Below are 922,746 nucleotides of genomic sequence, written 5' to 3' on the forward strand. Positions count from 1 at the left end.
CCGGCCAGGGCCAGGCAGGCGGCGGCCACCAGGAACGCCCCGGCGAACACGGAGAGTCCGGTAGCCCGGTGGATGATCTCGCCCGGCACCCCCAGGTTCGGGCCGAGCACGGAACCGATGGTGCCCACCCACACCACCAGGGCCAGGGAGCGGCCCTTGTGGTGCGGCTCGGCAAGATCGGTAGCAGCGAACCGGGCCTGGAGGCTGACAGCGGACCCGGCGCCGATCAGCAGCAGCCCGATGAACAGCGGCACCACCAGGCTCCACTGGGCCGCCGCGACCAGGAGTGCTGCGCCGGCCGCGGCGGTCCACCACCCGGTGGCCAGGGCGATGCGGCGGCCGCGGCGGGCGGCCAGGTTGCCCAGCGGCAGGCCGAGCAGGGCGGCCCCGAGCGTACTGGCCGTCCGTGCCAACCCCGCCCATGCTTCGCTGTTGGTGACTTCCCCTGCCAGCAGCACGCCGATTGAGGGGGCCACGCCGACGCCGACGGTGCCGATAATCTGCATCACAACAAGCACGCGCATGGTGCGCCGCTGCACCAGGCCCAGCGGGTCCGGTGCGACGGCGGGATACGGCCCGCGCGCGGGCGGCTGGGGGTCTGACACTGGCGTCCTTCGTCGTGAGGGGCTCGAGGCGGTTTGCCGCGCACGGCCGCTGGCTGGCGAACCCCAGCCTATCCGCCCCCGCCGGCACCATGGCAGGCCGGTGCGCCTGCCGGCCAACACTTTTTGTGCACCGGATTCCGCCCAAGTATTGCGCAGGGGGGAGCAAACGGAATCCAATAGCCCAATGACGGAAGAGACCGGCACTGCCACATCAAAATCATCACCCGGGTTGAAGCGGGCCATCGGGGTGCCGCTGCTGTTCGCGTTTATCGTGGGCGACACCCTCGGTGCCGGCATCTACACCCTCGTGGGGACCATGGCCTCCGACGTCGGCGGTGCGATCTGGCTACCCCTGCTGATCGCGCTGGTGGTCGCGCTCCTCACCGCCGCAACCTACGCAGAACTGATCACCAAGTACCCGCACGCCGGCGGAGCCGCCCGCTACGCCGACCGGGCCTTTGGCATCCCCTATGTGTCCTTCCTGGTCGGATTCCTGATGATGGCCTCCGGAATCACCACGGCTGCCGCGCTGGCGAACGCCTTCGCGGGCGACTACCTGACGGCGCTCATCGATGTGCCGGCAGCTCCCGCCGCGGTTGTCTTCATCATCCTGCTGACCCTGATCAACCTTCGCGGCGTCAAGGAGTCCCTCGCCGCGAACCTGATAGCTTCCGTCATCGAGGTATCCGGCTTGGTCATCGTCATTGTGGTCTGTGCCATCGTTTTCACCTCCGGTAACGGGGAACCCTCCCGGCTCCTTGAGTTCGCGCCGGACGTGCCGCCCCTGCAAGGCGCCTTCGCCGCATCGATCGTCGCGTTCTTCTCTTTCCTGGGTTTCGAAGCGGCAGCAAACATGGCCGAGGAAGTACGTAATCCTTCCAAGGCCTACCCCCGCGCACTGTTCGGCGCCATCTGCACCGCCGGGCTGGTGTATCTCCTTATCGCCCTCGGCGCCGTCATCGTGATGGCCCCGACGGAGCTGGCCGAGTCCACCGGCCCACTCCTCGCCGTCGTCGGCGCCAGCGGTGTCGCCATCCCGCCGGGGCTCTTCAGCATCATCGCGCTGATTGCCATTGCCAACGGCGCGCTGCTGTTTATGGTGATGGCCAGCCGTGTCGGTTACGGCCTGGCGGAAGCCGAATTGCTCCCTCGGGCCTTCAGCCGCGTGCTGCCGGGCCGCCGTACCCCGTGGGTTTCCATTGTGGTGGTGGCCGGGCTGACGATTGTCCTGACGCTCACCGGAAATGTCGCCTCGCTGGCCGAAACCACCGTGCTGCTCCTGCTTTTGGTGTTCCTGTCCGCGAACGTCAGCGTCCTTGTCCTCAAAAAGGACAAAGTGGACCATGAACACTTCTCCGCCCCCCGGTTCATGCCGGTCCTGGCGATCATTGCCAGCATTGCGCTCCTCACCCAGCAATCCGCGGCTATCTGGCTCAGTGCCGCCGTCTACGTGGCGATCGGATCCTTGTTGTTCCTCGCTGCACGGGCGCAACGCAAGCACGAGGACCGTGTGAACCCCCGCTGATCCGCAACCGCAGGCTGCTGGTTGCAGGTAGTCGCCCCGGGATTCAAGGGTGTGACGGCCCGGGCGCCTGCGTGGCAGGCTGGGCGCACGAGATAGCCGAATCCATGGGAGGGTGACGTGAGCGCAGGGCGCTGGGGGCTTGCCGGGGCGGGCAAACAATAGGGATATGTAAGGCTCAACGTCCCGATGGATCGGGGCCCACCACCAGGCAGGTGCTTGAGGCGGTAGCGAGGACCCGGCCGGCGGCGTCGCGCAGGTCCGCTTCGACAAAGGCTGCGTTGCGTCCGGTCTTGGTCACCCAGCCGTGGGCCGTGACAGTGCCCGTGTCCGCGGTGGCGGGCCGCAGGAAGGACACCTTGAGCTCGAGGCTGGTGTAGCCGACGCCGGCCGGCAAAGTCGAGTGCACGGCGCAGCCGCAGGCCGAGTCCAGGACGGTGGCGAAAAAGCCGCCATGGACGGAGCCGATGGGGTTGTAGTGCGATTCGTCAGGCTCCGCCGTCATGACGACGTCGCCCTCGCTCACGCTGACGAGCCGCAGGCCGACATGACTGCTGATCGGCGGGCCGGAAACCTCGCCGGCGGCCAGCGCCTGCAGGTGCTCGAGCCCGGTCCGCGAGAAGATGCGCGCGACGTCCCGTTCCGCCGGGGAGTATTCAAGCGTTTTGGAACGCATTTCGGAAGCGGACATCGGGTCTCCTTGAAGGCTTGTGGGTGCTGGGATCCATAGCCACAGTAATGCAGGCCACACACAGGGCGGCGCAGGACTGCTTGCGGAGCAGATGCAAAGAAACGTTTGCAAATAAACCTTTGCACTGGCATGCTGGCTCCATGACCGCAGAACCACTGCCCGAAAAGCAGCCCGCCCGTGACGGTGACCGTGTCCTCGACGGCCCCGTACTCAAAGCCCTGGCCCACCCGCTCCGGGTGCAGCTGCTGGACATCCTGTCCCAGTACGGGCCTCAGACCGCCAGCAGCATGGGCAAACGGGTGGGGGAATCCAGCGGAGCCACCAGCTACCACCTCCGGCAACTGGCACGGCACGGCCTGGTCCGCGAAATCGAGAACCGGGGCTCGGGACGCGAGCGGTGGTGGGAACGCCCGCGGGGCACCCTGGCCGTCAATACCTCTTCGTCCGAACAGGACCCTGCCGTCCGCGAGGCGGCCCGGCAGGTGAACCGGCACTTTGTCCAGGGACGTGCGGAGGCCCTGGCTGCCTTTACGTCAGGCAGCCCGTCCGAACTGCCGGCAGAGTGGGCGGACGCCGCCATGCTCAGTACCCTCAACGCCCAGCTCACCGCAGACCAGCTCCGGAAGTTCACCCGCGAGATGGAAGCGATCCTGCGGGAAAAGCTCGAGGCCTACCGGAGCGAACCCGGAACCCCCGGCGCCCGCCCCGTCCAACTGCACTTCAACGCCTTTCCCCTCATCGATTTCCAGGAGCAGCCATGAGTTCCGCCAGCCTCGGGTACTACCCGCCCGCCACCGTTCATGCAGGATTCACCTCCCGCGCACTGATCCGCCTCGGCACGGCCTTCATCGCCGCCGGCTCCCGGCTCGGCCGGCCCGAAGGGCCCGAAGTTGCCCTGTTCCGGCAGCACCTTGAGCGCCGAACGGACGCACGGGCCATCGCCCACAGCGGTCTTTACCCGCTGCTGTAACGCCGCGGTGCGTCTGGGCGGCGGGGTGCTCACCTCCGTGTTCCAGCTGCAGTAATGTACTGATCCTATTCACTCGGGGGGACACCACATGGCATGCAACGGCTGCAGCACGGCTTCAAAACTCGACTTCGACTTCAGTATGGCGTTCCAGCCGATTTACGACGCCGCTGCCGGCCGGGTGTGGGGCTACGAGGCTTTGGTGCGTGGTGCCTCCGGGGAAGGGGCCTATGAGGTCCTGTCCAAGGTTTCACCGGAGCAGAAGTACCGCTTCGACCAGGACTGCCGGGTCAAGGCCATTGAGCTGGCCTCGCGCCTGTTTCCCGCGGGCGAGGAGCTGATGCTCTCCATCAACTTCATGCCCAAAGCTGTTTATGAACCGGCTGCCTGCCTGCGGGCGACCCTGAATACTGCCCGCCGGTGCAACTTTCCGATGTCCTCGATCATGTTCGAGTTCACCGAAAACGAAGAGGTCTCCGACACCGCGCACCTCACCAACATCATCACCGAGTACCGCAAGCACGGGTTCACCACAGCCGTGGACGATTTCGGTGCCGGCCATGCAGGGCTTGGCCTGCTGGTTGATTTCCAGCCGGACCTGATCAAAATCGATATGAAACTCGTCCGCGGAATCGACACCAGCCCTGCCCGCCAGGCCGTCCTGGCCGGCATCATCGGCATCGCCCGGGAACTCGGCATTACGCTGCTGGCTGAGGGGATCGAAACCGAGGCTGAGTTCCGGGTGCTCAAGGCCGCCGGGATCCGGCTGTTCCAGGGCTACTGGTTTGCCAAGCCTGCCTTCGAGGCGCTTCCGGAAGTGCGGATGGACGCTCTTCCCGATGTCCCCGCAGGGGCCTGACTCCATCTGGACCGAGCTGCTGGCAGGCGGTGCCGGTCCGCGGGTGTTACCGGCCGGCCCTTCCCGCGAGGCGCCGGCTGAACTGATGGGCCTCTTCAAGCAACGCCCGGCCCAGGACCGGGAGCCTTGCGGATCCGAAGCGCTGCTCGATGCCGGTGATGCTTAGGGCGTACGTCGCGTTGCGTGTGGCGTCGAAAACGGCCGCGCCCATTCCCCAGCTGCCCTCCACAATCAGGCCGGGGTTCACCGCGAACCCCTGTTCCCGGGTGCGGAGTATCCGGTCCCGGATCTCTGCTTCGGAATGTCCGGTGCCCCACGGATTTCCCCAGCGACGGAAGTAGGCATCGACTTCCTCGGGCTTGCTGAAGGAGAGGATGGCGAGTCCGGCCGAGGCGACGCCCAGCGGGAAACGCACGCCCTCGTACAGGACGAAAGACCGCACGGGGAAGCTGCCTTCCTCCCGAAGCAGGCAGACCGTCTCGTCACCTCGGCGGATGGAGAGAAACGCGCTTTCACCTGTCACTGCCGCGAGCCGCCGGACATGGGGGATGGCCAGTTCGGTTATATCGTGGCGCGCGCCGGCGACGGTTCCCAGCACGAACAGCTCGGTACCCAATACCCAGCGGGAACGGGTTTCGTCGAAATCGACATATCCCTCGAGTGCGAGGGAACGAAGCAGCCGGTACGTGGTGGGCCGGGTAAGCCCGGTGGTCGAAGCGACCGTCCTCGTGGGCAGCCCGCCCGGGGAGGCGCTGAGTGCGCGCAGGATGGCGGCCACGCGTGCAACAACTTGGCTTCCGGGAAGCGCTTCAGGCATGGTTCACCGATTCAGTATGTGGACAACTTGAAAACCAGAATTCACATAGTGCCGAATTCATTCTGGCCTATTGATTCTGCTTTTCCACCCTGTTTGGCTCGCCTCCATCCGATTGAAGGAGTTCCGATGTCCAAAGTGTGGACAAGCGCCCGCGAAGTCCTCGACGGCGTGCTCAGTGACGGCATGACCCTGGCGGTTGGGGGCTTCGGACTGAGCGGAATTCCGTCGTACCTCATCGAGGCGGTGCGGGACTCCGGGGTCCGGGACCTCACGGTGGTCTCGAACAATATGGGAGTGGATGGAAAAGGCCTCGGCCTTTTGCTCGAGAACGGCCAGGTTTCCCGGGTCATCGCGTCCTACGTGGGAGAAAACAACGGGTTCGCCGCGGCCTATCTCCAAGGGACCCTCGACGTGGAGTTTGTGCCGCAGGGAACGCTCGCCGAACGCCTCCGGGCGGGGGGAGCGGGAATCCCCGGCTTTTACACGGCTACAGGGGTGGGAACCCCCGTAGCCGAAGGCAAGACGACCATGGAGTTCGGGGGAAAGGAATATCTCCTCGAGCGGGCGATCGTTGCAGATGTCGCCCTTGTGCACGCTTACCGCGGTGACCGGGAGGGCAATCTCGTTTACCGCCATACGGCCCGCAACTTTAATCCCCTGGTGGCAGCCGCAGGCCGGCTCGCAGTCGCCGAGGTCGAGGAGCTGGTTGCCCCCGGATACCTGGATCCGGACCACGTAGTAACCCCGGGGGTGTACATCCAACGGCTGGTGACAACGTCCCTGGCCAAGGACATCGAGCAGCGGACAACCCGGCCGCGCACACTGACTGGAGGGAACAGATCATGACTTGGACAAGGGACGAGATGGCGGCGATCGCCGCCGCAGGCCTCCGGGACGGTGACTACGTCAACCTTGGCATCGGCATTCCGACCCTGGTGGCCAACCATATTCCTGCAGGCGTCAACATCATTCTGCAGAGTGAAAACGGGCTGCTCGGTATCGGGCCGTTCCCTTATGAGGGAGAGGAAGACGCCGATCTGATCAATGCCGGCAAGCAAACCGTCACGGCTGTCCCGGGGGCAAGCTTCTTTGACTCGGCCACGTCGTTCGGAATGATCCGGGGCGGGCACATCAACACAGCCGTCCTTGGTGCGCTCCAGGTCTCGGCACGCGGCGACCTCGCCAACTGGATGGTTCCCGGGGCAATGGTCAAGGGCATGGGCGGGGCGATGGATCTGGTCGCGGGCACCCCTCGGGTAATCGTGGTCACCGACCACGTGGCGAAGGACGGCAGCGCCAAGATCGTCAGGGAGTGCACCCTGCCGCTGACAGGCAGGCAATGCGTCGATGAGATCATCACCAACCTCGCAGTTTTCGATGTCACGGAGGACGGCCTGGTGATGACGGCGATAGCACCCGCCGTGAGCGTCGAGGAGGTACGGGCGAGGACCGATGCCCCGTTCACGGTCGCCTGGGTCGCCGGCCGGGAGCCGGTGCCGTCCGCCGGACCCGAAGCGGTCAGGAACTGAATCCGCCGTCCACCGGCAGCACGACTCCGCTGATGTGGCTTGCCCTGTCGCTCAGGAGCCAGCCGGCGGCATCACCGACCTCGGTAGTGGTACCTGCTTTGCGGAGCGGGGTGGCGGCGATGCGCGCCTCGACGCCGCCGGGGATGGCTTCGCGGGTCTTCTGCAGCATGGGCGTTTCGATCGGCCCCGGAGCGATGGCGTTGACCCGGATACCTGCCGGCCCGTTGTCATGGGCGGCGGTGCGGGTGAGGCCAATGACGGCGTGTTTGGTCGCTTGGTAGGCGCCCATGCCCGAGCTGCCCCGGGTGCCGCCGATGCTGCTGACGTTAACGATGGAGCCGCCGCCCCCGCCGGACATGGCCCGGACCTCCTCGCGGATGCAGAGCCAGACTCCCTTGACGTTGACCGCCATGATCCGGTCGAAGTCTTCTTCGCTGACGTCGTGAAGCATCCCGGCGCCGGTGAGCCCGGCGTTGTTGAACGCGCCGTCGAGCCGCCCAAACCGCTCGAGGGCAGTATCGACGAAGCGCCGCACGTCCGCTCCGACGCTCACGTCGCCCGTAACCCAGGCCACCGGTGTTCCTGCGGCCGTGAGTTCGTCGGCGACGGTCCGGAGGCCGGCTTCACTCCGGGCCGCAAGCACCAGGGACGCCCCGTCGCGGGCGAATACCCGTGCGGCATCGGCCCCGATGCCGGTGCTCGCACCGACAATGAGGATGATTTTTCCTTCGAGAAGCCGTGCTGTCATGGTGTTTCCTTTCACCCCGTTAAAGGGAACGTTACGTTGCCGCCGGCATACGCCGTCGGCCTTGGGTCAGCCGTACCGGACGGTGCGTCCTGCGGCAACGGCAGCAGCAGCGGCGGCACCGAGCATACTGGCGTCATTGCCCATCAGCGTGAATGAATAACCGGCGTCGACGGCAGCTTGGACGGAGCCTGCAGTGGGACCGCCCGCATTGCCGATCGGCATGCCCGCTGCAGCTGCGGCGCGGATGGCACCTTCGATGAGCTCGGTCACGTGTGGTGAGGATTCCGTCCCGCCCTCTGAGGTGGACAGATCTGCGGCACCGATCAACAGGCAATCGATTCCCTTGACCGCAGCGATGTCTCCAGCGGCCCGGGCGGCCGCCCCGCTCTCGATCTGGGCGATCAGCACCACCTGCTCCTGGCCGTAGCGCATGTAGTCCTCGCGGGGCATGGCACCCCAGGCCCCCGCACGGCTCGTTGAGCCCACGCCCCGGGTCCCGAGAGGTGGAAACCGCGTGGCTGCGACGGCGGCTTCCGCCTCCTCGACGGTGTCCACGTGCGGCACCATGATCCCCTCCGCGCCCGCATCGAGGAGACGCTGGATCATGCCGCTGTCCAGTGAAGGAACGCGGACAATCGGCGCGACGCCGGCGAACAGGGCGGTGCCGATGTGGCGGTACGCGGTTTCCAGGTTCATGGCGGAATGCTCGAGGTCGATGACCACGAAATCGAAGCCGGCGAGGGCAATAAGCTCCATGCTCTCCATGGCGGGAATCTTTATCCAGGTGCCCAGCGCAGGCGCCCCCGGATTCGCTAACGCCTGCCGAAACAGGCTCGCCGGATAGGGAAGCGTCATTTGGCTGGATAGTCGTCGGCGTTGAGGACCCAGCCGGACGCGGAGAAGTCCTCGCGGGGCGCGGAGAAAATGTCGATGAGTTGTTGGTGCCCGCCGATCCCCTGGGTGGTGTGCACCGTGGGCGGGGGAATGATGCAGATGGACGGAGTAGCGATCCGGCGGCTCTCATCCGGACGCCACTGGGTCGAGTCCGGCCCCCACGGGTAGCGGATGTGGTGGATGAAGCTGCCCTTGACGGCGAGGGAGATCTGTTCGAAGTCATCGTGGAAGTGGGGGGACAGCTTGGTCTTTTCCCGCGGGCCCGGTTCCTCGGCAAGGAAGTTCACCATCAGGTTGGTGGTCCGGAAGATCCGTCCGAACCGGCCGGGAACAACCGGGGTGTCCTTCAACCGGTAAGTCCGCAGGCGGAAGCCTCCTACCGGATCCGGCCACGGCTTCAGCGGGGTGGCCCGAAGATCCGGTTCCCGGTAGGCCTCCGCATTGAGGGCGCCCTCCCGGAGATCGTCCGCCACCGAGGAAAACAAGCGGATAAGGATCCCGTCAGCCGTGGCCGTGACCGAGCTGTCTCCGGGCGGAACAACGACGAGCGCCTCCTCGTCCACACTGGTTGACTCACTGCCGGCCGTGATGTGCAGGGGTGCGCTCTCGGAGTACAGGAGGACGGCGTATTCATCGGGTTGTCCGGTGCGGGGGAAGACGTCGCCGGCTTTGGCCTGGGTGTAGCTGATGACCAGGTTGGCGGCGCGGGCGTTCCACGTGCGGCTGCCGTGCGGGCCTGTTTCGGAGGGCTCATGGGACAGGAATTCAATCCACTGCGAGGGTTTGATCGGGGTCGACGGATCCACGGTCCTGGCCGCCGTCGCCGGCGCAAGGGAGGACCGGATGTCGTCCTTGGCGTATGTGTTCATCAGGATTACCTCATCATTGAGTCGATGGTGACGTTCTGGACGCCTTTGAGGTTGAGCATTTGCCGTGCCTCGTCGGGGCTGGCGATCTGTTTGCCGAGGTCCTCGACCACGGCGCGGATTTTCCGGACCTGCTGTGCGTTGCTGGTGGCAAGTTCGCCTTTGCTGATCCACAGGCTGTCTTCAAGGCCCACGCGGACGTTGCCGCCAAGCCAGGCACTGTGGGTGCCGAACTGCATCTGGTTGCGCCCGGCGGCGAAGGCGGAGAAATAGTAGTCGTTGCCGAAGAGCTTGTCCGCGATGGTGACCATGTGGGTGAGGTTTTCGTGGTCGGCGCCGATTCCGCCGAGGATGCCGAAAACACCTTGGATAAGGAACGGCGGCTCCACCAGGCCCCTGTCGACGAAGTGGGCCAGGGAGTACAGGTGGCCGATGTCGTAGCACTCGAACTCGAAACGCGTGCCGTGGCCGTCCCCGAGGGTCCGGAGGGTGTGCTCGATGCGGTCAAAGGAGTTGATGAAAGGGTGTGAATACGTGTTGAGCACGTACTCCTTTTCCCAGTCGTGCTTCCAACCCGTGACTTTGTCCGCGATCCCGGAGTAAACGAAATTCATTGATCCCATGTTCAGGGAGGCAAGTTCGGGGGAAAACCGGAGCGCTCCGGCCAGGCGCTGGTCCATCGTCATCGCAGACGAGCCGCCGGTGGTGATGTTGATGACGACGTCGGTCTTCTCGAGTATGGCGGGGACAATCTCCTCATAGATTTCGGCCTCCCAGGCGGGCCGCCCGTCGGGGTGCCGCGCATGGAGATGGATGATCGCGGAGCCGGCAGCAGCGGCTTCAAAGGCCGAGGCAACTACCTCTTCGGCCGCGAGGGGGAGGAAGGGGCTCTGCGAAGGGACGTTCACCGACCCGGTCACTGCGGTGGTGATGATGACCTTTTCTGCCTGGCGCATCAGTTTGTTTCTTCCAGGCCCAGCAGGAAGGCGGTGTTCCTGCAGATCATCTGGCGGATGTCCTTCTCGGCCACCCCGTGGTCGAGCAGCTGCTGAATGACGTAGATGTAGCCGTCCACCGGCAACGGATTGGTTTTCTGGCCGAGGTCCGAATCGATGACGGTGTGTTCGGGACCGATCCGGTCGATCCAATCCACCAGGCGGCTTATGGGGAAACCGGGGGCGGGAACGTCCGGGTGGTACATGGACAGCTCATGTTCCACGAACGCGCCCGACTTCAGCATTTCTTCGACGTCGTCATCGGAGGCGTTGACAATGAAATCAGGATGGTGGAGCAGCAGCCGGCGAACACCGTTTTCCTTCGCGGTTGCAAAAAGTGCCTTCATCGACGCCGCATCGAGGTGGCCGCCGGTAAGCATGATGTCTGCCTCCGCAACCAGTTGTGTAACGCGGACGGTGTCTTCGGAGACGTTGCCGCCGGCGTCCCAGATGGACACCTCCTTCTCCTCGAGATTGGCGCCCGCGGTGGGGAACCCGTCGTCGTGGTTATGGGCAGCGATGTGCTGGGCCGCCGACACCGTGGGACCCCATACGGCACGTCCGCCCATCTGGATGGCGACGGCGACGGCCGACGGGTTGATACCCCCTACCTCGGAGTTGAGCGCAACGCCCCCGTAGACAGGGGTTGGCGCGTCCGCCAGCTGGGACCCCATGGCAAGCAGGTCCATGACCGTGTTGTGGTGGTGCGACTTGATGAGCAGCGCCCGCATGCCAATGCGGGCTGCATCATAGGACGCCTCCACATGGTTGAGGCGGCGTGGGAACGGGCTCGGCCCGGAGTGGACATGAAGATCGACCGCTCCTTCCAGGACTTTGAGCAGGGCGGGCGAGGGAACGTCGTTGGAAATGGACATCCGAGAACCTCCTTGTTGTTCGGATTGTGTTGACCGTGTTCAACATACGAAGTCCATGGGTTGCTGTCTAGGGGTTTGCGGCGCAATTTCTGCCAGGCGGTCCGCCGACCGTTCATCAAATGAAAATAATGCTTGCATTATGAACAACCAGTTGTTTTACTGAGCGCCAATGATCCTTCGAGCCTCGACGAGGAGGTGCGGTGTGCCTGATCCGCTTGATGCGCTCGCCGCCGCAGACCGCAGCGCCGCGCTGCCCTATGGTGACCGCGGGGCTATTCAGACCATCGACAGGGCAGCCATGATCCTTGCCCTTTTCGACCAGAACACCCAGGTGCTGAGCCCGACCCTGGTGGCCGACCGCCTCGGACTCAACCGGACTACCGCGCATCGTTACCTGCAGTCCCTGCAGGCGTCCGGGTTCCTCGGCCAGGGCTACGGCCCCGGTCCCCTGATCAACCAATTGGCTTCGCTGGTGTCGGCACGCCAGCAGATCCTTACGGTGGCACCGGCCATCATGCGCACGCTTGCAGACCAGACGGGACTCACCGCGGTGCTGAGTTTCCTGGGACGGTCCGGCGCGGTGGTGAGCCATGTCGAAGAAGCGAACGGGGGGACCATCCTGCTGACCGTGCGGGTTGGCACGGTTCTCGAACTCAAGGCGGCCCAGTCGAGGATGCTCCTCGCTTTCCAATCCGACCCGGAGGTGGCTTCCCGCATGCACGCGTCCCTTGACGGGGCGGAAGCGCGGAAGGAGCAGGCGGAACTCGCGCTTGCACGGCGGAACCGTGTGGCGTGGGCCGACCTGGGCCGGGTTGGCCTGGCATCGGTGGCGGCGCCGGTCTTCGGAAGCCGTGATATACAGGCCGCGGTGGCCGTCCTCGGCACCACCACAATGCTCTCTCCCTCTGACCTCTCCTCCCCTCGTGTAGAGCTGCTTCGGGATGCTGCCGAACGCATCAGCTCAACGGTGACCATCTGATGCCTGCCCCGACCGTCAATGATGTCGAACGGATAACCAGACCATGACCCTGTTACCTCGAACAGCTCGAACAGCTCGAACAGTTCGGGCACCGCGCCCGAACTGGGCACTCCTGATTCCGGCTCTCGCCCTGGTTGCCGGAGTGCTTCTCCTTCCCCTCCTGCAGAGCCTCTTCCGCAGTTTCGGGGGCGTGGACTTCACCCTTGACCACTACAAGTCCCTGTTTACCGACGGCGTCACGCTCACGGTGCTCGGCAGGACGGCCGGAACCGCGGTCATAGTCACCGTGGTCACCTTCCTCATCGGGTATCCCTACGCCTACCTCATGACAAGGGTGGGTCCGCGACTGCGCGGAGTGCTGCTCGTTATTGTCCTCGTCCCCTTCTGGACCTCGGTGATGGCACGCAACTTCGCCTGGATTGTTCTCCTGCAGCGGGGCGGGCCCGTACAGAGCCTCTTTGACGCCCTCGGGGCCGGCGACGTCGTTTTCTACGGCACCGTTGTGGGCGTCACCGTGGCGATGAGCCAGGTCCTGCTTCCGTTCATGGTGCTCCCGCTCTTCAGCACGCTGAGTTCCATTGACCGCAAGCTGCTCCTGGCGGCACGAGGGCTCGGCTCGTCACCGATCGCCGCCTTCTGGAAGGTCTACTGGCCGCTTTCCCGCGGAGGGGTGGTTTCGGGGCTGATCCTCGTGTTCACGCTGAGCCTCGGGTTCTACGTGACGCCGGCGCTGCTTGGTTCACCGCAGCAATCCCTTATTGCCCAGCTGCTCGCCCAGCGCACCACCCAGATCCTGGACTTCGCCGGAGCCAGCGCGTTGGGGATGCTCGTCCTGGTGGTCACCCTCGTACTGGTGGTCTGGGCGAACCGCATCGGCGGCACCATATCCGCGATCGGCGTCGTGGCCACGTCAAAGGCGAAGGACACCCCATGAGCAAACTGACAGACACCGGCAGCCGCAAGGCTGCAGCTCCCCGCAGCCGGCGGCGGCGGGACCGCGGGGTTGATCCGATTCCCGTATGGCTGTGGGTGGTCGGCGGCGCCGTCGCGCTCTATCTGGTCCTCCCCACCCTTGTGGTCATCCCGTCCAGCTTCTCGTCATCCTCGGCGTTCAAGCTGCCGCCGGAGGGATTCACGCTCCGCTGGTACCAGAACTTCTTTACCAACCCCATCTGGCTTACCTCGCTTGCCAATTCCTTCCTTGTGGCCCTGCTCGCGGCTGCAATGGCCACCGTTGTGGGCACCGCAGCGGCGGTGGGCCTGAGCCGGATGACCGGACGGACCGCGTCTTTTGTCCGCACGGTGCTCATGGTGTCCATGGTGACCCCGTCGATCGTGATTGCCGTGGCCGTCTACATCTCGTTCCTGAAATGGCACCTGACCGGTTCGCTCCTGGGGTACGTGCTGGCACATGCCGCGCTGGGAGTCCCCTTTGTGCTGGTGGCCGTGACCAGTGCCCTCGGCGGCTTTGACGCGCAGCTGCTGAGGGCCTCGGCGTCGCTCGGTGCTTCCCCGATCCGTTCCTTTATTACGGTGACGATGCCGCTGATCAGCCGCGGCATCCTCAGCGGTGCGGTCTTCGCTTTCGCCACGTCCTTCGACGAGGTGGTGATTGCGCTGTTCCTCCGCTCGCCGACGTTCCAAACGCTGCCGGTACAGATGTACAACAGCGTCACTTATGAACTCGACCCCACCATCTCGGCGGCATCGAGCCTCATCGTCGTCGCGGTCACCGCCATCTTCCTGGTGCCGCAGCTCATCAGCAACCGCAAGAAGACCGACTAGGAGTATGCCGTGACCCTTTCGAACGAAAAGACCGTTCCCTCCCGGAAGGCGCCCCCGACGCTGGTGCGGCGGGGCACCCAGATCCGGCTGGCGGGCGTTACCAAGGATTACGGACTCGAGGTTCCGGCGGTGGACGATATCTCCCTGACCATCGAACCGGGGGAGTTCATGACCTTCCTCGGACCAAGCGGATCAGGCAAGACCACCACCCTCAACCTCATTGCCGGCTTCGATACCCTCACCAGCGGGACCATCGCCCTGAACGGAACCGACGTCGGAACGCTGCCGCCGCACAAGCGGAACCTCGGGATGCTGTTCCAGAACTATGCCCTGTTCCCGCACATGACGGTTGCCCAGAACGTGGGATATCCGCTGCGTGAGCGGAAAATGTCCAAATCCGACATTGCCCGCCGGGTGTCCGACGTGCTCGACCTGGTGCAACTGCCGGGCCGCGACCGGAATTACCCGACGCAGTTGTCCGGCGGGCAGCAACAGCGCGTCGCCCTTGCCCGGGCAATCGTCTTCCAGCCCGAGGCGCTGCTGCTCGATGAGCCGCTGGGTGCCCTGGACCGAAACCTCCGCGCCACACTGCAGGCAGAGATCCGCCGGATCCACCGCGAAGTGGGATCCACGTTCGTGTTCGTGACCCACGACCAGGAAGAGGCAATGAACCTCTCCGACCGCATTGCCCTCTTCAACAACGGGCACATTGAACAGGTGGGCAGTCCGCAAGAGCTGTACCGCGAACCCGAAACACTTTTCACGGCAAGGTTCCTGGGCGACTCCAATGTCTTTGACCTTGGCGACGCGGGCTTCGGGGAGCACGCCGTCTGGGAGGACCGGACCTGGTCGGTGGATCCCCGCACCGTGGCGGGGCATGCGGGCGTCCGTTCGCGCAGCGCCATAGTTGTCCGTCCTGAAGACCTGTTCATCGCCCTTGATCCAGGCTCCGTTCCGGCCGGGGCAAATACCATCCCGGCCACCATCAAGGACCTGGAATACATGGGGTCCTACCGCACCGCATTGCTGAACCTGGGGAGGGGCAACCTGGGCGGCCGCGCCCGTATCGACGCACTGGGTTCGACGCTGAACATCGGCGATGCCGTCACCGCCTGGTGGCGGCCCGAACGCCAACGGATCGTCGCTGCCTGACCCGCATTTCCTCGCTTTACATCGACGTCTTGAGTGGTACCGTGTCGCCTAACGTTCACCAAGTGAAACTGAAATTCATATTATGAACAACGCCGAGCATCTCGGCCAAACCCCAAAGGAAACGACAATGATGTCCAGATCCAAATCAGTGTTTGTGCCGGCCCTCAGCATCATCGCCCTCGCCGGACTGCTCACCGGCTGCGGAGACTCCGCAGAGGAAGCCACCGGGCCCGATGCACCCGTTGAACTCACTTACGTTGGCTACGGCGGCGACGGGCAGGCTGCACAGATCGAGGCATGGCAGAAGTCCTACACAGGCGACAACCCCAACGTTTCATTCATCAACACCTCCCCGCCCGACGTGGCGCAGGTGAAGGCACAGGTGGAATCCGGTGCGGTGCAGTGGGACGTGATGGCGGTTGCCCCTTATGCCGCGGAACAGAACTGCGGCACCCTCTTCGAGAAACTCGACCTGTCTTCCGTGGACCAGAAGGACCTGGTCCCGGGCACCGTGGGGGAGTGCTACATCGGCAACTGGATCAACGCCACCCCCATGGCCTACCGCACAGACGCCTTCCCTGACGGCAAAGGCCCCAAGACCGTTGCCGACTTCTTCGACACCGACGCGTTCCCGGGCAAGCGGGGAATGGTCACCAACCTGCAGAACGGCATCCTGGAATACGCGCTGACCGCAGACGGCGTGGAGCCGGACAAGATGTATCCGCTCGACGTCGACCGCGCACTCGGCAAGCTCGACAGCATCCGGGACGACACCACCTTTGCCCCGAATGTAGGAGCACTGCAGCAGGCCGTCAGCGCCGACCAGGTTGATATCTTCTTCCTGCCCGACTCGCGGCTTGTGCCTCTCCTCAAGGAGAACGACGACATCACCATCGTCTGGGACGTCACGGTCACATCACTCAATGCCTTCGCCGTTCCGCTTGGTTCCGCGAAGAAGGACGCCGTGGTGGACTTCGTATCAAGTGTTGTGGAACCCGGGCCGGCGGCCAAGATCTCCGAGCTGCTTGGCGTTTCCCCGGTCAATACGGCCGCCGAGCCAAAGCTGGACGAGTACACGTCCCAGGTTGAGGTCAACGGCAAGGTCAATACGGGAGAGACGATCCTCCAGGATGTTGACTGGTATGCCAAGAACTTCAATGAGGCATCCACCAAGGTCACGACGTGGTTGGCCGGATAATACGGGCACCGGCGGAGGCCGGTGCCCGTCCCCTGAAGTGTTCTCCATTTGAACTACGCTTATGTGATGGTGAACACCGAGGGAAACGCCGAGACCTCCGGCTACGACATTCAGGCAGTATCCCGGGCAGCGCAGATTTGCGCACTCTTCGGGCCCAACACGGTCGAAGTGACGCCGGCAGAGGTCGCAGCCAAGCTCAACCTGAACCGTACAACCGCCTACCGGTACTGCGTAGCGCTGGTCGCGGCCGGAATGCTCGAGCGGAGTCCGCGGCGCGGTGCCTTCGTCCTTGGCGGACTCATGCTGCAGCTGGGCATCCATGCGCTCAGCCGGCGTCCGGTGGTGCAGATCGCGCCCCCGTACCTGGCCGAGCTGAGCGGCGCCGTCCGGATGACCGCCGTCCTCAGCCTATGGGCCGTGGACGGTCCGGTGGCGACCCTGGTGGAAGAGGACAGCAACCAAACCATCATTGTGACCGTCCGGCCCGGATCGCTTCTGGAGATCACCGCCGCACAGACGCACGTGTTCCTTGCCTACCTCAAGGACCCCCACGCCGTCGGAACAACGGCGGCAGGCCTGCCTGCTGCCCAGCGGTCAGAACTTGACGCGGCAATCTACAACGCCAGGCGTCACGGCTACAGCATTGCCCACCACTCCGGGGGACTCTTCGGCATCGCCGTTCCGGTCTTCGACGAATACGGCATTGCCGCCACGGTTGCGCTCCTCGGCGCCGACCCGGCTGCAGACCTCAGCCCCGGCTCACCCATCCTCACCCAACTCAGGGGAACCGCGGCCGCGCTCAGCGAAGAACTGGGCGGCGGCCAAAAAGGACAACAGATTGCCGACCTACGATGAGCTCGCCTCCGCCGAGCCCCCGGGGTCGAGCTGGAACGTCTTCGGGAGAGACGACCAGCTCGGCACGATCAACTTCCTAACACCCGAGCGGGTCGCATCCGCGGCCCGGCTGGTCCGTACCGGCCGCCGCTTCGGCCTCGACCACCCCGTCACTGCCTTCGAGCCTTACCCCACTGGAACCCGCCGCCCGCTTGAACACACGGTGTTCTCCAACAACACCTGGCATCGGGACGACTGGGTTGATTCCTTCTATTTGCAGTCCTCCTCCCAGATTGACGCACTCCGCCACATCGGCCACCCCGAGCACGGTTTCTACAACGGCCTTTCGACGGAGGAAAACACATCCGATTCGATCCGGCTCGGCATCCAGAACTGGGCCGGCCCGGGCATCGCGGGCCGGGGCGTCCTGCTGGACGTTCCCCGGTTCTTCGCCCAACAGGGCCTTTCCTACGACTCCTCCTCCACCATTGCCATCGGTACGGACCTGCTCGATGAAATAGCGGAGAGCCAGAATGTGTCCTGGCACGGCGGAGAGATTCTGCTTCTCCGCACCGCATGGGCGGAGGACTACCTCGCGAAAACCCCCGAAAAGCGCCGCTCGGATCCCTGGAAACAATCACCCGGCCTCGCCCAGCGGGAATCAACGCTCCGCTGGCTGTGGGACCACGAGATCTCCCTCGTCGCGGCAGACAACCTCGCCGTCGAGGCCGACCCCGTGATCGACTCCGACTTCCGGAGCCCGGCCGACGCACCCCCGCCGACCGGGGTCGATCACAGCGGCATGCTGCACCGCCCGCTCCTCGCCCTGCTCGGCATGGCGCTCGGGGAACTGTGGAAACTGGACGAGCTCGCCGCGGACTGTGCCGAGGACGGCGTGTACGAGTGTTTCCTCACCTGTAAGCCCCTCAACATTCCCGGCGGCGTCGGCTCTCCGCCGAACGCCATCGCTTTCAAATAGGAGCACCATGAATCCCTCCATCACCGGGACGCTCCGGCTGCCATCGCGCGTTCACTTCGGCTATGGCGCCCGGGCCCAGCTGCCCGAACTGCTCAAACTCCACGGAACGCGTGTCCTCGCCGTCGTGGACCCGTTCCTTCCCCCGACGGAGCACTTCCGCGACCTCCTGGCCGTCCTTCACGGTGCCGGACTGGAAGTCAGCGTGTACAGCGATATAGCTGCCGAGCTGCCCGCCCCCTCACTCGACGCCGCCGGAAGCATGGCCCGGTCCCTGGACCCGGACGTGATCCTCGCGGTGGGAGGAGGCAGCGCACTCGACGCGGCGAAGCTCATCGGGCTGCTCGCCACACACGGCGGACCCCTGTCCCGTTACTACGGGGAGAACGCGGTCCCCGGCCCGACCATCCCCGTTGTCGCGGTCCCGACGACGGCCGGAACGGGATCGGAGGTCACACCTGTGGCCGTGGTGTCCGACCCCGAGCTCACCCTCAAAGTGGGTATTTCGAGCCCATTCCTGATCCCGCAGGCAGCCGTTGTGGACCCCGAATTCACGCTGGGTGCACCCGCCGGCGTCACCGCCTTCGCCGGCATTGACGCCCTGGTACACCTCGTCGAATCCTTCACCGCAGCACCGCTGGACCCGGACTGGTCTTCGACGCTGCCGGTCTTCACGGGCCGCAACATTTTCGCGGAAACCATCGCGCTGCAGGGAATAGCGAAGCTCGGCACCTGGCTGCCCCTCGCTGTCACCGAACCCGGGAACCGGCAGGCACGGGAAGAAGTAGCCCTTGGGGCCCTCCTCGGTGGAATCGGGTTCGGCCCCACAGGAACACACCTCTCCCACGCGTTGCAGTACCCCATCGGTGCGCTGAGTAAGACCCCGCACGGGCTGGGCACGGGTTTGCTCCTGCCATATGTCCTTGATGCCTGCATGGCAGACCCGGGAACGGTTGGACGTATAGCCGCCATCGGTGCCGCCCTGGGCTCTGCATCAACCGTGCCGGAACAACAGGCAAATGATGCCATCACGAGGATCGTCGCCATCAACCAAGCGATCGGGGTTCCCGGATCCCTCGCCGGCATCGGCATCACCAAAGAACAGCTGCCGCATATTGCCGAGATGGGCCTGGCCTCCCGGCGGCTCGTGGCCATTGCTCCCATACCCGTGACGGCTGAACTTCTCCTTAACATCCTAACCCGCGCCTACGACGGCGCCCTCAGCAACGGGAGGCACTCGTGACCTACATCGCCGATCTCTTTATCGACGGCAGCTGGCGGCCGGGATCGTCCGGAGAGCGCTTCGACGTCATCGACCCGTCGGACCTTTCCGTGGCCGCGCGGTTCGCCGTCGCGACGGAGGAGGACTGCATGGCCGCCGTGGACGCGGCCGCCAGGGCCCAGGAGCCATGGGCCGCCACGGCTCCCCGCCTGCGCAGCGAATTGCTCCGCCGCGCCTATGAAATCCTGACGGACGAAGCCGAAGCCTTCGCGGAGATCATGGTGCGCGAAAACGGGAAGTCCTGGGCTGACGCCGTCGCCGAGGCGAATTATGCAAAGGAATTCTTTCGCTGGTTCTCGGAGGAAGCAGTGCGCATACCGGGCGATTACCGCCTGTCCCCGGCGGGAGACAAACGCATCGTCGTGGACCGGCAGCCCATCGGCGTTTCCCTGCTCATCACCCCCTGGAACTTCCCCGCCGCCATGGCAACCCGCAAACTCGCGCCGGCACTCGCGGCCGGATGCACCACCATCCTGAAACCGGCACGGGAAACACCGCTGACGGCCGCCTACATGGTCGAGGTACTGCGCCGGGCGGGATTCCCGCCGGGCGTCGTCAACCTCGTGACGCCAGTTCCCACCGGACCCCTTACCGCGAAGATGATCGCCCGGCCCGAAGTGCGGAAACTGTCCTTCACCGGGTCAACTGAGGTGGGCAGGGTACTGCTGCAGGAATGCGCCGACAGCGTGGTGAGCGCGTCGATGGAGCTCGGCGGCAACGCTCCGGTCATCGTGCTGCCGGGCGCAGACCTCGACATCGCTGTTGAAGGCGCCCTGCAGGCAAAAATGCGCAACGGCGGTTCCGCCTGCACGGCAGCGAACCGCTTCTACGTCCACTCCTCCCTCCACGACGCCTTCGTGGCCAGGTTCGGTGAGGCCCTGGCGGAGTACACCGTTGGCCCCGGGCTGGATCGGGCAAACCGTCTGGGAGCACTCGTGTCGGTTGGGGAACGGGATAAGGTCGCGGACCTGGTTGAATCTGCCGTGTCGGAGGGCGCCACGATCGTGCAGGGAGGGCACAGCCACGCGGTGGGAGCCTTCTACGACCCGACCCTGCTGACGGGCGTCAAGCACGGAATGAAGATCAACTCGTCGGAAATCTTCGGACCGGTGACCGCCGTCGTCAGGTATGACGACGTGGACGAGGCCATCCGGATGGCAAATGACACCGTCTACGGGCTCATGGCCTATGTATTCGGAGAAGAACGCGAAGCCATGGCGGTGGCGCGACGGCTCGAGGCCGGAATGATCGCCATCAACCGCGGAGTAGTCAGCGACCCGGCGGCCCCCTTCGGCGGGGTGAAGCAAAGCGGACTCGGCCGCGAAGGAGGCTCCGAAGGCATTCTCGAGTTCCTAGAAGAAAAGTACATCGCAATGACGGCCTGACCCGGGTTGGCATGGTGGCACCGGTGACGATGCTGATCCCGGATCCGTCGTAAGCCAGGACAGTGGCAGGCGCAATGGAAACCAAAGACACATACGCGGGTGCTCACCCGCCGTTTCGGTACCACTTCCGCCACAGGACAATCCCTACCGCGGAAGTCACTGCCTGGGCGAAGATAATGTGCGGAATCAGGCTGGAATCATGAGCAGGAAGTTGTAAGTTCAGGATGAAGGCCTGTGAAACGCCAACGGTTGGGCGATCGATTTCACCGAGGCGCTGTTGGTGCTCAGCCGTGCAAATCGGAAGTCTTTCTCTCCTGAACCGGTTCACCTGTCCCTTCTGATGGAGGAAGCGGCCGAAACGCTGCTCTCGTTGGCCGAGAAACTGGGGAGCAGCATCTATGCCGGGGACGAAAGCCCCATGTGCTGCTGCAGATGCTGGAACCTCACACGCAACGCCATCGTGCACAACCTGCCGGAAGACGGCACGGTACGACTCAAGGTCGAATCCCGTTCCTGGACCGCGGTGTGCTCACTGTCGAAACAGCGGGGAGAGAGAATCGCCCCGAACTGGTCTCCACATTTTCCGGACCGTTCCAACGCGGGACCGAACGCAACTACAGCGACCTCGCGGGCGTCGGACTGGGCCTGACGATCGTCAATAGAATCATGCACGCACACGACGGAATCCTGACGATCACCCCGCGCAGTGAAGCCGGAATCCGTGTCAGCGCGCAGTTGCCTGCGCCGCCCCGGAGCTTCGCCGGGCATCGAACGACGCCGGGAGAGTGCTGGCCTAGGAACGGACTCGTTTCAGCCAGGGGGCGATAGAGGTCCTGCATTCCCGCTGGCGGTAGAGCGCCCGATTCAGGCATGGACGGTGCCGGCACTACCCGCTGCCCTAATCCGCGCCGCGAAGCCGGCAAGTGAGTCCCTCAACGAGTCGGGACCAAGGACGGTGAACGGAGCATCAAAGCGCAGTGCCCAGGAGAGCAGCCCGGCCTCCGACCAGGAACCGACCCGCACGCGGCAGGCGCTCTCTGAAACTTGCTCCAGCTCGCCGTCACCCAGCCACGGCGCAATCGCGGCGGCGGGAAGTTCAATAAGCAGCTCCCCGTAGCACGGCCAGTCCGTGCCGCCGTCGGAGCCCTTCAGCCGGGCCGCGAGGAACGCGGCAGCGTTCCCGGCAGGGACCGGCCGCGCGGCAAATACCGGCCCGGCCGGGAACCTGGGCGCCACCTTATCCAGCCGGTAGATCCGCCAATCGGCCTTCTCGAGGTCCCAGCCAATCAGGTACCAGCGGCCGTGGCGGGCGACGACGGCGTGCGGCTCCACACGGCGCGGCGGCCTGGACACGTCATCACCGTAGTCGAAGCGAAGCACCCGGCGGTCCCGGGCGGCGGCGCTGGCCGCTTCGAGGACCTGCGGATCCACCCGCACGGCCGCGCCGGCGTCGGTGAACCGGATTCCCTCCACACGGTGCCGCAGCCGGGAGGGCATCACCTGCTTCACCGTGGTCAGCGCCCGGGCCGCGGCGTCGTCCAGATTCACCCCGCTGGACGCGGCACTCTGGAGCGCGACGGCGATGGCCACGGCCTGCTCATCATCAAAAAGCAGCGGCGGCAGTTCCGCACCGGCCGCCAGCCGGTAGCCGCCGTCGGGCCCCTTGACTGCCTCGATGCTGTAGCCGAGCTCGCGCAGCCGGTCCACATCGCGGCGCACCGTTCGCGAGGTCACGTCCAGCCGCTCGGCCAGCACCCGGCCCGGCCAGTCCCGGCGCGACTGCAGCAGGGAGAGCAGGGCGAGCATCCGTGACGAGGTTCCGGGCATGGTTTGAGTATGCCTGAAGTAGAGGACATAACCTGTCCTCTACCAGGTTCAGTCTGTTCTCAGGGCCGCAAAGGGCGGGCCTTTACAGAGGCAAAAGGACAGAACCCATGAGCATCAAAACCACCACCCACCTGAACTTCCCCGGCACCGCGGCGGACGCGCTGGCGTTCTACCAGTCGGTCTTCGGCGGCAGCGTCACCTCCGCCACCTACGGGGACTTCGGTATGCCCAAGGAGGTTCCGGGTGCCGAGAAGATCGTGTTCGGCCAGCTCGAAGCCCCGGACGGCTTCCGCCTGATGGCCTACGACATCCCCGGCCAGGACAGTGCCGACGCCGCCGCAACCGCCGGCACCACCCGCCGTGAAAACGGCACCACCATCACGGACCGGACGTTCTTCCAGTCCCTGCGCGGACAGAGCCTGGCAGAAGTGGACAAGCTCTGGGGCGCCCTGGCTGACGGTGCGCAGATCATCGAACCGCTCGCCGCCTCGGCATGGAGCCCCGGTTTCGGGATGCTCACCGACCGGTTCGGCGTGACCTGGGTGATCGACGTCGAGGCGCCCTACAACGGGTGAACCGCCGTCCCGCTACCGTCCCCGGGTGCCGCGCCGCCCGGGGACCTGGTTCATTGCGGAACCTTGTTCGGCCGGTGACCTTGTTACAGTGGCGCGATGAGAACGCGTCCCTACAGCGAAGTCGATGTCTTCTCGGAGGAGGCCTACCGCGGCAATGCGCTGGCGGTAGTGCACGATGCCGACGGACTGAGCGCCGAGGAGATGCAGCGCTTCGCCGCGTGGACCAACCTCTCGGAAACCACATTCCTTCTGCCGCCGAGCAGCCCCGGGGCCGACTACCGGGTGCGGATCTTCACCGGCAGGGAAGAGCTGCCTTTTGCCGGGCATCCGACACTGGGCTCGGCCAGGGCCTGGCTGGAGGCCGGAGGGAGGCCCAGGGCAAACGGAACGGTGCTGCAGGAATGTGCCGCAGGCCTGATCCCGGTGCGGGTGGAGGGGGATTCACTGGCCTTCGAAGCGCCGCCGTTTACCCGTTACGGGCCCGTTGATGAACCGCTTCTCCGCCGGGTGGCGGAGGTGCTTGGGATCCGTCGGGAGGAGATCCTTGATGCCTCATGGCTGGTGAACGGTCCGCAGTGGATCGGTGTCCGGCTTGCCTCGGCCCGGGAGGTCCTGAACCTGCAGCCCGATCCGGGCAAGGCAGGCGAACTGGAAATCGGTGTGGTGGGACCGTACGACGACGCCGGTGAGGCCGACGTCGAGGTGCGTGCCTTCGTGGGCGGAGACCCCGTGTGGGAAGACCCGGTCACGGGCAGCCTCAACGCCGGCCTGGGGCAGTGGCTCACCGACACGGCTGTGGCGGCACCGCCCTACACGGCGTCGCAAGGATCCGTCCTCGACCGCCACGGTCGGGTTCGTATAACCCGGCGCGAGGGGAAAATCTGGGTTGGCGGCACGGTCACCAGCTGCATCGAGGGGACTGTGCGGCTGTAGTTCAAGGCGCCTGTCGTTCGAGGCGCCTGTAGTTCATGCCGACCAATCTAGCGGGCGGGGCTTTCACTGCTGACCGGTTGCATGCATTACAAGTTACCGGTACCGTGCAGTGCATGACACCTACTGCTGAGTCTGTTCTGACTCAACTCCGTAAAGGCACTGTGGACTACTGTGTCCTCGCCTGTCTGCGCTCCGGACCGGCCTACGGGCTGGAAATAGCTGAACGGCTAGGGGAGGGGAAAGTGCTGTTCGCCAGCGGAGGCACTCTCTATCCGCTGCTGTCGCGGCTGCGGCAGCAGGGATGGGTCACCACCACGCTGGAGCCCTCACCCGTGGGGCCGCCGCGCCGCTACTACCACCTCACGGATGAGGGTACGGACGCGCTGCAGGTTTTTACCAGGACCTGGCACCCGTTCGCTGCAGACGTTACAACCATGGTTAAGGAGAACTCATGACTACCACCGAACCGATGCCGTCACTGTTGGAGGCGTACTTCGCCGATCTGGACCGCGCGCTGATCGGCACGGACCCGCGCGAGCGAGCTGAGACAGTCCAGGCCATGCGGGAGGATGCCGCAGAGATGCTCAACCGGGAGGGAACTTCGGAGCAGAGCGCTAAACGCATCATCGCCGAATTCGGCCCGGTAGAACAGATTGCTGCTGCCGCCACGTCCGCACCCACACCCGGCCCGGCTCCCGCACCGCGTTCCTGGCCCGATATCTGGCTGCTGGTTGGCTCTATCGCGGCCCTCGTGTATTGGATTCTGCCGTTCATTGGTGTTGCGATGATGGTTTGGGCCATCGTTCGGATTCGGCGAAACACCGGAAACCGCACACTGCAGCGGGTAGCTCTGTGGATCTCCATTGCATCGGTGGCGCTCTCCGGCGCGATATTCCTCCTGCGCCTCGGCTGACTGCTTACCTGATCCCGAAGTCGAAGCCGCTCTTGCCGTTGCCGAACCGCTCCCGCAGGAAGTTGCCCGTGTTGGTCAGCTCCGCGGATGTGCGGCGGTGGCGGCTGGCATGCAGGGTGTCCGCCTGGCCGGAGAGAAGCTGCAGCTGCTCCGCGAGTTCCTGGTTGGGGGTCCGTCCGCTGGCCTGCGGGGTCTCGAGCATGCGCGGCGGGATGGCCAGGTAGCTGCGCAGGACGCTGGGCAGGTAGTCCCGCACGGTGGCGGAGAGTTCGTACTCAAACTGCGGGTCACCCAGCGGCTCACGCTCTTCGGCTTTGATCACCGAATCCAACGTCCGGCAGGTTTCCAGCACACTGGCATACGCCTGCTCCGGAAGGCGGTTCCGGTTCCGTTTCGCCAGAGAAGCAGACCACGACAGCGCCTGAGACAGCCCCTGTGTTGCCGCCGATGCCTCCGTCGCGGCCGGGCCGCCTGGCTGTCCTGCATCCGGGGAAGGGGTCATACCGAAGGGCCGCCATCCGCGGGCTCTCGGGTGCAGCCACAGGTCCCGAAGGTGATAGGACCGCATGCCGGAGACGGCAATAATCCCAAGGACCACAAAGGTGCCGAAAAGGAACGAGGTGGCACCAGCGGTGACGGCCAGGATGCAGGCGACGTAGAGGGCGCCTTCGAGGATCACTTTGACGTTTTTCCTGCGGATGCCGATCATCAGGACCAGTAGCGGCAGGAAAGGAAAGAAGAAGACCGCGACGGCCACCTTGAAGATGTTCTCCAGAGTTAGACGAGACATCATGATCCTCTCGTGAGATGACGGCCATCAGGGCAACCGTCTTCTCCCGTGCGCACGAGTGGCGGCCCTGTCTCCAGGCTCAAATCCAGTCTAGCCGCGAGGCTGGATGCATGGGTGGGTACGGACCGTCTGTTCGCTCCCGGCATCTCCCGCCCGGTTCAATGGTGTGCGCTTACGAAGAGGAGACAGCAGCTGCTGCCGGAAAGCGGTGATATTAGAAGGGGGCGGCACCGGACCTGTCGATGAACGTGCCGGTGGGGCCGGAACCGCCGCGGGTGGCCAGCTCCACGATGGCGTCCGTTCCCTCTTGTAACGTCTGGGTGCCCTGCTGCCGGTTGAAATCAGTGGCGGTGTAGCCCGGGTCCGCAGCATTGATGCGGAGCTCCGGGAACGCCTTGGCGTACTGCACGGTCAGCATAGTGACGGCGGACTTGGAGGAGGTGTAGAGCGGCATCACCACGGTGGACTCAACACGCTCCGGGTCGTGCGCAAAGCCGAAGGAGCCCACTCCGCTGGTGACATTCACGACCGTTCCCTCGTCGGACTCCCGCAGGAGCGGCAGGAAAGCATGCATCATGCGGACGATGCCCACCACATTGGTGCCGTACACCGCCTCTGTATCGGCCGCCGTCAGGTCCTCCGCCTGGGCGAAGGGTCCGGGAATGCCCGCGTTGTTGACCAGGACGTCCAGGCCGCCGGCAGCTGCCACGGTTTTGGCGGCGGCCTCCACGGAGGAATCGCTGGTGACATCGAGCTGTACGAACGTGCCGCCGAGTGCTTCGGCCGCTTCCCGCCCACGGATTTCATCGCGCGCCCCCATCCAGACGGTATGCCCCGCTTCGAGGAGACGGCGTGCTGTTTCATAGCCCAGGCCTTTGTTGGCGCCGGTAATCAGTGTTGTTGTCATGGCCCTAGTCTTGACCCGCTGCGGACCGATGTCGTGGCACGGGCCAGCATATGGACTGTCAGTGCCACCCAGAACCGGATTGCGGCTGGCAGACTCTCTCCATGAAGGATTCTGGCTTGGGTGCCCTTCTCCGTTCCTGGCGCGACCGACTGCAGCCGGCGGACGCGGGCCTTCCCGTCTACGGGTTCCGGCGGGCGCCGGGGCTGAAGCGGGAGGAGCTGGCCCAGCTGGCAGGTGTCAGTGTTGACTACCTGGTGCGCCTCGAGCAGGGCCGCGCCCGCCGGCCCTCCGCCCAGGTGGCAGCGGCGCTGGCACGTGCGTTGCAGCTGAGCGACGCCGAACGCTCCCATCTCTTCGAGATTTCCGGGCTGCTTCCGCCCGGGCCCGGAGAAGTGCCGGCGCATATCCCGCCCGGCGTGCAGCGGCTGGTGGCGCGGCTCGGTGAAGTACCGGTGGCCGTATTCACCGCCGCCTGGGACCTGCTCTCCTTCAGCCCGCTGTGGGCGGCCCTTCTCGGGGAGCCCACCCCGTCCGACAAGGGCCGTCCCAATCTCCTGCGCTCGCACTTTGCCGGGAGAACGCTGGGCAGCAGCGGAATCCGGATCATCTGTCCGGAGGGCAGCCTGGAGATTTTTGAAGCCTCCCTCGTGTCGGACCTGCGCCGTGCTCGCGGTCGGTACCCGCATGACCAAAGGGTGCAGGAACTGATTGCTGATCTGACTGCATCCAGTGAACGGTTCCGGGCACTGTGGGACACCGGAACCGTCAGCGAGCACCAGTCCGAAATGAAAGTGGTGCAGAACGCCGTCGTCGGGGATGTGGAGCTGGACTGCGACATTTTCACCGTGGCCGGCACGGACCTGCACATTGTTGCCTACACCGCGGCCGCCGGATCCGAGGCGGCAGGAAAACTCGATTTCCTGCGCGTATCGGCTGTCTCGGCTGTCTCGGCGGCACTTCAACTGGACGGTTGAGGAGACCCGCCGGCGCTGCCTCCACGTCCCTGCTCACCACTCGCCGCGGGTGGGCGTACGGCACTTCCGTGCGTCGTCGGGCATCGGCATTTCGGCGCGCAGGCCCAGCAGTCGGATCGGACGGCCGGGTTCGATGGCGCCGGCCGGGTCCAGCGAGCGGGCCAGGACCTAGCGGTTTTTACCGCGGCGCGAGAACGGCCGCAGCCCGCTCCAGGGCGCCGGGAATGATGGAGTAGTAAGCCCAGACGCCGCGCTTTTCGCGGTGCAGGATGCCGGCGTCGACCAGGATTTTCAAATGATGGGACACAGTGGGCTGGCCCAGGCCCACAGGCTCCGTGAGGTCGCAGACGCAGGCTTCCTTGTTCTCCTGGCTTGCAATGAGCGAGACCAGGCGCAGGCGCGTGGGCTCCGCCACGGCTTTCAGCAGCCGGGCAAACTGCTGGGCATCCTCGAGGCTGAGCGCCTCGGTGGTCAACGGTGTGCAGCAGGCTGCGGTATCGGTAACTGTCTGGACGGGGGTCACCCGTCCATTATGCCCATAAATTGACACCCGTCGATGTCTGGGAGAATACTCGAGATCGAAGAACATCGATATGTTCCTGCCGCCCCGCCATAAAACCTGTCCCGCCCTAGGAGTTCCGTGAGCACCCCCGCCCCACCCGCCGACAATGTCACCGGGCGGCTTTCCACCCTGGACCGGTTCCTGCCCGTATGGATCCTGGCCGCCATGGCAGCGGGCCTGCTGCTGGGCCGGCTGGTTCCCGGCATTGGACCCGCCCTCGACTCGGTGAGCGTGGGCAACGTGTCCCTGCCCATCGCCGTCGGCCTGCTGGTGATGATGTATCCGGTGCTGGCCAAGGTCCGGTACAACGAAACCCGCGCCGTGGTGACGGACCGGAAACTGATGCTCACCTCGCTGGTCCTGAACTGGGTGGCCGCCCCCGCGTTTATGTTCGTGCTGGCCTGGATCTTCCTGCCGGACCTGCCCGAATACCGGACCGGACTGATCATTGTGGGACTCGCCCGCTGCATCGCCATGGTGATGATCTGGAATGACCTGGCCTGCGGGGACCGTGAGGCTGCCGCCGTACTGGTGGCCATCAACTCCGTGTTCCAGGTTCTGGCCTTCGGTGCGCTCGGCTGGTTCTACCTGCAGGTGCTCCCCGGCTGGCTGGGCCTGGAAACCACTAGCATGCAGTTCTCCTTCCTGGCCATCACCACCAGCGTCCTGATCTTCCTGGGCATCCCGCTGCTGGCGGGCTTCCTCACCCGCATCCTGGGTGAAAAAGCCCGCGGCCGGGACTGGTACGAGCAGAGGTTCCTGCCAAAACTCGGCCCCTGGGCGCTCTACGGCCTCCTGTTCACCATCGTTTTGCTGTTCGCGCTGCAGGGGGACAGCATCACCTCCCGCCCGCTGGATGTCGCCCGGATTGCGCTGCCGCTGCTGGTGTACTTCATTGTTGTGTTCGGCGCCGGCATGGTCCTGGGCAGGGTCCTGGACCTGGGGTACCCCCGCACTGCCACGCTCGCCTTTACCGCCGCGGGCAACAACTTCGAACTGGCCATCGCCGTGGCGATCGGCACCTACGGCGTGACCTCCGGGCAGGCACTAGCCGGCGTCGTCGGGCCCCTGATCGAAGTGCCCGTGCTGGTGGCCCTGGTCTACGCCGCCCTGTGGGCGCAGAGGAAATACTGGCCCGCTGCTCCCGTCCCCGCCGTTTCCACAGAAAAGACCAACCGATGAGCGCCAGCCAGAAACCCTCCGTCTTGTTTGTCTGCGTGCACAACGCCGGCCGCTCACAGATGGCCGCCGCCTACCTCCGCAGCCTGGGCGAGGGGCGGATCGAGGTCCGGTCCGCCGGCTCCGCCCCCGCCGGGTCCGTGAATCCCGCCGCCGTGACTGCGATGGCCGAAGACGGCATCGACATGTCCGCGGAGCTGCCCAAGGTGCTGACCACGCAGGCCGTGCAGGAATCCGACGTGGTGATCACCATGGGCTGCGGCGACGCCTGCCCCATCTTCCCCGGGAAACGCTACGAAGACTGGAAACTCGAGGACCCCGCCGGCCAGGGCGTGGAAGCCGTCCGGCCCATCCGGGATGAAATCAAGGCCCGGGTTTCCGCACTCATCACCGACCTGCTGACCGCGACCTAATACCCGCGCTGAAGAGGAACACACCATGAACATTTCCGATCTTCCCGTCGCCGTGATCGGTGCCGGACCGGTAGGGCTGGCCGCCGCTGCCGAGCTGCTGGAACGCGGCCTCACCCCGCTCATTTTCGAAGCCGGGCCAACACCGGCTGCCGCCGTGGCGTCTTGGGGCCACATCCGGCTCTTCTCACCGTGGCAGTACGACGTCGATCCTGCCGCCCGCCGGCTGCTCACCGCTGCCGGGTGGCAGGAACCCGACGCCGACACCCTGCCCACCGGCGCCGAGCTGCAGGAAGGGTACCTGCAGCCGCTGGCTGCGCTCCCAGCGATCGCCGGCGCCCTGCACACCTCCACCCGGGTTGTGGCCGTCAGCCGCGACGGCCTGGATAAAACCCGCACCGGCGGCCGGGAGGGCACGCCGTTCCTGATCCGCACGGAAGACGTCCGGGGTACGGCAGCCGAGTACCGGGCACGCGCCGTCATTGACGCTTCCGGCACCTGGAATACCCCGAACCCGCTGGGACAGGCCGGGCTGCCGGCCCCCGGGGAAGCCGAGGCGCTGGCGGCAGGGCTGATCACCGGTCCGCTGCCTGACGTTCTTGGCAGGGACCGTGCACGCTTTGCCGGTAAGCACGTGCTGGTGGTCGGCGCCGGCCACTCCGCCGCGAACACCCTGCTGGCCCTGACTGAGCTGGCCGAACAGGAACCCGGAACCCGGATCAGCTGGGCCATCCGCAGTGCCTCCGCGGCCGGGGTGTACGGCGGCGGCGACCTGGACGGGCTGCCGGCCCGTGGCGCACTGGGCAGCCGGCTGCGCAACCTGGTGCAGGAGGGCCGGATCGAGCTGCACACCTCCTTCACCATCACCGGGTTCACAACCGACGGCACCCTGGCCGTGGCCGGGAAGACGCCGGCCGGGGAAAAGCTGCTGGAGGTGGACCTGCTGGTGCCCGCCACCGGCTTCCGCCCCGACCTGGGCATGCTGCGCGAAATCCGGCTGGACCTTGACCCTGCCGTGGAGGCGCCGCGGGAACTCGGACCGCTGATTGATCCCGAGTTCCACAGCTGCGGCACAGTGGCACCGCACGGCGCCACAATGCTGTCCCACCCGGAGCAGGACTTCTACATTGTGGGCATGAAGTCCTACGGCCGGGCGCCCACCTTCCTGATGGCCACCGGCTACGAGCAGGTCCGTTCCATTGCTGCCGCATTGGCCGGAGACCGGGAGGCCGCCGATGACGTGCAGCTGGTCCTGCCCGAAACCGGTGTCTGTTCCACGGATCTGGGCGGCAGCTGCGACGCACCGGCGGGCGGCGGAGCAGCTGAAGCCTCCTGCTGCGGAACCGAGCCGGTGGAACCGGAGCCTGCGTCGTCGTCGTGCTGCAGTGCGCCGGAACCGGAGCCTGCGTCGTCGTCGTGCTGCAGTGCGCCGGAACCGCAGTTCCTTGGCATTCCCACCGGACTGGCCCACGGCCGTTCAGCAGCACGAGGGAACTGAATGCCGGCTGCACGGGTCTTTTCAGGTTGCCCAATGTACAGCTAACGGCCCTATCGGCCGGTCAAAAGCCCGTTAGCTGTACACTCGACGGCGTCGCCTGCGGGAGTTCCCACGCTTGGTGACTGGTGGTGCACGTGGGACCTCACCGGAAACATCCGCACCACTGACTGGGAAGTTCTGCGGTGGTCAGGGCGGCAGCAGGAAACAGGCCCCCAAACCAGCAGAAAGCCGGGCCTCCCTGGGGCTGCCCGGCTCCGCTGTGAAGATTGGTGCGCGAACGAGTGCTACTTCTGCTCGTCGTCCTTGTTGCCGCTCATGGCGTCCTTGGCCTTGTCCTTGGCCTGGTCCACCTGCTCGGGGTGATTCTTGGCCGCGTCCTTTGCCTTGTCTGCCATTCCGCCCAGATCTGCCATGGGATTCTGCCTTTCCTCGCTAGGGGCCGAAGCGCCTGCCCACTGCCTCGGTTGGTAGGACCCATCCTGCACCCGGGCGCCACCGAACGTAACCCCTGTCAGGTACGCCGGCGGAGGGCAGGCCCCTTGACTAGGTGTCCTCAGAGAACTAGGCGCTTTCCTCAGAGACGCGGATGAGGATCTTGCCGGTGGTGCCGTTTTCGACGGCGTCGTGTGCCGCAGCGGTTTCCTCCAGCGGGAACCAGGTCAGCGGCAGTCCGGCGGAGCCGCCCACCGGCAGGGCACCGTCGCGGAGGGCTGCGGTGATGTCCTCGGCGGCAGCATGCTGGGCGTCTTCACCCACCGTGTAGATGAGCACACCCTGCCAGCGGACGTTCTTGGCGAAGCTGGCCACGATAGGTGCAGTGAATTCCTCGCCGTTGTTGTTGGCGTAGTAGGCAATGCTGCCGTGGTTGGCGATCACCTCCACGTCGAGGGCGGCGTTCTGCGCGGGGGAGACCTCCACAATCTGGTCCACACCGTTCGGGGCTACCTCGCGGATCCGGTCCGCTTCGGCGTCGTCGGGGTAGCGGACAATGTGGTGGGCGCCGGCGGCAGTAGCCAGCTCAGCCTTCGCATCGCTGCTCACCGTGGCAATCACGGTGGCTCCGGCCCAGACGGCGAACTGGATTGCAGCGTGCCCGACGGCGCCGGCACCGCCCTGGACCAGAACGGTGCGTCCGGCGAGGGCCCCGGGGGCGAGCCGGGCAGGGCCGTGTTCATGCACGGTCAGGGCGCGGTGCGCCGTCATGGCGGGCACGCCGAGGCTGGCGGCGACGTCAAACCCGATGCCTTCAGGCAGCTTCACCGCACGGTCCGCGGGGAGGACAGTGAATTCCTGTGCAGTGCCCGTGGGGCGGCCGTGCGCTGCCAGGTAAATCCACACGCGGTCACCTGGCTGCAGGTGCGTGACCCCGTCGCCGACGGCGTCCACCGTACCGGCACCGTCCTGGTTCGGCACCACCTCGGGGAACGGAGGTTCCCCGGCAGCGCGGGCCTTCCAATCGGTGGGATTCACGCCGGAGATAGCGACGCGGACCCGCACTTCGCCCGGACCGGGCGCGGCGACGTCGCGCTCCGCGAGTGAAAGGACGGATGAAGGACCGGTGGCGGAGTACACGATTGATTTCATGGGCGGTACAAGTGCGGTGACCGGCGATCTATTCCCGCCGGCTGCCTTCCGCGGAGGTACACCCATCGCGGAAAAACCGGTAACGGGTTAGCCTGACCCCTATGTTGACCGGCTCGGACAACCCGCGCGAGGAAACTCTGGCACATCGTGGTGCCGGGGCTCCCCGCCGGGCCGATGTCTGGGAAGTCTTCGACGAACTGCTGGAACGGGAGGCCGACCCGTCAACAGTTCTGCAGAGTGTGGCCAGGGTCCTGGGCCGCGGAGCCGGTTTCCGGGCGCCGGACGGGGCAGGGCTCACCGTTGATGCGGACGGGGCGGTACGGCGCGGCACGGGTCCCCTCCCTAGTGGCGCGCGCCGGATCCCGGGAGGTCTGCAGGTTTGGCTGGACGGACCGCCATGCCCGGAGGAGGATCTGCTCCTGCGGCGCCTCGGGATAACTGTGAAGGTGGCCCTGCGGCAGTCAGCCAGGGATGCCCTACCGGCCGCCGAGGTGGTTTTTGATGCGAACCGCCGTCCGGATGAGCGGCTCACGGCGGCACGGCAGCTGGGGCTTTCCGCGGCTGAACTGCTCACCGTCATCGCGATCAGGGGCCCGGCGGAGGGGGTGCAGGAACTGGTGCGGCGGATCGGGAAAACGGCCTCGGTGCTGTGTACCTACGATGACGGGAAGGCCCTGTTTCTGGCAGCCGCAGGCATAGCGGATGCGCTGCAAAGCCTGGCCGTACCCACCGGAGTGCGGGCGGCGTTCTCACGCGGCGTCAATGTCCTGGACCTGCCGGCAGCACACGCCGAGGCACTCCTGGGGCTGCGCTACGCTCTGCCGGCAACCCATGACAGTGCGCCCTATCCCACGAGTGAAGCGGTACTGGTGGAGACAGCGGCCTTGGGCGGGTATGCCCTGCTGCCGGCGTACCTGACCCGGGAGCAGATAGACACCGTGGAGGACGTCCACGTACTCGATGCCTTGCGGAAGGCACACGGTCCGGAGATGCTGCGGATCCTCGAGGCGGTCGCGGCAACGGATTCCGTCCGGCAGGCAGCGCGCTCGGTGTATCTGCACCACAACTCCGTGGCCTACCGGGTTGAGCGCGCCGAGCTGGCACTGGGCTTCACCATCACGGAACCGTACGGACGGACCCGGCTCTTCATTGCCCTCTGTCTGCGCCGGGTCCGCGACTCCGCGGAGCAGGACACGTCCGGCACCTAAGGCCTGGCCGGGTCCTGAAACCGCCAGATGGCGTGCGCCGGAGGCTTTGTTGAGCCACTTGGCCGAAGACGTGTCCCCGGGTTCGATACAGACTGATGGGCACCAGAAAGCCTGGGCCGGCAATGACGCCGGAAAAGGACGGAGTGTCCCGATGACTGTATCGGACGGGCAAACAACCGACTACGACGCCGTAATTGTGGGCGCAGGGTTCGCAGGCATGTACATGTTGAAACGGCTGCGCGATGACCTGGGGCTCAACGTACGGGTCTTTGAACGGGGAGACGGGGTAGGCGGGACCTGGTACTGGAACCGGTACCCGGGGGCGCGGTGCGACGTTGAGTCACTGTTCTATTCCTATTCCTTCTCGCCGGAGCTCCAGCAGGAATGGCAATGGACCGAGCGCTACCCGACCCAGCCGGAGATCCTGCGGTACGCAAACCACGTAGCTGACCGGTTCGGGCTTCGTCCCGACATTGCCTTCTCCACCTCGATCGACAGTGCCCGGTACGACGAAGCGCAGGATCGCTGGACGGTGTACACGGACGACGGCCTCGTCACCACCGCGCAGTACCTGATTACCGCCGTCGGCTGCCTCTCCGCCTCCCGCGTGCCGGACTTCGAGGGCATGGAGACCTTTAGCGGGCCGACGTACCACACCGGGCGGTGGCCCCATGAGGAGGTCGACTTCACCGGCCGCCGGGTGGCGGTGATCGGCACCGGATCCTCGGGAATCCAGTCCATCCCCGTGATTGCCGCTCAGGCGGCGCATGTCACGGTCTTCCAGCGGACCCCGAACTTCTCGGTGCCGGCGGTGAACGGGCCGTTGAGCGCTGCAGAGATCGAGCAAACCAAGGCGAACTACGAGCAGCTGCGTCAGGCGGCACGGATCTCGCCCACCGGGACGAATCCCGCGGCCCCCATCGGCAGCGCACTTGAACTGCCCGAGGATGTCCGGACCCGGGAAATGAAGGAGCGTTGGGACTACGGCGGTGCGGGCTTCCTGTCCGCGTTCATCGATACGGGGGTAAACGCCGAAGCCAATGAGGTGGTGGCGGAGTTTGTCCGTGACCGGATCCGCGAGGTTGTTGAGCGCCCGGACATCGCCGACCTGCTGGTGCCGCGGGACCATCCGATCGGGACGAAGCGGATCTGCGTGGACACCGACTACTACGCAACCTACAACCGGGACAACGTCACCCTCGTCAGTGTCCGCGAGACGCCGATTGAACGGATCACCGAGCGCGGTGTGGTGGTGGCAGGGGAACTCTACGAAGTGGACGACATTGTCTACGCCACGGGTTTTGATGCGATGACCGGCCCACTGAACGCCATCGACATCCGCGGGACGGACGGCGTGGCACTCCGGGAGAAGTGGGTAGCCGGGCCCCGCACCTACCTGGGCATCGCCAGTGCGGGGTTCCCCAACCTCTTTATGATCACTGCCCCCGGCAGCCCGTCCGTGCTGAGCAACATGATGGTCTCCATAGAACAGCACGTGGACTGGATTACCGACCACATCGCGTACGCCCGGGACCACGGCGTCACCAGGACCGACGCCGACCCGACGGCGGAGGAGAACTGGGGCGACCACGTCAACGAGGTAGCCAACATGACCCTCCATCCCCGGGCGGCGTCCTGGTACATGGGCGCCAATATCCCCGGTAAGCCCCGGGTCTTTATGCCGTACATCGGCGGTGTCGGTGCCTATCGCCAGCTGTGTGACCAGGTGGCAGCGGATGGTTACCGCGGTTTCACCCTCAAAACCTCCAACGATGTACGCCCCTCCCGGCAGTCAGCTTCGCAGGCCCCGGTGCCTGCCGAATCCTGACTCCGTCGAATCACTCCCACCTCCCAACAGAATGAAGGACGCCATGACCCTGAAACCCGCTTCATCCATCAGTTCCCGGCATCTGATTGACCCTGAAATTGTCGATCTGCTCGACGTTTTCCCGGTCCTGAACCTTTCGTCTGAGACGCTTCCGAGTGTCCGCGAAATGATGGGAGCCCCGGTCGAGGATGCCCCGGACCCCCAGGAGCTCTTCCCCGACGTCACGACCACCGAGTACTTCGTCCCCGGCGCCGAGGGCGACCCCGACGTGCGGGTCCTCTACTACGAACCCAAAAACAAAACGACGACGTCCTCTGCCGGCATGGTCTGGATCCACGGCGGGGGATACGTCATTGGGTCCGCCGACGCCGACGAGATTCTGTGCCGCCGGATTGTCGCCGAGACCGGGGCATCCATAGCCTCGGTGGACTATCGGCTCGCCCCCGAGACAGCGGCGCCGGGTCTGGTGGAGGACTGCTATGCCGCGCTTCGGTGGCTGCACGGAAAAGCCGCCGAGTTCGGTATCGATGCTGCCCGTATCGCGGTGGGCGGTGCCAGCGCCGGCGGCGGGCTGGCTGCCTGCCTGGCGATCCTGGCCCGGGACCGCGGCGAGTTCCCCATCGCCTACCAGCTGCTCATCTACCCGATGCTGGATGACCGCACGGCCAGCACCCGGGACCCGCACCCGTACGCCGGTGAGTTCCTGTGGACGCAGTCGGACAACCGCTTCGGCTGGACCTCGATCCTTGGCCACGAACCGGGCATCGACGGCGTATCACCCTATACGGCCGCTGCCCGGGTGGAGAGTGTGGCCGGACTGCCGGCGGCGTTCATCAGCGTGGGTGCCCTGGACCTGTTCCTGGAGGAGGACATCGACTATGCCCGCCGGCTGATTGCCGCAGGCGTGCCCACCGAACTGCATGTTTACCCCGGGGCCTACCACGCCTATGACATGAACCCGCAGGCCCAGGTCACCGGGTCCTATTTCCGGGACTTCCTGGGCGGACTGAGCCGGTCACTCAAGGGTTAGCTGCACTGTTTGAAAGAGCGGCGGTCCGGTACACCCGGGCCGCCGCTTCGGCGTCCACAGCCGCTTTCAGGCCGCGCTCACCGGCCGAAGCGCTCGCGGACCAACCCGATCAGCTGCTTGAGCTCGCTGACCCGCAGCAGCCGCAGCATGCCCAAGTAGACGGCGAGCATCAGCACACCGCCCACGGCCAGCACCACCACGGAGTTGAGCCTGGACTGCCAGAAATAGCCGCCCACCTCGTTGGCGCCGAACACCCCGCACAGGGCTGCGCCGGAAGCGGCGGCGGCAAGCCCGGCGAGGGCAAGCCGGACATACACGTCGAAAACGTGCCCGGCACCGTAGGGCCCGATGGCCCGGGTGAGGAAGAGATGGCTCACGACGACGGCGATCACGTTGCCCAGGGAGTAGGCAGCCGCGAGCGTGGGCACAATAAAACGCGGGTCCAGCATGCCGGCGGTCAGGGCAAGGGCCACCCCCACGGCGGAGAGGATCAGCTGGATTTTCAACGGCGTCCGAACATCCTCGGCGGCATAAAAGACCCGGGTGAGGAAGAAGTTGATGCTCAGGAACGGGGTACCGACGGCGAGGATGGCGATGATGGTGCCGTTGAGCGTGGCCACCTCGGGGGATTCGCTGAAGAGCATGCCGAGCGGGCCGGCCAACGCCAGCAGGGCGGCCGCGCCGAAGACAGTGGCCACGCCGGTGAACCGCAGCCCCCGGGAGAGTACCGCCCGCACTGCGGCAAGATCGCCGTTCGCGGAGGCGGCGGAGAGCTGGTTGAACATGATGGTGGCCAGGGACAGGGCTATGACGGCGTGCGGAAGCTGGTACATCAGGACGCCGGTATCCAGGTTGCTGGAGCCTGCAATCTGAACCGGCGGATCCTGCGCCAAAAGACCTTTCCGTGCGTCGGAGGCGATGGTGGCAATGCGCAGGTTTACGAAGTACAACCCGTTGCCCACCAGCATCGTGATGATGGTGACGGACGCCAGTCTGCCGGTCCGTCCCAGCCCGGTCCCACGCAGGCCGAACCTGGGTTTCAGGCCCAGCTTGAGCCGTTGAAGGGGAATAAGCAGGACCAGGGCCTGCACGGCCACACCGAGTGTCATGCCCCCTGCTACCAGGAGGGTCTGCGCCGAGGTCCAGGTCTCGGGGGTGTGCTCCTGCGTGCCTTCGCTGCCCATCACCACCAGGAAGACCGTCAGAAACGCGATGGACACCACGTTGTTCACCACGGGAGCCCACATATAGGGGCCAAAAGAGCCGTTGGCATTCAGGATCTGGCCCACCACGGCATACATCCCGTAGAAGAAGATCTGCGGCAGGCACCAGTAGGCAAACAGCGTGGCCAGCTGCAGGCGTTCATCGGTGAAACCGGTGGTCAGATCCACGATGAGCGGGGCCGCGAGGGTCGCCAGGACCGTGAGGACCAGCAGTACGGCGGCGGCGAGGGTCAGCAGCCTGCTGACGTAGTCCGCTCCGCGGTCCGGCTGCCTGCTCGCGCGGATGATCTGCGGAACCAGGACGGCGTTAAAGACGCCGCCGGCAACCATCAGGTAAATGAAGTTGGGCAGGCTGTTCGCCGAGTTGAACGGATCCGAGACCCCGCCGGCCGTACCGATGGCGGCGGCAAGCAGCGCCGTCCGGATGAGGCCGAGGATCCGGGAGGCCACGGTGCCGGCCGCCATGACGGCGCCGGCGCGGACGGTTGCTTCCGCCCCCGGCCCCGCCTCTGCGGGGCCGTCAACGGCCGCGGGCGCCGCGTTCGGCTGCGGACCGGAGGGTGTACTCATATCGGCCATCGTTTCACGGCACACCGGGAGGCAGCCGCCTCCCGGCACGGGCGCGCAGCTACCGGACCGGGTCCTCGCCAGCCCAGGCCTTCGCATAGAAGCGTGGCGACAGGGAATCCAGCAGCAGGGAGTATGCCTCGGGTTCCAGCGCCTGCGCCGAGCTTTCCGGGACCGCCGGGGCGAAGGCGGAGACGCCAAGCCCGGCGGAGTTATCCCGCAGGGTCAGGCCGGCGGCTTCGAGCAGGGTCGGGTACATGTTCAGCTGGTCAATGTCGGAGCGCAGCGGCTGGCTTCCGCCGGGAACCCAGACGCGGTTGAAGATGGTGCGGTTGGGGTGGTGGTCCAGCTGTTCGTGGAACGCGTCGCCGGCACTCATGTGCTTAAGGTGATCGCCCATGATCACCACCGCTGTGTCCTCGAGGTATCCCTGGGCTTCCATGTACTCCACAAAGCCGGCCACCTGGGTGAGGGAGCAGGCGAACACGGACGTGACCGCGCTATCCGTGTCCACATCGCAGTAATCGTAAATGTGGACCGGCTCGTGGGTGTCCAGGGTCAGCACGGAGAGGTTGAATGGCTGCCCGGTGCGTTCTGCCTCGGCGTGCAGCTCGTCCATCTGCTCCTTGGCGTGGGCGAGCAGGCGCTCGTCGCTCAGGCCCCAGTCCTTGCGGAAGTTCTCCTCGGGTTCCCCGGTGGCGCGCCATTCGTTGAGGCCCTTGACCTCGGAGTAGCCGTGGCTGCCCAGGAAGGTGTCCTTCGCGGCGAACGAGGAGTTGGCGCCGCCCAGGAAGACGCTGGTGTAGCCGTGGTCCTCCAGGGCGTCGCCCAGACAGGTGGAGCCGCCCAGATAGGTGTCGACGTCTTCGCCGAGTTCGTTGGTGGCACTGCCGCCGCCCAGGCCCGAGCCCTTCAGGGGAATGCCGCACTGGGTGGAAACCAGGCCGGCCATGGTCCAGCCCCCGCCGTTGTACTGCTGCAGGTTTTCCACGCTCTGCCAGCCTTCTTCGGCCGGGGTGGCTTCCTTGAGGGGAGCGAAGGCGTCCTTTTCGAAGAGCTGGTCATCGGCGAGGGTGGCTTCACCGGATTCGAGGTAAATGGTCACCAGGTTGCGCTTGTTCTCCGCGCCGGTGACGTTCGGCTCCGCGTAGTAGTCCCCGATGTCATAAGGGGAATTCGCGGCCTTGATGTAGTCGCCAACGCCCACAGTGGTGGCGAAGGCCGTGGTGCCGCCGATGACCACCGCGCCCACCAGGACGGTGGAGACGCTGCGCATGACCCAGCGCGAGCGCGGGGAGGAAAGGTGCTGGCCCCGGGCGCGGTGCTTGCGGCGCCGGGAACGCTGCCAATAGGCGATGGCCAGGGTGATGAGCACGGGCAGGACGCCGACGCCGAGGATGCCCATCCAGACGATGGATCCGCCTCCGCCGTCGGTTTCCACCGACACGAGGTTCAGGAGCATCTGCCCTACCGTGATCTCGCCCCAGAACATCCGGATGCCGATAGCTGCGATGAGCAGGGTGAGGCCCAGCCAGATGAGGAGGTAGACAAGAAGATGCCCTACCACGGCGCCGCTCCGTCGGGCCACGTGAAGATTACGGCCGGACATGGCTACACCTCTCGTTCTGGACGCACGTTTCTCCGGGCACCCTTGACATTCACCCGTTCTCGGGTCATAGAAGACTAATACCGTTAGGGTACCCGTTCAACATGATGGTGCGTTTAGTAACCAGTTGCACACCCGTTGCAGCATGCTCACCAGCCGCCGCGCGTGGGGGTATGGCCCTTCCTGGCGTTCTCCGGCATGGCCATTTCCGCCCGCAGGCCAAGCAGCCGGATCGGGCGGCCGGGCTCGATGGCCCGGGCGAGCTCCAGTGCCCGGTCCAGGACTTCGCCCGGGTCGCGGGTTTCCGGGATCTTCCTGGCGTGGGTCTTGGTGGTGAACGGTGCGTAGCGGACCTTCAGGGTCAGCCCGATCACCGGCCGCCCTTCGGCTTCCACGTCTTTCAGGACGTTCGCGGCCAGCTCCCGCACGGCGTCCTCTACCTGTGCCGCCTCGGTGAGGTCCTGCTGGAAGGTGGTTTCCCGGCTGTGTCCGCGGGCCACCCACGGGGTGTCGTCAACGGTACCGGCGCCGTCGCCGCGGCCCAGCTCCGCGTACCAGGGGCCCATCTTCGGCCCGAACTCGGGCACCAGCGACTGCGGATCGGCGGCGGCCAGCTCCGCAACGGTGGTGATGCCCAGCTTCACGAGCCGGGCGGAGATTTTGTTGCCAACGCCCCACAGCTCCTTGGTGGGCCGGGCCCCCATGACCTCCAGCCAGTTCTCCTTGGTGAGGCGGAAAACCCCGGCGGGCTTGCCCAGGTCGGTGGCGTTTTTTGCCCGCACCAGGGTGTCGCCGATGCCCACGCTGCAGTGCAGTTGCGTCTGCTCCAGGACTGCGGACTGCAACTGGCGGGCGTAGGCCTCGGGATCGTCCGTGGACGTGCCGACGAAGGCTTCGTCCCAGCCCAGGACCTGCACGACGGCGCCGGGCCGGGCGCGCAGCGTGGCCATCACCGTCTCCGAGGCAACGAGGTAGGCGTCGGCGTCGACCGGAAGGATCACGGCGTCGGGCACCTTCCGGGCCGCAATCCGCAGCGGCATCCCGGAGCCAACCCCGAAGGCCCGGGCTTCGTAGGAAGCTGTGGAGACCACCGCCCGTTCCGTGGGGTCACCGCGGCCGCCCACGATCACCGGCTTGCCGGCAAGTTCCGGGCGCCTCAGCACCTCGACGGCGGCAATGAACTGGTCGAGGTCAACATGCAGCACCCAGGGGATAGCGTCCACGCGACCAGTGTGCCGCAGGCACCGCTGCGGGACCAGCAAAAATTTCCCGACAGAACCGCGAACAGTGCAGTCCTCAGCCGTTGCCGGCGGCCAGGCGCGCTACCTGCCGGAGGATGCGCGCGGCACGCACGGCGTCGTTGGGGGCGGTGACCACCTGCAGCAGGACCGGATACCGGGCCGTGCGGCTCAGCGCGGCAAACGCGGCGGCTGCGGCGGGATCGGCGTCGAGCGCGGTCTGCAGATCCGTGGGGACGTCGAGCGCGGCCGCCCCGGAGTAGGCGCTGTCCCAGCGGCCGTCCGCCTTGGCACGGGAGATTTCGGCGTAGCCGCGTTCCCGCATCCGGCCCGCAGCAATAAGGCCTGCGGTCAGTTCGATGTTCCGCTTCGACCACAGCGACCGCGCCCGGCGCGGCGTGAAGTGCTGCCGGTAGGTTCCCTGGTCTCCGCTGTTCCGCCGCCCGTCAATCCAGCCGCTGCACAGGGCCTCCTCCAAGGCCTGGGCGTAGCTCAGCGACGTGGGCGACTGAACGCCCTTCTTCGCGAGGACCAGCCGGACACCGTTGCTGCAGGATTCGTTTTCCTCCAGCCACTCCCGCCAGGCGGCGGCGTCAGCCACAGTCAGTTCGGGAACGGCAGGAGATGGGATTGCGGGCATGCTTCGAGTCTGGCGCATCAACAGGACAGATACTGTCCGCTATCCGGTGCGGACCGGCGCCGACCGTCGGCCCGCACCGTTTACACCGCCAGTGCTGCGTGCGGGTAAACGGCCTGACGGCGCTGGAACTGCAGCACGTCCTTGTTCCGGATGACGCCGTCGCTGATTTCGATCGCCTGCCGGATGGTGTCGTTTTCCGCCCAGGCCGCGGGGCCGCCGATGACGGTTTCCAGGAACGGCAGCAGGGCCTCGCTGATTTCCCAACTGGCGGAGTTCCACAGGTAGGACGGACTGTGGTCCACGGCGTAGTAGTTGATGTGCTCACCCACCTCGAACATGGGGACCGCGAAGGTGGTGGTTTTCGCCCACTCGAAGCCCATGCCCTCATCGCAGGACACATCCACAATCAGGCTCCCGGGCCGGAAGGCGGCCAGGTCCTCGGTGCGCAAATAGGTCAGCGGGGCATTGGGATCCTGGAGCGTGCAGTTCACTACGATGTCGCTCTGGGCCAGGAACGGGGCAAGCGGCACCCGGCCGCGTTCGGTGATGACTTCGCTGAGGAACGGCGCAGAGTCATTGTGGTCGAACTGGGCTATCCGCACCGAGTGGATAGGGGAGCCCACTGCCGCGACACCGCGGTTGGTCAGTACCTGGACGTCGTGGATGCCGTGCGCGTTCAGTGCGGTCACGGCCCCGCGGGCGGTGGCACCGAAACCGATAACGACGGCGCTGAGCCGGCGGCCGTAATCGCCCGTGACGCCGGTCAGGGCGAGGGAATGCAGCACGGAGCTGTAACCGGCCAGCTCGTTGTTCTTGTGGAACACGTGCAGGCCGAAGCCGCCGTCGCCGGCCCAGTGGTTCATGGCCTCGAAGGCAATCAGCGTGAGTTTCTTATCGATCGCGAGCTGGGTGATGGCCCGGTCCTGCACACAGTGCGGCCAGCCCCAGAGGGTCTGCCCGTCCCGCAGCTCGGCAAGGTCCTCCGGCTGCGGCTTGGCCAGCAGGACGACGTCGGCCTCCGCCACTACCTGGGCCCGGGGGAGGATTGCGCCCACCAGCGGTTTCAGCACGGTGTCGGACACACCGAAACTCTCGCCGTACCCCGTTTCGAGGATCAGCTGCTGCCGCACCTCCGGCGCGATGCGTTCCAGATGCAGCGGGTGGAGGGGCAGCCGGCGTTCGGCGGGCTTGCGGGTGCTGGCCAGGACACCGAGAGTGAGATGGTGCTCGGGGCCGGTCACTTCTTTTGGTTGCTTGCTGGCTTTGAGCCGGTGGCCTTGTCCATGGAACCGGACGGAGCTGCTGCGGCCTTCTTCTCGGCGCGTTTTTCCTTGATGGATTTGCCGGACTTCTTGGATGCTGCTTGGCGCGGGGACTTGTCTGACATGTTCGCTCCTGTAGCGGAACCGGAGGGGTTCCTGACTCTGAACCATACAGGTCCGGTTCGTCTCCGGGTTACGCATGTTTTTGCGGAGTACCCGGGCTTGCCCCGACCCTGGGTATACCGGTTATGACCGCCGTGCATGATGCAGAAGCCGCCGCGATCTACTTCAGCGATAAGGCCCCGGTGGGTGAGACCTTGTACAGGCCCACGGTGCCGGACCCGCCCTGCTCCGCGAGCGATTTGGACCGGACCTTCACCTCGAAGGATCCGTCCGGCTTCTCAAACACGTCGTACACCAGGTCCGGGCTGTTCTGCAGGGAATCGGCGACGATCTGCTGTGCGGTGTCGGCAGTCAACGGGGCCTGGGCCCCCGGGAGGGCCGGTGCGGACACGGCAGGCGGTTCCGCGGTCGCCTCCGGGACTGACACTTCGCCCGCAGGCGGTGAGGGCTGCCGGGTGATCGGAGCGGGTGCCGCTGACTTCGCAGCCGTCGCGGAAGGTGTCCGGGACGGTGCGGGATCCGCCGCCTCCGGGCTGACGCTGCAGCCGGAGACAGCCGCCGCCGAGAGGACTAAAGCGGACAGCATTAAAACGGTGGTCCTGGTTGAACTGTTTTCCATACGCAAAGCGATTTCCCCCTGAACAACTGTTAGGCAACCTATCTGCGGGAGCCTAGGCGATGGCGGACCGCCGCTCAAACCCTGGAAGAGGCCGCTGTGGTTCCGGACGTTGGCGGATGACCATTTCGTTCGTGTGGCTTTGCCGTCAACGCCGGTGCAGGAAACGCGCGGGCCGCAATCAGTGAATAGGCCAGCAGGAAGGCGAGCGAAAACGGGAGGGCCGCCAGCGGCATATCGGTGGCGTTGGGGTCTGACAGCCCCACCGATCCCAGGGCAAAAACTCCGACATTGTTGATGACATGCAGGGCGATGGCCGCTTCGAGGCCGCCGGTGCGCCAGGCCAGCCAGCCCGTGGCAACAGCGAAGGCGGCAACATCAATCTGCCCCACCAGCCCGTACCCGTGGCCGAGGACAAACAACGGAACCGGCAGCAGGATTGCAAAGGCCGGATGCCGCAGCCAGGAACCTATGCCCTGCATCAGCAGGCCGCGAAAGGCGTATTCCTCTGCGGTGGCCTGCAGCGGCACAACGGCCAGGACCACCAGCAGCAAAAGCCACACGTTGCCGGAGCTTCCGTCCCCGCGGCCCTCACTGGCCTGCACCCAAGCCTCCGGCAGCAGCAGGCTCAGGCCGTTCCACACCACAAACAGCACTGCGGCCAACCCGAGCAGGCGGGGAAAGACGCGCCAGCGCAGCCGGCCGGTGACGGATGAGAGTGTGCCGGCCGGACGCCTGCCTCCCCAGCGGACGCCCAGTGCTGCCGCCGGCCACAGAAGGCAGATTGTGGCAAGCATAAAGAGCAACTGGGCGGGATCGGTGAGGTCCGCGTCCACGGAGACCGCCCGGTCCACGGCGGTGCCAATGGAAGGCACGAAGATGCCCGCCACCACCAGCGCAACCACTGTCAGCAGCATCAGGACTGCGAACACAGCTACGGCAACCAGAAGGGTGGTTAGCGGGTGCCACCACCTGTTGCCGGGGCGGGCGAGGGCCGCCCGGTGATACGGGTAGGGCTCCGCTGGGAGCCGGGGCAGGTTAGGGACCGGCGGCTCCCGGTGCGGGTCGGTGAATGTCATGAAACCAGCCTGACCGCAGCATGCCGGCTCCCGCTTCGGCCATCGGGTCCTAACCGCCTGCCGGATGGAGGAGATAACCTCATGCTTTCGGCCAATTGCGGGCCCGGCACACAGCTCACTAGGATCGGTGGAATGCCGCCTCTGAGACAACGCCACAGCGCCTGGAGAGTGGCCGGTATTACTGCCGGGACCGGGGTGGCCGGGCTGCTGCTTTTCCTGGTGGTCCAAGGCGCCATGATGCCGCCCGAAGGCGAAGAGGTCACGGGCAGGTTCGCCGCCCTGATGTTCCTGGACTTCCTCCTGGGCCTTGCTGCGCTTGGGCTGCTGCCCCTTGCCCTGCGCCGGGCACCGGTGGGTGCCGGGCTGGCCATCATCGCCGTGAGCGGGCTCTCCAGCCTGGCTTTCCCGGCGGCCTGCCTGTGCATTATCCGCATTGCCGCGCTGCGGCGTCCCAGGTACGTGGCCGCGACCGCGGCAGTCTTTACCGCGGGGATGGCCGCCGGCACAGCCGTCAACCCCGGTGATCCGATCGACGGCGAGATCTGGTGGGTGCTCGTGGCCGCAGTGGTCCCGCTGGTGGTCCTGGTGCTTGTCGGCCTGAACCGCGGCGCGCGGCAGCAGTTGATTGTCTCCCTTCACCACGAAGCGGATAGTGCACGCCGGGAACAGGACGCCCGCGCGGACCAGGCGCGGCTGGCCGAACGCACCCGGATCGCCCGGGAAATGCACGACACCCTGGCCCACCGGCTCAGCCTGATCAGCATGCATGCAGGAGCCTTGGAATACCGGACGGATCTGGACGCCGAGACCATCCGTTCCACGGCCGGGATGCTGCGGGAGACCGCGCATAAGGCAGCAACGGAACTGCGCACCGTGCTGACGGTCCTGCGGGAGGACGAGGCGGAGGCTGCGCCCCAGCCGAACATCGCATCCATTCCGGCATTGGTGGATTCCGCGCGTGCGGCCGGCACCGAGATCACCCTGAGTATTGAACCGGCCCTGCTGGCCACCGGGGAGGATGCTCCCGCGGACGCCACCTCCCGCCACCTGTACCGCGTGGCGCAGGAAGGCATTACCAACGCCCAGAAACACGCCCCGGGCCATCCGGTGACCGTGTCCCTGACCGGTGCCCCCGGACACGGGATTACCGTGAAAGTGAGCAATCCGATTTCCGGCTCTCCGCACCGCTCGCCGGATGGGCTGGGCCTGATCGGGCTGGCCGAACGGGCCCGGCTGTCCGGTGGGTCCTTTGAATCGGGGGCCCGCCAGGGCGTTTACATGACCAAAGTGGAGGTGCCGTGGTGAAGGCGGACAAAGTGCGGGTAATGGTGGTGGATGATGAGCCCCTGATCCGGGCGGGGCTGCGGCTCATCCTCGATGGGGCGCCGGACCTTTCCATTGTCGGTGAAGCGGGCGACGGTGAAACCGCCGTCCGGCTCGCCGCCGAGCTGGAGCCCGACGTCGTACTGATGGACATCCGCATGCCCCGCCTGAGCGGGATCGGAGCCACTGAACGCATGACTGTGCTGCCCGTCCCGCCCAAGGTGATTGTCCTGACCTCATTCGAGACGGATGATTTCATTCTGTCCGCGCTGCGGGCCGGGGCCAGCGGTTTCCTGCTGAAGGACACCGCGCCGGCCGACATAGTCTCAGCGGTCCGCGCCGCGGCGGAGGACAAGCTGCGTTTCTCCCCGGGAATCCTTAAACGTATTGTCGCGGCCGCAGCCACGGTCCGGCCGGCGCCCGCGGTACAGCCCAATCCGCTGCTGGAGCTCAGTGAGCGGGAGCGCGCCGTGGCCCGTGCCGTTGCCCGCGGCCTGACCAACACGGAAATAGGCGCCGAACTCTTCGTCAGCGTGGCTACGGTGAAAACCCATATTGCCAGTGCCTTCACCAAACTCGACGTCACCAACCGTGTCCAGTTGGCCGTGACCGTCCTCCAGGCCGACGCACCGGCCGGGTAGCTTCGGGACCGTTGCCGCCCTGCTTCTCCTAAAAGGGGAAGCCGGCAGGCCGCCATCACTGCGGCCTGCCGGTTTCCCGCGCCCGGGGGAAGGTGCGCCCTCCTAGAGCTCCGTGGCAACCTTCCACGAGGAGTGGATAGCGCCGTGGATGTAGTTGACGGCGCCGGCGTCGCCCACAACGTCGACGTCGATGCCCAGGTCCGCCGCCCGCAGCTCGTCCGCCAGTGGTGAGGCCGACGTCGTACCGTCTGCGTAGACCACCATGTCCGCGGGAGCCGTGAAGGTCTCTTCGCCCACGGTCCACTCCACGCTCTTGGGCGTGATGCGGGTGATGGAGGCGTTGCGGTGGATTTTCACCCCGTGCTTCTCGGCATCCTTCACCGCGGTCCAGCGCCGAGGCATGGCCAGCGGCAGGCCGAGCTGCTGCTTTTCGTGCAGCAGCGTCACGCGGCGGCCGCGCTCGGCGAGGAATTCGGCCAGTTCCAGGCCCACCAGCGAACCGCCGATCACCACCACGTCCTTGCCCATCGGCAGCCAGAACTTGGTGAACTGGCGGACAAACTCGGGGCTCTTGGTGACGCCGGAGAGCCGGCCCAGCTTGCCCAGGGTGCTCAGTACCGCACCGGCTTCCTCGGCAGTGGCCGTTCCGAGCATCATGGCGCGCAGCGTGTCACCGGTCTGCACCACGGGCAGGTCACCGCCGGGGAAGTCCGGCTTGGGGCGGACGGCGCCGGTGGCAATGATGACGTGGTCCGGGTGCAGGGCCCGGATGGATTCCACCGTGGCCGGGGTGTTGAGCTTTACCGCAATGTTCAGCCGCCGGATTTCGGACTTGAACCAGCGCAGCAGCCGCTCGTTGTCGGGGGTGGTCATGGTGGAGAACCACATGGTCCCGCCCAGGCGGTCCGACTTGTCCACCACGGTGACGCGGTGGCCGCGTTCGGTCAGCACGCGGGCGCTTTCCAGGCCCGCGGGGCCGGCGCCGACGACGACCACGTGCTTGGTGGCGGAGGCGGGCTTCAGCGGCAGCAGCGCCTCGTTGCCCAGTGCAGGGTTGACGGCGCAGAACGGGGTGTCGTCAAAGAAGTTCTCGGCCACGCAGAGGTAGCAGTTGATGCACGGGCGGACCTGGTCGAACCTGCCGTCGCGGATCTTGTTCGGCAGTTCCGGATCGGCCAGCAGCTGGCGGCCCATGGCTGCGAAGTCGATCTGCCCGGCGGCCAGTGCCTTCTCGGACACCTCCGGCAGCATACGGCCGACGGCGATGACGGGAACGCTGACCTGCTTTTTGATCTCGGCAGCGTTCTCCAGGTAGGCGCCGACCTTGTTGGGCAGCGGGCCGTCGGTGAAGTTATCGAACGGGTTTCGGCCCCAGCCGGTGACGTGGATGGCGTCCGCGCCGGCGGCTTCGAACAGCTTCGAGGCTTCGGTGGCTTCCTCGAGGGTGAGTCCGCCGTCCTGTCCGTATTCCTGTCCGGCGACACGGACGAGGATGGCCAGGCGGTCGCCGACGCGCTCCTTGACGGCGCTGATGACCTCGCAGGCCAGCCGGGCCCGGTTTTCCAGCGAACCGCCGTACTGATCCGTGCGCTTGTTGTCGCGCTGGTTCAGGAATACCCCGAGGATGTACCCGTGGGCTGCGTGGATTTCGATGGCGTCGCAGCCGGCCCTGGCGATGCGCTCGGCGGCATCGGCCCAGGTCCTGACCAGCCACGCGATGTCCTCGGCGGTCATCTCGCGGTATTCGGTCTGCTTGCCGGCCGTGGCGGCACCCATTTTGCCCAGCTCTTCGCGGGTGCTGTCAGCCAGGGCGGACATGTCATAGGTGTAGTCGGGCTGGTTCGGGGCGAGCACGGGGCGGTCATTGGCCACGTCCACGCGGGCGACCTTGCCGTGGTGGGTGGACTGGATGCACAGCTTGCTGCCGGCGGCGTGGACGGCGTCGGCCAGTGCCTTGAGGCCGGGGATGTATTTGTCATCGGAGAGGCCCGGCTCCTTCATGGAGGCCGCGCCGTACGGGAAGGCGATGGCGCAGGCGCCGGTGATGATCAGGCCTGCACCGCCGGCGGCGCGGGCCACATAGTGGTCAATCTCCGGCTGCTCGATCTCACCGTGCTCCGAGACATTCATGTCCATCGCCGGGAGGACGATCCGGTTGTGCGTTTCCATGGGGCCGATACGGCCCGGAGACATCAGGTGGGGGAAGGTTTTAGTACTCACAGTGGTACTTTACCGCTGATGTTTACACCGTAAACACACGCTGTCGGGTGGGCCACGTACAGCCGTTCCTACCCCTCGGCGGGCGCCCGGGCGGGCGTTTTCCCTCCCCCCGGTTGAGTACGCTGGAAGGATGCGCAAGGAAACCCTCTGGGAAGCTAAAAAGAAGCAAAATCCGGGACACTCCGCCTGGTATATCCAGCGGTTCAAGCAGATGCGGGAGCAGGGCGTGGACCTGCACGGCGAGGCCCGGCTGATCGACGCCATGGTGCCGCGCGGCGCTCGGATTCTCGACGCCGGCGCCGGGCCCGGCCGGGTGGGCGGCGAGCTGGCGCGGCGCGGGCACGCCGTCGTCGGCGTGGATGTGGACCCGGAGCTGATCGACGCTGCCCGGAACGACCATCCCCAGGCCACCTGGCTGGTCGGGGACCTGACCGAACTGGACCTGCCCGCCGAGGGCATCCGCGAACCGTTTGACCTGATTGTCTGCGCCGGCAACGTGATGACGTTCCTGGCCCCCGGCACCGCCCGTGAAGTGCTGGCCCGGATGCGTGCGCACCTCGCGCCGGAAGGACGGGTAGTGATCGGTTTCGGTGCCGGGCGCGGTTACGACTTCGGGCAGTTCTTCGCCGACGCCGAGGCAGCCGGGCTGGGCGTGGACCTGAAGCTGTCCACCTGGGACCTGCGCCCGCTGACCCCGGACGCCGGCTTCCTGGTGGCGGTACTCTCGGCCGCACCCGGCGGCGGGGAGTGAGACGTCCCGTCCTGCTGGACTCCGACGCCCCGTCGGCAGCGTGGCTGGACGCGTTAGCCGACCTGGCCCGCCGGGCCGCGGCGGTGGAAGGATCTGTCGACGCCGCCCTGGGCCTGCTGGCACCGGCTGAGACGCTGGCGCCGCTGCCCGGCACCGGCACCACGGTGCGGCTCTGGGAGCTGCTGGCCACCCTGGGTGCGGCAGACCTTACCGCGGCCCGGGTAGTCGAGCCCCACCTCGACGCCCTGGCCATTCTTGCCCAGGCCGGCCTGGACCATCCCGGAAGCGCGGGTTCCGCCGGGGCTTCCTGGGGTGTGTACGCCGCCGAAGGCTCCGGGCTCCGGCTGGATGCCCGGCCGGAAGGCGGCGGCTGGCGCCTGGCCGGCACCAAACCCTGGTGCTCCCTGGCAGCACAGCTGGACCGTGCGGTGGTCACCGCGCATACCGGCCCCGGCACCCGCCGGGCCTTCGCCGTGGACCTCCGCCATGCCGGTGTCCGTCCCGGCCGGGGGACCTGGGCCAGCCGCGGGCTGACCGCCGTGGACAGCACCGCGGTGGAGTTCACCGACGTGCCGGCGGTGCCCGTGGGCGGGGATAACTGGTACCTCCAACGCAGCGGCTTCGCCTGGGGCGGTATCGGCGTTGCCGCGGTCTGGTTTGGGGGTGCCGTGGGGGTTGCCCGCCGGCTGGCCGCCGCCGCCCGAAACCGGGAACCGGACCAGATTGCCCTCATGCTGCTGGGCCAGACGGACACCGCCCTGCACGCGGCCCGCCGCGTCCTGGCCGCCGCGGCGGCTGACGTCGATGCCGCCCGCGCGGACGGGCCCGACGGCGCGCTGCTCGCCGGACAGGTGAGGGCGGTGGTGGCGGACGCCGCCGAGCAGGTCCTCCGGCTGGCCGGGCACGGGCTGGGTCCGGGGCCGCTGACCGGCGAGGAGGAGTACGCCCGGCGGGTGGCGGACCTGCAGGTCTATCTGCGCCAGCACCACGCCGAACGGGACTCGGCAGCCCTTGGCCGCGCCCTGCTCACCGCCGGGGGAGAACCATGGTGAGCTTCACGCACCGGGACCCCACCCCCGGAGAGAACATCTGGCAGCCGGTGCTGGCCGGCCTGCCCGGGCTGGCGGACGTGCTTTCGGAGCCGCCGCGCCGGATGGTGGTCCTGGCCGCGCATCCGGATGATGAGTCCCTCGGCGCCGGCGGGCTGATCGCGACCCTCGCGGCGGCCGGCACCGCCGTCGACGTGGTGGTGGCAACCGCCGGGGAAGCCTCCCACCCCGATTCCCCGACCCACACTCCGCAGACCCTGACCGTGCTGCGGGAAGCGGAGCTGCGCGCCGCCGTCGCGCGGCTCGCTCCGGATGCCAGGGTTCACCTGTTGGGGTTGCCGGACGGGCAGCTGGCCGCCCGATGCGCGGAGCTGGACACCTTCCTGGCCGGGCTGGTCGGCACCGACACGGACGGCCTCTGGCTGGCTGCCCCCTGGCGCCGGGACGGGCATACCGACCACGACGCCGCCGGAGCCGCTGCCGCCCGGCTGGCCGCCAAGGCCCGGGTACCGCTGCTGGAATACCCGATCTGGCTCTGGCACTGGGGCGCCGCGGCGGACCTGCCGCAGGGCATGCACACGCTGGCCCTGCCCCGGGACGCCGCTGCCGCCAAGGCCGCGGCAATGGGGGAGCACCGCAGCCAGGTGGCTCCGCTTTCGGACCGGCCGGGGGACGAGGCGCTCCTGGCGCCGGAGGTCCTGGCGCACTTCGAGCGCCCCTTCGAAACCTTCATCGTGACCGTACCGCGGACCGGCAAGCAGGTTTTCGAGGACCTCTATGCCTCCTCGCCGGACCCCTGGAACTTCGGAGACAGCTTCTACGAACGGCGCAAACGGGAGCTGACCCTGGCCCTGCTGCCCCGGGAACGGTTCGGCCGCGTCTTTGAACCCGGCTGCTCCATCGGCGTGCTCACCGAAGAGCTGGCCCGGCGCGCGGACAGCGTCACCGCCATGGACATTTCCGCGCGCGCCCTGGAACTGGCCCGGCAGCGGATCGGGGCGGACCAGCGGATCCGGTTTAGCCAGGGCTCCATTCCCGAGGACTGGCCGGAGGGCAGCTTCGATCTGGTGGTCCTCTCCGAGATCGGCTATTTCCTCACCCGGGAGCAGCTGCGCGAAACGGTCCAGCGGGCGGCGGCCGCCCTGGACCGAGACGGCGTGCTGCTGCTCTGCCACTGGCGGCATCCGATCCGGGACTGGCCGATGGACGCGGACGAGGTGCACGAGGTGTTCCGCGCCGGCAGCGGCCTGGAACTGCTGGCTGAACACTCTGAAGCCGACTTCCGCATCGACGTGCTGGTACATCCGCCGGCCCGGTCCGTGGCAGAACGCGAAGGGCTGCTGTGACCCGGCCGCACGTCGGCGTCGTCATTCCTGCCCGCGATGAGGAACAGCTGCTGCCCCGCTGCCTGGCTGCAGTGGCCGCCGCCGTGGCGGCACTAAAGGGCCGGGTTGTCCCCGCGGAGGTGAGCGTGGCCGTGGTGCTTGACTCCTGTACCGACGGCTCCGCCCGGGCGGCAGCGCAGGCGGGCCGGCGGCTGGGCCTGGACCTGCACCTGCTGCAGACGGATGCGGGGTCGGTGGGTGCGGCCCGTCATGTTGGCACCGCCGCCATGCTTGGGCTTGGTGCGCAGTGGATTGCCGTCACGGACGCGGACACTGTGGTGCCGGCCAGTTGGCTGGTCATTCAGCTGGGCTTCGCCGACGCCGGCTATGAGCTGGTCCTGGGCACCGTGGAGCCTGACGCCGCTGACCTCAGCGCGGAGCACCTGGCACGCTGGCATGCCGAACACCGGCTGACCGAAGGCCACCCCCACATCCACGGGGCGAACATGGCCTTCTCCGCACGTGCCTACACCGCCGCCGGCGGCTTCGAACCCCTGCACATCCACGAAGACGTCCAGCTGGTCTCACGGATCCGGGCCGCCGGGGCAGGCTGGACCGCCACCGACAGGATGCGGGCGGTCACCTCCGGTCGGCTGGACGGGCGGGTGCCGGCCGGCTTTTCCGGCTACCTGCGCCGGCTCGGGGCCTGAGCTTTCGCACCGGCAGGAAAACGCCGACGGCGCCGCCCGGCGGAGAGGCCGGGCAGCGCCGTCGGCGCGGTGGTCCTGGAAACAGGGCCTACTTGCCCGCCACCAGCTCCGGGTGGTGCAGCTTGGCCACCTGCGGGTGGGCACGCAGCCAGCCCTTAAGCACGTTGGCGCCGTAGGAGGCCAGCATGGGGTTGTCCGGATCATCAGAGATCCCGCGGGACTGACCGGCCAGCGCCGGCGGCAGCTGCACCGGGTCAATGACGGCGTCCAGCCGCGGGGACCAGAAGAACGGAATGGCGTACCGGTCCACGCCCGGTGCCGGTGCCAGCACCCGGTGGATGGTGGCCGAGAGGTAGCCCTGGGTGGCTACCTCCAGCATCTCGCCCAGGTTCACCACCAGGGCGCCGGGGATGGGTTCCACCGGGATCCAGGTGTCGGACTCGTGCGGCTTCACTTCCAGCCCGCCCACCGAATCCTGCAGCAGCAGCGTGACGAAACCGTAGTCGGCGTGCGAGCCAACTCCCTGCGTGCCCGCTTCCTTCACCACGCCGCCCACGTAGTGGATGAGCTTGGCCATCCAGGCCGGGGTGCCCTCAAACGGTTCGGTGAAGTGGTCCTCCGGCAGCTCCAGGGACACGGCGATGGCGGCGAGCAGCTCCGCACCCACCTCGGACATCCGCTCGGCCCAGGCCATGGACGTGCTGCGCAGCTCGGGCAGTACCTCGTCCGGGAACAGGTTCGGGCCCTGTACCAGCCAGTACGGCTGATCGGCCGGGTAGTCCGCGGCGGGCTCGCGTTCCGGTCCGAAGTCCACCTGTTCACGCGAATCCGGGCGGCCGCGGGTGATTTCGGTGCCGAGCCGGGTGTAGCCGCGGAAGTGCGGGGACTTGCGGTTGTCCAGGGCAAGCCGGTCCTCCAGGGGGAGGTCGAAGAACCGCTTGGTCACACTGAACAGGTCCTCCACCATCGCTTCGCCGGCACCGTAGCCAACGAGCTGGAAGAAGCCGATCCGGTGCGTCGCATCGCGCAGCTGGTCAATGAATTCGGGGTTGAAGGAGCCGTCGGCATTGCGGGCCGTGCTCAGGTCAAGAACAGGAATTGACTCGGGAATCGCACTCATTCCGGCAACGTATCACCGGGCCGAGTCAACTCTGAACCGAATGTTACGAAGTGCTATCCGCCACTCTCCCAACCCGCTGCGGATAACCGGAATTGGGTGTCCGGTCCGCTGATGCGATGAAATGGGAGCACGTCAACGGAAAGGCACACCGTGCAGAACAGCACCGAGAACAGCACCCTCTACGGGATTCCCCTGACCCTTCTGGACGGCACCGAAACCACGTTCGGGGACCTGTTCAGCGGCAAGGCCGTGCTGGTGGTCAACGTGGCGTCGCGCTGCGGATACACGCAGCAGTACGAAGGGCTGCAGGCCCTCTACGAGACCTACCAGCACCGGAACTTCGCCGTCCTTGGTGTGCCCAGCAACCAGTTCGCCGGGCAGGAACCGGGCACGGCAGAGGACATCGCCGAGTTCTGCTCGCGCAACTACGGCGTGAGCTTCCCGCTCGCGGCCAAGACCGACGTCAACGGACCCGCCCGGCACCCGCTCTACGCCGAGCTGACGAAGTTCCGCGACGGGGACCTGGGTGAGGAGATCGGCTGGAACTTCGAGAAGTTCCTGGTTACCGATTCCGGTGAGGTGGTGGGCCGCTTCGCCTCCGCCGTCGCTCCCGGCGCCCCGGAAATCCAGGAGTCCGTGGAGGCCGTACTGCGCCTCGAGTAGGCAGGCTCAGAGAACGACGGCGTCGTCCGCAGCCTCGCCCGCGGCCATCGCCACCCAGCGCTCAAAGTAAAGCGCGCCGGCGTCGTCGTGGATCAGGGACCCGGCCGTGAGGACCGGATAGTCCGTCTCCGGCACGCCGTCCGCGGGCCGAACGTCCACGTGTGCCACCTCAAAGCCCAGCCGGGACAGCTCATCCGCCATGGCGTAGTCGGTGCGGGAATCGCCCACGGTGCGCCAGGTGCGCGGCACCTCTGTGCCCTCCGCTTCAAGCATCGCCAGGGCCCGGCGCGCACCCAGGTCCTTGCCCACCCCCACGGCTTCAATGTCGGTGGAGATGATGGTCGGGTCAATCCGGAAGGACACGTTCCCGGCGGCATCGGGAATGGTGCGGTCCAGCCGCTGCCCGCCCAGGCCCGCCAGCCCCAGCTGCTCCAGCGCGTCGGCGTCGAACAGGCCCTGCTCGGAGAGGTAGTCGGCATTGTCCACGTGTACGTGCTGTTCCACGGACAGCATGGCCAGCTTGGTCTCGTCGAAGAACATGGTCCGCGAGTACTTGTCATCCACCAGATTGCGGATTGTTTCGGCGTAATCGCCGGGGACCTTCAGCTCCGGATCCACCTGCGGCTGGTCCGGGCCGGTTCCGTCGAAGGAGAACCAGACCGCGCCCTTCTCGCAGACGGCATGGACCCGGACGCCCTCCGGCAGCCCGGCAGCGATCATGGGCTGCATGACCTGCTGCCGGATGAAGTCATCGGAGCGTCCGGTGTTGAAGATAACGGGCCAGCCGGCCACGGCCAGCGAGACCAGGTCGCGGATGATGGCCGGGCGGACGGTCCTGGAGACAGGGCTGGCAACGGGGCCGTCGACGTCGAGCAGGAGACCAAGGCGGGAAGCGGAGAAGTTCACCACTCCAGTATCGCGTCTTTGGCGGAGTCCGGAGTGCGCGCCGGCACGGGAGCGGAAGGTAAAAGAGTGCCAATCTGGCATTCTGACGGGCCCGCGCCCGAGCGTCGCTGTTTCTTTGGGTGCCGTTGTTCTTTACTCTGTACTAGTGATCTTCAAAGCTGTTGGCGACGTACGCCCCTACCCTGACCATGGATACGTAACACCGAAGGACTGGGCGGCTGTACCTCCCCGGCAGGTTCGGCTGGATGAGTTGGTAACTACGAAGGCCACGCTGGACCTTGGTGCACTGCTGGCCGAGGATTCCACCTTTTTCGGAGACCTGTTCCCGCACGTCGTCCAATGGAAGGGCACCATGTATCTCGAAGACGGACTGCACCGGGCCGTACGGACGGCCCTCCACCAGCGGACTATCCTGCACGCACGCGTGCTGGTCCTCGATGACTAACAAGCCTCCCGACGAAGCTCCCGACGGCACGCCCGTTGAGGATGATTCGAGGGAATGGCACGGTCACCGGATCATTACCGGCGGCGAACTGGACGAGGTGTTTGCGCCCTCCGACGAGCCGGAACTGATCCAGCGGTCAGCACGTCGGCGGCGGCTGCATACCGCGGTGCTGGGGTTCCTGGCTTTCCTGCTGCTGCTGGCGGTGGTGCTGGCGCAGGGACTGGTATCCGGCTGGGTGCGGCTGCCCGCTGCAGAGGCGCCCACTGCCCAGGCAGGCCCGGTGGACGAATGTCCGGCCGGGCCTTTTCCGTATCTGGACCCGGCCACGGTGAGCGTCAATATCTACAACTCGACGGCGGCGCCGGGCCTGGCCGGCAGCGTGGCCACGGATCTGGGGGACCGGGGCTTCCAGATAGGCACCGTGGGCAACTCCAGCGTGAACCGGGCCGGGATGACGGCGCTGGTGCTGTCCGGGACCTCCGGCTTCGCCGCCGCCTACACAGTCCAGCAGCACATTCCCGGCACCCAGTACGTGCACGATGACCGGACGGACGCCTCCGTGGACGTGGTGATTGGCTCCGGGTATGAAAACCTGCAGCCGGCCGAACAGGCAGTGGCCGCCGGTCCCGGGCCGCTCAGCTGCCCCGGCGCGGATACCTCACCTGCCGCGGGGTAACCGGGGCCCACGGCGCGCTGCGGGCCCCCGGCTTCCTGCGGCCCGGTTTCCTGGGCCCCGGCACCTGCTGCGGTCCTAGCTGCAGCCGTCCGGGCCGCAGGTCGGACCGTCGGCGGAGCCGGAGGCGGGCGTGAGGTTAACCAGCGGGTGTGACTCCTGCCAGGCCTGTTCCAGCGCCGAGGAGAACAGGTCCGCGGGCTGGGCCCCGGAGATGCCGTACTTCTCATCCAGGACAAAGAACGGCACCCCGCTGATCCCCAGGGCGCGTGCCTGCGCGATGTCCGCGTTCACGGCGTCGGTGTATTCGTCGGAGGCAAGCATGGCCTGCACCCGCCCGGCGTCGAGTCCCAGACCGGCACCGATCTCCGCGAGGGTTTCCGCCGAACCGATGTCGCGGCCCTTCTCAAAGTGGGCCGAGAGCAGTGCTTCCTTGGCGGCGTCGGCCGCTGCGTTGCCGCCTTCGGCACGGGCAAGGTGGATCAGCCGGTGCGCGGAGAAGCTGTTCGCGACCACCAGGGAGTCATAGTCATAGGACAGGCCCTCGCCGGCGGCCTGGACGGTGACCTGTTCGAGCATGCCGGCAAGCTGTTCGGGATCAATGCCCTTGCGCTCGCTGAGGTACTGGACCTCGGTGCCGTCATAGTGCTCAGGAAGGGTGGGATCAAGCTGGAAACTGTGCCACTGCACTTCCACCTCGTCCCGGTGCGGGAAGGTGGCCAGTGCGGCTTCGAAGCGGCGCTTGCCGATGTAGCACCACGGGCAGGCAATGTCGGACCAGATATCAATCTTCATACCCTCTGCAACGCGGAAAGGACCGGGTGCCATTCCCGCACGGCCTGAGCCTGTGCGGAAACGGTTCCGGTCCTTTCCTGTGCGGATACTGAAGCGGTATCCGCACCCGCCCCCCAGGGGCTACGCCGCGGCCAGTTCCTGCGCTTCGTGCAGGAAACGGGCGTAGGCGGGCACGGTGAGGAAGGTGGGGAAGTGTTCCCCGCAGGCTACTTCCTCAAAGAGCTCGCGGGCGTCGTTGAAACGGTCGCCCTCGAAACGCTGCAGGTTGTCGAACTCCTCATCCAGCAGTTCCTCCACCCAGTGGTGGGTAACAATCTCGCCCTCGTCGGTCACCGCGGAGGTGTGGATCCACTGCCAGATCTGCGAACGGGAGATTTCGGCGGTGGCCGCATCCTCCATCAGGTTGTTGATGGCCGCTGCGCCGTTGCCGCGCAGCCAGGACTCGATGTAGCGGATGCCCACCTCGATGTTGCTGCGGATGCCGGCCTCCGTGATGACGCCGGGCGTGGAGGCAACGTCCAGCAGTGCCTTGTCATTGGGCACTACGTCCTCGCGGGTGCGCTCCAGCTGGTTGGGGCGGTCGCCGAGCACGCCGTCGAACACCTCCATGGCCACCGGCACCAGGTCCGGGTGAGCCACCCAGGAACCGTCGAAACCGTCGCCGGCCTCGCGGGTCTTGTCCGCGCGCACCTTCTCCATGGCGACGTCGTTGGCTGCGGCGTCCTTGCGGTTCGGGATGAAGGCGGCCATGCCGCCGATGGCGTGTGCCCCGCGGCGGTGGCAGGCACGTACCAGCTGCTCGGTGTAGGCACGCATGAACGGCGCGGTCATGGTCACCATGTTGCGGTCCGGCAGGACAAACCGGGGTCCGCGGGTGCGGAAGTTCTTGATCACCGAGAAGATGTAGTCCCAGCGGCCGGCGTTCAGGCCGGCGGCGTGGTCCCGCAGTTCGTAGAGGATTTCCTCCATCTCGAAGGCGGCGGTGATGGTTTCGATCAGTACCGTGGCGCGGATGGTGCCCTGCGGGATGCCCAGCAGGTCCTGGGCCAGGACAAAGATGTCATTCCACAGGCGGGCTTCAAGGTGGTTCTCGATCTTCGGCAGGTAGAAGTAGGGGCCGCGGCCCTGGCTGATCAGCCGCTGGGCGTTGTGGAAGAAGTACAGGCCGAAGTCCACAATGCCGCCGGCAATGGGGGTGTTGTCGATCAGCATGTGCTTTTCCGGCAGGTGCCAGCCGCGCGGGCGGACCACAATGGTGGGCAGGTCGGTGAGAGAGGCGCCCTGCACCCGGTATTCCTTGCCCTCCGGGGAGGTGAAGTCGATGCGGCGGTCCAGGGCATCGCGCAGGTTCAGCTGGCCGTTGACCACGTTGGACCAGGACGGGGTGGAGGAATCCTCCATGTCCGCCAGCCAGACCTTGGCACCGGAGTTCAGGGCGTTGATGGTCATCTTGCGGTCCACCGGGCCGGTGATTTCCACGCGGCGGTCCTCCAGGCCGGGAGCGGTGGGGGCCACGCGCCAGGACTCATCCTCGCGGATGTGCCGGGTCTCGGCCAGGAAAGCGGGATCCGCGCCGTTGGAGATCTGCTGGCGGCGGGCCTGGCGCTGCTGAAGGAGTTCCTGCCGGCGGGTGGCCGTGGCCCGGTGCAGCGCCTTGACGAAGTCCAATGCCTGCGGAGTCAGAATTTCCTCCTGCCGCCGCACTGCGGGAGCGGTGAGGGAAATGCCGTTCAGGGTGATGGGGTCATTCATGGCGTTCTCCTTGGGGTGATTCAAAGCTGTGGGGTGATCCGGCGGGGGCCGGCGGCCGGTGTGGCCGCCAGCCCCCGCCGGCTAAATAGCCGGGGTTAGTGGAACTGGCTGGACTCCGTGGAGCCGGCCAGGGCCAGGGTGCTGCCTTCGGGGTTCAGTGCGGTGGAGATGGCATCGAAGTAGCCGGTGCCGACCTCGCGCTGGTGCTTGGTGGCGGTGTAGCCGCGGGACTCGGAACCGAACTCCTTCTCCTGCAGTTCCACGTAGGCGCTCATGCCGCTGCGTGCGTAGCCGTGGGCCAGATCGAACATGGAGTAGTTCAGAGCATGGAAGCCGGCCAGGGTGATGAACTGGAACTTGAAGCCCATGGCACCGAGTTCGCGCTGGAACTTGGCGATGGTGTCGTCATCCAGGTGCTTCTTCCAGTTGAAGGACGGCGAGCAGTTGTAGGCCAGCATCTGGTCCGGGAACTCGGACCGGACGGCTTCGGCGAACTTGCGGGCCATTTCCAGGTCCGGGGTGCCGGTTTCCATCCAGATCAGGTCCGAATAGGGAGCGTAGGCCTTGGCCCGGGCGATGCAGGGCTCAATGCCGTTGCGGACCTTGTAGAAGCCTTCGGCGGTGCGCTCGCCGGTGATGAATTCCTGATCGCGCTCGTCGACGTCGGAAGTGATCAGCGTGGCGGCCTCGGCGTCGGTGCGGGCGATCACCACGGTGGGGGTACCGGCGACGTCGGCCGCGAGGCGGGCGGCGTTAAGGGTGCGGATGTGCTGGCCGGTGGGGATCAGGACCTTGCCCCCGAGGTGGCCGCACTTCTTCTCCGAAGCGAGCTGGTCTTCCCAGTGCACGCCCGAGGCGCCGGACTGGATCATGGACTTCATGAGCTCGTAGGCGTTCAGCGGGCCGCCGAAGCCGGCCTCGGCATCGGCCACGATCGGCACCAGATAGTCATCCACGCTCTGGATGCCTTCGGCGAATTCGATCTGGTCGGCACGCAGCAGGGCATTGTTGATGCGGCGGACCACGGTGGGCACGGAGTTGGCCGGGTACAGGGACTGGTCCGGGTAGGTGTGGCCGGAGTTGTTCGCATCGGCTGCGACCTGCCACCCGGAGAGGTAGATGGCCTTCAGGCCGGCCTTGACCTGCTGCACTGCCTGGTTGCCGGTGAGGGCGCCCAGTGCGTTGGTGTAGCCTTCGTCGCCGGCGTTGCGGAGCTGATCCCAGAGCTTCTCGGCACCGCGGCGGGCCAGGGTGTGCTCTTCCTGGACGCGGCCGCGCAGCTTGACGACATCTTCGGCGGTGTAGTCGCGCTCAATGCCTTCCCAGCGGGGATCGGTGGCCCATTCCTGGGTGAGCTGTTCTGCCGTGGGGGCGGTGTTCTGGTCCTGGCTCATTACTAAATCTCCTCGAATTCATCTCACTCGTTCCGGTCCGCTTCAAACCGGAATTTCCTGCTGTGAACTAAGCCTGTGCCAACAACAACCCCTCTTCTAGGGTTTTTCTATGGAAAGAAATGCGTTTCTTCGCGTATTGTGAAAAACGTGACGAGTGCAACATGGAACCGGCCCAGTCCCGAGCCCCGCAAGCGCGGATCGGCCGCCGGAAAGCAGTCCGCAGGCGACTCCGACCGCACGCTGGATGTGATCAGCCTGGGCCGCCGGGTGCGGCATCTGCGCAAGGCCAAGGGGATGACCCTCGATGATCTGGGCGCCGCCGTCGGAACCGTCGCCTCCCAGCTGTCCCTGATCGAAAACGGGAAACGCGAACCCAAGCTCGGCATGATGCAGGCGCTGGCAGCCGCCCTGGACGTCAGCATCGATTCCCTGTTGGGCGCCGAGCCGCCCAGCCGGCGGGCGGCACTGGAAATTGAACTGGAGCGGGCGCAGCGCGGCCCCCTCTATGCCTCGCTCGGCCTGCCCAAGGTGCGGATCGGCTCCCGGCTGCCGTTGGACGTGCTGGAATCCTTGGTCGGGCTGCAGGCCGAGCTGGAGCGCCGGCTCAACGAACAGGTGGCCACTCCCGAGGAGGCCCGCCGGGCCAACGGCGAGCTGCGGGCCATGATGCGCGAGCGGAACAACTACTTTCCCGAATACGAGGCCGAGGCGCAGAAGGTACTGGATTCGGTGGGGCACACCTCCGGCCCGCTGTCCCAGCACGTGATCGCGGACATCGCCGCGCACCTGGGGTTCAGCCTGCACCACGTGAATGACCTGCCGCACTCCACCCGCTCCGTGACGGACCTGAAGAACCGGCGCATCTACCTCACCCAGTCCCAGCGCTCGGACCACGATCCGCGCTCGGTGCTGCTGCAGGCACTGGGCCATTACGTGCTGCAGCACCAGACTCCCAGCAGCTATGGCGAATTCCTTAGCCAGCGGGTGGCCACCAACTACTTTGCCGCCGCGCTGCTGTTGCCGGAGAAAGCCACGGTGGAGTTCCTGCAGCGGGCCAAGGCCGCGAAAGAAATAGCCGTGGAGGACATCCGTGATGCTTTTGCCGTGTCCTATGAAACCGCGGCGCACCGCTTTACCAACCTCGCCACCGAGCATCTGGGCATCCCCACCCATTTCCAGAAGGTGCACGAGAGCGGGATTGTCTACAAGGCGTATGAGAACGACGGCGTGACCTTCCCTGCGGACCACACCGGCGCCATTGAGGGCCAGCCGATCTGCCGCTATTGGACCTCGCGGGAGGTCTTCTCCGTGCCGGACCAGTTCAGTGCGTTCAACCAGTACACCGACACCCCGGCCGGCACGTACTGGTGTACGGCCCGGGTGGAACGCGGCTCGGCGGGGAAGTTCTCCGTAAGCATCGGGCTGCCGTACCAGCATGTGAAGTGGTTCCGCGGCCGGGACACCACCGAACGGTCCAAGTCCCGTTGCCCGGATCCGGACTGCTGCCGCACGCCGCCGGGCGAGCTGTCCTCGGAATGGTCCGGCTTCGCCTGGCCCAGCGCCCGGGCGCACTCGCACCTGCTGGCGGCACTGCCGCCCGGCGCCTTCCCGGGAGTGGACGAAACCGAGGTGTATTCCTTCCTGCAGTCCCATTCCGAGCAGTGACGCTGCTCCCGGCCACGGATTAGGGTAGGTGCCATGCCCGAGATGCCCGAAGTGCAGGGACTCGTTGATTTCCTGCGGACCAAGCTGCTGCCCGCCGACGCGCCCCCGGCCGTGGTCTCCGATGTGGAGGTGCTCTCCTTCTCCGTGCTGAAAACGGCCGGGGTTCCGGTGGAGGAACTGCGAGGACAGCCGGTGCAGGGCGTGGAGCGGCAGGGGAAATTCATCATCCTCTCCGCCGGCGGCGTGCACCTGGTGATGCACCTGGCCAAGGCGGGGTGGCTCCGCTGGTCCGATGCCCTTAAACCGGGACGGCTGCGGCCCGGCAAGGGGGCCATGGCGCTGCGGGTGCGGTTCGCCGCCGACGCCGCCGGCAAGGAGCCCGGATTCGATCTCACCGAGGCCGGCACCCGGAAATCCCTGGCGGTCTACCTGGTGCGGAACCTGGAGGAAGTTCCCGGCATCGCGCGGCTGGGACCGGAAGCGCTGGACGTCGGCTTTGATGACTTTGCCGCACTGCTCTCCGGCCACTCCGGGCAGGTCAAGGGGCTGCTGCGTGACCAGTCGGTGATTGCCGGGATCGGCAACGCGTACAGCGACGAGATCCTGCACGCGGCGCGCCTGTCACCGTTCGCCAATGCCGCGAAGCTGGACGCCGACGACGCCGGGCGGCTGTTCGTAGCCATGCGCACCACCCTGGAGGAAGCGATCGCCACGGCCTCCGGACGGCCGGCGTCGGCGCTGAAGGATTCCAAGCGTAAGGCGCTGCGGGTCCATGCCCGGACCGGCGAACCCTGTCCGGTGTGCGGGGATACGGTCCGCGAGGTGTCCTTCGCGGACTCCTCCCTGCAGTACTGTCCCACCTGCCAGACCGGCGGCAGGATCCTCGCGGACCGGCGGATGTCCAAGCTGCAGAAGTAGGCCCTCGCAGGCAACGGCCAAGCACAAAACAAAAAAGCGGCGGGTCCCGGATTTTTCCGGGACCCGCCGCTTTTGCCTAGCCGGAGGCTACCTGCTGCACTCGGCTACCTGCTGCACTTCACAGCGCCGTAGGCGGCCGTGTACTCGGCCTTCTCAGCCTTCCCCTTACCGAGGAACTTGTAGGAAGCCGTTACCTCGCCGGCGGTGACGGAGAGCTGGCGCGTCTTGATGACCGCGGTGCCGGTCTCGCCCGGCTCCAGCTTCATGACCTTGGCCTTGCCGTACGGGCTGTTGAGGTCAACGTCCGCGCGGCGGTCGCCGTTGTTCTGCACGGTCACAGTGATTTCGGCCTTGAAGGCGTTGCACTTGCTGACCGCGCTTACCGGGTTGACCACCTTGGCCGGAACGTTGATCGGCAGGACTTCCGCCCGGCCGCCGTCGCCGTTGGTGCCGCTGAGATCGCCGGTGGCGTTGTGCAGGTGCAGGAACAGTGCCTTGGCGTCGGTGGTGCCGGCGCTGCGGGTCACGTCCAGCTTGCCGCCGTCGACGTCGGCGAACAGGGCATCCGCGGTGGCGCCCTTGAACGTCAGTGCCGGGTTGGCGGCGTCGAAGGGAATGTACTCCGTGGCGTCAACCGGGACGCTGTTGCCCTGGTCATCCACGTTGTAGGGGCTCCACGTGGTGACACGGTACTGCAGCGGTGCGGACGCCGCATTGACGTCCAGGCCCAGCGCCAAGGCGGAAACCGGAAGGGTCACCGCGTTGGTGTCGAACGTGTTGCTGTCCGTGTCGCCGAGGACGCCGTTGGCACCCGTCTGGTCCACCAGTTCGGCACTGCCGTCCGGGTTCAGCCGGTAGGTGGAGATCAGGACCAGGTCCAGGTCATCGGCGCGGGTGGTGAAGGCGACGTAGTCCGGAACGGAGTCCCCGTTGGTGTCAATTTCCACGTCGATTTCATTCGAAGCACCCAGGATCGCCCAGTTGCCCCACGTGCTGACACCGAAGTTCACCACGGCATCCTGCGGGTCTTCACCGGCGGACTTGAGCGTCGGGATGTTGGAGGAAGCACCCACGGACTGCACATCCATGGCGTACATCGAATCCATCTTCACGGTCTCGAGGCGGGGGCTCTCGGCGCCCAGCACCAGAGGCGCCACCATGGAGAGGTAGCGTGAAGCGCCCTCGCCCTGGTTCAGGTCCCGTCCCTGCAGGGTGACGGTGCTGGTGAGGGTATCCGTGTCAGCGAAGGGGATCTCCGTGCCGGCGCTCATGTCCGAGGTCGGCTTGGGAGCCGAGTAGACCGGAACGCGCAGGGTGGGAGTTCCCTTGCCTTCCAGCTGTACGCGGCCGGAAACGTCGGAAAGGAACTGGCGTGACAGGCCGAGTTGCTCGAGGGCGGCAGCGGAGTCAGCCGTCTTGGTCAGTGCCGACGGATCGGAGATGCTCAGCGTGACATCCACGGTCGCCTTGCCATTGGCAGGCACGTTGACCGAGGGGGTGGTGCTGATGTCGACGCCGGGCATGGTCGTTGCGCCCAGGTAGCTCACGGTGTAGTTCTGCGGGCGGTCGGACTTGTTCTCCACGGTGACCTGCTTGGTGAGCACCAGAGCTTCCTTGCCCAGTTCCAGGACACCGAAGTTCACGCTGGTCAGTGCCTGGTCATCCGTGGCGTAGGCCAGCGTCTTGTTGTTCAGGGCGTCCAAAGTGTCCACCCGGCCGGAACCGACGCGGTTGGGGCCCTGTACGGCTCCGTCCGCGGTCAGCAGGTCATGGGTGGCGGTGTTCATGATGGCGGACTTGACCTCGTAAGCGTTCAGATCCGTGGCGGCGTAAACCAGGGCGGCAATGCCGGCCACATGCGGAGTGGCCATGGACGTGCCGCTCTTGACCGATGCACCGTCTCCGGAACCGACTGCCACCGAACCGATGGAGGAACCGGGGGCAGCGACGTCGGGCTTCACAATGCCGTTGGAGCCATGGACTCCGCGGGAGGTGAACGGGCTGACGGTGTCGCCCTCGCCTGAAGGGGCACCTGCGGTGGCCATGTAGGACGGGGACAGCTTCAGCGTCAGGGTTCCGGCCAGGGCGGCCGGCCGCAGGCGGTCCGAGGATTCGGCGTTGAGCTGGATGCCGGGGATGGTGGCGTTTCCGCCGATGCCGGACTCAAAGACCGAACGGGGGGAATCCAGCACAACGCCGGTGGCGCCGGCGTTCTGGGCGTTGTTGAAACGCACGGTTGAGCCGCAGGGGAAGGCACCGTCCTCTTCCCACTGGATCCAGACCCACTTGCCCGCCAGCGAACCGGCGGGGTACGGGTTGCAGCCGAAGGCATTGTTCGCGGGAGCCGGGACCACGTCGCCGGTGAGTTGTTCTTCGGTGACGGCCGGATCGGAGTAGTTGAAGTTGGCGGAGTACTGTCCGGCTACGGGGCCGGCGAGTTCCTCGGGCGCCAGGACATCGGCGCGGTCCAGGGTGACCTGGCTGCCGATGGTGCTGGCAACGGTCAGGGCCGAGCGCGCGTTGCCCGGTGAGCCGCCGATGTCGTACACGTCGCCGGCGTTGCCGGAAGCGACGACGGACAGGATGCCCTGCTGGGTCAGCTTGTCCACAATGTCGTTTTCGGGATCATCCACCGGGGAGTAATCGGAGCCCAGGGACATGTTGACCACCTGGGCGCGGTCCGAGAAGTCGCCGTCGCCGTTGGGGTCCAGGACGTAGTCCAGTGCCTGGCCGACCACCTCGGAGGAACCGGCGCAGCCGAAGACCCGGATGCTGACCAGCTGTGCGCCGGGGGCGGAGCCGGGGCCGATCCGCATGCCGTTGACCTGCTCGGCCGTGAGGGTCGAGTAGTCGCCGCGGAACGTGGTGCCGTCGTCGTTGGTGCCGTAGCCCGCCGCTGTGCCCGCCACATGGCTGCCGTGCCCGCCGCAGTCGAGCGGGTTCAGGTCCGGGCGCGGGACGGGCTGGTACGTGGGGGAGGAGGGGTCGGCGTCGTAGTCGTCGCCCACCAGATCGTATCCGCCAATGAACTTGGCCGGATCCACCAGACCGGTGTCCGCGGCGGGAATGGTGGGGGAAGCCTGGGCGGCCGCGTAGGCCTCCAACGTTCCGGGCCCGCCGAAGTCGCTGTGGGTGTAGTCAATGCCGGTGTCCAGGACAGCGATGGTGATGCCTTCGCCGGTCTGCTTCCGTTCCACCCAGGTGTTCAGTGCGCGGGTGTCAATATCCGCGCCCTTGTTCCCGATGGTCTTCGGGACAATCTTGGTAATCCGGGCGACGTCGTCGCGGGAGGCGAGGGCACGGATGGCCTCGGCATCACCGATAATGGCGGTTCCCGGAAGGGTGTTGGTGGTGGTGTAGAGGGTGCTGGCGTCGGCCTCGGCGGCTACGGATTCAGCCTGGGAGGCGATGTTGCTGCGGATTTCTTCGACCAGCGGTTTGTTGACCACCGGATCGGCCTTGCCCTCCTTGACTTCCTCGGGCTGCGTCTGTTCAAAGGCGCCTTCGCCGGTGAACTGGACATAGACCGAAACCGTGCCGGAGGCGTCCCGCAAACTGGGGGCGACCTTCAGGGCTTCGAACTGCTCAACCGAGATTCCTCCCGTGAGCCCGTTGGCGTCAGTGGTGGTCTCGGTGGCCTGGGCCGGTAGGCCCAGGGCCGCGGTGAGTGCTACCCCGGCGAAGGCGGCAGTGAGCACCGCGCCGGGTTTGTGATGAATGGACAATCTCATTGCGCTCCTTGAACATTCCACCGAGCGCTACCGGGACGTCCAGGGACTGTTTCCGGCTGCTGACACACTGCGGCAGGTTTTCCGTTGTGCCCCCAACCCCCGTCGAGGAGTGTCAGCGTGCACGTGACGGCCCCCAAAAACCAAGCCGTAGGGACACAATAGAGGAGCATTCCAATGCTGCAAAGGTTCGCATTAATAGGCGTGAATTAGTTGCCCTAACCTTGTTTTTGGAGGGACTTGACTGTATTTTCTCCACCGCGCCGGAGGAATCCGCAGATTGTCGGGATTCGGACGCGGGCTGCGGCATTATGGTTTCGACCGTACGAAATACGAGCCGCATTATTGGAAGGCGACATCCTGCTATGAGCACTACCGCTGCGACCGATTACAAGAGTGCGACGATCACCGGAAAGTCCTTTGTCGTCACTTGGCTCCTCTCGCTTTTCCTTGGTGGTCTGGGCATTGACCGCTTTTATCTGGGCAAGATCGGCACCGGCGTCCTGAAACTCCTGACTGGTGGCGGCTTCGGTATCTGGGCGCTTGTTGACCTGATCATCACCCTGACGGGTAACCAGAAGGACAAGCATGGCCGCCCGCTGGAGGGTTACAAGCAGAACAGGAAGACGGCGTGGATTGTTACCGCCATTGTCTGGGTTCTCAACGTGATCCTCTCGGTGGTGATGGTTTTCACCCTGACGACGGTTGTCGTCGCGGCTGTCGAGGAAAACGAGGCGGCAGCCGAAACCAACAACGCGATGCCGACCCCGACCTACTCCGCACCGGCCCAGGCCGCTCCCCCTGCTCCTGCTGCTCCTGCCGTCCCGAAGAGTGATGACAGGGCCCAGGCCCTGAGCAGTGCCCAGTTCTTCAGCGATGACATGCATATGAGCAAGGCCGCCATCTATGACCAGCTTGGCTCGGAATACGGCAAGTACACCCCGGAGGCTGCGCAGTACGCCGTCGACAACATCACCGCCGACTACAAGACCAATGCACTGGAATACGCGAAGATTCTCCAGGAAGAACTGTCCCTGCCCACCGAGGAACTGAGGGAACAGCTGGCGTCCACTTCCCAGTACGGCGCAAAGTTCACCCCCGAGGAAGCCGACTACGCCATTGAGACCCTGAAGTAGCCAGGGCCTGGAACAGGCTGCATACGCAAAAGGGACCTCCCCTGGCCGGGAGGTCCCTTTTGCGTATTTTTGCGGAGGGTAATGACCCGGAACTACAGAGCGGGACCCTGCCCGGCCTTACCCTGCCACAGGGCATCAAACGGCGCATTCGAGGAGACCCGGTTGCGGATACCTTCGGTCACGAAGGCCTTGGCGGTCTTTGCCGCTTCCAGCGGGGTGGCGCCCTTGCCCAGTTCGGCGGTAATGGCGGCAGCGAGGGTGCAACCGGCGCCGCTGACAGCAACATCGCCCACCTTGGGTGCGCGCAGCACCTCCATGGTTTCACCGTCGTAGAACACGTCGACGGCGTCGTCGCCTTCCATCCGCACACCGCCCTTGGCCAGCACCACCGCGCCGCTGGCCTCGTGGATGCGCCGGGCCGCTTCCTTCAGGTCCTCAACGGTCTCGATGGAATCCATGCCGGAAAGGGACATGGATTCGAAGTGGTTGGGGGTCACGAAGGTTGCCAGCGGAAGGATCTGGGCCTTGAGTGCCTGGTCCGTGTCCAGGGCCGCGCCGGGTTCCTGGCCCTTGCAGATGAGAACCGGGTCCAGCACCAGGTTTTTCCAGTCCTGGGCCTGCAGTGCCTTGGCAACGACGTCGATGGTTGCCGGGGTGCCGAGCATGCCGATTTTGACGGTATCCAGGTCATAGGCCGTAGTAATGGCCTCGAGCTGGTCCGCGATGACCTGCGGATCCACCGGCACGAAGCGGTGGTTCCAGGAGTCCTTCGGGTCGAAGGACACGATGCAGGTCAGGGCCGTGATCCCGTAAACGCCCAGTTCCTGGAACGTCTTCAGATCGGCCTGGGCACCGGCACCGCCGGTGGCCTCGGAACCGGCAATGGTCAGCGTGACGGCCGGAGCTGTGGCCGCGGAAGAGTGTGTGTTTGCAGACATGGGTCCATCTTCCACCCAAAACGGGAGAAGCTGCCACCCGTCCGCTATGCGCTGACGGCACGCCGCCGGCGCGTGCCGTGACGGCACACCTGCCGCTGCCGCCGCCGTCGTTCGGTTACGGATCCCGGCGGATGCCGCGCAGCAGCGAGACCACGTCCTCCACGATGTTCCGGACCACGGGAAGCCGGGACAGGATAACGAGTTTGGCGATCAGCGGGGCAAGGTTCGCAGCCAGCCGGTGGGAGCGCCGCTGCCCGGGGGAATGGTCATAGACCCAGAACAGGCTGATGCCCATGTGGACAAGCCAGAGGAGTTCAGGCAGGTCATCGCGGATGGCCAGCGGCGGCTGCGGCCGGGCGCTGGTAACCGCCTGGCGGAAAAGGGCAATGGACTTCCCGCGTCCGACGGCGGCGTCGGCCTGGCGGTTCGGTGCCATGGCATCGCGCAGGAAGTGTGCGCCGAAGGCGTGGTAAGGCTCAAGGGTGGTCAGCCAGGTGCCCAGGATGACCGCGAGGTTCTCGCCGAGGTTCTGTCCCTCGCGGATCAGCGGCAGGGCCAGGGACCGGTGCTCATCCTGCAGTGAGCGGTACAGCTCGTGGATGAGGTCATCCTTGGAACGGAAATAGTAGTAGGCGTTGCCCACGGAGACGCCCGCCTCCAATGCGATGGTGCGCATGGTGGTTTTTTCGTAGCCCTGGCGAGTGAACAGGTGCAGCGCGGTGTCGATGAGGAGCCGGCGCGTCTGTTCGCTCTTGACGGTGACGGCCAATGATGCTCCCTTATGCAGTATTTCCAGCGTTCAGTAGACCACAGTTTTGAACACGTTCAAAAAGCGGTACCGGATGGGGAAATATACGCCGGAGCGGACGGGCGGCCGGACATGGCAGAATGGATGCGGCCCTGCGGGGCTGCCCGGGGCAGCGGGCACAGTGCTAATACAGCCGGCGGACGCCAGGCGAACCACTACCGAAACGGAAATGCCATGACTGCACAGCCACGGGCAGCTGCAAAAACCCCTGCAATCTACGCCTCCCGCGGGAGCTCCCAGTATGACCTGATCCTCACGCTGATGTGCGTGGTGATTGTCATTTCCAACATCGGCGCCAGCAAGGGCGTGCACTTTGACCTGCCGGGCGGTTTGGAGATTGTCACCGACGGCGGGTTTTTCCTGTTCCCGCTGGCATACATCCTCGGCGACGTGGTGTCCGAGGTGTACGGCTTTAAGGCTGCCCGCCGTGCGATCTTCACCGGATTTGGCATGGCGCTGCTCGCCGTCGTCAGTTTCGCGATCATCATTGCGCTGCCCGGTTTCGATGATGCCTACGGGCAGGAAAAGCAGGCCGCGCTGGAGGTGGCGCTGGGCCCGGTCTGGCAGATAGTGCTGGCCAGCCTGCTCGGGTTCCTTGCGGGCCAGCTGCTGAACTCGCTGGTGCTGGTGCGGATGAAGGAACGGTTCCGGGAAAAAGCCCTGGCCGGACGGCTGATGGCCTCCACCGGTGTGGGGGAGTTCGCGGACACCCTGATTTTCTGCGCCGTGGCGGCACCGGTGATCGGGATTACCGACGCCGCCGGGTTCCTGAACTACGTGATCTTCGGATTCCTTTACAAAACCCTGGTCGAGTTCCTGTTTGTGCCCGTCACCGCCGCCGTCATCAAGGTCATCAAGCGGCGTGAACCAACGTACGCCGCCCCTGAGCTGGAGCCCGCGGCCGGGCGCTAGGCTCCGAATACGGCTCTCCCGGGGCCTGCCCTGCCGGGGAGAAATCCGTCCCGTGATGTGCAAGGGTAGGGGAACGCACGCGTTTACCTTCACCGATACGGCGGGAGCAAAAGCATGAGCAACGGCATGAACACTGAAGAACCGGTTTCCAACCCCGGCGCCAAAGCAGCAGATGAAAACCTGGCAGGCACCCGGGATGAATTCAACGACGAGGTCACGAAGGCATTGATCGAGGAATCCCGCGAGGATTCCAGCCCCGGCGATACCGAGCGTGATTCCCAATCCGCCCTCGAAGAGGACGAAGACACCCTGGCAAAGCCGGACAATTCATAACCGCCGGATACCCCGGCTTTTTCGAATAATCCACAGGAGGACACAGTGCCCCAGGACAAAGATTTCGAACACAATGAGACCAAGGCTGAGGAACAGCTGCAGATAGTTGATCCGCCGGTTCCCGGACAGGACGAGGACGCAGAAAGCGGCCAGCAGCAGGCAGGCCACGCGGACGGTTCCCCGACGGGCGGCGCGGAGGATCCAGGCGCTGAACGGCAGAACCCGACGGATGAGCCGGACCAGGACAACGAGCCGCTGCCCCGGGCCTGGAACTAGCCTGCCGGGTAAACCCCGGTGCCAGGTGCTGCAGCGGCAGGGAACCTACGTGCCGCTGTAGTACTTGCCCAGGACCTCGGCCTTGAAGTCGAAGAACGTCCCGTCCTCAATGGACAGCCGGGCATCGTCCACCAGCTTCACGGTGAAGCGCTCATTGTGGATGGAGATCAGCGTGTGGGAGACCATCTCGTTGGCCTTGAACAGGTGCTGGATGTACGCCCGGGTGTAGTGGGTGCAGGTGTAGCAGTCGCAGCCGTCCACCAGCGGACCGAAGTCCTTCTTGTACTTCGCGTTGGAGAGGTTCTTGCGCCCGTACGGGGTGTAGAAGGCAGAGTTGCGGGCCACCCGGGTGGGGGAGACGCAGTCAAAGGTATCGGCGCCGTTCTCGATGGCGGTGAAGATGTCATCCGGCTCGGAGATGCCCAGCAGGTGGCGGGGCTTGTTCTCCGGCAGCTCTTCCGTGCACCAGCGGACAATGGTGCCGAGGTTTTCCTTCTCGAAGGCACCGCCCAGGCCGAAGCCGTCAAAGTCCATGGCACCCAGATCGCGGGCAGCCTTGCGCCGCAGATCCTCATACTGGGCGCCCTGCAGGACCCCGAACAGGGCCTGGTAGGGCTTGCCGACGCGTTCCTCGGTGAGCCGAGCGTGTTCGGCCAGGCACCGCAGCGCCCACAGCCGGGTCCGCTCCAGGGACATTTCCTGGTAGCCGCGCGAGTTCATCAGCGTGGTCAGCTCATCAAAGGCGAACATGATGTCCGCACCGATTTTGTGCTGCACCTGCATCGAAATCTCGGGGCTGAACCGGTGCTTATCCCCGTTCAGGTGCGACTTGAACCAGACGCCGTCGTCGTCAATATGCGCGAGCCGTTCCTTGCCGGGCGCGACGTCGTCGTCCGCGCCGGTGGCATGCGTGGTGCCGTCGGCGTTCATATTGATGACCTTTTTGAACCCGGCGCCCAGGCTCATGACCTGGAAACCGCCCGAATCGGTGAACGTGGGGCCGGACCAGTTCATGAACTTCCCCAGGCCGCCGGCCTCGTCCAGGATGTCCGGGCCGGGCTGCAGGTACAGGTGGTAGGCGTTGGCCAGCACCGCCTGCGCCCCCAGGTCCGCCACGGACTCCGGCAGGACGGCCTTCACCGTGGCTTTGGTACCCACGGCAATAAACGCCGGCGTCTTGATCTCGCCATGCGGGGTGGAGATGGTGCCTGTCCGGCCCTGGAAGCCGCCTCCGTTCGCCTCTACGCGGGCATCTGCCGCTGCGGGAGCGGTTTCGCGCAGGCGCTTACCGAGGGTGAAGGAGAAGGCTGAGGAAGACACCCTTCCATTTTGCCCTACCCCCGGGGTGCCGAGTGCCGCCACCCGGGGCTGGGAGGTTCACCACATTTATTCAGGCCTGCCATAAGGCGGCGATACGTTGGACGGCGGAAGTAAAACTCCACAGAGACCAGGGCCCGTCACGGATAACCCCGACGCCGAACAACAGGAAAGGCAGCAGCTACAGCTTTGACGCACCTGCAGGAGATGTTCAGGATGGGGCCCGCGCACAACGATCACCACGCGGCGGTCCGCTGCGCCGTCGGCATTGGCCTGCCGCTGCTCCTGGTGCTGTTCCTGGGGCGGATAGACTTGGCCATCTTTGCAAGCTTCGGTGCGTTCACCGGGATCTACGGGCGGAACGAACCGCACCGCCAGCGCCTGGGCCATCAGGGCCGGGCCGGCGCCCTGATGCTGGCGGTCATCCTGGCGGCTGCACTGTGCGCGCGCCTGGACCTGGATGCCTGGGGCACCGTGGTGGGCACTACCCTGGTTGCCGGGCTGGGAACCGTGGCCACCGGTTTCTGGCGGCTGCGGCCGGCGGGATCGCTGTTCCATATCTTCGCCTTTGCAGCCATCTCCTCCGTGCCCAACCAGCCGCCGGTCTGGCAGGGCATGCTCACCGCAGTGCTGACCGTGTCCTTTTCCATTCTGATTGGCCAGTCCGGGATGTTCCTGAGGAAGTACCGGACCGCCTGGGACAAACCCGCACGGCCGCGGTTCTCCGCTGCCCAGCGGCGGTTCATCTATCTGGACGGGCTGCAGTATGCCGTGGCCGCCTCGCTGGCCGGCTCCATTGCCACCCTGCTGGGGATCGGCCACAACTACTGGGCCATGGTCGCGGCCACCGTTCCGCTGGTGGGCCAGACCGTACGGCACCGGGTTTACCGGGGCCTGCAGCGCATCCTGGGCACGTTCGGCGGCCTGCTGCTGACCGCACTGATCCTGCTGCCCGGGCTGGAACCGTGGCAGATGGTCCTGGTCATCGCGGCCTGCCAGTTCGGCGCGGAAATGTTCATCGCCCGCCAATACGCCCTGGCCCAAGTGGTGGTGACGCCGCTGGCCCTGGTCAGCACCGAGCTGGCCCACCCGAGCAATCCGATGCACCTGCTGCAGGACCGCGGCATTGAAACACTGATCGGCGCCGCCGTCGGCATGGCCGTTGTGCTGGCCATGCACCTGCGCCGGAAACACCTGCGCAGCGGTGCGCCGGGGCCGCTGAACTAGCCCCGGACGGCGATCAGTTCGGTACGGATCCGGCGCTCAAGTTCGGCGTCGGAAAGGGTCTGCGACCCGCCGTGGGCACGCAGGTACAGCAGCGAGTTCAGGCGCAGGATCCGCCATTCCCGCTCACTGTCCGCATTGCCGGCCTCGGCCGCCCGGTGGATCTCCCTGTCATACAGGTTCGGCTCGTTCAGCTGCCGCTGCAGCAGCTCGGCGGCCAGCTTGGCCTTCAGCGGATCCGTTTCGGAGGCGTCCGCCGCGCGGACCGCCTGGCTGTAGGCGGCGGCACTCTCGTCGTCGCCGGCCTCATGGGTGATGTGCGCAGCGAGCGCCAGGGTGCCCTGGATCCAGTTCCAGCGCCCGAAGTTCCCGTCGAAGGGCAGCCCGGTGATGATGTTGCAGACCTTCAGGGCGTTTTCCGCATCGCCGAGGTCCACAAACAGGAGATGCGCCAGATCACGCACATCCTGCAGGTTGCTGCCGGACTTCACGTTCAGGCCGCGTTCCAGCCGGGAGGTGATCTCCTGTACTGCCGCATTCTCCGGATGGGCCGCCGCGGCAGCGGAGAGGATCTCCGCCGCGTTGTCCTCTTCGGACGGGATCCGGCGGACGGCGTCCGACGGCGAGCCCTCGGGTGCCGGAGCCAGCACCCGGACCGAGGAGGCGTACGCCAGGCGCACGGTTTCCCCGTCCTCAAGCTTCACGATGACCAGCGCCGGAGTGCCGAAGTCATCATCCTCCAGGCTGGTGCCCGCCACTGGAGCCAGCGGTGCGGCGGCGCCGTCGCCCGGGACCAGCTGCTGCCCGGGGGAAAGCAGCTCCGCATTGACCCGGAATGTATACGATTCCGGCTGGCTCTCAGACATGGCGATTCCTTCGTGGTTGGACCTCGGCTCCCCAAAGCCCCCATTATATAAAGCTTTGGTTACGCCGCTCAGCGGCCCCATCCGGCCGAGGCGAGGGCCTGACGGAGCAGGTCGCCGCGGCCGCCGGAGAACTCGGCATAGATTTCCGGACTCAGGGCTTCCTCCGGAGTGAGCCAGGACAGTTCCAGGGCATCCTGGCGCGGACTGCACTCACCGGTCACCGGAATCAGGTAGGCCAGGGCCACGGCATGCTGGCGTTCGTCCGTCAGCCCGCTTTGCGACGGCGACGGGAAGAACTCGGCGACGGCGAACGGCACCAGGGTGGGCGGCAGCTGCGGGAGGGCAAGCGGCCCAAGATCCTTTTCCAGGTGGCGCAGCAGGGCACCCCGGATGGTCTCCCGGTACATCACGCGCCCGGACACGAAGGAACGCACCATCCGGCCTTCGGGTGTGGCCTGCAGCAGCAGCCCGACTTCCGTGACGTAGCCCAGCGGGTCGCAGCGGACCGGCACTGCTTCCACGTAAACCATGGGGAGCCGCTGCCTGGCTTCATAGAGGTCTTCCTCGGAGAGCCAGCCTGGATAGGGATCAGGAGTACGAACGTTCATAGGAGTGTTCTACCCCAAAGCCCCCGCACCCGTCATTCGGCACGCTGGGCTTCGGCCATCGGCTGAACCGGTGCGGAACCGCACCGGACGCTTCCCGCCCCCTCCGCCGGTGCCTAGACTTGGGCCATGACACGGGAGTTTCCCGAGCTCCTCCTGCCGGACGCGGGGGCATGGCGGCAGTGGCTGGAGCACAGCTACGCACAGTCCCAGGGAGTGCGTCTGGTATTGGGCCGCAAGGGCGGCAGCGTCACCAGCCTGACGTACCGCACTGCCTTGGACGAAGCCCTGTGCTTTGGCTGGATTGACGGGCAGGCGAACAAGCGGGACGAGGAAAGCTACCTGCAGCGTTTCCAGCCACGTGGTCCGCGCAGCATCTGGTCGCTGCGCAACGTAGGGCATATTGCCCGGCTCGAAGCGGAAGGCAGGATGCATCCGGCCGGCCGGGATGCGGTGCTCAGTGCCAAGGTGGACGGGCGCTGGGATGCCGCGTATGCCGGGTCCGCGGCGGCTGAAATCCCCGATGACCTGCGCGCGGCCATCGCACAGGTCCCCGAGGCCCAGGCGATGTATGACGTCCTGACCGCGCAGAACCGGTATGCGCTGTACTTTCGGCTGAAAACCCTCAAAACGCAGGCCGCCCGCGAACGCCGGATTGCCGCCTTTGTGCAGATGCTGAGCGAACAGCGTGCCCCCTACCCGCAGAAACGAATGCCCGGGCCCTTGCCATCCGCCGACGGCCCGCGGGACGCTTAGGATCCAACCAGGAGGTCCACGATGTGCCGGCTCTTTGGGATGCACGCAGGGAAAACCCCCGTCCACGCGACCTTCTGGCTGCTGACGGCACCGGACAGCCTGGCCCGGCAAAGCCGCAAGGAAGCCGACGGGTTCGGGATAGGCACCTTTGCCCCGGACGGAACACCGGAAGTCGACAAGGCCCCGGTAGCCGCGTATGAGGACGTGAAATACGCGCAGGAAGCACGGGAGCTGGAAAGCACAACCTTCCTTGCCCACGTCCGCTACGCCAGCACCGGCGGAAACACCGCGGTGAACACCCACCCCTTTGTGCAGGACAACAGGCTGCTGGCGCACAACGGGGTGGTGGAAGACCTGGATGTGCTGGATAACCGGCTGCGCCAGCTCGATGCCTATGACCTGGTGCGGGGCGAAACCGACAGCGAACGCGTGTTTGCCCTCATCACCGCCGAGGCAAGGAACAACGGCGGAAACGTGGGCGCGGCCATCGGCACGGCACTGACCTGGGTGGCCCGGAACCTGCGGCTTTATGCCGTGAACATCATCCTCACCACACCAACCGACGTCTGGGCCGTCCGCTACCCGGACACGCACCCGCTGTATGTCCTGCAGGAGGCGGCGGAAGGCCCCCACAACGAAAAGCACAGCGAGCGGATCTCCCTCCACAGCGAGCAGATGGGCCGGGAGCAGCGGCCCGCGGTTCTGCTGGCGACGGAAAAGATGGATGCCAATCCCAACTGGCGGCTGCTGGATTCCGGGGAGCTGCTGCATGTGGACAGCAACCTGCAGGTGGACAGGAGCTTCCCGTTGCCGGAGCATCCGCAACACCTCATCACCCTGGCGGACCTGGACCCGACGGCCGCCGCGTCGCAGCATCCGCTAAAGGTCAGCTGAACCGCCGGGGATCCCCGGCCGGAACCGGCACGGGTTAGTCCGGGTCCGCGCCCGCCCGGTGCACGCGGGCGGCGGCCTCCAGGATCATCCAGGCCTGCAGCTGGGTGGAGAGCCCGACGGCGGAACCGCCCGGGTAGGCAGCCGCTGCCGGTTCCAGCGGGCGGATGCCGAACACCAGCCAGTCACCGCGTTTGCTCCGCCCGTCCCAGAGTGCCTGCGCGGTGGCATCCACCAGCGCGGCAGCCGTGCGTCGGTCCGATTCCGGCAGTGCGGGGGACACCGCCGCCTGCGCCAGGTACCGCGCCAGGATGCCGGTGAAGAGCCCGCCGTCACCGGTGCCGTGGGTGCGCAAAACCCGCACCCCGCCGTCGTTATCCGTCAGGTGCGCGGCCACGCCGTTCACCAGGTCCGTTGCCCGGGACAGGTTGGCGCTGCCGCCAAGCTCCAGCAGGGCACCGAGGACCGGGCCCTGGTTGTAGCTGAACACCCGGGATTCCAGCTGCGGATGCCCGCCCACCATCTTCACGCCGTCCATGTACAGGCCGGTCTGGGGATCTATCAGCGTGGCGTTGAGCCAGTCCACCAGTTCCTGCGCACGGTCCCGGGAACCGCTTCGGACAAAATGCAGGGCCGCCGGGCCGGTGGCCGGCGTGTTTTTGAACGTCCGGTCCCGGTTCCAGTACAACCCGCCACCCAGTTCCGGCGTGTGCGCGGAGACCAGCGCGGCGTTCAGCGCCTGCAGGATTTTCCGGTAGGGCCGCTGCCGGTCCCGCGATCCGGACAGCAGGTTCAGCCGGCCAACGGCCAGGGCGAGCCAGGCCATGTCGTCGTAGAAACGGTTGGTGTAGCGCATCCGGTTGCGCAGGCCGATGGTCCTGACCAGGGTGGCCGCCAGGTCCGCTGCGGACGGCAGATCGGGACCGCGGAACGGAGTGCCGGTGCGGCGCTCGCGGAGGGCGGCGTCCAGAAGGGCATCCACATAGTGCGCCTGCCACCAGTAGTGCCAGGGCTGACGCAGCTGCTGCAGGCGGGACGCCGGCCGGCTGGTGGCGGCAAGATGGGTTCCCGGCAGCCCCGCGAGCTGGCGGCCAAAGGCGGCGCTCACGGCAGCGCCGGCCGCCTCGGCGCGGGCGTCGGCATCCATGTCCGGATCCTCGAAGAGCATGCGCCCACCCTAGACCAGCAGCCGAGGATGCGGCACCGGCCCGCGCACAGTAGGCTCGACCTGCCGGTGTGATCTGCGCGACAGTTCTCCGGCGGCCGGGGCAGGTACCCCGGTTCGAATTCGGTACTTCAGGAGGAATGCATGGACATCGCAGGTGCGTCGGCAATAGTGACCGGGGGAGCCTCCGGGCTCGGCCGGGCCACGGCACGGAAACTTTACGACGCCGGCGCCTCCGTGGTGGTGGTGGACCTGCCGCAGTCCGGCGGGCTCGCCTACACCGAAGAACTGGGCGACAACGCGCACTTTGTCCCCGGCGACGTCACCGATCCGGACCAGATGCAGGCCGCCGTGGAAGTCGCCATGGCCGCAGGGCCGCTCCGGGTGGCCGTGAACTGCGCCGGTATCGCCACCCCGGGGAAGGTCCTGGGCCGCGACGGTGTGCTGCCGCTGGAGGACTTCGCCCGGGTGGTCAGCGTCAACCTGATCGGCACGTTCAACGTGTCCCGGCTGGCCGCCGCGGCGATGGCCGAAACGGACCCGGTGACGGCCAACGGCACCGAGGAGCGCGGGGTCATCATCAACACCGCCTCCGTGGCGGCCTTTGACGGGCAGATCGGCCAGCCCGCCTACGCCGCGTCCAAGGGCGGCGTTGCCGCAATGACCCTGCCCATGGCCCGCGAACTGGCCCGGCACCTGATCCGGGTGGTCACCATTGCGCCGGGGATCTTCGAGACACCCATGATGGCCGGGCTGCCGCAGGCCGCCCAGGACTCGCTGGCCGCACAGGTTCCGCACCCCTCGCGGCTGGGCCGGGCCACGGAGTACGCCTCCCTGGCCGCGCACATCATCGAGAACCAGATGCTCAACGGTGAAACCATCCGGCTGGACGGCGCCATCCGGATGGGACCGCGCTGACCCTGATGACGCACGCCCCGCAACTGAATCTGCCCGACGCCGACTTTTACGGTTTCGAAGGTCTGCTGAGTGAAACCGAGCAGGAGAAACTGGCGCAACTGCGCCGCTTCCTCGCCGATGAAGTGCTCCCGTACGCCGACACCTGGTGGAACGAGGCCCGCTTCCCGGCGGAGCTGCTGCCGAAACTGGCGGACCTGGGCCTGTCCACACCCGTACAGCAGGGGTACTCGCCGCTGTTCGCGGGACTGGTGATCGCGGAGATTACCCGTGCGGACACCTCCATTGCCACCTTCTTTATGGTCCACCATGACCTGTTTGTGGAGGCCCTGCATGCCTTCGGCTCCGAGGAGCAGAAGGACCGGCTGCTCGAGGACGCACGGGCCCTGCGCATCACCGGCGCCTTCGCACTGACCGAGCCTGAGCATGGTTCCGACGTCGCCGGCGGGATGGCCACCACCGCGGTGCGGGACGGGGACACCTGGATCCTCAACGGCACCAAACGCTGGATTGGCAACGGGACCTTCTGCGACTACATGGTCCTGTGGGCGAAGGAGCCGGGAACCGGCCGGACCCGCGGGTTCCTGCTGAACGCCAACCTGCCCGGCGTCACCCGGACCCGGATCGAAAACAAGACCGCACTGCGCACCGTGCAGAACGCGGACATTGTCCTGACCGATGTCCGCGTGCCCGAAGCGGACCTGCTCGCCGGCGTGGACAGCTTCGATGACACCAAGCAGCTGCTGCGCGGCTCACGGATCATGGTGGGCTGGCAGGCAGTGGGCGCGCAGATGGCCGCGTTCGACGTCGCCCGGGACTACGCCGTCGGGCGCCTGCAGTTCGGCCGCCCGCTCGCCTCCTTCCAGCTCATCCAACAGCAGCTGGTCCAGATGCTGGGCAACACGGTGGCCAGCACCGGAATGCTGGCACGGGTCACGGAACTGGAACACGGCGGCTACGCAGCGCGCAGCGGTTCACCCGGCGAAATGGCCCGGGCTGCACTGGCCAAGTCCTACGCCAGTGCACGGATGCGCGAAAGCGTGGCGATAGGCCGCAGCCTGCTGGGCGGGAACGGGATAGTCACGGATTACCGGATGGCCCGGATCTTCGCCGACGCGGAGGCGATCTACACCTACGAGGGCACCTACGAAATCAACAGCCTGATTGTCGGGCGGGACATTACCGGGGTTTCCGCGCTGCGGTAGTGCTCTGTCCCGTCCCGGCGCCTGCGGGGGCCTGGAACGGCGGCAACGAAATTCCGCGCTCGCAGAGCTCGCGGGAATATTAAAGCCGCCTTCCTCCAGGCCCCCTTCGGCGCCGCATTCGCTGCCGGTATGGGAGAAAGCGACCGGTTTGGGAAACCCCTGCCACTTCGCAGCGGAGGGATTTCCCAAACCGGCAGCAGACAGGGGTGGGCTAGTGCCCGCGCGACGCCGGACGGAACCCGGCCAGCGGGTTGGGGATGCGCCCGGAGAACTGCAGGCCGCCGGACGGATCGCTAAGGTCCAGCATCTGCTGGTTGTTGCGCAGCTGCAGGCGGTTCAGGCAGGAGAGGACGAAATCCTCCGCAAAGAGATCCGATGCCGCAAAATCACCGGCAAATTCGGGATGGGCGTCCTGGTACTGCGCCACGGTCTCGGCCACCTCTGCCCAGAAGTCCTGCTGGTCCAGGATGCCGTCCTCATGCAGGAGGGCGGACAGGAAGCGGAAGAAGCAGTCGAAGACATCAGTGAAGAGGGAGAGGACCTTTTCCTCCGCCGGGATCTGCACGCGGACACGGGATACCTCTTCGGGCAGTTCCACTTTCTCGCCCATCACCACAATCTCTTCGGCAATGTCCTTCATAAAGACCCGCTGCGGCACGCCGTCGCGCAGCACCAGGATCAGGTTTTCTCCGTGCGGCATAAAGGCCAGGTCATAGGCGTAAAAGCAGTGCAGCAGCGGCACCAGATAGGCCTCCAGGTACCGGCGGAGCCACTGCCGGGCGGGCAGACCGGACCGGCTGATGAGCGCCGAGGCAAACGGCGTCCCGGCCGCGTCCGTGTGCAGCAGGGAGGCCATGGTGGCCAGCTGCTCGCCGTTGTCGAGCTGGTCCAGCGGACTTTCCCGCCATAGCGCCGCCAGCATCTTCCGGTACGGGGAGCCCTTGGGCGCCGCGGCGTCGTAGTAGCGGTTGGTGTATCCGATGGCGGCCACCTCGCGCAGGATCCGGAAGTCCGCCGCCTGCAGGGCGGGATCCGCAGAGACCAGGCCGTGCAGCCAGTCATTGATCGCCGGGGTAGCCACCATGTACTCGGGGGAGAGGCCGCGCATAAAGCCCATGTTCACCACGGACAGTGCGGTCTTTACGTAGCAGCGGGAAGGCTTGGACCGGTTGAAGAAGGTACGGATGGACTGCTGGGCCTGATAGGTGTCCTCGCCGGTGCCCAGATGGACAATGTGCCGGTTGGCGACGTCGGCGGCGAAGGTGACGCTGAGCTTGTTCCGCCACTGCCAGGGGTGGACGGGCAGATAGTAGTAGCCGGCCGGGTCCAGGCCGGCGGCGGCGAGGGCCGACTCAAAGGCCGCGAGTGTGGCGGCGCCGAGTTCCTTGTGCAGATGCCGCCGGTAATCCATCCCGGCCACCGCAGTGAACCGGGTCCGGTCCGCCCGTACCGCGATCCACTCCAGCCGGATAGGCGCGCCCGCTTCCGGGGCGTAGGCCAGGTAATCACCGGATCCGAACCCCAGCCGCCCGTTGTTGGCCACAAAGCAGGGATGCCCCTCGGTCATGGAACGCTCCACGGCCTGGAAATCCGCTGCCGGATCCGCGCCGCCGGTAAGACCGGCTGCCAGCAGCCCGGAGTCCGGAGCATCGGGGGCATCCTTGAACGCGGCGGAGGCGAGCGTGGAGGAAATCTCCTCCAGGTACACGGGCAGCATCTGCTCATTGATGCCCAGCGTGCCGGCGAATTCGGTGATGAAATCCAAGGCGTCCAGGGCAGCGCCGGCCCCGTCCAGGGTGCGTTCGATGCTCTCGGCGGCGACATTCCAGTGCTGCAGCGCAAGCACGGTGGCCCGGAACCGGTATACGGCACGGCCGTCATCCGACGTCAGCCGGAACATGCCGTCCCGGCCGGTTTCTTCCAACGGCTGCAGGATGCGCTCGTGGGAGAACTCGGCAATCGCCTTGCGAACCAGATGCCGGTTGGCGCGGTTCCAGCGCTCGGGCGTGAGGTGTGCGGTGGTGCCGGGTGAGGTGGTGCCGGGTGAGGTGGTTTCCGGGCCAGGGGCCGGGGCAGCGGGTGTGGCAGCGGGGGCGGCTGTGCGTGTCACGGGGTAACTCCTTTGAGCGCAGCGGCGAAGCCGGCGCGGGTGCAGAAACTGAGGCTGGCGGTTTTGTCCGGCAGTTCGATGAGCCGGTCCGGGACAAATCCGAAGCGGGCATTCAGGGCGGCGATCTTGGTGTTGCGGACATCCGGCTCCACGACAATCCGGTCCACGGCGGGATCGCCGAAGAGGAACTCCAGCACGGCGCGGAACACAGCGGATGTGAAGCCCGGCTGCGGTGCATCCGGCGGCCCCACCAGCAGATGCATTCCCAGATCGCCCTTCTCCACCGGATAGGTTCCGGCCAGCGGGGAATGCGCCGGGGCGTAGCTTTCCGCCAGGAACGCCGGGGTGCCGTCCTCCCCGCGGCCCAGCCAGGCATGGTGGTGCGGGTTGGCGGCAATGCCGGTGTATTCGCGTTCGACGTCGGTCACAGAGGCATTGAGCATGCCCCAGAACCTTGCGTAGTCCCGGGTCATCCAGCTGTGCAGTAGCGGGGCGTCGGCGGCGGGGTTCACGGGAGTGAAGCTGAAGTTCATGCGCGGGCCTCCGACTGCTCGGCAGGTTCGTCTTGGACCGGCACCGCGGTGTTTTGCGGGGCGCCGAACTCCTGGAAGGTGATGGAGGTTTCCACGGGGTAGACCTCCCGGCCCAGCACGGCGCGGATAATCGCGGAGTTGCGGTAGGCGGCCATCCCCAGGTCCGGGGTGACAAAACCGTGGGTGTGCAGTTCGGCGTTCTGCACGAAAATTTCGGCCGGTTCGGTGCCGATTCCGTACCAGCGGTCGACGTCGAAGCGTCCCGCGGCGTCACGGCGGATCCGCTGTGCGATGCCTGTCAGGAACTCCGGTTCCCGGTAGGTGTAGCCGGTGGCCAGGACCACGGCGTCACTTTGCAGGCTGAACGGGCGGTCCTGCTCGGTGTGGTGCAGCTCCAGCGTGGATGCTCCCGTCGCGGGGTTGACTGTTGCCCCGCGCAGCTCCAGGTGGGTGAGCAGCCGGGTCCGGGGTTCCGCGCGCAGGCTCTTGGCATACAGGGTGTCGTAAATGGTGTTGATCAGATCGGAATCGATGCCCTTGTACAGGTTCTTCTGCTGCGCGATGAGCCGGTCGCGGGACGCCCCGGGCAGGGCATGGAAGTAGTCGACATAGTCCGGCGAAGTCATTTCCAAGGTGAGCTTGGTGTACTCCAGCGGGAAGAACCGGCCGGACCGGGTGACCCAGTTCAGCTCATACCCGTGGCCGTCCATCTCCTCCAGCAGGTCCAGGTACAGCTCGGCGGCGCTTTGGCCGGACCCGACAATGGTGATGGATCGCTTCTGCTGCAGCTCCTGTTTGCGTGCCAGGTAGTCACTGTTGTGCAGCACGGTGGCGCCGGTCTGCCGCAGGGATTGCGCGGCGGGCGGCAGGTAGGGCCGGGTCCCGGTGCCCAGCACCAGCCGCCGGGTCCGGTACCTCCGGATGCCTGCCGCGCTCTGTGCGGTCACCTCGTACACGGATTCGCCGCCGTCGGACAGGTGCACGATGCCGGTGACCCGGTGCCCGAACCGGACGCCGGGGAGCTGATCGGCTACCCAGCGGCAGTACGCGTTGAACTCAGCCCGCAGCGGATAGAAGTTCTCCCGGATGTAGAACCGGTACAGCCGGTTGGTCTGCTTGAGGAAGTTCAGGAAGGAATAGCGCGAGCACGGATCGGCCAGCGTCACCAGATCGGCCATAAACGGCACCTGCAGGTGCGCGGACTCGAGCATCATGCCCGGGTGCCAGTCAAAGCCGCTGCTGCTGTCCAGGAACAGGGTGTTCAGTTCCGGCAGGGGATCAGTGAGTGCGGCCAGACCCAGGTTGAAGGGCCCGACGCCGATGCCCAGCAGGTCATAGAGTGGTTCGGTTGCAGCGGCTTCCGCGGCGCTCATGCTGCGGCTCCGGCGAGGTAGTCGGCTCCGGCACGGCGAATGAGCGCGAGGATCTGGCGCATGTCCTCCAGCGTGGTGTCCGCGTTGAGCAGGGTGAACTTCAGGAAGTGCCGTCCGGCCACAGTGGTGCCGGCCACGAGCGCCTTGCCCGAAGCGGAGAGGGCCCGCCGGATGTGCAGGTTCAGCGCGTCGGACGTCTCCTCATCGACCTTCCGCCCGTCCGGGCCGGCCGGCCGGTACCGGAAGACCAGTGTGCTCAGCTGGACAGGTGCTGCGGTGTCGAAGTCCGGGTCGGCTTCCACCAGCTCCCCGGTGGCGGCTGCCAGATCGATGGCCGCGTCGAGAAGTGCGCCCACGCCGTCGGCCCCCATGATCCGCAGGGTGAGCCAGAGCTTCAGTGCATCAAACCGGCGGGTGGTCTGGATGCTCTTGTCCACCTGGTTGGGGATGGCGTCCCGGGCGGCGCTTTCGGGATTGAGGTAGTCGGCGTAGTAGGTCACGTGCCCGAGCATCGCGGCCTCGCGGACCAGCAGGGCGCTGGAGCTGACCGGCTGGAAAAACGTCTTGTGGTAATCCACCGTGACTGAGTCTGCGGCGCCGATGCCGTCGAGCAGGTGGCGGTGGCGCCGGGAGGTGATCAGCCCGCCGCCGTAGGCTGCGTCCACGTGCAGCCATGCGCCGTGCTCCTCGGCCAGCCGGGCGGTCTGAAGCAGGGGATCGATGCTGCCGAAATCCGTGGTCCCGGCGGTGGCGACCACCGCCATGGCGCGTTCGCCCCGTGCAGCGCTCGCGGACATGGCTGCCTCGAGGGCCTGCATGTCCATGCGGCGGTTGGCGTCGCACGGAACCGGAATGACGGCGTCGTACCCCAGGCCCAGCATCGATGCGGATTTGCGGATGCTGAAGTGGCTGGCTTCCGAGGCGAAGATACGCAGCCCGCCAAGCAGCTCGGGCAGCCGCCGCCCTTTATGGCCGGGGTCCGTGCGCAGCGCTGCCACCGCGCGGTTCCGTGCGATCAGCAGTGCCTGCTGGTTGGAGGCGCTGCCCCCGCTGGTGAACACGCCGTCGGCCTGCGGTCCGAGTCCGAGCCGGTCTGCGGTCCAGCGGATCAGCCGCTGTTCAATCAGGGTTGCGCCGGCGCTCTGGTCCCAGGTGTCCATGGAGGAGTTCACCGCTGAAAGGATCGCCTCGCCCACCAGGGCAGGGATAACCACGGGGCAGTTCAGGTGCGCGGCATATTTGGGGTGGTGGAAGTACACGGCATCGCGCAGGTACACCGATTCCAGCTCGGCGAGGGCCGCGGCGGTGTCCGGCAGCGGGGTGTCCAGATCCACGCCGGCCACGGCCGGGGCCAGATCTGCCGGCGCAATGCCGCTGAACGGGCCGGCAGCGGTTTCGACTTTTGCCGCGACTGCATCGATGGCCAGACGCATACCGGCGGCATAGCGGGCGCTGTTGCCGGCATTGAACAAATGCCCGCCTGCGAAGGCCTCGTCAACGTGGAAACGGATGTCGCCGGACGGGCCGGCGTGATGCAGCAAGGACACTGCGGACTCCCTTGAAAGTGCATTTCGGAAAGGTAACGAAGAAACAGTGGACCACTCGGGCGAATTACGTCAATATTTCATGACGTAATTCAGAAAAGCCCGGGAATCCGGGGTGGAATGGAGGTCATAGTTGTCCCAATCCCGGGTTGCACGGGCATAATGACGCGCGCGGAACCGGCCTGCAGATGCAGTGAACAGCAGGGTGTACCCGGCGGTTCGCATCCCCTGCGGGTGGCACCGGCCCGGATGAATCAGTAGGCTTACTAAATGGGCCGCACGGGTTGCGGTCCGGTTTCCCGGACGTGAAAGGCAAGGTTTATGAGCGAGCAGAGCATTCCTGATCCCGAACTCGGCGACGATCCGGTTCTGGCCGACGACGTCGCAGCGGTTGCCACCCCGGACGAACTGACGGTGGTCTCCGAAGACGAGCTGCTGGAGCAGGACCAGCTGACGGACGCCGAAGACCTCACCTATCCCGGCGCGGCCGAAGACAACCCCGACAACTGGCAGGCAGACCCGCTGATCCGCGGAGAAGCTCCGCTGGATGAGCCCGGCGCCCTCTCCGACCAGGCCCTGCGCGAGGAGACGGCTGAGGAACGCTTCCTCGACGGCGAGAGCCAGATTCCGCCGGAGGAACCCACCATCGGCGAAGCGGCGTCCGACGTTGATTTCGGTGATCCGACCGTGGGTGACGAGGAAGACGCCAGCGACGACCCGGCGCACCTCGGTGGCAACCCCCTGGCCGATTTTGATCCTGAAGACGTGCCGGACCCGGACGCAGAGCGCTAATTCCTGCCCAAGGTCACTCCCGGGGCGGCACTAGGCTGGTTCCATGCCTTCTTTCCGTGTGCAGTTGAACATCCTCGGTCTGAAGCCGGGCAACCCGCCCGAGGCAGTAATGGAAACAGCCGTCGCCGCCCTGGGATCGGCCCACCATGTTGAGGCAAACCAGCTGGACATCGTCTCCGGGGTGCCGCGGATTACGCTGCGGTTCACCGTCCCGGATGACGAATTCTCCGTGGAAAACTCCCGCGCCCGCCGTGCCGCCATCAACATGCGCGCCGCCGTCGAGGAAGTAGCCAACGGCCGGGACCTTCGGGTGCTCCGCCGGATGCGCGGACGCTGGACGGTGCTGTAGGCACCGGAAGGCCCAGAAGAATCAGCCGGGAAAAGCGTCTAGGGAAAGCCGGCTGCGGTACTCCACCGGCTCACGGGTCAGCGGATCCGTAAAGCGCACCGACCGGGCCAGCAGCTGCAGCGGCCTGGCATAGTCATCCGGTGCCTGCGGCAGCAGTTCGGGGTAGAAGGAATCGTTGAGGATCCCGATGCCCTGGGACGCCATATGCACCCTGAGCTGGTGGGTTTTGCCGGTGTGCGGGGACAGCCGGTACCGGCCCAGTCCGTCCCGGCTTTCCATCAGCTCAATCAGGGTTTCCGCATTCGGCTCGCCGTCCACTTCCTGGGCCAGCAGATAGGTGCGGGACTTGATCATGCGGCTGCGGACGGTCAGCGGCAGCGCCAGGTCCTCGCGGACGGGGGCCACGGCCTCGTACTCCTTGCTGATCCGCCGTTTCTCGAACAGGATCTGGTACCTGCCCCGGGTCTCGGGGTTGGTGGAAAACAGCAGCACGCCGGCCGTCATCCGGTCCAGCCGGTGCATCGGAATCAGGTCCGGGATTCCCAGCTGCACCCGGAGCCGCACCAGAGCCGACTCGGCCACATACATCCCGCCCGGCGTCGTCGGCAGGAAATGCGGCTTGTCCACCACCAGCAGGTTCTCGTCATGGTGCAGGATGCCGATGTCCACGGGTATCCGCTCTTCCGGCGGGAGCTCACGGTAGTACCAGATGAAGGTGTGCTCGTTCAGGGGCGTGGCTGCGGTCAGCGGAACACCGCCCAGGCCCACCACCTCGCCGCGCTCAAAACGGTTCACAATCCCGTCCGGATCCACATGGCCAAAACGCTCCAGCACATAGTCCATGGCGGTCTTCCACGGCCCCTCTGGCGGCAGGCGCAGGCGGGTGGCATTGACTCCGTTGCGCACGGGAAGCGGGGATTGCATCACGGTTTCAGGATATCGGGTGCCCGGGCTTAAATTTGGGCTGGGCCTTTCTGCCCGCGAACCCTGCGAAACGGAGCCCGGTGGCCACCAAACCAGTTATTCCTCCTGCTGAGCCGAGCACGACGACGGCGCTGACGCCCGAAGAGCGCCAGTCCGTCCTGCGCACCCTGCGGTCACCAAAACTGCTCAAAACCGAGGTCCTGGCCGGGCTTGTCGTGGCCCTGGCGCTGATCCCCGAGGCGCTGGCATTCTCCGTGATTGCCGGGGTGGATCCGCGCATCGGCCTGTTCTCCGCCTTCACCATGGCCGTGACCATTTCCTTCCTCGGCGGCCGCCCGGCAATGATCTCCGCCGCCACCGGCGCCGTGGCCCTGGTCATCGCACCGCTGGTGGCATCCCACGGCGTGAACTACATGATTGCCGCCGTGCTGCTGGCCGGCGTCGTCCAGGTGCTGCTGGCCGTGCTGGGGGTGGCGAAACTCATGCGCTTCATTCCCCGCCAGGTCATGGTGGGCTTCGTCAACGCGCTGGCCATCCTGATCCTCGTTGCACAGGTGCCCGAGCTGCTGGGCGTCCCCTGGCTGGTCTACCCGCTGGTGGCGCTGGGGCTGCTGATTGTCTTCGGCCTTCCCCGGCTCACCACAGCGGTACCGGCATCCCTGGTGGCCATTGTGGTGCTCACCGCCATTACCGTCGGAGCGTCCCTGACCGTGCCGACCGTCGGGGACAAAGGCGAACTGCCGGAAAGCCTGCCCTCCCTGCTGCTGCCTGACGTCCCGTTTAGCCTGGACACCCTGCAGGTGATTTTCCCCTACGCCCTGGCCGTGGCGTTTGTCGGACTGCTGGAATCCCTCATGACGGCCAAGCTGGTGGATGACGTCACTGACACCCGCTCCAATAAGACCCGGGAAGCCTGGGGCCAGGGAGCGGCCAACATTGTGACCGGATTCTTCGGCGGGATGGGTGGCTGCGCGATGATCGGGCAGACCATGATCAACGTGAAGGCCTCGGGCGCCCGCACCCGGATTTCCACCTTCCTCGCCGGCGTGTTCCTGCTGGTACTGGTGGTGGTGTTCGGCGATGTAGTGGCGGTCATTCCCATGGCCGCCCTGGTGGCCGTGATGATCTTCGTGGCGGTGGCCAGCTTCGACTGGCACAGCATCCGCCCGTCCACACTGAAGATGATGCCGAAGAGCGAGACCGCCGTTATGCTCGCCACCGTCGCCGTCACGGTCTGGAGCCACAACCTGGCCATCGGCGTCGGCGTCGGAGTGCTCGTGGCCATGGTGCTCTTCGCCCGGCGGGTAGCCCACTTCGTCACCGTGGACCGCACGGTTGACGACGACGGCGCCGTGGCCACCTACACGGTCAACGGCGAGTTGTTCTTCGCCTCCTCGAATGATCTCTACTCCCAGTTTGAGTATGTCCGCGATCCCGCCCGTGTGGTCATTGACCTCAGCGGTTCGCATGTCTGGGACGCTTCCACGGTGGCCGCCCTGGATGCGGTCACGGAAAAGTACCGCCGGCGCGGAACCGAAGTGCAGATTGCCGGGCTCAATGACGCCAGCGTGCAGATGCGGAATCGGATGACCGGCCGGCTGGGATAGGCGTGTTCCCCGGGCTAGGCTGCCCGGGAACCGCTGTGGTCCGCTGCCAGGGCAACGAACGCCTGCCGGCACTGGTTCGCCGTCGGCCGGTCTGTCGGTTCCAGGGCGGTCATGGCAGTGAGGAGCTGAATCCAGCCGGCGGGCAGCCCGGCGGAAATCTGGGGACCCCGGACCGTCCGCACCACCATGGATTCAACCTGCGGCAGGTCGAAGGCACGGACACCCGTGATGGACTCCAGCAGGACGAGTCCCAGGGAGTACACGTCGGTGGCGCCGGTCAGGTCTGTTCCGTGGACCTGTTCCGGACTCATATACGGCAGGCTCCCGTAGGACTGCTGCTCCCCGCCGCCCTGGGCGTCCACGGCTGTTCCCAGATCGGCAATCTTCGCGGTCCCCGACCCCGGGTCGAGCAGGATGTTTGAAGGCTTGATGTCCCGGTGGATGTAGCCCGCTGTATGCACTGCCGACAGACCCTCCGCAAGCTGGCGGCCGAGGTCCGCCGCTGCTGAGGGAGAATACGGTCCGAACCGGGCGACAGTCCGCCGAAGGTTCTCGCCGGGGACCAGGTCCATGACAAGGTAGGGCGTCTGCACGCCGGTCTCCGGATGGCTGATGGCGCCGTGGGCAACCAACTGGAGCACATGATCGCTGCTCACTGCCGCCAGGGCTGCTGCCTCCCGGGACGCTTCGTGACCCTCGGGCGAATGGCCGAGTGGTGCAGAAAAAATCTTGACGGCCACTTTGGACAGCGATGCCAGATCAGTCGCCTGCCAGACGTAGGCGGCGGCGCCCCGCCCAATGGGCTCATCCAGGCAGTACCGGCCGTCAAAGAGTACATGGGCACTGAATCCGGAGCTGTCTGTTTGGCCCTTCTCTGCGGGCAGGGACCGGGAAATCGCCGTCGATGCAGCCCCCGCTCCGGCCATGTTGTCCCCCAGTGATTCGTAAACCTTTAGTTAGTTTATCTAGATAATAGCAAAGCGAAAGGTAATCCGGGCGTATGTATGTCCATTGAGGGGGAGTGGCGGTGTCTGGTCTGGCCATCCCGAAGCGGGTGGCATTTCCGGCGGAGCCGGGTGAAGTGGCCTAAGGGGTGGGTGTCGGGGCGGCGTCCGCCGGTGGCTCTTCCAGTGAATCCCGCAGCCGGTTCATAAAGCGGATGACGACGTCGGCCTCGGCGGGGGAGAGTTCGGCGGCGGCCTGCATCATGCGCCGGTGCATGTCCCCAACGGTCTCCCGGACTTCCTCATCGGACGTTTCGGTAGGGACAATCTCCCAGGCTCGCCGGTCATTCGGGCGTGCGCGCCGCTGGACATAGCCACCACGTTCCAGGCGGTCAATCAGCGCCGTGGTGGAGGCAGTGGAAATGCCCAGCAGCCGGCTGAGGTCCTTGGGTCCCAGGCTTCCGCCCGCCTGGCGTGCCTGCATGAGGTAGCGCATGGCAAGCAGGTCATTCTCATTCATGCCCATGGAGTCCTGGGTGCGCCGGCGGATCTGCGTTTCGGTGGCACGGTAGCTCCGCACGGCGTCGAGTACGTCGCGGGCCCGCGGGTGCTCCGGATCCGGGGTGTACCAGTACCCGCCCTGATCGCCGGGCTGCTGGGGGATGTCCATTCGCCCAATCCTAGTCCTCCTGAAGGCTAGCCCGGCTAGGGAACGGTGCGACACAATTCACACTGTAATTAGGACATAAAAATATGAGCTAATGCGTTCGGGTGTGGTCTGATGTTGTTTGTCCGATTTAGGACAGCCTTACTTCAGAGTGATAGGAACACCCTTGCCCGCACCCAGCGTCCCGCCGTCCATGTCCTCCATCGGGCCTTCGCGCCGAACCGTCCTTGGCGGAGCCGGTCTGGGCTTCCTTGCCCTGGCGCTTGGCGCCTGCTCATCCCGGGAGACCGTGGGTGCGGGCAACCCGGCAGCCTCCGCCGGGTCCGGAAGCTTCACCGTGACGGACATGCGCGGCGTGCAGGTGTCCTTTGACGCTCCGGTGCAGCGAATCGCCACCACCGTGATCCCCTCCCCGTCCATGCTGGCTGCCGTGGACGGCGGCTACGGCCGGATTGCGGGCATCAATGAGTCCACCCTGCAGGCCAACCAGCAGGGCCTGTTCGGCGAGATGTTCCCGGAATCAAAAAAGACCACCACCATCTCCCCGTCCAGCTTCACGCCGAACATTGAAACCATCACCGACCTGGAACCCGACGTTGTTTTCCAGTGGGCGGACCAGGGCGACGGCCTCGTGGAGCCGCTCGAAAATGCCGGGTTCAAGACCGTCTGCCTGCTCTACGGCACACAGGAGTACCTGGAAACCTGGGTGTCCCTGTTCTCCACCATCCTCGGCAAGCCAGGGCGCGGCACCGAAATTGTCGATTGGATGCACACCGAAATCTCGCGGCTGCAGGAGGAACTTTCCGGCGTCACAACGCCCGTTCGGGTGGTGCACCTGGGCCAGTCCGGTGACGGCTATTCGGCCTCGAACAAAACCTCCTACATGCACTATTGGATGGAACTGGCCGGCGGGCAGAACATGGCCGCAGACAACATCTCCGCCGAGAACGTGGTGAGTGCCGAACAGCTGATCGAATGGGATCCGGAGGTCATCACACTGGGCGGCTTCGACGCCCGCACTCCTGCAGAGGTCTATGCGGACAAGTCCCTTGCCTCGGTGTCCGCCGTGAAGAACCGCCGGGTCTACAAGGCCCCACTGGGCGGTTACCGCTGGGAGGTGCCCTGCGCGGAGTCGCCGCTGATGTGGCAGTGGGCGGCGGAAATCTACCACCCCGACCGCACGGGCCACACACTGCGTGCCGCCATGAAGGAAAAGATCAGCTACCTCTACGGATACGACGTCTCCGAAGGGCAGATCGACGCCGCCCTGCGGCTGGACATGAACGGTGCCAGTGTTGGCTACGACGTCTTCCGCCGCTGAGATGGGCACGGCACCCGCCGCTGGTCCCGCGCGGAAAGTCCCCGCACCACCGGCCGGAGCACGCCGCGGAACCCCCACAGCTGCACGCCGCCGGCTGATCCTGCTGCTGTGCTTCCTGATCCTCTGCACGGTGGCCCTGGTGTCCATGGCCGCCGGCCGCTACTGGGTTCCCCCGAACGAGATCCTGCGCATCCTCGCCAATGAGGCCACCACCGTCTTTGGCGGGGAGGGAATGCTCCGGCGGACCTGGACTGACCAGGAAGCCACCGTGGTCCTGGACGTGCGGCTTCCGCGCGTGCTGCTGGCCTTCCTGGTGGGCGGGGCACTTTCGCTGGGAGGTGCCTGCCTGCAGGCACTGTTCCGCAACCCGCTGGTCAGCCCGGACATTATCGGCGTCACGGCCGGGGCATCCTTTGGCGGCGTGCTGGTACTGACCCTTGGCCTCTCCGGCGGCTGGATGGTGGGCGGAGCCTTCGGGTTCGGCCTCGCCGCCCTGGCCGGCGTGCTGCTGCTGGGCCGGCTGGGCGGACGGGACAACGCGATGCTGATGATTGTGCTCGGCGGAATTGTGGTGGCAGCCTTCTTCAACGCCCTGGTCTCCTTTATGACCTACATAGCGGACCCGTACTCCGAACTGCCCTCGATTGTGCACTGGCTGCTGGGCTCCATTGCCGCAGCGAGCTATGACAAGGTGCTCACCGCCCTGGTCCCGGTGGCGTTGGGCGCCGCCGTCGTGCTCGCCCTGCGCTGGCGGCTGAACGTGCTCTCGCTGGGCGACGACGACGCCGCCGCGCTGGGCGTGAACCCGCAGCGTTCGCGCGTGCTGCTGTTGTGCGCCGTCGCCCTGATGACCGCCGGGACAGTGGCCGTGGCCGGCGCCGTCGGCTGGGTGGGATTGGTGGTTCCGCATCTGGCCCGGCTCTGGGTGGGGCCGGATCACCGGGTGCTGCTGCCGGCGTCGCTGCTGCTGGGCGGCACGTACCTGATGCTCATTGACACCCTCAGCCGCTCCATCACCAGCAGCGAACTGCCGCTGGGCATCCTCACCGCCATTATCGGCGCGCCCGTTTTCGTGGCGCTGCTGGCCCGATCACAGAAGAAAGGGCAGGTCTCATGACCGTACTTTCCATGCCGCGCCCCGCGTCCGGAAACCAGGGGCAGGACCCGCTGATGCAGGTGGCGGACCTGGGGTTCCGCTACTCACGGCTGCGGCCCTGGCTGTTCCGCAACCTGGGCTTCACACTGCAGCCCGGCGAAATCCTTTCCATCCTGGGGCCCAACGCCCGGGGCAAGACCACGCTGCTCAAATGCCTGGCCGGCCTGCTGGCCCCGCGCGAAGGATCCGTGTCCTGCGCCCCGGGGATCGGCTACGTGCCGCAGGACCACGGCGCAGGGCCTTCCTTCAGCGTCGCCGAAATGGTGCTGATGGGCCGCACCCGGCACCTGCGGGCCTACCAGACTCCGCGGCGCGAGGACCATGACGCCGCCGAGGCCGCCATGGAGCGGGTGGGCGTGGCCGCCTGGGCGGAACGGGACTACTCCGAGCTGTCCGGAGGGCAGCGGCAGCTGGTACTGATTGCCCGGGCGGTGGCCTCCGGCTGCGAGCTGCTGATCCTGGACGAGCCGGCCTCCGCCCTGGACCTGAACAACCAGTCCCGCGTGCTGGCGGTACTGTCCGGCCTGGCCTCCGACGGTATGGGCATCATCATGACCACCCACCACCCGGACCACGCCCTGCACGTGTCCAAAAATGTGCTGCTGTTTGTCGGCAGCCATGACGTCCGCTGGGGTCCCACCGATGAACTGCTTACCGGCCCCGCCCTGTCCGAGGTGTACGGCCTGCCCATCTGTACCCCCACCGTGGGAACCGTCTCGGGCGAACGCGTGATCGCGGTCCCGGACTTCGGCCCGTCCTGCCGCGCCTGCCCGGTGCCCGAAGCCGTTGGGGCACCGTTGATTGACCTTCCCCTGCCTATCCGAAAGGACCTTCCGTGATTATCCGACTGATCGGCGGCACGCCCATGCGCGGTCAGGCCGACCCGTCCTGGCGCGGTGCCATCTCCGACGCCGATGCCTACGACCTGACCAACGACGCCGCGCGGGCCCGGATTCTCTCCGCCAACGGCTTGGTGATCAGCGGCGGTGTGGACCACCTGCTGCTGGGCCGCTACCGGGAGGAACTGACGGCTTTTGTCCGCTCCGGCGGCCGGGTGCTGGTCAACGGCCAGGTGGTCAAGCCGTTCATCGACGGGCTGGCCGTGTGGCGGAAGCTGGAATTCCGCGGTGCGCAGGATGTCCGTCCACACGCCGTCAGCGAGCATCCGGTCTGGAACGGGATCGATGACCGGGACCTGCACTACCGCACCGGCGTGCCCGGTATCCACAGCTATGAGCGGCTGGAGGAGATAGGCGTAGCCGGTTTCTACGGCCGCGGCTACCACCTGGACCTGCCCGAAGGAGCCCAGGTCATCACCGGCATTGGCTCCTACCGGCTGCCGCTGGACTACGCCTACCGCATCGGCGCCGGCGAAGTGCTGGTGCACGGCGGCAATGACCTGGAGAGCTTCAGCGACGACGGCTACAGCACCCGGGTGCTTGGCCCGAACCTGGTGGCATGGCTCGAAGCGGGACGGAACGACGGCGCACGGAACGATGGCGGACGGGACGGCGGGACCAGCGTGCGCAACGGCGCGCAGAACGGCGGCACTGATGCCGCCGTCGTCCGCGTTCTCCCCGCCGCCGCCCCGGCGGATGCCGCCGTCGCCCGCGCAGCCCGCGATGCTAGGGTTTCCCGCGAATCCCGCGAATCCCGCGAATCCCGCGAATCCCGGGCACCGGGTGCTGCGCCGCGGATCGGGCTGCTGCACTGCGGCGCCTTCCAGCCGCTGCGCACCCTTGCTGATCCGGCGCTGGCACCCTACCGGCTGGAATCCGTGTACCTCCCGGACGCTGATCCGGCCGTGCTGGCGGACCTGGACGTGGTGCTGGTCAGCGACCGGCTGCACCAGGGCCAGCTGGAGCGTTTTGTCCCGGCACTGCTTGCGGCGCTGGAGGATCCGGGGAAAACGGTGATCGTACTGGGCGAAAACAAGGTGGAGCAATGGCTGCCCGGTGTTGGCTACACCTTCCGGCCCACAGTGTTCTGGAAATGGCGCACGGGCGAGGACAACGGCACCCGGCTGCGGCTGCCGGAGGACCCGATGTGGGAGTTCTTTACCCCGTGGTCCGTGTCCTGGCACCATCACGGATTGCTGCACCCGCGCCCCGGGGCCCGGTCACTGGTGGTCATGGAAGAGGACGGTGCCGAGGTGGGGACCCTGATGTATGTGGATGAGGTCAACCAGCCCGCCCGTCTGCTGGTGACCACCATGGACCCGGTGTACCACCACGGATCCGGGTTTATGCCCGGGGCCTCACAGCTGCTGTACTCACTGCTGCGCTGGGTGACCGCCACACGTTCGTCCGCGGGGAAACACCCCTGACCTGCGCTTGCGGGGGACGGGGGGACTACAGGGTCAGGGCCATGCCCAGGGAAGTTCGGCGGGATCGATGCCGAGAGGCTGCGGAGCGGGTTATTGGAAGACACGCAGTTTTCCGCCGGACCCGCTCCGCATCCGCTGTGGGTGGTGCCACACTGGGGCCATGAGTCACCGCGCAGGGTGCAGCCGGCAAGCAGCATTCGCCCCGGTCCACACGTCTGGTCGTTCATGAAGCCGGCGGGCAAAGCCGTCGTCGCGCTGATTGCGTGCTGCATCGCGCAGTTCGTCCTGACGGTCAACGGCTCGATCGTGAGCATCGTCCTGCCCGACATCGCGAAGGAGTTCGGCTCCTCGATGACGATGCTGCAGTGGACGGTCGGGGTCTACGTCCTCGCATTCGCCTGCCTCCTGACAGCGGCGGGCAACATGGCGGACCGACTCGGTCGCCGTCGCATCCTGCTTGCCGGACTCGCCGTCATCCTGATCGGCTCCGTCGTCTGCGCGCTGAGTCCCGATGTTGTCGTGCTCATCGTCGGCCGCGTCGTGCAGGCCGTCGGCGCAGCCATGCTCGCCTCGTCGGGGCTCGCCGCCGTCTCTGCCCGGTCGACCGACACCGCTGTGCGGGTCCGCGCGATCGCGTGGTGGGCCGCGATCGGCGGCGTCGCCCTGGCCGCAGGACCCTTCATCGGGGGCGTCGTCAGCGAGTTCTTCGGATGGCGCGGCGTGTTCTGGATGAGCGTCCCGGTAGCCCTCATCGGCCTGGCCCTGGTGCCAATTGCCGTCAAGGAGTCGCGCAACCCCTCGCCGCTCCCGTTCGATGTCGTAGGGCAGCTACTGGTGTCGGGGTTCCTCGCCGCGCTGGCCTTCGCGATGATCGAGGGCACACAGCTGGGCTGGACCTCTGCACCGATCCTGATCTCGCTCGGGGCCGCGGCCGTCCTCCTCATCGTCTGGCTGCTGCGTGCCCGGCGCCGCCCGGATCCCCTGATCCCGCTCCGCCTCTTCGCTGACCGCCCTTTCGTCCGGGCGTCGCTCACCTCGATCATCGGCTTCGCCGCCGCCGCCGGGTTCTTCTACATCGCCCCGCAGTATCTGCGCTCGATCCGCGGGGAGAGCGCGCTGGAAGCGGGCATCTTCCTCCTTCCGCTCGCGATCGCCGCACTGGTCTCTGCCCAGCTGTCCGGGCGGATCGTTGCGGCCGGTCGGGCGGGGCAGGACCTGGTGGCGGGTGGAGGGATCATGGCACTGGGCTCGGTGATGCTGCTGCTGTGGTCGGACGGCTCGCTGTGGGTGGAGGCGGCGTCGTTCGTGGTCTTCGGTTTCGGCTACGGACTGCTCAACGATCCGCTCAGCGTGGAGGAGCTCGCAGCGCTTCCCGACTCGGAGGCGGGTCTGGCCTCGTCGCTCTTCTCGACGTCGAAGCAGACCGGTCAGCTCTTGGGCATCGCGGTGGTTGGCACGATCCTGTCCGCAGCCTCGGCGGACTTTGCGAACGCCTACCGCCACGTGGGCGGGTGGGTCTGGATGGCGCTGCTGGTCTGCAGCATCGCTGTGGCCGCCCTGAACATCCCGTCCCTTGGCACCCGTACGAAGACGGCTCAGGCCCGCACCACCACGGCCCCGGACAACAGGCCTCGCACGTCTTGATTACAGGGTCAGGGCCATGCCCAGGGAGTCCGGCGCGGTTTCGAGGAAACCGTGCCGGGCATACAGGCGCCGTCCGGGCGGATCCGCCATCAGCGTGACCCAGGCGCCGGCCGGGGCTTCGGCCCGAATTTGGGCCAGCAGCTCGGTGAGCACGCGGTCGCCCAGTCCCTGCCGCTGGTGGCCGGGCAGCACGGCCATATCCGCAATATGGAAGTACCAGCCGCCGTCACCGATCACCCGTCCCATGGCCACCGGCGTCCCGGTGGCTGTTTCGACAATGTGGACGGCCGCCCAGCTGCCGGGTAGAGCCGCCCGGGCCTGGTCCGCACGCTTCGGGCTGAGCCCGGACTCCGCGCGCAACCGGAGGTAGGCCTCCACCGGAGGGGCGGTATGCAGCAGGCGGTACGGTTCATCAGTCATGGAGGAAATGCTTCCACGTCCGCCGGCCCGGACGCCGTTTTATTACGGGGCGGCACCGGGCTGCGGCGGTGCCGGACCCTGCCGGGGTTTCCTCAGCCCAGCACCAGCCGCGCGGCCAGGACCAGCATGACAATGCCGATCAGCAGGTCCACCACCTGGCAGGTCCTCGGCCGGTTCAGCACACCGGACAGTGAGCGCGCGCCGTAACCGAGTGCCGTGAACCAGAAAAGGCTGCCGACGGCGGCGCCCGCGGCGAAAGTCCATCGGGCGTCCGGTCCGTACTGGTTCGCCAGGCTCCCCAGCAACACCACCGTATCCAGGTAGACGTGCGGGTTCAGGAAGGTCAGCGCCAGCGTGGTCAGGATGACGGTGCCTTTGCTGCGCGGCGCCTGGGCGGTCAGAGCCGAGGGGCGCAGGGCAGAAACCAGGGAACGGATACCCCACCAGGTGAGGTAGGCCGCGCCGCCCCAGCGGAGGATCTCCAACGCTGCGGGAAAGCGGCTCACCAGCGCGCCGATCCCGGCAGTCCCACCGAAGATCAGCAGTGCGTCGCTGATGATGCACAGGGCCGTGACGGTTCCAATGTGCTCCCGGCGCAGACCCTGGCGCAGCACAAAGGCGTTCTGCGCCCCGATGGCCACAATCAATCCCAGTCCGGTGACCATGCCGGTTGCCGATATGCTCCACATGCTTCCAACGTAGTTCTCCGATGCGAATCAGACCAACGATTCTTTTTCAGGATGCATTAGCTTTGCTTCATGAACTTTGAACATCTGCGTGCCCTGTCCGCCGTCGTCGAGGAGGGAACCTTCGAAGCGGCCGCGGACCGGCTGCACATCAGCCCCTCGGCCGTCAGCCAGCGCATTAAGGCGCTGGAAAACGCTGAGGGGCAGATCATGGTCCGGCGCGGAGCACCGTGTACCCCCACGGAGCCCGGGGCCGTGCTGCTGAGGATGGCCCGGCAGGTGCAGCTGCTGGAATCCGAAGCGCGGCACACACTGGCCGGCGGATCATCCACCCGGGCCACGACGCCGGTGGCCGTGAATGCGGATTCCCTTGCCACCTGGTTCCTGCCGGTCCTCTCGGATGCAGCCGGCTGGACCGACAGCACACTGGACCTGCATGTGGAAGATCAGGACCACAGTGCCCGGCTCCTGCGCAGCGGCGACGTTATTGCCGCCGTCACCGCCGAACCGGCCCCGGTGAACGGATGCCGGGTCCAGCCGCTGGGGGCCATGCGCTACCTCCCGGTGGCCACGCCGGAACTCCGGGAACGCTTTACCGGAGCAGGCGGGATCGACTGGGAAGCGATGCCCGTGGTTCGGTTCAACGCCAAGGATGAGCTGCAGCGCCGGTTCCTGCGGGTCCGCGGTACAACGGGGGATCCGCCCCGGCACACCGTCCCGTCCTCTGAAGCGTTCCTGGCTGCGGTCCGCGCCGGACTGGGCTGGGGCATGCTGCCGGAACTGCAGTTGGGGACAGACCTCGACGACGGAGCGCTGGTGCTGCTGGACGGCCGGGCCCATGAGGATGTCCTGCTGTACTGGCAGGCGTGGAAGCTGGACTCGGAGCGGCTGGAACGTATCGGCGCCTCCGTGCGGCGGGCCGCCCGGCACCTGAGGTAGCGGCGGGCACGAAACCTTCCAACCAGCGGGCCCGGCTGCGTCAGGACTGCGGATTTTCGACCACTTTGCGTCTTTCCGGCGTGTTTAAACCGGTCGGAAACACCCGAACCGGTCGGAAACTCAGGAACCGGGCGGAAACTCAGGAACCGGGTCGGGAAACTAACCCCGCAGGGGCTGGCAGTGCGGGCAGTAATACAGGTCCCGCAGCTCCAGCTCGTTGTCGCCCAGCAGTTCGTGGGCCACCTTGGTACCGCAGCGCAGGCAGCCGCGCTTCTCCCGGCGATAGACCCACAGCTGGTCCCGGCCCGCAGCACCGGTGGTGATCCGGCGGGACCGGTTCTTGTTCGCCTCGAGCAGCCGTTTGGACAGGTCCACCAGCCGGGACAGATCCGGCACCTGGGACACAGGCGTTTTCGGATGCACCCCGGCCAGGAAACACAGCTCGCACCGGTACACGTTGCCCACCCCGGCCATGATCCGCTGGTCCAACAGCGCCAGGCCAATGGGGCGGTCCGGTTCGGCCCGCAGCCGGCGCAGCGCCTCTTCCGCATCCCAGTCCGGACCCAGCAGGTCGGGCCCCAGGTAGCCCACGGCGTCGTCCTCGTCCTTCCGCGCCACCACGCGCAGGAAGCCCAGGTCGAAGCCCACTATTTGGTGCGTGGCGGTTTCCAGCACGGCGCGGGCCTTAAACGCGGGCCGTCGCCACTTCCCGCCGCGGGGGTATACGTGCCAGAGGCCTTCCATTTTCAGGTGCGAGTGCAGGATCCAGCCCTCCGCAGGATCGCCGCCGCGGATCAGCAGATGCTTGCCGCGGGAGACGACGTCCTGCACCGTGTCACCGGTGAAGTCGGTAGTGGCAAACTTGGGGACCCGGAGATCGCACCGGGTAAGCTCCTGGCCGGCCAGTGCGGCGTTGAGATCGCGGGCGGCCCGCCAGACGGTATCGCCTTCAGGCACGCCGTCTCCTTTCCGGATTCCGCAGGGAAGTCTCAGACACGGTACCGCAGCCCCTTGGGAGTGGTGTAGAAACCGGCGGCGGTCAATGCCCGAGCTGCCTCGGTGTCCAAGATATCCGCACCGTTGACCTTCTCGATGGCCATTTTCTCCGCGGCACCGCGCCGGATGATCTGGACCAGGGCGGCGGCGGAGAGCTGCAGCAGCTCCGGATCCTCCGTGAAGGTCAGCAGGGTTTTCCCGCCGCGTTCGGCATAGAGGGCCAGGTTGCCGTCCACCAGAACCACCAGCGCGCCGGCCTTGCGGCCGGGCCGGTGCCCGCCGTCCAGCGACGGCCAGGGCAGGGCGGCGCCGTACGGGTTGGCCGGGTCCGTGGCAGCGAGGGCGACGGCGGCGGGTTCGGGGGCTTTGAGCTGGGCGTCTTCGGAGAAGGACCGCAGCCGGTCCACCGTAGCGGGAATGGCAAACTGGGCCGCACCGAGCTGTTCAATGAAGTAGCCGCGCCGGCACCTGCCCATTTCCTCCAGCCGGGCGAGGACCCGGTAGAGCAGGGCAAAGCCGCCCACGGTTCCCTCGCTGGCCACCGAGCCGCGCGTGACCACACCGTAGCGGTCCAGCATCAGCTCGGCGGTGGCGTGCGCATGCAGGGTGGCGTCGGCCTCCACGGGCGGAAGCAGGCTCCAGCGTCCGGCGACCAGCGGCGGGGCGTTCCGCAGCGCCGCAGCGGCCGTGCCTCCGGCGGCAAGGCGCATTGAACTGCCCGTGAGCGAAGCGCCCGGTGCCCGGCCCAGCCGTCCCATCCGCGCGGTGCGTGCCCGCGGGGTGGCAGCCCGCTGTTTATGCGCTGTTTTCCCGCCCGAGAGCAGGGAACGCACCGGCGTGAACGTGTCATTGCTGATCTGTCCCGCCCAGGTGAGTTCCCACAGGGCGGAGACAATATTGGCATCGGTTTCTGCGGGCCCTACCGCTGCGAGGGTATCGCTGAGCTGGCGGAAGAAGTACGCGCCGCCGTTGCCCAGGATTTCCAGCAGCCGCTGGTGCAGGGCACCCGGCTCGAAGTCCGGAGACGGGTTCAGGGTCAGCGGGGCGTTCTCCGCCAGGTGCAGGGCTATCCAGCCGTCGTTGCCGGGCAGGGACCCGTGGCCGGACCAGAGGACCTCGCCGGTGGCGGTCAGCTCATCCAGCATGGCCGGAGCATAGTCCCGCACCCGGGACCCGAGGATCAGCGGCTCCCAGGCCGATGCCGGAATGGGCACGCCGGAGAGCTGGTCAATTACGGTGGCCACGCCGTCGAGCCCGCGCAGCCCGGTTCCCACGTTCTGCCACACGGGAAGGAACCGGCCGTAGGTGGCGGGGTCCACCGGTTCCACCTCGGAACGCAGTGCCGCCAGCGAGCTGCGCCGCAGCCGCCGCAGCACCTCCACGTCACACCATTCGGTGCCGCCCGGGGTGCCCGGGACGGTGACGGTGGCGGCGGGAGTGGAATCCACGCCGTCGTTGGCGTCCAGCAGCAGGGTTTCCGCCGGCCGGAATTCGCCTTCAGCCACCCGGCCTTCGCCCGCCAGCCGCTGCAGGGTGCCGGTCACCACCGCAACACCCAGGCCCAGCCGCGCCGCAGCCTCGGCCGCGGTGAAGGGGCCATGCGTGCGCGCGTAGCGGCCCACCAGGTCCCCCAGCGGATCCGCCACCGGCTCAATGAAGGCGAGCGGAACACCCATGGGCAGCGGAACACCCAGGGCATCGCGCAGCCGGGCGGCGTCTTCAATGGCGGCGTACCGGGTGGTACCGGCCATGCCGATCTTCAGGGCACGATTGGCGCGGACCAGTGCCTCCAGCAGCTCCTCGGCGTAGTCCTGGGATGCCGGTTCGGGGGTGCTGCCTTCCGGGCCGGGTTCCGCAGGCTGCAGCCGGGCAGCCACCTCGGGAACGGACAGCGGACCGAGCAGGCGCAGCAGGTCGGCCACGCCTTCCAATCCGCGGACCTTGCGGTCCGGAGCCAGGCGCTGCAGCTCCTGCTCGATCCGGTGAATGATCCGTGCGTCCAGCAATTCGCGCAGCTCGGCCCGGCCCAGCAGCTCATTGAGCAGCGTCGGGTCCAGGGACAGGGCGGCGGCCCGGCGTTCGGCCAGCGGGGAGTCACCCTCGTAGAGGAAGGCGCCAACATAGCCGAAGAGCAGGGACCGGGCGAAAGGGGACGGCGAGGGGGTGGTGGTTTCCACCAGCCGGATCTCACGCCGCTCGATCCCGGCCGCAATGTCTTTCAAAGCCGGCAGATCGTAGACGTCCTGCAGGCATTCGCGCACGGTTTCAAGCACGATGGGAAAAGTCGGGTACTTCTTGGCGACATCCAGCAGCTGGGCGGAACGCTGCCGCTGCTGCCAGAGCGGGGTCCGCTTGGACGGGTTCTGCCGCGGCAGCAGCAGGGCGCGCGCCGCGCATTCGCGGAAACGCGAGGCGAACAGGGCGGACCCGCCCACCTCGGCGGTGACAATGGAGTCGAGTTCCTCGGGATCGAAAAGGAACAGCTCGGCGCCGGGCGGTTCATCCTCCATCAGCGGTACCCGCAGCACAATGCCGTCATCGGAGGCCATCGCCGAGCCGTCCAGCCCGTACTTCGCATGCAGCCGGGCCCCCACTGCCAGTGCCCAGGGCGCGTGGACCGGCATGCCGTACGGGCTGTGCAGGACCACCCGCCAGTCGCCGAGTTCATCGTGGAAGCGTTCCACCACCAGGGATTTATCGTTGGGCACCACGTCCGTGGCCTGCTGCTGTTCGCGCAGGTAGGTGATCAGGTTTCCTGCGGCCCACTCGTCCAGCCCGACGGCGGCCAGCCGTTCGCGGGCAGCGGCGTCCTCCGAGCCGGCCATTTCCCGGACAAAGGCGCCCAGGGCACGGCCGAGTTCCACCGGCCGGCCCAGGGAATCCCCGCGCCAGAACGGCAGCTTGCCGGGCTGGCCGAACGCGGGGGAAACCAGCACCCGGTCATGGGTGATGTCCTCTATCCGCCAACTGGTGGCACCGAGTGCGAAAACGTCTCCCACCCGGGACTCATAGACCATCTCCTCATCGAGTTCCCCGACCCGGCGGCTGTTTTTGCCTTCGGAATCACCCACCAGATAGACGCCGAAAAGCCCGCGGTCCGGGATGGTGCCGCCGGAAGTCACCGCCAGCCGCTGGGCGCCGGGCCGGCCGGTGATGGTCCCTTCGGTGCGGTCCCACACAATCCGCGGGCGCAGCTCGGCGAACTCGTCGGAAGGATAGCGCCCGGAGAGCAGATCCAGGGTGGCGTCGAACGCGGAGCGCGGAAGGCCGGCGAACGGAGCGGACCGGCGGACGACGTCGAACCATTCCTCCACCTCAATGGAACCCAGGGCGCAGGCCGCCACGGTCTGCTGCGCCAGGATATCCAGCGGGTTGGCCGGGATGGCCAGCGGCTCGATCTGCCCGGCCAGCATCCGCTCGGCGGTGACGGCGGAATTCAGCAGGTCCCCGCGGTGCTTGGGGAACATCACGCCCTGCGAGATTTCCCCGACCTGGTGTCCGGCCCGGCCCACGCGCTGCAGTCCGCTGGCCACGGACGGCGGGGATTCCACCTGTACCACCAGGTCCACAGCGCCCATATCGATGCCAAGTTCCAGCGAGCTGGTGGCCACCACACAGCGCAGCCGCCCGGATTTCAGGTCATCCTCGATCAGGGCACGCTGGTCCTTGGACACCGAGCCGTGGTGGGCGCGGGCGAGGAGGGGTCCGTCGTCGTCGACCGCCAGGTCCTCGCGGCGCAGGACCGAGACCCCGGCCTGGGCCATGATCTGGGCCGGCGGACGGGAGGTTCCTGTACGCGGAGCGGGCGCGGCGTCGTCGGTCCCGGTGGCCGCGGCGGCTGCCTCCAGCCGGTAGGCGTGGATCTCGTTCAGGCGTGCGGTCAGCCGTTCGGCAAGCCTGCGGGAATTGGCAAACACAATGGTGGAGCGGTTGGCTTCAATGAGGTCGACAATCTTCTCCTCCACATGCGGCCAGATGCTCGCCTGCGGAGCGTAGCCGCCCTCCACGGTGTCCTCGACCGCCGGAGCGCCGCCCAGGTCCGACATATCCTCCACCGGAACCGTGACCGTGAGGTTCCAGTTCTTCTTCGACTCCGGCGCCACGATCCGCACCGGCGCATTGCCGCCCAGGAAGCGGGCCACGGTTTCATGCGGTTCCACGGTGGCGGAGAGCCCGATCCGCTGCACCGGCTTCTCCAGCATCGCGTCCAGCCGGGCCAGAGTCACAGCCAGGTGTGCGCCGCGCTTGGTGCCGGCCACTGCGTGGACCTCATCCACAATGACGGTTTCCACCTCGGCGAGGGTTTCCCTGGCCTGCGAGGTCAGCATCAGGAACAGGGACTCCGGCGTGGTGATCAGGATGTCCGGCGGCCGGGTCAGCAGGGCGCGGCGCTCATTCTGCGGGGTATCGCCGGAGCGTACGCCCACGGTGATGGACGGCGCCGGCAGGCCGAGCCGTTTGGCGGTCTGCGTAATGCCGATCAGCGGGGCCCGCAGGTTGCGCTCCACGTCCACGCCCAGGGCCTTCAGCGGCGAAATGTACAGCACCTTGGTTTTGCGTTTGGGTTCCTTGGCGCGCCGGGACCCGGAGACCTTGGTCTCGGCAGGCAGGGAAATGTCCAGGGTGGGATCTGTGTCCTGCGCCGCGGCGGCAATGAAGCTGTCCAGCGCCCAGAGGAACGCGGCCAGGGTTTTGCCGGATCCGGTAGGGGCAACCACCAGGGCGTTGGCGCCTTCGGACACCGCGTCCCACGCACCCAGCTGCGCCGGTGTGGGCGCGGCGAAGGCACCCTCGAACCACTCCCGGGTGGCTGGGGTGAACTTGCCGAGCACGGTCCGGGCCTGCCGGGACAGGGCCTGCACCGAGGACGCCGATGTCATGCCACCATTCTTCCCCACTGCGCTGACAGTTTCCCCGCCGTCGCGGCGGGTTTGGCTGCAGGCCGAATATCAGCGGGCCTGCAGAACCCCAATGTGCAGCAGCTCAATGTCCTGGTTCAGGCAGCCGGTGGAGGGGTAGGTGATGGTCAGGGACGCGGTGTCCTCCGGCGGGTACACCAGCAGGGAGGCGGTGGGCTGTACCTGGCACTCGCCGTACTTCTGTGCCACGGTTTCCTGCAGTTCCGCGGCGGCGGACTGGCCCGGGGCCAGGGTGACCGGAACCGCCTGGGTGCCTTCTGTCCGGGCAGCGGCTGCGCCCACCTGGGTGCCCGCCGCGTCAAGATAGGAGACGCCGGGGTAGCCGGCCAGCGTGCAGGAGTCATCGGCCGAGGTGTTGGTAAGCACCAGGGCACGGTACACACCGCCGCCGGTCGCACCGCCGGGGACGTCCTCCACCGCGCCGCTAAGTGTGCCCGCCGTGCAGGGGGCCGGTCCGGCGGCCGCGGTTCCGGTGCTGGGTTCAGCCGCCGGGGTGCTTGGTACAGCGGATGTGGAAGGCGCCGCGGACGGGGCGCTGGCGGTAGCGGTGGGGGAGGGGGAACTGGAACTGGACCCGGCGTCGTCGCTCTCCGCGGAACCGCAGCCGGTCAGGGTCGCTCCGGAAAGGGTGAGGAGAGCCAGCAGGGTGAGTGCCTTGCGTGCTGGGGCTGTGGCGGCGCGTGAAACGGCGGTTCGGGTGTTCATGCTCTCACCCTGTCCCGGCGCCGCGGGTGCGTCAATCCGCCCCGCTGGGCGGGGCGGAAAGACGCAAAACCGTTACGGGTTCCCGGGAAGAGGGTGTTAGGCCTTGCTGCGGCCCCGGGTACGGATCAGTGCGGTGACGCCGGCGGCCAGGCCAAGCAGCCCGGCACCCAGTCCGGTGTACCCGGCAATTGCGGCGGCCTCGGTATCGTCGTCCCGCTCCTCCGCATCTTCCCGGTCGGAGCCGGCAGGTGTGCCGTGGTCGTCACCGTGCCCGCCGTTGTGGTCGTCGTCGGCCTCCGTGATGGTTACCACCGGGGCAGGTGAGTCCAGATCGTGCGCGGACTGCCCCTCCGCGGGCACCTGCGCCCAATCGGTTTCGCCCTCGGTGCAGGTCTGCAGGACGGGGAAAGCCAGGGTGGCGCCCTCATCCTCCGGCAGCGTGACGCTGAGCGTAAAGGTGTCCCGCACGCCGTCGGCCAACGGGTCCTGGGCGGTGTACACCACGGCGCTGGTGCGCGTGCTGATCTGTGAGCCGTTGGGCAGGGTCCGGGGTTCGGAGAGTTCCTCGGTGACCTTTTTGACGTCCCAGCCTGCGTGCGCGGTGGGAGTGGCATCCGTCAGCTCATCGGGAAGCGTGAAGGTCAGGGCCGTGGTGGGGGAGCCTTCGCAGCCGTGCGAGAGGTCAAAGGTGAGCAGGGCCGTGTCGCCGGCGCCCGTGGTGTCCGGAGTGACGTGGACGTGGGCAGCGGCAGAGCCGAGGCCCAGGGTCATCAGGGCGGCGGTGCCGCCGGCGGCAAGCAGGGCAGAGGTGCGGGTACGCATGGGTAAGCCTTTCAATGGCGCGCAGGGGCGCCGGGAGCCGCAGATTGCGGCAAGGGATAAGGAAAAGGGTTTAGGCCAAGGCGTACGACGGCGGTCCGCGCACCGGGCGGGCGGGGCAGTGCCGGGAGCGGGCCCGGCCGGGCGTCGGTGCAGGAACGGCCGCGGGGCGAATGATCCGGAAGGTGTGGGGCACCGGAGCGGTGAACAGCGGGCGCAGCCAGGCCGCAGCTGCGTGCAGCGCATCTTCGCCGCGGGCCAGTGCCAGAGTTGTGAGGACCACTGCCGCAAGGTGCGCCAGGAACAGGGCGGGGCCGGCGTCGTGCAGGCCGTGCCCTGCCGCAGCAGGTACGGCCGCCGGCAGGCAGTCCAGCACCGCGCCATGGTGGCCGCCGTGCCCGGGCCCGGGAGTGCAGGAGACGGGATTGGCCGGCGTGAGCAGTGCGAAGGCCTGGTGCAGGCCAAGCTGGGCGGCACCGAGCACCAGGAACAGGCGCCCCGGGCGGAACCTGCGCCCCGCCGTGGCTGTGACGCCGGCGAGCGTAAAAGCGCCGAGGGCGAACAGCAGAACGGGCGCGGGAAGCGTTCCGCCCGCTGCCGTGTGTGCACCCACGGCCAGGGCCAGGATTACTGCGGTGGCGGCTGCGGCACGCAGCAGCCGGAAGGGGTCAGTGCGCTGGGGCATGGCTCCCTTTCCGCTCCTGCCGGCTGCGGCGCAGGGCCAGCCGGACTGCTAAAAAAACTGCCCCCAGTTTACCCCGGTCCGCTGCCCGGTCCGGCCGGATGTGAGGCGTGCCTATTCGTGGTGATAGGGGCGGCCGCCGGCAATTTCCTGCGCCCGGTAAACCTGCTCGGCCAGGATCAGCCGGACCAGCTGGTGCGGGAAAACCAGGGGGGAGAGGGACCAGACAAAGTCCGCCCGGTCATGCACGCTCTGATCCACACCGTATGCTCCGCCGATGATCAGCGTGACGTTGCGGGACGAGTCCAGCGGTTTCTGCAGTGTCTTGGCCAGGGCAGGGGAAGTGATGGCCTTGCCGCGCTCATCCAGCAGGATCACATAGTCGGAGCCCGCCTTGGCCAGCAGCCGCTCGGATTCCTCCTTGCGGGCAGCATCCCCCTCGCGGGCCGAATGCGGAATGGGAACCCAGGTCAGGTCGAAGGGCTTCTTCAGCCGCTTTTCGTACCGCCGAATACCGTCAACCACCCAGTCCTCGTGCTTGCGGCCCACCATCAGAACTCTTAATGCCATAGGTCCATTGAAGCCCGGAACCCCGCTCCGGAGGTAACCGGAGGAACCGACCGCCGGTATGTCCCGCCCGGCGGTGAAGGGGCTTACACTGCCCAACAAGGAAGGGCCGGGGAACTCCGGCCTGTCTTCGACGGCGGAAGCCAAGGAGGAATGACCATGCGTTCAACGCGTGCCGTGGTGCTGGGTGGCGGCGGAGTTGCCGGCATCGCCTGGGAAATAGGACTGCTGGCGGAACTGCTGGATCTGGGGGTGGACCTGAACGAGGCGGATCTGGTGGTGGGAACCTCGGCGGGGTCCGTGGTGGGCACCGCCCTGCGGTTCGGGCAGGTGCCGGCCGCCGTGGCCGCGCAGGAAACCGCTGAGGACGGGGCCGGCGCCGAGGACTACCGGGAGCCCGACTCGTTCGACGGTGAGCGGTTTATGAACATCATGGCCGCCGCCGGGCAGGGCGGCGGCGGGGAAAAGGCCGCCCGTGCACGGCTGGGCCGGTTGGCCTTGAAGGCCGACACCCAGCTGACCGAGGAGGCCTGGGTGAACAGCATCAGGATGCTGGTTCCGTACCCGGCCTGGCCGGAAAAAGCCCTTGGCGTCACCGCCGTTGACGCCGAGGACGGCAGCTTCACGGTGTTCGATTCAGGGTCCGGCGTAGACCTGGGGCTGGCCGTCACCGCCAGCTGTACGGTTCCCACGGTGTGGCCACCGGTGCACATCAACGGCCGGGTCTACATGGATGGCGGCATGCGCTCGGGGACCAATGCGGACGTCGCCGCCGGACACCACAAAGTCCTGGTGATTTCCTGCGGGTTGGAGGCACCGCAGAGCCCGTTTGGCCCCACCCTGCCGCAGGCACTGAAAACCATTAGCAAAGATGGCAAATCATTCCTCATCGAGGCCGATGCCCAGGCGCTGCAGGCTTTCGGCACCAACATGCTCCTGGACTCCACCCGCAAACCGTCCCTGGCTGCCGGCCGGCGGCAGGCGAAAGAGATTGCCGACGACGTCCGGCGCTTCTGGGAAGACTGACGCCCAGGCGGGCTCGCCCCGCCTAGCGGCCGTCGGCGTCGACGTCGGCTTCCAGATCGGAGCCCGGCTCGATGACCACCCCGTCTTCGCGCTGTTCAACGCCGGCACCCTGTGCCTGCTCCCGGTCCGGTCCAGCTGAAGGGGCAGGGGCGCCCGCCGCCTCTGCCTCTTCGCGTTCCTGAATGTGCTTGACCAGGAACTCCAGTTCGTCGCTGTACTGCTGCAGCCGGTCCGTGCGGGTCTCGTTGGCCAGGGCCAGGACCAGCTCCGTCTGGCGGTTGCGCAGCTGGGCAAGGGTGGGCTGTGATCCGTTGTTGTCCATGTGCTTCATCCTACAAAGGCCAGCGGTCGATGCGGAGATGGCCGGATGGGCTTTAGTAAGTTTGCTTAGTACCTATGGGTTGGGCTAGTTTTCTGTCATCGGCCTGCTGGTCGCCACGTCTGGCGTCCTAATCCGATGCGGGCCAGATTTGCGGAGGTGAATAGTGTTCTTCCATAAGCAGGAACTTCAGTTCAAGGCCACACCGGATAAGCCGGATGCCGTCTACGCACGCAAACTCCAGGAAGTGCTCGGCGGCCAGTACGGGGAAATCACCGTAGCCATGCAGTACGGCTTCCAGTCCTGGAATTCACACCTTCCCGGCAAGTACCGGGATCTTCTCTACGGCATTGCCGCTGAAGAAATGGGCCACGTTGAAATGCTGGCCATCATGATCGCCCAGCTGCTCGAAAAGGCACCACTGGGGATTACGGACGACGCCGTCCAGTCCGACCCGACCATCGCAGCCGTGGTGGGCGGCATGGATGTGCAGCACGCCATTGTGGCCGGTGCCGGCGCCCGTCCCGTGGACAGCAACGGCAACCCGTGGACTGCCGGCTACGTGACCGCTTCCGGCAACCTGCTGGCCGACTTCACGGCCAACGCCAACGCCGAGATGCAGGGCCGTCTGGCCGTGGCGCGGCTCTACCACATGACCGATGACAAGGGCGTGCGGGATCTGCTCTCCTTCCTGCTGGCCCGCGACACCATGCACCAGAACCAGTGGACCGCAGCTGCGAAGGAACTGCAGGAAGAGGGCTACGAGCTCCTGCCGGTGCCGAGCAACTTCCCGATCAAGAAGGAAGAGCGTGAAGTGTCCTACCAGTACCTGAACTTCTCCGACGGCAAGCACGCGTCCGAGGGCTCCTGGGCCTCCGGCCCCACCCCGGATGGCAAGGGCGAGTTCAGCTACCACGAGGGCCCGACGACGACGGCGCCCATGCCGGATGTCACCCGCCCCGATGCGCGCTACTACGGCACCACCGATGTTCCCAATGTGGTGGAAAAGGTAGCTGGCACGGTTCAGGACAAACTGCACCGCGAGTAGCTGCGTCGTGAGTTAGCGGGACGGGGCCCGGAGGCCGCAACCTGGCCAGGTGGCGGCCTCCGGGCCCCTTGTGCCTGCGGGCGCACCCCGGCTGGAACGCCATCCGGCCGGCGGAACCTACTCGCCCGAGCTTTCGCGCGAGGTGATGCTGAAGGCGGGGGACTGCAGCTCGGTGAAGTTGCCGACGCTGGCCCGCACCGTGCACTGCGGGGTGATCTGCAGGGCCGTCACCGTGAGTCCGGAACTGTCCACTGCCAGCGCCCCGCCGCATCCGTCGGAGAATCGCAGGCCTTCCTCGCCGCCGGTGACCGCGGTGAGCATCTGGGAGGGCCTGCCGGAGGCAGGGCTGACGTACAGCGGGTTAAGCTCGTCGGCGCCGCCGGCCCATACCGGAAGCAGAGTGATTTTCAGGGGGCTGGGCGTCACCACGCGGGCCGGGGTGCGTACTTCCACGCCCATCAGGCGCTGGGCGGGGTACGCGGTGCCTTTCACATCGGGATCCTGTGCCGCTGCGGCTGTGGCCTCGGCCCCGGCACGCAGCCACTGATCGAATGCCTGCTGGTCAGCCGGTGCCACCGCCACTTCGGCGCTAACCTCCACTGATCCTCCGGCCGGAACCTCCAGATCTGAGAGTTTCCAGCCGCACTCCACGTCCAGGCCGGTAATGGAGGCCTGGTTCCGGCTCACCGCAGCACCCTCCCAGGTGACCACGGGGCACCCGTCAGCTTCGGCCAGTCCCGGAATGACTTCAAGGAAATCACCGGATAAGGGGGCCTTCTGTGCCGCATAGGCGAGCGTAAGCCGGACCTTCCCGCTGGACGGCTCGAAGGATGCACTCCGGGAAATGCTCAGGCCGGTAGGCATGGCGGTTCCTGCCACCTGCGTGGAGAGGCGCTCGGCGGCAACTGCGGTATCGGCTTTCTTTCCGGAAGGCGCGAGGACCACGAACCCAACCACCATTGCAACGAGGAGGAGCACTGCAGTGCCGGCAAGAAGCAGTGCCTTGCGGGTTCGCCAGAACGGCGTCTCCACGGGTTCCGCGGCTGCGGCGGACTCGGAACGGGAGGAGAGCTCGCGGCGCGGCATGGGCCGGGCAATGGTGGCATTGCCTGCTTCCCCGAGTTCGGGCACCACGGTGCTGACGCCCTCCGCCGGAGGTGAGGCCAGGTCCGTGAGGTCCGCGTCCGAAAACGCGCCCCGGACCAGGGTGGCGGGGCGTTCGATCTCGTCGAACTCGGTGGGGGCCTCCCCGCGTGGCAGGGGAGCCTGATCCGCCAGGCGGGGCGCGAGGCGGCGGAGTTTAGCGGCGGCTTCGGGGGCGGTGGGCCTGCCGACCGGGTCCTTGGACAGCAGCCCGTCCAGGACGGCCCAGAGCTCATCATCCACCGGGATCCGCGGCGGCCGGGAGGACACATGGCGGTAGGCGACGCTGAAGTCCGGTCCGGGACCGGCAAACGGCGTGCGGCCGGCAAGGAGCTCGTAGAGGAGAACCCCGGTGGAATACACGTCACCGGCCGGGCCGGACCGCCCACGGCTGATGAGCTCGGGCGGCATGTACTGCGGCGTGCCGATCAGTCCGGTGGTCTCGCGGATCCGTTCACCCACCACATCGGCAATGCCGAAGTCCGAAACCCGGACGTCGCCCGGGGACCACTGGGGCCAGGGCTGGTCCAGCAGGACATTGTCCGGCTTGATGTCACGGTGAGTGATGCCCTTGGAATGGGCGGACGCCAGTGCGTCGAAGACTTCGGCGGCGACGGTAAGTGCGTCCGCGGGCCGGAGCGGACCGACGTCTTTCACTACTTCGCGCAGGGAGCCGCCGGCCACGTAATCCATCACGATGGCCAGGCGCGAGCCCTCCACCACCATGTCACGCACGGTAACAATGTTGGACCCCTGGAGTCCGAGCAGCACCGACCGTTCACGGACAAACCGCTCTACCAGCGAGGGATCATCGGCATGTTCGGGGCGCAGGATCTTGGCAGCAAACGTCCGGCCTTCGGTGGACGTAACCGTCCAGACCTCGCCGGCAGCACCCGAGCCCACGCGCTCGCCGAAGCGGTAGGACGCTCCCAGGGCCTGGCCCGTTTGTGCCAATTGCATGCCTTACTCCCCAACGCTGATGTTCTGTTTCCCCAAGCACCGCCACATTTCCCCGGCCCGCTGCATGAGCGGGCTAGGAGCCGACCCCGGCGCTGATCGACTGGATCAGCGCCATCCTGCCGCCGATTCCGATGTACCCGCGTCCGGTGGTGATGGCCACGGGGGCCTTCCGCGGGAGCATGCCGCCCAGCAGCTCGCCGTCGTAATCTACATCGGGTTGCAGCAGGACACCCAGCCGGGATTTGCGCACTGTCTTGGTCCAATGACTGTACAGCCCGCGCAGATCCGCTGAGCGTCCCGCCGCGATGACACACAGTCCGGCCTGCCCGGAGGCCACCACGCCGCCAATGGACTGATCGGCGTCCTCGAACCGCTCGGCGTCGTCAATGAGCAGGAACACCGGTCCGCGCTCGAGCCGGAGCGAAGCCAGCAGGGCGGGCACTTCGTCCGTGCCGACGGCGACCCGGTCCAGGTCCGCGGAGGCCAGTGGAGAGCGGCGGTCACAGATGCCCCACACCTGCGCCGGCCCCTGCGGCGTGACCGCACCCCGCAGGGCGCCGGCCAGGGCCAGCAGCAGCGTGGACTTTCCGGAGCGGGCCGGACCTGCAATCAGGGCGTGCTCACCCTCATAAATCTCCAGGAAGGCGGGGGAGAAATCAGCTTCCTGCATACCCACCGGGATCAGCCAGGGCTCGCCCTCCAACTGCGGCCGTGCGCCCAGCTCCTCCAGCGTGATGTCTGAGGGCAGGCGCCGGATGGCCGGAGCCTTCGCGGGCACGTCCCCCCAGATCTGCCGGACCCGTTCCACTGCCGCTGCTATTCCGACGGCGGGGGTGGCAACATGCATCTGGAGCGTGTTCCGCGGATCCACGCAGCGTCCGGGAAGGGGAGCGGGAATCGCTTTGCCGCGGATGCCGAGGGAGGAATAGTCGTAGGTGTCCGCGAGGCGGAAAAGCCAGCGCTGCAGCGTCACTTCGTTCATGGCGGTGGGAACCGCCTTGGCGCGGGTGGTGGAGACGGCGAAGGACAGGCCCAGGGCAGGGCCGTCAGCGTACGCCCGGTACAGCAGGTCCAGCAGCTGCTGGCCTTCATAGTCCTGGAACTCATCACGCAAAGACGCCAGGCCGTCCAGCAGCACCACGGTGCGGCTCTTCCTGCTCGGATCCGCGCGGCGGGCCTCCATTTCGGTGTGCAGGTGCCGCAGGAAGCGGGCCTGCTGCTCCTTGGCGCCGGCGCCGGTGCCCACATAGGCCACGGTGTGCGGCAGGTCCTTGAGCACTTCGAGCTCCCGTGAGCCCATGTCCAGGATCATCAGGTCCAGATCCGCCGGGTCCGTGGAGCTGGCCAGGGTCAGTGCAATGGAAGCGAGGGTAGTCGTGGTGCCGGAACCGGCCACGCCCAGGAGCATCAGGTTTCCGGCATTCATGTCCCACCCGGAGGGGGACTGGCGCTGCAGCTCCGGTTCGTCCATCAGGGTGACAAGGACCGAGGAACCCTCGACTCCGCCCACCGCCGGGACGGCGGGGTCTGTGGGGGTGGCCGTCGTCGTTCCATCCGGCGCGACGTCGTCGGACCCTTCGGTTTCACCCCGTTCGGTTGCACCCGGTTCGGTGCCGGCCGGATCGTTACCGGTCTGGGGGAGGAAGCCCGCGAGTTCCACGCGTTCGCCCAGGGCTTCGGGCCAGACCGGCCGCGGCGGGGCGTACCCGGCATCGGCGTTGGCCTCGACAATGGCGTCAATGAGCAGATCCAGATCATTCTCGTCTGCGACGGCGGAGCGCGGCGGTGCGGGCGGCGGGACCGGGACGCCGAACGGGCCGATCTCGCGGACATCCACCGCGGGTCCGCCGCCAATCTGCGCGCGTCCGGTGACCAGTGCGGTCTGCACGGGGGTGATGTCATCCTGGCCCAGTTTCACGTAGGCACGCCCCATCTGGGCCCGGCCGATCGCCGAGGCGTCGGGGACACCGATGACGTTGTTGGAGTCTTCACGGCTCTGCACCCGCAGGGCCACGCGCAGGTTGGTATTGGCCAGGATGTCGTCATTAACGACGCCGGCGGGCCGCTGCGTCGCCAGGATCATGTGCACGCCCAGGGTACGGCCCACGGCGCCCACGCTGACCAGCGCCTGCAGCACGTCCGGGAAGTCCTTGGCCAGCATGGCGAACTCGTCAATCACCAGCAGCAGCCGGGGCATCGGCTCGGCCGGGTTGGTGGCCATGTAGGCGGGAAGGTTGTCGATGCCTTCGCCGGCGGCTGCGAATACCCGCTGCCGGCGTTCCATTTCGGCTTCCAGGGCCTGCAGGGCGCGGTCCGCGAGCTGTTCGTCCAGGTTGGAAATGGTGCCGATGGTGTGCGGCAGGCGTTCACACGCCTTGAACGCTGCACCGCCCTTGAAGTCGATCAGGATGAAGTTCAGCCGGGTGGGGTCATTGCGTGCCGCGAGGCCGGCTACGAATGAGCGCAGGAATTCGGACTTGCCGGATCCGGTGGTGCCGCCGACGAGCCCGTGCGGGCCGTCCTTGACCAGGTCCAGGCTCAGGGCCCCGTCCTCGCCGGTGCCGATGGGAGCGGATATTCCGGTGGGTGCGTCCCAGAGCCGGCGGATGGCCGGGGCGTCGGGCTGGCTGTAGCCCAGCAGGTCGGGCAGCCGGACGAGGGGCGGCAGTGAGGCGCCGGGGACGTTGAGTTCCGGATCGTCGAAGTGCGCCACGCGCATGGCGCAGCGCAGGGCTTCCTCGTGATCGAGCCCGGCCAGGATGACATCTTCAACGCGGGTGAGGTCCTCGGGCTGATCCAGTGTGGCCGCCGAGTCTTCCCCCACCCTGATGATCGAGGTGCAGGAGGCAGGCAGCTGTTCCTCCGACGTCGCAATCACGATCCCGGCGGCCCGGGACGGCCGGTCCTTCGGGTTGACGTGCGCTCCGGGCGCGGAGCGGCCCATACCGAGCAGGGCGCGGGCGGGGGCGTCGCGCCCTTCGGTGAGTACCTCGGAATCCAGCACCACCAGCAGGGCCGGGGTGGGCAGTTCCTCAACGGTGTCCTTGAGCGCCCGCAGCATGGCGACACTGGTTTCCCGGTGGGAGGACATCCACCGCTGGCCATTGCTGCTCCCGGCCTGGCGCGTATGCGGCAGCCAGGAGGCCCATTCCCACTCCTCGGCCCGGCCGGCGTCGCAGAAGACGCCCACGGTCAGGTCCGCCGGACCCACATGCACCGCGGCCTGGACCAGCAGCGACCGCGCGAGGGCGAGTGCACCCTCGCGCGGACCCACAATGCCCACCACGCCGGCGTCGGTCAGGTCCACCAGAACCGGCGCGGCGAGCAGCCGGGCGGCGGCCAGGGATTCCTTGACCTTTTCGTCCAGGCGGGAGGATGCGGCGCGGTCCACCTCGGGTTTCCACGGAACGTCACCCGTGCCGGCATGCAGGGCGAGGAAATCGTCCGCGTCGGCCCGGCGCTGCCACAGGGAGGTGGCAGGCAGTGCGGGGCGGCGCACCACCGTGGCGGGATCCGGGATCATCCGGTGGCGGCGGGCCGTCTCCGCCTCGGCAGCCGTGCGGATCTGCTGCTCGAATTCCTGAATCGCCCCGGTGAAGCGTTCGTCCTCGTCCTTCAAACCGCGGGTGTGCCGGCGCTTTTGCTCGAACCACATGCCCACGGCCATGACGGGGCTCAGCATGGCAAACATGGCGAAGCGCATATCGCCCAGGACCGCCACCATCACGCCCGCCATCACCAGCGGTGCCAGCACCGTAATGTAGCTGAACTTGCTGGCGGGCGGTACGTCCTTGCGGGTCGGCGGCACCAACGCGTCCCCGGCGGGGGCCTGCCCCGGGCGGGGCGGGCGGTTAAACGGTGCCGTTGCTGCCGGAGTGAGGTTGTGCAGGCTGCCGGGCGCCGGGGCGGGGGTTTCGTCCAGCGAGCGTCGCAGGAGAAGAACGGTGCCGCCGGCGGTGACGGTCGCGGTGTCTTCCACCAGGATGCCTTCTTCACCCACGGGCTCGCCGTTGACCAGGGTGCCGTTGGTGGACCCGCTGTCCAGGACCCGCAGCCCGTCCTCTTCCCGCCGCAGGCGGCAGTGGTCCCAGGAGGCGCTTTCGGCCGGAAGGGTCAGGTCCGCGTGCGGCGACCGGCCAATGAGCATTTCCCGGCCCTGCGGGACACTGGTCACGCTGCCGGCGCTCTTGCCGCCGGCCAGGGTCACGCTCCACCCGCGCACCCGCGGTGTGGACGGCCACGGTGTGCGGGCGATGCGGCTGCCTTCGAGCAGCACCAGTTCGGAGACCGGGGTGGAACCGGAGACCTCGGACTCGTTCAGGAACACTGCCTCGTCAGGGGCAAGGCGCGGCCCGCCGGCCGTCTCCACGAGGTCTGCCAGCGTGGTGGACGGGGCGGCGTGCGCCACTTCGCACTCGAAGCGGCGCTCGTCCAGATCGATCAGCAAACGCACCGGGGCGTTCCTTCCATTGAGGAATGGTGCCCCGTCCGGTTAGACGGGCCGGGGCCGGGGGGTCAGGGGGCTGCCGGGGAGGGTACCCAGACGAGCCGGGGAGCGTTCGCGTCCGCCGGGCGCAGGCCCAGATCCTGGGCGGATGCATGGACGGGGACCGGTGTCACGGTCAGCGCCAGCGGGCTGGTGAAGTCCAGAGCCGGTCCGGCCAGGCCCTCGCCCGGGCCCAAGGACATGGTGCGCAGCGCATCGGCGACCTCCGCCGGTTCGTTGCTTTCAGCCTGCGCTGCCGCACGGACCAGCGCGACGACGGCGTCATGGCTGGATGTGTCGGCCGCCCACGCGGACTCCGCCAGCGGAGCATCGCCGGTCAGGTTCCTGACCTTGGTATCCCCGGAGGCCAGGCGCACGGCGGAGAGGAAGGCGGACATGCCGCGGCCCTGGGCATCCTGCTGCAGGGCTGAACCGTCGCCTCCGGGCGGTGCCAGGGTGACCAGCTGACCGGTGGCGGCCCCGTCCAGTGTGGCGAGTTCGGCGGCGAAGGCCGGTGCATCTGCCCCATTGGGCAGGACCAGCGGCACGGAGACATCCCGTGCCTGCAGCGCCTGCACCAGGCGGGCCAGCCGCTGCGGTGTGGCGGCAGAAACAACGACGGCGTCGGCCGGGTTGGTGATCCGGACGGACTCTGCGTCCGCCGGGGCCCCTTCCACCGGCGGAAGCGGCTGGTTGCCGGTCTGGATGGCGGCTTCCTGGGCCAGGGCCGTAACGTCCTCAAAATCCTGGAGATTCAGGGCCTGAGCCGCCTGGACCGTTGAGGGAACAGGCCCGCCGTCGTTGACCACCAATATGCGGGACTTTCCGTCCAGTGCGGCGGCGAGAGCTTCTTCCAGTTCAACGCCGGAGGCCTTGGTGGTCCAGGTGGAGTCCGCGGGATCGGAAGCCTCGGCGTATGGCAGGATGGCGGGCAGCCCCAGCTCCTCCGCGGCCTTGGCTGCTGCCAGTGCCTGCGGGCCGGTACTGGTCACCACAATGCCGGAGACGCCGTCTTCGGCGAGGGCGCGCACCGCTTCGCGGGCGCCTTCTTCCGTCCCCCGGTCATTCATGGGCGAGAGTGTCACCTCGGCGCCACTCTGGCTGAAACGGTGGGCGGCCACCACGGCGCCCTGTGCGGCGCCGTTGTATTCCGAGCCGGGTTCGCCGGAGGACCCGTACGTCAGGACAATTCCCAGCGAGAAGTCCTTCGCCAGGCCGTCAGCGTCCAGCGCCACGGGAACCGTGGCAGCCACCGGGTCGGTCTGCGGAACTTCCTTGGGCCGGTTCAGGGTGACCGTCAATGCGATCACGGCAGCGGCAACAACTGCCACCCCTGCGATGAGCAGGGTCATGAGGCGGGTGCGGGGGCTCATTCGCCGCCGCCGATCCGCAGGGTGTACAGGGTCTGCGACGACGCGCCGGCCGGCACCTCAAGGTGGAACGCCGGCAGTGCGTCCACAGCAGTGAGTGCGGCTTTGAACTGCGCCTGGCGGAGCAACAGCCCGTCCACGTCGCGGGAACGGATATTGGCATACCCTTCCGCGTTCTGTGCGGCCAGGGCCAGCTGGTAATCGGCCGTATCCGCCTTGGCGGCGCTGGTGGTCATGGAGCCGAGCAGGCCGGATCCGTTGACGGTCCGGTCACCCAGGTCCAGCATCACCTTGTTGAGGCTGGAGGAGAGGAGCGCGTCTGCACCCTCCACGTCGCGGGTGGAGCCCGAGGTGCTGGAGGCAATGCGCTCCAGGGATGCCTGGGTGCTCTTGGCCAGCGCGCCGGCCAGGGCACCGCTTTCCTCCTGCAGCTCACCTCGCTGCTTGTCCACGGTGTCGCCCGCGTCGCCCACTACCTGGTCCGACGTGGATTTCAGGCCGGAGATGGAGTTGTTGAAGGCGGTGGTGACGGAATCGGTGCTCTTGTCACCAACGGCGGTGACTTCCCGCACCTGGCCGTCTACAGCTTCCCGCACGGCTTTTGCAGTGTTTTCCTGGACGCCCTCCAGCGATTCTTTGATGTTGTCCCCGAGTTCCCGCTGCTGCTTTTCCAGGGCTTTAAGGTCGGTGCTGACTCCGGTATAGGAGTCGATGGCGATACCGAGCTCCGTTTCCAGCGTTATAAGTCCGGCATCGGTGTCGTCGTAGCGTCCGGTGGCGGCGCCGTCGAGGGCCTTGACTGCCTTGGTGACGGCATCCAGCTTGGCGTTGGTTTCATCGAAGGACTTGTCCAGGGCCGTGAACGCCTGGTTGATTGCTGCGTCAGCATTCTTCGTGTCCACCTGGGCAAGGACGTTGTTCCACGCTGTGGACTGGTCCGTCAAGCGTGTGTCCATGGGCTCAGGGAATCCGATAGGACGTCTGAGTTCCTCCCCTTCAACAGCGCCCCCGCAGGGAATGGACGTCAGGTAGGAGCGTAGCTTCTCTACCTCTTCTGCGGAGAGCTCTCCAAGCTTGGGTTCTTCGGGGTTCCTTTCCATGAGCTCGCATAGCTCTTCGGCGAGTGCCGCGTTCTGGTCAGTCATCGACTGATCCAAAGGAAGACCGTTAATCAACTCACCGTTGGCGCCCCTGGCTGTGGTCCGGATAGTCGTTAGCTGCGCCCGCAGTCCCTCGATGCTCTCCTTCGCTGCCGCGGACGCTTCTCGGGAAGCCTCCACCGATGCCTTGGCTGCGTCGATCGCGTTAGTTACCCCCTGCAGCGCCGCGTTGTAGTCCTCAGCCGGCTTCGCCCGGTCCCGGAGGGCGGCCAGTTTTTCGCTCACCTCTGCCAGTTTTGCGGCGGAAGCACCGTGCTTCTCAATGGCGCCAGTGACCAGATCCGGGTTGAGCTCCTCCACCAGATCGTTGCCGCTCTCCACGAGGCCGATCAATTCCTTGGAGATGGTGTCGTTGGAGTTATACAGGGAGCACGTGATGGAGACTGCGCCCTCTTCGCCGCTCTCAGCCTCGGCCGCACAAACCTCAGCGGTCGGCTTCTCCGGCCCGATGGCAGTCCGCATGTCCGCCACAACCAATTCGCGGCAGTCCGCACTGACCGTTGCGTAGGCGTCCAGCTGCGAGGCCATGGTCAGGATGCTGCCGTACACGGTGCCGGCCTGCTCCGGTTTCGTGACGACGGCGGCACAGCCGTCTTCGCTGATTTCCGCGGGCGGAGGCGTAGCGGAGGTATCGCCGAGCATGGAGTCCACCGCGGCAACGGTCTGCTGCAACTGGGCCATGGTCACCGATTCGGTGCCCTTGGTTGCGGTTTCCAGATCAGCGCCGAGGGAGGTGAGCTGGCTCTTCAGGCCGGACATGGTTCCGGCCAGGGCCTCGGAGTTGTCCCGGAGCTCGCCGGCGGTCTTCACGCCCAGGGTCTGGGAGGTGGTTTCGAGGTTCTTTCGGACTTCGGTGATGGTGGCACCGGCCTTGATCAGCACGGTGTTGACGTCCGATACCAGGGAAATGGTGCGGGTCTGCAGCTCCATTTCGGAACCGGCGCCGGAGGAGAAGGCTCCGGCGAGCACACCTTCTGCGCTCATGTTGGTGCTGATGCCGGGCTGGACGGCCACGTCAATGGCGGGGACCTGGAAGTCCTTGACGTCGGCGACGAGGCGCAGCGTGGTGCTTGCGCCGGAACGCGGCGGTGCCAGCACGGTGGCCCACTGGACGACGGCGGCGCCGTCGTCTGCCCGGCTCAGGACGCCGTTGGTGCCCAGCGTCCCGTCAGCGGAGCCGGGGGTGATGTCATCCACCCGCACGCCGTCGAGCTTGGTGGAGGCGGCAATGGTCAGCGGAGCGCCCACCAAAGCGGTCTCGGAACGGGTCTGGCCCGCGGCGTCGTATTCAATGACCTGGGGCTTGACCGTCAGGTTCTCCACCGTCAGGTTGATCTCCACCGGGCCGGTATGGCCCTGCAGCTCATCGAGGTCGGAACCGGATTTCTCGCCGGCACGGTATTGCAGGCCCACACGGACGGGAAGTTCACCGACCACCTCTTCGGCGGTGTACTCGGTGTCTTCCGCGGAGGACGCGCCGTCGGCGGCCACCGAGATGGTGGTTCCCTCGATGGTCTGTACCCCGGCTGCCGGAGACAGTCCCACGTGCACGCTCTGCAGGAGCTTGACCGGGTTGGATACCGGTTCCGGCTCATCCTCCGGGGTGCACGAAGTTGTGGCGATCAGCGCCGTGGATATAAGGACCACGCCCAGCAGGCGACTCCGTGCGGTTTTACGCTGCGGGTTCGGCAGGTGGGTTTTAGTTTGTCTGGGCATGGTGAATCGTCCCCTCATCCGTTCGCTGTGCCTTGAGCATCATAAGGGCTAGTTGCTAAAAAACAACCATTTTGACTCTGTTTACTTGTTATTCAGTCCACGTCGCCACATCCGAATCGGATTATCAGCTCCTTGTCGGGTTCATGAGTTGTTGGTAGGGTTCCGTCCGTCCGGTCACCGGCGGTTATCTGTCCGGTGTCGAAGCAGTGACTCAATAGGGGGAAATTTTTATGTCACGCGTGTTGTCCACAGAACAGGCCAAGTCCGCCATCACCCAAGTGCAGTCCATCATCAACGGCGGTTTCACCGACCAGATCTCGGCATTGGATGCGCAGGGCAAGATCCTGTCCGATCCGAACACCTGGGACGGCCCGCTGGCCGCCCAGTTCCGGGGATCCACGTGGCCGGAAACCAAGGCCGCCCTGGATAAGGCCCGCCAGGAACTCGAAGAGCTTCGCACACAGCTGCAGAAGATCTCGGAGAACATCTTCTCCGCAGGCGGCGGCGCCTAAGCGCCTGGCAATTCTCATCGTGTACATGCCCGGGTAGCCGGCGCCGCTGCGGCGGTGGCTGGTTGCCCGGGCATTGCACGGTTCACCGGCCCGGTCGAAGAATCCCGGGTCCGTTTCTGATGGTGTCCCTCGCGGACGCCCTTTTCCTGCTGCCTTTCCCGGCGGTTTTCCCGGGCGGCGGCAACTGCATGCGTTGTTCTATTTTCCGTTTTTGTTCAGTGGGGGGCACTGATTATGGATTCTGATGTTGTTGAAATGAAGTTGCTGCCTGAGTCGCCAGCCGGTTACGGCGGCGGGCCATTCAACTTCGCCAAGGCCAGGGAAGTGGCAACAGCGTTCGATAACGAGGCAGTCAGGATATACGGGCAGTCCGGCTCCAGAACCGCACTGGTGGCCGAAGGCAAAACGGACTTTCAGGGTTACTTTTCGAGGCTGTTCGAGACCAACGCGGCCACCGCAGCGAAAAGTGCAGGAGACCTCGCAGGCGCACTGAGTTCGGTGGCAGGGCTGGTCCGCGAGGTGATCTTCTACGCCGAGCAGGAAAACAACCGCCGCAAAGAGAACAATGAGTATGTCCGGGACTACCGCAACCGCAACGGGTGGGAGAAATTCCTGGACTGGTGGAACGGCGGAGTGGATGGTGAGCAGCCGCCAAACACCGAGCCCCTTCCCGGGCCCACTTTCTCCTCCGTGGCACCCGTTGTAGGTATCAGAAACGATCCGACCCCGGGCAGCGGGGGCTATGGCGGTGGAACATCCTCCGCACGTCCCGAAAACCTGTGGAACTTCGCCGCCGGATCACGCAGGCTGGACGATGAGCTGAAGAATGCCCTCACCACACTGGAACGTCTCCTTGAGGAGTTTAAAGAGCAGTGCATGTGGGGAGCTGTTGACGCCTCCGGTGTCATGCGCGCCTATCAAGACTATCTGGGTGCCAATGAGAACGATGCCCGCTGGGCGGACCTCGTCGCCGGTGCCTTCTCGTCCGCCGGCAACAACGGCGGTGTGTCGGTGGTGTCGGATGCCGCACTGGCGGCATCACTCGCCGCTGCCGGCATTGACATAGCGCGGGACGGACTGACCATTGATCCGCCCAAGGCCTATGGCGCGATTCCGACCACCGGGTACGCCAATGACCCGGTCAACACAGCCACGGGCAACTTCATCGAACCGGAAACGGACCTGGCATGTGCCGGTGCCTCCTCGAACCTTGTCCTGTCCCGAATGTATAACTCCCTGGCGCCGCAGGAAGCCCCCGGTGTGTTCGGTCCGGGCTGGTCCTCGGTGCTGGACCAGCACCTGGTGCTCTCGGATGAAGGCGGCCGCTGGATCCTGGCCGACGGCCGAGCCGTGGACTTCCCCCGCGAAGGGGAGGCCTGGGCTCGGGCGGTGGGGGAGAACTACTGGCTGACCCGTGAGCCGGCTGCAGCTGGGCCTTGGTCGGAACTGAGCCTGCCCGAAGGCAACGCAGAGATCCTCCTCGTGAAGAATAATGAGGGTTCCTGGTGGGCCTACACCCAGGCCGGGGTCTGGCTCGGTGCCGGGTCCGGTCCGGGCCGCACCATGTCCGTGCACCGGGAGGATTCATCTGACGACACCGGAGTTCCGGGTCGAGTAACCCGTCTGTCACATGTGCGCGGCCGCTTTATCGACGTGGAGTATGTCAACGGCCGCGCCGCCGTGGTGCGGGCCTCCGACGGGCGGCGGGCGGAGTACGGCTACGACGACGCCGGCCGGCTCATCTCCGTCACCACGGAAACCGGAACCCGGACCTACCGGTGGAACGACGCCGGCCTGATCGACGCCGTCTACTCCGCCGCCGGGGTGCTGGAGGCGGAAAACACCTACGACGAGCAGGGCCGGGTTATCCTGCAGCTGACCCAGCACGGCCGCCGCACCCGCTTCGCGTACCTGCCCGGACGGGTCACGGTTGTCTCGGATGAGGACGGGACCCGGTCCAACTCCTGGATCGCGGACACCAAGGGCCGTCTCGTCGGGGTGCTGGATTCGCACGATCAGCGCCAGTCCATGGCGTATGACCGGCACGGCAATCTCGTGTCCCTCACTGAACGTGACGGGTCCGTCACCGTGCACGCCTATGACGACCGCGGCCGCCGGATCCGCACCGTGACGCCCGAGGGCGCGGACCTGACCTATGGGTGGGACGAGCAGGACCGGATCACTACCGTTGTGACCGAGTCCGGGTCCGTTGTCACTTATGAATACGCCGATGACCTGACCAGGGACCCGGCTGTGATCCTCGATCCGCTCGGCGGGCGTACCGAGCTCACCTGGGAGGGCGGTCTCCTGACCAGGATCACCGATCCGGTTGGAGTCACGGTCGCCTTTGAGCACGACGTGTATGGGGACCTGGTTGCCACGCGCAACGCACTCGGGGAGACCGCAAGGATCCTCCGTGATTCAGCCGGCCGCCCGCTGGAATCCGTCATGCCGTCCGGGGCCGCCACACGGTTCACCTATAACGCTGCCGGGCTGCTGGTCCGGCGCGAAGAAGCCGACGGTGCCGTCTGGACCTTTGAACACGATGCTGCCGGTCGGATCACCGCGTCCATCGCCCCCGACGGGGGCCGGACCGAGCTGCAGTACGCTGCCAACGGCGAACTGGTGCGCACCATCGACCCACTGGGCCGGACCAACGAGCGGGTGTTTGACGAGCTCGGCAACGTGACCGCGGCGATCCTGCCCGACGGGGCCCGCTGGGGCTTTACGCACGATTCCCTGTCCCGCCTGACCGGCGTCACCGACCCCGATGGCCATGACTGGGTGCGCGAGTATGACAGGATCGGGCACCTCACCGCCGTCGTCGACCCGACCGGTGTCCGTGCAGAGGCACGCACGGACCGGAAAGGAGGCAGGTCCAGCGTCTCCAGCGCCTTCGCTACTTCCGGCTACAGCTTTGATGCGTACGGGCGCCCCATCCGGGAGGAAGCCGAAGACGGTTCCGCGAAGCTGGTCACGTACGACGCCGCCGGCAACCCGGTGGAACTGGTGGACGGCGAAGGCGGACTGACCCGCCTGGGCCGTGATGTCTCCGGGAAGATCATCTCCGTGACTTCGCCGTCCGGAGCGGTGACCCGGTACGAATACGACATCTGTGGGCGTCCCTGGAAGACCGTCGACCCCCTGGGCGCGGTCACTGAACTGGTCTACGACGCGGACCAGCGGGTGGCTGCCCGGATCCTGCCCACCGGCGAAGCTGAGACCTTTGAGTACGACCTCTGCGGCAGGCTGGTTCTGCGGCTGACCCCCGGTCAGGGCAATGCCCGCTACGGGTATGACAAGGCGGGACGGCTGAACTTCTCCCAGGATTCCTGGTACGGCACCCGCCGGTTCAGGTACAACGCGGCCGGAGAACTGGTTGAAACGGTTAACGGTGTGGGCGGTCGGACCCGGTTCGAGTACGACCTCCGCGGCCGGCTGGTCCGGGTCACTGACCCGCTGGGCGGAGTGACCACCCGCACCTACACGGAAACCGACAAAGTCGAGTCGGTCAGCGATCCGCTGGGACGTGTCACCACGGCGACCTACGATCCGGCCGGGCGCCAGCTCTCCCAGACCGACCCTGACGGCAACACCACCACCTGGGTATATGACGCTGCCGGGCGGGAAGAGAGCACGTCCTACAACGGAAAACTCCTGGCCAGCGCTCATCATGACGGGTTGAACCGGCGTGTGGTGGTTACCGACTACACCGGCGCGGACGGGCTGACGGTGGAGCATGAACTCGGCTTCAACCGGCGGGGCCAACTGGTCTCACGCACCCGCGGTGGGCAGGGGCTGTCCTGGAACTATGACGCGGATGGTAACCGCACATCGTTCACCGACGCTGCCGGAACCACTACCACCTACCTTCGGGACGCCGTCGGCCGGGTGACAACCGTGCGCAACCCCCGCCTGGGTGAAGCTGTGTTCGCCTATGATCCGGCCGGACGCCTGACCGGGGCCACGGCCGGGGAGCTGGTCCAGGAATGGGAATACCGGAACGGCTACATCGCGGAGCACACCCGCACCGACCGGGCAGAGACCGACAGTCCCTCCGAAACCACACTGATCGGTAGGGACGGGGACGGCAGGATCACCGGACTGACCCGTGCCGGGGCCGTCACCCGATACGGGTATGACAATGCCGGCCAGCTGGTTGCCGCAGCAACCACGGGCAGTTCTGCAACGTCCGTCTTCGAGTGGGAATATGACGCCGGTGGGCGGTTGGTGCGGGAAATGACCCCAGACGGTCCCCGAACCTACAACTACGATGCCGCAGGCCAACTGACAGCTGTCACGAATCAGGACGGCAGTCGGACGGAGTACGTCCATGACGGCCTGGGACGCCGTTCCCGGCTCATCGGTCCGGACGGGTCATGGACCGAGTACGCCTGGGGCCCCACGGGTTACCTGCAGGTCGCGCTGGACCGCACCCCGGACGGTACGGAAACGCGCCGGCATGAGGTGTGGGTGGACGCCTTGGGTGAGCTGTCCTCCGTGGATGGCTGCCCGGTGTGGTGGGACAGTGCCAGCTCAATACCGGCCTTGGCCGGGTTCGGCTCGGAACAGGTCCTGACCCTGCCCGGAGGGGTTACCGGAATGGGGGAAGGGTGGCTGGCGCCGGGGTGGCGTGCTGCCCGAGCCACGGACCAGGCCGATCCGTGGGCTGTTCTGGGCGCCTCGGTTATCCCGGGGCCGGGAATGGTTTCCGGCAGTGGCTCGGGGTTGTCCGGGATGGCAGGCGGACTGCCGGCCGGGATCGGTCTGACAGCCGACGGAGGCTTGGACATCGCGGGGCTCGAGTGGCTGGGCGCCCGGGCATATGACCCGGCTGCCCGCGGTTTCCTGTCCACTGACCCGCTGGCCCCGGTGCTCGGCGCCGGATGGGACGGCAACCCCTATTCCTATGCGGGCAACAACCCGCTGAACGCCAGCGACCCAACGGGTCTGAGCCCGCTGACGGATGCTGAATTGGCGGACTTCCAGAAGTCGCTGGGGAGTCACTGGGAATATGTGGCGGCAGGTGCTGCCGTCGCACTGGGCGTAGCCCTTATGTTTACCGGTGTTGGTGGTCCGGTGGGCGTGGCGCTGATTGGTGCCGCATCCGGTGCATTGATCAGCGGAGGCATGTCGATAGCAACGTCGAAGGCCCAGAACGGGACAGTGGACTGGGCCCAGGCCGGCAAAGACGCTCTGGTCGGCGGCCTTGGCGGCCTCGCCGGTGGTGTGGCAGCAGGGGCTCTGACCAAAGGCGCGGTGGCAGCGGCTCGGACAGCCTCGGCATCGGGGGCAAGTCAGGCGGTGCAAACCGCTATCCGTAAGGCCACCAGCAGTACGGTGCGTGGTGTGCTCTCAGCGGGAGTCTCCGGGGCTACATCCGGCGTTGCTGACTACAGACTCAACACCCCCGATGGGGAGAGAACCGCGGGGGGATATATCCAGGCGGGAGGAGTGGGCTTCGTAGTCAATGCAGGGTTCGGCTACGGCAGCGGCAAGCTCTCTGAAGTGGCCACCGCAAGATTGCCGATTCCGCCCCTGCCGCCAGGGGCCAACGCTCATGTGGCTCCTACTTCACCTTGGGCACCGATAGTGGAGGACGCGGTGGGTCGCGTAGCCGGGGTTACCCAGGCGGTGATTGAGGAGACGATTGATGCAGGGGGCATCCCCAGCTCGGAAGATCTAGTTCCGGCCATTATCAGCGGCGGACTAAACGGCTCCGGTGGGCCCATCGTTCAACACCATGAGTTACCAAATTAGTATCTAGGAGGAACAGATTTAATTGGGTAAAGGAGAGGAGGATGAATTGAACCCACAAGCCGAGGGCAACATCTCAGCGGATCCGCCGAAGAAGCCGTCACGGTCTTGGAAGAGCAATTTGGCCTTTTGGGGAATTTTGCCCACCTTTGCGGTGCTCTTCCTAGCGCTGACGGTTGGACCGTTCGTTATTAACTCCTATGACGACGACCACCGGGTTCGGATGGAATGCACTGTCACGGATGCTGAGGGAGGCACCTACAGTGGTGCCGGTCGTAATGTCGGATCGAGGCCGGAGCTAATCATCAGGACGTCGGACTGCGGGACGTTGACCTTGATTCATACATCTGGCCAGGCGGCCAACGATGAGATGGCTTCCGAGCTGGCGCAGGGAGGTAGGTTCGAGTTCGAACTGGGCCAAGCGACGCGCACCTTGATGGGTTTCTTTGACGTCATAGGTATGAAGCCGGTGGTCTCTTCCTACGAAAAAGTCGACTGACTCAACCGAGGTCTATCCGCCTGCCTCCCCGAGGCAGGCGGATAGGGGAACTGTCTGTTGGTGGACCTTGCCATTACCTGCGGCATTTGGGCATGAGTTAGAGATCGAGAAAAGGCCCCACAGTGTTGCCTGAAATCTCGGACCTGAGCTTCGCGTATTCGGTGTTCCATTGCCGAAGGGTGAGCACAACCGAAAACTATGCGGTGCTGCTATGGGCCTGGCCTCGCTGTGTGCGTTCTTCATGTGGCGCTCTACTCGAAGGCCGGACGCGCACGACAAGGAAAGGGCGGGCGGATGAGTGTCTAGTGGCTCGGTGTCCCTTTTGTTCTGTTGTTCCCGGTTTTTCACTGGGTATTCGCTGAATCGTTGTTCGTGGATGCCGGAGTGCTGCCGAAGAAACCGCGAGTCAGCGGCTTGACGAAGGACGAAACGCTCTGGTGAAGGACGGCGCTAAGCCGGGAGGCGAAAAGCGGTCCGTGGCTGGGGCCGTTTTCCAGATCAGGAAGCGTTGCCCAGAGTGTTGCCTGAAAGCTCAGACCTGAGCTTCGCATTTTCGGCGTTCCACTGACGGAGACCAAGCACAACGCGGTCCAGGAAATCGTCCACTTCGGCCGGCGAAACACCTTGCCGAATTTTCAGTGTCTGGAACTTTCGGTTCACTACCTGATCCGGCGTAATCACCGGGCTGCCCACCAGGACTGGCTGGCTTAGGGGATCGGCTTTTTGCTGCTGGAGGCGTAGGTTCTCGTCGGCCAGCCGCCGCAGTTCAAGCACCGTTTGGTCCAACAGGTCACTGACCTGCTCCACGTCGTACCCACGTTCCCTGAGCCGCGGAGGCCTGAACCTGATGCCCTCGACGTCCTCGGCGGTCAGGGAAGGCCGGAATTTGGCACCGGGTTTCGTGGCGGCTCCGGCCTTGGCTTTCACTGTTTTGGCAAGCACATAAATCAAGACCAAAACCACTACGGCAATCCCCAGCCAGAGCAGCAGAGAAGCGCCGCCGTTTTCCGTTTCGTTCTGCACCACTGCAGACAGTCTTCCGGTGAACATGTAGTGCAACCTTTCGCGAGCTGGCCACCTGTGCATGGTCTATGGCCCGATCAATCTCGGGCCATCGGCCGGTGGATCCTTTTGAGCGTTGTTGCCTCAGTCTACCGAGCCATATAGGAATGCCATCCCTTCCGGTGTGTGATGTGTCCGCGGTACGTGCTGGGTATTTAGGTACACGGAAAGTCGTCTTTCGATGGGCGCAGGGGATCGGCCGAAGCCGCCAAAACTATCCATGGCATTTTGAGGCCGGATGAAGTAAGGGCTCCTACTCTTTGATCCTGTGCCTCCAACGGACGCCCAGGCGAATTTCTCACCAGACTGTATCCAGCGGCATCCGAAGAGACTAGGTTGGCAGCACCATTCCAACACTTTGCCTGTGTTTTTCAGCAGGACGGTTTCGTTCGAAGGAGATGGCATGACTGAATTGACTACTTTGCCCGTTCAAGCCAATGGACTGACCTATGGTTATTTGATCGACATGGTTGAGCGGTATTTCAATTTTGTGGATACATACGATACCGAAGGCGTGCTGAGTTGCTTCACTGAGGACGCGGTGGCCACCGTGCAAAGCGCTCGATCTGTCCACGAAGGGCGCGACACAAACGTTCGGAGGATGTACGAAGAACTGTTTGAAAATTACAGAACACATATGCGGCACATTCACTTCCGACACGTGGTCGACACTGAAAACGGAAGGATCGCCTCACAGTTCGTCGTTGAGCTGACTGACAACGACGGAAACGCTGTACAGCTGACCAACTCCAATTTCTTTTACCTGGAAAATGGAAAGTTCAAGCGTGTGTACGTTTATATGAGTGACGGCGTAAACGTTCTCAACTGAAGCCGAGGTTCATGGAACGGGAGGTCGGCTGAAAATTTCCCGGGATAGCGAGAAGGCCCCGGTTCCCTTGTTTTGCAAGGGAACCGGGGCCTTCTTCACTGGCGGTGACGGTGGGATTTGAACCCACGTTGGCTTTTACACCAAACAACATTTCGAGTGTTGCACCTTCGGCCGCTCGGACACGTCACCAACGCGTCAACCTTACCGGGTTCAGGGCCCAACACCCAAAAGCTGCCCCGCCACCGCCGCTGAAGCCTCGGAACTAGAGGTCGACGACGTCGTTCTTGCCGACGTCGGGCGTTCCGCCGGTCACGGCCGCCTTGCCGATCTTGAACACGCTGGCGATCTTCGGCTCATCCGAGGCCCAGTATTCGGCAGTATGCGAATCCACCTTCAACAGTGCCACCGCCGGGTCCTCGCGGCCGTGCTCAAACCAGGCTTCCACCGAGCTCTTCCACAGTTCCTCGATCTTCTCCTGGTCCTTGGTCACCGTGGCGGTGCCGCTGATGGACAGGAAACCCTTGGAGTCATTGATGGCCACGTTCACGTGCGGATTCGCACGGACCTCGTCGGCCTTGGGGGAGGGGTCGGGAGTGAAGAACCACAGGTTCCCGTCCTTATCTGCCTCCTGCAGCTGCAGCGGCCGGCTGACCAGGTTTCCCTGCAGGTCCACGGTGGTTACCGTGGCGATCTTGGCCTTCTCGAGGATGCTGACAACAATGTCCCGTCCGTCCTGCTCTGATGCCATTGCGGAAACTCCTTTGCTTGTAGCGTTCCGGATTTAGTAAGCCTACGTATAAATGCAGGCAGGTGGAACGGAGGCCTAGGGGTTTCGCTTCGAGCCGAAGAAGTCGCGCAGCAGACGGGCCGACTCTTCCTCGCGTACGCCGGGGAACACTTCCACCCAGTGATTCAGGCGGCGTTCGCGGAGAATGTCGAACACGGAACCGGAGGCGCCCGCCTTCTCATCCCAGGCGCCGAACACCACCTTCGGCACCCGGGCCAGCACAATGGCGCCGGCGCACATGGCGCACGGCTCCAGGGTCACCACCAGGGTGCAGCCGGCGAGCCGCCATTCGCCTACCGCCTCGGCCGCTGCCCGGATCGCCAGCACCTCGGCGTGCGCCGTGGGATCCCCGGTGGCCTCCCGCTCATTGCGCCCGGTGCCCAGTATCCGGCCGTCAGGACCGAGGACGACGGCGCCGATGGGCACGTCTCCGGTGTCCAGGGCCAGCCGGGCCTCGGCGAGGGCAAGGTCCATCCACGCTTCGTGGGTGCGGGAAAGGTGCTGCATGCCACCATCGTCCCGCATCTGCATACCCGCGGGCGAACGCGGATAAGGACGGGCCGGAATGGTAGTTTTGAGGTATGCGCGTACTTGTAGTGGATCACCCCCTCGTTGCCCACAAACTCACCGTTCTCCGCGACAAGGACACACCGTCACCGGTATTCCGTCAGCTGACCGAGGAACTGGTCACCCTCCTGGCCTATGAGGCCACCCGGACTGTCCGTGTAGAGCCGGTCCCCATCGAAACACCTGTGACCTCCGCTGTAGGCACCGGGCTGGTTAAGCCCACGCCGCTGGTGGTTCCCATCCTGCGCGCAGGCCTTGGCATGCTGGAAGGCATGACCCGCCTGGTTCCCACCGCCGAAGTCGGCTTCCTGGGCATGGCCCGGAATGAAGAGACGCTTGAGGCCATCACCTACGCAGAGCGGCTGCCGGATGACCTCACCGGCCGCCAGGTCTTCGTTCTGGATCCCATGCTGGCTACCGGCGGCACCCTGCGTGAAGCCATCAAGTTTATGTTCAAGCGCGGCGCTGCAGAGGTTATCTGCATCTGCCTGCTTGCGGCCCCGGAAGGCCTCTCGGTGCTCCAGGAGGAGCTGCAGGATGCCAATGTCACGGTGGTGCTGGCCTCCATTGACGAGCGCCTGGATGAAAAGGCGTACATTGTGCCCGGGCTCGGCGACGCCGGAGACCGCCTCTACGGCGTGGTCTAAGGCCACCGGCTCCCATCCCTGGGCGGCCCGCTTTGCACCGCGGACCGTCCAGTATGTGGACAACTTTCTTTTCTTGACGGCATCCGCTCCATAAGCCTGCTTATGGTGCGGATGCCTTTTTTGCTGGCAGGCATGCATCGTTCTCGAAACCCCTGACGGGTGCGACGGCGATCTCGTTTAGACCTTATGCATATTTATGCATAGCTATTCAGTATGTCGTTTTGTGAAGTACGTCACAAAACGACCCATTCTGTCCACCATGTGAGACGGAAGCGACATTGTTACTTGCGCGCCCCCCTTTGTTACATGCAATAATCCGAAGCGTGAACACCAACACGACAGCACCAGTCGCAGTCTTCCCCGGTGGCGTCCGCGCCACGCAGGAGACGTGCTGTTGTCGAATGCATATCTCTGGAGCCACCCCCTTCCTTAGATAAGACTCAGGCCCAAGTACGGGCATAACAGGCGCCATCTCGACCGGGCACACCCCCTGCATTCGAGCCGTGATGACGGCGATTCACGATGAGGTTCCACATGTCAGTAGCATCCGGTTACGTCCACATCTCCCTGCGCAATGCGCAGAATCGCGCCGGATCAGGTTCCCCGCGCCAGTCCGCCGGGGGCGGTTTCGACCGTTCCTACGGTGTCCAGCCGTTCGGAAACCAGTCCTACAGCGTCCAGTCCACCCTCGGGGCCCGTCCGCTCCGCACCTTTCCCGGACAGGATGCCAACCCCGTCACCGCGCCCATGCCGGTGGTGACACCCAACGGGATTCCCGGTCCGCAGTCTGTCAGCACTGACACGTCTGCCCGCGGGTTTGTTATTTATGTGGGCCTTGATGAGGACACCGCTGCCGCGCACGGCACGTCCCTCACAAAACTGGCGCAGGAGATCCGGGCCCACGTCCAGACCCTGGTCCCCGGCGCCCAGAGCCACGCCGCGGTTGCCCTTGCTCCGGCCAGCGCCACCGGCACGGACATCGAGGTGGTCCGCCAGGCGCTGGGGGATCCCACGGTGGCCCGCCGCCAGCCTGCGGCCCAGCCTGTACCGGCACCGCAGGTTCCGCCGGCAACGCGCCCGTCCGGCGTCCTGATTGACCTCTCACGGCGGGAAGTCCACCTCGACGGGGACACCCTGAACCTCACGTTCAAGGAATTCGAGCTGCTGAACTACCTGGTGGAGAACGCCAGCAGGACAGTGGGCCGGGAAGAGCTGCTCGCGGGCCTGTGGCGCAATGCCGAGGAAGTGCCGAACGAGCGCACCATCGACGTCCACATCCGGCGCCTGCGGTCCAAGCTGGGCCGCCTGGCCAACACCGTCCGCACGGTCCGCGGGCAGGGCTACCGCTTCTACGAGCACCCCGAGGTTGTTGTCTGGGCTGCACCGGAATACAGCATCTAGACGCAGGAGGCGTGGCCGGTCAGCGGACGGAACGGGGGTTCCGTCCGCAGCTAGACTTGGCAAATGACCGGCCACCATCTCAAAAAACTCCAGCTCCTGCGTCACGCGAAGGCTGACTGGCCGCGCGATGTTGCAGACCACGAGCGCCCGCTCTCCGGCCGGGGACACAGGGATGCACCGCTGGCGGGTGAGTGGATGCGTGAGCACGGCAGCATCCCGGACTTCATCCTCTGTTCCTCGGCACTGCGGGCACGGCAGACCTGCACCTGGGTCTGCAAGGAACTCGGTGACAAGGCGCCCACCGCCAAGCTGGAAGACCGGCTCTACGCAGCCTCCCCCGAACGCATCCTCAGCCTCATCAACCACGTCCCGGAAACCGTGACCAGCCTGCTGGTGATCGCCCACCTGCCCGGCGTGCAGGAACTGGCCATACGCCTTGCCTCCCCTGACTCGGATGAAGAAGCCGTGATGGAGATGGCCACGCGCTATCCGACGTCGGGCCTCACCGTGATGGAACACGCGCTGCCGTGGGCGGAACTGGACGGCCGCGACGCCCGGATTACCGACTTTGTGGTGCGCCGGGGCTGAGCCCCGCGGTTAAGCGCTAAATATCGATTTCCGGCTGCAAAGTCTTGAGCGTCCACAGCCGGTGCCGCTTCGCCGCGGCCAGGGACAGCACCAGCCCCAGGGCGGTGTAGAGCAGCAGCCCCGCTGCAACGGTGCCCACCTGCCCCAGGTCCCCGCCGTAGAGCAGCTGCCGCAGCCCGTTTACCATGTGTCCCATTGGCAGCACGTTGTGTGCCACATGCAGCGGGTCCGGGATGGTCTGCCAGGGGAAGGTGCCGCCGGAGGAAACCAGCTGCAGCACCAGCAGGATGAGCACCACAAACTTGCCCACCGAGCCCAGCAGGGCCACGATGCCCTGGATCAGCGCCGAGAAGGCCATGGCGGCCATCAGCAGCAGCACCCAGGCGAGCACCGGATGGGCCGGATCAAGCCCCAGGCCGAAGCGCACGGCAGCGTACAGAACGGTGGCCTGAACCAGTGAGACGGCCAGGAACGGCAGCCAACCGCCCAGCGCGATCTTCCAGGGCGGAGCATTGGAGGCAAGGGCCCGGCGGCTGATGGGCCGCATGGCCTGCGCCAGCATAAAAATGCCCACCCACATGGCCAGGGTCAGGAAGTAGGGCGCCAGGCCGGCACCGTAGGTTCCGGCCTCAGCCTGGTCCACCGTGCTGACGGTCAGCGGGTCCGCGATCACTGCCGAGGCAGTGGCCTTCTCCTCCTCATTCGGGTTGGGGACACTGCCTGCGCCCTCGGCCAGCCGCCCGGCCAGTTCCCCGAATCCCTCCTTCAATTGGCCGAGTCCGTCCTGCAGGGTCGAGGCACCGGCCGCAGCCGAATCCGCACCGGCGGCCAGCTGCCGGGAACCCTCCAGTGCCTGCTGCTCGCCCGCGGCCAGGGTGCCGGCCCCCTCGGAAAGCTCGCCGGCACCGGCGGAGAGATCCGCAGTGCCGGCGGCAAGCCGGGAGGCACCGTCGTTGGCGGCACCGATGCCCTGCGTCAGTGCGGGCGTGGCGGAGGCCAGGGACTCCGCTCCGGCGGCAACCTCTGCGGCGCCGTCGGCCAGGGCCTGCAGCTGTTCCAGCCCCTCCGTGCCGGTTTGTGCGCCGGCCAGCTCCTGTTGAAGCGCCTCAGCCTGTGCCGGCGTCAGGACGCCGCTGCCCACCAGCCGGGCGACGGCGTCGGTAACGTTCTGCCGGGCAGCCCTGGCGGTCTCGGCAACTGTGGTGTTCAAAGTGGCCGTCCCATCGGCCACCTGCCGTGCGCCGTCGGCCAGGGCCCGGGTCTGCTGCGGCAGTTGCGCGGTGGAGTCGGACAACTGGCCAAGGCCGCCGGAGAGCTCGCCGGCACCGGAGGACAGCTGGTCCGCGCCGGCGGACAGGTCAGCTGACCCCGCAGCGAGGGCATCCGCACCGGACGCCAACTGTTCCTGCCCGGCCACCAGGTCCCCGGCTCCGGAGGCGAGCGAGTCCAGGCCCGTGCCCAGCTCCGCGGCGCCGGAGTCCGCGGAGGCAGCGCCGTCGGCCAGCTGGCGGGCACCATCGGCGGCCTCCTCCAGCTGGGAGTGTACGGTGCTGAAACCGGTCAGCAGCCGGCTGGCCGTTTCTTCGCCCACTTCGGCGGCGACCGTGTCATGGACCGAGGCGGTGAGCTTGTCCACGATGCTGCTGAGCAGGTAATTGTTCGCGTCATTGGTGGTGACGTGCAGGGTGGCCTGTCGGGCGCCGCCGAGGTCTGCGGCTGAGGCGAGGTTCGCGGAGAAATCCGCCGGAATGGCCAGGGCGAATTCGTAGCTGCCGGCACGGACCCCCTCATCGGCAGCACCGGCCCCGTCAACAATCTCCCAGTCGAAGGTGCCGTCCTCCAGCAGGTTCTCCCGCACCGAAGCGCCGACGTCGAGGCGGCCGTCGGCGGTGTCAGCGCCTTTATCGTCAACCACCAGCGCGGCCTTGACGCCGTCGAGGTTCCCGTAAGGGTCCCAGTTGGCGTACAGGTAGATGGCGCCGTACAGCAGGGGCACCAGGGACAGGGCAAGGATGGCCAGCTTGGGCAGGATGCCGGCGGTCATGCGTTTGAGCTCGCTCAGGGCGAGGCGGAAGACGGTCATGCGGAAGCCTTCGCGGTTTGGGCGGTCCCGGCGGTATCCGCCGCGGAACCTGCATTGGTATCTGCCGTGTCGCCGGCAACGGCGGAGGGTCCGGTCCACTCCGCAGGCAGCTGCGCAACCACGGCAACGGCGGTCACCTGCCGCCCGGCCGCGGAAACGGCTTCCGCCAGGAGGGGAAGCCAGGCATCCGGGTCCGGTCCGTGGCGGTCCGGTGAGTCAACCACCAGCAGGTCCACGGCAGCATCCGCCAGCGCCAGGCGGAGCAGCAGGTCCAGCCGTGCCGAGGCGTCCAGTTCCTCAATCCACAGCGGCCCCAGGTCCGCCCGGCCTTCGCCGGACAGCCAGGCGGACGCGCCCGTTCGCGGCCGGCTGCGGCGGGGAATCAGTGCCAGGTCCTCCGCCACCAGGTCCCGGACGCGCAGATGCCGCTCCGGTTCGCTGACCTCGGGCGAATCCAGCAGTGCTGCGTGCCGGCGCAGATGTTCCGGACGGGGATCGCGGCCCCAGGAAACGGAACCGGAGGTGGGGCGCATGCGGCCTGAAAGGGTCAGTGCCAGGGCCGTCCGGACGGACTGGTTGCCGCCGCAGGCAAGGAACAGCTCCCCGGCGCGGACCGTCAGGGACGTTGGCGGCAGAAGCGGGCTGTGGCGCCCCTTCACGAATAGATTGTCCGCACTGAGCATGGTCTTCGCCTTTTTGTCCGTGGATGCTTCGCGCCGGGCATACGGCGGGGCGCATCTGCCAACCTAGGCGAAACTGACTGGTCAGTGCAAATAGTGGTGCGGAGAGTTCGGCCACGTCCCAGCAGGCGGCAGTCCTACAGCCCGTATTTCTCCAGCAGCCTCAGCCATACTTCGCTGATGGTGGGGTAGGCCGGGACGGCGTGCCACAAACGGTCCAGGGGTACTTCGCCAACAATGGCGATGGTGGCCGCATGCAGCAGCTCCGAGACGCCCGGGCCGGCAAAGGTCACCCCGACCAGTACGCGGCGGTCCTCATCCACCACCATCTGCGCCCAGCCGGTGTAATCATCCGCATACAGCGCTGAGCCCGCCACGGCAATGTCCAGCGAGGTTTCGGACACGTTGAGCCCGTCGGCCCGTGCCTGTTCAACGGTGCGCCCCACCATGGCGAGCTCGGGATCGGTAAACACCACCTGCGGTACGGCGTACTTGTCCGCGGTGGCGGTGTAGCGGGTCCAGGCAGCCGAGGCAGGCGCGGGTTTCCCGGCAGCCCGGGCTGCAATGGCATCACCCGCGGTGCGGGCTTCGTATTTCCCCTGGTGGGTAAGCAGTACCTTTCCGGCGGCATCGCCCACGGCATACAGCCAGCCGCCGTCCACACCCGCCACCTGTCCCGAGTCATCGACTTCCAGGGTGCGTGGATCCAGGCCCACCTCGTCCAGGCCGAGGTCCGCCAGTGCCGGGCGGCGGCCGGTGGAAACCAGCAGTTTGTCTGCCGCTACGCTTTCACCGCCCTCGAGCTCAAGGTGGACGCCGCCGTCGTCGGCTCCCCGGACCGAGGCGGGGGAAGTGTTGGTCCGTACGTCCACGCCGGCGTTCTTCAGTCCCTGCTCCACCAGGTTGCGCGCCGGTTCCGGAAAGGATTTCAGGAGGGGGCCGCGGGCGAGCAGCGTGACGGCCGAACCGAGCCGGGCGTAGGCCTGGGCCAGCTCCACGCCGGAAACTCCGCCGCCGATCACCACGAGCCGGCCGGGAATCTCCTGTGCGGAGGTCGCTTCCCGGGTTCCCCAGTAATCAACGGTGTCCAGCCCCGGAAGCGGGGGAGGGGTAGGCGTGGACCCTGTGGCCAGCACGACGGCGTGGCGTGCGGAAATGCGCAGGGTCCGGCTGTCGGTGGTCCGGACGTCCACTTCGCGCGGTGCGCTCAGCCGTGCCCACCCGCGGACCAGCTCGATCCCGGCGTCGGCGACCCAGTCGGCCTGCCCGGCATCATCCCACTGAGAGGTGAAGGAATTCCGGCGGTCCAGTACGGCGCCGGTGTCCAAGGCGCCGGTGACGGCTTCGCGGGAACCGGCCACTGCCCGGGCCTCGGCCAGTGCGGTGCCGGGTCGCAGGAGTGCCTTCGAAGGCATGCAGGCCCAGTACGAGCACTCGCCGCCCACCAGATCCGCTTCAACGAGGATGGCGGAAAGTCCGCCCCGGACAACGCGGTCTGCCGCGTTTTCGCCGACGGCGCCGGCGCCGATAACAATTACGTCGGTCTGCAGAGTCTCAGTCATGGACCGAGCCTTGCACTGCCGCGGTGCCGGGGCAACCTGTGGGCGGGCAACAAAAAACCCGGCCCGATCAGGTTGTCCTGATCGGACCGGGTCCGAGTGGTGCGCGCGAAGGGATTCGAACCCCCAACCTTCTGATCCGTAGTCAGATGCTCTATCCGTTGAGCTACGCACGCATAAGAACTAGTCTATCAAAACCGATTCTCACCGGTTTCTTTCAAGTTCTTCCGTGGCTGTTTGGCCGTAGATAACTATAGCGGGGTTTTGAGGGGAGCGCCAATCGAGAGCGATGACGTCTCCGTCACTAGACCGGTCTATGTGACGTTAGTCACATTCACTTGGGGTTGAGGGCACATAACTCGTGGATTTCAGGGAGTCTTTGAGTCGCAGCCGCTAAAGGTGCGACCTTTCCAGCCGAAGCCGTCCGGAAGGCGCAACTAGCATCAAAACACACCACTGACCCAACGAAGGGAAGAGTCATGGGCGATGACGCGCGTCAGCTAGTTCTCGATGAGAGCGGCGAAAACGCTGCTAGCCAGCCGCTGGACAGCATAGACGGTGGGGCTGATGCCCCGACCACCCACCAGGCCCTCCTTGCGTGGGTGAAGGAAGTTGCCGAGCTGACGCAGCCTGACCGCGTGTATTGGGTCGATGGCTCCGAGGATGAAAACCGGATCCTGACCGATGAACTCGTGGATGCCGGAACCCTGGTCCGGCTGAACCCGGAAACCTTCCCGAACTCCTTCGCTGCGTTCTCCGATCCGAAGGACGTGGCCCGCGTCGAGGAGCAGACCTTCATCTGCTCGGAAAAGCGCGAAGACGCGGGGTTCACCAACAACTGGATGGACCCGGCCGAAATGCGTACCAAGCTGAACGGGCTTTTCGCCGGTTCCATGCGCGGACGCACCATGTACATTGTTCCCTTCGTGATGGGCCACCTCGAGGCCGAAGATCCGAAGTTCGGCGTCGAAATCACCGACAGCGCCTACGTGGTGGCCTCCATGCGCATCATGGCCCGGATCGGCACCGATGTGCTGCGGAAGATGGAAGAGCTGGATGCCTTCTTCGTGCCGGCGCTGCACTCCGTGGGCTACCCGCTGGCCGAGGGTGCCGAGGATGTTGCCTGGCCCTGCAGCGACGAGAAGTGGATTGTGCACTTCCCGGAGGACCGGTCCATCTGGTCCTACGGTTCCGGTTACGGCGGCAATGCCCTGCTGGGCAAGAAATGCTACGCCCTGCGTATTGCCTCCATCATGGCCCGCGACGAGGGCTGGCTGGCTGAGCACATGCTCATCCTCAAGCTCACCAGCCCGGAGCAGAAGGACTACTACGTCTCCGCTGCCTTCCCCTCGGCCTGCGGCAAGACCAACCTGGCTCTCCTCGATCCCACGATCGAGGGCTGGAAGGTCGAAACCCTCGGCGACGACATCACCTGGATGCGGTTCGGCAAGGAAGGGGAACTGCGCGCAGTCAACCCGGAGGCGGGCCTGTTCGGCGTTGCCCCCGGCACCGGCTGGAGCACCAACCCCAACGCCATGCGCGCCATCGCCAAGGGCAACTCCATTTTCACCAACGTGGCTCTGACCGATGACGGCGGAGTCTGGTGGGAGGGCATGACGGACGAAGCGCCGGCGCACCTGACGGACTGGCTCGGCCAGGACTGGACCCCCGAGTCCGGCCGCCCGGCAGCGCACCCGAACTCGCGGTTCTGCACCCCGATTGACCAGATTGACATGCTGGCCGACGAGTACCATTCCCCGAACGGCGTCCCGGTCTCCGCGATCCTCTTCGGCGGCCGCCGCAAGACCACGGTCCCGCTGGTGACCGAGGCCCGTGACTGGGCCAGCGGCATCTTCATGGGTTCCACGCTGTCCTCCGAAACCACCGCGGCCGCTGCCGGCCAGGTGGGCGTGGTCCGCCGCGACCCCATGGCCATGCTGCCCTTTATGGGCTACGACGCCGGGGACTACCTGCGCCACTGGATCGAACTCAGCGGCAAGGCCAACCAGGAGACGCTGCCCAAGATCTTCCTGGTCAACTGGTTCCGCCGGACGGCTGACGGCGGATTTGCGTGGCCGGGCTTCGGCGACAACGCCCGGGTGCTCAAGTGGGTCATTGAACGCCTCGAAGGCAAGGCCGGCGCCGTGGAAACCCCCATCGGCTTTGTGCCGACCGGGGATTCCATTGACCTCACCGGCCTGGACATGACGCCCGAGGACGTGGAGCAGGCAGTGCGGGTTGATCCGCAGGAGTGGGCCACCGAACTGGACGGTATCGACGAGTGGTACGCCCGCTTCGGGTCCACCCTGCCGCAGGAGCTTCAGGACCGGCTGGCTGAGCTGAAGGAACGCTTCGCAGCCTGAGGCTGAACCTCACGGATAGAAGAAGAAAAAGGGTGGTCCCGCCGAATCCGGCGGGACCACCCTTTTTGTTTTACTGCTGATTGTTTTACTGCTGAGGCTTAGGCTTCCTCTGCGGCCCAGACGATCGGTTCGCCGGCCTCCCAGATGGGCTCGTTGAAGGTCCACTCTTCCCCGTTGGAGGAGTAGGTCTGGATGGCGGAAATGCAGACGCCTTCGGAGTGTTCGGTCACCACGTGGATGGCGTCGGTGTTTTCCTCCGGCAGGTGGATGTCGGAGAAGACCGCCACTGCACGGTTCTCGCCCTTCTGCTCGGTAAGCACCGTGTAAATGTCATCGATCATGGCGTCGGCGTCGAGGTCCTCGTCGCTTTCCTCCGGTGCAACAGCGATCATCCGCAGTTCGCCGTCGTTCTGCACCACGAGTGCGGCGGGCAGGAACGCGCCCTGCGCTTCCAGCTGCTCCTGGGCGACGCCCAGGGCCGTGCCGATCAGGGAGTTCAGATCCTCCTGGACCTGGGCGGAGGGTTCGCTGCCGTTCAGTTCTACATCTGTCATGTTTTATTTCCTCACTAGTTCAAGTACGTGGTCGCGGACGCGCTCCATGGTGGGCAGGTCCTCTGCTTCAGCGTTCAGCCGCAGGAAGGGTTCTGTGTTCGAGGCGCGGAGGTTGAACCACCACGCGCCGTCGTCGGAAGTGAACGTCAGGCCGTCGAGCGCGTCAACCGTGACGCCGTCGCGCCCGTATTCGGCGCGGACGCGGTCCAGCGCAGCGGGGACGTCCTCGACCCGGGAGTTCACTTCGCCGGAGGAGAAGTACGGTTCGTATTCACGGGCCAGGTCCGAGAGGATGCGGTTCTGCTCGCCCAGGGCGGCCAGGACGTGCATGGCCGCCAGCATGCCGGTATCCGCGTTGTAGAAATCCCGGAAGTAGTAGTGCGCGGAGTGCTCGCCGCCGAAGACAGCTCCTTCGCTGGCCATGACGGCCTTGATGAAGGAGTGGCCCACCCGCGTGCGGACGGCGCGGCCGCCGTCGTGCTCCACCAGCTCGGGCACGGCACGGGAGGTGATCAGGTTGTGGATGATCACCGGGGTCTGCTCCCCGGCTGCCTTGGCACGGGCAATTTCGCGGCGGGCCACCAGCGCGGTGACGGCGGACGGGCTCACCGGCTCGCCCTTTTCATCAATCACGAAGCAGCGGTCGGCGTCACCGTCGAACGCAAGGCCGATGTCGGCGCCGTGTTCGATGACGGCGGCCTGCAGGTCCCGCAGGTTTTCCGGCTCCAGCGGGTTGGCCGGGTGGTTCGGGAAGGACCCGTCCAGCTCAAAGTAGAGGGGAATGATGTCCAGCGGCAGGCCGGGAAGGATGCTGTCGCCAAGGACCGCCGGGGTGGTCATGCCGGCCATACCGTTGCCGGCGTCCACCACAACCTTCAGCGGGCGGATGCCGGAAAGGTCCACCAGGTTGCGCAGGTAGCCGGCGTAATCGGCGAGCACGTCGCGGACGGAGATCCGGCCGGGCTGAGCCACGGTGTCAAACCCCGCGCCGTTCAGGTACTGCTCGGCGAGGGCCTGGATTTCCCGCAGGCCGGTCTCGGAAGAGATGGGCACGGCTCCGGCCTTGGCCATTTTGATGCCGTTGTACTGTGCCGGGTTGTGGCTGGCCGTGAACGTGACACCGGCAGCGTTGAGCACACCGCAGGCGTAGTACAGCTCGTCTGTGGAGATCAGGTCCAGCAGCAGCACATCGGCGCCGCGGGCGGTGGCCCCGCGGGCAAAGTCCCGGATGAACTCGGGCGAGGACGGACGCATGTCACCGCCTACCAGCACCGTCTGTCCGGCCAGGCCCTGCACGTCAACAAACGCGGCCCCTACGGCCTGGACGATCTGCGGGGTGATTGTCTCGCCCACGACGCCGCGGACGTCATAGGCCTTAAAGGACGCGGAGAGGTCGAATGCATTGTTCACGTGGGCCAGTCTATAGGGCCGCCTGCGGCGCGGAACTTGTGCACACCGGAAATCCGGCGCAGGAAACAGTCAGAGGAGGCTGGGATAGTGGAGGTATGGAACGCACGGATATAGACGCCCCCTCTGACGCCCCTTCTGACGGCGCGGCCCGGAACCCCGCCCTGCATGCTGAAGCCGTGCAGCTGCTGCGGGCCTTGGTGGGCAACGATTCGGCGCAGTTCCACCAGGATCAGTTTGAGGCCATTGAGGCGCTGGTCTCCGGCGGACGGCGTGCCCTGGTGGTCCAGCGCACCGGCTGGGGAAAGTCCGCCGTGTACTTCGTCGCCAGCCTGCTGCTGCGGGCCCGCGGTGCCGGACCCACACTGATTGTCTCCCCGCTGCTGGCCCTGATGCGGGACCAGGTGGCCGCCGCCGGGCGTGCCGGGGTCCGGGCGGAGGCCATCAACTCCGCCAACCAGCTGGAATGGCAGGAGATCTCCGCCAAGCTGGAAGCCGATGAGGTGGATGTGCTGCTGGTCTCCCCGGAGCGGCTGAACAACCCGGGATTCCGGGAACAGCACCTGCCCGAACTGATCCGCCGCTCCGGGCTGCTGGTGATTGATGAAGCGCACTGCATTTCCGACTGGGGCCACGATTTCCGCCCGGATTACCGCCGGATCCGGAACCTGATTGAACAGCTGCCCGCCACCGTGCCGGTACTGGCCACCACGGCAACCGCCAACAGCCGTGTGGTGAAGGACATAGAGGACCAGCTGGCCGCCGGCGGGGAAGACGTCTTCACCATCCGCGGTCCGCTGGCACGGAAGTCACTGCGGCTGGGAGTGCTGCGGCTGCCCAATCCTCGGGACCGGCTGGCCTGGCTGCTGACCCACCTGGAGGAGCTGCCAGGCAGCGGCATCATCTACGCCCTGACCGTATCCGGCGCTGAAGACACGGCCCGGCTGCTGCAGAAGGCCGGGCATCCGGTACTCGCGTACACCGGGCGCACCGATCCGGCGGACCGGGAGGAAGCCGAAGCGGCACTGAAGGAGAACCGGGTCAAGGCACTGGTGGCCACCAGTGCGCTGGGCATGGGTTTCGACAAACCGGACCTGGGCTTCGTGATCCATCTGGGTGCACCCTCCTCCCCGGTGGCGTACTACCAGCAGGTGGGACGCGCCGGCCGCGGCACTCCCAATGCCGACGTCCTGCTGCTGCCCGGTGCCGAGGACCGGGACATCTGGCAGTACTTCGCCACCTCCTCCATGCCCGCCGAAGGCCCGGCCAACGCGGTGCTCGCGGAACTGGCCGACGGTGCGGTGCTGTCCACCGGAGCCCTGGAAACCCGGGTCAACCTCAAGCGCTCGCCGCTGGAACTGCTGCTGAAGGTGCTGTCCGTGGACGGCGCCGTGGAAAAGGTGACCGGCGGCTGGCGGGGCACCGGGAAGCCGTGGCACTACGACCGCGAACGCTACGAGCGGATTGCCGCAGCCCGGGTGAAGGAACAGCAGGCAATGCTGGATTACGAGAGCACCTCCGGCTGCCGGATGCAGTTCCTCTCCCTGCAGCTCGATGATCCCGCTGCGGCGCCGTGCGGACGGTGCGACAACTGTGCCGGACGCTGGTTTGCCTCCGATGTTGCCGAGGAGGCGGCGGACAACGCCGGACAGGCACTGAACAAGGTGGGTGTGGATGTGGACCCGCGGGGTATGTACCCCTCGGGCATGGACCGGCTGGGCGTGCCGGTGAAGGGCAAAATCAAGCCGGCCCAGGCGGTCTCCTCCGGGCGTGCGCTGGCCCGGCTCACCGATCTGGGCTGGGGCGGCCGGCTGCGGGAGATCTTCGCCCCCGGCGCCGGGGACGCTCCGGCGGATGCCGCGCTGATCAACGGCTGCGTCCAGGTGCTGGCGCAGTGGGGCTGGGAGCAGCGCCCGGTGGCGATTGTGTCCGTCCCGTCCCGGTCTCATCCGCAGCTGGTGGATTCGCTGGCACGCGGGCTGTCCGAGTTGGGCCGGATTCCGTATCTGGGCGCCCTGCTGGCCCCGCACGGCGGGCCTACCGGCGGCCCGGGCGGCAACAGCGCCTTCCGGCTCGCGTCGGTCTGGGACCAGTTCGCCGTCCCGCCCGAGGGCGCTGCCTGGTTCGCTGCCAACCCGGGTCCGGTGCTGCTGGTGGACGATTTCGCGGACAGCCGCTGGACCCTGACCGAAGCAGGCCGGGTGCTGCGCGAGGCCGGTGCCGAGTCGGTGCTGCCCTTTGTCCTGGCGCTGAAGGCCTGACCGGCAGCCTCAGCCCTCGGCGAGGAAGCCCAGCAGTGCCTTGTTGACCTCGGTGTGGTGGGTCCACAGCAGTCCATGGGGTGCGCCGTCGATCTCCACATACCCGGCTTCCGGCACCAGTGTGCGGAACCGGCGGGCAGTGGCATCGATGGGCAGGATGTTGTCCGCTGTGCCGTGCAGAATCAATACCGGCTTCCCACTGTCGCGGACCGCCTCCACATCCGCCCGGAAGTCCTCAATCCAGGTGGGAACCACCGCGTAGGCGGCCATCGGCGCGCTGCCCGCGGCGGTATTCCAGCTGGCGGTCACCGCTTCCTGGCTAATCCGCGTGCCCAGGTTCTCCTCCAGGTTGTAAAAGTCGGAGAAGAAGCTGGTGAACCAGGCGAACCGGTCCTCCCGGGCCGCGGCTTCGATCCCGTCGAAGACATCCTGCGGCACACCGTCCGGGTTGTCCTCCCGGGCCACCAGGAAGGGTTCAAGCGAGGCGAGGAAGGCGAGTTTTGAAATGCGCCCGGCACCGTACCGGGAGACGTACCGGGCCAGCTCGCCGGTGCCCATGGAAAAACCGACCAGAACCACGTTGTTCAGGTCCAAGGTCTCCAACAGTGCGTTCAGGTCCTCAGCGAACGTGTCGTAGTCGTATCCGGTCCCTGCCATCGCGGACCGGCCAAACCCGCGGCGGTCGTAGGTGATCACACGGTAGCCGGCCGCCAGCAGCTCACGGGTCTGCCGCTCCCAACTGGAGCCATCCAAGGGATAACCGTGGATCAGCACCACCGGTTGCCCGTCGCCGTGGTCTTCGTAATAGAGGTGGACTGTGGTGCTGTTTTCGGTGCCTGCGGCAATGTATCCCATACTGGTTTCCTCTTCCCGGTCCCTGCGGAACCAATGATCCGCTGCGCAGTACCCGCTCTGCGTCGAAGGTGACACTATTTCCGCAGCGTCGCGCCGTAAACACGTGGCCGGGGAAACGGGCTCGCGGCCCGCCGACGCCGCGGCAGCGGATCCGCGGACGGCGTGCTAGATTTCCCGACACCGGGACCCGACCCACGGACTAGGGCATCCCGGCAGGACGAGGGAACACACGGGGGAGAACCATGGGCACCCAAACGGCAGCGCCCACACCGGGCACGGATGCGGCGCATTCCGCCGACCGCCGGGCGGCCCTGTGGCTGTACGCTGCCACAGGCACGGCGGCAGCGCTCGGGATCGTGTGGCAGCTGGCGGGAGCCGGCGGGCTGCCGTTTGTTCCGCAGAACCAGGCCGGTTCCCTGCTGGTGGCCTTCGGCGCCGGAATCCTGGCGGCGGCCCTGCTGCTGGCCGCCTGGTTCCTCACTGCACGCGCGGAGGAACGTCTGGGAATCCGGCAGCAGCGCGGAGCCCTGGCGGCACTGGCCGGGCTGGGCGTCTTCTGTATTCCGTTTACTCCCGCGCTGGTCTTCAGCCCGGTTCCCGGTCTTGCGCTGATTCTGCTCTCGGTGCGGACCCGGGACCTCCGCACCGCTGCCATGGGTGGAACGGCACTGGCGGCGGCCCTGGTGCTGGCTTTTTTCCCGGCCCTGCCCTTCGCGGCGCCGATCCTGGCTCTGGTTGCCGCAGCCGCGTTCGCCGTCGTTGTGCAGGCAGGCTCCCGCCACGGCCGGGGCGGCGCCGGTTACTCCCCGCGGAAAACCGGCTGACGCCGCTCGGCGAACGCGGCGGTCGCCTCACCGAAGTCGTGGCTGGCCAGGAACGCCGAGTTCCAGACCTGCACATAATCCAGCCCGTCCTGCACGGAGTTCTGCGTCCGCCGGTTCATCACCTGCTTGACGCCCTGCACCACCAGCGGCGGGTTCGCTGCCACCTGGGCGGCCAGCTCACGGCCCCGGGCGACGACGTCGTCAGCCACTTCGGTGACCAGGCCCAGTTCACGGGCGCGGGCGGCGTCGAAGTCTTCGCCTGTCAGGGCCAGCTGCCGGGTGGCACCCTCACCGATGATGGCCGGCAGGCGCTGCAGCGAGCCGAGATCGGCCACGATGGCCACCTTCACTTCGCGGACGCTGAACCGTGTGGCAGGGGAGGAGATACGGATGTCCGCCGCGGCGATCACATCAATGGCCCCGCCGATGCACCAGCCGTCCACGGCGGCAATCACGGGTTTGGCGCAGCGGGCCAGCGAACTGACGGCGTCCTGCAATGCGCGGATCTGCCGGCGGAAACCCTCACGCAACCTGGCGTCCATCCCGCCGGCACCCAGCAGCGGAGCGAAGACGGGAGCCATGGCCGGCAGGTCCAGGCCGTAGCTGAAGTTCCCACCGGACCCGTACAGCAGGACGGACCGGACATCGTCATTGGTGCTCAGGGCATCAAAGACCTCGGGCAGCTCGGTCCAGAAATCCGGGCCCATGGCGTTGCCCTTGGACGGGCCAATCAGCTGGACCTCGGCTACGCCGGCATGAATTTCGACACGGAGGGACCGCAGTCCCGGCAAAGTGGTGGCGCTGGAAGTCATGGCATCTCCGTTGATTGGCCGTGCATGTGTCGAACGTCAATATACCGGCCGTTTTAGGGCCCGGAGAAAGCGAAGCTAGGATCAAGGTATGGAGCTTGCGGTTATCATCCTCTTCGTCCTATCCATCGCTGTTGTGAGCGCGCTCGTGGGCAGGTTCGAGAAGCGCCGCGCCGCCGCGGCCAAGGACCGTCCGGCCTCGGCGCCGCGCTCCACCGAGGGGCAGCCGGCCAGGCCTGCCCGCCCGTCGCGCCCGCGTCCCGCACCCGGGGAGACCGGCACCTCGCCGCAGGCTGCCAAGGACGCGGCCGCCCTGCTTAGCGCGGACCAGCACAGGCAGATCTATGCAGCACTGGGCCAGGGCCAGCCGGTCAAGGCACTGAAGCTTTACGCCATGTTTACCGGCGCCGGTATCCGCGCCTCGGGTGCCGCCATCCAGAACATGGCCGCACACCCGCAGCCGTACGTGCGCCCCATCCCGGACCCCGCACCCGAATCCGGGAGCGATGCCGCCCCCGCAAAGGGTGCTGCGACACCGGACGCCGCCGCGAAGGCAGGCAAGGCCGATCCGGTGGAGGAAGAGGAAATCAGCAAATGGGCGCAGCAGCTGCGGCCCGAGGATTTCCTGAAGCCCTGACGGCTCTACGAACCTGAAACAGCAACGCCGGACCGGCAGCCCGGTCCGGCGTTGCTGTTCTTCGGGGCTCTCCCTGCGTCGGGAGCTTAGCGTCCGGTGCGTCCGCCGCCGAGCAGGCGCTCGCGCTGGTTCAGCCCGTCGGGGCCATAGGGATAGTTCCCTACCTGCGGCATGCTCAGCTCGGTGAGCCTCCCGGTCTCCTCCTGAGTGAGCGTGAGGAACGCTGCGCCCAGATTGTCTGCCAGCTGGTCGGTGGTCCGTGCACCGAGAATCACCGAAGTCACTCCCGGGCGTCCGGCCAGCCAGGCCAGGGCCACCTGTGCCACGGTTGCCCCGTGGGCGTGTGCAACGGTGCGCAGCTCGTCCAGGATCCGCCAGGTCCGTTCGTTGTGGCTGCGCAGGTCCCAGCCCTGGAACTGGCGGGTGGGGTTATCTCCCACGCGGGTGTTTCCCGCAGGCACGGTCTCCCGGTCATACTTGCCGGTGAGCCAGCCGCCGGCCAGCGGGGACCAGGGCAGCAGGCCCAGGCCGGCATCGAGTGCCGCCGGAACAATTTCCGATTCGATTTCACGTTCCAGCAGGTTGTACTGCGGCTGCAGGGTCACCGGCAGCGCCCAGCCGTGTTCGCGGGCCACATACACGGCCTTGGTCAGCTGCCAGCCGGTGAAATTGGAGAGACCGTAGTAGCTGATCTTGCCTGCGGTGATGGCGTCATTGAGGAAGCCCAGGCTTTCCTCCAGCGGAGTGTACGGATCCCAGGAGTGCAGCTGGTACAGGTCCACGTGGTCCACGCCCAGCCGGGTGAGGGAGTCATCCAGGGCGCGGCGCAGGTGCCGGCGGGAGGTGCCCAGGTCATTGGCGCCCGAGCCCATGGGGAAACGGCCTTTGGTGGCCAGCACGACGTCGGCGGCGGCGTCGGGATTGGCGTGCAGCCAGCGGCCGATGATTTCCTCCGATGCACCGGCGGTGTAGACATCCGCGGTGTCGATGAAGTTGCCGCCGGCGGCCACGTAGTCATTGAGCAGGGCGTGCGAGACGCGCTCGTCGGACTCGTTGCCGAAGGTCATGGTGCCGAGGGCATAGTTGCTCACCGCAGTGCCGCTGCGGCCCAGTAGTCGCATTTCCATGGGGGCTTCCTTCACTGTTGGGATGCTGACGGACCGGCTGTCAGCCTATCCGGCTCCGGCTCCGAACGCAGCGGCATACGATCGATGCGCAATGCGGCGAACAGCAGGGAGTCCCGCCGCTGCCCGTTGACGCTCTTATGGCCGCGCAGCCTGCCTTCAAAGCGGAAGCCGTTTTTCTCCAGCACCCGCACCGAGCCGGTGTTGTCCGGGTGGCAGGTGGCTTCCACCCGTTCCAGTCCCATGGTGTCGAAGGCATGGTCCAGCAGCAGCCCGGCGGTTTCGGTGCCGATGCCCTGCCCCCAGGCATCCTTCGCCAGGGTATAGCCCAGTTCCCCGTCCCGGTCCGCGGGGCTGGTGGTCCACACCGCTGCCGTGCCCACTACCTCACCGTCCACCGTGACGGCGAGCGTGAAGCCGGGCCGCTCCGGCGCGGCAGCTTCCGCGACGGCGCCGTCAAGAAAAGAGCGGGTTTCCTCGGGCGTGTTGGGCCCCCACGTGGACCACTGAACCACCGCCGGGTCCGAGGCGAAGGAATGCACGGCGTCGAAATCGGTGGGCATGAGGTCCCGCAGGGCCACGCGTGGTCCGCTGCGCGGGAAGTTGTTAGTCGGCACGGAGCTGAATCTACCGGAGCCGGAGCGCAGTTGCCGGAGCAGGGATGCGCGCCGAAAAGGAGGGGATAAGCCGCCGTCCCGGGGGTGAACGCAAAAAGTCCCCCGGAAAACCGGGGGACTAGTGGCGGAGACGGGGAGATTTGAACTCCCGGTGGGCTTTAGGCCCACACTTCATTAGCAGTGAAGCCCATTCGGCCGCTCTGGCACGTCTCCAACATACTGATTCAGCATGGCTTGCAGCTTCCGCTGCCAGCCTGACAAGACTACCGGCAAGCGGCCGGTTTCGGCAAAACGCCTCAGGCAAGCCCGCCGGTCAGCGCTTCCCAGAGAAATTCGTAGGACATGGCGTACATGCGGGCGCTCTGCCGGTTGTCCGCCGCACCGGCATGGCCGCCCTCCAGGGCCTCATGGAACCAGACCTTGCCGGCGCCCATGGACTTCATGCGGGCGGCCATCTTGCGGGCCTGCACCGGTCCCACCCGGTCATCGCTGGTAGCGGTCCAGATCAGCGCGGGCGGGTAGGACACGCCTTCCCTGATCAGGTGGTAGGGCGAGAAGGTCTGCACAAACTCCCACTGCGCCGGATCATCCGGATCCCCGTATTCGGCAATCCAGGAATAGCCGGCCGAAAGCTTGGTGTAGCGGCGCATGTCCAGCAGCGGCACCCCGCAGGACACGGCACCGAACAGGTGCGGATACGTGGTGAGCATGTTGCCTACCAGCAGTCCGCCGTTGCTGCGGCCGGTGCAGCCAAGATGCTCCCGGGAGGCGACGCCGCGCGCGGCCAGATCCTCTGCCACGGCAGCGAAATCCTCATAGGCCCGGTGCCGGTTCTCCTGCAGTGCGGCCCGGTGCCATGCCGGACCGTATTCCCCGCCGCCGCGGATGTTGGCCAGCACATACACCCCGCGGCGTTCCACACCGTCGGCATCGGTGATGCGGCGTTCCAGCCAGCCGCGGCCCACCATGCCGCTGTAGGCAGGAGTCAGGGAGGCCTCGAATCCGCCGTATCCGTTCAGCAGGGTCGGGTTCCCGCCGTCGAGCACCAGGTCCTTGGGGCCCACTTGGAAATACGGGACCCGGGTGCCGTCGGCGGAAACAGCGAAATGCTGTTCGACGGTAAGCCCGGAGGTGTCGAAGAACGCCGGCGAGGTCTTTACTGGCGTAGCGGTGCTTCCTTCGGACCCGCCCACAGCCAGCGTTCCCCGGGAAACAGTGGACGGGGTCAGGAACCCGGTGCTGATCAGCCAGTAATCGTTGCCGGCTTTCTCATCCTCGTCGTCCACCGCGTAGGCATCCACCGAGTGCAGCGGCGGGCAGGCGTCCAGCAGTTCCGCCCGCCAGCCCTCCTCCGGTGCCAGGACGGTGATTTGGGAGCTGACGTCGCGCAGCAGGTTCAGCAGCAGGCGGTCGCGGGTCCAGCTCCAGGATTGCAGGGAGGTGGACGGTTCCGGGGTGAAGATGCGGTGCACCTTCCGGTTTCCGCCGGTGAAGTCCGCCAGTGATGCCGCCAGCAGTGACCCGGCCGGGTGGATCTCGCCGTCGAGCTCCCAGTCGGTGCGTGGACGCAGCAGCAGCCACTGCCGGTGCACATCCACGTTCACATCCAGCGGTACGTCCAGCTGGACCCATTCGCCGCCCTCCCGCAGGAAGGTGCGGGTGTTGTAGAAGTCGATGATGTCCACGGCGATGTCGCGTTCGAACCCGGGCGTCTGGTCCCGCTGCACCACGGCCATCATGTGGTCTTCCGGGACCTCGAAGTACAGCTCGGCGTCCGCCAGCTCCTGGCCGCGGCGCAGGATCCTGCTGGTGCGGGGGTAGGAGGAGGTGGTCATGGAGCCGGGGCCGAAATCAGTGCCGACGTACAGTGTGTCCTCACCGGCCCAGCTGATCCGGCTTTTCGCCGTGGGGATGTCGAAACCGCCGGGAACAAAGGCGCGGTCCACGACGTCGAACTCGCGGTAGCGGGCGGCGTCCCCGCCGTCGGGGGAAAGGACCAGCAGGGCACGCCGGTAGGAAACGCCGTCCGCGGGACGCAGGAACAGAGATCCGCCCCAGACCCACTCGGTGCCCTCGGCGGCGCTGAGTTCATCGAGGTCCAGCAGCACCTCCCACTCGGTATCCGGTGCCACGTAGCTTTCCCAAGTGGTGCGGCGCCACAGGCCCTTGGGATGTTCAGCGTCGCGCCAGAAGTTGTAATAGTGGTCCCCGCGTTTTCCGGCCATGGGGATGCGGTCGGTGGAATCCAGCACCTCCAGCAGTCGTTCCTCGGTGCGCTCAAAGCCCGTCCGGGACAGCAGCTCCTCCGTCACGGCGTTCTCGCGGCGGACCCAGTCCAGCTGCCTGTCGCCATAAATGTCCTCCAGCCAGAGGAACTCGTCAGTTTCTGCAGGGGCCTGGTCAGGGTTCGCCGAAGTCATGGCCCCATCCTAGTTCCGAACACCGCCCGCGGCCGGGACACCTCTCCTGCGGGTAGGCGCGGGAATCCGGGGCACGGACTGCCGATACCCTAGAGGCATGGGTTCCACGCAAAGTCTCCGGGTAGCTGTCATCGGTGCCGGCCCGCGCGGGCTGTCGGTGCTGGACCGGCTGCTTAGCCACCGCCGCGCGTCGGAGGACCGGCGGCCGCTGACCGTTGAGCTGGTGGATCCCTTCAACCCCGGTCCCGGCCACGTCTGGCGCACCGGCCAGTCCAGGCTTTTCCTGATGAACACTCCGGCGCTGTTTCCCACGGTGGTTCCCGCCGGTGACACGGTCCGGGACCTGCTGCCCTCACCGGAGGGGCTCTCCTTTAATCAGTGGCGCGAGCTGATGTCTGCCCGCGGCCATGCCGCCGAAGGACTCCCGGCCGGGGACCAGGCGGAACTCGCGGCCCTCGGCCCGGCGGACTTCCCCAGCCGTCCGCTGTACGGCCGGTATCTGGAATGGATGTTCGAGCAGCTGAAGAAAACCGCTGCCGAAGACGGCGTGGAGCTGGTGCACCGGCGTACCGAAGCCCTCAGCGTGACGCGGGCACCCGATGGCCGGCTCGTGGTGGAACTGGAGGCACAGCAGGTGCTGGCCGCGGACGCCGTCGTCCTGGCCATCGGCCACCTGCCGGCTCTGCTCTCGCCCGAGCAGGCGCGCCTGCAGGACGCCGCCGAGCGCCATCACCTCACCTACCTGCCGCCGGCGGTACCGGCCGACGTCGACTTCTCCCGCCTTCCCGCGGGAGAGCCGGTCCTGATCCGCGGGCTGGGGCTGAACTTCTTCGATGTCATGGCCGCCGTGACCATTGGCCGCGGCGGACGGTTCGTGGCGACCGGGCAGCCGGCCGGCCGGGCCCTGCGCTACGAACCGTCCGGGCGGGAGCCGCAGCTGATTGCCGCATCCCGCCGCGGCACACCGTACCGGGCCAAGGCCCGGCTGGACTCCTATGTGCCGCGCAGCGTACGGCTGCGCTGGCTCACCCGGGAAGCTGCGCAGGCGTTCAAGGCGGACGGGCTGCAGCCCGGCTTCGACCATGACCTGTGGCCGCTGTTGCACCGCGACGCCGTCTGGGCCTACTACAGCACCCTGGCCCGGGTGGCCGGGGACGAGCTGAACGGAACACCGCAGGAATTCCTGGAACAGCTCGAAGCCGCACTGCACCTGCCCGGACCGGAATGGGACGCGGCGAAGGAAGCGGTGCTGGACCGTTACGTCCCGTCAGCCCGGCGCACCAACCTTGAAGGTCTTGCCCAGCCGCTGGGCCGCCGCCCGTTCTCCGGTCCGCAGGAACTCGATGACGCCGTTCTCGCCTACCTGGAAGACGACGCCGCCGGGTCCGCCGCCGGGGAGGATGATCCGCTGAAGATGCTCATCGGCGCACTGAACGCCGGCCGCAGCCTGCTCAAATCCGTGGTGGCCGACGGCGGCCTGGCCGAGGCATCCTGGCTGGCGGAACTGCGCGGCTGGTTTGAACCATTGGTGGAGGGCCTGGCCAGCGGTCCGCCCCCGGAACGGATTGAGCAGCTGGCCGCGCTGGTCCGTGCCGGCCTGGTTCACTTTGTCGGTCCCGACCCGCGGTTCGACGTGGACGAGGCGCGCGGCGTGTTTACCGCCTCCTCGCCATGGGTCGGCACGGAGTACGCGGCACGGACCCTGATGGAGGCGATGATGCCGCCCAACCGGGTGGACCGCAGTGTGTCCCCGCTGCTGGCCGGCCTGATCCGCGACGGACTGGCCCGGCCCAAGGTGATGATGTCCGCCGACGGTACGCCGGTGGTGACGCCCGGACTGGATGTCACGCTGCCGCCCTACCGGAGCGTGAGCGTGAGCGGTGAACCCGTCCCCAACCTGTACGTCCTGGGGCTGCAGCTCTCCTCGGTCCAGTGGGGCACCGCCATCGCCGCGGAAGCCGGTTCCTCGGCCGCGGAAGGTTCGAGGACGCTCCGCGACGCGGACGACATTGCCGCCGCTGTGCTCACGGGTATCGGATCCGGCACCCGGGAAGACGCCGGTATGCCGGCTGTGCCGGCCGGCACCTAACCGTCCCCGCACCGGGGCCTGTGCGTCGCAGACTACCAGCGGCGTCGGCACTGCTATCTCTGCCACGCCCGGGACTCCGCGTCGCGCGAACCACCGGGGCCGGCAGCTGCCGGAAACTTAAAATTAGGGCAAGGGCATGGTCGAGGTACGTGCTCCGGCAGGCGCCGGCAGGTCCGGTTGCTTGGTCTTCCCGTCCCGAAAGGAAACCGTCCGATGAAAGCTTGGCAGTACATGGGGAACCGTCAGCCGATCCAGCTGAACGAGGTCCCGGAACCCGTCCTAAGCCCCACCCAGGTCCTCATCGATGTGAAGGCCGCCGGCCTCTGTCACTCGGATGTGATGTACATGGAGGTGGGGGACTCCGCCATGCCGTTCCTGCCGATGACGCAGGGCCATGAAAATGCCGGTGTTATTACCGCGCTCGGCTCCGAGGTTACCGGTTTCAAGGTGGGCGATGTGGTGGGGGTGTGCTCCTCCGGCGTTCAGCCGCCCCTGGGCATGTTCACCCCCGGCGGCTTCGCGGACAAGCTGGCGGCCGACTACCGTGACCTCGCCCGGGTCCCGGACGGCTTGGATCTCTCCCTCGCCGCCCTGGCCACCGACGCCGGCATGACCTCCTACCACGCGATGATCAAGGTCGGTGGTGCCGGCAAGGGCATGAAGGTGGGCGTTATCGGCTTCGGCGGGCTGGGACAGATCGGGGCCCGCGCAGCGGTACTCGCCGGCGCCGAAGTGCACGTGGCAGAGATGAAAGAGGAAGCATGGGAGGCGGCCCGGGAAGTGGGAGCCGTTTCCTGTGTCAGGGATGCCGCGGAATGGGTGACGGATCCCCGGCGTGGCGGCGACTTTGACCTCATCGTTGACTACGCAGGCTTCGACACCACGCAGAAGGCCGTGAACGCCGTCCGGCGCGGCGGCAAGGTGGTCCAGGTGGGCTTGGGCAAGCCCACTTTCACCGTGGCGACCAACACCATCCTGGGTAAGTCCATCGAAGGGTCGCTCGGCGGCACCGTAGCCGACATTGAGGAAGTCTTCGATCTGATGCTGCGCGGGGAAATCACCCCTGCGTACGAGGAAATCGGCTTCGACCAGGTGGGTGAGGGCCTGGAACGGCTGAAGAACAACCAGGTCCTGGGCAGGCTCGTGGCCCGCTTCGGGGACTAGCTTCTGTTCCACCCCGTAAACGACGGCGGCCCCGCACCACCAAAGGTGCGGGGCCGCCGTCGTGCTTTATACCCTTGTGCCGCTTAGAACGGGTAGTCGCGCGGAGCGTGCTGGATGCTGATGGTGTGGTCGGTGGTGAACTCATCAATGGCCCACTCGCCGTTGAACCGGCCGAGGCCGGAGTTCTTCTCGCCGCCGAAGGCAATGTGCGCCTCGTCCTGGACCGGGAAGTCATTGACGTGGGTCATGCCTGCCTTGATGCGGCGGGCAAAGGACACACCCTGTTCCAGGTTGGAGGTGAACACGGCGCTGGAGAGGCCAAGATCGGTGTCATTGGCCAGGGCCAGTGCATCCTCGGCGTCCTTGGCGCGCATGATGCCTGCGATCGGGCCGAAGATTTCCTCGCGGGCCAGTTCCATGTCCTTGGTGACGTCGGCAAAGACGGTCGGGGTGAGGACCTGTCCGTTAACTTCGCCTTCAAGCACCAGGCGGGCGCCCTCGGACTTGGCCGTCTCGATCTTGGTCTGCAGACCCTGGAGCTGGTTGGCGTTGATGATCGGGCCCACAATATTCTTCGGGTCCGTGGGATCGCCGGAGTTCAGCGTCTTCACGTGTGCGGTGAACTTCTCCACGAACTCGTCATAGACGGCGTCTTCCACAATGATCCGGTTCACGGCCATGCAGATCTGGCCCTGGTGCAGGAACTTGCCCATCGCTGCGGCGCGGACCGCCTGGTCCACGTCGGCGTCCGCCAGCACCACAAAGGGGCTGTTGCCGCCGAGCTCCAGCGCGGTGTACTTCAGCGTGGCGCCGGTGGCAGCCAGGGCGCCGATGTTCTTGCCCACCGGGGTGGAGCCGGTGAAGGAGATCATGCGGGGTACCGGGTGCTCCACGAACGCGTCACCGATTTCCGAACCGGCGCCGACGACGGCGTTCAGCACGCCCGCGGGCAGGCCGGCCTCTTCGAAGACCTTGGCAATGATCAGGGCGCCTGTGACCGGGGTGTCGCTGGCCGGCTTCAGGACCACTGCGTTGCCCAGGGCCAGGGCCGGAGCCACGGAGCGCTGGGACAGGTGCAGGGGGAAGTTCCACGGGCTGATGACACCCACAACGCCCAGCGGGGCGCGGTAGACACGCAGTTCCTTGTTCGGAGTATCCGATTCCATGATCTTGCCGGAGACCCGGTGCGGGAACGTTGCCGCTTCGCGGGTGATGGAGGCGGCGGAAGCCACCTCAATGTTTGCCTTGAGCATGGTGCTGCCGGACTCGGCGTTCAGCCACGCGATGATCTCATCGCGGCGCTCATCCAGGATCTCAGCTGCCCGGGCAATCACGGCGCGGCGCTCGTTGGGAGTTTTCGCCGCCCATTCCTTCTGGGCTTCCGCAGCTGCAGCGTACGCGTCATCCAGATCCTCCCGGGAGGCCTGCTGCATGGTCAGCAACTGGGACCCGTCGAAAGGATTGGTATCTGTCAGGACCTTTTCCGACCGGCCGTCGCGCCACTCGCCGCCGATGAACTGCTTGGCGGGGATCCAATCCGTGAGGGCGGGGGACGTTGCTTCAACCTGCGTTGTCATGACTTCTCCTTGATGAATCTTGACGTGTGTTGAGGGGTATAACCGGGCCGGGGGCCGAGGAATTCCCGATGTGAAGGCGCCGGGAAAGAGTCAAGACGAATATTAAACTAAGCACCCTTTGTTTTCCCGCCGACTGCGCCTACCGTGTGGCGTACACAGGCATTGCTTCCGGCAGTTCCAACGGCAAAGGACACACCTCATGAGTACAGGGGCGAGCGCTGCGGGTGACCGCGCGCGGGGGCAGGGGATCGGAGCAGGGCGACGGGCCGGTGCTGACCCGACACCGGACGGCCGGCGGTCGGAAGATCTGCGGCCGGACACCACCGATGTGGGGGACAGCAGCAGGCAGCGGGTGGTGGAGCGCGAGAAGGCCAGCTTCGGCGGGGTGAAGATAGGCTCGGCCTTTTTCGGCTGGCTTACCGCCATCGGCACCACGGTTTTGCTCAGTGCCCTGGCCACGGCGCTCGGCGCGGTGCTGGTAGCCAATACCGATGCCGGGTCAGCGGACGCTGCCGCGGTCAGCGTAACCGGGACCATCGTGCTGCTGGTCATCCTGTTTGTGGCCTATTACTGCGGCGGTTACGTTGCCGGGCGGATGGCCCGGTTCAACGGGATGAAACAGGGAATAGCAGTGTGGGTCTGGGCTCTCCTCATTGCCGTTGTTGCCGCCATCGCAGCGGCCATCGCCGGAGACCAGTTCAATATCCTGGTCCAACTCAACGGTTTTCCGCAGATTCCTGCCCTTGGCGGCAATGCAGCCGCTTCGGCTGTCATCGCCGCAGTGATTGCCGCTGCCGTGGCCCTACTGGGTGCCGTATTGGGTGGCCTGGGCGGGATGCGCTTCCACCGGCGTGTGGACAAGGCCGGTCTGGGGGACTGAGCGCTAACAGTTTGGGGGATGCACGATCCAACACAGCACCAGGCGCTGCGGCGCGGATATAGGAGACAATCGTGATCACCACCGAACAAATCGACGCCATCCTGAACCACGGGACAGTCGAAGGCCCCAACGGAGAGAAAATCGGGTCCGCCGGAGAGGTCTACCTGGACGATGAAACAGGGCAGCCGGCCTGGGTTACCACCAAGACCGGCCTCTTCGGGTCTTCCGAGACCTTTGTTCCCCTGGCGGACGCCACCCTGGAAGGTTCAGTAGTCCGGGTGCCGTACTCCAAGAGCATGGTCAAGGATGCACCGCGGGTGGACGAGGACGGGCACATCAGCGAACAGGAGCAGGACGAGCTCTACAGCTACTACTCCGTTGGCACCTCCTCGACCGGCCATCGTACGGATTCGTCCGGCACCTCGGGTTCCGGGGGAATGCAGGCGGATTCGTCCGGCACCTCGGGTTCCGCAGGAACGCACTCCGGTGTGGATGCGTCCGGGCGGTCCAGCGGTCAGCACGCACCCAAGGTGGGCCATGACACCTCCGGTCCCACCACCGATGATGCGATGACCCGGTCAGAGGAACAGTTGCGGGTGGGCAAGCAGAGCCGGGAATCCGGACGGGCGCGCCTGCGGAAATATGTCACCACCGAGAACGTCACCAAGACGGTCCCGGTGAGCCACGAGGAGCCCAGGCTTCGCCGCGAGCCGATTACCGACGCCAACCGTGACGCGGCAATGGATGGGCCTGCCATCAGCGAAGAGGAACACGAGGTTACCCTCCACGCTGAGGAACCGGTGGTACAGAAGGACACCGTTCCGGTGGAACGGGTCCGGCTGGACACCGAAACCGTGACCGAAGAGGCCACCGTCAGCGAGGACGTCAGCAAGGAAGAGATCGAAATGGAAGGCGAGGGCGGCCACGGGACGGAAGGGCGTCACCGCTCGTAGCCGTTCCTAAGCACCTCCATAGACGCAACATGGCAGCGGCGGCCGGAAGGCCCGCCGCTGCCAGACGTCAGCTGGTACTGGTCCTTCTATCCGGATGCGACCGGATCCACCGATCCAGCAGGCGTGCAAACTCGGCACTGTTGTCTTCCGGGAACCAGTGGCCGGCATCCACTGCCACTACTTCAACGTTGGGGAAACGGTCCTTCAGACCGGAGGCCAGCAGGGGAGAGATAAAAGGATCCTCCAGCGGTACGATCACCTGCACGGGACCGGCATACGTGCCCATGGGCGGGGTGGACCCGGATAACATATTGGCCCGGTAAAGCTGCAGTCCGCGGATGGCGTTATCCCCGATGCTCCGCCCTGACCGTTTTTCATAGCGCGGGGTCAGCACGTACTTCCACGCCGCCTCCGGGACGGCCGGCAGTTGAAAGGCCGCCACATAGGAACTGCGGAGCACCTGTTCCAGCGCCTGCGGCCAGCGCAGGGGAGTCCGCACCCGGGACGCCAGCCAGTTCCGAACATGTCCCAGGTCCGGGCCGGAAACGCTGGTGTAGCTGAGGATGCGTTCCTCGGCGCGTGGATCCTGCAGGGCGGCCCAGCCCTGGATTGAACCCCAGTCATGGGCGGCCAGATGAACGCTGCCGGCTCCGGTGGCGTCCAGTACCGCGTACAGATCCTCCACCAGCAGATCCAGCCGGTAGGACGCCGTCTCCCCGGTATCCACGCGTGAGGCCCCGGCATTCCGGGTGTCGTACGTAATCACATGCCGGTCCGCAGCGAGTGCCTCAACTACGGCGTCGAACACATGATGATCATCCGGGTACCCGTGCACCAGTAGGAGCGCCGGGTTCTCCGCAGTGGGCGGGGGCCCGTACTCGAACACCGCCAGATCGGCGCCCCTGCTGCGCACCGTACTCCGCCGTTCCGCCGCCGTCACCGGTTGCCTGCCTCAGTGTGGACACTCATTCCAGCACCCTAGCCGGTAGCAGCTGCCACGCCAGAGTATTTGCCCGATATCGTCAGCCGACTTACAGTTGGGCTCCGGGTCAAGCAACGGCCCGCCGCATCCACCACTGAAGGGCGGAGCTATGCGCACCGTCGGGATTGAAGAGGAATACCTCCTGGTCGACGGCGACACCGGCGTGCCGTTGCCGGTGGGGCCGGTGATCTGCGCGTCGGCCCCGGCGGACGGACAGCTGACGGCGGAGTTCAAGCAGGAACAGATCGAATCGGGTACCCGTGTGCATCTGGCCCTGGATACCCTCGCTGCGGACCTGATTGCCTGCCGGGCGCTCGCCGACTCGGCCGCGTCAGCGGCCGGAGCACGGGCTGCGGCACTTGCTACGTCTCCCTTGCCCTGCCTGCCCACCCTTACGGAAGGCAGCCGTTTCGCCGGTATGGAGCAGCGGTTCGCGCAGATTGCCCGGGAACAGCTCACCTGCGGGTGCCACGTGCACGTGGGGGTGGAATCCGATGAGGAGGGCGTGGCGGTTCTGGACCGGATCCGCTCCTGGCTTCCGCTGCTCGCGGCACTGAGTGCCAATTCCCCGTTCTGGAACGGTATGGATACCGGCTTCGCCAGTTACCGTTCCCAGGTCTGGAGCCGGTGGCCGATGGCCGGACCGTACCCGGTCTTCGGCTCAGCAGGGAATTATCACCGTTTGGTCGGTGACCTGCTGGCCACCCAGGTTCCCATGGACCATGGGCAGATTTACTTTGATGCCCGGCTCAGCCGCAGCCACCCCACCGTTGAGGTGCGGATAGCTGATGTCTGCCTGTACCCGGATGACGCCGTCCTGTTAGCCGCCCTGGTGCGTGCGCTGGTGGAAACAGCTGCCCGGGAATGGCGGAGCGGGGCGCAGCCGCGTGAGGTCCCGGAAAGCCTGCTGCGGCTGGCCGCATGGCGGGCAGGGCGGTTTGGTCTGGACGGGGAACTGGTGGACCCGCTCGGCGCCGCCATTGCGGACAACTCCACCGTGGCGAAAACACTGCTGGAATACGTCCGGCCGGTACTGGAGGAGCAGGGCGAAGTGGCCCTGGTGGAATCCCTGGGCCGGCAGGTGCTGGGCCGCGGGACCGGGTCCCGCCGGCAACGTGCCGTGTTTGCGCGCACCGGCAGCTTGGGGGCGGTGGTGTCCGACGCCGTTCGCCTCAGCAATGTCAGCGCGGCGCCGCTGCTAGAACGCCACCGCACCTGAGCCGGCGTCGGAAACGATCGCACGTCCCGGGCCAACACGTCCCGCAACCACAGGAAGCGCCGCCCCGGATATCCGGAGCGGCGCTTCCTGTGGTGTGTTGTGCTGTCCGCCCTGTCCCATACTCAGGACAGGGCGGGACTCAGCGCAGGGCGGGGTTTACCGCCGTCCGGCCAGGCACAGGACGTACTGCGCCAGCTCGACGGCGTAGCGGACCCAGCCGCGGACATCCCACCAGTTCTTCGGTGCCGTGGGCGCCTTGCAGACCGGTGCCGGCGGGGTGGGTTTCTCCACCGTTACCGGCAGGGTGACCGTGGTGCCGGATCCGGCAGCCGTCAGCACCAGGCTTCCGGTTCCGGAGGCCGACGCCGGTACGGTCACCGTGACGGACGCCGAACCTGCGTTGACCGGCGCGGTGCCCAGCGGAGTTGCGGTGCCGGCGGCGTTCACGAAGCTGACGGCCAGCGAGGTGTTGGCCGGGCTGCCCAGAGATGTCAGGTTCAGCTGGGAAACCGTGAAGGTTGCTGCCGTTCCGGCCTTCACCGTGGCAGGTGCTCCCTTGACCACTACGCCCTGGCGGGCGAAGTCCGGGGAGAGCGGGCTGTTGGCCGAGATGTAACTGATCCAGGCATCCCGGTCCACCAGGCCGGTGTCGCGGGTGTTGGTGCCTTCCTGGAAGACGGTGAAGTTGTCTCCGCCCTGGGCCAGGAAGCTGAAGGTGCCCACCCGGTAGTCCCGGGCCGGATCCAGGGCGGCACCGTTGACGGTCACGCTCTGGATCCGTGAGCCCCGCGGCTGGTCCGGATCGAAGGTGTAGGTGATGTTGTCTGACAGGCCGAGCGCCAGGAAGGCCCGGGAGCTGCCGTCCGGCTGCCACTGCTGCTCCAGCATCGTCTTCAGCTGGGCGCCGGTCAGCGTGGTTGTCCAGAGGTTGTTGACGAAGGGCAGTACGGCGTTGGCCTCGGCGTAGGTGATCACGCCGTCCTCACCGTAGTAGAGCTCGCCGCGCAGGCCGCCCGGGTTGGTGACGCCGATTTCGGCGCCGCCGCGTTCGGGCGAAGAGAGCGTGGACAGCAACGAATCCGCCACCAGCCCGCCGAGCGTGGACTCGGAGCTGCGGTCATCGCGGGCGGTGCCCACGAAGGCCGTAGTGATATCCGCGGTGACGGACCCGATCGGCTGGTTGCCGATTTCGGCCGAGTAGGCCAGAGCGGCGTCGACAATCCGCTTCACCTCGGCAACGGCCGGGTAGGTGGCTACCAGCTCGGCGGGAGCAGTGGTGGTACGTGCCACGTTGGACGCGGTGTAGGAAAGCACCTCGTCGGTTTCGGCGTTGTACTCGAGCTTGATCTGACCGACGAATTCGCCGTAGGAGCCGGTCTGCACCACGGGACGGGTCTTGCCGTCGCCGCCCGGAATGGCAGCGTCCCACGCGTACTGCTTGTGGGTGTGGCCGGTGTAGATGGCGTCCACCAGTTCGGTGGTGTCATTGATGATCGAAGCGAACGCCCCGCCGGCGGCCAGTTCCTGCTCCAGGTCCGCGCCGTCGGGAGTGCCGCTGCCGGCGCCCTCGTGGTACTCGGCGATGATGACGTCGGCCAGGTCCTGTTCCTCGAGCTGCTGCGCCACCCGGTTGACGGCCTCGACCGGATCCCCGAATTCGATGGTGCTGATGCCGCCCGGGGTGACCAGCGTGCCGGTCTCCTCGGTGACAGCGCCGATGATGGCAACCTGCACGCCGTTCACATCGATGATCTCGTACTCCTGCAGGGCGGGAGTGGTGGTGCCCTTGGTGTAGACATTGGCGCCCAGGTACGGGAACTGAGCTGCCGAAGCCGCGCGTCCGGTGAGGTCCTCCAAACCGGCGTCGAACTCGTGGTTGCCGACGGCGGAGGCCCGCAGCCCGAGGGCGTTGAGCACGTCAAGGGTGGGGGCGTCCTGCTGTACCGAGGAGGCAAACAGCGAGGCGCCGATGTTGTCGCCGGCGGAGAGGAACAGCGAGCTGCCTTCCGGCGCGCCGGCCTTCAGCTCTTCGACCGTTCCCGCGAAGGGCACGGTGTTGGCATCAATGCGTCCGTGGAAATCATTGATGTTCAGCAGGTTGAGGGTGGAGGTGTCCGTACCCTCGGCGGTGAGGTCCATCCCCACGAGGATCGGGTCATGGTCCGAGGCCCGGTAGGGATCCGCGGCGTAGAAATCAGTGGCGTTGTAGTTGTAGCGGCTGTATTCCAGCGCCACGGACTCCACCGAGTTGATGTTCCAGATATCGGCGCCGGTAACCGCTTCATTGGCTGCCGGGGAGGCCAGGATGTGGTCGAGGCTGCCGACAGTGCCGCCGAAGGCGTAGGAGTGCTTGCCGGTGGTTGCACCGAGGTCGACGTACCCTGCGTCGGTGAGGACCTTCAGCGGATCCTCTGCGTGGTAGGCGTTGAAGTCGCCGAGCAGGAAGACCTTGTCGGTGCCGGCAGCCTCCGAGGCGGTGGCGGCAAAGTCCACCAGTGCCTGGGCCTGGCGGACACGGTCAGCGTTCCAGCCGCCCTGCCCGGTGTCGGCGTTCTCACCCGAGGCCGGGGCGGAGCCCTTGGACTTGAAGTGGTTGGTCACTGCCAGGATTTCGGTGCCCTCGTCAGCGCCGGCGGGCCGGAAGGCCTGAGCCATCGGTTCGCGGGCGTTGGAGAAGACGGCCTCATTGTCCAGGATGGTGGATTCACCCACGGGCTCTGCCGTGCCGGTGCGGTAGATGAAAGCGGTACGGATAACGTCTTCGTCCGCGGGCAGCGCCGCGGGGGAGCGGACATAATCCCAGGTGCCCGGAGCCTCGGCGTTCAGTGCAGCCACGAGGCGGGAGAGTGCATCGTCGCGGTCCTTGCCGAACTTGGCGGAATTCTCCACCTCCATCAGCGAGACCACATCGGCGCCCAGGGCGTTGATGGCGGCCACGATCTTTGCCTGCTGGCGTTCCAGATTGGCTGCATTGGCGGCGCCGCGGGCGTCGCAGCCGCCGCGGACCGTGACGGGAGCTCCGCTGCGGTCATTGTAGAAAGTGCAGCCGGCCAGGCTGTCTCCGGTGGTGGTGAAGTAATTCAGCACGTTGAAGGAGGCCAGCTTCAGGTTGCCGCCCACACTCTCGGGAGCAGCGGTGCGGGTGTCGGAGAACGACGCCGGCTGGACCGCTGCGGCGTTGGCGGGCGTCAGCTCGGTCAACGGCTGGAATTTCCAGGCACTGTTGCGGAAGTCCAGGATGACGCCGGTGCTGAACGTGGCTGCGGCCCCGACCCGGACCGGGGTTTCCGGTGTCAGGTAGGGCAGCGGCTTGTCCATGTTGGCGGCGTTGAGGAAGTTGGTGCTGGCACCGTCGTCGAGCTTTACGGCCCGGGCGGCGTTGTCGGCAACGACGGCGGCGTGTTCCGCGGTGCCGACGGCGGCCACGGCGGTGGGCTGGACCAGCGCGGACGTGCCGGCGGCGAGGCCGATCTCCGCGTACTGGTTCAGGGAGAAGTTATCGGTGACGGTGAAGTCCCCCTGCGGGGCCAGGAGCATGCCCTCCAGGGTTTCGCGGGCTTCGTCCGTGGCGGGCCAGGCCACCGCAGCAGGCTTGACCTCCGGTGCTGCCTCGCTGAGCTTGGTCATCGCGCCGGCGGCAACCGTGAGCTGGGTGAGCTCGAAGTATTCGCCCACGGTGCCGGTGACCTCGACGTAGTCGCCTGCGGCTACCTGGCCGACCGTGGCCGCGGAGAAGATGAAAATGCCGTCCGATGCGGTGTGCGCAGCGGGATCAAGGTCTCCGCCGGTTCCCGGGGTCTGGATGTAGTACCCGTTGAAGCCGCCGGTGGGGTACACCGCGGTGACCTTGCCGCGTGTGGTGACGGACTGGCCGATCATCGGGCTGGCAGCTCCGGTGCCCTGGATCTCGGCAATCGGAACCACCGCGCCGGGCTCGGGCGGTGTCGTCGGCGTCGGGGTCGGCGTCGGCGTGGGCGTCGGTGTCGGTTCCGGGGTGACGGTACCTGCGGAGGATGTCGGCGTGACGGCGGTGCTGAGCGTGAAGTCCGCGGCGTTGTTGTTGGAGTCTGCGAAGCCGGTGCGGTTCAGTGACTTCGGATCGGAATTTCCTGCCGGTGCCCCGGCCGCAGCAGTCTCGAACGTGTTGGAGGCACCGTAGCCGAGCAGGTCGACGACGCCGGGGGCGGCGGTCACCGAGCCGGTGGGCAGGGGATCCACCCGGGTGGACTGGTTGGAGAGGATCAGGGTGCCGGCCGTGCCGGAGAAGCTGGCTCCGATGGTGGCGTCAGCGGCAGGAAGTGCTGCACCGGTGGTGCCGTTGCTGGCGCCCGAAACCAGGTAGTAGCCGCCGGGGGCGATGCTGCCCGAGAGCGCACCAATACCGGTGGGAGCTGCAGTGGCACCGGAGGAGCGGTACTGGAGGGACCAGCCGTCCAGGCTCACCGGCTCACTGGTGGGATTGTAGAGCTCAACGAATTTCGTGTTGAACGGGGCATTGGCGCTGCCGCCGGACAAATATGCCTCATTGATAATGATGCCGGGGACGGCAGCTTTGCCGTCCTGTGCGTAAGCCGGGAACGCGGTCAGCGGCGCGGCGAGCAGGCCGGCCGAGAGGGTTGTTCCCAGCACGGCCTTCCAGGTTGAAGGTCTCATGCCTCATACTCCTTGGTCGGCCGTGCAGGCCGACGGGTCATGGCCGCGCGGTGCGGCAAGGGGGTAGCGCAAGTGATGCTGTCCGGCTCCGTGACGGACGGACGGCGGTGGTGGCGGGTGGTACGGAATGACGCTAAATGACGCAGGTTACAACCAGATGACCGTGAGGTGTCCTGCAACGTTGCAGGGTACGGTGGCCAGCCGATACTGCCAGCCCCCCAGGATGACAGAAAGTGATTGCCAGCACAGTGTACTGGCTCCCGCCCCCACTTCCACTTCCGGAGTCCGAGTACGTCCCGGACAGTAAAAAAGCGCTGCCGTCCCCGCGGACGGCAGCGCTTTTGCGGGTGGCAGGATCGCCCTACCGGTCCGCGTCCCTGAAGGATTCGGAGGAGGGCTCACCCATCGGTCCCAGCACCGTGCAGACAATTTCCCTGTCGTCGGCGTACTGCCAGGATTCAAGGCTGGGCACAATGTAGGCCGCTTCCAGCTCCGAGCTTCCGAAGGCCTGGCCCACGTACCCTTCGAATTCGGCGGAGCAGAATTCCTGCGCCTCCGTGTCCACGGCGTCTTCTCCCGGGAACTCGCCGGCCGGCAGCGTGGTCAGCGCGTAGACCTCCTGCTCGTGCGGCTGGTCGCAGGGGAAGACGTCCACTTCGGTGAGTTGTGCCTGCTCCTCGTCCGCCGGCGGATTGGAGAAGCAGTCACCAAGGGCCAGCTCCGTCGCGTCCACGCTGCGGGCCGGAACCGGCGGCGCGGCCGGTTCAGAGGCCGACGCCGAGGCGGTCCGCCCGTCTGCCTCGGCGGACGGTGCGGGGGACGCGGATTCACGCTCCCCTCCGTCGGAACCGGTGCAGCCGCTGAGCAGGCCGGCGAGCAGGACAGAGAGGACCAGTCCGCGCAGGCGGAAGGTCTTCGGGGAATTCATCGGTGAGACTCCTTGGATGACGGTTGTCGCGGCCCACCCCCGTGGCGGCCGAAAACCATGCGTACAGCCTATGGCAGGTGTGCCTTAGTCAGTCCGCTCCTCGTAGGCGGCCGGCCGCTGCTGGATTTTGCGCAGCCGCTCGACGTCGAACTTCTGGCCCCGCTTGAAGTCATAAACGCCGTTCTTTTCCTGGAAGACGTCCGTCAGCTGCGTGTAGCAGTACCCGAACATGTTCGGGTCATCGAGCAGGACGTTGGTCAGGCCCTCGAACCGGGCATAGAACTCCTCCTCGGACCGGACACGGTCGCCGTACCCCCAGGAATCGGCCTGGTCGCTGCCGACGGCCTTGCGCTCCTGCTCCGCCTCGGCGGCTTCCTGCTCGTTCCACCAGATGCCGCCGTATTCGGACACGAAGAAGGGCTGGCCGGCGTACGGGACGGAGTACTCGGTCTGTCCGTGCGGCAGGCCGATCTCACCAAGCGTGGCGGGCCGGTTCAGGAACGGCCTGCCCTCGGCAAGGCCCTGCTGCTCGGTGCGGAAGGCCTCCGGATCCTGCTCGTAGGAGTGCGAGTCGTAAACGTCGGTCTCCAGCACGCGGTGCGAGTAGCCGGACGCGTCGATGACCGGACGGGACGGGTCAGCCAGTTTGGTTGCCAGGAACATGGCGCGGGTGACGTCGTCGAGCACCGTAATGCGGTCATGCAGCACCTGGTGGGTCTCATTCAGCGGGCACCAGCCCACGATCGAGGGATGGTTGATGTCCCGCTGCACCGCTTCCAGCCACTGCGAGACAAATGAGGCATCCGGTTTCTGGTTGGCACCCATCGGGCCCTGGCCGGAGACGCCCCAGTCCCCGAACTCGCCCCAGACCAGGTAGCCGCGCATGTCCGCGTGGAAGAGGAACCGCTCTTCGAAGACCTTCTGGTGCAGCCGGGCGCCGTTGAACCCGGCAGCGAGGGAAAGCTCAATGTCGTCGATCAGGGCCTGGTCCGAGGGCGCCGTCATCAGCGATTCCGGCCAGTAGCCCTGGTCCAGGACCAGCCGCTGGAACACCCGGCGGCCGTTGAGGCGGAAGGAGTTGCCGTCAATGCCAACCGACCGCAGCGCGGTGTAGCTGCTGATCCGGTCCACTTCGGTGTCTCCGGTGCGCAGGGAGATTTCCAGGCCGTAAAGCTGCGGATCGCCCACATCCCAGATCCGGACATCCTCAGCCGGAACCGTAAGCACCAGGGACGGAGCCAGGTCATAGGCAGTGCCCACGGATGCTTCCGCGACCGTGCGCCCGTTCATGTCGGTGAGGGTGGCCGTCAGCGTGCCGCCGGGCAGGTTGGCGCTGAGCGGTGCGGTGACCGAGAAGCTGCGGCCGGCCAGGTTCGGGGTGACCTGGATGCGGTTCACCGCCGTGCGGGGGACCCCTTCCAGCCAGACCGTCTGCCAGATTCCGGTGGTGCGGGTGTACTGGCAGTGCGTGTTGGCATACCAGGTGGCCTGCTTGCCGCGGGCCTGGACTTCGCCGTGCAGGTCACGGGCACGGACGGTGATTTCGACGTCGTCGCCCGGCGCCGCGATGCCGGAAAGATCCGCGTCGAAGGGGGTGAATCCGCCGCGGTGCCGGGCAACTTCGGTGCCGTTGGCCCACACCGTGGCGTCATAGTCCACGGCGCCGAAGTGCAGGACCGGCCGCAGGCCGGCCCAGTCTGCCGGAACGGTGATGGTCCTGCGGTACCAGACGGCATCCATAAAATCGGTGTCGCCGATGCCCGAGAGCTCTGCCTCGGGGGCAAAGGGCACGGTGATGGAGGCGTTGAGCGGGCGTTCCAGCAGGCCGCGGTCCAGTCCCGAGTCGCTGCGGTCAATTTCGAAGTCCCAGGTGCCGTTGAGGTTCACCCAGTTTTTCCGCACGAACTGCGGCCGGGGGTGTTCGGGGCGGGGGATATCCGTAGCGGTTACGGGCGGGTCAAACGCGGGGAGGGTCATGGAACATCCTTCGGGCGGCGTGAAAATTGTGATCCCAGTCAACCGCAGGGGCCGCAATATTGCAACGTTAGAATTTTTGCGTCTTTCTGCCCAGCAGACTCCGTCAGGGCCGGCGCAGGCAGGGCGGGCCGAGGGGGCTGAGGAGGAGGCGAGTCAGGCCCGGACTGCCGGCGCGGAGGATTCGCGCTCCATCAGGCGGTGCGGAATGACCACCTCGCCGGCCAGCTCCCCGAGAACCGAATCCAGTGCGGCCTCGGCCAGGGCCGGAAGGTCCGGGGCCACCGAAGTCAGCCCGGGGGAGGTGTAACTGACCTCGTCGATGTTGTCCCAGCCCACCAGCGCCAGATCGGAGGGAACCTGCCGGCCGAGGTCCCGGGCTGCTGCCAGGGCGCCGACGGCGAGCAGGTCATTGGCGCAGACAATGGCATCCACCCCGGGGGTGGCCAGGATCTGCTGTGCGAGGTCATAGCCGTCCTGGCGGAACCACGAGTTGGTGGCCGCCACCAAGGCTGCGTCGTACGGCAGTCCGGCAAACCGCAGAGCCGCCTTGTAGCCTTCGAACCGCTGGCTTCCGGTGGAGATGCCTCCGGTGCTGTCCGCGCCCAGGAAGGCAATCCGGCGTCGTCCGCCCTCCACCAGGTGACGCACCAGGTCCACGCTGGAGGCGACATTGTCGATGGCTACGTGGGGCACATCGGTGCTGATGATGCGTTCGCCCAGCAGTACCAGTGGCGTGGGATCAGTACGTTTGGCGATGGCCTCGGCGGTCACGGCCGACGGCGAGAAGATCAGCCCGTCGAACAGGCGGCCGTGCCAGCCATGCAGGTAATGCTGTTCGATATCCACCGTGCCGCCGGAGATTTCAATGGAGATGGTGTAGCCGCGCTGCTTGGCCGCATGCTCGAGGGTCTGGGCCAGCACACCGAAGTAGGGATTGTGCAGATCAGGCACCACCAGGGCGATGGCCCGGGTGGAGCCCTGGCGCAGCTGGCGGCCGATGAGGTTGGGCGTGTAGCCCAGTTCCTCCACGGCCTGCAGGACGCGGGCGCGCGTTTCCGGGTGCACTACCGGGCGGTTGTTCATCACGTTGGAGACGGTCTTCCAGGACACCCCCGCACGCTCAGCGACTTCCTTGATCCCCACACGCTTCACTGGCCGGTTCCCTTCCCTTGTTGGACCCTGAGGTTCCGGGCCGGGTATTTCATTGCTTCGACACCAAGAGTAGACGGTTGCGGATTGCTAACGTTAGAATCCACGTCATGTGGTTCAGCTCACCACAGAGTCTGTCCTCAACGATGAGCCAGCACCGACGGCCAGGAATGGAGCAGGATGAACACCAGATATCCGGACCGCAGGCAGTTCCTGCGGGGAGCGCTGGCCGCTGCCGTCACGGCAGCCGGCGTAGGTGCAGTGGCCGGTTGCGGCAGCCCGGGCGCGGGCAGCGGCAGCCGGACACCGGTGACCGTCTGGGATCCCTTCCAGGGATCCGACGGCGCCAACATGCGCGGCATCATCGCGGACATCCAGGAACGGACCGGGCTCAGCGTTGAGCCCACCACGCTTTCCTGGGGCTCGCCGTATTACACCAAGCTCGCCATGAGCTCGGCCTCCCAGCAGCCGCCGGACGCCGCCATCATGCACCTGTCACGGATGCCCGGCTACGCGCCCGGCGGCCTCCTGGAACCGTGGGACACGGACCTGCTGGCAGAGCTGGGCGTCAGCGAAAAGGACTTCGCGCCGGCAGTGTGGGAGTCCTGCCAGTACGAGGGCAAGCTGTACTCGCTGCCGCTGGACACCCACCCCTTCATCTCCTTCTTCAACCAGGACCTGGCCGAGCGTGCCGGGGTACTGGCCAGCGACGGGACCATGGACATTTCCTCCCCGGAGCAGCTGGAGGAAGTAGGGGCCAAACTCGCGGAAGCCACCGGCGGATACGGGATCAGCTTTGGCTACCTGATGGACACCGCGCAGGCCTGGCGGCTGTTCTGGGGCCTGTACCGGCAGACCGGCGGCGAGTGGAGCCTCGAGCCGGGCGGGAAAGCCGGCCTGGACGAGGACAAAGCCGCACAGGTGATCGGATCCGTGGCGTCTTGGATGGACGGCAAGGCGCTGACGGACAACCTGGACTATGAGGGCGGCCTGGCGGCCTTCAACGGCGGACGGGTCGGGATGATCCTTTCGGGCGTCTGGGAAGTCGCCGGCCTCAGCGCCGCCGTCCCCAACCTCGGTGCCATGCCGATGCCCACCATGTTCGGAACCCCCGCCGCGTACGCCGATTCACACAGCTATGTGCTGCCCCGTCAGCGGTCCATGACGGCGGAACACCGCCGCTCGGTCTACGAATTCGTTACCTCGGTCATCCGGGACGGCGGACCGCAGTGGGGCACGGCAGGGCACATTCCCGCCTACCTCCCCGCCCAGGACACCGCCGAGTACCGGGACCTGCGACCGCAGTCCGACTATGCCGCCGCCGGTGCCAATGTGGTGTTTGACCCGCCCGCATGGTTCGCGGGGGCAGGCACCGACTTCCAGAACCAGATGTCCCAGGCCCTTGCCGATGCCTTCCGCGGACTGAAGAAACCAATGGACGCCGTCGGCGGCATGCTCTCCGCCATGGACCGTTTCCTCGCCGCCCCGAACCCGACTGCGTGAGGAACCAGCCATGACCACCACCACCAACAGTCCCGCCAGCACGCCCCGTCCGCCCGCCGCAGCCGGAACAAGCCTTGCACCCCGGCGGCGCCCCGGTAAGCAGCCGGCCCCGTCCCGCACCGGATACTGGTTCCTGGCCCCGTATCTGTTCTTCTTCGCAGTCTTCCTCGTGTGGCCGATTATCTACGGGCTCTGGATGAGCCTTACCAACCGGTCCCTGGTCAACGACGAATCCTCGTTTGCCGGGTTCGCCAACTATTCGGAGGCCCTGACCGACCCGCAGATGTGGTCCAGCCTGGGCAACACCCTGTTCTTCACGGTCATTTCCTCGGTGCCGCTGATCCTGGTTTCCTTCGCCATGGCGTACCTCGTCTACACCGGGCTCAAGGGCCAGTGGCTGTGGCGGCTGACCTTCTTCGCGCCGTTCCTGCTGCCGGTCTCCGTGGTCACTGCCATCTGGGCCTTCCTCTTCACCAACGACTTCGGGCTCATCAACGGCCTGCTGGACCGTTTCGGCATCAGCCAGGTCGGCTGGCTCAGCGATGAGCAGGTGGCCATGTGGTCCATAGCCCTGGTGACCCTGTGGTGGACGGTGGGCTTCAACTTCCTGCTTTACCTGTCCGCACTGCAGAACATCCCGGACCACCTTTATGAGGCGGCCCAGCTGGACGGGGCCGGCACCTGGCGGCGGCTGTTCTCCATCACGCTGCCCATGATGAAAAGCACCACCGGGCTGATTGTGCTGCTGCAGGCACTGGCCTCGCTGAAGGTCTTTGACCAGATCTTCCTGCTGACCGCCGGCGGGCCCAACGGCGCCACCCGCTCCATCCTGCAGTACATCTACGACGCCGGCTTCACCGGATACCGGCTCGGCTACGCCTCCGCGACCTCCTACATATTCTTCGCGCTGATTGTTCTGGTCTCCCTGGCCCAGATGTGGTTCGCGAAGCGGAAGGACTCCTGACATGGCTACGTCCACAACAGCGGCAACCGCCCCGGCCGGCTCCGGCCGGGAACCCATGGGGTCCGACGTCGACGCCCGGACCCGCGCCCGGGCCCAGAAAAAGCGGGAAGCCGAACACCTGCGCACCCTGACCCTCGGCCCCGGACGGAAAGGCCGGGTTGCGGCATACACCGTGGTGGCCGTCCTGGCTGCCCTCTGGGCACTGCCGATGGTCTGGGCCGTTCTCTCATCCTTCAAATCCGAGGCCGATGTTTCGGCTGCGCCGCTGCAGCTCTGGCCCGAGGGCGGGTGGACGGCGGACGCTTACCGCAACGTGCTGGCCGCCGGAGACATCCCCCTGTGGATCTGGAACTCTGTCCTGGTCTCCACCCTGGTCACGGTGATTACGGTAATCATCTCCGCTCTGGCCGCCTATGCCTTTTCCCGGCAGAAGTTCCGCGGCCGGCGCTGGCTGTTTGTGCTGACCATTGCCGCGCTGATGGTGCCGCCGCAGATCCTGATTGTTCCGCTGTTTGACCAGATGATTGCCCTGCGGCTTTCGGACACGCTCCTGGGCGTTGCCCTGCCGCAGGTGGTGATGCCGCTGATGGTGATTGTGATGAAGAACTTCTTCGACCAGATTCCGGTGGAACTGGAGGAAGCGGCCCGGCTGGACGGGGCGAGTGACTTCCGGGTGTTCTTCTCGGTGGTGCTGCCGCTCTCCCGGTCAATCCTCACGGCGGTCTCGATCTTTGTGTTCATCAGTGCCTGGAACAACTTCCTGTGGCCGTTCATCGTGACCAATTCCCCGGAGATCATGACGATCCCCGTGGGGCTGGGTACGGTGAAGAATGCCTATGGTGTGCAGTACGCATCCGAAATGGCGAGCGCCATGATCGGTGCGCTGCCGCTGCTGATCGTCTTTATGCTCTTCCAGCGGCACATCATCCGCGGATTCGCGACATCCGGCATGGGAGGCCAGTAAGTGTCCAGCACGTCCCCGGCAGCGCGGCAGGAAAATGCCGCACTGCCCATCGTCCACCGCCGCCATCAGCTGGCGGACGGCCGCGAATCGCTGTTCTTCACGGACCGCGGCGGCCGGCCGGTGGACAAGGTCTCCGATGCCCGTCCGCTCGATCCCCGCTCCGGCAACGGCGAGGTCCGCTTCGACCGGCTGACCGGGGAATGGGTGGCCGTGGCTGCCCACCGGCAGTCCCGCACCTATCTGCCGCCCGCGGACCAGTGCCCGCTCTGCCCGTCCACGGACACCCGGGCCTCCGAAATCCCGGCCGGGGACTTCGACGTCGTTGTGTTTGAAAACCGTTTTCCGTCCCTGGGCCCGGCCCTGGGCGAACTGCCGGCCGACGACGACGGCGCCCGGTTGTGGGGCGCCCCCGAGCCCGCGTTCGGGCGCTGCGAAGTGGTGGTGTTCACCCCCGAGCACAACGCCTCCTTCGGGCAGCTGCCGTATGAACGCGCCCGCACGGTGGTGGAGGCCTGGGCGCAGCGCACCGCGGAGCTCTCCGCACTGCCCGGCATCCGGCATGTGTTCCCGTTCGAGAACCGCGGCCAGGACATTGGCGTCACCCTGCACCACCCGCACGGACAGATCTATGCCTACCCGTACGCCGCCCCGTATGCGGCGCGGCTGGCCGAACGTTCCCGCCGGCACCTGGCAGACCACGGGCAGCCGCTCATGGGCGAGCTGCTCCGCGCCGAAACCGAGGCCGGGGACCGGATGGTGCTGCAGGGCGAGCATTTCTCCGCCTATGTCCCCTATGCCGCCCGCTGGCCGCTGGAAGTCCATCTGGTGCCGCACCGCCAGGTGCCGGACCTCGCTGCACTGTCCGGTGCCGAACGCGACGAGCTCGCCGGTATGTACCTGGACCTGCTGCAGCGCGTGGACGGACTGTATGACACTCCCACCCCCTACATTGCGGCGTGGCACCAGACTCCCGTCACCGCTGCGGACCGGGAGGCCGGGTGGCTGCACCTGCAGCTGACCAGCCCGCGCCGGGCCGCAGACAAACTGAAGTTCCTGGCCGGCTCCGAAGCCGCCATGGGCGCCTTTATCAATGACACCACCGCGGAACAGACCGCCGCGAAACTCCGGGAGGTCCGCGCATGAGCGCCGCCGTCAACGCCGAACCGCTGCAGGACCGCGCGGAAAGCCTGTCCCGGCGGTTTGCCGAGGTTTACGGCCAGGAGCCCGACGGCGTGTGGCGCGCACCGGGGCGGGTGAACCTGATCGGGGAGCACACGGATTACAACAACGGTTTTGTGCTGCCCTTCGCGATCGACCGCAGTGCCCTCGTCGCCGTGCGGCTGCGCCGGCCGGACCAGGATCCGGAGGACGAGGCCGACGTCGTCCGGCTCGCCTCCACCTATGGGCAGAAGGGCCGGGGGCTCTCGCACGCGCGGTTCCGGACCGGCGGCCTGGTGCCGGGAGCCGCGGAGGGCTGGGGCAGCTATCCGGCGGGAGTGGTCTATGCACTGCAGCAACGTGCCGGGGTTTCCGTACCCGGCTTTGACCTGCTGCTGGATTCCACCGTCCCGGTGGGTGCCGGGCTCTCTTCCTCGCACGCCGTGGAGGTAGCGGTGATCGTGGCGCTGAATGACCTGCTGGGCCTGGGCCTGGACCGGCCCGGGATGGCCCGCCTGACCCAGTATGCCGAGAACGAGTTTGTCGGCGCCCCCACCGGGATCATGGACCAGTCGGCCTCACTGATGGGACAGGACGGCGGTGCCCTGTTCCTGGACTGCCGCTCCCTGGACGCCGAAAACGTGCCGCTTCCGCTGGCTGACCACGGGCTGGAGGTGCTGGTGATGGACACCCGGGTGGCGCACAGCCATGCCGACGGCGGCTACAGCGCCCGCCGGTCCGCCTGCGAACGCGGCGCGGCAGCCCTCGGCGCGGACTCGCTGCGGGATGTGGCGGCCGATGCGGACCTCTCCGGACTGGATGCGGAGGTTCAGCGCCGGGTGCGCCACGTGCTGGGCGAGAACCAGCGGGTACTGGCCGTGGTCGAGGAACTGCGCCGCGGAAACGTGGACGGCATCGGCGAGTTGCTGGTTGCCTCCCACGCCTCACTGCGGGATGACTTCGAGGTTTCCTGCCCGGAGCTGGACCTGGCTGTGGACGCAGCGCTCGCGGCCGGTGCGTTGGGTGCACGGATGACCGGCGGCGGCTTCGGCGGCTCGGCCATAGCCCTGATCCGGGCTGAGGCCGAGGACGAGGTCCGGGCGGCCGTGCTTGCAGCCTTCGAGGACAAAGGTTGGAAGGAACCGGCACTGTTTACCGTCCTGCCCGCCGCCGGCGCCGGGCGGCTCTAAGCTGCCTCGGGGTTACCCGGGCCCGAAGGGAATGACGGCCCGGCCGTCCCGGGGAGCTGCGTCGCCCTCCTCGACCGGTGACTGCACAGCGTAGGAGATGGTTGCGCTGTCGCGTCCCCACTGCACGGAAAATGCCCCGGTGCCGAACGGATCGTAACCGTCATCTGTCAGCACGGTGTCCCGGAGGACGTAAACGGGTCCGTGCTGCTGTTCATATACGACATGCGTCCCGAGCAGCAAGAAACTCCGGTTGTTGATTAGCAGTGTATGTTCCCCCGCCGGGGCCGACACTTTTTCATAGCCTGGCCCTGAACTCAGGAGGGCAATGAATCCGTACCCGGCCAGCAGTGCCAACGCGAGGCAACTGGCGGCTGTGCCGAGGATGCCGGCGGACCATCGCCACACCCCGTGGCGGACCAGGCCGCTGAACCAGGGAACCATCGCGACCGACGATCCGAGCAGGAACCCCCAGGCTCCGGCCAGGGCAACCAGCCGCAGCTGGCCGGACCCGATTCCTCCGCCCAGATAGATCAAGGTCCCGGCGTCACGGAAGCGGCCAAGCAGGTAAGCCAGGGCCACCAGCCCGGCCGCTTGGACCAGCCGGCTGATGCCTGCGATCAGCGCCGGCGGGACGGTCATCATCTTGGTGAGTCCGTCCCGCGGTTCACCTCGGCGTCAACGGCACGCATGCCCTGTTCCAGCGCGCGAAGGTCTTCCAGGGCGAGCCTGGCCAGAATGTCGAAGTTCAGCTCCGGACGTCCCGAGACGAGCCTGCGGACCACGCTGCGGCCCAGCTCCGTGGCCTTCACCCGGCGCACCCGTGCGTCCCTGGGATCCTCCGAACGCACCGCTACGCCCTGCGCGACGAGGCGGTCGATCAGCCCGGACATGGAGGCCATCGAGACGCCAAAGGACTCCGATAATCCCCGCCCGGTGGCCCCTTCCTCGGACGTGACCAGGATGGTGAGCACCTTCAGCTGGCGCACCGTCAGGTCCGTGGAAAGCAGCGGGTCGAGAAAGGTGGGTACGGATGAGGACTGCAGTGAATCGGCGAGGTCTTCGAGGTCGCGCAGGATTCGCTCGCGTTCCTGCTGCTCGTTGCTTGTGCCGCCGCTTCCTTCGCTCATGAGTTCACCGTAGCCGCAGCACCGGAGTCAGCAAACACTCAGCCAATTTAGTTAGGGTGAGGCTAACCGTTTAGGCGGTGAACGTAATACCGGCGTTCCCGGTTGGCGTAGGGGGAGCAAGCTGCATTCCCGCGCGCCCCGGCGTCGTTCGTCTTCCTTGCTCCGCTGTGCTTCCAGGGCGCGCAAGCGACGTAAGGAAACAAATGAGCTATCAAACGCCCGCAAATGAACGTGACCTGTCGGACGGCCTGGACGTTGAGGCCCTCCGGGCCAAATACAAGGCAGAACGGGACCGACGCATCCGCCCGGACGGAGCCTCCCAGTACCAGCCGGCCAAGGGGAAATTCGGCTACTACGCCACGGACCCCTACACTCCCCGCACGGAGCGGGAACCGCTGAGCGACTCGGTGGAGGTACTGGTGATCGGCGGCGGCTTCGGCGGGCTCATGACCGGAGCGCGCCTGCGGCAGGCCGGCGTCGAAAACATCCGGATGATGGACGAGGCCGGAGACTTCGGCGGGACCTGGTACTGGAACCGCTACCCCGGCATCCGCTGCGACATTGAGTCCTACGTCTACATGCCGCTGCTTGAGGAAGTCGGCTACATCCCCAGCGAGCGCTACGCTCCGGGGGAAGAGATCCGCCGGCATGCCGTGTCCATTGCGGAGCGCTTCGACCTGTACCGCGACACCGTCTTCCACACCCGGGTGACCGGGCTGGTATGGGACGAGGCGGCACTGGAATGGATTGTTTCCAGCGACCGCGGCGATTCCATGCGGGCCCGTTTTGTGATCACGTCCTCCGGAACGCTCACGCAGCCGAAGCTCCCGGGCATCCCGGGCATCGATTCCTTTAAGGGCCACACCTTCCACACCAGCCGCTGGGACTACGGCTACACCGGCGGAGACCAGTTCGGCAACCTCACCGGGCTGGCGGACAAAAAAGTGGCGGTGGTCGGCACCGGTGCCACGGGCATCCAGGTGGTCCCCATGGTGGCGCGCGACGCCGAGCAGCTGGTGGTCTTCCAGCGCACACCGTCCTCGGTGGACATCCGGAACAACCGGCCCACCGATCCCGCCTGGGCGGCTTCCCTGCAGCCGGGCTGGCAAAAGGAACGGATGGAGAACTTCCTGGCCGTGGTGTCCGGGGAGCCGGTGGAGGAGGACCTGACCCGGGACGGCTGGACCTCGGTTCCGCAGCTGCACCGCAAAATGATCAGCGGCGCCGTCGACACGTCCGTTTCCGCGGAAGAACGCGAACGGCTCGACGAGCTTGTTGATTTCCGGAAAATGAACGCCATCCGCGCCCGTGTGGATGAGGAAGTCTCCGATCCGGAGGCGGCCGAAAAGCTCAAGCCCTGGTACCGCTACATGTGCAAGCGGCCCGCCTTCAGCGACTACTACCTGGAGACCTTCAACCGCCCCAACGTGACCCTGGTGGACACCGCGGACTTCGGCGGGATCAGCCGCATCACGGAAAACACGGTCGTGGTGGGCGAGGAGGAATACGAGGTGGACTGCATCATCTTCGCCACCGGCTTTGAGGTGGGCGTCTCAGGTGTCACCTCCGGGGCCATGCCGGTGACCGGACGCGGCGGGCAGACCCTGCTGGAAGCCTGGGGGCGCGGACCGCGGACCCTGCACGGCTTCTACACGCACGGCTTCCCGAACCTGTTCCACCTCGGATCGCTGCAGAACGCCAACTCCGTGAACTTCGTCCACATCCTGATGGAACAGGCACACCACATTGCCGCCGTCATCGGCAAGGCACGCGAGGTGGGTGCCCGGTACATCGAACCGACGGCCGAAGCCGAAGCGGCCTGGGGGGAAACCATCCAGCGCACTGCGGCGGACAACCGGAAGTTCGCCGCGGAGTGCACACCGGGCTACTACAACCGCGAGGGTAACCCGCCGCCCGTCAGCTTCTCCTTCAGCCCGGGGCCGGTAGTCTTCCACCGGATGCTGGAGCAGTGGCGCGGGGAGTTCATCGAGGATGTGCTCGTGACTGAGGTTTAGCGCCTCTTTGTCCTGGTCCGTGTGCGGGGCCTGGCAGCCTTGGCCCCGCCTGCTCGGCCCCGCCTGCGGGGCCTGGCTCCGGCGGCAACGAAATTCCAGAGCTCGCAGAGCTCGCTTGGAATATTAAAGCCGCCTCCGCCAGGCCCCTACGGCGGTACGTCACCGGGGCAGGCAACAAAACAGGCCCCGCCAGCGCGTCCTAGGTTGCCGCCTTTAGTTGGGTGGAGGTTAGCCGCCGTTTGATTGGCGGATGCCGGTGGAGAGGGCATCGAATTCATAGATGAAACCGCCGTCCGGGCCGCTGGCCGTCAGGTAGGCCTCGGTGGTGCCGGGTTTGATGGCGATATTGGTGGCCGAGGTGAGGCCGTCGGCGTCGTCGGTGGGGACGGTGACCGTGGAGAGCAGTTCGCCCTCGGGGCTGTAGACAAAGATGCGGGGCTGACCGTGGACGGCCTGGTACACGTTGCCGTCGGCGTCCACGGCGTTGGAATCCGTCTGGCTCGTGCCGCCGTCGAAGTGCATGCCGGGGTGGGACGTGGCGACCTCGGTTTTGTCCTCATTCAACACCAGGTAGTCGATCCGGTTGTCCATGTACTGGCTGACCCACAGCGCCTTGAAGTCCTCGCTGAAGGAGATGCCGTTCGGAGCGGCAAGGTTCTCCGCCAGGACGGTGGCCTCGGCGGTGTCCTTGTCGATCCGCACCACCCGGCCCTGTGCCTCCCACGCCGGATCGGCGTAGCCGGTGGAGTCGCTGACGAAGAGGTTGCCCTCCTCGTCGAAGGCGAGGTCGTCCGGGCGCATGGGGACACCGTCAACGTCGCCGGTGAAGAAGGTCCTGTGGTCCTTACCGTCGGCGGTGATGCTGTCGATCTTTCCGCCGGCAAAGTCCGTCAGATAGATCCGGCCGTCCTTCGGGCTGAACTGCGCTGAGGTGTAGGCACCGTTGCCTTCGGTGTACACCGGGGAAACTGACTCCTCTTCCACATCCACCCGCATCACCTTCGCGGCGCCGGCCGGGGCGGTGACATCAACAACGAACAGGCCGCCGTCGGGACCGAACGTCGGGCCCTCGATGAGGGTCATTCCGGTTTCGGGATGGACGGAGCTGACCTGGACCACGCGCTCAGCGGTGCGCTCCTCTACCCCGTGTATGCCGATGCCCGACGCCGGCTGATCATGATCGTTGCCGGCGGCGCATCCGGTGAGTGCAAGGGTCAGGGTGATGGCGGCCAGGCCAGCCGGCTTCCTCCATGAGATGGGCTGGAGATGGTGGGACATACTGCGGCTCCGACGTGGTGGGGGACTGCGGACTCAATTACTTAGGACCAGCCTAAGTTATTTAGTCCGTGCCCTGCCGCCCGGAACGGAGCCCTTAAACGGAGCCTTAAACACCGGAAGCGGCCCCGTGACGGGACCGCTTCCGGTGTGTCTGTGCGGAAGGTAAGGGATTCGAACCCTTGGTACGGGGTTACCGCACACTGGTTTTCAAGACCAGCTCCATCGGCCGCTCGGACAACCTTCCTCACTATGTAGTCTGGCAGAAGGGATGAAATCACCAAAATTCCCCAAAGCAGGAAGGACAGCATGAAAGCCATCGTTATTGGAACACCCGGCGGCCCCGAGGCCCTGGAAGTGCAGGATGTCCCGGCGCCCGAAGCCGGGCCCGGGGAAGTGCTGATTGATGTCATTGCCGCCGGCATCAACCGTGCAGACGTGCTGCAGCGCCAGGGGCACTACCCGGTCCCGGCGGGAACCTCCGAATATCCCGGCCTGGAAGTCTCCGGCCGGATCGCCGCACTGGGGGAGGGCGTGGAGGGACTGGCCGTGGGCACCGAGGTAGCCGCCCTGCTGACCGGCGGCGGCTACGCCGAACAGGTGGCCGTACCCGCCGTCCAGGTCCTGCCCCTGCCGGACGGCATCGACGCGGTCACCGCAGCATCGCTGCCGGAAACCGCCGCAACCGTCTTCTCCAACCTCTTTATGGCCGCCGCCGTACAGGAAGGGGACTACGTCCTCATCCACGGTGCCTCCGGCGGGATCGGCACCATGGCCATCCAGATGGTTGCCGCGTTCGGCGCCGTCCCGATCGTCACTGCCGGATCCGCTGAAAAGCTGGAGCTGGCCGATTCGCTGGGCGCGAAGGTGCTGATCAATTACAAGGAACAGGACTTTGTTGAAGCGGTCCGGGAAGCGACGGACGGCCACGGAGCCGACGTCATCCTGGACGTGGTGGGCGCCAAATACCTGCAACGGAACCTGGACGCGCTCGCCGTCGCCGGACGCCTGGTCATTATCGGCCTGCAGGGCGGGGCGAAGGCCGAACTGAACCTGAACCAGCTGATGGCCAAGCGGGCCGCCGTCATCGGCACCACCCTGCGCGGACGCCCCGTGGAGGAAAAGGGCGCCATCATGTCTGCCGTGGGCCAGTACGTCTGGCCGCTGCTCGCCTCCGGCGCCATCCGCCCGCTGGTGGACCGCACCTTCCCGCTGGCTGAGGCAGCCGCCGCCCACGAGTACTTCGACTCCGGACAGCACACCGGCAAGATCCTGCTGACCGTCTAGCGAAAGGACAACGACGGCGGCCGCCCACCCGGTGCGGCCGCCGTCGCGCTTTAACGTGATGTAACACACCCCCGTGGTAGTAATCTCTAGGTGCAGGGCCACTCCCTGCCTATCGGTATGACTGTCAACGCAGACAACGCCACCGCACACAAAGGGATTCATCATGAGCGAGAAACATCGGCGCCGGGCCGAAACCCCGGACACGCCAGGCCCCACCGGCCGGCCGGACGGCGACGTCCTGGAACAGGACCCGGCACTGCCGCCGGTGGCCGTGGATCCGGAAGTCCTCGACGCCGAGGACCGCCGCTGGACCCCGGCAAAAATTGCCATCTGGGCGGGCATCGCCCTGCTGGGCGGCCTGAGCTGGACCATGCTCGCCGTAGTCCGCGGCGAAACCGTGAACGCCATCTGGTTTGTCTTCGCCGCGGTCTGTACCTACCTGATCGGCTACCGCTTCTACTCCAAGCTCATCGAAGCGAAGCTGCTCAAGCCCAATGACCGCCGCGCCACCCCCGCCGAATACAAGGCGGACGGCAAGGACTACGCCGCCACGGACCGCCGGGTTCTTTACGGCCACCACTTCGCCGCCATCGCCGGCGCCGGACCGCTGGTCGGACCGGTCCTGGCCGCGCAGATGGGCTACCTGCCCGGCACCATCTGGATCATCGTCGGCGTGGTACTGGCCGGCGCGGTGCAGGACTACCTGGTGATGTTCTTCTCCATGCGGCGCGGCGGACGTTCCCTGGGCCAGATGGCACGGGATGAACTCGGACTCATCGGCGGCACCGCCGCCCTGATCGCCACCCTGGTCATCATGATCATCATCGTGGCCATCCTTGCCCTGGTGGTGGTGAACGCCCTCGCCGAAAGCCCGTGGGGCGTCTTCTCCGTCAGCATGACCATCCCCATCGCCCTGTTCATGGGCGTGTACCTGCGCTACCTGCGTCCCGGCAAGGTCACCGAGGTCTCCATCATCGGCTTCGTCCTGCTGCTGGCCGCCATTATTGCCGGCGGCTGGGTTGCCGATACCCCGCTGGGCGACGCCCTGACCCTGGAACCGACCACCATTGCCTGGGGCATCATCATCTACGGCTTCATCGCCGCCGTCCTGCCGGTCTGGCTGCTGCTGGCCCCGCGCGACTACCTCTCCACCTTTATGAAGGTGGGCACCATCGTGATGCTGGCCGTGGCCATCATCATCGTCCGCCCGGAGATCAATGTTCCGGCGGTGAGCGAGTTCGCCAGCCGGGACGACGGGCCGGTGGTCGCCGGACCGCTCTTCCCGTTCCTCTTCGTCACCATCGCCTGCGGTGCGCTCTCCGGCTTCCACGCGCTCATCTCCTCCGGCACCACCCCGAAGATGCTGCAGAAGGAACGCCAGACCCGCTTTATCGGCTACGGCGGCATGCTGATGGAGTCCTTCGTGGCCATCATGGCGCTGGTGGCGGCCATCTCCATTGACCGCGGCATCTACTTCGCCATGAACTCGTCCGCCGGCGCCACCGGCGGCACGGTGGAAGGCGCCGTCGCCTTCGTAAACAGCCTGGGCCTGGCCGGAGTGAACCTCACCCCGGACATGCTCTCCTCCCTGGCATCCGACGTGGGCGAGGAATCCATTGTGTCGCGCACCGGCGGCGCGCCCACCCTCGCCGTCGGCCTCGCCACAATCATGCAGAGCCTGATCGGCGGACCCGGCATGATGGCCTTCTGGTACCACTTCGCCATCATGTTCGAGGCCCTGTTCATCCTCACCGCCGTGGACGCCGGCACCCGGGTGGCCCGTTTTATGCTGCAGGACACCATCGGCAACGTGGCCCCGAAGTTCAAGGACATGGCCTGGCGTCCCGGAGCCTGGATATGTACGGCCATCATGGTCGCCGGATGGGGATCGATCCTGATCATGGGGGTCACGGACCCGCTGGGCGGCATCAATACGCTGTTCCCGCTCTTCGGCATCGCCAACCAGCTCCTGGCCGCCATTGCACTGGCCATCTGCATGGCCATCATCGCCAAGAACAATGCGTTCAAGTGGCTGTGGATCGTGGCACTGCCGCTGGCGTTCGCTGCGGTGGTGACCATCACGGCGTCGTTCTACAAGATCTTCTCGCCGGTGCCGAGCGTTGGCTACTGGGCCAACCACGAGGCGTTCCAGCAGGCGCTGGCCGACGGCAAGACCAGCTTCGGTACGGCCAAGACGGTGGAGGCCATGGAGGCGGTGGTGCGCAATACGCTCATCCAGACCACGCTTTCGGTGGTGTTTGTGACCCTGGCGATCATTGTCATCATCACGGCCATCATCGCCACCATCCGGTCCTTCCGCTCCGGCGGCGCCCCGAGCGCCGAGGACCCTGCCGTTCCGTCCCGCACCTTCGCGCCGGCAGGTTTCCTCGCCACGCCGGCGGAGAAGGAGATCATGGCACAGTGGGATGCGCTGCCGGAGGAGAGCCGGCCCGGGAAACGGGCGGCACACTCATGAGTGCCGCCGTCGCCGTCCGGGAGGGGCTGGCCGGATTTGTGCGCTTCTTCCGGGACGTGATGGGGGAGGACGCCTACCGCAAGTACGCGGACTTCCACGCTGCCTCCGGCTGCTCGTCGCCGCTGATGAGCGAGCGGGAGTTCTGGCGGGACAAGATGGACCGGCAGGACGCCAACCCCGAGGGGCGCTGCTGCTGACGGCTGCATAGCCGGCCCATTCCGACGGCGGTGCCGCGGCTTTTTCAGAAGCTGCGGCACCGCCGTCGTCCGTCCGCGTCCCTTTGTTGCGTCCCCTTGAGTGCACGCACGGATGCTGGTTGGGTGGAGGAATGCGAAAAGACGATGATCTGCAGGCACTGCCGGAGCACCTCCGCGAGGACATCAGCGCAGCCTCGGCCCCCGAGGTGCAGGACGACGACGAGCACCTGGAACAGGACATCAACCTGCCGGCGGGGGAGAAGGTCTCCGGGCCCGAGTTCGACAGCCGGCACTACACCGCCGGCCAGCTGAACGCCGGTGCCCAGGTGGCGGGGCTGAGCCCGGACGGCGAATACGCGAAAAGCCGCGAAGAAGAGCTGGAAAGCTGACCGCCCCGGCGGCAACGGCAACCAACCGTGAGAGCATTAAGCCCATGACTGAACAGAACGGATCCTCCGACCGGCCGCAGGCCGCGGACGCTCCTGTCGGGCAGAAGTCACATGAGACTCCGGACGGCGGCGGAACGGAGACTGGCGCTGCGACCGATTCCGGCGCGGCAACGGACGGGAACTGCGCTGCGGACACGGCACACGCGGACACGGCACAGGCTGACGGGCAGGACGGGCACCCCAAACACAAAAACGGCCCGGCCAAGCTGAACGAGCTGGTGGATGAACCCGCGAAGGTCATGCGGATCGGCACCATGATCAAGCAGCTGCTCGAGGAAGTGCGCAACGCGCCCCTGGACGATGCCGCCCGCAACCGGCTGGCGGAAATCCATGCCCGCTCCGTGAGCGAACTCGAAGACGGGCTGGCACCGGAGCTGGTGAACGAGCTGCACCGCATCAACCTGCCGTTCCTGGACGATGCCACCCCCACCGACGCCGAATTGCGGATTGCCCAGGCCCAGCTGGTCGGCTGGCTGGAGGGGCTGTTCCGCGGCATCCAGACAGCCATCGCCGCCCAGCAGACCGCCAACCAGCTAAACGCCGGCCGCCTGCAGCTGCGCCAGCTGCCGCCCGGGACCATGCTGGCCCCGGGAGTTGTTATTGGAGATGACGGGGAACCGCACCGCGCGCAGGGACCCCAGGGAACGGGCAGCCCGCGGCAGGAACCCCACGCGGGCCCCGGTCAGTACCTGTAGTAGGACGTAAATGGCACTTTTTGCAGCCGCCCGGCAGGGGCGGAAGGACGATGTTGAACTCGGCAAGGGCGTGTGGCGCCGTGCCCACGACCGGTTCACCCGCGGGCTGGACCGCTATTACCAGATGCTCGAAGGCGTGGAGGATGACGCCGTCTACAACGGGCTGGTGACGGTGGCCAATGACCTGGCGGCCCTGCTGCCGCGCGTGCGTGAGGTGTGCGCCCGCGCCCAGCGGCAACTGCCCAGCACCGGGCAGAACATTCCCGGCGCCCTCACGGCCGTGCACCGGGCACTCTCGCGCAGCGGCAACTCGCTGGCCGCCGCGGCGGAAGCCGCAGCCATGTCCCGGCTGGAAGGGGAGCGCTGGGGGATTGCCTCGGCCGGGCTGGAAAACGTGCGCCGCCGGGCTGCCCTGGTGGAGGAGGACGTCGCCGAGGCCGAACGTGCACTGAAGGCTGCCGGACTGCAGTAGAAGATCCCGGAAATAACCGCCGGAAACGGGAATACGTTAAGCCGCCTTTTCGCGGTGAGCATATCCGCTTTGTATCCCGGGGAGCGCGGGATAAGGATGTGGGAATGACTACATCACCGGTTCTGACTTTCAATGACGGCAATACCATCCCCCAGCTTGGCTACGGCGTCTGGCAGGTTGAGGACGAGGTTGCCGAAAAGGTAGTGGGACAGGCCTTCGAGGTTGGCTACCGCCACATCGACACGGCCAAGATCTACGGCAACGAGGCCGGCGTCGGCCGCGCCATTGCCGCCACCTCGGTTCCCCGCGAGGACATGTTCATCACCACCAAGGTGTGGAACGCAGACCAGGGCTACGAAGAGACCCTGAAGGCCTTCGACGCCTCCATGGAGCGCCTGGGCCTGGAAACCCTGGACCTGTACCTGATCCACTGGCTGCAGCCGAAGCAGAACAAGTACGTGGACACCTGGAAGGCCCTGGTGGAACTGCAGAAGCAGGGCCGGGTCAAGTCCATCGGCGTCTGCAACTTCACCAAGGAAGCCCTGCAGGAAATCATCGACGCCACCGGCGTGGTCCCGGTCCTGAACCAGGTGGAAACCCACCCGTACCTGAACCAGGCGGACCTGCGCGCCTTCGAGGCCGAGCACAACATCCTGCACGAGTCCTGGTCCCCGCTGGGTTCCGGCAAGGGCCTGCTCGAGGACCCCAAGCTGGTGGAAATCGCCGCGAAGTACGACGGCGCCACCCCGGCCCAGGTGGTCATCGCCTGGCACCTGGCCCTCGGCAGCATCGTGATCCCCAAGTCCGTGACCGAATCCCGGATCCGGGAAAACTGGGAAGCGCTGAACCTCAAGCTCAGCGATGAGGACATTGAGGCCATTAACGCACTGGACAACGGCACCCGCTACGGTGCGGATCCGGCCACGGCCGACTTCGCCTAATAGCTGCGAAACACCAAAGGCGCACACCCTGCGGGGTGTGCGCCTTTTTCGTGTAGTGGGCCGGCACGGCTTGGCTGCGTCAGAACGTGGCCGGGCTGCGCCGCGACCGGGTTACGCGACCGGCTAGGCTGCGACCGGCTCGAGCGGAGCGCGGACGGGCCAGTCCTGGCCTTCCAGGATCACCTGGGCGCAGCTGCCGGTGTGGACGTTGAGCACAATCGGTGCCAGCAGGTTCACGGTGGTGCCATCCAGTGCCGGGTTGGCGACCACCAGCACCGCGGCGTCCTCGGAGGTGTTCAGGTCCAGCTGGCGGCGCTGGTCGTCAGTGATTTCCGGGTGGTAGTCCGGCAGGTACACGGAAGCATCCAGCACATAGAGGCGGTGGCTGCCACCGGATGCCGAAGCGGCGGTGAGCGCGAACAGCCCCGCGGCGCCGTCGATCTCTTCCAGCTCGAAATGCACTTCCGGTGCCAGTCCGGGAGGCGGCGTCAGGAACGTCAGGCCCGTGCTCATCGCAGGAAGTCCATCAGGGTCGGCTGCAGCGCCCGTGCGGTGACGGCCAGGGCCGACTGGTAGGCGACTTCCTGCAGTTTCATGTCCAGAATGACCTTGGCGGTATCCAGGTCCTCGATGCCGGAGCGGCGGGTTTCCAGGCTGATGGACTGGTCCGCCAGGGTGTCCTTGGCCTTGAGCGTGGCTGCGTGCCGCACACCCAGGGCCGAGTGTTCCCGCAGCACGGTGTCGGCGGCCGCGTCGATCTTGGTGAGATACCCGGTGGAATCCTTGTTCGCCTTCAGATCCGAGACCAGGTCATCCACGAGCCGGAAGACGGAATTCTCGTCCTTGCCAAAGACTGCTTCACCATCGGTATCAACGCGCATGAGCGTACTGCTGTCCAATCGGCGCGTAGTGGGGGTGCCGCTTCCGCTGTAGTCGTAGGTGCCTGCGGGATTTTCGGTGAAGGCCTTGCCGGTGTCCGAGGTGCCGGCAAAGACGGTGCGGCCCAGGTAGGTGGTGTTGGCCTCGCGCAGCAGGTCCGTTTTCAGGCCCTCCAGCTCGGTGGCAATGGCCTGCCGGTCCGTGGGGGACATGGTGCCGGTGCTGGCGCTGAGCGCCAGGTCCTTGACCCGCCCGAGGATCTTGTTGGTGTTGGCCAGGGCGCCGTCGGTCACGCTGAGCCAGCCCTCGGCGTCGCTCACGTTGGCGGCGTGCTGGGTGTTGGCCCGGATTTCGGCCCGGACCTTCATCGCATTGGCGGTGCCGGTGGGATCGTCGGAGGGACGGGCAATGGCGGAGGAGGAGGTGACCTGCTCCTGCAGCTTGGCCATCCGGGACATGCTGGCCTGCAGGTTCTGCTGGGCCGTCCGGGCCATGGTCTGGTTGGTGGTGCGGCTGATCACGGGTTACCTTCCCACAATTCCGGTGCGGTTGATGAGGGTGTCAAGCATTTCGTCAATGGCGCTCATAACGCGCGAGGCGCCCTGATACGCGTGCTGGTACATCAGCAGGTTCACGTTTTCCTCGTCCAGATCCACCGAGGCGTTGGACAGCTGCAGGTCCACGGCGGAGGAGGACGCCACGCCGGCCAGGGTGGCCTGCTGCAGCTCCGCCCGGCTCTGGGACGCGGTGGCGGTGACAAAACCGCTCCACACCTTGTCCGCGGAACCGGCCTTGGACCCGAGCTGGGAGATCGCCTCGGCCAGGCTGCCGTCCAGGGCACCGGCATTCGGGTAGCCGGCGGCGATGCCGGAGGCATCCGTCGGGATCGCCTTCAGCGTGGTGGCTGCCGGATTGCCGACGGCGAAGAAGTTCAGGCCGGTGGTCCCGGCCGTGGTGGCGCCCTGGCGGTGCAGATCGTTGACGGAGGCAGCCAGCGTGGCGGCTACCTCGTTGTAGGACGCTGCGGCCTTCGCGAACACACCGCCGCTGTCGGCGGAAGCCAGCAGGGAAACGGCGCCGGCTATTTCGCCCTTGCTGATTCCTGCCGTTCCGGGCCGGTCGGTCCAGCCCACGGCGGTTTCCCGGGCGTCCTCCATGGAGGTGCCGCCGGTGACCTGCAGGGTCCGGGCGTTGGTGCCGGAGACCAGGGCGTTGCCGTCAATGAGCACATCCACCATGCCGTCCGCGGATTCCCGGACCGTGGCGCCGCTCAGGGCAGAGATGGTGGTGGCGAGGGCATTGCGCTGGTCCACCAGCTCGTTTGCGGAGGCGCCGGAGGCGAGCGTGGACCGGATGGTGCCGTTGAGGGCGGCCAGCTGTGCGGCGCTGGCGTTGAGCTCGCCCACCATGTCATTGAGCGAGCCGCGGGTGCTGTTCCACTGGTCCTTGACGGTGTTGTAGCCGTTGGCAATCTGTCCGGCGGCGGCGCCTGCCGCGTTCAGCAGCACGGCAGCGGCGGCGTTGTCGCCGGGGCTGTTTTTGATGCCCTGCCACGCGGCGGAGAAGTTCTGCAGCGCTGCGGACAGCCCGTTTTCGCCTGGCTCGTTGAAGCTGTCCTCCAGATCGATCAGCGCATTGGCGCGGACCGCGGAGTAGCCGGCCACGGCTGCGGTGCTGCGCACCCGGGTGTCCAGCTGCAGGCTGCCGAGGCGGGCGATGGAATCCACGGACACGCCCTGGCCCACGCCGGTGCCGGAGGCGAACCGGCCGGTCGGTGCCACCGAGGGGGCGGCGGAGGTGTTCAGGCGCTGGCGGGTGTAGCCGGCCACGTTGGCGTTCGCCACGTTCTGGCCCACTACATCCAGGCCCTTGCGGGCGGCCGAAAGGCCTGTGTAGGCCGTGTTAAGGCCGCTGAAGGTGCTCATTGCTTAGGAGTCCTTAACGTCAGATGTTCTGGTCAACCAGCCGTGCGGCTGACGTAGGAGCGGCCGAGGTGCCGGACGCCGTGTAGGTATTGGCTTCGGGATTCAGTCCGGCCAGGGTTTCCTGCGCCGAGCGCGCGGCGGTGCGCAGGAACTGCTCATTGATGTCCCGCAGTTCGCGGATCTTCACTGTCAGTTCCGTCATGGCCTGCAGATGGGCGCCAAAGATTTCGGTCCACGGTCCGGGAGGTGCAGCGGCGACCAGCTCGCGCAGGGTCGCGTCTTCTGCGGTACCCCATTCCGCGGCGAGACCGGCTACGGCGACGGCGCGGCCCAGATCGGCCGCGCGCAGGCGCTCAAGGACCTGCTCCACTTCGCGGGTGGCATGCGTCAGCCACTTGGTTTTCCCGGAGGTAAGCAGCAATTGTTCTTCTTCGAGCTTGAACACAAGAAGTTCCAATAACTCGCGTTCCTCCCAGAGAAGCGCCGAGAGTTTCTGGGTACCCATGCTTAGCTCACCTCCTAGGTTGTGCACTGAATATCAATAAGCAGAACTAAGACGTCTGCTTCCAGGCCCCAACCTGCGGCAAAAGTCTTCGGTTTGGCGGACATCTGGCTATTTGTCCGCCACAAAACACTATCGGCCGGTTCCCTCTCAATGTTAGTGGTATGTTTCAGCTAAAGCGCTTGAGCGTGGATACCGCAGGGGACTCAGCCACTGACCACGAAGCCGGCGCACAACTGGAGACAGTTGGGCAACTGGAAAAAAACAGTTGGGTCATTTGGGGAACAAGGGCTTGGGGGTCCAAAAATTGAATCGCGCCGAACGCAATGCCCTTGTGGTGGAAAACCTGCCGCTGGTTGGCTATCTAGTATCCGAAGTCTGCGCCAAGGCCACGCACCTCTCGCGTGATGACCTGGCGTCCGCCGGGTCCATAGCCCTGATTACGTCGGCGGATTCCTTCGACCCGACTCTGGGCGTGCCGTTCGGTGCTTACGCCCGCCGCCGCATCGTTGGCGCGTTCGCTGACGAAATGCGCTCCAGCGACTGGGCCACCCGCTCCGCCCGGCGCCGGATCAAGGAAACCCTCGCAGTTAAAGAGACGCTGACCGCTGCCCTGGGCCGCACCCCGAATGTGGATGAGATTGCCTCCGCGCTGGGCGTGGACCGCACGGTGGCTGAAGATGCCCTGTCTGATGCGTCCCGCACCGTGTCCAGCCTGGATGAGTCCGTCTCGGACTTCCTGGTGACGGACCTGCCCACCCCGGAAGCGTCCCTGCTGGCCTCGGAACGGTTGAAGTACCTGACTGCAGCTGTTGCCGCCCTGCCGGGGAAGATGCGGTACATCGTGGAGGAAATCTACTTCCATGACCGCACTGTGAAGGACCTGGCCGAAGAGCTGGGCAGCACCCATTCGGCCGTCTCCCAGCAGCGGGCCGAAGCCGTCCGCCTGCTCCGCGACGGACTGGGTACGCATTACTCGGACGAAGGCGCAGCCCCGCAGATCTCGTCCCGGATTGCCCCGGCCCGGCGCAACGCCTACCTCACCTCGGTGGGGGACCGCACAGCCGGCGGAATCACCCGCCATCATCTGGCGCCGGCCATGCCTGCCGCTCCGGCACTGCCTCCGCTGTTCAATCCGGCCGCGTCCTAGGAATTCCGCCTGCGTCTTCAGGCGAAGAAGTCGTTGAAAAAAGGCGCAAAAAACTTTTCCCGAATTCCTAACGCCCGTTGGTGCTCCGCCGATAGCTATGGTTGCAGGCCCACGGAAGGGCCTGTTAGTACGGCCCACTCACGGAGGAATACATCATGGGTTTCACAATTAACACCAACACCTCGTCGCTCAACGCGATGCGTAACCTCAACCTGAACCAGACGGCTCAGGCCAAGTCGGTGGAGCGCCTCTCCAGCGGTATGCGCATCAACCGTGCGGCTGACGACGCTGCCGGCCTGGCTATCTCCGAAGGCCTGAAGAACCAGGTTTCCGGCCTTCAGGTTGCCGGCCGCAACGCGCAGGACGGCATCAGCCTCATCCAGACCGCTGAAGGTGCCCTGACCGAGGTCCACAACATCCTCAACCGTGTTCGGGACCTGACCGTCCAGGGTGCGAACGACACCAACAACACGGACTCCCGTGTTGCGATCCAGAAGGAAATCACCGCACTCGGTGACGAGCTCGGCCGTATTGCCAACAGCACCAACTTCAACGGCATCCAGCTGCTGGACAACACCCACGGCTTGGCCGCCGGTGGAGACGCAGCGACTCACAAGGCTGCGCTGAAGATCCAGGTCGGCGCTGACGGTGGTGCCGCAAGCACCGCCAACAACGAAATCACGATCAACCTTGCCAACGTTGCCACCATCGCCACGGCGGTTAAGGGCATCAACATCACCAACGCTGCGCCGGCTGCTGACGGCGCCGCAGGTGCTGCGCTGACTGCACCCGCGAGCCAGGCCGCGGCTTCCGCTGCCATCGAGACTCTGGATGATCAGATCAAGAGCGTCTCCACGGCCCGCGCCGATCTCGGTGCACAGCAGAACCGCCTCGAGTCCACCTCGCGCTCCATCGCGGTGTCCGTGGAGAACCTTTCCTCGGCCAACTCCCGCATCCGCGACACGGACATGGCACAGGAAATGGGTAACTTCACCAAGTCCCAGATCCTGTCCCAGGCAGCCACCGCAATGCTGGCCCAGGCCAACCAGATGAACTCCGGCGTTATGTCGCTCCTGCAGTAGTAGTAGCAGCGCCTGACCAGATTCATCAGCAGTAACCGCAGAGCCGGCAGGTGAATGGCCGCTGGCGGCGGGGAAACATGACTTGGACCTCACGCTTCCCGCCGCCAGCCCATTCCCTGCCTTCGGTTTTTCACAGCAGTACCGGCAGCACTCTTCCAGCAGGACTTCTCAAGGAGCATTTCCATGGCGTTAGGCATTGACGGGCTGATCAGCGGCATCGATACCACCGCCATGATTGCTGACCTGATGAAGATTGAGGCACGCCCGCAGGCGATGCTCAAGCAAAAGGTTGAAACCAACAAGCTGTTCGCCACGGCCCTGCAGAACCTGAATACCAAAATCGCGTCCCTGGCCGAGGCCGCCGGAAAGATCGCCAAGGCAGGCGGCACCGACCGGTACGCCGCCGTCACCGGTGCTGAGACGGTTAAAGCGACCGTGAAGGCAGGAGCTGCCGCCGGCTCGCTGGACCTCACCGTCAACAAACTGGCCACCGCCCAGGTATCCCTCTCCGGAGCCATGGCCGCCTGGCCCAACGGCGACGCCCTCGCCATCTCGGCCAACGGAACCATCACCGAGCTGGACACCGCCGGGAAAAGCCTTGACGAGGTGATCAGCACCGTCAACAAGGCCAACCTCGGCGTCACCGCCGTGAAGATCTCCGCCGGCAGCGTGGATGGCGTGCAGCAGTACCGCATGCAGTTCACCGCCGCTGCCACCGGAGCGGCGGGTGCATTCACTGTCTCCCAGAATGGCACCGACCTGGGCGCCATCCGCGCCGGGCAGGACGCCGAGGTCACCCTCTGGGCCGGCGTGGCAGGTGCGGAAACAAAAATCACCTCGGCCACCAACACCTTTGCGAACCTGATGCCCGGCGTGGACATCACCGTCTCCGCCGTCTCGGCCGACCCGGTCACCGTGGCCGTGAGTCGGGATGCCAAAGCCATTTCCGACGTGGCCGCCTCCCTGGTCGCCAGCCTCACCGACGTTTTCACCTACATTGACCGGAACTCCGCCGTCAGCGTCAACACCTCGGACGGCGTGACCAAAACCGTCGGCGGAGTCTTCACCGGAGACTCGGCCACCCGGGCGCTGAAGCAGTCCATCATGGACGCGGCCACCGGCGCACTGGAAGGGAATTCGACGTCCGCCATCGGCATCACCCTCACCAAATACGGCACAGTGGAGTTCGACGCCGAGAAGTTCACCGCTGCCCTCACAGCGGATCCGGAGAAGACCCAGGCCGCGCTTGGTGCCATTGCCGCCCGGGTCGAAACCGCAGGCAAAGCCGCCTCGGACAAATACGACGGCTCCATCACCAAGCGGATCACCAGCCAGGAATCCATGGTGCGAACCCTCAACACCCAGGTGGAGGATTGGGACCGCCGGCTGGCCTCCCGCGAATCCACGCTGAAACTCATCTGGACCAACCTGGAAGTCAAACTCGGCTCGCTGAACAGCCAGATGGACTGGCTGACCGGCCAGCTTGATTCCCTCTCCGCCAACTCGAGTAAGAAGTGACCGTGAACTACGGACTTGCCGCCAAACGCGCCGAATACGCACGCAACGCAGTGCTCTCCGCCTCACCGGCGCGGCTGCTGACCATGCTCTACGACCGGCTGCTGCTGGACCTGGCCCGGGCCGAGGAAGCGCAGCAGAACGGCAACTGGCAGGTTGCCTCCGAGAACCTGCTCCACGCCCAGGCCATCATCACCGAACTGCTCGGCACGCTGAAGACCGACGTGTGGGAGGGCGGGGAGAACCTGCACGCCCTGTACACCTACTCGCTCTCCACCCTGATGAACGCCAACATCGGCCGCGACGCCAAACTGACCCGCGAGTGCATTGACCTGCTGGAGCCGATCCGGTTGGCCTGGCATGACGCCGCCACCCAGCTGCCCGCCGCCGGTGCAGCACCGGCAGTAGCGGGCGTTCCGGGAGGGGTCCTCGGTGTCGGCTGAATCCGCGGAGCCCTACCCCGCACCGGAGGACCTGGCCAACTTCCTGCTCTGGGAAACCGTACTCACGCAGCTCGAGGACAACCTCGAGGCCTTCCTGGAAGGACAGTCGCTGGCTGAACAGGCCAACGAGCTGGCCGCTGAATGGGAACCGCCGGCCGAACTCGGACCGCTGCCCGAGGCACTCACCCAGCGGGCCCGCCTGCTGGCCAAGGCGCAGGCGCGTGCCTACGCGCAGCTGCGCAACGAATCCCGGACCAACCGGAAGCAGTCCATGCTGATCCGCAGTGTCCCCGGACCGTCGTCGTCGGCCGTTTACCTGGAAGTGGACGGCTGAAAGCAGACATAAGAAAGTCTGCTTACTTTTTTGTGTAACGCATACCTGCAAAAAGTAAAAAAATTACTCGGCATTCCACTTACATGGATTTGCGATATGCCGATAACTCCCAGTGAGCATGGATCGCTCACGTCTTAGGCCACGGATCGGCCGCACTGTCCCTTTAGCGAGAACTGGGTTCCACTGTGTTCGATTCCGTTTCCTCCATTGCGCTGCAAAGTGCCCTGGACGGGCTCGCCCTCCGCCAGCGCGCCATCGCGAACAACATTGCGAATGTGAATACCCCCGGCTACCAGGCCCAGCGCGTCAGCTTCGAAGACGCCCTCGCCAAATCGGTCAAGGCAGGCAACGGGGCGGCAGCCGCCACCACCTCCCGCTCCCTCGAGCCCACCCGCCTGGACGGCAGCAACGTCAACCTGGACACGGAAACCCTGTCCAACATCGACACAGTGCTGCGCTACCAGTTCGCCACCCAGGCCGTAGGCGGGGAAGCCAACTCCCTCCGCACCGCAATGAGGACCAACTAATGACTTTCGACGCCATCGGCATTGCCGCCACCGGCCTCACCACCCACCGCAAGTGGCTCGACGCGGTCTCCGACAACCTGGCCAACGCCAACAACGTCTCCAGCACCGACGGTGCAGCCTTCCAGGCCCGCTACGTCGTGGCGCAGGAAGGTGCTGAAGGCAACGGCGTCTACGTGGCCGGCGTCCAGTACGGCGACGCCGAAGGCCGGATGGTCTACCAGCCGGACCACGCCCTGGCCGACGCGGAAGGCTACGTCCGCTACCCGGACATTGACCTCTCGGAACAGATGGGCAACCTAATCCTCGCCCAGCGCGGCTATGAAGCCAACGCCGCCGTCGTTGACCGTGCCAAGAGCACATATGAAGCAGCACTGCAGATTGGACGCTCCTAATGCCTGTCCCCGCCATCGCGGCCGTCAGCGGCACCACGCCCACGGCCTACGTTGAGATGGTGAAGCCGGCCGTCTCCACTGACGGATCCTCCTTCGCAGCCTCGCTGACCGGGGCCGTGGACAACGTCACCGATCTGTCTGCCCAGTCCAAGACCCTCGCGGTCCAGGCCGTCACCGGCGACCTGGATGACATCCATGCAGCCACGATCGCCTCCACCCGGGCATCCCTGACCCTGGAACTGGTTGCCGCAGTGCGGAACAAGGGCGTTGACGCGTTCAACGAGATCATGCGGATGCAGGCCTGATGCCGCCGGCAGTAAAAGGGATGGCCGGCCGTTTCGGCTCCACCATCCGGGAATTCAGCCTCGCTCAGAAAACCATTGCCATTATCGGCGTCGCCGTGCTGGCCCTGGGTGTGGCACTGCTGGCCTCCTGGCTGACCAAGCCTGCCTACACCCCGCTGTTCTCCGGCCTGCAGGCCGAGGACGCCAACGCCATTGTGGAACAGCTCAAGACCGACGGCGTGCCCTACGAAATCGCCGGCGGCGGCGGCACCGTCATGGTGCCGGAAGAGAACGTCTACGACCAGCGGCTCAAGGCAGCCGGCGCCGGCCTGCCCTCCGCCTCCACCGGCGGTTACTCGCTGCTGGACGAAATGGGTGTCACCTCCTCCGAATTCCAGCAGTCCGTGACCTACAAGCGGGCCCTGGAAGGCGAGATCGCCAAGACCGTGGGCTCCATCGACGGGGTCAAGAACGCCTCGGTGCAGCTGGCCATCCCCGAAGACACCGTGTTCGTGTCCCAGAAGTCGGACCCCACCGCGTCGGTGTTCGTGGAAACCGCCAACGGCACCACGCTCACCGCGGACCAGGTGCAGGCCATTGTCCACCTGACGTCCGCCTCCGTGGACGGCATGCAGTCCACCGACGTGGCAGTCATCGACGCCACCGGCACCGTGCTGTCCGCCGTCGGCGTCGGAGCCACCGGCTCCGCCGACAAACAGGCCACTGACTACGAACAGCGCGTCGGCGCCTCCGTCCAGTCCATGCTGGACCGCGTGGTCGGCCCCGGCAACGCCACCGTTGCAGTGGCCGCGGACATGAACTACGAATCCGCCAACCGGGTGGAGGAGTCCTTCAACGCACCGCAGGACACCCCCGCACTGAACGAGTCCACCAGCGTTGAGGAATACACCGGAGCCAACGGCAACACCGCCGCCGGTGTGCTGGGCCCGGACAACATTGCCGTACCCAACGGCGGCAACGACGACGGGTCCTTCCGGTCCGAGACCAGCACCAAGAACAACGCGGTCAACAAGGTCACCGAAACCCGGGAGATCCCGGCCGGCTCACTGAACCGCCAGACCGTCTCGGTGGCGCTGAACACCCAGGCCGCGGCCGGACTCAACGTCGCGGACCTGGAAGCACTCGTGGCCTCGGCCGCCGGCATCAACGTGGAACGCGGGGATGAAATCACCGTGGAAATGGTCTCCTTCAACGCCGACGGCGCTGCCCAGGCCCAGGGCGCCCTGGCCGAGGCGCAGGCAGCGGAAGAAGCCGAGCGCCGCGCCCAGATGCTGCAGATGGGCATCATCGTGGCAGGCATCGTGCTGGTGGTCATCCTGGCCCTGGTGGCCTACGCCATGCGCTCCCGCCGGCAGAACCGCGAAGTGGTGGACCTCGGCGAACTGCCCGAACTGGATCCGCTGGCTCCCGCCGCCGGGCTGGCCATGCTGGGCGAACCGGTGCCGGAAGTTCCCACTGACACTGCCTCACTGCAGATTGTTGCCGCCACTGTGGACCAGGACCGCAAGCGGGCAGAGCTTGATGCCCTCGCTGCCCAGGATCCGGTCCGCACCGCGGACTATCTGCGCAACCTCATGGAGGAGAGCCGGTCATGACCGAGCTTGCCACCGCCCCGGTGGGGATGCCGCTAGCGCTGGGCACCGCCGTCGCGCCGGAAACCAAGGAACTGACCGGGATCCAGAAAGCCGCCGTCGTCCTGATGCAGCTGGAGACCTCCCGCGCCGCAGTGGTGATGCAGCAGTTCACCGAGGCCGAAGCGCAGCTTATTGCCGCGGAGATCGTGCGGCTCAAGCGGGTGGACGCCGGGCTGGCCGAGAAGGCCATCAACGAGTTCTACGACATGACCGTGGACGGGCGCCGCCGTGCCCACGGCGGCCGCGACGTCGCCATGGGCCTGCTCGAAGCGTCCTTCGGCGTGGAGCGTGCCTCCGGTGTGATGGAACGGCTCGCGTCCTCCATGGCCGGCAAGTCCTTCGAATTCCTCGAAAGCGCCGAACCGAACCAGGTGATCTCCCTGCTGGACGGGGAACTGCCGCAGACCATCGCCCTGGTCCTGGCGCACATGCGCCCCCAGCGTGCCTCCGCGGTGCTCACCGGCCTGAACGCCGAACTGCGTACCGACGTTGCGCAGGCCATCGCCACCATGGCCCGGGCCACGCCCGAAGCCGTGCGGGTGGTCGCCGAAACGCTGAAGTCCCGTGCCTCCGCGCTGGGTGCTGCCCGCGAGGCATCCGATGCCATCGGCGGAGTGCAGCCGCTGGTGGACATCATCAACCGCTCCGATGCCGTCACTGAACGCGCACTGCTGGAAGCACTCGAGGAACGCGATCCGGAGCTTGCCGAGGAAGTACGCTCCCGGATGCTCACCTTCGCCGACCTGGTCAAGCTCGAACGCCGGGACGTGCAGCTGGTGCTGCGCGGCATCGACGTCGGGACCCTGGCACTGGCCATGAAGGGCGCCACCGAAGCGGTGCTGGACGCCATCCGCACCAACGTCTCCGAGCGCAACCGCGAACTGCTCGACGACGAAATCAAGGTTTCCGGCCCCGCCCGCCTCTCGCAGGTGGAAGAGGCACGCGCCAACATTGTCCGGGCCATCCGCGAAATGGAAGCCCAGGGCATCATCGAGGTGCACCACGCGGACGAGGAAGAATATGTCTACTGAGCAGCAGACGTTCTCCCGGCTCGTCTACACCGCGCTGGGCGCCACCGACGAGGAACAGCTCAATGCACAGGTGGAGGCCCGCGGCCACGCCGCCGGGTATGCTGCCGGCCTGCGCGCAGCCGCCGCCGATACGGAGCTGCTGCGCCGCACCCTGCGCGAGCAGCATGAGGATGAAGTACGCCGCGGGCAGGAACGCGTGAACCGCACCGTCGCGGCCCTGAACGCCGCGGTGTTCAGCCTTGAAGGCCGCACCGTCGCCCTGATCACGGACATGCAGGACACCCTCGCCGCTGCGGCCATTGAACTGGCCGAAGCCCTGCTGCGCCGCGAACTGGCCGACGACGAAGCCTCCGCCCGCGCGGCCCTGGCCCGCGCGCTGGAAGGCGTGGACACCGACCTCGTCCAGCGGGTGCGGATGCATCCGGTGGACCTGGCCGCCCTGGACGAAGAAACCCTCCGCCGTGCCCGCGTGGATTTTGTTGGCGACGCCGGCCTGCAGCGCGGCGACGCCGTGACCGAGTTCCCCAACGGCTACCTGGATGCCTCCCTCAGCGGAGCCATTGAGCGCGCCCGCCGCGCCCTGCTTGAGGATGCCGGATGACCGCCACCGCCTGGCGGCCCCGCAGCGCCGGTTTCGCCGCCGCCCTCCGCACCGCCGCCCCGCAGCGGGTTGGCCGGGTGTCCTCCGTGCTCGGCCTCAGCGTGGAAATCTCCGGCCTGGACTGCGGTGTCGGTGACCTGGTGTCCATCGGCGACCCCGGTTCCGCCGTGGACGCCGAGGTAGTGGCAGCCACCCGCGAGGGCGTCCGCTGCATGCCGTTTGGCCGGCTCACCGGCCTGACCGCCGGCGCTCCGGCCCGGTCCAAGGGCACCCCGCTGCTGGTTCCCACCGGCACCGGACTGTTCGGCCGTGTGCTGGACGGCCTGGGCCGGCCCATTGACGGCAAGGGCCCGCTGGACATCGAAGCCCTGGTCCCGCTGGACCACGAAACCCCCTCCGCCATGCTCCGCACCCGGATCGACACCCCGCTGCAGCTGGGCGTGCGGGCACTGGATACGCTCACCACTGTGGGCCGCGGCCAGCGCATGGGCCTGTTCGCCGGCTCCGGCGTCGGCAAGTCCTCACTGCTGTCCATGATTGCCCGCGGCACGGACGCCGAAGTGTCCGTGATTGCCCTGGTAGGGGAGCGCGGGCGGGAAGTGCGCGAGTTCCTCGAAGACGATCTGGGTGCCGAGGGCCTGGCCCGCTCCATCGTGGTGGTGTCGACGTCGGACGAACCGGCGCTGATGCGCCTGCGCGCCGCTTTTGTGGCCACCCGCATCGCCGAATCCTTCCGGGACCGCGGCGCCGACGTAATGCTGATGATGGATTCCCTGACCCGCGTGGCCATGGCCCAGCGCGAAATCGGACTTTCCGTGGGCGAACCGCCCGCCACCCGCGGCTATCCGCCCTCCACCTTCTCCCTGTTGGCCCAGCTCCTGGAGCGTGCCGGCACGGGCGAGCGCGGTTCGGTCACCGGCATGTACACCGTGCTGGTGGACGGCGATGACCACAACGAGCCCATTGCCGACAGTGCCCGGTCCATCCTGGATGGCCACGTGGTGCTGGACCGCAAGCTGGCCGTCTCCGGCCACTTCCCGTCCGTGGACGCCCTGGCATCCATCTCCCGGGTGGCCTCCCGGGTGAACCCGCGCGAACGCAGTGACGCGGCCTCCACCCTGCGCCGGGTCATGGCCGCGCGCCGGGCGGCACAGGACCTGCTCGACGTCGGCGCCTACCAGCGCGGCTCCAACCCGCTGGTGGACGCGGCAGTGGATAACGAAGACGCCATCAACGCTTTCCTGCAGCAGCGGATGGATGAACAGACCCCGGCGGAAACCGCCTGGGCGCAGCTGCACCAACTGACCCGGATGCTGGGGGTGTCCTAAATGTCCCGTGCCTTTCCACTGGCCGGCCTGCTTCGCCTGCGCCAGCTGCAGCAGGACCGTGCAGCCGGTGAACTCTCGGCCGCCAACGCCCGGAACCGGGAAGCCCGGCAGGCCCGCGTCGAGGCCTACGCTTCGCTGGAAACCTCCAACACTGACGCGGTGGACGCCGCCACCATGAACGCCATTGCCGCCGCCCGCGCCTCCTCCCGCAGCATGCTCGCGGACCTGAACGCATTGGGCGCCCAACGGACCGCCGAGGTGGAAACCGCGCGTGCCGAGTTTTCCGCCGCCCGCGCCCGGTCCGTGGGCCTGGAAAAACTGCAGGGCAAGCACGCCGAGGCCGAAGCCGCCGAGAACCTGCGCGCAGAACAAACCATCCTGGATGAACTTGCCGGCACAGCCTGGCACCGCCGGCAGAAGGAAGCCAACTCATGAGTATGACTGACGCCCTGGGGCGGATCGAGGAAATCCGGAGCACGCTGAGCCAGCTCTCCGGCGCCGCGGGTCCCAAAACGGCTGTGCTCGGTACGACGTCCTCCGTCACCGGAACGGATACGGAGTTCGCCTCCACCCTGTCCTCCCTGACTGCGGCGGCAACCGGAACTGCCGGGACTGCAGCGGCCGCAGGTGCCGCCGCCGGCGGTGCCGCAGCGGACGGCAAAGTGCTCGACGCCGTGCAGAAGTACCTTGGCCTGCCCTACATCTGGGGCGGCAACGATCCGGCTCAGGGGCTGGACTGCTCCTCCTTTGTACAGAATGTCTACAAGGATCTCGGCTACACGCTTCCCCGCGTCACCTGGGACCAGATGAACTCCGGAACCGAGGTGGCCTCCCTGGCCCAGGCCCAGCCCGGTGACCTGATCTTCAGCCACGACGGCGGCCACGTCTCCATCTACCTGGGCAACGGAAAGGCAGTGGACGCCCCGCAGCCGGGCCAGACCATCGCCATCCGGGATGCCTGGGAAAACGATTCCAACATCACCACCATCCGGCGCATTCTGCCCACTGAGACTGCGGGGGCCGCCGGATTCCTTTCGGCTCCCGGCGGAGCCGGTGTTCCGGGCATTTCTGACCTGGTTGCCTCCGCCCGGGCCGCGCAGGCCGCACTGATGGGTTCGGCAGCATGAGTGCCGCCGCCGGGCTCCTCCGGCCTGCCGTCCCCACGGTTCGGGATTCCGCACTGACCGGCACCCGGACGGGGTCCGCTTCGCAGGATGGCGCACAGCGTTTTGGCTCCTCACTCGAGGACGCCGTCAACGCCACCAGCCGCAGCGACAAGGCGGGCCAGCGCAACGACGCCGGATCCCGCGACAGTGCGGGTGGCGGCAGTACACCTTCCGCCTCGGATCCGGGGTACGCCGGCGCCGGAACCGTGGCCGCCGGAACTGGTGCCGCTGGAACTGGTGCCGCTCAGTGCGACGCTGGGTCCGATGCTGCCCGGGCTGCTGCTGCAGATTCCGCGACCGCGTCTCCGGCGGATAATTCCCTGAACGGTGCTTCCCTGACGGTGGAAACCGCAGGGGGCGCCGCCCTGGCCACGGCGTTTGCCGGCCTGGCCGGGAGCAGCCTGCCCGGCTTGTCCCTGTCCCCGGTGGACGGTTCATCCTCCGGTGCTGCAGCCGCAGGGACCGCAACTGCAGGGGAAGAGATGTCCGCCGTCGCAGCCGCTGCCCCTGCCGGGCCCACCTCCGGAGAAACCGGAGTGCCAGCCGGGCACAGCACCGCGGCTCAGGCCACTTCAGCTGCAACCACCACCCACGCCTCCGCCGCCACCGCCGCGACCATCGGTACGGCCGGTGCCGTCAGCGCTGCCGGGTTCGCCTCAGCCGCCGGCCCTGCGGGATCCGCTGCCGCGTCTTCCGGAGCGTCAGCTGTCGTTGCACCGCCAGCGCCCTTGGGCACCGGGGCGGCCGCCGCAACGTCCGGCATCCCCGCTGCCGGGAACGCCGTTCCGGTGTTGCCCATGCAGGGCACCGCCACCCCGGCAGGCACCCTTCCCGGCACCCTTCCCGGTGCCGCTGCGCAGACTGCGCCGGGCGGCGTCGGCTTGTCCGCCGTGGGCCTGCAGGACCCTGCGCCGGGAGCAGCGCAGCCGGTGTCCCGGCAGGCCGCGGCCGCCGCAGGAACCGGTACCGGCTTCAGCGCCGCTGCCACCACGGCTTCCTCCATCACTGCTTCCTCCACCACGTTCGCCGGGACGCTCTCGGCTGCGGCCGGCACCGACGCCAGCGGAGCTGTTGCGGCCGGAGCGGTGTCACCGGAAGGTTCCGCTCCCGCCGTCGCGCCGGTTGTACCTGCCGCCGTCCCCCTTCCCCAGACGGCCGCGCCGCAGATCGTCGCTGCCCCGGCCGCCACGCCGCCCGCTCCGGCTCCTGCCGCACCGCTGCTGAACCAGGTGTCGCAGCCGCTTTTCAGCCTCGCGACCGCCCAGCAGGGTGAGCATGTCATGACCCTGAGCGTCACCCCGGAAAACCTTGGCCCGGTGACCGTCCGTGCCCATGTGGGAGCTGACGGTGTGCGGATTGAACTCTTCGCCCCCTCCGATGCCGGCCGCGATGCGCTGCGGACCCTGCTGACCGATCTCCGCCGTGACCTGGCCGGGTCCGGGATGAGCGCCAACCTTTCGTTGTCCTCACAGGATTCCCCGGGCGGGGAAGGCACCGAACGCGGTGACGGGGAACCGCGGCCCGGAACCGGCACAGATGCTCCGCCCGGCCCGCGCCGGCCCGAGGCAGACACCGCCCCCCGCACGTTCCGTCCCGGACTTACCGGCACGGCCTCAACCATCGACTTCCTGGCCTAGAAAAGGAGACCACTGTGCCCGTTGACGCAATAGCGGCAATCGGCGGCGGAAACACCGCCGCAGCAACCCGCGCGCCCAAACAAACCCTGGACAGCGAGGTCTTTATGCATCTGCTGGTCACCCAGCTGCGCAACCAGGATCCCAGCTCGCCCATGGACACCAACGAGATGATCGCCCAGACCACCCAGCTGGCATCCATGGAACAGCTCACCGCCATGGCCAAGATGGATGAAGAGAACTTCTCCCTCCAGATGCGCATCGCCGCGGCAGCGCTGATTGGCCAGAGCGTTACCTACACCAACGAAGCAGGGGAGTCCGTCACCGGAATCGCCCGTTCCGTGTCCTACGCAGCCGGTGTTCCCACCGTCAACGTCGACGGCGTGGACATCCAGCTGGACAGCATCTCCGGCGTCGTCTCAACAGCTGCCGCCGCACCGCCGGCAACAGCACCGGACGCCACACCAGGGACTCCGGAAGACACCGCACCGGTCCCCGCAGCAGTTCCCGCACCAGCCACTGCATAACCCTCCACCTCCCGGCACCACCCAAGCTGAAAGGCGCCAGCCATGCTTCGCTCCCTTTACTCCGGCATCTCCGGACTCCGTTCACACCAGACCATGCTCGACGTCACCGGCAACAACATCGCCAACGTCAACACCACCGGCTACAAGGCCACCGCCGTCCAGTTCCAGGACACCCTCTCTCAGCTGACCCAGGGCGCCACTGCTCCCGGCGCCAACAACGGCGGCGGCAACCCGGCACAGGTGGGCCTCGGCGTGCTCGTCTCGGGTATCACCACAAACTTCACCCAGGGTTCGGCCCAGTCCACCGGACGGGCTGAGGACCTGATGATTTCCGGCGACGGCTACTTCATCACCCGCCAGGGAGCGCAGACCACCTACACCCGCTCCGGTGCGTTCAACCTCGACGCCGCCGGCCGGCTGGTCTCCACCGACGGCAGCATTGTCCAGGGCTGGACGGCCGATGCCGCCGGTAACATCAACACCGGCGGTGCGGTAGGCAACATCACCCTGCCCGACGGCGCCATCTCCCCGGCCTCCGCCACCAAGACGGCCACCATGGGCGGCAACCTGCCCTCCGAAACCCCCGCAGGCGGCTCAGTGGTCAAGGACATGAATGTCTACGACGCCAACGGCAATGTTTCCGTGGTCACCATGACCTTCACCCGGGTCGGCACCTCGGGCGCACCCGGCGAGGGCTGGACGGTCTCGGCCGACGGAACCGATGCCCCTGTCACGCTCGGCTTCGAGAACGGCAAGCAGTCCACCAACAATCCCAAAACTTTCACGGTGGGCGGCGTGGCCGTGGATCTGGCGGCGCTGACCAGCTACGCCGGTGTCAGCACCGCCTCGGTGACCGGCCAGGACGGCCGCAGTGCCGGCACCCTGGAGTCCTTCTCCATCGCCAAGGACGGCACCCTGATCGGGTCCTTCACCAACGAGTCCAAGATCGCCCTGGGCCGTATTGCCCTGGCCACCTTCACCAATCCTGCCGGCCTGGAGAAGGCCGGCAACTCGGGCTACACCGCCACGGTGAACTCCGGCAACGCCGTCATCACCGGCCCCGGCGATGCCGGCAGCGGCGGAATCGGATCCGGCATGCTGGAAATGTCCAACGTGGACCTCTCGCAGGAATTCACCAACCTGATTGTTGCCCAGCGCGGTTTCCAGGCCAACGCCCGCATCATCACCACCTCCGATGAAGTGCTGCAGGAACTCACCAACCTCAAGCGCTAATCCCGCCCCCTGAGGGTGAACGGCTCCGCAGCACGGTGTGCAGCGGGGCCGTTTGGCGCTTAACCCGTGCCGGACGCCCGCGGTGCGCGCCCCGGCGTCGTTGTTCCCGCTGTGCCGCTGCCGGGTCTTCCTAACGACGGCGGCATTCCGGCCGAAAGTAGGGGTGAGGACCTATCTGAGTCCTGCGGAACCGAACCTGGACGGGGCAATGATTGTACTTACGCGTCTCAATGATGCTCAGTTTGCGATCAACCCTGACCTGATCGAGCGGATCCATGTCAATCCGGATACCACGCTGGTTATGGTCGACGGTTCGAAATACATCGTGACGGAAAGCCTGCAGGAGGTCATTGACCGCATTGCGGCTTACCGGGCGCAGGTGATTTCCATGGCCCGCGACATTCCCCCGCAGATTTATGAACGGCCCGGTCTGGGCCTGGTACCGGAGGTTTTCTCCGCGGAGCCGGCCGGTGCCAAAACCGGTGCCAAAACCGGTGCCAAAACCGGTGACAAAACAGCCGGGGACAGTACGTCTGGCGGCAAGACAGTGCCCCTTCGCCCTAGGAACAGCTAATGGATCCAGCAACAATTATCGGCTTAGTCCTGGCCTTCGGGTCGCTCTATGCCATGATCACCCTCGAAGGCGCCCACGTCTCCGCACTGCTGCTGCCGGCCCCGATGATCCTGGTCTTCGGCGCAACCATTGCCGTTGGCCTGGCCGGGGGAACGCTGAAGGACTTCCTGATCTCCTTTAAGGCCGTGCCGCGGGCGTTTATGGGAAAAACGCCGCAGCCGCAGGAGACCATTGACCGGGTGGTCCTGCTGGCCGAGAAGGCCCGCAGCGAAGGCCTGCTGTCCCTGGAGCAGGACGCCGCCGAAGTGGAGGATCCGTTCCTGCGCACAGCACTGCAGAACATTGCCGACGGCACCGACGGTGAGGAACTGCGGATGCTGCTCGAAGATGAAGTGGCCACCAAAACCGCCAGTGACAAAATCCCGGTCAAATTCTTTAACAGCCTGGGCGGCTACGCGCCGACCGTCGGCATCATCGGCACGGTGGTGTCCCTGACCCACGTGCTGGAGAACCTCTCCACCCCTGACCACCTGGGGCCCATGATTGCCACTGCCTTTGTGGCCACCCTCTGGGGCCTGCTGTCGGCAAACTTCATCTGGCTGCCCATCAGCGCCCGGCTCAAGCGCCTGGCGGACCTGGAAGCAGAGGAAATGACCCTGCTGATGGAAGGCGTCCTCGCCCTGCAGGCAGGCAGCCAGCCGCGGCTTCTGGGCGAACGGCTCCGGGCCATGGTGCCCGCGCATGCCCTGGGCACCAAGGCTGAGAAGGCGGAAAAGGGCGACAGCGCCGATAAGGTGCAGGACGCCGCGTGAGCGCCAGCAAACGGCGCCGCCCCAAAGTGGAGGAGGACGAGCACCCGGACGAACGCTGGATGGCCTCCTACATGGACATGGTCACCGTGCTGATGTGTATGTTCATTGTCCTGTTTGCCATGTCCAGCGTGGACGCGGAGAAGTTCGCCCAGCTCAAGGAGTCCCTGGCCACCGGGTTCGGTGCCGAGGAAACCAACACCGTGGACACCGCCGTCGGAATTGTGGTGCCTCCGGACAAGGTGGACAGCGAGGAGGTCATTGAACCCGATGCGGCCCTGGCCGCCAAGGAAGTCGATGACCTGACCGCGCTGCAGGACGCTATCTATGCCGGCCTGCAGGAAAAGGGCCTGGAAGACGCCGTCCGCTTCGAGATGGATGAACGCGGCCTGACCATCCGCCTGGTCAGCTCCGAAATGTTTTTCGCCCCGGATCTGGCGGACCTGACCGGCGAGGCCGTTCGGGTGCTGGATACCGTGGGGCCGGCACTGGCACCCACCACCTACCAGGTCTCCGTTGAGGGGCACACCGCCCAGGTGCGCCAGTTTGCCGACAATGCCCTGGACTGGGAGCTTTCATCCTCCCGCTCGGTCAATGTGCTGCGCTACCTCGTGTCCCAGGGTGGAGTGGTCCAGGACCGCATCAAGGCCGTGGGCTACGGCGAATCGCGTCCGCTGACCCCCGGGCTGACGGCGGCGGAGCTGGCCCAGAACCGGCGGGTGGACATAGTGGTGCTGTCCGGGCAGAGCGAGGACGTACGCTCGCTGATTCCCGGTATTGTGGCCGAGCGCGATGCCACGGCAGGCACCTAGCAGCACTGCTTACGCGCCCGGCCCGGCTGCCGATAGTGCGGAATGTGACGGTCCAAGAATCACCTTCCTTAGGCGTGCCTGCAAAGGCTGCGCATTCCAAATCCAAGCCTGTTGAGGTCTACGACTTCAGCCGGCCCACCACCCTCGCCCGCGAACATGCCCGGGTGCTGGAAATGGCCTTCGATACCTTCGCCCGGCAGTGGGGCACCCAGCTCACTGCCAAGGTGCGTGTGCTCTCGCAGGTCACCTCCGAGGACGTCCAGGTCCTCAGCTATGACGAATACGCTGCGTCCCTGCCGGACAACACCGGCATGGTGCTGTTCAACATGGGCAGCATTCCGGCCAAGGCCGTCATCCAGTTCCCGGTGGCGGCAGCGCTGTCCTGGGTGGGACACATGCTCGGCGGCACCGGCTTCCAGACCGCGCCGGACCGCAAGTTCACCCACATCGAACAGGCCCTCCTGGGCAAGATCATGGACGACGCCGTTGAGGACCTGCACTATTCCCTCGGCCACCTCCTGACGGCCCCGCTGACACTTTCATCGGTGCAGTACAACTCCCAGTTCGCCCAGGCGGCGGCATCCGGCGATCCCATGATCGTGGCGACCTTCGACATGGCGGTGGGCGAAACCACCGCCCCGGCCACCGTGGCCATTCCGGCAGCGGCCCTGCTCCCGCAGCTGGATCCGCTGGGCGCACAAACCAGCACCGCCACCCCCGCCGAACTTGTCCAGCTGCAGATGGCGCACGTGCCCGTCAAGGTGTGCCTGCAGCTCGAACCCATCGTGGTGAAGCCCGCCATGGTCCTAAACCTTGCCGTGGGGGACGTCCTGAACCTTGGACACCCGCGCCACCGCCCGTTGAACGTGACCGTAGACGGTCAGACCCTGGCCCAGGCAGCCGTCGGAGCCAGCGGCTCCCGGCTGGCCGGCAGCATCGTCAGCATCGAGGAGAACTAACCTTATGACCAGCCCCCACAGCCTGCACGCCGACGCCGTTTCCGCCCTGGTGCGCGGCCTGCCCACCCCCATTGTCCTGGAGCCGATCCCGCACACCGGTGCCGGGGTGCCGGCGGCGCACACCGCTGCTGCCGTCACCGCCTCCTTCGTCGGTTCCGAGTCCGCGGACCTGGCCCTGATCCTGGACAGCTCCTCACCGCTGGCCGACGTTGCCGGTACCGATTCCCCGCTGGTTTCCGCGGCGGACGTGCTGCGCCCCTCGCTGGAAGCCGCCAGCGCCACGCTCGGCGTCGGTGTCCTGGGCGAGGCCCGCACCGAAGACGCCGCCGCATTGTTCGCGGACCCGGCCACCGCCGTCTTCGAACTGCGCTCCCCGGACGGCACCGCCGGCTGGTTCGCCATCCGGCTGCGGGACAGCAGTGCCGCCGGGGCCACCCCGGACAGCTCCATCGTGGGCAAAATGGGGCGCATCAACAACATTGAGATGGCCCTGACCGTGGAAATCGGCCACACCCGGATGTCGGTCCGCGACGTCCTGAACCTGGAACCCGGCCGCGTGGTGGAACTGGACCGCTCCGCCGGAGCACCCGCCGACATTCTTTTGAACGGACGCCTCATCGCCAACGGCGAGGTAGTGGTCATTGACCAGGACTATGCGGTGCGCATTACCAAGATCCTGGACGTGGTTGAGGGGCTCAATTAGTGGAAACCCTCTTTCTGGGACTCCGTGTCCTGGTTTCCCTCGGCGCCGTGCTCGGCCTGCTGTGGTGGCTCCAGCGCCGGTTCGCCCGCACCAACGGTTCGGCTGCCAGCCAGCCGGAAGTCCGGGTGATCAGCCGGCAGCCGATCACGCCGAAGGCTTCCGTGGTGGTGCTGGAAACCGGCGGCCAGCGCTTCCTTCTGGGCGTGACCGAAGGGTCCGTGAACGTGCTGCACACCGCGGATGCCCCTGAACCCGCACCGGACACCGCTGCCGCGCCCGACGCCGGTTTCGCGGCGTCGCTGAAGGCCGCAGGAGCGGACGGCATCAGCCGTGATCCGTACGCACCCGTGCCGGCAGGGCACACCGCTGACACCCGCCGCGCTGCCCGCGGTGCGCATGCGCTGCCCGGGGTTACTCCCGGCAAATCCCCGCTGAGCGGTTCCATCCTCTCGCCGGATACCTGGCGCCAGACAGGTGCCGTCCTGCGCAGCCGCGGACGCAAAGGGTGAGCACCGCCGCCACAACGCGCACGGCTCCGCTCCTGCGCGCCCTGACCATTGCCGCGGCACTGCTCTTCGCCGTCGCCGCCCTGCTCCTGCTCGGGGCCGCCGCCGGTCACGCCAATACCCTGGACCCCGCGCCGCCGGTGGCGCCGGAGGACCCGACAGCCCCCGCCGAACCGAACGACGGCGGACTCAGCATCGACATCAACGGCCAGGACGGCGGACCCTCCACGGCCGTCACCACGCTGATCGGCATCACGCTGCTCTCCGTGGCGCCGTCACTGCTGCTGATGCTCAGCTCCTTCACCAAGATCTTCGTGGTGCTGGCGATGACGCGCAACGCGCTCTCGCTGCCCTCCATCCCGCCGAACCAGGTGCTCGCCGGGCTGGCCCTGTTCCTTTCCCTGTTCATCATGGCGCCGGTGATCAGCGAGATTAACTCCATCGCGGTGCAGCCCTACCTCAACGGCGAGATCAACTTCGACTCCGCCCTGGACACCGGCTCCGGACCGCTGCAGCAGTTTATGCTCGCCCACACCCGGGAAGAGGACATTGCGCTGATGACCCGGGCTGCGGGACAGGAGAACCCGGAGAACCCGGAGTCGGTGCCGCTGACCACGCTGATACCGGCCTTTATGATCTCGGAACTGCGTGCGGCGTTCATTATCGGCTTCGTCATTTTCATTCCCTTCCTGGTCATCGACCTGGTGGTGGCTGCGGCCCTGATGTCCATGGGCATGATGATGCTTCCGCCCGTGATGATCTCGCTTCCCTTCAAGATCCTCCTGTTTGTCCTGGTGGACGGCTGGGGCCTGATCATTACCTCGCTGATCAACAGTTATCAGGGCGGCACCTGATGGATACAAATGCCGTCCTGGACATCGCACTGCAAGGGCTGTGGGTTGCCGCGAAGCTCTCAGCGCCGGTACTGATCACGGCACTGGTGGTGGGTTTCGCCATTTCGCTGCTGCAGTCCATTACCCAGATTCAGGAAGTGACGCTTTCCTTTGTGCCCAAGGCCGTGGCCGTGGGAATCGCCCTGCTGGTGTGCGGGCACTGGATGATTTCGGAAATAGTGTCCTTCACCCACGAAATGTTCGCCAGGATTCCGTCCCTGCTCGGCGGCAGCTAAGTGAATATCACCCTTGACCAGAACTGGATCGAGGCGTTCCTGCTGGCGTCGGTACGGATGGTCGCCTTCCTGGTGATCGCCCCGCCGTTTTCCTACAACGCCTTTCCCGCCCGGGTGAAGGCCATGCTCGGCCTCGGCCTTGCCCTCGCGGTGGCGCCGCAGGTCAGCCAGGGCTACAGCGCACTGGGCACCGGCGCGTTTTTTATGGCCCTGGTGCTGGAACTGCTGGTCGGGGCGCTGCTTGGCTTCCTGGTGCTGGTGGTCTTTTCCGCCGTCCAGTCCGCCGGCAACCTGATCGATACGTTCGGCGGCTTCCAGCTGGCCCAGGCCTTCGATCCGCAGTCCATGGTCAACGGCGCCCAGTTCACCCGCGTCTTCCAGATCACCGCCCTGGCACTGCTCTTCGCTTCGGACGGCTACCAGCTCATCATCGGCGGTCTGCTGCGCAGCTTCACCGCACTGCCGCTGACCGGGGGAGTGGACCTGAGCGAACCGGCGGCCGCCATGGTCACGGCCGTTTCGCAGATGTTCCTGGCCGCGGTGCAGATTGCCGGCCCGCTGCTGGTGGTCCTGTTCCTGGCCGACGCCGGGCTGGGGCTGCTCACCCGCGTCGCCCCGGCGCTGAACGCCTTCGCCCTCGGCTTCCCGCTCAAGATTTTACTGACGCTGACCCTTGCCTCGATGGTGTTCCTGGCCCTGCCCCGGATTGTCTCCTCGCTGGTCTCCACCATTGTGCGCGCCGTGACGGGGGTGGAGTAGATGCCGGAACCGGACTCAGGGGAACGGACAGAGCAGGCCACCCAAAAACGGATGAAGGATGTCCGTTCCAAGGGCCAGCTCTCCCGCTCCGATGACCTCACCGCCTGGGTGGGGGTGGGCGCCACGGCGATGATGATGCCGCTGACCATTTCGCGCGGCTCCTCTGCCGGCGGGGAAATGCTCGACGGCGTGTCCACCATTACCGCCAACCCGGACCCGGAACTGGCCCTGGCCATCATGACCGAGGGGCTGGGCGCCATGGGCTACATCCTGGGGCCGATGCTGGGGGTGGTGGCCGCCGTTGTGCTGCTGACCGCTGCGGTGCAGGGCGGTATCCACGTGAAGAAATTCAAGGGCAAGTTCGAGCAGTTTGACCTGGTCAAGGGGCTCAAACGTGTCTTTGGCACGCAGGCCCTGTGGAACGGTGTGAAATCACTGCTGAAAACCGCCGTTGTGGGACTGGTGCTCTACGCCGTAATCCAGCAGCTGATGCCGGTCCTGATGTCCGCCGGCGGCCTGCCGGTTGCCGCGGTGCTGGAAGCGGCAGGAGGCGGCACCGCCCTGCTGCTGCAGACAGCCGTAGCCGCCGGCCTGGTGCTGGCCGCGGCGGACATTTTTGTGGTGATGAAGCGCAACCGGAAGAAAACCCGGATGACCAAAAAGGAAGTCAAGGATGAAAACAAGAACTCCGAAGGTGATCCGCTGATCAAATCGCAGCGGCGTTCCCGTCAGCTGGCGATGAGCCGGAACCGGATGATCGCCGCCGTGGCGGACGCCGACGTCGTGCTGGTTAACCCCACCCACGTGGCGGTGGCCCTCAAATACGAGCCGGGCAAATCGGCGCCCCGGGTCGTGGCCAAGGGTGCGGACAACATTGCCGCACGCATCCGCGAGGAAGCCGAAAAGCAGCGCGTCCCCATGGTCCAGGACATTCCCCTGGCCCGCGCACTGCACAGCGCCTGTGAACTGAATGCCGAAATCCCCGTGGAACTCTACAACGCCGTGGCCCGCGTGCTGGCGTTCGTGATGTCCCTGAAGCGGCGCGGCGCCGCGTACGGGATGCACACCATGGCGGCAGCCCCGCCCGAACCAGTGACCACCCCACAACACCGTAAGGCCGCGTCATGAACCGCAACCGCAACCTCCTGAAACTCGCCGTCCCGGTGGGTGTCGTTGGCATTATCCTGCTGCTGGTGGTGCCTGTGCCCGCCGGGCTGCTGGACATCCTGATTATCATCAACATCCTGCTGGCGCTGGTGATCCTGCTAACCACCATGTTTGTCCGCAAGCCGCTGGACTTCTCCGTCTTCCCGTCCCTGCTGCTGGTGGCCACCCTGTTCCGGCTGGGCCTGAACGTGGCCTCCACCCGGCTGGTGCTGGGGGAGGGGTACGCCGGCCAGGTGATCGAGGCGTTCGGCCACGTTGCCGTGGGCGGCTCCCTGGTCATCGGCGCGGTGATCTTCCTGATCCTGGTGGTCATCCAGTTCGTGGTGGTCACCAAGGGCGCCGAACGCGTGGCGGAAGTCGGGGCGCGGTTCACCCTCGACGCCATGCCGGGCAAGCAGATGGCCATTGACGCGGACCTGAACGCCGGACTGATTACCGATACCCAGGCCCGGGAACGCCGCGCGGAGGTCTCTGCCGAGGCGGACTTCTACGGTGCCATGGACGGCGCCTCGAAGTTCGTGAAGGGCGATGCCATTGCCGGACTGATCATTATCATCATCAACGTCATCGGCGGCATCGCCATCGGTATGCTCCAGCGCGGTATGTCCGCCGGGGAAGCGGTGAACACCTACAGCCTGCTGACCATCGGCGACGGGCTGGTCACCCAGATCCCCGCCCTGCTGATGGCTGTCTCCACCGGTATGATCGTCACCCGCTCCAACGCCGAAGCGGACATGGGTTCCACTGCAGGCGCGCAGCTGGGGCAGTCCCGCAACGCGCTGATGATTGCCGGCGGCGCCGCCATCGTCATGGCGCTGATTCCGGGCATGCCGAAGATTCCGTTCATCGTCATCGGCGCCCTGCTGATCCTGGTGGCCCAGCGGATCAAGGTCCGTGAGGGAACCGAGCAGGCGGAGAAGGACGCGGCGCAGGCCGCCCTGGACGCACCTGCCACCTCGGAAACCACCGAGGACCTGATTGAGCAGATGCGGGTGCATGCCCTGGAAATCATGCTTGCCCCGGACCTGGTGGATATTGTCACCGGCGGATCCGATGACCTGCTGGCCCGGGTCCGGGCGCTGCGCCGCAAGATCGCCATGGACCTGGGCATTGTGGTGCCGCCGGTCCGTACCCGGGACAGCGTGGACCTTCCGCTGTCCACCTATGTCATCCGGATTGCCGGTGTGGAGGCCGGGCGCGGCGAGGCGCCGGCGGGCCGGATCCTGGCTCTGGGCGACGCCCTGGAGGGGCTGCCCGGAACCGCCACCGTTGAACCGGTGTTTGGCCTGGCCGGGAAATGGGTACCGGCGGAAATGCAGCATGCCGCAGAGATGTCCGGCGCCACGGTGATTGACCGGGTTTCGGTGCTGGTGACGCATCTGTCCGCCGTCATCACCGCCAACGCCGCACGGCTGCTAACCCGTGAAGACGTACGGGTGCTGACCGAAGGCGTTAAGCAGGTCAACCCCTCCGCGGTGGAGGAACTGGTGCCCAACGTGCTTTCGCTGGCCGAGGTGCAGCGGGTCCTGCAGGGACTGCTGGCCGAGCAGATCCCGATCAATGACCTGCCGCGCATCTACGAGTCGCTGCTGCTGCGGGCCAAGGTCTCACCCGATCCCGAGGGCCTGATCGAGACAGCCCGGACCGCCCTGGGACCGGCCCTGGCCGCCCAGTACGTTGCCGACGGCGTCCTGCGCGTGATCATGATCGACCCGGCACTGGAGCAGTCCATGCTCGAGGCGCTGCGTCCCTCGGACCAGGGCAGCCAGATCCTGCTGGACCCGGCACGGATCGATGCGGTGCTCGGCTCGCTGAAAACCGCCGTCGCGGGAGCGGAGAATGCCGGCTACAACGCCGTACTGGTCTGCGCACCCGCCCTGCGCCCGGCCATCCGGCGGCTGGTGACATCCCAGACCGGCGGACTGCCTGTCCTGTCCTATCAGGAAGCCACTGCAGGTAATGTCAATATCGAGACTGTAGGGGTGGTACGTGGAACCGAGACGATTTCAGCTTGAAGGGCCGTCGCTGGACGCGCTGAAGGCCAAGGTGCTGGCCGAACACGGCCCGCGCGCAAGGATTATCGCTGCCGAGAAAGTGACGGTAGGCGGGATAGGCGGCTTCCTGTCCCGGCATCACTATGAAGTGACGGTGGAACTGCCTCCCAGCGGCCGCCGCCGCGCTCCGGTGGAACCGGACCTCCCCAGCCGGGCCTCCGCGGCACGGGCCGGCATTTCGGCACTGCTCGAAGAGGCCGAACGGGCGGAGTCCACGCTGCATCCCGCTGCGCCTGCCGCGCCGGCCGGACCCGCCGCTCCGGCGGTCTCCACCGGTTCCTTCGCGTTCGCTGAGTTGATCGACAACATCTCCGCCAGCACCGGCACACCCGCCGCACAGGCGCCCCCGGCACCGGCTGCGCCGGGAGTCGCGAAGGCGGACGCCGCCCGGCTGTATCCGCCGCCGCTGAACCAGGGCAGGATCAACCAGGGCCTGGAGCCGGAACGCCGCGCCATCCCGCAGGCACCCGCCCCGCTCGGCAATGCCGGTGATCTGGTCATGGTGGTGGGGTTGGGGGATGAGCCGCTGGAAGTCTGCCGGTCCATGGCCGAACTCGCGGGCAGCGGTGCTGCCGCGGTCCGGGTTGCCGGTGCGCTGGAGACCGAGGGTGTGGGCCGGGCGGCAGACCGCCGGGCTGTGGCCACGGCCCGTGCCGCCGGCGTGATGGCCGGGCACAGCATCTATCTTGCCTACGGGCTGGGCCGGTCCGGCACCGAAATGGGCCGGCACGCCACCCTGATCGCAGCACTGGCTGCAGACCAGGTGTGGGTAGCCGTGGACGCCGGCCGCAAGCCCGAGGATACGGCCGCCTGGGTGGGGGCGGTACGCAACGCCGTCCCGGTGGACGCCGCGGCGGTTGAAGGCATCGACACCACCGGAACACCTCAGTCAGTGAACGCGCTGAACCTGCCGATCGGCTGGCTCGACGGCGAGCCTTCACCCTCACCGGTGCTGTAGCTGCCCGCCCGCGCACCCATGGTGCCGCGGCCCCGCCTGCAGCTTCCCGGCAGGGGTCTCCGGTTGCGATAGAGTGGGCGGATGCTGGTGCTAACACGCAGGTCCGGAGAGCAGATCCTGATTGGGGATGACATTGTCATTACCGTCCTGGATTCACGCGGTGACGGCGTACGCATCGGCATCGACGCGCCGCGCGGGGTTAAGATCCAGCGTCACGAGGTAGTCCGTGCCGTGGAAGAAGCCAACGTGGCTGCCGCAGAGGCACTCCCGGACGCCGAAGAGCGCATCAAGGCGCTGCTGGCCGGCCGTATTGCGCCGCCCGAAAGCCAGTAACCCCCAGAGCAGATCTTCCGAAAACGACGCCCCGAGGTATCCCCCGGGGCGTCGTTGTTTTCTTAGCACCAAAACAGAAACCCCCGTTGTTCCTTGGGGAGAACATCGGGGGTTTCCGGTCAACTGCCCGGGGACGGCCGGGCATATCAAGGGACCGGCGGCTAGGAGATACCTCGCTGTGCGCGTTTGGCACCCAGCCACGGGAACCGGCTGCCGGCGGAACCCCGCCGGGCAGACGTTGCAGAGTCCCGCCGTACACTCAGGCCGGGGGACGGGTTGTGAGGGGAGAGCCCGAAATACTCGGGCAGCACGCGGCGTTCATGCGCACTGCAGCGGACGCCGGGGTATTGGAAGCTGCGGATAATCCAGCGGCCGCGGTCCTCGAGCCAGTTCGGCACCATGCGGCGGTTGCATTCCGCGCAGATGGGAGCCTGGTAGTTGTCCCGCTGGACCTGCGTATAGCGGCGGGCGGTGTGGCCCAACGGCGCGGTTTCCATGCGTGTCTCCTCGATTCTCCGGCGGTTGCTGCCGGTCTGGCTCCACCACTGAGATTAGGTGCGGCGGCACCGGAAACCATCAACTCGGGCTCAAGGAAATCCGAATTTTTCCGCAGGATTACCGCAAGACCGTATCCGGGCCCGGCAGGGACCCGGCGGACTGCTGCCGGGACGCAAAAAGCCCCCGGCGCGAAGGCGCCGGGGGCTTTGCTCTTGCTGTGGAGCCTCCTGCCAGAATCGAACTGGCGACCTTCTCATTACGAGTGAGACGCTCTACCAACTGAGCTAAGGAGGCGGGCTTCATCAGTCCGTTGCCGGCCAGAATCCACAAGGAACTACTTTATACGTACGGGCGGGTGCGGTCAAAATGAGCCGGGCGCTCAGCAGACGGTGTTCTCCGCCGGCAGGGTCCCGTCCACAAAGTAGTCGTCCACTATGTTGTCAATGCAGTCGCTGCCGCGCCCGTAGGCGGTGTGGCCTTCGCCTTCAAGGGTCACCAGTACGGCGGACTCCATCTGCGCGGCAAGGGCCTCGGCCCACTCGTACGGGGTGGCGGGATCTCCGGTGGTGCCGATGACAAGCACCTCATCCGCCCCGGATGCCTTGATGGGATGCGGCTCATTCACGGGTGCGTAGGGCCAGGCCTCGCAGGTGATGCCGCCGTAGGCCAGGTATTTGCCCAGGGTGGGGGACGCGGCTTCCAGTTCCTTCGCGTCCGCGGCCATCTGCGCGTCGTCGGCGACCATCGGATAGTCAAGGCAGTTAATCGCGTTGAAAACCACAAAGCTGTTGGACGCGTACGTGCCGTCATCGGTGCGGTCGGCGCTGATATCAGCGAGCCGGAGCATATAGGTCGGATCGCCCTCGGTCAGGACCTGCTCAAGCGCCTGCGACAGCGCGGGCCAGTTCGCGTCGTCGTACAAGGGAGTGATGAAGCCGGAGACAAAGGTGGAGACGGTCACGGTCCGTCCGTCCGCCGCGGTCAGCGGGCTTTCCTCCACTGACGCGAACAGGGCCTGGATGGTTTCCACGGCCTCGTCGACGCTGCCTTCAAGCGGGCAATTGCTGCCGGAGAGGCAGTCCTCAACGTAGGCGCGGATGGCCTTTTCAAAGGCAGCGGCCTGGCCGAGCGTGACGTCCTCGTTGCTGGCCGCGGGGTCCAGTGCGCCGTCGAGCACCAGGCGGCCCACGTTGTTCGGGAACAGTTCTGCGTAGGTGGCGCCCAGGAAGGTGCCGTAGGAGAAACCGAGGTAGTTCAGCTTCCGGTCCCCGACGACGGCGCGGAGGATGTCCATGTCGCGTGCGGCGCTGGTGGTATCCACAAAGCCGAGCAGTTCGCCGGACTCTGCGGCGCAGGCGTCGGCGAACTCCTTGGCGCTGAGCCGCGCCTCGGCCAGCCCTTCAGGGGTACTCGGGTCCACGTATTCGGCGCGGGCTTCATCCAGTTCTTCATCGCTGAGGCACTCCACGGGGGTGGATCGGCCGACTCCGCGGGGGTCGAAGCCCAGGATGTTGAAGTTTTCGCGCAGCCGGTCGCTGGTGACGTTCTCCACGTACTCGCTGACCACGGAGTACCCGGAGCCGCCGGGGCCGCCGGGATTGAGCAGTACGGTGCCCTGGGCTTCCTTGTCCGCTTCCGCCATTACCACGGCAAGTTCCACGGTTCCGGCGCCGGGGTCGGCATAATCCAGGGGCGCATCCACGGTGGCGCAGCGGAGGCTTCCCTCGCAGTCCGTCCAGGTGACCTCCTGGCTGTAGAACTCCATCAGGTCCTCGGGCACGGTGCCGATGACATCCGCAGCCGCGGTGGTGGCCGTGTCGCTGCTGCCGGTTTCCTCCCCATTGGGCTCGGTGCCGGCGGTGCAGGCTGTGGCTGCGGCCAGAAGTACCACCGAGGCGGCGGCGGCAGCCAGCCGCGGGAAACGGCGGCGTGCGGTGGCGGTGGTCATGTCATGCTCCTGGCGGGGTAGGTCAGCGCTCATGGCGGGGTTGGTCATTACAGCAGGCTCAGCGTCATGGCTTCGATGGCGAGCAGCGGGGCCACGTTGGTGGTCACCAGCCGGCGGCGCACCGTGTTGATCTCTTCCATGCGCATCAGCGTTTGTTCCGGTGAACCATAGGCGGCGAACTCGTCCAGTTCGCGGCGCAGGGATTCGTTAACTAGCGGTCCGCCGCTGCCGAGCTGGATCATCAGCACATCGCGGTAGAAGGACAGCAGATCCGTCAGGGCGCGGTCAAAATAGTCGTTCTTGGACCGCTTGGCCCGGCGCACCTGGTCCTCCTCCAGCCGCTTGAGCTGGCTGCGCAGCGCCGGCGGCAGCGTGCCCCCGGCAGGCGCCCCGAGGGACGCCAGCAGCGCCTCCTTCTCGGCAGCGTCCCGCTGTTCAAAGGAGCTGGTTGCCTCCGCTTCTGCCAGCGCCACCAGATCAGCGGCAGCCTTCATGGCCCCGGAGACATTCCGCAGCATCAACGGCAGCCGGACAATACTGTCCCGCCGGGTGCGGGCCCCTTCGTCGGTAGCCAGCCGCTTGGCCACGCCAATATGGCTCTGGGCAGCGCGGGCAGCACTGAGCGCCACGTCCGGATCGATGCCGTCACGGCGGATCAGCAGCTCGGCCACATCCTCCACCGGCGGCAGACGCAGGCCCACCGGGCGGCAGCGGGACCGGATGGTCACCAGGACATCGCCGGGGCTGGGGGCGCAGAGCAGCCAGATGGTCCGCGGCGGGGGTTCTTCGATGGCTTTAAGCAGCACGTTGGTGCTGCGTTCCTGCATGCGGTCCGCATCTTCGACAATGATGACCCGCCAGCGCCCGGTGGACGGCTTGTCCTGTGCCTTGCGAACCAGTTCGCGGGCCTCATCGATGCTGATGGTGACCTTTTCCGTGGTCACGGACGTCACGTCTGCGTGGGAGCCTGCCAGCACGGTCCGGCAGGCCTTGCACTCCCCGCAGCCACGCAGGGCGGGATCTTCCTGGTCACAGACCAGGGCGGCAGCGAATGCGCGGGCGGCGTTGGAGCGGCCGGAGCCGGGCGGGCCGGTGAACAGCCAGGCGTGGTTGGGGCGGGCTTCCGCGGCCCCGCGGCGCAGCTGCTCCACCACGGGATCCTGTCCCTGCAGGTCCTCCCAGACACTCACGGCAGCAGGGTTTCCACGCGCTGCAGGATGGTCCGGGCCAGTTCCTCCACGGGACGGCCGGCGTCGAGGACCAGGTACCGGCCGGGGTCCGCCTGCGCGGTTTCCAGGAAGGCACGGCGGATCTGCAGATGGAAGGTATCCGGTTCCGATTCCAGCCGGTCTTCAGCGGCCTGACCCGCGGTCCTGCGGTCCCGTCCGCGTTCAGGGTCGACGTCGAGCAGCACCGTCAGGTCCGGTTCCAGGCCTTCGGTGGCCCACTCGTTCAGGCCGCGCACTGTATCGGTACCCAGGCCGCGGCCCGCTCCCTGATAGGCAACGGAGCTGTCTATGTAGCGGTCGCAGACCACTACGGTTCCGGCAGTGAGCGCCGGCCGGATCACCTGCCGGACATGGGCGGCCCGGGATGCGGCGAAGATCAGGGCTTCGGTGCGCGCATCAATTTCGCCGTTGCCGTGTTCCAGCACAAGTGCGCGAAGCGACTCACCCACGGGGGTGCCGCCGGGCTCACGGGTGCGCAGGACCGAATGCCCGCGATCCTGCAGGGCGACAGCCAGGCGCTGTGCCTGCGTGGACTTGCCGGCACCGTCTCCGCCCTCCATGGCAATAAACAGGCCGCGGGGTTCGGGGGGAATAGAAGTGCTCACCCGCCTAGCCTACCTAGTGAGTCTGGGAAGGCTGAGCCGGGGCGGCCGCGGGCAGCAGGAGGCCCGGGGTGCGGCAAAGCGTCGAGGCGGAGCCGTGCGTGTGAAGGGCCACGACACCCGGATAGCGTTTCCCCGGCACGGCTCCCGGCGGCAGCTTCATTGAGCCGGCGCGTAACACGCAGTCCCGGCGGAGCCGGCGGGCGGTTTAGGCTGGCAACCATGAGCCACACTTTTGCCGACGGGCCCGCAGCGGAGCTTTCTCCCGAGACCCTGGTTGTCTCGGCCGGACGTCCCCCGCGTGAACACGACGCCCCGGTGAATCCGCCGATTGTCCTGACCTCCACCTTCTTCGGCACCGGCGCGCCGGTGCCGGGGGAGCGGGGCTACGGGCGGTACTCGAACCCCACGTGGGATCCGTTCGAGGAAGCGCTCGCCGGTCTGGAAGGCGCCGACCAGCCTGCCCTGGTCTTCTCCTCCGGCCTGGCCGCCGTGATGGCCGCCCTGTCCCTGGTGCCTCCGGGCGGGGTAGTGGTGATGCCGCGGCACAGCTATCAGGGCTCGCTGCTGCTAGCGGCGGGCGAGGCGGAGAACGGCCGCTTCAGCATACGCACCGTGGATATCGCGGACACCCGTGAGGTGATAGCGCAGCTCGACGGCGCGTCCCTGCTTTGGCTGGAGAGCCCCACCAATCCGATGCTGGAGGTGGCGGAAATCGCGGTGCTGGCTGATGCCGCCCACGCCGCCGGCGCGCTGGTGGTTGTGGACAACACCTTCGCTACCCCGCTGGTCACCCAGCCCCTGGCCCTCGGCGCCGACGTCGTGGTGCATTCGGTGACCAAGTACCTGGCCGGGCACTCCGACGTCGTACTCGGAGCCACAGTGACCTCCGGCCCGGATCTGCTGGCCCGCCTGTTGCGCTACCGTTCGCTGCACGGCGCCGTCGCCGGACCGTTCGAGGTGTGGCTGGCGCTGCGCGGCCTGCGGACCCTGGCCCTGCGGATTGAGCGCTCGCAGGCCACGGCCATGGAACTGGCACGGCGGCTGCAGACACTGCCGCAGGTGGACCGGGTGCGCTATCCGGGGCTGCCGGATGACCCGGGGCATACCCGCGCTGCCGCCCAGATGAACGGGTTCGGCTCCATTTTGTGTATTGAGGTTGCCGGCGGCGCGGCCGCCGCGGAGAAAGTCACTGAAGCCGTGAACCTGTGGCTGCCCGCCACCTCGCTGGGCGGCGTGGAGTCCCTGATTGAGCGGCGTCGGCGGCAGCCCGGTGAACCGCATACCGTTCCGGAGGGGCTGCTGCGGCTGTCCACCGGAATAGAAAACCTCGAAGACCTCTGGAAAGACCTCGAGCAGGCACTTACACGGTAGGCTAGCGCTGTGTTCCTAATGTTCCAGATTCAGCACTACCTTTACGTGGCGCTCGGCATCATTGCGCTCGTTATCGAGCTGTGGGCCTTCTTCGACTGTGTGCGGCGCAAACCCGCCGAGTTCGAGCGCGCCTACAAACGGACCAAGGGATTCTGGCTTGGCCTGACCGGCGGTGCCAGCGCCGTAGGCGTGATTGCCGTACTGCTGCCCTCGCCGCTGAGCCTGCTGCTGTTCCAGCTGGCCGCTGTGATTGCCGCGTGCGTGTATCTGGCCGATGTAAAGCCGGCCATGGGAAGCTCCCGCGGCCGCGGCGGCAGCAGCCAGGGACCGTACGGCCCCTGGTAAACCGGCCCGGTCAGGGCCTACCCCGGCCGGACAGCGTCCCACGCCACGGTGATTTCGCCGAGCCGCCAACGCGCCGGTCCGGTCAGCAGTGGCGCGCCGCCGGCCTTCAGCGCGGCGCACATCGCGATCCAGCGCTGGCGGTTGCCGTAGGAGGCCATCGGGGCTGCCTCCTCCCACGCGCGGTCCATGGCCTGCAGGAATGCATGGACCCGTTCGCCCGGCACATTGCGGTGGATCAGCGCCTTGGGCAGCCGCTCGGCCACATCGGATGGCCGGTCAAAATCTCCGAACCGCAGCGAAATGCTCAGCGACACCGGACCCTTTGCATCCAGTTCCACCCAGGTGGCCCGCCGGCCGATTTCATCGCAGGTCCCGTCGATGAAAATACCGTCCGGTGCCAGCCGGGAGCAGACCATCTCCCAATGCTGGGCGTAATCCTCCTCCGCATACTGGCGCAGCACGTTGAAGGCCCGGACCATGACCGGCCTGCGCCCGTCCACCGGCAGTTCAAAACCACCCTGACGGAAGCTGAGCCCGCTGCGTTCCAACGGTTTTGCGGCGCGCACGCGAGCCGGATCAATTTCAATGCCCACCACCTCCACGTCCGAACGCACCCGGCCCAGCCGGCCGTGGAGTTCGACGGCGGTGGTGGGCGCAGCGCCGTAGCCCAGGTCCACGATCAGCGGATCCGCTGCCTGCCGCAGCCGCCACCGCGCGGGGCCCGCCAACCAGCGGTCCACCCGTCGGAGTCGGTTCGGGTTTGTAGTGCCCCGGGTCACATTTCCTACGGGTTTTTGCGGTTTTTGCACCAGACAATGGTAGTGCCCTCCGGGGGATGCTCCGGTCCGGGGTGAGCTGGGGAACCCCGGGCATCGCGGCTCCCGCACGCACCCCCGCCCTCCCCGTCCGGGTGTGCTCTCCGATACCATGCAGGTATGACCTACAAACTGATCCTTCTGCGCCACGGGCAGAGTGAATGGAATGAAAAGAACCTCTTCACGGGCTGGGTGGATGTGGATCTGACGGACCTCGGCCGCGAGGAAGCCCTCCGCGGCGGCGAGCTGCTGGTGGAGAACAACGTTCTCCCGGACATCCTCTACACCTCCCGGCTCCAGCGGGCCATCAACACGGCCAATCTGGCTCTTGGTGCCGCTGACCGCATCTGGATCGACGTCAAGCGCAGCTGGCGCCTGAACGAGCGCCACTACGGTGCGCTGCAGGGCAAGGACAAGGCACAGACGCTGGCCGAATACGGCGAGGAGCAGTTTATGCTCTGGCGCCGTTCCTATGACACCCCGCCGCCGCCCCTGCCGGATGACAGCGACTTCTCCCAGGCGCACGATCCGCGCTACGCGGACCTGGACCCGAACGAGCTGCCCCGCACCGAGTGCCTCAAGGACGTCCTGGAGCGTTTCCTGCCGTACTGGGAATCCGATATCTCCAAGGACATCCGCACCGGCAAGACCGTTATGATCGCGGCACACGGCAACTCGCTGCGTGCACTGGTCAAGCACCTGGACGGCATCAGCGACGCCGACATTGCCGCCGTCAACATCCCCACCGGCATTCCGCTGGTCTACGAACTGGATGAGGACCTGAAGCCGATCAAGGCCGGTGGCACCTACCTCGATCCCGAGGCCGCCGCAGCATCCATCAAGGCCGTGGCGAACCAGGGCAAAAAGAAGTAGTTTCCGGTTTACCGGTAAAAGAACAGCAAAAAGGGCGGTCCCGCGGGACCGCCCTTTTTGCTGTCTGCCTCCGGGCTACATGCCGCTCTCGGAGAGCGGCTGCCATTCCCCGGTCACCAGGTAGTTGACCTTGCGGGTCACGGAGACGCCGTGGTCTGCGAACCGCTCGAAATAGCGGCTGGCGAGGGTCAGGTCCACCGTGCTGACTGCCGGCACATTCCAGTCCGGGGAAGCAATGGACTTAAAGACCCCGGCGTGCAGCTCGTTGATGCGGCTGTTGGACGCGTAGATGTCCTTGCTCAGTTCCAGGTTCCGGGTCTCCAGCAGCTCGGTGAGCTTCTCCGAGATGCTGATGTCCAGACGGGCCATTTCGCGGAAGGTCTCGACCATGTTCTCCGGGACCACGTTCGCCGGGTACCGCAGGCGGGCGAGCTGGGCGACGTGCCGGGCAAGGTCGCCCATGCGCTCCAGCGAGGCGCTCATCCGGAGGGAACCGACAATCATGCGCAGGTCACTGGCCACGGGTCCCTGGAGTGCCAGGACATCGATGGCCCGCTCGTCCAGGTCATTCTGGAGGAAGTCGATGCGTGCATCGGCGGCAATCACGTCCTGGGCCAGTTCAATGTCGGCGCCTTCGAAGGCAAGCGTTGCCTTCCGCATCGCCTCCGTGACCAACTGGGAAATCTGGGTCAGCTCCTCACCGATCTGGTGAAGTTCGGCCTGAAAAACCTTGCGCACTGAAGCGTCCTCTCGAAACGGCGGATCCTGAACATCAGCGGGGCAGTACGGCCACGCCGCTCCTGCAGGATGTCAGCCGGGGGTTAACCGCACGGACCCGTTAGATGAACGTTAGTTTAACGGACGAAGCAAAGCCACCGGCGATCCCGCCCCGCGGCGAAGACATGCCTAAGCTAGGAGGGTGAATCCTGTACTGCTGGCATTGCTGGCCGGCATGCTCGGCCTGGCCGCGGGGGCTTTCGGTGTCCTTGCCTACGGCGCGAGCCAGCGCCAGCGCCGGGACCTCGCCACCATCTCCGAGCCCACCATCCCCGAGGGCGCCGCCGAGGTGCTCAGCGTCATCGGGCGTGCCTACATCATTGCGGACGCCATTGACGGCGTGGTGCGGGCAAGCCCGGGTGCGTACGCCTTCGGGCTGGTGCGCGGCCACACCATTGTGAATGAGCAGCTGCTGGGCATCTGCGCCCGGGTCCGCCGCGACGGGGTGATCGAAGAGGCGCGGCTGGAGCTGCCCCGCGGTCCGCTCGGAGACGGCGCGCTCATCCTGCAGGTCCGGGTGGCCACGGTGGGGGAGGAGTATGTGCTGATCCTGGCCGACGACCGGACGGAGATTACGCGCACCGAGGAAGTCCGCAACGACTTTGTCGCCAACGTTTCGCATGAACTGAAAACCCCGGTCGGTGCAATTTCGCTGCTCTCCGAAGCGCTGGACGACGCCGCCGGAGACGAGGACGCGGTCCGCAGGTTCGCCGGCCGCATGCGCCGGGAATCCAGCCGCCTGACCGCGCTGGTGCAGGACATTATTGAGCTTTCCCGGCTGCAGAGCACCGACATCGTGGACCGGGCCAAGCCCGTCAACGTTGCCCGCGTGCTCGAAGACGCGGTTGAAGCCAACCGGCTGAACGCGGAGAACAAGAACATCGAGGTGCTCCTCGGCGGGACGTCCGACGCCGCCGTCTACGGTGATGCGCCCATGCTCACCACTGCGTTCCGCAACCTGATCGATAACGCCATCCGCTATTCGCCCGAGGGCAGCCGGGTGGGGATCGGGCTGCAGTCCCGGGACGGCATGGCGCAGGTGGCTGTGACGGACCAGGGCCCCGGAATTGCGGCCGAGGAACAGGAACGCATCTTCGAGCGCTTCTACCGGATCGATTCCGCACGGTCGCGCCACACCGGCGGCACCGGCCTGGGCCTGAGCATCGTCAAACACGTTGTCGCCAACCACGGCGGGGACGTGGACCTTTGGTCCCGTCCCGGGCAGGGTTCCACTTTCACCGTCCGCCTGCCGGAAATGGACCCGGTGGACACCCGCGAGTCCGAACAGGGAGTAACCGCTTGACCCGGATCCTGATTGTTGAAGACGAGGAGTCCTTCAGCGACCCCCTTTCCTACCTGCTGGCACGGGAAGGCTTCGAAGTGGCGGTGGTGGATAACGGCTTGGAGGCTGTCACCTCCTATGAGCAGAACGGCGCCGATCTGATCCTGCTGGACCTGATGCTGCCCGGGCTTTCCGGTACCGAGGTTTGCCGCCGGATCCGCCAGCGCTCCGACGTCCCGGTGATTATGCTGACGGCCCGCGACGCGGAGATCGACAAGGTGGTGGGCCTGGAAATCGGGGCCGACGACTACGTCACCAAGCCCTACTCCTCCCGGGAGCTGCTGGCCCGGGTGCGTGCCGTCCTGCGCCGCCGGGGTGAGGCGGGCGACTTTGCCGATGCTGCCCTGGAGGCCGGCCCGGTGCGCATGGACGTGGACCGCCACGTGGTCCAGGTCAACGGCACCGGTGTGCAGTTCCCGCTGAAGGAGTTTGAACTGCTGGAGATGCTGCTGCGCAACGCCGGGCGGGTGCTGACCCGCGGCCAGCTCATCGAACGTGTCTGGGGCGCGGACTACGTGGGGGACACCAAGACCCTGGATGTTCACGTCAAACGGCTGCGCGCGAAGATTGAACCCGATTCCTCCGCGCCGCGCCACCTGGTGACGGTCCGCGGCCTCGGGTACAAGTTCGAGTCCTGAGACCGGGCTTCCCCAAACAGCGAAGGGGGCCTGCGCCGCGGCGCAGGCCCCCTTCGGGCCACTCTTCCCCGGTTAGGGGAACAGGGATGTTAGCCGTTGCTGGTTTCCGTAGCGGCCGGCTCCGTTGCCATGTCCGTGGCGGTCTCGGTGGGCATAACCGTGGACTCGTCGGTTGCCGGTGCGGTGGGTGCGGAGGTGGGCAGGAAGGGTGCGTAGTCCTGGTTGTCACCGTTGACCACGGGAATGTTCAGGCCGGTGCTCTCACCGTTGACGGTCAGCTGGCCGTCGATGCCGGTGCCGGGCTCGTCCTCAACGGTCTGGACGAGGACCTTTTCCTGGGGCTCATCTTCAAACACGACCTTTTCGCCGGCCGGCAGGTCCCAGGGGAGGGTGGAGCCGCCCACGGCCAGCGTGAAGGACTGCGTCTCGGAGGAATCGTTGAGGATGGTGCCGATCAGCCGGCCCGGCTCGCCAAAGCCGTCGCTGACCACCAGGACGTTGCGCAGCTGCAGGTCGCCGACGTTCTCGACAATGCCGTCGGAGGGGGCATACTGGGCAGTCGTTGCCTGATCGTTCACTGCGCTGCAGCCTGCCGAGCCCAGCATGGCCAGCGCGATGACACCGGCTGCAGCGGTGCGCCGGACCCGGTTCTTGGGTGTGAATCTCACAGCACAAACTCCTGAAGTATTGCGGTCTACCGACCTGAGGCTATCTTTGCTGCCTAGCCTATCGGCAAAAGGGTAAAAAACTGGATTTTACGGGCAGCCGGGACAGTGCGGGAGCGGTGAAGGCCGGCGGCCTCCGGGTACCCGCGTGAGGCGGCATAGTACCCACATGCAGGCCCAAGATATACCTGACCTGCGAAAACTCTACTCGGCGTGTCGCATCTCTGCTAAACTGAGGGCCGGGAAAGGGGAAAGACCACATGGTTTTTGAGGTTGGCGAAACAGTTGTTTACCCTCACCACGGTGCCGCGAAGATCGAAGAGATCAAGATGCGAACCATCAAGGGCGAAGAGAAAATGTATCTCAAGCTTAAGGTGGCCCAGGGTGATCTGACCATTGAAGTACCGGCTGAAAACGTCGACCTCGTTGGGGTGCGCGATGTAGTGGGCAAGGAAGGTTTGGAGCACGTCTTTGATGTGCTTCGCGCCGAGCTCACTGAAGAGCCCACTAACTGGTCGCGCCGATACAAGGCAAACCTGGAAAAGCTCGCATCAGGTGATGTCGTCAAGGTGGCTGAGGTCGTCCGCGACCTCTGGCGCCGCGACCATGACCGCGGGCTGTCCGCAGGCGAGAAGCGAATGCTCGCCAAGGCACGCCAGATTCTGATTTCAGAGCTGGCGCTTGCTGAGAAAACGGATGAAGACCAGGCAGCAGCCGTGCTTGACGAGGTTCTCGCAAGCTAGGCAGCTGAACATTTTCCTGCGATTGCCGGTCCCCAGGGGCCGGCAATTGTTGTTTTAAGCCCCGTTAGCGGGGCATTAGGCTGGAACCGTGCCTTCACCTACCAATTCCCGGCCGCGCATCGGCGTCATTGTGGTGGCCGGCGGCTCCGGCCAGCGCCTTGGCTACGGCGTGCCCAAAGCCCAGGTCCCCCTGGCCGGCGAACCAATGCTCGTTCACGCCCTGCGCGCGGTGCAGGCCGCAGAGCTGGCAGCGGCCGTCGCCGTCGCCGTACCCGCCGGGGACACCCTGATGCGCAGCATCTGCGCCGCCGATGAGTTTGGCGGCACCGTCACGGCGGTCGACGGCGGTGCCACCCGGCCCGAATCCGTGCGGGCCGCGCTGGCTGTCCTGCCAACGGACCTGGATGCAGTGCTCGTCCACGACGCAGCCCGCGCCCTGACGCCCCCCGAGGTTTTCCACCGGGTGGCCGCAGCACTGGCCGCCGGTGCCCGGGCAGTGATTCCGGCAGTGCCCGTGGTTGACACGGTGAAGGAGACCGCACCCGTTCCGGCACCGCAGGACGCGATTGCCGCCCGGCAGGTCACCGGTACACCGGACCGTTCCCGGCTGCGCGCCGTGCAGACCCCGCAGGGCTTCGACGCGGACCTGCTGCGCCGCGCACATGATGCCGCATTGTCCTTCGGACCGGAGCAGGCCGCCGCCGTCACGGATGACGCGATGCTGGCCGAGTCCCTTGGCGTCGGGGTTTATGTGGTTGACGGCTCGCAGCTGTCCCTGAAAATCACCACACCGTTGGACCTGGTGCTCGCGGAAGCGATCCTTGCCGGCGGCCACCGCGGAAAGGAATGACCATGGTTCTGCCCCGAACCGGTATCGGCGTTGATGTCCATGCCTTCGCCCCCGAGGACGCCCCGCGACCGTTGTGGGTTGCCGGCCTGCTTTGGGAGGGTGAACGCGGACTCGCGGGGCACTCCGACGGCGATCCGGTGGCCCATGCGGCAGCCGATGCCCTGTTCTCCGCCGCAGGGCTGGGCGATCTTGGCACGCACTTCGGCACGGACCGGCCGGAATATGCCGGCGCCCCGGGGACGGTCCTGCTGGCTGAAGCGGCGCGGATTGTCCGCGACGCCGGGTTTGAGATCGGCAACATCGCCGTCCAGCTGATCGGCAACCGGCCGAAGTTCAGTCCCCGCAGGGCCCAGGCCGAAGCAGTCCTCAGCGAGGCAGCCGGCGCACCGGTCAGCGTATCCGCCACCACCACCGACGGATTGGGCTTCACCGGCCGGGGCGAGGGAATCGCCGCGGTGGCCACCGCCGTCGTTGCCCCGCTGGCTGCAGCCGGCAACTGACTGCACGCGCGGGGTTTCCGCTAGCCTAGAGCAGTGAGCTTGAGATTCTATGACACGGCAACAGCGCAGGTCCGGGACTTCGTTCCCCTGGTGGAAGGCAAGGCCAGCCTCTACTACTGCGGTGCCACCGTGCAGGGACTGCCGCACGTAGGGCACATCCGTTCGGCGATCGCCTTCGACCAGCTCACCCGCTGGCTCCGCTACCGCGGCCTGGCTGTGACCGTAGTGCGCAATGTGACGGATATTGACGACAAGATCCTGGCCAAGGCCGCCGATTCCGTAGGGGCGCAGCCGGGCGACGGCGTTGTCCCGGACGAACCGTGGTGGGCCCTTGCCTACCGCTACGAGCAGGAATTTGCCCGCGCCTACGACACCCTCGGTGTGCAGCGGCCCACCTACGAGCCGCGGGCCACCGGCCACATCCCCGAAATGCACGCACTGATCGCCACCCTGATCGAACGGGGCCACGCCTACCCGGCGCTGGATGATTCCGGTGACGTGTACTTTGACGTGCGCTCCTGGGAGAAATACGGTTCCCTCACCCACCAGAGCATTGACGATATGCAGGCAGCGCCCGACGCCGGTCCGCGCGGCAAGCGCGATCCGCGGGACTTCGCCCTGTGGAAGGGGCACAAGGAAGGCGAGCCGGAAACGGCAGCCTGGGACAGCCCGTGGGGACGCGGCCGGCCCGGCTGGCACCTGGAGTGCTCCGCGATGGTCACTAAATACCTCGGCACCGAGTTCGATATCCACGGCGGCGGGCTGGACCTGCGCTTCCCGCACCACGAAAACGAAATGGCACAGTCCCAGGCCGCCGGCCACGGCTTCGCCAACTTCTGGATGCACAACGGGATGGTCACCTTCGAAGGCGAGAAGATGTCCAAGTCCATCGGCAACACCGTCAGCCCCGAGCAGATGCTGGCCCAGGCCAGCCCCCGGGTGGTCCGGTACTACCTTGGCCAGGCCCACTACCGCTCAGTGCTGGACTACCGGCCCACCTCGCTGCAGGAGGCGGCCGCCGCCGTCGAGCGCATTGACGGGTTCATCAGCAAGGCGCAGGCAAAGGTCTACGGGACCGGGGACTTCGGCTTTGTCCTGGACAGCCGCGCCATGCCCGACGCCTTTGCCGCCGCCATGGATGATGACCTGAACGTGCCGCAGGCGCTGGCGGTACTGCACGAGACCGTCCGCGCCGGAAACACCGCTCTTGCCGAGGACAACAAAGATGCCGTGCAGAAGGCGCTCCATGCGGTATTGACCATGACCTCCGTCCTGGGCCTGGATGACACGGCCGGGGCAGCAGCAGCATCGGGCCCGGCGGACGCCGCCCTGGACGCCCTGGTACAGGAGCGCCTGTCCGAGCGCCGGCAGGCCCGCGCCGAAAAGGACTGGGCACGGGCCGATGCGATCCGGGATTCCCTGGCAGCAGCCGGGATCACCGTGGAGGACACTGCCGACGGCGCAACCTGGAGTGTTGCCTAAAGTCCTGCCCGGCTTTGGGGCAGTGTCCGGCCGTTGTCCGCCAACCGGGCTGCAGCCTGCGTAAACTGGAAGCGAATGCTTTCTTCTAGTAAAGGTGTAACCGATGGCCAACAATGGACGTCCCGGCGCAATGCGCAAAGCCAAGAAGGGTCCCAGCGGCGGTACCGGCGGGCTCGGCCGCAAGGCCCTCGAGGGTAAGGGCCCCACACCCAAGGCTGAAGACCGCCCGTACCACAAGGCGTTCAAGAACAAGCAGCTTTCCGAGCGCTCCGCCGCCAAGCGCACTGACGCCCGCGCCGGCGGCCGCAGCGGCACCAACGTCCGCGGCAAGGTTGCCGAAGAGGTTGTCACGGGCCGCAACTCCGTGGTGGAGGCACTGCGGGCAGGCATCCCGGCGAAGGCCCTGCACGTTGCCGTGCGCATCGACATGGATGACCGCGTCCGTGAATCCCTGAAGATGGCCGCCGAACGCGGCCTGCCGGTGATGGAGACGCACAAGCCCGAACTGGACCGCATGACCAACGAGGCCGTGCACCAGGGCCTGGTCCTGCAGATCCCGCCGTACGAATATGCCGATCCCACCGACCTTGCCTCCGAGACCCTCGAGGCCTGGAAGAAGGGGCACATCCGCAACGCGCCGCTCTTTGTGGCCCTGGACGGCATCACGGATCCGCGCAACCTCGGTGCGATCATCCGCTCGGCCTCCGCTTTCAGCGCGCACGGCGTGATTGTGCCGGAACGCCGCGCCGTGGGCGTGACCGCCTCAGCCTGGAAGACCAGCGCCGGCGCGGCCGTCCGTGTCCCGGTAGCCCGGGCCGGCAACCTGAACAACACGCTGAAGACGTTCAAGAAGATGGGCATTTTTGTCCTCGGACTGGACGGTGACGGCGATGTCTCGCTGCCGTCGATTGTGCTCGCCAAGGAACCGATCTGCATTGTGGTCGGTTCCGAGGGCAAGGGCCTGTCCCGCCTGGTCCGCGAGAACTGCGACCAGATTGTCTCCATCCCGATCGACTCTGCCATGGAGTCCCTCAACGCCTCCATGGCTGTCGGTATCACTCTGTACGAGATTTCCCGGCAGCGCTCCGCCTGATCCGGACGGAGCCAGGGCAGCGAAGGGCAGCATGGCGCACGTGATCACCGGAACTGCCGCGGGCACCGCATCACAGCGGGACTCGCGGCCCTTTCCCCTGGGTGTCAGGCATACCGTTCCCGGTGTGCCTGACGTCCCCGGTGCCGTTAACGTGTCCGTCTACGCCCCCGGCCTGCCGGAGGTGGACGTGTACTTCGAGACCGCCCCCGGAACCTGGGCTTCGGCGCCGCTGGTGGACACGGTGCCCGGCGTCCACCACGGGCGGGTTCACGGACTCAGGCACGGCCACCGGTACGGATTCTGGCCCCGAGGGCAGCAGCTTCCCGGCGAACCCGGCACATTCCAGCTGCTGCTGGACCCCTATGGGCGCGGCATTGAGGAAACCGACTCACCCGGCGCGGAACCGCTCTATTTTTCCGTCTACACCGGCAGCGGTTTTGACTGGGGTAATTCGCAGCGCCCGCACACCCCATGGCGGGACACGGTGATCTATGAGGCCAATGTCCGCGGGCAGACCATGCTGCACCCCGGCATCCCGGAAGAACTCCGTGGAACCTACGCCGGCATGGGCCATCCGGCCATGGTGGAATACCTCAGGGACCTGGGCATCACCGCGGTGGAGCTGCTGCCCGTGCATTTCCACATCGACGAGCAGCATCTGCAGGAACTGGGGCTAAGCAACTACTGGGGCTACAACACCCTGGGCTTCTTCGCGCCCCACACCGGCTACGCCACCGAAGCCGCACGGAAGGCTGGTGCCAAGGCCGTTCAGGATGAAGTGAAGGCCATGGTGAAATCCTTGCACGAGGCCGGCATCGAAGTGATCCTGGATGTGGTCTACAACCACACCGCCGAGGGCCGTGCCGAGCAGCCGGCCCTAAGCTGGCGGGGACTAGGCGACGCCGTCTACTACCGGCACGGAGCCGGCGGCGAGTACGTGGACACCACAGGCTGCGGCAACACCCTGGATTTCAGCGAGCCGCGCGTTGTCCAGCTTGCCTTGGACTCACTGCGTTACTGGGTGCAGGAATACCAGGTGGACGGCTTCCGCTTCGATCTGGCTCCCACCCTGTGCCGCAACGCCGAAGGCAGGTTCGATCCGCGCCATCCCTTCCTGGTGGCAGTGGCGGCGGACTCCGTCCTGCAGGACGTAAAACTCATTTCCGAGCCGTGGGACCTCGGGCCGGACGGCTGGCAGACCGGCAGGTTCCCGCCGGGCTGGGCTGACTGGAATGACCATTTCCGTGACATCGTCCGGGACTTCTGGCTTTGTGACCAGGCGGCGATGGCCGGTGGGCGCGAGGGCGGATCCCTGGCCCGCATTGCCGGCGCCCTGGCCGGATCAGCCCATCTGTTTGCCGAATCGGGCCGGACCCCGCTGGCGTCCGTCAACTTCGTCACCGCCCACGACGGGTTTACCCTTGCGGACCTGACCAGGTTTGAGCGCAAGCACAATGAGGCCAACGGGGAAGAGAACCGGGACGGAACCGGAGAAAACCGCAGCTACAACCATGGCGCCGAAGGGCCCGTCGATGATGAACGGATCAACGCCGCCCGCGCACTGACCGCCCGCAACCTCATGGCAACGCTCACCATGTCCCTTGGTGTGCCCATGATTACCGCGGGGGACGAACGCGGCCGCACCCAGCGGGGAAACAACAACGCCTACTGCCAGGACAATGAAATCTCCTGGCTGCACTGGGACCTGGACGACGACGGCCGGCGGATGCTCTCAACCACACGGACACTGCTGCGCCTGCGCCGTGAATACCTGGCCGGCCAGCCCTACCGGTTCCCGGCGGACCCGCGGCAGTCCTTCCTGCTCTGGTTTGACCGGGACGGCCGGCCGATGACCCCGGAACGCTGGAATGATCCAACCTGCCGGCTGGTGCAGGTGCTGATCGGCTCGGGCGACGGGAACGTGAACGGAACCATAGTCCTCAACGGCGGCCTTTCCGATGCGGAGATCAGGCTGCCGGATGCTGCCGCCTTGTCCGCGGCTCGCCGGGACGCCGGCATCGACCCGGAGACAGTGGATCCCGACAGCGCGGATCCCCACACCGAAGATCCCCACAGTCCAGATCCCGACACTACCGAGCGGGGATATCAGCTCCTGTTCTCCACCGGATATGTCCCGGGGGATGAGAGCCGCCGCGGCGCACTGCTCCGGGCCGGGGATACGGATACCGTTCCGGCGAACTCGGTGAGTTTCTACCGCGCCTAGCCCCGGTTTTCCTTTCGCCGGGTCGGGCCGGGACGTCGGCACATTGCGCCGCGCCCCGGCAGCAGCCGTTAGGCGTTGGCCACGAGTCCCAGTTCAGCCTTGGATGCCAGGCCTGAGTGTGTGGGCAGTACCCGCACGGTGTAGCCGAACGGCCCTGCCTGCTCAATCCGAATGGTGCCCTTGAACAGGTGCCGGCCGGAGCCCAGGTCTTCGGCCGGGGACAGTTCCTGCAGGTGGTGCTCGCTGATCCTGTCGTTTTCCAGCACCACGCCGTAGGCGGCTTCCACGCTCACGTCCTCGGGACGCAGCGACCCCAGGGATACGTAGGCCAGTACGGTCAGGCTGTCACCGATCTGCGGGTTTTCACTGATACCCACCGAATCCACATGTTCCACCTGCACCGTTGACCAACCGCCACGGACCCGGGTAATCCACAGGGCCAGATCCTTCGCGGCGGCATATCCGTTCGCGGACATGGCCCGGCCACTTGAACTGGCGGGGCGGTAGAGCCGGTTGACGTAGTCCTTGAGCATCCGGGATGCCGACACATTCGGGCCCAGATCCGCCAGCGTGTGCTTCACCATTTCCAGCCACTCATGAGGCAGGGAATCTGCGGACGGATCGGACGGTCCGGCGGCACCGGCCTCGGCCGGCGGCTCGGTCCCGTAGAACAGGGGGCCGACGGCGTTTTCCAGCAGGTCGTACAGGGCCGCGGCCTCAATGTCGTCGCGCTGGTCCGCGTTGTACACCTCCCGGGTGCGGGTTCCCTTGCTGGGGTTGGCGGAGGGGATGGCCCAGCCGTTGTTGCCGTCATACATCTCGTCCCACCACCCGTCGAGGATGGACAGGTTCAGCCCGCCGTTGATGGCGGATTTCATCCCGGAGGTCCCCGATGCTTCCAGCGGCCGCAGCGGATTGTTCAGCCAGACGTCACACCCCGGGAACAGGGTGCGTGCCATCGCTATGTCGTAGTTGGGGAGGAAAACAATCCGGTGGCGGACCTCGGGATCGTCAGTGAAGCGGACCAGGTCCTGGATCATCTTCTTGCCCTGTTCATCGGCCGGGTGCGACTTTCCTGCCACCACCACCTGGATTGGCCGGGTGGGATGCAGCAGCAGGGCCTTCAGCCGGGCCGGATCCCGCAGCATAAGGGTCAGCCGCTTGTAGGTGGGCACCCGGCGGGCAAAACCGATGGTCAGTACGTCCGGGTCCAGCACGTTATCCGTCCACGCCAGCTCCGCGTCGGAGGCGCCGCGCTTGCGCCAGGCGTGCTTCACCCGCTGCCGGACGTCCTCCACCAGGTTGCTGCGCAGCTTCCGCCGCAGGTCCCAGAGGTCCCCGTCCTCAATCTCATAGGCCCGGCCCCAGTCGCGGTCATGCACGGTGGCGACGCCGAACTTCTCGCTGGCAAGCTCGGTGACCGCCGGGTCAACCCAGGTGGGAACGTGCACGCCGTTGGTTACCGAGGTGATGGGCACTTCCGAGACGTCGAAACCCGGCCACAGGCCGGAGAACATCTCCCGGGAAACTTCCCCGTGCAGTTTGGCCACACCGTTGGCCCGCTGCGCCAGCCGCAGCCCCATCACTGCCATGTTGAACTTGGACGGATCCCCGCCGTCGTAGTTTTCGGCCCCCAGTCCCAGGATCCTGTCGGTAGGAACGGACTGCGCCAGGCCGGCGTTCAGGAAGTGGCGGATCTGGGCCTGCTCGAAGCGGTCAATGCCGGCAGGCACCGGGGTGTGCGTGGTGAACACCGTGGAAGCGCGGGAAACCGTCAGGGCTTCCTCCCACGTCATGCCCTGGTCCATGAGTTCGCGGATCCGTTCCACGCCCAGGAATCCGGCGTGGCCCTCGTTGGTGTGGAACACCTCGGGCGCCGGGGCTCCGGTGAGGCGCTGATAGACGCGCAGGGCCTTGACCCCGCCCATCCCCAGCAGCAGTTCCTGCTGCAGCCGGTGGTCACCGCCTCCGCCGTACAGGCGGTCGGTGATGCCGCGGGCGGCGTCGTCGTTGCCGATGACATCGGAGTCCAGCAGCAGCAGCGGCACACGCCCGACGTCGGCGCGCCAGATCTGTGCGGAGAGCTGGCGGTTGTCCGGCAGCGGCAGGGAGATCTTTGCCGGGGTGCCGTCCTCTTCACGGAGCAGGGTCAGCGGCAGCCCGTTGGGATCCAGCACCGGGTAGGTCTCCAGCTGCCAGCCGTCGCGGGACAGCGCCTGCTTGAAGTACCCCGCCTTGTAAAGCAGCCCCACTGCCACCAGCGGCAGCCCCAGATCAGAGGCAGCCTTCAAATGGTCACCGGCCAGGATGCCCAGGCCGCCCGAGTACTGGGGGAGTACCGCGCTGATCCCGTACTCAGGGGAGAAATAGGCGATCGACTGGGGAGCATCCTCGCCGAGGCCCTGGTACCAGCGCGGCTCGTTGAGGTAATGGTCCAGGTCCCTGCCGAGGTCGGAGATGACGGAGACCAGGTGCTCGTCGCGTGCGATGGCTTCCAGCTTGTCCCTGCTGACCGTACCCAGCAGCTTGACCGGGTCACCGCCGCTGGAGCGCCAGGCCTGGGGATCAAGGCTCTCGAATAGTCGAAGCGTGGGCTGGTGCCAGGACCAGCGCAGGTTCGACGCCAGCCGGCCCAGAGGGGCAATGCTGGCTGGGAGGACAGTTCGGACGGTAAATCTGCGGATTGCCTTCACCCGGGCTACGCTAGCGCACATACCGGCCGGGCAAACCGAAATGACGGACAAAAAACGGCGAATTGGTCAGGTGTCTTGAAAACCCCGGCAAACCGATGCCGACCTGCGGCGATACGGGAAAAAGTACGTTGCCTTAGCATTCTGTCCGAAATCTCGCTAACGTCTAGTCTGTGACCACATCCAGCGCATTGACACCAGAAGATCTGCCCTCAAAGGACCTGCGGTTTGGCCGGATTCCGATCACCAATGTGTCCCCGGTTCTCGATTACGGCCGATTCCCCGCCAAGGCGGTGCCCGGAGAAGACCTGATAATTGGCGCCACCGTGTTCCGCGAGGGGCATGACCTGGTAGGGGCCAGCGCCGTCCTTTATGACCCCGAAGGAAACGTTGTACAGCGGAACAGAATGCACCCGGTGGGCCTGGGCCTGGACCGGTGGGAAGGCATGCTGCGTCCGGAGGGCACCGGCAACTGGAGTTTCGCGGTGGAAGGCTGGGCGGATGTCTACGCCACCTGGCACCACAATGCCGAGGTCAAGATTGCCGCCGGCGTGGACGTCGAGGTCATGCTGACGGAAGGCCACCTGCTCTTCAGTGCTGCCGCTGACGAACGCACCGGCACCGACGCCGACATTCTGCGGAGCGCTGCCTCCGCGCTCGCGGACACCGGCCTCGAGGTCCATGAACGCCTGGCCGCCGCCGGGACGGACGCCGTCAGGACCGTGCTGGAGCGGGATCCCATCCGCGAGCTGGTGACCAGCTCCGACCGCTTCCCGATCCGGGTGGAACGGGAGCTGGCCGGCCGCGGTGCCTGGTACGAGTTCTTCCCCCGGTCCGAAGGCGCAGAGTTTAACCCCTCCACCCGTGAGTGGACCTCCGGAAACTTCCGGACCGCCGCCCGAAGCCTGCAGCGCGTGGCGGATATGGCTTTTGACGTCATCTACCTGCCGCCGATTCACCCGATCGGCACCACACACCGCAAGGGCCCGAACAACACCCTGGTGGCAGGTCCGCAGGATCCGGGCTCGCCCTGGGCCATCGGCGCGGCAGAGGGCGGCCATGACGCCATCCACCCCGAGTTGGGGACGTTCGAGGATTTCGACGCCTTCGTGGACACCGCCAGGGAGCTGGGCCTCGAGGTTGCCATTGACCTGGCACTGCAGGCCTCACCCGACCACCCCTGGGTGGCCAGCCATCCGGAGTGGTTCACCACCCGCGTGGACGGCACCATTGCCTACGCGGAGAACCCGCCAAAGAAGTACCAGGACATCTACCCGCTGAACTTCGACAATGACTATGAGGGCCTGTCCCGTGAAATCCTGCGGATTGTGCGGCTGTGGATAAGCCACGGCGTCCGTATTTTCCGGGTCGATAACCCGCATACAAAACCGCTGCGGTTCTGGGAATGGCTGATCGCCACGGTTAACGAGGAGTATCCGGACGTGATCTTCCTCGCGGAGGCCTTTACCCGGCCGCCCATGATGCATGCGCTGGCAAAGGCCGGGTTCCAGCAGTCCTACAGCTACTTCACGTGGCGGAACACCAGGAAGGAAATCGAGGACTATTTCACCGAAATCTCCCACGAATCCTCGGCGTTTTTCCGCCCGAATTTCTTCGTAAATACCCCGGACATCCTCACCGAGTTCCTGCAGTACGGCGGCCCCGGAGCGTTCAAGATCCGTTCCGTGCTGGCCTCCACCGGGAGCCCGCTCTGGGGCGTCTACGCGGGCTTCGAGCTCTTCGAACACGTGGCCCGTCCAGGTGCCGAGGAGTACATCGACAACGAGAAGTTCGAATACAAGCAGCGCGACTTCGCAGCGGCCGAAGCAGAGGGCCGCAGCCTGGCCCCGTACATCACCCGGCTGAACGAAATCAGGCGGGCGCATCCCGCCCTGGGCGACCTGGAAAACCTCACCGTGCACAGCAGCACCGATGAGGCCACCGTGGTGTATTCCAAGCACAAGGAGACACGTCCGGGGGATCCGAGCAGCAGGGACACCCTGATTATTGTGGTTAACGTGGACCCCCACAGCGCCCGCGAATCCACTGTCTCGCTCAACCTGGACGCCCTTCAGCTGGACCCCAGGGACCTGAATGAAGACGGCACCTTCTGGGTAGATGACCTGATCAGCGGACAAAGCTGGCGCTGGGGAGCACACAATTACGTCCGGCTCGACGCCCACTTTGAACCCGCGCACATCCTGTCAGTTCGGAGGAACTCCTAGTGCCCAACCCGTTTCAACTGCACGCACCCGGCTTGACCAATGATCCGCATTGGTACCGCAAAGCCGTTTTCTATGAGGTACTCGTCCGCGGCTTCGCGGACGCCAACGGGGACGGGTCAGGTGACTTCAGCGGCCTGATCGAAAAACTGGACTACCTGCAGTGGCTGGGGATCGACTGCCTGTGGCTGCCGCCGTTCTTCAAGTCGCCCCTGCGTGACGGCGGCTACGACATCTCCGACTACTACGACGTCCTGGACGAGTTCGGCACCATCAGTGACTTTAAGCGCCTGGTGGCAGAAGCCCACGCCCGGGGCCTGCGCGTCATCATCGACCTGCCGCTGAACCACACCTCGGACAAGCACCCGTGGTTTGAGGAGTCCCGCAACGATCCGGACGGCCCCTACGGCGACTTCTACGTCTGGTCCGACACGGATGACAAGTATGAGGACGCACGAATCATCTTCGTGGACACCGAGGAGTCCAACTGGACCTTCGATCCGGTCCGCCGGCAGTTCTTCTGGCACCGGTTCTTCAGCCACCAGCCGGACCTGAACTTCGAGAATCCCAAAGTGGTCGAGGCCATCTTCGACGTCGTCAAGTTCTGGCTGGACCAGGGCATCGACGGCTTCCGGGCCGACGCCATCCCGTACCTCTTCGAAGAAGACGGAACGAACTGCGAAAACCTCCCCGCCACCCACCGGTTCCTCAAGGACCTGCGGACCATGGTGGATGAGAATTACCCGGGCCGCGTGATCATTGCCGAAGCAAACCAGATGCCGCACGAAGTGGTGGAGTACTTTGGCGACGAAACCGGCGACGAGTGCCACATGTGCTTCCACTTCCCGATCATGCCGCGGCTGTTCTACGCGCTGCGGGACCAGAAGGCCGCACCGATTGTCCAGACCATGGAGGAGACCCCGGACATTCCCCCGGGCGCACAGTGGGGCACCTTCCTGCGCAACCATGACGAGCTGACGCTGGAAATGGTCACCAACGAGGAACGCCAGGCCATGCTCGGCTGGTACGCACCGGACTCCCGCATGCGGGCCAACATCGGCATCCGCCGCCGGCTGGCACCGCTGCTGGATAACTCCCGCTCGGAAATCGAGCTCATCCACGCCATGCTCCTCGCCCTGCCGGGCAGCCCGTTCCTGTATTACGGGGACGAACTGGGGATGGGGGACAACATCTGGCTGGAGGACAGGGACTCCTCGCGGACGCCCATGCAGTGGAACCCCGACCGCAACGCCGGGTTCTCCACCGCCGATCCGGGCAAGCTCTACCTGCCGGTAGTCCAGTCGCTGGTCTACCACTACAACCACGTCAATGTGGAGGCGCAGCTGGCCAGCTCCAGTTCACTGCTGCACTGGATCCGGCAGATGATCATGGTCCGCCGCTCGCATCCGGCCTTCGGGCTTGGTTCCTACCGGAACGTCCAGACGGACGCCGAGGCAGCACTGGCCTTCGTGCGCGAGCTTCCGGACAACAACCCGGAAGGAGAGGTGGGGGAGACCATGCTGTGCATCTTCAACCTTTCCCAGCATCCGATCTCCGCGACCATGAAGCTGCCGGAGTTCGCCAACCGCGGCCTGCGCGACGCCTTCGGCGGGACGCTCTTCCCCACCATCGGTGAAGACGGATCGCTGACCCTGACCCTGGGCAGCCACGATTTCTACTGGCTGCGCCTGCGCTCCACGAAATCGGACACCTCCTCGCCCCAGACCGAAGCAATCCCCCTCATACCGATCTCGGAGGCCACACGGAAATGACCCAGCTGACCCCGTCCCTGCCCGAACTGCTCACCTCCTGGCTGCCCGGGCAACGATGGTTCCCGGCCAAGGGGCGGGACGTCCTGCTGGAGCGGGTGGGCGGGATCCGGCTCGAAGACCCCGCGGGCGAGGTAGGCATGGAAGTCCACCTCATCGCCGTCGTCTCCGGGGACCGCAGGGACGTCATCAGCGTCCCCGTGAGTTACCGGTCCGCCCCGGCGTCCGAGCTTCAGGCAGCGCTGCTGGGCCGGGCACATCATGAGGAGCTGGGGGAGCGGTGGCTCTACGACGCCACCGCCGACCCGGTTTTCGTCACAGCCTGGCTGGAGATGATGCGTTCGCAGGCATCCTCCCTGGACGGACATACCCATGGTGTGGCGCAGGACGGTTTCCCCGACTGGGAGCCGTTCACGGAACCGCTGCCCACCAAGGTGCTCAAGGGGGAACAGTCCAACACCTCGGTGATCGTGACTGCCCCGGAGGCGCCGCTGATTGTGAAGTTCTACCGGGTGGTTGCCGCCGGGATCAGTCCCGACGTTGAGGTGAGCGCCCGGCTCACCGAGGTCGGATCCGTGGACGTCCCGGCTACCTACGGGTGGGTCACCGGCTCGTGGCAGAATCCGGGCGACGGCGGGACCTGGCTGACCGGGCATCTGTCGGTCCTGCGCGAATTCTTCCCCGGCAGTGAGGATGCCTGGCGCACCGCGTCCGCAGCAGCAGTGGCGGGCCGTGACTTCACCACCGAGGCGGAGGAACTGGGCGCCGCCACCGGCAGGATCCACCAGCAGCTTGCGGCTGCCTTTGGCAGCCGTCCGCCCACGCCGGAGGAACGCGCGGACTTCCTTTCCTCCCTGAGCGGCAGGATCCGCTGGGCCTGGGCCGAAGCACGGGACACCGTGGGCCCCTATGACGGCGCCGTCGAGTACCTGCTGGAACAGGTGGGGAATCTCCAGAGCCTGCCCAACCTGCAGCGCATCCACTCGGACTACCATCTGGGCCAGGTGCTGCATTCCCCGGAACGCGGCTGGATCATCCTGGACTTTGAAGGCGAACCGCTGAGGCCCGCCGCCGAGCGGAGCGTCCCGGACGCGCCCTTGCGCGACGTCGTCGGCATGCTCCGTTCCATTGACTATGCCGCCGGCGTTGCAGTGATCGACGGCGCTCCCGAGGCCGCCGGTGACACGGATTCCCGGCAGCGCAACGAGGACGCGTACCGTTGGGCCGCTGCCGCGTCGGATGCCTTCCTTCGCGGTTACGAGAAGGAAACCGGCACCACCATCAACCGCAGCGATCCCTTGTTCCTTGCCCTCTGGCTGGACAAGGCGCTGTACGAAGTTGTCTACGAGATGCGAAACCGTCCCCGTTGGGTCAGCGTGCCGGTGACAGCCGTCCGCCACATTCTGGCGCAGGCCGAGAACGCAGCCCGAGCAGACGAAAGCCAGGAAGAGAGCACAGTGAATAAGCACCGCAAGTCCCCGGCCGCATCTGCCACAGCGGAACCCGAGGCGCCCAAGGATTCCGGAGCAACCGGCCTCGCGGCCCCGGCCGAGCCAATCCCCGTTTCCGAGGACGTCCTGCGGGCAGTATCCGAAGGCCGTTATTACCAGCCGCATGCCGTCCTCGGGGCGCACCTGGATGACCACGGGAACGTCACCATCCGCACCCTGCGTCCGCTGGCCCGGGAAGTTACGGCCGTCACCCCCGATCAGCGGGTGCCGTTGAGCCACGAATACAACGGAATCTGGGTGGGAACGCTGCCCGCCGGGACGGCCGGAACCGTCCCTGACTACCGGGTGGAGGTCACATACGACGGCGGGGATCCCCAGCTGTTCGATGACCCGTACCGTTTCCTGCCGTCGCTGGGTGACATGGACCTGCACCTGATCGGCGAGGGAAGGCATGAAAATCTCTGGACGGTGCTGGGCGCCAACCTGCACCACTACAACTCAGTGCTCGGGGATATCACCGGCGTCAGCTTCGCCGTCTGGGCACCGAACGCACAGGCTGTCAGGGTAAAGGGCGATTTCAACGCCTGGAACGGCACCATCAATGCCATGCGGTCGCTGGGCAGCTCGGGCGTCTGGGAATTGTTCCTGCCCGGTGTGGAGCCGGGAGCCCGCTACAAGTTCGAAATCCTGGGCAGCGACGGTGTCTGGCGCGAAAAGGCCGATCCCATGGCCAAGGGCACCGAAATACCTCCGCTGACCGGTTCCCGCGTGGTCGAGTCCAAGTACCAGTTCAACGATGCAGAGTGGATGGAAGCCCGCGCGGCCCGGGATCCGCACAACTCCCCGATGAGTGTGTACGAAGTGCACCTGGGCTCCTGGCGCCTCGGGCTGAACTACCGGGAAATGGCCGACCAGCTGGCGGAATACGTCAAGTGGCAGGGCTTCACCCATGTGGAATTCATGCCCGTGGCCGAACACCCCTTCGGCGGTTCCTGGGGTTACCAGGTCACCTCCTACTTCGCCCCCACAGCACGGTTCGGGCATCCGGATGAGTTCCGCTACCTCGTGGACACCCTGCATCAGGCCGGCATAGGCGTCATCCTCGACTGGGTGCCGGCGCACTTCCCCAAGGACGAGTGGGCACTGGCGAAGTTCGACGGGCAGACGCTGTACGAACACGGTGACCCCTGGCGCGGCGAACACCCGGACTGGGGAACGCTGATTTTCGACTACGGCCGCCGCGAGGTGCGTAACTTCCTGGTTGCCAACGCCGTGTACTGGCTCGAGGAGTTCCACATTGACGGCCTGCGCGTCGACGCCGTGGCCTCCATGCTGTACCTGGACTACTCCCGGCCGGCCGATCAGTGGCGCCCGAACGCCTTTGGCGGGCGGGAAAACCTGGAGGCCATTTCCTTCCTGCAGGAGGTCAACGCGACTGCCTACAAGCGGGTCCCGGGCATTGTGATGATCGCCGAAGAGTCCACGGCATTCCCGGGCGTCACCCGCCCCACCAGCACCGGCGGTCTCGGGTTCGGCCTGAAGTGGAACATGGGCTGGATGCACGACACCCTGGAGTACATGGCCGAGGATCCCATCAACCGGGTTTACCACCATGCCAAGCTCACGTTCTCACTGGTGTACGCCTACACGGAGAACTTCCTGCTGCCCATCAGCCATGACGAAGTGGTGCACGGAAAGGGATCGCTGCTGCGCAAGATGCCGGGTGACCGCTGGCAGCAGCTCGCCAATCTCCGCGCCTACCTGGCGTTCCAGTGGGCACACCCCGGCAAGCAGCTGATCTTTATGGGTACGGAGTTCGGCCAGGAGGCGGAGTGGTCCGAGCAGTACGGGCTGGACTGGTACCTGACGGACACCCCGCAGCATAAGGGCGTACAGCTGATGGTGAAGCAGCTCAACGAGATCTACCGTGCCACCCCGGCTCTTTCCGAACGGGACAATGAGCCGGCGGGCTTCCAGTGGATCAATGAGAACGACGGCGCTCACAACGTCCTGTCCTTCATCCGCTGGGATCATCAGGGCAATCCGCTGGTGTGCATAGCGAACTTTGCCGGCGCACCCCACCAGGAGTTCCGTGTGGGAATGCCGTGGGCCGGTGAATGGGTGGAAGCCCTGAACACCGACGCCGCGGAGTTCGGCGGTTCCGGGGTAGGAAACCTTGGGGTAGTCCACGCCGTCGAAGGTGCCTGCAACGGTCAGCCGGCCTCCGCCACCCTGACGGTTCCGCCGCTGGGCGTGCTGTACCTGGTCCCGCAGCAGTAAGGATCTCCCTACCCGTAGGGGTCGCCGGGCTGCGCCCCGCTAATGGTGTGCGCAGCCCGGCGAAAACCGTGCTAGAGTTAGTACCCGCGCTGAACGAGGTAATCGAACAGTCGTGAGTCCGGGAAGCAGGTCTTCCTACCGGTTCGCCGGACGGACAAACGGCCGGTTTGACACCACCGAGTCAGTGTGGCTAAGATAGAAAAGTTGCTCCGGAGCGACGCAGAGCTTAGATCTTCGCAGATCAGCCTGCCGGTGCCGGAAGCAGTCTGTTGTTTGAGAACTCAATAGTGTGCCAAGTTTATTGATACCAATTTATTTTGATTGGTTGAATCGACCGTGTCCGCCCACCCCGTGGGTATGGAACGGTTTTTTTAGCCGGTTTCGAATTTAGTGCAGTGCCTGGCGGCCAATTTTCCTTGGCCCCGGCATTGTGTCTGTAAAACATTTACGGAGAGTTTGATCCTGGCTCAGGATGAACGCTGGCGGCGTGCTTAACACATGCAAGTCGAACGATGACTTCTGTGCTTGCACAGAATGATTAGTGGCGAACGGGTGAGTAACACGTGAGTAACCTGCCCTTGACTTCGGGATAAGCCTGGGAAACCGGGTCTAATACCGGATACGACCTCCTGGCGCATGCCATGGGGGTGGAAAGCTTTATGCGGTTTTGGATGGACTCGCGGCCTATCAGCTTGTTGGTTGGGGTAATGGCCCACCAAGGCGACGACGGGTAGCCGGCCTGAGAGGGTGACCGGCCACACTGGGACTGAGACACGGCCCAGACTCCTACGGGAGGCAGCAGTGGGGAATATTGCACAATGGGCGAAAGCCTGATGCAGCGACGCCGCGTGAGGGACGAATGCCTTCGGGTTGTAAACCTCTTTCAGCAGGGAAGAAGCGAAAGTGACGGTACCTGCAGAAGAAGCGCCGGCTAACTACGTGCCAGCAGCCGCGGTAATACGTAGGGCGCAAGCGTTATCCGGAATTATTGGGCGTAAAGAGCTCGTAGGCGGTTTGTCGCGTCTGCTGTGAAAGCCCGGGGCTCAACCCCGGGTCTGCAGTGGGTACGGGCAGACTAGAGTGATGTAGGGGAGACTGGAATTCCTGGTGTAGCGGTGAAATGCGCAGATATCAGGAGGAACACCGATGGCGAAGGCAGGTCTCTGGGCATTAACTGACGCTGAGGAGCGAAAGCATGGGGAGCGAACAGGATTAGATACCCTGGTAGTCCATGCCGTAAACGTTGGGCACTAGGTGTGGGGGACATTCCACGTTTTCCGCGCCGTAGCTAACGCATTAAGTGCCCCGCCTGGGGAGTACGGCCGCAAGGCTAAAACTCAAAGGAATTGACGGGGGCCCGCACAAGCGGCGGAGCATGCGGATTAATTCGATGCAACGCGAAGAACCTTACCAAGGCTTGACATGAACCGGAAAGACCTGGAAACAGGTCCCCCACTTGTGGCCGGTTTACAGGTGGTGCATGGTTGTCGTCAGCTCGTGTCGTGAGATGTTGGGTTAAGTCCCGCAACGAGCGCAACCCTCGTTCTATGTTGCCAGCGCGTTATGGCGGGGACTCATAGGAGACTGCCGGGGTCAACTCGGAGGAAGGTGGGGACGACGTCAAATCATCATGCCCCTTATGTCTTGGGCTTCACGCATGCTACAATGGCCGGTACAAAGGGTTGCGATACTGTGAGGTGGAGCTAATCCCAAAAAGCCGGTCTCAGTTCGGATTGAGGTCTGCAACTCGACCTCATGAAGTTGGAGTCGCTAGTAATCGCAGATCAGCAACGCTGCGGTGAATACGTTCCCGGGCCTTGTACACACCGCCCGTCAAGTCACGAAAGTTGGTAACACCCGAAGCCGGTGGCCTAACCCCTTGTGGGAGGGAGCCGTCGAAGGTGGGACCGGCGATTGGGACTAAGTCGTAACAAGGTAGCCGTACCGGAAGGTGCGGCTGGATCACCTCCTTTCTAAGGAGCACCTCAGGACGGTATGTCCGGCCACAGTGCCGGATGTGTCTCCTGCAGGAGATGCCCATATCGGAGACATCTGTTCTCCGGTGGGTGCTCAAGGGTGGAATATCAATGGATAGGCGCCGGCGTGATGCCCGGATCGGTGAGTACGGTCTTCCCCTTGGGGGAGTCCTGGAAAGCGTTGGTTCGGGCGGGTATGCCGGTTGACCGTTTGGCACACTGTTGGGTCCTGAGACAACAGGACCGTGGGTAATGATCCGGGCTTTGCGGCCGGGGTGGTTGTTCATGGTTGTGGTTTGTTTCTGTTTGTTCCTGCGCATGCCGGATACATCACGGGTTTCGCCTCTTTGCGGGGGTGTCCGGGTGTGGATGGGTGTGACGGGGTTGTTGTTTGAGAACTACATAGTGGACGCGAGCATCTTAAAAATTATTAAGTGCAATTTCAGAAAAACCTGGTAGATCCCGGTGCTGTCCCCTTGCGGGGCGGTGGCGGGGTGTGACCGTGGTTTTCTCGATAGCGATAATTAATTATTGATCTTTGTGGTCAAGTTTTTAAGGGCACACGGTGGATGCCTTGGCATCAGGAGCCGAAGAAGGACGTAGGAATCTGCGATAAGCCTGGGGGAGTTGATAACCGAACTTTGATCCCAGGATGTCCGAATGGGGAAACCCCGCCCGGCGCGCGAGTGACCGGGTGACCCGCATCTGAACACATAGGGTGCGTGGAGGGAACGTGGGGAAGTGAAACATCTCAGTACCCACAGGAAGAGAAAACAACAGTGATTCCGTTAGTAGTGGCGAGCGAACGCGGAAGAGGCTAAACCAGTGGTGTGTGATAGCCGGCGGGCGTTGCATCACTGGGGTTGCGGGACTTTCCGTACCGATTCTGCCGGATCGGTGAAGTGAGTGCAGATGCATAGGTGAACTGGTTTGAAAGCCAGGCCGTAGAGGGTGTTAGCCCCGTAACCGGAATGTATGCTGCCGCTTGGAGAGGATCCCAAGTAGCACGGGGCCCGAGAAATCCCGTGCGAATCTGCCAGGACCACCTGGTAAGCCTAAATACTCCCTGATGACCGATAGCGGACAAGTACCGTGAGGGAAAGGTGAAAAGTACCCCGGGAGGGGAGTGAAATAGTACCTGAAACCGTGTGCCTACAAACCGTTGGAGCAGCCTTGTAGCTGTGACAGCGTGCCTTTTGAAGAATGAGCCTGCGAGTTAGTGTTACGTCGCGAGGTTAACCCGTGTGGGGAAGCCGTAGCGAAAGCGAGTCTGAATAGGGCGTTGCAGTGGCGTGATCTAGACCCGAAGCGGAGTGATCTACCCATGGCCAGGTTGAAGCGACGGTAAGACGTCGTGGAGGACCGAACCCACTTCAGTTGAAAATGGAGGGGATGAGCTGTGGGTAGGGGTGAAAGGCCAATCAAACTCCGTGATAGCTGGTTCTCCCCGAAATGCATTTAGGTGCAGCGTTGCGTGTTTCTTACCGGAGGTAGAGCTACTGGATGGCTAATGGGCCCTACAAGGTTACTGACGTCAGCCAAACTCCGAATGCCGGTAAGTGAGAGCGCAGCAGTGAGACTGTGGGGGATAAGCTTCATAGTCGAGAGGGAAACAGCCCAGACCACCAACTAAGGCCCCTAAGCGTGTGCTAAGTGGGAAAGGATGTGGAGTTGCCCAGACAACCAGGAGGTTGGCTTAGAAGCAGCCACCCTTGAAAGAGTGCGTAATAGCTCACTGGTCAAGTGATTCCGCGCCGACAATGTAGCGGGGCTCAAGTACACCGCCGAAGTTGTGGCATTCAGATATAGATAAGCCTTCGTGGTTCAGTCGTCGTGGATGGGTAGGGGAGCGTCGTGTGGGCAGTGAAGCTGCGGTGTAAACCAGTGGTGGAGCCTACACGAGTGAGAATGCAGGCATGAGTAGCGAAAGACGGGTGAGAAACCCGTCCGCCGAATGATCAAGGGTTCCAGGGTCAAGCTAATCTGCCCTGGGTAAGTCGGGACCTAAGGCGAGGCCGACAGGCGTAGTCGATGGACAACGGGTTGATATTCCCGTACCGGCGAAGAACCGCCCATACCAAGCAGGGGACACTAACCGTCCGGAGCCTGCCCGAGCATCCTTGTGGTGTGAGGGTTTTGGCCGAGCACGGGACCTGATCCTGGGAGGTAAGCGTATTAACAGGTGTGACGCAGGAAGGTAGCCGGGCCAGGCGATGGTTGACCTGGTCTAAGGATGTAGGGTCCGTGATAGGTAAATCCGTCACGGTGTCTTTGATGACGATCCTGAGATCCGACGGGACCCCCTCACGGGGGGATCCGGTGATCCTATGCTGCCTAGAAAAGCATCGGCGCGAGGTTCCAGCCGCCCGTACCCCAAACCGACACAGGTGATCAGGTAGAGAATACTAAGGCGATCGAGAGAATTATGGTTAAGGAACTCGGCAAAATGCCCCCGTAACTTCGGGAGAAGGGGGGCCCCAACCTTGATGGACACTTGCTGTCCGGAGGGGATCGGGGCCGCAGAGACCAGGGGGAAGCGACTGTTTACTAAAAACACAGGTCCGTGCGAAGTCGCAAGACGATGTATACGGACTGACTCCTGCCCGGTGCTGGAAGGTTAAGAGGACCGGTTAGCCCTTACGGGCGAAGCTGGGAATTTAAGCCCCAGTAAACGGCGGTGGTAACTATAACCATCCTAAGGTAGCGAAATTCCTTGTCGGGTAAGTTCCGACCTGCACGAATGGAGTAACGACTTCCCCGCTGTCTCAACCATAAACTCGGCGAAATTGCAGTACGAGTAAAGATGCTCGTTACGCGCAGCAGGACGGAAAGACCCCGAGACCTTTACTATAGTTTGGTATTGGTGTTCGGTGTGGCTTGTGTAGGATAGGTGGGAGACTGTGAGACCCGGACGCCAGTTCGGGTGGAGTCATCGTTGAAATACCACTCTGGTCATACTGGATATCTAACTTCGGCCCGTAATCCGGGTCAGGGACAGTGCCTGATGGGTAGTTTAACTGGGGCGGTTGCCTCCTAAAGAGTAACGGAGGCGCCCAAAGGTTCCCTCAGCCTGGTTGGCAATCAGGTGGCGAGTGTAAGTGCACAAGGGAGCTTGACTGTGAGAGAGACATCTCGAGCAGGGACGAAAGTCGGGACTAGTGATCCGGCGGTACATTGTGGAATGGCCGTCGCTCAACGGATAAAAGGTACCTCGGGGATAACAGGCTGATCTTGCCCAAGAGTCCATATCGACGGCATGGTTTGGCACCTCGATGTCGGCTCGTCGCATCCTGGGGCTGGAGTAGGTCCCAAGGGTTGGGCTGTTCGCCCATTAAAGCGGTACGCGAGCTGGGTTTAGAACGTCGTGAGACAGTTCGGTCCCTATCCGCTGCGCGCGCAGGAAATTTGAGAAGGGCTGTCCTTAGTACGAGAGGACCGGGACGGACGAACCTCTGGTGTGTCAGTTGTACTGCCAAGTGCACCGCTGATTAGCTACGTTCGGATGGGATAACCGCTGAAAGCATCTAAGCGGGAAGCCCGCTTCGAGATGAGATTTCCATACACCTTGTGTGTGAGAGGCCCCCAGCCAGACCACTGGGTTGATAGGCCGGATGTGGAAGCGGGGACTAAAGACCCGTGAAGCTGACCGGTACTAATAGGCCGATAACTTACACCACACCAACATCTGGGGAAACACGACTTCAAACGGTTTCCCAACGTACAGGGTGTTGTTGATCATGCTGCTTGCGTCCACTATGTGGTTCCCGGATAACAACCCTGGTTGTTGACCGTGGAACAAAAATTGAATATCACTTCGTCTAACGACGTTCGTGACCCAATGTTTTCCCCTCTGCACACCCGGTTTTTTGGCCGGTGTTTGTGCGGGTGCGGGTAGTAGGGTTACGGCGGTCATAGCGTGGGGGAAACGCCCGGTCCCATTCCGAACCCGGAAGCTAAGACCCACAGCGCCGATGGTACTGCATCCGGGAGGATGTGGGAGAGTAGGTCACCGCCGGACAAATTGTGAAGGGTGAGGCCCGTACCAGTGTTGGTACGGGCCTCACCTGTTTAACCCCCACCAGGGATGCCGGTGCTGCCGGCTGCGCCGGCGGTTGGACGGCCTGGCTCCGGGGGGCACGGTCACGCAGGGTGTCCGGCTCTGGTGCGCAAGATCACGACTGCGCAAAATCACGACCCGCCGGCGCCGCCCCGTTGTCTTCCCCGCCCCTGCGAATTGCCTAGCTGCGGCGGCACACCGTCCTGGATGGGCTGTTGAGCACTCCGTGCTGTTCAGCACAAGGGGTCAGGGCGAAATGTGTGTCCAGACAGGCACGAGTCGGCTCCTACCCTTACATCTCATCCATCCCGCCTATAGCCTCTCGAACCTCAGGGTGATGTGCGTTCCATGCAGCCCTTCCGGTGAGCTTGAGAGAGGATCCAGGACTTATGAGTCGAAGAAGAGCACTTGCGCCTACCGTGGGGGGACGGGGGAGGATACGCCGCCGCTTCGGCTATTCGCTCGGCCTTTTGGGCACACTGGTTGTATTTTTACTCTCGACGGTTGCACCGGCTCAGGCAGTGTTTTCGGGACCACAGCCGGGAGGCGCAGTTCCCAATGCCGAGGTCGAGGTCACGATGACGGGTACCGGGCCGGGGCAAGGCGTGACGGGCGGCCTTCCGCCGGTAGGCCAGGGGTTTGATCCAACTGCCGGCTACCCGGAGGATGTTCCTCTTGGATATGACCCTGCTAACGAAGGGTTCGCCGGCGTCATCACAACAGTGGATGGCGAGGGCAATACCCAGCAGATGTATTGCATCGACATCCGTGTCCTCACCTATGAGGGACTTGGCTATGAAAACGGCAGCTGGGATGAGTCCAACGTCCCTAACATCGGCTACGTCAACCGTGTGCTGAACAGCTACTATCCGGATCAGCCGGGACTTCCGGAAGCCGCGAACGACAACATCAGGGCAGCGGCCGTGCAGGCAGCCGTATGGTTCTTCAGCGACGGTTACGTGCTTCAGGACACCGATCCCGTCCGTCCGCTGACCGCGCAGATTGTCGCCGATGTCCTGGCCGCGGGACCGCTTACCGAACCTCCCGCTCCGGATGTCGGCATTACGCCCCCCGTAGCTGCAGGTCCCGTGGACGGAGTAGCGGGCCCTTTCACGATCACGTCCGGCGCGGTCGCGGAGCTCACCGTCGGTGTCACCCCGGGATACACCCTCTACACTGACGCGGCCGGAACTGTTCCGCTGGTGGGGACTACTGTCCCGGCCGGTACGCAGCTGTGGGTACGGAACACTGCGCAGACAACCGATCCGGCTGAGCTTACGGCCACGGCAGTAGTCCCCGTGCAGACGGGAAACGTCTACCTCTACGCAGGTAGCAACCCTCAGGTCACGGAGGCACAGAAACTCATTCTGGCGGCTGATTCCCAAATCGAATCCAACGCGCAGGCCACGGCGGAGTTCTTCATTCCGGGCGACCTGGTGGTCAATAAGACCTTCGCCGGTGAAGGTGCCGGACTGCAGGGAGCTATTACCTTGAACGTTGCCTGCGGGGCAGCGGGGACTTTCGTCATAGACATCCCGGCCGGTACCGCAGCAGGGGTATCCCAGACCATTTCAGACCTGCCCGTAGGCACGGTCTGTGAGGTGAGTGAGCCGGTGACGGGATCAAACACGCAAGTCACTGTCACACCGGTTCTGCCGGGACCGGTCACTGTCACCGCCGACGGGCCGAACGTGCTCGACGTCGCCAACACAGTGGACCTCAATCCGGGTTCCCTGACCGTGGTGAAGTCCCTGACGGGTGCTGCGGCCGGCCTGCAGGGCGACATCACGGTGATAGTGACCTGTGAGGATGCGGGTATCGAAGAAACCCTCACCATTCCGGCAGGCAGTGCCGCAGGCGATTATGCGGGAACCATCACCGATATTCCTGCGGGCACTGCGTGCACGGTCACGGAACCACAAACCGGAGCTACCGACCTGGTGGCGGTGACTACAGGACTTCCGGAGGTGGTTGAGATTCAGCCGGGCGCCGATTCCCAGGCATTGGTTACCAATGACGTGTCCTACATCTACGGTTCACTCGTGCTGACCAAAACCATCACAGGCCCCGGGGCCGGCCTCCAAAGCGACGTGCGAATTGTCCTCACCTGTGGGGACTCATTCACCGAGGAGATCCTCATTCCGGCGGGAACGGTGGCCGGTGACCAGATCAGGGTGTTCGACCGCGTGCCGGCCGGCAGCTCCTGTACAGTCACCGAACCAGCCACTGGCGCTAATTCGTCGGTGACGGTGGACGCGGTACTCCCGGAAGCCGTCACGGTCCTCGGCGGAGAATCCGTCAACGCGGAGGTCACAAACACCTACTCCGTACTGGGCAAGGACAAGCTTGCGGAGACCGGTGCAAACGGCCTCAGCTCGGTGTGGACTGCCAGCCTCTGCATCCTGGCTCTTGGCACCTTCCTCGTTATCGTTTCGGTTCGGCGGCGCACTTCATAGCGCAACCCGCTGATTGAAACACCAGGGCCGCCCGTAGCTCCTAGCCGGAGCTACGGGCGGTTCTGCGTCCGAAGAGGATGCCGGTCTCCGCACGACGGACAACGCGCAGAAGCGGGGCAACCAAGCCAGCCTCAGCGGTTCAACGGGGTCACCAGTTGCCGAGTTGCACGGGGGCTCGAACCTGTGTAAAGTCTTCTAAGTCGCCGCGGCAGGGACGCTGAAAAAGCGCCCGAGCATGGCGGCCAAACCCCTTCGAAAATCAGAGTCCAACTCCCGTGCCCTTCACCGGGCCGGCGGAAAAGACTCCGGTTCACGCTGGGTCCGGAACGGCGGTACAAACGCTTTTCACGGGATTCCGACAGGAAAACCGCGAATTGCAAATGACGCCGGAATGGAATAAGATAATAAAACATTGCAGCGAAGAAGAAAAGGAAAACATTGTTTTCCCGAGTATTTTCGGATTGCGTCTGTTGTTTGAGAACTCAATAGTGTGCCAAGTTTATTGATACCAATTTATTTTGATTGGTTGAATCGACCGTGTCCGCCCACCCCGTGGGTATGGAACGGTTTTTTTAGCCGGTTTCGAATTTAGTGCAGTGCCTGGCGGCCAATTTTCCTTGGCCCCGGCATTGTGTCTGTAAAACATTTACGGAGAGTTTGATCCTGGCTCAGGATGAACGCTGGCGGCGTGCTTAACACATGCAAGTCGAACGATGACTTCTGTGCTTGCACAGAATGATTAGTGGCGAACGGGTGAGTAACACGTGAGTAACCTGCCCTTGACTTCGGGATAAGCCTGGGAAACCGGGTCTAATACCGGATACGACCTCCTGGCGCATGCCATGGGGGTGGAAAGCTTTATGCGGTTTTGGATGGACTCGCGGCCTATCAGCTTGTTGGTTGGGGTAATGGCCCACCAAGGCGACGACGGGTAGCCGGCCTGAGAGGGTGACCGGCCACACTGGGACTGAGACACGGCCCAGACTCCTACGGGAGGCAGCAGTGGGGAATATTGCACAATGGGCGAAAGCCTGATGCAGCGACGCCGCGTGAGGGACGAATGCCTTCGGGTTGTAAACCTCTTTCAGCAGGGAAGAAGCGAAAGTGACGGTACCTGCAGAAGAAGCGCCGGCTAACTACGTGCCAGCAGCCGCGGTAATACGTAGGGCGCAAGCGTTATCCGGAATTATTGGGCGTAAAGAGCTCGTAGGCGGTTTGTCGCGTCTGCTGTGAAAGCCCGGGGCTCAACCCCGGGTCTGCAGTGGGTACGGGCAGACTAGAGTGATGTAGGGGAGACTGGAATTCCTGGTGTAGCGGTGAAATGCGCAGATATCAGGAGGAACACCGATGGCGAAGGCAGGTCTCTGGGCATTAACTGACGCTGAGGAGCGAAAGCATGGGGAGCGAACAGGATTAGATACCCTGGTAGTCCATGCCGTAAACGTTGGGCACTAGGTGTGGGGGACATTCCACGTTTTCCGCGCCGTAGCTAACGCATTAAGTGCCCCGCCTGGGGAGTACGGCCGCAAGGCTAAAACTCAAAGGAATTGACGGGGGCCCGCACAAGCGGCGGAGCATGCGGATTAATTCGATGCAACGCGAAGAACCTTACCAAGGCTTGACATGAACCGGAAAGACCTGGAAACAGGTCCCCCACTTGTGGCCGGTTTACAGGTGGTGCATGGTTGTCGTCAGCTCGTGTCGTGAGATGTTGGGTTAAGTCCCGCAACGAGCGCAACCCTCGTTCTATGTTGCCAGCGCGTTATGGCGGGGACTCATAGGAGACTGCCGGGGTCAACTCGGAGGAAGGTGGGGACGACGTCAAATCATCATGCCCCTTATGTCTTGGGCTTCACGCATGCTACAATGGCCGGTACAAAGGGTTGCGATACTGTGAGGTGGAGCTAATCCCAAAAAGCCGGTCTCAGTTCGGATTGAGGTCTGCAACTCGACCTCATGAAGTTGGAGTCGCTAGTAATCGCAGATCAGCAACGCTGCGGTGAATACGTTCCCGGGCCTTGTACACACCGCCCGTCAAGTCACGAAAGTTGGTAACACCCGAAGCCGGTGGCCTAACCCCTTGTGGGAGGGAGCCGTCGAAGGTGGGACCGGCGATTGGGACTAAGTCGTAACAAGGTAGCCGTACCGGAAGGTGCGGCTGGATCACCTCCTTTCTAAGGAGCACCTCAGGACGGTATGTCCGGCCACAGTGCCGGATGTGTCTCCTGCAGGAGATGCCCATATCGGAGACATCTGTTCTCCGGTGGGTGCTCAAGGGTGGAATATCAATGGATAGGCGCCGGCGTGATGCCCGGATCGGTGAGTACGGTCTTCCCCTTGGGGGAGTCCTGGAAAGCGTTGGTTCGGGCGGGTATGCCGGTTGACCGTTTGGCACACTGTTGGGTCCTGAGACAACAGGACCGTGGGTAATGATCCGGGCTTTGCGGCCGGGGTGGTTGTTCATGGTTGTGGTTTGTTTCTGTTTGTTCCTGCGCATGCCGGATACATCACGGGTTTCGCCTCTTTGCGGGGGTGTCCGGGTGTGGATGGGTGTGACGGGGTTGTTGTTTGAGAACTACATAGTGGACGCGAGCATCTTAAAAATTATTAAGTGCAATTTCAGAAAAACCTGGTAGATCCCGGTGCTGTCCCCTTGCGGGGCGGTGGCGGGGTGTGACCGTGGTTTTCTCGATAGCGATAATTAATTATTGATCTTTGTGGTCAAGTTTTTAAGGGCACACGGTGGATGCCTTGGCATCAGGAGCCGAAGAAGGACGTAGGAATCTGCGATAAGCCTGGGGGAGTTGATAACCGAACTTTGATCCCAGGATGTCCGAATGGGGAAACCCCGCCCGGCGCGCGAGTGACCGGGTGACCCGCATCTGAACACATAGGGTGCGTGGAGGGAACGTGGGGAAGTGAAACATCTCAGTACCCACAGGAAGAGAAAACAACAGTGATTCCGTTAGTAGTGGCGAGCGAACGCGGAAGAGGCTAAACCAGTGGTGTGTGATAGCCGGCGGGCGTTGCATCACTGGGGTTGCGGGACTTTCCGTACCGATTCTGCCGGATCGGTGAAGTGAGTGCAGATGCATAGGTGAACTGGTTTGAAAGCCAGGCCGTAGAGGGTGTTAGCCCCGTAACCGGAATGTATGCTGCCGCTTGGAGAGGATCCCAAGTAGCACGGGGCCCGAGAAATCCCGTGCGAATCTGCCAGGACCACCTGGTAAGCCTAAATACTCCCTGATGACCGATAGCGGACAAGTACCGTGAGGGAAAGGTGAAAAGTACCCCGGGAGGGGAGTGAAATAGTACCTGAAACCGTGTGCCTACAAACCGTTGGAGCAGCCTTGTAGCTGTGACAGCGTGCCTTTTGAAGAATGAGCCTGCGAGTTAGTGTTACGTCGCGAGGTTAACCCGTGTGGGGAAGCCGTAGCGAAAGCGAGTCTGAATAGGGCGTTGCAGTGGCGTGATCTAGACCCGAAGCGGAGTGATCTACCCATGGCCAGGTTGAAGCGACGGTAAGACGTCGTGGAGGACCGAACCCACTTCAGTTGAAAATGGAGGGGATGAGCTGTGGGTAGGGGTGAAAGGCCAATCAAACTCCGTGATAGCTGGTTCTCCCCGAAATGCATTTAGGTGCAGCGTTGCGTGTTTCTTACCGGAGGTAGAGCTACTGGATGGCTAATGGGCCCTACAAGGTTACTGACGTCAGCCAAACTCCGAATGCCGGTAAGTGAGAGCGCAGCAGTGAGACTGTGGGGGATAAGCTTCATAGTCGAGAGGGAAACAGCCCAGACCACCAACTAAGGCCCCTAAGCGTGTGCTAAGTGGGAAAGGATGTGGAGTTGCCCAGACAACCAGGAGGTTGGCTTAGAAGCAGCCACCCTTGAAAGAGTGCGTAATAGCTCACTGGTCAAGTGATTCCGCGCCGACAATGTAGCGGGGCTCAAGTACACCGCCGAAGTTGTGGCATTCAGATATAGATAAGCCTTCGTGGTTCAGTCGTCTGGATGGGTAGGGGAGCGTCGTGTGGGCAGTGAAGCTGCGGTGTAAACCAGTGGTGGAGCCTACACGAGTGAGAATGCAGGCATGAGTAGCGAAAGACGGGTGAGAAACCCGTCCGCCGAATGATCAAGGGTTCCAGGGTCAAGCTAATCTGCCCTGGGTAAGTCGGGACCTAAGGCGAGGCCGACAGGCGTAGTCGATGGACAACGGGTTGATATTCCCGTACCGGCGAAGAACCGCCCATACCAAGCAGGGGACACTAACCGTCCGGAGCCTGCCCGAGCATCCTTGTGGTGTGAGGGTTTTGGCCGAGCACGGGACCTGATCCTGGGAGGTAAGCGTATTAACAGGTGTGACGCAGGAAGGTAGCCGGGCCAGGCGATGGTTGACCTGGTCTAAGGATGTAGGGTCCGTGATAGGTAAATCCGTCACGGTGTCTTTGATGACGATCCTGAGATCCGACGGGACCCCCTCACGGGGGGATCCGGTGATCCTATGCTGCCTAGAAAAGCATCGGCGCGAGGTTCCAGCCGCCCGTACCCCAAACCGACACAGGTGATCAGGTAGAGAATACTAAGGCGATCGAGAGAATTATGGTTAAGGAACTCGGCAAAATGCCCCCGTAACTTCGGGAGAAGGGGGGCCCCAACCTTGATGGACACTTGCTGTCCGGAGGGGATCGGGGCCGCAGAGACCAGGGGGAAGCGACTGTTTACTAAAAACACAGGTCCGTGCGAAGTCGCAAGACGATGTATACGGACTGACTCCTGCCCGGTGCTGGAAGGTTAAGAGGACCGGTTAGCCCTTACGGGCGAAGCTGGGAATTTAAGCCCCAGTAAACGGCGGTGGTAACTATAACCATCCTAAGGTAGCGAAATTCCTTGTCGGGTAAGTTCCGACCTGCACGAATGGAGTAACGACTTCCCCGCTGTCTCAACCATAAACTCGGCGAAATTGCAGTACGAGTAAAGATGCTCGTTACGCGCAGCAGGACGGAAAGACCCCGAGACCTTTACTATAGTTTGGTATTGGTGTTCGGTGTGGCTTGTGTAGGATAGGTGGGAGACTGTGAGACCCGGACGCCAGTTCGGGTGGAGTCATCGTTGAAATACCACTCTGGTCATACTGGATATCTAACTTCGGCCCGTAATCCGGGTCAGGGACAGTGCCTGATGGGTAGTTTAACTGGGGCGGTTGCCTCCTAAAGAGTAACGGAGGCGCCCAAAGGTTCCCTCAGCCTGGTTGGCAATCAGGTGGCGAGTGTAAGTGCACAAGGGAGCTTGACTGTGAGAGAGACATCTCGAGCAGGGACGAAAGTCGGGACTAGTGATCCGGCGGTACATTGTGGAATGGCCGTCGCTCAACGGATAAAAGGTACCTCGGGGATAACAGGCTGATCTTGCCCAAGAGTCCATATCGACGGCATGGTTTGGCACCTCGATGTCGGCTCGTCGCATCCTGGGGCTGGAGTAGGTCCCAAGGGTTGGGCTGTTCGCCCATTAAAGCGGTACGCGAGCTGGGTTTAGAACGTCGTGAGACAGTTCGGTCCCTATCCGCTGCGCGCGCAGGAAATTTGAGAAGGGCTGTCCTTAGTACGAGAGGACCGGGACGGACGAACCTCTGGTGTGTCAGTTGTACTGCCAAGTGCACCGCTGATTAGCTACGTTCGGATGGGATAACCGCTGAAAGCATCTAAGCGGGAAGCCCGCTTCGAGATGAGATTTCCATACACCTTGTGTGTGAGAGGCCCCCAGCCAGACCACTGGGTTGATAGGCCGGATGTGGAAGCGGGGACTAAAGACCCGTGAAGCTGACCGGTACTAATAGGCCGATAACTTACACCACACCAACATCTGGGGAAACACGACTTCAAACGGTTTCCCAACGTACAGGGTGTTGTTGATCATGCTGCTTGCGTCCACTATGTGGTTCCCGGATAACAACCCTGGTTGTTGACCGTGGAACAAAAATTGAATATCACTTCGTCTAACGACGTTCGTGACCCAATGTTTTCCCCTCTGCACACCCGGTTTTTTGGCCGGTGTTTGTGCGGGTGCGGGTAGTAGGGTTACGGCGGTCATAGCGTGGGGGAAACGCCCGGTCCCATTCCGAACCCGGAAGCTAAGACCCACAGCGCCGATGGTACTGCATCCGGGAGGATGTGGGAGAGTAGGTCACCGCCGGACAAATTGTGAAGGGTGAGGCCCGTACCAGTGTTGGTACGGGCCTCACCTGTTTAACCCCCACCAGAGATGCCGGCACCGGTAGGCTGGAAACCATGAGTTTCTCCCTGTTTTCCCATGCCGAGGATCCGGACGCTGATCCGGTGAACACAGACGGGGCAGCCGCTCCGTCCGAAGTAGTGCTGGAACGCAGGGTGCCCCGGGATCTGCACGAAGCCTTCAACGGGTTTACCGACTACCTTCACTTATGGTGGCCCCAGGACCTCACCGACTTCGGTGAGGGCACACACCCGGAGTTTGAATCCGGCGTCCTGACCGAAACTGCTCCGGATGGTGAGACGGCTGTCTGGGCTACCGTCCGGACCAAGGAACCCGATTCCCTGCTTGAGCTGGACTGGGTGGCGGGGCACAGTCCTCGGATTCCCACCGACGTGCGGGTGGAATTCTCCGCGGTAGCGGAGGACGGTACCTTGGTGACGCTCCGGCACGGGGGACTGGAACGACTGCCGGAGGCCGCAAAGGAATACGAGCGGATCCGTGCCGAATGGGAAGAGATCCTGGACCGCTACGCCCGCTTTATGGGGGCCCGGTAGCCTGTGTCACTTGATGCCCTGCATGCCCTGCATGCCCTGGCGCTGAGCCATCCTGATCTGGAGATGGATACTTCCGTCCCGGTGCGGGCTGCCTACGCCGCTGATCAGGGTCCGGTGCTGGACTATGCCGAGCCGCTGGCCGTGGTCTGGGCCAAAGGTATTGAGGGTGTGCAGGCTGTGCTTCGCTGGGCTTCCGAGACCGGCACTGCCGTTGTTGCCAGGGGCGCGGGCACCGGGGTATCCGGCGGGGCGCATGCCACGGCGGGCTGCATTGTCCTCAGCCTGGAGAGAATGAACCGGATCCTCGAGTTGAATCCGCTGGACGAAGTGGCCGTCGTCGAACCCGGGGTGGTTAACGCCGATCTGAACGCGGCTGCAGCTGAACATGGGCTGATGTATGCACCGGACCCCGCCAGTTACCGTATCTCGACTATCGGTGGCAATGTTGCCACCAACGCAGGGGGACTGCGGTGTGCGAAGTATGGGGTGACCCGTGATTCGGTGCTCGCGCTGGACGTTGTGCTGGCGGACGGCACCCTCATTAGGACCGGACAGCGTACCTTCAAGGGCGTAGCGGGGTATGACCTGACCGGACTCTTCACCGGCTCCGAAGGGACCTTGGGGATTGTGGTGGGTATTACCGTGCGCCTGCGCTATTTGCCGGTACGGACCTGCACCATTGCCGCCTTCTTCCCGGATGTCCCGACGGCGGCCTCGGGCGTCCTCGCCGTGGGAACGGCACGCGTCCAGCCGGCAATTATGGAGCTGTTGGACGGGGCGACGCTGGCGGCGTTGGACGCAGCCCACGGCAGCGCCCTGGCGGCCCGGGGCAACGCGCTGCTGCTGATCCAGACTGACGGGTTTGGAGCCGCAGCCGAGGCTGATGTTGTGCGGGAGGTTTTAGCCGGGCTGGGCGGGACGGTCAGCACTGAGGGATCCGTGGAAGCAGAACGGCTGGTGGATCTGCGGAGGCACAGCCGAGGAAGCGGCCTCGCGGAACAGTTGCGGGTGGGGGAAGACGTGGCCGTTCCGCGGTCGGCACTAGTCGGATACGTCGCTGAACTTGAACGCATGGCTGCAGCTCATCGGGTGGGTTTGCGAGTGGTGGCCCACGCCGGCGACGGTAACCTGCATCCCACCTTCTGGGTTGGCACCGCTGAAGGGGGCGGGCAGCAGCGGCTGGACGCCGCCCTCGATGAATCCATTGCAGTGGCACTGTCTCTGGGCGGGACCATCACCGGGGAACACGGCGTGGGACAGTACAAGCTCCGCTGGCTCCCGGCCGAACAGCAGGAAGAAGTGCTGGTCCTGCAGCGGCGCCTCAAGAGCCTGTTCGATCCCGCCGGCATACTAAACCCCGGGAAGGCCATTCCCGGGGTTTAGCATCAGTCCGGTTATGAACCCACGCGCATCCATACGGTGCGGTTCGGACGCAGCCGGTCGCCTTCAAGGGCATCAGCGGCGCTGCCCAACAGCAGCGGGAGAGCCGGCAGCTTCACAGGGTCCTCACCCATGTTCATCGCGACCAGGGTGGACCCGTTGACAAAGCACACCAGCCCTTCGTCGTCGTGCTCCGGCCACCAGGCGAGCGAGCCGTCACCCAGCCGCAGCGCACGGCGCAGCGACAGGGCGTTGCGGTACAGGTTCAAGGTGGAGTCCGGGTTGCGCTGCTCGATATCACGGGAGTGCTTCCCCCAGATGGGAGGCTGCGGCAACCAGGACTTCCCGGCGTCACTAAAGCCATAGCTGGGTTGGTTGGCTTTCCACGGCAGCGGCACGCGGTTCCCGTCACGTCCCACCCGTTCCCCGGCGGTGCGGTGGAAGGTGGGGTCCTGGCGGAACTCGTCCGGAAGCAGGGTGTGGTCCGGCAGTCCCAGTTCCTCACCCTGGTAGAGGTAAACGCCGCCGGGCAGGCCCAGCATCAGCAGCGTGGCTGCCCTGGCCCTGGCCAGGCCGAGTTCCAAGTTGGGCTGCTCATCCCGGGGGCCGAGGCCATCGCCCGTTCGCGGGCCCGCGCCGGTCAGCCCGAAGCGGCTTGTATGGCGGACGACGTCGTGGTTGGAGAGCACCCAGGTGGTGGGGGCGCCGACCTGGTCGAAGGCGCGCAGGGAGGACTCGATGACGTGGCGCAGTGCCGGGGCGTGCCAGGGGTGGTGCAGGTAGGCGAAGTTGAACGTCTGGTGCATCTCATCGGCGCGTACCCAGTCGGTGAGGCGTTCGATCGGGTCGATGGTCGCTTCGGCGCAGAGCACCCGGTCCCCGTCGTAGGAGTCCAGGATGTTCCGCCAGGACCGGTAGATGTCGTGGATGCCGGGCTGGCCGAACATGGGTGCTTCGGAGCCGGGGTAGCCCTCGGAGGAGGATCCGTCGGCGCGTCCGCCCCAGTCCGGCAGGCCGGTCTTTTTGATCAGGGCGTGGGCGACGTCCACGCGGAACCCGCCGACGCCGCGGTCCAGCCAGAAGCGCAGGATCCGTTCGAATTCGGCGTGCACTGCGGGGGAGTCCCAGTTGAAGTCGGGCTGGGAGGAGTCAAAGAGGTGCAGGTACCACTGTCCGGGGGTGCCGTCGGGTTCGGTGATGCGGGTCCAGGCCGGTCCGCCGAAGTGGGACTGCCAGTTGTTCGGCGGGGTGTCCCCGTTTTCGCCGGTGCCGTCGCGGAAGATGAACATGTCGCGTTCGGGGGAGCCGGGTCCTGCGGCCAGGGCTGCCTGGAAGAGGGGGTGGGCGTCGGAGCAGTGGTTGGGGACCAGGTCCACGATGACGCGGATGTGGTGGCGGGAGGCTTCGGTGATGAGGGCGTCGAAGTCCTCCAGGGTGCCGAAGATGGGGTCTACGGAGCAGTAGTCGGCGACGTCGTAGCCGGCGTCCTTTTGCGGGGAGCGGTAGAAGGGGGAGAGCCAGACGGCGTCGATGTCCAGTTCGGCCAGGGTGGCCAGTTCGGCGGTGATGCCTTGCAGGTCACCGATGCCGTCCCCGCGACGGTCCCGGAAGGATCGCGGGTAGATCTGGTAGATCACTGATGAGCGCCACCATTCACGGCCGGCGGGGGACTCATGGACGGGGACCAGACGCAGGTCCGGGCGGCTGAAGACCTCAGCCAGTTGGTCAACCATCTTTGAGGGGCTCCTTCCGGTTCGTACGCTTACATTTCCATTTAACGACTCACGGCTGCAGCCGTTGGCAGAGAGGGGCACACGTCACAGGAGATTTCGCTCACGCATGCGCTGGTTCCCCTTCCCCATGGGTGTATAGGATTGGAGAAACGTCATATCGACCTAGCGAAGTTGACGCCACGGCGATTCACCCACGCTAGCCACTTCTCATTCAGGGGGAAAATCCGCGTGTCAGACAACCGACCAGAATGGCAGCATGGCGAGAATCCTGCTGCGGACGGCAGCCAGGGCTCGGAAGAGAGCCAGTACGGCACGTCCTCCCAGCCGGCGCCGCCGTCCTACCCCGGACAGGACGGACAGGGCAGCAACGCCTCCTCCGGGTATCCCTCCTACGGGCAGGAAGGATCATCCCCCTACGCCCAGCAGGGCTCCTCCTACGGACAGTCCGATCAGTACGGGCAGTCCCAGTACGGCCAGCAGCCCGCCGGATACCCCGCGCAGACGGGTTACCCCTCCTACGGGGAGAGCGCGTATCCCGTGCCTCGGGAGAATCCGGGCCAGGCCATGGGTATTGCCGGCCTGATCACCTCGTTCTTCATTTCCGTGGTCGGCCTGGTACTGAGCATCATTGGCCTGAACCAGTCCCGCAAGGTCGGCATGGGCAACGTTCCCGCCGTGGTGGGCATCATTGTGGGTGCGCTGGGGACCCTGCTGGGCGCCCTGTTCTTCCTTCTGATCTTCATTGGCATCGCTGCGGAGACCTCAAGCTACTAGCTTCGGCCGCGTCCTGCCGTTTTTCCGGGGAGCCCCGTCTTAGGACGGGGCTCCTCCCGCGTCCAGGATCTGCATGGTCCTGGTATCGGCACTGAGGAGGATCGCTGCTTCATCACGCCGGTGGCGCAGGATGTTGTCCATATAGGACTGGACGGCTTCGGCCATCGGCACGTTCCGGTTGGAGTTCTCGGACATGTACCACCGGTGTTCGAGCACCTCATGGACAACTTCGGCCGCCTCGAGCTTGCTGCCCAGGTCCCGGGGCACGGCCTTCACAATGGGTTCGAAGACCTGGGTCACCCACAGGTGGGCGCTGAGCTCCTCATCAAGCTCCGGGTGGTTGGTTGCGCGGTAGGAATCCAGGTCATTGAGCAGCCGACGGGCCTGGTTTTCCTGGGCATCGATGCCGGTGAGGCGCAGCAGCCGGCGCTGGTGGTGGCCGGCGTCCACAACCTTGGGTTGCAGCTGGACCTGGGATCCGTCCGGGGTAGTGGAGATGGTCAGTTCGTCGACGTCGAACCCCAGGTCATTCAGCCGGCGGATCCGTGCGTCCACCCGCCACCGGTCGGCGAGCCCGAAGGATTCCTGCTCGGTGAGTTCTGCCCAGAGCCGGCGGTAGCTGTCCATGATCCGTTCGCTGGTGGCCAGCGGATCCACGGACTCTTCGATCAGGCCGCCTTCGGCCAGGTCCATCAGCTCCCCGGCAATGTTGACCCGGGCAATTTCCAGATCGTATTCGCGCTGGCCATTGGAAAGTTCCGGATAGAGCTCTCCGGTTTCGGCATCCACGAGGTATGCCGCGAAGGCTCCAGCGTCGCGGCGGAACAGCGTATTGGACAGGGACACGTCACCCCAGTAGAAACCGGCCAGATGCAGGCGTACCAGCAACAGTGCCTGGGCATCGATCAGCCTGGTCAGCGTGACCTGGCGCAGGGTCTGGGAAAACACGGCACGGTAGGGGAGGGAGAAACGCAGGTGCCGAGTCACCAGGACCGGCTGCAGCTCTTCACCTTCAGGGTTCATGCGTCCGGTAATAACCGCCACCGGAGACACCGCCGGCACATTCAGCCGACGCAGTTTGCGCAGCATGTGGTACTCCTGCCGGGCAACATGCTCGCTGGTTTCCTTGATGGCAATCAGCGAATCGCCCAGCCGGGCAAAGCGGACCACGTGGCGGGAGATGCCGCGGGGAAGGGCGGCCAGGTTTTCCTTGGGCCAGTCCTCCAGCGGGATGTGCCATGGCAGGTCCAGCAGGGCGGGGTCCATGGACGCAGCCGTAATGTTCAGCGAGCCAAGGGTGTTGATCCTGCCGGCTGATTCACGGGCGCGGGGCAGTTTCCCGGCCTGGTCCCAATCCGTCGGTTCGTTCTGCCAGTTGGCTGATGCGGCGTGTGTCATAGGCGAAAGCCCTTACGTGTAGAACATACGTGCATTAAAAAAGCGGTGGCTCCCCATCTCAAAAGTCTAGTTGAGCAGGGGAGCCACCGCATGTCACGGGCGTTAGGCCTGTTCGGCCAGCCGGTCGCCGGTGGCGGTGTCGAAGAGGTGCACATGCCCCTTCTGCGGGCGGACGTACAGGACATCGCCCTTCATCGGCGGGCGGCGGCCGTCCACGCGGACCACCATGTCATGGTGCTTGCCGTCGAGGGTGGTGTGGCCATACACGTACGCGTCGGCGCCGAGCTCCTCCACCACGTCAACGTCCACCTGCAGGCCGTCGCCCTCGGAGACGAGCTCCATGTCTTCGGGACGGACACCCAGGGTGACCGTGTTGCCGGCTGCGGCACCAAGCACTGCGCTTGCCACGGGGTAAACCGAGCCGCCAAATGCGACACCGCCGTCCACTACCGGCAGTTCCAACAGGTTCATGGCGGGGGAACCGATGAAGCCGGCCACGAATACGTTCTTCGGGTGGTCGTAGAGGTTCCGCGGGGTGTCCACCTGCTGCAGGATGCCGTCCTTCAGCACTGCCACGCGGTCGCCCATGGTCATGGCCTCGACCTGGTCGTGCGTGACGTAAACGGTGGTGACGCCGAGACGGCGGGTGAGGGAGGCGATCTGCGTGCGGGTCTGCACACGGAGCTTGGCATCCAGGTTGGACAGCGGCTCATCCATCAGGAACACCTGCGGGTTCCGGACGATGGCGCGGCCCATGGCAACGCGCTGGCGCTGGCCACCGGAGAGGGCCTTGGGCTTGCGATCGAGGAAGTCTTCGAGGTCGAGCAGCTTGGCGGCCTCGCGGACGCGTTCCATCCGCTCTTCCTTGCCCACGCCGGCGATCTTCAGGGCGAAGCCCATGTTGTCCGCCACCGACATGTGCGGGTACAGCGCATAGTTCTGGAAAACCATGGCGATGTCGCGGTCCTTGGGCGGAACGTCGGTGACGTCGCGGTCACCGATCAGGATCCGGCCGGAGTTGACGTCTTCGAGCCCGGCGAGCATGCGCAGGGAGGTGGATTTTCCGCAGCCGGAGGGGCCAACGAGAACCAGGAACTCGCCGTCGGCGATTTCGAGGCTGAGGTTATCTACAGCAGGGCGTTCAGTCCCCGGGTAGAGGCGTGTTGCCTGGTCAAACGTTACCGTTGCCATGGTATTTCCCTTCACGGGCAGGTACGTGCCCGACGATCCGTTGTGAATGGAGGTGCTATGTAGTTGTGGGAACCCGCCGCGGCTCAACAGTGAGCTGTGACACGGTTCACGGAGTCAGTATGGCATACGTTGGCTCCGGCGCCGCGTCCGCATCGGCTGTGTTACCGGCCGACGGCGGCTGAGCGCAGCCGTGCCAGCTCGGCAAGCACCTCGGTGAAGGCTTCGGGAGAGGCAACCCGGAACGCCGCGGCCGTGTCTCCGGGACCGACCTTGATGCCCACGTCGCCGGCCTCCAGGGCAGCGAAGCCGTGCTCATCGGTGACGTCGTCACCGGCGAAAAGCACCGCCGTCGCACCGGTCAGCGCGCGCAGGGCACGGATACCCTCACCCTTATTCGTGTGTACAACGGAGGCTTCCAGGACGGACTTGCCATCGGTGACCTGCACGCCGTCCAGCATTTGCAGGTGGCGGCGCGCCTCGTCGGTGGCAGCGGCAGCCACCGGACCCTCGGCGCTGCGGGTGTGGAGGACGACGCCGGCCGGCTTGTCCTCCAGCCGGCACCCCGGGTGCCGCGTGGCCACGGATTCCACTGCTGACCGGGCGCGGGCCAGCAGCTCGGCCTGCTCCGCCGTCAGCTGCAGGGGCTCGGCATTGGGTCCCGTCCAGGTTTCGGCTCCGTGGCTGCCGATCAGCAGCGTCTCCGGGTCAGGGGTGGCGACGCTGCGCAGGCTGTCCAGGGCGCGTCCGGATATAAAGGCGGTGACGGTGCCCGGCAGGGCTGCCAGTGCGCGCACGGCGGCAGCGGAGCCGTTCAGTGGGCGGGCGTCCTCGGCCCGCTCCACCAGCGGGGACAGCGTCCCGTCAAAATCCAGGGCAACCAGCAGGGTGTCCGCGTCCGCGAGCCCTTCCAGTGCCTGCTGCAGTCCGGTCTCCGGCGTCTCCACTACTGGTCCCGGTCCTGGTCCTGCTCAAGGGCGTCAAGGAAGTTCCGTGACCAGCGCTCGACGTCGTTCTGCAGTACCTGCCGCCGCATCAGCCGCATCCGGCGGCTGGCCTCGCGGGCAGGCATGTTCATGGCCGTGAGGATGGAGGCCTTCAGGCCGTCGATATCGTGCGGGTTCACCAGCACTGCCTGACGGAGCTGGTCTGCGGCGCCGGTGAATTCGGAGAGCACCAGGGCACCGGTGTTCCCGGTGCGGGCCGCCACGTACTCCTTGGCGACAAGGTTCATGCCGTCGCGCAGGGCGGTGACCAGCATGACGTCGGCGGCGAGGTAGAGCGCCACCATTTCCTCTACCGGATAGCTGTGGTGCAGGTAGCGCAGCGCGGTGTTGGAAATGGTGTCGTAGGTGCCGCTGATCCGTCCCACGGTTCCTTCCACCTCTTCGCGCAGCAGCCGGTACTGTTCCACCCGCTCACGCGAAGGGCTGGCCACCTGAATCATGGAGGCATTGTCGACGGTGATTTCACCGTCCTCCAGGAGTTCGCCGTAGGCCTTGAGCCGGTGGCTGATGCCCTTGGTGTAATCCAGCCGGTCCACGCCGAGCATCACGGTATCCGGGTTGCCCAGCTCGCGGCGGATCTGCTTGGAGCGTTCGATGATGTCCTCGCGCTGGGCGAGTTCGGCGATCTTCGCCGCGTCAATGGAAATGGGGAATGCCTCGGCACGGGAGACGTAGGACAGGCCGTCCTCGGTGGTCACGTTCACCTGCTGCTGGCGGATGGTGTAACCGGCGAAGCGGCGCACGCAGCGCAGGAAGTTGCTCGCATCCGAGGGCCGCTGGAAACCGATCAGGTCCGCGCCCAGCAGGCCCTCAATGATGTTCCGGCGCCAGGGAAGCTGGGCGAAGATTTCCAGCGGCGGGAAGGGGATGTGGTTGAAGAATCCGATTTTCAGGTCCGGACGGGCCTTGCGGAGCAGCTGCGGGACCAGCTGCAGCTGGTAGTCCTGCACCCAGACCGTGGCGCCCTCGGCCGCCACGGAGGCCGCGGCGTCGGCGAAGCGGCGGTTAACTGTCCGGTAGGCGTCCCACCAGGTGCGGTGGAACTCCGGGGTGGCAATAACGTCATGGTAGAGCGGCCACAGCGTCGCGTTGGAGAAGCCCTCATAGTAGAGCTCCACCTCATCGGTACTCAGCGGCACCGGCTTCAGGTGCATGTCATCGTGGTCGAAGGGCTCCACCTCTTCGTCCGGGGATCCCGGCCAGCCCACCCACGCGCCGTCGGCCTTCGCCATGACCGGCGCCAGCGCCGTCACCAGGCCGCCGGGGGAGCGGCGCCAGGTCTCGCCGTCGGGCGTGCTCACCCGGTCCACGGGAAGCCGGTTGGAAACTACGATGAAATCGAAGTCGCCATACCCGTCCGTTGCGTCCTTCTGGCTCGGATCGGCCTCAGCGTTCACGAATGGCACCCCTTAGTTTGAATAGACGTATTTAGCCACTCTATCTAAGCCCGGAAACTTTGTACCGCGTGCGGGCGTTGGCTGAAGGGCGGGGCAATACGTTCCCCCTACACTGGTGATGTGCCCACAGGCCCCGGAAACGGGTGCCGGCGTTGAGAGACATGAGGAATAATGACTGACCGGAATCCCAAGCTGACCAAGGCCGAGCGGACTGCTGCCGCCCGTGACCAGGCCCGTGCCATGCGTGAAGCGCAGCAGAAGAAGGACCGGCGCAACCGCCTCCTTGTGATCTGGGGCGTAGTGGTGGCGATTGTGGCGGTAATCGCAATTGTCGGCGTCATTGTGTTCAACAGCATGAGCCGCAGCGTGGCGAACAATGGCACATCTCCGGCCAACGCCAACCAGTACGGTGGTTTCACGCTGACCTCCACCAGCGCATTGGAGCCCGCAGAACCGTTTGACTTCGATACCGAGACCCTGGAGCCCGCGCCGGAGGAAGCCGCGGAAGATGCTCCCGTGCCGCCGGGCATCGAAGCCTCCGAACCGGGTGAGCCGATTCAGATCGTGGAATACGTGGACATTAACTGCGTGCACTGCGCTGACTTTGCCGCCACCTACGATGAGCAGATCGCCCAGTGGCTGGACGCCGGGGAAATCACCTACGAATACCGCACCGTCGCGTTCCTGGACCGCAGTTCCGCCACCAACTACTCATCGCGCGGCGCCAACGCCGCTGCCTGCGTTGCTGCTGAGAGTCCCGAATCCTATTGGGACTTCATGAAGGCGATCTTCGCCCAGCACGCTGCGGGTGAAGTGAACAACGCCGGCCTGGTGGACATGGCCGAGGCTGCCGGCGCGAACACGGAGAACCTGGAATCCTGCATTGACGACGGCACGTACCGTCCGTTCGTGAAGTACGCGGATCAGCTCGCCCGCGTGGACGGCATCGCCGGCACCCCCACCGCCTACGTCAACGGCGCAGAAGCAGACCTGAACACCTTCACTGAGACCGTCCAGGCAGCGATCGACGCCAACAAGTAGCCTGTTCGGCCCGGAGGCCCGGTTCCCCGTGAAACCATTCCCGGTTTCACGGGGGCGGGCGCTCTGGGCTAACCTTGTCTAGCGTTGTTTGTTCGGTTCCGCTTTTCTTCTTTGCCGGCGGAGACGAGAACACGCCCCCTTAGCTCAGTTGGCCAGAGCACCTGTCTTGTAAACAGGGGGTCGCCGGTTCGAATCCGGCAGGGGGCTCCAAAGGGGAAACCCCTCCTGATCAGACCAAAGTCCGATCAGGAGGGGTTTTTCCATGCCCTGAAGGTCAGACGGTGACCGGCCGGTCTTTGGGCTCCGGCAGGACAACCGGGGCCTCGGCGGGCAGGTTCGCGTCACGCACCTCCCGGTACGGGCGCAGATGGGTGTACAGCTCGTCGCGCAGCGGGTTGCGGTGCCGCTTGACGATGGTGAACACCTGGTAGACCGCGACGGCGATGTTGGCCGCCAGCGAGATGGCCGACACGACGAACAGTGCGGTCGGGTTGTGCGAGGACTCCACAGCGAACGGCGACGTGCTCACGAACGTGGGGACCGCCATCGTGAACATCATCCACAGTGCGAGGGTGTGGGCGCGGTGCTGCAGCCACGCACCCTTCTTGAGGAAGAACGCGGGGATGGTGCAGGAGATGAGCAGCGCCGCACCGGCGTAGAACGCGTGGTCACCGACGCAGTTGTAGACGTAGGCGAAGTTCCACAGGTCATATGCGATGATCCAGAACCACATCATGTCGGGCCAGATCATGTCCTTCGACTTGTCGCGGGAGATGATGATGCCGGTCCAGCCACAGATGGTGAGCAGGTTCAGGATGCCGGCGATGGCGTTCATGTAGTTCCACGGACCGCCGACCATAAAGACGCCGTCGTGCATGCCCTGCAGCCCGGCCACCTCGAAGTCCCGGATGACAGCCTCGCCGATGTTGATCGCCAGGATCAGTGGCGGGAACATCAACATCCAGCGGTTCTGTGCCAAACGGGGAACATACCGGATGAGCATAAAGCCCAGGCACCCGAGGAGTGCCGAGTACACCTTCACCCAGTGGAACCAGGTGCCCGTGGACGAGCCGTCACCGGCAGTCACCGGCCACACGAACACGGTCAGCAGAATGGGCAGCGCCACGAAGAAGGCCAGGCCGGCCCACTTCCAACGTCGTGTCACCTCGTTGAGCGCGATGAGGGCAACCAGGACGACGCCGAACATCGCCCAGGAATACCAGGGAATTGATTCGAACAAGAACATCTTGGACCTCTCCGTTTCGGGCCCGCGGCATGCGTGCCTTCTTCTTCGAAGGTAAAAAAACCGCCCCGAGCAGTCATTAGACAGCTGACGCGATGTGTCCAAAAACGCCCGGTGCTACCGTCAGGCATGACCGACGAGGGCATCGACGCGCAGAGGGGAGCGAGGGCGCGAGCGGCTCTGGCGGCCGCGCTCAAGGCCCGGCTGCGCACCGAGCCGCTCGACAAAGTGACGGTCACGGAACTCACGCGGGACTGCGGACTGACGCGACAGGCCTTCTACTACCATTTCTCGGACGTGCGCCAGCTGGCGGTCTGGGTGTTCGAGACCGAGGTTGCCCGCCAGGTCAGGGCTTTCGCCATTGAGACGGGATGGGCGGACGGGTTAGTCCGGCTGATGCTGTACCTGCGCAACAACCGCGCGTCGACGCTCGGGGTGCTCGACGGCGTGGGGCAGCCCGGGCTCGAGGGCTTCCTGTTCCGCCAGATGCGCCCCATCACCGAGGCAGTCATGGAGCAGGACGGCGGCGGGCCGGTGCGCCCGGAAGACCGCGTGCTGGTGGTCGATTTCTACACCTCGGCCGTGCTCGCCATCGTACTCCGGTGGGTAGCGGACGGCATGGTCGAGCACCCCTACCGTGTGGTCGGCGATTTGGAGATTATGCTGCACGGCGCCGTCCGGGAGTCAGTCCGCCGGCTGGACGCACGGGCGGCTCCGCCGCGTGGACGCCGTCCGCGGTGAGCGTTCCCGCTACTGGGCGGACAGCAGAGTGCCCCGGCCGAAAGCAGCCGGGGCACCCGATAATGTGTGTGGTGACTACTTCAGGGCCACCAGGAAATCGTTGGCTCCGCCGTGGTTGAAATTCACCTTGACCATGCTCGAGGTGTTCGCGTGTTCGATCGGCATCTGCAGCACCGCATCGGCCGTCACCGTGAATCCCTTTTCCACCGGTTGGGCCTTGGTCTCGCCCTCCTTCAAGGCTGACACCGAATTAAACGTGGTGCCATACTCGTCGTCGGTCATAAAACCGCCGTCCCAGTTCTCGTTAACAATAGAGAAATCGGTCCCGACGTTATCAGCCGGCTCATCACCGGTGTATCCCCAGGTCGCATTGATGAACACCCAGGTGTTGCCGGGATCCGGCTCCACCTTTCCAAGGAAGCTGTCCATGGCTTTGAACTGCTCATTGCCGTCAAGGTTGACGCTGTTGACCGTGAGCGTAAAGTCACCGTCGACCATTTCCTCACCCAAGGCATAAGGGTTCGCGAGCGTTCCCTTCTCATCACCGGCGGGCCATTCGGCCGCGGGCGTAGTGGCGGTTTCCGCGGCTACGGGCGCCGGCTCGGCGGGTGCTTCGGCCTCATCGCCGCCGCAGGCGGTGACCGCAAGCAGTGCTGACAGGGCAATTGCCGCCCCCGCGCTTCGGCGGCGGACGGGGTGCTGTGATGTGAGTTTCATTCGTGCGAGTTTACCCAACAGATGAGGCTGACCGAATTCGACGGTGAGAATGGCCAATCCATGGTGCGCATAGGATAAAAACAGAATCTATTTCGCGTATTCCAGGAGGCCCCGATGGTTATGCCCCGCAACCTGTTCCTCGTCCGCCACGGACAAAGCGAAGCGAACGTGATGCAGCGGGCAGCCAAGGCCGGGGACCCGAGCCTCTATACAGAAGAGACAATGACCGTTCCGGACCGCTCCTGGCGGCTTACGGACCTCGGCGTGCAGCAGGCAAAGGTAGCCGGAGCCTGGATCGCGGCACAGAATATCCAGTTCGACCGTGCCATGGTCTCGGTTTATACCCGGACCCGCGAGACCGCCGCCCATCTGGGGCTGGATGTGCGCTGGGAAGAGAACCGGGTGATCCGCGAGCGTTCCTGGGGCGAGATCGGGTCCATGTCGAAGCAGGATTTCGCCCGGAAGTATTCGCAGAACGCCGCGTACCGTGACAGCGACCCGCTGTATTGGGCGCCGCCTGCGGGGGAGTCCATTGCCAACGTTGCCGAGAACCGTGTACGGAATATCCTCAGCACCCTGCACCGCGAGAACGCCCGGGACAATGTGCTCCTGGTAACCCACGGTGAGTTCATGTGGGCCACCCGCCTGGTGCTGGAGCGCTGGAGCGACGAAGAGTTCCTGTTGCGGGACGCCGACAAGGAGCAGGTGATCCACAACTGCACCGTCCTGCAGTACACCAGCACCGATCCGCAGGACCGCAACAACACCCGCGAAAAGCTCAACTGGGTCCGCCGCTGCTGGCCGGTGTGTGTGGACGGCGAGTGGACCATGTTCGTCGGCGAGTGGGAGGAATTCGACCGGAAGTACTACACCGGCGGGGAGCTGCTGGAGCGGGCGGAGGCAAACCGGCACTTCCTTCTCGGCTCCTTCGGGAGCTAACCGCAAAGGGCCCGGCATCCGCACGTTATGCGCGGATGCCGGGCCCTTCTTGGTGCCGTAAAACTAGGCCGGTGTGACCAGCTCCAGCAGGGCAGAGTAGGAAGACTGTGCGCCCTCCCGGGTGGCAGCCAGCGCACCGGCCCGCGCAGCAAACGCGGCGGCGTCGGCCAGGGAATCCCCGGCGGCCAGCCGGGCGGCGGTTGCCGCCGTGAAGGCATCCCCGCAGCCGGTGGTGTCCACCGCGGTGACCCGGGTGGGGGCAATGGCCACTACCCGGCCGGTGCCGGAGGCGGTGCCGTCAAGGACAACGGCGCCGTCTCCGCCGAGGGTGATGATGGTGCGCCGCACGCCCAGCGCGTCCAGGGCGGCGATGACCGCTTCCCAGTCCGATGCGGGGTCCGCCAGGCCGGTCACAAGCGCTGCCTCATGGGTGTTCAGCAGCAGCACATCGGTCAGGGCCAGCAGTTCCGCCGGAACCTCCCGGTACGGGGAGAGATTCAGCAGCACCTGTGCACCGGCGTCGTGCCCCGCCCGTGCCGCGGCGGTGACCGCCTCGAGCGGGACCTCCAGGCTCAGTGTCAGCACGGCGGCGCCGTCGAACAGGTCCGCCGGCAGCTCAGCCCCGGTGACCGTGCCGTTGGCGCCGGGGGAAACAATGATCGTGTTCTCCCCGGACGCGTCCACCACGATCATGGCCGTGCCCGTGGCGGTGCCACTGCGGCGCAGGACGCGGGAGGCGTCCACTCCGGCACCGGCGGCCGCCTTCAGCAGGAGGTCCCCGTGCCCGTCGGCGCCCACGGCACCGAAGAGCCGGACATCGGCGCCGAGGATCGCGGCGGCCGCTGCCTGGTTGGCGCTTTTACCACCGGGCACAATCACCAGTTCCGAACCGTTGAGCGTCTCCCCGGGGGAGGGGAAACGTTCGGTACGGACGGTGAGGTCAGCGTTCAGCGACCCTACAACTACAACTTTTCCGGCAGGCATACGGGGATTCTCCTTGACGTGAGGTCAGCGGTCGGCCGGCACGGCCTTGGCGGTGACCTCGGCGTTGACGGGCTTGGGGATGAGGAAGGACGTGGCCAGGGCCAGCACCAGGATCACCAAACCGGCAATAATACCGGCGTAGTAACCTGAGGTGCCCCCGCCGTCGGCCGGCGTGGCTGCAGTCTTCACAGCGTAGATGACCGCAAAGCTCAGACCCGCACCCAGGTTGAACGCGCCGGCGTTGAGCCCGGGCAGGAAGCCGGGGTTTTCCTTCGGGGAGAGCACAATGCCCAGGCCGTTGAGCATGATGTTGCCGATGCCGGCGTAGGTGACACCGATCAGCACTGAGACGCCCAGGACTCCGAGCCTGGAGTCGCTGCCAACTACCAGCAGCATCAGCGTCAGGGCAATAACGGAGCCGATCATGCCGATCCGCAGCACCTTGCCGTAGCCCCAGGTGGCTGCCAGGCGTCCGGCGATCGGACCCAGCACCAGACCCGCGATGGCGTACGGAGTCAGCGTCCACCACGCGGATTCCTCGGCGCCCATGCCAAAGCCGACGGCGCCGTCCTGCGCCAGGGCCGGGATGATGCCGTTCATCACGGCAAAGACACCGGTCATGGTCAGCAGGGTGGTGAGCAGCAGCGCCCAGGTGGAACGTTCCTTGAGCAAGTGCGTTGCCACCAGGGGCTGTTCGGTCCGGTTCTCCACCTTCCAGAAGATCACGAAGGCAATGACGGCAATCACGATCAGGCCGATCACCAGCGGCCAGTTTGCGGCCCCCAGCTTGCCGGCCTCGTTGAAGGCGGTCAGCAGGGTGCCCACGGAAATAACCAGGGGCACCACACCCAGCCAGTCCATCTTCTCCTTCTTCTCGGCCGTGGATTCAGGGGCCAGGAAGAACAGCAGGGCAGCAGCGACGGCGCCTACGGCGGCCATGACCCAGAAGACCGAGGCAAAGCCGTGGTTCTGTGCCAGGTAGCCGCCGGCAATGGCGTCCACGCCGGCAATGCCGCCGTTCACGGCCGTAATAACACCCATCAGCGTGCCGTACAGCTTCGCGTCGGGGATTTCCACACGCAGCATGATCAGGGTCAGCGGGACCACGGGGCCGGAAACGCCCTGGATCAGGCGGGCAATAAAGAGGACTTCGATGCTCGGAGCCAGGGCGGCAACCACCGAGCCGATGGTCAGGACCACCAGCATGCCGGCAAGGACCTTCTTGCGGCCGATGATGTCGCCCAGCCGCGGCAGGAACAGGGAGAAGAGCGCTGCGGCGGTGAAGAAGGCCGTCTGGCTCAGGCCCACGGCCGCCGAAGTGGTGTTCAGTTCCTCTTCGATGGTGACGAGGGCGGGGGAGAGCATGGAGGCATTGAGCTGGAAGGCCACGCAGGCTGCCAGCAGTGCCGTCATCAGTGCGCCGACGTTGACCCGGCGCCGGGTGGTTTCACTCACAGGTCTACCTCACCGATTCGTTCGAGTGCGTCAACAACAAGGCCCCAGAACTTTTCATGATCCAGGTCCACAGCCACCGAGGTGGTGCAGTCGGCAGGTGCCGGGGCGCGGAAATCCGCCACGGTCATACCGAGGGTCAGGGTGCCGGTGAGCTCGACGTCGAGCGGCACGCGGCGGGTGGTCATCACGGAGGGGTCAATCACGTAGGCCACTGCACAGGGATCGTGCACGGGCGGGAAGTCAAAGCCCTGGGCATCCTTGTAGGTCTGGCCGAAGAATTCCAGGAGTTCACCGACGAACTTTGCCGGCTTGGTGCCTACGGCGGCGATGCGGGCCGCTACCTCGTCGGTGGCAAGTGCCTGATGGGTGAGGTCCAGGCCGACCATCACCAGCGGCCACTTCTCGTTGAAGACGATGTGGGCTGCTTCCGGGTCAATCTTGATGTTGAATTCAGCGACAGCGGACCAGTTGCCCACGTGGTAGCCGCCGCCCATCAGGACAACTTCCTTCACGCGTTCGGCGATGCGCGGTTCCTTGCGCACGGCGAGGGCAATGTTGGTGAGTCCTGCCGTGGGCACGAGGGTCACGGTTCCGGGCTCATGGGACATCACGGTGTCGATGATCAGGTCCACCGCGTGGCGGGGGTCCAGTTCCAGCGTGGGCTCGGGCAGGACGGGGCCGTCCATGCCGGACTCGCCGTGGATATCCGGTGCGTTTTCAATGGTCCGGACCAGGGGGCGGTCGCAGCCTGCCGCGAAGGGGACGCCTGTGATATTTGCGACACGCGCAATCGCCAGCGCGTTGCGTGTCACCTTCTCCAGAGTCTGGTTTCCGACGACGGTTGTCACCGCGAGGAGGTCGATCTCCGGGCTGCCGTGGGCCAGCAGCAGGGCGACCGCATCATCATGGCCGGGATCGCAGTCCAGGATGATTTTGTGGGGCATTGCATCTCCGCTTCGTTGAGGGTTCCCGCGCCGGAACCGAAATTCCGGCGGTGCAGCGCCCCGCTCCGGCAGGACCGCCGGGCGCGCAGCATTGCGGACCGATGGTTTTTGCGGAGTGTCTAGGGCTGGCCGGCCGACCGGAATGCCGGGCGGCGGGTGCCGGTAAGCCCCGGTGGGGGCGGGCACTGCGTTTTAACGATATCGGCGTTGGAGGGGTTCGGCATCCGCCGCCTGCACCAACCCTGTGCGCTTCCGCCGGAGGATTTGCCTAGCCGGAAACCGGTCCTTATCCTTTGCGCGGCAGGCAGCGCAAATCCCGCCGTCTATGTTTCCCGGCACTACGGACCGGATGTGATCCGCACCTCATTTCCCCTGTAGCGTGGAAGGCCCGTTACACCTCAAAGGAGAGACATGACCGGTCTGGATACCGCTTTGACCCCGCTTCGCTTTCTGGAACGTGCTGCCTCGGTACATCCGGACAAGCCGGCCGTGATCGACGGCGAGCGGCGGCTGACGTACCGGGAATTCGCTGCGGCGGTCACCCGGGCTGCCCATGCACTGCGTGCCTCCGGCCTGACCGAGGGGGCCCGCGCCGCGTTCCTCGGAACCAACTCGGCGGAGCTGCTTATTGCCCACTACGCGGTGCCGCTGGCCGGCGGCGTCCTGGTGCCCCTGAACACCCGGCTGTCCCCGCCGGAAGTGGCGTATATCTGCAACCACTCCGGGGCCACCCTGCTCTTCGGCGATCCCGATCTGCTCCGCGGACTGGGTTCCCTGGCCGCTCCGGAACTGGAAACCGTCACCGAAGTCATCGCGGTGCCCCTGCAGGACGGCAGCGAGGAGACAGTGGAGGGCACGACGTCGTACGCCACATTTGCGGCACGCGGCACCGACACGCCGCTGCCGTGGGAGGTCGAGGACGAAAACACGGTGATCAGCCTGAACTACACCTCCGGCACCACCGGCCGGCCCAAGGGCGTGATGTACACGCACCGCGGCGCCTACCTGAACTCACTCGGCGAGGTGCACCACCAGGGCTTCGACGCGGACACCACCTACCTGTGGACGCTGCCGATGTTCCACTGCAACGGCTGGTGCACCACGTGGGCGCTGACCGCCGCCTCCGGCACACACGTCTGCCTGCGCGCCGTCCGGGGCCCGGAAATCTGGCGGCTGATCGACACCCACGGCATCGACCACCTGGCCGGAGCCCCCACCGTGCTGTCCGCCATCGCCACCGCGGAGGAAGCACACGTGCTGGAGCATCCCCTGACCATCGTCACGGCCGGCGCCCCGCCCAGCCCCACCGTCATCAACAAGATCCACCAGCTGCAGGCAACCGTGGTGCATGTGTACGGGCTCACCGAATCCTACGGACCATATGCTGTCTGCGAGCCGCAGGCGGCGTGGGCGGACCTGGACGCCGACGCACTGGCGAAGAAGATGGCACGGCAGGGCGTGGGAATGCTGACCTCCGAGCGGCTGCGCGTGGTCAAGGACGCAACCGGTGCCGACGGCGAGCTGGCGGACGTGGCGGGCGACGGCGTCGAAATGGGCGAGATAGTTATGCGCGGCAACTGCGTGATGGCCGGGTACTACCGGGACGAGGCGGGAACAGCTGATGCATTCCGCGGCGGCTGGTTCCACACCGGCGACCTGGGCGTGATGCACCCGGACGGCTACGTGCAGCTGCTGGACCGTTCCAAGGACGTGGTGGTCTCCGGCGGCGAGAACATTTCCACCATCGAGGTGGAGCAGGCACTGGCCAGCCACCCCGCCGTCGCCGACGTTGCCGTGATCGGCGTGCCGGACGAGCGCTGGGGTGAGCGGCCCAAGGCGTTTGTGGTGCTCACCCCCGGGACCGAGGTCACCGGCGAGGACCTGCTGGCCCACGTGAAATCCCAGATTGCCAGTTATAAGGCACCGCGGTCGGTGGAGTTCATTCTGGAGCTGCCCAAAACCTCGACCGGGAAGATCCGCAAGAACGAGCTGCGCTCGCAGGAATGGGAGGGCCTGGAAGCCCGGATCAACTGATACCCCGGCCTTGCCGGAGGCGACCGTGCGTTCTAGCTTGTAGCCATGCAGCCTCCTTCCGAACGCGCGGTCGCCGCCCCGGGGAACACCCCGTTGGCACAGGCCCGTACCGGCGGGCCTTCCGGCAGCCCTGAAGACGGTGCCTCCGGGAGGCGCTTCGACGGGGAGACGGATCATCTGCGGATCTGGCGGTCGGAGGACTTCCGGGAGCAGGCACTCCACTGGATCGCGGTCCAGCTCGCCGGCGGGCACACTCCCGTCCCTGTCCACGGCCCGCTGAGCCTGCACCGGGTCCGCTTCTGGTCCGCGGTCTTCACAGTGGAGACCGGACGCGGGCGCCTGTGGTTCAAGGCGGCCAACCCCGGACAGGCATTCGAAGCGGCACTGCTGCAGGAACTGGCCAGACTGGTGCCCGGGCACGTCATCTCCCCGGTGGCGGTGGACACCGTCCGCGGCTGGCTGCTGCTACCCGACGGCGGAACCGTCCTTGCAGGGGAGGGGGAAACCACCGCAGCTCAGTGGCGGGGCCTGCTGGAGCAGACCGCCCGGATGCAGGCAGACCTGGCACCACACGGGGAGGAACTCCAACTGGCCGGGTTGCCGGTGCTGCGCGCGGACCAGGCGGAGCACTATGCCGCCGGGATGATCGAGGACCTTGCCATGCTGCCGGCATCCCACCCCCAGCATCTCTCTGCGGCGCAGGCCTGCCTGCTGGAGGCCGGCCTGAGCTCCGCCGCGGGTGCCTTCAGGGCATTGGACGAATCCGGGATTCCCCACTCACTGCAGCCCAACGACGTCACTTTGCGAAACGCCTTCCGTGCCCGCAACGGTGCCGGCCTGCGGCTGTTCGATTTTGGGGACGCCTTCTGGTCCCACCCCTTTGCAGCACTGCAGCTGCCGCTTCGGATGGCCGCCGGGAGCTGGCCGGATCCTGTGCCGCCCGACGACGCCGTCGTCCAGCGTATGCGCAGGTCCTACCTCAGCCAATGGCATGTAGTGGAAGGCGACATCCGGCGTGTGCTGGAGGGAGCTGACCGGCTGGCAAGCCTGCACCGCTGCGAATCCTGGCGGCGGCTGCTGGCCTGCACTCATCCGGAGGCACTGGGCACCCGGACACCGCGGCTGGCCGACTGGCTGGCGGACGCGCTCCGGCCCGCCAGCCAGTCCTGAGGAAGCAAGCCCTACCAGCGCACCTTGCGCTCGCGGGGACCCTGCCTACCGGTTGACTGGGTGGGTTTATGCCCCTTGCCCAGGCTCTGCCACCCCGGAAGCGCCGACTCGGCGGCGCCTCCGGCGGCCGGCAGGGCCTGCCCCGCGTCGTGGAGGCGCGCCTTCGCCGACGGGGCCAGATGGATTTCCAGTCCCGGTGCCGGCTGCCGGACGGGTTGGACGGTTGGTTCGCTGCCTAACAGTTTCTTTTTGGGTGCACGCATGGCTTCACTCCTGTAACTGGCGCTGCCGACGCCGGCACGGGCCCTTCCGGGCAGGCCGCTATCACGGGCCATAAACGGGGAATTGCAGACGGAAGGACTCGGAGGCCGTGCCTCAACAAGCGGTGGATGGTTGTCTGCGAAGGTTCGAGAGGGCGCGTGCGCTCGCTACTCGAAAATCAGGATCTCCATGCCGGGAACCCTAGCACCGGGGCGGACCTGCGGATAGCCCTTTTCTGAAAGCGGGAGGGGGTGCGCATCCTGTCCTCAGAGCCGGGCACGTAGGCTGGACGGGTGATTACCCCTATTGCCCGGGACCGCAGCTGGTCCGAGGCCGCCATCCGCCGGATCGAAGCCGAAGCGGCCCGTTCCGCGGACACCCACCTGTTCCAGATCCCGGTGCCGGCAGGCTGGGCGGTCAAGGTCTATCTCAAGGACGAGTCCACCCACCGCACCGGCAGCCTCAAGCACCGCTTGGCCCGGTCCCTGTTCCTGTTTGGGCTGGTCAACGGGTGGATCACCGAGGGCACCACCGTGGTGGAAGCCTCCAGCGGATCCACTGCAGTCTCGGAGGCGTATTTCGCGCAGCTGCTGGGCCTGCCGTTTATCGCCGTGATGACCCGGACCACCAGCGCCGAAAAAGTAGCCCTGATCCAGCAGCACGGCGGTACCTGCCACTTCGTGGATGATCCGTCCGAGGTGTACGCCGCAGCGGAGGACATCGCCCGGCGGACCGGCGGCCACTACATGGACCAGTTCACCTACGCGGAGCGGGCCACGGACTGGCGCGGGAACAACAACATTGCCGAATCGATCTTCAACCAGATGTCCCTGGAAGAGCACCCGCTGCCGGAATGGATAGTCGTGGGCGCCGGCACCGGCGGAACCAGTGCGACCCTGGGACGCTATATCCGCTATCACCGCCATCCCACCCGGCTGGCGGTTGTGGACCCGGAGAACTCCGCGTTTCTTCCCGCCTGGCAGAACCCGGCAGCACCCGCCGCCGGCGGGCCGTCCCGGATCGAGGGCATCGGCCGGCCCCGGCCGGAGCCGAGCTTCATCCCCGCCGTGATCGACCATATGATCCAGGTTCCGGATTCCGCGTCCGTGGCCGCGGCCCAACACCTGCGGCGGACCGCCGGGCTGCATGCCGGCCCGTCCACGGGAACCAATCTTTGGGGTGTCTGGCAGCTTGCCGCGGCCATGGAGGCCGAGGGCCGGGCCGGCAGCATCGTCTCGCTGATGTGCGACTCCGGTGACCGGTATGCCGCCTCATACGGCGACGGCGCCTGGCTGGCTGCCCGCGGCCTGGATCCCGCTCCGGCCACCGCCGTCCTGGAGGAACTGTTCAGGACGGGGCGGTGGCCCGCGGGAAACCCGGCCTAAGGCGCCTGTGCCAGGAAACGCTTGAACCCGATGTGCGATGCCTCGAAGCCCAGGCGTGCGTAGAAACGGTGGGCGGAGTCCCGGCGCTTGTTGGAGGTGAGTTGGGCCAGGCCGGCACCGTTGCGCCGGCCTTCGCCGACGGCCCAGTCCATCAGTGCCGTGCCCAGGCCGCGCGAGCGAAGATCCGCACGGATGTGGACAGCTTCGATCTGCAGCCGGGTGGTTCCGCCGGCGGCCAGGCAGGGGATCAGCGTCAGCTGCAGGGTGCCGGCGAACCGGCCGTCTGCATCCTCAACCGCGGCCAAAAAATGGGCGGGATCAGCGGCTATAGCGGCGTAGGCCTGCAGATAGGGTTCCAAACGGTGCTCGCCGGTCCCGGCCGGTCCAAGGCCGTCTGCCTCCAGCAGTTCCACTATCAGCGGCACGTCAGCCCGTACCGCCGGGCGCACCGTGAATGCCCCGTTGAGCAATGAGGTCTCCCTGATGTCCATGCCCGCAGTCTTGCACACCGGCATCCGCCAAACGGTCCCGCTCCATTGACCCGGCCAGCCGGAGCCGGGCAGGGTTAATGGACCACCGGACCCGCGCCGTACGCCGTCAGGAGCCGTTTATGCTTCGCATCCTCTCCATTGATGGCGGCGGCATTCGCGGCATCATCCCCCTGACCTGGCTGATGGCGCTGGAAGAGCAGACCGGCCAGCGCACAGCGGAACTGTTCGATCTGGTGGTGGGAACCTCAGCCGGCGGCATGGCGGCCCTGGCGCTGGTATCCCCGCAGCACAACGGGCACGGCTACAGTGCCGAGGAGGTGCGCCGGTTGAACCTGGACAGTGCCTCGCAGGTTTTTCCCCGGTCCCCCGGACACCCCGCGCATGCCGCTGCCCCTGTCGGGGCACCAAGGTATTCCGCGGAGCCGCTGAAGCATTACCTGGACGAGGCACTGGGCGATCTTCCGCTTTCCGCTGCGGTCCGCCCGGTGGCGGTGACCACCTGCGACCTGGCGCATACCGAGGCGCTGCACTTCGCCGGTGGCGGCCTGGAACCCTCCGTCCTGGGGGATGCACCGATGGCGCTGGCAGCACAGGCGACGGCGTCGCTGCCCCGGTATTTCCCGGCCGTACCGTTTACGGACACCGAGGGCACCGCTAGGCAGCTGGTGGACGGCGGGCTGGCCGCCGATGATCCGGCGTTGCTGGGATACTCCCTCGGCACGGTACTGCCTGAGGCGGTGGACGGGGTACTGATGGTCTCGCTGGGGACCGGAACCAGTGCCGGAAACCGGAACGCGGGGCTGCGGCTGGGAGCTGAACAAACCCAGCAGACGCCGGAACTGCAGGTATTGGAGAAGGACCTCTCCATGGTGCTCAGCGGCCCCGGGCAGGTGGCACGCGATTGCCTTGAGCTCATCCTGGGAGACAGGTACGTGCGGATCCAGACGGAGCTGTTGCCGGACGCGAGCCACGATTCGGATAACGCAGATGAAGAGAACCTGCAGCGGCTGATCGCCACGGCAGAACGCATGGTCCGTGAAACCGCTGCGGACCTGGACCGGCTGGCCCGGCTGCTTCCGCAGGGGCCGGGACCTTGGCTGGCAGGGGAATGAGGGGAAGAATGGCGGGAAAGCGTTTTTGTGCCGTTCCGGACGGTCCGGGCTTCCCTGCCGGGCATAAACCGGGACCATCATGGAGGTAGCTGTGGGCAGGAACCTCAAGCGAATCCGCCGAATTGCGCAGGCGCAGTTCGGTCATCCCGGCACGGGAGACAATTTCACCCAGACGTGTGCCCGGCTTGATGCAGCCATTTCCGCCACCGCCGCCAGCCAGAGCATGCTCAGGAACCAGACCCGGGCGGCCTGGGAAGTGCTGCGGCATTACAGTGCCGTTACCCGCTCCTATGAAACACGGCTGCGGTGCCTGGAAGAGGTCATCGCCGAAGAACGGCTCGACGCCGGGGAAACCGTCAGCCTTGCCCAAACCGCGCGCCGGATGCACGATCTTGCGGCCCGCATCGAAGCCACGGCACGCCAGCACTTTGACGTTGTCCGTGCCAAGGAATCCCGTGTGGAGGATTTGATGCACAAACTGACAAGTTCCAAATCCCAGCTAAAACTGGCCCAGACAGCCCAGAGCCATCGAAACCGTCTGCGCACCCTGGAAACCGCCGTTGGGCAGGACCAGATAATCCATAGCAGGGATGTCTACGACCATGAGCTCAGGGCGGCGTCCCGGCTCGCCCGCGAAGCCGAAGCGCTCGCCGGGCTGAAAGGCGGCTGGTCCTGATGTCGGCACAGATCAACCCGGTACTTATTGCCCTTCCCCTGAGTCCCCGGCGGACCCACTCGGTTCGAACGCTGGTTGGGCTGAGCATGGCAGCGGTGCTCTTCCTTTTCCTGGGCGGCGGCGACCTCGTGACCGTCCTCATCGGGATGGGATTCGCCGTCCATCCGGTGCAGGCCGCGGTGGACCGGCTGGTCCGCTGGCCGCGCCAGGACCGGACGGATGCCCAGGCCCTCACCGGGGTGGTCCGGGAATACTTCTACAACGCCCCGGAAGTGGACGCCAGGAGTGTCCGTGATCTGGTGCGGAAACGGCAGCTGCAGGTGAACGACGACGGCGGCGGGCAGCTGCGCATCGGCCTCACCGGGCGGCGGCACGCCACCGCATCCGGCAGCCGTCCCGAGGCCCGGCTGTCCTACAAATGTGGCGACGTAGGCCTGACGGATTTCGACCGTCTGCTGCAGAACGCGGAGCGGGACCCGCAGGTGCGCCGCGCCACCACCCGGATGCGCCGTCCGGACACGGGCACAGCCGCTGCGTGACCCGGGTGCTCTGCGGACACTGATGTGATGCACGCCCGGCAACGGACGGGCTCCGGGGCTGGGATCATGGAGGTATGCGAAAACTCAGCCTTCAGGAAGCCACCCGCCTTGCCGAACAGACCGCCGGGGTAGCCGAAGGCCACATCCCCTACGGCTCCGGGCTGGGAGCCCCTGCCTCCTTCACTCTGGCCTGGCTGCTGCAGGAAGCCGGAGTGGAGGAGATCCGCGTTGCCAGCGGAAGTTCCGGTATGGGGGATCACTTCTGGGTGGAAACGGACCAATGGCGGATCGATCCGACGCTCCGGCAGTTCGCCCATCTGAACAGCCGTCCGCTGGTGGAACCGGTGTCCGAGCCCGGAGGATTCCCGGCCGATAAGTACCATGCCATTCCCCGTTCCCGCCAGGAAGCTGTCCGCGAGGTGTCCTACGGATTCCGCAATGCGGCAGAAACCGAACAGTTTGTCCGCGAAATGGAGGCGGCAATCCGCCTGCAGTGACGGGCCGTCGTCGCACACCCGTAGAGCTATCCGCGGCCGTGTACTAGCCTCGGGCAGACCGGCAGGCACACGGCTCGGGCTGCGTCCTGCCGTAGCCTCGGGGTCCTCTCGCGCCGAGCGGGAATGAAAGGGCGTACCGCGATGCATAACAACCGCGAACTGGTGGAAGCCCGGATCAGCAGGTTCCTCCGTGACCGCCTCACCGGGAGTATCTGGCGGGACCGGCGTCCGGCGGACCTCACCGCCCTGGACCTGCCCGGTGAACCCGAGCCCTTCGAGGTGGCCGTGGTCGGGCAGTTCACGCCGTTCAGCACCGGCACCTCCTGGGGCGCCCCGTGGGGCACCACCTGGTTCCACGTTTCCGGCACGGTGCCGGCGGACTGGGAGCTGCAGGACGGGGACCGCCCGGAGCTGCTCCTGGATCTGGGCTTCAGCGACGGCGGCCCGGGATTCGGGGCCGAGGCACTGGTCTACCGGCCGGATGGCAGCATCGTAAAAGCCGTGGAACCGCGGAACCTGCACATTCCTCTGCCGCGGGAACCCGGGATGCCCTTCGGGTTTTATGTCGAAGCTGCATCGAATCCCAACGTGGCAGCGGGATTCAGTTTCGCGCCGACACCGCTGGGTGACCGGAGGACGGCGGGGACCGCGCCGCTCTACATCTTTCGTTCCGCTGACGTGGCCGTGCTGGACGCCGGTGTGTGGAACCTGGCCCGGGATTTTTGGACGCTGAACGGGCTGATGCATGAACTGCCGATGGACCTGCCCCGGCGGCACGAAATCCTGCGGGCGATGGAACGGGCCGTGACCGCCGTGGACCCCGCCGATGTTTCCGGAACAGCTGCTGCCGGGCGGCAGCAGCTGGCACGGGTCCTGTCTCTTCCTGCCTACGCCAGCGCACATCGGGTACACGCCGTCGGGCACGCGCACATTGACTCGGCCTGGCTGTGGCCGGTACGTGAAACGGTCCGGAAAGTGGCGCGCACGTTCGCCAACGTCCTGGAGCTGATGGACGCAGATCCGGAGTTCGTTTTCACGGCATCCTCGGCGCAGCAGTATGCCTGGCTGCAGGAGTACTACCCGGACCTGTTCGCCCGCGTGGCGGCGCGGGTGCGGGAGGGACGGTTTGTGCCCACCGGCGGTATGTGGGTTGAGTCGGACACCAATATGCCCGGCGGGGAGTCCCTGGCCCGCCAGTTCGTGGCGGGCAAGCGGTTCTTCATCGAGGAGTTCGGGGTGGACCCGGAGGTGGTGTGGCTGCCGGACTCCTTCGGCTACTCGGCGGCCCTGCCGCAGATTGCCCGGGCAGCGGGATCGCGCTGGTTCCTGACACAGAAGATCTCCTGGAATGAAACAAACACGATGCCGCATTCCACCTTCCTCTGGGAAGGCATCGACGGCACGCGGCTGTTCACCCATTTCCCGCCTGTGGACACCTACAACTCCGAATTGTCCGGGCGCGAACTGGCCCTGGCGCAGCGTCAGTTTGCCGAAAGAGGTTTCGCCAACACCTCCCTGATTCCCTTCGGCTGGGGCGACGGCGGGGGCGGTCCCACCCGGGAAATGCTTGCCGCCGCGTACCGCACGCAGTCCTTGGAGGGATCACCGTCGGTCCGGCTGTCCAGCCCGGAAAGGTTCTTTACCGCGGCCGAGGAGGAACTGGCTGATCCGCCGGTCTGGTCCGGGGAGCTCTACCTGGAATTCCACCGCGGCACTTACACCAGCCAGGCCAACACGAAGAAGGGCAACCGGCAAAGCGAGTCACTGCTGCGCGAGGTCGAAGTGTGGTGCACCGCCGCCGCCGTCGGTGCCGGTGCCGAGTACCCCTACCGGGAACTTGAAGAGGCCTGGCGGACGGTGCTGCTGCAGCAGTTCCACGACATCCTGCCGGGCACTTCGATTGCCTGGGTGCACCGGGAAGCGGAGCGGAACTATGCCCGGGTAGGCCGGCAGCTGACGGAACTGATCGGCACCGCGGCCCGGGCCCTGCTGGGATCCGGCAGCCGTACTGCGGTTCTGAACGCCGGGCCCTATCCGGTGCAGGGTGTGCCGGCATCCGGTGCCGGACCTGTCCCGGACCCGGGACTGTGGCGGTGGGAACCGTCCGGGGACGGCTGGAGCATCAGCAGCGGCAGGCTGGGGCTGCAGGTCAGTGCAGAGGGCCTGTTTACCTCCCTTGTGGAGTCCGGCTCCGGGCGGGAGGTTTTCCCGCCGGGACGCCCGGGCAACCTTTTCCAGCTTTTCCGGGACACCCCCAACCAGTGGGATGCCTGGGACCTGGATGCCCATTACCGGTTCAGCAGCACCGACCTGATGCAACCGGATGCCATGGGATCCGAGGACGGCGGACGGGTGCTGAGGATCGAGCGGAGCTTCGGTCATTCACGGATCACGGAGCGGGTGGCACTGAGCCCTGACGGATCGGCGGTGGACCTGGACCTTGAGGTGGACTGGCATGAGCGGCAGAAACTGCTCAAGCTCGCCTTCCCGCTGGACGTCCATGCTGACCGGGTGGCGTCGGAAATCCAGTTTGGGCACATCTTCCGGCCAACGCATGCAAACACGTCCTGGGACGCGGCACGGTTTGAAACCGTGGCGCACCGGTGGATTCACGTGGGGGAGCCCGGCTTCGGTGTTGCGGTGGCCAATGATTCGACGTACGGGCATGACACCTTCCGGGAGGTTTCGGACGGGAGGAGCTGCACCGTCCTGCGGCTTTCGCTGCTGCGCGCGCCGCTGTTCCCGGATCCGGACTCCGATCAGGGAGTACACCGGTTCCGGTATTCGCTGCGGCCGGCAGCGGAGATTCCCGACGCCGTGGCGGAGGGCTACCGGCTCAATCTTCCGTTGCGCACCGTCACCGGCATCGCTGCGGCGGATCTGCCGTCGCTGCTTACTACGGATAATCCTGCAGTGGTGGTGGAGACCGTGAAGCTGGCGGAGGACCGCAGCGGAGATGTGGTGGTCCGTCTCTACGAGGCACACGGCAGCCGGGCGGAGGCGCGGTTGCGGACGGGATTCGAGTACGTGGCCGCCTGGGCTGCCGATCTGCTGGAGCGTCCGGTGGAGTCGGAGGTGCTCTCCGGTGCAGCGTCGCGGGACTCCGACGCGGTGCTGCGGCTGCGGCCCTTTGAACTGGTCACCCTGCGATTCCGCCGGGACTGACGGACTGCCGCGCCTGCCCGTGGGGGAGCTGAGACCACAGCGGGCCCGGTGCCGGCTACTTTGCGATGTTCTCTTCCGCCACGCTCAGCAGCTGTTCCTCGTTGGTGCGCACGTCCACGGGGCGTTTGCCGGAGAGCTGCCGGTTGGGCGTGAAGAACCACAGCGCAATCTGTTCATCCGGCCAACCCGCGTAGCGACCCATCCGGATCACGTCCTTGACGGCGGGGATGACCCGGGCGCTCGCCGAATCGAACTGGAACCCTGGATACAGGAAGTGTTCGCCACGCTTTACGGCGAGAACACGTCCCTTCCCGGTCAGCTGCCTTGCCATGGCATTGGGCCCGCCTCCGAACCCCAGCCGCTGCGCTATCTCGGCCACGGTGAAAAGGCCGCCTTCACGCTCCATAACCTGCCACTGCTTCTCAGCTTCACGATCGGCGGCCGGGTTTTTGCCGGCACCGCGTTTCGCCGCCGGTGCAGTGCCCGGCACCGCCTTCTCGGAGCTGTGCCGCTGGGGTTGACGATCGTTCATGGCGGCAACGCTACCGCCGCTGTCCGGCCAGCGGCAGGGGAAGGGACAACATTGGTCCGGTAACCGTCCAGAGGCATGTCCCGGGCCGGCTACAGGCAGGCCCCGGGCAGCAGCGGCCGGGCAGATCCCAGGCGGCGCCCGGCCGCTTTCAGGCAGCGTCCGGGCGCTTTTCCCCCGCCTCTACGGCGGCGGGGATCCGGTTGCCCTCGACCGGCATGGGACAGGTGCCGAACTCGGTAAACGCGCTGGGATAGTTCACGGCCCGGTTGAAATCGAGGACCAGCGGACCGGCTGCCGCCCCGCCGTTGGGTGCCGGGAAAGTCAGGCTGCGCCACCCGGCCGTGGCAGCGCCGTTGGTCTCGTCATGGAAGGTCAGGTTGAGCCTGCCCGGTCCGGCCGCGCTGACCTGCAGGCGAAGCTCCGCAGCGGCTCCCGGCAGGGAAAACACCACTTCACCCACTGATCGCTGGGTTCCCGGGACCTGCGGATGGGCGGTGTGAATGGCCACGTCCACGGGCCGGGGGTAGGGCTCGAAGCGACCGGGGAGAACCCACCCGGGGGCATAGTCATAGACAGGCACTGAGCTGAAGGAAACTGCCACCGGTGATTCCGCATCCCGCGGGCGCACAGCGTAACGTCCGCCGCGCCTCGCCAGTTCCACAACCACGCGGTGGCCGTCCGGCCCGCCGTACCGGACCCACAGCAGCGACTCCTCATCGTCCAGGGATGCGGTGAACAGTCCGTCCACCGGCCGCCCGGTCTCCACAAACGCCACCCCGTCCCCGGGACGGGCGGCCAGGGCCGCTTGGTCACCGGTTGCGGACCACAATCCCGGCAGCGTGCCCAGGGCGGCAGGGGAGTCCGGCAGCCAATGGAAGCCGGTGAGGCTCAGCCATCCGTGGTCCTGCTTCAGGTCTGCTTCGCGCCGCTGCCGGAACATCTCCCATTCCCGCCGTGCCGTTGCTGCTTCTGTCTGGTCCACGAATCCTCCTCCGCCCTGCCGGTGCCGTTCTGTCCCAGCATGACCGATCACCCTGGCGCCGGTCATCTTTGGAGCGGCGGGCTGTTTCCTGCGGACTGTTCCCGGCGGGCAAAACCCGGTGGCTCCGGCCGGCGGGGATCAGGAGCTGCCCCGTGCATGGAAAACTGGAAGGATGCAGCCGTTCGACAAAGTTCAGCCCATTGTCCTGCTCGTGGATAAGTCCGAGCCTGCCGCCCACCGCGATGCCGTAGCGGCAGCCGCCGTGGCCAGTCTGCGGTCCTATGCGGCAACCCAGGACAGCCAGGCGTGGGAGAACTGGCTGTACGGACGGTTCACCAAGACCGTCCGCCGGGCTAATCCCAGTACCTTCGAGCGCCTGGCAGCCGAGGCGCCCTCGGGCCCAGTGTCCGTGGGACGGGCACAGGCCATTGCCTTCGAGCCGGTTACCTACGGGGAGATGCCGAAAAAGCTGGCCAAACTGCAGGTCTCCGGCACCCAGCTGCCCGATGAGCCGCCTGCACCTCAGCCGGATACTGCGCCCTGCGTCATCCTGAACCTGGATCTGGAGATGTCCACCGGCAAGGCGGCGGCACAGGCAGCCCATGCCCTGCTGTCCTGGTACCTGGCGCTGCCCCTCCCCGAGCAGCTCGCGTGGGAACACGCCGGCTGGCCGGCTGCGGTCCAATTCATCCCCGGCGCCCGGTTCACGGAGCTGGCGGCAGGGCCTGGGGCAGGGCCGTTGATTGTTGATGCGGGGATGACCGAAATAGCACCGGACACCGCCACGGCCTTTGTCGCCCGGGCGGACGCAGGTTCGGCCGCAGCCTCGACCGCCTGACGGACTGCCGCCGGGGTCCGTGATAGAAAGAGCCGATGAGCGAGACCCAGCGGACGCCGGCAAAAAACACCGGACGTGGGCGTCCGCTCCCGTTCTGGATGGTGCTCCTCGCGGTAATCCTGGTGGCAGTGAACCTGCGGCCCGGGGCGTCCTCAGTGGGTCCGGTGCTGGCCGAACTGCAGGCCGCGCTGGGATTGGACGCCACGGCTGCCGGTGTTTTGACCGCACTGCCCGGGCTGACGTTCGCGGCCGTGGGTGCCTTCGCTGTTGCCCTCTCACGCAGGACCGGAATCAACGGTGCCGTGGTCCTCGCCCTGGGTGTGGTGGCGGCGGGCCTGCTGGTGCGCGCCGTCGTCGGAACAGCGGTGCTGTTTATGCTGCTGACGGTGCTGGCCTTTGCCGGCATGGCCATCGGCAACATCCTGGTTCCCGCCTTCATCAAACGCCACGGCGGCAGGCGGCTTCCCCTCCTGAACTCCGTCTATGGCACCAGCCTGGCGCTGGGTGCCACCCTTCCACTGCTGTTCGGCGGCGTGCTGGCGGGTACGGGCCCTCAGGGCTGGCGGCTGAGCCTCGGGATCTGGGGCGCCGTGGCCCTGCTGGCCTTTATCCCGTGGGTTTTCCTGATGTGGCGGGCCGGACGGGATCCGGTGGCCACTGCCCGCAGGACGCGGACGGGGGCCAAAATGCGCTCCTCACGCATCGCCGTCGCCCTCAGCATTTTCTTCGGCGTGCAGTCAATGCATGCCTACGTCCAGTTCGGCTGGGCAGCCCAGATCTACCGGGACGCCGGACTCGGGCAGGGCCAAGCCGCGCTGATGGCAGCCATCATTGCCGGCTTGGGCATTCCCGGCGGGCTGCTTATGCCTGTCCTGGTGGCACGCTCACCGCGGCTGCGGTCCTACATTGTCGGACTCGGCATCTGTATGGTTGCCGGCTACTCGGGGCTGCTGCTGGCGCCGGACACCCTGCCCTGGCTCTGGGCCGTGTGCCTGGGAGTTGGCGGTTTCGCCTTCCCGACGGCGCTGGCGCTGATCACCGCCCGGTCCCGGGAGCCGCAGGTTACCGCACGGCTTTCCGGCTTCATCCAGCCGGTGGGCTACCTGCTGGCGGCCATGGGTCCCTTCGCCATCGGTGCCCTCCACGACATTTCCGGCAGCTGGACGCTGCCGCTGGCGCTGCTGATCGCTTCGGCGGCGGTGATGGTTGGCGCGGGAATCATCGCGGCCGCTCCCGGGTACGTTGACGACGAACTGGCTAGCGGAGGTACGAAGCCCCGTTCACGTCAATGATGGTGCCGCTCACCCACTCCGGGGCGTCACCGGCCAGCCACAGGACCGCGGCAGCGACCTCTTCGGGTTCGGCCACGCGGTTGAACGGACTCTGTGCACGGATGGCGACGCCACTCTCTCCTTCCAGTGCCGGGCGGCCCATCCGGGTGTCCACGAAGCCGGGGGCAACGGCGGTGGAGACTATTCCGTGCGGCGCCAGCGCCACGGCCAGTGACTGGGTGAGGGCATGCAGGCCGGCTTTGCTGGCTGCGTAGGCCGGCGTCTCGGCTTCGCCGCGGAACGCGCCGCGGGAGCCAACATTCACAATCCGGCCGCGGCCGCCCCCGCCGTCCTGCGGGCGGTTGATCAGGTGGTCCGCCATCAGCCAGCTCAGGTTCGCGGGAGCAAACAGGTTGAGGTTCATGGTCTGCTGCCACACATCCTGCCAGTTGGCATAGGAGGTGCCCGGCACAGGATGGGGCCGGTAGGTTCCGGCGTTGTTCACGAGCACATCCAGCCCACCCAACCGGTCAGCAGCCTCCCGGAAGACCCGTGCGCATTCGGCCGCAGTGGAGAGATCCCCGATGACGACGGTGTGGCCGCTGCCGGGCAGGGAAGCTGCCACCTTGCCCGCCGCCTCGGCGTCATGACCGGCGTGGACCGCCACGCGGTGACCGGCTCCCGCAAGTGCGGCTGCAATGGCTGAACCGATGCCCCGGCCGGCGCCGGTGACCAGGCTGTGTGTACTCATGCACGCGAGCGTACCGGGCCGGGTCTAACCACAGGTATATGTGACGCCGTCCACGAAATGCTCACCCGGGCCCAGGTCATTGCAGACCTCAACCAGATGCGCGATCACGGTAAAGAAGAAGATCCCGAAAATGATCGTTCCGAGGATGGACAGGATCGAGAGCACAATACCGATGACCGCGGGGATGTTTCCCATGTTGGCCCGGCGGGATTTACGCAGGCCCAGGATGCTCACGATCAGGCCCGCAATGTTGGCCACGGGGAAAAATGCCAGCACCAGGCCCACAACGCCCAGCACCATTCCCGGATTTTGCGGGGGCTGTCCGTAGGGCTGGACGGGATAGCCCGGCTGGCCGGGCTGCTGGCCGGGGTAACCCGGTTCCCGGCCGGCGGTCTGCCCGGGATATTCCCCGGGCGGAAGGGGTGGGGGCTGCTGCGGAGGCGTGCCCCGCCCCTCGGGATCCTGCCCGCCGCCGTTCTCCTGATACTGGCTCACCTGGTGCCACCCTTCCCTACCCTTATTCCGGTTGCCTATTCCGGTTGCCGGGCCCAGAGTAGCGCCGCGCCGGCCCGGTGGCCCGGGTAACCGGTGGCGGATACTGCCGGCGGGGGCGGATACTGCCGGCGGGCAGGTTCAAACTTCCTGTGGCCGGTCAGCCTCCAGCAACCGGATGAGGGTGGCGGAGTCATAGGGGCCGTGGTGCCGCCGGTTGCCGATGAAGAAGGTGGGCGTGCCGTGCAGGTCCATGGACTCGGCGTCCAGGGCATCATCCAACACCCGGTTACGGATGTCTGCTGAGCGCAGGTCCGCTTCGAACCGGTCCGGATCCAGCCCCAGGGTCTCTGCCGCCGTGAGCAGATCTTCAGGGTCCAGCTGCTCCTGATGTTCGAAAAGGTAGGCGCTGTAGGGAAAGAACTGTCCCTGCCGATGTGCCGCTTCGGCCGCCTCTGCCGCGGCAACCGCGTGCGGGTGCACCCGCGTCAGTGGCAAATGCCGCCAGACGTAGCGCAGCTCGGAGCCAAAGTGGCGGCGCACCTCGGAGATGGCGCCTGTGGCACGGCTGCAGAACGGGCACTCGTAATCACCGTATTCCACCAGGGTCAGCGGTGCGTCCGGGTTGCCGGCAACATGGTCCCGGGAAGCATCAACGGGTCTGGCCAGGACCTGTCCGGGAGGAACAGCGGGGCTCCGTTCCACAATCCTGAAGATGAGGGTACCCGCGGCGAATGCCAGCACCGATGCGGCCAGGACACCCACGCGTGCCTCGTTCTGCACGGCGGGGTCCGGGATGGCGAGACCGATGATGAACAGGGAAATGGTGAAGCCGATACCGGAAAGGGCAGCCCCGCCGGCAATCCGTCCCAGTGTCAGGCCGGGACCGAATTCCCCGGCGCCCAATCTGCGCAGCACCGCGGAAGCACCGAAAATGCCAAGGAATTTTCCCAGCACCAGACCGCAGATGATGCCCCAGACCAGGGGCGAGGTCACGGCGGATGCCACCGTGGAGCGGTCAAGCCGCACACCGGCATTGGCAAGGGCGAACAGCGGCAGGATGGCGTAATTGACGTAGGGCGTGTACGCGCCGTGCAACCGCTCGTTGATGGAAATGGACTCGCGAAGCCCGGACGCCGCCGCCCGGGCATACCCCGAATTGGGGGACTGGCGGAAGACCTGTGCCAGCTGCACCGCATCTTCAACCTCCCGCCGGCCCGGCTGGAAAACGGGAACCAGCAGGGCAATGCCTACACCGGCCAGCGTTGGATGCACCCCGGACGCGTAGAACGCCAGCCAGGTGAGCACCGCCAACCCTGCGTAGGCGGGACCCCGCCCGGCGGGCAGGTACCGGGCGCAGTACACCGCGGCCAGCCCGAGCAGGGCCAGCAGCAGCGGCACCCACTCCAGCCGCGCCGTATAGACCAGGGCAATGATGCTCAGTGCGGCGACATCATCCACCACCGCCAGGGTCAGCAGGAAAATCCGCAGCCGGCCGGGGAACCGGGGGCCGGCAATGGCCAGTGCCCCGAGCAGGAAGGCCGTGTCGGTGGAGATGACAACGCCCCACGCGGCGGCGTTGCCGGTGCCGGCGGTGAACAGCAGGAAAATCAGTGCCGGCACCAGCAGACCCGCGGCAGCAGCAGCCACCGGAACCGCTGCCCGGGCACGGTTGGTCAGCTCCCCGAGGGCGAACTCCCGCCGCACCTCCAGGCCCACCACAAAAAAGAACACGGCCATCAGCGCATCATTGACCAGTTCCCGGAAGGTCAGCTCCAGAACCATGCCGCCGGCACGCAGTTCGGCGGTGGAGTGCCAGAACTCCTCATAGGAGGCCGCGAACGGTGCATTCGCCCAAGCCACCGCCAGCACGGTGGCCAGTAGCAGCAGGGCTGCAGGCCGTTTGTCCGCAGACCCGCCGCCAGACGGTGCCGCGAGGCTGGTGGACCGGCCTGAACGGCGGGGCACCGGGAGCCTAGAGCCCTGAGGGGACCGGCTGCACCAGTTTGCCGTGCAGCCGGCCGGCCAGGTCCGTGGTCAGCCCGCCCGCACGCAGCACCCCGGTGATCCCGCCGGAATGTGAGTCCAGAACGGCGAGCATGGTCCGCATTGCCGCCGGATGGGCGGCCAGCACGGGGTGGTCCAGGGGAATGTCTGCGCCGGCGCTGAGCTCGGCAAGGCCCATCCTCCGGTAAACCTCCGGCATGCGGTCCTGGGTCAGGGAGTAGTCATCGGCAATGTCCTCGGGATCGGCACCCAGCACGGCGAGCAGGGCGGCTGCAAACATCCCGGTCCGGTCCTTGCCGGCAGCGCAGTGGAACAGCACCGTGCCGGGGGCATCGGCCACCGCCTCCAGTCCCCGGACAAGGGCTTCCTTCCGGCCGGTAAAGATTTTGGCGTACCACTGGCCCACATGCTCGGGGGTGCGGACGGACGCAAGGAACTGTCCGGCCAGCTCCGGGGGCGCGGCCTCCGCATCGGTCAGGGGCAGCGCCAGATACCGGAGCGGATGATCCGCCGACGGGCCGCGTCCGGTGCGCTGCGCCTCCTGCGCGGAACGCAGGTCGATGATGGTGGACAGGCCCGCCTCCACCAGCTCGGCGACCTGGGCGGGTGTGGTGGTGGCGACGTCGTCCGAGCGCAGGACAAGGCCGGGGCGGATGCGTCCGCCCCGGACCGGGATACCGCCCAGGTCACGCAGATTCGCCAGCGGGGCTGGAGCGGGGGCGGACGCAGAGGCTGGACGGGTTGCTTCGGACATGGGCGGGTTTTCCTTCCGGCAACGGTGGCGCGCCCGGCTGTGGCTGGGGCCGTGGAACGTTTGGGACCATCTTAGGACCGCTTGGAAAAGTGTGCGCGGACACCCGAGTATGAGGCACGGCTCACAGGGAGATAGGGTGAATTGATCAAGTTCTCTGAAAGGCCCTCTCCATGCACCGTCGCATTGCCCATCCCGGACTCCAAAACCTCGTTATGTCAGCAGAGCAGGCCGCGGCCATGATCAGGCCGGGAATGACGGTGGCCATGAGCGGCTTCACCGGGGCGGGGTATCCCAAGGCCGTGCCGGGGGCGCTCGCAGCCCAGATGGAAGCGGCGCATGCCAGGGGCGAAGACTTTCAGATCAAGGTGCTGACCGGGGCCTCCACTGCGCCGGAACTGGACGGTGTCCTGGCCAAGGCCGGCGGCATGGAGCTGCGCCTGCCCTACCAGTCCGATCCCACGCTGCGGAAGCGGATCAACGACGGCGAACTCGAGTACATCGACATCCACCTCGGCCACGTGGCCCAGTACACCTGGTTCGGGTTCTACGGGCACGTGGACCTGGCCGTCATCGAGGTGGTGGGCATCAATGAGGACGGCAGCCTCATCCCCTCCTCCTCGGTGGGAAACAACAAAACCTGGATTGAGCAGGCGGACAAGATCATCCTCGAGGTCAATCTCCAGCAGCCCGAGGCCATGGACGGCATGCACGACGTCTACTACGGCACGGCACTGCCGCCGCACCGCAAGCCCATCATGCTGGTGAACCCGGATGACCGGATCGGCGAGCCGTACCTGCGCCTGGACCCGGAGAAGGTCATTGCCGTGGTGGAAACCGACGCCCCGGACCGGATGACGCCCTTTGCCGCCCCGGATGAAACCTCCCAGCAGATTGCCGGGCACCTGCTGGACTTCTTCGACAGCGAGATCAAGGCCGGACGGCTGACGGATAAGCTGCTGCCCCTGCAGTCCGGGGTAGGCAACATTGCCAACGCCGTGCTCGCCGGGCTTTCCACAGCGGGTTACACCGGACTGACGGCGTACACCGAGGTGATCCAGGACGGCATGCTGCACCTGATCCGCGACGGCGTCATCCGCGTGGCGTCAGCAACGTCCTTCTCGCTGAGCCCGGCCGGAATCGAGGAGTTCAACTCCAACATCGACTTCTACCGCGAACGGATCATCCTGCGCACCCAGGAGATTTCCAACCATCCCGAGCTGATCCGCCGGCTGGGCTGCATTGCCATGAACGGGATGATCGAAGCGGACATCTACGGCAACGTGAACTCCACCCACGTGGCCGGCACTGCCATGATGAACGGCATCGGCGGGTCCGGGGACTTTGCCCGCAACGGCTTCCTCTCCGCCTTTATGTCCCCTAGCACCGCGAAGGGCGGAAAGATTTCCGGCATTGTGCCCATGGCGGCACACGTGGACCACACCGAGCACGACACGATGCTCATCATCACCGAGCGCGGGCTCGCGGATCTGCGCGGACTTTCACCCAAGCAGCGTGCCCGCACGATCATTGAAAAGTGCGCCCACCCGGACTTCCAGCCCCTGCTGCAGGACTACTTCGACCGCGCCAGCCGGGAGAGCTTCGGCAAGCACACTCCGCACCTGCTCGATGAATCCCTGTCCTTCCATCACCGTTTTGTGGAAACCGGCACGAGCCTGCCGGCAACGGCAGGCCTCTAGGCCAGGTGTCGCGGCGGGTCAGCTCCCGCCGCGCAGCCGGTCCAGTTCGCGGCGGTCCCGCTTGGTGGGACGGCCGGCACCGCGGTCCCGGACCGGAATTCCGAGCGCAGGAACGGCGGGGCGCGGCGGGGTATGGTCCACAAAACAGTGCGACGCCGCCTCGGCCCCCACACGCTTGCTGATCAGCTGGCGGACTTCCAGGATCCGTTCAAAGCCGGGCTGGCGCACCCTGATGGTGTCCCCGGGCTGCACGGAATGCGCCGCCTTGGCCGGGCTGCCGTTCAGCCGGACGTGGCCGGCGCGGCAGGCTGCGGTGGCAGCGGAACGGGTTTTGTAGGCGCGTATCGCCCACAGCCAGGCGTCGAGCCGTACGGTCTTGGAAGTGCTTGCTGGAATGCTCATGGAGCCTCCGAGTCTAACGAAGTCCGCGCAGCTTGGCGGCGTCCTCCAGGGACTGCTGCTGATGCGCGTTCACCACGCTTCCCGGCACCGGACCCGCTGCGGGCGGGGCAAAACCGCCCGTGTCCTGCCCGCCGGCCAGCATGCGGCGCACTTCGGCGGGTGTGTAGGGGACGGGAACCCGGGTATGCGCCACGGCATGGCAGGTGGGGCAGAGCGGCACCAGATCAGACACCGGGTCCAGCTCATACCCGTCGGACAGATCTGCTCCGGGGAGAAGATGGTGGATCTGCAGCACGTGTTCCGCGCCCGGGCCGTAACGCTCCCGCGGCACGATTCCGCAGGCGGCGCAGGAGCCGCCGTGAAAGGCCAGGCACACCCGGCGCGCGGCGGCGTCATGCTCATAGCGGTTCACCGGCCGGGCAGAGCGGACCCGCGGGTCCGTGGTGCCGGGCAGGGGAGCGAGCGGATCCGTGTGGGCGAGGTCCAGTGATGCCAGATGTACCGACCATGCCCGCCGCAGCGGCGGAAGGCCCGCAGGCGGAACGGTTCCACCGGTCCTCAGCGCGCCCCAGCCGACTTCGGGTACGGCGGTCCGGAGATCAGCGACCGGCAGGTGTTCCCCCAGCGGCAGCAGGAGGTCAAAGCGGATCTGCCCTGCCCCGGCACTGCCTGCTGCCGGGCCTCCCGTCGCGTCTGCCTCGCCCGGGACGAATCCATGCCCCAGCAGCCCGCCGCCGGCAGTGCTTCCGGCGGCAAACAGCCACACCTCGTCACCCGGAGCTGCCGGTGCCTGCAGGTTCTGCGCCGGAGGGCAACGCCAGGAGGATTCTCCGGTGGCAGCCACGGCGGCGACAGCCGGCCCGTAGCCGCTCGCCCAGGCATCCGGCCTGCCGGTATCCCAGACCAGCAGGACCGAACGCACCGTTAGCGCGGCTGGTAGGTCAGGCAGTCGGCCATTTCCGCGCCCGGCCCCACCCGTACGTCATGTGCATCACACATCAGGTGATTGTTGAACGCGCACTCATTGCGCTGGCAGGCGCCCACCTGGGCCAGGACCTTTGGCAGCCCGCCGGTTGCCGAGGTATCGATAAAGGTGGAGCAACTGGCATGGTCACGTGTCCCGCCCACGGTGATCGCGTAGGCGGTGCACCCGTCGTGGTTGAAGTCGCAGTTCGAAACGGCGCAGTCCTGCACATGGGCAACATGATCGGTCATGATTCCTCCAGCGGGTATCCGGTGTGGCGGGGTATCTTTCCGTGCCTGGCTTTCGAACGTACCACCGTGGCAGCTGAATAATTAGGGCGAATTTGCTGCACCTATTTCCCGTCGGAGCCCTGGCCGGCCGGGGAGTGCATACCGGCGTCGTTTTGTTGTGCGGCGCCGGGGTTGGGTAGAACGGGAGTATGACCGCAACGCAGGCCGCACAGGTGGCCCACAGCATCCGCAGCAGAGCCGAAGCGGAGGGTCTGGTCCTGGATGATGCCCAGCTGGCGGTATTGCCGGCGCTATCCGCAGCCGCTGCCGCAGCTCTCTCCCTGGACCCGGCACCGGGTTCTGCATCGCTGTACCTGTGGGGTCCTCCCGGACGGGGTAAAACCTGGCTGCTGGACGCCCTGTATGACGGTGTTGATGTTCCGGAGAAGCGGCGCCTGCATTTCCATGATTTCTTTCGTGAACTCCATGAGCGGGTTTTCCAGGGTTACGGTGCTCCCGGCTACCGGAAGGACTCGGCCTTTGCAGCAGCCCTGGAGCAGATGCTGGGGTCGGTGCGGCTGCTGTGTTTTGATGAATTCCACGTCAACGACCCGGCGGATGCCGCATTCATCACCCGGATGCTGCGTACCGTCCTGGACCGCGGGATAGTCCTGGCAGCTACCTCAAACTACGCTCCCCAGGAGTTATTGCCGGATCCGATGTTCCACCATCTGTTTGAACCGGGCATCGCCATGATCACCGATCAGCTGCAGGTCCTGGCATTGGACGGGAACGTGGATTACCGCGACAGGCCGCGGGACGGGGCCAAGGCCGGGTTCGCCGCCGGGCACCACCTGCGCCAAGCTAACCCGGAGTCCCTCGCCTGGGCAGGACTGGTGCCGCCCGCCCACGGAGAGTCGGTGACGCTCACCCCCGGCAGCCGGGCGCTGCGGGCCCTGCGCGCTGCGTCCGGGCAGCTGTGGTTCGACTTCGAGGATCTCTGCCACGCACAGTCGGCCACCTCTGACTATCTGCAGCTCTCGCGGACCTACCCGCACTGGGTGATTTCCTCCGTGCCATCCACCGCGGGCTCGAACCCGTACGGCTGGCAGCGGTTCGGGAACGTAGTGGACGTGCTTTACGACGGCGGCTGCCGGTTGGACGTTATCGGGCTGCCGGATTATTCCGGCGTCTTTCCCGGAACGGCGCACCCCACTGACCTGGCCAGGATCAGAAGCAGGTTCGGGATGCTGCAGCGGAAGCCCACCGACGCGGACTAGGCCTCGGTCTCTGCTGTTTGGCTGGCCTCAGTGAGCTTCTGCCGGGCCTTTTCCGCAGCCCGGCGTGCCGCCCGGGCCGTACGCCGGGCGTTGTCCCGAACGCGTTCGAGCCTGCCGGATTGCCGGTCCACGGAAGCGACCTCCCGCTCCAGGGTCCGGATACGTTCGCGGAGCTCATCAATCTCATCGGTAAGGTCATCCCGCCGGGCGGCGGATTCCTCGACGTCCCGCTGGGCCGCGTCCAGGGCGTCCTGCGCTTCCTGCTCCCCGGCCTCCGCTTCCTCGAGATGCTGCCGGGCTTTTTCCACGGCACGCTCGGCCGCGGCCCGGCGCCGCCGCGCCGCGGCGCTGTCGGTTACGGCGCTCTTTCCGGGTGTGCCCTGGCCCGATGTGCCGGCGTCCGGTCCGCGTCCCCGGCCGGGACGGAGCCCCTCTCCGTGCTTCACCGAGCCTGCATCCGCGACCGCGTCCTGGAGCTCCACCTCCTCCCAGCCGCTGGCCTGGAGCGACCGGACGAGCTGACCGCTGGCCACGACGTCGGACGCAGCCGCATCGGCCATCGCAGCCCACAGCGTCTGTTCCGCTTCGGCCGCGATGCCTTCGCTGACCGGGTGGTCCAGCTCGGCGGCCAGCTCGCGGGCATCCCGGATAATCGCCCGCAGCAGCCGCTGGCGTTCAACGCTGAGCCTGCGCAGCTGCTTCTGGTCCAGATCCTCCTGTGCCTCGCGCAGCGCCGCCCCGAGTTCCAGGACGCCGTCCAGTTCCTCCCTACGCCGGTGGGCCAGCAGGTTTACCAGCCACGCAGCCATGGACGGTTTCGGCAGCCGCTTGATCCGTTGGGCGAGGTCTTTGTTGCCATCACGTCCTGCCGCAGCGGACCTGGCATTCCGGGCCGCCGTGAAATCCGAGGGCAGCAGTGCGTAAAGCTCTGCGATAACTTCGCCCAGCCCCGGAGTTTCCTGCGGATGCTTCGCAGGCGACGTCACCCGAAGACTCCGAACCGTCCCAGCGCCACCAGCAGGGACAGGACCATGAGGATTGCCGCCAGCGCTATGCGGTTCCGTTCCCCGCGGCGCATATGGACAAAGATGGCCAGCGCCATCAGCACGGTCAGCCCTGAAGCGGCCAATGGCGTTAGTAGGGGAAGGGTCCCGGTTGCCTCGGGGACAACCAGCCCCACGGCAGCCAGTACTTCCAATATGCCGATGAGTTTTACGGTGGCCGGCGGGAAATCCTCCGGCCAGCGCAGGTTCTCGGCCAGCCGTTTATGGCGCTGGGTAATCTTCATAAAACCGACGCCGGCAAAAAGTAACGCCAGGACCAGCTGGACGAGCCATAGGACCAGAGACAGCATGGATGGGCGACTTTCTCGGTAAAAGGGTCAGGGACGGCGCAGGAACCGCCGTGAAACCATAACAACCCAAGCATGGTCTGCAGCCGGGGAACTGCGCAATAACGGGCGTGGCGCGGCCGCCGTGCCGCGGGCCCGTAAGGGGTGTCTGCGGCTGTCATCAGGCCCTCAGACTGCCGGGCACGGCCGTGCTGGAGCGCACCACAAACTCCGTGGGATAGAACCCCGATTCCCACAGCGGGTCCGTCGGTTCGTTCTGCATCAGCGCCAGGACCGCTGCCACCGCGGCGGCGCCCTGCCCAACGGGGTCCTGGCCAATGGTGGTGAGGCCGAAGACCTCACCCATATCGTGCCCGTCGATCCCGATCACTGAAAGATCCTCCGGGACCCGGAGCCCCAGTTCGCGGGCTGCGAGGATGGCACCCACGGCAATTTCATCCGCGGCGCAGAAAACCGCGGTGGGCCGCACATCCGGCCGGGCGAGGAGGGCCTTGGCGGCCCGGAACCCGCCGGCAACTGAGAACTCGGCACTGGAGATCCAGCTTGCCTCCGGAGTCAGCCCGGCGTCCCGCATAGCGGATTCGTAGCCGTTGCGCCGGGTGCCGCCGAGCTGGAAATCCCGTTCCAGCTCCTCCCCGCCGCCGATGTGCGCAATGCGGGTGTGCCCCAGGGAGATCAGATGCCGGGTGGCCAGGGAGGAGATACCGGCGTCATCCACCCGGATGGTGGTGGTGCCGGGCAGCGGGCCGCCGATGGCCACGATGGGCTTATCCACGGCCCGAAGCTGGGCCAATTCCTCCTCGGTCAGCCGCAGGGCGACCGTGATCACTGCATCCACCCGCTTGCGCCGGAGCATCTCAGTGAGCACGCTTTCCCGGTGGCCGGGCCCGTCGCTGGTGTTGTACAGCGTTAGGTCATAGCCTGCCTCGATCAGCGCCGAGGCAGCTCCTTCCAGCACCTGGGCAAAGTACCAGCGGCCGACGCTGGGCATCACCACTCCCACATTGCGGGTACGCCCCGAGGCGAGGGAGGAGGCGTTGTAGGAAATGACAAAACCCAGTTCCTCGGCAGCACCGAGCACCCGTTGGCGCGTCGCTTCCGAAACGGCGCCGTTGCCGCTGAGCGCGCGGGAAACGGTCGCCGAGGAGACGCCGGCGCGGGCGGCTACCTCTTTGATTCCTGGCAAGGTTTCCCTCTTCTACTCTTTGGCGGGCAGGGGTCAGCTTAGTCGAGTCGAACCCAGGCACTGTTGTCGGGAAGCAGGAAGCCGTCGTAGACAGCGCCGTTGCGGCTGCAGGCAATCAGCTCTCCCTGGGGCAGGGGAACGGCGTCGCTGCCCATGTTCATCAGGGCCGCGATGTTGCCATTGACGTAGGCAAGCACGCTGTCCGGGTATCCGGTGAGCCAGGCGAGGGAACCGTTGCCCAGGTCCAGCTTCCGGCGCAGATCCAGGGCCGTCCGGTAGAGGTTCAGTGTCGAATCGCGGTCCTGCCGCTGGACGTCCCGCGCCAGGTGCTGCCACTCCTCCGGCTGCGGGAGCCAGGAACCGCCGGCAGCACTGAAGCCGAGGGCGGGCGCCTCCGACGTCCAGGGGAGCGGAACCCGGCAGCCGTCCCGGCCCAGGCGTTCCCCGGCGGTGCGGTGGAAGGTGGGGTCCTGGCGGAACTCGTCCGGAAGCCGGGTGTGGTCCGGCAGTCCCAGTTCCTCGCCCTGGTAGAGGTAGACGCCGCCGGGCAGGCCGAGCATCAGCAGCGTGGCGGCGCGGGCCCGGGAGATACCCAGCCCGTGGTCCGGCTGCGGGTCGGCGGCTCCTATCCCGTCACCGGGCCGGTCCTGATGCGTGGTGATACCAAAGCGGCTGACATGGCGGACGACGTCGTGGTTGGAGAGCACCCAGGTGGTGGGGGCGCCGACCTGGTCGAAGGCGCGCAGGGAGGACTCGATGACGTGGCGCAGTGCCGGGGCGTGCCAGGGGTGGTGCAGGTAGGCGAAGTTGAACGTCTGGTGCATCTCATCGGCGCGTACCCAGTCGGTGAGGCGTTCGATCGGGTCGATGGTCGCTTCGGCGCAGAGCACCCGGTCTCCGTCGTAGGAGTCCAGGATTTTGCGCCAGGACCGGTAGATGTCGTGGATGCCGGGCTGGCCGAACATGGGTGCTTCGGAGCCGGGGTAGCCCTCGGAGGAGGATCCGTCGGCGCGTCCGCCCCAGTCCGGCAGGCCGGTCTTTTTGATCAGGGCGTGGGCGACGTCCACGCGGAACCCGCCGACGCCGCGGTCCAGCCAGAAGCGCAGGATCCGTTCGAATTCGGCGTGCACTGCGGGGGAGTCCCAGTTGAAGTCGGGCTGGGAGGAGTCAAAGAGGTGCAGGTACCACTGTCCGGGGGTGCCGTCGGGTTCGGTGATGCGGGTCCAGGCCGGTCCGCCGAAGTGGGACTGCCAGTTGTTCGGCGGGGTGTCCCCGTTTTCGCCGGTGCCGTCGCGGAAGATGAACATGTCGCGTTCGGGGGAGCCGGGTCCTGCGGCCAGGGCTGCCTGGAAGAGGGGGTGGGCGTCGGAGCAGTGGTTGGGGACCAGGTCCACGATGACGCGGATGTGGTGGCGGGAGGCTTCGGTGATGAGGGCGTCGAAGTCCTCCAGGGTGCCGAAGATGGGGTCTACGGAGCAGTAGTCGGCGACGTCGTAGCCGGCGTCCTTTTGCGGGGAGCGGTAGAAGGGGGAGAGCCAGACGGCGTCGATGTCCAGTTCGGCCAGGGTGGCCAGTTCGGCGGTGATGCCTTGCAGGTCACCGACGCCGTCCCCGTTGAGGTCCCGGAAGGAGCGCGGGTAGATCTGGTAGATCACTGATGAGCGCCACCATTCACGGTCTCCGGAGGACGGATGAACGAGGGTGAGCGCCGAAGAATCGTCGAGTACAGAACTGAGCATGCCCACATCCTAGGGTGCATTCCCGAAAAAACTGCAAACGCTTCCATTGCGTTTTCGCGTGTGCCCCTTTTGGCCGCGTAAACCCCTCCGTAAGTGCCTTTCACGGCCGAAAAACCTCAGCATGCTGATGCATTCTCAGCGGAAAAAATGCAGGTGTTGGACGGATTGTGTGCACGCGCTTACACTGACCTGTGTCGTAGCTCGCATCCGCAGTGCCCGGGCAGGGTCCCGTGCTTTTTCGCGGCAGCGATCATTTCCCCTTTACCGGGGTCCAAACAGAAGAGGTTCACCAATGAAGGTGCACACAACGGGTACGCCGGCCATCCGCCGCCGTACTTTTGCTCTCGGTGCCGTGTCGGTCACCGCTGCTCTTGTCCTCTCGGCCTGCGGAGGCGGCGACGCTGCCGACTCCGAGTCCGATGCCAAAGATCTTGCCTCGGGCGGAGCCACCACGCTGACGATGTGGGTGGACGCGGAACGCTCCCCGGCGCTGACCGACGTCACCGCCAAGTTCAAGGAAGATACCGGAATCGAAGTCAAGCTGGTCACCAAGGACTTCCAGCAGGTTTCGGATGACTTCATCACCCAGGTGCCCACCGGCAAGGGACCGGACCTGATTGTGGGTCCGCATGACTGGGTTGGAAAGTTTGTGCAGAACGGCGTGATTGCTCCGATCGAACTCGGTGACAACGCCGACAAGTTCCAGGAGACCGCCGTCCAGGCCATGACGTATGAAGGCAGCACTTACGGCGTTCCGTACTCGATTGAAAACATCGGTCTGCTGCGCAACGCGGACCTCGTGCCGGAACCTGCCGAGACCATGGACGAAGTGATCGCCAACGGCAAGCAGGCCGTCGCCGAGGGCAAGGCCGAGTTCCCGTTCCTGGTGGGCCTGGACCCCAAGCAGGGCGATCCGTACCACCTCTACCCGTTCCAGACTTCGCTCGGAGCACCCGTTTTCGGCACGGATGAGAGCGGCAGCTACGACGCCACCAAGCTCGAGCTGGGCAACCCGGGCGGCGCCGAGTTCGCGGCAAAGCTGAAGCAGTGGGGCGAGGCCGGCGACGGCATCCTCAACTCCAGCATCACGCCGGACATTGCCAAGGAAAAGTTCAGCGCCGGAGCGTCCCCGTACTTCCTGACCGGCCCCTGGAACGTTCCGGATGCCGAAGAAGCAGGCATCAACCTGGTAGTGGATCCGATCCCCACCGCCGGCCCGAACCCGGCCCAGCCCTTCGTGGGCGTCAACGGCTTCTTCATCAGCGCCAAGAGCCAGAACGCCCTGGCCGCCAACGAGTTTGCCCTCAACTACCTGAGCACCGAGGCAGTACAGGACGAAATGTTCAAGGCCGGCGGACGGCCACCGGCCCTCACCGCGTCCTTCGACAAGGCCGCCTCTGATCCCGTCGTGGCAGCCTTTGGCGAGATCGGCATCAACGGCGTGCCGATGCCCGCGATTCCGGAAATGGAACAGGTCTGGGCGGATTGGGGCGGCACGGAGCTGGCCCTGATCAAGGGCCAGGGCGACCCTGCTGACTCCTGGGCCACCATGGTCTCCAACGTTCAGTCCAAGATCAGCAAGTAGGTAGGCGCGGGCCAACCTGCACTAACCGGCGGCGCAGAGCCGCCGTCCGGCGCGGACCGGGGCGCGGTGACATGCCGCGCCCCGGTTCGCCGCCCGTTCAAGGAGAACAAGATGGTTGATCAGCTGGATACGCCGGTGAACACAACCGGCCCCGGCGCCGGACATGCACCGCGGCCCGGACGCGCGGCACGGAGCGATTCGCTGGGCGGCACACTGGCCAAGATTATTCTGCTCGGCATCACCGATGCCTTTGCCGTTTATGTGCTGATAGCGCTGTTCCTGAATGAAAAATGGGCGGTCCTGACCGTGGCAGCCCTGGTCACCCTGCTGATCAACTGGATCTACCTGCGGCGCGGAGGCCTGCCCGCTAAATACCTGGCCCCGGGTGTCCTTTTCCTGGCCGTATTCCAGGTTTTCGTGGTGGCCTACAGCGGGTATGTCGCCTTCACCAACTACGGCGACGGACACAACAGCACCAAGGCCGATGCCGTGTCGGCAATCCAGATGACCGCGCAGAAACGCGTGCCCGATTCCCCCTCCTACCGGATTACCGTGGTGGAAAAGGGCGGGACGCTGTCACTGCTGGCAACGGATCCGGAAGGAACTGCCGAACTTGGCAGTGTGGATGAGCCTCTTGAGGAAGTCACTGCGGAGAAGGATGCCTCCGGCAAGGCCGTGGCCGTCGACGGGTATGAAACCCTGCAGTTCTCCGACCTGCTGCAGCGGCAGGACGAAATCCTGGCGCTCACCGTTCCGTTCTCCGAGGACCTGGACGACGGCACGCTCAAAACGTCCGACGGTGCGACGGCCTATGTCTTCAAACCGTCCCTCGTTTACGACGAGGCAGCCGGCACCTTTACCGACTCCGAGAACGGAAAGGTCTACTCCGACATCGGCGAAGGAGCCTTTGTAGCGGAAGACGGCGAGCGGCTGCCCACCGGTTGGAAGATCAACGTCGGGTTCGACAACTTTGCGCATGCCTTCAGCGACCCGGACCTCCGCGGCCCGCTGGTTGCCGTCATCATCTGGACCTTTACCTTCGCCGTGATGTCCGTGCTGCTGTGCTTCGGGCTGGGGCTGTTCCTGGCAGTTACCTTCAACCACGCAACCCTGCGCGGAAAGCGGATCTACCGAACCATCATGATCCTGCCCTACGCGTTTCCGGCGTTCCTTGCCGGGCTCGTCTGGTCCGGAATGATGAACCAGGACTTCGGGTTCATCAACAACACGTTCTTCGGCGGGGCCGACATTCCCTGGCTCAGCGACCCCTGGCTGGCCAAGGCAAGCGTGCTGCTGGTCAACACCTGGCTGGGGTTCCCCTACATGTTCCTGGTGTGCACCGGCGCCCTGCAGTCGCTGCCGGAGGAAGTCAACGAGGCCGCCCGTATGGACGGCGCCTCGGCCTGGCGCATTTTCCGCTCCATCAAACTGCCGCTGCTGCTGGTTTCGACGGCGCCGCTGCTGATTTCAACCTTCGCCTTCAACTTCAACAACTTCAATGTGATCTTTATGCTCACCGGCGGCGGGCCGCGCTTTGAGGATACGTCCATGGATATCGGCGCCACCGACCTGCTGATCACGCTTGTCTACAAGGTCGCCTTCGGGCAGGGCACCGGACGCGACTACGGCCTGGCAAGTGCGCTGGCCGTGCTGATCTTCATCATTGTGGCCATCATTTCCGCGATCAGTTTCCGGCAGACCAAGGCACTGGAAGAAGTGAACTCATGACAAACCTGCAGACGCTCCGCAAGTCACCGGCACGCCCCGCCGAGCCTGCGCCGGCGAAGCGCGCATCAGCCGGGGCATGGCTGAAGGAGAAGGGATGGCGGCACCTGGTGGGCCTGGTGATTGGCGCCTTTGCGCTGCTGCCGCTGGTCTACGTGCTGTCCGCCGCCCTCAGCCCCACCGGAACGCTGGTTTCCACCAACGGGCTTTTCTCGACGGTCTCCCTCGATAACTTCTCCGCCCTGTTCTCCGACCCGCAGAAGCCGTTCGCCAAATGGTTCCTGAACACCCTCGTTATTGGACTGGTCACCAGCATTGGCACCGTCTTCCTCGGCGCCCTGGCTGCGTATTCCTTCTCCCGAATGCGCTTCCGGGGCCGACGGATGGGCCTGCTGAGCCTGATGCTGCTGCAGATGTTCCCGCAGATGCTGGGCGTCGTCGCGATCTTCCTGCTGCTCAGCGGCATTTCCGACGTCGTTCCCTGGCTCGGCCTGGGCAGCCAGATCGGGCTGATCATGGTCTATCTGGGCGGCGCGCTGGGGGTAAACACGTACCTGATGTACGGGTTCTTTAACACGGTGCCGGTGTCCCTGGACGAAGCAGCACGGATTGACGGCGCAAGCCACATCCAGATCTTCTTCACCATCATCCTTCGCCTGGTCACTCCCATCCTGGCCATCGTCGGACTGCTGTCCTTCATCACGGCCACCGGCGAGTTCCTGATCGCCTCCATCGTGCTCAATGACCCGGATACCCAGACCCTCGCCGTCGGACTGTATTCCTTTGTGGGTGACAACCAGTCCCGGACCTGGGGAGTGTTCTCCGCCGGTGCGGTACTGGCGGCGCTGCCGGTGATGGCGCTGTTCCTGTTCCTGCAGCGCTACATCACCTCCGGGCTGATTGCCGGGTCGGTCAAGGGCTGAGCGGTCAGAAGCCAACCACGGGCCGGGGCCGGTAGGCCTCTTCAAGGACCGCGTATTCCTCCTCGGTGAACCGGATCTCGAGGGCCTTGATGTTCTCGTCCAGGTGGGCGGCGGCGGTGGCGCCGATCAGCGGGGCGGTGACCACCGGGTTGGCCAGGACCCAGGCCAGGGCCACCTGGGCACGGGTGGCGCCGAGTCCCTCGGCCACGTTGCCGACCGCGTCCACGATGCGGCGGTCGGTCTCCTCGTTGCCGCGATAGAGCTCATAACCCTGCTCATCGAAATCCTGCCGGGCCGTCCGGGCGCCCCACGGGCGGGCCAGCCGGCCGCGGGCAAGCGGGGAATAGGGCAGGGCACCGATCCCGCGGTCCGCACACAGCGGCAGCATTTCCCGTTCCTCCTCCCGGTACAGGAGGTTGTAGTGATCCTGCATGGTGACAAAGGGAGCCCAGCCGTGCTGCTCCTGGAGGAACAGTGCCTTCGCGAACTGCCAGGCATACATCGACGAGGCGCCCAGATACCGCACCTTGCCGTCCCGGACCAGCTGGTCCAGGGTCTGAAGCGTCTCTTCCAGCGGGGTGTTCCCGTCCCAGCGGTGTACCTGGTACAGGTCGATGTAGTCCGTACCCAGCCGCCGCAGACTCTGTTCCACCTGCCAGATGATGTGTTTCCGGGACAGGCCCCACTCATTGGGCCCCGGGCCCATTTCGCCGTGGACCTTGGTGGCAATCACCACCTCGTCCCGGCGGCAGTATTCGGCGACGGCAGCACCCAGGATCTCCTCGCTGTGCCCGGCCGAGTAAACGTTGGCCGTATCGAAGAAATTGATGCCCAGCTCCACGGCGTGCCGCAGCAGGGACGTGGCCTCATCCTCGCGCAGAGTCCAGTTATGGGCGCCCCGGCCAGGGTCCCCGAAGCTCAGGCAGCCCAGCCCAATGGCAGAGACCATCGCTCCCGATCTGCCCAGTCTGGCGTACGTCATCGCAGTCATCGGCCAAGCCTCCGCCCAGATTGTCTCCGCGGTCCACTAACCGGTGATGCTACCCGTGACACCCCGGGCAGGATAGGCCCGGGGCCGCCTGGACAAAGGTAGGGCCCGGGGACGCCCGGGGGCTCCCTGATGCGGCCGCTGCAGTCCTATACTTGCCCACATGGTCACCCAAGCAGGTACCACACCCGGGGAACCCGGACCGGACACGGAACCCGCAAGGGGAGCCCCTGCCGGCAGGGAACCAGAACCTCCCACCGCCGACGGGCCGGTGGGCGCACTGCTGGTGCAGTACCTGCGCGGACAGTACCGGGAACTTCTGCACCACGAACCGCGGGTGCGCCGGAATGACGCGGACGGGGTGCACAAGATGCGGGTTGCCACCCGCCGGCTCCGTTCGGCACTCTCGAGTTACCGCTCCACGATGCAGCCCGAACCCGCGCGCTCGCTGCGCGGTGAACTCCGCTGGCTGGCGGGAGTCCTCGGCGAGGCCCGGGACGCCCAGGTGATGCGGCACCGGCTGAAGGAGCTGATTGCCGGTGAGCCGGAGGACCTGGTGATGGGTCCGGTGAGCGCCCGGGTGGATGAAGAACTGCTGCATGACTACCGCCAGGCCTACGGGCTTGTCATTGAGGCGCTGGACTCGGAACGGTATTTCCGCCTCCTGGACGGCGTGGAGGCGCTGGTGGACGGGCCACCCTGGAACGGAACCGCAGAGGAGCCGGCCGGGACGGCGGCTGCCGCCATGATCCGCCACGACCGCAAACGGCTTCACCGAAGGGTGCGGATGGCACGCCGACTCGGCGGCGAGGAACACGCAGAGGCACTGCACGAAGCACGCAAGGACGCCAAAAAACTGCGCTACGCGGCCGAGGTCTGGGAGGCTGTGCAGCCGGTGGAAGCCAAAGCCATGGTGGAGGCCGCGGAACACATCCAAAAGATCCTTGGGGAGCACCAGGACAGCGTCGTGACCCGGCAATACCTGCGCCGGATGGGCGCGTCGGCGTCCGCCGCAGGAGAAAACGGCTTCACCTACGGCCGGCTGCATGCACTGGAACAGGCGAACGCCGCGGCGGCGCGGGAGCGGTTTGCCCATGCCTGGAAAGGCTTCCCGTCCAGCCCCTGACCGGGCGGTACACGAAGGGATCAGGATGGACTCGCCATGGGCGCCGCTGCGGCGGCGGATGTTCCTTATCCTGTGGGTAGCGCAGTTGGGCTCCAATATCGGCACCTGGATGCAGACCGTGGGAGCGCAGTGGTTCCTGGTGGAGAACAGCGACAACCCGGCGCTGGTGTCCCTGGTCCAGACAGCCAACCTGGCCCCGTCCCTGTTGCTGGGCCTGGTTGCCGGGGTGCTGGCGGATGCGTTCAACCGGCGCCGGCTGATCCTCGGGGCAAACATTTTTGCCGCAGGTGCTGCGGCTACCCTCACCGTGGTGGCAGCCCTGGGATTGCTGAACCCCGATTCACTGCTGCTCTACACCTTCCTGATCGGCTGCGGAATGGCACTGAGCGCACCGGCCTGGCAGGCCATCACCCCGGCGCTGGTGCCGCGCAAAGAGGTCCAGGCCGCCGCGGCGCTGGGCAGCGTGGCCGTGAACACCGCCCGTGCGGTTGGCCCGGCCATCGCGGGGCTGCTGATGGCCCTGATCGGCCCGGCGTTCGTTTTCGGGCTTAACGCCCTCTCCTTCATCGGCACGGCAACAGCCATTTATTTCTGGCGCGCACCGGCACAGGATTCGGCCGAACGGGAGCACATGCGCGAGGCGCTCGCCGCAGGCATGCGCTATATCCGGGCGGCACCGCGGATCCGGCGGATCCTGCTGCGCAACGGGCTCTTTATGTTCCCGGCCAGCTCCCTGTTTGCGCTCCTGCCCATCGCCGTCAACGGACACCTGGGGCTCGGCTCCACCGGTTACGGACTGCTGCTCGGCGCACTGGGTGCCGGAGCCATCCTGGGGGTGCTGCTGCTGCCGTCGGCCCGGACGCTTTTCAGCGCCAACGCACTTCTGGGGATCAGTTCCGTGGTTTTCGCCGCGGGTGCCTTCGCCGCCGGTTACTGGCCGGCCTGGGCGGTTGCCCTGCTGCTGGTACCGGGCGGAATCGCCTGGATCTTTACCTTCTCCACGCTCAACGCCGCCATGCAGCTGACCCTGCCCGAGTGGGTGCGTGCCCGCGGGCTGTCCGTCTACCTCATGATCTCGGCCGGCGCGCAGGCCATCGGCGCCATGTTCTGGGGATCCGGGGCAACCGGCGCCGGCTACGCACCCACCCTCGCCTTTGCCGCCGTCGTACTCACCCTGTCCGGGGCCAGCGTGCTGGTGCTGCCGCTGCTGCCGGGAACCGGGAGACTGGACCGCAGTGTTGCCTCGGCGCCAAACCCTCATCTGGATGTTCCCGAGGAGCCGAAGCCCGACGCCGGTCCGGTGACGGTCCTGATTTCCTACGATGTGCCGGCGGACCGCAGCGACGCCTTCCTCTTGGCGATGCATGAGGTACGCCTCACCCGGATGCGCACCGGAGCCACGGACTGGGAGCTGGTGCACTCCATCACCGAGGAGGAGCAGTTCCGGGAGATCTATGACGTGCCGACCTGGCGGGAATACCTGCGCCAGGAGCAGACCAGGACTACGGGGGAGGACCGCCGGCTCATCCGGGAGGCCTGGGACCTGACCGATGCCGAGCCCCGGGTGCGCTGGTTCCTGCCTGCACCGACCTGAGGTCCGGTCCCGGGGTTTCGGTTCGCCGGCAATGCAACGGATAGACTGGGAGCCGGTCCGAAAGCCGCTTCACAGGCGGCCGGTGCATGCGGGGTGGGTGCACCGAAAACGATGCAGTGAACAAACCATTAGTTGAGGTATTTTGCGAGATTTTAGTGCACGCCTGGCCACTGCCGAAGAGATCGACAATTGGGATAAACACGTGCTGGCGAACCCCGGGGGCGGCAACGTCCTGCAGTCGGCCTCCTTCGCCGAGGTGAAGTCCCACCACGGCTGGAATCCCGTCTACCTCGCCGTCACCGGACCCGATTACGTGACCTACACGCTCGCGATCGAGAAGAGAGTCCGCGGCCTGGGCAGCCTGTGGTACCTGATCAAGGGTCCCGACGTCGCGGCACCCGAAGACGTGCCGCTGGTGGTGAACGCGCTCGTCCGCTTTATCCGGGAGAACCGGCTGCGGGTCTTTGCGATCAAGGTGGAGCCGGACATTGTGGACAGCGAGGAGGTGCGGGCACTGTTCACCGGCGCCGGGTTCATCAAGACCTTCAACCTGCAGCCCAACGATTCAACGGCACTGCTGGACACCTCTCCGGACTCCGAGCAGCTGCTCAAGAACCTTTCCTCCCGCGGCCGCAACGCCGTCCGCCGGGCTATCCGCGAAGGCGCCGATGTGCGCCGGGTGGAACCCACGGAAGAGAATATGCGGACCATGTACCGGCTGATGGCCCATATTGAGGACCGTTCCGCCGCACGCCTGCGCTCCTATGAGTACTACCACCGCTTCTGGTCCAACTTCGTGGCCGCCGGACAGGGACGCTTCTACTTCGCGTTCGAGGACGGCGAGCCCACGGTGGGCGCGTTTGTGATCGCCTACGGAAACAAGGGCACCTATAAGGACGGCGGGTCCAAGCCGAAGCGCAGCCAGTACGGAGATTCGCACCTGGTCCAGTGGACGGCCATCAACGAACTCAAGGACGAGTGCGGCATCACCTCCTATGACTTCTGCGGCACCCCGCCGAGCGACCGGCTCAAGGACAAGAGCCATCCGCACCACGGACTGGGCCTGTTCAAGACCAGCTTCTCAAAGACGGTCACCGACTTTGTGGGTTGCTATGACTTTGTGGTGGACCCGGTCCGGTACCGGATCTGGAACACCATCGGCGAAAAGGTGGCCCGGCAGATTTACTGGCGCCGCCACCAGCAGCCGTTCTACTAAAACCAGCAGAGCACAAAACACAGGAACCGGGCGGAGCCCCGGGCCACCATGCGAAAGGGTGAGTCTTTGGAGAACACATCCGGTCCGGGCCGAGGCAGGCCCGGGCCGAAGCCGGATTCGGCACCCAACCCGGACCCGGTTGCGGGGCTGATACCCGTAGTCAGCGTCCCGGCCGGGCGGGGAGCCCGGGCCGGGAAAGGGCCGGGCCCGGGAGCGGAATCCCGGGGACAGGGCGCAGCGGCAAAATCGCTGGGCGCTGCAGCGAAGGCGCCCGCCCCGCCGTCGACACCGCCGGGCCGCCAGCCCACCGGAGAGATGCCCACCGCCGCGCTGCGCAGCACCCGGCCCAAGCCGCCGCCCCCCACCACCTCGGTCATCCGGCCTGCCGGCGCCAAAGCGCTGAAGCCGGAGCGTGGACGGAAGACGGCGGATCCCCGTGAAAAACGGCCCGCCCGCACACGGAAGACGGTTCCTTCGGGGATAGCTCCGGCCGGCTCCACGGCGGTCCGCACCGACCGCTCCTCGGCGGCAGCGCGGCGGATGCTGCGCCGGCTCGTCCAGGGGGAGAACCCGCCGACCCAGGCCATGTCCATTGTGGAGCGGCTGGCGGGCAGCCCGTACGCCAATCCGCTGGTGCGCTCGGGCACGGACGCCAACGCCCGCAAGACGTTGGACCTTGCCCTCAGCCTGGCTGAAACCATGTTCCGTTACGGTGCAGGTGCCCTGGAAGTTGAAACCGCCATTATCGCCGTGACCGCCGCATTCGGGCTCGAGAGCATCGAAGTGGACATCACCAACCAGTCGGTGCTGCTGAACTATTCACCGAAGGACCAGACCCCCATCACCGTCATGCGGGTGGTGCGCTCCTGGACCAACAACTATGCCGGTCTGGGCCTGGTGCACCAGCTGGTGACGGAGATTATCGACGGCGGGCTCAGCCGTGCCGAAGCGGCGAACCGGCTCAACGAGATCACGCACCGGCCCAAGCCCTTCCCGCGCTGGGCGGTGACCTTCTCTGCAGGCATCTTCGCTGCCGCGATTGTCGGCTTCATCGGCGGCGGTCCGCTGGCCTCGCTGGTGGGCTTCGCCGGCACCGTCATGGTCAGCCTGCTCCAGCGGGTGCTGGGCCGCTGGCGGGTGCCGGATTTCTTTACGACGGCGGCCAGCGGTTTTGTCGTCACGGCGATGGCGATGATCTTCTGGTCCATGGAAGTGCCAATCTCCCCGGGCATTGTGGTGGCCGGCGGGATCCTGCTGATGCTGCCCACCGGGCGGCTGGTCTCCGCGGTCCAGGATGCCATCAACGGGTTCCCGGTGACGGCCTCCGGCCGGTTCCTGTCCGCGTTCCTTACCTTCGGCGCGCTGGTGGCCGGGATCGCCGTGGCCCTGGTCATGGGGGCCCTGTTCGGGATGGCCCGGCTGGATGTCACGGATGTGGCCTCGTCCCAGTATTCCTTCCCGGTGACGCTGCTGCTCCTGGCCGTTGCCCTGGCCACCATCTGCATTGTGGAACAGTCCCCGCGTGCGCTGGTGCTGCCCACGGTCCTGATCGGCCTGGCCGGATTCCTGGTCTACCAGCTAGCCGAAGCCGGGGGAGTGGGGCCCCGGCTTACACCCGCCGTGTCCGCTATCTTCATCGGCATGGTGGCACGGATCGTGGCGCTGCGGATGGGTGCGCCGCAGCTGATCGTGGCCGTCCCGGCGGTGCTTTTCCTGTTCCCCGGACTGGCGATCTTCCGGTCCATGTACGGGCTGAGCATTGACGCCGAGGACATGTACGCGGGGGCGGTGGGGCTGTTCGACGCCCTGACCGTCATCCTGGCGATCTCCGGCGGTGTGGTCCTGGGCGATAACCTGGGCCGCCCCTTCACCCGCAACCTGAATGGCAACGACAGGCGCAACCGGCGCCGGTAATGGCCGCCGCGGACGCTTCGGTGAACCGCAAAGGGCCGGGTCCGTTGTGCACTGCACGGCGGACCCGGCCCTTTTGTTATGCGTGGCCTAGAGGATCTTGCCCACAGGCGTGCGCTTTTCGGCCTGGAAGACGTCTTCGGTCCGCCCGGCAGCCCAATAACCGGAAAGGGATACCTGGGACCGTTCCAGGCCCCGGTGGCCAAAGAGTACATCCCGGAGGGACTTCATGGCCTCCCGCTCACCGTGGGCAAAGACCTGCACGGTACCTTCGCGCCACTGGACCGCAGCCACGGCATCCGTGAGGACGGTGCTCCGGCCCGCGGGAGCACCGTTGCGGTACAGCCAAGTCAGCTCGACACCGGCCGGCGCGCTGATCGGCTGGCGGTCAGCGGGACCCGCCACCTCAAGGAGCGCCTGGCCGACGGCGTGTGCGGGCAGTGCCTCCAAAACGGTGGCCGCGGCCGGAAGCGCGGATTCGTCGGCGGCGAGCAGGTACCAGTCCGCCTCGGGGTCCGGGTTGAAAGCTCCGCCGGGACCGGAGAACGTCAGGGGCTCTCCGGGCTGTGCCGCAGCGGCCCAGGGGCCGGCGAGCCCTTCGTCACCGTGCACCACAAAGTCAATGCTGATTTCCCGGGCGTCCAGGTCCACCCGCCGGATGGTGTAGGTGCGCGAAACGGGCCAGTGCTCACGTTCGCTCCGGGCCCGGATGGTCTCCAGATCCTCCGTGCCGTCCAGCGGACGTCCGTCAGGACCAAACCAGATCTTGCAGTAGGCGTCGGCGCAGCTGTTGGGCAGGAACCGGTCGAAGCCCGGCCCGCCTGCGGTGATCCTGACCATGTGTTCGCTGATCTGTTCGCGCCGAAGAACCTCAAGGGTCAGCAGGGGACGCTGCGGCCGGGACGTTGCCTCCCGGGGGCGTCCCTGCTCCTGCGGGGCGGACATTGCATCGGGCATGAGTGTTTCTCCTAGGGAAGGGCCTGCAAACTACCGTACCGCGCCCAGCTGCCAGTCCACCGGCCCCGCCCCCTGCCGGGCAAGCAGCTCATTGACCCGGCTGAACGGCCGGGAACCGAAGAATCCGCGGCTCGCTGACAAGGGGCTGGGATGGGCGGATTCAACCGTAGGTGCCCCGTCGAGGAAGGGTTTGATGCTTTGGGCATCACGCCCCCACAGCACGGCAACCAGCGGCAACCGTGTGCCGTCAGGTCCGCGGCGGGCAGCCAGCGAACGCACTGCCAGTTCAGTGATTTCCTCCCAGCCGCGGCGGCGGTGGGACCCGGCAGCGCCGGACCTGACGGTCAGCACCCGGTTCAGCAGCAGGACGCCCTGGTCCGCCCAGGCGCTGAGGTCACCGGACGGGGAAGGGGAGATGCCGAGGTCCGTCTGCAATTCGGTGAAAATGTTCTTCAGGCTCCGGGGCAATGGTCGAACGCCTGCACCCACGGAGAAGGAGAGTCCGACGGCGTGTCCGGGCGTGGGATACGGGTCCTGGCCCAGGATCAGGACCTTGACCGAGGACATCGGGCGCTGGAACGCCCGCAGGACGTTCTCCGGCGCCGGAAGTATCTCATGGCCCAGGGCGCGGTCGGATTCCAGGCCGGCGGCAAGTTCATGGAATCTTTCCGTGAGCGGGCTTAGCGACTCCGCCCAGTCAGCTGCCATCAGGCCGGAGAGACCTGCCGGAGCGGCGAAGGGAATCGGAGCGTCGGGCGCAGCCGGAGCCGCGTAGGAGAACAGCGGGGGCTCGTTGATTGCGGGCTCGTTAGTGGTCACTGGTCCATCCTGTCATTGCCGTGCCTGCGGCGCCTGCAGCCCGCCACGACTCCGGCGTAGACCTACCCGTCCTTCTCCGCCTGGTGGAAGCTGCCGCTGCCGCCTGTTTCATCAGGCAGCGAATCCACCGGGATGATGACTGTGTCCCGCAGTTTCCAATCCAGGTCCATGCAGCCGGCCCGGGCGGCGTTGATGCGTCCGAGCGTCAGATCCTTCTCCCGGCGGGGCACAACGAATGCCTCCACGTGGAATACCTGGCCCTCGTCGCGCACACGGACACCAGCGTCGCCCACCCAGTCCAGGCTGCGCAGGTACTCCCGGACCTTTCCGCCCAGGGGATGCGGGCCGTCGTCGTCAAAGGTGGTTGCGGTGGTGTCCATCAGGTCGGTGACCGCGCCGCGCATGTTCCGCAGCCCGTCGCGAAGGATGCTGGCCGCAATGAACAGGGCGGCCGCGGCGTCGGCCCACCAGAATCCCAGCCCGATCCCTGCGACGCCCACAATGGTGCCCGCCGAGGTCATCCAATCCGCCTTGTTCATGTCGGCGTCCGCATACAGCACCTTGTTGTGCAGCTCGCGGGCCAGCTTCATCTTGGCCCGGCCCAGGAAAACGGGAGGCGCCCCGGTGATCGCCATGACTGCAATCATCAGCCAGCCAAGCCACACGGATTGTCCGAGCAGCTCAATGGTCCCGATGGGAGGGTGTTCCCCCTTCAGCAGGCCGCTGCCGGAGTCGAAGATAAGGAACGCGCCCATCGAGACCAGGGCGACGGCGGCCACCAGATGGGCCACGCCGATGGAGCGGTGGTAGCCGTACGGGTAGCGCGCGTTGGGGCGTTTTCCGGCGATCCGCACTCCCATCAGGAAGGCGAGCGGCGGGATGAAGGAGAGTGCGTCCTCGATACCTGCGGCCTTCATCGCCTGCGAATTGCCCATAACGGCAAAAACCAGGGTCACCGTCACGGCAAGGATGGCAATGGTGAGCCATTCGAGGTGGACGGCGCGGCGAAGGATCTTCTCCTGTTCCGCGTTGAGTTCGGTACGTCCAATCCAGGTGCTCACTGCTGCTCCCCGTGTTCTGCCAGGAATTCCTCCAGCCGGACCAGGAAGGCGTTTTCCCCCAGCGGTGCCGCCATCACGAGCTTGCGCTGCTTGCCGTAACCATCCGTCACTTCGGCATAGGGCCGGGTGAGGGCCGCCTTGTCGGTCCACGGGCTGGAATCGCTCAGGCCGCCAATGACCAGGTCAAGATCGCCTTCCGCGAGCCGCTGCATCAGGTGTTCCTCGCCGGACTCGAAGAATTCCACGTCCGCGTCTACGGATGCGGCGAAGTCACGAACCAGGTCCGTTTCGCTTCCGGCGGGTTCCCCGTCCCCGTCCACCTCCGTGAAGGGTGGGGCGTTGGACACACCCACGCGCAGGGTGCCGCCGGAAACACGCTCCAGTGTTCCCTCCGGATCCGCGGGCAGGGCACTGCAGGAAACCGTGAACGGCACCACCGTGCAGGCGAGGAACAGCAGCCAGACAAAACCGGGAAAGCGTCGAGTCATAGTCTGACCATAGCGCTGTTGCCTGCACAGCGTCCTTGTCCGCGGCAGTGCACTAAATGACAAGCCTGTTATTCCCAATTAGCATGTCTGAGTAGGCAGGACAAGGATCTTTCATGGGAGCACGTGTGGCTGAGGCAGCGGAAGCATCATCGGAAACCGGGCGGTTTTCCCTCGATGAATCGGTGGATCCGGACAGTCCGCTCGGCGTCAGGGAACAGCAGATGCTCGCACTGGAGCGGGCATGGTGGAAATACGCCGGCGCCAAGGAACAGGCCATCCGCGACCTGTTCGGGATGTCGGCCACCGCGTACTACCAGGTGCTGAACGCCCTCATCGATACCGAAGAGGCCCTGGCCCATGACCCGATGCTGGTCAAGCGACTGCGTAGACTACGTACGACCCGCCAGAACGCCCGTACCGCCCGCCGTATGGGCTCCGGCATCTAGCTCCGGTCCACCAACCACCATTTGGCGGCCCAGGATGCGGCGCCACCAGAACAAGGATTGATTCTCCACTATGAGCCAATACCCCAGGGACGAGTTCGACAAGGTCCCCGAAACCTCGGCGCGGCAGGGCGTGCACCGTGAACGCCTCATTCCGTCGCGTTCACGCGGCCTGGGCCTGCTGATCACCGTGGGCGTACTCGCACTGGTCATCGGCCTGGCCGCCTACTTTGTGGTGCCGCGCCTGGGCATTGACCTGGGTGGCGCAGATCCTGAAGCCTCTTCGACGGCGTCGGCACCCGCCGAGCCCGCGGCTTCCCCCACGCCCACACCTGAGGACACCGCCGGCGAGACAGAAGAAGCCGAGGAAACCGCGGCGCCGAGTCCCGCGGCCACGCCCGAGCCCACGCCCTCAGCCGAGCCCGAACCGGCGGTGGACCGGACGCAGCCCGTGACAGTGCTTAACGCCAGTGGAATCAGCGGTCTTGGTGCCTCCGTTTCCGGCCGGATCTCCGGCGCCGGGTGGCCGGTGGGGACGGTGGGTAACTGGACCGGAGTGCCCCAGCAGGCCTCGGGTGTCTATTACAGCTCACCGGACCAGGCAGCCAACGCCCGCGAGGTTGCTGCGCAGCTCGGCATCCCCACGGTTATGGAAACACCCGGATTTGCCGTAGTTACGGTGGTCCTTGGACCCGGATTCCAGTAGCCGCACGGAGAAAAACACCAAAACGTTATCCTCCTGCCCGCATGTGATGCAGAACACCATGGTTAGAGTAATGCCAGCCGCCGGAGGGCGGCACTGAAAAATCACGGTTGGAGAAAGAGCATGGCGCAGGGGATCGTCAAGTGGTTCAACGGGGAGAAGGGGTACGGCTTCATTACCCTCGACGAAGCGGAAACGGATGTATTTGTTCACTGGTCCTCGATCCAGGCCTCGGGTTACCGGACCTTGGAAGAGGGCCAGCGGGTCGAGTTTGAAATAGGCCAGGGGCAGAAGGGTCCCCAGGCTGAAGAGGTCCGGGCCGTATAGCGGCCCGGCGCGGGCCTTGCCCCGTCCCGTACAGGGGAATAAAAGCAGCGGTGGAGCATCAGCTCCGCCGCTGCTTTTGCTTCTCCGGCAGCCTGTACAGGGGATCACTGTGAGGCGCGCGGCAGGGCGGCGTGATGGCTTGCACTCAGTGTGCGGGAGTGCTAATTATTGACTTAGCACTCTTGCCGGATGACTGCTAAAAGTCCGACGGCGTTGAGTGAACCAGCAACCCACTGGGGTGAGGTCAGGGGAGCGCGTAAAGAGATCGCGCGAGCCTGGCCGTCCGTCGCGGGCACCTCGGCAGGAATGCAACATTTTGCTCCAAGCATGACTGTTCCGGAAGGACGATAGCCGTTATGGCCAAGATCATTGCATTTGAAGAAGAGGCACGCCGCGGCCTCGAGCGCGGGCTGAACACCCTCGCCGATGCCGTCAAGGTGACCCTCGGCCCGCGTGGCCGCAACGTGGTTCTGGAAAAGAAGTGGGGTGCCCCCACGATCACCAACGATGGTGTTTCCATCGCCAAGGAGATCGAGCTGGACGATCCCTACGAGAAGATCGGCGCAGAGCTGGTCAAGGAAGTTGCCAAAAAGACTGACGATGTTGCCGGTGACGGCACCACCACGGCAACCGTCCTGGCCCAGGCACTGGTTCGGGAAGGCCTGCGCAACGTTGCCGCCGGCGCCGACCCGCTGAGCCTGAAGCGCGGCATCGAGAAGGCCGTTGCGGCCGTCACCGAAGAGCTGCTCGCTTCCGCCAAGGAAATCGAGACCAAGGAGCAGATTGCTGCTACCGCTTCCATCTCCGCCGGTGACCAGCAGATCGGCGACCTGATCGCCGAGGCACTGGACAAGGTGGGCAAGGAAGGCGTCATCACGGTCGAGGAGTCCAACACCTTCGGCCTGGAGCTGGAACTCACCGAAGGCATGCGCTTCGACAAGGGCTACATCTCCGGTTACTTCGTCACCGACGCAGAGCGCCAGGAAGCGGTCCTCGAGGATCCGTACATCCTGATCGTCAACTCCAAGATCTCCAACGTCAAGGATCTGGTTGCCGTCCTCGAGAAGGTCATGCAGTCCGGCAAGCCGCTGCTGATCATCGCCGAAGACGTTGAGGGCGAAGCCCTTGCCACCCTCGTGGTCAACAAGATCCGCGGCACCTTCAAGTCCGTAGCCGTCAAGGCACCGGGCTTCGGCGACCGCCGCAAGGCCCAGCTGGCTGACATCGCCATCCTCACCGGTGGCCAGGTCATTGCCGAAGAAGTTGGCCTGAAGCTTGAAAACGCCACGCTCGACCTGCTCGGCAAGGCCCGCAAGGTTGTTGTCACCAAGGACGAAACCACCATCGTTGAAGGTGCAGGCGACGCCGAAGAGATCGCCGGCCGCGTGAACCAGATCCGCGCCGAGATCGAGAACTCCGATTCCGACTACGACCGCGAGAAGCTGCAGGAACGCCTGGCCAAGCTGGCCGGCGGCGTTGCAGTCATTAAGGCCGGTGCCGCAACCGAGGTTGAGCTGAAGGAACGCAAGCACCGCATTGAGGACGCCGTCCGCAACGCCAAGGCTGCCGTTGAAGAAGGCATCGTCGCCGGTGGCGGCGTTGCACTCATCCAGGCCGGCCTGAAGGCCTTCGCCAACCTGAACCTTGAGGGTGACGAAGCAACGGGCGCCAACATTGTCCGCGTTGCCATCGACGCTCCGCTGAAGCAGATCGCCTTCAACGCCGGCATGGAGCCGGGCGTTGTGGTGGACAAGGTCCGCGGCCTGCCCGAAGGCTTCGGCCTGAACGCAGCCACCGGCGAGTACGAAGACCTGCTGGCAGCCGGCGTCAACGATCCGGTAAAGGTGACCCGCTCTGCCCTGCAGAACGCGGCCTCCATCGCCGGCCTGTTCCTGACCACCGAAGCTGTGGTTGCGGACAAGCCGGAGAAGGCCGCTCCCGCCATGGGCGGCGGCGACGAAATGGCCGGCATGGGCGGCATGGGCGGCTTCTAAGCCCCCGGTTGCTCCCAGCTGACGCGTAAACAGGCGCGGTACCCGGACAGGGTGCCGCGCCTGTTGCGTTACCCCGGACCGGACGGCCCTCCGGGGCGGTATTCCGCAGGCTAATGCATGAACAGCGAAGTGTTTGCCGCTTCGGTTTCGGCGTACTGGGCGGACGCGAAAGCCAGGGCCTGGTTGATGCTGTCCAACGACTCCTCCACCCGTGCCTGCGTGGCGCGCCAGTCGGTGACCAGCGACTGGAAGTTGGCCGACGCCGAGCCCCGCCAGATCTCGCTCAGCGACGCGAGCCCGGTCTGCATTCCGTTCACGTCCGCCCGCAGGCGTTCGATGGTTCCCTGCACTTCGGCGCTTTTGGCGGAGAGCGCCTCACTGTCCACAGCGAATAAAGGCATGTCTTTTCCTCCTGGTAGGAACTCACTATCGGTACCGGGAAGGCTAATACTCGCTGCTGAGCCGCTGGACGGCAGTGGGCTGCGTTGTGGGCGCGCCGCCTGCCCGCAGGCCGCCTGCAGGGCTGTGGAGGCCGGGTGGGCCACAAGGTGATCCGGGTCCGGAGTCAGGATTCCGGGTTGTCCCCGTTATCCGTGGGATGCTCGTGCTCGGGCAACTGCTCCGGTGCCCGGTACGGGAGCCGGATGGAGAGGGTGGCTCCGCCGCCCTCGGTTTCCACGAGCCGGACGGTTCCGTCATGCTGGGCCACCAGTGCGGCCACAATGGCCAGTCCCAGGCCCGTGCCTCCGGTTTCCCGGTAGCGGGAGGAATCCGCCCGGTAGAAGCGCTCAAAGACCCTGGCGGCGTCGTCCTCGGAAATGCCGGGACCGTGGTCGCGTACCTCCAGCACCGCGTCCATGCGGTCATGGATCACCGGGGCCACGCCCACGGCCACCTCGATGGGGGAGCCCTCGGGGGTGTACCGCAGCGCGTTGGTCATCAGGTTTGCCACCACTTGCCGCAGGCGGGCTTCATCGCCCATGGTGGGCGCGCTCTGCGGTCCGTTGCCGTCCAGGCCCACCACCCTGATGTCGCGGTCCGGGGCGCTGGCACGTGCGTCCATGGCGGCGTCGTTGCCCAGGATCATCAGGTCCACCGGCGCATACTCCAGCGGACGCTGTTCATCCACGCGGGCCAGGGTAAGCAGGTCCTCCACCAGCTGGCCCATCCGCTTGGCTTCGCTTTCAATCCGCCCCATGGCGGCCGCTACCTCTTCGGGTTTCTGCAGGGCACCGTGCCGGTACAGCTCCGAGAAGCCCCGGATCGTCACCAGCGGGGTGCGCAGCTCATGCGAGGCGTCCTGGATAAAACGGCGCATTTTGCGTTCGGACTGCGTGCGTGCGGCGAAGGCCGTTTCGATGTGTGCCAGCATGGCGTTCAGCGAGCGGGACAACCGGCCGATTTCGGTGGCGGGGTTGCCGACCTCCACACGGCGGCTCAGGTCTCCGGCGGCAATGGCAGCGGCCGTTTTCTCCACCTGGCTCAACGGCCGGAACTGCCGGGTCACCGCCCAATAGGCAATTCCGGTGGCACCGAGGGTACCCAGCAGCCCTACGGAAAAGACCAGGGAAGCCGCCTCATCAACCGTGGCGGCCACGGAGTCCAGCGGAACGGCCACGGCCACGGAGCCGGGCAGATTCGCAAAATCGTAGATCCGCACGCGCCAGCCCTTGGACAGCGGAGCCGTGCCGCGGACATCAAAGCCGCGCGTATCCATCTCTGCCACCTGCTCGGCGGTGTAATTGCCCAGCAGCGGCACATCCGTGGCGGATTCCGAGTGGGTGGCCGGACCGTGCGTTCCGTCCTCGTTCAGGTACAGGCCGTAATAGCGGAACAGCGAGGCATCCGTGCTGGCCTCGTTGACCACCAGATAGCGCGAGACGTTCGGTGCGTTTTCCTCAATGTCCGCGTCCAGCCGGCCGACCAGGATCTGGCGCAGCACGTAGATGGTGGCGAGGCCGGTGATGGTTACCGTCACCACCATTAGCACGGCCATGATGGCGACAAGCTGCGACCGCAGCGACGCGGATTTCCAGCGGCGTATCAAGGGCCTAGCGCTTCTCCGAAGAGCGAAGCAGGTAGCCGACGCCGCGCTTGGTCTGGATCAGCGCGGGCGCATCCGGGCTCTTGTCGATTTTCCGGCGCAGGTAGGAAATGTAGGACTCCACAATGGAGGCGTCGCCGTTGAAGTCGTATTCCCACACGTGGTCCAGGATCTGCGCCTTGGACAGCACCCGGTTGGGGTTGAGCATCAGGTAGCGCAGCAGCTTGAACTCGGTGGGGGAGAGGTCGATGGTGACGCCCCCGCGCCGGACCTCGTGGGCGTCGTCGTCGAGTTCCAGATCATCCACCCGGATGACTGCGTCGTCGTCTTCCAGGGGCTGGGTGCGACGCAGCACCGCCCGGATGCGGGCGACTACCTCGTCGAGGCTGAAGGGCTTGGTGACGTAGTCGTCACCGCCCACGGTCAGCCCGGTGACCTTGTCCTCGGTGTCGTCGCGGGCAGTCAAAAAGACCACGGGGAAGTGCTGTCCGGCCGCGCGCAGGCGCCGGGTCAGCGTAAAGCCGTCCATGTCCGGAAGCATCACGTCCAGGACGGCCAGATCCGGGTTGTGGGAGTCAACGGCGGCCAGGGCCTCACGGCCGTTGGCGGCAGCGACGACGTCGAAACCGGCGAACCGCAGCGAGGTGGAGAGCAGCTCGCGGATGTTCGGCTCGTCATCAACAACAAGTAGGCGTGCTTCAGGGGTAGACGATTTGTTCACCCCGCCAGTTTCTTACATTTAGCTGGACGTTGTCTGTAGGCGGGCCGGATAGTTCCTGAATGGCGCCGGGGAATCCTAAAGGTCCCCGCTACACCGGTTTTTCGATATCGGAGGCGTCCAGGATGGAATAGGCGTAGCCCTGCTCGGCCAGGAACCGCTGCCGCTTGGCGGCGAAGTCCTGGTCCAGGGTGTCCCGGGCCACCACGGTGTAGAAGTGTGCCGCCTTGCCATCGGCTTTGGGTCGCAGCAGCCGGCCCAGCCGCTGGGCCTCCTCCTGCCGGGACCCGAAGGAGCCGGAGACCTGGATGGCCACGGAGGCTTCGGGCAGGTCGATGCTGAAGTTGGCGACCTTGGACACCACCAGGGTGTTCAGCGTTCCCTCACGGAATTCGTTGAAGAGCCGCTGGCGTTCCTTCACCGGGGTGTCGCCCTTGATAACGGGAGCGTCCAGGCGCTCCGCCAACTCGTCCAGCTGGTCCAGGTACTGTCCGATCACCAGGGTCTGCTCACCCGTGTGCCGGCGGACCAGCTGTTCGACGACGCCGGTCTTGGTTTCCGAGGTGGAGCACAACCGGTACTTGTCGCCGTCCTCGGCCATGGCGTAGGCCACCCGCTCATCCCGGGGCAGGTCCACCCGAACCTCGATGCATTCGGCCGGAGCAATGTAGCCCTGCGCCTCGATGTCCTTCCACGGCGCGTCATAGCGCTTGGGGCCGATCAGGGAGAAGACCTCGCCCTCACGTCCGTCTTCCCGGACCAGGGTAGCGGTCAGGCCCAGCCGGCGCCGGGCCTGCAGATCCGCGGTCATCCGGAAGATCGGTGCCGGCAGCAGGTGGACCTCGTCATAAATAATCAGTCCCCAGTCATTGGCATCCAGAAGTTCCAGGTGCGGATACAGGCCGCCGCGCTTGAGCGTGAGGACCTGGTAGGTGGCGATGGTGACCGGCCGGACCTCCTTCACCGCGCCGGAGTATTCACCGATCTCGTCTTCGGTCAGCGAGGTGCGCTTGAGCAGCTCATCCTTCCACTGCCTGGCGGAGACGGTGTTGGTGACCAGGATCAGGGTGGTGGTGGAGCTGGTGGCCATGGCTGCCGCGCCCACCAGGGTCTTGCCGGCCCCGCACGGCAGGACCACCACGCCGGAGCCTCCGGCCCAGAAGTTCTCCGTGGCCAGCTTCTGGTAGGGCCGCAGCGCCCAGCCGTCCTCGTTGAGCAGAATGGGGTGCGGAGTCCCGTCGACATAACCGGCCAGGTCCTCAGCCGGCCAGCCAAGCTTCAGGAGCAGCTGCTTCAGCTGTCCGCGCATGGCGGACTGGACCACCACGGTTTCGCCGTCGATCCGCGGACCCAGCAGCGGCTGGATCTTCTTGGCGTGCATAACTTCTTCCAGCACCGGGTAGTCATTGGTCCGCAGCACCAGCCCGTGCTGGGGGTCCTTTTCCAGCCGCAGCCGCCCGTACCGGGACATGGTGTCTTCAATGTCGATCAGCAGCGCATGCGGCACCGGGAAGCGGGAGTAGGTCAGCAGTGTGTTCAGCACCTGCTCGGCGTCGAGGCCGGCAGCGCGGGCGTTCCACAGACCCAGCGGGGTGAGCCGGTAGCTGTGGATGTGCTCGGGGGCACGCTCCAGCTCGGCAAAAGCCGCAATGGCATGCCGGGCCTCGGTAGCCTGCGGGTGATCGACTTCCAGAAGAATCGTCTTATCGCTTTGGACAATCAACGGTCCGTCAACCATGTGCCGGGCTACCCTCCACTATTTCCACGTCCATAATCCGATGTACTGACACTGTACGTTCCACGTCATGCCGCGGGTCGTAGACCCGCACCCTGCCCTCATTCACTGAAAGGGGAACAAAGATCTCCTGGCGCTGATTCCCCTGGCTGTCCACCACGCCCATCCGTACAGAGCTTTTTGTCCGGATAGCCTTGCGCAGGGTTTCCAGGCTGACCAAGGACTCGGTTTCACCGCTGGTATGCAGCACTGGCCCAACGCCGCGGAGGGCAGCGAGCTGCCTGTCCAGATCCTCATCTGTCAGCTCCCACTGGTTCAGTCGGGTCCTGGAAGACGACGGCGCAGCTACGGGAACCATCCGGTGGGAGCCGACCGGTTTGCGGGCCGGTCCCTCCAGTGCAGGCGGATACCCCAGTTCCCGCAGGGAAAACGTGAGTTCCTTGGCGGACACGCCAGCTGCCACGACGGTGGGCGCAAGCCGGACCAGGCCCAGCGACGCGGTGCGCGGGTCCGCGAGCAGCGCGCTCAGCCCTTCCTCGTCGTCGCTGCGCAGATAGGACCCGGCGGTGCCGACCCGGAGCCGGCCGTACCGGGCGGCGGTGTCCTCCACCAGGTAGCTCAGCGGCTGGGGGACTTCGGTGGCGGAATGCTGGCGCAGGAACCTGAGGATGCCTTCGGCGTCGAGTCCTTCATCCAGGGCACGGCGGATGGATTCGGCCGAGAAACGGTAAATGGTGGCCGGGCCCTGGCCTTCGGCGGTGGAAATCAGCGCCAGTTCACGCGCGACGTCGGGCTCCAGGTAGCCGGGCGCGATGGCGGTCAGGTCCGCCTGCAGCAAAAAGGAGTTCAGCGGCGCCGGCAAAGCATCGCGCAGCACGGAGGCGGCCCGCACGTAGTCGCCCTCGGACACGGCGGCGCCCAGGACGGTCAGGGCGCCGGAACCGAGAAGTCCCAGTTGTGCCGCTTCCCGCAGAATGCCCGGCACCAGGCGGGCAAAACGCCGCTGCAGGCGGGGCTGGTGCCAGGTGAGGGCACTTATGAGGTCCTCAGTGTCAAAGGCGTTCACGGAGTCCCCGGAGCTTTCGACTTCCGAGAGCAGTGCCAGCATTTCCAGGGCCCGGCGCCGGACCACCGGAGCGTCGGGGCGGGAGACTTCGGCGGCCAGCGCGTTGACTGCTCCGCCGGCCGGCAGCGGTGCACCGACCAGTGAGGGAGCCCTGTCGGCGTCCAGCCAGGCTTCCACCAGCCGCCGCCACTGCTCCTCACGGCTGGCCTGCAGCCAGTCTCCTTCCGAGGCGCCCCAGCGGGACGTTGCGGCGTCCAGGGTCAGCAGCCCGGCCAGGGCGGCCAGTTCCAGCAGCCAGGAGGTGGCCGCGCCGTCGAGGCGCAGGGATTCGGACAGCCGCCGCACTTCACGCACGCCCACACCGCCAGAGCGCAGTGTCCCTACCGGGTTTTCCGCAGCCAGGCCCACCAACTCCGTCACCAGGCGGAGGGTTTCAGCCACGGCTCCGAACGCAGCATTGTCGCGCAGGTTGCGCGCTACGGGGCGCGGGTTGGGGCGGGGTGCTTCCAGTTGGAAGTCGGCCACGATGACGTGGCCGCGGGACGCCTGTCCCACCGGGCGCGGCAGTTCCACATGCAGGGCATCAAGGGGGACGAGGAGGCCGCGGGCCACCAGCCATTCCACCGCTGTGGGCGAAGGGTTTTCCAGCACGGCACGTCCCAGGGCGGCTTTTTTGGGAATGGTGCCCACCGGTGAATATTTAAACCTGCGGAGCAGTTCGGCAGTCTGGGGAGGTGCCCCGCTCATCAGCGATGCCCAGGCAACCGGGTCGGACACCAGATGATGCAGCGCGTGGGCAGCGGTAGCCGGGGTGTCGGCTTTCTCTACAGGCAGCCCGGCGCTGCGCAGCCCCTCGACTATGCCTACGAGACGCTGCCCGAACTCGGGATGCTGGGCGGCAAGCGTGGAGTAGGGGCGGCCCAGGCCCGCCGGATAGGCGCCCAGCGCCTCGCCAAGAACGGAGACCGGCAGGTAGAAGCGGCGCGTGGCATCTGCTTTGGGGGCTCCCGGATGCGGTTTCGCCCGGCGCAGCAACGCAAGGGAATGCAGGTGTCCCAGAATGACGTCCAGGGATTTGATCGTGGATCCGGCGATCGCGCCCTTGAGCCAGGACGCAGTGGTGCTGAGGTGTGAATCCTCGTTGGTGGTCAGGTCCACGGCTTCGAGGACCTGCAGCTCCGGAGCGGTGAGTTTCTCCAGGATCCGCTGCACGCTGACCCGGGTGGACGCACGTGCCGCCAGGGCCTGGAAATCAGGTACCGGCGGAAGTACGAGATCGGGCCGGGCCGTGAGCAATTCACGCAGCTGGTCGTCGCTGCGTGCGGCTAAATCATCGGCCAAAGCTCGAATCGCGGACATCAGCACCACGTTACCTGAGGAGGGAGGGAAACGGACCGATCAGCCCCGGCGCCTGCGCCTGATTGAATCGATGACCAGGCCCGCCATCAGCACGAAGGCAAGGGGCAATGCATAAAAGGTTGCTGCGACCAGCCAGGGCTCAACGGTCCGTCCCTGCAGGGAAAGGAAGAGAACCGCTGCCAGAGTGCCGAGGCCAAACAGTGCCAGCACACCCGCAAGGGCGGCAGCGATGCGGCGTAGGGGAGACGTGCCGTTGGAGATGCCGGACCCTTTCTGTGGCTGCGGATCATGGAACTTCACATCTTCGGACTGCGGAGATTGCGCTGCCGCAGTGGCCCGGACCGCGTCCGGTGGCGTGGTGCTCATGGTGATTAACGCTAACAGCGGAAAACCAGCCGACAAAGGGGAAGGCTTGGAGGCGGATTCCCTTGTCGGGATATTCTAAAGGGAACAGACTTCCCCGTAGTATCTCTGGGGTACGGAGCGCCGCTTCCGTGCCGGACTGCGGGTCACACGAAAAGGCAGGCAACCCTGCCTTGCTGAAAACTAAGAACGAGGTAACCGAAGTGCCTATCGGCAAGGTCAAGTGGTTCGACACTGGTAAGGGTTTTGGTTTTCTGGCCACGGATGAGGGGCAGGAAGTATTCCTTCATGCCTCGGCCCTGCCAGCAGGAGTCAGCGAGGTTAAGCCCGGCACCCGCATGGAGTTCGGCGTAGCCGACGGCCGGCGCGGCCCGCAGGCCCTTTCCGCACGCATCTTGGAGGCACCGCCGTCGGTTGCCAAGGCCACCCGCAAGGACGCCGAAGACATGGCTGTGATTACCGAAGACCTGATCAAACTCCTTGACGGAATCTCCAACGGCCTGCGCCGCGGGCGCTACCCGGAAAAGAAACATGCCGCCAAGGTGGCCGCAGTCCTGCGCGCCGTCGCTGACGACCTGGATGTATAAGGTTCGCGTACTGAAGTGACTATGACACCGGTAACCCCCTCTCCCGATACGTCTCCGGAACCCGGATCCGACCAGGCAGCTCCCGCGGCCCGGCGGCGGGCTCCGCGCCGTCCCGGTAAACCCGACGCCGTCCTGGCCGCAGCAGTGGCTGAAGCACGTGCCGGCCTGCTGGAGGTCGCAGCTGAAGAAGAAGTGGGCGAGTACGTGGGCGCCGTTGCGGATGCCGAGCGCCTGGTAACCCACCGGTTCGCGGCCCTGCGTCCCGGTTACCGCGGATGGCAGTGGTACTCCACGGTTGCGCGGATGCCCAGAAGTAAAAAGGTGACGGTCAGCGAGGTGGGTCTGCTGCCGTCCGAGGATTCCCTGTTGGCGCCTGAATGGGTGCCGTGGTCCGACCGGCTGCGGCCCGAGGATATCGCCGCCGAGCAGGAACAGCAGGCGAAGGAGCAGGCCGAACAGGAGGCCCGCGACGCGCTGGAACAGGCTGAGCCCCGGCAGGACGGGCAGCAGTCCTCCACTGACGCGACGGGTGCCGGGGAGGACGACTAACCCGTGACGGTTGCGGCAACAGGTTCATCAATCCCGCAGGGGGCGCTGAACTGATGTTCCGTTCCCTACGCATCTTTAACTACCGGATCTGGTTTTTCGGTGCCCTGGTCTCAAACATCGGCACCTGGATGCAGCGGACCGCACAGGACTGGCTGGTCTATGACATCCTCACTGACCAGAATGCGGCAGCGATGGGCATTGTCATGGCCCTGCAGTTGGGGCCCCAGCTGCTGCTCGCCCCCTGGTCCGGACTGATTGCGGATACCTACAACCGCCGCAAGGTCCTGCTGCTGACCCAGATCAGTATGGGCGGTCTCGGCCTCGCCCTGGGCCTGCTGGTTCTCTCCGGCCATGCCGAGCTGTGGCATGTCTACGCGTTTGCCATGGCATTGGGGATTGTTTCCGCCATTGACGGTCCGGCACGGCAGGCTTTTGTGTCCGAAGTGGTTTCGGAACGGGATCTCCCGAACGCCGTGGCCCTGAACAGCGCCTCCTTTAACGGGGCACGGATGATCGGCCCCGCCGTCGCGGGCCTGCTGACCGTGGCCGTCGGCCCGGGGCTGGTCTTTATCCTCAATGCCCTGACCTTCGGCGCCATGGTGGTGGCCCTGCTGAAGATGCGTGCCGGGGAACTGCGGGCCATGCCGAAGGCGGCCGCCGGCAAGGGGCGCATCCGGGCGGGGCTGGCCTATGTGCGCCACCGGCCGGACCTGATGATGGTGATGCTCGCCATTTTCATTGTCGGCACGTTCGGCATGAACTTTGCCATATATATAGCGGCAATGGCGCGCACGGAATTTGGCCGCGATGCAGGGGTCTTCGGGGTGCTCAACTCAGTGATGGCGATCGGCTCGGTATCCGGTGCCTTACTCTCCGCCCGCCGGGACCGGCCACGGCTGCGGTTTGTTTTCGGCGCCGCGGGTGCCTTCGGGTTCGCCTGCATCCTTTCCGCCGCCGCACCCAACCTGATCCTGTTCGCACTCTCGCTGATCCCGGTGGGGCTGTTTGCCCTCACGCTGATGACCAGCGCCAACGCCTATGTGCAGACCACCACCGCACCGGGAATGCGCGGGCGGGTGATGGCGCTGTATTTCGCGATCTTCATGGGCGGAACGCCGCTGGGCGCCCCGGTGGTCGGCTGGGTCTCCAACGCCTTCGGTCCGCGCTGGAGCCTTGGGGTAGCGGCCGCTGCCGGCATTGTGGCGGCCACACTGGGCTTTGTCTGGGCGTGGCGGACCTACGGAATGCGGTTCCACTATGACCGCAGCCTGCCGCGCCGCCTGAGCATGACCACCGACATCCCGGAAAAGGCGCAGGACCCGGACAACGCCTAGTGTCCGGGTCCTGCGCCTGATGCTGCTGGCCTGAAGGGTCAGGAATGCTCGATCACGTAGTCGATGCAGTTCAGCAGGGCGCTGACATCATCGGGTTCGATGGCAACAAAGGTGGCAATCCGCAGCTGGTTGCGGCCCAGCTTGCGGTAGGGCTCCACATCCACCACGCCGTTGGCACGCAGGGTCGCAGCGATCGCGGACGCGTCAATGCTGTCATCGAAATCGATGGTGGCAATAACGTTTGAGCGGTCCTCGGGCCGGGCGACGAACGGCGTGGCCACCGCGGATTTCTCCGCCCAGGAGTATATGCGGCCGGCGGATTCGGCAGTGCGGCCGGCGGCGAAGGCCAGCCCGCCGTTGGTGTTGAGCCACTGGACCTGCGAGTTCAGGGTCACCAGAGTGGACAACGACGGCGTGTTGTAGGTCTGGTTCAGCCGCGAGTTATCAATGGCCGTCTGCAGGTTCAGGAAGTCGGGGATCCAACGGTCGCCGGCGTTGATCCGCGCCGCACGCTCCAGCGCGGCGGGGGAGAACATGCCAAGCCACAGCCCGCCGTCGGACGCGAAGTTCTTCTGCGGGGCGAAGTAATACACATCGGACTGGGCCAGGTCCACGTCCAGCCCGCCGGCAGCGGAAGTGGCGTCAATGAGGACCAGGGAGCCGTCGTCGGCGCCCTGCACCCGCTGGACCGGAGCTGCTACGCCGGTGGAGGTCTCGTTCTGCGGCCAGGCGTAAACATCTACGCCGGGCTCGGCCACGGGCTGCGGCCGGGTACCCGGTTCGGCCTTGATGATGCTGGAGGCGGAGAGGAACGGCGCCTTGTTGGTGGCGGCGGCGAACTTGGAACCGAACTCACCGAAGGAGAGGTGCTGGGCCTTGTTCTCCACCAGGCCGAAGGAGGCAATGTCCCAGAAGGCGGTGGACCCGCCGACGCCGAGGACCACTTCATAACCCTCGGGCGCCGAGAACAGGTCGGAGAGGCCGTTACGGATGCTGCCTACAAGGTTGCGCACGGGTGCCTGGCGGTGGGAGGTGCCCAGCAGGCTGCCTCCGGCCTGCGCAAGCGCCTCGATCTGTTCCGGGCGGACCTTGGACGGTCCGGCGCCGAACCGGCCGTCGCGGGGCAGGAGTCCGGCGGGAATCTTCAGTGCGGCGGTATCGCCCATTGGTTATCGCTCCAAGCGTGTCAGGGGAAAGCGCGTATGCAATTCCATTCTGCCGCACCCTCCTCCACCGGACGATTTATGACCCCGGCCACGGGAGGATGTGCTGCAGGCCGGGCAATTTACGGGGCGTCGGGCGAATAGGCTAACGTGTTGGCGTACACCCGGGGCAGCGGTATGTTGTCCTCCTTTCTTCCTTAGTAGGAGCGGCCCGTCATGACGGATCTCATTGACACCACTGAGATGTACCTCAGGACCATCCTGGAACTGGAAGAGGAAAACATTGTTGCCCTGCGGGCGCGGATTGCCGAACGGCTGCGCCACTCAGGCCCCACCGTGTCCCAGACAGTTGGGCGGATGGAGCGCGACGGCCTGGTGGTGGTCGCGGGAACCCGCAGGCTGGAGCTGACCGAACTCGGCCGGCGCCGCGCCACGGAGGTCATGCGGAAGCACCGGCTGGCCGAACGCCTGCTGGCCGATGTGATCGGCCTTGACTGGGCCTACGTCCACGACGAGGCCTGCCGGTGGGAGCATGTCATGAGTGAACGGGTGGAACGGCGGCTCTACGAGCTGCTGGGACGCCCCACCGAATCCCCCTACGGCAACCCCATCCCGGGCCTGGAAGCGATCGGCGGCGTAGCCTCGGAGGTCTTCAGTTCAGGAGTCAATGACCTGGTCTCCATGGTCGCTGAAGCTGTGCCGGGCGCCCCGCTGAAGCTGGTCCGCCTGGCCGAGCCCATCCAGGTGGAGCCCGAACTGCTGTCCCAGCTGGACGAGGCAGGCCTGCGGCCCGGCGCCCGGATCACCGCGGAAGAAGTGGGCGGGTATATCTCAGTCCGTGTGCCCGGCATTGAAGGGGCCCTGGAACTGCCTGCGGAGGTTGCGGCGCACGTCTTCGTGTCCCACGCCGGGTAACGGAATGGTCACTTTTGTGGCGTTTACCCTATAGTGAGTTCCTGACGTTGAAACACCATCGTTATCCGGTCCGTCCGCCGAGCCCTGCCAGCGGACCGGAGTACCAACCGTTCAGGCAGGGGCGGAGGACCCACTTTCCGGCAGCACAGCTGCCTTGGGGTGAAGCCTTCCGGACGCCGACAGCCGTGCACGCCCAGCCGCCTGCACGCCGCCGGACCGGAGGCCGAGTTTCTCTACTCGAATCCGACAGCTAACTTCGTAGGCGATCCAAGAGAGGGAATTACTTGTCGAAGCATGCTGCTTCGGGCCGGCGCCGTGCGTCTGCTCCTGTTACGCCTGCGCGTCAGCGCAACTCAACGTCCTCCGGCCGCCGGCGGGCTGAAACCAAGACCATCTCCGTTGGGGGAGCCGCCCAGAAGGTTGCCATTACCGCTGCCACGTCGGGCCTGATCCTCACCGCGGCCCTGCCGACGACGGCGGCTGCCGGGGACCCCGCAGTGCAGTCGGAACCGGTTGTAGCGACAAGTACGCCAGTACAGGCTGATCCGAATGCCAATGTCGGCTTCGCCAGGGCAGGTTTGAGCAGCGCCTTCGATCCGGACGCCAAGCTCGCCTCGGTTACGGTTGCTGCCGGCAGCACGGTGGTTCCCGCCGCGGCCAAGGGCACACTCTCCACTCCGCTGGACGTCGCCCTCATCGAAACCTCCGGGTTCGGACACCGCGTCAGCCCCATCACCGGTGAAGCCGGCGAAATGCATAATGGCCAGGACTTCGCTGCCACCTGCGGCACCGCCGTAAACGCCGCTGCCTCCGGCACGGTCGTTTTTGCCGGCTGGCACCCCTATGGCGGGGGCAACCGTGTGGTGATTGACCACGGCAACGGCGTAGAGACCACGTACAACCACCTGTCCAGCGCAGCAGTCACCGTGGGTACCGAAATCAAGCGCGGACACCTGGTGGGCGCAAGCGGAACCACTGGCGCTTCCACCGGCTGCCACCTGCATTTTGAGGTCGTAGTTAACGGCGAAGTGGTCGACCCGCGGGACTGGTTGTAACCGGACGAATATCGTTTCGTGATCGGAACGTGACATAGAGCAAATGTTGCTGTACGCTCGTCCTCGTGCCTGATTCGCCAACGATCGGGCACCTTCGAACAGATCGCCGAGCTCTGCCACTGTTTGAAGTCCGTTCGCAGAATCGCATGGCAGAGGCGGGGGAACCAATTTCGGGTTTCGAAAGAAACCCTTGGGGTTAAGTTGCAAAGGCCATTAGGCCGGGCAACCGGGTGACTCCCATCCGAATCCGACAGCTCACCTCGTAGGCATTGGGAGAGGCAAACTTGTGTCATCACACGCTCATGGCCGCCGTCGCGCTGCCACCGTACAGACCAACCCGATCACCGCGCTTTCCAAGGCAGTCAGCTCCAACGCCGGTACCGTAGGCCGCCAGGCCGCCGTCGTAGTAGCAGCATCCGGCCTCGTGCTGGCTGCAGGACTCCCTGCACAGGCTTCCTCCGTGAATACGGACCGCCAGGCTCTTGAGGCCACCACCCTGAACTTCGTGGACGGCAGCGTCACCGCTCCCGCCAACGCCCCCTTCGCTCTGCAGCTGGCCGCTACCGCCGGTTCCATCGATGGATCCGAGTACCGCGCACAGGTTGCAGCAGAAGAAGCAGCAGCAACCGCAGCAGCCGAGCAGGCAGCTGCACAGGCTGCCCAGGCAGCACAGACCGCCGCTGCAGCAACCGCACCCGCAGCTGCCCCGGCCGCTGCCGGTGCCGCCGTTATGACGGCTTCCTCCACTCCTGCCGCACCCGCACCGGAAACCGCTGCTCCCAGCAACGTCGGCGCGGCCCTGGTCGCCTCGGCCTACGGCCAGATCGGCGTTGCCCAGGATTGCACCGCCATGGTTGAAAACGCACTGCGCTCCGTCGGCAAGTCCGTCGGCGATCTGGCCCCGGGCCAGTTCTTCCAGTTCGGCGCAGTTGTCGGCAGCCCGCAGCCCGGCGATCTGGTCATCACCGGTGGCCACGTCGCGATCTACGTCGGCAACGGCCAGGTCATCAGCGGCGGGCTGAACGGTATGAACACCGGCCTGCACAGCCTCTCCGACCTGCCGGGCGCCAGCTTCGTCCGGGTCAGCTAAGCCCAGTTTTTCGAGAGCCGGAGAATCATGACCTCGACAACTGAGCGCGCCCGCCACCGGGCGCCGGTGGAACGCACCACTACGCTGAACGCACTCGCCGGTGCCGTGAGCGCCAACGCAGGAACAGTGGGCCGCCAGGCCGCTGTTATTGCCGCGGCCTCGGGGCTGGTACTGACAACCGGCGTTGCCGCCAATGCCTCCGGTGCGGAGACCCTGCGCGATGTCCGCACCAGCAACCTGAACCTTTCCGCGGCCCAGCCCGTCCAGGTACCGGAGACCATTCAGGTCTCCTTCGAGCGGGACGGGATCAACGGTGTGATCACCGCTCCCGAGCCTGTGCCGGCCGAGACGCCCACGCTGACCGTACAGGCCCAGGAAGTAGTTCCCGCCACGGCCAACACCAATGCCCAGGGCGGCGCCACCACCGGTGCCGCAACTGCAGCACCGGCCGCGGCAACCCCGTCACCGGCACCGGAAGTTCCTTCCGGAGTTGGCGCAACCATCGCGGCCGCAGCTTACGCCCAGCTTGGCGTCAGCCAGGACTGCACCATGCTGGCCACCAATTCGCTGGCTGCCGCAGGCATCAACTTCCACGGATGGCCGGCCGGCTACCTGTCCCTTGGACGGACGGTCAGTGCAGCCGAGGCCATGCCCGGAGACCTGATCTACTACGCCGACGGCGGCATGGGCATGGCCCACATTGCCGTCTACGTAGGCGGCGGACAGGCAGTACACGGCGGGTTCAACGGAAACAGCACAGTGGTTGCTCCGGCGGAGCTTGGCTCCGGCGGCGTTTACATCCGCGTAGGCGGCTAATACCCCTGCACGTCAACGCGCTGCCTGAGTGCGGGGCGTGAGTTGTAAGACAGTTTGTAAGAACACGGCAAGGCTCCTCCTTCGGGGGGAGCCTTCCGGCTTTAATCCATTCCTTTTAACCCGCCCGGCCCGTCTAACCCCTCCGGCCCTTTGATACACCCGCACCGCGCCGTCGTCGCTGGGGGCGAAGCGGAGCGGGGGAGCGGTATGTCCGCCCGGGTTTTGCGCGTGAAAATGGCCAAGTTGCCAATCCCGGCATACTCTTGCATAGACAATCCGAAGTGCCGTTTGCGGAACGGTGTCTTGTACTCACCGGTTCGTGGGCGGCAGATGAAGAGGTATGTGCATGCGCACTCTCGTTCTGAATGCTGGATACGAACCGCTGGCCGTGATTACCTTCCGCCGGGCCCTGGTACTGGTCCTCAACGGAAAGGCAAGCGTGGTAGCCGAGAGCGGTGAACCCGTGGCCGGGCCAAATGAGATTTTTCCCCGGCCCTCCGTGATCCTGCTGCACCGTTATGTGAAAATTCCCTACCGCGAGGGCACTGTTGCCACCCGCCGGGGAGTACTGCGCCGGGATAACCATGAATGCGCTTATTGCGGCAAGGCTGCGGCGACGGTGGACCACGTAGTGCCCCGCTCCCGCGGCGGAGATGACAGCTGGGAGAATCTCGTAGCCTGCTGCCTGCGCTGCAACAACACCAAAGGGGATAAGACCCTGGCGCAACTCGGGTGGCAGCTGCGCATTTCGCCCAAGGCGCCCCGCGGAGCCCGCTGGCAGATCCGTGAACTGGAACGGCCGTCCCCGCAGTGGGACCCCTTCCTGCAGAATGACACGGCTGCCTGATGCCCGGACCCCCGGATCACGCGGCAATTATCCTGGCCGGCGGCCGCTCCAGCCGTCTGGGCGGTGTGCCCAAGGCACTGTTGCTGGCGGACGGTAAAACGCTGCTGGAAACCACCCTTGCCGCGGTCCCCGACGCGCGGCCGGTATGCGTCGCCGGCCCGCCTCAGCTGGCCCCGCTCCTGGCCCGGTCTGCACCGGAGGCGGTGCTGGTCCGTGAAGAACCCGCCTTCGGCGGACCGGCGGCAGCAGTGGCGGCCGGCATCCTGGCCATGACCGATCCGCCCGAATGGACGCTGGTGCTGGCCTGCGACATGCCCGGTATCGCGGCCGCCATAGAGACACTGCTGTGCTCAGCGACGGGATCCGAGAGCCTGCTGGCGGTGGACGCCGAGGGATATATGCAGCCACTTGCAGGGATCTACCGCACGGCGGACCTGCTCTCCGCAGTGAATGTTCCTGCGCCCGGACAGCTGACAAACATGTCGATGAAGGGGCTGCTTGCTAGGGTGCAATGGAGGGGTGTGCAGGTTTCCCCCATGAGTACGGCCGATGTTGACACCTGGGCGGACGCGATGTCCCTGGGTGTGAGCGCCACGGACATGCAGCAGCAGTGCCTGCGGCATGGACCCAGCGAAGCGAAGGAGCACGAATGGCAAGCCAGCAGGAACAACTCGAAGCATGGAGCGGCAGGTTGCTGAGGGCCCTTGAGCTCGAAGGCACTCCGGTGGAGGTTTCCGCCGTCCTTGACCTCGCGGCAGCCGCGGCACACAGCGTGGTGCGTCCGGCGGCGCCGTTGACCACCTTCATCGCGGGTTACGCTGCGGGCCTGGCAGCAGGCAGCGGCCAGGCGGATGACGCGGTGGCCATGCGTTCGGCGATGGCGGTGGCGGCCGGCGAATGCGCCGGCGCAGCTGCAGAGAAAGGGGGAATGGAATGAGTGAACCCTCGGTTCCTGTCATCCTCCCCGTGCAGCCCAACGCGTCCTGGGCCCAGGCCCGGCATGCCGCGTACGCCGCAGCCCGTCCGTTGCCCTATGAGACGGTACCCCTGGACGAAGCCCTGGGGCGGATCCTCGCGCTGGAAACCGCTGCGCTGCAGCCCGTGCCGCATTACGCCTCGGCGGCCATGGACGGGTGGGCTGTGGCCGGCCCGCCGCCCTGGACGGTCATCACCACCAAGGAACCGGAAGTAGAGCGCTGGCAGATTCACCGCGAATCCGGGCGCCGGGCACTGCAGCCCGGCGAGGCCGTGGCCATCCTTACGGGCGGACTCATCCCAGAGGGCGCGGATTCGGTGCTGCGTTCGGAAAGCGGTACGGTGTCCGGCGATGAAGTGCCGGTGCTGACGCTGAATGACCGTGCGGAAGGCGTCCAGCCCCGGCAGGGTGAACACATCCGTCCGGCCGGCGAGGAAGCATCGGCAGGCGAAACCACCATCCCGGCAGGGAAGCTGCTGAATCCTGCGCACATCGCCCTGGCCGCCGTCTGCGGGCACGATACCCTCCCCGTATTGCGCTCCCCGAGGGTTTCCCTGCTGCTGACCGGCGACGAGGTGATCGAAGCGGGGCTGCCTGAACCGGGCCAGGTCCGGGACACGTTCGGGCCGCAGCTGCCGCAGCTAATCACCATGCTTGGCGGACGGGTGGACGTGGTGCGGCGCCTGCCGGACCGGCTCGAGGAGGTAGTGGCCGCACTCAGCAGCGAGGAGGCCAATGACGAACTCTCCATTGCAATGTCCTCCGGGGACGTGCTGATCACCACCGGTGCCACGGGGCGCTCCGAGGCAGACCATCTGCGCCGGGCCCTGGAGGAAGTGGACGCCGAGCTGCTGATCGACGGCATTGCCATGCGGCCGGGACATCCCACCATGCTGGCAAGGCTGAGGGACGGCAGGCTGCTGGTGGCGCTGCCTGGCAACCCCCTGGCTGCGATGATGGCGGTCTTCACACTGGTTCAGCCGCTGCTGGACGGGCTGCGCGGCGCACCGATTTCCCGTGAGCGGCATGTGCTGGCGGGAGTGGACCTGGAGCCGCTGCCGGGCAGGACGCGCCTGGTTCCGTGCACCATCCAGGAGGACCGGGCCATGCCCTCGCCGTATTTCCGCTCCGGCATGCTCCGTGGGCTGGCTGAAGCCGATGCAGTGATGGTGGTCCCCGCGGAGGGCTGCATCCGTGACCAGGCGGTTATGGCCCTTCCACTGCCGTGGCAGGTCAATCAGGCCCCCGCGGGCTAGGGCCGGCACGCAAACGCAACAGGTACTACTGCACAGGGAGGCATTATGGGACGGGTTACCCAACGAGGACGGGTTACGCGGTTCCGGCTGGACGGACATACCGGCACCCGCGAGGACGTGCTGGCGGGGGAGGAGCCGCTGGAAATACGGCTGAACGGCACCTCCTTTACCGTCACGATGCGCACCCCTGGTGACGACTTCGATCTGGTGGCCGGTTTCCTGGTCTCCGAAGGAGTGATCTGGGAACCCGGCCAGCTCATCAGCCTGCGCTACTGCGCAGGGGTGGACGAGGAAGGGAAACAGACCTTCAACGTTGTTGACGTCCAGCTGCGTCCCGGTACTGCGCTGCCGGACACCGGCATGGAGCGGCACGTCTATACCTCCAGCTCGTGCGGGATCTGCGGCACAGCCTCCATCGAGGCCGTGCGTAAGTCCTCTCACTTTGACGCCGCGGGTGACAACGTCAGGCTGCCCCTGCAGATGCTGGCGGAGCTGCCGGACCGGCTGCGGGAGGGACAGAAAGTCTTCGACCGCACCGGTGGCGTACATGCAGCCGGACTGTTCAGCGCGGAGGGTGAGCTGTTGTGCCTGCGCGAGGACGTGGGCAGGCACAACGCCGTAGACAAGGTGGTTGGATGGGCGCTGCGGGCAGGAATGCTTCCCCTGCGCGGCGCCGTACTCCAGGTCTCCGGACGGGCATCCTTTGAACTGGTGCAGAAGGCCCAGCTCGCCGGCATTCCCGTATTGGCCGCCGTCAGCGCACCGTCCGCCCTCTCCGTAGAGCTGGCCAAGGATGCAGGGATGACCCTGATCGGCTTCAGCAGGGGCAGTTCCCTGAACTGCTATTCCGCTCCGGAGCGGATTGTCGCTCCGGTGCCTGCCGCGCTCTGACGCCGTAGCGGCAGCCCGGGCGGGCGGCCAGCCGGCGGCCCGGACCGGCAGGGGAGGCTCGCCGGCCGGATTAGCGGGAAGCCGGCAGCAGGACAGTAGCGGTGGTGCCCTTGCCCTCGGTGGAGACGATGCCCAGTTCGCCGCCGTGCTGCAGGACTATGTCCTGCACAATGGCCAGTCCCAGGCCGGTGCCCGGAATGGCAGCGGTGGTGGCATTGGACGCCCGGAAGAACCGGCGGAAAAGGTTCGGCAGGTCCGCATCAGGAATCCCGATGCCCGTGTCGCAGACCTGGACCCGGATACTGTTGCCGGCGGCGTCGGACCTCACCTGCTGGGCGCGGATGTGCACGGACCCGCCGGTGGGCGTGAATTTCACGGCGTTGGAACACAGGTTGGTGAAAACCTGTTCCAGCTGGGCGCGGTCACCATCCACCAGCAGCGGCTCCGGGGAAGGCTCGAAGTGCAGGTCCAGGCTGTTGGCCCGGGCGGCGGGCGCCAGGGAGGCCGAGACGGAGCGCAGCAGCTCATCCAGGTCAACCTCCTCCACTTCCAAGGTGTTCTCATCCGCGTCATGCCGGGAGATGGTGAGCAGATCCGTGATCAGCTGGTTGAGCCGGACGGCGTTGCGGCCGACAATCTTCAGCATCTGGGCGACGTCATCGGGAAGATCGGCGCCGGAGTCTTCCAGAATGAGGTCCAGATAGCCCGTGATGGAGGTCAGCGGAGTGCGCAGTTCATGGTTTACGGTGGCCACGAAATCCGTTTTGGCCCGGTCCAGTTCCCGCTGTCGCTTGAGTACCATCCGCTGGGCGGTAATCAGGTTCCCCTGCACCAGACCGTGGGCCAGGTTCCCGCTGGCGTGCTGGATGAGTGAAATCTCGGTACTGGTCCACTCCCGGGCGCTGCCTTCACCTGCAAGCCACAGCAACCCGAAGGACTTATCCCCGTGGCCCAGCGGGGTCACCAGGGAGGTCCGCAGGCCCGCCGCAGCGGACGCCGGACTCAGCTGCACCGGTTCGTCACCGGCCGGTGCGCGGTGGTCTTCTACCGCCAGCGCGTGTCCGCGTTCCCACAGCCTGTCCGCCAGTTCTCCGGCGGTGTGGCCCGCCAGCGCAGGAATGGCCCCAACGGTGCCGTCCCTGCTCCAGGACAGGTTGAGCTCAGGCACCCGTTCATCGGGAAAGGTCACCAGCAGGACGTGGTCTGCTTCGAAGGCGGTGCCCAGCCCGTGAACCATAACCTCGGCCATCTGCTGCGGGTCATTGGTGGAGCGGATGGAAGCAGAGATGCGGCGGGTATCCGCGCGCATCCGGGCGGTGGCCATTCGGCGTCCGCGGCGGGCCTGGGCAGTGGTGAGGATGAGGTTGACCCGGCGGGCAAGATCCTGCGGGTCTACGGGACTGGGCACAAAGTCGGCAATGCCCAGCTCCACCATCAGTTCCACGTCCAGTCCGGCTTCACCGGCCACCAGGATCACGGGAAGTTTGGTCATGGACCGCTCATGCCGGACGCGCTTGAGCATGTCCATTCCGGCAATCTGGCGGACCGTGGAATCCACTACGGCCAGGGCCGGCGGGGCCTTCCGGGCGGCGTCGATGGCCTCGTCAAGGTTTCGCACCGCAACGGCGTCCAGCCCGGCAGCCGCAAGGATTCCCGCCACGACGGAAAAAACGCCGGGCTCCTCAACGGCCACAAGGGCCGTAGGGCGCCGGGCGGTGCCGTCCATAGAGGAATCGTCCTCGGGGACGGCCACGGGTTTTAGCGCCGGAGACATAGCGGCCTTTCGTCGGTGCCCGGGGCAGAAAACCGGGCAGCGATTGGAAGTGTATCAGCGCAGACAGCCAAAACAGTGACTTGTTTCACGGCGGGCGCGAGGATGTCGCGGGCCAGTTTCAGCCCCTGGCGATAGGCCCGGACGCGGGCGCACGGAGGCTTAAGCTGGAACGTGCAGATAACGGAGGAAAACACATGAGCATGGAAGGCGCCGCGTGGAGTTCGCTCCACAAGATTTCCCGCGGCAGCGGCACGGATAACAAGATTTCCAAGGACACGCTGGGCCGGATTGTCCGGTTCGCTGCCCCTTACCGGTTCCGGCTCCTGGGCTTTGTGCTGCTTTCCGTAGCCGGCGCGTTCCTGGCCGTGGCCACCCCGGTCCTGGCCGGTGAGGTGGTCAACTCCATTGTGGCCGGGACCGCCCCCGGGGTGGTGATCCGCCTCGCCCTGCTGATAGCCGCCGTTGCGGTGGCCGACGCCGCCGTGTCGCTGGCCACCCGCTGGTTCTCCTCGCGGATCGGGGAAAGCGTCATCCTTGACCTGAGGACGGCGGTATTCGACCACGTCCAGCGGATGCCGGTGGCGTTCTTCACCCGGACCCGCACCGGCGCCCTGGTCAGCCGGCTGAACAATGATGTCATTGGCGCCCAGCAGGCGTTCAGCGGCACCCTGTCCGGCGTGGTGAGCAACGTCGTCGCCCTCATCCTTACCCTGATTGTGATGCTCGGGACCTCATGGCAGGTCACCGTCCTGGCCATGTTGCTCCTGCCGGTGTTCCTGCTGCCGGCCCGGCGGATGGGCGGACGGCTGGCGGCCCTGCGCCGGGAGGCGGCCAACCACAATGCCTCCATGGGCACCCAGATGACCGAGCGGTTCTCCGCACCCGGGGCAACCCTGATCAAGCTCTTTGGCCGCCCTGACGCGGAGTCCCGCGAGTTCGCCGTACGGGCCGCCCGGGTGCGGGACATCGGCGTGAAAATGGCCATGATGCAGGCGGTCTTTGTCACCGCCCTGACACTTGTTTCTGCCCTGGCCCTGGCCTTGGTATACGGTCTTGGCGGCTACCTGGCGCTGACCGGAAGCCTGAACACGGGTGACGTGGTCACCCTGGCCCTGCTGCTCACCCGGCTCTACGCACCGCTGACGTCGCTGGCCAACGCCCGGGTGGAAATCATGAGCGCGGTGGTCAGCTTCGAGCGTGTGTTCGAGATCCTCGATCTGCGCCCGCTCATCGCCGAGAAGGAGAAGCCGGCACCGGTGCCGGACGGCCCGCTGGCCGTGGAGTTCGACGACGTCCGCTTTGCCTATCCCACCGCGGAGAAGGTCTCGCTGGCATCGCTGGAGGACGTGGCCGTGCTGGATACGCGCGGCGGTGAGGAAGTGCTGCACGGAATCTCCTTCCGCGTGGAGCCGGGGCAGACCGTTGCGCTGGTTGGCACCTCAGGCGCCGGCAAATCCACCATCGCCCAGCTGCTGTCCCGGCTGTACGACGTCGATTCCGGCGCCGTGCGCTTCTCCGGCACCGATGTGCGGGACCTGAGTTTCGCAGGCATCCGCGGGGCGCTGGGCATGGTCACCCAGGACGGGCACCTGTTCCACGAGACCATCCGCGCCAACCTGCTGCTCGCCAATCCGGAAGCGGGGGAAGAACAGATCTGGGACGCGCTGCGCCGTGCCCGGCTTCAGGACATGGTCCGGTCCCTGCCGGACGGCCTGGAAACCATGGTGGGGGAGCGCGGTTACCGTCTGTCCGGCGGTGAGCGACAGCGCATGACCATTGCGCGCCTGCTGCTGGCCCAGCCGCGGATCGTCATCCTGGACGAGGCAACTGCCGCCCTGGATTCAACCTCCGAAGCAGCCGTACAGGCGGCCCTGGGGGAGGCGCTGCAGGGACGCACCGCCGTCGTTATTGCCCACCGGCTTTCCACCATCCGCAACGCGGACCGGATCCTGGTGATTGAAGACGGCCGGATTGCCGAGCAGGGCACGCATACCGAGCTGCTGGCACGCGGCGGACGCTATGCGGAGCTGTACAACACACAGTTCGCAACGGAACCGGCCACGGACGGACACCTTGAGGAGAATCCCGCCGGCAGGCCATAAGCGCCGGCCGGCGGCGCTCCGCCGCCGGTCCGCTGCCGCCTACCGGAGCATCTGGTCCTGGACGTCCCGGTAATAATCCTTCAGCGCCAGGTCCGAGGCCGCCTCACGGTCCAGGACGAACGTTGCATGCGGGTGCATCTGCAGCACCGAGGCCGGACACATGCTCGCCAGCGGCCCCTCCACCGCCCGGGCCACAGCCTGCGCCTTGGCTTTACCGTTGGCCACCAGCAGCACCGTCCGCGCCTCCATGATGGTGCCCAGCCCCTGGGTGAGGCAGAGGGAAGGCACCTGGGTCACATCGGCAAAAAACCGTGCGTTATCCCTGCGGGTGGCGGACATCAGGGTCTTCACCCGGGTCCGCGACGCAAGGGACGACGTCGGTTCGTTGAATCCGATGTGCCCGTTCCGTCCAATGCCCAGAATCTGCAGGTCGATCCCGCCCGCGGCCTTAATGGCAGCCTCATAGTCCAAGCAGGCAGCAGCAAGATCCGCAGCGCCGCCGTCAGGGACATGTACCCTGCCCGGATCCAGGCCCAGTCTGTCGGTGACTTCCCGGCGGATCACTGCGGCATAGCTCTCCGGATGGTCCGGCGCCAGGCCTACGTACTCGTCCAGGGCGAAGGCGCTCAGAGCCGAGAGCTCCGGGCTGCGGTGGCGTTCGAGTGCCTTGTAAATGGCCAGGGGAGAGGAACCGGTGGCCACGCCCAGCGTCTTGACGGTGCCGTGGCTGACGCCGCGAAGGATCACCCCGGCGGCATATTCTCCGACCTCCGCGGCACTGTCCAGAACAACAACCTGCATGGCTCTACCTTCCGGCGCGTTCCCGGGCCCCGCCGGCCGTTTTGACCGGCGCTACGATCACCCTGGTGCCGCGGCTTTCAAACTCGGCCTTCTCGCTGTCGGTGATCCCGCTGTCCGTAATCAGATTGCTGAACACATACCCGTTCAGCGTGGCGAAGCTGCGGGTGCCGATCTTGGAGGAGTCCGCCACGATGTACGTCTCCGACGCACGCCGCGAGATCAGCGAGTTGACCGCTGCTTCGCCTTCATCGCTGACGGTGGGCCCCACTTCGGCGTCGAGCCCGTTGACCCCCACAAAAGCGAAGTCCAGTGCCACCCGCTGCAGGATGACGTCGGTGTACGGGCCCACCAGTTCGTACGAGCGGGGGTTCACGGTGCCACCGGTCACCATTACGCGGATATTGGGCCGGACCACCAGCTGTACCGCGATGTTGATGGCGTTGGTGACCACGGTCAGTGTGGGTTTGCTCGAGGGTTCCATCAGGTCCCGGCGCATGCCCAGCGCGTGGGCGATGGCGGTACTGGTGGTGCCGCCGCACAGGCCGATGACGGCGCCCAGCGGGACCAGGGCACTGGCGGCCTGGGCAATGGCCTGCTTCTCGGCCGTATGGTCATCCCGGGTATACCTGGTGGGCAGGTCGTAGGCAACAGCCTCCATTGTGGCCCCGCCGCGGGTGCGGGTCAGGAGCCGCTGTGCGGCCAAAGCATCCAGGTCCCGGCGGGCGGTGGCGGGCGAGACGTTCAGCTCAGCCATGATCTCGTCCACCTGCACGCGCCCGCGCGCCGCCAGGAGATCGAGGATGGCGTTGAGGCGCTCGGTTTTTTCCATGGTTTTTCAGCCTTTTTCCACAACGGTTGTCCCGGTCAGGGCGAACAGGGACAACAGGCGCCCGGCCTCGGGGGCCAGGGCCCGGCGGCCCGCGGAGAGGTACTTGCGCGAGTCGACAAGATCCGGATGGTCTCCAAGCATCTGGCGCACGGCACGGGTGAAGAAACCGTTCAGATGGGTGGAAACATTAATCTTAGTCATGCCGGCGGAGATGGCGGCGACCAGCATGCTGTCCGGCACCCCGGAGGAGCCGTGCAGCACCAGTGGGACATCCAGGGCGTTTTTCAGCTCCCGGATCAGCTCGAGGTCCAGCTGTGCGCTCCGGCTGGTCATGGCATGCGAGGACCCCACTGCAACGGCCAGGGCATCGACGCCGGTGGACAGGACAAAGTCCGCCGCCTCGAAGGGATCAGTCCGCACCCCCGGGGCATGCGCTCCGTCCTTGCCGCCCACTTCCCCCAATTCCGCCTCCACGAAGACATCCAACGGTTCGGCATGTTTGACCACACGGGCGGTAGCGGCAACATTCTCGCTGTAGGGCAGGGCCGCGCCGTCAAACATCACCGACCCGAAACCAAGCTCCAATGCCTGGTGGACCAGGGCTTCGTCCTCCGCGTGGTCCAGATGCAGAGCCACCGGGACGGTGGCACCATCAGCGACCGCCAGGCAGGCAGCCGCCAGCGGCTTCAGGGCACCGTGGTACGTGGCGCAGTTCTGTGAGATCTGCAGGATCACCGGCAGCCCGGCGGCTTCGGCGCCGGCGACAATGGCCTCGGCGGTTTCGAGATGCAGGACGTTGAAACTGCCGATTCCGGTGCCGGCCGCCACAGCGTTTTCCATCAGGATCCGGGTAGGGGTGAGACCCATTAGTTTTTCTCCAATGCAGTGTTTAGATGGGCGTCCGCGGTGCCGGTGCGGTGCCTGGTAACGGTGATCTGCTGCAGCAGACTGCGGTGCTCGGCGGAGATTTCGCCTGCTGCCGGCATCAGCACAGCTGCCGCGGACCAAGCGGCCGCCGTGCGCAGCATCTGCTCCAGGTCCCGGTTCCCGGACGCCAGATGGACGGCGAGGGCGGCCACGGCTGCGTCGCCGGCGCCGGTTGGATTGCCGGGCAGGCTGCGGCCCAGCTGCGCGTGCAGGTAGGACTCGGGATCTGCCGCGGAAAAGGCCAGCAATCCGGCCTCACCGCAGCTGAGGAAAACGGTCTCCGCGCCGGCCCTGAGAAGCCGGAGCACGCCCTGGTGCGGATCATCCTCGCCGGTGGCCTCGCGCAGCTCGTGATGGTTGGGCTTCAGGGCGAAGACCCCGGCCTCAGCCGCGCGGATCAAGTCCGGCCCCGAGGTGTCGATGATGCAGGGGATGCCGTATCCGGCGGCTGCCCGCACGAGACCGGGATAAAACCCGGGGGGAGCCTGGGGCGGCAGGCTGCCCGAGCCCACCAGAACGCCGGCGCGGGGGAGCAGCTGCCCGATGTGAACGCTCAGGTCCTGCCATTCACCGCCCTCTAGCGGGTAACCGGTTTCATTGAAGATGCTGGTGATGCCGGCGCTTTCGTCGACAAACGCCATGCTCCGCCTGGTCGGCGCCGCCACGGGAACGAGATGGTGCGGAATACCGGCATGCTCAAGGTCCTCGCGGTAGCGGGCACCGGAAGAGCCGCCGCTGGTGGCAACGGCGAGCGTCCGGGCGCCCAGTTGGTGGGCCACCCGGGCCACGTTCATTCCCTTGCCTCCGGCGCGGACGGCTGGCGGCGGCACCCGATGGCTGGAACCGGGAACAAGCGCCGGCACGGCATAGGTCTCATCCAGCGCCGGATTGGCCGTGACGGTCAGCACCGTACGGACGGCCGGGTTCACAGCGGTTGTCCGGTCAGGCCGCGCGCGTGCAGGGCAGCGCCCATGAGCCCGGCATCCTGGCCGAGGACGGAAACCCGGATCCCTGGCCGGCGGTGGAAGGAGAGCCGGCTGTCGACGGCGCGGCGCAGCGGCCCGGTCAGGTCGCTGCCGGCCTGGGAGAGGCCGCCGCCGAGAATGACGGCTTCGGTGCCCAATACCGCGGCCAGGTGGCAGATGCCATCGGCCAGGCCCTCCACCGCGTCTGCCCAGACTCCTGCTGCGTCGGCGTCGCCGTTGTGTGCGGCGTGCAGCACCTCTTTTGCCCCGGCGGCGGCCCTGCCGGTGCGTTCCGTATACCGGCGGACTATGGCCCCGGCGGAGCCCACCGTTTCGAGGCAGCCGTGGGCACCGCAGGCGCACAGAGTGCCCGTGGGAACGGCGGCATGGCCGATTTCCCCGGCATAGCCGCCGCCCCGCACCCGCCGTCCGTCACAGAACACGGCTCCGGCAATGCCGGTGCCGATGATCAGCACCACCGCGTCGCGCAGTCCCTGGCCGGCGCCGAGGCGCATTTCGGCCTCGCCGGCCAGTCCGACGTCGTGCCCGAAAGCTACGGGCAGCCCGGTCTCCTCCCGGAGCCGCTGGGCGAAGGGGTAATCCCGCCACCCCAGGTTCGCCGAAAAAAGGCCGGTTCCGGTGCCCTCATCCACCAGTCCGGGTACCACCAGTCCCAAAGCCTGCACGGACACCTGCGGATAGTCCCGGGTGTACCGCTGGGCCAGGGCGGCAACCTCCTTCACCACCGCGTCGCCGGGGCGGGCCGGATCGCGAGGCGTCGGCATCCGCAGGAGGGAGTGGAACTTTCCGCTCCCGTCCTGCAGGGCTGCCTTCATATCGGTTCCACCCACGTCAAAGGCGAGGACAGACCCGCCGGCGGGGGAGGAGGCTGCCGGTGCGCTCATGTGCCCGGCTGGCCTTCCAAGATGACGGAACGGGTCAGGCTGCGCGGGCGGTCGGGATCGAGCCCGCGGCCCACGGCACGTTCCAGGGTGAGCTTGTGGATGCGGACCAGCTCGGCAAGGGGATGGCGGGTGGAATGCTCGAACCGTGCGCCCGCCTGTCCGACGTCGCAGCGCAGGCCCTCGGGTTCCTCTCCCAGCAGCCAGGTCACCCGGCCGGGCGCGGCAATCGCGATCGGGCCGTGCCGGTATTCCATTGCGGGGTAGGACTCGGTCCAGCCCTGTACCGCTTCACGCATTTTCAACGCAGCTTCGTGGGCCAGGCCAACGGTCCACCCGCGGCCAAGGAAGCTGAACTGCTCGGCGTCCAGCAGTTCCTCCGGGACAGGTTCAGCCAGCACAGCGCGTGCGTCTTCGACCGCAGGCGCCAGGTCCGTACCGAGGGAGGTCAGAAGATAGGCCAGCGCCGCGGTGGCGAACCGGGTCTGGACCACCGAGGACTCATCTGCGTAGGGCAGGGCAACCACGGATCCGGCCAGTTGGGCTGCCGGCGAATCCAGGTCCCCGAGCAGCACTGTGGTGGGGACTGCGTTGTCCAGTTCGGCGAGGAGGCTTAGTACCTCGGTGGTGGTGCCGGAACGGGTGATCGCTACGACGGCGTCATATCCGCGGCGGGTAACCGCCGATGCCTCGGAGGCAGCGAAGGCATCGGTTTCGCCGAGGCCGGCTTCCTCCCGGGCCGCCGCGTAGGACTGGGCCATGAACCAGGACGTGCCGCAGCCGACAACGGCTACGCGCTTGCCCGCGGCAGGCAGGAGCCTCTCCGCACGCGCCTGTCCAATTGCACGCTCCCAGACATCCGGCTGCGAGAACAGCTCCTCGCGCATCCACTGGCCGGGCGCCGAGGCGGCGGGTGCTGCGTCGGTGAAGGAAATTGGCATGTAGGTGCTCCTGTGTGCAGCGGGCCGGCTTTCCGGCAATCAATGTTGCTCAATGATGGACATTGATTGCTTAGCTTGTCTAGTGATCATGAAAAACCATGGAGGCTCCGATCATTTTTGACCCCGGTTTTGCCGGAATGGCGGCATTTTCCCGAGAAACAGCGAGAAATCTGCAGAAAAAGGTCTTGACGGCGACGCATCCTCGGGTAAGTATTCTCTCAACTGACTGATGAACACTGATTACAGACAACTCCTATTTATCAGATTCCGTCATAGCTAACGGTCATCCGGTCGTTTACCGCCGGCAGTAGCTGGCACCGTTTCGCGGTCCCACGGCCGTGACTATTGAAAGAGGATTCAATGAAGAGCAAAGTTCGCATCGGCCTGGTGGCCCTGGCCGCCACCGGCGCCCTCGCGGTTTCCTCCTGTGGGTTCGGTGGCGGCGGTTCCGGTGAAGGGGATGCCAGCTCCCTGGACCTGCTTGTTCCCAGCTATTCGGACGGAACCAAGGCCCTTTGGGAAGGCGTCATCGAGGACTTCCAGGCCGAGAACGAGGGAATCAAGGTAAACCTGCAGGTGGAATCGTGGGAGAACCTCGAGTCCGTCCTGCAGACCAAGATCCAGGCCGGCGAGGCCCCGGATATCTACAACGGCGGTGCCTTCTCGGCCTTTGCGGACGAGGGACTGCTGTATCCGGCAGAAGACATTGCGTCCGAGGAGACCATCAGCGATTTCCAGGAGTCCTTCGCTGAGAATGAGGCCCTCGACGGCACGCAGTACGGCCTGCCGCTGATCGCCTCGGTCCGTGCGCTGTTCTACAACCAGGACCTTTTTGACGCCGCAGGTGTATCGGCACCTCCCACCACCTGGGATGAGCTGCATGCTGCCGCGAAGAAAATCTCGGATACAGGCACCCCCGGCTACGGCATGCCCCTGGGCTCTGAAGAGGCGCAGGGCGAAAGCCTGATCTGGTTCGCCGGTAACGGAGGCGGCTTCGGCAGCGAATCCGAGATCACTGTCAACTCGCCGGAGAACCTCGAAGCCGCCGAGTTCATGAAGAAGATGATTTCCGACGGCGTGACGCAGCCGGATCCGGGAGCAACCCAGCGCACGCCCATGATCAATGTCTTCGCCCAGGGACAGATCGGCATGGTCTACGCCCTGCCGCAGACGGTGGGCCAGATTGAGGAAGAGAATCCCGAGCTCAACTACGGAGTGACCACGGTCCCCACCAAGAGCGGTGAGCCTGCAACGCTTGGCGTTGCCGACCGGCTGATGGCCTTCAAGAACGATGAGGACAAGCAGGAAGCCATCACGGCCTTCATGGACTTCTTCTACTCGGAGGACAACTACGTGGACTGGGTGCAGACCGAGGGTTTCCTGCCCACCACGAAGAGCGGTTCCGAAGCCATGGCCAGTAACGAGGACCTCGCACCGTTCCTGGACATGCTGCCCAGCGCAAAGTTCTACCCCACCACCAACCCTGCCTGGAACAGCACGGACGGCGCCTTCAAGTCCCTGATGGGCCAGCTTGAAGACCAGGATGCAAAGACCGTCCTGGATCAGATCCAGTCCAAGGCAGACGCAGCCTGACCCCGGCCCGAAGGGGCCGCCGCTCCGGTTCGAAGCGGCGGCCCCTTCCTGTTCCAGAACGGTTTCACATTATGAGCAGCACACTTCGGCATCCGGGAGTGCGGGCCGGCAGGCCGCGGGGCAGCGAAAGCATCTGGGCCGCCCTGCCCTGGATCGGCCCGGTCCTGGTCCTAATCTTCGGCATCGTCATCTTTCCCGCCGGCTACATGATCTACAGCTCCACCAGGCGCATCAGCCAGGCGGGAACGAACGTGGAGGGTGTGGGCCTGGCGAACTTCCAGACAGTGTTCACGGATCCCAACCTGCCGCGGATCCTGCTCAACACCGTGGTCTGGGTTGCCGTGGTGGTGACCCTGACGGTCATCATCTCCCTGGCGCTGGCAAACTTCCTGAACAAGCCCTTCCCCGGCAGGACCCTGGTCCGGATGGCGGTGGTGGTTCCCTGGGCTGCCAGCGTGGTCATGACCACCACGGTGTTCTATTACGGATTGGACCGGGACTACGGCATCATCAACAAGTTCATGGTCGACATTGGGCTGATGGATGCCGCCTACGGGTTCACTAAAAACACGACCACCGCCCTGGCCGCGGCCATTATTGTCGGTGTGTTTGTCTCCCTCCCGTTCACCACCTATACCCTGCTGGCCGGAATGCAGGCGGTTCCCGGAGATGCACTGGAGGCCGCCAAGATGGACGGTGCCGGTCCGGTCCGCACCTACTTCAGTGTGGTGCTGCCCCAGCTGCGCGGCGCGCTCGCCGTCGCCGTACTGATCAACATCATCAACGTCTTCAATAACCTGCCCATCCTGAGGATCATGACCGGATCCATTCCGGGCTACAGTGCCGACACCCTAATGACCTACATCTTCAAGGTGCTGCAGTTTGACCGGCGCCTGGATGTGGCGAGCGCGCTCAGCGTGGTTAACTTCGCCGTCGTCCTGGTGATCGTGGCGGTCTACGTGAAGATCGTCAAACCTATGAAGGAGGTCTGAAATGGCCGTGACAGCCCCCGCAGTTCCCCCGGTTGCCGCACCGGTACATCCCCGCCGGAAGCGGTACGGGACTGACAACGTCAGCGGCCGCCGCATGTGGGGACGGACCGCCATCGGCGCTGTTATCGCACTTGTTTTCCTGACCCCGTACCTGATCATGCTGGTGGGCTCCCTGAAGACACGCTCGGAAATCCTCTCGGTTCCGCCCGAGTACCTGCCGCAGGACGGCCTTCAGCTGGGGAACTACCAGTCCATGTGGGATACCCCGGAAACCCCGCTGACCTACAACCTGCTCTCCACGATCATCATCGCGGTATTCGCTACCTTGCTGGTGCTGCTGGTGGCCACCCCCGCCGCGTACTACACCGCGCGTTTCCGCTTTCCCGGGAGGATGGTCTTCCTCTTCCTGGTGATCGTGACCCAGATGCTTCAGCCGGCCGTTCTGACCGCCGGGCTGTTCCGGCAGATGCTCTGGCTGGACCTTAATGACACCTGGGTTGCGATGATCCTGATCAACGCCGCCTTCAATCTCTCCTTCGCGCTCTGGATCATGCACAGCTTCTTCGCGGCCATCCCAAAGGAAATTGACGAGGCAGCGCAGATCGACGGCGCGGGACGCCTGAAGGTACTCTTCCGGATCAACCTGCCGTTGGTCTGGCCGGGCATTGTTACTGCCGTGATTTTCACCTTTGTTTCGTCCTGGAATGAATTCGCCGCCAGCCTGGTGATTATGTCGACCGCGGAGAACCAGCCGCTCTCCGTTGCGCTGACCAAATTCATCGGCCAGTACGCCACCAGCTGGCAGTATGTCTTCGGCGTCTCCATCGTGGCCATTGTGCCGGTGATTATTCTCTTTGCCGTGATCGAGAAACGCCTCATCGGCGGGCTGACCGCCGGGGCCGTCAAGTAGACGGAAGATCGTTCAGGGCGTGGGGTCCTTAAAAGAAAAAGTGCCCCCGGCCGGAATCGAACCGACGACCTGCCCTTTAGGAGAGGGCCGCTCTATCCTACTGAGCTACGGAGGCAAACCGCCGGGTTCCGGCGGAGCGGTACCAGCTTACCCGTTTCTTTCCGTACGTGTTTGCAGCTGATCCGGTGTGCCATTGGCTGCGCCGCCGGTCGCGTCACCTGAGGGCGGCTGTCCGGTGTCGGGGCGCAGCTCGTTCACGTACCGCTGATAGCTATCCCGAATGCCCTGCATAAACCCCAGGACAGTGCGAAGTTCCGCGTCCGAATACCGGGACATCACCTCGTCATTCAGCGCGCCGAGCGGCCCGAAGTAGGCTCCGGCAAGCTGCATGGCGAGCGGTTCAAAATGCAGGGTCACCTTCCGCCTGTCAGCGTGGGTGCGGTTGCGGTGGATGTGCCCGATCCGCTCCAGCCTGTCGATGACGGCGGTGGTGGCGCCGGACGAGGTGCCGAGCCGGGCGCTGAGCTGGCCGGCGGTCAGTGCCTCATGCCGCATCTCCGCCTCCATGATCAGTACCAGCGCGCGCATATCGGTGGTGTTCAGCCCGTGGGCGTGCGCGAAGGCATCAGCGACCCGCTGCCCGTCCAGGGTGATGCCGCGCAGCGCGTCGACGAGATCCCGTCGTAGCTCCTGATCTTCCACAGCCCAATAGTAACTTGGAATTGAAGTATCTCCATATCTGAGATACTTTCGGATAGAGATACTTACGTCACGGGAGAAGCACATGTACGCAGGGATAGTGAAGAACGCCAAAACGGCGTGGGTCACTCTACTGATCGGGGTGGCCGTCATTATTGGCCTGTTCGCCCTGCCGGCAGAGGAAAACGACACCACCGGAGTGGGTGGCCTGGACGACAAGTACCAGTCGACCCAGGTGGAGGAGCTGCTCCAGGAGTTCCCCGACGCGCAGGAATCCTCTGCCATTGTGGTGGTTTCCCGCGAAGACGGCGAACCACTGACCGATGCGGATACGGCCGCCATCGCGGAGATCAATGCGGCGGCAGCCGACGCCGGCGCCTCGGGCCCGCCCCCGCAGGTTCCGCCGGTGGTCTCGGAGAACAAGCTCGTGGCCATCGTTCCGCTGACGCTGCAGGCAGCCGCCGACGACGGCGATGCAGTATCGGAGGAAGTCGAGGCCCTGCGGACGGCGGTTTCCGATGCAGCCCCTGAGGGTGTGAAGGCCGAACTGACCGGCGGTGCGGCGTTCAGCGCCGATCTGGCCGGCGTGTTCTCCGGTGCCAACTTTGTCCTGCTCACTGTGACGGCCGGCGTCGTCGCCGTCCTGCTGATTGTCACTTACCGTTCCCCGTGGCTCTGGATTGTGCCGCTGCTCATTGTTGCGGCCATTGAGCAGCTGGCCGCGAAGGTGGTGGACCTGCTGGCCCCTGCCACGGGAATCAACGTGGATCCATCTGCTGTCGGCATCACCAGCGTCCTGGTCTTCGGCGCGGCCACCAACTATGCGCTGCTGCTGATTGCCCGCTACCGGGAGGAGCTGCGCGCCCACGATTCGGTCTACGAAGCGATGGGCAAGGCCCTGACCCGCACCCGTGAGGCGATCATTGCCAGCGGCGGCACGGTGATCCTGGCGCTGTTGACGCTGCTCTTCACCGATACGGACAGCTACCGCGGGCTGGGCTTCTCCGCGGCCATCGGCATTGTGCTGGCCATTTTCAGTGCACTGTTCCTGCTGCCGGTGGCGCTGGTGCTGCTGGGTCGCAAACTGTTCTGGCCCTTCGTGCCCAAGGTCGGGGACCCGGCCAAGGAAGGGAAGTTCTGGGGCAAGCTGGGCGAGGCAACTGCCCGCCGGCCGAAGACCATTGCCGGTACCGCCGTCGTTGTCCTGCTGGCACTGGGCAGCGCCGTGTTCACCCTGCAGATCGGCCTGAGCGAGAACGAGCAGTTCCGTGAAAAGCCGCAGGCAGTGACCGCTGCGGAAACCCTTGCCGAGGGCTTCCCGGCAGGATCCTCCTCACCCGTCACCGTGCTGGTGGAAACCGGGGCCACTGATGCGGCCGTCGCCGACCTCCAGGGTCTCGAGGGCGTCACCTCCGCCACCCCGGGCAGCGAGCACGACGGACTGACCCGCGTTGAACTGATCACCGGCTATGAAGCCGGAACGGATGAAGCGAACACCTTCATTACCGATCTGCGGGAAGACCTTGCGGATGAAGACTACGAAGCACTGGTAGGCGGCGAAGCTGCACAGCGAGTAGACCAGCTGGCGGCGAACCAGCACGACACGCTGCTGGTGGGCACCTCGGTGATCATCCTGGTGCTGCTGGTGCTGGCCATCCTGCTCCGCTCACTCGTGGCACCGTTCCTGCTGGTCGCCTCGGTACTGCTGACCTTCCTGGCCAGTACCGGACTGAGCTGGCTGGTGTTCGAGAACGTGCTGGACTTCCCCGCCATGGACGTGCAGACCCTGCTCTACTCGTTCCTGTTCCTGGTGGCACTGGGCGTGGACTACAACATCTTCCTCACCACCCGAGCCCGGGAAAACGCGGTGACCATGGGCACCAGGAAGGGCATGCTGGCCGCACTGCGTTCCACCGGCGGTGTGATCACCAGTGCAGGCATTCTGCTGGCGGCGGTCTTCGCCGTGCTGGGCGTGCTTCCGCTGGTCACCCTGACGCAGGTGGGCATCATCGTGGCCATCGGTGTCCTGTTCGACACCCTGCTGGTGCGGACCGTGGTGGTCCCGGCCCTAACCTTTATCCTTGGCGACAAGTTCTGGTGGCCGTCCAACCCGGCGGGTAAAGACGGACACCACGGCCGCCGCAAGGCTGAGGCCGAGCAGGACCCATCGGGCGACGGTCAGGGTGCCAGCAAGAGCGGCGTCGCCGCTGGATAGTTCTGCGGCACCGAGGGCATTGTCAATGGCGATGTTCTCCCACAGATCGGCGACCACAAAGAGGATCGGCGCACTGAAGAGCACCCAGCGCAGCGAACGGCGCTGGGTGTTCAGCCCGATGATCAGCAGCCAGGTCATGCCAAAGACCAGGGGAAAGAGCACCCCGGCAGTTTTGTGCACGTAGCTGAGCTGGCCCAGGGCGTCCGCGTCCATGGCAGCGCGTAGCGCCGCCAGGTGATCTTCCCCGTAGCCGAAGACCATGGAATCGGGCATGGCCAGCCCGTCCGAGAGGTCGGTCAGCTGGCCCAGCACCAGCAGGTGCAGGTACCAGAACAGGAACAGGGTGGTCACCACCCCGGCAATAACAATCAGCCCCGGACTGCTTTTGGGCTGTGGCGGCTGCCCCGCTCCCGGTGCGCCCGGGCGGGCCGGGGCTGCGTTTGGTCCGTGTTTGGCGGCGCGCTGCGCGGCGGTTTTTCCCATAAGTACAGTATGGCCGTACCGGTACATCCGGTGCGGCCATCCTGTTTCCGCCGTGCCGCGCGGTGCGGCGCCGTGCCTGCTGCGGCGCCGGCACTGTCCCTGTCGCGGGCGCCGGACCGGAAGCTACGCTGGGGCTATGGACCCCGTAGCAAGCCCTGAAGATTTCGCCCTGGCCGCCGATCTGGTGCGGGACGCCGGACAGCTCGCCCTTCGCATGCGCATGGAGGGGCTGACCGCCAGTGAGAAGACCTCCGTGTCCGACGTAGTGACCGCAGCAGACCGTGAGGCCGAAGCGCTGGTGGTGAAGCGGCTGCGCGAGCTGCGGCCCGAGGACGGGATTGTGGGGGAGGAAGGCGCCAGCCGAAACGGCACCTCCGGCCGCTCCTGGGTTATTGACCCGGTGGACGGCACCTACAACTTCTTTGCCGGCTCAACGTATTGGTGCTCTGCCCTCGCGCTGCGCGCCGATCCGGGTCCGCACGACGTCCACGGCGATCCTGAGGTGCTGCTGGGCGCCGTCTACCAGCCGCAGGAAGAACAGCTTTGGCTGGGCGGCAGGGGATATCCGGCCACCCGGAACGGGGAACCGGTTACCTGGCCCGAGGATGAGCCGCTGAACCGCATCTCGGCCGGGACCTACATCCACCCGACCTGGCTGCTGCGCCCGGAAGTTGCCGGCCCCTGGACGGCAGCCGCGTCCCGGGCCGCCACGATCCGGATGATGGGCTCCGGGTCCTGTGACCTGGTTCGTGTGGCTGCCGGCCAGTTCGGTGCCTGGTTCCAGCACAGCTGTCCGGAATGGGACTGGCTGCCGGGCAAGGCGATTGTCCTCGCTGCCGGCGGCAGCACCGCCGTCGCCGAGGTGAACGGCTTCCGCTGGCATATTGCCGGCACCGCCGCCGCTGTGCGCGAGATCCACGGCGCGCTGACCTCCGCCTGACCCGCGTCCGGCCCATACCCTTCCCCGCAGCTGAGGGGCGCAAACCGCCCCTCACCGGAATGTCAGCCGCAGCGCCTAGACTTAAAGCCATCATGGACTACCTCTTTGATCCACTCTTTCCCGCACCCCGCACCAACGAACCGGTACCCGCCGCCAAAGCGCCGGACGCCCAAAATGCCCGGCGGGGCTCCTCCTACGCAGATGAAAGCCGTGCCGCAGACCTGCTGCAGGGCCTGAACCCGCAACAGGAGGAAGCGGTGAAGCACAGCGGTTCGCCGCTGCTGATTGTGGCCGGCGCAGGCTCCGGCAAAACCCGGGTGCTCAGCCACCGGATCGCGTACCTGCTGGCCACCGGACGGTCCAACCCCGGCCAGATCCTCGCCATCACCTTCACCAATAAGGCCGCCGCGGAAATGCGTGAGCGGATCGAATCGCTGGTGGGCGGCGTCGCCAAGACCATGTGGATCTCCACCTTCCACTCCTCCTGCGTACGGATCCTGCGCCGGGAAGCCAAAACGGTGGGGATGAACTCCAACTTCTCCATCTACGACTCTGCTGACTCGCTGCGGCTGGTCACCCTGGTGGCCAAGGGCCTGGACCTTGACCCCAAGCGGTTCACGCCGAAGTCGATCATGCACAAGATCTCGGCGCTGAAAAACGAACTGATCGACGAGGAGTCCTACGCCGAATCGGCCAACCACGCCGATCCGTTCGAATCCGCCGTGGCGGAGGTTTATAAGGGCTACGCTCAGCGGATGCGCCAGGCCAATGCCATGGACTTTGATGACCTGATTGCCCAGACGGTTTTTATGTTCCGCGCGTTCCCTGGTGTCGCCGAATACTACCGGCGCCGCTTCCGGCACATCCTGGTGGACGAGTACCAGGACACCAACCACGCCCAGTACGCCCTGGTCCGCGAACTGGTGGGCACCGACGGCGACGCACTGGAGATTCCGCCGGCAGAGCTGACCGTGGTGGGCGATTCAGATCAGTCCATCTATGCCTTCCGTGGTGCCGATGTGCGCAACATCAATGACTTCGAGAAGGATTATCCGAGTGCGCGGACCATCCTGCTGGAGCAGAACTACCGTTCCACCCAGACCATCCTCAACGCGGCCAACGCCGTGATCCAGCGGAACCCGAACCGGCCGGAGAAACGCCTTTGGACTGCCGAGGGCGACGGCGAGAAAATCATCGGCTACGTGGGCGAGAACGAACACGAGGAAGCCCGCTTTATCGCCGAGGAGATCGACCGCCTGCAGGACGAGGAAAACCTGCGCCCCGGCGACGTCGCCGTCTTCTACCGGACCAATGCCCAGTCCCGGTCCCTGGAGGACGTCCTGGTCCGCGTTGGCCTGCCCTACAAGGTGGTTGGCGGCACCCGGTTCTACGAACGCAAGGAAATCAAGGACGCGCTGGCCTATCTGCGCGTGCTGGTGAATTCCGACGACGTCGTGAACCTGCGCCGCATCCTCAACGAACCCAAGCGCGGGATCGGCGACCGCGCGGAATACTCCGTGGCGGCCCTGGCCGAACGGGAGCGGATCTCCTTTATGGCTGCCCTGCGCCGTGCCGATGAGGCGCCGGGGCTGGCCACCCGGTCCCTGAACGCGATCAACGGCTTTGTGAAGCTGATCGACGACCTCTCCGAGGTAGCATCCGGATCAGGAGCTGCCGCCGCGTTGGAAGCCGTGCTGGAGCAGACCGGCTACCTGGCCCAGCTGCGCTCCAGCAATGACCCGCAGGACGAATCGCGGGTGGAGAACCTCGCCGAACTGGTTGCCGTGGTCCGCGAATACGAGAGGGACAACCCCGAGGGGTCCCTGGGAGAATTCCTGGAACAGGTTTCCCTCGTCGCCGACGCCGATTCCATTCCTGACGCCCCGGAGGGCTCCGCCGAGGAGGTTGCAGCCGCCGTCGAGGAGTCCCGCCGCCAGGGCGTGGTCACCCTGATGACCCTGCACACGGCCAAGGGCCTGGAGTTCCCGGTGGTGTTCCTGACCGGCATGGAACAGGGACTCTTCCCGCACCAGCGCTCCGCCACCGACCCGGCCGAGCTCGCCGAGGAACGCCGCCTGGCCTACGTGGGCCTGACCCGCGCCCGGCAGCGCCTTTACCTCACCCGCTCCGAGGTGCGCAGCATGTGGGGGCAGAGCCAGTACAACCCCGCCAGCCAGTTTGTCGGCGAGGTCCCGGCCGAACTGATCGAGTGGAAGCGCGAGGGGATGGACCGGCCCACGTGGGGCGGCGGAGGCAGCATCACCTCCAGCCGCTACGGCGGATCATCCTGGGGCGCCGGTGCACCGATGGGAACCGGCGGCAGTACAGCCAACGCCCCGGTGGCCAAGGCCATGGGGCGCGTACAGCCGCAGAAGGAAGTCATTTCCGTAGCCGCGGGCGACAAGGTCAACCACACCTCCTTCGGGCACGGCACGGTGCTCGCGGTGGAAGGCGCCGGGGATAAAACGGTAGCCAAGGTGAAATTCGACATTGGCGAAAAACGCCTGCTGCTGCGCTATGCGCCCCTGACGAAGGAGTCCTGAAAGAGACGCCTGTCATAGCGCAGGCCCCCTCATTTCTACAAACGATAGAAGTGTGTGCTTCATCACTAAAGGGGTAGTCTGTGATCGGCGCCAAGCGCCGAGGGACTAAAGTTCCCAATGGAGCAGACCGGCTGGATGCATCTGCTCTGCGATCGTCAGATCGAATGTAAACCTACTTCGACGTAGAAGGACACTAGCCCGTGGACCTGTTTGAATATCAGGCGCGCGATCTGTTTGAGGCGCACGGTGTACCCGTGCTTGCCGGAATCGTGGCGCACACTCCTGAAGAAGCCAAAGCTGCTGCTGAGAAGATCGGCGGCGTCGTTGTCGTCAAGGCACAGGTCAAGGTTGGTGGCCGCGGCAAGGCCGGCGGCGTAAAGGTCGCAAAGACCGCCGATGAGGCTTTCGAGCACGCGTCCAACATCCTCGGCATGGACATCAAGGGCCACACCGTTAACAAGGTGATGATTGCCCAGGGTGCCGATATCGCCGAGGAATTCTACTTCTCGGTCCTGCTGGACCGCGCCAACCGCAACTACCTGGCCATGTGCTCGGTTGAAGGCGGCATGGAGATTGAGCAGCTGGCCGTGGAGCGTCCCGACGCCCTGGCCCGCGTGGCCGTTGATCCGGCCGTCGGCATCGACTCCGCCAAGGCTGCAGAGATCGTCGACGCCGCCGGGTTCGCACCCGAGCTGCGCGACGGAGTCATCAACGCCATCATCAAGCTGTGGGACGTCTTCACCAAGGAAGACGCCACCCTGGTTGAGGTCAACCCGCTGGTCCGCACCGGCGCCGGTGACATCGTTGCCCTCGACGGCAAGGTGTCCCTCGACGAGAACGCAGACTTCCGCCAGCCCGGCCACGCCGAGCTGGAGGACAAGGACGCCGCTGATCCGCTCGAGGCCAAGGCCAAGGAAAACGACCTCAACTACGTCAAGCTGGACGGCGAAGTTGGCATCATCGGCAACGGCGCCGGTCTGGTGATGTCCACCCTCGACGTGGTGGCCTACGCCGGCGAAAAGCACGGCAACGTCAAGCCTGCCAACTTCCTGGACATCGGCGGCGGAGCCTCGGCATCCGTCATGGCCGCCGGCCTGGACGTCATCCTGAATGACTCCCAGGTCAAGTCCGTATTCGTCAACGTCTTCGGCGGCATCACCGCCTGTGACGCCGTCGCCAACGGCATCGTCAAGGCCCTGGAAATCCTGGGCGACGAAGCCAACAAGCCGCTGGTTGTCCGTCTCGACGGCAACAACGTCGAGGAAGGCCGCCGCATCCTCGCCGAGGCCAACCACCCGCTGGTCACCCTGGCCACCACCATGGACGAAGGCGCCGACAAGGCCGCCGAGCTCGCTCACGCCGCTCGCTAACCGAGCCTGTCGAAACCTAGAAGAGAGAATCCACCTATGTCTATCTACTTGAACAAGGACTCCAAGGTCATCGTTCAGGGCATCACCGGCGGCGAAGGCACCAAGCACACCGCCCTGATGCTCAAGGCCGGCACCCAGGTTGTCGGCGGCGTCAACGCCCGCAAGGCAGGCACCACCGTCACCCACGGCGACGTTGAACTGCCCGTCTTCGGCACCGTTGCCGAGGCCATCGACAAGACCGACGCCGATGTCTCCATCGTCTTCGTGCCGCCGGCCTTCACCAAGGACGCCGTCATGGAAGCCATCGACGCCGGCATCGGCCTCGTTGTGGTCATCACCGAAGGCGTCCCCGTACAGGATTCCGCCGAGTTCTGGGCCCACGCCCAGTCCAAGGTGGACGCCGACGGCAACCAGGTCACCCGCATCATCGGCCCGAACTGCCCCGGCATCATCACCCCCGGTGAAGCACTGGTCGGCATCACGCCCGCCAACATCACCGGCAAGGGCCCCATCGGCCTGGTGTCCAAGTCCGGGACCCTGACCTACCAGATGATGTACGAACTGCGCGATCTTGGCTTCTCCACCGCCATCGGCATCGGCGGCGACCCGGTTATCGGCACCACCCACATCGACGCCCTGGCTGCGTTCGAAGCGGATCCCGAAACCAAGGCGATCGTGATGATCGGCGAAATCGGCGGCGACGCCGAAGAGCGCGCAGCCGAGTTCATCAAGGCCAACGTCACCAAGCCGGTTGTCGGCTACGTGGCAGGCTTCACGGCTCCCGAAGGCAAGACCATGGGCCACGCAGGCGCCATCGTCTCCGGTTCCGCCGGAACCGCCCAGGCCAAGAAGGAAGCCCTCGAGGCTGCCGGCGTCAAGGTCGGCAAGACGCCGTCCGAGACCGCCACCCTGCTGCGCGAAGTTTACGCAGCCCTCTAGTTCCACCACGCACGCCCCCGTCCCGCGGATACATTCCGCGGGACGGGGGTTTTGTGCGTACTGATCCGGTTAGAAAGTTAGACATGTCCACCTCAGTAACAAACGGTCCCGGCAAGGCCGGCGCATCCCGGCATAAACGGGCCCTGCGCCGCGCCTCCTGGATTGTCACCCTTGGCGGTTTCCTGTTCGGTTATGACACCGGCGTCATCAACGGCGCACTGCCATACATGCAGGACGATTTGGGCCTGACCCCGTTCACCGAGGGCCTCATCACCTCCAGCCTGCTCTTCGGCGCGGCGTTTGGCGGTGCCATCTCCGGCAAGCTGACCGACCGGTTTGGTCGCCGCCGCGTGCTGATGGGACTCGCCGTCGTGTTCCTGCTGGGTACGCTGGGTACCTCGCTGGCGCCCACCATTGCCGTGATGGTGATCTCCCGGATCGTGCTGGGGCTGGCAGTGGGCGGCGCTTCGGCGCTGGTGCCCCTGTTCCTGGCCGAACTGGCTCCCGCTGAACGGCGTGGCCAGATGGTGACCCGCGACCAGCTGATGATTGTTACCGGCCAGCTGGTTGCCTTCATCGCCAACGCGGTGATCGGCAACATCTGGGGTGAGGATCAGGGCGTCTGGCGCTGGATGCTCGTGGTGGCCACCCTCCCTGCCATCGCGCTGTGGATCGGTATCGCGTTTGTGCCCGAAAGCCCGCGCTGGCTGGCCTCCAAGGGCCGTTTCGCGGAAACCCTTACCGCCCTGCGCCGTATCCGCAGCGCGGAAGCGGCGGAGTCGGAGTACAACGAGGTGCGCGGACTCGCGGAGAAGGAGTCTGCCTCCGCCGGGAGCCTGCGTGACTTCGCCGAACCGTGGCTGATGCGGGTGCTGCTGATCGGCATGGGCCTGTCCATCGTCCAGCAGATCACCGGCGTCAACGCGATCATGTACTACGGCACGCAGATCCTCGCCAATGCAGGATTCGGTACGGAAGCGGCCCTCACGGCCAACATCGCCAACGGCGTGGTCTCCGTGGCCGCAGCCTGTGTCGGCATCTGGCTCCTGGGGCGGGTCCGGCGCCGCCGAATGCTGATGACCGGCCTCGTCGGCACCGCATCCTCCCTGCTGCTGATCGGGATCGTGTCCCTGACTGTGGCCGAGGGCAGCCTCCGCGGGTACCTCATCCTGGCCCTGACCGTGACGTTCCTGGCCTTCCAGCAGGGCGCCGTATCGCCGGTCACCTGGCTGATGCTCTCCGAGATCTTCCCGCTGAAGGTCCGCGGGCTCGGCATCGGCATGTCGGTCTTTGTGCAGTGGATGACCAACTTTGCCGTTGGATTCTCCTTCCCGATCCTGATGGCTGCCATCGGCATCTCCAACACCTTCTTTATCTTTGTGGTGCTCGGGATCCTGGCCCTGCTGTTTGTCCGCCGGTACGTCCCGGAAACCCGCGGCCAGAGCCTGGAACAGGTGGAGGAACAGCTCCGCGCCGCCGGCACCAAGTAGCCCGCGCAGACGCACAACGGAAGGGACCCTGCACGCTGCAGGGTCCCTTCCGCCTTTCCAAGATCCCCTAGGGAACGGCAGGGTATGCCGCGACCGTGGGCACCGTCACCGACGCAGTGAAGCTGGTGAGCGCGGTGGCCTTCGGCGGCGCGTAGACGGACGTGGCCGGCGTAACCTGCAGCACCAGCCTGCTGGCGGACGTTACGGTGTAGGACACCTCTTCCAATGGCAGGGTCACGGTGTGTTCTTTGCCGTCCAGGACCAGCGGCACCGGCGTCACCTGGTTGCCCAGCACCAGGGAAGCTCGGGCCTTATCTATGATCTGCGCGTAAACGTGGGTGCTGCCCTGCCGGGCTGACCCTCTGTAGGTGAGCGTCAGCTGCGGCGCCCCGAAGACCGAAGTGGTGACCGCCGGTGAGGTAATCGGTACGTTGACTGCTACCGGTGCAACCGCAGCCGCTACCACTGCGCCGCTGACGGCGGCGGGGGAGAGGAGCATGGATCCCCGCCCCGCACCCGTAAGGGAGCCGGTGGCTTCCGGGTAGCCCGGAGCAGCCCGGGTGACGCCGTGCTGATCAATGAACTCGAAAGCGGCTCCGGTGTCCACCGGCTGGTCCCGGAGGTATTTACTGAACCAGTTCAGCACCGCCGGGGTAATCCGGTCCGGACCGGCCGCGGAGTTGCACAAGCCGTGGCCGCCGCAGAACTGCAGCATCTTGGTGGGGGTGCCGGTGCTGCTGATCAGGCGATAGTTCCGGGTGGCCTCATCAAGGGTGAACAGCGTATCCGCAGTGCCCTGGATGATCAGCGTGGGAGCAGTAATGGAGGTGAACATACTTTCCGGAGTCAGCGACTCGAAGTAGGCAATGGATTCGGCGCTGAGTTGGTTTGGATAGGTCAGCCCTTCCCTGCAGGCCTTCCGGACCGGAGCGGCCAGGGCGCCCTGGTTTCCCACCAGCGAACCCAGCTGGCCCAGTGCCGTACCTTCGGCACAGAGCAGGGCACCCCAACCGCTCTTGAAGGAGCCCGCCTTGTAGAGACTGGTGGTCAGGTCATTCCAGGCGATGGTGGGCGTGATCGCGTCCACCCGCTGGTCCTGAGAGGCGAGGACAAACTGGATGCCGCCGCCGTAGGATGCCCCGGCCATGCCCAGCACAGGATCCCCCGGGGCGTCCAGGCTCGCTTCCGGCTGCGCTGCGATGTAGTCAATGAGGGCCGATCCGTCCCGGCCCTCATAAGCGGGGTTGTTGACATAGGCCTCACCGCCGCTGAGGCCGAACCCGCGCGGGTCCCATGTGACCACGTTGTACCCGGCTTCCCGCAGCGGCGCGATGCCGATGGAGCCGATCAGGGTGCTGGTGGAGGTGGCCGGCAGGCGTCCGCCGGGAAGCCCGAATCCGGGCCCCACCATCACGGTAGGGGCCTGCTGCCCGGCGGCGAGCCCTGTGGCAGGGAAGAAATTGGTATGGATAGGCGTGCCGTCAAAGCTGGTGACGACGACGTCGGTGCGCGCTGCCGGTGCCGCAGCAGTGGGGGCAGCCGGTGCTGCCACAGCGGGTACGGCAGCCAGTGTGGGGCCCAGCAAAGCTGCGGCAACCGCCAAAACGCCCAGGTGTTTCCTCATAATGACCTCATTGTCCGTGGGGAAGAAGATTGGTTACCGACTGGTAACTTCCCGCAGACTATGGAGAGGCCGGCGGGGGCACAAGCTTTGTGCAACATATTGAACCGATAGTGGCGTCCTTTTTGGCGTTGTCTATTGTGCTGCGATGGTCAGTGGTTTAGAGGACGCCGGTACGGCATGGACGGTTTCAGGCAGACAGAATGCCCCCGCACCTATGGTGCGGGGGCATTCCGGGATGATTCTCGGTGCTTGCCTGCGGCTACTTGCCGCCGCGGGCACCGCCGTCGCGGTCTGTGCCCTCTGGCGCCGCGCTCTTGGAGGCCGCGCTATCGGCCGGCACCACACCGTTGTTGGATGCTGCCGGCTCCTGGCGTTCGTCATGCTCGGTGGTGTGCAGGTCGAAGGAGGAACCGTGCTCCTCCACGCCGGCCTGAATGGCACGGCCGACAACGGATACCGCGAGCTTGCGCCGCAGCGAAAGCGGATCCCTGGCCAGGTCCTTAACCAGTGCCACGGTTAGCAGCAACATCACCACGGCAAAGGGCAAAGCCGCCACAATGGTGATTCGCTGCAGGCCGTCCAATGCCTCGGCAGGTTCGTCGCCGCCGGCCAGCAGCATCACTGCCGCCACGCCACCGGTAAGGATTCCCCAGAAGACGACGACGGCACGGGGCGGGGTTTCCGCGCCGTTGGAGCTCATTGAGGCCATCACGATGGATGCGGAGTCTGCTCCGGTGACGAAGAAGATTGCGATGAGGATCATGGCCAGAACGCCGACGGCGCCGGCCAGCAGATTCGGCATCGGCAGGGCAGCGAAGAGATCGAAGAGCGATCCGTCGAAGGAAATGGTGGGTTCCCCGTCCACCATGGTGACCAGCCCCTCGGATCCATTGGCCGCTGCTTCCTGCTGGGTGCCGATGGCCGCGCCGCCAAAGACGGAGAACCAGACAACGCTGACGGCGAAGGGCACCAGCAGGACGCCGGTAACAAACTGCCGGATGGTGCGCCCGCGGCTGATCCGGGCGATGAACATACCCACGAACGGCGTCCAGGAGAGCCACCAGGCCCAGTAGAAGATGGTCCAGCTGGAGAGCCAGGCGCGCATGGCTTCATCGCCGGTCACTTCGGTCCGGGAAGCCATCTGGGCCATGTTCGCGGCGTAGTCGCCAATGGCAGCGGGAACCACGTTGAGTATGAACAGGGTTGGGCCCACCACGAAGATGATCGCGGCGAGGACGAAAGCCAGGACCATGTTGATGTTGGACAGCCACTGGATGCCGCGGGAAATGCCGGACACGGCGGAGGCCACAAAACAGCCGGTGAGGACGGCGACAATGGCCACCAGAATGGGTGTGCCCACCGTACCCAGGAAGCCGGTGGCCTGGAGGCCGCTGCCGATCTGGAGGGCGCCGAGGCCCAGGGAAGCGGCGGTGCCAAAGAGCGTCGCGAAGATCGCGAAGATGTTCAGGACCTTGCCCAGCGGGCCGTCCACGCGCTTGGCGCCGAAGAGCGAGGTGAAGGCGGAGGAGATCAGCTGCTTGCGGCCCAGCCGGTAGGTGCCGTAGGCCATGGCAATACCCACCACGGCGTACATGGCCCAGGGGTGCAGGCCCCAGTGGAACAGCGAGGTTCCCATAGCGGTCTGCAGCGCTTCCGGGGTCTGGGCATCCACCGTGCCCGGCGGTGGGGAGATGTAGTAGAACAGCGGTTCTGCGACGCCGTAGAACATCAGGCCGATGCCCATGCCGGCGGAGAACATCATGGCTATCCAGGACACGGTCTTGTACTGGGGTTCCTCGCCGTCCTGGCCCAGCGGAATGCGGCCGAACCGGCCCACGGCCAGCCAGATGACATACACCACGAGGAACGAAGCCAGCAGGACGAAGAACCAGCCGGCATTGGTGATCACCCAGTCAAGCGCCGTCTGGGAGACGGCGGAAAGGTTGTCCGTTCCGAAGAAGCCCCACGCAATAAATGCCAGGGCGAGGACACCGGTGACGGCAAAGAGCAGCTTGTCCAGTTTCGCGGGTACACCGCGGCTGAGTGCCTTCTCCTGCGCGCGTTGCCCCTCAATCATCAGCTGGACAAGTTCGTGTTCCTGCTCCACCACCGGGAGGGAGGACGTGGTGGTTTCATCGATGGTGATGGCGAGCCGTGAGGACGCGGGATCACCGTCGTGCATTGCGGAGTCGCGCGGCGGACCTTCTGTGGTAGCCATAGGCCTTTCCTTATGTCAGCGCAAAGGGCCGGGTCCTTGTGACGGACCCGGGGCAGGCAGAAAGGCAACCACTCCCGGCGGCGGGGCTCAGAGTACCGCCCACAGTCCGCCGGATTTCTTAAAAGCAACGCGGCCGGACCTCTGCGTCCCTTTACATAATTCGCGAGTGTGTTCCTTTCAACGTTGCGGGCGGCTTCGTTGCAAGTCAAATCGGCTGGTTCCATTTCCGTGCCCGGCAACGCGCGCCGAACAGGCTGTGGCAGCATGCCGGTAGTGGTGGCCGGCCCGCCGGACGGGTCCCGGACCTAGAGTGCGGTGGTGCCGAAGAACATACCCAGCAGGTAGGTTGCGGCCGCGGCACCGAAGCCAATGGCAAGCTGCCGCAGGGCCCGCTTGAGCGGGGAAGCACCGGACAGCAGACCCACGACGGCGCCTGTCATCAGCAGTGCCAGACCCACCAGTACGCAGGAGAGGACAACGGCGGTCAGGCCGGTCAGGCCGAACAGGTACGGGAGTACCGGGATGACGGCGCCGGAGGCGAAGAAGCAGAAGCTCGACGCGGCAGCGCCGAGGCCCGTGCCCACGGACTCGTGCTGGTCCCGGGCCTCCCCGGCGTCGTCAGCCTCGGGATTCAGTGAGAAGCTCGGATCACAGTCGCAGCTGAAAAGTCCCATCCGCTCGGCCGCCCGGTGCTCGGCCGCTTCCTTGGACATGCCCCTGGCGCGGTAGACCAGCACCAGCTCATTGGCATCAATGTCCAGTGACTTCGCGGCGGAAAGCGTGATCTGCGTGGGCCGGGAGGCGTCCAGAAGTTCGCGCTGGGAGCGCACGGACACGTATTCGCCGGCACCCATGGACAAGGCGCCGGACAGCAGGCCGGCCAGACCGCTGATCAGGATGAAGGTGCTGGAGACCCCGGTGGCGCCGATGCCCATAATGAGGGCAAGGTTGCTCACCAGGCCGTCATTGGCGCCGAACACCGCCGCGCGGAAGTTACCGGACAGCCTGGTCCGGCCCCGCGTTGCCAGACCGCGGACCACTTCCTCATGGATCTGTTCATCAGCGGCCATGGCGCTGGTGGCATTCGGGTCCTGGGAATACGGAGACCGGCCCTCCGCCCGCTGGGCAAGGGCCAGCACAAACACCGAACCGAACCGGCGGGCCAGCAGGCCCAGCATCCGGTTGCGGAGGGAGGGGCGCAGCGGCCGGCCGGCGTCGTCGCCCAGCAGGCTGCGCCAGTGCTCTTCATGGCGTCCCTCCGCTTCGGCGAGGGCCAGCAAAATGTCCCGCTCTTCGCCCTCGCGGCGTTCAGCAAGGTAACGGTAGGTGGCTGCTTCGGCCTGCTCATCGGCCAGGTACTGGCGCCAGCGTTTCTTATCGGCCGCCGTCGGCTGGTGCGGGCTTTCGCCTGAACGGTCCGGCGAGGGGGAGGGGTTCACGGTGCTCCTGACAGGGACCGGAACGCATGGGGATCCGGCCAGCTTAGCTACGACTCTTCTGACCGAAGGTCTCGCTCGCCCGCCGCTGATGCCGGCGGGTGGACTGCCGGGACGCCGCAGCGTCCAGTGTGTCGACAGGCCTCGGGCTGACAGGCTGCGCCATCCCAGACATCACTTCAGACATCGTTCAGAACACAGACCCGGCCGGAGCTACTCCCCTTCGACGCCCAAGTGTAGTCGATCCCGGTGTGCAAAACCCGCCGGCTCGCGGTAAGGCACGGTTTGGGCCAAGACACAGCAGCTTAAGGCAAAGCCGGGCAGGCGCTAAAGTCAATTACGTGAGCAATAACTTTCCTGTCCCGGATCCGGACCGTCCATGGACCCGCCACTACAGCGACGGGGTCCTGACAAGTTTCAGCCTTCCCGAGGGTTCCCTGGTGGACATGGTGGAGACGTCGGTACGTAAATACGGTTCCAAAACCGCGCTGCAGTTCTTTGGTGCCACCACCAGCTACGCCGAGCTGGGTGAACAGATCCGCCGGGCAGCGGCGGGACTGCAGAAGCTGGGTGTACGCAAGGGGGACCGGGTGGCGCTGGTGCTGCCCAATTGCCCGCAGCATGTCGTGGCGTTCTACGCCATCCTGCGGCTGGGCGCTGTAGTGGTGGAGCACAACCCCCTCTACACCGACCGTGAGCTGCGGCACCAGTTCGAAGACCACGGCGCCACTGTGGCCATTGTCTGGGACAAGACCGTCCAGCAGATCCAGGACCTGCCCGCGGACATCCCGGTGCACACCATCATTTCCGTTGGCCTGATCGAAGCCATGCCGCTGAGCAACCGGCTGGCATTGAAGCTGCCGGTTGCCAAGGCCCGCACGGCCCGCGCCGCGCTGACGGCAGACAAACGGCCGCGCAGCGGGGCACGGAAGGTGCTGACCTGGAAGACGCTGCTGGACACCCGGCCGCTGCGCCGCCGGCACCCGCGTCCGGAGTCCTCGGACCTGGCGGCCATCCAGTACACCAGCGGCACCACGGCCGATCCGAAGGGGGCAATGCTCTCGCACGCCAACCTGATGGCGAACGCCGCGCAGGGCCGCGCCTGGGTGCAGGGCCTGCGCCCCGGCAAGGAAACCGTCTATGCCGTGCTGCCGATGTTCCACGCCTACGGCCTGACGCTGAGCCTGACCTTTGCCATGAGCATGGGCGCCCGCCTGGTATTGTTCCCGAAGTTTGATGTGGACCTCACCCTGCAGGCCATGAAGAAAACGCCCGCAACCTTCCTGCCGGCAGTACCGCCCATCTACGACCGGCTCGCGGCTGCCGCAGCGGAACAGGGCGTCTCGCTCAAGGGTGTCCGGTTCGCCATCTCCGGAGCCATGAACCTGCCGCCGAAAACGGTGGAAACCTGGGAAGCGGCAACCGGCGGGCACCTGATCGAAGGTTACGGGCTGACCGAAACCTCCCCTGTGGCGCTGGGTAACCCCTTCGGTCCCAGCCGCAAGCCCGGCACCGTGGGTGTGCCCTTCCCCGAGACCGATATCCGCATTGTGGATCCGGAGAATCCCACCGTGGAGGTGCAGTACGGCACGCCCGGCGAACTGCTGATCAAGGGCCCGCAGGTCTTTGGCGGTTACTGGAACAAGCCCCGGGAATCCGAAGCGGCGCTGCTTGAGGGCGGCTGGTTCCGCACCGGCGATATTGTGTCCATGGACGACGACGGATTTGTCACCATCCGGGACCGGATCAAGGAACTGATCATTACCGGCGGTTTCAACGTCTCCCCGTCCGAAGTGGAGGACGCCCTGAAGCGGCACGAGTCCGTGGATGATGCCGCGGTGGTGGGCATGGCCCGGACCGGAGGCGGCGAGGACGTGGTGGCCGCCGTGGTGCTCAAGCCCGGCTCGGGATTCAATGCCGAAGGGCTGCGTGCCTATGTGCGCAATGAACTGGCCGCCTACAAGGTCCCGCGGCGCATCGTGGAAATCCAGGAACTGCCGCGTTCGCTGATCGGCAAGGTCCTGCGCCGGCATGTGCGCGATAACCTGCAGAACGGCATCGACGGATCGTCCGCTACACCCGACCAGGGCACTGCGCCCGTCAATCCTGACGCCGGTCCTGCCGGTGCCCCGAAACAGCCCTGAGCAGAGAGAGCGGACATGAGCGCATCAAGCACGCAGCGGAAGGACCGGCCTGCCGAAGCCGACCACACCAGGCCCGGCCGGTATTGGAGCGGCCCGCTGGGGCATGCCGCACAGCGTGCGGCACAGATCCTGCTGATCCTGGTGCTCGTGTCAGTGTCCGTGTACGGGCTCCGGCAGATCACGCTGGTGGTGATCCCTGTCCTTCTTGCCCTCATCCTGGGGGCGGCGATCGCTCCCTTCGTGAATTGGCTGCGTCGTAAGGGATGGCCCAGTGCACTGGCTACGGGGTTGTCCTTCCTGCTGCTGCTGGCGATCTTCGGCGGCCTGGTGACGGGCATTGTTTTTGCCATTCGCAGCGAGTGGTCTTCCCTGGTGGACCAGGCAGTCCAGGGCTTCGACAAGCTCTATGACTTCATCCTGAACGGCCCCCTGCCGATCGATGACAACATGCTCAGGGACGCCCGGGACGCGGCGATCGATTTCGCCACCAGCAGCACCGTCAGTAACGGGGCAATCGCGGGCCTGTCAGCAGCGACGTCCTTTATCACCGGATTCCTCCTGATGGCCGTGGTGCTGTTCTACTTCCTGAAGGACGGGGACCGGATCTGGGCGTTCTTCCTGCGGTGGTTCCCCGAAGACCGGCGCGAAAAGGCCCGCATCTCCGGCTTCCGGGTCATGGAAGTCCTCGGCGGCTACATCCGGGGCACCGCCATCGTGGCACTGGTGGACTCGGTCTGCATCGGTGCGGCCCTGTTCATCCTGCAGGTCCCGCTGGCCCTGCCACTGACAGTGATCGTCTTCGTCGGTTCCTTCATTCCGCTGGTGGGTGCAACGGCGGCCGGAGTGTTCGCCGCCCTGATTGCGCTTGTAGCCAACGGCCCCGTGGTGGCGCTGGTGGTGGTGGTGGTGATCATTGCCGTGAACCAGATCGAAGGAAACTTCCTGCAGCCCGTGGTGATGGGTAAATCCCTGAGCATCCATGCCCTGGTCATCCTCCTGGCCCTGACCGCCGGAACCATCCTGGCCGGGATTATCGGCGCCATCCTGGCGGTACCCATCACGGCCGTCGGCTGGGCGGTCATCAAGGTGTGGACCGGGGAAGACAACGGTGAGGACATCGAGGAGCTGGCTGAGATCCCTGATCCCGAGGAACAGCCCGAAATGGAATCCGCGGAGAGCTGACGCGTGAAGGCCCTGCCCGTAGAACCTACCAACGCGCCGGTTGCCATCGGCGTGCGCATCCGTGCCGCCCGGCAGGCCCGCAGGATGACCATTGAACAGGTGGCCGAGGCAACCGGCCTGACCAAGGGCTTCCTCAGCCGGGTGGAACGGGATCTGACCTCACCGTCCGTGGCGTCCCTGGTGACGTTGTGCCAGGTGCTCTCGATCTCCATCGGAGACCTCTTTTCGGCCCCCCAGATTAATCTGACCCGCTGGGAGGACGCCCCGCGGATCAGCCTGGGAGGCGACGGGATTGTGGAACGCCTGGTCACGGCGCGCACCGAGCGCCGGGTCCAAGTGGTCCGCTCCGTCATTGAACCCGGCGGCACCGGAGAAGCAGACCTGTATTCCGTGGACTGCGAAGTCGAAGTGCTGCACGTGGTTCAGGGCCGTTTCCAGCTGATTCTGGGCAGCGAGAGACTGGATCTGGCTGCCGGGGATACCGTCACCTTTCCCGGCAGGGAACCGCACTCCTGGCATAACCCCGGCAGCAGGGAGGCCGTAGTGCTGTGGACCCTGGTTGGACCCGGCAGCGCGTAAGCGCGTTCCGCTGCCGGGTCGGCGCTGGGTACCTTCCGCCTGGACCCGGGCCGGAGGCTGTCCCGGCCTGCTAGACCCGTGCCGGCTCAGCTGCGGCCGTAAGGTCTGCCAGGTAGCTGAGCGCACCGGACAGGTCCCGGCCCGCAGTCCGGTAGCCAACGTAGCCGTCCGGGCGGATGACCAGCAGTTCCGGACGGCGTGAGCTCAGGCCCAGGCGGTGGAACGCGAGGCCGCTGACATCCTGGATGATGCCGGGCCCGCCGGCGATCAGGCTGCTGCCTGTCATCAGCTGCTTCACGTGCAGCAGCCCGGCCAGGCGGGGCAGTGATGCCTGGATCTGCTCGGCGGCGTCCTGCGGCCATCCCGGGCCGCAGAGCAGCACCGTGAAGCCCGGCGCAACCGCGAGGTCCTGAAGCCGGCGTTCGCGGCCCTGGTGGATCACATCGGCATCCGGCATCCGGTCACCGGGGCGCGGACCGGAGGCCAGCAAACCCGGCAGGCGGGAGGTGCCGGACTGCACCATGTCCGAGCCGCGGTAATTAACGTTCAGCTGCGACATGGTCCGGAAGAGGCGCGAACGCAGCCCGTCCCAGTCCATGACCTTCGGGGCGAGCGCGGGCAGAAGCTTGGTACGCGGCAGTTTCGCCAGGCCGCTGCGGCTGGTGGCGAGCTTGAAGATCCGGTCCGTCGCGGAGACCACATCCCGGCCCACGGGCCGCCGCTCGGCGTCGTAGCTGTCGATCAGGTCATCGCTGGCCAGGCCCCGGGAGCCGAGGGCAAGTTTCCAGCCAAGGTTCAGTGCGTCCTGGATGCCGGTGTTCATGCCCTGCGCCGCCACGGGGGAGTGCACGTGCGCGGCATCGCCGGCCAGGAACACGGAACCTCGCTGGAAGTACTCCGCCACCTGGTGGGAAAGCCGGAAGGTGCTGATCCACTGCGGATCGCGTACCTGCAGTTCTCCGCGGGTGAAGGTGTCGGCCAGCTTCTGGAGCGTCTCCAGGGTGGTTGGCGAGTTGTCCCCGCGCGGTTTGATGCCAATCATCCGCCAGGTGGCCGGGCCGCCGAGCGGGAAGAGGAAAAGGAAGCCGTCCTCAGTGGGGTAGGAGTGCACGGTGTCGGGCTCCACGCCGTCAACCTCGACGTCCGCCAGGATGAAGGTGTCCGGGTAGGCCGTACCGCGCCAGTCCATGCCGGCCTTCGCGCGCACCGTGCTGTTGGCACCGTCCGCTCCCACCACATAACGGGCGCGGATGCGTTCGATGCCGCGGTCCATGCGCTGGATCTTGGCTTCCATGCCGGCAAACGGGTCTTCCGGGTCCAGGCGTTCGAGGTCCTGGAGCTCGGCGCCGCGCTCAATCCGCACCCGGCGTGAGAGCAGGTACTGCGTGAGGATGCGTTCGGTTTCCGTCTGGGAGAGGAACAGCAGCTGCCGGTAGGCGGAGTCCTCCAGTCCGGAATCGAAGAGGTCCACATTCAGGGTTTCCTCGGGCAGGTGCAGCTGCAGCTGCCGTGCCGGGTGGCCCGCCGCGGCCAGTTCATCACCAATACCGAAGGGGCGCAGTGCTTCGAGAGTGCGCGGCTGGATGGCAATGGCACGCGACTCGGTACCCGGTGTCTGCCGCCGGTCAATAATGCGGAAACTCGCGCCGAAAGCGCTGAGCTGGGCGGCCAGAGCCAGGCCGGTAGGGCCGGCGCCGACAATCAGGACGTCGACGTCGAAGGAAGGGTCTGCGCTGTTATCGTGGGCCGCCATGCTCTCAGCCTAGTCTTGACCCTGAGCGCAGTTCCACTTTAGCCTTTCGGTAAACTTTTGATTACCTACAGATAACAGGGGTGCGGGCAACGACGCCCGCGCCGGATCCGGAGAACCCCATGGACAACCTTCCCCGCGTCAGCGCCAACGGCAACACCGGTCCGGTGGATGCTGCGCTGGTTCCGCGCTACGCCGGCGCTGCCACATTTGCCCGGCTGCCCCGGCTGGACCAGGTGGAGCGCACCGATGTGGCCGTGGTGGGTGTGCCCTTTGACAGTGGCGTCTCCTACCGGCCGGGCGCACGGTTCGGCGGCAACCATGTCCGGGAAGCAAGCCGCCTGCTGCGCCCCTACAATCCGGCGCTCGACGCATCACCGTTTGGAAACCTGCAGGTGGCGGACGCCGGTGACATGGCGGTGAACCCGTTCAGCATTCATGAGGCCATTGAGACCGTGCAGCAGAACGCCCTGGACCTGACCGGCGGAGGGGCGAGACTGCTGACCCTGGGCGGGGACCACACCATTGCCCTCCCGCTGCTCCGCGCCGCTGCAGAACGCGCCGGGACCCCGGTGGCCCTGCTGCACTTTGATGCACACCTGGACACCTGGGATACCTATTTCGGCGCCGAATACACACACGGAACCCCGTTCCGCCGGGCCGTGGAGGAAGGCATCCTGGACACCGACGCCCTGTCCCATGTGGGTACCCGGGGGCCCTTGTACGGCAAGAAGGATCTCGAAGAGGACCGACGGTTCGGCTTTGGCATCGTGACGTCCTCCGACGTCCTCCGCCAGGGGGTGGATGAGGTGGTGGCGAAACTGCGGGAGCGGATCGGCGACCGGCCGCTCTATATCTCCGTGGATATTGACGTCCTGGACCCGGCCCACGCCCCGGGAACCGGCACTCCCGAAGCCGGAGGCCTGACCAGCCGGGAACTGCTGGAGATCCTGCGCGGACTACGCGGACTGAACCTGGTGGGGGCCGACGTCGTCGAAGTCGCCCCCGCCTACGACCATGCCGATATCACCGCCGTGGCGGCCTCGCATGTCGCCTATGACCTGATCACCCTGATGGGGCTTTCCGCATGAGCGCCGGAGCCGGCACCGCACCTGCCCGCAACGGCGGCGACCTGGTGGTGGAAACACTCGAAGCCCTGGGCGCCACGAAGGTGTTCGGGATTCCCGGCCAGCACGCGCTGGGACTCTTTGACGCCCTGTCCCGCTCGCGGCTGGAGTTCATTTCCTCCCGGGTGGAAAACAACTCAGCCTTCGCAGCCGACGGCTTTTCCCGGGCCACCGGACAGGTGGGGGTGGTGTTCCTGTCCACCGGCCCCGGGGCACTGACCGCGCTGGCGGGCCTGCAGGAAGCCTATGCCACCGGTGTACCCCTGATTGTGGTGGCCAGCCAGCTGCCGATCGAGGGGCTGGGCGCCCGGCGGAGGGGCATGCTGCACCAGCTCGATGACCAGAAGGCCTCCGCTGCCAACGTCACCAAGAGCCAGCGGCTGATCCAGCACGCTTCCGGCATTCCGTCCGCCATCCAGGATGCCTGGACCGAGGCCATCTCCTCCCCGATGGGTCCGGTGTGGATCGAGGTGCCGCAAAACGTCCTGCTGAATCCCGTGCTGGTGCCGGCGGTGGAGGACGCCCTGGCCGAGCCATTCGACAATCCTCCGCGCAGTGAACTGGTGAAGGAAGCCGTTCAGTGGCTGTCCGGTGCCCGGCGTCCGGCCATTATTGCCGGCGGGGGAGTGCGCCGCAGCGGGGCCGGGCAGTCCCTGCTCTCGATCGCCGAGAAACTCCACGCGCCGGTGATCTGTACCCCGGGCGGCAATGGTGCCTTCCCCTGGGAACATCCCCTGTCCCTGCAGTCGTGGATGGAGGACCGGCATATGACCGACCTGCTGGAGGACGCTGACGTGCTGCTGGTCATCGGGTCCTCGCTGGGTGAAGTGACCTCCAATTACTTCACCATGGCACCGCGCGGCCGGATCATCCAGATCGACGCCGAACCGCGGGTGCTGGAGTCCAACGCACCGGCCCTTGGCATCCGCGCCGATGCACGGCAGGCACTGGAAGCACTTGATGCTGCACTGCCTGCGGCCGCAGCCGAACTCCCGGACTGGCACGGACAGACCGCCCGGGAAGCGGTCGCCGCGGCCCTGGACCGGGTGCAGGCACGGCTGGATGCCCAGGACCTCGCCCTGGAGCGCCGGTTCATGGCCGATATCCGGGCCGCCGTTCCGGATGCAATGCAGACCTACTGGGACATGACCATTTCCGCGTACTGGGCCTGGAGCTGCTGGGACGCCCGGTCCGGGCAGTTCCACTCCGCCCAGGGCGCCGGCGGACTCGGGTACGGCTTCCCGGGCGCCATCGGCGGGGCCCTCGGCCTGGGGGAGCGGGTGCTGGCGGTGTCAGGGGACGGCTCCGCAATGTACTCCATAGCCGAGCTGGCCACCGCCCGCCAGCACGACGCCGCCGTGACCTGGCTGATTGTCGACGACGGCGGGTACGGGATCCTGCGCGAATACATGGAGGACGCCTTTGGCAAGGCCACGGCAACGGAGCTGGCGCGGCCGGACTTTGTGAAGCTCGCCGAATCCTTCGGGGTTCCGGCCCGCCGCTGTTCACCCGCAGGTATCCGTGAAGCCCTCGAGGAGTCCTTCACTGCGGAGGGCCCCAACGTTGTGGTGGTGGAGGCACGGATAGGACTTTTCGCCCCCACCCATCTGGCCTAGCGTTCCGTGGCGTTTAGTTAGTTGACCTAGTCAAATTCCGGCGTATAGTTGCCTAGGTCAACTATCGATCCGTCCGGAGGAATCCCATGCCCGTGCAGCAGGCAACGGCGGAAGACCTGACCCGGAAAGTCTTCGCCCTTCAACGGGCCCTGCGGTGCGTCACCCAGCTCAGCGCCGACAGCGGGGGACCCGGGGTGGCATCGCAGGGCGTCATGCGCATGATCGCCGAAGACGGTGAACTGCGGGCCACCGAGCTCGCAGCCAAACTGGGCATCGGGCCGGCAGGACTGAGCCGCCACGTCGCCGAGCTGGAAGAGCTTGGCTATGTCCGGCGCCGCCCGCACCCCCAGGACCGCCGTGCCTACCTCATCAGCCTCTCCGAACTGGGGGAAACAGTCCTGGCGCAGGCCCTGGCACACCGGGCAGCCATCCTGCAGCAAACCCTCTCCGACTGGACCGAGGAGCAGGCCCAGACGGCATCGAACTCTATCGGGGCACTCTCCGACACTCTCTTTTCTTCCTTCCGCACCGCCGGTACGTCCCGTTCAACACCTGGCGCGTCCGATTCCATGCCTACTCCGCAGGAGCAAACAGCTAAGTGACCGAAACCAAGACAGCAAAGACAGCCAGGACAAAACACGTACCCGGCGAGATGAGCCACCGCCAGATCCTGCAGGCCCTCACCGGCCTGCTCGCCGCCCTCTTTACGGCAATGCTGAGCACCACCATCGTGGCCAATGCACTGCCCACCATCATGGGTGAACTGCATGGAACCCAGACGGACTTCGCCTGGGTGGTCACCGCGGCGCTGCTGGCCAACGCGGTGAGCACGCCGATCTGGGGCAAGCTCGCTGACCTGTTCAGCAAAAAGCTGCTGGTGCAGCTGAGCATCGTGGTCTTCGTGGCCGGTTCGGTGCTGGCCGGGTTCTCGCACAACATGGAGCTGCTGCTGACAGCCCGCGTGATCCAGGGCCTCGGCATGGGCGGACTCACGGCACTGGCACAGGCGATCATCGGATCCATCATTCCGCCGCGCGAACGCGGCCGGTACTCCGGGTACATGGGTGCCGTGATGGCCGTGGCCACTGCGGGCGGCCCGCTGCTGGGCGGCTTCATTGTGGACAGCCCGCTGGGCTGGCGCTGGACCTTCTTCCTCTGCGTTCCCCTCGCCGTCGTCGCCCTGGTCCTGCTGCAGATCACCCTGCGCCTGGAGCACGTGCGGCGCCCGGCGCGGATCGACTGGCTGGGCTCCATCCTGCTCACCGCAGGAATCTCGCTGCTGCTGATCTGGGTCTCCTTCGCCGGCAAGGCCGGCTACTACGAGTGGTGGTCCTGGGAAACGGCCGCCATGGTGGGCGGCTCGGTGGTCCTGCTGGCCCTGCTGGTGTTCGTTGAGTCCAAGGTTCCCGAACCCATCATTCCGCTGAAGATCATCTCCCAGCGCACCACCGCCCTGGCCATCATCGCCTCCGTGGCCGTGGGCATCGCCATGTTCGGTTCCACCACCTTCCTCGGCCAGTACTTCCAGCTGGCCCGCGGCTTCACCCCCACCGAAGCCGGCCTGCTGATGCTGCCCATGATTGCCGGCAACCTGCTCGGGTCCGTGGGATCGGGCCTGCTGATCACCCGGTTCGGCAAATGGAAGCGCTACCTGATCATCGGTACCCTTCTGGTCATTCTCGGTACCGGGCTCGCGGGCATTATTGACCACGAAACCGAGATGGTCCTGGTCAGCCTGTTCATCTTTATCCTCGGTGTCGGCATGGGCCTGCTGATGCAGAACCTGGTCCTCGCCGTGCAGAACACGGTGAAAGTCACCGAAGTCGGCTCCGCCAGCGCCTCGGTGGCCTTCTTCCGCACGGTTGGCGGCGCCATCGGCGTCTCCGTCCTGGGCGCCGTGCTGTCCAGTTCGGTGAGCAACCGGGTCACCCGGGAACTGACCGATGCGGGCATCCCGACCGAGGGCGGCGGCACCACTGCCACCCTGGACATCGCGGAGCTGCCGGCGCAGGTGCAGACGTTCTTCCGGATCGCGTATGCCGAAGGAACCGCTGACATCTTCCGCATCGCAGCGGCCGTTGCCGTGATCGCTTTGGTGGCTGTGCTGTTCATCAAGGAACAGGCGCTGCGCCGGACGCTGGACATCAAACCGACCTCCGCCAGCCCGGTGGAACCGGGCCTGACCGGAGGCAGCGAAATGCTGCAGACCGGCGCCATGGCCGCGGTTCCGGCCGCCCGCACAGCGGAAACGGAGGCTTCCCGGCAGGCGGCCAACGCCGGAAACGCGGGCGACGGACAGACCCCGGGCGCGAGCCCGAAACAGTAAGGCGGGAAGCGCGCCGGCACCTACTGCATGGTGAACCGGCGCGCCACTGCTCCGGCCAGCGCCGGGCTGCGGAACATCCGTTCCAGGCCGGCGTTGCGCAGGGCCATCACCCCCACAGGCAGGGGGCGGCCCAGCATCATGTTTACCCGGGCCTGGGCTGACGCCACCACCGCATCGCGGCGGCGGTCCCGTTCAAAGCCCCGCAGCCGCGTGCCGACCGGTTCGCCCTGCAGGGCAGCGGCGATCAGCGGTGCCACGGCCGCCGCGTCCAGCCAGCCCAGGTTCATGCCCTGCCCGCCGATGGGACTGATCACATGGGCCGCATCACCGATCAGCAACGTCCGGCCCCGGACCAGGCGTTCGGCGCGGCCAATCCGCACCCCGAAGGCGCTGAGCATCGAGTTCCGCGTTGCGTCCAGCCGGTGCCCGGTGCGGTGGCGCACCATGGCCGCCAGATCAGCGGCGGAGGCATCTGTGGCCAGCGCATCGGTATGCACCACCCAGCGGCGCAGGCCTCCGGGCAGGGGGAAGGACTCAACTATGCCCTCCGGTTCCAGATACAGCACGCCCAGCGAGCCGTCGGACGTGTCATCGGGAAAGTCGCCCATCAGATAGGTATCCGGAAGCAGCCGCGAGGACCACGGTGTCCCCAGGGCGGTGCGAATGGAGGAGCGTGCACCGTCGGCGGCCACCAGCAGTGAGGCCGTGGAAGTGAAGGCGGATCCGTCGTCTGCGGTACCGTGCACGCGCACCGAGGGGCCGTCCTCCTCGAAGGATTCGACGCGGGCCCCGCGGACCAGGGCCTGCGGGTCCAGTGCCTGCAACCGCTCCTTCAATAGTTCCTCGGTGCGCACCTGCGGCAGGGTGAGGACATACGGATAACGGGCCGAAGCAGCGGCGAATCCCAACCGGGCAACTGTCCGTCCCGCGCTGCGTGCCTCGCCGTGGCTGATCTGCACCCCTTCCCGGGCCATGGCCCCGGCGATCCCGGCCAGGGCCAGGGATTCCAGCGCCGGGGGATGCACCCCGATGGCCCGCGAATGCGCGCTGCGTACCTGACGCTGTTCCAGCACCTGGACCGATACCCCTGCCTGAAGCAGCAGGATGGCCAGGTACATTCCCACCGGTCCGCCGCCCGCGATCACGACGTCGGCAGCAGGCCGCGGCAGGAGGGGCGGCGGCGCGTCCGGCAGTGGGGATGGGAGCGCCGTGGGAGCCGGGGCTGTCGCCACGCGGATCACGCCTCCTTGGACAGGCCGGGGACCCGCCCGGGCGGCGGACAGAACAGCAGGTTCTGCCAGGGTCGGTGCTGCCGTCCCTGCCAGCCCGGCGGAGTTACCGTGAGCAGTTCCTCCCGGGTAAAGCTGCGCCGGATCGAGGTCAGTCCGTCTGCACGGATGAACGAGCCGGGGAAAAAGGGCCGGGTCCCGATGGAGAAGAGGGCATACGCCCAGGGGTTGCGTTCAATGTCGCTGTGCAGGCTCAGGTGCCGGGCCAGCTGCCGTGAATCCGCCAGCAGGGCCTGCATTTGTTCCGGGGTGAGGTGGTGCAGCATGTGGTTGGAGATCACTACATCGAAAACCTGCCCCTCAGCCACCAGGTCGGAACTGAAGGCCTGACGGAAGGTCAGTCCTTTGACCGCCGGCTGGGCGGAAGCGAAGGCGTGGGCCCGGGGATCGGGGTCAATTCCGGTGATTTCCACGTCGAGGCCGTCCCGCCGGGCCCAGCGGGCCAGGCTGCGGGCTACGTCGCCGCCTCCGGAGCCGATGTCCAGCAGGCTCCCGCCGCCCGCTTCACGGAAGAGGGGGCGAAGGTAGCGGACATAGTTGCGCCGCCACCCGGAGACCACCGCATTAATGAGCCAGAACTGGGCATAGGTTCGCTCGAGGCGGCGCGGGTCGGCGTCCGGGCGGTCCATTTCCTCCACCGCGTCCACCGCCCGCTCTGCCAGGGACGGAAAGCCAGGCGTCATACGGCCGCAGGAACGCCCAGCGGCGCCGCCCGGTCCGCCTGCTCTGCTGAACCGGGCTGCACCGGCCCGCCAACGCGGGTGAACAGCCCCGTCTCCACCGTGAGTCCGGGCCCGAAGGCCATGGAGCAGATCCGCTCATTACCGCCATTGAAGGGCAGGTCCAGGATGCGTTTGAGCACAAACAGCACGGTGGCGCTGCTCATGTTTCCTACCGTGCGCAGGGTTTCCCGCGCCGGGTGCAGCTGCTCCTCGCTGAGTTCGAGTTTGGTTTCCACCTTGTCGAGGATGCTGCGTCCGCCCGGGTGGATGGCCCAATGCTCAATGTCGCTGTACGGGCGGCCGTTGACGGTCGGGTCGTGTGCCAGCAGGGGCTCAAGTGCCCCCACGATGTGATCATCGATGATATGCGGAACGTAGGTGCCCAGCACCATCTCAAACCCTTCGTCGCCGATGTTCCAGGCCATGGCTTCCTCGCCGACGGGCGTGAGCACGGTTTCGAAGTGGTCCAGCCGGATGGCCGGACCCGAAGCGGGGAGGTCTTCGCGGGCAGTGATGATGGCCGCCGCCGCGCCGTCGGCGAAGAGCGAGGACCCCATGATGGCATCCGGGTCATTGGAGGTGCGCACATGCAAGGAGCACAGTTCGGCGCTGACCACCAGCACCACGGCGTGGGGATCGGCGTCGCAGAAGGATTTGGCGGCCCGCATCGCCGGGAAGGCCGCATAGCAGCCCATAAAACCGAGGTGGTAGCGCTGCACCGAGGCGTTCAGGCCCAGCGCCCGGACCACCTTGTAGTCCGGTCCCGGGTTGAAGAACCCGGTGCAGGAGACGGTGATGACATGGGTGACGTCCGCCGCGGTAATTCCGGCGCATGCGTCCAGGGCCTTCGCGGCGGCTTCAATAAACAGCTTGGTGGCCTCGACTGCGAATATATCGTTGCGGACCTTGGTGCTGGGGCTTAGCAGCAGGCCGCTGCGGGCATCATAAAACTTAGGGTGTTCCGAGGTGTCATTGAGGGAAAGCTCGGCCAGCGCGGTGCGCCGGGTATCGATGGCAGCGGAATTGAAACAGGTGCGGACCAGCCGTTCGCCCAGCCGGGTCAGCCCCGGCTGCGCGGCGAACGTATCGCGGACTTCATCCTGCACCAGAACAGTGGGGGGAATTGCAGTTTCCAAGGACCTGAGGGTAACCGTCATAGTCCATTCTTAGGGGATGGTGATCTTCCGCACAATGCCCGGTGTCCCCTGACGGTTGCCCGAGGCTACCGGTTTAGCGGCTCCAGCAGGCCTTTTTCCACCACCAGTTCCACGGACAATGTTTTGTATCCCGTGGATTCGAAGAGAACCGTTACCGTGTCATTCTCGTAGCTCATCACGACGCCGGGTCCCCACTCGGCGTGCGTCACGGCGGACTGGAGCGGGAAAGGATCCTCCATTTCCCCGGTGCTCGGCGCTGCGTCCTCCACGGCCGCACCTTCGGCGGCAGCCCTGTCGCAGTTGTCGCAGTTGCCACACGGTTCGGGCAGTTCCTCGCCGAAATAGCCAAGCAGGAACTGGCGGCGGCAGCCGGAGGTCTCGGCATACTGGCGGGCCATGTCCACCCGGGACTGGTCAATGTTCTCGCGGCGTTCGGCGTAGTCCATGGCGGCGGCCACCGCATCATTGGGTGCCATTTTACGTGCCTTGTAGCCGCGTTTGGACATGCTTACGGCGCCGGCTTCCTGCAGCAGGTTCAGCAGGCCGGAGAGCCTTCTGCCGCTGACGCCCAGCTTCTGCGCGAGCTGCGCCTGCTTGATCGGGCCTCGTTCGGCGCGCAGTGCCGCCAGCAGCTGGCGCAGGGAACCCTCATCGGGGCGTTTGCTGGCGAAGAAGCGGCGCAGCCCCAGGTCCTCCGGGCGGTAGTGCAGTACGGCGGCCGACGGCAGACCGTCCCGCCCGCCGCGGCCGATCTCCTGGTAGTAGCTGTCAATGGAATCCGGGATACCGGCGTGCACCACGTAGCGGACATTGGGTTTATCGATCCCCATGCCGAAGGCGGTAGTGGCTACCACCACGTCCAGCTGGTCATCAAGGAACTGCTGGTGGACCTCTTTGCGTTCTCCGGCGGGCCGGCCGGAGTGATAGGGCGCCGTGCGCAGGCCCGCCATGGCCAGGTCCGCCGCGTATTGCTCCGTTTCCTTGCGGGTTGCCACGTAGACCAGCCCGGGATGGGTGAGTTCCGTGACGCTCTGCATCACTGCGCGGCGCTTGTCCTCGGCTTCAACGTGCATATGGACGGCCAGGTGCAGATTGGGCCGGTCGAACCCCTGGGCAATCAGGAACGGGTCCTTGAGCTGGAGTACCTCGGCGATCTCGGCCCGGACCGGGGGAGCGGCGGTGGCCGTCAGCGCCACGACGGGCCGGCCCAGCGCCTGCGCCAGCCCGCCGAGCTGAAGGTAGTCCGGCCGGAAGTCATGGCCCCAGGTTGAGACGCAGTGCGCCTCGTCAATCACGAGGATGGAAACATCCAGGCCTTTGAGCCGGTCCGAGACCTCCTGGCGGGCCAGCTGTTCGGGTGCAAGGAAGAGGAACTTGGCCCTGGTGTCCTCATTCCGGTCTTCGGCGGCAGCCCAGGCGGCATCAATGCTGCTTTGGGGCTGGCTGGAATTCAGGACGTAGGCGCGGGTGGCGCCGGCGGCCGCGTTGATCCCGTCTGCCTGGTCGCGCTGGAGTGCAATCAGCGGCGAAATGACGACGGCGATGCCCGGCAGGGTGAAGGCGGGCACCTGGTACACGGCGGATTTACCGTGTCCGGTTGGCATCACACAGAGGACGTCCCTGCCCTGTGCAACGGCGGCCATGGCCTCCAATTGTCCTTCGCGCGGGGTGTCCCAGCCGAAGATCTCCGACGCCGTCCTGATCAGGTCTTCCCGCGTGATATTCATTCATGATCCTTCAGGCGTACCGGGCCGGCTCCTGCCGGCATGAAGTAATCAGCTTACTGATGACGGGTTCCGGATGCGATTCGGCTGCGCGGCCGGGACCATTGGTACCACTGCCGGCAGAGCAGCACAATCAGCACGATTTCGACGGCGGCCCCGCCGTAGTACATCACCAGGGCGCCCTGCTCCGCGGCTGCCGGCTCAATGCCCGGCGGCGGGTCAGCGTAGATGCCTTTGGCCAGGATGTTGTGGGCGGCAATGGAGAGGATCAGGACCACGGCACGCAACCGGTATCCGGCCCGGTGCGGTGACGGGTCCCGGCCAATGATCGAGGCGGTGAAGAGGTACCCGGCGGCCAGCAGATGGAAGGTGACCAGCCAGTGCACCGGCATGGAGTCCTGCATGGCATCCAGCAGCCCGGTGCGGAACATCAGGATCATGCCCCCGGTATTCAGGACGGCGGCGGTGACGGGATTGCCGAGGAAGCGTACAAACCCGCTTCGCAGCAATCGGGAGAGCCGGCGTGCGGGATAAACATCGAGAGTCCGCAGGGCCAGGGTGAAGGGGCGCGAGAGGACCAGGAGCAGCGGCGAAACCATACCGGCCAACAGGTGGGAGAAGCTCAGCACGGCGAAATCGGTATGTGAGAGTTCGGCCAGGGGATTCAGCACGGTCGCCAGCACTGCGGCTACCCCCAGGGTGAAGAACACCGTGCGGTGCCAGGGCCAGCTTCCGGACCGGGGCGAGAGCGCTCCGGCCCAGTACGCCACCAGCGCCACTACGGCGGGAATGAAGAAAAGCGACTCCGCCGGGAATCCGCCCTCACCGTGGCTATGCATCGGTCCTGGCGTCCGCGGCCGGGGGAACCGCAGCACGGGTACGCCACAGCAGCACGGCTCCGGAGAGCATCAGCAGCACGGCCACCGCGTTCCACACCGTGTCATACACCAGCAGGTCCACCTCGTAGCGGATCTGGTGCAGCCCCATGAGCTTGTGCTGCACCGTCCCGTCATACAGCTGGAAGGCTCCGGCGCCCAGCAGAACCCCGCCGGCCCAGCGCTGCAGGATGACCTCGTGCCAGCGGCGCAGATCCGCGAACAGGAACAGCCCGGCCACCACGGCGAACCAGCCGAAGGCGTGGAACAGGCCGTCCGAAAACAGCCCCGCTGCAGTAGTGGACCGGTCATAAAAGTGGTGCCACTGCAGTAACTGGTGAAAAACCACCTCGTCCACGAAAGCAGCCACCCCGATGCCGAAAAGGGCTCCGGAAAGGAGGTTGCGCCGCCGGGGGGACCGTGATGGAGGAAGCGGAGAAGCCATGTTTCGAACATAACACCGGGCCCCGCGCACCCGCAGGTCCGCCAGTGACAAGGTCCATCCCGGCAGCAAGGATGGAGGGATGTGGATCGGCGCGCTGGAAGTAGACCTGCTGCTGGGGGACGTGCACTCGCTGAAGGGCAAACGCTCGCTCGTCCGGCCCATCCTCGCCGAGCTGCGGCGGAAGTTCGATGTTTCCGCAGCAGAGGTCGGGTCACTGGACCTGCATCGCAGGGCTGCCATCGGCGTGGGCGTGGTGGCCGCGGACCGCACGCATGTGGTGGATGTGCTCGACGCCGCCGAACGGCTGGTCGCTGCCCGGCCGGAAGTCCAGCTGCTGAGCACCCGGCGCCGGCTATTCACGGCAGAGGACTAGCCGACCTCCGCCTGACCTCGCCACGGTGGAGGCAATGGGGAACAATTGGGCGGGTGAGTCTTAGCGCAGCACCCGCCCCCGCCCCTTCCGCTCCCGATGCCGAGGTCATTGCCCAGCTGGCTGCCGAATTGGGGGTGGCGCCCTGGCAGGTCCGTGCCGCAGTTGAACTGCTCGACGGCGGGGCCACCGTTCCCTTTATTGCCAGGTACCGCAAGGAAGTCACCGGCACCTTGGATGACGCCCAGCTGCGCGAGCTCGATGAGCGGCTGCGGTATCTGCGCGAACTGCAGGACCGCCGCCGGGTCATCCTGGCGGCCGTGGAAGCGCAGGGGAAACTGACCCCCGAACTGCGTGCCGCCGTCCTCGCCGCCGACACCAAGTCCCGCCTCGAAGACATTTACCTTCCGTACCGCAGCAAGCGGCGGACCAAGGCCCAGACCGCACGGGAAGCCGGGTTGGAGCCGCTGGCCGATGCCCTGCTGGCCGACCCGCGGCGCTCCCCGGAGAAGGAAGCCGCGGCCTATTTGGGCGACGGGGTCCCTGATGCCGCCGAGGCGCTCGCCGGTGCCCGGGCCATCCTCATTGAGCGCGTCTCCCAGGACGCGGACCTGCTGACCGAGCAGCGGGAGAAGCTCTGGCGGCAGGGCCGGATGCGCTCGCAGGTCCGCCCGGGCAAGGAAACCGAAGGGCGCAAGTTCACCGACTACTACGACTTTTCCCAGTCACCGTCGGGGATGCCCTCACACCGGGTACTGGCACTGTTTCGGGGCGAGAAGGAAGGAATCCTGGAACTGAGCCTGAGTGAAGGAGACCCGGCCGACGCCGAGGCCCTCGCCAAGGCCCGGGCCCGCTATGAACGGTCCGTAGCCGCGCGGCTGGGCGTGGCGGACCGGGGACGTCCGGCGGACGCGTGGCTGGCGCAAACCGTGCAGTTGGCCTGGCGCCGGATCCTGGCCAAACTTTCCGTGGACCTGCGGGTCCGCCTGTTCACTGACGCGGAGGCTGAGGCCGTACGGGTGTTCGCGGCCAACCTGCGCGATGTCCTGCTGGCTGCCCCGGCGGGCAACCGGGCCACCCTGGGGCTCGACCCCGGACTGCGGACCGGCGTCAAAGTGGCGGTGGTGGACGGCACCGGCCAGGTGGTGGCCACGGACACCGTGTATCCGCACGCTCCGGCGCGGCGCTGGGACGAGGCTCTGGCGACGCTTGCCGGACTGGTCCGGCAGCACGGCGTCGAACTTATTGCCATTGGCAACGGCACCGCGTCCCGCGAGACGGACAAGCTGGCCGCCGAACTGATCCGGATGCTGCCGGCAGGCACGCAGGTGCGGAAATTGGTGGTGTCCGAGGCGGGGGCATCCGTGTACTCAGCCTCGGCACTGGCTTCCGCTGAGCTGCCGGGCATGGACGTGTCGCTGCGCGGGGCGGTGTCCATTGCCCGCAGGCTCCAGGACCCGCTGGCAGAACTGGTCAAGATTGATCCGAAATCCATTGGTGTGGGGCAGTACCAGCACGACGTCACACCGGCCAAACTCGAGCGGTCCCTGGACGCGGTGATTGAAGACTGCGTTAATGCCGTGGGCGTGGACCTGAACACCGCCTCACCCGCGCTCCTGACCCGGGTGGCCGGCGTCGGCCCGCTGCTCAGCGAGAACATTGTGGCGTACCGCAACGCCAACGGCCCGTTCACCCGGCGCCGGGACCTGGTGAAGGTGCCCCGGCTGGGTGCCAAGGCCTTTGAACAGTGCGCCGGCTTCCTGCGCGTCACCGGCGGGAGCGAACCGTTGGACGGGACCAGCGTGCACCCGGAGTCCTACCCCACGGCGCGGAAGGTCCTGGCCGCGGCCGGGGCCACCATGAGTGCGGCAGGTGCCACCCTGGACGGGGTTGATCCGGCAGCTTTTGTGGACGGTACCGTTGGCCTGCCCACGGTCCTGGATATTCTGGCTGAGCTGCGCAAACCCGGCCGCGACCCACGCCCGGCCTTTGAAACGGCAACGTTCTCGGAGGGCATTGAAAAGATCTCGGACCTGCGTCCGGGGATGATCCTGGACGGTGTGGTCACCAATGTTGCGGCCTTTGGTGCCTTCGTGGACGTGGGAGTGCATCAGGACGGCCTGGTGCACATCTCCGCCATGTCCACCAGCTTTATCTCCGATCCCCGCGAAGTGGTGAAATCCGGGCAGGTGGTCAAGGTCAAAGTGCTGGAGGCGGATCCGGAGCGCAAACGCATTTCGCTGACGCTCCGGCTCGACGACGACGCCGAGGGACCCGCGGGCGGCAGGCCTCGGCGTCTGCCGTCGCCGGCAGCACCGGCCGGAAGTGCCGGAACCAAGCGATCCGTTCGGCAGGCCCGGCCCGAGGCTGCGAAGCCGCCGGCCAAGGCGGGCGTGGGGAAGCCTGCCCGGGGAGGCGACAGCAAGCCGGCCAAAACCGGGGCGCCGTCGTCGTCCGCGTCCACCCCCGCCGCGAAGGCTGGCAGGGGCGGACCACAGACCACGGTTCCCACCGGTGCCATGGCCGACGCCATGCGGGCTGCCGGGCTCCTGAAATAGGGCGGTGCCGGGCTCAAGGAGCGGTGCCCGGCACAGGACTGCGCCCGGTGTGCGTGCGGAAGAGCTAGTCGGGGTTGCCGGGCCGATCGGCCGCTTCGGCTTCGTCCGCCTGATCCGGTGAGGCAGGTACGGTGCCCGCGGCATGGGTGCCCTGGTCCTCGCGGATGTTCCCGGCCGAGTGCGAAGAGCTTCCCGGCCTACGGGGTTCTCCGGTGGGGCCGGGCTGAGGTGCGCTCGGACCCAGCGGGTCCTCGGCGTCGTTGGCTGGTCCGGTGGGTTCAGTAGTCACGGTGTCCTCTCGGTGATGCTTGCTTCTTCTGGAAAATCAGTTGCGGCTGATCAGTGTGCCCAGCAGGCTGCTGTCCAAGGCCGCCAGCAATGCGCGCGGATCCTCGTAGACCTCTTCGGCACCGGCCTCGCGCAGTTCGGCTTCGCTGGTACCGCCGCAGGTCAGTCCGATGGTGGGAATGGAGAGCTTGCTTGCCGCTTTCACGTCCCAGACGGAGTCGCCCACAAAAACGGTGTCTGCTGCGTCCAGTCCGCCCGATTCCAGTGCCGCCTCCAAAATGTCAGGGGAGGGTTTGCTGGCGTCGGCATCGCCGGAGCTGGTGGCGCCGCTGATGGCCGAATCGGCGTCGATCACGGTGCGCAGGAACCCGAGCTCAGCCTCCGAAGCAGAGGAGGCCAGCACCACGGTCAGGTCCTTGCCGGCGCAGGCCTTAAGCAGGTCCCCGGCGCCGTCGAACGCGCGCAGCGAAGGCCACCAGGTAGAGAAGATGGCGCCGTGGGTGCTGTCGAGCTTTTCGTCCTCCTCCTTGTTGCGGTCCTCGCCAAGGAGGTGTTCCACGAGTTTGTCCCCGCCCATGCCAATGCCGCGGTGGATGGCAGACATGGGAACGTCATGTTCCATCCGGCGGAATGCCTGCCACCAGCAGACCGCGTGCAGATAATTGGAATCCACAAGGGTGCCATCCACATCGAAAAGGACCCCGCGCTTGCCGTTGCCGGAACTGCTCATAGCTTGCCGCCTTCGTTATCCGTAGTGCCTGTGCCTGCTCTCGAGTCTAGTGCCGGGGCCGGGAACCCTGCCCGTCCCGGCGGGCCCAGGAAGGCGCGAAGCTGCCGTTCCACCACGCTCAGTTCCTTGAGCTCACATTCCCACACCACCAAAACCTCCCAGCCCGCCGCCTCAAGGACGGCCCGGGCAGCGGCATCCCGTTCCACCGTGCGGTCTCGTTTTGCGGACCAGAACGCGCTGTTGGTTTGCGGAGCATGCTGCCCGGCCCGGCAGGAGTGGACATGCCAGAAACAGCCGTTGATGAACAGGACCTTCCGGCGGCCGGCGAACACCAGGTCCGGCTTCCCTGGCAGACGGGCGGGACCGTAGCTTCCGTGCAACCGGAACCGATATCCGGCGGCATGCAGGAGGCGGCGGACCAAAAGCTCCGGTTTGGTGTCCTTGCCCCGGATGCGGGACATGTTCCGGCTGCGCTGCTCGGGAGTGAGGATATCGGCCATGGTCCCAGTCTAGGAAAAGGTCACGATTGGGTTTCGCGCTACCCGGATTGGCTGGAGGGGATTTCCAAAGCCATAAGGTCGCTTACTATTGAAGTCACTGATAAACCCTTACAAGGAGGTAAGTGATGTCGGGCTACTTCAAGCTGGTGGACGCCCACGAGGGAAGTTACCGGATCAAGCTCATTTCCGGTGACGGGACGCTGATGGCAGTGTCCACCACCTTCGACACCAAGCAGGATGCGGCGGCGGGAATCGAGCAGCTGCGCGAGATTGCCGGCACCGGCCCCGTGGTTGACCAGAGCAAGGACGCAGACGTGTTGGGGGCAGCCAACAGCTCTGCGCCACGGGCGGCTGCCAACTAAACCGGAAGTATGTAGAGCACCAGTAACACGGCATTTTCAGCAACACAGCACCTCCGCACTACGGAACAGGCCCCGTGCCCACCGTTTTAGGTGGGGACGGGGCCTGTTCTACGTCTCCGGGAGCTGCCGCGTCACCTGACGCCGGGTTCCCGGTGCCTAGGTCTGGTCCTGGCCGCCCTCAGCGGGTTCCTGAGGGTGGACCTGCGCCTCGTTTTCCTCATCCTTGCCGTTGCCCTCCGCAGGCTGCTGCGGATGCGTCCGGCCGGAGTCCTTTTCCTCGCTGCCCTGCTCGCTCATGGGATTCTCCACTTCGCTCATGGCCGGCACCGGCGGACGCCGGTTCTCCTGTGGAGCGGCCTTCGTTCCAGTTTAGGGACTTGGCCCGGTGTGGGAACCCCGGACGGTTCAACCCGTCCCGTCCCGCCGGGCGGCTGCGCTAAGTGCGGGGCAGGGCGATCAGACACTCCCTCACAAACTGCTGGCCTGTACCGCAGACTGCCGGTAGCGTGAGCCGGATGCAGCCCAAAGACGCAGATGTCATTGTTGTAGGAGCAGGCCTCGCCGGCCTGGTGGCCACCGCCGAGCTGGTGGCGGCCGGACAAACCGTGATCCTGGTGGAACAGGAGGGTCAGCAGAGCCTCGGCGGCCAGGCATGGTGGTCCTTCGGCGGGTTGTTCCTGGTGGATTCACCGGAACAGCGCCGGCTCCGGGTCAGGGATTCCGTGGAACTGGCCTGGCAGGACTGGCTTGGCACGGCCGGCTTTGACCGGGAAGAGGATTACTGGCCGCGCCGCTGGGCCGAGGCGTACGTGCATTTCGCCGCCGGGGAGAAACGGGCCTGGCTGCAGCAGATGGGACACCGCCTTTTCCCGGTGGTGGGCTGGGCGGAGCGCGGCGGGTACGGCGCCAACGGTCCGGGCAACTCCGTGCCGCGTTTCCACATCACCTGGGGTACCGGCCCCGGGATCACCGCACCCTTTGAAGCGAAGGTGCGCGACGGCGTCGAACGCGGCCTGGTCCGCCTGGCCTTCCGCCACCGGCTGGATGAGCTGGTCCTGACCAACGGGGCCGTGACCGGAGTGCGCGGCAGCGTGCTGGAACCCACGACGACGCCGCGCGGCACGGCCTCGTCGCGGACGGTTACCGGCGACTTCGAATTCACTGCTTCTGCGGTGATCCTGACTACCGGCGGCATCGGCGGAGACCATGACGCGGTGCGGGCGGCCTGGCCGCAACGGATGGGACCGGCACCAAAGAACATGCTCAGCGGCGTGCCTGAACACGTGGACGGCCGCGGAATCGGGATTGCACAGACGGCCGGCGGGCGGGTAATCAACCCGGACCGGATGTGGCATTACGTGGAAGGCATCCGGAACTGGGACCCGGTATGGAAGAACCACGGGATCCGGATCCTGCCCGGGCCGTCTTCCCTTTGGCTGGACGCGGCCGGCAACCGGCTGCCGGTTCCGCTCTTCCCCGGTTTCGATACCCTCGGCACGCTGGAACATCTGCGCCGCAGCGGGCATGACTACAGCTGGTTCATCCTCAACAAGTCGATCATCCGCAAGGAGTTTGCCCTCTCCGGGTCCGAGCAGAACCCCGACCTCACCGGCAAATCGGTACGGGACGTGCTTCGGCGGGCCACCGCGGGCGTACCGGCACCCGTGCAGGCCTTCCTGGACCACGGTGAGGATTTCCTGACGGCCGATTCCGTGGAGGAACTCGTGGCCGGAATGAATGTGCTGGCCAAAGGATCTTCGGCGCAGGGGCAGGTCCCCGAGCTGTCCGTTGACGCGGTCCGCAGTGAGCTTGAGGCCCGGGACCGCGAAATCCTCAATCCGTTCAGCAAGGATTCCCAAGTCACCGCAATCCGGGGTGCCCGCACGTACCTCGGCGACCGGCTTATCCGCACGGCCGCCCCGCACCGGATTCTGGACCCCAAGGCAGGACCACTGATTGCCGTCCGCCTTTCGGTGCTGACCCGCAAAACCCTCGGCGGATTGGAAACTGACCTGCAGTCACGGGTCCTGGGCGACGACGGCGCTCCGGTGCCGGGGCTCTTCGCCGCAGGCGAGGCAGCGGGATTCGGCGGCGGCGGTATGCACGGCTACCGGTCCCTGGAAGGCACGTTCCTGGGCGGATGCCTCTTCAGCGGCCGTGCAGCCGGCCGAGCCGCGGCCGGGCAGGGCACCGCACAAACATAGGCACCGCACAAACATAGAGGCGCCGCTTAAAGACGCCCGGCCGGGACAGCAGCCTCATGGATGCCGTCCCGGCCGGTGCGGGAGTTGAAGGGACTAGCCCGCGTATCCCATCTTCCGGGCCTGCCGGTATTCCTTCATCTGGTTGTAGTAGGCGCTGGCCGGGCCCATGAACAGCATGACCACGCCGGCAATAAGCAGCAGGATGGAGACCAGGCTGAGGATGCCGGCCGGTGAACCGTTGACCCCGATCAGGCTGGTGAGGGACAGACCGGCGAAAACGGCCATGACGATCCGGGCCCAGTTGTGTCCCTTACGGGCGAACACAGCGAACAGGACGTTGACGGCAAGGCTGATCACGCCGATAACGACTGCTGTGACCAGGCCAATGGTGACGGCCGTATCCACATCGGAGCCGGTCAGGCCGCTGGCGCGTGCCAGTTCAGCGCGGCCTGCATCGGAGGTCAGGGTAGCCACGGACAGAACCAGACCGATGAGGCTCGCAACAGCCGAGGCGATCAGCAGCCAGAAGCCGCGCTCCACGGCCGAGGGCCGCTGCGGCTCGTTGGCTACAGGGGCGGATTCTCCGCCGCTGTACGCGCCGTAGTTGTAATTAGGCGTGCTCATAGTAATTTTCCCCTTTTGTTTCACACGAATAATGAATGACTATCAGTGAAGACCCAAACGATGTCCTGCCCAGCCTAGCCAAGTCAAAGCCCCAATGGGTCCCCATAACGGTGGATATTCCCGGGGTTTTTGCCCGGCTTCCGAAACCGGGCTCCACCGAATGGAGGATGTGCGGGCAGGTCACGCGGTGGTGCTGGCTGCCGGGTGCGGAAAGAGCGGGAATAAAGGGTGTGTCCGCGGCCGTTCCCCACTGTATGCAAACGCATGAAAAGGAGAATCGGATGACTGATCGCAGGCTAGTGGTGGTTTCGGGCGGGCTGGGCGTTCCCTCGTCCTCGCGGATGCTGGCCGATGCTCTGGCAGCGGCAGCGCGGATGGAAATCGAAGCCGGCGGACTGAGCGCATCTGTCAGCACCTTCGAGCTGCGGGAATACGCCGTGGACATTGCCAACTCCATGGTCACCGGCTATGCGCCTCCGCGATTGGAAGCGGCCATCAACGAGCTGGTTGCCGCCGATGCCCTGATTGCCGTCTCTCCGGTCTTCACCGCCTCCATGAGCGGCCTGTTCAAATCCTTCTTTGACGTCATCGATAATTCGTCCCTTGACGGCAAGCCCGTACTGATCGGCGCCACCGGCGGAAGTGCCCGCCATTCCATGGTGCTGGACTATTCCATGCGCCCCATGTTCAGCTACCTGCGCGCACGGACGGCCCCCACCGCTGTTTACGCTGCTCCCGGCGACTGGGGAGAAGGCGAAACCGGCACCGGTTCCCTGGATCAGCGGGTCCGCCGTGCTGCCGGCGAGCTGGTTGCCCTGATGGGGGATGCTCCCGCTCCACGGCCGCGGGCGGGCGCGGCGCCGCAGAAGCTTGCTGAAACGTCACTGCCGTTCGAAGAGCTGCTGGCCCAGACGCAGCGCAAGTAGCGTCCGCGGGGGCCAATCCGGCCGGGACCCTGCCCGGCCGGACCCGCGGACCCTATACTTTTGGGACTGCCAGCTCACTTCGAACGGGGACCGTTCATGGAACCGAGCGTTGCAATCCTGCCTCAGGCCAGTGACTACGCGCTTCAGGCGGTGCACGCCGGCGGGGGCGTGGTTGAACCGCTTTCCCCGAGCACTCTCGGACTGATCCTTACAGGCGGCCTCTCCCGGGATGCGCTGGAAACCGTACTGCTGCAGTATCCGCACCTGAGCTGGATCCAACTGCCGCTGGCAGGTGTGGACGCATATGAGGACCTGATCCTGCGCACCCCGGACCGCCAATGGACCAGTGGCAAAGGCGCCTTTGCGCAGCCGGTGGGTGAATTCGCCCTGGCATTGACCCTGGCAGTACTTCGCTCGGTGGACACCTTTGCACGGGCACGGTCCTGGGGGAGTCCGCAGGGCGTTTCACTGCACGGGAAGAATGTAACCGTTGTCGGAGCCGGGGGAGTGGGTCGGGAGATCCTGCGCCTGGTCTCAGCCTTCACCGACCACGTCACCATGGTGCGTGCCCATGACCGGCCCGTGCCGGGGGCGGAAAGAACCGTCACCGACGCCGGGTTGGACGGCGTGCTGCCCGGCACGGAGGTCCTGATTCTGGCAGCACCCATGACGGCTGCCACGAAGCATCTGATCGATGCACGGCGCCTGGCACTGCTTCCTCCCGAGGCATTCCTGATCAACATTGCCCGCGGCCCGTTGGTGGATACGGATGCGCTGGTCGCCGCCCTGGCCCAGGACCGCCTGGCCGGAGCGGCCCTGGATGTCACCGATCCGCAGCCCCTGCCGGACGGCCACCCGCTGTGGTCCGAGCCCAGGGCGCTGATAACCCCGCACAGCGGTGAAACACAGGACATGATCCGGCCGCACTTTGCCCGGCGGGTGCGGAACAACGTGCACAATCTGGCGGTCGGAGCGCCGCTGGAAGGTTTGGTGGACGCGCAGGCAGGCTACTGAGCCCATGCAGGCGGGCCCCTCCCCGGCCCGGGTTTAGGTATCCACGGCCGGTCCGGAGGCGACGTCGCCGTCCCATCCGAGATTGCGCGCCATCCGCTGCAGCACCGTCAGCAGGGCGGCATATTCTTCTTCGGTAATCTCTTCGGTCATCAGGCCGCGGATGCGGTCCACTGCCCCGCGGAGGTTTTCCAGGCTGCGCCGGCCCAGATCGGTGAGCTGATACTGCTCCGCGTCCAGGGCCACCCACCCCGATTCGCGCAGTTCCTCAATGAGCTCCTCGGAGGTACCGGTTTCCACCGCGGGGAAAAACGGCCGCAGCCCGTCCGCCAGCTGTTTCTGTGAGGCAGGGCCCTCCACCAGGAGGTTCATCATCTGCCATTGCCGGCGGGTAACCCCATGCTCCTCAAAGCTGGCACCGAACTGGTCATCAACCAGCTGGTCTACGAGTTTGAGCCAGAATCCAATGGGCCGCTCCTGAGTCGCCATCACTCCACTGTACAAATCAAACACCCTGCCGGGAACCCTTGGGCCTTCGGCATTGCGCCTAGTCCAGCCGCGCCCGCGTACCGCAGCGCGGACAGGGTGCGGACCTGGCCAGTTCCATGCAGACAATACAGACGGGGAGCTGTCCGGTGTCATCGCGCAGCGGACGGTTTGGCATGTGCTTGCCGCAATACGGCACGGGCCGGCGGGCGCGGCGCAAAGCCTGCTGTTTACACGGGGTGCAGAACACGTGCACCAGATCATCTTCATCCCTCGGCGGTGCTTCCACCGGTCGGGTCAGGGTAGATTCCCGGACGCTCATTACCTTTCCTTGCCACGTGGTACCGGGGCCCGGAGCCGCAGGGCAGCCAACAGGCCTAGTTCCACGGTAGCTTTTTCTACACTCCGTAGAAAAAGCGGGGGTGCGCGGAAGCCGCTGTTCCACGGGCTTCACGGACCGGTGGCGTGCCCTATTTCACGCGGCAGTTATTGCAGCAGTGCCCGGATGTCCTCAGCGGTCAGGGCGGAACTGAAGACGGCGTCGTCGTCCATGACGGAACTGAAGAGTTTGGCCTTCTGTTCCTTCAGCGCCATGACCTTCTCTTCGATGGTGTCCCGGGCCACCATGCGGTAGACCATCACGTTGTTCTTCTGCCCGATCCGGTGCGTGCGGTCCACGGCCTGGGATTCCGCTGCGGGGTTCCACCACGGGTCCAGCAGGAAGACGTAGTCCGCCTCGGTCAGGTTCAGGCCGAAGCCGCCGGCCTTCAGGCTGATCAGGAATACAGGCACCACGCCGTCCTTGAAGGAGGCAATCACCTCCGCACGGTTGCGGGTGGAGCCGTCCAGGTAGGCATACTTGATGCCCTGCTCGTCCAGCCGGTCCGCTGCCTTTTTCAGGAAGGAGGTGAACTGGCTGAAGATCAGTGCCCGGTGGCCCTCGGCGGTGATGTCCTCCAGCTGTTCAAAGAGGACGTCGAGTTTGGCCGAGGGCACGCCCTCGTGTTCTTCCTCGACCAGGGAGGCGTCGAGGCTGAGCATGCGCAGCAACGTCAGGGACCGGAACACGATCATCCGGTTGCGGTCCATATCCTGGATCAGGCCCATCAGCTTTTGGCGTTCCCGCTGCAGATGCGTTTCATAGATTTTGCGGTGCTTGGGGTGCAGCTCCACTTCCAGGACCTGTTCCTGTTTCTCCGGCAGGTCCTTGGCCACGGCTTCCTTGGTCCGGCGCATCAGCAGGGGCCGGATACGCCGGCGCAGCCGGGCAAGCAGGTCCGGGCTGTCGCCGCGCTCGATCGGCCGCTGGTACTCATCGGCAAACTTCCGGGCGGAGGGGAACAGCCCCGGCGCCACAATGGCAAAGAGCCCCCAGAGCTCCATCAGGTTGTTTTCCATCGGGGTGCCGGTGATGGCCAGTTTGAAGGGAGCCGGCAGGTCGCGGGCGCACTGATGCACGCGGGTTACCCGGTTTTTCACAAACTGGGCCTCGTCCAGGATCAGCCCGTCCCAGTCCAGTTTCCGATAGGAGGCGAAGTCCAGCCGGAACACGGCGTAGGAGGTAATGACGACGTCGGCGCCGGCCACCACTTCGGCCAGCGGCACCTTGGACTTGGCTGTGGTGTCTCCGATGGTCACTACCTTGAGGCCGGGAGTGAAGCGGGCCGCTTCGGATCCCCAGTTCGGCACCACGGACGTGGGGGCCACCACCAGGAAAGGCCGGGGCTCCGGGGCGCCGGGGGACTGCCCGGGGTTTCGGTCCTGGCCGGCCTGCTTTTCGCGGGCGTGGGCCAGCAGGGCCAGCGTCTGCAGGGTTTTACCCAGGCCCATGTCATCGGCGAGGATGCCGCCAAGCCCGTGGTCCCAAAGGAAAGCCAGCCAGTTGTACCCCTCGTGCTGGTACGGCCGGAGGTTGGCCTGCAGCCCGGCCGGCAGCGGCACCGGCTCTACGGATTCCAGGTCCAGCAGGGCGGAGACCGATTCCCGCCAGGCAACGGCTTCCTCGGTTTCCTCCGCCAGCTCCTCCAGCTCGGACCACAGCCCGGCCTGGTACCGGCTGATGCTCAGTTCCCCGGTGTCCCACTCCTGCAGCCCCTGCGCCTCATTGATCAGGGCATGGAGGTGCTCAAACTCCGGACGGTCCAGTGACAGGTAGGTGCGGTCCACCAGCAGCAGCTTGGTCTTGCCCTGGGCGATGGCCTTGAAGATGTCAGCAAACGGGACCAGACGGCCCTCTACCGTGACCATCACCGCCAGATCGAACCAGTCGCGGCGTTCGGTTTCCACCGTGGTGATCTTCAGCTTGGGTGCTTCAAGCAGTTCGCGGTAGTCGGGCCGCTCGCCCTGTATTTCCACCCGCAGGCCTTCGGTCCCCTCCAGCACCGGCAGCAGGTGCTCAGTGAACTCGGCGGCCTCAATGCCGTGCAGTGTCCGGTTCCGCGGCACGGCGGACAGCGCCTTTCCAGCTGCGGCCAGCAGCGCACCTTCGGCGGGAACGTCCCGGTAGGAGGTGTCGGCGTCGTCGGACGTGCCGGGGGACCTGCCCGTCAGCGGCAGCCGGGTCACGGTGCTGCCGTGGCGGTATTCCCACTCCCAGCGCAGGGCCAGCTGATCCTCGGCGCCGAAGGCGGCGGTGAGGACCAGGACGGGCGGGGAGATTTCCGGGAACTCGACCGATTCGTCGCTGCTGGTCACCGGCAGCACCTGGCGCAGCCGCGGATAGAACTTTTCGAGGAACACCCCGGCGTCCGCCCGGGGCACCATCACCGGAGCGCCCTGCAGCAGCAGGCCCTTGTCCTGTTCCGTAAGGGTTTTGGCAGTCGGTGCCAGGGTGATGGTGTTCTGCGGGGAACGCAGGTAAATGCCGTGACTGCCAATAATGCCGGCATCCTCCACGGGGACCACGCTGCCGTCGATTTCCAGCGTCGGCAACAGCTGCAGGGGCGCCGGGGTTTCCACGCCGGCGGCGCGGACGTCCAGTGAGAGGGTGGCGAGTTTCCCTACGCGGACCTGGGCGTCTTTTTTGCTGCCGACAAACGGGATACCCAGGCGGCTGGCTTCCTCCAGCAGCTGCCAGAGCAGCGGATTGGCGAAATCGTCCAGGTACAGCCAGGAGTCGTTTTGCCCGAAATAGCTCACCCCGTTGGAGCGGTGCAGTGCCGGGAACTGGGAGAACCAGCGGTGCTGGTCCGGATCCAGCCGCAGCCCGTATGTCTGGTAGCTGATGTTGCTCCAGGCCAGGTTGTTCTTCACCCAGTTGCCCTTGGTATTGCGCACCACAGGGCGGACCCCCAGGCGGAAGGGAGTGGCCCGGTGCTGGCTGCGCGGGGTGGGCGCGCCCCACCGGGTGGCCGCAGCCACGATATTGCGCAGTTCAAACTGGAGGGCCAGGGGGGTGGTTTCCACGGCCTTGGTGCCATCCGCCAGGTCCGCATCAATCAGGGTCTGCAGGGACTGCTGCCAGGCCGGCACCGTGGGCCTTGATACCGGGGCGGAGAGCTCCTGCCGGGCGCGCAGATGCTCGGCATTGCTCTGCAGGGCCGCCGCTGCCACGTGCTTGCAGTCAAAGCCCAGGGGACAGCTGCAGTGGTTGTCCAGCAGCCGGTAGTCGCCCTGCCGTTTGGCACTCAGCTGCAGCAGGGTCCGGTAGGGTGCCGCCGCGCTGCCGCGGACCTGCGCGCGCAGCACTTCACCGGCCGGATCCCATTCCAGGGACTCCACGGCCCCGCCCCGCGAGTAGGTCTGTCCGCGCTGGAACGCGGAGCCGCCCACCACGCGGATGACGTCGGTGACGTCGACGAGCGGAGGGGTTTCAGGCATGGTTTTATCGTCTCACGCAGCACCGACCGTTTATGCGGCCGGCTCCGGCGGGCGGATTTGGTGACCACCGGGGGGCCATGCCTAGGATGGTGGGTAACGCGGATCACAATGGCGTGATCTGCGTGCTAAGTCTTCTGCATTGTTCAGAGGGCCCGCCCGGAGATGACGGACGGCAGGCTGGAGGCGGCCACCCAGGCAGCCACCAGCAGAATCAGCACTGCGAACGCGCGGCTGACTACTCGCTCATTCAGCCGCCGGGACAAGCGCCCCGCTGCCAGGGAAGCGATGACCGCCACGGCGGCAAAGGACAACGTCAATGCCCAGTCCATGGTCAGGCCCGGCAGATGGGCGGCAAACCCCGAAGCCGAGTTGATGGCGATTACCGCCAGCGAGATTCCCACCGCCTGCTGCATACCCACCCGCAGAATCAGCGTGAGGGCTGGAATGAGCAGGAAACCGCCGCCGACCCCCAGCATCCCGGTGAGGAAACCGACCACCAGGCCGACGGTGAGCCCGCGGACGAGCATCCCGCGGATGGCCGCTTCCGGGCTTTCTCCCGCCGGGCTTTCCCCCGGAGGGCGGGCGGTCCGCGCCGCCGCCCCGACGCGGCTGGCCAGCAGCATTCGGACGGCGGCAAGCACCATCATCCCGGCGAAGAACAGCATCAGGACGTCCGGATCCAGGCGTTCAGCAACGGCGGCGCCGGCCCATGATGCAGGAATCCCCGCCGCACCAAGAACGGCCACCAGGCGCCAGTTGATGCCAACATGCCGGCGGGGGAGCAGGCCCGCCAGCGACGACAGTCCCACCACAATCAGCGAGGTGGGAACGGCATCCTCCGGGTCCAGGCCCACCAGGTATACGAGCGCCGGTACGGCAATGATGGCACCGCCCGCCCCGGTCAGGCCCACCACGGCGCCGACGACGAGGGCAACTGCCACTCCGACCACACTCATGGACTCCACGCTCGCACCGGGGGAGCCCGCAGACTAGGCGGCGCCGTCGCCGGCCATTCAGTCGTGCTATCTTTTGGGAAGATAAATCTGATTTATTGTCGCTTCGGTCACACAAGTCAGATGTAATGACGCGTCTGAGGAGTCTATTGTCATGTCGTCGGCAAACCCGGGTGTTCCCCCGCTGATCGTGATGGGGGTGCAGGGGTGTGGGAAATCCACCTCCGGACGCGCCATTGCAGAAGCGCTGTCCCTGCCCTTCATCGACGGGGATGATCTGCATCCGCTCAGTAACAAGGCAAAGATGGCCTCCGGCCACCCGCTGACGGACGCTGACCGCGAACCCTGGCTGGCAGCCATCGGTACCGCCCTGGCCGAGGGACTCAGCCGCGGACAATCCACCGTCATCGCCTGCTCGGCCCTGAAACGCCGGTACCGGGACCTGATCCGCTCCTTCGCGCCCCGGACGCGGTTTGTGCACCTTGCCGGGAACCGCGGCCTGATCGCCGAACGCCTCTCGCACCGGAACCACGAATACATGCCTCCTGCGCTGCTCGATTCCCAGTTCGAAACACTGGAACCGCTGGAAGCTGATGAAGCAGGCATCCCGGTGGACATCAACCTCACGCCCGAGGAAATTGCCGCCGTCGTGGCAACCGCGCTCACCAGCCGCTGACTTCCCTCCCCCTAACCAACCGTTTTATCCAGATAGGACAACGATGACCGATCTAGAGCTCAACTGGACGTTGAGTACTCCCGGCCTGCTCCTCATCGCCGTGGCCGCCATTGCGCTGCTGCTGGTGATGATCATGAAGTTCCGCATTCATGCCTTCCTGTCACTGATCACGGTCAGCCTGCTGACCGCCGTCGCCACCGGAATCCCGGCCTCGGGAATTGTGCCCACACTAACGTCCGGGTTCGGCTCCACGCTGGGCAGCGTTGCCCTGCTGGTGGGCCTGGGCGCCATGCTCGGGCGGATGCTCGAGGTCTCCGGCGGTGCCGAGGTCCTCACCAACGCGCTGATCAACAAGTTCGGCCAGAAGCGGGCCTCGCTGGCCCTGTCCATCGCGTCGCTGATGTTCGGCTTCCCGATCTTCTTTGACGCCGGCCTGGTGGTCATGCTGCCGATCATCTTCACCGTTGCCCGCCGGATGGGCGGCTCACTGCTGACCTACGGTTTCCCGGCTGCCGCCGCGTTCTCCGTGATGCACGTTTTTGTGCCGCCGCACCCCGGCCCCGTGGCTGCCACGGGCCTGCTGGGCGCCGACGTCGGGCTCGTCCTGATCTTCGGCCTGCTGGTTGCCATTCCCACCTGGTACCTGGCCGGTTACCTGTTCGGCACCTTCCTGGGCAAGAAGTTTGTCCTCCCGGTCCCGTCCATCCTGGACGCACCCACCGGCTCGGCGGAATCCGAGTTCCGGTCCGCTCCGAAGCTGGGCACCATCGTGACCCTGCTGATGCTTCCCTTCTTCCTGATCTTCCTGAACACCGGCCTGAACATGCTGGCCACTGCCGAAGTGGTCTCCCTGGAGGACGGCTGGGTGCAGATCCTGCGGACCCTGGGCGAAACCCCCGTGGCCCTGCTGATCACGGTGTTCCTTGCCATGTGGCTGCTGGGCCGCCGCCAGGGCAAAAAAGGAACCCTCATTGAAACGGTGGTGGACAGCGCCCTGGGCCCGGTCTGCTCCATCATCCTGATCACCGGTGCCGGCGGAATGTTCGGCGGGGTGCTGCGCGCCTCCGGAATCGGCAACGCCATTGCCGAATCGCTGGACGCCATCGGACTTCCGGTCATTGTGGCCGGCTTCCTGATCGCCGCCATTGTGCGGCTGGCGCAGGGCTCGGCCACAGTGGCGCTGACCACCGCCGCGGCGCTGGTCCAGCCCGTGGTGATGGACAGCCCCGACTTCAATGCCGTGCAGGTGGTGGCCATTGTGCTGGCACTGGCGGGCGGATCGGTCTTCGCAGGACACGTCAATGACTCAGGCTTCTGGCTGGTCAGCCGCTTCTTCCAGATGGATACCAAGACCACGCTGAAGACGTGGACCGTGGGCCAGGCGCTGATCGGCGTCGTCGGCTTCGCCTTCGCGCTGGTGATCTACCTGGTGGCCTCCGGGTTCTAACCGCAGGACATGCAAAGGGCGGACAGGCCGGAAGGCCCGTCCGCCCTTTTCGTTCAGCGGAGCCAGGATCGGTGCTACACCCCTTCAACCGCACGCAGCCGGCCCGAGCGCACTGCCGCAGCGAAAGCGGAGTAATCCTGCTCGTTTTGGTCGGCGTACCGTTCGCAGAAGCCGGCCACCGAGTTGTCGAACTTATCGCTTTTGCCCAAATAAGCGGAAATCGCAACGGGGTCCCCGGACCGGGCATGCGCCCGCGCCAGGGTCCAACCGCAGATCCGGGCATAAAGCTCCATACCGTAGGGCTTCATCGCCTCAACGGCTATGGAACCCTTCATATCCCTCAGCTGGCGCCAGTAGAGGTAGCGGTTGTCCTGTACGCCCCTGGTCCAGCCCAGGAAAATATCGCTTGCCGCCTGGATTATGCGTTGGCCCTGCACCACCCGGGCGCCCGGCTGCCGGTACTTGCTTTTGGGGAGGTGGTCCTCCAGGACGGAGCGGGTGGCTTCCTTGACCTGCAGGAACAGCGGATCACCGGCATCGCGGCCCTGCAACAACACGATGAAGCTCCGGGTACCCACGCTGCCGACTCCCACCGCCTTGCGGGCGACGTCGACCACCTCGAAGCGCTCAAGGAGCTGGCGCCGATCTTCCTGCAGGCTGGCCCGGTAGGACCGGAGCTGGTCCCGGATGGCTGTTTCCATTTCCTCGGCCGTCAACCCCCATGAAACTTCGAGCTCCCTCAGGGGAACGATGATGGGCGGCCGGCTAAGAATCCGGTATGACCCGTCTACCTCTTCGGCCAGCTTTGACAGTGCATGCAGGCTGTCCCGGGAACGGGCCTTCCGGGCTGTCTCCTTGGCCGTCCTTTTGACGTGTTTGGCGGCCTTCTTGTCTGCCTTGCCCTTGCCGGACTCCGCTGCGCGCCGGATGGTTTCCGCAACGTCCTGCTCCGCCAGATGGGCGTACCAAATGTCCATGGTGTCCATGTGCGCGAAGTCCTGCATTGCTTCCCGATAGGACCGAACCGCGGCCCCGGTGACCGTCCGGGTCTCTTCCGTGGAGAAGCCGTTGTTCCGGGCTGCGATGGTGAAACTCGCGGCCAGCCGCAGAACGTCATATTCAAACGGACCCGGAAGTGTCTCGTCGAAATCGTTCAGGTCGAACATCAGCGCCCGTTCCGGTGAGGCGAAGACCCCGAAATTGGACAGGTGCGCGTCCCCGCACAGCTGGACCGTCAGGCCCGCGCGCGGCATATCCCTGAGATCGGCGGCCATGACCTTGGCCGTGCCGCGGTAGAAGGTGAACGGCGAAGCGAGCATCCGGCCGTGCCGCACCGGCACCAGATCCGGATCGCGGGTGCGGTTTTGTGCCTCGATGAGCGTCACCGGGTCCGGGCGGCCCGATGCAGGCCCCCACCCCTGATGGGCGGAAACGGAAGTCGATTGTCGGAGGTCCTTGCCTGCTGCCGCCCGCTCCGCGACAGTGGGACGGGTGGTTTGGGTGCTTCCCATGGTCCGCGGCCTCTCTGCAGCAGTTCGCTGCTTCCCTCGGTCAGGCCCTGCGGGGTCAGGTTACCGCCGGCGATCTTCCTTAGGCCAGCGGTGAGCCCAAACCTCCGCCCTCGACCCTCACGGTGCACGCATCCCGGAAGGTGAGTACGGGGCAGGCCCGACCGCCCCCGCCCCGTGAACGCCTGATCCAACAGCTACGGAGGACAGGATGGCCCCGCTATTGCTCGCAGCCGCGGTAATGCTGGCCTACAGCGCCTTTTCGTCGCCATTGAGCCGGCACGGCGTGACCAGCGCGATGGTGTTCGTGCTCGCCGGGACCATCCTGGGCGCGACGCTCGGCGGATCGGCCCACGTGGAAGGCCACACGGTTGAGCGGCTGGCAGAACTGGCCCTGGTCTTCCTTCTCTTTACCGACGCCGCACGGCTGGATCTTGGCGTCCTGAGGCACAGTCTTGGCTGGCCGGGTCGGTTACTGCTCATTGGCCTCCCGCTGACCCTCGTGCTTGGGTTCGGGGCAGGATTTCTCCTCTTCCCGGAGCTTCCGCTCGCCAGCGTCTTCCTCCTGTCCGCGATGCTCTGCGCCACCGATGCGGCGCTGGGCCAGCGCGTGGTCGAAGACCCGGCCGTGCCGGGCCCGGTACGCCAGGCACTGACCGTGGAGAGCGGCCTGAACGACGGTATTGCCGTGCCCTTCTTCCTGGTGGCCCTGGACATCACCATGGCACCGCTGGAGGGCAGCCTCCCCTCGGCAGTCGCGGCCGCCATTGCCGGGCAACTCGGGTGGGGCCTGCTGGCCGGGGTTGGGGTGGGAGCCGCTGGCGGGTACCTGCTGCGGGCTGCGGCGGAGAGGATTCAGCCCGAATGGCGCCAGCCGTTTAGCCTGGCCGTTGCCCTGGGCGCGTATGCGGCAGCGGTATCCCTCGGTGGCAGTGCCTTCATCGCGGCGTTTGTGGGCGGTATGGCGTTCCGTCTGGCCTCCGGCCCCGGGATCGTGGCGCCCACCCGCTTCACCGCGGAAACGGGGCAGGTGCTGGCGGCGGCAACCTGGATGATCTTCGGTGCCGTTGCAATTCTGGCCGCACTGCCGCACATTACCTGGCAGGTGATTGCCTACGCCGTGCTGAGTCTCACCGTTATCCGGATGCTGCCGGTCGCCGTCGCACTGCTGGGCAGTGGGGCCCCCTGGCAGACCAGGGCCTTTATCGGCTGGTTTGGCCCGAGAGGACTGGCCTCGGTGGTGTTCGGGCTGTTGGCCTTTGAGCGCGGAACCCCGGAAGCGACCACGCTTATCACCACTGTGGCCGTGACCGTGGGACTGAGCGTTTTCGCCCATGGGTTCTCGGCCAAACCGCTCGTAGCGGCTTTCCAACGATGGACCGCTGCAAACCCCGGCGGGCCGGGTTAGGATCGCCGCGTGAATAACATCAGCGATCTGCAGGACTGGTCCGCCTCTCTGCTCACGGGCGAGCGGGTCCGCTTCCGTGAACTGCGGGAGCAGGACCTGCGGCACCTCGCCGAGTGGTGGAATGACCCGGCTCAGACCATCCTGCAGCAAAACCGGGTGGTTGCACGGCCGGAGGAATCCGCAGCAGCCATGTTCCGGACCTGGAGCAAAAACGAGTCACCCTCAGGATTCGGCTACAGCATTGTGAACCCTGCCGAGCGGCTGGTGGGGCATATCAGCGTCTGGGGCATCGCGGTGCCCGAGCGGATTGCCACCGTGGCGATCATCATCGGCCCGGAATTCCAGGACCAGGGCATAGGCCGGGAAGCGCTGCGGCTGGGCCTGCGGATTGTGTTCGAGGAAATGGGGGCGCACAAAGCGGAACTGCAGACCTGGTCCTACAACCATCGGGCGCTGCACCTCTACACGTCACTGGGATTCGCTGAAGAGGGCCGCCGCCGAGCCGCGGTGTTCCACCGCGGAGCCTTCCACGACCAGGTGCTGCTGGGCATGCTGGCGGACGAGTACCGGGCTTCCGCCGCCGGGTAGGGGGCTAGCGGGGCAGAGCGGGCGAGGGTGCCGCGATGCTGGCCAGCCAGTCATTTACGAGCGCCGAAACCACTGCGGGGCGCTCCATGTAAAGGTGGTGGCCTGCGGCGTCGAGCACGGCAAAGGTCCCGCGCACATAGTGATCCCGCAGCGCCAGGCCGTCCTCATACCCGGTGACGTGGTCCTGCCGTCCGAAGATATGCAGCGACGGCGCCTCGAACGGTTCCGGATACGCTTGCTCCGGTTCCCGCTGCAGCGCGTAGTCCGCGGCAATCCGTTCGGTCACCTGCGGATCCGTTCCGCGCAGGCCGGGAAGGACAAACTCGTTGAACGCGGCAAGCGTGTCCGGAGTCTGGATCACGGCAATACCCAGGAAATCGCCGTCGACCACCTGCTCGGGAAGATCCGCACGGATGACGGCGGGTGCGGGGAGTACCCGCTCGTTGTGGTCGGCAGTGAAGACGGCCCCGAGCGTGGCGAGCCCGAGCACCTGGCTGCGCATCGTGTGGGCCACATGGCGGGCAATCATGCCGCCGAAGGAATGTCCGATGATCGCGAACGGCTCCTCACCCAGCAGCTGCCGAAGTTCGTTGACGACGCCGTCGGCCACCTCCTGGGCGCTCGCAACGGATCCGGGAACCGCCTGCGCGGTCCACGGCAGGTCGAGGTAGATGCGCCGCCACGGGCCCTCGGCCAGTGAGGCGTCCAGGGGCAGCATGCTGCGGTGGTCCAGCTCGAACCCGTGCACCAGAACCAGCGGCCTGCCCTGCCCAACCTCATGCGCTATCACCGGATCATCCTAGGGCAGCTGCGTAAAAATCCGCGGTTCGTCGGCCCAGACACTGCCAACTTCCTCCATGGTGCGGCGCATGATCTTGTCCATGGCACTGCGGGCGGCCTCGGGGTCGCCCCCCGATATCGCGTCGGCAACGTCCATGTGCAGCTGCAGGGCCTCCTCATGCGGGCGCTCGGGCATCAGCCCGTAGTCGGTCCGGCCACGCAGCACTTCGGCGATCATCGACTGCATCCGGGCAAACATCTCATTGCCCGAAGCTGCGAGCACCAGCCCGTGATAGTGGATGTCCAGGTCCAGGAACTGCTGCAGGTCTCCGGCGCGTCCCACGGAACGCATCTTGGCGGCGACGGCCATCAGCTCGGCGCCGAGATCGGAGGGGGCATGCCGGGCGGCGAGTTCCGCGGCGGCGGGTTCGACGGCGGAGCGCAGCTCCGTAAGTGAGCGCAGCTGGGCCCCCTTGCCGGCCGCGGCCAGCCGCCAGCGGATCACGGAGGGGTCAAAGACATTCCAGCTGGTTTCGGGCAGGACCCGGATGCCGACGCGCTTGACGCTTTCCACCAGGCCCAGGGACTGCAGCACGCGCACGGCTTCACGGGCTACGGAACGGGACACCTGCAGCTCGGTCTCGAGGTGCTCGGAGTGCATGGTGTCACCGGCCGCGAGGTCGCCGGAAATAATCCGGGTGCCCACGGATTCAATGACGAGGTTATGCAGCCTTGACGTCATGCGGCGGCCGGGATTCGAATCACCAGATCATTCTATGCATTGGGTTCTTTCCTGCGCTCCGGACGTTCCGGGCGGCTGCGGAATATCAAATTCGGCATGCACTTATTTTGATGGTTTATTCCCGCTCCGCCGGACGCGTAAAACGGTTGTGCATTCCCCCGCGCAGTCATAGCGTGACCGGACAATTTCGGCTCGAGAAGGAGCAATTCCCATGTCCGCTAACAGCACTGAGCTTTACGGCGTTTTCGCCGCCACAGGGAAACAGGGTTCAGCGACCGCCGAGGCCCTGCTGGAGCAGGGTGCCCGGGTCCGCGCCCTTGTGCGGCGGACGGATTCTCAGCAGGCCAGGGACCTGGAAGCACGCGGCGCCGAGGTGGTCCTGGCGGACCTGGACCGCCCGGAGACGCTCCGTCCGGCCATGGAGGGTTTGGACGCACTGTGGTTTATGACCACCATGAACACTCCCGCCGGTCCGGCCGGGGAGCCGCCCATGGCCAAGGCGCTCGGTGATGCCGCCGTGGAGGCCGGCGTCCGGCGCCTGGTCTTCAGTTCCGTGGACGGCGCCGAACGGAACAGCAGCGTGCCGCACTTCGACAGCAAGTACGACGCCGAGCAATACCTGCGGGAGCTGCCCGTGGGGCTCACCGTGGTTCGTCCGGTCTTTTTTATGGAGAACCTGCCGTATCTTTCCACAGTAGAGGACGGGGAAACGGTGCTGCGGATGCCCCTGCCGGACGGGATTCCGCTGCAGATGGTGGCCGTGCGCGACGTCGGCCGGGTGGCCGCTGCGGCGCTGCTGGACCCGTCAGCGGTACCCGGCGGCGCGCTAGGCATCGCCGGAGACGAACTGACCGGAAGCGAGATAGCGAATGTGCTCGGTGCCACCGCCGGCCGGCCCGGACGGTATGAGGCGCTTCCCCTGGAGTCGCTGGAGGGACAGGCTGACTCGCAGGCGATGTTCCGCTGGTTCGGTGAGCTGCCTGCCTATCAGGGGGACTTCGAGGCAACCAACACGCTGGCCGGCGGTGCGCTGGACCTGGACGGCTGGTTGGCCACCCGCTGAGGGAAGCCGCAGGCACGCCTTCTTACGGGCAGAGCGTGCGGAGGGAACTTACGAGCTCGAGGCGCCGGCGTTGCCCTGTGGCCGGACCACGGGGAAACTGCCGTGTGACTGCTCGTCCTCTTCGAAGTGGTTGGCGGCCCGTCCCACTATCAGCGGGTCCGGTTCGTGGGCAATGGAGGTGTCCTTGTTCGGATAATCCACGGTGCTGAGTACATAGCGCATGGCTTCGAGCCGGGCACGTTTTTTATCATTCGACTTCACCACCGTCCAGGGGGCGTCCCCGGTGTCGGTGTAGAAGAACATGGCTTCCTTGGCCTCGGTGTAGGCATCCCACTTATCCAGGCTGGCCAGATCGGTAGGGGAGAGCTTCCACTGTTTCACGGGGTCCGTCTCGCGGGCGGCGAACCGGGCCAGCTGCTCCTCGCGTCCCACGGAGAACCACAGCTTGTGCAGCAGCGTGCCGGAGTTGACCAGCATGCGTTCCAACTCGGGCACCTCACGCATGAACTCCAGATACTGCGCCGGCGTGCAGTACCCCATCACCCGTTCCACACCGGACCGGTTGTACCAGGACCGGTCCATCATCACGATCTCCCCGCCGCTGGGCAGGGTGCGGATATACCGCTGGAAGTACCACTGCGTCTGTTCCTCAGCAGTGGGTTTCTCCAGGGCCACGACGCGGGCGCCGCGGGGATTCAAATGCTCATTGAAGCGCTTGATGGCACCGCCCTTGCCTGCGGCGTCCCGGCCCTCGAAAATCAACAGCATTTTCTGGCCGGTTTCCTTCACCCAGAGCTGCATCTTCAGCAGTTCAATCTGCAGCAGCCGTTTCTGCCGCTCATAGCTGCGCCGGCTGAGTTTGGTGTCATAGGGGTAGTTCTGCCGCCAGGCATCATCGTCAGCCTTGACCTTGACCTTTTTGCCTTTGCGGTTCAGTTCCTGGATCTCTTCGAGTTCCTCGACATAGTCCTCTGAAACGGAAACCCGCCGTACGTCTTTCCGGCCGTTTTCACCCAGCCCATCAGGGGAGGCATCCTTCGGTGTTTCACGGGTGCTCTTATTTGTTGGCATGGCCCCTCCTGCGACGGTTCGTTATCCGAACTTACGCGGGACGGCCACCTGATTGGAAGAGGCTGCCCGGTCTCCATCACGGGCGGGCCTGTGCGGCGCGCCTGAACGGAAGCGCAGGACGCGCGGCCGATAATTGAGGGCGATGACTTCACTACGCACCAAAGTTCTGTCCCTTCTTGCCCTGCCCGCGGTCCTGTTCGGCGCCGCCGCCTGCACCCCTGTTGCCGAGAGTGTTCCCGGCGCCGCGCCGTCGTCCGCAGCAGCAGCCCCCGCCGTCACGGAGACGCCCGCGGATTCCGCCGCGGCACCGGCCGAAACGCCGGCACCGTCGGCCGCGGCCGGCACGGCACTCGAGCAGCTCGCCGGCATCCCGATCAAGGGCCGTGCACCGAAAACGGGCTATGACCGTGAGCAGTTCGGGCCGGCCTGGGCGGACACGGACCGCAACGGCTGCGACACCCGCAATGACATCCTCGCCCGCGACCTCGTGGACGTGGTCTACAAGGACGGCACCAAGGAATGCGTCGTTGCGTCCGGCACCTTCCTGGACCCGTACACCGGGGCAACCATCGGTTTTGTCCGCGGCAACACCACCAGCACCGCCGTGCAGATTGACCATGTGGTGGCACTGTCCGACGCCTGGCAGAAGGGGGCGCAGCAGCTCAGCGCCGAGGAGCGGCGGCTGTTCGCCAATGATCCGCTGAACCTGATGGCCGCGGACGGTCCGGCCAACGGCGCCAAGTCCGACGGCGACGCCGCCACCTGGCTGCCGGCGAACAAGGCCTTCCGGTGCGAATACGTGGCCCGGCAGACTGCGGTCAAGGCGGAATACCGGCTGTGGATGACCCAGGCCGAGCATGACGCCATCGCGACCGTGCTCGCCGGCTGCCCGGACCAGCCGGTGCCCGAGCGTGCCGGAACCGCGTCCGCGTCGGTCGCTGCCGGGACCGGGGCAGGCGTGGCCGAGGCAGCCGTCAAGCCCGGGCCCGGGACTGCTCCCTTCGCCGGTGACGCAGCGCCCGTTTATGCCAACTGCTCAGCGGTGAAGGCCGCCGGAGCCGCCCCCATCCGCACCGGCGATCCCGGCTGGGATCCCAAGTTTGACCGGGACGGCGACGGCGTCGGCTGCGAGTCCTAGCCGAACCTGCCAGACCTGTCAGTCGCGGTCCTCGCCCAGTGTCAGGGCAGCCGTGATCAGTGCCAGGTGAGACAGTCCCTGCGGGAAATTGCCCAGGAATGAGGAGTCCTCTTCGGCGATCATTTCGGTGTACAGGCCCACGTCATTGGCCAGCGGCACCAGCTCATCCATCAGCGCTGCGGCCTCGTCCCGGCGGCCCACGCAGTCCAGGGCGGCGGCCATCCAGAAGGCACAGGCGACGAACGTTCCTTCCTCCTTCTCGGCGCCGCTGAACCGGTAGAGCAGCGGTCCGCGGCCCAGTTCGCCGCGCAGTGCGTCCAGCGTGGAATTCATCCGTTCCCCGCGGTCGAACCCGCTGATGGCGTGCAGCAGGATGGAGGCGTCCAGCTGGTCGGTGCCGGGATACCAGACGTAGCTGCCGCGCTCCTCGGACCAGCAGTTGGTCTCCACCCAGTTCCGGATCCGTTCCATCTCGGCCCGCCAGCGTTCGGGGGTGCCGGGAATCTGGCCCAGGTCCGCCAGGTGGGAAGCGCAGCTGAGCGCATGCCAGGCCCCCAGTTTGGAGGTGGTGTAGTGCCGTTCCTCGTCCAGTTCCCACATGCCGGAGTCCTTGCGCTGCCAGACATCGCAGGCCAGGTCCGCCAGGTCCGCCAGGTAGCGGCCGGTGCCGGTATCAAGGACATGGCCGGCATCCACGTACAGCTGCACAATGTTGAACAGGTCCCCAAAGACGCCCATCTGCAGCTGCGCGGCGGCGTCGTTGCCGTTGACCACCGGCCCGATGCCCCGCCAGCCGGGCAAATCCAGTACCTCGGCGCCATCGGCGCGGCTGCCGTTGAGCCGGGTGAAGACCTTCAAATCCGTGCCCTGTTCGCGCACGCTTTTGAGCATCCCGGAGACGGCCGCATGGACTTCCTCGCGCAGCCCGAAGCGGATCATGGCGTTCAGGGTGTAGGCCGTGTCGCGAACCCAGGCGAACCGGTAGTCCCAGTTCTTTCCGCCGTTCACGTTTTCGGGCAGTGACGTGGTGGCCGCGGCGGCAATGGCCCCGGTGGGGCTGTGCAGCAGCAGCTTCAGCGCCAGCGCACTGCGTTCGACGGCGTCCGCCCACGGACCGTCGTACTGGAACTCGCGTGACCAGTCCTGCCAGTTCGCGATGGTGCGGTCAACGCCGTCGTCAATGGTGTCCAGGTCCGGCAGCGGCAGCGGTTCCTCATGGGTGGAGACCACAGCCAGCAGGTGACGTGACCCGGCACCGGTGGTGAAGGTACCGCTGAGGTCCCGGTCGGAGGCCTGCTCCTCGCCGATATCCCGGCCACGGACGGCCATGGTGGTGCCCTGCACCTGCAGCACGGGCCCGTGCACGGAATGCTGCACCCACGGGGAGGCGGTATTGAAACTGCTGCCCGGGGCAACGGACCAGCGCATCTCCACCTCGCCGTCGAGCCCCTCGATCCGCCGTGCCAGTTCACCCCACGGCAGCCGGCCGGCCACCCCCGTGTTCAGCGAATCGGTGACCCGCACGCTTCCGGTGTCCGTGAAGAAGGTGGTGGCCAGGACATTGGTGCCCTCCACGTAGGAGCGTTCCACGGTGAAATCCGCAGCGGGCCGCAGCTCTATCTGCCCGCCGTTCGCCGCATCCAGCAGACGGGCGAATGCCGGGGTGGAATCCAGATCCGGCGTGGGATACCAGTCGATCGATCCGTCCAGGGCAACCAGTGCCACGGTGCGTCCGTCACCGATGGCAGCGTAGGAGCGCAGATCGACGTACCCGTCCACGCGGTCCGGCTGGGGCAGTGTCATGTGCAGCTCCTCGTAATGCTTTAGGCGGTCAGGCGGTTTTGCGTGCCTCGAAAATCCAGGGCTCCCGCGGAATCCGTGCCGGGTCGAACTGCGCCAGTGCGGCGTCCAGGGTCCCGGGCAGTCCCAGTGAGCCCAGAATGAGTTCCCGGGCGGCATCAGCGTCAATACCGGCGGCGGCAAGGTCCGGAAGGGTGACCGCCCCGTCGCGCTTGGCCAGCCGCTGTCCGGCGGTGTTCACGGCCAGCGGCACATGCGCGTAACGCACCGGGGGAGCCCCGAGCAGGGAGCCCAGGTAGGCCTGCCGCGGTGCGGAGCTGAGCAGGTCATCTCCGCGCACCACCTGGTCGATGCCCTGCAGGGCGTCATCTAGCACCACGGCCAGGTTGTAGGAGGGCACCCCGTCATTGCGCAGCAGCACCAGGTCATCCACGGCGGAGGTGTACTCGCCGTGCAGCTCATCGGTCACCGTGAACCCGGGCACCTGCGCGCGCAGGCGCAGCGCCGCGGGCCGCTCACGCCGTCGTACCGCGCGCTGTTCCTCGGTGAGGTTCCGGCAGGTACCGGGGTAGGCACCGGGCGGGGCATGCGGGGCGGAGGAAGCCTCCGCCACTTCCCGGCGGGTGCAGAAGCACTCGTACACCAGTCCGTCCCTGCGCAGCCGGTTGATCGCTTCGAGGTAGAGGTTGCCGCGTTCGGACTGCCGGACTATCCCGCCGTCCCAGTCCAGCCCGACGGCGGCCAGGTCACGCAGCTGCGCTGCTTCGGCGCCGGAACGGACCCGGTCCAGGTCCTCCATCCGGAGCAGGAACCGCCGCCCGGTGCTGCGCGCGAACAGCCAGGCCAGCAGGGCGGTGCGCAGGTTGCCCACATGCAGCTCTCCGGTGGGGCTGGGGGCGAAGCGGCCGGCGGCGTCGGAGGTAGGCACCCCCTCAGTCTATAAACCTGCGGCTCCGGCCGGGCCACCCGCACCCTGGTGCCGGCGCAACGCGGGTCCTGGAAGGCCGCTCACACCAGCGGACCGGAGGTGTCCGCAAAGGCGTGGGAAGTTTCCGGGGGAGTGCCTAGCGTGGCAGGCATGGGACTCATGGAGCTGGAACTTGCCCGGCTGGAGCACCGACAACGAACCGAGGACGCCGAGCGGCGCAACGGCTTTCAGCGGCTAAGGCGTGAACGGCTGCCGGCCCGGGACCGGCAACGGGAGCGACCGGCTGCTTTGCGGTCCGCCGTGAAACTGGACTGGCCCGTCATCACGCTGGGGCTCGGTCCGTTCCAGCTTGTCCTCTTCCGCACCGTGCACCTGCCGCAGCGGGGTCCGGCCTCGGATTCACACGGGACGTCCAGCTTTTTCCCGGGGTGAGCGGAGTACCGTATTCCGCGAAGAGGCAACCGCCGCTTTCCGTGCTGGGCGGGACGGCGGCCCCGGTTGGGATGATCATGACAAGTGGTTACGCGGGACGCAGCTCATCATCCGGACGGCGCAGCACCACGACGGGCGGATCACGGTGGACCATTGTGGTGGTGGGCCTGGTGATGCTGCTGCTCATCATTGCCCAGGGGGTGGCGACAGGCTTCACCGGACTGCTCGGCTCGGCCGGACTGATAGCCCTGTGCACAGGGCTTTACACCTTCCTGACCAACCGGCCGTCCTGGCTGGACCTGCCCAACCGGCTGCTCGGCGGAATTCTGGCGCTGGCGGGGCTGATTGCCTCGATCATTGCCACCGCCATCCACTGGGGCTGACTAGACCCGTCCGGGAAGGGGTGCTTCCCGGTCCACCCCGGTTTCGTCGGCCAGTTCGGCGCGCACCCGCCCGTCGCCGCGCACCCACAGGCGGTAGGCGACAAAGAGCAGTGCAATCCAGACGGCGCCGACAATCAGCGCCACCCGGGTGCCCGGCATAATGCCGAGCAGCACCACAATGAACACCATGAACGCCAGCGCGGCGTAGGAGGCCACCGGCCAGAACGGCACGCCGAACTCCGACGCCGGCAGGTTCCGCCGGGCTATCTCCCGTTTCATGGCGATGTGCGAAAGCAGGATCATCAGCCATACCCACACGGTGGCGAAGGTGGCAATCGAGGCGATGATGGTGAACAGGGACTCGGGCAGCAGTGCGTTGAGCACCACCCCGGCCAGCAGCACCACGGCCATGGCCGCCACGGTCATCCACGGCACGCCGTTTCGGGAGACCTTGGCGAACGACGCCGGTGCCTGGCCCTGCCGGGCCAGCCCGTACATCATCCGTCCGGCACCAAAAATGTCGGCGTTGATCGCGGAGAGGGCAGCGGTGATGACTACTGCGTTGAGGATGTGCGCCGCGGCGTGAATGCCGAGCGAATCGAAGATCTGCACAAAGGGGCTGGTGGAGCCGTCAATGTCCTGCCACGGGAAGATCATCATCAGCACGGCCAGGGTGCATACGTAGAAGAGCAGGATCCGGAACGGGACGGTGTTCACGGCCGCCGGGATGGCCTTCTTCGGATTCTCTGCCTCGCCTGCGGTGATGCCGATGGTTTCAATGCCGCCGAAGGCAAACATAACAATCGAGAAGGACGCCAACAGGCCCCAGAAGCCGTTGGCGAAGAACCCGCCGGAGCCCAGGAGAGTGTCCATGCCCGGGGTGGCGCCGTCGTCGAGCCCGAAACCGAACACGATGATCGCTATGCCGCCTACGATCATGGCAATAATGGCCGAAACCTTGAGGATGGACAGCCAGAACTCGGTCTCGCCGAACACCTTCACCCGCATCAGGTTCAGTGCCGCGATGAGCAGGACCACCGCCAAAATCCAGATCCAGCGCGGCACGTCCGGGAACCAGAAGCCCATGTAGATGCCGAACGCGGTGACGTCTGCAATGGCCACCACCGCCATTTCAAAGGCGAAGGTCCAGCCGGTGATGAAGCCGGCGAAGGGGCCGAGGTAGCGGCTGGCGTACTGGCCGAAGGACCCGGAGACCGGGTGCCGGACGGCCATCTCGCCCAGGGCGCGCATGACCAGGAACACAGCCGCGCCGCCGATCATGTAAGCCAGCAGTACGGCCGGACCGGCGGACTGGATGGCGGACGCTGAACCGTAGAACAGGCCGGTGCCGATGGCCGAGCCGAGCGCCATGAAACGGATGTGCCGGACATTCAGCCCGCGGGCCAAGGCCTGGGTAAAGGAGGACTTCAAAGACAACGCACCTTGGAGATTGGGGGATCAACCGAATAGTCGGCCTATCCATGGTACGCCTGCTGCCGGCGGCTCCCTTTTCACCGGCTGTTCCCGAGCCTGGTGCCGTTCGACGCTGCGCACCGTTTTGTAGACTCGTCCCAACTGCACGCACCAATGGGGGGACAACCATGGACAACAGCTCGGGCCACAGCACTGCCTATCCGCCGGCAGGACCGCCGGCCCCGCCGCCACCGCACAAGGAAAAGCCGGAACCGGCAAACGGCAGCCGGCGGCGGAATCTCCTGCTGGCGGGCGTACTCCTCCTCGCCGTGCTCGCGGTCATCGCCGGGCTGGTCCTGTCCCGGGACAACGACGGCGAGGAACCGGTTGCCGAGTCCGGTGCACCGGAGGTGGGAACGGCCCAGCAGGTGGCCGATTACAACCTGACGGTGACCGGCGTGGACACTGATGCCACCGAGGAGCTCAAATCTGTCGCGGCGTTTAACGAAGACCCGCAGGGAAACTATGTGCTGGTGGACATCAGCGCGGAATATCTGGGCACCGGCAGCGGGACACCGTCGGAGGATCTCCAGATCCAGTTCGTCGCTGCGGACGGGAGCGAATACGGCCAGTGCAAGGCGCTGATGGCCAAACCCATGCACAACGTTCCGGCCATGGCCAACGGTGACACCGCGGAGTTCCAGACCTGCATGGACGTGCCGTCGGAGGACCTCGCCGGGGCCACCATTCGGATTGGCTCCTATATATGGGTCAATGAGGAGGATGACGAGGTGGACTGGGCGGTGAAGTAGGCGCCCGGAGGTACAGCACAGGGCGGGCTTCCGGCGTGGAAGCTCCGCCCTGTGGGCCATACGGACCTGCCGGGGCTACGGAACAGTCGGCTGCACCGTCTGCGGAACGTAGGGCACCGTGTATTCCTCGATGTAGTTGCCCGTGGGCGCGGTGCCGGAAAAGCGGTTCGGCGGGCCGAACTGTCCGTCCAGCTGGCAGATCTGCTGCGATCCGGAGAAAGACACGATGTCGAAGCCGTACGTCGCGATCTTCGACTGGCCGAGCGTTACCGGCCCCGAAAGCTGCAGTGGATCCTGGAGACTCCAGCTTTTACTCAGGGAGGCGTCGGCGTTGACCTGTGCCTGCAGGGGCTCAAGGATTTGCCCCAAAGGAACAGAACCGGACACCGAAGCGGTGGCGGTGGCGGGGGTCTGCGCAGTCAGTGAGACGGGGACGTCGAATCCGGAAGCATTGGACAGCGTGACCGAGGAGACGGCTTCCTTACTGGTGGTGACGTCATGGTGGTCGAAGCCTGTTTTCACATCACCGGGGCCGCACTCGGTCCCTGCAGCGGCTGCTGACGGTGCCAGGGCCACGGAGCCGGCAATGAGTCCGGCGGTTGACAGTAGGACGGCGGTTCTCTTGCTCGTGCTCAACATGTCGCTCCTTCGTGCAACGGAATCGTCCCGTTGCCTTGGGGAGCCCCCACGTTACTCCTCAGTACAGGAGTGTCAAGCATAAGGAAGGCATCATCGGGCCGGCATTCCGGTCTGTCAATAGTGTTTCGCCTAATTCATTCAGCATCAGTCCTGGTCTGCGCCGTAGCCGATGCGCGCCTCGAGGGGAATCAGGGGGCGGCCGGCGCGGACCTTCATTTCCTGAACCGTCCACGAATTGCCGTCCGGGTCCGAGAACCCGAACAGCGTCCCGCCGTCGCGCGGGTCGATGACCGTGACATCGCCGGCGTCAACACCGCGCTCCACCAGCTCCTGCCGGGCAGCCCGGGCATCAGGGACCACCAGCTGCAGTCCGTGCAGGGACCCCGGTGCCATCTGCGCCATGCCCAGGACTATTGAGCAGCCCGAACCCGGCGGAGTCAGCTGGGCGAAATCCATCTGGTCAGTGGTGGTGCGGTGATCCAGGACAAAGCCCAATTGATCACGGTAGAAGCTCACCGCGCGGTCCAGGTCACTGACCGGAACCTGCACCACTTCGAGGGCCCAATCCATTCGGATCATCCTCCTGTCCGGGCGGATGCCAGCAGTTCGTCCAGCTGGTCATAGCCGGCCGACATACCGTCCTCTATGCCGTTGGTCAGGAACTGATCGCGGGATTCCACGGAGGGATAGAGGGAGCGGCCCTGCACGCTGCTCCGCCCGCCGGGCAGGGCCGTAAAGGCGGAGTATTCAAGGGTCACCACGTCCGGATACCCCTCGAACTCGAAGGTCTGCAGCACAAATTCATCCTGCCGAACCGTGTGGAACATGCCCCGGAAGGCGAATTCGTCGTCGCCCCGCGACTGCACAAAGCGGTAGGTCCCTCCGCTGCGGGCCTCGAAAGCATCTATTCGGGTATCCAGGTCCCGCGGCCCGACCCACCGGGCATACAGGTCCGGGTCCGTGTGCGCGCGGAAGACATCGCTCACCGGGAAGTCGAAGTCCCGGTGGTATTCGAGTAGTGGTTCGCCCGCCGGAGCGTTGAGGGTCAGAGGGTTGCCCATCACGCACCCCGTCCCTGCAGCGGTTCCGGCTGGAGCTGGGCGAGAAGTTCATCCATCCGGTCAAAGCCCTCGGCGACACCCGCCTCCATGCCGGAGGCGGCCATCCCGTCCCGTGCCTCCATGGACGGGTAGACGGCGTGGGCAGTGATCCGGGTGCGGCCGCCGTCGAGCGCTGTCAGTGTCATGAACTCAAGGCTGGTCACATCGGGGTAGCCGGAGAACTCGAAGGTCTGGATGGCGGCTTCGTTTTCCCGGACGGTGTGGAAAATCCCGCGGAACTCGTAGGGCACCCCGTCCGGTCCGGTGTGGATGTAGCTGTAGGAGCCGCCGGTGCGGAAGTTGTAGTGGTTGATCTCCATTTTCATTCCGCGCGGCCCCAGCCACTGGAGGATCAGGTCAGGGTCGGCGTAGGCGCGGAACACCTGGGCGACGGGGTAGTCCACTTCACGGCTGAAATCGATGAACGGAACACCGTCGGGGACGGAAAGCTGCAGTGCGTTGGTCATGATGGATCCTTTGCCTGCGGGCCGCCTTTCGCTGCGGCCTGTGCGTGAAGCACGGCGTCAAGGCTGCGGAACTGCTCCTCGCGGACCAGCCGGTATTGGCCGATCCAGGCGGTGAGCGCCTCCAACCGTGCGGGATTCAGATGGACGGGCCTGCGCTGAGCGTCACGGCTGCGCGTGACAAGCCGGGCATGCTCGAGGACCTGGATGTGCTTCGAGACCGCCTGCTTGGAGATCTCGAAGGGTTCCGCCAGTTCGTTGACCGTGGCCGGACCCCGGGAGAGCCGGGCAATGATTTGGCGGCGGACCGGATCGGCCAGGGCCAGGAAGGCCTGGTCCAGAAGGGGTTCGTCGCTGTGGGAGTCCATGCGCCTGGTCTGTTTCTGTAAAGCACGTTGCTTGTAGTCAAGGTACTGGTTGTTCAACCTTGCGGTTGATTACGAAGCTACGCACGGTGTCCAGGAAGGTCAAGGGTGTGCTGGAAAAACAATTCCGAACGGCCGGCGTCGCGCCGGACCTGAGAGAATCCGTCCGGACGCCGGGACGCCGGATCCAATCCGGAAAACTACGCATCCGCACTGGTTTCCCTGCGGGTACGGTCGCCCTTCTCTGTACATCTCACACGGCACTGAGGACGGACCTGTCATGGCATATCTCATCGGCTCCCACCACGTGACGCTCTCCGTGGGCGGGGCGCAAGAGGACGTAGACTTCCACACCCGGGCCCTCGGCTTGCGCTTTATCAAAAAGACCGTGCTCTACGACGGATCCGCCCCCGTGTACCACCTGTATTACTCCAATGCCGACGGAGATCCTTCCTCGGTGGTGACAACTTTTCCGTGGGCCCAGCACGGCCTTTTCGGCACCCGTGGCACCAACCAGGCCCGGGAGGTGCTGCTGGCTGTTCCGGAAGGGTCCCTCGACTTCTGGGCACAGCGCCTCACGGACCACGGCATCGAGAATGCACAGACGGAAATCTTCGGGGAAAGACGCTTAACCTTCCACCACCCGTCCGGACTGGAGTACCAGCTGGTGGGCACGGCCGGGGACTCCCGCCGGGGTTTCACCGGCCATGGCGTGCCGGACACCGCTGCGATCCACGGTATCCACGGCGTGGGTATACATGTTTACGACGCCGACCGAATGGTTGATTTTGGCAGCGAGGCATTCTTTGCACGGGACCAGATTCTGGAAGAGGGCGACCGGGCCCGTTTCCGGGTGGGCAAGAGCGATTTCGGCAACTGGATAGAGCTCACCGGCAACCGCACCGACGCCCAGGGAACGTGGCGTTACGGTGCCGGGACGTATCACCACTTTGCGTGGAATTTCGACACACTGCAGAACCAGGAAGAGGCGAAATTCGACATCGAAGGCGCCGGTTACACCGACATCTCCGAGCTCAAGGACCGCACCTACTTCAAGTCCCACTATGTCCGGTCCCCCGGAGGGGCGTTGTTCGAGCTCGCGGTGACTCACGAGGACGGCGGCTGGGACTGCGATGAGTCTCCTGAGGAACTGGGCCGGGCGTTCATGCTGCCGCCGCGGTTTGAGCACGAACGCGAACACATCATGTCCCAGCTTGAGCCCATCACTACGGATGAAGGCTGACCACTATGCATGCACCGGGCGGCGCGGGGTCCTGCCCGGTGCCGGGAAACCCCCGGCCAGCCGTGCACCATGTCTTTAAGGAGGATCCGTGCCGTCCAACCCCCACCTGAGCCAGGATCCCCTCTGGTACGGACCATCCGATGCCTCGTTGGTTGTTTATGCAGTGCACGGGCGGGGACAGAGCCCTGACTTCATGAAGGACGTCGCGGACCGTGTGGACCTGCCCGACCTCGCGTGGGTTCTGCCGGCCGCCCACAACAAAAGCTGGTACCCGCAGAGCTTCCTGGCGCCTATTGAAGACAATCAACCGGAGCTGGATGTCGCACTGGAGACTGTCCGCTCACACCTGGCTGTCCTGTTGGGCCGGGACGGGCCGCCGGTCGGCGTACTGGGGTTTTCCCAAGGCGCATGCCTATTGTCGGAGTACCTATTGCGAGAGCGCCCGCCTCTGGCCGGGGCGGTTCTGCACACCGGAGGCTACCTTGGCCCGGCCCCACGGGCATGGCCGGTGAATCCCGACCTGTCCGGATTGGCCGTGGAGCTCTTGACGTCCCAGGACGATGCTTGGGTCCCGCTCCATCGTGTCGAAGCCACGGCCCTTGCCTTCCGTTCGCTCGGGGCCACGGTGGAACTGACAACCTACGACGATCCTGAGCATCACCTCAATGACGATTCGATCCGGATGATCCGCCGCTACCTCAGGCAGCGCACGTCCAGTAGCAGGAGCAACTGATAATGGCCCTGGCTTTTGAACATGTGACCCTTGGCCAGCGTGTGCTGTTCGGCTCCGGCAAAGCGGCGGAAAACCTGGCGTCCGAGGTCCAGAGGATCAACGCGAAGCGGGTAATGGTGATCGCATCGGCGAGGGGGGACACGGACGCTGCTGATGTTTCCTCCGGAATCGACGTGGCACTCAAATATTCCGATGTGGCAGCGCACGTGCCGATCGAAAAAGCCGAGGCTGCGAGGTCCGCTGCGGCCAATTCCCAAATTGACCTGATAGTGAGCATCGGAGGCGGCTCGGCCACCGGACTGGCGAAAGCCGTTGCCATGACCGCTGGCCTTCCCATTGTTGCTGTCCCCACTACGTACTCCGGTTCCGAGGCAACAAACATCTGGGGTCTGACCGAAGCTTCCCGCAAGACCACCGGCGTTGACGACGGGGTATTGCCGACGACCGTCATTTATGACGCCGCTTTGACTCTCTCCCTCCCGGTGGATCTATCAGTGGCCTCCGGGTTGAACGCCGTGGCCCACTGTATCGATTCGATGTGGGCGCCCCGGGCGGACCCGATCAACAAGGCCTTGGCGGCAGAGGGTATCCGGGCGCTGAGCAGCGGGTTGCCTTCGGTTTTCACGGACCCGCAGGAGCTGCCCGGGAGGGAACTGTTGCTGTACGGTGCATACCTCGCAGCGGTAGCCCTATCCTCGGCTGGTGCCGGGATGCACCACAAAATCTGCCATGTCCTCGGAGGCACCTGGAACTTGCCCCATGCGCAGACCCACGCCATCCTGCTGCCCTACGTGCTCGCATTCAATGCACCCCAGGCTCCGGATGCTGCTGCCCGGATCGCCGGCGCATTCGGTGCCGAGGACGCGCTCACCGGCCTGAACCACCTCCGTGCCGACGTTGGCGCGCCCGCAGCACTCAAAAACTACGGTTTTGCGGAGCAAAACATACCCGAAGCCGTGGAACTCATCCTGCCCCTCATCCCCGCATCGAATCCGCGGCAGGCCACCCCTGCGGAGCTCACCGAGCTGCTCACGGCTGCCTGGGCGGGAACACCCGAAAGTCCATAGCCGCCGGTACGGGTGAAACGGGGAGGGAAATGACAAGCAAAGTCCGGTCCGGCGGGAAACGGTCCGCCGCGTGGAAACTTACCGAACCGGCGGTTGGAATCTTCTTCGTGGAGGGTCCGGCGTCGAACTGGATCATTGCGCGTCGCGGCCAGGAGTTCACCCTGATCGACGGCGGCTACCGGGGCGACCTGCCCCGGGTCCTGGCATCCATCCGCGCCGTCGGGCTGGACCCGGGCGGCGCCGTCGCGCTCCTGATCACTCACGCGCACGTGGACCACACCGGCGCTGCCGCACATTTTGCCCGGCGTTACGGCACGCCGGTGTTCAGCAGCGCGGCCGAGCACCGGCAGATGACGGGTGTTGTTAAATTCCAGGTGTCACCGCTGCAGATACTGGCCCGTGCCTGGCGGCCCAGGGTGCTGCGCTGGACGGTGCGCGCGCTGCAGTCCGGCGGTTCCAAAGCGGTGCCTGTTCCATCGGCTGAGGTCTGGGATGACGCGTTGCTGGCTTCGCTGCCGGGCGGGCCGGTTGCCGTACCGACGCCGGGTCACACGCCAGGGCATACGGCGTTTTATCTGCCGGCGGCCAGGGCTGTGGCCACCGGGGACGCACTGGTGACCGGCCACGGCATCAGCACGCGGAACGGCCCGCAGCTGCTGCACCCGATGTTCCATCACCACCGTGCCGGAGTACAGGGGTCGCTGGCGGTCCTGGCGAAACTGGACGCCGGCCTGCTGTTGCCCGGGCACGGTCCCGCGCTCCGGATGCCTGTCCGTGATGCGGTGGAGGCGGTGCGCCGGACCTCGGTGACCGGCAGCCGCGCCAGCCGGTCCGCCCGGCCGGGGCTGGCACCGGTGCCGGGACGGACAGGGCTGGCCGGCAACGGCGTCCGCTTCTTCACCTGACCCCCGCACAGTCGTACACTGAGCGCCACGTTAGTACCGCCGTCGCTGTGCAGATGAACCGGAGCTGGCTCGCCCTCCGGCACGGTTGCGGACCGGCAAGCATACGAAGGAAGCGCATCATGCAGAAACAGGTCATGACGCCCCGGCGGCGCTGGATCGTAGCCTTGTGCTGGCTCACCGTGGTGTTTGAGGGCTATGACATTGTGGCGCTGGGGGCCGCCATTCCCACCCTGTTGGATACCCGGCACGTGGGCATCACCGCGGCCGGTGCAACCTATGTCTCCACCATTTCCCTGGTGGGCGTGGGTATCGGCGCCGCGCTGATCGGCCCGCTGTCGGACCGCTGGGGCCGGCGGGTCCCACTGATCCTGTGCGTGGTGGTTTTCTCCCTGTTCACCCTCGTGCTGCCGCTGATGCCCAGCGTTGCACTGATGGGGGTGGTCCGGTTTATCGCCGGTCTGGGTCTGGGCGGGTGCATGCCCGTGGCCATCACCGCCATGCAGGAAGCGGCTTCCGAGAACGCGAAGGCCAATGCCAGCACCATCACCATGACCGGCTACCACTGCGGCGCCGTGCTGGCCTCGGTGTTGGCGATCATCTTCCGTGAGCACTGGGGGTGGCTGTTCTATGCCGGCGGTGCCCTGGGGCTGGCAGCCGCCGTCGTGATGTGGTTCCGCCTGCCGGAGACGGGATCCGTGCATCTGGCCGCCAAGGAGAAGGGGGCCGCGCAGGTGAAGCTGGGAGACCTGCTTCGCCCGCCGTATCTGCGGATAACCCTGGGCCTGTGGGTGGCTGCGTTTATGGGGCTCATGCTCGTGTACGGCCTGAACACCTGGCTGCCGCAGATTATGCGGGAGGCCGGCTATAGGGTGTCCGCCTCGCTGGTGCTGCTGCTGGTACTGAACGTCGGCGCGGTGATCGGGCTGCTGATTGGCGGCCGGGTCGCGGACAAACGCGGGCCCAAAGGAACCACCATGGCGTGGTTCGGTGCGGCTGCGGTGCTGCTGGCCATCCTCAGTATCCGGATTGAGAGTTCGCTGCTGTTGAATGCCGTGGTTCTGGTTACCGGCGTTTTTGTTTTCTGCGCACAGGTCCTGGTCTACGGATTCGTCGGATACCTGTATCCCCGCGCGGTGGTGGGTTCAGCCATGGGGTTTGTTGCCGGCGTCGGGCGGCTGGGCGCTATTGTGGGCCCGTGGCTGACCGGAGCCCTGGTCACGGCGGGGATTGCCTATCCGTTCGGGTTCTACGTCTTTGCGCTCGCCGCCGCCCTGGGAGTGGTGGCCGTGGCGGTCATCCCGCGCCCCGGGCGGCCCGTCGCGGATACAGCGGACCCCCGGGTGTCCCCGGACGGCCAGGCGGTCTAGGGGCACCCGTTCATAGTCAACGCAGCCGGGGCGGGCGGCAGACAGCATTACCTGCACGCTGAACACCCCGTCAGCAGAGATCCCGAACACTAAGTGGGCTGTCGATGGGCATGAACGGTGGCAAACCTGAAAGAATGGGAAACGCCGGCTCGGGGGAGTCACGCTGCGGAACCGTTGTGGAACCCCCCTGCCGACGCGCCACCGACAGTCTCACGCAGGAGCATGCATATGACCCCCGAACCATCCGCCTCCCCCTTCAACATTCCTGCGGACTCCCGCGTCACCGTTTACGGTGCCCACGGGCGTCCGGAGGCGGCGGAGTTCGTTCCGGCCGGTGCGTTCCTTGCGGAGGATGACGGACGGTTCCCCGCCGACGTCGTGATCCTTTTCGTCTCCACTGCCGCTGACCTGGCCCACGAGCTGGCCACCGCCGCCGGATCCGTGGAATCCGGCGGGGTGCTGTGGGTCTGCTATCCCACCGCCGAAATAGACGGCGTTACTCCGGACCTGAACCGGGACACCGTGGCCTCCCTGTTCGAAACCAATGATTGGGAGCCCGTGGGCGACGGCACCCTCAACGCCCGCTGGTCCGCGGTGCGCGGGCAGCCTACCGGAATCTGACCGCCGAAACCGGCAAATTTCTCTTGTGTAAGCGGAGATCACGTGGATAAGTTGTCCGCGCCTACAAATAGTTGACGGGCTGGACCCGGCAACAGGTGCTACAGCGTTGTATCCGCTTGATCCAGCCGCCGCCAGCCGCGGCCGTGACGCCGGTTCCCGGCCGCACGGCCCCCGTCTTCCGACTGCGGGATCCTTTTCGAAGGCTTCAGCATGAGCACAATGAAGAATGTTTCGGCCATCTTCCTGGCCGCGGGACTCGCCACCGGACTGGCAGCCTGCGCACCGGCAGGATCCAGCGAGGAGGGGGAGGGGGAAGCAGCCTCCTGCAACGTGGGCATCGCCATGCCCACCCGCAGCCTGGAACGCTGGATCAATGACGGCGAGGGCCTGAAGGAAAAACTCGAGGCCAAGGGCTGCCAGGTGGACCTGCAGTACGCGGACGACAAGACCGACCAGCAGATCAGCCAGATCCAGAACCAGGTGGCCGGCGGTGCGAAGATCCTTGTGGTCGCGGCCATCGACGGCGAGGTCCTGGGCCCCACCCTGGAGGATGCCAAGAACCAGGACATCCAGGTGATCGCTTACGACCGCCTGATCAACGGCACCGACGCCGTGGACTACTACGCCACCTTTGATAACTATCAGGTGGGACAGCTGCAGGGCGAGTTCATCGAAGAGGAGCTGGGTCTGGCCAACGGCGAGGGACCCTACAACCTGGAGCCGTTTGCCGGCAGCCCGGATGACAACAACGCCAGGTTCTTCTTCGCCGGCGCCTGGGACGTGCTGCTTCCGTACGTGGAAAGCGGGCAGCTGGTGGTTCCCTCCGGCAAATCGCCCACCAGCAATGACGGGTGGACCTCCATCGGCATCCTCGGCTGGAAGTCCGCGGACGCCCAGGCGGAAATGGATAACCGGCTGCAGTCCTTCTACACGGGGGACAAAAAAGTGGATGTGGTCCTGTCCCCGAATGACAGCCTCGCTTTGGGCATTGAATCCTCCCTGGATGCCGCCGGCTATGAGCCCGGCACCGACTGGCCGGTGATCACCGGCCAGGACGCCGACGTCGCCAATGTCCAGGCCATGCAGGGGGACCGGCAGTCGATGACGGTGTGGAAAGACACCCGCCAGCTCGGCAGCCAGGTGGAAACCATGGTGGATGCGATCGTGGCCGGTGACGAGGTGGAGGTCAATGACACCGAGACCTACGACAACGGGGTGAAGGTGGTTCCCACCTACATCCTGGAGCCGATGGTGGTCACCAAGGACACGGTCCAGAAAGAGCTGGTGGACTCGGGCTTTATGTCCGCCTCCGACGCCGGGCTTTGACCCCGTTCTCCACTACTGAAGCGGGTTCGGCATGAGTAACGTCATCCTGAAAATGGACGGCATTGTGAAGGAATTCAGCGGGGTCCGGGCGCTGGACGGCGTTTCGATCGACGTGGAACGCGGCCGCGTGCACGCCATCTGCGGTGAAAACGGCGCCGGAAAATCCACCCTGATGAAGGTGCTCAGCGGCGTGTACCCGCACGGCAGCTTCGACGGGACCATCACCCTGGAGGGCAGCCCGGTCAGCTACGGATCGATCAACGATTCCGAGCGCGACGGCGTGGTGATCATCCACCAGGAACTGGCACTGAGCCCGTTCCTGTCGATTGCCGAGAACATTTTCCTGGGCAACGAGGTGTCCCGCGGCGGGGTGATCGACTGGAACAAAACCAACCTGGAGGCCGCCCGGCTGCTGCAGCGGGTGGGGCTGGCGGAGAACCCGGCCACCAAGATAGTGGAGCTGGGGGTGGGCAAACAGCAGCTGGTGGAGATTGCCAAGGCCTTGTCCAAGGAGGTGAAGATCCTGATCCTGGATGAGCCCACCGCAGCACTGAACGACGACGATTCCGCGCACCTTCTGGGACTGATCCGCCAGCTGAACGAAACCGGCATTACCTCCATCATTATTTCGCACAAGCTCAAGGAGATCCGCTCCATTGCGGATACGGTCACTGTCATCCGGGACGGACGGACCATCGACACCTTCGAGGTCCAGGACACCGAAGAGATCGAAACGCGCATCATCCGCGCGATGGTCGGACGCCCGCTGGACCATCAGTTCCCGCCGCGCGAACCGCAGATCGGCGAGGAGAAGTTCCGGGTGGAGGACTGGACCGTGCACCACCCCATTGATGTGGACCGGCTGGTGGTGGACCGTGCCTTCTTCTCGGTGCGGGCGGGGGAGATCATCGGCTTCGCCGGACTGATGGGGGCAGGCCGGACGGAGCTGGCCATGAGCATCTTCGGCCGGTCCTACGGCTCCGGGATCTCCGGCCGGGTCTACAAGGACGGCGTGGAAATCCGCACCCGCACCGTGGAGGAAGCCATCCGGCACGGCATTGCCTACCTCAGCGAGGACCGCAAGCGGTACGGGCTGAACCTGATTGGCAGCGTCACCGTCAACGTCTCCGCCGCGGCGCTGGGCAAGCTGGCCAGACTGGGCATCATCGACCGGAACCGGGAATACCGGGTGGCGGACGAGTACCGCAAACGCATGAACATCCGCACGCCCAGCGTTTCCTCCCTGGTGGAAAACCTCTCCGGCGGAAACCAGCAGAAGGTGGTGCTGAGCAAATGGATTTACTCCGGCCCGGAAGTACTGATCCTGGATGAACCGACCCGGGGCATCGACGTCGGGGCGAAATTCGAAATCTACGGAATCATCAACGAGCTGGCAGCGCAGGGCAAGGCGGTCATCCTCATTTCCAGCGAACTGCCGGAACTGATGGGACTGGCGGACCGGATCTACACCATCGCCGAGGGCAGGCTGACAGCTGAAATCCCCCGGGCGGACGCGACCCAGGAGGAACTCATGCGCCATATGACCGCGGACCGGAGCCAAGGAGCAGAAACACCGTGACCACCACAACTCCCGAACAGGCCCGGGCGCCGCTGCCGCCGCAGCCCGGCAGGAACGGCAAAAAACGCCGCCGGGTGGACCTGCGGCAGTACGGCATCCTGGGGGCCCTGGCCGTCATCATCCTGCTGTTCCAGATCCTGACCGGCGGGCGGCTGCTGTATCCGGGTAACGTCAGCAACCTCTTCCAGCAGAACGCCTACGTGGTGATCCTGGCCATCGGCATGGTCATGGTGATCATTGCCGGGCACATCGATCTTTCCGTGGGATCCGTGGTGGCCACGGTCGGCGCCATCGCCGCCCTGTCCATGAACAGCTGGGGCCTGCCCTGGTGGGCGGCCGTGACCCTCTCCCTGGTGGTCGGAGCCCTGATCGGTGCCTGGCAGGGGTTCTGGGTGGCGTTTGTGGGGATACCCGCCTTTATTGTCACGCTGGCCGGGATGCTGGTGTTCCGCGGTACCGCACTGATTCTGCTGACCGGCGGAACCATCAGCGGACTGCCGCGTCCGTACACGGCCATCAGTTCCGGCACCCTGCCCTCCACGGGCACACCGGACCTGATGACCCTGGGCATCGGCGCGCTGGCGTGCGTGGCCCTGGTGGTGCAGCAGCTCAAGGGACGGGCGGACCTGCGCCGGCTGGACCTGCCCCGGGAGAGGAACGGCTCCTTCGTCTTCAAGATCGCCCTGGCCGTGATCGCCATCATGTACCTCTGCTACCTGCTGGCCTACAGCCGCGGCATGCCGATCATCGTGGTCATCCTGGCGGTGCTGGTGCTCGCGTACTCCTTTTTGCTGAACCGCACGGTGTTCGGCCGGCACATCTACGCCATGGGCGGGAACCTGAATGCCGCGATGATGTCAGGGGTGAAAACCCGGTGGGTGAACTTCCTGGTGTTCGTGAACATGGGCTTCCTCGCCGGGCTGGCTGCGGTGGTGAGCACCGCGCGGGCCGGCGGCGCCGTGGCCTCGGCTGGCGGCGGGTTCGAGCTGGACGCGATTGCCGCGGTGTTCATCGGCGGCGCTTCGGTACAGGGCGGGGTGGGCACGGTGGTGGGGGCGGTGATCGGGGCGCTCGTGATGGGCGTGCTGAACCAGGGCCTGTCCATCCTGTCCGTGGATGCCGCCTGGCAGCAGGTCATCAAGGGCCTGGTGCTGCTGGCTGCGGTCGCCTTCGGGTTCAGTCGGCGGAAGGGTGCGCGGTAGGCGGGAAGATTTAGCCGGAGCGCTTCCACCGGGCCTGCCGCCGGAGCATACTCGGAGGCATCCGATCTGCCACGCGTAAGGAGACCATTATGCCCAGCCAGATGAACCCCTACCTCAGCTTCCGGGACAACGCCCGTGAGGCCATGGACTTCTACCAGAGCGTCTTTGGCGGCACGCTGGAAAGCTCCACATTCGGTGACATGAACATGTCCGATGATCCGGCCGAAGCCAACAAGATCATGCATTCCTCGCTGACCACGGACAGCGGCTTTGTCCTGATGGCCTCGGACACGCCCTCCAGCATGAATCTGGACGAGGGCAGCAGCTATTCCATCTCCCTGAGCGGCGATAACGGAGAGGAACTGCGCGGCTACTGGGATCGGTTGCTTGACGGCGGCCAGATGGACCTGCCGCTGGAAAAGGCGCCGTGGGGAGACCTGTTCGGCATGCTCACCGATCGGTTCGGTACCAGTTGGATGATCAGCATTGAGGGCGAGGACTCCTAGCCGGATTGCGCCGCGGCCCACTCGGCGACCCTGGCGGCGCTTTCCTCCTCGGATAGATCCTCCACCCGGCTCATCACGGACCAGCGCACCCCGAACGGGTCGCGGATGCTGGCGAACCGGTCGCCTGAGACAAAGGTGCGCAGCGGTTCCCGAATGGTGGCCCCGGCTGCTTCTGCCCTGGACACGGTGTCATCCGCGTTTTCGCAGTACAGGCCCATCGAATAGCAGTCGGCATCACCATCCGGCGCGGGGACCAGACCGTAGTCGGGGTTGGGCTCGCCCAGTTGCAGCCTTCCGGTGCCGAAGTCCAGATCGGCGTGGACCACAATGCCGCCCATCTCGGTGGCATCGATCAACCGGGCGCCAAAGACATCGCGATAGAAACTGATGGCCGCGCGGGCGTCCGGAACGGCGAGGAACGGAGTCAGGGTGGTGACGCCGTGCGGGACGCCGCCGGTGGTGTGCCGGCCGGTGACACCTGCGGAGCTTTGCGGCGTGTTTGCGGGATTGGTGTTGGCTGAAGTAGTCATGCTTAGACGCTAGGGGTCCGGACCTGCATCGGGCTTGAAGATTTGCGACAGTCCGGAATCTTGCGACAGTCCGAAATGAGGCACAGAGGGGGAGGGACGTGGAGGAGCAGTGGCGTGGGACGCTGTATCCCGCCCGGCTGCCCTCCTTCCACCGGCTCCCGGCCCCGGCAGCGCTCGCGGACCGGGTGCGCTGGTTCTGGATCCCGGAATGGCAGCTCGCTCCCGGACGGGTCAGCCGGCAGGAAGTACTGCCCTTTCCTGCCCTGAACCTGGTGGTGCAGCCTGACGGGGTGACGCTGTCCGGGCCTGCCACCCGGCGTTCCTTCCGCGACTTGTCCGGGCGTGGCTGGGCGGTGGGGATGCTGTTGCGTCCGGCCGCGGTGCCGGCGTTCACCGGCGAACCCGGCAGCCTGCGCAACCGCGAAATCCCCGTGGACATGCCCGATCTCCATGCCGCCGTCGTCGCCGCCATGGCCGGAGACAAGGGGAAGAGCGACGGAGAGGGCCGGCGGGAGGCAGCAGCATGCTCGGCGGGGAGGTGGCTGGAGCGCAGGGTTCCGGTTCCGGATGCCGACGGGGTGCTGGTGAACCGGTTGGAGGAGCTCATCGCCGCCGATGCGTCACTGACGCGGGTGGGGCAGGCGGCGGATCTGTTGGGGGTATCGGTGCGGACGCTGCAGCGGCTGGCCCGGCGCCATGTGGGCCTGCCGCCGCTGGCCATGATCCGGCGCTACCGGCTGCAGGAAGCCGCCGAACGCCTGCGTCTGGAACCCGGCCTGCCCGTCGCGGACATTGCCGCCGAGCTGGGCTACGCCGACCATGCCCACCTGACGGCGGATTTCCGCACCGTCCTGGGCTTCACCCCCAGTGGTTACCGGCGTTCGGCCGCGAAACCGTAGTAGGACCGGATGGTGAACTGAACAGCCCGGCCACCTGCGCCAGCTCCGGGGGAGCGGCGGCGTTCCACGCGGCCCAGGTCTGAACCTGCAGCGAGTGTCCGCCGGCATCCTGAGCGGAAAGCGGCACCCATTTCCAGCCGGGAAAGTTGATACCGGCCGATGCCTCGGTGGTCAGCGCCGCATCCGCGTCCGCCAGATCCGCAATCAGCAGGCTGTGGTGGCTGAACTTCCGGAACACCCAATGGGCGCGGACGCCTTCCGCCTCGGCGGCGCTGCGCAGCTTCACTTCCTGGATGCGGATTTCCCCTGCGGCGTGCGCCATCACGGTGAGCCCGTCCAGATCAAACAGGCTGAGGACATCCCTCTCATTCATCGGCGAGGAGGGACGGACGGCAGCGCCCAGCGGCTGGGTGAGCAGGTGCTGCCGGTGCATGCCCTCGGCGGGTTCCGTGTGCAGCAGGGCCATGTCGATCTGGCCGGCGCGCAGCAGCCGGTTCTGTTCATCGCTGCTGGCCTCGTAGAGGGAGAAGCTCACCGGCAGGCCGGCGGCCTGCACCCGGCCGACGGCGGCCCGGAACCAGTCATGCGGCAGCCCGGGCGGTGCACCCAGCCGGATCAGGGAATGGCCGCTGGCAGCCAGGCGGACAATCTCGGGCGTCCGGTCCACCTGCGCCAGGATGGTGTCGGCATGGGACTTGACCGCCCGGCCGAGCGGAGTCAGTGACACGCCGCGGGGGTTGCGCTGCAGCAGTGTCCCGCCCAGTTCCTTCTCCAGGTCGGCCAGCTGCCGGCTCAGTGCGGGCTGGGTCATGTGAAGCTCGACGGCGGCGCCGCTGATACTGCCCGTCTCCGCGGTGCGCACAAAGTACTTCAGCTGCCGGATGTCCATGCCGGCCAGCCTATGCCTAAAAAGTATGTCGGGGGTCACATTTAGGCATTTGATTTATATGCCAGCGTGGCTGATGGTTCTTATGTGAGCCATGTGACGCGGCTCACGTGGACCGAACTAAGGATTCCCGTTTTATGACTTCGATATCCGCAAGAACCAGCTACGACGTTGTGGTTGTAGGTGGAGGTGCCGCCGGTGTGGCGGCCGCCGTCAGCGCCGCCCGGACAGGGGCCAGCGTGTGCCTCGTGGAGCGCTACGGATTCCTGGGCGGCGCCGCGACCAACAGCTCGGTCCTTGCCTACTGCGGCTTTTTTGACCAGACGCGGGAACAGGTGGTCCGCGGCATCGGCCAGGACTTCCTGGATGAACTCGAGCGCCAGGAACTGCTGACCCTGGAAACCTCGCCGGCCACCGGCAACACGATTGTGGTCCTGGATATGGAAACCACCAAAACCGTGCTGGACGAGCTGGTCCGGGACGCCGGCGTCGACGTCCTGTTCCACAGCACCCTGGTGGCCGCGGACACCGATAACGAGCGCATCAGTGCCGTGCACATTGCCCACCGCGGCGGCACCCTGCGCCTTTCCGCCAGCGCCTTTGTGGACTGCAGCGGCGATGGCGCACTGCTGGAAGCGGCCGGCGCGGAGTTCCAGCTCTCCCCGGTGGAACGCCGCCAGGCCAGCACCTTGGTGATGCGGGTGGGCGGCGTCGGCGAGGACGCGGACCTCTCCACCGAGGCCATGGACACGGCCTTTGCCGCCTACGGTCAGGCCACCGGTGAGGTGCTGACCCGCAGCAACGGAACCTGCGTGCGGATGCCCCGCTCCCGCGAACTGATGCTGCTGCTGGCGGACGCCTACGTGGATGTGCTGGACGTACACCAGCTCTCCCGCGCCGAACTGGACGGACGGGCCCGGGCCCGCCACTACCTCAACGCGCTCAAGGCAGGAATGCCCGGCTGGTCCGGGGCCTACCTTGCTTCCACTGGCCCGCAGATCGGCATCCGGGAAGCACGCCGGATGCTGGGCAGGGAAAGCGTCAGCGCCGACGACGTACTCTCCGCCCGCCGTCGTCCGGAGGACGGGATTGCCCGCTGCGGCTGGCCGATGGAGGACCATTCCACCCCCGGCGCCACCGAGTACAGCGGCATCAGGGACCGCAAGTGGTACGACATCCCCTACGGCGCGGTGACCAGCGCCAACATCACCAACCTGTGGGGCGCCGGCCGGCTCACCAGCAGCGACAGCCGTTCCTTCGCCTCGCTGCGCGTGATGGGCACGTCCTTCGCCACCGGGCACGCCGCCGGCCTGGCCGCGTCCCTGCACAGCTCCGCCGGCAGCGTGGACCTGCCCAAGCTGCGCGGCCTGCTCCAGGACCAGGGGGCGCTGCTGTGAACCCGGAACGCGGCGCGAAGATCGCGCTCACCGGGGCTGCGGGCAGCCTCGCCGGTGACATCATCCCGCGCCTGCTCGACGCCGGATACTCCCTGGTCTGCGTGGACCGGGTGGCACCCGCGGAGTCCTACGGCCAGGAATGGGTCATCACCGAGGTGACCGAGACCGAAACCCTCGTCGACGCGTTCGCGGGCTGCGCCGCCGTCGTGCACCTGGCCGGCATCCCGCTGGAAGCTGACTGGGACCGGATCCTCACCGCCAATATTGACGGCACGCACTCCGTCCTGGACGCCGCCCACCGGGCCGGGGTGCCGCGCGCCGTGCTGGCCAGCTCCATTCACGCCACCGGATTTACCGCTGTGCCCCGCCCCGGGGAACTGGTTCCGGATGACACCGCGGTGCGGCCCAACACTTTATACGGCGTCTCAAAGGCGGCGGTTGAAGCCCTTGGAAGCTACTATTCGGATCGATACGGCATGGATGTTATCTGCCTTCGCATCGCCTCCCGGTTCGACCGCCCCCGCGATGTCCGAATGCTGAGCACCTGGCTCTCGCCCGACGACGCCGCACGGTTGTTCCGCGCGGCCCTCACCGACTCCGGGCACGGCTTCCGTATTGTCTGGGGGGTGTCCGCGAACACCAGAAGCTACCTCTCCCCGGATGCCGGCAGGGCAATCGGCTATGTCCCACAGGACGACGCCGAGAGCTACGCCAAGGACCTGATCGGCCCGGCCGCGCCCAGCGCCGCCGCGGAAACCGACTGGGACAGACAATTCATCGGCGGCGTTTTCTGCTCACCCCGGCCTCCGCGCCATACCGATATGCACCCCTCCAAATGACCAGGAATCAGAACATGACACCAGCCCCACCCGCGGTGAATTACGCGTTCGAGGTCGACGCGGTCCACAAAGTCTTCTCCGGATCGCAGAACGTGTATGCCCTCGAAGACATCAACCTCAAGCTGAAGGAGGGCTCCTTCACCTGCATCGTCGGACCCTCCGGCTGCGGCAAGTCCACCCTGCTGCGGATCCTGGGCGAACTCGAAACCGCCACCGCCGGCACGGTTACCCGCAACGTCACCGCAGACAAGGTGCCCGCCTCCGCTTTCGTCTTCCAGGAACACGGCGTGTTCCCCTGGTTCACCGTGCTGCAGAACGTGGCCTTCGGCGAGCACATGGCCGGTGTGGGCAAACGCGAGCGGCTCGAACACGCCCGGCACTGGATTGCCGAGGCGGGCCTGTCCGGCTTCGAGGACAGCTACCCGCACCAGCTCTCCGGCGGCATGCGGCAGCGCATTGCCATTGCCCGCGCCTTCGCCACCGGCTCCCCGGCCCTGCTGATGGACGAGCCGCTGGGCGCCCTGGACGCACAGACCCGCATGCTGATGCAGGAACAGCTGGTCCGGCTCTGGGAACTCGAACGCAAGACGGTGGTCCTGGTCACCCACTCCATTGAGGAGGCACTGCTGCTCGGGGACCAGATTGTGATGATGTCCGCCCGCCCGGGCCGCATCAAGGAAATCATCGACGTGCCCTTCGGCCGTCCCCGCAGCATGGAAATCGAAGGCACCAGCGAGTTCGGCTCCATGAAGCAGGGGATCTGGGATTCCCTCCGCGACGAGGTACAAGCATCTTTGAGGTTCTCCTAATGACTAACACCACTGCCGACCGCACCGCCGCGAAGGCCAACCAGCCCGAGCTGGACGCCGCCATCCGCCGCGAATACCGCCAGGGTGTCCGGCTGCGCTACCGCGACGTCCTGCTTTCCACCCTCACGCCGGTCCTGCTTCTGGCCCTCTGGGAAGTTGCCGCCCGGACCGGTGCCCTGGACGCCCGGCTGTTCACCCCGCCGAGCCTGATCGCCCAGCAGGCGTGGAACATGCTGCTCAGCGGGGAACTGTGGACCCACACCTCGGCCACCATTGCCCGGCTGATGGCCGGTTTCCTGCTCGGCGCCGTCGCCGGGATCCTGGCCGGGCTGCTGATGGGGGTCTGGCGGCCGCTGCGTGCAGCGCTCGGGCCCACCTTCACGGCGCTTTATGCGCTGCCGAAAATCGCCATTGTCCCGCTGCTGCTGCTGATCTTCGGGCTGACCGAAACCCCCAAGGTCCTCTCCGTGGCCATCTCCGTGTTCTTCGTGATGCAGATCAACACCCTGGCCGGCATTGTCCAGATTGACAGCCGCGTGCTGGAAGCGGCCCGCGCCTACAAGGCCAGCGGACTGAAACTCTTCCGCTACGTGCTGCTGCCCGGCGCCACACCGGCCATCATGACCGGCCTGCGCGTCGCCGCCGGTATGTCGGTGATTGTGATTACCGCCGTCGAATTCGTCGCGTCCAACAACGGCCTCGGCTACCTGATCTGGAACTCCTGGCAGCTGTTCCAGCCCAGCAAAATGTACGTCGGCCTGATTGTGGTGTCCCTGGTGGGCGCCGGCGTCACCGCACTGATCATCCTCCTCGAACGGGCGGCCCTGCCCTGGAAATACAAATCCGGATCCAAGAAGAAAGATCGAAAATGAAAAAACACCTGAAGGTCCTGGCAGCAACGGTGCTGGCCGGACTTGCCCTCTCCGCCTGCGGGGGAGACACCAGCGCCTCCTCCGAGGGTGACTCGCAGGAAAACGCGACAGTGAAGGTCGGCATTGTGCAGCTGCCCATCTTCGCGCCCATCTACGTGGCTGACGCCAAGGGCTACTTCGACGAAGCCGGCCTGGACGTACAGCTGGAAACCGTGAAGTCCGGCCAGGACGCGGTGCCGCTGGCCTCCAGCGGAAAGCTCGACGTCGTTGCCGCCGGGTTCTCCGCCGGCATGTTCAGCGCCATCGAAACCGGCCTGGACATCAAGGTGGTGGCGTCCATGGGCGTCAGCGACGGCGACACTGAGAAGAGCCCCACGGACCTGGTGGTCTCCAAGGCCAAGGTGGACTCCGGCGAGATCACTGACATTGCCGGACTGAAGGGCAAAAAGATCGGCGCTGCAGGCGGTGCCGGCGGTACCGGTGCCTTCCTGCTGAGCCTGGCGCTGGAAGAAGCCGGGCTGAGCATCAACGACGTGGAAATTGTGAACCTGGGCAACCCGGACATGCCGACGGCGCTGGCCAACGGCAGCCTGGACGCAGGCCTGATCTCCGCACCGTTCTCCACCATGGCCATCGAAGACGGCACCGGCGTGTCCATGGCCGTGCCGCCGGCCGGCACCTCGGGCACCGGCATGCTCTACGGCGGGCAGTTCGCAGACGGTGAGAACGCCCAGAAGTTCTTCGACGCCGTGGCCCGTGCCGCCAAGGACCTGCAGGGCGAGGACCGCTACTCGGATGAGAACCTGAAGATCATCGGCGAGGCCACCGGCCAGAGCGTGGAGGAACTGAAGTCGGTTCCGCTCTACACCTGGTTGCCGAATATCGAACCGCTGCCGGAGCAGCTCGAGGGCATGGAAGCGGTCTGGATGGAATCCGGTGCCATTGAGTACAAGGACGCCATTGACCAGGATTCCTACATCGACGCCTCCTTCTCGGAGAAGACGCCGTAATTTCGGTTGAGGCAGAACGGCAGCGGCACCCCGGGAAACCGGGGTGCCGCTGTTTTTGTTGCAGGGGAAATGCTCCCGGGCTACGTCCGCAGCAGGTACACCGCAAGGAGGGCGGCCGCCGTCGTCAGGGTGAGCCGGAGCAGGAAGTAGGCCTGAGGATAGCTGCGGGCCAGGCGCAGCCACACTCCCGGCTGGCCGGCCGGCCAGGACCGGGATTCACACCGGATCACGGTCAGCGTGAAAATGACGGCCCCGCCCACACCGCACAGAGTGGTCAGGGCGCCCACCAGGTCCGCGTTGGCGCTCAGCCCGCCGGCCAGCAGCACACCCACAGCCAGGCCCAGCGAGCTGCCGCGGCCCACGAAATCCAGATAGCGCGCCATGCCGGGCAGGAAGGCATCCCGGAAACGGCGCGGAACCCCGCCCCGCAGCAGCCGCAGCCCCGCGGCCCGGCGCAGCTTCTCAGTGGCGGCGAGCTCCCCGGGGGTGCGCGCGGCGGCGACGGCGACGGCCAGCCCGGTGAGCTCATCCCCGGCGGACGGCTGCAGGCCCGGGGCCAGCGAGGGCCGGTTCAGCAGCTGCAGCAATGCTTTCTGGGAGGCGGCACGTGCGGCCGGGGAGGGGCGTGCCTGCAGTGAGCGGCGCAGGCGGCGGAGGTAGCCTGATTCCTGCCGGTTGGCGGTGTGTTCCATCTCCGGGTCCTGCAGCCGGTCTTCCACCAGTTGCAGGTAGCGGTCCTGGAACTCCGGCAGTCCGGCGTAGTCCCAGCAGGCCCGGGCCAGGATCCAGATCCCGAAACCGGCGGTCACCAGAGCTGCTGCCTGCAGCACGGTCCAAAAACCTATCCCCAGCACGTTCCCCGGCCCCCGTTTCCACCTGGTCCGCAGCGGTTGCGGCCGGAAGAAATCCTTTCACAGGGGCCGAAGTGTTACGCGGCCGGCTACCGGGTGACTGCTTCGTCCTGGTCCAGCAGGGCCAGTTCATCGCGGGTGGGCAGGCCCTCCCAGTCACCGGAGGCAAGGCAGGCAAACGCCCCGGTTTTGGCCGCCGTCGCCAGCCGTTCGGCCGGGGGCCGCCCGTTCATCAGCTCGGCCAGGTACCCGGCAACAAAGGCATCCCCGGCACCCACCGTGTCCACCGGGGTAATAGGCACCGGGGGCTGCACCAGGATCTGCCCGTCGATGTACGCCACCGCGCCCTGGCTGCCGAGCTTGATCACTGCCTGCGCGGGGCCGAGCTTGGCCAGCCGGCGGGCGAGTTCGGCCGGGGCTTCGTGTTCCCCCAGTGCCAGCGCCGCTTCCTCGTCGCCGCCAAACACAATGTCGGTGAGCGGAATCAGCTCCCGGTAGCTGCGCGAAGCCTCCTCGGCGCTCCACAGCTTGGCCCGGTAGTTCAGGTCAAAGGACACGGTGACCCCCGCAGCCCGGGCCGTGTCGATGCAGTACCGGATGGTCCGCGCCGCGGAGTCCGAGAGGGCAGGGGTGATGCCGCTGACGTGCAGCACAGCGGCGCCGGTTATCAGTGCGGCATCCACGTCCGCGGGGGAGAGCCGGGAGCCGGCACTGCCGGCACGGTAATAGTTCACCTTCTGCGTGGAGGCGGTACGGCGTTCCTTCAGCATCAGGCCGGTGGGCGCTTCCGGGTCCTCAACGCTGCAGACCGTGATCCCTTCGGCCCGGATCTCGCGCCGGACCAGCCGGCCCAGGGAATCGGCGCCGGTGCGGCCGCACCATACCGCGTGGCCGCCAAGGCGCTGCACCCCGATGGCCACGTTGGACTCGGACCCGCCGATGCCCAGGTCCATGGAGGACACATGGGCCAGCGGTCCCGGATGCCCGGACGTCAGCAGGGCCATGGTTTCCCCGACGGTCAGCAGGTACGGCTGCGGCAGCCCGGTCACAGTGCAGCCGCCGCTTCATCGACGACGTCCCGCAGGCGGGCGGCACGTTCGGCCAGGCGGCGCAGGTCCCCGCCGTCGAACGCGTCGCCGAGCAGCGGTCCGCCCAGGCTGACGGCCGCGGCTCCGGCCCGTATCCAGTCCGCCGCGTCCTGGATCCCGACCCCGCCGGAGGGAACCACCTGGATGTCGGGGAAGGGACCGCGCAGCGCCGAGACATAGCCGGCACCCACCACCGAGGCGGGGAAGACCTTCACCGCGGACGCCCCGGCGGACCACCCCGTGTACAGCTCGGTGGGGGTGAGGCCGCCGGGATAGACCGCGACGCCGCGCTGCACCGCAGCGTCAATCACGGCGGTATCGGTGCAGGGGGTGACCAGGTAGGCGGCACCGGCGTCGATGGCCTGCACTGCGTCATCAACGTTCGTCACGGTGCCCACCCCGAATTCCGCACTGTCGCCGAACCGGTCCCGCAGGCGCGGCAGTTCCGCGAAGACCCCCGGGGTGCTCAGCGTCAGTTCAATGCTCAGCACCCCGCCCTTGATCAGGGCCTCGACCACCGGGGCATAGTCGGTGGCATGCGCGGCGCGCATCACGGCGATGGTCCGGGTGCGCTGCAGCAGAGGGGAAGCGGGGATGCGCCGCGTGGCGGCCGGAGCGTCTTCGGTGGAGTACACGGCAGGTCCTTCGTCTCGTGGTGCACGGTGGCGGTGACCCGCCGGTGAGGAGCGTGGAACGTCAGCGGCCAAGCCAGCCGCCGTCGACGGGCAGGACGACGCCGTGGACATAGTCCGAGGCGCGGGACGCCAGAAAGACGGTGGCCCCGGCAAGGTCCTCCGGCCGGCCCCAGCGGGCTGCCGGAATGCGCTCGAGAATACCCCGTTCACGGTCCGGATCATCCTGCAGGGCCTGCGTGTTGTCGGTGGCGATGTATCCGGGCGCAATCGCATTCACGTTCACGCCCTGCGGGGCCCACTCGTTGGCAAGTGCCTTGGTCAGGCCGGCCACGCCGGATTTCGAGGCGGTGTAGCCGGGCACGTTGATCCCGCCCTGGAAGCTCAGCAGGGACGCGGTGAAAATGATCTTGCCGCTCCCGCGTTCCAGCATCTGCGCGCCTATCTCCCGGCTGAGCACAAACTGGCTGGACAGGTTCACCTCAATCACCTGGTCCCACATCTCATCCGGATGCCGGGCAGCGGGTGTGCGGGCGATCGTCCCGCCGTTGTTGACCAGGATGTCGATCGGTCCGGCCGCCATCAGGTCGGCCGCGAGGCCGTGTACGGCGGAGCGGTCCGCGAAGTCGGCGCGCATGCCCGTAAACCTCCGGCCCAGCGCGGTGACGCGTTCTTCCACTGTGCTGCCCGAGGATTCGAGCTTGGCCGAGACACCGATGATGTCCGCTCCGGCCTCGGCCAGGGCCACGGCCATGGCCAGGCCGATGCCGCGGCGGGCACCGGTTACCACGGCGGTTTTGCCGGTCAGGTCAAAGAGGTTCCGTGCACTCATCGGCCGGCCTCGCTGCAGTTGATGAGGACCTTCATGACGCCGCCGGATTCCAGGGCCAGGAAGCCCTGTTCCACCTCATCGAGCGGCACTACCCGGGAAATCATCCCGCGCGCCGGAATGGCTCCTGCGGCCACCAGCCGGACGGCTTCGTCGAAGTCGGTGCGCTGATAGAGCCGGGCACCGAACATTTCCAATTCGCGCCAGAAGAACCGGTGCAGATCAATTTCCTTGGGCTTGGGGTGGATCGCCACCATCACCAGCCGGCCGCGGGTGGTCAGCACTCCCACGGCTGAGGTGAGTCCGGCAGCAGCGCCGGAAACCTCAAAGGCGACGTCGGCTCCCGCACCGTCGGTTTCCTGCTGCACGTACTCCAGCAGGTTCAGCTCGGTGGGATCGATGGCGTGGAGGCCGAAACCCGCGGCGGTTTCCCGCCTGCCGGCGTCGAGCTCCGCCAGCACCACCCGGGCGCCCTGCTGCTGCGCCACGCAGGCAATGAGCTGGCCCACGGGGCCACCTCCGATCACCACCACAAAATCCCCGGCGGCCACCCGTGCCCGGCGGACATCATGGACGGCGACGGCGGTGGGTTCGATCAGTGCCGCCTCGTCCAGCGCGAGCCCATCGGGCAGGGGGATGACGATGTCTGCGGGGACGTTCCACCGGCTCTGCATTGAGCCTTCGGAATCAATACCGACAAAGTTCAGGTGGTGGCAGATGTGGCTGTTGCCGCGGCGGCAGGCCGGGCAGTCTCCGCAGGAGATGGTGGGCATTACCGTCACCGGCTGGCCGGGGGCGAACTCCGTGACGCCGTCACCGACGGCCTCCACCACACCGGACATTTCATGGCCGATCACGGCGGGCATTGTTACCCGGGCATCCATGTCCCCGTGGAAGATGTGCAGGTCTGTTCCGCACAGCCCGGTATAGGCAACGGCTATCTGCACCTGGCCGGGCGGGGGAGGCCCGGCGTCGGGTTCCTGGATTTTGAAAGTCCGTGAGCCGGTGTAGGCGGCAGCGGTCATGGGTAGCTCCTAGGGATGAGGGGAAGGATAACCGGGGTCGGGTTCGGTACCCCGGTAGCCGAGCGCCTTTGAGATGGCTGCGGCAGTGCTGAGCAGGCTGCCGGACATCGCTTCAATCTGCTCGTCTGTATGTTCAATGGACAGGGTGGAAATGCTCAGGCCGTACCGCACCACTCCGGTGTGGTCGTGGACGGGGGCGGCAATGCAGGCAATGCCCGGCACGTTTTCGCCGCGGTCCCGTGCGGTGCCCCGCCGGCGCACGTCGGCGAGTTCGCGCTTGAAGTCCTCCACCGTGGTGATGGATGCTTCGGTGATCTGTGCCATTCCCGCCCGCGTGAGCATGCGCTCCACGGTTTCGTCGTCATAGGTGGCCAGGATGGCCTTGCCTATTCCGGTGGTGTGCAGCGGCACGGACAGCCCCACCCGTGAGGGCATTTTGTAGGGTTTGTCCGAGTCTTTGCGCAGGATGTAAATGACGGCATCTCCGCTGATGGCGCCCATATGGACGGTGCAGTGGATGCTGTCCACCAGGGCGTCGACAAAAGGCCGGGCAATGGAGGAAATATCAATGCGCTCCAGCGCTTTGCCGGCCATGGCCAGGATTGACGGTCCCGGCAGGTAATTCCCCTCCGGATCAATGGTCACGAACTGCCGGTCCGCCAGCGTGGAAATAAGCCGGTGCACCGTTGCCTTGGGAAACCCCGTAGCGGAAACAACCTCGGAAAACCGGGAATGTTCCAGGGCCGCCTCCAGCACAATCAGTGTTTTTTCACTGGTGCTGGGAGTGGAAGCCGAAGCCTGCGAAAGTGTTTTTTCTGCCATGACCGTCTCTCGTGATGGGGAAGTTACCTCCATCATGGTCGGTCAGAGCAGCTCGGTGATAGCAACGGCATCCATATCGTCAAAGGACTGGTTTTCGCCCGCCATGGCCCAGACAAATGAATAACTGGCAGTTCCCACGCCGGAATGGATGGACCAGCTGGGCGAAATAACCGCCTGCTGGTTAGCCGCCAGCAGGTGACGGGTTTCCTTGGGCTCGCCCATCAGATGCACCACCCGGGCATCCTCGGGAAGGTCGAAGTACAGGTAGGCCTCCATTCGCCGGTCGTGCGTATGGGCAGGCATGGTGTTCCACATGCTGCCCGGGTGCAGGGTGGTCACGCCCATCACTATCTGGCAGCTGCGCACACCGTTTTCATGGATGTACTGGTTCAGGGTGCGCCGGTTGGAGGTGGCCTGGTCACCAAGCTCACGCACCGTGCCGTTACCCGCTTCCACCAGGGTGGTCGGGTAGGTGGTGTGGGCGGGGGCGGAGAACAGGTAGAAGCGTGCCGGCTCGCCGTCGTCGTCGGACGCGAAGGTGACGTCCCGCGCGCCGCGGCCAATGTAGAGGCAGGAGGCGTGCTTCAGGGCGTAGGTTTCCCCGTCCACGGTGACCGTGCCGACGCCGCCGACGTTGATGATGCCGCCCTCGCGGCGTTCGAAGAAGTGCTCGGCGCGCAGCTCGGGGAAGGTCGGCAGCGTCACCGGGCCGCTGGCCGGGACGGCGCCGGCCAGCACCACCCGGTCCTGGTGGGAGTAGACGGCACGGACCTGGTCCTGGAGGAACAGGTCCTCGATGAGGAACCGGCTGCGCAGGTCCGTGGCGGTGAGCGAGGGTATCTGGTCGGGGCTGGTGGAGTGCAGTACATCCATGGGGAAGTCCTTTGGGTTGGTGTTGGTACGGAGTGGTTAGAGGAACCCGAGGAGCCGTGGCAGCCACAGCGAGAGTTCGGGTACGAAGGTGATGAGCAGCAGCAGCATGATGAGCACGGCCATAAACGGCATCAGCTTCACGATCACGGGACCGATGTCCACCTTGGCCACCTGCGCCCCGACAAAAAGCACCGGCGCTGATGGCGGTGAAATGACCGCGATGGAGAGGTTGAAGACCATCATGATGCCGAAGTGCACCGGGTCCACGCCGTAGCTGACGGCGATGGGCAGGAAGATCGGGGTGAAGATCAAAATGGCCGGTGTGGCGTCCAGGGGGATGCCGATGACGAGCAGTACCGCCATCATGATCAGCAGCACCACCACCTTGCTGTCGGTCCAGCCGAAGAGGCTTTCCGCGAGCAGCGCCGGAATCCGGGTGAAGCTCATAACGAAGGACATGATCGTGGAGACACCGATCAGGAAGATCACCACGGAGCTGGTCCGGGCCGCGTTCATCAGGATGCCGGGCAGGTCCTTGAGCCCGATGCTGCGGTAGATAAAGGAGAGCAGCAGGGCGTAGACCACGGCCACGGCGGAGCCTTCGGTGGGCGTGAAGAAGCCGGAGACAATCCCGCCGATAACCACGACGATCAGGCTCAGCGAGGGCAGTGCCTGCAGGAAGACCAGCAGGGCCTCCTGCGGACGTGCCCAGCGTTCTGCCTTCAGCTCCGGGTGGCGCTTGGCGTAGAAGTAGACCACCGCCATGCAGGCCAGCCCCCAGAGGATGCCCGGAATGTACCCGGCCATAAACAGGGCGCCCACCGAGGTGCCGCCACTGGCCAGGGCGTAAATGATCAGCGTGTTGCTGGGCGGAATCAGCAGGCCGCTCGGTGCGGCAGCAACGTTCGCCGCCGCGCTGAAGGCCGGGTCATAGCCCTGTTTCGCCGCAATGGGTGCGGTGGTGGAGCCCACCGCACCGGCAGTGGCGACGGCGGAGCCGCTGACGGCGCCGAAGAGCATGCTGGCCAGCACGCCGGTCTGGGCCAGGGGCGCCGGGGTTTTGCCCACCATCACCTTGGCCAGGTTGATCAGCCGGATGGCTATGCCGCCGTTGTTCATAATGACGCCGGCCAAAATGAAGAACGGGATGGCCAGCAGGGCGAACGAGTTGACGCCGTTGAACATCCGCTGGGCTGAGGCGAGGGCGCCGTCCTCGAACCCGAGGACGTAAACCATGGACAAGGCCGAGGGCAGGGCCACGCTGATGCTGATCGGCGCACCGATGGCCAGCAGCAGCACCATGCCGATGATGAGGATGGTTCCTACGGTTCCTGCATCGGTCATAGCTCCACCTGCACTTCTTCAGGCGCGGTTGCTTCTTCCCTGGCCGCGATGATCCGGACAAAGTGGTAGCAGAGGTAATAGGTGAGCAGCACGCCGGCCACGGGGACCGCCAGATACAGCACACCCTGGTTTACCGGCAGCACCGGGTTGGCCTGGTTCCAGGACAGAGTGGCATTCAGGTAGCCGCCGTAGACCATGAACAGGATCGAGAAGCTCAGGGCGGAGAGGTAGGCCAGCGCCGTCACCCAGCGCTGCATGGCGGCCGGAAGCTTCTTCACCAAGATGTCGATGGCCACATCGGCCCGTTCCCCGGTGGCCACGGAAATGCCGATCAGGCTCAGCCAGATGAAGGTGTAGCGCGAGGCTTCCTCGGACCAGACACTCGGATCGTTGAAGACGAGCCTGGTGAAGATCTGCCAGCAGACAAGGAGGATGAGCAGTGCGAAGAGCACAATGCACAGGGTCCTCAGGACGGTATCCACCGCCTGTTTAAGTTTGGTCATAGGAATAACTTCCGAGGGAGAGCCGCGCTTAGCGGGCTGCGTCGATCTTTTCGAAGATGGCCTTGGTGACGTCGTTGTTGACCTTGTCCTTGTGCAGGGGTTCCACCGCCTTGCGGAAGGCCTCGACGTCGGCTTCATGGAAGGTGGCACCGGCCTCTTCCGCCTTCGTTTTGGCCTCGGCGACCTTCTCGTCAAAGGAGGCCAGCTCGCTGTCTACGGATTCGGCGAAGAGGGAGTCCAGCGTCTCGCGCTCCTCCTCGCTGAAGGCCTCCAGGACCATGGGGTTGGCCACCAGATAGTCGGGGATCATCAGGTGCTGCGTGTAGGAGTAGTGCGGGGCGATTTCGGCGTGGGCCAGGTCGGCAAAGATCAGCTCGTTGTTCTCGGCACCGTTCAGGACACCGGACTGGATGGCGGTGTAGACATCGCCCTGCGGCATCGGGGTGCCCACGCCGCCCATCATCTGGATCATGGCCACGTTGGTATCCGAGGAGATGATGCGGATTTTCTGGCCGGCCAGATCTGCCGGCTTTTCCACCGGTCCGCCGGTGGTGTACACGTTGCGGACGCCGCCGTGATAGGCGCCAATCACCGAGATGCTCTCGGAATCCTCGAGCGAGTCAAAGAGCTCTCCGGTGATGTCGGGTTCGTTCAGCACCGACATCTGGTGCTCGGGGGAGTCATAGACGTAGGGCAGGTTCAGCACCGAGAAGTCCGGGTTGAAGGCCTCCATCAGGGGACCGGCCACAATCGCCATGTCCACCGCTCCGGACTGCACCAGTTCCAGCGTTTCCGCCTGGGAACCCAGCTGCTCGTCGGGGAAGAGCTCCAGCTCGTAGGCGCCATCCGTGGCTTCCTTGAGTTTGTCGCTGAGCTCGGTGATGGCCACGGCCTGCGGGTGGGACGCGTTCTGGTTGAAGGCCACCTTCAACACCTTCGTTGACCCGGCTCCGGCGTCGCCGTTACCTCCGCCGCAGGCGGTGAGTCCCAGCATGGCCGCCGATGTGATGGCCAGTGTGGCGAAAAGCTTGTTGCGATGCATGTGAATCCTCTTCGTCGAGCCCACGCTTGTGGGCGCCTCATTGCGCCTGGAACCAGGAATGTCCGCTTCGCAGATCACGGGCGCACCGGCCCTCGAACGGCTCCTGGGTGGATTGGTCGAAAATGGAACTCGGTTCCATTTCCGGCAACGCTAATGTGTGCCAGGTCACTTGGTCAAGGAATTCGGTGAGATCTTTTTTGGCGGGACGGGCGGCGCCTGCCGGTTGGGGGACGACGACGGCGGCCGGCGGGAGCGGCGTGTATCCACCGGGCGGCGGAGGGTTTCCAATCGATGCGAAGGCTGCCCGGAAAAAGCCGGCGGAGCGATAATTACGATTTGGCATAGGAATCCACGACACCTTTTAGCGGTCCGGGAATGTCAGTGCGCCGCGGTATTTTGTTGTGCATGGCCACGGGCGGATTTTTAGTATCCGAATCCCCGCACCTTTCACCATTAGAGGCTTTATCCTGCAACCCTTGGAGATTCCCTGTTATGACAGCTGCGGCCACCCCATTGGCACCCGGTTACACCGTCTGGATCCCCGGGGCGGAGTGGCCGCGGCTGCGGGCCGGATTCGAGTCCATGAACACTGAGGATCCGGATGATCCGGGCCTGCGGCTTCCGGTTGATCCCTGGCCTGCCGCGGTTGACGTCGCTGAGAACGGGGACGTCTCGTACTCCGGCGGCGGTACCGTGGACGCGGACGTCGTCGTTGGCGAATCCACCGGGTATGACGTGTTCGGTGAGGCCGGGTGGACAGTGCAGAAGTTTGTTTTATTTGTCCTCTCCCGCGACCATCTGCATTGTGAGATCGCAGGCAGGAAATCACCCACCCTGGCTGTATTGGCGGGGTATTGGCGCACTCCCATGCTGGTGGAAAACCGGTGCGGTGATATCCAGCTGGTGTCCTTTATTACCCTGGACGGAAATGTCACGATTGCCGAGTGCACGGGCGGCGCTGAGCCTTTGGCCACGGTGCGGAAAACATTTTTTACCCAGGGCCTGGACGCGGCACTGGAGTTGCCCGGCGTCGTCCTGCGCAAGGCCGGAGAGCCGGCCCTGCCAACGGTTGAAGGGGTGGCCGCCAGCCGGCAGACTCTGCTGCGGGACTGGGTTACTGCCCATGACCTCGGGCGGCTGGCCCTCCCCAAGGGCGCAGAGCTATCCCCGCGGGACCTGCAGTTCCCGTACCGGGAGGACATTGATCCGGACCGCCCCGTGGTGGCCTATGCGCGCAGTTCCACGCACCGATATGAACTGCTGCATCCGGTGATGGAGGAGCTGGGACCGCTGGAGCTGCTCTGCGCCAGGGACGGCGTGCTGCAGCACTACGCTGATCCGGATACCGGCGCTGAGCGGGGACCGGGCGCGCTCGGGCCCGACTGGGCGGAATGGATTATGGCGGATTCGGTTCCAGAGGGACTGCGGACCGCAAGGCAGCCCTGGGAGGGCAACAGCACCGAAGCCCGGCTTTACCGGCTGGAACACAACATTGTGGACTTTGCCGAGCACGAGACGTCCACCGCCCAGTTCAGTACCGCCCTGGAACTGGAAACCTGGCTGAAGCATGCCCTGGGCAACCATGCCGCACCGCTGGCCGTCCACGTCCTGGACGACGTAGCGCTGATGCTGAAGGCGGAGATGGCGCCGCTCTATCAGGAGCACACCTACGAGCGTTCCGCCGGCAAGGTGCTGAAAATCCGGACTTCCGAGAAGTTCTTTTACCCCTGGGCCGGCGCCGCGGACTGGACCAGCCCGGACCGCAGCGGCCATCCCTATCAGCCGTCACTGGAGACGGTGATGGACGGCGGGGAACTGGAATCCTTCCTCGCCGTGAACTGCCTGGATTTGAACAAGCTGGATCCCTATCTGCTGCCCGCCGGCACCCGGATCCACCTGAATTCCTGGTTCCTGCTCAGCGTGGGGGAGTCCCGGACCTGCATCCTCTTCCCTGCCGTCGGCACCATGCTCAACATCAGTACCGACCATGACGGCGCATCCGCCCGGATTGTCGCGCGGGAGTACTTCAGCCGGCGCCGGGAGCTGCATCGGGAACGGGACTTCGCAGCACAATGGGCCGACTGGCTGGACGAGGAACACCAGCTCACCCGGGAGGAGGTCCGGCTGGGACTTCAGACACTGGACCGGATGATCAAGGAGAACAGCAAATGATCGGCACCAAGGACGACACCACCTCCGGCACCGGAACCCTCGAAGACTTCGGGTCCGTGCGCTGCCTATGGGATGACTCGGTCTGCGTGGACCCGCCCACCCACTTTGTGGCACAGGAATGGGCGGACGGCACCGACGCCGAGGTGTTCTGCGTCCGGCACTACGTCCTGACCCTGGCCCGGCTCTGCCAGCTGCACCTGCCGGACTGCGAGGGTGATTTCGCCGGGCACGTGGCCAGCCACGGGGAGCTCTAAGCCGAGAGGTTATTCCCGGGGTGCGGCGGAAGCCCGCCCGAGGGTTTCGCGCGCCGAGCGGATGACGGCGGCGTCGATCAGCCGGCCCTCGCTGTCCACACCCACGCCTCCGCCCTGCCCGTCGAAACGGCCCACCAGCTCACGCGCGGCGGCCAGTGCTGCGTCGTCGGGCGTGAACGTCTTGTGGATCAGCTCCACCTGGGACGGGTGGATGGCGGTGCGGGAGCGGAAACCCAGGTCATGCAGGTGGCGGCCGGTGCGCTCAAAGAGTTCCGTGTCCCGGATGGCCGTGGAGGTTGGTGCTACCGGTGCGCTCAGTCCGGCGGCGGCGCAGGCCACCACCAGCCGGGTGCGGAGCGAGTCAAGGGCCGCTGCGGTGCCTGCGGTGCGGGCCATTCGCAGATCAGCGAGCAGGTCCACCTCTCCCAGTGCCAGCGTGACCAGCCGGCGGGAGCGCACAATGTCGTCCAGCTCGGCCAACGCTGCGGCATCCTCGATCAGCCCGATGATGCCGATGCTGCCGGCCGGTAGGTCCCGCTCGATCTCCAGCTCGGCCAGGACCCCGGCCGCCCCTTCCAGGACCGCCCTGCTGCATTTGGCCAGGAACACCCCGTCCAGTGCGGGACCGGTCACGGCGTGCAGGTCGGAGTCGAAACTGTCCGGGTTCAGCCGTACCCACTGCTGCTGGCGCGGTTCCGGGCGGGGCGATGCCCCGGCGGCGCCGGTTCCGGCACCGGCGGTGAGCCAGCGGCCGACGGCGGTGCGTGCCTCGTCCTTCCGGTCCAGGGGAACGGCGTCCTCCAGGTCCAGGATGAGCGCGTCCGCGGCCCCGGCGGCAGCCTTGGGGAACAGGTCCGGTTTGTTGCCCGGAACATAGAGGAAGGAGCGCGGCAGGACCGCCGGGGTGGAGGGCATGGGATTCCTATCTGGCCAGCAGCCGCGTGATTTCGCGTGCGGCTGCGGTTACTTTGGCGGCATGCCCGGCGGTATCCGCGGACGTAAAACGGAAAATGGGCCCGCAGGAGCTGATGGCGCCCAGGACATTGCCGGTTTTGTCGAAGAACGGTGCCGCAATGGATGCAGCTCCGATGTTGCGTTCGTTATAGGAGGTTGCGTAGCCGTCCCGGCGGACCGTTTCCAGCAGCTGCCGGTACTCCGCCTCGTTGAAGTCCGGTTTGGACTGCCGCAGTGCGGCGACGGCCTCCTCCACGTAGGACTCGGGCAGGAAGGCGATCATGGCCCGGCTGGAGGCGCCGGAGTGCAGCGGATGCCGGGCCCCGATGTCCACCACCATCTTGATTTCCTGCGGACTCTCGAACTGGTCCACATAAAGCCGGGAATGGTTCATCAGCACCGAGAGGGTGGTGGTTTCCCGGGTGTCGTCGCGCAGCTGGCGCAGGACCGGGGCGGCGATGCTGCGGAAGTCCAGCTGGCCCCAGGCCTTGTTGCCCATGCCGATGGCGGCCGGACCCAGGACGTAGCTGCCGGAGGCGTCCACGGTGGAGAGCAGCCCGCGTGAGCCCAGGGACTGCAGGATCCGGTGCACCACTGCCTTGCTCAGTTTCAGGGTGCGGGCAATTTCGGAGACCCCCAGCGCGCCGTCAGCCCGGCTGAACAGCAGCAGGACGTCCGCCACCCGGTCCGCTGCCTCGGTTCCCCCGGCAGTGGGTTGAAGATCTGTTGTTGGCGCCATGGTGAGTCCTTTCCGGAACGTAACTCTATCCTAGCGTTCCGGTCAGCGGAATGATTCGGGCACGTAAACTCTGGATTAACGGCTAGTAATCCAGGTCACACTCGTGCACAATGGTCGAAAGCCTTGCTGCTCCCCCCACTGGCAGTCCGCTGAACGGAACATTGAGAACTTTTGGCGTTCCGCTCAGCGGACCGGCCTTAGGCATATGAAGGGAATTACCGTCATGAAAAGAAAAGCCCTATCCGCAGCGGTGCTGGCTGCCAGCCTCGTTGGGCTCTCCGCCTGCTCCTCCGATTCCGCTGGCTCCGGCTCTGACTCCGTGGAAACAGTGACCATCGGCTCCGTCCACCCGCTCAGCGGAAGCCTTGCCGGTGTGGGCGGGCTGATGAATGACGGCGCCAAGATGGCTGTGGAGGACATCAACGCCGCCGGCGGCATCGAATCCCTCGGCGGCGCCCAGCTGGAACTGCTGGACGGTGACAGCCAGGGCGAGGCGCAGGTGGGCCAAAGCGAAGCACAGCGGCTGATCAGCGACGGCGCCGTCGCCCTGGTCGGCACCTACCAGTCGGACGTGACGCAGAACGTGGCCTCCGTGGCCGAGCGTTCCGACGTCCCCTTCGTCATTGACGTGGCCGTGGATGACAAGATCCTGGAGCAGGGCTACAAAAACACCTTCCGCATCCAGCCCGATGCCAGCAGCATGGGCCAGGCCGGCGCGCAGGCGCTGGTGGCCATGGGGGAGGAGACCGGCGAGCCCATCGATTCGGCGGCCTACATCCACATTGAAGGCGCCTTTGGCGACTCCGTCTTCGCCGCGTTCAAGGAGGAAGCGGAGAAGCAGGGCATCACCATCACCAAGGAAATCACCTACTCCGGCAGCAACTTCTCCGACGCCACCACCCAGGTCAGCGAAGCCCTGGCCGGCAACCCGGACATCATTGCGGTCACCGGCTACTATCCGGACAACCTGCTGGTGGCCAAGGCCGTGGGGTCCATGGCCAATGACACCAAGGCTGTCTTCGGCATTGCCAGCGGCGCCTTTGATGACACGTCCTTCCCGGCTGCGGCGGGCGACGCCGGCACCGAGGTGCTCAGCGCCAACTATCACTACAGCGCCACCAGCGACCGCGCCGCGGATATCCGTGCACGCTTCGAAGAGAAGTACGGCAAGCCCATGGAGACGGCGTCCATGCTCTCCTACCAGGCGGTGGAAGTCATTGCCGAAGGCCTGGAGGAGAGCGGTTCCGATGATCCGGAGGAGCTGCGGGACGCGATCGCCGGGCTCAGCCTCGAGGACCCGCTGCTGGCCTTCGACGGCCCCATTGAATTCGGCGAGGACGGGCAGAACGAGAACGCCACCGTGATTGTCATGCAGGTCCTGGACGGCAAGGTGGAGCAGGTTTTCCCGCAGGAGTTTGCCACCGCGGAGCTGGTCTTCCCGACCGGTTCCGGTAACTAAAAGCAGGGAATTCATGGCTATTACAGAAGCTCCGGCGGCTCCGGCCGCCGACAAACGCAATCCGCTGACCGCCGGGGGCACCCGGATCACCCTGACCATCGGCGGCATCGCCGTCGTCGGACTGGCACTGGTGTATCTGCTGGGGGACCGGGAGCCGGCGCTGATTACCCAGTACCTGGTCTCCGGGCTGCTGCTGGGCGGGGTGTACGCCCTGGTCTCGCTGGGCCTGACCCTGATCTTCGGTGTCCTGGGCATCGTCAACTTCGCCCAGGGCGCCATGCTGACCCTGTCCATGTATCTGGTCTACGTGCTGCAGAGCAGTCTCGGGCTGAACCTGTATGTGGCGGTGGTGCTGACCATTCCGCTGCTGTTCGGCTTCGGCTGGCTGGTGCAGTCCATGCTGCTGAACCGCCTCACCGAGGACGCCAGCCATGACCGGCCGCTGCTGGTCACCCTGGGCCTGTCCCTGCTGATCGTGAATGTGCTGCTGATGATCTTCGGCGGCCGGCCCAAGAGCGTGGACGCCCCGGTCAGCGGCAGCATCGAGATCCTCGGTGCGCTGGCGGACACCCAGCGGATCATTGCCTTCGGCGGTGCAGTGCTGGTCGCGGCGGCCCTGACCCTGGTGCTGCGCAAAACCTCCATGGGCCTGGCCATCCGCGCGGTGGCCGCCAACGGCACCGGTGCCTCACTGGTGGGCGTGAACGTCCGCCGTGTTTATGCCATGACCTTCGGACTCGGCGCCGCCTCGGTGGCCGTGGCCGGCGGCCTGATCACCCCGTTCACCACCCTGGTGCCCACGGCCGGTGAGCAGTTCACCACGCTGGCCTTCGTGATTGTGGTCCTCGGCGGACTGGGCAGCATCCCGGGCGCCCTGGTGGGCGGCGTGTTCATCGGCGTGCTGCAGACCGTCGGGTCCCTGTACCTGCCCGGCAGCGGCTCCCTGATCCTGGTCTTCGGGATCTTCGTCCTTATTCTCTTTCTGCGTCCCCAGGGACTGTTCGGAGCAAAACAATGACGGCCACCGACGCCCCAGCCGCCCCGCAGGCACCCAAACTGCGCCCGGCCAACGGAGCCAAACGCCAGTACACCTTCCTGCTGATAGTTATTGCGGCGCTGTTCTTTGTGCCCTACATCCTGCCGGATTCCGCCCAGCCGGTGGCGGTGCGGACGCTGATCTTCGCCATTATGGCCGTGGGTTGGAACCTGATGAGCGGCTTCGGCGGCATGTTCAGCTTCGGCCACGCCGTGTTCTTCGGCGTCGGCGCCTACACGGATGCCTACCTGCTCACCGCCTTCGGGGTCTCGCCCTGGCTGTCCATGATCATCGGTGCCGTTCTCGCCGCCGGCGTCGGGCTCACCATCGCCTACTTCTGCCTGCGCTATAAACTGGCCGGCTCCTACTTTGCCCTGGCCACCTTCGCCTTCGCGCAGATGTTCTATCTGCTCAGCCAGAACCTGGGCTTCCTGAACAAGACGGACGGCATCAACGTTCCGCTGCTGCCGGAGGAATCCTGGGCGATGCTGCAGTTTGACCAGGACTCCAAGTTCTACTTCTGGATTCCGCTGGTAATCCTGGGCCTGGCCATGGCCGTGACCATCTACTTTGCCCACTCCCGGGCCGGACAGTTTGCCCAGGCCATCCGTGACGACGCAACGGCCGCCGAATCGCTGGGCATCAAGGTCATGAAGTACCGGCTGATCACGGTGGCCATGAGCTGCGCGATCACCGCCGTGGCCGGCGCCTACTACAGCCAGTACTACCTCTTCGTGGGACCGGAGCAGGCCTTCGGCATCCACGTCTCCACCGACGCCATCATCCCCGCGGTGATCGGCGGCATCGGAACCATCTGGGGCCCGCTGATCGGTGCCGCCGTCGTCGGACCGCTCTCCGAACTCATCGCCCACCTGCTGCGCAACCCGCCGGAATTCCTGGAATTCCTGCAGGGCACCAGCGGCCTGGACGTTGCCGTATACGCGGCCCTGCTGATTGTCATTGTCATCTTCCTGCCCAAGGGCATCTACGGAACCATCCGCGAAAGGATGCGCAAATGAGCCTGCTGACCCTGGACGGCGTCTCCAAATCCTTCGGCGGCCTCAAAGCCCTGGGGGAGACCACGCTGGAGATCCCCGAACACGAGTTCTTCGGAATCATCGGCCCCAATGGCGCCGGGAAAACCACCCTGTTCTCCGTCCTCGCCGGCCAGCTGGCACCCTCCTCCGGACAAATGATGTTCGACGGCGTGGACATCACCGGCTGGTCCGCGGATAAAACCGCCGCGCAGGGCCTGGTCCGGACCTTCCAACTGATGCGCCCGTTCGAAAGCATGACCGTGCTGGAAAACGTCACCATCGCCTCGCACAACAAATTCCGGTCCCCGCACAAGGCGCGTGACCATGCCGCGGCGGTAGTGGAACGGGTGGGGCTGGATTCCTACATGTACGCCATGTCCGGCACCCTGCCCACGGCCGGCCTGAAACGGCTGGAACTGGCACGGGCGCTGGCCCTGGAACCCCGCATGATCCTGCTGGACGAGGTGCTGGCCGGCCTGGTGCCCACCGAACGCGCACCGATCATAGACCTGCTGCGCAGCATCCACGCCGACGGCGTCACCGTGATGTTTGTCGAACACATCATGGCCGCCGTCATGGCACTGTCCGAACGGCTCCTGGTGATGCACGAGGGCAGGGAGCTGGCCCTGGGCCTGCCCGAAGAGGTCATCGCCAACCAACAGGTGATCGACGCCTACCTCGGAGAGGACTACTCATGATCCTGGAACTGGACGCCGTTTCCGCCGGCTACCGGCGGCTGGAAATCCTGCACGAGCTGACGCTGGGGGTGCAGGAAGGCGAAATCGTTTCCATCATCGGCGCCAACGGCGCCGGGAAAACCACCACGCTGCGCGCCGTGGCCGGGCTGATCTCCACCTCTAAGGGCAGCATCAGCTTCAAGGGCGAACCCGTGCACAACACCCGCCCGGACAAGCTGGTGCGCTCCGGGCTGGTCCATGTGTCCCAGGACCGGGCCCTGTTCGGGAACCTGCAGGTGCTCGAAAACCTGACCATGGGGGCCTATACCCAGCCCAGAAACACCATCGCCTCCTCCCTGGAACAGGTCTTTGACCTGTTCCCCATCCTCAAGGAACGCCGCGCACAGCGGGCAGACACCATGTCCGGCGGCCAGCAGCAGATGCTGGCCATAGGCCGGGCGCTGATGGCCCGGCCGGCCTGCCTGACCCTGGACGAGCCCTCCATCGGCCTGGCCCCCAACCTGGTGGCCCAGGTGCTGGACGCCATCACCCGGATCCGGGACACCGGCGTCACGGTACTGATCGTGGAACAGAACGCCTCCCAGGCCCTCGCCATCTCGGACCGCGCCTACGTGATGGAAAGCGGCGCCATTGTCCTGGAGGGCACCGGCAGCGAACTCGCCGACAGCGCCGAGGTGCGCAAGGCCTACCTGGGCATGTAAGCGGGCCCCACGCCCCGCGCATGCCCGGCAATTTGAAAGGAACACCATGCAGATTCTTGCAGTGACCCCCATCGCTGTTCCCGAGGACGAACTGAAGCGCCGGCAGGAGCGCTACACCCGGCTGGCCCCCGCCGGCCTCACCGTCACCCTGCACAACCTGGGCACCGGCTCCTCCGTGCCGCGGGCCCTGGAGACCGACGACGACGTAGCCGCCTCCGAGGCGGCCGTCACCGGATGGTTCGCCGCGGCGGACCCCGACGGCGTGGATGCCTTCCTGCCCGACTGCGTGCTGGACCCCGGCGTTGGTCCGGGCGCCCGCGAGCAGAGCCGCCCGATGCTGGGCCTGACCCGGCTGGGCGCCGGATTCCTGGACGGCGCCGGCGCCACCTTCGGCGCGGTGGCCCGCAACGAGGCCATTGCCCGCGAACTCGACCGCAAGGTGGCCTCCTATGGGCTGGGCCTGCACGAACCCGTGTCCGTGCTGGGCCTGACGCTGGCGGACATTGCCGACGACGCCGGCTGGAGCCGCGCCGTGGACACCGCCCTGACCGGGCTTTCCGCCGATTACGTACTCAACGCCTGCTCCGCCGTGAACCTGGCCCGCCGGGAGGCCGGCGGTCCGGTACTGGTTGACCCCACGGCGCTGGCCCTGCGGCTGGCCGGACTGCTCGCCAGTGTTGGCAGCGGGCCCGGCGCGGCCCGGCCGGGACAGGTACCGGCATGAGCCTGGCCGCCCGGCCGGAACTCTCCGGATCCTCCGCCGCCGCATCCTCCGCCGCCGTTGCCGGAGCCGTCGATGAGCTGGCGCGCTTCGCCGCGGACCTGGACTACGCCGGCCTGCCCGCCCCGGTCCGGGAACGCCTGGCCCTGATGCTCACCGATCTGTGGGGAGTAGCCGCAGCCGGCGGCCGCACCCCGGAACAGCAGGCACTGTGCACCGCCTGGCAGGCCGGCCCCGGGGACAGCCCCGTGCTTGGCGCCGGGTTCACGTCCACGCCGGAGACCGCTGCGTTCCTGAATGCGGTGGCAGCCTGTCAGCTGGAACTGGACGAGGGCAACAAACACGCCCAGGGCCACCCCGCCGTGCACGTGGTCTTCGCCGCGATGGCTGCCGTCCAGTTGGAATCCCGGCCGGTTACCGGCACCGAGTTCCTCACCGCGGTGGCCGCCGGCTATGAAGTGGCCGCCCGGTTTGGCCGCGCCTTCACCCGCCACCCCGGCTGGCATACCCACGGCCACTGGGGTGCCACCGGCGCCGCCTGCGCCGCAGCGCTGATCCGCCGGCTGCCGGTGGAAAGGATCGCGGCCGCCATCGACGCCGCTGCCGGGCTGGCGCAGGTGGCTTCCTGGGACATGGTGCTGGGCGGGCAGTACACCCGCAACCTGTGGGCTGCCGGCGCCAACCTGGCCGGGCTGAACGCTGCCCGGCTGGCAGCGGCCGGGCTGACGGAGAACGACGGCGCGGCCGGCATGAGCCTGGGCACGCTGGCGGGCAGCCTGGAACCGGGCCTGCTGGTGAACGGTCTCGGCCGGGACTGGCTGCTCACCCAGGGCTACGCGAAGCTGCACTCCTCCTGCTCCTACACCCACGGCGCCGTGGACCTGGCCCTGGAACTGCGGCCGGAACACGTTATTCCGGAGGACATTTCCTTCGTGCAGGTCCACACCCACTCCCTGGCCGCCCCGCTGTTCCCCGGCAGCGGCACCGGCGCACCCCGCAACCGGCTCGCAGCCATGTTCGATTTCCCCTTTGTCGTGGCCAACGCGCTGACGGCGGGGGAGATCTCCCCGGCCAGCATGGCTCCCGACGCCCCGGGGTTCGACGCCGCACGCCAGCTGGCAGCCCGGGTCAGCGTGGCCGCGGACCCGGCCTATGACCGGCTGCTGCCCGCCCAGCGGCGCACCCGGCTGGAGATCCGGTTTACCGACGGCACCGTCAGGGCCGCCGAGTCACCCAACCCGCGCGGCGACGTCGACCATTTCCCGCTGGACCGCACCGGCGTCGGCACCAAACTGACGGCCCTGATCGGCGCAGGTCCGGCCTCCCGGCTGGACACGGCCGTCCGCAGCCTGCCGGACACTGACGACGCGAAAGCCGCACTGAACATCCTGAGAACCCTGATGACCTCCCCGGAAGGAGATACCCAATGAGCGACGACGAGTTCGCCGGACCCGATCTGGTGGTTGCCGGCGCCGGCGGAGGGCTGATCGCTGCCCTCCGCGCCGCCCAGCTGGGACAATCCGTCCTGGTGATTGAAGCCAATGAACACTTCCGCCGCGGCAACAACACCGCCATGTCCACGGCCATGATTCCCGGTGCGGGGTCCCGCTTCCAGGCCGACGCCGGCGTGCAGGACTCGCCGGAGGCCTTCGTTGCCGACATCATGGCCAAAACCAAGGACACCGCCGATCCGGTGCTGGCCGGGGCGCTCGCCGAAGTCAGCGCCCGGCTGGTGGAGTGGATGGCCGATGACCTGTCCCTGCCGCTGAGCCTGGTCACTGACTTCCAGTACCCCGGGCACAGCTTCCACCGCTGCCACACCGTTCCCGGACGCATCGGCACCGCGCTGCTGGACCTGATCCTGGAACGCGTCGAGGCCGAACCGCTGATCGATATTTACGCCCCCGCCCGGCTGGTGGATGTGCTGACGGAGGACGGTGCGGTAGCCGGCGTCGTCGTCGACACCCCGGCCGGCAGCGAGGAAATCCCCGCCCGCGCCGTGCTGCTGGCCACCAACGGCTTCGGCAACAACCTCGAGCTGGTGTCACAGCACCTGCCGGAGATTGCCGGCGCACAGTACTACGGCAGCGAGGAATCCCGCGGGGATGCGTTGCGCATCGGTGCCGGCCTCGGGGCGGACAGCGCCTACCTGGATGCCTACCAGGGCCACGCCGCGCTGGCCATGCCCTCGGCCACCCTGGCCGGCTGGGCCACCGTGATGCACGGCGGGTTCCTGGTCAACCGGGCCGGAGAGCGGTTCGGCAACGAAACCGTGGGCTACTCCGAATACGCGGTGGAATCCCTGCAGCACGCAGACGGGCAGGCCTGGATTGTGCTGGACGAGCGGATCCATGAGGCCTGCGGCAGTTTCCAGGACTTCCGCAACACAGTGGAATCCGGCGGCCTGAAATGGGCCGAGGACGTGGACGGGCTGGCAGCGGCCACCGGCATCGACGCCGACGGGCTGCGGCAGACCCTGGAGCAGACCCGGCGGATTGCTGCCGGGGACGCCGAGGACAGCTTCGGCCGCACCGCCTGGGAGGCGCCGCTGGCCGGACGGATCGGCGCCATTGCCGTGCAGCCTGCCCTGTTCCACACCCAGGGCGGGCTGCGGGTTGACGAACACGCCCGGGTGCTGAGGGCCGACGGCGCTCCCATCCCGGGCCTGTACGCCTCCGGCGGAGCGGCCAACGGCATCTCCGGCCACGGGGCAGACGGCTACCTGGCCGGCAACGGGCTGCTGCCCGCCCTCGGGCTGGCCCTGCTGGCCGCCGAGCACGCCGGCGCGCCCGCCGCCTGACCGGACACGTTTCCCCACAGACAGACCAACCCCGCGCAGACAAACCAATCCCGCGCAGACAGACCAGCCCGGCCCCTGAACACCCGCCGGCGCCCCGCACCACCGAGAACGGAACGAGATCCACGTGAGCGAGAAAGCACCACCCCCACCCCCGACACCAGACGGCGACACTGTGAACAGCGAGACCGGAACCAGCGAGAGCACAATGACCGGCCCGCTGGCCGGCCTGCGGGTCCTGGACGCCTCCACCATCCTGGCCGGCCCGCTGTGCTGCCAGCTGCTGGGGGACTTCGGCGCCGAAGTCATCAAGATTGAACACCCCCAGCACGGGGACAGCATGCGCGGCCACGGGGAAAGTAAAAACGGCATCCCGTTGTGGTGGAAGGAAGTTTCGCGCAACAAGCGCACCCTGGGCCTGAGCCTGAGCACTCCGGAGGGTGCCGAAGTCTTCCGGCGGCTGGCCGCAACCGCGGACGTGGTGGTGGAGAACTTCCGCCCCGGCACCCTGGAACGCTGGGGACTGGGACCGGACGTGCTGGCCGAACTGAACCCCGGGCTGGTCCTGGTCCGGCTCACCGGCTTCGGCCAGACCGGACCGTACTCGGCCCGCGCCGGCTTCGGCACCCTCGCCGAGGCGATGAGCGGCTTCGCGCACCTCACCGGCCCGGCGGACGGCCCGCCCACCCTGCCGGCCTTTGGCCTGGCGGACAGCATCTGCGGCATCGCCGCTTCCTCGGCCGTGCTGATGGCCCTGCGCCACCGGGACGCCACCGGTGAAGGGCAGACCGTGGACCTGAGCATCCTGGAACCCATCATGACCGCCGTCGGTCCCAGCCCCACGGTCTACCAGCAGCTGGGCGTGATCGGGCAGCGCCACGGCAACCAGTCCACCAACAACGCCCCGCGCAACACCTACCTCACCAAGGACGGCAAATGGGTGGCGGTGTCCACCAGTGCCCAGCGCATTGCCGAACGGGTAATGGAGCTGGTGGGCCACCCCGAAGTCATCACCGAACCGTGGTTCGCCGCCGGCAGCACCCGGGTGGAGCACGCCGAGGAACTGGACGGCTATGTGGGCAGCTGGATCGCCGACCGCAGCCGCGAAGACGTGCTGGCCGCATTCTCCGACGCCGGAGCCGCCGTCGCCGCCGTTTATGACGCCCGCGACGTGGTGGAGGACCCGCACATCCGGGAAACCGAGATGCTGCTCGAAGTCCCGGACCCGGACCTGGGTTCGGTGCTGCAGCACAACGTGATGTTCCGGTTGAGCAAAAGCCCGGGCCGGATCCGCTTCACCGGGCGCAGCCTCGGCGCGGACACCGCGGACATCCTGCACGAAATCGGTTATTCGGACCGTGAGGTCTCCAGTCTCAGGGAAAGCGACGTCATCAAATGAGCGATGCACTGCTGGAAGCAGTCACCAACGGCATCTCCTTCGTGGATCTGGGCCGCCAGCTGAACGTCGGCATGCCGCAGTCACCGAACCATCCTCAGTTCTGGCACACCCTGCCGCGCCGGCACGGGGACATGGTCCGGGCCGACGGCGGCAGCGCCGCCAATGACATGATCACCACCGGCACGCACGTGGGCACCCACATCGATGCACTGGCGCACGTGAGCCAGGACGGCAAGCTGTTCGGCGGCGCGGACGCCGGCCAGTCCTGCCTCGGCGGCAAATACGTGGAACACGGAGTGCACACCATCGAACCCATGGTCCGCCGCGGCATCCTCCTGGACGCCGCCGGCTACCTGGGCACGGATGTGCTGGAGGGCGGCTACGAAATCACCGTGGCGGACCTGCAGGGCTGCCTCGCCGCCCAGCAGGTGGAGCTGCGTGCAGGGGACGTGGTGCTGATCCGTTCCGGCTGGGGCCAGCGGTTCGCCGAGGGCGCCGCCTACGTGGGCAAGGACTCGGGGGTGCCGGGCATCAGCGAGGACGGTGCCGCATGGCTGGCCGCGCAGGGCATCCACGCCGCCGGTGCGGACAGCATCGCCTTTGAACGGCTGGCCCCCGGCGGCGGGCACGCCGCGCTGCCGGCGCATCGGGTGTTCCTGGTGGAAAACGGCATTTACATCATCGAGGCACTGGACCTGGAGGAGCTGGCCCAGCGCCGGATCCATGAATTCACCTTTGTGCTGGTGCCGCTGAACATCTTCGGCGCCACCGGGTCCCCGGTCCGCCCGCTGGCGCTGGTGGCAGCATGAGCGCCGTCCACGCCGGCGAGCGCACCCTCGCCCAGCAGTTGGGGGACTTCGCCGCCGGAACCCGCTACGAGGACCTGCCGGACGAGGTGGTGGAAAGCGTCAAGGCCCGGGTGCTGGACATCCTGGGCATCGCCGCCGCTGCGGCGCCGCTGGACACCAGCCGGGCCGCCCGGCGGTGGGCCGCAGACCAGGGCGGCACGCCGTCGGCCTCCGCCGTGGGTGTGCCCGCACTGCTGCCGGCCAGCCAGGCCGCGTTTGTCAACGGGGTGCTGGCGCACTCGCTGGACTATGACGACACGCATCTGCCCTCCGTGCTGCATCCCAGCGCCAGCGTGATTCCCGCGGTGCTTGCCGCCGCGCAGGCCGCCGGGAAGGACGGCCGGGACGCGATCCGGGCCATCGCCGTCGGGCTGGAAATCTGTGTCCGGCTGGGCATGGCCGGCTATGACACCGAGGCGAAGAACTCCACCTTCTTTGAACACGGCCAGCACGCCACCTCCATCTGCGGGGCCATGGGCGCCGCCGCCGGCGTGGCCGCGCTGCTCGGCGACGGGCAGCTGGTCACTGACGCCCTAGGCGTCACCGCCTCCATGGCCTCGGGCATTATCGAGTCCAACCGCACCGGCGGCACGGTCAAACGCATCCACTGCGGCTGGGCCGCGCACGCCGCCGTCAGCGCCGTGGAGCTGGTCCGCTACGGGCTCACCGGACCGCCCACCGTGCTGGAGGGCAGGTTCGGGTTCTTCCAGGCCTGGCTGCAGGGCCGGTTCAATCCGGCGGCCATCACCGACGGGCTGGGGGAGCAGTGGCAGGTACCGGACATCTTCTTCAAGCCGTATCCGGCCAACCACTTCACCCACGCCGCGGTGGACGCCGCCGCCGCGCTGCGCCGCGCAGGCATTGGGCCCGACGACGTCGAATCCTTCACCCTGGGCGTGCCGGCACCGAACCTGCGCACCATCGGTGAACCGCTGGCCGTCAAGCAGCAGCCGGAAACGGGTTACATGGCCCAGTTCTCCGGACCCTATGCGGTGGCCGCCGGGCTGCTGGGCGGCGGCGGGCTGGAAGTCGGCCTGGATGACTACACCGACGAGCTGGCGAAGGACGCCACCCGCCGGGCCATCATGGCCAAGGTCAACGTAGTGCCCGACGACGAATGCACCGCCATCTTCCCGATGCAGTTCCCCGCCGTACTCACCGCCCGGCTCACCGACGGCCGGACGGTCACGGAGAAGGTCCTCACCACCCGTGGCGGGCCGCAGCGCCCGCTCGGCTTCGAGGACCTGGGCGCCAAATTCGAGGACAACGCCCGCCGCACCCTGGCCCCGGAGGCACGGGACCACCTGCGCGAAACCTGCCGCACGCTGCAGGACTGCACCGACCTTTCAATTCTGTTCACCGACCTCTCCGCTGCCGACGCTCCGGCGTCCGGCACCCCCACGAACCTCCCCACACTAGAAAGAGGAAACAAATGAGCACCTATGACCTGCTGGTAAAGAACGTCCAGGTTGTCCGTCCCGGCGGCGACGGCGCCGAAGCCCTCGACCTGGCCATCAAGGACGGCAAGTTCGCCGCCATCGAGGCCGGCATTGATCCCGGCACCGCCGCCGAAGTGGTCGACGGCGGCGGCAAGCATCTGTTCCCGGGCGTGGTGGACGTGCACCAGCACTGGGGCATCTACAACGAGCTGGGCGAGGACACCGAGTCCGAAAGCCGGGCCAGCGCCCAGGGCGGTGTCACCAGCGGCATCACCTATATCCGCACCGGCGCCTACTACCTGAACAAGTCCGGCCCCTACAAGGAGATCTTCCCGGAGATCCTCGAAGCCGCCGACGGCCGCGCGTACATCGACTACGGCTTCCACGTGGCCCCGATCTTGAAGGAGCACATCGAGGAAATCCCTGACCTGCTGGACATGGGGGTGCCGTCCTTCAAGATCTTTATGTTCTACGGAATCCACGGCCTGCACGGCAAGTCCAGCGACCAGGGCAAGTTCCTGATGATTCCGCCGGAGGACTCCTACGACTACGCGCACTTCGAATTCGTCATGCGCGCCATCGAAAAGGCCCGCCGGGACCCGAAGTACGCGGACATTGCGGACCAGATCTCCCTGTCCCTGCACTGCGAGACCGCCGAGATCATGCGCGCCTACACCAAGATGGTGGAGGACGCAGGGGAGCTGAAGGGCCTGGAAGCCTACAGCGCCTCCCGTCCGCCACACTCGGAGGGCCTGGCCATCACCATCGCCTCCTACCTGGCGTATGAGACGGAGCTGCCGAACATCAACCTGCTGCACCTCTCCTCCCGCAAGGCCATCGAGGCGGCCATGATGATGCAGGAGACCTTCCCGCACATCAACTTCCGCCGCGAGGTCACCGTGGGCCACCTGCTGGCGGACTTCAACACCGCCAACATGGGCGGGAAGGTCAACCCGCCGCTGCGCTCCCCGGAAGACGTGGAAGCACTCTGGGAGCACCTGCTCGCCGGGCACTTCTCCTGGGTCACCTCCGACCACGCCTGCTGCAAGGACGAAACCAAGTTCGGTGATCCGCGTGATGACGTGTTCCTGGCCAAGTCCGGCTTCGGCGGCGCGGAATACCTGCTGCCGGGCATGATCTCCGAGGGCCGCAAGCGCGGACTGTCCTACAACCGGATCGCGGAGCTGGTCTCCAAAAACCCGGCCGACCGCTACGGCATGCCCGGCAAGGGTGACCTGGCCGTGGGCTTCGACGCCGATTTCTGCCTGGTGGATGACAGTGTGCAGTACACCGTGCGGGCCGAGGACTCGATGTCCACGCAGGACTACACACCGTTCGAGGGCTTCGAGCTCACCGCCGCCGTCACGGATACCTACCTGCGCGGCAGCAAGGTCTTCGGCGACGGCGCCATGGTGGGCGAACCCCGCGGCAAGTACGTCAAGCGCTCCGGCAACTAGGAGCGGTTCCATCCGATGGCCGGGGGCGGCGGTCCGCCGCCCCCGGCCACAGTCGCATTGCCGCTGCTCCGCATCACCGCTGCTTCGGCAGCACCATCGGCAACATCAGTCGCACGCGCCCCGGCAGGTCCTCTGGCCAAGAGGGGCCGGTACCGGCCAGACTGTCCGGGACGGGCCCGCCGTGTTCGGACCACTGCGTACGTAAGGAAAGCTTTCAATGAAGATTGTTGTACTCGCCAAGCAGGTTCCCGACACCTGGTCGGACCGGAAGATCAACCTGGAGACCGGCATGCTGGAACGCTCCGCCTCCGATCCGGTGCCTGATGAAATCAACGAACGCGCGGTGGAAGCGGCCCTGCGCTACAAGGACACCACCCCGGACACCGAGGTGGTGCTGCTGGCGATGGGGCCGGAGGACGCCACCAAATCGCTGCGCAAACTGCTCTCCATGGGGGCGGACTCCGCCATGCTGGTCACCGATCCCGCCCTGCCCGGCTCCGACATGGTGCAGACCGCCCGGGTGCTGGCGGCCGCCGTCGAGCGGCTGGCCCCGGACCTGGTGCTGGCCGGCAACGAAGCGACCGACGGCCGCGGCGGCGTGGTCCCGGCGATGGTGGCCGAAGTGCTGGGCTGGCCGGTGCTGCCCGGCGTCAATGACCTGGAGATCAGCCCGGAAGGCCTCACCGGGACGGCCCCGGTGGACGGCGGCATGCTGCGGCTCAGCTCGCCGCTGCCGGCCGTGGCGTCGGTGACGGAGCGCTCGGCCGATCCCCGGTTCCCCAACTTCAAGAACATCATGCAGGCAAAGAAGAAGCCGCTGGAGATCCTGTCCCTGGCGGATCTGGGCATCGAGGCCGGTCCCGACGCCGCGGCGGTGCGGTCCGTAATGGTCTCCGCCGCTGCCCGTCCGCCCAAGGAAGCCGGTCCCAAGATCACCGACGACGGCACGGCGGCCACCCAGCTGGCGGACTTCCTGGCCGCCCAGCGGCTGCTCTGACGCCGCCGCACTGACGCCGCCGCACTGGCCCGCCGCCCGCCCCCGCACCTGCTGAGAAGGACAACGAATCATGGCAAACATTCTGGTACTCATTGAAACCACCGCTGCCGGGGCACCCAAGCCCACGGCCGCCGCACTGCTGGGCGCCGCCGCCGTCGTCGGCACCCCGGTGGCCGTCGCAGTCACCGCACCGTCAGCCGCAACGGAACTGGGCGCGCAGCTGGGGGCGATGGGCGCCGCCCACGTCTACCTGGCCGAATCCGAGACCACCGGCAGCGAGCTGGGCAGCGCCCAGGTGGGGGCGCTGGCCGACGCCGCGCAGGACTACGCAGCGCAGCTGGTCCTGGTACCGAACACCAACGATTCCCGCACCGTGGCCGGGCGGCTGGCGATCGCCGCCGGCGGCGCGATGTGCGCGGACGCCGTCGGGCTGCGCTATGACGAGGAAGGGCAGGAGGTGATCGTCGAGCACTCCGTGTTCGGCGGTGACTACACCACCGAGTCCACCGTGGAGGGCGGGTTGATGATTGTCACCGTCCGTCCCGGTGCCATTGCCGAACGTGCCGATGCGGTCGCCGCGCCGGAGGTTCGGACTGCTGCCGTGCGGACGACGACGGCGCCCGGGGCCCGGATCGAGGAACTGTCCGAGGCGCCCGGCCGGGCGGACCGGCCCGCGCTGCGCGATGCCGCCACGGTGGTGGCCGGCGGCCGCGGACTGGGGTCCAAGGAGGACTTTGCCTTGGTGGAGCAGCTGGCGGATGTGCTGGGTGCGGCCGTCGGGGCGTCGCGGGCTGCGGTGGATTCGGGCTATGTGGCGCAGGGGCTGCAGGTGGGCCAGACCGGTGTCTCGGTGTCTCCGCAGCTGTATGTGGCGCTGGGGATTTCCGGGGCCATCCAGCACCGGGCCGGCATGCAGACCGCCAAGACGGTGGTGGCCATTAATAAGGACGAGGATGCACCGATTTTCGCCATTGCCGATTTTGGCGTGGTGGGGGATGTGTTCACCGTGGTGCCCAAGCTCATTGAGGAGATTGAGGCCCGGCGGAGCTGAGCCGTGCTGCGGGGCGACGGTGTCTGGGGTGACGGGTATGTGCGGGACGACGGTTTGGGTGACAGCGGTTTGGGTGACGACGGTTTGATGAAAAGGCACGCGGCATGAGCAACCAGGAGAGTCTGGCGGGGAACGGTTCGATGGGGAGCGGTTCGCCGGGGACGGGCTCGGAGGCCCCGGGATCGGAGGCGGCGGGACGTCGCACCCGGATGGCGGGCTACCGACCGATGCAGGCGCAACGCACGGAAACTGTGAGCGAGCCGGAGGGCACGGTCTCTGCCCCCGACGCACCGGTAGCTTCGGAGTCCGTGGAGGTCCCTGGACCTGCTTCAACTTCCGTGTCCACTGCAATGGCCGATCCCGCGGCGAGGGCCGAGCAGGCTTCGACAGCGAAGCCCGTCCACGCCGCGTCTTCCGCGGCGGCTGAGCCTAATGAGGTGGCTGAACCGGCGGTTACTAACGCCAAGCCGATCCGGAAGCTCCGAATGGGTGTCCGGGTTCCAGTGGACGGCGGTCAGACAACAGCTCCTGCCGCATCTGCGGTGGCATCCGTCCCGGCTGCGGAACCGGCATCCCCGCCGACTGCTGCTCCTGGGCAGCCAGTTCCTGCGGCTTCTGCGGTCCCAACTCAGCCGGCACCTCCAAGCCAGCCGATCGGCACAACCTCCGACGAACCGTCTCCGGCAGCAGCTGCGCCGGTACGGAAGCTGCGGATGGGTGTCCGGGTTCCCGCCCGTGGGACTGCTGACACTCCGAAAAGCACCGCATCTGTGGCTGCCGCATCGATGGCACCTGCCCAGAACACCGGTACCCCGGCTGATGACACCACGAATGCTGACTCCGAAGCCGCAGCGGCCAACTCCGGGGGCGCAGCTCCGGTCCGCAAGCAGCGGATGGGAGCTGCAGACACCTCTGCTCCGGCGGAACCCGCTCCCGCGGAACCCGCCTCGGCTCCGGTGCGCAAACAACGGATGGGTGCGGCTCCGGCAGCATCCCAGCCATCAGCTCCCGCCTCCTCACCACCTGTTCGCCAGCGGATGGGCAAGCCGGCATCCCCGGCATCCGCCGCTCCGACCGCGGCAGGCACGGCAGCTAATGAAGCCGGTGCAGCGACCGCTGCTCCGGCCGCACCGGCTCCCGGCGCCGTGCCAGCTGCGCCGCGACAAGTCCCCGTGACGCCGGCACAGTCCCCGGCCCAACCGACGCAGGCACCAGCCGGACAGGCCCCGCCGGAATCCACGGTTCCCACCGCGAATACGCCCGCCCCGGCAGCACCGGCTTCGATATCACCTTCCAAGACGTCACCTGCCCCGACACCACCCGGCAGCACCGGCTCGGCCCCGCGCCCGGTGTGGAAGCGGCGTGCGCTCGCGGCCGCCGTCGTCGTACTGGTGGCCGTGGCGATCGTGCTCGCCGCGCGCTGGCTGCGGACCCTTGACCCGGTGCAGGAGTTCCTCGCCGCCTATCCGGGGGAGGCGTCGCAGCCGTCGGACACTCCGGTGGGGCTGCCCGCGTGGCTGGGCTGGCAGCACTTTCTGAATTTCTTCTTCCTGGTGCTCATTGTGCGTACCGGGCTGCAGGTCCGCACCGAACGCAAACCGGCGGCCTATTGGACGGCGAAAAAGGATTCGTTCTTCTCGCCGAAGGGCAACACGCCGCGGAAGGTGTCGCTGACCCAGTGGCTGCACCAGAGCCTGGACGTTTTGTGGGTGGCCAACGGGCTGGTGTTTATGGTGCTGCTGTTTGCCACCGGGCAGTGGAAGCGGATTGTGCCCACCAGCTGGGATGTTTTCCCGAACATGGCCTCCACGGCGCTGCAGTACGCGTCGCTGGACTGGCCTACGGAGAACGGCTGGGTGCATTACAACGCGCTGCAGCTGGTGGCGTACTTCAGCATCGTGTTCCTGGCCGCGCCGCTGGCGATCCTTTCCGGGATCCGGATGTCCACTTGGTGGCCGCAGCAGGCAGAGCGGCTGAATAAGGCGTATCCGGTGGAGTGGGCCCGGGCGGTGCACGTGCCGGTGATGGTCTACTTCGTGGCCTTCACCCTGGTGCACGTGTTCCTGGTCTTCTTCACCGGGGCGCTGCGGAACCTGAACCACATGTTCGCCGCCCGCGACACTGCCGACTGGTGGGGGCTGGGGATCTTTGTGCTCTCGCTGCTGGCGGTCGCGGCCGGCTGGTTCCTGACAAAGCCGCTGTTTATGACGGCGGTGGCCGGGCGGATGGGCCGGGTCGGGAAGTAGGTGCCGCAGTTTCGCGGCGGGTCGGGTTCTGGCGGTATCGGTTAGCAGTTAGGGTTTGGGCAGCTGAGCCATTCAGTGGCAAGCCTGGTACCGAAGCAGCTGTCCATTGTTGATGGCGCTGCTCTCAACACCGGGCGTCGTATCATCCTCGACTCCCTAGGAGCTAGCCCGTGGGCAGAACCCGCAAGACGGCCAAGGAAATTGCAGAACTCTTATCGGACGGTGGGGAACTCCCGTCCGAGGAAGAAGTGCGGTCCCAGGGTTTTGCGTTCTATCCGCGGCATTGGCTCGCAAAGTGGAACAAATCGGATATGCCGCCTGTCCCGCAGATCCTTGGCAGCGAAGGATTGGATGCTCGGGGACGCAAATGGCTCACCCGGGAAGACCTATTCAGTATGGGGCAGCAAATCGCAACTCCTGCCAACGCGATTGAGTTTTACGTGGCGGTTTGTTCTTGGGGAGTCGGCAACAAAGCCCGGGATGTCTATAGGCGGGTAGTCCCGCTGGCGAGCCCCGATGCCGGCGAACGCCTGCTTAAGGGAATTACCGCCGTCCAGAGGGCGGGCGGATCGGCAACCGCGGGGTATCAGGCGTTCAGTGATCCTGCTGTCGCCTACCTTAAGGGATTGGGGCCAGCCTTCTTCACCAAACTTCTCTACTTCGCAGCGGGGGAACCTGCAGCGGGTGGCGACGGACATGCCCTGATCCTCGATCGTAAAGTCGCAAAGTCCATTGGATGGCCAGCCAAGACGTGGTGGACTGCCCAGGAGTACCAGGACTACATAGTTTTGATCGACGAAATTTGCGGACTGCTCGACCCAACCCCTCGGCCGGACTGCGTTGAATATGCACTGTTTAAGGATCCTTCTTCAACGGCCGGCAGGGGAGCGGTGTAGGTTGTCGGGCGGTGGTGCCGGACGGGCTTGTGGAGGACGCTTAGCACGGCGCTGTGCATACACTGAGGGTGCCTAACATTTGCCCCGGAAACCTTTGGGAGACCTCCCCGCATGATCAGCACGCCCATCACCGAATCCCTGGTCCGCGGCGCCGCGGAATACGAGACGACGGCCCGGGGACTGCGCCCGCACCGGCTGCCCGCGACGGTGCGCACCCGGTTCCCGGATCCGCAGCTGCTGATGGTTGAAGCCCAGCCCTCCGGCGTCCGGCTGGTCTTTACGACGACGGCGCAGCAGCTGGAACTGGTCCTGCATCCCACGCGGGTGGTGTACCTCGGGGCGGACCGGCCGCGCGGCCATGTGGACCTGATGGTCGACGGCGAGCTGCTGCACAGCGACGAACTCACCGGCGGCTCCTACACCGAGGTGAACATGTCCACCGGAGCGAGCCGGCAGGTGGAGGGGGAGTCGCATGTGGGCGTGTTTCCCGGGCTGCCCGCGGGCGGCAAGCTGGTGGAGATCTGGTTGCCGCACAACGAGTCCGTGGAACTGGTCGAGCTGCGCTCGGACGCGCCGGTGGAGCCTGCCTCCTCGGACCGGCCAGTGTGGCTGCACCACGGCAGTTCGGTGAGCCACGGCTCCAACGCGGCGACGCCGTCGGGCATCTGGCCTGCCGTGGCGGCCCGGATCGGCGGCGTGGAACTGACGAACCTCGGCCTGGGCGGCAGCGCGCTGGTGGACCCGTTTACCGCGCAAGTAATGCGGGATACACCCGCGGACCTGATCAGCGTGAAGCTGGGCATCAACATGGTGAACCTCGATGGGATGCGGCTGCGCACCTTCGTGCCGGCGGTGCACGGCTTCCTGGACACCATCCGCGAAGGGCATCCGGAGACCCCGCTGGTGCTGATCTCCCCGATATTCTGCGGTATCCACGAGGACACTCCCGGCCCCGGTGCCTTTGATCCGGCATCCTTCGGCACGGGGCAGGTGAAGTTCCTTGCCACCGGGGATCCGGCCGGAGTGGCTGCGGGCCAGCTAACGCTGCGGGTGATCCGCGAAGCGCTGGCATCGCTGGTGGAACGCCGGGCGGAGGATCCGAACCTGTATTACCTGGACGGACTGGAGCTGTACGGGGCGGCGGACGCCGAGGAGCATCCGCTGCCCGACGCGCTGCACCCGGACAGTGCGACGCATCAGTTGATCGGGGAACGGTTCGCCAAGTATGCGTTTGCGGGGGAGGGGCCGTTCGGGCGGGAGCTGTAGCGGGGAGTTTCCACTCCTTCTATCGGATGGGCAGCCGGGGTCCTCGTGCGGGCAACGGAATAGATAATCCGGAGGTCAATCCCTAGGACCGATAAGGCATCGAGCGGTAACTACCCTGCCCAAAAACATTGCCGTTAACGAGAAGCAGGATGACGGTTCCGAAAGCGGTTACGTTTTCTCGGCTACCGTCAACTGGGACAAAGCCAGTTACAGCTGGCACCTGGGTCGATAGCGGCTGCTTTAGGACTATGAGCTGGGAGCTGAAGCACCCAGTTCAGCCAGCATCTCCTGCAGGCGGACGCCACCGCTGCTGTGGGCTTCGTCCTCGGTGAGCCGCTTGCCGAGATCCAGCAATGCCTCGCGGAGAGACCTTTCGGCTTCGGTGAGTGCCCCTTCATATCCTTCGGCGAGTAGGTACGAGTGGCTGTCCGTAGACAAGGCCACCAACAGATCCAGGAAAATCTCGAGTGTCCTACCGGAGGAGTTGTTGAATTCCTTTCGGGAATCGTCACTCATTGGCACCAGCTTCAGCTGGTTCGACCACATCCGCGGATCCAGAGGATCGGTGGATAGCATCAGTGCCGTCGCTGACCCTTCCCCGGTCCTGCTCTCCTTGGGCAGAGCCTGCTTCACATCGTGCAGGATCTCGTGGAAGTGGTCATCGGTGAGGCCAAACCCGACGAAAAGGAGGTGCTGCGTCATGAGGGTCGCCTTCACCAGCGCGGAGAGAGCGTTGCGGGACGTGCTGAAACCCAGGTAGTCGTCCCTGGTGAGGACTATCGAGTCCGGGTCCGTCACCGAGCCATGGAGCTTCAGGAGCCAATCATCGTGTTGGCCTGCGCCGTCGGGGATCACCGACCGGGGGACGCCGGCGTCGTCCGAAGCGAATTCAAAAAGTTCGTCGTAGTTCAGCGTGATCGCTTCTCTGCTGCCCAGGCTGGCGAGAAGTGCAGGTGTCAACCCGTAGCGTTTCAGCTCCACCAGCCTTGCGATGGCCTCATTGAAGGTCAGTGCGCCCCGCTCGGCGCGTTCCTCGTAGATGGAGCGCAGAATGCTGGCTTGGTCGAGGTGGCCTCGCTTTTTGAGCGATTCTGTCTCGGAGTCTGTGAGCTTAGCGGTCTTGGCCAGAGCGGACAGAAGCTCCGTCCAACTCGGTGCCCCGGCGCTCATGCTGACGCCTGCACCCATAAAAGGAACGAGCTTACCGTCGCGGGCATGACCGGCCAGCCGCGCGGCCTCCGTCTGATGCTCGCGGTCGAGGGACGCCCACCATTCCGGCTGACGCTTCCTGAGTTCCTGAGCGAGGGCAAAATCCTTTTCGTTTGCCAGAACCAATACGACGTCGACGCCGGCCTCGGCGGCCGCGCTGCGTGTCTCTTCAAGGAGCAGACGAATGACGTCGCCTTTGACCAGTCCTGCGCCGCCGCCTCCTGTGCCGAAAAGCGGCATGGCCAGCAAGGGGACGGGGCGGGACTGTTCGCGGCTGGCTTCGCTCCGCCGTCGTCTGGCGGTGTCCGCGGCTACGCAAATGAATTCCCTTAGCGGAGGGATGAGCTCGTCAACTGATGAAATCCCGGAGTACGGCACGGCGGTGAGGACCGGCAGCGGTTCATCGGCCGGCCACGTGTGGATCGGCTGCGCGAGCATCGCTCCACTGGCGAAGCCGGCATCCTCAATCAACGCGTCCTGGAGTCCCGGAACGGCAGCCCGCCAGTGTGCTGCAATGCTGTATGTCCGGTCGGTGGGCAGCAGCCACGCGTCACAAGCGAAATTGGTCAGACTGCCCTTGGTCACGAAGACGTGTGATTGCCCCATGAGTGATTTGTATCACGCGTCACCGCCCCGAGTGCCCTATGCGGATGCGCGCCGGATCCAGCACTGATCCACCACCGCCTAGGCGGAGCCCCCAGGCATTACTTCCCCGCCAACACCTCCCGGAACGCCGGATTCGGATGGGCGTTCGGTAGCACACTGCGCACACGCTCCAATGCCTCCAGCGGCGTGATTCCGGCGGCCTGCGCCCCGTACAGTGCGGCGACGGTCGGTGTCCGGGATTCGGCCCGGACACAGTGCAGCAGCACCGTTTTGCCCTCGGCCCGGAAGCGTTCGACGGCGGCGGCAGCCTCCCGCAGCACGAAGGCGGTATGCGCGTTGGACTCCGGCGCGGCCGAATCCACCAGCCAGAACGTGGCCTGGTCCTCGGCGGCAATGCCGGACACGTCCTCCGTGCCCAGCCGGCACAGGCTGACCACTGCATCAATCCCCAGCTCCGCCGTCCTGCCAAGTGCGCCCACCCCACCCAGCCACACGCCGTCGTCGTCCGGGTGCCGGACCAGGACATCGGTCCGGGACCAGGAGCTGTAGTCGAAATGCGGCGTGCGCGGCCAGGCGTCCGTGCGCCGCCCCGCTCCGCCGGCGAGTTCGACGCCGAGCGTCATCAGGTCCCGCGCCCGCAGACCCGGCCAGCCGTGCAGGTGCAGGCGCCACTCGAACGGGACGGCGGAGAAACCGTAGGCGGCGCCGAGCAGCGAGCCGGCGATGGCGGCCACCGTGTCGGTGTCCCGGCCGCCGCGGACCGCCTCTTCCAGTGCGGCCCGCAGGTGATCGGGGCCGTTGCTTCCGGCGCGGGTGGTGGCAATGGCGCTCCATGCACCCTGCAGTGCCTCCACCACCCAGCCGTTCTTCACGAAGTCCCGGGGCCGGGAGGCCTCGGCCGTCTCGATCCGCTCCAGCCACAGAGCAGCCCGGTCCGGCGGCAGCAGCGGCAGCCCGGTCCGGATCTCCAGCTGGCCGGTAAGGGCGGCGTTGCGGATGGCGACGCACCAGAGGCCGCAGGCCTCCCGGGCATCGTCCTCCACATGGGTCAGCGAGCTGAGTTCCCCGGCAGCTGTCATCAGGTCGGCCGGTTCCCGGTCCAGGTAGGCCAGGGCCAGGGGAGCGGTGCGCATCAGGGAGCCGTTGCCGCCGCTGCGGCCGGTGCGTTCGTGGAACACCTGCGCGGCGCGGGCAAAGTCGTCCGTCGTGACCTTGGACCGGCCGTCGTCGGCGGCAGTCCGGCCCGCGGCGTCGATAATGTACCGGGTCTGCGAGCCGACGTCCTTGGCCTCGGCGGCCCACGCGGTCCAGGCCCGGACGACGGCGTCCAGGGCCGCGGGCGTGGGGCCGGCGTCGAGCAGCGCTTCGGCGATGGGGACGGCCATGGAGGTGTCATCGGTCCACTCGGCCGGATCGAAGCCGAACGGTCCGCCGCCCAACATGCTGACCTCGGCGCCGTCGGGCAGCGGGTCCCCGAATTCGTAGCCGGCGCCCAGGGCGTCTCCGGCGGCGAGGGCAACAAGGACACCGGCGGCGCGGTCATTCTGCGCGGAGTTCAGGTTCATACGGCCTCCATCAGGGGGTGGGTGGTGTTCCAACAGGATAGGTGGGCGATATCGGGGTCCCGGTCGGGGAGCCTGACGGCCATGCCCTCCGCGATGACGGGCCCGCGGACCCCCAGGACGCTGCGGCTGCGCATCGAGTCGTGGCGCTGGGCGCCCTCGCCGTAGAACTCGCCGAAACCAATGGTTCCGACGACGGCGGCAAGGTCGCGGGCCAGCTGACCCGGCATGGGTGCGGCGCTCCGGGCTGCAGCAGGCAGCAGCTCCGCGTCGAGCAGGGCGGCCTCAATGAGCTGGCGGTAATGGTCCCGGAACAGTGAGGCAGTGCCGAAGACTTCCAGCAGCAGGGGCTGTCCGCCGACGCCGATCACCACGCCGCGCTGGCCGTCGAGCGGCTTCGGCGCGCTGAAACGGTGCCTGTCGAGGCTGCCGAAACGGTCCAGGTGCTCAGGAAGGGAGCTGGTGGCCGAGGGTCCGCGGACAGCGTCGAAGCGCCGGACCCGTTCCCAGATCTGTTCCTGGCGCCGGCTTCCGGTACCGGGCGGCCCGCCGCCGGCCATCTTCGCGCGAATGCTCAGCGGCGCACGCCGGGCCTGGCAGCGGTGTGTGTCTTGTCCGGCTTCCCACCGTCCGGCCTCGACGCAGAAGGTGTCGATGTCCACGGTCTCGCCGGTATCGATGAGGACGTCGCGGGCGCAGGTGCGGTGCTGTTGTCCGCCCTCAAGCAGTTCGCCTTCCAGCAGCAGGGCGGCGTGTTTGCCGTTGTTGCGGACCGTCAGCTGGCCAACCCTGGCACCCGCTGCCAGTTCGGACACGGCCAGGTCAGCGCGGAGCGCGGTGCTGATGCCGAGCCGGCCGGGAGCGGCGGTCCAGACGGGGAAGAGGGTGAGCGGGCCGACGGCGGTGCCCGCTCCTACATGGAGTTGTGGGACTCCGACGGGGAGTTGCGGAATCTGCATGGTGAACCTCCTTGCTTTAGCGCAAATCTGCGCTAACTGATTCCAGTATGCGCCGGTTGCATCTTTTGCGCAACATTGAGATAAATGGGGGTATGAGCGAGTCCCGGAGACACCTGTCCCTGCTGGAATACCCGCGGCCGTCGCTGGCTGTGGACACCGCAGCACTGACCGTGGTGGACGATGACCTGAGGGTCCTGCTCGTCCGCCGGCGCGAGGAACATCATTCGGGGGAGTGGGCGCTGCCCGGCACCTTCCTGCGGGAACGGGAAACCCTGGCGGCTGCCGTCCTGCGTTCGCTGCGCGACAAGGCCGGCATTGAAGGCCGGGTTCCTCGACAACTTCATGTCTTCGACGATCCGGGCCGGGATGACCGTGGCTGGACGCTGTCCGTGGCGCATATGGATGCCGTGCCGTTCCGGGACCTGGAGAAGCCGCTGCAGTCCGACGATGTCCGGCTGGCATCAGTCACGGTGGACGCGGACCTGATTGCTGCCCTGCCTTACGGCCACGCGGACATGGTGGACCTGGCGGTGGAGCGGCTGCGGCAGGACTATGCGCAGACTCCGGATCCGGCCGGCCTGATTTCCGAGCCCTTCACCCTAAAGGATCTTCGGGACCTGCACGAAGCCGTGGCCGGCCGGCCGCTGATGCGCGACACCTTCCGGCGCCTGATGGAGCCGCAGCTGACCGGCACGGGGCAGATGTCCGACGGCGCCCGCGGCCGGCCGTCGCGGCTGTGGCGGCACTGACGCTAGGACATGCTGGACGCGTCTGCCGGCTGCGGTTCCCAGATCTGCATCCGACCCATGGCACGCTCCAGCTCCGGTCCGCCGGCCTCGGCAATGAGGTCCGGGTCGCCGACGACCACCAGCAGGCAACGGGCGCGGGAGAGGCCCACATACAGCAGCTCACCGGCCCGGCTCATGTCCTTGAACCCGTTCACGCAGAGGATGACCACTGAGCGTTCCAGCCCCTTGAATCCCAGGACGTGCCCGTAGAACTCGCCGTCGTCGTCGTGGAATGCGTTCCAGTATCCGACGGGATCGTTCTCGAATTCTTTGTGAATACTGTGCCGGTTCTTGGTGGTCAGGAACGCGATCTGGTTGTTGGCCCAGCCTTCGTCGATCAGGGCGTCGACGCAGTCCCCAGCCACGTCGATGGCGTCCTCGGTGGCACACGGCACCAGCCTCACCGGAAGTCCGTCACCTCCGCGCGGCGAGAAGTGCTTGCCGGCGAAGCCCTTGAACGTCTGGGCAATGCGCTTGGTGTTCCGGAGATTCTCATCGATGTGGAGCGTGACCAGGCCGGCGGTCGGGTCGAGTGCTGTGCCTGCTGAGAGCGAATCCCACCTGCCGTAAACGTTCTGACGCTCGTCCATGAACGCGTAAATTTCGCCTTCTTGAGGATCCCGCAGGCAGGCGAGCAGACTTTCCCACCACAGCGGAGCGAAGTCCTGGGCTTCATCGATCACAATGGCATCCAGCTTCTGTTCCGGTGGAAGCCCGGCCGCGAGGTCCCGCATTAGGGCGGGCATGTCCTCGTCGAAGTAGGACTGTCCCGAGCCGTTGGGAACCCCAAGGGAGACGGCGTAGTCGTGGAACTCGCCGACGTAGACAGGTTTGGCCTGACGCCAGCCGGCCACCTGCCGGCGCAGATGCTCGGCGAGGCCGCGGTTGTAGCAGAACAGCCCCACCCGCTTGCCCTCCTTGGCCAGCCGCTTCGCCTTCTCCACGGCCAGCCAGGTTTTGCCGCTGCCGGCACCTCCGACGAACCGTGCCCGCGGAATGGAGCGGCTGCAGTCCAGCAGGACCTTCTGCCGTTCAGTGAGTTGCTCCTGAAGGTCTTCCAGTTCATCGGCGCTCAGCGACGGGTCGCTGGACGGCTCCAGGTCGCCGGAGAGCAGGGGGATGATCCGCTGGACAAACTTGGCTGCGAGCGGACTTCCGCCCTGTGCCTGGGTCTCAATGGCCGTCCGGAGACGCTCGCGGCAGTCCGTGAGGTCATCGTGGTCCAGGACGAGCGGACGCGGCACTCCTGCCATTTCCCAGTCCTGCGGCACGTTGGTGTACGGGAACGCCGCCATGTAGGCGAACCGGCTGACCAGCGGTGACCCGATTCGGTCCGTCACCCAGCCCTTGAAGGCGTGCTGCGCGCTTTGGGACTGGGCGATAGGGCTTTCGATTTTATGTTTGCCGTGCCGGTCCGACTGGTACCACTGTCCCTGATCGACGGAGATCTTGCCGCCCTTGACCTCAATCGCAGTCAGCCCAACCCCCGGCCACAGCACCAGAATGTCGATTTCGTGTTCCGCACGTCCGAGGCGCACCTGGACGGAGTGTGCCAGAACGACGTCGTCGGGCAGCTGGGCGCGCAGGGCATCCCAGACCGCCTTCTCGGCGAGCCGGCCTTCGCCGAATAGCGGCTCATTCGGTATGCACTTCACGGTTCCCCCTCGTGTGCCGGCGGTGCGCCAGGCGTTGTGAGCAGGTTATCGCGGCGTCGCCCCGGCTCCTTGAAGCTGTACTCAATGAACTCCCCCTGTTACTAAGTGGGCCCAACCTAGCAGGGGTGCTTGAAACCGCAGGGAACGTTTACACAAACACTCAGTACAATCAGAGCCGTGGTTGCTCGAGGACCTGCCTCACATACCCATCCAGAAGTGCAGCGAGTTCATCGTCCGAGAGTATCTCCAGAACAACATGCGAGCGGGCAGCCAATACCCGGGGGATCAACCCCCTCATCAGTTCAGTTCGAAGTATGGGCAAAAGCCCGTTCGCTTCAGCCCGCCATACTGCATCCCGGGCTGCCCTTGCTGCTTTCCGGTTCCCCGAAAGGCCGGACCGTTCCATAATCTGCACAAACTCGTCCTCACCCAATGGAGAACAACCAGCGGGGGCCGCGTTCAGGTCTGGCCCGAGCGCCCACGCCCTCCACCAGAGGCGACGGAGTGCGTTTCGGGGTACGCCTATAAGTCGACTCTCAGTTCTCTGGGGGAAACGCCAAGGTGCAAGCTCGGGAACCAATACCAGCGTGAGGAAACTCCAGACACCTTCGACGGCGGCGTCTCCGGGGACAATTCCGAGCTCCTTGTATAGGTAGGTGCCCAAGGTTCGGTCGAGAATCTGTTGGGATCGTTGATCGAGTTTGGCGGGAAAGCCGTACCTGGATGCGATCTCTCGGAGACCGTCCTGGATCCTTTGCAGCTCTTGTTGTGGAACAGGGATTCCGCCGACAGCCGCAGGGGCCGCAGACGTATGGCTAAGGGCACCATAGCCCACCAATTCAGTCAGCCCTTTGTCGGCGAGCTCGGCGATAATTCTGTGCGCGACGTCTCGCGGCAATCGGGGGTAGATGTAGATGCTCAAGACAGTTTTCCTCTGGTGCTTTGCACATGGGCCTCAAACTTGGACGGTTCGCTGTCCCAGAGTTTCCGGAGAATGTGCGGATCCGAGATTTGTGGCCATAGCTGCAGCAGGAGACACCGCAGAACGGCTGCCACTGACGGGTCCTCATGGTCAGGATCCCGGTCCAGAACAGCATCTGACTGCACTGCCAGGACAGCCATCTGGCGGGTGACATCAATGTCCAGCAAATGCTGCAGCTGCTTGTTTTCCGGGGTGTCCAGTCCCTGCAGGAGACGCTTAATCGCCGGCTGTGACGTGTTCATGGACAGGCGCACGGCACTTGCGAAGGAGGCTTCCGCGTCGGACAGGTCAGCATCCAGCTGCCAAAGGGCATCGGGAGTGTCCGGGCGTGTTCGCCGGAAATCTTCCGCATCCGTTGGGAACTGGGCCCCGATCCCCTGGAGATAGACATGTGCATAGTTTTTCCAGAGGATGCTCCCCCGCTGGTGCGGGGCCAAAGGATCGAGAGGGACGGAGGCATCTACGAGTATGAACGTGGTAAGGGTTAGGCGTCCGCCTAACTCAGTGCCGGGAACATCAAGCTGGAGTGGAACGCGAACATTCGCATCTGCAGGGGCTACTGCATCCAAGAGAAGGATGTCGGCTTTGGTGGAATCGGATTTGGCTTTGACGACCACCCTGAACTGACTTCCTTCCCCCATCCGGCACTGAGCGAGGATAAGCGGACGGTCTATCGTGACCTCAGCTTGAAGGCTCAGCACAGTCTGGTAATCCCACGAGTCCATCTCTTCCGGAAGCGCTTCGCCGGAACCGTTTCTGGAGAAGAACCACCCGGAATGAACCACGGAATTCGGGTCCGGAGTGTAGAAAGGTGACACGGAGATTTTCATGCAGTACTGCTTTCCAAATCCGCTGAAACATCCCAGAGAACACTGGATGCTGATGAGCGCTTCGCGCAGATGACGGCGTGCACAGGCTCGTCACCGAAGACTTTGAACCCCGAACGATGTCCCTTCAAGGCCTCACGGTCCCCGTCGAACTCCGCGGAGACCAGTTCCAGCTGCGGATCCAGCGTGGCGTCACTCGTAGCACCATCCAGCGCAACCCCAACAGAAACAGTGACAAAAGTAACGTCGGCGCCTTTAGGCGGTGTCACGAGGCAGCGCAGATAAGAGGCGGTTTGGTTGCCGAGCATTCGGGGGCCGGCGTCAAGTAGCTCGATGGACGCCCGCTTCGGACCCCTCTTTCCGGCGCCGCCACCGCCGGACGCCCCGGGCCGTCCCTTGCCCTGCCCCGGGGTTCCGACCAAGTGGGAGAGCGCGTTAGCCACGGCGGCCGTACTGGTCGATTCTGCTGCTGTTGCCGGCTTTGGCTTACCCCACTGCGTCGACACGGCATGGTCAATGTCACGCAGCGCTTTAACCACGCGCAACCGCTGCTCGTGGATGGTGACGAGGCTGGGTTGCCAGGAATCATGCGTTGGTGGTTCGGCGTGAGCAAATGATTCGTCCAAGTCATCGTCAGCGCGAAATACGCCGGCCCATTCGATGCCTTCCTTGGGCGCAGGCGGACCTTCCCTGTACTCAACTACAAGTTCCGGGGAGCGCAGGAGCACCGTGTGGTTGCAGACCCGGTTTGTGAACGGTGAGGCCGCAGCCGGGCTGTCCGGATCCTCCGGCTTGTGCCCGTCATCGATAGGCACAGGTGTGCTGAAATGAGGAGTGGTGAATGGAACAGTCGTCAACCTTCCAAGCCGCTCCTTGTAGCGCATAATCTCGTGCTGCCGTACGGCTGCTGATGGCTCACCACCTTCTCCCTTGAGAGCGGAGTAGGCTGCAACGAAGTGGTTTAGGGGCGGTCTTGAGTCCGGTTTCGGAATGGCGATTTCTGCACCGTCGAGGGTTGTTCGGATATCCATGGCCCGGTCGTCGCCCACGAGCTTGGGCCAGAGATGCCACAAAACCGACTCGGAAATAAAGGTCATGCCCTGGTGGATGGTTCTGTGTCCGAAGTCAGGATCGAGGATCAGGATGTTCGTTCCCAGCGAGCCTTCAGCGATATCCGGCATACCAAGCCGAGCGGCCAGCGTGTCTGCCTCAATGCCCTCCAGCGGGACGGGTTCGCTCGAATCGTTTCTGCCCCACCAATGGCGCCCTGTATGGAGGATCCCGTCGAGCGCGAACTGACTACCGATACTGCAGGCGATCAAGCGGCTCACGGGAGCACCGTTATGCATAGCCCGGCTGTGAACAATTATGGTGCGGGGTCGCGAAGCGATGTAGGCAATGGTCTTGCCGAAGCCGTAGGTGCCTCCAGTCATGCCGTCGGTGTTGGCCTTGCCCACATTGAGGATGAAGTCGACCCAGTCATAGTTTCCATCCGTCGACTCCAGATGCCCCTGGACTGGTCCTCCAAGTCCTTTCGTATTGCGATCGGACACATATAGGCCCACTAGGTCCGTTCGTTGAAGGGAGTGGGCGAGCGTTGGATCGGGGAGTTCGGAGGCGTTGTGGAAAACGGATTCACGAAGGCAAGTGACAACGCTCGCCGCCAAGGTCTCGGCAGCGATGTTGAAAACCACGGGTGCTCCGCTTCCATCACGCGCGTCCCAACTGTTTTGTGCTGTTTCCCGCACCAAGACGGCCAGAGGGTCGAGATTGGGGCGGCCGAGTAGTTTTGCGAACCCGTCAGCCGCCAACCCTCCACTAGGGGAAAAGCGCTCGGGAATCCAATCAAGAAGCACTGTCTGCAAATCCCTCAATTAGGTCGAGCGTTTCAACTTGTTCCAAGGGCGTGGGTGGCTCGTTGGTTACATCAATGACGTAGGTTATCGACACCACTCCCGGGGGAAGCTCAGTTTGCTCAAATGAACGCGGAATAACCCTGGGGAAATGTTCTTGTTTGACGTCGTAGAATCTCTGCTCCTTCAGATCGAACCTTGAGTTCAGATATGCCTCTCTATGCGAGTCGAAATAACCCGCCCTACGAAGTTTTCGTTCGAAGAGAGACGATTCCACCCCGAGGTTGAGAACCGCATCGACCATACTTGGCAGCGAATCCCCCGTCGGGGAACGCTCATACCGGGTATAGGCCAGGAACAACACGCCCGCGTCGTTGTTTGGTGCTTCGAGTTGCTGGAGGCTGCTGATGCCGATCCGGCGTCCTTCCCGTGCAAGGGACGCTTTCACCTCTATGGCAGTATCGCCGGCACGAAAATCATGCTGTGACCTATCGGGTCCTTGCCAGTGGGACAGAGCTTGATGGTCTCCTGCGCGAACCAGCGTTTCCAGCAGTTGGAGTTCAGCAAGCAGACCTATCTGCTCAGAAACGTTCAGCTCGGGTCCCGAGGCTGCAGCGAAGAGGGCTTTCCACTCATGGAATGCGCGTGTCACGTCATACGCAGGAGACTCCGATTCACGAAGCACCTCCAAGAGTTCGCGTGCGAATGCCGTGAAAACAGTATCCAGTCTTCGCACCGTGCAGAACGCACTCAAGTAATCCCGGGACTGAAATTTCACCCTGCTTAAGCGAACCGCCGCTCCGTCAGCCTGGTCGGGCACGGCCTCGCCGGGAAGCAAAGGGATGAGCAGATGACGATCCGACTTCGAGTCGAGCGCTGCCAAGACGTCGCCCGCCTCAACCGTGACGCCGATCGGGTTGGCCTGTGTAATCCCCTGTGTGCCCGTTCCGCCTGCGGAATTGACCATCCACACGGAGAGAAGGTCTGGATATTCGGTCATCCCAGAGCCACCTTGTCGTGAGAGCCTTCAGCATCCACGTAGGCGCTCAGGCTGTCGTCGGCTTCGTCAGTATTGAGCACGGACACATCCACCTGAATAGCGTTCTTCGGCTCCGATCCCGCGGCAGCGGCGGGGAAGGAGAACGCCACACCCACCACATGCTCCGCGGCGTTCAGCTCCTTGCGGCTCTTTAGGTGGGGTTGGGGAGCAGAGTCCTTATCAATAGGGTAGATCACCAGGAGCGGACGTCCCTCAGCATTGCGGACTTCCTGTAGCTGAGCATCGCTCGCAGCTTTCGCCTGGCTTGCTGTCCAGCCCAGATCGAGTACACGATCAACCCGTGACATCAGCGTGCCAATGTTTGCTGTGTCCGGTTCGCTACTTTTGAGCTGTGAACGGGTGATCAGGTTCACGTTTTGCTCGAGGCCAAGATCGAGTGTTTTCGCAGACCCGTCGCTTTGACCGGATTTCGAGACCACTGCAATGTTCCATTCACGGAGCGCCCCGAACTTCAGTTGCGTTGTCACATAGTCGAGGAGCATGCCTTCGGACATCTCGGACTTGTCATTAAAATGATAGTGATCCAAGAAGCTCAATATTGATTCGGCGGGAACTCCCTTGAAAAGGGTCCTCTCACCGTATATCGGTTTATCAAGGGCATTGTCGTTGGCTGCTGATAGAAGCTCCTTCGTTGCTTCTATGTTTTCTGCCAGAATCTCGGGATCGGTCCGGTCGAAATAGGTCGTTTGGGGGTGGGTTTCGCTGAAGGAGGCCGAGGCCTTAATCGCGAACTGCATCTTCAGGGGAGATGTCACCTGCATTCGCGGATGAGTCTGAATGCGCACGGCCACATCACGTGGCGACGCAGCTCCCCCCTCGTAGCGCTTGATCTCGGCTCGAAGGTCGCTTTCAATCTCTGCCAAGAACTGGAAATCGTCCTTGAGCTTGCGGGTAGTCCAGACCCGGGGAAGATCCTCGTAACCACGCCGATACCCGAACCAGCGTCCCATCTGCAGTGCGGAATCATAGGCACCCGCTGTCCTCAGGAAAAATGAGGACACAAGGCCTTCCAAAGTCAGGCCCCGGGAAAGCGTGTTGCCTCCCACGGCAATGACCGTCGCCGGGTCCGCGGCATAAATGAGGCGCTCGGGCGAGGCGCTGTTGTCTGCGACCACCTTCGCGTCAGTGAGTACGTCGGGTAGCAGGCCCAGCACCTCTTCGAAGGACGGCGCTACCAGGTTGTGGCGGGCAGCCGGTTCCCGTTGCACTTCGGCTTCCCACTGGTTCTGCCACTGCGCCGTGTCGCCGCTTTGGAGTTCTTTCTGCAGGTCTTTCACATGTTTCCTGATAACGGGCACCAAAGTGTTCTGAGGCTCGACCCTCATGGTGGTGTGGATCAGCATGCTGGAATGCTTGGCCTCTCCGTTTCTAAACCGCCGTGCAGCGGTAGCCAGCAGGAACCAGCGGACGGCGTCGGAGAGGCTGGGGGTAACTTTGGGGGAGTAAGGGCTCTTAGAGCTGGATTTGTACGCTTCCGCTTCGGACTCAGGTACGAACCGGATCATGTCGTGGCCCTGGTCATCGGAGCTTTCTTCCGGCTCAGCCACGGGGGCTCCGAAGAGTTCTTCGGAGCCGAAGTATCCGGCCGGCTTGGGGAGGGAATAGATGAAGTCCCGCGGATAAATGTTCTGTGGGTCTGCGGGATTGGCCAAAACATTGGCGAACGGTGTGGCGGTATATCCCACGTACGCCACACGGGGCAATCCCAAGAGATCAACGAGCAAGCTGTTAATGGCTGTTTGATCGAGCTCTGCATCTCTTGCGGAGTTCGGGCTGGCCTGGTCTGCCTCGTCGTCGATGATGAGCACGGGACATTTGTTCAGACCGCCCTTTTCATGGGCGTCCAGGAGCCAGTTGCGAAGATTTGTGAGCCGCGAAACGTTCTTTTTCACCACTGCCAACAGCCGCAATTGTGACCCGGCAACCAGTGGAAGCGCTTTGACGGGATTGCCGAAATCGCCGAATTCATCGGTTAGCTGGACCCAGTCTGCCGGTCTCAAATCGCAAAGCTGACTGTCCAGGCGCAGTTGGGTCTGGCGCCGCAGGGAGTTGTGCACGCCGGAAAGGACGATGAACAGTCTGTAGCCTGCATCAGCGGCCTTCGCGATGGTGGCCGTGAAATTGGCAGTTTTACCCGACTGGACGTAACCGAGCACCATTCCGCGTGTCCGGATGGTTTCGCTGTGCGGGTCAGCCAGTAGGGACACGACATCTGTGGAGGTCTTGTCGAGAGACGGAACGGCATTGGTCCAACCCGGGTCGGCTTGCAGCTTTGCTTTGAGGCTCGGCCAGAAGACATCATGGGGTTGGGGGCCGGCATACCATGGCTCTGTTTCCGATTCCTCATCGAATACGGTGACGCCGTGAGCGTCTACCCACCTTTGTTTGATAATCAGTTCGCGTTCGGTGAGAACGTCCTCGACCAACCCGTCATTGTTGAGCATAATACGCAAGGTATTTACGGCAGCGTCTTTGGAAACACTGGTTTTCATAAGAACTTCGAGGGTTTCCAGCGCCGCGACTCCTTGGGCGTTTAGGGCCATTTTTCATCCTTGAACTTGATACGGGAATAAGTAAACGGGTGGTGACGCGTCACCAAGGGCTAAAGAGGGTAAATCCCCGTTCGTTGGCATTGGCAACCAGCTGGATGAGCCTTGCCGCCTGCCTTTCTGAAGGGACGCCTGATTTACGCCCTGTCATGAGGCCTAGGATGCTCATATCTGTGGGCGAAGCGACCCTGTTCTCGCCGGCAAACCCTTCCAGCGCCTTCCAATGCTCTGTTGGGATCTCGTAGAGCCGGGTTTGCAGGCCGATTCCATTGTCGACCTTCTGGTTCGCCTTTGCAGCTTTGCCTCGGGCAGCGACGGTGGCGGCGTCGACCAAAGCCGAGAGGAAGTCGGAGGGCAGCGTGTAGGGCATGGCTTTGACGGTGTCCCAGCACTGCGCCTTTTTGGCCCACTCCGTGACGTTGGTGGTGCTCCGATGTTCACTCGTGAGAACCTCTTGGACGAGGCGTCCCACCTGGTTGGCGACGACCAATACGGAGTCCGGCACGGCTTGTGCGGACCACACTGCATCAAAATCGAAGACCTTGCCTTGTCCCTGCCGTTCTACCAGGCTGGCAATCTTGGCAACCGTGTAGGCGGCAATGTTCGCCAAGTACGCCTTGCGATACCAGTCAGCATTCTTGATAACGTTCCTGACCTCGGCGAAGAGGATCCCCTTGGCCACCGTCTCTTTAAAGTACTGTTCGTTGAACTGGTCTGGATCCTTATCCCAGCTCTTGGCCACGATATCGGCAAAAGCAACGAAGTTTTTCTGCGCGCCCGCGCTCACAGTGTGAGGCCGTTGATCCCACGACATAAGGTATTTGGCCAATGCCGGTTTATCGAACTTTTGCGATTTCGGATTCAGATTTTCGAAACGGACGGCTTCTGAACGTGAAAGCTTGCTGCGTTCATTTTCATATTGGCCGCGAGTACGTTCGTAGTACCAGTGGGTGCTGTGGACCGCACCGGAACGGGACGGGACAAGGACCTTGCGTGAGAGCTCGGCCAGACGGACGTGGTATGGACTGTTGGAGAAGAAATCGGCAGAGCTGACTGCATTCTGGCTATTCGCAAACCGTGAAATGTTCGGTATGAGTTCTGCGGCGAGAGCGGGAGCGACGACCACCAGCTTCATTTGTACAAAAACGCCGTCCAAAACTCCCTCAGATTTCGCTTCCCTTTGCACAAAAAACAATGACGCCGTGGTCTGGCCGCCATTCACTATTTGCAAATCTTCGATCGACAGAATGGAGCTGCCGTCCTCAGAGGTTGTAACACTTGTGGCTGTGGCAGTTACTCCGTTGTTGAACGCCATGAAGTTCTGCGGAGCGGAATGGATCGTGGCACGGATTCCCTTGTTAATCTTGCCTCTATTGCTGAGGTAGGACCTCACGTTGCTTTCAAGCAGCCGGCTCCCATGCTTGCCGTACAGGGACGACAGGACCCGGCCGGGCACGGAGGTCAGGTAGGTCGCAAACTCTGGCGTGGATTCGACCCGAAGTGCAGGAAGCCCCTGGTTTGCCCACTCCGTCAGATCAATCTGAAGAGGCTCATGGCCGCTTTGGGACTGGTGGAGCTGGTGGAAACGCTCGATATCCCAAAGATGAAAGTCCACGGGAATTCCATGGATGTCTTCCGACGGCAGGGAACGCAAACGATCACTCAGTCGGGCATCTGTCATGAGATAGAGACGGTAACGTGAAACGTTCCTGCCCCTGCTCCGCAAATCCCACGCGAGCTGGTAAGCCGGCGAGCTTTGCTCCCGCCCCTGCATGAAGCTCCCGTCGAGTGCATCCAGCAGGAAGTAGTGAAGGGCCCTGAGAGCCGCTTTTGCATCGGTCGCCGAGAGCGTTTGAATGGTCTCTGTCCCGTAATGGACGCTGGCGACGACCGCAATACTGTTATCTGCGTTCTCGAGGTCGTAGCCATTGACCTTGAGTTTCCGCTGATTGGTACCCGCGCCCTCGAAGTCCAAAACTTCGATGTCATCGAACTCGCCCGCTTCGGTGAGTATTTCTCCGCAATGCCTGGTAAAGGCGGTAGCGACGAATTCGCCCTCGGCGTTAGCCAAGGCACCGACAGCAGCGGCCTGCTGCTGGAAGTAGCTCTCAATATCCATTTGTCCCCATTTATCTGATGATGATCCTGAGAGGATCGTTTGTGCTACTGCTAAGCGAGTTGTTCGTAATCCGAGACCCAGTAACGCTGGGCTACGCGGTTTAGCAAGTACTTGGCGCGGCCGTTGCGTCCACGCGGATCGTAGCCGGTTTTGGGCAGGGCAACCTTGAGAGCCATAAACGGGAGATGTTGTTTCTGCGCCTCGTCAAGTGAGCGCTTTGTCTCAACGGCGTTCCGCGGGAGCTCGGCCAAATCCTCCACCTCAATGGTTCGACTCTGGTCTGTGCCACCTGGGCTGACATAGAGCGGATAGATCAGTAACTGAGGCTTGCTGAGGTGACCGTAAAAGGCTGTTTCCGGAATCGAGCTCTTTGCGTCCTGACCGAGCTCCCTGAGAGCATCCATGTATCTCCCGGAAGCTCGCTGCTCGATCTCTTGATCGAGGAGTTTCTGCAAATCCTCAGGCCCGGCTAAGCGCCCGCGCTTGCCACTGACCCACAGCGATGCCCCTCTCGGGGTCCCGTCCTTGGAGAACAACGGGCGAAAAAGCATCTGCCTTTCGACGGGGTAACATCCGCTGAGCGGTCCGAGGGTGAGAGGCGCGTTTCTTTTCACGGAACCGTTGACAACGACGATGTCCCACTCTTTGAAAAGATCACCTTCGCCGCTGCGCACCATGCGTTCGAGGCTTGCACCGTTGAACAGTACGTCATCGGGTGCCGCCGAAAAGAGGAGGAGCGCGTCGGCGATCAGGTCTTTGGGGACCGAGCGTATGCGCGTATATCCTCGCCGGGTCCTGTCGACGGCGCAGCCGTTTCCCACCGCTTCGTCCAACAGTTTGACTATGGAAGTATGGTTTTCCCGCTGGACTTCAACACTGGTGGAGAGTTTCGTGGTTTCCAAATTGCGTCCAAGCAGGTTGATTTCCTTTTGGGCCGACATGGCGTGCCTTGACTTGTTTCGGGCTGTGATCAGAAGTGACTCGGGGTGTTGCTGCACGGCGAGACCGAAGTCCCGAGGGATCATTTTGCTTCGACGCATATAGGCGAGATCCACCCGGAGCTCTTCCACCGCTGTGGCAATGAATCTGTAGTCTGCAGCTGAACCTTCGCTGATCCACAGCCTGCAAATGTCCTGGTACCCATCCCGGTACCCGAACCAGCGTGCCATCTGCATCATAGTGTCGGCAGCAGCAACGTTCCGATGGAAATAGCTGACCACCAGTCCGTCCAAAGTCAAACCGCGGCTGAGCAGATCACCGCCGATGGCAATCTGCCTCTCCGGCACCTCGCCATCGAACTCAGAGGGATCGATCCCTGGCGCTGAGTTATAGACCTTGACTCGGACTTCCGCGACTGATGCTGACAGCTGGGACAGAACACTTTCCCAGGAGGCACCACTCGCGGTGTACTGGCGCGTAAAGGTTCCCTTCAGCTCATCTAATAACGGATGGGTTCGTCCCGCAGCATAAGCGGTAGCGTGCAGTTGGATGGCTGTCTTGTATTGAAAGAGTGCTTCACGAAGTGCGTCCGCCACGTGGTTTTGGACATCAGTGAAACGCGAAACGTTTACCAGCATGGAACGTTTTGCGGGTGCTTTCAGCCGATGATCCAAGACGGCGTTGGCCAGGAGGAAAGTGCGGAGCGCTTCCTGAAGGCTCGAAGACAGCCCATCGGGGCGTTGAAGTTTCTTGTGTTTCAAGGGAAGCCAGCGAACGGCGTCTTTGAGTTTCTGTAGCTGGGTTCCGGGTTCGTCCGGCGTCCGCCCGAATACCGCCCGGATGCCAACGTAGTTGCTCGGAGCGTCGAGGGGGTAGATGAAATCTTCGGGAAACAGGTCGGGCAGTTCCTCGCCATCCTCCGTGAGGCAAGCCGTTGCTTCGTCGTCGATGAAGATGTTGGCAAAGGGGGTCGCTGTGATCGCAAGGTAAGAGGACCGGGTAAAGAGGTTTAGAAGCCGTCTGATGGCGGAGTTGATGGCAGTAGGATCGTCGGATTCGTCATTGGTGTTGATTGATGCGTAGTCGGACTCATCGTCAATCAGGAGCAACGGAAGATCAATTCTTGGTTGGCTCCCGGCTTTGGCCTGGGCCCACCCCTGTACTGCCTTGAGAACGTGAGTGTTCTTCTTAACAACGAATACCAACGGCGGGGAGCTGGTCGTTGGCAGGGCGACGTCTCCTGCAGTTCGGCTCACTTGAAGGTAATCCATCAGGGTAGTCGTGAGCGATGTGGCATCTGCGATCTCTCGATCCACGTTGCCAATACCTATATGCATGTCGCGGGGAACCCGCGCCCCATTATGCATTCCGGCAAGCGTCGTGTCCCTGCCGATGAACCCCTCATCAATCCTGGAATGAGTCTGCTGACGCAGGTATTCAGTGTTCCCGGAGAGGACGATGATAACGCGATAGCCTGCGTCAGCGGCTTTGTTCATCAGCGCGAGATAATTCTGGGTCTTCCCCGACTGCACGTCGCCTATCACCAAGCCGCGGCGATTCCAGATGCCCGGGTTCCTGGGATCCCCCACAAGGTCAAGAATCTCGTCGCTGAAGTGGTCCAGCTTGTCAAGAACGCCGCCAGAACGTCCGGAGTCGGAAAGCATATGCCGGTATGCAAACCACCTCCGCCACACAATGTCGGTCTTGCTCTTCTGCAGCCAAGGTATGTGATCATCCTTGATCAGCGGACCACCATCGCTTGAGGAACTGGTGGCGGTCAGCTTTTGTACCCAGAGCTCAACCAACTGGTCCATTTGTGATTCGGTTGACGCCGTCGGAAGCTGCGTGCGTGCGCGGGTGAACGCCAATCGAATCTCATCCCCAGCGAGGTCCTTACGGTATTCGTCCGTGTCTGGGTCCTTGAGAAGGGACAGCGCAGCTGCCTCGACCGTTGAAACTGGAAAAAGGAACGGGTCTGTCATGACTGGGTGTCCTTCCCGAGGACAGTTTCCCGGAGAACAGCCTCGGCGCGTGGGTGCTTGTCGAATGGTTCAGAAGTAAGCATGGCCTTCACAAAGGCGTCCGGGGCCAAAGTGCTCTGAAGCTGTCCCCAAAGTGCACCCGCTAAGTCGAAGAGGTCTTGGTCATCCACTTCGGTAGCAGAATGGGATAAGTCCTGGCCCATCTTGTTGTAAACATCCTCGATGGGAAACGTTCGCTCCATGAGGCTCAAAACGGTTTCCAGAGCGGCGGACTCTTGACGATCGAACGTGCTGCTGAGCGCGACCAGTGCAGGGTGGTTTCTGTTGACCTCGTAACGGAACGACTCAGCGTCGGAGACGGCATTCCAGATATGTGTAATGGGACTGCGCTCTGTTCGTCCGCGATAGGTGTGCGCGCGCTGACTTGGGCCCACAATTGTGGCTGCAACGGCGCGTAGCCGGTCCCTGATAACGGGTGGAGGTACGGCTTGGGCCTTCTTGATGTCCAAGGACCATAGATGGTCCAAGGAATTCGGAACATCTACTTGCACCCGTGCGAGCTTGCCCAATTCCTGTTTCGGAGCCACGCGGAACCAGGTTCCCCAGATGACAAGGCGCATTGCACGGTAAATATAGAAACCTTGGCTGTCTCGCAATGAGCCGTTTACATGGGCCTTCCTGCGGTCCGACGGCGACATCATGTTCAGGTGCGGAAGGGTATAGGGGCGTAGTTCGATAGTCCCTTGGTCCAAAGATATGCGTTCCAGCGGACCAATTTGGGTGGCTTTGTGATCCTTGAGCAGGGGGTCAGTCGCAGGGACGGACGTAAAGTTCAGACGAATATCGAGCTGCCGTCCATGCTCGCCTGCCAGGAACCTGTGGAAAACAAGTCCCAGATGGGAGGCGGCACGCATCATGGCTTCATCCATGGCGGCAATCGAGTTACCACTGGTGCTTTCAAGCTGGTCCAGATCCTGCCAAAGGATCATCGTTCCGTGATCCAAGGCTTCTAGCGCAGCGTATTCAGGGAGGGCTTGGAACTCTTCCGGTGCAAGTCGCAGGAGGCTCCAGCTGGAGGAGCTGCTGAGGTAGTCCAAGTCCCACCTGAAAGCGTGCACCTCGCGGCGCTGCTTCGTTACCAAAGTGAGCTTGCGGCACTGGGAAATGGATGCGGTTTTGAGTCCGAGACCGAACCGTCCAAGATCGTGGCTTGCACGCCGGTTTCGTGAGTCATTTCCTGCCAAGCGCATCGCATCCTGCGCTTCTAAGGACGTCATTCCCGCGCCGTCGTCGATGATGGCGACGTAGGGATCACCTACTGCGGAAAACCGGATGTCCACCGTTTCTGCGCCGGCTGTTATCGAGTTGTCGACGAGGTCGGCCAACGCGGTTTCCAAGTTGTAGCCAACAGCTCTCATGGATTCCATGAGCTGCGGTCCAGGCAGCAGTGTGATCGCGTCCGTCAAGCGTCCCCCAGAGCTAAAATGCAATTAGTACTTGTGAGGATCAGAGTATCGCCACACGGTGACATTCCTGTTAGTGCGACACAGGAGCCTGAACGGACGGAGGTTCGAAACGGGGACTTTTCCTCAGTGAACTCCCAAGACTTCGGCAATCCTGCTTGCGATCTTCATGGCCAGCAGGGGAGGCACTGCATTCCCCACCTGTGTGTATTGCTGCGTGCGGTTACCCAGGAAGACGTAGTTGTCGGGGAACGTCTGCAGCCGCGCAGCCTCGCGTACGGTCAGGCTTCGCATCTGTTCATGGTCCGGGTGAATGTAGTAGTGCCCGTCCTTGGCGATGTGGGACACGACGGTGGACGAGGGCTTCCCCCACGCTTGGACGCGGAATCTGTCCTCAAACGGGACGACAACGTTGTTTATGTTGTTGTGCTTTGGCCAGTGGGCAGCAGGCAGGCTGCGCACTTTGGGGCTTTGACCGTCGTCCGTCACGAGGGCAGCAAGCAAGTAATAACGAACCAGGTCTTCGCGCATGTGTCCACGGGCTTCGTGGTTCCACGTGACCGGGGCAGCATCTTCACGGAGCCATTTTTGAAGTTCACCGGCTGCTGAGTCCTCGGCGAAAGGTTCCGCCGGGCGGACGGCGGTCGACCTAGTACCGAACTCATAAGGTCTGGGAGCATCCGCATGCTCCTTTCCGGGAAGCGCCCGCAGAATCTTGTGCGCCTGCTGACGGATCCTTGCCCAGTCTTCCCAAGTGGCCTGCGGCTGACGGGAAATGCCGGAACGCAAGTGCGGCAGGCTCCAGATGGCGTCCTGCACGGTTACGGGTTCGCGGGGTTCGAGGACCTTTGGGGCCGGAAGCTGGGCGTCCCGACGTAAACCCACGATGATGACCCGATGGCGCTTCTGGGGGATTCCGAACTGCTCGGACTTGATGATGAAGTCTGTGGGCTTGAGCTCTCCGGTGTCGCTACTGACCACCATCGAGTGAAGGTCATAGCCGGGCGCGCGCAGGTCTTGCTCAATCAGTTCAAAGATCTTGCCGTTGCCGCTCTTGGAGGAGAGCATGCCTTTGACGTTTTCCATCACGAAGACCGCAGGGCGGAACTCGGTGATGATGTGAAGGTATTCCTTGTACAGGAAGTGCTTGTGATCGTCCTTGAACGTGGCGTCGTGCTTACGCCGGGAGCGTCCGGCCATTGAGTAGGCCTGGCACGGCGGTCCGCCGATTAGGACCCATTCGGAGGCGTCCTGAAGAGATTCGCGGATCAACGCGTCGGACTCTGGACGGCTGTCCTCACTCAGGGTGAACTGCCGGACTTCGGCCTCCGCGTGCGCGAAAGCCTCAGCCACCTCCGGCGCGGCACGCATTTCGTCGTACGTCACGTCCTGGGCAAGGTACTTCTTGTAGATCTCAGGTTGACCTTCGGGCAAATCCAAAAGGAACCGGTGAGCCGCACGAAGGGTCAGAGTCTTTACTGCAGAGGTTTCCATCTCGATGGACAGAACCGTCTTGAAGACCCGGTTGCCGTCTTGGTCGCGGATACTGGAGAAGCCTTCGTTCAGGCCGCCAGGGCCAGCAAAGATGTCAACGACGGGGATCACGGTTTCCTCCAAAATTGGTGCGGCTCTCCAGGTTACCAAGCAGGAACGCGGAGCCTAGTAATCTTACCGGTTCCGCGCGTTCACCTCGCTCCCAGTGAACACCTCGGCACTGACAGTTTCGTCACCGTTGATCTCCGACCAGTCGACCCCAAGCCTTCGCCGCGATGTCACCTCGAAGATTTCGATACTGGTCGCGCGTGTCTGACCGGATTTTGGCTGGTGGCCACCACTGAACAACTGAAAGAGGGCTGAGGCCCGGGGCAGGTACGCCGATTAAACTCGAAGACGAGGTGAAACCCATGATTCCATGTGGTTGTGCGGGGCCAGCATCTTTCACGGTTGGGCCATAGCTCGAGACTGGCCACGCGTTTAACGAACATTCAGGCGGAATCTTTGGGGCAACCGTAGCTTGCACCACGGCGCTTAGAAACGTGTTTCTATGCGAAAGGTCAGAAGCCGTCGGTGTCTTGGTATGTTTACCAGGAACTAATGTCGATACCGGTCGCTTGTTACGCCGGTCCAATGGTCGTGACGGCGTTTGCGATTTTGGATACCGGCGTCTCTCGCGTTGAAATTGAATCATGCTTCTTTCATGAGCGATCGACGACATGTGAGCGGCTTATCCCCTCTATAGTGAGATCCATGACAAACACCACCACGATCGTCCCGCCCGGTTTCAAGTTATCCAAGTCGATTCGAGACGAATTGCCCCCTTCGGAACGCGCGTCCGCCCGAGAATCCTTGTGGCAAAAATCTCGAGGCAGGTGTTCTCTTTGTAACGAACCGCTTGCTGTGGACGGGACAGCGACTGACGTGGACCATGTGAAGGCACGCAAGGAAGGCAATGAAGGTGAAGGGGGCGTAACCGAGCTGAAAAACCTCTATTTGGCCCATAAGTCATGTAATCGAAGCAGGAAAAACCTTTCCTATCCTTTAGCGGCAACAGTTATCCGCTTTGGGAGGTGGTCCACTGCGCATCCTCGTCGATCCTTCGGAGATGTAATTAACCACTACATAGAAAACGGTAACCAACGCGTGGTGGTTTCTTTATCGGACACTACCGCGACTCTCACATTTGGTTCGATCGAGAGGTCCGCACCGATTTACGAAGATCCAGCCACCCGAACGAAATACTTTTTTATGAACGTTCCCATTGAGTACATTCAAAACGATGAAGGTACGCAACCGCGGTTTATAGAGCATGACCATGTTCGTACATTGGCTATCGACTTTAGCGACCGCCCCGTACATGAGCCGAGCAACTGTCGACTGGTTTCCTGCGATAATGGGCTTGCGGACCTGAAGCAATTCGACGGGCAACACAAAACGACGGCTCAGATTCTCCTAAAACGTACCGAGATTCCTATGAAGATGTACGTTGATCCGGATCCGGCTATGATCAACAACCTTGTAGTCCAAATTCAACAGGGGATCAAGAAACGCCCTTTGTCGACCACAGATACCCTGCAAAAACTCGACAAGGTCATGCAGGACAAAGTTGCTGCGTACAAGGCGAAGCACGACGGCAAAAGCCCTAGCGAAAGCGAGTTGGTCAGCGATCAGCCACTCCAAGACCAAGCGAAGTTCAAAAAGCAACTTCTCGCAAACTTCGAATGGGCAATCCTCAATCACGAAAACCTGGAACTGAAAAAGCAGAAGCTATTCAGTACCAAGTTGGATAAGAAGTTTCCGCTCACAGACCGCGTCTTGGTTACAAAGATTATTCGTCCCTTGGTCTGCCAAGAACTGTTGGATGAGCCGTTGGATAACTCAATTGCACGCGAGAATGAGCGCGAGGCGATAGTTCAGCTACTGAATCGAGTGACGGACAATATGCTCACTGATAAATGGCGGCCTCAGCCCCAAGGTGTGGAGGAAGACATTATGACGCTGCAAGCCCGCGCTTTCTTTATGCAAGGAGCTATTGCATGGTGGTTGAAGTCGATATTCATTCCCGCACTTCAGGGTCAGTTTCTTAAACAAAAGTGGAAGCGGCTGTTCCTTGAGCCACTATCCGAGGTTCAGCAGGAACGGCTTGATGGTTACATTGACCTGATCTGCGGATGGGATGTGTGGAGCACGACTGATGAAACTCATCTTGCGGCATGGCGAAGCAATACGGTTACGGCTGTTGAAAAGGCTTTCCCTGAATATTCTAACGTGTCACTCGTAAACCAGTTTGCCGGAACCTAACACGCGCTCCTCCGGGATCGTGACCCCTCGCTCCGGACATAGGCAGGCGGGCGAGGGGTGCGATTCCCGAGAAACAATCAGAGGAATCTTGGTTGGCGAATAGCCACTGATGGCGGACTGCGCCGACCGAACTAAACGGAGGCCCGATTACCTCACCGCCACATCAGGCCCGGGCCTGGACATGATAGCTATGGAGCAAATGTGCCTGATGCAGGGCAGCACCATGATCTGTTATCGCAGATCGATCTACAGGGAGGAACTGAACAAGGTAAAGCATCTTTTGCTGCACCCGCGTGAACGCTGTGTGATCATGAGACTTCGGTGGGGAAGCCGACGGCTCGGCGTCGGCTTTCGGGCCAGGGCACCTCGCCGGACGGAGTCTCCTCTGAGGGCAACAAACAGCGCAAAGTCCCCGTCACCGGGTTGGCCCACGTACTGCTCACCCCACCAGCCGCGAGGCTTTGCTCTCAGGACTTGGCGTAGGTAGAGAACCCCAAGACGACCAGGTGACTTTCCGTCACCGACATGACCGTCCGCAGGGTTGACGTCGTCGAACTCCACGACTTGCTCGGCCCTGCCATGGGCATCCCCGGGGCGCGACCTAGCTGCCGGAGCCCAAAGATCATCGCCGAGCGGGTCGGGCCGCGGGCTGGTCCCCGACACCCGGGCGTCGCCAGACTCCCTTTCCGATGCCAAACTCGCGCGCTACCTCATCCGTGATCTGCCGACGTCGGACCTTCACGTGTCTGACGAGCCCAACGCAACTAAGGCGTCAAGCTGTTTGTCGAACTAAGCCCGAAGAACCGATCGAAGTACGCGCCCAACTTCTCGAGAACCCGCTGCTTCTTCTCCCTGAGTCCTCCCGTGGGAGTGAACCGAGACACAGGAGGCAAAACCCTTGTGATCGCCGGGCCAGCCACCTGAATGCTCCCGTCAGCGAAAGCCATGTCAACGAAGCTCCGCGTTGCATCCGGTCGCAGGTTCTCTGCCTCGATGATCTTCTCGAGCTCACTTTCGCGGCGCTCCTCGATGAAAGCACGCCACTCTTCGTCGATTTCCCCGGTAATGGACACGCGGTCAATGAAGGCTTCGACCAGGTCCTTCTTGTTGCGCAGGGTCGGACTGGCGTCGACAGCGCGGGTAATCTCCGCGCGGATCTCCTTGTCTTCGCCATCACCGCGCTGCTCGCGGTACTTCTGGACAAGCATGAGGATGTAATCGACATTGATTTCGACCTGCTTGATCAGCTCAATCTCGAAGACGACGTCGTCGTTGATCTGTTCCTTGGCCGCAGTCTTTTCCTTGCGGAACTCCGCATACAGGTCCAAGTATACGCTCCGGTAGTCCTGGCCCTGCCGGGCGGTCAGGATCTCGTTGCCTGCGAACTCGTCGAAGGATGTGAGGACGTTCTGAAGGCGCAGGATTGTGCCGAACAGGGCGATGAATTCCTTCTGCGCGGATTCCCCGCTAATCGGTGTCCCGAGGGGGTAGGCGTTAAGGAGCTCGTCCACCTTTTCCTGATACTCGGAGTAGTACTCCGGGTACGGCTTCAGCAGGACGACGCCGCGGGCGTCCTTGTTGCCAAAGAGGGCGATGGCGTCGTTTGTCTGTTCTTCCAGATCCCGGAAAGAAACAATGTTGCCGTAGGTTTTTACGGAGTTGAGGATGCGGTTGGTCCGTGAGAAGGCCTGGATAAGACCATGAGCACGGAGGTTCTTATCCACGAACAGCGTGTTCATCGTCGTCGCGTCGAAGCCCGTGAGGAACATGTTCACGACGATGACGACGTCGATCTCCCGCTGCTTTAGGCGCAGCGACAGGTCCTTGTAATAGTTCTGGAATCGATCGGCGCTGGTGTCGAACGAGGTCCCGAACATCGCGTTGTAGTCCGCGATAGCTCCATCGAGGAAGGTGCGCGCATCGTCGCTAAGGCGTCCTGTATCGAACGCCTCTTCGTCGAGCGCACCGTCTTCCACGGCGTCGTTGGCACCGTACGAGTAGATGAGGCCGACCTTCAGTTTCCGGTCTGAGGGCAGATCCTTTTGCTGGGCCTGGAACTCCTGATAGTACTTCCGGGCAGCCGGAATTGATGCTGTGGCAAAGAAGGCATTGAACCCGCGGACCCGCTTTTCTCCCAGGGTGTATGCCTCGGCGCGCTTAGTCTTCTGGTCGAAGTGCTCAAGCGTGTATTCCACGATCTTGCGGATCCGCTCGGGCGCGAGCAGCGCCGTCTCCGTATCGATTGCGGACACCTGCTTGTCGACCACGTTCCCGACCTTGACCGTGTTCACATAGTCAATACGGAAGGGCAGGACATTCTTGTCCGTAATGGCATCCACGATCGTGTACGTGTGCAGCTTCTCGCCGAATGCCTGCTCGGTGGTCCTCAACCGCGGGTTGCCGCCGCTGCCGGCATTCTCGGCAAAAATCGGTGTCCCGGTGAAGCCGAAGAGGTTGTACCGCTTGAAAGCCTTCGTGATGGCGGTGTGCATGTCGCCAAACTGGGACCGGTGGCACTCATCGAAAATGATGACCACGTGGCCGCCGTAGATCGCGTGGCCCTTGTTGGCGTTGATGAATGTGGAGAGCTTCTGGATGGTCGTAATGATGATCCGCGCGCCGGGGTCCTCGAGCTGCTTCTTCAGCACAGCCGTGGAGGGATTCGAGTTCGCCGCCCCCTTCTCGAACCGGTCGTACTCCCGCATCGTCTGGTAATCGAGGTCTTTACGGTCGACGACGAAGAGCACCTTGTCCACCGACGGCATCTTGGATGCCAGCTGGGCTGCCTTGAACGAAGTCAGTGTTTTTCCCGATCCGGTGGTGTGCCAGACATACCCGCCGGCCGGCGCCGTACCAAGCTGCTTGTAGTTGGTGGAGATCTGGATTTTCTGCAGGATCCGCTCGGTTCCGACAATCTGGTACGGGCGCATGACCAGGAGCATGCGATCGGCGGTGAGCACGCAGTACTTCGTCAAGATATTGAGCAGGGTGTGTTTGGCGAAAAACGTCTTCGCGAAGGCCGTCAGATCCTGAATGGGTCTGTTCTGCGCATCCGCCCACCACGACGTGAACTCGAAGGAATTCGAGGTCTTGCGGGCGCGCTTCTTGCCGGTCACCTCGCTGATGTGCTGGCGGCGGGTGGTGTTGGAGTAGTACTTCGTCAACGTGCCGTTCGAAATGACGAACAGCTGCACATACTGGAAGAGTCCGGAGCCCGCCCAGAAACTGTGACGCTGGTACCTATCGATCTGGTTGAAGGCCTCGCGGATGTCTACACCGCGCCGCTTAAGCTCGATATGCACCATGGGGAGTCCGTTGACCAAGACTGTGACGTCGTACCGGTTGGCATAGTTTCCGCCTGCCTCACCCTGGGGAGTTTCGTACTGGTTGATGACCTGGAGTCGGTTGTTGTGGACGTTCTGCTTATCAATCAGGACGATATTTTTGACCGAGCCGTCGTCGCGGGTCAGGAGCTGAACATGATCCTCCTGGATCCGCACAGTCTTTTCGACGATGCCTTCATTCGTTCCGGCCAAGCGCTCGATGAAGAACTGCTCCCATTCGCTATCTGAGAAGGTGAAGTGATTCAGCGTCTCCAGCCGTGTGCGCAGATTGGCGGTGAGTTGCGCCTCCGAGGTGATCGGCAGGTACTCATAAGCCTGCGACTGCAGCAAGCGGATAAGTTCACTTTCGAGCTCGGATTCGGACTGATACGCACTTTCGGCCTTCGCATCCGGAACGTACTCGGCAACGACTGTGCTCTCATTCGAGACTGCAATCGGAGCGTACTTCCGCGAAGCTGCCTCGCTCATGCTGCTGCTTCCTTGAAGGTCAGCAGCCGGTCACGGTAGTACTCGTGCTGCTTCCGGCGCGCCGCAAGTTCTGCAGGGAGGCCGATACTTAGGTCGTTCAGGAGGATATCGAATCCATCGAGAATTTCGACAATGCGCTCCTGTTCCTCCATCGGAGGAACAGGAAGGGTGATCTTGCTCAGCCCTTCCCGCGATAGCCGCTTTACTTTAGCCCGGGAGACGTACTTTCCTTTTTGTGACTGAAACGCTTGAGTCTGTAAGTAGTAAGATACAAACTTCGGGTTCAATGGATGACGATAAAGGAAACAATCGTCGTGAATAGCTACATCTGTTTCCCCAAGCCAGGCAACAGCCTTCCCCACGTCTTCGACAGTCTCGCCAACGGCGGCAAGTATTACGTCCTTAGGCTTAGCAAGCCGAAGTTGCGAAACCATGCTTTCAGGTAGATGCGTGATAGTAGATGCGGTTGCAGTCCCATAAGACGTATAAATCTCGCCATAATGGATGCACTGAATTCCGGTTTTTGTAAAGTCGTCCTTAACGAAGCGCCGACCACGAATAAACTCACCAACGTGGCCCATAGGCAGCCACTGGAACTCCTGGCTGAGGCCCACGATTAGGAAATCGCGGTAGAACGCGTATTGAAGACGGCGAACTTCGAGCTCCGCTTCGAGCTCCGCTTCCAACTGGGTGAACCCATCCAGTATTCGCACGATCTCCCGCTGCACCTCAAGTGGCGGAACGGGGATCCGGAATGCCGAGTAGGTTGAGATCCACTGACGAGCATGATCTTGGGGTGCGTAACGAATGCAGCGCATCGCGTAGTAGGCGAAGCGGAAATCAATCGCCGCCCCATTCTTCGGCCGAAGCATCTTCATTGCTGATGATTTAGCTTTGAATGGAAAGTCAACCCATTTGAAAGCCGTGGTGAAGTCGTCAAATATGACTACCGGCTTGTTCGCAGATGCAGGGTAGATCCCGTTGACCTCATCGGTGTATCCCAATATAAAAGTTTGACCTGCGGTGAGCACTGGCGTGGGGAATGAGTCGTTGTATTGCGTTGATGCTACAAGGTATTTACCGGGTTGTTCGTAATCAAGCAGTTCACTGAGTGGCTGGAAGGGAACGCCGTCGGGGCAGAACCAACTGATCAGGTCCTGGAGTCGGCTCATTCCTGGCCCTCCAACTCGTTCACGATTGCGTCGATAGAGGTGCGGAGTTCCTGCTGCCGGTCAACGATCCGGGCTATCTTCGCATTTAGCTCGGTAATGTCGACGACCTCGCGGGTGTCTTCAGCCTCGACATAGGACGAGACCGCGATGTTGTAGGCGTTCGCAGCGATGTCCTCGTTTGGTACGAGCATAGCGAAATGCTCGGCGTCCTCGCGGGCAGTGAAAGCGTCCAGGATCTTTTGTTGATTAGTGACCGTGAGTTTGTTCTTGCTCCCGCCACGGGTGAATTCGGCGGACGCATCGATGAACAGGACGGCGTTGTCGTTCTTGGACTTCTTGAGCACGATGATGCAGGTCGCGATTCCGGTGCCAAAGAATAGGTCCGTCGGCAGTTGGATCACCGCGTCAACGTAGTTGTTATCGATCAGGTATTTACGGATTTTCGCCTCGGCACCACCCCGGTAAAGCACCCCGGGGAACTCGACGATCGCCGCAGTGCCGTTCACAGCCAGCCAAGACAGGATATGCATCGTGAACGCGAGGTCCGCTTTGGACTTCGGAGCGAGCACACCGGCGGGGGCGAAGCGGGGGTCGTTGATCAGCAGCGGGTTCGCGTCCCCTTCCCACCGAATGGAGTAGGGCGGGTTGGAGACGATCGCCTCAAACGGTTCATCGTCCCAGTGCGCGGGGTCCAGGAGGGTGTCTCCGTGGGCGAGGTTGAACTTCTCGTAGTTCACGTCGTGTAGGAACATGTTGATCCGGGCCAGGTTGTAGGTGGTCAGGTTGATTTCCTGACCGTAGAAGCCTTGGCGGACGTTGCCCTTGCCCAGGATCTTGTCGAACTTCAACAGCAGCGAACCGGACCCGACCGCCGGGTCGTAAACCTTGTTCACTGACTTTTTTCCCACTACGGTGATGCGGGCGAGTAGCTCGGAGACTTCCTGCGGCGTGTAGTACTCGCCGCCGGATTTGCCCGCGCTAGAGGCATACATCTGCATCAGGTACTCATACGCATCACCGAACAGGTCAATCGAGTGGTCCTCGAAGTTACCCAAGGGCAGGTCACCGATGGCGTCCAAAAGTTTCACGAGCTTCTCGTTGCGCTTGGCAACGGTGTTGCCGAGCTTGGAGCTGTTCACGTCCAGGTCATCGAAGAGGCCCTTCAGGTCGTACTCGCTGTCTCTGCCAACAGCGGATCCTTCGATGTTCTTGAACACATTGGCGAGGGTTTCGTTCAAGTTCTCATCCCGGGCTGCCCGCTTGCGCACGTTCTGAAAGAGTTCCGAGGGCAGAATGTAGAAGCCTTTCTCCTGAACGGTCACGTCCCGGCCGAACTCTGCCTGCGCATCGGGCAGGACGGTGTAGTTGAAGCCGGGACTCCCCGCGGCTCGTTCGCTCTCGTTGATGTAAGCGGTGAGGTTCTCGGAGATGAACCGGTAGAACAGCATGCCCAGCACGTAGCTTTTGAAGTCCCACCCATCGACTGATCCCCGCAGGTCGTTCGCGATGCGCCAGATGGTTTTGTGCAGCTCGGCGCGCTGACCTTCTCGAGTGGTGGGGGTCATATGTTGGTGTCTCCTGGGTAATACATGCGGTACGACAATACTTGGATTAGTACCTTCCTATGGTATCGACGGGGGCCCACAGCCGGGGCCGGGCTCGCCAGCCATGGAGGAACGAAGATGGTGAGAGGATTCCAGCCGACGAGATGACCAGTGTCGTAGACTGCCTCGACGGTATTGGTTATGGGAGGGCTCAATGACGGCATGGATGGTGAGAGCTGGCAGTTCGGGTGAGCGCGAACAGTGGGCCCTGGAAAACGGTTACACAGGCGCCGGATATGGTGACGTCGCCTCTCTAAACGGCTGCGCCACCCGCGAAGATGTCATGCAGAAGGTGAGCCAGGGAATCCCCAACAGCTCGCCCGGTGCTGTCAAGAACTTCGCTGCGCAGCTTTGGGCATTGAAGCAGCGCATGCAAATAGGTGATCTGGTGGTGATGCCTCTGAAGAGGACTTCTGAGATTGCCATTGGCAGCATCGACAGCGAGTACACGTACTTGGACGATCCGGATCCTCAACGGCGTCACGTGCGCCGGGTCACGTGGAAAGTCACCGACCTTGCCCGGTCGCGGATCAAGCAGGACCTGTTGTACTCCCTCGGCGCCTTCTCTACGGTGTGCCAGATACAACGTAACGACGCCGAGCACCGGCTTCGTTCCTGCATCTCAGGCGGTGCCGACCCTGGAGCACGTGTAGGCCTGTCAGCCTCCGTAACAGCGCCGTCGCCTATTGCACCCGTGCTTCACATCGAAGAAGCCGAAGAGCTCATAGAAGCTCCAGTGGACGTTGCACGCTACGCCGCCGACACTATTGCAAGTCGCACCATCGAAGCCTTCTCCGGACACAAGATGGAAGGGCTCATCGCCGATATCCTCAGGAGCGCCGGGTACGTCTGCACCGAGCACGGCGAAGGGACCGACGACGGAATCGACATTGTCGCAGGCAAAGGGATCCTCGGCTTGGAACCGCCGCGTCTGATCGTTCAGGTAAAAAGTCAGGCCTCGCCGGTTGACTCGCCGACCGTGTCGCAGCTGCACGGATCGTTGGCCATCCACGGCGCGGATCAGGGTCTGCTGGTGGCGTGGGGCGGGCTTACCAGGGCAGCGCGCAAGCTCCTGGAATCGCAGCGCTTCGCCATCCGGGTTTGGGACGCTGACGAAGTGGTCTCCCAGTTGCAGGAACATTACGCCTCGCTTCCGGCCCGGGTCCGCCGGGAACTTCCGCTCAAACAGATCTGGACGCTGGCCGACGAGGCCGGGTAAATCGGAGGGCATGGGACAAAAGCTCACCCGGCAGAACGCCTCGCGGGCATTACGAATTGAGGAATCCGTGCGTTTCTGACTACGGGCGCCGAAGTTTCCTTAGGGGAGTGGCACCGATCTGGCAGAGACGCAGCTCCTGTTCGGACCTTAACGACCGGAGACAACCACTCAATTCGGCCCCCGCCCCTCCGTCTGCAAGGATGCTGGTAAGCCTGCTGATAAAGGAGTCATCCATGCCTTCCCCCGCCCCCGTCGCCACACAAGGACCCGCCGCCACCTACGGCGTCCACTCCGAGGTCGGGAAACTCCGCAAGGTTCTGGTCTGCGCCCCAGGCCTCGCGCACGAACGGCTCACCCCCACCAACCGGGAAGACCTGCTCTTTGACGACGTGATGTGGGTGGAGAACGCCCAGCGCGACCACGCCGACTTCGTGACCAAAATGACCGAGCACGGCGTCGACGTCGTGGAACTGCATGACCTGCTCGGCGCCACCGTGGACATCCCCGAGGCGCGGACCTGGCTGCTGGACCGGAAGATCATCGCCAACCGGGTCGGCCTCGGCCTGGTCGCCGGCACCCGGGCCTTCCTCGATTCGCTGACCGGGGCGGAGCTGGCGCGCTACCTCATCGGCGGGCTCACGACGTCGGACCTCCCCACCGACTACCTCAGCGGCTACGTCGCCCTGGTCCGGGAATCGCAGGGCAGGCCCGAGTACCTGCTGCCGCCGCTGCCCAACACCCTCTACACCCGGGACACCACCTGCTGGATCGGCTCCGGGCTGACCCTGAATCCGCTGTACTGGCCGGCCCGACACGACGAGACCCTGCTGATGCAGGCCATCTACCGGTTCCACCCGGACTACGTGGGCGCGAAAATCTGGTGGGGCAACGCGGAAAAGGACTGGAGCCAGGCCTACCTGGAGGGCGGCGATGTCATGCCGGTGGGTAACGGCACCGTGCTGCTGGGCATGGGGGAGCGCACCTCCCGGCAGGCCATCACCCAGCTCGCCCAGGCCCTGTTCCAGGACGAAGCGGCGGAGCGGATCGTCGTCGCCGGCATGCCGAAGCTGCGCGCCGCGATGCACCTGGACACCGTGTTCACCTTCGCGGACCGGGACCTGGCGACCATCCACCCGGCCATCGTGGACGGCATCCACCCCTTCACCATCCACCCCTCGGACAAGGCCCCCGGCTTGGAAATCCGCGACCACCGGGACCGCCGCTTCGTGGACGTGGTCGCCGAAGCCATGGGCTACAAGCAGCTGCGCCTGGTGGAGACCGCCGGGGACTACCACGCGACCGAACGCCAGCAGTGGGACAGTGCGAACAACGCCGTCGCCCTGGAACCGGGCGTGGTGTTCACCTATGACCGCAACACCCAGACCAATGCGGCGCTGCGCAATGCCGGCGTCGAGGTTATCCCGATCGTCGGCGCCGAGCTCGGCCGCGGCCGCGGCGGCGGGCACTGCATGACCTGCCCGATCATCCGGGATCCGCTGGACTAACCAGACGACGACGGCGGCGTGCCGGATGCGGCGGCCTCGAGCTGCCGGCCGCCGATTCGGAGCCCGCCGTCTCCCTCTGAGAGGATTGTGGTGAGCCGCTGACGGAGGAGTTCCCCGCAGGAAGCGGTCGGTTTCTCCATCTAAGCGGTGTTGCCTCAGTGCCGCCACATCCGATTGGAAAGAACCGTGTCTAATGCGCCTGCTTCGGGGGACAAAGCTCCAGCGGCCAAACTCTCGCTGCTGACCCTCACCACTGTGGTGATCGGGTCCATGGTCGGGGCCGGGGTATTTTCCCTGCCCCAGCGCTTCGCCGAGGAAACCGGGGTGTGGGGTGCACTCGTCGCCTGGCTGATTGCGGGGTCCGGCATGCTGATGCTGGCTTTTGTGTTCCAGCGGCTGTCCATGCGCAAACCGGCGCTTGATGCGGGGGTTTTCGCCTACGCCAAGGCCGGCTTCGGAAATTACGTGGGGTTCTTCTCCGCAGCGGGGTACTGGGCCAGTGCCTGTGTTGGAAACGTCACCTACTGGGTGCTCACCATGTCCACGCTGGGAGCCCTGTTTCCGCAGCTGGGCGCAGGGGACACCCTCCTCGCCGTCGTGCTGTCCTCGGTCGGGCTGTGGGGATTCTTCTCCCTGATCAGGCGCGGCATTCGGGAAGCCACGGCCATTAACCGGATAGTCACGATAGCCAAGGTTGTTCCCATCCTGGTCTTTGTGCTGTTTGCCGTCTTCCTGTTCGACCCCGCCGTCTTCGCGGGAAACCTTACCGGGGCGGACTCTACGGGGCCGCTGTTCGAGCAGGTCAGCAACACGATGCTGGTGACGGTGTTCGTGTTCCTCGGTGTTGAAGGTGCCAGTGTGTATTCGCGCCATGCCCGACGGCGGGAGGACGTTGGCCGGGCCACCATCCTCGGCTTTCTGAGCGTTTTTGCCATCTTTGCCTCGGTCACGATCGTTTCCTACGGCGTCCTGCCGATGGAACAGCTCGCCGAGCTGCGCCAACCGTCCATGGCGGGTGTCCTGGAAGCGGGAGTGGGGACCTGGGGGCTGGTGTTCGTCAGCGCAGGCCTGATCATTTCGGTGATGGGCGCTTACCTGGCCTGGAGCCTGATGGCAGCGGAGGTTCTGTATGTGGCCGCCCGGGAGAAGGACATGCCGCGGTTCCTGTCCCGGGTCAGTGAGGACGACGTTCCGGTCAACGCCCTGCTGCTGAGCACCCTGCTCAGCCAACTGGTCATGGTCATCACCTACTTCTCCGAGGACGCCTTCAACTTTGCCCTGGACATGACCGCGGTCCTGACGTTGTTTTCCCTCCTTTTCGCGGCTCTCTACGCCCTCAAGCTCGGCTGGACCGGCGAAACGTATGAAGGAGCCCCGAGCCGCATTCGGCGGGGCGACCTGGCCATTGCCCTCATTGCCACCATTTACTCGGTGTTTCTGGTCTACGCCGCCGGGCTGTCCCTGGTGCTGCTTTCAATGATCTTTTATGCCCCCGCCACCGTCCTGTTTGTGATCGCGCGCCGTGAACAAGGCAAACGCGTCTTCCGGGGAGGGGAGCTGGTTCTTTTCCTTATTACGTTGGCAGGAGCCGTCGCATGCGTGCTCGCCCTGGCCCAGGGCTGGATAGAGCTCTAGGGATCCGCTGGACTAACAACGACGACGGCGGGTCACCGGCTCGCCCGGGCCGAGAGGTTCCGCCAATGAAGGACCACCGCAATAACGATCAGGGGCACGTGGATGGCCGGGAGGTTTCGAGCCAGCCAGCGCGGTAAATAGATGTCGGTGACCGACCCGGTGCTGTCTCCGAGATCGCGTGCCACCGCCGTCAGCGGGCAGTGGAATCCGTTGCCGGCGAAGACCAGGGTCTCCGCTGCCACCACAGCGGCGGCGATCCCCGCCCTCCGGTCAGACTGCCTTCGGAACCCGGCGTACAGGACGTAGAGCATGCAGGCCTCAATGGTGAACCACAAAAACGTGTGAAGAGCCTTTACCGCCCTAAGCAGTGCGCTGCGCCGGTCCATGCCCCATTATTGCTGCGTGCCGGCCGGAAAGTGAGCCCAGCAACCAGACGCGGATCCCTTCACCGGCCGTGATAGCCACCAGGCACTACAGCGCGACCTGCCCGGAAGCCCCGTAGAATCGACCGATGCCCGACACCTTGCAGCCCGCCACGTCCACCGCATCGCGTACCACCACCACCTCCACCCGCCTGGCCCGGATCGTCACCGAGATCTCCGCCCCGGCCGTCCTGGTGGGGATCCTCCTGCTGCTGCAGCCCCTGCTCACCCCGGACGTGACCTGGCTGCAGGGCATCACGGCGGCGCTGTTCACCGTAGGGCTGCCCTTCGCCGGGATCCTGGTGCTGAAGCGGCGCGGCCGAGTGACCGACCATCACGTGGGTGTGCGGACCCAGCGGGCACCGATCCTGGCCGCCTCTGCAGTGTCGATGGGCATCGGCGCCCTGCTTCTGGTTCTGCTCGACGCCCCCGCAGCGATGTTCGGCGAAATCGGCGGCGTGTTCATCGGCATGATGCTGTGTCTGGCAGCCAACCTGGTGTGGAAGCTGTCGGTGCATTCCGCCGTCGCCGCCTACGTCGGGTTGGCCCTGCTCGCACCCATCCCCACGCTCGGCGCGGCACTGGCCCTGCTGCTGGCCTCGGCCACGGGCTGGTCCCGGGTGAAGCTCGGCGACCACACGCCCACCCAGGTCTTGGCCGGACACATCGCCGGCTGCCTGGCCTTCGCCCTCGCCCTGCTGCTGCCCTAAGCCTCGCCGAAGCATCCCCGGATTGCGATAAAGTCAGGACAGTCTCTTCACACCAATGCAGTATGAATAAGTGTGGAAAACAACGATGGGGAAAGAATGACAATGCGTTTCGGGAAGTCCGCCGGGGAACGGGCCACCTCAAAAGCAGTGGTCGACGCCCTGAACCTGGGCGAGCACGTCACCTTCGATGACCTGCTCGCAGCCGTCACCAAGACACACGGCAAACCCATTGAACTGCGGGATATTGACTCCGCCGTCATTCCCTCCGTGACCGGGCTTTGGATTGAAAAGGACAAAAAGTCCATCATCCTGCTGCCCTCCGGTGACAATAAACTGCACCGCACGCACGCCGCCTGCCACGAGTTCGGCCACATCCTGCTGCGCCACCAGGGCTGCGGCGGCGTGGAAACCACCATGCCCTCCCTGTTCCAGCACATCGGCAGCCGCAAGGGCATCCGCCGGATGCTCGCCCGGTCCCTGACTTGGAACGCGACCGAACGCGCCGCCGAACAGGTGGCGTACCTGCTCTCCCTGGCCCTGCTGCCCAAGGAACCCGAGAGCCCCAGCAGCTTTGAACGGACGTTCCTGTGATCACCCTGCAGATGCTGCCGGCCGCTGCGCTCTGGACGCTCGTGGTCATCCGGCTGATCGGCCTGCGCTTCGGCTGGAAGCCCGGCATCCTGCCCGGCATCGCCGCCGTTGCCACCGGCGCAACCCTGAACATTGACCAGGTCTACCTCTTCGTTGATTCCCTGCTGGGGGAGCGGAACCTGCTCAACCTGATCGTGCACCTGATCATGGGCGCCGGCATGACCGAACTGTGCCGGCTGCTGCTCAAGGCCACCGGCAGGACGGACGACGACGGCGGGCGGCACGTCAGGGTACTGGTCGGCCTGGGCGTTGTCCTCGCCGTGATCCAGACGACCCTGTTGCTGGTGTCCGACACCCCGGGCTCCGCCACCAACTTCACCGACGCCTTCGCGTCCATCCCCACGATCGCCCCCTACCAGGCCAGCTTCTTCGCCTGGATCGGCGTGGTGCTCGGCTACACCGGCATCGAATGCCTACGCCGGGACAAGGCCGGGGAGTCCCGGGAATTCGGCATCGGCGTGCGCATCCTCAGTGCCGGCTGCCTCGCCGGCGTGGGCGCCGTGGCGGTGAAGATGCTGCTGATCGGGATGGAGTTCTTCGGCGTGCAGGCGCCCTTCGGCCTCTACATTGGCTACCGGATCCTCATGGCACTGACCATGCTCGGCTTCGCCGTCGGGTTCGCGGTGCCGTCCTACGCCCGGATGAAAACCGCCGCCGCCGCCCGCCGTCGTCGTGCCGAGGACCTGGACGCCCTTCGCCCCATCGTGCGCCGCCTGATGAGGACCTGCGAAGGCACCCGGGCGCTGGAAGCAGCCAACGTGTCCCTCGCCGCCCGCACCTCCAAGACCCAGCTCTACCGCTGGTTCATCCTCATCGGTGACATCCGGGTCCTGGAACCCGGGCTGCTCTCGCCGGAGGAGACCCGCATTGTTGATCAGATAGGCAGAAGAATTGAAGACACTGGAACACCCGCCCGCCGCGCAGCGCTCTCCGGCGGCTAGCTGGTACTCCACAATCCTGCCGCCGGCCCTGGTGCTGGCGGTCCTCATCATCGCGGCCGGCATCGAGGCCGGGCTGCGGCTGCCGGGCGTGCTTCTGCTGCTGGTGGGCATAGTGGTGGTGCCCGGGGTGATCTACAAGGGCACCAAGGGATGGTTCCGACGGCGCGGGATCTCGGACCGGTGGCGGGCCGCGACAGTGGCTGCGCTGATGCTGGCCGGCGCCGTCGTCTGCTACCTGCTGCCCGTGGCTTCGCCGGTGCCGCAAACGGTGACCGGGCTGCTGCTCGGCAACCTGGGGCTGGTGTTTTTCCGGCGCTGGCTCAATGTCTCGGCGCATGTGTCCGTGCTGACCTTCGGCGTGCTCTGGATGACGGCGACCTACGGGGCGGGCTGGGCGTGGCTGTTGATATTATCGCCGTTGATGATCCTCAGCCGGGTGTCCCTCGGCGAACACAGCCTGCGGGAGGCGCTGTCCGGCGCCGCCCTGGGGCTGGCAACCTTCTGCTGCTTCCTTGCAGTGATGACTTGGAGCTGACGCATGAATGATTTTGATCTTCCCCCGGAGCGCACTGCGGGCCTTCGGCGAGCCGAAACGCTGGCCCGGAAGATCAACCTCCTGCTGGACGTCATCATGTCCGAGTCCGGCAAGCCCTTTGACTACCCGGCCATCCGGGACGGGGCGCAGAAGGCCGGCTACTACCTCTCCCGCACCCGCTGGTCACTGCTGAAATCCGGCAAGGAGCAGGTGGTCCCGGACGAAGCGCTGCGGGCCATTGCCGCCGTTTTCGATGTGGACCCGGACTACCTGCTGCTGGAGGACGGCAACCTGCCCGAACGGGTGGAGGCCGAGCTGGAACTGCTGCGCAGCATGCGCCGCGCCGAGGTGCGCAACTTTGCGGCCCGTGCCCTGGGCCCGGTGGACCCGGAGGCACTGAAGGCCATTGCGAAGATTCTGGACGAGAGCGACTAGGCCTTCCTTTCCCAGCGGGGATCAGGTGCGGATCAGCGGAATCGGTCCCCCCGAATAGTTACAGCCGCGAGAAAAACTTTGCGCCCCGTAAAGGGCAGTGGTACGCTCACAAACATGTTTCACACATGTGTGAGACGTGTTTGATAACTCGATAAACGCTGGACGGGGCAATCCTGGTCCGGGGATGTTCGTGCACCGTGACTGGGGGGTCACCGCCGAATCTCTCCGCCGCAGGAGTTCCGCTGGTTTCCGGTTGGTGGCTCGGTCCTTGATCGGGAGTGAATCAGCGGGGCGTGCCCCGTACGGCGTTTGTTGCGGATCGGATCAGGTGCCTCGGCGCCCCCGAGTCCGGATCATCCGCTGCCTGTGGGGGGACAGTGCGTGATGACAACAGAAGCCAGCGGATACCGTCCGCTGGCTTCGCTGTTTTCCGGCCGTAACTACCGCGAGCTGAAGGCCGCATCAAAGGCGGCGTCCGGCGGATCCATCGCCAGCGACTTCACAAAGGCCAGCGCCTCCGGGGCACCCACCAGCCGGTCCATCCCGGCGTCCTCCCATTCCACGGAGATGGGCCCCTCGTAGCCGATGCTGTTGAGCATCCGGAAGGCGTCCTCCCACGGCACGTCGCCGTGCCCGGTGGAAACGAAGTCCCAGCCGCGCCGTGGATCGGCCCACGCCAGATGCGAGCCCAGCCGGCCGTTGCGCCCGTTGGACATCCGCTTCTTCGTGTCCTTGCAGTCCACGTGATAGATCCGGTCGGAAAAGTCCCAGAGGAAGCTGACCGGATCCAGGTCCTGCCAGACAAAATGGCTGGGGTCCCAGTTCAGGCCGAAGGCCGGACGGTGCCCGATGGCTTCCATGGCCCGCTGCGTAGTCCAGTAGTCGTAGGCAATCTCGCTGGGATGCACCTCGTGCGCAAACCGGACGCCTACCTCGTCAAACACGTCCAGGATGGGGTTCCAGCGGTCCGCGAAGTCCCGGTAGCCGGCGTCGATCGCTTCGGCGGAGACCGGCGGGAACATCGCCACGTATTTCCAGATCGAGGAACCGGTGAAGCCCACCACGGTCCTCACCCCCAGTGCGGCGGCGAGCCGGGCGGTGTGCTTCATTTCCTCGGCGGCACGCTGCCGGACACCTTCGGGATCCCCGTCGCCCCAGACCTGGTCCGGCAGGATGTCCCGGTGCCGCTGGTCAATCGGGTCATCGCAGACTGCCTGGCCCTTGAGGTGGTTGGAGATGGCATAGACCTTCAGGTGGTACTTCTCCAGGATGTCGCGGCGGCTCTGCACGTACTCTTGGTCATCCCACCGCCACGGGTCCAAGTGATCGCCCCAACAGGCGATCTCCAGGCCGTCGTAGCCCCACTCCGAGGCAAGGCGGGCCACTTCCTCCAGCGGCAGGTCGGCCCACTGGCCGGTAAACAGGGTGACAGGACGGGGCATGGCTGGCTCCTTCGGGACGGGGATTATCGACGGTGACTAACTCGGTCAGGCGACGGGCGTCCAGACACTGGACTTGCCCGCGCTGCGGGATACGGCGTCCAGCACTTCCTGGACCTGCAGGCCGTCAGCGAACGACGGCGACGGGTCGGTTCCGGCGGCAACGGCCTCGACAAAGTCCTTGGCCTGGTGCACAAAACCGTGCTCGTAGCCCAGCGAATGTCCGGCGGGCCACCAGGCCTCCATGTAGGGATGGGCGGGTTCGGTGACCATGATCCGGGTGAAGCCCTGCCGGTCCGCCGGCGCGGTGTAGTCATAGAAGTCCAGGAAGTTCAGGTCCTCGAGGTCGAAGCTGAGCGCCCCGCGCGTGCCCGAGATTTCCACGCGCAATGCGTTCTTGCGCCCGGTGGCCATCCGGCTGGCTTCAAAGCTGCCCAGTACCCCCGTGTCGAAGCGCCCGGTGAACAGCGCGACGTCGTCCACGGTCACCGGACCGCGTTCTTCGCTGCCGCCGGCCGTCCCGCCCAGCCCGCCGCCGTGTGCCTTCCCATCGGCGTCGTCTGTTGCAGCGGCGGGGGAGTCCGCAGGGATCGGACGGGTGGGCACCAGGGTTTCCAGGGTGCCGCTGACCTCGGACAGCCGGAGCCCGGTGATGTACTGGGCCAGGTCCACGGCGTGGGCGGCCAGGTCTCCGAGCACACCGGAGCCGGCCTGTTCCTGCTGGAGCCGCCAGGTCAGTGGCGCGTCCGCGTCCACCAGCCAGTCCTGCAGGTAGACCGCCCGTACCTGGCGTACGTCGCCGACGGCGCCGGCGGCCACGAGGTTCCGGGCATGGGTGGTGGCGGGCAGCCGGCGGTAGGTGAATCCGACCATCGCCCGTGCACCGGAGGAGGTCCGGGCAACCGCAGCTGCCTCGGCCATGGCGCGTGCCTCGTCGGCCGTGTTGGCCAGCGGTTTTTCGCACAGCACGTGTTTGCCTGCCTGCAGCGCCGCAATGGCGATCTCCGCGTGCGAGGCACCGGGGGTGACAATGTCGATCACGTCGATGTCCTCCCGCGCCACTGCCTCGCGCCAGTCGGTGGCAGTTTCCGCCCAGCCCCATTTCGCGGCGGCAGCGGCGGTGCGGCCGGCATCCCGGCCCACCAGCAGCGTGGGCTCCGGCTGCAGCGGCAGGTCAAAGAACCGCGGTGCCACCCGCCAGGCCTGTGAATGGGCGGCACCCATAAAACCGTGCCCGATCATGGCCACTTTCAGGGGCTTGTTCTCCTGCATGGATTTCCTCTTTCCGGGCCGTACGGGTGCGGCTGGGTAGTGCTGGATAGTGCGGCCGACGGCGGGACGCGTGTGTCGGTGCGTCCCGCCGTCGGGCTTCCCGGGTTTGGCCGGGACCAGGCCGCGTCACGAATCGAACGGCACGATTCGAACGGTCAGGATTCGAACGCGGTAGGCAGGTACTGCTCCACGTTCTCCGAGGTCACCACCGGGGCGTTGAGCACCACCCGGTTGGGTACTTCGATTTCCACCAGATCGCTCATCGCCTTGTCCTGCACCAGCAGCCGGGCCAGCCGGATGCCGTCTGCGGCCTGGGTGTGCGGATAGATGATGGTGGCCTGCATCACGCCGTCGCCGGACTGGATCTCGCGCATGGCGTTGGCCGAGCCGGCGCCGCCCACCATGATGAACTCGTCGCGTCCGGCGGCGTCGATGGCGGCCAGGACGCCGATGCCCTGATCGTCGTCGTGGTTCCACAGGGCATCGATTTCGGGTGCGGCGGAGAGCAGCTGGGATGCTGCGGCCTCGCCGCCCTGGACGGTGAAGTCCGCGGCCACCCGGTTGCTGACCTCAAGCCCGCAGCCGGCCAGGGCGTCCTCGAAGCCCTGGCTGCGGTCCTGGGTGAGCGGCAGCGAGTCGATGCCGGCAATCTCCGCCACAACGGCGTCGGGGTTATCGCCGACCTGTTCACAGATATAGGTGCCGGCGCTGACGCCCATGCCGTAGTTATCGCCCAGCACGGTGGCGCGGGCCGCAAACGGGCTGGAGAACTCCCGGTCCACGTTGATCACCGGAATCCCGGCCTCCATGGCCCGCGTGGCGACGTCGGTCAGGGCGGCGCCGTCCGTTGGCAGGAGGACAATCGCGTCCACCTGGTCATTGATGAACTGTTCCACCTGGCTGATCTGGAGGTTGGCGTCATTGGTGCCCTCCGCCACGCGCAGGTCAATGTCCGGGTATTTCTCGGCTTCCGCCAGGGCCGCCGAGTTGATGGCGCCCAGCCAGCCGTGGTCTGCCGCGGGGCCGGAGAACCCGATGACGGCGGTTTCGCCCTCAGCCTGGTTACCCTCGGCCGAGTTGTTGGTTGGTTCGCTGTTGCTTTCATCGCCGCTGGTACATCCGGTGAGGACCAGCGCGCCGGCGGCAATACACGCCGCGGTGGCCGCGAACTGCCTCCTGCCCGTCATGCGTCCATGCATGGTGTTCTCCTCTGTCGATAGAGCACTACTGGGGTGACATGCGTCACAGTAACAGAAGTCCGACGATAAAGCGCCAAGATACTACTGGCAATCGACATAAGTGTGTAAGCTCCGTCACATGGCCGCATCCCACGTCTCCTCCGAGCCCGCCGTTGCGCTGCTCGAGGTTCACAATCTCAGCAAGAGTTTCGCCGGAGTCCGCGCGCTCAAAGGAGTGAATCTGCAGGTACTTCCCGGTGAGGTGCACTGCGTGCTCGGCCAGAACGGTGCGGGCAAATCCACCCTGATCAAGGCCCTCTCCGGTGTGCACCAGCCGGATTCCGGCGAGATCCGCTGGAACGGGGAACCGGTGACACTCTCCGGCCCGACGGCGGCGCTGGACCTGGGCATTGCCACCATGTACCAGGAACTGGATGTGGTGGACGGGCTGAGTGTCGCGGAGAATATCTTCCTCGGCCATGAGGACTCCCGGGCCGGCGTGCTGCGGGTCCGGGATGCCCGCCGCCGGGCCCGGGAACTGCTCGCCCGGCTCGGGCACACCGACATCGCCCCGTCGGCCGAAGTGGGCAGCCTGTCCGCGGCCGGCAAGCAGATGGTGAGCATGGCCCGGGCCCTCTCCCGCAACGCCCGGCTGATCATTATGGACGAGCCCAGCGCCATCCTGGATGTGGGGGAGGTGGCCAACCTGTTCCGGGTGATCCGCGAGCTCACCGGCCAGGGCATCGCCATTGTCTACATCTCGCACCGGCTGGAGGAGATCCGGCAGATCGGCGACCGGATCTCGGTGATCAAGGACGGCTCCAGTACCGCCTCCTCGCTGCCGGTGGAGGGCACGTCCCGGGCGGACCTGGTCCGGCTGATGACCGGGCGCGACGTTGCCCACGCCTTTCCGCCGCGGATCCCCGTGCCCGGTGCGGCGCCCGTGGTGCTGGAGGTCCAGGACCTGGGCCTGGCCGGCTCCTTCACCGGGGTGAGCTTCACCGTCCGCGCCGGCGAGGTGTTCGGCCTCGCCGGGCTGGTGGGCTCGGGCCGCTCGGAAATCCTGGAAACCATCTACGGTGCCCGCCGTGCCACTGCGGGAACGGTGCGGGTCAACGGCACCACCCTGCAGCCCGGCTCCGTGCCGGCGGCGATAGGCGCGGGCCTCGGCCTGTCCCCGGAGGAACGCAAAAGCCAGGGCCTGCTGCTGGAGGAACCCATCTACCGCAACGCCACGCTCTCCACCTTCGCCCGGTTCGCCCGGCGTGGGCTGCTGAATGAGCGGCGGGAGAAGGAAGCCACCCGCACCCAGGCGGCCGCAGTGCAGCTGCATCCGGCGGACCCGGACCGGCCCGCCCGCACCCTCTCCGGCGGCAACCAGCAAAAGGTGCTGCTGGCCCGCTGGCTGCTGCACGGCACTAAGGTCCTGCTGCTCGATGAACCCACCCGCGGCGTCGACGTCGGCGCCAAAACCGAGATCTACGCACTGATCCGCAACCTGGCCGCCGACGGCGTGGCCGTGGTGGTGGTCTCCAGCGAACTGGAGGAGGTGCTCGGGCTGGCGGACCGGGTGCTTGTGCTCGACGCCGGCCGGGTGCTCGCCACCGGCAATGCCACTGATCTGGACGAGCACGCCGTGCTTGACCTCGTGCTGAAAGGAAACGCGCAGTGAGTGAGTCCAAAACGGCGGCGGTCCAGCCGCCCCCGGCCGACGGCGCCACCGCCCCGGCCATCCGGCAGAACCCGATGCGTACCTGGCTCGGCGGCTCCGCCGGGCGCAACCTGGGCCTGGCGCTGGCCGTGGTGCTGCTGTGCGTGGTGGGCGCGGCAACCAGCGGGGACCGGTTCCTGAACCTGGAAAACATGCTGACCATCCTTCGCTACGCCTCGATCACCGGGGTGATCTGCATCGGCATGACGTTTGTGATCACCGCCGGCGGCATCGACCTCTCCGTGGGCTCGGTGATGGGCCTGACCACCGTGGTGGCGTCGCTGACCGCAGTGCAGCGCACCGCAGGGGAGACCAGCTGGTTGCTGATGGTGGCGGTGGCGCTCGCCGTCGGAATGTTTGCCGGGCTGATCAACGGGGTGATCATCGCCTACGGCAACGTGGTGGCGTTTATGGCCACCCTGGCCATGCTGGTGGCCGCCCGCGGCGCCGCGGAACTGATCTCCGGACGGCGGACGCAGATTGTCATTGAACCGGACTTCCTGTCCGTGATGCGCTCGAACTTCCTGGGCGTGCCGCTGCTGATCTGGATCTTCGCGCTGGTGGCCGCCGCCGGCTGGTTCCTGCTCAACCGCACCACCTTCGGCCGGCGCACGGTGGCCATCGGCGGCAACCTGGAGGCGGCCCGGCTGGCCGGCATCAAGGTCAAACGGCACATCGTGTGGCTGTACGTACTCTCCGGCACCACCGTGGGTATTGCCGGGGTGATGATGATGGGCCGCACCACCGCCGGCACCTCCACCCATGGCCTGCTGTTCGAGCTGGACGCGATTGCCGCCGTCGTGGTGGGCGGCACGCTGCTGATCGGCGGGCGCGGCACCATTGTGGGCACCGTACTGGGTGTGCTGCTGTTCAGCATCCTCATCAACGTGTTTACACAGAACAACCTGGACACCTCGGTGCAGCAGGTGGCCAAGGGTGCCATCATCGTGGCCGCCGTCCTGCTGCAGCAGCGTTTCGCGGTGCGCGGCACCCGGCGCAAGGGCGCCCTATGAGCCGCCGGGCCGGGAACACGGGGGAGCGCCGGGCGGGAACTGCGGGGAGCTGTTCCCCGGCTGCCGGGTTACGGGCGCTGCCGGGTAACGCCGGTCACTATGCTTCAATTGGCCAGTGGTCGATATAAGGAAAACCGCGTCGGCTCCGGCCGGCGCCAGCGAACTCTTCCAGCTGCTGCGCGACGGGCAGCCCCGCACCCGGACCGAGCTGGCGGACCTGGTGGGAGTGGCCCGTTCCACCGTGGCACTGCGGCTGGATGCGCTGATGGACCTGGGCCTGGTGGCCCCGGTGGAGGACGCCATTTCCACCGGCGGCCGGCCCTCGGCGCAGGTGGCGCTGCAGACCGACACCCGGCTGGTCCTGGGCGTGGACATCGGCGCCTCGCATCTGCACGTGGGACTGACCGATCTCTCCGGCACCGCGCTGGCGGACGCCTTCCGGGACGGACTGCTGGTCAGCGCCGGCCCCCGGACCGTCCTGGATGCCGTGGTGGAACTGGCCACCACCGTGCTGGCGGAGGCCGGCCGGTCCGCCGCTGACCTGCTGGCGGTAGGCGTGGGCCTGCCCGGACCGGTGGAACACAGCACCGGACGCCCCATCAACCCGCCCATCATGCCCGGCTGGCACGGCTTCGACGTGCCCGGCTACCTGCACGGGCACTTCGGCGTGCCGGTGCTGGTGGACAACGATGTGAACGTGATGTCGGTGGGGGAGCGGGAAACTGCCTGGCCCGACGTCGAAAACCTGATTTTCGTGAAGGTGGCTACCGGCATCGGCGCCGGGATCATCTGCAACGGTGAGCTGCTGCGCGGCGCCGACGGCGTGGCCGGGGACATCGGGCACATCCGGGTGGCCAGCGGCGAGGAACTGCTGTGCCGGTGCGGCAACGTCGGCTGCCTGGAGGCACTGGCCTCCGGACCCGCGGTGGCCCTGAAGCTGCAGGCCGCCGGACACAGCGCCGAGGACAGCCGCGACGTCGTGGAGCTGGTGAACCGGGGCGACCAGGACGCCGTGCGCGCGGTCCGCCAGGCCGGCCGGGACGTGGGCGAGGTGCTCTCGGCCTGCCTGAGCATGATGAACCCCGCCGTCATTGTGATCGGCGGGTCCATGGCCCTGACCGGCGAGCACTTTATTGCCGGGGTCCGGGAAGCGGTGTACTCACGCAGCATGCCGCTGGCCACCCAGCACCTGCAGATAGTCCAATCCGCGTCCGGGCCGGACGCCGGCATGCTCGGAGCGAGCATGCTGGCCATCCACCACGCCCTCTCACCGGAGAGCGTGGACGGCATGCTGGCCGCCCGGGTGGGGTAGGGCGCGCCCGCGCGGGGCCCTATAGTTCCCCTCATGACAAAACCCTCGAATTACGAGATCCACGCCTGGCGCCGGCTCCAGCGGGTCCGGTCCCGTCCGGTCTCGCGGGTGATGAAACAGGCCAGCGGGCAGGTGGCCGACGGCGCGGAAGGGCTGGGTAGGCGCGCCGCCAAATACCTCGGGGACCGCCCCGGTGCCAAGGCGGCCGTCTCCCGCGGACAGGAACTCTTCGGCCGGGGTGCCGAGGCCCTGCGCGCCGGAGCACGCAAAACCGCCGGGTCCGTGCCCGAGGCCGTGGCCGACTGGGGCGGAAGCGCCGTCGACTCCGTGAACCGGGTGCTGGCTCGTGCCGGGCGGGCGGAACTGAACCCGCGCTGGGTGCTCGAGGCCCACCGCAAACGCGGCCACGAGGTGTCCTCCCTGGCGGATCTGCGCCGGCTGGACCTGGCGCAGATCGACGCCGTGCGCGGACGGGGAGTGAACCTGTACTACCCGATTGCCGCCGCAGTGTCGGGGATGGGCGCCGGACTGGTGATGTCCGGCGGGGCACTGTTCGCCGCCGCCACCGGTACCGCTGCGGTACCTGCCGGGGGAAATGTTCCCGGCGCCGAAGGCGACGCGGCAGTGCTCCTGAAACTGGCGCAGCGGTCGGCGGGACATGTGGGGCTGTTCTACGGCTATGACCCCGACGAGCCCGCCGAAAAGCTGTTCATCCTGGCGGTGGTGAACGCCGGCACGGCCCTCTCCGCCAGCGCGAAAACCGCTGCGGTGGCTGACGTGTCCCGGCTGACCCAGGCACTGGTCCGCCGGACGGCGTGGGCGGACCTGCAGGCACCGGTGGTTGACCGGGTCTCCGCGGAGTTCACGAAGGCCTTCGCGATGCGGATCAGCAGGCAGTCCCGGGGCAAGGTGGTGCCGGCGGCCGGCATCCTGGTGGGCGGCGGCTTCAACTGGGCCACGCTGGAATCCGTGGTGGACGCGGCCGACGCCGCTTACCGCCGCCGCTTCCTGCTGGAGAAGTACCCGCAGTTCGGTGCGGAGGATGCCCCCGGCGTGGTGATTGACCCGGAGGCGGACGAGGACGCCGACGAAGCCATCAGCGTGCTCGCCGAGCTTGCCCGGGTGGGCGGGCCGGAGCTCACCTAGCCGGCTTATCCGCTGGCCCGGACCACCAGTTCCGGGGCCAGCCGCAGGCTCTCCGCGGACCCGCCGCCCATCAGTGACTGCAGCGCCAGCAGTCCGCGCCGGCCCATTTCATGCATGGGGGAGCGGATGGTGGTCAGGTTGATCCCGCCGGCCAGCGGGGTGTCATTGAACCCGCCCACGGCCACGTCCCCGGGAACGCTGAGCCCGCGCTCGCGGAAGACGCCCATGGCGCCGATGGCGGCAAAGTCATTCACGGCAAACACGGCCTCGGGCACCCGGCCGGAGCCAAGGATCCGCCGGGCGGCGTCCTGGCCGGCGGCGGCGTCAAAACCGTTGTGGATGATCCACTCTTCCGGAACCTCCATGCCGGCCTCGGACAGCACGTCCAGGAAACCGCCGGTGCGCCCCTGCGAGGTGGAGGTATTCGCGGAACCGGCCACCAGGGCAAAGGACCGGCGGCCCGAGGCCAGGAAATGTTCGGCCATCAGCCGTCCGCCGGCGTAATCGTCGCAGGTCACGCTGACATGCCCGGCGGAGGACCGGCTGACCAGCACCAGCGGCACCCCGCGGCCGGCCAGCTCCTGAAGATACGGCTCATGCAGATGGGCGTCGCCGAAAATCAGCCCGTCGGAACGCCGCCCCAGCAGCATCTCGGCCTTGGCCCGCTGCTTGCCGGGATCATCCAGCGAGTTGGCCACCACGGCGAACAGCCCGTTTTCGGCGGCGGCCTCGTCAACGCCCTCGTAAATGGTGGCCAGGACAAAGTCCTGCAGCCGGGGAACAATTACGCCCACAATGTCCGAGCGGGAGGTCCGCAGCGAGGCCGCATGCGGATTACGGCTGTAGCCGCGCTCCCGGGCAAGGCTGAAAATCCGCTCCGTGGTGGCCGGCGCAGCCCACTTGGACTCGGTTCCGGCCGGATCATTCAGGACGCGGGAAACGGTGGAGACGTTCAGGCCGAGCTCCTTGGCCAGCAGCTTCAGCGTGACCTGTCCTGAGGATGGCATGTTTCCGTTTCGTTTCGTATGTCGGGGAAATGTAACGAGTGTGTGAATGTGTTGCGCTTCACATGATCTGCCCCATAGTATCTCTTCCACCGGTTACACAAACGTTTGCGGCAATCGTATGCGGCAATCGTTCGGCCGGCCAGAGGCAATCAACGAACGGAACTGGGCAGTGGCTTCAATTGTGGTTTTGGGTACAGGCGGCACCATCGCCTCCCGCGGACAGGGTCCGGAGGGAGCCGTGGCTGCCGACGGCGCGGCGTCACTCGCCGCGTCCCTTTCCGGCCGGCACACGGTGACCACCCGGGACATCCTCACCACGGGCAGCTACCGGCTGGACCTGGGCAACCTGCGGACCATCGCCGAAGCGGCCTCCGCCGCCGTGGCGCAGGAGGACGTGGACGGCGTCGTAGTCACCCACGGCACCGACACCATGGAGGAAACCGCGTTCCTGCTGGACCTGGTGCATGCCGGCTCCAAACCCGTGGTCTTTACCGGCGCCCAGCAGCCGGCCGACAGTGCTAACCCGGACGGCCCGCAGAACCTCGCCGAAGCCGTGGAGGCCGCTGCCGAGAAGCAGCTGCACGGCACCGGAGTGCTGATCAGCTTCGCCGGAACCGTCCGCACCGCCCGCGGCGCCCGCAAGGCACACACCACTGCCGCCAGCCCCTTTGCCGGCGGCACGGAGGTGGCGCACCTGGCCGGGAACGACGTCGTCGTCGCCGCCCGCCCGGACCGCTGCCCGCCGCTGCCCCTGCCCGGCGCCGCCTTTGATGCCGCCCGGGTGGAGATCATTACCGCCTACCCCGGGGCCACTCCGAACCTGCTGCGCCACGCGGCAGCCGACGGCGCGCAGGCCGTGGTGCTGGCCGGGACCGGCATCGGCAACGCGGGGCCCGGCTTCGCCGAAGCCGTGGCGGACCTGAACCGGGCCGGCGTCCACGTGATCCTGGCCAGCCGCACCCCGTGGGGCCCGGTGATCCCGACCTACGGCAACGGCGGCGGCAAGGACCTGGTCCGCGCCGGAGCCGTCACGGCCCGCACCCTGAACCCGTTCCAGTCCCGCATCCTGGCCGCGCTGCTGCTGGCCCTGGATCCGTCGCCGGAGACGTTCCCCGAACGCTTCTCCGCCTACGCCTAGACCACCCCGTCCCTACTTCCACCCCCACACCGCACGAACCCAGGAGGAACACCATGAGCAAGAAAATCCAAGTTTCAGTCGGTATCGACGTCGACGCCGTGGGCGGCTGGCTCGGCTCCTACGGCGGTGAGGATTCGCCCGGCGATATTTCCCGCGGCATCTTCGCCGGCGAGGTGGGCGTGCCCCGCCTGCTCAAGCTGGCCACCGACCGGCAGATGCCGGTGACCTGGTTCTGGCCCGGCCACTCCATTGAAACCTTCCCGGAGCAGTTCGAAGCCACCGTCGCCGCCGGCCACGAGGTGGGCGTGCACGGCTACAGCCACGAAAACCCGATCGCCATGACCCGCGAGCAGGAAACCGAGGTGCTGGACCACTGCATCGAGCTGTTCACCACCCGCACCGGCAAAAAGCCGGTGGGCTACGTGGCCCCCTGGTGGGAATTCTCCAACGTCACCAACGAGATCCTGCTCGAGCGCGGCTTCCTCTACGACCACTCGCTCATGCACAACGACTTCACCCCGTACTACGTCCGCGTGGGCGATTCCTGGACCAAGATCAACTACGACGCCGCGTCCGCGAAGGAATGGATGAAGCCGCTGGTCCGCGGCGAGGAGACCGACCTGATCGAAATCCCGGCCAACTGGTACCTGGATGACCTGCCTCCCATGATGTTCATCAAGGGCAGCGCCAACAGCCACGGCTTCGTCTCCCCGCGGGACATCGAGCAGATGTGGAAGGACCAGTTCGACTGGGTCTACCGCGAAATGGACTACGCCGTCTTCCCGATCACCATCCACCCGGACGTCTCCGGCCGGCCGCAGAACCTGCTGATGCTCGAGCGGCTCTTCGACCACATTGCCGGCCACGACGGCGTGGAGTTCGTGAACATGGAAACCATTGCCCGGGACTTCGCCGCCCGCAACCCCCGCACCACTTAACCCCCACTCAAGATCCCTCTGGTACAGGATAGGACCCCCCACAATGAGCGCTGCACCCCATAAACGCCCGCCCACCGGAACCGGCCGCCGAGCCGGCGACGTCGCCCCCTGGGACGTGGAGATCACCCCCAAGGTGGTCCGCAAGGTTTCGCTGGTCTGCTTCATCGCCTGGGTAGTGTCGGTCTACGACTTCACCCTCTTCGGCACGCTGCTGCCGGTCATCGCCGAGGACTTCGGCTGGACCGCGGCGGAATCCACTGCAGTGAACACCATTGCGCACGTGGGCATCTTTATTGTGGCGCTCGTGGTGGGCACCATCATTGACCGGCTCGGCCGCAAGAACGCGCTGATTGTGCTGATGCTCGGCGGCGCCGCCGCGGCAGGCTTCACCGGCCTGGCCGCCGGCGCCGTCAGCCTGATCATCATCCGCTCCTTCTCCGGATTCTCCATGTCCGAGGAAGTGGTCAACGCCGTCTACCTCAACGAGATCTACAAGAAGGTCAAGAACCGCGGCCTGATGTACTCGATCGTCCAGGGCGGCTGGCCGGTGGGCGCGCTGCTCTCCGCCGGACTCTCCGCAGCCCTGCTGCCGGTTATCGGCTGGCGCTGGAGCTTTGTGGTGGCCGCCGTTATGGCGCTGCTGGTGGCTGTGATGGCCTCCCGGCTGCCCGAATCCCCCACCTTCGCGGCCATCAAGGAAGTCCGCCGCCGCCAGGACGCCGGGGACGTTGAAGGGGCACGGGCGCTGGCCGCCGAGCACGATCTGGAAGAGGGCAGCCAGCACAAGACCGGCTTCAAGGACGTCTTCACCCCCGAGCTGCGCCGCCACACCACCCTGCTCTCCCTGGCCTGGCTGTTCAACTGGGCCGCCATCCAGGTCTTCTCCGTGCTGGGCACCACCGTGCTGGTGGAAGCCAAGGACGTCTCCTTCGAAAACGCCCTGCTGATCCTGGTCCTGGCCAACGCCGTGGGCTTTGCCGGCTACGTGTTCCACGGCTGGCTCGGTGACCGCATCGGCCGGCAGAAGACCGTTATCCTCGGCTGGTTCGGCGGCGGCGCCGCCAGCCTGATCATGCTGCTGGGACCCAGCAGCGAGGTCTTCATCATCATCATGTACGCCCTGACCCTGTTCTTCCTCACCGGCCCCTACGCCGCCCTGCTCTACTACATGGGCGAGTCCTACCCCGCCCACGTCCGCGGCATGGGCACCAACGTGGCCCACGTGATGGCGCCGCTGGGCGGCATCGCCGGCTCCGGCCTGCTCAGCCTCTTCCTCTTTATGGGACTGGGCATGCAGACCGCAGCCATCATTACCGGCACCGGCGGCCTGGTCATCTCCGCACTGTGCATGATCGGCACCCGCAAGGTGGACCAGGCCACCGGCAAAGCCACCGAAAAGAAGGTAACCGCATGAACCGCGATGACGGATTCGAAGGCAAAACAGCAGTAATCTCCGGCGGTGCCTCCGGCATCGGCCAGGCCCTGGCCGTGGCCTACGCCCGGGCCGGCGCCAACACCGTGGTGGGCTACCTGGAAAACGATCCGCACGACGTCGGCGAAACGGTGGCGCTGGTGGAGGCGGCAGGAGCCAAGTGCGTTCCGGTGCCGGTGGATGTGCGCAGCTACGCGGACACCGAAGCCCTGGCGCAGGCCGCGCTGGATACCTTCGGCCGGCTGGACATTGCCGTGGCCGCCGCCGGGATCCTGCGCCGCGCCTCGCTGGCGGACATGACCGACGAGGCGTGGGAGGACATGATGGCGGTGGACCTGTCCGGCGTGATGCGCACCTTCCGCTCCTGCGCCGCCCGGATGGAGCACGGCGGTGCCATGGTGGCCACCTCCTCGATTGCCGGCGGGGTGTACGGCTGGGAGGACCACAGCCACTACGCCGCGGCGAAGGCCGGCCTGCTGGGCATGTGCCGTTCCCTCGCCGTCGAACTGGCGCCCCGGAAAATCCGCGTCAACGCCGTCATCCCCGGGCTGATCGAAAGCCCGCAGTCCCTGGACGGCGTCAACTCGCTGGGCAAGGACGGTCTGGAGGCGGCCGGCAGCATCATTCCGTGGGGCCGGGTAGGCAACGTGGATGAAGCCGCCCGCGTGATCCGCTTCCTCACCGGCGATGACTCCGCCTATGTCACCGGCCAGCAGCTGATTGTCGACGGCGGACTCACCGTCCGCTGGCCCAGCTAGGCCGCACGCCAGTCCTTCCCCCCGGGAGGCCCCCTCAACCCTCCGGCCGTGGAGTTTCCCCCGGCTCCACGGCCGGAGCCTCAACTTTTGCAAAGGATGTATCCATGAGCTCACTTCGCGGCAAGACCGCCGTTATCACCGGAGCCGGCAGCGGCATCGGTGCCGCCATTGCCCGGCTCTTCGCCGCCGAAGGCGCGGACCTGGCACTGCTGGACCTGGATGAGGCCGGGGCCGGCGCCGTCGCCGCCGAGTGCACCGCCCTGGGCGTGAAAGCCACTGCCCGGCGCGTGGATGTGACGGACAGCGAGGACATGCGTGCCGCCATGGACGCCGCCGCCGGGGAGCTGGGCGGACTGGACATCCTGGTCAGCAGTGCCGGCATCCTGGACGAAACCCCGTTCCTGGAACTGAGCCCGGAAACCTTCGACCGCACCCTGGACGTGGACCTGCGCGGCGTGTTCCTTGCCGCCCGGTGGGCCGCACCGCACATGGTGGAACGCGGCGGCGGGCGGATCATCAACATCTCCTCGCAGCTGGGCATCAAGGGCGGCACCGGGCTGGCGCACTACGTCTCCGCGAAGGCCGGCGTCATCGGCCTGACCAAGGCGCTGGCCCTGGAACTGGCACCGCACTCGATCCTGGTCAACGCCATTGCGCCGGGACCGATCTTCACGCCGCTGATCGACGGGCTCTCCGAGGACTGGAAAACCGCCAAGCAGGCCGAACTGCCGGTGGGCCGGTTCGGCACGGCGGAGGAAGTGGCACCCACCGCGCTGCTGCTGGCCTCCTCGCCCGGCGGCAACCTGTACACCGGGCAGACACTGGGCCCGAACAGCGGCGACGTGATGCCGTAGGTCCCGAAACCCCACCAGCAGGTCCAGCAACAGGAAGGCAGAGCATGTGCGGAGCATGTCCCGGCGGGACGGTAATCCCACGGCTGTCGGCGTATGCCGCGCTGGCCGGAATCCGCTCCTCCGTGGCCGGGGTGCTGCAGGAGATTGCCGGCCGGCGGCTGACCGTGCGGGCCTTCGGCGATGCCTGGACTGTCCGCGACCGGCTCGGGAAGCAGCAGGTGCTGCCCGGGCTGGAAGAGGTTGCCGCGGCGGTGGCGGCGGGGCTGTTGGACTGGGACGCGGTTGCCCGGCTCACCGGCCAGGAGGTCACCGGCCGGGTGCCGGACCTGTCCTGCCCGGCGCTGCCCGTGCTGCAGGAGATTGCCGCTGCCCCGCTGTCCCCGGATGCTCCCCGGCCCGAACTCACCGCCGGGGAGTTTGCGGCGGGGCTGCTGGTGCATGCGGCCAATCGTGCCGGCTCAGGTACCGGCGCTGTAGCCCGGGACTGAGCCAAGGACGGGGCCGGCAGCAGGGGAGTGGCTGGAACCGGGTGCTGGGTCAGGGCCAGGGCCCGGGTCAGGCTCCGTGGAGGTATCCGGCGTCGGCGTTGTCCCCGTCGTCGTCCCCGGCGTGGCTGAGTGCGGCCGGTCCCGGCGGCCCGGAGCTTCGCCCGGGCTGAGATAACGGATGTCCCGGCGGCCGTCGGTCAGTATCCGCAGGTCCTCGTCGAGGTTCCGGCGCAGCTCCATCAGCTCAAACTGGTACTGCTGCGGCTCCGATGCGGTGATGCGCAGATAGCGGTTGCAGGCTGCGGACATACGCATCAGGACCTCTCCCGCGGTGGAACCGGGCTGAAGCCGGGCGAGGGTTTCCATCAGGTTTTCCCGGATATCGTGCACCGAGCTGCGGAACCTCGGTTCCAGGGCCGCAATTTGCGCGGAACGGGGAGCCATCGGGGCAAGCATCCGTTTCAGGTGCAGATACGTGACCAGTTCATTGAGCGCCCGGGCTTCCTCCCTGCGGGCCAGGCCGCGTTTCGTCAGCCATCCGGCGGCGAATCCCAGCACCACGCCCGTCACCGGCATCACGACAATCCAGATCCAATCCATCCCAGCCTCCTGTCGATGCATGGAGAGGCTACGGCTGCGCGCCGGTATCAACCAGAGGGGACGGCCGGTACCGGGCCCGCTACCCGGTTTCAGCTCAAAACTACTGGCGAGCCCTGGTCAACTGGTCCTCCACAGGTGCGGTAGCGTGTGCCTCGATGCATTCGCATCGACTTTCGCTTTTCTGTCCATGGGGGACCTATGCCTGCTTTGCCCGGCGTCCGCATCGCTTCGATGACGGAACACATCTCTTCTTCTCGCCGCACCAGGCCGTTGGCCTTCGGTGCTGTGGCGCTGAGCGCCGTCGTCGTTCTCACCGGCTGCGGAGGGGGTGAGATGGAGCAGGCTGCTGCGACGCCCTCGCCCACCAAAACGGCGTCGTCCCCCTCGCCGTCTCCTACGCCCACCGTCACGCAGATTGCCAACAAGGCCTGCAACTCCGCGGGCTCCACGCAGACGGTGAAGCAGGCTACAGCCAGCCCCACGCCGACGCCGTCGACGACCTCGGCAAAGGCCTCGCCGTCCTCCTCCCCGAGCACCACGGCGGCCTCACCCTCACCGACCACCACCGTCCAGAGCACCGTCTACGTGTGCACCGAGAACGACAACGGCAAGCTGATCTGGATGGAGAAGGACGAGTCGGAGAAACTGCTCGCAGACCGGAAGGAGACCGAGGAGCGGAAAGCCGCCGAGGACAAAAAGAAGAACTCTGAGCAGGCTCCGCCGCCGGTTGATCCCGGTCCGGCTCCGGCTCCGCCTGCCCCGGCACCTGCACCGCCCGCACCGGCACCGGCTCCTCCTGCCCCGGCACCAGCACCTCCTGCCCCGGCACCTGCACCGCCCGCACCCGCCCCTGCACCTCCCGCTCCGGCTCCCGCTCCAGCACCCTCGGTAGTTCACCCGGGCTCTTTTTGTAGCACCGGCGGGGCAGTCGGGGTTACGTCCAAGGGGACTCCGATGGTTTGCGCCATTGCAAAGGATGGACGTCTCCGCTGGCGTTCCGCTTAAAAATGCGCTGAGACGATCCGGTTTGGCTCAGCACTAGATGTTGCCCTCGGACCCGCCTAGCGTTGTTTCGAGGGCAACATCTGCCGGAGCAAAAACGGGCCACAGCGTCCGGGCATGTTGCCGCATCAGAAGCCGGACCGGGGCCCTGCCACGGCAGGCTCCGGCAGATCCCCGCTGAGGCGCCATGTCCCACCACGCAGAACCCGTCCCATCTCCTTCTGATTCTCCGCGGCCGGGACAGTGGCCGGGACAGCGGCCGTACGGAGAGCCGGCGTCGGGCAGCCGGATGCCGGAGCCGCGGGGGCCGCGGCGAAGTCCCAGATCAGCCTGGCTTGTGCTGGGCCTGGCCGCAGTGCTGCTTTGTGTGTTGGCGCTGCGCGGAACGGTGGGGATTGCCGCGTGGATGCTGGCCATGGGGCTGCTGCTGCTGGTCACCGCGCTGTACTCGCTGGGATTTCGCCGCCGCAGTTGGGCGGCGCTGGACACCGTGCAGCAGAAACGCCTGGCCCTGACCGGCAGCGGTCTGGTGCTGGTGCTGGGCATGGCTGCCGGCGCGGTGGCGGCACCGCAGCTTCGCCCCGCCCAGCCCACAGCGGAGGACGTTCCGCAGGAAGAGTGGCCGAAGTCCGAACCGTTGCCCCCGCCGCTTCCCCTGCCGGCGGAGCCTCCTGCGGTGGCACCGGATCCGGACCTGGCGGAGACCAACGTTTTGAGCGGGATGCCGCACTCCGGTACGTCGCTTGCCGGTGCTGCCTGTGCCACGCCGGGGGATGCCCGCGGCCAGGACGATGCGGACTACCGGTGCACGCAGGACGACGCCGGGCGCCTGGTGTGGATGGAGCGGGCCGCCGCCGAACGGCTGGCAGCGCAGCGGGCGGAACGCGCCGCCCGGGACGCAGCACAGCAGCCACCCGCGGCACCCCGGCCGGCGAATCCACCACAGCAACCCCCGGCCGCGCCGGCCCCGGCACAGAAACCTCCGCAAACCCCGTCCGAGCCGCCGGAACCGCCGTCGGCTGAGCCTTCGGAGCCTGCACCGTCCCCGTCGGCTCCGCCCACCATTCCTGCGCCGGAACCGGAACTGCCCACGCCGTCGCCGCCGCCGGTGCCGCCGGAGCCTTCGCCCACGGCCCCGGGGACTCCCCGGATTCCGTCACCGCAGCCGCCTGCGCCGGTGCCGGGCCCGCCGTCGTCGCCGCGGATCGCCGAACCGGCAATCCCGCCCGTTCCCGCGCTGGCACAATCTGTCAGCTAGGCCCGGGTCCAGCGGCGGCCGCCCTGATCTATACGGTTGTTGGCGTGAACGCTCCCCGATAGGGGCTGCCCGGGTGGCGCGACGGCAGCCGGGCACCGTCTTCGAACAGCTTTTCCCGCAGGGTTCCGGGCCGGTATTCGGTCTGCGCCAGCCCGCGGCGCTGCAGCTCGGGCAGCACCCCCTCGATGAAGTCGGTGTAGGAGCCGGGCAGGATCTGGTTGATGATGTTGATGCCGTCCACGCCCGCGTCCTGCCAGGTTTCGAGCTGGTCCGCGATCTGCTCCGGGGTGCCGGCAATCTGCTGGTTGTAGGCACGGTAGCGGGCAATATCGGCGATGGTCGGATTCCCGCCGGGCACCGAGGCGAACAATGCCTCCAGCACTCCGCGGGCACCCTCGGTGCGCAGGTCCCCAAGCGTGGTGTCCAGCGGCAACCCGCCCAGATCCACACCGATGCCCCCGCCCACATGCGCCACAATTGCGTCCAGGTCCAGGTATTCGTCAAACTCGGCCTGCTTGGCTTTCACTTCGGCTTCAGTGGAGCCGACGACAAAGGACAGCCCGGCAAAGAACTTGATGTCCTCGTTCCGCCGGCCCAGCGCCCGGGCCTGTGTACGCACCGAGTCGGTGGTTTTTTTCGCGTACGCCGTGTTGGGGGCAAACACGAATACGGCCTCGGCGTTGGCGGCTGCGAACTGCTGGCCGCGCCCGGAACTGCCGGCCTGGAACAGCACCGGGGTGCGCTGCGGCGACGGCGCCACCAGGTGCGGGCCCTCCACGGAATAGCGCGGTCCGCGGTGGTGGATCTTGTGCACCCCGGCCGGGTCGGCATGCAGGCTGGCGGCTTTGTCCTGACGCAGCGCCCCCTCATCCCAGGAGCCCTCCCACAGCTTGTAGCAGACCTCCAGATATTCATCGGCCCAGTCATAGCGGCTGTCGTGCTCGGCGAGGCCGTCCCCGCCGAAGTTCCGGTGCGAGTTCTCCAGCACGCTGGTGACAATGTTCCAGGCCACCCGCCCCTTGCTCAGGTGGTCCAGGGTGGAGAGCTGGCGGGCGAACTGGAACGGTTGGGCCTGCACCACGGAACTGGTCAGCGCCAGGCCCAGGTGTTCGGTGCGGGCGGCCAGCGCGGACTGCAGCACCAGCGGATCATTGGCCGGCACCTGGAAACCCCGCTCCACGTGCGAGGCCCAGCCACCGTTGTGGTCCCCGTAGAGCCCGACGACGTCGGCCAGGAAGAGGGCGTCGAACTTCGCCTCCTCGAGCCGGCCGGCCAGATCGGTCCACAGGTCCAGCTCGTTGAACCGGTGCTGCTGGGCGTCGGGGTGGCGCCACAGTCCGCCCAGGATGTGGCTGGTGGTGTTCATGGCGAAGGCGCTGAGCAGCAGGCGCGGGCGCGGGGTGAAAGTAGCCATTAGTTGGTTGCTCCAGACGTGGAAGGGGTAGGGGAATCGGAGGCAGGCGCCGCCTCTCCGATGCTGTGCAGGCCCTCGGGGAGGGTCCCGTTGATCAGGTAGTCACCCACGGCGCGGGCCTTGAAGATGCGCGGGTTGTGCGTGGCGACCGTGCGGGCATTGCGCCAGTGCCGGTCCAGCGCCTTGTCCCGGCCGACGGCGGAGGCGCCGGTGACCTCGAAAAGCCCGCCCGCGACGTCGAGCACGAGCGGCGGCACCACTACGTGTGCCTGCTGGACGGCCAGTTCGGCGCGCAGGAACGCGTCCTCGGGGGACAGGCCCAGATCCGGATCCGACGCCGCGTCCAGGTCCCGGGCGGCGGCGGCCACCACCGCTTCGGCCGCGTAGGTCTTGGCCGCCAGGGTGCCCACATGCTCCTGGATCTGCGGGTCATCGCGGAACAGTGCACCGGACCCGGTATTAAAGGTGCGGGTGCGCCCCTGCACCAAGGTGGTGGCGTCCCGGACCGCGGCCCGTCCGATGCCGGCCAGGACGGCCAGCAGGCAAAGCTGGAAAAACGCCGGCTCCAGGGTGCTGGTGATCCTGCGCGTCAGGATGTCCTCCGCCTCCACCGGAACGTCCGTGAACACGGCGGAACCGGTGCCGGTCAGCGGCTGGCCAAAGCCGTCCCAGTCATCCAGGATCCGCACTTGCGGTGCGGACGCCGGGACCACCGCGTACTGCCGGCCGGCCACCCCGGCGGTGCTGGCCATCACCACCACCCAGTCCGCGAAGATGCTGCCGGTGGTGTAGTACTTCTCCCCGCTGAGCAACCACTGCCCGTGCTGCTGCCGCAGTTTGGTGGTGGTGGTACCCAGTGCGTTGCCCCGCTCGGAGGCGGCGTTGCCGAAGATCTGCCCGGCCAGGATCCGCGGGAACCAGCGGTCCCTGAACGGCTCGGGTTGCAGGGCCACGGTTTCGCCGAAGGAAAAGTGCGAGCGGAGCAGATGGGCAACGTTGGGGTCCGCTTCGGCCAGTTCCACCAGCAGCCGGAAGAGGTGCTCGTGGCTGACCGGGTCCCCGCCGTGGGCGGCCGGGACACGGAGGGCGGTGACCCCGGCGTCCTTGAGCCAGCCCACCTGTTCGAAGGGCAGGGTCCGGGTCTGTTCCCGGTCCAGGGCGCCCTCCGCGATCCGGTCGAACACCGGCCGGAACCGGGCGGCAAGGGCCGCATAGCGGGCTTCACCGGCGGCGGGAAGTGCGGACGTGGCGCCGGCTGCGCCGGCGGGTGCGGTATCAGGGAATGCAGTCATAGGGAGGCTCCTTGGGTAGGGGTCATCGGTGCGAAGGGGGTGGGGTGGAAGGGAGCTTGCGCTGAGTGTCAGCGGGCCGGGACCGGAGCGGGGAACGGCTGGCTGCCGGACAGCAGGGGAGCGGCATACCCGGAGCCGGCGAGCCGGCGCAGCCGGTGACCTGGATTGGCCGCCAGCAGGCGCCGGGTATAGGGATGGGCCGGCGCGCTGAACACATCCGCGGTGGGACCGGTTTCCACCAGCTGCCCGTTCTGCATCACGCCCACGTCATCGGAAATCCGCTCCACCACGTGCAGATCATGGGAGATAAAGAGGTAGGACAGTCCCAGTTCCGCCTGCAGGGACTGCAGCAGGTCCAGCACCTGTGCCTGGGTCAGCACGTCCAGGGCGGAGAGTGCTTCGTCCAGCACCAGCGTTTTCGCGCCCAGGGCCAGTGCCCGGGCGATGGCCACCCGCTGACGCTGCCCGCCGGACAGCTCCAGCGGACGGGCGCGGGCCGTGTGGGCAGGCAGGTTCACCTGGTCCAGCAGTTCGGCAACCCGCGCCCGGCGCTCCGTGCGGGAGCCGACACCGTAGTTCAGCAGGGGTTCGCCGATAATTTCGCCCACGCGCAGCCGCGGGTCCAGCGCGGTATCCGGATTCTGGTAGACCAGCTGCAGACTGCGCCAGAGTTCACGCCTGGCCCGGCCGTCCGCACGGGTCACGTCCCTGCCGGCCACCCGGACGGTGCCGGACGTGGGGTCCAGCAGCCGCATGGCCAGCCGCGCGGTGGTGGTTTTCCCCGACCCAGACTCGCCCACCAGCGCGAAGGTGGTGCCCTGCCGGAGGACCAGGGAGACATCATTGACGGCTCGGTGTTCCCCGTTGCGGGCGAAGACCTTCACCAGGTTCCGCAGTTCCAGTGCCGGCACGGGCGGAGCAGGGGTGAACGGTGCAACGGCCGACGCTGGAACGGGCACGGGCGACGGGTGCACCACGGCGCGGGTCCGCTGCCCGGCCCCGGCTTCGGCCAGCAGCTTCACGGTATAGGCATCCTCGGGTGCGGTCAGGATGGCGTCCACGCTCCGGTCCTCCCGGATGCGCCCGCCCTGCATCACCACAATGCGGGAGGCACGGTCCGTGGCCACGGCCAGGTCATGGGTGACAAACAGGACCGCGGTGCCGTGCCGGGCGGCGAGCCGCTCGAAGACCTCCAGCACACGGCTCTGCACCGTGACGTCCAGGGCGGAAGTGGGCTCGTCGGCAATCAGCAGATCAGGTTTCAGCGCAAATGCCATGGCGATCAGCACCCGCTGTTTCAATCCGCCGGAGAGCTCGTGCGGGTACTGCCGGAGGCGCTCGCGGGGACGGTCAATCCCCACCTGCTCCAGCAGTTCGGCCACCCGGTCCTCCAGCTCCCGGCGGCCGGGCGGGCCGCCGAGCCTGCGGCCGCCCTCCGGGTGTAGCCGGAAAACCTCCACCACCTGCGAACCGATGGTCTGCACCGGGTCCAGCGAGGCGCCGGGGTCCTGGGGCACCAGGGCAATCCGCCTGCCGCGCAGCGCCCGGAAAGCACGGTCCGGCAGGCCGGTGAGCTCCCGGCCGTCGAAGGTGATGGAACCGGCGGAGACCTGTCCGGCGGCGGGCAGCAGCCCGATCAGGGCCTTGGCCAGGGTGGACTTGCCGGAGCCGGATTCGCCCACCAGCGCCACCACTTCGCCGCGCCGGATGCTCAGGTCCACGTCCGCTACCGCCGGGGCAGTGACGGAATCCCGGCCATAGGCCACGGTGAGGCCGCGGACGTTGAGCAGGGGGGCGCCGTCGTCGTTCCTGGTGTTGTTAAGGTCTGGGGAGGAAGTCATGGTTCTGCACCGCTTTCGCTAGTACCGGAGGAGGGTGAGCAGCCGCCGGCCGAGGGCGGCCAGCAGGAGAACGGTGAGCACAATGACCAGGCCGGGCAGCGACGTCATCCACCAGGCGGTGCCCAGATACTGGCGGCCTTCGGCGATCATCAGCCCCCATTCCGGTGCCGGGGGCGGGGCGCCGAAGCCCAGGAAGCCCAGCGAGGAGATCACCAGGATGGCCGCCCCGAGATCCACCGCCACCAGCGCCAGCACCGGACCGGCGGCGTTGGGCAGTAGGTGCCGGCGCAGCACGCTCCAGTAGGTGCCGCCGTTCAGGAAAGCCGCTTCCACAAATTCCAGGTTCCGTACCCGCAGCACCTCGGCACGCACCACGCGGGCGAAGGAGGCAATGGAGGCAATGCCGACGCCGATGCCCAGGGACACCGGGCCGGGTGAGGACGCGGTGACAATGATCAGGGCGATCAGGAAACCCGGCACGGCCAGCAGGACGTCCACCAGGCGCATGGCCACGGCGTCGGCCGCGCGTCCGGCCGTTGCTGCGAACAGGCCCACTGCGGTGCCGGCCAGCAGGCCGATGGACACTGCCAGCCCCGCGGTCAGGAAGGTCTGGGCGGTGCCATGCACCACCCGGGCGAAGACGTCGCGGCCAAGGTGGTCCGTGCCGAACCAGTGTCCGGCGCCGGGCGGCAGGAACTTTTCCTGCGGTACACCGCTGATCGGATCCTGGCCGGTGAACAGCCCCGGGGCCACGGCCCACGCGGCGATCAGCAGCAGCGGAAGGACAGCGAGCAGCAGTGCGGGCCGGACGCCCGGTTTGCCCGGAAGGCGGGACGGCGCGGGCGCGGCGGTCGATGCGGCTGCGGCGGGCGCGTGGACGGGAGGAAGAAGTGTGGTCATCGGTTCGCCTTATCGGTTTCAGGCAGCGAGGGCACGGGCAGAGCCCTGCTGTGCGTCGGTGAGGATGCGCGGATCCAGCAGCGGGTGGATCAGGTCCACCGCCAGGTTGACTGCCACAAAAACCGCGGCGGTCAGCAGGACGAGCCCCTGGACCAGCGGCACGTCCTGGGCGGTTACGGCCTGCAGCACCACGGACCCCAGCCCGGTGCGGGAGAACACGGTTTCGGTGATCACGGACCCGGCGAAGAGGGTGCCCACCGTGATGCCCAGGATGGCCAGCGCGGGACCGGCGGCGTTTTTGAGCACGTGCCGGAAAAAGATCCGGGCCGGGGAAGCGCCCTTGGCCCGCAGCACGTCGATGAACGGCAGCCGGTAGACCTGGTCCGCGCTTTTCAGCAGCACCTGTGCCAGCGGCGCGGAGACGTGGACGGCCAGCACAAACACCGGCACGGCCAGGGACAGGAATGAGCCGTCCGGGAAAATGGACAGTACGCCCAGCCGGATGGAGAGCAGTTCCAGCAGGACCAGGCCCAGCCAGAACACCGGCACCGCCGAGAACAGCGGCGGCAGGTTCGCCAGGATCCGGCGCACCCGCCCGGACGGTGCCAGCACCGCGGCGGACACCACTGCCAGGGCAATAACGACGGCGGCCGCCAGGGCCGATCCGGCCAGCGCCAGCGTGGAGCCCAGCGCCCCGCCGATCCGCTGCATCACCGGTTCCCCGGAGGTCAGCGAGTACCCGGCGTCGCCCTGCAGCAGGGCGCCGAGCTGGTGGAGGTACTGCACCGCCAGCGGCTGGTCATACCCGTACTGGGCCTTCATGGTGTCGATGGCGGCCTGGTCCACGGCCGAATCCGCGGTGAGGAAAATGGTGACCGGGTCGCTGGGCAGCAGCTGCACGGCAAGGAAAATCAGGGTGTACGCCAGCCACACCACCAGGATGGCCTGGCCGGTGCGCAGCAACAGATAACGGGTCACGGCTTAGCTCCCCGCCGTCCAGGCGCCCTGGAAGATGGGCGCTGTTCCGGACGTGAAGTCAATGTGCGTGTCCGGGCCTGCGCCGTAGACCTGCACCTCGTCCCACAGCACCAGGGAGTAGGCCTGCTCCAGGACCAGGGCGCGCTGCTCCTCGGCCAGGATCCGGTCCCGGTCCGGTCCGGGGCCGGCTGCGCGCTCGGCGGCGAAGAGCTCATTCAGTGCCGGGTCCGAGGTGTGGGTCATGGTGTTGTTATCCGGTTCAAAAATGGGCCCGAGTCCGCCGTAAATGAACTGCCGGGTGCCGAAGAGTTCGACGGCGGGGTCCGGCATGGCGGTGGCCAGGAACGTGTTGTCCGCCGCCCGGTTCTTCAGCTGCACGCCGATCTGCCGCCACTGCTGTTCGATCAGCTCGAAGGCCGGTTTGATCACCACGGAGTTGTTGGAGCTGGTGACGGTCAGGGCCAGTTTCTCGCCGTCCTTCTCGCGGATGCCGTCAGCGCCCACCGTCCACCCGGCGTCGTCCAGCAGGTCCTTGGCCTGCTCCGGGTCATAGGCCAGCTCGGCGCTGAGGTCCACGAATCCCGGTGCCCCGTGGTTCAGCACGGAGGCGGCGATGGTGTAACTGTCCGAAAGCACGGTGTCCTTGATGGACTGCCGGTCGATGCCCAGCTGCAGTGCGCGGCGGACCTGCGGATCTGCGAGCCGTCCGCTGCCGGTCCGGACAGCGGCCATGTTTGACGTCAGGTCGGTTCCCGCCGGCGCCAGGACCTGGCTCCCGCTGGCGGCCAGTGCGGCTTCGTCTGCCGGCTGCAGTCCGCGGACCAGGTCCACCTGACCGGATTGCACGGCACCGGCCCGGTGCGCCACCTCGGGCAGGTACTTGATGACCACCCGGTCCAGATATGCGGCGCCCTGGTTGTCCGAGGTCTCGGGTGCCCACGCGTAGTCCCCGCGCTTGGCCAGCACCACCTCCTCGTCGGGTTTCTCGGATTCGAAGACAAACGGGCCGGAACCGGAAATGCGGGACAGGGCGGACTGCCCAGCGGCGTCAAGGCCCAGGGTGGCCGGGGAGACCAAGCCGGCGGTGACGGAGGAGGTGGCCCGCAGGAAGTTGGAATTCGGAGCGGCCAGGGTGACCTTTACCTGGTCCGGGGCCGTCACTTCACTGGAGGTATAGCCGGCGAAGTCGACGTTCGGCTGGATCTGGGCAGCGGGAATACCGAATCCGAAACTGTCCAGATTCGCTTTGACCGCGGCGGCATCCAGCGGCGTGCCGTCGCTGAAGGTGACACCGGGGCGGACGGTGAAGATGAACTCGGTGTGCTCGGCGTTGGCTGAGAATTCGGAGGCGAGCCACGGCACCAGATCACCTGACTCCGGATCGAAATAGGTCAGCCGGTCCAGCACGCTGTTCAGCACGTTGGCTTTTTCGTAAAACCGGGCGGACTGGGTTTGCCAGTTGTTGATCGGCGTGACCTCGGCGTAGATCAGGGTGCCGCCCTCCACCGGGGTTCCGGCGGCCACCCGGGTTCCGGGGCCCTGGTCCGACGCCGCCTGCTGGCAGCCGGTCAGGGCCAGGGCTGCCGCCGCGAAAGCGGCGGCGATCTTCAGGGCGGTGCGCCGCCGCAGCAGCGCCCCGGTAACGGGGGTGGCCCCTGGTCCGGGGTGAGGGTCTGTCTGGTTCAGGTAAAGCATGGGGCGGTCCTCTCAGTCATCACCGAGGCACACCGCATCCAGGCACGTTGGAGGCCATCACCGCATGGCAAAGCAGCGGTCATGGACCAACGGTGAATGAGGTTTCTCCATCGGTCCTGGCATTAGCACCGTCCCCCGAAGGGTGGTTGCTGCGACGTCAACGAGCCAGGTCTCTCAGCCGCTCTGGATGGTAAGTCGTCCAAAACAGGTTGTGCGGACAGGACCCATACAAACCCGCCCGGACCCGGTCCGCAAGGCCGGTGACGAAATATTTCCCTTGATGACAAAGACAGTTTTTGATGGGCCCTTACCGCGCGCGCGAAGGACCTGGCGGAGGATTGTTTTGTTCCTTTTTGCCGGGCCCGGCCGGGCTTGACAATGCGGTGCCGGCTGGGAGTACGGTTCTGCACATCCCGTTTCCGCCGGACCCCGGATATCTCAGCTGCCTCGCTGGAACTAGGGGTTTATGAATAGCGGGAAATATATCCCCGGCGGCTGTTTGTAAACCATTGTGACCGCCTGCTGAAGTTATTCTCTCCGACCGTTTCGTCCCTGCCGACAGCAAGGCGAAAGCCGGTACCGGCCGGTTACCGTTCACCGGCTTCAGGGGTGGGGAATCCGCCGCCGTCATGCGGACCCGCCGGGCCGGACACGAAGGCTGCGCAAAAATCAACCACATTTTTAAAACCCTTTTATAAACGTCAGGATTGGTGCTAAATGGGTATATCCACCGCCCCGGAAATATGCTGGAAGATTCCAGGCCATCGCGTGTATTCCGTCCATGAAACGGCAGCCTTGGTACAGCTGGAATGGCCCGCTGAATTGGATGAAAAGGACCTGCTGGAAGGAGGGCACGTTGCTGTTTCCGCTGCCGCCGCAACGGGGGTGCATACCAGCTATTTTGCGGTGCTGTCCGTAGACCGCGGGAGCCGCACCATGACCCTCTACGTGAAGCGGAGCGCACGCGGGTTGGTCAGTGCAGCGCTGCTGGACCCGGCAGGCGGTGCGGTGCTGTCCATCTCCCGGCCGGGCCCGGGCATCCTGCTGCCCGGCTCCGTCCACCGCCCCCTGTTCGTTGCCGCCGGTTCCGGTCTGGCCTCCGGTCTGGGCCTATTGGGGAGGCTGCTGCGGGACCCGGCACGGCAGTATGAACGCGCCGCCCTGTTTTTTGTAGGCCGCAGCGATGAATGCGACACGGTCCGCGACGTTCTTGCAGCCGGCGGGCTGGCAACCTCCGTTGAGTTGCGGCTGTGGGATACCGGCAGCCAGGGCCGGCGCGTCACCGCTCAGGATCTGCTGGGCGTCCTGGCTACCCAGCACCCGGACTGGATTTACGTCTGCGGACCCGCGTCCTTTGCCGGGATGGTCCGGGAAGCTGCTGCCGCAACCGCCGGACCGGCTGCGGCGGTGGTGGCCGAGTGCTACGACCCGCCTCTGGAACCGGCCCGGCCGGAGTGAGGCAGGAACCGGAGAATCCAGCCGGCGCGCACGGCGTCCGGTGATCCGCCGCACCCCGAATCGGGCAGGCTTCGCCGGGGGCGGTACATGTACTGTTTATCCTGCGGCTCAGAAGCGGAAGTGCTTGCCGGGGGATGGGGGATCCTGAAATGGACTTTGATGCTGGCACGGCTGACCAGCTCATAGCGGCCTGCGACGAGGCCGCCGCTGCGTTGGGTGAGCAGCGCGGTCCGCGGGCCTCGGCTACGGGAGAAGCGCTGGAAGAATTCCGCGGCCCGTTCGCGGACTCGTACCGCCGGAATGCCGCAGCGCAGCTGGCAGCACGGAACATCCTGATCGGTGCGCTGGAGGATGTTGCCCGTCAGGTTCGGTTCGCGAAGACCCAGGCCGAACAGGCCCGTCAGGACCTCAAGGAAAAGCAGGCGAGGACCCTGTTCAAGCTGCTTGAGGAGGGCATGGTAGCCGCTGGCGCCGATTACCTCCGGGACCGGCTTCCGGGGTTTTCAGCCCCGGGGGAGTTGTTCGAGTCCGAGGTGCCCCGCCCCGAGGTGGCCTTCCCATCGATGGTCTTCCAGCTCCACAATTGGGCAGTCAGCGGGACGCCGGGCACGAGTTCCGCAGTGCCGGATGCCCTGAAGAAGGCAGCATCGCTGATCTTTGACCAGGAGGATGCGGCTGAACCGGTCTGCCAGGATGTTGTCCGGGCTTTGGACAGCTTCCGGAACTCGTGTTCCTGGGTGGTGATCGACGTCGGCACCTTCGGGCCGGCGGTCTCCCAATATAACCAGGATGACCGTGACGACGCAGGAAAGCTGTGGCAGATCGGGCAGGCCTTCAGCACCGCAGGGCAGGACGGTGACCTGGCCGGTTCGGTGGAGCTGTCCTCCACGGCGTTGGCCCTGGCCATTTCCCCCGGATCCGTGCGCGGGGAGGCACTTCTGAAGTTCTTTGAAACGGCCTCGCCGGTTGACCTCGAAGTGGCGTCGAAGAATCCGGCGTGGCTCACACACCTGCCGTCGGTGTCAGCAGAACGCATCGCCGAGTGGTGGGCCGAGTTGCAGGCCTCGGGCAACGCGGCCAACGGCTTCACGGCTCAGCAGCTGGTGCTGCTGGAATCGGCGCCGAAGGTCTTCGGGTCCCTCGACGGGGTGCCGGCACTGGCCCGCGTGCACGCCAACAGCATCGCCGCGGTCAAGGACATTGAAATTGCCGAGGCGCAGCTGGCCCGGCTGCGGGAGATCGGCGGCGACTCCGAGGCACGCGAGGCGATGCTGATGAAGGAAATCGAGTACCTGAAAAGGGTCGAAGCCGGCCAGGTGCAGCTGTATCTGTACAACCGCGGCGAATCGCGGATCATTGAAATGCTCGGGACCCCGGGCCCGGACACGCAGCGCACGATCACGTATGTTCCCGGCACGTTCACGAGCATGAAGAGTTTCTATACCGGAGGAGTCCAGGACTTCGCGAACTACATGGTGGGTATGGCCCCGAATACGGTGGCATTTGTGTATAAGGACGGGCTTTTCCCCGGGGAGAATCAGGAGGAAGGCGGGGAGGACCTCCGGCGACTCCTGGAAGCCAATGATCCGCAGATGGGTTACGACGCCGGCAGACAGCTGGCCGGCTTTCAGCACGGAATGCTCACCGACCCGGCCTTGCAGGGCACCGAGCAGGTTGGCATCGGTCACAGCTGGGGCTACGTCAACCTCACAAGTTCGGAAATCCACGGGGCGGAATATGACAAGTCCCTGTCCCTGTCCGGGGCGGGGATGCACGAAGAATGGGAGCCGGACGAGGATACTAGTTATTCGAATTACGTTTACGGTACGGATGCCCTGCTCTGGGCACAAAGAAGGGGATTGGTCTGGGATGACAAGATTCCCAGCGAACATGATGCATTCACCAATCACGAGTATGCCGTCCCCAATGAGGGGACCTTCTGGCCTGACAGCACTCCGATTGAGGACCATTCGCTCCCCACAACGAACAGCAAGGACAATGCAGAATTGCTGGAAGATGCGCTCCGAGAGGTAATGCAATGACCCGAGCCAGATGCACCGCCGCAGCAATGATCCTGCTGCTAGGCCTCGTCGGCTGTGCAAGCAACGCGGCGGAGACGCCGACACCAGCAAGTCCTACCGAAGGGAACACATCCGTGGCATCAGAGCTGACCTGGCAGGACGCAAAGGCCCGAACACAGGCCATGGAATTGGAGATCGCCGATTCGCTTCCTTTGGACTTAGTGGCCGGGATCGAGCAAATGCCGGACGGGGTTCTGATCAAGTGTGGTGACTCTGCTGTGAACTGGCACGGCGCGACCACCGTTACTTTGAGTGAGGGAACTGAGCCGGACCCGCTCGTTCGGGAGTTGGAGGCGAAGTACCGGGACAGCCGCTTCCAGATAAAGGTGCGGGACCCCGCACCGGCGGGACATTACGAAGTTCAGCTGCGCTCTCCGGATACGGCCGAAATCTATATCATCGGCGAAGGACTTGATCCCTCCACGATTCGTATTGCCTCCGGTTCTGATTGCTTCCCTTGGCCTGAGGACGAATACATGGGCGGTAAGTTCTAGACGGCGGCCTTCTGGTGCGCAACGGAATGATTCGGGGGCAAGCGGCGGTCGTAGGTGTGATTCTCCTGCTTAACCTTGCAGGCTGCGGTGAGGATTCGTCCGCGCCCGCCGGAGGGGACGAGCTGACCTGGCAGGACGCTAAAGCCCGGACACAGGCCATGGAATTGGAGATCGCCGATTCGCTTCCGCCGGACTTGGTGGCCGAGGCCGAGCAAATGCCGAAGGGGGGGTCTGATCGAGTGCGGTGACTCTTCCGTCAACTGGCATGGCGCGACCACCGTGACCTTAAGTGAGGGAACGGAGCCGGAGCCGCTCGTTCGGGAACTGGAGGCGAAGTACCGGGACAGCCGCTTCCAGATAAAGGTGCGGGACCCAGCTCCGGCAGGACACTACGAAGTTCAACTGCGCTCGCCGGATACGGCCGAAATTTACATCATCGGGGAAGGATTTGATCCCTCCACGATCCGTATCGCTTCCGGCTCCGAGTGCTTTCCCTGGCCTGCGGACGAAACGATCCGGGGGGATTTTTGAGTTCCCGGGCTTTGAAAGGTGGAGGTGTGGCTCGGACACGGTCCGTTGCATCGCTGGTGCTGGTGCTCTGCGTCATGGGCTGCGCTGAGGATTCGTCCGCGCCGGCCGGAGGGGACGAGCTGACCTGGCAGGACGCTAAAGCCCGGACACAGGCCATGGAATTGGAGATCGCCGATTCGCTTCCGCCGGACTTGGTGGCCGAGGCCGAGCAAATGCCGGAGGGGGTTCTGATCCAGTGCGGTGACTCTGCAGTGAACTGGCACGGTGCGACCACCGTGACCTTAAGTGAGGGAACGGAGCCGGAGCCGCTCGTTCGGGAGTTGGAGGCGAAGTACCGGGACAGCCGCTTCGACATCAAGGTGCGGGACCCAGCTCCGGCAGGACACTACGAAGTCCAGTTGCGTTCTCCGGATACAGCGGAGATCTACTTCATAAAAAGGGGAGTGGAACCCGGCACGATTCGTATTGCCTCCGGTTCTGACTGCTTTCCCTGGCCTGAGGGCGAATACATGGGCGGCAAGTTCTAGCGGCCGGCCTACCGGAACGCGCCGATTCCGGTAATGTGCTGGCCCAGGATCAGGGTGTGGACCTCATCGGTGCCCTCATAGGTGCGGACTGATTCGAGGTTATTGGCGTGCCGCAGCGGTGAATAGTCCAGCGTGATGCCGTTGCCGCCCAGAATCGCCCGGGCGTCGCGGCAGATTGTGATGGCCTCGCGCACGTTGTTCAGCTTGCCTACGGAAATCTGTACCGGTTCCAGCGTTCCGGCGTCCTTCATCCGCCCGGTGTGGATGGCCAGCAGCACGCCCTTCTGGATCTCCAAGAGCATGTTCACCAGCTTCTCCTGCGTGATTTGGTAAGCCGCCAGGGGCTTGTCGAACTGCAGCCGCTCCAGTGAATAGGCCAGCGCCGCCTCATAGCTGTCCCTGGCCGCGCCCATGGCACCCCACAGGATCCCGTAGCGGGCCTCGTTCAGGCAGGAGAACGGTCCGCGCAGGCCCTTCGCGCCGGGCAGTACCGCCGTCTCCGGCAGCCGGACATCCTCCAGGAACACATCGCACTGGATGGAGGCACGCATGGACAGCTTCGGTTCAATCGGCACAGCCGTGAATCCGGGGGTATCCGTGGGCACCAGGAACCCGCGGATCCCGTCAGCAGTCTGCGCCCACACCACTGCAAGGTCCGCAATGGAAGCCAGCCCGATCCAGCGTTTGGCGCCGCTGAGAACCCACCCCTCGCCGTCGTGCTCCGCGAAGGTGGCCATGCTGGAAGGATCCGAGCCCGCGGTGGGTTCGGTGAGTCCGAAGCAGCCGATCAGCTCGCCGGCGGCCATGCCGGGCAGATACCGGTTCTTCTGCTCCTCCGAGCCAAATTTGTGGATAGCGGTCATGGCCAGTGACCCCTGGACGGAGACGAAGGTGCGCAGCCCGGAATCCCCGGCTTCCAGTTCCATGGCAGCCAGGCCGTATTCCACGGCGGAGCGGCCCGGGCACCCGTAGCCCTCCAGATGCATGCCCAGCAGGCCCAGGCTGCCCAGCTCCCGGACAATCTCCACGGGGAACACCGCGTCCTCATACCAGTCCTTGATGTTGGGCCGGATACGCTCGTCCACGAAGCTGCGCACCTGCTCGCGCAGCGTTCGTTCCTCCGCGGTCAGCAGCGCGTCCAGTCCCAGCACATCGGACGCGGTCCGCAGGGTATCTGCCGCGGACGGGGATGTTTCCCCGGTATCAGTGCCTGCGGTCGGAATGCCGTCTGCTGCGGGAATGTTCATGTGCCGATCCTCCTTGGGCGCCGGGCATGGGGTGCCGGCTCCCGAACGCGTTAACTGTCGTCTGGATCACACTACTATTTGAGGCGCAGTAGTATTCGTGCATGACTGAGGCCTATTTGATTTCCGGTGTCCGCACGCCCGTGGGCCGCTACGGCGGCTCCCTGTCCGGGGTTCGGCCCGACGATCTGGCCGCGCTCGTGCTCGGCGACGCCGTTGCCCGTGCCGGCGTGAACCCGGCCGATGTGGACGAGGTGATCCTGGGCTGCACCAACCAGGCCGGGGAGGACAACCGGAACGTGGCCCGCATGGCCACCCTGCTGGCCGGATTCCCGGAGACGGTCCCGGCCATGACGGTGAACCGGCTTTGCGCCTCGGGGCTCAGTGCCATCCTGATGGCGTCGCAGGTGGTGAAGTCCGGGGCGGCGGACATTGTGGTGGCCGGGGGAGTGGAGTCCATGTCCCGTGCCCCCTGGGTGCTGGCCAAACCGGAGAAGGCCTTCGCCAAGCCCGGGGAACTGGCGGACTCGGCCATCGGCGCCCGGTTCACCAACCCGAAGTTCTATGACCTGCCCGGCACCACCTATTCGATGCCGGAAACGGCCGAGGAGCTCGCCTCCCGGGAAGGGATCTCCCGGGAGGATTCGGATGCGTTTGCGCTGCGTTCCCATACCCGGGCGCTCGCCGCCGTCGACGAAGGCCGCTTCGCAGCCGAGATTGTGCCGGTGGAAACCAGGAAGGGCGTGGTGAAGACCGATGAAGGCCCGCGCCGGGAAACCGGCATCGAGGCGCTGGCGAAGCTGCGGCCCATCGTGCGGCCCGACGGCGTGGTCACCGCCGGGAACGCCAGCTCACTGAACGACGGCGCGTCCGCCGTCGTTGTGGCCAGCGCCGACGCGGTGCGCAGGCTGGGCCTGGACGCCCGCGCCCGGATTGTCGACGGTGCGGCCGCCGGGGTGGCACCGGCAGTCATGGGCATCGGCCCGGTGCCGGCCACGAGGAAGGTGCTGGAGCGCACGGGCTGGTCGCTGGGGGACATCGGCGCGGTGGAGCTGAACGAGGCCTTCGCTGCGCAGTCCCTGGCCTGCATCCGGCAGCTGGGCCTGGACGAGGACGTGGTGAACCGCGACGGCGGTGCGATTGCGCTGGGGCATGCGCTCGGTTCGTCCGGGTCGAGGATCACGGTGACGCTGCTGAACCGGATGGAGCGCGAGGGTGCTGCGCGCGGTCTGGCGACCATGTGTGTGGGGCTCGGTCAGGGCGTGTCGATGCTGCTGGAGCGGGTGTAGGGGCGGGCTGTCTCGAGTCGCGGGCTGCGGTCCGGGCCGGGCCCGGGGAATCCACAGGACGCGGGAATCCCGCTGGCCGTCCCGCGGAAGGTCCGCTAGTCTTCGCGCGGGTCTGGGAGGCGGGGAAATGAATATACGACGGCGGCGGATGGTGCTGCTTACCTACATCGTGGCGGCGATTGTTGTCGCTGTAGTTGTGTCGCTGCTGGTAGGCGATGCGTCCTGGCTGATTGCGGCCGGTGCAGGAATGGGTGTCACCTTGGGCGTGTACTTCGGCAACAGGAAGGCGCGTGAAGTTGATGCGTACCGTCGGGAATGGCTGGGCAAACGGGCCAGCGGCGGGAAGGGGTCCGGGCCTGACGGAGGGGAGCACTCCGGAGGTAACGAGCGCTGATCGGCCCCGGTAGCTCCATCGAGTCGGCAAGACTTACGGTTTTGGAGGCGAAAATCGGTAAATTGTGCCGACTCGATTCCTGGAAGGCGCGGACCGGGGCGCGCTACCCGTAGGCTTCGGGCCATGACTGCGATGATCTCTCACACCACTTTCGACAGCCTGGATGCCTACGCCCAGTCAGTGTTCTGGGCGAAGGTGCTGGATTTTTCCGAAGACCCGCAGGATCCCAACCGGCCCGGGGATGAGGAATGCATGATCTTTTCTCCCGACGGCGGGCAGCGGCTGCTGTTCATCAATGTTCCGGACACGAAGCACGTCAAGAACCGGCTGCATCTGGACCTTCAGCCCGCCGAGGTGGGCGGCCGGGACCAGGAGCTGCAGCGGCTGCTGGAGCTGGGGGCCACGCAGGTGGATGACCAGCGCCGTGAGGACGGAACCGGCTGGGTGGTCCTGGCCGATCCGGAGGGCAACGAATTCTGCATCCTGCGCAGCGAGGCCGAACGGTATGCGCAATAGGCTTACCGGCATAGGCGGATAACAGTTCTGCCTGTATTGAGATGATTTCTACATTAGGGTCCCCGGTGACCCGAAATAAATCCCCTTGAAAGTCGGATAGTCTGTAAATTCATTTGTTCAAAAGGGTTGGGGAAAATGCGTAAGCAATACGTCTCAGGAATATTGATTCTGAGTGCTCTCGGTTTCGTAGGTTGTTCGTCCGATAGTGAAGCAGCGTCGCCATCGGAGCCGGTGATCGCCTCACAAGCGACGAAGTCCACAGAATCCGCCGCTACGACTGTGCCGAGCGAGGCACCCACCGAACCCGAAACGGCAATGAGCGTGGCCGCAAAGTTGCAGGCGCAAGTGCCCACTATCAGCGCCGTCACTGAAGTAACGGAGCTAAACGATACAAACGGACTTATCGGACGCCCGGGACAGTACATCAGTGCTGCATGGATTTCTGATACCGCTGCGGATTCCGCAGAGACCGGTATTGATGGAGGCGCTGTCGTCGAGGTGTTCGCCGACGAGGCGGACGCACAGACACGCTCGGACTACATCCAGGGGGTCCTGGAGGGTATGGGACCGGCGTTCGGAACTGAGTACCACTACATGGACGGTGCCGTCCTGCTGCGCGTGTCCGGGGTGCTGATGCCCAGCCAGGCGGCTCTATATGAAGAGGCTTTTGCGGGATAATTCCACATCACGCATCTTTGGCTAGGGGCGCGCCGCGAGTACTTTCTGCGGCCTACGCTGTCGCCCGTAAATAGGTCTCTGGAGCTGGGGGCCACGCAGGTGGATGACCAGCGCCGTGAGGACGGAACCGGCTGGGTGGTCCTGGCCGATCCGGAGGGCAACGAATTCTGCATCCTGCGCAGCGAGGCCGAACGCACCGCCTGAATCCGCTGCGCAGGCCCGGATATCAGGGGTAGGCTGACCCGGGATCGATGCAGGGAGCGGGGGATGTTGTTCATCCCGGAGAAGGGGGCAGCCATGGCGTTGTTTAGTTCAGACCCGGTTGTGGCGAAGAAGGAACACTGGACATCGCCGCAGCCGCCGCACGTAGTCCTGCAGGCACTGACAGAGGCCTTCTCACACCACGGCGAAAAACTGCGGCACGTCGGGCCCCGGCTGGAAGTGCGCCTCGGCTCGCGCTGGAAGTTCACCCATTTGGGTCCCTTCTTCGCTCAAGGGCGGGCCAATATCCCGCTGGTACTGGTTTTCGTCACCGCGCCCTCCGGCTACGGGACGGCCATCACCGCGCACGCCTTTGATACGTTGGGCTTCCGGCTGGGCGACGGATCAGTCTTCGGCGTCCCGGAGGCACTCGCGTGGCGGGTGGAGGAATTCCTCACCTATGCGGCCGGCGTGGTGGGAGTCCACCGGCCCGGCCCTGCAGCTAGGCCCGCACCAGGTCCAGTACCTGGCGCAGAATCTCTTCCCCGGCAAGAACCCCGCGGGTTTCAGTGACCTGCAAGTGCGAATCAACCCAGCCGGCGTCGTCCAGTTCGCCGTGCGCGGGACGGAAGGCGACATCGGCGGCCTCGAGCATAGGCCGGTCCAGCAGCGAATCCCCGGCAGCAACAATGCGGTCCGATCCGGTGCGCCGGGCCACCTCGGCCACGGCATCCTGCTTCGTCACCGGCACCGGCACGCAATAGAGCTTCCGGCCCTGCAGCGACACGGTCCAACCCCGCTCCGCGCACCACGCTTCCAGCTCCAGCAGGAACTCTCCGGGCAGCGCCGCCCGGTCCACTACGGCGTAGGCGAACAGATCCTCGGCGGTGCGCAGCTTCAGCGTCCAGGCCGCGAACTCCGGCCGGGCCAGGTACGCGGACACTTCCGCCAGCGGCGCACAGCCACCGGCCACCAGTGAGCGGACCTTCTGCTGCCAGTCGGCATCCGGAACACCGTGGTGCAGCAGCACCCCGCCGTTGGTGGTGACGGCATACTCAGGTGCGGGACCGGGCAACCGGATCCGCTGGTACTGCGCCACCGTACGGGTGGTCACGGGCATAAACACGCACTCGCCGGCAGCGGTGACCAGCAGCTCTTCAGCAGCCCGGGTCATAAAGGACAGCGGCTTACCTTCATAGACCTCGGCCACCACCATGGCCGGTGCGGCAGCGTCTTCGGTGTCGAGGAACAGTGCGTTGGCCGAATAGATCAGCGTCCGGTCCAGGTCCGAGGCGAAAAGGGTCCTCACGCGCCGGCCCCCACGGAAGCCGCGTCGCTTGCAGCCGTATCGCCGGCTTCAGAAGCAGCCACGGCCTTGCCGTCCGCCCCCACGGCGCCGGCGGTGAACCGCGGATGGATCAGCCCCACGCAGCTGAACGGCAGGTCCGGCACCTCTTCCACCGGGACGCCGCGCTGTTCGGCCAGCAGCAGCACGTGCGCCACCTCGGAACGCGCCGCCGGATGCACCAGCACCTTCCACGGCACCCGGCGCAGCAGCACCCGCGTGGTTTCGCCGACACCTGGCTTCACCAGGTTCACGTTATGGATGCCGTATTCCTCGCTAAGCCGCTCCACGGCCTGCCAGCCCACCCAGCTGGGCGTCCGGTCCGCGGCAGCCAGTGAGGCTGCAGCGGCGACGGCGTCGGAGCGCACGGCGTCGAACTGCGCCTCCACGGCGGCCAGGAACTCCCGCGACACATCCGCGGAGGCCAGATGGGCGTAGAACTTTGCCCCGTGGAAATCCTTCGGCCCAATCAGCTCCTTGTTGAACACGGTGCGGGACACCAGCCCGGACACTGTCGAGTTCAGGCAGGCGGACGGGATCAGGTAGTCCTCGCGGGTGCCGAACAGCTCCACGGAGTGCCCCGGATCGGCCAGCACCGCCAGCTGCGCCGAGAACCGCACGCCGTCGCTCTGCTCGAACTTCTCCAGTGCGGCGGTCAGTTCCCGGGTGATGGCGCCCTTGCCGGTCCAGCCGTCCACAAACAGGATCCGCTTCGGGTCATACCGGGCGGCCAGATAGCGCAGGGCCGTTTCATCCATACCCACCCCGCGCACAATGCTCATGGTGTAGTGCGGCAGGTCCAGGCCGTGCATCCGCTGCGCCCAGCGGCGCATCAGGATGCCGATGGGAGTGCCTGCGCGGGCCAGCGAGACCAGCACCGGCTCGTTGTTCCGTGCGGCCAGCGCCATCTCGGTCACGGTGCCGACGGCGGTTGCGACCCGGGGTGCGGACCGGACCAGTGCCTCCGCATAGAGGTCCTGGTACTGGGCCGAGGGCAGGTACTCCATGGGCAGCGATTCGGCGTAGTTCGCGCCGCCGGACTGGATGGCTGCTTCCCGCTCTGCGGTGGGTGCTTCCAGCTGGGCGTCGCGCAGGTCCTTGAGCAGCCAGGTGACATCTTCTGCGGCGTAGGAACCGAACTCCGGTCCGGTCAGCGGCACGGCAGCAGACGGCTGCGGCGTCCAGGCCCCCGGGGCGGGGACGTCCGCGGGCATCAGCACCACAACGACGGCGCCGGTCACCGCACGCAGCGCCTCGGTGACGCTGCCTGGCCCGGTGATGGAGGCAAGCTCGGTGCCGGGCTCGGGCAGGAGGACGATGCTGCCGAAACCCTCTGCTGCGGGAGCCGCCGTCCCGGCTCCGGGATCCACGCACCCGGCAGGTCCCCGGCGCCGCCCCACGTTGTAGGCGTGCCGCGGGCCGGGACCGTCCTCGGTGACATCATGGCTGGCGAAGTCCACCGAGGTGTTGATGGCGTAATCTGGCCGGTCGATCGGCACGATGGGGGAGCGGGTGGTGGTGGAGAACCGGACCCGCCCGCTCTGCAGGGCTTCGGCCAGCGCGTTGGCGACGGTGAGCGGTACGTGGATGAATTCCTCGCAGCCGAGCACCAGCACCGGGGCATCCGAGTCCGGGAGCACATCCCGGATCCGGGCCGCAATGTAGGCCAGGTGTTCCCCGGACACGGCGCCCGGCAGCGCTTCGGGCAGGGTGCCAAGGTAGTCGGAGGATACTCCGGCGGGGTTGCCGAACCGGTCGCTGCGCAGCCGGCGGGTGGTAATGGCGCCCAGATCCAGCACGTCCACCGTGCCCGGCGCTTCGGGGGAGGCGGTCGCGGCGGCAGCCGGTTCCGTGGCCGTGCCGGGCAGCGTACTGATGAGCTCCTGCGCCCGGGCCAGGATGTCCTCACCGAGTTCGATCCTGCCGGTGCCCAGGGCCACGACCTTGATCTCGCAGTCCAGGCCGGCGGCGAGCTCATCAAACCGGGCACGGTCCGGGTCGGAGCGCAGGTCAATGAGGGTAGCCACCACATACAGCGGGTGCGGGGCGGCGGCGTGGAGCTCGGCGATGGTGTTGATGACGGTGGCCCCGGTGCTGAGCTCGTCATCGACCAGCACCACGGGGGCGTTGCTGTTCAACGCTGCCGGGTCGGTGGGCAGCAGCCGGTGTGAGGTGGCGTGCGAGTGTGCTTCCTCGAACGCCCCGTAGGCCACCGCGCCGGCCGGGGCATGGCGGGTGGAATGGATGTAGTAGGAGCCCAGGGTGTCAGCCACCAGCCGGCCCAGCCCGGTGGCGGTTTCGGCGTAGCCGATGGTCACCACCTCGGGGTGGGAGACGGGCAGGTCCCACAGGGTTTCGCGGGCGTACTGCAGCCGTGTCCGCGGCGGGCGGACTGCGCCCGGCCCTGCGGCGTCGTCGTGCGCCGTGTTGTCCTCGCCCCGCAGCACCTGCTGCAGATCGGCGGCGACGGAACGGAGCACAGCGGAGTCCACCGTGCTGCCGAGGGCAGCACCGGCGAGGGTGCCGAGCAGCTCGCCGGCGGCCAGTACCAGGGCAGGTTCGGTGGGGACGTGCTTGGCCAGCACGCGGGAAACCAACAGATGCGCCCGGCGCGGGTTGCGGCGCAGCGCCAGTCCCACCAGATCCTCCACCGGCAACAGCGCAGAGGGGTCGGAAATGATCCGGACGCCCAGGGCCTCGTGGACAAAACCGCCGGTCCAGGGGTGCTGGCTCAATTCATGCTCGCTTCCAGGAGATCTACGTAAGTGGTATCGGGTGCGGCGACGCCAAAAGCGGCGGCACGGACGAGGGTGGAAGCAGCCCACGCCTGATGCGGTTTCATTTCATTCATCTTGTTCCGGTACGGCGATGCCGCTGCCCCGCCGCCGGCCTCGCCGGAAATGTGCAGGGCATCCAGATACGCCTCGTGGCTGATGACGGACATGGCGTGGACCAGCGGGACGTGGGAGGGGTGGATCACTGTTTTGCCCAGCAGGCCGTTGGCCAGGTCCAGTTCGATTTCCCGGATCAGTCCGTCCAGGTTCGCGGTGAGCAGCCGTTGCCGCAGTCCGAGTTCATCCGCTTCGGCGAAGGGCGTGGCGCGCAGCTGGGGCCGCAGCAGGCGTTCACCGGAACTGTAGTGTTCCCAGACCGGACCGCTGATCACAAAACCGTTCGGGCGGCCCAGTACGTTCACAATGTCGCCGATAACGGCGGAGACCACCTTGACGTCATAGATGGTCAGATCGCGGGAACGGCGCAGGCCGAAGGCGCTGGACATGTCCGTGGCGCCGATCCGGACCGAGAGGATATCCGCCCGGTTTGCCTGCAACACCTGGTAAATGCCGGAAAGGGTCTCCGTACGGGTTTCGGCATGGATCATCAGCGGGGATTCCAGGATCGGCATGATCCGCAGCGGCCGGGCAGCCGGGTTGCCGGAACGGCGGGAGGCATTAACGCTGTGCAGCGCATCGAGGAAACGCTGGGCCGCCCCGCTGCTGTTTTCGAACTTGGGGATGACGAAACCGGTCAGCACGTCGAGGGCGTCACCGCAGCGTTCAGCGAGGCTGAGCAGCTGCTCCGGGCTGCGGACACGGACAAACAGCATCAGCCCGACGGTGTTGCCGGCGGTGGTTTCGGCGTGCAGCTGGCCAAGGGCCGCCACCACGTTGGTCTCCGCCGCCGGGACATCGGCGTCGGCAATGGAATCCTCAAGGCACAGGACCATGCTCAGCGCCCCGCGGGTGCCCTGTTTGCGGATGTCCTTGACCAGCTCGGTCCGGGTGGCAGGGCAGTACAGGGTGGCGCCCAGCGCGGTGGCGAGCAGTCCGGGCTCGGAGGCGAGGCTCAGCTCCTGCGGCGGAAGATGGAACAACCGTCCGGTTTCGGCCTCGCTGAGGTAGGCAAAGTGGCGCATCCGAGCTCAGTTTCCCCGGAAGGGGAACTCCGAGGACATGGTGAATCCGAAGGCCTCCCAAATGGCCTTGAGTTCCATCCCGTACGGAATCACCTCCGCCCGGAGTTCCAGCACGTTGCCGATCCGCAGTACCGAGAGCACGTAGAAACTGCGCTCGCCGGCCTTGGCCGGGACGGTCAGTGACCTGCCGTTATAGATGCCCACGCTCATGGGCTGTTTCGGCTTGGGGAAGAACAGGGCGCGGCGGAGCATGGATGACCGGCGCAGCGGAATGAGCGCCAGTTCCTCTTCGTAACCCACCACCGGCCGGTTACCGGGGGTGTCCACAACAACCCCGGAGAGGTTCTCGCGGCGCAGTTCCCCGGATGATACCGATCCGGTACGGAAGTCCGCGGCTTCCCACACCGCGCGCATGGAGCCGGCGACGGCGAGGGTGCCCACTGCCGATTCCATCGGCGTCAGGCGGACCACCGGGTTCTGCTTGTCCAGGGTGCGCACCTCCTGCATCCCGGGAGCCGGGAACAGCTTGGTGTGCAGCGGTGCGCGTCGCTGCGGGGTGCCGGCAGGTGCGCTGCCCTGGCCTGCGGCGGCAGCGGGCCGGGACGACGGGCCGGCTGCCGGGGCCGGCTCGCGGGAGTTCCCGAGCGAGAGTGAGGTGGTGACCGGCGGCGGTCCCGCTGCCGGCCGGGAGGGCGAGGAGAGGGTCAGCGAGCCGGGCGGCGGCGTTGTCGGCGTCGTCGCAGGGGCCGGCGTCGTGCGCGGCGGTGCAGCCGGTGCGGCCGGTGCGGCGGCCGACGGCGGGGGAGTGCTTGGGCGGGCGGGCGCAGGGGCAGCTGCCGCCGGAGCCGGTTGCGCGGGCGGAGCCGGGCGCGGTTTGACCCGGCGGCTCAGGAAGGGGAGGTCGGTGCGGGGAGCCGACGATCGGTTGACGGCCATCGCCTAGAGATCGAATCCGAAGTCGGCGGCCAGCCCGCGCAGGCCAGTGGTGTACCCCTGTCCGAGGGCACGGAATTTCCAGTCCTCCCGGTGCCGGTAGAGCTCACCGAACATCATGGCGGTGATGGTGTCCCGGTTGGCGGCGGGCAGGTCGAAACGAACGAGTTCGCTGCCGTTGGGGCGGGCTACACGGATGTGGGCGCTGCGAACGGCGGCAAAGTTGCCCGGTCCGCGCATTTCCGGATCCGCGTAGACGGCAAAAACAATCTTGGACACCTGGGCGGGCACGCGGGAGAGGTCCACGTCGATCTGCTCGTCATCCTCCTCGCCGAGGAACTGCACGGAGGCTTCCGGGCTGGCGATCTGGTTGAAGAACACCAGATGGTCATCGGAGAGGACACGTCCGTCGGGGCCGCACAGCAGGGTGAGCGGGACCAGCTCGGACTGCGGCCCGCGGCTGGGAATCACATCCCAGCCCATGCCCACCATGATGGAGGTCAGGCCGGGGTTCTCCGCGGTCAGTGCGGCGTTGGCGCCGGCTACCAGGGTGCCCATCAGCGGTCTCCGAAGGTCAGTGAAGAGGGGGAGAACTTGTCGTCCAGGAACCGGCCGTGGGTGGACAGTTCAGCGATGGCACCGGTGCGGACCTGGTTTTCCAGGTCCCGGGCGATGCCCTCGAGGATGGTCAGTTGTTCAACGAGCAATGCAGTGGCCTCGGAATCGTCGGTCCGCTCCCGTTCGTTCAGGGCCACGTAGGCCCGCAGGGGAGTGGGGAGGTAGCTGGTAATGATGGAATTCAGCAGCACCCGCTGCTCGGTGGAGGCCCCGTTGCTGCCGATGTACTCCACCAGCGGCGCCAGGATGTCATCGATCTGGCGTACCTGGGAGGAAATCAGTGTGGGCATGGCAGCTCCGGCGCGGCGGACGGCGGTACGCAGGTTCACCAGGGAGCGTGCGGTCTCCCGGTGCTCGGCGTCCGGACCCGACGGCGGCTGGGCGGCAAGCTGTGCCTGCTGCGCCTGGCCGTCCGCGGGCCCGGACTCGGATGAGTTGCCAAAGAGGGATCCGATGAACCTGCCGATTACCACGTGGATGTCCTTTGCCTCGGAGCTGCCGTGCCCGGCACCTAGCGGGACTCGCTCTGGCGGGAGCGCTCCAGGTAGGGCTTGGCCTGGGTAATGGTGGACTCCAGCGACTTCACGGTGCCCTCCATGTTGCGGGCGGCCTCGGAACGGAAGGTGTCAATGGCGTCCATGGTCTGGAACACGTTGTCGAACGCCTTCTGCAGCGTTTCCACGCTCACTCCGGAGCTGGAGGCCTGCTGGTGGATCCGGGCCGTCTGGTCCTTGAGCATTTCGCTGGTGCTCAGGATCATGTTGTTGGTGGTGGCGTTCACGGCGTCGATCTGGTCCAGGACCATCTTCTGGTTGGCCAGGGCCTGGGCCACGATGACGGCGGTGCGCAGCGCGGAAATGGTGGTGGTGCGGGCGCGTTCCACGCCCTTGATCAGTTCCACGTTGTTCTTGCGGATCAGGTCCATGGCCAGGTAGCCCTGCACGGAGACGGCCAGCTGGGTGAGGATGTCCTGGCGGCGCTGGCGGATGGGGAACAGCACGTCCGCTTCCAGGGCGTTGGCCTGCTCAATCTGCCCGGAGTTCTTGAGCTTGTCCACCTTCTCCACGCACGCGGCGTCCAGGGATTCGGCCAGCACCGAGTATTCGCTCAGGGTCTGCATGGTCTTCCACAGCTCAACCTTTTCCCCGGCAAGGGAAGCGTTGTCCTTGAGCAGTTCATCCTGCCCGGCCATCAGGGACTTGATGATGTGGTCCAGCTGCACCTGGGCGGATTCGTACTTCTGGAAGTACTTGGCCAGCTTGTTGCCGCCCGGGATCAGGCCCAGGATCTTGCGGCCGGTGCCCAGGTTCGCCTGGTTGGGGGTCAGGTCCTCCACCGTGCTGCGCAGGTCGCCCAGTGTTGAGGCCACCTTCTTCTGTGCGTCGTCACCGGAGCGCTTGGCGCCGGCCACCGAGGTGGAGGAACGGTCCAGCAGGCGGGTGGAGTACCCGGCGGAGGCGGTCATTTCCGCGCCGGCGAGCTTGTTGATGGAGTCCACCTGTGCCGTAAACTCCGGGCTGCGGGCATCAAGCTTGGAGACCTCATCCATGAAGGAACGGGCCTGGGCGGCGATTTCCTGGCGGCGTTCCTCCGGGACCGGGACCATGCCCGGGGCGTCGGCCGGAGCAACCGGGGCGGGCGGTTCGGGCGCCTGAAGCACCAGGGAGGCTTCGGAGGCGTCCGGAGGAGTCAGCGGTGAGGTCATTATTCAGCCTTTTCGTAGGTGAACTGCGGTATGGGTGCGGGGAGTGTTCCGGCCCGCGGAACACTCCCCGCAGGGTAATGCCAAGAAGGCGAGCCTAGCTGAGCTGCACGCCGAAATCGGTCACGATGCCGGCCAGTCCGCTGGCGTAGCCCTGGCCAACGGCCTTGAACTTCCATTCGCCGTTGTTGCGGTAGATCTCGGCAAAGATCATCGAGGTTTCCGGTGCGGCGTCCTCGCTCAGGTCAAACCGGACAATTTCGCTGTCGCTGTCCTGGTTGACCACGCGGCAGTAGGCGCCGCGGACCTGGCCGAAGTTCTGGTTGCGGACATCGGCCTGGTCGATGGACACCACAATAACCACGCGCTCGACGTCGGCGGCCATGGTGCTGAGATCGATCAGGATCTGCTCGTCGTCGCCGGCGCCCTCACCCGAACGGTTGTCACCCAGGTGGGTGACGGATCCGTCCTTGGCGGCGGGCTGGTTGTAGAAGATGAAGTCATCGGAGGACCGCACCTTCCCGTTGGCGGCGATCATCAGTGCCGAGGCATCCAGATCGAAGGGCTCGCCCGTGGTGGTGCGGGGATCCCAGCCAAGGCCCACGAGGGCCTTCTGCAGTCCGGGATCGGTTTTGGTGAGGGAAAGGTTGTTGCCCTTGGAGAGGGACAGACCTGCCATGGTGTTCAGCTCCTTGTAACGAGGTATGGGGAATTAGTCGAGGACGACGCCGAAGTCGGTGGCGATGCCGTACAGGCCGGAGGCGTAGCCCTGGCCGATGGCACGGAATTTCCATTCGCCGCGGTTGCGGTAGACCTCGGCGAAGATCATGGATGTTTCCGCTGCAGCGTCTTCGCTGAGGTCGTAACGGACCACTTCGGCGTCGGTGTCCTGGTTGACTACGCGGCAGTACGCATCGCGCACCTGCCCGAAGTTCTGGTGCCGGACATCGGCCTGGTCAATGGAGACCACAATGACCACGCGGTCAACGTCGGCGGGCAGGAGGCTGAAGTCAATCAGGATCTGCTCGTCGTCGCCGTCGCCCTGGCCGGTGCGGTTATCGCCCTGGTGGACCACCGAGTTGTCCTTGGCCGCCAGCTGGTTGTAGAAGATGAAGTCGTCCTGGGAACGCACCTTGCCGTCGGCGCCCAGCAGCAGTGCCGAGGCATCCAGGTCAAACGGGTCCCCGCTGGTGGTACGCGGGTCCCAGCCCAAGCCCACCAGGGCCCGTTCCAATCCGGGATCGGCTTTGGTCAGGGATAGGTTGTTGCCTTTGGTCAGTGTCAGGCTGGACAAGGTGCGCTCCTTCGCGACGTTCGGTTTAGAGTGTGCGGGCTGCCGTGGGAATCAGGTCCATGACAGTGCGGCCCTGGGCGCGCTCGCCGAGGGCCTTGAAGGTCCAGCCTGATCCTTCGCGGGCAACCTTGGCCATGATCATGGCGGTGTGGTTGCCCGAGTCGGTCAGCTGGTAGCGGGCGATTTCCGGGCTGCCGGGAGTGGAGTCATCCACCAGCCGGCAGAACGCGTTCTCCACCTGGTCGAAGGTCTGGCGGCTGTAGCTGGAGATGACGAAGACAATCTGCTGCACGGCCGGGGATACGGCCTGCAGGTTGACCAGGATGACTTCGTCGTCGCCCTCGCCGGCGCCGGTCAGGTTGTCTCCGGTGTGCTTGGAGGAGCCGTCCTTGCTGGCCAGCTGGCCGTACCAGACCTGGTCCAGGGCGTTGCCGTTGGCATCAAAGAAGATGGCCGAGGCATCCAGGTCCACTTCAGCGGCCTTCTTCGTGCCGAAGAGTCCGCGCTTGACCGGGGCTGCGGAATCCCAGCCCAGTCCCAGGCGCGTCTTGCTGAGTGCGCCGCCGTCCTTCTTCGTCAGTGACAGCGACTGACCTTTTTGCAGGCTCAGGCCCATGATTCTCCCTTGTTAGTTCGAGTAGACAGGTTTTGTGGGGGTGCCGGAGGACGCGCTGCGCCTGTTGCGCACGATCGAGGAGATCAGGGACGCCAGAATGAAGACGACGCCGATCAGGCCGGTGATGATCTCGTTGATTTCCAGTTCAATGGTCAGCAGCAGGATCGCGGCGAGGGCACCGATGGCCCAGTGCGCACCGTGGTCCAGGTAGACGAACTCATCCAGCGTGCCCTGCCGGACCAGGAAAACGGTCAGCGAGCGGACAAAGATCGCGCCGATCAGGCCGAGGCCGAGGGCGATGATGATCGGATCCGAGGTGATGGCGAACGCGCCGATGACGCCGTCGAAGGAGAAGGACGCGTCGATCATTTCCAGGTAGAGGAAGAGCATAAACGCTGCCTTGCCGGTGGCCTTGACCAGCTCGCCGTTGCCGGACTTCTTTTCCACCCGCTTGATGGCGTCTTCGTCATCAAAGTCGCCGTCGCCGTCGACGTCGAACAGGCCACCCAAACCGGTGACAAGAAGGTAGGTGATAAGGCCTGCGGAACCGGCGACAAAAATATCGGTGGTGTGCTCGGCGTCGGCCAGGCTGGCAGCGGCCAACAGGACCGCAAGGCCGGCAATCAGGGACGCACCGTTAAGCTTTCCGATTTTGGCCAGCGGGGCCTCGATCCAGCGCAGCCAGCGGATGTCCCGGTCCTCGAACATAAAGTCCAGGAAGATCATCAGCAGGAACATGCCGCCGAAGGCAGCGATCTGCGGGTGCGCCTCGTGCAGCAGGTAGCCGTAAGTGCCCGGCTGCTCAGGGTCGCCCTTCTCCAAGGCCAGCCGCAGCGCTTCAATCGGGTTCATGCTGGCTGTGACGCCCACAATGACCAGCGGGAACACAATGCGCATACCCACCACGGCAATCAGAATGCCTACGGTGAGGAACATTTTCTGCCAGAAGGGGCTCATTTTTTCGAGGATGCGGGCATTGACCACCGCATTATCGAAGCTGAGGCTGATCTCAAGAACACCGAGAATGGCACAGAGGATGAGTGCCTCTATCCCCCCGTAGAAGAACGCTGTGACCAGCGCGGCGGCCGTGATGGCGAATGACCAGCCGAAAGTCTTGAAAAACACTCTGCCTTGCAGCTCCTTCAGTTCCTGCACGCAGCCGGCGGCCGGATAAGGCAAAAACTTTGATAGAGGATTGCTCGATCCAAGAACGAATAGGCTTCAGTATGTCGCACCCCGGACACCGCGGGCAACTATCTCCGGCCGCTGGCGCGCGGAATCCTAGCCTGCGCCGGGGGCGCCGGGCCAGAGCCGGGGCCGGTTCCGGCAGCATCCGGGTGCGTCTTTGTCTTCTCCCGTCCCCGATCAGCGCTGCCGGTGCGGACGGTTTGGGCTTGGTGCCGGGGTCTGCAAGGATGATTGAAAGCCTACTGATAAAGGCCCGCGTTTGAAGGAGGACTGCATGCAGGACGAGATTCAGAAGCCAGGACACCGGACGGCAAGCCCGGTCATGAACATTCCCGCTGCCGATGTAGTGGCGGATGCCGGCGCCTCCGCCGCCCCGGCCTCCCGGGTGAATCCCGCGGAAGTGGCTCTCCTGGCGCAGGCCGAGGATCCGGGGACCAGCTCCCTCCGCCTGCAGGAGCTGGCCACCGATCACCCGATGGTGCGCCCTGCGGTGGCGGCAAATCCGGCAGCCGGGCCGGAGCTGCTGAGCTGGCTGAAGGCGCTGAACGACGACGGCGTGAACGCCGCCATCGCCCGCCGCGGCGCGTAGCGCGGCTGCCGGGCCAGAAAGCGCGTTCACCCAGGCCGACGGCATCTTCGGCCGCCGTCAGCGCATGCCTGCAGCTCCGGCCTACAGCTCGGCCGAGGCCAGCAAAGGCAGCGTGGGGGTTTCCGAGCCGCCCTCCGGTTCCACCGTCATGGCCACAGCTCCTGCATCGGTGACGTTGCCGCTGAGCCAGATGCGGACGTCGTCCCCGCCGTCGAAGCGAACATTCGGGATCGGCGTTTCTTCCTCAAGCAGCCACAGCTGGTATTCCCGGCCCTCGCCGGGATCCGGAAGGTCTCCGGCAACAAACAGGGCAGAGTCCGCGTCCCGGGAAACCACCAGGGTGGCCGGAACACCGTTGACGTCCAGCTGGCGGGTGGTGACGTCCGGTGCCGACAGCAGCCGGTTCTCCCGACCCTGCTCGGCAGCCGCGATCTGCTCCTGTTCCCGCTGTTCGGATTGGACGCCCAGCGCCCAGCCGCCCAAGGCAATGCCCGGCACCAGCACGGCAGCCGCTGCCGCGGCGAGCACCGTACGGGTCCTGCGCCGCCGCCGGTCCTGGAGGGAAGTGACTTCCTCAGCCGGCAGTGGGCGGGTCCCGGAAATGGCGGAGAGCACGGCGGTGCGCAGCTCCGGCGGTGCTTCCTGCGCGGCTCCGGCTGCCAGGGATGCTCCGACCTCCGAGTAGTCCTCCACCTCGGCACGGCACTGCGCGCACCCGGCCAGGTGCTGTTCAAAATCGGCCCGCTCCTGCGGGTCCAGGGCGTCCACTGCGTACAGCGGCGCCAGATCATGGGGGCTGCCAGCGTCATGGAAGCCTCCGGATCCCGGCGAATGGTTGTGGCTGCTCACCGTTCACCTCCCAGTGCTGAGCGGAGACTTTTCAGGCCGTCCCGGATGCGGGCCTTGGCCGTCCCGAGGGGAATATCCAGGTATTGGGCCACCTGGCGGTACGTCCGGCCCTGATAGTAGGCCAGCGAAACTGCCTCCCGTTGGAGGGGGCTGAGGGTATCCAGCCCGTCGCGGACCTCATGGGTGTCCATGCTCTGTTCCACTTCCTGCCAGGTCTGGTCAACCGGTGTGTCTGTCCGCTGGTCCTCGTACGTCTGTTCCCGCTCACGTTCCCTGGCCACCTGGCGGATCCGGTCCACGGCCCGCCGGTGGGCGATGGTGCACAGCCACGCCAGCACCGAACCCCTGGACGCATCGAACCGCGCCGACTGCTGCCAGGCCATCAGATAGACCTCCTGGACAACTTCGGCGGCAATCTCCGGCGACCGCGTCACCCGCACGGTGAGGCCGTAAACCTTCGCCGAGGTGGCGTCATACAGGGCGGCGAAGCTCGCCTCATCCCCTTCACCGCTGCGGCGCAGCAGGCGGGCCAGCTCGGCAGCCTGATCCTCCCGGCCGGTCGCGGCGACGGGCTCCGGAACGCCGGGCGGCGAACCGGCGCGAAAAGCATCAGGGGAGGGCAGCTCAGTCATGCGCTTCCAAGGACGTTCCCTTCGACGACGGCGCCCCGCCGGGTCGGCGAACGGGGACATTCCCGGGGAGAAGACTGCCACATCTTCGCTCGGGGCCGCCAGCCGGGGCAGCACCGGGCCGGCCGGAGCCGGGCTTCGGTGATGCAGGGGAATGTCCATACCTGCTGTTCGGTGCGGGTGGCGGAACGGACGGGTGCCCGTCGCTGTGCACGTGTTTCAAAACTTTTTTCAGGTATTTCGATCCGGGACACATCCGCCCGGCGCTCAGCTCCGAACCTGTGGTGTTGCTAGAGAACCCACGACGAAGGACACGATGATGAATAAGAAGATGCGTCTGCTTGCCGTCCCCACACTGGCCCTGGGAGCCCTGGCTCTTTCCGGCGGTCCCGCCATGGCACACGGCGAAGATTCCTGGAGCAGCCAGGCCACGCTGAACACCATGAACAATTCCGGCACCACCGGACAGGCCATGGTGGATGTGCACGGCACCGAGGCAGTTGTAACCGTCAACGTTTCCGGTGCAGCGGAAACCTTCATGGACGGTCCCTTCCCGCACGCCCAGCACATCCACATCGCGGCGCAGGGAACCTGCCCCGGCCCGGAAGCGGATACCGACGGCGACGGCGTGGTGAACACCACCGAGGGCCACCCCTTCTACGGCCACATCGGCACCTCGCTGACCACTGAAGGCGATTCCAGCCCCGATTCCGCCCTGGCGGTTGAGCGCTTCCCGGGCGGATCCGCCTACACCTACGAGCGGACCCTTGAACTGAGCCCCGAGACCGCTGCGTCGCTGAAGGACGGCAGTGCGGTAGTTGTGGTGCACGGTGTTGATCCCACCAAGATGCCTGCTGCGGCGGCTGAGAAGATGTCGGACCTGGATCCCAGCCTCCCGGCAGCGGCCACCCTTCCTGCAGCCTGCGGCACCCTGGTCGGTTCCCAGATGGCTGCCATGCCCGAGGGCGGAGCTGACACCGGTGTGGAGACGGCCTCCGACAACGGCGTTGCCGGCACTGCAGTTGCCGGTGCGGGCGTTCTGGCCCTGGCCGGTGCGGCAATGGTGGCCCTCCGCCGCCGGGCCCGCGCCTAGGGAACCCGTGAGTAGCTGAGGCGATCCCCATGAAGGAATCCCCGAACGGCCGCCGTGCAGGTCTGCTGACCTGCGCGGCGGCCGCGCTCCTCCTGTTCACCGGGTGCAGCACCGCGTCCGCGCCGGAGGCCGGAGCCCCGACGAGCGCGTCAGCGACCGCATCCTCCGCCGCGCCGTCAGCCCCCGCGCCCACAGCGGCCACTCCGTCGCCGGGGACCGCTGCACCGGCTGAAACGCCGGCCGCCGCGCCGCCTGCCTCCCTGTCCATCCCGTCCACCGGAACGGAATCCGCGCTCCTTCACCTGGGGTTGCGCGAGGACGGTTCCCTGGAAGTGCCGCCCGAACCGCCCGGCTCACCGGCCAGCTGGTTCACCGGCTCGCCGGCTCCCGGCGACCAGGGTCCGGCGGTACTGCTGGGCCACGTCAATGCCACCGGCGGGGGACCGGGCGTGTTTGCGGACCTGCGGGCCCTGAAACCCGGGGACCGGATCAACATTGCACGCGAGGACGGCTCCACGGCGGTATTTGCCGTGGACAAGGGGGAGCAGTACGGAAAAACGGACTTTCCCACCCTTGAGGTTTACGGAAACACCGAGCAGCCCGAACTGCGCCTGATAACGTGTGACGGTTTTGATGCCGCCAGCGGGGAATTCGAGGATAACTACGTTGTGTATGCCACGCTGATCCCGTAAATCCCCTCCGCGCAATTCCGCCCCGGGTCCCGTCATAACCGGCGGCGTATATATGCCCCGTGTTAGGGTTTTATGCGAACGTATCTGTTGGCTCGGGGGGACCATCACTTACTCCTTCCGGGCGTTTACTACCTGGGGGAGAATTGAAGAACTGCACGTCCTGCGGCGCTGAACTACAGTCGCACTGGAAATTCTGTACCAACTGCCAGGCGCCGCAGCCGGCACAGAGCGGCGGCAGTGCGGCCGCCGAAACCACTCAGCCGGACCGCGACGCCATCCGCAGCGAGCAGCCCACGCAGCGCTTTGAGCAGGCACCCGGCCAGAGCGCCGCAGGCGGGCAGCCGGGGCAGCGGGCAGAGAGCACCGCAACGTCCACATCGGTTTTTGATCCGCCCGTTATGGCGCCGGCCGCCAAGTCCGCCGACGCGACGGGTACCAGCGGTTCCGGCTTCGCCGCGCCCGGCACCCCCGCCGGTCCCGGCGGCACGGGCGGCACGGGCGGCACGGGCAACAACGGTCCCGGCGGCATGGGCAACAACGGCCCATCCGGTCCGCAGGGCCCCGGCGGAACGAACACGCCGCCCTCCGCCCCGAAGGGACCCAGGAAACGGTCCCGCAAGGTCATCATCCTCGTCTCCGTCCTCGTTGTCCTGCTGGCAGTGGGGATCGGGGCCTTCTTCTACGTCCAGAACCTGATCCGCGGCGGAGCCAGCTCCCCGCAGGGTGCTGCAGACCAGCTGATGGAGTCCATTGAAACCAAGGACATGATCGGTCTTGCCACGCTGGTCCCGCTGGAAGAGCGCGAACCCATCCAGCGGATCCAGGAGCACCTGGCGGACAAGATGGAGGAGTTCAAGCTCGAGGAAGCCCTGACGAAGGTGGGACGCGATGAAGAGCTCAGCGAGGACGAGTTCTCCTTCGACGGCGTCACCATTTCCATGGAAGGCGTCGAACCCGAAATTAAGGAAATCGACGAGAGCACCGCGCTGATCAGGTACGCCAGCGGCGAGGTCAAGGTCGACATCGATCCGGCGGCAACCACCGGAACGCTGCGCACCATCTTCGATTCCCTGGAAGAGGAAGAAAAGGTCAACGAGACCATCGAACTGGGCGAACTGGGCCCGGACGGATCCCCGCTGACCCTGGTCGCCACCGAACGAGACGGCCGCTGGTACGTCAGCCCCATGTACAGCGTTGCCGAAATGGTCAACGCCAGCGAAAGCTATGACCGCGGCAGCGTCCCGGAGGCCTCCACCGGCAGCAACAGCCCGGCCGAAGCAGCCAAGGCCATGGTCGAAGCCGTGCCCTCCGTGATCTCCGAGGGAAGCCTCAGCCCGCTTGCCGGCACGCTCTCCATTCATGAAGGCAGCCTGCTCTACCTCTACCAGGACATGTTCGACGACGCGATGTCGGGCATGAACGGCGAAGAGATCAGCGTCAGCGACGTCCGTTTCACGGAAGGCGAGAAGGACGGCAACCGTGCCACCGCCGTCGTCGACAACATCAGGCTGGAAAATGACTACGGCGACGAAATCACCCTGACCAGCGAGTGCATCAAGGGTGAAAGCGATTCGGACAGCTTCTGCCTCAACGGGTCCGGTTACACGGTTGAACCGTCAGCCCAGATGTTCGGCGGCCTGCAGAATCTGTCGGTGACCACGCTGGAGGAAAACGGCAAGTGGCGGGTCAGCCTGGGCCACACCCTGGCCGACGCGGTTATTGACTGGACCGATTCCCTCACCCGCGAGCAGGCACTCGCGCTGCTCTCCCTGGCGCACAGTGAAGATGCCTCCGGCGACATTGCCGTGGATGACTCCACTGACGTGACCTTCAATTCCGCCGGCTTTGCGGTACTGAACCTCCGTGTTGACGAGGAAATGAGCCTGGCCGCCGAAGACGAGTACGACTTCGGTGACATGACCGTCTACTCCAAGGACGGCAAAGAGGAAATCACCACTCTCGGCTACGGCGACGAGATCCCTGAAGGGGACTACAAGCTCGTGGTGTTCGCCGGCCCGGAATGGGATGAGGAACGCGCTGAAGACGGCGGCGACATTGACTACTCCAAGGAACTGACGCTGGTGGAGGATTCGGGTACCTCCTTCTCGGACTCCTACCTGGACCCGGGCAAGGATTACTTCTACGGCCTGCTGTCCCTGAGCGGGGAGGCCATGACCCACACGCTGAAGGGCATTGAGGACGACGGCGAGCTGATGTTCGAGGTGTCAGGTTCGGTGCTGCCCATCGGTACGCCCGGCACAGTGGTAGTGACCATGGACGGTGAGGAACACGAACTGAAGCTCGTGGCCGGCGAGCCGGCCACCGTAACCATCCCGTACCCCGGTGACGGTGAGGAACACGAGGTCACGGTAGAGCTGTTCCCCGGTGAGGGAGCCACCACCGCGTTCCTCAGCTACAACGGCGAGCTGAGCGCAAACTAATACCCAGGGACGGTCCTGCCGCAGCGCGCGGCGGGACCGTCCTGCCCTTTGCCGGCTACGGCATCCACAGTTTTCGAAAATCCAAGGAAGGCACCATGAAATTCTGTCCCGAATGCGGCAAACAACAGGAACCCGGAGGCCGGTTCTGTCCGGAGTGCGGGTTCGCGATGGGCACTGATGCCTCTGCCGCGCCGTCAGGGGCGCACGCTCCCGCCACGGCATCACCGGCTGCGTCACCGGCAGCGGCACCGGAACGGCAGCCCGAGTTCGCAGCAGCCGGCCACCCCGGCCAGGGCATGAGCCAGCAGCACCAGGACCAGCACCTGGGCCAGGGGCAGCCGTACTCCGGGACCCCCGCCCCCGGTAATTCCCCCTACGGCCAGGCGCAGGCTCCGGCTCAGCCGGCCCAGAAGCGTCCCTCAGCCTTCGCCGGCGTTCCGGTCAGCGACTACGTGAGGGACGGTATTGCCGTCCTGCTGCTGTTCTTCTCCCTCTTTATGACCTGGACCTTTGGCTCCGGAAGCTACTACGGGGCCGAGTCGACGGCGGGCACCCGCCTGGACGTCCTGCTGATTACCCTGCTGAGCATCTTCTCGGTGGGCGTGAGCTACCTCTGGCGCGCCGGGGTCTTTGGCCCCAAGATCGGCTACCGGCAGGTCCAGGACATCAAGGCACTGGCCAACCTGCCCTACCTCATCCTCGTGGTGGTGTATCTGGTGATGAGCATGGCGGCAGCGGGTTCCTTCGACTCGAGCCTGAGCATCCTCGATGCCGCTCCGGCCTTCGGGCTGGCAGGCGCCATCATGGCGGCACAGCCCCGCCGCGGCGAAATTGCCCCCGGCACCGTGGACGCACCCCGGAACCGGCGCTGGGTCTTCGTCACCATGGGAATCGCCGGCCTTGCCGCAGTGACGGTCCTGGCACAGATCATCATCCGCATTGTGGAGGTTGCCGGCCGCGGCGACGATCCCATCTACCAGTCCCTGGGACTGGGCAACCCCTGGATCCCCACCCTGCTGCTGTCCCTCGTTGGCCTGGTCTCCGTAGCCGTCCTGGCCCTAGTGGCACTGAACGTCTTCCGCGGATCCGACACCTGGCGGTTCACCGGAGTCTGCATCGGCGTCGGCGCCTTGTTCCTCGGCCTGATCTCCCTGATGGGCGCCTACGGAGTATCCCTGGACTACTACGCCGGCTCGCCGTCCTTCTCGCTGATCTTCTGGATGGCCTTCGGCGCTGCCGTTTCGGCGCCGTCGGTCGCACGCCTGACCCAGCACACCCAGGCAGCTCCGGCGGACCGGCGCACCGCGCTGAAGCCGGCGATCCTGCTCACCCTCATCCTGACGTCCGCACTGGCCGCCCTGTCCCTGTTCTCCATGGTCTGGACGCTCGTTGAAGATTACGACGGCGCCGCCACCTGGGCCATCTCCTTCGTCTTCGCGCTGGTTATGGTTGCCGGCGCCGTCATGCTGCCCAAGGTAGCTGCCCGCGACCAGCGTTCCGCCTACGTGATGGGCAGTGCCTACGCAGCCATCCTGTTTGTGCTCGGACTCGTCCTGATGATCATCCGGATTGTCCGCAACGACGGCTCGGCAAATGAAGTGGGCACCGGCAGCACGGCCACCATCATCATGGTGCTCACCTGGGTCATGCCGTTTGTGATCCTGGCTGTCCTCTGGCTGGACAAGGCGGCCCGGGAACACTTCAGGACACTGGCACCGACCGGCGGCGTTGGCGCCGGCTTCACGTTCGACGCCGCTCCGCAGCAGCAGGCGCCGGGTCACAACGCACCGGTCCAGCACGTGCCGGGTCAGCCGGTTCAGCAGACTCCGGTCCAGCACGCACCGGTTCAGCCGGCCCCGGCCTCGGCCAGCCAGGCAGCTCCGGCCGCCTCGGCCGCAGGACAGGGTGCTGGCGTGGAAGCCCCGGCTGCCGGATCCCCGGTTGCCGGCACCGGCAGCACCGCTGACGAGAGTGTTCAGCCCGCCGCAGCAGGAACGGCTCCGGAAGCCGAAAGCGCTGCCGAAGCCGGAACGGCTGCGGACCCGGATGCCGCACTGATCGCCGGGGCCGCTGATCCGGCCACGGCTCTGGCCCGGCTGCAGGAACTGGCCACCCACCCGCGGGCACGGGTGGCCGTTGCCGGCAACCCGTCCACCTACCCGGATCTGCTCAACTGGCTGGGCCAGCTGGGGGATCCGGCAGTGGACGAGGCACTGCGGCGCCGGCAGTAAGCATGAAACGGCTGGCGGCGGGTGTCCTGGCAGCGGTGGTAATCCTCACCGCCTGCACGGCGACGCCTGCCGCCGGCCCCTCCGGCCCGGCCGGAGAAACAACAGCATCGGGGCTGTCACCGTCGGCGGCAGCCCCGGTGTCGCCGTCGGCACCCGTACCGTCGGCACCCGTACCTTCAGCATCGGAGCCTGAACCCTCCCGTCCCACCGGCTGGCTGGCCGCCGTCACCGGCGACACCGGGCGCCTGGCCATCCTGGGGGATTCCTTCGCCTCCGGCGAGGGCGCCGGCAGCTACCGGCCCGCCGGCGACGCTCGCCGGGATTCCTGCCACCGCAGCACCTACGCCGTGGCCTCCGAGCTCTTTCCCCCGGACAGTATTGCCAACCTGGCCTGTTCCCGGGCGACCACCGGGCATCTCACCGCCCCGCAGACGCTGGCGTTCCGTGAGCCCACACAGCCCGGCGCCGGGCCCGGGTCCGTTCCGCCCCAGCTGCAGCAGCTGCAGGGCTTCGACCCCACGCTGGTGATCCTTTCCGTGGGCGGCAACAACCTGGATTTCGCCGGTATTCTGCAGGCCTGCCTGCTGGATACCAGGCCCTGCACCGAAAACCCCGCCCTGCGCGCGGATGCCGCTGTGCAGCTCGCGGCGCTGCAGCCGGACCTTGAAGCGGCCTATTCAGCACTGGCCAGCGCCGTTGCCGCACCCGTCCTGGTGCTTCCCTATCCCCAGCTTTTTGATGCGCCCGACGGCGGCTGCGGGCGCCTCAGCGTCGAGGAACAGGGGTTCGCCCGAGAGCTGGTGGGAGAACTGAACACCGTGATCCGTGCGGCGGTAAACAATGTCCCGCAGGCAAACGTGTATTTCGTAGAGGCGGCGCAGGACGCCCTGGACGGCCACGGTGCCTGCAGCGAGGAACCCTACCTGCATGCCGCCAATGTCTCCGGCCTGCTGCAGGCCGCCGATTCGCCCACCGCCAACCAGGAACTGCTGCACCCCACCCGGCAGGGATACCGGGCCATGACCGATGCCATCGTCGAATGGGCTGCGGCGTACCCCGTCACAGCCGGATAACCGGCCCCGCCCTCTACCAGGGGACTGCCGCCGTCACCGCCGGAAGGACTGCCGCCATCGCCGCCGGGAGGACTGCCGCCGTCGGCAAGGGACCCGGCAACCACTGGACCTAGCCACAGGACCGACAGCCACAGGACCCGGCAGCCACTGGTCCCAGCCACAGGACCCGACAACCACAGGACCCGGACACGGAAAGACCCCCGGGACGTGATGTCCCGGGGGTCCGGTAAAGCCGTGGGGTGGACTATGCCTGCGTTGCGGCCTTGCGGGCGTCCTGCCCGGCAGCGTCCGGCAGTTCGTCCTGGGTGCTGAAGCTGTCCGAGCTGGCGTACCCGTCGCCCATGTTCCTGGACCGCGCCAGCAGGCCCAGCACACAGCCGATGGTCAGGCCCACGTGCACCAGGGCCAGGGCGACCACCGCCAGGATGGAGCCGCTGACGTTGAGCAGGTACTGGCCCATCATGGGCGCCGTCCCGGCAAACAGGGTGGAACTGAGCTGGTAGCTCAGGGAAATGCCGGTGTAGCGGATATTCGGCGGGAAGGATTTGGCCAGGATCCCGGCCAGCGCGGCGTAGTACATGGAGTGCGGGATGGTGGCCACCGCCATGCCCACCACGGCCAGCAGGTAGTTCCCGGTCCCGATCATGATGAACATCAGCGGCATAAAGACCAGTTCCGGCACCAGCAGCAGCAGGACGGCCTTGCGCAGGTCCATCTTCGAGGCGATGAGCGCGCCGAAGGGCTGCACGCAGAACTGCACCACCAAGGCAATGGTCACAATGGTCAGGAAGGTGGAGCGGTCAAACAGCCCGCTGTCCACGGCCCAGGCCAGAGCGAAGGTCCCCTTGAAGTAGGTGGCGGAGACGGCGATGATGCAGGCGCCGATACCCAGGACCACAATGCCCTTGGAATGGCGCAGCACCTCGGTGAACGGGGTCTTGGCGACGGTCTTGGTGACCATCATTTCCTTCATGGCCGGGGATTCCTCGATGCTCAGCCGGATGAACAGGCCAATGCCCACCAGGACGGCGGAGAGCAGGAACGGAATGCGCCAGCCCCAGGAGAGGAACTGTTCGTCCGGCAGCTGTGCCACGGCGAGCCAGACCAGGGTGGAGAGCAGGTTGCCCATGGGGGAGCCCTGCTGGGCGAAGGCGCCGTAGATGATGCCCTTGCCCTTGGGTGCGTGTTCAGCGGCCAGGACGACGGCGCCGCCCCACTCGCCGCCCATCGCGATGCCTTGGATGAGGCGCAGGAACACCAGGATCACGGCGGCCCACATGCCGATCTGTCCGTACGTGGGCAGCAGCCCGACGGCGGTGGTGCAGATGCCCATCATCAGCAGGGTGGTGACCAGCGCCTTCTTGCGGCCGAACTTGTCACCGAAGTGGCCGAACACCACGCCGCCCAGCGGGCGGGCCAGGAACCCGACCCAGAAGGTCGCGAAGGCGGCAAGCGTGCCCACGGCGGCGTCCTCGGCCGGGAAGAAGATCTGCCCGAAGACCAGGGCCGAGGCGGTGCCGTAGGCGTAAAAGTCGTACCACTCGACGGTGGTTCCGGCGAAGGAGGCGAAACCGGCCTTCTTTGCCATCCGGGTGCGCGTTTCCGCGTCAACCGCTGGGGTTTGATTAGTGCTCACAACAGCTCCGGTGTAAGTGATGGGGGGATGTGTGACAGGCCACACATAAAGATTTCCTCACTCACCTTGCCAGTACGCACTGAGAGCGTCCAATAACCAATCTGACCAACAGTAGGACGAAATATTACTGAATTCCTGAGGGAAGCCGGCTTTCCTCAGGAATCGGGGTGGGAAGGACTTCTTCGGCAATCTTCAGCACCGCCTGAACCGCTGCGGAAGCATTGTCCTTCCGCCAGGCCAGGACGGCCGCCATCTCCGGAATATCGTCATCAAGATTCCGATAAACCAGTCCCGGGGTATTGATGTGCTGGACCGAAGAAACCGTAATTGTTACGCCAACGCCCGCGGCCACCAGGCCCAGGATCGTGTAGGAATCCGGAGCCTCCTGCATGATGCGCGGCGTGAAGCCGGCATTCATGGCCACCTGGATCAGGGCATCCCGGACGGTGGAGCCGCGGGTCCCCGGGAACGTCACGAAGGGTTCCTCGGCCAGGTCCGCCGCACTGATGCTCTCGCGGCCGGCGAGGGGGTGGTCGCTCGGCAGGGCAGCGACCAGCCGCTCGTATTCGTACACCCGGGTGCTCAAGGCCGAATCACGCACCGGCAGCCGGGCAAAGCCGATGTCCAGGGTGCCTGCCGTGACTTCAGCCAGGGCCGCGCCGGCGTAGGTCTGGCCCTGCAGGACCAGCTCGATGCCGGGTTGTTCGGCGCGTACGGCCCGGGCCAGTTTGGGCAGTGCAGCACGGCTGCTGGCACCGGCGAAACCCACCACCACCCGGCCCACGATTTCCGAGTTGCCCAGCACCGCTGCGCGTTTGGCCACTTCGACGTCGGCGAGCACCTGCCGGGCCGGGCCCAGCAGTGCCGCACCGGCGTCACTCAGCGTCACGGACCGGGTGTTGCGGTGGAAGAGCTGGACCCCGAGTTCCTTTTCCAGATGCCGGATCTGCTGGCTCAGCGCCGGCTGGGCCGTGTGCAGGCGCGCGGCGGCCCGGCCAAAATGCAGTTCCTCCGCCGTTGCCACAAAGCCGATCAAATGCCGAAGTTCCATGGTCCGTCCCGCTACTAGGCAATCATTGAGATCTATTTCTTATCACACAAGGCATTTCTAGGTATTGGACCGTTATAGATCGGCGGTGCCAGTATGAGGGGCACCACAAAAACCCGGAGGCCGTACAGAAATGATCCAAAAGCAGTATTCCCTTCAGGATGCCGTTGCCGAATTCGTCAAAGACGGGGACACGGTGGCGCTGGAGGGATTCACGCACCTGATTCCCTTTGCCGCCGGGCATGAAATCATCCGGCAGGGCCGGACCGGACTGACCCTGGTGCGCATGACACCCGACATTGTGGCGGACCAGCTGGTAGGCGCCGGCGCCGTGGACAAAATGATCTTCGCCTTCACCGGCAACTCGTCGGTGGGCTCCCTCTACGCCATCCGCCGTGCCGTGGAGGCAGGCGGTCCCGGCTCACTCGCGCTGGAGGAATACAGCCACTACGGACTCCTGGCCCGCTACCAGGCCGGCGCTGCGGGGATCCCGTTTATGCCGGTTCGCTCCTACGCCGGCAGCAGCCTGCCGGAGGTGAACCCCAATCTGCGCAAGGTTGCCTCACCCTTTGACCCCGGGGTGGAGACCTACGTGGTTCCGGCACTGAATCCCGACGTTGCCATCATTCACGCCCAGCGTGCGGACCGGCACGGCAACATCCAGAGCTGGGGCATTCTCGGACCGCAGCAGGAAGCGGCGTTCGCCTCCAAACGCACCATTGCCCTGGTGGAGGAGATAGTGCCTGACGAGGTGATCCGCTCGGATCCGAACCGCACCGCCGTCCCGGGGTTCGCCGTCGACGCCGTGGTGGAGGTGCCCTACGGTGCCCACCCCTCCTTTGTCCAGGGCTACTATGACCGCGACAACACGTTCTACCGCTCCTGGTCGGCCATCAGCAAGAACCCTGAACGCCTTGAGGCCTGGCTGCAGGAATGGGTCCACGACACCGGAGACCACGCCGGCTACGTCGCCAAACTCGGCCCGGACTTCTTTGCTCCGCTGACCCCCGAACCGCACCTGTCCACCCCGGTAAATTACGGAAGCGTCCGATGACTCCCTTCACCGCCCTCCCGAACAACACCGCCGCCGCAGACGACGCGGCGGCACCCGCATACACTTCCAGCGAACTGCTGGCAGCGGTCAGCTGCCGTTACCTGCAGGGCACCCGCCGGGTCTTTGCCGGCATCGGACTGCCCACCCTCGCCGTGGCCCTGGCCCAGAAGTCCACCAGCCCGGACATTGAGCAGGTCTATGAATCCGGCGTCTGCGGCGCCCATCCGCCCCGGCTGCCCGAGACCATTGCCGATGCCTCGCTGGCCACCGGTGCCGAGGCCATCCTCACCATGCCCGTGCTGTTCGGCTACGTGCTCCAGGGCGGCTGGATTGACGTGGGGTTCCTGGGGGCGGCGCAGATTGACCGGTTCGGCAGCCTGAACTCCAGCGTCATCGGAGACTGGGAGTCTCCGGACGTCCGGTTGCCCGGTTCCGGCGGCGCGGCCGAAGTGATGGCCAACTCCGCCGAGGTTTTTGTGGTGATGCGCCGGCACAACCCCACCTCCTTTGTCCGCGAGCTGGATTTCTGCACCAGCCCCTCACCCCGGATTGCCCGGGAAAAGGACCCGCTGGTTCCCGCCCAGGGCCGCGGGGTGACCACCGTCATCAGCGATCTTGGCGTGCTTAAGGCGGATGAAACCGGGGAACTGTGCCTGGCCACGGTGCACGAGGGTGTCAGCGCGGGACAGGTGATCGAGGCCACCGGCTGGCCGCTGAAGGTGCTGCCCGGCTTGTCCGTCACCCCCGCGCCCACCGCGCAGGAACTGGACCTGCTGCGCAACGAGATCGATCCCGGCCGCGTGTACCTGCGCTGATCACGGACAAGGAGACCAGCATGTTCAGTACCCCCGTTTTCGCCGGGCGCACCGCCCTGGTGACCGGCGGCAGCGCGGGCATTGGCCTGGCGATCGCCGGGACACTCGCCGGCCTCGGCGCGAAGGTAGCGGTGGTCGGCCGGAACAAGGACCGGTTGGACGACGCCGTCGAACAGCTCCGCGCCCACGGCGGCCAGGTGCGCGGCTACGCAGTGGATGTCCGGGACGCCGCGGAAGTGGCAGCCGTGGTGGACGCCGTCACCGGCGACCTCGGCCCGGTGAGCCTGCTGGTGAACAACGCGGCGGGCAACTTCCGCGTGGACCCGCTGCAGCTCTCACCCAACGGATGGGCCGCCGTCGTGGACATCGTCCTCACCGGAACCTGGAACGTCACCTCCGCGGTGGCCCGTACCGCCGTGGATACGGGCACCGGGCTCTCCGTGGTCAGCATCGGCACCTCCGCCGCCGTCACCGGCAGTCCCAGCACCGTCCACTCAGCCAGCGCCAAAGCCGGCGTGGAAGCCATGACCAAATCACTGGCCAAGGCCTGGGCACCGCACGGTTTCCGGCTCAACGTCCTGACCCCGGGACTCACCGAGGGCACGGGCGGCACCACGGCGCTCTACCCGGACGCGGACGCGGTGCAGGAGCATGTGCACCGGATTCCGCTGCGCCGGCTGGCCCGCCGCGAGGAAATAGCCAATGCCTGCGCCTATCTGCTCAGCGATTACGCTTCCTACATCACCGGCACCACACTGCTGATCGACGGCGGCCGGCAGCTGGGCGACCAGTGAGCCCCGCACCCGTTCCTGTTCCACCGACCCTAAGCGAGACCTGACAATGACGTCCCTTTTTGCCGAAACCGCGTTCACCACGCTGCTGGTCACCGAGACCGAAGACCGGATCCAGGTCCAGCTAAACCGGCCCGAGGTGCGCAACGCCATCGACGCGGCCATGGTGGAGGAACTGCACGCCGTCTGCGCCGTGCTGGAGCGCCACCCGCGGATCCTGATCCTCTGCGGCACCAGTGCCGGCGGCCGCGGGGTGTTTGCCTCCGGCGCCGATATATCCCAGCTGCGCGAGCGCCGCCGGGATGACGCGCTGGCCGGCATCAACTCCAGCGTTTTTGCCCGCATTGCCCAGCTGCCGCTGCCGGTGATTGCCGCACTGGACGGTTTCGCCCTGGGCGGTGGCGCGGAACTCGCGTACGCCGCCGACTTCCGGCTGGGCACACCCACGCTGAAAATCGGCCAGCCGGAGGTGGGCCTGGGCATTATGGCCGCCGCGGGGGCCACCTGGCGGCTGAAGGAACTGGTGGGGGAGCCGCTGGCCAAGGAACTGCTCCTGGCCGGCCGCATCCTCAACGCGGAGGAAGCCCTGCAGGCACGCCTGGTCACCGAACTGCACGAACCCGCGGACCTGCTGCCCGCCGCCCATGCCCTGGCGGACCGTATTGCCGCACAGGATCCGCTGGCCGTCCGGCTGACCAAGAGCGTGTTTGCCGCCCCGCGGGAGGCACACCCGATGGTGGAAACCCTCGCACAGGGCATCCTCTTTGAATCCGAGGCCAAGTTCGAGCGGATGCAGTCCTTCCTGGACCGCAGCGCCGCCCGGCAGGCCGCCAAGCAGGCAGCGGCACCCGCCGCATCCAGTTCCACGCCGGCATCCACTTCCACACCCGCACCGAATTCCACTCCCGCACCGAAGGACAACGCATGAGCACCGCCGAGAATCTTTCCTCCCCGACCAACCCGTCCGCCGAAACAACCGAGGCCGGCACCGCTGCCGTGCCCGCCGTCGTCGGCGTCCTGGGCGGCGGCCGGATGGGCGCCGGCATAGCCCACGCGTTCACCGTCGCGGGTGCGGACGTGGTGGTGGTGGAGCGGGACCAGGCCGCGGCCGACGCTGCCCGTGAAAGGGTGGCAGCCGCGCTGGCCAAGAGCGTGGAACGCGGTACCACCACACACAGCCTCGATGAGCTGACCGGCCGGCTGAGCGTTTCCACCGACTACGCGTCCTTTGCCGGGTGCGATCTGGTGGTTGAGGCCGTGCCCGAGGACTTTGAGCTGAAGTCCTCGGCCCTGAAAGCTGTGGAGGAACAGCTGGCCGACGGCGCCTGGCTGGCCACGAACACGTCCTCGCTGTCCGTGGCGAAACTGGCTGCCGGCCTGGCCCGGCCCGAGCGCTTCTGCGGCCTGCACTTCTTCAATCCGGTTCCCTCCTCGCTGCTGGTGGAGGTGGTGCTGACGGATAGCACGTCCGCGGAACTGGGGGAGGCCGCCCGGGAGTGGACCGCCGCGCTGGGGAAAACCGCCGTCGTTGTCCGGGACGCCCCCGGCTTCGCCTCCTCCCGCCTGGGGGTGGCCATTGCGCTGGAAGCCATGCGGATGGTCGAAGAGGGCGTGGCCTCGGCCGAGGACATTGATGCGGCCATGGTGCTGGGCTACAAACACCCCGTGGGACCGTTGCGCACCACCGACATGGTGGGCCTGGATGTGCGGCTGGGCATCGCGGAGTACCTGCACGAGACGCTCGGAGAGCGGTTCGCGCCGCCGCAGATCCTGCGGGAGAAGGTGGCCCGCGGGGAATTGGGCCGCAAGAGCGGCCAGGGCTTCTTCAGGTACTGATCCGCTTTTTTAGCTACTGATCCAGAACCAAAAGGAAGGGCCGGGGCACCATTGAAGTGGTCCCCGAAAGTTGGACTGGCCAAATAAAAGTCTAGGCCGCGAGGGCCTGAGCACGGTATTGCACCGGGCTCAGGCCCTCGAGCTTTGTCGAGATACGTTCAGTGTTGTACCAGCGGATGTACTCATCCAGCTGGGCCCTCAGGGCATCGGTGTTCAGGAACCGGACCCGGTGGAAGAGTTCCTCCTTGAGGTGTCCGAAGAAGTTCTCCATCACCGCGTTGTCGTAGCAGTTGCCCTTGCGGGACATCGATTGGACCGCTCCGGCGTTCTTCAGCAGCGTCCGCCACGAGACGTGCTGATACTGGAATCCCTGATCCGAATGCACGAGCGGCTGCGCCCCGGGCTCGAGACCGGTGAGGGCTTCACGCAGCGAGGAGTTAGTGAGCTCCAGATTCGGGGATAACCCGATCGAGTACGAGATGATCTGCCGGTTGAAGAGGTCCATCACCGGGGAGAGGTAGAGCTTGCGGTCACCGACGCTGAACTCGGTCACGTCGGTCACCCACTTCTGGTTCGGTGCAGCAGCTTCGAACTCCCGGTTCAGCAGATTCGGTGCCACCACGCCCTGTTCACCGCGGTAGGAGACGTAACGCTTCCTTCGCCGTACTTTGCAGACCAGCCGCAGCGAACGCATCAGCTTCAACACGGTCTTTTTCGCCACCGTCCACCCGTGCTTGAGCAGCTCAGTATGAATGCGGCGGTGCCCGTACCGGCCGTGGTTCTTCTCGAAGATCTCCCTCACGGCAGCCTTAATCTCAGCTTGCGGGTCTGGGCGCTGGAAGCGGGCCTGATGATAGAAAAACGTCGAACGGGCCAGGCCCGCGACGTCCAGGAGCACGTCCAGCCGGTGTTCGGCCTTGAGAGCGATGACAGCGCGGACCTTTACGGCCGTTCCTCGTCCCTCAAGGCCTGCACTTTTCCCAGGAACGCGACCTCTGCCCGCAGACGCTCGTTCTCGCGGCGCAATCGTTGTATCTCTGACTCTGGCTGCGTCGATGCCTCAGGATTTGTCTTCGGGCGGCCCTTGGGCTTCGCGCGCAGTCCGTCTTCGCCTTCCGCCCGGTACTGACGTGCCCACTTCTCGATCAGCTGCGGAGAGGACAGCTGGAGCTCTTTAGCCAGGGCGACTTTGCTCTCTCCAGCTTGAAATCGGCGCACGGCATCGAGTTTGAACTCGAAGGAGAACAAGCGTTTGGTTGGCTTGGCCACTAGCGTCGAACCTCCGCGAACTCTCCACCGGTCGTATAGCCGGCGGATTGCTTTCACGCGCACCCCGAGCCTTGTTGCTACGGAGTTGGGACCCCAACCGGTCTCGAACAACGCTACCGCGGCCTTGCGTTGTTCCTCGGATAACGAACTGCTCTTCTGCAAAAACTGCTCCCCGAAAGTCAGAACTGATTTCTCAGTCCAACTTTGGGGGAGCAGTTCACATGCCCCGGCCCTTCCTTTATGTGCGCTGCGCTGCTGCTGCCTACTCGCCCTTGAGCGCGTTGATGCCGGTAATTTCGCGGCCGATCAGCAGGGACTGGATGGAATCCGTTCCTTCATAGGTGTAGACCACCTCCATGTCCGTCATGTGCCGGGCCACCTGGTACTCCAGCAGCAGGCCGTTGCCGCCGAGCATGTCCCGGGCCTCGGAGCAGATCCAGCGGGCCTTCTTCGCGGTGTGCATCTTGGCCATGGAGGACATGGGGCCGGTGAGCTTGCCGGCCTCCTGCAGATTGGTGATGCGGAAGCAGATCAGCTGCATGGCGGTCAGCTCGGCCAGCATGTTCGCCAGCTTGTTCTGGACCAGCTGGAACCCGGCAATCTGCTTGCCGAACTGCCTGCGCTGCAGCGAGTAGGCCAGTGCTGCTTCATAGGCGGCCATGGCGTGGCCCAGTGCTTCCCAGGAGGCGTTGCCGCGGGTGGCCATCAGCACCCGGCTGACATCGCGGAATCCCTTGGAATCCACCAGCACGTTCTCCGCCGGGATGCGCAGGTTGGTGATGGTGATGTCCGGCTGCAGGATGGCCCGCTTGCCCACCTTTCCGGTGATGACCTCCGCCTGGTATCCCTGCGGATAGGTGCCGTCCGCGTTCTTCTCCATCACGAAGCCCTTGACCTTGCCGTCGGCTTCATCCCGCGCCCAGATCACGACGACGTCGGCGAAGCTGGCGTTGCCGATCCACCGTTTTTTGCCGTTGAGGATGTAGGAGTCGCCGTCCCGGCGGGCCGAGGTCTCCAGCCCCACCGAATCCGAGCCGTGGTCCGGTTCGGTGAGGGCGAAGGAGCCGATGGCGTCCAGGTTCGCCATGCGCGGCAGCCAGCGGTTTTTCTGTTCCTCGCTGCCCAGCAGGTTGATTGAGCCCATGGTCAGGCCGGACTGCACACTCAGGAAGGTGTTGACGCTGCCGTCCACCCGGGACATCTCCATGGAGACCAGGGCGGAGGAGAGCCGGTCCATGCCGGGGCAGCCGTAACCCTCAATGGTGGTCCCCACCACGCCCAGGCCGGCCAGCTTGGGAACCAGCTCAAAGGGGAACTCGGCACGGTCCCAGTAGTCGTTGATGATCGGTGCCACCTGCTCGTTCGCGAAGGTGCGAACCCGCAGCTGCACCTCGCGCTGCTCATCGGTCAGGGATTCCTCGAGGAGGTAGAAATCGGTTGCGTCGGTCATTGCTTCTCCGTAGTTCTGCCGGGGCGAGCCGGGGGGTTATCGTGGGGGTTCGGTGGGGGAAAGGTAGCGGGACAGGTAGTCCGTTTCGGCCGGCTGCAGCGTGCGTGAGGTGCCGGCTGCCGGGTCCAGCGGCACCAGGACGGTGCTGCCGGTAAAGCAGGCCTCACCGGACTGCAGTGCCCGGTAGGCAATGGTGAAGGACCGCGAACCGATCCGGCTGATCCACAGTTCCATCTCCAGCTGCCGGTCATATTCCACCGGGCGGCGGTACTCCACGTTCAGGGAGGCCACCACCTTGGGATCGCTGAAGCTCCCGACGCCGGCGGAAGCCGCCTGCCGGTTCAGCCACAGGACCCGTGCCTCTTCCATGAGGGTCACAATCCGGGCGTTGTTCACGTGCCCGTTCAGGTCCTGGTCCGACCAGCGCAGCGGCAGGACACAGGTGAACATGCCGGCGGCTGCCTCGGGCGCAGCTGCTCCGGGTGCGGCTGTCCCGGCTGGGCGCGCCTGGTCCTGCGCGGAAGTGCTGTCCATGGGTGTCCTTTGTCTCTGCCTGATGGTGGGTGCCGGGTGGCGGTGCCGGGCATCGGTGGCTGATGTCCGCGGGCGGGAACCGAACCGGTGGTAGCGGGGTGCCGGGGTTCAGTGTCCGGTGAAGCCGGGGGAGCGGCGCTCGCGGAAGGCAGCCTTGCCCTCGGCGAAGTCCGCGGTGAAAAACAGCTTGGGCTGGTGTTCGGCCTCTGCTTCCAGCGCGGCTTCCAATGTGGGTGTTCCGGAGGCCAGAACGGCCTTCAGTGCGGCGACCGCCAGCGGTGCCTGTCCGGCCAGGATCTCTGCCTGCGCCAGGGCAGCGGCGGGCAGATCGGCGGCGGGATGCACGGCGTCGGCCAGCCCGGCTGCCAGGCACGCGTCCGCATCCAGGACGTCGGCCTCCAGCAGGATCCGGCGGGCACGGGAGGTGCCCGCCCGCTGCGCCAGCGTGGCGAGCAGGCCGCCGTCCGGGATCAGGCCCAGGCGGGTGAACGGGAAGAGCAGGCGCGCGTCCGCAGCCATCAGGACATAGTCGCAGGCCAGGGCCAGGCCGGCGCCCATGCCCGCGGCAGCCCCCTCCACCACAGCGATGGTGGGAACGGGGAAGCCGGCCAACAGCCGGATCATGTCCCCAACGTCGCGGAGCCGCCGAGCGGCGGTGGCCGGGTCTTCGGGCGGCATGGCGGTGAGATCGCCGCCGGCGCAGAAGCTGCCCTGCGCCCCGCGCAGCAGCACCACCCGCACCTGCGGGTCCTGCGCGGCGTCCGTCATGGCGGCAACGAGCTCCTCGCGCATGGCATTGCCCATGGCGTTGCGCCGTGCCGGGTCATTAAGGGTCAGCGTCAGGATGTGATCCTGCCGGTCCGCTTTGATGAGCAACTGCGTCTCCTGTTTTATTTAAACCGGATGTGTCCGCTGCCACTCTTCCAAACGCGATTATAAATATCCAATACTTATTGCCTATCCGATTTATCGGTAAATCAGCTTAGTGAGGAATCATTCATGCACTCACCGGTACCTGTTAAGCACGTGGCGGTCCTGGGCGGAGGCATCCTGGGGGTTTCGACGGCGGTGCACCTGCTCCGGGACGGCGCGTCCGTGGTGCTGGTGACGGAAGCAGGCGTGGCCAGCGGGGCCTCCGGGCGGTCCCTGGCCTGGCTCAATTCCGCCGGCGGCCGGCCCGAGGCCTATCACCGGCTGCGGATGGCCGGCATTGACCGGTACCGGACCCTGCTGGCGCAGCATCCCGGAATTGACTGGCTGGGATTCGGCGGCGGCATTCACTGGGACGGACCCGGCAGCGGGGAGGCTCTTCGGGAGCGGCACGACGCCGAGACCAGCCATGGTTATGCCTCCCGGCTGCTCCGCGAGGGCGAGGTTGGGGAAGCTCTGGCCGGAATTGATCCCGCGGTGGACCCCGGATCGGTAGCCGGTCCGGCGGTGTCCAATCCCGGCGAGGGATGGGTCAGCCTTCCGCACCTGATCCGGCACCTGCTCGTTGAGTTCCGGGCCCTGGGCGGCGAGCTGCATGAGCATGCCGGCAAGGCCGCCGTCGCCGTCGAAAACGGCCGGACCACCGGGCTGCAGCTGCCCGGCGGCGGTACCGTGCGCGCGGATGCGGTGCTGGTGGCCGCCGGTGCCGACACCCCCGCCGTGGTCGGGGAGCTGGGCATCAACCTGCCCGACGCCTCGGACCTGGCCATGCTGGTGATTACCGAACCCGCCGGCACGCCGCTGTCCTCGGTGCTGAACACACCCCGGGTTTCGGTGCGTCCGCACCCCGGCAACCGCCTGGCCATGGACCATACCTGGTATCTGGACCGCATCATCCGGGATCCCTCCGGCGGCTACAGCATTGATCCGGCCACCGTGCAGGAACTGGCCGATGAAGCCTCCCGGGTCCTCGCCGGGCACCCGGCCCTTCATCCGGCGGAGTATCTGATCGGCCGGAAACCGGTCCCCGGAGACGGGCTTCCGGTGCTGGGGGAACTCGAGAGTGCACCCGGATGCTTTGTGGCGTTCACGCACTCCGGTGCCACGCTGGGGCTGATTGCCGGCGAGCTGCTGGCGCAGGAGATCCTCACCGGCCGGCGGCATCCGATGCTGGCGGAGTTCCGGGCGGAGCGGTTCAGCTAGCTTCGGTGGCCGCTATCCCGTGCGAGGGGGCGGCCAGCAGCGGGGCAAAGGCCAATTCGGCGGCCCCCACCAGTAGTAACTCGGAGCGGAGTTCGGCCCGGCGCAGGCTCACCCGCTTACCCAAACCGGCAATGGCCTCTGCGGCCACGGCATCGGCAAGCCGCTCCGGTGCGCAGGAAAACAGGGTGCCCAGGAAGCCGCCCAGCACCACGGTTTCCGGGTTGAAGATGTTCACGAAGTTCGTCAGCGCCACCGCCAGGTAATCAAGCTGCCGTTCCACCTCCGTCTGGAGTGCCGGGGTGCGGGGGCCGGCCACCGCGGCGTCGAGCGCATCCTGGTCTGCGCGCTGAAGTCCCAGCACCTCCAGCAGCCGGGCCAGGCTCACTTCGGTTTCCAGGCAGCCGCGGCGGCCGCAATGGCACCGTGCGCCGTCGGTGCGTACCAGGGTGTGGCCCAGTTCCCCGGCATACCCGTCGGCACCGCGCAGCGGACTGCCCGCTGCCATGATCCCGCCGCCGATGCCGCTGGCACTGCCGTTGAGATACACCGTGTTCCCGGCGTCGGCGGCAGCACCGAAGAGGCTCTCAGCCAGCGATCCGAGGGTGGCGTCATTGCCGGCAGCAACCGGGAGGTCCAGTGCCTCGGCCAGCGGTGCTGCCAGCGGCTCCTGCTGCCACCCCAGATGCGGAGCCAGCAGGACCAGCCCGTCGGAGGTGCGGGTGAGGCCGGGAACGGCAACTCCCACCCCAACAACCCGGTCCATGGCGGCCAGATCGGTGGACATTCCGGCAAGCACGGCCCGGGTGATGGTGACGGTCTCGGCGACGCTGGGAGCGGTGGCGGTGTCGTGCCGGACGCGCCGGTGCACCCGCCCGCCCAGCCCCACGAGGCCCACGGTCACGGCGTCCACATCCGGATGAACCACGACGGCGGACACCTGCGAATTCGGGTGTACCAGGGGGCTCGGCCGTCCCACCCGGCCGGCGGGGGAATCGGTTTCGTAGGCCAGTCCCATGGCGGCCAGCTCGGCGGCCAGGGCGCCGACGGTGGAGCGGTTGAAACCGGTCAGCCGGGTCAGTTCGGCCCGGGAGAGCGGGCCGCGGCGGTGCAGCAGAGTCAGCACCCGGGAAAGGTTGGCGGTGCGCAGGCTGTCGGAGCCGCCACCTGCAGGCACCGGTGGGGTGCCGCCGTTGCTACCGTCCATCGCCGTACCTTCCCTGAATCCGTTGCGTCAGCCTCCACAGTACCTGTCCCGGACGCGGATTAGTTGGGATGGCAAACAAATGGGGCTACCACCGGCTGTGCCGTGCGGCGGAGTACTGGGGGCGCGGCCGAAACGGCGGATCGGTCAGTTGAGAAAACCATTGACAGGCCGCGTGCAGGCCAATATGTTGTGGCTACCAACTAATTCTGTGATCTGGAGCTAACGTGACAATGACGCCATCGCCTTCCGACCGGTTTACCTTCGGCCTCTGGACCATCGGGTGGACGGGAACGGACCCCTTCGGCACTCCCACCCGTGCGGACCTGGACCCCGTCGAGGGCATGCGCAAACTCGCTGAACTCGGCGCCTACGGGGTGACCTTCCACGACAATGACCTGGTTCCCTTCGACGCAACGCCGCAGGAACGGGATCTGATCCTGAAGAACTTCACCAACGCCCTGGCCGAGACCGGTCTCAAGGCACCCATGGTGACCACCAACCTGTTCACCCACCCGGTCTTCAAGGACGGGGGCTTCACCTCCAATGACCGCTCGGTCCGCCGCTTCGCGCTGCGCAAGGTACTGCGCAACATTGACCTCGCCGCCGAACTCGGGGCGGAGACCTTCGTGATGTGGGGCGGCCGCGAAGGCAGCGAATATGACGGGTCCAAGGACTTCGCCGCCGCCTTCGAGCGGATGAAGGAAGGCGTGGACACGGTTGCCGGCTACGTCAAGGACAAGGGCTACGGCCTGCGCCTGGCCATTGAACCCAAGCCCAACGAGCCGCGCGGCGATATTTTCCTGCCCACCATCGGGCACGCCCTGGCTTTTATTTCCCAGTTGGAGCACGGCGACATTGTGGGCCTGAACCCGGAAACCGGGCACGAGCAGATGGCCGGGCTGAACTTCACCCACGGCATCGCCCAGGCCCTCTGGTCCGGGAAGCTGTTCCACATTGACCTCAACGGGCAGAAGTCCATCAAGTTCGACCAGGACCTGGTCTTTGGCCACGGCGACCTCACCAGTGCGTTCTTTACCGTGGACCTGCTGGAAAACGGCTTCCCCAACGGCGGCCCGCGCTACGAGGGTCCGCGGCACTTTGACTACAAGCCCTCCCGGACCGAGGGCTACCCCGGCGTGTGGGAATCGGCCAAGGCCAACATGGACATGTATCTGCTGCTCAAGGAACGGGCCGCGGCCTTCCGGGCCGATTCCGAGGTGCAGGAAGCGATGGCCTACGCGGGCATCGGTGAGCTGGCCGAACCCACGCTTGCGGCGGGTGAAACAGTCGGCGATTTCCTCGCCGACGCCGCCTCCTTTGAAACCTTCGACGCCGCTGCCGCTGCGGAGCGGGATTTCGGTTTTGTGAAGCTGAACCAGCTGGCACTGGAACACCTGATGGGTGCCCGCTAGGCTGCCTCCACCACTCAGCACCGGTAGTAAAAGACTGCTGCCGCCCGGCCTGTGACGGGCCGGGCGGCAGCACCCCGTGGAAAAGCAGCACCCGTTGAAAGGCGCCGCCCGTTGAAGGGCGCCCTCGTTTGAAAGGCACAGCCATGCCCCTTGTCGCCGGAATCGACAGCTCAACCCAGTCCTGCAAGGTTGTCATCCGCGACGCCGCAACCGGCGCGCTGCTGCGTGAGGGCTCGGCCCGCCATCCCGCCGGTACCGAGGTGGACCCCGAGGCCTGGTGGACAGCCCTGCAGCAGGCCGTGGCCGCGGCCGGCGGCCTTGCTGATGTTGCCGCGGTATCCGTGGGAGGGCAGCAGCACGGCATGGTCTGCCTGGATGAGACCGGCGCCGTCGTCCGCCCGGCGCTGCTGTGGAATGATGTCCGTTCCGCTGCCGCGGCGGAGAAAATGGTGGCCGACGCCGGCCCGGACGGCGCTCGCTACTGGGCGGAGCGCACGGGGTCGGTGCCGGTGGCCTCGTTTACCGCTGCGAAGCTGCGCTGGCTGGCGGAAAACGAACCGGCGAACGCCGCGCGCACGGCTGCGGTCTGCCTGCCGCACGACTGGTTGAGCTGGCGGCTGGCCGGCTACGGGCCCGGATCAGGTGCTGACGGCCTGGCCGCACTCACGACCGACCGCTCCGATGCCTCCGGCACGGGCTACTGGTCACCGGCCAGCGGTGAATACCTGCCCGATGTCCTGGAACAGACCCTGGGTCATGTACCCCGGCTTCCCCGGGTGCTCGGGCCGCTCGAGGCGGCGGGACGGACCCCCTCCGGCGCCCTGATCGGACCCGGTGCCGGTGACAACGCTGCGGCCGGGCTGGGTGTTGCCGCCGGTGTGGGGGACGTTGTGGTTTCCATCGGCACGTCCGGCACGGTGTTCGCCGTCGCCGATGCCCCTACGGCGGATTCCACCGGGCTGGTGGCCGGCTTCGCTGATGCCGGCGGGAACTTCCTGCCCCTGGCCTGCACTTTGAACGCCTCGCGGGTGCTGGATGCCACCGCCGGGATGCTCGGCGTCGACCTGCCCGAACTGACCAGGCTGGCACTGACCGCGCCGAGCGGGGCGGAAGGCCTGGTTATGGTGCCCTATTTCGAGGGGGAGCGGACCCCTAACCTGCCCGATGCCACCGGCTCGCTGCACGGGATGACGCTCACGAACTTCACACCCGCCAACCTGGCCCGCGCCGCCGTCGAGGGCGTGGCCTGCTCCCTCGCGGACTGCTTTGCCGCCCTCAGCGACACCGGCGTCACATCAGAACGCGTGATCCTGGTGGGCGGTGCCGCCCGGTCCGCGGCGATGCAGCAGATGGTCGCGGCAGTCTTTGAGCTGCCGGTGAGTGTGCCCGCACCCGGGGAGTACGTGGCCGACGGCGCCGCCCGGCAGGCCGCCGCCGTCCTCACCGGCGCCTGGCCGGCCTGGGATGACGCGGCGTCCACCACCGTGATCACTGCCGATCCCGCGCCCGCGGTGCTGCGCCGCTACCGGCAGGTGGCCGGACACGCGGGACTTCCCGCCACCCGATAGGCTCGATGCCATGACTACTTCCTTCGGCCCCAACGGCACCCCCGTGGAACTGTCCGCCGGCCCGTACCGCGCCACCGTTTTCCCCGTCGGCGCCACTCTGGCCGCCCTCACCCGCGACGGCCGGCACGTGGTGCTGCCGCTGGCCGAGGACACCGTGCCGCACGCCTATACCGGCAAGGTGCTGATGCCCTGGCCCAACCGGATCACCGGCGGCCGCTACTCCTTTGAGGGCACCGACTACCGGGTGCCGGTCAACGAACCCGAAACCGCGATGGCGCTGCACGGGCTGGTCTGCTGGGACGAGTGGGAGGTCGCGGACTCCGCGCAGGACCGGGTGGTGCTGAAGCACCGGCTGATGGGCCAGCCGGGCTATCCGTTCCCGCTGGAGCTGGAAGCGGTCTACATGCTCGACGCCGACACCGGGCTCAGCGTGGAACTGGCCGCGCGGAACGCGGGCACCTCGGCGGCCCCGTACGGTGTCTCCACCCATCCGTATCTGACCGCAGATCTGGCGCCGGTGGACCGGTGTGTGCTGGAGGTGCCGGCGGCGCAGGTTCTGGGCGGACCGGACCAGCCGGGACGTCCCCTGGACCTGTCCGAACTGCAGGATGTAGCGGGCAGCCCGCTGGAGTTCACCTCCGACGAGCCCATCGGCAGCCGCACCGCCGATCACGCCTATGCCGGCCTGCCCGACGGCGAGTGGCAGGTGCGCCTGACCGATCCGGAAACCGGCATCGGGTCCGTGCTGTCGGCGGACGGTAAGTCCGCGCCCTGGCTCCAAATCTACTCGGGTGAGCAAATGGGCCGCCTCGGTGTTGCCGCCGAACCCATGACCTGCCCGCCGGATGCCTTCAACTCCGGCGAGGGCCTGATTGTGCTGGCCCCCGGGGAAGAACACCGGCTCGGATTCCGGATCGCCGGGATCTAAGCGCCGGGCTCTGTTCCGGGCCCGGCTATGGTCCTAGCATTCGACACATGACACAGGACCCGGTTGAGACCAATCCGGACAGCTATTCGGTGGTGTTCGAGAATGAGCGGGTGCGTGTCCTGGAATACCGGGACACCCCCGGGCATGTCAGTACCCTGCACCGGCACCCGGACAGCGTGATGATTACGGCCAGCGCGTTCCGCCGCCGTCTGCACTCGGCAGGCGGCGGCGCGATGGACGTGGAGCTGCCTGCCGGGGTGAGCCGCTGGCTGCCGGCGCAGGAACACTACGGCGAAAACACCGGCGACACGGACACCCACGTGTTCTTCGTGGAGCTGAAGGAAACCGCCCCCGCGGGGCAGGCACCTGACGACCTGCTCGGCCCGGCGGCGCCGTAGCCAGCTGTTGCATCCGGAGGCGTCCGGATGCGCATGCTGATGCGGGCAGTTCGGCCGCTGCCCTGACCGCTTCTGCAGGGCACTGAGCTGACTGTTAATGAGCACCGGTCTCTGCTGCGGGTAAGGGACCTGGTCCGGGAGCGCCGCCGGTGATGGCATCCGAGGTCTCTGCCGGAGGGGTCGTAGCCTCCGACCTGCGGATCAAGCCAATGTCAGGGGTGAAGCCGTGCCACTCATTGAGGTCGCTGGTGGGGTCGTCGCCGACAACGATGCTGTCAACGGGTTCCCGCTCCCGGATGAGGAAGGTCAGGACCCTAAACGGCCGGGGTATCTCACCGCGCCGGTCCATGGACATGCGGCGGGCGGCCGCCAACCGGTGGTTGCCGTCGAGAACCAGGCGCGCGGTCCCTCCCGTTTTGCAAATGAGCTCATATGCCAAAACGCAGATTGTCGGAGAAGGCTGCTTGGTGAGTACCTGGCAGAGGTTCGCAATACCGGAGATTCGTATCCCTTCCGGCAGGTTGCCGTGCCTGAGCGCCTCCGGCCACAGGGGAGTGGAAGCGTCAACGTGGAGATTGTCGTGCCGTGCCCGTTCCTGGAGCTCCCTGCCCAGAACGTTCACCGGCCGCGGCCGGCTGTCGTCGGCCGTGCCCACGTACCACGGGGCCAGCCAATCGTCCGTGGCTGCAAGATCAGCGAGCTCGACGTCGCATTCGAGTTTGGCGGCGTGGTGTGTGAGGGTCCTCCAGTCATGCCGGACGGTCAGCTCGTACTGGTAGAGGGCCTCGAATCGCGCCAGACGGTAAGCGGTCTCGTCACTTTCGGAAGGTCTCCCTGGACGGGGAGCGCTGTGGGACAGGTTCGTTCTGTCCCACACAGCGGGCAGGGGCCGGATGTCTCGGGAGGATAAATCCGGACCGGAGTTCTCCCGCAATGCGCACCCCAGCAGTTCAATGAAAACAAGGTGGTCGGCTACGGATTTCAGGTCTTCGTCCCTGTGCCGGCTGCCTCGGCCACGAGCCAGCTGGTCCGCTTCGGCCACCACGCTTTCCGTCCCCTCACGCAGCCGTTCCCATACTGAACGCGCCAGGGCGTCGGAGTGCAGAAACGTTGAAAAGGCCAAGTCGTTGTAGGCGCCGATAACTGCCCGTACAAGCTGCTTTCGGGTTGCCGGCTGAGCGTCGGGGTAATGCTGTAACGCTGCCCGGGCATCGGCCGCCACCCGGAGGGCAGCAGGGTCTGAACCCGCCAGGCTACGGGCGCTGTTGACCGCCAACACACCGGTGGAAGTAATGAGATTGGCATTTGCCACCGCTGCTGCACGACTGTTGGCACTGCGGTTGACGCCTTCGGCGAGCAGGAAGAAACATATTCCAAGCAGCAGAGAGATTGCCAGGTCTGCCCAGTTCGCGATGGTCCATGCTGAGGGGCATGTCAACCACGCGCCCACAGCGACGGCGAGTGAGGCGACACAGAAGAACACACCAACGGTCAGCATCATGTTGGCTCTTCGAGGACCCCGCCCGGCTCGGGACATGCCGTCCTCCAATCCGCAGTCCGCCGGGGCAGCGGAGTTGGACAGAGCCTAACCGGACCCGGGAAAACCCGGGAGTATCAACGCATCGGGACGTGGGGCCATACTCGCGAGGTCCTGCCCCCGCCCTACCCGTCGCCGAGCTCTCTCTGCAGGAAGTCCAGCGCCGCCAGCTCGTCCTCGATGCCGCCGGCCTCGTGCCCGTTGAACGGCCACACCTCCAGATCCTTGGGACCGGCATAGTTGTTGTATGCGGCGTAGACCGTGGACGGCGGAGTGATCGTGTCCATCAGACCCACGGAGAACAGCGCCGGCGCCTTGGAGCGCCGGGCCAAATGGACGGCGTCGAAATAGCGCAGTGTTTCCATCACCCGGTCGGTGGACCCGCGATGGACGGCAAGGAAGTCACAGACTTCCCGGAAAGGGTACGCATCTGTGACGCTCACCGCCCGCGGAATATCTGCGAGGTACGGGACAAAGGCGACAACGGCCGCCACTTCGGGGCAGAACGCGCCCGCCGCCAGCGCCACGGATCCTCCCTGGCTCTGCCCCAATACGGCCACCCGGTCCGGATCCACGACGCCGCGCAGGTCGGCAGCACCGTCCGGACCGCCAATTTCGGCTGAATCCAGTGAACGCAGGGACTGCACCGCCCGTACGGCGTCAGTAAACAGCCGTCGGTAGTAATAGGTCTCCGGATCCAGTATCCCGCGGGTCATCACACCGGGACCCTGCGGGCCGGCACTGCCCGCGCCGTCGGGCGTTGCGCCCTTACTCCAGCCGGCGCCCTGGCCGCGGGAATCCATGTGAAGATGCGCGAAGCCGGCGGACGCCCAGAACAGGTTCTCGTGTGCGTCGCCGCGGCCACCGCCGTACCCGGCAAACTGCACCACACCCGGGATGGGGCCCTCGGTGCGCAGTGGCTGGGCCGGCAGCCGCAGCCAGGCGCGGATCAGTTCACCGCCGAAGCCGGAAAAGACGACGTCGTACAGTTCCACCGTGCGCAGTGTTGCCGGGCACGGGGTGACTTTCAGCGCCAGCGGGTAGAGCCGGGCATCGTCCAAGGTGTCTTCCCAGAACGCATCAAAGTCCTTGGGCTCGCTGGTGGTGCCGCGGTACGTGGCGAGCTGGTCGACAGGCAGATCGGAGTACATCGGCGGGTCCTCGTTTTCAGTGCTTGTTCCGGTGCTGGTGTCAGGCCGGGGTCACGGCCGCGGGGCAGTGCAGCCGCCGGGTGTGGTCCACCTCCCAGACTGTTCCGATCAGGCTAACCGGCAGGGCGGCGCGGATGTCGCCGCTGGAGGCCCCGAGTCGCAGTTCCAACTCTCCGGGCTCCACAATACGGTGCCCGTCCCGGCCGGTGAAGGACGCAGCGTCAGCGGGCACAGTGAAGGACACCCGTGCGGACGCACCCGCGGCCAGCGGCACCCGGGCGAACCCGGCCAGCCGCTGCACCGGACGGACCACGGAGGCCACCGGATCATGCAGGTAGAGCTGGACGATCTCCGCGCCGTCGCGTTCGGACGTGTTGGTGACCGTCACGCCAACCGAGGTTTCCCCGTCGATACCGAACTCCGCCGGACCTTCCAACGCGGCATCGGACCAGGCGAAGGTGCTGTAGCCCAGCCCGTGGCCGAACGCGAACGCGGGCGTCGGGTCAATGCTGGAAACGTCACTGGACTGTGCCAGCGGCGCCGCCAGGTAGGTGGAGGGCTGGGCGCCGGAGGAGGCCGGCACACTCACCGGCAGCCGGCCGCTGGGATTGACCCGGCCGCTGAGTACCCCCGCCACGGCTGGTCCGCCTTCCTCGCCAGGGAAAAAGGCCTGCACTATTGCTGCTGCCCCGGTTACTGCACGGCCCAGCGCGTAGGGACGGCCGGTCAGCAGCACCAGGACCACCGGGGTCCCCGTGTCCAGCAGCGCCTCGAGGAACTGCTGCTGCACGCCGGGCAGTACCAGCGATTCGGTGTCGCAGCCCTCCCCGCTGGTGCCGCGGCCAAACAGCCCGGACCGGTCACCCAGGACGGCCACCGCAACGTCCGCGCCCCGGGCCGCTGCCAGCGCGGCAGCGAATCCGTCGGTTTCCGGCCCGTCCACGCTGCAGCCCTGGGCCACGGTGATCTCGCTGTTCGGGAACTCGGCCCGCAGCGACGCGGCCACGGTGGGCAGCTCGATTCCGGCGGCCACTTCCGGATGCTGCACTCCCACGTGGGCGGGGAAGGAGTAACAGCCCAGGAAGGCCATGGGGTTATCCGCATTGGGCCCGACGACGGCGATCCGTCCCGGCGCTGTCAGGGGCAGGACGCCGTGGTTGGCGGTCAGCACCAGTGCCTGTTCGGCCACTTCGGCGGCCAGGGCACGGTTCTGCGGCCCGTCCAGGTCCACGGAACCCCGGACGGCGGCGGGGTCCGGATCCGTACCGGACAGGACCGGGGGTGCGGGGGACCAGTCCGGGTCCAGCAGGCCGAGCTGGATCTTCTGGGTCAGGACGCGGTGCAATGCCGTGTCGATGACGGCTTCGTCCAGCCGGCCGGACTCCAGCTCGGCCAGCAGCGGCTCGCCGAAGGCATCCACGGTGGGCAGTTCGACGTCGACGCCGGCGGTCAGCGCCGCCGCGGCGGCCTGGCCCATGGTGCCGGCCACGCGGTGCAGCTCCTTGAGGAACCCGACCCCGAAGTAGTCCGCTACCACGGTGCCCTCGAACCCCCACCTGTCCCGCAGCAGCCCGGTCAGCAGGTCCCGGTCCGCGGCGGAGGGCACGCCGTCGACGTCGGTATAGGCGTGCATCACCGAACGCACCCCGGTTTCCCGCACCGCCATTTCAAAGGGGACCAGCAGGACGTCGTTGCGCTCGCGGACGCCGATGGACACGGGGGCGAGGTTGCGCCCGGCCTTGGACGCCGAATAGCCCACGAAGTGTTTGAGGGTGGCCACCACGCCGGCGCCTTCCAGGCCCCGGATGTAGGCGCAGGCGATACTGCCCACCAGATAGGGATCCTCGCCGATGGTTTCCTCCACCCGTCCCCAGCGGGCGTCGCGGACAACGTCGAGCACCGGGGCCAGGCCCTGATGCACGCCCACCGAACGCAGGTCCGTACCGATGGCGGCCCCTACCCGGCCAATGAGCTCCGGGTTGAAGGTGGCGCCCCAGGACAGCGGCACCGGATAGGCGGTGGCACCCCAGGCAGCGAAGCCGGCAAGGCATTCCTCGTGCGCCATGGCCGGGATGCCGAACCGGTTGGCTGCGGCGATCCGCTCCTGGGTGCGCATCAGGGACAGGGCCCCCATCCCGGCATCCACCGGATGTGTGCCGAACGGCCGGGTGAGCTGGCCGAGTCCGTCGGGGAGCAGGTCCTCCAGCGGTACGGGTTCCTTCATGTCGTGCTGGTGCGGAGCCACCTGGCCGCCTTCGCTGGAGGCTCCCACCCAGACGCCGAAGAGCTGGGCCACCTTCTCGCGACGGGTCATCTGTGCCGCCAGCAGGGAAGCACGGTCCTCAGCGGTCCGGGAGGTGTCCCGCCAGGGGAGGTAATCAACGGTTGTTTCGCTCATGTCTACTTTCCGCCCACGCCCATAAGGCCCTGGACCAGCGCTCGGCGCGCGAAGAGGTACACCAGCAGCACCGGAACCATGGAGAGCATCACTGCGGCGAGGATGCCCGGCACGTTGATGCCGTACTGGGTTTGGAAGTTGAAGAGGCCCAGGGTGACCACCTTCGTGGCATCGGACTGGGTCAGGATCAGCGGCAGCAGGAACCCGTTCCAGCCCTGCAGGGCGGCAAAGACGGCAATGGTGGACAGCCCGCCCTTGGACAGCGGCAGCACCAAGCGGATAAAGGTCCGCCAGGTGCTCGCACCGTCCACTGACATTGCCTCATAAAGCTCAGGGGTAATGTCCCGCATGGTTCCCGAAAGGATCAGCGTGCAGATGGGCAAGGCAAAGGCCGCAGTGGGCAGGATGATGCCCAGCAGCGTGTCATACAGGCCCACCGAGTTGATCAGATAGAACATCGGCACAATCACGGCCTGGACCGGAATAGCCAGGCCCAGCAGGAAGAACCGGAAGATCAGCGTAGTGGCCCGGGACTGGCTGCGGACAATGGCGTAGGCCAGCGGCGGCACCACCAGCAGCACAATGCCCACCACACCGGCGGTAACCAAAAACGTGTTCAGGAAATACCTGCCGAAACCGCTGTTGAACACCTCCAGGAAGTTGTCCAGGGTCAGGTTGGTGGGCAGTGCCACCGGTCCGTTGGCACTGAAATCGGAACGGGTCTGCACGCTTGCCGCCACCATCACGTACAGCGGCAGGGCCACGATCAGGAGCCAGACGGTGACCGCAGCACCGGCAATGTAATTGGGTCGGGTACGCATCAGACTCCCTCCATGGTGCTGCGCATCTTGTCGTAGCCGGAGAGCTTGACCATGATCAGCGAGATGGCAGTGGCCACCACCACCAGGACCAGCGCAATGGCCGAACCCATGCCGAAGTTGTAGCGGCGGAAGGCTTCCTCAAACATGTAGAAGGCGGTGATGGTGGTATCCGTGCCGGGACCGCCGTTGGTCAGGATCAGCACCGTTTCGAAGGTGGTCAGTCCGCCCACCACCATCAGGATCACGGAGGTGATCATGCTGTTGCGCAGCTGCGGAAGCGTGATGGAGAAGAACTGCCGGATCCGTCCGGCCCCGTCCACCTCCGCGGCCTGGTACAGCACCGGCGGAACGGACTTGGCGGCGCCCTGGTAGATCAGCGTGTGGAACGGGGTGAACTGCCACATGCTCACAAAAATGATCACGCCGATGGCGGTGGACTGGTGGCCGAACAGGTTGCCGTCCCCGAACAGCCACCGGAACTGGGCCGGTACACCGAAGTTCGGGTCCAGCAGGGCGCGCCACAGTACGGAGATGGCGGCCGAAGAGAGCAGCAGCGGAAGGAAGAAGATGGCGCTGAGCACTGCACGGTTTCGCTGCGGGCCGGCGGCCCAGACGCCCAGCAGGATACTCACCGGCGTCTGGGTCACCACCCCCAGCACAATGAACAGCAGACTCAGCCACAGGCTCTTGAGCATCACCGAATCACCGGCGAGCGTCTGCCAGTTCTCCATGCCCACAAACTTCGGTTCCCCCAGCCCCGTCCAGGTCATAAAGGACAGCACAACGACGGCGACCAGCGGCACTGCGGCGAATAGCAGGAAAAAGATGGTGGCCGGCAGGGTCCAGGCCACGCCCGGACGGTTGAGCCGGGCCCGGCCCGGCCGCACCGGAGAACCCTTGCCGGGGCTATCCGATGCGGCCGGAGGCCGGGGTGGAAGCAGAGTAGTCATGGTTCGGCCTTCGCTCCGGCTACTTCTTCAGGGACTGCATGGCGGCAACAAAGCCGTCTTCGTCGATACTTCCGGCGAAGAAATCGGACACGGCGCTATGGATGGTGGGCGTTGCCGCCGGCGGGTACGCCTGGTCCCAGGAGAGCTGGAAGTTCGGAGCGTCCTGCACCAGGCCGAACTGGAAGCTGGCATAGTCCGGGTTGGCCGCCTGGTCCAGGAACTGCTCGGTGTTGGTGGTGGTGGGCAGGTTGCCGATGGCCATGTGCTCCTGGACGAACTCATCCGAGTACATCAGTTTCAGGAAGTCGCGGGCGGCGTCCGGGTACCGGGTGTCCTTCAGGACCGAGTAGTAGTTATTGGTGTTGCCGACCAGGTTGGCGGCGTCACCCTTGCCGCCTTCGATCTCCGGAAATTCGCTCCAGCCCAGGCTGTTCTCCGCAAACTCAGGGTTGATGTCCTGAATGGTGGAGTACTCCCATGAGCCCATCAGCTCGAAGCCTGCCTCGCCGCTGGAGAGCAGGGTGTGGGAGCCGCCGTCGGTGAACTTCACCGACTGGAAGTTGGTGCCGAACGCCCCGGAATCCACGAGGTCGCGCAGCATACCCAATGACTCCCGGCTTTCCTCGGAGTCCCAGACCTCGGTGTCGCCCTCGAGTGCGGAGGCGAAGAGTTCGGGACCGGCCACCCGGTCATAGACGTAGGAGAACCACATCTGGGTGGGCCATTCGTCGCCGCCGCCCAGGGCGATCGGAGTCTTGCCGGCGGCCTTGAGCTTATCCACGGCGTCGAGCAGGTCATCCCAGGTCTGCGGGGGCTCGGAGATGCCGGCGGAAGCCAGAACCTCTTTGTTGGAGAAGAGCATGACCGGCTGGGTTCCCCGCATCGGAATGCCGTACGGGGTGTCATCCACCCTGGCGACGTCGAAGACTGAGGGCAGGAACGCCTCCTCGAGCTGCGGGTCCTCCTCGATGAAGTCATCCAGGGGCATCAGCAGATCAGCCTCCACGAAGTCGGAGATGCTGCCGCCGCCCCAGTTGAAGAAGATGTCCGGTGCTGCATCCGTGCTCATGACGGTTTGCAGCTTCTGCTGGTATTCCGCGCCCGGGATGGTGTCCAGCACAACCTTCACATCGGAAGTTTCGTTGAACTTGTCGACCATGGCGTTTTCAACGTCGTTGCTGGCATCGCCGTACACCAGGACGTGGATCTCGTTTTCAGGACGGTCTGAGCCTGCGGAGTCACTGCCTCCGCAGCCTGCCAGGGAGAGGCCGAGCGCCAGTACACCGGCGGCGGCCAGGACCGGGGTCCGTAGCGATGGGTTGTTCCTCATTGAACACCTTCCGAAAGTTTCGGTATATTGATCGAAAGTTACTTGACGCCGTCAGCATAAGTTGCGCGTAATGTGATGCGCAACACTTTCTATAAACTCATTTCCGCTGTGTTGTTTCGAAGACTCTAAGGATCCCCATGCCGCCAACTGCGCCGCAGAACCCCGTCACCCTGGCGGACCTCGCTGCCGAAGCCGAGGTTTCGCTCTCGACGGTTTCGAAAGTCCTCAACGGCAGGACCGACGTTTCCCGGCACACCCGCGCGAAAGTGGAGGCGCTCCTGGAGGACCACGGCTACCGCCGGAAGGGAGGAGCCAAGTCCCGGCTGCTGGAACTGGTGTTCCATGAACTCGAGAGCGCCTGGGCGCTGGAAATCATCCGCGGGGTGGAAAACGTGGCCCGTGAAAAAGGGCTGAGCGTGGTCCTGACCGAAAGCGGCACCCGGCATGCGCCCTCGCCCGAGTGGGTGGAAGGGGTGATTGCCCGCCGGCCGGTCGGCGTCGTGCTCGTTTTCTCCGACCTGGCGCAGGATTCGCGCCGCCAGCTGGAGGCCCGGTCCATCCCGTTTGTCATCATCGACCCGGCCGGGGACCCGGCCCCGGACGTGCCCTCGGTGGGCTCGGCGAACTGGTCCGGCGGCATGATGGCCACCCGCCACCTGATCGAGCTGGGGCACACCCGGATTGCCGCCATCACCGGCCCCGAGGACATGATGTGTTCCCTGGCCCGCATCGACGGCTACCGGTCAGCGTTGAACGCCGCCGCGCTGCCCCTGGACAAGGACCTGATCCGTTACGGCAATTTCCATGTGGACGGCGGCCGCGACCACGCCCTGGAGCTGCTGTCACTGCCGGACCGGCCCACCGCAATCTTTGCCGGCAGCGACCTGCAGGCTCTCGGGGTGCTCGACGCCGCACGGCAGCTGGGCATTGCGGTTCCGGAGGAACTGTCGATTGTCGGGTATGACGATCTGCAGGTGGCGCAGTGGTCCAGTCCGGCGCTCACCACGGTGCATCAGCCGCTGATCGAAATGGCCGAAGAGGCGGCGCGAATGGCGGTACGCCTGTATGAGGGGGAGCGGCCGAACAACCTGCGCCTGGACCTGGCCACCTCACTGGTGGTGCGCCAGAGCACCGCGCCCGTGGCTTCGTCGGTGGCGAAGCGGTAAAACCCTAAGCCGGCTCAGACCGCCGGAGGGGACAGGACTTCCACCCGGTTCCCGAACGGGTCCCGGCAATGGAAGCGTTCATATCCCTCGAAGGTGTGCCGTTCCGTCCAGGAGACCTCGAAGCCGTGGGCCTGAAGCCGGCCGCCGAGTTCCTCCAACGCTGCCGCCGAGTCAAGGACGAATGCGGGATGCGCCTTCTTCGCCGGGACAAAGGGGGAGTCAACACCCAGGTGGATTTCCGCCACCACCGCGTCGCCGTCGAACGCCCGGAACCAGCAGCCGCCCCGCCCGGCCAGCGACGGCGGCTTGGGCACCTCGGTCAGTCCCAGTGCATCGGCGTAGAACCGCCGGGCTGATTCCTCGCCGTCGCTGGGTATTGATACCTGGACATGGTGTAACCGCACATTTCCCCCACTGCATAAAGGTCGTATTTCCTACGCCGGAGTTTTCCTCCGCCGTTAGCCTACTGTTCTCCGGCACGTAAACTGCACCGTTTAGCGTGGCACACATATAGTCGTGGGGCTCGGCACGTATTTACGGCCAAAATGCGAATTGGGCCTACCATCGACGAGGACAGGCCCCCGGCGCGGGGGCGGAAAAACCAAGCGGAAGTGGTCCCGGCAGGTGGCAGAAAAAGCAGAATCTAACGTACCGGGACGGCATATTCCGCTGGTGGTGGGGCACCGCGGCAACAGCGGGTTCGCGCCGGAGAACACGGCGGCCGCCTTTGCACAGGCCGCTGTGGCCGGGGCAAACATGATTGAAACCGATGTCCGGCTTACCGCCGACGGCGAATTGTTCCTTTTCCATGACGAAACCGGCGTCCGCACCACCAACGTGGCGCAGGTTTACCCCCTGCGCGCCGAGGATCCCATCACCTCTTTCACTGCCGGGGAACTGCGCAGGCTCGACGCCGGAGCCCATTTCGGCCCGGAGTACGCGGGGGAGCCGATTGTGTTCCTCTCCGAGCTGCCTGCAGCGCTCGGCTTTGAGCTCGGCGTTAACCTTGAGATCAAGTCACCGGTCAGTTCACCGGGAGTGGAGCAGGAACTGGCCCTGATGCTGGCCGGGAACAGGGACTGGGCGCAGCTGCTCGAAACACAGCAGCTGGCCGTGAGCTCCTTTGACCCCGCCTCCGTCAGCAGGCTGGCCGACCTGCACCTGCCCGCCTGGCAGCTGGTTTCCACCGATCCGGACGCTGTGCTGCTTGCGCGCACGGACCCCCGGGTCAGGGGAGTGGTGGCTGATCACCGGTGCCTGACCGCCCAGGGTGCAGCGGCCGTCCGTGCCGCCGAACTGGGGCTGTGGGTCTACACCGTGAACTCGGATGCCGACACGGCTGCTGTCCTTGCGTTGGGCGTGGACGCGGTCATCACGGATTTCCCGGGTAACCTGCTGGCGCCGGCTGTTGCGGGCGGACCCGCGGATGCAGGCCGGGACACCAGCGAGGAGCCGCCGGCCGTCCCGGTTGTCCGATAGCCCGGGCCCGCCGCAACGCGCCTCCGTTGACCCGGCCATGGGCAGGTTCCAGACTGGGTGAAGAGCACGTTCGCTGTCCGTCACCGACCAAAGGCGGGTTCCATGGACAAGAACTTCCTGAGCTTTCCCGACTGGCAGGCCACTGCGGACACACTGCATCTGTATCTCCAGGTGGCGGGCAAGGTGAAACTGCAGCGCAGCTATCCCGAACCTGAATGGGGGCACGTGCGGATGCCGCTCACCGTCCAGGGCATCGGCACCGGCGTCATTCCCGGCCCGGACACAAACTTCGAAATCTACTTCAACCTGCGCCGGCACCACGTGGACGTCCAGAACAGCAACGGCATCCGCACCCGGCTGGACCTGAATGACGGCCTGAGTGTTGCAGACTTTTACCAGCAGCTGATGGCGGCCCTCGAGTTCATCCAGGCGCCCACCGCAGTCAACACGCAACCGCAGGAATTCCATGACCCGGTGCCTTTTCCCGAAGACACCAGGCACCATACCTATGACCGGCATGCCGTGGAATTGTTCCTGGACAACCTGCACTTCGCACAGCGCGGCCTGACACAGTTCCTCGCCCCGCAGCGCGGCAAAGTGCACCTCCCGGCCTATTGGTTCGGAACCATGGACCTGTCCGGAGCCCTCTACAGCGGGCAGTCCGCCCCCTATCCGGGCCGCGGACGGATCTCGGCCAACAGCTTTGATGAGAGGTTCTGCGAGTTCGGTTTCTGGCCCGGGGACCCGTCCTTTACTGACCCGGCCTTTTACGTTATGCCCTACCCGTTCCTGTCCAACATCGGCAGTTACGAGAGCATGCTCTCCCCGTCCAAGGCACGGTTCCTGGCCAAATCCAGCGAATTTGTCCTCACCCTCGAGGACGCCTTTTCCTATCCCCATCCGCAGCAGGTCGTGGTGGATTTTTGCCGCACCTGCTTTGACATTCTGCAGCGGATGGATCCGTGGAATGACATCGAATGGATTACGGAACCGCTGACGTATTCGAGGTGAGGGGGAAACCCGCGCCTGTGACCGCCGTCGCGTCCTGAAGATGGAAGAATCATGTGGGCAACCTCATGGGGAGGGGCGACGAAGGGGTCACTATGGATGCACGCGATGATCAGGCGCTGGACGCGGTCAAGCTTTACTACGAGACGGGGCTCTCGCAGAGCGAAGTGGCGGCACGCCTGGGGCTTTCACGTCCAACGGTGTCCAAACTGATCCAATACGGCAAGGACCGCGGATACGTCAGTATCCGCATCCACGATCCCCGGGAACAGGAATCCAGCCTCGCCGCCGAGCTGCGCGCAGCCTTCGGACTGCAGGAGGTCCGGCTGGCCGTGGTGCCCGATCCCGCGGCCCTGACCCGCGATCTGGGCAAGGTGGGGGCCGGGCTGCTGGCCGAGAACGTGCATGACGGGGATCTGGTGGGCGTGACCTGGGGGCAGACCATGTATTCGGTGGCCCGGAGCCTGTCCCGGCAGGAACGCCGGGGCGTGGAGATCATCCAGCTCAAGGGCGGGGTTTCCTACACCACCAGGGTTACCAATGACTTCGAAACCATCACCTTGTTCTGCAACGCGTTCGGAGCGTTTGCCCGGACCCTGCCGCTGCCCGTGATTTTCGACAGTGTGGAGGTCAAACGGCTGGTGGAGGGGGAGAAGCACATCCGGCGCGTTATGGAGATGGGCCGTGAGGCCGACGTCGCCGTCTTCACCGTGGGTGCCATCCGACCCGATGCGATGCTCTTCAACCTCGGGTATCTCAGTGAAACGGAGAAGGCAGGCATCGCGGCACGGGCAGTCGGAGACATCTGCTCACGCTTTTTCGATGAGGACGGCAATCCGTGTGTGCCGCAGTTGGATGAGCGGACCGTCGGGATCTCCCTGGCCGACCTGCGCGGCATCCGCACCCGGCTGCTGGTGGCCGGCGGGCAGGAAAAGGTTCCGGCCATCGAGGCCGCGCTGCGGGCGGGGTACGCCACACATCTGGTGATTGATCAGGAGGCTGCCCGGGAGGTCCTGAACATGGCGCGGCAGCGCGCCGCCTCGTAGCCGCGACTCGTATTCACATATGTAAAACGGTGATTTGACATGTGTTCCGAGCCACTTCTACAGTGAGTGAAAACCCTCAATGAGGAGGCTCACATGTCGAAGATTTCGCAGCTCATCGATCACACCCTGCTTGCCCCGACGGCAACCGCAGCGCAGATCGAAACCCTTGTCCGGGAAGCGGTTACCCACGAATTCAAGACGGTCTGCGTCAACCCGGCCTGGGTTGGACTGGCCAGCCGCGCTGCCGAAGGCACTCCGGTCGGCATCTGCACCGTGGTCGGTTTCCCGCTGGGCGCATCCACCACCGCCGTCAAGGTTTTCGAAACCACCGACGCCATCGCCAACGGCGCGGACGAAGTGGACATGGTCATCAACATCGGCTGGGCGCTCGCCGGGGCCTGGGACGACGTCGAAGCGGAGATCCGCGCCGTCGTCGAGGCCGCCCGGGGCAAGGCACTGGTCAAGGTCATCCTGGAAACCTGCCTTCTGGACGCCGAGCAGACCGCCGAAGCCTCCCGCTGCAGCGTTGCCGCCGGTGCCGACTTCGTAAAGACCTCCACCGGCTTCTCCAAGCACGGCGCCACCGTGGACGCGGTAACGATCATGCGTGAAACCGTTGGCCCCGACCTGGGTGTCAAGGCCTCCGGCGGCGTCCGCACGGCCGAGGACCTCGCCCGCATGGTCGATGCCGGCGCCACCCGCATCGGTGCCTCCGCCGGCGCTGCCATCCTTGCAGGCAGCGCCGCCTAATGCTCTTCAAGACCTCCGCAGTCCAGCAGCCGGACGGCTATCTCAGCCGTATTCCGTGGTTCCAGTTCCTGCTGATTTCCCTCTGCTTTCCGCTCTGGGGAGCCGCGGCGAGCCTGAACGAAATCCTCATTACGCAGTTCAAATCGGTTTTCACGCTCTCGGACCTGGCCACCGCCTTTGTTCAGTCGGCGTTCTACGGCGGCTACTTCCTGATCGCCATCCCCGCCTCCCGGATCATCCGCCGGTTCACTTACAAAACCGGCATCCTCATTGGCCTGGGCGTCTACATCCTCGGCTGCGCAGCCTTCTTCCCGGCCTCGCACATGGCCACCTACAGCATGTTCCTGGTGGCACTGTTTGCCATCGCCATCGGCCTCAGCTTCCTTGAGACCGCGTGCAACACCTACTCCACCCTGCTCGGTCCGAAGCCCACCTCCACGTGGCGGCTGAACGTCTCCCAGACCTTTACGCCCATCGGCTCCATCCTGGGCATCCTGCTGGGCAAATACCTGGTCTTTACCGACGGCGCTACGCTGGACAGCCAGATGGAAGGCATGTCCGCCGCGGAGAAAACCGCCTTCAGCGCGGAAATGCTGCAGCGCACCCTGCTGCCCTACAAATACATCATCATGATCCTGATCGTCGTCTTTATTGTGGTGGCACTGACAAAGTTCCCGCGCTGCAAGCCGCTGCGCGACCGGACACACGAGGCCACGGCCCGGATCGGTGAGACCCTGGCCTACCTTGGCCGCAACAAGGAATTTCTGCGCGGCATCTTCGCCCAGTTCATGTACGTGGGTATGCAGACGGCCGTCTGGTCCTTCACCATCCGGCTCGCCCTGAACCTGGATGACTCCATCAATGAGCGCACTGCCACGAACTACATGGCTTTCGCCTTCGTCGCCTTCTTCCTGGGCAAGGTCATCGCGAACTTCCTGATTATCCGCTTCGACGTCAACGCGGTGCTCATGGGCTTCGCCGCCCTGGGCAGCCTGGCACTGGTTTACGTCATGCTGGTCCCGAACATCACCGCCGTCTGGGCGGCAGTGCTGGTCTCCGGCCTGTTTGGACCCTGCTGGGCCACCATCTTCGGCCGCACCCTGGACACCATCGAAGACAAGCGGCACCAGGAAACCGGCGGGGCCGTCCTGGTCATGGCCATTGTGGGCGGCGCGGTCATCCCGGTCCTCCAGGGCCTGGTCTCGGATGTCTCCGGTTCCCTGCAGTTCTCCTTCGTGGTTTCGCTGGTCTGCTTCCTGGCAGTGCTGCTGCACTTCGGCCGGCTGCGCCGCGTGGCACGCTCCTCCGCGGCGCCGGAAAGGACGGCCGAGCATGTATCGCATTAATCTGGCCCGCGCGTCCTTCTCGGCTGCCGAGGTCACCCTCGCGGAATCCGAGGAATTCACGGTCACCGGCATCCGCTATCCCAGCGGCATCGAGTCCGTCACGGTGCGCAACTCCCGCGGCCGGGTGGAAGTCCTGCCGTTTATGGGCCAGATGGTCTGGGATGCGGAGTTCGACGGCGTGAGCCTGCGAATGGACTCAACGTTCCGCCAGCCCCGGCCGGCCACCCTCATTGAGGACACCTACGGCTGCTTCGCATTCCACTCCGGCCTGCTCGCGGCCGGCTGCCCGGCACCGGAGGACACCCACCCGCTGCACGGGGAATTCCCCTGCGCGGAGTTTGACGAAGCCTGGCTGGAGATCGACGCCGGCTCGGTGGCGGTTTCCGGACGCTACGAATACGTGAAGGGGTTCGGGGACCACTACACCGCCGTCCCCGCCGTCCGGTTGCACACCGGATCGGCCATGTTTGACATCGATCTGACCGTCACCAACCTGTCCGCGGCCCGCACCATGCCGCTGCAGTACATGTGCCACATGAACTACGCCTACGGTGACGGGGCACGCATGAGCCAGAACCTGCCCGACGGCGCGTTCCGGCTTCGGGAAACCGTGCCGGCGCACGTGACTCCCACGCCGCAGTGGACCGCCCTGAACGAGGCCATTCAGGGCGGCCGGGTCAACCCGGATGTGCTCGATGCCGCGCAGGGCTACGATCCCGAAATTGTGTTCTTCGCAGATGACCTGGCGGCATACGGTCAGGACCTGGAATTCCTGTTGGAGCGCACAGACGGCACCGCCTTCTGCACCCGGTTCTCCAGCACGGACTTCCCGGTGGCCACGCGCTGGCTGCTGCACAACCCCGATCAGCGGGTGGCGTCATTTGTCCTGCCCGGCACCTCGCGGCCGGAAGGCTTCCTGGCCGCCAGGGCGGCCGGAACACTGATTGAACTGGCGCCGGGAGCCTCACGCTCCTTCTCCGTCAGCACCGGCATCAAAGAGGAGGCATAGCCCGTTGGATATTGCAGTGATCGGCTCAAACATGGTGGACCTGGTGTCCTACCTCAGCCGCATGCCGGACGAAGGCGAAACCGTCGAGGCCTGGGACTTCCAGATGGGCTGCGGGGGCAAGGGTGCCAACCAGGCCATGGCCGCCGCCCGGATGGGATCTTCAGTCCTGATGCTCACACGGGTGGGTAATGACGCGTTTGCCGAAACCACCCGGCGCAACTTCGAGGCCAACGGCATCGACACCACCTACGTGCTGGACACCGATGCCACCAGCGGAGTGGCGCCCATCTTTGTGGATGACAACTCCCGCAACTCGATTGTCATCGCCAAGGGAGCCAACGCGTTCCTCACACCCGCTGACATCGAGGACGCCGCCGAGGCCATTGCACAGTGCTCGCTGATTGTGCTGCAGCTCGAAGTGAACCTGGAGACCGTCTACGCGGCCATCGACTTCGGTAACCGCCACGGCATTCCGGTACTGCTCAACCCGGCACCGGCCACCCCGGAGCTGGACTTCGCACAGGTTGCCCGGTGCGACTACTTCGTGCCGAACGAGACCGAGCTGGCCCTGCTCACCGGTATGCCGGTGCAGACCCTGGACCAGGTGCAGGCGGCGGCGCAGACCATCCTGGACCACGGCGTGAAGAACGTTATTGTCACCATGGGGTCCCGCGGCGTTCTCTGGCTTTCCGCCGCCGGTTCCTCCTTCCTGGAGGGACGGACCGTGGCAGCATTGGACACCACCGGGGCAGGGGATGCGTTTATCGGCTGCTTCAGCCACTGCCTGGTGGAGACCGGTGACGTTCCGTCCGCACTGGCCACGGCCAACGCCTACGCCGCCGATTCAGTGACCCGGCGGGGCACCCAGACCTCCTATGCCACGCGTGATGCCTTTGAAAAGAGCATTGCCGCCGGATAACAGATATACAGCTTGGCTGCGGCAGGCATTTTCCGCCGCCGCAGCCCGCACGGGCTGCCGCGACACGGTTCCGATCCCCCCATCGGATACCGCCGTCGCGGCAGCCTTTTGTGTTGGCGGGTAATACGCGATATCCGTCGCGAGTGTTCATCAGGTGTTGGTCCTGCGTTTATTGTCTAGTCCGGAAAATTCGCTAGTGTGACACATGTAACACCAATATCTCGGTGCCCAACGCACCGCATAAGCATGGACGGAAATAACTGATGAGAATTTCATGGGGTGAATTGCTGCAGCTGGACGGAACCGTCCAATGTCCGCGCAGCACACAAACAGCCGGGTTCCCCAATCCCGGCACGGGTGCATGAGCGCCGTCAGTAAACCGGCAGGCACCACCCGGAAAACAGCCAAAACGCAGCTGGACCGTCAAACGGATCGTGGCAGTTTCAAGGCTCTGTGGTACCTCGTGCCAGCCCTTGTGGTTTTCGCGGCATTTCTTTTCTATCCCCTTCTGCGCTCGGTGTTCCTGTCATTTCAGGGCAGCGACCTGTTCGGGCGCCCCTCGGGATTTGTCGGGTTCGACCAGTACACACGCCTGTTCACGGATTCGGGTTTCTGGACGGTTATGTGGGTAACCCTGGCCTTCACCGTCATGACGGTGGTTCCCTCCATCGCCCTGGCGCTGGGCCTGGCCCTGCTGCTGCATCAAAAGATCAAGGCGGTGCGGTTTTTCCGTACGGCCTTCGCACTTCCCTTCGCCTATTCCGTGGCCACCGCCTCGGTGATTTTCGGGGTGATGTTCAACCAGGCCACCGGCGTACTCAACGGCATGTTGGGCTTCTTCGGGCTGGACCGCGTCGGCTGGCTGACGGACCCGGCCTGGGCGCTGCTCTCGGTCTCGCTGGCCACGGTCTGGATGCAGCTTGGCTACAACCTGCTCGTCCTGTCCGCCGGCCTCGGAGCGGTTTCCGAGGACGTGGTGGAAGCGGCCCGGCTGGACGGAGCCCACGGCTGGCGGATGCAGCGCTCCATCATCATGCCGCTGCTCACGCCACAGCTGTTCTTCCTGCTGGTGACCGGCACCATCCACGCCCTGCAAAGCTTCGGACAGATCCACATCCTTACAAAGGGAGGCCCGCAGGACAGCACCACCACGCTTGTTTACTCCATTTACGAGCAGGCCTTCGCCAATAACAACTCAAACTTCGGCTATGCCTCCGCCCAGGCCGTAGTCCTGCTGATCATTGTGGTGGCGGTATCCGCCATCCAATTCGGCGTCCTGGAACGAAAGGTGTTCTACCGATGAGCAGCACTGCAGTCCCGGCCGCCGAGAAACCCCGCGCCGCCGCACCCGCACGGCGCGAGCAACGCGCTGCTGCACCGAGGGCACGGCAGCGGCGTCCGCTGACCCTGGGACGGGTGCTGACCTACCTGGCGCTTTCGCTTGGTGCGGTTATTGTTCTCTTCCCGGTTTACTTTGGCTTTGTCGGCGCGTTTATGGGGCCGGCGGACATCAACGCCTACCCGGCGTCGCTCTGGCCCTTTAACGGTTTCCGGGCCGAGAACTTTGCCGGTGCGCTGAACACCATTCCGCTGGGCCGGCAGTACGTGAACTCGGTGGTGATGGCAGGACTGATCACTCTGGGCCAGCTGGTCACCTCCCTGCTCGCCGCCTACGCCCTGGTGTTCCTGAAAGTACGCTGGCGGTTCTTCTGGTTTGCCCTGTTTATGTGCAGCATGATGGTGCCGTCCGAGGCCATCATCATTCCGAACTACCTGACCATGTCCAATGCCGGACTGATCAATACGGTTCCTGCCCTGGTGCTGCCGTTCCTGGCCCACGGATTCGGCATCTTCCTGCTGCGGCAGGCTTTTATGTCCTTTCCGGTGGAACTCTGGGAAGCCTCCCGGATTGACGGCGCCGGCCACATGCGCTTCCTGCGTTCCGTACTGGTGCCGCTTTCCAAGCCCACATTGGCTGCCCTGGGAATCTGGTCCTTCCTCTCTGCCTGGAACATGTACTTCTGGCCGCTGCTGGTCACCCAGACTCCGGAAATGCAGACCATCCAGATCGGCATCACCCAGCTGCGGTCCGCGGACAACTTCAACGCGGGGCTGGTGCTGGCAGGAACGGTCCTGGCCATCATTCCCACCCTCATCCTGGTCATCTTCGGACAGCGCTTTATTGTCCGCGGCCTCACTGCCGGCTCGATCAAGTAACCGCGGCAACCAATCACTCAGCATCCTCCGGCGGGCCACCCCGCCGGCCAAACCTTGAAGGGAATTCAATGCGAACCACACCACGAGCACTTCGCCTTCCGCTGCTGGCAGGCGCCGCCGCTCTCGCCCTGGCACTGTCCGCCTGCGGCGGCGGAAGCGAGGGGGCGGCCGGCGAAGCGCCTGCCGCTGACGCCCTGGAACAGGCGGAAGGGGTAACCGAGGTCAATTTCTGGCACTCCATGGACGGCACCAACGGTGAAACCCTGGACAAGCTGATCGCAGAGTTCAACGCTGCCAACGAGGGCAAGGTTGAAGTCAAAAGCGTCTACCAAGGTGATTACGACACCACCATCACCAAGTACAAGGCTGCGGTGCAGTCCAACAGCACGCCCAGCATGGTGCAGATCTATGACATCGGCACCCAGTTCATGATTGATTCCGGCGCCGTACTGCCCACGCAGGCGTTTATTGACCGGGATGAATATGACGTCTCGGACCTGCAGCCCAATATTGCCGGCTACTACACCATCGATGACGAGCTGTGGTCCATGCCGTTCAACACCTCCATGCCGGTGCTCTACTACAACAAGACCCTCTTCGAAGCAGCAGGCCTGGACCCGGAGACGGCGCCGGCAACGCTGGATGAAGTCGGGGATGCAGCCAATAAGCTGTCCAAGGTCAACGGCGGCCCCGCCGAGTTCGGCTTCAACGCCGCCATTTACGGCTGGCTGCTGGAGCAGGAAATTGCTGCCAACGGCGAGCTTTACTGCGGCCCGGACAACGGCCGGTCAGGCGAGCGGGCCGGCGAATACACGTTCAACAATGACACCGCCGTCCAGTTTGTCGACTGGTGGAAGGAACTGGTGGATACCGGGGTAGCCGGCAACACCGGCCGGGTCACCGCAGACGCGCAGAATGCCTTCAAGAGCGGCACCATCGGCATCACGCTGGAATCCACAGGCGCCCTGGGCGGTATGCAGAAGGCAGCCGACGAACAGGGCTTTGAGCTCGGCGTGGGCTTCTACCCGAAGATCGAGCAGAACGATTCGGGCCCCATCATCGGCGGAGCGTCGCTCTGGGTCTCCGACGAGGGTCACTCGGAAGCGGAGAAGCAGGCTTCCTGGGAGTTCATGCAGTTCCTCGCGCAGCCGGAAAGCCAGGCAACCTGGCACACCGGCACCGGCTACTTCCCGATCTCCAAGGCTGCGCTGGACGAGCCGAAGGATGTGGAATGGCGCGAGCAGCACCCGCAGTTCAACGTGGCCGTGGACCAGCTGGAAGCCACCGAGCTGACGTCGGCCACCCAGGGCTGCTCTGCCGGCACCATGCCGCAGGCACGGGAGGCAGCAGAGAACGCCCTCGAAGGTGCACTGCTTGGCGGGGACAGCAAGTCCGAGCTCACGGATTCGGTGACCGAGCTGAAGGTTGAAGTGGAGAACTACAACAACTCGGTGAAGTAACTTATCCAGGCCGGACGCCCCCGGCCGGAGTCAGCAGGACCCGCGGCACAGACATTGTGCCGCGGGTCCTGCTGCGTTGGCGGGATTCGCATCCACCGACGGCATCCTGACATACTGTTGGTAAATCTCTGCAGAAGGTGGTTCCCGCATATGACCCCCCGCAAACTCTTCCGCGCACTGGCCTTCGCGGAGGCGGTGACCTGGACCCTGCTGATCGCAGCCCTGGTATTCAAGTACGGCTTCGACAATGAGAGCTTTACGCCCATTGCCGGCGGCCTGCACGGTTTTGTCTTCCTGGCCTACGGTGTGGTCACCCTGTTTGTCTGGGCGAACCAGAAGTGGCCGGTACGCACCGGCATCCTGGGCCTGGTCACCACCGTGATCCCGTGGGCGACCATTCCGTTCGAAAAGTCGGTGGACCGCCGCGGACTGCTGGACGGCGGCTGGCGCATGGCGCCGGGCGGCGAAAAGCCAACCAACACCGTCGACAAGGTTGCCGCCCTGGTGCTGCGCCGTCCGATAGCCGCCGGCGCCGTGGCGCTGGTGGCCGTGGCCGTGGTCTTCAGCGTCCTGCTGATCCTGGGTCCGCCCATCCCGAAGGGCTAGCTGAGGCCCGGCGCCGGGGGAAGTCCTCAGACGGCTCCGGGCTTCGTTCCCTGCCGCAGCCGGCGCCGTCCGGGCCGGTTGGAGGCGTCGCCGCGGTACGCCGTCGTCGCCGTGGCCAGGATCAGGACGATCAGTGCCGCGCAGCCGATAATCACTGAGACCATCGCCATCGCGCCGCCGCCCAAAAGGCCTACCAGCGGGCTGATGAGTCCGGCCAGCCCCACCTGCAGGGCACCGATCATGGCGGCGGCACTGCCGGCCATGTGGCCGTAGTCGGCCAGGGCCAGCACCGAGGAGTTCGCGGCAATAAAGCCGTGCATGGCCAGTACCAGCCACAGGCCGGCGGTCAGGCCCGCCACGCCGCCAAGGCCGGTCACCAGAATGACCGGCAGCAGCACCGCCAGGCCCAGCAGCACAATCACGGCAACCCGCAGAATGCCCATGGGGGAGTACCTGCCCACCAGCCAGGCGTTGAGCTGGGCGGAGATCACCATGCCGACGCCGTTGATGGCGAACACCAGCGCGTACTGCGCGGGGCTGAGCCCGTACTCGTCCTGGAAAACAAAGGGCGATCCCACCACGTAACTCATGATCACCGCCATGCCCAGGCCGGGAATGACGGCCAGTGCGAGGAACCTGCGGTCCCGGAACAGGACCCGGAAGCCGCTGAACGTGCTGGCTCCTGCCTTGGTCCTGCGCCGTTCCGGCGGCAGGGTCTCGGGCATCCACCGGAGCACAATCGCCCCGAGGACGACGCCGATCAATGCCAGCGCGAGGAACACCGCCCGCCAGTTCCACAGGCCGGACACCGCCTGGCCGATGGACGGTGCCAGCAGCGGGGCTAGCCCGATTATCAGCATCAGCCGCGACAGCATGGCCGCGGCGGTGGAACCGGTGAACCGGTCGCGGACCACGGCCAGCGCCACCACGCCGGCGGCGGCGTTAAAGAAGCCCTGCAGCAGCCGGAGGACAATCAGGGCGCCGATGTTCGGGGCCAGGAAACAGGCCAGGGAAACAAGAACGTGCAGGGCGATGCCGATGATCAGCGGCAGCCTGCGGCCGAACCGGTCCGAGAACGGTCCGATCACCAGCTGTCCCACTGCGGCCCCGAGCAGCGTCCCGGACAGGGTGAACTGCGCTGCGGCGGCACTGGTATGCAGGTCCTCCGCCACCTGGGGCAGTGCCGGCAGGTACATGTCCGTGGTGACTGCCGGCAGCGCGGCCAGGGCGCCGAGCATCAGGATGTACTTGATGCTGGTGCGGCCGCCCGTGCGTGCGGGCCGGGCGGAGGCGTCGGCTCCAGATGAAGTGGAGCCGGGCGGTACGGTTTCGGGCGGTGTTTCGCTCACTCGGCACTCCTGGTGCGGTTACTGTCGGAACGGAAAAAGCTATGGATGCCGGACTCCGGTGCCGGCCAGGACGGCCCGGTACCCTTCGCGGAACGTGGGGTAGGCGAACTCGAATCCGGTGCCGAGCAGTCTCCGGTTGCTGATCCGGCGGTTGCCGCCGCGGCTGCTTCCGGAGTCGGACGGGGCGGGAAGCTCCGTACGGAGTTCGGCGGCCAGGAACTGCAGTACATCGGCCAGTTCCACCGGCTCCTCATCTACTCCAACATAGAGCGGGTCCGGATGTGAAACCTGTGTGCTCAGATGCACTATGGCGGCGGCTGCATCATCCCGGTGAATACGGTTGGTCAGCCGGGTCCCAGCGGGGACGACGGCGGTGCCTGCGGACACGGTATCGATCAGGCGGGTGCGTCCGGGTCCGTAGATGCCGGCCAGGCGCAGCACCACGGCATCGGGGCGGCGGTCGTGGAGGAGCCGCTCGGCTTCCAGGATCACTTCACCGGTCACCGAGGCAGGATCCGGCGGGGTGTGCTCATCCACCTCGCCGCCGTCGGCGTCGCCGTAGACCGCGGTGGAGGAGACAAACAGGATGCGCCGGGGCCGGACGCCGTCGCGCTCCAGGGCGTCCAGCACGTTGGCGGTCCCGTCCACATAGGCGGCCCGGTAGGCCGCTTCGCTGCGTTCGCCGGCGGCCACGGCAATCACCACTACGTCGGTGCCCGCGGGAATCCGGGGCAGTTCGCCCGTCCTGCCGGTCAGGTCCGCGGCCTGGCCGGTAATGGGAGCGGGGAGGTTTTCCGGGGAGCGCCGCCAGCCGAGCACGGAAAAGCCGGCTGCGGCGAACCGCAGGCCTGCTTCCGTACCCAGATCGCCACATCCGGCGATCAGGACTCTCACGTAGTTACTCGGCCAGAGCGGAGATGACGGCCTTGGCCACATCTTCGCTGGACTGGGGATTCTGGCCGGAGATCAGGTTGCGGTCGCGGACCACGTAACTGGTCCAGGCCGGTCCGGTCTCCACTTCGGCGCCCTTGTTCCGCAGGACTTCCTCCACGAACCAGGGGGTGTTCTCCCCCGTGCCGCCGTTGAGTTCTTCCTCGTCGGTGAAGACGGTGACCTTGCGGCCGGCGAAGACAAAGTCGCCGTTGTCGGTCTCGGCGCTGAGCAGGCCGGCCGGGCCGTGGCAGAACGGGGCAATGATCTTGCCGGCGGCGTCGGCCTCGGTGAGGATCCGGCCCAGGTCCTTGTCGAAGGCGAGGTCACTCATAGGTCCGTGCCCGCCCGGCATGACCACGGCGTCGTACTCGGTCAGGTCCGCGTCAGCGAGCACCAGCGGGTTGGACAGCTCGGCGTCGATAAACGCAACGTACTGGGTGAAGGCTGCGGCCTTTTCGGCGCTGCCGGCGGACTCGGGGGCCAGGGATACCTGGTCCACGGTGGGCTTGGCGCCGCCCGGGGTGGCGATGCGGACGGTGTGCCCGGCTTCGCGCAGGACGCGGTGGGACTCGACGAGTTCCTCGGCCCAGTAGCCGGTGGGATGCTCGCTGCCGTCCCGCATGGTGAGGGAATCGGCGGCGGATACGACCATCAGAATGTTAGCCATGTGTTGTGTCTCCTTGGTGCTGTGGAAAAAAGATAAGAGGCGGGAAGGTTACTTGGCGTCCGCGGCTGCGGCGGCACCGGCGGCGTCGAGCTCCGCGAAGGTGGCGTCGTCGAGGGAGATGTTCGCCGCTCCCAGGTTGTCTTCGAGGTGGGCTATGGAGCCCGTGCCCGGAATCGGCATCATGACCGGCGAGCGGCGCAGCAACCAGGCCAGGGCTACCTGCGATGTGCTGGCACCCAGGCGCTTGGCCGCTTCATCCACGGGGCCGCCCTGCTTCGCCAGTTCGCCGGCGGAAATCGGTGCCCACGGAATGAAGCCGATGCCGTTGTCCTCGGAGTACTTCAGTACGTCCTCGGAGGAACGGTCGGTGAGGTTGTAGCGGTTCTGCACCGTGGAAACGGTGAAGAACTTCGCGGCAGCCTCCAGGTCTTCAACGGAGACCTGGGACAGGCCGAGGGCCTTGACCTTGCCCTCCTGCTGCAGGTCGCGCAGTACGGCGAACTGCTCGTCGCGGTCCACCTTGGGGTCGATGCGGTGCAGCTGCAGCAGGTCCAGGGAGTCCACCTTCAGCTTGCGCAGCGACAGTTCGGTCTGCTGGCGCAGGTACTCCGGGCGGCCCACCGGCACCCAGACATCCGGTCCGGTGCGGACAAAGCCGACCTTGGTGGCGATGCGCACGCCGTCCGGGTAGGGGTAGAGCGCTTCGGCGATGATCTCTTCGCTGATGTTCGGGCCGTAGGAATCGGCGGTGTCGATGAAGTCGACGCCCAGCTCGACGGCGCGGCGGACCACGTCAACGGCGGTGCCGCGGCTTTCGGGCTCGCCCCAGACACCGGGTCCCACAATCCGCATGGCGCCGAAGCCCAGGCGGTGTACGGTGCCGAGGTCCAAGAGGTCGATGGTGGGGGACAGGGCGGGTGAAGTATCCGTCGTATCAGTCATGTAAGCGCCAACGTGCCGTGCAGCCGGCTTATTCCTCAGCAGGCTTACAAGCACCGCGGGGGATACCCTTGCAGCGAGGGGGAATTGCCGCGTGAGTGCAACGAAGTGCAACGTCGAACGGAATCTGCGTGCCGGAATGGTGCTGCTGCCGGCAGGAATGTGCGTCCTGTACTTCGGGCAGGCCCTGGCCGAAGCATTGGCCTTCTTCCTGCTGGGGGCAATCTACGGCGCCCTTCTGTATCGGGTGGTCAACCTGTCGCAGCGGGCCTTTATGGTCATGGGAGCCCCTGCATTCCTGCTCATCCTGGGAAGCCTGATACTGCTTCGGCAGGACGTGGGAATCCCTGCGGCGGGTCCGTGGATTTTGGGCTTCATTGCCGGTGGCATCACGGGCGGATATGTCTGGCTTGGCCCGCGGGCCGGAGCGGAGTTCCGCCGGAAAAACCCGCGCCGCCGCAATGCAGAGGGCAGCTATCCGGGAGGCTGGCAGCCGGCGGCCGTCAATGCCGTGAGCGCTCTGCTGCTGCTGGGGCTGGGGACTGCCCTCTTCCTGCTCGCATCGCCCACGATCGAGGTGGGTGCGTGCCTGGTCGGCGGGGTCCTTGCGGGGTGCGCGCTGATGCGTTGGCCAAAGACCCCGGAGCAGAGGTTCCTGGCGTCGCTTGCCCTGCCGGTACTGTTCCTCGTGTTGCTCCTGGCTGGTCAGACCGTTTTTGGGCTGGTATTTGGTTTCGGAGTGTCGGCCGGTGTCCTCATCGGCGGGCGGTTCTGGACCGGTCCCCGGTTCGGTGAGCCGCGACCGCCCATGAGCGGCCAGGGACCGCGGCGGCGGAAGAAACGGCGTCCCAAGCCCCGGCCCGAGGCCGCGAAGAAGGCCGGGAAGACGGCTGCGCGGTAATCCGCTCTGCCGCCAAGGACATGCCTTGTCCGCAAAGGGGGTTCCGGGGCTGTTCGGGCCGGTCTAGCGTGGCGCCATGGACTGGAGAATCGAACTTGTACCGGTGCCGGTGTCCGACGTCGACGCCTCCAAAAACTTCTACGTGGACCAGGTGGGCTTCACCGCCGATTTTGACGAACGGGTGGATGAGAGCCTGCGGTTTGTGCAGCTGACTCCGCCGGGATCAGCCTGCTCGGTGGTGATTGGCCCGGGCACCACGGACATGGTGCCGGGGACCCAGCGGATCCAGGTGGTGGTGCCCAGTGCGGCCGAGGCGCGGCAGCACCTGGTGGATCACGGGGTGGCCGCCAGCGAGATTACCCCGCTGGATTGGGGAACCTTCGTGTATTTCAGTGACCTGGACGGCAACCAGTGGTCGCTGCAGGAGCTCCCCGCGATTCCGCCCACGCTGCCGTCGGAGTCCTAGCGGCCGTCTGCCGGGCGCCGCTTCTTCCTAAAGCTCCGCCGCCACGGCGTTCAGCACCTCGGTCAGATCGGCCTTGCCCTGGCCGTAGTCAAAGATGGTGGTGGCCAGCTGGGGTGTGCTGGTGGCGAGGACCCGCGTGGTCCCGGCGTCGATCGGCTCGAAGCTCAGGACAATGTCCTCGCCGAAGCTCTTCCACGTGGTCCCCGCCGTGAGTTCCGCCCGTTCCATCCAGATTCCGGTAACGGTCATCCGCGGAAGCCTGTAGGAAGCGCGTTCGACGGCGGCGGGCAGTTCGGCCACCGGCGCCTGGACCACCAGCTCGCCACGGGCACGGGCCCGTTTCGAGGTGACGTTGAGACTGATTGTTTTGGTGTTCCCCATAGTCATGCATCAGAGAATAGCGCAGGCCGCAGGCACCCGCAGCGGAGGCTGAAACTACCTGCTTGCCGGCTCAGGCATACCAATGACGGGGAGTATGTTTGAAGATGGTCAGACAATGCGGGGCCGCCGTCAGGCCGGCCCCGCAACAGGCCGTTGACAGTACGCCGAAGGGCAACCAATGAAGATTGCACTTTTCGCCACCTGCATAGTGGACGCGATGTACCCCTCCACGGCGCGCGCCACCGTGTCCATCCTCGAGCGGTTAGGCCACACCGTGGTGTTCCCCGCGGGACAGGCCTGCTGCGGCCAGATGCACATGAACTCCGGATATTTCCCGGAGGCCGTGCCGGTGGTCCGCAACCACGTGGAAGCCTTCGAAGCGGAGGATTACGACGTCGCCGTGGCACCTTCCGGCTCCTGCGTTGCCTCCGTGAAGCACCAGCACGCGATGCTGGCCCGCACCATTGGCGACGCAGACCTGGAAACCCGTGCCAACGCCGTCGGCGCCCGGACCTATGAGCTTTCCGCGCTGCTGACCGATGTCCTGGGCGTCACCGATGCCGCCGCGGAACTGGGCTCCTGGTATCCCCACCGGGTGACCTACCACCCCAGCTGCCACGGTATGCGGCTGCTGCGGCTGGGAGACCGGCAGGCGGACCTGTTGCGCACGGTGGAGGGCCTGGAACTGGAACCGCTGCCGCAGGCGGACCAGTGCTGCGGCTTCGGGGGAACCTTCTCGATGAAGAACGCCGATGTCTCCTCGGCCATGCTGGCGGACAAAAACGCCAACATCGCCGCCACCGGAGCCGGGCTGTGCACCGGGGGAGACGCATCCTGCCTGCTGCACATCGGCGGCGGACTCTCCCGGCAGGGCAGCCCCATCTCCACCCTGCATTTCGCCGAGATCCTCGCCAGTACGCGGGACAACCCGGCACCAGCACCGGACCGGATCGGCAGTGCCGCTGGCATCAGCGGAAAGGCCGGCCGATGAGCTCCACCTATCTGGGTATGCCGGGACGGCCGGTTTTCGGAGACGGCAACCTGCACGCCACGGAAGCGTTTCCCACGGCGGCCCGGCGGGAACTGGGCAACGCCCAGCTGCGCGCGAACCTCGGCCATGCCACCCACACCATCCGGGACAAGCGGCTGCGGGTGGTGGCGGAACTACCGGACTGGGAGGAGCTGCGGGACGCCGGAAGCGCAATCAAGGAATCCGTTATGGCGCGGCTGCCCGAACTGCTGGAGGAGTTCGAGGCGAACTTCACCGCCCGGGGCGGGAAAATCCACTGGGCGCGGGATGCCGCTGAAGCGAACAAAACCGTGCGGGACCTGATCCGCGACGCCGGTGCGGACGAAGTGGTCAAGGTCAAGTCCATGGCAACGCAGGAAATCGGCCTGAACGAATACCTCGAAGAGCAGGGCATCGCCGCGTTCGAAACCGACCTGGCGGAACTGATTGTCCAGCTGGACCATGACAAGCCCAGCCACATCCTGGTCCCCGCCATCCACAAAAACCGCACCCAGATCCGGGACATCTTCCTGCGGGAAATGCCGGACGTGGATCCCGGCCTCACCAACAACCCGGCCCGGCTGGCCGAAGCGGCCCGCGTGCATCTGCGCCGGAAATTCCTGTCCGCCAAAGTTGCCGTTTCGGGCGCCAACTTCGCCATTGCCAAGTCCGGAACCCTCGCCGTCGTCGAATCCGAAGGCAACGGCAGGATGTGCCTGACCCTGCCCGAGACCCTGATCACCGTGATGGGCGTGGAGAAGCTGCTGCCCTCCTGGCAGGACCTGGAAGTTTTTATGCAGCTGCTGCCGCGTTCCTCCACGGGGGAGCGGATGAACCCGTACACCTCGCTGTGGACCGGGGTGACGGAAGGTGACGGACCGCAGAACGTGCACCTGGTGCTGCTGGATAACGGACGCAGTGCAGCCCTGGCCGATGAAATGGGACGGTCCGCCCTGCACTGCATCCGCTGCAGTGCGTGCATGAACGTCTGTCCTGTCTACGAGCGCACTGGCGGGCATGCTTATGGCTCCACCTATCCCGGTCCCATCGGGGCCATCCTCTCGCCGCTGCTCACCGGGATTACCTCCGAGGAGAACGCCTCGCTGCCCTACGCCTCCTCGCTGTGCGGCGCCTGCTACGACGCCTGCCCGGTGAAGATCAACATCCCCGAAATCCTGGTGCACCTGCGGGCCGAGGACGTGGACAGCAGACGCGGAACCAGGAAAACCCCCGGGCAGATGGACGTAGCCATGAAAGCGGCGTCCTGGGCCATGGGCGCGGGCCGGCGTATGGCCCTGGCGGAGAAAGCCCTTCCGCTGGGGAAGCTGGCGGCCGGTCCGGACAGGAAAATCAAAAAGCTTCCCGGCATTGCTGCCGGATGGACGCAAAGCAGGGATATCCCCGCACCGCCCGCACAGTCCTTCAGGGACTGGTGGGGGAAGGAACGCGGGAAGTCCGCCCCAGGGGAGAATGCCCCCACCATCACCAGGCAAAAGGAAAAGGAATGAGCGCCCGTACCGAAATCCTGGACCGGCTCCGGTCGGCTCTCCATGATGCACCGGCAGCTCCGGACATTCCGCGCCATTACCGGCACGAATCCGGCCTGCCCGGGGATGAACGCATCGAACTGCTGCGCGACAGGCTGCTGGATTACAAGGCCGGCGTCTGTGTAGTGGATGAGCCCGACGTGCCGGCCCGCGTGGCCGAACTGCTGGGGAAGGGCACCACCTACGTGGTCCCGCCGGGACTGGAGGAAGCCTGGACCGCGCTCGCTCCCGGCCGCATCACCGATTCTGCGGAGGAACCGCTCTCCGTTGCTGAGCTGGATGCTGCGGACGCCGTGGTCACCGGATGCGCCGCAGCCGTCGCGGAAACCGGGACCATCATCCTGGACGGCAGCCCCGATCAGGGACGCCGGGCCATCTCCCTTATCCCGGATCACCACATCTGCCTGGTCCGTGCCGGTGACATTGCAGGTGTGCTGCCCGAAGCCCTGCGCGGGCTGGACGGTACCCATCCGCTGACCTGGATCAGCGGTCCCAGCGCCACCAGCGACATTGAGCTGGAACGGGTGGAGGGCGTCCACGGCCCGCGGACCCTCGACGTGGTGATTATCCGCGTGTGAGGAACGCGCCCGGGCTAGAAGGAGCCGGAGCTGCCTGAACCCGAGAAGCTGCCGCCGCTGCTCCCGTAGCCGGTGGTGCTGGAGGTGTCCGAGCGCACCGAGCTGATCTCGGCTGTACCGTTTTCCAAATCCGTGTTGAACGTGGCCACTGAGTAGAAGGCGTAGTACGGAAAGACCGTGTCCAGGATGCCGGGCCGGTAGCCGTCCCTACGGCCGGGCCGCCGGGCGCCGTCCTGCTCGAAGGCGTTGCGCAGAAGCTCGCGTTCCTTCTCATTCTTCGCATAACCGGCAATCACGGTTTCGGAGTGGTTCCTCAGCAGATCGGAAAGCTCGCCGCGGGCCGACCGCAGCCGGTCCAGGGCCGTTTCGGGACTGATGGATCCCTCCGACAGTTCCGCAGCCCAGGAGCGCAGGTCCTGGCGGACACGGGTGCGGAAGGCGGTCAGTGCTGCGGCGGTGGCGGAATCCTTTTCTCCCGTCTCGGACTGAAGCAGATCATCGAGCCGGTCCAGGTCTTCGTTGAACGGGCTGATCTGGCGGTCCCAGGCCCGCTCCCATCCCGGCGCCTTGTTCAGCAGGGAATTGGTATCCGCAATCACGTCATCCAGGCCGTCAAGCTCCGTGGCGGTGTCTGCGTATTCTTCGATCACGGCCGTACTGCTGCGTTTCCGAAGGTCCTTCGCCGTCAGGTCATGCGCGGCATTGTTCTGCTGGGTGGCCTTGGCATACCTGGTCATAAAGGTCCGGTACTGTTCCAGGACCTTGGCTCCGTACGTGGAATCCGCAGGAATGGTGCGGGCATCCACCTCGGTGGCGTCCAGATCCCGGGTGACACTGGAATACGCGGCGTCTGCGGTCTTCAGGAGTGCGGCATTCTTCGTGCCGCGGCGGCGCCGGAGTCCGACGGCGGTGCCGGCTCCGGCCAGTACGGCGGCACCTCCTACGGCGGAGGCTCCGATGAAGACGGGACTCGCGTACCAGGGCCGGTTGATACGTTCGGCGGCCTCTTCGACGGCGGCAATCGTGCCGTCCGTCCACTGTGCTTCGCGGAAAAGGTCATTGACCTCTTCCCGGATGTCTTCCTGCTGGTCCAGGGGGATCTTCCGGTCTTCGCCGAAATAGGTGCCGGTATGGCGGCCCACCGGGTCCAAGGCAAAGATGAACAGCCCGTCCGCCCACTTCTGGCCGTCCCCGCTGATCCACTCCGGGTGCTCGGCACGGGCGAAGTTCAGCACATCTTCATTGATGTTTGCCTCTTTGCTGCCGTTGTAGGTATACACGGCCACCGTGGTGGGTTCACGGAAATCAATGTCCTCGAGGGCAGGCAGCAGGGTGTTGGCGTCGAGCACCCCTGCGGTGTCCTCGACGATGACCTCCTGCGGCGCCACGGCCGAGGCAGGCGCGGCGCCGAAGGCAAGCATGGTCAGCAGGAGCAGCAGGACAGAGAGTACGCGGCGCACGGGCTTTCCCTCCGGGTCTGAGATGTAATGCCCACGAGCGTAGCGGCTGGTTGTGCGCGCCGCGACCTGTCGGGGTAACAAGGCCCCGGCAACAACCCCGCGGTAACGACCCCTGCGGCAACAACTCCGCGGCGGCGTCTCCGGACGGCAGCGCCTTCCCGGTTAGGCGTTGAGCAGGATCCTGGCGCGCTTACGGGCCGGGGCCGGTACCGGCGGCAGTACCGGGAGTGGATCCGCAGCCGGGGCCTGAGCCCGGGTGACCGTAGTCAGGAACCGGACCGTCTCACGCAGCGTCTGCAGGGCCTCGGGCCGATGCAGCCGGAACTGGTATTCATGGCCGAGTACCGGTTTGTGGTCCCGGGGCCAGAACCCGCGGGTTACCGGAACCCCGAGCGCCTCCAGCCGGTCCGCCAGGGGAACGGATTGGCTTGCCGTCAGCGGATCCCCGTTGCCTGCGGCAATATAGGTGGGCGGGAACCGGGCATCCACATGCTCGAAGATGGACATGTGTTCTGCCGCCTCCGTGGCTGCCCAGTCCTTGGACCCGGTATAGGCCCAGAGCGCTTTCCTCAGGCCCCACCCGAACGTGCCGCTGAGGCTGGCTACGGACTGAAAATCGTAGACCCCGCAGTGAAGCAGGATGCCGCGCAGATGCTCGGGTGCAGCGGCGGGGGAAATGCCGGTCCGGCGGGCATAGGCGGGATTGGTGATGCCCAGGGCCAGCTGCGCAGCCAGCTGCGCTCCGGCGGAGTCCCCGGCCAGGACAATCCGGTCCGGATCCAGGCCGTATTTATCTGCGTGTTCCCGCAAATACCCCAGCGCCGCGTTCAGTTCCCTGACTGCCGTGGGGTAGCTGACCTTGGGGGAAACGGAGTAACCGACGCCCACCACGGCATAGCCGTAGCCGGCCAGGACACGCAGATACGGCTCCACGTCCTTTTTCGACCCCGAGATCCAGGCACCTCCGTGGATCCAGACCACCAGCGGTAGCGGTTTGCTGGCGGACGCAGGCAGGAACAGGTCAAGGGTTGGGTTGACGGCGGCACCCAGATAACGAAGTCCCTGGTGCCCGGTGATACTTACGTGGGGAAGATGCAGCCGCGGGCGCGGATACTGCAGTTTCCCTGCGCCGGAGAAAACACTGCGGATGAGCAGGGCCGAGGGGCGGGGGTCCCGCTGCAGGGTGATGGCAGCTACGGTTCCGGCAACGGCGGCTGCCCCGGCAAGGACCCCCGCTGCCGCTGGAGAGAGGATCTTCACGATTTCAGGCTAGGACGGCCAAATGAGCACGTTTTTCGGCATTCGCCGCCAGCACGCGGTTCTGTCCTACGCGCCGGGACGCATCTCACGGCCTCTGGTGAGGCGGCTTACCGGTGTACGGCGGACCCACGGTGTCCGGGGGCGCGAGGGGATCGGGGGAGTGATGCCTTCAGCTAGCCGGCCGTGACCTCATCGGCACTGCGTTCGCGATGGTGACGAACGTAGCCGGCAGTTGCCACGGCAATTGAAATAGCGGCAGAGATTGACAGTCCCAGCCAGAGGCCCACCTTCAGTGCAGCGGCCCCGGCCACGGCTCCGAGCATAATCAGAGCGATTGCCAGGGCGCGGCGCAGCCAAAACCGGCTGTTGCCGCCGGCGAGCCGGGAATCGGAGGCCAGACCGGTGATGGTGGAGGTCACCACCACCGTGGTGATCTCGGCAACTGCCAGGCGCTTGGCCGTTGCAGCCTGGACGCCCATGGCAGTGGCTAGCGACGACGTCGTTATGCCGCCGAGTACCTCGTTGCCCTGGACATCGGCCAGCAGGGAGAAGACGGCCAACGCGGTAATGACAGCGGCCACCACGATCAGCGCAACCGAGGTCCGCGAACTCCAGCCCTGGGGCCCCTTGCGCAGCATGCGCCCGGCCAGGGCGGCACCGAGCATAAAGAAGATCAGCGCCAGCACCGGCCGGAGGACCGGCAGGCCGGTCCCGCCGGCAAACGCCATGCCCAGGAGCACCACGTTGCCTGTCATGTTTCCGGTGAAGACCTGGTCCAGGCCCAGATATCCGACGGCGTCCACCACTCCGGTGGAGAAGGTCAGGGCCAGCATCAGCCACAAATGCACCCGTTCGGTAGGCACGGCGTTCAGTCGCTTCACGGGCGGGCTGTCTCCTCAGGCAGGTGCCCGGCCACCTCTGAACACGGCCGGGCAGGAAGTCCGATTGTATGCAAATGGGACCGTATGGGTGCAAAGATTCCCCTGACACTCTTCCGGCAGAAAGCGATCCCGTGACCTTCACTCCGCCCGCGTCCTTTACTACCCGCCCCACGCTGCAGGGAACGTTCGGCATGAGTGCCTCAACCCACTGGCTGGCCACGGCCTCCGCGCAGGCTGTGCTGGAGCGCGGTGGCAACGCCTTCGATGCCGCGGTGGCCGGCGGGTTTGTGCTGCATGTGGTGGAACCGCACCTGAACGGTCCCGGAGGCGATATGACCGGTGTGTTCGCCACAGCGGACAATCCCGGACGTCCCGTGGTCCTCATGGGGCAGGGGCCTGCCCCCGCCGGCGCCACGCGTGAGCATTACCTCACCGAAGGCCTTGAGCTGGTGCCCGGCGCCGGCGCCCTCGCCGCGGCGGTTCCGGCGGCGGTGGACGCGTGGCTTCTGCTGCTCCGCGACCACGGTTCCTGGGAGCTCGGCGAGGTGCTCGCCTTCGCCGTTGATTACGCCCGCAACGGCCACCCGGTGGCGGGCCGGGTGGGAGCAACCATCCAGGCCGTGGCAGAGCTGTTTACCGACCACTGGCCCACGTCCGCGGCGCAGTGGATGCCCGGGGGAAGAGCGCCCCGGGAAGGGGAAATCATCCGTAACCAGGCGTACGCGCAGGTGCTGGAGCGGATGGTGGCTGCCGGCGCGGGGGAATCCACCCGGGAAGGGCGGATTGATGCCGCGCGGAGGGAATGGCGTGAAGGGTTCGTGGCCCGGGCCGCCGTCGAATTCCTCGCCGGACCGCACCGGCATTCCTCGGGGACGAACCATGCAGGTGTCATTTCACTGGCCGACTTTGCCGGGTTCGAGGCGTCCTTTGAACCTGCCGTGACATTCAATTTCCGCGGCTACACCATCGCCAAGACCGGTGCCTGGGGGCAGGGCCCGGCGCTATTGCAGACCTTGGCCATCCTGGCAGGGTTCGGGGACGAAAGGCTGGACCCCTCCACCGCCTTGGGTGCCCACACCATCCTGGAGGCGCAGAAACTGGCCATCGCGGACCGGGAAGCCTATTACGGAGATGCGCAGGTTCCGCTGGAGCACCTCCTCAGTGAGGACTACGCGGCCGCCCGGCGGACGCTGATCGGTGATACTGCGTCCCACGAGTTCCGGCCCGGCACGGTGCCCGGCCGCGTGCCCTTCATGCCGCCGCTGCGCACGGAGTACCAGCCACCGGCAACCGACGGCGGCGGCTTTGCCGGGGTGGGCGAGCCGACGGTGGCGCCCACCGGGGAAGTGCGGGGCGACACCTGCCACATCGACGTGGTGGACCGGTGGGGAAACATGGTGTCCGCCACCCCGTCCGGCGGCTGGCTGCAGTCCTCACCCACCATCCCTGAACTTGGTTTCTGCCTGGGCACCCGGCTGCAGATGACCTGGCTGGAGGAAGGCGCCCCGTCCACCCTGACGCCGGGCAAGCGTCCGCGCACCACGCTGACCCCCACACTCGTGCTGCGGGACGGCCATCCGGTCTCCGCGCTGGGGTCCCCCGGCGGAGACCAGCAGGACCAGTGGCAGCTGCTTTACCTGCTGCGCACCATTGTGGGCGGGTACACCCCGCAGCAGGCCATCGACGCGCCTGCCCTGCACACCACCTCCATCCCGGGATCGTTCTGGCCCCGTACCTGGACTCCGGGCGGGGCAGTGGTGGAGGGCCGGCTGGGCGGGGACGTCATCGCGGAGCTCGAAGCGCGCGGCCATGTGGTGAGCAGGGCTGGGGACTGGTCGCTGGGGCGCCTCTCCGCAGTGACGCGTGAACCGGGAACCGGCCTGCTGCAGGCTGCCGCGAACCCCCGGGGAATGCAGGGATACGCCGCAGGACGCTGACGACGCACCGCATCATGCCCGGAAGAGGCCGGACACGTCCGTACTCCGTTCCGTTGCCGGAGGTGCCCGCCTATCGTGGGAGAGGGGAATTCCTTCCTACTGTGAGCGAGGCAGCGCCATGGCCAACATCACCACCCGACCCGTCACCAAACTCGGAATCGTAGGTGCAGGCAGCGTCGGCACCTCGTTGGCCTACGCAGCCATCATCAGGGACACCGCCCGCGAGATTGCCATCTATGACATCGATGCGGTCAAGGCGGAGGCCGAATCGCTGGACCTGGCCCACGGCACCCAGTTCACCGGGGCCAATACGGTTACCGGGGGCGGGAACATTGAAGCGCTCGCCGGATCCGACGTCATAGTGATAACCGCCGGCGCCCGCCAGCAGCCGGGCCAAAGCCGGCTGGACCTGGCCGGCACCAATGTGCGGATCCTGGAGTCGCTGATGCCGCAGCTCATGGAACAGGCCCCGGACGCGGTGTATATCCAGGTCACCAATCCTGCGGATGTCCTGGCAGTAGCGGCGCAGAAGATCGGCGGCCTGCCGCGCAACCGCATCTTCTCCTCCGGCACTGTCCTGGATACCTCGCGCCTGCGCCTCCTGCTGGCCCGTGAGGCACATGTGCTGATGACCAGCGTGCATGCCACCATCATCGGGGAGCACGGAGACTCGGAATTCCCCGTCTGGTCCAACGCAACCATCGGACCGGTCCCCATCCGGGAGTGGCAGGTCAGCGGGCGCCAGGTCTTCACCGATGAGTTCCTGGCGGCTGCCACCCATGATGTGATCAACGCCGCCTACCGGGTGATCGAGGGCAAGGGCGCCACGAACTACGCCATCGGCCTTGCCGGTGTGCGGATTGTGGAAGCGGTCCTGAACGCCGAAAACGCCGTACTCCCGGTATCGGCCACGCTCGCCGGGGAGTACGGGATCCGGGGAGTTGCCCTGTCGCTGCCCTCGATCGTGGGGCACAACGGCGTCTACAAGATGCTGGAAATGCCGCTGGATGATGCGGAGAAGAACAAGCTGATGGATTCGGCGGAGACCCTGCGCAAAACCCTGGACTCACTGGGGATTTAGAAACCGGGCATTTAAGCAGGTTCGGCGGCGCCGTCCCGGAGGGGACAACGCCGCCGACTGCCGTGGGACCTAGCTGGCGGGTACGGTCTCGGAGACGGCTGCTGCCGGCTCCTTCGCCAGCCGCACGGCGTCGTCGAACTCCGCCTCAACCTCCGGAGAGGGTTTGTGCGTGAACAGGCTGACCACCACGGCCAGGATCACGTTGATGAAGAAACCGGGCACAATCTCGTACAGCGTTCCGGACAGGGCGTCGATGCTGCCCCAGATGTAGGCGGTCAGCGCGCCGGCGATCATGCCGGTCAGCGCGCCGGCAATGCTCAGGCGGCGCCAGAACAGGGCCAGCAGGATGGTGGGGCCAAAGGCTGCTCCGAAACCGGCCCAGGCGAAACCGACGAGGTCCAGGATGGTGGAGTTGCGGCCCAGGGCGATGAGGATGGAAATCACCGACACCACCAGCACGCCGAGGCGGCCCAGCATCACCAGGGACTTCGATGAAGCGTCCCGCTTCAGCACAATCTTGTACAGGTCCTCCACCAGGGCCGAGGACGTCACGATGAGCTGGGAGGAAATGGTGCTCATGATCGCGGCCAGCACTGCTGCCAGGACGAAACCGGCCACCAGCGGATGGAAGAAGATCTGCGCGAGGCTCAGGAACACGGCTTCGGGATCGTCCAGGGTCAGTGCGTTCTGCTGGAAGTAGGCCACGCCCACCAGGGCCGTGAACATGGCACCGACGACGCTGAAGAGCATCCAGCCGACGCCGATGCGCCGTCCCGCCTTGGCATCGGCAGGGGAGCGCAGTGCCATGAACCGGACAATGATGTGCGGCTGGCCGAAGTAGCCCAGGCCCCAGGCCAGCGCCGAAATAATGCCGAGCGCTGTGCCGCCGGCGATCGGGTCGAGCATGTCCGGGTTCACCTCGCGGATGGAGTCGACCATGCCACCGAAACCGCCCACCTGTGCCAGTCCCACCGCCGGAACGAGGATCAGCGCCGCAACCATCATGAGTCCCTGCACCACGTCGGTGTAGCTGGCGGCGAGGAATCCGCCGAAGAGCGTGTAGGCGATGGTCACTACGGCCACGATCAGCATTCCGGTGACGTACGTGGAGCCGAAGGAGCTTTCAAAGAAGACACCGCCGGCCACCATGCCGGAGGAAACATAGAACGTGAAGAAGACCAGGATGATGATGCCGGAGACTACACGCAGCGTCCGGGAGCGGTCCCGGAGCCGGTTTTCCAGGAAGCTGGGAACCGTAATCGAGTTGTTGGCCACCAGGGTGTAGGCACGCAGCCGCGGAGCGACGAACTTCCAGTTCAGCCAGGCACCGACGGTGAGCCCGACGGCGATCCAGCCTTCCACCAGGCCGGAAACATAGATGGCGCCGGGCAGCCCCATCAGGAGCCAGCCGGACATATCCGAGGCGCCGGCGCTCAGGGCGGCGACGCCCGGTTTCAGGTCCCGGCCGGCCAGCATGTAGTCGTCGAGGCTGTTGGTCTTCCGGTAGGCCCACCAACCGATAGCCAGCATCGCGAGCATGTAGACCGCCATGGCGATCACCTTGTACGTCTGGTCAGTCATTATCTTGGATTGCCGTTCATTTAGGGGGTGGATCAGGGGTTACGGCATCCAAGTATGTCAGACGTCACATGGACATCAGTTCCCGCAGGCGCCACGCGTTCCGCACGGCATGGCCCTCGCCGTCGTTGTTGAAGTATGCATACACGTCTTTTCCTGATTGGTCCCATTCGCGGATCCGTGCCGCCCACCACGCCAGGTCCTGTTCCGAATAGGATCCCGCGTACAGGTGCTCCGGGTCCGGGCCGTGCAGCCGGACGTACACAAAATCCGCTGTCGCGCGCAGGGTGCAGGGAAGGTGGGCGCCGCTCATCACCGTGTACGCAGCGTTGTGCCGCTCCAGCAGGCTGAAGACGTCCTCGGAATCCCAGCTGTCGTGTCGGAATTCCACCGCCACCCGGATGCTTCCGGGCAGCTGGGAGAGCACGTAGTCCAAACGTTCGTCGTTGCGCTCCATGTCGGGGGAAAGCTGGAACAGCAGCACACCGGCGCGGTTTCCCAGCACCTGGAAACAGCGGTCGATGCGTCCAATCCACTCATCCGGATCCCGCAGCTTGCGGGCGTGCGTCAGCCCGCGCGGGGCTTTAACGGAGAAGACGTACCCCTCCGGCAACCGGTCCCGATACGCAGCGAACGCTTCTTCCCGGGGCCAGCGGTAGAAGCTGCCGTTCAATTCCACGGTGTCGAATTCCTCCGCGTACTTTTCCAGCCATATGCGTGCCGGTACGCCTTTGGGGTACAGCACATTGCGCCAGTGGTTGTAGGCCCAGCCCGATGTTCCGATATGGATGCTCACGTCATCCAACCTAGCGGCCGGATCCGGACCCCGGCGGGATTGTGCCCGTCCGGCAGGGGTTCCACACTGGAAGGAGATCCAGCCGCGCTGTCCGTACCCCCGCGCTAACCACCCGCCCCCGTGCCGCTAGGAGCGTCCCATGGATGACGAGCTTCCCGATGACGGGGTGGACTTCCTGCACATGGTGCGGGATCTGCCTTCCGCTCCTGCTGCCATCTACTCTGCGTGGCTGGACCTCTCCCGGATTACGTCGTGGTGGGGAGCCGAAGGTTTTGTGGTTCCGCCGGACCGAATCGTAGCCAATGCCCACGAAGGCGGGAACTACCAGGCCTGTATGGTTCATACCGCCACGGGCGACGAGATGTGGTGGGCCGGCGAATACCGGGTACTGGAACCGCCGCACCGCTTGGAGGTGACAATGCAGTGGAGGCAAGCGGACGGCACCCCCGCAGGCCCGGTGCGGCTGATCACCGTGGCGCTGCAGCCCCTGCCGGACCTGGATGGCGAAGCGCTCACCCGCATGACGTTCCGGGCAGGCCCGTTCGTCGGGGACAGGGAGCTGCGGGCGCATGAAACCGGGTGGGGCGAGTCCTTTAGCCGGCTGGCCGGCTACCTTGCACGCCACGGCGGCCGCTCCTAATGCTGTCCCGGGCGCGGCAAAGGCGTTAGCCCCAACATACGACCGGATGAAATAAGCCGGCGGCCGCCGCGGTTGTATCTGGCGTGCCCGGACAAAACTGCCGGCATGCAGGCAACTGAAAGGCAAGCACCCCCATGACTGTCCCGCTCTCCATTCTCGATCTCGCCATCATCGATGAGGGCGAGAGCGCGAGGGATTCCTTCGCTTCCTCGCTGGCGCTGGCCCGGGAGGCGGAAAAGCTCGGTTACACCCGCATCTGGTACGCCGAACACCACAACATGCCCACCATCGCTTCCTCTGCCACCAGTGTGCTGATTGGCTACATTGCAGCGCACACCGAGAGCATCCGGCTGGGCGCCGGCGGCGTGATGCTGCCCAACCATGCGCCTTTGACCATTGCCGAGCAGTTCGGCACCCTGGAAACGCTGTTCCCCGGCCGCATCGACCTGGGGTTGGGGCGTGCACCCGGTAGTGACCAGAAGACCATGCGCGCACTGCGCCGTGACCCCATGTCGGCAGACAGCTTCCCGCAGGACGTCCAGGAGCTGCAGGGTTACCTGACCGGCAACACCCTGATTCCCGGGATCAGCGCGACGCCGGGCGCCGGCACCAACGTGCCGCTGTACATCCTTGGCTCCTCACTCTTCGGCGCCAAGCTGGCCGCAGCCCTGGGCCTGCCGTACTCCTTTGCCTCGCATTTTGCCCCGCAGGCCCTGCAGGACGCCGTCAGCATTTACCGGCGGGACTTCAAGCCCTCGGCGCAGCTGGCAGAGCCGTACGTTATTGCCGGCGTTAACGTCATTGCCGCAGATACCACCGAAGAAGCCCAGGAGCTGTTCGCCGATTCAATGCGCCGCCGCGTGACCCAGCTCTTCGGCCGCGACCGCACCTTCACGGACGAGGAAGCCGACGCGATCCTGCAGTCCCCGGGCGGACAGCAGGTCAAGCAGATGGGCCGCTACTCCGCCGTGGGCAATCCCGGGGAGGTCCGGGACTACCTGGACTGGTTCACCGGGCATGCGCAGGCGGATGAGCTGATTGTCGCCACGCAGACGGCCACCTTGGAGACCCGCCTGCGCTCCTTCGAACTGCTCGCAGAGGCAGCGCTGCCCGTCGGCGCCTAGGCCTTCCCTGCACCGGGCCTGTGCTAGATATGAAGGATGAGCACTAACCCCGGGGTTGCACCCTCCGCCCTCCATTGTCCGGTTCCCATGCGCTGGGGCGACATGGATGCCTACGGGCATATCAACAACGTGGAAATAGTGCGCATGCTGGAAGAGGCACGCGTGCATGCGTTCGGTCCTCCCGGCGGCACGGGAGGACCGGGCATCGCGCCCGCCGTGCCGCTGTTCACCGATGTTCCCCCGGGCACGCAGTCCCTGGTGGTGGAACACCGCATCCGTTACGTCGCCGAACTGACCTATCGGAACATTCCGGCCGACGTCGATGTCTGGATCAGTGCGCTCAAGGGCGCCAGCCTGACCCTCGCCTATGTCATCTCCGATCCGGTCACCGGCAAACCCTGCGTGCGCGCGGAGACCACCCTGGCCTTTGTAGACGGCACCACGGGCGGGCTGCAGCGCCTGACACCGGAGCAGAAGGAGATGGCAGCGGCCTACATGGGCGATCCGGTCTTCGTCTGAGGCCCCCAAGGGTCCGGTCTGTTCTGAGGCTCGCCTGGTCCGCAGGTCTGCTCCGGGCAGGCCGGGGCTTCTGCCGGTCCGGGCCACGGCGCTAGCATCGGGGGACACCCGCACTCGAAGATTTCCTTATAGAAGGAGCTACGCCGTGTGGCATAACCTCGGCATCACCCCGTTGGAAGCACTTTGGGTAGTCCTGGGGGCCGTGGGCATCTACGCGGCCTTCTATCTTTTGGTCCGGGCCTTCGGACTGCGCGCACTGGCCACGTGGTCAACCTTGGACAAAGCCGTGGTGATTGCCCTCGGTTCGCTGCTGGGCCGCGTGGTCCTCGGCTATACCCCCACCCTCAGCGCCGGCATCATCGGCCTGGCCACACTGTTCGCGATGCTGCGCCTGGAGCGCTGGTGCCGGGCGAAGGACATCCGGTTCCTCTCCAGCCGGCCGATACTCCTGATGGCCGGCAGCGAGATACTTCCTGAGGGCCTGCGCCGCGCGCGGGTGGTGGAGGATGAGCTGTACTTCAAGCTGCGGCAGGCGGGAATCTGCAATCTTTCTGAAGTGGCCGCTGCCGTTCTGGAAACCACGGGTGATGTGACCGTCCTGCGGAGGGGGCAGCGGATAGATCCCCTGCTGGTGCGCCGGGTGCCGAACCGGGAGCGGATTCCTGCGGACCTGATGCTTCCGGATTAGCCAGGCAGAGGCGGCAGTTTGGTCTTACGGCCAACCTCGTGTAGGCTGAAACGCAGTTGTTGTGTTGCGCATTTTGTATTTCAAGCGGCGAAACCCACACGGGCTAGCCGCTTTTCTGTAAAAGCGGTAAAGGAACACCGCGACTGAAACCTCCCGAAAGTCGGGAAGTGTTTCAATCCAGAAGGAATATTAAAATGGCTACAGGTACCGTGAAATGGTTCAACTCCGAAAAGGGCTTCGGCTTCATTGAGCCCGACGACGGCAGCGCCGACGTCTTCGCTCACTACTCCGCTATCAACTCCAACGGCTACAAGTCGCTGGACGAGAACCAGAAGGTTAGCTTCGACACCGAGCAGGGCCCCAAGGGCCCGCAGGCCTCGAACATCCAGGCCCTCTAATTTCTTAGAGACTTTGTAACGGCTTCAGCGCCGTAACAGTAAAAAGCAGGACGGGTTCGCCCGTCCTGCTTTTGCGTTAACCGGTGCACCCGCCGAGACCCGGTTGTAGCCGGATCCCCGGGGTTGAGTCCTTCCCCTCGCAGCGAAGGGAAGGACACAAACCTAGTCGTGAATCCGCACGGCAGCCTCGCGCAGGTACTGTTCCACGCGGGTGTAGGCGTCCTGGGTCAGGGCCTTCCAAAGGTTCATGCTGAGGATTGGATCCTTGGCCGCCAGTTCATCAATGGAATCGGCGGTCAGGACCATAACCTTCAGCGGCCCTGATGCCTTGACCGTGGTTTCCTGCCGCTTGTCCTCGCCCATGGCCATTTCACCAAACGTCATGCCCGGCCCCAGCGTGGCAAGCTTCACCCTGCTGCCGTCCGGCCCGGGCATGGAGGTGGTGATATGACCCGAGACGATAAAGAACACGCCTCCGAAACGCTGGCCCACGCGCCGGACAACGTCGCCGTCGTCGTAGGTGCGCTCCTCCATCATGTCCTGCAGCAGCCCGGCTTCCTCCGGCCGCAGGGGACTCAGGGCAGGCGAATCCGCCGGATTGATGCTGGCCGGCAGCACCAGCTCGGAGCCATGCCCCTCCAGCAGCCTGTTCTCGCACCATTCAACGGCGGCGGAACGGGTGGTGAAGGAGGCGGTGTCCCGGCCAAGCTCCTGCAGCGCATCGGTAACCGATCCCTCCACGTCCACCAGGGCCAGTTCACGGCCGTCACGGCGGAGCATGTCCTCCGCCTCGGCAATCAGCCGGATGGCGACGTCGGAGACTTCATCAACACTGCGCAGATCGGCGACGACAATTTCCACCTCGTCCGGCAGGTCGCTGAGGGCGCGGACCATGGACTCCGCCCCGGCGAAAAGAAGATCGCCGTTGAGCTCGATAACCTGCACCCGGTGCCCGTGTCCGGCAAGGATTTCGGCCGCCTCATCAGTGCGGCGGATGCCGGAGGGAGTGGCCGTAATGTCGTAAATAGCCCGGATGGCCGAACGGCCGGTTCGGGCGGCCCGGACAAAATGGAGGCCCAGATCAGAGGACAGCCGCTGGCTGACGGCAACGCCGCGCACGCTGTTGCCGTGCTCGTCCAGGGGAGGGGAGTAGACGGCCAGGCCCACCTGCCCGGGCAGGACAGCCAGGATGCCTCCGGCCACACCTGATTTGGCGGGCATGCCCACGTTGCTGATCCAGGAGCCGGCGTCGTCGTACATGCCGCAGGTGGTCATGACCGAGAGGACGCGTTCAACGGAGAAAAGGTCCAGCACTTCATCCCCGGAGAGGGGATGCCTGCCGCCATTGGCGAGCGTCGCTGCCATCAGGGCCAGGTCCCGGGCATTGACCAGCACGGAGCACTGCCGGAAATAGTCCTCGATGATGGGTTTGGGATCGGATTCAATAATGCCGAAGGAGCGCAGCAGGTACGCCAGCGCAGTGTTGCGGTGCCCGGATTTCAGTTCGGAAGCGTAGATCCGCTCGCTGACGTCCAGGCTCCGGCCGGCGAAGGCGGAATAGGTATCCAGGATCCGTTTGAACCGGGACCTGCCGCCGGACCCTTTGACCAGGGACGTTGCGGTAAGGGCGCCGGCATTGATCATGGCATTGGCGGGCCGGCCGGTACCTTCAGCCAGGGAAATCTCGTTGAACGAGTCGCCGGAAGGTTCCACGTCCACTTTTTCGTCCACCGCGTCCATGCCCAGATCAGACAGGGCCAGCCCGTAGGTGAACGGTTTGGAAATGGATTGGATGCTGAACTCTTCGCGGGTGTCGCCCACCTCATAGACGTACCCGTCGGCGGTAGCCAGCGCTATGCCGAAGTGGTCGGGGTCAACGTTGGCCATGGCCGGAATGGCGCTGTACGGATGGCCGTCTTTCATGCCCGCTATCTCGGCGTGGATCCGGCGCAGGTAGTTCTCAATCGGGGAGTCCATACTTCCACCCTATGGGGTCACGGAGGGGTGACTCTCCCGGGGGTGCGTTATATACTTTGAGCAGTTGCGGTGTTGTGCAATGTGTATGTTCAAGCGGCGGAACCCAGATCCAGGGCGAGCCGCTTTTTCTGTACTTGTCCAAAAAGGCAGCGCGACGTGAAACTCCCCGAAGGTCGGGGCAGGTTTCGTTAAGAAGGATGATTAAAAATGGCAACAGGTACCGTGAAATGGTTCAACGCTGAAAAGGGCTTCGGCTTCATCGAGCCCGACGACGGCAGTGCCGATGTTTTCGCTCACTACTCCGCTATCAACGCCAGTGGCTACCGGTCGCTCGAAGAAAACCAGAAGGTTAGCTTCGATACCGAGCAGGGTCCGAAGGGCCCGCAGGCGGTTAACATCCAGGTCGTCTAACCAGACTTTCAGGTCCGTTTCACGGGCCGGCTTGAATCAGGAGCAGGACGGGATTTCCCGTCCTGCTTTTGCGTTCCCTGCGGCGCGGCAGGGTGCGGCTACACCCATCGGTCCAGGGCGCTTTCCAGGAGCTCCAGGTCAATCCGGGCGTGCTCGCGACCGATCCTCTCGGCGTCGGCGGCACGCTGTTCGATAATTGCCGCAACCAGGAGTTCATGGTCCGCCAGTGACCTTTTCTCCATGTCCCGCATGCCGGCGGCATCTCCCCAAACGTGTGACGGCGCCGCGATGCTGACTCGGCCTTCCACTTCGGCAAGCACAGCCTGCAGGGTGGCGTTGTGCGCGGCGGCGCTGATTGCCAGGTGCAACTGGCCGTCGGCCTGCTGGGATTCCAGGCCGGAGGCTGCCGCGCGGAATGCTTCAAGTCGCCGGGCCAAAACGTCTATGTCCGCTGCCGTCCGGTTCACCGCCGCTGCCCGGCAGACGGTTCCCTGCAGCAGGGACACTGCCTCGCAGGTATCCCGCAGAGCCTCCCACCGGCTGGAAAGGATTCTGCGGACGGCCGGGCCCGAGGAGGTCGGAGGCTGCTCCTGACAGACAAACGAGCCGCCGTTCCGGCCCCGCTGGGTGCGCAGCAGGCCCTGGTCCACGAGCCGCGCAATGGCGGCCCGCACTGTCATCCGGCCCACCTGCAGTGAGGCGGCGAGGTCGCGTTCGGCAGGGAGCCTGGAACCGGGCAGGTACTCGCCAATCGCAATGGCTGTCACCAGGCGGTCCACTATCTCATCCACCCGGGACGAACTCTCAAGCGGGGTGTCCAAGCCGCCAACGGTGCCGGTCATTGCTGTCCTCCTGGTCAGCCTGACTCCTGGCGGAGAGGCGTCGATGCGTAACAAACATACTAATCGGCTTATTGGTCTTGTTTCGATACCTTTCCTCGGTAATGATGATTTTCGCCGGCCCCGGCGGCATCTCCATCGCCGGGTTTCCATGTCGGCTCCTTCGAGCCCGAAAGCACAACGCCATGAACCGTTCCCCCCGCTCCCCGGAGCGCGATTCCCAGCAGGAGCTGGAATCCCTGGGTTACAAGCAGGAACTCCGCCGGTCAGTTTCCACGGCCGATCTCCTTATTTACGGCCTGATTTTTATGCTGCCCATCGCACCGTGGGCCATTTTCGGCACGGTGTACAACGCTTCCGGCGGCATGGTGCCGCTTGTGTACCTCATCGGGCTCATTGCCATGATCTTCACGGCTCTCGCGTATGCGCAGATGGCCAAGCACATTCCGTTGGCCGGGTCGGTGTTCTCCTACGTAGGCCGCGGAATCCATCCGAACGTGGGGTTCTTCGCCGGATGGGCCATTCTGCTGGACTACCTCCTGGTGCCGACCCTGCTCTACGTTTTCGCGGCTGAGTCCATGGTGGGCATTTTCCCGGAGACGCCCCGCTGGATCTGGGCCGTCGTGTTCGTTGTCATCAATACCGTGGTCAACCTCGCCGGCATCAGTTCCATCAAGCTGATGAACCGGGTTTTCCTGGCCATCGAACTGCTGTTCATCGTCATCTTCGTGGTCATCGCAGTTACGGCGCTCAACGGCGGCACGGTTCCCGGAGCAGAACTCACCTGGGCTCCGCTGTGGGATCCGGAAACAGTCTCCGGACCGCTCATTGCCTCGGCCCTGTCCATCGCAGTGCTCAGCTTCCTGGGCTTCGACGGCATCTCCACCATGGCCGAAGAATCCACCGGCGGCCGGAACAGCGCCGGCAAGGCCATGATCACCGCGCTGATTATCGTGGCGTCCTGCTTTATCCTGCAGACCTGGCTGGCCAGCGCACTGGCCGGCGGACGTGAGTCCTTCGGGGATGACGAGGTAGGCAACGCGTTCTTCACCATTGTCGAGGCCGCCTCCAGCAGTGGCTGGGCTACCGCCTTCCTCGCAGTGAACGTGGTGGCCGTCGGCATCGCAAATGCCATGGCCGCTCAGGCAGCCACCTCGCGCCTGCTCTATTCAATGAGCCGGGACCGGCAGCTGCCGGCAATGCTGAGCCGCATCAATTCCCGCCAGGTGCCCCAAAACGCCATCCTGCTTGTCTCGGGAATCTCCGCCGTCCTGGTCCTGTTCTTCGTAGGCCAGATCGACCTGATTTCCTCGCTGGTGAACTTCGGCGCCCTGTTCGGCTTTATGCTCCTGCACCTGTCGGTGATCGTACTGTTCATCGTCCGGAAGAAATCCCGGAACTTCCTGCTGCACCTGGCCGTGCCCGTAATCGGGTTCCTCATCATCGGCTACGTTTTGTTCAACGCGAACACGGAAGCGAAGGTGGGCGGACTGGTCTGGCTGCTCATCGGCGCGGGCGTGTTCATTTACTACCGTGCCACGGGGCGGAAGACGGATCTCTCCGGCGACGGGGACGCCGTATCAGTAGCCGCACCGGGCCAGGGAAAGGCATAAACACATGGATCACTTTCTGGACAAAACCCACGGCAGGTTCGGTTTTGCCGCCACTGAAAGCCCTGCGCTGAAAATCGCGCCCGGGACAGGCGAAACAATCGGCTTTGAAACCAGCGACGAGGTGTACGCCCAGCTCCACGAGTTCCGCGACATGGACAAGCTCACTGTCGGGATCAACCCGGTCACCGGGCCCGTCTACGTTGAGGGTGCCATGCCGGGCGATGCCCTGGCGGTCACCATCCACGAGATCCGGCTCAAGGACCGCGGCTGGTCCGTCAGCCTTCCAGGGTCCGGTGCCCTGCAGCATGTGATGGGCGAGGAGATGTTCACCCGGCGCATCCCGATTGACGACGACGGCGTGCACGTCACCGAGCGTCACACCTTTGCCCCGCGTCCCATGATCGGCTGCATCGGCACCGCCCCGGCGGAGGGCAGTAACTCAACCATCATGCCGTCCACTCCGCAGGGCGGAAACATGGACCTGGTCCAGTGCCGGCCCGGCTCAACCGTCTATCTGCCGGTGATGGTAGAGGGTGCCTACCTCTCCATCGGCGATATCCACGCCATCATGGCCGAGGGGGAGTCCTCCTTCGTGGCCATCGAGGCGGAAGGCATCGCCGTCGTCAGCGTGGACCTGGTCAAAGACATGACCCTGCGTGCCCCCCGGGTCGAGACTGAGGATGAATGGATCTTCGTGGGATTGGGGGATCCGGTACAGGAGAGCATTACCCGGGGGTATGAGGACATGTTCAGCTTCCTTGTGTCTGACCATGGGTGGGACCAGGGGGATGCCTACGCGGTCATGAGCGCTGTGGCGGATTCCCAGCTAGGCGGCCCGACGGGGTCGGCAGAGCCGGATCCGCTGCATCCCTTCACCGCCGTGGGCGCGGTCACCATCCACCGCCTGCCCAAGGCGGTCCTGACGCAAACCGGCAGCCCGGCCTAACAGCTGAAGTCACCGGATGCAGGGCCCGCCGCCGTACCTTGGCGGCGGGCTCTGTGCGTGTTGCCCCACGTTTCCCGACGGCGGGCTCACAACGGCAGGAACCGCGCCGTGCCGGGTTTTGCGGCGGGCCAGTTTAGCGCAGTTTCGGGGCATCCACGAGGGGTAAATCCAAGCGAAAAAAAAGTCGTTACGGGCCATCTACGCCACGAATCTGCTCCGCTACGCTGGAGAGGGCGAGAGAAGGTTGCAGCATGGAAATCAGCGCAACGGGTGGCCTGGACAGGCTCATTGCAGGCCGATACCGTCTCATCGAACCCATCGGGCATGGTGGGATGGCCACCGTCTACCGGGGCCGGGACGACGCACTCGGGCGAAGCATCGCGGTCAAGTTGTTCCGGGCCAGCGCTGTTGCTCCGGACGACGTCGGGCGGCAGGAAAACGAAATGCGGCTCCTGGCCTCACTCTCGCATCCGGGGCTGGTGACTCTCTTCGACGCGGGCAAGGACGACGGCGTGCGGGCTGACGCTGAAGCCGGCGAGCCGCGGACCTACCTCGTGATGGAGCTGGTGGACGGAACGGACCTGCGGAAGCGGCTGCGCGACGGCGAGGTCCGGCAGGGCGACGTCGGCTTCATCGGGGCCGAGCTGGCGGGTGCGCTGGCATATATCCATCAACGCGGGGTGGTGCACCGGGACGTAAAACCGGCGAACATCCTGCTGCCCCCGGCCATTGAGGGCACGGCGCCGCGGGCTAAGCTGACCGATTTCGGCATTGCCCGGATCCTCGACGGAGCCCGGATCACCGCTGCAGGTGCCACGCTTGGCACCGCGAACTACCTCAGCCCGGAGCAGGCGTCCGGGATGGGCGCCGGCGCGCCCAGCGACGTGTATTCCCTGGGTCTGGTCCTGCTCGAATGCCTCACCGGAAAAGTGGAATTCGGCGGCAGCGCCATCGAATCCGCGGTCGCCAGGCTCAGCCGGGACCCTGACCTGCCCTCCTTTCTCGACGGCCACTGGCGCGACCTGCTCGCCGCCATGACCAGCCGTGATCCGGACGGGCGTCCGACGGCGGCGGAGGTCTCGGCGGCACTGCTCGAATCGCGCCGTGATAGGGGAGTGGTCCGTGCAGCCGGGACGTCGGGCCCCCCGCCCATCTCGGCGGAAATGTGGAACGGCCCGGTGACCGCCCCCGGTGTGGAACCGCCGGCTGCCGCACCGATTCATCCCTCGGCCCCGCTTCCCTCGGCTCCACTGTCTGCGCAGCCGGAGCTGCCCGGCACCTCGATGGAATCGGCTGCCCTGCCCCTGACCTCCGCGCCCAAGGTCCCGCCGCGGGTGGGGGCTGCCACCGGTTCGGCCCCACGCGCCGCTACGTCTTCGCGGGTGCAGGTGGTCGCCGATCCCAGGCCCGCCTCAGGCAAACGTGCCCTGCTCGCCCTGCTGGTGGTGACCGTGCTGACAGCCGCGGTTGTCCTGGTCCTCGGCCGGATGGGGGCACTCCCCGAAGGCGGGGCTCTTCCCGGCAATATCGGGCATAACCTGGAACGCCTGCAGGAGAGTTTCGGCCCGTAGCCGCTGCAGAACGCGGGATACTGGTGAGATGAGTTCTGCCACCCCCACACCGGCCCTTCCCGTGTCCTCACGCTGTCCCTGCCTCAGCGGCGAAACCTATGGCGAGTGCTGCGGCCGCTTCCATGCCGGGCGGGCATCCGCCCCCACCGCCGAGGCCCTGATGCGCTCGCGCTACAGTGCATTCGCTACCGGGAACGTGCCCTACCTGCTGGCCACCTGGCATCCGGACCACCGCCCCGCGGACCTGGAACTGGACCCGGACCTCGAATGGCGCCGGCTGGACATCCTGGCGACAACCGGTGGAGGTCCGCTGGATTCGACCGGGACGGTGGAATTCCGGGCCCACTACCGGCAGGACGGTATTCGCGGCACGCAGCAGGAGCTGAGCAGCTTTGTCCGCGAGCACGGCAAATGGCTGTATGTGGACGGACGATAGCCCCCGCCTTCTTCTCACGTCCCGGGCCAGGACCTAGGCTGGAAAGCATCCGACGGCTGCCTGCAACCACGGCAGGTATGTTCCGGGAAGCTCCCGAAAAGCAGGCACATCAATGGCCCTGCTTGTGGTCGGATGACCAGGCGAGGACATTATGAAAGCACTCGTTTACGAAGGTCCCGGACAGAAGTCCTGGAAGGATGTTCCGGATCCGCAGATCCGGGACACACGCGACGCGATCGTCAAGATTGATTCCACCACCATCTGCGGCACCGATCTGCACATCCTCAAGGGCGACGTACCGGCCGTAACACCGGGGCGGATCCTCGGCCATGAGGGAGTCGGCACCGTCACCGAAACCGGCAGCGGCGTCACGAACTTCAAGGTGGGGGACAAAGTCATTCTCTCCTGCGTCTCCGCAGACGGATCCTGCTCGTTCTGCCGCGACGGCCTGTACTCGCACTGTCTCGGCGAGGAAGGCAGTGTTGGCATTGGCTGGATTTTCGGCCACCTGATTGACGGCACCCAGGCCGAATACGTGCGGGCCCCGTACGCGGATACCTCGCTCTACCACCTGCCGGACAACGTATCCCAGGAACATGGGGTGCTGCTCAGCGATATTTTTCCCACCGGCTTTGAGATGGGTGTCCAGTACGGGCGGACCAAGCCCGGTGACGTAGTAGCGGTGATCGGCGCCGGACCCGTGGGGCTGGCAGTCATTGCCACGGCAAAGCTGTACGGGGCTGCGAAGGTCATTGCCGTGGACCTGGACGCGAACCGGGTGGAGCAGGCCCGCAAGTTCGGGGCTACCCACGGGGTGAATTCCGGCGACGCGGACTGGCGCGATCAGATTATGGCCCAGACGGACGGCTGGGGCGTGGACGTAGCGGTGGAAGCGGTAGGCATCCCCACGACCTTCGACATGTGCACCAAGATTGTCCGGCCCGGCGGAAATGTGGCCAACGTGGGAGTGCACGGCAAACCGGTGAGCCTGGAACTGGACCGGCTGTGGATCGAGAACATCGATATCAGCATGGGCCTGGTGAATACCAATACCCTGCCCATGCTGCTGAAGCTGGTGGCCGAGGGGAAGCTCCCGGCCGAGGAATTCATCAGTCACCGGTATCCGCTGCATGACATTATGCAGGCCTACGACACTTTCTCCCGGGCAGCAGAAACAGACGCCCTGAAGGTCATCCTGCAGGCGTAACCCTGCAGGCATAACCCCGCGGACAGGGGCAGGCGGGCAGCACCCGGTGCTGCCCGCCTGCTTTTTTGCGCATTCCTGACGCGGGCAGATAATGGGAGCCGCGGCCGCATTTGCCCCCGCAGTTTCCGCTCAAAAGAGGTTTTCGATGTCTAACGGCACTACCGACACTTCTTCCGGCACCATGATCGCCGGACGTCTCAATGTTGAAACAGGCACTTTCGCCATGAAGGAAGTCCCGATTCCCGAACCCGGACCGGGTTTTGTCCGGGTCCGGGTCGGAGCTGCCGGCGTCTGCCTCTCCGATGTCCACCTGATCCAGGGGCTGCTGCGCCCGCAGTTCCTCAAAGGCAGCGAAGTCACCCTCGGCCACGAAGTAGCCGGAACTGTGGATCTTCCCGGCGCGGGCGTCACCTCCGTGGCACCCGGTGACCGCGTGGTGGTCCAGGCCGGCTACGAGCACAACGGGGTCACGCTCACCATGGGGGTGGACTACGACGGCGGCTGGGCGGAGTACCTTGTTGTTCCCGCCGGTGTGCTGGTTCCGCTGGGCGAGGACATTCCCTTTGACCAGGCCTCGATCATTCCCGACGCCGTCTCCACCCCGTGGGGTGCCATTGCTTCCACTGCGGATGTCCGTGCCGGTGAAGCCGTGGGTGTCTGGGGCATCGGCGGGCTGGGTGCCCACGGCGTCCAGCTGCTGCGCCTGATCGGCGCGGCTCCCATCATTGCGGTGGACCCGATTCCCGAGGCCCGTGAGCGGGCGCTGGAGTTCGGTGCCGATATTGCGCTGGACCCGATGGCGGAGGATTTCTCCGCCGCCATGAAGGCAGCGACCGGTGGCCGGGGCCTGGACGTTGCCCTGGACTTTGCCGGTGTCGACGCCGTGCGCAGCCAGGCGATTAACTGCCTGGGCCTGCGCGGCCGGCTGGTGCTGGTGGGTCTGAGCGGAAAGCCGATGACCATCAATGACAGCACCGGGTTCTCCTACGCCCGCAAGCAGATCCGCGGGCACTACGGTTCCGAAGCCCACCACGTGCCGCAGCTGGTGTCCCTGACCCGGCTGGGCCGGCTGGACTTCGCCAAGTCCGTCAGCGCCCGCATACCGCTGGCCGACGCGGAGGCGGCAGTAAAGGCCCTGGACGCCAAGGAAGGCAACCCCATCCGGCTGGTGCTGATCCCGTAGCGCTGTCCCGCGCACACCGCACGGCAAAGAAGCCTCCCGCCAATAGGCGGGAGGCTTCTTTGCCAAGGCTTCAGTGCCGGTCAGGCCATGTCCGCGTAGCGGCGGGCTTCGGCAAGTGCCTGCTCCATACCCTTGGCATCCAGTGCGCTGACGTAGGCGGGAGTATCCCGCTGCCACCGCCAGCCCTCGGCGAGCGGTCCGGCATCCACCACGTCGAAGCCGAACTCATTGATCAGCGAGCCCACCAGCTCCTTGGCCGCGGCATCGTCGCCGGCAATGGGCAGGGCCCGGCGGTTGGGCGTGCCCGCCGGCGACCCCTGACTGGTGAGGTGGTCGGACATGATGTTGTTGAACGCCTTCACCACGTGCGAGTCCGGCAGGTGCGCCTGCAGCAGTTCGCTGGTGGTAGTGGACTCATCATCCAGTTCGGGAATGCTGCCGTCCCGCTGCGGGTAGTAGTTCATGGTGTCAATAACGGTTTTGCCGCGCAGTTCCTCCACCGGAACATCCGCATAGTTCTTCAGCGGAATGGTCACCACCACCACATCTCCGGCGGTCGCGGCCTCGGCAGGGGTGGCCGCCCGGGCATGGTCACCGAGCTCCATGATGAGCGGCTGCAGCGTTTCGGGTCCCCGCGAATTGCTGAGGACGACGTCGTAGCCCTGCTTGATCGCCAGCCGCGCCAGCTGCGATCCAATGTTGCCGCTGCCGATAAGTCCGATGGTCCTGATCTGCGGTGTGCTCTCATGTGTGCTCATGCTTGCTACAACCAGCAAGCATGCTGATTATTCCGCGCCGGGGGCAGCAGTTGTTCCGCGGACAATCAGGCGGGTGGGCAGCACCGTCTCCGGTTGTTCCACCGAACCGGTTTCCATGGCCTCCAGGGCCATCTGCCCGCCAATCCGGCCCTGCTCGCGCACCGGTTGGGCAACGGTGGAGAGATCCATCAGGTCCGCCATGCTGTGATTGTCAAAGCCCATCACCGAGATGTCCCTGCCCGCGACGAGGTTGGAGCGGCGCAGCGTGCGCAGGGCGCCGATGGCCACCTCGTCCGACTCGGTGAAAACCGCGGTGGGGATGTCGGCGGAACTGAGCAGCGCGGCCATGGCCTCGCTGCCGCCTTCCATGCCCCACGGTGCCGAGACCACGTACTCCGGCGGCACGGGCAGCTTCCGTTCCTCCATGGCCTGCCGGAATCCGGCAAACCTGCTGGTGGACGCCGAGCCAAAGGATCCGGTGGCGTTGGTGGAACGGATCACCGCGATGCGCCGGTGCCCCAGATTGGTCAGGTGCCGGACGGCGCCCGCAGCGCCGGCGCCGTCGTCAATCCCGACAAACGGGGCCCCGGGGATCCGGCTGCTGACGGCCACCACCGGGACCCCGTGGCCGGAAAGTGCGGAGCTTTCCTCCGCCGTCAGCGACACGGCAATCACCACCAGGGCGTCCACCCGGCGGCGGAACGGCAGGCTCTGGAAAAACGCCGCCCTGTCGGCGGCACTCTCGGCGCGGTACAGCAGCACGTCCAGGCCGCTCCCGCGCAGGGCATCTTCCAGCCCGGCCAGGGCCGTGGAATGGAACCACTGGTCAATGTGCGGCAGCAGCACGCCGACGGCGCCGGAGCGCCCCGTCACCAGGCCGGAGGCGGCGGGGGAGACGGCATAGTGCAGTTCGCGCGCCACGGCGCGGATCCGTTCGGCCTGGGCCGGGGACACCCCGGGGCGGCCGTTGAGTGCCCGGGAAACGGTGGAGAGGGCAACCTGAGCGCGGGCGGCAACGTCGGCCATGGTGGCGGGGCGGCGGGGAACTGTCACACCGGTAAGCCTAGCGAACTCGCAAGCGTTTGCGTTATTTCCTCCCTTTATTCCTCGGTTGCGGGCATGCTACGTTGACGGGCAAGCTCCGATCGGCGTGGATAGGGCATAATCCGCGTGTTGACCCGGGGTTGTTCAACGCAAACACTTGCGCAACGAATGGGGAAACGAGTGAAGCATCCACTTGCACACCAACTGCGGACCACCGCAGTGCTGGGTACTGCCGCCCTGCTGCTGGCCACCGCTGCCTGCGGTTCACCCGGTGAGGAAGACCCGGCTGCCGGGCAGAGCGCCGCGGAACCTACCTCTCCCGTGACCCTCACCTGGCAGGCGGCCCCCTTTGGAAACCGCGCCGATGATGCGCGGGTCTGGCTGGTGGAGGAGTTCGAAGCAGAGCACCCGAACATCGACATTGAGGTCATAAGCGCGCCCACCAACGTGGACACCAACCGGGCCAGCCTGGCTACCCAGATCATGGGCGGTGCCTCCACTCCGGACATCTACAACGGCGATGTCGCGTGGGCGGCCCAGCTGGCGGATAACGGGCTGGCGCTGCCGGTGGACCGGTACCTCCCCGAGGACTACTTCGACGGCTTCGATCCCGCGGTGGTGGAGGGAGCCACCTTCGAAGACCAGGTGTTTGGAATTCCGCTGACCCTGGACCAGTCCTTCCTGTATTACCGCAAGGACCTGCTGGAGAAACACGGGCTGCCGGTGCCCGGAACCTGGCAGGAGGTGGCCGAGCAGGCCCGGACGCTGCAGGACGCGGGCGAGGTTGCCGAAGGCATCACCTGGCAGGGCGCCTCCTACGAGGGACTGACCGCCGTGACCAACGAGTTCGTGGCCTCGGCCGGCGGGTCCCTGGTCAATGAGGACCTCTCCGAAGGGCTGATTGATTCCCCCGAAGCCACCGAAGCCGTGGAGTTTATGCGCGACCTTGTGGCGGACGGGACGAGCCCCCGCGGTGTGCCCACCTACCAGGAACCGCAGTCGCTGCAGACCTTCACCAACGGTGACGCCGCCTTTATGCGCAACTGGGCCTACGCCTACGCCACCGCGGAGAATGAGGAAACCTCAGGCATCGCCGGAAAGGTGGGCGTCACCTCCATGCCCGCGTTCGGTGACGGGGATACCAACGCCGCGTCCGTGGGCGGCTGGAACGTGTACGTAAATCCGCATACCGAACAGCTCGGTGCCTCGCTGACCTTCCTGAAATGGCTCACCAGCGCCGAAACCCAGACGGACCTGGCCAAGCGTTCATCCACCATCCCCACACTGGACGCTGTCCGGGAGGCCGCTGACGTGCAGGTGCTGTCCCCGGTGATTGTGGCCAGCGCCGGCAATGACCTGGTGGCGCGTCCCACGGCGTCGCCCTATTACCCGCAGATTTCCCAGTCCATCTACGGACAGGTCAACGGCATCCTTGCCGGAACCACGGAGACCGGCGCCGGCCTTGAAGCCGCGCGCAACGGAATCCGGTCCGCCCTGGAAGGCAGGAGCCTCTGATGGCCGTTACCACGCCCCTGAAACCCTCCACCCCGCAGCCACCGGCACCCAAGCGGCGGCGCCGCGGGCTGAGCAGCTCTGCTGCCCGCACCGGCTGGATCTACCTGACCCCCACACTGGTGGTCGTAGGGCTGATTACCCTGTTTCCCATCGCCTTCTCGGTGGTGATGAGCTTCTCCAAGGTGGAGCTGGGCTATTCCGGGTTTGAGCTGACCGGCTTCTCCGCGGATAACTACATTGCGCTGTTCTCCAGCCCGCGGTGGGCGCACGCCGCACTCTTTACGGTGTTCTACACCGTGGTCACCGTGGTCATCGAACTGGTGCTGGGCACCCTCGTGGCCCTGGTGCTGGAACGGCTGGCCAACTGGCGTGGCTGGATGATGGCGCTGCTGCTGATCCCGTGGGCCATGATCACCGTGATCTCCGCCCAGCTCTGGTCCTACATGTACAACGCCTCCTACGGTGCCATCTCCTGGTTCCTGGGCCTCTTCGGTGCCGACCCGGTGATCCTGGGCGAACCGGCGTCGGCCATCACCGCCATGATGGTGGCAGATATCTGGAAGACCACCCCGTTTGTCGCCATCATTGTGCTGGCCGGGCTCGTGGTCATTCCCAATGACCTCTACGAGGCAGCCGAACTGGACGGGGCCAACGCCTGGCAGACGTTCTGGCGGGTAACCCTTCCGCAGCTCACCGGCACGCTCGCCATCGCCGTCCTGTTCCGTGTCCTGCAGGCCTTCGGCGTTTTTGACCTGCCGTTTGTGCTCACCGGCGGCGGGCCGGGAACCTCCACGGAATCCCTGGCCCTGCTGGGGTGGAAGGTGATGTTCCAAAGCCTGAACCTCGGTGCCGGCGCCGCCATTGCCGTCACCACCGGAGCACTGGTGCTGTTTGCCTGCCTGCTCTCGCTCAAAGCCTTCCGCTCCCAGGTCAGTGAGGAAAAGCCATGAGGAACCGCACCCGCAAAGGATGGCGCAAGTACGTCAACACCATCAACATCAGCGCCGTGGTGATCGCCCTGCTCACGGCCCTGCCCATCTACTGGCTCTTCGCCAGCTCCTTCAAGCCCACCGGGGAACTGGGGGCCCTGCCGCCGAGCATCCTGCCGCAGAACCCCACCCTGGACCATTACCGCGAAGCCTTCGGGCAGTACTCCTTCTCCACCTACATGCTCAACAGTGTCCTGATCGCCAGTGTCACCACCGCCGTCGTCCTGGCCCTGGCGCTGTTCTCCGGCTACGCCCTGGCCCGGATGCCGGTGCGCGGCAAGGCGCCCCTGCTGGTTGGGCTGCTGGTGATCTCGGTGTTCCCGACCATCGCGGTACTGACCCCGCTGTATCTGCTGGAGCGCAGCCTGGGCATGCTGAACAGCTACCACGGCCTGATCCTGCCCTACATCGCCTTCAACCTGCCGTTTGCGGTGTGGATCATGCGCAACTACCTCAAGGACCTGCCCTTCGAGCTGGAGGAATCCGCGCGGATGGACGGGGCCTCCAGCACCCGGACGGTGCTCTCGATCATCCTGCCGGCCGCCCGTCCGGGCCTGTTCACGGCCGGCATCTTCACCTTCACGGCCAGCTTTACCGAATTCCTCATGGCCATGACGTTCAACTCGGAAGACAACTTCCGTACGGTCCCGGTGGGCATTGCCCTCTTCGGGTCCGAATTCGACATACCGTACGGCACCATTTTCGCCGCCTCCGTGATAGCCATCCTGCCCATCGCCATCCTGGTGCTGGTGTTCCGCAAATCTGTGGTCTCAGGCATGACGGCCGGCGCGGTAAAGGGATAAGGCGCAGTACAGGGGTAAGCGCAGTACAGGATAGGAGCAGTACATGGACAACAGCAGGACACAGTGGTGGCGGGACGCCGTGATTTACGAGGTGTACGTGCGCAGCTTTGCGGACAGCAACGGCGACGGCATTGGGGACCTTCCGGGCATCACCGCCCGGCTGGACTACCTCGCCTCGCTGGGGGTGGACGCACTGTGGCTGACCCCGTTCTTCCCGTCGCCGCAGGCCGACGGCGGCTACGACGTCAGCAACTACCGGGACGTTGACCCCATGTACGGGACGCTCACCCAGTTCCGTGAACTGCTCGACGCCGCCCACGCACGCAGCATCCGGATGATCGTGGACATTGTGCCCAACCACTGCTCGGACCGGCATCCGGACTTCCAGGCTGCGCTTGCTGCCGGGCCGGGGTCACCGGAACGGGAGAAGTTCATCTTCCGTGACGGGCTGGGTGAAAACGGTGAGCTCCCGCCGTCGGACTGGCAGTCCAAGTTCGGCGGCCCGGCCTGGGAACGCGTGCCGGACGGCCAGTGGTACATGCACATCTTCTCCAAGGAGCAGCCGGACTTTAACTGGCGGCACCCCGAGGTGCGGGCCGACTTTGAACGTACGCTGCGTTTCTGGTCCGATCTGGGCGTGGACGGGTTCCGCATTGACGTGGCCCACGGCCTGATGAAGGATCTGGAACTGCCGCTGCGCAACACCTACGGTGCCGACATTGCGCCGCTGCTCTCGCCCCCGGAAGGGGACAACCACCCCTTCTGGGACCGGGAGGACGTGCACGAGGTCTACCGGCAGTGGCGCAGGGTCCTGGACGAGTATGACCCGCCGCGGCTGGCAGTGGCCGAAGCGGGGGTCAGCTTGGACCGCCTGCCGCTGTACGTGCGGCAGGATGAGCTGGACCAGGCCTTCAACTTCTTCTATCTGCGCAGCCCGTGGGAGGCAGGCGAACTTCGCCGGGTCATCGACGCCGCGCTCGCCGGCGTTGCCTCCGTGGGCGCCGCCACCTCGTGGGTGCTCTCCAACCACGACGTGGTCCGGCACCGCACCCGGTACGGGCTGCCCGCCGGGACGGACCTGCTCCGCTGGCTGGCGGACGACGGCGCGGATCCGGTTCCGGACGACGCCGTCGGGGAACGCCGGGCCCGGGCGTCCCTGCTGCTGACCTATGCGCTGCCCGGTGCCGCATACCTGTATCAGGGCGAGGAACTGGGCCTGCCCGAAGTGGCCGACCTGCCGGCTGCTGCCCTGCAGGACCCGATCTTCGAGCGGACCGGCGGCCTGGAAAAGGGCAGGGACGGCTGCCGCGTTCCCCTGCCCTGGGACGGTGACGCGCCGGGCTACGGGTTCAGCACAGGAAAACCGTGGCTGCCGCAGCCTGAGTACTGGGGGAAATATGCCGCCTCGGCGCAGGAGGGCGACGCCGGGTCCTTCCTGGCGCTCTACCGGCAGGCCGGTGCGGTGCGGTGCGGATTCCTGGCCACCGATCCGGGATCTGAGATCCAGTGGCTGGATGCGGGGCCCGAGGTTTTGGCGTTTCGGCGCGGGGAGCTGATCTGTGTACTGAACCTCGGGTCCGCGCCCGTCCAGCTGCCGGACGGGACATTGATCCTGGCCAGCGAACCCGGGATTGAGGGCCGGCTGGAAACCGACCAATCGGCATGGATCCGCTGCCCGTAAAACCCGGCCGGCCGCCCGGCGCCGTCGTCGAACCCGGCGACGGCGTCGCGGGCACACCCGGGGAAGGCGTAACACGGGTTCACCGTAACGTTGCGGAAACCTGCCCGCCCTAGGCTCGGGCGCAGAATCTGTTCCCGTCTGAATGGTTGGCCCGCATGATCGGTTCCGCGCCCGCAGCCGCACGTCCCGCAGCTCCTTCCGCCGTTTCCGGCGTCCACAACCGGGGCGGCAGAGCCCTCTGGGGTATGGGGCTGGGCATCCTGGCCCTGCACCTGCTGGGATGGGGCGGATTTGCCCTGCTGGTGCTGCCACATGACTACACCGCTGCCGGCGGGGCCGGCTTCGGCGTCGGCCTCGCGCTGACCGCGTACCTGCTGGGTGTACGCCACGCCTTCGACGCGGACCATATTGCCGCCATCGACAACACCAGCCGCAAACTTGCCGCCGGCGGAAAAGCCCCGGTCACCACCGGTTTCTGGTTTGCCCTGGGGCATTCCACGGTGGTGCTGGTGGCGGTAGCGCTGTTGGCCGCGGGCGTGAACGCCCTGGCCGGTCAGCTATCCGACGACGGATCGGTGCTGAAGCAGGTGGCCGGCGTGTGGGGGCCGGCAGTGTCCGGCTCGTTCCTGCTGTTGATCGGTGCCATTAACCTGCTGGCCATGCGCGGAATCGTCCGTGCCTACCGGAAGCTGCGGTCCGGCGGCTACAGCGAGGACGAGCTTGAACGTGCGCTGGACCAGCGCGGGCTGATGGCCCGCCTGCTGGCACCGGTGTCCCGGCGCGTGGATAAGGCATGGAAGCTCTACCCGCTGGGATTCCTGTTTGGCCTCGGGCTGGATACCGCCACCACCATTGGCCTGTTTGTGGTGGCCGGCGGCGCCGTTGTCCTGCTGCCCTGGCAGGCGGTGATGGTGCTGCCGCTGCTGTTCACCGCGGGCATGGTGCTCTTCGATTCCCTGGACGGGATTCTCATGAGCCGGGTGTACCGGTGGGCGTTCGACTCCCCGCAGCGCAAGGTGTTTTACAACCTGGTGATCACGGCTGTGTCGGTGCTGGCCGCGTTTGGTGTCGGCCTGGTCGTGCTGGGTGGTCTGCTGACGGAAACCCTGGCTTTGTCCTCGGGGCCGGTGGCCTGGCTGGGGAACCTGGACCTGGAATACTTCGGGTTTGCCGTGGTGGGGTTGTTTGCGGCGGCGTGGATTGGCGCGTATGCCTTCTGGAAGGTCGCAGGTGAACGGAACGGCACTGCGGGAACGGCTGCCGAAACCGGCTGAGCAGGCAGCCGCCTTCCTCGGGCGGGGCCGCGGGCGTGCTTCAGAGCCTGCGCAGGTACCGCTCGGGAGCGTCAAAGAAGCCTTGCCAACTGCTGACCAGGTCCAGGTCCTCCCACTGCTTTTCGCGGAAACCCCACGGCCCCAGTTCCAGGATGCGCGCCCCGGGGAGCGCCGCGAGCAGCGGGGAGTGGGTCGAAAGCAGCACCTGGGACCGGCCGTCGGCCACCAGGTCCTTCAGCAATCCCAGCAGTGCCAGGCAGCCGGAGAAGGAGAGCGCGGATTCCGGCTCGTCCAGCACCCACAGGCCGGGACCGCGAAACCGGTCCACGGCCAGGGACAGGAAGGATTCCCCGTGGGAGAGGGAATGGAACTCGGTGTCCATCCGCGAGGTTGACGGGTTCTTCTCCAGATAGGTGAAGAAGCCGTGCATGGTTTCCGCTCGCAGGAAGTATCCCCGTTTGGTGCCGCCGGGGTTGCGGACCAGCTGCAGGTGTTCACTCAGCACCGATTCCGTGGACCGGGTAGTGTGCCGGGCTCCGGTGGATCCGCCCTCGGGGGAGAGCCCGAAGGCAAGGGCAACGGCTTCCACGAGGGTGGATTTTCCGCTGCCGTTCTCACCCACAAACACGGTGGCCGGGGCAAGGTCGAGCCCCGAATCCAGCAGCTGGGCCACCGGAGGCAGGGTGGCAGGCCACGTTTTCCGCTCAAGTGGCTCCAGCGGATGTTCCCTCACCTGGCGGATCGGGTACCGGTTGCTTAACATGTGCAGATTCTTTCATGGCTTTGGCCGCCTCCCGCTAAGGGTTCCGGTCCGTCCCGGCCAGCAGCCCGGCCTTCCACTGCGCGTACACCGGTTCGAGCAGGCGGTCTGCCGCGTGCGCAGTCCCGGTCAGGGCGCGTGTCACCGCACCGGGCTGCGCCAGCTCGAACCTCCGGGCGCCCGGCGCCGATGTTCCGGCGCACTCTTCGCTCAGCGGTTCCGGCCGCCAGCCGGCCGCCGTCACACTGCCCATCACCTTGGAGCCGCCCAGGATGCCGACGGCGCGCTGCCGCATTCCGTGCAGGTCCAGATCCTCGTAGAGGTAGTCGGTCTCCGGGCCGGACAGCCGGGTGATGCTGCGCAGCGGACCGGCAGCCTCCCCGGAACGGCCCAGCACCAGGGTCTCCCGGAGCAGGAACCGCGCCCCCGGGCCCATCCGCACCCGGGTTTCCCGCAGCACGTTGGACCCTTCCGCTGCCACAAAGGCGGCACCCTCCCAGATCAGCACGGCTCCCTCGCCGAGCACCGCGTCCAGGCACCAGCGGGACTGCCGGCCCTCGGCGTCGTACGCCACCATCCCGGCAGGCTCGATCACCTCCAACGTGACACCGGCACCCACTGCAATCTCGATCCGCACATCGTCGCCGCCCAGCAACATCATGTGGATGCCGATCAGGGCCACGCGCAGGTGCCGCTGCCCCGGTGCCGAACCGCCGGCTACCGGCCGGGGCGCCAAATAGAGGCCCTGGTCCAGCAATGCGAAGCGCGCCCCGTCGCCGGATGCCTCGACGGCAATCCGGGTGGGCCGGGGCGGGGCAGGGAGCCGGTCGGCGGTATCGGGAGCCGCGGCCTCTGCCGCCCTGCGGGTCTCAGTGCTGGTGGCGGACAGCGTCGGCACCTTCGGCGTCGTCATGGGTATGGATGTAGCCGCCGTCTTCATCGGCGTGGAAATGCGGCGCCATGGGGCCTGGATCCTGCGGGGTGTGGCTGCCCGCGCGGTGCTTGGCCACCATCTCCCGGACCCAGGCGCTGAGCCGGTCCACGGTGTCCTGCTGCTTGCGGGACAGTGCCAGCACCGGGCCGCCTTCCCTGGCGTCAACGGCGTCGGCGAGCATCTGCTCCACGTCCACGTCCACGTACGGCGCCAGGTCAATCTTGTTGATGACCAGCAGATCGGCGCGGGCAATGCCGGGGCCGCCCTTGCGGGCCACGTCCCCGCCGCCGGCCACATCCAGCACAAAGATCTGTGCATCCACCAGTGCGGGGGAGAACGTGGCGGTCAGGTTGTCGCCGCCGCTTTCCACCAGCACCAGGTCCAGCGGGGCGAAGTCGGATTCCAGGTCCTCCACGGCCAACAGGTTGGCGGTGACGTCATCGCGAATGGCGGTGTGCGGGCAGGCCCCGGTTTCCACCGCTCGGATCCGTTCCTCCGGCAGTACGCCGGCCGAGCGCAGGAAGCGGGCGTCCTCATCGGTGTAGATGTCATTGGTGATCACGCCTATCTGCAGTTCCTCCGACATGGCACGGCAGATGGTGGCGATCAGTGAACTCTTGCCGGTTCCCACCGGCCCGGCAACGCCCAGGCGCAGCGACCGGGTGGACGCGGCTGCGGCGGGGATGGTCTCTTGGGTCAGGTTTTCAGGCAACGAACAGTCTCCTTGTTCTGGTGGTGTGGTCTTCGGCCCAGTGCTCCATCCAGGGGGCACTGAGCGCGGGAATCTCCTCGGGGGTCTGCACCCGCAGGGACTCCTGTGCGACGGCGTCAATCTCCTCCGCAGCGGCCAGAATCCAAGCGGTCGCGTCCATCGGATCAATCGGCAGAAGTTTCAGGGCGGCGGCCACCACGGACTGGGCGTCGTCGTAGCAGCACAGACGGGCGAGCGGTAGTTCGCCCACACCCAGCGCTGCGGCAGTGACTCCCAGGGCTACCGGGCGCGTGGGTTTGGGAACGGTCCGCAGCAGTTCGACGACGGCGGGATGCCCGGGCCGCAGCCGGCCGGCCAGGCGCAGCATGCCCCGGCCCAGGCGGCGGGAGGCGTCCCGCTGCGCGGCGGAGGGCGTGCGCGCGTCCAGGGCCGCCTCAATCCGGTCAAACCCCGAATCCGTCCGGTGCGCCAGCACCGCCGCGGCGGTTTCCACGCGGACAACGGTGTGCAGCCGGGAGCGCAGGTAGGGATATACCCCGTCCACGCCCAGCCCGGCAATCACTGCCGGTTCCAGGCCGGCCGAGTGCGAGTAGGCCCCGGAGGGCAGGCGGGAATCGGCCAGCAGAAACGCGGCAATTCCGGTGTCGTCGGGCACGCTCGTCATGTCAGAACAGCGAGTAGCGCTGGGTCAGGGGCAGGTCGGAAACGGGGGCCGGTTCAATGACCTGCCCGTCGATGCTGACCATAAATGTTTCCGGGTTCACCCGGATGTCCGGCAGCGCCGTGTTGTTGGGCAGTGACGCCTTGGTGACGTTCCGGGTGGAGCGGATGGGGGTCAGGGAACGGACCAGGCCCAGCCTGTCGGCCAATCCGTCCTCGAGGGCCGCCGGTGCCACAAAGGAGGTGGACAGGTGCGGTGCCGACGACGCCGTCCCGGCCAGTGCCTCGCGCATCCAGACCGGCTGCGGCGTGGGCAGCGTGGCATTTGGATCACCCATCTGCCCGGCCACAATGGCGCCGCCCTTGATCACCAGGGCCGGCCGGATCCCGAAGAACGCCGGTTCCCAGAGCACCAGGTCCGCCATTTTTCCGGTCTCGATGGATCCCACCTCGTGGTCAATGCCGTGCGCCACCGCGGGGCAGATGGTGTATTTGGCAATGTACCGGCGCACCCTTTCGTTATCTGCCGGCAGCGCGGATTCCGCCGCACCCATGTAGTCCTTCATCACGTGGGCCACCTGCCAGGTGCGGGTGATGGTTTCCCCGATCCTGCCCATGGCCTGGGCATCCGAGGAAGTGATGGACATGGCGCCCAGATCCTGCAGCACGTCCTCGGCCATCATGGTGTTGGCCCGGATCCGGGACTCGGCAAAGGCCAGGTCCTCGGGGATCCTCGGGTTCAGATGGTGGCAGACCATCAGCATGTCCAGGTGCTCGGCCACGGTATTGACCGTGAAGGGCAGTGTGGGGTTGGTGGAGGCCGGCAGCACATTCGCGGCGGCCGCTACCGTAATAATGTCCGGGGCATGGCCGCCGCCGGCACCCTCGGCATGGAAGACGTGGATGCCCCGGCCCTTGATGGCGGCAAGGGTGTCCTGGACGTAACCGGCCTCGTTGAGCGAGTCCGCGTGCAGTGCCACCTGGACACCCCACCGGTCCGCAGCGGTCAGCGCGGCGTCGATGGCGGCCGGCGTCGAGCCCCAGTCCTCGTGGACCTTGTACCCGGCGGCGCCCGCGAGTGCCTGTTCCCCGAGGGCCGCCTGGCTGACGGTGTTGCCCTTGCCGTAGAGCAGGAAGTTCATGGGCAGGTGATCCAGCGCCCGGTGCATAACCTGCAGGTTCCAGGCTCCGGGGGTCACGGTGGTGGCCTTGGATCCTTCCGCCGGGCCGGTTCCGCCACCGCCCACCGTGGTGATGCCGGAGGCCAGCGCCTCGCGCAGCGCGTCGGTGCCCAGCAGGTGTACATGCGTGTCGATGCCGCCGGCGGTGAGAATGCGTCCCTCTCCGGACACCACCTCGGTGCCCGGACCAATCACCAGGGCCGGATGGACGTTGTCCATGATGTCCGGATTGCCGGACTTCCCGATGCCGGCAATCCGGCCCTGCCGCACACCTACATCGGCGCGGACAATGCCCCAGTGGTCCACAATCACCACGTTGGTAATGATCAGGTCCGGGGCTCCCTCTGCCGAGGTGCGGGTGGACTGGGCCATGGATTCGCGGATGTTCTTGCCGCCGCCGAACACGGACTCGTCACCGCCGAAGGTGTAGTCCTTATCCGGGCTGATCCACAGATCAGTGTCTCCCAGCCGGATGGAGTCGCCGACGGTGGGTCCGTAGAGATGGGCGTATTCGTGCCTGCTGATGTGCATGCCTAGGCGCCTTCCTGCAGTGTGTCGGGCCGAAGCCGGAGGCCGGGAACGGTGCCGGTGCCTGCCAGCCGGACGAGGGTGACCTCACGGGAGGCGCCGGGCTCGAACCGCACGGCAGTTCCTGCGGGCACACCGAGGCGGAAGCCGACGGCGGCTGCCCGGTCGAAGGTCAACGCGGCGTTAACGTCTGCGAAGTGGAAGTGGGAGCCGATCTGCACCGGACGGTCGCCGTCGTTGGTAACAACCAGCGTGCGGGTTTCCCGGCCGGCATTGATCTCCAGGGCGCCGTCGGCGGTACGGATTTCGCCGGGAATCATGCGGCCGCTCATGAGATCGGGTCCGTGATGGTGACCAGCTTGCGGCCGTCCGGGAACGTGGCTTCAATCTGCAGGTCCGGGATCATTTCCGGCACCCCCTCCATCACGTCGTCGCGGCGCAGCACCTGCCGGCCCTCACTCATCAGGTCGGCTACCAGCCCGCCTTCCCGTGCCCGTTCCATGACCCAGCAGGAGAGCAGGGCCACGGCTTCGGGGTAGTTGAGCCGGATGCCGCGGGCGCGGCGGTCGCGGGCAACCATGCCTGCCACGCTGAGCAGCAGCTTGTCCTTGTCTGCGGGGGTGAGGAACATGCGGCGATTCTGCCACCGGGTTGTTTCCGTCGTGTTGCGCAGGGGGTGTTTGTGACAGATTGCGAATTGGGCGGGGCCCGTGCCCCGCCATAGACTGCGGCGGTGAGTTCCGGACTGCTGCTAACCGTGCTGATTGCCGTCTTCATTGGTGGCATCGCCCAGCGTGTGGCCGGCATCGGTTTCGGCCTGCTGCTGGCACCGTTCCTTATTGTTGCCCTGGGCCCGGCTCCGGGCGTCGTCGTGACGAATGTGTGCGGGGCTGTCGCTGCCGGACTGGTGATCCGTTCAGTGTGGCGGCGGATCGACTGGCGGATGTATCGGTGGCTGATGCCGCCGGCGGCTGCCGGGGTGCTGCTGGGTACCTATGCCGCCTCACAGCTGCCCGCGCCGCCGCTGGAAATAGGTGTTGGCGTTTTTATGCTCGCCGCCCTGACCTCCTCCCTGCTGCTAACGCGGACCGACGTGGTGCTGCACGGCGGGCCGCCAAAGCTGGCCGCCGGCCTGCTCGCCGGTCTCAGCAATTCCATGGCCGGTGCCGGGGTGCCGGCAGTGAGCGCCTACGCCGTGCTGGCACGCTGGCCGCAGCCGGCATTTATGGCCACCATGCAGCCGTTCCTGGCGTCCCTGAGCCTGGCGACCATTCTGGTTCATGCCGTCCTGGATCCCGGCCAGTGGCCGGATCTGCAGTGGTGGATCTGGCTGTTGCTCCTGGTGCTGACGCTGGGCGGGCTGCGGACCGGAGCGGCGCTGGCACAGCATGTACCGCAGGCTGCTGCACGGCGGGCCGTGATTGTGCTGGCCTACCTCGGCGCTGCGTCTGCCGTGGTGAAAGGCGTCATCGGTTTGCAGTAACGGAACCGGCGGTGGCCGTAACTGTGCGGGCCGCCGCCCGCCGCCCGCCGTCTAGTTCTTTGCTGCCTTGTCCTTAACCGCCTTACCCGCGGCCGCTGCGGCTTTGCCGGCTGCTGTGGCCTTGGCAGCTTTGGCTGCGCCCTTGGAAGCCTTCCCCGCTGCCTTGCGGGCAGCCTTGCCTGCCGTCTCCACACCGGCCACTGCGGCTGCCGCCTTCACGGGGGTCGGAACCTTCACCACTTTGACCTTGGTCTTCTTCTTTCCGCCGTCCAGGAGCAGGGCGGCGGCAATACCGGCCATCCACGTGTCCTTGGCCAGGCCGGTACCCGCAGCGGTGGGACGGATCCCGTCCTCCTCGGTCATGCCGGGGGTTTTGAGGTACATGCGGATCATGCCGCCGGAGAATGCGCCCAGAATCAGGCCCGCCAGCCGGCTGGGAATGAAAGGCAGCAGGAGGGAAAGGCCCACACAGATCTCGGCATTGCTCAGCAGTTTGCCGAACCGCACCGCATCAAGGTCCTGGACCTGCGGAAAGGCGTTTGCGGCCATCTGCTGCAGGCCGGCGGCCGATTCGGCATCGAGGTTGCGCTTGTTGAGGCCGGAATTCAGGATGAAAGCGCCGGTGGTGAGCCGCAGGGGGAGATGGCTGAGTTTCATGGACGTTCCTTCGCAGACGTAAGGGTACAAACCTGCCACCGAGCCTACGGCCGGTCCGGTCCCGCGCGCCAGAGCAGTTCCTTCCGATTCCCGTGGCCGGCAGCCAAAACCCGGCGAAACGCGCCCGTGCAGGTTACTCCGGGGCCGCGATGTCTGCTTGTATGGAAGAGGTACGCAGTAGCAGCTGTCGAGTCGAGAAGGTTCTGATGGATTTCCGCCCGGCCGAGCATCCCCGTCCGCGCCACTTCCTCCTCCACCTAAGCGATACCCACCTGCTGGGAGGTGAAGCACCTCTCTACGGTGCCGTGGACAGCCACGCCAACCTCCGGAACCTCTTCGCCCGGCTGGAAGACAGCGGGCAGCGGCCCGACGCCCTGGTGTTCACCGGCGACCTTGCCGACAAGGGTGAAGCCGGGGCCTACGCGCGGATCCGTGACATTGTCCTGCCTGCTGCGGAGCGAATGGGCGCCCAGGTCATCTGGGCCATGGGCAACCACGACAACCGGGCCCGCTTCCGGGAAATCCTGCTGAACGATGCCCCGGAGATGTCTCCGGTGGACCAGGTACACCATGTGGGCGGGCTGCGCATCATCACCCTGGACACCAGCGTCCCGGGGCGGCATTACGGCGAACTGGCGGACACCCAGCTGGCCTGGCTCCGCCGGGAACTGGACACTTCCGCTCCGGACGGAACCATCCTTGCGATGCATCACCCGCCCGTGCCGAGCGTGCAGGACCTTGCCGTGCTGGTGGAACTCCGCAACCAGCGGGACCTGGCGTCAGTGCTGTCCGGGACGGACGTGCGTGCCATTATTTCCGGGCACCTGCACTACTCCACGTTCAGTACCTTCGCCGGCATTCCAGTGTCCGTGGCCTCCGCCACCTGCTACGCACAGGACCTTTCCACCCCGGGGACCCGCGGGCAAAACGCGGGGCAGGGGTACAACATGGTGCACCTGTATGAGGATTCGGTGGTGCACTCGGTAGTTCCCCTGGAGGAAAGCACCACGGTGGGCGAGCGGGTGGGGCCCGAGGAGACTGCTGCCCGGCTGGCTGCTGCGGGAATCCGCATTCCCGAGGACCGCCGGCTTACCTCAGCCTGAACCTGCGGCCCCACGCTGGCCGGATTACTCCGGTTCCGGCCCCAGATTGAAGAATCGTCCCGAGAGGGTTTCCGGAGAGAGCTCCACAAAGCGGTATTTTTCGGTCCGGACCCAAGGCTTCAGCGGCAGCTTTTCGGCAGCCTCGATCTCCGCGGAGGTCTCCAGTTCCCGGGTGGTGCCCTGCACGATGACGGACCAGGCCTGGTCACTGTGGACACCGTCCGCTTCGAACGCCACATACGAGTTGACCGTCAGCTCCGCGAGCTTGGTGCCGGGCGCCGTCCGGAAGAGAATCACGCCGTCGTGCGCAAAATAGTTGATCGGAAAGATGTTGGGCCGGTTGGCGACACTGACCGCCAGCCTGCCGTGGAACGTGTGTTCGAGGTACTTCCAGCTTTGCTCGGAGGTCAGTTCCACTACCGGGGGGCGCTCGTCACTTGTCATGTTTCCAGTGTGCCAAGGGGGCTCCCCGGCCGCTACTATCAGGCTGCTTACGAACTTGACTGGCTGCGGGGTTTTAAAGAGAGTTGAGAGGGTAGTTATGCCAGCCAGCTATGGACCTCACACACTCAGAGAGCACGTGATGACAGAAGCAGATACGCAGAATCCCGGTAACGGCCAGAACAATGCCGAGGCCCCCAAGACACTGACCACCCGGCAGGGACACCCGGTCTACGACAACCAGAACACCCGTACGGTGGGCGCCCGCGGACCGGCCACGCTGGAGAATTACCAGCTCCTGGAAAAGATCAGCCACTTCGACCGTGAACGGATTCCGGAACGCGTAGTGCACGCCCGCGGTTTCGTTGCCTACGGCGAATTTGAGGCTTCCGGCAAGTGGGGCGACGAGCCCATTGCCAAGTACACCCGCGCCAAGCTCTTCTCCGAGCCGGGCAAAAAGACCGACGTCGCCATCCGGTTCTCCTCGGTGATCGGCGGCCGCGACTCCTCCGAGGCCGCCCGCGATCCGCGCGGCTTCGCCATCAAGTTCTACACCGAGGACGGCAACTGGGACCTGGTCGGCAACAACCTGGGCGTCTTCTTCATCCGCGACGCCATCAAGTTCCCGGACGTGATCCACTCCCTCAAGCCGGATCCCGTCACCTTCCGCCAGGAGCCGGCGCGCATCTTCGACTTCATGTCGCAGACCCCGGAGTCGATGCACATGCTGGTGAACCTGTTCAGCCCGCGCGGCATCCCCGCCGACTACCGGCACATGCAGGGCTTCGGCGTGAACACCTACCGCTGGGTCAACGCACAGGGCGAGTCCAAGCTGGTTAAGTACCACTGGCAGCCGCAGCAGGGCGTGAAGTCCCTGACCGAGGAAGACGCCGCGAACATCCAGGCCAATGACCTGGGCCATGCTTCCAAGGACCTGTACGAGGCCATCGAACGCGGCGACTACCCCAAGTGGGACCTGTACGTGCAGCTGATGGATGACCACGATCATCCTGAACTGGACTTCGATCCGCTCGATGACACCAAGACCTGGCCGGAGCAGGACTTTGAGCCCAAGTACGTGGGCACCATGACCCTGAACCGCAACGTCACCGACCACCACAACGAGAACGAGCAGATCGCCTTCGGTACCGGTGTGCTGGTGGACGGCCTGGAATTCTCCGACGACAAGATGCTGGTGGGCCGTACGTTTAGCTACTCGGACACGCAGCGCTACCGCGTGGGCCCGAACTACCTGCAGCTTCCGGTGAACTCCGCGAAGAACGCCCGGGTGGCGACCAACCAGCGCGGCGGCCAGATGTCCTTCGGCACCGACCTCGCGCCGGGCCAGAACCCGCACGTGAACTACGAGCCGAACATCACCGGCGGCCTGCAGGAAGCGCCCAAGCCGGAGCAGGCCGAGGTTGGCCCCGAGCTGGAGGGGCGCCTGACCCGTGCCCGCCTGCCGCGCACCAATGACTACATGCAGGCCGGCCAGCGCTACCAGCTGATGGAGCAGTGGGAGAAGGACGATCTGGTCGCCAACTTCGTGGCAAACATCGGCGAGGCGGTCCGGCCGGTGCAGGAGCGGATGCTCTGGCACTTCTACATGTGTGACGACGAGCTGGGCGCACGCGTGGGCGAGGGCCTGGGCATCAGCCTGGAGGAGATCAAGGATCTTGGCCCGCTGGCTACCCAGACGCTCAACGAGGAAGAAACCGAGCGGATGAAGAACCTGGGCCACAACGGTCCCCGCAACGTCGAAGGCCTCACCATGACGCACTGCGTGCCCAATGAGCACGTGGTGGTCACCCGCTAGGACAGCACGGCTGCCTCAGCGAACAACGACGGCGGCAGCGCACTTTTGGTGCGCTGCCGCCGTCGTCGTTTAAGCAGTAGGCTGCTCAGCGCTCCCAGGGCGCTTTGACCGGGAAGTACTTCTCCAGGAAATCAGTGACCCGTTCCGCACGCTCACCGGCGGGAACCTCCGGGAAACTGCCGTCATTGAGGCAGAACATGTCCATGTTCCGCTTCGCGAGCAGCCGCTCCAGGACTTCCAGCCCGGCGTAGGACGTGGTGTCCACGTACTTCACCTTCGCCGTTTCCTGCGTGACGGCACGTCCGGTCAGCAGGGCGTAGTAGTGGTACAGGGAGTTGGTCACCGAGATGTTGTCCTTGGCCCGGAAGGTGCTGGCGGCGGTGGCTGCGAACTCCTCGGGGAATTCCTCCTCCATCTCCAGCAGGACACTGCGGCGCAGGGGAGCGGCGGTGTGTTCCAGGTGCCTGGTGGTGATGCGGCCGAACCGTTCCCACAGCAGCCGCCGGTTCACCCGGGCCGCGTTCTCGAACCCGCTGCGCTCCGCGTCGTTGGCGCCCAGGCCGATCCGGGTGCTGGCCTCGATGAATTTGGTGATCCCGCCGGGGGAGAAGAACAGGTCCGGGGCCACCGGGCGGCCGAAGAACATATCGTCATTGGAGTACAGGAAGTGCTCCGCCAGCCCCGGAATGTGCTGCAGCTGCGCCTCGACCGCCTGGGAATTGTGGGTGGGGAGCACTGACGGATCCCTGAAGTGCTCCGTAGCCGGCACAAAGGTGACCGACGGGTGCTCTGCCAGCCAGGCCGGCCGAGGGGAATCAGAGGCAATAAAGATGCGCCGTATCCACGGCGCGAACATGTGTACCGAGCGCAGGGCGTACTTGAGCTCGTTGATCTGGCGGAAGCGGGCCTCATGGTCGTCGCCTTCACCCACCACGGCGTCCTTCATCCGGGCGGCACGGGCTGCCTGGAACTCGGCTGAGCTGCCGTCCACCCAGGAGAACACCAGATCAATGTCGAACCGGATGTCCGTGGCATGGTCGGCGAACATGTTTTCAATGGTCGGCCAGACGAGTCCGTGCTTTTCCACCGTTCCGCGCACCACTTCAGCGGCTGGAAGGGTGCGGCGGGTGAGGGAATTCTCCACCGGCAGGGTGATCTCGGCTCCTTCCAGGTCCCACAGCTCGAGCTGGACGCCTGCGGCGGCTGACAGAACCAGGTTTGTGCCGCTGAAGGCCCGCGGGCGGTAAACCCTGATGATCCGGGTTTTTTCCGTGGGGGCCAGGCTGCCGTCGGCAATGAGCAGGGTGCGGCTCTTTTTGGTATCCACGCTGCGGGCATAGAACGGCTCGTCGCGGCAGGCTTCCACCATTGCCTTGCGCAGGGCGGCCCGCATGCGCAGGTCGACGGCGATCACCGGCCGCTGGTCATTGCCGCGTACCAGCAGATAGGGGATGCCGGCGTCTTCGAGGACCTTCCGCACAAAAAGCAGATCCTCCACCATGGCCTCATGCGCAGTGCGGCCGGTGTCCATCAAGGCCAGACGGCCCTTGACGAGGGCGATGTCGGGGCGGTCCCTGACCCGCTGAACTACGGCAAGGGACGCGGTCTGCAGGTTCTCCGGCTCGAAGTCCGGCTCCGGGGCTCCGAAGTAGACATCGTGTTCGGCGGCTGTATCTGTAATGGGAACCTCCAACAACTGGTGGGCGCCCACGGGTGAGGCGCTGGGATGATGTGCAGCGCTGCACTGGGGGGGGAACCGGCGGAAGTCGGCACGGCACCGTCAGGTATACCGCAGCGGACGGCTTGCACGCTATGTGCTCAGCTGCCCGCCGCCAGTAGCATGGGTTCGGACACGGACATTCCGGGAGCCGCTGTGGGATACCGTAACACCGCACGACGCGTCACCGCCCGAAACACCCTGCTGGCCGGGGCTCTATTACTTCTGGCCGGTACGTCCTCCTGCGCCCAAGTGCCGGATCCGCCGTCGTCGTCCTCCGCCACGTCCCGCCCGTGGTCCGGATACACCACCGCTGACGGTTCACTGAGCTTTGAGCACCCGCAGGACTGGAAAGTCACCGAACTGCCGGCGCTCGCCAACGATCCGGCCGGCGGGATTTCAGTTGAGGTTGCCGAGGGCTCCGGCAGGGTAGTGGCACGCCTGGATACCGGCATCATTGCGGATTTGAGCTGCACCGCGCCGGCAGGGGCGGCCTCCTATACCGAGTACGAAAGCGTGCCGATGCCGGAACTGGACTCGGCGCAGGGATCCGAGCAACGGTTCGTCTACCGGTCACTGGCCCCCTCCGGAACGCGGAGCGCCCAGGCCACCTATGCCGTGGTGAGCGGACGGCAGGATGGCAACTGCGGACTGTTCGATTTCTTCACGTTGACGGAAACCAGTGGCGGCCGCTTCGCGGGGGAGTATCCGGCCGCTGATGCGCAGAGCGATGCACGGAGCTACCTCGACGGCGCCGCCCGGTATCCGGATACGCAGGAGTACCGGGACCTGCGGAGGATGCTGACATCGCTCCGGAACGCCGGGTGAGCGGACCGTTGGCGGGACGGCTATCCGGGAACCGGGCCGGCGCCGGGGCGCAGCCGCGTGCGTTTGCCCGTGGCTGAGACGGCGAAGCGCGCCCGGTGTTGGCGCGGAATGAGCGGCAGGTATTCGGGCCTGGCAGCAACATAGGCCCGGGTCCGCGGGCAGAAGGGCAGCAGCGCGATACGGCTCCTGCGGGCATCAGCGAGCACTTCCTCGATGAGGAGCGTCTCGGCAGTCCGTTGCCGGTACGCCGGATCCACGATGATGCGCAGGGCCCAGAGCTCCCCGCCGTGCATTTCATACTGCAGGTAAGCGGCCATGGTGCCGTTCACAAACAGCTCGAACCGGCTGTGCAGGCGGTTGTTGTAGACGGTCGCGTTGGGGATGCCGGTTTTTCCGCCCTTTGGGGCCGGTTTGCGGCGCTGGGCCCTGCCTCGGGAACCGGCCGGAGCGGCGGGGCCGGGTTCCGGTCCGGTTTCCGCGGGCGCCGGCAGATCCGGCTGGACAGCGTCGCTGGTTGGTCGGGTTTTGGGATTCACGGCAGGCTCCACACTAGAAACTGGGTGGACAGCTGCTGGACCACGATGACATGAGCATAGCGGTGAATCTGTGCCGCTCAAATTCACGGTAACCCTCCGGTTCCGGATTCCCGCCGACTGTCCTGTGGATAACGGGCTGGGGGCGCGTGGGGCTGGCTAGGATGGCCGGACTGACAGTCTTGCGGGTTGCCCGACCGGGGGTTACAGATGACCAGAACCATTGCGCGGCGTGTTGCATCCTTGTTTGGTGCGGGGGTGCTTTTGGGTGGGCTGGTTGCCTGTTCCCAGGCTGCGGGGGATCCCGGCGGTGGATCACCGTCGCCTGCCCCGCCTTCCGTCTCTGCTTCGGCCACGCCGACGCCTACACCCACCCCGTCGGCGACCTACAAGCCGGCTTCGGCTGATGGTCCGGCGGAGAATGTGCCTGTGCCGGTGATGCCGGAGGAGGCGAAGCTGGAGTCCAAGGAAGGGCTGGAGGCATTCGCGCGGTACTGGTACGAGGCTGCGAATTACGGTTTCGAAACCGGCGATGTGGAGCCCATCCGCGCCATCAGCGGCCCGGACTGCGCTGTTTGCAAGAACTTCTACCAAATGGTCGAGTCTGGTTACCAAAATGAAGATTGGATTGTCGGTGGGCAGCTAACAGTCCAAGGGATACATTCAGATTATGTTCTAACTCCAGAAGGACGGTATCAGGTGCTGATTCAGAATATTCAGGCACCAATTGGCTATTACGGACCGGGAGTTCACTACGGTACTCGCGATGGTTACCAAGATTCCGCGGTACAGATGATCGAAGCTAGATACAGTCCGGACGGTTGGTACGCAGAGAGCGTAGTAACCATAAAGGGATGAAAATGAAGTTTCGTCCACGCAAGTTTTGTCTGGTTATAGCCATCGCGCTTTCGACTCTCGTTGCGGGAAGTGGTGCCGCTCTCGCGGCCATCAATGACACTGGATTCAAGGACGATTTGGTCACCTCAGGAGCATTCCAGCGGGACCCTGGCACCGGTGTCTGGACAACTATGCCGGTTGGTATTCCCAGTGATCCCATGGGCTACCGATTCGTACCGGTTTGCTTCGACGATATGGCTGGCCACGTCGAATGCTTGGCTGCGAATCAAGCTGCATGTACCGCCGGTGATGATGGGCGCCTGGTGTACTGGTTTTCGGGACTGAAAACCGTTGATCCGAGCACTTGGTCCAGAGTCAGTGATACGCCGTCGTGCATTTACTCCGAGGAACCGGTTGATATTGGTGAGCAGATCCGGGCGCAAATCCTTGCCGCGTTTCAGGAACGGCCCATAGTTCCCGGCGGGCTGGTGTTGCAGCCGAGCCCGCACACGTTGGTCGGGATGGAAACGAACGTGTATATCGAAGCAACTGAGCAGGTTTTCGAGATGGTCCTGCTGGGGCAGAGCATCCGGATTGTGGCCACACCGACGGAATACGAGATCAACTACGGTGACGGCACGGTGTACGGGCCCACCCCGGTACCGGGAGGCCCGTTGGGCCAGGACCGTTGGGGTGAGGTGACGCAGACCAGCCACGCGTATGCGGCCAGCGGGGATTATCAGGTGGGCGCAACGGTGTATTTCTCCGGCAAGTATTCGGTGAACGGGGGAACCGTGATTCCCATCGATGGGCGGGCAACGGTGTCTTCGCCCGCCCAGACCCTGCGGGTGTGGCGGTCGGAAACCCGCAGTGTGGCGGACAACTGCCTGGTGAACCCGAACGGCGTCGGATGCTAGTCGCACTCTAGTCGGCCTGACACAGCCCACGGTTCAGGCTTCCGGTGTACTGTCCTGTGGATAACGGGCTGGGGGCGCGTGTGGCTGGCTAGGATGGCCGGACTGACAGTCTTGCGGGTTGCCCGACCGGGGGTTACAGATGACCAGAACCATTGCGCGGCGTGTTGCATCCTTGTTTGGTGCGGGGGTGCTTTTGTGTGGGCTGGTCGCCTGTTCCCAGGCTGCGGGGGATCCCGGCGGTGGGTCACCGGTGCCTGCCCCGTCTTCCGTCTCTGCTTCTGCCACGCCGACGCCTACGCTCACCCCGTCGGCGAAGTACAAGCCGGCTTCGGCTGATGGTCCGGCGGAGAATGTGCCTGTGCCGGTGATGCCGGAGGAGGCGAAGCTGGAGTCCAAGGAGGGACTGGAGGCGTTCGCGCGGTACTGGTACGAGCTAGTGAACTACGGTTTCGAAACCGGCGATGTGGAGCCCATCCGCGCCATCAGCGGCCCGGACTGCAAAGTATGCGGCACATTCTACAAAATGGTGGGCAAAGGATTTGAGAACGAAGATTGGATCGTAGGCGGAAAGATTGACGTTCAAGGGGTTAGCTCGGATTACATTCTCACTACAGAAGGGCGCTATCAAGTACTGATTCAAGAACGACAAGAGGAGATTACCTTTCATGGTCCCGGAGAAATATACGGATCATACGAAGGTACAGAAGATTCCGGTGTTCAGATGATTGAGGCGCGCCATACAGGACATGAATGGTTTGCAGAAAATGTTGTAACTATTACCAGTCCCACAAAATGAAGTTTATAAAGGGTGCGCTTGCTGTCGTTGCACTGGTTCTTGCTACGGTGCCATACAGTACACCGGCGGTTCACGCCGCTGTCGTTGGCGGTGGATGGCATGAAGACGATTCGGTGTCAGGTGGAGCATATTCCCAGGATCCAGATTCCGGGGTGTGGACCACAGTGCCGGTGGGGATCCCGGATGATCCAAGAGGCTACCGGTTCGTACCGGTTTGTTTCGACGATATGGCTGGCCACGTCGAATGCTTGGCTGCGAATCAAGCTGCATGTACCGCCGGTGATGATGGGCGCCTGGTGTACTGGTTTTCGGGACTGAAAACCGTTGATCCGAGCACTTGGTCCAGAGTCAGTGATACGCCGTCGTGCATTTACTCCGAGGAACCGGTTGATATTGGTGAGCAGATCCGGGCGCAAATCCTTGCCGCGTTTCAGGAACGGCCCATAGTTCCCGGCGGGCTGGTGTTGCAGCCGAGCCCGCACACGTTGGTCGGGATGGAAACGAACGTGTATATCGAAGCAACTGAGCAGGTTTTCGAGATGGTCCTGCTGGGGCAGAGCATCCGGATTGTGGCCACACCGACGGAATACGAGATCAACTACGGTGACGGCACGGTGTACGGGCCCACCCCGGTACCGGGAGGCCCGTTGGGCCAGGACCGTTGGGGTGAGGTGACGCAGACCAGCCACGCGTATGCGGCCAGCGGGGATTATCAGGTGGGCGCAACGGTGTATTTCTCCGGCACGTATTCGGTGAACGGGGGAACCGTGATTCCCATCGATGGGCGGGCAACGGTGTCTTCGCCCGCCCAGACCCTGCGGGTGTGGCGGTCGGAAACCCGCAGTGTGGCGGACAACTGCCTGGTGAACCCGAACGGCGTCGGATGCTAAAGGTCAAAGGACGCCGGGGACGCATCACAATAATGATGGCCTCGATAGGGGCGGCTGTCGGGTTTGCAGGGTGTGCCATGAGCGACGGGGATGCCTTCGAGGGGGAGTCCCCACTAACGACGGAGTCATCCGTTACTCCCACCCCCACTCCCACCCCCAGATATAAGCCTGGGTCCGCCAAGGGTCCGGCTGAAAATGTTCCGCTCCCAGTGGTGCCTGTCGAAGCCAAAACCGCATCCAAGGTCGGTCTTGAGGCCTTCGCTGAGTATTGGTACGAGACGGCGAACTACGGGTACGAGACCGGCGATACCTCTTTGACTCAGGCCGTGAGTGGTCCCGAATGCGAAACCTGTGCGAACTATTTCGAGGTAGTCGAAGGCGGGTACATTGGCGACGATTGGATGGCGAACTCGGCAATAGAGGTTTTGCAAGTTCACTCTGACTACGTGCTCACACCCGACGGGCGGTACCAGGCGGTTGTTTACTTTAGACAGGAGGCGATGGAGTATTACGGCCCCGAAGGCCTGCAACTGGAAGGTGAGGCCGATTTGGGTGTTGTGCAACTCTTCGAGGCGGTATGGGAAGGCGATCATTGGGTGGCGGCGAACATCGCGACTATGAACGTCCTGGATAAATGTCAGTTCCACCCCGAAGATCCCGACTGCTAAAGGTCGGCAGGCCGGGGCACCGCAAACAGGGTCCGGGGATCCTGCAGCACTGCGGGATAGCTGAACGCAGACCGGGGAATGCTCCCGGAGAGTGCCACCGGCCGCACGGCAGTGTCGTTTGTGAGTTCCACCGGACCGGCACGCCCCAGCAGCAGCCGCGACCTGTCATTCGGGGCTATTACGGCCACCGGATCGCCGTCGTCCATGTCCTCCAGCAGCCGCACCAGCTGCCGGCCACGCTTGCCGGTAATGGGCGTGCCCTTTGCGGAAAGCATCGGCAGGACGATGGTGGCAGCATCGCCGTCGGGCACTGCCCGAGCCACCCACAGTGTGTCCGCGGGGTCCGGATCCGCGGGATCCGGCACGTCGGCGGGGGAGGGCCAGACATACGGCAGCCCGGCATCGGTATCCGGAAACAGCGGCCCGTAAACCTCGGGAGACTTCTCGATCAGATTGGACCGGTGACTGCGGTGCAGCTCCTCGTCACCCAGCCAGGACGGCAGCTCAACCGCGCCGCCATCCCCGTCCACCCGGGGCGCGAACTCCAGGATCTGTTCACGCACGGTATCGGCATGTCCGCGGGCAATCCACTCGTCCGTCATCGCCAGCCCGTAGGCGGTCAATGCGGGCACAAAGCCCTTCCACATCAGCAGTGCCGGGTGCCGCCGCCAGCCGTAGTCCGGAACCACCAGCCCGCGCAGCAGCTGCAGGGTCTCCACGCGCTGCTTGCCCAGCCGTGCCTGATCCAGCACCGCCGCGCTGCGGGCGAAGCTCTCATAGGGGAGGAAGGTTTGCACCGGCCCAGTCTGTCACTGTTCGCCGGGACGGGCCGCTCCGCGAACAGCACCGGCACCCGCATCCGGAGCGGCCACCAGCTGGCGGACCATGATCAGGTCACGGAAGGTATGGCTGCCTACCCGGAAGGACCGGCGGCCGGAGGTCTGGAACCCTGACTTGCGGTAGAAGGACTGCGCCCTGACGTTACGGTTGTTGACGCCCAGCCACATGGAGCGGGCCCCCACAGAAGCCGCGGCGCCGGCGGCCGCTTCAACCAGCTGGCCGGCCAGCCCGCTGCCGTGAGCGTCCGGGTGCAGATAGAACTTGTTCAGTTCAGCCGAAGGCCGCACCGCACGGCCCTGATCCAGGGCTTCAAGCACCTCCGGATCCGACGGTGCCGCCAGGACCAGCAGGCAGTAGCCCAGCAGCCGGCCGGCGTCCCGGGCCGCCAGAACCAGCGCCTTCTCGTCATTCAGATAAGCGGCGAACCGCTCGGCGGACAGGTTCTCCGTGACAAAGGCGGTGCTGTCCTCCGGTGTGACCTCAGGCGGACACGCCAACGGGAACGTAAGGGCGGCCAGTCCGACGAGCCCGGGGATATCTTCTGGTGTTGCATGTGAAATCGAGGCTTGCACCACTCCAGCATAGGCATGCCCGGCAGGTGCCTGCCCTTCGACCCGGGCATACCGCCGGTTTAGTACCGGGCGTAGAGCTCTCCGACCGGAAGCCCGGCGTCCACGGTGTTCTCCGGTCCGGGCAGGGGGCAGGCCCAGGCCTCGTCGTAGGCACAGGACGGGTTGTAGAGATAGTTGAAGTCCAGCACCAGGCTGCCGGGCCGTTCGCCCGCGCCCAGGTTGGCTCCCTTGATGGTGTCCAGCAGGTAGCGCCCGCCACCGTAGCTGCCGCCGTCAGCGCCGGAGGTTGCGTCCTTGACCGGAATGAAAATACCTCCGCCGTAGGAATCCAGGTTCCAGACCGCCAGGGAACCCACACCGTCAACGCTGACCGTGCCCAGCCGGGTAAACGGCACCACGCCGTCGGTGCCCGTGGCAACCTCCATGGACTGGCCGGCACCCGCGTCCTCAATTACCGCCTCGAAGCGGAACGTAGGATCGTAGCGGGCGGTGCGGAGGCCGCGGAAGCGACGCCGCGTGGCTTCGGGGAGGGGCGACGCCGGGTGTGTACCGAAGAGCCGGTCCCGACCGGTGGCCCACAGGGAATGGGCGTGTGACACGGAAATCGATTCGGATGCGCGCCGGGCCTGCTCGTAAAGGGCAAACACGTTACGGCGCCAGTCGGCGGTGGCAAGGGCAGTGACGGGGGATACCATCTGTCCAGCGTAGTGTGTTCCAGTGACTACCGGACTTCTTATTGTGGTGCTTGTCGCCATCTTCATCGGAGCGATCGCCCAGCGGATTGCCGGACTGGGCTTCGCGCTGCTGATTTCCCCGTTCCTCGTAATCATCCTCGGTTCGCACGGCGGGGTGATCATGGTAAATATCTGCGGCCTGGTGTCCTCGCTCCTGATTATGAGCCGCGTCTGGCGGGATGTGGACTGGTCAATGTACCGCTGGCTCGCCGTGCCCGCTGTGATAGCCAGCGTGCCGGCGTCGGCTGCCGCGGTGTTCCTTCCCGCTGCACCGCTGGCCGTGACGGTAGGCGCCGTCGTCCTGGTGGCCCTGAGTATCTCCCTGCTCCTGCAGCGGACCTCGGTGGTCCTGACCGGAAATGTTCCCAAGGCGGTGGCCGGTTTCGCATCCGGGATCACCAACGCCATGGCCGGCGTAGGCGGCCCGGCCGTCAGCGTTTACGCACTGCTGGCCCGCTGGCCGCAGCGGCCCTTCGCGGCCACCCTGCAGCCCTTCTTCGTCACCACGGCCGCCGTCACCCTGACCTCCAAGCTCTTCCTGGACCCCGGACAGATGCCGCCCTTCGAGGCCTGGGCCTGGGCCCTGGTGGCGCTGATGATTGTGGCCGGCATTTATGCGGGGGAGAAACTGCAGCGCTTTATCCGCGATGACCAGGCCCGCCTGGCCGTGATTGTGATCGCGTTCATCGGAGCAGCTGCGGCTCTGGTGAAGGGCCTGATCGACCTCTGACCCGGGGCTCCGTTAGCCGACTCACGCCGGAGCCTCGCCGGGCTGCGCGGGGCCGGGTGGCACGATAGAACCGATGAAGATTTTATTGCGGCGCAAGAAGCCGGGTATGCCGCCCATGCCGCTCTGGCTGCAGGGAACGTTTGAACTGGGCCAGGCTGCCCTGCTCTCGGCGCTGGTGGTACTGCTGCCGCTGGTCGGCGTCTGGTTTGCCAACGGTTTCACCGACCGGGAGTTCTCCTCCCTTGCCCGGCTGGGCGGTCAGGCCTGGCTGCTGATCCACGGCGTGCCGCTGTCCCTGAGCCTTCCCGCCGGGGAGCTCGGCGCATCGCCCTCCACCGGCCTGCTCTCACTGCTTCCGCTCGGACTGAGCCTGATTCCGTTCTTCCTGTCCTGGCGGGCCGGACGCCGGCTGGCCCGGGCCTCCTACACCGACCAGCTCTGGCAGGCCCTGCTCGGGGCCTTGGGAACCTATGCACTGCTGGGCGCGGCCGCGGCATATTTCAGCAGTACGGACGGTGTCCGGATTTCGGTGACAGCCGGGGCGCTGCTGCCCCTGATCGCTGCCGGAGCCGGCCTTATTGTGGGTGCCCGAATCGAGGCCGGTTCGTGGGTGCGGCTGATCGGCATGGACCTTACCGACTGGATTGCCCGGACCAGCCAGCATTCGCGCTGGGCAGGTTCTTACCTGTGGTCCGCGTTGCGGGCCGGGGTGGTGGGAATCGTCGCCGCCCTGGGCCTGTCAGCTGTACTGCTGGTTGTTGCCCTGGCACTGAACTGGGCCACCATCGCGGCGGTGTACCAGCGGCTCGACGCAGGGATAATCGGCGGGGCGGTGCTCACCGTGGTGGAGCTGGGCCTGATGCCGAACTTTGTGGTGTGGACCCTTGGCTGGGCTTCCGGCGCCGGGTTCTCCATGGGCACCGGCAGCATCATCAGCCCGCTGGAAACCACCGTGGGTCCGCTGCCGGCGGTCCCGGTGCTGGCGGCCCTGCCGGCAGGCGGCATGGAATACGGCTACGTTGCCCTGCTGATCCCCGTGGCCGCGGGCATCCTGGCCGGCTGGTGGTTCCTGCGTGAGGGTGAGAACCACTTTGATGAGTGGCTGTCCATCAAGATCCGTGCCCGGTGGTTCACCGCTCCGGTATCCACCCTGGTGCTGGGCGCCATTGTGGGCCTGGTGTCCGGCGTGCTGGCGGCGGCAGCGGGCTGGCTTTCCCAGGGCTCGCTGGGCGTGGGGCGTTTTGTCGGCCTCGGACCCGACCCGCTGTGGCTGGGCCTGTGGGTTGCCGCGGAGGTTGGGGTCGGCGTCGTCATTGGCTACGCCGTGGGCCCGTGGCTGGAACGCGAGCCGAAACAGGTACGCGAACCTGCGCTCAAGGCCTGAGGACGGTTACGGCAGCTCGAAGCTCAGGTACTCGGACTGGCAGGACTCGGATGCGTTCAGCGTGATGGCTGAACGCATGCAGGATTCGTAGGTTACCGTCCGGTCCCAGAGCATGGCCATGGCCGCCATGCCGAGCGTGGTGACGAACGTGATGACCAGGCCGATGGAGATCAGGACCGGCAGCACGGGCCGCATCTTTGCCCGGGCTGCTTTGACCAGCGCAATAATGCCTACTACGACGGCGGCCGTTCCGAGCGCTATCGGCACCAGCTTCCACGGCAGTACAAGATTGCTGCTCAGCAGTGTGGCGATTGCCAGCAGCCAGAAGATCCGAACGTACTGAACCGCGTTGCGCTTCTGCTCGTCGGGAACATCCTGGCGGCTGCTGTCCGCCCCGGCCGGGGACTTGGTCTGGGTCTGGGCACCGTCGTCGTTCATGCGTTTAACCCTAGGCGACGCGGCACCCTATGGTTGACGCATGCGCATTGTAGTTCTTGTGTCCGGCACCGGATCCAACCTCCAGGCCGTGCTGGACGCCGTCCGGGACGGGCAGCTCGACGTCGAAATTGCCGCCGTGGGTTCGGACCGGCCCGGCACCTACGGTGTGGAGCGCGCCGCCGACGCCGGGTACCCCACCTTTGTGGTGAACTTCCGCGACTATCCGGCGCGGGCTGACTGGAACCGGGCACTCACCAGGGAAGTGGCCTCCTACGCTCCGGATCTGGTGCTCTCCTCCGGATTCATGCGGATAGTGGACGAGGAGTTCATCAACTCCTTCAACGGCCGCTACCTGAACACCCACCCGGCCCTGCTGCCCTCCTTCCCCGGAGCCCACGGGGTGCGGGACGCCCTGGCCTACGGAGTGAAGATCACCGGCTGCACCGTCCACTGGGCCGACGCCGGCGTGGACACCGGGCCGATCCTGGCCCAGGCGGCCGTCGAGGTGCTCGACGGCGACACGGAAGAGACCCTGCACGAACGCATCAAGGTGCAGGAACGCCGTTTGCTGCTGGAAACCCTGGACCGCCTCAGCCGCGAAGGGCTCTGAGCGGGTTCCGGAAGGCCCGGACCGCCGGCTCCCTGGCCGCTCAGTCCAGCGCCGCGCCCCTGGTCTCGGGAGCGAAGCGGGCCATCCAGAGTACTGCCAGCAGCACCAGCACCCCGGCCAGCGCGAAGGACAGCGGCAGCCCGAGGTACGGCCACAGCACCGACACGAAAATCAAAGGACCGAACCCGGCGCCAATCCGCGAGACGGTGGACGCCCAGCCGAATCCGCTGCCGCGCAGCTCGGTGGGGTAGAGCTCGGACACATAGGCGTAGAGCACCGGAATGGCCACCTGCACCACAAATCCGTAGGCCAGCAGCCAGATGGTGGCGGCCGTGGGTACGTCCACTACCAGGGCCACCACCACCAGGATCGCCGCGGACAGCGGCCCGGTCACTGCCAGGATCCACTTCCGCCCCACCTTTTCCACCAGCAGGGCGGCGGCAATCACGCCCAGCAGTCCGACGGCGGCCATGCCGGATGTGGTCAGGAACGCGCGGTATTCCGCGAACCCGGCGTCCACGAGGATCTTGGGCATCCACTGCAGGGCCAGGTAGTAGACCAGCAGGATGGTCAGGAACAGGGACCACGCGGCGATGGTGGTTTTGGTGCTGAACCGCCAGAGGTCGGCGAGCTGGGTGCCCATGGTGCGCAGTGTCAGCTTCTCCGGCTCCGCGGGTTCGGGCAGCCGCCACTCGGTTTTGGCGCCGCCGGTGCGCCGGATCAGATCCTCGATGACGGCGGCTGCTTCAGCGGTCCGGCCCTTGCGCACGAGGTAGAGCGGGGATTCCGGCACCGAGCGGCGCACCCAGAAGACCAGCAGGGCCGGCAGCACCATGATCAGCATGGTGTACCGCCAGTCGGCGAAGGTCGCCATGATCACCGCAGAGGTAACTCCGCAGAGCGCCGCCCCTACCGGCCACCAGCCGTCCATCGCGGTGAGCACCCGGCCGCGTTGTTTTTTGGGCGTGAACTCTCCCACCAGGGCATAGTCCACGGGCACGCAGCCGCCCAGGCCAAACCCGGCCATAAAGCGGAAGATGCAGAACCAGACAATGTCCGGGGAAAACGCACCGAGCACGGTGAAGACCGAAAAGACCAGCAGCGTGGCCGAGAACGCCCGCTTGCGCCCAATCGCATCAGCAATGGACCCCCAGACAAATGCCCCGATGGCCATGCCGAGCAGATTCGCGGTACCGATCCAGGCGGCCTGCGCCGGCACCAGGTCCCATTCCTTGGAGAGCAGTGGAATCAGGACGCCGTTCAGGGTCACGTCCCAGGCGTCGAACATAAAGCCGAGGCCGCCGATCAGGAAGATCCTGCCCTGAACGTTCCACCGCCAGGGCAGGTTTTGGACCACCTGGTCGCCGGTGGGCAGGGCATTGGTGATGGACATCTGGGCGGGGCCTTCCGGAGCTGGGCAGAAGATGATGCAGCGGAGCGCTGATTGCGTCGGGGAAAACAGTACCGCGTGGAGGCATATGCCTGTGGACAAAACCGGAGGAACCCGCAGAAGCAGGAAGTATGGGGCCATGGCTGACGCGGAGCGGGGTGAACAACCGGCCCTTCCAGGACCGGTGCTGCCCGGGTCCGTGTTCACCGTGGCGGAGGCACGGGCACGCGGTGTGCCGCCGGCGGCCCTGCGGAGGAAAGAGTACGACGCCGTCGGGTACGGCATCCGTGCCGTCACGGGGGTGGAGCCTTCCCTGCTGCACATCGTTCGTCCGCTTGCGCCTGTTAGCGGCCTTACCGTAGCCAGCCACACCACCGCCGCCGCCCTGTGGGGAATGTGGCTGCCGCGGCGCCTGGCGAACGGCCCGCTTCACCTCACTCGGCCGCTGCGGTTGTCACGGCCCCGGCGGAAGGGCGTGGCCGGGCATCAGGCTCCGCTCCTGCGGGAAGACGTAGTACGGATAGCCGGGATACTGATCACCTCTCCCTCATGGACGTGGTGTGACCTCGCGGCCCTGCTCCCGGTCGCTGACCTGGTGGTGGCCGGCGACTCGGTGCTTCGACGGCTGGATGCCCCGGTGCGAGGCGGCTACCTTCCCCGGCCCGATCCGCTGTGCCGGGTCCAGGACCTGCAGGACCTCATCGACCGGAGATCCGGAAGCCGCGGCATTTCCACGGCGCGGACGGCACTTGGGCTGATGCGCCCGGGTGTCGATTCAGCCCCGGAATCGCGTCTGCGGCTGCTCATCCTGTCCGCGGGCCTGCCGGAGCCGGAGGTGAACCGGTGGATCATGGGTGCCGGCGGGCGGCCCGTGTCCCGGCCGGACCTGCAGTACCGGGCACTGCGGATTGCCCTTGAATACGAAGGGGAACACCATCTGCGGGATCCGGACCAGTGGCATCGCGACATTGAACGGGATGAGAGGCTGCGGCAACTGGGCTGGGTGGTGCTGCGCTTCAGCAAAAAGCACCTTCGCCCCGAGAATCGGGCAGCAACGGAGGAACGTATCCGTAGTACCTTGCGTGCGCGGGGCTGGTATCCCGGCAGAGCCGTGTAGACCAGACCGGGCTGCCGGTCCGGCCGGTCCCGGGTGCCGGTCCCGGGTGCCGGTCCCGCCGGTGGAGCGGGCCCCTTGATCCCGGTCCCGCCGGCCCCTGGGGTCCCTTGGTCCCTGTCCCGCCGGTGCGGTGGGTCCCCGGTGCCGCGGCACTGAATCGAGAAGGCACGATTTACCGAATTCCGGGCCGAAAACGGTAAATCGTGCCTTCTCGATGCGCAAAACGGTAAATCGTGCCGTTTCGATCCGCTGGAGCCCGCAACCGCACCCCGCAACCGCCACACCGCACCCGCCCCACCACGCTCCGCAACGGCCACGCCCCGCAACCGCCACACCACACCCCGCACCCGCCACACCGCACCCCGCACCCGCCCCACCACGCTCCGCAACCGCCCCACCACACCCCTCATTCATCCCCCGAGACACCGTGTTACACCGCCCCGAGGCGGGGCGGAGGGCTCAAGGCATAAACTTCTCGTGGGCCGCACGGCCTGCGCACGCCGTTCATCGAATCCTTGGAGTGTCAGTTGTGAGCAACCCCGTCCTCGACCGTGTCCCTATCCGCCGGGCCCTGATTTCGGTCTACAACAAGACGGGGCTGACGGAACTCGCGCAAGGCCTCGCCGCAGCCGGTGTCAGCATTGTCTCCACCGGCTCCACGGCCAAGCAGATCGCTGCTGCCGGCGTCGCCGTCACCGAGGTATCCGAGGTGACCGGGTTCGCTGAGTGCCTCGACGGCCGGGTCAAGACCCTGCACCCCCGCGTCCATGCCGGCATCCTCGCCGACCGCCGCCGGGATGACCATGTGGCCCAGCTCGAGGAAATGGAGATTGAACCCTTCGACCTCGTGGTGGTCAACCTCTACCCGTTCGTTGAAACCGTCCGCTCCGGCGCGGCGCAGGATGACGTGGTGGAGCAGATCGACATCGGCGGGCCCTCCATGGTCCGCGCCGCCGCCAAGAACCACCCGTCGGTGGCCGTGGTGGTTGACCCGGACAAATACTCCGACGTTGTCACCGCAGCGGCGGAGGGCGGCTTCGACCTGGCGCAGCGCCGCCGGCTGGCTGCTGAAGCATTCGCCCACACTGCCGCCTACGACAACGCGGTAGCCACCTGGACGGCCGAGCAGTTCGGCGACGGCACCGAGGACGGCGCCAAGTGGCCGGCCTACACCGGCCTCGCCCTGGAGCGCGCCGAAGTGCTGCGCTACGGCGAAAACCCGCACCAGGACGCTGCCCTGTACGTGGAGAAGGGCGGCCAGCCCGGCGTCGCCCAGGCCGACCAGCTGCACGGCAAGGCCATGTCCTACAACAACTACGTCGACGCCGACGCCGCCCTGCGTGCCGCCTTCGACTTCGATGAGCCCGCCGTCGCCGTCGTGAAGCACGCGAACCCGTGCGGTATCGCGGTGGCGTCCCCGAATGCGGCCGATCCGATTGCGGACGCGCACGCCAAGGCCCACGCCTGTGATCCCGTCTCCGCGTTCGGCGGCGTGATTGCCGCCAACCGCACGGTCACCGCGGGCATGGCGGAAACGGTGAAGGACATCTTCACGGAGGTGGTGATTGCTCCGGACTTCGAGCCGGCCGCCGTCGAGATCCTCAGCGCGAAGAAGAACATCCGCCTGCTCGCCCTGCCGGACGGATACGGCCGCAACACTGCCGAATTCCGGCAGGTCTCCGGCGGTGTGCTGGTGCAGAAGGCGGACCGGCTGCAGGCCGAGGGCGATGATCCGGCCAACTGGACCCTCGCCGCGGGGGAACCGGCGGACGAAGCCACCCTGGCCGATCTCGCCTTTGCCTGGGCCGCCGTGCGGGCCGCGAAGTCCAATGCCATCCTGCTGGCAAAGAACGGCGCGTCCGTGGGTGTGGGCATGGGCCAGGTAAACCGGGTGGATTCCTGCCGGCTCGCCGTTGAACGGGCCAACACCCTGGGCGCCGGGGGCGAGGACCGCGCCCGCGGTTCCGTAGCGGCGTCGGACGCGTTCTTCCCCTTCGCGGACGGACTGCAGATCCTGCTCGACGCCGGTGTGCGCGCCGTGGTCCAGCCGGGCGGCTCCATCCGCGACAACGAAGTGGTCGAAGCTGCTGCCGCTGCGGGCGTGACCATGTACTTCACCGGCGCCCGGCACTTCTTCCACTAGCGAATACGCCGCAGGCCATACGAAAACGCGGGACGGTGCAGGTAATGTGCCGTCCCGCGTTTTAGGGCACAGATAGTGCGCTGTGGCATAGTTGAACTCAAATACAAGCCTAAAAAACGGGTTCCGTCATGCCACAAGACATGCTCCGGTGCCCACCAACACACAAGGAGACCGTGTGGCTGAGAAAATCAAGGTTGTGGGCTCTGTCGTAGAGCTCGACGGCGATGAGATGACCCGTATCATCTGGCAGTTCATCAAGGACCGCCTGATCAACCCGTACCTGGACGTAGACCTGAAGTACTACGACCTCTCCATCCAGAACCGCGACGCGACCGATGACCAGGTCACCATTGACGCCGCCAACGCCATCAAGGAACACGGCGTGGGCGTCAAGTGCGCAACCATCACCCCCGACGAGGCACGTGTCGAGGAATTCGGCCTGAAGAAGATGTGGGTCTCCCCGAACGGAACCATCCGCAACATCCTCGGCGGCGTGGTCTTCCGCGAGCCGATCATCATCTCCAACATCCCGCGCCTGGTCCCGGGCTGGAACAAGCCGATCATCATTGGCCGCCACGCCCACGGTGACCAGTACAAGGCCACGAACTTCAAGGTTCCCGGTGCCGGTACGCTGACGCTGACCTACACCCCGGCCGACGGCAGCGAAGAAATCAAGCAGCAGGTTGTGACGTACAACGAAGATGGCGGCGTCGCCATGGGTATGTACAACTTCAACGATTCCATCAAGGACTTCGCCCGCGCTTCCTTCGCGTACGGCCTGCAGCGCAACTACCCGGTGTACCTCTCCACCAAGAACACCATCCTGAAGGCCTACGACGGCCAGTTCAAGGACCTGTTCCAGGAAGTCTTCGACGCCGAGTTCAAGGACCAGTTCGAAGCAGCCGGGCTCACCTATGAGCACCGCCTGATCGATGACATGGTTGCCTCCGCAATGAAGTGGGAAGGCGGCTACGTCTGGGCCTGCAAGAACTACGACGGCGACGTCCAGTCCGACACCGTGGCACAGGGCTTCGGCTCGCTGGGTCTGATGACCTCCGTGCTGATGACCCCGGACGGCAAGACCGTTGAGGCTGAAGCTGCACACGGCACCGTGACCCGTCACTACCGCCAGCACCAGCAGGGCAAGCCCACCTCCACCAACCCGATCGCCTCGATCTTCGCGTGGACCCGTGGCCTGATGCACCGCGGCAAGCTGGACAACACCCCCGAGGTCATCAACTTCGCCGAGACCCTTGAAGACGTTGTCATCAAGACGGTCGAATCCGGCAAGATGACCAAGGACCTGGCACTGCTGGTCGGCCCGGACCAGCCGTACCTGACCACCGAAGAGTTCCTCGCCGCACTGGATGAGAACCTCAAGGCCCGCCTGGGCGCCGAGGTTGCGGCCTAACCGGCTCTCCTCACCGCGCCTTCCCCGCCCTGTTGCGGGGGAGCACGACGACGGCGCGCTGCCCCTTCGCGGGGCGGCGCGCCGTCGTCGTTTAATACGGAGGCCGCGTAATAAGTAGCGCGGAGGTACCCGCGGTGCCACCATGTGGGGATGTCGAATTCCACCACTACGCCGGCCCCGGCGGTTTCCGCTGCCGAAGAGCGCAGCGCCCGCATAGCGGTAACGGTTTTTCCGCTGCTTATTGTTGCCGGGGGAGTGATTGCGCTCTTCTTCCCGCAGCCCTTCACCGGGCTCTCCGCCTACATTAACCCGGGGCTGATGCTGATTATGTTCGGCATGGGCCTGACGCTGACCCTCCCGGATTTCGGGATGGTGGTCCGCCAGCCGCTTCCGGTGCTGCTGGGCGTGGTGGCGCAGTTTGTCATAATGCCGCTGCTGGGCCTGGGGATCGCCTGGGCGCTGAATCTCAGCCCGGAACTGGCTGCGGGCGTGATCCTGGTGGGCTGCGCTCCGGGCGGCACGGCGTCCAATGTGGTGACCTATCTGGCCCGCGGCAACGTGGCCCTCTCCGTGGCCATGACCTCGGTGTCCACGCTGCTGGCGCCCCTGCTGACCCCGCTGCTGGCGCTCTGGCTCGCGGGCCGGTACATGGCAGTTGACGCCGGTTCCATGGCGTGGTCCATTGTGCAGATTGTCCTGATTCCGGTGGTGCTCGGACTGGTTATCCGCTACCTGATGCCGCGGCTGGTGGACCGGATCCTCCCCGTGCTGCCCTGGGTTTCCGTGCTGGCGATTACGTTTGTGGTGATCGCGGTGGTGTCCGGCAGCGCCCAGGCAATTTTCACCGCGGGCTGGCTTATCCTGCTCGCGGTGGTGCTGCACAACGCGCTGGGACTGGGACTGGGGTACGGCGCCGCCAAGCTGTTCCGGCAGCCGATCCCGTCACGCCGGACCATGGCTATTGAAGTGGGGATGCAGAACTCCGGGCTTGCTGCCGGCTTGGCGAAACAGTACTTCGCTCCGGAAGCGGCGTTGCCCGCGGCAGTGTTTTCGGTCTGGCACAACGTCTCCGGCGCACTGATGGCCGCCATCTGGCAGCGCCGGCCGGTGTCCTGACTGTCTGGAGGCGGCCGGCCCCGGACAAACATAGTCGGCCCTGAACAAACGCGGCCTCAAACAAATGCAGCAGGCCCCGGACCGAAGTCCGGGGCCTGCTTCGCTTGCAGTTGAACGGCTAGATGCCGGCACCCTGATCGCCGGAGGAGGATGGCCCGGACGAGCCTGAGCCGCCGGAACCGGAGCCGCCGGAGCCCATTCCTGAACCGCCGCCCATGCCTGAGCTGGAACCGCCCATGCCGGAGCCCGAGCCGCTTGAACCGGATCCCATTCCGGAGCCGGATGAAACGGACGCCGGCTCCGAGGAACTCTGGCCCGAGATCGTGTTCCCGTCCTTATATGCCGCGGAAACCTCGATCTTCCGCGGCTTCGAACGCTCGCTGACAGGGATAAAGACGCTCAGCACGCCGTTCTCGTACTTGGCTGAGATGTTGTCGATATCTATGCCCTGGCCAAGGTTCAGCTGCCGGAGGAAGCTGCCGCTTTCCCTCTCGCGGGTCAGCCAGGTCACCCCTTCGGTGGTATGGATGGTCCGTTCGGCGCGGATGGTCAGCAGCTGGCCATCCACGTCAACGTCCACCGAGCCGGGATCGATGCCGGGAAGATCTGCATTGAGGATGTAATGGTCGCCCTCGCGGTACAGATCGATGGGCATCAGCCGAAGCCGCTGGCGCGGGTCCAGAAGGGCTCCCGCAACCCGGTCCAGCTCACGGAATGGATCAAACTTCATCGCCATGTTCATCAACTCCTTTGTGCCACCGACGTCGGTCGGGCATCGGTGGTGGAAACGCCGATTGTGGAAGGGTCGATAAAGGTTGAGTCGCACTACCTCAACGATGAAATTACGCTAGCACTCGGGCATAGTGAGTGCCAGATCACATGGATAAAAACGGTCCGGGAGGACCGGTTTTTTCTGTCCTCAGCCCACCGGCCAGGCGTGCACGGCCGTATTGCTGTGCATGTTCTCCCAGTAGAGGCGGGACATTTCGGCCAGCGCGGCGCTGCGTGCCAGTCCGGATTCCTCCAGACGGCGAAGCGTGGCGATCTGCCAGGCTGCTCCGTTCTGCTCGGTCCGTGCCCGCTCGGAGACGACGTCCAGATAGCGGTTTATGAGCGTGGGGTCCACCTTCAGGGCGCGCAGCCCTTCGGCGGCCTGCGGGATCAGGTGCCGCACAATCAGTTCAGCAACCGGAATTTCGCCGATGCCCGGCCAATACACCGTGGCCTCCAGCCCGTGGCGGGCACAGGAGAGGAAATTGTCGGACGCGGTCTTGAAGGCAAGCCGGCTCCACAGCGGACGGTCTGCGGTGCGGATGTATTCCACCAGGCCGTAATAGAAAGCTGCATTGGCTACAACGTCTATGACTGACGGACCTGCCGGCAGCACACGGTTTTCCAACCGCAGATTGGGGGTGCCGCTGCCCGGGTCATAGATGGGCCGGTTCCAGCGGTAAACGGTACCGTTGTGCAGCCGCAGTTCAGCCAGCAGCGGTGCACCTGCAGAGGTGGTTTCATCCCCTCGGCCCGAGAGCTCCGGGAGCAGCGCCGGGAAGTAGCGTACGTTCTCCTCAAACAGGTCGAAGATGGAGGTGATCCACCGTTCTCCGAACCAGACGCGGGGCCGCACACCCTGCTGGCGCATTTCCGGGGGTCGGGTATCAATTGACTGCTTGAACAGTTCAATCCGGGTTTCATGCCACAGGACGTGTTCCATGAAAATGGGCGAGTTGGCCGCCAGCGCAACCTGGGGAGCAGCGATCATCTGCGCTGCATTCCAGGCCGGTGCAAATTGCTCGGGTGAGACTTCCAGATGCAGCTGCACCGACGTACACGCCGCTTCGGGGGCAATGTTCTGGGCGTAAAAGGACAGAGGCTCCGGGCCGGAGAGATCCAGCAAAACGTCTTCACCGCGCGCCTGGAGTACCGAAGTGTTCAGGGCGGCATATCGCTGGCCGCTGCTGAGCCACTCCCAGCCATCCATGAACCCGGGCGTCAGGGTGGGCAGGATTCCCACCATCATGATGTCCGCGTCCTCCTGCTCCGCGCGTTGGTCAGCACGGTTCAGCTGCGTTCGCAGGCCGTCTTCGAGGTCCTTGAGTCCGAACTGCCCGATCGAAAGTGCGGGATGGTTCATCTCGATGTTAAAAGCGCCGATTTCGGTCTGGAAAGCCGGATCGGCGATGCGTTTCAGGACAGCCTGGTTGCGCAGGGCGGGGGAGAAGTCACGGTTGGTGAGGTTCAGCTCGAGCTCCAGCCCAATGCTCGCCGTGTCGGCGAACCGGGCGGTGGACAGGTAATGGGCAAAATGGTCCAGGTTTTCCAGCAGCCGCTGCCGGTAGGCGGTCCGCTGTGCCCTGCTGAACGTCCGGCTGGTGACTTCGGCGCCCATGGTTCCTACTTCCCCTTCAGGCCCTTGTAGACGTTGACGGGCCGCTGCATCTCACCGTGTTGTGCGCCCATCACGATCACAGCTCCGGACAGTACAGGGATGCTCCACTGGAGAACTTTGAGCTGCCGCTGCGCCGCCTTCAGTTCCTCGGAGGCGTCTTCCCTCGGCTCGGTGGCACCCCGGCTGCCCTGTTCGGCGAGCTGCTCCACCTTTCCGCCCAGGATGCCCGCGTACAGCGTGACCCCTGCGCCGAGAACAGTCGCCGCGGTTTTGTATACGGTAAGCCGGCCCACCCCGTCCTGCCGGCCAATCCGCGCGCTGTTCTCGCCCAGGAGTGCCAGGCCGGCCAGGGCATGGCCGCCGATTGCCGCAGCCTGGACCGGTGCCCATTTCTTCCATCCGAGGGCGGAGAGCCGGGTCCGTTCGGTGGGATCCTTCGCTTCGGCTGCTGCCCCGTTCAGGCCAACGGCGCCCATAAGGGAACCGCCAAACCACGCTGCTGCGGTGAGGTCATGAACAGATCGCGTCAGTGCTGCCATGTTGATGCTCCTGGGGTCGCGGAGAGAACCTGCGCCGTCGTTCTCGTCGGTGCACATCAGACAACCATGCACCGGTCGCATAAGCAAGGTTGCTTACTACCCATGATTAGCTAAGTATGCTTAGTATTGTTGTGCGGTTTCGATCCGATCAGCAACGCGACGACGAAAGAGAGCGATGATGACAGACAACTTCAGCCCACGCGACGGAAGCCATGCAGCATCCCCCGGGTCAGGAGCGGGATCTGACTCAACCGCGGCCGCCAAGACGGATGCAGCCAAGCAGCAGGCTGGTGACCTCGCCCAGCATGCCAAAGGGAACGCCGGGCAGGTGGCAGAAACAGCCAAAACCGAAGCTGCCGGCGTCGCATCCGAAGTGAAAAGCAACGCCAGGGACCTCTTCACCCAGGCACGTTCCGACCTCACCGAGCAGGCGGGCGCACAGCAGCAAAAGGTGGCCGAAGGCCTGCGGTCCGTCGCCGACGAGCTGCAGTCCATGGCCCAGTCCGGCCAGTCCGGTGTGGCCGCCGATCTGGTAGGGGAAGCAGCCAGCCGTGCCTCGTCGGTCGCCGGTTGGCTTGACGGACGGGATCCGGGATCGCTGCTGGATGAGGTCAAGGGTTTTGCCCGGCAGCGGCCAATGGCCTTCCTCGCCATCGCGGCCGGTGCGGGTTTCCTCGCGGGACGCCTGAACAAGAGCCTGAGCGCCGGAGTTCCGGCACAAGGTGTGTCCGGCGGTTCCACCGGCCAGCATGCAGCCCCGCCGGTGCCCCCGGCCCCGCCGATACAGCCGCCCCAGCCCCGGGTAGCTGAAACCGAGGCGGAAGGGCCGGGTACCTCACCGGACGCTGCCGGGGTCGATGATCCCTTCGGTTCCGAGCCGGTACGCAGTGCCGGTTCCGGCCCGGCTTCGGCACAGACCCTGCCGCCCACTCCGTCCACCGGAGTTCCGGCAGCTGATCCCTACAGCGGCGGTCGGCACTCATGAGTACCGAAATGCCTCCCACACCTGCGCAGGCCAAACCTCCCACACCTGCGCAGGCCAAAGCGGAGTCCACGTCGCTGGGAGACCTTCTCGGCCAGGTAACGCAGGACATGACCACGCTGATGCGCCAGGAAGTTGAACTGGCGAAGGTGGAGATGAAGCAGTCGGCAACCCGCGCCGGAAAAGGTGCCGGTATGTTTGGCGGTGCCGCCGTCGCCGGTTACTTCGTCCTCCTCTTCCTGTCCGTTGCCCTGTGGTACGGCCTCGGCACCACCGCGATCGGCTTCGGCTGGTCCGCCGTGATCGTAGCCGTCATCTGGGCCATCATCGCCGCAGTCCTGGCGGCGCGCGGACGTACGGAGATGAAGAAGATCAAGGGCCTGCCGCAGACCTCGGAAACCCTGCAGGAATTCCCCCGGACCATGAAACCAAGCGAGGAAACACGATGAGTGAAAACCCTGATGAGATTCGCGCCGACATCGAGCGGACCCGCCAACGGCTGGGCACGAACGTGGATGCCGTGGCGGACAAAGTAACCCCCTCCCACATTGTCCAGCGACAGACAAACAAGGTGAAGGACAAGGTATTCGGAGTGAAGGACAAGGTGATGGGTGTGGCAGATTCCATGGGCAACAGTGCCTCAAATGCCGGCGGCAGTGTGTCGGAAGGTATGTCCGCTGCCGGTTCAGCTGTGCAGGATGCCCCGGGACAGCTGGTGGGCAAGGCACAGGGCAATCCCATGGCAGCGGGCCTGATCGCGTTCGGCGCCGGACTGCTCGCCGCCTCCCTGATCCCCGCCAGTGAGAAGGAACGCGTCGCGGCTGACAACCTTAAGACCGCTGCCAAGCCGATGACCGATGAGCTGGCAGGGGCTGCTAAGGAAATGGCCCAGGGGCTCAAGGAGCCGGCTCAGGAAGCGATGGAGAACGTCAAGGCTACTGCTGCCGACGCCGCGAAGAATGTGAAGTCCGAGGGGCAGAGCGCTGTGACCGAGGTGAAGGATTCCGCCACCGAGGCACAGCAAAACGTTCGGAACGCCTAAACAACCGCACAACGACGGCGGCCCCGCACCGGAAAAGGTGCGGGGCCGCCGTCGTTGTGCGTTTTTCAGCGCGGTACAGCTGCTTCGTCGTTGCGGTAAAGCACACCCATCTGGGCGCGGGCGGCATCAAAGATGCGCATGGTGCGCAGCGAATCGGCCCAGGTCATGGTGGGGCTTTCGAGCAGGCCCGCCTGAATGCAGCGGGTCACCTCACGCAGTTCGTAGGTGTAGCCGTTGCCAACCTGCGGGAACCGTTCCGTCCGCGTCTCACCCATATGCGGGGTAATCGTCAGTTCCACCGGGTTGTGCAGCGGGGACCCGGTGTGCAGCCAGCCCTTGGTGCCGGAGATGACCGCCGTCCGCGGGCACGAGGACACCAGCGAGGATGTCAGCTGAGCCATGCCGCCGGAGGCATAACCCAGGGTCAGGGCGTTCTGCACATCCACGCCATCCGCATTGACCGCGCCGATGGCGTGGACCGTCTCCGGGTATCCCAGGGCTCCGAGCGCAAAGGTCAGCGGGTAGACGGTGAGATCCAGCAGGGCTCCGCCGCCTGCAGCGGGATCCCAGAGCCGGTGCGACGGGTCATAGGCGGCAGGGAAGCCCAGATCGGCCTGGACCCATTGGATGTCACCCAGTTCACCGGACGCCACCAGCTCCCAGATGCGGTTGATGCAGGGCAGGAACCGTGTCCACACCGCCTCCATCAGGAACACGTTGCGGGAGCGTGCCAGCTCGATCAGGTCCTCGGCTTCCCTGGCATTGATGGTCAGGGATTTTTCGCACAGGACGTGCTTGCCGGCTTCCAGCGCCCGCCGGGTGATCTCATAGTGCTGGGCGTGCGGGGATGCGACATAAACAATGTCCACGTCCGGATCAGCAAACAGCTGGTCGTAGCCCTTGCCCTCCGAGGAGTCGGAGTAGCTGGTGGCGAAGCCAAACCGCCGGGCAAAATCCTCGGCGCTGGCCTGGCCGCGTGAACTCACTGCCTGCAGGACGGCATCTTCAAGCCGGGCGATGTCCTCGGTGACCCGTTCGGCAATATTGCCGGTGGCGACTACGCCCCAGCGAAGGGTTCGGCCGGTGGCCTGGACCGGGCTGGGGGCCCCGGGCTGCACACAGGGAGGGGTGGGAATGTGTTGAACAGCGGTCATTGTCCTCGTCTTCCGCGTCGTTGCAGGGAGTGTCCCTACTCTATGGTGGGCAGCGGCCCGAGCCTAGGGGGCGGCGCCAGTCCCAAAGGAACGGCCCGGGTCCCCGTCAGGGTCCCGGGCCGTTCCGCCCCGGAGGGCGGTAGTGCTACTTCAGGTAATGCTTATTTACTTGACCAGCTCGGAAAGCGTCGGATCGTTGGCGTAGGCTTCGCCGGCGTTGGCCTTGGTAACGATGACCGGCTCCAGCAGGTAAGCCGGAACAACCTTGGTGCCGTTGTCGTAGCTCTCGTCGTCGTTGATCTCAACATCCTCACCGGCGGCCAGGTTCTTGACCATCTCGATGCTGTGGTTCACCAGGTTTCGGGTGTCCTTGTTGATGGTGGAGTACTGCTTGCCTTCCATGATCAGCTTCACGGACTCAACCTCGGAGTCCTGGCCGGTGATGACGGGCAGCGGCTTGCCGGCCGCTTCAACGGAGGTCAGGACCGCGCGGGCCAGGGTGTCGTTGGGGGAGAGGACGCCGTCCAGTTCCACCGAGGCGTAGTTGGCGGAGAGCAGCGTGTCCGCACGCTTCTGGGCGTTCTCGGCCTTCCAGCCCTGGGTGACAGCCTGGTTGAATTCCGTCTGGCCGGAAACAACCTTGAGGTTTCCTGCTTCGATCTCCGGCTTCAGCACGTCCATGGCGCCGTCGAAGAAGACCTGGGCATTGGCGTCATCGGGGGATCCGGCGAACAGCTCAATGTTGTAGGGGCCCTCGGGCTTCTTTTCCTTCAATCCGTCCAGCAGCGCCTGGCCCTGCAGCTGTCCGACCTTGAAGTTGTCGTAGGCCACGTAGTAGTCCACGTTCTCGGTGTTGGTCAGCAGGCGGTCATAGGCGATGACGGTAATGCCGGCATCCTTGGCTTCCTGCAGCTGGGAGCCGAGCTGGCTGCCGTCGATGGCGCCGACAATCAGGACCTCGACGCCGTTGGTGATCATGGAGCTGATCTGGTTCTGCTGTTCGGAGACGCCGCCGTTGGCGAACTGGACCTGGCCTTCGAAGCCGGCTTCCTTGAGGCCGTCGTTGAACAGGGATTCGGCGAGGACCCAGTTTTCGGAGGTCTTCTGCGGCAGGGCAACGCCGATGGCGGCACCCTCACCGAAACCGGATTCGGATTCGGATGCTGCTTCTTCGGAGCGGCCGCAGGCGGACAGCGACAATGCTGCCACCGTTGCGACAACGGCGAAGGACTTTGCGAATTTACGCATGGTGTTCTCTTTCTTGATAGCGGTGCTGTGAGTAATGCCAGTCAGTGGAAAGGATTAGGCGTCGGTGGAGATGACGGTTTTGGTGCCCGTGGGCATTTCGGGGGTGGCATCCACGGCTGCGGGAGCCGGCGCCGGCTTGTTCCCACCGAAGTTGCGCATCAGGAGCCCGGTAACGGAGGGCCGCCCCTGGGTCTTGTTGTAGACATCCAGGGCAACGGCGAGCAGCAGGACCAGGCCCTTGATCATGGAGGTGGTATCCGCGCCGACGCCCAGCAGCTGCAGGCCGTTGTTCAGCACGGCCATCACCAGTCCGCCGACGATGGAGCCGACAACGGTGCCGACGCCGCCGGAGACTGCGGCGCCGCCGATGAAGACAGCGGCAATGGCGTCCAGCTCCCAGTTGGTTCCGTCAAACGGACCGGAGGCGGTGGAACGGGCCACGAAGATCATGCCGGCCAGGGCGGCGAGGATGGACATGTTCATCATGACCATGAAGTTCACCTTCTTGCCCTGCACACCGGAGAGTTCCGCTGCGTGCCGGTTGCCGCCCACGGCGTAGACGTGGCGGCCCAGGATGGTCTTGTTGGAGACGAAACCGTAGAACAGCACCAGTGCACCGAGGATGATGCCCGAGATGGGGAACGAGGTGCCGGGACGGCCGGTGGCGAAGAGGTACGTTGCGTAGAGGATAACGGCACAGAGAAGGCCGATCTTCACCATGGGGACCCAGGCCGGCGGGTTGACGGTGCCCAGCTTGGCATTGCGGCCGCGCTTGCGCATTTCACCGTAGATGACGGCGGCACACAGGATCAGGCCGAGGAGCAGCGTGAGGTTGTTGTAGCCCGGGATGGGCCCGCCCTCGGGCAGGTAGCCGGCACCGATGAACTGGAATTCGGAGGGGACCGGCACGGTGTTGGACTTGCCGACCCACTGGTTGGCTCCGCGGAAGATCAGCATGCCCGCCAGCGTCACGATGAACGCCGGTATGCCGACGTAGGCCACCCAGAAGCCCTGCCAGGCGCCGATTGCGGCACCGACCAGCAGGCCCAGGATGATGCCGGCGTACCAGGGCAGCCCCCAGTCACGCATGGCCATGGCCACGACGATGCCGGAGAACGCGGCCACCGAACCGACGGAGAGATCGATGTGCCCGGCGATGATCACAAAGACCATGCCCACGGCCAGGATGAGGATGTAGGAGTTTCCGTTGAACAGGTTGATCATGTTCGTGGACGTGAGGGTCTTGCCCCCGGTCAGTACCTGGAAAAGGACGACCAGGATGCCCAGGGCGAAGATCATCCCGAACTGGCGGCCGTTGCCGCTCAGGAGCTGCTTGAAGGCGTTCATGAAAGGGTTCCTTGAGTGGCGTAGGTTTTCTTGGTGGGGGAGGTCATGAGCCTCATGAGGTTCTCCTGGCTGGCTTCCGCCTTGGAGACCTCGCCGGTGATGGCCCCTTCAAAAATGGTGTAGATGCGGTCCGAGAGGCCCAGCAGTTCGGGCAGCTCCGAGGAGATCACGATGACTCCCTTGCCCTGGTTGGCAAGCTGCTGGATGATCCCGTAGATCTCATACTTGGCACCCACGTCAATGCCGCGGGTGGGCTCGTCGAGGATCAGCAGATCCGGGTCGGTGAACATCCACTTGGCCAGCACAACCTTCTGCTGGTTGCCGCCGGAAAGCTTGGCGACGCCTTCATCCACCGTCGGGGCCTTGGTGCGCAGGTTCCTGCGGTATTCCTCGGCGTGGCGGAACTCGGCGTCGTCATCCACCACCAGGCCGTGGGTGATCCTTTTCAGGTCCGCCGAGACAGTGGTGGCCTTGATGTCATCGAGCAGGTTCAGGCCGAGTGTCTTACGGTCCTCGGTGACGTAGGCCAGGCCGTGGCTGATGGCGGAGTGCACGCTCTTGAGCGTGATTTCCTTGCCGTCCTTGATGATCTGGCCGGAGATGAAGTTTCCGTAGGAGCGGCCGAAAATGGAGCGTGCCAGTTCGGTGCGGCCGGCACCCATCAGCCCTGCGAAGCCCACAATTTCGCCGCGGCGGACGTGGAAGTCCGAGCCCTTGCAGACCAGACGGTCCGCCACGGACGGGTGCCCCACGGTCCAGCCGCGGACCTCGAAGAAGGTTTCCCCGATATTGGGGGTGTGGTCCGGGAACCGGGATTCCAGGGAACGCCCCACCATGCCTCGGATGATCCGGTCCTCGTTCGCCCCTTCAACGGCGACGTCGATGGTTTCCACCGATTTGCCGTCGCGGATGATGGTGATGGAGTCGGAGATCTGCTCGATTTCGTTGAGCTTGTGCGAAATCATGATGCAGGAGATGCCCTTGTCCCGCAGGCCGGACATCAGGCCCAGCAGGTGCTGGGAATCGGTTTCATTCAGTGCGGCAGTCGGCTCGTCCAGGATGAGCAGCTGAACCTTTTTGCTCAGCGCCTTGGCGATTTCCACCAGCTGCTGCTTGCCTACGCCGAGTTCCTTGACGGGAGTGGCGGGGTCTTCGCTAAGGCCCACGCGTTCCATCAGGTCCAGGGTTTCGAAGTTGATCCGGTCCCAGTTGATGACTCCGAAACGGGTGGGTTCGTTGCCCAGGAAGATGTTCTCGGCAATGGAGAGCTCCGGGATGAGGGCAAGTTCCTGGTGGATGATGACGATGCCGGCAGCCTCGCTGGAGCGGATGTCGCGGAACTGGACGGGACGGCCCTGGAAGGAGATCTCGCCGGTGTACGTGCCGTAGGGGTAAACCCCGGAGAGGACCTTCATCAGGGTGGATTTGCCGGCGCCGTTTTCGCCGCAGATAGCGTGGATTTCGCCGGCGCGGACCTTCAGTGAGACGTCGGACAAGGCTTTAACGCCGGGAAACTCCTTGGTGATGGAGTCCATTTCCAGAATGAATGGATTAGCCGACATGCAGGGTGTCCCTGCTGCCGGGGCAGGGCGCGCAGTATGCGTGTTCTGCCGGAGCTGCTGCTGCTGCTCGCATGAGTGCCTCCGTGTGACCTCTTTGTCGTGAGATGACCCACATGTGGGTCGATAAGGCAGTTAACATGGTCATAGGCACTGTCGTCAAGTCTTGAACGCAATACCGCGTATTTCCGGGGGTCAGCGGACCGGGGCGCCCTGTTCCTGCAGCACCAGGGCGGCTGCACCGAGGGCTTCCGCACGCTCCCCGAGCGAGGACATCATGACGGTGGAGGTCTCATCCACCATGGGCACGGCGTGGCGCAGCAGGCCGCGCCGGATCGGCTCCAGGAAGGTGTCACCGAGGTCCGCAAGGGACCCGCCCACAACGATTAGTTCGGGATTGAGCGTATTGGCGAGGTTGGCCGCGGCCCGCCCGACTGCCATGCCGGCGTCGTCGATGACCCGCAGGGTTGCCGGGTCCCTGGCGGCGGCGCGGGCGAGGATGTCTGCGGTCCCCACGGGTTCCTGGCTGCTGCGGCTGAGCAGCTCGGTCATGATGGCGGTGGAGGCGATGGTTTCCAGGCAGCCGCGGTTGCCGCAGCGGCAGATAAGGCCCTGGTCGGAGATGGTGGCATGGCCGATTTCCCCGGTAATGCCCACGTTGCCGTAGTAGAGCGAACCGTTGATGATCAGCCCGGCGCCGATGCCGGTGGCCACCTTGATGAAGATCAGGTTCTCGGTGCCGCCGTGCGGACCCCAGGTCACCTCGGCCAGGGCGCCGAGGTTGGCGTCATTGTCGATGAAGACGGGGACGCGCAGCCGTTCGGCCAGGTCCTGCCGCATGTTGATGCCCACCCATTCGGGCAGGATGGCGCCCTGCACCACGGTTCCGGTACGCCGGTCGATGGGTCCGGGAATGCCGACGCCGGCGCCCAGTAGGGCGCTGCGGTCCACGCCCTGGCGTTCCAGCAGCTCCTCCAGCAGTTCCGTTGCCGCGTCCATGCCTTCAGAGGCGCAGTGGCCCAGCGGAAGCCGGAGGGATTTCTCCTGCAGGATCCGGTAACTGAGCGAGGCCAGCACCACGCGGACGTGGCTCCGGCCGATGTCGATGCCTGCGGCCACCGCGCCGGTGTCGTTGAGCCGGACGGAGAGGGCGCGGCGTCCGGAGCTGGTGGTGGGCTCGGTGCTCACCAGCCGGTTCTGGTGCATCAGCTTCACAATGTTGGACACGGTGGCGTTGGAGAGTCCCGTCTGGCGGGAAAGCTCGGCCTGGGTCTGCGGTCCGGAAGCAACCAGTGCCTCGATGATGCGCTGGCGGTTGCGGGCACGCAGGGCACTCTGGGAACCGGGCTTGGCGGTGACCGGTTCCGGAGTCAGGGGGTTCCTCGACGGTGAGGATAGGTCGGCTGGCATTAGTTCAGAGTGCTACATCACATCAGTTGGCGTCAAGAAGTGAACGCAATGACGGTGTCCGGCACTTGCGTCCCTGCCTCCGGGGCTACCGTTCAGCCCGCTGCCGGCGGCTGTGCGGCCGCGACGGCACTGCGGTGTTCGGCGGCAGTCTGCCGGTAGTTCTCGGCGTTGGCCCGGACACCGGCAAACTCTTCGTCGGAGAGCGGGCGGCGCACCTTGGCCGGGACGCCGGCCACCAGGGAACGCGGAGGCACCACGGTTCCCTCAAGCACCAGGGCGCCGGCCGCCACGAGCGATCCCGCGCCGATGACGGCGCCGTTCATAACGGTGGCGCTCATTCCGATCAGGCAGTCATCCTCCACTGTGCAGCCGTGGACTACGGCATTGTGGCCCACACTGACGCGTTCCCCGACCGATGTAGGGAAGCCGGGATCAGCGTGCAGCACCACGTTGTCCTGCAGGTTGGTGCCCGCTCCCACTGTGATGCTGTTGGAATCGCCGCGAACGCACACGCCGTAAAAGGCGCTGGAATCCGGCGCCATGGTGACATCGCCAATCAGTGACGCCGTGGGGGCGAGGAAAACGGTGGGATCAACGGAGGGGGACTTGCCCCGGAACTCAATAATGTGTGCCATGGCACACAGCCTAGCCGGGGTGGACGGCGTCTTAGTTGAAGACGATGGTCCGCATGCCGTCCAGCAGGACGCGGTGTTCGGCGTGCCACTGCACGGCTTTGGACAGCGCCCGCCCTTCAACGTCGCTGCCCAGGGCAGCGAGCTGGGCGGCGGAACGGGCATGGTCCACCCGGATCACTTCCTGCTCAATGATCGGACCCTCATCCAGGTCCGAGGTGACGTAGTGGGCAGTGGCGCCGATGAGCTTCACGCCGCGGGCATGCGCCTGGTGGTAGGGCCGGGCGCCCTTGAACGAGGGCAGGAAGGAGTGGTGGATGTTGATTGCCCGGCCGGAGAGGTCGGCACAGAGCTCGTTGCTCAGGATCTGCATGTAGCGGGCCAGGACCACCAGCTCAATGTCCAGTTCGGCCATCAGGGCACGCAGGCGGTCCTCGGCCTGCTGCTTGGTCTCCGGTGTTACGGGAATGTGGTGGAAGGGCACACCGTAAAACTCTGCCAGCGGCTCAAGGTCGCGGTGGTTGGAGACAATGGCGGGGATTTCCACCGGCAGGGTGCCGGCCCGCTGCTGGAACAGCAGGTCATTGAGGCAGTGCCCGGATTTGGACGCCATAATCAGGGTGCGGACCCGCTGGCCGGCACGGTGCAGCTGCCAGGACATGGAGAAGCCGCCGGCAACGGCGGACAGCTCGCTGTGCACCTGCTCATAGGAACGGGGCGAGGTGAATTCCACCCGCATAAAGAAGGACCCGGTCTCCGGGCTGCCGTACTGCGCCGACTCGGTGATGTTGCCTTCCGCTGCCACGAGCGAGGCGCTCACTGCATGCACAATTCCCGGCCGGTCAGGGCAGGAAAGGGTGAGTGTGTAGGCGCCTGTACGTGCGCCTGCGGGCAGGGGAGGAATCAATTCGGTCACCCTAGCTAGGTTACCGGTTTTGCCGCCTTGGCTTAGGGTTGGGCTCATGGATGTGACGTTCCTGCCGCTTTCGGACAAGGATGAGGAAGAACTTGTCCGGTTCCTCACCACCAACAGTTTTCCCTACCACCGGATCAAGGCGCCTTCCGAAGGCCTGGTCCGGAGGCTGCTGATGGAAGGGCGCTTCGTTGGGGATGCCGTGCGCACCTACTGGGTGATCGGAGACAACCACCGGCTGGGCCTGGTCATCCTGGAGGAACTGGATACCCCCACGCCCATGCTGGACCTGAGGCTGGTGGAACGGTTCCGGGGGCGCGGAAACGCGGTGCCCGTGCTGCAGGCACTGACGGAAAAAGTCTTCGGCGACTATCCCCGCATCCACCGATTTGCCGGCCGTACCCGCGAGGACAACGTGGCCATGCGCAAAACACTGCTGCGCTCGGGCTTCCTGAAGGAGGCACACTACCGGGAGGACTGGCCGCTCGAGGACGGCCGTCGGGTGGCCACCGTGGTCTATGCCATCCTGCGCCGGGACTGGGAGCGCGGAACGGTTACCCGCTTTGAGTGGGAAGAGCTGGAACAGCCGCGGTAGGGCTGCCTTCCGCTTCCAGCAGCCGCACTGCAGCCAGCGCTGCGGAACGGCCGGCCCGGGTGGCACCCAGTGTGGAGGAGGATTCCCCGTAGCCCACCAGGAACAGCCGGGGCTCACGCGCCACCCGGACGCCGTCCATCCGGATTCCTCCGCCGGGTTCACGCAGCCGCAGCGGGGCCAGATGCTCCAGTGCGGCACGGAACCCGGTGGCCCACAGGATCACGTCCGCTTTCTCCTCCGAGCCGTCCACGAAGCGGACCGTGTCCGTGCCCAGGCTCTCCAGGGGGCCGCGGGAGACCAGGATGCCGGCGGCAATGCCGTCCTGATACTGCTGCGTCAGCGGCAGTCCGGTGGCAGCAACCACGCTCAGCGGCGGCAGCCCGGCACGGGTGCGGGCACTGACCCGGGCCTCGACGGCCCGGCCCCACTCGGCATCGAACGGCCGCCGGGTAAACTCCGGCGGGCGCCGGGTGGACCACAGGGTCTGCGCCCCGGCCCGGTGCAGCTGCAGCAGGAACTGTACGGCGGAGGTGCCGCCGCCCACCACCACAACGCGCCGGCCGGCAAACTCCGCGGCGCTGCGGAAGTCATGGGTATGCAGCTGCCGGCCGCGGAAAATATCCCGTCCCGGGTAATAGGGCCAGTAGGGGCGGTCCCAGGTGCCGGTGGCATTGATAACCGCCCGGGCGTCCCAGCTCCGGCCGCCGTCGGACGCGGAAGCCACGGCCAGCCGGCCGCCGCCGCCGTCGGACACGGAAGCCACCGCCACCGGACGCACGACGTCGAACCCGAACTCCCGTTCATACTGCCCGTAATACCGGGTCACCACGGAGGAAGCAGGCTCTGCCGGATCCGGGGTGCCCAGCGGCATACCGGGGAGGTCATGCAGGGCGTGGGCGGCCCCGAACGTCAGCGAATCCCACCGGTGCCGCCAGGCACCGCCAGGTCCGGGATTGGCATCCAGCACCACAAATCCGGGACCGGGTTCCAGGCCGCGGCGGCGCAGGTGGTACGCCGCGCTCAGGCCTGCCTGCCCGGCGCCGATCACCACCACCTCCGTCTGCACGGATACCCCTTTCATTGCCATGCCTCAGATAACTTCCACGGCTCCGACCCTATTCCGGCAGGTTCGCCCCGGCAGGAACGTGGTCGGTTTGTTTCGGTCACACAGCGGGGCAGCGGCGGCCGGGAGGTTAGGATGGGGGTGTCGCGACTGGCGTCGGGTGGGTCACCACCAGGAAGCGGCACGGGTGCCTGTTGTGGTGCCTTCGACCACGGATCGCACGCCTGGGCCGCGGGTCACGCAAGACTGTCTGTACCCGGAGTGTGTCCTTAGCCCGGGTGGCGGCAGGTAGCCTGACCTATAGAGACCCCGTTCCCAGGAGATCCACGTGAGAGTATCCACCCAGCCCGTCACCAACGCGCCCCTGTCGGATGTCGATCCCGAAATTGCGGCCGTTCTGAACGATGAGCTGTCCCGCCAGCGCAGCACCTTGGAAATGATCGCCTCGGAGAACTTTGCGCCGCGGGCGGTCCTGGAAACCCAGGGATCGGTGCTGACCAACAAATATGCCGAGGGTTATCCCGGACGCCGGTACTACGGCGGATGCGAGCATGTGGACGTAGCGGAAAACCTGGCCATCGAGCGGGTGAAGGCCCTGTACGGTGCGGAGTTCGCCAACGTCCAGCCGCACTCCGGTGCCTCCGCGAATGCCGCGGCGCTCGCCGCCCTGCTCCAGCCGGGGGAGAAGCTGATGGGGCTGAACCTTGCCCACGGCGGCCATCTCACCCACGGCATGAAGCTGAACTTCTCCGGCAAGCTCTACGACGTCGCCGCTTACGGTGTGGATGAGCAGAGCTACCGGGTGGACATGGACAAGGTCCGCGAGCAGGCGCTCGCCGAACGTCCGCAGGTCATCGTCGCCGGCTGGTCCGCCTACCCCCGGCAGCTGGACTTCGAGGCTTTCCGTTCCATAGCTGATGAGGTGGGTGCCTACCTCTGGACGGACATGGCGCACTTCGCCGGACTGGTCGCAGCGGGACTCCATCCGAACCCGGTGCCGGCCTCCGACGTGGTTACCTCCACGGTGCACAAGACCCTGGCCGGGCCCCGCTCGGGCATGATCCTCGCGAAGCAGGAGTATGCCAAGAAGCTGAACTCCGCCGTTTTCCCGGGCCAGCAGGGCGGGCCGTTGATGCACGTTATTGCCGCGAAGGCAGTGGCCTTCAAGATCGCCGGGTCGGAGGAATTCCGGGAACGGCAGGAACGTGTGCTTGAAGGCGCCAGAATCATTGCGGACCGGCTCAACGCACCCGATGTGGCCGAACACGGCGTATCGGTCCTGACCGGCGGCACCGACGTCCACCTGATTCTGGTGGACCTGCGGAACTCGGCACTGGACGGGAAACAGGCCGAAGACCTGCTGCACTCCGTCGGCATTACGGTCAACCGCAATTCAGTGCCCTTTGATCCCCGACCGCCCATGGTCACCTCCGGCCTGCGGATCGGCACCCCGGCGCTGGCAACCCGCGGCTTCGGCAGCACCGAATTCACCGAGGTTGCCGAAATCATTGCGGCCGCACTGAAGCCGGCCCCCGACGTCGACGCGCTGCGCGCCCGCGTGGCGGCGCTGGCGGAAAACTTCCCCCTCTACCCCGGACAGGAGCAGTGGTAACCGTGGAGAAAGGAACCAACATGGAGGGCAGTGTTGCCAAGACACCCGTCGCCGAAACACCCGCCGAAACCCCCGAGGAAACAGGCGTGAACCTGGGCTGGGATGTGAAGGAGAAAACGGAATTCGGCACCCCGGTAGCCGCCCGGATCCTGGACGGCCGGGCCGCTGCCCGCGATATTAAGGACGAGCTCAGCGAACGGGTCCGGCTGCTGAAGGATGAACACGGCATCACCCCCGGGCTGGGCACCGTCCTGGTGGGGGATGACCCGGCCAGCCACTCCTACGTGGGCGGCAAGCACAAGGACTGCAAGCAGGTGGGCATTAACTCCATCCGCCGCGACCTGCCCGGCGACATCAGCCAGGCGGATCTGGAAAAGGTTATCGACGAGCTGAACGAGGACCCGGCCACCACCGGGTACATAGTCCAGCTTCCGCTGCCGGCCCACATAGATACCAACGCCATCCTCGAACGGATTGCGCCGGAGAAGGACGCCGACGGGCTGCACCCGGTGAACCTGGGCCGCCTGGTGCTGAACGTCAGCGAACCCATGACCTCCCCGCTGCCCTGCACCCCGCACGGGATTGTGCAGCTGCTGGTGCGCAACGGCATTGCCCTGACCGGCAAGAAGGTGCTGGTGGTGGGCCGCGGCGTCACCGTCGGCCGCCCGCTGGGGCTGCTGCTGACCCGCCGGCCGATCAACGCCACCGTCACCTTGGCGCACACCGGGACCGTGGACCTCTTTGAACATCTGCGCTCCGCCGACGTTGTGGTGGCTGCTGCCGGCTTCCCCGAGATGATCAAGGCCGAGGACCTCAAGCCGGGCGCGATTGTCCTGGACGTGGGCGTCACCCGCGTCACGGATCCGGAGACCGGCAAGACCACGCTTACCGGAGACGTGGATCCCGCGGCCGCCGACGTCGCCTCCTGGATCTCGCCCAACCCCGGCGGTGTGGGTCCGATGACCCGCGCCATGCTGCTGGCCAACGTTGTGGAAGCGGCCGAGCGGAAGGCCGGAATCCTGGCCTAGGGAAGTTTCCGTAGGGATGTGTGACGGGCCGGTGCGTGCAGAGGCGCGCCGGCCCGCACTGCGTCCACTATGCTGTCTGAGTGTCGCAGATCACAGCAAGCAAAAAAGCCCCTGAAACCCGCTCCGACTACGTTATTTCCGCCCGGGACCTGACCAAGTCCTACGGCAGCTTCACAGCCGTTAACGGCATCTCCTTTGATGTACCCCCGGGGGAGTCCTTCGGACTGCTCGGCCCCAACGGTGCGGGCAAGTCCACCACCATGAAGATGATCGGCGGCGTCTCCCAGCGGACCTCCGGTGAGCTGAGCATCATGGGCCTGGACCCCAACACGTACGGACCCGAGGTGCGGGCCCACCTGGGCGTGGTCCCGCAGCAGGACAACCTCGATGAAGACCTGCGGGTACGGGACAACCTGCTGGCCTATGGGCGGTATTTCGGCCTGCCCAAAAGCTATCTCCAGCCCAAGGCGGACGAACTGCTGGAATTCGCGCAGCTCACCGATAAGGCCAAGGCCCGCGTGGACTCCCTCTCCGGCGGCATGAAGCGGCGCCTGACCATCGCGCGGTCCCTGATCAATGACCCGAAGATCCTGCTGCTGGACGAACCCACCACCGGCCTGGACCCGCAGGCACGCCACATCCTCTGGGACCGGCTCTTCCGGCTCAAGGAAGCAGGCGTGACCCTGATCCTCACCACCCACTACATGGACGAGGCAGAGCAGCTCTGTGACCGCCTGATTGTGGTGGACAAAGGCACCATCATGGCCGAAGGGTCCCCGGCGGCCCTGATCCGCGAGCACTCCACCCGCGAAGTGGTGGAGCTGAGATTCGGTTCGGAGCGGAACACCACCGTTGGCGCGGAGCTGGAGGGCATCGGTGAGCGGCTGGAAACGCTGCCGGACCGCGTGCTGATTTACGCCAACGACGGCGAGGCTGCCCTGGAGGCCGTGACCGGACGGGGACTGCGTCCCATCACCTCGCTGGTACGCCGTTCCTCCCTGGAAGACGTATTCCTGCGCCTGACCGGGAGGAGCCTCGTTGACTAAGCTGCCAACCCGGGACGCCCGGCATGAGGTGCTGGGGCTGCGATCACCGCTGACCCCGCTGCAGACGGCCGCCAAGGCGAGGCGTTTCGGAGCCTTCTACTACGCCGAAATGTGGATCCGCCGGATGCGCGGCTACCAGTGGACCGTGCTGATGACGGCGGTGGGGACCCCCGCGGTCTACCTGCTGGGCATGGGCACCGGGCTGGCTGTCCTTATCGACGGCAATTCGAACGCAGGTTTCCCCGGTGCCGACGGATCCACGGTGTCCTACCTGGTGTTCCTGGGCCCTGCCCTGGTGGCCACAGCGGCCCTGATGATCTCCAGTGAGGAAAACACCTATACCGTCATGGGCGGGTTCAAATGGCACCGGACCTACTACGGTCCCAATGCCAGCCCCCTCGCCAGCGGGCAGATTGCCATGGGCCATGTCCTGGGCCTGACCGTCCGCATCCTTTTCACCACGGTGATTTACTACCTGTTCCTGCTGCTCTTCGGCGCGGTGGTACAGCCGGCCACCGGCTGGCTTATGATCTTCACCGCCCTGCTGGCGGGCCTGGCTTTCGGCATGCCGCTGCTGGCGTTCAGCGCCACGCTGAAGGAGGACAAGGGGCAGTTCGCCATGGTCCAGCGGTTTATCGTTATGCCGCTGTTTTTGTTCTCGGGAACCTTCTTTCCGCTGGAGTCCCTGCCGCTGGGCGTTCGCTGGATCGGCTGGATTTCCCCGCTCTGGCATTCCACCGAGCTGGGCAGGCTGCTCAGCTACGGGCATCCCGAACCGCCGGCCCTGACGGTGCTGCATCTGGCCTACCTGCTGGCTCTCACCGCCGTCGGCCTGCTGCTTGCCCGCCGCAACTTCACGAGGAGGCTGGCCGGATGAGTGCGCACGCTGAAAACAGAACAGCGCCCACCACACTGGTGCCCAAGGACCGGTTCCTCGGATCCCTGTACGGACGGAACATCCGGGCAGTGATCGCCCGCGGACTGAAAGCCACCTGGGGCACCAACTGGTCCATCATGGTCAGCGGATTCGTGGAACCGGTGCTCTATCTGGTGGCCATGGGCATAGGCCTGGGTGCGCTGGTGGGCACGGTGGCCGGCCCGGGCGGACAGGAAATGAATTACGCGAACTTCATCGCGCCGGCCCTGCTGGCTGTGTCAGCGATGAACGGAGCCGTCTATGACTCCACCATGAACGTGTTCTTCAAACTCAATTACGCCCGCCTGTATGAGGGCATGCTGTCCACCCCGCTGGGGCCGCTGGATGTTGCCATGGGGGAGATCTTCCTGGCCCTGCTGCGCGGTGCCATGTATGCCACCGGCTTCACCGCAGTGATGGGAGCCATGGGGCTGATCACCTCGCCCTGGGCACTGCTGATGATCCCGGCAGCCGTAGTGATCGCTTTTGGCTTTGCCTCCTTCGGGATGGCCATCACCAGCTACATGAAGACGTTCCAGCAGTTGGACTGGGTGAACATGATCATGCTCCCCATGTTCCTGCTCTCAGCAACCTTCTATCCGCTCAGTGTTTATCCCGAGGCGGTGCAGTCAGTGATCCAGGCGCTGCCGCTATGGCACGGGGTGGAACTGCTGCGCCAGATCAGCGTAGGCATCTTTACCTGGGGAACGGCGGGGCATCTGCTCTACTTCGTTGTGATGATTGCCGTAGGCCTGACGATGACCACCAACCGGCTGAAAGCGCTGTTCCTGAAGTAGGAGCCGGCCCGGGCCGGGCATGCGGCACTGTTCGCGTGCCTAGCCTTCGGCCTGCTCGTACCTGCGGCGGAAAACACCGGCCAGCCGGTCATTGAACAGGACGAACTCCGCCCGTTCCAGGCTGCCCGGCCGGTGGGCGGCCACTTCCGCCAGAGCCACTTCAGCGACCGTCTCCGGGTTCCAGCCGTACACGCCGGCGCTGACGGCGGGGAACGCGATGCTGCGTGCCCCCAGTTCCTCGGCGGCTGTCAGCGCTGTCCGAAAACAGGAGCGCAGCAGCTCCGGGTCGGTCTCGCCCGCGGTCGCGTTGGGGCCCACGGTATGCACCACCCAGCGGGCCGGCAGGTCAAACCCCTCCGTTGCGACTGACTGTCCCGTGGGCAGCCCGTCCGGCAGCGTGGTGGCGCGCAGTTTCCGGCAGGCGGCCAGCAGGCCCGGCCCCGCCGCCCGGTGAATGGCGCCGTCCACGCCGCCGCCGCCCAGCAGGGAGGAATTGGCGGCATTCACAATAACGTCGGTGTCGCGTTCGGTGATGTCTCCGGTGAGAATCTCAATCTGCATCGGCCCAGTGTGCCACCGCTCCGCGGCGGGCACCACCGGCCCCGGACTCCCCTAGGGGCGCGGAAAGCATGCCCGGCGGTCACCCTGAGCGAAACCGGAACCGGACCCCTGCGGAAGTTTGAGAGAATGAAACCATGCAGTCGATCCGAAACGGCAAGACGCCGTCGCCTTCGTCCACGCCCGGCCGCGGTGTCAGCCGCAAGATGGGCAACATCGGCATCACCGTGATGCTCATCGTGTTCCTCGTGGCGGTGGTTTTTGCCGCCAACCAGAATGACGTTATTGGCTGGCTTGTAGTCATCGTCTCCCTTGGCTGGCTGTGCCTGGCCACCTTTGTTGTTTTCTCCGTCCGCGGGGCCGCACGCAAGGCCACTGCGAAGCTGGCGGACGCCACCGCAGGGCTTCGCCCCGCAGGCGCACCCGGGGTCTCCGTGGTGGATGAGGGCACCATTGTCCGGGATCGGAAACTGGACCACAGCTTCAAGATCATCCAGGTCCAGTCCAAGGTGATTCGCGAGAACTTGGACACAGACCGCGAGATGGTGGACCGTGCACTCGAGACCATCGAGATTACCGCGCACAACGCGCGTGGCATGATCAAGAAGGAGGATGGCGGGCCCGTCGAGGGCACCGTCGTCGATTAGCAAAAACGCAGCGTTCCCGGCGCCGCCAGTTTCCACGGCGGCAGGCCGGAGACGCTGTTCGGGGTGAGCAGCTACTGAGGAGTATGGTTATTCGCGTGAGTTCGGCATCAGAGGAAACAGCGTCAGCAGAGACTACGGACAGCTCCGGAAAAACGCTGCGCATTGCGTCAGTGAACGTCAACGGAATCCGTGCAGCCTACAAGCGCGGCATGGCCGAGTGGCTGGCCGAGCGTGACGTGGACATCCTCTGCCTCCAGGAAGTCCGTGCACCCGACGCCATCCTGCGCGGACTGCTGGGGGACACCTGGCACATCGAGCACGCCGAATGCGTCGAAGCCAAGGGTCGGGCCGGGGTAGCCATTGCCTCCCGGATGCCCCCCACGGCTGTGCGTGAGCACATCGGCGACGAGTACTTCGCGCTCTCCGGACGCTGGGTGGAAGCGGATTACAAGGTCACCGTGGACGGTGCCGAAAAGATCCTGACCGTGGTCAGCGCGTACGTCCACTCCGGCGAGGTGGACACCCCCAAGCAGGTGGACAAGTACCGCTTCCTGGACACCATGAGTGCCCGGCTGCCCGCCCTGGCGCAGGAAAGTGACTATGTACTGGTTGTGGGTGACCTGAACGTGGGACACACCCCGCTGGACATCAAGAACTGGAAGGGCAACGTCAAGCGTGCCGGCTTCCTGCCCGAGGAACGCGCCTACTTCGACCGTTTCTTTGGCGAGGAAATCGGGTACACCGACGTGCACCGCAAGCTGGCGGGCGACGTCAACGGCCCCTACACCTGGTGGTCCTGGCGCGGCCAGGCGTTCGACAATGACTCCGGCTGGCGCATTGATTACCACATGGCCACCCCGGAGTTGGCTGCCCGTGCCGCAAACGCCGTCGTGGACCGTGCGCCCACTTACGACTCCCGCTTCTCAGACCACGCTCCGCTAGTGATCGACTACCACTTCTAAGGTTTTCTCCATGACTTCGAACTCCTCCACCGGCCGCGCGCGCATTCTTTCCGGGATGCAGCCCTCCGCCGACTCGCTCCATCTGGGCAACTACCTCGGTGCCCTGGTGAACTGGGTGCGGCTCCAGGACGAGTACGACGCCTACTTCTTCATCCCCGACCTTCACGCGATCACCGTCCCGCAGGACCCGGCGGACCTGCGCCAGCGCACCAGGGTCACCGCCGCGCAGTACATAGCCGGCGGCGTCGACGTCGAGAAGGCCACCCTCTTTGTCCAGTCCCAGGTGCCCGAGCACGCGCAGCTCGCCTGGGTGCTCAACTGCCTCACCGGGTTCGGCGAAGCCTCCCGGATGACTCAGTTCAAGGACAAGCAGCAGCGTTTCGGCGCCGATTCGGCCAGTGTGGGGCTGTTCACCTACCCCATCCTGCAGGTGGCGGACATCCTGCTGTACCAGCCGCAGGGCGTCCCGGTGGGGGAGGACCAGCGCCAGCACGTGGAGCTGAGCCGGGACCTGGCCAAGCGCTTCAACACCCGCTTCGGCGAAACCTTCACGGTCCCGGAGGTCTTCATCCAAAAACAGGCCGCGAAGATTTATGACCTGCAGAACCCCGCGGCAAAGATGTCCAAGTCGGCAGCCTCGCCAGCCGGCCTGATCAACCTGCTCGACGAGGACAAAGTCATCGCCAAGCGGATCAAATCCGCGGTGACTGATGACGGCAGCGAGATCCGGTTCGACCGGGACACGAAGCCGGGCATCTCGAACCTGCTGTCCATCTACTCCCTGATCAGCGGACGCAGTGTGGAAACACTGGAAAAGGAGTACGAAGGCAAAATGTACGGACACCTCAAGGTGGACCTTGCGGACGTAGTCACCGAACATATCCGCCCCATCCGCGAGCGGGCGCTGCACCTGCTGGACGATCCCGCGGAGCTGGACCGGCTGCTGGCGGTCGGGGCCCGGAAGGCCCGCGAAACCGCATCAGTCACCCTGGCGGACGTATACGAGAAAGTCGGCTTCCTGCCCCTGGGCAGCGCCACGGTCTAGTGCCATGAGAATCTCTGAATCCCTCGACCAGATCCACGCCGCCGGTGTCCCCGACGACAGCAGGACGGTGGAGTGCGCTGCCCGCTGCGTGGGCATCGTTATTGCGGTTCCCGAGCCCATGGCCAGTGAGCTCCGGGCCGCCCGGGCGTCCTTCGGGGATCCCATGGCGGCAGTGATTCCTGCCCACATCACCCTTGTGACCACCACCGAGACCAGCGACTGGGATGCCACCGTGGACCATGTGCGGGAGGTGGCTGCGGCACAGGAGCCGTTCCGGGTCACTCTGCAGGGAAGCGCCTCGTTCCGCCCCGTGTCTCCGGTGGTGTACGTGAACGTGGACCAGGGCTTCGATGAGTGCATTGCCCTGCACAAGGAACTCCAGAGCGGCCCGCTGGCCCGCGATCTGGTCTTTCCCTTCCATCCCCATGTCACAGTGGCACACGATGTCAGCGAACAGAGCATGGATGAGGCCGTCAGGCGTCTGGATGACTACCAGGCATCCTTCACAGTGGACTGCGTTGGCCTCTATGAACACGACGCCACCGGGCTGTGGAAGCTGCACGAGCACGTGCAGCTCGGCACAGGGGCCTAAACCGCCACGCCCGCCTGCGGCCTCTGGCAGTGCCAGGCAGCGCCGAGCGCGTCTAGGGCTCGTCCAGATCCAGGTACGTACCTGCCCACGCGGCGATGATGGCAGCTGCGCGGGAGGTCTGGGACCGCTCCACCATCAGATGGTCGCTGCCCTCCAGGGAAATGAAGTTGCGCGGATGCCGGGCCGTGGAGAAGATCTCGCTCGCGTTATCGATCCCCACCGTGTTGTCGGTGGGGGAGTGCATCACCATCAGGGGCAGATGCAGGTCCCGGATGTCCCCGGTGAGGTCATGGCTGCGCAGATCCTCGATCAGGTGCCGGCGGATTTCGAGTTCCCCGCCGCCCAGGTCCACCCGCGCCGATCCCTGTTCGGCAATCAGGTCCAGTTCGGACTCGAACAGGTGCACCACGTGGGAGGGCCTGAACGGGGCCGCGATGGTGGCTACTGCCCGCAGCCCGGAAATCTCCGACGCGGCGGCCAGAACGGCGGCTCCGCCCAGGGAATGCCCCACCAGCAGGGAAACCGGACGCCCGGATTCGGCCATAAAGGCTGCTGCATGCTGCAGGTCGGCGACCTTGGTGCTGAAGCTGCCGTCCTCCCAGTTGCCGGTGGAGCTGCCCAGTCCGGCAGCGTCATAGCGCAGCACACCGATGCCGTGACCGGCCAGCGCCTTCGAAATTCGGGACGCGGCAGCACTGTTCTTCCCCAGGGTGAAACCGTGGCTGAACAGTGCCCAGGCGCCGGTTCCGCCGTCGGGAATGTCGAGGGTGCCGGCCAGGGTGGTGCCGTTGACACCGGGGAAGGAGACGGATTCAAACGTAGGCATGCCCTCAACTCTATCCAGTACGCAAAAGGCGCCGGTCCGCGGAAAACCGCGGACCGGCGCCTTTTGCGTTGATGCAGGTTACAGCGAGCGGGCCAGGATGGCCTGCTTGACCTCGGAAATGGCCTTGGTGACCTGGATGCCGCGGGGGCATGCTTCCGAGCAGTTGAAGGTCGTGCGGCAGCGCCAGACGCCTTCCTTGTCGTTCAGGATCTCCAGGCGCATGTCGCCGGCGTCGTCACGGGAGTCGAAGATGAAGCGGTGCGCGTTCACAATCGCTGCCGGGCCGAAGTACTGACCGTCGGTCCAGAACACCGGGCAGGAGGAGGTGCACGCGGCGCAGAGGATGCACTTGGTGGTGTCATCGAAGCGCTCACGGTCCTCGGCGGACTGCAGGCGTTCCTTGGTGGGCTCGTGGCCCTTGGTGACCAGGAACGGCATGATCTCGCGGTAGGACTGGAAGAAGGGTTCCATGTCCACGATCAGGTCCTTCTCCACCGGCAGGCCCTTGATGGGCTCAACGAGGATGGGCTTGGACGTGTCCAGGTCCTTCAGCAGCGTCTTGCAGGCCAGGCGGTTACGGCCGTTGATGCGCATGGCATCGGAGCCGCAGACACCGTGGGCGCAGGAGCGGCGGAACGAAACCGAACCGTCGTGCTCCCACTTGACCTTGTGCAGGGCGTCCAGCACACGGTCGGTGCCGTACATGGTCAGCTTCCACTCATCCCAGTAGGCTTCGTCGGAAACCTCGGGGTTGTAGCGGCGGACCTTGAGCGTGATCTCGAACGAGGGGATGTCCCCGCCCACAGATTCCGGGAGCTCGATCTTGGAGGCGGGCTCCGCGATTTCCGTTGTCATTAGTACTTCCTCACCATCGGCTCGTAGCGCGTGAAGATGACCGGCTTGGTGTCCAGTCGAATGCCGGCGGTGTGCTCGGCGTTCTCTGCTTCATCAACCTTGTACGCCATCGAATGCTTCATGAAATTCTCGTCGTCACGCTCGGGGAAGTCCTCGCGGAAGTGTCCGCCGCGGGATTCCTCGCGGTGGAGGGCTGCCACCGTCATGACCTTTGCCAGTTCCAACAGGAAGCCCAGTTCCACGGCTTCGAGCAGGTCCAGGTTGAAGCGCTTGCCCTTGTCCTGGACGCTGATCTTCTTGTACCGCTCTTCGAGCGAGGCAATGTCGGTCAGCACCTGGTTGAGCGTATCCGCAGTGCGGAACACCTGCATGTTGGCATCCATGGTGTTCTGCAGATCCCGGCGAATCTCGGCGACCCGTTCGGTGCCTTCGGAGTTGCGGACCACGTCCAGCAGCTCGATCGTGGCTGCTTCCGGGTTTTCCGGCAGATCCACGAAGTCAGCGGTCAGTGCGTACTCTGCGGCGTGGATGCCCGCACGCCTGCCGAACACGTTGATGTCCAGCAGCGAGTTGGTACCCAGGCGGTTGGAGCCGTGAACCGAAACGCAGGCAACTTCGCCGGCTGCGTAGAGGCCCGGGATCACCGTGTCGTTGTCCTGCAGGACCTCGGCCTTGATGTTGGTCGGGATGCCGCCCATGGCGTAGTGCGCCGTGGGGAAGACCGGCACCGGCTCGGTGTAGGGCTCCACACCAAGGTAGGTGCGTGCAAACTCGGTGATGTCCGGGAGCTTGGCATCAATGTGTGCCGGTTCCAGGTGCGTCAGGTCGAGCAGGACGTAATCCTTGTTCGGGCCGCAGCCGCGGCCTTCACGGACTTCGTTGGCCATGGAACGGGCAACAATGTCACGCGGGGCGAGGTCCTTGATGGTGGGGGCGTAACGCTCCATGAAGCGCTCACCCTCCGAGTTGCGCAGGATCGCGCCTTCTCCGCGGGCTGCTTCGGAAAGCAGGATGCCCAGTCCGGCAAGGCCGGTCGGATGGAACTGGAAGAACTCCATGTCTTCCAGGGGGATGCCGCGGCGGAAGGCGATGCCCATGCCGTCACCGGTCAGGGTGTGGGCGTTGGACGTGGTCTTGAAGACCTTGCCGGCACCGCCGGAGGCGAAGATGACGGACTTGGCCTGGAAGACGTGCAGTTCACCGGTTGCCAGGTCGTAGGAAACGACGCCGGCCACCCGCTTCTGCCCGAAGGTGTCCTCCACCGTCAGCAGGTCGAGCACGTAGAACTCGTTGTAGAACTCCACGTTGTGCTTGACGCAGTTTTGGTAGAGGGTCTGGAGGATCATGTGGCCGGTGCGGTCCGCGGCGTAGCAGGCGCGGCGTACCGGTGCCTTGCCATGGTCCCGGGTGTGCCCGCCGAACCGTCGCTGGTCAATGCGGCCTTCGGGCGTGCGGTTGAAGGGCAGGCCCATCTTTTCCAGGTCCAGCACGGCGTCAATGGCTTCTTTAGCCATGACCTCTGCTGCATCCTGGTCCACCAGGTAGTCACCGCCCTTGACGGTGTCGAAGGTGTGCCATTCCCAGTTGTCTTCTTCGACATTGGCCAGTGCCGCACACATGCCGCCCTGCGCCGCACCCGTGTGGGAGCGGGTGGGGTACAGCTTGGTCAGTACCGCCGTCCGTGCGCGCTGACCGGATTCGATGGCGGCACGCATACCGGCGCCGCCGGCGCCGACAATGACGACGTCGTACTTATGGACCTGCATACCAGATGCTCTTTCTGTTGAAACTACTAAAAACTCAGGGACTTACCGCACCGTGGGTGCCGTGCAGCTGCTACAAGGAGCTGCAGAAATCAGGGATCAGGTCAGCCGGAGCGTTTGCGGGGCAGGGATCGAAGGTGAAGATCACCAGGGTGCCGAGCAGGATGATCACAGCGGTTGCGACGTAAAGAACCGTCTTGAGCCACATACGGGTGGCTTTCTTATCCGCGTAGTCGTTGATGATGGTGCGCACGCCGTTGCCGCCGTGCAGCATGGCCAGCCAGAGCATGACCAGGTCCCAGACCTGCCATACGGGGTTGGCCCACTTGCCGGCAACGAAACCGAAATCCACGGCGTGGATGCCGTCGCCAACCACCAGGTTCACGAACAGGTGGGTGAAGATCAGGACGACCAGGATGACACCGGATACACGCATGAACAGCCAGGCCAGCATTTCAAAGTTGCCGCGGCCTGATCCGTTGCGGGTGTACTTGGGAGCAATGCGTCCGGAGCGGGGTGCTTCGAGGGCGTGCGCTTCGTTGGTTGATGTAGTCATTGCGTGCTAACCCCCGAAAACGTTCGGAATGTGGCGAATTGAGAAGCCGATGAGCGTCACTGCCCACAGGCCAACGACGGCCCAGAGCATCTGCCGCTGGTACTTCGGCCCCTTCTTCCAGAAGTCGATCAGGACCACGCGCAGGCCGTTGAAGGCATGGAACACGATGGCTGCGACGAGGCCAAGCTCGCCGAGTCCCATAATCGGGTTCTTGTAGGCTCCGATCACCACGTTGTAGGCCTCGGGCGATACTCGCACCAATGAGGTATCCAGAACGTGGACCAAAAGGAAGAAGAAGATCACCACGCCAGTGATGCGGTGGGCGACCCACGACCATTGGCCCTCACGGCCACGGTAGAGAGTGCCTGCTGGTAACTTCGACACTGAATTTTCCTCCCTGCATCGCAGCGGCGTTAGCGCGTCTTCCACGCAGTGATGACGCCGGTGCGACAGCGCTATAAGCTCTACCATAATCTAGGTGCGCGTGACCGCGGTTTCAATTTAGGTCCGCCTATGGTGTGACCCTGATTACATTGATTTGGCTCCGCAAACAGTGTAGAAAAACGCGGCTTCCCCGAAGAGCGGTCCCGGCTCGGCTAATCTTGGCTGTGATGAGTAATGAAAAGGCATACCCCGCACCTTCGTCCGCCGTTCTCGACCGTTTCTACGGCGTGATTCCGGCCGGCGGCGTCGGCACACGGCTCTGGCCGCTGTCACGGGCTGCCGCACCGAAGTTCCTTCATGACCTCACCGGCTCCGGATCCACGCTGATCCGTGCCACCTACGACCGCCTGGCGCCGCTGAGCGGGGACCGGGTCATGGTGGTCACCGGCGCGGTGCACCGGCAGGCGGTCCGCCAGCAGCTGCCCGAAATCTCCAACAAGAACCTGGTGCTTGAGCTTGAGCCCAAGGACTCCGCGGCGGCCATCGGCCTGGCTGCGGCCATTCTGTACAAGCGCGATCCGCAGATCATCATGGGTTCCTTCGCGGCCGACCAGGTGATCGCCCCGGTCGAGGTTTTCCAGCAGGCAGTCCGTGAAGCTGTGCACACTGCGGCGCAGGGCTACATTGTCACCATCGGCATCCAGCCCACCCATCCGTCCACCGGTTTTGGCTACATCCGGGCAGGGGCGCAGCTGAAGGTTGCGGGAGCGCCGAGTGCGCATTCGGTGGTGGAGTTTGTGGAAAAGCCCTCCGCCGACGTAGCGCAGACGTACCTCGCCAGCGGCAGCTACAGCTGGAATGCGGGTATGTTCGTGGCGCCCGTGGACCTGATGCTGAAGCATTTGGAAGCCAACGAGCCGGTCCTGTATGCGGGGCTGATGGAGATTGCCGACGCCTGGGACACCACGCGCCGCCGGGAGGTAGTCCGGCGGGTCTGGCCTACCCTGCCCAAAACAGCCATCGACTATGCGGTGGCCGAGCCTGCTGCAGCTGCCGGCGACGTCGCCATGATCCCGGGAGCCTTCAGCTGGGATGACGTGGGGGACTTCGCCGCCATCGGCCGGCTGAACCCGGCCGAGGAGAACAGCGACCTCACCGTGATGGGCGACGGCGCGAGGGTCTACTCGGAAAACGCCAGCGGGATTGTCGTTTCCGACACCAAACGCGTCATCGCCCTGATCGGCATCGAGGATGTGGTGATTGTTGATACACCCGACGCCCTGCTGGTCACCACCAAGGAACATGCCCAGGAAGTAAAGAAGGCCGTGGAGCACCTCAGGGCCAGCGGAGACACCGACGTCCTGTAGGGCGCGCGCGGACGCCGTCATAAGCGGTCGTATCCGGGGGCGCACATTCCCGTTTCCCGGGTGGAATTGGCTAACCTAGAAGTTGTGCAAACTATCCCGTTGAGCAATTCCCCCATCCCCTCGATACGGGGAAGTGTGGCTCCGCTGCTGGGTGGGTTGATCGACTTCCGGCGGGACCTCCATGCCCACCCCGAGCTGTCAACCAAGGAGTTCCGGACCACCGACCGGATCGTGGAAGCACTGGAAGCGGCCGGCCTCGCACCCAAGCGGCTGCAGAACACCGGTGTTGTCGTCGACATCGGAGACGGACCGCTTCGCCTCGCCCTGCGGGCGGATATCGATGCCCTTCCGGTCCTGGAGGAAACGGGGCTGCCCTATGCCTCGGAGCACACGGGCATAGCCCACGCCTGCGGGCATGACATTCACACCACCGTGATGCTCGGTGTTGCCCAGGTGCTGGCGAAGTTCGACGCCGCCGGTGAGCTCGGCGGACGCGTGCGGGTGATTTTCCAGCCGGCCGAGGAAGTGATGCCCGGCGGCGCCCTGTCCGTCATAGAGCAGGGAGCCCTTGACGGCGTTCCCCGCATCCTTGCCCTGCACTGCGATCCGCGGGTGGACGTTGGACAGATTGGTACCCGCATCGGCGCTATCACTTCGGCGTCGGACACCATCCGGATCGAACTCAGCGGACGGGGCGGGCACACGTCCCGGCCCCACCTGACCGAGGATCTTGTTTTCGCCCTGGCCGAGATTGCAGTCAGTGTCCCTGCCGTGCTGTCGCGGCGGATCGATGTACGCAGCGGCGTTTCGGTGGTCTGGGGACAGATGCATGCCGGCTCCGCCCCCAATGCCATTCCCGGCCACGGCTTCATGGCCGGAACCATGCGCTGCCTGGACGCCGAGGCCTGGTATGCCGCCGGTGAGCTCCTGGACAAAGTGGTGCGGGAAGTTGCCGCTCCGTTCGGCGTCGAGGTAGCCCTGGAGCACACCCGCGGTGTGCCGCCGGTTATCAACGCGGACGCGGAAATCAGCCTGCTTGAAGCCTCAGCCCGCGCCGAACTGGGTGAAGACGCCGTGGTCCTGGCCCCGCAGTCCATGGGCGGTGAGGACTTCGCCTGGATGACCCAGACTGTGCCGGGCGCCCTGATGCGCCTGGGTACGCGGTCTCCCGGCGGGGAGACCTTTGACCTGCACCGGGGGGACTATAACCCCGACGAACAGGCCATCAGCTGCGGCGTGAGCGTGATGGCAGCGGCTGCCCTGCGTGCCGCGCGCGGACTGCGCCACTAGGAAATTCCCCGCATCCGGGTGCTGATCCCCGGGTGCCACCCCGACGCGCGCACGGAGACTAGCAGTAGGCACCGGGACGGCCGGTGTCATTTGATAACAACATGTAAACAATTGTTCCGACAGGGCCGAAATGTGACTGGTGTCGCGTCGGAGACCTTATGGTTGTCTTGCTGCGGTCCAACGACGGACGGAGCGCCGCATCACACCGGGTACCGGTGCGCCTTTTCCGGCAGACCGGGATTGGCACCGAGTACCCACCTACGGCGAACGCCATTTTCTTTCCTGGAGGAACATTGAAGAATTTCCCGCGCAGCTTCAAGCGCAATGCCGGCGTCTCCGCCGCCATGCTCGGCGTGTCGGCGCTCCTGCTTTCCGGTTGCGGCGCTGCACCGGAAGAGGAGGCCGAGGGCAGCTCCGAGGCCGCTGCGAGCAGCGACTTCACCGGCTGCATTGTCTCCGACGCCGGTGGCTGGGACGACCGCTCGTTCAACCAGTCCACCTATGAAGGCCTGATGGCTGCCAAGGACGCGCTGGGCATTGAAACCCGTGAAGTCGAGTCCAAGGATGCATCCGACTACACCAACAACGTCAACAGCACGGTTGACGCGGGCTGCGACCTGACGGTCACCGTTGGCTTCCTGCTCTCCGACGCCACGAAGGACGCGGCGGAAGCAAACCCGGACACCAACTTCGCCATCGTTGATGACAACGCCATTGAGCTCGACAACGTCAAGCCGATCATCTACGACACGGCCCAGGCCGCGTTCCTGGCCGGCTACGTTGCCGCAGGCACCACCCAGACCGGCACCGTTGCCACCTACGGCGGCATGAACATCCCCACCGTGACCATCTTCATGGAGGGCTTCGCCGACGGCATCGAGTACTACAACGAAGAAAACGGCACCGATGTGAAGCTCCTCGGCAGCGATTCCTTCGTGGACAGCTTCGACAACCGCGCCGCCGGCAAGACGCTGACCCAGAACTTCATCAATGAAGGCGCCGACATCATCATGCCCGTCGCCGGTCCGGTAGGCCTGGGCACCATGGAAGCCGTTGTTGAAGCCAACGACGGCGGCAAGGACGTCAAGGCCGTATGGGTTGACTCCGACGGCTACGAGACCGCCGGCATCGGCCAGGAATACATCCTGACCTCCGTCATGAAGCTCATGGGCGACGCCGTAGAGAACATCGTCACCGAATCCGCCGAAGGCAACTTCAGCGCCGAGCCGTACGTCGGCACCCTCGAAAACGGCGGAGTGGACCTGGCTCCGTTCCACGACCAGGAAGGCAATGTGCCGGAAGAGGTCAAGACCGCGATTGAGGATCTGAAGGCCAAGATCATCGACGGCGAGATCAAGGTCGAGTCCAAGTCCAGCCCCCAGCAGTAACGGGTCCCGGACTGCCTGCAGACACCAACCGCCATGTCCCGCAGCCACGCTGCGGGGCATGGCGGTTTGTCTGTGCACACCAGGTTTTTCCTCCCAGGCTGCAGGGACGTCTTCCGCACTGCAGCTTTTACTCCCACACAGCACTTTCGAACAGATTGGTTGGGGTTTTGTGAAACTCGAACTCAAGGGCATCACTAAGCGATTCGGTTCGCTGGTGGCCAACGACCACATCGACCTCGTGGTCGAACCCGGGCAGGTGCACAGCCTGCTCGGTGAAAACGGCGCCGGTAAATCGACGTTGATGAACGTCCTTTACGGACTGTATGAACCCACCGAGGGGCAGATCCTCCTCGACGGCAAACCCGTGACCTTCAACGGACCTTCAGACGCGATGGCTGCAGGGATCGGCATGGTGCACCAGCACTTTATGCTGGTGCCCGTGTTCACCGTGGCGGAGAACGTCGCTTTGGGAAATGAATCGACGCGGCTCGGGGGCGCACTGAACCTGCAAACTACCCGCACACGCATCCGTGAAATCTCCGACAAGTACGGCTTCGACGTTGATCCCGATGCCGTGGTCGAGGACCTGCCCGTGGGCGTGCAGCAGCGCGTGGAAATCATCAAGGCACTGATCCGGGACGCCGAGGTGCTGATCCTTGATGAGCCGACCGCCGTCCTGACGCCCCGCGAAACGGACGAGCTGCTCGCCATCATGCGCCAGCTCACCAGCGACGGCAAAGGCGTGGTCTTCATTTCGCACAAGCTGCGCGAGGTCAAGGCGGTGTCCGATGTCATTACCGTGATCCGCCGCGGCAAGGTCATGGGCCAGGCTGAGCCCTCCGCCAGCACCACCGAACTCGCTGCCCTGATGGTTGGCCGCTCCGTCAGCCTGACCCTGGGCCGGGAGGCTGCAACGCCGGGCGAGGAAACCTTCCGCGTGGAGAACCTCTCCGTGCTGTCCGGGAATGGACAGGCGGTGGTGAACGGCCTCAGCTTCGGCATTGCCAAGGGGGAAATCCTGGCGGTCGCCGGTGTCCAGGGCAACGGCCAGACCGAACTGACCGAAGCGATCATGGGCCTCCAGGACCACGTCACCGGGTCCATCAGGCTCGACGGCCGCGAACTGGTGGGCATGAAAACCAGTCGGATCATCGACTCAGGCGTCGGCTTTGTCCCCGAGGACCGCTCGGTGGACGGCCTCGTTGGAACGTTCTCGGTTGCCGAGAACCTGGTCCTGAACCAGTACAACGAGCCGCCTTTTGCCCGCGGCCTGTCCATGAAGCCCTCGGTCGTCGCGGCCAATGCGGACGCGAAGATTACCGAGTTCGACATCCGCACGCAGTCCGCTGCGGCCCTGGCCGGCACCCTTTCGGGCGGCAACCAGCAGAAAGTGGTCATGGCACGGGAGCTGTCCCGTCCGCTCTCACTCTTCATTGCCAGCCAGCCCACCCGCGGCGTCGACGTCGGGTCCATCGAGTTCCTGCACCGGCGGATCATCGCCGAACGTGATGCCGGCACGCCGGTGATGATCGTGTCCACGGAACTGGATGAAGTGCTGGAACTGGGCGACCGCATTGCCGTGCTGTACGGCGGACGTCTTATGGGCATTGTGCCCGGAGGCACCTCGCGGAACGTGCTGGGCCTGATGATGGCCGGAATGACGGCCGAAGAAGCACTGGCCCGCGAAGCAGCGTCAGAAGAGAACAATACCGAGGGAGGGGCCCTGTGAGCCCGGAAAAGTCCACCGAAGGTGGGCACAACGCAGACCGCGAAACGTCCGAAGCCGAAGAGCTTCGACTGGAAGCTGCGGCCGAAACCGCGGGAGGGCAGCTGCCTCCGCCCGCCGCTGCGGTAGGAACCACCATCAAGCCCGCCCCCGATGCGGCACCGGGAGTGCTTGAGCGCATCGTGACCGGCAGCGGTCTGGTGTCCGTGCTGGCTGTCCTGATGGCGCTGGTGGTCGGCGGGGTGCTGATTGCACTGACCGACGAGGACACCACCGCTGCGGCCGGCTACCTCTTCAACCGGCCCGGAGACTTCTTCGCCGCCGCGTGGGACGCTGCCGCCGGAGCCTACTATTCGCTCTTCCAGGGCTCGATTGTCAACGTTGAGGCTGAGAGCTTCACGCGAGCGATTTATCCCCTGACCCAGACGCTGACCACCGCCACTCCGCTGATCTGCGCCGGCCTCGGCGTCGCGCTGGCGTTCCGCGCCGGCCTGTTCAACATCGGTGCCCAGGGCCAGATCATCATCGGCGCCGCACTGGCCGGATGGGTCGGGTTCACCTGGCAGCTGCCCATGGCACTGCACCTGCTGCTGGTGATCGTCGCCGGACTGCTCGGCGGCGCCATCTGGGGCGGCATTGCCGGCCTGCTGAAGGCCCGAACCGGTGCGCATGAAGTCATTGTCACCATCATGCTCAACTACGTCGCCATCCAGCTGGTGGCCTACCTGCTGACCACACCGGGCTTCCAGCGCGAGGGATCGAACAACCCCATCAGCCCCCAGCTGAACGAAAGCGCCATGTTCCCCAAACTCCTGGGAGACAGTTTCCGGCTGCACTGGGGATTTGTGCTGGCCGTCGCCGCCACCGTGTTTGTCTGGTGGCTGCTGAACCGCTCCACGGTCGGCTTTGAACTCCGCGCAGTTGGCGCCAACCCCGACGCCGCCCGCAACGCCGGCATCAGCACCACCAAGGGCTACGTTGTGGTTATGCTGATCGCCGGTGCACTCTCCGGCCTGGCCGGCGTCTCGCAGGTTTCCGGCACCGAACGCGTGCTGACCGCCGACGTCGCCGCGAGCTTTGGCTTCGATGCCATCACCGTGGCGCTGCTGGGGCGTTCGACGCCGTGGGGAACCTTTGCAGCAGGCCTGCTGTTCGGCGCCTTCCGCGCCGGCGGCGTGGCCATGCAGACCAACACCGGGACCAGCATTGACATTGTCCTGGTGGTCCAGTCCCTGATCGTCCTGTTCATTGCCGCCCCGCCGCTGGTGCGTTCCCTGTTCAGGATCCCGCCACCCGGAGCCTTCCGCACCACCCGCAAGAGCGCCGAAGCCGCCGGAGGAGCAGCATGAGCACCGCAACCACCACAGCCCCCGCGCCGTCCCCGGCGCCGGAAACAGTAGTGCGCAGCTGGAAAACACCCATTCTGCTGGGCGTCCTGGCCATACTCGGACTGGTTTTCTTCGCGTTCCTCTCACCGGACACCGAGGTCACTTTCCGTCTCACCGACCCGGAAGCGGCCATCACGCTGCCTAACCTGGTCTTCTCAGCCCGGGCCTTTGGCTGGGCCGGCGCCATCGCGCTTGTCCTGCTTGCTGCCTGGTCCTTTGTCCTGGTCCGTTCGGGCCGGCGGCTGCCCCTGTGGCTGCCGATCATTTTCGGCGTCGTCTTCGTCTCGGGCTTCCTGGCCTGGTCCGTCGGCAGCACGGGTAACCCGAATGTTGCCCTGTACGGCCTGCTGGCCGGCAGCGTGACGCTGGCCGTACCGCTGGTCTTCGGTTCGCTTTCCGGCGTCCTCTGCGAACGCTCCGGCGTGGTCAACATTGCCATTGAGGGCCAGCTGCTCTTCGGCGCCTTTGCCGCCGCGGTGGCCGGTTCCCTTTCCGGCAACGCGTTCATCGGCCTGCTCGCCGCAGCCATCGCCGGTGTGCTCGTTTCCCTGGTCCTGGCGGTATTCAGCATCAAGTACATCGTGAACCAGGTGATTGTGGGTGTGGTGCTGAACGTTTTGGTCTCCGGCCTCACCGGCTTCCTGTTCTCCACGGTCCTGAGCAAGAACGCCGCCGAACTGAACACGGCCCCCCGCCTGCCGAACATCAGGATTCCGTTCCTGGCGGACATTCCGATCATCGGTCCGATCCTCTTTGACCAGTCCCTGATCGGCTACCTGATGTACTTCGCCGTCGCCGCCGTCTACTTCGGGCTGTTCCGCACCCGCTGGGGCCTGCGCACCCGCGCCGTGGGCGAACACCCGAAGGCAGCTGACACACTGGGCGTGAACGTCAACCGCACCCGCTTCACCAACGTGCTGCTGGCCGGCGCAGTTGCCGGCATCGGCGGGTCCTTCTTCACCCTGGTCTCCGTGTCCAGCTTCGGCCAGGACATGACCGGCGGCCAGGGCTACATTGCCCTGGCAGCCCTCATCCTGGGCCGCTGGAACCCGTTGGGCGCCGCCGCAGCAGCCCTGCTGTTCGGCTTCGCCACCAACCTGCAGTACGTGCTGGGCCTGCTGGGTACACCGGTGCCCAGCCAGTTCCTGTCCATGCTGCCGTACGTGGTGACCATCTTTGCCGTCGCCGGCGTGGTGGGCCGCTCCCGCGGACCGGCCGCCAGCGGCGTGCCGTACATCAAGGGATAACCGCAGCGGGACCGGCGGCCGGAACACCGGCCGCCGGTCCCGCCGTCGTTTCCGGTCCGCACCGGACCGGGGCGCAACCGGAAGGAAAGACATGACCGCTCAGACCCCCCAGGCGGACTGGGACGTGCTCCTGGAGCATGCCCGCGCAGCCCTCACCCACGCCTACGTGCCGTACTCGAAGTATCCGGTGGGTGCCGCGGCACTGACCGACGACGGCCGGATTGTTTCCGGCTGCAACGTTGAAAACGCCTCCTACGGACTGACGCTCTGCGCCGAATGCTCCATGATCAGCCAGCTGAACATGACCGGCGGCGGGCGCCTGGTGGCGTTCACCTGCGTAGACGGCGCCGGTGCGGTGCTGATGCCGTGCGGGCGCTGCCGGCAGCTGCTTTACGAATTCCGTGCTCCCGGAATGGAGCTGATGACCGTCAGCGGCATCCGCAGCATGGACGAGGTCCTGCCTGACGCTTTTGGACCGCAACACCTGGAAGGGTAAATGCACATGAACAGCACAGACTTTGATGCCGTAGACATCATCCGCACGAAGCGGGACAAGGGTGTCCTCTCGGCCGCGCAGATCGACTGGACCATTGACGCCTACACCCGGGGCACCATTGCCGACGAGCAGATGGCCGCCCTGAACATGGCGATCCTGCTCAACGGCATGAACCGCGAGGAGATCTTCCGCTGGACCGCGGCCATGATTGCCTCCGGTGAGCGCATGGACTTCTCCTCGCTGGGCAAGCCCACCGCGGACAAGCACTCCACCGGAGGCGTGGGGGACAAGATCACCCTCCCGCTGGCCCCGCTGGTGGCCGTGTTCGGCGTGGCCGTTCCGCAGCTGTCGGGCCGCGGCCTGGGCCACACCGGCGGCACCCTGGACAAGCTGGAAGCCATCCCGGGATGGCAGGCCTCACTGAGCAACAGCGCGCTGATGAACCAGCTGCGCGACGTCGGTGCCGTCATCTGCGCAGCCGGTGCGGGCCTGGCACCGGCTGACAAAAAGCTCTACGCGCTGCGGGACGTGACCGGCACGGTGGAAGCCATTCCCCTGATTGCCTCCTCCATCATGAGCAAAAAGATCGCCGAAGGCACCGACTCCCTGGTGCTGGATGTGAAGGTGGGCTCGGGCGCGTTTATGAAGGACGAGGCCATGGCCCGGGAACTGGCCGAAACCATGGTCGCCCTGGGCAAGGACGCCGGCGTCAACACTGTGGCCCTGCTGACCGACATGTCCACCCCGCTGGGACTCACTGCCGGCAACGCCATCGAAGTCCAGGAATCCGTGGACGTGCTGGCAGGCGGCGGGCCCGAAGACGTGGTGGAGCTGACTGTCCGCCTCGCCGAGGAAATGCTGACCGCCGCCGGGGTGCGCGACGCCGATCCCGCAGCAGCGCTCAGGGACGGCCGGGCCATGGACGTCTGGCGCCGGATGATCTCGGCGCAGGGCGGAGATCCGGATGCGAAACTGCCCGTGGCGAAGGAATCCGAAACCATCTATGCACCCGCCGACGGTGTGCTGGTGGAGCTCGATGCCTTGTCCGTGGGCGTCGCCGCCTGGCGCCTGGGGGCCGGCCGTGCACGCAAGGAAGACGCCGTCCAGGCGGGGGCCGGCGTCGTGATGCATGCGAAGCCCGGTGCCACCGTCCGGGCCGGCGAGCCGCTGATGACGCTGCTCACCGATACGCCGGAGAAATTTGACCGGGCCCGTGAGGCCCTGGCGGACGCCGTCGTCATTGCGCCCGAGGGCTCACGGCCGGCACGCCGGCTGATCATCGACCGGATCAGCTAGCAGCTTCCCCGGTTGCTGGAACCGCAGAGGTGCCCGTGGTGATCCGCCACGGGCACCTCTGCGTTCGTGGCATGCTTGTAGAGGATCGATAGCCCAACCCAAGGAGCGGCAACTGTTGGACTTTCTCAGTGTGACGGTGGATGGTATCAACAGTTTCATCCTTTCCACCGCGGGCTCACCGTGGGTGTATATCGGTCTTTTCCTGTGCTGCCTGATTGACGGTTTCTTTCCGCCGGTCCCCAGCGAGTCCCTCGTGGTGGCCCTGGCCTCACTCGCCATGAGCGGCGCCGGCGTGAACATCTGGCTGATTATCCCGGCCGCCGCCCTGGGCGCGTTCCTGGGCGACAACCTCGCCTATCTGATGGGACGCGGGATCGGCATGGACCGGTTCGCCTGGATGCGCCGGCCCAAAACGCGCCGGTCCTTTGCCTGGGCCCGGCACGAACTGGAGAAGCGCTCGGTGTCCCTGATCCTCGTGGCCCGGTTCATCCCCGTGGGACGGGTGGTGGTGAACCTGACGGCAGGGGCCACCGGGTTCCCGCGCCGGCGCTTCGTTTTCCTGACCGCAATCTCCGGGGCCGTCTGGGCCGCGTACAGCGTGGCCATCGGCGCGATAGCCGGCGCCTGGTTCACCGAACACCACCTGCTGGGTGTGGTGGTTGGAGTCAGCGGCGCGCTGGTCCTTGGCCTGGTCATCGACCGCATCATCACCGTGGTCCGCGGTACGGCGCCCGGAGCACCGCGTCCGGCGGAGGACACAGAGCAGGCCGAAGATGACGAAAGCACACGGAAGGCCGCCTGAAACGCCGTAGAGTTGCCGTGTGACTGAGCCTACAGATTCCTCCGTAAATACTTCCCGACTCGACGTACGCAGCCTGCCGAAGGTTTCGCTCCATGACCACCTGGACGGCGGCCTGCGCCCGGCAACAATCATCGAACTGGCTGCAGCCGTCGGCCACCAGCTTCCCGCCACCGACCCGGTGGCCCTGGGGGAGTGGTTCCGCGAGTCAGCGGATTCAGGGTCGCTGCCGCGCTACCTCGAAACCTTCGACCACACCATTGCCGTGATGCAGACCCGCGAGGGGCTGACCCGCGTTGCCCGCGAGTTCGTGGAAGACCTGGTGGCCGACGGCGTGGTGTACGCCGAGATCCGCTGGGCACCCGAACAGCACCTGAGCGGCGGACTGAGTCTGGACGAGGCCGTGGAAGCAGTCCAGGCCGGACTCGAGGAAGGCGTGATGAACGCCGAAACGGCAGGCAGCTTCATCCAGGTGGGCCAGCTGATCACGGCCATGCGGCACGCGGACCGCGGCATGGAAATTGCCGAACTGGCCGTGCGGCACCGGGATTCGGGGGCCGTGGGCTTCGACATTGCCGGCGCCGAAGACGGTTTCCCGGCCTCCCGTTTCAAGGACGCGTTCACCTACCTGGCCGAAAACCAGTTCCCCGCCACGGTGCACGCCGGAGAGGCAGCAGGTATCGAGAGCATTGTTGACGCGCTGGTGCACGGCAGGGCCCTGCGGCTGGGGCACGGCGTGCGGATCGCCGAGGACATCACGGTTGAATTCGAAGCCGACGACGCCGCGTCCCCGGATGAGCCGGAAGTGGGCATGGTGAGCATTGGCCGGGTCGCCGGCTGGGTGCGGGACCGCGGAATCGCCCTGGAGGTCTGCCCGTCATCGAACCTGCAGACCGGGGCCGTCGCCTCCTTCGGTGAGGACATCGAGACCCACCCCATTGACCTGCTCTACCAGACCGGCTTCGCCGTGACGGTAAACACCGACAACCGGCTGATGAGCAACGTCAGCCTCACCGGCGAGTTCGAGCTGCTGATGGACACCTTCGACTACGACCTTGATGACTTGCTGGAGCTCACCATGAATGCGGTGAACGCTGCGTTCCTTCCCTTGGATGAACGTGCCGCACTGTCCGCCTTCGTTACCGAGGGATTCAACCGCGCCCGTGGCTGAAACCGACCTCCCCGATGACCTGGGCGAGCGGTTCAGCCGCCTCGCCCAGGTCATCGGCACCCTGCGTGAACGGTGTCCCTGGACCGCGGCGCTGACCCACGAATCCCTGCTGGAGTACCTGGTGGAGGAAAGCTATGAGGTCATCGAAGCGGTGGAAGGCGGTACAGCCGGTCCGGAACGGGCCGCCGAACTGCGCGGGGAACTGGGCGACCTGCTCCTGCAGGTACTGCTTCACGCCCGCCTGCAGCAGGAAACCGGGGGCTTTTCCGTGGCCGACGTTGTGGATTCGCTCACGGCCAAAATGATTCGCCGCAATCCGCACGTTTTCCACCCCGACGGCTCTCTCCGGGAGGGCGCAGGGTCAGCGGACATCGCAACCATCGAAGCCGCCTGGGACGAGGCGAAAAAGACCGAGACCCCGGACCGGGCCTCGGCCTTTGAAGGTATCCCCGCGTCCATGCCGGCCCTGCTGCTGGCCGCCAAAACACTAAGCCGCGCCCGCAGGGCGGGCCTTCCGCTGCCGCCCGTCCCGGCGCCCGCCACGAACCCGGAAGCGCCGTTTGCCGGGGAAACGGAATTGGGGGATGCGCTGCTGGAGATGGTCCGCCGCGCATCGGAACAGGGACTGGATGCCGAGGCGGCGCTGCGTGCGGCAGTCCGCCGGTACACGGACACCGGCCGGGGCAAAGCGGACTGATCCGCGGCCGCTGAGCGCACGTATTCGGCGCCCGGGCCTTACCCGCGGCCCCGATTCTATTAGGCTAAGAGGCAGACACCGTGGCCTGCCGCATAGGCAGGACGTAAGTTCTTCCACCATCGTTCCAACGAACAGGAGCAATTCAATGGCCATCATCGATGCCATCCATGCCCGCGAGATCCTCGACTCCCGCGGTAACCCCACCGTTGAGGTGGAGGTGCTGCTCGACGACGACACCTTCGGCCGGGCCGCTGTTCCCTCCGGTGCTTCCACTGGCGCTTTCGAAGCCAACGAACGCCGCGACGGAGAGAAGAACCGCTACCAGGGCAAGGGCGTGCTGCAGGCCGTCGAAGCCGTCATCGAACAGATCCAGCCCGCGCTGCTCGGCTTTGACGCCGCTGACCAGCGGGCCATCGACCAGGCCATGATTGACCTGGACGGCACCGAGAACAAGTCCGGCTTGGGTGCCAACGCCATCCTCGGCGTCTCCCTCGCCGTGGCCCGCGCCGCTGCCGAGTCCGCCGCCCTGCCGCTGTACCGCTACCTCGGCGGCCCCAACGCGCACATCCTCCCCGTGCCGCTGATGAACATCCTCAACGGCGGCTCGCACGCTGACTCCGACGTCGACATCCAGGAATTCATGATTGTTCCCCTGGGCGCCCAGACCTACTCCGAAGGCCTGCGCTGGGGCGTGGAGGTCTACCACAACCTCAAGTCTGTGCTGAAGGAAAAGAACCTCTCCACCGGCCTGGGTGACGAAGGCGGCTTCGCACCGAACCTGCCCTCCAACCGTGCAGCCCTGGACCTGATTGTGGAAGCCATCCAGCGTGCCGGCTACGTGCCCGGCAATGACATTGCCCTGGCCCTGGACGTTGCCTCCTCCGAGTTCTACAAGGACGGCGCTTACGTCTTCGAAGGACAGAACCGCACCGCTGAGGAAATGTCCGCGTACTACGAGGAACTGGTCCGCGACTACCCGCTGGTCTCCATCGAAGACCCGCTGGACGAAGAGGACTGGGACGGCTGGCAGGCACTCACTGCCCGCCTCGGCGACAAGGTGCAGCTGGTGGGCGACGACCTGTTCGTCACCAACCCGGCCCGCCTGGAGACCGGCATCAAGAACAACGCCGCGAACTCCCTGCTGGTGAAGGTCAACCAGATCGGCACCCTGACCGAGACCCTGGACGCCATCACCATGGCCCAGCGTGCCGGGTACACCACCATCACCTCGCACCGTTCGGGCGAAACCGAAGACACCACCATCGCCGACATCTGCGTTGCCACCAACGCCGGCCAGATCAAGACCGGTGCCCCGGCCCGCTCCGAGCGCGTTGCCAAGTACAACCAGCTGCTGCGGATCGAAGAAGAGCTTGACGACGCCGCCCGCTACGCCGGGCGCAGCGCCTTCCCGCGCTTCAACGCCTAGCCCGTGACTACGCAACGCCTGCGGTAACCCGTGAACCGCAGGCGTTGCGAAACCGGCTGCAACACCGTGGGTGGGTAACCTCATTGGAGGAGACCCGCCCACACTGGTTTCCAATCCGCAGACCGCTTGGAACCGCTGATCAACGCAAAGAAGGACCCGCATGCCAACCCGACGTCCCAAGGTACCCAGGCCTGCTGCAGCCAAATCCGCCGGGACTGAGCCCACCGGAACCAAGTCCGCCGCACCGAAATCTGCCGCACCGAAATCCGCCGCACCGAAATCTGCCGGGGCCAGGCCTGCCGGCACCAAAGCCGGAAGGCCCGGGGACCGCCAGGGGCGCCCCAAGGCGGGAAGCGCGGCGGCAGCCTCTGACGCGCGCGCTGCCATTCGCTCCCAGCTCTCCGGGGATATCCGCCGGCAGGACGGCGCGGATCCGGACCGGAAACGGGCCGCTGCAGGAACCGGTGAAACCCCCGGAGCCGAACTGCGGCCGGTACCGGCCAAGGCATTCTCCGGCAGGCTGCTGGTGCTGGCCATGGTGATGGTGGCCATCACCGTGCTGCTGGCGCCCTCGGTGCGCACCTACCTGCAGCAGCGTTCGGATATTGCCGCTGCCAAGGCGGAAATTGCGCAGGCGCAGGAAGTGCAGGCTGACCTGGAGGTCCAGCTGGGCCGCTGGGAGGATCCGGCCTACATCAAGCAGCAGGCCAGGGACCGCATTTTCCTGGTGATGCCCGGCGAAACACGGTATCTGGTTAAGGGCGAAAACGGTGTGGAGGAAGCGGACCGCAAGGCCGCCGAAGAGGCACCCGAGGACCTGCAGTGGGTCGATTCGCTCTGGGACTCGGTCAAGAGATCCGCCACGGCACAGTAATCTGGAGGCTGATAGTACAAGCAGCCCGGGGCCGCGCAGGCCCCCACGGAAGGAACCACCTGCATGACCCAGGACCAGCTCACCCCCACCCAGGAAGACCTGGAAACGCTGAGCCGGCAGCTCGGCCGGCCGGTGCGCGACGTCGTCGAAATCGGCGCCCGCTGTGTCTGCGGCAACCCGCTGGTGGCCACCACCGCCCCCCGGCTGAGCAACGGCATTCCGTTCCCCACCACCTACTACCTGACGCACCCGGTGATCACGGCAGCTGTCTCGCGGCTCGAAGCGGCAGGCCTGATGACGGAGATGACGCGCCGGCTGGAGGAAGACCCGGAGCTGGCGGAGCGTTACCGGCAGGCCCACGAAAGCTACCTGCAGGTCCGGAACGAAATCGGTGAGCGTACCGGCGCCGGACCCGTTCCGGAGATCGACGGCGTTTCCGCCGGGGGGATGCCCAACCGGGTCAAGTGCCTGCACGTTTTGGTCGGTCATTCACTGGCTGCCGGCCCCGGTGTAAATCCGCTGGGTGACGAAGCCCTGGACGCCATCACCGAATGGTGGACGCGGGACCGCTGCTACTGCGACGGCGCCTGGGACACCGCGGCTCCGGCTCCTGCCCGGGACCTGAGCCGGCATACGAAAACCCAGGGCCTGAGCCCGGAAGAACTGGAACACAAAAAAGCGGCACGCCGGGGTGGCGAAGCCCAGGCCGGAACCGCCGAAGCCGCATCAACCAAGGGGGAACTGTGACAGCTCAGGACCGGGAGAACGGCACCGCGGTGCGGGTGGCGGCTGTTGACTGCGGTACGAATTCCATCCGGCTCCTCATTGCGGACGTGGCCCGGGACGCGCACGGCAGCGCCCGGCTCACCGATGTAGTGCGCCTGATGCGTGTGAACCGGCTCGGCCAGGGCGTAGACGCCACGGGCCGGCTGGCTCCCGAGGCTCTGGAACGGACCTTCGCTGCGGCAGATGAGTACGCGGCCCTGATCAGTGAGCACGGGGCAACGCGGATCAGGTTTGTGGCGACCTCAGCCAGCCGTGATGCCGAGAACCGGCAGGAATTTATTGACGGCATCCGCGAACGGCTTGGGGTGGAACCCGAGGTGATCAGCGGTGACGAGGAAGCTGCGCTTTCCTTCACCGGAGCCGCCAGCGTCTTCGCCGAAACCAACGGCGCCAAAACACTGGTGGTGGACCTGGGCGGAGGCAGCACCGAATTTGTCCTGGGCGACTCCACGGGTGTGCTTGCAGCGAAAAGCACCGATATGGGCTGCGTCCGTTTCACGGAACGCCATCTGCGCTCCGATCCGCCCACCGAAGCCGAGATCACCGTGGCCCGGGCGGACATCCTGGACATGATCGCGCAGGCGCTGGCATCGGTTCCGCTGGCCGACACCGACCGGTTGGTGGGCGTGGCCGGAACCATCACCACGGTCACCGCCGCCGCACTCCACCTGCCCGAGTACTCTCCGGAGGCCATCCACGGGACCGAACTGACCCGCGAGCAGATCGACCAGGCAGCTGATGACCTGCTCCGGCAGGACCGCGCCGCACGTGCCGCCCTGCCCTACATGCACCCGGGCCGGGTGGATGTCATCGGGGCAGGCGCCCTGATCTGGCGCACAATCGTGGACCGGGTGGATGAGCTCACCGACGGGCGGGTAACTTCGGCCGTGACCAGCGAACACGACATCCTTGACGGCATCGCCCTGAGCGTAGCCGAATGAGAAACACCGACGCCGCCCTGAACGGCCGCACGCCGGCGGCACGCCTTCGAATGGCTGTGGCAGCACTTTGTGCCGCCGTAGCACTGCCACTCCTGGCACCGGCACCGGCACACGCCGATGAATGGCGGGACAAACAGTACTGGCTGGCCGACTACGGCATCACCGAAGCATGGAAGACCAGCAAGGGCGCGGGGGTGAAGGTCGCCGTCATCGACACCGGTGTGGATGCAACCCATCCCGACCTGGCCGGCGCCGTCAGCGGCGGCGTCGACGTCTCCGGAGCCGGTGATCCGGACGGCACCAAAGGCCTTGGCAGCACGCCCGAACACGGCACTCTGGTAGCCACCCTGCTCGCGGGACGGGGCCATGAAGCACCCGAGGACAAGAAGAAAGACGGGGAGAAGAAGGACGGCGACAAGGACGAGGACAAAAAGGACAGCGACGCCGACAGGCCCGACGGAATCATCGGGGTGGCCCCCGAAGCGGAAATCCTCGCCGTGTCTGCCTGGATCGGCGGCACCAACCCCGGCGGCATTCCGATCGATACACAGATCCCCAACGCCGTCCGCTGGGCAGTGGACAGCGGAGCCAAAGTCATCAACATGTCCCTGGGCAGCACCTCCACCGCCTGGCCGGAAAGCTGGGATGACGCCTTCCTGTACGCCGAGCAGAATGACGTAGTGATTGTGGCTGCCGCGGGCAACCGGGGAGTCGGCATGGTGCAGGTGGGCGCCCCTGCCACCATTCCCGGCGTGCTCACTGTTGCCGGCCTGAACCGCGACGGTGAAGCCAGCTATGATTCGTCCTCCGAGGGCATCAGCATCGGTGTGGCAGCCCCGTCCGAAGACCTGATCGGCGGACTGCCGGAGGGCACCTCGCGGTACGCGGGGTGGGAGGGCACCTCCGGTGCGGCACCGCTGGTTGCCGGTGTCGCCGCGCTGATCCGTTCGGCCCATCCGGAGCTGAGTGCAGCTGACGTTGTCAATCGAATTGTCAGCACGGCCCGCGACGCCGGGGCTCCGGGAACGGACACCATCTACGGGTACGGCATCCTCGACGCCAACGCCGCCGTGAACGCGGACGTGGCTTCCGTGACCACCAACCCCCTGGGCACCATCGAGGAATGGATCCGGGTCCACCGGCGGGTCGCAGAGGCTCCCGGTGCTGCGGATATTCCGGCGCCCACCGTCCCGGACCTGCCCGAGCCCACCGTACCTGCGGCTGCTGAACCGGCAGTGGAAAGCGATAACCTTCCCGCCACAGTGGTACTGGGCTTTGGCGCCCTGCTGGTCCTGGTGCTGGCAGCGGGAACCATCCATGTCACACGGGTGCGGAAGCGGGATACGGCGAAAGCACCGGCGGAAAGCCCGGAAACCGGGCAAATGGACGAGGCCGGGATCCGCTGACACGCCGGACCGGCACGGGTAAATAGTTCGTGAAGACTTTCACAAAGTCGGGTAGGATGAGGGGTATGGCATCGAACAAACAGTTTTCTGATCGTCCCCGCGTTCTGGTGGTCGGCGGTGGTTACGTCGGTCTGTATGTAGCCAAGGATCTCCAGAAGAAGGTCAAGGCACAGGGCGGCATTGTTACGGTAGTGGACCCGCTGCCGTACATGACGTACCAGCCCTTCCTTCCCGAGGTAGCCGCAGGCACCATTGAAGCCCGCGACGCCGTTGTATCCCACCGCATGCACTTGAAGAACACCGAGCTGATCACCGGCAAGGTTACTTCCATCAACCATGCTGCCCGCACCGCCACCGTTGAACCGGGCGACGGCAGCGAACCGTTCGAGCTGCCTTACCAGGACGTTGTCCTGGCCGCCGGTTCGATCACCCGCACCTTCCCGATCCCGGGCCTCGCCGAGGCCGGCATCGGTATGAAGAGCATTGAAGAAGCCGTGGCCACCCGCAACCACGTCCTCGAGCGCATTGAAACGGCATCCCTGATGCCCGCAGGCGCAGAGCGCGAGCGGGCCCTGACGTTCGTCGTCGTCGGCGGCGGCTTTGCCGGCATCGAAACCCTGACCGAACTTGAGGACATGGCCCGCGACGCGGTCCGCCTCAATGACCGGGTCCGGCAGGAAGACCTCCGCTTTGTCCTGATCGAGGCCATGGGCCGGGTTATGCCCGAGGTCAAGCCGGACCAGGCCGAGTGGGTTGTGTCCAGCATGCGTGCGCGTGGCATCGAGGTACTGCTTAACACCTCGCTGGCCTCCGCCGAAGGTGGCCTGCTGAAGCTCATCAACATGGCGGATAAGTCCCCGGCCGGAGAATTCGGCACGGATACGCTGATCTGGACCGCAGGCGTGCAGGCCAACCCGATGGTTCGCGGCACCGACTTCCCGATCGACGAGCGCGGCCGCGTCCGCGCCAATCCCGAACTGCGGATCACCGGCGACGACGGCCCCATCGACGGTGCCTGGGCTGCCGGCGACGTTTCCGCCGTTCCCGACCTCTCCGGCGGCGGCGTTGGCGGGTTCTGCGTTCCGAACGCACAGCACGCCGTCCGCCAGGCCAAGCTGCTGGCCAAGAACATCATGGCCGCCCGCTACGGCGTCGGCAGCGTCGAGGAATACAACCACAAGAGCCTTGGTGCCGTTGCCGGCCTGGGCCAGTACAAGGGCGTTGCCAACATCATGGGCTTCGGCATGAAGGGCTTCCCGGCCTGGCTGGCCCACCGCGGCTACCACGGCCTGGCCATGCCGATGTTCGAGCGCAAGTTCCGTGTGGTCTCCGGCTGGCTGCTGAACGTGGCCTACGGTCGCGACCTGACGGACATCCGCAACCTGAAGCACCCGCGCCGCGGCTTCGAGGAAGCTGCAACGCCGGCTAAGAAGCCGGCGGCGAAGGCCTAGGGTTCTTCCTAGTCAAAACACAGGAACGGCGGCTTCTCCTGCGGGAGGGCCGCCGTTCCTGTGTTTCCTGCCGTCCCGGGCTGTCCAGTAGGCTTGGGAAGGCGTAAAGCCGCGCCCCAGTAGCCCAATTGGCAGAGGCAACCGACTTAAAATCGGTGTGTTGTCGGTTCGAGTCCGACCTGGGGTACTCCGTTCCGTACAGGCATGCCACCGCGCCGTATCCGCTGCCCCGTCCCAGGCGCCTGTATGTGCGCCGGGAGGGCAGCAGCGGCCGGGATGACGTGTCGGTGGAGCCCGGACCCTGACCTAGCCGCGTGAGCGGCGGTTGCGGTGCCTGAGCAGGAGCGTGCCGGCCAGCAGTCCCAGAATCACCACTGCCGCTACCGCGGGCAGTACCAGTGAGGTACGTTCAGTGTCCGCTGACTCGGGCGACGGCGTCGGCGTGGAGCTGGTGGTTGTACTGGGCGAGGGCGTGACAACGGGGGCGGGTGCCGGCTCCGGCCCACCGGCAGGAGCGGGGGCAGGGGCAGGCGTGGCCGGTTCCGGCGCCGCAGTGGTCGGCACCTGTGCGGGTGCCGCGGAAGGTTCCGCCGGAATGGGGACTGCCGGAACGGCCTCGTGGTATTCGCCGGTCTCGGGGTTGTAGTAGCTCTCGCCGGGATTGTAGGACGGCGCTGCGTCGCCCGGGCTGTACTGCGTGGGAGCGCAGATCTCGGTGCCGTTCACCACGGCGGGAGCGAGGCCGGGGCCGCATTCAAGTGCCTGCGCCTGACCTGCCGGGCCAAGCAGCAACAGGGCTGCCAGCGGAAGTGCGGATACAGCGGTGGCCAGGTGCGGAACGTGCATTTTTCCCCCAAGAGAACGTAATACGGCCATCATATAGGTCCGCAGGGCACAAACGGGCAAGGGTGGATAAGCCGTAATGTGACGAGCGTTACAAGGCTGTAACCCCAAACTCTTATATTCGTCACAATGTTCAACTAGCTTTTCTTCTAATCAGGAACACCTGGTATTCGCATCAAAGGCACCCGCCTTTCGATCGGGGAGATAACTTTTATGACTGCACTACGAAATGCAGGCCGTCTTGGGGTGGGTGAAGGCTACGCCCGCACCGCCAGGATTGCCGCCCTCGGTTTGGGTCTTGCCCTGTTTGCCAGCGGCTGCAGTGGCGGAGGATCAGATTCCTCCGCAGAAGAAACCTCGGGCTCGGGTAACGAGACCGAAGCGGCTGCGTCCATCCTGTCCTGCCCCGAAAGCCAGGGCGGTACGGGGGAGGACCCGGGTGCCAAGGGTGATCCGGCGGCCGTGCCGGCTTCCACAGGCACCACCGAGACACCGCTGAAGATCGGAACCCTGCTGCCCACCACCGGTTCGCTTGCGTACCTTGGTCCGCCGGAAATTGCCGGCACCAATCTGGCAGTCAAGGAAATAAATGAAGCAGGCGGCGTCCTGGGAAAGCCGATTGAGATAGTCCATCGCGACTCCGGTGATACCACCACCGACATCGCCACTCAGTCAGTCAATGATCTGCTCAGCCAGGATGTGAGTGCCATCGTCGGGGCCGCCTCATCGGGTGTGTCCAAGACGGTCATTGGCAATATCACCGGTGCGGGTGTCATCCAGTTCTCGCCGGCGAACACCTCGCCTGACTTCAGCACCTGGGATGACAACGGTCTCTACTGGCGTACCGCACCGTCCGACGTGATGCAGGGCCGTACGCTCGGCAACTACATCGTGACGTGCGGCGCGCAGACGGTGGGCATGATCGTGCTGAACGACGCCTACGGCACCGGCCTGCAGGGCAACATCAAGGAATCCGTGGAAGCAGCCGGCGGTCAGGTTGTCATCGAGGAAATGTTCAACGAGGGCGACTCACAGTTCAGCAGCCAGGTGGACTCGGTGGTAGCAGCAAAGCCGGACGCCATTGTGGTGATCAGCTTTGATCAGTCCAAGAGCATTGTGCCGCTGCTGACTGCCAAGGGTGTCGACCCGGGCCAGCTGTTCTTCGTGGACGGCAACGCATCCGACTACAGCAAGGATTTCGAAGCAGGAACCCTTGAGGGCGCCCAGGGCACACGGCCCGGATCATTCCCCTCGGAGGACTTCCTGGCCTCCCTGCTCGCCGTTGATCCGGATCTGACGGACCTGACCTACGCCGGTGAAAGCTACGACGCGGTCACCCTGCTTGCACTGGCAGCCGAGGCAGCTGGCAGCACGGACAGCAAGGCGATGGCCGCCGAGCTGGAGGGTTTGTCCAAGGACGGTGAGAAGTGCTTCGACTTCGCAGGATGTGTCACGATCCTGCGCGGCGGCGGTGACGTAGATTACGACGGTTACTCCGGCCCGGTCTCCTTCGATGAGAACGGTGACCCGACCGAAGCGTTCATCGGCATCTACCAGTACGACGCCGACAACAAGCCGCAGCCGAGCCGTTCCGAGGCGGGCCAGCTGTAGCTGAAGCAGAAAGCATAAAGGAAGCCCCTGCCGAATTGGCAGGGGCTTCCTTTATGCTGACGGTTGTCCCGAATGACTCAGCACGGATGGGGATCCGGTGGGGCAGGGATGGAAAGCCGGCTGGCGGGCCGCTCCGGGCCCCGGGAGCTGCCCGGGCGCCGGAGGGCGCCCCGACTGCTTGCCGGGAGCCGGAACGCGGTCAGGCGGTCTCAGCCAGTGTGCCCAGGTAAAGCTGGATGACCTTGGGATCCTTCATCAGTTCCCGTCCCGTGCCCGTATAGGCGTCCTTGCCCTGATCCAGGACATAGGCGCGGTCACAGATCTGCAGGCAGCGGCGGGCATTTTGTTCCACCATGATCACCGACACCCCGGCCCGGTTGATTTCATGAACCCGCAGGAACGCTTCGTCCTGCTTGACGGGGGAGAGGCCGGCTGACGGCTCGTCCAGCAGCAGCACTGCCGGATCCATCATCAGCGCCCGGCCCATCGCGACCATCTGGCGTTCGCCACCGGAGAGCGACCCGGCCCGCTGGGCACGGCGCTTGCGGAGTTCGGGGAAAACCTCGGAGACAAATTCGAAGCGGTCCTTGAAGGTCCTGGGCGCCTGGTACACGCCCATCTGCAGGTTCTCCTCGATGGTGAGGGAGGGGAAGACGTTGTTGTTCTGCGGAACGAAACCAACACCGCGGCTCACCAGCTTGTTCGCCTTCAGCCCGGTAAGGTCCTGGCCGCGGACCACCACGGTTCCGGAATGCACCTTCACCAGCCCGAACATGGCTTTCAGGAGCGTGGACTTGCCGGCGCCGTTGGGGCCGATAATCCCGATGAGTTCTCCGCGGCGTGCCTCAATGCTGCAGCCGTTGAGAATGTTCACCCCCGGAATGTAGCCGGCCACCAGATCGGTTACCTTGACAACGGAATCTCCGTCGAATGCCTCGCCGGTCATGCCTGTTCCTTCCGTTCGTCAATCCGCCTGCCGACCACGCCGTCAGGTTCCATGCCCACCGAGGACTCGGCGTCGTGTTCCAGTTCCGCCTCGAGTTTCTCGAAGCCTTCGGAATCCGCGAGGTCGACGTCGTGATGGGCGCCCAGGTACGCGTCAATGACGGCCTGGTCCTTCATCACGTCTTCGGGCGGACCTTCGGCCACGACCTTGCCTTCGGCCATCACCACCACCCAGTCAGCGATGTGGCGGACCATGTGCATATCGTGTTCCACGAACAGCACGGTCATACCCTCCGCCTTCAGGTTCTTGATGTGGTCCAGCAGGGACTGGGTCAGCGCCGGGTTCACGCCGGCCATGGGTTCGTCCAGCATCACCAGCTTGGGCCGGACCATCAGTGCCCGTGCCATCTCCAGCAGCTTGCGCTGCCCGCCGGAGAGCGAGGCGGCATAGTCGCTGCGCTTGGTATCCAGCTTGAACTTGGCCAGCAGGACATCTGCCTGTTCGGTGATTTCACGTTCCCGGCTGCGCCACAGCGGCGGCAGCAGAGCCCGCCAGAGGGATTCCCCGGGCTGCGATGCAGCGCCCAGGCGCATGTTCTCGATGACCGTGAGCTTGCCCATGACCTTCGTCAGCTGGAAGGTGCGCACCATGCCCAGGCGGGCCACTTTGTACGCGGACACCCCGGCGAGGCCCTTTCCCTCGAATTGCCACTCACCGGACTGCGGTGTATCGAAACCGGTCAGCAGGTTAAAGAGGGTGGTTTTGCCGGCACCGTTGGGACCGATCAGGGCAGTGATCTTGTGGCGAGGGATTTCAACATGTTCCACGTCTACGGCATTGATTCCGCCGTAGGTCCGGGTCACATTCTTCGCCACCAGGATGGGATCGCGTTTGCTGCAGCCGGGTCCGATGTCTCCGACGGCTATGGGGCGCGTGTCGCTCATGTACTCGTTGACGCCGGCTGCCGGCGGGGCGCCGGTGTCCGTCACCGCCGGTGCCCCTGCCGGGGACGCGGCATGGGCGCCCTTGGCCCGTACAGGCGTTTGGGGTTCGTCTGCCTGGTGGCTCATGCGAATGCCAGCTCCTTCTTGTTTCCGAGGATGCCCTGGGGTCTGAAGATCATCAGCAGCATCAGTGCCACACCCACCAGGATGTAGCGGATCTGTCCGGCCTGGGACGTGGTGATGAAGGTGATGTACCCGGATTCAATGGCACCGTAGAGCACGCCCTGGGTGAGCGAAAGAATGGCCCAGAAGATCATGGACCCGATGACCGGACCCAGAACGGTGGACATGCCGCCCAGCAGCAGGGCGGTGTACAGGTAGAAGGTCAGCTCCGTACCGTAGTTGGCCGGCTGTACGGCGTCCCGGGGGAGGGTGAAGATGATGCCGGCCAGGCTGCCGAGCAGTCCGCCGATGATCAGCGCCTGCATCTTGTAGGCGTAGACGTTTTTACCGAGGGCGCGGACGGCGTTCTCATCCTCGCGGATTCCCTTGACCACGCGTCCCCACGGGCTGCGGATGAGCAGCCACACCAGGAGGCAGGCCACGATGACCAGGAACCAGGCAACGAGCCGGATCCAGATGTCCCGCTCGTTCATGGTGAACGGGCCCATGTTGTAGCTGCCCGCAGGCACCGGGTTGAGGGCGTAGAAACTGCCGGTGAAGGCTGCCAGTCCGTTGGCGGACCCGGTGACGGGCGTCATGGAGTTTGTGGTCACGATGTACCGGACGATCTCCGCCGCGGCAATGGTGACGATTGCCAAATAGTCGGCCCGCAGGCGCAGCGTGGGTATGCCCAGGATGACCGCGAACACCACCGAGCTCAGCAGGGCAATCAGCAGTGCCAGAGGCAGCGGGGCATTGAAGGAGAGGATGGGAATGGCGAAGCCGTAGGCTCCGATGGCCATGAATCCGGCCTGGCCGAAGTTCAGGAGGCCGGTGTAGCCGAAGTGCACGGCCAGGCCGAGGGCGGCCAGGGCGTACGCGGCCGTGGTGGGGCTGATTATTTCGTTCAGCGCGCCGAGAAGAATATTGCTGAAATCCATCTGAACTAAGCCCCTAACCTATGCGCTCGCGGCGGCCGAGGAGTCCCTGCGGCCGGACCAGCAGGACAAGAATCATGATGACCAGGGCGCCCACGTATTTAAGGTCCGCCTCCAGCCAAAGAGTGGAGATTTCCACGAAAAGACCGACCAGGACTGACCCGATCAGGGCGCCGAACACGGTCCCGAGTCCGCCGAGCGTGACGCCGGCGAAGATCAGCAGCAGGATCTGCTGGCCCATGTTGAACGAGACGCCGGGGCGGTAGTACGCCCACAGGATGCCGCCCATGGCTGCCAGGGCACCTCCGATGACCCACACCAGCCGGATGACGGCGTCCACATCGATGCCGGATGCCGCGGCCAGTGCCGGGTTGTCGGCCACCGCGCGGGTGGCCTTGCCGATCCGGGTGCGCAGCAGCAGCATTGCCACCACCAGGATGACGGCCAGCGAGACGATCAGTGAGACCAGCGTGTTCCGGGGAATGGAGATCGGGCCCAGCTCAAGGATGGGGCTTTGGGCGCCGGGCAGCTGCTTGGTGCCGCCGCCGAAGAAGAACAGGACGGTGTAGCGGACCGCCACCGCGAGGCCGATGCTGACAATCATCATGGGGACCAGGCCGGTGCCGCGCCGCCGCAGCGGTTTCCAGATTCCGGCGTCCTGCGCGTAGCCGAACGCGGCGCCGCCGGCCACCGCCAGTGGGAGAGCCACCCAGACCGGCAGCCCCAGTGCCGCAAACCCGAAGGCCAGCACGGCTCCCAGAGTCACCATTTCACCGTGCGCAAAGTTGGTCAGCCCGGTGGTGCCGAAGATCAGGGAGAGACCGACCGCGCTCAGTGCCAGCAGCAGTCCGAAACTCAGGCCGGCCACCGCACGCTCAGTGAGCAGCGAGGCGAAGCTCTCCTCCTGGAGCACAATGCCCTCACCGAGAAGGAAGAGCGTAGTGATGTTGGTGGTGCCTGCAAAGGTCACCGTGCGGGGGTTCTGCTGACCCTCCGCGAGCTCGACGCCGTCGGGCAGGGTGGACTCGTCCAGCTCCACCTCATACGCGCCCTGTTCCGGGACGCCGATGGACCAGGACCCGTTGGCTCCGGTGACCACTTCGCCTTCGTAGCCGTTGCCGGTGGCAGTGATCTTCACCCCTTCTATGGGAGTGCCCTGGTTCCGGACGACACCGCTGATGCGGTCGGCAAATTCGGCGCCGTCTGTGGCGCCCGTGCCGGAGGCGGGGGCCGAAGCTCCGTCCGATGGCGTGGCTGTTGTTGCGGAAGCGGCAGGTGCTGCGAGCAGCAGGGCAGCAAACATCGCTACCACCGCCGCCAGCATCCCCAGATACCGGGTCAGCGCCGATGTTCTTAGCAAATTCCAAAACCTCCACGCAGGGCTGCGGCACCGTTGGTCCGGTACTGGCAGACGGGTAGATGTGACACAGGTCACCGATTGGGGAACATGCTACCCACTGATTGTTTCCGGCAGTGACGTTTCACTCCGCCCGAATGTCGCGATCGGGTAACGACTTTGTTGCCGGGGAGGCAAGGCTGCAGGTCCCGGTGCAGCTGTTCTGTACCAAACCGTTACCGGATCCACTGTTTCTGCGGGAATCCGCCGCCGCATCCGTTCGTTGGCATTGGTAGGCTGGGCTGAAACAGCCCCCCAGATGGAGGACATATTTCAATGGCACTTGGCGGAAATCCGGTATTCAACGGAAAGAACTTCCGTTCCCAGACCCAGGGCGCAGCCCGGGGTTCGGTGGCAACGGATAACAACTACATGACGCCCCAGCAGCTGCAGGATCTTTACACGGCGCCCTCGGCCAAGGCCTCGGACATGGGCCGGATGACGTACGACGACGTCATCATGAAGACGGTATTCTGCCTCGCCGTCGTGCTGGTGGGTGCTGCGGTTCCCGTATTCGTGCTGCCCGGCATGGCCACCGGCCTGATGATCCTGGGCGCACTGGGCGGCTTTGTGCTGGGCCTGGTGAACTCCTTCAAGCGCGAGCCCGTTCCGGGACTCATCCTGGCCTACGCCTTCCTTGAAGGCATGTTCCTCGGCGGCCTGACCGCTGTCCTTGACGCAATGTACCCCGGCGTCGGCCTGCAGGCCGTGCTGGGCACCCTCGCCGTCTTCGCCGTGACCCTGGTGCTGTTCCGCAGCGGCAAGGTACGCGCCACACCCAAGGCAGTACGTTTCTTCATGATCGCGATCATCGGCTACGCCGTCTTCTCGCTGATCAACGTTGGCCTGATGATCTTCGGCGGCGTGCAGGACCCGTGGGGTCTTCGCGGCGTGGAACTCTTCGGCATTCCGATGGGCGTCTTCATCGGCGTGCTGGCCATCGGTCTGGCGGCCTTCTCCCTGATCATGGACTTCACCTCGATCGAGCAGGGTGTCAAGGCCGGCGCCCCCGAGCGCTACTCCTGGACCGCTGCCTTCGGGCTCACCGTGACCCTGGTCTGGCTGTACGTGGAAATCATCCGCCTGCTGGCCATCCTCAGGGGCGACGACTAAACGCAACAGCAGCAGGACGGACATCCGGCTGTGAACGAAGGACCGCAGGCATCATGCCTGCGGTCCTTCCGCTTTTTGCGGGTTCTGACCGGAGCTGGCAGACAATCCGGGGACTCGCGGAGTCAAAGAGACCGGGTACTCTGGTAGCCCCCGGGCCCCGGACATAGCATTGCCGTCGCGGGGATAATCTCCGCATGGGGAGCAGCCGGGCAGGACCGCTGCGGTGCGTTGTGCTGATACTGCCGTGAGGTGTGCCGGGCTGGATAAGGAGTCTTCAGTGGCCGAACACGCCCGGCAAACCGTGTACGAGGAACTCCTCGACGCGCTGCTCCTGGAACCCGAACTGGAAGGCTTCCTTGCCGCAGCCGCGGAGATCTCCGCTCAACGGCTCGGCCTGGCGGCACCCGGGGGCTGCTCGATAGCCGTGGAACGCATCCGCCGGCCCCGCCTGTCCGCACCCAGCCTCGGGCTGTCCGGCCCGGTGCCGGACCTCGAGTACGGGACCGGAAGCCCCGGTGACACCGTGCTGGGCGGGGGGCCCGGCGTCGTCATCCGGGACCTCGCCGCCGATCAGCAGTGGCCCGGTACCGGAGCCGCCGCGGCGGCCGGGCTGCGGTCCGCTATTGTGCTGCCGCTGCACGGCAACCGGGGAGCGCTCAGCTGCTATTCCGACCGCCCGGGCCTTTTCGACGAAAGGGAAACACAACGTGCGAAGGAGCTTGCTGCCGAAACTGCGAAAGTGCTCCGCCTCGCGCTCCTGCTGGACGCCCGGGCGCACCGGGCCGCCAACCTGCAGGCTGCCCTGGAATCACGCACGGTGGTGGACCTGGCAGCGGGAATCATCATGGGGCAGAACGGCTGCAGCCAGCAGGCAGCCATCGACATCCTGCGGAGCGTCTCCAACACGAGGAACATCAAAATCCGCAATGTGGCAGCCGGTGTGGTTTCGGCTGTCAGCGACCGCGTCAATACCCACTTTGACGAGTAATCACCGGCCTCCGCGGGTAACCTTGAGGGCATGGACCTAACGGAACCGGTACCCGCTACCGGTGCTCAATATGAGATCAGCCGGGGCAGCGCCCGTGCCGTTATCGGTTCGTTGGGCGGGGCACTGCGCCGATATACCCTGGGTGGCACGGACCTCGTGCAGACCTACCCCGACAGCAGTATTCCGCCGTCGGCCAGCGGTATCCTGCTGGCACCCTGGCCCAACCGCGTGGCCGACGGCCGGTGGACGCTCGCCGGGGAACCCCAGCAGCTGGACATCACCGAACCGTCCCGCGGGCATGCAAGCCATGGCCTGCTGCGCAACACCGGGTACGTCCTGCAGGACCGGGAACCAGGCGCCGTAGTGCTGCAGGCAGAAATTTTCCCCCAGCACGGGTATCCGTTCCACCTGCTCCACCGTGCCGGGTACAGCCTGGGGGAGGCCGGAGGCCTGCGGGTCCGGCAGAGCCTGACCAACATCGGGCCAGCTGAGGCCCCCGTGGCCCTGGGCGCCCACCCCTTCCTGCGCCTCGGCGACGTCCCCACGGAAGAGCTCATACTCACGGTGCGAGCCCGCACAGTGCTGACCGTTGATGAGCGGCTGATCCCCAACGGCCGGCGGCCTGCCTCCGGGGCCGCGGACCTGAACCACGGCACCCGCGTGGGCGACCTGGAGCTGGACAGCGCCTACACGGACCTTGAACCGACCGGCGACGGCGTCTACCGCCACACCCTGACGGCACCGGACGGCCGCTCGGTGAGTCTGTGGTCCGGGCCTGAATGCGGATACGTTCACGTATTCGTCACCGATAAGTATCCCGGACATGCCCGTGCGGTGGCGCTGGAACCGATGACCGCGCCGGCCAACGCCCTGAATTCCGGCGAGGGCCTGGTGTGGCTTGAACCGGGTGATACCTTCACCGCCGAGTGGGGTGTCCATGCCGACCTCGGAACCGACGGGCACCACTCCGGTAACAGCGAAGTCTAGGTGCGTAAACTCCGCTCCCGGCAGGGTTCCGTGTGGAAAGATGGCCCAATGAAACCCTACGCACACCGTTCCGCGGCGCCCCGTGTGCTGCAGGCGGCAGCGACGGCCCCCGGACGTAACGGCGATGATGTTCCCTTCGCCCTGCGCGTCAGCGCGGCATGGGCCTGGCGCCTGGGCGTTGTCCTGATTGTAGGAGCAGGACTGGTCTGGGTTCTCAGCCATTTCTCGCTGCTGATCATCCCTCTGATGATCGCTGCCCTGCTGGCTGGCCTGCTCTCACCGGTATCAAACTGGCTCCGGCGCAACAGGCTTCCCGGCGGATTGTCGGTGGCCGTCACCATCGTGGCCTTCCTGGGGCTCATTACCGCAGCACTGGCGCTGGTGGGCCGGCAGCTGGCCCTCGGATTCCGGGATCTGTGGGGAGAAACGCAGGAAGGGGTCCGGCAGGTACAGGACTGGCTGTCCTCCGGTCCGCTGAACATCAGTGCCGGGCAGATGGACTCGCTGTTCGAGGAAGCAACCACCGCCCTGCAGCAGAATTCGGCCAACATCCTCTCCGGTGCCCTGAGTGTCGGCAGCAGTGCGGGCCACTTCGCCGCCGGCATTTTGCTGACCCTGTTTGCGCTGGTGTTCTTCCTGCTGGACGGGCGCCGGATCTGGCGGTTCACTGCCGGGCTGCTGCCCCGGCGGGCCCGGCCCGCCGCTTACGGCGCTGGGATCCACGGCTGGGAATCCATGGTGAACTACGTCCGCGTGCAGGTGGTGGTGGCACTCATCGACGCCATCGGCATCGGCGGAGGAGCTGCGCTCATCGGAGTGCCGTTGGCGCTGCCGCTCTCAGTGCTTGTCTTCCTGGGATCCTTCGTCCCGCTCATTGGTGCCTTCCTTACCGGTTTCGTGGCAGTCCTGCTGGCCCTGGTGGCCAACGGGTGGGTCAATGCACTGTTTATGCTGGGCATCGTTTTGGTGGTCCAGCAGCTTGAGTCCCACATCCTGCAGCCGTTCATTATGGGCCGGGCAGTCTCCCTGCATCCGCTCGCAGTGATCCTTGCGGTGACCGGCGGAACACTGTCCGCCGGCGTCCCGGGTGCCCTGTTCTCGGTTCCGCTGCTGGCCATCCTGAACACCATGGTGCGGTATATCGCCGCCCGCGGCTGGGAAACCGATCCCGGTTTGCGGGAGGACAGAGTCTTCGGGGACCGGGGGAGGGACCCCGACCCGGGGAACGGGCAGGACAATGATCCTGCGCCCCAACCGGAAAACAGCAGCCCGGAGGGATCCGGGGACAGCAGCCGGGATAAAACAAACGCTGATGCGACGGACACACAGGAAGACCCCACACCTTGACAGATCTGCCGAACCTTCCCGTAACCCTCGACGATATCCAGGCGGCCGCGAAGCTGCTTGACGGCGTTATTGCCCATACCCCCGTGGAAATGTCCCGGGCGCTGGCACGCGAAACCGGTTCCCCCGTTTACTTCAAATGCGAGAACCTGCAGCGCGCCGGTTCCTTTAAAGTGCGGGGTGCGTATGTGCGCATGGCCAAACTTTCCCCCTCCGAGAAGGACAGGGGTGTGGTTGCGGCTTCTGCCGGTAACCACGCCCAAGGTGTGGCGGTGGCGGCGGCGCGGCTGGGCATCACTGCCCGGATCTACATGCCGCTGGGCGTCGCGCTGCCCAAACTCGCCGCCACCCGGGGGCACGGCGCGGAAGTCATCCTGCACGGGCACACCGTGGACGAGGCCCTGGCCGAAGCCCAGCGGTATGCCGACGAGACCGGCGCCGTTTTTGTGCACCCGTTCGACAACGTGGACGTGGTTGCAGGTCAGGGCACCATCGGCCTGGAACTGCTCGAACAGGTCCCGGACCTGGACACGGTACTAATGGGTGTCGGCGGCGGCGGACTGCTGGCCGGAGTCGCCGTCGCCCTCAAGGCCCGGGCCAGGGAACTGGGCCGGGAAATCCGCATCATCGGGGTGCAGGCGGAAAACGCGGCGGCCTATCCGCCGTCGCTGGCAGCGGATGCGCTGGTACCGCTGACCCGGGTTTCCACGATTGCCGACGGCATCGCCGTCGGACGTCCCGGCCAGCTGCCCTTTTCGATCATCCGGGAACTGGTTGATGATGTTGTGACCGTCAGCGAGGATTCCCTGGCCAGGGCACTGATTTTCCTGCTGGAGCGTGCCAAGATGGTCGTGGAACCCGCCGGCGCGGTGGGGGTGGCTGCCCTGATGGACGGGAAGATTGAGAACCCCGGCACCACGGCCGTGATCCTCTCCGGCGGCAATATCGACCCGATGCTGATGCTGAAGGTCATCCAGCGGGGCCTGGCCGCTGCCGGACGTTTCCTGGTGGTCCGCATCCTGCTGGATGACCGCCCGGGATCCCTGGCAACCATCTCGCGGATTATCGCTGAATCGGATGCGAACGTTACCGGGGTGGACCATACAAGGGTAGGAGGATCCATCAGCATGGGAGATGTTGCCATCACCATCAACATGGAAACCAAGGGCCATGAGCACTGCGAGCTCGTGTTGAAGAACCTCCGGGCCGACGGCTTCCAACCCGTAGTCATCCATGGATAAGCCGCTGCTGGCGCAACGGGCCAAAACGGCTCTCGCCGGTTCCGTAGCCTTTGCCGGGATCCTGTGGCTGGTGTACCTGCTGACTGCGCTGTTCGCCCCGGTCATGTTTCGGCTGCTGGGCATCCTGCCGCGGCAGCTCGAAGGGATCGACGGCGTGGTCTTCGCGCCGCTGCTCCATGCCGGTCCGTCCCACCTCCTGGGCAACACCGTGCCGCTGATGGTGTTCTCCTTCCTTGTCCTGCTGGAAGGGGTGCGGCGGTTCGCAGCGGTGCTGGCCATCTCCTGGCTTGCCTCCGGAATTGGCGTCTGGCTCTTCGGCAGCGGACTGACGGTGGGTGTCTCCGGCGTGGTGTTCGGCCTGTTTGCGTACCTGATGGTCCGGGGCTTCTATAACCGGAACATTGCGCAGATCCTGCTCAGTGCGGTGCTGTTCCTGGTCTACGGTTCAATCCTCTGGGGGCTTTTCCCCACCGAGCTTGGCGTCTCCTGGCAGGCGCATCTGTTCGGGGCAGCCGGTGGCGTGATTGCGGCGCTGGTGCTGCGCGGCAGCCCCGAGACCCGTACGCAAAAGCGGGCCCTCCGGTAGAAGGCCCGCTTTTGGAAAGTGCAGCTGGTATTAGCCGGCGTACGGCTTGGCGGAGATGATCTCCACGGAGATGCTCTTGCCGTTCGGTGCAGTGTAGGTGGTGCTGTCCCCGGCCTTCAGACCGGAAATGGATGCGCCAAGGGGAGACTTTTCGCTGTACACGTCGATAGTGCTGTCGCCGGCAATTTCACGGCTGCCCAGCAGGAAGGTTTCCACGTCTCCGGCAACGCGCGCTTCCACCAGCATGCCGGGCTCAACAACCCCGTTGTCCTCGGGGGATTCACCAACATGCGCGTTCTCAAGGAGCTGGGTGAGCTGCCGGATACGGGCCTCAGCCTTGCCCTGTTCCTCCTTGGCAGCGTGGTAGCCGCCGTTTTCCTTGAGGTCTCCCTCCGAGCGCGCCTGCTCGATGCGGGCAACAATCTCTGTCCGCCCGGGGCCGGAGAGGTGCTCGAGTTCCGTCTTCAAGCGGTCGTAAGACTCCTGCGTGAGCCAGGCGACAGATGCGCTGTTGGTTGACACGGGTATCTCCTTATGTAACGTCCGGACCACCTGTTGGTCCGGCATGGCTGAACGCCCGCCGGCCGGATTGGCCTGACAAGCAAAGACCCCGCCGTGCGGGACCGGACTGCTCTGTGAGTTCCATCTCTGAAACCCTTCTGCGACTTCCAGCGGGAAGTTCACCAAAGCATAGCCGGACACCTGGGCGGGGCATGTCGTGCTCTCCATACTAGTGGCCCGGCGGGTTTAACCCAATACGCCGGGCGATGTAGGCAAACGGGTCTCAGGCCTCATCCTCCGGGACGATCCAGCAGGTGTTCACACCGCCCGTGACAGCAGGGGAATCGATACGGACGCTGATGTTCTGCGTGCTCGTTTCAGGCACTTCGGGGCCCAGAACCACGGTTTTCCAGCCCACAATGGCATAGCTTTCATTGAGCACCTGGACGGCGCAGGCAGCGGTGCTTCCTTCGGATTTGTCGACGTTGAACTCGACCGTGGCCATGCCCTCCTCCGGGAAGCTGAAGCCGACATCCTTGAAGCTCACGGTTCCTGCGGAGCTGGGGATGCTGTAGACCGCGACGGCGACCACCGCAGCGGCCACGGCCACGCCGGCCCCGATAATGCGGGCACGCCGCGGCACGCTCCGCTTGGGGGCACCGTAGCGATTGGCTAATCTGGACTCGGACGCAGAAGCGTCCGGCTGCTGGGGTGCCGTTGTCTCGGGTTGACCTTCCGAAGTGCTCACACGCCTATTTTAGCCGCCGTATTCATCGCCCCGTTCCGCTGATCTCAGGAGTTGCCTTGTCTGCCCGCGAAAGCACCGAATCCCGGACCGAGCTGCGCCTGCTCGCCGTGCATGCCCATCCGGACGACGAGGCCAGCAAGGGAGCTGCCATGATGGCTGCCTACGCCGCGGCCGGCGTCGACGTCATGGTGGCTACCTGCACCGGCGGCGAGCAGGGGTCCATCCTGAACCCCGGAGCCGCTGATGACCCGGCCGGCAAACGGGACCTCGCCGGACTCCGCCGGCGGGAAATGGAGGCAGCCAGGGCCGCGCTGGGCATCCGGCACCGCTGGCTGGGCTTCGCGGATTCCGGCCTTCCCGAAGGTGACCCGCTGCCGGAGCTTCCCTTTGGCTGCTTCGCCCTGCAGCCGTTGGAACGCGCGGCTGCGCCCCTGGTGAAGCTCGTCCGGGAGTTCCGCCCGCACGTCATTGTCAGCTATGACGAGAACGGCGGCTATCCGCATCCGGACCACATCATGGCGCACAAGGTCGCGGTGGAAGCCTTCTCCGCCGCCGGCGACCCGGAACGCTACAAGGGCACCGGCGAAGCCTGGGAACCCCTGAAGCTCTACTATGACCGCGCCTTCAACCCGGAGCGGTTCCGTGCCCTGCACGTTGCCCTCGAAGCGGCCGGGCTGCAGTCCCCGTACGCCGAGCGGCTCGCCGCCTGGCAGGAAGCGGATACCGAGGGCCACCAGCCGCCGGCCCCGCTGCACCCCACCACCACGCAGGTTGAATGCGGAGATTTTTTCGAGGCCCGTGACGAAGCACTGCGCAGCCACCGGACCCAGGTGGACCCGGAAGGCTTCTTCTTTGCCGTCAGCCCCCAGATGCAGCGCGAGGTCTGGCCCTGGGAGGATTACTCCCTGATTGAGTCCCGGGTGGAAACCGTCCTCCCTGAGACAGACCTGTTTGCTGGCATACGATAGAGCTTGGGAACACTGTTCCGCCGCCGCACTGGCTAAGAGAGAGATATACCGTGAACTTCCTGTACAGCCTGGCTCTTGCCGTCACCCCGGCTCCGGACTCCACCCTCGCCCCGGGGGTCGATGAAAAAGATGTCACACCGGGCCTGCTGGGCTTTATCTTCACCCTGGTTTTGGCCCTCGCGATCATTTTCCTGATCCGCGACATGACCAAGCGCATCCGCCGGGTGCGTTACCGTGAGCAGGCCGCACAGGCTCTGGCGGAACGCGAAGCCGGTATGCAGGCACCCGGTGAATCCGCCGACGGAGCAAAACCAGCGCCCGGAAGCGTTCCTTCCCCGGACGCCCCCGCTGCCGGGGAGCCCTCCGACACCGGAAACACCTTCCCGCGGTAGCGGACCAGCCATGGCCGAGCGACTGAGGGACCAGGCATCGGCCTATCTGCGCCAGCACGCGGACAACCCGGTGGACTGGTGGCCGTTCGGGGATGAAGCCTTTGCCGAAGCCCGGCGCCGCAGCGTACCGGTTTTCATTTCGGTAGGTTATGCCGCCTGCCACTGGTGCCACGTGATGGCGCACGAGTCCTTCGAGGACGCCGCCACCGCACGGTACCTCAACGAGAACTTCGTCCCGGTGAAGGTGGACCGCGAGGAGCGGCCCGACGTCGATGCCGTGTACATGGCAGCCACCCAGGCGCTAACCGGCCAGGGCGGATGGCCCATGAGCGTGTTCACGCTTCCGGACGGCCGGACCTTCTATGCCGGTACCTACTTCCCGCCCCGGCAGATGCAGGGGACGCCCTCCTTCCGGCAGGTTCTGGAAGCGGTGTCCACGGCCTGGCGGGACCGCCCGGACGAGGTAGCCGCCAGCGCAGCGCAGATTGCGGAGCACCTTGCCTCGGCGCAGCACGGGAACCGGAGGCTCGTGGGGGCGCTGGACCTGAATACGGACAACGCCGGCGCAGTGCCCCGGACAGTTCTGTCGGGGGAGGTCCTGGCGACGGCGGTTGAAGAAGTCGCTGAACAGGAGGACGTCCGGTTTGGCGGGCTGGGCGGCGCACCGAAATTCCCGCCGTCGCCCCTGCTGAAGTTCCTGCTCGGCTACGGTTCAGGCAACGCACCCGCAGCAGGCACCGCAGCCGGAATAGCCGGCCGCACACTGGAAACCATGGCGCGCAGCGCGCTGTATGACCAGCTGGAAGGCGGCTTTGCCCGCTACACCGTGGATCGGGCCTGGGCCGTCCCGCACTTCGAGAAAATGCTCTACGACAATGCGCAGCTGCTGCGGCTCTATGCGCAGTGGAGCAGGACGGCCGCCACCGGGGAACAGCGCAGCCTGGCGCTGCGCGTCTGCACCGATACCGCCCGGTGGCTCTCGCAGAGGCTGCGCGTGGACGGCGGCGGCTTTGCCTCCTCGCTGGACGCTGACACAGTAGTGGACGGCCGACGGCGCGAAGGCGCCACCTACGTGTGGACCGGCGATCAGCTCCGCTCGGCGTTGGCTTCCGCCGCCGTGCCGGACACGGAAGCAGACGCCCTGCTCTCGCTCCTGGACCTGGAGACCGGAGCCATGCCCGAGGGAGGCTCGACACTGCATTTCGGCCGCCGGTTGGATCCGGAGCAGGAAAGTCTCTGGCTCCGGCTGCGTCCGGCACTGCTGGCTGCGCGGAACCTCCGGCCACAGCCCGACCGCGATGGCAAGGTGGTGGCGGGCTGGAACGGGCTAGCGGTGGCGGGGCTGGCTGATGCCGCACTGGCCATTGCCGATGCCGGTTCCTCCGGCGGCGGTTCCGGCGATGGGGGCGATGACGGCGACGGCGGAGACAACGGTGCCATGGCTGGCGGCGCTACGGAGGGCGGAGCCGAGGCAGCCGCCCGGCTGCTTGACCTGGCCCGGGACGCCGCCGGCTATTTGCTGCGCGTCCACTACCGTGACGGCGTACTGCTGCGGGTTTCCCATGACGGTGCTGCGGCAGGCTTCGAAGGACTGCTGGAGGATTATGCCGGGGTGGCAGAGGGTCTTTTCGCCCTTTTCGCCGCCACGGGGGAGGAACGCTGGTATCTCGCTGCCGAGGAACTGGTCCTGGCGGCGGAACAACGCTTCATTGTGGACGGCGTGCTGCAGGACACCGCCGTACCAACAGTCCAGCTCGCAGCCGCGCAGGGTTCCCTCGCCGCGGCAGACCCGTTGGACGGGCCGGCTCCCAGCGGCACGGCCTTGTTCGCCGGAGTGCTGGTGACATATGCGGCGTACTCCGGCTCGAGCCGGCACCGGGCCCTGGCAGAATCCCTTCTGGCCCATGTGCAGTTGGTGGCGGCGCGGGCACCGCGGGCCGGAGGCTGGGCCATGTCCGTCCTGGCCCAGGCGCTGGAGGGACCCCTCGAACTGGCCGTCTGCGGAACCGATGAAGCAGCAGTTGACCGGCTGCTGCGGGCCGGGCGTGCAGCGGGAGGCCCCGGCGTCGTGATGGCCTTCGGCGCGGGTGCCGGGGACGAATCCCGCGTGCCGCTGCTCCGGAACCGGCAGGCACCCGACGGCGGGGCGCTGGCGTACCTGTGCCAGGGAATGGTGTGCAGCCGGCCGGTATCCGACCCGGCTGAACTCACTGCGCAGTTCCAGTCCCTGCGCTGAGCCCGGTCCCTGTGCTGAGCAGCTGTGTGTTTTTTTGGGGGGGCGGTCGGCTGGCGCCTAGCCGCCGACCGAGAGCACGGCCAACAGGATGGCAATGTAGTGGGCGGTGAAACCGGCCAGCGTAAAGGCATGGAAGATCTCATGGAAACCGAACCACTCCACTGAGGGGTTGGGCCGTTTCATGGCGTAGATGACTGCGCCGGCAATGTACATGGCACCACCCACGCAGATCAGCACTGCGGCGGTCGGATTGACCCTGTAGAACTCCGGAATATAAAAGAGCGCGGCGCAGCCCAGCGCAATGTAGACGGGGGTGTACAGCCAGCGCGGGGCGTGCAGCCACAGGAGCCGGAAGGCGACACCAAGAAGCGCGCCCGTCCAGATGATCCACAGCAGGGTCACCGCGCTGTCCCGTGGCAGCAGTGACCATGCCAGCGGTGTGTAGGAGCCGGCAATAACCAGCATGATGTTGGTGTGGTCCAGCCGCTTGAGCACCACCTTGACCTTCGGCGACCAGTTTCCGCGGTGGTAGACAGCACTGGTGCCGAACAGCAGGACACCGGTCAGGGCATAGATGGCCGAGGCAATCCGGGTACCGGCGGTGGGGGAGAGGACCACCAGGACAATTCCCGCTGCCAATGCCAGGGGGGCCGCGCCGGCATGCAGCCAGCCGCGCAGACGGGGTTTGATTTCCAGCTCTGCAGCCACGGTTTCAACGGCGCTTTCAAGCGGGCCGGGAGTGGTCCGGGACTCCGGATCGTGCTGGGCGGGAATGCCGGGAGTCCGGGCGGACGATGGTGACGAATCCATAACGGAAATTCTAACCTACGATCCGGTAACTTACGGTTGGGTAGCTGAGCCGCACCCCTTCCCGGCGCAACCAGGGGACAAGCTAGCGGTAGCCTAGGAGAAGATTTTTCCACTTCGGACAAAGACGGAGCCGCCCTTGCGGCCCCTCCGGTTCCGCTCCCGACCTGAGGCAGGTGAGGCAGACTATGAGATTCCCCGGAGTCGTCTATGCCTTCTATGAACGCAAGCTCAGGCGGTCCCTGAGCGGAGACCGTATTCCCCAGCATATCGGCGTGATGGTGGACGGAAACAGGCGCTGGGCCAAGCTGGCGGGTGCACCCACAAGCGACGGACACCAGGCCGGTGCGGACAAGATACTGGAGTTCCTGGGCTGGTGCGAGGAACTGGGGGTACGCACCGTCACCCTGTACATGCTCTCCACCGACAACTTGAACCGGGACGCGGATGAGCTTGAACCCCTGCTGAACATCATCGGCAACACCATGGACCGGCTGGCCGAAAAGGGTGATCTGCGGGTCCAGCCCGTGGGGGCGCTGGAGATCCTGCCGCAGAACCTGGCCAAGCAGCTCACCGGCCTCGGGGAAAGCACTGCCGATGCCGAGGGACTGCACGTCAACGTGGCGATCGGCTACGGCGGGCGCCGCGAAATCGTGGACGCGGTTAAGGAACTGCTCCGCGACGCCGAAGCCCAGGGCAAGGAGATCGCGGACGTGACCGAGGAAATCTGTGATGAACGGATCTCCGAATACCTCTACACCCGCGGCCAGCCGGACCCGGAACTGGTTATCAGGACCTCCGGAGAGCAGCGCCTGTCCGGTTTCCTGATGTGGCAGAGCGCCTACAGCGAGTTTTACTTCTGTGAGGCGCTCTGGCCGGACTTTCGTCGCGTGGACTTCCTGCGCGCCCTGCGCGACTACGCGAGCCGGCAGCGGCGCTTCGGTTCCTGAGATTCGGGACCGTGTCCTGCTGCGGTGACGGCCGTTGCGGGCGTACTTTGGTGCTTATCGGCCGCGCCCGGTGCCGGCCGTTCGCAGCTGCCGGGCGAGTTGTGCGCTCCGGCAGCACTGCATCCAGCGACCGGGGCTGCCGGGGGTGGCCCCTGACGGGAGTTCCACGTGCCCCACGAGGACGCAAGAAGGCAGTCAGAAGAAATTCCCCACGGATGGGCCGCGGCATCTCCGGCTCCCATCTCCGGCACCGATACGGATCGGGCCAGCTACGTCCTGGACACTTCGGTGCTGCTTTCCGATCCCCGGGCCATCCTGAGGTTCGCCGAACACGAGGTCATTCTGCCCCTGGTGGTGGTGACCGAACTCGAAAACAAACGGCAGGACCCCGAGCTGGGGTATTTCGCACGCAACGCCCTACGGCTGCTTGATGATCTCCGGGTGCAGCACGGCGGGCTGAGCGCACCCATTCCCCTCGGTCCAAGCGGCGGTACGCTGCGGGTGGAACTGAACCACATTTCCACCGACGTTCTCCCCGACGGGATCCGGGGCAGCGACAATGACAGCCGGATCCTGGCCGTCGCCAAAAGCATGGCCGATGAAGGCCGGAACGTCACCGTGGTGTCCAAGGACCTGCCCATGCGGCTCAAGGCCTCGGCAATGGGCCTGGCCGCGGACGAATACCGCAACGAACTGGTACGGGACAGCGGCTGGACCGGAGTGGCGGAGCTGGATATTTCCGAGTCCGATATGGGGCTGCTGTATGAACACCAGCCCGTGTTTGTCCCGGAAGCTGCCGAGCTGCCGGTGAACACCGGCACCGTCCTGATGGCCGGCCGGGGATCCGCCCTGGGCCGGGTGGGAACCGACAAGCGTCTGCGGCTCGTGCGCGGTGACCGGGATGTCTTCGGCCTGCATGGCCGGTCGGCGGAGCAGCGCCTGGCCATCGACCTGCTGATGGACCGCGAGGTAGGCATTGTCTCGCTGGGCGGGCGGGCGGGGACCGGGAAATCGGCCCTGGCCCTGTGTGCAGGGCTGGAGGCGGTGCTGGAGCGCCGGGAACACCGCAAAGTGGTGGTGTTCCGGCCGCTGTATGCCGTGGGCGGCCAGGAACTGGGCTACCTCCCGGGATCGGAGTCCGAGAAAATGGGACCCTGGGGACAGGCGGTGTTCGACACCCTCGAAGCGCTGGTGTCGCCCGAAGTGGTGGAGGAAGTGCTGGACCGCGGCATGCTGGAGGTGCTGCCCCTGACACACATCCGCGGCCGTTCCCTCCACGATTCCTTCGTGATTGTGGATGAGGCGCAGTCGCTTGAGAAGAACGTGCTGCTGACGGTGCTCTCCCGAATCGGCCAGAACTCCAAGGTGGTCCTGACCCACGACGTTGCCCAACGCGACAACCTGCGGGTGGGACGGCACGACGGTGTCGCGGCGGTGGTGGAAACACTCAAGGGACATCCCCTGTTCGGGCACATTACCCTCACCCGTTCCGAGCGCTCGCCTATCGCCGCACTGGTTACGGAACTCCTTGAGGAGGGCCAGATCGGCTAGCCCGGCCCGGCCGGTTGTCCACAGGAAAGGCTTCCCGGATCCCTGGCCCCCGGGGCTGGGCTAGGTTATGGCCATGCTGGGGGTTTTGGCGGAATACAGCTCTGCGGGCGCCGGTGGCGCGGCGGCGGCGCTGCTGCTATGCCTGGCGCTGGGCTGGTTCGGTGTCCTGGCGGTTCGCCTGAGCCTGGCGGACATCCGTACGCGCAGGCTCCCGAATGTCCTGATCCTGCCGTCCTATCCCGCCGCCGGGCTGCTCCTGGGCGGGGCATCGCTGGCTGCGGGGGAGCCGGAGCGGGTGGGCGGGCTGCTGGTGGGCTCTGCAGCCCTGTGGGGAGGTTTCTTTGCCCTCCGGCTGCTGAACCCGGCGGGACTGGGGTTCGGGGACGTCAAGCTGGCCGGGCTGCTGGGGCTGTACCTGGGTTTCCTGGGGGCAGGGCACGTCTTCGCGGGCGTGGTGGCCACCTTTGTCGCCGGAGGCCTGTGGGGAGCGGGACTGATCCTCAGCCGGCGTGGAACCGGGAGGACCGCCGTGCCCTTCGGCCCGTTCCTGTTCCTGGGCGCTGCGGTGGCCATGCTGGCCCCTGGCCTACAGTAGAAACCATGCCTACCCCTGAGTTTGTCCTGACCCTGCGGGAGCGGATCGGACACGATCCGCTCTGGCTTCCCGGCGTGACCGCAGTGGTGTTCAACGAAGAACACGAGGTGCTCCTGGGCCGGCGTGCCGACGACGGACGATGGACGCTGATCACCGGCATGCTGGACCCCGGCGAGGAGCCGGGCCCGGGGGCACTGCGTGAGGTCGAGGAGGAAACCGGCGTCCGCGCTGAACTGGTGCACCTGATCCATGTGGGCGCCCACGGACCCGTCACCTTTCCCAACGGGGACGTCTGCTCGTTCCTGAACCTTGCCTTCAGCTGCCGGTACGTCAGTGGAGCGGCGCGGGTTAACGACGACGAGTCCACCGACGTGGGCTGGTATGCCCTCGCCGCCCTGCCGGACCTGAGTGAACGGCACCGGATGCTCATCGCTTTGGCGCAGTCCTCCAACGGCATACCGGTGTTCGAAGGCCAGGGCGCCGGGTAAAGACCCCGGGAAGGCGTCAGGGCCCGTCCGGCCGCACCCTGAAGGTGCGGCCGGACGGACCCTGCCACCGGACTTCCCCGGTTCGTCCGGCTGATTAAGGTCAGCGGCCGGTATCGCGGTACGGGTTATCCGGGGCCCGTGTGCCAGCGTCCTGTGTGCCAGCGTCCTGCGTGTCCGGTCCGTCCGGTCCGTCCGGGGCGTCCGGGGCGGCACAGCCGGCACTGGCGTCGCTGCCGGTTGTGCCGGACTTGAGTCCGGCCAGCCGCTCGGCTTCCAGCCGGTCCGCTTCGGGCCCGCCGACTGCTTCGCCGCGGGCCACCATGCCGGCCACATCCGAGAGCGGAATCTGCTTGAGGAAGAGGGCCAGCACCAGGGCAATCACCAGGAACGGAATCAGGTACCAGAACACCGGCGCCAGTGAATCCGCGTAGGCGGTAACAATGCCCTCCTGCAGCGGCTCGGGGAGGGTTTTCAGGACCGACGGCTGCAGCGTTGCTGTTGCCTCGCCTGCAGCAGAGGCGTCGAGCCCCGCCCCGGCGAAGGTTTCCTTCAGGTTCTCAGCGAGCCGGGACGTAAACATCGCGCCGAAGATGGCCACACCCAGAGAGGCGCCGACTTCGCGGAAGTAATTGTTGCTGGAAGTCGCGGTGCCGATCTGGTCCACGGGAACCGAGTTCTGCACTACCAGCACCACTACCTGCATGATGTAGCCCAGGCCGGCGCCGAAAACGAACAGCTGGGCGCAGATGACCCAGACCGGGGTGTCCGCGGACAGCGTGGTCATCCAGAGCATTGCGGCAATAACAAGCGCTGCACCCATGATGGGGTACTTCTTGTACGTCCCGGTTCTGGTAATCGCCAGGCCGGAGTAGATGGAGGTACCCATCATGCCCACCATCATGGGCAGCATCAGCAGGCCGGAGACAGCCGCCGAGGTGCCTGTGGACATCTGGAGGAACGTCGGGACGAAGGCCAGCGCGGCGAACATGCCCATGCCCAGGGTGAAGCCAATGGCGGTGCTGTTTACGAAGATGGGGTTCCTGAAGAGGCCCAGCGGAATGATCGGGTCCTCCACCCGGCGTTCGATCATGACGAAAATCAGGGCAGCCAGCAGCATTCCGGCGCCGAAGGCGAGCGTGAGCGGATCCGACCAGCCGTGGTCAGCCCGTCCGCCGAAGTCGGTGAAGAAGATCAGGCAGGTGGTGGCGATGGACAGGAAAACCACGCCACCGATGTCGATCCGCTTCTGCGCCTTTTTGCTCGGCAGGGTCAAGGTGAAAAAGGCGATCAGGAAGGCAATGATGCCAATGGGGATGTTGACGTAGAACGCCCACTGCCATGTCATGTGGTCCACGAAGAAACCGCCCAACAGGGGCCCGGCGACGGCGGACAGGCCGAAGATGCCGCCCAGCGGGCCCAGGTACTTGCCGCGCTGGTTCGCCGGCACAATGTCGGCGATGATCGCCTGCGAGAGGATCATCAGACCGCCGCCGCCCAGGCCCTGGATGGCGCGGAAGACCACGAAACCCCAGAAGTCCGTGGCAAAGGCACAGCCCACGGATGCTGCGGTAAACAGGGCGATGGCGAAGAGGAACAGGTTGCGCCGGCCCAAAACGTCACCGAACTTGCCGTAGATGGGCATCACAATGGTGGTGGCCAGCAGATAGGCGGTGGTGATCCAGGTCTGGTGCTCGACGCCGCCGAGCTCACCCACGATCGTGGGCATGGCAGTGGAGACAATCGTCTGGTCCAGGCTGGACAACAGCATGCCCGCAATAAGGGCGGAGAAGATGATCCAGATGCGTCTCTGGGTCAGCAGGAGCGGCCCGGACGCGGGCGCTGCGGTGGTGGTCATGGGTGGTCCTTGGGAGAGGGCGGTGGGGGAGTTGGTGGGGGAGTTGGGGTGAAGGTACCCGCGGGAAGGGAATCCCGGGTCACCGGCGTCATGCCGGCAAGCAGGTCCTGCAGGGTGGCAGCCTCCTCCGTGAGGAGGGACCGGTAGGACAGGGTGTTGCCGGGCGCGAAGAATGCCGGTCCGGCCCGTTGGGTGAGGCAGCTGAACAAACCAAGCGCCGCCCGGATGCGGGGATCCGTTGCCGGCACTTTCTCGCGGGCGGACAGGATCGCAGCGAAGGTGTCCTCGGCGTCCCTGGTGCCGTGCATTATTTTCTGCAATAGCCGCGGCTCGGCGGCAACGGCGTCCTGGAGTGCTGTCATCTGGGTCCGTGACATGGTCATCCGGTCCATCAGGGCGACGGCAAAGTCCAGGAAGTCCGCCAGCAGGGAGTCGGAAAGGGAGCCTGTGCTGCTGCCGGCGGCAGGCCCGCCGGCAATGAAGGCTTCGGCCAGGTCAGCGGGGATTTCATCCGCCGGCGAGCCGAGGATGGCGTCCTCCTTGGCCGGGAAATAATTGAAGAAGGTGCGCCGCGAAATGCCGACTTCCGTGCATAGCTCCTCGACGGTGAAGCCGTTGACCCCGTGCGCGGCGGTCAGGGACCGCGCAGCCTTGATGATGGCGAGTTTTGTAGCGGTCCGTTTCCGTTCCCGCAGGCCGCCGCTCATCTCTGCACTATTCTTCACGAGGTAAAGTTTTACACTCTGGGCCATAGAGTGCAAATAATCTTCGGGCGCAAAAAAAGGCATCCGGGAAACAACTTGGGAAAGCTGCTTCCCGGATGCCTCCGGGAGGGAACTAGGCCTGCGGCGGCTTGGTCATGGAGAGGACGTCCAGTGCCTTGTCCAGCTGCTCAACGGTCAGTTCGCCGCGCTCAAGGTAGCCGAGATCTTCCACGGCCTGGCGGATGGTCTTGCCTTCCTTGACCGAGTACTTGGCGATCTTTGCGGCGTTCTCGTAGCCGATGAACTTGTTCAGCGGGGTCACGATGGAGGGGGAGGCCTCGGCAAGGTAACGGGCGCGCTCAACGTTGGCTTCGATGCCGTCGATCATCTTGTCAGCCATCACACGCGAGGAGTTGGCCAGCAGGCGGATGGACTCAAGCAGGTTCGCGGCAATGACCGGAATGCCCACGTTCAGCTCAAAGTAGCCGAAGGTGCCGGCCCAGGCCACGGCGGCGTCGTTGCCGACAACCTGTGCTGCGACCTGGAGGACAGCCTCGGAAATGACCGGATTGACCTTGCCCGGCATGATGGAGGAACCCGGCTGCAGGTCCGGAATGGCGATTTCGCCCAGGCCCGTGTTGGGGCCCGAACCCATCCAGCGCAGATCGTTGGCGATCTTGGAGAAGGAAACGGCGATGGTACGCAGCATGCCGGAGACCTCGACGAGCGCGTCCCGGTTGGCCTGTGCCTCGAAGTGGTCGCGGGCCTCGGTCAGCGGCAGGCCGGTGTCCTTGGCGAGCAGTTCAATCACTCGCTGCGGGAAGCCCGCGGGGGTGTTGATGCCGGTCCCGACGGCGGTGCCGCCCAGCGGTACTTCCGCCACGCGGGGCAGGGAAGCCTGGACGCGTTCAATGCCGTAACGGACCTGGGCCGCGTAGCCGCCGAACTCCTGGCCGAGGGTCACCGGGGTGGCGTCCATCAGGTGGGTGCGGCCGGACTTGACCACGTCCTTGAATTCCTCGGCCTTGCGCTCCAGCGACACGGCCAGGTGCTCAAGGGCCGGGATCAGGTTGTTGATAAGCGCCGAGGTGGCAGCAACGTGCACCGAGGTCGGGAACACATCGTTGGAGGACTGCGAGGCGTTCACATGGTCATTCGGGTGCACGGTGGTCTCGCTGCCGGCCTCTTTGAGTGCGCGGGTGGCGAGTTCGGCCAGGACCTCGTTGGTGTTCATGTTCGAGGACGTTCCGGAACCGGTCTGGAAGACATCGATGGGGAACTGGCCATTGTGGGTGCCGGCGGCGACGGCGTCGGCGGCCTTTTCGATGGCGCGGGCACGCTCGTCGTCGAGCACACCCAGTTCAGCATTTGCAGTGGCAGCGGCCTTCTTGATCCGGGCCAGCGCTTCGATGTGCGAGGGTTCCAGCATGGTGCCGGAGATGGGGAAGTTCTCCACCGCGCGCTGGGTCTGGGCGCGGTAGAGGGCGGAGGCCGGGACGCGGACCTCACCCATGGTGTCGTGTTCGATGCGGTAATCGGAGGTGTCAGAAGTCATGCCCCCAAGCCTAATCTGCCCGGGCGCTGCAGCTGAAACCACGGTACGCACTGCTACTTGGGCGCTGCCGAGCGCTGCACGGCAGGGTGCTCCAGGGCTCCGAAACCGGAGACCAGGTCTGCGCGTCCCTCGGCCAGCCGGTAGGACAGGCCGATGACGGCAACCCGGCCCTCATCCACCGCGTCGGAGATGGTGCGGGAGCTTTCCACCAGCAGCTCGGACGTCTGCTTGGTGTGCTCCACCACCATGTCGTTGACGTCGTGCAGGTCCTTGCGCTGGGCCGCCAGTACGGACGGCGTGATGCGTTCCACGAGCGAGCGGACGTAGCCGCCGGGCATTTCGCCGGTTTCCACGGTGGCTTTGGCTGCGGTCACGGCGCCGCAGCTGTCATGTCCAAGGACCACAATCAGCGGTACGCCCAGGGTTCCCACGCTGTATTCCAGGGATCCGAGGACGGCGTCATCAATGACCTGGCCCGCGGTGCGGACCACAAAGGCATCGCCAAGGCCAAGATCGAAAATGATTTCAGCAGCAAGGCGGGAGTCGGAACAGCCGAAGATGACCGCGAAAGGGTTTTGTTCATTGACCAGGGAACTTCGCCGCGGGGCGTCCTGGTTCGGGTGGTTGGCGGTACCTGCGACGAAGCGTTCGTTGCCTTCACGCAGCTTCTGCCAGGCCTGTGCGGGGGTAAATGTTCTTCCGGTTGCTGATTCCACGTTTTCGAGGTTACTCCACCGGACCCGGCCGGCGGGGAAAGTGACGGCGGGGTCAGTTGCCGCGAAGCTCCCGGACCACGTGCTCGGCGAGGACATCAAACTCGCTCAGGTCAGCGGAACCGGACAGCACCACGGTCTGGCCTTCGACGTCGGCCACCATGGCTGCCTCACCGTTCTTTGAGTCCCGCAGTTCCCAGGTCACGCCGCCGGCCGGGCGCTCACCGGCCACAGTTGAATCGCCGGTGCTCTGGTAGAGCCAGGTGGGGTTGGCGGCGTCCGTCTGGACCAGTTTGATGAACTCGGTCGAGGGAGTGAGATATCCCACCTCCCAGGTGGCTACGCCGTCATTGCTTCCGGTGTTCCAGCGTGCATAGTTCGCTGTCCAGCCTTCGGGCAGCTCCGGAGCCAGCGGGCTGTAACCGGCATCGCCGGCGGCCTGGTTGGCAACAGCTGCCACATCAACGTCCCGCGCCTGCATTTTGGGGGCGGGGTTCATCAGCACCGGAACCAGGCACAGCGCCAGTGTGAGCCCGGTGGCGATCAGCATCCCCATGACCGTGGCGTTGGCACGTTTGGCCTGTTTGCCGGTCAGGACCGGAGTCACTGTTTCCGGTTCGGAAGTGTTGATCTGCTGCTTTGGATCCGGTTGCGTTTCACTCACCCCTCCATGATCGCTTATACGGGTAAGAAGTCCTACTTCGCACCCGTTCGCCGTGCTCCGGTCCGTGCCCGGGGTGGTGGCTTTGAACACGCAGACTATGATCGGACAAACGCCTTCTGCTCCTTAGCCGGTGTCCGCAGACGGTTTACATCGAAATTTCGAAGATGAGGTTTGACGTGTCCAAAGGTGCCCAGTACTCAACTCTTTCCCCCGCATTGGCTGTCGGGGACTCCGAGCCGGACCGGAACCTGGCCCTCGAGCTGGTCCGTGTCACCGAGGCCGCGGCCATTGCCGGCGGCCACTGGGTGGGTTTCGGTGACAAGAACGCAGCCGACGGCGCTGCCGTCGACGCCATGCGCTCCCTGATCTCCACCGTCCACTTCAACGGCGTCGTAGTCATCGGTGAAGGCGAGAAGGACGAAGCCCCCATGCTGTACAACGGTGAGCACGTGGGTGACGGCACCGGCGCCCTGTGCGACGTGGCGGTGGACCCGATTGACGGCACCCGCCTCACCGCCCTGGGCATCAACAACGCCCTGGCAGTGCTTGCCGTGGCCGAACGCGGCACCATGTTCGACCCGTCTGCAGTCTTCTACATGGAAAAGCTGGTCACCGGGCCCGAGGCAGCCGACATGGTTGACCTGCGCCTGCCGGTCAAGCAGAACCTGCACCTGATCGCCAAGGCCAAGGGCAAGAAGATCAACCAGCTCAACGTGATGATCCTGGAACGCGACCGGCACAAGCCCCTGGTGCAGGAAATCCGCGACGCCGGTGCCCGCACCCGGATGCTGATGGACGGCGACGTTGCCGGCGGCATTGCGGCCGCACGCGAAGGTACCGACGTTGATGCGCTGATGGGCATCGGCGGCACCCCCGAAGGCATCATTACCGCCTGCGCCATCAAGACGCTGGGCGGTGTCATCCAGGGCCGCCTGTGGCCCACCTCCGATGATGAGAAGCAGAAGGCGATCGACGCCGGACACGACCTTGACCGTGTGATGACCACCAATGACCTGGTCACCAGCGACAACTGCTACTTCGCGGCCACCGGCATCACCGACGGTGACCTGCTGCGCGGCGTGCGCTACAAGAAGGACCGCGTGCTCACCCAGTCCATCGTGATGCGCTCCAAGTCCGGCACCATCCGCGTGGTGGACGGCGAACACCAGGCGCACAAATGGGAGTCCTACGCCCGCTCCAACTAATCCACGCGGGCTCAAACAGCAGGCGGCCGGGGGAATTCCCCGGCCGCCTGCTGTTTTTTTAGGCTGTTCGTTGCTGCGCCCCGGAATCCCGGGCGCCCCGCCGGACGCGCAGCAGGACCGTCGCCAGCACCACAACGGCGGCGGCAGCGATGGCGGCCACCGCCGTCGACGTCGATTCAAGCCCGCCGTTAAGCCGGGAGACGGCGATCCAGGCCAAACCCCAGGCCAGGGAGGCCGCGGGGGCAAGGCGGCCATGGCCTGCGGCAGCCAGCGCCACTCCAATGCCGGCCGCCACGGCCAGGACACCCCAGGCCCAGATCTCGGGCGCTATCCCGAATCCCCGGAATCCTTCCGAGGTAAGGGCGGAGGCGGTATTGGCTGCCGTGGCCACGCACACCCAGCCGAGGTAGAGGCCCAGCGTGCCGTCAACGGCAATCCACTCCGGCCAGCTGCGGCCGGCGCGTGTGGTGACATACCGGCGGAAGCAGACCGCCAGGACAACCAGCAGCAAAACAATCACCACCACGCTCAGGATTACCGCACCGGCCTGCACTGTGAGGATCCACGCGGCATTGAGCAGAAGGGACGCCGCCACCAGCCAGCCGAGCGAACGCTGGCGGTCTGAGCTGCGCTGGGAAGGGAACCACTGGTAGAGCGTGTAGAGGCCCAGGCCGGTGTAGATGACGGACCAGATGGAGAATGCGGGGCTGGCCGGGGCCAGATAGGTGGCGTCGGCGCTGAGGGCACCGCCGGCTGCCTCCGCGATGGGTGTGCCTCCGAACACGCCCACTCCGATCATGGAACCCACGATGCAGACCAGGAAGCAGACCGTCACCGTGATTTGGCGGGCGAGGTCCGGTCCACGGTAACCGGTTCGCGCTGTACGGGGGCTGGAAGCTTCAGTACTCATAGTCGACCGTAACAAAGCCGGCCTGCAGAGCGCAGTCCCCTGGAAGGTGCCGGATACCGTTTCGGAGCCCTGCGGCACGGCGAAGTAGGCTGGAAGGCATGACACTGCGCGTTACCCCCTGCTCCGATGCCGCTTCCTGGAATGAAACCGTCAACCGCTTCAGCGGACACCCCCAGCAGTTGTGGGGCTGGGGAAAAACCAAAGCCCAGCATGGCTGGCGCGTTGACCGGGTCCTCGTCACAGATGAAGCGGGGACTGTGCTGGGCAGCGCGCAGGTGCTGCTTCGCGCCCTGCCCTTCCCTTTCCGGGCCCTGGCCTACATCCCGCGCGGCCCGCAGGGACTGCCGGGACGGGAACTGGACGTCCTGGACGCGGTGGGCGGGTACGTAAAGAACACCCATCACGCCGTCGCGCTGTCCATCGAACCCGACTGGGACGCTGAAGGGCCGCTGGCCGCCGGCCTGCCGGGCCTGGGCTACCGCAGCAGCGATAACACCATCCTTATTGGCCGGACCCTGATCCTGGACCTCCGGCGGAGCCTGGACGAGCTCTCCGGGGACATGAGCAAAAAGCACCGGCAGTACATCCGCAAGTCCGGACGCGAGGACCTGGACTACCGGAGGGTAACCCGCGAGGAGATTGCCAAGTGCCTGGCCGTCTACAAGCTCACCGCCCAGCGGGCGAATTTCGGGATCCACGAAGATTCCTACTACCTGGACATCTTCGACAACCTGGGCGAAGATTCCCCGGTTTATGCCGCGTTCAAGGGCGAGGACGTCGTGGCCTTCCTCTGGCTGTCCACCAGCGGCTACACCTCCTTTGAGCTCTACGGCGGCATGACCGAGGAAGGGGAGCGGCTTCGGGCAAACTACGCCCTGAAATGGCACGCCATTTCCGACATGAAGGAACGCGGCATCACCCGTTATGACTTCAACGGCCTGCTCAATGACGGAGTGTCCAAGTTCAAGATGGGGTGGGCCAAGCACGAGGACCAGCTGGCAGGCACCTGGGACAAGCCGTTGTCACCGCTCTATCCCCTCTTTTCCTCCGCGCTTCCGCTGGCCAAGTCAGGGATGCGCAAGGCACGCACGCTCCTCGCAGGCCTAAAGGGGCGCCTCGGGCGCTAGCCATCGCCGTGCGGCGGCGGCTCCGTTCCCCGGGAACCGAACCACAGCCGCACGGCATCCGACGGCGGGGGAGTCCGCTTAGACCGACACGTCCAGCGTCGGCTCGCCACTGTCCTGGCCGACCACTGACCCCACCGTGACGGCGAACGCCAGCGCGCCGTCGTCGTGCTGGGCGGAGTCCGTGGCGAGAGCAGCGGTCACGGGCGCATCCGCGGCCGGCAGGAACGCGCTCTGGCCCGCCTCGAGGACCAGGCTCCCCGCGGGGGAGGAGAGCAGCATGCTGCCGCGCACCACAATCAGGACCGCGGGCCCGTTCTGCGCCACCGGTACGGGGGCCGCATCCGAGTCCGGACCGGACGCCAGCTGCAGCCGCTGCAGCTGGAATTCCTCGAACGGCGGGCGGTAGAGTTCCTGCCCGGCACCGGTGCGCTCCGCAGCAACGGAGGGAATGCCCACGGGATGGAAATCCACGGTTTTCAGCAGCTCGGGGACGTCTACGTGCTTGGAGGTCAGCCCTCCGCGCAGCACGTTGTCCGAGGACGCCATGACTTCCACACCCAGCCCGCTCAGATAGGCGTGCACATTGCCGGCAGGCAGATACACGGCGTCGCCGGGCTCCAGCGATACGCGGTTGAGCAATAGCGAGATCAGAACCCCGGGGTCGCCGGGATGGAAGCCGTGCAGTTCTGCCACGGTGGCCAGTTCCCGGGCGTAGGCGCCGTCATCGGCGGTCACCGCTGCTGCCGCCGCTGCCAGCTCCACGGCAGTGTGCACCTCGTCGCCGTCGGCAATCAAAGTGCTGAACACCGAGCGCAGCCGCTCCGGGGCCGGATGGCCGGAGGATAGCTCGGCAACGATCCATTCCAGCAGGTCCGGAACCTGACGTCCGGCACCGTCGATCGCCCGGTTGACGGTGCGGAAAAGCTCCGCTGCCTCGTCCGGGTCCCGGAAGCCGCACAGCGCCTCGAAGGGCGTCAGAGCGAAAATCATTTCGGGTTTGTGGTTGCGGTCCTTGTAGTTGCGTTCCCGGGCGCCACGGTCCACGCCGGCGGCCTCCTCGGCGGCATAACCGGCAGCGGCCTGGTCCGGAGTGGGATGGACCTGCAGGGACAACGGGGAGCCGGCAGCCAGGATCTTGGCCAGGAAAGGCAGTTCGCCGCCGAAGCGTGCGGCGATGTCCGGGCCCAGCGTGGGGCCGGGATCCGCAGAGATCAGCTCATCAAGGGTTTGCGCGCCCTCGGCGGCAGGTACCAGAACGGACGGTGCGCCGGAGTGGGCGCCGATCCACATCTCTGCCTCAGGCTCACCGGACGGCTCCCGGCCGAAAAGCCCGGCCATCGCGGTGGTGGATCCCCATGCGTAGGGTCGAATGGTATTCCGGAGCAGGTACATGGGTCTCTTTCGGCTGCTGGTTGGAATGGGATGCTCGCAGGGTGCGGGTTACCCCGGGCTGCACTCGCCGTTGTTGTTCAGGAGTGCACCCAGGGTTGCGTCGTCCTGGATTTCCGCCAGGTACTGGAGGTATTCGACGGTGATCGCCGGCTCTTCGGCCTGCGGGGGTTCCACAATGGCTGTGCCGTCAGCGGCCTCGCCGTCTGTTCCCCCGGTGTCCGCGCCGGAGTCAATCCCCGCATCGGAGCCGTCCTGCGGTGCGGCTTCCTGCGGTGCGGCCTCCTGCGGTGCGGCCTCCCCGGCGGGAGGAGCCGGTTCTTCGGCGGGTACGGCAGGCTGATTGGAGGCGGCCAGCTTTTCCTGGACCCGGGCGTGGATCAGGTTGAAGTCCGGATACGTAACAAAATTGTCCGCCGCGCTTCCGAAGTCCGGGGGACCGATGGTCATCCGCTCCATGGTCCGGTTCTTCGCCTTGAGCGCCAGGTCAACGAAGCTGCCGAGCTGGTCCTGCGGGAGGTCGGTCCTGACGATCTGCTCGCCCGCCGAGGCAATGGCCTGGAACCGGGTCAGCAGCGTGGCAGGGTCCATCTGCGCCACCATGGCCTGCTGGACGCACTGCTGCCGCGAGATGCGGTGGTAATCGGTGACGAATTCGCGTGAACGGGCGTACCAGAGTGCGTGGTAGCCGTCCATGGTCTGCGTGCCCGGCGGGATCCAGCCGTCCGGCGGGTAGTGCCGGTTGGTGCCCGGGATTTCCCCGGCGGTGATGGGTACCCAGCCTCCGGCGTTGATGGTGATGCCGCCCATTGCATCAATGAGCGTGGAGAAACCATCCATGTCCACGATGACGTAGCCCTGGACATCAAGTCCCAGGATGCCGCTGACGGCGTCCATCATGGCTTCTGCACCCGGGTCGGCGGAGCCCGGGTAGAGATCCGCGTAGTTCTCGGTCACGGTCTGGTACAGGCTGTTGATGATGCATTCGTCGCCGCAGTTGTACCCGTCCGGGTAAATTTCGTGCAGCGGGGAGTCGGTCGGGAACAGGGCGTTCTGGAAGTTGCGGGGAATGCTGAAGGTGACAGGCTGGCCGGTTTTGGCATCAACGCTGATCATGGAGATACTGTCCGGCCGGAGTCCGGTGCGGTCCTCGCCGGCGTCCCCGCCCATGAGCAGGAAGTTGTAGCGTCCGTCAACGGGATCAAGGGACGGACCGGAGGCGAAAATCGATCCGAAGGTCTGTCGGCTGACGTTGAGCAGGTATGCGCCGTAGGCGAGGCTGCCGCTGGTCAGGACCATCAGGGCTACGAGGGCTGCGGCAACCATGGGGCGTGCACCACGCTGCAGCAGGGGAGGGCGGATGATGCGCAGCGTGTTGAGGAACAGCAGTGCCCAGCCCACCGCCAGGAGGGCCAGGACCATCATGATCAGGAAGGACGCCCAGCCGTGGGTGAGGACGTCGATGACCAGTGCCCGGTTGACCAGGGCGACAATGACCGCCGCGATGACCAGCGCCCAGACAGTGAAGGTCACCCGGAGGGCACGCCGGCCGAGCCTCCGGTTACCGGCCACCACCTGCGCGGCACCGGGAAGCACCAGGGTCAGGAGCAAAAGGATGAAGGCCCGCTTGGTGCGTACGGCGGGGGGTGCGGACTGGGGGTAACGGACAGGGTCGGTGTAGGTGCCCGCACCGGGTGCCGCAGAATGCTCGTTCACTGCCGGCGCCTAGTCCGTGCCGGTCAGTGACGCCCGCAGTGCGGCACCTTTGGCCATGGCGGTCTGGCGAAGGGCACCGGCAAAATCGATGAGCTGTTCCTGCAGCCGTGCGGCCAGCGGGTCGGTTCCCGCGGCGAGCATCCGGACTGCCAGCAGGCCGGCATTGCGTGCCCCGCCGATCGAGACGGTTGCCACGGGAACCCCCGCCGGCATCTGGACAATCGAAAGCAGGGAATCCATGCCGTCCAGGTACTTCAGCGGCACGGGTACGCCGATCACCGGAAGAGGCGTTACCGAGGCCAGCATGCCCGGCAGGTGCGCTGCGCCGCCGGCCCCGGCAATAAGGACACGCAGCCCGCGCCGGTGCGCGTTCCGTCCGTAATCAAGCATGTCCTCGGGCATACGGTGCGCGGACACCACGTCTGCTTCGTAGGGAATGTCGAACTCAGCCAGTGCCGCCGCCGCTGCGTCCATCACGGGCCAGTCGGAATCGGACCCCATCACTAGGCCGACCAGCGGCGTGGTTGCACGGTGGGGCATGCTTCAGTTCTCCTTCATGGGGTCGCGGCCGTCACGGATAATGGCCGCTGCCCGGCCGGCACTGCGCCGAAGAGCGGGAAGCTCGTCGGTGCTGCCGATGACATTAACGTGGCCGATCTTACGTCCCGGACGCACTGATTTGCCGTAAGTGTGTACCTTGACGGCGGGTTCCGCCGCCAGCGCGAGGGGATAGGCGGAAAACAGGTCGCTGTTCTCCCCGCCGAGGAAATTCTTCATCACGGCCGCACCGCTTGTCAGAGCTGTGTCACCCAGAGGCAGGTTCAGGACCGCCCGCAGATGCTGCTCGAACTGGCCCGTCACCGAGCCGTCCATGGTCCAGTGACCGGAGTTGTGCGGGCGCATGGCCAGTTCATTGATCAGGAACCCGCAGCCACGGCCGGGTGTTTCGAAGAGCTCCACGGCCATGACGCCGGTAACTTCCAGCTCTTCGGCCAGGCGCAGGGCTGCTGCTGCCGCCGCGGCCGCTATCTCCGGGTCCAGGTCCTGGGCGGGAGCGATCACTTCGTCGCAGACGCCGTCCACCTGGATCGAGTGCACTACGGGCCAGGCCCTGCTGCTGCCGCCGGGGGTGCGGGCAACCAGCGCGGACAGCTCCCGGCTGAACGGGACCTTTTCTTCAACCAGCAGCGGGCCGTTGCCGAACCAGTCGGTGCAGTCCAGGGCCGCGGCTGCATCCTCCACAATCCGGACGCCCTTGCCGTCATACCCGCCGCGGGGGGTTTTCAGGACCACGGGCCAGCCTGTGGTGTCACCGAACGCGGTGAGGGCCCGGACGTCGGACACTTCCGCCCAGCGGGGATTGGGCAGGCCGAGCCGGTCCACGGCCGAACGCATCACGAGTTTGTCCTGGGCATGCAGGAGCGCGTTCGGACCGGGCTGCACATTGATCCCCTTCTCCACGAGGGCGTGCAGGTGTTCTCCGGGCACATGCTCATGGTCGAAGGTGAGCACGTCCACGCCGGCGGCGAAGTCGGCAAGAACTGCCAGATCGCGGTAGTCGCCGACTGTGGCATTCGCCACTGCGGCAACGGCCGACACGTCGGGAGCCTCGGCGAGCACACGCAGCTCGAATCCGAGTTCTGTGGCCACCGGGGCCATCATCCGGGCGAGCTGGCCGCCGCCTATCACACCGATAATTGGAAAATCCACGCCTTAAGGGTACCGAAAAGGCCTGCAGATCCCGCTCTGCTACGCCGCTGTCCTTGGCCTTACCAAGCAAACACCCACCAAGGAGCGGTAAGATCGCCTCTTGACCGCCGTGCGTCCGCGCGACGGCTATGGGCAGTCGCCGTCTCTACCGGCCGCTGTCACCGATCGGCCTCGGAGGGTCATGTTTACATCGCTGCAATCCCGTCTTCGGGGCCTTGTTTCCCTGTTTTGGCGGGAAGTTGCCAAGTTCGGAACCGTAGGTGCGATGGCCTTCGTCATCGATAACGGCCTGACCCTTTTCCTGATGCACGGGCCGATGTCCGGCAGCGAGGTCAAGGCCCGTTTCGTCGGTGCGGTGACCGCCACCCTGTTCTCCTGGGTTGCCAACCGTTACTGGACCTTCCGGCGCCGCCGGAACCAGAACAAAGTTGCCCGCGAACTGGGGCTGTTTGTCCTCATCAACGGTGTGGGCATCCTGATTTCCACCGGCTTTACCTGGGTGGCCCGGTACCCGATGGGAATCCAGGACAAGAACCTGCTGTTCCTGGCCGGTGTACTCGGCATTTGCGTGGCCACCGTGCTGCGCTTCTTCGCCTACCGGTTCTGGGTCTTCAACGCCGAACTGGACCAGGAACCCGGGTTCGAGCAGGACTACGAGCTCCTGGAAGAGCCGGCAGCCCAGCGCCCGGCACGCGGCGCCCGCGCCGTCGGCGTTCCCCGCACCGAAGACGGCCCGGCGCCGGGGTCCGAAGCCGGCACGGGCCACCGCGGCACCGTCGACGCCGGAGTGGTCAACACGGGTGCGCTGAACACCGGTGCCCTCAACAACGCCTCTGCCGAGTCCCCGGCTCCGGAAAACACCCGAACCGGGAACCCTGTCAGGCCTCCAAACGCCTAGTCACCCGCTCGGAAGCGAGCAGCCGTTCGCCGGGCTCCGTGCCGGCCGGGGTAAGCACCACGGAGCCGCCCGCCGCCCAGATCCGCAGCGCTTCGGCCAGGACCAGGGGCAAGTCAGCTGAGGCTGCCAGCAGGACCTCGGCCGATCCATCCTCCGCCTTCACGGGCAGTGCAGCATAGGTTACGGTTCCGCTGAGTTCCGCCGACGCCGTTGCCGCGTGCACCTCCAGGGCCGCCCCGGCCGCCTCCGGTGCTCCTTCTGATACGTAGGTGTCCGCGTAGGACCGGATCTCGGCGGCATAATCCACCACGCCGGCAGGCAGGTCCCCCGGGAACGAGAGGTCCAGTGCCCCCGGAGCCACTGCGACCACCGTGCCCTGCGCATCGGGTTCAGGTGAATCGGTCACCGTCACTTCTGCCGCCGTGCCGCCATCACCCAGCACCGCGGTGCCGCCGGTCTGCCAGACTGCCAGCACCCACACCAGGGTCTTCCAATGCACGGGCAGATCCAACCGGACGCGCATGCCGGGCTCGGCATCCAGTTCATCCATCAGGAAATTCGAGGTTTTGGCAACCCAGTTGTCCAGGACTTTCCCCGACAGCTCGATCCGCTCCCCGGCGTCGCCGTACCAGATCAGCGCAGGGGAGGTGGCCTGCCGGGTGCGCAGGTTGGACAGGAGGGTGCTTACTGCGGACGTCGTCATTCGGTGGAGCCTCTTTCTCTAAGTGCCGTACTGCTCTCGAAGTGCCGTACTGCGGGCTGCCGGGCTTCAGCGAAGGCCGTTGCACGTAGCCGCCCGGGAAAAGTCCGGGGCAGCCGAAAAAGTTCCGGCTGCCGGCGTGCCGGGTGTAAAGTCCGACGCGCCGGGAAAATGAAGAAAATCCCGGGCGTGGCGTTCCCCGCATCTGCCGATTGAACTCTATAGGATGCCTGAACAGCTTGACGGAGCCGTATTACACACGTGTAATTAGGTATCGGATTTGCTCCAGCCACAAGGGAGGACCCGCGGGTTATGCCTGCGGTCCCGCCACACAGCCGCTGCTGGGGCAATAACACCGGGAGGACTCCATGGGGCAAGCAGAACACAACCGGGACAGCAGCGTCATAGCCGAACAGGCGTCGGCGAGCTACGGTTCCAGAGGCGTACCAGTTGACTGGTACGTGGATCCTGCGGACCCGGGAGCCGCAGAGAGGTACCGCCGCGAGGCGGCGGGATCGCTGGATGACCAGGCCACGGCTTTCCTGGCCGCCCATGAGGCACTGGCGGACGTTCCCGAGGAAACCGAACCGGTACTGGATCCGCCGGTCTCCCTCTTTTCCGGTCCTCCCGCCGAAGACCGCCCGGTGTGGATCGGGTTGCCCGGTCTGGGCCAGGACTACGCCGATGAAGGCGAACTCGGGTGGCAGGCCGATGCACTGTGTGCGCAGACGGACCCTGAAGCCTTTTTCCCCGAAAAGGGCGGTTCCACGCGGGATGCCAAGAAGGTCTGCGCAGCCTGCAATGTGCGCTCGCAGTGCCTGGAATACGCACTCGCCAACGATGAGCGGTTCGGCATCTGGGGCGGACTGTCCGAGCGTGAACGCCGCCGGCTTCGGAAGCAGGCAGTCTAATTCTTTCGCAAGTCCATGTCTGCGCCATTGTCGTAGCCCACAATGGCGCCCAATATCTTCCTGAAACACTGTCCGCCCTCACCGCACAAACGCGGCAGCCGGACTTCTTTATCGGCGTCGACGCCGGATCAACCGACGCCAGCGCCTCCGTGCTCCAGCTCGGCCTGCCGGTAGGAAGCCCGGTCATTGCCGCACCGGCCCGCAGCGGTTTCGGTGCGGCAGTGAAGGCCGGCCTGGCGGAGCTCCCTGAACACCGCCGTGCCGCCGGCGCCGGCGCGAACACTGAAGGCGCAGCGGATCCCGATCCGGAGCACGAGTGGATCTGGCTGCTGCATGACGATTCCGCCCCGGATCCCGGCGCGCTCGACGAGCTTCTCCTGGCAGTGGAGCGGGCGCCGTCCGTCACTATTGCCGGCACCAAGCAGGTGGAGTGGGATAACGAACGCCGGCTCGTGGACGTGGGCATCACGGTCAACCGGTGGGCCGAGCGGCTGACCATGGTTGACGCGGATGAGCTGGACCAGGGCCAGTATGACTTCCGCAGTGACACCTTTGCCGTGAATTCGGCCGGGATGCTGATCCGCCGTGATGTTTGGGACCAGCTGGGCGGATTCGATCCTGCCCTGCCTGGCAGCGGCGACGACATTGACCTGTGCTGGCGGAACCGGCTGGCCGGAAACCGCGTTGTGGTGGTCCCCGCCGCCCGCGTCCGCCATGCCGGTAACCGTCCCAACCCAGCAGGCGCCGCCTCGACTGCCCGCCGGGCGGAAATTTTCCTGCGGCTCAAGCACGCCCCGCTCTGGCAGGTTCCCTTCCTGATGGTTGGCGCCGTCCTGGGCGGGATCGGACGTTTCTTCCTCGGGATGCTGGCCAAGGACCCCGGTTATGCCGCGGCGGCGCTGCTGACCAGCACCGCCGCCGTCTTCAGGCCCGTGGACTTGTACCGTTCACGCAAACAGGCCGCGGCAACCCGGCGTCGTCCGCGCAACGCGGTAAATGCCCTCCGAAGCGGTCCCCGCGAGGTCCGTGAGCACCGGCGGTCCCTGACCGAAGCCCGGGCCGCTGCGCTGGCGCCGGAAACCGCGTCAACCGGTGGCCAGGAGTATGTTCCCAGCGGTGACGCCAATGATGACTTTGCCGCTCTTGAAGGCCCCGGCCGCAGCTGGGTTGGCATCGGCGCGCTGACGGCTGCCTTGCTCCTGACCGGTGCCTCGCTCGCCGCCCTGCACCGTTTCCTGGGCGCCTCGGCCCTTGCCGGGGGAGCCCTCGCGCCCCTTGGCCAGGGTGTTGGCACGGTCTGGACCGCAGCAACCGGCTGGTGGGCGCAGATCGGGTCCGGATATCCCGCCCATGCCGATCCGTTCACCTACGTTCTGGCCCTGCTTGCCCTGGCCGGCTTCGGCAACGGCAGCGCCGCCGTGCTGGTACTTGTGATGCTTGCCCTGCCGCTGGCAGGGCTGAGCGCATGGTTTACCGCCGGAGCGTTCACCGCGCACCGCGGACTCCGTTTCTGGGCGGCCATGTTCTGGGCTGCAGTCCCCGCCTTCCAGATTGCCCTGGGCGAAGGCAGACTGGGCGCCATCCTGGTGCATATCCTGCTGCCCCTGACGGTGCTGTCCGTTGCCCGGGCCGTGGGCGCCGGCTCCGCTGCCCGGTTGGGAAGCAACCCGGAGACTGCCGCCGGACCGGCCGGAGCCGCGATACTGGGACAGGCAAGCGGGAAAACCCGGCCGGCCGGTGCCCCGTCCTGGACAGCCGCGGCCGTTGCCGGCCTGCTCCTGGCTGTGCTCACCGCTGCCGCACCTTTGACGTTTGCCCTTGCGGTTTTTGCTGTCTTCCTGCTGACGCTCGCCCTGCGGGGCAGGGCGCGAACGCTCTGGTGGGCCTTGCTGCCACCGATTGCCATGCTCCTGCCGCAGGTTCTTTCGGCAGCGCCGAATCTCCGCAGCCTCCTTGCGGATCCAGGGCTTCCGCTCGCGTTCGACCGCGCCGAACCGTGGCAGCAGCTGCTGGGCTATCCGGTGGCCTTCGACGTCGAGGGAACCCTCGGCGGACTGCTTCCCCAGGGTCCCTGGCACCTCCTGCTGGCGCTGGTTATAGGCGCCCCGGTGGTGTTGCTGGCGGTCGTGTCCCTCTTCCGCTCAGCCACTGCTCCGTTGGGGCGGCTGACCTGGCTGCTGGTTCTGCTGGCGCTCCTCCTGAACCTGGCTGCCTCGTATGTGGGCACCGCTGCGGCTCCCGAGGCCGTAGTTACACCCTTTACCGGGCCACTGGTCTCCGCCGCGGTGCTGCTGTTGCTCTGCGCCGCTCTGGCGGCGGCGGGGGACCTGCTGGGCGGTCCTGCCCGGTCCGTCTCCCGGGAGCGCGCTCCGGAGGGCGCAACTGCTCCGGCTGTACGCCGTCCGCGCCGGGCCCTGGCCCTGGTGCTGGGTACGGTGCTGGCGGCCGGCCCCGCCGCGAGCCTGGCCCTGTGGGCTGTTCCACAGTTCACCGGCAGCGGGTTTACCGGGAACGCCACCGAAGCTGAAGCCGGCGCAGCCGGTATCCTCCCCGGATTCACCACCGACATTGACGGTGCTCCGGCGCGCAGCCTGCCGGCTACCGCTGCGGACGCAGGCAATGGTGAAGCGCAGTCACGCAGCCTGGTCCTGCGGGCGGATGAACAGGGTAATGTCACTGCGGCCCTGATGCGCGGCGGTGGCACAACTCTGGAACAGCTCTCCACCATTTATGCTGCCCGCACCCTGGAGGGCATGCCGGGGGTACCGGCCGAAGACGACCCCGCCACGGCTGACCTGCGGCGGGCGGTGGCGGTGATTACCGCCGGTACCGGGGTGGACCCGCGTCCGGACCTGGCCCGCCTTGGCGTTGCCTTTGTGGTGTTGCAGGAATCGGATACGGCGGCGGAGCTGCTGGCGGGCCGCATGGACTCCGTTCCCGGCCTCGCTGCCGTTGGCCAGACCGAATCTGGTTGGCTCTGGCGGGTTACCGAACCATTGAATGACGCGGGTACCGAAACGCAGTCCGGCGTGGGCTCACGGGTACGCATCCTCAACGCAGACGGCAGCACGGCTGCAGCGGTCCCGTCCGGTACCGAGGGCGTCCGGGCGTCCATTCCTGCCGGCGGGGAGGGACGGCAGCTGGTGCTCGCCGAACGCGCAGACGCCGGTTGGCATGCGAGCCTTGACGGCAGGCAGCTGACGGCCGTGGACAGTGAGTGGGCCCAGGCCTTCGAACTGCCGGCCGACGGCGGCGAGCTGGAAGTGGCCTACTCCAGTCCGTGGGAACCCTGGGTGGAAGCACTGCAGCTGCTGGTGATTGGCCTGACGGTGCTGCTGGCACTGCCCACGCCGGCCGCCGGCCGCACCGTGCGGCTGCCGGGCAGGCGCGACGCGCCGCAGCGCCGGGAAGGGCCGCCGGAAACGGGCGGTGCTTCTGCGGGCGCACTGCCGCAGCCGCCCGCCAGCCATATGGCGGTGGTTTCCGCTTCCGGCAGCACGACGCCGGCTTCGTCCGAACAGACGGTGGCGTCCACCCCGGAGTCCACCAACCGGGCGCCGGTCCACTCCGGAGCCGCCACCCACCCGGAACAGCGTGCCTCGGAAGGAAGCAAGCCATGAGTACCGAGAGTTTCGGAGGCGGCCGCCGGGCGGCCCGGCAGCGGGAGAAGGACGCCGCCGACCGCACCGCGGCAGATACTGCTTCGGCCGAAGACACCGCACCGGCCGGTGACACCGCATCAGCCGGGGAGTCTGTTCCGACCGATGCTCCCGGCGACACTGCGTCAACCGGGGTGCCTGCTGCGGCCGGTGAGTCGGCAGCGACCGGAAATACCGCACCAACCGGTGACTCCGAGTCGGCCGGTGAGCCTGCATCTACCGAGGGTCGTGCTTCGGCCAGTGAGCCTGCACCATCCGGTGAGCCTGCACCGTCCGGTGAGCCTGCCTCGCCGGAGAATTCCGCTGCCGCGGGCAGTTCCGCCGCAGCTGACGGACCGGAAAAGACGCAGGACAAACCGGCAGACCCGCCGATAGCAGCAGCCGGCAAGGCGGACCGGGCGGAAGGGCCGGTGCCGGCCTCCGGTCCCGCGCCGGCTGCCGGTCCCGCATCTGCGTCCGGGGCCGCAGGGTCCCGGGAACGGAAACGCGGCTCAGCACGGCGCAGCACCGGAAGATGGGCCGCCGGCATCCTCCTGCTCGCCTGCACCGGCGCAGTGGTGGCAGGCGCCGGGGTTACCGGTATCGGCGCGTCAGCCCAAAGCGTTGAAGTGCCGTTCGCTGAGGTCCCCGCCGGACCACTGACCGGTGTCTGTCCTGAACCGCTGCGCCTGCTTTCGGGCAACGTTGCGGGTACCGATGCCGAATTCAGTGCTGAGTCCACGTCTGCCCGCAGCGTTGTCAACGCGGCTGTGCTCGCAGCGGCCGGGACGCAGCTGCCCGCTGCCGGTTTGGCCAAGGTTGCTAACGGTGCCTCGCTGGCCGAACTGTCCGCCGGGACGTCGGATACGCCGCCGCTGGCAGGCACCCGGCCCGGCGCCGTCGTCCGCGACCGCGCGCTTTCCGCCGCAACCCTGCTCAGCGCCGAACCGTCGGGAGCGTTGCAGGCAACCGCAGGTGCGGGCATGACGTATACCGCGGCGGACGGTGACCTCACCGGACTTGCCGCGGCCAACTGCCAGGCGCCTGCCAATGACCTGTGGCTGGTAGGGGCCCGGACGGCTGTTGGTGCCACGGCGGTCCTGCAGCTGACCAACCCCTCGCAGACGGCTGCCGACGTTGATTTGGAGCTTTACGGTACTGCCGGCCCCGTGGAAGGGCCCGGCAGCCGGGGCATATCGGTGGGACCGGGGCAGACCAGGAATGTGGTGCTGGCCGGCCTGGCCGCCAACCAGGAGTCCCTGGCGGTGCACGTGCGCAGCTCCGGCGGACCGGTGGCTGCCGTGATTTCGCAGAACATCCTGCGGGGTTTGACTCCCGGGGGTGTGGAACTCATCCAGCCGACCACTGCTCCGCAGCCCGCGCAGGTGATCAGCGGGGTCCGGATCCAGAATCCGGAAACCACCCGCAAACTCGCCAAGGAAGACGGCTACGCCTCGGTGCTCCCGTCCCTGCAGGTGGCCGTACCCGGCGCGAGCGATGCCGTAGTGAACCTGCGGGTGTTTGGTCCGGCGGGGGAAGTGCAGCTCGAGGGTGGCGGAAGCTATAACGTAGCGGCCGGAACCGTGAGCCGGCTTCCGCTGGATTCATTGCCGGAAGGTACGTACACGCTGGATATCTCCGCTGACGCAGGTGTGGCAGCCGCAGCCGTCTTCAGCCGTGGATCCGATCCGGAAAAGGGTACTGACGTAGGAGTTGCCGCCGCCGGTGAACGGCTTGGCAGCGAGCACCTGGCAGTGCTGCCTTCGGCGGATTCCGTGCTGTCCTTCACCGCACCGGACGGTGCAGCCGAAGTGCAGCTGACCGGAGTCACGGCGTCCGGGGACCTGCTGGCGGAAAAAACGGTGAAACTGGGTGCCGGTTCCGTCACTGAAGTCCGGCCCGGAGATCTGGGCGGCTCCGTTGCGGCAGTTCTCATCCATGCCACCGGCGCGCCGGTCTTCGGTGCGCAAAGCGTCACCGGCGGCGAGACCGGGATCAGCGCGCTGACCCTCCCGCGGGGCAACGTGGGCGGGAGTCGCGTCCAGGTGGGCGTGGGCTACTAGCGCGGCGCTAGAGCGGACGGTACCTGCCGTACGCCGGATCAATGGTTTCCGGGTCCATACCCATCAGTCCGGCGAGCTGCTCCACGATGACGTCGTGGAGCAGCTCGCTGACGGGAACCAGCCCGTGCGCTGCGGTTTCCACGGCATGCCGGTAGATGGTGATAACCGGGGGACGGTTCGGTCCGGCCGGTGTTCCGGCGCCGAGGGGAATGGGTCCGCCTGAGCGTGCCAGTTCCTCGAGATCGGGCGGAATCTCCTCCACCAGAAACTGGTAGCTCTGAATCTGTTCGCCCCACAGGCGTTCAAGGCGCTGCGCTGATTCGAGCACCCATTCATCAAAGCGTTCAGCGCGTGTGCGGGCGCCGGCCAGGTGCGGGGGAATCAGGTCTCCGCGCAGGCCCCGGCCGTGCCGGTTTCGGCGGCGCTCCCGGAAGGACCGGGCGGGAGCATCGGCGGAGCCGGGCGCCGCGGAGTCCGGCCCGTCTTCCAGGCGCACCCGGAACGAAGATCCCATGGACATGTAAGAACTCTAACCGCTGCCAGCCGGTGCGGGGACCCGTTTCCCTCGGGTCCGGGGAGCCTTTTTCCCGCGGCTGCGGACCGGCGCGCCTGCGCGGGCACCGGCGGAGGAGCGGGTAAAGTGGTCGTCCGTGGAATCCTTACGTCAGTGCTCGCGTTCAGCCTGCCGCCAGCCGGCAGTGGCTACCCTGACGTACGTTTACGCCGACTCCACCGCAGTTCTCGGCCCCCTCGCCACCTATGCGGAACCGCATTGTTACGATTTGTGCGCCGGTCATTCCGGACGGCTTACCGCCCCGCTGGGATGGGAACTGGTCCGGCTTAACCTGGAAGGCCAGCCCCGGCTCCCCAGCCGGGACGAACTCTCCGCTCTTGTGGACGCGGTGCGGGAACAAGCCGCAAACACCCCGGATGAGGACGACGACGAGCCCAAGCGCAGCGGCAAGCATGCGCTGGAGCCGCCGGCCGAAACCCCGGGAACCCGCCGGGCGCATCTTCGCGTCCTGCGCGAACAGCACTAAGCCCCGGTACATCCTTCCTCCGAAACGCAGGGAGCAAAGGGTTAGGCTTGGCAGTGACGAGCCGCCCGCTGCGGCACCTGATCTCTCAAGGAAGTGCTGTTTCCATGGCCACTATGACAGCCGGACTCCTCGAAGTCCTGCGTTGCCCCGTCACCGGTTCCCCGCTCACCCAGGACGGTGATGAGCTGGTTTCCACCGCGTCCGATGCGTCCGGGAACCCGGTCCGGTACCGGCTGGAAGAAGGCATCCCGGTGATGCTGAAGGCCGATTTCGACGCAGCGGAGGCCCCCGGGCCGGCCGCGGATCTCTGAGGATGTGCGCATGAGTATCGATTTCAAAGTAGCCGACCTGTCCCTCGCCGAAGCCGGCCGGCACCAGATCCGGCTGGCCGAGCACGAAATGCCGGGCCTGATGGCCCTGCGGCGTGAATACGGTCCCTCCCAGCCGCTCGCCGGTGCACGGATCGCGGGATCCCTGCACATGACCGTGCAGACGGCCGTACTGATCGAAACCCTCACGGCGCTTGGTGCGGAGGTCCGCTGGGCCTCCTGCAACATTTTCTCCACCCAGGACGAAGCCGCGGCGGCAGTGGTGGTGGGCAGCGGCACCCCCGAGGAGCCTGCAGGCGTTCCCGTCTTCGCGTGGAAGAACGAGTCGCTTGAGGATTACTGGTGGACTGCTGAGCAGATTCTCACCTGGCCCGAAGGCTCGGGCGGCCCGAACATGATTCTCGACGACGGCGGCGATGCCACCCTGCTGCTGCACAAGGGTGTTGAATTCGAAGCTGCCGGGTTTGTGCCGGAAAGCCCAAGGGAAGGAGACGAGGACTACTCCTACGAGTTCACCGTCATCCTGGACCGCCTGCGCCGCAGCCTCGCCGAGCATCCCGGCAAATGGACCGAAATTGCCAAGGGCATCCGCGGCGTGACGGAGGAAACCACCACCGGCGTGCTGCGGCTGTACCAGCTGGCCGCCGAGGGGAAGCTGCTGTTCCCGGCCATTAACGTCAACGACTCGGTCACCAAGTCCAAATTCGATAACAAGTACGGCATTCGCCACTCGCTGCCGGACGGCCTGAACCGTGCCACCGACACCCTGATTGGTGGAAAGGTGGCTGTGGTCTGCGGATACGGCGACGTCGGCAAGGGCGCCGCCGAGGCGCTGCGCGGGCAGGGCGCACGGGTTATCGTCACCGAGATTGATCCGATCTGTGCCCTGCAGGCCGCGATGGACGGATACCAGGTGGCCCGGCTGGAGTCGGTTCTCGGTCAGGGTGACATCTTCATTACGACCACCGGCAACAAGGACATCATCATGGCCGAGCATATGGCTGCCATGAAGCACCAGGCCATTGTGGGCAATGTTGGCCACTTCGACAACGAAATCGACATGGCCGGTCTGGCACGGGTTCCCGGGGTACGCAAGGTCGAAATCAAGCCGCAGGTCCACGAATGGGTCTTTGACGAAGGCACCGACAAGCAGCGCAGCATTATTGTGCTCTCCGAAGGGCGCCTCCTGAATCTGGGCAACGCCACCGGCCACCCCTCGTTTGTTATGAGCAACTCCTTTGCCAACCAGACGATCGCCCAGATAGAGCTGTTCACCAAGCATGGGACCAGCCGTCCGGACGGCACCCCGGAGTACGCAAACCAGGTGTACGTGCTGCCGAAGGTGCTGGACGAGAAGGTGGCACGCCTGCACCTGGGCGCGCTCGGCGTCGAGCTGACCGAGCTGACAAAAAGCCAGGCCGATTACCTGGGCGTGGATGTTGCCGGCCCGTTCAAGCCGGAGCACTACCGCTACTAGCGGCTGTTGCGGTGGAGCCGCGGCCGGGTGCCGGCCGCGGCTAGTCGCTGAACGGCATGCGGTGCAGCCGCGCCGCCAGCGCCTCGGTCTGCTCACGCTGGCGGTCCAGCCGCACGTAGTCCCTGTCCCGCCGCTCGGCCATCACCGCCCGAAGGTAGGCCTCGGGATGGGTGCCGGCCGGAGGCTGCGGAGAGATGAAGGCGCTGGTTTCTGCAGCCAGTTCGGTGGCCAGCGCAGTCCGGGCCGGTGCTGCCATACGGCCGCTCTGGGCCAGGAAACGCGAAATCCGGCGCGACAGGCCGTCCGGCAGCCGGCCCATATCCGCAAGGTCCGCCCACGGCTCAAGTTCCGGGGGCGTGTGGACCAGCGGCGGCAGGGGAGCCACTACCCGGTCCCGCAATGCGTAGGTCCCGGCGAGAATGTCCCCGAGCCGCTTGGACCTGTTATTAAAGAGAGCCACGGTGAAGGCCAGGGAACCGGCCAGGAGATAGATTTCCAGCACCGCAGTGATGGCGCGGATAAAGGCATGCCGAAACCGCACTGAGCCGCCGTCGTCGCGCACAATCCGAAGGCCCATGGCCAGCCGGCCCAGGGACTTGCCGCGCGTCAGGGTCTCCACACCGGCGGGTACCGCCACGAACATCAGTACCACCAGTGCCAGGGAGAGCGTGCGGGCGAGGGCGGGATCCGACTCGGCCACTGCGTTCCCGACCAGCAGCATCAGCCCGATGAACACGGTTACCTGCGCCACGACGTCGATAATGGCGCTGAGCATACGGGCAGCGAATCCCGCCGGACGCAGTTCAAGGACCACCGCCTCACCGGTAACAATGGTGCTCATATACGTCCTCCTCGAACCATGGGTCAGGACCACTGTACCGACCCGCTAGGGTGTAACCGTGGACCTCGATGCCTTTGCTGCCGTGCACAGCCCGGATTGGAAGCGGCTTGACGTTCTCGTTGCCCGGCGCCGCCTCAGCGGACCCGAGGCGGACGAGCTGCTGCGGCTCTACCAGCGTGCCTCCACGCACCTTTCCATCGTGCGTTCGGTGGCTCCGGAAGGCACCCTGTCCGCGGCGCTGTCCATGCGGCTTTCCCGGGCCCGCACCCGGTTGACGGGCAGCCGGTCCAACTTCCTCGAGGACATGGCATTTTTCTTTGTGTTCTCCCTGCCGTCTGCGTTCTACCGGATCCGCTGGCTCACCGTCGCCATCGGGGCAGCGTTTATTGCCGTTGCCTGGCTGACCGGTTTCTGGACCGTGAATACCCCCGGTGTGCTGGCCGCCGTGGGTTCCGATGCTGAGATGCGCCGGTATGTGGAAGAGGACTTCGTCAACTACTACTCCGAGAACCCGGCGGCGTCCTTTGCCGGGATGGTGTGGACCAACAATGCCTGGATTGCCGTGCAGGCGGTGGCTTTTGGCATTACCGGGGTCTGGGTCCCGTGGATCCTCTACCAGAACGCCGTCAACGTGGGCCTAAGCGGCGGAATGATGGCTGCGCACGACAGACTCGACGTCTTCTTTATCTACATCCTTCCGCACGGCTTTATGGAGCTGACCGCCATTTTCATTGCCTCCGCGGCCGGGCTTCAGATTTTCTGGACGTTACTGGCCCCCGGCCGCCGTTCGAGAATGAATGCGCTGGCCCAGGAAGGCCGCTCCCTGATGACTGTTGCCCTGGGGCTGATTGTGGTCCTCTTTATTTCCGGCCTGGTGGAAGGGTTCATCACCCCTAGCCCGCTCCCGGCCTGGCTGCGCCTGACCATCGGTTTCCTGGTGTTCGCGGCGTACTGGGTCTACACCCTGGTGCTCGGTGGCCGTGCCTACCGCGCCGGCTATCGGGGCGACCTTTCAGCGCGCGACGCCGGTGCCTCCGTCCTGACCGCCTAGCCTGCGGGCGGGGTGGCGCGCGCGCCGACACGCACCGGCCCGGTAGGGTCGAGGTAGACCAGCGTCGACCACGAGCGTCGAATAGTTTCAGGGAAGTGAAAGAGGAAGCAGTGGCCAGCCAGGACGAAACCCCCACGCATCGACCGACGGCGGGAGGCGAGCCTCCCAGCGACGGCCCGGTGACGCCCGAAACGGAGACCGGCGCTGTTTCAGCCAACGGATCCTCTGCCCGCGAAGCCTTGCACGGTACCAACGAACATGACGCCTGGGATGCCGAATTCAACGGCCTTTCCGGCGGTGACACGCCGGACGCAGCGAACACTGAGGTCACGGGTGGCCGCCGCGATACCGCAGGTGAACCTGCCGCAGATGAACCTGCCGCCCCAAAGCCTGCCGCAGCCGAGACTGCCTCCTCTGAACCTGCCGCATCCCACACTGACGTAGCCGAGCCCGCTGAGGCTGTCTCCGCCGACGGAAACAACGCGGGTACGCGGGAGTCCAATGGTGCCGGCGCAGCCGAGACGCCTATAACCGGAGCTGCTGCAACGGATATGACTGTCCCGGGAGGACACCCCGCGGTCGCCCAGCGCAGCCACCTGCCAATGCGCCGGGCAAGCACGCTTCCGGATCTGAGCCGTTACGCCTCCCGGTCCGATGACAGCCGAACGGATACAGGCGAACCGAACGCCGGAACCGCGGCAACTGCTTCCGGGTCCGATGCCGAATCCGGGGAACGAAGCCTGCGCACACCAGGGGAGCGCAGTGCCGGCCACGGTGCCGCTGCCGCCGGAGCAACTGCGGGTGCAACCGCCGTTCCGGGTGCTTCCGCCTCAGCTGCATCTGTGCCCTCCACATCTGCGGGCTCCGCTGCGGATGTTTCCGCCGCCGATGCCGCCGTCACGGATGTCCACGGTTCAAATGTCCCCGGTTCAAATGTCCACGGTTCAAAAGCCCCCGGTCCAAACACGCCCGGATCCGATCTGCCCGGTTCCGAGGTCCCCGCCTCCGGCGCGGATACCCGTACGGCCGCCTTCAAAACTGTGGACGTCAGCGCCACGAGATCAGGCGCCGCAGGGGCCAGTGCCGCAGGAGCAAGATCCGCGGGGGCACAAGCCGCGCAGGCACAAGCCGCGCAGACACAATCCGCTGACAAAGACTCGGCAGAAGACGGCGCGGATTCAGCGGATTCCCGTGCCAACGAGGACTCCCTGTCTCCGGCGGAAGCCGAACGGCGGGCCCGGGAACGGGAAAAGGCCGCTGCCGGGAAACCCGTTCTCGCCCGGGTGCTCCAGGTGATGATTGCCGTGTTTTTCCCGGTGATGCTGCTGGCGGCCGCCATTCGTGCCGTGGCAACGCCGCTGTTCCTCTGGGCGGAGTACCACCGGCCCGGGTTCCCCGCCGACAGCTACGGGTTCACCACCGATGACCGGATGACCTACGGCTCCTATGCCGTGGATTATCTCCTGAACTGGACCGGTCCCCGCTATCTGGGGGACCTGGTGGGTGACGGCGGGGAACCGCTGTACCTCGAGAGCGAGGTCAGCCACATGGCTGACGTCAAGACGGTGCTTACGGCAGCCTTTGTGGCGGCGGCGGTGATGGCCGTCCTGAGCATCTGTGCAGCGTTCTACCTCGCACGGCGCAGCCCCGGCGGCATCCGCAGGGCTCTCTTCTCCGGTGCCGCCGTCACTCTGGTGCTGGTCCTCGTCCTCCTGACCCTCGCCATCCTGGGCTGGGAGCAGTTCTTCACCCAGTTGCACACGGTGTTCTTCGCCAACGGAAACTGGACCTTCAGGCTGGACGACACACTTATCCGGCTCTTCCCGGCGCAGTTCTGGATGGACGCCGGCATTGTGATCGCGGCCCTGGTGCTCGTCACCTGTGCGGTTGTCCTGGCCTGCTGCTGGCCGACCAAGGCACGCCGCAACCGGGCCCGGGCGGCACGGGAAGCCGCACGCCGCCGGTACACCGACTCGCTGGACGCCCTCTAGCAGCCGGACCCGCAGTCCACACAGAAAACCCCCGTACCGCCTGGCGGTACGGGGGTTTCCTGTGCTCGGGCCGCAGCGGTGCTACTTGGCGTAGAGCTTTTCAACCTCGTCGGAGTAATCCGCAATCACGGCGTTCCGGCGCAGCTTGAGGGTTGCGGTGAGGTGACCGGACTCCAGGGTGAAGTCCTTGGGCAGAACCGTGAACTTACGGATCTGCTCTGCCCGGGACACCGTCGCATTGGCCGCGTCCACGGCGTCCTGCAGGATCTGCTGCACCCGCGGATCATCGCCGGCAACACCGGTGGGGGCGCCGTTTTCGCGGCTCCAGGCTTCCAGCGCCTCGTCATCAAGGGTAATCAGGGCCGAGACAAACGGGCGGCCTTCACCGACGACGATCGCCTGGGAAACCAGGCGGTTCTCGCGGATCTTTTCCTCCAGCGGGCCGGGTGCCACGTTCTTGCCGCCGGCGGTGACAAGCAGGTCCTTTTTCCGCCCGGTGATGCGCAGGAATCCGGCGTCGTCGAGCTCGCCGACGTCGCCGGTCCGGAACCAGTCACCGTCGAACGCTTCGGCGGTAGCTTCGGGGTTGCGGTGGTAGCCCTTGAAGACCACTGCGCCCCGCACCAGGACCTCGCCGTCGTCGGCAATCCGGATGGTGGTGCCGGGCATGGGCAGGCCCACGGTGCCCACCCGTGTGCGGGCCACCTGGTTGACGCTCGCGGGGGCGGTGGTCTCGGTGAGGCCGTAACCCTCCAGGACCGTCACGCCGCAGCCGCGGAAGAAGTGCGCCAGCGTCGGGCTCAGTGCGCTGGCACCGGAGATGGCGAATTCCGCATTGCCGCCCAGGACTGCCCGGACCTTGGGGTAGAAGAGCCGGTCAAACAGTTTGTGCTTCAGGGACAGTGCCACGGACGGCCCGCGGCCGCCGCGCGCGGCAGAGTCCTTGGCTTCCGAGTAGGCAATGGCCGTGGCGGAGGCCGCGGCAAACGCCTTGCCCTTGCCGGCGGCTTCCGCGGACGCCTGTGCGCCGGTGTAGATCTTTTCGAAGATCCGCGGCACGGCCAGCAGGAAGGTTGGAGAGAAGGACTTGAGATCGCTCATCAGGTCCGAGGCGCTGCGGGAATGACCCACCTTCACGCCGGCGTGAAGGCAGCCGACCTGCACTGCGCGGGCCAGCACGTGGGCCAGCGGCAGGAACATCAGGGTAGTGGGATTCGGGACCTTCAGCATCTCAGGGAGAACTTCGATGATGTTGACGCCGAACAGGGCGAAGTTGCCGTGCGTGATTTCGCAGCCCTTGGGACGTCCCGTAGTGCCGGAGGTATAGACCATGGAAGCGGTGTCTTCGAGATTGGCGGTGCTGCGGGCAGCCTCCAGGGCGTCGTCGCTGACGCTGCTGCCGGCTGCGGCCAGGCCGGTGAGCGAGTCGGCACCGTCGCCGTCGTTCATCAGCCAGATGGAAAACTCCCCGTCAAGGGCGGAAACGGCTGCCTGGACAACGGCTGCCTTGCGTTCATCCTCAACAAACACGTGCCGGGCACCGGAATCCGCGAGGATCCATTCAACCTGGGACGGGGAGGAGGTTTCGTAGATCGGAATGGTCACGGCGCCGGCGAACCAGTTCGCCATATCCGCCACGGTCCACTCGTAGGAGGTCCGGGACATCACCGCAACGCTGTCGCCCGGGCGGATCCCCGAACCGATCAGGCCCTTGGCCAGCCGGGAGACTTCGGTCAGGAACCGGTCGGCTGTGACGTCCTCCCACTCTGTGCCGTTTTTTACGGCGTACAGAACCCGGGATGGATCCTTTTGGTGCATTTGGAGCAGCAGATCCGTGACGTTGGAATCTGCGGGAAGGCGGACCAGGAGGTCAGTGGCGGACTCGCGCACTTAGGCCCTCTCTTTCTGTGCCGGGGCACATGGGTAACGAGACTAAATCCAGCTGGGCATCCACATACGCAGCCGCCAGTCAGAATACGGGATGGTTTCCGCCGTCCAGACCGGCATGAAGAATGCCGAGAGCAGGACGGCACCCGCCACGAAGCAGCCGACCACCAGCAGGCCTGCCCGTCGCCGCGGCAGGCTGTCGGAGCGCCGGCCCAGAACCAGCCCCAGGACATACACCAGGGCCAGGACCAGGAAGGGCTCGAAGGAGACCGCGTAGAAGAAGAATGTGGTCCGTTCAGGATAGGCGAACCAGGGCAGGTATCCAGCCGCCACTCCGGACAGGACCGCACCCGCGCGCCAGTCACGCCGCCCTATCCAGTAAAAGAGCACCACCACCAGCGCCAGGGCGGCACCCCACCAGATCAGCGGATTACCCACCGAGGTGACGGCAGTGGAGCAGCTGTCCGCCAGGCAGCCGTCCTCGCCGGCGGAGGAACCCTCATAGAAGAAGGACGTGGGCCTGCCCATGAACAACCAGGTCCACGCGGTGGAGGAGTAGCTGTGTTCCGAGCTGAGCCCGTTATGGAAGGCATAGGCGCTGCGGTGATACTCCGCGAGGGAACGCAGCGATGCGGGCAGCCAGCTCCAGCCCTCGTCCGGATTCTGCGCGGCCCACTGCCGGTCATAGGCGTCCTCGGAACGCAGCCAGCCGGTCCAGGTGGCCAGATATACGAGGGCGGCGGTGGGAATGATGGTCAGGAACGCCGGGATGCCGTCCCGGAACAGTGCTCCTTCCCACCCGGGGATGCCCGCAACCCGGCGGGCGCTGACATCCCACAGCACCGTCATCAGCCCGAAAACGGCGACGAAGGCCAGAGCGGACCATTTGGTGCCAACGGCCAGCCCCAGGCAGGCTCCGGCAACCAGCCGCCATGGACGCCAGAGGAGCCACGGTCCGTACAGCAGTGCCCCGCGCGGCGCGGGGACGGTGCCCGGAGGCCCGCCCGCCGTGCCGGGACTGCCGTACAAACGGGCCAGCCGGCGGGCGAGCCGCAGCCGGCCGTCCCTGCGGTCCAGCAGCAGCGCCCCAAACGCGGCCACCACCCAGAACGTCAGGAAGACATCCAGCAAAGAGGTGCGCGAATGGACAAGATGATGCCCGTCAACGGCCAGCAGGAGCCCTGCGACGGCACCGAGCGCGGCGGAGGAAAACAGCCGGGCGGCAATCAGGCCTACGAATAGGACGGTCAGGGTGCCCGCCAGCGCGGCGCCGAAACGCCAGCCAAAGGCATTGTCCGAGCCGAAGAGCGCCATGCCGAAGGCGATCATCCATTTACCCGCGGGCGGGTGGACTACGTATTCGGGACTGTCCAGGAGGATGCCCGGCTGACCCGCGTTGAAGGAATCGTTGGCGTTCTCCGGCCATTCCCGTTCATACCCGGACTGCAGCAGCGAATAGGCGTCCTTGACGTAGTAGGTCTCGTCAAAGACGAGGGAACCCGGTTCGCCGAGGCGCACAAAGCGCAGCACTCCGCCCAGAACGGCCATCACCAGGGGCAGCAGCCATCCGGCGGTTCCCAGCGGCACCAGGGTGCTGCCCAGCAGGCGGCTCCGCAGGGACTCAAAGCTGAACGCCGACTGGGGAGATTCCAGCAGCGGCGCGGCCTCACGGCGGGCTTTCACGGTTCCGGTGAGACTCACGCGCACCACTCTATAGCCTGTCGCGTAGGGTTGGAGGGTGGACTCGAGCAAGAAATCAGGCAACCAAACCGGTACTACGGCAGGTACTGCCGCATCTGAGCGCGCAGGCTCCGGGCAGATTGTCCTGGCCGCGACCCCCATCGGCAATATGGGTGACGCCACCAACCGGCTGATCGGACTGCTTGAAAGCGCCGACATCATCGCCGCCGAGGATACCCGGCGGCTGCACCGGCTGGTGAGTGCCCTGGGCATCACCACCCGCGGCCGGATCATCAGCTACCACGAGCACAACGAGGCTTCCCGGACCGCTGACCTGCTGGAGATGGTGCGTGGCGGCGCCACCCTTCTGATGGTCACTGACGCGGGCATGCCGGCCGTGTCCGATCCGGGTTTCCGTCTGGTCGAAGCCGCGGCTGCGGAAGGACTGACAGTGACCGCAGCGCCGGGTCCCTCGGCGGTGCTTACGGCGCTGGCGCTGTCCGGACTGCCCACGGACAGGTTCTGCTTTGAGGGGTTCCTGCCCAGGAAGCCGGGGGAGCGCAGCACCCGTCTGGCCCAGCTCGCCGGTGAACAGCGCACGATGGTGTTCTTCGAGGCCCCGCACCGGCTGGAACCGATGCTTCGGGCACTCGATGCTGCGTTTGGCAGCGACCGGAGGGCAGCGATTGCCCGGGAACTGACCAAGCTGCACGAACAGGTACTGCGCGGCCCGCTGCGCGAGCTGCTGGAGTGGGCCGAAGCCGGTGACGTCCGCGGAGAGATTGCCGTGGTGGTTGAAGGCGCACCGGACGCGGCTCCTGAACAGGCAGCCGACCACGTGGGGGCTGTCAACACGCTTATCGAGCAGGGACTCCGGTTGAAGGAAGCCGTGGCAGCCGTGGCCGAAGAGGCCCGGATCAGTAAGCGCGAACTGTATTCAGCGGTGCTTGAAGCGCGGAGTTGAACCCGGTCCCGGCTGGGCACCTGCACAGCGGAGCCGCTTTGGTGCAGTGCACCCTCGCATTTACAGGGTGAGTGCCCGAAGCCTACGGTGAAGGGTAGCGCGGGCACCGTCCGCGCCGCACCCTACGAATTTCTGGAGGCGCCCCCATGGGTATTCCCGCACACCGTGAAGCCGAACTGCTGGCACAGGTCCCCACCGGCCTGCTGATTGACGGCGAGTGGCGGGATGCTGCCGGCGGGGCCACGTTCGACGTCGAGGATCCCTCCACGGGCAAGGTGCTGCTCAGCATTGCCGATGCCTCCACCGAAGACGGTGGCCTGGCCATGGACGCGGCAGCGGCGGCACAGGAATCCTGGGCACGTACGGCACCGCGCGAGCGCGGGGAAATCCTGCGGCGCGCCTTTGAGCTCGTGACCGAACGCGCCGAGGACTTCGCCCTGCTGATGACTCTCGAAATGGGCAAGCCCCTGGCCGAGTCCCGGGGCGAGGTGACCTACGGTGCAGAGTTCCTCCGCTGGTTCTCCGAGGAAGCGGTTCGAGTCTCCGGCAGGTACAGCACCTCCCCGGACGGCAAATCCCGGCTGCTGGTGACCAAAAAGCCGGTAGGCCCGTGCCTGCTGATTACGCCCTGGAACTTCCCGCTGGCCATGGCAACCCGCAAGATCGCCCCGGCCGTGGCGGCCGGCTGCACCATGGTGCTGAAGCCGGCGAAGCTCACGCCGCTGACGTCCCAGCTGTTTGCAGCCGTGATGATGGAGGCCGGGCTGCCGGCCGGCGTGTTGAACGTTGTGTCCACAACGTCGGCCGGGGACGTGACCGGCCCGATCCTGAAGGACCCCCGGCTGCGCAAGGTGTCCTTCACCGGGTCCACCGCCGTGGGCCAGGGCCTGATCCGGGATGCGGCGCACAACGTGCTGCGCACCTCCATGGAACTTGGCGGGAACGCGCCCTTCCTGGTGTTCGAGGACGCGGACCTGGACAAGGCGGTGGACGGCGCCATGGCCGCGAAACTGCGGAACATGGGTGAAGCCTGCACCGCGGCAAACCGGTTTATTGTCCAGGACACGGTGGCCGATGAGTTTGCGGAGAGGTTCGCCGCCCGGGTGGGCGCCATGACCACCGGACGCGGCACCGAGGACGAATCCAAGGTGGGGCCGCTGATCGATGCAAAATCACGGGACAAGGTGCACTCACTCGTGACGGATGCGCTCGACGGCGGTGCCCGGGCCCTGGTGGGCGGCGCCCCTGAAGAAGGCCCGGGCTATTTCTACCAGCCGACCGTCCTGAAGGACGTTGCACCCGACGCCCGGATCCTCAAGGAGGAAATCTTCGGACCCGTAGCGCCCATCGTGACGTTCTCGACCGAGGACGAGGCGGTGGCACTGGCCAACAACACGGAGTTCGGCCTGGTGTCCTACGTCTTTACCAGCGACCTGAACCGGGGGCTCCGGATCGGCGAGAAACTCGAATCCGGGATGCTGGGGCTCAATGCCGGCGTGGTGTCGAACGCCGCAGCTCCGTTCGGCGGCGTGAAGCAGTCGGGGCTGGGCCGTGAGGGCGGGGCGGAGGGGATTGAAGAGTACCTGTACACGCAATACACCGGTATTGCCGATCCCTACGCCGGGTAGGTGCCGCCGCCGTCGTCAGTCATGGCGGAAGCGCACCGCGAGCGACGGCGGCAGGAATCTGGCCCGCAGCCGGTCCGGCAGCCGGGCCGTCCGGCCTAGGGCAGATTCCACGGTCCTGATATCGGACCAGTCGGCGGCGGGTGACCGCACAGCCGTACCGGATTGGCCGGGTGGGGGCTGCCCGTGCTGTGTCCCCTGCGCCTGCCGGGCAGCTCGTGAATAAAGCTCCTCCTCGTAGGCGCGGCGGATTCGGTCCAGGGCTTCCTGCGCTCCGGCATTGAACCCGGCCTGCCGGCCCAGCCTGTCGGCGTAGCTGCGCGGCGTATCGGAGACCTGCCCCGGGTAACCGTAGTCCTGTCCCAGATCAGCCAGCTCGTCCCAGACGGGGGCCGAGCGCGCAGCGTTGCTCACGGTGGAGGCGTTGCGGCGGCGGAGCGTCCGGAGCCGGCGCAGGCTCCACGGCGTGCAGGCGGCAGCCGCGGCTGCCAGTACCGCAGCGGCCGTCCATAGCCAGGCCGTGCTGCCGGTCTCAGCAGGTTCCAGTACGGCTTCGGGTGCCAGCGGCGTTTCCCTCGGTGTTGGCCGGGGTGCGGGTACTGCTTCGCCGATCCTCGGATCTTCATCAGCGCGCGGATTGGTGCTGGGCTGTGTCTGCGCCTGCTGCTGGGCATAGTCGGGCACGGACCCGCGCGAGGGGGTGGGCTCAAAGCGCACCCAGCCGGCGTCCTCGAAGTAGAGTTCCGGCCAGGCGTGGGCATCCGTGGAATCCACTTCGAACAGGCGCATGGACTCTCCGCCGGGTCCGGGCACCTCGGAGTCCTTGCCGGTGGAACGCCCCGGTGCGTAGCCCAGCGCCATGCGGCTGGGGATCCCCTCCTGCCGTGCCATAACCGCCATCGCCGCTGCGAAATGCACGCAGTACCCGGCCTTGCGGTCCATGAATTTGGACAGGACGTCCAGCCCGTTTCCGTCATAGCCGCCGTCAACCGGTGCATCAAGGGAGTAGCTGAACTCAGCGCTGCGCAGGTAGTCCTGGATCGCCATGGCTTTGGCATAGGGTGTGCCCGCGGACCCGACGGCTTCCCGGGTGGCTTCGGCAATGTTGCCGGGCAGGCTGTCAGGCAGTTCGGTGAAGACCGGATCCACCGTCCCCTCCGGCACCGGAGGGGCCACGGCAAGCTGCTGCGGGGTCGGTGCCGCTAACACGCTGACCACTTGGTAAGCCTGCGGCGCGGGCCCGTCATCGTCGTCGTTCAGCACGGTCATGGTCTTCGGATCCCAGGACCATGAGCCCTCCGCGCCGGTGACGCCCACCGGATAGTAGGGGGCCAGCAGCCAGGGACTGGAATAAGTATCCGAACTGATCCGGGTTACCACCCGTTTGTCGGAGAGACTGGAACCGCCGTCGCTGCCCATCCCCGAGACACCGTTACGGCGTTCCCCGGTGCGCAGATCAGGTGCCCAACGGCTCCCGGAGAAATCCTCCAACGTGGTGGAGCGAAGGTAGACCGGTTCATCGGAGGATGTCGCATAGGTTATCCGCCCGGCCGACTGCGGCTGGCGCAGGTCATTTCCCAGTGTGACAACAGGGTTCAGCCCCGTGGTTCCTGACCAGAAATTGAAGCGGGTCCCCTGCGGGAAGGCGCCCGCGGTGAACCCCGGCAGTACCAGTGGCAGCATCAGGGCCAGAATAAGAGCGGCTCCCGAAACGGCGGCGCACCGGCCCAGCCAGCCACGGGGAGGGCCGGCACCCGGAACGGCCGGCTGGTGTTCCCGCCGGGCCCCGGCGCCCAGCACAAGCAGGTAGCCAACAGCAGCAAGTGTGAAGTACCCGGCGCCGAGGCTTTCCGGCAGCAGCACCGCCGGGATCATCACCACCGCGACCAGGCCCAGTCCCGCAGTTGCAGGCATGCGCAGCGTCGCTGCCAGGGTGTCCGAAAGGACCGCCACGAGTCCTATCCCGGCGCAGCAAAGGAACACGATGCCGGGGAGCGCCTGGACCGGGGTGACTTCGGTGATGATGATGGTCCTTGCCTCGAGCAGCAGGGCATCGGCCCGCGCCAGGGTACCGGGCCCGGGAAGGAAGCCGAGCGGTGATACGGATGAGGCAAACAGTCCGGTCAGCGTCATGATGAGGGCGGCGACGCCGGCAACCGGGATTACCGGAAGCGGGAGGCCCAGTCGCCGCGCTCCCGCCGTGGCCGCCAGGGGCAGCAGGACCGCCAGGACCAGCGGCGCCAGCCAGGACCAGCCCTCAATCACCCCGTGCAGGCTCAGGGAACACAACAGCACGGCGGCAGCCGTTGCCGCGCCCACTCCGAGGTTCGCCGAACCGCGGCCCGGGGCTGTGCGCCGCCCGGGACCGGCAGGGCGGTGCGGCTGCGGGTCAGGCGCCGGGCGGTTAAGCACTGCTGTCATGAGAACGTGCTTTCAACAACGGGCCCGGGCTTCCGCCGGGGTCCGGCACCCGCGTGCGCGGCCGGAGTTGCCGCGCCGGTACCGTCGCGGTCGCGGTCCAGAAGGGCCCAGGCCGATGCTATGGGTGTTGCCGGGGCCACGGCCGCGGCTACCCAGCCTGCCTCACGGAGGATTCTCAGCACCGGACGGAGGTCCGCCGGCCGGTCGGTGACCAGCAGGGCCAGGGGCTGGGGCGAGTACCGTGCTGCTCCGGCAAGCGCGGTGGCCTCCGACGTAGTGAGCCGTCCGCCGATCATCAGCAACGGACCGGGCGTCCGTCCGCCGGCAAGACCGTCGAGCAGGGTGTCGCCGAACGGCTCTGCGGGAAGGGGATCCGCCGTCTGGGCCGGTGCGGGGGCCGCGGGCTGCAGACCCAGACCGGCCAGGCCCTCCGCCAGGTTGTGTACGCCGTCTGATCCGCCGAACCCGGATTCATCAGCGTCAACCGCGGAAGGGGAGTGCAGCAGGCCGGGGGACGAGGACTCATCCACGAAACGGACGCTGTAGCCCCCGTCGGAGAAGTGGACGGCGCCGGAGATGACGGCGGAAACCGCCCACTCGAAGGACTCGGTGGTCAGCAGTTCCCGGGAATCATCGGAGCCAGGCAGAGCTCCCGCACCGTAGGCTGCCGCCCTCTGGTCCAGCAGGATGGATGCGGTAGGTGCCGTGACGGGTTCTTCCTGCCGCACCATCAGCTCGCCGTGCCGGGCTGTCGCGGGCCAATGCACGCGGCGCATAGGGTCGCCGTACCGGTACTCGCGGGTGGTGGCGTCGTCTTCGCTGGGGGTGCCGCGGCGTCTGCTCGGCGAGGTGCCCTCGGTTCCCCTTGCCCCGGACAGGGCGAGCACCGGCAGATCCTGGGGTGCGGGGGCAACAGCCAGCTGGTCGGTCCCGCCCAGGGTGTGGACCGTTTTCGCAAGGCCGAAGGGGTCCAGGAACTCCGCCGTGACCGGGCCGATGGCGTACAGCCCGCGCCGGCTTGAGCGCAACCGGTATTCGTAGGTGCTGGCTCTGCCGTCAACGGCCAGACCGGACGGGAAATGGAATTCCGGACTCCGGCCGAAACGCAGCGGAAGTCCCTCACGCATGGTCGCTGAGGGTATCTGGCTCCCACGGCAGCGGATGCTGAGTTGCACTGTGGCTGCCGTGCCGGTTTCCGTCAGCGGCGGCGTGAAGGTCCTTTCGACATCGAAGCCCGGCTTGGCCAGCCGCAGCAGGACCGCGGCGGCAAGCGGCAGCCCCATCAGCAGGACGGCAACAGCAAGCAGATCCCTGCGCCCGAGCACCCCTGCCGCCAGAAGGAACGCGGCCCCGGCGCTTAGCAGGCCCCATCCGCGAGGCGTGAATAAGCCCGTGAGGGAGGGAATCTGCATGGCTGCCTTTCACTTGGCGGGGAGCGGGGCGCAGGCTGTTACCGGCGTGAGCGCTCCGGGGCCGTTCGGGGAACCGGAACGGAGTCGATAACGGCAGCGATGCAGCTGGAGGCGCTTTCACCGGCACCGGCCGCTCTGCGGTGCAGCAGGAGGCGGTGCGCAAGCACGGAATCCGCCAGCCCGGCGACGTCGTCGGGCAGGACGAAATCCCTGCCGTCCAGCGCCGCCATGGCCTTGGCCGCCCGCAGCAGCTGCAGCAGTGCCCGCGGGCTGGCCCCCAGACGCAGGTCCGGATGCTCGCGGGTAGCCCGGCCCAGCGCCACCGTGTAATCTTTGACGGCTGCCGACACGTAGATATCACGCACGCGGGCAATCATCGCCTGTGTCTCGTGCAGATCCACCACTGGGGCTATGCCTTCCAGGGGCGAACCCACCTGGTGGTTTTCCAGCATGTCCGCTTCGGACCGGGCATCCGGGTAACCAAGTGAAATCCGGGCCATAAACCTGTCACGCTGGGCTTCGGGCAGCGGATAGGTGCCCTCCATATCAATGGGATTCTGTGTGGCCACCACCATAAACGGGGCGGCCAGCCGGTGAGTGCCGCCGTCCACTGTTACCTGTTGCTCCTCCATGCACTCCAACAACGCGGACTGGGTCTTGGCGGAGGCCCGGTTGATTTCGTCCGCTATCACGACGTTGGCGAACACCGGGCCCTGCCGGAACTCGAAGCGGTGGCTGTCCTGGTTGTAGATGGACACGCCGGTGACGTCGGAGGGCAGCAGATCCGGGGTGAACTGGATACGGCTGACCGTGCAGTCGATGGTCCGGGCCAGGGCTTTGGCCAGCATGGTCTTCCCGACTCCGGGCACGTCCTCCAACAGCACATGCCCCTGCGCCAGCAGCACGGTGAGGACAAGGCGGGCGGCCTCCTCCTTCCCGTCAATCACTGTCCCGATTGCTGACAGGATGCCGGCCGCCTGGTGCTGGAAGGATTCGGGATCCGCGGCATAGGTCGGGGAGTGGAGCGCAGTGCCTGCTGATGAGCCGGTGGAAGGAAGACCGTGGAGGGACGCCGCGGCGGCAGAGGGGATTGGAGCGTCCATGGACACCTTCCGTGCTGGGCATTAGGCGGCAAGAGCCGTGAGCGGCTGCAAGGTCCTGAATACTGGCGCATTATCCGAACCCCGGACAGGCCAGCAGCCGCCGGCGGGACTTGTCCGTCCAGAGTACAAGCTCCCTTAGGCTTAAGAACATGAGTAAATGCAGCGGATATGTTCCGGGCAGCACACCGGCAGCCTACCTTCCGGAAGGAATCGGCGCGGATGCGGTGCGGCATAAGGGGAAGGGCTACCCGCCCGCTCCGGAACCGCTGCCGGTTCCGGTCATGGACAATCACACCCACTTCGACTTCCCGGCGGGTGATTTCCGGGTCGCCCTCGGGGCAGCACTCGACGCGGCCGAGGCCGCGGGGGTGAAGGGCGCCATCCAGGTAGGAACGGATCTGGAATCCTCCCGGTTTACCGCGAAGGCAGTCGACGCCGATCGCAGGCTCCTCGGCGCAGTGGCCATCCACCCGAATGACGCCCCGCAGCTGGCGGCGGAGGGAACCCTGGACACGGCGCTCGCCGAAATTGAAGCGCTCGCAGCCCATCCGAGGATCCGGGCCATCGGGGAAACCGGGCTGGATTATTTCCGGACAGGCGAGGACGGACTCGAACGCCAGCAGTATTCGTTCCGCCGGCACATGGACATCGCCAAGCGGCTCGGCCTCGCACTGCAGATCCACGACCGTGATGCCCACGCCGACGTCGTGCGGCTGCTGAAGGAGGAGGGCGCCCCGGGGACGGTGGTGTTCCACTGTTTCTCAGGCGACGCGGAACTGGCTCGGATCTGCAACGAGAACGGCTGGTACATGTCCTTCTCCGGGACAGTGACGTTCAAGAACTCGCACGGCCTGCACCAGGCGCTCGCCGAGGCTGACAGGAACCTGCTCCTGGTTGAAACCGACGCCCCGTTCCTTACGCCCCATCCGCACCGGGGCCGCCCGAATGCCAGCTACATGGTTCCTTACACGGTGCGTTTCATGGCTGACCGGCTGGACCTGACTGCGGCCGAACTGGGGGAGTCCCTGGCGGCCAATACCGAGCGGGCCTACGGCTCCTGGACGGATACCCGGAGTGTGGACGCGACCGCGGAAACTGCTCCCGGCGGCACCCGCGGAGCCCATCCGGAGCGGTAGGCGCGGGCAGGTACCGGAAGACGGGAGCCCGGACACCTCGTTTGCCCTTACATCACGGTTCGGTTACGGTAGGGAGCTATTAGCCGGGGTCGGGGAAGGCATCCGGACTAGTTTGGTGTCAAGACCGCGAACGGAACCTGGTGTTCCGACGCGGGAATTGCAGGTTCCCTGTCTGCGTCAGCAGGCGTGGGGTTGTTGCGGCCGTGTACCGTGACTGCCGCGCCGTGACGGGTTGGGGACCTTATGCCGCTATGCCTGTGTCAGGCGCGGGTTCCTTCCTGCCTTCGGCAGGAAACGGGCAGCCGCGTCCGCGCACTTAAATCCCCGTGCCCGGATGCTGTGACAGTTTGGGAACCCGTGGCAAATTCACTCGCAAAGCGTGGGGTAAAGATCATTGCGCAGGCCGCCGTTATGGTCTGTCTGGTGCTGGGGCTGGTCGCGTTTGTCGGCGCCTCCAAATCGGTAGTGCTGACAGTTGACGGCGAAAGCCAGGAAGTGCAGACCTTCGGGGGCACAGTGGCCGACGTCCTGCAAAAAGCCGATATCTCCCTAACCTCCGCTGACCGGGTAAGCCCCGAGCCCGCCCAGGCGCTCGAAGACGGCACCACGGTAGAGGTCCAGCGCGCCCGCGCCGTGGATGTCACCCTCGACGGCAACGGGACCACTGTGCACACCACGGGCGAGACCGTCGCGGACCTGGTGAGTGAGCTCCGGGTCGCCTCCAATTCCGCGGTTTCGGCATCATTGGATACGTCGCTGGCACGACTCACCGGCGGAGTGTCGATTTCCACACCCAAAACGGTCTTCGTGACGGTGGACGGCAAGAGCCACGAGCGGAACACCACCGCCACCAGCGTCCGGGAACTCCTGAACGAGTCCGGCGTCGTTCTGGGCGCCGCCGACCAGGTATCCGCGCCCGCAGATGCGGCCCTGGTGGATGGTATGGGCATCAAGGTCACCCGGATTTCCGCCGGCGTGGAGGAAACCGAGAAGGAAGCCCTTCCGCATTCCACAGCAGAGGTTCCCGACGCCGAGATGTTTGAAGGCGAAAAGAAGGTCACTACGGCAGGCGTGGACGGAGAACGCACCCGCGTTTTCGCAGTGACGGTAGTCGACGGACGTGAAGTCAGCCGCACGCTGGTCAGCGAAACGGTTACCCGTGAGCCGGTAGCCGAGGCTGTTGCCACCGGCACCAAGAAACGTCCTGCCCCTGAAGCCAAGCCGGCGGCCGGGTCCGGTGCCGCGCCCTCTTCAGGGACCTGGGCTGCGCTGGCACAGTGCGAATCCGGCGGCAACTGGCACATCAATAACGGCAACGGGTATTACGGCGGCCTGCAGTTCAGCAGCGGCAGCTGGCTCGGCGCCGGCGGCGGAGCATACGCGCCCGTGGCCAGTGCTGCGACACCGGAGCAGCAGATAGCCGTGGCGGAAAAGCTGCGTGCCAACGGGGGCTGGGGCCACTGGCCGTCCTGCGCAGCCAAGCTGGGCCTGCTCTAACACCTACCGCGGCAGGCCCGGCCCGATGCGCCCGGTGCTGACCCGGTGGGCCAGACCTGCCACATGAGCAGCGCGGTCCGCGGCTCCCACCGACCGGAAGCGCTGCTCACTGTCGGCCAGGTAGGCCGAGCCGTCTTCGGGCCGGCCGGTGCGCGCCAGGGCCAGTCCAAGGTGAAGGGCAACCTCGCCGGAAGTCTGTGGCGGGAGTTCCTCCCGCCGGGCGTAAACGTCGGAGAGCATCCCTACGGCCAGCGTATGGTCGCCGTTCAGGTCCAGCCAGATGCCACGGCTGTGCACCAGTTCCAGTTGCGCTGAGACCGGCAGCCCCACCACGGCCGTGGCCGCCTCGGCATGCTCAATGCACGCCAGGGTCTCGCCGTCATGGATCCCGGCAGCCAGTCGCATGGCAGCCGTGCCACTGTTGAACCGTGCCCACAGTTCGACGTCGGCCCCTGGCTGGAGCAGGCCCGCCGCGGCACGGTGGTGCCGGAGCCCGCCGGCAGGATCTCCGCACCGGAAGGCCACGTTCCCGACGGCCCAGAACGCCTTCCCCTTGGCCTGACGCCCCATCCCTCCCTCGAGCAGGGGCAGCATAAGGGTGCTGCAGTACTCCCAGGCTTCATCCAGCCGGCCGGCTTCCGCCAGCGCACATACCAGGGCCTCGGAAGCGTCAAGGAACACTTCCGGCCCCAGCCCCTGGCCGTGCGCTGCCCGGACGGCGGCGCGGGCGTGGGTGATGGCCGCGCCGAGGTCCCCGAGCCCGAGCCAGGCCGAGGAGAGCAACGTCTCCGCCTGTGCCTTCAGTCCCTGTTCCTCCCCGGCCAGCGGGTGGTACGCCAGCAGTGCCGTCTCCCGGATGCAGTCCCGAAAAGCATGGACCGTGTGCAGGCAGCGGGCGCCCAGATAGGTCATCGCCCACCAGCCTGCTGAATCACCGATGGTCCGCGACGCACCCGCGGCTGCACCGGAGAGCCGAAGGGCTTCCGTGTAATCGCGTTCATCCAGGCACTGCCTGGCGGAAAGAGCCAGAAACAACGGGCTGTCCTGGAGCCGGCCCGGCCAGGGGCCGGCACGTCCCGGTACAGCAGCGAGCCGCTCGGCGAACAGCTCGACCGCTCGCGGCGCGGGTTCCCGCCTGCCGGTTTCGTAGAGGGATATCTCATGCGGCGCATAGATGCCGTTTCCGAGTTCTGCCTGTGTAAGGCGCCGGTCCAAGCGTTCCGAGCGCAGCTGTTCACCGAATGATTTGCCCATTCCGTTCCCGCCAATCCCCGGGTATGCGGCACGCTGTAGGGGGCCGCAGGTGCGCTCGATGCTACCGGTCGGGGAATGGCTGGGGCAGAGCATAAAGCGCTTCTCGGGGGTAAACCAGCCAACTGGTTTTTCCTCGACGGGGACCAGGTCCTGACCCGGGGATCCGGGGCCGTCGGGACCGGCCGTGGGCGGCCCCCGGGGATGCCTGCCGGCTCGGGCGGGTACCCCCGCTCCGCTAGTATTACTGGGTGAGTGAATCCGAACCTGCCCCCCGATCATCGGTCCCTGCGCTCCTTGGCGCCTCGGATATACGGGCGCTGGCAGAGGAACTTGGCGTCCGGCCAACCAAGACGCTCGGACAGAACTTTGTTATTGACGGCAATACCATCCGCCGGATTGTGGCGGCAGCGGATATCCAGCCGGGGGAGACAGTCCTTGAGGTCGGTCCCGGCCTGGGTTCGCTGACCCTCGGCCTGCTGGACGCCGCGGAAACGGTGGTGGCGGTGGAAATTGACCCCGTCCTCGCCGGCAGGCTGCCCGCTACCGTGGCTGAACGCCGCCCGGAAGCCGCGCACCGGCTCCACGTGGTCCTGGGCGACGGCATGCGGATCACCGAACTGCCTGCCCAGCCCACGGCACTGGTTGCCAATCTGCCCTACAACGTGGCGGTTCCGGTGGTGCTGCATCTGTTGGAGCACTTCCCTTCGCTGCAGCACGGCCTCGTAATGGTCCAGGATGAGGTGGCGGACCGGATGGCCGCCAAGCCGGGCTCGAAAACGTACGGTGTTCCCTCGGTCAAGGCAGCCTGGTACGGCACCATGCGCAAGGCCGGTGTGATTGGCATGAACGTTTTCTGGCCGGCTCCGAAGATCGCGTCCGGGCTGGTGGGATTCACCCGCCACGACCCGCCGCAGACCCGCGCCAGCCGGCAGGAAGTGTTCGCCGTAATCGATGCAGCGTTCGCCCAGCGCCGCAAAACGCTGCGCGCCGCTCTCGCAGGGTGGGCAGGCAGCCCGGCCGAGGCGGAGACAGCCCTCCGCACCGCCGGCGTGGATCCGAGCGCCCGCGGCGAGGTCCTGGACATCGCCGCCTTCGCCCGCATCGCCGAGGCACGAAAGGCCCTCCTTGCCTGAGGAAAGCACGATGACCCCGGCCCCATCCGCTTCCGTCCGTGTGCAGGCTCCCGGGAAGATCAATGTTTCCCTCAAGGTCGGTCCGCCGAGGCCGGACGGCTACCACAGCGTCGCCAGCATCTACCTGGCCGTGTCCCTCTTTGAGGAAGTTACGGCAACGGAGTGGGACGGGGACGGGGTCCGGGTCAGCCTCAGTGACCCGGACGGCCGGGTTCCGCTCGAAGGCATCCCGCAGGACGCGGATAATCTGGCCGCCCGTGCGGCGCGTGCCGTGGCGAAGCGTGCCGGCCGCAGCCCCCGCGTCCACCTGCACATCGCCAAACGAGTGCCGGTTGCCGGCGGAATGGGCGGCGGATCGGCCGATGCCGCAGCTGCCCTCGTGGCTTGCAACGAACTGTGGAACGCCGGCCTCAGCCGCCGTGAGCTGGCTGAACTCGCAGCCGGCCTCGGAGCCGACGTACCGTTCTCCCTGATGGGCGGGGTCGCAGCAGGACTGGGCGTGGGGGACAGGCTGACTCCGGTCGCGGCGGCGGCGCCGCTGCACTGGGTCCTGGTCCCGGCCGGCTACGGTCTGTCCACCCCGAAGGTTTATGCCGAGACGGACCGCCTCCGCGCGGATACTGCCGTGGCCGAACCTGTTCAGGCGGATCCGGACGTCCTGGCGGCCATCGCCTCCGGGAACCCCGGGGAGCTGGCCGGCGTTTTAGCCAATGACCTGCAGCCGGCGGCCCTGGAGCTGGCACCGCAGCTGGAACCCGTTCTGGCGGCCGGGACCCGGCTGGGCGCCCTGGCCGGCATGGTGTCCGGCTCCGGACCCACCCTTGCGTTCCTCGCCTCCGATGAAACCGGTGCGGCAGCCCTGGCCGCCGCTCTGCGTGCCGAGGGACATGGCGCACTCGCCGTTCACGGCCCGGCCGCCGGCGCCGTCGTCCTTCCGGAGGCCGCCCCCGAATCACCGACGTACAGAAAGTAGTTCCGATTGGCACACCTGCTTGGTGCTGAGAACCTCAGCATTTCCTTTGGCACCCGCACCATCCTCGACGGCGTCTCCCTCGGCCTGGAGGAGGGCGACCGGATCGGCATGGTCGGACGCAACGGCGACGGCAAGTCCACGCTCATGAGCCTGCTGGCCGAACGCCAGACCCCGGACGAGGGCAGGGTCACCCGGCGCCGCGACGTCACCGTGGGCTACCTGGACCAGACGGACGTGCTGGACGGGGACCTGACCGTCGGGCAGGCGATCGTGGGGGACGCCGCCGACTACGAGTGGGCCTCGAACCCCCGGATCCGTGACGTGATGAGCGGGCTGGTCCAGGAAGTGGACTGGAACTCACGGGTATCCTCCCTTTCCGGCGGCCAGAAGCGCCGGGTGGCGCTGGCCAAGCTGCTTACCGGCGACGACGACGTCATCATGCTTGACGAGCCCACCAACCACCTCGATGTGGAAGGCGTGGCGTGGCTGGCCCGGCACCTGAAGCAGCGCTGGCGCCCCACCGACGGCGGGCTGCTGGTAGTCACCCACGACCGCTGGTTCCTGGACGAAATCTGCACCCGGACCTGGGAAGTCCACGACGCCGTCGTGGATCCGTTCGACGGCGGATACGCCGCCTATGTGCTGGCCCGCGCCGAACGGGACCGGATGGCCTCCGTGGTGGAGAGCAAACGCCAGCAGCTGGTGAAGAAGGAACTGGCCTGGCTGCGCCGGGGCGCGCCGGCACGGACCGCCAAACCCAAGTTCCGCATTGAAGCAGCCAACAACCTCATCGCTGACGTGCCTGAACCGCGTGACACCCTGTCCCTGAATAAAATGGCCACCGCCCGGCTGGGCAAGGACGTGCTGGACCTGGAGAACGTGTCCCTGCGGTTCGGGGACATGGACCTCTTCAGGAACATCACCCTGCGCCTGGCGCCGGGGGAGCGGCTGGGACTGGTGGGCGTGAACGGCGCAGGGAAAACCACGCTGCTGCGGCTGCTGAACGGTGAGATCGAGCCCACTGCCGGCCGGCTGAAGCGCGGCAAGACCGTCCAGACGGCCGTGCTGTCCCAGGAAGTGCGCGAGCTGGATGAGGTCGCCGACCAGCGGGTCATCGAGGTCATTGAAAACGAAAAGCGCGTCTTCAATGTCGGCGGGCGCGAGCTCTCGGCCGGACAGCTGGTGGAACAGCTCGGGTTCTCGGCACAGCGCCAATGGACGCCCGTGAAGGAGCTCTCCGGCGGTGAGCGCCGCCGGCTGCAGCTGCTGAGGCTGCTGGTGGGCGAACCGAACGTACTGATGCTGGACGAACCCACCAATGACCTGGATACCGACACCCTCGCCGCGGTTGAGGACGTGCTGGACGGCTGGCCCGGCACCCTCGTAGTCGTCTCGCATGACCGCTATCTGCTCGAACGCGTGACGGACCACCAGATGGCCCTGCTCGGCGACGGGAAGCTGCGCGGACTGCCAGGCGGCGTGGATCAGTATTTGGAACTGCGGGAGCAGGCGCTGGCAGCGAATTCATCCTCTTCGACGGCGGCCCGCGGCTCTTCCCAGGCCGCCCGGGCAGCAGCCGCCGGTTCATCCCGCCCCGGCGCTGCAGGCGGCACCGCGACGGCTGTGGCAGCCGGCCCGGAGATCTCCGAAGCCGAGAAGCGCGCAGCGAAAAAGGACCTCACCCGGATTGAGCGTCAGCTCAGCAAGCTGACGGCCCAGGCAGAGAAAATCAATGCGCAGATGAGCGAGGTGACCCAGCGTTCGGCCGGAGCCGATTTTGAACTGCTTGCCGAACTCAACACCAAGCTCCAGGCCGTGGCTGCGGAGCAGGAGGATCTGGAAATGCAGTGGCTGGAGGCTTCCGAGCTGCTGGAATAGGAGCTAATCCAGCAGCCGCGGCAGGATATGTTCGCTGAGCAGCGGCGATAAATCGGTGCGCTCCGCCGCGGCTGCAGGCGAAATCCACAGGAGTTCCTCTATCTCCGCCGCAGCGGCCGGCTGCGGGCTCCCGGCGGGCAGGGTCCAGCCGAAAAGGCCGGCATCAATGAAGGTGTCCTCTTCATTGGCGGCGGGGCCGTACCAGTGCCCCAGATCCTCGAGGCCGGCGGCAGGGACAGCCAGTCCGAGCTCTTCGCCTACCTCGCGGGCCGCGGCAGCGGCAAACGATTCTCCGGGCTCAAGCTTGCCGCCGGGCTGCATGAACCGGCTGGTCCCGCGCTTGCGGACCAGCAGGATGCGGCCGGCGTCATCGCTCACCAGCACAGCCGAGATGCGCAGGACCGCCGGAGCGGTGTCCGGGAGGCCCCCGGCGGCCACGGCGGTGTCCATGTGGGAGAGCCGGGGATCTTTCTGCAGGCCAGTCAGGCCGTTCCAGGACAGGTTCACCAAATGGGCAGCCACGGTTGCCTTGTCCGGAGTCCGGGAGTCCAGCCACCACTGTCCGGTCATGGCCACCATGCCCACCAGCATCTGGGCGTACATGCCGCCCACCTCGGCGCTGAGGCCGCGGCTGCCGAACTCCTTGGCCAGAATGTGTTCCACGTCCCGGGCAATCCGCGAGAGCAGCGTGGAGAAAGTGCCGTCGGGCTGGGACGGCGGTGCATCCCGGGTGAGAATCCGGAAACCGTCGGTGTGGTTCTCGATGTAATCCAGCAGCGCATAGGCAGCCCGCTCCAACAGGACGCGGGGACCGAACGGGCCGGTCAGTGACTCGGTGATCACCTGCAGGAGACGGTTGAACTCGGCGTCCACCACCTCGGTGTAAAGCCCCTCCTTGGAGCCGAAATGCTCATACACCACGGGTTTGGACACGCCAGCCGCGGCGGCTATTTCTTCGATTGTTGCGCCGTCGAGACCGCGCAGGGCGAACAGGCTTCGTGCCACTTCGATCAGCTGGGCACGGCGCTGGACGCCGGTCATACGCAGCCGTGCGCCGCCGGCGGGAGTCTTTACCACCGCTCCAGTGTACCCATCGGGCGGCGGGCCCCTCCGGTCAACTCGCGTACGCATCGGCTCCCGTGGCAGACTAAACTCTTGTGTGCGTGGCAAGCCAGGCACATGATCCGCCCTGGTGTAATGGCAGCACCCCGGCCTTTGGAGCCGTGGAGTATAGGTTCGAATCCTATGGGCGGAACGCTGTGCTGCGGCACCCCTGGCGGGGAAGCCCGGCCGGCGACGCAGAGACCGCCCGTACCACCAAGGAGCGCCATTTCGTGACCACCAACGATGTCCTGACCAGCGGTAATTCTGCGGAGGGGCTTGCAGCGGTCATTGTTCTTGCAGCCGGCGCCGGCACCCGGATGAAGTCCCGGACCCCGAAGATCCTGCACCCCGTGGGCGGCATTTCAATGCTCGGACACGCCCTCGCCGCAGCATCGGCACTGCACCCGCGCTTCCTGGCCGTTGTGGTGCGCCACGAACGCGACATCGTGGCCGCGCATGCTGCCGGCCACGCACCGGCGGCCGTGATTGTTGACCAGGACGAGGTGCCGGGAACCGGGCGCGCCGTCCAGGTGGCTGTCTCAGCACTGGATGCCGTGAGCACACTCGAAGGCACCGTAGTGGTTACCTACGGCGACGCACCCCTGCTGGAAGCGGACACCCTGCGCAGCCTGGTCGCCGTGCATGAAACAGACGGCAACGCAGTGACGGTGCTGACCGCCCGGCTGGCCGACCCCACCGGCTACGGACGGGTGCTGCGCGCCGAAGACGGCACGGTGACCGGCATCGTCGAGCACAAGGACGCCACCGATGAACAGCGTGCGGTGGATGAGATCAACTCGGGAATCTACGCTTTCGACGCCGCCGTGCTGCGCGGCGCCCTGGAATCGGTCACCACGCAAAACTCCCAGGGCGAGATGTACCTGACCGATGTCCTGGCCATCGCCCGGAATGCCGGTGGCCGGATCGCTGCCATGGTGACGGAGGATCAGTGGCAGGTGGAAGGGGCCAATGACCGGGTCCAGCTGGCCGCCCTGAACGCAGAACATAACCGGCGAATCCTGGAAAAGTGGATGCGTGCCGGGGTTACCATCACGGACCCCGCCACCACCTGGATCGATTCGACCGTAACCCTGGCCGAAGACGTCACCATCCTTCCCGGCACGCAGCTGCACGGGAGCACCAGTATCGCCCGTGACGCCGTCGTCGGCCCGGATACCACCCTGACGGACGTCCAGGTGGGCGAAGGCGCATCAGTGGTCCGCACGCACGGCAGCGACGCGGTCCTGGGTGCCGGTGCCAGCGTTGGTCCGTTCGCCTACCTGCGTCCCGGCACCGTGCTGGGCGTGAAGGGCAAGATCGGGACCTTCGTGGAAACCAAGAACGCCAACATCGGTGACGGCTCCAAGGTTCCCCACCTTTCCTATGTGGGGGACGCCACCATCGGTGAGCAGTCCAACATCGGTGCCGCCTCCGTTTTCGTCAACTACGACGGCGTCAACAAGCACCACACAACCATCGGATCGCACGTGCGGATGGGCAGCGACAACATGTATGTGGCGCCCGTCACCGTGGGCGACGGGGCGTACAGTGGAGCCGGAACGGTGGTCCGCAAGGACGTCCCGGCCGGTGCCCTGGCCATCAATGTCGCCCCGCAGCGCAACCTGGATGGCTGGGTGCAGGCCAATCGGGCCGGCACCGCCGCCGCAGAGGCCGCCGCAGCGGCCCTTTCAGCTTCTTCCCCCACAGGTAACCCCACGCGAGAAAGCGACCACGAATGAGCAGCGAAATCACCTCCAAGGGTGAAAAGAAGCTCGTCCTAGCCACAGGACGGGCCCATCCAGAGCTGGCAGAGGAAATTGCACGCTGCCTGGATACGGATCTGCTGCCGCTGGCTGCGTATGACTTCGCCAACGGCGAGATCTACGTCCGGCCGAACGAGAGCGTGCGCGGTACCGACGCCTTCGTGATCCAGGCCCACCCGGCACCGCTGAACAACTGGCTGATGGAACAGCTGATCATGATCGACGCGCTCAAGCGGGCCTCGGCCCAGCGCATCACCGTGGTTTCCCCGTTCTACCCGTATGCCCGGCAGGACAAGAAGGGCCGCGGCCGCGAACCCATCTCCGCACGCCTGATCGCCGACCTGTACAAAACGGCCGGCGCGGACCGCATCATGAGCGTGGATCTGCACACCGCGCAGATCCAGGGCTTCTTCGACGGTCCGGTGGATCACCTGATGGCCATCCCGCTGCTGGCTGATTACATCCGCACCCGGGTGGATGCCACCAACGTCACCGTGGTCTCCCCGGATACCGGCCGCGTCCGCGTTGCCGAGCAGTGGGCCGAACGCCTCGGCGGTGCGCCCCTCGCGTTCGTGCACAAGAGCCGCGACCTGACTGTGCCCAACCAGGCCGTGTCCAAGCAGGTAGTGGGACAGATCGAGGGCCGTACCTGCGTGCTCATCGACGACATGATCGACACCGGCGGAACCATTGCAGGTGCCGTACGCGTGCTGAAGGAAGCCGGCGCGAAGGATGTCATCATCGCCGCCACGCACGCCGTGCTCTCCGATCCTGCCGCACGGACGCTGGCTGAGTCCGGTGCGCGGGAAGTGGTGGTTACCAATACGCTGCCCATCCCTGCTGCCAAGCGGTTCGAGCAGCTCACCGTCCTCTCCATTGCGCCGATGATTGCCCGGGCCATCCGGGAAGTCTTCGAAGACGGATCAGTGACCAGCCTCTTCGACGGCAAGGTCTAAGCGGTACCGCTGCGCAGACAGGGCGCCCGTCCGGACTTCGGTTCGGGCGGGCGCCTGTGTGCTGGTAGCATTAAGCCCGATGCCTAGGCGAGGGAGCGGCCCGGAAGAATCCGGGCGGACTCCGTTATCGACGGTGGCTGGCAACTTCTGACCGTACAGGGACCGGATTCCCCCGTTCCGCATGCTGTACGGTGCACTGTTCCGAAACCGGCGCCTACGCCCATGGACAGCCGACACGGCACCCACGGAACACCACATACAGGAGTAGCAATGTCTGAGCAGAAGCTCGCAGGAACCACCCGCACCGACTTCGGCAAGGGAGCGGCCCGCAAGGCCCGCGTCGCCGGCCAGATCCCCGCTGTCATCTACGGCCACGGTGCCGACGTTATGCACATCCTGCTGCCCGCCAAGGCCACCACCCTGGCAGTCCGCACCTCCAACGCCCTGCTGGAGATCGACGTCGACGGCGAGTCCCACCTGGCCCTGGCCAAGGACATCCAGCGCGATCCGATCAAGCAGATCATCGAGCACATCGACCTCCTGACCGTCCGTAAGGGCGAAAAGGTCGAGGTTGAGGTCAATGTCCACGTAGAAGGCGAACTCGCCCCGGGCTCGGCCGTCTTCAACCAGGAAGCCAACACCGTCCTGGTTGCCGCAGACGCCACCAACCTGCCGGAGACCATCGTCGTCAGCATCGAAGGCCGCACCGCCGGCGAGCACATCTACGCCAAGGACCTGCAGCTGCCCTCCGGCGTCGAGCTGCTGCTTGATCCCGAGACCATGGTCATCAACATCTCCGAGTCCACTGTTCAGGATCTGGGCGAGTCCGCTGACGCCCCGGCCGAGGGCGACGTGGCCCCGGAAGTTGTCGAGAACTAATACCGCGTGAGCAGCAACACCTGGCTTGTAGCCGGGCTCGGGAACCCCGGGCCCGGCTACAGCCGTAACCGGCACAATGTCGGTCAGATGGTTCTGGATGAACTGGCCGCACGCATGGGTGGCAGGTTCAAATCCCACAAGTCACGTGCCCAGATTCTTGAAGGCAGGCTGGGGATCGGCGGCCCGCGGGTGGTCCTGGCCAAGCCGCTGACGTATATGAATCTCTCCGGCGGACCGGTCTCCGCCCTGTCCAAGTTCTTCGACATTGATCCGGAGCAGATTGTCGCAGTCCATGACGAGATAGACATTCCGTTCAACACCATCAAGCTCAAGCGCGGCGGCGGCGAGGGCGGACACAACGGACTGCGCGACATGAGCAAAGCCCTGGGTACCAAGGATTACCTGCGGGTCCGTGTGGGCGTCGGCCGCCCTCCGGGACGCATGGACACTGCCGACTATGTCCTCAAGGATTTCTCCGGCACGGAGGCAAAGGAACTTCCCTTCCTGGTAGGCGACGCTGCGGACGCAGTTGAGCTGCTCCTTTCCGAAGGGCTGACCGCCGCCCAGCAGAAGTTTCACACCAGCGCCTGACGCTGTCGCGGTGTAGGTAGCCGGCAGTCGAGAATGGGGTAGTTTTCCAGCGCCCGGAAGTCCGCCCGGCCATTGTTTCGCTTCTGTAACGGGGCCTAAAATGGAACCAGCCGTTAGGGCTCCCAAAGCGGGGCCGGCGTCGGGAGGCCTCCGAGACTGGGCCACCCCCATCCCGGCGCCGGTCCCTTTAACACCGTCTCCTAGTGCGCCGCCTTTAGTCCATCCCTTAACGCACCGCCTTGGCGGGATTATTGCGGGTGTGCTTTGCAGGACGTCGGTTTCCTCCCCCGGAACATGCGTTTGTATCTAGACGTGGCACGGGCGCAGGCGTATGCTCCAAGCCACTGAGCATACTGACCGGTAGCTACCGATAGCTGTTGAATCCGTGATCCGGATGTCTCGCTAGCGTTTTTGGGGGCTGGGGCTGACCCATGAAGAATGCGTCTAATGTCGCTGACCTGGTGGGACGCGCCGCCACGTTGGACAAGCTGTGCGAAAGCCTGACTGCAGGCGGCGCAGGGGCCATCATTCTGGGCCGTGCAGGCGTCGGCAAGACCGCCTTCCTCCGGGCTGCAGCGGATCGCTTGCAGGCCGATTTCCACATCGTGTATCTGCGGGGGAGCGCCATTTCGGCGCAGACACCCTACAGCGCTCTTTCCGTCCTGATCAGTGAGCTTCCCGAATCGGTGGCGGACAACCCCCTCCGGCTCCTGCAGGAGCTGAGCCGGAGCCTTGCTGCGAAGGCCCGGGGCCTGAGGGTCCTGCTTGCTGTAGACAACGCCGATCGTTTGGACCGGTCAACCTGCATGGTGTTGTCCCAGCTGTTGCGGCGGGGAAGCATTGCGGTACTGGCAGCGGCCTCCCTCAGATGGGAGGCCGGTGATGAGCTGCTGGATCTTTGGAGCGAGGGGCTGCTGGAGCGCCTGGAGCTGGAGGCGCTTTCGGAGCGGCAGACCAGGGACCTGATGCAGCAGATGCTCGGTGGCACGGTCTCCTCGCTTGCAGCAGGGACAATGTGGCGCGAGGGGGAGGGAAGCCCCAGGTACATCCGGCTCATGACCGGGCAGCAGGTGCTGTCCGGCACCCTGATGAACCGGGGCGGTGTCTGGGTTCGGACCGCCCCGTTTATCCCCACGGGAGATATCAGTGAAGTAGTGGACACGGTCCTGGACCGGCTCGATGTCCGGGAGCGGAGGTTCGTGGAAATCCTTGCGCTGTGCGCCGGCATGCCGATGGACACGGCCCTGGGCCTGGTTCCGTCGAGCGTCATCGACCTGCTTGAAGAGCAGCAGGTTATAGAGGTTGGCGGCCGGGGTCCGCGGGTAGCGCTTGCTGCCGGAACCGGCGCGAGCATCATTGCCGAGAGTATGGCTCCGGGCCGGAAGCGGCACCTGTGGGAGGAGGTTTCCTCCCTGATGGATCCCGCGGCAATGGAGCCGGCGGAGCTGGTGTCCTACGTTTCATGGACCATGGCCTGCGGGGAACTGCCGGCACCGGATGATGCCCGTCGGGCCGCATATGAAGCCAACAACAACGCCGACGGGCGGTCCGCCCTCAGGTTTGCACGGGCGGTGCCGTCTGATGTGCGCGGCCAGGAACTGGTGCTCGAAGAGCTCCGTGCCCTTTATGCCCTCGGCGATCTGGAGGAAGCGGTACGCGTTTTCCAGCGGATCGAACAGCGGCTCGATCCCGCCAGGAGGAGCAGCTACGTTCCGCTCCTGCTGCTGCATGCCCGGGCGCTGTCCCGGCTGCCCGGCGCAGGTGACCCCGCACCGGTACTGGCAGCGATCGAGGCAACTCGTCCGGAAGCAGGAGATACCGCGGATCATGAGGCAGCGGCAGTGCTGGTGAAAGCCTCGCTCGCAGCTGACCGCGGAAACCCCGGCGGGGTCCATACAGAACTGGCACAACTGGCCGCAGACCGCCGGCTAAGTCCATCGACCCGGATTCAGGTGCGCGTCCTCCAAGCGAACACCTTGGCGTTGTCCGGTCAACTTCATGAGGCCTTGGAAATAGTCGAAGGACTTGGCGCCCCGTTGGAGTATCCGGTGACCGCGAGGAGTTCAGAAGAGGTCTGTACACGCATTTTCGACACCTATCTGCTTGCAGGCGAGCTCGAGCGGGCCGCCGAATTTGTCCGGGCCTTCGATGAGGCCGGCATCCGGCCCTCCTATCATGGCAGCGCCGGTGAACTGGCGCAGGCACTGCTGGCGGTCTGGAAAGGCCAGCGTGCCGCTGCAGCCGAGGCACTTGCGGGCGGTGTCGGTCAGCTTGCCGTCCACGATCCCCGGGACATGATGCCGCTGGCAAGAACATTGACCGCGTGGATCCACCGGCAACAGGGGCAGAACTCCGCTGACGCCGGGGAACCCGCCGAGTCACACCGCCCAAAATTCTTGCCCGATAGTTTCCGGCGCTTTCAGATCTCGTATTTCTCCATCCTTGCCGGGGACCACGACCGTGAAACCTGCTGCAGGTTGCTGCGGACGGAGGCGATCCAATCCGAGGGAGAGGGAAACACCGCATATGCCCTGCATTTCCTGGCTGCGGCCTTGCGGTTTGGCGACCGGGAGGCAGCAGCCGCGATCCTCCGGCTGCATCGGGATACCCACGGGCGCTTCGGCACGCTGCTGCGGGAGTATGCGGCGGGCCTGCTTCAGGCCGATCCGGGCCGTTTGACCGCGGCGGCCCGGGGTCTTGGCGGCCTGGGGCAGCATCAGCTGTGTCTGGCAGCTGCCCGGACGGCAGCGGAACTATTGTCCGCGGGCACCGCGGAGGAGGACCGCAGGCTGGCAAGGACAGCAAGAGACCTGGCGAATTCAAGCCTCCGCCGGATGGAACATGCCGGGGGACAGAGGGAAACGCTGGCAGAATTGAGCGAATTTGAAGCTGATCTTGCGCATCGTGCGGTTACGATGGCGACCACTTCGCAAATAGCCCGGGAGCTTAACCTGTCTCCTCGAACCATCGAGTGGCATCTGGGCAAGATCTTTGCCAAGCTCCACGTCTCCGGGCGTGCCGAGCTTGCCGAAGTTCTGGCCTGAAGCTGACGTTGGGGGGAATGGGAATGCACGGGTCGAACCTGCGGTCACTGGCAGGCAGGGATGATGTTCTTGCCGCCGTGCTTCAGAGTCTCCGGCGTCCGGGCGGATACGGCGCCGTTGTCGCGGCCGAAACGGGTCTGGGTAAGACCGCTGTCGGGGCTGCTGCGGCTCGTGCGCTGAACACCGAAACCCCGGTGTACTGGGTTTACTCCAGCCCGGCCCTGACGGCCGTGCCATACGGTGCGCTTGCTGCCCTGCTGCCTGACCTTGCGCCGGAGGAGACCGGATCGCCGCTGGCGGTTATGCGTGCCCTGACCGCGCGGCTTGATCTCCATGCTCGTCCGGGCCGGACTCCGGAAAAAACAGTACCCGTGGTGATCGTGGATGATGCCCATGACATTGACCCACCGAGCCTGGACCTCCTGGCACAGCTGCTGGATGCCGGACGTATCCGCCTGCTGATCCTCACACGCGCATTCTCCGACGTATCCGCTGTACTTCCGCATATGTGGGACGGACAGCTTAGCCGCCACCGGCTCACGGCACTGACAGAAGCCGAAACCCAGCAGCTGTGCGAAGAGGAACTTCAGGGGCAGATCAGTGCCACCGCCGCCATAGAACTGGCCCGCCTGACCGGTGGGAATCCCATGTATCTGCTGGCACTGATCGAGGAATCCGTGCGAAGCGGCGTACTCCTCCAGCGGCACGGAATCTGGGTCCTTTCGGACGCCGGGCCACCATTGGGTGGAAGGGTGGGAGACCTGGTCAAAGCCCAGCTGAGAGGCTTGGCGGCTGAGGACCGCGCCACCCTGGAATCCATCTGCCTCGCTGAACCGCTTCCGTTGTCCGTTGCGTTTGAATTGAAAATGCACAGTTCCGTAGACACACTTGTGGAGTTGCTTCTTATTCAGGTGGTAACGGAAGAGGACGGCCGCACCGCGCTCCGGCCGCTGCATCCGCTTTACGGCGAGGTTATCCGCCGCATGGTTCCGGCGGCCCGCAGCTCCAGGTTGCATAAACAGCTGCAGGAAGTACTGCCCGGTGTGTGCGTGGGAGCTGAAGGGCTGGTGCGCTGGGTCGCATGGTCCCTGGACCTGGGCGCCCCGGTCCAGGCGGATGCATTGTTGAAGGCTGCAGATGCCGCCAATAACCGGTCAAACCCCCGCCTGGCACTGCGCATGGCCGATGCCGCCGCCGGGGGACCGCAGCAGGTTCAGGCTCGGATACAGAAGGCACGTGCCCTGCTGCAGCTGGGAGACGCGGATGCTGCCGCAACAGCGGCAGCGGGAACGCTGGAAGAAGCACCGGATCTGGAAAGCCTGAAACAGGCGGTGATGGTGGAAGTGCGCCTTTCCATGGGATCTGCGGGAGGAAACGGTTGGGCAGTGGGTCTGGCCGAACGGTGGACGCGGGCCGTTGAACACCTGCCCGGAGTTTCCGCCGCCGAGGTGGTCCGCAAGGCACACGGGGGAGCGCAAATGCTTCTGCTGCTGGGCAGAGTCAGGGACGGGGATTATGCAGAGGCCGAACTTGAAATGGCCCCGGCACTGCAGCAGGCGCGCGAAAGCGGAGCCCAAGAGCGCATTCTCTTCCTTGAGGCGCTGACTGCGGAGGTCCTTCTGGCCACCGGGCGGTCCAGGTCCGCACTGGATCACAGCCGGGCAGCGATGGCCATGCTGCAGATGGAGGCACCGGGTGCGCTGCTCTACCGCCCCTTTGTCCTACACCGTCATCTCGCCGCCCTACTCTGGCTCGGTGAATGGGAGGAAGTCCGGGAGTGCGTGGCCTCGGCAGATTCCCCGGTGCAGCAGACACTGCTTCATCTGGCCGGAATTGCAGACTTCGCGCTCGGGCTGTCCCGTCTGCGTACCAATTCGCTGGACGCGGCCATCAGGCACTTTACCGCTGCAGCGGAGGCGGCGCAGGACAACGATACCGAGGGACTGCTTCGCCTCTCCCAGGCACTGGGATCATTCGCCGCCGGGGTGCTGGGGCAGCGTGAGCTTGCAGGGCGGCTGCTTCGTAGCGCCGAAAGCACACCGCCGCGGGGACCGCTGCAATACCAGCTGCTGGCGGAAGGCATGATTGCCGGTGCCCTGGCAGCACGGGATTCAGACGATGCTTCACTGCAGCGGCTGCGCGATGCTGCGGATGCGGCGCAGGAGCGCTCCTGCAGTGCGGTTGAGTTTACCCTGCGGCATCTTGCCTTTCGGATCGGTGATTTCTCGGAAGCCGCCCGGTTGCTGAAAGTCTCCGAAGGCCTGGAAGGCCCCCAGGCCCCTGTCCTGAACAAAGTGGCGCGCGCCGTCGTCGACCAGGATGTGGCTGCCCTCGTGGAGTTGGCGGCGGGTCCCGACTCTGACCCTGAAATGGATCTGCTGCTTATCCGGCAGTGTCTGTATGAGGCGTTGCGGTTGGCGCGAAAGGGCAATGACAGGGCGTTGCTGAACCGCATTCAGCGCCTCGTTGGCAGGCAGGGCAGCGGACGCACGCCATTGCCGGAACTGACCCGGCGGGAACGCGATGTTGCTGCCCTGGTTGCGGCGGGCCACCGCAACGCGGAGATTGCCCGACAGCTGAATCTCTCAGTCAGGACTGTGGAAGGGCACATTTACCGGACGTACGAGAAGCTGGGCATCAGCCGGCGTGAGGAACTCAGGGCACGTTTCCCTTCCCTGGAGGACGCAGCGGCAGACTGGAAGCCCCTGTCGCAGCCCGAGTAGTCTGCCGGGAAAACACCAGTAGGTTTTACTCGGGCGCAGCCATTGGGCACTTCGTAGGGTTGGCAATGTTACTCGGGGTTCAGCCGGCGCGGTCCTACCGGTTCTGCCTGCAGCGTTTTGAAGAACATCCGCGGTTCGGGGGGTAACAGCGGATGTCACGGCTCCGTGAATGTCACGGCAAGACACTGCCAGGCCGTACCGCTAGGCTGCTTCGGCGTCCCGAGTCCCACATACGGAGCCGGCGGCGTCGATGCCCTCTGAGACCGGGGCGTCCCCCCAGCCGCCGCCGGCTCCTTCTGTCTCTTCTTCCGACGCTTGTTTTCCGTATTGGTGTGTCATAGATCGCCACCCGAGCGCTTTACTACCGGACACACGTACTCCGGCGCTATCCAGGCCCGGCGGACAGATGGAGCCCATCGATGGATCTTGCCGGCCGCCCCATGGCCCGCACCGCGACCCGTGAGGATCGGACCGCGTCGGTTCCGCCCTTATCTGCACAGCTGCTGCCGCAGGTCCAAAGTGCTGCTGCGGCAGCCGGGGATGCCCTGGCCGCCGGTAAAAGCGTGGTGATTTCCGGTGCGGCCGGAACCGGAAAGTCAGCGGTCCTGGCCCGTGTCCTGGGACAACTCAGCGGGGAATACTCCGTGCTGCGCCTGCGTGGGGCCGCGTCCCTGTCGGAAAAACCCTTCGGCGGTCTCTTCTGGCTGCTTAGCGAGCTGCCGCCGGAGACACTGTCCAACCCGGTCTACGTGCTCCAGTTTGTCCGGCGCGTACTGGAGGAAAAGGCGGCAGGCGGCCGGCTTGTCCTGGCGATAGAGCATGCAGAGGACCTGGACTCGGTCAGCATAGCCATCCTGCTGCAGCTCTGCCGCGGGGGGTGTGCACAAATGCTCGCAACGGTCCGGAACGTGGCCGCCTGCCCGGAAGATTTTGTGCACTGGTGGGCCGGAGACCCCGTCCACCGCGAAGACCTCATTCCCCTGCGGCCAAGCGGCACCCGGCTGCTGCTCGAGGGCATGGCCGGCGCGCCTGTGTCCAGCCGCCTGCTAATGGAAGTGCAGGCACGAAGCCTGGGTAATCCGCGGCTGGCCGCCCTGTTCTTTGAAGAACAGCTCCTGGCACGGACGGTCCTCAAACGAAGGGGTATCTGGGTATGGACAGGCTCCGTCTCTTATGCCGGAACGCTGGCTGAGCGGGTCGATTCAGAAACCGGCACCCTTGGCTCCGCTGAAAGGCTGGCGGTCGAGACTCTTGCACTGACTGGCGGGCTCCCTCTGGAGGTATTGCTGCGTCTGGCTGACCCGGCAGCGGTTGAGCGGCTTGAGGAGAGCGCACTCGTTGAAGCCAGCGGGCAGCCGCGTGCGCTGCGGCTCAAGGATCCGCTGCTGGCCGAAGCAGCGGCCGCGCTTGTGCCGCACGGCCGTGCAGCGGAAATCCGGGCCCGGATTGCCAGCCGTTCCGCTTCCCGAGAGGACATCGCGGCACCGTCCGGGGCATTCGGGGCTGCGCCGGGAACTGGTGGCCGTGAAGGACAATTACTCGGGCTTCTCCCCGGTGAACCGCGTTTTATGGCGGTATTGCGCGCGGCACGCGAGCTGGCGGCCTGCGGGCAATGGCTTGAGGCAATACGGTCAGCGTCCATGTGCCTGGACACGGTCCTGATCAACCCTGCTGCACCCGGTCTGCAGCGGAGCGTGCTCTCCGAGCTCTTCCACATCTTCCTCAGCTGCGGTGAGCTGCGCCTGGCCGCCAGCCTGCTGGAACATACCGATTCGTTCCTCTCAGGCATGGAAATTCTCGGCAGCAATGACCTGTGCGAGGGAATGGTTCAAGTGCTGGGCGGCCGCGCAGACCGCGCCCTGGATTACCTGCAGCGGGCGCTCGTCCAGCTTGACCAGGAGGAAACGCCCGAGCTGGCACAGTTGGCAGCAACTGCTGCGGCATACGCGTGTGTCCTCCTGAAAGACCGGCGGGCAGGACTGGATTACCTCGATGTCGCCGCAGTTGCAGGGAAAATCCGGGCCGCTGAGGACAGCACCGGCGCCGCAGCGGATCTCATTCGTTGCTTCTCCGGGCTTTGCGCGGCCCGGGGTATGGCCGGAGACCCGGACACGGTAACCGTACCGTCCGGCGGATGCGCGTCGTTGCCCGCTGAATCAGCGGGATTACAGGATCAGCGCAGCGGGCGGAGCTGTACATCGGCCGGTGCGAAGCAGACGGTGGCCAGGCTGCCGGTATTGGCAGCGGCTGCGCTGCAGGGCTGCAGCGGCGCAGCAGAGATGCTCCGCGAGGAAGTGCGCGGGTGCAGCGGCACGGCCGCAGACATGTACCTGGATCTGGCCCGCGGCCTGCTCGAATCCGATGTCCCATGCATGCTGAGTGCAGCCGAAACGGCGACAGTGCTGGGCCACTTCCTCATTGCCTACGAGGCAGCCGGCGGGGCAGCCCGGCGTGCCCGGGAACAATCCGACCGCCAGGGGCTGCGGGCTGCACGGCGGATCGAGAATGCTAGCTACCGGATGCTGCTGGCTGCCAACTCGGTAACGGACCGCCTGCTGGAGCTTTCCGAGTTCGAGCGGGAACTCGCACTCGGTGCGGCCGCAGGCCGGAGCAGTTCGCACCTGGGTACCGCACTGCACCTGTCGCCGCGGACCATTGACTGGCATCTGGGCCGAATCTTCCAAAAGCTACGTGTATCCGGACGCGCGGAACTGCGTGAGTGCCTGAAAACTGAGCGGCAGCAGACCTGAACCGATCCCGGGAATGCGCGGAAGAGCCGTTTACCGGGTGATCCACACTCCCAAACTACGTAATCATGCACGGTCCCTGAACGCCATTCCCAAGTAACCGAGTAGCGCAACTAGGGACGGCTACTCATGTACTGCAGCGGAGGCCTTAATACGCTGGTGCCAGACAGCATCGCCGGTTCCGTCCGCAGGACGGAACCGGAACACAGCGGCCACCCGGTAACGAACCGGCAGAACTGATTTGACGAAACCGGATATCACCGACATTCGATAGAAACAGGTCTCACAGTGCAGCTACATAACGATCACCAGTCCCATCACCGCCGCACGGGCGGGGCCCCGCTCCACAGCGGAGCACCGGATGCCTCCGGACCCGCTGTTCCCTCCGGTCCCGCTGTTCATGAGACGCCCACCGCGGGTGCGGGCGCCGCCGTCGTCGGCCGGGAACGGGTGCTCGAAGAGGTGCTGCAGTCCCTCGCCGGCACGGCACAGGGTGCCGGATGCGTGCTCGTAGGGGAAAGCGGCATTGGCAAGACGGCCGTAATGCAGCACGCTCTGCGGCACCTGGGCGATGAGACGTTCGTGGTGCAGGTCCGGGGCTCCGAGTTCGCCGGGCGCACGCCTTTTGGCGCATTAACGTTTCTTCTCTCGGACCTGGACCCCGAACTTTCCAACCACCCGGTGATGATCCTCCGCGGCCTCACGGAACTGATCAGGGAACGCGCCAACGGCCGTCCCGTGCTTTTGGCGGTAGACAACGCCGAGGAACTGGACGAGTTTTCCGCCATGGTGCTCACGCAGATGGTGCTTAACCGCAGTGCCGGAATGCTGGTGGCTTTCCGTGACTTCAGTTCGGCCCCCGGCGAATTCACGGGCCTCTGGCGGGATGGCATTCTCACCAGGGTAGACCTGGAGCCGCTGACGGTCCTTGAGGCAGCCGCCTATCTGGGTTCGCTGCTGGGCGGAAAAGTGTCCCGGGCCGCCGCTGCGGCTATACACGGCTATGCCGGCGGAAACCCCCAGCTGCTCTCCCTGGCCAGTTCCGACTTCCAGGACTCCGGGCGGTTGCGTATGCACAACGGCAGCTGGGTGCTGGCGCCGGGGGAGGATATCCGCGGCGGACGTGTCGCCTCGGCCGTGCTCAACAGCCTCAACGGGTTGTCGGCAGGGCAGACCCAGCTGCTGCAGCTGCTCTCCATGGCCGGTTCGCTGCCGCTGCCCGTGGTCCTGGCGCAGCTGGACAGCGCCGAACTGGACGAGCTGCAGGAACACGGCATGGTTGCCCTGGACATCCGCCCGGTCCCTGACGTCAGAATCAGCAGCCCGGTGCTGGTTCGCTCCTTACGGTCCGGACTGGGGCCGGCCCGGCAGCGCCGGCTTTTTGAAGAGTTGGCTCCCTTCCTCAATACCGTCGAGGGATTCGTCCTGGATGATGTGCTCCTGGCCCGCTGGCTGGAGGCCATTGGCGAGGTGCCGCCGGCCCAGCTCGCCGTGCGCGCAGCCCGGCGGGCCACAGCTGCGGGAAATCCCGACAGCGCGGTTGCCGTGCTATCAGCCGCTTTCAATACGCAGGAAGAGAACGCGGGCGCCGTCGTGGAACTCGCACGGGCACGAACAGAGCAGGGCGAGTACGGTGCTGCGCTGGGTATCCTTTCCCGTTACCGGGGGAGCGAGGCAGCTCCCGACGCCGGTGACCGGATTCGGCTGTTGCTGGCAGAATGCCGCGTCCTCTGTATCGAGGCCACCGGGCTCCGGGATCCCCGCTCCGCAGCAGCACCGGCAGAGCCCGCCCGGATGCGCCACACGGACCTGTTTTCTCAAGTAGAGGACGAGATTACCGCCCTGGGGAAGACGCCTGGCATCGACATCGTGGAGCTGAGGCGCGAGCTGATTCTGGCCCGGGCAGAATGCCACTCCGCCCACGGGCGTTTCCTGGATAACGCGACCTATCTGGCCTCCGAGGAGGTGGAGACGGCGGCCGCGGATCTTGAATTCCGTATTCTCCGGTCTGCCTGGCTGTGCGAGGCATGGGGCATGACCAGCCGCCAAGATGACGCGGTGGAACTTGCTGCCCAGATGGAGCGGTTGTTGCCCGGTGCCGGTCTCAGCGCCGGGACCTATGCCCGGGTGGCCGGCAAACTCCTGCACACCTATCTGATCACCGGGGAGCTGCACGCGTGCGAACGGTTGCTGGATTCCGCGGCGGCAGCGGGGATGGAGGGTACGTATACCGAACTGGGGCAGGGACTGCTTCATGCCTTCGCCGGACGGCCCGAGCCGGCCCTCGCCGCCCTGCTTCCGGCGGTAGACCAGCTGGCGGTGGGCGGTCCGGCAGCGTTCCTGCCCCTGGCGGCGGCTGCAGCCGCCTACTGCCACGCCATGAACGGGCGGTTGGACGAGGCACTCCAGTACCTGCAGATACAACGCGGCGCAGCCGACGGCGGGCCTTGGACCGTACGGCGCGGTGCCAGGCACTTCGCTGCTCTGGCTGAGGCAGCGCTGGGGGCGGAAACAGGAAGCCGCCGCTTCGCTTCCCTTGCAGCGCAGGACCATAAACGCAGCGCCTATGCGTATGAACTGCTGGCCCGCCTGACGGCCATGCGGCTGGGGGATGAGGACAGCCTGGACGAGGTACTGTCCGTGGCGGCAAGCCTGCAGGGGGACTTCGCCGCGCTCTGTGAAAGCTATGCAAAGGGACTGGGCAATGCGGACGCCCAGCTGCTTCTCCGGGCCTCCGAAATGGCAGGAAACTCCGGGCATCAGCTGCTGGCCAGGGAAATCTCCGAACATGCCCTGGGGATCGCCTCGGGTGCGGGGGACCGGGCAACCGTCCGCTTCATCCACCGCAGCCGCAGGGCCACGGGCCCCGAAACAGCCGCGGAAGCTGCTGATGAAATCCTCGGGGCACTGACTGCCAGGGAGCGCTCCATCGCCCGCAAGGCGGCAGCCGGCACAAGCAACAAGAAAATCGCGGAAGAACTGGGGATCTCGGTCAGGACGGTCGAGGGGCACCTTTACCAGGTCTATTCCAAACTCCATGTTGGCAGCAGGCGGGAACTTGCCCGCACCATTGCGGAACAGGCAGGAGCAAAGAAATGACAATCTGGGGTCAGAGCCGTCAGCTGTTCGGACGTGAACGCGAACTCGCGGAGGTCGCCGGACGGTTGCTGGACCCCGGGCTGCGCGGCGTCGTACTCCTTGGCGACGAAGGCATCGGCAAGTCCTCCCTCGCGGAGCAGGCGGCCGAGAGCCTTTCCTCGATCATGCTCCCTTATTACGTCTGCGGCAGTCCCGTGCTCTCCAGGATGCCCTACGGCATCCTGTCCACCTACCTCGGCCGGGCCACCGCGGCGGAGATGGAATCCCCGCTCACTGTCCTGCGGACTGTGCGGACACACTTCCAGCGGCTGACGGAAACCAACGGCCTGCAGACGCTGCTGGTGGTGGACAACGCACAATACCTGGATGAGGCCAGCGCGCATCTGCTCACCCAGCTTGCCATGTCCGGCGAACTCCGGCTGATGGTCATTTCCCGGGCACGGGCACCCCGGATCCACGAACTGCTCTCCCTGGCCAGGGACGGGCTGCTCGCGCGGATCGACCTGGGCCCGCTGTCACACGAGGCAGTTCACGAGTTCTGCGTCAGCGTGCTTGGCGGTCCGGTACTGCAGGCATCCACCACGCTCTTAAACCGCATCTCCGGAGGCAATCCGCTGTACGTCAAGGAGCTGCTGGGACGTGCCCAGCGGCAACAGCGGCTGGTTGAAGCAAACGGAGCCTGGTTCCTGCGGGGCAGGCCGGACTGTCTGGATACCTCCCTGGTAGACTTGGTGAAGAGCATGCTCGGTTCCCGCACCCCGGCTGAACGGAACGTCCTTGAAACCCTGGCACTGGCCGAACGGCTGCCACGGTCCGTCCTGTCGGCAGTGGCCGACGACGAAGCCGTCCGTTCGCTGGTGATCGACGGCATTGTGGAAATCCTGCCGGACCGGGATGAATCCGCCCATTTGGTTCAGCTCCTGCACGAAGAGATCATCCGCAGCCTGGTCCCGGCCGCCCGCAGTGCGGAAATCCGCGCGCGGGTCCTGGGCTGCTACGCCCCGGGTTCCCCGGGCAGCTCCATGAACCCGGGTGACATCAGTACGCTGCTCCGTCAAACTGAATGGGCGTTGGACTGCGGAGACCGGCTGCCCGGAGAGCATTTGCTTGCGGCCTCCCGGGCGGCGAACGGGATAGGAGACGCTGCCAGGGCACAGCGTTTCGCAGCCGCCATAACCGCCGTGCCTTTCCGTGCCGCAGCCGAAGTGGAGCTCGCCGTCGCGCACGCCAAGCAGGGCAGCTACGGGCAGGCCCGGGACCGGCTCGATGCGTTGGGGAAGCGGATGAGTGCGGACAAAGCAGCCGTGTGGGACCGGCTGACCCTTCACCGGGCGATGTTCGTCAGCGCGCTGAGCCGGACCAGCGGGCCCGGCGAGGGACTAACTGCCCTGACAGATAAGTGGAAGACCGCTTCGGCTCCGGCCGAAGACGACCCGGGCGTAGCGGAGCAGGTACGGGTGTCCATGGAGGTCCTCAACGCGTCCGCACTGATTCTCGACGGCGAGTACGAACAGGCATGCACCCTCCTTGCAGCCCTTGACACCGGTGGCCTCCTGCCGGATGCGGCGGAACTGGCGGTATTGATTCACGGCCTCTACGCCGAGGTCCTGACCGCGTGCGGGGACGTGGAGCCTGCCCTGCAACAGGCCGCGGCCGCCGCGACCATGCTGGATACCGGAGGCGGAGAGCTGCAGGGGTATGCCGGGTTTGTTTTCGTCCGCCAGGCCCAGGCCATGCTGCATGGCGGCCGGTTTGGCCAGCTGGAACAGCTGCTTGCCCGGATGCATTCCGTTCCCCAGCACCAATTGACCCTTCTCGGGGGCAGCCTGGGTGTATTCGAAGCGGCCCTTGAGATTCACCGCGGCAGGCTCCACGACGGGTTGCGGAAGCTGCGCCCGGCGGTGGAAGCGTTGCGGGAAAACGATCCGGAACTGCTGCTCCCGTATGCCCTTGGCCTGGCCGGTTACGCTGCGACCGTGGTGGCTGACGGAACGCCCGCGGCAGGTTTCGTGGCCCAGGTTCCGACAGTCGGATACACCGGTCCGCGGCATCTGTGGCTCACGGCCCAGGCTTACGCCGCCGCAGCCGAAGCCTCACAATCCACCGAGGGTCCGCCCTCCGGCCGGCTTGCTGCGCTTGCCGCAGAGGCCAGGGCAGGCGGACTGCACAGCACCGAGAAGGACATCCTGGAACTATGCCTGGCCGTTGGCGACCTTACCCAGGTGGGGCGTCTGGCCGAGCTGACTGCCGATTTTGACGGTGCCGAAGCGCAGGCGCTGCATGCCTATGCCGTTGCCGTTGCCTCAGGCAACCCGGACCGGATGGTCGCGGCCGCCGAGGACGCAATCCGGGCACAGAAATACCTCGTGGCGGTAGAAAGCATCGGGCATGCCATCCGTTTCTATGGCAACCACGGAAACCTGCGCCGCCAGCGCGCCCTGATCCAGCAGCTGCGGCGGCGCAGAGAGGAACTGGCGGGCGTTACTGTCTCATATCTCAGCCCGTCCCTGCATCTGGTCCGGCTCACCCGCCGTGAGCACGAAATCGTGGACCTGCTGCTGTCCGGTGCCACCACCAAGGACATTGCCGCCCACTTCACACTCTCCCAGCGGACGGTCGAGGGGCATGTCTACCGGATCTACGTAAAACTGGGGATCAGCCGCCGAGCGGACCTTGAATCTGCCTACCGTGCCCTGGAACCCGGACATCGGAGCAGTTCCCTGGTCAGGTAATGGCTGGTCCTCTGTGCCGGCCAGCCCCAAAAATACCTGACTATATTTGGGTTTTCAGCGTTGCTGGGTAGTAGGGCAGGTACGTCCCGCCGACAGGACGAAATCCAGCTGACGAGCCGAGTATTGAGTACTCGGGTTCCTGTAGAGGACCGCTCCTACATTTGTTGCCAGTTCAAGGAAAAGGCAACCAGAAGGACGTCGGTCTCGAAATGGGCACTGAGATACATGGTCACACTGCGCCGGAATCCTACCTGCAGGCAGTACCGCCGGTCGCGGCTGGGAGTACCAGCCGACCAGTCGTTCATGCGGCGAGCCGGACCGTCCCGGGACCGAGGGGAGCCGGGGCGGTCAAAGAGCACCGCCGATACGCCCCATCCGTTTTTGATCCAGCCGGGCTGCATACCTCCGACGGCGGTTCGGCCATGGCGCAGAGCCGCAGTACGGCAGACATCGTGCTGCCGGTCCAGCCGTTTGTTTTTCCCAGCTTTACCACGGCCCGGCACTTTGGGCAGGCCGGGCGTACCAAGAGCGCTGCTGTCGTATGGAACCGTCGCTACGCCAGGATCCTCACGGTTTCGGATGCGGTGGTGGTCTTCACCGCAGCACTGGTCGGTCACGCGGCCTGGTTCGGGCTGGAAGAAGCCAAGCTGCGCGTCGGACCCTTTGCGCCCACCTACCTCATCATCTCGTGCCTCATTGGCCTGGCCTGGATGCTCGCGCTGCAGGCCTACCGCAGCCGGGACGCCCGTATCACCGGGATCGGTACTGATGAGTACAAGAGGGTAGTCAACGCCACTGTTGCCCTGATGGGAACCCTTGCCCTGGTCTCCGTGGTCTTCCAAATCGACATCGCCCGTGGATACTTCGGACTAGTGCTTCCCGGCGGTACCGCTGGATTGATCGCCGCCCGGTGGCTGCTACGGCGATGGCTGCAGATGCAGAGGCGGAAGGGGAAGTACCTCTCCCGCGTGGTTGTCCTGGGGCAGCCCCGGGACGTGCGGTACGTGGTGAACCAGATCGGTCGAAAGTCGCGGGCGGCCTACCAAGTGGTTGGCGTGGCGCTTACGGGCAAGAAAAGAGCCTGGCTTGAAGTGAACGGAGCGCAGCTTCCCGTTGTCTCAGACGCAGAGACGGTGGTTGAGGCCGTCGCGCGGGTGGGTGCAGACGCCGTAATTGTCGCAGGCCAAACCAAAGGGGGCAGCCGGTACATTCAGGAATTGGGCTGGCAGCTCGAGGAGTCCTCCACTGAACTGATTCTGACTACCGGGCTGACCAACGTCGCCGGGCCGAGGATTCACGCCCGGCCGGTGGAGGGTCTGCCTCTGATGCACGTGGAGCTTCCTCAGTACACCGGTGCCCGGCACGCCTTCAAACGGATTTTCGACGTCGTGGTGTCGTGTGCTGCCTTGCTTGCCTTGGTGCCCCTGTTTGCCATGCTGGCAATCCTGGTCAAAAAGGACAGCCCGGGGCCCGTGCTCTTCCGGCAGGAACGCGTGGGACGGGGCGGCCGTAAGTTCCTGATGCTGAAATTCCGCTCAATGGTGGAAACGGCGGAAGACGATCTGGCTGGTTTGCTGGACCAAAATGAAGGTGCCGGACTGATGTTCAAAATCCAGAATGACCCCAGAATCACCCGGGTGGGTGCCTGGATGCGGCGGTATTCGCTGGATGAACTACCCCAGTTCTGGAACGTGCTGATTGGGGACATGTCCCTGGTGGGACCGCGCCCGCCGCTGCAGCGGGAAGTCGACAGCTATGAAAAGCGGGTCCACCGCCGCCTGTACATCAAGCCCGGCATTACGGGTATGTGGCAGACCAACGGACGCTCCAACCTGAGCTGGCAAGACAGTATCCGCCTCGACCTTTACTACGTGGAGAACTGGTCTCTGACCGGCGACCTCATCATTCTGTGGCGCACCGCTGTCCAGATGGTCAAGCCGCTGGGGGCCTTCTGATGGGTCCCGCCCCGCAATCCACCGAACCGCAACAAGACCGCCACCGGAAGGCAGGAAGCATGGGAATCCGCATCGGCTACGCGCCGGGAGCTTTTGACCTGTTCCACATAGGGCACCTGAACATCCTGAAGCACGCCAAGGCGCAATGCGATTACCTTGTGGCCGGAGTTGTCTCCGACGAGCTGTGCGAAATCCGTAAGGGACAGGTCCCCGTGGTGCCCCTGCCGGAACGGCTGGAGATAGTTGCCGGACTGGCATGCGTCGACCGTGCTGTCCCGGAGATCCTGCCGGACAAGCTCGACACTTGGAGGCAACTGCGGTTCAACGTCTTTTTCAAAGGGGACGACTGGAAGGGAACCGCAGCCGGTACGGACCTTGAGAAGGCGTTTGAGGCGGTGGGCGTGGAAGTCGTGTACTTCCCCTATACGGTCCACACCTCCAGCACGCGTCTTCGCCGCAGCCTGGATCTCCTGAACGCCACGGCAGGGAGCGCGATATGAGGGTACCGGTTGCGGACAGCCGCCTGCGGATCGCCCTGGTCGGGACGCGGGGTGTGCCGGCTCGATACGGAGGGTTCGAAACCTGTGTGGAAGAAGTTGGCAAACGGCTGGTTGAACGCGGACACCAGGTGACGGTCTATTGCCGGATTGATGCCCGGACCGACACCTCGGTCCGGGAGTATCTGGGTATGGACCTGGTGCACTTACCGGCCCTGCATAAACGGTCTCTGGAGACCCTCAGCCACACCGGGCTGTCCGCTGCACACTTGCTTGGGCACCGCCCGGATGCGGCCATCGTCTTCAACGCCGCGAATTCGCCGTGGCTGCCCCTGCTTCGCGGAGCCGGGATTCCCGTGGCAACCCACGTGGACGGGCTGGAATGGAAAAGGGCAAAATGGGGTCCGGTCGGCCAGCGCTACTACCGCTACGCGGAAGCGCTGGCAGTCCGATACTCGGATGCCCTAATTGCCGACGCCGGCGGGATCCAGCAGTACTACCGGGAAGAATTCGACGCCGAAGCGGTGCTCATCACGTATGGCGCCCCGATTCTGGGGGATGCAGGCGACCACCGGCTGGCCGAGGTGGACCTAACCGCGAATCAATACCACCTGGTGGTCGCGCGGATGGAACCGGAGAACCACGTGCACACCATCGTGGAGGGATACCTCCGCAGCGGTTCAGTGCTGCCCTTGGTGGTGGTGGGCAGCGCCCCGTATGCGGAACAATACACGGGCAGCATCCGGCGAATGGCGGACGCCCGCGTCCGCTTCCTGGGCGGGGTCTGGGACCAGGAATTACTGGACCAGCTATATGCCAACTCCCGGGTGTACTGGCACGGGCACTCCGTGGGAGGAACCAATCCCTCCCTCCTGCGGGCAATGGGCGCCGGCGCTGCCGTCAACGCCTTCGATGTTGTGTTCAATCGGGAGGTCCTCAGATCAGCGGGGCGCTTCTTCACGAATCCCGAGGACGTGTCGAAGCTGGCGCTGGCGGCGGAGATCTCCCCGCAGGATGCTGCCGAACGGGGTAGGACTTCACTTCAGGAAGCAGCACGCTACGACTGGGACGATGTGACGTACAAGTACGAACTCCTGGCACGGGGGCTTGCCGCCGGAGAGTTCCGGTGCCCGGGCAGTGCCCGACGGCGACGCCCGGGCCTCCAAGAGGCCAGGCTCACGGGCGCATCGAGATAACCCGTACTGCAGCACGGCTAGGAGGGAACATGGCACATCGCGGAACGAGGGTGCGACGCCCGTTGATTGTCGGGTTGGCCGCTTTAGCGGTCGTTACGGCCACCATTGTGCTGGTTGGAGGCTATTGGTTTGGTGCGAAACCGTCTGCAGCGGAGGGTAGGGCCGACAGCGGGCAGAGCCAGTTGCTCCAATCGCCGTCGCCGCCGGTAGGTTCCCCCTCAGTTACGGGCGACGAAGCAGATACGGGGGAGGAAACGGACGCGACGCCGTCCTCTTCGCCACCCGAGGCCAGCGCGACGGCGCCTGATCCGACGCTCCAGACCCCATCCGATGAGGGCGCTGATGCCGGTATGGCAGCTGAGCCCGGCGTGCCGAGCGACCCGATCATCGCAAGCGACGCTGATGAGGGCGCTCTCGATCAGCCGATCCTCCCACCCGCGGACCTGGGCGGCCAGCCCAGCGGGAATGCAGGCGTTCGTCTCCGCGTAAGTTCCGTGCAGGCCGTGGACGGTGTTGCCGAAGGCATTGGGGAAGTAGCGGGACCGGCTATCCGGTTCACCCTGTCTCTCACCAACGAAACGGCAGCCCCGCTGGATCTGGCGGACGTCGTTGTCACCGTTGAAGCCGGTCCGGACGCCCTTCCTGCGGGGGAACTGAGCGGTCCGGATGTCAGCCCGTTCCCTGCCCGCGCCGAGCCGGCGGGAACGGTCTCGGCTACGTACGTCTTCCTGGTGCCTGTGGAGCTTCGGGATCTGCTCAGGATTTCACTGAACTATTCGCCCGAGGAACCCATTGTGGTTTTCCAGGGTTCCGTTCCAACGGGATAGTCCCAACGAATACGGGATAGTCCCACGGCAAGGCGCAGGTCCCTGATCGCGCAGGGAAGGAGGTGCAGGGCGAAAAGTGCAACCCAGGTTGCACCAACGGGCCGTGGCGGAGCAGTGCATCCGCACGTATCCCGTGGAGTTCTCGGATGTGGGGTGGCCGGTTAGAAGCCGTCCAGGCGAGGGGGCCTGGCGGCCCACGGTGTTCCAGAGACAGGCATTGACATGAAAAATTCCACGAACCCATTAACCATCTTGTTCCCCTCCGGACGGACGTCGGCAATGCCGAAGCATCGACGGTCAAGGCGAGGACGGCCGTCAGTTCCCCGGGCTGTCTCCACGGTAGCCGCCTGCGCTGCTCTGGTTCTGGGCTCACTGGTCGCGGGCACCGCTCCGGCGGGAGCCGATACGGCCCCGGCGGACCCCAACAATCCGGCCACGCCCGTCACCGTCTCGAGCGACCCGCTGCCCACAGTCCAGCACGACGGCGTGGCGTGGCAGCAAACGGTGATCGGTGACACCGTGTATGTGGTGGGCAGGTTCGGGCGGGCCCGTCCGGCAGGCGCCGCGCCCGGTGTGCAGACCACGCCTCGGAACAACATCCTTGCCTTTCGGCTGTCCACCGGGCAATTGGTGGCATCCTTTACTCCGAACCTGAACGGGCAGGCACTCGCGGTCACTGCATCTCCGGATGGCAGGAAACTATACGTCGGTGGTGATTTCACCGCCGTCAACGGCAGTGCGCGCTCCCGAGTTGCGGCATTGGACCCCGCCACCGGAGCACTTATCGCAGGTTTCGCGCCCAAGATCGGCGGCTCGGTGCGGGCTCTTGCAGCCACGAATGACCGCGTTTACATTGGCGGATCGTTCACCGCCGTGGGCTCTGCCAGTCGCCAACGGCTGGCAGCCGTCAGGGCAGCTGACGGCGCATTGCTGCCGTGGAACCCGAAAGCTGACAACCAAGTGAATGCGTTGGCACTTTCGCCGAGCGCCAATCAGGTGGTGATCGGCGGCCGGTTCACAACGCTTAACGGTTCCAACCGGCCCGGCTATGGCCTGGGGCGGGTCGACTCGAATCTGGGTGCCAATCTCCCGCTCGGCGTAAACAACACCGTGCGTAACGCCGGCAAGGATTCGGCCGTCCTGTCACTGTCTTCAGACGGCACCAATTTCTATGGCAGCGGGTACATCTACGGAACCGGAGGCAACCTGGAAGGGACCTTCTCGGGCCGGTGGAACGATGGAAACCTCAACTGGGTCGAGGACTGCCATGGCGACTCCTACGGAATTTGGGCTTCCCCTACAGCGGTCTATGTTGCGGGCCACTCACACTACTGCGGCAACCTGGGCGGCTTCCCCGAGACCAAACCGCGGACCTGGCACCGCGGCGTAGCTTTTAGCCGGGCTGCCACCGGCGTACTGACCAAGGACATCCATGGTTATCCAAGTTTTACCGGGGTACCGGCGCCTAGTCTCCTCAACTGGTTCCCGGATCTGAACACCGGAAGCGCGAGTGGCCAGAACCAGGGTCCCTGGGCGGTCGCCGGCAACCGGGATTACGTGGTGATGGCAGGCGAATTCACCCGGGTAAACGGCGGACAACAGCAGGGAATCGTGCGTTTTGGGGTGAGGAATGTCGCGCCCAACACTGACGGTCCGCGGATAAGCGGGGCAGCCGCGAATCCGACGGTGTCCAGTCCCGCCGCACAGACCGTCAACTTAAGCTGGCCAGGCAACTGGGACCGGGACAACGAGCGGCTGAGTTACCAGGTAATTCGTGACGGCAACACGCAGGTCTACAGCACCACGGCCACCTCGCGCTTTTATCGGCAGCCCACACTGCGGTTCACGGATACCGGGGTGCGGGCCGGTTCCCATACCTACCGGATTGTCACTCGGGATCCCTTGGGCAACACGGTCCAGAGCCAAACGGTTTCAGTGACCGTCAAGTAGCAACAAGTAGGCAAGTAGCAACACACAGGGAGGGCACGGGTGCGGCTGCGACAGGGGATGGGGGCCCCGCAGCCGCAACTATTGATGCCTGCCGGGCAGGTGAACGAGTGGTTGCCTGAGTAACGAGCCTTCGGGCGCACGCGCTGGCCGCGGTCAGATGAGTACCAGCTACTCGTGCCCGCCCATTCGACGGATACCTATATTGATCGCGTTGCTCGGAGGTCTTTATAGGAATGCGGTCCCACAAATGGAATACGTGAATGTCCCGGCCCTGATTGGCCGGGTCAGCCGACGGCTAGGTCTGTTTGCTGCGGTCACGGCAATTGTTTACTCCCTCACGGCCTGTGTGCCTTCCGCCCCGACGGTCTCCCCGGCTACGGGCCAGGCTTCTTCAGCGGCGGAGACTGCAGCCGGTGGACCTTCGGGCGCAGCTGAGTCTGCACCTGGCAGCGCCGGTTCCGCACCTGCGGAAGCGCAGCCCACGGCAACTGCCACCCCGACGGAAGCTAATCCCACAGCTGACCCGGGAGCGGCCGGGCGGCAAGCGGGGGGGCCGGCCTATGAAGGAAGCGGAAACTCGCCTGTCCTTGTGGACCGAGGCGACACTGCGGAGGAGAGGGTCCCGGCGGACAGGGCAGCTTTCGACTCCGTTGTGCGGTACGCGGACGGGGTGACGGTGGAAACCACCGACTTCAGCATCGGGACGGTCGATGGCGAAGGCAGCGGGGTGGTAGCTGGTGCCCCGTATGTGGTGTTCACAGTCAGCATCCGCAACGGCTCGTTGACGGACCTGGACCTGTCCGCCGTCGTCCCGACGCTGCAGCAGGGAGCGGTCGCGGGGGCCCCGCTCTACGAGGGCATGGATGTTGCGGATTTTTCCGGTGTTGTTGCCCCCGGAGGCACCGCCACAGCCCGTTATGCTTTCCAGCTGCCCGGTGAAGGCAGCGAAGCCGCTCTCTACCTGGACCTGGACGGCGTGCATGCCCCGGCGGTCTTTTCCGGGTTGCTTCCGTGAACTCCGTGAAAAGGGCGGCAGCCTCGGGCAGGGCAGCCTCGGGCAGGGCGGCCCTGGCGGCGGTGGCAGCGCAGGGAACCCAGGCGCTGGCGAGCTTCCTGCTGCTGGCCGCTGCTGCCCGCAGCCTCGGTCTCGCCGATTTCGGCATACTGGGTCTCCTCTATGGGTTGCTGGTTGTATGTGCCGCAGTCACCAGTGGATTCATTGGCGACTCCCTAACCGTGCTGGACCGGCATGACCGAAGCATCCGTTCCGGTCTGCAGTGCTGGACCTTCGTCCTCTCCCTCGGATGTGCGCTGGCCGTGCCGCTGGTTTCCCGCACAACGGGACTGATCGGACCCGGAACCGCAGTCCTGCTGGGAACGGCCCTGTGGTGCTACGTCATTGAAGACCTGTTGCGGCGGGTGCTCATGGCGAAGCTGCTGTTCGTCCGCATCCTTGGCATGGATTCCATCATGCTGGTGGTATCAGTGGGGACCCTTGCACTCCTGGCGCATTACGGACCGCTGTCCGTGGACAGTTTTCTTGTGGCAATTGCCTGTGGCCAACTGGCCGGGGCCATAACGGGTGCGGGTTCCGCAGGACGCGGGGAACGCTACCTGGTCTCCCTGCGGTCCCCGGCCTGGCGCACTGTAGCGGCCTACGGTTCCTGGCGGGCGGCGCAGCAAATGCTCCGCCCGGGGATGCTGACCGTCGTCCGGCTCCTGGTGATAGCGCTGGTAAGCCTGGAGGCGGGCGGTCTTTTGGAGATGGCCCGCGTCTATACCGCGCCGGCACTGCTCGTAGTGTCGGGGTTAACGTCATACCTTTTTGCTTCCTTCGCCCGCAGCGATGAATCTGTGGCTGCCCTGCTCCGACGTGCGGACAGGGGAGTTTTCCTCCTGGTTGGGCTTACGGTTATCTGCGGTGCCGCCGCTCTCGCCGCACTCCCGGTGGCCGGGCCGCTGGCCACCGGGCAGGAGCCTCCGGCGCTGGCCGTGGCCGGATGGCTCTTGTATGCAGTGTCCGTCGCCGCCGCCACTCCCTATGGCTCACTCGCTGCTGTCCGCGTCGGCTCACGCCGCGTTTTCCTGCTCCGGCTGGCCGACACCACGGTATCGCTCGGCCTGACGGCGGCAGTCCTTCTCGTCTCCGGCAATTACGCGCTGGCACCACTGGCGGCGGCCTCAGGGTCGCTACTGGGCGGCCTTGCCATCCGGAGCCTCCTACTCGTGCCGCTGCGCTCCCGGGAAACCAAAGACAATCGGCAACGACGCCAGCTTCACAAATACCCCGCTACCACCCCCGTTGAATCGAACACCGAAAGGCATATGGGTACGAATGTCTAAGAAAACTACGGGGGGAACCCGACCGCACAGTTCTGTCCCGCATGCGCTGCGAGCGCGCCTCTTCCGCCGAACAGGCACGGTGCTGACTGTGTCAGCCTTCATCGTCGGGCTCGCCGTGGGCCAGCCGGTGCGGCCGGCTGCGGCAGCGGATGACCCGGTTGTCCCTCCGCCCGAAACGGTCAGCACCGACGTGCTGACCACTCCTCAAATCAATGGGGTGGTGTGGGACCTCGCCGTCAACGGAAACGTTGCCTACGCCGTCGGAAGCTTTACCCGTGCGCGTCCGTCCGGCACTGCAACCGGAAGTACCGCGGAGGTTGTGCGTAACAACGCCATGTCCTTCGATATCAGTACGGGCGCCCTCTTGCCGTGGAACCCCAACCTCAATGCCCAGGCGCGGGCAGTGGACGTCAGCCCTGACGGCAGCGAAGTCTTCGTCGGCGGGGAATTCAGCAGCGTCAGCGGCCAGGCACGCAGCAAGCTTGCGGTGTTTAACACCGGAACCGGTGCGTTGAAGCCTTTCAGCACCAGCATCGGCGGCAGCGTGCACAGCATCTCCGTCACCGCCACCACCGTCTACGTGGGCGGCTCCTTCAAAACGGCCGGCGGCCAGAACCGCTCCAACGCGGTTGCCCTCAACCGGTCAACCGCAGCGACCCTGCCGTGGGCGCCATCAACGGATAATATCGTCCACGCGGTTGTCGCCTCTGCCGACAACACCCGCGTGGTACTCGGTGGCCGCTTCCAGACGCTCAACGGCCAGGCACTGGTGGGCATCGGGGCGGTGGATGGCAGTACCGGTGCCACCCAGCCCTGGACCAGTACCCCCATCCCGGCCAGGCAAGGCGAAAACTCATCCTGGGTTACCCAGCTGGTGGAAACCAATGGGGTGATCTATGGTTCTGCCAACGGGGACGGCGGGCACTGGTTCGATGGACGCTTTGCGGCGGACTTCACTACCGGCGACCTGGTCTGGCTCGATAACTGCTACGGCGCCAGCACCGACGTCGCCGTCATGGGCCAGGCGATGTACAGCGTCTCGCACGCCCACGACTGCACCTCGCTGGGAGAATTCCCCGAAAGCAACCCGCAGTCCTGGCGCCGCGGACTAGCCGAGACCACCTACGCCACCGGTACCGACAAGGGCGCCCCGAGCGGAAACAGCAAATACTCCGGGCAACCGGTTCCGAGCCTTCTGCACTGGTACCCCAGCATCAATTCCGGTTTCTATACCAACCAGTTCCAGGGCGGCTGGGCGCTGGCGACGTCGGGCAACTACCTGGTGATGGGCGGGGAATTCACCACGGTCAACGGCAAGAACCAGCAGGGACTGGCCGTGTTCGCAAAGCGGTCGGTGGCGCCGAACAAGATTGCCCCGGTGTATTCCGCAACACTAAAGCCCACGGTCGTGTCCAGGGATGCCGGGACCGTTCGTGTCTCGTGGCCCTCCACCTGGGACTACGACGACGCGACCCTGACCTACGACGTCCTGCGGGACAACAGCCTGACCGCCATCGCCAGCATTGACCAGAAATCATCCTGGTGGCGGACGGCGAGCCTTGGCTATGAGGACCACGGACAGAGCCCGGGATCCTCGCACACATACCGGATCCGCGTACGTGACCCCTGGGGCAATGAGTACATCTCCCCGCGCTCGGAGGCCGTGACGGTCAGCGCCACCTCAACCGGCGACCCGTACTCGGAACGGGTGATCAGCGACGGCGCGCAGTCATACTACCGGCTGGACGAGAACAGTTCCGTGGCACTGGACCGGGCGGGCTTCGCCGATGCCGACCGCGGAGCCGGAATCAGCCGAAACGCTACCGGGGCAGTCGCGGGTAACGCGGCAGCGGCCTTCGATGGGTCGGGAACAGCGTCTATCGCCACCCGCAACCTCACCCCGGCGCCAAACACGTTCAGCCTCGAGGCCTGGTTCCAGACGGACTCCACCAGCGGAGGTTACATCGCCGGCTTCGGCGACGCCCGAACCGGGAACTCCGGCAGCCACGACCGCCACATCTGGATGGACAACTCCGGACGGATCTGGTTCGGAACCTGGTTGGGCAGCGCAGCAACCGTGAATTCGGCGAAACCCTATAACGACGGCAAATGGCACCATGTCACCGTCACCCTGGGCCCCAGCGGAACGGTGCTGTACGTGGACGGGGTACGCGTCTCCAGCCGCACGGACGTGACGTCTGGCCAGGCCTACAACGGTTATTGGCGGATTGGCGGAGACAACCTGTCCGGCTGGCCCGGCGCCCCGGCCAGCAACGCCTTCAAGGGGAACCTGGACGAAGTGGCTGTCTACCCCACCGCTCTGGCGTCCTCCACAGTGATGGACCACTACAAACTGAGTGGACGTACCGCCGTCGTCCCCGCGACCCCGACAGACGGCTACGGAAAGGCCGTCTACCAGGACGAACCGGCAGCGTACTGGCGGCTGGAGGAAACTGCGGGAGACGTTGCCGCCGATGCAGGCCAGTCCGGAAACGATGGCCTGATCTCCGGAACAGTCACCAGGGGTGCTGCCGGCGGCGTGGGCAGCGGAAAGGCTTTCAGCTTCGGCGGAAGCGACGGGGCGGTGGCCGCGACGGCTCCCAGCACGAATCCGACCGTCTACTCCGCGGAGGCCTGGTTCAAGACTGCCACAACAAGGGGTGGCAAGATCATCGGGTTCGGCAACCGAAACACCGGATCGTCGAACAATTATGACCGGCATGTGTACATGCTCGACGACGGCCGGCTGGTATTCGGCACCTACACGGGAGCTGAAAACATCGTGACGACAGGCAGCGCGTACAACAACGACGCCTGGCATCACGTCGTCGCGACTCAGTCGGCCGAGGGCATGAAACTCTACGTGGACGGCCAGCTGGTGGGCACGAATCCGCAAACCGGCGCCGAGAGCTACACCGGCTATTGGCGGATCGGCGGCGACAGCACCTGGGGCGGTGCCTCCAGCGGCTACTTCTCAGGCAGCATCGACGAGGCAGCGGTTTACACCTCGGCGCTGCCCGAATCCCGCATCCGTGCGCACTATGCAGCCGGCGGAGGAACCACGGAGGAACCGGTGACGGCAGCTTTCACTTCCTCCGCCGCGGGCAGGACGGCTTCCTTTGACGCCTCCGCATCGACACCGGGCGGGGAGTATGCCTGGGACTACGGTGACGGTACGACCGGAACCGGGGTCAGTTCCAGGCACACCTACACACGGGACGGCACTTTTACGGTAAAGCTGACCGTCACGGCGGGCGGGCGTACAGTGACGCAGTCCGCCCAGGTCACCGTGGGAGCCACGGTTCCGACGGCAGCGTTCACCGTTGAGTCCACGGCGCTGACTGCCCGGTTTGACGCAACCGGCTCGTCCGACGCCGAGGGGCCCTTGGCCTCCTACGCTTGGGACTTCGGGGACGGGACGTCCGGAACCGGGGCAACGGTGGAGCACGAGTACGAATCCGCAGGCACGTACCGGGCAGTCCTGACGGTCGTTGACAGTGAGGGCGCAACCGCCAGTACACAGAAGGATGTGCAAGTGGCTGCGCCGGCAGCTGCCGCCTATGCCGTGGACACGTTCTCCCGTACCTCAACCAGCGGTTGGGGAGCGGCGGAGCAGGGCGGCAATTACAACCACCCCGGCTCCAAGGCGAATTTCACCGTGGAGAACGGCATTGGCAGGATCCGGATGTCCGCGGCCGGTTCCGGCCCGAGCGTGTACCTGGACTCGGGGACCTACTCGGAAACCGAGATGCAGGTGCAATTGGGCAATGACAAACAAGCCACGGGCGGCGGTATCTACCATCACCTCTATCTGCGGGACGTTGCCGGAGCAGGGTCCTACACCGCCAAGGTCCGCTACCTCGCCAACGGGACCGTCAACGTCAGCCTGAACCGGGACGGGACCTTCATTGTCCCGGAGAAGGCAGTCCCCGGGCTGGCTTACCAGGTGGGGGACAAGCTCTCCGTCCGCGCACAGGCAACTGGAACGACGCCCACCACCTTGCGGATCAAGGTGTGGAAAAGCGGAACCACCGAACCAGCGGGATGGCAGCTGAGCACCACCGACAACACGGCGGCACTACAGGTGCCGGGACGCACCGGGGTAGGAGTCTACCTTTCCGGGTCGGCATCGAACGCGCCGGTGTTCTCGCTCTGGGACAACCTCTGGATCGGTGCACCCAAACCCTGAGGCAACACATCACCTGAGGCAACAGCATCGCTATTGAGAAAGCTGGGATAAACAGTGGCAGCACGAACATCGGCCGGGCCGGGCTACCGTGATGCGGTAGCCCGGCTGTCGACCGCGCAAAAAACGTCCAAGGGCGCTCCCGCCTACTCCCGATACATCAACCGCAGGCTCGGCCGCTACCTTGCTGCGTTGGCTCATCAGACGGGCCTTCGACCCAACCAGGTGACTGCGATCAGCGCCGTTTGCACTTTCTCGGGCATTGCGACGGCGGTGCTGGCCGGCCCTGGCCCACTGGCCGCCATCGTCATACCCGCCCTGCTGATTCTTGGCTATGCCCTGGATTCAGCCGACGGACAGCTCGCGAGGCTTACCGGTGGCGGATCGCCCGCGGGGGAGTGGCTGGACCACACCGTGGACGCCTTCAAAGTGGGCTCCATCCATCTTGCCGTGCTGGTGTGCTGGTGGCGCTTTTTCCCGCTGGAGACGGCGTGGCTGCTTGTTCCCCTCATCTTCCAGGTCGCGGCCACGGTGCACTTCGTCTCCACCCTGCTGATGGACCAGCTACGGCGGGGCAATCGGGCACATCACGGCACACTGGTGGCGGGTGACGGCCATTCCTCGGCTCTGTATTCACTGGCCGTGGTCCCTACCGATTTCGGACTTATGTGCCTGGTGTTCTTCCTATTCGCGTGGCCGGCCGCCTTCGTCGGGGTCTATTCAGCACTGTGCGCCGCCACGGTCGCATTCCTGCTGCTCGCGCTGCGGAAGTGGTACCGGGAGGTCAAAGCATGGAACTGAACGAATACGTCAAACTGTTCCGCCGCCGTCTCCTGATGATCCTGTTCATCGCCTTCCTTGGCGTCGACGCAGCGTTGTTGGTGACCTGGCTTTCCCCCAAAACCTACGAGGCGCACTCCACCGTTTTCATCCGCGCGGATTCCCCCAACAGTTCTTCCTACGAGGACTCACAGTTCACCTTGCAGCGGGTACGCAACTATCCGGATCTGGTAAACAGCCCGCAGGTCCTGCAGCCGGTCGTGGATGTCCTTGGCGGGGATTACAGCGTCGAGGCCCTTGGCCGGGAGGTCAGCGCGGAAAACCCTGCGGACACCGTGTACGTCCAAGTCACCGGGCGATCGAATACACCGGAGATGGCGGTGCGGCTGACAAATCTGGTGACGCAGAACCTGGCTGAGCAGATACGCGTCCTGGAAGCCGGCGGGGACAGGAGCGTTGCAATCGATCCGCGCATTACGGTTCCGGCAATTGCGCCCTCCAGTCCAACATCCCCCAACCCAGTGGTGAACCTGGCCCTGGGTCTTATTGGAGGGCTGACGGTGGGGATGCTGGTAGCGGTCGCCGGTGCAGGCCGGGACCGCCGGATTTTCACCGCACGCGACGTCAGGGACGTCACGGGGCTGGAGGTAGTGGCAAATGTCCGGGCCGTCACCGGCCGCCCCCAGTCCAAGAACGTTGCCCATGCCCCGGCGGATGTGGGGAGTTATCGTGAACTGCTGACCCACGTTCTCCTGGCCAATGAGGGAGCCCTGCCCAAGGTGCTGTTGGCCACGGCCGCCTGCCCTGGCGCGGACGGAGGGTCCGCCAGGCTGATGGAGGGATGGGCCGCGTTCCTGGCCCGGACAGGACGGCGGGTGTGCCTGGTTGAAGCCGACCGGCAGCAGCAACCGGCTTTCGGGATGAAACCAACCACGCGGGGGCTGCTGGAAGCCCTTGGTGCGGGTGAACCGCTGAGCAGCGTCGTCGTCCCGGTGCGGGAGAACTCCCTCTACGTGCTGCCGGCAGGTACCGCACACGTACACCCTGCGGATCTGATGCGTAGGGTGGGTCCTGCCCTTGGCGAACTGTCGGCTGACTTTGATGTGGTTCTCATCCATAGCCGGTTCGATTCCCGTCCGCTCAGTAACGAGGTCTTGTCGTCCGTGGCGCAGGGCGCTCTCATTCTCGCCTGTTACGGGCGGACCACTGATGACCAGCTGGACCTGGCCGCTTTGGAGCTGCGGGCGTTGAAAGTCCGTCCGCTGGGCGTTGTGCTGCTCAGCATCCCGCGGAATCGCAGGAAAACGGTACCGACGCGGGCGCTGGCCGAGGGGGAAACGGCAGTGGACGCCAAGACCGGAGAACCGACGGTGGGAGTCGCAGGCGGGGGGAAGGGGTGAGACGGTACACGGCCGTCCTGCCCTATGCCATTTGGCTGTTGGTACTCATTAGCCTGGTGCCGTGGCGCAAGGGGGTGTACTACGACGGCGGGGCGGACCCGGTAGTAGTCAGCAAGGCGGTGCTGCAGATAGGTGCGCTCCTGCTTGCCGTTTCCTGGGCGGGAATGCGCGCTGGCCGCCTGCATGCGCTGGGCGCACGCACCTTCCTGTTGATGGGCCTGTTTCTGGCCCTCGGAACGGTGGGATCCCTGCAGGCAGGGAGTGTTCCGGCCTCTACGGTCCTTTCGGTCCGGATGATCCTGCTGGTCGCGACGGTAGGTTTTGTGATGAAGGCAGCCGGCGGACCTAAAGCCCTGGGAACGTTACTGGTGTCCATGGGGCTTGTCGGGCTGCTGATCGGCGCCACCGGGATCGGCCTGGCCATCTCCGGCGAGCGGCTGCGGGGCACGGTTCCGGAAGTGCCACCAAACGTCATTGCCCTCCTCTGCGGTGCTTCGGCCCTGGGCGCGCTTCATAGGTTGGCGCGGGGGAAGTCCAGCCCGGCCATGGCTGCGGCCACGGCCGCTCTGGTCGTGGCCGTGGCGGCAACCGGGTCCCGCACCGGGATCATGGCAGGGCTCTTGGCGTTCATAGTGAATTTGCTGTACATCCGCCGCCCGTCGCCGCGGCTGATGGGCACTCTGCTGACGGCGATCCCGGCACTGTTTGCAGTGGTCGCTTTCACCCCGGTACTGACCGGACTTCTACTGCGGTCCGGCGGGGGGTCCATTTCCACCCTGAACTCGCGCACTATTGCATGGCAGGCTGTGCTCTCCATGCCTGCCGACCGATGGGAGCGGTGGATTGGTTCGGGGCTGGATGTGAAAACGGTCAGTGTGGCGGGACAATACTGGGAATCGCAGGTACTTGATTCCAGCTGGGTCTCCGCCCTGGCCCAGGCCGGCCTGCTGGGGACGGCAGTATTAGGCATCCTCGCCGTCGCTACGCTGATCGGCGCCTTCAGGAGGGGCGGCCCGGATGCCGGACTGGTTCCGGCCATGTTGATCTTTATTCTGGTCCGCAGTTTCCTGGAAAACGGCCTCACCGAGGCAAGCCCGGCCCTGACCTTGTTCGTGGTACTCGCCCTTATGGTGGAACCTGCTGCGCTCGCCGGGACCCCTCCGCGCACCAACGCCTTCCGTCCGGCGCCCCTTCGGGGCGAATTCTCACGCCGGCAAACCGGCACCGCTTCCGCCAAAAGCTACGGTGCGTTGGCCCATCCCACCGGTTTCGCTGCCGGTCAGCGAACAAAGGCTCCGAGGTGACGGGTTCCCTCGGGCACACGGGACAGCCCGGCCAGGTCCGCCGGAAGGGGCAGGGCTACGTGGCCGGCCTGGCCATCAAGCGAGGGTGCGGCGAAGGTGTCAGGGTCAAGAGGGCTGGCGCCGATGATTTCGAGAGTGTCCGGCTCCTGGCCGGTGGTGCGGTGGAAGTCCTTCAGGCTCTCGAAGGTAACCGACTTTCCATCTTCGCCAGCCCAGATCAGTGGGGCGAAGGGCATGCCGTCGCGTTCACGATGGTAGGCATTGCCCGCGGCGTGGATCTGCAGTTGAACGGCGGAGAATTCCCGCGAGTAATCCTCCACGCACAGCAGGCAGCCCCCGGGTTCGCTGGTGCCCGCGAAGATGTTGTTGTGGATGTCGACGGGGCCGTTGATCCAGGTCATTTCCGGGTCCTCCGGGTCCCGGGGATCGTGGCCGGGCAGGTCGGGATTGTCACCCCGGCGTTCGTCCTGCACCACGTTCAGCTGGCGCCGGTTACCCGAGAAGGTGTTGTTCCAAACGCGTACGTCGCTGGTGTCGTTGATCTTCGCCCCGAAGGACCCGTTGTTTGTGATGATGTTGTTCACCAAGCTGATCCGGGCGGAGATTTCGGCGGAAACGCCGTGACTGGCGTTGTCGGCCATGCGGCTGTTGCTAATGGTTGCGTCGAAGACCGATTCGTCCAGCCAGAGGCCGGTGGCCCTGTTGTCAGCGAACGTGCTGTCACTGATGGTCAGGGACCGGCTACGGGTGATCTTGAATCCGCCGGCCACGGGGGCCGGCCGGAAGCGTTCTGTGTTGTTCCCCTCGGCGAGCAGTCCCGTCACGGTCATCCGGTCGGCATAGGTGGCCGCCGCGCCCAGCATTCCGTTGGCAGCTACTGTCACATCCGTCAGCGTGGTATCTGCGCCTCCTACCCACAGTCCGGTGGTGGCGTTGTCGCGGATCACCAGGTTCTCCAGGACGATGCCGGAGCCCTCAGCTGTTACGGCCCCCATGTGTGGCACGGAAGGGGAGTAGCGGCGAATTCCGAGTCCGCGCACCGTGGAGCCGGAGGAACGGATGGACAGGGCCTTGGCCGTGGTGGATGCCCGGACGGTCCTGCCCTCCGGGGAGGATCCGATGAAGAGGCGCCGCGTGGAGTAATCCACATAGAAGTTACCTTCCCCGAGTTCGGCCTGGCTGGCGACCTGGTGCTGCGGCACATCGTCGATCCAGACCTGGTCCGGATGGGCAGCGAGTGGATACAGCGGGTCAACGAATCTCCAGCCGGCCTCAGTGCCGTCTTCTTCGCCCCAGGTATACGTGGGGCTGGGATCGAACTGGGCGTTCCAATGATCAGCGACGAACGTCCGTCCCGCCGGGACAAAATTGTCCACGGTTCGGCTTCCGTCAAGCCAGACCTCCTCGTTCGGAAAGGCCTGCAGAACGAGCCTCTTCTGCTCCGGGATCACGATCTCCTCATTGTACGAACCGGCCCGCACAACGATTGTGGCCCCGCTCTCCGCCCGGCTGACTGCGGCACGGATGGTCCGGAACGGAGCATCCCTACTGCCGGGGTTGGCATCGCCGCCACCGGAGGCTGCCACGAAGAGGGCACCGGCAGGAACGTCATAGGCCGTTTTTCCAACCGGCAGGGATCCGCCTTCGATCACGGGGGCATCGGGTTTGTCCGCCGGGACCGATCTGTCGTCCGGACCCGTTGCGCATGCAGACATCATCGGAATGCACAGAAGACTGGCTCCCAGCAGAACGCGCAGAAACGGATTGGAGGGCGGACGGGGCATGCTGTTTCTCCTGACCGGATCCGGCACCCAGCTGTCGGACCACCACGAAATCACCACGAGGGAGACCGTGTGGCAGTCAAGCACAGCGGATACAGTGCGGCAAGGGTACCGAGCGGAGGCAACAGGTGAAGTTCCACCGGGTGAAGTTGCAGATGGTGACGTTGCAGGACGTGCGCCGGCGTCTGCGGGCGTTGGCTGCTGCGAGAGGCACGCGCGTACCGTACCGCCGGGGAAAGACAGGGCTGCTGGTGCATGCGGGGATGACCGCTGCTCTTGCGGCGTTAATTGTCGGGGGCGGCATGGGGATCGGAGGCGGGCCGGCAAATGATGGACCCGGAACCGGGACGGACCCCGGTGCGGCCTCCGTGGACACCGGATACCTTCCCGGTAAAGCGGAGGCAGGTGTGGCGGCAGCCGTCCGCGCCGCCCTGGCACTCGACGCCTTCCCGGAGCTGACTCCGTCCCTTGAGGAGCTGGGAACTGAGGCATGGGTGGCGGCAGTCAACAAATCCGGGTGCCCCCAGACGGGTCCGGAGACCTTGGACCGGTGCAGGGGCGGCAGCCCGGGCGCGGACCGGACAGTCGTTGTCCTGGGCGATTCATCCGCGGTGTCCTGGCTGCCCGGGATTGAAGAAGCCGCAAAGGCGGCAGGATGGGAAACGGTTCCGTTGACGCTTTCACAGTGCCCTGCAGCGGGCGTGTCCGTCACTCATGAGGGAGGGCAGCCGTATCCGGAGTGTGACGAGCACCGTGAATGGGCCGTGCAGGAAATCAACCGGATGAAACCGGATCTGGTGGTTCTGTCCGACTCCGAGGACTCGCTCACCCGCTTGGTGTCGGGCAGCAGTAACGAGGCCGCAGCCCAGCTGACCTCTGGTCTGGTCGAGACCATCGGGCGTATTAACGACGCTGCCGGGGCCGTCGTCGTACTGGGGCCGGCGCCGGCGGGCAAGGACCTGCGCCAGTGTATGGCCGCCGATGCCCGGCCTGAAGACTGCATTTCGAAGGCCTCGGTGGGATGGCGCAACATGCAGGAGGTCACCGGCAGGGCCGCCGCGGAGACAGGAGCGGAATTTGTAGATGTCGGGCCCTGGTTTTGCGGCGAGGACGGACGTTGTCCCGCCTTTGTCGCTTCCATTGCCGTCCGAATGGACACCACCCACATGAGTACTGACTACTCCCGTTTCCTGGCCCCGGTGCTGGCGGAAAGGGTGCTGTCCAACCCGCCGTCGGGCCGGGGGAGGCAGTAGGCCGAGGCGGATGCCGCGGCATCCGGCTTCCGAGACTGTCGCAGAGGGTCCCGGTTAGGATGGACTCATGTGCGGCGGGCCACCACTCGTGGAATGATTAGCGTATATTTGTCTTGCGTAATACCGCAGGGTTGTCTCTCACTCGAGGAGTATTCGTGCCTGTAGTTTCCACCCCGGACACCCTCCGCCATGCCAACGGGCCAATCGACAACGCCGAAGTGCTGCGCATCCGCAACGACTTCCCCATCTTGCAGCAGGAAGTCAATGGGCGTCCGCTGGTCTACCTGGATTCCGGCGCCACGTCGCAGAATCCGCTGAGCGTGATCGAAGCCGAGCAGGAGTTCTACGAACAGCGCAATTCGGCGGTTCACCGCGGTGCGCACACCTTGGCTGTGGCTGCCACCGACGTTTTTGAGGATGCCCGCGCCAAGGTAGCGGCGTTCGTCGGTGCCCGGACCAACGAAATAGTCTGGACCTCCAACGCCACGGAAGCGCTGAACCTGCTCGCCTACGCTTTCTCCAACGCCGCCGTCGGCCGGGGTGGGGCAGCAGCCCGGCGGTTCGCGCTGGGCGAGGGGGATGAAATTGTGGTGACCGAAATGGAACACCACGCGAATCTCATTCCGTGGCAGGAGCTGGCAGCCCGCACAGGCGCCACGCTGCGGTTTATTCCGGTGGACAACCACGGCGAGCTGCGCCTCGATGAGGCTGAGCGGCTGATAACCGGCCGTACTAAAGTGGTCGCGTTCACCCACGCCTCCAATGTGCTGGGCACCATCAACCCGGTCCGGACCCTGGTGCGGCTGGCCCACGACGTCGGTGCCCTGGCGGTCCTCGATGCCTGCCAGTCGGTGCCGCACCTGCCTGTGGATGTGAAAAGCCTGGAGGTGGACTTCGCAGCATTCTCCGGGCACAAAATGCTTGGCCCCACCGGTATCGGCGTCCTGTACGGAAGGTCCGAGCTGCTTGACGCGATGCCCACGTTCCTGACTGGCGGGTCCATGATCACCACCGTCACCATGGAGAAAGCAGAATACCTCCCGGCACCGCAGCGCTTTGAGGCAGGCACCCAACGAATCTCCCAGGCCATGGCCCTGGGCACCGCCGTCGACTACCTGCAGCTAACCGGGATGGAGCGCATCCACGAATGGGAGACCACGTTGGGGGCGCGTCTGGTCTCCGGGCTGGAGGCGATCGACGGAATCCGTGTGCTGGGCCCGCCCGCCGGCGTGGAGCGGATCGGATTGGCGGCATTCGACGTCGACGGCGTCCACTCGCACGACGTCGGCCAGTTCCTGGATGACCAGGGGATTGCAGTGCGGGTAGGTCACCACTGCGCCCAGCCCCTGCATCGCCGACTGGGCCTGGTGTCCACGACACGCGCGAGCACCTATCTCTACAACACCACAGACGACGTCGATGCCTTTCTGGCCGCAGTCGCCGGCGTCCGACCGTTCTTTGGAGTGAAGTAAATGAGCTCGGACCTGCAGCAGCTATATCAGCAGATCATCCTGGAGCATGCGAAACGCCGGCACGGGGATGGCCTGGTGAACACGCCGGCCGGCGGCACTGCCGGGGAATCGCACCAGCTCAATCCCACCTGCGGAGATGAGATCACGCTGCGGGCCGTCCTCGACGGGTCCACGGTGGCCGGCATTAGCTGGGAGGGGCAGGGCTGTTCCATTTCGATGGCCTCGGCCTCGGTACTAACCGAAATGATGGGCGGCCTGGACCGCGTCCGGGCTCTTGCCCTGGCGGAGGAGTTCCGCACGCTGATGCGCTCACGCGGCAGCATTGAACCGGATGAGGAGGTCCTGGGCGACGCCGCGGCGTTCGCCGGGGTGGCACGGTACCCGGCGCGGGTCAAGTGTGCCATGCTCGCGTGGGTTGCTTTCGAAGAGGCCCTGCAGGCGGCGGGCTAGGCCATCGCCAGCCTCAGTGCCGTTGCGGTTGCCGGCCAGGAATAGATCGGCCCTGCCGCCTCGCCGTGCTGCGCCGGAAAGCCTGTGTCCAAGGCATGGGCGATCAGCTTTGCCGCCGTGTCCGTGTCATCGAGCGGGAGGTATACAGCGGGCAGCTCGGCGGTGACCTCCCGCATGACGGGGATGTCGGAGACCAGAATCGGGCACCCGAAATGTGCTGCTTCAAGCGGCGGCAGCCCGAATCCTTCGTCGCGGCTGGTGAAGATGAAGGCAGTGGCGTTGCTGTAAAGCCAAGCAAGTTCGGCATCGGTGACCCGCCCCAGAAAGCGCACCGTACCGGAGTCCAGAAGATGCGGCGGGTACTCGCCAACGGTGGCAGCCCCATTGGGTTCCCCGACAATAAGCAGGGGACGCCCCGGACCTATGGCTCCGGCGGCCGCGGAGACATTGATGGCGTAGCCGAGGTTTTTACGGACATTCAACCGACCTACGCTGAGCAGAAAGGGAAGCTCCGGGGGGATGCCGGGCGGGCGGACAGGGTCCAAACCGGCCAGTTGCGTGTCCACGGCCAGCCCCACAGCCACGGGTACCTCAGGGGAACGGCGCACCCGCTGCAGCCGGGATGCCTCAGTGGACGTGGAAGCCACGATCCTGCGGCAGTGCGCCCAGGTGGCGCGCATCAACCAGAAATAGGCGCGCTCTGCCCGAGTAAACCATTCGGGGTGATCCACGAACAGCGCATCGTGGACAAACACGTCGAAGCGCTGGCCCCAGAGACCGGCGAAGTTCTGGGCCAGCACCCGGTCAGGACGGATGGAACGGGCCAGCGCAGGCAACCAGAGTGCGGTGCTGAGTCCGTGCTGGGGCAAAGGGGAGCCATGGACGAAGACTCCGGACCCGAGTTCGCCGCGTACGGCGGTCAGATGGCGGCGCGGAACCGCCAGGTGCAGCTCGTCCGCGGGATGGGTGTCCTGCCACGCCTGCACCATCTGGCGGAGCACACGACGGTTGGAGATGGGGCCTTCGGCCCACCAAAAAGCATCTATGAGGATTCGCACGTTTCGCGGCTACCCATCTGTCGTCAAGTCCTGCGGCAGCCCGGGAAGGCCCCTAGGAGAATGCGGTTCTTAAGGGCAAAGCAACATCAGTAAATACGAAAGCGCAACCGAGATTAGGTGGTCTGCCGTTCAGGGCCGGCCCATGCTCCGGTAGGTCCACCCGGCAGCCCGCCATGCTGCCGGGTCCAGGATGTTCCGGCCGTCGATGAAGTTTTTCTCCGCCACCAGGGTGCCCGTGGATTCAGGGTCCAGATTGCGGTACTCCTGCCATTCGGTCAGCAGCACCACCGCGTGGGCATTAAGGAGGGCATTTTCAGTGGCCGGTTCGTAGTTCAGCTCAGGGAAACGGCCCTTGGCGTTCTGCAGCGCCTCAGGGTCAGTCACGGTTACGGTGGCACCCTGGAGCTGCATCTGCGCTGCGGCGCTGAGGGCGGGGGAGTCCCTCACATCATCGCTTTCCGGTTTGAAGGCGGCACCCAGAATGGTGATCCGCTTGCCCAGCAAGGAGCCGCCGCAGATTTCCCGGGTCATTTCCACCACCTTCGATCGGCGGCGCATGTTGATTGCGTCCACCTCACGCAGGAAGGTCAGAGCCTGGTCCGCGCCCAGTTCCCCCGCGCGGGCCATAAAGGCGCGGATGTCCTTGGGCAGGCAGCCGCCCCCGAAACCGACGCCGGCGTTTAGGAAGCTTCGCCCGATCCGTTCGTCCATGCCGATGGCGTCGGCCAGGGCCGCGACGTCTGCTCCGGACGCTTCGCAGACCTCCGCCATGGCATTGATAAAGCTGATCTTGGTGGCGAGAAAAGAGTTCGCTGCGGTTTTGACCAGTTCCGCAGTGGCGTAGTCCACCACCATTCTTGGGGTGCCCGTGGACAGCGGGATGGCATAGACCCGGTCCAGGGCGGCGACGGCGGCGTCGGCATCGGTGCCGGGCACTCCGTAGACGAACCGGTCCGGATCGAGCGTGTCCTGGACAGCATGGCCCTCGCGCAGGAATTCGGGATTCCAGATGAGGACGGCGCCCGTTGCCTCCAGCTGAGGTGCCAGACGTGCAGCGGTTCCCACCGGAACCGTGGATTTACCTACCACCACGCTGCCCGGTTTCAGGTGGGGCACCAGGCCATCAACCGCGGCGTCAACATACCGCAGATCCGCCGCGTACTCGCCCTTCCGCTGGGGTGTGCCCACACAGACGAAATGAACGTCGGCGCCGGCGGCAGCGGCCGTGTCGGTACTGAAGCGCAGGCGTCCGCTATCGAGGGCTTCGGCAAGCAGTTCGGGCAGGCTGGGTTCAAAAAAGGGCGCCCGTCCGGCCGCGAGATCCGCGACCCTGGTGGCATCGACGTCGATCCCCACCACGTCATGGCCCAGCCGGGCCATGGACACTGCGTGGACGGCACCCAGATAACCGCAGCCAATAACGGAAATACGCACTGTTCCCCTATGTTCATCGCGCTTATGCAGACCGGAACAACCATATCCTGCGTGCTGCGCCCGGTGATCAGGGCAGGTTGGGAGGCAGCTCCACCCGGAAGGTGGTGCCAACACCGATTTTTGAGCTGAAGGAAATACGTCCGCCGTGGGCTTCCACAATTGATTTGGTGATCACGAGACCGAGGCCCACACCGGGTATTGCGGCTTTCTTGACCTGGCCGGTCCGGAAGAACTTGGTAAAGACCTCCCGCTGATCGGCCTCGCTCATGCCTATACCGGTGTCCTCGACCTCCAGTAGCAGGTTTCCTTCCTCCCGGCGGGAACGCACCGTGACCCTGCCGCCGTCGGGCGAGTACTTGATGGCGTTGGAGAGCAGGTTGTCCAGGACCTGGGAGATCCGGGCCGGATCCACCGTGGCCAGCAGGTCCTTGGCACAATCGCAGTCCAGGTCCACACCAACGGCCGCGGCGCGGGGGCCGGCGGAATCCAGGGCTACGCGCACCAGTTCGGCAACGTCCGTCTCCGAACGGTGCAGGTGCATGGTTCCGGAGGCAGTGGTCAGCAGGTCCGCGACCAGCAGCAGCAGGCGTTCGGCGTTGCGCTGGGCCACCTGCAGGGCACTTTGCAGACGCGGCGGGATGCCGGGGAGCGCCTCGTCATCCAGCACCAGGTCCAAATAGCCGATGATTGAGGTCAGCGGGGTCCGCAGTTCATGCGAGACGCTGGAGACAAAGTCCTCCCTGGCGTTCAGCGCGTTGACCATCTCCGTCACGTCGCTGTAGGCCAGGACGGAGCCGGTGAATATGCCGTTTTCCCGCATGGGCCGGGCGCAGACGGCCAGGGCACGCTGGCGCTCGCCTGTTCCCACCCAGATCACGACGTCGGAAAAGGCCTCCTCCCGCATGGCGCGCTGGGAGGGGCGCAGGTCTACGGATAACGGCGTGATCTGGTCCAACCCGTAAATTCTCGCCGCACTGTCCGTGTCGCCGGCATACAAAAGCCCGGCCAAGGCATGGTTGGTGCGCTGCCTGCTGTTCATGAGGATGGTCCGGCCGGTGGCGTCCACGGCCATAACGCCCACGTCCACGGTCTCAAGCACCGCGTCCAGCAGCCGCGACCGCCTCCTGGTTTCCTGCAGGCTGGCCTGCAACTCTGTTTCGATGGCGATCAGCCGTTTGTGCTGCGCGGTGGTATCGGTTTCCATGGTCGAGGCCACCACGCAGATACCCAGCATCACAAAGGGAATCAGCAGCGGGGCCGCCAGAGTATCCACGCTGGGAAAACCTCCGGCCTGAAAGAACAACGGGGTCCACAACACCAGCGTGGTGCAGAAATAACTGAGGAACCATGCCAGACGGGGAGCGGCGCCGGACCAGGCCATCCAGAAAACGGGAAAAACAGCAAGGAAACTCAAACCAATCACAGAGTTCCGGCCGTCGAAGTAAAGGCCTCCCACCACGGCGAAATCCAGCACTGGAATGCACCAATAGGCAAGGGGCGGGAATTTTTCCCAAGGAACCGCAACACACGCCACGGTCAGAACGGCAAGAAGTGCCACGGCAAAATGGAACCCGGCATTCCCGTAGAGCGTGGGGTCCACCACTGCCGTAATGAGAAGCGCCACGGCAACTGCGATCAGAACCGGCAGCTGGCTTACCAGCAACCGGTACCGCAGGCTGAGCTGATTAAACTGAGAGGTCATGCCCGTCAGGGTTGCCACTTGGTCTTTGAGACTGGACATGAAAAAGGAAACCCCCGGATTCCTGTAGAGATAGCTCAGATTATAGGGGTGCTCCTGTAGAATACCGAGCTAGGGGAGCGGGGAATCAGAAGGTCTCGCAGGACAGGAAAAAATACAACATGGAAATTCAACGTGTAGCCGTCATCATCGAAGATGATGCGGATATCCGCGACCTGCTTAATGCCGTGCTCCAGCAGTCGGGGTTTAAGGTCTTCACCGCTCCCAACGGCTCAGCGGGCGTTGAAGCCGTTCGGCTGCACAATCCCAGCGTGGTTACGCTGGACCTGGGTCTTCCGGACATTGACGGGTTTGAAGTTATCCGGCAGCTGCGGCAGTTCAGCGATGCGTACATTGTGATGCTTACTGCCCGGGCGGAGGAGCTCGACACCCTGATGGGGCTGGAAGCCGGTGCGGATGACTACATCACCAAGCCCTTCCGGCCGCGGGAACTGCGGGCCCGAATCTCCGCCATGCTCCGCCGTCCCCGCGGCGAAGCCGCCGCCGAACCCGCAGATTCCGCCACGCCTGCCCCCGGCGCGGCCGTCTCCGCCAATGTCCCGGCGGCTCCTGCCTCCGCTTCCTCCTTCACCGCAGCACCGGTTTCCGCCCCTGCGCCCGCTCCGGGCACACTGGCGCATAACGGCCTGACCCTGAATCCCGGCACACGCACCACGGAAATTGACGGCCTGAATGTTGAGCTGACCCGCACGGAATTCGACCTCCTTCACGCCCTCCTGGAAGGGGGCCGGCTGGTACGCACAAAGACGGACCTGGTGCGCAGGCTGCGGGGCGAGGAATACGACACGGGCACTTTCATCAGCGACGCGGATGAGCGGACGGTAGAGGTGCATGTAGGCAATCTCCGCAGGAAGCTGGGGGATGATTCGAAGGCACCCCGCTGGCTTGAGACCGTCCGCGGCGTTGGCTACCGGCTGGCACCCCAGGGCTGATCCGCCGGCAAGGTTCCCTTAGGGGGAGCAACCGGCACGAATCCTGTGCCGGGCACGCTGGCTCGGCCCGTTGGCGGCCTTAGCCGCCGGGCACTGCCGCTCGGTTACACGTCGGCAGGAAGCTCTACCGTGAAGCTGGTGCCGCTACCCAGGGTGCTCTGCACCCGGATGCTGCCGCCGTGCGCTTCCACAATGTCTTTGCTGATCGCCATGCCCAGTCCTACGCCGGGGATGCCGGCCTGCCGGACCGCGCCGGTGCGGAAGAACTTGGTAAAGACCTCTTCTACGTCCTCTGCGGTCATACCCATGCCGGTGTCCGCCACACGGAAGACCACGCGATGTGCTTCCTGCCAGGCGGTCACGGTAACAGTGCCGCCGTCGGGGGAGTATTTGATGGCATTGGACAGCAGGTTATCCAGTACCTGGGCAATGCGCTGCGGGTCCGCGACCAGCGGCAGTTCCGCGGGGGCCTCATCCAGTACTTCGACGCCGATCTCCCGCGCCCCGGCCTGAACTGCACCGACGCTGGTATGAATAAGGTCCGCCAGGCACGTGGGCTGCAGTTCCAGGGACAGCTTCCCTGACGCCGCGGTCAGAAGATCCGAGACAAGACGCAGAAGCCGCTCGCTGTTGCGCAGCGCAACCCGCAGGGACACCGGGATGCTGCCCTGCAACCGGGTGTCCTCGGCTTCGTCAAGCGCAAGTTCCAGGTAGCCCATGATGGATGTGAGCGGAGTACGCAGCTCGTGCGAGACGCTTGCCACGAAATCGTCCTTGGCAGCGAGGGCGTCAACCAGCGCCGTGACGTCGGAGAGGACGATCACCGCTCCGTTGAATCCGCCGTTGTTGTCCCGCATCACGGCCGCTGAGGTGTTCATGGCGATCTGGCCGCCGGGAGGCCCCAGCCACAGCTGGACATCACGGAAGTCGGAGCCCATTAGGGAACGGGCCACCGGGCGCTGTTCGGCGGGCAGGGGCGTGGAGCCGTCGAGGGTATAGAGGAGCAGATCGCGCTCGTGCGGGTTGGAGATTCCTTCCGGCAGAGCCTGTTGCTGCAGCAGCTGCTGGCGGCGGTTCATGTGCCGGGGTACACCGTGTTCATCCACCAGAAGGATGCCGACGTCGATGGCGTTCAACACGTCATCCAGCAGCTGTGATTTCCGCTTGCTTTCGGCGAGTGCCGCTTCGAGCAGGCGGTCTTTGTTCTCCAGGGTTTCACGCTGGGAGCGGATGTCCTCGCGCAGCACGGACACGGTCACCGCGACGCCGAGGCTGACCAGCGGAACCAGGAGCGGGGCGGTCAGGTTCCCACCGTTAACCTCATCGGTTCCAGTCAAAAGAAACGGGTGCCACACCGCGAGCAGAGGGCAGATAAAGCTCAGGTAGCGGGCGGTGACAGGAGAGACCCTGGACCAGGACAGCCAGAATACGGGGAAGACGTGGAGCAGGCTCAGCCCGGTAAGGATGCCGGCGCTGCCGTGATGAAGCTGGGCGATGGCAACGAAATCAAGCAACGGAATGATCCAGTAGGACGGGTACCAGACACGGTCCCACGGGATGGCGATACACGCGGCCGTCACCACGGCCAGGGTCACCAGTCCGGCAACAAACTCCGGGTTCTGGAACACTTCAGGCAACTGCCAGGCGGCAAGGGCGCAGATGAGCCCCACAACAATAACCAGGGGCGCCTGGCTAACCGCGGTGCGGTAGCGCAACGGCAGTTGGTGGAACTGGGAGCTGATGCCGAAAAACTTCAGCGTCGACTGCGATAACTTCGACATCCGTAACCCCCTGTAAGCACAACAGGGTCTAACGATACCGGGAGGAAGACACCCGGAATGACCGAGCGGTTTGGTGGCTTGCGAAGTGAGGGCGGCAGTTAGGCGGGGGAAAAAAGTCCGGGCTCACTGAGATACGCCATGGTTTCGATACCGCACGCATCAACGGCCACTACCATTTCCGTCAGACCGTTAAGGTCGCGGCGGGCCACGAGGTCCTGCGCGGCGGCGGCCAGTGCGGAGAGCCGTACCGCCCCGGCCATGTGGCTGGAAATCTTGATGCTGAGGACCACATCCATGGCAGCGTCAAAGTCGGGGCGCGCGACGGCCTGCTCCAGGCGGGTAAATCTGCTATCCCACATGGCCACAAAATTGGAGACAAACCGGCGGCAGGACTCGGCGCCAACCTGATCGCTCAGCCCGCGTAGCTTGTCCATGGAGATCAGCTGCGCCTCAAGGTGCTCCAGGGACGCCATTAGGGCGCGACCCTGCTGCTGGTGATCCGGGAACGGCGGACGGCAGCGACCAGCGTCTGCAGCGTTGCCGGTGCAGTGGCGGGCGGGCTCGGATGCCCGTCCGGTGGAGACTGCGGGGGAGGGGGAGACAAACAAAATATCCTTCGGAGGGTGGGGCCGCCGCGGGGCGCTAGGATCCTGGTCGGAGCCGGCCGGGTGCTCCCGGCCGATACCCCACGGTCTCACCCAAACCTCAGGAAAACTTGCCTGCAACGCTCAAGATCGAGGCAATATTGCAGTCCGCCGTGTTTGGGCTTCTCTCCGGCGCTGTGCAACGTATACGGCCAGAGCCCCAAGCGCAGCGCCCGCTGAATTGGCAAGGATGTCCTGGGCAGTGGCATAACGGGCCGGCAGAAGGAAATGCTGCACGGTTTCAATGGAACAGGAGGCAGCCACACCGGCGACGGCGGCCAACCAGGCGAAACGCCCGGGAAGGCGTGCGGCGGCGAACACGCCAAAGGGAACAAACAACACAACGTTCGCGGCAGACTCCACCAGCGGGTAGCCGACCCAGCCCGGGACGCCGGCGGAATGCAGGCCGGTGAGGAGGTGCTGGATCATGCCCGCAGATCCGGCGTCCACAGGCGAGGGCCAGAACACGATGAGGGTGAGTGCACCTGCATAGAACAGGAAAAGGAACGTCAGGCGTCTGCCCCGTCGCGGCTGCGGGATGGCCATGTTCACCGGTAGCGGCGTTCCCAGGCGAGCAGTTCATTCACTGCAGGGGTGAGCTGGCGGAGCATTTGCTGGTAGACAGCGTCGCTGCGGCGGTAGGGGTCCACCACATCATCTTCCTGCGGTCCGGCAGGATGGACGCTGCGCAGCATCAGCGCCCGGGCGAGGCCCTGCTGCCATCGCTCCTTGGACGGGGCGCCCGGGTCGGCGTCGACAAGCGGCAGCAGGCGGGCCAATTCTCGCAATGTAAAGGTACGGCGCAGCAGGCCGGGCGCCAGTTCCACAACGCTGCTCCGGTGACCCCGGGTCAAAGCAAGTACCAGGTCCTGTTCCGGGAGTATCGCCTCCGTGAGCTGCCGGGCGGTAAAACCGGTGGGATCTCCGCCGAAGATATTCACGAAACCTGCCACATGCGGTTCGATGTCCGCGCCCACGAGTGCGCCCGTGCCGGCGCTGGTGACCGAGAACTCGCCGGGGGCCATCTGGTCCAGCCCTGCCTGGAGCAGGCGTTCAGCGAGGGGGGAGCGGCAGATATTGCCGGTACAGACGGTCAGGATACGGAACGGTTCGGTGGTTGCTCTCATGTCACCAGGCTTCGGTTGGGGCCGGTTTTCCGGCTCTGGGGCAGCCGGTTTAGCTGGTGTTGAGGTTACCTTGTGTGGCGCTTGAGCTTTGCCGGAATGTTTCACGAACACTGTGTTTGGGCGGCGTTGTTTCTTGAGGGGAGGGCAGCAAAGTAATACCCAGCGGCAAGGAAAACCTTCCACCGCCGAAGTCTTTCGAACAAGGGGAACAACATGAACAAGATGGCCAAGGGTGCAATGGCAATCGGCGTCGGCGCGGCAATGCTGCTGGGCGGCGGCGGAACCCTCGCCCGCTGGAACGCGACAGAGGCTGCCAACGCCGGCACCATCGTCACCGGTAACCTGGACGTCACGGCGGCCAAGGGCGTGTGGACCAACACCAAGGGTGTGGTCATCGCGAACATCAACGATTACCGCGTGGTGCCGGGCGAGGCCCTTACCTTCACCCAGACGCTGGACGTGGACCTTCAGGGTGCCGAAATGAAGGCAACTCTCGGCCTGAACAAGCTGCCGGAAGGCACCTCGAGCAACATGTCGTTCTCCACGCCCACCCTGAAGCAGAAGGGCCAGCCGGTAAACCCGATGAGCCTGACCCAGGCCAACGACGGTGAAATGACGGCTTCCACGACCTTCACCTTCAAGGACACCGCCGCCGGTCAGCAGGACGTGAACACCCGGATCGACCTGGGCGACATCAACTACGTCCTGAACCAGGTCGCTAAGTAACCCTTCGCAGTTCCCCCTTGTTCCAACCCCGGTTGTGCGCGCCGCGCAACGCGACGCGCACAACCTGTTCCCTGGAGAAGAATCCGTGAAGAGCCTTCGAGCACTGAAAGCAGCCGGCCTGGTCCTGGCCGCCGTGGTGCTCGGGCTGATGACGGTCCAGGGAAGCTACGCACTGTGGAACGCCTCAGCACCCCAGAACGCCGGCACCGTCCAGACCGCCGACTTCAACGTCACGGTCAACGAAGCAAGCATGGCCCAGACGCCTTCGCTGGCACTGAACCTTGAGGGCCTGACCCGCGGAACGGCTGTTTACACGTCCCTGCGGGTCACCAACGCCGTCAACGTCAGCCCCGGCTCACCGCTGGTACTGCAGCCGGCAGTCTCGGCTCCGGTCCCCAGCAGCACCTTGAACGGAAACCTGACGGTGACCACCGCCGTCGTACAGGGGAACTCAGCCTGCACTGCGGGCCTGGCATATCGGACCGGTACGCCGGCGCTTCCCGTGCTGGCAACAAAGGCCACCCAGACCATTTGCTTCAAGGTCGCACTGCATCAGAACACCCCGGCAAACCTTCTTGGCAAGCCGGTCAGCATCCCCGTGAACCTCAGCGTGGCGCAGCTCGCGCCGGCAGCTTAGTGATGGATAGGAAAACCATGTCGAGTGGCCGCAGGACAGCAGATAAGCCCGCCAGCCCGTTGAGCTTCATCGGAACCGGCCTGAGCTATATTGCCCTCTGCGCCACGGCGCTCATCGCCCTGGTCCTGGTAGTGGTTCCGCTGGCCACCGGTTCCCAGACCTACAGCGTCCTGACCAGCTCCATGGCACCGAAGTACGCTCCGGGTACGTTCCTGGTAGTAAAGCCCGTCCCGTTTGAGGAACTGCGTGTGGGCGACGTCATCACCTACCAGATTGAGTCCAACGACCCCGCCGTGATCACCCACCGGATCACTTCCATGGGGGCAACCCAGGATGGTACGCCCACGCTTATCACCAAGGGCGACAACAACGACATAACCGATCCCAAGCCGGTTCTTGAGGTCCAGGTGCGCGGCAAGCTTTTCTACGCAGTACCGTATGTAGGCTTTGCCGCCAATGCACTAGGCAACTCGGACCGCGGGGCAGCCATGCAGTGGGGCGCGGTAGCCCTGCTCGGCTACGGTGTGGTCACCATGGTCCGTGGAGCCCTGGCCAAGAAGCGCGGGGAAGGCGACATCCCTCAGGACGGCACGGGAACGGATGAACCGGGCCTTGATTCCTCCGACGGCGGGGACTCCTCCGACGGTGGAGCCGGCGCTGCGTCCCGGTCCATGCCGGGCAGAGGAGCAACGGTTACGGACTCCTATGACCACCTGGAGACGGACGATCCGATCCTGGAAGAGTGCGATCACTGCACCCACGACGCCGCTCACCGCCACGGCAGTGCCACCCGGAAGCCTGTTGCCGTCTAATGACCTTCTCCAAGCCGTTGTGGCGCCGGCTGGTGCTCGGTGCGGTGACCGGAACTGCTGCCGCGGTCACCTTTGGTGGAATCCCCGCGGCATCGGCAGCGGAGAGCTACCTCAGTTTCAGCACCGACGGCACCAATTTCACCTCCACCCTGGCACGGCCCGTCTTTGATCAGAACCTGACCCTGGTTCCCGGAACATCCACGGCCGGAACCATCTGGGTGCGCAACGACGGCGATGACGCCGCCTACCTTTCCGCCGGTGCGGTAGCCACCCGGATGGACCCGCAGCTGGCGGGGATGCTCGGCGTCAGCGGATCGGCTCCTTCCCGAAACGGAAAGCCGGTTTATCTGGGCCCCGTCGGGGAATGTGCGGAGCTTTACCGCGGGTGGGAAATCCCCTCCGGGGATGCCGTGCGGGTAGCCCTCACCGCCGGACTCTCCCCGGACGCGCCAAACGAGGCCCGCAACCGCAGCGCCGGATTCAACGTTGTTTTCCATCTCCAGGCCATGGACGGCACCGGCACCGCCCCCGGGGCCTGCGACGCCCTGGACACTGATGCCGGGACCCCGGTTGCCCCGCCGGAAGATGAAAACGCCGGCAGCAGTACGGGTACGGACACCGGGGACGCGCAACCGTCCCGGTCCAACCAGCCGGCGGCCGGCCGGGCGCCGGAGGCTGCGCTGGCCGGTTTTCCCGCCACCGGGATAGGACCCGGGCAGGCAGTGACATCGCCGGAGTTCAACAAGATTCTCTCGCCGATGGACTCGGGGCGCCCGGTGCAGGCGGTGCCTGCCGGTTTCCAGAGCACTGTTGAACCCATCATCCGTTCTCTCTCGGGTACTCTCCTGATAGTGATGTCGGTGGCGTTTTTCGCCGCCGCGGGGATCCGACTACGAAGCAGGGGCCAATGAGCAGGAAAACGCAGCAGGGGGCTGCGGAACACTCTAAAACCGGCGACGGCACGCGTCCGGGCGTGTTCGGCAGGCTCCGCAGGCAGCCGGGCTTCCGGACCGCCGTGATCGCGTTCATCGTCACGGTGGTCCTGGGACTGGGTGGCACTGCGGCCTACGCCTACTGGAGCGCCTCTACGGCAGCAACCATCACGGTGACGCCGAAGGCGAAGCTACCCGTGCCGGCTAAGCCCGTCTGCATTGACCACCTGCCGAACCGAATTGAGTGGCAACCGGTCCCCGACGCCGAACCTGACGCCCGCTATATCGTCACTTTTCATACTCCGACCACCAAACCGGCTAGATCGGTCTCGTACGCAGTGCCGGTGTCGAGTCAGCGTCTATTCCTTGTTCCGTACACCCTCCCCGGCCTGGACGAGGCCCTGGGATGGGTGGGCGGCCACCAGACTCCGCTACACGTGACGGTCAGGACTGCTCTTGTAACCACGCCTCGGAACGAGATAGTTCAGATTCCCGAGACGCAGATCCTGCACCAGTCGGAGCCCAGCTCAGTTTTGGAGATGGGCTATTACAACCTGGTGAACGGGAACTTCCCCTGCCGCTAGCCGGCTTCGCCTTCCTGGTACACATCCGGAATGCCGTCCTTGTCATCATCGCGGCGCTCTTCGGCCTCGATGGCCCGGTAGCGGCGGTTCCGCACCGTGAGCAGGGCTGAGGCGATGAGTGCCGCCAGCACGGAGGCCGCGAGGATACCCACCTTGGCGTCGTCGTTATGCGCTGAACCGACGGCGAAGCTGAGGTCATTGACCAGCAGGGAGACGGTGAAGCCGATGCCGGCCAGGATGCCGATGCCCAGCAGGTCAACCCAGCGCAGGTCCGGGTCCAGTTTGGCCTTGGTGCCGGCGGTGATGCCCCACGTGGTGAGCAGGATGCCGATCGGCTTGCCGAGCACGAGGGCAATGATGATGCCGATGGCTACCGGGTCGGCCAGTACGCGGCTGAGCCCGTCCCAGCCGCCAATAGCGACGCCGGCGGAGAAGAACGCGAAGATCGGCACCGCGATGCCGGTGGAGATGGGACGGAACCGGTGCTCGAAGATCTCCGAGAGCCCCGGTGCTTCCGGGTTGGCAGGCAGCTTCTGCCGGTCCGGTCCGCGGCGCAGTACGGGGACGGCGAAGCCCAGCAGCACACCGGCGACGGTGGCGTGGACACCGGATGCATGCATCAGCGCCCAGGTGGCCAGGGCCAGCGGCAGCAGGATGACCCAGGCGGGCCAGATACGGGTACCGAAGAACCGGGGTACGCGCTGGACCAGAACGGTGAACGCGGCCAGCGGCAGGAGCATCCAGAGCAGGTAAAGGGGCTGGACGTTGTCGGAGTAGAACAGGGCGATGATGGTGATGGCGATCAGGTCATCCACCACGGCCAGGGTCAGCAGGAAGATGCGCAGGGCACTGGGCAGATGGGAGCTGATAACCGCCAGCACGGCAAGGGCGAAGGCAATATCAGTGGCGGTGGGGATGGCCCAGCCCCGCAGGCCGTCGGAGCCGGCGATCAGGTTGACGGCCACGTAGATCAGGGCGGGAACAACAACTCCGCCGAACGCTGCGGCAATCGGCACGATCGCCCGGCGCATGTCCCTAAGGTCGCCGGCGACGAACTCCTTCTTCAGCTCCAGGCCCACCAGGAAGAAGAAGATGGCCAGCAATCCGTCCGCTGCCCAGGCGCCAATGCTCAGTTCCAGATGCCAGGGCTCGTAACCGATTTCGTAGTCGCGGAGAGCGAAGTAGGTGTCCGAGGCGGGGGAGTTGGCCCAGATCAGGGCGGCAACGGTCGCTATCAGGAGGAGGATGCCGCCAACGGTTTCCTTACGCAGGATTTCGCCGATGCGCAGGGTCTCGCCGTAGCTGGACCGGCCAAGGACGGTTCGCGGGCTCGGCGGCTTGGAGGGCAGGTTCTGGGGCTCAGTGGCCATTAATCAGGTTCCTTACGGATTCGGGTACGGCAAACAATTGCCGACCAGACTTCCCGGCGCACCGCAGACCAGTCTACCCGGTCTCACCGGGTATGTGTGACCGGAGGCTACCGGCCGGGCAGCAAAACGCCCCGGCAGGCATACCCGGCCGGGGCGTTGGATGCTGCTGTGGACTAGCCGACCAGGGCGCGGATACCAATCACGATGGTGGCCAGGCCAAAGACCATGGCGGTGCTGATCTTCATCAGGTTTACGGTCATGTATCGGGTGGCGGCACCGTTTTCATCGCGTGCCTTGGGGGACTTGAGGACGTCCTTCAGGAAGGCCGGCCAGACCAGGATGGACCACAGGCCGGCAATAATCAGGATGATTGCAAGGGGGGCGGGAAGGCTCATGGCGGCGGTTAGCCCTGCCGGCTTTCGATCCACTTGCCGGCCTGTCCGGCCTGGATGGTCAGCGCCTTGCCGATCATCGGTTCCGCAGCCTTGGCAATCTTGTCGCCGAGGAACGGGATGGAGGAGCCAACCTTGCCGTCTACATCCACGCGGGTGCCTTCGGCCACGGTGACCAGACGCTGTACCGCGTTGACCTTCAGGGGCACCCCGCCAACGGACAGCTCAACGGTTGCCTCGCGGGACCCGTCAGCAGCCGGTGCTGCCCATTCTTCCTTCTGGGTCACGGTGAGGGTGGCACCAACAAATTTCTTGGCGATGTCCGGGAGCCGGTCGGTGGGCATGGTGCGTACGGCGGTGAGCACAAATGCGCCGGCGGTGTTGCCTTCCACCAGGGCCGAGACCAGGGAGCCGCCCACGTGCTCGCTGATGCTGCGCAGGAACCCCTCGTCGGCAAACGTGTCCGTCACGGTGACGACGTCGTAGGGCAGGATGGTTGAAGCGTTCAGGGCCATGGGTCCTCCAGATGTGGGTGTGATGCCGGATGAATGCCGCAGGCGCTAGCCTGCCTACCGGCCAACCCTCATCCTAAACCGAGCACACAGCCGCCCATAAACAGGGAACCTAGCGGCCCAGGTTTACACATCCCGCAGCCTCACCCATTCCGTTGTTGCCGGTCACCTCGTAAATGAGGAGGGACTCACCGTCACCGTTGTCAGGCACCGTCCACGGCACGGTGCTGCTCACCGTGGCGTTGCCCGAGGGATCCGTGGTGAAGTCCAGGACGAGCCCGCCGCTGCCGGCATCCTGCGGGTCGACTTCCTCCTCCCCGGCGTCGGAGGCTGAAGCGCCACAGGCTTTCTGGTGCAGGCGGCCGGTGTAGCCGGTGTCCGGCTGGAAACCCTGTGCCTGCAGTTTCACCGTGGTGTCCGCTTCGGTTTCGGACACGGTGAGGATGGCCTCGGCATCGTCGGGGATTTGGGCGGTGTTGTAGGTGCTGGCGACGGCGCCGTCGCAGTAGCTGCCGAAGGTGCCCTCGATCAGGCCGTCCGGGCCCGGCGTCGCATCGCCCCCGCACCGGTCCGGGCTCACGGTTTCGCCGGGTATTCCGGCTGCCTGGCAATCCTGCTCGCCGGGACTGTTCGGAGACACGGTATCGCAGGAGGAAACGGCAGAGGGCGTTCCCGACGCCGGGCCGGTGGTGTTCTCCCCGCTACTGTCTCCGCTGCCGCCTGCGCACCCGGCGACGCCGAGCGCGAGTACCGCCCAGCCGGTGGCCCAAAGGGATGCTTTGCGTGCCATGGGGCAATCCTCCGTATCTCGACCAGTACGTGGCCCGTGCCATTTCAGGGTGGCAGGGCCCTGATCGAAAAACCAGATGTCCCGGCCCTCCGGGGTGCCCTGTGCCCCAGAGCGCCAAACCTGCCCACCCTAGGCGCCGGCAGGCCGGAAGGGTAGCGGACAGGGCCGTTTGTGCGTCAATAGCAGCCAACCCTGCGCAGACGTGCTTCCGCGCTTACCCAAGGCGATAGGAGTGCCGTAGTTTCGGCCTCACGGCGCCGACGGGGCACCGTATAAGCGCGGGGGATTCACTCTTAGGGGAGAAATGAACACGAGAAAAACACTGCGGACGACGGCGTTCGCGGCAGCTTTCCTGCTGGCGGCAGCGGGTGCGGCACCGGCGGTAGCCGGGGATAACCCCAGGGGCGGGGGCCCGGGCATGCAACAAGCCGGGGATGCTGCTGCTGGCAAGGGCAATCCCGGTAAGGCGAACCCCGGTAAGGGGAACCCGGGCAAGGGCAACCCCGGCAAAGGGAACCCGGGCAAGGGTCATGGGAAGCCCGACGCCAGTGAGAAGCTGCGGCAGAAGGTCACTGTGAAGAACGTGGTGCGCCACCTGGATGCCCTGCAGGCCGCGGCGGACGCCAACGGCGGCAACCGTGCCGCCGGGACGCCGGGTTATGAAGCCTCCGGCCGGTACATCGAGCAGCAGCTGCGCAAAGCCGGCTACAAGCCGGTGCGCCAGCCCTTCTCCTACGAGCAGTTTGAACTGGAGAGCGAGACGCTGGAACAGGTGAGCCCGACAGCCCGGACCTACACCGCCGGCACGGACTACTCCACCATGAGCTACTCCGGGCCGGGGAACGTCACCGCTCCGGTGACGGCCGTGGATGTGAACCTGACCGGTGACCGCGCCTCCACCAGCGGCTGTGAAGCGGCGGACTTCACCGGGTTCACGCCCGGCGACATTGCCCTGATGCAGCGCGGAATCTGCAGCTTCGAAATCAAGGTGCAGAACGCCGCCGCCGCCGGCGCCTCGGCGGCAGTGGTCTTCAACCAGGGCAACACCGTCCCCGGAGAGGACCGCACCGGGCTGCTCAACGGCACGGTGGGCACGCAGCTGTCGGCCATCCCCGCCGTCAGCGCCACCTTCGCCCTGGGTGAGGAACTGGCCGGAACGCCGGGAGCCGTGCTTCATCTGGACGTCGCATCAGGGGTGCGGGTCATCGAGTCCTTCAACATCCTGGCGGACACCCGCGGCGGCGATCCGGACCGGACCGTAGTAGTGGGCGCCCATCTGGATTCCGTCACCGAAGGGCCGGGCATCAATGACAACGGCACCGGCTCGGCAGCCACCCTGGAAACCGCCGTCCAGCTGGCCAAGACCAAGCCCGCACTCCAGAACCGGGTCCGGTTCGCCTTCTGGGGCGGGGAAGAGGACGGGCTGGTCGGCTCGGAATACTATGTCTCCCAGCTGGACGCGGCCGGCATTGCCGGCACCCTGCTGAACCTGAACTTCGACATGGTCGGCTCACCGAACTTCGGCCGCTTCATCTACGACGGCGACGGCAGCGCGTTCGGTACGAAGGGACCCGCGGGATCGGACGTGATCGAGGCGGTCTTCGAGGACTACTTCGCCTCGCAGAACCTCACCAGCGCCCCGACAGCGTTCAGCGGCCGGTCCGACTACGCCGGCTTCATTGCCAACCGCATCCCCGCCGGCGGACTGTTCACCGGTGCCGAAGGACTCAAGACCGCCGAGGAGGCAGCGCTCTTCGGCGGCACGGCAGGCGCCCCGTACGACGCCTGCTACCATGCCGAGTGTGATGACATCACCAACGTGAACCGCACCGTCCTGGACCAGATGTCCGACGCCGTGGCGCACGCCGTCGTGACCTTCGCCCTGACGGAGGAGGAGTTGCGCTCCGGGGCGCAGGCCCGGCAGCAGTCCGTCCCGGCGGAGAGCGACTACCGGGGGCATCAGCTGCTGAAATAGCGCCATCACATGCGCCGGGCACGGCGGAAACACGGCGGGAGGCTGCGCGTGCGGCCTCCCGCCGTCGTGCGTTTTCCGCTCTGAGCGGGAGCGGTCCATCCGGCTGCTGGCAACGGGTAGGGTGGAAGAAAACCCCGGGGTTCCGTCTGTGAACTTCGGGTATTTGCGTTGCGTCGTGAAGGAGAAAACACCCCCATGAGCCTGAACGGACTGCGTGCCGCGCTCGCCGAGGATCCGTCCTACGCCAGGGTGAAAACCCTTTCCTCGCGGCCGCCCGAGCGGCGAAGCGAGGATTTGCAGATCGGCGCCCCGCAGGGGATGCGGGCAGCGCTGTTGGCCGAGGTAGTGGACGGCCTCGCCGCATCCGGAACCGGCAACGGCGCCCCGCCGGTGGTCCTGGCCGTCACCGCCACCGGCCGTGAAGCCGAGGACCTGGCCGCTGCGCTGCGCAGCTACCTGCCGCTGGCCGGCATCGAGGAGTTCCCAAGCTGGGAGACCCTTCCGCACGAACGGCTTTCCCCGCGCTCGGACACCGTGGGCAGGCGGCTTTCGGTGCTGCGCCGGTTGGCGCACCCGGACACGTCACCGGTACAGATTGTGGTGGCACCCGTGCGCGCCGTTGTCCAGCCGCTGGTTGCCGGGCTGGGCGAGCTGAAGCCGGTGTCCCTGAAGGTCGGGCAGGAACAGTCCTTCGACTCCGTGGTGTCCGCCCTCGCCGAGGCCGCCTATGCGCGCGTGGACATGGTCTCCCACCGCGGCGAATTCGCCGTGCGGGGAGGCATCCTGGACGTCTTCCCGCCCACCGATGACCACCCCATCCGCATCGATTTCTTCGGCGACGAAGTGGACTCCATGCGCTGGTTCGCTGTTGCTGACCAGCGGACCCTCACCGGTGAACACATCACCCACCCCACCGAGCTCTATGCCCCTCCCTGCAGGGAAATCCTGATCACCCCGTCCGTGATGAGCCGCGCCGCCAAGCTCAAGGACCAGATGCCCGCGGCAGCGGACATGCTGGAGAAGATTGCCGGCGGCATAGCTGTCGAGGGCATGGAATCCCTGGCACCGGTGCTGGTGGACTCCATGGTTCCGCTGATGGGCGAGCTTCCGGCAGGTTCCATCGCTGTGGTGATCGAGCCTGAGAAAGTGCGGGCCCGTGCCCACGATCTGGCGGCCACCAATGAGGAGTTCCTGGCCGCGGCGTGGGCGACGGCCTCCGACGGCGGCGCCGCGCCGCTGGATCTCTCCGCCGGACTCACAGCGGACCTTGATGCTGCCAGCTTCCGCTCGCTGGCCGACACCCGCACCGCCGCGCACGCCAACAGTGTTGCCTGGTGGTCCATCACCTCGTTCAACCCCGATGACGAGACCGTATTGGACATCGATACTCTGACCATCAATGCCCGTGAACCGCGCGGCTACCGCGGCGATGTGGCCGAGATGATGGAGTTCATCGGCGGGCGTGTCCGCGACATGTGGCGCGTAGTGGTGGTTACCGAGGGTCCCGGGCCCGCGTCCCGTCTGGCCGAGCTGTTCCGTGAGAACGACATACCGGCAGCCCTCGTGGATTCCGTGGACACCGAACCCCAGCCGGGGGTTATCGCCATCACCACGGCCAGTGCAGGCCGCGGCTATGTGTTCGACACCCTCAAGACGGGATTGCTGACCGAGGCGGACCTGCTGGGCCGTGCCAGTGCCTACTCCACCAAGGACATGCGAAAGATGCCCTCCAAGCGGCGCAACGCGGTGGATCCGCTGCAGCTGCAGGAAGGCGACTTCGTGGTGCATGAGCAGCACGGTGTCGGTAAATTCATTGAACTCATCCAGCGTTCCACCGGCGTTGGCGCGAACAAAACCGTGCGTGAATACCTGGTGCTCGAATATGCGCCGTCCAAGCGCGGTGCCCCCGGGGACCGGCTGTTTGTTCCTACCGACCAGCTGGACCAGATCACCCGGTACGTGGGCGGAGAAACCCCGGTCCTGTCCAAGATGGGCGGCTCCGACTGGGCCAAGACGAAGAGCCGGGCCCGCAAGGCGGTCAAGGAGATTGCGGGGGAGCTCATCCGGCTTTACTCCGCACGAATGGCATCCAAAGGCCATGCCTTCGCCTCGGACACCCCGTGGCAGCGGGAACTGGAGGAGGCTTTCCCTTACGTGGAGACGCCCGACCAGCTCACCACCATCAACGAGGTGAAGGCGGACATGGAGCGCGAGGTGCCCATGGACCGGCTGGTCTCCGGCGACGTGGGCTACGGCAAAACCGAGATTGCCGTCCGGGCAGCCTTCAAGGCCGTGCAGGACGGTAAGCAGGTCGCGGTGCTGGTACCCACCACACTGCTGGCCCAGCAGCACCTGGAGACTTTCGCCGAACGCTTCTCCGGCTTCCCCGTCCGGGTCCAGACCCTGTCCCGTTTCCAGACGGCCAAGCAGGCCCGCGAGGTGGTGGAGGGCGTGAAGAACGGTTCGGTGGACGTGGTGATCGGCACGCACCGCCTGCTCTCCTCCGAGGTCCAGTTCAAGGACCTGGGGCTGGTGATTGTGGATGAGGAGCAGCGCTTTGGTGTGGAGCACAAGGAAGCGCTGAAGAAACTGCGCACCAATGTGGACGTGCTGGCCATGAGCGCCACCCCGATTCCCAGGACCTTGGAAATGTCCCTGACCGGAATCCGCGAGACCTCCACACTGGCCACCCCGCCGGAGGAACGGCATCCGGTTTTGACCTACGTTGGGCCCTACACGGATAAGCAGGCCTCCGCGGCCATCCGCCGTGAACTGATGCGCGAGGGCCAGGTGTTCTTTGTGCACAACCGGGTTTCCTCGATTGACCGGACCGCCGCGCACCTGCAGGAACTGGTGCCGGAGGCGCGGATCGCCGTCGCGCACGGCCAGATGAGCGAGTCCAAGCTCGAGCAGATCATTGTGGACTTCTGGGAGAAGCGTTTTGACGTGCTGGTGTGCACCACCATCATTGAAACCGGCCTGGACATCTCCAACGCCAACACGCTGATTGTGGACCGGGCGGACCACTTCGGCCTCTCCCAGCTGCACCAGTTACGCGGCCGGGTGGGCCGCGGCCGGGAACGCGCCTACGCGTACTTCCTCTACCCGTCGGAGAAACCGCTGGGCGAGGTGGCGCTGGAACGCCTGAAAGCAGTTGCCACCCACAATGAGCTCGGCGCCGGCATGCAGCTGGCCATGAAGGACCTGGAGATCCGCGGCGCGGGCAACCTGCTCGGCGGTGAGCAGTCGGGCCACATTGCCGGGGTCGGGTTTGACCTGTACATCCGGCTGGTGGGCGAAGCCGTGGCGGACTACCGCGGCGAGGCCGAGGAAAAGGCCGCCGAAATGAAGATTGAGCTGCCCGTCAACGCCCATCTCCCTCATGACTACGTGCCGGGGGAGCGGCTGCGGCTGGAGGCCTACCGGAAGCTCGCCTCGGCCATCACCAACGAGGCGATCGACGAGGTCCTGGCCGAGCTCGTGGACCGTTACGGCGAGCCGCCGCAGGAAGTGAAGAACCTGATCGATGTGGCCCGCTTCCGGGTGGATGCCCGCGCAGCAGGCCTCACCGACGTCGCATTGCAGGGCAACTTCATCAAGTTTGCACCGGCAGACCTGCCCGAATCCCGGACCATGCGGCTGCAGCGGATGTACCCGGGGGCCCAGGTGAAACCGGCGTTGAACGCCGTGCTGGTGCCCAAGCCGAAGACTGCGAGGATTGGCGGACGCGATCTGGTGGACGCTGAGATCCTGGCTTGGGCCAAACAGGTGCTGGAGGCGGTCTTCAAGGAGTAACCGGCGGCACGAAGCCGGGCGGGCAACCCGGCTAGCCGGTAAGGGCAACCACGAAAAGCACGGCGGCAGCCACCACACAGGAGGCGAGTACCGCGTAACCGACGAACGTGATGCGCTGCTGCCGTGCCCTGTCCCGGCGCCATTCCCTGCGGGTCATCATGGTAGTCATGTGCAGAATCTAGGGAAAAGCCGTATGGGGCGCTAAGAGTAGGACCTACCTGCCTGCTAACGGGCACTACCTAGTGCTTGAACCGTGCCACTACCTGGTGCTTAAACACTGATGCACCCGGACCGCCTCGGTCCGGGTGCATCAGTGTGTGTCGGTGGTACTTACTCGTTGTGCGAGTAGCCCTTCGCCAGCTCCGTGGTGGTGTCGGAGCGGCCGATGCTGAAGGCCACGAGGTAGACGGCGGTGCCGACTACCAGCAGGATCGCCATGGGCCAGACGTTGCCCAGGGTCAGCCAGTTCAGCGAGTACAGAGCGCCGCAGAAGAGCGCGAAAAGTACGGTAAAGGTGATGAGGTTGCTGACCAGATGGCCCTCACCCGAGTGCGTCGGCTGCTTCGACCGTGTTCCAACCATGGGAGTTCTCCGTTTCAAAAAGTGTTCTGTAGCTTCGCGGGTCAGTAGTCCGACGTGGCTTTGCTTCCCTTAACAATAGCGATTCCTGAGCTGGCTCCGATACGCGTGGCTCCGGCGTCGATCATTGCCTGGGCATCTTCGAGCGAACGCACCCCGCCCGAGGCCTTTACACCAAGGTCGGGTCCGACGGTGCGGCGCATCAGGGCAACGTCCTCAGCGGTGGCACCGCCGCCGTTGAATCCGGTGGAGGTCTTGACGAAGTCCGCCCCGGCCTCAACGGATGCCTCACAGGCAAGGACTTTCTGCTCGTCATTGAGCAGCGACGTTTCGATGATGACCTTCAGGATGCCGCCGGCAGCATGCACTGCGTCGGCAACGGCGGCAATGTCGCGGACCAGGGCGGTTTTGTCATTCCGGCGGGCGGCGGCAATATCGATGACCATGTCGATCTCGTCCGCGCCGTCCTGGAGGGCTCCCTGGGCTTCGAACACCTTGACTTCGGTGGTGGTGGCTCCGAGCGGGAACCCGATGACGGAACAGGTGAGCACACCGCTGCCCTTGAGCGCAGTGCGGACGGTGCCGACCCAGAGGGGATTCACGCAGACGGACTTGAAACCGTATTCCGCTGCCTCCGCGCAGACCTTGAGGATGTCCTCGCGGCTGGCCTCCGGCTTCAGGAGCGTGTGGTCGATGTAAGAGGCAATAGGGGTAGGCATGAATCCATTTTGCCATAGGGCGGCACGGTTAACGGGATGCGAAGATTTCCGGGGCCGTGGGGCCTGCACGTGAAACAGCAATGGCCCGGATTCCCTAATTCGAAGGGAGTCCGGGCCATTGCGGCTGGCGGTATTACGCGTTCGGCCACATGCCGTAAGGCTTAACAACGTTGTTGGAGGGAGAAAGCGGAGCAGCGGCCGCCGTGGCCGGCGCTGCTACTCCTGCTCCTGCAATAACAGCGGCAAGTGCCAGTGCTGCACCCAGTTTCTTCATTGTTGTGCTCCTTATGCGATCGTCGGTCTTGTATGCAAGACAATTGGAGTATAGCCACCTATGGGACGAGGTATTTACGTCCGTCGGAAAATTTAGGGAATACTGAGCAGATGTTGCCGAAGAGGTACCGTTAGGCGCATGAACGTGGGAATCGTCCAATTCTTGCGTTGGTCGAGGTCGTTTCGAATACGAAATCGTGTCCCGCTCTGGTCATTAGGGAAAAAGGTATACGCGTGGATAGCAAAAAAGTCTTCATCCTCAATGAATATCGCGCTCAACAGGCACAGGAACGACGGGACTACGTCGAGGCCATTGAGTATTCGCACTGCGCAGTGCAAGCAGCGGTCGAGGGCAACGATGACTGGGGGTATTGCCGAATGATGTTCAACGTTGCAACTTTGCAGTACGAACTTGGTTACCTGGATGAATCCGCCGTGACCACTCGCGCCCTTGTCGCATCGGACGCGGTGGCTTCCTATCCTGATCTCCAGGCAAAGGCTAAAGTCCTTCTCTCTCGGGCGCTGCAAAACAAGGGCGACATGGAGGCTGCTTTGTCCGTGGCCTTGGACGCGTCCGAAGAAGCTGATGATCATGGATCACTCGAAGTCAGGTTGAGCAGTCAGCACGGACTCGTTGCAGCTTTAGCAGAGGAGGGGGACCTCGAGGCAGCTTGGAAGGAAGCGCTCAACCTCTCTGAAATGGCGCGTGGGGACTGCAGTCCCAAGGTGGCCGGCTTGGCGAACTGGACTATAGGCAATGTGGGCTTCATGGCGGGCAAGGACCGTGAAGGAGTGAAATACCACCAACTGGCGAGCCAAGCGTTGGCGTCTATAAATGATGTAACTCAGTGGGGACTCTTCAATAAGGCGTCAGCCCACATGCGGTTGTTTGCAGGTTTATTGGAAAGCGACACGCTTGAGTGTATTGAGCGCGCAGAGGTTGCGCTGGGCATCACCGGTGCTGGTGAAAGCGACTTGCTCGAGCTGGAGATCACCCGGGCCTGGTGGGAGCTCGAGACTGGAAATCCTAACAAGGCTGACGAGCTGCTGATTCCGATAGAGGCCAAAGTAGCCGGTCCTTACCCCTTCCTCCTGGGGCGCACGCTCCAGTTGCGCGCCCGCTGCCTCGACGCACTGGGGCAGGAAGCTGCTGCCATGGAATGCGCGCAGAAAAGCGAACGCATCTTTACCGAGGTAGGAGCCGAGGTGCTGGCGGCCGATTCGCGGAAAATTAGAGACGCCCTTGGGCAGTCGGCTCGATAAGGCGAGACACGTCGCGACAATAACTCGATATTTAAGCATCGAGGGCGCACAATACAAACAGGGTTACAGGTCTGGTCAGGCAAGCTCCAATCCGTCCTCCAGACCGAAATGGCAAATCCGCTGCATTGAGGTCCTGCGCGGCGACTTGGGGGAGCTATGGCAAGACAGAATACGGTGCAGGAAAGCAGTCCCGGGAACCATCCGGAACGTATGGACGCCGCAGAGGAGATGCGTGCGGAACCGCTCGCGGAGAGTGCCCGGGTGGGTATGACAGCGGACGGCAAAATCACGCTGGTACTGCCGCCCGGACAAGTGGTTACCGGAGCCATGGCTGCAGAAGCAGCCCAGGAGATCGAGAACCTGGCCGGCGTCCGGCGCCTGCCGCTGCTGCTCACCCTGACAGGTGTGGAATCCATTTCCCGTACCGCCCGGGACATTTTCAGTGCAGCCCGTTCCCTGTCCGCCGTTGCAGTGATCGGCATATCTCCCGTGGACAGGGTGATAGCCAATTTCCTGCTGGGCGGTGAAGTCCAGCCCTGCCCCACACGGTATTTTTCCCGTGAAAAAGACGCACTGGATTGGCTGAAACGGCACGCACCATGACAGACGCACCAACTGAGTCCGGCCAGCTGCCGGAGGACCCGCGCCTTGACCGGATTGTCGAGGGCATTGTCAGCATCGCTGCCGGGAACCTGACCTCCAAGATCCCGGTTTCCCCTGCCCGTGACCAGATCGATGCTGTCAGCACCGGCATCAATCTGCTTGCCTCCGAGCTGGACGACATCTACCAGGACATGGAGCAGCGGGTGGAAACCCGGACGCTGGAACTCCGTGAAGCTCACAGGCAGATGCAGCGCATGGCCCTCTCCGATCCCTTGACCGGGCTGGGCAACCGCATCGCACTGATGCAGCATGTGCAGCAGGCACTGATGAACTGGGATGGCGGCCCATCGGCGCCCGGCGTGCTGATGATCGACCTTGACGGCTTCAAGGAGATCAATGACAGCTTCGGGCACCACGCGGGGGACGTGGTGCTGCAGGAGGTGGCAGCACGCCTGCTTGCCTCGGTGCCGGAGGGGAGCTCCGTTGCGCGGCTGGGCGGCGACGAGTTCGCCGTGCTGGTTCCCGCCGTCGGGCGCCTTTCTGCCCGCGGAGTGGCCGAACGGATCCAGAATGCACTGGGAATCCGGACCAAGGTCGAGGAACTGGATGTCTGGCCGCGCGCCAGCATCGGCGTCCACGTGGCAGAAACGGGCCAAACCGCTGACGACCTGCTGCTGTGCGCCGATACCGCTATGTACGTTGCCAAGGAAGAAGGGCCGGGTCTGGTGCGGTCCTTTGAGCCGGTCATGCTGTACGCCCGGCAGCTGCGGCGTGAAATGGCCTCTGAACTGCGCAGCGCAGTGGAGCGTGACGAGCTGCGTCTGGTGTACCAGCCCGTTGTTGATCTGGTGACGGGCCACATGCAGGGCGTGGAGGTCCTGGTCCGCTGGCAGCACCCGGCCCAGGGCCTGGTAATGCCGGACATGTTCATCCCCCTCGCGGAGGAAAGCGGTGCGATTCTGCAGATCGGACGCTGGGTGCTGCGTAAGGCGCTGGAACAGCTCGCCGAGTGGCGCAGGCACGCAGAGCACCGGGAAGATTTCCACGTTCGGGTCAACGTCAGTGCGGCCGAGCTGCAGGCCATGGACCTGGTGGACTATGTCCGCTCGGTCCTGCGCGACACGGGGGCATCACCCCAGGAGCTGGTCCTGGAAATCACCGAGAGTGCCTTTGTGGGCAGCGGGGATGTGGAGACCTACTCAATGCGCTCGCTCAAGGCGCTTGGCGTCCGCCTGGAGATTGACGATTTCGGCACCGGCTATTCCTCCATCAGTTACCTGCGCCGGCTGCCTGTGCACACGGTCAAGGTGGACCGGACGCTGATCGCGGACATCTGCGGTGACGAGGGACAGCTGAAGTTCGTGGACGCCGTGCATCAGCTGATCCGGGCGGCCGGGATGGAAGCGGTGTTCGAAGGGATCGAGACACAACAGCAGGCGGGGAAGCTGCGCGAGATGGGATGCTGCAGCGGACAGGGCTACTACTTCAGCCGGCCCATCAACGAGAAGCAGGTAGGCACCCTCCTTGCCAGTGGCAGCCGGCTGCCGCTGGCAACCGAACTGGTTGCCTAGGCGCCCGCCCGGACGTCAGTTCCGCACGAGGTAGCGCAGAAACACCACACCGTTACCGAACCGGCGCTCCTCCTGCAGGTCCAGCTCCAGCCGCAGCCCCGCAGGCAGGAAATGCCGGCCACCGCCGACAATCACGGGGGAGAGCAGCTGCTGCAGTTCGTCAACGAGCCCGGTCCGCAGCGCCTGGCCGGCGAGTTCTGCTCCGCCCACTGAGAGATCGGCGTCGGACTCCGCCTTGAGCCGTTGCACGGCGTCCGGATCGAACTCACGTTCCAGACGGGTGAGCGGCGCGGAGACTCCGGCGAGGGAGCGGGAAAACACCACCTTCTCCGCTCCCCGCCAGATGCGGGCATAGTCCTGCACAGCCGCCGGTTCGTTCTCTGTCTCCACGGTGTCCCAATAGGACATCACCTCATACATCCGCCGGCCGAGGAGCTGCGTGCCGACGCCGCGTTCCAGGTTGTTGACGAAGCGGTGCACTTCCTCATCGGGCATGCTCCAGTCGAAGGAACCTGACTCGTCAGCGACATAGCCGTCCAGCGAAGTGATTGCCGTATAGATCAGCCGTCCCATGCCGGCCTCCTGCCTGGTTACAGTCCCAGGGCCACCCTGACATCTGCCAGCACGGCATCCAGCGACTCCCGCGCCTTGGACCGCGCCGCCGGCAGGTCGTCTGCCGATCCCACAGGTTCAATGACCTCGAGGTAGCACTTGAGCTTTGGCTCGGTTCCGCTGGGACGGATGATGACCCGGGTGCCATCCCGGGTAATGTACCGCAGGCCGTCTGTGGGCGGCAGGCCGTCCGCGCCTTCGGCCAGATCGACGGCGGTTTCCACCGGCGAGCCGGCGAAGGATGCGGGCGGGTTCGCTCGCAGCCGGTCCATCATTTCCGTGAGGAGGGCAAGGTTGTCCACCCGCACCGAGAGCTGGTCACTCTGGTGCAGCCCGTGCTCCAGCGCCAGGTCGTCGAGCTCATCGAACAGCGTCCGCCCGGCGGCCTTCAGCGAGGCTGCCAGCTCTGCCAGCAGCACACCGGCGGAGATGCCGTCCTTGTCACGGACCAGGCCCGGGGCCACGCAGTAGCCCAGCGCCTCTTCGTACCCGTAGGTCAGCTTGGGCACCCGGGAGATCCATTTGAAGCCGGTGAGGGTTTCCTGGTGAGCGAACCCGGCAGACTCGGCGATGCGGGCCAGAAGACGGGAGGAGACAATCGAGTTCGCGAAAACCACATTCGAGCGGGTTTTCTCGCCCCGAACCTTCCAGCGTCCGGCGGCAATCCTGCGGGCTATGTGGCGGCCCAGCAGGGCACCCACCTCGTCACCGCGCAACATCCGCCATTCATCCGTGGCGGGATCCTTTGCCGCGACAGCGGCGCGGTCCGCGTCGGGATCATTGGCCAGCACCAGATCCGCGTTTCGTTCCTTGGCCAGCTTCAGTGCCAGGTCCAGGGCACCGGGTTCCTCCGGGTTGGGGAAGGCCACGGTGGGGAAGTCCGGATCGGGCAGGGCCTGCTCCGGCACCAGCTTCACCTTGGTGAACCCGGCACCGCGCAGCACCGCGGTCATGGTCTCTCCGCCGACGCCATGCATCGGTGTGAGGACAATGTCCAGGTCCCGTTCCGGGTAGCCCTCGGCATGCATCAGCCGGTCCACCGCTCCGATGTAATCCGCAATCAGGGACTCGGACACCTCGGTGTAGCCGTCCGGTGCCAGGTCGATGGAGCCCAGCGGCGTCGAGTAGTCAATCCGTGCCGCGATCTCGGCGTCGTAGGGTGTCACGATCTGCGCGCCGCGGCCAGGCCCCTTCACGGTGCGTCCGCCGAGGTAGACCTTGTAGCCGTTGTCCAGTGCGGGGTTATGGCTCGCCGTGACCATTACGCCGGCATCCGTGTCCAGGGCGCGGACCGCGTAGGCCAGCAGCGGCGTCGGCAGCGTGCAGGGCAGCAGGAAGGTTTCGATGCCTGCCGCGCCGAAGACCGCAGCGGTTTCCAGAGCGAAATCCTTGGATTTGTGCCGGGCGTCGTACCCAATGACCGCGCTTGGGGTCCAGTTGTCCCCGGCGGTCTCCTGCAGGAAGGAAGCGATGCCGGCAGCGGTGCGCCGCACCACCACCCGGTTCATCCGGCGCGGGCCGGCGCCAAGGGCGGCCCGGAGCCCGGCGGTGCCGAACTCCAGTGTGCCGGCGAACCGGTCTGCCAGGTCCAGGGCAGCTGCGGCAACTTCGTCCTCTGTGCCTTCACCGCCTTCAAGGGTGCGCAGGAGTGAGCGCAGCTCGCGGGCGGTGTCCGGATCGGGGTCACTGTCCGCCCATGCCCGCGCAGCGGCGGTGAGTGCGTCCAGTTCAACGGGGTTGCTAGTCATGATGTGTACCTACGGTTGGGGTGGCCGGTTGAAGATTGCCGGCTAGATGCGGTTGATGATCTCGGCGAGCAGCTTGGAAATACGCGGGCCGGCAGCCTGTCCGGCCTCCAGCACTTCCTGGTGGCTCAGCGCCACCGGGCTGATGCCCGCGGCGAGGTTGGTTACCAGGGAAATGCCGAAAACCTCCATGCCGGCGTGGCGGGCTGCAATGGCTTCCAGTGCGGTGGACATTCCCACGAGGTCCGCCCCGATGGTCTTGGCGTAGCGGACTTCGGCGGGGGTCTCATAGTGCGGGCCGGTGAACTGGGCGTAGACGCCCTCATCCAGGGTGGGGTCCACGCTGCGGGCAACGTCCCGCAGGCGTGAGGAGTAGAGGTCGGTCAGGTCCACGAACGTGGCACCTTCAAGCGGCGACGTTGCCGTGAGGTTCAGGTGGTCGCTGATCAGCACCGGGGTGCCGGGCTGCCAGTCCGGGTTCAGCCCGCCGCAGCCGTTGGTCAGGACCATGACCTTGGCGCCGGCTGCTGCCGCGGTCCGGACACCGTGGACGACGGCGCGGACACCCTTGCCCTCGTAGTAATGGGTGCGGGCGCCGAGCACCAGTGCACGCTTGCCGTCAGTGGTGAGTACGGAGCGGATGGTGCCCACATGGCCCTGCACTGCGGGGGCCGAGAAACCGGGAATATCCGCGGCGGACAGGGTTGCGGTGGTCTCGCCGATCAGCTCGGCCGCTTCCCCCCAGCCGCTGCCGAGGACCAGGGCGATGTCATGGGAGGGCACGCCAGTGTGCTCGGCAATGTAGTCGGCGGCCTGCTGGGCAAGTTCAAATGGGTCGTTAGTCACTTAACCAACCTACCGTGTAATGGATGGGGGCTGGGCGCACTGCGAAAGGGCACCGTTTGAGCGCCGTCACTGGATGGGACAGAATAGAGCCTTGTGACGAGCCAACTAGATTTTACTGCCCGGAAAATTGCGATTCTTGGAGGAGGCCCCGGCGGCTACGAAGCTGCTCTGGTAGCGGCTTCCCTCGGAGCGGACGTAACCGTTGTAGAGCGGCAGGGCCTGGGCGGCTCCGCGGTGCTGACCGACGTTGTCCCCTCCAAGACGCTGATCGCGACGGCGGACGTGATGACACGCCTGACCGCTGCACGAAACCTCGGAGTGGAATTCGGCGACGTCGAGTCCCCGGTGTACGCAGACCTGAAGGTGGTCAACCACCGTCTGCTGGCACTGGCCAAGGAGCAGTCAAATGACATCCGCCGCACCCTTGAGCGGGTGGGAGTGAAGGTCAAAATCGGCGACGGCCGGCTGCTGGACAACCACACCATCGAGGTCACGGCAGCGGACGGCAGCGTGGAAACCGTTGAAGCGGAGGCGCTGCTGATCGCCACCGGTGCGAACCCGCGCGAGCTGGAGACATCCATGCCCGACGGCGAACGCATTTTCACCTGGAAGCAGATCTACAACCTGACCGAGGTGCCCGAACACCTGATCGTCATCGGCTCCGGTGTGACAGGTGCTGAGTTTGCTTCCGCGTACAACGGGCTGGGCACCAAGGTCACGCTGATCTCCAGCCGCGACCGCGTGCTGCCGGGCGAAGACGCCGACGCCGCCGTCGTCCTCGAGGACGTGTTCCAGGCCCGCGGCATGACAGTCCTGAACCGTTCCCGCGCAGATTCGGTGAAGAATACCGGCCAGGGCGTGCTCGTGACGCTATCCGACGGCCGCACCGTGGAAGGCAGCCACTGCCTGGTGGCCGTGGGTGCCATCCCCAACACCGCCGGAATCGGGCTTGAGGAAGCCGGCATCCAGCTGGATGACCGCGGACAGATCAAGGTCGACGGCGTCTCCCGCACCACGGCGCCGAACGTCTACGCCGCAGGTGACTGCACCGGCGTGTTCAACCTTGCCTCCGTGGCCGCCATGCAGGGACGTATTGCCGTGGCCCACCTCATGGGCGACGGCGTGAAGCCGCTCAAGCTCAAGCAGGTGGCCTCCAACATCTTCACGTCACCGGAAATTGCCTCGGTAGGCGTCAGCGAGTCCGACGTCGCCGAAGGCCGTTATCAGGGCGACGTCATCAAGCTCTCGCTGCACACCAATGCGCGGGCCAAGATGATGGATGTGCAGGAGGGCTTCGTAAAGATCATTTCGCGCAAGGGCTCCGGCACGGTAATTGGCGGTGTAGTGGTGGGACCGCGTGCCTCCGAGCTCATCTTCCCGATTGCCATTGCCGTCTCGCAGAAGCTGCACGTGGATGACCTGGCGAACACCTTCACGGTCTACCCGTCCCTCACCGGTTCCATTTCCGAGGCTGCACGGCGCCTGCACGTACACATGTAGCGTTCTACGCTTGTATATCCCGCGCCCGGGACGGAATATCCGTCCCGGGCGCGGGTTTTTTTGTGCCGTCTGCGGCTCCGGAAAGAAATATTAGTCCAATATGTGGACACGAGTCTCAGATAACGGACGCGGGCTCCTACGATGTGGATACTTCAATTCCTCTTGCGAAAGACCACCAAATGTCTACTACGAATCCCTCCACGGCGCAGGCGCCGGCAAAGGCCAATTCCAAGAGCCGCGTGGTAGTTGCCAGCCTTGTTGGCACCTCCATCGAGTTCTACGACTTTTACGTCTATGCGACCGCCGCCGTCCTGGTCTTCCCCAGGCTGTTCTTCCCCAATGCGGAGGGCGCAACGGCCCTGCTGAGCTCGTTCGCGGTCTTCGGGGTCGCCTTCATTGCCCGCCCGCTCGGGTCGATCATTTTCGGACATTTCGGTGACAAGGTCGGGCGCAAGGGAACCCTGGTGGCATCCCTGCTGACCATGGGCATTGCCACATTCCTCATCGGCTGCCTGCCCACCGCCGAGATGTCCGGCTGGTCCTTCTGGGCTCCGGCCCTGCTGGTGGTTATGCGCTTCGCCCAGGGCCTGGCGCTCGGCGGCGAGTGGAGCGGTGCAGCACTGCTGGCCACCGAGAATGCGCCGGCCAACAAGCGCGCTGTCTGGGGAACCTTCCCGCAGCTGGGTGCTCCCATCGGATTCATCCTGGCCAACGGCCTCTTCCTGATCCTCAGCATCAACCTGGACAACGAGCAGTTCGATTCCTGGGGTTGGCGTGTCCCGTTCCTCGCCAGCGCCGTGATGGTCATCATCGGCCTGTACGTACGCATGAAGCTGGTGGAAACCCCTGCCTTCCAGAAGGCCGTGGACTCCGGCGAAGTCAGCAAGCTGCCGTTGGGCCGGGTCTTCCGGTTCAGCTGGCGCGCCATGATTGCCGGCACCTTCATCATGCTGGCCACCTACGTGCTCTTCTACCTGATGACCACGTTCACCCTCTCCTACGGCACGGCAGCGAAAACCGAGGAGGCGGCCCGTGCGGCCGCTGAAAAGGCAGGCAAGATCTTCGACCCCGAGTCCTTTGCCCCCGGCCTTGGCTACGCCCGCAACGACTTCCTGATCATGCTGATTGTGGGTGTGGTGTTCTTCGGCATCTTCACGATGGTCTCCGGCCCGCTGGCTGAAAAGTTCGGCCGCCGCAAGACGCTGCTGGCCGTGACCGGGGCCATCTTCCTCTTCGGGTTCAGCTTCGCTCCGCTGTTCGACGGCGGCACCGCCGGTGTGATGACCCTGCTGATCATCGGTTTCACCCTGATGGGCCTGACCTTCGGTCCCATGGGTGCCATGCTGCCGGAGCTCTTCCCCACGAACGTCCGATACACCGGATCGGCCATTGCCTACAACGTTTCTTCCATCCTGGGCGCAGCCGTGGCGCCGTTCATTGCCGTCGCCCTGTGGCAGGCAGCGGACGGCAGCCCGTGGCTGGTGGGCATCTACCTCAGCTCCATGGCCGTACTGACCCTGATTGCCCTGTTCGTCACCAGGGAGACCCGCGACGTCGATTACGAGAACAACTCAAGTGAGACCGTGAAGGCTTCCTAGGTCCGTTCAAATGCGAAAGGCCCGGCTCCCCGAACAGGGGGAGCCGGGCCTTTCGTATGTGGCGCTGTCCGGGCCTAGTCCCGGATGGAAGCGATGACCGCGCCGGCGGAGACCGTGGCGCCGGGAGCTGCCGTCAGGCCGGTGACTGTGCCGGACTTGTGGGCCGTGATGGGCTGCTCCATCTTCATGGCCTCCAGCACCACCACCAGGTCACCCTCACGGACAGCCGACCCGTCTTCCACGGCCACCTTGACGATGGTTCCCTGCATCGGGGACGTCAGGTCATCACCGGCGGCTGCAGTGGAGACGCCGCCGCGGGAACGCTTCCGGCCCTTGCCGTTCGAGCCGTTGCGGGCACCGTTGGACGCTGCCGGTGCACCGAGGCCCGCCGGCAGCACAACCTCGAGGCGTTTTCCGCCCACTTCCACCGTCACGCGGCGGCGCTCGTCGTCGTCGTTCGCCGCGCCGGCCTCGCCGTCCCAGACCGGAATCGTGTTGGCGAAATCCGTCTCGATCCAGCGGGTGTGGACGCCGAACGCGTCCTCGGCGGTGAACGCCGGATGCGCAGCAACGCTGCGGTGGAAGGGCAGCACGGTAGGCAGACCGGCCACATCCATTTCCGCCAGTGCGCGGCGGGCACGCTGCAGTGCCTGCTGGCGGGTGGCACCGGTGACAATGAGCTTCGCAAGCATGGAATCGAAGTTCCCGCCCACCGTTTCACCGGCTTCAATGCCGGAGTCCACACGTACGCCGGGGCCGGTGGGCAGTTTGAATGCCGTGACCGTGCCGGGTGCGGGCATGAAGTTGCGCCCGGGATCCTCGCCGTTGATGCGGAATTCAAAGGCATGGCCGCGGATTTCGGGGTCGTTGTAGCCCAGGGCTTCGCCGCGGGCGATGCGGAACTGCTCCCGGACCAGGTCCAGGCCCGTGACCTCTTCGGATACCGGGTGTTCCACCTGGAGCCGGGTATTCACCTCGAGGAAGGAAATGGTGCCGTCCGTACCCACGAGGAACTCGCAGGTTCCGGCGCCCTGGTAGCCGGCTTCCTTGAGGATTGCCTTCGAGGCCGCGTAAAGGCTGGCGTTCTGCTCTTCGGTGAGGAAAGGCGCAGGAGCTTCCTCAACAAGTTTCTGGTTGCGGCGCTGCAGGGAGCAGTCACGGGTGGAAACAACCACAACGTTGCCGTAGGCATCGGCCAGGCATTGGGTTTCCACGTGGCGGGGCGCGTCGAGGAAACGCTCAATGAAGCACTCGCCGCGGCCGAAGGCGGCTGTGGCCTCACGGACGGCCGATTCGAACATTTCGGGGATTTCCTCGCGGCTGCGTGCCACCTTGATGCCGCGTCCGCCGCCGCCGAAGGCAGCTTTGATGGCCAGAGGCAGGCCATGCCGGTCGGCGAAGTCCAGCACGTCCTGTGCGGTTTCCACCGGGTCCGGGGTGCCGGGTACCAACGGGGCACCGACCTTGGCGGCAATATGGCGGGCCTGGACCTTATCTCCGAGGGAGGAGATGGCGCTGGGCGAGGGGCCGATCCAGGTGAGGCCGGCGTCGATGACGCGCGCGGCAAACTCCGCATTTTCGGACAGGAAACCGTACCCGGGATGGATGGCATCAGCGCCGGAGCGGGCAGCCGCGTCCAGGATTTTGTCCATGTCCAGGTAGGATTCGGCAGCAGTGCTGCCGCCCAGTGCATAGGCTTCATCGGCCAGGCGCACGTGCAGGGCATCGCGGTCGGGATCCGCGTAGACGGCAACGGCCGCAATGCCTTCGTCCCGCGCGGCGCGGATGACCCGTACGGCAATCTCGCCGCGGTTGGCAATGAGGATCTTGGTGAGTGCCTTGGCGGCTGTCGCGGAAGGCTCGGGGGTGTTCTGGCTCATTGGTGCACTGGCTCCTTTTGATCTGTTCGGAGCCTAGCGCGGTTTTGTGGTGATGAGCCATAATGCGTGCTGTTTCTGCGTGGGAGGTACCGGATAGTTGTGGGGATTCTACAAAGGAGGCGTCGTTGCCGCACCCTTCACCCTGCCAGCCGCTGAACCGCTGGGGCTAAGTCGCGGGAGGTTGCGGGCTTCGGATCTCCGTGTTCCCAGCCGCTCCATCCGGGTGCCTGCAGACGGGTCGTTTCGTCTTGCGGCAAGCTGCCGGCCGTACATCGATCTGACCCTGATGCCGTCGTGAGCCATTCCACGGCTGTTGCCCGCACCTGGTTGGACTGCGCCGGGATGCTGACACGGAATGAACCCATAGTGATGGCAGACCAGATTGTCAGTGAGCACCGTCGGAGCTTTGGTCCACCGCGCCTGGTCCTGGTCCCGCTCAAAACCGCCCAGCAGGCCATGACCAGGGGCCTCAGCCGGCATCGATAGTACAGATAACGCGCTTTTGGACACCGGATAAGGCCGTTATCTGTACTACCGGCGGGTGTTGAAGCGGGTTACTTCCAGAGGTCGATAATCCGGACCCCGGCGCTGGCCAACAGCTGGCGCAGCGTGGAGACGGAAAGCCCGACGACGGCGTGGGGATCGCCGTCGACTCGCTCGATGAACGCGCCGCCGAGGGAATCGATGGTGAAGGACCCAGCCACCTGCAGCGGCTCACCCGTAGCTATGTACGCCTCGATTTCATCTTCGGTGAGTTTCGCGAAGTGCACCTCGGCGGAACTCACGGCTCCGAGAGTCGCTCCCGAGCCGTCCTCATCCGTGTCGCGGCAGTCCACCAGCCAGTGTCCGGTGTGCAGGACGCCGGAGGATCCGCTCATGCGGCGGATCCGTTCGCGGGCAACGTCAGCCTCCCAGGGTTTGCCGTGCGCTTCGCCGTCGAACTCGAAGACCGAATCGCAGCCGATCACCAGGGCGCCCTCGGCGTCGGGAAGAGCAGCCACGGCCTCGGCCTTGGCGCGGGCCAGCAGCAGGGCGGTGTCATGCGGATCGGTGAGGCCATAGCGGGCGGTGACGGCATCTTCATCCACGTCCGACACCAGGACGGAGTGGGAAATGCCGGCATCGGTCAGCAGCTTGGTACGGGCGGGGGAGGCGGAGGCCAGAATGAGGCTCAGGTTCGGGTTGGTCACGGCATCCAGCCTAGTGCTGGCGCGAACCGGCACGGTAACCGGTGGGGAACAGCGTTAAAACGCCGAACGCCGGGCCGCCCGGTAAATGGGCGGCCCGGCGTTCGGGATGCGGGGTGGATCAGCTCCGGGATTCGGTGACCTGGGCCGTATCCTTGGGGGCAGCATCGCGGGGTGCCGCGTCCTGGCGTACGTCCACCTGCGGGACCTCGATCTGCTCGGAGTCGTCGGCGAAGGGATCGCCCTGTCGCTTGGCGCCGTAGAGACCGGCATCAAGCAGCCCGTTGCGCTTGGCCACCAAGGTGGGCACCACGGTCTGTCCGGCCACGTTCACGGCGGTCCGGCCCATGTCCAGGATCGGGTCGATGGCCAGGAGCAGGCCGACGCCGGCCAGCGGCAGGCCCAGGGTGGACAGCGTCAGCGTCAGCATAACGACGGCGCCGGTGGTTCCGGCGGTCGCGGCCGAGCCCAGGACGGAGACCAGGGCGATCAGCAGGTACTCCTTGAAGCCCAGATCGATGCCGAAGAACTGTGCCACGAAGATGGCCGAGACGGCCGGGTAGATCGAGGCGCAGCCGTCCATCTTGGTGGTGGCGCCCAGCGGCACGGCGAAGGAGGCGTAGGCGCGGGGGACACCAAGGTTGCGTTCGGTGACCCGCTGGGTCAGGGGCAGCGTGCCCACGGAGGAGCGGGAAACGAAGGCCAGCTGGATGGCTGGCCAGGCGCCGGAGAACCACTGGCGGATGGAGAGGCCGTGTGCCTTGATCAGCACCGGGTAGACGCCGAACAGCACCAGTGCCAGGCCGATGTAGACGGTCAGGGCGAACATGCCCAGGGAGCCGATGGTGTCCCAGCCGTAGGTGGCCACGGCCGTGCCGATCAGGCCGACGGTGCCCACCGGAGCCAGGCGGATGATCCACCACAGCACCTTCTGGATGACGGCCAGCGCGGAGGCGTTCAGGTTAAGGAAGGGCTCTGCGGCCTTGCCCACCTTCAGGGCTGCGATGCCGACAGCGATCGCGATGACCAGGATCTGCAGCACGTTGAAGCTGACGCTGGTGGTCAGCGCACCGGATTCAGCCATCTTGGAGCTGGCACCCAGGCCCAGGAAGTTCGCCGGGATCAGTCCGGTCAGGAAGCCGAGCCAGCTGCCCTGGCTGCCCTGGTACTCCTCGGCCGGTTCAACATCGGCGTTGCTGCCGGGCTGCAGCAGGACACCGAGCAGGATGCCGATGACCACGCTGATCAGTGCCGTGATGGCGAACCAGAGCAGGGTCTGCCATGCCAGCCGGGCCGCATTGGAGACGGCGCGCAGGTTGGCGATGGAGCTGACGACGGCGGTGAAGATCAGCGGCACGACGGCGGCCTTGAGCAGCGACACGTAGCTGGTGCCGATGGTGTTCAAGGTGGTGGTCAGCCAGTTCGGCTCGTCACCGGCCGTGCCCATTGACTTGGCCAGCAGGCCCAGGGCCAGGCCCGCAATGAGGGCGGCAATGATCTGCGGTCCGAAGGAGGTCACCCATCGGGGCAGCCGCCGGGCGGGGGTTTCAGGGGAGGAGGTCTGTGAGGTCACGGAAAGACTCTAGCCGGAGTCCATTACCAGACGGGCGCGAAAGTTGCGAAATATTACGCCGGCAAACCGCAGTTCAATCAGGCTCGGGAGGTCAGGATCCGCGCCGGATCTGGGCAGCGGGGCAGCGGCCCGGGTTATTCCCCGGGCCGCTGTGACCAATATCCCTGTTTGACCGCCGAACTCAGTCGTCCAGGAGTGCCCTGCGCAGGGTGTCCAGCCCCACCGAGCCCAGCTGAAGCGCGCGGGTATGGAACGCCTTGAGATCAAAGGCGTCGCCTTCACGGGTGCGGACTTCGTCCCGGATCTGCTCCCAGAGACGCTGGCCGAGCTTGTAGGAGGGGGCCTGTCCCGGCCATCCGAGGTAGCGGGTGAACTCGAAGTTCAGCTGCCCTTCGCTGATGGACATGTTCTGCCGAAGGAAGTCATAGCCCTTTTCAGCGGTCCAGGTACCCTCGCCCCAGCGTGCCGGAATTTCCAGTTCCAGATGGACGCCGATGTCGAAGACCACCCGGGCGGCACGCATCCGCTGCGCGTCCAGCATGCCCATCTTGTCGCCGGGATCGCTCAGGTAGCCCAGCTGGTCCATCAGCCGTTCGGCGTAGAGCGCCCAGCCTTCCCCGTGTCCGGAAACCCAGCAGACATTGCGCCGCCAGGCGTTGAGCAGCCCGCGGGCAGCAGTCGCCGTCGCAATCTGCAGATGGTGCCCGGGAACGCCCTCATGGTAAACCGTGGTGGTTTCAGCCCAAGTGGTGAAAGTGTCTTCACCGGCGGGGACGGACCACCACATGCGTCCGGGGCGGGAGAAGTCCTCGCTGGGCCCGGTGTAGTAGATGCCGCCCTCCTGGGTGGGGGCAATCATGCACTCAATGCGGCGCATGGGTTCGCTGATTTCGAAGTGTGAACCGGCCAGGTCCTCAACGGCGCGGTCCGCCAGTCCCTGCATCCAGGCACGCAGCTCCTCGGTGCCGTGCAGCTGGCGGGCCGGGTCCTTGTTGAGGATGGCGACGGCTTCCTCCACGGTGGCGCCGGGGCGGATCTGTTCGGCAACGGCTTCCTGCTCGGCGATGATGCGGTCCAGTTCCTCCACGCCCCACCGGTAGGTTTCCTCCAGATCGACAGCGGACCCGAGGAACTGGCGGGAAAAGAGGGCATACCGTTCCGGGCCCACGGCGTCCTTTTCCGGGGCTGCGGGGAGCAGTTCGTCTTCAAGGAAGGTGGCCAGGTTGAGGTAGGCGCGGCGGGCGCATTCGGCGCCGGTGCGCAGTTCCGCACGCAGCCCCTCGGACAGCGGTTCCCCGCCGGGCAGGGCTGCGTTGGTTGCCAGGGCGTCGAAGTACCCGCCGTCCTCGGCGTAGGCAGAAGCCTGCTCAATGACGATCTTCACCTGCCGGCGCGCAGCCACGAGCGAACGCTCCAGTCCGCTGCGCAGGCTGGTGATGTATCCGGCGACGGCGTCATCAACGTTGTTCAGCCGGCCGGCAATGTGGCGCCACTGCTCTTCGGTTTCCGTGGGCATCAGGTCAAAGATGCTCCGGATTCCCTGTGCCGGGGAGGCGATGTTGTTCAGGTCGGCAAGGTCCCAGCCGGACTCGTGGATCTCCAGATCCAGGCCCAGCCGTTCATGCATGGCGTCCAGTGTTACCCGGTCCACGTCATCCGCCGGTTCCAGGCCGTCCAGCCGGCCGAGGGTTTCGCGGATGGCTTCGGCAGAGGATTCCAGTCCGGCAGGCGAATAATCGGCGTACTCGGTCTCCCTTCCCGGGATGCCCAGGGAAGTGGCGAAGGACGGATCCAGCTGCAGGAGGGTGTTGGTGAACGCATCGGCAACGGCGTCGATGGCGGTCGGCTGGCGGACCGGAACATGGCCAGCGGCGGGCAGAGACTCGGAAGATGATGTCTGTTGGGTCACAGGCGGTAGCCTAACCGCACACCGGGTGCAGGGGCCTAATTCATGTCAGCGGAAACTGCGCCGCCATGAACCCGGACCCGGTGTGGGTGCAAGGCTAAGCATCCGTCGCCGGGCCCACGCCCGGTATGGCTGCCGGACGGCCGGGGCCGGAGCCTGCGAACCAAGCCCGGCGACAACGGCCGTCAGCGCTGCCAGCTCTTCCGCCGTGGGGTTGCCGGCCAGCACGGAGAGCAGTGGTTCGGCCGCTGCCGGTTCCAAAGGTGCGTTCTCGACACTCACAGCGGCATGTTCCCGTGCTTCTTGGCGGGCAGGGAAGCCCGCTTGTCCCGCAGGGCCCGCAGTCCGCGGATCAGCTGCAGGCGGGTGTCGGACGGGGCGATGACGGCGTCCACGTAGCCCAGCTGGGCCGCCTGGTACGGGTTGAGCAGTTTGTCTTCATACTGCTCAATGTATTGGCGCCGGACCTCATCAACGTCTTCCCCGGCGTCGGCGGCGGCCTTCAGCGGTGCACGGTAGAGGATGTTCACGGCGCCCTGGGCGCCCATGACGCCAATCTGCGCGGTGGGCCAGGCCAGATTGATGTCCGCGCCGAGCTTCTTGGAGCCCATCACGATGTAAGCGCCGCCGTAGGCCTTGCGGGTAATGACGGTCAGCTTGGGCACGGTGGCCTCGGCATAGGCGTAGAGCAGCTTGGCGCCGCGGCGGATAATGCCGTTGAACTCCTGGTCCTTGCCCGGCAGGAAGCCCGGAACATCCACAAAGGTCAGGATGGGGATGTTGAACGCGTCGCAGTTGCGCACAAAACGGGCGGCCTTCTCGGACGCGGCAATGTCCAGGGTGCCGGCGAACTGCATGGGCTGGTTGGCCACGATGCCCACCGTGTGCCCTTCTATCCGGCCGTAGCCGATGATGACGTTGGGCGCATAGAGGGCCTGCATCTCCAGGAAGTGCCCGTCATCCAGCACGTTTTCGATCACGGCACGGATGTCGTAGGGCTGGTTTGCGGAATCCGGAATCAGTTCGTCCAGCGCCAGGTCCGCGTCGGTGACTTCCGGATCCTGCTCGAAGGCCGTCAGCGGTGCCTCGGCAAGGTTGTTGGAGGGCAGGAAATCCAGCAGTTCCCGGACAAACTCGATGGCGTCCTCTTCATCGGAGGCGAGGTAGGTGGAGGTGCCGGTGTTGGCGTTGTGCTGCCGGGCGCCGCCCAGGGTTTCCATGTCCACGTCTTCGCCGGTGACGGTCTTGATGACGTCGGGTCCGGTGATGAACATGTGTGAGGTCTTGTCCACCATGACCACATAGTCGGTAAGCGCGGGGGAGTAGGCAGCCCCGCCGGCGGAGGGGCCCATGATCAGGGAAATCTGGGGGACGACGCCGGAGGCATGGACATTGTTGCGGAAGATATCGGCGAACATTGCCAGCGAGGCGACACCCTCCTGGATGCGGGCACCGCCGCCGTCGAGGATGCCGACCACCGGGCAGCCGTTGCGCAGTGCGAATTCCTGGACCTTGACGATCTTCTCGCCGTTGACCTGGCTGAGTGAGCCGCCGTACACAGTGAAGTCCTGGGCGTAGACCGCCACGGGCCGTCCGTCCACTGTGGCGTAGCCCGAGACCAGGCCGTCGCCCAGGGGCTTTTTCTTCTCCATCCCGAAGGCGGTGGACCGGTGCACGGCCAGAGCATCGAATTCCACGAAGGACCCGGCATCCACCAGCAGCTCAATGCGCTCACGGGCGGTGTGCTTGCCGCGGGCATGCTGCTTCTCGACGGCGGCAGGCCCGGAGGGCACCTCGGCCTCTGCCTGGCGGCGGCGGAACTCCGCGATCTTCCCCGCCGTCGTGTGCAGGAACAGGTCCTGATCAATACTCAAAGGTGGCCTCCGGTGTGCAGATTCAGACCCTGTCCGGCCATCCGGGGGAGGCGGCCGTCCAAGGCGTTAAGTAGGTTCCGCACAAAGAATGTGACGGTTCACCCAGTCTAGTGAGCCGGTCCGCCGGGAGTGAGTGTAGAAAACCTACAATTTGTATCCATGACGGTTGGTTGGACGCCGTCCGGACGGACACGGACGCGTCGATGTTACTCACTAGTAACATCGACGTGAGGTGCATTACCCTCATGCTATGAGCATCCCCAACAACACTCCGGAAACGACGTCGCGGTCCCTGGCCGGACGCACCATCCTGATGTCCGGCGGCAGCCGCGGTATCGGACTTGCCATCGCGCTGCGTGCAGCCGCGGACGGCGCCAACATCGCCATGCTGGCGAAGACGGCAGAGCCCCACCCGAAGCTGGAAGGCACTGTCTACACTGCGGCCGAGCAGCTCGAAGCTGCCGGCGGCAAGGCACTGCCCATCATTGGTGATGTGCGCCGCGACGAAGATGTTGCACGCGCCGTGGAGGAAACCGTGAAGCAGTTCGGCGGGATCGACATCGTCCTGAACAACGCCTCCGCCATTGACCTGTCCGGCACCGACGCCGTGACCATGAAGAGCTATGACCTTATGGCGGACATCAACACGCGGGGCACCTTTATGCTCTCGAAGTTCTCGCTGGAAGCCCTGCGCCGCTCCGACAATCCGCACATCCTCACCCTGTCCCCGCCCCTGAACCTGGATCCGAAGTGGGCGGGCAATTACCTGGCCTACACCATGGCCAAATACGGCATGTCCCTGACCACCCTGGGCCTGGCGGAGGAGCTGAAGAACGACGGCATTGCCGTGAATTCCCTGTGGCCGGTCACCGGCATTGATACCGCTGCCATCCGCAATATGCCCGGCGGGGAGAAGCTGGCCGCGGCCTCGCGCAGCGCCGACATCATGGCTGATGCCGCCCATGCCATCCTTACCCGGCCCAGCCGCTCTTCAACCGGCAACTTCTTCACCGATGAAGAGGTGCTGCGCCAGGAGGGCGTGACCGACTTTGACCGCTACGCCCCCGGCGTACCCGCAGAGAAGCTGATGCAGGACTTCTTCCTCTAAACCGCTCCGTCCTGAGCCGGGCGCCCGGGAATGTCCGGGCGCCCGCGTAAGATCGAAGGCATGCAACTGCACTACTCCAGCATGGAAAGACCGGGCCTGGACCCGGACCGCCTCAGGGCGGCGCTGGTGGCCCCCAACGGGCCTTACGCCGCGTTGGACGTGGTGCAGGAAACCGGGTCCACCAACTCCGACCTGGCGGACTCCGCCCGCCTGCGCCCCTCGGCAGCGTCCGACCTCACGGTCCTCACCGCCGAACTGCAGACCGCAGGCAAGGGGCGCCTGGACCGGAGCTGGGTTGCCCCCGAGCGTTCCTCACTCTTTGTCAGTGTGCTGTTCCGGCCGGTAAATGCCGAAGGCCGTCCGCTGCCCACGTCCTCCTACGGCTGGCTTTCCCTGCTCGCGGCCCTGGCCATGGCTGAAAGTGTGGCCGCCCGCACCGGCGTCGAAGCCCGGTTGAAGTGGCCCAACGACGTCATGGTGGACAACCGTAAACTTGCAGGCGTCCTGGCCCAGCTCGTTCCGTTTTCCGACGGGTCGCCGCCGGCCGCAGTGGTGGGCACAGGCCTGAACGTCAGTCTCACCGACGAAGACCTGCCGGTGCCCACGGCAACCAGTCTGCTGATGGAGTATGCCTCCACCACTGACCGCAACATCCTGCTCCAGGACTACCTGCTGGCCCTGGCCGAAAAGTACCGTGCCTTCTGTTCCGTGGACGGAGATCCGGAGGCCGCACCGGACGGGCAGGCATCTCTGCGGGAACAGATCATGGCCCGCCTGTCCACCGTGGGCCGCGATGTCCGCGCGCAGCTCCCCGGCGGCGGCGTCCTTACCGGCCGGGCCGTGGCACTGGCCGCCACCGGTGCGCTGGTCATCGTTGACGGTGCCGGCGCTCCGCACACCGTCTCTGCGGCGGACGTGGTACACCTGCGCGCCGAGCCGGCATGAGGCCGGCCCGTTGAGTCCGGTACTTCCCGCAGTCGGGAGGGCAGCCGCGTGCGTGTAAGGCTCTCTCAGGGGGAGTACATCATTGCCGCCGGGCGCCCGCATGCACGTTCGCTTTGGAAACCGCTGGCCCTGGCGGGGGCAACCGGCGCGGCGGCAGGGTATGCGCTGGGCTGGCTGGGCAGGGATACCCTGCCCGGCCAACTGGCGGAGTGGAGCCCGTACCTGCAGCCCGCCGTCGTTGTGCTGGGCCTGCTTGTACTGCTGCGCTACTGTCTGCCGCCCGTACTTCGCTGGTTTACCGGCCGGATCATCCTGACCGACCGCAGGCTGATCCGCCGGCAGGGAGTGCTGCTGCGCCGGGAACACGAAATTGCCCTGGCAGCGATCTACCAGCTCGAGATCAGGCAGACGGTCACAGACCGGATGCAGCGCAGCGGCACCCTCGTCCTCGACCTGGGCCACGGCCGGATTATGCAGTATCCGGCGGTGCCGGAGGTACACCGTTTCCGGTCCCTTGTGGTTTCCGCCATAGGCCAGCTGCCACTGACTGCCATGTTTGATGGTGTAGATATTGAGGGAGACGGGGGATACGACTATGAAGGGAGGGACTATGACTGACGCCGGCCACGGTGAGTCCGGACCCGCGAGCCATCCCGAACCGATGACGCTGTCCCTGCCGGCGGTCAAGCCGTCCCGGCCGGACTATTCAATGGCGGACACCGGAACCGAAATAGACCGCGAGGATGTCCGCCGGCTGGAAGCGCAGCTGATCGGCGGACCCCGCACCCTGAAGCGCCGCGAAGCGGCTGCCGAAGCCGGGGTGTCCCTGCTCTCTGCCCGCAAGCTTTGGCGTGCCATGGGCTTCCCCAACCTTGACGACGACGCGGTCTTCTTCACGGAACAGGACCGGGAGGCCCTAAGCACCGTGATTGAGCTGGTGCGCGATGAGCAGCTCACCGAGGAAGCCGCGATTTCCATCATGCGATCCATCGGCCAGATGACAGACCGAATGGTTGTCTGGCAGGTTGAGGCACTGGTGGAGGAGATGGTGTCCACCCGCGGCATCACCGATGCTGAGGCCCGCAGGAATCTTGTTGCGGCACTGCCGGCCCTGATTGAACCGCTGGAAAAAACCCTCGTGTACGCCTGGAAGCGCCAGCTCAATGCTGCCATCCAGCGTCTGGCCCTGCGCGCGGAGGCCGGACTGGCCAGCCATGACGGGAGCGCCTCGGACGACGCGCCGCTGCCGCTGGCACGCGCCGTCGGTTTCGCGGACCTGGTCTCCTACACCAGCCTGTCCCGCCAGATGAACGAAAAGACCCTGGCGCAGATGGTCCAGCGCTTTGAGCACAAATGTGCCGAAATCATTTCCGTGGGCGGCGGACGGCTGGTCAAGACCATCGGCGACGAAGTCCTCTTTAACGCCGAAACCCCCGAGGCCGGCGCGGAGATTTCCCTCGCCCTCGCGAAGGCCTTCACTGAGGATGAGCTGCTTCCCTCCGCCCGGGTTTCGCTGGTATGGGGGCGCGTCCTGTCACGTCTGGGCGACATATACGGTCCCACCGTCAACCTCGCCTCCCGGCTGACATCGCTGGCCGAACCGGGGACAGTCCTCACGGATGCCTCCACTGCGGCGGCGTTGAAGGATAATCCCCGATTTGTGCTGATTCCGCACCAGCCGCGCAACGTGCGAGGGTTCGGCGAGATCCATCCGGTAACCCTGGCCCGGGGTACCGGTTCCGGGCTTGTCCTGGATTAGCCGCGCATCGAATGGCCGACGCGCCATTTCCACCGGACCGCCGGGTGCCTGCCGTCGGTTAGTGTATGGAGAGATACTGTAAGACGGATCACCTAGTGAACAAACAGCTTTCCGGACAGGGCGTGAATGAACTCCGACGAAACGACATCCCCGGATACCGGCCTGCATGCAGTGTTTGGTTATGCTTCCGATCGCGGTCTGCGGCGCGAGTTGAATGAAGACTCACTGATCGCCGCAGACCCGGTCTTTGCCGTAGCGGACGGCATGGGGGGACACGAAGCGGGTGAGGTAGCCAGCAGCATCTGCGTCCGCACGCTGGGTGATTCCCCGATAGTGGGACAGCATCTGCCCGACTTCTCCGCGGAGCAGCTCAGGGAACTGCTGCTGGAGGCAGACCACCGGATCCGGGAGGCTACCGGAGGCCGGGCCGGCACAACGCTGACCGGCGGTGTGCTGGTAAGTGCCGACGGCAAACCTCACTGGCTGGTGTTCAACGTGGGCGATTCCCGCACGTACCGGCTCAGCGGCGGAAAGCTGGACCAGGTCACCGTGGACCACAGCGAGGTGCAGGAACTGGTGGACCTGGGCCAGATCACCCCTGACGAAGCACTGGTCCATCCCCGTCGGCATGTGGTCACCCGTGCCCTGGGCACCGGCAACGACGCAGAAGCGGACGTCCGGCTGGTCCCGGCGGAACCCGGAGACCGGCTGCTGGTGTGTTCGGACGGACTGACCGGCGAGGTATCCGACACCCGCATCCTGGACATACTGGCCTCTGAGGCCAATCCGCAGGACGCCTGCGCCGCCCTGGTCCAGGCTGCCCTGCGGTCCGGGGGCCGGGACAATATCACCGCACTGGTGGTGGACACCCTGGGCGGAACCGTTGGACCCGAGCCCGTAGCCGTTACGCTCACCGGTGGGGCCGGCTACGAATAACCACCGAACCTCTGTGAACACCGCCTATGCGAAGGAGCCCCGATGAGCACCCATCCGGACGAACTGGAACAGCGCCGCCTGAATGACTGGAGCCGGCGCCTGACCCAGGCGCTGCAGATCCTGGACCTCGAGGTGGACCCGGCCATGCTCGTTGAGCTTGGTGAAAAATCCGGCCGCACGGTGGCACCCAACGCGGGCGTGGTGAGCGCCTTTATGGTTGGGTATGCTGCAGGCCTGACCACCACCAGCGGACGGAAGTCAGCGGAAGAAGCCGTGAAAAAAGCAGCGGACACCGCCTTCCAGCTGGCTGAAACCGGCCTGGAGGGGCCGGACCAGCCAGGCTGGAAGGGATCCGCGCAGTAACTGCGGCCGGTTACGCCGGCGCCGGGGTACGCCGCATCTTGTCTTCGGCGCCGGCGCCGGCTGCAGCCTCCACCCGGACCAGTACCGTCTTGGACACCGGGGTGTTGCTGCCTTCGGCAACGTGGTCCATGGGCACCAGCACATTGGCTTCCGGATAGTACGCAGCCACGCACCCCTTGGGCGTGGGGTAGGACACCACACGGAAACTGCGCAGCACGCGCTCCACGCCGTCGTGGTGGACGCCGTGGATGTCCACGTACTGGCCGTCCGCCAGGCCGAGTTCCGTAATGTCTCCGGCGTTCATAAACAGCACGTGCCTCCCGCCCTTGATGCCCCGGTAGCGGTCATTGTGGCCGTAAATGGTGGTGTTCCACTGATCGTGTGAACGCATGCTCTGCAGCAGGAGCGTCCCTTCCGGACGCTGGACAGCCTCCAGGTCATTCACCGTCAGCACGGCCTTGCCGGTGGGAGTGCGGAAGGTCCTGGAATCCCTCGGTCCGTTGGGCAGCACGAAACCGCCCTCATGCCGGATCCTCTCGTTGTAGTCCTCGCAGCCTTCCACCACCCGGGAAATGGAATCGCGGATCAGGTCATAGTCCTTTTCGAAGCCCGCCCAGTCGGCGTCGATCCGGTCCCCGATCACCCGGGCCCCGAGCCGGGCAACCAGGGCAGGTTCGGAGAGCAGGTTCGGCGAAACGGGATCCACTCCGCCATGTGAGGCATGCACTACGCAGACCGTGTCTTCCACGGAAACGAACTGCCGGCCTGTCTCCTGGATGTCTATCTCGGTGCGGCCCAGGACCGGGAGGATCAGGGCTTCCTTGCCGGTGACCAGATGGGACCGGTTGAGTTTGATGGAGATCTGCACGGACATGTCGGTCTTTTTCATGGCTTCTTCAGCCAACTGGGTATCCGAAATGGCGGAGATCAGGTTGCCGCCCAGCGCCATAAAGAACTTGATGCGTCCGTCCTGCATGCGGTGGAAGGTTTCAACCGCGTCGGCTCCATGCTCCCGCGGGGGATCGAAGCTGAATTCCTTGCCCAGGGCGTCAAGGAAAGTACCCGGCATCTGCTCCCAGATGCCCATCGTCCGGTCACCCTGCACGTTGCTGTGCCCGCGGATGGGTGCGGCACCGGCGCCGGGCTTGCCGATGTTTCCCCGCAGCAGCAGCAGGTTGATGATTTCCTTGATCGTGGCAACGCCCTTTTTCTGCTGGGTGATGCCCATGGCCCAGGTGATGATGACTTTCTCGGCCTTGAGGTAGCGCTCTGCGAGCTCGTCGATTTCCTCTGCACGCAGCCCGGTGGCTTCGAGCACTTCATCGTCATCGAGGAAGGAAAGATGTTCCTTGAGGTCTTCCAGGCCTTCGCAGTGCTTCTCGAGGAACTCATGGTCCAGCACGGTCCCCGGGTTCTTTTCTTCGGCTTCAAACACCCGCTTGGAAATGGCCTGCAGCAGGGCCATGTCCCCGCCAAGCCGGATCTGGAGGAACTGGTCTGCCAGCTCCGTGCCCTTCCCTGCGATGCCGCGGGGCTTCTGCGGGTTCTTGTACCGCTTCAGACCGGCCTCGGGGAGGGGGTTCACAGCTACGATGCTGCCACCGTTCCGCTTGCAGTTTTCCAGTGCCGTCAGCATGCGTGGATGGTTGGTGCCGGGGTTCTGTCCCATCAGGATAATCAGATCTGCCTGGCCGAAGTCCTCATAGGTCACCGTCGCCTTGCCGATCCCAATGGTCTGGCCCATGGCCCAGCCGGAGGACTCATGGCACATGTTGGAGCAGTCCGGCAGGTTGTTGGTGCCGTACGCCCGGACAAACAGCTGGTAGAGGAACGCCGCTTCATTGGAGGTCCGTCCGCTGGTGTAGAACGCTGCCTCGTGCGGGGAATCCAGGCTCTTGAGCCGCCGGGCCACAATGTCCAGTGCCTCGTCCCAGCCCACCGGGCGGTAATGGTCCTCACCTGCGGGCTTGTACAGGGGCTCGGTGAGCCGGCCCTGCATGCCCAGCCAGTATTCGGTGCGGTCGCGCAGTTCGGTGAGGCTGTGTTCGGCCCAAAAGTCGGAAGAAATCACCACCGGCGTGGCTTCCCACGTGACGGCCTTGACGCCTTCCTCGCAGTATTCGAACGGGCTGCGGTCCTTGGGGTCGGGCCAGGCGCAACTGGGGCAGTCGAAGCCGTGCTTCTGGTTCATGCGGAACGTGGTTCCCAGGGCCCGGGCCAGACCCATCTGCTCGATGGCCGGTTTCATGGAGTGATACACCGCCGGCAGCCCGGCGGCCCACTCCTTGGGCCGCGATTCGACCTGGATGTCCTTTTCGTTGACGTCCTCTATCCGGGGTTCTTTCCTGGCCACGCCGCACTTCCCTTCATCGCTTCACTGCGCGTCCGTCCTGGCCCGCGAACACAGTTGCCTAGCATCAGGCCTAGCAGTCCCGCGGGTCCGCCGCAAGCACCAAGGCCGCACACGGCAAGGGCGTGGCGCCCCGAGACGGCGGTGCCGGGCCCCCGACACGGCGGTCGGCGGACGCCGGCAGGCACTGCAGCGCCGCCGTCGCCTGCCCGGCGGTGATGCACCGCTGACGCAAGCGCACACTATGCGGCAAGATTGGTTAGGTGAGCACAGCCAAGACATCCCCGGAAATCACGGACACTGAAGCAGCCGTTGAATCGGTCAGCACGGACACCCCGCCCGCCGGGGACCTGCGCGAGGAATATGACGCGCTCGCGGACCAGGTGCGCCGCTACCGTTTCGCCTATTACAACGAAGACTCCCCGCTGGTCTCCGACGCTGAGTTCGACCGGCTCTACCGCCGCCTGGAAGAGATCGAGGCGCTGCACCCGGAGCTGGTCACCAACGATTCACCCACCCAGGAAGTGGGCGGTGAAGTCTCGGCGGCCTTTGCCCCGGTGGAACACCTGCAGCGGATGTACAGCCTGGAGGACGTCTTCTCCCTGGATGAGCTGGAGGCATGGGTCCGCAAGACCGAAGGGTCCGTAGCCAACATTGCCCCCGGCGCCCGGATCAAATGGCTGACCGAACTGAAGATCGACGGGCTTGCCGTGAACCTGCTCTACCGCAACGGCGAACTGGTCCGCGCCGCCACCCGCGGCGACGGGACCACGGGGGAGGACATCACCCACAATGTGCTCACCATCGCCTCCATCCCGCGCACGCTCAAGGGTGAAAACCTGCCTGCGGAAATGGAAATCCGGGGCGAGGTATTCATCCCCTCGAAGGACTTCGCGCACCTGAACGAAACCATGGTCGAGGCGGGCAAGGCGCCTTTCGCCAATCCCCGCAACGCCGCTGCCGGCTCCCTGCGGCAGAAGGACCCCGAAGTCACCGCCAGGCGTCCGCTAAGCATGTACGTGCACGGCATCGGTGCCCGCGAGGGCCTGGACGTGGCCAGCCAGTCCGAAACCTATGACCTGCTTCAGCAGTGGGGACTGCCGACGTCGCCCTACTACAAGGTGCTGGACACTTACGAAGAGGTCCTGAAGTACATCGCGGAGAACGGCGAACACCGGCACGACCTCTCGCACGAAATCGACGGCATCGTGATCAAGGTGGATGACTTTGCCCTGCAGCGTGCCCTGGGCAACACGTCCCGGGTGCCGCGCTGGTCCGTGGCGTACAAGTACCCGCCGGAGGAAGTGAACACCAAACTGCTGGATATCCGGGTGAACGTGGGCCGGACCGGCCGCGTCACCCCCTACGGCATCATGACACCCGTGCTGGTCTCCGGCTCCACCGTGGAGATGGCCACCCTGCACAACCAGGACGTGGTGAAGGCCAAGGGCGTCAAGATTGGCGACACCGTGGTGCTGCGCAAGGCCGGCGACGTGATTCCCGAAATTGTGGGCCCCGTCGTCGCCCTCCGAGACGGCAGCGAACGCGATTTCGTTATGCCCACGCACTGCCCGTCCTGCGGCACCGAGCTGAAGCCGGCCAAGGAAGGGGACGTGGATATCCGCTGCCCCAACGCCAAATCCTGCCCCTCGCAGCTGCGTGAACGCGTGTTCCACCTGGCCGGCCGCGGTGCCTTCGACATTGAGGCGCTGGGCTGGGAGGCAGCTATTGCCCTCACCTCACCCGCCGAGCCGGAAAAGCCGCCGCTGACAAGTGAGGCCGGCCTGTTCGACCTGAAAATCGAGGACCTGGCGGACGTCCGGATTGAACGGCCCAAGCGTGTCAAGGGCGTGGTGGACGGCACCGAACTCGTTCCGTACTTCTACACCAAGGGCACCGCCAAAAAGCCGTCCGTTGCTTCCGCCAATACCCGCAAGCTGTTCGAGGAACTCGAGAAAGCCAAATCCCAGCCACTGTGGCGGGTCCTGGTGGCACTGTCCATCCGGCACGTGGGCCCGACGGCGGCCCGTGCCCTCGCCGGCGCCTTCGGGTCGATGGAGGCCATCCGTGCTGCCACCGAGGAGCAGCTGGCGCATGTCGACGGCGTCGGCCCCACCATCGCCGCGGCCCTGACGGAATGGTTCGCCGAGGACTGGCACCGCGAGATCGTGGATGCCTGGGCAGCTGCAGGGGTCCGGATGGCCGACGAACGGGACGAGTCCATGCCCCGCACACTCGAGGGCCTGACCGTTGTTGTCACCGGCACATTGCCCAACTTCAGCCGGGACGAGGCCAAGGAAGCCATTCTCACCCGCGGGGGCAAGGCCTCCGGGTCGGTATCGAAAAAGACCGACTACGTGGTGGCCGGGGAAAATGCGGGCACCAAGCTGGAGAAGGCCGAAGCCCTGGGCGTCCGGGTCATTGACGAAGACGGCTTCCGGATCCTGCTGGCCGAAGGGTCCGTCCCGGAGGACGGGGCAGGAACCGATGGGCAAAACGAGGAAGACAAACCGGAAGAAGGTACCGAATGAGCCCGCTGCCTGACGCGGCCGATCCGCTGGAATTGCTGGAAGTTGCCCGCGAGGCCGCCGCTGCGGGAGCGGCTGTGCTGGCGGGACGCTCGGTCGCCGGCCTGAATCCGGTGAAAAAAAGCGCCGACGGAGACTGGGTCACCGAATTTGATACCGCCGCAGAGATTGCGGTGCGGGAGGTCCTGGCCCGCCTGCGTCCGCATGACGTTGTCACGGGGGAGGAGCTGGAAACGGCCGTCCCGTCCAATCCGTCAGGCATCCGATGGTCCATAGATCCGCTGGACGGCACCACCAACTTCATCCGCAACATTGTCTACTACGCCACCTCCGTGGCTGCGGTGACCGACGACGGCGAGTGGCTGGCCGGCGTCGTCCACGCCCCGGCGCTGGTCCGGGTGTACTCGGCCGCCCGCGGGAACGGGGCCTGGCTGTCCGAGCACGGCAGCGTCCGCAAGCTCTCCGGCCCCGATCCGCAGCGGGTGGGGAAGCTGCTGGGTACCGGGTTCTCCTACAACGCGGAGGTCCGGTCCGAGCAGTATGCGGCCTTGCCGGAGCTTGCCGGGCAGTTCGCGGACGTCCGTCGGCTGGGATCCGCCGCGCTGGACCTGTGCATGGTGGCCGACGGCACGCTAGACGCCTATATCGAGCGCAGCCTCAACGAATATGACTATGCCGCCGGCGCCTTGATCGCCGAGGAAGCCGGCGTTCCCGTTCAGCGTCCGCCGCGGCCGGCCAACGACGCCGAACGTGAGGACGCGGTGACTGTCGCTGGAGCTGCGCTGCTGGGCTAGGTGTGGAGCCGCGGTTCCGCCACGGCACTTCCGCCGGCGGGGGATGCCCGCCATTCTTCGGCCAGGAGTGCGTAGCGGAGGTCATCCAGCCAGCGCCCCGAACGGTGGAGGGACCCCTGGCGGGACCTCCCCTCACGCCGCATCCCCGCTTTTTCCATGACCCGCCAGGAAGCGGTGTTGTCGGCGAAACACTCCGCCACCACCCGGCGCAGGCCAAGGTCCTCGAAGCAGACGCGCAGTAGTGCAGTTACGGCTTCGCTTGCGTACCCCCGCCCGGCGAACTCCGGTGCAATAACGTAGCCAATCTCGGCCTGCGTGTCGCGCGCCAACTCCTCCACCTCCTGCTGCGCCCATGCGTCCTGGCAGGCAAGATAAAGGTCACCGACCAGGGCTCCGCCCTGTTCCACGGCAAAAGTGGCCGCCAAATGCTCCGGCTGCCGGAGCCGCTCCACGAAGGCGTCCACGTCCGTGGGCCGGGCCGTCATCCATTGCGCGACCTCCGGCTTCCGCCGGTACTCATACATGCGCGGCAGGTCGTCGGCTTCGGCGGGACGGATGGTGAGGCGGGGTGTGATGACGGGCCAGCGGGGGCCGGAGGGATTCGCGGTCATGGTACCATGATGGCCTATTGGGTTCCCCGGACGCGGTTGGCGGATCGGGCACTCGTCTACCGCCGGGCGGCAACGATGATCTCCCGGCTCACCGCTGCCAGGAACGGCCCGCCGTCCCAGTCCCCGTACCAGTCGGCGGAGCTGAAGCCTGCTTGATGCAGCAGCCGTTCCAGCAGGTCCGCGGGCGGGAATTTGAGGGTGCTCCTGCTGGCGAACCGTGCGCCGTCGGACAGGAACCGGGTGCGGTCCTCGAAGGTCACCAACACGCCGTCGGGGCGGTCCTCCGCCGAGATCAGTTCCCAGTCCACCTCGAGGGTGCCCGCTGAGGATTCCTGCAGCTCAGGTCCGGCGTGGCCGGAATCCCACTCCAGCCATGCCTTCGCTGCCGGGTTCCTTGACTCGAAACAGAAGATGCCGCCGGGCGCCAGCCGGGACCGCACCGCGGCCAACGTCTGCAGCATCTCGGCTTCGGTGAGCAGGCACTGGAAGGCATGGCCCGTCATCACCGCGGCGTCGAAGGGGCCCGCCGGCAGGTCCTCAGCCGTCCCGGGGAGCCAGGTGACCAGTTCGCTGTCCGGCCGGGACCGTGCCGCCTCCAGCATGCCGGCGGCGGGATCAATGCCCGTCACGGCGTGTCCGGCACGCGCCAGCCGGACGGCGAAGCTGCCGGTGCCGCAGCCAATATCCGCGATCCGCAGCGGCTCCTGACGCCCATTGATCCCACCCAATAGCCCCGCATAAAAATCGGTGTCCCACCGCCCGGCGTTGTCCTCGTCGTACAGCGCCACCAGACGTGGCTCGTTGTAGTGCGCGTCAACCATGGTTTCCTTTGTTTGCCCGGATTCAGGAGGAAGCCTATCGGGATTAAGCCCTGAGGAAAGACCGCCCTGTCCGGGCCTGTTTCCCAGCCGCACAGCGGATAATTGCATCCCGTCCAGCATCGACTCACAAGGAGGTACCGGCATGCCCCGTAAAGCAACCGCCGCTCCGCGGAAAACTTTCCGCACGGCTCCCGAAACCGGCCCCGCCACGCCTGTGGCCCAGACACCGACGGAACTGGATGCCGCCTACTTCGCCGGCTTGATTGATGAGCGGATAGCGAAGAACCGTGAACAGATTGTGATGCTGACCGATCTGATCCGCGAAGTCACCCTGGCGGCCAAGGACATTCCTGCCGATGATGAGCATGATCCCGAAGGCACCACCGTGTCCGTTGAACGGGCCAACGAAGTGGCCATGCTCGCCGCAGCGGAAAACTCGATGATCGAACTGGTGGAGGCACGGGAACGGCTGGACGCCGGTGCCTACGGAATCTGCGAAAACTGCGGCAACCCCATTCCGGCTGCCCGCCTGGAAATCCGGCCGGAAACCCGCTTCTGCGTGAACTGCGCAGCTGCGCGCCGGCGGTAGGAAAGAAGCCCCTGCCACGGGTGAACGTGTGCCCCCTCACCCCGGTCCCCGGCGGGACCGGGGAGGGGGATAGAATCTACGTGCACTTCAACCTGACCGTAAGGATTCGTAACACGCATGAGCATCACCATCCGGCTTGCCACCGAGGCTGATTTTGAAGATATCCGCCGGATTACCCGTGAGGCTTATCTGCACGGAAAGCACATCGAAGCCGACAATCCCTACGTCAAGGAACTCGAGAACGTCGAGGACCGGGCCAGGCACACCGAACTGTGGGTCGCGGAACTGGGCGGGAAGGTCGCAGCCTCGGCCGCCATCACCTACGCCGGCCAGCCCTACACGGATATTGCCATTGAAGGTGAATTGGAATTCCGCATGCTCGCCGTGGATCCTTCCGTGCAGCGCGGGGGAGTGGGCCGCGCCCTGGTGAACGCAATTGTTGACTACGCCCGGAGCAAGGACGGCATCGAAGCGGTCAGCCTCACCAGCATGACGACCATGCTCAATGCGCACGCGCTGTACCTGTCCCTGGGCTTTGTCCGCGTGCCCGAGCGTGACTGGACCGTTCCCGGCGAAGACTACATCCTCTGGGTCTTCCGCAAGGCCGTCTAACCGTCTGCTTCAAACCCTGCCGGTCCGGCGCCTGGTGGTTCGCCGTATGTACCGGTGAGGCGGGCAACCGCCTCACCGGGCAGCATCTGCTGTACAGCGGCTGTGCGGTGTGTGTCGGCTGCCTCCGTGACCTACCCCCGAACGCCGTAGACTGGAACGGATACCGGTTACATACCGAAACGTTCCTATATAAGACGCATGGGAGACTCATGTCTGAGATCAATCGTGAGGCCGTGGCGCATCTGGCGCGGCTGGCCCACATTGAGATGACCAACGACGAGCTGGACAAGATGGCCGGCGAACTCGATGTCATCGTGGATTCGATCAAATCCGTAAGCGAAGTTGCCGGCGAGGACATCCCGGCCACCTCCCACCCCATCCCGCTGACCAACGTCTTCCGCGAGGACGTTGTGGGGCAGACGCTGACCAACGAGGAAGCCCTGTCCGGTGCGCCCGACAATGCCGCCGGCCGCTTCAAGGTCCCTGCCATCCTGGATGAGGAGTAAAAGCTTCCATGAGTGAACTGATTACATCGAGCGCCGCGCAGCTGGCCGCCAAGCTGGCCGCCCGCGAGGTCACCGCCGTCGAGGTCACGCAGGCGCATCTGGACCGCATCAGCGAGGTCGACGGCGCCGTCAACGCCTTCCTGCACGTGAACACGGACGAGGCGCTGCAGGTAGCTGCCGACGTCGACAAGGCCCGTGCCGCCGGCGAGCAGCTGCATGAACTGGCCGGCGTCCCCATCGCCATCAAGGACCTGATTGTCACCAAGGGCCAGCCCACCACGGCCGGCTCGAAGATGCTCGAAGGCTGGATGAGCCCCTACGACGCCACGGTGATCTCCAAGATCCGTGCCGCGCGGATGCCGATGCTGGGCAAGACCAACCTGGACGAGTTCGCCATGGGCTCCTCCACGGAGCACTCCGCCTACGGGCCCACCCGCAACCCGTGGGACCTGGACCGGATCCCCGGCGGCTCCGGCGGCGGGTCCGCGGCCGCCGTCGCCGCCTTCGAGGCTCCGCTGGCGCTGGGCACCGACACCGGCGGCTCCATCCGCCAGCCCGCCGCCGTCACCGGTTCCGTGGGCGTGAAGCCCACCTACGGCGGTGTTTCCCGCTACGGTGCCATCGCCATGGCCTCCTCGCTGGACCAGATCGGCCCGGTCTCCCGCACCGTGCTGGACGCGGCTCTGCTGCAGGAAGTCATTGGCGGTCACGACCCGCGCGACTCCACCTCCCTCACGGACCCGGTCGGTTCCCTGGCTGACGCGGCCCGCAACGGCAACGTGGCCGGCATGCGGATCGGCATCGTGAAGGAACTGCAGGGTGAAGGCTACGAAGCCGGTGTGCAGGCACGCTTCAACGAGTCGGTGGAGATGCTCCGTGAAGCCGGCGCAGAGATCGTCGAGGTCTCCTGCCCCAACTTCAAGTACGCCCTCGGCGCCTACTACCTGATCATGCCGTCCGAGGCCTCCTCGAACCTGGCCAAGTACGACGGCGTCCGATACGGCATGCGCGAGCTGCCCGCCGAGCCGCCGCTGACCATCGAACGGGTTATGGGCGCCACCCGTGCCGCCGGCTTTGGTGATGAGGTCAAGCGCCGCATTATCCTGGGCACCTACGCACTTTCGGCCGGCTACTACGACGCCTACTACGGCTCGGCCCAGAAGGTGCGCACCCTGATCCAGCGCGACTTCGACGCCGCGTTTGCGCAGGCCGATGTGCTGATTTCCCCGACCTCGCCCAACACCGCCTTCAAGCTCGGCGAGAAGCTGGACGATCCGCTGGCCATGTACCTGAACGACATCGCCACCATTCCGGCCAACATGGCCGGCGTCCCGGGTATCTCGGTTCCCGGCGGCCTGGCCGACGGACTGCCCGTCGGCATCCAGTTCCTGGCTCCGGCCCGCGAAGACGTCCGCCTCTACCGCGCCGGCGCCGCCCTTGAGGGCATGCTGGAGCAGAAGTGGGGCGGCCCGCTGCTGGCCTCGGCACCCGTACTCGGAGGAGTGAAGTAAATGTCCGTCCACATCCAGGATGAAACCCTGTCCTTCGAAGAGGCCATGGAGAAGTACGACCCGGTGCTGGGGTTCGAGGTCCACGTGGAGCTGAACACCAAAACCAAGATGTTCTCCGATGCGCCGAACATCTTCGGCGACGAGCCCAACACTGCCGTCACCCCGGTGGACCTGGGCATGCCCGGCGTCCTGCCCGTGGTGAACAAAAAGGCCGTGGAGTACTCGATCCTGATCGGCCTGGCCCTGAACTGCAAGATCGCCGAATCCTGCACCTTTGCCCGGAAGCAGTACTTCTACCCGGACACGCCCAAGAACTTCCAGACCTCCCAGTACGAAGATCCCATTGCGTACGACGGCTACCTGGACATCGAGCTGGAAGACGGCACCGTCTTCCGGGTCGAGATTGAGCGTGCCCACATGGAAGAGGACGCCGGCAAGCTCACCCACATGGGTGGTGCGGCAGGCCGCATCCAGGGCGCCGACTTCTCCCTGGTGGACTACAACCGTGCCGGCGTGCCGCTGGTGGAGATTGTCACCAAGCCTATTGAAGGCGCCGGATCCCGTGCCCCCGAACTGGCCAAGGCCTACGTGGCCGCCATCCGGGAAATCGTGAAGAACCTTGGCGTTTCCGACGCGAAGATGGAACGTGGCAACGTGCGCTGCGACGCGAACGTTTCGCTGCGCCCGCACGGCCAGGAGAAGTTTGGCACGCGTTCGGAAACGAAGAACGTGAACTCGCTGCGCGCCGTCGAACGCGCCGTCCGCTTCGAAATCCAGCGCCACGCCGCCGTGCTGGACTCCGGCAACACGATTGTCCAGGAAACCCGGCACTGGCACGAGGACACCCGCTCCACCACCTCGGGCCGGCCGAAATCCGACGCCGATGACTACCGCTACTTCCCGGAGCCTGACCTCGTTCCCGTGGTCACCTCCAAGGAATGGATCGAAGAGCTCCGCGCCCAGCTGCCCGAACCGCCGGCTGAACGCCGCAAGCGGCTCAAGGAAGACTGGGGCTACTCGGACGCCGAGTTCCGCGACGTGGTGAACGCCGGCGTCATGGAAGCCATCGAGGAAACCATTGCCGCAGGCGCTTCCGCGCAGGTTGCCCGCAAATGGTGGATGGGTGAGGTTGCCCGCCGTGCCAAGGAAGCCGAAGTGGATCCGGTGGACGTGGGCGTTACGCCGGAACTGATCGTGGAACTGGACCGCCTGGTGCAGGCCGGCAAAATCAACGACAAGCTGGCCCGCCAGGTCCTCGACGGCGTGCTCGCCGGCGAAGGCACCCCGGAGGAAGTCATTGAAAAGCGCGGCCTGGCCGTCGTTTCCGATGACGGGCCCCTGCTCGAAGCGATCGACGCCGCCCTGGCCGCACAGCCGGACGTTGCGGACAAGATCCGCGGCGGCAAGGTCCAGGCTGTCGGCGCCATCGTGGGCGGAGTCATGAAGGCGACCCGCGGTCAGGCCGACGCCGGCCGCGTGCGCGAGCTGATCCTCGAACGCCTGGGCGTCCAGGGCTAGTCAGGCTGGTGCTGAAGACCGGCCCCGGGTCATCCGGGGCCGGTTTTCGCGTTAAGCCCCCGGGTCAGCGTGCCGTGCCCAATAGTCGGTGGTTTCCTCCATGCTGCGCTCCACTATCCTCTCCATCGCCGCCTGCGCGGATGCGGCATCCCCTGCCTGCACAGCCAGGGCTATATCCATGTGCAGCTGCAGAGCCTCCTCATGAGGCACTTCCGGGACCAGGCCGTAATGCGTGCGGCCGGTCAGGACCTCCGCCACCAGCCGGTGCAGCTGGGCGAACATCTCATTGCCGGAGGCTGTCAGCAGCAGCTGGTGGAACTGGACATCCAGGCGAAGGAACTCTGCGGCATTTCCGGTTTTGCCGGCGGCCCACATGCCACCGGACAACCGCAGCAGGTCAGCGGCCTGCCCGGGAGCGGCGCGTCCGGCGGCCAGCCGGGCTGCCTGCGGCTCGACGGCGGTGCGCAGCTCAGCGAGGGAGCGCAGCTGGCTTAGCCGCTCCGAAGTGGCCAGCCGCCACCGGATAATCAACGGGTCGAAGAGATTCCAGGACTGGACCGGAAGTATCTGCACTCCGACCCTGCGGCGCGGCGCGACCATTCCCATGGCCGAAAGCACCCGCAGCACCTCGCGGATGACTGAGCGGGAGACAGCAAGCTTCTCCTCGAACTGCTCGGTGCGCAGGATCTCCCCGGCGGCCAGGCGGCCCTCGCAAATGGCCAGCCCCAGATCCTCGAGAACGCGTGCATGCAGACCGGAGACAGCGGTGCCGGCCGCTGGGTTGCCGGTGGTGTGGCCGTCGGACGTCGTCGTCATCGTTGAATCATACGGCTTTAAAAAAACCATTGATTAAGTATGATTTAGCGTCTTAGACTCTGCTCACCGCGGAAGCAACGAGGCATCCGCGCGGGGGTTCCTCGCCTGAGGCGGCCCCGGACGGACGGAGACGGCGTGGGGCGCAAAGAACTTTCACGGACCGCAGCAGTGCTGACAGCTTTGGCATTGGGACTGACCGCCTGCGGCAGCGGAGACGACGGGGGAGCCGAAGGCTCGGACACGGTGCGGGTCACGGTGGCCAACCATGTGTGGACGGACACCATCAAGGAAGCCATCCCCGAGTTCGAAGAGGAAACCGGGCTCAAGGTGGAACTCACCCAGCTGGGCGAGGACCAGCTCTCGGACCAGTACAACGTAAAACTCAATGCAGGTTCGGATGAGATTGACGTCATGATGTACCGGCCCCTGCAGGAGGGGCGGCTGTTCGCAGACAACGGCTATCTCGCTGACCTGACGGACCGGGTTGAGGCCAACGCGGACTGGGAGTGGAGCGACTTCCAGGAAGGGCCGGTGACCGCAACCACCTTCGAGGACAAGGTGGTAGGTGTCCCGATCATCACCGAGCGTGAGGTGCTGTACTACCGAAAGGACCTGCTCGACGCTGCAGGCCTGGAGGTCCCGGCCACCATGGAGGAACTGGAAGCCGCTGCTAAAACGATCTCCGAGGCGAACCCCGGCACGGCCGGCTTCGTGGCCCGCACCGGTAAATCCGCAGCAGTCACCCAGTTCTCCAGCTTCCTTTTCAGTTTCGGCGGTGACTTCATCGAGGATGGCGAGTCAGCTGTATCCAGCAAGGAGGCCAAGGAGGCCTATGCCTTCTACGGCGGACTCATCAACAACTACGGGCCCGAAAACGTCAGTACCGATATGAGCTGGTCCGAGGCCATGGCGATCTTCACCCAGGGTGGTGCCGCCTTCTACACGGAAGCCGATTCGCTCTATAAGAACGCGACTGACCCTGCGAAGTCCAAGGTGGCCGACACCGTCGGTTTCGCACCGCTGCCGGCCGGACCGGCGGGGTCGAAGCCGTACAACATTCCGTCCTGGAGCCTGGCCATCAACGAAGCGTCGCAGAACCAGGACAACGCCTGGAAGTTCATCGAATGGGCCACCAGCAAAGACATGACCATGCAGATCCAGCAGGGCGGCGTCCCCGGTCCCCGCGCCTCCGTGTGGGCGGATGCCGGCGGAACATCCACCTACCCGGAGGACCTGGCCGAGGCGATCAGCATCAGCGCCGAAAACGGCGTCGGCCATGACCGGCCGCTGGTGAAGTCGGTGGGCGAGGCACGCGAAATTGTCGGTGCACCCATCGTGGCCGCCATCACCGGAGCGGATTCCGATGCGGAGGCGGACACCGCCCACGAAGCCTTCGAAAAGTTCCTCGAGGGCGAACAGTAAGCCCCGGGCTGCCGGCCTGCCCGGCAGCCCGGGTTCCTTCCTCCCGTACCTGCTTTCAAAGGCGAAAACATGTCCGTTGCCACCGCCCCGGCCAGGAAAACCGCGGGGCAGTCCTTCTCCGACTGGGCGAACGCCCACCGCAAATGGTTGTTCGCTGCTCCGGCGATGATCTTCGTCGGGATCCTCATCATTTTTCCCGTCGCCTGGACCGTCTACCTAAGCCTGACCGATGCTTCGGGATCCGTCCGCGCCGATTCCGATTTCATCGGCCTGGAGAATTACCTGAGCGTCCTCACTGACACCGACCGGTTCTGGCCGGCCGCCGGCCGCACCGCCTACTTCACGGTCACGGCCCTCGCAGTGGAAATGGTGCTGGGTATGTGCATCGCCCTGCTGCTGTGGCGTCCGTTCCGCGGCGAAAAATGGGTCCGGGTGGCCATCCTGCTGCCGCTGGTGGCCACGCCGGTTGCGGTGGGCATGATGTGGCGGCTGATTTTCGACCCCAACATCGGATTCGCCAACCAGATGCTGGGCTGGGTGGGCATCCCGCCGCAGCCGTGGCTGTCCGGCGTCGAGAGCGCCCTGCCGACCACCATTTTTATCGACATCTGGCAATGGACGCCGATGATCGTGCTGATCCTGCTTGCCGGGCTGACCTCGCTGTCCGAGGAACCCGACGAAGCTGCCCGGATTGACGGCGCCAACGCATGGCAGCGCTTCTGGTACGTGACCCTGCCGCTGATGATGCCGACAGTCATTGTGGCCGTGCTGCTGCGCAGCATCGACGCCCTGAAAACCTTCGACATCCTTTATGCCACGAAAGGCAAGGGCGGAGGCTCGTTCAACGAAGTGGAAACCCTGAACATCTACGCCTACGGGCTGAGCTTTGACTACAACAAGTACGGGCTGTCATCCACGGTGCTGATCCTGTTTTTCCTGATCATTGTCAGCATCATGTTCCTTTTGACCCGCCGCCGGAAGGGAACCCCATGAGCACCGTCACCGAACTTCCCGAGTCCTTTGCCCCCGTGCTGGCTCCGCGCCGGAAGCCGCTGCGCAGCCGGGCCTACAAGGCCTTCCGCGTCTGCGCGCTGGTGGTGGTGGTCCTGGCGCTGCTGGCACCGCTCGCCTGGATGGTGCTCGCCTCCTTCAAGACCAACGTGGACATCTATGACGCGGCAAAATCCCTGGTCTTCACGCCGACATTCGAGAACTACTCCAATGTCCTGCAGCGCAACAACTATTTCGTCTTCATCTTCAACAGCTTCTGGGTGGCCTTTGCCTCCACGCTGCTCTCCCTGCTTCTGGGGGTACCGGCGGCGTATGCCATGAGCAGGTTTTCCATGCAGCGCTCGGCGCTGGTGGTCCTCATGGCCCGGATCATCCCGGGCGTGAGCCTGCTGGTGCCCTGGTACTACGTATTTTCCAACCTGCGGATGGTGGGCGGCTTCAGCGTGCTGATCCTCAGCCACATGTTCGTCGCCCTGCCGCTGATCGTCTACATCATGATGAGCTACTTCGACTCGCTGCCGGTGGAGCTGGAAGAGTCGGCGCAGGTGGACGGCCTCTCACCCATCGGCGCGTTCCGGCTGATCACGCTGCCCCTGTCACTGCCGGGCATCATGACGGCAGGAATCCTCGCCTTCATCTTTTCCTGGAACAACTTTATGTTTGCCCTGGTGCTCTCCGGAGCGTCCACCAAGACCTTGCCGGTGGCCATCTTCGACTTTGTCTCCTACGCCAGCATCGACTGGGGCGGGCTGATGGCAGCAGCCACAGTGGTCACGATTCCCATCATGGTCATAGCCCTGTTCACACAAAAATATGTGGTCAGCGGGCTGACGGCCGGGGCCACGAAGGGATAGCACATGCGGGTTGACCGGGTAGAAACTTTTATGGTGCCGCCCCGCTGGCTGTTTGTCCGGGTGGAAACCGATTCAGGCATCGTCGGGTGGGGCGAGGCCACCTGCGAGGGCCGGTCCGAAACGGTCCGGACAGCCGTGGAGCAGCTGGCCGAGCTCCTGATGGGACGGGACCCCCTGCGGATCGAGGACAACTGGCAGGTGCTGACCAAGGGGTCCTTCTATCGGGGCGGGCCGATCTTGGCCAGCGCGGTCTCCGGACTGGACCAGGCGCTCTGGGATATTGCCGGCAAACACTTCGGCACACCGGTACATCAGTTGCTGGGTGGTCACGTCCGGGACAGGATCCGGATGTACGGCTGGGTGGGAGGTGATGATCCCGGTGAAGTGGCAGACCACATCAGTGCGCAGATGGACGCAGGACTAACCGCGGTCAAAATGAATGCCAGCGGCAGGATGGCTGCCGTGGCCACCGTGGCGGAACTGGACGCCGTCGTCCGCCGGGTGGCAGCCGCACGTGAGGTCCTTGGCGACAGCCGGGACGTGGCGGTGGACTTCCACGGCCGATTCTCGGTGGCTAATGTGCGCCGGGTTGCACCGCTGCTGGAACCCTACCGGCCATTCTTCCTGGAGGAACCGGTCCTGCCGGAGAACCCGCACCTGCTGCAGTCCGTCACCGCCGCCACCAGTATTCCCGTCTCCACCGGTGAACGGCTCTATAGCCGGCAGGAGTTCCTCCCCGTACTCCAGGCCGGAATTGCGGTGGCGCAGCCGGACCTCTCCCATGCCGGCGGCATCACGGAGGTGCGCCGGATCGCGTCCCTGGCCGAGATCTATGACGTCCAGCTGGCACCGCACTGCCCGCTGGGGCCGCTGGCGCTGGCAGCCTGCCTGCAGGTGGGGTTCGCGACCCCGAACTTCCTGATCCAGGAACAGAGCATCGGCATTCACTACAACCAGGGCGCCGAGGTCCTCGATTATGTGGTGGACAAGGCTCCGTTTGCCTTCATCAACGGGCATATCGAACGAATGACGGGTCCGGGCCTGGGGATTGAAGTGGATGAACAAGCGGTGCGGTCCGCAGACAAGCGCGGGCACGCCTGGCGTGGACCGGTCTGGCGGCACAGCGACGGCTCCTTCGCGGAATGGTAGGCAGAAATGACAACTGACGAGTTCCTGCCCGCCCTGCTTCGGGGGCGGCTGGTGGCGATTATCCGGGGGACGGACGGCAAGGCCGCCGTCGCCGCCGCCCGGGCACTGTTCGAGGAGGGTATCTCCTATGTGGAGATCACCCTGACAACCCCGGGGGCGCTGGAGGCAATCGAGACCCTTGGCGGCGGCAGTGCGCCGGGACACTGGGTGGGTGCCGGATCTGTAATTACCGCGGCGCAGGCCAGCGATGCGGCGGCGGCCGGTGCCCGGTTCATAGTGACGCCGGGAGTTACGGAGTCCGTCGCAGCAGCCGTCCGGCTGGATGTGCCGGTACTGGCCGGCGCTTACACAGCCACGGAGGCGGTGGCAGCCATGGCGCAGGGTGCGGCGGCGGTAAAGCTCTTCCCTGCCTCGGCCGGCGGACCGGGGTACCTGAAGGCGCTCCGGGACCCTTTGCCACGGATTCCCTTTATTGCCGTAGGGGGAGTGGGGCTGGCAGACGCGCCGGGATACTTCCAGGCCGGAGCCGTGGCACTTGGCTTGGGCGGACCCTTGGTGGGCAACGCCGCGACCCAGGATGGGGACCTGGCGGCTATGCGCGAGCGGGCGCGGAACTTCGTTGAGCTTGCAGGCCCTGACCGAATGGATGCGTCCGCATAGTGCGGGCCGGCGTCATCTCCGCTTTCCGGCAGACGGCCGGCATGGCCTGACGGTAGGCTTTCGAAATGGCCAACCTTCCCGCTGCTGAGATCTCCGCCGACCCCGCACTGGTGGGGCAGCTGATAAGGGAACAGCGGCCTGACCTGGCCGGCCTCGAGCTGCACGTAGCCGGCAGCGGATGGGACAACCACATCTACCGGCTGGGCACCGACTACGCTGTCCGCCTGCCACGCCGCCGGTCCGCAGCGGGGCTGACGGCCAATGAACAGCAGTGGCTGCCGCAGCTGACCGCCGAGGTTCCCATAACGACATCAGCTCCGCTGTTCTCCGGCACACCCTGCGAGCTCTACCCCTGGCCGTGGAGCATCACCCGCTGGTTCGACGGGCAGGACGTCTCCCTGCAGCCCCGGGACCGCAACACAGCCCTGGCGGACGGCCTGGCCTCGTTCCTCAATGCCTTCCACCGGCCCGCGCCGCCGGACTACCCGCGGAATCCGTTCCGGGGCGGGCCGCTGCCGGAACGGGACAGATCAGTGCAGGAGCGGTTGGACACCGGCATGGTCCCGCACGCGGTTCGGGTCCGGGAAGTCTGGTCAGAGGCACGTGAGGCGCCCGGCTGGCCCGGGCCTCCGCTCTGGCTGCACGGGGACCTGCATGCCGCGAACCTCGTCTCCAAGGACCAGGCACTTCAGGCAGTGATCGATTTCGGTGACCTGACCGCCGGGGATCCGGCCACGGACCTGGCCGCAGCGTGGCTGGTGTTCGACGCCGCGGGCCGGACGGCGTTCCGTGCCGCACTGGGGCCGCAGTACGATGCCGACCCGCATATCTGGCAGCGTGCCCGCGGGTGGGCGGTCTGCCTCGCGACCGTCCTGCTGGCCAACTCCGATGACGCACCCGGATTGAACCTGCTGGGGTCCGAGACCCTCATGGAGATCCTTACGAATGACAGAGAAGGGACACCCTAAGTGGGGATGGGCAGCTGGAAACACTCGGTCCGGATTTCGATCGAGGGGGACGACCACGTCCAGGAGGATGAATGCGGTTTCGCCGGGGCAACGGCGTGGGTGCTCGACGGCGCCAGTTCGCTGCTTCCCCAGCTCGGCCTGCCGGGTCCGTCCGACCCGTCCTGGTATGCCCGGCAACTGGACCGGCTGCTCACCGAGGCCGCCGTTGCCGCGGAAGGGACGGGGAACGCGGACCTCAGTGCACCGGCAGTCCTTGCCGATGCCCTGGGCCGCATGGACAAGCTCGCCGCCAGCCTGGTCGGCGGGGAAAGAGTCCGCTTTCCGTCGGCAGCGATGTGCCTGGCCCAGCTCACGGGGGAGGGGGTTGAGGTGCTGGCCCTGGCTGACTGCCATGCGGTGGTGGAGCTGGAGGACGGCTCCACAGCCCACGTCACGCACGAACCCGCGGACATCCGGATCCGCCCGGAAGAATCCGCCGACCCCCTCCGGGAACGGGAACTGCGGATCCGTGACAGGGAACTGCGCAATACACCCGGACGGCTGTGGGTGGCCCGGCGCGAGGTGGAGGCCGCCGATCAGGCGCGCACGGTCCGTCTGGGCCCTCCCCGACGGATGGTTCTGGCCTCCGACGGAGCCTGGCGGGCGGTGGACCTGGGCATTGTGCAGGGACCGGCCGAATTCCTGCAGGCGGCACGGTCGCCGCTGGCGGCCCAGGAAATGCTACTGGCGCTGCGCCGCCTGCAGGCCGGGACCGGCGAGAGCGCCGATGACGCCACCCTCCTCACCGTTGAAAGGACCTCTCCATGACCGTTCCGCCGAACACACCGGTTTCCTGCGATGTCCTGGTGATCGGGGGTGGGATCGCGGGCCTTTCCCTGGCCGCCGAACTGGCCGTCGCCCACGGGGCGGACGTGGTGCTGGTGGAAGCGGAACAGACACTGGCCTATCACACCTCCTCCCGGTCCGCCCGGCAGCTGATCCCCAGTTACGGACCGCTCCCGGTCCAGGACCTGACCCTGCGGACGCTGGCTCTGATCCGAAGCGCGGAAGCCGAGCTGTCCGCACCTGTTTTGACCCCCCGCAGTTTCCTGCTGATCGGTGATGAGGAATCCGTCCGGGACCGGGCCAGTACGCACATGCATCCCGTCATGCCGGCGGAGGCGCTGGGGCTGGCCCCGGAGCTGAAACCGGGAGCCTTCACGGCCGCCGGGCTGGACACCACATCGGTAGCCTGCGACACGGACGCGCTGCTCGAATACCACCGGCAGCGCCTGTGCTCCGCCGGTGGGCGCATCATGACCGGACAGCGTGTCCGGGAGGCTGGCCGGAGGGAAGGTCCGGCCGCGGGATTATGGGAGGTAGCGGCGCAGGGGAGCCGGTTCCGCGCCCAAACGGTGATCAACGCAGCCGGTGCCTGGGCAGACGGCATCGCGGAGATTTTCGGTGCCCGCCCGCTGGGGCTGACGCCATTCCGCCGGACAGCCGCCGTCGTAGACGTCGAGCGGCCCCTGGCGGAAGGGGCACCGATGGTCGCCGATGCAGGAGACCGTTTCTACTACCGCCCCGAAGGGCAGCAGGTGCTGATCTCGCCGTCCGAAAGCGAACCGAGCGTGGCCGAGGATGCCCGGCCACGGCCAACCGATGTGCAGGCGCTGGTGGAACTGGTCAACAGCGTCACGACCATGGGTATTACCGGGGTGTCCCGGGCATGGACCGGACTGCGCACCGAAACTCAGGACGGGCTGCCCGTGGTGGGCCCGGATCCGGCCGTGCAGGGCTTCTTCTGGCTCGCCGGACAGGGCGGTTACGGATTCCAAACCTCCTCCGGCATTGCCGAGCTCGCAGCCGGAATCCTGGTGGGAACCGAAGCGGAAAACCCGCTCAGCAGGACACTGAGCCCGGCCCGGATAACAGTGTGACCAAGATCTCACTGTTTCCGCTGTAACGAATCAGCCAAGGGCCCTCCGTATGGTCGTTAGGGCACCAAGAGATGCCTAGAGTTGTAGGTATCAAGCGCGTCCGGCGAAAACACCTACGCATCGAAAACTCAGTGCCCGAAAGGTCAGTCTCAGTGCCAGATTTCTTGCCGCCAAAAGTTGTTGGCGTGCAGCAGCGTCCCCTCTACATCCGGGTCCGTTCGATCCTGACAATTATCAGTACGTTGTGGCTGGTTCTGGCCATTATCGGGGTCGGTTTCTTCTCCGGCGGAACCACCTCCCTGGCCTTGTCCCTGATTCTGCTTTACGGCACGGGTGCCGCCCTCCTGGTGGTCATCACGGCAATTTACCGATACGTTTCCCGGGCAGCACGCCAGCGGGTGGAAACCATGCCGGATGACAACGCCGCAGCCGTTTTTGTTGACACCACGCGTTCGGCCACCGAGGAAATCATGGCTGCGCTCCGTCCCGCCGCACCGGCTGGCCGTCCCGCCGTGTCCGTGCGGATGCCGCAGACGGTCGACGCCCTTGACGTAGCCGCTGCCCTCGCTGCCCGGACGGCCGCCCTGACCTCCGCCGCAGCAGCCGAAAAGTCCGCAGCCGCAGCTGCTGCAATCGTCTCGCCGGCGAAAACCAAGTCCCCGGTGAATAAATCCGCCACCAAAAAGAAGACCGGGACGAAGCGGCCGGCCCAGCCCAAGAAGGCACAGGCAGGTAAGTCGCGCCCGGCCACCAAGACTGCCACGCGGGGTGCAGGCGCGGCAGCGAACACCACGCCGAAGAAGAGCTCCGGCGGCAGGAAGCCCGGTTCTGCTGGCAAAGGAGCAGGGGCCGCGGGGAACACACCCCGGGCTGAGCGGGTAGCCGCGGGCACGGGGAAGGGGAAACCGGGAACGGTTCCCCCTTCCGGACCGGCCGCTAACACGGGGGCCGCGGGTACAGCCGTCCGGAAGGACACCGGCAGCGCTCCGCGGGAAAACATATCCGCTCCGGCGCCGGTCATGGGCGTTCCGGGCATCCGCACCGCAGAGCAGGAAATCCTGCCGCGCCTGGAAGGAGCACCGTCCTGCGGTTTCACTGCGGGTCCGGTCCGCACCGCCGCCGTGCGACAGCCCGACCGGGAACTCACAGCCGCCTGACCGGGGAGGGCCAGAGGGCCCTGAATACTCAGGTAGTTGTCAGGTTGTCTTCAGCACCTACCCAGACGGGCCGCTTATCGTAGTTAGTACCTCATAAGGGTGCGAGTGATGAATGGACCGAGTAGTGACCGGTCCGGCGCCGGCAGACTAGGGTTGTTTCCCCCAACCAGCCCCAAGTCTGCCGGCGTTTTCCTTTTAACGGGTGTTTGTTTCCGGTGCCGACGTGGCAGGGAAACCAGGGGCTATTCCGCCCGGAAATCGGGAAATTCGCCCGTGGCAGGTGAGAAGGATTCTTCGACGCCGGTCACCACACCCGGTGCTTCCGGGCCGCGCAGATACTCCCGGAGTCCGTCCAGAGCCGGCTCCCGGCCCTCGGCAACCAACCGCACGGATCCATCCGGCTTATTGGAAACCACCCCGGTCAGGCCCAGCTGCACGGCACGGCCCCGGGCCCGGTACCGGAACCCCACCCCCTGCACATCGCCGGTGACGCGGGCGGTCAGTCGCCGCTCAGTTCCTTCCGGACGATCCTGCTCATTCATCCGCGACGCTCCTGCTTATTCATCCGCACTTATTCATCCGCACAGCCTAGCGCGGGCATACCACCGCACGCCCGTTCTCCCGGAATCAGGGAAAACTCAGTACAGCCGGGTTCCCAGTCTGTCCTCCACGGCAGCCAGGAGGGTGCCGCCGTCCACAAGGACCCGTACCGCCTCGATCTCCGGGGCAAGGTACCTGTCCGGTCCCGGACCGGCCACGACCTCCCGGATCGCGGCCCGGCCCGCCGCCACGGCGGGGGCGCTGCGTGTGGTGGCCAGTCCGCCGTCGCGCATGTCCAGTGCGCGGGCGGCGGTCAGCAGCTCTATGGCGAGTACCCGGGTGAGTCCGTCCAGCGCACGGCGCAGTTTCAGCCCCGCAGCCCAGCCCATGGAGACATGATCCTCCTGCATGGCCGAGGACGGGATGGAATCCACGGACGCCGGAACCGCGAGCCGCTTAAGTTCGGAGACGATGCCGGCCTGCGTGTATTGGGCGATCATGTGTCCCGAGTCCACCCCTGGGTCGTGGGCGAGGAAGGCATTCAGTCCGTGGCTGCGGGACCTGTCCAGGAACCTGTCGGTGCGGCGTTCGCTCATGGAAGCCACGTCAGCGACGGCAATGGCCAGGAAATCCAGCACATAGGCCACCGGCGCACCGTGGAAGTTGCCATTGGATTCAAGCCGTCCGTCCAGGGTCACCACCGGATTGTCGACGGCGGAGGCGCGCTCAGCGGCGGCCACGCTTTCCGCGTGGGCCAGCGTGGACCGTGCAGCGCCATGGACCTGGGGAGCGCAACGGAGCGAATACGCGTCCTGCACGCGGGTGAAACCGCCGGTCTTGTGCTCCTCGATCAGCACCGAACCGGCGAGTATGGACCGGATGTTGGCGGCGGACTCGGCCTGGCCGTGCTGCGGCCGCAGTTCCTGAAGGTCTGCCGCGAACACCGAGTCGCTGCCGAGCAGCCCTTCAACACTCATGGCTGCGGCCAGATCCGCGGTGGACAGCAGGCGGTGCAGATCCGCGAGCGCCAGTGTCAGCATGCCCAGCATTCCGTCCGTACCGTTGATCAGCGCAAGGCCTTCCTTCTCCCTCAGCTGCACGGGAGTGAGTCCGGCGTCCGCGAGCGCTGTCGCCGCGGGGAGCATCCGGCCATCCGGCGTCCGAACCTCCCCTTCGCCCATCAGGGCCAGGGCACAGTGGGACAGGGGTGCCAGATCACCGGAGCATCCCAGCGAACCGTATTCACCGACAACGGGGGTGATACCGGCGTTCAGGAGTCCGGCGTAGGCCAGGGCAATCCCGGGACGTACGCCCGTTCGGCCGGTAGCCAGCGTGGAGAGACGGTTGAGCATGAGCGCACGCACCACCTCGCGGTCCACTTCAGCGCCCGACGACGCCGCGTGGCTGCGGATCAGTGAGCGCTGCAGCTGGGTCCGCTGGTACGGCGGGATCTGCTTGACGGCCAGGGCGCCGAACCCGGTGGAGACACCGTAGTGGGGTTTGTCATCCGCTGCCAGGTTGTCGATGACGCTGCGTGAGGAGGCCATGGCGGCCAGCGCCTCGGGGGCAAGATCCACCCTGGCCCCGTGCCGGGCCACCGCCACGATGTCCCGCGCCGCCAGCGGCCCGGTCCCCAGCTCAACGGCCTCAAGGCCCTGTTCAACGTGCATTTCTCTCCGTCCTCGCGGAGAAAACTCTCCGTTTCCATGCCGGCTGCCCGTGCAGTCCCGGCCGGTATGCTGCGAGCTTCCATCTCACCACCGCTGCGGCACCAAACCTACGTCCCGGGCGCATTCCGTTTCTGGGATACCAGACACTGCCCTAGACTCAGCCCATGTCCGCCAGTTATTCCCGCGTCCAGGTCCCGGCGGCGGCGCAGGTCCTGTCCATCCTCCGCTACCTTGGCCGGCAGGCCGGGCCGGTCAGCGCCGGTGCCGTGGCCAGGGATCTCTCCCTGCCCCGTTCCACTACCTATCATCTGCTTGCCGCGCTGGTGGCCGACGGTTTTGCAGTGCACCTGCCGGAGGAGAGCAAGTATGCGCTAGGTGCCACCGCCCATGAACTGGGCACCGGATACGCCCGGCAGGCGCCTCTGCAGCGCATCGGGAGATTTCCGTTGCGGAAGCTCGTCACCCGCACCCGGGCCACGGCGCATCTGGCGGTGCTGCAGGGAGCCGACGTTATCTACGTGATCGAGGAACGTGCGCCGCGGCAGCCCCCACTGGTGACCGACGCCGGGGTGCGGCTTCCGGCCCACCGCACCGCCAGCGGGCGGGCCATGCTGGCCCCGATGAACCAGTCCCAGCTGCGGGCCCTGTATCCGGAAGCGGACGTGATGCGGTCCTCCCGCACGGGGGGTCCCTCCCTGAGCGGACTGCTGGAACAGGTGCGGGAGCGCGGCTACGCGTGGGAGGAGGACGAGGTCTCAGACGGCTTCTCCTCCCTGGCCGTACCTGTCCTGGACCGTGCCGGGCATGCGGTGGCCAGTGTCACGGTGACGGTGCCCACCCGGCATGCCGTGCCCGGGCCAAGCGCCCTGCCCGACCGGCCCGGCCACTCCGCCCCCGCCGGACACGCTGCCCCCGCCAGGTCCGTTTCCGCCGCCCCGGCTGCCGCCGTCGAGGCCCTGGCGGAGGAATACCTGCCGGAACTGAACCGCTGCGCTGTTGAAATCTCCCGGCGGCTCGGCGCCCCTGCCGGACCGTAGCGGCGGGGCGCTGCCCGGAAGCCCGGCAATCACGGGCACCGATCCCCGGAACGGGTGCTGTCTGGTATCCCAGAAAGCGATGGCTCCGGAGGCGGCATGGGAAAGCCCGTGGGCTACGGTCTGGCTATGGCAACCACATCCGATCCGGACCGGCAGGTCAGTGCACCCCGGGGTACCCGTCTCACTGCGAAAAGCTGGCAGACCGAAGCGCCGCTGCGCATGCTGATGAACAATCTGGACCCCGAGGTGGCGGAACGGCCGGCGGACCTGGTGGTCTACGGCGGTACCGGGCGCGCAGCGCGCAGCTGGGAAGCCTATGACGCCATCATCGCGACCCTGTCCACCCTGGCCGGGGATGAGACGCTGCTGGTTCAGTCCGGCAAGCCGGTGGGTGTCTTCCGCACCCACGAATGGGCCCCGCGGGTGCTGATTGCCAACTCCAACCTGGTAGGGGACTGGGCCACCTGGCCCGAGTTCCGCCGGCTCGAAGCTGAAGGCCTGATGATGTACGGGCAGATGACTGCCGGGTCCTGGATCTACATCGGCACCCAGGGCATCCTGCAGGGCACGTATGAAACCTTCGGTGCCGTGGCCCGCAAACTCTTCGGGGATGGCAACGCCACCCTGGCCGGAACGCTGACGCTTACCGGCGGGTGCGGTGGAATGGGCGGTGCGCAGCCGCTGGCCGTGACCCTGAACGGCGGAGCGGTGCTGATTGTGGACGTGGACGAAACCCGGCTGCAGCGCCGTGCCGCCAAGCGCTATCTGGACGAGGTGGCACCGGACCTGGACACCGCCGTCGCCCGGGTAATGGCGGCCCGGACCGAAAAGCGGGCGTTGTCCGTGGGCGTGGTCGGCAACGCCGCCGAGGTGTTTGAAGAGCTGCTGCGGCGCCGTCACGCCGGGGAGATTACGGTGGACATCGTCACTGACCAGACCTCGGCCCACGACCCGCTGAGCTACCTGCCGGCAGGCATCCCGGTGGACCGCTGGCACGCCGAAGCGGCAGCGGACCCGGACGGATTCACCAAACAGGCACGTGAGTCCATGGCACGCCAGGTCGCGGCCATGGTGGGCTTCCAGGACGCCGGGGCGGAGGTCTTCGACTACGGCAACTCCATCCGGGACGAGGCCCGCCAGGGCGGTTACGCCCGCGCCTTCGACTTTCCCGGGTTTGTGCCCGCCTACATCCGGCCGCTGTTCTGCGAGGGGATGGGCCCGTTCCGCTGGGTGGCGCTCTCCGGCGACCCGGCGGATATTGCCGTCACGGACGCAGCCATCAAGGAGCTGTTCCCGGAGAACACCCGGCTGCACCGCTGGATCGACGCCGCCGCCGAACACGTGGAGTTCGAGGGACTGCCGGCACGGATCTGCTGGCTGGGATACGGGGAGCGGGCCAGAGCCGGCCTGCTGTTCAACCGGCTCGTGGCCGAAGGCAGGGTCAGCGCGCCCATCGTCATTGGCCGCGACCACCTGGATTCCGGCTCCGTGGCTTCCCCGTACCGGGAAACCGAGGCCATGGCAGACGGGTCGGATGCCATTGCGGACTGGCCGTTGCTGAACGCACTGCTCAATACGGCTTCCGGCGCCACCTGGGTATCGCTGCATCACGGCGGCGGTGTGGGGATCGGCCGGTCCATCCACGCCGGCCAGGTAGGCGTGGCGGACGGCACCGAGCTGGCCGCCCGCAAGCTGGAAACGCTGCTCACCAATGATCCCGGCACCGGAGTGATGCGCCACGCCGACGCCGGATACGCGCGGGCGCACGATGTCGCGGCAGAGCGCGGCATCCGAATCCCCATGAACGAATAGGGTCCGGACCATGGACAGCTCCGGCGTTAACCCACTGCTCGCAGCGATCGCGGACACCGGCCGTGACCGCCGGCGCGGCGGCTACTCCCGTCCGGTATTTTCCACCGCCGAACTGGACCTGCGCAGCTGGTTCACCGCCGAGGCGCAGCGTCGCGGACTGGATACGGAGACTGACCGCAACGGGATTCTCTGGGCCTGGTGGGGGCCGCCGCAGGCCGGGGCACTGGTCACCGGGAGCCATCTGGACTCCGTTCCGGGCGGCGGCGCGTTCGACGGTCCGCTGGGGATCGCCTCGGCGCTCGCGGCCGTCGACCTGATGCGCAGCCGCGGCGTGCAGCCCCGACGGTCACTGGCGGTTGCCGTCTTTCCGGAGGAGGAGGGATCCCGGTTCGGCGTTGCGTGCCTGGGCTCCCGGCTCCTGACCGGCGCCATCGATCCGGATACTGCACGGAACCTGCGTGACGCCGACGGCACCACCTTCGCCGAGGCGGTCCGCGCCCACGGGCTGGACCCGGACCGGCTGGGCCGGGACGAGCAGGCCCTGGCCAGGATCGGGGACTTCGTGGAACTGCACGTGGAGCAGGGCAGGGGACTGGGCGACGGCGGCCCGGCAGTCGCCGTCGGCGGTTCAGTCCTGGGCCACGGCCGTTGGCGGCTGAGCATACGCGGAGAAGGCAACCACGCAGGCACCACCGCGATGGCCGACCGTGCCGATCCGATGGTTGCTGCAGCGCACATTATTGTGGCCGTGCAGCAGGCCGCCGCCGCGGTGGACGGCGCCCGGGCCACGGTGGGCAGGATTTCCCCCGTGCCCGGCGGTACCAACGTCATTGCCTCCCGGGTGGACCTGTGGCTGGACGCCCGGCACCCCCGGGACACCGTCACCCTGGAACTGGTGGACACCATCCACGGCAAGGCACAAAAGATCGCTGCATTCGAGGGCTGCACCGTGACCCTCTCACGCGAGTCATGGACCGGGACAACGGAGTTTGAGCCCATGCTCCGGCGCAGCCTGGAATTCTTCCTGCCCGGAGCCCCGGTGCTGGCCACCGGCGCCGGACACGATGCAGGGATCCTCGCCGGCCACGTCCCTGCCGGGATGCTGTTTGTCCGCAACCCCACCGGCATCTCGCATTCGCCGGAGGAACACGTGGAACCGGCTGACGCGGAAGCGGGAACCGCAGCACTGGCCGATGTCCTTGCGGACCTGCTGTGAGCGGCAAAGCTGCCGGGGTATGGGCTGACCTTCCGGTGGAGCGTTTCTTCTGGTGCGAACAGGCGCTGCTGGGCGGGCGGATATCTCGGGGCGTGCGGGCGGAGGTCGACGGCGCAGGCTGCATCGCCGCCGTCGAAACCGGTACGGCGGCGCGCGGGGGTGACCGGGTGCTGCCCGGGGTGACCTTCCCGGCCGCGTCCAACGCCCACTCGCACGCCTTCCACCGGATCCTGCGTGGGCGCACCCATGCCGGCGGCCCGGGCAGCTTCTGGACCTGGCGGGAGCAGATGTACGCCGCCGCCGCGGTCCTCACCCCGGAGCTGTACGAGGAACTCGCCACGGCGGTGTTCGCCGAGATGGTGGTGACCGGGTGGACCTCCGTGGCGGAGTTCCACTACCTCCACCATCACCCGGACGGCACCCCCTACGCCCCTGCGCACGCGATGGAACGCGCCCTGGCCCGCGCCGCCCTCGCCACCGGCATCCGGCTCACCCTCCTGGACACCGCGTACCTCTCGGGCGGATTCGGCACCGCCCTGTCCGCCGAACAGCTGCGCTTCGGGGATGCCGGCGCAGACGGCTGGCTCACCCGGCTGGCATCGCTCCGCACGGCGTTTGCCAACGACTTCGATCCGGCGCAGATCAGCGTGGCCGCAGCCCTGCATTCGGTCCGCGGCGTCCCGGAGGCCGCCCTGGCCGCGGTGGCTTCCCGCCTGGACCCGGAGGTGCCCCTGCACATCCACCTCTCCGAACAGCCGGCGGAAAACGAGGCATGTCTGGCGGCTACCGGGATGACTCCCACCGGGTTGCTGCATAAACACGGGTTGGTGACCGGCCGGCTGTCGGCGGTCCACGCCACCCATCTGAGCGGGGAGGACATCGGCATTCTCGGCGGGGCGGGAGCCACCGTGGTGCTGTGCCCCACCACGGAGGCGGACCTGGCGGACGGTATCGGCCCCGCTGCCCGGTTGCGCGACGCCGGAGCCGGGATTGCGCTGGGAACTGACCAGCACGCCGTCGTCGATCCGTGGCAGGAGATGCGCGCCCTGGAGTACGGGGAGCGGCTTGGCTCGGGGGAGCGCGGCAGGTTTGCCCCGGCCCTTCTGCACCGGGCCGTTTCCGACGCCGGTGCCCGGGCGATGGGGAGGCCTGCGCCGGGACTCGCCGTCGGAAACGCCTGTGACCTGATGGTGATGGACCCGGCTTCGGTCCGCACCGCCGGAAGCCGGCCGGAGCAGCTGGCGCTGACGGCCACCGCTGCGGATGTGCGTACAGTCGTGGTGGCGGGGCGGATCCTCGCCCGGGACGGACACCACGCCGTGCTGGGGGATCCGGCAGCCCTGCTCGCCGGCGCCCTGGCGGCGGCGGATTCCCTACCCGACCCGCAAGGACGTGCCCGCCCGTGACACCGGCCTCCCTTCTTATTACCAACATCGGCGAGCTGTCCACCCAGGACCACCGCCGCCCGGACCCGGTGCTCCGCAACGCCGCCATAGCGTTTGAGGGTGAGCGGATCAGCTGGATCGGTCCCGCACCGCAGGCGCCGGCGGCGGATGAGGTGCTCGACGCCGGCGGGCGGGCCGGGCTGCCCGGTTGGGTGGACTCGCATACCCATCTGGTGTTCGCCGGGGACCGTAGTGCGGAGTTCGAGGCACGGATGGCGGGGGAGCCGTATGCCGCCGGAGGGATTGCCGTCACCACCGAAGCAACCCGCTCGGCGTCGGACTATGACCTGACCCGGCTGCTTATGGCCAGGGCGGCCGAAGCGGCCGCGGGCGGCACCACCTACCTGGAAACCAAAACCGGTTACGGGCTGACCGTGGAGGAGGAGGCGCGCAGTGCCAGGATCGCGTCCACCGTGGCGGACACGGTCACGTTCCTCGGCGCACATCTGGTTCCGCCCGGAGCCGATCCGGAGGAGTACACGGAGCTGGTCTGCGGACCGATGCTCACCGCCGTCCGCCCCTATGTGCAGTGGATCGATGTGTTCTGCGAGGAAGGAGCCTTCACCGCAGACCAGTCCCGCCGCGTCCTGGCCGCCGGACAGACGGCCGGGCTGGGACTGCGCGTCCACGGCAACCAGCTGGGCCCCGGTGCCGGTGCCGCCCTGGCAGCGGAGTTTGGCGCGGCCAGCGTGGACCACGTGAACCACCTCTCCGACGCCGACGTGGCGGCGCTCGCCGGCACCTGGACCGACTGGGACAGCACGGCCGGCACGGGTACCCCGGGCACTGTGGCAACCTGCCTGCCGGCCTGCGACCTGTCTACCCGTGCGCCGCTGGCCCCGGCCCGCCGGCTGCTGGATGCCGGGGTGCAGGTGGCGCTGGCATCGAACTGCAATCCGGGCACCTCCTTCACCAGCTCAATGAATTTCTGCGTCGCAACGGCGGTGCTGCAGATGGGGCTGACCGTGGCCGAAGCCGTCCGGGCAGCGACCTTCGGCGGTGCTTTGGCGCTGCGGGTGCACACCGGGGAGGACCGGGACGGCGCCAGGGCGGTGGGGTCCCTCGCCGTCGGGCACCGCGCGGATCTGCAGCTGCTGAACGCGCCCTCGGCTGCCCATCTGGCCTACCGGCCCGGCATGCCCCTGACCGGCATGGTGTTTAGGGCCGGGGAGCCGGTCCGCGGCTGACTTCCGGCGGGGGTGCGTCGCTGACCGGGGCTGCGGGATGCGGGCTGAGGGCGCTTGACGCACCGCCGGCGAATCGAGAAGTCACAAATTACCGTTTTTACGGACGAAACCTGTAAATCGTGCCGTTTCGATTCCCGAAACGGTAAATCGTGCCTTTTCGATGCGGGTCTGACCCCTTCCGGCACAATGGAGTCCATGCGCGCTGCCTTCCCTTCCGCGCCGGACGGTTCCCTGGACCCCCGGGCCCGCCGGATGCTGGTTTTCGAGATCCTGATTGTGCTGGGGCTGTCCCTGGGCCGCTCCGGCGTCTACGCCGTCGTCGAGCTGATCGAGAAGGCCACCGAAGCGCCTCTTGGTTCCCAGACCACCACACTGAACCCGGTGCTGGATGAACAGCCCTGGTTCGACCTCACCTACCAGCTGCTGGGCATTTTTTTCTCCCTGCTTCCCGTGGCACTGGTCCTGTACCTGCTGACCGAGCCCGGGAAATCAGCGTTCCGGCGGATCGGCTTCACCTTCGCCCGGCCCGTGCACGACTTCCTGCTGGGCGCCGGACTGGCGGCGCTGATCTGTGTAGGGACCCTGGGTGTCTACGCCGCCGGCCGTGCCCTGGGCATCACCACGGCATTGGTCCCCGCCGCACTGGATACCTATTGGTGGACGCTGCCGGTCCTGATTCTCTCGGCACTCAGGCACGCGGTGCTCGAAGAGGTGATTGTGGTGGGCTACCTGTTCCTGCGCCTGCGGCAGCTGGGCTGGAGCGCGCCGGCCATCATCCTCACCAGCGCCCTGATCCGGGCCAGCTACCACCTGTACCAGGGGATCGGCCCCGGGATCGGCAACTTTCTGATGGGGCTGATCTTCGGTTTCGTGTACCTGAAAACCAAACGGGTTATGCCACTGGTGATCGCCCACGCGCTGGTGGACATTACCGGATTCGTCGGTTTTGCCCTGTTCGGGCCGGCCATCGGAATAGGGAACTGACCCGCCTGCCCGGTCCGGGCACAAGCTGCTGGTATGGTGCAGCACAACCCCCGCCGATGAGGAGTCCCATGCCACCGCTTCGCCCCCGCACGGATCGGCCGACGGCGGCTCTCGGCGGACGGACCTGGGCGGCACTGGTGATACTGGGGCTGACCGGCCAGCTGGCCTGGACCGTGGAGAACATGTACCTGAACGTGTTCGTCTACAACACCATCACCGACAACCCCACCGTCCTGGCGGGGATGGTTGCCGCCAGCGCCGTGACCGCCACGGTTGCCTCCCTGCTGGTCGGCTCCGCCTCGGACCGGTTGCGCCGGCGGCGGATCTTCATTTCCACCGGCTATGTTCTCTGGGGCGGCTGCACCGCCGCGTTCGGGTTCATCTCCGTGGATGCCGCCGCTGCGCTGGGGCCGGCGCGGGATGCCGTGGTGCTGACCGTCGTCGCTGTGGTGGCGTTGGACTGCCTGCTCTCCTTCTTCGGCTCCGGCGCCAACGACGCCGCGTTCAACGCCTGGGTCACCGATTCCACGGTGCCGGCCAACCGGGGCCGCGTGGATTCGGTCCTGTCGATCATGCCGCTGCTGTCCATGCTGGTGGTCTTCGGCGCCCTCGACGGGATGACGCGCGCGGGCATGTGGCAGGAGTTCTTCGCCGTCATCGGGCTGACAACGGCAGCTGTGGGGGTGTTGTCCTGGTTTCTGGTCCGTGAGCACCCGGACGCTGCCCCGGGGGCGGAGAACTACCTGCGGTCCCTGGTGCACGGCCTGCGTCCCTCAGCGGTCCGGGACTCGCCCGGGCTGTACCTGGTTCTGGCGGCCGCCGCCGTGCTGGGCATCGCAGCGCAGATCTTCCTGCCGTACCTGATCATCTACCTGCAGCGTTTCCTGCGGATTGAGAATTACGCCCTGCCCCTGGCCGTGGTCCTGGTGGCGGCTTCCGTTGCCAGCGTGGCCGGCGGGCGGCTGATCGACCGGATCGGGAAAATCCGTGCCATCCTGCCCGCCGCCGGAGTCATGGTGGTTGGTGCGGCCGGTATGTTCTTCGCCCGCGGCCAGGGACCGGTCATGCTCGCCGGGACGGTGATGATGGCCGGGTTCCTGCTGGCCACCGCCGCAGTGATGGCCTCGGTCCGGGATTTCACTCCGCCCGGACGGGCCGGTAACGTGCAGGGCCTGCGGATGATCTTCGCCGTAATGATCCCCATGGTGGTGGGGCCGTTCATCGGCTCGGCGGTGATCATCGGGGCCAATGAAACCTATCTGGACCTCGGAGTGCTCCGCCAGGTGCCCACCCCGTGGATTTTCCTGGCCGCCGCCGCAGTGGCCCTGCTGACCATAGTGCCGGTGTATTTGCTGCACCGGCTGAACACTCTGCACGACACCCAGCACCCGCCTGCCGCCGGTACGGCATCCGGGCCGGCAACCGGGGCCGGGCAAAAAACTGCCGAAAAGAAGGAGAACACAGCCCAGTGACACTGATGACCGAGTGGGGAACGGACCTGGATCCGGCCGCCGTGCTGCAGGAATACCCCCGGCCCCAGCTCGTGCGCGACAGCTACCTGAACCTGAACGGGTACTGGGAATACGCCATCACTGCAGGCGGACGCGAAGAGTCGCCGGAGGCGTGGGACGGGCAGATTTTGGTGCCGTTCTCCCCGGAGGCACCGCTGTCCGGCGTCGGCCGGCAGCTGCAGCCTTCGGAGGCGCTCTGGTACCGGCGCACGTTCATCCTGCCCGCGGACTTCGCCGGGGACACAGGCTTGGCGGGGGAGCGGGTGCTGCTGCACTTCGGCGCCGTGGACCAAAGCTGCACCGTCACGGTCAACGGTGTTCCAGTAGGCGGGCACGACGGCGGCTACCTGCCGTTCAGCCTGGACGTCACCAAGGCGCTGGCCGGGCAATCCGGCGCAGAGCAGGAGCTCGTGGTCCGGGTGCGGGACATCAGCGACACCGGCTACCACAGCCGCGGCAAGCAGAAGCTGGACCGGGGCGGCATCTGGTACACGGCGCAGTCCGGCATCTGGCAGACCGTGTGGCTCGAATCGGTGCCCGGAAAATCCATTGGGGGATTGGCCCTGGTGCCGGATCTGGACTCGGTGACGGTTACCGTGCAGGTCAGCGATGCCGGTACGGCGGGCACCGCCAGCACCGGGCATGGCAGTATCGAGGCCGATGCGGCGGGGACGGGCTCCGGCGCCGCAAACGGAGGTGAATCCGAGGACACCGGTTCCGGAGTGGCCGGTCCCTCCGAAGCCGGAACCCCGGCCGGGGGAGCGGACCTGAGCAGTGCCGGAGTGGCCGTGCCCTCCGAAGCCGGAACCCCGGCAGGCGGAGCAGACCTGAGCGCCGAGATCACCGTCTCCGCGGCTGGACAGACTGTGGCGCGCGCCGTCGTCGTCCCCGGTGTTCCACTGCGCCTTGCCATTCCCCACCCGCACCTGTGGACCCCGGAGGACCCGTTTCTTTATGACGTTCAGGTGCGGCTGCTCGACGGCGGGCGCGAAGTGGACCGGGTACAGAGCTACACCGGGCTGCGGACCTTCGGCATGGGTCCTGACGCCGCAGGGCGGCTGCGGTTGCTGCTCAACGGCCACCCCTACTTCCATGCCGGGCTGCTGGACCAGGGTTACTGGCCGGACGGGCTGTACACCGCGCCGTCGGACGCCGCGCTGGCTTCCGATATTGAACGGGCACGAGACCTGGGCTTCACCATGCTGCGCAAACACATCAAGATTGAACCGTTGCGCTGGTACTACCACTGCGACCGGCTGGGAATGCTGGTCTGGCAGGATCTGGTCAACGGCGGGACCACGTACCGGCATTCGGTGGTCACCGCTCCTGCCGTGGCAGGGACGCACCGGCGGGATAACGCGTATCTTGCCTTCGGCCGTGATGAGGAAGCCGGACGGGCCGAGTTCCTGGCGGAGATGCACGGCACGGTGGAGCTGCTCCGCAACACTGTCAGCCTGGCCGTCTGGGTGCCCTTCAACGAAGCCTGGGGCCAGTTCGACGCCAACGCGGTCACCGCGCAGCTGCGCCGGCTGGATCCCACCCGCAGCATCGACCATGCCAGCGGCTGGCATGACCAGGGTGGCGGCGACATGAAAAGCCTGCACGTCTATTTCCTGCCGTTCCGGTTGCGGAAAGCCTGGCTGCGAGGCAGCCGCGCCGTCGTCCTCTCCGAATACGGCGGCTACAGCCTGCGCATCCCCGGACACACGTTCAATACCAAGGAGTTCGGCTATCGGAGCTTCCGGACCAGGCAGGCATTGCAGCGTGCTTACCGCCGGCTGCATACCCGGCAGATCGAACCGGCGGTGGCGCGCGGCCTCGCGGCCACGGTCTATACCCAGCTCACCGACGTCGAGGACGAGGTCAATGGGCTGCTCACCTATGACCGGGCGGTGCTGAAGATCGACGCCGGGACGCTGCGGGAGGTTAATGCCCGGCTGATCCGTGCTGCGGGGCAGTGACCGGCGGGTTTTCTGCTGCGGTCCGTGACAATCGACCGGTTTGGGAAATCCCTGCCAGTTTGCGGCGGAGGGAATTCCCAAAACGGCAGGGAATTCCCAACCGGCAGAGAATTCAGCGCTGGCGGCGGGTTGGAGACAGGCCAGCTTGGATCAGCCGGTGGACCAGGCTCTCCGGGTGCTGCGCCGGCATGCGGATATCGCGCCAGGACCAGCGGACAAAAGCGACCCCGGTTGCACGGATGGCGTCTTCCCGGCGCTTTTCCTGCATCAGCGTGTCCCACGACGGAGGGAGTACGGATCCGTTGGCACCGTACTTCACTGCACCGTCGAATTCTCCGACCACCCGCTGGTCCTTCCAATAAAAATCTGTTCGGAAGCGACCCATTGAAGTAAGAAATTCATACTGAAGCTCCGGAACCGGAAAACCATGGCGGTGCAGAACTGCACGTGAATACGATTCCCCGGGGGACTCGGACCGGGGGTCGGCAAAGTCGATTACGCGCCGGGCCCTCGTCTGTTTGGCCATGTCGGGCAGGTTCCGAGCCAGTTTTTCCAGCTCGTCTTTGTTCGTGGCTGGGCGGCCGTGCACCAGGTGCGGGCGCAGGACACTGTCCATAGCCGGAACCGAGTGCTCGAAAGCCAGATACACGGCCATGTCCAGGGCGGTCTGTGCACGGGAGGTCAGCGACATTCCCTCCACAACATCGAGCGGCTCCAGCAGCTTGCGTTCCGTCCAGTGGAGACCGCCCCGGCGCCGGCCGTGGGAGGACGGGGAAGCCAGCAGTAGCACCTCAGGTGGTGAATCGATCACCGGTAGCCCCCAAATGACGGCGGCGGACTGCTGGACGAGGACGCGTTGCCCGGGCACCTGTTGTGATGCTGCCTGGATACGTACCCGCTCTTTTTCCCAGGCACGGAGCTGTCGCCATACCTCGACGTCGATATAGATCCCGGCACGAAGCCTCACCAGTTGCCCCGCCCGGCACTGCAGGGCAAGGGAACGGCGGCCTGAGCCGAAGGAATCGGCGTCAGCCGCGAAGATGAGCTCGGGATTCACGCCTTCAGGGTGGAAGGGCGGTGGCGTAGATGCGAGCGAACCAGGCTCAAATGTGGAAAACCTGCGGCTCGGAGAGAGAATCTACCGGTTTGGGAAATTCCTGCCACTTTGCAGCGGAGGGAATTCTCAGACCGGCAGGAAAACCCCAAACCGGCAGCAAAACCCCGGAGCTAGATCTCCACCCGGCCGTTGGCGGTGTCGAAGGTGACCGACATGATGCCGGGCGTGCCGGCCGGAGCGATCCAGGTGACGTCGACGCCCTCCAGCGGTGCCTCCACCGGGTGGCCCAGCCAGTCAGTGACCCGGGCAGCCGACCCGGCGATGGTCAGCGAATTCAGTTTCACCGAACCGGGCATCCCGGGCAGGGCATTGGAGGGGTGCAGTGCCTCGGTGCCGTCATCCCAGCGCAGCAGGTAGGGCACCTGGGGATCCGCGATCAGGCCGTTGATGCCGATCTGGCGCCAGGTGAGTTCCTGGCCATCAGGGAATTTGCGGTTGCCCGGCACTGACGGGCGGCCCAGGCGTTCTTCGAAGGGCGAGAGGTCATCGACTGCAACGCACCACCCCATCCAGCCGCCTCCGCATTCGGAGCGCTGGCGGACGGCCTGCCCGAAGGGCGCCTTGTCCGAGGCAGGGTGGTTGAGCACCTCGACAACTTCCACATATTGGTTGTTGGCCAGGGGCAGGATCATATTGCGGGTACCGAATCGGGGGTGGACGCCACCCTTTACGAAGTCGGCTCCGAGAGCAGCAGCAATCCTCTCGGTGGTGGCCAAAAGACCGTCGGATTCACAGGCATAAGAAACATGGTCCAAGCGCATGCGGCTCATTGTGGCACGTTGTGATGCCCGTCTCGACTAAGGGAAGCCTAAGAAGAAATCCAGTTGCCTCAGGACACGAAATCTATACACGGGGCCGGTTATTTTTTCACGAAAAGTCACGAAGGTTGCGCATCCTCAGCGGATCAGTTTTTATGGGTGCAGGTCATGAGTGCCAGCAGATAGCCCCGGCTTGCTGGCCGGCAACCCTCCAACCGCGGTGGGGTGCCCCGGGTGAAGACCTGGCCGCACGCCAAAAGGGCGTCCGGCAAGCGCGGGTCCCACAAACCCCACCGGACATCCGGCGTACCCGGATGTTCCCGCGAAGGTAGTGTGCGGCCCCTGGAATGAGGGAGCATCATGAGTGCAGATTGGTCTTTTGAAACCCGTCAGATCCACGTAGGACAGGAGCCCGACGCCGTCACCGGCGCCCGCGCCCTGCCCATCTACCAGACATCGTCCTTCGTCTTTCCCAGCGCCGAGGCAGCCGCAAACCGGTTTGCCCTGGCCGATCTTGAACCCATCTACACCCGGATCGGAAACCCCACCCAGGAAGCGGTGGAGAACCGGATCGCGTCCCTGGAAGGCGGGGTCGGCGCACTGCTGCTGGCCTCGGGACAGGCCGCGGAAACCTTCGCCCTGCTGAACGTGGCCCAGGCCGGTGACCACATTGTGGCCAGCCCCAGCCTGTACGGCGGCACGTACAACCTGTTAAAGCACACGCTGAAGAAGTTCGGCATCGAGACCACCTTTGTGCAGGACCCGGATGACCTGGAGCAGTGGCGCACCGCGGTGCAGCCCAACACCAAGGCGTTCTTCGGCGAGGTGGTGTCCAACCCGCGCCAGGACGTACTGGACCTTGAAGGCATCAGCGCCGTGGCACACCAGGCCGGGGTGCCGCTGATCGTGGACAACACGCTCGCCACGCCGTACCTCATCCGCCCCATTGAATGGGGTGCGGACATTGTGGTGCACTCGGCCACCAAGTACCTCGGCGGGCACGGCACCTCCATTGCCGGCGTCATCGTGGATTCGGGGAACTTCGACTTCGCGGCGGACCCGGAGAAGTTCCCCGGCTTCAACACACCGGATGAGAGCTACAACGGGCTGGTCTACGCCCGGGACCTGGGGGTCGGGAGCCCGCTTGGCGCCAACCTGGCCTTCATCCTCAAGGCACGTGTGCAGCTGCTGCGCGATCTCGGCTCGGCGGTCTCACCGTTCAACGCGTTCCTTATTGCCCAGGGCCTGGAAACCCTCAGCCTGCGGGTGGAGCGGCACGTGGCCAACGCCGTCGAGGTTGCCAACTGGCTGGAGGCGCACGACGACGTCCTGTCCGTTGCGTACGCGGGCCTGGAGTCGAGCCCGTGGTTCGAACGCGGACGCAAGTACGGCCCGCGCGGAACGGGGGCCATTGTGTCCTTCGAGATTGCCGGGGGAGTGGAAGCAGGCAAGCGGTTCGTGGATGGTTTGGAACTGCACTCCCATGTGGCCAACGTGGGTGACGTGCGCTCGCTGGTCATCCATCCGGCCTCCACCACGCACAGCCAGCTGGGAGCCGAGGCGCAGCTCGCCGCCGGAGTCAGCCCCGGGCTCGTGCGGCTCTCCGTGGGCATCGAGCACATTGACGACATCCTCGCGGATCTCGAGGCCGGCTTCCGGGCCGCCAAGGGCGCGTAACGGGGCACCGTGACTATTCGGCATTCTGCACCGCAGTACCCCGCCACCGCCGTGGACGGGGTGCTGCGGTTCGCCTCGATCGGCGGACTTGAACTGGAAACCGGCGGATACCTGCCCGACGTCGTCCTCGGGTATGAGACGTGGGGCCAGCTGAACGCGGACGCGAGCAACGCCGTGTTTGTGGCCCACGCCCTCACCGGAAGCACCCATGTGGCCCGCGGGCACACGGATGAGCCCGGCTGGTGGGATGAGCTGGTGGGGCCGGGCCGGCCCGTGGACACCAATCGGTTCTACGTGGTCGCGGCGAATATGATCGGCGGCTGCTACGGCTCCACCGGCCCGTCCTCGCTGGACCCGCAGGGCCTGCCGTGGGGCTCACGGTTCCCGCTGGTTACCATCCGTGACGCCGTGCGGGCCGAGGCACGGCTGGCGGACCGCCTTGGCATAGCCCGTTGGCATGCCGTGCTGGGCGGCTCCCTGGGCGGGGCGCGGGCGCTGGAATGGGCGGCCACGGAACCGGACCGGGTGCAGCGCTGTGCCGTGATCGCGGCAACCCCGGCCAGCACCGCCGAACAGATCGCCTTTGCGCAGGCGCAGATTGCCGCCATCCGGCTGGACCCGGACTTCAGCGGCGGCGATTACTACAACGGGAACCCGCCCCTGGCAGGCCTCGGCCTGGCCCGGCGGATCGCCCACATTACCTACCGGTCCGAACCGGAGCTCGAATACCGGTTCGGGCGCAGCCCGCAGGAGGACGAGAACCCCTTCGGCGCCGTTTTGCCCGCTGAACGGGGCCGATACGCCGTCGAAAGCTACCTCGACCACCAGGCCGGCAAGCTGGCCGGCCGTTTCGACGCCAATACCTACCTGGTCCTGACCGAAGCGCTGATGGGGCACGACGTCGCCCGCGGGCGCGGCTCGCTGCGCCAGGCCCTGGCGCGGACGACGGCGGAATTCTTTGTGGCTGCCGTGGAATCAGACCGCCTCTACTTTCCACAGCAATCGGCCGACCTCGCTGCGGCGCTGCCGCGCGGCACACAGGTGCATTTGATCCGCGCCCCGATAGGGCACGACGGTTTCCTCACCAACGTGCGGGAGATCGCCGGCCCGCTGCAGGCAGCCTTCTTCGCCTAGCGGAACGGTGGAACGCCCGGCACCGCCGGAGGCAATCCCTGCCGCGGACGCTCGGTACCGGAATTCCTCCCTTGCCAACGGGTCCTGTCCGGGCGAAAACTCTTCCCATGACAGACCGCATCCACCTTTCCGGACGTGCCCGGTGCTCACCGCAGGTGCTCTGGCACACGCTCGTGGACAACCGCGCCGCCTGGTGGCCGGACATGGACTTCGCGCCCCACCCCGGCGCCCCGCTGCAGGAGCGCTGGATGGAGGACGGAGTGGAACACATTTCACGCGGAACGGTCCTGGCCGTAGCCCCGGAGAAACTGCTCTCCTTCCGGTGGACGGCCCCGGACTGGGAGGCACACACCGTGGTGAGTTTTGAACTGATCCCGGCCGACGACGACGGCGGCGGCAGCGGGGGCGCGACGGACGTCGCCGTCACCGAAAGCGGGTTCTCCGGGCTGAAATCCGGCCCGGAACTTTCCGAGGCGCACCGCGAAGGCTGGGCGTTTCACCTGGCCAACCTGATTGAGCAGGCGGAGAAGTGAACGTGAATCAGGCGCGGGCAGGTTAGCCTTGGCGCCATGAGTGAAACAGCGGATGCCTCCAACCGCCGTCCGGGCCGGGCAGCGCGGATCCTCAGGGCATCCGCGCTTCCGCTGGTGGCCGGAGTGCTGGTGCTGACCGGAGCAGTGCTGGCCGCGACCGGGACAACGGAGTCCTTCGGCTGGTTCTCCTACGCTCCGCTGCAGGAAGGAACGCAGGCAACAGGCGTGGGACCCGGAAGCCTGCTGGTGCTCACCGGCAGAATGCAGCTGGGCTATCTGCTGATCGGCACAGGCCTGGTTGCCGCCGCCTTCTGGGGCGGGTTCCGGCTGGGACGGCGGCCCGGGTCCGCCCGCAGTACGCGTCGTCAGGACCCGGCACCGCAGGACTAGTCTTCCGTGTCGGAGCCCAGGGGCATGGGGGCACCGAACATGGGCGCCGCGTCCGGCCGCTTGGCGGAGATGCCGTCACCGGAAGACTTATGCCGTACCCGGCGGACCACCCACGGGAACAGGAATTCCCGGGCCCAGACCAGGTCTTCGGAGCGGGCCGTCCGCCAGTTCTTGGGCGGCAGCGGCTTGTTCTCCAGCGGTTCGAGCGTATGCGGGACATTGAGTGTATCCAGGACCATCGCGGCGATGGTGTGGTGTCCGAGCGGTGAGAAGTGCAGCCGGTCCGGCGCCCACATCTGCGCGTCGCTCAGCTCTCGGAGTGCCCACATGTCAGCGATTACCGCATCATGCCGTGCAGCCACGGTCCGCAGGTTCTCGTTGTAGATGGCGACCCTTCCACGCACGCTGCCGATAACCGGCGTGCTGCCCAAATCCG

At 65.7% G+C, this 922,746-nt stretch carries 814 protein-coding genes, 9 tRNA genes, 6 rRNA genes, 6 pseudogenes and 4 riboswitches (2 of these 839 running past the window's edge); of the genes and pseudogenes, 481 read left to right on the forward strand and 354 right to left on the reverse strand.

All coding sequences use genetic code 11. From position 1 onward, the window contains the following. A protein-coding gene (locus MUK71_RS01420) for an MFS transporter (RefSeq protein ID WP_227929285.1) crosses the window boundary here: on the reverse strand, nt 1-605 show its 5' end (the start). Its footprint begins 676 nt before the window's first position; only the first 605 of its 1,281 coding nucleotides appear in the window; the start codon lies at nt 603-605; its stop codon lies beyond the left edge, outside the window. A gap of 184 nt (nt 606-789) precedes the next feature. Between MUK71_RS01420 and MUK71_RS01425 the strand changes: the two genes are divergently transcribed. Next, nucleotides 790-2,130 (forward strand): APC family permease, encoded by a 1,341-nt coding sequence (locus MUK71_RS01425; RefSeq protein ID WP_227929286.1) that lies wholly within the window; start codon nt 790-792, stop codon nt 2,128-2,130. Nucleotides 2,131-2,305: 175 nt separating this feature from the next. Here MUK71_RS01425 and MUK71_RS01430 read toward each other — a convergent pair whose 3' ends face one another. Then, complete coding sequence (locus MUK71_RS01430) at nt 2,306-2,818, reverse strand: PaaI family thioesterase (protein WP_227904788.1); 513 nt, start codon at nt 2,816-2,818, stop codon at nt 2,306-2,308. A gap of 140 nt (nt 2,819-2,958) precedes the next feature. Between MUK71_RS01430 and MUK71_RS01435 the strand changes: the two genes are divergently transcribed. From MUK71_RS01435 to MUK71_RS01445, 3 genes are all read left to right on the forward strand, one after another. Then, the gene (locus tag MUK71_RS01435) at nt 2,959-3,579 is read left to right on the forward strand and encodes a winged helix-turn-helix domain-containing protein (RefSeq protein ID WP_227904790.1); all 621 of its coding nucleotides are present in this window, start codon (nt 2,959-2,961) and stop codon (nt 3,577-3,579) included. Continuing rightward, the gene (locus tag MUK71_RS01440; protein WP_227904792.1) at nt 3,576-3,788 is read left to right on the forward strand and encodes a hypothetical protein; all 213 of its coding nucleotides are present in this window, start codon (nt 3,576-3,578) and stop codon (nt 3,786-3,788) included. The genes MUK71_RS01435 and MUK71_RS01440 overlap by 4 nt, the downstream gene beginning before the upstream one ends. A gap of 88 nt (nt 3,789-3,876) precedes the next feature. After that, nucleotides 3,877-4,644 (forward strand): EAL domain-containing protein, encoded by a 768-nt coding sequence (locus MUK71_RS01445; RefSeq protein WP_227929287.1) that lies wholly within the window; start codon nt 3,877-3,879, stop codon nt 4,642-4,644. Between the two features lie 46 nt (nt 4,645-4,690). Here MUK71_RS01445 and MUK71_RS01450 read toward each other — a convergent pair whose 3' ends face one another. Further along, entirely contained in the window at nt 4,691-5,461 is a 771-nt protein-coding gene (locus MUK71_RS01450) for an IclR family transcriptional regulator (RefSeq protein WP_227929288.1), read from the reverse strand. Between the two features lie 126 nt (nt 5,462-5,587). Here MUK71_RS01450 and MUK71_RS01455 point away from each other — a divergent pair, with 126 nt between their 5' ends. Together MUK71_RS01455 and MUK71_RS01460 are read left to right on the forward strand one after the other, a co-directional pair. After that, nucleotides 5,588-6,307 carry a CoA transferase subunit A gene (locus MUK71_RS01455; RefSeq protein WP_227929289.1) on the forward strand — a complete coding sequence of 240 codons (720 nt, stop codon included), beginning with the start codon at nt 5,588-5,590 and terminating at the stop codon, nt 6,305-6,307. Next, nucleotides 6,304-6,990, forward strand: coding sequence for a CoA transferase subunit B (locus tag MUK71_RS01460; RefSeq protein WP_227929290.1), 687 nt, complete (start codon nt 6,304-6,306; stop codon nt 6,988-6,990). Before MUK71_RS01455 ends, MUK71_RS01460 begins: the two co-directional genes overlap by 4 nt. Here MUK71_RS01460 and MUK71_RS01465 read toward each other — a convergent pair. The 5 genes from MUK71_RS01465 to MUK71_RS01485 all read right to left on the reverse strand — a co-directional run bounded on the left by MUK71_RS01465 (nt 6,980) and on the right by MUK71_RS01485 (nt 11,368). After that, nucleotides 6,980-7,738: an SDR family NAD(P)-dependent oxidoreductase gene (locus MUK71_RS01465; protein ID WP_227929291.1), complete on the reverse strand. Its 759-nt coding sequence runs from the start codon at nt 7,736-7,738 to the stop codon at nt 6,980-6,982. The genes MUK71_RS01460 and MUK71_RS01465 overlap by 11 nt on opposite strands. Nucleotides 7,739-7,804: 66 nt before the next feature. Next, the gene (locus MUK71_RS01470) at nt 7,805-8,593 is read right to left on the reverse strand and encodes an HpcH/HpaI aldolase family protein (protein ID WP_227929292.1); all 789 of its coding nucleotides are present in this window, start codon (nt 8,591-8,593) and stop codon (nt 7,805-7,807) included. Beyond that, entirely contained in the window at nt 8,590-9,501 is a 912-nt protein-coding gene (locus MUK71_RS01475) for a cupin domain-containing protein (RefSeq protein WP_227929293.1), read from the reverse strand. Before MUK71_RS01475 ends, MUK71_RS01470 begins: the two co-directional genes overlap by 4 nt. Before the next feature lie 5 nt (nt 9,502-9,506). Beyond that, nucleotides 9,507-10,454, reverse strand: coding sequence for a 3,5-dioxohexanoate:acetyl-CoA acetone transferase (gene kce, locus MUK71_RS01480; RefSeq protein ID WP_227929294.1), 948 nt, complete (start codon nt 10,452-10,454; stop codon nt 9,507-9,509). After that, the gene (locus tag MUK71_RS01485) at nt 10,454-11,368 is read right to left on the reverse strand and encodes a DUF6282 family protein (protein WP_227929295.1); all 915 of its coding nucleotides are present in this window, start codon (nt 11,366-11,368) and stop codon (nt 10,454-10,456) included. The genes kce and MUK71_RS01485 overlap by 1 nt, the downstream gene beginning before the upstream one ends. A 202-nt stretch (nt 11,369-11,570) precedes the next feature. Between MUK71_RS01485 and MUK71_RS01490 the strand changes: the two genes are divergently transcribed. The 10 genes from MUK71_RS01490 to MUK71_RS16295 all read left to right on the forward strand — a co-directional run bounded on the left by MUK71_RS01490 (nt 11,571) and on the right by MUK71_RS16295 (nt 21,787). Next, nucleotides 11,571-12,347, forward strand: a complete 777-nt coding sequence (locus tag MUK71_RS01490) for an IclR family transcriptional regulator (RefSeq protein WP_227929296.1) — start codon at nt 11,571-11,573, stop codon at nt 12,345-12,347. 190 nt (nt 12,348-12,537) lie between these two features. Beyond that, nucleotides 12,538-13,281, forward strand: coding sequence for an ABC transporter permease (locus tag MUK71_RS01495; RefSeq protein ID WP_227929297.1), 744 nt, complete (start codon nt 12,538-12,540; stop codon nt 13,279-13,281). Further along, entirely contained in the window at nt 13,278-14,132 is an 855-nt protein-coding gene (locus MUK71_RS01500) for an ABC transporter permease (RefSeq protein ID WP_227929298.1), read from the forward strand. Before MUK71_RS01495 ends, MUK71_RS01500 begins: the two co-directional genes overlap by 4 nt. Before the next feature lie 9 nt (nt 14,133-14,141). Next, nucleotides 14,142-15,284, forward strand: coding sequence for an ABC transporter ATP-binding protein (locus tag MUK71_RS01505; protein WP_227929299.1), 1,143 nt, complete (start codon nt 14,142-14,144; stop codon nt 15,282-15,284). Nucleotides 15,285-15,411: 127 nt separating this feature from the next. Next, nucleotides 15,412-16,482, forward strand: a complete 1,071-nt coding sequence (locus tag MUK71_RS01510) for an extracellular solute-binding protein (RefSeq protein ID WP_227929300.1) — start codon at nt 15,412-15,414, stop codon at nt 16,480-16,482. Between the two features lie 48 nt (nt 16,483-16,530). After that, nucleotides 16,531-17,337, forward strand: a complete 807-nt coding sequence (locus tag MUK71_RS01515; protein WP_227929301.1) for an IclR family transcriptional regulator — start codon at nt 16,531-16,533, stop codon at nt 17,335-17,337. Continuing rightward, complete coding sequence (locus tag MUK71_RS01520) at nt 17,321-18,295, forward strand: cyclase family protein (RefSeq protein ID WP_227929302.1); 975 nt, start codon at nt 17,321-17,323, stop codon at nt 18,293-18,295. Before MUK71_RS01515 ends, MUK71_RS01520 begins: the two co-directional genes overlap by 17 nt. A 7-nt stretch (nt 18,296-18,302) precedes the next feature. Continuing rightward, nucleotides 18,303-19,535 carry an iron-containing alcohol dehydrogenase gene (locus MUK71_RS01525; RefSeq protein ID WP_227929303.1) on the forward strand — a complete coding sequence of 411 codons (1,233 nt, stop codon included), beginning with the start codon at nt 18,303-18,305 and terminating at the stop codon, nt 19,533-19,535. Next, on the forward strand, nt 19,532-20,959 hold the full coding sequence (locus MUK71_RS01530) for an NAD-dependent succinate-semialdehyde dehydrogenase (RefSeq protein ID WP_227929304.1): 1,428 nt from the start codon (nt 19,532-19,534) through the stop codon (nt 20,957-20,959). The genes MUK71_RS01525 and MUK71_RS01530 overlap by 4 nt, the downstream gene beginning before the upstream one ends. Nucleotides 20,960-21,391: 432 nt before the next feature. Beyond that, nucleotides 21,392-21,787, forward strand: coding sequence for an ATP-binding protein (locus MUK71_RS16295; RefSeq protein ID WP_227929431.1), 396 nt, complete (start codon nt 21,392-21,394; stop codon nt 21,785-21,787). 36 nt (nt 21,788-21,823) lie between these two features. Here MUK71_RS16295 and MUK71_RS01535 read toward each other — a convergent pair whose 3' ends face one another. After that, a complete protein-coding gene (locus MUK71_RS01535) occupies nt 21,824-22,786 on the reverse strand; it encodes a helix-turn-helix transcriptional regulator (protein ID WP_227929305.1) in 963 nt (320 codons plus the stop codon). A gap of 107 nt (nt 22,787-22,893) precedes the next feature. Between MUK71_RS01535 and MUK71_RS01540 the strand changes: the two genes are divergently transcribed. The 4 genes from MUK71_RS01540 to MUK71_RS01555 all read left to right on the forward strand — a co-directional run bounded on the left by MUK71_RS01540 (nt 22,894) and on the right by MUK71_RS01555 (nt 25,207). Next, nucleotides 22,894-23,361: a VOC family protein gene (locus MUK71_RS01540; RefSeq protein ID WP_227929306.1), complete on the forward strand. Its 468-nt coding sequence runs from the start codon at nt 22,894-22,896 to the stop codon at nt 23,359-23,361. Between the two features lie 96 nt (nt 23,362-23,457). After that, complete coding sequence (locus MUK71_RS01545; RefSeq protein WP_227929307.1) at nt 23,458-24,294, forward strand: PhzF family phenazine biosynthesis protein; 837 nt, start codon at nt 23,458-23,460, stop codon at nt 24,292-24,294. Nucleotides 24,295-24,455: 161 nt separating this feature from the next. Further along, nucleotides 24,456-24,749, forward strand: coding sequence for a PadR family transcriptional regulator (locus tag MUK71_RS01550; protein ID WP_341482044.1), 294 nt, complete (start codon nt 24,456-24,458; stop codon nt 24,747-24,749). Next, nucleotides 24,746-25,207: an HAAS signaling domain-containing protein gene (locus MUK71_RS01555; RefSeq protein WP_227929309.1), complete on the forward strand. Its 462-nt coding sequence runs from the start codon at nt 24,746-24,748 to the stop codon at nt 25,205-25,207. Before MUK71_RS01550 ends, MUK71_RS01555 begins: the two co-directional genes overlap by 4 nt. A gap of 4 nt (nt 25,208-25,211) precedes the next feature. Here the strand turns inward: MUK71_RS01555 and MUK71_RS01560 are convergent, their stop codons facing one another. Together MUK71_RS01560 and MUK71_RS01565 are read right to left on the reverse strand one after the other, a co-directional pair. Then, a complete protein-coding gene (locus tag MUK71_RS01560; RefSeq protein WP_227929310.1) occupies nt 25,212-25,997 on the reverse strand; it encodes a hypothetical protein in 786 nt (261 codons plus the stop codon). A gap of 214 nt (nt 25,998-26,211) precedes the next feature. Then, nucleotides 26,212-26,904, reverse strand: a complete 693-nt coding sequence (locus MUK71_RS01565; protein WP_227929311.1) for an SDR family NAD(P)-dependent oxidoreductase — start codon at nt 26,902-26,904, stop codon at nt 26,212-26,214. A gap of 101 nt (nt 26,905-27,005) precedes the next feature. Here MUK71_RS01565 and MUK71_RS01570 point away from each other — a divergent pair, with 101 nt between their 5' ends. Further along, a complete protein-coding gene (locus MUK71_RS01570; protein WP_227929312.1) occupies nt 27,006-27,878 on the forward strand; it encodes a helix-turn-helix transcriptional regulator in 873 nt (290 codons plus the stop codon). A 33-nt stretch (nt 27,879-27,911) separates the two neighbouring features. On the opposite strand, the pseudogene MUK71_RS01575 reads toward MUK71_RS01570, so the two are convergent. Continuing rightward, nucleotides 27,912-28,046 (reverse strand): annotated as a pseudogene (locus MUK71_RS01575) (DNA polymerase IV); the annotation flags it as partial. A gap of 10 nt (nt 28,047-28,056) precedes the next feature. Continuing rightward, nucleotides 28,057-28,401, reverse strand: a complete 345-nt coding sequence (locus tag MUK71_RS01580) for an ArsR/SmtB family transcription factor (RefSeq protein ID WP_227929313.1) — start codon at nt 28,399-28,401, stop codon at nt 28,057-28,059. Between the two features lie 117 nt (nt 28,402-28,518). Here MUK71_RS01580 and arsB point away from each other — a divergent pair, with 117 nt between their 5' ends. The 3 genes from arsB to MUK71_RS01595 are packed head-to-tail and all read left to right on the forward strand — an operon-like array spanning nt 28,519 to nt 31,527. Further along, a complete protein-coding gene (gene arsB / locus MUK71_RS01585) occupies nt 28,519-29,622 on the forward strand; it encodes an ACR3 family arsenite efflux transporter (protein ID WP_227904815.1) in 1,104 nt (367 codons plus the stop codon). Then, nucleotides 29,619-30,032 (forward strand): arsenate reductase ArsC, encoded by a 414-nt coding sequence (locus tag MUK71_RS01590; protein WP_227929314.1) that lies wholly within the window; start codon nt 29,619-29,621, stop codon nt 30,030-30,032. The genes arsB and MUK71_RS01590 overlap by 4 nt, the downstream gene beginning before the upstream one ends. A 25-nt stretch (nt 30,033-30,057) precedes the next feature. Next, nucleotides 30,058-31,527 carry an FAD-dependent oxidoreductase gene (locus tag MUK71_RS01595; RefSeq protein ID WP_227929315.1) on the forward strand — a complete coding sequence of 490 codons (1,470 nt, stop codon included), beginning with the start codon at nt 30,058-30,060 and terminating at the stop codon, nt 31,525-31,527. Between the two features lie 284 nt (nt 31,528-31,811). On the opposite strand, the gene MUK71_RS16215 is transcribed toward MUK71_RS01595, so the two are convergent. Together MUK71_RS16215 and MUK71_RS01600 are read right to left on the reverse strand one after the other, a co-directional pair. Continuing rightward, nucleotides 31,812-31,940 carry a hypothetical protein gene (locus tag MUK71_RS16215; protein WP_269436367.1) on the reverse strand — a complete coding sequence of 43 codons (129 nt, stop codon included), beginning with the start codon at nt 31,938-31,940 and terminating at the stop codon, nt 31,812-31,814. Nucleotides 31,941-32,088: 148 nt separating this feature from the next. After that, on the reverse strand, nt 32,089-33,111 hold the full coding sequence (locus MUK71_RS01600) for an NADPH:quinone reductase (protein WP_227929316.1): 1,023 nt from the start codon (nt 33,109-33,111) through the stop codon (nt 32,089-32,091). Nucleotides 33,112-33,212: 101 nt separating this feature from the next. On the opposite strand from MUK71_RS01600, the gene MUK71_RS01605 reads away from it, so the two are divergent. From MUK71_RS01605 to MUK71_RS01615, 3 genes are all read left to right on the forward strand, one after another. Continuing rightward, nucleotides 33,213-34,319, forward strand: coding sequence for a helix-turn-helix domain-containing protein (locus MUK71_RS01605; RefSeq protein WP_227929317.1), 1,107 nt, complete (start codon nt 33,213-33,215; stop codon nt 34,317-34,319). A 151-nt stretch (nt 34,320-34,470) separates the two neighbouring features. Continuing rightward, nucleotides 34,471-36,147, forward strand: a complete 1,677-nt coding sequence (locus tag MUK71_RS01610) for a flavin-containing monooxygenase (RefSeq protein WP_269436368.1) — start codon at nt 34,471-34,473, stop codon at nt 36,145-36,147. A gap of 43 nt (nt 36,148-36,190) precedes the next feature. Beyond that, entirely contained in the window at nt 36,191-37,177 is a 987-nt protein-coding gene (locus MUK71_RS01615) for an alpha/beta hydrolase (RefSeq protein ID WP_227929318.1), read from the forward strand. Nucleotides 37,178-37,254: 77 nt separating this feature from the next. On the opposite strand, the gene murJ is transcribed toward MUK71_RS01615, so the two are convergent. The 8 genes from murJ to MUK71_RS01655 form a co-directional block, all read right to left on the reverse strand. Continuing rightward, complete coding sequence (gene murJ, locus MUK71_RS01620; protein WP_227929319.1) at nt 37,255-38,970, reverse strand: murein biosynthesis integral membrane protein MurJ; 1,716 nt, start codon at nt 38,968-38,970, stop codon at nt 37,255-37,257. Nucleotides 38,971-39,028: 58 nt separating this feature from the next. Beyond that, on the reverse strand, nt 39,029-40,576 hold the full coding sequence (locus tag MUK71_RS01625) for an LTA synthase family protein (protein ID WP_227929320.1): 1,548 nt from the start codon (nt 40,574-40,576) through the stop codon (nt 39,029-39,031). 146 nt (nt 40,577-40,722) lie between these two features. After that, nucleotides 40,723-41,796 (reverse strand): DNA polymerase IV, encoded by a 1,074-nt coding sequence (locus MUK71_RS01630; RefSeq protein ID WP_479768624.1) that lies wholly within the window; start codon nt 41,794-41,796, stop codon nt 40,723-40,725. Between the two features lie 73 nt (nt 41,797-41,869). Further along, complete coding sequence (locus MUK71_RS01635; protein ID WP_227929321.1) at nt 41,870-42,451, reverse strand: YdeI/OmpD-associated family protein; 582 nt, start codon at nt 42,449-42,451, stop codon at nt 41,870-41,872. An 80-nt stretch (nt 42,452-42,531) separates the two neighbouring features. Then, nucleotides 42,532-43,692 carry a N(5)-(carboxyethyl)ornithine synthase gene (locus MUK71_RS01640; RefSeq protein ID WP_227929322.1) on the reverse strand — a complete coding sequence of 387 codons (1,161 nt, stop codon included), beginning with the start codon at nt 43,690-43,692 and terminating at the stop codon, nt 42,532-42,534. Continuing rightward, entirely contained in the window at nt 43,689-43,838 is a 150-nt protein-coding gene (locus MUK71_RS01645; protein WP_227904837.1) for a hypothetical protein, read from the reverse strand. Before MUK71_RS01645 ends, MUK71_RS01640 begins: the two co-directional genes overlap by 4 nt. A 158-nt stretch (nt 43,839-43,996) precedes the next feature. Beyond that, nucleotides 43,997-44,422 carry a hypothetical protein gene (locus tag MUK71_RS01650; protein ID WP_244802808.1) on the reverse strand — a complete coding sequence of 142 codons (426 nt, stop codon included), beginning with the start codon at nt 44,420-44,422 and terminating at the stop codon, nt 43,997-43,999. Between the two features lie 107 nt (nt 44,423-44,529). Then, nucleotides 44,530-45,531, reverse strand: coding sequence for a CPBP family intramembrane glutamic endopeptidase (locus MUK71_RS01655; protein WP_227904840.1), 1,002 nt, complete (start codon nt 45,529-45,531; stop codon nt 44,530-44,532). A gap of 168 nt (nt 45,532-45,699) precedes the next feature. On the opposite strand from MUK71_RS01655, the gene MUK71_RS01660 reads away from it, so the two are divergent. Both MUK71_RS01660 and MUK71_RS01665 read left to right on the forward strand, forming a co-directional pair. Further along, the gene (locus MUK71_RS01660; RefSeq protein ID WP_227929324.1) at nt 45,700-46,836 is read left to right on the forward strand and encodes a sensor histidine kinase; all 1,137 of its coding nucleotides are present in this window, start codon (nt 45,700-45,702) and stop codon (nt 46,834-46,836) included. After that, nucleotides 46,833-47,495 (forward strand): response regulator, encoded by a 663-nt coding sequence (locus MUK71_RS01665; RefSeq protein ID WP_227904843.1) that lies wholly within the window; start codon nt 46,833-46,835, stop codon nt 47,493-47,495. Before MUK71_RS01660 ends, MUK71_RS01665 begins: the two co-directional genes overlap by 4 nt. 102 nt (nt 47,496-47,597) lie before the next feature. Here the strand turns inward: MUK71_RS01665 and MUK71_RS01670 are convergent, their stop codons facing one another. Next, the gene (locus MUK71_RS01670) at nt 47,598-49,715 is read right to left on the reverse strand and encodes an NAD(P)/FAD-dependent oxidoreductase (RefSeq protein WP_227929325.1); all 2,118 of its coding nucleotides are present in this window, start codon (nt 49,713-49,715) and stop codon (nt 47,598-47,600) included. Between the two features lie 130 nt (nt 49,716-49,845). Between MUK71_RS01670 and MUK71_RS01675 the strand changes: the two genes are divergently transcribed. From MUK71_RS01675 to MUK71_RS01695, 4 genes are read left to right on the forward strand one after another with little or no spacing between them, the layout of a single operon-like run. Next, the gene (locus MUK71_RS01675; RefSeq protein WP_227929326.1) at nt 49,846-50,466 is read left to right on the forward strand and encodes a class I SAM-dependent methyltransferase; all 621 of its coding nucleotides are present in this window, start codon (nt 49,846-49,848) and stop codon (nt 50,464-50,466) included. Beyond that, nucleotides 50,463-51,518: an acyl-CoA dehydrogenase family protein gene (locus MUK71_RS01680; protein ID WP_227929327.1), complete on the forward strand. Its 1,056-nt coding sequence runs from the start codon at nt 50,463-50,465 to the stop codon at nt 51,516-51,518. Before MUK71_RS01675 ends, MUK71_RS01680 begins: the two co-directional genes overlap by 4 nt. Then, on the forward strand, nt 51,512-52,861 hold the full coding sequence (locus MUK71_RS16220; RefSeq protein ID WP_269436369.1) for a bifunctional PIG-L family deacetylase/class I SAM-dependent methyltransferase: 1,350 nt from the start codon (nt 51,512-51,514) through the stop codon (nt 52,859-52,861). Before MUK71_RS01680 ends, MUK71_RS16220 begins: the two co-directional genes overlap by 7 nt. Then, entirely contained in the window at nt 52,858-53,550 is a 693-nt protein-coding gene (locus tag MUK71_RS01695; RefSeq protein ID WP_227929328.1) for a glycosyltransferase family 2 protein, read from the forward strand. The genes MUK71_RS16220 and MUK71_RS01695 overlap by 4 nt, the downstream gene beginning before the upstream one ends. A gap of 88 nt (nt 53,551-53,638) precedes the next feature. On the opposite strand, the gene MUK71_RS01700 is transcribed toward MUK71_RS01695, so the two are convergent. Then, on the reverse strand, nt 53,639-54,670 hold the full coding sequence (locus tag MUK71_RS01700; RefSeq protein WP_227904872.1) for an isopenicillin N synthase family dioxygenase: 1,032 nt from the start codon (nt 54,668-54,670) through the stop codon (nt 53,639-53,641). Nucleotides 54,671-54,820: 150 nt separating this feature from the next. Between MUK71_RS01700 and MUK71_RS01705 the strand changes: the two genes are divergently transcribed. Beyond that, a complete protein-coding gene (locus tag MUK71_RS01705) occupies nt 54,821-55,333 on the forward strand; it encodes a glutathione peroxidase (RefSeq protein WP_279326969.1) in 513 nt (170 codons plus the stop codon). Between the two features lie 6 nt (nt 55,334-55,339). On the opposite strand, the gene MUK71_RS01710 is transcribed toward MUK71_RS01705, so the two are convergent. Continuing rightward, nucleotides 55,340-56,239, reverse strand: coding sequence for a hypothetical protein (locus tag MUK71_RS01710; RefSeq protein WP_227929329.1), 900 nt, complete (start codon nt 56,237-56,239; stop codon nt 55,340-55,342). A gap of 145 nt (nt 56,240-56,384) precedes the next feature. Here MUK71_RS01710 and MUK71_RS01715 point away from each other — a divergent pair, with 145 nt between their 5' ends. Both MUK71_RS01715 and MUK71_RS01720 read left to right on the forward strand, forming a co-directional pair. Continuing rightward, nucleotides 56,385-56,684: a type II toxin-antitoxin system VapB family antitoxin gene (locus MUK71_RS01715; protein ID WP_227904874.1), complete on the forward strand. Its 300-nt coding sequence runs from the start codon at nt 56,385-56,387 to the stop codon at nt 56,682-56,684. Further along, a complete protein-coding gene (locus MUK71_RS01720) occupies nt 56,677-57,360 on the forward strand; it encodes a LytR C-terminal domain-containing protein (RefSeq protein WP_227929330.1) in 684 nt (227 codons plus the stop codon). Before MUK71_RS01715 ends, MUK71_RS01720 begins: the two co-directional genes overlap by 8 nt. Nucleotides 57,361-57,435: 75 nt before the next feature. On the opposite strand, the gene MUK71_RS01725 is transcribed toward MUK71_RS01720, so the two are convergent. The 3 genes from MUK71_RS01725 to aceA all read right to left on the reverse strand — a co-directional run bounded on the left by MUK71_RS01725 (nt 57,436) and on the right by aceA (nt 61,298). Next, nucleotides 57,436-58,152, reverse strand: a complete 717-nt coding sequence (locus MUK71_RS01725; RefSeq protein WP_227929331.1) for a DsbA family oxidoreductase — start codon at nt 58,150-58,152, stop codon at nt 57,436-57,438. Nucleotides 58,153-58,272: 120 nt separating this feature from the next. Then, complete coding sequence (gene aceB, locus MUK71_RS01730) at nt 58,273-59,904, reverse strand: malate synthase A (RefSeq protein WP_227929332.1); 1,632 nt, start codon at nt 59,902-59,904, stop codon at nt 58,273-58,275. 95 nt (nt 59,905-59,999) lie between these two features. Further along, entirely contained in the window at nt 60,000-61,298 is a 1,299-nt protein-coding gene (gene aceA, locus MUK71_RS01735; RefSeq protein ID WP_227929333.1) for an isocitrate lyase, read from the reverse strand. A 147-nt stretch (nt 61,299-61,445) separates the two neighbouring features. On the opposite strand from aceA, the gene MUK71_RS01740 reads away from it, so the two are divergent. Both MUK71_RS01740 and MUK71_RS01745 read left to right on the forward strand, forming a co-directional pair. Next, nucleotides 61,446-62,963, forward strand: coding sequence for a helix-turn-helix transcriptional regulator (locus MUK71_RS01740; protein ID WP_227904886.1), 1,518 nt, complete (start codon nt 61,446-61,448; stop codon nt 62,961-62,963). Nucleotides 62,964-62,996: 33 nt separating this feature from the next. Continuing rightward, nucleotides 62,997-63,881, forward strand: coding sequence for an Fpg/Nei family DNA glycosylase (locus tag MUK71_RS01745; protein WP_227929334.1), 885 nt, complete (start codon nt 62,997-62,999; stop codon nt 63,879-63,881). 104 nt (nt 63,882-63,985) lie between these two features. On the opposite strand, the gene MUK71_RS01750 is transcribed toward MUK71_RS01745, so the two are convergent. Beyond that, nucleotides 63,986-67,612 carry a S8 family peptidase gene (locus tag MUK71_RS01750; protein WP_227929335.1) on the reverse strand — a complete coding sequence of 1,209 codons (3,627 nt, stop codon included), beginning with the start codon at nt 67,610-67,612 and terminating at the stop codon, nt 63,986-63,988. A gap of 362 nt (nt 67,613-67,974) precedes the next feature. Here MUK71_RS01750 and MUK71_RS01755 point away from each other — a divergent pair, with 362 nt between their 5' ends. Next, nucleotides 67,975-68,745 (forward strand): Ltp family lipoprotein, encoded by a 771-nt coding sequence (locus MUK71_RS01755; RefSeq protein ID WP_227929336.1) that lies wholly within the window; start codon nt 67,975-67,977, stop codon nt 68,743-68,745. 92 nt (nt 68,746-68,837) lie between these two features. Here the strand turns inward: MUK71_RS01755 and thiD are convergent, their stop codons facing one another. Both thiD and MUK71_RS01765 read right to left on the reverse strand, forming a co-directional pair. Beyond that, on the reverse strand, nt 68,838-69,683 hold the full coding sequence (gene thiD / locus MUK71_RS01760) for a bifunctional hydroxymethylpyrimidine kinase/phosphomethylpyrimidine kinase (protein ID WP_227904895.1): 846 nt from the start codon (nt 69,681-69,683) through the stop codon (nt 68,838-68,840). 115 nt (nt 69,684-69,798) lie between these two features. Further along, a complete protein-coding gene (locus MUK71_RS01765) occupies nt 69,799-70,452 on the reverse strand; it encodes a TetR/AcrR family transcriptional regulator (RefSeq protein WP_227904897.1) in 654 nt (217 codons plus the stop codon). 213 nt (nt 70,453-70,665) lie between these two features. Between MUK71_RS01765 and MUK71_RS01770 the strand changes: the two genes are divergently transcribed. From MUK71_RS01770 to MUK71_RS01780, 3 genes are all read left to right on the forward strand, one after another. After that, the gene (locus tag MUK71_RS01770) at nt 70,666-71,403 is read left to right on the forward strand and encodes a queuosine precursor transporter (protein ID WP_227904899.1); all 738 of its coding nucleotides are present in this window, start codon (nt 70,666-70,668) and stop codon (nt 71,401-71,403) included. Nucleotides 71,404-71,517: 114 nt separating this feature from the next. Continuing rightward, nucleotides 71,518-71,736, forward strand: a complete 219-nt coding sequence (locus MUK71_RS01775; RefSeq protein WP_227904902.1) for a hypothetical protein — start codon at nt 71,518-71,520, stop codon at nt 71,734-71,736. Nucleotides 71,737-71,781: 45 nt separating this feature from the next. Further along, a complete protein-coding gene (locus MUK71_RS01780) occupies nt 71,782-72,012 on the forward strand; it encodes a hypothetical protein (protein ID WP_227904904.1) in 231 nt (76 codons plus the stop codon). 45 nt (nt 72,013-72,057) lie between these two features. Here the strand turns inward: MUK71_RS01780 and tgt are convergent, their stop codons facing one another. Next, nucleotides 72,058-73,332, reverse strand: a complete 1,275-nt coding sequence (gene tgt, locus MUK71_RS01785) for a tRNA guanosine(34) transglycosylase Tgt (RefSeq protein ID WP_227904907.1) — start codon at nt 73,330-73,332, stop codon at nt 72,058-72,060. A gap of 186 nt (nt 73,333-73,518) precedes the next feature. Here tgt and MUK71_RS01790 point away from each other — a divergent pair, with 186 nt between their 5' ends. Continuing rightward, entirely contained in the window at nt 73,519-74,556 is a 1,038-nt protein-coding gene (locus tag MUK71_RS01790; protein WP_227929338.1) for an FUSC family protein, read from the forward strand. On the opposite strand, the gene MUK71_RS01795 is transcribed toward MUK71_RS01790, so the two are convergent. Next, nucleotides 74,553-75,419, reverse strand: coding sequence for a DUF6707 family protein (locus tag MUK71_RS01795; RefSeq protein WP_227929339.1), 867 nt, complete (start codon nt 75,417-75,419; stop codon nt 74,553-74,555). The genes MUK71_RS01790 and MUK71_RS01795 overlap by 4 nt on opposite strands. Nucleotides 75,420-75,487: 68 nt before the next feature. After that, the gene (locus MUK71_RS01800) at nt 75,488-76,027 is read right to left on the reverse strand and encodes an NUDIX hydrolase family protein (RefSeq protein ID WP_227904911.1); all 540 of its coding nucleotides are present in this window, start codon (nt 76,025-76,027) and stop codon (nt 75,488-75,490) included. A 126-nt stretch (nt 76,028-76,153) separates the two neighbouring features. Here MUK71_RS01800 and MUK71_RS01805 point away from each other — a divergent pair, with 126 nt between their 5' ends. Together MUK71_RS01805 and MUK71_RS01810 are read left to right on the forward strand one after the other, a co-directional pair. Further along, the gene (locus tag MUK71_RS01805) at nt 76,154-76,780 is read left to right on the forward strand and encodes a YdeI/OmpD-associated family protein (RefSeq protein WP_227929340.1); all 627 of its coding nucleotides are present in this window, start codon (nt 76,154-76,156) and stop codon (nt 76,778-76,780) included. Between the two features lie 21 nt (nt 76,781-76,801). Beyond that, nucleotides 76,802-77,674 carry a class II glutamine amidotransferase gene (locus MUK71_RS01810; RefSeq protein ID WP_227929341.1) on the forward strand — a complete coding sequence of 291 codons (873 nt, stop codon included), beginning with the start codon at nt 76,802-76,804 and terminating at the stop codon, nt 77,672-77,674. Nucleotides 77,675-77,708: 34 nt separating this feature from the next. Here the strand turns inward: MUK71_RS01810 and MUK71_RS01815 are convergent, their stop codons facing one another. Beyond that, nucleotides 77,709-78,839, reverse strand: a complete 1,131-nt coding sequence (locus MUK71_RS01815; protein WP_227904917.1) for a glycoside hydrolase family 76 protein — start codon at nt 78,837-78,839, stop codon at nt 77,709-77,711. Nucleotides 78,840-78,980: 141 nt separating this feature from the next. Here MUK71_RS01815 and MUK71_RS01820 point away from each other — a divergent pair, with 141 nt between their 5' ends. Further along, nucleotides 78,981-79,754 carry a 3-hydroxyacyl-CoA dehydrogenase gene (locus MUK71_RS01820; protein WP_227929342.1) on the forward strand — a complete coding sequence of 258 codons (774 nt, stop codon included), beginning with the start codon at nt 78,981-78,983 and terminating at the stop codon, nt 79,752-79,754. A 5-nt stretch (nt 79,755-79,759) separates the two neighbouring features. Then, complete coding sequence (locus MUK71_RS01825; RefSeq protein ID WP_227929343.1) at nt 79,760-80,956, forward strand: acyl-CoA dehydrogenase family protein; 1,197 nt, start codon at nt 79,760-79,762, stop codon at nt 80,954-80,956. A 211-nt stretch (nt 80,957-81,167) separates the two neighbouring features. On the opposite strand, the gene MUK71_RS01830 is transcribed toward MUK71_RS01825, so the two are convergent. From MUK71_RS01830 to MUK71_RS01845, 4 genes are read right to left on the reverse strand one after another with little or no spacing between them, the layout of a single operon-like run. Then, complete coding sequence (locus MUK71_RS01830; protein ID WP_227929344.1) at nt 81,168-83,066, reverse strand: IucA/IucC family protein; 1,899 nt, start codon at nt 83,064-83,066, stop codon at nt 81,168-81,170. Beyond that, nucleotides 83,063-83,599 carry a GNAT family N-acetyltransferase gene (locus tag MUK71_RS01835; RefSeq protein WP_227929345.1) on the reverse strand — a complete coding sequence of 179 codons (537 nt, stop codon included), beginning with the start codon at nt 83,597-83,599 and terminating at the stop codon, nt 83,063-83,065. The genes MUK71_RS01830 and MUK71_RS01835 overlap by 4 nt, the downstream gene beginning before the upstream one ends. Further along, the gene (locus MUK71_RS01840) at nt 83,596-84,972 is read right to left on the reverse strand and encodes a lysine N(6)-hydroxylase/L-ornithine N(5)-oxygenase family protein (RefSeq protein WP_227929346.1); all 1,377 of its coding nucleotides are present in this window, start codon (nt 84,970-84,972) and stop codon (nt 83,596-83,598) included. Before MUK71_RS01840 ends, MUK71_RS01835 begins: the two co-directional genes overlap by 4 nt. After that, on the reverse strand, nt 84,969-86,513 hold the full coding sequence (locus MUK71_RS01845; protein ID WP_423724625.1) for a pyridoxal phosphate-dependent decarboxylase family protein: 1,545 nt from the start codon (nt 86,511-86,513) through the stop codon (nt 84,969-84,971). The genes MUK71_RS01840 and MUK71_RS01845 overlap by 4 nt, the downstream gene beginning before the upstream one ends. Nucleotides 86,514-86,837: 324 nt before the next feature. Here MUK71_RS01845 and MUK71_RS01850 point away from each other — a divergent pair, with 324 nt between their 5' ends. Both MUK71_RS01850 and MUK71_RS01855 read left to right on the forward strand, forming a co-directional pair. Beyond that, nucleotides 86,838-87,308 carry a hypothetical protein gene (locus tag MUK71_RS01850; RefSeq protein ID WP_227929347.1) on the forward strand — a complete coding sequence of 157 codons (471 nt, stop codon included), beginning with the start codon at nt 86,838-86,840 and terminating at the stop codon, nt 87,306-87,308. A 43-nt stretch (nt 87,309-87,351) separates the two neighbouring features. Further along, nucleotides 87,352-87,657, forward strand: coding sequence for a hypothetical protein (locus MUK71_RS01855; protein ID WP_227904933.1), 306 nt, complete (start codon nt 87,352-87,354; stop codon nt 87,655-87,657). A gap of 21 nt (nt 87,658-87,678) precedes the next feature. Here the strand turns inward: MUK71_RS01855 and MUK71_RS01860 are convergent, their stop codons facing one another. After that, the gene (locus tag MUK71_RS01860) at nt 87,679-88,581 is read right to left on the reverse strand and encodes an RluA family pseudouridine synthase (RefSeq protein WP_227929436.1); all 903 of its coding nucleotides are present in this window, start codon (nt 88,579-88,581) and stop codon (nt 87,679-87,681) included. An 80-nt stretch (nt 88,582-88,661) separates the two neighbouring features. Here MUK71_RS01860 and MUK71_RS01865 point away from each other — a divergent pair, with 80 nt between their 5' ends. Beyond that, nucleotides 88,662-90,188, forward strand: a complete 1,527-nt coding sequence (locus MUK71_RS01865; RefSeq protein ID WP_423724624.1) for a SulP family inorganic anion transporter — start codon at nt 88,662-88,664, stop codon at nt 90,186-90,188. Between the two features lie 14 nt (nt 90,189-90,202). Here MUK71_RS01865 and MUK71_RS01870 read toward each other — a convergent pair whose 3' ends face one another. Next, entirely contained in the window at nt 90,203-91,114 is a 912-nt protein-coding gene (locus MUK71_RS01870) for a serine/threonine-protein kinase (protein ID WP_227929348.1), read from the reverse strand. A 160-nt stretch (nt 91,115-91,274) separates the two neighbouring features. After that, nucleotides 91,275-91,802, reverse strand: coding sequence for a MarR family winged helix-turn-helix transcriptional regulator (locus MUK71_RS01875; RefSeq protein WP_227929349.1), 528 nt, complete (start codon nt 91,800-91,802; stop codon nt 91,275-91,277). A gap of 163 nt (nt 91,803-91,965) precedes the next feature. Between MUK71_RS01875 and MUK71_RS01880 the strand changes: the two genes are divergently transcribed. The 5 genes from MUK71_RS01880 (at nt 91,966) to MUK71_RS01900 (ending at nt 98,246) form a co-directional block, all read left to right on the forward strand. Continuing rightward, on the forward strand, nt 91,966-93,120 hold the full coding sequence (locus MUK71_RS01880; RefSeq protein WP_227929350.1) for an ABC transporter substrate-binding protein: 1,155 nt from the start codon (nt 91,966-91,968) through the stop codon (nt 93,118-93,120). Next, the gene (locus MUK71_RS01885) at nt 93,095-94,237 is read left to right on the forward strand and encodes a FecCD family ABC transporter permease (RefSeq protein WP_227904939.1); all 1,143 of its coding nucleotides are present in this window, start codon (nt 93,095-93,097) and stop codon (nt 94,235-94,237) included. Before MUK71_RS01880 ends, MUK71_RS01885 begins: the two co-directional genes overlap by 26 nt. Then, nucleotides 94,234-95,115, forward strand: coding sequence for an ABC transporter ATP-binding protein (locus MUK71_RS01890; protein ID WP_227929351.1), 882 nt, complete (start codon nt 94,234-94,236; stop codon nt 95,113-95,115). Before MUK71_RS01885 ends, MUK71_RS01890 begins: the two co-directional genes overlap by 4 nt. Further along, nucleotides 95,112-96,602 carry a hypothetical protein gene (locus MUK71_RS01895; protein ID WP_227929352.1) on the forward strand — a complete coding sequence of 497 codons (1,491 nt, stop codon included), beginning with the start codon at nt 95,112-95,114 and terminating at the stop codon, nt 96,600-96,602. Before MUK71_RS01890 ends, MUK71_RS01895 begins: the two co-directional genes overlap by 4 nt. A gap of 93 nt (nt 96,603-96,695) precedes the next feature. Beyond that, complete coding sequence (locus MUK71_RS01900) at nt 96,696-98,246, forward strand: MFS transporter (RefSeq protein WP_227929353.1); 1,551 nt, start codon at nt 96,696-96,698, stop codon at nt 98,244-98,246. On the opposite strand, the gene MUK71_RS01905 is transcribed toward MUK71_RS01900, so the two are convergent. Further along, nucleotides 98,247-98,666 carry a GNAT family N-acetyltransferase gene (locus tag MUK71_RS01905; RefSeq protein ID WP_227929354.1) on the reverse strand — a complete coding sequence of 140 codons (420 nt, stop codon included), beginning with the start codon at nt 98,664-98,666 and terminating at the stop codon, nt 98,247-98,249. A 92-nt stretch (nt 98,667-98,758) separates the two neighbouring features. Next, nucleotides 98,759-99,355, reverse strand: coding sequence for a LysE/ArgO family amino acid transporter (locus MUK71_RS01910; RefSeq protein ID WP_227929355.1), 597 nt, complete (start codon nt 99,353-99,355; stop codon nt 98,759-98,761). Nucleotides 99,356-99,424: 69 nt separating this feature from the next. Here MUK71_RS01910 and MUK71_RS01915 point away from each other — a divergent pair, with 69 nt between their 5' ends. Beyond that, the gene (locus MUK71_RS01915) at nt 99,425-100,291 is read left to right on the forward strand and encodes a LysR family transcriptional regulator ArgP (protein WP_227929356.1); all 867 of its coding nucleotides are present in this window, start codon (nt 99,425-99,427) and stop codon (nt 100,289-100,291) included. 159 nt (nt 100,292-100,450) lie between these two features. On the opposite strand, the gene MUK71_RS01920 is transcribed toward MUK71_RS01915, so the two are convergent. From MUK71_RS01920 to MUK71_RS01945, 6 genes are all read right to left on the reverse strand, one after another. Then, the gene (locus tag MUK71_RS01920; protein WP_227929357.1) at nt 100,451-101,248 is read right to left on the reverse strand and encodes an Fpg/Nei family DNA glycosylase; all 798 of its coding nucleotides are present in this window, start codon (nt 101,246-101,248) and stop codon (nt 100,451-100,453) included. Nucleotides 101,249-101,280: 32 nt separating this feature from the next. Continuing rightward, entirely contained in the window at nt 101,281-106,167 is a 4,887-nt protein-coding gene (locus MUK71_RS01925; protein WP_227929358.1) for an ATP-dependent helicase, read from the reverse strand. Between the two features lie 69 nt (nt 106,168-106,236). Beyond that, nucleotides 106,237-106,911: a DUF4232 domain-containing protein gene (locus tag MUK71_RS01930; protein WP_227929359.1), complete on the reverse strand. Its 675-nt coding sequence runs from the start codon at nt 106,909-106,911 to the stop codon at nt 106,237-106,239. Nucleotides 106,912-107,007: 96 nt separating this feature from the next. Continuing rightward, nucleotides 107,008-107,733 carry a YcnI family copper-binding membrane protein gene (locus MUK71_RS01935; RefSeq protein ID WP_227929360.1) on the reverse strand — a complete coding sequence of 242 codons (726 nt, stop codon included), beginning with the start codon at nt 107,731-107,733 and terminating at the stop codon, nt 107,008-107,010. Between the two features lie 70 nt (nt 107,734-107,803). Beyond that, entirely contained in the window at nt 107,804-108,415 is a 612-nt protein-coding gene (locus MUK71_RS01940) for a hypothetical protein (RefSeq protein WP_227904963.1), read from the reverse strand. Between the two features lie 111 nt (nt 108,416-108,526). Continuing rightward, nucleotides 108,527-108,982 carry a 23S rRNA (pseudouridine(1915)-N(3))-methyltransferase RlmH gene (locus MUK71_RS01945; RefSeq protein WP_227904966.1) on the reverse strand — a complete coding sequence of 152 codons (456 nt, stop codon included), beginning with the start codon at nt 108,980-108,982 and terminating at the stop codon, nt 108,527-108,529. 156 nt (nt 108,983-109,138) lie between these two features. Between MUK71_RS01945 and MUK71_RS01950 the strand changes: the two genes are divergently transcribed. Further along, nucleotides 109,139-110,005, forward strand: coding sequence for a patatin-like phospholipase family protein (locus MUK71_RS01950; protein WP_227904969.1), 867 nt, complete (start codon nt 109,139-109,141; stop codon nt 110,003-110,005). 22 nt (nt 110,006-110,027) lie between these two features. On the opposite strand, the gene MUK71_RS01955 is transcribed toward MUK71_RS01950, so the two are convergent. Beyond that, nucleotides 110,028-110,327: a hypothetical protein gene (locus MUK71_RS01955; RefSeq protein ID WP_227904971.1), complete on the reverse strand. Its 300-nt coding sequence runs from the start codon at nt 110,325-110,327 to the stop codon at nt 110,028-110,030. A 163-nt stretch (nt 110,328-110,490) separates the two neighbouring features. On the opposite strand from MUK71_RS01955, the gene MUK71_RS01960 reads away from it, so the two are divergent. Continuing rightward, the gene (locus MUK71_RS01960) at nt 110,491-111,372 is read left to right on the forward strand and encodes a manganese catalase (RefSeq protein WP_227929361.1); all 882 of its coding nucleotides are present in this window, start codon (nt 110,491-110,493) and stop codon (nt 111,370-111,372) included. A 117-nt stretch (nt 111,373-111,489) separates the two neighbouring features. Here the strand turns inward: MUK71_RS01960 and MUK71_RS01965 are convergent, their stop codons facing one another. The 4 genes from MUK71_RS01965 to MUK71_RS01980 form a co-directional block, all read right to left on the reverse strand. Beyond that, on the reverse strand, nt 111,490-113,475 hold the full coding sequence (locus MUK71_RS01965) for a serine/threonine-protein kinase (RefSeq protein WP_227929362.1): 1,986 nt from the start codon (nt 113,473-113,475) through the stop codon (nt 111,490-111,492). Nucleotides 113,476-113,548: 73 nt separating this feature from the next. Then, nucleotides 113,549-117,928, reverse strand: coding sequence for a type VII secretion EssC family protein (locus MUK71_RS01970; protein ID WP_227929363.1), 4,380 nt, complete (start codon nt 117,926-117,928; stop codon nt 113,549-113,551). 62 nt (nt 117,929-117,990) lie between these two features. Continuing rightward, nucleotides 117,991-119,334, reverse strand: a complete 1,344-nt coding sequence (locus MUK71_RS01975; RefSeq protein WP_227929364.1) for a hypothetical protein — start codon at nt 119,332-119,334, stop codon at nt 117,991-117,993. Then, nucleotides 119,331-122,207: a hypothetical protein gene (locus MUK71_RS01980; protein ID WP_227929365.1), complete on the reverse strand. Its 2,877-nt coding sequence runs from the start codon at nt 122,205-122,207 to the stop codon at nt 119,331-119,333. The genes MUK71_RS01975 and MUK71_RS01980 overlap by 4 nt, the downstream gene beginning before the upstream one ends. A gap of 230 nt (nt 122,208-122,437) precedes the next feature. Here MUK71_RS01980 and MUK71_RS01985 point away from each other — a divergent pair, with 230 nt between their 5' ends. The 3 genes from MUK71_RS01985 to MUK71_RS01995 all read left to right on the forward strand — a co-directional run bounded on the left by MUK71_RS01985 (nt 122,438) and on the right by MUK71_RS01995 (nt 128,975). After that, nucleotides 122,438-122,719, forward strand: a complete 282-nt coding sequence (locus MUK71_RS01985; RefSeq protein ID WP_227904994.1) for a pyrophosphorylase — start codon at nt 122,438-122,440, stop codon at nt 122,717-122,719. 234 nt (nt 122,720-122,953) lie between these two features. Next, nucleotides 122,954-128,479 carry a DUF6531 domain-containing protein gene (locus tag MUK71_RS01990; protein ID WP_227929366.1) on the forward strand — a complete coding sequence of 1,842 codons (5,526 nt, stop codon included), beginning with the start codon at nt 122,954-122,956 and terminating at the stop codon, nt 128,477-128,479. A gap of 22 nt (nt 128,480-128,501) precedes the next feature. Next, entirely contained in the window at nt 128,502-128,975 is a 474-nt protein-coding gene (locus MUK71_RS01995) for a hypothetical protein (RefSeq protein WP_227905000.1), read from the forward strand. Nucleotides 128,976-129,473: 498 nt separating this feature from the next. Here MUK71_RS01995 and MUK71_RS02000 read toward each other — a convergent pair whose 3' ends face one another. Further along, complete coding sequence (locus MUK71_RS02000) at nt 129,474-130,001, reverse strand: DivIVA domain-containing protein (protein ID WP_227929367.1); 528 nt, start codon at nt 129,999-130,001, stop codon at nt 129,474-129,476. A 439-nt stretch (nt 130,002-130,440) separates the two neighbouring features. On the opposite strand from MUK71_RS02000, the gene MUK71_RS02005 reads away from it, so the two are divergent. Further along, nucleotides 130,441-130,866, forward strand: coding sequence for a nuclear transport factor 2 family protein (locus MUK71_RS02005; protein WP_227929368.1), 426 nt, complete (start codon nt 130,441-130,443; stop codon nt 130,864-130,866). A 99-nt stretch (nt 130,867-130,965) separates the two neighbouring features. Here MUK71_RS02005 and MUK71_RS02010 read toward each other — a convergent pair. From MUK71_RS02010 to tadA, 3 genes are all read right to left on the reverse strand, one after another. Further along, a tRNA-Ser gene (locus MUK71_RS02010) sits at nt 130,966-131,055 on the reverse strand. A 73-nt stretch (nt 131,056-131,128) separates the two neighbouring features. Beyond that, a complete protein-coding gene (locus MUK71_RS02015; RefSeq protein WP_227905012.1) occupies nt 131,129-131,614 on the reverse strand; it encodes a pyridoxamine 5'-phosphate oxidase family protein in 486 nt (161 codons plus the stop codon). A 75-nt stretch (nt 131,615-131,689) separates the two neighbouring features. Further along, nucleotides 131,690-132,160 carry a tRNA adenosine(34) deaminase TadA gene (tadA, locus tag MUK71_RS02020; RefSeq protein ID WP_227905013.1) on the reverse strand — a complete coding sequence of 157 codons (471 nt, stop codon included), beginning with the start codon at nt 132,158-132,160 and terminating at the stop codon, nt 131,690-131,692. Nucleotides 132,161-132,234: 74 nt separating this feature from the next. Between tadA and upp the strand changes: the two genes are divergently transcribed. The 3 genes from upp (at nt 132,235) to MUK71_RS02035 (ending at nt 134,856) form a co-directional block, all read left to right on the forward strand. After that, nucleotides 132,235-132,867 carry a uracil phosphoribosyltransferase gene (gene upp / locus MUK71_RS02025; RefSeq protein ID WP_227905014.1) on the forward strand — a complete coding sequence of 211 codons (633 nt, stop codon included), beginning with the start codon at nt 132,235-132,237 and terminating at the stop codon, nt 132,865-132,867. A 534-nt stretch (nt 132,868-133,401) separates the two neighbouring features. Beyond that, nucleotides 133,402-134,268, forward strand: coding sequence for a winged helix-turn-helix domain-containing protein (locus tag MUK71_RS02030; protein WP_227905015.1), 867 nt, complete (start codon nt 133,402-133,404; stop codon nt 134,266-134,268). Between the two features lie 63 nt (nt 134,269-134,331). Next, nucleotides 134,332-134,856: a SixA phosphatase family protein gene (locus tag MUK71_RS02035; RefSeq protein ID WP_227929369.1), complete on the forward strand. Its 525-nt coding sequence runs from the start codon at nt 134,332-134,334 to the stop codon at nt 134,854-134,856. A 16-nt stretch (nt 134,857-134,872) separates the two neighbouring features. On the opposite strand, the gene MUK71_RS02040 is transcribed toward MUK71_RS02035, so the two are convergent. From MUK71_RS02040 to MUK71_RS02055, 4 genes are all read right to left on the reverse strand, one after another. Then, nucleotides 134,873-136,939 (reverse strand): YhgE/Pip domain-containing protein, encoded by a 2,067-nt coding sequence (locus tag MUK71_RS02040; RefSeq protein WP_227929370.1) that lies wholly within the window; start codon nt 136,937-136,939, stop codon nt 134,873-134,875. Further along, a complete protein-coding gene (locus MUK71_RS02045) occupies nt 136,936-137,622 on the reverse strand; it encodes a heme ABC exporter ATP-binding protein CcmA (RefSeq protein WP_227929371.1) in 687 nt (228 codons plus the stop codon). The genes MUK71_RS02040 and MUK71_RS02045 overlap by 4 nt, the downstream gene beginning before the upstream one ends. Before the next feature lie 134 nt (nt 137,623-137,756). After that, complete coding sequence (locus tag MUK71_RS02050) at nt 137,757-139,181, reverse strand: dihydrolipoyl dehydrogenase family protein (protein WP_227929372.1); 1,425 nt, start codon at nt 139,179-139,181, stop codon at nt 137,757-137,759. 97 nt (nt 139,182-139,278) lie between these two features. Then, nucleotides 139,279-139,354 (reverse strand) — tRNA-Arg (locus tag MUK71_RS02055). A 303-nt stretch (nt 139,355-139,657) separates the two neighbouring features. Here MUK71_RS02055 and MUK71_RS02060 point away from each other — a divergent pair. After that, on the forward strand, nt 139,658-141,541 hold the full coding sequence (locus MUK71_RS02060; protein ID WP_227905026.1) for a phosphoenolpyruvate carboxykinase (GTP): 1,884 nt from the start codon (nt 139,658-139,660) through the stop codon (nt 141,539-141,541). A gap of 98 nt (nt 141,542-141,639) precedes the next feature. Here the strand turns inward: MUK71_RS02060 and MUK71_RS02065 are convergent, their stop codons facing one another. Together MUK71_RS02065 and MUK71_RS02070 are read right to left on the reverse strand one after the other, a co-directional pair. Then, nucleotides 141,640-142,095, reverse strand: coding sequence for a hypothetical protein (locus MUK71_RS02065; RefSeq protein WP_227929373.1), 456 nt, complete (start codon nt 142,093-142,095; stop codon nt 141,640-141,642). Nucleotides 142,096-142,098: 3 nt separating this feature from the next. Continuing rightward, the gene (locus MUK71_RS02070) at nt 142,099-143,505 is read right to left on the reverse strand and encodes a phosphomannomutase/phosphoglucomutase (protein ID WP_227929374.1); all 1,407 of its coding nucleotides are present in this window, start codon (nt 143,503-143,505) and stop codon (nt 142,099-142,101) included. A gap of 95 nt (nt 143,506-143,600) precedes the next feature. Here MUK71_RS02070 and MUK71_RS02075 point away from each other — a divergent pair, with 95 nt between their 5' ends. Then, nucleotides 143,601-145,763 carry a RecQ family ATP-dependent DNA helicase gene (locus tag MUK71_RS02075; protein WP_227929375.1) on the forward strand — a complete coding sequence of 721 codons (2,163 nt, stop codon included), beginning with the start codon at nt 143,601-143,603 and terminating at the stop codon, nt 145,761-145,763. Between the two features lie 9 nt (nt 145,764-145,772). Here MUK71_RS02075 and MUK71_RS02080 read toward each other — a convergent pair whose 3' ends face one another. Next, nucleotides 145,773-146,618 carry an alpha/beta fold hydrolase gene (locus MUK71_RS02080; protein ID WP_227929376.1) on the reverse strand — a complete coding sequence of 282 codons (846 nt, stop codon included), beginning with the start codon at nt 146,616-146,618 and terminating at the stop codon, nt 145,773-145,775. A gap of 242 nt (nt 146,619-146,860) precedes the next feature. Between MUK71_RS02080 and MUK71_RS02085 the strand changes: the two genes are divergently transcribed. Next, nucleotides 146,861-147,442 carry a hypothetical protein gene (locus MUK71_RS02085; protein ID WP_227929377.1) on the forward strand — a complete coding sequence of 194 codons (582 nt, stop codon included), beginning with the start codon at nt 146,861-146,863 and terminating at the stop codon, nt 147,440-147,442. Here MUK71_RS02085 and MUK71_RS02090 read toward each other — a convergent pair. Continuing rightward, nucleotides 147,418-148,254, reverse strand: coding sequence for a crotonase/enoyl-CoA hydratase family protein (locus tag MUK71_RS02090; protein ID WP_227929378.1), 837 nt, complete (start codon nt 148,252-148,254; stop codon nt 147,418-147,420). The two genes, MUK71_RS02085 and MUK71_RS02090, sit on opposite strands and share 25 nt — an antisense overlap. A gap of 88 nt (nt 148,255-148,342) precedes the next feature. Here MUK71_RS02090 and MUK71_RS02095 point away from each other — a divergent pair, with 88 nt between their 5' ends. Beyond that, entirely contained in the window at nt 148,343-148,888 is a 546-nt protein-coding gene (locus tag MUK71_RS02095; RefSeq protein WP_227929379.1) for a hypothetical protein, read from the forward strand. An 86-nt stretch (nt 148,889-148,974) separates the two neighbouring features. Here the strand turns inward: MUK71_RS02095 and MUK71_RS02100 are convergent, their stop codons facing one another. The 4 genes from MUK71_RS02100 to MUK71_RS02115 all read right to left on the reverse strand — a co-directional run bounded on the left by MUK71_RS02100 (nt 148,975) and on the right by MUK71_RS02115 (nt 153,049). Next, nucleotides 148,975-150,015 (reverse strand): aldo/keto reductase, encoded by a 1,041-nt coding sequence (locus tag MUK71_RS02100; protein ID WP_227929380.1) that lies wholly within the window; start codon nt 150,013-150,015, stop codon nt 148,975-148,977. Between the two features lie 11 nt (nt 150,016-150,026). Next, nucleotides 150,027-150,629 carry a GNAT family N-acetyltransferase gene (locus MUK71_RS02105; protein ID WP_227929381.1) on the reverse strand — a complete coding sequence of 201 codons (603 nt, stop codon included), beginning with the start codon at nt 150,627-150,629 and terminating at the stop codon, nt 150,027-150,029. 122 nt (nt 150,630-150,751) lie between these two features. Next, nucleotides 150,752-150,842, reverse strand: a tRNA-Ser gene (locus tag MUK71_RS02110). An 83-nt stretch (nt 150,843-150,925) separates the two neighbouring features. Next, a complete protein-coding gene (locus MUK71_RS02115) occupies nt 150,926-153,049 on the reverse strand; it encodes a prolyl oligopeptidase family serine peptidase (protein WP_227929382.1) in 2,124 nt (707 codons plus the stop codon). A 97-nt stretch (nt 153,050-153,146) separates the two neighbouring features. Between MUK71_RS02115 and MUK71_RS02120 the strand changes: the two genes are divergently transcribed. Both MUK71_RS02120 and MUK71_RS02125 read left to right on the forward strand, forming a co-directional pair. Then, complete coding sequence (locus MUK71_RS02120; RefSeq protein ID WP_227905044.1) at nt 153,147-155,138, forward strand: FAD/NAD(P)-binding protein; 1,992 nt, start codon at nt 153,147-153,149, stop codon at nt 155,136-155,138. Nucleotides 155,139-155,351: 213 nt separating this feature from the next. Then, on the forward strand, nt 155,352-156,302 hold the full coding sequence (locus tag MUK71_RS02125; RefSeq protein WP_227905045.1) for a zinc-binding dehydrogenase: 951 nt from the start codon (nt 155,352-155,354) through the stop codon (nt 156,300-156,302). A gap of 83 nt (nt 156,303-156,385) precedes the next feature. Here the strand turns inward: MUK71_RS02125 and MUK71_RS02130 are convergent, their stop codons facing one another. Further along, complete coding sequence (locus MUK71_RS02130) at nt 156,386-157,879, reverse strand: aldehyde dehydrogenase family protein (RefSeq protein ID WP_227905046.1); 1,494 nt, start codon at nt 157,877-157,879, stop codon at nt 156,386-156,388. A 199-nt stretch (nt 157,880-158,078) separates the two neighbouring features. Here MUK71_RS02130 and MUK71_RS02135 point away from each other — a divergent pair, with 199 nt between their 5' ends. Continuing rightward, nucleotides 158,079-158,759, forward strand: a complete 681-nt coding sequence (locus MUK71_RS02135; protein ID WP_227905048.1) for a hypothetical protein — start codon at nt 158,079-158,081, stop codon at nt 158,757-158,759. Nucleotides 158,760-158,830: 71 nt separating this feature from the next. Continuing rightward, entirely contained in the window at nt 158,831-159,712 is an 882-nt protein-coding gene (locus MUK71_RS02140; protein WP_227905054.1) for a DUF2382 domain-containing protein, read from the forward strand. 67 nt (nt 159,713-159,779) lie between these two features. On the opposite strand, the gene MUK71_RS02145 is transcribed toward MUK71_RS02140, so the two are convergent. Next, nucleotides 159,780-160,625 carry an alpha/beta fold hydrolase gene (locus MUK71_RS02145; RefSeq protein WP_227905056.1) on the reverse strand — a complete coding sequence of 282 codons (846 nt, stop codon included), beginning with the start codon at nt 160,623-160,625 and terminating at the stop codon, nt 159,780-159,782. Between the two features lie 178 nt (nt 160,626-160,803). Here MUK71_RS02145 and MUK71_RS02150 point away from each other — a divergent pair, with 178 nt between their 5' ends. Beyond that, on the forward strand, nt 160,804-161,913 hold the full coding sequence (locus MUK71_RS02150) for a carboxylate-amine ligase (protein ID WP_227929383.1): 1,110 nt from the start codon (nt 160,804-160,806) through the stop codon (nt 161,911-161,913). A gap of 156 nt (nt 161,914-162,069) precedes the next feature. Here MUK71_RS02150 and MUK71_RS02155 read toward each other — a convergent pair whose 3' ends face one another. The 4 genes from MUK71_RS02155 to MUK71_RS02170 all read right to left on the reverse strand — a co-directional run bounded on the left by MUK71_RS02155 (nt 162,070) and on the right by MUK71_RS02170 (nt 170,623). Next, nucleotides 162,070-166,566 carry an ExeM/NucH family extracellular endonuclease gene (locus MUK71_RS02155; protein ID WP_227929384.1) on the reverse strand — a complete coding sequence of 1,499 codons (4,497 nt, stop codon included), beginning with the start codon at nt 166,564-166,566 and terminating at the stop codon, nt 162,070-162,072. 361 nt (nt 166,567-166,927) lie between these two features. Continuing rightward, the gene (locus tag MUK71_RS02160) at nt 166,928-167,494 is read right to left on the reverse strand and encodes a septum formation family protein (RefSeq protein ID WP_227929385.1); all 567 of its coding nucleotides are present in this window, start codon (nt 167,492-167,494) and stop codon (nt 166,928-166,930) included. 84 nt (nt 167,495-167,578) lie between these two features. Next, entirely contained in the window at nt 167,579-169,471 is a 1,893-nt protein-coding gene (locus MUK71_RS02165) for a glycoside hydrolase family 2 protein (RefSeq protein ID WP_227929386.1), read from the reverse strand. Nucleotides 169,472-169,624: 153 nt separating this feature from the next. Next, nucleotides 169,625-170,623 carry a LacI family DNA-binding transcriptional regulator gene (locus MUK71_RS02170; protein ID WP_227905064.1) on the reverse strand — a complete coding sequence of 333 codons (999 nt, stop codon included), beginning with the start codon at nt 170,621-170,623 and terminating at the stop codon, nt 169,625-169,627. 177 nt (nt 170,624-170,800) lie between these two features. Here MUK71_RS02170 and MUK71_RS02175 point away from each other — a divergent pair, with 177 nt between their 5' ends. Genes MUK71_RS02175 through galK form a run of 5 tightly spaced genes read left to right on the forward strand, consistent with a single transcriptional unit; the run spans nt 170,801 to nt 176,399 of the window. Then, a complete protein-coding gene (locus tag MUK71_RS02175; protein ID WP_227929387.1) occupies nt 170,801-172,123 on the forward strand; it encodes an extracellular solute-binding protein in 1,323 nt (440 codons plus the stop codon). A 10-nt stretch (nt 172,124-172,133) separates the two neighbouring features. After that, the gene (locus tag MUK71_RS02180; protein ID WP_227929388.1) at nt 172,134-173,087 is read left to right on the forward strand and encodes a carbohydrate ABC transporter permease; all 954 of its coding nucleotides are present in this window, start codon (nt 172,134-172,136) and stop codon (nt 173,085-173,087) included. A 1-nt stretch (nt 173,088) separates the two neighbouring features. Beyond that, on the forward strand, nt 173,089-174,051 hold the full coding sequence (locus MUK71_RS02185; RefSeq protein ID WP_227929389.1) for a carbohydrate ABC transporter permease: 963 nt from the start codon (nt 173,089-173,091) through the stop codon (nt 174,049-174,051). 48 nt (nt 174,052-174,099) lie between these two features. Further along, nucleotides 174,100-175,194, forward strand: coding sequence for a galactose-1-phosphate uridylyltransferase (gene galT / locus MUK71_RS02190; RefSeq protein ID WP_227929438.1), 1,095 nt, complete (start codon nt 174,100-174,102; stop codon nt 175,192-175,194). Then, nucleotides 175,191-176,399: a galactokinase gene (gene galK / locus MUK71_RS02195; protein ID WP_227929390.1), complete on the forward strand. Its 1,209-nt coding sequence runs from the start codon at nt 175,191-175,193 to the stop codon at nt 176,397-176,399. The genes galT and galK overlap by 4 nt, the downstream gene beginning before the upstream one ends. Nucleotides 176,400-176,411: 12 nt before the next feature. Here galK and MUK71_RS02200 read toward each other — a convergent pair whose 3' ends face one another. Together MUK71_RS02200 and MUK71_RS02205 are read right to left on the reverse strand one after the other, a co-directional pair. Continuing rightward, the gene (locus MUK71_RS02200; protein WP_227905076.1) at nt 176,412-177,041 is read right to left on the reverse strand and encodes a hypothetical protein; all 630 of its coding nucleotides are present in this window, start codon (nt 177,039-177,041) and stop codon (nt 176,412-176,414) included. Continuing rightward, nucleotides 177,038-177,526 (reverse strand): MarR family winged helix-turn-helix transcriptional regulator, encoded by a 489-nt coding sequence (locus tag MUK71_RS02205; protein WP_227905077.1) that lies wholly within the window; start codon nt 177,524-177,526, stop codon nt 177,038-177,040. The genes MUK71_RS02200 and MUK71_RS02205 overlap by 4 nt, the downstream gene beginning before the upstream one ends. A gap of 203 nt (nt 177,527-177,729) precedes the next feature. On the opposite strand from MUK71_RS02205, the gene MUK71_RS02210 reads away from it, so the two are divergent. Then, nucleotides 177,730-179,541 carry a flavin-containing monooxygenase gene (locus MUK71_RS02210; protein WP_227929391.1) on the forward strand — a complete coding sequence of 604 codons (1,812 nt, stop codon included), beginning with the start codon at nt 177,730-177,732 and terminating at the stop codon, nt 179,539-179,541. 228 nt (nt 179,542-179,769) lie between these two features. Here MUK71_RS02210 and MUK71_RS02215 read toward each other — a convergent pair whose 3' ends face one another. Both MUK71_RS02215 and MUK71_RS02220 read right to left on the reverse strand, forming a co-directional pair. Further along, a complete protein-coding gene (locus MUK71_RS02215; protein ID WP_227929392.1) occupies nt 179,770-180,819 on the reverse strand; it encodes an SMP-30/gluconolactonase/LRE family protein in 1,050 nt (349 codons plus the stop codon). Nucleotides 180,820-180,975: 156 nt separating this feature from the next. Further along, nucleotides 180,976-181,063: transfer RNA gene (locus MUK71_RS02220), tRNA-Ser, on the reverse strand. A 62-nt stretch (nt 181,064-181,125) separates the two neighbouring features. Here MUK71_RS02220 and MUK71_RS02225 point away from each other — a divergent pair. The 7 genes from MUK71_RS02225 (at nt 181,126) to MUK71_RS02255 (ending at nt 187,333) form a co-directional block, all read left to right on the forward strand. Further along, a complete protein-coding gene (locus tag MUK71_RS02225) occupies nt 181,126-182,103 on the forward strand; it encodes an NAD(P)H-quinone oxidoreductase (protein ID WP_227929393.1) in 978 nt (325 codons plus the stop codon). Nucleotides 182,104-182,266: 163 nt separating this feature from the next. Next, the gene (locus MUK71_RS02230; RefSeq protein WP_227905093.1) at nt 182,267-184,579 is read left to right on the forward strand and encodes a carbon starvation CstA family protein; all 2,313 of its coding nucleotides are present in this window, start codon (nt 182,267-182,269) and stop codon (nt 184,577-184,579) included. Then, nucleotides 184,576-184,776, forward strand: a complete 201-nt coding sequence (locus MUK71_RS02235; protein ID WP_227929394.1) for a YbdD/YjiX family protein — start codon at nt 184,576-184,578, stop codon at nt 184,774-184,776. Before MUK71_RS02230 ends, MUK71_RS02235 begins: the two co-directional genes overlap by 4 nt. Nucleotides 184,777-184,907: 131 nt before the next feature. Beyond that, nucleotides 184,908-185,165 carry a hypothetical protein gene (locus MUK71_RS02240; protein ID WP_227929395.1) on the forward strand — a complete coding sequence of 86 codons (258 nt, stop codon included), beginning with the start codon at nt 184,908-184,910 and terminating at the stop codon, nt 185,163-185,165. Nucleotides 185,166-185,209: 44 nt separating this feature from the next. Then, nucleotides 185,210-185,920 (forward strand): bacterial proteasome activator family protein, encoded by a 711-nt coding sequence (locus tag MUK71_RS02245; protein ID WP_227929396.1) that lies wholly within the window; start codon nt 185,210-185,212, stop codon nt 185,918-185,920. 10 nt (nt 185,921-185,930) lie between these two features. Next, complete coding sequence (locus tag MUK71_RS02250; RefSeq protein ID WP_227905100.1) at nt 185,931-186,392, forward strand: hypothetical protein; 462 nt, start codon at nt 185,931-185,933, stop codon at nt 186,390-186,392. A 104-nt stretch (nt 186,393-186,496) separates the two neighbouring features. Beyond that, nucleotides 186,497-187,333 carry an aldo/keto reductase gene (locus MUK71_RS02255; protein WP_227929397.1) on the forward strand — a complete coding sequence of 279 codons (837 nt, stop codon included), beginning with the start codon at nt 186,497-186,499 and terminating at the stop codon, nt 187,331-187,333. Nucleotides 187,334-187,456: 123 nt separating this feature from the next. Here MUK71_RS02255 and MUK71_RS02260 read toward each other — a convergent pair whose 3' ends face one another. From MUK71_RS02260 to MUK71_RS02275, 4 genes are read right to left on the reverse strand one after another with little or no spacing between them, the layout of a single operon-like run. Beyond that, the gene (locus tag MUK71_RS02260; protein WP_227905105.1) at nt 187,457-187,846 is read right to left on the reverse strand and encodes a flagellar assembly protein FliW; all 390 of its coding nucleotides are present in this window, start codon (nt 187,844-187,846) and stop codon (nt 187,457-187,459) included. After that, complete coding sequence (gene flgL, locus MUK71_RS02265; protein WP_227929398.1) at nt 187,843-188,733, reverse strand: flagellar hook-associated protein FlgL; 891 nt, start codon at nt 188,731-188,733, stop codon at nt 187,843-187,845. The genes MUK71_RS02260 and flgL overlap by 4 nt, the downstream gene beginning before the upstream one ends. Before the next feature lie 3 nt (nt 188,734-188,736). Then, nucleotides 188,737-190,137 (reverse strand): flagellar hook-associated protein FlgK, encoded by a 1,401-nt coding sequence (gene flgK, locus MUK71_RS02270; RefSeq protein ID WP_227929399.1) that lies wholly within the window; start codon nt 190,135-190,137, stop codon nt 188,737-188,739. A gap of 19 nt (nt 190,138-190,156) precedes the next feature. Next, nucleotides 190,157-190,642, reverse strand: coding sequence for a flagellar protein FlgN (locus tag MUK71_RS02275; protein ID WP_227905111.1), 486 nt, complete (start codon nt 190,640-190,642; stop codon nt 190,157-190,159). A gap of 304 nt (nt 190,643-190,946) precedes the next feature. Between MUK71_RS02275 and MUK71_RS02280 the strand changes: the two genes are divergently transcribed. The 30 genes from MUK71_RS02280 (at nt 190,947) to csrA (ending at nt 216,304) form a co-directional block, all read left to right on the forward strand. After that, nucleotides 190,947-191,789, forward strand: coding sequence for a sigma-70 family RNA polymerase sigma factor (locus MUK71_RS02280; protein WP_227929400.1), 843 nt, complete (start codon nt 190,947-190,949; stop codon nt 191,787-191,789). Nucleotides 191,790-191,944: 155 nt separating this feature from the next. Beyond that, entirely contained in the window at nt 191,945-192,871 is a 927-nt protein-coding gene (locus MUK71_RS02285) for a flagellin N-terminal helical domain-containing protein (protein WP_227929401.1), read from the forward strand. Nucleotides 192,872-193,054: 183 nt separating this feature from the next. Continuing rightward, a complete protein-coding gene (fliD, locus tag MUK71_RS02290) occupies nt 193,055-194,389 on the forward strand; it encodes a flagellar filament capping protein FliD (RefSeq protein WP_227929402.1) in 1,335 nt (444 codons plus the stop codon). A gap of 2 nt (nt 194,390-194,391) precedes the next feature. Continuing rightward, nucleotides 194,392-194,829: a flagellar export chaperone FliS gene (gene fliS, locus MUK71_RS02295; RefSeq protein ID WP_227929403.1), complete on the forward strand. Its 438-nt coding sequence runs from the start codon at nt 194,392-194,394 to the stop codon at nt 194,827-194,829. Then, nucleotides 194,819-195,163, forward strand: a complete 345-nt coding sequence (locus MUK71_RS02300; RefSeq protein WP_227905127.1) for a hypothetical protein — start codon at nt 194,819-194,821, stop codon at nt 195,161-195,163. The genes fliS and MUK71_RS02300 overlap by 11 nt, the downstream gene beginning before the upstream one ends. Before the next feature lie 185 nt (nt 195,164-195,348). Then, the gene (locus MUK71_RS02305) at nt 195,349-195,690 is read left to right on the forward strand and encodes a flagellar basal body rod protein FlgB (RefSeq protein ID WP_227905129.1); all 342 of its coding nucleotides are present in this window, start codon (nt 195,349-195,351) and stop codon (nt 195,688-195,690) included. Continuing rightward, nucleotides 195,690-196,082: a flagellar basal body rod protein FlgC gene (gene flgC / locus MUK71_RS02310; RefSeq protein WP_227929404.1), complete on the forward strand. Its 393-nt coding sequence runs from the start codon at nt 195,690-195,692 to the stop codon at nt 196,080-196,082. The genes MUK71_RS02305 and flgC overlap by 1 nt, the downstream gene beginning before the upstream one ends. Then, the gene (gene fliE, locus MUK71_RS02315; protein WP_227905133.1) at nt 196,082-196,387 is read left to right on the forward strand and encodes a flagellar hook-basal body complex protein FliE; all 306 of its coding nucleotides are present in this window, start codon (nt 196,082-196,084) and stop codon (nt 196,385-196,387) included. The genes flgC and fliE overlap by 1 nt, the downstream gene beginning before the upstream one ends. Continuing rightward, on the forward strand, nt 196,387-197,982 hold the full coding sequence (gene fliF / locus MUK71_RS02320; protein ID WP_227929405.1) for a flagellar basal-body MS-ring/collar protein FliF: 1,596 nt from the start codon (nt 196,387-196,389) through the stop codon (nt 197,980-197,982). Before fliE ends, fliF begins: the two co-directional genes overlap by 1 nt. A 26-nt stretch (nt 197,983-198,008) precedes the next feature. Beyond that, a complete protein-coding gene (gene fliG / locus MUK71_RS02325; protein WP_227929439.1) occupies nt 198,009-199,052 on the forward strand; it encodes a flagellar motor switch protein FliG in 1,044 nt (347 codons plus the stop codon). Beyond that, entirely contained in the window at nt 199,042-199,653 is a 612-nt protein-coding gene (locus MUK71_RS02330; RefSeq protein ID WP_227929406.1) for a FliH/SctL family protein, read from the forward strand. The genes fliG and MUK71_RS02330 overlap by 11 nt, the downstream gene beginning before the upstream one ends. Beyond that, the gene (locus MUK71_RS02335; RefSeq protein ID WP_227905139.1) at nt 199,650-200,981 is read left to right on the forward strand and encodes a FliI/YscN family ATPase; all 1,332 of its coding nucleotides are present in this window, start codon (nt 199,650-199,652) and stop codon (nt 200,979-200,981) included. The genes MUK71_RS02330 and MUK71_RS02335 overlap by 4 nt, the downstream gene beginning before the upstream one ends. Continuing rightward, the gene (locus MUK71_RS02340; RefSeq protein ID WP_227905141.1) at nt 200,982-201,416 is read left to right on the forward strand and encodes a flagellar FliJ family protein; all 435 of its coding nucleotides are present in this window, start codon (nt 200,982-200,984) and stop codon (nt 201,414-201,416) included. Then, entirely contained in the window at nt 201,413-202,108 is a 696-nt protein-coding gene (locus tag MUK71_RS02345; RefSeq protein ID WP_227929407.1) for a C40 family peptidase, read from the forward strand. The genes MUK71_RS02340 and MUK71_RS02345 overlap by 4 nt, the downstream gene beginning before the upstream one ends. Continuing rightward, nucleotides 202,105-203,784: a flagellar hook-length control protein FliK gene (locus tag MUK71_RS02350; protein ID WP_227929408.1), complete on the forward strand. Its 1,680-nt coding sequence runs from the start codon at nt 202,105-202,107 to the stop codon at nt 203,782-203,784. The genes MUK71_RS02345 and MUK71_RS02350 overlap by 4 nt, the downstream gene beginning before the upstream one ends. Nucleotides 203,785-203,798: 14 nt before the next feature. Then, the gene (locus MUK71_RS02355; RefSeq protein ID WP_341482045.1) at nt 203,799-204,308 is read left to right on the forward strand and encodes a flagellar hook assembly protein FlgD; all 510 of its coding nucleotides are present in this window, start codon (nt 203,799-203,801) and stop codon (nt 204,306-204,308) included. 42 nt (nt 204,309-204,350) lie between these two features. Next, on the forward strand, nt 204,351-205,541 hold the full coding sequence (locus MUK71_RS02360) for a flagellar hook protein FlgE (RefSeq protein WP_227905149.1): 1,191 nt from the start codon (nt 204,351-204,353) through the stop codon (nt 205,539-205,541). Between the two features lie 208 nt (nt 205,542-205,749). Continuing rightward, the gene (locus MUK71_RS02365) at nt 205,750-206,115 is read left to right on the forward strand and encodes a flagellar FlbD family protein (protein WP_227929409.1); all 366 of its coding nucleotides are present in this window, start codon (nt 205,750-205,752) and stop codon (nt 206,113-206,115) included. Continuing rightward, nucleotides 206,115-206,927, forward strand: coding sequence for a motility protein A (locus MUK71_RS02370; RefSeq protein WP_227905154.1), 813 nt, complete (start codon nt 206,115-206,117; stop codon nt 206,925-206,927). The genes MUK71_RS02365 and MUK71_RS02370 overlap by 1 nt, the downstream gene beginning before the upstream one ends. Next, nucleotides 206,924-207,736 carry an OmpA/MotB family protein gene (locus tag MUK71_RS02375; RefSeq protein WP_227929410.1) on the forward strand — a complete coding sequence of 271 codons (813 nt, stop codon included), beginning with the start codon at nt 206,924-206,926 and terminating at the stop codon, nt 207,734-207,736. Before MUK71_RS02370 ends, MUK71_RS02375 begins: the two co-directional genes overlap by 4 nt. Nucleotides 207,737-207,810: 74 nt before the next feature. Beyond that, on the forward strand, nt 207,811-208,695 hold the full coding sequence (locus MUK71_RS02380; RefSeq protein ID WP_227905159.1) for a flagellar motor switch protein FliM: 885 nt from the start codon (nt 207,811-207,813) through the stop codon (nt 208,693-208,695). A gap of 4 nt (nt 208,696-208,699) precedes the next feature. Further along, nucleotides 208,700-209,398: a flagellar motor switch protein FliN gene (gene fliN, locus MUK71_RS02385; RefSeq protein ID WP_227929411.1), complete on the forward strand. Its 699-nt coding sequence runs from the start codon at nt 208,700-208,702 to the stop codon at nt 209,396-209,398. After that, the gene (gene fliO, locus MUK71_RS02390) at nt 209,398-209,907 is read left to right on the forward strand and encodes a flagellar biosynthetic protein FliO (protein ID WP_227929412.1); all 510 of its coding nucleotides are present in this window, start codon (nt 209,398-209,400) and stop codon (nt 209,905-209,907) included. The genes fliN and fliO overlap by 1 nt, the downstream gene beginning before the upstream one ends. After that, nucleotides 209,904-210,758, forward strand: coding sequence for a flagellar type III secretion system pore protein FliP (fliP, locus tag MUK71_RS02395; protein WP_227929413.1), 855 nt, complete (start codon nt 209,904-209,906; stop codon nt 210,756-210,758). The genes fliO and fliP overlap by 4 nt, the downstream gene beginning before the upstream one ends. Continuing rightward, entirely contained in the window at nt 210,758-211,033 is a 276-nt protein-coding gene (gene fliQ / locus MUK71_RS02400) for a flagellar biosynthesis protein FliQ (RefSeq protein ID WP_227905168.1), read from the forward strand. The genes fliP and fliQ overlap by 1 nt, the downstream gene beginning before the upstream one ends. Further along, nucleotides 211,034-211,792, forward strand: a complete 759-nt coding sequence (locus tag MUK71_RS02405; protein ID WP_227905170.1) for a flagellar biosynthetic protein FliR — start codon at nt 211,034-211,036, stop codon at nt 211,790-211,792. Next, the gene (locus MUK71_RS02410; protein WP_227929414.1) at nt 211,793-212,920 is read left to right on the forward strand and encodes an EscU/YscU/HrcU family type III secretion system export apparatus switch protein; all 1,128 of its coding nucleotides are present in this window, start codon (nt 211,793-211,795) and stop codon (nt 212,918-212,920) included. Further along, complete coding sequence (locus MUK71_RS02415; protein WP_227929415.1) at nt 212,917-214,974, forward strand: flagellar biosynthesis protein FlhA; 2,058 nt, start codon at nt 212,917-212,919, stop codon at nt 214,972-214,974. Before MUK71_RS02410 ends, MUK71_RS02415 begins: the two co-directional genes overlap by 4 nt. After that, entirely contained in the window at nt 214,949-215,971 is a 1,023-nt protein-coding gene (locus MUK71_RS02420; protein ID WP_227929416.1) for a hypothetical protein, read from the forward strand. Before MUK71_RS02415 ends, MUK71_RS02420 begins: the two co-directional genes overlap by 26 nt. An 81-nt stretch (nt 215,972-216,052) precedes the next feature. Beyond that, a complete protein-coding gene (gene csrA / locus MUK71_RS02425; RefSeq protein ID WP_227929417.1) occupies nt 216,053-216,304 on the forward strand; it encodes a carbon storage regulator CsrA in 252 nt (83 codons plus the stop codon). Nucleotides 216,305-216,465: 161 nt separating this feature from the next. Here the strand turns inward: csrA and MUK71_RS02430 are convergent, their stop codons facing one another. The 5 genes from MUK71_RS02430 to tmk form a co-directional block, all read right to left on the reverse strand. Next, nucleotides 216,466-216,801: a hypothetical protein gene (locus MUK71_RS02430; protein ID WP_227929418.1), complete on the reverse strand. Its 336-nt coding sequence runs from the start codon at nt 216,799-216,801 to the stop codon at nt 216,466-216,468. Nucleotides 216,802-217,020: 219 nt separating this feature from the next. Further along, nucleotides 217,021-217,096: transfer RNA gene (locus tag MUK71_RS02435), tRNA-Thr, on the reverse strand. 85 nt (nt 217,097-217,181) lie between these two features. Next, a complete protein-coding gene (locus MUK71_RS02440; protein ID WP_227929419.1) occupies nt 217,182-218,798 on the reverse strand; it encodes an alpha/beta hydrolase in 1,617 nt (538 codons plus the stop codon). Next, on the reverse strand, nt 218,798-219,940 hold the full coding sequence (locus tag MUK71_RS02445) for a DNA polymerase III subunit delta' (protein WP_227929420.1): 1,143 nt from the start codon (nt 219,938-219,940) through the stop codon (nt 218,798-218,800). The genes MUK71_RS02440 and MUK71_RS02445 overlap by 1 nt, the downstream gene beginning before the upstream one ends. Further along, a complete protein-coding gene (gene tmk, locus MUK71_RS02450; protein ID WP_231710133.1) occupies nt 219,937-220,539 on the reverse strand; it encodes a dTMP kinase in 603 nt (200 codons plus the stop codon). The genes MUK71_RS02445 and tmk overlap by 4 nt, the downstream gene beginning before the upstream one ends. 264 nt (nt 220,540-220,803) lie before the next feature. On the opposite strand from tmk, the gene MUK71_RS02455 reads away from it, so the two are divergent. Both MUK71_RS02455 and MUK71_RS02460 read left to right on the forward strand, forming a co-directional pair. Further along, entirely contained in the window at nt 220,804-221,955 is a 1,152-nt protein-coding gene (locus MUK71_RS02455) for a trans-sulfuration enzyme family protein (RefSeq protein ID WP_227929422.1), read from the forward strand. Between the two features lie 18 nt (nt 221,956-221,973). Then, nucleotides 221,974-222,300, forward strand: coding sequence for a DUF2516 family protein (locus MUK71_RS02460; protein ID WP_227905246.1), 327 nt, complete (start codon nt 221,974-221,976; stop codon nt 222,298-222,300). 17 nt (nt 222,301-222,317) lie between these two features. Here MUK71_RS02460 and MUK71_RS02465 read toward each other — a convergent pair whose 3' ends face one another. Further along, a complete protein-coding gene (locus MUK71_RS02465; RefSeq protein ID WP_244802811.1) occupies nt 222,318-223,079 on the reverse strand; it encodes a class I SAM-dependent methyltransferase in 762 nt (253 codons plus the stop codon). A 156-nt stretch (nt 223,080-223,235) separates the two neighbouring features. Between MUK71_RS02465 and MUK71_RS02470 the strand changes: the two genes are divergently transcribed. Further along, nucleotides 223,236-223,988 (forward strand): phosphoglyceromutase, encoded by a 753-nt coding sequence (locus MUK71_RS02470; protein WP_227905191.1) that lies wholly within the window; start codon nt 223,236-223,238, stop codon nt 223,986-223,988. Nucleotides 223,989-224,063: 75 nt separating this feature from the next. Here the strand turns inward: MUK71_RS02470 and phoU are convergent, their stop codons facing one another. Beyond that, nucleotides 224,064-224,726 (reverse strand): phosphate signaling complex protein PhoU, encoded by a 663-nt coding sequence (gene phoU, locus MUK71_RS02475; RefSeq protein WP_227905192.1) that lies wholly within the window; start codon nt 224,724-224,726, stop codon nt 224,064-224,066. Between the two features lie 181 nt (nt 224,727-224,907). Between phoU and MUK71_RS02480 the strand changes: the two genes are divergently transcribed. After that, nucleotides 224,908-226,068: a sensor histidine kinase gene (locus tag MUK71_RS02480; RefSeq protein WP_227929423.1), complete on the forward strand. Its 1,161-nt coding sequence runs from the start codon at nt 224,908-224,910 to the stop codon at nt 226,066-226,068. Continuing rightward, nucleotides 226,065-226,745, forward strand: coding sequence for a response regulator transcription factor (locus MUK71_RS02485; protein WP_227929424.1), 681 nt, complete (start codon nt 226,065-226,067; stop codon nt 226,743-226,745). The genes MUK71_RS02480 and MUK71_RS02485 overlap by 4 nt, the downstream gene beginning before the upstream one ends. Nucleotides 226,746-226,834: 89 nt before the next feature. On the opposite strand, the gene MUK71_RS02490 is transcribed toward MUK71_RS02485, so the two are convergent. Continuing rightward, entirely contained in the window at nt 226,835-227,413 is a 579-nt protein-coding gene (locus tag MUK71_RS02490) for a hypothetical protein (RefSeq protein WP_227905196.1), read from the reverse strand. 257 nt (nt 227,414-227,670) lie between these two features. Here MUK71_RS02490 and MUK71_RS02495 point away from each other — a divergent pair, with 257 nt between their 5' ends. The 6 genes from MUK71_RS02495 (at nt 227,671) to glgX (ending at nt 234,302) form a co-directional block, all read left to right on the forward strand. Beyond that, nucleotides 227,671-228,153: a CarD family transcriptional regulator gene (locus MUK71_RS02495; RefSeq protein ID WP_066300159.1), complete on the forward strand. Its 483-nt coding sequence runs from the start codon at nt 227,671-227,673 to the stop codon at nt 228,151-228,153. 88 nt (nt 228,154-228,241) lie between these two features. Next, nucleotides 228,242-229,003 (forward strand): 2-C-methyl-D-erythritol 4-phosphate cytidylyltransferase, encoded by a 762-nt coding sequence (ispD, locus tag MUK71_RS02500; protein WP_227929425.1) that lies wholly within the window; start codon nt 228,242-228,244, stop codon nt 229,001-229,003. 2 nt (nt 229,004-229,005) lie between these two features. After that, complete coding sequence (gene ispF / locus MUK71_RS02505) at nt 229,006-229,503, forward strand: 2-C-methyl-D-erythritol 2,4-cyclodiphosphate synthase (protein ID WP_227905198.1); 498 nt, start codon at nt 229,006-229,008, stop codon at nt 229,501-229,503. A gap of 33 nt (nt 229,504-229,536) precedes the next feature. Beyond that, complete coding sequence (gene cysS / locus MUK71_RS02510; RefSeq protein ID WP_227929426.1) at nt 229,537-230,985, forward strand: cysteine--tRNA ligase; 1,449 nt, start codon at nt 229,537-229,539, stop codon at nt 230,983-230,985. 103 nt (nt 230,986-231,088) lie between these two features. After that, nucleotides 231,089-232,078 (forward strand): 23S rRNA (guanosine(2251)-2'-O)-methyltransferase RlmB, encoded by a 990-nt coding sequence (gene rlmB, locus MUK71_RS02515; protein ID WP_227905201.1) that lies wholly within the window; start codon nt 231,089-231,091, stop codon nt 232,076-232,078. A gap of 31 nt (nt 232,079-232,109) precedes the next feature. Continuing rightward, nucleotides 232,110-234,302 carry a glycogen debranching protein GlgX gene (glgX, locus tag MUK71_RS02520; RefSeq protein ID WP_227929427.1) on the forward strand — a complete coding sequence of 731 codons (2,193 nt, stop codon included), beginning with the start codon at nt 232,110-232,112 and terminating at the stop codon, nt 234,300-234,302. A gap of 68 nt (nt 234,303-234,370) precedes the next feature. Here the strand turns inward: glgX and glgP are convergent, their stop codons facing one another. Continuing rightward, on the reverse strand, nt 234,371-236,995 hold the full coding sequence (gene glgP, locus MUK71_RS02525; RefSeq protein ID WP_227929428.1) for an alpha-glucan family phosphorylase: 2,625 nt from the start codon (nt 236,993-236,995) through the stop codon (nt 234,371-234,373). A gap of 170 nt (nt 236,996-237,165) precedes the next feature. Here glgP and MUK71_RS02530 point away from each other — a divergent pair, with 170 nt between their 5' ends. The 12 genes from MUK71_RS02530 (at nt 237,166) to MUK71_RS02585 (ending at nt 261,370) form a co-directional block, all read left to right on the forward strand. Beyond that, nucleotides 237,166-239,217: an alpha-1,4-glucan--maltose-1-phosphate maltosyltransferase gene (locus MUK71_RS02530; RefSeq protein WP_227929429.1), complete on the forward strand. Its 2,052-nt coding sequence runs from the start codon at nt 237,166-237,168 to the stop codon at nt 239,215-239,217. Then, nucleotides 239,217-240,986 (forward strand): maltose alpha-D-glucosyltransferase, encoded by a 1,770-nt coding sequence (treS, locus tag MUK71_RS02535; protein WP_227929430.1) that lies wholly within the window; start codon nt 239,217-239,219, stop codon nt 240,984-240,986. Before MUK71_RS02530 ends, treS begins: the two co-directional genes overlap by 1 nt. Further along, complete coding sequence (gene glgB / locus MUK71_RS02540; RefSeq protein WP_227905209.1) at nt 240,983-244,714, forward strand: 1,4-alpha-glucan branching protein GlgB; 3,732 nt, start codon at nt 240,983-240,985, stop codon at nt 244,712-244,714. Before treS ends, glgB begins: the two co-directional genes overlap by 4 nt. A gap of 444 nt (nt 244,715-245,158) precedes the next feature. Further along, nucleotides 245,159-246,687, forward strand: a 16S ribosomal RNA gene (locus MUK71_RS02545). A 545-nt stretch (nt 246,688-247,232) separates the two neighbouring features. Continuing rightward, a 23S ribosomal RNA gene (locus tag MUK71_RS02550) occupies nt 247,233-250,367 on the forward strand. Nucleotides 250,368-250,591: 224 nt separating this feature from the next. Next, nucleotides 250,592-250,708: ribosomal RNA gene (rrf, locus tag MUK71_RS02555) — 5S ribosomal RNA — on the forward strand. The 16S, 23S and 5S rRNA genes sit together here, the layout of an rRNA operon. 644 nt (nt 250,709-251,352) lie before the next feature. Further along, nucleotides 251,353-253,203 carry a thioester domain-containing protein gene (locus MUK71_RS02560; protein ID WP_227906065.1) on the forward strand — a complete coding sequence of 617 codons (1,851 nt, stop codon included), beginning with the start codon at nt 251,353-251,355 and terminating at the stop codon, nt 253,201-253,203. A gap of 645 nt (nt 253,204-253,848) precedes the next feature. Continuing rightward, nucleotides 253,849-255,377, forward strand: a 16S ribosomal RNA gene (locus tag MUK71_RS02565). Between the two features lie 545 nt (nt 255,378-255,922). After that, nucleotides 255,923-259,056 (forward strand): 23S ribosomal RNA (locus MUK71_RS02570). 224 nt (nt 259,057-259,280) lie between these two features. Continuing rightward, nucleotides 259,281-259,397: ribosomal RNA gene (rrf, locus tag MUK71_RS02575) — 5S ribosomal RNA — on the forward strand. Between the two features lie 92 nt (nt 259,398-259,489). Then, the gene (locus MUK71_RS02580) at nt 259,490-259,987 is read left to right on the forward strand and encodes an SRPBCC family protein (protein WP_227929736.1); all 498 of its coding nucleotides are present in this window, start codon (nt 259,490-259,492) and stop codon (nt 259,985-259,987) included. A gap of 63 nt (nt 259,988-260,050) precedes the next feature. Continuing rightward, nucleotides 260,051-261,370 carry an FAD-binding oxidoreductase gene (locus MUK71_RS02585; RefSeq protein WP_227929737.1) on the forward strand — a complete coding sequence of 440 codons (1,320 nt, stop codon included), beginning with the start codon at nt 260,051-260,053 and terminating at the stop codon, nt 261,368-261,370. Between the two features lie 11 nt (nt 261,371-261,381). Here MUK71_RS02585 and MUK71_RS02590 read toward each other — a convergent pair whose 3' ends face one another. Beyond that, nucleotides 261,382-263,100 carry a glycoside hydrolase family 13 protein gene (locus tag MUK71_RS02590; RefSeq protein ID WP_244802813.1) on the reverse strand — a complete coding sequence of 573 codons (1,719 nt, stop codon included), beginning with the start codon at nt 263,098-263,100 and terminating at the stop codon, nt 261,382-261,384. A gap of 228 nt (nt 263,101-263,328) precedes the next feature. On the opposite strand from MUK71_RS02590, the gene MUK71_RS02595 reads away from it, so the two are divergent. Continuing rightward, nucleotides 263,329-263,874, forward strand: a complete 546-nt coding sequence (locus MUK71_RS02595; RefSeq protein ID WP_227906052.1) for a DUF4190 domain-containing protein — start codon at nt 263,329-263,331, stop codon at nt 263,872-263,874. Nucleotides 263,875-263,913: 39 nt separating this feature from the next. On the opposite strand, the gene MUK71_RS02600 is transcribed toward MUK71_RS02595, so the two are convergent. The 4 genes from MUK71_RS02600 to MUK71_RS02615 all read right to left on the reverse strand — a co-directional run bounded on the left by MUK71_RS02600 (nt 263,914) and on the right by MUK71_RS02615 (nt 268,864). After that, nucleotides 263,914-265,272 (reverse strand): DUF4032 domain-containing protein, encoded by a 1,359-nt coding sequence (locus MUK71_RS02600; protein WP_227906050.1) that lies wholly within the window; start codon nt 265,270-265,272, stop codon nt 263,914-263,916. 102 nt (nt 265,273-265,374) lie between these two features. Further along, nucleotides 265,375-266,463 (reverse strand): ABC transporter ATP-binding protein, encoded by a 1,089-nt coding sequence (locus MUK71_RS02605; RefSeq protein ID WP_227906048.1) that lies wholly within the window; start codon nt 266,461-266,463, stop codon nt 265,375-265,377. 161 nt (nt 266,464-266,624) lie between these two features. After that, nucleotides 266,625-267,407 (reverse strand): trehalose-phosphatase, encoded by a 783-nt coding sequence (gene otsB / locus MUK71_RS02610; RefSeq protein ID WP_227906046.1) that lies wholly within the window; start codon nt 267,405-267,407, stop codon nt 266,625-266,627. Continuing rightward, nucleotides 267,407-268,864 carry an alpha,alpha-trehalose-phosphate synthase (UDP-forming) gene (locus MUK71_RS02615; protein ID WP_227906045.1) on the reverse strand — a complete coding sequence of 486 codons (1,458 nt, stop codon included), beginning with the start codon at nt 268,862-268,864 and terminating at the stop codon, nt 267,407-267,409. The genes otsB and MUK71_RS02615 overlap by 1 nt, the downstream gene beginning before the upstream one ends. Nucleotides 268,865-269,035: 171 nt before the next feature. On the opposite strand from MUK71_RS02615, the gene MUK71_RS02620 reads away from it, so the two are divergent. Together MUK71_RS02620 and MUK71_RS02625 are read left to right on the forward strand one after the other, a co-directional pair. After that, nucleotides 269,036-269,905, forward strand: a complete 870-nt coding sequence (locus tag MUK71_RS02620) for a DsbA family protein (protein WP_227929231.1) — start codon at nt 269,036-269,038, stop codon at nt 269,903-269,905. A gap of 133 nt (nt 269,906-270,038) precedes the next feature. Beyond that, nucleotides 270,039-270,115: transfer RNA gene (locus MUK71_RS02625), tRNA-Thr, on the forward strand. Nucleotides 270,116-270,179: 64 nt separating this feature from the next. On the opposite strand, the gene MUK71_RS02630 is transcribed toward MUK71_RS02625, so the two are convergent. Beyond that, nucleotides 270,180-271,151: a DUF5692 family protein gene (locus MUK71_RS02630; protein WP_227929230.1), complete on the reverse strand. Its 972-nt coding sequence runs from the start codon at nt 271,149-271,151 to the stop codon at nt 270,180-270,182. Nucleotides 271,152-271,277: 126 nt separating this feature from the next. Between MUK71_RS02630 and MUK71_RS02635 the strand changes: the two genes are divergently transcribed. Further along, nucleotides 271,278-271,889, forward strand: coding sequence for a TetR-like C-terminal domain-containing protein (locus tag MUK71_RS02635; RefSeq protein ID WP_227929229.1), 612 nt, complete (start codon nt 271,278-271,280; stop codon nt 271,887-271,889). A 75-nt stretch (nt 271,890-271,964) separates the two neighbouring features. Here the strand turns inward: MUK71_RS02635 and MUK71_RS02640 are convergent, their stop codons facing one another. Beyond that, on the reverse strand, nt 271,965-272,606 hold the full coding sequence (locus MUK71_RS02640; protein ID WP_227906035.1) for a hypothetical protein: 642 nt from the start codon (nt 272,604-272,606) through the stop codon (nt 271,965-271,967). Nucleotides 272,607-272,720: 114 nt separating this feature from the next. Here MUK71_RS02640 and MUK71_RS02645 point away from each other — a divergent pair, with 114 nt between their 5' ends. Continuing rightward, nucleotides 272,721-273,545 carry a histidine phosphatase family protein gene (locus MUK71_RS02645; RefSeq protein ID WP_227929228.1) on the forward strand — a complete coding sequence of 275 codons (825 nt, stop codon included), beginning with the start codon at nt 272,721-272,723 and terminating at the stop codon, nt 273,543-273,545. Between the two features lie 63 nt (nt 273,546-273,608). On the opposite strand, the gene MUK71_RS02650 is transcribed toward MUK71_RS02645, so the two are convergent. From MUK71_RS02650 to uriH, 3 genes are read right to left on the reverse strand one after another with little or no spacing between them, the layout of a single operon-like run. Further along, nucleotides 273,609-274,529 carry a ribokinase gene (locus MUK71_RS02650; RefSeq protein ID WP_227929227.1) on the reverse strand — a complete coding sequence of 307 codons (921 nt, stop codon included), beginning with the start codon at nt 274,527-274,529 and terminating at the stop codon, nt 273,609-273,611. Between the two features lie 24 nt (nt 274,530-274,553). Beyond that, on the reverse strand, nt 274,554-275,984 hold the full coding sequence (gene uriT, locus MUK71_RS02655; protein WP_479768623.1) for a uridine transporter UriT: 1,431 nt from the start codon (nt 275,982-275,984) through the stop codon (nt 274,554-274,556). After that, a complete protein-coding gene (gene uriH, locus MUK71_RS02660) occupies nt 275,981-276,928 on the reverse strand; it encodes a uridine-preferring nucleoside hydrolase UriH (RefSeq protein WP_227905644.1) in 948 nt (315 codons plus the stop codon). The genes uriT and uriH overlap by 4 nt, the downstream gene beginning before the upstream one ends. A gap of 411 nt (nt 276,929-277,339) precedes the next feature. On the opposite strand from uriH, the gene MUK71_RS02665 reads away from it, so the two are divergent. Continuing rightward, nucleotides 277,340-278,962 carry an AMP-binding protein gene (locus tag MUK71_RS02665; protein WP_227929226.1) on the forward strand — a complete coding sequence of 541 codons (1,623 nt, stop codon included), beginning with the start codon at nt 277,340-277,342 and terminating at the stop codon, nt 278,960-278,962. Nucleotides 278,963-279,007: 45 nt separating this feature from the next. After that, entirely contained in the window at nt 279,008-280,132 is a 1,125-nt protein-coding gene (locus MUK71_RS02670) for a hypothetical protein (RefSeq protein WP_227929225.1), read from the forward strand. 11 nt (nt 280,133-280,143) lie between these two features. Here MUK71_RS02670 and MUK71_RS02675 read toward each other — a convergent pair whose 3' ends face one another. After that, nucleotides 280,144-280,395, reverse strand: coding sequence for a hypothetical protein (locus tag MUK71_RS02675; RefSeq protein WP_227929224.1), 252 nt, complete (start codon nt 280,393-280,395; stop codon nt 280,144-280,146). A 291-nt stretch (nt 280,396-280,686) separates the two neighbouring features. Here MUK71_RS02675 and MUK71_RS02680 point away from each other — a divergent pair, with 291 nt between their 5' ends. Further along, a complete protein-coding gene (locus tag MUK71_RS02680; RefSeq protein ID WP_227929223.1) occupies nt 280,687-281,778 on the forward strand; it encodes a PLP-dependent cysteine synthase family protein in 1,092 nt (363 codons plus the stop codon). Here the strand turns inward: MUK71_RS02680 and MUK71_RS02685 are convergent. Further along, the gene (locus MUK71_RS02685) at nt 281,775-282,269 is read right to left on the reverse strand and encodes a GNAT family N-acetyltransferase (RefSeq protein WP_227929222.1); all 495 of its coding nucleotides are present in this window, start codon (nt 282,267-282,269) and stop codon (nt 281,775-281,777) included. The two genes, MUK71_RS02680 and MUK71_RS02685, sit on opposite strands and share 4 nt — an antisense overlap. A gap of 77 nt (nt 282,270-282,346) precedes the next feature. On the opposite strand from MUK71_RS02685, the gene MUK71_RS02690 reads away from it, so the two are divergent. The 5 genes from MUK71_RS02690 to MUK71_RS02710 all read left to right on the forward strand — a co-directional run bounded on the left by MUK71_RS02690 (nt 282,347) and on the right by MUK71_RS02710 (nt 288,258). Further along, a complete protein-coding gene (locus MUK71_RS02690; protein ID WP_244802815.1) occupies nt 282,347-283,381 on the forward strand; it encodes a patatin-like phospholipase family protein in 1,035 nt (344 codons plus the stop codon). Between the two features lie 79 nt (nt 283,382-283,460). Next, nucleotides 283,461-284,057: a magnesium transporter CorA family protein gene (locus tag MUK71_RS02695; protein WP_227929220.1), complete on the forward strand. Its 597-nt coding sequence runs from the start codon at nt 283,461-283,463 to the stop codon at nt 284,055-284,057. Next, entirely contained in the window at nt 284,057-284,596 is a 540-nt protein-coding gene (locus MUK71_RS02700) for a hypothetical protein (protein ID WP_227905665.1), read from the forward strand. Before MUK71_RS02695 ends, MUK71_RS02700 begins: the two co-directional genes overlap by 1 nt. A gap of 74 nt (nt 284,597-284,670) precedes the next feature. Next, the gene (locus tag MUK71_RS02705) at nt 284,671-285,093 is read left to right on the forward strand and encodes a hypothetical protein (protein ID WP_227929219.1); all 423 of its coding nucleotides are present in this window, start codon (nt 284,671-284,673) and stop codon (nt 285,091-285,093) included. Between the two features lie 141 nt (nt 285,094-285,234). After that, the gene (locus MUK71_RS02710) at nt 285,235-288,258 is read left to right on the forward strand and encodes an alpha-mannosidase (RefSeq protein ID WP_227929218.1); all 3,024 of its coding nucleotides are present in this window, start codon (nt 285,235-285,237) and stop codon (nt 288,256-288,258) included. Nucleotides 288,259-288,313: 55 nt separating this feature from the next. On the opposite strand, the gene MUK71_RS02715 is transcribed toward MUK71_RS02710, so the two are convergent. Then, a complete protein-coding gene (locus MUK71_RS02715; protein WP_227905679.1) occupies nt 288,314-288,790 on the reverse strand; it encodes a hypothetical protein in 477 nt (158 codons plus the stop codon). Between the two features lie 148 nt (nt 288,791-288,938). Then, on the reverse strand, nt 288,939-289,772 hold the full coding sequence (locus tag MUK71_RS02720; protein ID WP_227929217.1) for a DUF1684 domain-containing protein: 834 nt from the start codon (nt 289,770-289,772) through the stop codon (nt 288,939-288,941). A 172-nt stretch (nt 289,773-289,944) separates the two neighbouring features. On the opposite strand from MUK71_RS02720, the gene MUK71_RS02725 reads away from it, so the two are divergent. Further along, complete coding sequence (locus tag MUK71_RS02725; protein ID WP_227929216.1) at nt 289,945-290,610, forward strand: peptidyl-tRNA hydrolase; 666 nt, start codon at nt 289,945-289,947, stop codon at nt 290,608-290,610. 35 nt (nt 290,611-290,645) lie between these two features. Next, a complete protein-coding gene (locus MUK71_RS02730; RefSeq protein WP_227929215.1) occupies nt 290,646-291,902 on the forward strand; it encodes an MFS transporter in 1,257 nt (418 codons plus the stop codon). Here the strand turns inward: MUK71_RS02730 and MUK71_RS02735 are convergent. From MUK71_RS02735 to MUK71_RS02750, 4 genes are all read right to left on the reverse strand, one after another. Further along, nucleotides 291,868-292,632: an SDR family NAD(P)-dependent oxidoreductase gene (locus tag MUK71_RS02735; RefSeq protein WP_227929214.1), complete on the reverse strand. Its 765-nt coding sequence runs from the start codon at nt 292,630-292,632 to the stop codon at nt 291,868-291,870. The genes MUK71_RS02730 and MUK71_RS02735 overlap by 35 nt on opposite strands. 24 nt (nt 292,633-292,656) lie before the next feature. Then, entirely contained in the window at nt 292,657-293,127 is a 471-nt protein-coding gene (locus MUK71_RS02740) for a hypothetical protein (RefSeq protein ID WP_244802816.1), read from the reverse strand. 138 nt (nt 293,128-293,265) lie between these two features. After that, nucleotides 293,266-295,092, reverse strand: coding sequence for a Na+/H+ antiporter NhaA (gene nhaA / locus MUK71_RS02745; protein ID WP_227905691.1), 1,827 nt, complete (start codon nt 295,090-295,092; stop codon nt 293,266-293,268). 7 nt (nt 295,093-295,099) lie between these two features. Next, on the reverse strand, nt 295,100-295,885 hold the full coding sequence (locus MUK71_RS02750) for a tyrosine-protein phosphatase (RefSeq protein ID WP_227905694.1): 786 nt from the start codon (nt 295,883-295,885) through the stop codon (nt 295,100-295,102). Nucleotides 295,886-296,055: 170 nt separating this feature from the next. On the opposite strand from MUK71_RS02750, the gene scpC reads away from it, so the two are divergent. Beyond that, entirely contained in the window at nt 296,056-297,582 is a 1,527-nt protein-coding gene (scpC, locus tag MUK71_RS02755) for a succinyl-CoA:acetate CoA-transferase ScpC (protein WP_227905696.1), read from the forward strand. Nucleotides 297,583-297,600: 18 nt separating this feature from the next. On the opposite strand, the gene MUK71_RS02760 is transcribed toward scpC, so the two are convergent. The 3 genes from MUK71_RS02760 to MUK71_RS02770 are packed head-to-tail and all read right to left on the reverse strand — an operon-like array spanning nt 297,601 to nt 299,199. Next, nucleotides 297,601-297,984, reverse strand: a complete 384-nt coding sequence (locus tag MUK71_RS02760) for an RNA-binding S4 domain-containing protein (protein WP_227905698.1) — start codon at nt 297,982-297,984, stop codon at nt 297,601-297,603. Nucleotides 297,985-297,997: 13 nt separating this feature from the next. Beyond that, on the reverse strand, nt 297,998-298,906 hold the full coding sequence (locus MUK71_RS02765; RefSeq protein ID WP_227929212.1) for an HNH endonuclease: 909 nt from the start codon (nt 298,904-298,906) through the stop codon (nt 297,998-298,000). A 2-nt stretch (nt 298,907-298,908) separates the two neighbouring features. After that, nucleotides 298,909-299,199, reverse strand: coding sequence for a DUF1540 domain-containing protein (locus tag MUK71_RS02770; protein WP_227905704.1), 291 nt, complete (start codon nt 299,197-299,199; stop codon nt 298,909-298,911). A gap of 188 nt (nt 299,200-299,387) precedes the next feature. Here MUK71_RS02770 and zapE point away from each other — a divergent pair, with 188 nt between their 5' ends. Continuing rightward, a complete protein-coding gene (gene zapE / locus MUK71_RS02775; protein WP_227905706.1) occupies nt 299,388-300,458 on the forward strand; it encodes a cell division protein ZapE in 1,071 nt (356 codons plus the stop codon). Here zapE and MUK71_RS02780 read toward each other — a convergent pair. From MUK71_RS02780 to MUK71_RS02795, 4 genes are all read right to left on the reverse strand, one after another. Then, the gene (locus tag MUK71_RS02780) at nt 300,455-301,444 is read right to left on the reverse strand and encodes a hypothetical protein (protein WP_227929211.1); all 990 of its coding nucleotides are present in this window, start codon (nt 301,442-301,444) and stop codon (nt 300,455-300,457) included. The two genes, zapE and MUK71_RS02780, sit on opposite strands and share 4 nt — an antisense overlap. Continuing rightward, complete coding sequence (locus MUK71_RS02785; RefSeq protein ID WP_227905710.1) at nt 301,441-301,812, reverse strand: DoxX family protein; 372 nt, start codon at nt 301,810-301,812, stop codon at nt 301,441-301,443. The genes MUK71_RS02780 and MUK71_RS02785 overlap by 4 nt, the downstream gene beginning before the upstream one ends. A gap of 157 nt (nt 301,813-301,969) precedes the next feature. Next, the gene (locus MUK71_RS02790; RefSeq protein ID WP_227905713.1) at nt 301,970-302,995 is read right to left on the reverse strand and encodes a LacI family DNA-binding transcriptional regulator; all 1,026 of its coding nucleotides are present in this window, start codon (nt 302,993-302,995) and stop codon (nt 301,970-301,972) included. 38 nt (nt 302,996-303,033) lie between these two features. Further along, nucleotides 303,034-304,734, reverse strand: coding sequence for a glycoside hydrolase family 13 protein (locus MUK71_RS02795; protein ID WP_244802818.1), 1,701 nt, complete (start codon nt 304,732-304,734; stop codon nt 303,034-303,036). A 292-nt stretch (nt 304,735-305,026) separates the two neighbouring features. Here MUK71_RS02795 and MUK71_RS02800 point away from each other — a divergent pair, with 292 nt between their 5' ends. From MUK71_RS02800 to MUK71_RS02810, 3 genes are all read left to right on the forward strand, one after another. Beyond that, the gene (locus MUK71_RS02800; RefSeq protein ID WP_227905723.1) at nt 305,027-306,319 is read left to right on the forward strand and encodes a sugar ABC transporter substrate-binding protein; all 1,293 of its coding nucleotides are present in this window, start codon (nt 305,027-305,029) and stop codon (nt 306,317-306,319) included. 111 nt (nt 306,320-306,430) lie between these two features. Continuing rightward, nucleotides 306,431-308,047 carry an ABC transporter permease subunit gene (locus tag MUK71_RS02805; protein WP_227929209.1) on the forward strand — a complete coding sequence of 539 codons (1,617 nt, stop codon included), beginning with the start codon at nt 306,431-306,433 and terminating at the stop codon, nt 308,045-308,047. Next, nucleotides 308,044-308,967, forward strand: a complete 924-nt coding sequence (locus tag MUK71_RS02810; RefSeq protein WP_227905729.1) for a sugar ABC transporter permease — start codon at nt 308,044-308,046, stop codon at nt 308,965-308,967. Before MUK71_RS02805 ends, MUK71_RS02810 begins: the two co-directional genes overlap by 4 nt. 4 nt (nt 308,968-308,971) lie before the next feature. Here the strand turns inward: MUK71_RS02810 and MUK71_RS02815 are convergent, their stop codons facing one another. Beyond that, on the reverse strand, nt 308,972-309,916 hold the full coding sequence (locus tag MUK71_RS02815; protein ID WP_227905731.1) for an aldo/keto reductase: 945 nt from the start codon (nt 309,914-309,916) through the stop codon (nt 308,972-308,974). A 202-nt stretch (nt 309,917-310,118) separates the two neighbouring features. Between MUK71_RS02815 and MUK71_RS02820 the strand changes: the two genes are divergently transcribed. The 4 genes from MUK71_RS02820 (at nt 310,119) to MUK71_RS02835 (ending at nt 315,805) form a co-directional block, all read left to right on the forward strand. Beyond that, nucleotides 310,119-311,081, forward strand: coding sequence for a CHAD domain-containing protein (locus MUK71_RS02820; RefSeq protein WP_227905733.1), 963 nt, complete (start codon nt 310,119-310,121; stop codon nt 311,079-311,081). Nucleotides 311,082-311,106: 25 nt separating this feature from the next. After that, entirely contained in the window at nt 311,107-312,675 is a 1,569-nt protein-coding gene (locus MUK71_RS02825; protein WP_227929208.1) for an MFS transporter, read from the forward strand. Between the two features lie 142 nt (nt 312,676-312,817). Continuing rightward, a complete protein-coding gene (locus tag MUK71_RS02830) occupies nt 312,818-313,891 on the forward strand; it encodes a lipid II:glycine glycyltransferase FemX (RefSeq protein WP_227929207.1) in 1,074 nt (357 codons plus the stop codon). Nucleotides 313,892-313,957: 66 nt separating this feature from the next. Beyond that, a complete protein-coding gene (locus tag MUK71_RS02835; RefSeq protein WP_244802819.1) occupies nt 313,958-315,805 on the forward strand; it encodes a threonine/serine exporter family protein in 1,848 nt (615 codons plus the stop codon). Nucleotides 315,806-315,892: 87 nt separating this feature from the next. On the opposite strand, the gene MUK71_RS02840 is transcribed toward MUK71_RS02835, so the two are convergent. The 4 genes from MUK71_RS02840 to MUK71_RS02855 form a co-directional block, all read right to left on the reverse strand. Further along, nucleotides 315,893-316,759 (reverse strand): siderophore-interacting protein, encoded by an 867-nt coding sequence (locus MUK71_RS02840; protein ID WP_227905737.1) that lies wholly within the window; start codon nt 316,757-316,759, stop codon nt 315,893-315,895. A gap of 30 nt (nt 316,760-316,789) precedes the next feature. Next, nucleotides 316,790-317,467 carry a uracil-DNA glycosylase gene (locus tag MUK71_RS02845; RefSeq protein ID WP_227929239.1) on the reverse strand — a complete coding sequence of 226 codons (678 nt, stop codon included), beginning with the start codon at nt 317,465-317,467 and terminating at the stop codon, nt 316,790-316,792. Between the two features lie 173 nt (nt 317,468-317,640). Beyond that, nucleotides 317,641-318,639 (reverse strand): cation diffusion facilitator family transporter, encoded by a 999-nt coding sequence (locus tag MUK71_RS02850; RefSeq protein ID WP_227929205.1) that lies wholly within the window; start codon nt 318,637-318,639, stop codon nt 317,641-317,643. Further along, nucleotides 318,636-319,127 (reverse strand): transporter substrate-binding domain-containing protein, encoded by a 492-nt coding sequence (locus MUK71_RS02855; RefSeq protein ID WP_227905741.1) that lies wholly within the window; start codon nt 319,125-319,127, stop codon nt 318,636-318,638. The genes MUK71_RS02850 and MUK71_RS02855 overlap by 4 nt, the downstream gene beginning before the upstream one ends. A 113-nt stretch (nt 319,128-319,240) precedes the next feature. On the opposite strand from MUK71_RS02855, the gene MUK71_RS02860 reads away from it, so the two are divergent. The 4 genes from MUK71_RS02860 to groL all read left to right on the forward strand — a co-directional run bounded on the left by MUK71_RS02860 (nt 319,241) and on the right by groL (nt 322,594). Then, nucleotides 319,241-319,573 carry a DUF3263 domain-containing protein gene (locus tag MUK71_RS02860; protein ID WP_227905743.1) on the forward strand — a complete coding sequence of 111 codons (333 nt, stop codon included), beginning with the start codon at nt 319,241-319,243 and terminating at the stop codon, nt 319,571-319,573. Between the two features lie 70 nt (nt 319,574-319,643). Continuing rightward, entirely contained in the window at nt 319,644-320,276 is a 633-nt protein-coding gene (locus tag MUK71_RS02865) for a LytR C-terminal domain-containing protein (protein WP_227929204.1), read from the forward strand. A 120-nt stretch (nt 320,277-320,396) separates the two neighbouring features. Further along, nucleotides 320,397-320,600, forward strand: a complete 204-nt coding sequence (locus tag MUK71_RS02870) for a cold-shock protein (RefSeq protein WP_227905745.1) — start codon at nt 320,397-320,399, stop codon at nt 320,598-320,600. A gap of 356 nt (nt 320,601-320,956) precedes the next feature. Then, nucleotides 320,957-322,594, forward strand: a complete 1,638-nt coding sequence (gene groL, locus MUK71_RS02875; RefSeq protein WP_227905746.1) for a chaperonin GroEL — start codon at nt 320,957-320,959, stop codon at nt 322,592-322,594. Between the two features lie 110 nt (nt 322,595-322,704). Here groL and MUK71_RS02880 read toward each other — a convergent pair whose 3' ends face one another. The 6 genes from MUK71_RS02880 to MUK71_RS02905 all read right to left on the reverse strand — a co-directional run bounded on the left by MUK71_RS02880 (nt 322,705) and on the right by MUK71_RS02905 (nt 329,882). Next, nucleotides 322,705-322,995 (reverse strand): WXG100 family type VII secretion target, encoded by a 291-nt coding sequence (locus MUK71_RS02880; protein WP_227905752.1) that lies wholly within the window; start codon nt 322,993-322,995, stop codon nt 322,705-322,707. A gap of 164 nt (nt 322,996-323,159) precedes the next feature. Beyond that, nucleotides 323,160-324,590, reverse strand: a complete 1,431-nt coding sequence (locus MUK71_RS02885) for a sensor histidine kinase (protein ID WP_227929203.1) — start codon at nt 324,588-324,590, stop codon at nt 323,160-323,162. A 55-nt stretch (nt 324,591-324,645) separates the two neighbouring features. Next, complete coding sequence (locus MUK71_RS02890) at nt 324,646-325,359, reverse strand: response regulator transcription factor (RefSeq protein ID WP_227929202.1); 714 nt, start codon at nt 325,357-325,359, stop codon at nt 324,646-324,648. Between the two features lie 88 nt (nt 325,360-325,447). Beyond that, nucleotides 325,448-327,094 (reverse strand): DNA repair helicase XPB, encoded by a 1,647-nt coding sequence (locus MUK71_RS02895; protein ID WP_227929201.1) that lies wholly within the window; start codon nt 327,092-327,094, stop codon nt 325,448-325,450. After that, on the reverse strand, nt 327,087-329,516 hold the full coding sequence (locus MUK71_RS02900) for a helicase-associated domain-containing protein (protein ID WP_227905760.1): 2,430 nt from the start codon (nt 329,514-329,516) through the stop codon (nt 327,087-327,089). The genes MUK71_RS02895 and MUK71_RS02900 overlap by 8 nt, the downstream gene beginning before the upstream one ends. A 39-nt stretch (nt 329,517-329,555) precedes the next feature. Continuing rightward, entirely contained in the window at nt 329,556-329,882 is a 327-nt protein-coding gene (locus MUK71_RS02905; RefSeq protein ID WP_227905762.1) for a hypothetical protein, read from the reverse strand. 200 nt (nt 329,883-330,082) lie between these two features. On the opposite strand from MUK71_RS02905, the gene MUK71_RS02910 reads away from it, so the two are divergent. The 3 genes from MUK71_RS02910 to MUK71_RS02920 are packed head-to-tail and all read left to right on the forward strand — an operon-like array spanning nt 330,083 to nt 332,349. Beyond that, the gene (locus MUK71_RS02910) at nt 330,083-330,466 is read left to right on the forward strand and encodes a cold-shock protein (protein ID WP_227905763.1); all 384 of its coding nucleotides are present in this window, start codon (nt 330,083-330,085) and stop codon (nt 330,464-330,466) included. Nucleotides 330,467-330,487: 21 nt separating this feature from the next. Further along, a complete protein-coding gene (locus MUK71_RS02915) occupies nt 330,488-331,015 on the forward strand; it encodes a DUF3027 domain-containing protein (RefSeq protein ID WP_227929238.1) in 528 nt (175 codons plus the stop codon). Nucleotides 331,016-331,068: 53 nt separating this feature from the next. Beyond that, complete coding sequence (locus tag MUK71_RS02920) at nt 331,069-332,349, forward strand: MFS transporter (protein ID WP_227905764.1); 1,281 nt, start codon at nt 331,069-331,071, stop codon at nt 332,347-332,349. A gap of 38 nt (nt 332,350-332,387) precedes the next feature. On the opposite strand, the gene serC is transcribed toward MUK71_RS02920, so the two are convergent. Further along, the gene (serC, locus tag MUK71_RS02925) at nt 332,388-333,515 is read right to left on the reverse strand and encodes a phosphoserine transaminase (protein WP_227905765.1); all 1,128 of its coding nucleotides are present in this window, start codon (nt 333,513-333,515) and stop codon (nt 332,388-332,390) included. 213 nt (nt 333,516-333,728) lie between these two features. On the opposite strand from serC, the gene MUK71_RS02930 reads away from it, so the two are divergent. The 9 genes from MUK71_RS02930 (at nt 333,729) to fdhD (ending at nt 341,358) form a co-directional block, all read left to right on the forward strand. Beyond that, entirely contained in the window at nt 333,729-334,427 is a 699-nt protein-coding gene (locus MUK71_RS02930) for a metal-dependent transcriptional regulator (protein WP_227905774.1), read from the forward strand. 91 nt (nt 334,428-334,518) lie between these two features. Then, nucleotides 334,519-334,708: riboswitch (cyclic di-AMP (ydaO/yuaA leader) on the forward strand. A 3-nt stretch (nt 334,709-334,711) separates the two neighbouring features. After that, nucleotides 334,712-335,482, forward strand: a complete 771-nt coding sequence (locus MUK71_RS02935; RefSeq protein WP_227929200.1) for a M23 family metallopeptidase — start codon at nt 334,712-334,714, stop codon at nt 335,480-335,482. Between the two features lie 125 nt (nt 335,483-335,607). After that, nucleotides 335,608-335,765, forward strand: a riboswitch (cyclic di-AMP (ydaO/yuaA leader). 3 nt (nt 335,766-335,768) lie between these two features. Beyond that, nucleotides 335,769-336,572 (forward strand): NlpC/P60 family protein, encoded by an 804-nt coding sequence (locus MUK71_RS02940; RefSeq protein ID WP_227905778.1) that lies wholly within the window; start codon nt 335,769-335,771, stop codon nt 336,570-336,572. Nucleotides 336,573-336,599: 27 nt separating this feature from the next. After that, nucleotides 336,600-337,388, forward strand: a complete 789-nt coding sequence (locus MUK71_RS02945; protein ID WP_227929199.1) for an NlpC/P60 family protein — start codon at nt 336,600-336,602, stop codon at nt 337,386-337,388. A 346-nt stretch (nt 337,389-337,734) separates the two neighbouring features. Continuing rightward, a complete protein-coding gene (locus tag MUK71_RS02950; protein WP_227905782.1) occupies nt 337,735-338,235 on the forward strand; it encodes an HNH endonuclease in 501 nt (166 codons plus the stop codon). Beyond that, on the forward strand, nt 338,235-338,933 hold the full coding sequence (gene mobA, locus MUK71_RS02955) for a molybdenum cofactor guanylyltransferase (RefSeq protein WP_227929198.1): 699 nt from the start codon (nt 338,235-338,237) through the stop codon (nt 338,931-338,933). The genes MUK71_RS02950 and mobA overlap by 1 nt, the downstream gene beginning before the upstream one ends. After that, entirely contained in the window at nt 338,885-339,172 is a 288-nt protein-coding gene (locus MUK71_RS02960) for a DUF6457 domain-containing protein (protein WP_227905787.1), read from the forward strand. The genes mobA and MUK71_RS02960 overlap by 49 nt, the downstream gene beginning before the upstream one ends. Then, nucleotides 339,169-340,467 carry a molybdopterin molybdotransferase MoeA gene (locus MUK71_RS02965; protein ID WP_227905789.1) on the forward strand — a complete coding sequence of 433 codons (1,299 nt, stop codon included), beginning with the start codon at nt 339,169-339,171 and terminating at the stop codon, nt 340,465-340,467. The genes MUK71_RS02960 and MUK71_RS02965 overlap by 4 nt, the downstream gene beginning before the upstream one ends. A 45-nt stretch (nt 340,468-340,512) precedes the next feature. Next, nucleotides 340,513-341,358 (forward strand): formate dehydrogenase accessory sulfurtransferase FdhD, encoded by an 846-nt coding sequence (gene fdhD, locus MUK71_RS02970; RefSeq protein WP_227905792.1) that lies wholly within the window; start codon nt 340,513-340,515, stop codon nt 341,356-341,358. A gap of 70 nt (nt 341,359-341,428) precedes the next feature. Here fdhD and MUK71_RS02975 read toward each other — a convergent pair whose 3' ends face one another. After that, nucleotides 341,429-343,132 carry an ATP-binding response regulator gene (locus MUK71_RS02975; protein ID WP_227929197.1) on the reverse strand — a complete coding sequence of 568 codons (1,704 nt, stop codon included), beginning with the start codon at nt 343,130-343,132 and terminating at the stop codon, nt 341,429-341,431. 194 nt (nt 343,133-343,326) lie between these two features. On the opposite strand from MUK71_RS02975, the gene MUK71_RS02980 reads away from it, so the two are divergent. Continuing rightward, nucleotides 343,327-345,234 (forward strand): ABC transporter ATP-binding protein, encoded by a 1,908-nt coding sequence (locus MUK71_RS02980; RefSeq protein WP_227905797.1) that lies wholly within the window; start codon nt 343,327-343,329, stop codon nt 345,232-345,234. 39 nt (nt 345,235-345,273) lie between these two features. Here MUK71_RS02980 and nagB read toward each other — a convergent pair whose 3' ends face one another. The 6 genes from nagB to MUK71_RS03010 are packed head-to-tail and all read right to left on the reverse strand — an operon-like array spanning nt 345,274 to nt 350,599. Beyond that, nucleotides 345,274-346,035 (reverse strand): glucosamine-6-phosphate deaminase, encoded by a 762-nt coding sequence (nagB, locus tag MUK71_RS02985; RefSeq protein ID WP_227929196.1) that lies wholly within the window; start codon nt 346,033-346,035, stop codon nt 345,274-345,276. Nucleotides 346,036-346,039: 4 nt separating this feature from the next. After that, nucleotides 346,040-346,864, reverse strand: coding sequence for a DeoR/GlpR family DNA-binding transcription regulator (locus MUK71_RS02990; RefSeq protein ID WP_227929195.1), 825 nt, complete (start codon nt 346,862-346,864; stop codon nt 346,040-346,042). A 6-nt stretch (nt 346,865-346,870) separates the two neighbouring features. Next, nucleotides 346,871-347,731, reverse strand: a complete 861-nt coding sequence (locus MUK71_RS02995) for a class II fructose-bisphosphate aldolase (RefSeq protein ID WP_227905801.1) — start codon at nt 347,729-347,731, stop codon at nt 346,871-346,873. Continuing rightward, complete coding sequence (locus MUK71_RS03000; RefSeq protein WP_227929194.1) at nt 347,731-348,720, reverse strand: 1-phosphofructokinase family hexose kinase; 990 nt, start codon at nt 348,718-348,720, stop codon at nt 347,731-347,733. Before MUK71_RS03000 ends, MUK71_RS02995 begins: the two co-directional genes overlap by 1 nt. Beyond that, nucleotides 348,717-349,661, reverse strand: a complete 945-nt coding sequence (locus tag MUK71_RS03005) for an ROK family protein (RefSeq protein WP_227929193.1) — start codon at nt 349,659-349,661, stop codon at nt 348,717-348,719. The genes MUK71_RS03000 and MUK71_RS03005 overlap by 4 nt, the downstream gene beginning before the upstream one ends. Continuing rightward, a complete protein-coding gene (locus MUK71_RS03010) occupies nt 349,658-350,599 on the reverse strand; it encodes an SIS domain-containing protein (protein WP_227929192.1) in 942 nt (313 codons plus the stop codon). Before MUK71_RS03010 ends, MUK71_RS03005 begins: the two co-directional genes overlap by 4 nt. A 360-nt stretch (nt 350,600-350,959) precedes the next feature. Here MUK71_RS03010 and MUK71_RS03015 point away from each other — a divergent pair, with 360 nt between their 5' ends. From MUK71_RS03015 to MUK71_RS03025, 3 genes are all read left to right on the forward strand, one after another. After that, complete coding sequence (locus tag MUK71_RS03015; protein WP_227929191.1) at nt 350,960-352,192, forward strand: extracellular solute-binding protein; 1,233 nt, start codon at nt 350,960-350,962, stop codon at nt 352,190-352,192. A 71-nt stretch (nt 352,193-352,263) separates the two neighbouring features. Continuing rightward, nucleotides 352,264-353,184: a carbohydrate ABC transporter permease gene (locus MUK71_RS03020; RefSeq protein WP_227905815.1), complete on the forward strand. Its 921-nt coding sequence runs from the start codon at nt 352,264-352,266 to the stop codon at nt 353,182-353,184. A 1-nt stretch (nt 353,185) separates the two neighbouring features. Then, nucleotides 353,186-354,094 carry a carbohydrate ABC transporter permease gene (locus tag MUK71_RS03025; RefSeq protein ID WP_227929190.1) on the forward strand — a complete coding sequence of 303 codons (909 nt, stop codon included), beginning with the start codon at nt 353,186-353,188 and terminating at the stop codon, nt 354,092-354,094. A 41-nt stretch (nt 354,095-354,135) separates the two neighbouring features. Here MUK71_RS03025 and MUK71_RS03030 read toward each other — a convergent pair. Further along, nucleotides 354,136-354,209: transfer RNA gene (locus tag MUK71_RS03030), tRNA-Arg, on the reverse strand. Between the two features lie 32 nt (nt 354,210-354,241). Beyond that, entirely contained in the window at nt 354,242-354,796 is a 555-nt protein-coding gene (locus MUK71_RS03035) for a MarR family winged helix-turn-helix transcriptional regulator (protein WP_227905817.1), read from the reverse strand. A gap of 82 nt (nt 354,797-354,878) precedes the next feature. Between MUK71_RS03035 and MUK71_RS03040 the strand changes: the two are divergent. Further along, nucleotides 354,879-356,840: pseudogene (locus MUK71_RS03040) on the forward strand (MMPL family transporter); the annotation flags it as partial. A gap of 21 nt (nt 356,841-356,861) precedes the next feature. Here MUK71_RS03040 and MUK71_RS03045 read toward each other — a convergent pair. After that, on the reverse strand, nt 356,862-357,491 hold the full coding sequence (locus MUK71_RS03045; RefSeq protein ID WP_227929189.1) for a hypothetical protein: 630 nt from the start codon (nt 357,489-357,491) through the stop codon (nt 356,862-356,864). 136 nt (nt 357,492-357,627) lie between these two features. Here MUK71_RS03045 and MUK71_RS03050 point away from each other — a divergent pair, with 136 nt between their 5' ends. The 5 genes from MUK71_RS03050 (at nt 357,628) to MUK71_RS03070 (ending at nt 364,773) form a co-directional block, all read left to right on the forward strand. Beyond that, nucleotides 357,628-358,431 (forward strand): inositol monophosphatase family protein, encoded by an 804-nt coding sequence (locus MUK71_RS03050; protein ID WP_227929188.1) that lies wholly within the window; start codon nt 357,628-357,630, stop codon nt 358,429-358,431. 92 nt (nt 358,432-358,523) lie between these two features. Next, complete coding sequence (gene pcrA, locus MUK71_RS03055) at nt 358,524-360,974, forward strand: DNA helicase PcrA (protein WP_227929187.1); 2,451 nt, start codon at nt 358,524-358,526, stop codon at nt 360,972-360,974. Between the two features lie 200 nt (nt 360,975-361,174). Further along, nucleotides 361,175-362,344 (forward strand): ADP-forming succinate--CoA ligase subunit beta, encoded by a 1,170-nt coding sequence (sucC, locus tag MUK71_RS03060; RefSeq protein WP_227905827.1) that lies wholly within the window; start codon nt 361,175-361,177, stop codon nt 362,342-362,344. A gap of 36 nt (nt 362,345-362,380) precedes the next feature. Next, the gene (gene sucD, locus MUK71_RS03065) at nt 362,381-363,283 is read left to right on the forward strand and encodes a succinate--CoA ligase subunit alpha (RefSeq protein WP_227905829.1); all 903 of its coding nucleotides are present in this window, start codon (nt 362,381-362,383) and stop codon (nt 363,281-363,283) included. Nucleotides 363,284-363,366: 83 nt separating this feature from the next. After that, nucleotides 363,367-364,773 (forward strand): sugar porter family MFS transporter, encoded by a 1,407-nt coding sequence (locus MUK71_RS03070; RefSeq protein ID WP_227905831.1) that lies wholly within the window; start codon nt 363,367-363,369, stop codon nt 364,771-364,773. A 67-nt stretch (nt 364,774-364,840) separates the two neighbouring features. On the opposite strand, the gene MUK71_RS03075 is transcribed toward MUK71_RS03070, so the two are convergent. The 3 genes from MUK71_RS03075 to MUK71_RS03085 all read right to left on the reverse strand — a co-directional run bounded on the left by MUK71_RS03075 (nt 364,841) and on the right by MUK71_RS03085 (nt 370,054). After that, nucleotides 364,841-366,397 carry an alpha/beta hydrolase gene (locus tag MUK71_RS03075; protein WP_227929186.1) on the reverse strand — a complete coding sequence of 519 codons (1,557 nt, stop codon included), beginning with the start codon at nt 366,395-366,397 and terminating at the stop codon, nt 364,841-364,843. Between the two features lie 259 nt (nt 366,398-366,656). Next, nucleotides 366,657-368,474, reverse strand: a complete 1,818-nt coding sequence (locus MUK71_RS03080; RefSeq protein ID WP_227929237.1) for a BCCT family transporter — start codon at nt 368,472-368,474, stop codon at nt 366,657-366,659. Nucleotides 368,475-368,920: 446 nt separating this feature from the next. Then, complete coding sequence (locus MUK71_RS03085; RefSeq protein WP_227905611.1) at nt 368,921-370,054, reverse strand: VIT1/CCC1 transporter family protein; 1,134 nt, start codon at nt 370,052-370,054, stop codon at nt 368,921-368,923. 338 nt (nt 370,055-370,392) lie between these two features. Between MUK71_RS03085 and MUK71_RS03090 the strand changes: the two genes are divergently transcribed. From MUK71_RS03090 to MUK71_RS03100, 3 genes are read left to right on the forward strand one after another with little or no spacing between them, the layout of a single operon-like run. Further along, complete coding sequence (locus MUK71_RS03090; RefSeq protein ID WP_227929185.1) at nt 370,393-372,195, forward strand: long-chain-fatty-acid--CoA ligase; 1,803 nt, start codon at nt 370,393-370,395, stop codon at nt 372,193-372,195. A gap of 15 nt (nt 372,196-372,210) precedes the next feature. Further along, on the forward strand, nt 372,211-373,377 hold the full coding sequence (locus MUK71_RS03095) for an AI-2E family transporter (RefSeq protein WP_227905607.1): 1,167 nt from the start codon (nt 372,211-372,213) through the stop codon (nt 373,375-373,377). A 3-nt stretch (nt 373,378-373,380) separates the two neighbouring features. Next, nucleotides 373,381-373,956 carry a cupin domain-containing protein gene (locus MUK71_RS03100; protein WP_227929184.1) on the forward strand — a complete coding sequence of 192 codons (576 nt, stop codon included), beginning with the start codon at nt 373,381-373,383 and terminating at the stop codon, nt 373,954-373,956. A gap of 70 nt (nt 373,957-374,026) precedes the next feature. On the opposite strand, the gene MUK71_RS03105 is transcribed toward MUK71_RS03100, so the two are convergent. Then, nucleotides 374,027-375,709, reverse strand: a complete 1,683-nt coding sequence (locus MUK71_RS03105; RefSeq protein WP_227929183.1) for an FAD-dependent monooxygenase — start codon at nt 375,707-375,709, stop codon at nt 374,027-374,029. A 119-nt stretch (nt 375,710-375,828) separates the two neighbouring features. On the opposite strand from MUK71_RS03105, the gene speB reads away from it, so the two are divergent. From speB to MUK71_RS03125, 4 genes are all read left to right on the forward strand, one after another. Continuing rightward, complete coding sequence (gene speB, locus MUK71_RS03110) at nt 375,829-376,797, forward strand: agmatinase (RefSeq protein ID WP_227929182.1); 969 nt, start codon at nt 375,829-375,831, stop codon at nt 376,795-376,797. Beyond that, nucleotides 376,794-378,449, forward strand: a complete 1,656-nt coding sequence (locus tag MUK71_RS03115) for a thiamine pyrophosphate-binding protein (protein ID WP_227929181.1) — start codon at nt 376,794-376,796, stop codon at nt 378,447-378,449. The genes speB and MUK71_RS03115 overlap by 4 nt, the downstream gene beginning before the upstream one ends. Before the next feature lie 86 nt (nt 378,450-378,535). Further along, nucleotides 378,536-379,051: a MarR family winged helix-turn-helix transcriptional regulator gene (locus MUK71_RS03120; protein ID WP_227905599.1), complete on the forward strand. Its 516-nt coding sequence runs from the start codon at nt 378,536-378,538 to the stop codon at nt 379,049-379,051. 50 nt (nt 379,052-379,101) lie between these two features. After that, nucleotides 379,102-380,775 carry an MDR family MFS transporter gene (locus tag MUK71_RS03125; RefSeq protein WP_227929236.1) on the forward strand — a complete coding sequence of 558 codons (1,674 nt, stop codon included), beginning with the start codon at nt 379,102-379,104 and terminating at the stop codon, nt 380,773-380,775. A 20-nt stretch (nt 380,776-380,795) separates the two neighbouring features. Here the strand turns inward: MUK71_RS03125 and MUK71_RS03130 are convergent, their stop codons facing one another. The 6 genes from MUK71_RS03130 to MUK71_RS03155 all read right to left on the reverse strand — a co-directional run bounded on the left by MUK71_RS03130 (nt 380,796) and on the right by MUK71_RS03155 (nt 386,987). Next, the gene (locus MUK71_RS03130) at nt 380,796-382,007 is read right to left on the reverse strand and encodes an FAD-dependent oxidoreductase (RefSeq protein ID WP_227929180.1); all 1,212 of its coding nucleotides are present in this window, start codon (nt 382,005-382,007) and stop codon (nt 380,796-380,798) included. Nucleotides 382,008-382,012: 5 nt separating this feature from the next. Beyond that, nucleotides 382,013-382,747, reverse strand: coding sequence for a class I SAM-dependent methyltransferase (locus MUK71_RS03135; protein WP_227929179.1), 735 nt, complete (start codon nt 382,745-382,747; stop codon nt 382,013-382,015). Further along, entirely contained in the window at nt 382,744-383,943 is a 1,200-nt protein-coding gene (locus tag MUK71_RS03140; protein WP_227929178.1) for a type III polyketide synthase, read from the reverse strand. Before MUK71_RS03140 ends, MUK71_RS03135 begins: the two co-directional genes overlap by 4 nt. Before the next feature lie 65 nt (nt 383,944-384,008). Then, entirely contained in the window at nt 384,009-385,670 is a 1,662-nt protein-coding gene (locus MUK71_RS03145) for a RecQ family ATP-dependent DNA helicase (RefSeq protein ID WP_227929177.1), read from the reverse strand. Nucleotides 385,671-385,723: 53 nt separating this feature from the next. Further along, nucleotides 385,724-386,506 carry a cytochrome c oxidase assembly protein gene (locus tag MUK71_RS03150; protein WP_227905589.1) on the reverse strand — a complete coding sequence of 261 codons (783 nt, stop codon included), beginning with the start codon at nt 386,504-386,506 and terminating at the stop codon, nt 385,724-385,726. Next, nucleotides 386,499-386,987, reverse strand: coding sequence for a DUF2243 domain-containing protein (locus MUK71_RS03155; RefSeq protein WP_227929176.1), 489 nt, complete (start codon nt 386,985-386,987; stop codon nt 386,499-386,501). The genes MUK71_RS03150 and MUK71_RS03155 overlap by 8 nt, the downstream gene beginning before the upstream one ends. Before the next feature lie 79 nt (nt 386,988-387,066). Between MUK71_RS03155 and MUK71_RS03160 the strand changes: the two genes are divergently transcribed. Both MUK71_RS03160 and MUK71_RS03165 read left to right on the forward strand, forming a co-directional pair. Further along, nucleotides 387,067-387,360, forward strand: a complete 294-nt coding sequence (locus MUK71_RS03160; RefSeq protein WP_227905584.1) for a DUF503 domain-containing protein — start codon at nt 387,067-387,069, stop codon at nt 387,358-387,360. 53 nt (nt 387,361-387,413) lie between these two features. Next, complete coding sequence (locus MUK71_RS03165) at nt 387,414-389,915, forward strand: Tex family protein (protein ID WP_227905582.1); 2,502 nt, start codon at nt 387,414-387,416, stop codon at nt 389,913-389,915. A 64-nt stretch (nt 389,916-389,979) separates the two neighbouring features. On the opposite strand, the gene MUK71_RS03170 is transcribed toward MUK71_RS03165, so the two are convergent. From MUK71_RS03170 to MUK71_RS03180, 3 genes are read right to left on the reverse strand one after another with little or no spacing between them, the layout of a single operon-like run. After that, a complete protein-coding gene (locus MUK71_RS03170) occupies nt 389,980-390,204 on the reverse strand; it encodes a hypothetical protein (protein WP_227905580.1) in 225 nt (74 codons plus the stop codon). Nucleotides 390,205-390,240: 36 nt separating this feature from the next. Next, the gene (locus tag MUK71_RS03175; RefSeq protein ID WP_227929175.1) at nt 390,241-390,933 is read right to left on the reverse strand and encodes an HAD family hydrolase; all 693 of its coding nucleotides are present in this window, start codon (nt 390,931-390,933) and stop codon (nt 390,241-390,243) included. Beyond that, on the reverse strand, nt 390,930-391,433 hold the full coding sequence (locus tag MUK71_RS03180; RefSeq protein WP_227905576.1) for a very short patch repair endonuclease: 504 nt from the start codon (nt 391,431-391,433) through the stop codon (nt 390,930-390,932). The genes MUK71_RS03175 and MUK71_RS03180 overlap by 4 nt, the downstream gene beginning before the upstream one ends. 125 nt (nt 391,434-391,558) lie before the next feature. On the opposite strand from MUK71_RS03180, the gene MUK71_RS03185 reads away from it, so the two are divergent. Further along, a complete protein-coding gene (locus MUK71_RS03185) occupies nt 391,559-391,795 on the forward strand; it encodes a YegP family protein (RefSeq protein WP_227905567.1) in 237 nt (78 codons plus the stop codon). 156 nt (nt 391,796-391,951) lie between these two features. On the opposite strand, the gene MUK71_RS03190 is transcribed toward MUK71_RS03185, so the two are convergent. Then, nucleotides 391,952-392,113 (reverse strand): hypothetical protein, encoded by a 162-nt coding sequence (locus MUK71_RS03190; protein WP_227905566.1) that lies wholly within the window; start codon nt 392,111-392,113, stop codon nt 391,952-391,954. 197 nt (nt 392,114-392,310) lie between these two features. Between MUK71_RS03190 and MUK71_RS03195 the strand changes: the two genes are divergently transcribed. Then, complete coding sequence (locus tag MUK71_RS03195; RefSeq protein WP_227905565.1) at nt 392,311-393,999, forward strand: FAD-binding dehydrogenase; 1,689 nt, start codon at nt 392,311-392,313, stop codon at nt 393,997-393,999. A gap of 93 nt (nt 394,000-394,092) precedes the next feature. On the opposite strand, the gene MUK71_RS03200 is transcribed toward MUK71_RS03195, so the two are convergent. Further along, nucleotides 394,093-394,623: a hypothetical protein gene (locus MUK71_RS03200; protein ID WP_227905564.1), complete on the reverse strand. Its 531-nt coding sequence runs from the start codon at nt 394,621-394,623 to the stop codon at nt 394,093-394,095. Nucleotides 394,624-394,904: 281 nt separating this feature from the next. On the opposite strand from MUK71_RS03200, the gene MUK71_RS03205 reads away from it, so the two are divergent. Beyond that, nucleotides 394,905-395,549, forward strand: coding sequence for an FMN reductase (locus tag MUK71_RS03205; protein ID WP_227929174.1), 645 nt, complete (start codon nt 394,905-394,907; stop codon nt 395,547-395,549). Nucleotides 395,550-395,645: 96 nt separating this feature from the next. Beyond that, nucleotides 395,646-396,563: an NAD(P)-dependent oxidoreductase gene (locus tag MUK71_RS03210; RefSeq protein WP_227905561.1), complete on the forward strand. Its 918-nt coding sequence runs from the start codon at nt 395,646-395,648 to the stop codon at nt 396,561-396,563. A gap of 33 nt (nt 396,564-396,596) precedes the next feature. On the opposite strand, the gene MUK71_RS03215 is transcribed toward MUK71_RS03210, so the two are convergent. The 3 genes from MUK71_RS03215 to MUK71_RS03225 form a co-directional block, all read right to left on the reverse strand. Beyond that, nucleotides 396,597-397,049, reverse strand: a complete 453-nt coding sequence (locus MUK71_RS03215; RefSeq protein WP_227905560.1) for a MarR family winged helix-turn-helix transcriptional regulator — start codon at nt 397,047-397,049, stop codon at nt 396,597-396,599. A gap of 483 nt (nt 397,050-397,532) precedes the next feature. Further along, a complete protein-coding gene (locus tag MUK71_RS03220; protein WP_227929173.1) occupies nt 397,533-400,865 on the reverse strand; it encodes a DEAD/DEAH box helicase in 3,333 nt (1,110 codons plus the stop codon). A gap of 143 nt (nt 400,866-401,008) precedes the next feature. After that, entirely contained in the window at nt 401,009-401,821 is an 813-nt protein-coding gene (locus MUK71_RS03225) for a sulfite exporter TauE/SafE family protein (RefSeq protein WP_227929172.1), read from the reverse strand. A 151-nt stretch (nt 401,822-401,972) separates the two neighbouring features. Here MUK71_RS03225 and MUK71_RS03230 point away from each other — a divergent pair, with 151 nt between their 5' ends. Together MUK71_RS03230 and MUK71_RS03235 are read left to right on the forward strand one after the other, a co-directional pair. Further along, nucleotides 401,973-402,494, forward strand: a complete 522-nt coding sequence (locus MUK71_RS03230; protein ID WP_227905553.1) for a gluconokinase — start codon at nt 401,973-401,975, stop codon at nt 402,492-402,494. Nucleotides 402,495-402,537: 43 nt separating this feature from the next. Next, complete coding sequence (locus MUK71_RS03235) at nt 402,538-403,941, forward strand: GntP family permease (protein WP_227905551.1); 1,404 nt, start codon at nt 402,538-402,540, stop codon at nt 403,939-403,941. Nucleotides 403,942-404,015: 74 nt separating this feature from the next. Here MUK71_RS03235 and MUK71_RS03240 read toward each other — a convergent pair whose 3' ends face one another. Next, nucleotides 404,016-405,452: a DUF2252 domain-containing protein gene (locus MUK71_RS03240; protein ID WP_227929171.1), complete on the reverse strand. Its 1,437-nt coding sequence runs from the start codon at nt 405,450-405,452 to the stop codon at nt 404,016-404,018. A 208-nt stretch (nt 405,453-405,660) separates the two neighbouring features. On the opposite strand from MUK71_RS03240, the gene MUK71_RS03245 reads away from it, so the two are divergent. Further along, a complete protein-coding gene (locus MUK71_RS03245) occupies nt 405,661-406,857 on the forward strand; it encodes a cation:proton antiporter domain-containing protein (protein ID WP_227929170.1) in 1,197 nt (398 codons plus the stop codon). Nucleotides 406,858-406,866: 9 nt separating this feature from the next. Then, a complete protein-coding gene (locus MUK71_RS03250) occupies nt 406,867-407,445 on the forward strand; it encodes a GNAT family N-acetyltransferase (protein ID WP_227929169.1) in 579 nt (192 codons plus the stop codon). A 4-nt stretch (nt 407,446-407,449) separates the two neighbouring features. On the opposite strand, the gene MUK71_RS03255 is transcribed toward MUK71_RS03250, so the two are convergent. Both MUK71_RS03255 and MUK71_RS03260 read right to left on the reverse strand, forming a co-directional pair. Further along, the gene (locus MUK71_RS03255; RefSeq protein ID WP_227929168.1) at nt 407,450-408,235 is read right to left on the reverse strand and encodes an alpha/beta fold hydrolase; all 786 of its coding nucleotides are present in this window, start codon (nt 408,233-408,235) and stop codon (nt 407,450-407,452) included. Between the two features lie 9 nt (nt 408,236-408,244). Continuing rightward, on the reverse strand, nt 408,245-408,967 hold the full coding sequence (locus MUK71_RS03260) for a FadR/GntR family transcriptional regulator (protein WP_227929167.1): 723 nt from the start codon (nt 408,965-408,967) through the stop codon (nt 408,245-408,247). Between the two features lie 211 nt (nt 408,968-409,178). Between MUK71_RS03260 and MUK71_RS03265 the strand changes: the two genes are divergently transcribed. Further along, nucleotides 409,179-410,030, forward strand: coding sequence for an NmrA/HSCARG family protein (locus tag MUK71_RS03265; RefSeq protein WP_227929166.1), 852 nt, complete (start codon nt 409,179-409,181; stop codon nt 410,028-410,030). A gap of 48 nt (nt 410,031-410,078) precedes the next feature. Here MUK71_RS03265 and ppk2 read toward each other — a convergent pair whose 3' ends face one another. Continuing rightward, complete coding sequence (gene ppk2 / locus MUK71_RS03270) at nt 410,079-411,101, reverse strand: polyphosphate kinase 2 (protein WP_227905530.1); 1,023 nt, start codon at nt 411,099-411,101, stop codon at nt 410,079-410,081. Nucleotides 411,102-411,243: 142 nt separating this feature from the next. Here ppk2 and MUK71_RS03275 point away from each other — a divergent pair, with 142 nt between their 5' ends. Further along, the gene (locus tag MUK71_RS03275) at nt 411,244-412,239 is read left to right on the forward strand and encodes a GmrSD restriction endonuclease domain-containing protein (RefSeq protein ID WP_227929165.1); all 996 of its coding nucleotides are present in this window, start codon (nt 411,244-411,246) and stop codon (nt 412,237-412,239) included. Nucleotides 412,240-412,257: 18 nt separating this feature from the next. Here the strand turns inward: MUK71_RS03275 and MUK71_RS03280 are convergent, their stop codons facing one another. After that, nucleotides 412,258-414,042, reverse strand: coding sequence for a glycoside hydrolase family 15 protein (locus MUK71_RS03280; RefSeq protein ID WP_227929164.1), 1,785 nt, complete (start codon nt 414,040-414,042; stop codon nt 412,258-412,260). Nucleotides 414,043-414,070: 28 nt separating this feature from the next. Then, complete coding sequence (gene gluQRS, locus MUK71_RS03285; protein ID WP_227929163.1) at nt 414,071-414,967, reverse strand: tRNA glutamyl-Q(34) synthetase GluQRS; 897 nt, start codon at nt 414,965-414,967, stop codon at nt 414,071-414,073. A gap of 150 nt (nt 414,968-415,117) precedes the next feature. Here gluQRS and MUK71_RS03290 point away from each other — a divergent pair, with 150 nt between their 5' ends. Together MUK71_RS03290 and MUK71_RS03295 are read left to right on the forward strand one after the other, a co-directional pair. After that, nucleotides 415,118-415,399, forward strand: a complete 282-nt coding sequence (locus tag MUK71_RS03290; protein WP_227905522.1) for a hypothetical protein — start codon at nt 415,118-415,120, stop codon at nt 415,397-415,399. A gap of 77 nt (nt 415,400-415,476) precedes the next feature. Beyond that, a complete protein-coding gene (locus MUK71_RS03295; RefSeq protein WP_227905519.1) occupies nt 415,477-415,782 on the forward strand; it encodes a hypothetical protein in 306 nt (101 codons plus the stop codon). Here MUK71_RS03295 and MUK71_RS03300 read toward each other — a convergent pair whose 3' ends face one another. After that, on the reverse strand, nt 415,783-417,153 hold the full coding sequence (locus tag MUK71_RS03300; RefSeq protein ID WP_227929235.1) for an amino acid permease: 1,371 nt from the start codon (nt 417,151-417,153) through the stop codon (nt 415,783-415,785). Nucleotides 417,154-417,383: 230 nt separating this feature from the next. On the opposite strand from MUK71_RS03300, the gene MUK71_RS03305 reads away from it, so the two are divergent. Further along, complete coding sequence (locus tag MUK71_RS03305; RefSeq protein ID WP_227929162.1) at nt 417,384-418,007, forward strand: hypothetical protein; 624 nt, start codon at nt 417,384-417,386, stop codon at nt 418,005-418,007. A 75-nt stretch (nt 418,008-418,082) separates the two neighbouring features. Here MUK71_RS03305 and MUK71_RS03310 read toward each other — a convergent pair whose 3' ends face one another. The 5 genes from MUK71_RS03310 to MUK71_RS03330 all read right to left on the reverse strand — a co-directional run bounded on the left by MUK71_RS03310 (nt 418,083) and on the right by MUK71_RS03330 (nt 420,578). Continuing rightward, nucleotides 418,083-418,646, reverse strand: coding sequence for a hypothetical protein (locus MUK71_RS03310; protein ID WP_227905516.1), 564 nt, complete (start codon nt 418,644-418,646; stop codon nt 418,083-418,085). A 144-nt stretch (nt 418,647-418,790) separates the two neighbouring features. Then, nucleotides 418,791-419,216 (reverse strand): VOC family protein, encoded by a 426-nt coding sequence (locus MUK71_RS03315; protein ID WP_227929161.1) that lies wholly within the window; start codon nt 419,214-419,216, stop codon nt 418,791-418,793. Nucleotides 419,217-419,221: 5 nt separating this feature from the next. Next, nucleotides 419,222-419,707 carry an SRPBCC family protein gene (locus tag MUK71_RS03320; RefSeq protein ID WP_227929234.1) on the reverse strand — a complete coding sequence of 162 codons (486 nt, stop codon included), beginning with the start codon at nt 419,705-419,707 and terminating at the stop codon, nt 419,222-419,224. Then, complete coding sequence (locus MUK71_RS03325; protein ID WP_227929160.1) at nt 419,707-420,213, reverse strand: SRPBCC family protein; 507 nt, start codon at nt 420,211-420,213, stop codon at nt 419,707-419,709. The genes MUK71_RS03320 and MUK71_RS03325 overlap by 1 nt, the downstream gene beginning before the upstream one ends. Beyond that, nucleotides 420,210-420,578, reverse strand: a complete 369-nt coding sequence (locus MUK71_RS03330) for an ArsR/SmtB family transcription factor (RefSeq protein WP_227905512.1) — start codon at nt 420,576-420,578, stop codon at nt 420,210-420,212. Before MUK71_RS03330 ends, MUK71_RS03325 begins: the two co-directional genes overlap by 4 nt. Nucleotides 420,579-420,855: 277 nt before the next feature. Between MUK71_RS03330 and MUK71_RS03335 the strand changes: the two genes are divergently transcribed. From MUK71_RS03335 to MUK71_RS03380, 10 genes are all read left to right on the forward strand, one after another. Beyond that, complete coding sequence (locus MUK71_RS03335) at nt 420,856-421,818, forward strand: VOC family protein (RefSeq protein ID WP_227929159.1); 963 nt, start codon at nt 420,856-420,858, stop codon at nt 421,816-421,818. 88 nt (nt 421,819-421,906) lie between these two features. Next, complete coding sequence (locus MUK71_RS03340) at nt 421,907-422,551, forward strand: alpha/beta hydrolase (RefSeq protein WP_227929158.1); 645 nt, start codon at nt 421,907-421,909, stop codon at nt 422,549-422,551. Nucleotides 422,552-422,553: 2 nt separating this feature from the next. Further along, nucleotides 422,554-423,618 carry a maleylacetate reductase gene (locus MUK71_RS03345; protein WP_227929157.1) on the forward strand — a complete coding sequence of 355 codons (1,065 nt, stop codon included), beginning with the start codon at nt 422,554-422,556 and terminating at the stop codon, nt 423,616-423,618. A 29-nt stretch (nt 423,619-423,647) separates the two neighbouring features. Further along, the gene (locus tag MUK71_RS03350; protein WP_227929156.1) at nt 423,648-424,523 is read left to right on the forward strand and encodes an MBL fold metallo-hydrolase; all 876 of its coding nucleotides are present in this window, start codon (nt 423,648-423,650) and stop codon (nt 424,521-424,523) included. 119 nt (nt 424,524-424,642) lie between these two features. Further along, a complete protein-coding gene (locus MUK71_RS03355; protein WP_227929155.1) occupies nt 424,643-425,890 on the forward strand; it encodes an MFS transporter in 1,248 nt (415 codons plus the stop codon). 228 nt (nt 425,891-426,118) lie between these two features. After that, on the forward strand, nt 426,119-426,511 hold the full coding sequence (locus MUK71_RS03360; protein WP_227929154.1) for a hypothetical protein: 393 nt from the start codon (nt 426,119-426,121) through the stop codon (nt 426,509-426,511). Between the two features lie 210 nt (nt 426,512-426,721). After that, nucleotides 426,722-427,837, forward strand: a complete 1,116-nt coding sequence (chvE, locus tag MUK71_RS03365) for a multiple monosaccharide ABC transporter substrate-binding protein (protein ID WP_269436346.1) — start codon at nt 426,722-426,724, stop codon at nt 427,835-427,837. A 31-nt stretch (nt 427,838-427,868) separates the two neighbouring features. After that, entirely contained in the window at nt 427,869-429,416 is a 1,548-nt protein-coding gene (gene mmsA, locus MUK71_RS03370) for a multiple monosaccharide ABC transporter ATP-binding protein (protein WP_227929153.1), read from the forward strand. Beyond that, entirely contained in the window at nt 429,413-430,618 is a 1,206-nt protein-coding gene (gene mmsB / locus MUK71_RS03375; RefSeq protein ID WP_423723785.1) for a multiple monosaccharide ABC transporter permease, read from the forward strand. The genes mmsA (MUK71_RS03370) and mmsB (MUK71_RS03375) overlap by 4 nt, the downstream gene beginning before the upstream one ends. A gap of 89 nt (nt 430,619-430,707) precedes the next feature. After that, nucleotides 430,708-431,124, forward strand: a complete 417-nt coding sequence (locus MUK71_RS03380; RefSeq protein ID WP_227905501.1) for a VOC family protein — start codon at nt 430,708-430,710, stop codon at nt 431,122-431,124. On the opposite strand, the gene MUK71_RS03385 is transcribed toward MUK71_RS03380, so the two are convergent. Further along, nucleotides 431,121-431,654, reverse strand: coding sequence for a VOC family protein (locus MUK71_RS03385; protein WP_227929152.1), 534 nt, complete (start codon nt 431,652-431,654; stop codon nt 431,121-431,123). The genes MUK71_RS03380 and MUK71_RS03385 overlap by 4 nt on opposite strands. Before the next feature lie 98 nt (nt 431,655-431,752). Here MUK71_RS03385 and MUK71_RS03390 point away from each other — a divergent pair, with 98 nt between their 5' ends. Continuing rightward, complete coding sequence (locus MUK71_RS03390; protein WP_227929151.1) at nt 431,753-432,553, forward strand: AraC family transcriptional regulator; 801 nt, start codon at nt 431,753-431,755, stop codon at nt 432,551-432,553. Here MUK71_RS03390 and MUK71_RS03395 read toward each other — a convergent pair. After that, nucleotides 432,513-433,442, reverse strand: a complete 930-nt coding sequence (locus MUK71_RS03395) for a LysR family transcriptional regulator (RefSeq protein ID WP_227905495.1) — start codon at nt 433,440-433,442, stop codon at nt 432,513-432,515. The genes MUK71_RS03390 and MUK71_RS03395 overlap by 41 nt on opposite strands. 134 nt (nt 433,443-433,576) lie before the next feature. On the opposite strand from MUK71_RS03395, the gene MUK71_RS03400 reads away from it, so the two are divergent. From MUK71_RS03400 to MUK71_RS03420, 5 genes are read left to right on the forward strand one after another with little or no spacing between them, the layout of a single operon-like run. After that, complete coding sequence (locus MUK71_RS03400; protein WP_227929150.1) at nt 433,577-434,836, forward strand: FAD-dependent oxidoreductase; 1,260 nt, start codon at nt 433,577-433,579, stop codon at nt 434,834-434,836. Next, complete coding sequence (locus MUK71_RS03405) at nt 434,833-435,675, forward strand: NAD-dependent epimerase/dehydratase family protein (RefSeq protein ID WP_227929149.1); 843 nt, start codon at nt 434,833-434,835, stop codon at nt 435,673-435,675. The genes MUK71_RS03400 and MUK71_RS03405 overlap by 4 nt, the downstream gene beginning before the upstream one ends. A gap of 14 nt (nt 435,676-435,689) precedes the next feature. Next, nucleotides 435,690-436,484, forward strand: a complete 795-nt coding sequence (locus MUK71_RS03410; protein WP_227905488.1) for an ABC transporter ATP-binding protein — start codon at nt 435,690-435,692, stop codon at nt 436,482-436,484. Next, the gene (locus MUK71_RS03415) at nt 436,484-437,356 is read left to right on the forward strand and encodes an ABC transporter permease (protein ID WP_227929148.1); all 873 of its coding nucleotides are present in this window, start codon (nt 436,484-436,486) and stop codon (nt 437,354-437,356) included. Before MUK71_RS03410 ends, MUK71_RS03415 begins: the two co-directional genes overlap by 1 nt. Further along, nucleotides 437,353-438,366 carry an ABC transporter substrate-binding protein gene (locus MUK71_RS03420; RefSeq protein WP_227929147.1) on the forward strand — a complete coding sequence of 338 codons (1,014 nt, stop codon included), beginning with the start codon at nt 437,353-437,355 and terminating at the stop codon, nt 438,364-438,366. The genes MUK71_RS03415 and MUK71_RS03420 overlap by 4 nt, the downstream gene beginning before the upstream one ends. A gap of 80 nt (nt 438,367-438,446) precedes the next feature. Here the strand turns inward: MUK71_RS03420 and MUK71_RS03425 are convergent, their stop codons facing one another. The 10 genes from MUK71_RS03425 to MUK71_RS03470 form a co-directional block, all read right to left on the reverse strand. After that, nucleotides 438,447-439,196, reverse strand: coding sequence for a hypothetical protein (locus MUK71_RS03425; RefSeq protein ID WP_227929146.1), 750 nt, complete (start codon nt 439,194-439,196; stop codon nt 438,447-438,449). Between the two features lie 110 nt (nt 439,197-439,306). Next, nucleotides 439,307-440,266: a sugar kinase gene (locus MUK71_RS03430; protein ID WP_227929145.1), complete on the reverse strand. Its 960-nt coding sequence runs from the start codon at nt 440,264-440,266 to the stop codon at nt 439,307-439,309. Further along, complete coding sequence (locus tag MUK71_RS03435) at nt 440,263-440,940, reverse strand: bifunctional 4-hydroxy-2-oxoglutarate aldolase/2-dehydro-3-deoxy-phosphogluconate aldolase (protein WP_227929144.1); 678 nt, start codon at nt 440,938-440,940, stop codon at nt 440,263-440,265. Before MUK71_RS03435 ends, MUK71_RS03430 begins: the two co-directional genes overlap by 4 nt. A 61-nt stretch (nt 440,941-441,001) precedes the next feature. After that, nucleotides 441,002-441,769: an SDR family oxidoreductase gene (locus MUK71_RS03440; RefSeq protein ID WP_227929143.1), complete on the reverse strand. Its 768-nt coding sequence runs from the start codon at nt 441,767-441,769 to the stop codon at nt 441,002-441,004. Beyond that, nucleotides 441,766-442,791, reverse strand: a complete 1,026-nt coding sequence (locus tag MUK71_RS03445) for a zinc-dependent alcohol dehydrogenase (protein WP_227929142.1) — start codon at nt 442,789-442,791, stop codon at nt 441,766-441,768. The genes MUK71_RS03440 and MUK71_RS03445 overlap by 4 nt, the downstream gene beginning before the upstream one ends. A 9-nt stretch (nt 442,792-442,800) precedes the next feature. After that, on the reverse strand, nt 442,801-443,613 hold the full coding sequence (locus MUK71_RS03450; RefSeq protein ID WP_227929141.1) for an IclR family transcriptional regulator: 813 nt from the start codon (nt 443,611-443,613) through the stop codon (nt 442,801-442,803). 42 nt (nt 443,614-443,655) lie between these two features. Beyond that, on the reverse strand, nt 443,656-444,486 hold the full coding sequence (kduI, locus tag MUK71_RS03455; RefSeq protein WP_227929140.1) for a 5-dehydro-4-deoxy-D-glucuronate isomerase: 831 nt from the start codon (nt 444,484-444,486) through the stop codon (nt 443,656-443,658). Between the two features lie 36 nt (nt 444,487-444,522). Then, nucleotides 444,523-445,830, reverse strand: coding sequence for a TRAP transporter large permease (locus MUK71_RS03460; RefSeq protein WP_227929139.1), 1,308 nt, complete (start codon nt 445,828-445,830; stop codon nt 444,523-444,525). Further along, nucleotides 445,827-446,333 (reverse strand): TRAP transporter small permease, encoded by a 507-nt coding sequence (locus MUK71_RS03465; RefSeq protein WP_227929138.1) that lies wholly within the window; start codon nt 446,331-446,333, stop codon nt 445,827-445,829. The genes MUK71_RS03460 and MUK71_RS03465 overlap by 4 nt, the downstream gene beginning before the upstream one ends. Nucleotides 446,334-446,361: 28 nt before the next feature. After that, nucleotides 446,362-447,375, reverse strand: a complete 1,014-nt coding sequence (locus MUK71_RS03470; protein ID WP_227929137.1) for a TRAP transporter substrate-binding protein — start codon at nt 447,373-447,375, stop codon at nt 446,362-446,364. A gap of 492 nt (nt 447,376-447,867) precedes the next feature. Here MUK71_RS03470 and MUK71_RS03475 point away from each other — a divergent pair, with 492 nt between their 5' ends. Beyond that, nucleotides 447,868-449,547 (forward strand): hypothetical protein, encoded by a 1,680-nt coding sequence (locus tag MUK71_RS03475; RefSeq protein WP_227929136.1) that lies wholly within the window; start codon nt 447,868-447,870, stop codon nt 449,545-449,547. Further along, entirely contained in the window at nt 449,544-449,801 is a 258-nt protein-coding gene (locus MUK71_RS03480) for a hypothetical protein (protein WP_227905479.1), read from the forward strand. The genes MUK71_RS03475 and MUK71_RS03480 overlap by 4 nt, the downstream gene beginning before the upstream one ends. 9 nt (nt 449,802-449,810) lie before the next feature. Here the strand turns inward: MUK71_RS03480 and MUK71_RS03485 are convergent, their stop codons facing one another. Next, entirely contained in the window at nt 449,811-450,716 is a 906-nt protein-coding gene (locus MUK71_RS03485; protein WP_227929135.1) for an HpcH/HpaI aldolase/citrate lyase family protein, read from the reverse strand. A 7-nt stretch (nt 450,717-450,723) separates the two neighbouring features. After that, nucleotides 450,724-451,494: an IclR family transcriptional regulator gene (locus tag MUK71_RS03490; RefSeq protein WP_227929134.1), complete on the reverse strand. Its 771-nt coding sequence runs from the start codon at nt 451,492-451,494 to the stop codon at nt 450,724-450,726. Nucleotides 451,495-451,717: 223 nt separating this feature from the next. Between MUK71_RS03490 and MUK71_RS03495 the strand changes: the two genes are divergently transcribed. The 17 genes from MUK71_RS03495 to MUK71_RS03575 all read left to right on the forward strand — a co-directional run bounded on the left by MUK71_RS03495 (nt 451,718) and on the right by MUK71_RS03575 (nt 471,542). Then, nucleotides 451,718-452,953, forward strand: a complete 1,236-nt coding sequence (locus MUK71_RS03495) for an ABC transporter substrate-binding protein (protein ID WP_227929133.1) — start codon at nt 451,718-451,720, stop codon at nt 452,951-452,953. 13 nt (nt 452,954-452,966) lie between these two features. After that, nucleotides 452,967-453,971: a branched-chain amino acid ABC transporter permease gene (locus MUK71_RS03500; RefSeq protein ID WP_227929132.1), complete on the forward strand. Its 1,005-nt coding sequence runs from the start codon at nt 452,967-452,969 to the stop codon at nt 453,969-453,971. Next, a complete protein-coding gene (locus MUK71_RS03505) occupies nt 453,968-455,008 on the forward strand; it encodes a branched-chain amino acid ABC transporter permease (protein ID WP_227929131.1) in 1,041 nt (346 codons plus the stop codon). The genes MUK71_RS03500 and MUK71_RS03505 overlap by 4 nt, the downstream gene beginning before the upstream one ends. After that, complete coding sequence (locus MUK71_RS03510; protein ID WP_227929130.1) at nt 455,005-455,724, forward strand: ABC transporter ATP-binding protein; 720 nt, start codon at nt 455,005-455,007, stop codon at nt 455,722-455,724. Before MUK71_RS03505 ends, MUK71_RS03510 begins: the two co-directional genes overlap by 4 nt. Then, a complete protein-coding gene (locus MUK71_RS03515; RefSeq protein WP_227929129.1) occupies nt 455,721-456,425 on the forward strand; it encodes an ABC transporter ATP-binding protein in 705 nt (234 codons plus the stop codon). The genes MUK71_RS03510 and MUK71_RS03515 overlap by 4 nt, the downstream gene beginning before the upstream one ends. Before the next feature lie 46 nt (nt 456,426-456,471). Continuing rightward, entirely contained in the window at nt 456,472-457,149 is a 678-nt protein-coding gene (locus tag MUK71_RS03520; RefSeq protein ID WP_227929128.1) for a hypothetical protein, read from the forward strand. Further along, complete coding sequence (locus MUK71_RS03525) at nt 457,146-458,576, forward strand: MmgE/PrpD family protein (protein WP_227905458.1); 1,431 nt, start codon at nt 457,146-457,148, stop codon at nt 458,574-458,576. The genes MUK71_RS03520 and MUK71_RS03525 overlap by 4 nt, the downstream gene beginning before the upstream one ends. Next, nucleotides 458,573-459,946 (forward strand): FAD-dependent oxidoreductase, encoded by a 1,374-nt coding sequence (locus MUK71_RS03530; protein WP_227929127.1) that lies wholly within the window; start codon nt 458,573-458,575, stop codon nt 459,944-459,946. Before MUK71_RS03525 ends, MUK71_RS03530 begins: the two co-directional genes overlap by 4 nt. Before the next feature lie 172 nt (nt 459,947-460,118). After that, nucleotides 460,119-461,342 (forward strand): CaiB/BaiF CoA transferase family protein, encoded by a 1,224-nt coding sequence (locus MUK71_RS03535; RefSeq protein WP_227929126.1) that lies wholly within the window; start codon nt 460,119-460,121, stop codon nt 461,340-461,342. Next, nucleotides 461,339-462,151: a cyclase family protein gene (locus MUK71_RS03540; RefSeq protein WP_227905450.1), complete on the forward strand. Its 813-nt coding sequence runs from the start codon at nt 461,339-461,341 to the stop codon at nt 462,149-462,151. The genes MUK71_RS03535 and MUK71_RS03540 overlap by 4 nt, the downstream gene beginning before the upstream one ends. Further along, nucleotides 462,148-463,626, forward strand: a complete 1,479-nt coding sequence (locus MUK71_RS03545; RefSeq protein WP_227929125.1) for an MmgE/PrpD family protein — start codon at nt 462,148-462,150, stop codon at nt 463,624-463,626. Before MUK71_RS03540 ends, MUK71_RS03545 begins: the two co-directional genes overlap by 4 nt. Continuing rightward, a complete protein-coding gene (locus tag MUK71_RS03550; RefSeq protein WP_227929124.1) occupies nt 463,623-465,086 on the forward strand; it encodes a dihydroorotase in 1,464 nt (487 codons plus the stop codon). Before MUK71_RS03545 ends, MUK71_RS03550 begins: the two co-directional genes overlap by 4 nt. Before the next feature lie 217 nt (nt 465,087-465,303). Next, entirely contained in the window at nt 465,304-466,083 is a 780-nt protein-coding gene (locus MUK71_RS03555) for an electron transfer flavoprotein subunit beta/FixA family protein (RefSeq protein ID WP_227929123.1), read from the forward strand. A 70-nt stretch (nt 466,084-466,153) separates the two neighbouring features. Then, a complete protein-coding gene (locus MUK71_RS03560; protein ID WP_227929122.1) occupies nt 466,154-467,134 on the forward strand; it encodes an electron transfer flavoprotein subunit alpha/FixB family protein in 981 nt (326 codons plus the stop codon). 770 nt (nt 467,135-467,904) lie between these two features. Next, nucleotides 467,905-469,380, forward strand: coding sequence for a cytochrome b/b6 domain-containing protein (locus MUK71_RS03565; RefSeq protein WP_227929121.1), 1,476 nt, complete (start codon nt 467,905-467,907; stop codon nt 469,378-469,380). Between the two features lie 170 nt (nt 469,381-469,550). After that, on the forward strand, nt 469,551-470,276 hold the full coding sequence (locus MUK71_RS03570) for an 8-oxoguanine DNA glycosylase OGG fold protein (RefSeq protein WP_227905437.1): 726 nt from the start codon (nt 469,551-469,553) through the stop codon (nt 470,274-470,276). 111 nt (nt 470,277-470,387) lie between these two features. Further along, a complete protein-coding gene (locus tag MUK71_RS03575; RefSeq protein ID WP_227929120.1) occupies nt 470,388-471,542 on the forward strand; it encodes a GDSL-type esterase/lipase family protein in 1,155 nt (384 codons plus the stop codon). Nucleotides 471,543-471,788: 246 nt separating this feature from the next. Here the strand turns inward: MUK71_RS03575 and MUK71_RS03580 are convergent, their stop codons facing one another. The 3 genes from MUK71_RS03580 to MUK71_RS03590 form a co-directional block, all read right to left on the reverse strand. Continuing rightward, nucleotides 471,789-473,357 (reverse strand): SIR2 family NAD-dependent protein deacylase, encoded by a 1,569-nt coding sequence (locus tag MUK71_RS03580; RefSeq protein ID WP_227929119.1) that lies wholly within the window; start codon nt 473,355-473,357, stop codon nt 471,789-471,791. 98 nt (nt 473,358-473,455) lie between these two features. Continuing rightward, nucleotides 473,456-474,922, reverse strand: a complete 1,467-nt coding sequence (locus MUK71_RS03585; RefSeq protein ID WP_227929118.1) for an ADP-ribosylglycohydrolase family protein — start codon at nt 474,920-474,922, stop codon at nt 473,456-473,458. Continuing rightward, entirely contained in the window at nt 474,919-475,878 is a 960-nt protein-coding gene (locus tag MUK71_RS03590) for an ARPP-1 family domain-containing protein (protein ID WP_227929117.1), read from the reverse strand. Before MUK71_RS03590 ends, MUK71_RS03585 begins: the two co-directional genes overlap by 4 nt. A gap of 92 nt (nt 475,879-475,970) precedes the next feature. On the opposite strand from MUK71_RS03590, the gene MUK71_RS03595 reads away from it, so the two are divergent. Further along, entirely contained in the window at nt 475,971-476,627 is a 657-nt protein-coding gene (locus MUK71_RS03595) for an NUDIX hydrolase (RefSeq protein WP_227929116.1), read from the forward strand. A 2-nt stretch (nt 476,628-476,629) separates the two neighbouring features. Here MUK71_RS03595 and MUK71_RS03600 read toward each other — a convergent pair whose 3' ends face one another. The 10 genes from MUK71_RS03600 to MUK71_RS03645 all read right to left on the reverse strand — a co-directional run bounded on the left by MUK71_RS03600 (nt 476,630) and on the right by MUK71_RS03645 (nt 493,700). Then, a complete protein-coding gene (locus MUK71_RS03600) occupies nt 476,630-478,321 on the reverse strand; it encodes a nuclease-related domain-containing DEAD/DEAH box helicase (protein WP_227929115.1) in 1,692 nt (563 codons plus the stop codon). A 169-nt stretch (nt 478,322-478,490) separates the two neighbouring features. After that, on the reverse strand, nt 478,491-479,243 hold the full coding sequence (locus MUK71_RS03605; protein WP_227929114.1) for a DUF6339 family protein: 753 nt from the start codon (nt 479,241-479,243) through the stop codon (nt 478,491-478,493). Next, nucleotides 479,240-480,133 (reverse strand): hypothetical protein, encoded by an 894-nt coding sequence (locus tag MUK71_RS03610; RefSeq protein WP_227929113.1) that lies wholly within the window; start codon nt 480,131-480,133, stop codon nt 479,240-479,242. Before MUK71_RS03610 ends, MUK71_RS03605 begins: the two co-directional genes overlap by 4 nt. Beyond that, nucleotides 480,130-481,824, reverse strand: a complete 1,695-nt coding sequence (locus tag MUK71_RS03615; protein WP_227929112.1) for a hypothetical protein — start codon at nt 481,822-481,824, stop codon at nt 480,130-480,132. Before MUK71_RS03615 ends, MUK71_RS03610 begins: the two co-directional genes overlap by 4 nt. 151 nt (nt 481,825-481,975) lie before the next feature. Then, entirely contained in the window at nt 481,976-482,983 is a 1,008-nt protein-coding gene (locus tag MUK71_RS03620; RefSeq protein ID WP_227929111.1) for a PD-(D/E)XK motif protein, read from the reverse strand. Continuing rightward, nucleotides 482,980-485,586, reverse strand: coding sequence for a Z1 domain-containing protein (locus MUK71_RS03625; protein ID WP_227929110.1), 2,607 nt, complete (start codon nt 485,584-485,586; stop codon nt 482,980-482,982). The genes MUK71_RS03620 and MUK71_RS03625 overlap by 4 nt, the downstream gene beginning before the upstream one ends. Nucleotides 485,587-485,635: 49 nt before the next feature. Further along, nucleotides 485,636-487,711, reverse strand: coding sequence for an AIPR family protein (locus MUK71_RS03630; RefSeq protein WP_227929109.1), 2,076 nt, complete (start codon nt 487,709-487,711; stop codon nt 485,636-485,638). Nucleotides 487,712-487,761: 50 nt separating this feature from the next. Continuing rightward, nucleotides 487,762-490,632: a Z1 domain-containing protein gene (locus tag MUK71_RS03635; RefSeq protein ID WP_227929108.1), complete on the reverse strand. Its 2,871-nt coding sequence runs from the start codon at nt 490,630-490,632 to the stop codon at nt 487,762-487,764. Continuing rightward, the gene (locus MUK71_RS03640) at nt 490,629-492,098 is read right to left on the reverse strand and encodes an ATP-binding protein (protein ID WP_227929107.1); all 1,470 of its coding nucleotides are present in this window, start codon (nt 492,096-492,098) and stop codon (nt 490,629-490,631) included. Before MUK71_RS03640 ends, MUK71_RS03635 begins: the two co-directional genes overlap by 4 nt. Nucleotides 492,099-492,221: 123 nt before the next feature. Continuing rightward, on the reverse strand, nt 492,222-493,700 hold the full coding sequence (locus MUK71_RS03645; protein ID WP_227929106.1) for a DNA cytosine methyltransferase: 1,479 nt from the start codon (nt 493,698-493,700) through the stop codon (nt 492,222-492,224). A 642-nt stretch (nt 493,701-494,342) separates the two neighbouring features. On the opposite strand from MUK71_RS03645, the gene MUK71_RS03650 reads away from it, so the two are divergent. Further along, nucleotides 494,343-495,893: an HNH endonuclease signature motif containing protein gene (locus MUK71_RS03650; protein ID WP_227929105.1), complete on the forward strand. Its 1,551-nt coding sequence runs from the start codon at nt 494,343-494,345 to the stop codon at nt 495,891-495,893. Between the two features lie 764 nt (nt 495,894-496,657). Here the strand turns inward: MUK71_RS03650 and MUK71_RS03655 are convergent. Genes MUK71_RS03655 through MUK71_RS03665 form a run of 3 tightly spaced genes read right to left on the reverse strand, consistent with a single transcriptional unit; the run spans nt 496,658 to nt 502,442 of the window. Beyond that, entirely contained in the window at nt 496,658-499,705 is a 3,048-nt protein-coding gene (locus MUK71_RS03655) for a type I restriction endonuclease subunit R (RefSeq protein ID WP_227929104.1), read from the reverse strand. Then, nucleotides 499,702-500,877 carry a restriction endonuclease subunit S gene (locus tag MUK71_RS03660; protein WP_227929103.1) on the reverse strand — a complete coding sequence of 392 codons (1,176 nt, stop codon included), beginning with the start codon at nt 500,875-500,877 and terminating at the stop codon, nt 499,702-499,704. Before MUK71_RS03660 ends, MUK71_RS03655 begins: the two co-directional genes overlap by 4 nt. After that, nucleotides 500,874-502,442, reverse strand: a complete 1,569-nt coding sequence (locus MUK71_RS03665) for a type I restriction-modification system subunit M (RefSeq protein ID WP_227929102.1) — start codon at nt 502,440-502,442, stop codon at nt 500,874-500,876. Before MUK71_RS03665 ends, MUK71_RS03660 begins: the two co-directional genes overlap by 4 nt. Before the next feature lie 193 nt (nt 502,443-502,635). Here MUK71_RS03665 and MUK71_RS03670 point away from each other — a divergent pair, with 193 nt between their 5' ends. The 3 genes from MUK71_RS03670 to MUK71_RS03680 all read left to right on the forward strand — a co-directional run bounded on the left by MUK71_RS03670 (nt 502,636) and on the right by MUK71_RS03680 (nt 506,840). After that, the gene (locus MUK71_RS03670; protein ID WP_227929101.1) at nt 502,636-503,700 is read left to right on the forward strand and encodes a restriction endonuclease; all 1,065 of its coding nucleotides are present in this window, start codon (nt 502,636-502,638) and stop codon (nt 503,698-503,700) included. Nucleotides 503,701-503,933: 233 nt separating this feature from the next. Next, nucleotides 503,934-505,205, forward strand: a complete 1,272-nt coding sequence (locus MUK71_RS03675) for an arginine deiminase (RefSeq protein ID WP_227929100.1) — start codon at nt 503,934-503,936, stop codon at nt 505,203-505,205. 186 nt (nt 505,206-505,391) lie between these two features. Beyond that, nucleotides 505,392-506,840: a basic amino acid/polyamine antiporter gene (locus MUK71_RS03680; RefSeq protein ID WP_227929099.1), complete on the forward strand. Its 1,449-nt coding sequence runs from the start codon at nt 505,392-505,394 to the stop codon at nt 506,838-506,840. A gap of 32 nt (nt 506,841-506,872) precedes the next feature. Here the strand turns inward: MUK71_RS03680 and MUK71_RS03685 are convergent, their stop codons facing one another. After that, nucleotides 506,873-507,226 (reverse strand): hypothetical protein, encoded by a 354-nt coding sequence (locus tag MUK71_RS03685; RefSeq protein ID WP_227929098.1) that lies wholly within the window; start codon nt 507,224-507,226, stop codon nt 506,873-506,875. A 125-nt stretch (nt 507,227-507,351) separates the two neighbouring features. Here MUK71_RS03685 and MUK71_RS03690 point away from each other — a divergent pair, with 125 nt between their 5' ends. The 5 genes from MUK71_RS03690 (at nt 507,352) to MUK71_RS03710 (ending at nt 510,534) form a co-directional block, all read left to right on the forward strand. Beyond that, nucleotides 507,352-507,972 (forward strand): phosphatase PAP2 family protein, encoded by a 621-nt coding sequence (locus MUK71_RS03690; RefSeq protein ID WP_227929097.1) that lies wholly within the window; start codon nt 507,352-507,354, stop codon nt 507,970-507,972. Between the two features lie 102 nt (nt 507,973-508,074). After that, nucleotides 508,075-508,563 (forward strand): hypothetical protein, encoded by a 489-nt coding sequence (locus tag MUK71_RS03695; protein WP_227905379.1) that lies wholly within the window; start codon nt 508,075-508,077, stop codon nt 508,561-508,563. Then, nucleotides 508,560-509,564 carry a hypothetical protein gene (locus tag MUK71_RS03700; protein ID WP_227929096.1) on the forward strand — a complete coding sequence of 335 codons (1,005 nt, stop codon included), beginning with the start codon at nt 508,560-508,562 and terminating at the stop codon, nt 509,562-509,564. The genes MUK71_RS03695 and MUK71_RS03700 overlap by 4 nt, the downstream gene beginning before the upstream one ends. Next, nucleotides 509,515-510,099: a hypothetical protein gene (locus MUK71_RS03705; RefSeq protein ID WP_227929095.1), complete on the forward strand. Its 585-nt coding sequence runs from the start codon at nt 509,515-509,517 to the stop codon at nt 510,097-510,099. Before MUK71_RS03700 ends, MUK71_RS03705 begins: the two co-directional genes overlap by 50 nt. A 3-nt stretch (nt 510,100-510,102) precedes the next feature. After that, complete coding sequence (locus tag MUK71_RS03710) at nt 510,103-510,534, forward strand: hypothetical protein (protein WP_227905372.1); 432 nt, start codon at nt 510,103-510,105, stop codon at nt 510,532-510,534. A 440-nt stretch (nt 510,535-510,974) separates the two neighbouring features. Here MUK71_RS03710 and MUK71_RS03715 read toward each other — a convergent pair whose 3' ends face one another. The 3 genes from MUK71_RS03715 to MUK71_RS03725 form a co-directional block, all read right to left on the reverse strand. Further along, nucleotides 510,975-511,976, reverse strand: a complete 1,002-nt coding sequence (locus MUK71_RS03715) for a sugar phosphate isomerase/epimerase family protein (protein ID WP_227929094.1) — start codon at nt 511,974-511,976, stop codon at nt 510,975-510,977. A 45-nt stretch (nt 511,977-512,021) separates the two neighbouring features. Continuing rightward, complete coding sequence (locus tag MUK71_RS03720; RefSeq protein WP_423724622.1) at nt 512,022-513,245, reverse strand: Gfo/Idh/MocA family protein; 1,224 nt, start codon at nt 513,243-513,245, stop codon at nt 512,022-512,024. A 155-nt stretch (nt 513,246-513,400) separates the two neighbouring features. After that, the gene (locus tag MUK71_RS03725) at nt 513,401-514,444 is read right to left on the reverse strand and encodes a substrate-binding domain-containing protein (RefSeq protein ID WP_423723784.1); all 1,044 of its coding nucleotides are present in this window, start codon (nt 514,442-514,444) and stop codon (nt 513,401-513,403) included. 118 nt (nt 514,445-514,562) lie between these two features. Here MUK71_RS03725 and MUK71_RS03730 point away from each other — a divergent pair, with 118 nt between their 5' ends. From MUK71_RS03730 to MUK71_RS03745, 4 genes are all read left to right on the forward strand, one after another. Beyond that, complete coding sequence (locus tag MUK71_RS03730) at nt 514,563-516,095, forward strand: sugar ABC transporter ATP-binding protein (protein ID WP_227929093.1); 1,533 nt, start codon at nt 514,563-514,565, stop codon at nt 516,093-516,095. Continuing rightward, entirely contained in the window at nt 516,092-517,147 is a 1,056-nt protein-coding gene (locus MUK71_RS03735; protein WP_423724621.1) for an ABC transporter permease, read from the forward strand. The genes MUK71_RS03730 and MUK71_RS03735 overlap by 4 nt, the downstream gene beginning before the upstream one ends. Nucleotides 517,148-517,262: 115 nt before the next feature. Next, a complete protein-coding gene (locus tag MUK71_RS03740; protein WP_227905366.1) occupies nt 517,263-518,459 on the forward strand; it encodes an ROK family transcriptional regulator in 1,197 nt (398 codons plus the stop codon). A 33-nt stretch (nt 518,460-518,492) separates the two neighbouring features. Then, nucleotides 518,493-519,605 carry an EcsC family protein gene (locus tag MUK71_RS03745; protein ID WP_227929092.1) on the forward strand — a complete coding sequence of 371 codons (1,113 nt, stop codon included), beginning with the start codon at nt 518,493-518,495 and terminating at the stop codon, nt 519,603-519,605. Between the two features lie 5 nt (nt 519,606-519,610). Here the strand turns inward: MUK71_RS03745 and MUK71_RS03750 are convergent, their stop codons facing one another. Then, nucleotides 519,611-520,612 (reverse strand): LacI family DNA-binding transcriptional regulator, encoded by a 1,002-nt coding sequence (locus MUK71_RS03750; RefSeq protein WP_227929091.1) that lies wholly within the window; start codon nt 520,610-520,612, stop codon nt 519,611-519,613. A 169-nt stretch (nt 520,613-520,781) separates the two neighbouring features. Here MUK71_RS03750 and MUK71_RS03755 point away from each other — a divergent pair, with 169 nt between their 5' ends. The 6 genes from MUK71_RS03755 (at nt 520,782) to MUK71_RS03780 (ending at nt 526,220) form a co-directional block, all read left to right on the forward strand. Further along, nucleotides 520,782-521,750 carry an asparaginase gene (locus MUK71_RS03755; RefSeq protein WP_227929090.1) on the forward strand — a complete coding sequence of 323 codons (969 nt, stop codon included), beginning with the start codon at nt 520,782-520,784 and terminating at the stop codon, nt 521,748-521,750. Between the two features lie 53 nt (nt 521,751-521,803). Further along, entirely contained in the window at nt 521,804-522,688 is an 885-nt protein-coding gene (locus MUK71_RS03760) for a polysaccharide deacetylase family protein (protein WP_227905360.1), read from the forward strand. Nucleotides 522,689-522,731: 43 nt separating this feature from the next. Then, nucleotides 522,732-524,102: an MFS transporter gene (locus MUK71_RS03765; RefSeq protein ID WP_227929089.1), complete on the forward strand. Its 1,371-nt coding sequence runs from the start codon at nt 522,732-522,734 to the stop codon at nt 524,100-524,102. Then, on the forward strand, nt 524,099-524,878 hold the full coding sequence (locus MUK71_RS03770) for an SDR family NAD(P)-dependent oxidoreductase (RefSeq protein ID WP_227905358.1): 780 nt from the start codon (nt 524,099-524,101) through the stop codon (nt 524,876-524,878). The genes MUK71_RS03765 and MUK71_RS03770 overlap by 4 nt, the downstream gene beginning before the upstream one ends. Before the next feature lie 104 nt (nt 524,879-524,982). After that, entirely contained in the window at nt 524,983-525,732 is a 750-nt protein-coding gene (locus MUK71_RS03775) for an SDR family NAD(P)-dependent oxidoreductase (protein ID WP_227929088.1), read from the forward strand. Nucleotides 525,733-525,776: 44 nt separating this feature from the next. Then, on the forward strand, nt 525,777-526,220 hold the full coding sequence (locus MUK71_RS03780) for a hypothetical protein (protein ID WP_227929087.1): 444 nt from the start codon (nt 525,777-525,779) through the stop codon (nt 526,218-526,220). On the opposite strand, the gene MUK71_RS03785 is transcribed toward MUK71_RS03780, so the two are convergent. Both MUK71_RS03785 and MUK71_RS03790 read right to left on the reverse strand, forming a co-directional pair. Continuing rightward, on the reverse strand, nt 526,191-526,820 hold the full coding sequence (locus MUK71_RS03785) for a DUF6650 family protein (RefSeq protein WP_227929086.1): 630 nt from the start codon (nt 526,818-526,820) through the stop codon (nt 526,191-526,193). The two genes, MUK71_RS03780 and MUK71_RS03785, sit on opposite strands and share 30 nt — an antisense overlap. A gap of 89 nt (nt 526,821-526,909) precedes the next feature. Further along, nucleotides 526,910-527,398 (reverse strand): hypothetical protein, encoded by a 489-nt coding sequence (locus MUK71_RS03790; RefSeq protein ID WP_244802820.1) that lies wholly within the window; start codon nt 527,396-527,398, stop codon nt 526,910-526,912. Between the two features lie 761 nt (nt 527,399-528,159). Between MUK71_RS03790 and MUK71_RS03795 the strand changes: the two genes are divergently transcribed. Next, nucleotides 528,160-529,080 carry a hypothetical protein gene (locus tag MUK71_RS03795; protein WP_227929241.1) on the forward strand — a complete coding sequence of 307 codons (921 nt, stop codon included), beginning with the start codon at nt 528,160-528,162 and terminating at the stop codon, nt 529,078-529,080. A 28-nt stretch (nt 529,081-529,108) separates the two neighbouring features. On the opposite strand, the gene MUK71_RS03800 is transcribed toward MUK71_RS03795, so the two are convergent. The 6 genes from MUK71_RS03800 to MUK71_RS03825 all read right to left on the reverse strand — a co-directional run bounded on the left by MUK71_RS03800 (nt 529,109) and on the right by MUK71_RS03825 (nt 537,200). After that, a complete protein-coding gene (locus MUK71_RS03800) occupies nt 529,109-530,494 on the reverse strand; it encodes an LLM class flavin-dependent oxidoreductase (RefSeq protein ID WP_227929084.1) in 1,386 nt (461 codons plus the stop codon). Then, nucleotides 530,494-531,786, reverse strand: coding sequence for an acyl-CoA dehydrogenase family protein (locus MUK71_RS03805; protein WP_227929083.1), 1,293 nt, complete (start codon nt 531,784-531,786; stop codon nt 530,494-530,496). Before MUK71_RS03805 ends, MUK71_RS03800 begins: the two co-directional genes overlap by 1 nt. Nucleotides 531,787-531,854: 68 nt before the next feature. After that, nucleotides 531,855-533,627, reverse strand: coding sequence for a dipeptide ABC transporter ATP-binding protein (locus MUK71_RS03810; protein ID WP_227929082.1), 1,773 nt, complete (start codon nt 533,625-533,627; stop codon nt 531,855-531,857). Nucleotides 533,628-533,645: 18 nt separating this feature from the next. Beyond that, nucleotides 533,646-534,527: an ABC transporter permease gene (locus MUK71_RS03815; protein ID WP_227929081.1), complete on the reverse strand. Its 882-nt coding sequence runs from the start codon at nt 534,525-534,527 to the stop codon at nt 533,646-533,648. An 18-nt stretch (nt 534,528-534,545) separates the two neighbouring features. Beyond that, nucleotides 534,546-535,505, reverse strand: coding sequence for an ABC transporter permease (locus tag MUK71_RS03820; protein ID WP_227929080.1), 960 nt, complete (start codon nt 535,503-535,505; stop codon nt 534,546-534,548). 3 nt (nt 535,506-535,508) lie between these two features. Beyond that, nucleotides 535,509-537,200: an ABC transporter substrate-binding protein gene (locus MUK71_RS03825; protein WP_227929079.1), complete on the reverse strand. Its 1,692-nt coding sequence runs from the start codon at nt 537,198-537,200 to the stop codon at nt 535,509-535,511. 104 nt (nt 537,201-537,304) lie between these two features. After that, nucleotides 537,305-537,394: riboswitch (SAM riboswitch) on the reverse strand. Between the two features lie 574 nt (nt 537,395-537,968). Between MUK71_RS03825 and MUK71_RS03830 the strand changes: the two genes are divergently transcribed. The 4 genes from MUK71_RS03830 to MUK71_RS03845 all read left to right on the forward strand — a co-directional run bounded on the left by MUK71_RS03830 (nt 537,969) and on the right by MUK71_RS03845 (nt 542,291). Beyond that, on the forward strand, nt 537,969-538,658 hold the full coding sequence (locus tag MUK71_RS03830) for a ferredoxin reductase domain-containing protein (protein WP_227929078.1): 690 nt from the start codon (nt 537,969-537,971) through the stop codon (nt 538,656-538,658). Nucleotides 538,659-538,807: 149 nt separating this feature from the next. Further along, on the forward strand, nt 538,808-540,700 hold the full coding sequence (locus MUK71_RS03835; protein ID WP_227905328.1) for a hypothetical protein: 1,893 nt from the start codon (nt 538,808-538,810) through the stop codon (nt 540,698-540,700). A 113-nt stretch (nt 540,701-540,813) separates the two neighbouring features. After that, nucleotides 540,814-541,233, forward strand: a complete 420-nt coding sequence (locus MUK71_RS03840; RefSeq protein WP_227905326.1) for a hypothetical protein — start codon at nt 540,814-540,816, stop codon at nt 541,231-541,233. Nucleotides 541,234-541,790: 557 nt separating this feature from the next. Next, a complete protein-coding gene (locus MUK71_RS03845; protein ID WP_227929077.1) occupies nt 541,791-542,291 on the forward strand; it encodes a hypothetical protein in 501 nt (166 codons plus the stop codon). Nucleotides 542,292-542,299: 8 nt separating this feature from the next. On the opposite strand, the gene MUK71_RS03850 is transcribed toward MUK71_RS03845, so the two are convergent. Further along, nucleotides 542,300-543,538 carry an acyl-CoA dehydrogenase family protein gene (locus MUK71_RS03850; protein ID WP_423724620.1) on the reverse strand — a complete coding sequence of 413 codons (1,239 nt, stop codon included), beginning with the start codon at nt 543,536-543,538 and terminating at the stop codon, nt 542,300-542,302. Nucleotides 543,539-543,639: 101 nt separating this feature from the next. Between MUK71_RS03850 and MUK71_RS03855 the strand changes: the two genes are divergently transcribed. From MUK71_RS03855 to MUK71_RS03880, 6 genes and pseudogenes are all read left to right on the forward strand, one after another. Further along, on the forward strand, nt 543,640-544,824 hold the full coding sequence (locus MUK71_RS03855) for a thiolase family protein (protein ID WP_227905319.1): 1,185 nt from the start codon (nt 543,640-543,642) through the stop codon (nt 544,822-544,824). 127 nt (nt 544,825-544,951) lie between these two features. Then, nucleotides 544,952-545,218, forward strand: a complete 267-nt coding sequence (locus MUK71_RS03860; RefSeq protein ID WP_227929076.1) for a hypothetical protein — start codon at nt 544,952-544,954, stop codon at nt 545,216-545,218. Nucleotides 545,219-545,341: 123 nt separating this feature from the next. Further along, nucleotides 545,342-545,734 carry a VOC family protein gene (locus tag MUK71_RS03865; RefSeq protein ID WP_227929075.1) on the forward strand — a complete coding sequence of 131 codons (393 nt, stop codon included), beginning with the start codon at nt 545,342-545,344 and terminating at the stop codon, nt 545,732-545,734. A gap of 345 nt (nt 545,735-546,079) precedes the next feature. Further along, a complete protein-coding gene (locus MUK71_RS03870; protein WP_227929074.1) occupies nt 546,080-546,412 on the forward strand; it encodes a hypothetical protein in 333 nt (110 codons plus the stop codon). 66 nt (nt 546,413-546,478) lie between these two features. Then, nucleotides 546,479-546,616, forward strand: a pseudogene (locus MUK71_RS03875) (VOC family protein); the annotation flags it as partial. Between the two features lie 93 nt (nt 546,617-546,709). Next, nucleotides 546,710-547,186, forward strand: coding sequence for a hypothetical protein (locus MUK71_RS03880; RefSeq protein WP_244802822.1), 477 nt, complete (start codon nt 546,710-546,712; stop codon nt 547,184-547,186). Here the strand turns inward: MUK71_RS03880 and MUK71_RS03885 are convergent. The 11 genes from MUK71_RS03885 to MUK71_RS03935 form a co-directional block, all read right to left on the reverse strand. Continuing rightward, nucleotides 547,116-547,922 carry an HAD family hydrolase gene (locus MUK71_RS03885; protein WP_227929072.1) on the reverse strand — a complete coding sequence of 269 codons (807 nt, stop codon included), beginning with the start codon at nt 547,920-547,922 and terminating at the stop codon, nt 547,116-547,118. The two genes, MUK71_RS03880 and MUK71_RS03885, sit on opposite strands and share 71 nt — an antisense overlap. Further along, on the reverse strand, nt 547,919-550,693 hold the full coding sequence (locus MUK71_RS03890) for a phosphoribosyltransferase domain-containing protein (RefSeq protein ID WP_227929071.1): 2,775 nt from the start codon (nt 550,691-550,693) through the stop codon (nt 547,919-547,921). The genes MUK71_RS03885 and MUK71_RS03890 overlap by 4 nt, the downstream gene beginning before the upstream one ends. Further along, on the reverse strand, nt 550,690-551,874 hold the full coding sequence (locus MUK71_RS03895; RefSeq protein ID WP_227929070.1) for an HpcH/HpaI aldolase/citrate lyase family protein: 1,185 nt from the start codon (nt 551,872-551,874) through the stop codon (nt 550,690-550,692). Before MUK71_RS03895 ends, MUK71_RS03890 begins: the two co-directional genes overlap by 4 nt. A 6-nt stretch (nt 551,875-551,880) precedes the next feature. Next, nucleotides 551,881-552,810, reverse strand: coding sequence for a hypothetical protein (locus MUK71_RS03900; protein ID WP_227929069.1), 930 nt, complete (start codon nt 552,808-552,810; stop codon nt 551,881-551,883). Nucleotides 552,811-552,813: 3 nt separating this feature from the next. Further along, entirely contained in the window at nt 552,814-553,365 is a 552-nt protein-coding gene (locus tag MUK71_RS03905) for a TerD family protein (protein WP_227929068.1), read from the reverse strand. Next, nucleotides 553,365-553,898, reverse strand: a complete 534-nt coding sequence (locus MUK71_RS03910) for a hypothetical protein (protein WP_227905295.1) — start codon at nt 553,896-553,898, stop codon at nt 553,365-553,367. The genes MUK71_RS03905 and MUK71_RS03910 overlap by 1 nt, the downstream gene beginning before the upstream one ends. 38 nt (nt 553,899-553,936) lie before the next feature. Further along, nucleotides 553,937-555,130: a toxic anion resistance protein gene (locus tag MUK71_RS03915; protein WP_227905294.1), complete on the reverse strand. Its 1,194-nt coding sequence runs from the start codon at nt 555,128-555,130 to the stop codon at nt 553,937-553,939. Nucleotides 555,131-555,224: 94 nt separating this feature from the next. Next, nucleotides 555,225-555,806: a TerD family protein gene (locus tag MUK71_RS03920; RefSeq protein ID WP_227905293.1), complete on the reverse strand. Its 582-nt coding sequence runs from the start codon at nt 555,804-555,806 to the stop codon at nt 555,225-555,227. A gap of 33 nt (nt 555,807-555,839) precedes the next feature. After that, nucleotides 555,840-556,421: a TerD family protein gene (locus MUK71_RS03925; protein ID WP_227905291.1), complete on the reverse strand. Its 582-nt coding sequence runs from the start codon at nt 556,419-556,421 to the stop codon at nt 555,840-555,842. Nucleotides 556,422-556,446: 25 nt separating this feature from the next. Beyond that, entirely contained in the window at nt 556,447-557,037 is a 591-nt protein-coding gene (locus MUK71_RS03930; RefSeq protein WP_227905289.1) for a TerD family protein, read from the reverse strand. Nucleotides 557,038-557,049: 12 nt separating this feature from the next. After that, on the reverse strand, nt 557,050-558,162 hold the full coding sequence (locus MUK71_RS03935) for a DUF475 domain-containing protein (protein WP_227905287.1): 1,113 nt from the start codon (nt 558,160-558,162) through the stop codon (nt 557,050-557,052). Between the two features lie 337 nt (nt 558,163-558,499). Between MUK71_RS03935 and MUK71_RS03940 the strand changes: the two genes are divergently transcribed. Beyond that, nucleotides 558,500-558,814 (forward strand): variant leucine-rich repeat-containing protein, encoded by a 315-nt coding sequence (locus MUK71_RS03940; protein ID WP_227905284.1) that lies wholly within the window; start codon nt 558,500-558,502, stop codon nt 558,812-558,814. An 81-nt stretch (nt 558,815-558,895) separates the two neighbouring features. On the opposite strand, the gene MUK71_RS03945 is transcribed toward MUK71_RS03940, so the two are convergent. Together MUK71_RS03945 and sigK are read right to left on the reverse strand one after the other, a co-directional pair. Then, the gene (locus MUK71_RS03945) at nt 558,896-559,663 is read right to left on the reverse strand and encodes an anti-sigma factor (RefSeq protein ID WP_227929067.1); all 768 of its coding nucleotides are present in this window, start codon (nt 559,661-559,663) and stop codon (nt 558,896-558,898) included. Then, on the reverse strand, nt 559,660-560,295 hold the full coding sequence (gene sigK / locus MUK71_RS03950; protein WP_227905276.1) for an ECF RNA polymerase sigma factor SigK: 636 nt from the start codon (nt 560,293-560,295) through the stop codon (nt 559,660-559,662). Before sigK ends, MUK71_RS03945 begins: the two co-directional genes overlap by 4 nt. Nucleotides 560,296-560,611: 316 nt before the next feature. On the opposite strand from sigK, the gene MUK71_RS03955 reads away from it, so the two are divergent. The 5 genes from MUK71_RS03955 to MUK71_RS03975 all read left to right on the forward strand — a co-directional run bounded on the left by MUK71_RS03955 (nt 560,612) and on the right by MUK71_RS03975 (nt 567,822). Then, nucleotides 560,612-561,385 carry a hypothetical protein gene (locus tag MUK71_RS03955; RefSeq protein WP_227905274.1) on the forward strand — a complete coding sequence of 258 codons (774 nt, stop codon included), beginning with the start codon at nt 560,612-560,614 and terminating at the stop codon, nt 561,383-561,385. Between the two features lie 29 nt (nt 561,386-561,414). Beyond that, the gene (locus MUK71_RS03960; protein WP_227905271.1) at nt 561,415-562,077 is read left to right on the forward strand and encodes a class F sortase; all 663 of its coding nucleotides are present in this window, start codon (nt 561,415-561,417) and stop codon (nt 562,075-562,077) included. Nucleotides 562,078-562,220: 143 nt separating this feature from the next. Next, on the forward strand, nt 562,221-564,518 hold the full coding sequence (locus tag MUK71_RS03965; RefSeq protein WP_227929066.1) for a zinc ribbon domain-containing protein: 2,298 nt from the start codon (nt 562,221-562,223) through the stop codon (nt 564,516-564,518). A gap of 95 nt (nt 564,519-564,613) precedes the next feature. Beyond that, the gene (locus tag MUK71_RS03970) at nt 564,614-566,749 is read left to right on the forward strand and encodes a zinc ribbon domain-containing protein (RefSeq protein WP_244802824.1); all 2,136 of its coding nucleotides are present in this window, start codon (nt 564,614-564,616) and stop codon (nt 566,747-566,749) included. 2 nt (nt 566,750-566,751) lie between these two features. Next, nucleotides 566,752-567,822 carry an SGNH/GDSL hydrolase family protein gene (locus tag MUK71_RS03975; protein ID WP_227929064.1) on the forward strand — a complete coding sequence of 357 codons (1,071 nt, stop codon included), beginning with the start codon at nt 566,752-566,754 and terminating at the stop codon, nt 567,820-567,822. Nucleotides 567,823-568,066: 244 nt separating this feature from the next. Here MUK71_RS03975 and MUK71_RS03980 read toward each other — a convergent pair whose 3' ends face one another. Together MUK71_RS03980 and MUK71_RS03985 are read right to left on the reverse strand one after the other, a co-directional pair. After that, complete coding sequence (locus MUK71_RS03980) at nt 568,067-569,458, reverse strand: MFS transporter (RefSeq protein WP_227929063.1); 1,392 nt, start codon at nt 569,456-569,458, stop codon at nt 568,067-568,069. Nucleotides 569,459-569,582: 124 nt separating this feature from the next. After that, on the reverse strand, nt 569,583-570,509 hold the full coding sequence (locus MUK71_RS03985; RefSeq protein ID WP_227905263.1) for a LysR family transcriptional regulator: 927 nt from the start codon (nt 570,507-570,509) through the stop codon (nt 569,583-569,585). 130 nt (nt 570,510-570,639) lie between these two features. Between MUK71_RS03985 and MUK71_RS03990 the strand changes: the two genes are divergently transcribed. The 5 genes from MUK71_RS03990 to MUK71_RS04010 are packed head-to-tail and all read left to right on the forward strand — an operon-like array spanning nt 570,640 to nt 575,002. After that, nucleotides 570,640-571,560, forward strand: a complete 921-nt coding sequence (locus MUK71_RS03990; protein ID WP_227929062.1) for a CoA transferase subunit A — start codon at nt 570,640-570,642, stop codon at nt 571,558-571,560. Then, complete coding sequence (locus MUK71_RS03995) at nt 571,557-572,375, forward strand: CoA-transferase subunit beta (protein WP_227929061.1); 819 nt, start codon at nt 571,557-571,559, stop codon at nt 572,373-572,375. Before MUK71_RS03990 ends, MUK71_RS03995 begins: the two co-directional genes overlap by 4 nt. 20 nt (nt 572,376-572,395) lie before the next feature. Continuing rightward, nucleotides 572,396-573,169: an SDR family oxidoreductase gene (locus MUK71_RS04000; RefSeq protein WP_227929060.1), complete on the forward strand. Its 774-nt coding sequence runs from the start codon at nt 572,396-572,398 to the stop codon at nt 573,167-573,169. A gap of 46 nt (nt 573,170-573,215) precedes the next feature. Continuing rightward, complete coding sequence (locus tag MUK71_RS04005) at nt 573,216-574,094, forward strand: enoyl-CoA hydratase/isomerase family protein (RefSeq protein ID WP_227929059.1); 879 nt, start codon at nt 573,216-573,218, stop codon at nt 574,092-574,094. Continuing rightward, a complete protein-coding gene (locus MUK71_RS04010) occupies nt 574,091-575,002 on the forward strand; it encodes a 3-hydroxyacyl-CoA dehydrogenase family protein (RefSeq protein ID WP_227929058.1) in 912 nt (303 codons plus the stop codon). The genes MUK71_RS04005 and MUK71_RS04010 overlap by 4 nt, the downstream gene beginning before the upstream one ends. Nucleotides 575,003-575,093: 91 nt before the next feature. Here MUK71_RS04010 and MUK71_RS04015 read toward each other — a convergent pair whose 3' ends face one another. The 5 genes from MUK71_RS04015 to MUK71_RS04035 all read right to left on the reverse strand — a co-directional run bounded on the left by MUK71_RS04015 (nt 575,094) and on the right by MUK71_RS04035 (nt 579,131). After that, nucleotides 575,094-575,900, reverse strand: coding sequence for an IS3 family transposase (locus MUK71_RS04015; protein ID WP_244802774.1), 807 nt, complete (start codon nt 575,898-575,900; stop codon nt 575,094-575,096). 44 nt (nt 575,901-575,944) lie between these two features. Next, nucleotides 575,945-576,271 (reverse strand): helix-turn-helix domain-containing protein, encoded by a 327-nt coding sequence (locus tag MUK71_RS04020; RefSeq protein ID WP_244802772.1) that lies wholly within the window; start codon nt 576,269-576,271, stop codon nt 575,945-575,947. A 262-nt stretch (nt 576,272-576,533) separates the two neighbouring features. Beyond that, nucleotides 576,534-577,721 (reverse strand): acyl-CoA dehydrogenase family protein, encoded by a 1,188-nt coding sequence (locus MUK71_RS04025; protein WP_227904005.1) that lies wholly within the window; start codon nt 577,719-577,721, stop codon nt 576,534-576,536. A 36-nt stretch (nt 577,722-577,757) separates the two neighbouring features. After that, the gene (locus MUK71_RS04030; RefSeq protein ID WP_227929603.1) at nt 577,758-578,255 is read right to left on the reverse strand and encodes an acyl-CoA thioesterase; all 498 of its coding nucleotides are present in this window, start codon (nt 578,253-578,255) and stop codon (nt 577,758-577,760) included. Nucleotides 578,256-578,363: 108 nt separating this feature from the next. Beyond that, nucleotides 578,364-579,131 carry an enoyl-CoA hydratase/isomerase family protein gene (locus MUK71_RS04035; protein WP_227929604.1) on the reverse strand — a complete coding sequence of 256 codons (768 nt, stop codon included), beginning with the start codon at nt 579,129-579,131 and terminating at the stop codon, nt 578,364-578,366. Between the two features lie 123 nt (nt 579,132-579,254). Between MUK71_RS04035 and MUK71_RS04040 the strand changes: the two genes are divergently transcribed. Beyond that, a complete protein-coding gene (locus tag MUK71_RS04040) occupies nt 579,255-580,388 on the forward strand; it encodes an NAD(P)/FAD-dependent oxidoreductase (RefSeq protein ID WP_227929605.1) in 1,134 nt (377 codons plus the stop codon). Here the strand turns inward: MUK71_RS04040 and MUK71_RS04045 are convergent. Continuing rightward, nucleotides 580,381-581,592: an ROK family transcriptional regulator gene (locus MUK71_RS04045; protein WP_227929606.1), complete on the reverse strand. Its 1,212-nt coding sequence runs from the start codon at nt 581,590-581,592 to the stop codon at nt 580,381-580,383. The two genes, MUK71_RS04040 and MUK71_RS04045, sit on opposite strands and share 8 nt — an antisense overlap. Before the next feature lie 230 nt (nt 581,593-581,822). Here MUK71_RS04045 and xylA point away from each other — a divergent pair, with 230 nt between their 5' ends. The 4 genes from xylA (at nt 581,823) to MUK71_RS04065 (ending at nt 585,898) form a co-directional block, all read left to right on the forward strand. After that, nucleotides 581,823-583,004 (forward strand): xylose isomerase, encoded by a 1,182-nt coding sequence (gene xylA, locus MUK71_RS04050; protein WP_231710184.1) that lies wholly within the window; start codon nt 581,823-581,825, stop codon nt 583,002-583,004. A gap of 143 nt (nt 583,005-583,147) precedes the next feature. Beyond that, nucleotides 583,148-584,572: a xylulokinase gene (locus MUK71_RS04055; RefSeq protein WP_227929608.1), complete on the forward strand. Its 1,425-nt coding sequence runs from the start codon at nt 583,148-583,150 to the stop codon at nt 584,570-584,572. Nucleotides 584,573-584,582: 10 nt separating this feature from the next. Then, a complete protein-coding gene (locus MUK71_RS04060; RefSeq protein WP_227929609.1) occupies nt 584,583-585,500 on the forward strand; it encodes an aldose-1-epimerase in 918 nt (305 codons plus the stop codon). 47 nt (nt 585,501-585,547) lie between these two features. Continuing rightward, nucleotides 585,548-585,898, forward strand: a complete 351-nt coding sequence (locus MUK71_RS04065; protein WP_227904020.1) for a cupin domain-containing protein — start codon at nt 585,548-585,550, stop codon at nt 585,896-585,898. A gap of 94 nt (nt 585,899-585,992) precedes the next feature. Here MUK71_RS04065 and MUK71_RS04070 read toward each other — a convergent pair whose 3' ends face one another. From MUK71_RS04070 to MUK71_RS04095, 6 genes are all read right to left on the reverse strand, one after another. Beyond that, the gene (locus tag MUK71_RS04070; RefSeq protein WP_227929610.1) at nt 585,993-587,399 is read right to left on the reverse strand and encodes a hypothetical protein; all 1,407 of its coding nucleotides are present in this window, start codon (nt 587,397-587,399) and stop codon (nt 585,993-585,995) included. Nucleotides 587,400-587,560: 161 nt separating this feature from the next. Next, nucleotides 587,561-588,586: an acetylxylan esterase gene (locus tag MUK71_RS04075; RefSeq protein WP_227929611.1), complete on the reverse strand. Its 1,026-nt coding sequence runs from the start codon at nt 588,584-588,586 to the stop codon at nt 587,561-587,563. Nucleotides 588,587-588,626: 40 nt separating this feature from the next. Further along, complete coding sequence (locus MUK71_RS04080; RefSeq protein WP_227929612.1) at nt 588,627-590,984, reverse strand: beta-xylosidase/alpha-l-arabinosidase; 2,358 nt, start codon at nt 590,982-590,984, stop codon at nt 588,627-588,629. A 2-nt stretch (nt 590,985-590,986) separates the two neighbouring features. Then, nucleotides 590,987-591,805: a carbohydrate ABC transporter permease gene (locus tag MUK71_RS04085; protein ID WP_227904027.1), complete on the reverse strand. Its 819-nt coding sequence runs from the start codon at nt 591,803-591,805 to the stop codon at nt 590,987-590,989. Next, complete coding sequence (locus MUK71_RS04090) at nt 591,805-592,755, reverse strand: carbohydrate ABC transporter permease (protein WP_227929613.1); 951 nt, start codon at nt 592,753-592,755, stop codon at nt 591,805-591,807. The genes MUK71_RS04085 and MUK71_RS04090 overlap by 1 nt, the downstream gene beginning before the upstream one ends. 19 nt (nt 592,756-592,774) lie before the next feature. Beyond that, nucleotides 592,775-594,085, reverse strand: a complete 1,311-nt coding sequence (locus MUK71_RS04095) for an ABC transporter substrate-binding protein (RefSeq protein WP_227929614.1) — start codon at nt 594,083-594,085, stop codon at nt 592,775-592,777. Nucleotides 594,086-594,222: 137 nt separating this feature from the next. On the opposite strand from MUK71_RS04095, the gene MUK71_RS04100 reads away from it, so the two are divergent. Then, nucleotides 594,223-595,251, forward strand: coding sequence for a LacI family DNA-binding transcriptional regulator (locus tag MUK71_RS04100; RefSeq protein WP_227929615.1), 1,029 nt, complete (start codon nt 594,223-594,225; stop codon nt 595,249-595,251). Nucleotides 595,252-595,265: 14 nt separating this feature from the next. Here MUK71_RS04100 and MUK71_RS04105 read toward each other — a convergent pair whose 3' ends face one another. Continuing rightward, nucleotides 595,266-595,655, reverse strand: coding sequence for a VOC family protein (locus MUK71_RS04105; RefSeq protein WP_227904033.1), 390 nt, complete (start codon nt 595,653-595,655; stop codon nt 595,266-595,268). A gap of 220 nt (nt 595,656-595,875) precedes the next feature. Here MUK71_RS04105 and MUK71_RS04110 point away from each other — a divergent pair, with 220 nt between their 5' ends. From MUK71_RS04110 to MUK71_RS04160, 11 genes are all read left to right on the forward strand, one after another. Then, nucleotides 595,876-596,730: a glycerophosphodiester phosphodiesterase gene (locus tag MUK71_RS04110; protein WP_227929616.1), complete on the forward strand. Its 855-nt coding sequence runs from the start codon at nt 595,876-595,878 to the stop codon at nt 596,728-596,730. A 102-nt stretch (nt 596,731-596,832) separates the two neighbouring features. Next, nucleotides 596,833-597,741 carry a DUF5996 family protein gene (locus MUK71_RS04115; protein ID WP_227929617.1) on the forward strand — a complete coding sequence of 303 codons (909 nt, stop codon included), beginning with the start codon at nt 596,833-596,835 and terminating at the stop codon, nt 597,739-597,741. 92 nt (nt 597,742-597,833) lie between these two features. Beyond that, the gene (locus tag MUK71_RS04120) at nt 597,834-598,784 is read left to right on the forward strand and encodes a sugar-binding transcriptional regulator (protein WP_227929618.1); all 951 of its coding nucleotides are present in this window, start codon (nt 597,834-597,836) and stop codon (nt 598,782-598,784) included. A gap of 93 nt (nt 598,785-598,877) precedes the next feature. Further along, nucleotides 598,878-599,534 carry a deoxyribose-phosphate aldolase gene (gene deoC, locus MUK71_RS04125; RefSeq protein WP_227929619.1) on the forward strand — a complete coding sequence of 219 codons (657 nt, stop codon included), beginning with the start codon at nt 598,878-598,880 and terminating at the stop codon, nt 599,532-599,534. Then, nucleotides 599,534-600,880 carry an L-fucose:H+ symporter permease gene (gene fucP, locus MUK71_RS04130; RefSeq protein ID WP_227929620.1) on the forward strand — a complete coding sequence of 449 codons (1,347 nt, stop codon included), beginning with the start codon at nt 599,534-599,536 and terminating at the stop codon, nt 600,878-600,880. The genes deoC (MUK71_RS04125) and fucP overlap by 1 nt, the downstream gene beginning before the upstream one ends. Next, nucleotides 600,867-601,889 carry an aldose 1-epimerase family protein gene (locus tag MUK71_RS04135; RefSeq protein WP_227929621.1) on the forward strand — a complete coding sequence of 341 codons (1,023 nt, stop codon included), beginning with the start codon at nt 600,867-600,869 and terminating at the stop codon, nt 601,887-601,889. Before fucP ends, MUK71_RS04135 begins: the two co-directional genes overlap by 14 nt. Nucleotides 601,890-601,893: 4 nt before the next feature. Further along, nucleotides 601,894-602,808, forward strand: a complete 915-nt coding sequence (rbsK, locus tag MUK71_RS04140) for a ribokinase (protein WP_227929622.1) — start codon at nt 601,894-601,896, stop codon at nt 602,806-602,808. A 361-nt stretch (nt 602,809-603,169) separates the two neighbouring features. Next, a complete protein-coding gene (locus tag MUK71_RS04145; protein WP_227904039.1) occupies nt 603,170-604,111 on the forward strand; it encodes a carbohydrate ABC transporter permease in 942 nt (313 codons plus the stop codon). Continuing rightward, on the forward strand, nt 604,108-605,025 hold the full coding sequence (locus MUK71_RS04150; protein WP_227904041.1) for a carbohydrate ABC transporter permease: 918 nt from the start codon (nt 604,108-604,110) through the stop codon (nt 605,023-605,025). Before MUK71_RS04145 ends, MUK71_RS04150 begins: the two co-directional genes overlap by 4 nt. A 68-nt stretch (nt 605,026-605,093) precedes the next feature. Further along, nucleotides 605,094-606,485: an ABC transporter substrate-binding protein gene (locus MUK71_RS04155; RefSeq protein WP_227904043.1), complete on the forward strand. Its 1,392-nt coding sequence runs from the start codon at nt 605,094-605,096 to the stop codon at nt 606,483-606,485. 150 nt (nt 606,486-606,635) lie between these two features. Further along, complete coding sequence (locus MUK71_RS04160) at nt 606,636-607,091, forward strand: DUF3817 domain-containing protein (protein WP_227929623.1); 456 nt, start codon at nt 606,636-606,638, stop codon at nt 607,089-607,091. A gap of 26 nt (nt 607,092-607,117) precedes the next feature. On the opposite strand, the gene MUK71_RS04165 is transcribed toward MUK71_RS04160, so the two are convergent. From MUK71_RS04165 to MUK71_RS04180, 4 genes are read right to left on the reverse strand one after another with little or no spacing between them, the layout of a single operon-like run. Beyond that, nucleotides 607,118-608,440 carry a multidrug effflux MFS transporter gene (locus MUK71_RS04165; protein ID WP_227929624.1) on the reverse strand — a complete coding sequence of 441 codons (1,323 nt, stop codon included), beginning with the start codon at nt 608,438-608,440 and terminating at the stop codon, nt 607,118-607,120. Nucleotides 608,441-608,479: 39 nt separating this feature from the next. Beyond that, nucleotides 608,480-609,334: an SDR family oxidoreductase gene (locus tag MUK71_RS04170; protein WP_227929625.1), complete on the reverse strand. Its 855-nt coding sequence runs from the start codon at nt 609,332-609,334 to the stop codon at nt 608,480-608,482. A gap of 4 nt (nt 609,335-609,338) precedes the next feature. Further along, complete coding sequence (locus MUK71_RS04175; RefSeq protein WP_227929626.1) at nt 609,339-610,040, reverse strand: type 1 glutamine amidotransferase domain-containing protein; 702 nt, start codon at nt 610,038-610,040, stop codon at nt 609,339-609,341. 48 nt (nt 610,041-610,088) lie between these two features. Further along, the gene (locus MUK71_RS04180; protein ID WP_227904051.1) at nt 610,089-610,982 is read right to left on the reverse strand and encodes an aldo/keto reductase; all 894 of its coding nucleotides are present in this window, start codon (nt 610,980-610,982) and stop codon (nt 610,089-610,091) included. A gap of 91 nt (nt 610,983-611,073) precedes the next feature. On the opposite strand from MUK71_RS04180, the gene MUK71_RS04185 reads away from it, so the two are divergent. Continuing rightward, nucleotides 611,074-611,880 carry a hypothetical protein gene (locus tag MUK71_RS04185; RefSeq protein WP_227929627.1) on the forward strand — a complete coding sequence of 269 codons (807 nt, stop codon included), beginning with the start codon at nt 611,074-611,076 and terminating at the stop codon, nt 611,878-611,880. Nucleotides 611,881-611,956: 76 nt separating this feature from the next. Further along, the gene (locus MUK71_RS04190) at nt 611,957-612,346 is read left to right on the forward strand and encodes a VOC family protein (RefSeq protein WP_227904055.1); all 390 of its coding nucleotides are present in this window, start codon (nt 611,957-611,959) and stop codon (nt 612,344-612,346) included. Between the two features lie 27 nt (nt 612,347-612,373). Here MUK71_RS04190 and MUK71_RS04195 read toward each other — a convergent pair whose 3' ends face one another. Next, the gene (locus tag MUK71_RS04195) at nt 612,374-612,733 is read right to left on the reverse strand and encodes a hypothetical protein (protein WP_227904057.1); all 360 of its coding nucleotides are present in this window, start codon (nt 612,731-612,733) and stop codon (nt 612,374-612,376) included. 172 nt (nt 612,734-612,905) lie between these two features. On the opposite strand from MUK71_RS04195, the gene MUK71_RS04200 reads away from it, so the two are divergent. From MUK71_RS04200 to MUK71_RS04210, 3 genes are read left to right on the forward strand one after another with little or no spacing between them, the layout of a single operon-like run. Continuing rightward, a complete protein-coding gene (locus MUK71_RS04200; RefSeq protein WP_227929628.1) occupies nt 612,906-613,718 on the forward strand; it encodes a (Fe-S)-binding protein in 813 nt (270 codons plus the stop codon). Beyond that, nucleotides 613,715-615,244 carry a LutB/LldF family L-lactate oxidation iron-sulfur protein gene (locus tag MUK71_RS04205; RefSeq protein WP_227929629.1) on the forward strand — a complete coding sequence of 510 codons (1,530 nt, stop codon included), beginning with the start codon at nt 613,715-613,717 and terminating at the stop codon, nt 615,242-615,244. Before MUK71_RS04200 ends, MUK71_RS04205 begins: the two co-directional genes overlap by 4 nt. Continuing rightward, nucleotides 615,241-615,861 carry a LutC/YkgG family protein gene (locus tag MUK71_RS04210; RefSeq protein ID WP_227929630.1) on the forward strand — a complete coding sequence of 207 codons (621 nt, stop codon included), beginning with the start codon at nt 615,241-615,243 and terminating at the stop codon, nt 615,859-615,861. The genes MUK71_RS04205 and MUK71_RS04210 overlap by 4 nt, the downstream gene beginning before the upstream one ends. A 14-nt stretch (nt 615,862-615,875) precedes the next feature. On the opposite strand, the gene MUK71_RS04215 is transcribed toward MUK71_RS04210, so the two are convergent. The 3 genes from MUK71_RS04215 to MUK71_RS04225 form a co-directional block, all read right to left on the reverse strand. Beyond that, nucleotides 615,876-617,321, reverse strand: a complete 1,446-nt coding sequence (locus MUK71_RS04215) for a DUF5129 domain-containing protein (RefSeq protein WP_227929631.1) — start codon at nt 617,319-617,321, stop codon at nt 615,876-615,878. Nucleotides 617,322-617,483: 162 nt separating this feature from the next. After that, entirely contained in the window at nt 617,484-618,581 is a 1,098-nt protein-coding gene (locus tag MUK71_RS04220; RefSeq protein ID WP_227904069.1) for an alpha/beta hydrolase, read from the reverse strand. A 173-nt stretch (nt 618,582-618,754) separates the two neighbouring features. Further along, entirely contained in the window at nt 618,755-619,462 is a 708-nt protein-coding gene (locus tag MUK71_RS04225) for a YoaK family protein (protein ID WP_227929632.1), read from the reverse strand. A 131-nt stretch (nt 619,463-619,593) separates the two neighbouring features. Between MUK71_RS04225 and MUK71_RS04230 the strand changes: the two genes are divergently transcribed. Then, a complete protein-coding gene (locus tag MUK71_RS04230; protein WP_423724635.1) occupies nt 619,594-621,399 on the forward strand; it encodes a gamma-glutamyltransferase family protein in 1,806 nt (601 codons plus the stop codon). Between the two features lie 118 nt (nt 621,400-621,517). Continuing rightward, a complete protein-coding gene (locus MUK71_RS04235; RefSeq protein ID WP_227904073.1) occupies nt 621,518-622,480 on the forward strand; it encodes an L-lactate dehydrogenase in 963 nt (320 codons plus the stop codon). 69 nt (nt 622,481-622,549) lie between these two features. Here MUK71_RS04235 and putP read toward each other — a convergent pair whose 3' ends face one another. Both putP and MUK71_RS04245 read right to left on the reverse strand, forming a co-directional pair. Next, complete coding sequence (gene putP / locus MUK71_RS04240; protein ID WP_227904075.1) at nt 622,550-624,061, reverse strand: sodium/proline symporter PutP; 1,512 nt, start codon at nt 624,059-624,061, stop codon at nt 622,550-622,552. A 64-nt stretch (nt 624,062-624,125) separates the two neighbouring features. Further along, nucleotides 624,126-624,854, reverse strand: coding sequence for a DUF72 domain-containing protein (locus MUK71_RS04245; RefSeq protein WP_227929634.1), 729 nt, complete (start codon nt 624,852-624,854; stop codon nt 624,126-624,128). A gap of 139 nt (nt 624,855-624,993) precedes the next feature. On the opposite strand from MUK71_RS04245, the gene MUK71_RS04250 reads away from it, so the two are divergent. From MUK71_RS04250 to MUK71_RS04270, 5 genes are all read left to right on the forward strand, one after another. Continuing rightward, entirely contained in the window at nt 624,994-625,494 is a 501-nt protein-coding gene (locus MUK71_RS04250) for an SRPBCC family protein (RefSeq protein ID WP_227929635.1), read from the forward strand. 134 nt (nt 625,495-625,628) lie between these two features. Further along, nucleotides 625,629-626,618 (forward strand): LLM class flavin-dependent oxidoreductase, encoded by a 990-nt coding sequence (locus MUK71_RS04255; protein ID WP_227904081.1) that lies wholly within the window; start codon nt 625,629-625,631, stop codon nt 626,616-626,618. A 36-nt stretch (nt 626,619-626,654) separates the two neighbouring features. Then, on the forward strand, nt 626,655-627,137 hold the full coding sequence (locus MUK71_RS04260) for an acyl-CoA thioesterase (RefSeq protein ID WP_227929636.1): 483 nt from the start codon (nt 626,655-626,657) through the stop codon (nt 627,135-627,137). Nucleotides 627,138-627,282: 145 nt separating this feature from the next. Further along, nucleotides 627,283-627,825: a DUF421 domain-containing protein gene (locus tag MUK71_RS04265; protein WP_227929637.1), complete on the forward strand. Its 543-nt coding sequence runs from the start codon at nt 627,283-627,285 to the stop codon at nt 627,823-627,825. 194 nt (nt 627,826-628,019) lie between these two features. Continuing rightward, nucleotides 628,020-628,223 (forward strand): cold-shock protein, encoded by a 204-nt coding sequence (locus tag MUK71_RS04270; protein ID WP_146362594.1) that lies wholly within the window; start codon nt 628,020-628,022, stop codon nt 628,221-628,223. A 162-nt stretch (nt 628,224-628,385) separates the two neighbouring features. On the opposite strand, the gene glsA is transcribed toward MUK71_RS04270, so the two are convergent. Then, complete coding sequence (glsA, locus tag MUK71_RS04275) at nt 628,386-630,200, reverse strand: glutaminase A (RefSeq protein ID WP_227929638.1); 1,815 nt, start codon at nt 630,198-630,200, stop codon at nt 628,386-628,388. Nucleotides 630,201-630,407: 207 nt separating this feature from the next. Here glsA and MUK71_RS04280 point away from each other — a divergent pair, with 207 nt between their 5' ends. Further along, the gene (locus tag MUK71_RS04280) at nt 630,408-630,611 is read left to right on the forward strand and encodes a cold-shock protein (protein WP_227904088.1); all 204 of its coding nucleotides are present in this window, start codon (nt 630,408-630,410) and stop codon (nt 630,609-630,611) included. A gap of 98 nt (nt 630,612-630,709) precedes the next feature. Here MUK71_RS04280 and MUK71_RS04285 read toward each other — a convergent pair whose 3' ends face one another. Continuing rightward, a complete protein-coding gene (locus tag MUK71_RS04285; RefSeq protein ID WP_227904090.1) occupies nt 630,710-631,453 on the reverse strand; it encodes a FadR/GntR family transcriptional regulator in 744 nt (247 codons plus the stop codon). A 182-nt stretch (nt 631,454-631,635) separates the two neighbouring features. Here MUK71_RS04285 and MUK71_RS04290 point away from each other — a divergent pair, with 182 nt between their 5' ends. The 6 genes from MUK71_RS04290 (at nt 631,636) to MUK71_RS04315 (ending at nt 638,406) form a co-directional block, all read left to right on the forward strand. Next, a complete protein-coding gene (locus tag MUK71_RS04290) occupies nt 631,636-633,063 on the forward strand; it encodes an APC family permease (RefSeq protein WP_227904091.1) in 1,428 nt (475 codons plus the stop codon). Nucleotides 633,064-633,067: 4 nt separating this feature from the next. Continuing rightward, nucleotides 633,068-634,009 carry an acetamidase/formamidase family protein gene (locus MUK71_RS04295; RefSeq protein ID WP_227929639.1) on the forward strand — a complete coding sequence of 314 codons (942 nt, stop codon included), beginning with the start codon at nt 633,068-633,070 and terminating at the stop codon, nt 634,007-634,009. Between the two features lie 251 nt (nt 634,010-634,260). Then, entirely contained in the window at nt 634,261-635,580 is a 1,320-nt protein-coding gene (locus tag MUK71_RS04300) for a serine/threonine-protein kinase (protein WP_227904095.1), read from the forward strand. A gap of 28 nt (nt 635,581-635,608) precedes the next feature. Next, on the forward strand, nt 635,609-636,016 hold the full coding sequence (locus MUK71_RS04305; protein WP_227904097.1) for a YchJ family protein: 408 nt from the start codon (nt 635,609-635,611) through the stop codon (nt 636,014-636,016). Nucleotides 636,017-636,167: 151 nt separating this feature from the next. Continuing rightward, the gene (locus tag MUK71_RS04310) at nt 636,168-637,223 is read left to right on the forward strand and encodes a zinc-dependent alcohol dehydrogenase family protein (protein WP_227904099.1); all 1,056 of its coding nucleotides are present in this window, start codon (nt 636,168-636,170) and stop codon (nt 637,221-637,223) included. A gap of 145 nt (nt 637,224-637,368) precedes the next feature. Further along, nucleotides 637,369-638,406 carry a zinc-binding dehydrogenase gene (locus MUK71_RS04315; protein ID WP_227904101.1) on the forward strand — a complete coding sequence of 346 codons (1,038 nt, stop codon included), beginning with the start codon at nt 637,369-637,371 and terminating at the stop codon, nt 638,404-638,406. An 80-nt stretch (nt 638,407-638,486) separates the two neighbouring features. On the opposite strand, the gene MUK71_RS04320 is transcribed toward MUK71_RS04315, so the two are convergent. Together MUK71_RS04320 and MUK71_RS04325 are read right to left on the reverse strand one after the other, a co-directional pair. Next, nucleotides 638,487-639,137, reverse strand: a complete 651-nt coding sequence (locus tag MUK71_RS04320; RefSeq protein WP_227929654.1) for an NADPH-dependent F420 reductase — start codon at nt 639,135-639,137, stop codon at nt 638,487-638,489. Nucleotides 639,138-639,191: 54 nt separating this feature from the next. Continuing rightward, a complete protein-coding gene (locus tag MUK71_RS04325) occupies nt 639,192-640,217 on the reverse strand; it encodes a LacI family DNA-binding transcriptional regulator (RefSeq protein ID WP_227904103.1) in 1,026 nt (341 codons plus the stop codon). A 171-nt stretch (nt 640,218-640,388) separates the two neighbouring features. On the opposite strand from MUK71_RS04325, the gene MUK71_RS04330 reads away from it, so the two are divergent. The 5 genes from MUK71_RS04330 to MUK71_RS04350 all read left to right on the forward strand — a co-directional run bounded on the left by MUK71_RS04330 (nt 640,389) and on the right by MUK71_RS04350 (nt 646,470). Further along, the gene (locus MUK71_RS04330; protein ID WP_227929640.1) at nt 640,389-641,723 is read left to right on the forward strand and encodes an ABC transporter substrate-binding protein; all 1,335 of its coding nucleotides are present in this window, start codon (nt 640,389-640,391) and stop codon (nt 641,721-641,723) included. Beyond that, a complete protein-coding gene (locus MUK71_RS04335) occupies nt 641,723-642,673 on the forward strand; it encodes a carbohydrate ABC transporter permease (protein WP_227904107.1) in 951 nt (316 codons plus the stop codon). Before MUK71_RS04330 ends, MUK71_RS04335 begins: the two co-directional genes overlap by 1 nt. Further along, a complete protein-coding gene (locus MUK71_RS04340; RefSeq protein ID WP_227929641.1) occupies nt 642,670-643,515 on the forward strand; it encodes a carbohydrate ABC transporter permease in 846 nt (281 codons plus the stop codon). Before MUK71_RS04335 ends, MUK71_RS04340 begins: the two co-directional genes overlap by 4 nt. A gap of 43 nt (nt 643,516-643,558) precedes the next feature. Then, nucleotides 643,559-645,196: a glycoside hydrolase family 13 protein gene (locus tag MUK71_RS04345; RefSeq protein WP_227929642.1), complete on the forward strand. Its 1,638-nt coding sequence runs from the start codon at nt 643,559-643,561 to the stop codon at nt 645,194-645,196. Nucleotides 645,197-645,351: 155 nt separating this feature from the next. After that, on the forward strand, nt 645,352-646,470 hold the full coding sequence (locus tag MUK71_RS04350) for a HoxN/HupN/NixA family nickel/cobalt transporter (protein WP_227929643.1): 1,119 nt from the start codon (nt 645,352-645,354) through the stop codon (nt 646,468-646,470). Nucleotides 646,471-646,510: 40 nt separating this feature from the next. On the opposite strand, the gene MUK71_RS04355 is transcribed toward MUK71_RS04350, so the two are convergent. Genes MUK71_RS04355 through MUK71_RS04385 form a run of 7 tightly spaced genes read right to left on the reverse strand, consistent with a single transcriptional unit; the run spans nt 646,511 to nt 651,876 of the window. After that, nucleotides 646,511-647,233 carry an AAA family ATPase gene (locus MUK71_RS04355; RefSeq protein WP_227929644.1) on the reverse strand — a complete coding sequence of 241 codons (723 nt, stop codon included), beginning with the start codon at nt 647,231-647,233 and terminating at the stop codon, nt 646,511-646,513. Nucleotides 647,234-647,267: 34 nt separating this feature from the next. Further along, nucleotides 647,268-648,143, reverse strand: a complete 876-nt coding sequence (locus tag MUK71_RS04360; RefSeq protein WP_227929645.1) for an urease accessory protein UreD — start codon at nt 648,141-648,143, stop codon at nt 647,268-647,270. Further along, nucleotides 648,100-648,876, reverse strand: coding sequence for an urease accessory protein UreG (ureG, locus tag MUK71_RS04365; protein WP_227904118.1), 777 nt, complete (start codon nt 648,874-648,876; stop codon nt 648,100-648,102). The genes MUK71_RS04360 and ureG overlap by 44 nt, the downstream gene beginning before the upstream one ends. Beyond that, complete coding sequence (locus tag MUK71_RS04370) at nt 648,869-649,540, reverse strand: urease accessory protein UreF (protein WP_227904121.1); 672 nt, start codon at nt 649,538-649,540, stop codon at nt 648,869-648,871. The genes ureG and MUK71_RS04370 overlap by 8 nt, the downstream gene beginning before the upstream one ends. A 1-nt stretch (nt 649,541) precedes the next feature. Further along, the gene (locus MUK71_RS04375; RefSeq protein WP_227929646.1) at nt 649,542-651,248 is read right to left on the reverse strand and encodes an urease subunit alpha; all 1,707 of its coding nucleotides are present in this window, start codon (nt 651,246-651,248) and stop codon (nt 649,542-649,544) included. Between the two features lie 2 nt (nt 651,249-651,250). Next, nucleotides 651,251-651,565, reverse strand: coding sequence for an urease subunit beta (locus tag MUK71_RS04380; protein ID WP_227929655.1), 315 nt, complete (start codon nt 651,563-651,565; stop codon nt 651,251-651,253). Between the two features lie 8 nt (nt 651,566-651,573). Next, nucleotides 651,574-651,876, reverse strand: a complete 303-nt coding sequence (locus tag MUK71_RS04385) for an urease subunit gamma (RefSeq protein ID WP_227904126.1) — start codon at nt 651,874-651,876, stop codon at nt 651,574-651,576. Nucleotides 651,877-651,978: 102 nt separating this feature from the next. Here MUK71_RS04385 and MUK71_RS04390 point away from each other — a divergent pair, with 102 nt between their 5' ends. Beyond that, nucleotides 651,979-652,728, forward strand: coding sequence for a sulfite exporter TauE/SafE family protein (locus tag MUK71_RS04390; protein ID WP_227929647.1), 750 nt, complete (start codon nt 651,979-651,981; stop codon nt 652,726-652,728). Between the two features lie 51 nt (nt 652,729-652,779). Here the strand turns inward: MUK71_RS04390 and MUK71_RS16265 are convergent, their stop codons facing one another. Beyond that, the gene (locus MUK71_RS16265; RefSeq protein ID WP_341482051.1) at nt 652,780-653,385 is read right to left on the reverse strand and encodes a hypothetical protein; all 606 of its coding nucleotides are present in this window, start codon (nt 653,383-653,385) and stop codon (nt 652,780-652,782) included. Nucleotides 653,386-653,591: 206 nt separating this feature from the next. On the opposite strand from MUK71_RS16265, the gene MUK71_RS04400 reads away from it, so the two are divergent. Next, entirely contained in the window at nt 653,592-654,488 is an 897-nt protein-coding gene (locus tag MUK71_RS04400; RefSeq protein ID WP_269436395.1) for a phosphodiesterase, read from the forward strand. A gap of 24 nt (nt 654,489-654,512) precedes the next feature. Here the strand turns inward: MUK71_RS04400 and MUK71_RS04405 are convergent, their stop codons facing one another. Continuing rightward, entirely contained in the window at nt 654,513-654,932 is a 420-nt protein-coding gene (locus MUK71_RS04405) for a pyridoxamine 5'-phosphate oxidase family protein (RefSeq protein WP_227929648.1), read from the reverse strand. 139 nt (nt 654,933-655,071) lie between these two features. Here MUK71_RS04405 and MUK71_RS04410 point away from each other — a divergent pair, with 139 nt between their 5' ends. Next, nucleotides 655,072-656,745, forward strand: a complete 1,674-nt coding sequence (locus MUK71_RS04410) for a catalase (protein ID WP_227904131.1) — start codon at nt 655,072-655,074, stop codon at nt 656,743-656,745. 85 nt (nt 656,746-656,830) lie between these two features. On the opposite strand, the gene MUK71_RS04415 is transcribed toward MUK71_RS04410, so the two are convergent. Then, nucleotides 656,831-658,276 carry a stealth family protein gene (locus MUK71_RS04415; protein ID WP_423724636.1) on the reverse strand — a complete coding sequence of 482 codons (1,446 nt, stop codon included), beginning with the start codon at nt 658,274-658,276 and terminating at the stop codon, nt 656,831-656,833. Between the two features lie 342 nt (nt 658,277-658,618). Here MUK71_RS04415 and MUK71_RS04420 point away from each other — a divergent pair, with 342 nt between their 5' ends. Then, on the forward strand, nt 658,619-659,290 hold the full coding sequence (locus MUK71_RS04420; RefSeq protein WP_227929650.1) for a hypothetical protein: 672 nt from the start codon (nt 658,619-658,621) through the stop codon (nt 659,288-659,290). A gap of 20 nt (nt 659,291-659,310) precedes the next feature. On the opposite strand, the gene MUK71_RS04425 is transcribed toward MUK71_RS04420, so the two are convergent. After that, complete coding sequence (locus MUK71_RS04425; RefSeq protein ID WP_227929651.1) at nt 659,311-659,826, reverse strand: GNAT family N-acetyltransferase; 516 nt, start codon at nt 659,824-659,826, stop codon at nt 659,311-659,313. Nucleotides 659,827-660,033: 207 nt separating this feature from the next. On the opposite strand from MUK71_RS04425, the gene MUK71_RS04430 reads away from it, so the two are divergent. The 5 genes from MUK71_RS04430 to MUK71_RS04450 all read left to right on the forward strand — a co-directional run bounded on the left by MUK71_RS04430 (nt 660,034) and on the right by MUK71_RS04450 (nt 663,931). After that, nucleotides 660,034-660,681, forward strand: a complete 648-nt coding sequence (locus tag MUK71_RS04430) for a DUF6318 family protein (protein WP_227929652.1) — start codon at nt 660,034-660,036, stop codon at nt 660,679-660,681. Beyond that, the gene (locus MUK71_RS04435) at nt 660,678-661,577 is read left to right on the forward strand and encodes a hypothetical protein (protein WP_244802825.1); all 900 of its coding nucleotides are present in this window, start codon (nt 660,678-660,680) and stop codon (nt 661,575-661,577) included. Before MUK71_RS04430 ends, MUK71_RS04435 begins: the two co-directional genes overlap by 4 nt. A gap of 139 nt (nt 661,578-661,716) precedes the next feature. Next, nucleotides 661,717-662,373: a DUF6318 family protein gene (locus MUK71_RS04440; RefSeq protein WP_227928850.1), complete on the forward strand. Its 657-nt coding sequence runs from the start codon at nt 661,717-661,719 to the stop codon at nt 662,371-662,373. 506 nt (nt 662,374-662,879) lie between these two features. Then, nucleotides 662,880-663,263 (forward strand): hypothetical protein, encoded by a 384-nt coding sequence (locus MUK71_RS04445; RefSeq protein ID WP_227928851.1) that lies wholly within the window; start codon nt 662,880-662,882, stop codon nt 663,261-663,263. A gap of 77 nt (nt 663,264-663,340) precedes the next feature. Then, nucleotides 663,341-663,931, forward strand: coding sequence for a DUF6318 family protein (locus MUK71_RS04450; RefSeq protein ID WP_227928852.1), 591 nt, complete (start codon nt 663,341-663,343; stop codon nt 663,929-663,931). Here MUK71_RS04450 and MUK71_RS04455 read toward each other — a convergent pair. Genes MUK71_RS04455 through MUK71_RS04465 form a run of 3 tightly spaced genes read right to left on the reverse strand, consistent with a single transcriptional unit; the run spans nt 663,928 to nt 666,038 of the window. Next, nucleotides 663,928-664,728, reverse strand: coding sequence for an MSMEG_6728 family protein (locus MUK71_RS04455; RefSeq protein WP_227928853.1), 801 nt, complete (start codon nt 664,726-664,728; stop codon nt 663,928-663,930). The two genes, MUK71_RS04450 and MUK71_RS04455, sit on opposite strands and share 4 nt — an antisense overlap. 12 nt (nt 664,729-664,740) lie before the next feature. Further along, nucleotides 664,741-665,346, reverse strand: a complete 606-nt coding sequence (locus MUK71_RS04460) for a GNAT family N-acetyltransferase (RefSeq protein ID WP_341482034.1) — start codon at nt 665,344-665,346, stop codon at nt 664,741-664,743. A 56-nt stretch (nt 665,347-665,402) separates the two neighbouring features. Then, nucleotides 665,403-666,038, reverse strand: coding sequence for a DUF1684 domain-containing protein (locus MUK71_RS04465; protein WP_227928855.1), 636 nt, complete (start codon nt 666,036-666,038; stop codon nt 665,403-665,405). 22 nt (nt 666,039-666,060) lie between these two features. Between MUK71_RS04465 and MUK71_RS04470 the strand changes: the two genes are divergently transcribed. After that, complete coding sequence (locus MUK71_RS04470) at nt 666,061-666,807, forward strand: sulfite exporter TauE/SafE family protein (RefSeq protein WP_227928856.1); 747 nt, start codon at nt 666,061-666,063, stop codon at nt 666,805-666,807. Between the two features lie 73 nt (nt 666,808-666,880). Then, complete coding sequence (locus MUK71_RS04475) at nt 666,881-668,191, forward strand: cell division protein PerM (RefSeq protein WP_227928857.1); 1,311 nt, start codon at nt 666,881-666,883, stop codon at nt 668,189-668,191. 6 nt (nt 668,192-668,197) lie between these two features. Here MUK71_RS04475 and MUK71_RS04480 read toward each other — a convergent pair whose 3' ends face one another. Continuing rightward, on the reverse strand, nt 668,198-668,629 hold the full coding sequence (locus MUK71_RS04480) for a hypothetical protein (RefSeq protein ID WP_227904147.1): 432 nt from the start codon (nt 668,627-668,629) through the stop codon (nt 668,198-668,200). 40 nt (nt 668,630-668,669) lie between these two features. Here MUK71_RS04480 and purN point away from each other — a divergent pair, with 40 nt between their 5' ends. After that, nucleotides 668,670-669,239 (forward strand): phosphoribosylglycinamide formyltransferase, encoded by a 570-nt coding sequence (gene purN, locus MUK71_RS04485; protein ID WP_227928858.1) that lies wholly within the window; start codon nt 668,670-668,672, stop codon nt 669,237-669,239. A gap of 40 nt (nt 669,240-669,279) precedes the next feature. Here the strand turns inward: purN and MUK71_RS04490 are convergent, their stop codons facing one another. Next, the gene (locus MUK71_RS04490) at nt 669,280-670,632 is read right to left on the reverse strand and encodes an MFS transporter (RefSeq protein ID WP_227928859.1); all 1,353 of its coding nucleotides are present in this window, start codon (nt 670,630-670,632) and stop codon (nt 669,280-669,282) included. 136 nt (nt 670,633-670,768) lie between these two features. Here MUK71_RS04490 and MUK71_RS04495 point away from each other — a divergent pair, with 136 nt between their 5' ends. The 4 genes from MUK71_RS04495 to MUK71_RS04510 all read left to right on the forward strand — a co-directional run bounded on the left by MUK71_RS04495 (nt 670,769) and on the right by MUK71_RS04510 (nt 676,416). After that, nucleotides 670,769-671,746: an endonuclease domain-containing protein gene (locus MUK71_RS04495; protein ID WP_227928860.1), complete on the forward strand. Its 978-nt coding sequence runs from the start codon at nt 670,769-670,771 to the stop codon at nt 671,744-671,746. A gap of 529 nt (nt 671,747-672,275) precedes the next feature. Continuing rightward, a complete protein-coding gene (gene purH, locus MUK71_RS04500; RefSeq protein WP_227904151.1) occupies nt 672,276-673,889 on the forward strand; it encodes a bifunctional phosphoribosylaminoimidazolecarboxamide formyltransferase/IMP cyclohydrolase in 1,614 nt (537 codons plus the stop codon). Nucleotides 673,890-674,064: 175 nt separating this feature from the next. Then, a complete protein-coding gene (locus MUK71_RS04505) occupies nt 674,065-675,300 on the forward strand; it encodes an NADP-dependent isocitrate dehydrogenase (RefSeq protein ID WP_227904152.1) in 1,236 nt (411 codons plus the stop codon). A gap of 150 nt (nt 675,301-675,450) precedes the next feature. Next, nucleotides 675,451-676,416, forward strand: a complete 966-nt coding sequence (locus MUK71_RS04510; protein ID WP_227904153.1) for a bile acid:sodium symporter family protein — start codon at nt 675,451-675,453, stop codon at nt 676,414-676,416. A gap of 328 nt (nt 676,417-676,744) precedes the next feature. Here the strand turns inward: MUK71_RS04510 and MUK71_RS04515 are convergent. The 3 genes and pseudogenes from MUK71_RS04515 to MUK71_RS04525 all read right to left on the reverse strand — a co-directional run. After that, nucleotides 676,745-677,152: pseudogene (locus MUK71_RS04515) on the reverse strand (Hsp20/alpha crystallin family protein); the annotation flags it as partial. 183 nt (nt 677,153-677,335) lie between these two features. Then, nucleotides 677,336-678,805 carry a glutamate-cysteine ligase family protein gene (locus MUK71_RS04520; protein WP_227928861.1) on the reverse strand — a complete coding sequence of 490 codons (1,470 nt, stop codon included), beginning with the start codon at nt 678,803-678,805 and terminating at the stop codon, nt 677,336-677,338. A 5-nt stretch (nt 678,806-678,810) separates the two neighbouring features. Beyond that, on the reverse strand, nt 678,811-679,344 hold the full coding sequence (locus MUK71_RS04525; RefSeq protein ID WP_227928862.1) for a hypothetical protein: 534 nt from the start codon (nt 679,342-679,344) through the stop codon (nt 678,811-678,813). Nucleotides 679,345-679,522: 178 nt separating this feature from the next. Here MUK71_RS04525 and MUK71_RS04530 point away from each other — a divergent pair, with 178 nt between their 5' ends. The 3 genes from MUK71_RS04530 to MUK71_RS04540 are packed head-to-tail and all read left to right on the forward strand — an operon-like array spanning nt 679,523 to nt 681,368. Further along, entirely contained in the window at nt 679,523-680,329 is an 807-nt protein-coding gene (locus tag MUK71_RS04530) for a hypothetical protein (RefSeq protein WP_227928863.1), read from the forward strand. After that, a complete protein-coding gene (locus tag MUK71_RS04535) occupies nt 680,326-680,775 on the forward strand; it encodes a phage holin family protein (protein ID WP_423724612.1) in 450 nt (149 codons plus the stop codon). The genes MUK71_RS04530 and MUK71_RS04535 overlap by 4 nt, the downstream gene beginning before the upstream one ends. After that, entirely contained in the window at nt 680,772-681,368 is a 597-nt protein-coding gene (locus MUK71_RS04540) for a DUF3618 domain-containing protein (protein ID WP_227928865.1), read from the forward strand. Before MUK71_RS04535 ends, MUK71_RS04540 begins: the two co-directional genes overlap by 4 nt. Nucleotides 681,369-681,433: 65 nt before the next feature. Here the strand turns inward: MUK71_RS04540 and MUK71_RS04545 are convergent, their stop codons facing one another. The 7 genes from MUK71_RS04545 to purU all read right to left on the reverse strand — a co-directional run bounded on the left by MUK71_RS04545 (nt 681,434) and on the right by purU (nt 689,634). Next, the gene (locus MUK71_RS04545) at nt 681,434-682,522 is read right to left on the reverse strand and encodes a Gfo/Idh/MocA family protein (protein ID WP_244802827.1); all 1,089 of its coding nucleotides are present in this window, start codon (nt 682,520-682,522) and stop codon (nt 681,434-681,436) included. Between the two features lie 165 nt (nt 682,523-682,687). Continuing rightward, nucleotides 682,688-683,770 (reverse strand): substrate-binding domain-containing protein, encoded by a 1,083-nt coding sequence (locus MUK71_RS04550; RefSeq protein WP_227904160.1) that lies wholly within the window; start codon nt 683,768-683,770, stop codon nt 682,688-682,690. 54 nt (nt 683,771-683,824) lie between these two features. Beyond that, complete coding sequence (mmsB, locus tag MUK71_RS04555) at nt 683,825-685,117, reverse strand: multiple monosaccharide ABC transporter permease (RefSeq protein WP_227928867.1); 1,293 nt, start codon at nt 685,115-685,117, stop codon at nt 683,825-683,827. Further along, nucleotides 685,114-686,679, reverse strand: a complete 1,566-nt coding sequence (mmsA, locus tag MUK71_RS04560; protein ID WP_227904162.1) for a multiple monosaccharide ABC transporter ATP-binding protein — start codon at nt 686,677-686,679, stop codon at nt 685,114-685,116. The genes mmsB (MUK71_RS04555) and mmsA (MUK71_RS04560) overlap by 4 nt, the downstream gene beginning before the upstream one ends. Before the next feature lie 192 nt (nt 686,680-686,871). Further along, nucleotides 686,872-688,086 (reverse strand): ROK family transcriptional regulator, encoded by a 1,215-nt coding sequence (locus tag MUK71_RS04565; protein ID WP_227928868.1) that lies wholly within the window; start codon nt 688,084-688,086, stop codon nt 686,872-686,874. A 92-nt stretch (nt 688,087-688,178) separates the two neighbouring features. Beyond that, nucleotides 688,179-688,721 (reverse strand): gamma carbonic anhydrase family protein, encoded by a 543-nt coding sequence (locus MUK71_RS04570; RefSeq protein ID WP_227904164.1) that lies wholly within the window; start codon nt 688,719-688,721, stop codon nt 688,179-688,181. A 31-nt stretch (nt 688,722-688,752) separates the two neighbouring features. Further along, nucleotides 688,753-689,634, reverse strand: a complete 882-nt coding sequence (purU, locus tag MUK71_RS04575; protein ID WP_227928869.1) for a formyltetrahydrofolate deformylase — start codon at nt 689,632-689,634, stop codon at nt 688,753-688,755. A gap of 46 nt (nt 689,635-689,680) precedes the next feature. On the opposite strand from purU, the gene MUK71_RS04580 reads away from it, so the two are divergent. Next, on the forward strand, nt 689,681-690,226 hold the full coding sequence (locus MUK71_RS04580) for a GNAT family N-acetyltransferase (RefSeq protein ID WP_227904166.1): 546 nt from the start codon (nt 689,681-689,683) through the stop codon (nt 690,224-690,226). Here the strand turns inward: MUK71_RS04580 and MUK71_RS04585 are convergent. Beyond that, nucleotides 690,186-691,307 carry an FAD-dependent oxidoreductase gene (locus MUK71_RS04585; RefSeq protein ID WP_423724613.1) on the reverse strand — a complete coding sequence of 374 codons (1,122 nt, stop codon included), beginning with the start codon at nt 691,305-691,307 and terminating at the stop codon, nt 690,186-690,188. The genes MUK71_RS04580 and MUK71_RS04585 overlap by 41 nt on opposite strands. Before the next feature lie 310 nt (nt 691,308-691,617). On the opposite strand from MUK71_RS04585, the gene glyA reads away from it, so the two are divergent. The 5 genes from glyA (at nt 691,618) to MUK71_RS04610 (ending at nt 696,688) form a co-directional block, all read left to right on the forward strand. Continuing rightward, entirely contained in the window at nt 691,618-692,901 is a 1,284-nt protein-coding gene (gene glyA / locus MUK71_RS04590) for a serine hydroxymethyltransferase (RefSeq protein ID WP_423723761.1), read from the forward strand. A gap of 20 nt (nt 692,902-692,921) precedes the next feature. Beyond that, nucleotides 692,922-693,929: a bifunctional methylenetetrahydrofolate dehydrogenase/methenyltetrahydrofolate cyclohydrolase gene (locus tag MUK71_RS04595; protein ID WP_227904168.1), complete on the forward strand. Its 1,008-nt coding sequence runs from the start codon at nt 692,922-692,924 to the stop codon at nt 693,927-693,929. A gap of 80 nt (nt 693,930-694,009) precedes the next feature. Then, nucleotides 694,010-694,975 carry an ABC transporter ATP-binding protein gene (locus MUK71_RS04600; RefSeq protein ID WP_227904169.1) on the forward strand — a complete coding sequence of 322 codons (966 nt, stop codon included), beginning with the start codon at nt 694,010-694,012 and terminating at the stop codon, nt 694,973-694,975. Beyond that, a complete protein-coding gene (locus tag MUK71_RS04605; protein ID WP_341482035.1) occupies nt 694,968-695,852 on the forward strand; it encodes an ABC transporter permease in 885 nt (294 codons plus the stop codon). Before MUK71_RS04600 ends, MUK71_RS04605 begins: the two co-directional genes overlap by 8 nt. Continuing rightward, entirely contained in the window at nt 695,849-696,688 is an 840-nt protein-coding gene (locus tag MUK71_RS04610; RefSeq protein ID WP_227904170.1) for an ABC transporter permease, read from the forward strand. Before MUK71_RS04605 ends, MUK71_RS04610 begins: the two co-directional genes overlap by 4 nt. 39 nt (nt 696,689-696,727) lie before the next feature. Here MUK71_RS04610 and MUK71_RS04615 read toward each other — a convergent pair whose 3' ends face one another. After that, a complete protein-coding gene (locus MUK71_RS04615; protein WP_227928871.1) occupies nt 696,728-697,249 on the reverse strand; it encodes an O-acetyl-ADP-ribose deacetylase in 522 nt (173 codons plus the stop codon). Between the two features lie 134 nt (nt 697,250-697,383). Here MUK71_RS04615 and MUK71_RS04620 point away from each other — a divergent pair, with 134 nt between their 5' ends. The 4 genes from MUK71_RS04620 (at nt 697,384) to MUK71_RS04635 (ending at nt 700,492) form a co-directional block, all read left to right on the forward strand. Continuing rightward, nucleotides 697,384-697,893 carry a hypothetical protein gene (locus tag MUK71_RS04620; RefSeq protein WP_227904172.1) on the forward strand — a complete coding sequence of 170 codons (510 nt, stop codon included), beginning with the start codon at nt 697,384-697,386 and terminating at the stop codon, nt 697,891-697,893. 95 nt (nt 697,894-697,988) lie between these two features. After that, entirely contained in the window at nt 697,989-698,855 is an 867-nt protein-coding gene (locus MUK71_RS04625; protein WP_423724614.1) for an exodeoxyribonuclease III, read from the forward strand. A 10-nt stretch (nt 698,856-698,865) separates the two neighbouring features. Next, a complete protein-coding gene (trpS, locus tag MUK71_RS04630; RefSeq protein ID WP_227928873.1) occupies nt 698,866-699,900 on the forward strand; it encodes a tryptophan--tRNA ligase in 1,035 nt (344 codons plus the stop codon). Nucleotides 699,901-699,904: 4 nt separating this feature from the next. After that, on the forward strand, nt 699,905-700,492 hold the full coding sequence (locus MUK71_RS04635) for a 2'-5' RNA ligase family protein (protein WP_341482036.1): 588 nt from the start codon (nt 699,905-699,907) through the stop codon (nt 700,490-700,492). A gap of 52 nt (nt 700,493-700,544) precedes the next feature. Here MUK71_RS04635 and MUK71_RS04640 read toward each other — a convergent pair whose 3' ends face one another. The 5 genes from MUK71_RS04640 to sdhC all read right to left on the reverse strand — a co-directional run bounded on the left by MUK71_RS04640 (nt 700,545) and on the right by sdhC (nt 704,876). Next, the gene (locus MUK71_RS04640) at nt 700,545-701,318 is read right to left on the reverse strand and encodes an alpha/beta hydrolase family protein (protein WP_227904174.1); all 774 of its coding nucleotides are present in this window, start codon (nt 701,316-701,318) and stop codon (nt 700,545-700,547) included. A 78-nt stretch (nt 701,319-701,396) separates the two neighbouring features. Beyond that, complete coding sequence (locus tag MUK71_RS04645) at nt 701,397-702,173, reverse strand: succinate dehydrogenase iron-sulfur subunit (protein ID WP_227904175.1); 777 nt, start codon at nt 702,171-702,173, stop codon at nt 701,397-701,399. Next, the gene (gene sdhA / locus MUK71_RS04650) at nt 702,173-703,939 is read right to left on the reverse strand and encodes a succinate dehydrogenase flavoprotein subunit (RefSeq protein WP_227928874.1); all 1,767 of its coding nucleotides are present in this window, start codon (nt 703,937-703,939) and stop codon (nt 702,173-702,175) included. Before sdhA ends, MUK71_RS04645 begins: the two co-directional genes overlap by 1 nt. Before the next feature lie 70 nt (nt 703,940-704,009). Next, nucleotides 704,010-704,492: a succinate dehydrogenase hydrophobic membrane anchor subunit gene (locus MUK71_RS04655; RefSeq protein ID WP_227904177.1), complete on the reverse strand. Its 483-nt coding sequence runs from the start codon at nt 704,490-704,492 to the stop codon at nt 704,010-704,012. Nucleotides 704,493-704,498: 6 nt separating this feature from the next. Next, the gene (gene sdhC, locus MUK71_RS04660) at nt 704,499-704,876 is read right to left on the reverse strand and encodes a succinate dehydrogenase, cytochrome b556 subunit (protein WP_227904178.1); all 378 of its coding nucleotides are present in this window, start codon (nt 704,874-704,876) and stop codon (nt 704,499-704,501) included. Nucleotides 704,877-705,103: 227 nt separating this feature from the next. Here sdhC and MUK71_RS04665 point away from each other — a divergent pair, with 227 nt between their 5' ends. The 18 genes from MUK71_RS04665 to MUK71_RS04750 all read left to right on the forward strand — a co-directional run bounded on the left by MUK71_RS04665 (nt 705,104) and on the right by MUK71_RS04750 (nt 724,812). Beyond that, nucleotides 705,104-706,243, forward strand: a complete 1,140-nt coding sequence (locus MUK71_RS04665) for a mannose-1-phosphate guanylyltransferase (protein ID WP_227904179.1) — start codon at nt 705,104-705,106, stop codon at nt 706,241-706,243. Between the two features lie 99 nt (nt 706,244-706,342). Next, nucleotides 706,343-707,533 carry an amidohydrolase gene (locus tag MUK71_RS04670; RefSeq protein ID WP_227904180.1) on the forward strand — a complete coding sequence of 397 codons (1,191 nt, stop codon included), beginning with the start codon at nt 706,343-706,345 and terminating at the stop codon, nt 707,531-707,533. A gap of 293 nt (nt 707,534-707,826) precedes the next feature. Next, on the forward strand, nt 707,827-708,921 hold the full coding sequence (locus MUK71_RS04675) for a BMP family lipoprotein (protein WP_423723762.1): 1,095 nt from the start codon (nt 707,827-707,829) through the stop codon (nt 708,919-708,921). A 169-nt stretch (nt 708,922-709,090) separates the two neighbouring features. Continuing rightward, nucleotides 709,091-710,650: an ABC transporter ATP-binding protein gene (locus MUK71_RS04680; protein WP_227904181.1), complete on the forward strand. Its 1,560-nt coding sequence runs from the start codon at nt 709,091-709,093 to the stop codon at nt 710,648-710,650. Continuing rightward, nucleotides 710,647-711,996, forward strand: coding sequence for an ABC transporter permease (locus MUK71_RS04685; RefSeq protein WP_423724615.1), 1,350 nt, complete (start codon nt 710,647-710,649; stop codon nt 711,994-711,996). The genes MUK71_RS04680 and MUK71_RS04685 overlap by 4 nt, the downstream gene beginning before the upstream one ends. Next, a complete protein-coding gene (locus MUK71_RS04690; RefSeq protein WP_227904182.1) occupies nt 711,993-713,282 on the forward strand; it encodes an ABC transporter permease in 1,290 nt (429 codons plus the stop codon). The genes MUK71_RS04685 and MUK71_RS04690 overlap by 4 nt, the downstream gene beginning before the upstream one ends. A 91-nt stretch (nt 713,283-713,373) precedes the next feature. Further along, nucleotides 713,374-713,778 (forward strand): cytidine deaminase, encoded by a 405-nt coding sequence (locus MUK71_RS04695; RefSeq protein WP_227904183.1) that lies wholly within the window; start codon nt 713,374-713,376, stop codon nt 713,776-713,778. Between the two features lie 6 nt (nt 713,779-713,784). Beyond that, nucleotides 713,785-715,074: a thymidine phosphorylase gene (locus MUK71_RS04700; RefSeq protein WP_227904184.1), complete on the forward strand. Its 1,290-nt coding sequence runs from the start codon at nt 713,785-713,787 to the stop codon at nt 715,072-715,074. A gap of 136 nt (nt 715,075-715,210) precedes the next feature. Then, nucleotides 715,211-715,876, forward strand: a complete 666-nt coding sequence (locus MUK71_RS04705; protein WP_227929042.1) for a DedA family protein — start codon at nt 715,211-715,213, stop codon at nt 715,874-715,876. A 19-nt stretch (nt 715,877-715,895) separates the two neighbouring features. Continuing rightward, complete coding sequence (locus tag MUK71_RS04710) at nt 715,896-717,044, forward strand: adenosine deaminase (protein WP_227904194.1); 1,149 nt, start codon at nt 715,896-715,898, stop codon at nt 717,042-717,044. After that, entirely contained in the window at nt 717,037-717,741 is a 705-nt protein-coding gene (locus MUK71_RS04715) for a MazG nucleotide pyrophosphohydrolase domain-containing protein (protein WP_227928875.1), read from the forward strand. The genes MUK71_RS04710 and MUK71_RS04715 overlap by 8 nt, the downstream gene beginning before the upstream one ends. 145 nt (nt 717,742-717,886) lie before the next feature. Further along, entirely contained in the window at nt 717,887-719,167 is a 1,281-nt protein-coding gene (gene eno / locus MUK71_RS04720) for a phosphopyruvate hydratase (protein WP_227904196.1), read from the forward strand. A 160-nt stretch (nt 719,168-719,327) separates the two neighbouring features. Next, nucleotides 719,328-720,041 carry an FtsB family cell division protein gene (locus tag MUK71_RS04725; RefSeq protein ID WP_227928876.1) on the forward strand — a complete coding sequence of 238 codons (714 nt, stop codon included), beginning with the start codon at nt 719,328-719,330 and terminating at the stop codon, nt 720,039-720,041. Between the two features lie 63 nt (nt 720,042-720,104). Then, nucleotides 720,105-720,788, forward strand: coding sequence for a DUF501 domain-containing protein (locus MUK71_RS04730; RefSeq protein WP_227928877.1), 684 nt, complete (start codon nt 720,105-720,107; stop codon nt 720,786-720,788). Then, on the forward strand, nt 720,785-721,768 hold the full coding sequence (locus tag MUK71_RS04735; RefSeq protein WP_227928878.1) for a Ppx/GppA phosphatase family protein: 984 nt from the start codon (nt 720,785-720,787) through the stop codon (nt 721,766-721,768). Before MUK71_RS04730 ends, MUK71_RS04735 begins: the two co-directional genes overlap by 4 nt. After that, nucleotides 721,765-723,174: a S8 family serine peptidase gene (locus MUK71_RS04740; RefSeq protein ID WP_227928879.1), complete on the forward strand. Its 1,410-nt coding sequence runs from the start codon at nt 721,765-721,767 to the stop codon at nt 723,172-723,174. Before MUK71_RS04735 ends, MUK71_RS04740 begins: the two co-directional genes overlap by 4 nt. Nucleotides 723,175-723,239: 65 nt before the next feature. Next, the gene (locus MUK71_RS04745) at nt 723,240-724,625 is read left to right on the forward strand and encodes an NAD(P)/FAD-dependent oxidoreductase (RefSeq protein WP_227904200.1); all 1,386 of its coding nucleotides are present in this window, start codon (nt 723,240-723,242) and stop codon (nt 724,623-724,625) included. Between the two features lie 113 nt (nt 724,626-724,738). Continuing rightward, nucleotides 724,739-724,812: transfer RNA gene (locus MUK71_RS04750), tRNA-Leu, on the forward strand. Between the two features lie 119 nt (nt 724,813-724,931). Here MUK71_RS04750 and MUK71_RS04755 read toward each other — a convergent pair. Then, nucleotides 724,932-725,471, reverse strand: a complete 540-nt coding sequence (locus tag MUK71_RS04755) for a hypothetical protein (protein ID WP_227904201.1) — start codon at nt 725,469-725,471, stop codon at nt 724,932-724,934. A gap of 210 nt (nt 725,472-725,681) precedes the next feature. Between MUK71_RS04755 and MUK71_RS04760 the strand changes: the two genes are divergently transcribed. Beyond that, on the forward strand, nt 725,682-727,079 hold the full coding sequence (locus MUK71_RS04760) for an ABC transporter substrate-binding protein (RefSeq protein WP_227928880.1): 1,398 nt from the start codon (nt 725,682-725,684) through the stop codon (nt 727,077-727,079). A gap of 199 nt (nt 727,080-727,278) precedes the next feature. On the opposite strand, the gene MUK71_RS04765 is transcribed toward MUK71_RS04760, so the two are convergent. The 4 genes from MUK71_RS04765 to MUK71_RS04780 form a co-directional block, all read right to left on the reverse strand. After that, nucleotides 727,279-728,025: an ABC transporter ATP-binding protein gene (locus MUK71_RS04765; protein ID WP_227904203.1), complete on the reverse strand. Its 747-nt coding sequence runs from the start codon at nt 728,023-728,025 to the stop codon at nt 727,279-727,281. Continuing rightward, complete coding sequence (locus tag MUK71_RS04770) at nt 728,022-728,969, reverse strand: ABC transporter ATP-binding protein (RefSeq protein WP_227904556.1); 948 nt, start codon at nt 728,967-728,969, stop codon at nt 728,022-728,024. The genes MUK71_RS04765 and MUK71_RS04770 overlap by 4 nt, the downstream gene beginning before the upstream one ends. A gap of 122 nt (nt 728,970-729,091) precedes the next feature. Further along, nucleotides 729,092-730,072, reverse strand: coding sequence for a branched-chain amino acid ABC transporter permease (locus tag MUK71_RS04775; RefSeq protein ID WP_227904204.1), 981 nt, complete (start codon nt 730,070-730,072; stop codon nt 729,092-729,094). A gap of 13 nt (nt 730,073-730,085) precedes the next feature. Beyond that, nucleotides 730,086-731,393, reverse strand: a complete 1,308-nt coding sequence (locus tag MUK71_RS04780) for a branched-chain amino acid ABC transporter permease (RefSeq protein WP_227904559.1) — start codon at nt 731,391-731,393, stop codon at nt 730,086-730,088. A 348-nt stretch (nt 731,394-731,741) separates the two neighbouring features. Here MUK71_RS04780 and MUK71_RS04785 point away from each other — a divergent pair, with 348 nt between their 5' ends. The 6 genes from MUK71_RS04785 (at nt 731,742) to MUK71_RS04810 (ending at nt 737,724) form a co-directional block, all read left to right on the forward strand. Further along, nucleotides 731,742-732,578, forward strand: a complete 837-nt coding sequence (locus tag MUK71_RS04785; RefSeq protein ID WP_227904205.1) for a Bax inhibitor-1/YccA family protein — start codon at nt 731,742-731,744, stop codon at nt 732,576-732,578. A 277-nt stretch (nt 732,579-732,855) separates the two neighbouring features. Further along, entirely contained in the window at nt 732,856-733,566 is a 711-nt protein-coding gene (locus MUK71_RS04790) for a GAF and ANTAR domain-containing protein (protein ID WP_227928881.1), read from the forward strand. A 30-nt stretch (nt 733,567-733,596) separates the two neighbouring features. Further along, entirely contained in the window at nt 733,597-734,553 is a 957-nt protein-coding gene (locus MUK71_RS04795; protein ID WP_227928882.1) for an aldose 1-epimerase family protein, read from the forward strand. A gap of 48 nt (nt 734,554-734,601) precedes the next feature. Beyond that, nucleotides 734,602-735,900: an AI-2E family transporter gene (locus MUK71_RS04800; protein WP_227928883.1), complete on the forward strand. Its 1,299-nt coding sequence runs from the start codon at nt 734,602-734,604 to the stop codon at nt 735,898-735,900. Further along, nucleotides 735,897-737,138, forward strand: coding sequence for a threonine ammonia-lyase (gene ilvA, locus MUK71_RS04805; protein ID WP_227904209.1), 1,242 nt, complete (start codon nt 735,897-735,899; stop codon nt 737,136-737,138). The genes MUK71_RS04800 and ilvA overlap by 4 nt, the downstream gene beginning before the upstream one ends. Then, nucleotides 737,131-737,724: a rhomboid family intramembrane serine protease gene (locus tag MUK71_RS04810; protein ID WP_227928884.1), complete on the forward strand. Its 594-nt coding sequence runs from the start codon at nt 737,131-737,133 to the stop codon at nt 737,722-737,724. Before ilvA ends, MUK71_RS04810 begins: the two co-directional genes overlap by 8 nt. Before the next feature lie 30 nt (nt 737,725-737,754). Here MUK71_RS04810 and greA read toward each other — a convergent pair whose 3' ends face one another. Both greA and MUK71_RS04820 read right to left on the reverse strand, forming a co-directional pair. Further along, entirely contained in the window at nt 737,755-738,246 is a 492-nt protein-coding gene (gene greA, locus MUK71_RS04815) for a transcription elongation factor GreA (RefSeq protein ID WP_227904211.1), read from the reverse strand. Between the two features lie 262 nt (nt 738,247-738,508). After that, the gene (locus tag MUK71_RS04820) at nt 738,509-738,868 is read right to left on the reverse strand and encodes a DUF4307 domain-containing protein (RefSeq protein WP_244802828.1); all 360 of its coding nucleotides are present in this window, start codon (nt 738,866-738,868) and stop codon (nt 738,509-738,511) included. Between the two features lie 161 nt (nt 738,869-739,029). Between MUK71_RS04820 and mca the strand changes: the two genes are divergently transcribed. From mca to MUK71_RS04835, 3 genes are read left to right on the forward strand one after another with little or no spacing between them, the layout of a single operon-like run. Further along, the gene (mca, locus tag MUK71_RS04825; RefSeq protein WP_227904213.1) at nt 739,030-739,941 is read left to right on the forward strand and encodes a mycothiol conjugate amidase Mca; all 912 of its coding nucleotides are present in this window, start codon (nt 739,030-739,032) and stop codon (nt 739,939-739,941) included. A gap of 50 nt (nt 739,942-739,991) precedes the next feature. After that, on the forward strand, nt 739,992-740,333 hold the full coding sequence (locus MUK71_RS04830) for a hypothetical protein (RefSeq protein ID WP_227928886.1): 342 nt from the start codon (nt 739,992-739,994) through the stop codon (nt 740,331-740,333). 10 nt (nt 740,334-740,343) lie between these two features. Further along, nucleotides 740,344-742,569 (forward strand): thioredoxin domain-containing protein, encoded by a 2,226-nt coding sequence (locus tag MUK71_RS04835; protein WP_227928887.1) that lies wholly within the window; start codon nt 740,344-740,346, stop codon nt 742,567-742,569. Between the two features lie 57 nt (nt 742,570-742,626). Here MUK71_RS04835 and trhA read toward each other — a convergent pair whose 3' ends face one another. After that, a complete protein-coding gene (gene trhA / locus MUK71_RS04840; protein WP_227929043.1) occupies nt 742,627-743,277 on the reverse strand; it encodes a PAQR family membrane homeostasis protein TrhA in 651 nt (216 codons plus the stop codon). Between the two features lie 287 nt (nt 743,278-743,564). Here trhA and MUK71_RS04845 point away from each other — a divergent pair, with 287 nt between their 5' ends. The 4 genes from MUK71_RS04845 to MUK71_RS04860 all read left to right on the forward strand — a co-directional run bounded on the left by MUK71_RS04845 (nt 743,565) and on the right by MUK71_RS04860 (nt 746,960). Beyond that, complete coding sequence (locus tag MUK71_RS04845) at nt 743,565-744,326, forward strand: isoprenyl transferase (protein WP_227928888.1); 762 nt, start codon at nt 743,565-743,567, stop codon at nt 744,324-744,326. A 240-nt stretch (nt 744,327-744,566) separates the two neighbouring features. Next, nucleotides 744,567-745,877 (forward strand): RNA 5'-3' helicase PhoH2, encoded by a 1,311-nt coding sequence (gene phoH2 / locus MUK71_RS04850; protein WP_227904564.1) that lies wholly within the window; start codon nt 744,567-744,569, stop codon nt 745,875-745,877. A 73-nt stretch (nt 745,878-745,950) separates the two neighbouring features. Beyond that, nucleotides 745,951-746,472, forward strand: coding sequence for a prepilin peptidase (locus MUK71_RS04855; protein ID WP_227904217.1), 522 nt, complete (start codon nt 745,951-745,953; stop codon nt 746,470-746,472). A 5-nt stretch (nt 746,473-746,477) separates the two neighbouring features. Continuing rightward, nucleotides 746,478-746,960, forward strand: coding sequence for an NUDIX hydrolase (locus MUK71_RS04860; RefSeq protein ID WP_227904218.1), 483 nt, complete (start codon nt 746,478-746,480; stop codon nt 746,958-746,960). A gap of 100 nt (nt 746,961-747,060) precedes the next feature. Here the strand turns inward: MUK71_RS04860 and MUK71_RS04865 are convergent, their stop codons facing one another. The 5 genes from MUK71_RS04865 to MUK71_RS04885 form a co-directional block, all read right to left on the reverse strand. Further along, the gene (locus MUK71_RS04865) at nt 747,061-748,815 is read right to left on the reverse strand and encodes an MDR family MFS transporter (RefSeq protein WP_227928889.1); all 1,755 of its coding nucleotides are present in this window, start codon (nt 748,813-748,815) and stop codon (nt 747,061-747,063) included. Further along, entirely contained in the window at nt 748,812-749,540 is a 729-nt protein-coding gene (locus MUK71_RS04870; protein ID WP_227904220.1) for a TetR/AcrR family transcriptional regulator, read from the reverse strand. The genes MUK71_RS04865 and MUK71_RS04870 overlap by 4 nt, the downstream gene beginning before the upstream one ends. Before the next feature lie 112 nt (nt 749,541-749,652). Then, a complete protein-coding gene (locus MUK71_RS04875; protein ID WP_227928890.1) occupies nt 749,653-751,074 on the reverse strand; it encodes a class II fumarate hydratase in 1,422 nt (473 codons plus the stop codon). Nucleotides 751,075-751,127: 53 nt separating this feature from the next. Continuing rightward, nucleotides 751,128-751,790, reverse strand: a complete 663-nt coding sequence (locus tag MUK71_RS04880) for a carbonic anhydrase (RefSeq protein WP_227904222.1) — start codon at nt 751,788-751,790, stop codon at nt 751,128-751,130. A gap of 52 nt (nt 751,791-751,842) precedes the next feature. Then, entirely contained in the window at nt 751,843-752,451 is a 609-nt protein-coding gene (locus MUK71_RS04885) for a DUF4245 domain-containing protein (protein ID WP_227904223.1), read from the reverse strand. A gap of 164 nt (nt 752,452-752,615) precedes the next feature. On the opposite strand from MUK71_RS04885, the gene glpX reads away from it, so the two are divergent. Next, nucleotides 752,616-753,656, forward strand: a complete 1,041-nt coding sequence (gene glpX, locus MUK71_RS04890) for a class II fructose-bisphosphatase (protein WP_227904224.1) — start codon at nt 752,616-752,618, stop codon at nt 753,654-753,656. 58 nt (nt 753,657-753,714) lie between these two features. On the opposite strand, the gene MUK71_RS04895 is transcribed toward glpX, so the two are convergent. Further along, complete coding sequence (locus MUK71_RS04895) at nt 753,715-754,566, reverse strand: TspO-related membrane protein (RefSeq protein WP_227904225.1); 852 nt, start codon at nt 754,564-754,566, stop codon at nt 753,715-753,717. 98 nt (nt 754,567-754,664) lie between these two features. Here MUK71_RS04895 and MUK71_RS04900 point away from each other — a divergent pair, with 98 nt between their 5' ends. Continuing rightward, entirely contained in the window at nt 754,665-755,693 is a 1,029-nt protein-coding gene (locus MUK71_RS04900) for a lipid II:glycine glycyltransferase FemX (RefSeq protein WP_227928891.1), read from the forward strand. A gap of 78 nt (nt 755,694-755,771) precedes the next feature. Here the strand turns inward: MUK71_RS04900 and manA are convergent, their stop codons facing one another. The 4 genes from manA to MUK71_RS04920 are packed head-to-tail and all read right to left on the reverse strand — an operon-like array spanning nt 755,772 to nt 760,460. After that, the gene (gene manA / locus MUK71_RS04905; protein WP_227928892.1) at nt 755,772-757,085 is read right to left on the reverse strand and encodes a mannose-6-phosphate isomerase, class I; all 1,314 of its coding nucleotides are present in this window, start codon (nt 757,083-757,085) and stop codon (nt 755,772-755,774) included. Nucleotides 757,086-757,133: 48 nt separating this feature from the next. Continuing rightward, on the reverse strand, nt 757,134-758,798 hold the full coding sequence (locus tag MUK71_RS04910; protein ID WP_227928893.1) for an LCP family protein: 1,665 nt from the start codon (nt 758,796-758,798) through the stop codon (nt 757,134-757,136). A 9-nt stretch (nt 758,799-758,807) separates the two neighbouring features. After that, complete coding sequence (gene purE, locus MUK71_RS04915; RefSeq protein WP_227904229.1) at nt 758,808-759,338, reverse strand: 5-(carboxyamino)imidazole ribonucleotide mutase; 531 nt, start codon at nt 759,336-759,338, stop codon at nt 758,808-758,810. Between the two features lie 3 nt (nt 759,339-759,341). Further along, a complete protein-coding gene (locus MUK71_RS04920; protein WP_231710003.1) occupies nt 759,342-760,460 on the reverse strand; it encodes a 5-(carboxyamino)imidazole ribonucleotide synthase in 1,119 nt (372 codons plus the stop codon). Between the two features lie 229 nt (nt 760,461-760,689). Here MUK71_RS04920 and MUK71_RS04925 point away from each other — a divergent pair. Next, nucleotides 760,690-761,175, forward strand: a pseudogene (locus MUK71_RS04925) (GtrA family protein); the annotation flags it as partial. A gap of 211 nt (nt 761,176-761,386) precedes the next feature. On the opposite strand, the gene MUK71_RS04930 reads toward MUK71_RS04925, so the two are convergent. Next, nucleotides 761,387-762,109 (reverse strand): TIGR03089 family protein, encoded by a 723-nt coding sequence (locus MUK71_RS04930; protein WP_227904231.1) that lies wholly within the window; start codon nt 762,107-762,109, stop codon nt 761,387-761,389. A gap of 365 nt (nt 762,110-762,474) precedes the next feature. Here MUK71_RS04930 and MUK71_RS04935 point away from each other — a divergent pair, with 365 nt between their 5' ends. Genes MUK71_RS04935 through MUK71_RS04945 form a run of 3 tightly spaced genes read left to right on the forward strand, consistent with a single transcriptional unit; the run spans nt 762,475 to nt 768,718 of the window. Next, nucleotides 762,475-763,017 (forward strand): WhiB family transcriptional regulator, encoded by a 543-nt coding sequence (locus tag MUK71_RS04935; protein ID WP_231709980.1) that lies wholly within the window; start codon nt 762,475-762,477, stop codon nt 763,015-763,017. 26 nt (nt 763,018-763,043) lie between these two features. Then, nucleotides 763,044-766,637: a glycosyltransferase gene (locus MUK71_RS04940; RefSeq protein WP_227929044.1), complete on the forward strand. Its 3,594-nt coding sequence runs from the start codon at nt 763,044-763,046 to the stop codon at nt 766,635-766,637. After that, nucleotides 766,634-768,718: a DUF5719 family protein gene (locus tag MUK71_RS04945; protein WP_227928895.1), complete on the forward strand. Its 2,085-nt coding sequence runs from the start codon at nt 766,634-766,636 to the stop codon at nt 768,716-768,718. The genes MUK71_RS04940 and MUK71_RS04945 overlap by 4 nt, the downstream gene beginning before the upstream one ends. A 7-nt stretch (nt 768,719-768,725) precedes the next feature. Here MUK71_RS04945 and MUK71_RS04950 read toward each other — a convergent pair whose 3' ends face one another. Continuing rightward, nucleotides 768,726-769,238 (reverse strand): metallopeptidase family protein, encoded by a 513-nt coding sequence (locus MUK71_RS04950; protein WP_227928896.1) that lies wholly within the window; start codon nt 769,236-769,238, stop codon nt 768,726-768,728. A gap of 130 nt (nt 769,239-769,368) precedes the next feature. On the opposite strand from MUK71_RS04950, the gene MUK71_RS04955 reads away from it, so the two are divergent. The 3 genes from MUK71_RS04955 (at nt 769,369) to ahcY (ending at nt 771,564) form a co-directional block, all read left to right on the forward strand. Further along, on the forward strand, nt 769,369-769,758 hold the full coding sequence (locus tag MUK71_RS04955) for a DUF3499 domain-containing protein (protein WP_227904234.1): 390 nt from the start codon (nt 769,369-769,371) through the stop codon (nt 769,756-769,758). A 104-nt stretch (nt 769,759-769,862) separates the two neighbouring features. Next, nucleotides 769,863-770,069: a Trm112 family protein gene (locus MUK71_RS04960; RefSeq protein ID WP_227904235.1), complete on the forward strand. Its 207-nt coding sequence runs from the start codon at nt 769,863-769,865 to the stop codon at nt 770,067-770,069. Between the two features lie 10 nt (nt 770,070-770,079). Further along, nucleotides 770,080-771,564: an adenosylhomocysteinase gene (gene ahcY, locus MUK71_RS04965; protein WP_227928897.1), complete on the forward strand. Its 1,485-nt coding sequence runs from the start codon at nt 770,080-770,082 to the stop codon at nt 771,562-771,564. Between the two features lie 40 nt (nt 771,565-771,604). On the opposite strand, the gene MUK71_RS04970 is transcribed toward ahcY, so the two are convergent. Beyond that, a complete protein-coding gene (locus MUK71_RS04970) occupies nt 771,605-772,405 on the reverse strand; it encodes an RDD family protein (RefSeq protein WP_227928898.1) in 801 nt (266 codons plus the stop codon). A gap of 58 nt (nt 772,406-772,463) precedes the next feature. Between MUK71_RS04970 and MUK71_RS04975 the strand changes: the two genes are divergently transcribed. Together MUK71_RS04975 and MUK71_RS16270 are read left to right on the forward strand one after the other, a co-directional pair. After that, nucleotides 772,464-773,456, forward strand: coding sequence for a stage II sporulation protein M (locus MUK71_RS04975; protein ID WP_227928899.1), 993 nt, complete (start codon nt 772,464-772,466; stop codon nt 773,454-773,456). 95 nt (nt 773,457-773,551) lie between these two features. Further along, on the forward strand, nt 773,552-775,447 hold the full coding sequence (locus MUK71_RS16270) for a TIGR01906 family membrane protein (protein WP_341482037.1): 1,896 nt from the start codon (nt 773,552-773,554) through the stop codon (nt 775,445-775,447). An 81-nt stretch (nt 775,448-775,528) separates the two neighbouring features. Here the strand turns inward: MUK71_RS16270 and MUK71_RS04985 are convergent, their stop codons facing one another. Both MUK71_RS04985 and MUK71_RS04990 read right to left on the reverse strand, forming a co-directional pair. Further along, entirely contained in the window at nt 775,529-777,337 is a 1,809-nt protein-coding gene (locus MUK71_RS04985) for an AMP-dependent synthetase/ligase (RefSeq protein WP_227928900.1), read from the reverse strand. Nucleotides 777,338-777,379: 42 nt separating this feature from the next. After that, nucleotides 777,380-778,882 carry a dolichyl-phosphate-mannose--protein mannosyltransferase gene (locus tag MUK71_RS04990; protein ID WP_227929045.1) on the reverse strand — a complete coding sequence of 501 codons (1,503 nt, stop codon included), beginning with the start codon at nt 778,880-778,882 and terminating at the stop codon, nt 777,380-777,382. Between the two features lie 271 nt (nt 778,883-779,153). Between MUK71_RS04990 and rsmI the strand changes: the two genes are divergently transcribed. Both rsmI and MUK71_RS05000 read left to right on the forward strand, forming a co-directional pair. Further along, nucleotides 779,154-779,978 (forward strand): 16S rRNA (cytidine(1402)-2'-O)-methyltransferase, encoded by an 825-nt coding sequence (gene rsmI, locus MUK71_RS04995; RefSeq protein WP_279326976.1) that lies wholly within the window; start codon nt 779,154-779,156, stop codon nt 779,976-779,978. 146 nt (nt 779,979-780,124) lie between these two features. After that, the gene (locus MUK71_RS05000; RefSeq protein WP_227928902.1) at nt 780,125-781,606 is read left to right on the forward strand and encodes an NAD-dependent succinate-semialdehyde dehydrogenase; all 1,482 of its coding nucleotides are present in this window, start codon (nt 780,125-780,127) and stop codon (nt 781,604-781,606) included. 15 nt (nt 781,607-781,621) lie between these two features. Here the strand turns inward: MUK71_RS05000 and MUK71_RS05005 are convergent, their stop codons facing one another. From MUK71_RS05005 to MUK71_RS05015, 3 genes are read right to left on the reverse strand one after another with little or no spacing between them, the layout of a single operon-like run. Continuing rightward, a complete protein-coding gene (locus MUK71_RS05005; RefSeq protein ID WP_227928903.1) occupies nt 781,622-784,024 on the reverse strand; it encodes a transglutaminase TgpA family protein in 2,403 nt (800 codons plus the stop codon). Next, nucleotides 784,021-785,436: a DUF58 domain-containing protein gene (locus MUK71_RS16225; RefSeq protein WP_269436335.1), complete on the reverse strand. Its 1,416-nt coding sequence runs from the start codon at nt 785,434-785,436 to the stop codon at nt 784,021-784,023. The genes MUK71_RS05005 and MUK71_RS16225 overlap by 4 nt, the downstream gene beginning before the upstream one ends. Nucleotides 785,437-785,474: 38 nt before the next feature. Next, entirely contained in the window at nt 785,475-786,539 is a 1,065-nt protein-coding gene (locus MUK71_RS05015; protein WP_227928904.1) for an AAA family ATPase, read from the reverse strand. Nucleotides 786,540-786,688: 149 nt separating this feature from the next. On the opposite strand from MUK71_RS05015, the gene MUK71_RS05020 reads away from it, so the two are divergent. Together MUK71_RS05020 and MUK71_RS16230 are read left to right on the forward strand one after the other, a co-directional pair. Continuing rightward, nucleotides 786,689-787,675, forward strand: a complete 987-nt coding sequence (locus tag MUK71_RS05020) for a TatD family hydrolase (protein ID WP_227928905.1) — start codon at nt 786,689-786,691, stop codon at nt 787,673-787,675. A gap of 357 nt (nt 787,676-788,032) precedes the next feature. Then, entirely contained in the window at nt 788,033-789,172 is a 1,140-nt protein-coding gene (locus tag MUK71_RS16230; RefSeq protein WP_279326971.1) for a resuscitation-promoting factor, read from the forward strand. A gap of 3 nt (nt 789,173-789,175) precedes the next feature. On the opposite strand, the gene MUK71_RS05035 is transcribed toward MUK71_RS16230, so the two are convergent. Then, on the reverse strand, nt 789,176-790,426 hold the full coding sequence (locus tag MUK71_RS05035) for a helix-turn-helix domain-containing protein (protein ID WP_227904247.1): 1,251 nt from the start codon (nt 790,424-790,426) through the stop codon (nt 789,176-789,178). A 248-nt stretch (nt 790,427-790,674) separates the two neighbouring features. Here MUK71_RS05035 and rsmA point away from each other — a divergent pair, with 248 nt between their 5' ends. The 3 genes from rsmA to MUK71_RS05050 are packed head-to-tail and all read left to right on the forward strand — an operon-like array spanning nt 790,675 to nt 794,410. Beyond that, nucleotides 790,675-791,559, forward strand: a complete 885-nt coding sequence (rsmA, locus tag MUK71_RS05040) for a 16S rRNA (adenine(1518)-N(6)/adenine(1519)-N(6))-dimethyltransferase RsmA (protein ID WP_227904248.1) — start codon at nt 790,675-790,677, stop codon at nt 791,557-791,559. 10 nt (nt 791,560-791,569) lie between these two features. Then, nucleotides 791,570-792,532 carry a 4-(cytidine 5'-diphospho)-2-C-methyl-D-erythritol kinase gene (locus tag MUK71_RS05045; RefSeq protein WP_227904249.1) on the forward strand — a complete coding sequence of 321 codons (963 nt, stop codon included), beginning with the start codon at nt 791,570-791,572 and terminating at the stop codon, nt 792,530-792,532. Nucleotides 792,533-792,538: 6 nt separating this feature from the next. After that, a complete protein-coding gene (locus MUK71_RS05050) occupies nt 792,539-794,410 on the forward strand; it encodes an ABC-F family ATP-binding cassette domain-containing protein (protein ID WP_227904250.1) in 1,872 nt (623 codons plus the stop codon). A 3-nt stretch (nt 794,411-794,413) separates the two neighbouring features. Here the strand turns inward: MUK71_RS05050 and MUK71_RS16300 are convergent, their stop codons facing one another. Both MUK71_RS16300 and MUK71_RS16305 read right to left on the reverse strand, forming a co-directional pair. Next, the gene (locus MUK71_RS16300) at nt 794,414-794,860 is read right to left on the reverse strand and encodes an NUDIX hydrolase (protein ID WP_227904572.1); all 447 of its coding nucleotides are present in this window, start codon (nt 794,858-794,860) and stop codon (nt 794,414-794,416) included. A gap of 6 nt (nt 794,861-794,866) precedes the next feature. Beyond that, nucleotides 794,867-795,451 (reverse strand): annotated as a pseudogene (locus MUK71_RS16305) (TetR/AcrR family transcriptional regulator); the annotation flags it as partial. 142 nt (nt 795,452-795,593) lie between these two features. Between MUK71_RS16305 and MUK71_RS05065 the strand changes: the two are divergent. The 21 genes from MUK71_RS05065 to MUK71_RS05165 all read left to right on the forward strand — a co-directional run bounded on the left by MUK71_RS05065 (nt 795,594) and on the right by MUK71_RS05165 (nt 830,486). Continuing rightward, nucleotides 795,594-795,665: transfer RNA gene (locus tag MUK71_RS05065), tRNA-Gln, on the forward strand. A gap of 79 nt (nt 795,666-795,744) precedes the next feature. Continuing rightward, nucleotides 795,745-797,253: a bifunctional UDP-N-acetylglucosamine diphosphorylase/glucosamine-1-phosphate N-acetyltransferase GlmU gene (gene glmU, locus MUK71_RS05070; RefSeq protein ID WP_423724616.1), complete on the forward strand. Its 1,509-nt coding sequence runs from the start codon at nt 795,745-795,747 to the stop codon at nt 797,251-797,253. Then, nucleotides 797,250-798,233, forward strand: coding sequence for a ribose-phosphate diphosphokinase (locus MUK71_RS05075; protein ID WP_227904251.1), 984 nt, complete (start codon nt 797,250-797,252; stop codon nt 798,231-798,233). Before glmU ends, MUK71_RS05075 begins: the two co-directional genes overlap by 4 nt. Nucleotides 798,234-798,503: 270 nt before the next feature. Then, complete coding sequence (locus MUK71_RS05080; protein WP_227904252.1) at nt 798,504-799,112, forward strand: 50S ribosomal protein L25/general stress protein Ctc; 609 nt, start codon at nt 798,504-798,506, stop codon at nt 799,110-799,112. Nucleotides 799,113-799,118: 6 nt separating this feature from the next. Then, entirely contained in the window at nt 799,119-799,703 is a 585-nt protein-coding gene (gene pth, locus MUK71_RS05085; protein ID WP_227904253.1) for an aminoacyl-tRNA hydrolase, read from the forward strand. A gap of 431 nt (nt 799,704-800,134) precedes the next feature. Beyond that, nucleotides 800,135-802,747: an AAA family ATPase gene (locus tag MUK71_RS05090; RefSeq protein ID WP_227928906.1), complete on the forward strand. Its 2,613-nt coding sequence runs from the start codon at nt 800,135-800,137 to the stop codon at nt 802,745-802,747. Between the two features lie 23 nt (nt 802,748-802,770). Next, entirely contained in the window at nt 802,771-805,470 is a 2,700-nt protein-coding gene (locus MUK71_RS05095; protein WP_227928907.1) for a LuxR C-terminal-related transcriptional regulator, read from the forward strand. Nucleotides 805,471-805,889: 419 nt separating this feature from the next. Beyond that, nucleotides 805,890-808,220, forward strand: a complete 2,331-nt coding sequence (locus MUK71_RS05100; RefSeq protein ID WP_227928908.1) for a helix-turn-helix transcriptional regulator — start codon at nt 805,890-805,892, stop codon at nt 808,218-808,220. Nucleotides 808,221-808,505: 285 nt separating this feature from the next. Next, nucleotides 808,506-811,316, forward strand: a complete 2,811-nt coding sequence (locus MUK71_RS05105) for a helix-turn-helix domain-containing protein (RefSeq protein ID WP_227928909.1) — start codon at nt 808,506-808,508, stop codon at nt 811,314-811,316. Then, a complete protein-coding gene (locus MUK71_RS05110) occupies nt 811,313-814,048 on the forward strand; it encodes a LuxR C-terminal-related transcriptional regulator (RefSeq protein ID WP_227928910.1) in 2,736 nt (911 codons plus the stop codon). Before MUK71_RS05105 ends, MUK71_RS05110 begins: the two co-directional genes overlap by 4 nt. A gap of 422 nt (nt 814,049-814,470) precedes the next feature. Then, complete coding sequence (locus MUK71_RS05115; protein WP_227928911.1) at nt 814,471-816,003, forward strand: sugar transferase; 1,533 nt, start codon at nt 814,471-814,473, stop codon at nt 816,001-816,003. A gap of 59 nt (nt 816,004-816,062) precedes the next feature. Continuing rightward, the gene (locus MUK71_RS05120) at nt 816,063-816,503 is read left to right on the forward strand and encodes an FAD synthase family protein (RefSeq protein WP_227928912.1); all 441 of its coding nucleotides are present in this window, start codon (nt 816,063-816,065) and stop codon (nt 816,501-816,503) included. Beyond that, nucleotides 816,500-817,696: a DUF1972 domain-containing protein gene (locus MUK71_RS05125; protein ID WP_227928913.1), complete on the forward strand. Its 1,197-nt coding sequence runs from the start codon at nt 816,500-816,502 to the stop codon at nt 817,694-817,696. The genes MUK71_RS05120 and MUK71_RS05125 overlap by 4 nt, the downstream gene beginning before the upstream one ends. Nucleotides 817,697-818,046: 350 nt before the next feature. Continuing rightward, nucleotides 818,047-818,523 carry a hypothetical protein gene (locus tag MUK71_RS05130; RefSeq protein ID WP_227928914.1) on the forward strand — a complete coding sequence of 159 codons (477 nt, stop codon included), beginning with the start codon at nt 818,047-818,049 and terminating at the stop codon, nt 818,521-818,523. 279 nt (nt 818,524-818,802) lie between these two features. Continuing rightward, nucleotides 818,803-820,473 carry a YncE family protein gene (locus MUK71_RS05135; RefSeq protein ID WP_227928915.1) on the forward strand — a complete coding sequence of 557 codons (1,671 nt, stop codon included), beginning with the start codon at nt 818,803-818,805 and terminating at the stop codon, nt 820,471-820,473. Nucleotides 820,474-821,062: 589 nt separating this feature from the next. Beyond that, nucleotides 821,063-821,488 carry a hypothetical protein gene (locus MUK71_RS05140; RefSeq protein ID WP_227928916.1) on the forward strand — a complete coding sequence of 142 codons (426 nt, stop codon included), beginning with the start codon at nt 821,063-821,065 and terminating at the stop codon, nt 821,486-821,488. Then, complete coding sequence (locus tag MUK71_RS05145) at nt 821,485-822,816, forward strand: hypothetical protein (RefSeq protein ID WP_227928917.1); 1,332 nt, start codon at nt 821,485-821,487, stop codon at nt 822,814-822,816. The genes MUK71_RS05140 and MUK71_RS05145 overlap by 4 nt, the downstream gene beginning before the upstream one ends. 88 nt (nt 822,817-822,904) lie before the next feature. Beyond that, nucleotides 822,905-827,005, forward strand: a complete 4,101-nt coding sequence (locus MUK71_RS05150; RefSeq protein WP_227928918.1) for a LamG-like jellyroll fold domain-containing protein — start codon at nt 822,905-822,907, stop codon at nt 827,003-827,005. Between the two features lie 54 nt (nt 827,006-827,059). Then, complete coding sequence (locus tag MUK71_RS05155; protein ID WP_227928919.1) at nt 827,060-827,803, forward strand: CDP-alcohol phosphatidyltransferase family protein; 744 nt, start codon at nt 827,060-827,062, stop codon at nt 827,801-827,803. Further along, complete coding sequence (locus MUK71_RS05160) at nt 827,794-829,182, forward strand: Wzz/FepE/Etk N-terminal domain-containing protein (protein WP_227928920.1); 1,389 nt, start codon at nt 827,794-827,796, stop codon at nt 829,180-829,182. The genes MUK71_RS05155 and MUK71_RS05160 overlap by 10 nt, the downstream gene beginning before the upstream one ends. Next, a complete protein-coding gene (locus MUK71_RS05165) occupies nt 829,179-830,486 on the forward strand; it encodes an O-antigen ligase family protein (protein WP_227928921.1) in 1,308 nt (435 codons plus the stop codon). Before MUK71_RS05160 ends, MUK71_RS05165 begins: the two co-directional genes overlap by 4 nt. Here the strand turns inward: MUK71_RS05165 and MUK71_RS05170 are convergent. Beyond that, a complete protein-coding gene (locus MUK71_RS05170; protein ID WP_227928922.1) occupies nt 830,462-832,201 on the reverse strand; it encodes a right-handed parallel beta-helix repeat-containing protein in 1,740 nt (579 codons plus the stop codon). The two genes, MUK71_RS05165 and MUK71_RS05170, sit on opposite strands and share 25 nt — an antisense overlap. Before the next feature lie 329 nt (nt 832,202-832,530). Between MUK71_RS05170 and MUK71_RS05175 the strand changes: the two genes are divergently transcribed. The 3 genes from MUK71_RS05175 to sufU all read left to right on the forward strand — a co-directional run bounded on the left by MUK71_RS05175 (nt 832,531) and on the right by sufU (nt 835,442). After that, entirely contained in the window at nt 832,531-833,520 is a 990-nt protein-coding gene (locus MUK71_RS05175; protein ID WP_227928923.1) for an SGNH hydrolase domain-containing protein, read from the forward strand. Nucleotides 833,521-833,675: 155 nt separating this feature from the next. Further along, complete coding sequence (locus MUK71_RS05180; RefSeq protein ID WP_227928924.1) at nt 833,676-834,992, forward strand: cysteine desulfurase; 1,317 nt, start codon at nt 833,676-833,678, stop codon at nt 834,990-834,992. After that, entirely contained in the window at nt 834,993-835,442 is a 450-nt protein-coding gene (gene sufU / locus MUK71_RS05185; protein WP_227928925.1) for a Fe-S cluster assembly sulfur transfer protein SufU, read from the forward strand. Here sufU and MUK71_RS05190 read toward each other — a convergent pair. The 3 genes from MUK71_RS05190 to MUK71_RS05200 all read right to left on the reverse strand — a co-directional run bounded on the left by MUK71_RS05190 (nt 835,439) and on the right by MUK71_RS05200 (nt 839,636). Next, entirely contained in the window at nt 835,439-836,500 is a 1,062-nt protein-coding gene (locus MUK71_RS05190) for a glycosyltransferase family 4 protein (RefSeq protein ID WP_227928926.1), read from the reverse strand. The genes sufU and MUK71_RS05190 overlap by 4 nt on opposite strands. 129 nt (nt 836,501-836,629) lie before the next feature. Next, nucleotides 836,630-837,934, reverse strand: a complete 1,305-nt coding sequence (locus MUK71_RS05195; protein WP_227928927.1) for a UDP-glucose dehydrogenase family protein — start codon at nt 837,932-837,934, stop codon at nt 836,630-836,632. Between the two features lie 67 nt (nt 837,935-838,001). After that, nucleotides 838,002-839,636 (reverse strand): sensor histidine kinase, encoded by a 1,635-nt coding sequence (locus MUK71_RS05200; RefSeq protein WP_227904278.1) that lies wholly within the window; start codon nt 839,634-839,636, stop codon nt 838,002-838,004. Nucleotides 839,637-839,794: 158 nt separating this feature from the next. Here MUK71_RS05200 and MUK71_RS05205 point away from each other — a divergent pair, with 158 nt between their 5' ends. After that, nucleotides 839,795-840,625 carry a response regulator transcription factor gene (locus MUK71_RS05205; RefSeq protein WP_227904279.1) on the forward strand — a complete coding sequence of 277 codons (831 nt, stop codon included), beginning with the start codon at nt 839,795-839,797 and terminating at the stop codon, nt 840,623-840,625. 104 nt (nt 840,626-840,729) lie between these two features. Here MUK71_RS05205 and MUK71_RS05210 read toward each other — a convergent pair whose 3' ends face one another. The 4 genes from MUK71_RS05210 to MUK71_RS05225 all read right to left on the reverse strand — a co-directional run bounded on the left by MUK71_RS05210 (nt 840,730) and on the right by MUK71_RS05225 (nt 844,177). Next, nucleotides 840,730-842,406 (reverse strand): sensor histidine kinase, encoded by a 1,677-nt coding sequence (locus tag MUK71_RS05210; RefSeq protein ID WP_227928928.1) that lies wholly within the window; start codon nt 842,404-842,406, stop codon nt 840,730-840,732. Between the two features lie 98 nt (nt 842,407-842,504). Then, nucleotides 842,505-842,879, reverse strand: a complete 375-nt coding sequence (locus MUK71_RS05215) for an Hpt domain-containing protein (protein WP_227904281.1) — start codon at nt 842,877-842,879, stop codon at nt 842,505-842,507. 255 nt (nt 842,880-843,134) lie between these two features. After that, nucleotides 843,135-843,596, reverse strand: a complete 462-nt coding sequence (locus MUK71_RS05220; RefSeq protein ID WP_227904282.1) for a VanZ family protein — start codon at nt 843,594-843,596, stop codon at nt 843,135-843,137. Between the two features lie 2 nt (nt 843,597-843,598). Then, the gene (locus tag MUK71_RS05225) at nt 843,599-844,177 is read right to left on the reverse strand and encodes an arsenate reductase/protein-tyrosine-phosphatase family protein (RefSeq protein WP_227904283.1); all 579 of its coding nucleotides are present in this window, start codon (nt 844,175-844,177) and stop codon (nt 843,599-843,601) included. Between the two features lie 213 nt (nt 844,178-844,390). Between MUK71_RS05225 and MUK71_RS05230 the strand changes: the two genes are divergently transcribed. From MUK71_RS05230 to MUK71_RS05250, 5 genes are all read left to right on the forward strand, one after another. Continuing rightward, nucleotides 844,391-844,903, forward strand: coding sequence for an alternate-type signal peptide domain-containing protein (locus MUK71_RS05230; protein WP_227928929.1), 513 nt, complete (start codon nt 844,391-844,393; stop codon nt 844,901-844,903). 85 nt (nt 844,904-844,988) lie between these two features. Continuing rightward, nucleotides 844,989-845,540 carry a hypothetical protein gene (locus tag MUK71_RS05235; protein WP_227904285.1) on the forward strand — a complete coding sequence of 184 codons (552 nt, stop codon included), beginning with the start codon at nt 844,989-844,991 and terminating at the stop codon, nt 845,538-845,540. Nucleotides 845,541-845,557: 17 nt separating this feature from the next. Then, nucleotides 845,558-846,352, forward strand: a complete 795-nt coding sequence (locus MUK71_RS05240; protein WP_341482039.1) for a signal peptidase I — start codon at nt 845,558-845,560, stop codon at nt 846,350-846,352. Continuing rightward, on the forward strand, nt 846,352-847,263 hold the full coding sequence (locus tag MUK71_RS05245; RefSeq protein WP_227928930.1) for a hypothetical protein: 912 nt from the start codon (nt 846,352-846,354) through the stop codon (nt 847,261-847,263). The genes MUK71_RS05240 and MUK71_RS05245 overlap by 1 nt, the downstream gene beginning before the upstream one ends. Continuing rightward, nucleotides 847,260-847,868, forward strand: a complete 609-nt coding sequence (locus MUK71_RS05250; protein WP_227904287.1) for a hypothetical protein — start codon at nt 847,260-847,262, stop codon at nt 847,866-847,868. Before MUK71_RS05245 ends, MUK71_RS05250 begins: the two co-directional genes overlap by 4 nt. On the opposite strand, the gene nhaA (MUK71_RS05255) is transcribed toward MUK71_RS05250, so the two are convergent. The 4 genes from nhaA (MUK71_RS05255) to MUK71_RS05270 form a co-directional block, all read right to left on the reverse strand. Continuing rightward, nucleotides 847,865-849,238, reverse strand: a complete 1,374-nt coding sequence (gene nhaA, locus MUK71_RS05255) for a Na+/H+ antiporter NhaA (protein WP_227904288.1) — start codon at nt 849,236-849,238, stop codon at nt 847,865-847,867. The genes MUK71_RS05250 and nhaA (MUK71_RS05255) overlap by 4 nt on opposite strands. A 173-nt stretch (nt 849,239-849,411) precedes the next feature. Continuing rightward, entirely contained in the window at nt 849,412-849,633 is a 222-nt protein-coding gene (locus MUK71_RS05260; RefSeq protein ID WP_227904289.1) for an SCO4848 family membrane protein, read from the reverse strand. Between the two features lie 8 nt (nt 849,634-849,641). After that, a complete protein-coding gene (locus MUK71_RS05265; protein ID WP_227904290.1) occupies nt 849,642-850,145 on the reverse strand; it encodes a DUF2505 domain-containing protein in 504 nt (167 codons plus the stop codon). Between the two features lie 109 nt (nt 850,146-850,254). After that, a complete protein-coding gene (locus tag MUK71_RS05270) occupies nt 850,255-850,932 on the reverse strand; it encodes a hypothetical protein (protein ID WP_227928931.1) in 678 nt (225 codons plus the stop codon). A gap of 304 nt (nt 850,933-851,236) precedes the next feature. Here MUK71_RS05270 and MUK71_RS05275 point away from each other — a divergent pair, with 304 nt between their 5' ends. Both MUK71_RS05275 and mfd read left to right on the forward strand, forming a co-directional pair. Further along, the gene (locus tag MUK71_RS05275; RefSeq protein WP_227928932.1) at nt 851,237-852,907 is read left to right on the forward strand and encodes a M28 family metallopeptidase; all 1,671 of its coding nucleotides are present in this window, start codon (nt 851,237-851,239) and stop codon (nt 852,905-852,907) included. 195 nt (nt 852,908-853,102) lie between these two features. After that, a complete protein-coding gene (gene mfd / locus MUK71_RS05280) occupies nt 853,103-856,702 on the forward strand; it encodes a transcription-repair coupling factor (RefSeq protein WP_227928933.1) in 3,600 nt (1,199 codons plus the stop codon). A gap of 31 nt (nt 856,703-856,733) precedes the next feature. Here the strand turns inward: mfd and MUK71_RS05285 are convergent, their stop codons facing one another. The 4 genes from MUK71_RS05285 to MUK71_RS05300 all read right to left on the reverse strand — a co-directional run bounded on the left by MUK71_RS05285 (nt 856,734) and on the right by MUK71_RS05300 (nt 858,274). Continuing rightward, nucleotides 856,734-856,871: a hypothetical protein gene (locus tag MUK71_RS05285; protein ID WP_227904294.1), complete on the reverse strand. Its 138-nt coding sequence runs from the start codon at nt 856,869-856,871 to the stop codon at nt 856,734-856,736. Between the two features lie 161 nt (nt 856,872-857,032). Further along, nucleotides 857,033-857,284: a hypothetical protein gene (locus tag MUK71_RS05290; RefSeq protein ID WP_227904295.1), complete on the reverse strand. Its 252-nt coding sequence runs from the start codon at nt 857,282-857,284 to the stop codon at nt 857,033-857,035. 41 nt (nt 857,285-857,325) lie between these two features. Next, nucleotides 857,326-858,000, reverse strand: a complete 675-nt coding sequence (gene deoC, locus MUK71_RS05295; protein ID WP_227904296.1) for a deoxyribose-phosphate aldolase — start codon at nt 857,998-858,000, stop codon at nt 857,326-857,328. A 133-nt stretch (nt 858,001-858,133) separates the two neighbouring features. Continuing rightward, nucleotides 858,134-858,274, reverse strand: a complete 141-nt coding sequence (locus MUK71_RS05300) for a hypothetical protein (RefSeq protein ID WP_227928934.1) — start codon at nt 858,272-858,274, stop codon at nt 858,134-858,136. Nucleotides 858,275-858,507: 233 nt separating this feature from the next. Between MUK71_RS05300 and MUK71_RS05305 the strand changes: the two genes are divergently transcribed. The 3 genes from MUK71_RS05305 (at nt 858,508) to MUK71_RS05315 (ending at nt 861,710) form a co-directional block, all read left to right on the forward strand. After that, entirely contained in the window at nt 858,508-859,536 is a 1,029-nt protein-coding gene (locus tag MUK71_RS05305) for a hypothetical protein (protein WP_227928935.1), read from the forward strand. Between the two features lie 156 nt (nt 859,537-859,692). Then, complete coding sequence (locus MUK71_RS05310) at nt 859,693-860,139, forward strand: DUF7793 family protein (protein WP_227904298.1); 447 nt, start codon at nt 859,693-859,695, stop codon at nt 860,137-860,139. After that, nucleotides 860,136-861,710 carry a putative bifunctional diguanylate cyclase/phosphodiesterase gene (locus tag MUK71_RS05315; RefSeq protein ID WP_227928936.1) on the forward strand — a complete coding sequence of 525 codons (1,575 nt, stop codon included), beginning with the start codon at nt 860,136-860,138 and terminating at the stop codon, nt 861,708-861,710. The genes MUK71_RS05310 and MUK71_RS05315 overlap by 4 nt, the downstream gene beginning before the upstream one ends. A 15-nt stretch (nt 861,711-861,725) precedes the next feature. On the opposite strand, the gene MUK71_RS05320 is transcribed toward MUK71_RS05315, so the two are convergent. The 3 genes from MUK71_RS05320 to MUK71_RS05330 are packed head-to-tail and all read right to left on the reverse strand — an operon-like array spanning nt 861,726 to nt 864,913. Next, complete coding sequence (locus MUK71_RS05320; RefSeq protein WP_227928937.1) at nt 861,726-862,283, reverse strand: dihydrofolate reductase family protein; 558 nt, start codon at nt 862,281-862,283, stop codon at nt 861,726-861,728. A 17-nt stretch (nt 862,284-862,300) separates the two neighbouring features. Next, complete coding sequence (locus MUK71_RS05325) at nt 862,301-864,070, reverse strand: phospho-sugar mutase (RefSeq protein ID WP_227928938.1); 1,770 nt, start codon at nt 864,068-864,070, stop codon at nt 862,301-862,303. Nucleotides 864,071-864,112: 42 nt separating this feature from the next. After that, the gene (locus tag MUK71_RS05330) at nt 864,113-864,913 is read right to left on the reverse strand and encodes a purine-nucleoside phosphorylase (protein WP_227904302.1); all 801 of its coding nucleotides are present in this window, start codon (nt 864,911-864,913) and stop codon (nt 864,113-864,115) included. Nucleotides 864,914-865,006: 93 nt separating this feature from the next. On the opposite strand from MUK71_RS05330, the gene MUK71_RS05335 reads away from it, so the two are divergent. Next, a complete protein-coding gene (locus tag MUK71_RS05335; RefSeq protein WP_227904303.1) occupies nt 865,007-866,413 on the forward strand; it encodes an NAD(P)H-quinone dehydrogenase in 1,407 nt (468 codons plus the stop codon). A 179-nt stretch (nt 866,414-866,592) separates the two neighbouring features. Continuing rightward, nucleotides 866,593-868,011 (forward strand): MFS transporter, encoded by a 1,419-nt coding sequence (locus tag MUK71_RS05340; RefSeq protein WP_227904304.1) that lies wholly within the window; start codon nt 866,593-866,595, stop codon nt 868,009-868,011. A gap of 74 nt (nt 868,012-868,085) precedes the next feature. Here the strand turns inward: MUK71_RS05340 and MUK71_RS05345 are convergent, their stop codons facing one another. Beyond that, nucleotides 868,086-869,891, reverse strand: a complete 1,806-nt coding sequence (locus MUK71_RS05345) for an acetyl/propionyl/methylcrotonyl-CoA carboxylase subunit alpha (RefSeq protein WP_227904305.1) — start codon at nt 869,889-869,891, stop codon at nt 868,086-868,088. Between the two features lie 294 nt (nt 869,892-870,185). On the opposite strand from MUK71_RS05345, the gene MUK71_RS05350 reads away from it, so the two are divergent. Then, entirely contained in the window at nt 870,186-870,377 is a 192-nt protein-coding gene (locus MUK71_RS05350; protein ID WP_227904306.1) for a hypothetical protein, read from the forward strand. A 68-nt stretch (nt 870,378-870,445) separates the two neighbouring features. Here the strand turns inward: MUK71_RS05350 and MUK71_RS05355 are convergent, their stop codons facing one another. From MUK71_RS05355 to MUK71_RS05375, 5 genes are all read right to left on the reverse strand, one after another. Further along, nucleotides 870,446-871,081 carry a Maf family protein gene (locus MUK71_RS05355; RefSeq protein ID WP_227928940.1) on the reverse strand — a complete coding sequence of 212 codons (636 nt, stop codon included), beginning with the start codon at nt 871,079-871,081 and terminating at the stop codon, nt 870,446-870,448. 118 nt (nt 871,082-871,199) lie between these two features. Continuing rightward, a complete protein-coding gene (locus MUK71_RS05360; protein ID WP_227928941.1) occupies nt 871,200-872,651 on the reverse strand; it encodes a dicarboxylate/amino acid:cation symporter in 1,452 nt (483 codons plus the stop codon). A gap of 181 nt (nt 872,652-872,832) precedes the next feature. After that, a complete protein-coding gene (locus MUK71_RS05365; protein WP_227928942.1) occupies nt 872,833-874,560 on the reverse strand; it encodes a DUF885 domain-containing protein in 1,728 nt (575 codons plus the stop codon). Nucleotides 874,561-874,605: 45 nt separating this feature from the next. Beyond that, complete coding sequence (locus MUK71_RS05370) at nt 874,606-874,839, reverse strand: acyl-CoA carboxylase subunit epsilon (protein ID WP_227904310.1); 234 nt, start codon at nt 874,837-874,839, stop codon at nt 874,606-874,608. Continuing rightward, nucleotides 874,836-876,431, reverse strand: coding sequence for an acyl-CoA carboxylase subunit beta (locus MUK71_RS05375; protein WP_227928943.1), 1,596 nt, complete (start codon nt 876,429-876,431; stop codon nt 874,836-874,838). Before MUK71_RS05375 ends, MUK71_RS05370 begins: the two co-directional genes overlap by 4 nt. Before the next feature lie 250 nt (nt 876,432-876,681). On the opposite strand from MUK71_RS05375, the gene MUK71_RS05380 reads away from it, so the two are divergent. From MUK71_RS05380 to MUK71_RS05405, 6 genes are all read left to right on the forward strand, one after another. Next, complete coding sequence (locus tag MUK71_RS05380; RefSeq protein WP_227904312.1) at nt 876,682-877,539, forward strand: SDR family oxidoreductase; 858 nt, start codon at nt 876,682-876,684, stop codon at nt 877,537-877,539. A gap of 60 nt (nt 877,540-877,599) precedes the next feature. Beyond that, nucleotides 877,600-878,484, forward strand: coding sequence for a biotin--[acetyl-CoA-carboxylase] ligase (locus tag MUK71_RS05385; protein ID WP_244802830.1), 885 nt, complete (start codon nt 877,600-877,602; stop codon nt 878,482-878,484). 48 nt (nt 878,485-878,532) lie between these two features. Continuing rightward, on the forward strand, nt 878,533-879,102 hold the full coding sequence (locus tag MUK71_RS05390) for a PH domain-containing protein (protein ID WP_227928945.1): 570 nt from the start codon (nt 878,533-878,535) through the stop codon (nt 879,100-879,102). Then, on the forward strand, nt 879,095-880,243 hold the full coding sequence (locus MUK71_RS05395) for an adenylate/guanylate cyclase domain-containing protein (RefSeq protein WP_227904315.1): 1,149 nt from the start codon (nt 879,095-879,097) through the stop codon (nt 880,241-880,243). The genes MUK71_RS05390 and MUK71_RS05395 overlap by 8 nt, the downstream gene beginning before the upstream one ends. Before the next feature lie 126 nt (nt 880,244-880,369). Next, nucleotides 880,370-881,179 (forward strand): PP2C family protein-serine/threonine phosphatase, encoded by an 810-nt coding sequence (locus tag MUK71_RS05400; RefSeq protein ID WP_227928946.1) that lies wholly within the window; start codon nt 880,370-880,372, stop codon nt 881,177-881,179. Between the two features lie 42 nt (nt 881,180-881,221). After that, nucleotides 881,222-881,542, forward strand: coding sequence for a DUF6457 domain-containing protein (locus MUK71_RS05405; RefSeq protein ID WP_227904317.1), 321 nt, complete (start codon nt 881,222-881,224; stop codon nt 881,540-881,542). A gap of 10 nt (nt 881,543-881,552) precedes the next feature. Here the strand turns inward: MUK71_RS05405 and MUK71_RS05410 are convergent, their stop codons facing one another. Further along, on the reverse strand, nt 881,553-883,895 hold the full coding sequence (locus tag MUK71_RS05410) for an FdhF/YdeP family oxidoreductase (RefSeq protein WP_227928947.1): 2,343 nt from the start codon (nt 883,893-883,895) through the stop codon (nt 881,553-881,555). 287 nt (nt 883,896-884,182) lie between these two features. On the opposite strand from MUK71_RS05410, the gene ligA reads away from it, so the two are divergent. Further along, a complete protein-coding gene (gene ligA / locus MUK71_RS05415) occupies nt 884,183-886,423 on the forward strand; it encodes an NAD-dependent DNA ligase LigA (RefSeq protein ID WP_423724619.1) in 2,241 nt (746 codons plus the stop codon). After that, the gene (locus MUK71_RS05420) at nt 886,420-887,214 is read left to right on the forward strand and encodes an inositol monophosphatase family protein (RefSeq protein ID WP_227928949.1); all 795 of its coding nucleotides are present in this window, start codon (nt 886,420-886,422) and stop codon (nt 887,212-887,214) included. Before ligA ends, MUK71_RS05420 begins: the two co-directional genes overlap by 4 nt. Here the strand turns inward: MUK71_RS05420 and MUK71_RS05425 are convergent. Next, nucleotides 887,211-887,825: a GNAT family N-acetyltransferase gene (locus MUK71_RS05425; RefSeq protein ID WP_227928950.1), complete on the reverse strand. Its 615-nt coding sequence runs from the start codon at nt 887,823-887,825 to the stop codon at nt 887,211-887,213. The two genes, MUK71_RS05420 and MUK71_RS05425, sit on opposite strands and share 4 nt — an antisense overlap. Before the next feature lie 56 nt (nt 887,826-887,881). Continuing rightward, nucleotides 887,882-888,646 (reverse strand): class I SAM-dependent methyltransferase, encoded by a 765-nt coding sequence (locus tag MUK71_RS05430; protein WP_227928951.1) that lies wholly within the window; start codon nt 888,644-888,646, stop codon nt 887,882-887,884. 142 nt (nt 888,647-888,788) lie between these two features. On the opposite strand from MUK71_RS05430, the gene MUK71_RS05435 reads away from it, so the two are divergent. From MUK71_RS05435 to gatB, 5 genes are all read left to right on the forward strand, one after another. Then, nucleotides 888,789-889,235, forward strand: coding sequence for a TraR/DksA family transcriptional regulator (locus MUK71_RS05435; protein WP_227928952.1), 447 nt, complete (start codon nt 888,789-888,791; stop codon nt 889,233-889,235). Nucleotides 889,236-889,352: 117 nt separating this feature from the next. Continuing rightward, nucleotides 889,353-889,847 (forward strand): GNAT family N-acetyltransferase, encoded by a 495-nt coding sequence (locus MUK71_RS05440; RefSeq protein WP_227904324.1) that lies wholly within the window; start codon nt 889,353-889,355, stop codon nt 889,845-889,847. Between the two features lie 209 nt (nt 889,848-890,056). Beyond that, nucleotides 890,057-890,353, forward strand: a complete 297-nt coding sequence (gene gatC / locus MUK71_RS05445) for an Asp-tRNA(Asn)/Glu-tRNA(Gln) amidotransferase subunit GatC (protein WP_146363477.1) — start codon at nt 890,057-890,059, stop codon at nt 890,351-890,353. Between the two features lie 8 nt (nt 890,354-890,361). Further along, on the forward strand, nt 890,362-891,864 hold the full coding sequence (gene gatA / locus MUK71_RS05450; RefSeq protein WP_227904325.1) for an Asp-tRNA(Asn)/Glu-tRNA(Gln) amidotransferase subunit GatA: 1,503 nt from the start codon (nt 890,362-890,364) through the stop codon (nt 891,862-891,864). Then, a complete protein-coding gene (gatB, locus tag MUK71_RS05455) occupies nt 891,865-893,382 on the forward strand; it encodes an Asp-tRNA(Asn)/Glu-tRNA(Gln) amidotransferase subunit GatB (protein ID WP_227904326.1) in 1,518 nt (505 codons plus the stop codon). 51 nt (nt 893,383-893,433) lie between these two features. Here gatB and MUK71_RS05460 read toward each other — a convergent pair whose 3' ends face one another. Beyond that, nucleotides 893,434-894,198 (reverse strand): FadR/GntR family transcriptional regulator, encoded by a 765-nt coding sequence (locus tag MUK71_RS05460; RefSeq protein ID WP_227904327.1) that lies wholly within the window; start codon nt 894,196-894,198, stop codon nt 893,434-893,436. A 135-nt stretch (nt 894,199-894,333) separates the two neighbouring features. Here MUK71_RS05460 and MUK71_RS05465 point away from each other — a divergent pair, with 135 nt between their 5' ends. From MUK71_RS05465 to MUK71_RS05505, 9 genes are all read left to right on the forward strand, one after another. Beyond that, the gene (locus MUK71_RS05465) at nt 894,334-895,620 is read left to right on the forward strand and encodes an ABC transporter substrate-binding protein (RefSeq protein ID WP_227904328.1); all 1,287 of its coding nucleotides are present in this window, start codon (nt 894,334-894,336) and stop codon (nt 895,618-895,620) included. Nucleotides 895,621-895,689: 69 nt separating this feature from the next. Next, nucleotides 895,690-896,613, forward strand: a complete 924-nt coding sequence (locus MUK71_RS05470; RefSeq protein WP_227904329.1) for a carbohydrate ABC transporter permease — start codon at nt 895,690-895,692, stop codon at nt 896,611-896,613. Further along, a complete protein-coding gene (locus tag MUK71_RS05475; protein ID WP_227904330.1) occupies nt 896,610-897,485 on the forward strand; it encodes a carbohydrate ABC transporter permease in 876 nt (291 codons plus the stop codon). The genes MUK71_RS05470 and MUK71_RS05475 overlap by 4 nt, the downstream gene beginning before the upstream one ends. 3 nt (nt 897,486-897,488) lie before the next feature. Continuing rightward, nucleotides 897,489-898,634, forward strand: a complete 1,146-nt coding sequence (gene dgoD / locus MUK71_RS05480; protein ID WP_227904331.1) for a galactonate dehydratase — start codon at nt 897,489-897,491, stop codon at nt 898,632-898,634. 6 nt (nt 898,635-898,640) lie between these two features. After that, nucleotides 898,641-899,294 carry a bifunctional 4-hydroxy-2-oxoglutarate aldolase/2-dehydro-3-deoxy-phosphogluconate aldolase gene (locus MUK71_RS05485; RefSeq protein WP_227904332.1) on the forward strand — a complete coding sequence of 218 codons (654 nt, stop codon included), beginning with the start codon at nt 898,641-898,643 and terminating at the stop codon, nt 899,292-899,294. Nucleotides 899,295-899,359: 65 nt separating this feature from the next. Beyond that, nucleotides 899,360-900,262: an aminoglycoside phosphotransferase family protein gene (locus MUK71_RS05490; RefSeq protein WP_227928953.1), complete on the forward strand. Its 903-nt coding sequence runs from the start codon at nt 899,360-899,362 to the stop codon at nt 900,260-900,262. Between the two features lie 6 nt (nt 900,263-900,268). Further along, the gene (locus MUK71_RS05495) at nt 900,269-901,069 is read left to right on the forward strand and encodes a hypothetical protein (RefSeq protein WP_244802832.1); all 801 of its coding nucleotides are present in this window, start codon (nt 900,269-900,271) and stop codon (nt 901,067-901,069) included. Continuing rightward, complete coding sequence (locus MUK71_RS05500) at nt 901,066-902,181, forward strand: NAD(P)/FAD-dependent oxidoreductase (protein WP_227928955.1); 1,116 nt, start codon at nt 901,066-901,068, stop codon at nt 902,179-902,181. The genes MUK71_RS05495 and MUK71_RS05500 overlap by 4 nt, the downstream gene beginning before the upstream one ends. Before the next feature lie 185 nt (nt 902,182-902,366). After that, entirely contained in the window at nt 902,367-903,338 is a 972-nt protein-coding gene (locus MUK71_RS05505) for a hypothetical protein (protein WP_227928956.1), read from the forward strand. Between the two features lie 242 nt (nt 903,339-903,580). Here the strand turns inward: MUK71_RS05505 and MUK71_RS05510 are convergent, their stop codons facing one another. Together MUK71_RS05510 and hutH are read right to left on the reverse strand one after the other, a co-directional pair. Then, on the reverse strand, nt 903,581-903,880 hold the full coding sequence (locus tag MUK71_RS05510) for an acylphosphatase (protein ID WP_227928957.1): 300 nt from the start codon (nt 903,878-903,880) through the stop codon (nt 903,581-903,583). Between the two features lie 96 nt (nt 903,881-903,976). Then, nucleotides 903,977-905,548, reverse strand: a complete 1,572-nt coding sequence (gene hutH / locus MUK71_RS05515; RefSeq protein ID WP_227928958.1) for a histidine ammonia-lyase — start codon at nt 905,546-905,548, stop codon at nt 903,977-903,979. A gap of 164 nt (nt 905,549-905,712) precedes the next feature. On the opposite strand from hutH, the gene MUK71_RS05520 reads away from it, so the two are divergent. From MUK71_RS05520 to MUK71_RS05555, 8 genes are all read left to right on the forward strand, one after another. Then, the gene (locus MUK71_RS05520) at nt 905,713-906,585 is read left to right on the forward strand and encodes an IclR family transcriptional regulator (protein WP_227904338.1); all 873 of its coding nucleotides are present in this window, start codon (nt 905,713-905,715) and stop codon (nt 906,583-906,585) included. Between the two features lie 126 nt (nt 906,586-906,711). After that, nucleotides 906,712-908,397 (forward strand): urocanate hydratase, encoded by a 1,686-nt coding sequence (gene hutU / locus MUK71_RS05525; RefSeq protein WP_227928959.1) that lies wholly within the window; start codon nt 906,712-906,714, stop codon nt 908,395-908,397. Between the two features lie 10 nt (nt 908,398-908,407). Continuing rightward, a complete protein-coding gene (locus tag MUK71_RS05530) occupies nt 908,408-909,613 on the forward strand; it encodes an allantoate amidohydrolase (protein WP_227928960.1) in 1,206 nt (401 codons plus the stop codon). Next, nucleotides 909,610-911,019, forward strand: coding sequence for a formimidoylglutamate deiminase (locus MUK71_RS05535; protein ID WP_227928961.1), 1,410 nt, complete (start codon nt 909,610-909,612; stop codon nt 911,017-911,019). Before MUK71_RS05530 ends, MUK71_RS05535 begins: the two co-directional genes overlap by 4 nt. Further along, nucleotides 911,016-912,245 (forward strand): imidazolonepropionase, encoded by a 1,230-nt coding sequence (gene hutI / locus MUK71_RS05540; protein WP_227928962.1) that lies wholly within the window; start codon nt 911,016-911,018, stop codon nt 912,243-912,245. Before MUK71_RS05535 ends, hutI begins: the two co-directional genes overlap by 4 nt. 195 nt (nt 912,246-912,440) lie before the next feature. After that, nucleotides 912,441-913,229, forward strand: a complete 789-nt coding sequence (locus tag MUK71_RS05545; protein WP_227904343.1) for a CPBP family intramembrane glutamic endopeptidase — start codon at nt 912,441-912,443, stop codon at nt 913,227-913,229. 68 nt (nt 913,230-913,297) lie between these two features. Further along, a complete protein-coding gene (locus MUK71_RS05550; RefSeq protein ID WP_227928963.1) occupies nt 913,298-914,701 on the forward strand; it encodes an MFS transporter in 1,404 nt (467 codons plus the stop codon). 5 nt (nt 914,702-914,706) lie between these two features. Beyond that, a complete protein-coding gene (locus MUK71_RS05555) occupies nt 914,707-916,701 on the forward strand; it encodes a glycoside hydrolase family 2 protein (protein WP_227929047.1) in 1,995 nt (664 codons plus the stop codon). Between the two features lie 112 nt (nt 916,702-916,813). Here MUK71_RS05555 and MUK71_RS05560 read toward each other — a convergent pair whose 3' ends face one another. Both MUK71_RS05560 and MUK71_RS05565 read right to left on the reverse strand, forming a co-directional pair. Next, nucleotides 916,814-917,758, reverse strand: a complete 945-nt coding sequence (locus MUK71_RS05560) for a hypothetical protein (RefSeq protein WP_227928964.1) — start codon at nt 917,756-917,758, stop codon at nt 916,814-916,816. Nucleotides 917,759-917,928: 170 nt separating this feature from the next. Further along, nucleotides 917,929-918,579 carry a VOC family protein gene (locus MUK71_RS05565; RefSeq protein WP_227904582.1) on the reverse strand — a complete coding sequence of 217 codons (651 nt, stop codon included), beginning with the start codon at nt 918,577-918,579 and terminating at the stop codon, nt 917,929-917,931. Between the two features lie 161 nt (nt 918,580-918,740). Then, nucleotides 918,741-918,857, forward strand: a riboswitch (SAM riboswitch). A gap of 79 nt (nt 918,858-918,936) precedes the next feature. Here MUK71_RS05565 and MUK71_RS05570 point away from each other — a divergent pair. The 4 genes from MUK71_RS05570 (at nt 918,937) to MUK71_RS05585 (ending at nt 922,310) form a co-directional block, all read left to right on the forward strand. Continuing rightward, the gene (locus MUK71_RS05570; RefSeq protein WP_227928965.1) at nt 918,937-920,253 is read left to right on the forward strand and encodes a bifunctional o-acetylhomoserine/o-acetylserine sulfhydrylase; all 1,317 of its coding nucleotides are present in this window, start codon (nt 918,937-918,939) and stop codon (nt 920,251-920,253) included. A 9-nt stretch (nt 920,254-920,262) separates the two neighbouring features. After that, complete coding sequence (gene metX, locus MUK71_RS05575; RefSeq protein WP_423724617.1) at nt 920,263-921,387, forward strand: homoserine O-acetyltransferase MetX; 1,125 nt, start codon at nt 920,263-920,265, stop codon at nt 921,385-921,387. Nucleotides 921,388-921,494: 107 nt separating this feature from the next. Then, the gene (locus MUK71_RS05580; protein ID WP_227904348.1) at nt 921,495-921,920 is read left to right on the forward strand and encodes an SRPBCC family protein; all 426 of its coding nucleotides are present in this window, start codon (nt 921,495-921,497) and stop codon (nt 921,918-921,920) included. 36 nt (nt 921,921-921,956) lie between these two features. Beyond that, nucleotides 921,957-922,310, forward strand: coding sequence for a hypothetical protein (locus tag MUK71_RS05585; protein ID WP_227928966.1), 354 nt, complete (start codon nt 921,957-921,959; stop codon nt 922,308-922,310). Here MUK71_RS05585 and MUK71_RS05590 read toward each other — a convergent pair. Continuing rightward, nucleotides 922,307-922,746, reverse strand: partial view of an SGNH/GDSL hydrolase family protein gene (locus MUK71_RS05590; RefSeq protein WP_227904584.1) — the 3' portion only. It continues 394 nt past the right edge of the window; 440 of the gene's 834 nt are visible here — the last part of the coding sequence; the start codon falls outside the window, past its right edge; its stop codon occupies nt 922,307-922,309. The two genes, MUK71_RS05585 and MUK71_RS05590, sit on opposite strands and share 4 nt — an antisense overlap.

The organism is Arthrobacter zhangbolii, from assembly GCF_022869865.1.
GTDB lineage: Bacteria > Actinomycetota > Actinomycetes > Actinomycetales > Micrococcaceae > Arthrobacter_B > Arthrobacter_B zhangbolii.

Bases quoted from the DNA above. Each gene is read 5' to 3' on its own strand.
- MUK71_RS04100 (WP_227929615.1), top strand. From the start codon at position 594,223: ATGCCGCCAACTGCGCCGCAGAACCCCGTCACCCTGGCGGACCTCGCT.
- MUK71_RS02260 (WP_227905105.1), bottom strand. From the start codon at position 187,846: ATGAGCACGGGCCTGACGTTCCTGACGCCGCCTCCCGGACTGGCACCG.
- glpX (WP_227904224.1), top strand. From the start codon at position 752,616: ATGAGGTTTGACGTGTCCAAAGGTGCCCAGTACTCAACTCTTTCCCCC.
- MUK71_RS04045 (WP_227929606.1), bottom strand. From the start codon at position 581,592: ATGGACGGTAGCAACGGCGGCACCCCACCGGTGCCTGCAGGTGGCGGC.
- MUK71_RS01935 (WP_227929360.1), bottom strand. From the start codon at position 107,733: ATGCGTACCCGCACCTCTGCCCTGCTTGCCGCCGGCGGCACCGCCGCC.
- MUK71_RS04640 (WP_227904174.1), bottom strand. From the start codon at position 701,318: ATGCCTACGTTTGAATCCGTCTCCTTCCCCGGTGTCAACGGCACCACC.
- MUK71_RS05385 (WP_244802830.1), top strand. From the start codon at position 877,600: ATGCAACTGCACTACTCCAGCATGGAAAGACCGGGCCTGGACCCGGAC.
- MUK71_RS03800 (WP_227929084.1), bottom strand. From the start codon at position 530,494: ATGGCTACTTTCACCCCGCGCCCGCGCCTGCTGCTCAGCGCCTTCGCC.
- serC (WP_227905765.1), bottom strand. From the start codon at position 333,515: ATGGGCGATACCGCCGCACTGAAGATTCCCGCCGGACTCCTGCCCCGC.
- MUK71_RS02370 (WP_227905154.1), top strand. From the start codon at position 206,115: ATGGATCCAGCAACAATTATCGGCTTAGTCCTGGCCTTCGGGTCGCTC.
- MUK71_RS04800 (WP_227928883.1), top strand. From the start codon at position 734,602: ATGAAACCCTACGCACACCGTTCCGCGGCGCCCCGTGTGCTGCAGGCG.
- MUK71_RS01615 (WP_227929318.1), top strand. From the start codon at position 36,191: ATGACCCTGAAACCCGCTTCATCCATCAGTTCCCGGCATCTGATTGAC.
- MUK71_RS03810 (WP_227929082.1), bottom strand. From the start codon at position 533,627: ATGACTTCCTCCCCAGACCTTAACAACACCAGGAACGACGACGGCGCC.
- MUK71_RS05435 (WP_227928952.1), top strand. From the start codon at position 888,789: ATGCCCCGTAAAGCAACCGCCGCTCCGCGGAAAACTTTCCGCACGGCT.
- MUK71_RS02255 (WP_227929397.1), top strand. From the start codon at position 186,497: ATGACTACATCACCGGTTCTGACTTTCAATGACGGCAATACCATCCCC.
- gatA (WP_227904325.1), top strand. From the start codon at position 890,362: ATGAGTGAACTGATTACATCGAGCGCCGCGCAGCTGGCCGCCAAGCTG.
- MUK71_RS03245 (WP_227929170.1), top strand. From the start codon at position 405,661: ATGGCCCCGCTATTGCTCGCAGCCGCGGTAATGCTGGCCTACAGCGCC.
- MUK71_RS05045 (WP_227904249.1), top strand. From the start codon at position 791,570: ATGACCCCGGCCCCATCCGCTTCCGTCCGTGTGCAGGCTCCCGGGAAG.
- MUK71_RS02670 (WP_227929225.1), top strand. From the start codon at position 279,008: ATGCAGCCTCCTTCCGAACGCGCGGTCGCCGCCCCGGGGAACACCCCG.
- MUK71_RS04450 (WP_227928852.1), top strand. From the start codon at position 663,341: ATGAGCGACGGGGATGCCTTCGAGGGGGAGTCCCCACTAACGACGGAG.
- MUK71_RS03115 (WP_227929181.1), top strand. From the start codon at position 376,794: ATGAGCGCCGGAGCCGGCACCGCACCTGCCCGCAACGGCGGCGACCTG.
- MUK71_RS02840 (WP_227905737.1), bottom strand. From the start codon at position 316,759: ATGCCCGATGCAATGTCCGCCCCGCAGGAGCAGGGACGCCCCCGGGAG.
- MUK71_RS05545 (WP_227904343.1), top strand. From the start codon at position 912,441: ATGCGCGCTGCCTTCCCTTCCGCGCCGGACGGTTCCCTGGACCCCCGG.
- MUK71_RS04310 (WP_227904099.1), top strand. From the start codon at position 636,168: ATGAAAGCACTCGTTTACGAAGGTCCCGGACAGAAGTCCTGGAAGGAT.
- MUK71_RS01595 (WP_227929315.1), top strand. From the start codon at position 30,058: ATGAACATTTCCGATCTTCCCGTCGCCGTGATCGGTGCCGGACCGGTA.
- MUK71_RS04370 (WP_227904121.1), bottom strand. From the start codon at position 649,540: ATGACGAGCGTGCCCGACGACACCGGAATTGCCGCGTTTCTGCTGGCC.
- MUK71_RS04950 (WP_227928896.1), bottom strand. From the start codon at position 769,238: ATGTCCATGGGATCTTCGTTCCGGGTGCGCCTGGAAGACGGGCCGGAC.
- MUK71_RS04945 (WP_227928895.1), top strand. From the start codon at position 766,634: ATGAGTACCGAGAGTTTCGGAGGCGGCCGCCGGGCGGCCCGGCAGCGG.
- MUK71_RS04210 (WP_227929630.1), top strand. From the start codon at position 615,241: ATGAGCGCCCGTACCGAAATCCTGGACCGGCTCCGGTCGGCTCTCCAT.
- MUK71_RS05035 (WP_227904247.1), bottom strand. From the start codon at position 790,426: ATGGGCAAATCATTCGGTGAACAGCTGCGCTCGGAACGCTTGGACCGG.
- MUK71_RS16300 (WP_227904572.1), bottom strand. From the start codon at position 794,860: ATGGACACCGCCGTGGCCGCCGGGGGCCTCCCGGACACCGCTCCGGCG.
- fliG (WP_227929439.1), top strand. From the start codon at position 198,009: ATGCCGCTAGCGCTGGGCACCGCCGTCGCGCCGGAAACCAAGGAACTG.
- MUK71_RS04120 (WP_227929618.1), top strand. From the start codon at position 597,834: ATGGATGCACGCGATGATCAGGCGCTGGACGCGGTCAAGCTTTACTAC.
- MUK71_RS02950 (WP_227905782.1), top strand. From the start codon at position 337,735: ATGCGCACTCTCGTTCTGAATGCTGGATACGAACCGCTGGCCGTGATT.
- MUK71_RS03625 (WP_227929110.1), bottom strand. From the start codon at position 485,586: ATGGCCCTAAACGCCCAAGGAGTCGCGGCGCTGGAAACCCTCGAAGTT.
- MUK71_RS01700 (WP_227904872.1), bottom strand. From the start codon at position 54,670: ATGAGTGCGATTCCCGAGTCAATTCCTGTTCTTGACCTGAGCACGGCC.
- MUK71_RS03080 (WP_227929237.1), bottom strand. From the start codon at position 368,474: ATGATTGAGGGGCAACGCGCGCAGGAGAAGGCACTCAGCCGCGGTGTA.
- MUK71_RS02035 (WP_227929369.1), top strand. From the start codon at position 134,332: ATGACCGGCCACCATCTCAAAAAACTCCAGCTCCTGCGTCACGCGAAG.
- MUK71_RS03545 (WP_227929125.1), top strand. From the start codon at position 462,148: ATGAGCGCCGTCCACGCCGGCGAGCGCACCCTCGCCCAGCAGTTGGGG.
- MUK71_RS01795 (WP_227929339.1), bottom strand. From the start codon at position 75,419: ATGTCTGAGAGCCAGCCGGAATCGTATACATTCCGGGTCAATGCGGAG.
- MUK71_RS01835 (WP_227929345.1), bottom strand. From the start codon at position 83,599: ATGAACTTCAGCTTCACTCCCGTGAACCCCGCCGCCGACGCCCCGCTA.
- galK (WP_227929390.1), top strand. From the start codon at position 175,191: ATGAGCGCCGCCGTCAACGCCGAACCGCTGCAGGACCGCGCGGAAAGC.
- MUK71_RS02180 (WP_227929388.1), top strand. From the start codon at position 172,134: ATGACCACCACCACCAACAGTCCCGCCAGCACGCCCCGTCCGCCCGCC.
- MUK71_RS05425 (WP_227928950.1), bottom strand. From the start codon at position 887,825: ATGACCGCGAATCCCTCCGGCCCCCGCTGGCCCGTCATCACACCCCGC.
- kce (WP_227929294.1), bottom strand. From the start codon at position 10,454: ATGCGCCAGGCAGAAAAGGTCATCATCACCACCGCAGTGACCGGGTCG.
- MUK71_RS05215 (WP_227904281.1), bottom strand. From the start codon at position 842,879: ATGGCGTCCCTGGAGCACCTTGAGGCGCAGCTGATCTCCATGGACAAG.
- MUK71_RS05430 (WP_227928951.1), bottom strand. From the start codon at position 888,646: ATGGTTGACGCGCACTACAACGAGCCACGTCTGGTGGCGCTGTACGAC.
- MUK71_RS02810 (WP_227905729.1), top strand. From the start codon at position 308,044: ATGACAAACCTGCAGACGCTCCGCAAGTCACCGGCACGCCCCGCCGAG.
- MUK71_RS02285 (WP_227929401.1), top strand. From the start codon at position 191,945: ATGGGTTTCACAATTAACACCAACACCTCGTCGCTCAACGCGATGCGT.
- MUK71_RS01805 (WP_227929340.1), top strand. From the start codon at position 76,154: ATGACACGGGAGTTTCCCGAGCTCCTCCTGCCGGACGCGGGGGCATGG.
- MUK71_RS02060 (WP_227905026.1), top strand. From the start codon at position 139,658: ATGGGCGATGACGCGCGTCAGCTAGTTCTCGATGAGAGCGGCGAAAAC.
- MUK71_RS05585 (WP_227928966.1), top strand. From the start codon at position 921,957: ATGAGTGAAACAGCGGATGCCTCCAACCGCCGTCCGGGCCGGGCAGCG.
- MUK71_RS03440 (WP_227929143.1), bottom strand. From the start codon at position 441,769: ATGAGTGCACGGAACCTCTTTGACCTGACCGGCAAAACCGCCGTGGTA.
- MUK71_RS05250 (WP_227904287.1), top strand. From the start codon at position 847,260: ATGAGCAGGAAAACGCAGCAGGGGGCTGCGGAACACTCTAAAACCGGC.
- MUK71_RS01755 (WP_227929336.1), top strand. From the start codon at position 67,975: ATGAGCACTACCGCTGCGACCGATTACAAGAGTGCGACGATCACCGGA.
- ppk2 (WP_227905530.1), bottom strand. From the start codon at position 411,101: ATGCCAACAAATAAGAGCACCCGTGAAACACCGAAGGATGCCTCCCCT.
- manA (WP_227928892.1), bottom strand. From the start codon at position 757,085: ATGTACCTGCTCCGGAATACCATTCGACCCTACGCATGGGGATCCACC.
- MUK71_RS01860 (WP_227929436.1), bottom strand. From the start codon at position 88,581: ATGCAATCCCCGCTTCCCGTGCGCAACGGAGTCAATGCCACCCGCCTG.
- murJ (WP_227929319.1), bottom strand. From the start codon at position 38,970: ATGAGTACACCCTCCGGTCCGCAGCCGAACGCGGCGCCCGCGGCCGTT.
- flgC (WP_227929404.1), top strand. From the start codon at position 195,690: ATGACTTTCGACGCCATCGGCATTGCCGCCACCGGCCTCACCACCCAC.
- MUK71_RS01565 (WP_227929311.1), bottom strand. From the start codon at position 26,904: ATGACAACAACACTGATTACCGGCGCCAACAAAGGCCTGGGCTATGAA.
- MUK71_RS04115 (WP_227929617.1), top strand. From the start codon at position 596,833: ATGGACAAGAACTTCCTGAGCTTTCCCGACTGGCAGGCCACTGCGGAC.
- sufU (WP_227928925.1), top strand. From the start codon at position 834,993: ATGAGCTCGGACCTGCAGCAGCTATATCAGCAGATCATCCTGGAGCAT.
- MUK71_RS03895 (WP_227929070.1), bottom strand. From the start codon at position 551,874: ATGCGCCACTTTGCCTACCTCAGCGAGGCCGAAACCGGACGGTTGTTC.
- uriH (WP_227905644.1), bottom strand. From the start codon at position 276,928: ATGCCCCACAAAATCATCCTGGACTGCGATCCCGGCCATGATGATGCG.
- MUK71_RS04430 (WP_227929652.1), top strand. From the start codon at position 660,034: ATGACCAGAACCATTGCGCGGCGTGTTGCATCCTTGTTTGGTGCGGGG.
- MUK71_RS03630 (WP_227929109.1), bottom strand. From the start codon at position 487,711: ATGGATATTGAGAGCTACTTCCAGCAGCAGGCCGCTGCTGTCGGTGCC.
- MUK71_RS03860 (WP_227929076.1), top strand. From the start codon at position 544,952: ATGAATATACGACGGCGGCGGATGGTGCTGCTTACCTACATCGTGGCG.
- MUK71_RS01800 (WP_227904911.1), bottom strand. From the start codon at position 76,027: ATGAACGTTCGTACTCCTGATCCCTATCCAGGCTGGCTCTCCGAGGAA.
- MUK71_RS04795 (WP_227928882.1), top strand. From the start codon at position 733,597: ATGGACCTAACGGAACCGGTACCCGCTACCGGTGCTCAATATGAGATC.
- MUK71_RS04775 (WP_227904204.1), bottom strand. From the start codon at position 730,072: ATGGATTTCAGCAATATTCTTCTCGGCGCGCTGAACGAAATAATCAGC.
- MUK71_RS03575 (WP_227929120.1), top strand. From the start codon at position 470,388: ATGATCAGCACGCCCATCACCGAATCCCTGGTCCGCGGCGCCGCGGAA.
- MUK71_RS01855 (WP_227904933.1), top strand. From the start codon at position 87,352: ATGCCTTCTTTCCGTGTGCAGTTGAACATCCTCGGTCTGAAGCCGGGC.
- MUK71_RS03720 (WP_423724622.1), bottom strand. From the start codon at position 513,245: ATGCAGGAGAACAAGCCCCTGAAAGTGGCCATGATCGGGCACGGTTTT.
- MUK71_RS02695 (WP_227929220.1), top strand. From the start codon at position 283,461: ATGGAGGTAGCTGTGGGCAGGAACCTCAAGCGAATCCGCCGAATTGCG.
- MUK71_RS03410 (WP_227905488.1), top strand. From the start codon at position 435,690: ATGACACCAGCCCCACCCGCGGTGAATTACGCGTTCGAGGTCGACGCG.
- MUK71_RS04150 (WP_227904041.1), top strand. From the start codon at position 604,108: ATGAGCAGCACTGCAGTCCCGGCCGCCGAGAAACCCCGCGCCGCCGCA.
- MUK71_RS01985 (WP_227904994.1), top strand. From the start codon at position 122,438: ATGTCACGCGTGTTGTCCACAGAACAGGCCAAGTCCGCCATCACCCAA.
- MUK71_RS04565 (WP_227928868.1), bottom strand. From the start codon at position 688,086: ATGCCAGCCGACCTATCCTCACCGTCGAGGAACCCCCTGACTCCGGAA.
- MUK71_RS03015 (WP_227929191.1), top strand. From the start codon at position 350,960: ATGAAGAGCAAAGTTCGCATCGGCCTGGTGGCCCTGGCCGCCACCGGC.
- MUK71_RS02620 (WP_227929231.1), top strand. From the start codon at position 269,036: ATGACTGACCGGAATCCCAAGCTGACCAAGGCCGAGCGGACTGCTGCC.
- MUK71_RS05300 (WP_227928934.1), bottom strand. From the start codon at position 858,274: ATGAAGAAACTGGGTGCAGCACTGGCACTTGCCGCTGTTATTGCAGGA.
- MUK71_RS03215 (WP_227905560.1), bottom strand. From the start codon at position 397,049: ATGGCGACTCAGGAGCGGCCCATTGGATTCTGGCTCAAACTCGTAGAC.
- MUK71_RS02185 (WP_227929389.1), top strand. From the start codon at position 173,089: ATGGCTACGTCCACAACAGCGGCAACCGCCCCGGCCGGCTCCGGCCGG.
- MUK71_RS04060 (WP_227929609.1), top strand. From the start codon at position 584,583: ATGACTACTTCCTTCGGCCCCAACGGCACCCCCGTGGAACTGTCCGCC.
- speB (WP_227929182.1), top strand. From the start codon at position 375,829: ATGGACAACCTTCCCCGCGTCAGCGCCAACGGCAACACCGGTCCGGTG.
- MUK71_RS02165 (WP_227929386.1), bottom strand. From the start codon at position 169,471: ATGACCCTCCCCGCGTTTGACCCGCCCGTAACCGCTACGGATATCCCC.
- MUK71_RS02700 (WP_227905665.1), top strand. From the start codon at position 284,057: ATGTCGGCACAGATCAACCCGGTACTTATTGCCCTTCCCCTGAGTCCC.
- MUK71_RS02580 (WP_227929736.1), top strand. From the start codon at position 259,490: ATGAGTTTCTCCCTGTTTTCCCATGCCGAGGATCCGGACGCTGATCCG.
- MUK71_RS05225 (WP_227904283.1), bottom strand. From the start codon at position 844,177: ATGAGAGCAACCACCGAACCGTTCCGTATCCTGACCGTCTGTACCGGC.
- MUK71_RS04765 (WP_227904203.1), bottom strand. From the start codon at position 728,025: ATGACCGGCGAGGCATTCGACGGAGATTCCGTTGTCAAGGTAACCGAT.
- ispF (WP_227905198.1), top strand. From the start codon at position 229,006: ATGGTTCTGCCCCGAACCGGTATCGGCGTTGATGTCCATGCCTTCGCC.
- MUK71_RS02705 (WP_227929219.1), top strand. From the start codon at position 284,671: ATGCGAAAACTCAGCCTTCAGGAAGCCACCCGCCTTGCCGAACAGACC.
- MUK71_RS04360 (WP_227929645.1), bottom strand. From the start codon at position 648,143: ATGACGACGCCGAAGGTGCCGACGCTGTCCGCCACCAGCACTGAGACC.
- MUK71_RS03360 (WP_227929154.1), top strand. From the start codon at position 426,119: ATGACCCCCGAACCATCCGCCTCCCCCTTCAACATTCCTGCGGACTCC.
- MUK71_RS04195 (WP_227904057.1), bottom strand. From the start codon at position 612,733: ATGACTATGGGGAACACCAAAACAATCAGTCTCAACGTCACCTCGAAA.
- MUK71_RS05135 (WP_227928915.1), top strand. From the start codon at position 818,803: ATGCCGAAGCATCGACGGTCAAGGCGAGGACGGCCGTCAGTTCCCCGG.
- MUK71_RS01655 (WP_227904840.1), bottom strand. From the start codon at position 45,531: ATGACATTCACCGACCCGCACCGGGAGCCGCCGGTCCCTAACCTGCCC.
- MUK71_RS03160 (WP_227905584.1), top strand. From the start codon at position 387,067: ATGTGGATCGGCGCGCTGGAAGTAGACCTGCTGCTGGGGGACGTGCAC.
- MUK71_RS04300 (WP_227904095.1), top strand. From the start codon at position 634,261: ATGGAAATCAGCGCAACGGGTGGCCTGGACAGGCTCATTGCAGGCCGA.
- MUK71_RS02600 (WP_227906050.1), bottom strand. From the start codon at position 265,272: ATGACACACGCCGCATCAGCCAACTGGCAGAACGAACCGACGGATTGG.
- MUK71_RS04535 (WP_423724612.1), top strand. From the start codon at position 680,326: ATGAGTACCGAAATGCCTCCCACACCTGCGCAGGCCAAACCTCCCACA.
- MUK71_RS04075 (WP_227929611.1), bottom strand. From the start codon at position 588,586: ATGTACTCCGATCTGCCTGTCGACCAGCTCGCCACGTACCGCGGCACC.
- MUK71_RS01510 (WP_227929300.1), top strand. From the start codon at position 15,412: ATGATGTCCAGATCCAAATCAGTGTTTGTGCCGGCCCTCAGCATCATC.
- MUK71_RS03210 (WP_227905561.1), top strand. From the start codon at position 395,646: ATGGAACCGAGCGTTGCAATCCTGCCTCAGGCCAGTGACTACGCGCTT.
- MUK71_RS04145 (WP_227904039.1), top strand. From the start codon at position 603,170: ATGAGCGCCGTCAGTAAACCGGCAGGCACCACCCGGAAAACAGCCAAA.
- MUK71_RS03045 (WP_227929189.1), bottom strand. From the start codon at position 357,491: ATGGGAAAAACCGCCGCGCAGCGCGCCGCCAAACACGGACCAAACGCA.
- MUK71_RS04135 (WP_227929621.1), top strand. From the start codon at position 600,867: ATGTATCGCATTAATCTGGCCCGCGCGTCCTTCTCGGCTGCCGAGGTC.
- MUK71_RS04080 (WP_227929612.1), bottom strand. From the start codon at position 590,984: ATGAGCGAAACAACCGTTGATTACCTCCCCTGGCGGGACACCTCCCGG.
- MUK71_RS04255 (WP_227904081.1), top strand. From the start codon at position 625,629: ATGACTGTCCCGCTCTCCATTCTCGATCTCGCCATCATCGATGAGGGC.
- zapE (WP_227905706.1), top strand. From the start codon at position 299,388: ATGACCGCAACGCAGGCCGCACAGGTGGCCCACAGCATCCGCAGCAGA.
- MUK71_RS04205 (WP_227929629.1), top strand. From the start codon at position 613,715: ATGAGCTCCACCTATCTGGGTATGCCGGGACGGCCGGTTTTCGGAGAC.
- MUK71_RS02015 (WP_227905012.1), bottom strand. From the start codon at position 131,614: ATGGCATCAGAGCAGGACGGACGGGACATTGTTGTCAGCATCCTCGAG.
- MUK71_RS01600 (WP_227929316.1), bottom strand. From the start codon at position 33,111: ATGAAATCAATCGTGTACTCCGCCACCGGTCCTTCATCCGTCCTTTCA.
- MUK71_RS02275 (WP_227905111.1), bottom strand. From the start codon at position 190,642: ATGGGTACCCAGAAACTCTCGGCGCTTCTCTGGGAGGAACGCGAGTTA.
- MUK71_RS02495 (WP_066300159.1), top strand. From the start codon at position 227,671: ATGGTTTTTGAGGTTGGCGAAACAGTTGTTTACCCTCACCACGGTGCC.
- MUK71_RS02210 (WP_227929391.1), top strand. From the start codon at position 177,730: ATGAGCTATCAAACGCCCGCAAATGAACGTGACCTGTCGGACGGCCTG.
- MUK71_RS02785 (WP_227905710.1), bottom strand. From the start codon at position 301,812: ATGCTGTCTCTGGTCCTATGGCTCGTCCAGCTGGTCCTGGCGTTACTT.
- MUK71_RS03280 (WP_227929164.1), bottom strand. From the start codon at position 414,042: ATGACACTGCCCCAGCCGGACCGCGTGGACGGGTACGTCGATCTGCGC.
- MUK71_RS02710 (WP_227929218.1), top strand. From the start codon at position 285,235: ATGCATAACAACCGCGAACTGGTGGAAGCCCGGATCAGCAGGTTCCTC.
- MUK71_RS02340 (WP_227905141.1), top strand. From the start codon at position 200,982: ATGTCCCGTGCCTTTCCACTGGCCGGCCTGCTTCGCCTGCGCCAGCTG.
- MUK71_RS16225 (WP_269436335.1), bottom strand. From the start codon at position 785,436: ATGCAGATTCCCTCCCTCACGGGCTTATTCACGCCTCGCGGATGGGGC.
- MUK71_RS03595 (WP_227929116.1), top strand. From the start codon at position 475,971: ATGAGCGAGTCCCGGAGACACCTGTCCCTGCTGGAATACCCGCGGCCG.
- fliN (WP_227929411.1), top strand. From the start codon at position 208,700: ATGACCAGCCCCCACAGCCTGCACGCCGACGCCGTTTCCGCCCTGGTG.
- rlmB (WP_227905201.1), top strand. From the start codon at position 231,089: ATGGCCAACAATGGACGTCCCGGCGCAATGCGCAAAGCCAAGAAGGGT.
- MUK71_RS04935 (WP_231709980.1), top strand. From the start codon at position 762,475: ATGGGGCAAGCAGAACACAACCGGGACAGCAGCGTCATAGCCGAACAG.
- MUK71_RS03350 (WP_227929156.1), top strand. From the start codon at position 423,648: ATGACAAGCAAAGTCCGGTCCGGCGGGAAACGGTCCGCCGCGTGGAAA.
- MUK71_RS03985 (WP_227905263.1), bottom strand. From the start codon at position 570,509: ATGGAACTTCGGCATTTGATCGGCTTTGTGGCAACGGCGGAGGAACTG.
- MUK71_RS03075 (WP_227929186.1), bottom strand. From the start codon at position 366,397: ATGAGGAAACACCTGGGCGTTTTGGCGGTTGCCGCAGCTTTGCTGGGC.
- MUK71_RS03150 (WP_227905589.1), bottom strand. From the start codon at position 386,506: ATGCATAGCCACGGTGAGGGCGGATTCCCGGCGGAGTCGCTTTTCTTC.
- MUK71_RS04400 (WP_269436395.1), top strand. From the start codon at position 653,592: ATGGATTTCCGCCCGGCCGAGCATCCCCGTCCGCGCCACTTCCTCCTC.
- MUK71_RS03195 (WP_227905565.1), top strand. From the start codon at position 392,311: ATGCAGCCCAAAGACGCAGATGTCATTGTTGTAGGAGCAGGCCTCGCC.
- MUK71_RS05220 (WP_227904282.1), bottom strand. From the start codon at position 843,596: ATGGCCATCCCGCAGCCGCGACGGGGCAGACGCCTGACGTTCCTTTTC.
- MUK71_RS05015 (WP_227928904.1), bottom strand. From the start codon at position 786,539: ATGGACGCTCCAATCCCCTCTGCCGCCGCGGCGTCCCTCCACGGTCTT.
- MUK71_RS03105 (WP_227929183.1), bottom strand. From the start codon at position 375,709: ATGGCGGCCCACGATAACAGCGCAGACCCTTCCTTCGACGTCGACGTC.
- MUK71_RS01525 (WP_227929303.1), top strand. From the start codon at position 18,303: ATGAATCCCTCCATCACCGGGACGCTCCGGCTGCCATCGCGCGTTCAC.
- MUK71_RS05500 (WP_227928955.1), top strand. From the start codon at position 901,066: ATGACCGTTCCGCCGAACACACCGGTTTCCTGCGATGTCCTGGTGATC.
- MUK71_RS03775 (WP_227929088.1), top strand. From the start codon at position 524,983: ATGAGCTCACTTCGCGGCAAGACCGCCGTTATCACCGGAGCCGGCAGC.
- MUK71_RS03265 (WP_227929166.1), top strand. From the start codon at position 409,179: ATGTCCGCTAACAGCACTGAGCTTTACGGCGTTTTCGCCGCCACAGGG.
- MUK71_RS01965 (WP_227929362.1), bottom strand. From the start codon at position 113,475: ATGCAATTGGCACAAACGGGCCAGGCCCTGGGAGCGTCCTACCGCTTC.
- MUK71_RS02235 (WP_227929394.1), top strand. From the start codon at position 184,576: ATGAGTGCCGCCGTCGCCGTCCGGGAGGGGCTGGCCGGATTTGTGCGC.
- MUK71_RS04695 (WP_227904183.1), top strand. From the start codon at position 713,374: ATGACCGCTCAGACCCCCCAGGCGGACTGGGACGTGCTCCTGGAGCAT.
- MUK71_RS03825 (WP_227929079.1), bottom strand. From the start codon at position 537,200: ATGCTTTACCTGAACCAGACAGACCCTCACCCCGGACCAGGGGCCACC.
- MUK71_RS01745 (WP_227929334.1), top strand. From the start codon at position 62,997: ATGCCCGAGATGCCCGAAGTGCAGGGACTCGTTGATTTCCTGCGGACC.
- MUK71_RS03235 (WP_227905551.1), top strand. From the start codon at position 402,538: ATGACCGATCTAGAGCTCAACTGGACGTTGAGTACTCCCGGCCTGCTC.
- MUK71_RS04280 (WP_227904088.1), top strand. From the start codon at position 630,408: ATGGCAACAGGTACCGTGAAATGGTTCAACGCTGAAAAGGGCTTCGGC.
- MUK71_RS02815 (WP_227905731.1), bottom strand. From the start codon at position 309,916: ATGGTCTCTGCCATTGGGCTGGGCTGCCTGAGCTTCGGGGACCCTGGC.
- MUK71_RS04350 (WP_227929643.1), top strand. From the start codon at position 645,352: ATGATCGGTTCCGCGCCCGCAGCCGCACGTCCCGCAGCTCCTTCCGCC.
- MUK71_RS05395 (WP_227904315.1), top strand. From the start codon at position 879,095: ATGACTGACGCCGGCCACGGTGAGTCCGGACCCGCGAGCCATCCCGAA.
- MUK71_RS04725 (WP_227928876.1), top strand. From the start codon at position 719,328: ATGCCAACCCGACGTCCCAAGGTACCCAGGCCTGCTGCAGCCAAATCC.
- MUK71_RS05020 (WP_227928905.1), top strand. From the start codon at position 786,689: ATGAGTAAATGCAGCGGATATGTTCCGGGCAGCACACCGGCAGCCTAC.
- MUK71_RS04530 (WP_227928863.1), top strand. From the start codon at position 679,523: ATGACAGACAACTTCAGCCCACGCGACGGAAGCCATGCAGCATCCCCC.
- MUK71_RS03655 (WP_227929104.1), bottom strand. From the start codon at position 499,705: ATGAGCGAGGCAGCTTCGCGGAAGTACGCTCCGATTGCAGTCTCGAAT.
- MUK71_RS03675 (WP_227929100.1), top strand. From the start codon at position 503,934: ATGCCTTCCCCCGCCCCCGTCGCCACACAAGGACCCGCCGCCACCTAC.
- fliE (WP_227905133.1), top strand. From the start codon at position 196,082: ATGCCTGTCCCCGCCATCGCGGCCGTCAGCGGCACCACGCCCACGGCC.
- MUK71_RS02200 (WP_227905076.1), bottom strand. From the start codon at position 177,041: ATGATGACCGTCCCGCCGGCGCTGATCGCAGGCATCAGCCGGCTGGTC.
- MUK71_RS05285 (WP_227904294.1), bottom strand. From the start codon at position 856,871: ATGACTACCATGATGACCCGCAGGGAATGGCGCCGGGACAGGGCACGG.
- MUK71_RS04375 (WP_227929646.1), bottom strand. From the start codon at position 651,248: ATGCACATCAGCAGGCACGAATACGCCCATCTCTACGGACCCACCGTC.
- MUK71_RS16215 (WP_269436367.1), bottom strand. From the start codon at position 31,940: ATGGCAGATCTGGGCGGAATGGCAGACAAGGCAAAGGACGCGGCCAAG.
- MUK71_RS03465 (WP_227929138.1), bottom strand. From the start codon at position 446,333: ATGACCAAACTTAAACAGGCGGTGGATACCGTCCTGAGGACCCTGTGC.
- MUK71_RS04335 (WP_227904107.1), top strand. From the start codon at position 641,723: ATGGCCGTTACCACGCCCCTGAAACCCTCCACCCCGCAGCCACCGGCA.
- MUK71_RS02085 (WP_227929377.1), top strand. From the start codon at position 146,861: ATGGGCACCCAAACGGCAGCGCCCACACCGGGCACGGATGCGGCGCAT.
- MUK71_RS03650 (WP_227929105.1), top strand. From the start codon at position 494,343: ATGACAAACACCACCACGATCGTCCCGCCCGGTTTCAAGTTATCCAAG.
- MUK71_RS03710 (WP_227905372.1), top strand. From the start codon at position 510,103: ATGAATGATTTTGATCTTCCCCCGGAGCGCACTGCGGGCCTTCGGCGA.
- MUK71_RS04545 (WP_244802827.1), bottom strand. From the start codon at position 682,522: ATGACCGCTGTTCAACACATTCCCACCCCTCCCTGTGTGCAGCCCGGG.
- MUK71_RS05270 (WP_227928931.1), bottom strand. From the start codon at position 850,932: ATGGCACGCAAAGCATCCCTTTGGGCCACCGGCTGGGCGGTACTCGCG.
- MUK71_RS04385 (WP_227904126.1), bottom strand. From the start codon at position 651,876: ATGTTCCTCACCCCCGCAGACAAGGACAAGCTGCTGCTCAGCGTGGCA.
- MUK71_RS04005 (WP_227929059.1), top strand. From the start codon at position 573,216: ATGACGTCCCTTTTTGCCGAAACCGCGTTCACCACGCTGCTGGTCACC.
- MUK71_RS03515 (WP_227929129.1), top strand. From the start codon at position 455,721: ATGATCCTGGAACTGGACGCCGTTTCCGCCGGCTACCGGCGGCTGGAA.
- nagB (WP_227929196.1), bottom strand. From the start codon at position 346,035: ATGCAGGTTGTTGTTCTGGACAGTGCCGCGGAGGTCGGAGAATATGCC.
- MUK71_RS03025 (WP_227929190.1), top strand. From the start codon at position 353,186: ATGGCCGTGACAGCCCCCGCAGTTCCCCCGGTTGCCGCACCGGTACAT.
- MUK71_RS04845 (WP_227928888.1), top strand. From the start codon at position 743,565: ATGAGATTCCCCGGAGTCGTCTATGCCTTCTATGAACGCAAGCTCAGG.
- MUK71_RS04740 (WP_227928879.1), top strand. From the start codon at position 721,765: ATGAGAAACACCGACGCCGCCCTGAACGGCCGCACGCCGGCGGCACGC.
- MUK71_RS02945 (WP_227929199.1), top strand. From the start codon at position 336,600: ATGACCTCGACAACTGAGCGCGCCCGCCACCGGGCGCCGGTGGAACGC.
- MUK71_RS01475 (WP_227929293.1), bottom strand. From the start codon at position 9,501: ATGAACACATACGCCAAGGACGACATCCGGTCCTCCCTTGCGCCGGCG.
- MUK71_RS01445 (WP_227929287.1), top strand. From the start codon at position 3,877: ATGGCATGCAACGGCTGCAGCACGGCTTCAAAACTCGACTTCGACTTC.
- fliD (WP_227929402.1), top strand. From the start codon at position 193,055: ATGGCGTTAGGCATTGACGGGCTGATCAGCGGCATCGATACCACCGCC.
- MUK71_RS04085 (WP_227904027.1), bottom strand. From the start codon at position 591,805: ATGCGTACCCGACCCAATTACATTGCCGGTGCTGCGGTCACCGTCTGG.
- MUK71_RS03240 (WP_227929171.1), bottom strand. From the start codon at position 405,452: ATGGGAAGCACCCAAACCACCCGTCCCACTGTCGCGGAGCGGGCGGCA.
- MUK71_RS03550 (WP_227929124.1), top strand. From the start codon at position 463,623: ATGAGCACCTATGACCTGCTGGTAAAGAACGTCCAGGTTGTCCGTCCC.
- MUK71_RS03620 (WP_227929111.1), bottom strand. From the start codon at position 482,983: ATGACCGAATATCCAGACCTTCTCTCCGTGTGGATGGTCAATTCCGCA.
- MUK71_RS03460 (WP_227929139.1), bottom strand. From the start codon at position 445,830: ATGACCGATGCAGGAACCGTAGGAACCATCCTCATCATCGGCATGGTG.
- MUK71_RS05130 (WP_227928914.1), top strand. From the start codon at position 818,047: ATGGCAGCTGAGCCCGGCGTGCCGAGCGACCCGATCATCGCAAGCGAC.
- MUK71_RS04440 (WP_227928850.1), top strand. From the start codon at position 661,717: ATGACCAGAACCATTGCGCGGCGTGTTGCATCCTTGTTTGGTGCGGGG.
- deoC (WP_227929619.1), top strand. From the start codon at position 598,878: ATGTCGAAGATTTCGCAGCTCATCGATCACACCCTGCTTGCCCCGACG.
- MUK71_RS02965 (WP_227905789.1), top strand. From the start codon at position 339,169: ATGAGTGAACCCTCGGTTCCTGTCATCCTCCCCGTGCAGCCCAACGCG.
- MUK71_RS16220 (WP_269436369.1), top strand. From the start codon at position 51,512: ATGGTGAGCTTCACGCACCGGGACCCCACCCCCGGAGAGAACATCTGG.
- putP (WP_227904075.1), bottom strand. From the start codon at position 624,061: ATGACTGACCAGACGTACAAGGTGATCGCCATGGCGGTCTACATGCTC.
- MUK71_RS03750 (WP_227929091.1), bottom strand. From the start codon at position 520,612: ATGCCATCCTCAGGACAGGTCACGCTGAAGCTGCTGGCCAAGGAGCTC.
- MUK71_RS04920 (WP_231710003.1), bottom strand. From the start codon at position 760,460: ATGATGGCCCCGGTGGCCACAGAACTCGGATTCGAGCTGCGTGTGCTC.
- MUK71_RS03190 (WP_227905566.1), bottom strand. From the start codon at position 392,113: ATGAGCGAAGTGGAGAATCCCATGAGCGAGCAGGGCAGCGAGGAAAAG.
- MUK71_RS03940 (WP_227905284.1), top strand. From the start codon at position 558,500: ATGCAGGACGAGATTCAGAAGCCAGGACACCGGACGGCAAGCCCGGTC.
- MUK71_RS04510 (WP_227904153.1), top strand. From the start codon at position 675,451: ATGTCGAATTCCACCACTACGCCGGCCCCGGCGGTTTCCGCTGCCGAA.
- MUK71_RS03685 (WP_227929098.1), bottom strand. From the start codon at position 507,226: ATGGACCGGCGCAGCGCACTGCTTAGGGCGGTAAAGGCTCTTCACACG.
- MUK71_RS02345 (WP_227929407.1), top strand. From the start codon at position 201,413: ATGAGTATGACTGACGCCCTGGGGCGGATCGAGGAAATCCGGAGCACG.
- MUK71_RS01625 (WP_227929320.1), bottom strand. From the start codon at position 40,576: ATGTCCGGCCGTAATCTTCACGTGGCCCGACGGAGCGGCGCCGTGGTA.
- MUK71_RS01610 (WP_269436368.1), top strand. From the start codon at position 34,471: ATGACTGTATCGGACGGGCAAACAACCGACTACGACGCCGTAATTGTG.
- sdhA (WP_227928874.1), bottom strand. From the start codon at position 703,939: ATGCAGGTCCATAAGTACGACGTCGTCATTGTCGGCGCCGGCGGCGCC.
- MUK71_RS04410 (WP_227904131.1), top strand. From the start codon at position 655,072: ATGACAGAAGCAGATACGCAGAATCCCGGTAACGGCCAGAACAATGCC.
- MUK71_RS05405 (WP_227904317.1), top strand. From the start codon at position 881,222: ATGAGCACCCATCCGGACGAACTGGAACAGCGCCGCCTGAATGACTGG.
- MUK71_RS05470 (WP_227904329.1), top strand. From the start codon at position 895,690: ATGTCCGTTGCCACCGCCCCGGCCAGGAAAACCGCGGGGCAGTCCTTC.
- MUK71_RS02690 (WP_244802815.1), top strand. From the start codon at position 282,347: ATGGACCACCGGACCCGCGCCGTACGCCGTCAGGAGCCGTTTATGCTT.
- MUK71_RS01975 (WP_227929364.1), bottom strand. From the start codon at position 119,334: ATGAGCCCCCGCACCCGCCTCATGACCCTGCTCATCGCAGGGGTGGCA.
- MUK71_RS02805 (WP_227929209.1), top strand. From the start codon at position 306,431: ATGGTTGATCAGCTGGATACGCCGGTGAACACAACCGGCCCCGGCGCC.
- hutH (WP_227928958.1), bottom strand. From the start codon at position 905,548: ATGCACGTTGAACAGGGCCTTGAGGCCGTTGAGCTGGGGACCGGGCCG.
- MUK71_RS04025 (WP_227904005.1), bottom strand. From the start codon at position 577,721: ATGACCGACGCAACCGATTTCTACCTCCTCGAGGAATCCCTGACCGAT.
- MUK71_RS03155 (WP_227929176.1), bottom strand. From the start codon at position 386,987: ATGGCTTCTCCGCTTCCTCCATCACGGTCCCCCCGGCGGCGCAACCTC.
- MUK71_RS16295 (WP_227929431.1), top strand. From the start codon at position 21,392: ATGCTGGAACCTCACACGCAACGCCATCGTGCACAACCTGCCGGAAGA.
- MUK71_RS03120 (WP_227905599.1), top strand. From the start codon at position 378,536: ATGCCCGTGCAGCAGGCAACGGCGGAAGACCTGACCCGGAAAGTCTTC.
- MUK71_RS05245 (WP_227928930.1), top strand. From the start codon at position 846,352: ATGACCTTCTCCAAGCCGTTGTGGCGCCGGCTGGTGCTCGGTGCGGTG.
- mobA (WP_227929198.1), top strand. From the start codon at position 338,235: ATGCCCGGACCCCCGGATCACGCGGCAATTATCCTGGCCGGCGGCCGC.
- MUK71_RS03145 (WP_227929177.1), bottom strand. From the start codon at position 385,670: ATGAATATCACGCGGGAAGACCTGATCAGGACGGCGTCGGAGATCTTC.
- MUK71_RS02095 (WP_227929379.1), top strand. From the start codon at position 148,343: ATGGAGCTTGCGGTTATCATCCTCTTCGTCCTATCCATCGCTGTTGTG.
- MUK71_RS01810 (WP_227929341.1), top strand. From the start codon at position 76,802: ATGTGCCGGCTCTTTGGGATGCACGCAGGGAAAACCCCCGTCCACGCG.
- MUK71_RS02080 (WP_227929376.1), bottom strand. From the start codon at position 146,618: ATGGGATACATTGCCGCAGGCACCGAAAACAGCACCACAGTCCACCTC.
- MUK71_RS03095 (WP_227905607.1), top strand. From the start codon at position 372,211: ATGAGCGCATCAAGCACGCAGCGGAAGGACCGGCCTGCCGAAGCCGAC.
- MUK71_RS03490 (WP_227929134.1), bottom strand. From the start codon at position 451,494: ATGGCGCCAACAACAGATCTTCAACCCACTGCCGGGGGAACCGAGGCA.
- MUK71_RS03385 (WP_227929152.1), bottom strand. From the start codon at position 431,654: ATGACTACTTCAGCCAACACCAATCCCGCAAACACGCCGCAAAGCTCC.
- MUK71_RS02040 (WP_227929370.1), bottom strand. From the start codon at position 136,939: ATGACCGTCTTCCGCCTCGCCCTGAGCGAGCTCAAACGCATGACCGCC.
- MUK71_RS04700 (WP_227904184.1), top strand. From the start codon at position 713,785: ATGAACAGCACAGACTTTGATGCCGTAGACATCATCCGCACGAAGCGG.
- tadA (WP_227905013.1), bottom strand. From the start codon at position 132,160: ATGCAGCACCTTTCCCGCACCCACGAAGCGTGGATGGACCTTGCCCTC.
- MUK71_RS02845 (WP_227929239.1), bottom strand. From the start codon at position 317,467: ATGGCAGCTGACTGGGCGGAGTCGCTAAGCCCGCTCACGGAAAGATTC.
- MUK71_RS02825 (WP_227929208.1), top strand. From the start codon at position 311,107: ATGGACTCGCCATGGGCGCCGCTGCGGCGGCGGATGTTCCTTATCCTG.
- MUK71_RS03480 (WP_227905479.1), top strand. From the start codon at position 449,544: ATGATCGGCACCAAGGACGACACCACCTCCGGCACCGGAACCCTCGAA.
- MUK71_RS04550 (WP_227904160.1), bottom strand. From the start codon at position 683,770: ATGCGTAAATTCGCAAAGTCCTTCGCCGTTGTCGCAACGGTGGCAGCA.
- MUK71_RS02760 (WP_227905698.1), bottom strand. From the start codon at position 297,984: ATGAGCATTCCAGCAAGCACTTCCAAGACCGTACGGCTCGACGCCTGG.
- aceB (WP_227929332.1), bottom strand. From the start codon at position 59,904: ATGAATGACCCCATCACCCTGAACGGCATTTCCCTCACCGCTCCCGCA.
- scpC (WP_227905696.1), top strand. From the start codon at position 296,056: ATGCACCGTCGCATTGCCCATCCCGGACTCCAAAACCTCGTTATGTCA.
- MUK71_RS03310 (WP_227905516.1), bottom strand. From the start codon at position 418,646: ATGTTGAGCACGAGCAAGAGAACCGCCGTCCTACTGTCAACCGCCGGA.
- MUK71_RS04655 (WP_227904177.1), bottom strand. From the start codon at position 704,492: ATGACTACATCAACCAACGAAGCGCACGCCCTCGAAGCACCCCGCTCC.
- MUK71_RS05420 (WP_227928949.1), top strand. From the start codon at position 886,420: ATGAGCCCGCTGCCTGACGCGGCCGATCCGCTGGAATTGCTGGAAGTT.
- MUK71_RS02980 (WP_227905797.1), top strand. From the start codon at position 343,327: ATGAGCATGGAAGGCGCCGCGTGGAGTTCGCTCCACAAGATTTCCCGC.
- MUK71_RS03555 (WP_227929123.1), top strand. From the start codon at position 465,304: ATGAAGATTGTTGTACTCGCCAAGCAGGTTCCCGACACCTGGTCGGAC.
- MUK71_RS04895 (WP_227904225.1), bottom strand. From the start codon at position 754,566: ATGAGTACTGAAGCTTCCAGCCCCCGTACAGCGCGAACCGGTTACCGT.
- MUK71_RS02090 (WP_227929378.1), bottom strand. From the start codon at position 148,254: ATGACTTCCAGCGCCACCACTTTGCCGGGACTGCGGTCCCTCCGTGTC.
- MUK71_RS16265 (WP_341482051.1), bottom strand. From the start codon at position 653,385: ATGAAACTCAGCCATCTCCCCCTGCGGCTCACCACCGGCGCTTTCATC.
- MUK71_RS02820 (WP_227905733.1), top strand. From the start codon at position 310,119: ATGGTCACCCAAGCAGGTACCACACCCGGGGAACCCGGACCGGACACG.
- MUK71_RS03590 (WP_227929117.1), bottom strand. From the start codon at position 475,878: ATGCAGATTCCGCAACTCCCCGTCGGAGTCCCACAACTCCATGTAGGA.
- MUK71_RS04175 (WP_227929626.1), bottom strand. From the start codon at position 610,040: ATGGCTAACATTCTGATGGTCGTATCCGCCGCCGATTCCCTCACCATG.
- MUK71_RS01980 (WP_227929365.1), bottom strand. From the start codon at position 122,207: ATGCCCAGACAAACTAAAACCCACCTGCCGAACCCGCAGCGTAAAACC.
- MUK71_RS03420 (WP_227929147.1), top strand. From the start codon at position 437,353: ATGAAAAAACACCTGAAGGTCCTGGCAGCAACGGTGCTGGCCGGACTT.
- MUK71_RS02005 (WP_227929368.1), top strand. From the start codon at position 130,441: ATGACTGAATTGACTACTTTGCCCGTTCAAGCCAATGGACTGACCTAT.
- MUK71_RS05170 (WP_227928922.1), bottom strand. From the start codon at position 832,201: ATGTCTGCATGCGCAACGGGTCCGGACGACAGATCGGTCCCGGCGGAC.
- MUK71_RS02160 (WP_227929385.1), bottom strand. From the start codon at position 167,494: ATGAATTCCCCGAAGACCTTCCGCCTGCGCGGACTGGTCCTCTCTGTC.
- MUK71_RS02770 (WP_227905704.1), bottom strand. From the start codon at position 299,199: ATGACCGATCATGTTGCCCATGTGCAGGACTGCGCCGTTTCGAACTGC.
- glgB (WP_227905209.1), top strand. From the start codon at position 240,983: ATGACCCAGCTGACCCCGTCCCTGCCCGAACTGCTCACCTCCTGGCTG.
- MUK71_RS04730 (WP_227928877.1), top strand. From the start codon at position 720,105: ATGACCCAGGACCAGCTCACCCCCACCCAGGAAGACCTGGAAACGCTG.
- MUK71_RS03905 (WP_227929068.1), bottom strand. From the start codon at position 553,365: ATGGGCACCCTGGTAGCCGGCGCCAACGCCGCACTGACCGCGGAGAAC.
- MUK71_RS02930 (WP_227905774.1), top strand. From the start codon at position 333,729: ATGACGGATCTCATTGACACCACTGAGATGTACCTCAGGACCATCCTG.
- MUK71_RS04475 (WP_227928857.1), top strand. From the start codon at position 666,881: ATGAAGATTTTATTGCGGCGCAAGAAGCCGGGTATGCCGCCCATGCCG.
- MUK71_RS02865 (WP_227929204.1), top strand. From the start codon at position 319,644: ATGAGCCAATACCCCAGGGACGAGTTCGACAAGGTCCCCGAAACCTCG.
- MUK71_RS02800 (WP_227905723.1), top strand. From the start codon at position 305,027: ATGAAGGTGCACACAACGGGTACGCCGGCCATCCGCCGCCGTACTTTT.
- MUK71_RS03225 (WP_227929172.1), bottom strand. From the start codon at position 401,821: ATGAGTGTGGTCGGAGTGGCAGTTGCCCTCGTCGTCGGCGCCGTGGTG.
- MUK71_RS04190 (WP_227904055.1), top strand. From the start codon at position 611,957: ATGGACTGGAGAATCGAACTTGTACCGGTGCCGGTGTCCGACGTCGAC.
- MUK71_RS04380 (WP_227929655.1), bottom strand. From the start codon at position 651,565: ATGATTCCCGGCGAAATCCGTACCGCCGACGGCGCCCTGGAGATCAAT.
- MUK71_RS04520 (WP_227928861.1), bottom strand. From the start codon at position 678,805: ATGGGCGCCGAAGTCACCAGCCGGACGTTCAGCAGGGCACAGCGGACC.
- MUK71_RS01725 (WP_227929331.1), bottom strand. From the start codon at position 58,152: ATGAAGATTGATATCTGGTCCGACATTGCCTGCCCGTGGTGCTACATC.
- MUK71_RS04620 (WP_227904172.1), top strand. From the start codon at position 697,384: ATGCAGTCGATCCGAAACGGCAAGACGCCGTCGCCTTCGTCCACGCCC.
- mmsB (WP_227928867.1), bottom strand. From the start codon at position 685,117: ATGAACGCCTTCAAGCAGCTCCTGAGCGGCAACGGCCGCCAGTTCGGG.
- MUK71_RS03715 (WP_227929094.1), bottom strand. From the start codon at position 511,976: ATGCCCCGTCCTGTCACCCTGTTTACCGGCCAGTGGGCCGACCTGCCG.
- MUK71_RS02590 (WP_244802813.1), bottom strand. From the start codon at position 263,100: ATGGTTGACCAACTGGCTGAGGTCTTCAGCCGCCCGGACCTGCGTCTG.
- fliF (WP_227929405.1), top strand. From the start codon at position 196,387: ATGCCGCCGGCAGTAAAAGGGATGGCCGGCCGTTTCGGCTCCACCATC.
- MUK71_RS05325 (WP_227928938.1), bottom strand. From the start codon at position 864,070: ATGACTAGCAACCCCGTTGAACTGGACGCACTCACCGCCGCTGCGCGG.
- MUK71_RS03585 (WP_227929118.1), bottom strand. From the start codon at position 474,922: ATGAACCTGAACTCCGCGCAGAATGACCGCGCCGCCGGTGTCCTTGTT.
- MUK71_RS02635 (WP_227929229.1), top strand. From the start codon at position 271,278: ATGACCGACGAGGGCATCGACGCGCAGAGGGGAGCGAGGGCGCGAGCG.
- MUK71_RS02045 (WP_227929371.1), bottom strand. From the start codon at position 137,622: ATGCTCAGTGCGGACAATCTATTCGTGAAGGGGCGCCACAGCCCGCTT.
- MUK71_RS04160 (WP_227929623.1), top strand. From the start codon at position 606,636: ATGACCCCCCGCAAACTCTTCCGCGCACTGGCCTTCGCGGAGGCGGTG.
- MUK71_RS03320 (WP_227929234.1), bottom strand. From the start codon at position 419,707: ATGGGCAACCCTCTGACCCTCAACGCTCCGGCGGGCGAACCACTACTC.
- ahcY (WP_227928897.1), top strand. From the start codon at position 770,080: ATGAGTATCGATTTCAAAGTAGCCGACCTGTCCCTCGCCGAAGCCGGC.
- MUK71_RS02250 (WP_227905100.1), top strand. From the start codon at position 185,931: ATGGCACTTTTTGCAGCCGCCCGGCAGGGGCGGAAGGACGATGTTGAA.
- MUK71_RS02630 (WP_227929230.1), bottom strand. From the start codon at position 271,151: ATGTTCTTGTTCGAATCAATTCCCTGGTATTCCTGGGCGATGTTCGGC.
- MUK71_RS03695 (WP_227905379.1), top strand. From the start codon at position 508,075: ATGCGTTTCGGGAAGTCCGCCGGGGAACGGGCCACCTCAAAAGCAGTG.
- MUK71_RS01540 (WP_227929306.1), top strand. From the start codon at position 22,894: ATGAGCATCAAAACCACCACCCACCTGAACTTCCCCGGCACCGCGGCG.
- MUK71_RS04900 (WP_227928891.1), top strand. From the start codon at position 754,665: ATGACACTGCGCGTTACCCCCTGCTCCGATGCCGCTTCCTGGAATGAA.
- sigK (WP_227905276.1), bottom strand. From the start codon at position 560,295: ATGACTGAGCTGCCCTCCCCTGATGCTTTTCGCGCCGGTTCGCCGCCC.
- MUK71_RS03930 (WP_227905289.1), bottom strand. From the start codon at position 557,037: ATGGGCCTGAGCCTGCAAAAAGGTCAGTCGCTGTCACTGACGAAGAAG.
- flgK (WP_227929399.1), bottom strand. From the start codon at position 190,137: ATGAGCACCTTCAGCGGCCTTAACACGGCCTACACAGGCCTTTCGGCC.
- MUK71_RS03005 (WP_227929193.1), bottom strand. From the start codon at position 349,661: ATGAGCGCACCGGCAGCCTCCTCCCCCGCCGGCGGGTCTGTCCTCGCC.
- MUK71_RS03730 (WP_227929093.1), top strand. From the start codon at position 514,563: ATGGCCGCATCCCACGTCTCCTCCGAGCCCGCCGTTGCGCTGCTCGAG.
- MUK71_RS04270 (WP_146362594.1), top strand. From the start codon at position 628,020: ATGGCTACAGGTACCGTGAAATGGTTCAACTCCGAAAAGGGCTTCGGC.
- MUK71_RS02750 (WP_227905694.1), bottom strand. From the start codon at position 295,885: ATGTCCGAAGCAACCCGTCCAGCCTCTGCGTCCGCCCCCGCTCCAGCC.
- fliQ (WP_227905168.1), top strand. From the start codon at position 210,758: ATGGATACAAATGCCGTCCTGGACATCGCACTGCAAGGGCTGTGGGTT.
- MUK71_RS02050 (WP_227929372.1), bottom strand. From the start codon at position 139,181: ATGACTGAGACTCTGCAGACCGACGTAATTGTTATCGGCGCCGGCGCC.
- MUK71_RS04970 (WP_227928898.1), bottom strand. From the start codon at position 772,405: ATGAGCACCATTGTTACCGGTGAGGCGGTGGTCCTTGAACTGCGTCCG.
- MUK71_RS04610 (WP_227904170.1), top strand. From the start codon at position 695,849: ATGAGTGCGCACGCTGAAAACAGAACAGCGCCCACCACACTGGTGCCC.
- MUK71_RS03450 (WP_227929141.1), bottom strand. From the start codon at position 443,613: ATGGCAGAAAAAACACTTTCGCAGGCTTCGGCTTCCACTCCCAGCACC.
- MUK71_RS03880 (WP_244802822.1), top strand. From the start codon at position 546,710: ATGGCGTTGTTTAGTTCAGACCCGGTTGTGGCGAAGAAGGAACACTGG.
- MUK71_RS02330 (WP_227929406.1), top strand. From the start codon at position 199,042: ATGTCTACTGAGCAGCAGACGTTCTCCCGGCTCGTCTACACCGCGCTG.
- MUK71_RS01605 (WP_227929317.1), top strand. From the start codon at position 33,213: ATGTTGACCGGCTCGGACAACCCGCGCGAGGAAACTCTGGCACATCGT.
- MUK71_RS05310 (WP_227904298.1), top strand. From the start codon at position 859,693: ATGGCAAGACAGAATACGGTGCAGGAAAGCAGTCCCGGGAACCATCCG.
- MUK71_RS01905 (WP_227929354.1), bottom strand. From the start codon at position 98,666: ATGACTGATGAACCGTACCGCCTGCTGCATACCGCCCCTCCGGTGGAG.
- MUK71_RS02990 (WP_227929195.1), bottom strand. From the start codon at position 346,864: ATGGAAAAAACCGAGCGCCTCAACGCCATCCTCGATCTCCTGGCGGCG.
- MUK71_RS05530 (WP_227928960.1), top strand. From the start codon at position 908,408: ATGGACAGCTCCGGCGTTAACCCACTGCTCGCAGCGATCGCGGACACC.
- MUK71_RS05495 (WP_244802832.1), top strand. From the start codon at position 900,269: ATGGGCAGCTGGAAACACTCGGTCCGGATTTCGATCGAGGGGGACGAC.
- MUK71_RS04930 (WP_227904231.1), bottom strand. From the start codon at position 762,109: ATGACGACGTCCGCAGTAAGCACCCTCCTGTCCAACCTGCGCACCCGG.
- MUK71_RS01770 (WP_227904899.1), top strand. From the start codon at position 70,666: ATGACTGCACAGCCACGGGCAGCTGCAAAAACCCCTGCAATCTACGCC.
- MUK71_RS03315 (WP_227929161.1), bottom strand. From the start codon at position 419,216: ATGGATTGGGCCCTCGAAGTGGTGCAGGTTCCGGTCAGTGACCTGGAC.
- MUK71_RS02365 (WP_227929409.1), top strand. From the start codon at position 205,750: ATGATTGTACTTACGCGTCTCAATGATGCTCAGTTTGCGATCAACCCT.
- aceA (WP_227929333.1), bottom strand. From the start codon at position 61,298: ATGAGCCAGGACCAGAACACCGCCCCCACGGCAGAACAGCTCACCCAG.
- MUK71_RS03380 (WP_227905501.1), top strand. From the start codon at position 430,708: ATGCCCAGCCAGATGAACCCCTACCTCAGCTTCCGGGACAACGCCCGT.
- MUK71_RS02130 (WP_227905046.1), bottom strand. From the start codon at position 157,879: ATGACAACGCAGGTTGAAGCAACGTCCCCCGCCCTCACGGATTGGATC.
- MUK71_RS04200 (WP_227929628.1), top strand. From the start codon at position 612,906: ATGAAGATTGCACTTTTCGCCACCTGCATAGTGGACGCGATGTACCCC.
- MUK71_RS02245 (WP_227929396.1), top strand. From the start codon at position 185,210: ATGACTGAACAGAACGGATCCTCCGACCGGCCGCAGGCCGCGGACGCT.
- MUK71_RS05580 (WP_227904348.1), top strand. From the start codon at position 921,495: ATGACAGACCGCATCCACCTTTCCGGACGTGCCCGGTGCTCACCGCAG.
- MUK71_RS03135 (WP_227929179.1), bottom strand. From the start codon at position 382,747: ATGACGCCTGGCTTTCCGTCCCTGGCAGAGCGGGCGGTGGACGCGGTG.
- gatC (WP_146363477.1), top strand. From the start codon at position 890,057: ATGTCTGAGATCAATCGTGAGGCCGTGGCGCATCTGGCGCGGCTGGCC.
- groL (WP_227905746.1), top strand. From the start codon at position 320,957: ATGGCCAAGATCATTGCATTTGAAGAAGAGGCACGCCGCGGCCTCGAG.
- MUK71_RS03765 (WP_227929089.1), top strand. From the start codon at position 522,732: ATGAGCGCTGCACCCCATAAACGCCCGCCCACCGGAACCGGCCGCCGA.
- MUK71_RS05200 (WP_227904278.1), bottom strand. From the start codon at position 839,636: ATGACCTCTCAGTTTAATCAGCTCAGCCTGCGGTACCGGTTGCTGGTA.
- MUK71_RS05240 (WP_341482039.1), top strand. From the start codon at position 845,558: ATGTCGAGTGGCCGCAGGACAGCAGATAAGCCCGCCAGCCCGTTGAGC.
- deoC (WP_227904296.1), bottom strand. From the start codon at position 858,000: ATGCCTACCCCTATTGCCTCTTACATCGACCACACGCTCCTGAAGCCG.
- MUK71_RS02975 (WP_227929197.1), bottom strand. From the start codon at position 343,132: ATGTCTCCGGCGCTAAAACCCGTGGCCGTCCCCGAGGACGATTCCTCT.
- MUK71_RS04585 (WP_423724613.1), bottom strand. From the start codon at position 691,307: ATGAAAGGGGTATCCGTGCAGACGGAGGTGGTGGTGATCGGCGCCGGG.
- gatB (WP_227904326.1), top strand. From the start codon at position 891,865: ATGTCCGTCCACATCCAGGATGAAACCCTGTCCTTCGAAGAGGCCATG.
- MUK71_RS05230 (WP_227928929.1), top strand. From the start codon at position 844,391: ATGAACAAGATGGCCAAGGGTGCAATGGCAATCGGCGTCGGCGCGGCA.
- MUK71_RS05490 (WP_227928953.1), top strand. From the start codon at position 899,360: ATGGCCAACCTTCCCGCTGCTGAGATCTCCGCCGACCCCGCACTGGTG.
- MUK71_RS03660 (WP_227929103.1), bottom strand. From the start codon at position 500,877: ATGAGCCGACTCCAGGACCTGATCAGTTGGTTCTGCCCCGACGGCGTT.
- MUK71_RS03180 (WP_227905576.1), bottom strand. From the start codon at position 391,433: ATGGCCGATATCCTCACTCCCGAGCAGCGCAGCCGGAACATGTCCCGC.
- MUK71_RS05380 (WP_227904312.1), top strand. From the start codon at position 876,682: ATGAGCATCCCCAACAACACTCCGGAAACGACGTCGCGGTCCCTGGCC.
- MUK71_RS05290 (WP_227904295.1), bottom strand. From the start codon at position 857,284: ATGGTTGGAACACGGTCGAAGCAGCCGACGCACTCGGGTGAGGGCCAT.
- MUK71_RS03610 (WP_227929113.1), bottom strand. From the start codon at position 480,133: ATGAAAATCTCCGTGTCACCTTTCTACACTCCGGACCCGAATTCCGTG.
- MUK71_RS04770 (WP_227904556.1), bottom strand. From the start codon at position 728,969: ATGAGCGACACGCGCCCCATAGCCGTCGGAGACATCGGACCCGGCTGC.
- MUK71_RS03260 (WP_227929167.1), bottom strand. From the start codon at position 408,967: ATGACGTCAAGGCTGCATAACCTCGTCATTGAATCCGTGGGCACCCGG.
- MUK71_RS04860 (WP_227904218.1), top strand. From the start codon at position 746,478: ATGCCTACCCCTGAGTTTGTCCTGACCCTGCGGGAGCGGATCGGACAC.
- purN (WP_227928858.1), top strand. From the start codon at position 668,670: ATGCGCATTGTAGTTCTTGTGTCCGGCACCGGATCCAACCTCCAGGCC.
- MUK71_RS04990 (WP_227929045.1), bottom strand. From the start codon at position 778,882: ATGGCCGTTCTGGGCGGAGTGCTGCGCTTTGTGCGCCTCGGCGAACCG.
- MUK71_RS02870 (WP_227905745.1), top strand. From the start codon at position 320,397: ATGGCGCAGGGGATCGTCAAGTGGTTCAACGGGGAGAAGGGGTACGGC.
- MUK71_RS02915 (WP_227929238.1), top strand. From the start codon at position 330,488: ATGACACCGGTAACCCCCTCTCCCGATACGTCTCCGGAACCCGGATCC.
- MUK71_RS04615 (WP_227928871.1), bottom strand. From the start codon at position 697,249: ATGCAGATTGAGATTCTCACCGGAGACATCACCGAACGCGACACCGAC.
- MUK71_RS02605 (WP_227906048.1), bottom strand. From the start codon at position 266,463: ATGGCAACGGTAACGTTTGACCAGGCAACACGCCTCTACCCGGGGACT.
- MUK71_RS05555 (WP_227929047.1), top strand. From the start codon at position 914,707: ATGACCGAGTGGGGAACGGACCTGGATCCGGCCGCCGTGCTGCAGGAA.
- MUK71_RS01825 (WP_227929343.1), top strand. From the start codon at position 79,760: ATGACGCACGCCCCGCAACTGAATCTGCCCGACGCCGACTTTTACGGT.
- MUK71_RS01430 (WP_227904788.1), bottom strand. From the start codon at position 2,818: ATGTCCGCTTCCGAAATGCGTTCCAAAACGCTTGAATACTCCCCGGCG.
- MUK71_RS03805 (WP_227929083.1), bottom strand. From the start codon at position 531,786: ATGACTGCATTCCCTGATACCGCACCCGCCGGCGCAGCCGGCGCCACG.
- MUK71_RS03580 (WP_227929119.1), bottom strand. From the start codon at position 473,357: ATGGGGCAATCACACGTCTTCGTGACCAAGGGCAGTCTGACCAATTTC.
- MUK71_RS02335 (WP_227905139.1), top strand. From the start codon at position 199,650: ATGACCGCCACCGCCTGGCGGCCCCGCAGCGCCGGTTTCGCCGCCGCC.
- MUK71_RS04340 (WP_227929641.1), top strand. From the start codon at position 642,670: ATGAGGAACCGCACCCGCAAAGGATGGCGCAAGTACGTCAACACCATC.
- MUK71_RS05110 (WP_227928910.1), top strand. From the start codon at position 811,313: ATGACAATCTGGGGTCAGAGCCGTCAGCTGTTCGGACGTGAACGCGAA.
- MUK71_RS05210 (WP_227928928.1), bottom strand. From the start codon at position 842,406: ATGTCGAAGTTATCGCAGTCGACGCTGAAGTTTTTCGGCATCAGCTCC.
- MUK71_RS03185 (WP_227905567.1), top strand. From the start codon at position 391,559: ATGTCGGGCTACTTCAAGCTGGTGGACGCCCACGAGGGAAGTTACCGG.
- MUK71_RS05320 (WP_227928937.1), bottom strand. From the start codon at position 862,283: ATGGGACGGCTGATCTATACGGCAATCACTTCGCTGGACGGCTATGTC.
- MUK71_RS01485 (WP_227929295.1), bottom strand. From the start codon at position 11,368: ATGTCCATTTCCAACGACGTTCCCTCGCCCGCCCTGCTCAAAGTCCTG.
- MUK71_RS03915 (WP_227905294.1), bottom strand. From the start codon at position 555,130: ATGACCTCACCGCTGACTCCTCCGGACGCCTCCGAAGCCTCCCTGGTG.
- MUK71_RS02900 (WP_227905760.1), bottom strand. From the start codon at position 329,516: ATGTCCGCGATTCGAGCTTTGGCCGATGATTTAGCCGCACGCAGCGAC.
- MUK71_RS03725 (WP_423723784.1), bottom strand. From the start codon at position 514,444: ATGCATGGACGCATGACGGGCAGGAGGCAGTTCGCGGCCACCGCGGCG.
- MUK71_RS02640 (WP_227906035.1), bottom strand. From the start codon at position 272,606: ATGAAACTCACATCACAGCACCCCGTCCGCCGCCGAAGCGCGGGGGCG.
- MUK71_RS05095 (WP_227928907.1), top strand. From the start codon at position 802,771: ATGCACGGGTCGAACCTGCGGTCACTGGCAGGCAGGGATGATGTTCTT.
- MUK71_RS04435 (WP_244802825.1), top strand. From the start codon at position 660,678: ATGAAAATGAAGTTTCGTCCACGCAAGTTTTGTCTGGTTATAGCCATC.
- MUK71_RS02470 (WP_227905191.1), top strand. From the start codon at position 223,236: ATGACCTACAAACTGATCCTTCTGCGCCACGGGCAGAGTGAATGGAAT.
- MUK71_RS04810 (WP_227928884.1), top strand. From the start codon at position 737,131: ATGGATAAGCCGCTGCTGGCGCAACGGGCCAAAACGGCTCTCGCCGGT.
- MUK71_RS05315 (WP_227928936.1), top strand. From the start codon at position 860,136: ATGACAGACGCACCAACTGAGTCCGGCCAGCTGCCGGAGGACCCGCGC.
- MUK71_RS01775 (WP_227904902.1), top strand. From the start codon at position 71,518: ATGAGCAACGGCATGAACACTGAAGAACCGGTTTCCAACCCCGGCGCC.
- MUK71_RS01560 (WP_227929310.1), bottom strand. From the start codon at position 25,997: ATGTCTCGTCTAACTCTGGAGAACATCTTCAAGGTGGCCGTCGCGGTC.
- kduI (WP_227929140.1), bottom strand. From the start codon at position 444,486: ATGGATGTACTGCACTCCACCAGCCCCGACCAGATACCCTCGCTCACC.
- MUK71_RS03855 (WP_227905319.1), top strand. From the start codon at position 543,640: ATGACTGAGGCCTATTTGATTTCCGGTGTCCGCACGCCCGTGGGCCGC.
- MUK71_RS05345 (WP_227904305.1), bottom strand. From the start codon at position 869,891: ATGAGCCAGAACACCCCCGAGCCTTCCGCGACAGCCGCCAAGGCACTC.
- MUK71_RS04780 (WP_227904559.1), bottom strand. From the start codon at position 731,393: ATGCTGGCGGCGGTGGTAGCGATGTTTGCTGCCCTGCTGCTCGCAGCA.
- MUK71_RS04405 (WP_227929648.1), bottom strand. From the start codon at position 654,932: ATGACAAGTGACGAGCGCCCCCCGGTAGTGGAACTGACCTCCGAGCAA.
- MUK71_RS01750 (WP_227929335.1), bottom strand. From the start codon at position 67,612: ATGAGATTGTCCATTCATCACAAACCCGGCGCGGTGCTCACTGCCGCC.
- MUK71_RS04090 (WP_227929613.1), bottom strand. From the start codon at position 592,755: ATGACTACTCTGCTTCCACCCCGGCCTCCGGCCGCATCGGATAGCCCC.
- MUK71_RS02115 (WP_227929382.1), bottom strand. From the start codon at position 153,049: ATGACTTCGGCGAACCCTGACCAGGCCCCTGCAGAAACTGACGAGTTC.
- MUK71_RS02675 (WP_227929224.1), bottom strand. From the start codon at position 280,395: ATGCGTGCACCCAAAAAGAAACTGTTAGGCAGCGAACCAACCGTCCAA.
- MUK71_RS01815 (WP_227904917.1), bottom strand. From the start codon at position 78,839: ATGCTCTTCGAGGATCCGGACATGGATGCCGACGCCCGCGCCGAGGCG.
- MUK71_RS04250 (WP_227929635.1), top strand. From the start codon at position 624,994: ATGGATGACGAGCTTCCCGATGACGGGGTGGACTTCCTGCACATGGTG.
- MUK71_RS01945 (WP_227904966.1), bottom strand. From the start codon at position 108,982: ATGGCATTAAGAGTTCTGATGGTGGGCCGCAAGCACGAGGACTGGGTG.
- xylA (WP_231710184.1), top strand. From the start codon at position 581,823: ATGACGCCATCGCCTTCCGACCGGTTTACCTTCGGCCTCTGGACCATC.
- MUK71_RS05460 (WP_227904327.1), bottom strand. From the start codon at position 894,198: ATGACGACGACGTCCGACGGCCACACCACCGGCAACCCAGCGGCCGGC.
- MUK71_RS02065 (WP_227929373.1), bottom strand. From the start codon at position 142,095: ATGACAGATGTAGAACTGAACGGCAGCGAACCCTCCGCCCAGGTCCAG.
- MUK71_RS05570 (WP_227928965.1), top strand. From the start codon at position 918,937: ATGAGTGCAGATTGGTCTTTTGAAACCCGTCAGATCCACGTAGGACAG.
- MUK71_RS05520 (WP_227904338.1), top strand. From the start codon at position 905,713: ATGTCCGCCAGTTATTCCCGCGTCCAGGTCCCGGCGGCGGCGCAGGTC.
- MUK71_RS05075 (WP_227904251.1), top strand. From the start codon at position 797,250: ATGAGCAGCGAAATCACCTCCAAGGGTGAAAAGAAGCTCGTCCTAGCC.
- MUK71_RS01925 (WP_227929358.1), bottom strand. From the start codon at position 106,167: ATGACATCGGCGTCCTCGGTGCAGGCCCTGTCCCGGCAGGCCCGGACC.
- dgoD (WP_227904331.1), top strand. From the start codon at position 897,489: ATGCGGGTTGACCGGGTAGAAACTTTTATGGTGCCGCCCCGCTGGCTG.
- MUK71_RS04095 (WP_227929614.1), bottom strand. From the start codon at position 594,085: ATGAGGAACAACCCATCGCTACGGACCCCGGTCCTGGCCGCCGCCGGT.
- MUK71_RS02240 (WP_227929395.1), top strand. From the start codon at position 184,908: ATGCGAAAAGACGATGATCTGCAGGCACTGCCGGAGCACCTCCGCGAG.
- MUK71_RS04645 (WP_227904175.1), bottom strand. From the start codon at position 702,173: ATGACAACGGAAATCGCGGAGCCCGCCTCCAAGATCGAGCTCCCGGAA.
- mfd (WP_227928933.1), top strand. From the start codon at position 853,103: ATGAGCCTGAACGGACTGCGTGCCGCGCTCGCCGAGGATCCGTCCTAC.
- MUK71_RS02225 (WP_227929393.1), top strand. From the start codon at position 181,126: ATGAAAGCCATCGTTATTGGAACACCCGGCGGCCCCGAGGCCCTGGAA.
- MUK71_RS04155 (WP_227904043.1), top strand. From the start codon at position 605,094: ATGCGAACCACACCACGAGCACTTCGCCTTCCGCTGCTGGCAGGCGCC.
- MUK71_RS05120 (WP_227928912.1), top strand. From the start codon at position 816,063: ATGGGAATCCGCATCGGCTACGCGCCGGGAGCTTTTGACCTGTTCCAC.
- MUK71_RS02100 (WP_227929380.1), bottom strand. From the start codon at position 150,015: ATGGAAATGCGACTACTGGGCCGCAGCGGCACTGCGGTGAGCAACTAT.
- MUK71_RS01455 (WP_227929289.1), top strand. From the start codon at position 5,588: ATGTCCAAAGTGTGGACAAGCGCCCGCGAAGTCCTCGACGGCGTGCTC.
- sucD (WP_227905829.1), top strand. From the start codon at position 362,381: ATGTCTATCTACTTGAACAAGGACTCCAAGGTCATCGTTCAGGGCATC.
- MUK71_RS04580 (WP_227904166.1), top strand. From the start codon at position 689,681: ATGGATGTGACGTTCCTGCCGCTTTCGGACAAGGATGAGGAAGAACTT.
- MUK71_RS03690 (WP_227929097.1), top strand. From the start codon at position 507,352: ATGCCCGACACCTTGCAGCCCGCCACGTCCACCGCATCGCGTACCACC.
- MUK71_RS04415 (WP_423724636.1), bottom strand. From the start codon at position 658,276: ATGGACACCGGCCGCACTGCGCATGAGGCCATGGTGGAGGATCTGCTT.
- MUK71_RS04345 (WP_227929642.1), top strand. From the start codon at position 643,559: ATGGACAACAGCAGGACACAGTGGTGGCGGGACGCCGTGATTTACGAG.
- MUK71_RS04355 (WP_227929644.1), bottom strand. From the start codon at position 647,233: ATGTTAAGCAACCGGTACCCGATCCGCCAGGTGAGGGAACATCCGCTG.
- MUK71_RS04260 (WP_227929636.1), top strand. From the start codon at position 626,655: ATGAGCACTAACCCCGGGGTTGCACCCTCCGCCCTCCATTGTCCGGTT.
- MUK71_RS03355 (WP_227929155.1), top strand. From the start codon at position 424,643: ATGCAGAAACAGGTCATGACGCCCCGGCGGCGCTGGATCGTAGCCTTG.
- MUK71_RS03205 (WP_227929174.1), top strand. From the start codon at position 394,905: ATGACTGATCGCAGGCTAGTGGTGGTTTCGGGCGGGCTGGGCGTTCCC.
- MUK71_RS02920 (WP_227905764.1), top strand. From the start codon at position 331,069: ATGTTCCGTTCCCTACGCATCTTTAACTACCGGATCTGGTTTTTCGGT.
- MUK71_RS03345 (WP_227929157.1), top strand. From the start codon at position 422,554: ATGGCCCTGGCTTTTGAACATGTGACCCTTGGCCAGCGTGTGCTGTTC.
- MUK71_RS01910 (WP_227929355.1), bottom strand. From the start codon at position 99,355: ATGTGGAGCATATCGGCAACCGGCATGGTCACCGGACTGGGATTGATT.
- MUK71_RS05175 (WP_227928923.1), top strand. From the start codon at position 832,531: ATGACCGCTGCTCTTGCGGCGTTAATTGTCGGGGGCGGCATGGGGATC.
- MUK71_RS03070 (WP_227905831.1), top strand. From the start codon at position 363,367: ATGTCCACCTCAGTAACAAACGGTCCCGGCAAGGCCGGCGCATCCCGG.
- MUK71_RS01820 (WP_227929342.1), top strand. From the start codon at position 78,981: ATGGACATCGCAGGTGCGTCGGCAATAGTGACCGGGGGAGCCTCCGGG.
- MUK71_RS03175 (WP_227929175.1), bottom strand. From the start codon at position 390,933: ATGAGCAGTTCCGGCAACGGCAAGCGCGGGGTCCTTTTCGATGTGGAT.
- MUK71_RS02895 (WP_227929201.1), bottom strand. From the start codon at position 327,094: ATGGTTGACGGACCGTTGATTGTCCAAAGCGATAAGACGATTCTTCTG.
- MUK71_RS03970 (WP_244802824.1), top strand. From the start codon at position 564,614: ATGAAATTCTGTCCCGAATGCGGCAAACAACAGGAACCCGGAGGCCGG.
- MUK71_RS02795 (WP_244802818.1), bottom strand. From the start codon at position 304,734: ATGCTCAGTTCTGTACTCGACGATTCTTCGGCGCTCACCCTCGTTCAT.
- MUK71_RS02650 (WP_227929227.1), bottom strand. From the start codon at position 274,529: ATGCCTGCCGGAAAAGTTGTAGTTGTAGGGTCGCTGAACGCTGACCTC.
- MUK71_RS03785 (WP_227929086.1), bottom strand. From the start codon at position 526,820: ATGGATTGGATCTGGATTGTCGTGATGCCGGTGACGGGCGTGGTGCTG.
- MUK71_RS04285 (WP_227904090.1), bottom strand. From the start codon at position 631,453: ATGACCGGCACCGTTGGCGGCTTGGACACCCCGCTTGAGAGTTCGTCC.
- MUK71_RS03960 (WP_227905271.1), top strand. From the start codon at position 561,415: ATGAAGGAATCCCCGAACGGCCGCCGTGCAGGTCTGCTGACCTGCGCG.
- MUK71_RS04030 (WP_227929603.1), bottom strand. From the start codon at position 578,255: ATGGACAGCACTTCCGCGCAGGACCAGGCGCGCCCAGCCGGGACAGCC.
- MUK71_RS03955 (WP_227905274.1), top strand. From the start codon at position 560,612: ATGAATAAGAAGATGCGTCTGCTTGCCGTCCCCACACTGGCCCTGGGA.
- MUK71_RS04785 (WP_227904205.1), top strand. From the start codon at position 731,742: ATGGCACTTGGCGGAAATCCGGTATTCAACGGAAAGAACTTCCGTTCC.
- MUK71_RS03850 (WP_423724620.1), bottom strand. From the start codon at position 543,538: ATGAACATTCCCGCAGCAGACGGCATTCCGACCGCAGGCACTGATACC.
- MUK71_RS04875 (WP_227928890.1), bottom strand. From the start codon at position 751,074: ATGACTTCTGACACCTCCGATTACCGCATCGAACACGACACCATGGGT.
- mmsA (WP_227904162.1), bottom strand. From the start codon at position 686,679: ATGTCGGCTAATCCATTCATTCTGGAAATGGACTCCATCACCAAGGAG.
- MUK71_RS03220 (WP_227929173.1), bottom strand. From the start codon at position 400,865: ATGCCTGAAACCCCTCCGCTCGTCGACGTCACCGACGTCATCCGCGTG.
- MUK71_RS04295 (WP_227929639.1), top strand. From the start codon at position 633,068: ATGGATCACTTTCTGGACAAAACCCACGGCAGGTTCGGTTTTGCCGCC.
- MUK71_RS04490 (WP_227928859.1), bottom strand. From the start codon at position 670,632: ATGTCCATCACCAATGCCCTGCCCACCGGCGACCAGGTGGTCCAAAAC.
- MUK71_RS02410 (WP_227929414.1), top strand. From the start codon at position 211,793: ATGCCGGAACCGGACTCAGGGGAACGGACAGAGCAGGCCACCCAAAAA.
- MUK71_RS02855 (WP_227905741.1), bottom strand. From the start codon at position 319,127: ATGACTCGACGCTTTCCCGGTTTTGTCTGGCTGCTGTTCCTCGCCTGC.
- csrA (WP_227929417.1), top strand. From the start codon at position 216,053: ATGCTGGTGCTAACACGCAGGTCCGGAGAGCAGATCCTGATTGGGGAT.
- MUK71_RS03470 (WP_227929137.1), bottom strand. From the start codon at position 447,375: ATGCATCGCAACAAGCTTTTCGCCACACTGGCCATCACATCGGCGGCC.
- MUK71_RS03835 (WP_227905328.1), top strand. From the start codon at position 538,808: ATGGACTTTGATGCTGGCACGGCTGACCAGCTCATAGCGGCCTGCGAC.
- MUK71_RS04235 (WP_227904073.1), top strand. From the start codon at position 621,518: ATGGCCAACATCACCACCCGACCCGTCACCAAACTCGGAATCGTAGGT.
- pcrA (WP_227929187.1), top strand. From the start codon at position 358,524: ATGGACTACCTCTTTGATCCACTCTTTCCCGCACCCCGCACCAACGAA.
- MUK71_RS01915 (WP_227929356.1), top strand. From the start codon at position 99,425: ATGAACTTTGAACATCTGCGTGCCCTGTCCGCCGTCGTCGAGGAGGGA.
- MUK71_RS01955 (WP_227904971.1), bottom strand. From the start codon at position 110,327: ATGGACAACAACGGATCACAGCCCACCCTTGCCCAGCTGCGCAACCGC.
- MUK71_RS03330 (WP_227905512.1), bottom strand. From the start codon at position 420,578: ATGGACTCCCACAGCGACGAACCCCTTCTGGACCAGGCCTTCCTGGCC.
- MUK71_RS03415 (WP_227929148.1), top strand. From the start codon at position 436,484: ATGACTAACACCACTGCCGACCGCACCGCCGCGAAGGCCAACCAGCCC.
- MUK71_RS02125 (WP_227905045.1), top strand. From the start codon at position 155,352: ATGAAAGCTTGGCAGTACATGGGGAACCGTCAGCCGATCCAGCTGAAC.
- MUK71_RS03665 (WP_227929102.1), bottom strand. From the start codon at position 502,442: ATGACCCCCACCACTCGAGAAGGTCAGCGCGCCGAGCTGCACAAAACC.
- MUK71_RS02075 (WP_227929375.1), top strand. From the start codon at position 143,601: ATGGAACGCACGGATATAGACGCCCCCTCTGACGCCCCTTCTGACGGC.
- MUK71_RS03770 (WP_227905358.1), top strand. From the start codon at position 524,099: ATGAACCGCGATGACGGATTCGAAGGCAAAACAGCAGTAATCTCCGGC.
- MUK71_RS04180 (WP_227904051.1), bottom strand. From the start codon at position 610,982: ATGACTGATACGACGGATACTTCACCCGCCCTGTCCCCCACCATCGAC.
- MUK71_RS03505 (WP_227929131.1), top strand. From the start codon at position 453,968: ATGACGGCCACCGACGCCCCAGCCGCCCCGCAGGCACCCAAACTGCGC.
- MUK71_RS05400 (WP_227928946.1), top strand. From the start codon at position 880,370: ATGAACTCCGACGAAACGACATCCCCGGATACCGGCCTGCATGCAGTG.
- MUK71_RS03920 (WP_227905293.1), bottom strand. From the start codon at position 555,806: ATGGCAGGTCTGTCCCTCTCCAAGGGCAACAACCTTTCCCTCACCAAA.
- MUK71_RS01645 (WP_227904837.1), bottom strand. From the start codon at position 43,838: ATGTCAGACAAGTCCCCGCGCCAAGCAGCATCCAAGAAGTCCGGCAAA.
- MUK71_RS05160 (WP_227928920.1), top strand. From the start codon at position 827,794: ATGGAACTGAACGAATACGTCAAACTGTTCCGCCGCCGTCTCCTGATG.
- MUK71_RS05275 (WP_227928932.1), top strand. From the start codon at position 851,237: ATGAACACGAGAAAAACACTGCGGACGACGGCGTTCGCGGCAGCTTTC.
- MUK71_RS04745 (WP_227904200.1), top strand. From the start codon at position 723,240: ATGGCATCGAACAAACAGTTTTCTGATCGTCCCCGCGTTCTGGTGGTC.
- MUK71_RS02735 (WP_227929214.1), bottom strand. From the start codon at position 292,632: ATGAGTACACACAGCCTGGTCACCGGCGCCGGCCGGGGCATCGGTTCA.
- MUK71_RS02350 (WP_227929408.1), top strand. From the start codon at position 202,105: ATGAGTGCCGCCGCCGGGCTCCTCCGGCCTGCCGTCCCCACGGTTCGG.
- MUK71_RS05000 (WP_227928902.1), top strand. From the start codon at position 780,125: ATGGGTATTCCCGCACACCGTGAAGCCGAACTGCTGGCACAGGTCCCC.
- MUK71_RS03475 (WP_227929136.1), top strand. From the start codon at position 447,868: ATGACAGCTGCGGCCACCCCATTGGCACCCGGTTACACCGTCTGGATC.
- MUK71_RS02155 (WP_227929384.1), bottom strand. From the start codon at position 166,566: ATGAGACCTTCAACCTGGAAGGCCGTGCTGGGAACAACCCTCTCGGCC.
- MUK71_RS03305 (WP_227929162.1), top strand. From the start codon at position 417,384: ATGGACAACAGCTCGGGCCACAGCACTGCCTATCCGCCGGCAGGACCG.
- MUK71_RS02645 (WP_227929228.1), top strand. From the start codon at position 272,721: ATGGTTATGCCCCGCAACCTGTTCCTCGTCCGCCACGGACAAAGCGAA.
- MUK71_RS02725 (WP_227929216.1), top strand. From the start codon at position 289,945: ATGCAGCCGTTCGACAAAGTTCAGCCCATTGTCCTGCTCGTGGATAAG.
- purE (WP_227904229.1), bottom strand. From the start codon at position 759,338: ATGCCCCACCGTGCAACCACGCCGCTGGTCGGCCTAGTGATGGGGTCC.
- MUK71_RS02730 (WP_227929215.1), top strand. From the start codon at position 290,646: ATGAGCGAGACCCAGCGGACGCCGGCAAAAAACACCGGACGTGGGCGT.
- glgX (WP_227929427.1), top strand. From the start codon at position 232,110: ATGGCGCACGTGATCACCGGAACTGCCGCGGGCACCGCATCACAGCGG.
- MUK71_RS02150 (WP_227929383.1), top strand. From the start codon at position 160,804: ATGCGCACCGTCGGGATTGAAGAGGAATACCTCCTGGTCGACGGCGAC.
- MUK71_RS03670 (WP_227929101.1), top strand. From the start codon at position 502,636: ATGACGGCATGGATGGTGAGAGCTGGCAGTTCGGGTGAGCGCGAACAG.
- MUK71_RS01500 (WP_227929298.1), top strand. From the start codon at position 13,278: ATGAGCAAACTGACAGACACCGGCAGCCGCAAGGCTGCAGCTCCCCGC.
- MUK71_RS04525 (WP_227928862.1), bottom strand. From the start codon at position 679,344: ATGGCAGCACTGACGCGATCTGTTCATGACCTCACCGCAGCAGCGTGG.
- MUK71_RS03445 (WP_227929142.1), bottom strand. From the start codon at position 442,791: ATGACCGCTGCCGCCTACACCGGCTCACGGACTTTCAAAATCCAGGAA.
- MUK71_RS02995 (WP_227905801.1), bottom strand. From the start codon at position 347,731: ATGGGTCTCACCCCTACCCGGATCCTGATGGAAAACGCTGTGGCGGCC.
- MUK71_RS04000 (WP_227929060.1), top strand. From the start codon at position 572,396: ATGTTCAGTACCCCCGTTTTCGCCGGGCGCACCGCCCTGGTGACCGGC.
- MUK71_RS01840 (WP_227929346.1), bottom strand. From the start codon at position 84,972: ATGAGCGCCGCGGAAGCCGCTGCAACCGAACCACTCTATGACCTGCTG.
- MUK71_RS04960 (WP_227904235.1), top strand. From the start codon at position 769,863: ATGGCCACTATGACAGCCGGACTCCTCGAAGTCCTGCGTTGCCCCGTC.
- MUK71_RS03520 (WP_227929128.1), top strand. From the start codon at position 456,472: ATGCAGATTCTTGCAGTGACCCCCATCGCTGTTCCCGAGGACGAACTG.
- MUK71_RS01890 (WP_227929351.1), top strand. From the start codon at position 94,234: ATGACCGTACTTTCCATGCCGCGCCCCGCGTCCGGAAACCAGGGGCAG.
- MUK71_RS04855 (WP_227904217.1), top strand. From the start codon at position 745,951: ATGCTGGGGGTTTTGGCGGAATACAGCTCTGCGGGCGCCGGTGGCGCG.
- MUK71_RS04755 (WP_227904201.1), bottom strand. From the start codon at position 725,471: ATGCACGTTCCGCACCTGGCCACCGCTGTATCCGCACTTCCGCTGGCA.
- MUK71_RS01545 (WP_227929307.1), top strand. From the start codon at position 23,458: ATGAGAACGCGTCCCTACAGCGAAGTCGATGTCTTCTCGGAGGAGGCC.
- MUK71_RS04495 (WP_227928860.1), top strand. From the start codon at position 670,769: ATGGCTGACGCGGAGCGGGGTGAACAACCGGCCCTTCCAGGACCGGTG.
- MUK71_RS05550 (WP_227928963.1), top strand. From the start codon at position 913,298: ATGCCACCGCTTCGCCCCCGCACGGATCGGCCGACGGCGGCTCTCGGC.
- MUK71_RS03995 (WP_227929061.1), top strand. From the start codon at position 571,557: ATGACTCCCTTCACCGCCCTCCCGAACAACACCGCCGCCGCAGACGAC.
- MUK71_RS05485 (WP_227904332.1), top strand. From the start codon at position 898,641: ATGACAACTGACGAGTTCCTGCCCGCCCTGCTTCGGGGGCGGCTGGTG.
- MUK71_RS05115 (WP_227928911.1), top strand. From the start codon at position 814,471: ATGGCGCAGAGCCGCAGTACGGCAGACATCGTGCTGCCGGTCCAGCCG.
- MUK71_RS05565 (WP_227904582.1), bottom strand. From the start codon at position 918,579: ATGCGCTTGGACCATGTTTCTTATGCCTGTGAATCCGACGGTCTTTTG.
- MUK71_RS01465 (WP_227929291.1), bottom strand. From the start codon at position 7,738: ATGACAGCACGGCTTCTCGAAGGAAAAATCATCCTCATTGTCGGTGCG.
- MUK71_RS04635 (WP_341482036.1), top strand. From the start codon at position 699,905: ATGAGAATCTCTGAATCCCTCGACCAGATCCACGCCGCCGGTGTCCCC.
- MUK71_RS04290 (WP_227904091.1), top strand. From the start codon at position 631,636: ATGAACCGTTCCCCCCGCTCCCCGGAGCGCGATTCCCAGCAGGAGCTG.
- MUK71_RS03275 (WP_227929165.1), top strand. From the start codon at position 411,244: ATGACTTCACTACGCACCAAAGTTCTGTCCCTTCTTGCCCTGCCCGCG.
- MUK71_RS03010 (WP_227929192.1), bottom strand. From the start codon at position 350,599: ATGCCAATTTCCTTCACCGACGCAGCACCCGCCGCCTCGGCGCCCGGC.
- MUK71_RS02415 (WP_227929415.1), top strand. From the start codon at position 212,917: ATGAACCGCAACCGCAACCTCCTGAAACTCGCCGTCCCGGTGGGTGTC.
- MUK71_RS04690 (WP_227904182.1), top strand. From the start codon at position 711,993: ATGAGCACCGCAACCACCACAGCCCCCGCGCCGTCCCCGGCGCCGGAA.
- MUK71_RS03295 (WP_227905519.1), top strand. From the start codon at position 415,477: ATGACAAGTGGTTACGCGGGACGCAGCTCATCATCCGGACGGCGCAGC.
- MUK71_RS02585 (WP_227929737.1), top strand. From the start codon at position 260,051: ATGGATACTTCCGTCCCGGTGCGGGCTGCCTACGCCGCTGATCAGGGT.
- MUK71_RS03780 (WP_227929087.1), top strand. From the start codon at position 525,777: ATGTGCGGAGCATGTCCCGGCGGGACGGTAATCCCACGGCTGTCGGCG.
- MUK71_RS02665 (WP_227929226.1), top strand. From the start codon at position 277,340: ATGACCGGTCTGGATACCGCTTTGACCCCGCTTCGCTTTCTGGAACGT.
- MUK71_RS03400 (WP_227929150.1), top strand. From the start codon at position 433,577: ATGACTTCGATATCCGCAAGAACCAGCTACGACGTTGTGGTTGTAGGT.
- MUK71_RS01450 (WP_227929288.1), bottom strand. From the start codon at position 5,461: ATGCCTGAAGCGCTTCCCGGAAGCCAAGTTGTTGCACGCGTGGCCGCC.
- MUK71_RS04010 (WP_227929058.1), top strand. From the start codon at position 574,091: ATGAGCACCGCCGAGAATCTTTCCTCCCCGACCAACCCGTCCGCCGAA.
- MUK71_RS01460 (WP_227929290.1), top strand. From the start codon at position 6,304: ATGACTTGGACAAGGGACGAGATGGCGGCGATCGCCGCCGCAGGCCTC.
- MUK71_RS04835 (WP_227928887.1), top strand. From the start codon at position 740,344: ATGGCCGAGCGACTGAGGGACCAGGCATCGGCCTATCTGCGCCAGCAC.
- MUK71_RS01470 (WP_227929292.1), bottom strand. From the start codon at position 8,593: ATGACGCTTCCCTATCCGGCGAGCCTGTTTCGGCAGGCGTTAGCGAAT.
- MUK71_RS03815 (WP_227929081.1), bottom strand. From the start codon at position 534,527: ATGACCACACTTCTTCCTCCCGTCCACGCGCCCGCCGCAGCCGCATCG.
- MUK71_RS03140 (WP_227929178.1), bottom strand. From the start codon at position 383,943: ATGACGGTTACCCTCAGGTCCTTGGAAACTGCAATTCCCCCCACTGTT.
- MUK71_RS03500 (WP_227929132.1), top strand. From the start codon at position 452,967: ATGGCTATTACAGAAGCTCCGGCGGCTCCGGCCGCCGACAAACGCAAT.
- hutU (WP_227928959.1), top strand. From the start codon at position 906,712: ATGGCAACCACATCCGATCCGGACCGGCAGGTCAGTGCACCCCGGGGT.
- MUK71_RS01570 (WP_227929312.1), top strand. From the start codon at position 27,006: ATGAAGGATTCTGGCTTGGGTGCCCTTCTCCGTTCCTGGCGCGACCGA.
- MUK71_RS04070 (WP_227929610.1), bottom strand. From the start codon at position 587,399: ATGATGCTGACCGTTGGTGTGTTCTTCTGTGTCGCCTCACTCGCCGTC.
- MUK71_RS02120 (WP_227905044.1), top strand. From the start codon at position 153,147: ATGGGTTCCACGCAAAGTCTCCGGGTAGCTGTCATCGGTGCCGGCCCG.
- MUK71_RS01940 (WP_227904963.1), bottom strand. From the start codon at position 108,415: ATGCCCCAGCGCACTGACCCCTTCCGGCTGCTGCGTGCCGCAGCCGCC.
- MUK71_RS03300 (WP_227929235.1), bottom strand. From the start codon at position 417,153: ATGGCGCTCGGCTCGGCCATCGGCACCGGCCTGTTCTACGGTTCAGCG.
- trpS (WP_227928873.1), top strand. From the start codon at position 698,866: ATGACTTCGAACTCCTCCACCGGCCGCGCGCGCATTCTTTCCGGGATG.
- MUK71_RS01435 (WP_227904790.1), top strand. From the start codon at position 2,959: ATGACCGCAGAACCACTGCCCGAAAAGCAGCCCGCCCGTGACGGTGAC.
- MUK71_RS03395 (WP_227905495.1), bottom strand. From the start codon at position 433,442: ATGGACATCCGGCAGCTGAAGTACTTTGTGCGCACCGCGGAGACGGGC.
- MUK71_RS01555 (WP_227929309.1), top strand. From the start codon at position 24,746: ATGACTACCACCGAACCGATGCCGTCACTGTTGGAGGCGTACTTCGCC.
- MUK71_RS05440 (WP_227904324.1), top strand. From the start codon at position 889,353: ATGAGCATCACCATCCGGCTTGCCACCGAGGCTGATTTTGAAGATATC.
- MUK71_RS05205 (WP_227904279.1), top strand. From the start codon at position 839,795: ATGGAAATTCAACGTGTAGCCGTCATCATCGAAGATGATGCGGATATC.
- MUK71_RS01590 (WP_227929314.1), top strand. From the start codon at position 29,619: ATGAGCGCCAGCCAGAAACCCTCCGTCTTGTTTGTCTGCGTGCACAAC.
- MUK71_RS03525 (WP_227905458.1), top strand. From the start codon at position 457,146: ATGAGCCTGGCCGCCCGGCCGGAACTCTCCGGATCCTCCGCCGCCGCA.
- MUK71_RS02715 (WP_227905679.1), bottom strand. From the start codon at position 288,790: ATGAACGATCGTCAACCCCAGCGGCACAGCTCCGAGAAGGCGGTGCCG.
- MUK71_RS03200 (WP_227905564.1), bottom strand. From the start codon at position 394,623: ATGAGCACGCCTAATTACAACTACGGCGCGTACAGCGGCGGAGAATCC.
- MUK71_RS03020 (WP_227905815.1), top strand. From the start codon at position 352,264: ATGAGCAGCACACTTCGGCATCCGGGAGTGCGGGCCGGCAGGCCGCGG.
- nhaA (WP_227904288.1), bottom strand. From the start codon at position 849,238: ATGGCCACTGAGCCCCAGAACCTGCCCTCCAAGCCGCCGAGCCCGCGA.
- MUK71_RS04480 (WP_227904147.1), bottom strand. From the start codon at position 668,629: ATGAACGACGACGGTGCCCAGACCCAGACCAAGTCCCCGGCCGGGGCG.
- MUK71_RS02175 (WP_227929387.1), top strand. From the start codon at position 170,801: ATGAACACCAGATATCCGGACCGCAGGCAGTTCCTGCGGGGAGCGCTG.
- MUK71_RS05260 (WP_227904289.1), bottom strand. From the start codon at position 849,633: ATGAGCCTTCCCGCCCCCCTTGCAATCATCCTGATTATTGCCGGCCTG.
- thiD (WP_227904895.1), bottom strand. From the start codon at position 69,683: ATGTCTGCAAACACACACTCTTCCGCGGCCACAGCTCCGGCCGTCACG.
- MUK71_RS03560 (WP_227929122.1), top strand. From the start codon at position 466,154: ATGGCAAACATTCTGGTACTCATTGAAACCACCGCTGCCGGGGCACCC.
- MUK71_RS03530 (WP_227929127.1), top strand. From the start codon at position 458,573: ATGAGCGACGACGAGTTCGCCGGACCCGATCTGGTGGTTGCCGGCGCC.
- MUK71_RS03495 (WP_227929133.1), top strand. From the start codon at position 451,718: ATGAAAAGAAAAGCCCTATCCGCAGCGGTGCTGGCTGCCAGCCTCGTT.
- MUK71_RS02460 (WP_227905246.1), top strand. From the start codon at position 221,974: ATGTTCCAGATTCAGCACTACCTTTACGTGGCGCTCGGCATCATTGCG.
- MUK71_RS02685 (WP_227929222.1), bottom strand. From the start codon at position 282,269: ATGGACATCAGGGAGACCTCATTGCTCAACGGGGCATTCACGGTGCGC.
- chvE (WP_269436346.1), top strand. From the start codon at position 426,722: ATGAGCACAATGAAGAATGTTTCGGCCATCTTCCTGGCCGCGGGACTC.
- MUK71_RS04465 (WP_227928855.1), bottom strand. From the start codon at position 666,038: ATGGTATCCCCCGTCACTGCCCTTGCCACCGCCGACTGGCGCCGTAAC.
- MUK71_RS01990 (WP_227929366.1), top strand. From the start codon at position 122,954: ATGGATTCTGATGTTGTTGAAATGAAGTTGCTGCCTGAGTCGCCAGCC.
- MUK71_RS03510 (WP_227929130.1), top strand. From the start codon at position 455,005: ATGAGCCTGCTGACCCTGGACGGCGTCTCCAAATCCTTCGGCGGCCTC.
- MUK71_RS03230 (WP_227905553.1), top strand. From the start codon at position 401,973: ATGTCGTCGGCAAACCCGGGTGTTCCCCCGCTGATCGTGATGGGGGTG.
- MUK71_RS02455 (WP_227929422.1), top strand. From the start codon at position 220,804: ATGAGCCACACTTTTGCCGACGGGCCCGCAGCGGAGCTTTCTCCCGAG.
- MUK71_RS03485 (WP_227929135.1), bottom strand. From the start codon at position 450,716: ATGCCCTCCACCCCGGCGGTCCTGCCGCGCTCCTTCCTCTATGTTCCG.
- MUK71_RS02360 (WP_227905149.1), top strand. From the start codon at position 204,351: ATGCTTCGCTCCCTTTACTCCGGCATCTCCGGACTCCGTTCACACCAG.
- MUK71_RS01635 (WP_227929321.1), bottom strand. From the start codon at position 42,451: ATGCCCGCAATCCCATCTCCTGCCGTTCCCGAACTGACTGTGGCTGAC.
- MUK71_RS04040 (WP_227929605.1), top strand. From the start codon at position 579,255: ATGCACTCACCGGTACCTGTTAAGCACGTGGCGGTCCTGGGCGGAGGC.
- MUK71_RS02430 (WP_227929418.1), bottom strand. From the start codon at position 216,801: ATGGAAACCGCGCCGTTGGGCCACACCGCCCGCCGCTATACGCAGGTC.
- tmk (WP_231710133.1), bottom strand. From the start codon at position 220,539: ATGGAGGGCGGAGACGGTGCCGGCAAGTCCACGCAGGCACAGCGCCTG.
- MUK71_RS05005 (WP_227928903.1), bottom strand. From the start codon at position 784,024: ATGACAGCAGTGCTTAACCGCCCGGCGCCTGACCCGCAGCCGCACCGC.
- MUK71_RS05265 (WP_227904290.1), bottom strand. From the start codon at position 850,145: ATGGCCCTGAACGCTTCAACCATCCTGCCCTACGACGTCGTCACCGTG.
- upp (WP_227905014.1), top strand. From the start codon at position 132,235: ATGCGCGTACTTGTAGTGGATCACCCCCTCGTTGCCCACAAACTCACC.
- MUK71_RS04540 (WP_227928865.1), top strand. From the start codon at position 680,772: ATGAGTGAAAACCCTGATGAGATTCGCGCCGACATCGAGCGGACCCGC.
- MUK71_RS03290 (WP_227905522.1), top strand. From the start codon at position 415,118: ATGGGACTCATGGAGCTGGAACTTGCCCGGCTGGAGCACCGACAACGA.
- MUK71_RS01870 (WP_227929348.1), bottom strand. From the start codon at position 91,114: ATGGCCGGAGCGGGGGCTGCATCGACGGCGATTTCCCGGTCCCTGCCC.
- MUK71_RS03325 (WP_227929160.1), bottom strand. From the start codon at position 420,213: ATGACCAACGCACTGCAGCTTTCCGTCCCCGACGGTGTTCCGTTCATC.
- MUK71_RS01425 (WP_227929286.1), top strand. From the start codon at position 790: ATGACGGAAGAGACCGGCACTGCCACATCAAAATCATCACCCGGGTTG.
- MUK71_RS03760 (WP_227905360.1), top strand. From the start codon at position 521,804: ATGAGCAAGAAAATCCAAGTTTCAGTCGGTATCGACGTCGACGCCGTG.
- MUK71_RS01440 (WP_227904792.1), top strand. From the start codon at position 3,576: ATGAGTTCCGCCAGCCTCGGGTACTACCCGCCCGCCACCGTTCATGCA.
- MUK71_RS04865 (WP_227928889.1), bottom strand. From the start codon at position 748,815: ATGACCACCACCGCAGCGCCCGCGTCCGGGCCGCTCCTGCTGACCCAG.
- MUK71_RS01930 (WP_227929359.1), bottom strand. From the start codon at position 106,911: ATGAACACCCGAACCGCCGTTTCACGCGCCGCCACAGCCCCAGCACGC.
- MUK71_RS03540 (WP_227905450.1), top strand. From the start codon at position 461,339: ATGAGCGATGCACTGCTGGAAGCAGTCACCAACGGCATCTCCTTCGTG.
- fdhD (WP_227905792.1), top strand. From the start codon at position 340,513: ATGGGACGGGTTACCCAACGAGGACGGGTTACGCGGTTCCGGCTGGAC.
- MUK71_RS04665 (WP_227904179.1), top strand. From the start codon at position 705,104: ATGAGTAATGAAAAGGCATACCCCGCACCTTCGTCCGCCGTTCTCGAC.
- MUK71_RS02880 (WP_227905752.1), bottom strand. From the start codon at position 322,995: ATGCCTTTATTCGCTGTGGACAGTGAGGCGCTCTCCGCCAAAAGCGCC.
- MUK71_RS01650 (WP_244802808.1), bottom strand. From the start codon at position 44,422: ATGCTGTCCGCTTTAGTCCTCTCGGCGGCGGCTGTCTCCGGCTGCAGC.
- MUK71_RS01675 (WP_227929326.1), top strand. From the start codon at position 49,846: ATGCGCAAGGAAACCCTCTGGGAAGCTAAAAAGAAGCAAAATCCGGGA.
- glsA (WP_227929638.1), bottom strand. From the start codon at position 630,200: ATGGACTCCCCGATTGAGAACTACCTGCGCCGGATCCACGCCGAGATA.
- MUK71_RS04315 (WP_227904101.1), top strand. From the start codon at position 637,369: ATGTCTAACGGCACTACCGACACTTCTTCCGGCACCATGATCGCCGGA.
- MUK71_RS03865 (WP_227929075.1), top strand. From the start codon at position 545,342: ATGACTGCGATGATCTCTCACACCACTTTCGACAGCCTGGATGCCTAC.
- MUK71_RS02905 (WP_227905762.1), bottom strand. From the start codon at position 329,882: ATGAGCACCACGCCACCGGACGCGGTCCGGGCCACTGCGGCAGCGCAA.
- MUK71_RS03990 (WP_227929062.1), top strand. From the start codon at position 570,640: ATGATCCAAAAGCAGTATTCCCTTCAGGATGCCGTTGCCGAATTCGTC.
- MUK71_RS02205 (WP_227905077.1), bottom strand. From the start codon at position 177,526: ATGAGCGAAGGAAGCGGCGGCACAAGCAACGAGCAGCAGGAACGCGAG.
- MUK71_RS02230 (WP_227905093.1), top strand. From the start codon at position 182,267: ATGAGCGAGAAACATCGGCGCCGGGCCGAAACCCCGGACACGCCAGGC.
- MUK71_RS02860 (WP_227905743.1), top strand. From the start codon at position 319,241: ATGGGAGCACGTGTGGCTGAGGCAGCGGAAGCATCATCGGAAACCGGG.
- MUK71_RS03635 (WP_227929108.1), bottom strand. From the start codon at position 490,632: ATGACAGACCCGTTCCTTTTTCCAGTTTCAACGGTCGAGGCAGCTGCG.
- MUK71_RS05510 (WP_227928957.1), bottom strand. From the start codon at position 903,880: ATGAATGAGCAGGATCGTCCGGAAGGAACTGAGCGGCGACTGACCGCC.
- MUK71_RS01950 (WP_227904969.1), top strand. From the start codon at position 109,139: ATGCGTTCAACGCGTGCCGTGGTGCTGGGTGGCGGCGGAGTTGCCGGC.
- MUK71_RS05125 (WP_227928913.1), top strand. From the start codon at position 816,500: ATGAGGGTACCGGTTGCGGACAGCCGCCTGCGGATCGCCCTGGTCGGG.
- MUK71_RS02960 (WP_227905787.1), top strand. From the start codon at position 338,885: ATGGCAAGCCAGCAGGAACAACTCGAAGCATGGAGCGGCAGGTTGCTG.
- eno (WP_227904196.1), top strand. From the start codon at position 717,887: ATGGCCATCATCGATGCCATCCATGCCCGCGAGATCCTCGACTCCCGC.
- MUK71_RS03900 (WP_227929069.1), bottom strand. From the start codon at position 552,810: ATGGCCGTCAACCGATCGTCGGCTCCCCGCACCGACCTCCCCTTCCTG.
- MUK71_RS05080 (WP_227904252.1), top strand. From the start codon at position 798,504: ATGTCTGAGCAGAAGCTCGCAGGAACCACCCGCACCGACTTCGGCAAG.
- MUK71_RS01535 (WP_227929305.1), bottom strand. From the start codon at position 22,786: ATGCCCGGAACCTCGTCACGGATGCTCGCCCTGCTCTCCCTGCTGCAG.
- MUK71_RS01875 (WP_227929349.1), bottom strand. From the start codon at position 91,802: ATGGACATCCCCCAGCAGCCCGGCGATCAGGGCGGGTACTGGTACACC.
- MUK71_RS04055 (WP_227929608.1), top strand. From the start codon at position 583,148: ATGCCCCTTGTCGCCGGAATCGACAGCTCAACCCAGTCCTGCAAGGTT.
- MUK71_RS02440 (WP_227929419.1), bottom strand. From the start codon at position 218,798: ATGACCAACCCCGCCATGAGCGCTGACCTACCCCGCCAGGAGCATGAC.
- MUK71_RS01720 (WP_227929330.1), top strand. From the start codon at position 56,677: ATGACTAACAAGCCTCCCGACGAAGCTCCCGACGGCACGCCCGTTGAG.
- MUK71_RS02885 (WP_227929203.1), bottom strand. From the start codon at position 324,590: ATGGCCGTGCTAATGGTGGTGACGGTAACCATCACCGGCCTCGCCACC.
- MUK71_RS04570 (WP_227904164.1), bottom strand. From the start codon at position 688,721: ATGGCACACATTATTGAGTTCCGGGGCAAGTCCCCCTCCGTTGATCCC.
- MUK71_RS03745 (WP_227929092.1), top strand. From the start codon at position 518,493: ATGACAAAACCCTCGAATTACGAGATCCACGCCTGGCGCCGGCTCCAG.
- MUK71_RS04595 (WP_227904168.1), top strand. From the start codon at position 692,922: ATGGAGGGCAGTGTTGCCAAGACACCCGTCGCCGAAACACCCGCCGAA.
- MUK71_RS03050 (WP_227929188.1), top strand. From the start codon at position 357,628: ATGGACCCCGTAGCAAGCCCTGAAGATTTCGCCCTGGCCGCCGATCTG.
- mmsA (WP_227929153.1), top strand. From the start codon at position 427,869: ATGAGTAACGTCATCCTGAAAATGGACGGCATTGTGAAGGAATTCAGC.
- MUK71_RS05340 (WP_227904304.1), top strand. From the start codon at position 866,593: ATGTCTACTACGAATCCCTCCACGGCGCAGGCGCCGGCAAAGGCCAAT.
- MUK71_RS02135 (WP_227905048.1), top strand. From the start codon at position 158,079: ATGAGTACAGGGGCGAGCGCTGCGGGTGACCGCGCGCGGGGGCAGGGG.
- MUK71_RS03125 (WP_227929236.1), top strand. From the start codon at position 379,102: ATGAGCCACCGCCAGATCCTGCAGGCCCTCACCGGCCTGCTCGCCGCC.
- fucP (WP_227929620.1), top strand. From the start codon at position 599,534: ATGCTCTTCAAGACCTCCGCAGTCCAGCAGCCGGACGGCTATCTCAGC.
- MUK71_RS01850 (WP_227929347.1), top strand. From the start codon at position 86,838: ATGAGCGAGCAGAGCATTCCTGATCCCGAACTCGGCGACGATCCGGTT.
- MUK71_RS05090 (WP_227928906.1), top strand. From the start codon at position 800,135: ATGAAGAATGCGTCTAATGTCGCTGACCTGGTGGGACGCGCCGCCACG.
- MUK71_RS02030 (WP_227905015.1), top strand. From the start codon at position 133,402: ATGTCAGTAGCATCCGGTTACGTCCACATCTCCCTGCGCAATGCGCAG.
- MUK71_RS02215 (WP_227929392.1), bottom strand. From the start codon at position 180,819: ATGTCCCACCATCTCCAGCCCATCTCATGGAGGAAGCCGGCTGGCCTG.
- MUK71_RS03335 (WP_227929159.1), top strand. From the start codon at position 420,856: ATGGCATATCTCATCGGCTCCCACCACGTGACGCTCTCCGTGGGCGGG.
- MUK71_RS05475 (WP_227904330.1), top strand. From the start codon at position 896,610: ATGAGCACCGTCACCGAACTTCCCGAGTCCTTTGCCCCCGTGCTGGCT.
- MUK71_RS04760 (WP_227928880.1), top strand. From the start codon at position 725,682: ATGACTGCACTACGAAATGCAGGCCGTCTTGGGGTGGGTGAAGGCTAC.
- MUK71_RS05100 (WP_227928908.1), top strand. From the start codon at position 805,890: ATGGATCTTGCCGGCCGCCCCATGGCCCGCACCGCGACCCGTGAGGAT.
- MUK71_RS03975 (WP_227929064.1), top strand. From the start codon at position 566,752: ATGAAACGGCTGGCGGCGGGTGTCCTGGCAGCGGTGGTAATCCTCACC.
- MUK71_RS04065 (WP_227904020.1), top strand. From the start codon at position 585,548: ATGACACAGGACCCGGTTGAGACCAATCCGGACAGCTATTCGGTGGTG.
- MUK71_RS04305 (WP_227904097.1), top strand. From the start codon at position 635,609: ATGAGTTCTGCCACCCCCACACCGGCCCTTCCCGTGTCCTCACGCTGT.